Below are 909,600 nucleotides of genomic sequence, written 5' to 3' on the forward strand. Positions count from 1 at the left end.
ATCGCCGCCGCCCTCGCCGAAGGCCGCTGACGCGCCTGGTGCCCGGAGCGGGATTCGAACCCGCACGCCCTTTCGGACAGCTGAGTTTGAGTCAGCCGCGTCTGCCATTCCGCCACCCGGGCGGGTGGACTGCGCTGGTCAGCCTAGGCGGCGACCCCGCCCGGCCCCGGCAGCGGTTCAGTCGCCGGCGAGGGCGCGCAGCAGGTTCTTGGGCGTGTCCTTCGGGCTGATCTTGGGCCAGGCAGCGGCGACCTTGCCCTGCTCGTCGATCAGGAACGCCGAGCGCACGATGCCCATGTACTTCTTGCCGTACATGCTCTTCTCGCCCCACACGCCGTAGGCCTCGGCCGTGGCGTGCTCGGGATCGGACAGGAGGGTGAAGCCCAGGCCGTGCTTCTCGTCGAACTTGGCCAGCTTGGGCGGGAGGTCCGGGCTGATGCCGATGATCACGGTGTCGCCGATGTCGTCGGCGATGTCACGCAGGCCGCAGGACTGGGTGGTGCAGCCGGGCGTGTCGGCCTTCGGGTAGAAGTACACGAGCACCTTGCGGCCCTTGAAGCTCGACAGCCGCAGCTTGTCGCCCTTCTGGTCGGCCAGGTTGAAGGCGGGGGCGCGGTCACCAGCAGCGGGAGCATCAGCCATGGCGTGCACCGTAGCCAAGCGATGCGGCGCCCGGCGCCGCCGCTGGTCCGGGCTCAGCCGTCGTGGTTGACCATGGCCGTGGCGCCCATCTCGAAGTACGCCAGCAGCTTCGCCTCCAGCTCCGGCGCCAGGTGCTCTGCGTGCACCGCTTCGGTCATGTGGTGGACCCAGCGGTCCCGTCCGGCCGTGTCGATGGCCACGTGGCCGTGGCGCATCCGCAGGCGTGGGTGCCCTCGTTCGTCGGAGTACTGCTCGGTGCCCCCGCCCCAGTACTGGGCCAGGAAGCCGGCGGTGTTGCGGACCGACTCGGTGAGGTCGTCGGGGTAGAGCGGCCGCAGGACCGGGTCGGTCTCGACGCCGGCGTAGAAGCGCTCGACCACCCGGTCGAAGAACGGTCGGCCACCGACCGCCTCGAAGACGTTGACCTCCGGTCCGTCGACGGCCAGGGCCAGCGGCGCCCGTCCCCCCCGGTCCGGGCTCGGTCGTGGCCGCGCCGGTGGGGGTGCGCAGGAGGTCGCCAGGGGCGAAGTCGGCCGGCTCCAACCCTTCGACGAGCACCCCGCTCAGCGGTGGGTCGAGCGGCGGGTCCTGCTGCAGCTCGGCCAGGCCGACGACGCGGGTGAGGCGGGCGGCATCGCCGCGAGCCCACTCGAGCGGGTCGCCCAGCTGCAGCTCGCCCTCGGCCAGCACGCCGGCCACGACGGTGCCGTGGCCCTCGGCGTGGAAGGCGGTGCGGACGACGAAGGTGACGGGGTCGCTCACGGCCGGGCCGTCACTTGGGGCCGCCACCGGGGCCGAAGAACCCGCCCTCGGGCCGGCTGTGGGCGTGGAAGAAAGCCCAGGTCAGAGCCACTTCTAGGAGTCTCTGTGTGACCATTCCTCAGCAGCTCCATTCCTCATCAGGAGTAGCGATCTACGTCCGTCGGTCCTCAGACCCTATGGGTCTAGGAGCGGCAATCGAACGCCAGACCCAGGAGTGTGAGGCCCTAGTGGAGCGCAACGGCTGGCAGATCACCCAGCGGTACCCAGACAACGCCATCTCAGCCCCAGGACGCAAGCGCAAGCCTGACTACGAGGCCCTGTGCGCTGCCATCGCTAGCGGCTCAGTCACGGCCCTAGTGGCTTGGGACCCTGACGGGCTCCACCGCAAGCCCTCGGAGTCATCAGTGCGTCCTAGATCGCTACAAGGACCCACATACGCGCATCTATGGCCTACAGATCACAGGCGCAACCTCCACGATCTCGACGATAGACGTAGGCGACAAGGTGTCTGTAGTGCGTAAGCCGCAGAACGTAGGCATAGCCATCACGTCTACGCAGATCGTAGAAGGCATCAACTGGAACATCAGAACAGACTCAGTGGAGCTAGAGCTACGACTCTCTCCTGCTGACCTGCGCTCCTACATGATCTTTGACTCTGGCACCTTCGATAACAAACCATTCTCACACTAAGGCGGATAGCACTTGGCGTACTCAGACTTACAACCCATCCTCAACCCAGCACCAGGCGTAACCGTTACGTCAGCGTGGGGCGATCAAATCAGAGACAATGACGAGTTTCTAGTAAGCCCGCCGTCATGCGTTGTGTATGCCACGACCGCACAATCCACAGCCAACAACACCCTCGTTGCCATGACTGCGGATGGCGAAGTCTATGACAATGCCGCTATGCACAGCACCGTAACAAACACGTCTCAGATAGTCATTCCCGTAGCAGGGCTGTACCGCATGGAGACAATCGTTGAGTGGACTGCCAACGCCACAGGCCACAGGTTCCTAGAGTGCCTCATCAATGGCATCACTCTTAAGACTCTCAACTACCCAAGCTCACCCATGAGCGCGAACAACAACACAGCCCTAAACGGCTCTTGGACCTTCACGTTCATAGCAGGCGACTACCTAGAGGTACGTACTAGACAAACCTCAGGCGGAGCACTTACCTGCCAGCTACAGCACTTTGCCGTTACTTGGGTAGGCCGCTAGCCAGCCAGGCTCAACGCATCCAACGCGGGACGCGACAAGCCAGCCTTGACAGATGACGGCAAGGTAGTCCGCAAGAAGGTGCGTAGATTCGCCTTAAGTTCTGGCGGGGCAGCCTTGAATCTGCCACTTAATGCCAAATCCTCTAGGAACACCAACACACTAAGGGGCCCAAGGCTTCCTATGAACCTCTCCATCTTCCTAATGTTGCCCTGCGCTACAATTGTCAAAAACTCCGCCCTCAATAGGCTCTGGTTCATTGGCGTAGCGTCGACGTAGTTTGCTGCACTAATTTCGCTCAGATGCGTGTCTAGCTCTGACGGTCGCACGACCTGTTTAGCGAGAGCATCCAGCTTCCTGTCAAGGCTCTGATACAACGTCAGTTCCTTTGGCTCCCGCTTCCAAGCGCCATCGCGCATTACTCCCGCGTGGAGGTTATTGGCTCGCCCAATGGTTCGCCCAATGCTGAGAATGCACACCCAAGCTATGATGACAGCAAAGATGCTTAGGGCCTTGCCAACAGCGTGGAGCTCTCCAGCCCCAAGCAAGCCGCCTAAGAAGATAAACATCACCGTGCCCGTGAGCAGCGGAAGCGGTAGGAGCATCAGGGTGCGGATTTGTTGAGTAATATACAGTTCGTGGTCTGAGCGGTATTCGTTCAGTAGGGCAGCGTACTGAGCATCCTTACCCTCTTTAATCTTCTGTCGTTTCTCCCTCCGCACGTTCTTCCACTTGGTAATGTCATCCTGAAAGATCAGGGCAATAATCGCCAAGATCAACGAAATAACGGTTAACACAAATCCCGTTATCTCCAACCACCTAGGCACAGGTCCCGCTCCCCTCACACATTCTGACGACTCTAGCAGAACCTTTACCGTTGCTTGGGTTGGCCGCCTAGACGCCCAGTTTAAACCTGGCGTTTCGCGATAGCTTGTCTAGCATGGAATGTCTACAGGTAGCGCGGATTAGTTTCGTATGAGCAGCCTGCCCAATAGGCAATAGACCTGCCCACTCAGCACTAACAGCTAGTTCTTCCAGGAATGGAGGAATGTTGTCAGGGCCAATTCTCAAAAGGAACTTGAGAACGTCGTTTTCGCTGGTGTAACTAATGAATTCAGCTATGAGCGACGCGGGCAGGCTCGCTAACGCTTTGCCAGTCTGGTCGCGCAGATCGCTTTGCATCGTGCGCCGCCCCTCCACCGCCACCATTCGCAGCAACGTCCGCTCTCAGGTTCCCTAGCCCCAGTCTTAAGCTAGTCAGGTCCGTCTGACGTTGAGCCTCCGCTCGCTCTTGGGCTTCAAGGACCTTTGCTACGTCGCTACGCAGAGCTTCGTCTTTAGAACTATTGACCTGCTGCAAACGCTCTAGAGCATCTTTCGTGTCTGATCTCATGTTCGCTTGCAACTGGTCAAGGGTGTTGGGCAGATTGGCCAGCGTCGCGGTAAACCCGTCGATTAGGGCCGCAGTATTCTTTTCAGTAGCCTGTATACTGCCGTTCATTGTCGCTTGATCTGAGCCTAGACGCTTGATCTCATCCAGTAGTGTCTCCCTGAACTCCTTGCGTTTCAAAAGAATGAAGCGGATAAAGACCGCGATGGCAACGACTGCAAAGATGGCAGCAGCAATAGCAAGTCCGCGCGCCCCAATCCTAAAGCCAACAATGCCAGTGGCAATACCAACCACACTTAGGACTCCACTACGCCTGTTGAGGTAGTCCTCAGCGCGATCCCACCACCTCCACTTGTCTTGCGGGTCTGGCGTGCCAGGATCAATAACTACCGCCTGTGGCACGTTCCCGCTCCCTGTGACATTCTGACGAGTGTAGCCGCGCCTGTAACAGCCTGAGGCCCACTGACCCCGGACGGGACAGAGCTTCACCAACGCAAGCTGAGAGGCCCCTAGACGGCCCTCTAACGCAAAGAGCCGCCCGTACCCCTCACAGGTACTAGGCGGCTCTTTTTTGCGTTCTGCGAAGAGAGCTAGATCAGGCCTTGCCGTAGAGCTTGGGTGCCCTGCCTCGCCCATCGTGGTCAGGCGCATCGCCCAGGTCCACGATGTCACCGTTCTCCAACAGTTGCTTCACGTAGTTGGTAGCCGTGCCCTTCTCACGATCCAGAGCCGTAGCCAGGTCCGCCACCTTCCAGCCGCTACCCAGCTTGTGGGCAGCCTTCTTCACGTCCTCGTAGGGGATGCGAGGGGCGCGAGCACCGCCGCCGCCAGACGCAGCCTTGGCACGGCCCTTGGAAGCCGCAGCGGGAACTTCGATCCCAGCTTCCTTCAACACCTCCTCAGGCACGCCCACAGCCAGCCAGGCAGCCGCAGGGATGTTCTCAGCCTCTGCGTAGGCCTTGGCCTCAGAGATGAACACAGCCCGCTGACGTGAGAAGTCTGGCGCCTGGCCTTCCTGAGCCTCCGTGAGCGCAGCCGTGAGCTTCAATCGCACAATGACGTCAGTCTCTGCCTTGATTTGCGAGCGCAACGCTTCCACGGCGCCCCTGTCAACAACCGGCCGACCTGATTGGCCCAGCGTTTCGAGATAATGCCTGATGCCGTCTTCAACGGATTTGGTTGTCACGACCACTCACACTAGTCAGACCGTCCCCCGCAGCACTTCACTGTCCCCAACCAGGCTTTTGCCGTTAACAACTGCTCGTCCCCCTACCCTCGCGGACCTGCCTCCCTCAATGCAGTGCACAATGAGCAGGAATAGCGGCCCCTCCTCCCACGACGGAGGTCGACCACCTTCTCGCAGCACGTGGACATCTCAGATGGAACTCTGTTGGCGGCTGGGAGAACGAGCGATGTGAAGGCCTCGACCCTGATCTTCGCGATGCGATTCTCGGTCAGCCGGTGCACGAGCAGGCCGTCACTTGGGGCCGCCACCGGGGCCGAAGAACCCGCCCTCGGGCCGGCTGTGGGCGTGGAAGTGGTTCGGGATGTTGCGCATGTTGCCATCGACCCAGTGGGCGCCGAGGTTGGCGGTGGCCACACGGGCCAGCTCGGCCATCATGTGGTCGCGCTCGGCCTGGGGCGGGTTGGTGCCGTGCCCCCGCCACACCACCATCGGCGTGGCGCAGATCTCGCAGTCGGCGATCCAGCAGATGTCGTCCTCGTGGTGCCACGGCGTGATCCGCGCCGCCTCGCACAGCGGGCAGTCCGGGTCCTTCTCGCGTTCGGTCACCCGGCCAGGCTAGAGGTGGTGGGCTCGGCGGCGGCGAGGGCGGCGGCCGCTACCGTCGACCCCATGAGCGACCCCTACGGATCGGCAGGCACGGGCTACGCGGTCGTGCCCGACTCGGGCGGCGGGCCCGGCGTGCTCGTGCTCCATGCGTGGTGGGGGCTGACCCCGTTCTTCACCTCGATCTGCGACCGGCTGGCCGACGCCGGCTTCGTGGCCCTCGCCCCGGACCTGCACGGCGGGGGCCAGACCGCCGACACGCCGGACGAGGCCGAGGCCCTTCTCGCCTCGGTCGACCCCAACCGGGCGGCCAACCTGGTGGTCGGCTCGCTGTCGACGCTCCGGGCCATGCCGGCCACGCCCGACGGGCGCGTCGCGGTGCTGGGCTTCTCCATGGGCGCCTCGTGGGCGTTGTGGGCAGCCACCCGCTTCCCGGACGACGTTGCCGCTGCCGTGGCCTACTACGGCAGCCAGGACATCGACTTCGCCCCCGCCGACGCCGCCTTCCAGGGCCACTTCGCCGAGATCGACGAGTTCGAGTCCGAGGACGACGTGAACTACCTGGAGGCCCAGCTGCGCCTGGCCGGCAAGGCCGTCGACTTCCACCGCTACCCCGGCACCGGCCACTGGTTCGCCGAATCCGACCGGCCCGCGGCCTACGACGAGGCCGCCGCCGAGCTGGCCTGGGACCGCACCACCGCCTTCCTGCACGCCCACCTCGACGAGGCCTGACCATGCCGCTCCCCGCCCTCCCCCCCGGACCACGCCGAGCAGCGGGCGGTGGTGCACCACGTCCTCGTCCACGTGGTCAGCCGGGCCCGCTCCCAGGCCGACGGCCACATCGGGCTCACGCCCACCCCTGGCGGCCTGGGCACGCCCGCCTTCGGTCCCGGTCCCTCGATCGTGCGCCTCACGCCCACCCACCTGGTGGTCGAGGGCACCGAGCCCACGCGCACGCAGCCGCTCGCCGGCGCCACCCTGCGGTCGCTCGCCGAGGCCGCCGGCGCCGACCTCGACCGGGAGCTCGACGTGGGCGGTGACACCCCGCCGCTCGGCGACGTCGATGCCGAGCTGGTGCTCGACCCCGGTGCCATCGGCCGGTTGGCCGCCTGGCACGCCCTGGCCTGGCAGGTGTTCGACCGCGTGGTCGCCGCGCTGCCGCCCGATGCCGAGCCCGCTCGCACGCAGCTCTGGCCCGAGCACCTCGACTCGGCCACCAACGTGGTCGTCGGCGTCGACGAAGCCGGCCAGCCCCGGCGGGTGGGCCTGGGCGCCTCGTCCGGCGACGGCTTCCACGAGGCGCCGTACCTCTACGTCGGCCCGTGGGGCCCCGAGCGACCGGGCGACCCGGCCTTCTGGAACGCCCCGTTCGGCGCGGTCTGCGGCTACGACGACCTGCGCACCGCCGCCTCGCCGCTGGACGCGGCCACCGCCTTCCTGACCGAGGGCCTCGACCGGCTCCGCTGAGGCAGCCGGCCGGTGACCAGGGGCGGCGCCTGCGCACGGCCACGCGCCAGGTGACCAGGGGCGGCGGCCCGGGCGCCGGTACGGTCTGACGCCATGCGCACCGCTCCCCGGCCCGCCCGACGCCTGCTCGCCACCGCCGGGCTGGCCCTCCTGCTCCTCGGCACCGCCGCCGGGTGCAGCGGCTCCAGCGACGACCAGACCGGCACCATGTCCTCGCCCGACAAGAGCGCCACCATGCAGGCCAGCTCCACCACGACCGCGAAGCCCACCACCACGACCGCCCCCACCACGACCACCGTGGCCGCGCCGGTGGGCGCCGGCTCCCCCGAGGACGCCACCGCCCAGCTCTACGCCGCCTTCCAGGCCGGCGACCGCGCTGCGGCGGCCAAGGTGGCCGAGCCGGCCGCCATCGACGCCGTGTTCGCCGCCGTCCCGGGGCCGTACCAGCCCTACCGCGGCTGCGACACCGCCGAGTTCGGCACCTCCGGCTGCCTCTACCGCGACCGGTCGACGAACCACACCATCCAGTTCGACCTCGAGAAGCGCGGCACGGTCTGGGTGGTCACCAACGGCTTCTACTCCGCCGACTGATCCTCGCCACCGCCCGAGCCGGGCGGTGGCGAACCGGGCGGGAAACCCAGGGCCCTGTCCCCCACATCCCCGCCGAGTTCGGCCCACCGCCCGAACCGGGCGGGAAACCAAGGGCCCTGACCCCCACATCCCCGCCCGGTTCGGGGGGGTCGGCGGGGTCGAACCCGGCGGGAGACCCAGGGCCGGGGCCCCCCAGATCCCCGCCGAGTTCGGCCCACCGCCCGAACCGGGCGGGAAACCCAGGGCCCTGGCCCCGAGATCCCCGCCCGGTTCGACGAGGCGGGGGGGCAGGCTCAGGAGGCGTCGAGGGCCTGGCGGAGCGAGGAGACGTAGGCGTGGAGCTCGTCGGGGCCGCCGCCGTCGAGGATGCGCTTGACGATGGCGGTGCCGACGATGGCGCCGTCGGCCTCCTGGGTGACCTCGACGGCCTGCTCCGGGGTGGCCACGCCGAAGCCCATGAGCACGGGCTTGTCGGTGAGGGCCTTCATGCGGCGGGCCAGCACCGCGCCCTGCTCGCCCAGCGAGGCCCGCACCCCGGTGATCCCCATGAGGTTCACGCCGTAGATGTAGCCCCGGCTCTGCTCGCAGATGCGGGCCAGCCGGTCGTCGGGCGTGATGGGCCCGGCGAGCAGGACCGTCTCGATGCCGGCGGCCTCGGCCGCGGAGCGCCACGGCTCCTGCTCCTCCATGGGCACGTCCGGCAGGACCATGCCGGAGAAGCCGGCCTCGGCCATCTCGCCGGCGAAGCGCTCGTCGCCCATGTGGAAGGCGAGGTTGTAGTACGTCATGGCCACCAGCGGGACGCCGGCGTCGAGGCCCCGGAGGGCGGCGAACACCGAGCCGGGCGTGGTGCCCTGGCGCAGGGCCAGCTCCGATGCCTCCTGGATGACCGGGCCGTCCATGGCCGGGTCCGAGAACGGGATGCCCACCTCGATGGCGTCGGCACCGGCGTCGGCCATGGCCCGCACGATCTCGGTCCACGGGCCGAGGCCACCGGTCAGGTACGGCACGAGCAGCTTGCGGCCGCCGTCGCGGATGGTGCGGAAGCGGGCCTCCATGGGCCCGGGGGTGGGGGCCGGCGGGAGCGGCGTGGCGGTGGTGACGGGCTCGGTGGTGCTCACTTCGCCTCCCCCTTGAGCAGGTCCATGATCTGGGCCACGTCCTTGTCGCCCCGACCGGAGAGGTTGAGGACCACGGTCTGGCCCGCCAGCGACGGCGCCTCCCGGATGACCCAGGCCAGCGCGTGGGCGGGCTCGAGCGCCGGGATGATGCCCTCGGTGCGGGTGAGGACCTGGAAGGCGTTCACCACCTCGTCGTCGTCCACGGCGAAGTACTCGGCCCGGCCGATCTCGGAGAGGTGGGCGTGCTCAGGGCCGACGCCGGGGTAGTCGAGCCCGGCCGAGATCGACTGGGCCTCCTCGACCTGGCCCCACTCGTCCTGCTTCAGGTACGACGCCATGCCGTGGACCACGCCGGGCACGCCCCCGCCGATGGCGGCGCCGCCCGAGGGCTCGACGCCCACCAGGCGGGTGTCGGTGTCGGCGAAGCCGGCGAAGAGGCCGGCGGCGTTGGAGCCGCCGCCCACGCAGGCGACGGCGACGTCGGGGTCGGCGCCGCCGAGCAGGGCCCGGCACTGCTCCCGGGCCTCGTCGCCCAGCACCCGGTGCAGCTCGCGCACCATCCACGGGTACGGGTGCGGGCCCATGACCGAGCCGAGGCAGTAGTGCGACGACTCGACGGTGGCCACCCAGTCGCGCATGGCCTCGTTGACGGCGTCCTTCAGCGTGCGGCTGCCGGACGACGCCGGGCGCACCTCGGCGCCCAGGAGCTTCATGCGGAAGACGTTGAGCGCCTGGCGCTCCATGTCGACCTCGCCCATGTAGACGACGCACTCGAAGCCCATGAGGGCGGCGGCCGTGGCCGTGGCCACGCCGTGCTGGCCGGCGCCGGTCTCGGCGATGAGGCGCTCCTTGCCCATGCGCTTGGTCAGCAGGGCCTGGCCGAGGACGTTGTTGATCTTGTGCGAGCCGGTGTGGTTGAGGTCTTCGCGCTTGAGCAGGAGGCGCAGGCCGAGCTGCTCGGAGAGCCGGCCGCACTCGGTGAGCGGCGAGGGCCGCCCGGCGTAGTCGTGCAGGAGGCCGTCGAGCTCGGCCCGGAACTCGGGATCGGCCCAGGCGTCGCGGAAGGCGGCGTCGAGCTCGATGCAGGCGGGCATCAGCGTCTCGGGGATGAAGCGGCCGCCGAACGAGCCGAAGCGGCCCGCGGCGTCGGGCTCGCCCATGAAGGACGAGGTGGGATCGGGATCAGACATGGCAGTTCCTCAGCGTGTGGGGGTGCGAACAGGGCGATGGCGCATCAGGCCACCGGCCACTGCCCGTCTCGCCGCGCGCACGAACCACGCCAGGCGGGCGTAGCGCGCCCGGCGCGGGCCGCCACGAGGCCGGACCCCACGGGGTCGGACGGGAGCGCTCACAGCACGTCGTCCTGCATCCAGTCGTACGGCAGCACGCTGCCGGCCGGGTCCAGCGCGCCGGCGTGCTCGGCCGGCACCGCCGCCTTGGCGGCATCGATGAAGGCCTTCACCTTGCGGGCGTCCTTCTGCCCGGGCTCGCCGCGCTCGGACTCGACGCCGCTGGCGACGTCGACGCCCCACGGGCCCACCTGGCCGATGGCGGCGGCCACGTTCTCCGGCGTGAGGCCACCGGCGAGGATCACCCGCTGACCCGGCGGCAGCTGCGCGGCCAGCCCCCAGTCGAACGTCTCGCCCGAACCGGGCCGGGGCGAATCGATGAGCAGCGCGTCGGCGCCGTAGTCGGCGGCGTGGTCGAGGCCGCGGTCGCCGGCTGGGAAGGCCTTGATGACCAGCGGGACCCGGGCCCGGATGAGCCGGGTGCTCTCGGCCGACTCGTGGCCGTGGAGCTGTGCGGCCCGCAGGCCGGTGCTGTTGACGATGTCGACCACCCGGGCCGGGGCTTCGTCGCGGAACACGCCGACGGTGAGGATCTCCGGCGGGAGCCGCTTGACGATGTCGCGGGCGATGCTCGGGGCGATCTGGCGCTTCGACGGGGCGAAGATGAAGCCGACCGCGTCGGCGCCCATGGCCACCGCCAGCAGCGCATCGTCCTCGCGGGTGATCCCGCAGATCTTCACGAACACGCCGTCAGGCTAGGGGGTCGCGGTGCCGGCCTCCGCCATCGCTTTCCCACCGGTGCGACCGGCCCGGTCCTCGTCCATCTGCTCGTAGGCCCAGTGGAGGAACCGGTAGGAGATCTGCACCCAGAGCAGCACCATGCCGCCCACCTGCAGCACGGCGGCCGCCGTCTGCTGGTCGGTGACGGCGTCGAAGCCCTGGAAGACCCGAGGCGCCAGCTCGTAGGTGCGGTAGATCGGGAAGTCCGACCACGTCATGAAGAAGCCTGGGAGCACCGGCACGATCGACTGGCCGATGAGGTAGGTGATGCCGGCGCCGCCGGTGAGGCGGCGCACCCCCGGGTGCGGGCACTGCACGGGCATCCACAGCGCGAAGCCGGCGAAGACCCAGGCCCCGTCCATGGCGAAGGCGCCGTACGGCGTCTTCACGAGGTAGTCGACGAACGCCGGTGCGTTCACGCCCACCAGGATCGATGCGGCGGCGGGCACCGCCACGATCGGCCGGGCCAGCCAGCGCAGCACCGTGAGCCGCTTGCCCCAGCCGAAGATCCGCACGGCGAGCGGGGCGGGCATCGAGAACAGCAGCAGGGGCGCCACCACCATGACCATGAGGATCTGGCGGATCATCTGGGCGGTGGCCAGGTAGCCGGCGCCCAGCGTGGCGAGCGGCCAGTCGAGGCAGGCCCACAGGCCGACCACGCCGAGGACGAAGGCGAACGACCGGCCGGTCGACGAGCCGGTCGCCGCGGTGGCCTGGGAGCCCGCCCGGGCCTGGACCAGCTCGTCCTGGTGCCGGCCTCGGAGCAGCCACCAGCCGGCCAGGGCGACGACCGACAGGACGATGAGGATGGAGCCCAGGTAGGGCCGCGGGGTCCACGTCCACGTCTTGAGCGACGAGGAGCACCACCAGCTCACGTGTAGGTCCCCTTGTCGAGGCGGGGTAGGTCCTTGACCCACTGCGACTGGCGGACGTTGCTGGGGTACAGGCGGTGGGCGACGTCGTCGGCGGTGTAGACGGTGACCGCCGAGGGGTGCCCGACGATGTAGTTGCCGTCCTCGTCGGGCTCGCCGATCTCGGGCGCCGCCTGCTTGATGACCGCCAGGGAGTCGACGATCATCGCCTCCTTCTCGGCCTTGGTCTTGCCGGTGGGCGTCAGCCCCACGAACTCCGGGTCGATGGCGTTCAGGTAGGTCTTGAGCACCTCGGGGGTGTCCCGGTCGACGTCGACGCCCACGAAGAGCACCAGCGGGTTCGAGCCCGGGCCGCTGCCGATGCCGTCCTTGGCCCGGGCCAGCGTGTTCAGCGTGATCGGGCACACGTCGGGGCAGTTCGTGTAGCCGTAGAAGAGGATCGTCAGCTTGCCCTTCGTCTTCTCGACGATCGGGTACGGCTTCCCGTCGACGTCGGTGAAGGTGAAGTCGGGCTTCGGGAACGGCGGGTCGAGCAGGGTGCCGGACCAGTCGCCCTTGGGCTCGGGCTCGGCGTCGGTGTCCGGCGAGCTGCCCCGGTCGAGGCTGCAGGCGCCGAGCGCCAGGGCCGCGGCGCCGGCGGCGCCGAAGCCGAGCACGCGGCGGCGCGACCAGGGAGGGGTGGGGGCAGCCGTCATGGCGATCAGTGCTCCATGTCGTGGGCGGACGAGTCGGACGTGGTGGACCCGAAGGGCACCACCCGCACCGTGGCGGTGCGGGAGCCGGCGTGGGCGAACGTGAGCTTCAGCTTGATGGTGGTGCCGGCCTTCAGGGAGCCCGACAGGCCCTCCAGCATCACGTGGAGCCCGCCCGGCTCGAAGGTCACCTTCGAGCGAGCCGGGATCTTCAGCGCCTTGACCGGCACCATGGTGGCCAGGCCCTTGGCATCGGTCTCGGAGCGGTGGACGCTCACGGTGTCGGCCACCGAGCTGGCCACGCCGACGAGCTCGTCGTCGGTGCCGGTGCCGTTGTCGACCACCATGCGGATCGAGGCCGTGGTGGGGTTGGGCGGCACCTCGACGGTGGCGTCGAGCACCCGCAGCTCGCCGCTGGCCTCGGCCTTGGCGCCGTCGCCGCTGCCGCACCCGGCGAGGGGCAGCACCACGAGGGCCGACACCATGAGGACGAGGCGGATCAGACGGGACATGTGCAGGGGCGCTCCGAGGCCAGTGTGGCCGTTGGACCGGCCGTCCCACTAGTCGGGCGGCGCCTCGATCCGGTTCCCGGTGCGGCCTCAGCCGATGGCGCGCAGGGCGGCGACGCCGGCGGTGGCGTCGCCCGCGGTGACCAGCGACTCCCCCACCAGCACGGCGTGGTAGCCCGCCTCGGCCAGCCGGGTCGCGTCGGGCACGCCGCGCACGCCCGACTCCGCCACGCGGATCACCCCTTCGGGCATCTGCGGGGCCATCCGCACGGCTCGATCGGTGTCGACCTCGAAGGTCACCAGGTCCCGCTGGTTCACGCCCACGAGCGTGGCGCCCACGGCGAGGGCTCGCTCCAGCTCGGCCTCGTCGTGGATCTCCATGAGGGCGTCGAGGCCCAGGTCGAGGGCGAGCTGGTGGAACCCGGCCAGCTCGGCGTCGTCGAGGGCAGCGGCGATCAGCAGCACGGCGTCGGCACCCATCAGGCGGGCGTCGCACACGTCGGCCTCGCAGACCGTGAAGTCCTTGCGCAGCACCGGGATGGCGACCGCCGCCCGAGCCGCGGCGAGGTCCTCGGGCGACCCCCCGAACCAGTCGACGTCGGTGAGCACCGACAGGCAGGTGGCGTCACCGGCTTCGTAGGCGGCGGCCAGCAGCGCTGGGTCGAGGTCCGGCGCCAGGTCCCCCTTGGACGGCGACCGCCGCTTCACCTCCGAGATCACGCCCAACCCCTGGGCCGCCGCCAACCGCGCCGCGAACCCCCGAGGCGCCCCCTCCAGCGCCCGAGCCGCCTCGATCAACGCCCCGACCGACCGCCCATCCGCCGCCGCGACCTCGCGGTGCCCAGCAAGGATCCGGTCCAGGTACGTGGCCATGCGTCGACCGTACCTGCGCCCGCCCGGCCTCCCGCCACCCGACGGCCGAGGGCGGTCAGTCCCGGTGCCGGCCTCGGGACATCTCGATGATGGGCAGCATGACGAAGAGGGCGGCGGAGACGGCGATGCCGATGAAGGCGCCGGCCAGCAGCTCGCGGGACGAGAGCACCATGCCGAGGAAGCCGGAGAGGATGCCCAGGGCGAACACGGCCACCGGCACGATGGCCAGCAGCCCGCGGTGCTTGCGGGCGCGGATGCCGCTGCCCTCGGGGGCCAGGCGCTCGTCCTCGGCGGCCCAGCCGGCGAAGTCGCGCTGCCAGCCGTCGTCGCCGCGGCGGGGCGTCCAGCCCTTGCCGGCGGGCACGTCGGGCTCGCGGTTGGGCCGGATCCGTTCGGTCGGTGGGCCGACGGGCAGGCGCAGGCTGAGGTCGTAGCGCTCCCGGGCGCCGGCCTGGCCCAGCACCTCCCAGGCCTCGTTGACGAGGACCATCTGCCGAGCGTGGCGGGCCCGGGTGGCGGCATCGGCATCGACGTGGAAGTCGGGGTGGTGCCGGCGCGCCGCGCTGAGGTACGCCTGGCGGATCTCCGCAGCCCCCGCACCGACCGGCACGCCCAATGCCTCGTAGTGGTTCACTGCGGGCCCATCGTATTGCGCCGCCACGCTCCCCTGCCCCGATCCTCGTGGTGCGCCCATGGCCATCCTCGTCGGCACGGGTGCAACCGTCTTGAGCGCCGGGTTGGCAGGCCGGCGGGCGCCGGCTCAGCCGACGGGCAGCGGCAGGGCGGCGAGCCCGGCCGGTCGTCCGGCCACCTCGGCGGCGGCCGGCACCTCGACGGCCCGCGCGACGTAGGCGAGGGCGACCGAACCGCCGGTGGCGACGTCGGCCGCGCTGCTGGTGACCGTGCCGGCGGCCTCGCCGCCGACGGTGACCTCGGTGCCCACGGCCGGCGGCGGCCCGTCGAGCACCACGGCGGCGAGGCGACGGGGCACGTTGCCGCCCCGGCTGTCGATCCGGGCCACCAGCTCCTGGCCGGTGTAGCAGCCCTTGGTGAAGCTCACGGAGCTGTCGATGGCCCACTGGCCGACGGTGGCCGGGATGGTGTCGGCATCCAGCTCGGCACCCCAGCGGGGGGCGCCGGCTCGGATGCGCAGGGCCTCGAACGCCTCGGCGTCGACCTCCACCGCGCCGGCGGCCACCAGCGCGCCGACCTCGTCGTCGCCGGCGTCCAGGTAGTCCACCCCGATGGTGCCCGGCCACCCCGCCGGGAGGCCGGCCTCCGCCGTGCCGCCCCGCAGGGAGACGGTGGGCACCGCCTCGCGCAGCTCGAGCTCGGCCTTGGTGCGGAGCTTGAACCGCTCGAGCCGGGCCTTCCACGCCGCCCCGGCCCCCGGGTCGGTGTCGATCTGGACGGCGTCGTCGGCGGTGCGCTGCACGCGCCCCCCAGCCGTCGACCTTGCCCTGCGGCGCCAGCACGAACGAGAAGCTGCTCTCCCCCGGCGCCAGCTTGGCCACGTCCTGGCTGAGCTGTCCCTGGAGCCAGGTCACGGCCTCCGGGCCGGTCACGGTCAGGACGTCTCGGGTGGTGCGGGCGACGACGGCGGTCATGCCCGCCAGTCTGCCGGGCGCCCGCCCAGACCGGTCAGCCCAGCCGACCGCGGGCGATCTCGGCGGCGCCGACGACCCCGGAGTCGTCCCCGAGGCCGGCCACCACGACCATGGAGTCGGCCATCTTGCGCACCGCGTGGGGACGAGCGGCTGCGGCGATGCGGTCGGCGAAGGGCTGGCCGAGCTTGCCGGCCATGCCACCGCCGACGACCACGCGGTCGACGTCGAGCAGGTTGCACACGTTGGCCACGCCGATGCCCAACGCGGCGACGGCCTCGTCGAGGATCTCGGTGACCACCCTGTCGCCTTCGGCCAGGGCGGCGGCCCACACGCCGGAGGTGGCCTTGGCCTTGCCCCGCTCCTCCTGGTGCTCGAAGAGGGACGTCTTGCGACCGGCGGCGGCCAGGGCCCGGGCGCTCTCGGTCATCATGCGGCGGCCGGCGTAGGCCTCGATGCAGCCGCGACGGCCGCAACCGCACCGGGCGCCGCCGGGGCGGACCACCAGGTGGCCGAACTCCCCCGAGCCGCCGTTGGCGCCGTCGTAGCCCTTGCCGTCGAGCACCATCCCGGCGCCGACGCCGGTGCCCAGCCACACGCCGAACAGGAAGTCCGACCCCTGGCCGGCGCCGGCCACCCACTCGCCCACCAGGCCGCACTGCGCGTCGTTGACCAGCGAGACGGGCACGCCGAGGTCGGCGCTGAGCTGGGCGGCGACGTCGGTCTCCGCGGTCCATCCCTCGAGGTTGGGGGCCTGCACCACGCGGTCGTCGTGGATGATCCCGGGGATCCCGATGCCCACCGCCTCGGGGGTGCCGTCGAGGCTGCGCACCATGCGGCTGACCTGGGCCACCAGGGCGTCGACCGAGGTGGGCGTGTCCTCCTTGGCCCGGTGGTGGACCTGGTGGTCGTCGCCCACCAGCCCGACCCCGATGTTGGTGCCCCCCACGTCGACCCCGGCCAGCAGCATCTCGTCGATCTCCTCAGGTCACCGTCGTGCTCGGACCCGTCGATCCTGGCACCCCGCTCCCCACCGGCCGCGCCGAGCGAGCGAGGTGCGCCTCAGCGGGCCTTGCGGTCCGCCGTCATGCGGCGGGCGGCGGGCACGGCGGCGAGCAGGGCCCGGGCCTTGTTGCGGGTCTCGAGCTCCTCGGTGGCGGGGATCGAGTCGGCCACCACGCCGGCGCCGGCCTGCACGCAGGCCCGGCCGTCGGGCAGGCACACCATGGTGCGGATGGCGATGGCGGTGTCGATGTTGCCGGAGAAGTCGAGGTAGCCGACCACACCGGCGTAGGGGCCGCGCTTGGTGGGCTCGAACTCGTCGATGATCTCCATGGCCCGCACCTTCGGGGCACCGGAGACGGTGCCGGCGGGCAGGGTGGCCTTCAGCACGTCGATGGGCGTGAGCCCCTCGGCCAGGCGGCCGGTGACCTGCGAGGTGAGGTGCATCACGTGGCTGTAGCGCTCGAGGGTCATCATCTCGGTGACCTTCTCGGAGCCGAACTCGGCCACCCGGCCGACGTCGTTGCGGGCCAGGTCGACCAGCATGATGTGCTCGGCCACCTCCTTCGGGTGCTCGCGCAGCTCGGCGCCGAGGCGGCGGTCCTCCTCCTCGGTCTTGCCGCGGTAGCGGGTGCCGGCGATGGGCCGGGAGACGACCTCGCCGTCGCGCAGGAGCACCATCGGCTCCGGCGAGGAGCCCACCAGGGTCACCTCGGGGTGCCGGAACAGGTACATGTACGGGCTCGGGTTGATCTGGCGCAGCACGCGGTAGACGTCGAACGGGTCGGCGTCGAGCTCGAAGTCGAACCGCTGCGAGAGCACCACCTGGAAGATGTCGCCGGAGAGGATGTACTCCTTGGCGGCCTCCACCGCGGCCTCATGCGCGCCGCTGCCCAGGTTCGAGTGCACGTCGGGCAGCGGGTCGGTGGGGTCCGGTGGCGCCACGAGCGGCTCGTCGAGCGGGGACGCGCCGTCGGCAGCCAGCTGGTCGAGGCGGGCGACCGCTTCGTCGTAGCAGCGGTCGAGCGCTTCGGCATCGAGGTCGGGCGACAGCACGTAGGCGTTGGCGATGAGCGTGACCCGCTGCCGGAAGTGGTCGAAGGCCGCCAGCTCGCCGATGATCGAGAGCACCGCCTCGGGCAGGCCCTGGTCGTCGGCCGGCACGTCCGGCAGCGCCTCGACCTCGCGGACCACGTCGTAGCCGAGGTAGCCCACCAGGCCGCCGTGCAGCGGGGGCAGGTCCGGTGACGCTGGCGACCGGTAGATGCGCAGGATGGCATCGACCGCGGCGAGCATGCCCTGGTCGAGGGGGATGCCGTCCGGCAGCTGGCCGCCGACGACCTCGATGGGGCCGGCGGCGCGGGAGATGAGGGTGGCGGCGGGGCGGCGGCCCACGAAGGACCAGCGGCTCCAGCGCTCGCCGTGCTCCACGGACTCGAGCAGGAAGCCGGGCTCGCCGTCGCGGGTGAGGCGGGCGAAGGCGGCGACGGGGGTGACGAGGTCGGCCAGCAGCTCGCGGTAGATCGGGATGATCGAGTACTCGCGAGCGAGCTCGTGGAACTCCTCGCGGGTGGGCCGGATGGTCACGACGCCGACCCGCCGAAGGCCCGGAAGAAGCAGCTCTTGGCGCCGGTGTGGCAGGCGCCGGCGCCCTCCTGCTCGACCACGAACAGCAGCGTGTCGCCGTCGCAGTCGTAGTGGGCGCTGCGCAGGAACTGGCGATCGCCGGACGTGTCGCCCTTGCGCCACTCCTCCTGCCGAGACCGGCTCCAGAAGACGGTGCGCCCCTCGGTGAGCGTGCGCTTGAGGGTGGCCTCGTTGACCCAGGCCAGCATCAGCACCTCGCCGGTGCCGTGCTCCTGGACGATGGCCGGGGCCAGGCCGTGCTCGTCCCACGTGATCTGCTCGAGGTCTTCGTCTCGGATGGCGATCGGCGTCACGGCGGGCATCCGGCGATCCTACGGGCGGGCCCCACCCCCTCCGAAGCCGGTTGCCGGCCGCCGGGCACCCACCGTCGAGCTCAGAGGTAGAGACCGGTGGAGCCCTCTTCCAGGCGCTTGGCGGCCACGGCGTGGATGTCGCGCTCACGGAGGATGAGGTAGTCGGTGCCGCGGACCTCGACCTCGTAGCGGTCCTCCGGGTTGAACAGGACCTGGTCGCCGACCTCCATGGACCGCACGTTGGGCCCGACGGCCACCACCTCGCCCCAGGCCAGGCGCTTGCCCATCTGGGCGGTGGCCGGGATGAGGATGCCGCCGGTGCTGCGCCGCTCGCCGTCGGACTCCAGGTCCACCAGGATCCGGTCGTTGAGCATCTTCACCGGGAGCTTGTCCACCCGAGACGAAGCGAACGTCTTGCGCTCCGCCGCGGCGGGCTCGGTGGTCTCGGCGGGGACGTCGTCGGTCACCTCGACGACGGTATCGGGTCCCGTCCACGGCCCCGCCAGGGGCCGCCCTACAGGCCGAGGGCGAGCGGCTCGGCCGGTGGACCGTGGCGCAGAAGGTCGCCGAAGAGGGCGGGCAGCTCCCGCGGCGCGAACCGCAGCCCCTCGGCCGCCAGCAGCTCCGCCGCCGTCCACCAGCGGATGGCCGCCACGTTCTCGGCCGCCAGCTCGGCCTCGGTGAGCTGGCCCGCCGGCTCGAACGCCTTGACCCGCACCAGGTGGATGTCGTCGACCTGGCCGTCGTAGCCGGTGACCGAGCCGGCGAGCACGGCGGTCCGCCGCCACACCAGCGGCGGGTCCTCGGCCAGCTCCAGGCCGATCTCCTCAAGCAGCTCGCGGTGCAGGGCCTCCATGGCGGTCTCACCGTCCTCGATGCCACCCCCGGGGGTGACCCACACGTCGGCGTGCGGCAGCCGGATCAGCACCAGCAGGAGCCGGTCCTCGGTGTCGACCACCAGGGCACGCGAGCCGCGGCGCAGGCGGGGCTCGCCCTCGGTCGGCTGGTGGTCGGCCACGGGGCGCCTCAGGCCGGGCGCACGGTGATGCCGGCGGCGGCCATGACCGCCTTGGCCTCGGCCACCGTGTGCTCCCCGAAGTGGAAGATCGACGCGGCCAGCACGGCGTCGGCCCCGCCCTGCAGGACGCCGTCGGCCAGGTGGTCGAGCGTGCCCACTCCGCCGCTGGCGATGACGGGCACGCCGACCGCATCGCTGATGGCCCGGGTGAGCTCCAGGTCGAAGCCGTCGCGGGTGCCGTCGCGGTCCATGGACGTGAGCAGGATCTCGCCGGCCCCCAACCGGACCGCCTCGGCGGCCCACTCGACGGCGTCGAGGTCGGTGGCCGTGCGCCCGCCGTGGGTGAAGACGCCCCACCCCTGGCCCGGGTCGTCACCGGATCGGCGGCGGGCGTCGATGGCCACCACCGCGCACTGTGAGCCGAACTCGTCGGCCACGTCGGAGATGCTCTCGGGCCGGTTGATGGCGGCAGTGTTGAGCGACACCTTGTCGGCGCCGGCCCGCAGCATCTTCCGGGCGTCGTCGACGGTGCGGATGCCGCCGCCGACGGTGAGCGGGATGAACACCTGCTCGGCGGTGCGAGCCACCACGTCGACCATGGTGTCGCGGTCGTCGGAGCTGGCGGTGATGTCGAGGAAGACCAGCTCGTCGGCGCCCTCGGCGTCGTAGCGGGCGGCCAACTCCACGGGATCGCCGGCGTCGCGGAGGTCGACGAAGTTCACGCCCTTGACCACCCGGCCGGCGGTGACGTCGAGGCAGGGGATGACCCGGGCGGTGCGCACGCAGGGACCGTACCGGTCGCTCGCGACCGTCCCCAACCGCGATGGCGTCCGGGCCAGACTGCCCGGGTGACCACCACGCGACTGCTGATCGTCCGCCACGGCGAGACCGACTGGGCGCGCGACCGCCGCCACACGGGCCGCACCGACATCGCCCTCAACGAGACCGGTCGGGCCCAGGCCGCGGCGCTGGCCGGCCACCTGCCCCTCGCCGGCGTGAGCCAGGTCTGGAGCTCCCCGCTGGCGCGCGCCGCCGACACGGCCCGGCTGGCCGGCCTGGCCGTCGACCGGGTCGACGACGACCTGCTCGAGTGGGACTACGGCGCCGCCGAGGGCCGCACCACCGCCGAGCTCCGCGCCGAGCACGAGGGGTGGGACGTCTGGACGAACGGGGTCCGGATGCTCGGCGGTGGCGGCGAGGCCGTCGACGAGGTCGGTGACCGGGTCGACCGGGTGATCGCCCGCGCCACGGCGATCCCCGGCACCGTGGCCCTCGTGGCCCACGCCCACCTGCTCCGCGTGCTCACCGCCCGGTGGCTGCACCAGCCCGCCGCCTTCGGCCGCCACCTCACCCTCGACCCCGCCGGCTGGGCGATCCTGGCCTGGGAGCGCGAGACCCCGGTCATCGACCGGTGGAACCCGCCCAAGCCGTAGTCAGCGCAGGGGACCGAGCTTCTCACCGGTGAGCCGGCGCGACGGCACCGTGCTCACCGCGCACGCGGCGATCGCCACGCCGGCCCCGAGCAGGAGGGCGACGTTGCGCCGGTCGTCCCGGGCTGCGTTGCAACGACGGTCGACCAGGCCGACCTCCCGCCCCGAGGCGAGCACCGCCATGGCGTCGTCGACCGTCTCCTTGCCGCACTCGATGCGACCCGCCGGCGCCACCTCGACGCGGTAGGGCACCGCCAGGACCCACACCGCGAGGGCGACCAGGGCCACGACCGCCACGGCGACGGCGGCCACGATCCGCTTGGCCGATCGGCTGGGCCGTCGCGTGCCCGGCAGCGGGGCCCGGGGCTCGCCCGGCTCGGCCGGCTCGGCGGCGTCGGGGTCGCGGGCGTCGGGCACCGTCGCAGTCTCGCCCTGCAGCACCCCGCCGCCGCAAGCCGAGCAGGCCACCGGCACCGGTGCCAGGATGCCGCCATGACCGACACCAGCCGCCGCCTCGTCCTCGCCCGCCGCCCGGAGGGCATGGTCGACGACACCGTCGTCCGGGTGGACCAGGTCCCCGTGCCGGTGCCGGGCGAGGGCGAGGCCGTCGTCCGGGTCCGCTACCTCTCGATCGATCCCACCATCCGCACCTGGATGGACGACGCCCCGGGCTACCTGCCCCCGATCGAGCTCGGCGCCGTGATCCGCAGCGGGGGCATCGGCGAGGTCGTCGCCTCGAACAGCGAGCACTACGCCGAGGGCGACACGGTGTTCGGCATGCTCGGCTGGCAGGACCACGCCGTCGTGGGCGGTCCCGACGCCATGGCCCAGGTGGTGCCCGGCGAGGTCGACCCCACCGCCGCGCTGAGCGTGTTCGGCACCACCGGCATGACCGCCTACTTCGGCCTGCTCGACGTCGGGAAGCCGGAGGAGGGCGACACCGTGGTGGTGTCCGGGGCGGCCGGGGCCACCGGCTCCGTGGTCGGCCAGATCGCCAAGGCCAAGGGCGCCGGTCGGGTCGTGGGCATCGCCGGCAGCGACGAGAAGTGCGCCTGGCTCGTGGACGAGCTGGGCTTCGACGGGGCGGTCAACTACAAGACCGAGGACGTCGCCGCCCGCCTGCGCGAGCTGTGCCCCGACGGCATCGACGTCTACTTCGACAACGTCGGCGGCGAGATCCTCGACACCTGCCTGGGCCAGCTGGCCATGAAGGCCCGGGTGGTCTGCTGCGGTGCGATCTCCGCCTACAACGACCGTGGCGCCGCCTACGGCCTCACGAACTACTTCACCCTCATCACCAAGCGGGCCCGCATGGAGGGCTTCCTCATCCTCGACTACCTCGACCGCTTCGGCGAGGCCCAGGGCGAGATGCTCGGCTGGGTGCTCGACGGCAAGGTCAAGCACGCCGTGCACGTGGTCGACGGCCTCGAGCACGCCACCGACGCGCTGAACCTGCTCTTCACCGGCGGCAACACCGGCAAGGTCATCGTCAAGCTCGAGGACTGACCCGGGCAAGCGCTCAGGCCGGGGCGCTGGCGCGGTAGTGGTAGCCGTGGCCGTCGGTGAAGCCCAGGCCGCGGTAGAGCGCCTGGGCGCCGGGGTTGTCCCGCTCCACCTGCAGGTAGAGGTGGGTGGCGAAGCGCTCGCGGGCCTGCTCGGCGAGCTCGGCCAGCAGCGCCCGGGCCACCCCCATCCGCCGCCAGGCCGGGGCCGTGCCCATGCCGTAGATGCCGGCCCAGCCCCGCTCCAGCACCGCGAAGCCCACGCCGGCCACCACGTCGTCGCCCACCAGCGCCGCCCCGCCCAGGATCGACGGGCCGAGCGCCCCGAGCATCCGGCCGTACGCCTCGGTCCGCGCCCGCCACACTGCGTCCTCGCCGTGGACGGCGCCGTACCGGCGGGCCCACGCCACGCTCACGCCCTCGTCGACCACCACCGACACCGGCGGCTCGGACCCGGCCGGCACCGGACCGCCGGCGGCGAACGGGCCGGTGCCGGCCAGGGCGTGGGCCTCGACCGCCACCCGCCAGGCGTCACCCGCTCCCCCGCCTTCGGCCACCCGCTCGACCTCGCCGACCAGCAGGTCCACCGGCGCCTCGACGACGTAGCCGCGGCGGGCCAGCTGCTCGTCGAGCGCCGCGCCGGCCGGGTCGGCCGAGGACACCTGCACCAGGACCCGCTGCCCGAAGCTGCGGTACCAGGCCTCGATCACGTCCAGGGCGGCCGCCGTCGCCCGCAGGTCGGCTCCGGCGGCTGCAGCGGGGAGCACGGCGTTGGCCCGCCGGAACGGGAGGTCGGGAGCGGCCTTGCACAGCCAGCCGTCGACCAACCGGGTCAGCGGGGCGACGGTGGCGTTGGCCGCCACCTCGTCGAGCAGCCGGCCGGTGCGGGCACCGGTGGCGTCGGTCGGGCGCGGCGGCTCGGGTGCGGTGGGATCGGCAGCGCTCACCGCCGGGTTCTACCCGACCGGGGTGGCGCTCGGCCGGGCTATTCGACCTGGGCGGCGGCGAGCGCGCCGTCGATGCTCAGGGCGCCGTCGTAGAGCGCCTTGCCCACGATGGCGCCCACCAGCGGACGGCTCTGCGCGCCGAGCGCGGCGAGGGCCCGCACGTGCTCCACGTTGCCGACCCCGCCCGAGGCGATGACGTCGGTCTCGAGGGTGTCGAGCAGCTCGGCGTAGAGGTCGGTGTCGGGGCCGGTGCCCGCTCCGTCGACGTTGATCTGGGTGACGATCAGGGCAGCGAAGCCGGCGTCGTCGAACTCGGCGGCCACATCGGCCAGCTGGCGCCCGGAGCCCTCGACCCAGCCCCGCACCGCGACCTCCCGGCCGCGGACGTCCAGGCCCAGCGCCACCTGGCCGGGGAACCGCTCGACCAGCGAGCGGGCCCAGTCGGGCCGCTCGAGCGCCGCGGTGCCGATGACCACCCGGGCCACGCCGGACGACAGCAGCGCCTCGGCCGACTCGTCGTCGCGCACGCCGCCCCCGGTCTGCACCGGCACGCCGATGGCGCCAGCGATGGCGGCGATGACGGGACGGTTGACGGGCTCACCGGTGCGGGCGGCATCGAGGTCGACCACGTGGATCCAGCTCGACCCGGCGTCGGCGAACTGCCGGGCCTGCGCCACGGGGTCGTCCCCGTACACCGTCTCCTGGGCGAAGTCGCCCTGGTAGAGGCGGACGCACTGCCCGCCACGAAGGTCGATCGCCGGGTAGAGGTCCATCCTCGGAGCTTCGCAGAATCCTCCTTTGGACTCGAAACCTCCGCCGGAGGCCGGTCCGCGACGCACCAGGTCGAACGCGGCTACCCGCCGAGCGAGCCGACGAAGGCGGCGAGCAAGCGCAGCCCGTTCCCGGCGCTCTTCTCGGGGTGGAACTGGGTGGCCCAGAGGGCGTTGCGCTGGATGGCGGCGGTGACGGGGACGCCGTACTCGCAGGTGGCGGCGACGTCGGCCGGGTCGGCCACCTCGGCGAAGTACGAGTGGACGAAGTAGACCCAGGACGGGTCGGGCTGGCCGTCGGCCATCGGGGTGGGCTTGGCCCAGTCGAGGACGTTCCACTGCATCTGCGGCCGCTTGACCCCCTCGGGGATGAGGCGGATCTGGCCCCCGACCACGCCGAGGCCCGGCACCCCGGGCGACTCGTCGGAGCCGTCGAAGAGCATCTGCATGCCGACGCACACGCCGAGGAACGGCCGGCCGTCGCCGGCCGCTGCCGCTGCGCCGGCGTCGTGGGCGATGGTGGCCAGGCCGGCATCGGCCAGCGCCTCCATGCAGCGGCCGAAGGCGCCCACGCCAGGCAGGACCACGCCGGCGGCATCGGCGATGACGCCCGCGTCGGCGGTGAGGCGAGCATCGGCGCCGACCTTCTCCAGCGCCTTCTGGGCCGACCGCAGGTTGCCGATCCCGTAGTCGAGCACCGCCACCAACGGGCGATCGGCCCCGGTCTCCGAGCTCACAGGGAGCCCTTGGTGGACGGCACGCCGGTGCCCTCCACCCGCACCGCGTCGCGCAGGCAGCGGGCCACGCCCTTGAAGGTGGCCTCGATGACGTGGTGGGTGTTGCTGCCCGCCTTCTTGGTGACGTGCAGGGTGATGCCGGCCGACGTGGCGAAGGACTGCCAGAAGTGCTCGACCATCTCCGGGTTGAAGGGCGGGTTCCCGAGCGGCAGCACCTCGCCGAACGGCACGTCGTAGACGAAGTACGGCCGGCCCGACAGGTCGAGCGCCACCTCCACCAGGGCCTCGTCGAGCGGGTACAGGCCCGACGCGAACCGGCGCACGCCCCGCTTGTCCCCCAGCGCCTCGCGGAACACCTCGCCGAGGAGGATGCCCACGTCCTCGACGGTGTGGTGGCCGTCGACGTGGAGGTCGCCGGTGGCGTCGATGGTCAGGTCGAACCCGCCGTGGCGCCCGATCTGGTCGAGCATGTGGTCGAAGAACGGCAGCCCCGTGGTGGTGGCCACGACCCCCGTCGGGCCGTCGACGTCGAGCGTGATGGCGATCGACGTCTCCTTGGTGGTGCGCTCGCGGTGCGCCGACCGGGTGGGGGTGGCGGGCGTGCTGGCGTCGGTCATGCGAGGGCCTTCCGGAGGGCGGCGAGGAAGCGGTCGTCCTCGTCGGTGGTGCCGATGGTGATGCGCAGGCACCCGTCGAGGCCAGGCCACGACGAGCAGTTGCGGACCAGGACGGACTCGTCGAGCAGGGCCTGCCAGACGGCGTCGCCGTCCCGGGCGATCGGGCGGAACAGCACGAAGTTGGCGCTGGAGGGCCACACCTCGACGGGCAGGTCGACCAGCTCGGCCACCACTCGGCCCCGCTCCTCGACCAGGGTGGAGACCCGCTGCTCCATCTCGCCCACGAAGTCGAGGGCGATGCGCCCGGCCGCCTGCTTGAGCGAGTCGAGGTGGTACGGCAGCACGACCTTCTCGAGCTCGGCCACCACCCAGGTCGGCGCGACGAGGTACCCGAGCCGCGCTGCGGCCATCGACCACGTCTTGGAGAACGTGCGGGTGACCACCAGGGGTGTGTCCTCGTCGACCAGCGACAGCGCCGACCAGGGAGCGAACTGCGCGTAGGCCTCGTCGACCACGAGCAGGCCGGGGACGAGGCCGAGCACCTCGCGGACGGTCTCCTCGGTCTCGACCATCCCCGTGGGGTTGTTGGGCGAGCAGACGTAGGTGATGGCCGGCTGGTGCTCGGCGACGACCCGCCGCACCTCGTCGAGGTCGAGCGAGAGGTCGGCGGCGCGCCCGCCCTCGGCCACCTCGGAGCCCACGATCTTGGCGATCTGCGCGTGCATGGCGTACGTCGGCTCGAAGACCGCCACGGACCGACCCGGCCCGGCGTAGGTGAGCGACAGGACCTGCAGCACCTCGTTGGAGCCGTTCGCCACGAACACCTGCTCCGGCGCCACGCCGTGGAGCTCGGCCAGGCGCACGCGGAGGTCCCAGGCCGCCCGGTCCGGGTACCGGTGCCAATCGATCCGCCCCACCTCGGCGGCGAGTGCGTCGACGAACGCGGCCGGTGGGGCGAACGGCGACTCGTTGGTGTTGAGGCGGACCTCGACGTCGACCTGCGGCGAGTGGTAGCCCTCGCGCATCGCAACGTCGTCGCGCGGCAGGAACCGGGCGGCCACCGGCTCAGCCCCCCTGCGGGCGGCCGGCGCGACGCAGCACGCTCTCGGCGTGGGCGGCGAGGCCCTCGGCGGTGGCGATGGCGGCCACCGTGGGGGCGGCCTGCTCGAGCCCAGCCTGGGTGAGGGTGACCACGTGCACGTCCTTCTGGAAGTCGCTCACGGTCAGGGCCGAGCCGAAGCGGGCCGTGCCGTCGGTGGGCAGCACGTGGCTCGGACCGGCGAGGTAGTCACCGACCGAGGCGGGCGACCACGGGCCGCAGAACACGGCGCCGGCGTGGCGCACGAGCGGCACCAGGGCTTGCGGGTCCTCGGTGATCAGCTCGAGGTGCTCCGGGGCGATGGTGTTCGAGACGGCGATCGCCTGCTCGGGTGAGTCGACGAGCACGGCGTAGCCCCCTCGGCGAAGGTGCTCTCGATGTCGGCGCGCCGGGGCGCCACCGCCACCTGGGCGTCGATCTCGGCGACGATGGCGTCGAGCGCCGCCTCGGACCAGCTGATGAGCCAGGCCAGCCCCCCGGGACCGTGCTCGGCCTGCAGGATGACGTCGACGGCGGCGAGCTCCACGGGCGTGCTGTCGTCGGCGACCACCACGACCTCCGACGGTCCGGGGAAGCTCGACGGCACGCCGACCAGGCCGGCCACCTGCCGCTTGGCGAGCGCCACGAACACGTTGCCCGGACCGACGATCACGTCGACCGGCCGGACCGACTCGGTGCCGTAGGCCATGGCACCCACCGCTTGCGCACCGCCGATGGCGTAGACCTCGTCGACGCCGGCGATGGCCGCCGCCGCGAGGGTGGGCAGCGGCACGTTGCCGTCCTTGTCGGGCGGCACGCACAGCACCACCTCGGGCACCCCGGCGACCTTGGCCGGCACCGCCGTCATCAGCACGGTGCTCGGGTAGATGGCTCGACCCCCGGGCACGTAGCAACCGGCGCGGTCGACGGGCACCTTGCGGCCGACGACGGTGATCCCGTCGCGCTCGTAGGTGTGCTCGGCCACCACCTGGTGCTGGTGGAAGTCGCGGATGCCGGCGGCGGCCACCTCGAGCGCGGTGCGCAGCTCGGGATCGATGGCGTCGAGGGCGGCGGTGATCGCGTCCGGCGGCACCCGCAGGGCGCCCGGTCGCGTGCCGTCGAAGCGCTCCGTGAGGTCCCGGACGGCGTCGTCGCCCCGCTCGCGGACGTCGGCCAGGATCTCCGCCACGACGGCGACGGGGCCCTCGGCGGCCTGGTCGGGGCGGGGCAGCTTGCCCCGGAGGTCGTTCCCGGCACCCCGGAGGTCGAGTCGTCGCAGCACGTCTGGACGTTAACGGTTGGGGCCCGATGCCCCGGTGGTCGCTTTCACCGCCCGAGGCGCAGCAGCCGGCCAGGCGTGCGCCACCGCACCCCACCGCACCTCACCGCCCCGTCCGGCTCGTCCCGTCCCACCCGCAACTTGTGGGCCCACACCGCCGAAAACGGAAGCCTCCGCCCACAAGTTCACCGCGGTCCCGGCACCGACGGGCAACTTGTGGGCCCACACCGCCGAAAACGGCGGCCTCGGCCCACAAGTTGCGGAGGGGGGAGGGGGCGGGGGGCGGGCGGCGGGGGGACGACGGGGGGACGAGCGGACCGGGTCGGGCAGACTGCGGCGATGGCCCTCCCCCACGCGCAGCTCTCGGCGATCTCCTCCGGGCTCGACGAGCTGGTGGTCCGCGTGGCCGAGCTCGGTGAGGCGCTCGATGCGGATGGCGGGTCCGATGCGGCCAACGCCCTCTTCGAGGCCGAGCGGGCCTTGAAGATGGCGACTCGGGCGCTGGCCCGGGCTCGCCGGTCCCTCCGCGCCTGAGCGGCTCCTCCTCGGAGGCGCTTCGTCACCGGCGCACGGCGACGCGCCCGTCGCAGAGCAGGCTGACCGTCGGGAAAACAGCACCGCCGCCCCGAAGGGCGGCGGTGCAGCGACACCAGGCGGCGGATCCCGGCGTCGCGTCCAACCAGGTGGCGGGTACCTGGTCTTCGATCACCATACACACGCGCCGTTGGTCCGTCACCCGGTTGCGCACGCAAATGTCCACAGGCGTCGGTGACATCCGTCACCTGTTCGGCGGTCGTCGTTGACGCTCATGTCAGCGGACCTCGCCTCGATCTGCGAACACTGCTGGTGCCCCATCCGCCGGCGGCGGGCCACCCGATCAGGCGACGCCTGCGCTGGGGCAGAAGTCGGCCAGCACGCACCGGTCGCACGCCGGCTTGCGGGCCGCGCACACGCGGCGCCCGTGGAGGATCACGCGCAGGCTGAAGCGGCCCCGCTCGGCGGCCGGGACCATGGCCCCGAGGACGTGCTCGACCTTCACGGGATCGGTCTCGGTGGTGAGCCCCAACCGGTGCGAGAGGCGCAGCACGTGGGTGTCGACGGGCAGGCCCGGCAGGCCCTGGGCCACCGAGCGCACCACGTTGGCGGTCTTGCGGCCGACGCCCGGCACCGTGACCCAGTCGGCCATCGCCGTGGGCACCTCGCCACCGAAGCGATCGACCAGCGCGCCGGCCATCCCGATGAGGCTCTTGGTCTTGTTCTTGTAGAAGCCCGTGGAGCGGATGATCTCCTCGACGTCCTCGGCCCGGGCGTGGGCCAACGCCTCCGGGGTCGGGTACCGGGCGAAGAGGACGGGCGTCACCAGGTTGACGCGTGCATCGGTGCACTGGGCCGAGAGGATGGTGGCCGCGAGCAGCTCGAAGGGGTTGGTGTGGTGGAGCTCGCAGAGGTCCACCGCCGTCCCGGGGTACTCGAGCGCCAGCAGCTCGTGGGTGCGCCGGGCACGGCCGGCAGGGGTGCGGGGACGGGCCATCGTCGGAGGATACGCACCCCCCGCCGCCCCGCACCGGGAGCGCCGGGCGCTCGCAACCGGAGCGGACCGAGACCCGACCGGTAGCGTCGAGGGGTGCCTCCTGCCCCGCCGAGCGACGCGACCCACACCACCGGCCACGCCGGCCGGCGGGCCATCGCCGGATCCGACCTGGAGCTCACGTTCACCACCCGGGGCGACGTCGGCGAGCTGGAGCTGGGAGGCATCGGCCCCGTCGAGCTGGTCGCCGCTGCGGTGGGTGCCGTCGACGCCGTCCGCACCGCCCACCCGGAGGTGGCCTTCCACCTCGCCGCCGACCACCCGGTCGACGTCCTCGACCCGCTGCCCGAGGCCCTCGCCGATGCCGCCGGCCTCCCCCACCGCCGCGACCTGCTGCAACTGCGCCGCCAACTCCCGGTCCCGCCCGACCACCCGAGCCGTCGGGGCGCCCCGCCCGTGGCGCTGCGCCCCATCGACCTCGAGGGCCACGGGCGGCCCGACCTCGCCGAGGACGATCCCGACATCGACCGGCCCTGGGACGATCCCGACGGGTGGCCGCCCGACGTCGGCGCCTGGCTGCGGGTCAACAACCGGGCCTTCGCCGACCACCCGGACCAGGGCGCCGAGACGGTGGAGACCCTGGTGGAGCGGCGGCGCGGGGAGCCCGACGACGCCGGCTTCCTCGTGGCCGACGACCCGGCGCGGCCCGGCGAGCTGTCCGGGTTCTGCTGGACGAAGGTGCACCCGGCCACCGACGAGGACCCCGAGCTGGGCGAGATCTACGTGATCGGCGTCGACCCGTCGCACCGCGGCGAGGGCCTGGGCGTGTCGTTCGTGCTCGGCGGGCTCGACCACCTGGCGAGCCGAGGCATCGGCACCGCCAACCTCTACGTCGAGGCCGACAACGAGCCCGCCCTCCGGCTCTACGACCGCCTCGGCTTCACCGCCCACCAGCGCCGACGGGTGTACACCGCATGACCTCCGACCCGGTGACCGCCCCCGAGGGGCTCGACGACCCCGGCGCCCTCGGCGACCTGGGCGACGCCACCGCGGCTCGCGCCCGCCGCGCCGCGCTGCGCGTCCGCCCGGCCCTCCCCCGCACCCGCTACGACTGGTCCCGGCCCGAGCTGGCAGAGCTGCTCGCCGGGCAGCCGCGCTACCGGGTCGACCAGGTGTGGCAGGGCCTGCACCAGCACGGCACCGAGCCCGCCGACTGGTCGAACCTGCCCAAGGCGCTGCGCAGCTCGCTCACCGAGCAGCTTCCGCCGGCGCTCGAGCTGGCCACCGAGTCGGTGAGCGACGACGGCCAGACCGTCAAGTGGCTCTGGACCCTGGCCGACGGCCGCCAGGTCGAGACCGTGCTCATGCGCTACCCCGAGCGGGCCACCGTCTGCGTGTCCTCCCAGGCCGGCTGCGCCATGGCCTGCAGCTTCTGCGCCACCGGCCAGGCCGGGTTCGACCGCCACCTCACCGTCGGCGAGATCGTCGAGCAGGTGGTGCGAGCCCGCACCCGCGCCGCCGCCGACGGCCAGCGCCTGTCGAACGTGGTCTTCATGGGCATGGGCGAGCCGTTCGCCAACTTCGACCGGACCTGGGCGGCCGTCGAGCGCATCCACGACGACCTCGGCCTCGGCGCCCGCCACCTGACCCTGTCGACCGTGGGCGTGGTGCCCGGCATCCGCCGGCTCGCCGCCGCCGACCTCCCGGTGAACCTGGCGGTGTCGCTGCACCTGGCGAACGACGCCGAGCGGGACGTGCTGGTGCCCATCAACCGGCGCTACCCGCTGGCCGAGCTGGCCGAGGCGTGCCACGAGTACGTCGAGGCCACGCACCGGCGCCTCTCGTTCGAGTGGGCGCTGATCGACGGCACCAACGACACCGAGCGCCACGCCGTCGAGCTGGCCGCCTACGCCCGCCCGCTGCGGGCCCACGTGAACCTCATCCCGCTCAACCCGACGCCCGGCTACGCCGTGCGAGGGACCCCGCCGGCAGGCGTCCAGGCCTTCGCCGACCGGCTGGGCGAGCTCGGGGTCAACGCGACCGTCCGGCGCACGCGAGGCACCGACATCGACGCCGCCTGCGGACAGCTGCGAGCGAACCACGGGGCCGACCCGACCGGGTCGCCCGAGCCCGTCCCCGCTCGCTGAACGCCGGCGGGCTCGGCCGGCCCCGACGGCTGCGCAGGCGGGGCCAGGCCACTACCGGTACCAGATCGACTCGATCGTGGCGCCGGGGGCGTACCAGAAGATCCCGTCTCCCCCGCCGGCCGAGAAGGACCCGGGGACCGCCTGGTGGGGCGCCTTGGTGGCCAGGGTGATCGAGCTCCGGTCCCGGGTGGGGGTCCACCGCGTCCAGAAGTCGGTGGTGCCGTTGGGCTTGTGCCACACGATGTCGTCTCGCCGGTCGCCGTCGAGGTCGAGCACCACCGGCTCGTAGCTGTCGCTCACGGTGACCGCGGTCGAGCTGAAGGTGCCGGCGCCGGTGGCGAACCACGAGTAGTCGGCCGCCGTGCCCGGGGCGTACCAGAACACGTCGTCCTGGCGGTCGCCGTTGAAGTCGCCCACCAGCGGCGTGTACGGGCCGCCGACGGCGATCGCCTTGCTGACGTAGCCGCCCGCTCGGGCGTGGAGCCAGAGCCGATCGGCGCTCGGCCCCGGGCCGTACCAGAAGATGTCGTCGAGCCCGTTGCCGTCGAAGTCGCCGACGAACGGCTGGTAGGCGCCGCTGACCGTGTCGGCGTGGGCGTCGAAGCCGATCCCGTTCCACGTCCAGAGCGAGTCGGCCACCGCGCCGGGGCCGTACCAGAACACGTCGTCGCCGCCGTCGCCGTCGAAGTCGCCGATCAGCGGCTGGCGTCCGGCCCCCGGCGAGAGGGTGACGCTGGTGAAGGTGCCGTCGCCGCGGGAGTACCAGAGGAACGAGCGCCCGGTGGAGCGCTGGTAGAAGAGCAGGTCGTCGCGCCCGTCGCCGTTGACGTCGAGCGGGAGCACGTCCTCGTAGGTGCTGCCGATGTTGATCTTGCGGTCGCCGAACTGGCCCGAGCCCCGCCCCTGCCACAGGGCGTCGCCGGCCACGCCCGGGGCGTACCAGAGGATGTCGCCCTTGCCGTCGCCGTCGTAGTCGAAGCTGATGGGGCGGTAGGTGCCGCCGACCGACGCGGTGGTGGCCTTGATCCCGGCCGGGGCCGGCACCGGGTTCGTGGCCGGCGGCGGCGTGACCGGCGTGGTGGCGCAGGAGCCGCGCGACGCCGTGAGGTCGCAGAGGCCCGACGAGGCCGACCAGGTGATCCCGGAGCCGGCCTGGTTCGACCGCACCCGCTCGTTCTTGCCCAGGAGGCGCTTGCCCGAGATGTCGATGTCGTAGCCGGTGTCGGCCTTCAGCCAGTGGCGCTCCTCGTAGCCGTTCCGCTTGATCACGTAGAACGGCTTCGACAGCGGCGTGGGGGCGACGGTGGGGGTCCCCCGCCCGTCCGGAGCCAGCGTCGCCCACCCGGTGGCGCCCTGGATGACGCCCACCGATGGGTTCACGTACCAGCACTCGACGGCCGCGGTGGAGCCGGGGAGGGTGCACGAGCGCTTCACGGCGCCGCCGGTGGCCGACATGCCCTGCACCAAGCTGACGTTGGCGAAGTACGGGGTCGAGGCGGTCATCTTGGCGTACTCGGCCTGGCACAGCGAGCAGCTGCGGGTGGAGGAACCGGCCCACCAGGGCCACCACGCGGCGTCGCGGCGCTCCTGGTCGGTGAAGGGCGCGCCGTGGCCCACGACGTTGGTCGGGGGGCTGCAGTACCGGGCGGCCATGCCGGCGGCGACGTCGCCCGCCACCACCCGGGTGTCCATGCGCTCGATCGCGGTGTAGGGGGCGCCCACGCCGGCGCTGTCGTACTGCCAGATGCCGATGCCCGGGTGCCAGAACGCCCGGGGGTAGGCGGTGTACGGGTCCCGGAAGGCGTAGAGGGTGCCGTTGGCGGACTGGTTCGACGTCGTGGCGCTGGTGCCGTTCCACTCGTCGTAGCGCGACAGCGTCATGGGCGCCGGGGCGCTGGACGGCGAGGTGGCGGCCGAGGATTCCTTGAAGATGGGGGCGACCACGAGGGCCGTGAGCTCGGGACCGGTCAGGCCCGAGCAGCGCGAGGTGGCATCGGTCGCGGCGTTGATGGCCGCCCAGGGCCCGTCGCCGAAGTACCGCAGCGTGGTGGACGAGGCCGCGCTGGTCCGAGCCGTCGGCGCCTCGCCCGCCGGTGCCGGGGAGGCCACGGGGAGATCGGGGTCCGGCGCCTCGGTGCCGCCCACGGGCTCGCCGTCGGTGAACCCGGGCGGGAGGTCGGCCGCCCCGGCGAGGCCGGCGTCACCGCCACCCTCCGTGGCGGTCGCCGTGGTCGTCGGCGCGCTCGACGCCGTCGTCCTGGGTGCTTCCTGCGCGCTCGCCACCGCACCGGTGACGGCCACCGAGGAGGCGATGGTCCACAGGATCAGGGCGGGGGCGAGTCGGCGCATGGTTCCTCGGGGTCGGCACCCCGGAGGGGGGCCAGGCTCGATGGTCGGGGACCCCGCCGCCCGAGCCGATCTGGCGGTCGCACGGAGCGTGCGGGACCAGGTTCGACCGCGAGGGGAAGGGTCCCTGTCTATCGGCCACGAACGAGGAGAGTGAACCTTTCACCACGGATGGTGTCCAGCAGACGCTCCGTCTCGCGCACTTCCGCGTGTTCCCACAGCACCACGCGCGTGAGCTCCGCTCCGCTCCGAACCTGCGCGCTCGGATCCACCACGGATCGTCCACCTGACGACGCCAGGTTGGCTTCCAGGTAGTCGCTCGGGGTGCCGCAATCGACGAACTCCAGGTCTGCTTCCACGAGGTCGAGGCGCCCTGCAGCGGCCTCGGCGCGCCAGCTGACCTCGTACAGGCCCGAGGGCTCAGGGGCCAGTCCGGCGACCACCCGCCAGGGCAGCAGCGCCACCCCGCAGTAGCGGGCGGAGCCGAAGTCGCCGCGGGCCTCGTCGGTCACGCAGAGCAGTCGGACCCGCTCCCGATCCCAGCCGTCGACGAACGGCTCGAGGTCGAGGCCCGGCCCGAACCACCCGTCGGCGTTGGTGGCGAGGACGTCGCGCCCGTCGACCCACGGGCGCAGGGCCCCGAGCGCCCCCGCCGTGCCCAGCGCCACCGTGCGCTCGAAGGACCGGTGCACCGAGGCGGGCAGGTGGGCGTCGAGCTGCTGGGCGCCGTGGTGCAGGTTGGCGGCGATGGCGTCGGGGGCCACCACCGGGTCGAGGCGGTCGAGCGCGTGGTCCACCAGCGCTCGACCGCCGACCGGGCACAGCGGCTTGGGACGGAACCGCGTGAGCGGGGCGAGGCGGCGCCCCGCCCCCGCTGCCAGCACCACGCCTGCGAGGTCTGCGCCCATGTGCTCCCCGGTCGCTGCACGGTGCCCGCCCCGGCGGGCCGGCCGGGCCAGTCTCGCGTCCCGGTGGACGGCGGCCGGGCTCGCGGGGGCACCGCTAGCCTCTCACCATGTCCGGCCGGTACGCGTTCTCCCTCCCCGACCCCCGCCAGCGCGACGGCTGGTTCCGCGTCAGGTCCATCGACGTGACCACCACCGCCCTGATCGTCGGGCTGGGCCTGATCTCGATGCTGGTCTACGCCGCCGACCCCGCCACCTTGTTCAAGGGGGCGTTCCAGACCGACCTGGTGCGCGACGGCGAGCTCTGGCGGCTGGCCACCTGGCCGCTGGCCAACCCGCCGCTGAGCATCTGGGTGCTGGTCGGCCTGGCGGTGTTCTGGTTCCTGGGCCACGTCGTCGAGGACCAGGTCGGCCGCAAGCCCTTCACCGCCCTGATCGCCGCCATGGCGGTCATCCCGGCCGTGCTCGTCACGCTCCTCGGGGTCGTCAACGAGAACAGCGCGAGCGTCGGCAAGTGGTCCGCCTTCAGCTACGGCACCTCGCTGCTCACGCTCGGCCTCATCACGATCTTCGGGATCGACAACCCCAACGCCAAGTTCTTCTTCGGCATCCCGGCCTGGGTGATCGCCGCCGCCTACGTGGCCATCGAGGTGCTCGGGCTGCTCGGCAACCGGGCCTACGCCCAGATCGTCCTGCTCCTCCTGGTCATCGCCGTCGGCGTCATCGGCGCCCGCCAGCGGGGCCTGTGCGAGGTGGCCAGCTTCATCCCCCGGGTCCGGGCCCTCGGCGGCCCACCCCCGTCGCCCTACGGCCAGGTCGGCAGCTCCCGGCCCAAGCGGCCCAAGGCGCGGCGCCCGGGTCGGGGCCGCAGCCGGTCCGAGGGTGCCGTCGTCGCCGGGCCGTGGAACGCGCCCACGGGTGGCCCCACGCCCCTGGAGCAGGCCGAGCTCGACGTCCTGCTCGACCGCATCAGCGCCGGCGGGATCGACTCGCTCACCAAGGCCGAGAAGGCCCGGCTCAACGACCTCAGCAAGCGGATGCGCGGGTCCTGATCCCCGACCGGAGGCGGGCCGCCCGCCGCTGACGGACCGTCAGGTCACCCGTGCCACACTGGGCGCCATGACCACCGTTATCCAAGGCATCGCCGGCCTGAAGGACCTCGTCGGCACCCATCTCGGCTACTCCGACTACCTGGAGATCACCCAGGAGCGGGTGAACACGTTCGCGGAGGCCACCGGCGACCACCAGTGGATCCACGTCGACCCGGAGCGGGCCAAGGCCGAGAGCCCCTTCGGCGGGCCGATCGCCCACGGCTACCTGACCCTCTCGCTCGGTCCGGTCCTGGCGCCGCAGATCATGCGGGTCGAGGGCATCAAGATGGGCGTCAACTACGGCGCCGGCAAGGTCCGCTTCCCCTCCCCCGTGCCGGTGGGCGCCAAGCTCCGCCTCGGTGCCGAGCTCACCAACGTCGAGGACATCGGCGGCGGCGGTGCCCAGGTGTACATGACCTTCACCTTCGAGTGCGAGGGCGCCCCCAAGCCCTCCTGCGTCAGCGAGATCATCTTCCGCTACTACGAGTGAGGCCCCTGCGGGCGGCCGCCATCGCCGGGTCGACCGGTGGTGGCGGCCCGCTCGCTAGCTGACGGCGACGTCGAACAGCTGGCCGACGAGGTAGGCCACGAGCAGGGCGGCGGCCCCGCCGAGCAGCACCCGCAGCGCGGGGCGCAGGACCGGAGCGCCGCCGAGGCGAGCGCCCACCGCTCCCAAGCCGGCCAGGCCCACGAGGGCCGCCCCCACCACCGCCGCGATGCGGGCGGACCCGCCCACCGCCAGCACCACCAGGAGCGGCACCAGCGCGCCGATGGTGAAGCTCACCGCCGACGTGATCGCCGCCTCGAGCGGTCGGGCCAGGTCCTCCGGGTCGAGCCCGAGCTCGTCGCGAGCGTGGGCGGTGAGGGCGTCGTGGTCGGTGAGGGCTTCGGCCACGGTTCGAGCCAGGTCCTTGGGCAGGCCACGTCGCTCGTAGATGGTGCTGAGCTCGGCCAGCTCGGCGCGCGGCATGGTCAGCAGCTCCTCGGCCTCCACCTCGAGGTCGGCACGCTCGGCGTCGCGCTGGGAGGACACCGAGCTGTACTCGCCGATGGCCATCGAACCAGCGCCGGCCACGATGGACGCCACCCCGGTGGCGAGCAGGACCGGTCGCCCGGCCGAGGCCGAGGCCACGCCGACGAGGAGGCTGGCGGTGGAGAGGAGGCCGTCGTTGGCGCCCAGCACGCCGGCGCGCAGCCAGGAGGCCCGGTGGCCGACGTGCTCCTCGTGGTGGCGCACCCCCAGCTTGCGGCTGCCGCTCGGCGGCCGGGCCCGGAAGCGCGAGGCGGGGGCCGCAGCGGTGCTCGGGTCAGCGGTCGTCGGCGCGTCCATCCCCCCATCGTGGGGCCTCGAGCACCGGTTCGCACCCGCTGACGGCGAAGATCAGGCTCCCTGGTGGCCGTCGCGTCAGGCGACGTTGGCGCGCAGGCGTCAAGGAGCCTGAACGGAGCGGCCGGGCGGGTTTCCGGGCCGAGCGGGCCCACCGCTACCGTCGCGCCCAGTGGGCAGCTGGAACCTGGGGACCCTGTTCGAGATGGTCGCCGACGTCGTGGGCGACCGGGAGGCCGTCGTGGCCGACGGGACCCGGCTCCGCTACGCCCAGCTCGACGAGCGGGCGAACCAGCTCGCCCATGCGCTTCGCGACCTGGGGGTCGGGCCGGGCGACCACGTCGGGCTCCTCCTGCGCAACGGCCCCGAGTACCTCGAGGCGATGTTGGCCGCCTTCAAGCTCCGGGCGATCTCGGTGAACCTGAACACGCGCTACACCGCGGATGAGCTGCGCTACCTGCTGGCCGATGCCCTGCCGGTGGTCGTCATCCACGAGCCCGACCTGGCCGAGCGGCTCGGCGTGGCCACCGCCGAGCTCGGCCTCGATGCCCGCCTCCTCCCCCGCGGCAGCGACTACGAAGCTGCGCTCGCCGCTGCGCCGAGCCACCGCCCGGACGTCGTCCGCAGCGGCGACGACCGCTACGTGCTCTACACGGGGGGCACCACGGGGCTCCCCAAGGGCGTCGTGTGGCGCCACGAGGACCTGCTGTTCGCCGCGCTCGGCGGCGGGAGCTCCGGGGGCGACCCGGCGGACACCCCGTCTGACGTCGCCGAGCACGCGCGCCACGGCCGCTCGCGGTGCCTGCCGGCATCGCCGTTCACCCACGGGACCGCCCAGTGGATGGCCCTGACCACCCTGCTCGGCGGCGGCACCGTGCTCGTCGACGGCGGGCCGGCGTTCGCCGCCGACCGCCTCTGGACCTTCGCCGAGCAGGAGGGCGCCACGCTCCTGGCCATCGTCGGTGACGCGTTCGGGCGCCCGCTCGCCGACGCGCTGCGCGCCGAGCCGGATCGGTGGCAGCTCGACGAGCTCCTGGTGATCCTCTCGGGCGGCGCCGTGCTCTCGCCGGGGACCCGGCGGGAGCTGCTCGAGCAGCTCCCGTGGGCGGTCGTCGTCGACGGCTACGGCACCTCCGAGACGGGCGGGCAGGGCCAGATGCCGTCGTGGGCCGGGCAGGTGGCGACCTCGCTGCCCCGCTTCCACGTCGACGAGAACACGGCGGTGCTCGACGACGCCGGCCGGCCGGCCCCGCCCGGGAGCGGGCTCATCGGCCGCCTGGCCCGGCGGGGACGCATCCCCCTCGGCTACCACGGCGACCCGGCCGGCAGCGCCGAGACCTTCACCGAGCTCCACGGCCAGCGCTGGGCGGTGCCCGGCGACCTGGCCCGGGTCGAGGCCGACGGGTCGATCACGCTCCTCGGGCGAGGGTCGTCGTCCATCAACACCGGCGGGGAGAAGGTGTTCCCGGAGGAGGTCGAGATCGTGCTGAAGGACCACGCCGCCGTCTTCGACGCCGTGGTCGTCGGCGTGCCCGACGACCGCTTCGGCGAGCGGGTGGCTGCAGTGGTCCAGGGGCGGCCCGGCGTGGCCCTCGACCCGGACGACCTCGACCGCCACTGCCGCGGCCACCTGGCGCCGTTCAAGGTGCCGAGGCGGCTGGTGGTGGTCGACGAGCTCGCCCGCCGACCCTCGGGCAAGGCGGACCTCGCGTGGGCCCGCGAACAGGTCCAGGGACCGCCGGGCTAGCTCCCCAGCGGCTTCGTCCGGGCGGCTTCGACGACGCACGTCAGGTCGTGGTCGGCGTCGGCCCAGCCCGTGCGGGTGGGGTACTCGACGTGGGTCCTCGACCCCTTGGTCGCGTGGGCAGCCAGCTCGTCCGCGCAGCGCTCCCGGCCGATGGCCTTCAGGCGGTCGGGTCCGGGGTACGGGCTGTCGGCATCGTGGTCGACGGAGACGACCTGCACGACCTCGAACTCGTGCTCGCTGCCGCAGCTCGTGGAGCGCCCACCGACCTCCACCCGCTCGTCGGCGTCGTTGCCCTTCCCGGCCCCAGTGCGCTCCCAGCAGGTGTCGACGTCCTTGGCCGGCCGCTCCCAGCCGTTGTCCGCGATCAGCTGCACGCGCTGGTAGCCCCAGCGCAGCTCCTGCACCGACCGCAACCCGCCCAGGCCGACCGGCGCCTGCGCCGCAGGAGCCGAGCGGACCACCGTCCAGATGGCGCCGCCCAGCACGACGGCGCCGACGAGCCCCACGACGAGCGCACCGACCGCGATCGCCAACCCCGAACGCTGGTCGGGGTGGGTGGTGATGCGGTAGCGAGCTCGGTTGGCGGACCAGATGGCCACCACCAGCATCGCGGCGACGAGGATCCAGCCGACCAGCACCACCGCGGCGTTGGCGATGTTGTCGACGACCACCGCGGCGACGAGCGCCACCACGAGCGCGACGAGCGCGGGGCGGATGGCCGGGTCGAGGCGTCGGGGCGTGGCCGAGGCGATGGCTCGACGGCGCGACGGGCCGTTGCCGAGGGCGCTGGCCTCGCCGATGGCGAGCGTCGCGGCGTAGAAGCCGGGCGGAGCAGCCGGGCGGTCCCCTGCGGCATCCCCGTCGACGGCCGCCGCCGCCGGTGCGGGCTCCGATGGGGTGCTCGCCGCGCCCTCGGTCGGGGCCACGGCGACGGCCCCCGTCGCCCAGGGGGCGCCCCCGATGGCGCGCTCGCCGCCCTCGGACCCCGTGCCCCCGCCGCCGGCCGGCGACTCGCCGACCGGTGGCTCGCCGGACGTCGCCTCGACGCTCGGCGTCGGATCGGGCGCCTCGGCGGCCAACGCCGCTCGCAGCTCCTCCTCCTGGGCCGAGCTGAGGTCGGCCCCGGCCCACGCGGCGTCGATCGACAACAGGGCGCACCGCTCCAGGACCGCCGATGGCGGCACCCCGAGGTCCTTCGCCAGATCCGCGACGTTCATCGATCCCCTCCCCAAACACCCAGCCCGAGCCCCGCCGGGGCGGGACGGCACGAGTGTAGGTGTCGAGCCGACGCCGCTCAGGCCTCCTGCGGGCCGAGCGGCTCCGCCCGGCCGCGACCTCGGGCGCTAACGTCCTGACGCCCCGTCAGATCTCCAAGGAGCGGCCCATGGCCTTCAACCTCGCCCAGGTGAACGAAGCGGTTGCTGCGGCCAACCCCGACCGTCCGGCGGTGATCCACGGCGCCGGGCAGCTCACCTACCAGGAGCTCACGGACCGGACCCGGCGCTTCGCCCACGCCCTCGTCGGCCGGGGCTTCGGCACCCACCGGGAGCGCTCGGAGCTGGCCGGCCACGAGTCGGGCCAGGACCACCTGGCGATCTACCTGCACAACGGGCCGGAGTACATCGAGGCCATGCTCGGCGCCTTCAAGGCCCGGGTGGCACCGTTCAACGTCAACTACCGCTACGTCGCCGAGGAGCTGCGCTACCTGCTCGACAACGCCGGCACCCGCATCATCGTCTTCCACGAGGCCTTCGCGCCGACGCTCGCCGAGGTCCTTCCCGAGCTGCCCGACGTCGCCCTCCTGGTACAGGTGCCCGACGGGTCCGGCCACGACCTGCTGCCCGGCGCCGTCGCCTACGAGGACCTCCTCGCCGAGGGCTCCACCGAGCCGCTCGACCTGGCCTGGTCCCCCGACGACCTCTACATCCTCTACACCGGCGGCACCACCGGCATGCCCAAGGGCGTGCTCTGGCGCCAGCACGACATCTTCATCGGCGCCATGGGCGGCCGGCCCTTCGGCCAGAAGGAGGCGTTCACGTCGCTCGACGCCATCGTCGAGGCCTCTCGCAACGGCGGGGCCCGCATGATGTCGGTGGCGCCCCTGATGCACGGCGCCGCCCAGTGGGCCACGTTCACCGGGTTCACCGGCGGCAACACGCTCGTGTTCGTGAGCGATCCCACCCACCTCGACCCCGTCGACGTGTGGTCCACCGTCGAGCGGGAGAAGGTCCTCACCCTCCAGATCGTCGGCGACGCCATGGGCCGGCCGCTGGTCGACGAGCTCGAGCGCCACCCCTACGACCTGTCCGGCCTCCTGGCCCTCGTGAGCGGCGGCGCCGCCCTGGGCTCCACGCTGAAGGACCGGTTCCTCGAGGTGGTCCCCCACGCCGTCGTCCTCGACGCCGTCGGCTCGAGCGAGACCGGCGCCCAGATGGGCCACACCTCCGCGAAGGGCGCCACCTCCACCGGCACCTTCGACCCGGGCCCCGAGACCTCGGTGGTGAGCGCCGACCTGGCCCACGAGCTCGCCCCGGGGGCGGACGAGACCGGCTGGCTGGCCCAGCGCGGCCACGTCCCGCTCGGCTACCTCGGCGACGCCGCCAAGACCGCCGCCACCTTCCCCGTCATCGACGGCACCCGCTTCGCCGTCCCCGGCGACCGGGCCAACTGGCGCGCCGACGGCGTCATCGAGCTGCTGGGCCGCGACTCGGTCACCATCAACTCCGGCGGCGAGAAGATCTACGCGGAGGAGGTCGAGCAGGCCCTCGCCCACCACCCCGCCGTCTACGACGTCATCGTCGTCGGCCGCCCCAGCGAGCGCTGGGGCTCCGAGGTGGTCGCCATCGTCCAGCTCGCCGAGGGCGCCACCGTGACCGAGGAGGAGCTCCTCGCCGAGGCCCAACGCCACATCGCCCGCTACAAGCTCCCGAAGTCCTTCGTCTTCCGCCCCGAGCTCCAGCGCTCCCCGGCAGGCAAGGCCGACTACCGCTGGGCCAAGGAGCAAGCGCTCTAGGCCGCGCGCGGCGCGCAGGGTGCGAACGGACCAGCGCAACGAGGGGTGAGGAAGGACCCTGGCCCAGGCCCGCTCGCACCCAAGGCCCCGTGCAGCGAGCAACGGCGTTCGCCGAAGGCGAGCGGGCCCGAGCGGCCCGGGACGACGCGAAGCGAGTCCCGAGAGCGGAAGGGAGAGCGGACGATCGCCGACCCTCCAGCGACGAAGGAGCCGCACGACGAGCCAGCCGAGCTCCCGGCGAGGCCCGCCGGAGGCCGCCGGAGCGACCGGGATCGAAGGCGTCAGCCGTCGTCAGGGCCCGACCCGTCGAGCGCCGCGAGGACGCCGGCCCGCTCCGCGCCGACCGACGTGTCGTCACCGTGGCCGGTGTGCACGATGGTCTCGTCGGGGAGCACGAGCAGCCGGTCGGCGATGGAGCGGAGGATCACCGACTCGTCGCTGAACGAGCGACCGGTGGCCCCGGGGCCGCCGTTGAAGAGGGTGTCGCCGGAGAAGAGGACGCCGTCGGCGGCGTCGTACAGGCAGCACCCGCCCGGGCTGTGGCCCGGGGTGTGCAGCACCTCGAGGGTGGTGCCGCCCACCTCGATGCGCTGCCCGTCGGCCAGCGGTGCGTCGGCCGGACGGTCGGGGTTCACCACGTCCCAGAGCATGGTGTCGTCCGGATGGACCCAGATCGGCGCCCCGACGGCGTCGGCGAGCGCGGCGGCCACGTTGATGTGGTCGTTGTGGCCGTGGGTGCACACGACCGCCACCACCTCGCGCCCGGCGACGCCGGCGACGATGGGCTCGTGGTCGTGGGCGGCGTCGATGACCACCACCTGCTCGTCGTCCCCGACGATCCAGATGTTGTTGTCCACCTCGAAGTCCCCGCCGTCGAGCGAGAAGATCCCGCTGGTGACGACCTTGTCGATGCGCACCGCCATCAGCCCGCCACCCGGTCGCCGATGACCACGACGGAGCGCAGCACCTCGCCCCGCTCCATGCGGTGGAACGCCTCCTCGACGTCGTCGAGCGAGATGGTCTCGCTGACGAACCGGTCGAGGTCGAGCCGGCCCTGCAGGTAGAGGTCGATCAGCATCGGGAAGTCCCGGCTCGGCAGGCAGTCGCCGTACCAGGACGGCTTGAGCCGGCCCCCACGACCGAAGAAGTCGATCATCGGCAGCTCGATCTGCATCTCGGGGTTGGGCACGCCGACCTGGACGACGGTGCCGGCGAGGTCCCGGGCGTAGAAGGCCTGCTCGAACACCTTCGGGTTGCCGACGGCCTCGATGCACACGTCGGCGCCGTTGCCGTCGGTGAGCGCCTGGATGGCCTCGACCGGATCGACCTCCGAGGCCAGCACGGTGTGGGTGGCCCCGAAGGTCTTGGCCAGCTCCAGCTTCCCGGCGTCGAGGTCGACGGCGATGATCTTGGCGGCGCCCGCCAGGCGGGCCCCCATGATGGCGGCGTCGCCCACGCCCCCGCAGCCGAACACGGCGACGGAGTCCCCCCGTCCGACCTCGCCGGTGAACATGGCGGCTCCGAGGCCGGCCATGACCCCGCAGCCCAGCAGGCCGGCTGCCTCGGGCTTGGCCCGCGGGTCGACCTTGGTGGCCTGCCCGGCGGCCACCAGCGTCTTCTCGGCGAACGCGCCGATGCCCAGGGCCGGGGACAGGGCCTTGCCGTCGAGCGTCATCTTCTGCGTGGCGTTGTTGGTGGCGAAGCAGTACTCCGGCCGGCCGCGCCGGCAGGAGCGGCACTCGCCGCAGACCGCCCGCCAGTTCAGGACCACGAAGTCCCCCGGGGCCACCTCGGTGACGTCCGGTCCGACCGACTCGACGATGCCTGCGGCCTCGTGGCCGAGCAGGAACGGGAAGTCGTCGTTGATGCCGCCCTCGCGGTAGTGCAGGTCGGTGTGGCACACACCGCACGCCTGCACCTGCACCAGCACCTCGCCGGGGCCCGGGTCGGGGACCTCGATGAGCTCCACCGACACCGGCGCCCCCTTCGCCTTGGCCACCACGGCTCGGACCTGTTGCGGCATCGCTGGTTCCCCTTCGTTCGACGGTGCACGGACCGTACCCCCACCACCTGCGACCCGCGGACCGCTCCGGCGGACGTCGGCCGCCCGGGGCCGCCCTCACCCGTTCAGGTGGGTGTGCCGCCTACGGACACAGGTGTCGTTGACATCGCAGACCCGGTTAGGCAGACTTACCAACCGATGGTCGTCTGTCATTGCAACGTGGTGAGCGATCGGGAGATCCGAGCGGAGATCCTGACCGGGGCCCTGGATGCCGACGACGTCGCCGCGCGCTGCGACGCCGGCACCCGCTGCGGCGGCTGCCGCCCGGTCATCGATGCCCTCCTCGCCGAGGCCGGCGTCAGCATCCGCCGGGCCTTCGCCGCAGCCTGACCGGCTGCTCCGAGCCGACCGGCGCCCGGGCCACCACGCCCGCACCCGTCGTTCAGGGCCGCCCCCACCAGGGCATCCACCGCCCTGCACCCGCCGGGTCAAGCACCCCAACCACCGGGCCGGGTCGCTACGGTTCCGGGCGAAGCGAACGCCGTTGGAGGCAGAGACATGCAAGGTGACCCCGAGATCCTCGAGCTGTTGAACGAGGTGCTCACCGCCGAGCTCACGGCGATCAACCAGTACTTCATCCACGCCAAGATGCGGTCGAACTGGGGCTTCCCGAAGCTGGCGGCGGTGGCCCGGCGCGAGTCCATCGAGGAGATGGAGGACGCCGACAAGCTGATCGACCGGATCCTGTACCTCGACGGCACGCCCAACCTGCAGCGCTACAACCCCGTCCGCGTGGGCGAGACGGTGCCGGAGCAACTCGCGCTGGAGCTGCAGACCGAGACCGAGGCCATCGAGCGCTACAACCGTGGCGTCGCCCTGGCCGTGGCCAAGGGCGACAACGGCACCCGGGAGCTGCTCGAGCACCGCTTGGTCGACGAGGAGAGCCACGCCGACTGGCTCGAGGGCCAGCTCCACGTGATCGCCACCATCGGCGTCGAGAACTACCTGGCCCAGCAGATCCACGAGTGACCTGCGGGTGAGCGGTTCTCGCTGGACCGACGACCCCGGCGTCCCCCGCGGCGCCACCTACGACGCCGGCTTCGAGCGCCTCGCGGCGTCCGGGGCCGACGTGCACGGCGAGGCCACCCTCGTCGCCGCGCTGAGCCCGGGCCGGCGGGTGCTCGACGCCGGCTGCGGCACCGGCCGGGTGGCCATCGAGCTCGCCCGCCGGGGCTTCGCCGTCACCGGCGTCGACCTGGACCCGGCCATGCTCGCCGCCGCCCGGGAGAAGGCGCCGGACCTCGACTGGCACCAATCCGACCTGGCGGCGTTCCGGACCGACGAGCGCTACGACCTCGCGGTGCTCGCCGGGAACGTGCTGATCTTCGTCGACCCCGGCACGGAGGCCGCCGTCGTCGCCGCCACCGCGGCGACCCTGCAGCCACGGGGGCTGCTCGTGGCCGGCTTCACCGTGCGGGGCGACGGCTACGGCCCGGCCGACCTCGATCGAGACGCCGCGGCAGCCGGCCTCGCCCTGGTGGATCGCTGGTCGACCTGGGACCGCGGACCGTGGCACCCCGGCGACCGCTACCAGGTCTCGGTGCACGCCCGGACCTGAGCGGGCCCCGGGGGCGATCAGTCGGCCGGGACGGCCTTGGGCGGGCGGGGGAAGAAGGCGCTCGTCCGAGCGACGTACTCGGCGTAGCCCGGGCGACGCTTCCCGATGGTCTTCTCGAGCATGGCCACCCCCGACACCCGCAGCAGCAGGAACGACATCACCAGCGGGCCGATCACCCCGAAGCGGCCCGGGCCGGTCTCGGCGGCCACCAGGAAGATGCCCCACCAGACGCAGAAGTCGCCGAAGTAGTTGGGGTGCCGGGTCAACCGCCACAGGCCTTGGTCCATGACCTGGCCCTGGTTGGCGGGATCGGCCTTGAACCGGGCCAGCTGGGCGTCGCCCACCGCTTCGAAGAACAGCCCCACCAGCCAGAGCAGCACCCCGAGCGCCGCCAGCGGGCCGAGGCCGGCGGGACGGTCGGCCGAGACCGCGAGCTGGACGGGGAGCGACACCACCCACACCAGCACCCCCTGCAGGCCGAAGACGACGACCAGGCTGATGAGCCCGAACCGCTCGCCGTACCTCTTGCGCATGGCCTGGTAGCGGTAGTCCTCGCCGTGGCCGAGGTTGCGACGGGCGAGGTAGCCGCTCAGCCGCAGCCCCCAGACCGCCACCATCACCAGCAACAGGACCCGACGGGCTCCGACGCCGTCGGCGAGCGCCGCCACGGCTGCGGTCACCACCACGAAGGCTGCGCCCCAGATGATGTCGACGATCGATGCGTCGTGCACGAGGAGGCTCACCACCCAGGTGAGCACCATCAACCCGGCCACGACCCCTGCAGCGACGATCAGCACAGCCGGCCCCCTACCCTCGCCCCACCCGATCGGACCACCCGACCGCGCGGCGAGCGTACCCATGCCGGGCCCGGCGTCAGCGGGGCGGCGGGCCGCCGGCGAGCGGGCGCGACGAGCGCCAGGCGTCGCGCCCGTCGCGCTTGGCCTGGTACATGGCCAGGTCCGCGCGGTGCAGCAGGGTCGGCCGGTCGGCGTACCGGGCTCCCTGCGCCACGCCCACCGAGAGCGTGGCGGCGAGCGGATGCCCGTCGACCACGACCGGGGACCGGCCGGCCACCACGATCGCCTCGGCCAGGGTGGTGCCGTCGCCCACCTCCGGCGCCGTCGCCACCACGACGAACTCGTCCCCGCCCGGCCGGGCGACGGTGCCGTGCGACCCGACCAGGTCGACCAGGCGGCGGGCGACGGCCTCGAGGACCTCGTCGCCCACCCGGTGGCCGTGCGCATCGTTGACGCCCTTGAAGTCGTCGACGTCGACGACCAGGACCACCACGGGGCCCTGCCCGAGCGAGCGGTCGAGCCCGTCGAGCATGGCCCGGCGGTTGACCAGGCCCGTCAGGTCGTCTCGCTCGATGAGGTCGCGGATCTCGGCCTCCTTGGCGGCCTGGTCCGTGACGTCGCGGCACACCCAGACCGTGATCTCCGACCCGGGCCCGGTGCGGCCCTCGACCTCGAGGACGCGCTCGGAGCCGTCGCGTCGCAGGACCTCGACGTGGGCCGGCGCACCCACCTCGAGCGCTGCCGCCCCAGCACCGAGGAGGGAGGCCAGCGTCTCGCCGCGGATCTCCTCGACGGGTCGGCGCAGCAGCGCGGCCGCGGCGCGGTTCGTGCGCACGATGTGGGGCCCGGTGGTGACCAGGACCCCGTCGGACATGGTCTCGAAGGCCAGCGCCAGCTCGGCGGCCCGGGCGTCGAGCTCGGCCCCGGTCCGCACCAGGCGCAGCAGCGATCGTCGCCGGTCGACGTAGATCGCCCCCATGGCCACCAGCAGGAGGCCCAGCATCCACACCCGACCGTTCCAGGCCGAGGCCTCGTCGGACAGCCCCACCCAGGTGGGCCCGACCCACAGCGAGGCGGACAGGCTGAGGAACGACAGGGGCAGGGCGGCGAGGATCGTGGCCGCCGTCGTCCACCAGACCACGGTGGCCACCAACACGACGCCGAGCAGCACCGCATCGTCCCGGGGCGCCACGAAGATCCAGAAGGCCGACACCCACGCCCCGAGGGCGAAGGACAGCCCGGCGAACACCAGGGCCGAGCGACCCCGGGGGTCGATGGCCGCCCCGTCGACCTGGTTGGCCCGGCTGACGGTGTGGCGGACGGCCACCACCGCGACCGACGCCAGGGTCCAGATCGCCCAACGCTCGCGGGACACCTCGCCGTAGACCGCCAGCCCGAGGAACACCAGCACGGCGAGCGTGCCGAGGTCGCCGAGCACCGAGTACGGCGTCAGCCCGGCCAGCAGCGGCGACCGTGCGGTCGGGTCCCGGGGTAGCGCCGCCTGCTGCTGGTCCACGTCGGTCCCCGGTCGCCCGCTCAGGCCGGTCGCAGGGCGGCCGGCGCGCCGACGGGCACCGCAGGGGTGCGCGGCGGCACGCGGTCGAGGCGCTCGTAGGGGGCGCCGAGCGGCGGTCGAGGGTCGACCTCGCCGTGGTTGGGCCAGAGGCTCATGGCCCGCTCGGTCATGGCGGTGATGGTCAGCGAGGGGTTGACGCCGAGGTTCGCCGACACCGCCGACCCGTCGGCCACCGAGAGGCCCTCGTAGCCGTAGACGCGCTGGTAGGCGTCGATGACGCCGGCCTCGGGGTCGGCGCCGATCGGGCAGCCACCGAGGATGTGGGCGGTGGTGGGCGCGCCGAGCAGGGTCTCGTTCCACGCGCCCCAGGCCTGCCCGCCGAGCAGGTCGGCCACCTCGCGCGCCGCGTCGTTGGCCACCGGCAGGTAGGTGGGGTTGGGCTCGCCGTGGCCGGGCCGGGTGACGAGGGTGCCGAGCCGCGGGTGCCGGCGCAGGGCGATGCTGTTGTCCCGGCTCTGCATCACCAGCAGGATCATCGACCGCTCGGACCAGCGGTGGACCGACAGCGAGCGGAGGAACCGCACGGGGTGGCGCACGATCGCGCCGAGGAACCGGACCTGGCGCGGCACCCGCCCACCGCCGTCGACCAGGACGGTGGTGAGCAGGCCCATGGCGTTGGAGCCCGGCGGGTACCGGCAGGGCTCGATGTGGGTGCTCTCGTCCGGGTGGATCGACGACGTGATGGCCACGCCGCGGGTGAGCTCGGGCCGGACCGTCGGGCCCGACGCCCCCACGATCGCCTCGCTGTTGGTGCGGACGACGTCGCCCAGCCGATCCGAGAGGTTCGGCAGCCGGCCCTGGTCGCGCAGGCGGAGCAGCAGCTTCACGGTGCCGAGCACGCCGGCGGAGAGGACCACCCGCTCCGCGGTGAGCGTCCGGCTGCGGGCGGTGGCGCGGGACCAGGCACCGGGCTTGGCGGTGGTCACCCGCCAGCCGCCGCCGGGCAGCGGCTCGAGGTCGGTGACCTGGGTGTCGGGGTGGACCTCGGCACCCCGCTTCTCGGCCAGGTACAGGTAGTTGCGGTCGAGGGTGTTCTTCGCCCCCACCCGGCAGCCGACCATGCAGCTGCCGCAGTGGGTGCAGCCGACCTTGTCGGGCCCCTCGCCGCCGAAGTACGGGTCCGCCACCCGCTCGCCCGGCTTCCCGAACCAGACCCCGACCGGCGTGCGGTGGTAGGTGTCGGCCACCCCGAGGCGGGTGGCGAGCTGCTGCAGGTAGCCGTCGGCCGGGGTGTCGGCGGGGGTCTCCTCGACCCCGAGCATGCGCCGCGCCTGGTCGTAGTGGGGCGCCAGCTCCGCTCGCCAGTCGGTGATGGCCCCCCCACTGGGGGTCGACGTAGAACGGGTCGAGCGGCTCGTAGAGCGTGTTGGCGTAGACGAGGGACCCGCCACCGACCCCGGCGCCCGAGAGCACGGCGATGTCCTTGAGCGGGGTGATCCGCTGGATGCCCCGCAGGCCGAGCTTGGGCGCCCACAGGAAGCGCCGGAGCTGCCAGCTCGTCTTCGGCAGGGTCGTGGTGTCGAACCGGCGGCCCGCCTCGAGCACCCCCACCCGATAGCCCTTCTCGGTGGCCCGCAGCGCGGTGACGCTGCCCCCGAACCCGGAGCCCACCACCAGGACGTCGTAGTCGAAGCCGGTCATCGCTTGCATCGTTCCATGTCGCACCCGGCCGATGCACGACGCCGCCGGGCCCCCGCTCCGTGGTGGCGGGTCAGGCCGGGATGACGAGCGAGGGCTTGGCGGTACCGGTGCGGAACGGCTCGTACACCGCCAAGAGGGACCCGGAGGGACCGAGGACCGCCCACGGGCCGTCGCCGTCGACGCCGAGCTCGTCGAGGGCCAGCACCTTGCCGACGGCCACGTCGGCGGCCCGGACCTCGTCGACGGCCACCTGGTCGAGGTGGCGCACGGCATCGGTCATGGGCAGGACGCGCTCGGCGTCGACCTGCTCCAGCGGCACGGCGTCGGCGAGGGTGAACGGCCCGACCGAGGTCCGGCGCAGCGTGCGCAGGTGCGCCCCGCCGCCGAGCGCGGTGCCGATGTCGGCGGCGAGCGTCCGGATGTAGGTGCCGGAGGAGCAGCTGACGGCCAGGGTGAACACCAGGTCGTCACCCTCGGGGCCGGGCAGCACCTCCAGCGAGTGCACCGTGACCGGCCGGGGCGGACGCTCGACCTCGATGCCCTGGCGAGCCAGCTCGTGCAGCCGCTTGCCGTCGATCTTGACCGCCGAGACCATCGGCGGGATCTGCTCGATGGGCCCCACGAAGGCCAGCGACGCCGCCCGCACCTGGTCGAGGGTGGTCCCCGCCATGTCGAAGGTGGCCGTGACCTCACCGGCGGCGTCGAGCGTGCTCGTCTCGGTCCCCAGCTGCACCTCGCCCACGTAGGCCTTGCCCAGCGGTGAGAGGAAGCGCAGGAGCTTGGTGGCGCGGCCGACGCCGAGCAGGAGGACCCCCGTGGCGTCGGGGTCGAGCGTGCCGGCGTGGCCGACCTTGCGGGTGCCGAGCAGGCCTCGCGACTTGGCGACGACGTCGTGGCTGGTCCAGCCCGCCGGCTTGTCGACGACGACGAGGCCGTCGGGCCCGGTGTGGGGCCCGCCGCGGCGCCCCATCAGGGGACGTCGACGTCGTCGGCGTAGGGGGTGGGGTCGACCGGCGGCACCGGCGGCTCGTTGCGCAGCCCCTGCAGCACCTCGTCGATGCGCAGCGCGTCCCGGAGGACGCCGTCGGCCTCGAAGCGCAGCTCGGGGGTGCGCTTGAAGGTGGTCTGGCGACCGACTGCGCCCTGCAGGCGCTTGCGGGCGTCGCTGAACGCCTGGGCGATCTCCTCGTCGGCGTCCTCGCCGCGCGAGTGGTCGTAGTACACGACGGCACGGGAGAGGTCGCCGTCGACGACCACCGAGGTCAGGGTCACGAGGTCGAGCCGCTCGTCGTCGATCCGCTCGAGCTCGTCGGCCACGATCTCGCGGACCAACGTGTTCAGCCGGGCGGTGCGGGGGTAGTCCCGGGCCGTCTGCCGCTTCTTCATGAGCCGTCCTCCTCGTCGTCGAGCCATCGACGCCAGGACTCGACGACCTCGACCTCGGGGAACGACCACACGAACCGTTCCACCGCGTCGAGGACCTCGCGGGCCTGGGTCTCGCTGGACGCCACCGTGGCGAAGGCCAGCTCGCTGCGGCGCCACTCGTCCTGGAGGCCGACCTCGCTCACCGCCACCCGGTGCCGGCGCCGGGCGCCTTCGAGGATGGGGGTGATGATCGCCCGCTTGGCCTTCAGGGAGTCGGCGAGCGGAAGGCGGAGGTCGAAGAGCAGGACGCTGGCGAACACGGCTCGACAACCCTACCGATCGGGCCGGCCCGCTCCCCCACCCGTTTCGACTCGGGGCCTCACTGCCCCCGAGGCGGCGAGACGCTGACCGTGCCGTCGTCCCCCACCGCGAGCACCGGGATGCCGTCGGGCGCCGCATCGACCGCCCGCTCCTCGGCGCTCTCGTGCTTGAGGCGGGTGAGGAAGCCCGGCGCATCGAGGCTGGACGGCACCACGACGGCGTCGGCCCCCACCTGGTTGACGGCGTCGGTGAGCGCTTCGTCGCCGGGCAGCGAGTGCTGGAACGCCGTCACCGACACCCCCGCCTCGGCGGCCGAGTCGAGCTGGTCCAGCAGGTATGGCCGGTCGATGGCCGCCACCTCGTCGCGGGTCAGCTCGAAGACGCGCGGCGTGTCGGCGTAGGTGGTGTCCACCCGGTCGAGCAGCACCAGCTTGGCGTCGCCCAGCTTGGCCAGCTCGACCGCGACGTCGCGGGCCCGCCCGTACGCGTCGTCGGTGCCGTCGTCGACCGGCACGAGGATCGTGGACGCCTGCTCCACCACGGCCCGCACGGCCGGGTCGAGCTGGTCGAGGGAGGTGGGGAGGGTGGGGTCGTTGGCCATGGGCGCCGACCTACCCCACCCGATCGGGCGGAAGCCCCGATCGGACCAGGTTCAGCCGACGGCGAACGACGACGCGGTCACCGCGTCGTCGAGCCGGCCCGTCTCGCCGGCCAGCCAGTGGCGGCGGCACAGGAGCTCGTAGGCCACCAGCGCCTCGGACCGGGTGTCGCCGAGCGCCTCGACGTCGCCCAGCACCACCTGGTCGCCGTCGTACACCTGGACGCCGTCGACCAGGCGGGCGTTGTGGGTGGCGCGGGCGCCGCACCAGCACCGGGCCTCGACCTGCAGCTCGCAGCGCTCGTCGGCCACCTCCAGCAGCCGGGCGGTGGCGTCGAACAGCTTGCCGCGGAAGTCGGTGAGCAGCCCCAGGGCGTGGACGTCGGCGCCCAGCTCGTCGACCACGCGGGCCAGCTCGTCGATCTGGTGGGGGGCGTAGAACTGCGCCTCGTCGCACACCAGGTACTGCAGGCCCCCGTGGTGCTCGGCGTACTGCTCGGCCATGGCGAAGAGGTCGAGCTTGGGCCCGACGTCGACGGCGGCCGCCGCCACGCCGAGGCGGCTCGACACCTGGGCGCCCTCGCGGTCGAGGTGGGTGCACAGGAGCCCGCGCAGGCCACGGGAGGAGAGGTTGTGGTGGATCTGCAGGGCGAGGGTGCTCTTGCCCGATCCCATCGTCCCGAACGAGAAGCGCAGCGTCGCCATGGCCGGTCAAACTACACGCCTGTAACCCGACGTGCCCGGGCCGTTCGGCCCGGGCACGTCTGGTGTTCGCGTTCGCTGGGCGCAGGTGCTCCGGGACCTAGGTCCGGGGGATCTCGCGCTCCTCGAAGGTCTCGATGATGTCACCGGCCTTGAGGTCCTGGAAGTCGGTGAGGCCGATGCCGCACTCGAAGCCGGCCTTGACCTCGCGCACGTCGTCCTTGAACCGGCGGAGCGACTGGATGGCGCCCTTCCAGATGATGGTGCCCTCCCGCAGGAAGCGGACCTTGGAGCCACGGGTGATCTCCCCGTTGGTGACCATGCAGCCGGCGATCTTGCCGACCTTGGGCACCGAGAAGATCTCCCGGACCTCGGCGTCACCGGTGACGATCTCCTCGAAGATCGGCGCCAGCATGCCCACCATGGCCGCCTCGATGTCCTCGAGGAGGTGGTAGATGACCTCGTAGGTGCGGATCTCCACCTTCTCGGCCTCGGCGAACTCGCGCACCTGGCGCTCGGGCCGGACGTTGAAGCCGATGATCGTGGCGTTGGAGGCCATGGCCAGCTCGATGTCGCTCTTGAGGATGCCGCCCACGCCGCTGCGGACGAAGGACAGCTTCACCTCGTCGCGCTCGAGCCGCTTCAGCGACTGGCTGACCGCCTCGAGCGAGCCGGTCACGTCGGCCTTGATGATGAGGTTGAGGGTGGCGACCTCTCCAGCCTGGATCTGGCTGAAGATGTCCTCCAGCTTGGCGCCACCGGCGGAGGCCGAGGCCGAGCCGGAGATGTTGGCCAGGCGGTGGTAGTGCTCGCGCTGCTCGCTCACCTTGGCGGCGCTGCGCTCGTCACGGGCCACCACGAAGTCGTCGCCGGCCTCGGCGACGTCGGACAGGCCGAGGACCTGGACGGGCGTGGACGGCCCGGCCGCCTTGACCTGCTCGCCCTGGTCGTTGATCAGCGCCCGGACCCGGCCCCACGCTGCACCGGCGACGAGGGGGTCGCCGACCTTGAGGGTGCCGCGCTGGACGAGGATCGTGGCCACGGGGCCACGACCCGGATCGAGCTTGGCCTCGAGCACGACGCCCTTGGCCCGACCGGTGGGGTTGGCCCGGAGGTCCTCGAGCTCGGCCACCACCAGCAGGTTCTCCAGGAGCTCGTCGATGCCGATCTCCTTGAGGGCGGAGATCATGCAGACGATGGTGTCGCCGCCCCAGGACTCGGGGACGAGGCCCCGCTCGGCGAGCTGGGCCAGCACCTTGTCCGGGTCGGCGTTGTCGCGGTCGATCTTGTTGACCGCGACCACGATCGGCACCTCGGCGGCGCGGGCGTGGTCGATGGCCTCGATGGTCTGGGGCATGACGCCGTCGTCGGCCGCGACCACCAGCACCACGATGTCGGTGGCGTCGGCGCCGCGAGCACGCATGGCGGTGAACGCCTCGTGGCCCGGGGTGTCGATGAAGGTGATGGGACGGCCGTCCTTGACCACCTGGTAGGCGCCGATGTGCTGGGTGATGCCACCGGCCTCGCCGGCGACCACGTTGGCGTTGCGGATGCGGTCGAGCAGCTTGGTCTTGCCGTGGTCGACGTGGCCCATGACGGTGATGACGGGGGCTCGGGTGACCGAGGTCTCCTCGTCCTCGTGGTCGTCGAGCTCGTCGACGCCGAGCACCTTCTGGAGCTCGACCTCCTGCTCCTCACCGGGGTTGACCAGGCGGATCTCGGCGCCGATCTCGGCGACGAACAGCTCGATCATGTCGTCGTTCAGGGACTGGGTGGCCGTGACCATCTCGCCCTGCTGCATGAGGAAGCGGACGACGTCGGCCGCGGTGCGGTTCAGCTTGGGGCCGAGCTCCTGCGGGGTGGACGACCGCTCGATGACGACGACGCCCTCGGGGATCGGCGAGTTCTCCGGCGTGTAGGACGGCATGTCCATGGGCTGGAGCTCTTCGCGGTTGCGACGGCGACGCCCCTTGCGGCGCGGGGGCCGACGACCGGCGGGACCGCCCGGCCGACCACCGGGACCGCCACCGCCACCGGGACCGCCGCCCGGGCCGCCACCGGGGCGGCTCGGGCCGACGCCGGCACCGGGCACGTTGGGACGGGGGCCGGCCATGGGGCGACCGCCGCCACCGCCGGTGCGGGCGGGACCGCCGGGCGCGCCCTGGCGGGCACCGGGCCCGCCGGGGCCGGCGCCACGGGGCGCGGTGCGGCCCCCGAGGCCGGGAGGCGGCGGGATCGGCTTGCCGGTGAGCGAGCGGGGCGGCGGCGGGGGCGGGATCGGCTTGCCCGAGGTGGAGGTGGGGGGGGCGCGCCCGGGGCAGCGGGGGCCGAGGCCTCCGGAGCAGCAGCCGCAGTGGGCGGCGTCGGAGCGGCGGCCGCAGGAGCGGCCGGAGCCGGGGCGGCGGCCGGGGGCTGCGGGGCACGGGCGGCGGGCGCCTGCGGGGCGGCCGTCGGTGCCGGGGCCGGGGGCCGGGGTGCGGGAGCGGCACCGGGCGCCGGGGGCCGGGGTGCGGGCGGCGCCGCAGCCGGCTCGGGGCGCGGGGCCGGGCGGGGCGGCATGGCGGCACCGCTGGAGCGGAGCACGTTGCGAGCCGGGGGCTCGGCCGGCTTGGGGGCCGGCGGCGTGGCGGCCGCAGGAGCGGCCGGCGCGACAGGAGCAGCCGGGGCGGCCGGTGCGTCGGCAGGCTCGGCCTTGGCGGCCGGGGCCACGGGGGCGGCCGGAGCGGCGGGCGCCTCGCTGGCGGGCGCCTCGGCCGCCGGAGCGGCCTCGGTGGGCTTGGGGGCGGCCGCCTTCTTGGCGCCGCCCTTCTTCACGGGCGCCGGCTCTTCGGGCTGGACGTCACGGACCATGCCCTCCCGCTCGGCCTTGCGACGAACACGGTCGGCCTGAGCGTCCTCGATGCTCGACGAGTGCGTCTTGACCCCGATGCCGAGGCCCAGCGACAGGTCGAGGGTCTCCTTGTTCGTGAGGCCGAGCTCTTTCGCGAGCTCGTGGACGCGGATCTTTGGTGCCAACGTGGGTTCGCCAGCCCTTCCTTGTTCGAATGCAGTGCGGCGGGTGCGCCCGGGAGGCCCGGGCACGGCTCTCTAGTCTCGCGCAGCCGGTGTCCCGGGCACGAAGTCGGTTGCGTGGTGGCCGACCACGTCACGGAGTTCGGCGCGCAGGGCGTCGAGCTCCGACGCCGCGACCGGGGCCCGGAAGGCCCGGGCGAAGCCCCCCCTGCCGGGCGGCCCGCTCGAAGCACTCGGTGGACCCCTGGCAGAGCCAGGCACCTCGGCCCGCCAGTGTACGACCGATCTGCAGCGATCGGTCGTCCGAGCGGACGAAACGGGTCAGCTCGGCGGGCGGGCGGACCCGGCGGCACCCGATGCAGGTGCGCCGGGGCCCCGGGCCGGGCTCAGCCGGCCTCGCCATCGGCGGGGGCCTCGGTCGGCTCGGTGTCCTCGCTCGGCGCGGTGGCGGCCTCGACCGCGTCGGCGGCCTCGGCGGCAGGCAGGGCGTCGGACTCGTCGACGATGTCGTCGACCCCGTTGCCGTCGGCGTCGACCGGGGCGTCGAGCTCGACGGCCTCGCCGGTGCCCTCGATCTCGGCTTCGGGGGCCGGAGCGCCGTCCTCGCCCTCGACGGGGTCGCCGGCGGCCCAGGCCTCGGCCGAGACGGCCTCGCCACCCTCGGCGTCGATCCAGACCTGCTCGCCGGTGGCCGGGTCGACCACCCACTCGCCCTGGGCCCACTCGTCGGACTTGTAGGACTCCTCCTCGGCCAGCTGGGTCTCGCTCTTGATGTCGACGCGCCAGCCGGTGAGGCGGGCGGCGAGGCGGGCGTTCTGGCCCTCCTTGCCGATGGCCAGCGACAGCTGGTAGTCGGGCACGATGACCTCGGCGGTGCCGGTGTCCTCGTGGATCCGCACCTCCTTGACCTTGGCCGGCTGGAGGGCCTTGGCCACGAAGTCGGGCAGGTCCTCGGAGAAGGGGACGATGTCGATCTTCTCGCCGCGCAGCTCGTTGACGACCATGCGGACGCGGGCGCCACGGGCGCCGACGCAGGCGCCGACCGGATCGACGTTCTGGTCGTTGGACCAGACGGCGATCTTGGTGCGGTGCCCGGGCTCGCGGGCGCAGGCCTTCAGCTCGACGATGCCGTCGGCGATCTCGGGCACCTCGAGCTCGAACAGGCGCTTGATCAGGCCGGGGTGGGTGCGGCTGACGACGATCTGCGGGCCCTTGGAGGTCTTGCGGACCTCGACGATGTAGGCCTTGAGCCGGGTGTTGGGCTCCGGGCGCTCGTAGGGGACCTGCTCGGCCTGGGGCAGCAGGGCCTCGACCCGGCCGAGGTCGAGCAGGGTGTAGCGGGCATCGGTCTGCTGGATGATGCCGGTGACGATGTCGCCCTCGCGGCCGGCGTACTCCTCGTACTTCATCTCCCGGTCGACCTCGCGCAGGCGCTGCATCATGACCTGCTTGAAGGTCTGCGCAGCGATGCGGCCGAGGGTGCTCTGGTCCGGGGTGACGTCGAGCTCGGGGCCGAACGGCTCGCCGTCGTCGTTGAGCTCCTGCGCGGTGACGCGCATCTCGGCGGTGGCGGGGTCGATGGTGGCCCAGGCGTACTCGTAGGCGCCGGGGAGGCGCTTGTAGGCCGATTCGAGCGCGTCGGCCAGGGCACCCATGAGGGTCTCCGGGCTGATGCCCTTCTCCGAGGCGAGCGTCCGGATTGCTTCGATGCGATCGTCGTTGCTCATGGGTTGGCTGCCTTCTTCTTGGCGGACGGGGAGGTCTTGGGGGCGGCCTTGCCGCCCGGCTTGGGGCCGCCGGGCTTCGGCGCCGGGCCCCACTCGAAGATCGTGCGGGCCCGCTCGATGTCGTGCAGGCCCAGCGTGCGCTCGGCGCCGGGGGCGGCGCCCTCGGGCAGCAGGACGACCTGGTCGTCGGCGACCGAGACGATGGTGGCCTTGAAGCGGCGATCGCCGTCGAGGCCGGCGCGCACCTTGACGCTCACCACCTCGCCCACGGACCGGGCGAAGTGCTCGGGCGTGCGCAGGGGCCGCTCCAGGCCCGGGCTCGACACCTCGAGGGTGAAGGCCGACGGGATGGGGTCGGTGTCGTCGAGCATGCGGGAGACGGCTCGGGTGAACGAGCCGATGGCGCCCATGTCGACGCCGCCCTCGCGGTCGACGGTGATCTTCAGCACGCCGCCGGTGAACTCGATGTCGTAGAGCTCGGCGTCGACGTCTTCGAGCAGGGGGCGCGACGAGGAGACGGATCCGCTCGGCGGTCTCCATGGTGCGCTCCTCTCGGGGGTGGGCGGGGTGGGCGGGGTGGGGGTGGCGGGCAACGGCCCTCGGACAAACAACAGGCGTGGGCTGAGGCCCACGCCCTGCCACCCGTGAAGGTGAACCCGGCAAGCATAGCCGGTGACCCCCCCGGTGGCGAAGGTCACGATCCCCCGCGCCGGTTCCAGCGGCCTCGCGGCCGGGGTAGCAACCGGCCGTGACCGACCACCTGCTCCGCCGTGCCGCCGATGCCGCCCTGGAGGCCACCATCGTCGGCAGCTTCACCCGGATCGGTCCCGCCGTGCGCCGCCCGCTGTGGGGCTGGCAGCCGGTCCCCGCCGACGCCCTCACCGGCCAGGTCGTCGTGGTGACCGGTGCGACCTCGGGGCTGGGCAAGGTGATCGCCACCGACGTCGGGCGGGCCGGCGCCACCGTCGAGGTGGTCGGGCGCAACGAGGACCGCGGCGCAGAGGTGGCGGCCGAGCTGCGGGACCGGGGTGTGGCCGCCACGTTCCGTCGCTGCGACCTGTCGGACCTCGGCGACGTCCGCCGGCTCGCCGAGCAGCTGCGAGCCGACCACGAGCGCATCGCCACCGTGGTCCACAACGCCGGCGCCCTGCTCGACCACCGGGAGGTCACCGACGACGGGCTGGAGGTCACCTGGGCGACCATGGTCGTGGCCCCCCACCTGCTCACCCGCCTGCTGGCCGACCGCCTGGACCGGGCGGTGTGGATGTCGTCGGGCGGCATGTACCTCCAGGACGTCGACCTCGACGACCTCGGGTGGGCGTCGCGGCGGTGGAGCGGCAGCCGGGTGTACGCCCAGGCCAAGCGGGCCCAGCTCGACCTGGTGGCCGAGGCCACCGCCCGCCACGAGGCCCCGTTCCAGGTGGCGCTGCACCCGGGGTGGGCCGACACGCCGGGCGTCGAGGCGGCCCTGCCGGGCTTCCGCACCATCATGGGCCCGCTCCTGCGCGATCCCGAGGCCGGCGCCGACACCGCCGTGTGGCTGACCGCCGCCCACGAGGACCAGCTGGAAGCCGGCGCCTTCTACCTCGACCGCCGGCCGCGGGGCACGGTGCGCTGGCCCGGGACCGGGACCTCCCCCCCGACCGACGGCGGCTGCGCGCCGTGGTCGACCAGCAGGCGGGCCTCGCCTGACCCGGGCGACACCGTCACGCCCTGGGGGATGATCGGGGCATGACGTCTTGGCAGCAGTTCTCCACGGAGGCCCCGGACCTGGCCGAGCGGGCCCGAGCCATCCTCTCCAGCACCACCAACGCCGTGCTCGGCACCATCCGCGCCGACGGCAGCCCCCGGCTGAGCGGCATCGACCCGTTCTTCCTCGGCGGCGAGCTCTGGATCGGGTCCATGCCCGACGCCCGCAAGGGCGCCGACCTGCGACGCGACCCCCGGGTGGCCCTCCACGGGATCCCGTGGGAGTCCCGCAAGGTCCGCGACGGCGCCGAGGACCCGGGCGACGGCGACGTGAAGGTCGCCGGCCGCGCGGTGCTGCTGGCCGACGAGGCCCGCCACGCCGAGGTGATGGCCTGGTTCCGGGACGAGCGGGGCTTCGAGCCGCCCGGCCCGTCGGACCTGTTCGAGATCGACCTCGAGTCCGTCGTGGTGATCTCGGTCGCCGACGACCTCCTCCAGGTGGACCGCTGGGCCGCCACCGACGGCAGGTCCACCGTCCGCCGCAGCTGAGGGGCGCGCCGCGCTCAGGCGGTGGAAGCTCGCTTGGGCCCGAACGTGAGGCCCACGATGGCCACGAGGTAGCCGAGGACCGCCAGCCAGGCACCGGGCTCGGGCGACGCCGGGCCGCGGAACACCCGCAGCACCACGGCGAGGTGGGCCACCGCCCCCACCGCAGCCACCACGGCAACGAGGGCCCGCGGCGCGCCGCGCCCGTGGCCGAGCGCCCCCCGTGGCCACCAGCACCAGCCCGGCCGCCACCGCCAGGAGCAGCAGGTAGCCCCCGAACCGGGCGTAGGCCTTCACCAACTCGTCGGCCGCCGGCAGCCCCGACGGCGCATCGGCGTAGGCGTCGCGGAGCTTCGAGAACGTCGCCCCGCCGTCGGCCCAGTCCAGGGCGAAGAGGCTCAGCAGCACCGGCAGCAGCCCGAGGAACGACAGGGCGATCCCGATGCCCGCGGAGCGGGGCCTGTCGCCCGGAGCCGGCGGGCCCGCCACGCCACCGGGCCCGGTCGGCCCCCACGTCCCCGGAGCGGGCGGAGCCGGCGCCCACCCACCGGCCACGGGGGGGCGGAGGCGGCGGGGCGAGGGGGGCGGGAGGCCGGCGGCGGGGCCGGGGCGTCCGACGAGGGCCCGTCGGGTGCGGCGTACCCGGACGAGGTGCGCGCCAGCGGGTCGGCGGTGGGCTGCCCGTTCGCGCCGAGGACCTGGTCGGTCCAGTCGGCGCCGTCGTGCCAGCGGTCCGAGAAGCGGCCCGTGGGATCGGCGTACCACCCGGCGGCGCTCACGGGGCGGCCGAGTACGAGACGAGGACGATGGTGCCGGCGTCGTCGCCGACGTGGACGTCGAGCTCCCCGACGCCGTCGCCGTCGCTGCCGCCCTTCGGCACGATCTCGTGGCCCTCCCCGCCCTTGCCGCCGGGGCCGCCGAAGGTGGTGGACAGGCGGCCCAGCTGGTAGCCGGCGATCGGGAAGGCGTCCTGGTAGCGGGCCAGCACGGCCTGCCAGGTGGTGCCGGTGAGCTTCCACTCGAGGTTGGCGCCGGCCGTGGTGGGCGGGACCTGGACCCCGCCCGGCGGGGCCAGGGCGGTCGGCGAGAACGCCGCGGCGGTGGTCGCCGACGAGCCCCCGCTGGGGGCGGCGCTGCTGTCGCTGCTCCCCGGGATGGCGCCGCTCGCGCTCGAAGTCGAGGCCGGTCGGCAGCGCGCCGCCGGGCGTGGCGGCCTGGCTCGGCGCGTCACCGCCGTCCCAGACGACCACCCCGGCCAGGGCCACGAGGGTGACCACCAGGACCACGACGGCGCCGGCGAAGGCACCGGAGCGGGGCCCGGCCGGGGCCACCCCCGGCCCGGCCGCCCAAGCCGGGGGCGCCGGCGGTGGCGCCGACCAGGGCGGAGGCGGCGACGGAGGAGGTGGCGCCGCAGCTGGCGCCGCTGGTTCGGCGGGATCGGTGGGATCGGTCATCGACGGGGCCTCGGTGCTGGGGGTGGCGCGGCGGCGACCGGTCCTACCCCCTCCACCGCCCCCGCCAACCGCTCAGTAGCTGCGGGCGACGATGGCGATGTTGCCGGGCTCGTCCTCCGACGTCGGCACGCTGCCGTCGGGGCGCTGGATGCACCGGACGGTGATGGCGTCCTTGGCCAGCTCGGCCTCCCCGGCGACCCCGAGGGTGGCCCACGGGATCTTGGCGAACCCGGTCTGCGCCGCGGCGCGGGCCTCGTCGATGGTGGCCACCTCGGCGGTGTTGGCATCGCGGAACGCCGTCGCCTCGGCCAGCATCGCCGCCTGGATGTCCTCCAGCAGGCCGGGGACGGTGGCGGCCAGGCCGGCGACGGCCGCCTGGTGCTTCTCGCTGGAGTCCCGGCGCACCACGGTGACCTCGCCGTTGGCCAGGTCCCGGGGCCCGACCTCGATGCGCACCGGGACGCCCTTGAGCTCCCAGTCGGTGGCCCGCCGGCCGAAGGAGGTGTCGGTGCGGTCGTCGAGCCGGACGCGCACGCCGGCGGCGCGCAGCTCGTCGGTGAGGGCGCTCGCCGCCTCGACCACCCCGTCGTCGTCACGGATCACCATGACCACGGCCTGCGTGGCAGCCAGCCGCGGCGGCACCCGGAGGCCCTTGTCGTCGCCGTGGACCATGATCAGCCCGCCGATCATGCGCGTCGACGAGCCCCACGAGGTGGTCCACGCCATCTCCTGGGTGCCCTCGACGCTCTGGTACGTGATGTCGAACGCCTTGGCGAAGTTCTGGCCCAGCTCGTGGCTGGTGCCCATCTGGAGCGCCTTGCCGTCGCGCATGATCGCCTCGCAGGCGAGGGTGTTGGTGGCCCCGGCGAAGCGCTCCTGCTTGGTCTTGCGGCCGATGTACACCGGCATGGCCAACACGTTGACCATGAAGTCCTGGTACACGTCGAGGTGGATGCGCAGGGCGTAGGCCCGCGCGTCCTCCTCGGTGGCGTGGGCGGTGTGGCCCTCCTGCCAGAGGAACTCGCTGGTGCGCAGGAAGAGGCGGGTGCGCAGCTCCCAGCGGACCACGTTGGCCCACTGGTTGAGCAGCAGGGGCAGGTCGCGGTGGCTGTTGACCCACTTGGCCATGAACTCGCCGATGACCGTCTCGCTGGTGGGGCGCACCACGATCGGCTCGTCGAGCTCCTTGCCGCCGGCGTGGGTGACCACGGCCAGCTCCGGGCTGAAGCCCTCGACGTGCTCGGCCTCACGGGTGAGGTAGCTCTGGGGGATGAACAGCGGGAAGTAGGCGTTCTCGGCGCCGGCGGCCTTGATGCGGGCGTCGACCTCGGCCTGCATGCGCTCCCAGATCCCGTAGCCGTAGGGCCGGATCACCATGGTGCCGCGGACCGGCCCGTTGTCGGCCAGCTCCGCCTTGGCGAGGACGTCCTGGTACCAGCGGGGGAAGTCGTCCGCCTGGGGGGTGAGCACGGGAGCTTTGGCCATGGGCGGCGATGGTACCGGCACCCCATCCACCGCCCCGAAGCCGTTGCCGGCTCCCGCTGCCCCGGGCTCGGGTGCGACCGGAGCGGGCGACCGCCAGGATGGGACCATGACCACCGAGATCCGCGTGCACGCCGACGACCACGGCGAGGGCCGCTACACGATCCTGGTCGACGGCCAGCCCGCCGGCGAGCTCGACTACCGCACCATCGACGGCCGCCGGGCCTTCACCCACACCGGCATCCGCGACCGCTACGAGGGACAGGGCCTGGCGGGCCAGCTCGCTCGGCGCGTGCTCGACGACGCCCGCGCCGAGGGCCTGCAGATCATCCCCCTCTGCCCCTACGTCGCCGGCTACCTCGAGAAGCACCCGGGCGATCAGGACCTCGTCGACCAGGAGGCGTGGGCGCGGCTGAAGGGCTAGCGCCGCGGCTGGTACGCCGAGAGGGCGGCGAGGTTGGCGCCCCACATGGCGGCGATGGCCGCCAGGCAGACCGACCAGGCCACCCACCGCGGGACCCGCAGCACCGCGAGGGCCCCCGCCCCGAGGCCGACGCCGACGCTGAACAGCCAGGCGACCGGCAGCAGGACCGCGAAGCCCAGGCCGCAGGACTGCTCCGGGGTCAGGCTCGGGTCGTCGCAGTGGTTGACGCCGTCGATGCCCCAGGTGGAGAACCAGCAGGCGAGGGGCACGCTGGCGACCAGGAGCACGAACGCCACCGGCGCCCGGCGCCAGGCTCGGGGCGGTTCGGGCGCACGGGCGCCGACCGGCGGGGCCGGCAGCCGAGCCGGAGGCGGTCCACCGACGGCGGAGGCGGGCGGCGGCGGCAGGTCGGGCACGGGGCCCGTGTACCCCGGACCTGGGCCGGGCAACCGACCTACTCGAGCAGGCGCGACAAGAGGGCGTCGACCTCGTCGGGCCGGTAGCCCCGCCACGCCACGGGCAGCGACGCCGGCACCAGGTGGGCCGGGCTCCGGCCGGCCTCGATCTCGGCGACCGCCGCGTCCAGCAGGTCGTCGACCGGATCGTGGGCGTAGCCCCGGCGCACCGACCGGAAGGTGGTGGCACGCACGTCGTCTGCGGTGATCCGCCGGGAACCCATGGGCGGCAGCCTCGCGCACCTCACGCTCTGCGTCACGCCACCACCCAACGTGAGCGAGGAGCGCTCGCCCTCGGCAAATCGCTGGCTGGTGGCCGAGACCCCGTGCGTACGGTGTCCGGCCGGCCCGGCGCAACGAGGCGCCCGCCGGCAGGCCCGAAGGAGGCCGAACGATGGCACCGCAGAAGATCACCGACCGGCTCTGGTCCTGGGCGTCCGACCTGGACGCCACCACCCGCCAGCAAGCCGAGCGCACCTCCCGGCTCCCGATCCTCGCCGGGCACGTCGCCCTCATGGCCGACGCCCACCTCGGCCTCGGCGCCACCGTCGGGTCGGTCGTGCCGACCGAGGGTGCCATCATCCCGGCCTGCGTCGGGGTCGACATCGGCTGCGGCATGGCGGCGGTGCGCACCGACCTGGTGGCCGCCGACCTGCCCGACGACCTCGGCCCGATGCTGGTCGAGGTCGAGCGGGCCATCCCGGCCGGCATGGGCCGGGGCCACACCGGGCGCCACGCCGACGCCCGCGCCGAGCGCCGGTCCAAGGCGGCTGCCGCCTGGCTGCGGGACCACCGGCCGCGCACCGAGCTCGACCACAAGCGGTCGCGCACGGCGCTCGACCAGCTCGGCACCCTCGGGTCCGGCAACCACTTCGTCGAGGTGTGCCTCGACGGCGACGACACCGTCTGGGTGGTCCTGCACTCCGGATCCCGAGGCATCGGCAACCAGCTGGCCCAGGGCCACATCGCCACGGCCCGCAAGGTGGCCAAGCGGCTGGAGATCGGCCTCGAGGACCCGGACCTGGCCTACCTGCTCGAGGGCTCGCCGGAGTTCGACCACTACGTGGCCGACCTGCTGTGGGCCCAGGACTACGCCGCCCGCAACCGAGAGCTCATGCTCGACGCGCTGCTGGCCGTGGTCTTCGCCCAGGTCGGCAAGGGCCGCAAGCGGGAGCTGGTGAACTGCCACCACAACTACTCGGCCCGTGAGGTCCACGAGGGCCGCGAGGTGTGGGTCACCCGCAAGGGCGCCATCCGCGCCGGCGAGGGCGACCTGGGCATCATCCCCGGGTCCATGGGCACCTCGTCGTTCATCGTCGAGGGCCTCGGCAACCCGGGCTCGTACGAGTCCTGCTCGCATGGCGCCGGCCGGCGGATGTCCCGGACGAAGGCTCGCAAGGAGCTCAGCCCGGAGTCCCTGGCCACCGCCATGGGCGACCGGACCTGGCTGGCGGACCGGGCGGCCAAGCTGGTCGACGAGCACCCGTCGGCCTACAAGGACATCGGTCGGGTCATGCGGGACCAAGCCGACCTCGTGGCCGTGCGCCACGAGCTGCGCCAGGTCCTGAACTACAAGGGCTGACGTGCGGCGCCCGTCTCGCCCCGCCACGGCGGGCGGGACGGGCCCGGGCGGACGGGACGGTCTGCCATGCTGGAGCGCCATGACCCCCGGCGACGGCCCGTCCGACGGCGACCTCGGGGACGGCTCCGTCCCGGCGCCCGTGCCCTCGGCGCCCGCCGCGCCGAGCCGGCGGGAACGCCTGCGCGAGGCCGCCATCCAGGCCGAGTACGCCACCGGGCGCCAGGAGGCCAACGAGGAGCAGGCCCGACGGGGGGTCATCCGCCGCGTGGGCACGATCATCGTCGGCTTCGTGGTCCTCTTCGGCGGCCTCGCCATGATGGTCCTCCCCGGGCCGGGCGTCCTCGGGGTCATCGCCGGCTTGGCGATCCTGGCCCAGGAGCTGGCCTGGGCCGAGCGCCTGCTCGAGTACGTCAAGAAGCGGGCCAAGATCGACGAGCTCAAGGAGCAACCCAGGTGGGTCCAGGCCGTGATGTGGACCATCACGGCCGGGGCCGTCGTCGGCTCGGTCACCTACTTCACGGTCATCCGGTGATCGACGAACCCGCGACGGACGGCGTGCCGGCGCTCCCGGACGGCGTCGAGCCCGTCGACCTGCTGACCGGCCTCTGCACCACCCGGGCCATCCGGCGCTTCACCTCGGAGCCGATCCCCGATGCCGACCTCGCCACGCTGTGCTTCGCCGCCACCCGGGCCCCCACCGGCTCCAACCGCCAGCCGTTCCGCCTGCTCGTCCTCCGCGACGGTGAGCGGGCCACCGCGGCCAAGGCGCTGCTGGGGACGTCGTTCCGCGCCCTCTGGGCCGCCAAGCGCGAGGCCGACGGCTACGACCACGGCACGGGCGCCGACACGTCGTCGCCCAAGGCCCGCCAGGCCGCCACCATGGAGCGCTTCGTCGACCGCTTCGAGGACACCCCCGTGGTGGTGCTGGCCTGCATCCGGCCGTGGCGCGGCACCGACCTCACCGTGGGCGCCAGCGTCTACCCGGCGTGCCAGAACCTCCTGCTCGCCGCCCGCGCCCTCGGCTACGGCGGCGTGCTCACCATGTGGCACGGCGCGGTCGACGCCGAGCTCCACCAGCTGCTGGCCATCCCCGACGACGTCGTCATCGCCGCCACCGTGGCCCTCGGCCGCCCGGAGGGCCACCACGGCACCGTCCGGCGCCGTCCGGTCCAGGAGCTGGTGTTCGACGGCGGCTGGGAGCAGCCGGCCCCCTGGGCCACCGAGCCCCCCCGGCACCCGCCACACGGGTCGTCCGCCCCGCTAGGGCCGGACCGTCTCCAGGCTCAGTTCCCGGCGGCGGAGGTCCCGAAGCCGCAGGTCTGGCGGGCGAAGGCGTCCAGGTGCTGGCCGGCCACCCCGGCCTCCTCCAGCCCGTCCTGGTTCGACAGGGCGAGGCCCAGGTCGACCAGCGACGACGCCTTCCGGGCCAGGTCGGTCGTCGGGGCGGTGAAGTCGCGCAGGGTCTCGATGTCGGCGGCCAGGTCCGGCTCGGCCAGCTCGGCGGCGGCGTCGTAGGCGTCCAGCACGTCGTCGGTGTTCTTGATGTAGGTGGCCTGCACCTCGGACCACGGCGCCTGCTCCTGGAGGGCGGCAGCGGTCTCGCTGTCGTAGTCGCTGATCGCCTTGAGCGGCGTGCAGATGGCGTCGTCGCCTGCTGCGGCCTCGGTGGTGGTGGTCTCCGGTTCCCCGGCCGCGGTGGTGGTGGGCCCGTCGTCGGGGGCGGTGGTGGTGGACGCCTTGGCGGCGGTGGTGCCCGGGTCCTTGGCGGCGTCGCTCCCGGAGCTCCCGGAGCTGCTGCAACCGGCGAGCAGGGCGACGAGGACGAGGGCGCCAGCGGCGCCGGAGCGAAGACGACGGTTCATGGGCGCAGAGCCTGGCACAGCAGGACCCGGGGGCCGCGACATCTCTCGGGCCCTCGGCGCCACCACCCCGTCGGGTCAGCCGTCGGCGAGGTGCTTGCGGATGAGCTCGACGGTCTGCTCCGGCGCGTTGGCGTCGGCCCCCTGCTCGTCGAGCAGCGCCGCCCGATCGGCGTCGGCCTCGGCGGCGGCGGAGGAGTCGGCGTGGGTCAGCGCGCCCTCGATGCCGTCGGAGGCGATGAGGTTGGCCCACTCGACGAGGGACTCGACCATCTCGTCCTCGGGCACGACCTTGACGACCTTGCCCTTCACGAAGAGGTGGCCGCGCTTGCGGCCGGCGGCGATGCCGAGGTCGGCGTCGCGGGCCTCGCCCGGTCCGTTGACGACGCACCCCATGACCGCCACCTGGATCGGGATCTGGAACCCGTCGAGGGCGGCTTGGGCGTCGTTGGCGACCTTGATCACGTCGACCTCGGCGCGCCCGCACGACGGGCAGGCGATGAGGTCGAGGCCCTTGCGCTCGCGCAGGCCCAGGGCCTCGAGCAGCTGGCGCCCGGCCCGGGCCTCCTCGACCGGATCGGCGGTCAGCGAGTAGCGGATGGTGTCGCCGATGCCCTCGGCCAGCAGGGCGGCGATGCCGGCCGTGGCCTTGACCAGGCCGGCGGGCGGCGGCCCCGCCTCGGTGACGCCGAGGTGGAGCGGGTGGTCGGTGGCCTCGGACAGCTGGCGGTAGGCCTCGATCATCAGCGGCACGCTGGAGGCCTTGACCGAGATCTTGATCTGGTCGAAGCCGACCTCTTCGAAGTACGCCATCTCGATCTGGGCCGACTCGACCATGGCCTCGGGCGTCACCCGCCCGCCGTACTTCTGGTACAGCTTCTCGTCCAGCGAACCGCCGTTGACGCCGATGCGGATGGGCACGCCGCGATCCTTGGCCTCACCGGCGATGAGCTTGATGTGCTCCGGACGGCGGATGTTGCCCGGGTTGAGGCGCAGGCAGTGCACCCCGGCGTCGAGGGCGGCCAGCGCCATCCGGTGGTTGTTGTGCACGTCGGCCACGATCGGCACCGGAGACCGGGGCACGATGTGGGCCAGGCCCGCCGCCGCCTCGGCGTCGTTGCAGGTGCAGCGCACGATGTCGGCGCCGGCGCCGGCGAGGGCGTAGATCTGCTGGAGGGTGCCCTCGACGTCGGCGGTCTTGGTGGTGGTCATCGACTGGATGGACACGGGGGCGTCGCCGCCGACCGCCACCGGGTTCGACGGGTGGGCCAGCACGATCTGGCGGGTGGGCCGCCGCGTGGCCAGGGAGGTGGCGCCGTCCTTCATGACGACAGGGGGTTGGCGATGTCGAGGTACAGGCTCGACACGAACAGGAGCCCGAGGCCGAAGACCACCACGTAGGTGAGCGGCAGGAGGCGGGCGACGTCGGTGAAGTACCGCCGCTGCCGGAGCCGCTTCTCCTGGACCTTCTCGTAGACGGCGATGAGCACGTGCCCGCCGTCGAAGGGCAGCAGCGGCACCAGGTTGAACATGCCGATGAAGATGTTGATCAGGGCGAACAGGTTGATGAGGGCCCCGGGATCGGCGCTGCCGACGTCGGAGCCGACCCGGACGAGGCCGTAGATCGACAGCAGCCGGTTCTCCCCCACCGCCGACCCCGATCCGCCCGACCGCAGCTTCGCTGCGGAGGCGTTCGACGTGGGCTCGGTGCCCTTGGCGTCGGTGCGGGCGCTGCCCACCTGGCTGGCGAAGTCGGAGATGCCGCTCGGGGTGAAGAAGCGGCCGAACTGGGTGACCGAGAGCGACGTGATCCGGCCGAAGTCGACCGGTGCCTTCGCCAGCCCTTCGAGGAGGCCCACGCGCTGGGCGGCCGGGTAGTCGACGCCGATGCCGATGTAGCCCTCGGAGCCCTCGAGGATGAGCGAGTCGATCTCCACCCGGGCGGTGCGGTCGGCGTCCGGCGCGCCGCGCTCGTAGGTGACGTCGACGGTCTTGCCCTGCAGGCGCCGGAGGAGGGCCGTGGGGTTGCGCTCGGTGCGCAGCGGCGTGCCGTCGACGGCCAGGACCTGGTCGAAGGGCTCCAGCGCCGAGGCGGCGACCCCGGAGCCGGGCACCACCCGGGCCACGTGCCAGGAGTAGAAGGGCTTGAGCGCGACTTGGGCGGTGCGGCGGGCGCCGTCGCGCTCGTAGACCACCGGGACGGTCTCGCCCTTGCGGGGCGCCGCCACCGATCGCAGGTCGTCGAACGTCGACACGGACCAACCGCCGACGGAGAGGATCTTGTCGCCCTCGCGCAGGCCCGCCGCCTCGGCGCCGGTGCCGGGCGTGACGCTGCCGATGGTCCAGGACTTGGCCTGGACCCGAGGGTCGACGCTGCCGCCCACCTGGCCGGTGACCGACAGGGCGACGAAGATCAGCACCAAGGCGAGCAGGAAGTGCATGGTGGAGCCGGCGACGGCCACCTTCACCCGCTGGGCGAACGTCTTCTGCCGGTACGACCGGGCCTCGTCCTCCGGCGCCACCTCCTCGAGGTTGGTCATGCCGATGATCTTCACGTAGGCGCCGGCCGGGATGCACTTGATCCCGTACTCGGTCTCACCCCGCTTGATCGACCAGATCTTGGGCCCGAAGAAGAGGAAGAACTCGGTGACCTTCATGCCCGCTCGCTTGGCCATGAGGTAGTGGCCGAACTCGTGCAGGGTGATCATCACCACGATCGCGGTGATCACGACGAGCATCCACGGGTTCCAGATGCCCAGCGCCACCAAGGCGGCCAGGAGGGCGGCCAGCCGCAGGCCGGCGTGGGGCACGCCCTCGCCCTCGGGATCGACGCCGACGCCGCGGGTCTCGAGCGCGATCGCCGCCTTGGTCAGGCGACCGTTCGATCGCGGCTCGGGGATGGCCGGCGGCGGGGTGGGCTGCTCGGTGTCGGTCATGCGGTGGGCGTCCTCGTCACGTGCTGGTCGGCCATCACGCTACGGGCTGCGGCTCGCGCTCGGCGGTCGGCCTCGACGACGTCGTCGAAGGTGGTGGCGACGGCGTCGTCGCGGCGGTCGAGCACGGCGGCGCAGATCGCGGCGATGTCGACCCAGCGGATGGCCCCGTCGAGGAAGGCGGCGACCGCCTCCTCGTTGGCGGCGTTCAGCCAGGCCGGGGCCAGGCCGCCGGCTCGACCGGCCTGGTAGGCCAGCGCCAGGCACGGGAAGGCGTCGAGGTCCGGCGCCTCGAAGTCGAGCCGCGCCAGCTCGGTCCAGTCGATGGCCCCGAACGCCGTGCCCAGGCGATCGGGCCAGGCGAGGGCGTAGCCGATGGGCAGCTTCATCGTGGGGTTCGAGAGCTGGGCGATGGTGGAGCCGTCGGTGTAGCTGACCATCGAGTGGACGATCGACTGCGGGTGGACCACCACCTCGATCTGGTCGTAGCCGATGCCCACGCCGGCGTCCCCGGCCGGCGCACCGAAGAGCTCGTGCGCCTCGATGACCTCGAGGCCCTTGTTCATGAGCGTGGAGGAGTCGATGGTGATCTTGGGGCCCATCGACCACGTGGGGTGGGCCAGCGCGTCGTCGATGCCGACCGACGCCAGGTCGTCCTTGCTCCGCCCCCGGAACGGGCCGCCGCTGGCGGTCAGCACCAGGCGGTGCACCCGGGCGGGGCCGGACTCGTCGCGGGAGCGCAGGCACTGGTGGATGGCGCCGTGCTCGCTGTCGACCGGGACCAGCTCGGCCCCCGGCGTGCGCCGGGCCCGTTGCACCACCGGACCGCCGGCGATCAGCGACTCCTTGTTGGCCAGGGCGAGGCGCTTGCCGGCGAGCAGCGTGGCGAGGGTGACCTCCAGCCCGGCGAAGCCGACCACGCCGTTCACGCAGACGTCGGCCTCGGCGCCGAGGCTGGCCAAGCCGGCAGTGCCGGCCCGGACCTCGACCTGGGGCAGCCGGTCGGCGACCTCGGCGGCGGCGGCCTCGTCGGCCACCGCGACCACGCGTGGCCGGACCGCTTCGGCCTGGGCCACCAGCTGGTCGAGGTTGCGTCCCGACGCGCCCAGCGCCACCACCTCGAACCGGTCGGGTTCGGCGGCGATGACCTCGAGCGACTGGGTGCCGATGGAGCCGGTGGACCCGGCGAGCGAGACGGTGGTGGTCACCGGTGGCGGCAGCTCAGCCGACCACGTGGCCGACGGTGACGGCCAGCCAGAACACCGCGGGCAGCACGAAGAGCATGCTGTCGAACCGGTCGAGCACGCCCCCGTGGCCGGGGATGAGCGACGACATGTCCTTGACCCCGAGGTCCCGCTTGAGCAACGACTGGCACAGGTCGCCCAGGGGGGCGGCGACGGCGGCGCCGAGGCCGAGCAGCACCGCAGGTGCGGGTCCGTTCCAGGGGCCCCACTTCGGGTAGATCCCGATGAGGATGATCGTCACGAACAGGGCGGAGCCCATGCCGCCGATGAGGCCTTCGAGGGTCTTGTTCGGGCTGGCCGCGGAGAGCGGGCGGTGGCCCATGGCCCGGCCGATGAACAGGCCGCCGACGTCGTAGGCCACCGTGGCCACGATCGCCGTGACCAGCAGGGCCCGGCCGTCGTGCATGCGCAGGAGGGCGGACGCGCTCGAACCGAGCCCGCCGATCCACACCACGCCGAGCAGGGTGGCCCCCGTGCCCTCGAGCACGCGCGGGTCTCGCCCGCCCGCCCCGACCAGGAACCACGTCAGGATCGCCACGAGGGTGAGGAACGCCACGAGCGGGAACGCCGAGGGCCCCCGCCAGTACACGGCGAGCGGGAAGGCCACGCAGGCAGCGATGCCGAGCAGCTGCGCGGACTCCCAGCCGACCCGTCGGAGCACCGCGAAGTACTCCACGGCGGCGAGGCCCAGGACCACGGCGATGAGGACCGCCGAGAGCTTCGAGCTGAAGGAGAAGGCCAGGATGGCCACCAGCCCCATGCCCACGCCGATGGCGACGGCCGTCGTCAGGTCGCGGTCGCCGCCGGGACCGTGCCCGGGCACCACGCCCGGACCGTCGTCGTAGTCGTCGTCGTCGTAGCCGTCGTCGCCATCGGCGATCGCCACCGCGGGCGCGCCGTCGGAGGCGGGCTCGTCGGTCCAGGCGTCGTCGTCGGTCCACGCCTCGTCGGCGGGCCAGCCGCCGGCCGGCTCGACCGGGGCCTCGGGGTCCGAGGACGCGCTCCAGTCGTCGTCGCCGGCCTCCCAGCGGGGACCGGGCTCCGGAGCGTCTGCCGTGCGCTCCTCGACGCGCTCCTCGAGGTCGTCGAAGCCGAAGTACTCCTCGTGGCTGGGCTCGGCGTCCTGGTCGCCCAGGGCACCGGCGCGCACCTCGCCGCTGTCGCCGGCCAGGCGCTCCATGAAGCCGTCGTCGGCCCAGTCGTCGTCGGCGTCGCGCCACCGGGGGGTGGAGGTGGCGAAGGACGACCAGGCGTCGAGGTCCTCGCCGTCGTCGGCGAGCAGCGGCGAGTCGTCGCCGATCAGCACCGCCGGCACCTCGCCGGTGGGCGGGTCGGTCCAGTGCGGCAGCTCCACGGGCCCGGTGACCGGGTCCGGTGCGGGCTGCACGGGCGGGCGCTCGATCCGGGTGGGATCGGCGCTGGCGTCGAGCGGGAACCGCAGCGCGGGCCGCGGCCCGGCGGGCGGGGCCGGCGGGCGGTCGCCGAAGCGGAGCTCGGCGTCGGTGCGACGAGCGGCGACGTCGCCGCGCTCGATCGCCTGGGCCGCCTCGTCGGGGCCGATGATGCGGACCCCTTCGGCAGGGGGCTGCTTGTCGTCTTCGGGTCGGGACCTGCGCTGGTCGTCCATGGGACCTCCTGGGGAACTCCGCCGACGCGTCGCGTCCTGCGGGTCGAGCCGGCGGCACCCGCCGCCTCGCTGGCTCGATCGGTTGTCGGCACGTGGCATCGCCTCCACGCACCACGGTCAGTCTTCGAGCAGCTCCTGCTCCTTGTGGCCGAGCGCGACGTCGATCTCGGCTTCTGCGGCTTGGGTGAGCTTGTCGAGGTCCTTCTGGGCGCGAGAGAGCTCGTCCTCGGAGAGGTCGCCGTCCTTCTCGAACGCCTCCAGCTCCTGGCGCCCGGCCCGGCGGAGGTTGCGCACCTGGATGCGACCGTCCTCGGCCATGCCCTTCACGACCTTCACGAACTCCTTGCGGCGCTCCGAGGTGAGCGGCGGGAACGAGAGGCGGATGGCGTTGCCGTCGTTGCTGGGGTTGAGGCCCAGGTCCGAGATGCGGATGGCCTTCTCGATGGCGCCGACGGAGGTCTTGTCGTACGGCGTGATGACGAGCATGCGGGCCTCGGGCACCGAGAACCCGGCGAGCTGCTGGAGCGGCACCGTGGACCCGTAGTACTCGACCGGCAGCTTCTCGACGAGGGCGGGGGCGGCCCGTCCCGTCCGGATGTTGCCGAAGTCGGCCCGGGTGTGGACCACGACCTTGCCCATCCGTTCCCGGGCGTCGTCGAGCACCATGGCAGCCATGTCGTCGGTCATCGGCGTTCGGTGGGCTCGGGGGTCACCGAACCAGGGTACCGACTCCCGCCACGCCGGTGAGGACACGGCGCAGATTGCCGACCTGCAAGGCGTCGAACACCACGATCGGCAGCGCGTTGTCCATGCAGAACGTGATCGAGGTGGGATCCATCACCTTCAGGCCCTTGTTGAGGACCTCCATGTAGGTGATCTCGTCCAACTTCGTGGCGGTGGGGTCGAGCTTCGGGTCGGCGGTGTAGACGCCGTCGACGCCGGAGTGGGTGCCCTTGATCACGGCGCCGGCGGAGAGCTCGGCGGCCCGGAGGGCGGCCGGCGTGTCGGTGGTGAAGAACGGCGCCCCGAGGCCGCCGGCGAGGATGACCACGCGGCCCTTCTCGAGGTGGCGCTCGGCCCGGCGCCGGATGTAGGGCTCGGCGATCTGCTCCATGTGCAGCGCGGTCATCACCCGGGTGGGCTGCTCGAGCTGCTCCAGGGTGTCCTGGAGGGCCAGCGAGTTGATGATGGTGGCCAGCATGCCCATGTAGTCGGCCTGGGCGCGGTCCATGCCGGCCCCCGCTCCGGTCATGCCCCGCCAGATGTTGCCCCCACCGATGACGATGGCGACGTCGACGCCCATGGAGCGGGCGTCGACCACGTCCTCGGCCAGCTGGCGCACGATGGCGCCGTCGATGCCGAAGCCCGCGGTGCCGGCGAAGGCCTCGCCGGACAGCTTCAGGACGATGCGGGGCCAGCGGGGGGTGACCCCGTCGGCCGTGGTGCCCGTCGCGTCTGCTGCCGGCGAGTCGCTCACCTCAGGCGCCGATCGCCACCAGGGCGAACCGGACGACCGATGCGCTGCCGAGCAGCTGCGTGATCGTCTGCTTGTCGTCCTTGACGTACTGCTGCTCCAGCAGGGCCCGGTCCTTGAACCACCCGGTGAGGCGGCCCTCGACGATCTTCTCGATGGCGGCCTCCGGCTTGCCCTCGGCGCGGGTGATGCCCTCGAGCACCTCGCGCTCGGCGGCGACCTCGGCCTCGGGGACCTCGTCCCGGGTCAGGTAGCCCGGCTTGGTGAAGGCGATGTGCACGGCGATCTCGTGGGCCAGCTCGGCCGACCCGCCGGCGAGCTCCACGACCACGCCGAGCACGCCTCGGCCGTCCTGGCGGTGCAGGTAGGTGTCGACGACGTTGCCGTCGGCGGCCTCGATGCGGACCACGCGGCCCAGCTCGATGTTCTCCTTGAGCAGGACCTTCATGTCGTCGATGGCGTGGGCCTTCTGGGCCTCCGCGCCTTCGCCCTCGGCCGCCACCAGGGTGGCGATCTCGGTGACCAGGCTGGAGAACTGGTCCGACTTGGCGACGAAGTCCGTCTCGCACTTGAGCTCGGCGATGGCGGCCACGTTGCCCACGTGGGACACGGCGACGGTGCCCTGGCTGTTGTCCCGGTCCTCGCGGGCGCCGGCCTTGGCCAACCCCTTCTCGCGGAGCCACTTGGTGGCGGCCTCGGCGTCGCCGCCGTTCTCCGTGAGCGCCTTCTTGGCGTCCATCATCCCGGCGCCGGTGGACTGGCGCAGGGCCTGGACGTCCTTGGCGGTGAACTCAGGCATCGGGGGTGGTCTCCTCGGTGGTCTCGGCGGCCTCGGTGGCCGCGATCTCGGGGGTGGCCTCGGGGGTCGCGACGACCTCGGCCTCGGGCTGCGGGGCGGCCTGCTGCGCGGCGATGCGGGCCTCGCGCTCGGCGGCGGCCTGGGCGGCCTGGCGGCGCGCCTCGGCCTGCTGGGCGGCGATGGCGGCCTCCTCGTCGGCCGAGCGGACCTTGGGGGCGGCCGCGGCGGCGGCCGACGCGGCGGCAGCGGCGGCGGCGCGGGCGCCGGGCTTGCGGGACGCCATGTGGCGGCCCTCCTCGACGGCGTCGGCGATGACGCGGCTCATGAGGGTGCCGGAGCGGATGGCGTCGTCGTTGCCCGGGATCGGGAACTGGATGACGTCGGGATCGCAGTTGGTGTCGACCACGGCCACGATCGGGATGCCGAGCTTGTTGGCCTCGGTCACCGCGATGTGCTCCTTCTTGGTGTCCAGGATGAACACCAGGTCCGGCAGGCGCTCCATCTTGGCGATGCCGCCGAGGTTGCGCTCGAGCTTCTCCAGCTCGCGGGAGATGAGGAGGGCTTCCTTCTTGGGCATGGCCTCGAACTCGCCGGAGTCGCGCATGCGGCGGTACTCCTGCATCTTGGCCACCCGCTTGGACATGGTCTCGAAGTTGGTGAGCATGCCGCCCAGCCAGCGCTGGTTGATGAAGGGCGAGCCGGACTTCTCGGCGTAGGACTGGATGGGGTCCTGGGCCTGCTTCTTGGTGCCCACGAAGAGCACGGTGCCGCCGTCGGCGACGGTGTCGCGGATGGTGGTGTAGGCGGTCTCGATCCGCTTCAGCGTCTGCTGGAGGTCGATGATGTAGATGCCGTTGCGGTCACCGAAGATGAACCGCTTCATCTTGGGGTTCCAGCGACGGGTCTGGTGCCCGAAGTGCACCCCCGCATCGAGGAGCTGCTTCATGGTCACGACAGGCTCGGACATGGTGATCTCTCTTCCCAACGGTTGAGCGAGACCCGGGACCGTCGCGCCGCTCCAGCGAGGCTGGGGCAGCGACCGTGGGAGGACCCGGGCGGAGGTGTGTGCGCGGCCCACCCTGGTGGCGGGCCGACTGACGAGTGTAGCGATGCCCGCCCCTCCGCCCAAGACCGCCACGTCAGCCGCCACGACCTCCGCCCGCCGGCACGAGGTGGACGTGGCCGCCGCCCACCGTGCACCCCCAGAGCGAGGCCGGGTCCAGGTAGGCATCGCCTCGGCGCACGCCGAGGTGCACCTCGGTGCCGGCCACCCCGACGACCTGGCCGGCGGCCACCCGCTCCCCCACCACGGCCCGCACCGCGGCCAGGAACGAGTACGACGACCGCAACCCGTCGGGGTGGCGCACGGTGACGTGCAGGGTCCCGGCCACCGGCCCGGCGAACGCCACCACGCCGGGGCCGATGGCCCGGACCAGGCTCCCCGGCGCCGAGGCGTACGCCAACCCGCGGTTGCCCGGCAGCCAGGGCTGGGCCGGCGGCCGGAACGGGTCGCGCACCGGCGCCGCCAGCGGCGGACGGTAGGTGCGCGGGCCGGGCGGGCCGCTCCGGGCGGCGCAGGCGGTGGTCGGAGCCGCCGGCGCGCCGGGTGCCGCCGGGTGGCCCGGGGCCAGCGCCGTGGCGACCGAGAGGGCCAGCGCCGCCACGCGGTGGAGCAGGCCCGTCACCGCCCCGCACCCCCTGCCCGCGAGCCCGGCCGGCCGGAGGGGCCCGGCGCGGCGCCGGCGCGGTGGGCTAGGCGGTCTCGCGCTGCGCAGCCTGCAGGCGGCTGCGGAGCTGGAGGACGGCCTTGGTGTGGATCTGGCTGACCCGGCTCTCGGTGACCTTGAGGACCTGGCCGATCTGGGCGAGGGTCAGGTTCTCGAAGTAGTAGAGGGTGAGCACGATCTTCTCGCGCTCGGGCATGCGCTCGATGGCCTCGGCCAGCTGGCCCCGCATCTCGCGCAGCTCGAGCTGGGCCCCCGGCCCGGCGGCCTGGTCCGGGATGGTGTCGGCCAGCGTCGTGCTCTCGCTGCGATCGCCGAGCATCTCGTCCAGCGCCGCCATGCCGGTGAGCGACAGCTGCCCGAGCACCTGCTGCAGCTGGGCCTCGGAGTAGCCCAGCTCGGTGGCCAGCTCCTGCTCGGTGGGCGACCGGCGCAGCCGGGCCTCCAGCTTGGAGAAGGCCCGCTCGACCGAGCGGCCCTTGGCCCGCACCGACCGAGGCACCCAGTCGATCGACCGCAGCTCGTCGAGGATGGCGCCCTTGATGCGCGAGATCGCGTAGGTCTCGAACTTGAAGCCCCGGCTGGGGTCGAACTTCTCGATGGCGTCGATCAGCCCGAAGATGCCGTAGCTCACGAGGTCGGACTGCTCGACGTTCTGGGGCAGGCCGACGCCCACGCGGCCGGCCACGTACTTGACCAGCGGGGAGTAGTGCAGGATCAGGCGGTCGCGGCGGTCCCGGGTGGGGGCGGCGCGGTAGCTCGTCCAGAGCTCTGCGATGCCGTCGGCCGTCATGGGTACCTCGTCGGCTGATCAGGCACGGGGATGAGTCTGCTCGAACACCTGGCGCAGCCGCTCCCGGCTCACGTGGGTGTAGATCTGCGTGGTCGCCAGGTCCTCGTGGCCCAGCAGCTCCTGGACGGCCCGGAGGTCGGCGCCCCCGTCGAGCAGGTGGGTGGCGAAGGTGTGGCGCAGGGCGTGGGGGTGGGTGGGCTCCACGGCGCGCCGATCGAGGATGCGGCGCACGTCGCGTGGCGTGAGCGGGCGGCCCCGCAGGTTGAGGAACACCACCTCGGGATCGTCGCCGGGCTCGGCCAGGGCCCCCCGGCCGTCGGCGAACCAGGACCGCAACGCGGCCACGGACGGCTCGCTCAGCGGCACGACGCGCTCCTTCGAGCCCTTGCCCCAGACGGTGGTGCGGCCACGATCGAGGTCGAGGTCGCCGCGGCGCAGCCCGCAGAGCTCGGCCACGCGCAGGCCGCTGCCGTAGAGGACCTCGACCACGGCGTCGTCGCGGAGCCGGCGCGCTCGGGACCGCGGGTCGTCCGGGCCCGCCAGCTCGGCGCCGGTGCGGACCGGCTCCTCCAGCAGCTGCCCGAGCTGCTCGTCGTGCAGGATCCGCGGCAGCCGCCCGGTGCCGCGCGGGGCCCGAAGCGTGACCGAGGGGTCGACCGCGAGCCGACCCGAGCGGGTGGCCCACCGGAAGTAGCGGCGCAGCGCCGAGGTGCGACGGGCGATGGTGCGCGGCGCCGACGGCCGATCGGCGAGGTCGACGAGGTAGCGGCGCAGGGCGCGCCGGTCGACCGCCTCCGGCCCCGACACCCCGGACCGCTCCGCCCAGGCCGTGAAGTCGGCGAGATCGCTCCGGTACGCCTCGATGGTGGCGGGAGCCGCGGCGGTGAGCGTCCCGAGGAATCCACCGACGTCCCAGCTCACGTCCCCACCGTACCGAACCCGGGGGCGCCGTGATCCGGATCCCGGGGCGACCCGGCGCACGCGCCGTCACCGCCCGCCACCAGGTGCTCTACGCGCGTAGGGACGGGTCCGCTCATACCAGCCGCCCACCCTCGCGAGGTGGCCCTGCGCTTCGAGGTGGAGCAAGGCCCCGCTCACCGCCTCGATGCTCAGCCCGGTTCGCCCCACCACCTCGGGCAGCGCAGCCGGCTGCTCGTCCAGCGCGGCCAGCACCGTGCGCTGGTCCGGGCTCAGCGAGGCGCCGCCCACTTCCCCGGCGGTGGCGGACGGGCGAACGGCCGCCGGGGCCAGCCCGATGGCGTCGAGCACGTCGGTCGGCGATCGGGCGATGGCGGCCCCGTCGAAGAGCAGATCGTTGGTGCCGGCGGCGGAGCGGGAGCTGGGGTGGCCCGGCACGGCCAGCACCGGCGTCGAGCGGTCGAGCGCCTCGCCGGCGGTGAGGATCGACCCGCCGGTGACCCGGGACTCGACGACCAGGACGGCATCGGCCAGGCCTGCGATGATCCGGTTCCGGGCCGGGAACCTCCAGGTGGTCGGCCGCTCGCCCAGCGGCACCTCGGAGAGCACGACGCCGGCCGCCTCCACGTTGCGGTGGAGGTCGACGTGGCGCCGCGGGTAGACGACATCGAGGCCCGACGCCACGACCCCGATCGGCCGGCCGGGCTCCGGCACCGCGGGGCCCGGCGCCGGGCCCGCTCCGAGGCCGGCGCCGGCCAGGGCGCGGAGCGCCCCCTCGTGGGCGGCACCGTCGATGCCGAGCGCCAGCCCCGACACGATCGCCACGCCCACCAGCGCCAGCTCCTCGCACCACGCCCGGGCCAGCTCGCGGCCGGCGCGGGTGGCGTTCCGGGTCCCCACCACCGCCACCGCCGGCCCGGTGAGGGCGGCGGTGCCACCCGAGGCGAACAGGATGGCCGGCGGCGCGGGGTCCTCCGCCAGCCGCTGGGGGTAGCCGGGCTGGCCGAGCACCAGGACGAGCCGGCCGGCGGCGCGGTGGCGGGCCAGCTCCGACCCCGGATCGAGCTGGCGGGCGGCGTGGACCAGGCGCTCCTTGGCCACCGGCCGGGGCGGCCGCAGCAGGGCACCGAGGGCTGCGACCCGCTCCGGCGCGCCGGCCACGAGCGCCGCCCACGCCTCGACGGCCCCCTCCTCCTGGTGGCAGCGCAGGAGGGTGGCGGGCCCGATCCCCGAGACCGAGGCCAGCGCGACGAGGTGGGCGGCCACCAGGTCGTCGACCGCGAGGTCCTCGGCGCTCATGCCACCAGCCCCTGCACCCCGACCACGTCGGCTCGGAGCTGGAGCGCGGTGCCGACGTGGCCGGCGGTGAGCGGGCCGTCGTGGCCGTCGAGGTCGGCCAGCGTCAGCGCCACCCGCTTCACCCGGGTGAGGCCGCGGGCGCTGAGCCGCCCCGACCCGAGGACCGTCGTCAGCAAGGCGTGGGCGTCGTCGGCCAGCGCCGCCCACCGCTCGAGCTCGGAGCCCTGCAGCTCGGCGTTGGCCCGCACGCCCCGCTCCTGGGCCCGCGCCCGGGCGGCCACCACGCGCGCCGCCACGACCGCGGTGGGCTCGCCCGGCTCGCCACCCAGCAGCTGCTGCACCTCCGGTCGCAGGACGTCGACCCGGAGGTCGAAGCGGTCGAGCAGCGGCCCCGACAACCGGCGCTGGTACCGCACCAGCAGCCCGACGGGGCACCGGCACGCCCCGGGTCGACCGGCCTCCCCGCACGGGCACGGGTTCATGGCGGCCACGAGGAGGACCCGGGCCGGCAGCTCGGCGGAGAAGCGGGCGCGGCTGATCCGGATGACGCCCTCCTCCAGCGGCTGGCGCAGGGCGTCGAGCACCGTGGGGTTGAACTCCGCCAGCTCGTCGAGGAAGAGGACCCCCGAGCTGGCCATCGAGACCTCGCCCGGGCGCATGGCCTCGGTGCCCCCGCCCACGAGGGCCACCATGGTGGCGGTGTGGTGAGGGGCCCGGAACGGGGGCCGGCGCACCAGCCCGCCCCCGAGCGAGAGGCCGGCGGCGGAGTGCACCCGGGTGGCCTCCATGGCCTGGTCGCGCTCGAGGTCGGGCAGCAGGCCCGGGAGGCGGCTCGCCAGCATCGTCTTGCCGGCGCCGGGCGGGCCGACCATGAGCAGGTGGTGGCCGCCCGCCGCCGCCACCTCCAGCGCGCGGCGCACGACGGGCTGGCCCCGCACGTCGGCCAGGTCCAGGACCTCCGCCAGCTCCTGGCCGACCCCGACGACGGGGTGGTCGGGCCAGGGCTCGTCGCCCCGGAGGGCGAGCACCAGCTCGAGCAGGGTGGCGACGGGCCGCACCTTCGGGCCCTCGACGAGGACGGCATCGGGGGCCGAGGCCACCGCCACCACCACCTCGTCGCACTCGACGGCGTCGACCAGCGGCACGGTGCCGGGGACCGGACGGACGGTGCCGTCGAGGCCCAGCTCGCCGAGGAAGCCCATGCGGGCGACCGCAGCGGCCTCGAGGTCGCCGTTCGCCACCAGGACGCCCACCGCCATGGCCAGGTCCAGGCCGGCCCCGGCCTTGCGGGTGCCCGACGGGGCCAGGTTGACGGTGATGCGCTGCACCGGCCACTTCACGCCGGCGGCGAGCACCGCGGCACGGACGCGGTCCCGCGCCTCGCGGCACGCCGCGCCGGGCAGGCCGACGATGGTGAGGCCGGGCAAGCCGGGCCCGACGTGGACCTCGACGGTGACGGGGTGGCCGTCGACGCCTCGGACGATGGCAGCGGGGATGCTCGCGGTCACGGCGGTGACCTCCTCGGCCCCGCACCGCGGGGCCCTCGACTCGGAACGAGGAGGAGGGCCCTGACACCGGCCGACGAAGCGCAGCCCGGGACGCCGGGCGAGGATCGGCCCCGCGCAGGAGGCCGCCGGCACCCTACCGCTGGGCAGTGACAGCGGAAAGGCCGAGGGGGAGCGAGCCGCCCTCAGCGGCCGGTGTAGCGGGGCTCGCGCTTCTGGATGAACGCGGCGATGGCCTCGGCGGTGTCGCCGGTGCCGAAGTTGACGCTCTGGGCCGCCGCCTCGGCGGCCAGCGCCTCGGCCAGGGTCGAGGTCGAGGACCGATCGAGCAGCGCCTTCGACTGCGCCAGGGCGATCGGCGGCCCCGCCGCGAGCTGCCGGGCCCAGTCCTCCACCAGGGCGTCGAGCTCGGCGACCGGGACCACCCGGTTCACCAGGCCGATGCGCTCGGCCTCGGCCCCGTCGATGATGGGGGCCAGCAGGGCCAGCTCCTTCGCCTTGTGCAGGCCGGCGCGCCGGGGCAGGAACCACGAGCCGCCGAAGTCCAGCGAGAGGCCGCGCTTGGCGAAGATCTCGGAGAAGCGGCTCCGATCCGAGGCCACCACCAGGTCGCACGCCAGCGCCAGGTTGAGCCCGGCGCCCACCGCCACGCCGTCGATGCGGGCGAGGGTGGGCTGGGGCACGGCGTGCAGGGCCAGGCAGGCCTGGTTGACGTAGCGCATGTGGGCCAGCCAGTGGCGCTCCGGTGCCTCGCCGAGGTCGGCACCGGCGCAGAAGTCGGTGCCCTCCCCGGTGACCACGACGGCCCGGACGGCGGCGTCGGCGGCCACCCAGCCGAACGCCGCGGTGAGCTGGCCCCACATCACGTCGTTGATCGCGTTCTTGCGCCGCGGGTTCACCAGGGTGACCGTGGCGACCCCGTCGACGAGCTCGGTGCGGAGGTGCTCGGTGTCGGCCGGCTGGGCGTTGGTGGCTGCCATGGGCCGACCATACTGAGGCCCATGGGCTTCAACCCGCACCGCGTCCACAAGCGCACCCCCGCCGACTACGCCATGGTGGCGGGCGCCGTGCTGGCGTGCGTGCTCCTCCTCGCCTGGGCCTTCCTCGGGTGAGCGCACCGGGCGACGACGAGGTCACCGTCACCCGCGTCCAGCCCTACCAGGCCCGCAAGGCCTACCGCTGCCCCGGCTGCCAGCAGGAGATCCCGGCCGGCACCGGCCATGTGGTGGCCGTGCCGGTCGCCGCCGCCGACGCCGACCTCCGCCGCCACTGGCACCACGGCTGCTGGGAGCACCGGGCGCGGCGTCGCCCCGGCCGGCGCTGACGGGGCCCTAGAACGCGCCTTGGATGACCTCGACGCCGCTGGGCAGCACGGCCGCCACGTCGAAGCGGACCGAGTGCGGCGCGAACGGCGGGTCGCCCTCGGCCAGCCACCGGGCGGCGAGCCCCCGGATCCGGCGCTGCTTGGTGGCCGTCACCGCCTCCGCCGGGTGCCCGAAGGCCAGCGAGCTGCGCGTCTTGACCTCGCACACCACGATGCACCGGTCGATCGCGCAGATCAGGTCGAGCTCGCCGTCGCGGCAGCGCCAGTTGCGCGCCACCACCGCGTAGCCCGCCGCCTCGTACCAGGCCGCCGCCCGGTCCTCCCCCGCCGCCCCCAGCCGCTGCCGGGCCGCCGTCACAGGTCGAGGTCGGTCTTGGCGAGCTCCTCGATGTTCACGTCCTTGAACGTGACGATGCGGACCGACGGCACGAAGCGCATCTTGGTCTGGCGGTACATGTCCCAGACCCAGGCGTCGCGCAGCTCGACCTCGACCCAGGTGCGCCCGCCGTCGGTGTGGACCACCTGGTCGACCGAGTTGGCGAGGTAGAAGCGACGCTCGGTCTCCACGACGTAGCGGAACGTGGGAGAGACGTCGCGGTACTCCTGGAAGAGCTGGTGCTCGATCTCGGCCTCGTACTGCTCGAGGTCGTCGGCGCTCACCGGGCACCTCGAGGGTGCGGCGGGCGGATGGGCGAGCAGACCATGGTCACGCTCCGATGGTACGCCCCGGGTCTGACGAACGGGACCGGTCCACCGGCACGCAGCCGTGCGGACCCGCGATCACCAGTCGCGCTTCTCCTTGACCTTGGCGGCCTTGCCGATGCGATCGCGGAGGTAGTACAGCTTCGCCCGGCGCACGTCGCCCCGGGTGTAGATCTCGATCTTCTCGATGATCGGCGAGTGCAGCGGGAAGGTGCGCTCGACGCCGACGCCGTAGGACAGCTTCCGGACCGTGAAGGTCTCCTGGATGCCACCGTTCTGGCGACGGATGACCACGCCCTGGAAGACCTGCACGCGCTGCTTGTTGCCCTCGACCACGCGGACGTGGACCTTGAGGGTGTCACCAGGGGCGAAGTCGGGGTGGTCGGTCCGAAGGCTGGCCTGGTCGATGAGGTCGGTGCGGTTCATCACGTGATCCTGGGAAGAGACTCGAGGGTGCGCCCGGGGCCCAACGGCCCGAACGACGAAGGGCAAAGCTAGACGCCCACCGGGGAGCGGGCCAACTCCGGCGACCGTCCCGGAGCCGTCACGCAGCCGTCAGGGCGTGGGGTCCTCGGGCCGCGTGGCGAGGTCGAACTCGGCCAGGAGCTTCGCGTCGGCCGCCGTCAGGCCGCCTCGAGCGGCCAGCAGGTCCGGCCTCCGGTCACGGGTGCGGGCCAGGGCCTGGGCGCGCCGCCAGCGGGCGATGCGGCCGTGGTCGCCCGAGCGCAGCACATCGGGCACGTCCCAGTCGCGGAAGGTGGCGGGGCGGGTGAAGTGGGGGGTACTCGAGCAGGCCGTCGCTGAAGGACTCGTCCTCGCCGGAGGAGGCGTTGCCCATGACCCCGGGCACCAGGCGGCCCACGGCCTCCAGCACCACCATGGCCGCCACCTCTCCCCCGCCGAGCACGTAGTCGCCGATGGAGAGCTCGCCGTCGCACAGGTGCTCGGTCACCCGGGCGTCCACGCCCTCGTAGCGCCCGCAGAGCAGGCTGAACCCGTCGCCGGCCGCCAGCTCGCGGGCCAAGCCCTGGTCGAGGCGCCGCCCGCCGGGCCCCAGGAGCAGGAGCGGCCGGGGTGGCTGGACCCGCTCGACCACGGCGAAGACCGGCTCGGCCATGAGCACCATCCCCGCGCCGCCGCCGAACGGCGAGTCGTCGACCGTGCGGTGCACGTCGGTGGTCTCCGAGCGCAGGTCGTGCACGCGCAGGTCCAGCAGGTCGCGCTCCTGGGCCTTGCCGAGCAGCGCCTGGCCGGCGAAGTCCGACACCAGGGTCGGGAAGATGGTGAAGACGTCGATCCGCATCGGCGCCAGCGTGGCACAGCGGGCCCGCGGCGCCGCCCGCCTCGGCCGGGGCGCGGCCGCGTCATCCGCGCACAGCGGTAGCTTCGGACCTGGCGGTACGGACCCCTGAGGAGCACACCATGGATGTCGGACCCCCGGAACTGCTGATCATCTTGGTGATCGCCCTCGTCCTGTTCGGCGGGGCCAAGCTGCCCCAGCTGGCCAAGGGCCTCGGCGGCGCCAAGCGCGAGTACGAGCGTGGCCTGCGCGGCGACACCGATCCCGAGCCCGAGGCCACGACCGTCGTCGTGGAGGCCCCTGCGGTGGCCGCCGAAGCCGCGGTCGTCGACACCACCGGCACGGTCGCCGCCGTCGAGCCCGACGCGACGGTCACCACCACGACCACCACGGTCGAGCACACCACCGACGCCTGACCGGCGTCGCCGGGGTCAGTCCTCGGCGCCGAGCAGGCCCTCGGGCGGGTCGACCACCACCCGGGCCGGAAGGCCGGTGGCGTCCGTGACGAAGCCCGCAGGCACCAGGGTGCCGTCGGCCAGCTCCAGCAGGTCGTCGGCCGGGTTGGCCAGGATGGCCACGATCTGGCCCCACTCCCGGCCGTCGGGCGTGGCCACCACTGCGCCCACGAGCTCGTGGACCCACAGGGCGTCGGGGTCGTCGATCGGCTCGCCGTGGATCACCGTGCCGCTGAGCGCCTCGGCGGCTTCGCGCGTGGCCGTGCCGGCGAGCAGGGCGATCCACCGCTGCTGGAACGGCCGGATGGCGGTGACGGTGACGGGGCGGCCGTCGAGGAACCACACCGCCCCGGGCGCGGTGCGCTCGGGGCGGTCAGAGGTGATGACGGCCGTGACCTCGCCCTTCAGGCCGTGGGCCTTGCCGATGCGGCCGATCTCGAGGAGGTCCATGCGGGTGGTCGGCGCCGGGGCGCCGGAGGAGCCGAAGCTCAGTCGACGAACTCGATGTCGACGGTGGTGTCGTCCTTGACGGCGGCGGCCCGCACGACGGTGCGGATCGACTGGGCGATGCGCCCGCGCTTGCCGATGACGCGGCCCATGTCGCCCTCGCCGACGCGCACGTCGAGCTGGATGCCGCCACGGCGGCCCTCCGAGGTGGACACGGAGACGGCCTCGGGGTCGTCGACGACCTGCTTCACGAGGTACTCGAGGACCGACTTGGCGTTGGCCGCCGGCTCGCCGCCCTCGGCGGCCGCGTCGTCCTCGACGACCTCGTCGACGACGGGGTCGGTGGTCTCGGCGTCGCTCACGACTCGGCGGCCGCGGCAGCGGCGACCGGGGCTTCGCCCTTGAACTCGGCCCAGGCGCCGGACACCTTCAGCAGGCGCTCGACGGTCTCGGTGGGCTGGGCGCCGTTGCGCAGCCACTTGAGGGCCTTCTCGTTGTCGATGAGGATCACGGACGGGTCCAGACGGGGCTGGTAGGTGCCCACGATCTCGATGAACCGGCCGTTGCGGGGCGACCGCGAGTCGGCGGCGACGACGCGGTAGGTGGGCTGCTTCTTCTTGCCCATCCGCATGAGGCGGAGCTTGACGGCCATGCTCTTCTTTCCTGTTCCAGGTACGTGCGTGCGATCTCGGTGGTCATGCGCTGGGCGTCATGACCGACCAGCCATGGTGCGCCATGGGAAGGCCCTGGCGCAAACGTGGGGGGGCTCGGCCCTTACAGGCCGGGGAGCCGGAAGGGCGTCTTGGGCTCGCCCGACGGCGGAAGGGTGAGCTGCGGCTTGCCGCCCTTCGGCGTGGTGCGCCCGCCGCCCTTGCCCTTGCCCTTCTTGGCCTTCTTGCGGCCGCCGCCGAGCATGCCGCCCATGCCCTTCATCATCTTCTGCATCTCCCCGAACTGCTTGAGGAGGGCGTTCACCTCGGAGGTGGTCACGCCGCTGCCGTTGGCGATCCGCAGCCGGCGCGAGCCGTCGATGAGCTTGGGGTCCCGTCGCTCGGCGGTGGTCATCGAGTGGATGATGCCCTCGATGCGGGCCAGCTCCCGGTCGTCGATCTCCTGGTTCCGGAGCTCCTTCGGCATGCCCGGCATCATCTTCATGAGGTTGCCGAGGTTGCCCATCTTCTTGACCTGGGCCATCTGCTCGAGGAAGTCCTCCAGCGTGAAGTGGCCCTCGAGCATCCGGTTGGCGGCCTCCTCGGCCTCCTTCTCGTCGAAGGCCTCCTTGGCCTTGTCGATGAGGGTGAGGATGTCGCCCATGCCGAGGATCCGGCCGGCGAGGCGGTCCGGGTGGAACAGGTCGAACTCGTCGAGCTTCTCGCCGGTGGAGGCGAAGGCGATGGGCTTGCCCACCACCTCCTTCACCGACAGGGCGGCGCCGCCGCGAGCGTCGCCGTCGAGCTTGGTGAGGATGACGCCGTCGAGCGCCAGGGTCTGGTGGAAGTTCTCGGCGACGGTGACGGCGTCCTGGCCGGTCATGGCGTCGACCACGAGGAACGTGTAGTCGGGCTTGGTGGCCTCGGAGATCTGGCGCACCTGCTCCATGAGCTCGGCGTCGATCGCGAGGCGGCCGGCGGTGTCGACGATCACGACGTCGCGCCCGAGGCGGCGGGCCTCGGCGATGCAGCCGAGGGCCACCTCCACCGGGTCGCCCACGCCCGAGGCCACGACGTCGTCCGGCGCCGAGTACACCGGCACGTCGACCTGGCGGGCCAGGGTGCGGAGCTGCTCGACGGCGGCGGGGCGCTGGAGGTCGGCGCCCACCAGCATCGGGTTGCGGCCCTGGGCCTTGAACCAGCGGGCCAGCTTGGCCGAGTTGGTGGTCTTGCCCGAGCCCTGGAGGCCGGCCATGAGCACGACGGTGGGCGGTTTGGGCGCGTAGGTGATGCGGATGGTCTCGCCGCCCAGGGTGCTGATCAGCTCCTGGTGGACGATGTCGATGACCTGCTGGGCGGGGTCGAGGGCGCCGTGCAGCTCCATCCCGATGGCCCGCTCGCGGATGCGGGCGACCATGCCCCGCACCACGGTGAAGTTGACGTCGGCCTCGAGCAGGGCCAGGCGGATCTCCCGCAGGACCTCGTCGACGTCGGACTCGCTCAGGCGGCCCTTGCCGCGGAGCTTCTTGAAGATGCCGTCGAAACGGTCAGACAGTGACTCGAACATGAGGGTGCGATCCTACCGGACGACCACCGCCGCCCCGGAGCCGCCGACGCTGCCGGCGGAGCCCGCTAGATGTAGTGACCACGGACCTTGTTGACACCGGTCCGAGCATGAAGTGAGCCCCCTGGGCGAGTGTGGAGCTGTCTAGGACCCACGCTCGAACCAGGAGGCTCGAAGTGCACGGTAACGCTCGGCTCACGCCCGTTGGCCGGCTCACGTTGGTGATGCGGATCGAATCTGGCCGACCAGTCGCCCATGTGGCTGCGGAGATGGGGATCTCCCGCCCGACCGCGTACAAGTGGTGGCGGCGGTGGCAAGACGACGGCGAAGCCGGCCTCATCGACCGTTCGAGCCGGCCCCGGTCGTGTCCGCATCGCAGCCCCGTCGAGCTCGAGTCCGCAATCGAGGACCTCCGGCGGACACTGAAGCTCGGTCCGGTGCGCATCGCCGCCCGGCTCGGGGTCCCGGCGTCGACGGTCCACCGGGTGCTGTGTCGGCTCGGTCTGAACCGCCTCGCGTGGATGGACCGGCCGACAGGTCGGGTGATCCGTCGCTATGAACGGAGCGTGCCGGGCGAGCTGGTGCATGTCGACGTGAAGAAGCTTGGCCGGGTTCCCGACGGCGGCGGTTGGCGGGTCCACGGCCGAGAGAGCCGCCCGAACCGCAAGCGTGGCCCAGGATGGGACTTCATCCACTCAGCGGTCGATGACCAGTCCCGGCTCGCCTACAGCGAGATCCACCCTGACGAGAAGGCCGACACCTGCGTCGCGTTCTGGCGCAGGGCGAGAGCCTTCTACGCGGACCACGGCATCGATGTCACCGGGGTCATGACCGACAACGCCAAGGCGTACCTCTGCGCCCGCTTCCAAGACGCGATCGGCGAGGCCGGTGCTCGGCACTGGTCGATCCCGCCCTACTCGCCTCAGATCAACGGCAAGGTCGAGCGGTTCAACCGCACCTTCCTAGACGAGTGGGCCTACGTGCAGCCCTGGCCGGACAACGCCACCAGAACCGCAGCCCTGGACGACTGGCTCCACCTCTACAACCATCACCGGCACCACACCGCCGTCGGCGGCCCACCCATCAGCCGCGTCAACGACCTACCGGGTCACTACAGCTAGAGCGACAGGTCCTGGTCGGCGGGGACGCCGGCGGCACCGGCGCGGGCGTCGGCCAGCTTGGCGAGGAGCTGCGCCCGCAGGCGCTCGCCCTTCTGCGGGGCGATCAGGAGGCCGATGCCCACGCCGAGCAGCAGGAGCAGCGAGCCCTTGACGCCCGACAGCTTCAGGAACCCGATGGCGAGCCGGAACGGCAGGAACAGCAGCTTGAACACGGTGGGGCTCCGAGGGGTCGAGGGGTTCGGCCGCTGCCGAACCTAGCTGCCTAGGAGAAGAGGGCGTCCACGAAGGCGTCGGGGTCGAAGTCGATGAGGTCGTCAGCGGTCTCGCCCAGGCCCACGAGCTTCACCGGGATGCCCAGCTCGGTGTGGATGGCGAAGACGATGCCGCCCTTGGCCGAGCCGTCGAGCTTGGTCAGCACCACGCCGGTGACCTCGGTGGCCTCGGTGAACTGCCTGGCCTGCACCAGGCCGTTCTGGCCGGTGGTGGCGTCGATGACCAGCAGCACCTCGGTGACGTGGCCGGGGTCCCGGTCCGCCACGCGGCGCACCTTCTTGAGCTCCTCCATGAGGTTGCTCTTGGTGTGGAGGCGGCCGGCGGTGTCGGCCAGCACCAGGTCGGCGCCCTTGGCGGCAGCCGACTCGATGGCGTCGAAGATGATGGCGCTGGGATCGCCGCCCTCGGCGCCCCGGACGAGCGTGGCGCCCGACCGCTCGGCCCAGGTGCCGAGCTGCTCGGCGGCGGCGGCCCGGAAGGTGTCGCCCGCGGCCATCACCACCGAGTGGCCGGCATCCACCTGGCGCTTGCCCAGCTTGCCGATGGTCGTGGTCTTGCCGACGCCGTTCACCCCGACGAAGAGCCACACGTTGGTGCGCCCCTCGTCGACGTGGAGGCTGCGGTCCTCGACCTGCAGCCGGGACTTCATCTCCGCCTTCAGGATCTCGACGAGTTGGTCGCCCGTCTCCAGCCCCTCGTCCTTCACCCGGGCCCGGAGCGTGTCGAGCAGGTCGGTGGCCGGCCCGACGCCGAGGTCGGCGCGGATCAGCGCCTCCTCCAGCGCGTCCCAGGTCTCCTCGTCGATCTTGGCCCGGCCCAGGAAGCCGGCGAAGGTGGCCCGGGCCTTGGCCAGCCGATCCCGGAACGACGGCCGCTTGGGCGGTTCGGGGACGGGCTCCGGCTCGACGACCGGCGGCTCCTCCACCAGGGTGCCCGTCTCGTCGACCGGCGCCTCGACGACCTCGGTGGGCCGTGGCGGCGCCAGCACCCCGCCCGTGCGGGGCGGCTCCAGCTCCGGCCCCGACGACCGCCCCTTCGAGACGACGAAGAACACCCCCGTCCCCACCAGGACGACGGCCAGCACGGCGATGACGATGAGCAAGGTCATGAGACGGCGAGCCTACGCGGCGGGCCTCGCCGGCCGGCACCCCGAGCAGCCCTCGATGCAGCCGGCATCGAGAGCCAGAACCCTCGCCAACCGAGGTCCCGGGCGCGGCACCCGGTGCCCACCGGTCGCCGGTGGCTGTTCGCCGGAGGCGCGAGGGCCCGAGCGGCCCGGGACGACGCGAAGCGAGTCCCGAGAGCGGAAGGAAGAGCTGACGATCGCCGACCCGCTCGCGACGAAGGAGCCGCACGACGAGGCAACCGAGCGCCAGCGAGGTCCGCCGGAGGCCGGTGCGCGGCGAGCAGGCGAGGCGCGACGACCCGGGCTACGACGAGGAAGAGGACCGCCCACCGGCCAGACGAGGGAGGGAACGTCGGTCGGTGGGCGGTCGGTGCCGGGGCCAGGGGGCGGAACCTGGCCCCGGCAGACCTGGGCTAGTTGCCGAAGGGGTTGCTCCCGGAGCCGCTGCCCGAGCCGCTGCCGGAACCGGAGCCGCTGGTGCCGGAGCTGGAGCCCTCGTTGGCGGGGGCGGTGCCGAGGGTGACCACCACCGAGCGCTCCTTGCCGCCGCTCTGGACGGTCAGGGTGACCTTCTCGCCGGGGGCCTTGGTGCGCACGGCGGCGGCGAGGTCGACCATGGAGGAGACCTTCTGGCCGTCCACGGCGGTGACGACGTCGTCGGTGCTGAGGCCGGCGTCGGCGGCGGGCGAACCGGACTCGACGCTGGTGATGGCGGCCCCGGCCCGGTCCCCCGTGGCGTCGGCGCCGCCGACCCCGAGGAAGCCGGCGTCGGTGGACTTGCCGGCGACGATCTTGTCGGCGACGTCCTTGGCGATGTCGATGGGGATGGCGAAGCCGATGCCCACGTTCCCGGTGGAGCCCGAGCCGCCGGTGATGATCGAGTCGTTGATGCCGATGATCCGGCCCTGGCGGTCGGCGAGCGCACCGCCGGAGTTGCCGGAGTTGATCGGGGCATCGGTCTGGATGGCCGGGATCACCCCGCCGGGCGTCTCGGACGAGCGGCCCACGGCGCTGACGATGCCGGCCGTGACGGTCTGGTCGAGGCCGAACGGGCTGCCGATGGCGATGGCCGTCTGGCCGACCTGGAGGTCGACCCCGGTGGCGAGGGCGGCGACGGGCAGGTCGTCGCTGGCGTCGATCTTGACCACGGCGACGTCGGTGCTGTCGTCCTGCCCCAGGACCTTGCCGGTGGTCTTGGTGCCGTCGGCGAGGCGCACCGTGACGGTCTTGGCGCCGTCGGTCACGTGGCCGGCGGTGAGGATCAGGCCGCTCTTGTCGTAGATGAACCCGGAGCCGAGGCCCTCGGTGGTCTCGATCTGGACGACGGCCGGGGCGAGGGCCTTGGCGACGGCCTCGGCGGGCTCGCTGGCGTCGCCGCTGACGGGGCCGGGCACGGTGCTGACCGGCTGGCTGGCCACGGCGGTGGTCTGCGTGGTGCCGGTGGTGCCGCCGTCGTCGTTGAGGCCCTTGCCGACCGCCACCCCGCCGGCGCCGGCCACGAAGGCAGCGACCACGGCGAGCACGGCGAGGCTCGAGCGGCCCTTGCGGGAGGGGCGCTCGCCCGACGGGGTGCTGCCAGCCCCCGACCCACCGCCGACGCCTGCTCCCGAAGGCATCGTCGGTGGGCCGAAGGGCGGAGCGGCCGCCCACCCCATGGAGGGGCGGTCGGCCAGTGGCGGGCGGGACGCCACTGGGGTGCCGACGGCGGGGGCCGTCGGAGGCTGGTAGGGGGCCGGGGGGCCCTGGGCGGCAGGAGCGGCGGGCCAGCCCGACGGGGAGGGCGGGGTGGCGGTGGCGCCCGGCAGGTGCCAGGGCTGCGGGTTGCGGTTCGCCTCGTCGAGGTGCTCGGTCATGGTCGCTCCTTGTCGAGTGCGACCGTACGGACCGATCCCGAAAGGGTCGGTAAACGGCACCTGGGCGGTTCCTGGGAATCGCCTGGGCCGAGCCTCAGGGAGCCGCCGGGAGCCAGATCGTGAAGACGGAGCCGCCCGCCGGGGACTCGGTGAGCTGCACCGAGCCGCCGCTGTCGGTGGCGATCTGGTCGACGATGGCCAGCCCGAGGCCGCTGCGCCCGTCCTCGCGCGCTGGCGGCGTTGCCCCGCCAGAAGCGCTGGAAGACCTTGTCCCGGTCCTCCGGGGCGATGCCGGGGCCCTCGTCGGCCACCGCCATCCAGAGCCGGTCGCCGTCGCGCCCGGCGCCGACGGAGACGGCGCTGCCCTCCGGCGCGAGCCGCACGGCGTTGGTGAGGAGGTTGGCCAGGGCGCGCCGCAGGGCCACCCGGTCGCCCACCACGAGCAGCCCGGGCTCGGCGTCGACCTGGAGGGAGAGGCCCCGGGCGTGGGCCGGCGCCCCGAACTCGACCTCGGCCTCGCGGACGACGGTGGCCAGGTCGAGCGAGCCGATGTCGTGGGCGGGAGCGCCACGGCGGGCGTACACGAGGAGGTCGTCGACCAGCCGCGACATCCGCGCCGCCGACCGACCCACGAGCTCGGCGGTGCGACGGAGCTCTGCCGTGTCCGCGTCGGGGTCCGACAGGGCGACGTCGAGGTTGGTGCGGATCACCGCCAGCGGGTTGCGCAGCTCGTGGGAGGTCTCCTGGATGAAGCGCTGCTGGCTGTCGAAGGCATCGTCGAGGCGCGCCAGCATGGCGTCGAAGGTGTCGGCCAGCTCCTTGAGCTCGTCCGGCGGGCCGCGCAGCGCGATGCGCCGCGACAGGTCGGTGACCGAGATGTCCCGCGCCACCGCGGTGATCCGGCCGATCGGCGCCAGGACGCGGCCCGCCACCAACCACCCGACGATCAGGCTGGCCAGGAACAGCAGCACCAGGGCCGAGAGCGAGTAGGTCCGGAGCAGGTTCAGGGCCCGAGCGTTGGCGAGCTGCTCCACGCTGCGGTACTCGGCGCGGACCTGGGTGGGCGTGAGCACGACGCCGCCCGGCACCGGCTCGAGCTGGGTGACCTGGTAGGTGCGGTACACCTTCTCGTCGTTGAGCCGTGAGGCCAGCACGGCGTAGAGGCCGGCGACCATGAAGGCCGCGAGGGCGAAGAGCACCAGCGAGTAGAGGGCGGTGAGCCGGAAGCGCACCGAGCCGACCCAGTCGGGCAGGGCGTCGGCGAGCTGCACCAGCCGGCGCGACGGCCTCGACAGCGGCAGGTCGTCCTGGCGCCAGTCGCCGTCAGGCCCGCCTTCGGGCGCGGTGCGAGCGCCGGGCGACGGAGGCGGAGCCGGCGGCTCGCGACCCTCCGGCCCGGCCGGGTTGGGCACGTGGGAGCCGTCCGGAGCACCCGACCCGAGCGGGTCCGGCGCGTCAGCCACGGGCCGGAGCGGCGGGCGGCACGAGCACGTCGGGGCGGAGCCGGTAGCCCGCGCCGATGACGGTCTCGATGGGCGCCTCGACGTCGTCGTCGCGGGTGAGCTTGCGGCGCAGGGTGCCCACGGTGACCCGCACGGTGTTGGTGAGGGGGTCGGCGTTCTCGTCCCAGACGTGCTCGAGCAGGCGCTCCTGGCTCAGCACCTCGCCGCTGTGGGCCATGAAGTACCGCAGCAGGGCGAACTCCTTGGCCGTGAGGTCGAGGAGGCGGCCGCGCCGGGTGGCCTCGAAGCGGGCCGTGTCGAGCAGCAGCTCGCCCACCGAGAGCACCGCGCCGGATCGGCCGGCGTCGCGGCGCATGAGGCTGCGCACCCGGGCCGAGAGCTCGGTGAAGGCGAACGGCTTGATGAGGTAGTCGTCGGCGCCCTCGTCGAGGCCGACGACGCGCTCCCCCACGCCGTCGCGGGCGGTGACCATCAGGATGCGGGGCGCCGGCTCGCCGTCGATGGGCGCCAGCAGCGGGTCGTTGCGGATGCGGGCGGCGAGCTCCAGCCCGTCGACGTCGGGCAGGTTCAGGTCGAGCGTGACGAGGTCGTAGGACGACACGCCGAGGCGGTCGAGTGCGCCCCGGCCGTCGTTGGCGACGTCGACGGCGTAGCCCTCGCGGCGCAGGCCGACGGCGATGGCATCGGCCAGCTCCACCTCGTCCTCGACCACCAGGATGCGCATCTCGGTCCCTTCCCGCCGACCGCCGAGCGCGGCGGAGGCGGCTGACGCCAGTCGTACCGGCGAGACCGTACCGGCCGCCGCCGAAACGGCACCGAAACCGGCCGGCCAGGGCCGATGCCGGGTAGGCGCCACGGAGATGGCGCGGGCGACCTTTACGCTGTCCTTCGCCGCCCGCTGCTTCTGTCGACCGCGGCACCGAACCCGAGGAGCACCTCCATGACCGAACAGCCGACGCGCTCCGACGCCATCGCCGGGGCCGCCGACCGTCTCGAGCAGACGCTCTTCGAGGTCAAGAAGGTCATCGTCGGCCAGGACCGCGTGGTCGAGCGGCTCCTGATCTGCCTGCTCGCCAAGGGCCACGCCCTGCTCGAGGGCGTGCCCGGCCTGGCCAAGACCCTGGCCGCCGAGACCATCGCCGTGGTGGTGGGCGGGTCCTTCACCCGCATCCAGTTCACCCCCGACCTCCTGCCCGCCGACGTCATGGGCACCCGCATCTACCGCGCCAGCACCGAGACCTTCGACGTCGAGCTGGGCCCGGTGTTCGCCAACTTCGTGCTGGCCGACGAGATCAACCGCGCCCCCGCCAAGGTGCAGTCGGCCCTGCTCGAGGTGATGGCCGAGCACCAGGTGTCCATCGGGGGCACCAGCTACCCCGTGCCCGAGCCGTTCCTGGTGCTGGCCACGCAGAACCCCATCGAGCAGGAGGGCGTGTACCCCCTTCCCGAGGCGCAGCGGGACCGCTTCCTCATGAAGATCGTGGTCGACTACCCCACGCCGACCGAAGAGGTCGAGATCGTCCAGCGCATGGGCGTGGCCCCGCCGCAGCCCCGCGAGGCGCTCTCCATCGGCGCCCTCGCCGAGCTTCAGCAGGCCGCCGACCAGGTCTTCGTGGCCCGTGAGGTCGTCGACTACGCGGTCAGCCTCGTGCTGGCCACCCGCGAGCCCGACCGCTACGGGCTCGGCGAGCTGCGCGAGCTGATCTCCTACGGCGCCAGCCCCCGCGCCAGCCTTGGCCTGGTGGCCGCCGGGCGGGCCATGGCCCTGCTGCGCGGTCGCAGCTACGTCCTGCCCCAGGACGTGTTCGACGTGGCACCCGACGTGCTCCGCCACCGGCTGGTCCTGTCCTACGAGGCGCTCGCCCGAGACCTCTCGGTCGACGACGTCCTCGGGCGCCTGCTCTCCACCGTTCCGGCGCCCCGGGTGGCCCCCTCGCAGGACCCCACCTCGGGACCGGCACCGCTCGCGGCCGTGCGCCCCGCTGCTCCCGCCCCGCTGCCCACCCCGCCGGTGTCGGCAGCCGGCGCCCCGACGCCCTCGGGCGCCGCCTGGGGCCCGCCGTCGGGCGGCGCGCCCGCGGGCCCGTCGTGGGGGTCCAACCCGGAGCCTTCCGGCCCCATCGGTTGGGGCACCGACGGCATCCCGTCGGGCTCCACCGGCACCGAGGACCCGCAGGCCGGCTCCGGCCGCTGATCCATGGCCGCCCCCACCAACGTCCCGCCCCGCAGCACCCACACCGGACCCGACGAGGTCCTGCGCCGCCTCGACATCGCGGTGGCCCACAAGCTCGACGGGCTCCTGCACGGCGAGTACCAGGGCCTGGTCCCCGGCCACGGCTCCGAGCTGGGCGAGACGCGTGGCTACAACGCCGGCGACGACGTGCGCCGCATCGACTGGAACGTCACCGCCCGGTTCCAGGCCCCGCACGTGCGCGACACCATCGCCGATCGCGAGCTCGAGACGTGGGCGCTGGTCGACCTCGGCCCGTCGATGGACTTCGGCACGGCCTACTGCGAGAAGCGCGACCTCGCGGTGTCGGCCGCAGCAGCCATCGGCTTCCTGACCGCCCGGACCGGCAACCGGTTCGGCGCCGTGCTCGCTCGCCCCGAGGGAGACCTGCAGGTGGTTCCCGCCCGCGGCGGCCGCACCCACCTCATGGCCACGCTGCACCGCCTGGTGGCCAGCCCCCGCTACGACGGCGGCCAGGTCGACCTCGGCCTGGCCATGGAGCGGCTCGCCGCCACCGCCCGCCGACGCGGCCTCGCCGTGGTGGTGAGCGACTTCCTCGCCCCGCCCGACACCTGGTCCCGCTCCCTGCGGCGCATCGCCACCCGCCACGAGACCATCGCCATCGAGATCATCGACCCCCGCGAGCTCTCCCTGCCCGACGTCGGGATCCTCAACGTGGTCGACCCCGGGAGCGGCCGCACCCGTGAGGTGCCCACCGGGTCCAAGCGGTTCCGCGCCAAGTACGAGGCCGCCGCCACCGAGCAGCGCCGCACCATCGCCGAGGCCATCCGCACCGCCGGCGTCGACCACCTCGTGCTCCGCACCGACCGGGACTGGCTGCTCGACGTGGTCCGCTTCGTGGCCGACCGCCGCGCCCGGGTCCACGCCCGCCGATCCGGCTGGAGCGCCCGATGACCCCGCTGCTGCTCGCCTTCACCTTCCGCACGCCGGGCCGCCTCTGGTTGCTGCTGGCCGTCGCCGCCCTGGCCGTGGTCTACGTCGTCCGCCAGCTCCGCGGCCGCTCCTACGCCGTCCGCTTCACCAACCTGGCGCTGCTCGACTCCATCGCCCCCAAGCGGCCCGGCTGGCGCCGCCACCTGCCCGCGGCGCTCCTGCTCGTGGCCCTCGCCGGCATGGTCGGTGCCTTCGCCGAGCCGGCACGGGACGAGCGGGTGCCCCGCGAGCGGGCCACGATCATCGTCGCCATCGACACGTCGCTGTCCATGGACGCCACCGACGTCGACCCGTCCCGGCTCGTGGCCGCCCAGGCGGCGGCCAAGTCGTTCGTGGACCTCCTGCCCAAGCGGCTCAACGTCGGCCTGGTGACCTTCAACGGCGTCGCCTCCATCAAGGTGCCCCCCACCCAGGACCGCGAGGAGCTGCGCGCCGCCATCGACCAGCTCCGCCTCGGCGAGCGGACCGCCATAGGCGAGGCCATCTACGCCTCGCTGGAAGCCATCAAGACCGCCCCCGAAGCCGAGGGCACCGCCAAGGTCCCAGCTCGCATCGTGCTGATGAGCGACGGGTCCACCACCGTCGGACGGCCCGACTCGCAGGCCTCGGCCGCCGCCAAGAAGGCCAAGGTCCCGGTCTCGACCATCGCCTTCGGCACCGCCGAGGGCACCATCGAGATCGACGGCCAGCCCGGCCCCGTCTCGGTGGCCGTGAACCCCGAGGCGCTGGCCAAGATCGCCAACGACACCGGCGGCAAGGCGTTCACCGCCGCCACCGAGGGCCAGCTGCGCGACGTCTACAAGGACATCGGCTCCTCGGTCGGCTACACCACCGAGGAGCGCGACATCACCGCCACCTTCGTGGGCATCTCGATGGTCATCCTCTTCGCCGCCGCGGTCCTCTCCCAGCTCTGGTTCAGCCGCCTCCCCTGACCTCCGACCCCTCGAGCTCGCCCCGCTCTAGCGTTCGGCTCGTGTCGGAGGCGCCGGAGATCGACGAGGACGAGGCCGGCCGCCTCCTGATCGAACACCTCGGCCGGACCGACGTCGGCCCGCTGGAGCTGGTCGGCGCGGGCGAGTGGTCGCAGGCGTTCGGATTCGCCCTCGACGGGCGGGACCTGGTGGTGCGCTTCGGCCGGCGTGGCGACGACTTCGAGAAGGACCGACGGGCCGCGGCGGTGGCGGCGCCCGGGCTGCCCGTGCCCGCCGTGCTGGGCCACGGCGAGATCGACGGCCTGCACGTCGCGATCTCGACCCGGGCCCGCGGCGTGGCCCTCGAGTCGCTCGACCGCGCCGGCTGGGAGGCGGTGCTCCCCCACCTGCTCGAGGCGCTCGACGCCCTGCGCGCCACCGACGTCGGCGACAGCGACGGTCGTGGCCGCTGGGTGGGCGACGGCGTCGCCAGCCACCCGTCGTGGCCCGCCTACCTGGGGGCCGTCGGCGACGACGGGCCCGACCACCGGACCCCGGGCTGGCGAGACCGGCTGGCGTCCTCGGCGGTGGGCACCGCCACGTTCGATGCGGCCCTCGCCCGCCTCGACGGCCTGGCCGATGCCTGTCCGCCCGAAGAGGACGCCCACCTCGTGCACGCCGACCTGCTGAACCGCAACGTGCTGGTGGACCCCGCCACCCACCGCATCGACGCCGTCTTCGACTGGGGCTGCGCCCTCGTCGGCGACCACCTCTACGACCTGGCCACCCTCGCCTTCTGGAGCGCCTGGTACGAGGACCTGGCCGCCGCCGACGTGGTGGCGGCCGCCACCGCCCACCTCACCGCCGACGGGGTGGTCCCCCGCCTCGCCGATCGGATGCTGGCCTGCCAGCTCCACGTCGGCCTGGAGAACCTGGGCTACTCGGCGTGGAGCGCCAACGCTGCGCTGCCCTGGATCGACGCCCGCCTCGCCTCGCTGCTCTGAGGCTGCCGGTACCCTCGGCCCGGTGACCCTCTCGACCGCCGACCGGCTCGCCATCGGTGAGCTGGTCTCCCTGCACGGCTACCTCGCCGACGAGCACCGCTTCGACGAGCTGCACCTGCTGCTCACCGCCGATGCGACCTACGACGTGTCCGACTTCGGCCTCGGCGTGGTCGAGGGCCTCGATGCCATCCGCGCCCTCTGGGGGGGCGGCTCCGGCGAGCCGCCGGCCGGCCACCACGTGACCAACGTGATCGTCACCGAGGACGCCGACGGTGTCGTCCGGGTCCGCTCCAAGGGCATCGCCGTCATGGCCGACGGCGCCACCGGCACCGTCACCTACGCCGACGTCGTGGTCCCGACCGACCACGGCTGGCGCATCGCCACCCGCAAGGTCATCGCCCACCCCACGCACTGAGACCTGAGCCTGCGGCCGCGCCCGGGGGCGCCGGGATCGGGCGATCTCGGTGCCGTCGGGGCGGTGGGTGTGGAGCTGGCCGTGTTGGTCGCGGTGGACGGTGTAGCCGTGCTCCTTGCGTCGGTTGTGCCTCCCGCAGGCCCCGTCGGCTGAGTAGCAGACCCAGTTGGCCGCTCCGCGCTCAGGGTTCCGAGGTGCCTGGGTTCGAGCCTGCGGGACCGGCACCGTGCGGGCGGTACTCCGCATCCACCTCGCTCACCTCCAACTCGGAGAACACGATCGAGAGGTTCTGGACGTTGGTCTCGATCCTGACCTCGTGGAACTCGATGCCGACCGCATCGGTCCATCGATCTGCGATCGGTGAGTCCTGGACGACCGTGGCGCCGGGATAGAGGCACGCCCACTTCACGCCCCAGAGGTAGCCGCTTCCGTCCCAAGCGTCGCCCACGCCATCGAGGTCGACGAGGCGCTCGTCCAGCGACCGACGCCAGACCTCGCCCGGCAGCGCTGAGCTGACGTGCGCTTGGACGCAGAACTTGAACAGGTAGCGAAGCGTGTCGGAGGGGAGGCCGGCGAGAGCGCTCGCCGACCGGTGCACCACGACCTCGTAGTCGCGCATGTGGTCCAGGTAGCCGGAGAAGAGGAGCGCGTGATCGAAGATGTCGTCCAGCCGCTGCTCGAGCTCCTCGGCATCCATCGATCGATCATGCACCATCACGCGTGGTGGCCGGTCGGCTCCTCGACCGGCACCGCATGGTCGGAGGCCTCTCCACCCGAGGACCGAGCGCTCGGACTCGCTGGCGGACCGCCCGTCAGGCGGCGGGGGCCCGGCGTCGAGCGACGAGGGCGGCGAGCGCGGTGCCGGTCCAGCCGAGGAGGCAGCCGAAGGCGACGCCCCACCAGTTGTCGACCACGTCGGTGACGTCGCACGCCCGGCCGACCGGGAGGTTCGCCTGGGCCGCCTCGATCAGGACGGGGAAGGCGACCAGGGCCACGAACGACCACCGGTGCCACCGCGTCCCGCGCGTCGCCAACGGCAGGGCCACCGACACGGGGACGAGCATCGCCACGTTCGCCGTCGACTGGTTGCCCTTCAGCCAGTCGAACACCGACCCCTCCACCGTGAAGCTGCAGGCGTAGGTCCCGCCCCGGCCGCTGGGCGCCAGCGTGATGAGCACCACCGCCGCGGCGCCGGCGATGGAGGCGGCGATCCACGCGCACCGCCACGGCGCCATCGACGTCCGCCGGTCCAGCACGACGGCGAGCACCGCGCTGGCCGCCAGCGCGACGGCGATGGCCAGCAGCGTGCCGGAGTCGATCCGGTAGAGGTTGTACTCCATGCCCGAGGACGCCCGACGAGCGAACGGCTAGTCGTTGACCTTCTCGGACACGACCCGGGACGAGCCGCCGGGCTGCATGGTCACGCCGTAGAGGCAGTCGGCGGCCTCCATGGTGCGCTTCTGGTGGCTGACGATGATCAGCTGGGCGTCGTCGCGGAACTCCTGGACCAAGCCCAGGAAGCGCGAGAGGTTGACGTCGTCGAGGGCGGCCTCGACCTCGTCCATCACGTAGAAGGGGCTGGGGCGGGCCCGGAACACGGCGAACAGGTAGGCCAGGGCCACCAGGGAGCGCTCGCCGCCGGAGAGCAGCGACAGCTTCCGCACGTTCTTGCCCGACGGGCGGGCCTCCACCTCGATGCCGGTGTCGAGCAGGTTCTCCGGGTCGGTGAGCTTGAGCTTGCCCTTGCCGCCCGGGAACAGGGTCTCGAAGAGCTGCACGTAGTTCTGGGCGACCTCGGCGAAGGCGGCGGCGAACACGCTGACGATCTCGGCGTCGATCGCCCGGATCACCTTCGACAGGTCCCGGCGAGACGACTTCACGTCCTCCAGCTGGTCCTGCAGGAAGGTGTGGCGCTCCTGCAGCGCCTGGAACTCCTCAAGGGCCAGCGGGTTGATCGGTCCCATGATCCGCAGGTCCCGCTCGAGCTCTCGCACCCGGCCGGCGCCGGTGACGCCCTCGGGCAGCTCGGGGGCGGGGGCGGCCATGGCCCGCTCGGGCTCGAGGTCGAGGTCGCGGCGGAGCGCCTCGACGGCGTTCTCGAGGCGCAGCTTGACCTCGGCCTCCTCGATCTCGGCTCGCTGGGAGCGCTCGCGCACGGCCGTGAGGGCCCGCTCGGCCTCGGCCCGGTCCTTGCGGAGGGCCTCGAGGTGGGTGGTCACCTGGCGGGTGGCGTCGGTCTGCTGGCGGCGTCGCTCGCGGAGCTCGCCCAGCTCGGACTCGACGATGGCCAGGCGGTCGGCGACGTAGCCGGACAGGGCGGCGGTGGCCGCGGCCCGGCGGTCGAGCTCCACCCGGCGGGTGGCAGCCTCGCGGCGCTCGACGGCATGGCGCGACAGGCGCTGGTCGATCTCGGCGGAGCGGCGCTCCAGGAACTGGCGGCGCTCGTCCAGGCCTGCAGCGCGCACGTCGAGCTCGCTGCGCTGCTTCGAGACGGCTCGGGCCCGCTCGTCGATGCGGCTGCGGGCCTCGGCCATGGCCCGTCCCTGCTCGGCGACGGCGGCCTCCTCGGCCTCCAGGGCGGGCAGGCGAGCCGCCAGCTCCTCGACCCGGGCGACGTCACGCCGGGCCCGCTCCTCCAGCTCGGCCACGTGGGTGCGCAGGCCCTCGACCTCGGTGCCGCCGTCGCCGCGATCTCGCTCGAGGCGGGAGAGGGCGTCGGCCGCCGCCTTGCGGCGGGAGGCGTTGCGGTCGAGCTGCTTGCTGAGGTCGGTCTCGGCCTGCCGGGCCTCGCGCAGGGCGGTGCGGGCGGCGGCGATGGCGTCGCGGCCCGAGGCTGCGGCCTCGGTGGCGGCGTCGGCCCGGGTGCGAGCCTCCTCGAGGGCGGCGCCGGTGGCCCCGGAGCCGGTGGCACCCACCCGCCAGCCGGTGGGCCCGAAGCGGTCGCCGGTGCGGGTGACCACCACGGCGTCGGGGTTGGCGAGGGCGACGTCGACCGCGGCGGTCCAGTCGGCCACGGCCACGCAGCTGCCGACCAGCACGTCGAGCAGCGCGTCGACCCCGGGGCGGATGCCGCGCACGTGGTCCCGCACCGCCTCGCCGTCGGAGCCGAGCGGGAGGCGGTTGCGACCGGCGCCCAGCGCCAGCACGGCACCGGCGGCGTCACCGGCGCGCAGCTCGGCCAGGGCGCGGCGGCCGCTGTCGACGGAGTCGACCACGACGGCAGCGATGGCCTCGCCGGCAGCGGCCTCGAAGGCCGGCTCCCAGCCGGGGTCGACCTCGACGACGTCGAGCAGCGTGCCGACCACGCCGTCGATGGACGCCAACCGCTCGGCCCCGGCGCGCGCCCGGGCCTGGTCGAGGGCGAGGGCGAGGGCGTCGGCCCGGGCGCTCCAGGAGTGGCGCTCGGCCTCGGCCTGGCGGCCGACCTCTTCGGCCTCCTCGACCGCGGCCTCGGCGGCACGGCGAGCGACCTCGGCGGCCACGAGCTGCTCGCCCAACGGGCCCTCGGCCCCCTCGCTGCCCTGCAGGTCGGCCTGGAGCCGCTCGGCCTCGGAGGACAGCCCGGCCAGCTTGGCCTCGAGGGCGTCGAGGCGGCTGCGGCCGCGGGTGGCCTCGCTCTGGCTGCGGTCGACGCTCAGCCGCACCGCAGCCAGCTCGCCGCGCACCTCGGCGGCGGCGCCGGTGACGGTGGGCGCCCCCTCGGACCACTCGCGCTGGAACGCCTCACGAGCGGCAGCGAGGTCGGACTCTGCGATGGCCAGCTCGTCAGCGGCCGGGGCCAGCTCGGCCCCCTTGGCCTCCACCTCGCGCAGCTCCTCGATGAGCTTGGCGGCATCGGCCTCGAGGTTGGCGGTGACGTCGGCGTCGACCGGCGCGCCGCGGTCGCGCTCGATGCCACGGCTGCGCTCGGCCAGCACCGCAGCCAGGCCACGAGCCTTCTCGCGCAGCGACTCGAAGCGCACCAGGGCGTCGCCCAGGTCGTCGCCGCCCATGGCCGACAGGCGGGCCTCGGTGGCGAGCACCTCGGCGTCGAGCTGGCGCAGCCGGGTCCGGATCTCGCGCTCCTCGGTGCCGAGCGTGGCCTTGGTGCGCTGGCCGGCCTCGAGCCGCGAGCGCAACCGCACCAGCTCCTGGCCGGCCAGGTGCACCCGCAGGGCGGTGAGCTCCTCGACGACGGCGCCGTGGCGACGGGCCGCATCGGCCTGCTTCTCCAGGGGCCGCAGCTGGCGCCGGACCTCGCGCAGCAGGTCCTGCAGGCGGGTCAGGTTGCCCTCGGTGGCGGTGAGCCGGCGCTCGGCCTTCTCCTTGCGCCGCCGGAACTTGAGGACCCCTGCCGCCTCCTCGATGATGAGGCGGCGGTCCTCCGGGCGGGCGTTGAGCACCGCATCGATCTGGCCCTGGCTGATGATGACGTGCTGCTGGCGGCCGACGCCGGAGTCCGAGAGGAGCTCCTGGATGTCGAGGAGGCGGCAGGGCACGCCGTTGATCGAGTACTCGCTGTCACCCGTGCGGAACAGGATCCGGGTGATCGTCACCTCGTTGAACTCGATCGGCAGCATGCCGGAGCTGTTGTCGATGGTGAGCGACACCTCGGCCCGGCCGAGCGCCGGGCGCTTCTGGGTGCCGGCGAAGATGACGTCGTCCATCTTCTGGGACCGCACGGCGCTCGGCGCCTGGGCGCCGAGCACCCACCCGATGGCGTCGACGACGTTGGACTTGCCGCTGCCGTTGGGCCCAACCACCACGGTCACGCCGGGCTCCATCACCAGGGTCGTGGCGTCGGCGAACGACTTGAACCCCTTGATGGAAAGCGACTTCAGGAACACGGCTTCTCCTGCGAAACGACCGACGGGTCACGCTAGTTGGTGGCGACCGGGCACCACCCCGGCGGCTACGGTCGGACCGACGAGCGCCCGCTCCCCCACCCCGCCGGGCCGCCGGACGGTCGACGACGGAGGTGCACGTGGCAGAGGGCAAGACGATCCGCGGCCACCGGCTGGAGCCCCACGCGAACTGCGCCGGCGCCATGCTCGACCACGCCCTGCTGGGCGGCGCCAACCTCTACAGCATCGACCTGCGGGACGCCTCGCTGACCGAGGCCAACCTCGCCGGCGCCTACCTCGCCGAGGCGCACCTGGCCGGCACCAACCTCACCGGCGCCAACCTGAGCGGGGCGAACCTGAGCGGGGCCGACCTCCGGGGCGCCAAGCTCGTCGGCGCCGACCTCACGAGCGCCAACCTGCGCCGGGCCAACCTCAGCGGGGCCCGGACCGGCGGAGCCAACTTCGCCGGCGCCCGGTACTGCAAGACGCAGATGCCCGACAGCCGCATCAACGACGCCGATTGCTGAGGCCGACGGCGAGCGAGCCGCCGAACCGACCACCGGCGATCAGGCCGGGACGACCTCGAGCAGCTCACAGGCGCCCGACACCGACCCGGCCACCGGCACCAGCACGTCGATCGGCGTGCTCGCTCCGGGCTCCAGCACCGCCGTCTGGGCCTGGCCCTGGGCGAAGACCGTGCCGGCGCCGTCGACCAGCCCGACCTTGACCACGAACCGCCCGGCGCCGCCGGAGCGGTGGGCGACGGTCACGGTGGCCCGCACCCCGCCCTCGGCCCGCTTGCAGCCGGCCAGGGCACCGCTCGCCGTCCCGGGCGCCACGATGGCGGGGGGCAGCGTCGTGGTGGGCTTGGCCGTGGTGGTCGGCTCCTCGGTGGTGGTGGGCGCTTCGGTGGTGGACGGGGCGGACGTCGTGCTGGGGGCGCTGGTGCTCGCCGCCAACGTGGTGGCGGTGCGATCGGGCGCATCGGCCACGTCGGTGCGGTCGGACCCGTTCCCGAAGACGACCACCGCCGCCACCAGCACGCCCAGCAGGGCGGCGATGGCCACGATCTCGGGGATCCACGTCCAGCGACGGCGTCGGGGCGGGTCGTCCGCGCCGCCCTGGTCGTCACCTTCGCCGCCCGCGGTGCCGGCGTCGGCAGGGGTCGGGGGCGCTTCGCCGCCCGTGCCGTCCTGCTCGGCCACGGCGGCGGCCAGGCCGGCGACCCCGGCGGCGCCGGCGCCGACCCCGGCCAGGGCGGCCTCACGGCGATCGGCGGCGCGGCGACCGGAGCGGGACGAGGTCCCGGCGGCCGGCTCGGCGGCTGCCCCGTCGGTCGAGGCGGCGACCTCGGCTTCGAGGGCGGCGCGAGCGCGCTCGCCCTCGGCGGCCAGGGTGGCCTCCTGCTCGGTCCACCCGGCCGGCCACGCCTCGGGCAGGGCGATGGGCTCGTCGGCGGCGGCGTGGTCGGGGGCGGTGGCACCGGTGACCCGGTCCATCACCACGAGCGTGGCGCCGTCGCTGGAGACGGCGGCGGTCTGGTCGGGCCCGAGGAGGACGGGCTCGCGCAGGCCGGCCACCACGCGGGTGCGCCCGGCCAGGCACGCCACGGTGGCCCCGCCGTCGGGCTCGGCCGTCACGTGGAAGCGGCCACGAGGGGTCGAGACCGTGGCGGGGCCCACCTTGACCTCGTGGCGCCAGGGGCTGCGCTTGCGGCCTGCGGCGAACCACAGCTGCCCGGCTTCGATGCGGGTGACCAGGGCGGGCTCGCCGCCGGGGGCCCGGACCTGCTCCCGGGTCCAGGTGGACCAGGGGGCCACCCGGGTGACCGCCCCGTCGGGGTCGGTGAGCGTGATCGGCTCGGACGCGCCGGCCGGATCCTCGCCCGGATCGTTGGTTCCCTGCCTGCCGATAGCCACGGTGAGTCACATTATCGCGTTTCGCGACTCGGAGCGTGATGTTGCGGTCGCGTGACGGGAATCGGCCGGCACGGGGCCGACCGCTGTGCCGCTCAGACCTGGCAGGCCTCGCACAGGTAGACCGTCTTGTTGGCCTGGCGGACCTTCGAGACCACGCCGCGGCAGCGCAGGCACGCCTGGCCGTCACGCTCGAAGACCTGCAGCTGCTCGGTCCAGCCACCGGGCTTGCCGGTGAGGTCGGCGTACTGGCCGTCGGAGGTGGTGACCCCCCGGTGCTTGGCCGCCTCGTGCAGGGTCTCGACCAGGGCCCGGAAGAAGCGGCGGATCTCCTGGGTGGAGAGCGAGCTCACGTCGCGGTCGGGACGGAGGCCCGACGCGTGGAGGATCTCGTCGGCGTAGACCGGCCCGACCCCGGCGACGACCGTGCGGTCGAGCAGCAGGGCGCGGAGCTTGGTGCCGCGGTGGCGCAGGATGCGCTCGCCGAAGACGGTCCAGGAGACCGGCTCGTCGAGCACGTCGACGCCCAGGGTGGCGAGGGCCGGCACCGCCTCGGCCAGCTGGTCGAAGGGCACCACGAACAGCTCGAGGTTGCCGGACTCGTCGACGGCGCGGAGCTGGCCGCCCTGGGTGAAGGTGACCACCACCTTGGTGGCCTTGTCGACGGCGTCCTTGGCGGCGTGGCGGCGCAGCTGGCCGCCGCCGTGGATGTCCATGACCAGGGCATCGCCCGAGTCGAGCTTGGCCACCAGCAGCAGGTCGCGCCGGACGATCGAGTTGATCTTGGTGCCCTCGAGCAGGCCGGAGAACTGCTTCTTGTTGGTGTGGCGCGGGATGACCCCGGACCCGGGCACCTCGACGGTCTTGATGCGCTTGCCCCCCACCTCGCGGTCCAGGTCGCGTCGTAGGGTCTCGATCTCGGGCACCTCAGCCATCGGATTCCTCTCGTACGGGGTCGTCCCCGCGTCGTGGTCCGAGCTGCTGCCACGCCTCTTGCGCTGCGGCTTGCTCGGCTTGCTTCTTGGACCGGCCGGAGCCGGTGCCGAACGGCTCCTCGTCGAGGAACACCACCGCTCGGAAGGTCTTGTCGTGCTCGGGCCCGTCGTCGGTGAGCTCGTAGCGGATCTGGCGCCCGTGCTCCTGGGCCACCAGCTCGTGGAGGCGGCTCTTGTGGTCCGGCGACCCGGCGTCGACCAGGCGGGGCGACACGAGCCGCTCGACGAGGCGACGGGCGGCGGGCTGGCCGCCGTCGAGGTAGACGGCGCCGATCACCGCCTCCATGGCGTCGGCCAGGATCGACGGGCGCTCGCGGCCGCCCGAGGCGGCCTCGCCCTTGCCGAGCAGGAGGACCTCCCCGAGGCCGAGCTCGACGGCCATCTCCGCCAGGGCGGGGGCGCAGACCACCGAGGCGCGGATGCGCGACAGCTGGCCCTCGCCCGCCTCGGGGTTGCGGCGGTAGATGTCGTCGGTGACGATCACGCCCAGCACGGCGTCGCCCAGGAACTCGAGCCGCTCGTTGGAGTCGAACCCGGCGTGCTCGGCGCACCAGGACCGGTGGGTGAGCGACTGGCCGAGCAGGTCGAGGTCAACGAAGTCGTGGTTGAGCCGGGTGCAGAACGCCGCCAGGGCCTTCGGCGGGATCGGGTGGTGGGGCGAGGGCGCGGGCGCGACGGTCCCCGGGACGACGGCGCTGCCGTCGGCTCCCAGGTCAGCGGCCGCCGCGCCCCGCCCGTCGACCACCCGCTACTTGCCGTCCAGCTTGGCGAACACGTAGTCGACGGCGTCCCGCACGGTCTTCAGGTCCTCGAGGTCCTCGTTCTCGATGCGGAAGCCGACCGAGCGCTCGCCCAGCTCCTCCTCGAGCTCCTCGACCAGCTCGATCAGGGCGAGCGAGTCCGCGCCGAGGTCGTCGCTGAAGGAGTCCCCTTCGTTGATCCCGGACGGATCGGTCTCCAGGATGTCGGCGAGGCGGTCACGGACCAGCTCGAAGACGTCTTGGCGGCTCATCGGTCCCTGCTCCACATGCGTCTCGGCGGGCACGGTGTTCTCCTGGTCGGCGGTTTGGGCGCGGGACACTGTACCCGCGTCCGAACTTTGTGCGCTCGTGAACGGTCGTGCGCGAGGGAACGGGTGCGGATCCGGGCGGCGGCGGTGCCACCATGGAGGCCCGACCCGCACCGACGCCCGGAGCAGAGATGAGCGAACCGCAGCCCCCGACGGGTGATGCCGCCAAGCGAACCCCAGGTCACGAGGTGCGCCACGAGGCCGGGAACGAGGCGGTGATCTCGCTCTCGCGAGGAGGCGGCCATCGCCGACGCGGTGGCGCTGCTCTCGGGGCCGGGCCTGGATCGGCTCGACGACCCCCCGTCGCCGGACGAGGTGGAGGCCACCTGGAGCGCCGAGGCCCACGCCGGCCTCGCGGCCCTGCGGGCCGACCTCGACGGCCAGCGGCTCGGGCTGGCCATCAGCGGCGGCGGCGCCCTGGGCAGCTTCGAGGCCGGCGCCCTCCGCTTCCTGTACGACCACGTCGACGTCGCGCCGGTGGCCGTGGCGGGCAACTCCGCCGGCGCCCTCAACGCCGCCAAGCTGGCCCACGGCGACGGCCCCGACGGCGTCCGCGCCATCGACGAGCTCGAGGGCCTCTGGCGGTCGATGCGCATCAACCCCGACATGTGGGAGCCCGAGCCCTGGCTCGAGCGCATCCTGGCCTCGGCGCAGTGGGCCGCGGCCATCAAAGGCCAGATCAGCTCCACCAGCAGCGCCGCCAACGCCGTGCGCATCGCCGCCCGCGTCGTGGGCAGCTTCGTGCGACGGCCGGAGGAGACCGACGGCACCTTCGACGCCGTCAAGGACGCGCTCAAGGCGCAGTCGCTGCTCTCGCTGGGACCGGTGGCGGCGCTCATCGACCGCCACCTGGACCTCGACCGGGTCGACGCCTCCGGCATCGCCCTGCGGGTCGGCACCGTGTCGCTGGAGTCCGGCGAGCTGCGCTACGTGACCGAGACCGGAGCGCTGCACGATCGCCACGACCAGCCGCTGGACCTGCCGCCGGTCCGCCTCGCCGACGGCATCCTCGCCTCGGCCTCCATCCCCATCGCCTTCCCGCCGGTGCAGCTCGGCGACGAGCACTACGTCGACGGCGGGGCCCGGGAGATCCTCCCGCTGGAGGTCCTGGTGGAGCGCCTCCACGTCGACCGGGCGATCGCGGTCTCGGCCAGCTCCGCCACCATCGACCGTGCCGGTTCCTTCGCCGACCGCAGCATCCTCGACATCCTGCGCCGGGTGAGCGCCGAGATCGCCACCAACGAGACCCTGCGCAAGGAGCTCAACCCGCCGGGCGGGTGGGGGCCGACGGTGCGGCTGATCGTCCCCGAGATCGACGTGCACGACTCGATGACCATCGACCCCGCCCTCATCGCCATCTCGCTCGACTACGGCTGGCTCCGCGCCGCCGACGTGCTGCTGGGCCTCGACGAGGATGCCCGCCACCACAGCACCGAGCTCACCCGCGCCCGCATGGGCCTGCGCGCCCACGCGGGCCCGCTGCCGTCGCTGTTCGGCTCCGACGACACCGACCGCGTGCCCGCCGACGACGTCGAGACCCTCACCGCCCGGCTCCGCCGCCACGTGCGCGCCCGGCGATCGCGGGGCCTGCCGGTCCCGCCCGGGCTGCTGGCGTGGGACGACCGCGACGACGTCCTGCCCCCGTCGCCCGCCGACGAGCCGGCGCTGGCCGACTGAGCCGGCCCGCGCGAGCGCCCGCCTCAGCCGGGCGGGCAGGAGTCGGTGGGCTCGTCCCCGGCGAAACGGGCCTGGAACCACGTCCCGATGCGGGCCGCGGACAGCCCGATCACGGAGCCGTGGGTGGCGCCGTCGACCTCGACGGACTCCGTGACCTGGCCGACGTCGCAGAGCTGGTCGAACAGGTACTCGGCCCGCTTCGGCACCACGTAGGTGTCGGCCGATCCGTAGACGAGCAACAGCGGGGCGTCGACCGCCTTGTGGCCGGGGTCGTTCGCCACCAGCGCGCTCTTGGCCGGCTCGGTGACCTTCGGGTCGTGGGCGTAGAAGGTGGCCGCCGGGATCCCCACGAGGGCGTTGATCACGGCGTCGGAGCACGCGTCGTCGATGACGGCCTCCCGCGAGCGGACCTCGTCGCCGACGTAGTCGTGCGGGTCGATCTCCGGGTCGTCGGCGGCGATGCCGTACAGGGCCATGATGCCGACCATGCGAGGCACCACCTGGTCGTCGGGGCCGAAGGTCTTGGGCAGCACCGCGGCCGGGGCGAGCGCGGCGGTGCCCAGCAGCTGGAGCTCCGGGGCGTAGGCCTGGCCCAGCTCGTTGGTCCACAGGGCGGCGTGCCCGCCCTGGGAGTGGCCGGCGGCCACCCAGCGGGTGCCGGCGTGGGCCGCCGGGAGGTCACGGGCCGCCCGCACCGCGTCGATCACGCTGTGGCCCTCGCTCAGGCCGGACAGGTAGGGGTGCCGCTCCCCCACCGGACCGAGCCCGAGGTAGTCGGTGGCCACCCGCACGCCACGGACGCCGAAGTCCGGGCCCACGCCGGCCTCCGGGGCTCGGCTCGGCGCGCACGACGACGAGAGCCCCGCCGTGCCGTGCGCCCAGGACACGACGGGCCAGCCGTCAGCGGGCGCTTCGGCCTTCGGGTAGGCGATGGTGCCGGTCACGGCCCGGTCTCGGTCCCGAGCGTCGCGGGAGTGGTACATCACGCGCACCACCGCCGTGGTGGCGTCGTCGGAGATCGGTTGCACGCGGATGAGGTCACCCGGCCGGCCCGGCGGCAGCGGGTCCGGGACCTCGTAGAAGCCGGCGACGGGACCGTCGTACGCCTCGGGCTCGGTGTCCGCCGCTGCCGGCAGGTCCTCGGTGGTGGAGGTGGCCTTCGCGGCCGCGGTGGTGCGGGTGGCTTCCGAGGCCGGTGAGGCGCCGTCGCTGCCGTCGCTGGAGCAGCCGGCGAGCACGGCGCCGACGAGCAGCGCGGCCACCACCCCGCTGGCGAGCGGTGCGCCACCCCTGGCGCGCGGACGTCGACCCCGTGTTCCCATGGCGGCGACCCTAGCCATCGGTGAACGGCGGTGTTCTCCGATGTTCCCCTCCTTCGGGCCCGACGTGCGAGCATGAGCGCCATGGCGACGGTCACCCCCGGTCGGCTCCCCGCGCGGGCGCCACAACCTCACCCGAGAGCAGGTGCGCTCCGCGCAGCGCGACCGGATGCTGGTGGCCACCGCCGAGGTGATGGCCCGCAAGGGCTACGTGGCCACGTCGGTGGCCGCCATCATCGAGCAGGCGGGGGTGTCCCGGGAGACCTTCTACCAGCAGTTCTCCTCGAAGCTCGATTGCTTCACCAGCGCGTTCGACGCCGCCGCCGAGCTGCTGCTCACCTCGCTCGAGCCCCTCCTCGACGGGCCCGGCACGCCCGTCGAGCGCTTCGAACGGGTCTTCGCCGGCTACCTGGGCTCGCTCGCCGAGCACCCGGACTTCGCCCGCATGTTCCTGGTGGAGGTGTACGCCGCCGGCGCCGAGGCGGTGGCCCGGCGCACGGCGCTGCAGCTGCTGATCGTCGACGTGGTGGCCGACGTGCTCGAGGTCGACAGCGAGCGCGGTCGCTTCGCGTGCGAGCTGCTGGTCTCGGCCATCGCCTCGTTGGTGACCTCCCGCCTGGTCGAAGGCGACCTGGCGGGCATCGGCGCCCTCCAGGCGCCGGTGGTGGAGCTGGTGCGCCGGGCGACCGCCGCCGACCTCACCGGAGCCTGACCCGGCCGAGGCCGGGAGCGGCGCTCCGGAGCGCTCAGGCCGGCGCGTCGGGCCGGATGGTGGCGGCCACCGCACCCACGAGGTCGGCGTCGACCATCTCGACGGCCACCTTGACGGCGTTGACGATGGCGGTGGCCGACGAGGAGCCGTGGCTGATGATGCAGGGGCCGTTGAGCCCCAGCAGCATGGCGCCGCCGGTGTTGTCCGGGTCGAGCTGGCCGTAGAGCGGCAGCAGGGCCGGGAACAGCACCTCGCCGGCGGCCTGGGTCTCGGGCGAGGTGCCGAAGGCACCGAGGATGGCGTTGACCAGGCTGCGCATGCCGCCCTCGAGGGTCTTCAGCACGACGTTGCCGGTGAAGCCGTCGGTCACCACGACGTCGACGTCGGGCGACATGATGTCGCGGCCCTCGACGTTGCCGATGAACGTGCCGCCGCACACCGCCGCCCACTCGCCGGCAGCCAGCAGGGCGTGGGTCTCCTTCACCAGGGGGGTGCCCTTCGTGGGCTCCTCGCCGATGGAGAGCAGCCCCACCCGGGGCGAGGCGATGCCGTAGCGCTGGCGGGCGAAGACGGTGCCCATCTGGGCGAACTGCACCAGCCACTCGGGGGTGCACTCGGCGTTGGCGCCGGCGTCGAGCAGCACGGTGGGCAGCTCGGCGCCCGGGCACGGGATGGGCGTGGCGATGGCGGGCCGGAACACCCCCGGCAGGCGCTTCATCCGCAGCAGCGCCGAGGCCATGGTGGCGCCGGTGTTGCCGGCGGAGACCATGGCGCACGCCTTGCCGTCGCGCACCGCCTCGGCGGCGCGGACCAGCGACGAGTCCTTCATGGTGCGGACGCTCTTGCCCGGGTCGGCGTCCATGGCGATCACCTCGGACGCCGGGATGACCTCGAGGCCGTGGGCATCGCCCAGCTCCTCGGGGCGGCCGACGAGCACGACGGCGAGGTCGAGCTCGTCCCGGGCGCGAACAGCGCCGGCCACGATCTCGGCCGGCGCCTTGTCGCCCCCCATCGCATCGATGGCGACGGGCAGGCGGTCCTGGTTGGTCATCGAGGGATCGGGGCGATCAGTCGACGTCGATGGCCTGGCGACCGTGGTACCAGCCGCAGTTGCCGCACACGACGTGGGGCAGCTTGGCGGAGCCACAGCGCGGGCAGAGGCTCCGCGACGGAGCGTCGAGCGTCCAAGCGGAAGCTCGGCGGCTCCGGCTCTTGCTCTTGGAGGTCTTCTTCTTGGGGACAGCCATCGTCGTCGTCCTGGTGGTCGAGATCTTCAGGCGCTGCGGTGCGCCTGACGCGAGGGTTCGATGGTAGCGGCACCGGCCCCCGGGGTCGAAGTCGGAGCTACAGGTCGAGGCCGTCCAAGGCCGCCCACCGGGGGTCGCGGCCCGGTGCGTCGTCGTCCTCGGGCTCGTCGCCGTCCTCGGCGCCGGCGGGGACGTCGTCCTCGACCGTGGCCGGGAAGGCCTCCGGCGCCGGACCGGCGCAGTCGTCCCGGCACAGGGGCGCGAGCGGGAGGGCGAGCAGGGCGGTGTCGTGGATGAGCGGGCCGATGTCGATCTGGTCGTTGACCAGGGGCCACGTCTCGCCGTCGACCGGTCGGGTCTCGTAGACCTCGCGCACGTCGACGGTGGCCACCCCGCTCACGTCGTCGAGGCAGCGCCGGCACGCGCCGACCCACGGCACCGAGATCACGCCGGTGAGCACCACGCCCTCGGAGATCGACTCCAGCTCGCCCTCGAACACGAGGTCGGCGCCCTCGACCACGGCGACGTCGGTGAGCGCGAGGGCCAAGCCCTCGGCCTCCAGCTCGCGGCGCACCGAGAGGCGCGTGCCGAGGTTGCGGCGGATCTGGGTGACCGACACCCGCAGCTCGGGCGGGTGCGGCCCGTCGCCCTGGGGCGTGGGGGCGCTCCGGCTCACGGACGGCCCTGGTCGAAGTACTCCGCCTCGGCGGCCTGGGGCGAGCCCGCCTCGACCTCCTCGGGAACGCCACGGGACAGGTTGGTGGCCTGGAGCTTCTCCCGGCCCGAGCCCACCAGCTTGAGGGTGCGCTCCAGCACGATCTCGAACCCGGCGAGCTTCTGGTCGCAGAAGTCCTCGCACTCCAGGCGGAGGCGGCGGGCCTCGGCCTCGGCGCCATCGAGGATGCGGCGGGCCCGGTGCTCGGCGGCCTTCACGACCTCGGTGCGCTGGACCATGCGTTCGGCGTGGGCGCGTGCGGCGTCGAGGATCTCGTCGCCGTCGGCCCGCATCTTGGTGAGGTACTCCTCGCGCTCCTTGCGCAGCCAGCGGGCCTCGCGGAGCTCGTCGGGGAGGCGGCTGATGGCGTCCTCGAGCAGCTCGAGGACCTCTTCCTTGTTGATCATGGCCGAGGCGGAGAGCGGCATGGGGCGAGCACTGGCGATCAGGTCGGCCACGCGCTTGAGCAGCTCCTCGGCGTCGACGGGCTGCCCGCGGCCGCGCAGCAGCTGGCGGCTCCGCAGCTCGGGCTCGATGGCCCCGTCGACGTCGTAGGGCTGGTCGTCATAGGTCATCGCTGGTACTCCTGTCCCGCCCGGACGTGGGGTGGTGGGGTCGGCCCGCCGGTGGGCCGGCTCGCCGGACCGTGGGTGCTCGTCATGCCGGGAACCGCTCGGCCAGCTTGGCGGCCACCGCCGCCGGGACCAAGGAGCTGACGTCGCCCCGGAACCGGGCGATCTCCCGGATCAGCTTCGACGCCACGAACGAGTGGGTGGTGGCCGAGGGCAGGAAGACGGTGTGGACCCCGGAGATGGCCAGGTTCATCTGGCCCTGCTGCAGCTCGGACTCGAAGTCCGACACGGCGCGGAGGCCCTTGACGATGAAGTCGGCGTCCAGCTCCCGGGCGAGGTCGACCACCAGGCTCGAGAAGCTGGTGATCGACACGTTGGGCAGGTGGGCGACCGATGCCGCCACCATCTCCTGCCGCTCGGTGAGGTCGAAGAGCCCGGCGCCCTTCTGCGGGTTGCTGATCGCGGCGACGACGACCTCGTCGAAGAGCCGGGCGGCGACCTCGATGAGCTCGACGTGCCCGTTGTGGATCGGATCGAACGATCCGGGATAGAGGACGCGGGTCACGAGGGAGCTCCGGTGGGCGTGGCGAACGTGACCACCGTACCGCCGTACTGCTTGACCCTGATGCCACGGAGGCCCGCCGGGAGGGCCACCTCACGGTCCGATTCGATGACGACGACGGCGTCGTCGTCGAGCGCCGGGAGCAGCTCGGCCAGCAGCGCATCCCACTCGTCGTAGGCGTAGGGCGGGTCGAGCAGCACGAGGTCCCACGGCCCGCCCCCGGCGGCTCGGCGGCCGTCGCCGCCGGACACCAGGGCGCGGCCGGCGAAGCCGGTGGCGGCCAGGTTGGCCGCCACGACCGAGCGGGCCGCGGCGTCGGTCTCGGCGAACACGACGTGGTCGGCGCCCCGGGAGAGCGCCTCGATGCCCAGCGCCCCGCTGCCGGCGAAGGCGTCGATGGCGTGGGCGCCGTCGACCGCGCCCAGGCTCTCGAGGGCGTTGAACACGGCCTGGCGGACCCGATCGGGCGTGGGCCGGGTGCTGGTCCCGGGCGGCACGTCGAGGCGGCGGCCTCGGGCCTCGCCGGCGACCACCCGCAGGGCCCCCTTGGTGGGCGCGACGGGTGCCACCCGGCCGCGCGGCCGCGCCGGCGGCTTGCGGGCGCTCATCGCCGCTCCTCCGGTCCGGGCGCCGCCGAGGCTGCGGCGACGAGCCGCTCGCTCTCGGCCCACAGCCAGCGGGCCTCCTCGGGGTCGCGGGCCCGGCGCGACGCCGGCCAGCGCCGGCCGTGCGACCAGTAGCCGCCGGTGCTCCCGGCCACCGAGGTGGCGGTGGACGAAGCCAGCTTCAGCGGGGTCCGGGCACCGGCCTTCGGCGAGCGCATCACGATCGGTCCGAAGACCGTGAGGAACCAGGCGTTCACCCCGAGGTCGCCGTCGCGCCCGAACCGGCTGCGGATGGCGCCGGGGTGCACTGCGTTCACCGTGACGCCGGTCCCCGCCAGCCGTCGGGCCAGCTCGGCGGCGAACAGGGCGTTGGCCAGCTTCGACTGCGCGTAGGCGGCGATGCCGTTGAAGGCGCGGGTGCTCTGGAGGTCGGCCCTGCTCAGGCCGCCGACGGCGAACCGGTGGGCGACCGACGTCAGGACCGCCACGCGAGACGGCGCGCTGGCCACCAGCCGCTCCTGCAGGAGGCTGGTGAGCAGGAAGTGGCCGAGGTGGTTCACGCCGAACATCTCCTCGAAGCCCTCGGCCGTCTCCCGCCGGGTGTCGAGGACCAGGCCGGCGTTGGCCACCAGCACGTCGAGCCGGTCGAAGCGCTCGAGGAACCAGGCGGCGAAGGCGCGGATCGAGGCGAACGCCGACAGGTCGAGGTCGCCGAGCACCACCGCCCGGCTGCCGGTCCGGCGCTGCACCTCGGCGAGCGCGGCCTCGCCCTTGGCCCGCGTGCGGGCGGTCATGACGACCGTGGCGCCCTTGGCGGCGAGGCCCACGGCGGTCTCGAGCCCGATGCCGGCGTTGGCGCCGGTGACGATGACGACCTGGCCGGTGAGGTCCGGGCGAGCGCTTCGGGGCATGGCGAGGAGTCTTCCAGTCGAGGTCGGTAGCGTCGGAACCCATGACCGACCACGAGCCCACCGACGCCTCGGGCGTGCCGCTCGTGACCGAGCGGATCACCTGCATCGATTGCGGCGGCGTTGCCCACCTCATGAGCCGCCCGGACGACACCGGCCGGTTCTGGCCGGGCGACCTCGTGGTCTACCGGTGCGAGGACTGCCTCGACCGGTGGGACATCATCGTCCCGGACGACGCCGACGGGGGCGACGGCCGGCCCGACTGGTAGCCGCCGCCCGCCGGCGAGCCGCTCGCCCGGGGAGCTCAGATGCCGTTCTTGTGGACCTTGTCGACGGCGACCTTGAGGATGACCCGGCCTTCCGGGCCGATCGGGTTGGCGTAGGGGCCGCCGGTGTACTTCTGCGAGAGCTCGTCGATGTCGGCGCGGGCCGGATCGCCGTCGACGGTCTCGACGACCTTCCCGCGGGCCTCGACGTACTGGTACGGGTTGTCGGCGGCGAACACGGTGACGGTGACCCGCGGGTCGCCCACCACGTTGCGGTACTTCTGGCGGCCGATCTCGGTGTTGATCAGCACGTGGTCGTCATCCGCGTGGACCCACATGAGCTGGGTCTGGGGCTGGCCGCCGGGCATGAGGGTGGTGAGGGCGGCGAAGTTCTTGCCGGTGGCGAGGGCCTTGAGGTCAGCGTCGATGGTCATCCCGGCAGGCTACCGGCGACCCCCCGGGGGCCCCGCCTCGGCTCAGCCCTCGTCGGGAGGCAACCGGCCCCACTCCTCCTCGGGCGCCGGCTGGGCCGAGGAGGGGAACTCCTTCAGGGGCCCGAGCGGGGTGGCGTCCCACGAGGCGAACGTCAGCGGCGTCTGCAGCCAGATGGTCAGCAGCCGGGCGACGGCGTCGACCGAGGCCAGCTCCGTGCGCTCCCAGCCGTGGCTGCCGTCGAGCCCGAAGGCGATCAGCGCCGCCCGGGTGCCGGCGCCGGCCTCGAGGGCGGCGGCCACATCGGAGCGGTACCACTTGAAGGTGTCTCGAAGCGTGGGGGATGCCGGCGTTGCGGCACAGCCGCAGGAGCCGACGGGTCAGGTGGTAGTCGAAGGGCCCCGTCATGTCGGCCATGGGGATGGTCACGCCGTGTTCGATCGAGTGCTGGCCCGGTGCGCACACCGCGTTGTCGATCGAGACCATCTCGGCCACGTCGTCGCCGAGGCCGTGGCTGGCGCCGTGGCCGACCTCCTCGGCGATCGTCACGAGCAGGTTGGCCTTGTGCTGCGGCACGACGCCACCGTCGACGATCGCCTTCGCAGCCGCCAGGGCGGCGGCCACGCCGGCCTTGCCGTCGAGGTGGCGGGAGACCAGGAACCCGGCGTCGGTGATCTCGGGGCTGGCCACGAGGGCGACCGAGTCGCCGACCTGGAAGCCGAGGGCCCGCAGGTCCTCGGCGGAGTGCGCCCGCTGGTCGACGCGGACCTCGACGTGGTCCCAGCCGACGCCCTGCTCGTCGATCTCGTCGCCGAAGGCGTGGCCGCTCGCCTTCAAGGGCAGCACGGTGCCGCTGAAGATCCGGTCGGGGTCCTCCACGAAGATCGTGACGCGGGCGCCCTCGGCGAAGCGGGCCGAGAAGCTGCCGATCGGGATGATGGCGAGCCGGCCGTTGTCCTTGAGGGCCCGGACCATGCACCCGATCGTGTCGGCGTGGACCACCACGGCGCGGTCGACCGAGCTGGACGCGCCCGGCAGCTCGGCGACCATCGCGCCCCGGCGGGTCAGCTCGAACGGCAGGCCGATCTCGGCCATGGTGTCGCCCACGAGCTGCATGACGGCGTCGGTCCGCCCCGACGGGCTCGGCGTGCGCAGCATGCGGACGAGGAGGTCCGTCATCCACGCCCGGTCGATGGCGAGCGGGGCGGGGTCCTCCAGGGGCGGGAGGTCGGACGGGTCGGCGGGGGTCACAGCAGGGAGCCTTCGGGTCGGGAGCGGGGTGGGGCGGCGCGGCCGGTCAACCGGCGCGCTGGTCGGAGCCGGCGGGTGGGTCGGGCTGCCACGCCCAGGGCGTGGGCCGGGTGCCGGGGAACAGGTAGTCGACGAAGGCCGCGGCGGTCGGGCGGGGCTCGTGGTTGGCCAGCCCGGGCCGCTCGTTGGCCTCGATGAAGACGTAGGCGGGGCCGTCGACCGCGGGCACCAGCAGGTCGATCCCGGTGACCGGGATCCCGATGGCCGCGGCGGCGCGCAGGGCGGCGGCGGCCAGCTCCGGGTGGAGCTCGTCGGTGACGTCGTGGATGGTGCCGCCGGTGTGGAGGTTGGCGGTGCGGCGCACGCGCAGCTCCTCGCCGGCGGGGAGCACGTCGTCGAGGGACCAGCCCTCCTCCTCGATGGTCGCCAGGGTCAGGTCGTCGATCGGGATCGACGACTCCCCTCCCGTGGCGGCCTCGCGGCGCCGGCTGCGGGCCTCGATGAGCTGGCGCACGTCGTGCTGGCCGGTGCCCACCACCTCGGCCGGGCGGCGCACCGCAGCGGCCACGACCGAGCCGTCGATCACCACGATCCGGAGGTCGTCGCCCTCGCAGAACTGCTCGAGCAGGACCTGGGTGCCGGCGCCACCGGCCCGCTGGATGGCGGCGTCCAGCTCGTCGTGGGTCGTGACGCCCACGGTGATGCCGATGCCCTGCTCGCCGCGGGCGGGCTTCACCACCACCGCGCCGACGTCGTCGAGGAAGCGGTGGTCGGCGTCGTCGAACGTGGCGGTGCGGCCGGCGGGCACCGCGACGCCTGCCTCGGCCACCACCTTGCGGGTCACCCGCTTGTCGTCGCAGCGGCTCATGCCCACCGCCGACGTGTACTCCGAGAGCGACTCGCGGGTCACCACGCTCCGACCGCCGTGCTCGAGGCGCAGGTAGCCGCCCTCGGCGTCGAGGACGTCGACCCGGACCCCGCGGCGGATCGCCTCGTCGGCGATGATCCGGGCGTAGGGGTTGAGGTCGTCGAGGTCGTCGTGCGGGGCCGGCGTGAACAGCCGCTCGTTGATGGCGTTCTTGCGCTTCACGCCGAAGACGGGCACGCGCTCGAAGCCGAGCTTGTCGTAGAGGGCGATGGCCGGCTCGTTGTCGTGCATCACCGACAGGTCCAGGTACGCCCGGCCTCGGGCCTGGAAGCGCTCGATGAGCGTGCGCACCAGCAGCTCCCCCACGCCGGGCTGCACGGTGGCGGGGTCGACGGCCAGGCACCAGAGGCTGCACCCGTTGTCGGGGTCGTCGAAGAGGCGGGTGTGGTCGACGCCGGTGACGGTGCCCAGGACCTCGCCGGTGCCGAGCTCCTCGGCCACGAGGTAGGTGATGTGGCGGGTGGTGCGGTGGTTGTCCCACAGCACGTCCACGTCGGCGGGCACCATGCCGCAGCGCACGTAGATCCGGTTCATCTCCTCGCAGTGGGCCCGCCCGGAGATCTGGCGCACCACCACGCCGGCCGCCGGACGGGGCCTCGGCCGGTAGTTGTGCATCCACATGCGGAACGTGAAGCTCGGGTCGATGAAGTACTCCTGGGGCCGGGTGGCCACCAGGACGTGCGGGTCGTGGAGGTACAGGCAGATGTCGCGCCGCCCGCTCGCCTCGTCGCGCAGCACGTCGGTGAGGCCCTCGTGGTCGGCGAAGGTCTGGCCGAAGACGAGGCGGCCCCAACCCAGCTCCTGCACCACGTCTCGCCGCATGCCGGCCGTGAGGTGGTCGGGCGGCCGCTCCCACGAGGTCGTCGAGATGGCGTCGGCGCGGTCCCAGCCCTTCGGGGTCGACGGGCGGCGCCTCGGGTTGGGGGTGCTCGGGCGATCGCTCATGTTCGGGCGCCCGCTCACGCGGCCGGGCCGGAGATGCCGTGCTCCTGGAGCCACAGCTCCAACAGGCCCAGCTGCCACAGCTGGTTGCCCCGCAGCGGGGTGAGCTGGCCGTTCGGGTCGGCGAAGAGCCGCTCCACTGCGCCGGGGCGGAACAGGCCGCGCTCCTTGGCCTCGGGCGCGTGCAGGGCGTCGCGGACCAGGCTCAGGTACGGGCCCTGGAGGTGCTTGAGCGCCGGCACGGGGAAGTAGCCCTTGGGCCGATCGATGACCTCGTTCGGCACCACCCGGCGGGCGGCCTCCTTGAGCACCCCCTTGCCGTCCTGGGCGGTCTTGAGGTGGGGCGGGCACTGGGCGGCCAGCTCCACCAGCTCGTGGTCCAGGAACGGCACGCGGGCCTCGAGACCCCACGCCATCGTCATGTTGTCGACCCGCTTCACCGGGTCGTCCACCAACATGACCGTGGTGTCGATGCGCAGCGCCCGGTCGGTCGCCGTGGCGGCACCGGCGTGGCGGAAGTGGTCGTTCACGAAGCGGCCGCTCACGTCGGACGACGCCAGCCACTCGGGCTCCACCAGCTCGGCCATGGCCTCGTGCCCCCGGTCGAAGAACGCGCCCCGGTACTGGCGGAGGGCGGTGGCCACGTCGCCATCGGCGGCGTCGGCCATCGGCGGGTACCAGTGGTACCCGGCGAAGACCTCGTCGGCGCCCTGGCCGGACTGCACCACCTTCACGTGCTTCGAGACCTCCTGGCTCAGGAGGTAGAAGGCCACCGCGTCGTGGCTGACCATGGGCTCGCTCATGGCGCCGATGGCGTCGCCCAGGGCGGGCAACATGCGGCGGCTGTCGATGCGGAGCTGGTGGTGGGTGGTCGCGAAGCGCTCGGCGATGATGTCGGACCACTGGAACTCGTCGCCCGACTCGCCGCCGGCCGACTCGAACCCGATGGAGAAGGTCTCGATGCCGGTCTGGCCGGCCTCGGCGAGCAAGCCGACGATGAGGCTGCTGTCGAGGCCGCCCGAGAGCAGGCAGCCGACCGGCACGTCGGCCACGAGGCGGCGCTCGACGGCGAGGCGCAGGGCGTCGAGGGTGGCGTCCTCCCAGTCCTGGTCGGACCAGCCGGCCTTGGCGGGGTCGCGCTCGAACACCGGCTCCCAGTAGGTGGTCTCGGTGCGGCGGCCGTCGGGCTCGATCGCCAGGATCGTGCCCGGGGGGGAGCTTCCGGACGCCCTGCAGGATGGTGTGCGGCGCCGGGACGACGGAGTGGAAGCTCAGGTAGTGGTGCAGCGCCACCGGGTCGATGGTCGTGTCGACACCGCCGCCGGCGAGGATGGCCGGCAGGGTCGAGGCGAAGCGGAGCCGCCCGCCCACGTCGGCCAGGTACAGCGGCTTGATCCCCAGGCGGTCGCGGCCGAGCAGCAGGCGCCCGCTGTCACGCTCGGTGATGGCGAAGGCGAACATGCCCACCAGCCGTTCGACGAAGCGGTCGCCCCACTCCCGGTAGGCCTTGAGCAGCACCTCGGTGTCGCTGTGGGAGAAGAACCGGTGGCCCTTGTCGGTCAGCTCGCGGCGCAGCTCCGGGTAGTTGTAGATGCAGCCGTTGAAGGCCACGGTCAGGCCGAGCTCGGGGTCGTGCATCGGCTGCTGGCCGGCGGCCGAGAGGTCGATGATGGCCAGCCGGCGGTGGCCCAGCGCCACCTGCCCCTGCGACCAACCGCCCCCGGCGTCGGGGCCACGGGACACCATCGTGTCGGTCATGGCCGCCACCGCAGCCACGTCGGGCTGGTCTCGGGGCGCGAACTCTCCGGCAAAGCCACACATGGCCGGGGGGACTACCCGTTCGCCGCCGGCCCATCACCCGATCGGGGCGACGGGCGGTGCGACAAGGTTCACGTTTGCCGTCGACCGGTCGGCCCGAACTGGTAGGAATCGGGCAGCGGGAGCTCGAGGAGGGGACCTTCGGATGCGGCGACGAGCGGGTGCAGCGGTGCGGGCAGGACGGTTCGCCGCTCCACGGGCCGTGAGGCCGTGGCTGGTGGCCGTCGCCTGCCTCCTCCTCGCCACGGCGGCCGTCGCCGTCCCGAGCGGCGCGACTCCCCGCGCGGTCGGTGACGAGGTCGCGTTCGACGGCACGGTGAGCGGCACCGGCACCTTCGACGGGGACCAGGACTGCGGCCTGGACGTCGACGTCACGCAGGACGCCACGCTCACCCTGGCCGCCGGCGGCGAGGCCCAGCTGCACCTCGCCTACTGCCTCGCCCCGTTCGACCCCGCGGTCGCCCTGACCCCGACCTACGACGGCACGTTCACCATCGCCGGCGACGCCGGGACGGTGTCGGGCACCCTCGTCGGCACGGTGGCGGCCGCCGCCGGTCCCGGCGCCACCTTCGCCACCCACCTCGTGCTCACCGCCTCGAGCGGCACGGGCGACCTGGCGGGGGCCACCGGGGAGCTCACCTTCGACGGTGCCGCCGGCTTCGGCGCCAGCACGCTCGAAGGCACCCTGGCGGGATCGCTCACCATCGGCGAGCCACCCGCCACCGCCCCCAGCACGGCGCCACCCACCTCCGGGACGCTCGTCGGCGCCGTGGTCCCGTCGAGCCCTCCCCCACCGCCCGGCGCCGCCCCGGTCTCGGGCACGCCCGCCTTCACCGGCTGACCGTCGAGCGCGCCGCCGCCCTCGACCGACCGGCTCCTAGGACTTCAGGAGGTTGTCGGCCTCGTCGTCGTCGAGGAAGAGCGCCACCTCGTCGCGGAGGGCCGGGTGGCGGTGCAGGTCGGGGTCGCCGTCCACCAGCTCGAAGGCCAGCTCCCGGGCTCGCTGCACCCACACCTTGTGGCGGCGCAGCGAGGCCAGCTTGAGGTCGTTGCGGCCCTTCTGGCGCGAGCCCATGATCGTGCCCTCGCCGCGCAGGTCGAGATCGACCTCGGCCAGCTCGAAGCCGTCGGTGCTGCGCACCAGGGCCTCCAGCCGCGCCTCGCCGTCGGACGACTGGCCGCCGCCCACCAGCCAGCAGGTCGACGCGTCGGCACCTCGGCCCACCCGCCCCCGGAGCTGGTGCAGCTGGGCGATGCCGAAGCGGTCGGCGTCGAGGATCACCATCACCGTGGCGTTGGGGACGTCGACGCCCACCTCGATCACGGTGGTGGCCACGAGCACGTCGAGCCGCCCCTCGCGGAACTCCCGCATGGTGGCCTCCTTCTCGGCGCTGGCCATGCGACCGTGCAGGAGCCCGAGGCGCAGGTCGGCCAGCTCCACCAGCCGCAGCCGCTCGAAGGTCTCCTCGGCGGAGGTGGCCTCGAGCTTCTCGGACTCCTCCACCAGCGGGCAGACGACGTAGGCCTGGCGGCCGTCGCCGACCTCGGCGATGACGTGGCGCCACACCGGCTCCTGGGCCTCCTCGGCCCCGGAACCGGCGCGGACCCACGTGGTGGCGATGGGCGTCCGCCCGGGCGGCAGCTCGTCGAGGACCGACACGTCGAGGTCGCCGTAGACGGTCATGGCGGCGGTGCGCGGGATGGGCGTGGCCGTCATCACCAGCACGTCCGGGCTGGCACCCTCGGCGCCCTTGCGGCGCAGGGCGTCGCGCTGCTCGACACCGAACCGGTGCTGCTCGTCGACCACGACCACGCCCAGCGAGCGGAAGGCCACCTTGTCCTCGATGAGGGCGTGGGTCCCGATCAAGAGGTCGACCGAGCCGTCGAGCAGCGCCTCGGCCAGCTTGCGGCGGTTGGCCGCCGTGGTGCGGTTGGTCAGCAGCTCCACGCGGAGGGGGCGGTCGGCCGAGGCGCCCTCGAACAGGGAGCCCTCCTGCTCGTCGCCGGGGACGCGCAGGTCGGCCAGCAGGGCTCGGATGCCGAGGAAGTGCTGCTCGGCCAGCACCTCGGTGGGCGCCATCAGCGCACCCTGGTGCCCGCCCTGGATGGCGGTGAGGAGGGCGGCGACGGCCACCACCGTCTTGCCGGCGCCGACGTCGCCCTGGAGCAGCCGGTGCATGGGGTGGCCGCTGCCCAGGTCTCCGGTGATCTCGGCGATCACCCGCTGCTGGGCACCGGTGAGCGGGAACGCCAGCGCGTCCAGGAAGCGGCGCACCAGCTCGCCGGACGTGTCGTGCTCGATGCCCTTGGCGGTGCGCTCGAGGGCGCGCTTGCGCAGCACGAGGGCCAGCTGGACCCGCAGCAGCTCGTCGAACACCAGGCGCTTCTCGCCCGCCTCGACGTCGTCCATGGCGTCCGGGCTGTGCATGCCTCGCAGGGCGTGGTACCGGTCGACGAAGCCCCACCGCTCGCGCACCTCGTCGGTCAGCGGCTCGGCCAGGCCCCGCTTCACCGTCTTGCCGAGGGCGATCTGGATCCAGGCCGCCATGTCCTCGCTGGTGATGCGGGGCTTCTCGCTCTGGGGGTACAGGGCGATGATCTTCCCGGTCTTGTCCCCGATGAAGTCGACCACCGGGTTGGCCATCTGCAGCCGCCCCTGGAAGCTGTCGACCTTCCCGAAGAAGACCGCCTCGGTGCCGGCCGGCAGCTGCTTCTCGCGCCACGACTGGTTGAAGAACGTGATGCGCAGGTAGCCGGAGCCGTCGCCCACCTCGGCGGTCACCAGGGACTTGGGCGGGCGTCCCTTGGTGCGCCGGCCCGAGATGCGGGCGACGGTGCCCACGACCATGATCTGGTCGCCCGGGACGAGGTCGCGGATGCGGGCCTCGCGGGACCGGTCGATGTGGCGGCGGGGATAGGTGGTGAGCAGGTCGAGCACGTTCTCGATGCCCAGCTCGGCCAGCCGGTCGACCTTCTTGGGGTGGGCGGCCAGCGCGGCGATGGCCGTGAGCGGGAACCCGGCCAGGTCGGCGTAGGTGAGGGGCCCGTCGGTCATCGCCCGTCGAGGATACGGGCTGGGTGGTCGCCGCCGGGCCGATCGTCCCGGGTGGTGTCAGGCCTCGGGCGGCACGTACGGCGGCGCCTCGCCCCACCCCCAGCGGGGCACCGGCGCCTCGGTGACCACCCCGGCACCGGGGACCGAGTTCGACACGGCCAGGCGCGTGCCCCACTCGACGTAGGCCATGAACGCCGAGCGGAACTCGGGGTCGTCCGGCAACGCCACCTGGTCGGCGGCATCGACGAGCAGCTCGATCCACCGGCGGCGCTGGGCTTCGGTGATGGCCTTGCCGACGTGGTGGCCCAGCATGGCCGGGTACCCGCCGCGCTCCTCGGTGTAGCGGGCCGGGCCGCCGAACACCTCGCCTATCCAGACGGCCACGTGCTCGGCGTGGTGCGGGTCCATGCCGGCGAACAGCGGACCCACCAGCGGGTCGAGCGGGACCAGCTCGTAGAAGCGGGTGAACAGGGCGACGAGGGCATCGGCCCCGCCGGCCCACTCGTAGAGCGTCGGGGTGGTCTCGTCGGGGCCGGCCATGGCCGCAGTGAACAACGCCCGCCGGCGGGCCACAACCCCGCCTCAGGCCGGGCGCCCGCCCGCCGTGGTGCGCCGGCGGGCGAGGAGCTCGCCCTCGACCAGCAGTCCGAGCTGGAGGACGAGGCCGATGCGCAGGCCGACCGCACCCACGATGGCGAGCCGACCGAGCTCCGGGGTCGCGCCGTGCCAGCCGACCAGCAGCGACGCCAGCGACAGGCCCACCAGCCCCAGCGGCACCACCCAGGCCTGCGCCCGCCGACGACGGCGGGCCACCGCCCAGGCGAGCGTGGCACCCAGGGCGGCGACCACGGTCCCCGTGCCGCCCGGCTCGAACAGGAGCTGCGCGAGGAGCTCGGGCTCGACGGGCCGTGAGCTCCCGTAGGCGTCGGTGGGCGCCAGCATGGCGCTCTGCGGCGCGACCTCGTCGCCGTAGGAGGGCCGGGTGGCGAGCAGGTCCTCCAGGGGCTCCGTCGCGGTGTACCAGGGGTGGGTCAGCAGGTAGCGGACGTAGGTCCCCCGGCCGGCGCCGCCCACCCAGCGCACGAAGGCCGGGTCGCCCTTGAGGGCTGTGTAGTCGAGGGCCCCCGATGCCGGGGTGGGCATGCCGTGGGCGCGGAACCACGCCAGCCGGTCGGCGTCCGGCGCGACCCGGTTGGCGACGATGACCGTGAGGTTCTCCCGCACCACCTCCTGGTTGCGGCCGTAGGAGAGCGACGCCAGGCCGGCGAGCAGCACCAGGCCCACCGCCACCCCGGCGAAGACCCCGCCGGCGCCCCGGCGGCGCCAGGCCACGACCGCACCCAGCACGGCGAGGCCCGCCACCATCCACGCGGTGGGCATGAGGCTCTGGCGCACGAAGAGCCACGGCAGCGTGGCGAGCAGCAGCAGGCCGCCGGTGACCGGCGTGGGCCGCCGCAGCAGGTTGAGCCACGCCGCCACCACCAGGACGGTGAGCGACAGGGCGAGGGACTCCGAGAGCTTGGCCCCGTCCCAGTTGGTGACCGACGTGGTGCAGCCGAGGGCGACGAGGGCGGCGGCGACGACCACGCGCACCGAAGGCACCCGGAACCAGGCCGCCGCGGCCAGCGCGAGCACGGTCCAGGCGAGCGCACCCACGAGGGCCTGGGCCACCACCAGCCGGTGGTCGTCCCCGGGCACGAGTCGGTAGAGCAGCGGCGTGGCCCACGGGCGACGCCAGGCGCCGGTGAAGTCGAGGCGGTCGTACTCGCCGGAGTCGACGTAGACGTAGAGGCGCAAGCCGGCGACGGCCACGTACCGCAGCAGCACGGCGGCCACGAGCAGCCACCGGGCCCACGTCCAGCTCCACGCCAGCTCCAGGAGCGGGCGATCGTCGACCGCGCCACCGACCGGGTGCCGGGCGCGGTGGGAGCGCGCTGCGCCCGGCCGCTCCCCCGCTGCTTCGTCCTCCCCGGTCGCCTCGGTCCCGCCCGGACCACCGTGTTCCGCCATCGCCGACCCGGTTACTCGACGCCGAGGAAGTAGGGGTAGAGGGGCTGCCCGCCGTGGTGGACCTCGGCGCTCACGTCCGGGTGGGCCTCGCTGAGCCACTCGGTGATCCGGCGGGTGTCGGCCGCCGTGGCGCCCTCGCCCTCGATGAGGGTGAGGATCTCGTGGTCGTCGGTGAGCAGCTCGGCGAGCAGCACGGTGGCGGCGTCGGCCGCAGTGGGGGCCACGGCGCGGATGCCGGCCCGGCCGATCCCCAGGAAGTCGCCCTCGGCGATGGGCCCGACGTCGCACGTGGAGTCGCGCACGGCCATGGTGACCTCGCCGGCCACCACGTTGGCGGCCGCCTCGGCCATCTCGGCGGCGTTCTCGGCGCTCGGCGCCTCGGGGTCGTAGGCGATGAGCGCGGCGAAGCCCTCGGGGATGCCCCGGGTGGGCACCACGCGCACGGTCTTGGTGGTGGTGGCGTCGACCTGTTCGGCGACCGCGATGATGTTCTTGTTGTTCGGGAGGATCACCACCTCCTGGGCGTTGGCGGCCTCGACCGCGGCCAGGATCTGCGCCGTCGACGGGTTCATCGACTGCCCGCCGGTGATCACCTGCTGCACGCCCAGCGAGTGGAAGATGCGCTTGATGCCCTCGCCGGTGGCGATGGCCACCACCGCGGTGGTCACCGGCTCGAGCGCGGCGGCCGGCTCCTCCTCCGCCTCGCGCACCCAGCGCTCCTCCTCCACCTCTTCGAGGAGGTCGGTGACCCGGATCTTCGAGGGCTTGCCGATCTCGATGGCGGCCTCGATGGAGGCGCCGATGTCGTCGGTGTGGATGTGGCAGTTGAAGAGGCCGTCGCCGCCCACCACCACGATGGAGTCGCCGATGCCCGCCCAGACGTCCTTGAACGCCGGGATGGCGGCGTCGGGCGCCTCCAACAGGTACATGACCTCGTAGCGCAGGTCGGCGATGCCCCCCTCGCCGTGGCCCTCGGCGTGGGCGTCCTGCGCCAGCGCGGTGAGGGCGTCGACGTGGCCGGCGTCGGCCACCGCCTCGGTCACCGACGCCTCCGGGACCGGGCGGCCGTCGATGACGTGCAACGCCGAGTGGAGCAGCAGCAGGAGGCCGGTGCCGCCCGAGTCGACCACCCCGGCGTCGGCCAGGACCTGGAGCATCTGCGGCGTGCGGGCCAGCGCGTCCTGGCCCTGGGCCAGGGCGGCGTCGGCCACGGCCGCCAGCTCGCTGGTCTCGGTGGCCTTGGCGGTGGCGCCCTCGGCGGCCTCGCGCACGACGGTCAGGATGGTGCCCTCGACCGGGTTGCCGACCGCCTCGTAGGCGCCCTTCGCTGCTGCGGTGAGCGCCTCGGCGAAGGCGGCGCCGTCGACGACCTCGGCGGTGGCGAGGACCTGGGTGAAGCCCCGGAGGATCTGCGAGAGGATCACCCCGCTGTTGCCGCGGGCCCCCATGAGCGAGCCGTGGCCGATGGCCTTGCAGGTGGCGGCGAGGTCCGGCGCGGCACCGTCGAGCTCGGCCACCACCGACTCCATGGTGAGGGCCATGTTCGTGCCGGTGTCGCCGTCGGGCACCGGGTACACGTTGAGGCGGTTGATGCCGTCCTGGTGGGCCCGCAGGGCGTCCCGGAACCCCGAGACCACCTGTCGGAGGTCATCGGCCCCCAGCCGGTCGAGCGTCGTCATGGCGCAGGACACTACCGAGCGCTCGGCACCCGGTCGGATCGAGCGGGGCCGCCGAGGTCAGGCGGCCGTGCAGGCGATGTCCGGGCCGGTGGCCTCGCCCTCGGGGTCGTCCTCGGTGCCGGTGGCGACGACGGTCACCGAGCCTGCGCAGCGGGCCCCGTTGACCTCGCTGTCGAGGGTGCAGTCCCAGCTCGCCGCCGTCTGGTTGAGGTTGGTGGCGTCCGGTGCGTCGGGCGCCGAGCACGTGACCTCCTCGACGTCGGCGAAGTACTGCTCGGCCCCGGCCACCGACGCCGCCTCGTCCATGGCCGCACCCGCAGCCACGATCCGGGCGTCGGCCCGGGTCAGCTCGACCTCGCCGCCCGCCGCGCCCGCCGTGGTGGACGAGGACCCCGCCGTCGTGGTGGGCGCCTCGCTCGTGGTGGCGGCCGGCGCGGTGGTGGTGGCGTCCGGGGCCTCGGTCGTGGCGGGCGCGGCGTCGTCGCTGCCGCTGCCCGAGCACCCGCCCAGCGCGCTCGCGGTGGCGAGGGCGACGGCGAGCAGCAGGATCCGGGTCGGGGTGGCGCGCGAGATCATGGCGGCAGAACCTAGCGAGGCTCGGCTTGGCGTGGAGGCCCTGCGGGCCGCTAGCTTTGTCCGTCGGCCCTACCGGCCGTGGAACGTGCGACGACTTGATGGAGTGCAGTGATGGCCTCGACGTGTGAAGTGTGCGGCAAGAAGCCGTCGTTCGGCATGAGCGTGTCCCACTCCCACCGCCGCACCAAGCGGCGCTGGAACCCGAACATCCAGCGGGTCCGCGCCATCGTCGCCCCCGGCACCGTGCGCCGCGTCGACGTGTGCACCGGCTGCCTCAAGGCCGGCAAGGTCACCAAGGCCACGCGCGTCTGATCCGCCCCGTGGGCCGGCCTCGCCGCCCACGGACCCCAACCCGGTCGCTGGCGAGCACCGCTCCTTGGCGACCCTGCGCATCGCTCGCGCCGATCCCCCACCCCACCCACATCGCTGGTGGCGATGGTCGGCATGTCAAGCTCGTATGACGAGGGCCTGTCCTGCGTGTGCACCGCCGCGAACCCGCAAAGTAGGGTGCCCCTACCGCATGGACAGGTGGAGGACGTTGTTGTGCAAGGCGTGATCAAGTCGTACGACCCAGGGACGGGCGATGGGATCATCATGTGCGACACCGACCTCGCCGACTACGACCTGGCTGCCGGGTCGCTGATCGGCTCACCGTTCCGCATGCTCCGCCAGGGGCAACGGGTCATCTTCGACCTCGACGGCGACGGGCGGGCCACCGGCCTGCGCCTCGGCTCCGAGATCGACATGGGCACCCCGGGCTTCGGCCCGCCGCCCGAGGTCTAGACGCGGCCGCACCTCTGACCGGAGAAACCATGACTGCCACCACCAGCAACGAGAAGCTCAAGGCGTGGGTGAACGAGTGGGCGGAGATCTTCCAGCCCGCCGACATCCACTGGTGCGACGGCTCCGAGGAGGAGTACGACGCCCTGTGTCAGACCCTCGTCGAGGGCGGCACGTTCGAGCGCCTGAACGATGCCGAGCGGCCGAACAGCTACCTGGCCCTCTCCGACCCCGGCGACGTCGCCCGCGTCGAGGACCGGACCTACATCTGCTCCGAGGACGAGGCCGACGCCGGGACCACCAACAACTGGCGTGACCCGGCCGAGATGAAGGACGTCCTCCTGGGCCACTACCGCGGCACCATGAAGGGCCGGACCATGTACGTGGTCCCCTTCTCCATGGGCCCGCTGGGCTCGCCCATCGCCCACATCGGCGTGCAGCTCACCGACTCCCCCTACGTCGCGGTCAGCATGCGGATCATGACCCGCATGGGCCAGGGGGCGCTCGACGTCCTCGGGGCCACCGGCGAGTGGGTCCCCTGCCTGCACTCGGTCGGCTACCCGCTGGTGGACGCCGACGGCAACGAGCGCGCCGACGTGCCGTGGCCGTGCGACGCCGAGAACAAGTACATCTCCCACTTCCCCGAGACCCGGGAGATCTGGAGCTACGGCTCCGGCTACGGCGGCAACGCCCTCCTCGGCAAGAAGTGCTTCGCCCTGCGCATCGCCTCCACCATGGCCCGCGACGAGGGCTGGATGGCCGAGCACATGCTCATCATCGGGGTCACCAACCCCGAGGGCGAGAAGAAGTACGTGGCGGCGGCGTTCCCGTCGGCCTGCGGCAAGACCAACATGGCCATGCTCATCCCGTCCCTGCCGGGTTGGAAGGTCGAGACCGTCGGCGACGACATCGCCTGGATGAAGTTCGGCGACGACGGCCGCCTCTACGCCATCAACCCCGAGGCCGGCTTCTTCGGCGTGGCCCCGGGCACCGGCGAGAAGACCAACCCGAACGCCCTGCGCACCTTCGACGGCAACTCGATCTTCACCAACGTCGCCAAGACCGACTCCGGCGACATCTGGTGGGAGGGCCTCACCGAGGACGTCCCGACCCACCTGATCGACTGGAAGGGCAACGACTGGACCCCCGAGTCCGGTGCGCCCGCCGCCCACCCGAACGCCCGCTTCACCGCCCCGGCGTCGCAGTGCCCCTCGATCGCCCCCGAGTGGGAGGACCCGAAGGGCGTGCCGATCTCGGCCATCCTCTTCGGCGGCCGCCGCGCCACCAACGTCCCGCTCGTCACCGAGGCCTTCGACTGGCAGCACGGCACGTTCCTGGGCTCGATCATGAGCTCCGAGAAGACCGCCGCCGCCGCCGGCACCATCGGCGAGGTCCGCTTCGACCCCTTCGCCATGATCCCGTTCATGGGCTACAACGCCGGCGACTACATGAAGCACTGGCTCGAGATCGGCCAGGCCACCGACGCCGAGAACCTGCCCAAGCTGTTCTGGGTCAACTGGTTCCGCAAGGGCGACGACGGCTCGTTCCTCTGGCCCGGGTTCGGCGAGAACAGCCGGGTCCTCAAGTGGGTGTTCGACCGGGTCGCCGGCGACGCCGAGGCCATCGACACCGCCATCGGGCGGGTCCCGGCGGCCGACGGCATCGACGTCGACGGCCTCGAGATCGCCCCCGACGTGCTGGCCGAGCTGCTGAAGGTCGACAACGAGGCCTGGCGCGGCGAGATCCCGCTGATCGAGGAGCACTTCAGCTCCATCGGCGACCACCTCCCGGCCGAGCTGGCCGACGAGCTCCGCGAGCTCGAGAAGCGCCTGGCGAACTAGCCACCGCAGCTCACCGACCACCACGAGGCCCGCCCACGAGGGCGGGCCTCGTCGCGCCCGGGCCGGGCGCTCGGCGGGTGGCTAGAGGTTGACCACGGGCATGGTCGTGGTCTTGGTGATCCCGTCGAGCATCTGGACCCGACTGACCACGAGGCGGCCGAGGTCGTCCATCGACGGCGCCTCGACGCGCACCACGCAGTCGTAGGGGCCCGTGACGTCATCGGCCGCGACGACCCCCGGGATCTGGCGCACCTCGGTGGCGACCGCAGCGGCCTTGCCGACCTCGGTCTGGATGAGGATGTAGGCCGAAACCGTCATGTCTGCGTCGTCTCCTGGGCGGTGGGTCCCCGGCGGCCGATGGTAGGCCCGAGCCTGGGCGAAGACCGAGTCGAAGCCCGGGTCACCCGTTCGGGCGGGAGCCCGACTGGCGCCCCGTGTTGCGGTCTGGTTACGGTTCCTCCGTCCAACCGTCACGAAGCCGACAAGGTTGGAACGTCCTCGTCGCCGCACCCGGAGCCCGCCCGATCGTGAAGACCCGCCGTCCCGCCCTCGCCCTGCTCGCCTTCGCCCTCGTGGCGGTGGCCGGGCTCGCCGCCTGCGAGCCCACCCCCGCCGTCAAGGACGGGGCCACGCCGGGCGAGCGGGCGGTCGCCGCCGCTCGCACGCAGATGGGCATGCCCTACAAGTCCGGCGGCGAGTCGCCCGCCGAGGGCGGCTTCGACTGCTCCGGGCTCACCTCCTACGCCTGGGGCAAGGCGGGCGTGACGCTCCCCCGCACCTCCAGCGCCCAGTACACCTTCACCACCCGCGTCACCCGGGCCAACCTCCTGCCGGGCGACCTCGTCTTCTACAGCAGCGCCGGCCCCAAGGGCACCGTGAGCCACGTGGCGCTCTACGAGGGCGACGGCAAGATCATCCAGGCCCAGAAGACCGGCGTGCCGGTCAAGGAGCAGGACGTCGACTCCTGGTGGAAGACGAACCTGGTGGGCTACGGGCGCATCCCGGCCAGCAAGCTCCCCAAGTCCTGACCCGCTGCCGGCCCGCTCAGTGCGGGCCGACCTCGAGGGCCCGCAGGCCCAGCCCCATCAGGAACAGCCCGCCGCCGCCGTAGAGCAGGTAGAGGTGCGGCTTCAGCTGGTTGCGGTAGCTGTAGACGATCGCCACCGCGAACGCCGCGCTGAAGCCGTAGAGCATGTGGAACTGGAACGGCTCCTTGTCGGGGTGGTCCTGGATCAGGATCACGCCCACGATCACCTGCACGAAGACCGCCACCTCGGCGGCGCCGGTGAACCACCAGAGCGCCCGGTGGCGGGCCTGCGGGTAGCGGTGCGCGGCGAGCGCCCAGAGCCCCGCCAGCCCGTTGCCCACGATCACCACCCACGCCCAGTCGAGGTGGAAGGTGCGCAGCGCCGAGCTGGCGGCGAGCAGGCTCAACCGGCCGAGGCGGCGGACCCGCCGGCCACCTGGTAGCTCCAGAGCTCGGCCTGGGTGGACACGGGGGGCTTGGGGGCCTCGCCACCCTCGGCGGGCGCTCCCCCGGTGGCGGCCTGGCCGCCGGGCCGGCCGGCTCCGGCGTGGCCGTGGCCGAACGAGGCCGAGCTCATCCACGCCTCGAAGGCCGCCTCGTCACGCCAGCGCGTGACCACGAGCCACTGCAGCCGGTCGTCGGTGGGCTGCAGGAGCTCGAAGCCCTCGAAGCCGTCCTGCCCGTCGACGGCACCGGCCCGAGCGGCGAACCGCTTGGCCAGCTCGTCGCCGCTGTCGGCCGGCACGGTGATGGCGTTGATCTTCACGATGGTCACGCGACCGAACCTACCCGTGGCGGCCGCGGCGCCCGCAGCCGGGGAGGACGCCGGCCTCAGCCGAAGAGGAGGCCGTAGTTGGCGCCGGCGCGGAGGTGGTGGCCGCCATCGATCGGCAGGTTGACGCCGGTGATCCAGGACGACTCGGGGCCGGCGAGGAACCGCACGGCCTCGGCGATGTCCTCGACCTGGCCGACGCGGGAGACGGGCATGCCGGCGAGATAGTCGTCGAGCAGGGCGCCGCCGGCGGTGATGAACGACATGAGCTCGTCGTCGACGATGCCGGGCTGCACGCTGTTGACCCGGATGCCGTCGGCCCCGAGCTCCTCGGCGGCGCTGCGGCACAGCTGGTCGATGCCGGCCTTGGCCGCGCCGTAGGCCCAGAGGTAGCGGTGCGGGAACGCGCCGGCACCGGACGACATGCCGATGATCGAGCCGCCGCCGGCGGCCCGCATGGCGGGCACGGCGTGCTTGATGCTGAGCATGGTGCCCACCAGGTTGACGTCGACGGTGGCCCGCAGCGCATCGGCGTCGGCCTCGGCGAAGGGGCCCATGTGCATCGAGCCGCCGGCGTTGGCGAACAGGATGTCGAGCCCGCCGGTGGGCTCGGCGGCGAAGGCGACCGCCGCTGCGATCTGCTCCTCCACGGTCACGTCAGCGGCGATGTGGCGGATGGACCCGCCCTCGCCGACCGCGTCCTGCAGGGTTCCGACGGCGGCGATCAGCTTGTCCTCGGTGCGACCGCAGATCGTGACCTGGGCGCCGTCGGCCAGCAGGCGCTGGGCGGCGCCCAGGCCGATGCCGCTCCCCCGCCGGTCACGAGGGCGGTCTTGCCGGTGATGCTGGTGGTGGCCATGCGGGGCGCTCCGTTTCGTCGGCCCGCCGCCGCTCGTGGCGGACGGGTGGGCGGAACCTAGGCGACGACCGAGGCGCGCCGCAGGACCAGCGGATCGCTCAGGCGCCCCCGTGGGCCACCGCCACCAGGACGACGGCCACCACGCACGCGAAGGCGCCCAGGAGGGTGCCCACCAGGGCGCCCCGGAACCGGCGCGGGGCGACGAGGCACAGGAGGAGGACGGTGGTCGTGACGGCCACCGCGGGCACCCCTGCGTAGAGCCCGAGGAACCAGGCGCCGTCGCGGGGCGAGAGGGTGCAGCCGAACCCGATGCCCGAGCACTGGCCGTCGGGCACCTCCGGAGACGCGACGGCGCCGGCGAGCCCCATGGCCAGCCCCCAGATCGCCAGCGGGCCGAGCAGGGCGGCGAGGAACGTTGCCGTCCCGGAGCGCTCCTCGGCACCGGCGGGGAAGGCCTCGGTGTGGTGTCGGTGGGTCGGCGGGCGACGGGCAGCGGGGTCCGGGAGGAGGGGCACGGAGCCACTCGACCGCACGTGACGTCCCGCCACCATGGGCGGCTCCCCCCACGCCCCGCTGGGCGCGACGTGGGGGCGGGCTCGGCCGTTCGGTCTGGGTCAGCCGGTGTAGTCGGCGGTCCCGGAGACCGGCTGGGCGCCGGCCGCCGGGTCGACGTCCTGGCCGGGCACGGTGGTGCTCGGCGGTGCGGTCGTCGTGGTGGTCGACGGGGGCGGCGGGGCCACCGGGTCGTAGATGTCGTCGATCTCCGACGAGACGCAGCTCGCCGGGGCGTTCACCGGGTTGCAGCGAGCCACCGTGCCGCCGGGGACCTCGGAGAAGTACGGGCTGGTGAAGCCGATCGCCCAGTTCGGGACGGGGTAGTCGGTGCTGACCCACTGGGCGCCGCTGGCGTAGGCGTCGTCGCGGTCGGAGGTGTCGTTGGCCCGCGCTTCGCTGGTGTCGCCGTCGGCCCGGGTGCGGACCACGTAGCCCTGCTGGACCAGGTCCTGGATCACCGAGACGTCCGAGGCCTCGTTGTGCTCCACGAACGCGGCGTCGGGGGCGCCCGCCGGGGCGTTGGTGAAGATCGCCCGGCCCTCGAGGTTGGGGTGGCCGGCGAGGTAGGCGGTGCGCTTGGCGCCGGCGTTGTCCATGAGGAACATGACCTTGCCGCGGCTGTCGCCGAGGGTGGGCCAGCCGTCGGTGGTGACGGCCTCCTGGAGGGTGAGGTGCGAGCCCCGGACGTCGTCGGGCGTGATGAGGTCCGACGCAGGCATGACCGAGCGGATCTCGTCGTCGACGGTGTCCATCGCCGCGGCGTCGAACGGGTCCGGGTGCACGAAGGTGAAGCCCGGGAAGGGCACGTCGTCGTCCTTGAGCTCCAGCAGGATGGCGATCGGCGCGTGGGTGGGGTTGGCGTCGCTCCACTGCTTCACCTGGGTGAGGCAGGCCTTGAAGGTCAGGCAGGTGCTGGCGTAATCGACGTCCTGGACGTGGAGGACCTTGATGCCGGGCTGGCTCATGACCGGGTCGTAGGGGCCGTCACCGGCCACCGACCGCAGGAGGGGGTCGGCGTACTTGCCGCCGGCGTGGTCGAGGAAGAGGTCGAGCTCGATCTGGCGGACCTTCTGGCTCTGGAACTGCTGCGGGAGCGGCGCGTGGCGGTACTCCAGCCCCTGGTCGGCGTCGCCGAGGAACGAGTGGCGCAGCTCGACCTCCTTCTGCGGGGGGAGGATGTGGTAGCTGTTGTGGCTCCCGGTGACCTGGATCTGGTTCAGGTGGACGTCGTCGTCGAGCGCCCGGGTGGCCGCAGGCGGTGCAGCGGTGGTCGAGGTCGTCGAAGACGACGACGGTGCCGGGCTGGCGCCGGCCAGCAGCGGTGCCGAGGCCAGGCCTCCGGCCAGCGCGATCGCGGCGACCACCGTGGTGATCCGTGCCTTGCCCATCTGAACTCCCCTTGGCCGTGACGTGAACCCGGGGTGAACGTAGCCGCGTGGCGAGCGGAGATCCGAGTCCTCGCTCGGGATCGCCCGTCCGGGCGATCCCGCCCAAGCGCGGAAGTAGGGCGGGTCAGCGCCCGGCGAGCTCCGCCGCCGGCTGGAACAGCTCGGCGAAGAGCGCCGGTGCGTCGGGCCCGAGCGGCGGCTCCACGATGAACCACTCGGTGCCGAAGATGTAGGCGAAGGCCTCCGGCGGCATCGAGGCCATGAAGTGGTCCGGGCCGATCTGGCTGCCGTGGGCGAGCATCGAGGCCCGCTTGCGGTCGAGCACGGTCGTCGTGTCCACCACGTGGGTCAGCTCGGCCTCGGGCTTGCCGAACGTGGAGCGGTCGACCTCGGGCGGCCCGGCCTCCTCGGCGTCCTGGCCGGGCTCGTCGGCTGCGCCGCCGGGGACGTCGACGCCGAGCTCCTTGGCCAGGGCCATGGCCCGCCCCATGAGGTCGCGGTTCATCGTCCCCTGGGCCACGACCGGCACGCCGGCCAGCTCGGCCGCCCGCTTGCCCACCCGGTGCACCTGGATGTGGTCCGGGTGGCCGTAGCCGCCGTTGTCGTCGTAGATCGTGAGGACGTCGGGCGACTCCTCGGTGAGGATCGTCGCCAGCCGGCGGGCGGCCTGCTCGACGTCGGCCTGCCAGAAGCACCAGGGCACGTCGTTGGTGGCCTCCCCGATCATCCCGGAGTCGGTGTAGCCCAGGAACTCCACCCGGCCGGCGCCCAGGACCCGGGCCGACTCGTAGACCTCGGCGGTGCGCCGCAGGGTGAGCTGCTCGCCCTCGGCCAGCACGCCGGGGACCGGCTCGCCGAGCTCGCCTCGCGTGGCGAACACCAGCACCACCCGATGGCCGGCGTCGGCGGCCCGGGCCAACGTGCCACCCGTGGCGATCGACTCGTCGTCCGGGTGGGCGTGCAGGCTGACGATGGTTCCCATGGCGGGCCACGCTATCGGCGGTCGGCGCCGCTCCTCCCCGCCCCGAGCGCTCCGGTCCGGCGCCCGTCACGGCCCCCGACGATCTGAGGTAGCGCCGAGCCCGGGTACGGCATCCGCCCGATGCCCCCCGGGGACCGTCCTCCGTACCGTGAGCGAGGACCCCATCCCCGCTCCTCCGGAGACCGCCATGGACCCGCTCCTGTTCGCCACCGCCCTCCACCGCACCACCGAGCGCCGCTCGGACATCCCTCGCGACCGGCCCGAGCGCCGCACGCCCCGGTCGGGCTCGCCCCGCAGCCGCTTCGGCCGCCGCCGGTGACCGGAGGGCCGCCGCCCGGAACGCGGGAGGCGACCGCCACGACGCCTGCCATCATCGGCACCGTGCGCACGTCGTGGGTGTCCTCGGAGCTGGTGGGCCGCCAGCGCGAGCTGGCCGCCCTCGACCGGGCCTGGGCCGAGGCCCGGGCGGGCACGCCGGCGGTCGTCCTGCTCGGCGGCGAGGCCGGCGTCGGCAAGACCCGCCTGGTCGAGGAGCTGCGCGGCACCGTCGAGGGCCACGGCGGGCGCGTCCTCGTGGGGGCCACGCCCACCCGGGGATCGGTCGCCCAGCCCTTCGCCCCGCTCACCGGCGCCCTGCGCAACCTGCTGCGCGGCCTCTCCGACGCCGAGGCCGAAGCGGTCATCGGGCCCGCCCGCAGCGACCTGGCGCGGCTCCTACCCGAACTGGGCCCGGCCGGCAACGCCCCCGCCGCGTTCGACTCGCTCACCAGCGAGCCGGCCCGGCTCTTCGAGCTGGTCCTCGGGGTCCTCCAGAGGCTGGCCGCCCGCCAGCCGTTCGTCCTCGTGGTGGAGGACCTGCACTGGGCCGAGCCGTCCACCCTCGACCTGGTCGACTTCCTGGCCCGCAACCTCTCGGCGGTGCCGGTGCTCGTGCTGCTCACCTACCGGACCGACGAGATCCACCGGACCCACCCGCTGCGCCCGGCGCTCGCCGAGCTGCGCCGCATCGCCACGGTCGACTCGCTCACCGTCGACCCGCTCGACCGCGACCAGGTCCGCGAGCTCGCCGACGCCCTCAACGGCTCACCGGTCTCCGACCTCGCCGTGGACCGCCTGGCCGAGCGGTCGAGCGGCCTCCCGTTCTTCGTCGAGGAGCTGCTCGCTGCGGACGAGTGCGTCGAGGACGGCGCCGTCCCCGCCGGGCTCCAGGACGTCCTCCAGCTGCGCATCGACGCCCTCGACCCCGAGGTGGTCGACGTGGTGCGCGCCGTGGCGGTGGGCAGCACCTCGGGCCCGGTCTCGGACCAGCTCCTGGCGTCGGTGACCGACCGCACGGGGCCGGCGCTGGCCGGGCTCCTGCGCGAGGCGACGTCGCGGCAGGTCCTCGTGGTGTCCGACGCGGGGGTCGACTTCCGCCACGCCCTCGCACGCGAGGTGGTCGAGGCCGACCTCCTGCCCAGCGAGCGGTCCTCGTTGCACGCCGCGTTCGCCGCCGGCCTCGAGCACGAGCCGGGCGCGAGCGACGACACCTCCACCACCGCCCGGATCGCGCTCCACTGGACCGAGGCCGGGGACCACCGCCGGGCCGCCTCGTGGTCCCGGCGCGCCGGCCTCGCCGCCCGCCGGGCCTACGCCTACACCGAGGCCGCCGGCCACCACCAGCGGGTGCTGGCGGCGTGGGACGGGATCGACGACGCCGCTGCGGTGGTGGGCGCCTGCCGCCTCCTGGTGGCGGTCGACGCCGCCACCAGCCTGGTCCTCGCCGGAAACCTCAGCCGGGCCCGGGCCCTGATCGAGGCCGAGCTCACGCGCGACGACGTCGACCCCGACCCGGGCCAGAGCGTCGACGACCGGTCCGACTGGCGGGCGGCGCTCACCGCCCTGTTCGGGCGGATCATGCGCTCCACCGGCGGCACCAGCGCCTCGGTCGACGTCCTCCGCGACTCCCTCGACACCTTCTCCGACCGGCCCAGCTGGCACCGCGCCCGGGTCCGCATCGAGCTGGCCCACTCACTGGCGCTCAGCGGCCGCCGCATCGAGGCCATGGTCGAGTCCCGCCAGGCGCTGGCCGAGGCGGCCGAGGTCGGCGAGCCCTCCACCATCGGCCGGGCCCAGCACGTGCTCGGCCTCGAGCTGTGCATGGCCGGCGAGACCGCAGCCGGCCTCGACCTGCTGCAGCAGGGCCTCGACACCGCCCACGCCACCGACGACGTCGACTGGATCTGCAGGGGCTACATCAACCTCAGCGACGCCCTGCGCCTCGTCGGGCGCTACGAGGAGTCCGTCGAGGCGGCGCTGGCGGGCTACGACGTGGCCATCGGCAGCGGGGTGGCCCGGTTCGCCTTCGCCCGCATGAACGCCACCGAGGCCTACATCCCGCTCGGGCGGCTCGACGACGCCCGAGCGATCATCGACGACACGACCGAGGCCCACGAGGGCCACATGGCCGAGATCCACATCGCCCTCACCCGCGGCTGGCTGGCCCTGCGACGTGGCGAGCCGGCGGGCGTGGCCGAGGAGCTGGACCGGATCGGTCCCGTCGTCGGCCGGGAGGGCAACCTCCAGTTCGACGGGGCGCTGGCCCGCAACCAGCTGGAGCTGGCCTGGCTGACCCGATCGCTCGAGGACCCGTGGCCCCGGGCGCGGGTGGTGCTCGAGCGCGACGAGCTCTCCGACCACCGCCAGTTCCACCCCGAGGTCCTCGCCCTGCTCGCCCGCCTCGACGCCGACCGGGCCCTCGATCCCCTGGCCGCCGAGGCCACGCGGGCCGGCGCGCTCGACGGGCTGGCTCGCGCGTCGACGCGCATGGCGGCGCTCGCCGACCAGCCCCTGTTCACCCTGGCGATCCCGCTGGCCACCGCGCTCGTGGCGGCGGAGCACGCCCGTGGCACCGAGGGCGTCGAAGCCGCGGCGCGCTGGGAGGAGGTCGCGGCGGTCGCCGAGGCCTGCCGGGACCCGTGGCACGAGGCCTACGCCCGCTGGCGCGCCGCCGAGTCCCACGCCCACGCCCGGCGCACGGGTCCGGCGGCGGCGCAGGCCCGCTCGGCCCACGCCCTCGCCGTCGCGATGGGTGCCGGGACGATCGAGCGGGAGGTGGTCGCGCTGGCGCGGCGGGCGCCTCGGCGAGCTCGGGACGCCGGCGGAGGGGGCGACGGCCGAGCCCCCGACGTCCGACCCGACGGCACCGGCGGTCGAGGATCCGGACGCACCGCTCCTGGCGCTGGGCCTCACCCGCCGCGAGGCCGAGGTGCTGGGCCTGGTCGCCGAGGGCCGCACCAACGGCGAGATCGGCGAGGCGCTCTACATCAGCACCAAGACCGCCAGCGTCCACGTGAGCAACATCCTGGCCAAGCTCGGGGTGTCCTCCCGGACCCAGGCCGCCGCCGTCGCCCACCGCGCCCGGCCCTGAGCGGACGGGCCGCGCGCGACGTCAGGCGATGGCGCCGGAGGCCTTCAGCTCGGCGATGCGCGCCGCGTCGAGGCCCCACTCGCCCAGGACCTCGTCGGTGTGCTGGCCGGCGTGCGGCGGCGGGCGGTCGATGCTGCCCGGGGTGCGGCTGAAGCGAGGCGCCGGGGACGGCTGGGTGACGCCCGCCACCTCGGTGAAGGTCTGCCGGTGGGCGATGTGGGGGTGCTCGGGGGCCTCGGCCATCGGCAGCACCGGGGCGAAGCACACGTCGGTGTGCTCCATGATCTCGCACCACTCGTCACGGGTCTTGCCCCGGAACACCTCGGCGAACCGGGCCTTGAGCTCCACCCAGTGCCGCTTGTCGTGCTGGGAGGGCAGCGAGGCCGGGTCGATCTCGGTGAGCCGCAGCAGCTCGGCGTAGAACTGGGGCTCGATCGAGCCGATGGACACGTACTTGCCATCTGCGGTCTCGTACGTGTCGTAGAAGTGGGCGCCCGTGTCGAGCATGTTGGTGCCCCGCTCGTCGGACCACATGCCCATGGCCCGGAACGACCACGTCATGGTCATCAGGCTGGCGGCACCGTCGACCATGGCGGCATCGATCACCTGGCCCTGGCCGGAGGTGCGGGCCTCCAGGAGCGCCGCGCACACGCCGAAGGCCAGGAGCATGCCGCCGCCGCCGAAGTCGCCGATGAGGTTGATGGGGGCCGTGGGCTGCTGGCCTGCCCGGCCCAGCGGCTCGAGGGCCCCGGCCAGGGCGATGTAGTTGATGTCGTGGCCGGCGGTGTGGGCGTAGGGGCCGTCCTGGCCCCAGCCGGTCATGCGCCCGTAGACGAGCTTGGGGTTGCGCTCGAGGCAGACGTCGGGGCCCAGGCCCAGCCGCTCCATCACGCCGGGACGGAACCCCTCCACGAGGGCGTCGGCGCCGTCGATCAGGTCGAGCACCGCGGCGACCCCGTCGGGGTGCTTCAGGTCGACGCCGACCGAGCGGCGACCCCGGGCGAGGATGTCACCGGGCGGGGTGGCGGGGTCGCCGCCGGACACGTTGCCGGAGCGGTCGATGCGGATGACATCGGCGCCCAGGTCGGCCAGGAGCATCGCTCCGTACGGGCCGGGCCCGATGCCTGCGATCTCGATGACCTTGATGCCGGAAAGGGGTCCCATGCGGGGGTTGCTCCTCGGGTTGGGGCGCGGGGTGGCGGGTGCCGACCGGGGGCCGGCGCCGTCAGCGAGCGCGGTGGGTGACGGCGGTGATGGCGTCGGCGATCCGGGGCCAGTGGGCCACCGGGAGGTCGTGGGCCATGTCGTCGATGGCGACGAAGTCGGCGCCGGCGACGAGCTCGGCGGTGCGCTGGCCGCCGCTGAAGCCGACCAGGCGGTCCTGGCGACCGTGGACCACGAGCGCCGGCAGGTCGAGGTTCGACAGGCCGTCGGCGCGGTCGCCCGAGCTGACGATGGCCAACAGCTGGCGGGGCACGCCGAGCCGGTTGATCCCCCGCTGGTGCTCGACGACGGCCCGGGCGCGAGCGCGATCGGCGTCGAAGTGGTCGGGGCTGGCGATGGCCCGAGCCATCTCGACGCTGAACTCGATGGAGGCGTCGAGGTCCTGCGGCCGCTCGGCGACCAGCACCCCGAGGATCTCGGGGTCCGGGGCCCCGACGGTGGGCTCACCGGTGGTGGACATGATCGAGGTGAGCGACCGCACGCGGCCCGGGTGCTCGATGGCGAGCGTCTGCGCGATCATGCCGCCCATCGATGCGCCCACCACGTGGGCGGCGTCGACGTCGAGGTGGTCGAGCAGGCCGATGGCGTCGGCGGCCATGTCCGAGAGGAGGTACGGCGCCTGCGAGCGGTCCCCGCCGAAGGCGGCCAGGACCGCCGCCGGCACGTCCAGGTCCGGCGTGTCGATCCAGGTGCTCTGGCCGATGTCGCGGTTGTCGAAGCGCACGACGTGGTGGCCACGAGCCACGAGCAGGGCGCAGAAGCCCTCGTCCCAGCTCAGCATCTGGGCACCGAGGCCCATGACGAGGAGGATGGTGGGATCGGCGGGATCGCCGAACGCCTCGTAGGCGATCTCGATCCCGTTGGCGGCGGCGGTGGGCACGGCGCTCATGCTGCCACATTGACCGAGCGGTCAAGAAGTGCCGGCAGGCTCCGCCAACCAACGGGTGGTGGCCCCGTCGAACCGGGTGCGTCGGGCACCCACCGCAGCGGGCGAGGCCCCGCCCGGCAGGCCGGCGACCACGGCCGCCACGGTCTCCTCCAGGTCGTCGCCCACGACGGCGTCGACGATGCCGAGTTGCAGCAGGTCCGTGCTGGTGAGGCCCAGCCGGCCCGCCACCTCCGGGGCCCTGGCGGCGTCGCGCTCGAGGATGGCGGCGGCACCCTCGGGGCCGATGACGGAGAAGACCGCGTGCTCCTGCACGAGGAGCCGGTCCGTCGCGGCCAGGGCCAGCGCACCACCGCTGCCCCCCTCGCCCACGCAGACCGCGACCGTCGCCGTGGGCACCGCGGCGAGGGCGGCGAAGGTGCGGGCGATCTCGGCGGCGATGCCGTCGTTCTCCGAGGCCGGCGACGGGTCGGCACCCGAGGTGTCGACGAACGACACCACCGGCAGGCCGAGCCGACCGGCCAGGGCGATCCCCCGCTGGGCCAGCCGGAACCCGGCCGGCTTCGGCTGGCCACCCTTGGCGTAGCGGTCGTTCGCCAGCACCACCACCCGCTGGCCGCCAACCGTGGCGATGGCCACCCGGAGGGCCGGGTCGACCCCGAGGCCGAGCTCGGTCCACGACGACGATGCGGCCGCCGCCACCTGGATGCCGCTCGGTCGACCCATCCGGCGTGCCGCCCGCACCTCGGCCCACGCCGGCTCGACGGGGCCATCGGACGGGCGCACCGGGCGGATGGGGTTCGGTGGCGCAACGGTCGAGAGCGGCGCCAGCTCGAGGCCGAGCGCGGCGCGCACCCAGGCCTCCAGGGCCTCGGCCGGGAGCACGGCGTCGACCAGCCCGGCGGCGAAGGCCGACTCGGCGGTGTGGCTGGACCCGTCGACCTCGTGGCCGGCGGTCTGCTCGAGCACGCGAGGCCCGGCGAAGCCGATGGTGGCGCCCGCCTCGGCGACCCGCAGGTCGGTGAGCGAGCCGTACGACGCGAACACCCCGCCGGTGGTGGGCGACCGGTGCACCGAGATCGAGAGCAGCCCGGCGGCGCGGTGGCGCTCCACGGCGGCGGCGGTGCGGGCCAGCTGGACCAGCGAGACCATGCCCTCCTGCATGCGGGCCCCGCCCGAGCGAGTCACCACCACGACGGGGAGCTGCGCCTCGACCGCGCGGTCGAACGCCCGCACGACCTTCTCGCCGTGCACGAGGCCCATGGACCCGCCGATCACGTCGAAGTCGCCCTCGACCAGCACGAAGCCGTCGCAGCGGCCGGTGCGCACCGACTCGTGGTCCAGGGCCGCCAGCTTGGCCGCGTAGCCGGGGAACGAGAGCGGGTCGGCGCTGCGCAGGCCCACGTCCCACTCCTCGATGAGGGGGGAGAACATCGGGAGATCCTGCCCGGCGGCCCCGCCCGGCTCCCAAACCGGACCGGCCTCGTCCGGCCCCCACCTTTCCCCTGCCTGGCCCGCCGTCCGCGGGATCCATCGGCCAAACGCCGCCGTCGAGCGTGATTCGGTGGCCTCTCGGCGTTCACAGCGCCGTAATGCAGTTCCCCCTACGATGCCTCCACCCCTGGTCGCGGGAGAGCCGGGGTCCGTTCCCACCTCTGGAGACCTGATGCACCGCACCCTTCGTCGCCCTCTCGCCGCCGGCCTCGGCCTGGCCCTCGTCTTCGGAGCGGTCGCCTGCGGGAGCAGCGACAGCGGCGGCGCTTCCAGCGACGGCGGCTCCGGCGGCACCACCCTCAAGGTCTGCTCGGACATGCCCTACGAGCCCTTCGAGGCGCCCGGCAAGGGCCCCCGCGGCCTGAAGTACACCGGCTTCGACATCGAGCTGCTCGACGCCATGGCCCAGACCGAGGGCGACAAGCTCGACATCACCGACTCCGACTTCGACACGATCTTCGCCTCGGTCAACGCCGGCACGTGCGACGTCGTCGCCTCGGCGGTGACCATCACCCCCGAGCGCGAGAAGAACAGCCTCTTCACCGAGCCGTACTTCGACGCCGACCAGTCGCTGCTGGTGCCGTCGGACAGCAAGGTCAAGACCCTGGACGACCTGGCGGGCGAGACCATCGGCGTGCAGACCGGCACCACCGGCGAGAGCTACGCCAACGACCACAAGCCCGACGGGGCGACGGTCAAGGCGTACCCCGACGCCGCCGGCCTGTTCGCCGCCATCAACGCCGACCAGATCGACGGCATCCTGCAGGACCTCCCGGTGAACAGCGACCGCGCCACCAAGGACGACACCGTCAAGGTGGTCACCACCATCCCCACCGGCGAGCAGTACGGCTTCGTGGTGGCGAAGGACGACAAGGACCTCCAGACCAAGCTGGACAAGGAGCTCAAGGCGGTCCGTGACGACGGCACCTACGAGAAGCTGTTCAAGAAGTACTTCCCGAACGCCGGCTGACGTCGCCTGATGAGGGGCATGGAGCAGCGATGAGCGACCAGCCCGTGGCCGAAGCACCGCAGCTCGGGGACGTGAGCGTCCCCGAGCTGTACCGGTCCGGTCGCGCCAAGCAGCGGCGCTCGCAGCGCAACCGGATCATCAGCTACGTCGTCGGCATCGCCGTGGTGGCCACCGTCGTCCTCGCAGGAGACTGGGGGAAGATCCAGCGGCTCTACTTCAGCCCGGGGCGGGCCAAGGACCTGTTCCCGGAGATCCTCACGATCGCGACGAAGAACACGCTGCTCTACACCGCCGGTGCGTTCATCGGTGGCGTGAGCATCGGCTTGGTCATGGCCGTGATGAAGATGAGCCCGATCCGGCCCTACCGGTGGTTCGCCACCGCCTACATCGAGGTCTTCCGCGGGCTGCCGGCCCTGCTCACCATCTTCATCGTCGGCTACGGCGTGCCGACGGCGTTCGGCACGCAGTTCCCGACCATCATCGGCGTGGGGACGGCCGGTCCGATCGCCCTGGCCCTGGTCGCCGGGGCCTACCTGGCCGAGACGCTCCGAGCGGGCGTCGAGGGGGTGCCCCGGGGCCAGCTCGAGGCCGCCCGGTCCCTGGGCCTCTCGCAGGCGCAGACCATGCGCACGGTCGTCGTCCCCCAGGCCTTCCGACTGGTCATACCGCCGCTCACCAACGAGCTGGTCCTCCTGCTCAAGGACACCGCGCTGCTCTCGCAACTCGGGACCACCGCAGCGACGGTCGAGCTGACCAAGTTCGGCAAGGACCAGTTCCAGATCGACTTCAACGGCACGCCGTTCATCGCCGCCGGCGTGATGTACCTCATCATCACCATCCCCCTCACGCGGCTCGCGGCGGCGCTCGAACGGAAGCTGAAGGCCAGCCGATGACCGTCCCCGCCATCGAGCTGGTCGACCTGCACAAGGCCTACGGCAGCAACGAGGTGCTCAAGGGCATCGACCTGGTGGTGGAGGCCAAGCAGGTCGTCTGCATCATCGGCGCCTCGGGGTCGGGCAAGTCCACCCTGCTGCGCTGCGTGAACCGGCTCGAGGAACCGACCGGCGGCCACGTCCTGATCGACGGCGTCGACATCACCCACCCGGACTGCGACCTCGACCTCGTGCGCCGCAACATCGGGATGGTGTTCCAGCAGTTCAACCTGTTCCCCCACCTCACCGCGCTCGGCAACGTCACCATGGCCCAGCGCAAGGTGCTCAAGCGCAGCGAGGCCGAGGCCAACGCCAACGGACGGGCCGTGCTCGAGCGGGTCGGCCTGGCCGAGAAGGCCGACGCGTTCCCGTCCCAGCTCTCCGGCGGCCAGCAGCAGCGGGTGGCCATCGCCCGGGCGCTGGCCATGGACCCCGAGATGATGCTCTTCGACGAGGCCACCAGCGCCCTCGACCCCGAGCTGGTGGGCGACGTGCTCGAGGTCATGCGATCCCTGGCCGCCGACGGCATGACCATGCTGGTGGTCACCCACGAGATGGGCTTCGCCCGCCGGGTGGCCGACCACGTGGTCTTCATGGACCAGGGCGTCATCTGCGAGCAGGGCCCGCCCGAGCAGGTGCTGGAGCACCCGGCCACGCCGCGCCTCCAGCAGTTCCTCCAGCAGGTCCTGGAGCACTGAGGCGGCCGGCCTGGGCGGCCGGCGCCGATCGGCCGCTCAGGCCGGGACGGTGCGGACGACGGCCGAGGCGCGGACCTTGCCGTCGGCCACCAGCCACACCGACGCCACGTCGCCGTCGACCGTGCAGCGCAGCTCGACCACGTCGTCGGGCGAGGTGGCGTCGGGGTACTCGAGCGCCGCCAGCTCGGCCCGCAGCCCCCGGCGCGACAGCTCGTCCTCGACCGCTGCCCACGTCGCCGCGTTGTTGACGTGACCCAGCGAGTCCAGGTCGGTGGAGCGCAACGGCCACGGACGGACGTCGGCGCCCTCGGCCGGCGGCCCGTGCTGGAGCCGGGCCTTGACCTCTCGCCCGCCGGCGGCTTCGTCGTAGGTGGCGTGGAACTCGGCGGTGAGCTTGGCCGGCCGCCCCGTCGCCGGATCCAGGAACACCCAGAGGGCGGCCACCTCCACCAGTCCCCCGTCGGCGCCCACCAGTCGGGTGCGGCGCTCGGCCCACCGGCTCCCGTGGCCGCCGCTGAAGGTGGTGAGCGAGACCACCTCGCCGAGCACGATCGGCCGCCGCACCACGACCACGGTGCGGCGCACCACCCACGGCGCCATGGGGTCGTGGCCGGCGTCGCGGGTGTCGTCGTTGGCGATGTCCTGCAGGTACCGGGCGGTGGCGTCCAGCCGGAGGTGCCCGTCGACGTCGGTGTCGCCCCACCGGACCCGGCGCTCGGTGGTGAAGGTGCGCCCCGTCGTCGGCACCGGCACCAGCTCCGGTTCGGTCGGGTCTGCGGGGAGCTCGGCCATGGTGGCGCCGAACCTAGCGGCGAGGCGGGCGTCGTCCGCCGAGGGCAGGATGGGGCCGTGGCGTGGGATTGCCCCCAGTGCGGTCGCCGGTTCGCCCGGCGAGGCCAAGGCCACGAGTGCGCGCCCGCCATGGACCTCGACGAGTACTTCTCCACCGGGCCCGCCCACGAGCGCCCGGTCTTCGACGCGGTGATGGCGGCGCTCGAGCCGGTCGGCCCCGTGCACGTCGAACCGGTGTCGGTGGGCATCTTCCTCAAGCGGGCCCAGACCTTCGCCCAGCTCCGCCCGATGACCCGCTGGGAGTCCCTGTCGTTCTGGCTCCCCCGCGAGGAGCGACACCCGCTGATCACCCGCAAGGTGAACCGCTACGGCGACCGCTGGTGGCACGTGGCCAACGTCCGCGACCCCACCGACGTCGACGATCGCCTCGCCACCTGGCTGGCCGAGGCCTACCACCTCGCTCCCGAGTAGCCGGACGCGCGCACCGTCGCCTCCCCGGAACCGGGCTGCGGACCTGCCGTCGGAGCGACCGGGTCCCACCCCTTCCCGCCGTCGCTGCAGCGGTGGGGTCAGGTCGGGGCGGGCTCGAAGACCATCTGGTCGAGCTCCCAGAAGGCCCGGAGCGAGCGGACCTTGCCGGCGGCGTCCACGCAGTAGATGGCGATGCCCGGCACCAGGGCCTGGGAGCCGTCGGGGAAGCGGTTGACGATGGTGATGACGTTGGCCACCTCGTCGCCGCCGGCGTAGGAGGCGTGGATGCGCATCTGCACCGGGTTCGGGGCGATGACGGTGTCCCAGAACGCCGCCCGGGCCTCCGGGCCGCGGTGGCCATCGCCCACCTCGTCGAACATCGAGGGGCCCACCGGGTCCTGGACCACGGCGTCCTCCGCGAAGATGCCGAGCCACGCCTCGCGGTCGCCCGCCTCCACCGCGGCGCGAGCGCAAGGAGGCCGCTCGGGCGGAGCGGTCGTCGTCGGCCGGGAACGGCAGGTCGAGGATGGTCGGGGTGCTCACGCGGCGGACTCCTGGCGGAAGGGGGCGATGACGGTCTCGGCGAACCAGCGGATGCTGGCCTCCTGGTGGGCGAGGTCGTTGGGGTCGCCGCCACCCATGAAGTACCAGGGCACGGTGATGATGCCGGTCAGGCCGATCTCGGCCAGGTCGCGCATGGCCTCCACGGTGGCGGGCACGAGCGGCGTGGCCTGGATCTCGAAGGGGGCGTCGGCGCGGCCCTCGGCATCGAGCGCCACCCAGATGCGCTGCACCAGCGACGCCAGCTCGTCGCGGTCGGCCTGGGCGCCGATCCACCCGTCACCCACCCGCGCCGCCCGGGCGATGCCGGCGTCGCTGTGGCCGCCCACGTGGATCGGCACGCCCGGTCCCGGCGCCGGCTCCATGCGGAGGCGGTCGAAGTCGTAGTGGTCGCCGTGGTGCTCCACCCAGCCGCCGGCGAGGCAGGCCCGGATCACGTCGATCTGCTCGTCGAGCCGCTTGCCCCGGGTCTTCTTCTCCTGGCCCAGCCAGCGGAACTCCTCGGGGATCCAGCTCAGGCCCACGCCGAGCGCGATGCGGCCGGGGAACATCGACGCCATCGATCCGACCGCCTTGGCCACCAGGAGCGGCTCGCGCAGCGGCGTCTTGAGCACGTTGGTGACGAAGCTCAGGCGCTCGGTGGCCGCCGCCATGGCGGGGATGGCCACCAGCGGATCGACGAACGGCGTGTCCGCCGGCCAGAACCGCTCGCCGTCGGGCGTGTAGGGGTACTTGGCCGACACCTGCTCCGGGAAGAAGACCGAGTCGGGCACGGCCACCGCGTCCCAGCCCGCCTCGTCGGCGATCTTGGCGAGGGGCACGATCCGCTCGGGAGGCGTCATGGCGAGGGCCAGGGTGAACTTCATGGCCCGATTCTGACGCATCGTCAGATGTCGCGCCCCATGGGCCGTTCGGACCCTTCCTCGAGCCGCCGGCAGGTGGATGCCCGGCCCCCGTCGAACCGCGCCGGGTCAGCCGGGGTGAAGGCGGTGGTCGTCCGTACCTGACATCGCCATCAGATATTGTTTGGACAACAACGTCTGCTCCCCACTGACGACAAAGCTGAGGGCCCCCCCGTGGCACGACGATTCTGGACCGACGAGCAGCTCACGGGCTTCCTGCAGGAAGCCGCCGAGGCCACCGGTCAACCGCTCCGGTACGGCAACTACCGCCAATGGGCCGCCGGCCACGAGGACCGGCCGTCGCCGGACACCATCGTCCGCTGCCTCGGGCCGTGGGTGGTGGCCCTCGCCGCCGCCGGCCTGCAGGTCGACCGCCGTCGCGGCGTGTACCGCCTCCAGACCCCCGACGGGGCCACCCGCGACACCTGACCGACGGTCGCTCGGCGACCTCGCCCCGCAACGCACGAGGCCCGGCTCCCTGTGGAGCCGGGCCTCGTCCGTTCCTCACGAGTGGAGCTAAGGGGAATCGAACCCCTGACCTCTTCCATGCCATGGAAGCGCTCTACCAACTGAGCTATAGCCCCGTGGGAGTTGCCAACATAGTGCCGCCGATCGCGGCCCTCCAAGTCGGAACGCCCTACTCGGCGCTGCCCTCGGCAGCGCCTCCGCCGGTGCTCCCGGCGACGCCCGCCGGGCGGGTCCAGGCCACGCGTGGGACGTCGGACCAGAGCCGTTCGAGGTCGTAGTAGGTGCGGGTCTCGTCGAGGAACACGTGCACCACGAGGTCGCCGTAGTCCATGAGGATCCAGCGGGCGTCGTCGAGCCCCTCGACCCGGATGGGCTTGCCGCCGCCACCGTCGCCGATGCGCACCTCGACCTCGTCGACGATCGAGCGCACCTGGCGGGTGCTGCTGCCGGAGGCGATCACGAAGTGCTCGCACACCGCCAGCACCGGCCCGACCTCGAGGATCACCACGTCGGAGCCACCCTTGGCGTCGGCGGCGAGGGCCGCTTCGACGGCCCAGCGGGCGTCATCGGTGGGTTCGGGCATCAGGGTCCTCCGGGAGCGGTGGTGGTGGTCGACGAGGTGAAGACGGGCTGGCCGGGGACCGTGGTGGTGGTCGTCGTGGCCACCTGGTCACCGAGCAGGTCCTTGCCCAGGATGACCGTCACGCCGATGTTGTCGGGGGCGGCCGGGTCCTGGCGGACCTTGCCCGTCGCCCCCAGTCCAGCACGCAGGAGGTCGGCGTACGCCTTCTGCGTCGGGTCGGCGTAGACGATGTCGGTCTTGGCCGTGCCGAACGAGGGGCCGTTGCCCACCACCGCGACCGTGCCCTTGAACCCCACCACCTGCTTGATGATGTCGTTGGGGATGTCGGCCGCCGCCACGCCGTTGAGCAGCCGCACCGCCACCCGGGAGCCCGGCGACGCCGCGTCCGGAGCGGGGACCGCATCGGTCATGAGGGTGTTGACGGCGTTGGCGTCGGGCACGTAGCGCAGCGACTGGCCCTCGCCGGTGAAGGCCCCGGGCAGGGTGGCGTAGGTGACGTTGCCCTTGGCCAGCTGCCGGGCGAACTGGCCGATGCCCGTGGTGCTCTCCCCCGGCACGGCGTCGGCCTTGGTGGACGACGCCACCGCCGCCAGCCACGAGCGCCACAGCTGCTCCTGGCGGAAGAAGCGGGCGGTGTCGTCCTCGCCCTCGCGAGCAGCGGCGAGGTACGGGCCGACCTGGGTGGCGGGCACCTCGACCGGGCCGGTGGGCAGCTCCGTGCCGCCGAGGTCCAGCGGATCGGAGTTGTCGAGCCCCAGCGGGGCGACGGGGTCGACCACGCGCTCCCAACCGGCCTGGTCGAGCTGGATGACCTGGTCGATGCCGACGTTGAGGATGGCGGCGGTCTGGCGGGCGAGCTGGCCGTTGGCCTTGTCGACCGGCGCGGTGGCCACCATGGAGTAGGCGGTGCGGAGCCGGTCGACACCGAAGCCGGTGCGCACGACCTTGGTGTCGAGCGGGATGAACACCACGGTGCCCCCGGTCTCGCCGCCGAGGGACAGGAAGGTCAGGTTCACCGGCAGGCCGGTGGTGGCGTCCTTCTGGATCAGCAGCGCGGTGGGCGTGGAGCTGACCAGCTCCTCGTAGCCAGGGTCGCCGGGCTTGGCACCGCCGTTGGCCAGCTTGCCGTCGGTGCTGCTGGTGACGAGCCGGTAGCCGGTGCGGCCGAGCAGCGGGATGGCCACCACCAGGGCGACCAGCGACACGGCGAAGGCCGTGCGCCGCCACCACGGCGGGCGAGGCGGCGCCGAGGTGCGGCGGCGCCGGTCGGCCGGGCCCTCGTCGAGGTGGACGGGGTCGCGCAGGGCGGCCGACACCACGCGGGCCTCGCCGGTGTCGTCGATGCCCACCCGGGCGACGTCGGGGCTCCCGGTGCGCACCGGTGGGGCCGATGCCGGGGCGACCGGCCCCGCTGCGGGAGCGGGGGCGGGGGCATCGCCCGCCGGAGCAGCAGGAGCCGCCGGCGCGCCGGCCTCGGCGGCAGCGTCGCGATCGAGGTCCGGGATGCGCGACAGCGCCGAGCGCAAGCTCTCGCGAGGTGCGGTGGCGGAGGTCGGCGGCACGGCGGCGGCGGGCAGGCCGAGGGCACGGCCACGGAAGGCCGGATCGGGGCGGTTCCGCCGGGCGGGGCGCGGCGGCGGCTCCGAGGTCATCGGGTCAACGATAGAGCCCACGCTCGGAGATGCAGGTCACCACGGCCGCCGGCGTGAGGTAGTCGATCGACCGTCCGTCGCCCACGCGCTGGCGCAGCTCGGTGCTGGAGATCTCCAGCTCGGGGATGTCGATCCTCGTCCACGAGAAGCCGTCGTCGATGGGCGTGGGCGTGCCCGGCCGGTCGACCACCACCAGGTGGGCCTGCCGGGCCACCTCGTCGTGGCGGTCCCAGGTGGCGAAGCCGGCGGCGGCGTCGTTGCCGAGGACCAGGAAGAGCTCGGCCTCGGGCGCCTCCTCGTGCAGCGCCGCCAGGGTGTCGGCCGTGTAGCTCAGCCCGCCCCGTCGGATCTCCAGGTCGCTGGCCACGAGGCCCTCGGTGCCGGCCACCGCGGCCTGGACCATGGCCAGCCGGTCCTCGGCGCCGCTGATGCGGCGGGCCCCGACCTTCTGCCACGGGGCGTTGGCGACGACCAGCAGCACCTCGTCGAGCCCGAGCGCCTGGCGGGCGTCCAGGGCGGCGACCAGGTGGCCGATGTGGGGCGGGTCGAAGGTTCCCCCCGAAGACGCCGATCCGTCGGGCCCCTCCGCTCCGAACCATCACCAGGCCCCCGCTGACCTGGCGACGGCACCGCCGGTGACCCGTGTCACCTGGTGCTCGGGAAGAAGGTACGGGGTAGTCACGGTTCGAAATTACCTGGAAGCAACTTGGCGCACCGACCTTGCGATCGAGGACGGTCCGCCGGGAATGGGTGAGAGCCCTCAACGGTTGAAGAGGCAGTCATGAGCGATTCGGTTGGTCAATACCTCAACGAGATCGGTGCGGTGGCGCTGCTCACCGCCGAAGAAGAGCGAGAGCTGTCGCAGATCATCGAGCGCGGCGTCGCGGCACGAGAGCGCATCGCCGCAGGTGAGGGGTCCCTCGAGGACCGCCGCCTCGACCGTTCCGCGGCCCGCGCCAAGGACCGGTTCATCCGGGCGAACCTCCGGCTGGTGGTGAGCATCGCCCGCCGCTACCCGCTGCCCCCCCGGCATGGAGCTGCTGGACCTCGTCCAGGAGGGCAACCTCGGCCTGGAGCACGCCGTCGACAAGTTCGACTGGCGCAAGGGGTTCAAGTTCTCCACCTACGCCACCTTCTGGATCCGCCAGGCCATCGGCCGAGCCCTCGACCAGAAGGCCAGCCTCGTCCGCCTGCCGGGCGACCGGTCCGCCAGCCTCCGTGCGGCGCTCCGCCAGGTCTCCGGCGACGGTGACGAGCTGGACGACGAGCACGCTCGCCTCCACCGCCTCGCCACCCCCACCTCCCTCGATCGGGTCGTGGGCGACGACGACGGGTCCGAGCTCGTCGACCTCCTGGCCGACGACAACCCCGGTCCCGAGGACCTGGCGCTGGCCAACGAAGAGGACCGCATGGTCACCGGCCTGCTGGACGTCCTGGACGGTCGGGCCCGCTTCGCGGTCGAGCAGCGCTTCGGCCTGCACGACGGCCGCAAGCGGTCCTACCGAGAGGTCGGCGAGGAGCTCGGCGTGACCGCCGAGGCCGCCCGCCGCATGGTCAAGCGAGCGGTCAACGCCGTCCGCACCGAGGCCGCCTCCCGGATCGACGCCGCCTGATCCACCCGGTCGTCGGGCGCAGAGCAGAACCCGCTTTGCGCCCGTCGCCCTCGTGGACCACGCTTTTCCCGTGACTGCCGCCCCGTCCACCTGGTCCCCGAGCTCTTGGCGCGACCGGACCGCCTCCCAGCAACCCGACTGGCCGGACGAGGCCGCCCTCGACGCCGTCCTCAAGCAGATGGGCACCATGCCCCCGCTGGTCTTCGCCGGCGAAGCCCGGGCGCTCACCACGCAGCTCGGCGCGGTGGCCAACGGCGAGGCCTTCCTGCTCCAGGCGGGTGACTGCGCCGAGTCCTTCGACGCCTTCGGCGCCGATGCCATCCGCGACAAGTTGAAGGTCATCCTCCAGATGGCCGTGGTGCTCACCTACTCCTCGGGCGTGCCCACCGTGAAGGTCGGGCGCATCGCCGGGCAGTTCGCCAAGCCCCGATCCTCGCCCACCGAGACCATCGGCGACCTCGTGCTGCCGTCGTTCCGGGGCCACCTGGTCAACGACATCACGCCCACCGAGGCGGCTCGCATCCCGGATCCCAACCGGCTGCTGCAGGCGTACCACCAGTCGTCGAGCACGCTGAACCTGCTCCGAGCCTTCACCAAGGGCGGCTACGCCGACCTCCACCAGGTCCACACCTGGAACCAGGAGTTCGTGGCGTCGAGCAACGAGGGCCGCCGCTACGAGCGGGTGGCCGACGAGATCGACCGCGCCCTGCGCTTCATGAAGGCGTGCGGGATCGACACCACCACCCAGCCCCACCTCCACGAGGTCGACTTCTTCACCTCCCACGAGGCGCTGGTGCTCGGCTACGAGGAGGCCCTCACCCGGCAGGACTCCATCACCGGCGAGTGGTACGACTGCTCGGCCCACATGGTGTGGATCGGCGAGCGCACCCGTGAGCTCGACGGGGCCCACGTCGAGTTCTTCTCGGGCATCAACAACCCCATCGGGGTCAAGCTGGGCCCCACGGCCACGCCGGAGGAGGCCCTCGCCCTGTGCGAGCGCCTCAACCCCGAGCGCATCCCCGGCCGGCTCACCTTCATCAGCCGCATGGGCGCCGCCAAGATCGAAGCCGGCCTCGCCCCGCTGCTCGCCGCCGTGCGAGACGCCGGGCACCCGGTGGTCTGGCAGTGCGACCCCATGCACGGCAACACCTTCACCGCAGCCGACGGCCACAAGACCCGCGCCTTCGACGACATCCTCGCCGAGATCGCCGGGTTCTTCGCCGCCCACGCCAGCGAGGGCACCTGGCCCGGCGGCGTGCACGTCGAGCTCACCGGCGACGACGTGACCGAGTGCCTCGGCGGCGCCGAGGAGATCCTCGACACCGACCTCGGCTCGCGCTACGAGACCATGTGCGACCCCCGCCTGAACGGTCGCCAGTCGATCGACCTCGCGTTCGCGGTCGCCGAGCTGCTGCGGGCCTGACCCCGGTCGGGCCCCGGCCGCCCTCGTACACTCGCCCGGTGCACGGGGGGCTCTGGGGACGGCTGTGGGCGCGAGACCGCCCGGCGGTGGCGGTGTGCGCCGTCGCCTCGCTCATAGCGACCGTGCTGTGGCGCGGCGTCACCCGGCCCATGGCCGACACCGTCAGCTACCGACAGGCTGCCGACCTGCTGCTGCACGGCTGGCCGTCGCTGCCGGACCGGACGCCGGGCTACCCGCTGCTGCTCCTCGCGACCGGCTCCCACCACGGGTCGAGCCACCTGCTCTTCGCCGTGCAGCTGGCCATGCACCTGGTGACGGTGGCCCTCGTGGTCGACGTGGCGCGGCGCCACGGCGTCGGCCGCACCGGCCGGACGGTGCTGGCGGCGCTGCTGGTGACGCCGCCGGTGCTGCTGCGGGTGGTCTACGAGGGCACCGAGGGCTTCTCGGCCTTCCTGCTCACGGTGGTCTTCTGGCTGGCCGTGACCCCCGGTCGCCCGGACCGGCGGCTGGCCCGGGCGCTGGCGGCCGGCGGGCTGATCGGCTTCGCAGCCCTGGTGCGGCCCACCTTCGCCCTGCTCTTCGTGCCGGTCGCCGTGGTCGCCGCCCTGCCCGAGAGGGTCGCTCGCCCACGCACCGCACACCGCACCCGCCGGTCGCGCATCGCCGTAGCTCCGGCGCTGGCGGTGGCGCTGCCGGCGCTGGCGGTGGTGATGGCGCTGTCGGCCTACAACGGGGTGCGGTTCGACTCCTACGGCATGACGCCGCTGATGCCGTACCACCTGAGCTCGCGGACCAGCCCGTACGTGGAGGACCTGCCTCGCTCCTACGAGCCGGCGCGGTCGGTGCTCATCCGCGAGCGCGACGCCGCCCTGCTGCGCGGGGAGTCGTCGGCGCCGGGGAACTTCATCTGGCGGGCCCGACCGGCGCTGGCCCGGGCCACCGGCCTGCAGGGCCCCGCCCTCGACCGCTACGTGCTGCGCATGGACCTCGAGCTGATCCTGCACAACCCCTTCGGCTACGTCGACACCGTGAAGACCGCCTCGGTCAACTACGCCAACATGGACTCCCAGCCGGCGATCCTCGGGCTCGGCCGGGGACCGGCGCAGGTCCAGGAGGCCCTGCACCTGCTCCTGCTCGCCGCCTTCCTCGGCCTCCTCGCCCTCGTGCCGGGGCTCGCCCTCGTGGGCCAGGTCCCCCGCCGCACGGCCCGGGTGCTCCTGGTGGGCCTCGCCCTGTGCCTGTACACCGGTGCGGTCTCGGTCATGGTCGAGACCGGCACGGCCCGGCTGCGCTCCCCCTCGGAGCCGATCCTGGCCCTCCTGCTGGTGCTCTCGGCCTCGCTCGCGCACCCGCACCTGGCTCGGCTGCGCCACCCGAAGGGTTGATCCGAGACCGTCCGCACCTGGCCGCGGCCGTGCATTGTTGACCGCGACGCTCAAGATTTGGGATCGTGGTGGGGAATTGTTGACTCCCCGGGTCGGTTATGCCTCCGTGGAGTTCGCCGCAACCGGAAGGCACCCCAATGCTCCAGCGTGAGATCGATCCCGGCCAAGCCGCCGACATCGAGAAGTTCGAGCGGGTCCTGGCCGGCTACCTGGCCGGCGAGGTCGACGAGGACGTGTTCCGCGTCTTCCGCCTGACCAACGGCATCTACGGCCAGCGCCAGGGCGGCCACAACCAGATGCTGCGGGTGAAGATCCCCTACGGCGGCGTCACCCCGGAGCAGCTCGACCTGTTCGGCCGCCTGGCCGACGAGTACTCCCGTGGCTGGGGCCACATCACCACCCGGCAGAACATCCAGGTGCACTACGTCGCCTTGGAGCGGGTGCCCGACGCCATGCGCGAGCTGGCCTCGGTGGGGCTCACCACCCGGGAGGCGTGCGGTGACACCGTCCGCAACGTCATGGGCTGCCACCTCGCCGGCGCCTGCCCCCACGAGAAGCTCGACATCACCGCCTGGGCCCAGGCCACCTACGAGCACTTCGTCCGCAACCCCATCGGCCAGCGCCTGCCCCGGAAGTTCAAGATCAACTTCTCCGGCTGCGAGACCGACTGCGGCCAGGCCATGTTCAACGACGTGGGCATCATCGGCGCCTCCCGCACCCTCGAGGACGGCACCGTCGAGCTCGGCTTCCGGGTCTTCGTCGCCGGCGGCCTCGGCGCCAACCCGTTCCCGGCGCTGGCGCTGGAGGACTTCACGCCGCGCGAGGAGCTGCTGCCCACCATCGAGTCCGTCCTGCGGGTGTTCAACAGCACCGGCAACCGCGACAACAAGCTCCGCGCCCGCATGAAGTGGGTCGTCCAGACCCTCGGGTGGGAGGAGACCCAGCGCCGCATCCTCAAGGAGCGCAAGTTCCTGCTGGCCTCGTCCACCTGGCCGGGTGGCATCCCCGCCGAGGTGCAGAAGCACGGCGACGCCCCCGCCGGCGTGTCGGTCACCGTCACGCCCACGGCCATCGGCCAGGGCACCCCGGTCACCCTCCGCTCGAACGACCCCTACGAGCGCTGGGACGACGCCAACGTCGTCCGCGGCACCGCCAAGGGCACCGTGTCGGCCATCGCCTGGGCCAAGCTCGGCGACATCACCTCGGACCAGTTCCGAGCCCTCGCCTCGATCCAGCGGGAGTTCGCCGCCGAGGTCCGCCTCACCAACCGGCAGAACGTCGCCTTCCTCGGTCTCACCGAGGAGCAGCTCCCGAAGCTGTACGCCCGCCTGCAGGCCATCGGCATGGCCGAGGCCGGAGCCGAGCTCTCCCGGGACGTCGTGTCCTGCCCGGGCGCCGACACCTGCAACCTGGCCGTCACCCAGTCCCGCGGCCTGGCCGACGCCATCGCCCTGCGCCTCGAGGAAGAGGGCCTGGCCGACGTCGGCGGCATCCGCACCAACATCTCCGGCTGCACGAACTCCTGCGGCCAGCACCACATCTCCGACATCGGCTTCTCCGGTGCCGAGCGACGGGCCCACGGCCGGTCGGCCCCGGGCTACACGATGCTGCTCGGCGGCTACGTCGGCGAGGAGCAGGTGCACTTCGGCGAGCGGGCCCTGCGCCTGCCGGCCAAGAACGCCCCCGAGGCCGCCGTCCGCGTCGTGCGCCGGTTCAGCACCGAGCGCGAGGCCGGCGAGTCCTTCCGCTCGTGGATGGACCGCTCCGGCGGCGTCAAGACCCTGGGCGCCGAGCTCAAGGACCTCGACGAGTTCCCCACCTTCGAAGAGGCCCCGGACTTCTACGTCGACTACGCCGAGACCGGTCCGTACGTGGCCGAGGTCGGCGAATCGGAGTGTGCGACGTGACGCTGCTGGACCAGCCCACCGAGACCCCCATCCGCTCGCTCAAAGGCCGATCTGGAGCCCGCATGAGCCTTCCGGACACGCACCGGACCGACTACTCCGACGCCGAGCTGGCCGAGCTCAACGACGAGTTCGAGCGCCTCCCGGCCTCCAAGATCATCCAGTGGGGCGTCGACAACTTCGGCCACCACCTGGCCATGAGCGCCTCGATGACCGACTCCGTGCTGATCGACCTCGCCACCAAGATCGACCCCGCCATCGAGGTCATCTTCATCGACACCGGCTACCACTTCCCGGAGACGTTGGCCACGGTGGAGCAGGTCCGCCGGCGCTACGGGCTCAACCTGCGGATGATGACCGTCGCCCGCCAGGAGGAAGAGCTCTGGCAGGCCGACCCGGAGAACTGCTGCTCGGCGGTGAAGGTCGGCCAGCTCGACCGCGCCCTCGCCAGCAAGGACGCCTGGATGAGCGGGCTGCGCCGCAAGGAGGCCGCCACCCGGGAGTCGGCCCCCATCGTGTCCCGCGACCTCCGTGGCCTGGTGAAGCTCAACCCCATCGCCAACTGGACCGACCAGGACGTCGACGACTACATCGCCCAGCACGACATCATCGTCAACCCGCTGACGCTGCAGGGCTACCCGTCGATCGGCTGCATGCCCTGCACCACCCCGGTGGCCCCCGGCGAGGACCCTCGCGCCGGCCGCTGGCGCAACTCCGACAAGACCGAGTGCGGCCTGCACCTGTCCTGAGCAGGTCCGCCAGGCGGTGGTCTCGACCCTCGGCGAGCCGGGCGCCGTCGCCAGAGCCCGTCTGGGGCGTCAGCGCTTCTGGGAGATGGTGAGCCCGTCGGCCACGGCGAGCAGCACGGTCTGCACGCGATCGTCCGACGCCGCCCGGGCGTTGTAGGCCCGCAGCGCCTTGGTGGCGTCGTCCTGGTCCGAGGCGTCGGTGATGGCGCCGCCCCACAGGGTGTTGTCGGCCACGATCCAGCCGCCGGGCCGCACGCGGGGCACCAGCTCCTCGTAGTACGACGAGTAGCCGGTCTTGTCGGCGTCGATGAACGCCAGGTCGATCACCGGGTCGGGCGGCAGCGCCTGGAGCGTCTCGATGGCCGGGGCGATGCGCAGGTCGATGCGATCGGCCACGCCGGCCTCCTCCCACGCCTCGCGGGCGATGGCGGTCCACTCCTCGCTGACGTCGCAGCACAGCAGGCGGCCGCCGTCGGCCAGGCCCCGGGCCACGCACAGCGCCGACGAGCCGGTGAAGGTGCCGACCTCGACGGCGTTGGTGACGCCGGCGAAGCGGGTGAGCATGGTGAGGAACGCCTGCTGGTCCGGGGCGACCTGCATGGTCGCCCGGCTGCCGAGCGCCGCGGTGCGCTCGGTGAGGCGGGCCATGACCGGGTCGACCTTGGCGCTGTGGTCGACGACGTAGCCCCACAGGGCGTCGTCGAGGAGGAACGGGCGGTTGCTCATCGAGCGATCCCCGCCCCGGCGCCGGCGCTCACTGCTGGTACCCCTCGACCACCTTGACGTCTCGGACGTCGGAGGTGTCGGGCTGGTCGTACTGGCGCTTGGCCCGGCGCTGGCGGAGCAGGTCCCAGCACTGGTCGAGCGTCTCCTCGAGGTGGGCGAGGCGGTCCGGGTCGGGCTCGCCGGACGAGCGGACCTCGTGCTCCTCGGCCACCAGCGCGTCGATGGTGGCGATCAGTTCGGCGTCGGCCATGGGATGGCTCCTCGGGTCGGGTGCCCTGGACCGTACCGGCGGCAGGTGCGGTCGCGCGCCCGATCCGCCCGGCGGGCGCACCGAGCCGGCGATATGGTCCGCCCGAACCCCAGGAGGCTCCCCCATGACCGAGATCCACGGCACCGCCAAGCCCGGCTTCGAGGCGCTGCGCGCCCAGTTCGCCAAGAACTTCGACGACGGGCTCGAGCGAGGGGCGAGCGTGGCGGTCACGCTGCACGGCGAGCCGGTGGTCGACCTCTGGGCCGGCGACGCCGACGGCGAGGGCACCCCGTGGCAGCAGGACACCATCGTCAACGTGTGGTCCACCACCAAGACCATGGCGGCCACCTCCCTGCTGATCCTGGCCGACCGGGGCGAGCTCGACCTCGACGCCCCCGTGGCCGACGTGTGGCCCGAGTTCGCCGCCAACGGCAAGGACCGCATCACCACGGCCCAGATCATGGGCCACACGGCCGGCCTGTCGGGCTGGGACCCGGCCATCGAGCCCGCCGACCTCTACGACTGGGACAAGGCGGTCTCGGTGCTCGGCGCCCAGGCGCCGTGGTGGGAGCCCGGCACCGCGTCCGGCTACCACGCGCTCACCCAGGGCTACCTCGAGGGCGAGGTGGTGCGCCGGGTGAGCGGGCGCACCATCGGCACGTTCTTCCGCGAGGAGGTCGCCGAGCCCCTCGGCGCCGACTTCCACATCGGGCTCCCCGAGTCCGAGGAGCACCGGGTCGGCGAGATGGTCCCGCCCGGCGTGGGCCTCGGCGGCGACCTGAGCGCAGCGGGCGTCGACCTGACCTCGGTCGCGGTCCGCACCCTCCTCTCGGCCCCCATCACCGGCGCGGAGTGCAACACCCGGGAGTGGCGGGCCGCCGAGATCCCCGCAGCCGGCGGCACCGGCAACGCCCGGTCCGTGGCGCGGGTGCACTCGATGCTGGCCAACGGCGGCACCGTCGACGGCGTCACCCTGCTCTCCCCCGCCGGCGTCGAACGCATCCTGGTGGAGCAGGCCCACAACCAGGACCTGGTGCTGGGCATGAAGATGCGCATGGGCACCGGGTTCGGGCTCATGAACGACCTGATCCCGTTGAGCCCGAACCCCCGCTCCTTCTTCTGGGGCGGCTGGGGCGGCTCGATCGCGGTCACCGACCTCGACGCCGGCCTCTCGGTGGCCTACGTCATGAACAAGATGGCCGACGGGCTGGTGGGCGACCTGCGCGGCGCCATGCTCGTCTTCGCCGCCTACCAGGGCCTCGCCGAGCAGGGCTGAGCTCGCGCCGACCGCGAGGCGACCCGGGCTCAGATCGCCCGGCCGGCCGCCGCCCAGTACTCGTCCTTGAGGAGCCGCTTGTAGAGCTTCCCGGTGGGGTGCCGGGGCAGCTCGTCGCGGAAGTCCACCGTGCGCGGGCACTTCACGTCGGCCAGGTGGGCCCGGCAGTGGGCGATCAGCTCGGCGGCCAGCTCGGGCCCGGCGGCGGCCGGATCGACCGGCTGGACCACGGCCTTCACCGCCTCGCCGAAGTCGTCGTCGGGGATCCCGAACACCGCGGCGTCGGCCACCGCCGGGTGCATGGCCAGGATGTTCTCGGCCTCCTGGGGGTACACGTTCACCCCGCCCGTGATGATCATGTACGCCTGGCGATCGGTGAGGTAGAGGAAGCCGTCCTCGTCCACCCGCCCCACGTCGCCCAGCGTGCTCCAGCCCTTCGGGTGCCGGGACTTCGCCGTCTTCTCCGGGTCGTTGTGGTACTCGAAGGCCGCCGCGCTCTCGAAGTAGATGGTGCCGGGCGTGCCCACCGGGACCTCCTCGCCGTCGTCGTCGCAGATGTGCATGGGGCCGAGGATGCTCTTGCCCACGGTGCCCGGGTGGGCCAACCACTCCTCGCTGTTGCAGTACACGAAGCCGTTGCCCTCGGTGCCCGCGTAGTACTCGTGCACGATGGGGCCGAACCACTCGATGATCTGCTGCTTGGCCGGCACCGGGCAGGGGGCGGCCGCGTGGACGATGACCTCCATGGACGAGACGTCGTAGCGGTCCCGCACCTCCTGGGGGAGCTTCAGGAGGCGGATGAACATGGTGGGCACCCACTGGCTGTGGGTGATGCGGTGCTCCTGGATCAGCGCCAGCGCCGTCTCCGGGTCGAAGCGCTCCATGACCACGACGGTGCCACCCGCCTGGTGCGCCGACATCGAGAAGCGCAGCGGCGCGGCGTGGTACATCGGCGCCGGCGAGAGGTAGCGCATCTCCTCCCCGAAGCCGAGCAGGCCCATGGCGAGCAGGGTCACGCCGGTGGGCGTCTCGAGCGGCACGCCGGCGAAGCGGATCTCGACCCCCTTGGGCTTGCCGGTGGTGCCCGAGCTGTAGAGCATGTCGACGCCCGCCTGGCGGTCCGGCAGCGGCTCCGCAGGCTGGGCGGCGATGGCGTCCTCGTAGCGCTCGAAGCCCGGCAGGTCGCCGTCGAGGACGAACCGGGCCTCCACCTTGGGCGTGGCCTCGGTGACGGCCGCGGCCTGCTCGCCCGTGTACGCCGAGGCGATGAGCACCCGGGCGTCGCAGTCGTCGACGATGTACGCGAGCTCCTCGGGCGTGAGGCGAGTGGAGGCGAAGGTGTAGATCAGCCCGGCGTAGTGCGCGCCCCACGCCAGCTCCAGGAAGCGCACGTGGTTCTCCACGCAGATCGCCACGTGGTCCCCCGGCTGGAGCCCGAGCGAGCGGAACAGGTTCGAGAGGCGGTTGGCCCGCTCGTCGAGCTCGCCGTAGGTCAGGGCTTCCCCCGACCCCGCCATCACGATGGCCGGTCGGTCGGGGGCGGTCGCGGCGTGGATCCCGGGGTGCATGCCCGGACCGTACCCAGCGCTGCGGGACCGTGCTTGACCGGCCGGTCAAGCGGAGGGCCGCTTGACCCGGCGGGGGCGGTCGGTGACGATGACGGTCGTGCGCGTCACGGCCGTCGAGGTTCCGACCAGGGTCCTGGTGTTCGGGATGGCCCGACCCGACGGCACCATCGACGCCGGCGAGCTCTACGACGTCGCTGCCGCGTGCGGCCAGTCCGACGAGCAGGTCCGCTCGTGCCTCCGCCGACTGCTGAGCGAGGGCCTGCTCGAGCGCGACGGCAGCGGCCGCTCAGCCACGTTCCACACCACGCCGGCCGGCGACGTGCTCCGGCTCGGCTCCCTGCGCCGCCACGAGCTCGCCTACCGCCAGGACCGCACCGGCCAGGGCTGGGACGGCCGGTGGCACCTGGCGGCCTTCGCCATCCCCGAGCACAAGCGGGCGGCGCGAGACCGCTTGCGCGACCGGTTGCTCGACGCCGGCGGCGCCGTCATCAACAACGGGCTCTACGTGTCGCCGCGCCCGTGGGAGGACGAGGTGCGCGAGATCGCCGAGCACCTCGACGTGCTCGATCGGCTGAGCCTGGCCGGCACCGACGACCTGGAGGTGGGCGGGACCCGGGACGCCCGCGCGCTGGCCCGTGCCCTCTGGCCCGTCGACGAGCTGGCCGGCAGCTACACCCGCTTCGTGGCCGACCACCAGCGCATCGTCCCGGTCCTCGAGCGGCTGCGCGAGCGCCACGACCGGATCTCCGACGCCGACTTCCTGCCTGGCGCCCTGCGCATGGTCATCGCCTTCCAGGAGGTGTTCCTGCGCGACCCCCTGCTGCCTCCGGAGCTGCTCCCCCGCCCGTGGCCCGGCCGCGCCGCCCGAGACCTGCTCGTCACCAGCCGCCGCCTCGCCCTCCGCCTGCGCGAGGAGCACGAGCGGCCCGCCCTGTTCGCCGCCTTCGACGAGTTCGTCGCCCGCTCCTGACGGGCAGGGATCACCCGGTCGGGGTAGACCCGACGGCGTGACGAACCGGATCGAGGACTACGCCCTGCTGTCGGACACCCAGTCGGCGGCGCTGGTGGGGCGGGACGGCTCGATCGACTGGCTGACGTTCCCCCGCTTCGACTCGGCCGCCTGCTTCACCGCGCTGCTGGGCACGCCGGACCACGGGCGCTGGCTGCTGGCGCCGGTCGGCGAGGTCACCGCCGTGCGGCGGCGGTACCGGCCCGGCACCCTGGTGCTCGAGACCCGGTTCACCACTGCCGACGGCGAGGTCGAGCTGGTCGACTGCATGCCCATCCGGGGCGACGATCGCCTCGACGTCGTGCGCCTGGTGCGAGGGATCCGGGGCACGGTCCCCATGCGCATGCACCTCACGGTGCGCATGGACTACGGCTCGATCGTGCCCTGGGTGCGGCGGGTCGACGGCGGCCTGCGCATGGTGGCCGGGCCCGATGCCCTGGCCTTCCGCACCACCGTGGAGCACCGCCCCGACGACTGGTCCACCGTCGCCGAGTTCACCGTGGCCGAGGGCGACGAGGTGCCCTTCGACCTCGCCTGGCGCCCCTCGCACCTCGAACCGCCCGAGCCGATCTCGGTGGCCGACTCGATCGAGCGCACCACGCGCTGGTGGAGCGACTGGAGCGGCCGCTGCGAGCAGTTCGCCCCCTACGACGACGTCATCCGCAGCTCGATCACAGTGCTGAAGGGCCTCACCTACGAGCCCACCGGCGGCATCGTGGCGGCGCCGACGACCTCCCTGCCCGAGAGCATCGGCGGCCCGCGCAACTGGGACTACCGCTACTGCTGGCTGCGCGACGCCACGTTCACCCTGACCTCGCTGCTCGACGCCGGCTACACCGAGGAGGCGGCCGCCTGGCGGGACTGGCTCCTCCGGGCCGTGGCCGGACGGCCCGAGGACGTGCAGATCATGTACGGCCCGGCCGGTGAGCACCGCCTCACCGAGCTGGAGCTGGACTGGCTGCCCGGCTTCGAGGGCTCCTCGCCCGTGCGGGTGGGCAACGGCGCCCACGACCAGTTCCAGCTGGACGTGTTCGGCGAGGTCATGGATGCCTTCTACGAGGGCCACCTGGTGGTGGCCGACGACCAGCCGAACGTGTGGAAGGTCGGCCGGGCGCTGGTCGAGGTGGTCGAGAAGCGGTGGGAGGAGCCCGACGACGGCATCTGGGAGGTGCGCGGCGGTCGCCGGCACTTCACCCACTCCAAGGTCATGGCGTGGGTGGCCATCGATCGCGCCATCCGCATCGCCGAGGGCCGCGGCACCGACGCCCCGGTCGACCGGTGGACGGACCTGCGCGAGCGCATCCACGCCGAGGTGCTGGCCAAGGGGGTCGACGACCGCGGGGTGTTCGTGCAGGAGTTCGGCGGCACGGCCCTCGACGCCAGCCTGCTCATGGTGCCCCTGGTGGGCTTCCTGCCGCCCGACGACCCGCGGGTGGTGGCCACCGTCGCCGCCATCCAGGACGAGCTGACCCACGACGGCTTCGTGCACCGCTACGACGCCGCCAAGACCGACGACGGCGTCGGCGGCCAGGAGGGCACGTTCCTGATGTGCACGCTCTGGCTGGCCGACGTGTTCATCCTGCAGGGCCGCATCGACGAGGCCCGAGAGATCTTCGAGCGGGTCGTGGCCCTGCGCAACGACGTCGGCCTGCTGGCGGAGATGTGGGACCCCACCGAGCAGCGGATGCTCGGCAACTTCCCCCAGGCCTTCTCCCACACCGCCCTCGTCGCCACCGGCATCGCCCTCTCCCGCCACGATCGCGGCGTCGAGGGGCGGGGAAGCGGCGAGGAGGCCGACGCCGGCCCGCCGACCGGGCGCAGCGCCCGACGGGCCCTCTGGCACCGCGGCTGACCGAGCCGCCCCTCCCCGTCGGGATCAGACCGGGAACCGGCGACGGATCCAGTCGGCGAAGAGCGGGTCCACCACCACCAGGCGGTCGTCGGGGCGGCGGGCGAGGTAGCCGCTGCCGAGCAGCGCCTGCACCCCGGCGCGCCGTGCCCGCCGAGAGCGACAGCGCGCCGGCCGCCGTGCCGTAGACGCTCCCGCCCGAGGCGACGGCTCGCAGCACCTTCTGGTGGCCGGCCGGCATGAGCTCGAGCAGGCGCTCGGAGCCGCTGTCGACCGCCGCCCGCGTGGCGGCCAGGGCTGCCTGCCAGTCGTCGTCGGTGGCGGCGTCCCCGGGCGCCACCCGCTGCCACACCGCGTCGGCCATCTGCATGGCCCGCTGCGGGTGCCCGTCGGCCATGGCGACGATCGGACCGATGACCGGCCCCGGCGAGCGGCCGGTCCGCGTGAAGCCGTCGGCCAGGTTGTCGGCAACCTCGGCGTCGGTGAGCGGCCCGATCTCGATGAGGTCGGCCTGGGAGAAGAACGGCTGGGCCTGGTCGGTGAAGAGCATCCGCATGGTGGAGGGCTGGGACCCGGCGAACACGATCCCCAGCTCGCGGTAGTGGTGCTGGAGCTCGGTGCGCAGGACCCCGGCCGCCCGGTCGACGCCGGCGATGCCGGAGAACTCGTCCAGGACCAGGACCAGCGGGCGCTTCTGTGCGGTGCGCACCAGCAGCTGCAGCAGGGATCGGAGGACGAGCACCGGGTCGGGCCGATCTCGGGGCCCCTTCGAGAGCTGGACGCCGAGCGCGCCGAGCGAGAGCGACACGGACGCGGCGGCGAGGTCGAGCGCCTCGCGCAACGGTCCGCGGGTGGCGGCCAGGCCCCGGTCGAAGGCGCCCGCGAGATCGGCCATGGAGCTCAGCTCGTAGAGGTCGACCCACACGGTCTCGGGGCCGACCTCGGCCAGGTCGGCCGACACCTGCCGCAGCACGCTGGTCTTGCCGTAGCGCCGCGGCCCGAGCAGGGCGGTCAGCCGGTGCTCCGTCAGCCGCTGTGCCAGGTCCTGGCGCAGCGCCTGCCGCCCGGACACCTCGCCCGGGGCCAGCGGGCCTTGGAAGGGAAAAGGGCTCTGTTCAGCCATAGCGAAAAGGTATCACTGAACGATGTGCTTTCTCGCCGCCGAGCGGCCGTCGCTCAGCTCCTCGCCGGCGGCGGCGGCAAGCGCCGGCCCGCGGGCGGGGACGGCAGCGGTCCGACGGGCTCCGCCCACCGGACCACCCGACCCGGCCCGAGCACGGGAGCCAGCTCCCACAGCCCCACGCGCCGACCCGACCGGCGGTCCTGGCGCGCCAGCAGAGCAACCGCGGCGAGTGACCCGGCCACGGCGATCGCCACGCCACCGATGGACGGCCACGACCCCATGGGCGCGAGGGTGGCCGAACGGGCGACCAGGAGACCAGCGGCGCCGATCACGACCACGAGCTGGCCGAGACGGGGCCGGCGAGGCTCCTCGCCGGGTTGAGGCAGCTCGTCGACGTCGAGGCGCCGCAGCCGGCGTCGGAGCAGGCCGAGGGCCACCGCAGCGAGGAAGGCGGCACCCGAGGTGCTGGCGACCGCCGTCACGGCGCTGGCGGCTGCTGGCCCTTCACGCACCTCGAAGACCGCAGCGACCCCCGCCGCGGCCAGCGTGGCCGCCAGCCACCAGGTCCCCAGCGTCGAGAGGTGGGCGTTGGCGCACCGCGGCCAGCCCCGGGACACCGTCCACCCCGATGGCGGCAGCGGCCGCCCCTCGCCATCGAGGCCGTTGCGCGACAGCACGGCCAACCGCCACTGGTCCGCAGTGCGCCCGACCAGGTTGTTCATGGCGATCAAGACCAGGGCGAACGGGACGTTCACCAGGTCGCCGACGCCCCGCAAGGCGGCGGCGAGCGCGGCCACGAGGACTCCGGCTGCCACCGACCGGTGGATGGCGAGGACGACGGCGTGGCGGCGCTGCAGCACCAGGTGGGACGCCCACCGCTGCCACCGCAGGGGCACGGTGCCGAACCGACCCCGAGGCGACGCGAGCAGCACGGTGAGCCACACCCAGAGCGGCGGCGTGCCGATGCGGCGGGCGTGGAGGCCGGCTCGGGCGAGGTCGAGGCGGGACCGGACCGGGAGCCGAGCAGCGTGCCCGGGCAGGAGATCGAGCACCAGCGCGACGGCCTCCTCGCCCCTCGTCGCGCGCAGCCAGGCCGGGAAGAGGAACAGGATGCGGCGGGCCGACCGCTCCGCCCGGCTCACGCCAGGCCTCCTGCGAGACCGAGGTGGGTGGCTGCGGCGCGGGCGACGGCGAGGCGCTGCTGGGTCTCGAGCCGCACGGTGGAGCCGCCGTGCTCGGTGAGGGCGTAGTAGCGGCGGAGCCGGCCCTCGACGGTCTCGCTGCGCGTGGCCGCCACCAGCCCCTCGTCGACCAGCCGGTCCAGGGCGCCGTACAAGGTGCCGGCGCCGAGCTTCACGCGGCCGTCGGAGAGGTCGAGCACGTCCTGGGTGATGCCGTAGCCGTGGCGCTCGCCGGCACCGAGCGCCACGAGGATCAGGTACGTGGGTTCCCGCATCGTCGCCACGTGCGCATCATGCATCGGCATCCGATGCATCGTCAAGCGGCTGCAGAGGACCTGCCGCCGAGGACCTGCGGCCCTAGGCCAGCTTCTCGACGAACTTCTCGAGCTGGCGGAGGTTGCGGCACTCGTAGGCACCGCTCGTGTAGGCCGCGTAGTCGCCGACGATCGAGTCGCCGGTGTCCCAGTACGACTTGGGCTCGGGGTTGAGCCAGTAGACGTGGCGGGCCTTCTTCTGCATCTCCTTGATCACCCAGCTCTGCGACGCGTGGTAGTTGTTCCGCGCGTCGCCCAGGATGATCACGGTGGTCTTGGGCCCGATGTCCTTGCCCCACTTGTTGTGGAACACCTCGAAGGCGTGGCCGTAGTCGGAGTGGCCGTCCACCCAGACCACGTCGGCCTCGGTGTTGACCCGGTGCACGGCCTCGGTGACGTCCTCGACGCCCTCGAAGTACGAGGTCACCTCGTCGATGCCGTCGATGAACACGAACGAGCGGACCTTCGAGAACTGGCCGCTGATGGCGTAGACGAGCATCAGGGTGAAGCGGGCGAACGCGGCCACCGAGCCGGAGATGTCGGCGATCACGAAGATCTCGGGCTTGTGGGGCCGCGGGTGGCGGAACTTGGGCTCGGCGGGCACGCCGCCGTAGCTCAGCGAGGCCCGGACGGTGCGGCGGAAGTCGAGGGGGCCACGCCGGTTGTGGCGGCGCTTGCGGGCCAGGCGCACGGCCAGGCGACGGGTGAGCGGGATCAGCGCCTTGCGCAGCCCCACCATCTCCTCGCGGCTGGCGTGCATGAAGTCGACGTCCTCGGGGAGCGGCTTGCGCAGCGTCTTGGCCATGGCCTCGATGCCCCGGTCGGCCACCAGCCGCCGACGGATCTCCGCCTCGATCTCCTTCTTCAGGGCGTCGATGCGGTGCTCGTACTCGTCCTGCTCGAGGCGCTCCTCCAGCTTGGAGAGCTCCTGGCCGTCCTGGGACGCCTGGTCCCGGCGCTGCTCCATCATCTTCTCGAGCAGGCCCTCGAGGTCGAGGTTCCGAAGCGTCCGGTAGAGGTAGTAGGTGCCGCCGACGGGCCGGCCGGGCTCCATGCCGGCGAAGCGCTTCACGGCCTGGCGGGCGATGGCCCGCATGAGGCTCTCGTCACCCTTCATCATCGCCTGGTAGAGCAGCTGCTGGAGCTCCTCGGGCGTGAGGGCGTCGCCGCCGCCCTGGCCGCTCTGGCCGCTGCCCTGGTCGCCCTGGCCGTCGCGCTCGTCGTCGTCGAGCAGGTCGGCGAGGTCCTGCTCCAGGCTGTCGTCGTCGAGCCCGTACTTCGAGCCGCGCAGCGAGAAGTAGACCTCGAACACCGTCTCGAACGAGCGCCAGTGCGCTTGGTTCTTCACGAGCGTGGCGGCCAGCGCGTACTTGAACGCCTCACGGTCCTCGAAGCGGGATGTGCCGCAGGGCGGCCATGGCGTCGAGGTTCTCGGTGAGGCTGACCGGGAGGCCGGCCTCGCGCAGCTCCCCGATGAACCCGTTGAGCAGCTCGAGCAGCGGCTCGCCGGCGATGCCGGGCGCGCCGCCGTCGCCGTTGGGGGCCAGCGGGTCGGCGGTGTCGGTCACGAGAGGACCAGGCTCACTTGGGGCCGGGGGCGAAGGCCTTCATGCCCTGCTTGTCGGCCGCGAACTCGCGCACCGCCTTGGCGATGTCGGTCTGGTACTTCAGCAGGATGTTGGCGGTGCTCGAAGCCGTCTCGGCGTCGATCTGCTCCACGCCGAGCAGCATGAGCGTGTTGGCCCAGTCGAGCGTCTCAGACACCGAGGGCGACTTCTTCAGCTCGAGCTGTCGCAGGGACCGCACGATGCGGGCGACCTGGTCGGCCAGGTTCTCGGTGATGTCGGGGACCTTGGTGAGGACGATCTCCTTCTCGCGCTCCATGTCGGGGTAGTCGATGTGGAGGAAGAGGCACCGGCGCTTGAGCGCCTCGGAGAGCTCACGGGTGTTGTTCGAGGTGAGGAACACCATCGGGATCTGCTTGGCCTCGATGGTGCCGAGCTCGGGGATGGAGACCTGGTAGTCGGAGAGGATCTCCAGCAGCAGGGCCTCGGTCTCGACCTCGACGCGGTCGACCTCGTCGATGAGCAGCACCACCGGCTCGGTGGCCCGGATGGCCTCCAGGAGCGGGCGCTCGAGCAGGAACTCGTCGGAGAAGAGGTCCTCTTCGACCTCGTTCCAGCCCTCGTCGCCGCGCTGGGCCTGGATGCGCAGGAGCTGCTTCTTGTAGTTCCACTCGTAGAGCGCCTTGGCCTCGTCGAGGCCTTCGTAGCACTGGAGGCGGATGAGGCGAGCACCGATCAGCTCGGCCACCGACTTGGCCAGCTGGGTCTTGCCGGTGCCGGCCGGGCCCTCGACCAGGATCGGCTTCTGGAGCCGGTCGGCGAGGTACACGATCCCGGCGATGCCCTCGTCGGAGAGGTAGTCCACCTTGCGGAGGCCATCGCGGACCTCGGAGACGGACTCGAAGCGGTGGTCGGTCATCCGCGCAGGATAACGCTCATCTTGACCAGCCGGTCAATCAGTTCCACGGTCGGGCCGCAGACGACCGGTGAGCAGGCGGCGACCTACGTCGGCCGCGACGTAGGCGTCGTGGACCACGGCGCGCGGACCGACCGATGCGCCGGCTGCGGCAGGGGCGGACGATGGCCCCATGGCCCACCACCACCGCTCCCCCATCGGCCGCTGGCTCGCCCACGGACCAGCGCCCCTCGCTCCCTTCGACCTCGCCCTCCGGACCGGGCGCCACGTGGTCGCGCCCGGCGGTCCAGGCCGTCCCACCCGCGGTCGACGGGCGCAAGGGCACTCGATCGGTTGACGCGGGGGTCTGGCCCCCGGGACGAGCGGGCAGGCAGCGAGCATGTTGGTACGCCGTCTCGCCCGTCCGATGCTCGCCTCCGTCTTCGTCTCGGGAGGTGTCGACACCCTGCGCAACCCCGGCCCTCGTGCCGAGCTGGCCGAACCGGTGGTCGACCGCATCGTCGAAGCCGTGCAGCCCGTCGCCCAGAAGGTGGCCGCCGCCGGCCAAGACAAGGTCGAGGCCGCCGCCACCGCCATCGACGACGCCACCACCACGGCGGCAGCCAAGGTGGACGAGGCTGCGCTGGGCGCGGTCGACGCCGCCGGCACCGCAGCCGACAAGGTGCGCGCCGCCGGCGACGCCGCCACCGAGCAGGCCGAGGCGGACGACCGCATCGGCGACGCGCCGGCCGCCAAGGTCGACGAGGCCACGGACCGGGCCGCCGAGGTCGCCACCAGCGCCGAGGACCAGGCGGCAGGAGTGGCCGCCAAGGCGTCCGACGCCGCCCACGCCGCCTCCGACAAGGTGGGCGGTGTGGCCACCGAGGTGCGCAGCACCGTCTCCGCGGTGGCCGCCGGCAAGCCGCTGCCCTTCGAGACCGAGACCTACGTGAAGGTCAACGCGGCGGTGCAGGTGGGCGCCGGCGTGCTGCTCGGCCTGGGCAAGCTCCCGCGCCTGTCCTCGGCCGCCCTGGCCGCCACCCTCATCCCCACCACCGTCGCCGGCCACCGCTTCTGGGAGGCCGAGGGCGAAGAGCGCAAGGCCCAGCAGGTCCACTTCTTCAAGAACGTCAGCCTGGTCGGGGGCCTGATCCTGGCTGCGGTCGACACCGAGGGCCGCCCCGGCCTCGGCTACCGCGCGTCACACGCCCGCAAGGAGGCCAAGGTCGCCGGCGCCGCCGCCAAGGCCAACGCCGTCATCGGGTCCCGGGCCGTGAAGGCCAACGCCAAGGCCGCCGGTCGCCTTGCTGCGGCCAACGCGTCCGACGCCGGCGAGGCCGGCCGACGCCGGGCCAAGGCGGCCGGCAAGGCCGCCCGCAAGGAGGCCGAGGTCTACGGCAAGCAGGCCCGCAAGCAGGCGAAGAAGTACCAGAAGGTGGCGGCCAAGCGGGCCGACGCCTACGCCAAGGTGGCCTCGGAGCGGGCCTCGGCGTTCAGCGACGCGGCCTCGGACAAGGCGGCCGACCTGTCGAAGGTGGCCCAGAAGCGGGGCCACGAGCTGTCGAAGGCCGCGCAGGCGAAGGGCCAGGACGTGGCCAAGGCCGCTCGCCAGAGCGACCTGCCGGATGTGGCAGCCGCCCGCTTCCACGACCTCACGGCTCGTGCCCAGGACCTGGTGGCCGGCTGATCCCTTGGTGACGGGCCGGGCCCGGGGTCAGCCCCGGGTCTGGCCGTCGCCGCGCACGAGGTACTTGGCGGTGGTGAGCTCGCGGAGGCCCATCGGGCCCCGGGCGTGGAGCTTCTGGGTGCTGATGCCGATCTCGGCGCCGAAGCCGAACTCCTCGCCGTCGACGAAGCGGGTGGAGGCGTTGACCACCACGGCGGCGGCGTCGACCCGCTGGGTGAAGCGGTCGGCGGCGGCCAGCGAGCCGGTGACGATGGCCTCGCTGTGGCCGGAGCCGTAGCGGGTGATGTGGTCGATGGCCTCGTCGATGCCGTCGACCACCTTCACGGCCAGCTTCAGGTCGAGGAACTCGTTCGACCAGTCGTCCTCGGTGGCCTCGGTGGCCGACGGCAGCAGGGCGATGGTGGCCGGGTCGGCCACCATCTCGACGCCGGCCAGCACGTCGGGCAGCCCGGCGAGGAACGGTTCGGCGACGGCTCGGTGGACCAGCAGGGTCTCGGCGGCGTTGCACACCGAGGGGCGCTGGGTCTTGGCGTTGTGGATGATGCGGGCCGCCATCTCGAGGTCGGCGGCGGCATCGACGTACACGTGGCAGTTGCCGTCGCCGTCGACGACGTAGGGCACCGTGGCGTTGTCGAGGATCGAGCGGATGAGCGACGGGCCGCCGCGCGGGATGAGGCAGTCGATCGACCCCCGCTGCTGCATGAACGCCACGGCACCTTCGCGGGACGTGTCGTCGACGAGCACCAGCGCGTCGGCGGGCAGGTCGGCCTTGACGTAGGCCTCGCGCAGCACCGCCGCGATCGCCTGGTTCGAGGTGATGGCCCCCGAGGAGCCGCGGAGGAAGGCGGCGTTGCCGGACTTCAGGCAGAGGCCGGCGGCGTCGGAGGTCACGTTGGGCCGGTTCTCGTAGATGATCGCCACCACGCCGAGCGGCACCCGCACCCGGCTGATGCGCAACCCGTTCGGGCGGACCCAACCGTCGAGCACCTCGCCGACCGGGTCCGGCAGCGACGCCACCTGGCGCAGCCCACCGGCCATGGCCGCCACCCGGCCGGCATCGAGCCGGAGCCGGTCGATCACCGTGGGGGCGACCCCGCCGGCGATGGCACGCTCGACGTCGGTGGCGTTGGCGGCCAGCACGTCGGCCGTCCGGTCGACCAGCAGGTCGGCGGCGGCGAGCAGCGCGTCGTCCTTCTGCGTGCTCGAGGCCGTGGCCAGCACCCGGCTGGCGGCCTTGGCTCGCTGGCCCTGGGCGGCGATGGCAGAGGTCTCGGACACGCCCGCAGGATACCGGCGCCCCCTCCCCCACCCCCAACGACAGGCCCCCACCCCCCCGGGTCGGCCGCCCCACACCCCTCCCCCGAACTTGTGGGCCCACACCGCCGTTTTCGGCAGCGTCGGCCCACAAGTTCCCGGGTCGGGCGCCCCACCCCTCGAACTTGTGGGCCCAGACCGCCGTTTTCGGCAGCGTCGGCCCACAAGTTCGTCGGGGTGTGGGTGGTGGGGTGTGGGTGGTGGGGTGTGGGTGGGTCGGTCAGAGGGCGGCGGAGCCGCGGGACCAGGGGCCGGTGAGGGCGAGGACGATGCCGGGGGTCTGGATGTTGACGAACAGGGTGGAGCGGTCCCGGGAGAACGTGGGGCCGGTGAACTCGCTGTCGTTGAGGGCGTTGCGAGCGATCAGGAAGGTCTCGCCCCAGCGATTGACGCCGAGGACGTGCGACGCGCCCTCGCCGTCCTCGGCCAGCACCAGGCCGCCCGAGGGGGTGACGGTGATGTTGTCCGGGCCGTCAGGGCGATCCGAGGCCGTGTCGGTGTTGACCGCGTAGAGGACCTCGAGCTCGATGGTGCCCTTGCGCGGGTCGTAGGCCCACACCTGGCCGTCGTGCTCGGCCCGGCTGCCGTCGGCGAGGCGGGCGAAGGAGGCCACGACGTGCACCAGCCCGTCCTGCCAGTAGATGCCCTCGAGCTTGCGGCTGCGGGTGATCGCCCCGCCCGGGCCGGTGATCGTGGTGGCGCCGTTGGCGTAGGTGAACTGCTTGCGGGTGGAGACCGAGGTGGCCAGCGGGTCCGGCACCGTCTTCCACTGGACGCGGTGGCGGGCGCCGATGCGGGTCTCGGTGGAGAGGTCGGGCAGGTCCGGGACCAGCATGGCCTCGAGGTAGCCGCCCTTGCGGTACGCCCCGTACCGGTGGCGGCGATCCGCCGGGGTGAAGCGGTAGAGCAGGCCGTTGGGCCCGCTGGCGTCCTCGGTGAGGTAGGCGTGGCCGCGGCCGGGGTCGATGGCCACCGCCTCGTGGGCGAAGCGGCCCAGGGCGGTGAGCGGGGTGGGGTCCTGGTTGTGCCCGGGGGTCGAGGGGTCGACCTCGAACACCCAGCCGTGGTCGCGCAGCGCGGTCGTGCCGTCGGCCTTCTGCTCGGTCTCCTCGCAGGTCAGCCAGGTGCCCCACGGCGTGGGGCCGCCGGCGCAGTTGCTCCACGTGCCGGCCAGGCTCACGTACTCGACCTGGCGCTTCCCGTGGCGGTCGACGTGGATCGTGCTGGTGCCGCCGACGGCCTTGGGGTCGTAGGTGTACGCAGCCGGCGCGGTGGCCGGGAACGCCGCGGTGGCGCCCTGCTCGTGGTTCACGACCAGCACGGTCGAGCCACGGGGCCCGGCGAAGGCGGCGGTGCCGTCCTGGGCGCCCGGCACGAGGGCCTGGGTCGGGCGGCCGGACAGGTCGGTGAGGCGATCGCCGGCCCGGGTGACCACCTGGTAGCGGAAGCCCTTGGGCAGGTCGAGCAGGCCGGCGGGGTCGGCCACGAGCGGGCCGTAGCCGGTGCCTCGGGAGAAGTGGTGGGTGGCGGCGTCGGAAGCCGCGAGCAGCGGCTCGGCCCGGCCGAGGATGGTGACGCCGACGGCGGCGGCGCCGGCGCCCTGGAGGAACTGGCGACGGGATGCAGGCATGGGGGGCTCCTGGTGAAGGTGACGGGTGCCCCGAGGGTGACGGGTCGACCTGGCGCCTGCCCCACCGGGAGGTGAAGCCTGGGTGAGGACCTCGTGGCCCTCGGGTGGCGGGCCGGCCGGCGGGCCCACCGCTGGTCCGAGGCGCCCGGGCGGCCACCGGTAGGGTTGCGCCGTGCCCACGGTCCGCCCGGCGACCCCCGACGAGATCCCGCGCGTGGGCGAAGCCCTGGCTGCGGCCTTCGCCGACGATCCCGTGTGGTCGTGGCTGGCCTCGCCTCGCGCCTCCTGGTCCGAGCGGGCTGCGGCGTGGTTCGCCGCCGAGGCCCGCACGCAGCTCCGCGGCCACGGCGAGGTCCTGGTCGACGACGAGCTCCGCGGGGCGGCGCTGTGGTCCTCTCCCGGCCACTGGCAGACCAAGCCGAGCGAGTCGGTCGCCCTGCTGCTGCCGTCGCTGCGCCTGTTCCGCAGCCGCAGCGTCCGCGGCCTGCGCACCGTCTCGGCCATGGAGGCCAAGCACCCGAAGGCCCGCTTGCACTGGTACCTGGCCGTGCTCGGCACCGACCCCGCCCACCAGGGCCACGGCGTCGGCAGCGCGCTGATCCGGGCGGTCACCGACCGCTGCGACGAACAGGGCCTGCCCGCCTACCTCGAAGTCGTCGAAGGAGCAGAACGTGCCGTTCTACGCTCGGCACGGCTTCGAGGTCACCGAGGAGCTGGCGCTGGCCGACGGGCCGACCATGTGGTTGACGTGGCGGGAGCCAAAGGGATGAGGGACCGACGATGATCCCCCCCGAAGCAGGTGCAGAAGGCGGTCGAGGTCTTCGTCGCCGACGTGGCGGCGGCCATGCGCGACGTCGTGGGCCGCCTCCCCGCGCTCGACGGCCGGCGCCTCGACCAGGACGTCGCGACCGAGGCGTTCAACCTGGTCACCGCGTTCATCGACGTCGACAAGAGCCACACCGACGACGAGCTCTGGGGCGTGATCTTCGCCTTCGGCCGCTGGATGCCGGACCAGCTGGGCCGGGCCAAGCCCGACGAGCTGCGCCGCACGTCGCTCCTGGTGGGCCGGGCCGCCTGGCTCGAGCAGGTGTCGCCGATGTTCGAGATTCTGGTCACCGCCGACCAGCGCTTCGGCACCACCCACAGCCGCACGTACTACGACCGGGGCATCCACCTCGCCTTCACGGTCATCGCCCTCGACGCCCAGCCCTCGCGGCCCGAGCTGCAGGCCATCGACGACCTGCGCACCCGCCTGCTCGGGGCCATGTCGGGCCTGCCCGCCTCGCCGCTCACCCCAGGCGGCCCTCCCGGGCCCGGGGCGCCGGCGGCCGTCGCCGGCCCCGGTGCCCCTGCCGCCGAGGCGGCCGCCACGCCGGCCGTCGCCACCGAGGAGGAGCTGCCGCCCGCCCGGCCGCTGGAGGAGCTGCTCGCCGAGCTCGACGAGCTGGTGGGCCTCGACAGCGTGAAGACCGAGGTCCGCCTCGTCACCAACCTCCTGCGCGTGCAGCAGCTGCGCGCCGAGCGGAACCTCCCCACGTCGCCCCAGAGCCGCCACCTCGTCTTCACCGGCAACCCCGGCACCGGCAAGACCACCGTCGCCCGCCTGCTGGCCGGCATCTACCGGTCGCTGGGCGTGGTGAGGAAGGGCCAGCTGGTGGAGACCGACCGCTCCGGCCTGGTGTCGGGCTACGTCGGGCAGACCGCCCTCAAGGTCATGGAGGTCGCCGACCGGGCCACCGACGGCGTGCTGCTCATCGACGAGGCCTACGCGCTGGCGCGCGGCGGCGAGAACGACTTCGGCCGCGAGGCCATCGACACCCTGGTGAAGGTCATCGAGGACCGGCGCGACGAGCTGGTGGTGATCGCCGCCGGCTACCCCGACGAGATGGCCACCTTCATCGCCGCCAACCCCGGCCTGGCCTCGCGGTTCCCCAAGACCATCTTCTTCCCCGACTACACCGACGACGAGCTGTGGAGCATCTTCAGCACCGTCGGCGAGAAGGCCGGCTACCGGCCCGACGCCTCCGCCGAGGCCAAGGTGCGGGCCTGGTTCGCCTCGGTGCCCCGGGACAAGGGGTTCGGCAACGGCCGCCTGGCCCGCAACCTGTTCGAGGACGCCGTCGCCCGCCAGGCCGGCCGGGTGGTGGCCATCACCGACCCCACCGACGAGCAGCTGACCACCCTCGTCGCCGAGGACATCGCCGGCCCGGGCGAGGGCCCGCGGCACGGCAACGCCGAGCCGGCCGCCCCGGCCCCCGCCACCCCTGCCGGCGGGCCGACCGGGAGCGCCGCCCCGTGAGGCAGCGGATCCTGGCGATCGTCGGCGCCGTGGCCCTGGTCGTGGTGGCCGTGTTCGTCCGCTCGATGATCAGCGACGACGGCTCGGGCGGCTCCTCCGGCGACGACGGCGGGAAGCCCGTGGTCGCCTGCACGCCCGACCTCCAGGGCATCTGCGACGCCCTCGAGGCCGACGGTCGCATCGCCGCCGACACCCCTGCGCTCGACCTGGCCGACGCCGCCGCCCCGCCTGCTGCGCTCGACGGCTGGATCACCTGGGACCCGGCCCCCGGCATCGCCGACATCGATGCCGAGCAGGCCAGCGCGAACAAGCCCTGGGATGCCGGTGCGCCCCTCGGCGCCTCCACCTTGGCGGTGGCCGTGCGCGGCAGCCAGCTCACGGGAGCACCGTCGGGCTGCACCCAGGTGGCGTTCCCGTGGACGTGCCTCGACCAGGAGGCATCGTCGAGCGCCGCCATCGGCGTGGGCACCGGCACCACCGCCGAGAGCCTGGCCCGCCTCTACCCGATCGCCCTGAGCCTCGTCCCCGACGCCGACAGCGGCTTCCGCGACATCCCCGACCAGCGCCTCCAGTCTCTGGTGAACAGCCCGCCGGACGGCCAGGACCCGTTCCCGGACCAGCTGCGGACCCTGCAGACGAAGGTCGGCGCCCTGAACTACCTCGTGGGCACCACCGACGCCTTCGAGGGAGCCGAGAACCTGACCGTGCTGACGGCCACCCCTGTCGCCCAGGCCACGATCGTGCTGGCGCCGCGCCGGGGGACGAAGGACCTCGTGGCGGGGTCGGCGCTCACGAGCAGCGGTGTGCAGCAGGCGCTGCGTGACGCCGGCGTCGTGCCCGGCACCGGCAGACTGGCACCCGACGACCGCGCAGGCGACCTCTACGCCGTCCGAGACAAGGTGGGATGACATGAGCACCCAGAACGTTGGACCGAAGCGGCGCCTGCGGCTGACCGCGGTGGCGCTGGCCGCCGGGCTGCTCGCCGCCAGCTGCAGCAGCGGGAGCGGCAGCTCCGGCGAGGGCGCCGACGGGCTGGGCGACCCGGGCGACTGCACGGTGGTCGACATCGCGGTGTCGTCGGAGAAGATCGACCTCATGAACGCCTTGGCGAAGTCGTTCAACGGCTCGAAGTCCGCCGAGCTCGGCGACGGCTGCGCCTTCGCCCGCCCGTACTCGAAGGCCTCCGGCGGCGCCACGGACCTGCTGGCCACCACCTGGCCGGAGACCGGCGAGGGGGAGCGCCCGGTCATCTGGTCGCCCGCGGCATCGAGCTGGGGGCAGATCCTCAACCAGCGCCTGGCCGACGACGGCAAGCCGGCCATGGTGGGCGACGCCGTCTCGTTCCAGCTGACCCCGCTGGTGATCGCCATGCCCGAGCCCATGGCCAACGCCCTCGGGTACCCCGGCAAGCCGGTGGGCTGGGCCGACATCGCCCGCCTGGCCACGTCCAAGGAGGGCTGGGCCGCCTACGGCCACCCCGAGTGGGGCGCCTTCAAGCTCGGCAAGACCAACCCGAACTTCTCCACCAGCGGCCTCTCCGCCCTCATCGGCCAGGCCTACGCCGCCACCGGCAAGACCCGCGGCCTGTCCAAGGAGGACCTCGAGGACGCCAAGGTCGAGCAGCTGGCGGCCGACGTCGAGTCGTCGGTGGTCCACTACGGCGACATCACCATGACGTTCCTCAACAACTGGTTCCGCACCGACCGGGAGGGCACGTCGCTGCTCTACGCGTCGGCCGTGGCCGTCGAGGAGAAGTCGGTGATCGACTACAACCAGGGCAACCCCGACGGCGTGCTCGACCCAGGAGAGAAGCCCCGCAAGCCCCGGGTCCCGCTGGTGGCGATCTACCCGAAGGAGGGCACGCTCTACAGCGACAGCCCGATGTACGTGGTCGACGCGCCGTGGGTCGACGAGGCCGAGCAGCAGGGCGCGAAGAAGTTCATCGACTTCATCCAGACCACCTCCAGCCAGAAGCAGGTGCTGGAGTACGGGTTCCGCCCCGGCAACCCGGACGTGAAGGTCGGCAGCCCCATCACCAAGGCCAACGGGGTCGACCCCGACCAGCCCTCCACGCTCCTGCAGGTCCCGGACCCGCCGGTCATGCTCTCGCTGCTGAAGAAGTGGCGCGAGCAGCGCAAGGGGGGCGCGTGATGCTCGTGCTCGACGTCTCCGGCTCCATGAAGGACCCGGCCGACCCGGACGATCCCGCCGGGCCCACCAAGCTCGACCTGGCCAAGAAGGCCGCCATCGAGTCGCTCGGCGAGTTCAAGAGCGACGACGAGGTCGGCCTGCGCATCTTCACCACCGGCCTGGGGCCCGACGGCCAGGCCAACTTCGAGAACGTGCTGCCGCTGCAGCCCATGTCCACGAACCGGGAGCGCCTCGCCTCGGCCATCCGCGACCAGTTCCCGCTGAACGCCACGCCGCTCTACGACGTCACGGACCAGGCGTTCGCCGACATGGTGTCGAGCTACGACGCGAGCCGGATCAACGCCATCGTGCTGCTCACCGACGGGCAGAACGACGACGGCGACACCGGCGACGACGACCAGCAGCTGTCGTCGCTGCTCGCCGACCTGCGCCGGTCCACCAACGGCGAGAGCGCCAAGCCCATCCGGATCTTCCCGATCGCCTACGGCAAGAGCGCCGACCTCGACGTGCTCCAGGACATCGCCGAGGCCACCAACGCGGCGGCCTACGACGCCAGCAACCCCGAGACGATCACCAAGGTGTTCACCGCGGTGGTGTCCAACTTCTGATGGCGTCGCTCAGCTTCCGCGACCGGTTCTTCTCGCCGCCGGTGTCGCGCGCCGTGACCTCGCCCAGCGCCATCCTGGCCCTGGGTGTCGGTGCCGCGGTGGGCGTGGTGGCCACGGCACCGCTGAGCATCCCGCTGGCGGTGCTGGGCGCGGTGGTGGGCGGAGCGGTCGGCTACGGCGGCCGGGTGGCGCTGGCCATGCCCAAGAAGGGCAAGGGCATCCGCATCGATCCCTTCGCCCTCACCGACCCCTGGCGCCGCGCCGTGCAGGAGGCGGTCCGCTCCCAGGCCCGCTTCGACGATGCCGTGAGGTCCTTCCGGAAGGGGCCGCTGCTCGACACCATGACCACGGTCTCGGGCCAGATCGAGGAAGCCATCTCCGAGTGCTGGCAGGTGGCCCAGCAGGGCCAGCTGCTGGCCGACGCCCGCAAGCGCATCAACGACCGCGAGGCGCAGTGGGAGCTCAAGCAGACCACCGACGCCATGGCCGGCAACCCGCCCAACGCCACCCAGGCCAGCACCATCTCGGCGCTGCAGAGCCAGCTGCAGAGCGCCGGCCGCCTCGATGCCCTGGTGGCGCGGACCCGTGACGAGCTCGCCCTGCTGAACGCCCGCCTCGACGAGAGCGTCACCAAGGCCATCGAGCTGTCGGTCTCGAACCGCCTCGAGGACGCCGACGCCCTCGGCGAGGACATGGACGACATCGTCGAGGACCTCGAGTCGCTGCGCCTGGCCATCGAGGACGTCGACGGCGCCGGCGCCGGCACCACCGGCGCGCCCGACGTGGCCACCCCCGGTGCCGAGCCCGCCGGCCCGGCGCCGGCGGCCGGTGCGCCCCACCTCCCGCCGCCCCCGGCACGAGATCCGCTGACCCCGCCACCGCTCCCCTCCGCCGGCGAGGCCGGCCAGAGCCAGGCCTCCCCCGGCTCGTGACGCCGGATCCCGTCGGCCCGCCCGGCCGCGACGGCGTCCACCGGCCCCGCACCGTCACCCCCGGCGTCAGCGCCGAGCCGCGCCAGGTGGTCCGGCCCCGGACCATCGGCGCGCTCGGGCGCCCCGACCCGATCGTCATCCCCCACCTCGAGTCGTTCGCCGCGGCCCCCTGGCAACCGCCCACCGGGCAGGTGCCGGTGGTGGTGGCCGAGCCCGACGGCGATCACCCGGCGGACCCCGACGCCCTGCTCTGGTCCGACGACCTCGACGACGACCTGTGGGTCACCGATCCGGAGCCGGCGCCGGACGGCACGGCCACCGCGGTGGCCACCACCGAGGACGCCACGCCGGCCCCCCGTCCGCCCAGCCGGCTCCTGCGCAACAACCTCTTCGTGGCCAGCGGCACCGCGGTGTCGCGCCTCACCGGCCTGCTGCGCACCACCCTCATCGTCGGCCTGCTGGCCAAGTCGCTGTCCGACGCCTACATCAACGCCAACACCACGCCCAACATCATCTACGAGCTGATCCTCGGCGGGGTGCTCACCGCCACCCTCGTCCCGCTGTTCACCGACGACCTCGAGCACGGCGGCAAGGACGGCGCCACCTCGGCGATCATCTCCTTCGCCATGGTGGCGCTGGTGGTGGTCACGCTCGTCGCGGCGGTGGCCAGCCCCGGGATCATGGCCCTGCTCTCGACCGGCTCGCCGTCGGCGGACCGCCACGACTACGTCGCCGTCGGCATCCCGCTCGCGCTGCTCTTCGCCCCGCAAGTCTTCTTCTACGGGCTCATGGCGCTCTGGTCCGCCGTCCTGAACTCCCGACAGCGGTTCCTGGCCGCCGCGTGGGCGCCCGTGCTCAACAACGTCATCGCCATCGCCACCCTGGCCGCCGTCTGGCGCACGACCACGGGCAAGCCGACGCTCGCCGACGCGCTGCACGACCGCAGCCTCATCCTGATCCTGGGCATCGGCACCACCGCGGGCATCGCGGTGATGGCCCTGGCGCTGTACCCGTCGATCCGGCGGGCCGACATCGGCTTCCGCTTCAACTTCGACCTGAAGCACCCGGCGGTGCGCCGGGCGGTGCGGCTCTCCGGCTGGACCTTCGGCTACGTGATCGCCAACCAGATCGCCGGCATCTTCACCACCATCCTGGCCAAGCCCGGCTCGGGCGGCTCCACCCAGTACCAGACCGCCTTCCAGTTCTTCCAGCTCCCCCACGGCCTGCTGGCGGTGTCGATCATGGTCACCTTCGAGCCCCTGCTCGGCCGGGCCGACGCCCGGGGCGACCGCAAGGACTTCAACGACCAGCTGCTGCTGGGCTTCCGGCTCATCGGCCTGCTCGTCATCCCCGCCGCCATCGGCTACATCGCCCTGCCCAAGGGACTCGACTACCGCACGTTCGCAGGCACGGGCAACGTGCAGACCTTCTTCGACATCACCGGGGTGGTCGCCGCCTTCGCCGTCGGCCTGCCCGGCTTCTCCTCGTACCTGTACTCGCTACGTGCCTTCTACGCGATGAAGGACACCCGCCTGCCGTTCCTCATCAACTGCTTCGAGAACCTCGTCAACGTCGTGACCGCGGTGGCCTTCGTGCGCTGGTGGGGCGTGGTGGGCCTCGCCCTCTCGTTCGCGGTGGCGTACACGGTGGCCGCCGTGGTCTCGGTGGCCATCCTCACCCGGCGCAGCCCCGGCTTCGACTGGCGGGCGCTGGCTCGCACCTGGTTCCAGCTGCTGCTGGCCGCCGGGGTCATGGGCTGCGTGGTGTTCGGCCTGCTCGTCCTGGTCTCTCCGGGATCGCTGCCCATCGCCCTGGGCACCGCCGTCGGCGCCGCGGTGCTCGGCGTGGTGGTGTACTTCGCCGCCATCTGGGTGGCCCGCATCGACGGCATCAGCGAGCTCATGGCCCGGCTGCCCGTCCTGCGCCGCTTCGCCTGAGGCCGCCCCGAGCCCAGGTGGGCTGCGGTGCGGGCGCTGCGTCGAGGAACCTCGTTTAGGCTCACCGCATGATCAAGTTCTTCCGACGGTTCTGGAACTACGTGACGGCTGGGGCGAACCAGAAGTTCAACGAGAAGGCGGATCCCAAGATCCAGCTGGAGCAGGCCATCACCGAGGCCCAGGACCAGCACCGCCAGCTCAAGGAGCACGCGGCCAACGTCATCGCCCAGTCCAAGCAGACCGAGATGCAGCTGAACCGGGCCATGGAGCAGCTCGAGAAGCTCAACGCCAACGCCCGCCAGGCCGTGAAGATGGCCGACCAGGCGGCCAAGTCCGGCGACAGCGCCAAGGCCACCGAGTACACCCGGGCGGCCGAGACCATCGCCACCCAGCTCATCTCGGTCGAGGCGCAGGTCGAAGAGATGAAGACCATGCACTACAGCGCCACCCAGGCTGCCGACCAGGCCAAGGCCGCCGTGGCCCAGAACGGCCAGCTCCTCCAGAAGAAGCTCACCGAGCGCAACAAGCTCCTTGGCCAGCTCGAGCAGGCCAAGATGCAAGAGCAGATGAACAAGGCCATGTCGTCGCTGTCGGAGACGGTCGGCCAAGAGGTCCCCACCCTCAACGAGGTCCGGGACAAGATCGAGCAGCGCTACGCCCGGGCCAAGGGCATGAGCGAGCTGACCGAGGCCTCCACCGAGACCCGCATGATCGAGATCGAGAACGCGGCCGCCAACTTCGAGGCCCAGGATCGCCTGGCCTCCATCCGCTCCGAGCTCGGCATCGTCGACGAGGCGGCACCGGCCGCTCCCGTGGCGGCGCCGGCCACCGAGCCCGCCACCGCCCCGGCCACCCAGCCTGCCACGGAGCCTCCGGCCGAGCCGCAGGCCTCCCCCGGCGTCTGATCGGCTGGCCCCCGGGCCGTCCCACCCGCACCGCCCGTTCGCTGGCGCCGGCCCCGGTCGGCGCCAGCGGCGCGTCCAGGCCCTGGCGCGCTCGTCGCAGCGACCAGCTAGGGGACGATGACGAGGTCGTCGCGGTGGACGACGACGTGCGACAGGCCCTCGGGCAGGTCGGCCGAGCGCCGCCCGGCGGTGGCCCGGAGGTCCGTGGCCGACACCCGGGCCAGGCCCTTGGCGAAGGTGGTCCCGTCGGGGCCCACGATCTCCACCGCTTCGTCGGCCACGAACCGGCCCTCGACCTCGACCACGCCGGCGGGCAGCAGCGACACGCCTCGCTCCAGCAGGGCCCGCTGGGCGCCCTCGTCGACGAGCACCCTCCCGGTGGTGTCGACCGCGAAGGCGATCCAGAGCTTGCGGGCGCCCATGCGCTGCGCCCGAGGGTGCACCACCGTGCCGACGCCCGGAACCGACGCCACCGCGTCGGCCAGCACGCCCTCGCGGTGGGCGGCGGCGATCACGGCCCGCACGCCCGACCAGGAGGCCATCTTGGCCGCCGCCACCTTCGACGCCATGCCGCCGCTCCCCCGCACCGTGCCCGTGCCGCCGGCCAGGGCTTCGAGCTCGGCGTCGAACTCGACGATCTCCTCGATCAGCGAGGCCGAGGTGTCGATGCGGGGATCGGCCGTGAGCAGGCCGGCGGCGTCCGTGAGCAGCACCAGCACGTCGGCCCCGATCAGGTGGGCCACCAGGGCGCTGAGCCGGTCGTTGTCGCCGAAGCGGATCTCGTCGTCGGCGATGGCGTCGTTCTCGTTGACCACGGGGACCACGCCCAGCTCCAGGAGCCGCAGCAGCGTGCTGCGGGCGTGCAGGTACTGGCGACGGATGCCGAAGTCGAGCGGCGCCAGCATGACCTGGCCGGCCACCAGGCCGTGGGCGGCGAAGCAGTCGTCGTAGACCCGCATGAGCCGGCTCTGGCCGATGGCCGACGCCGCCTGCAGGGTCACCGAGTCGCTCGGGCGGCGATCGCCACCCAGGCCGATGGCCGGCAGGCCGGCGGCGATGGCCCCCGAGGTCACCGCCACCACGCGGTGTCCGGCCTCGCGCAGCGCCGCCACCTCGGCGCAGAACTTGGCCACCGCGGCGGCGTCGATCTCCCCTTGGTCATCGGTGATCGACGAGGTCCCGATCTTGGCCACCACCACCTGCGTCACCCGGAGAGGTTGCCCGCCCGGACCGCCCCGAGTCGAACCCGTTGCCCTGCGACCACCGTCCCGGCGGGCCCCCGAGCCCCGCCCCGCCCACCGCCCAGCCGCCCCTCCCCGAACTTTGGGTCCCACGCCCCCGCGCGCACGGGCCTCAGACCCAAAGTTCGACGGGGCGCGAGTGGCGGCGAAGCCGCCAGCTACTCGGCCAGGTAGTCGAAGGAGAACTTGCCGATGTGGACGGGGTCGCCGTCCTTGGCCCCGGCCTTGGCGAGGGCCTTGTCGACGCCGAGGCGCTTCAGGCGCTCCTGGACGTAGGCGAGGGCCTCGAGGTTGGTGATGTCGGACAGGGCGACGGCCCGCTCGGCGGCGCGGCCGTGCACGACGTAGGCGCCGGTGTCGATGCGCTCGATGGTGAGGCCCTCGGGCTGGGGGTGGTGGACCACGAAGGGCTCGGGCTCGGGCAGCGCGGAGCGGGCCGAGCGCACGGCGTCGGCCATGGCCCCCACCAGCTGCGGGATGCCCTCGCCGGTGACGGCGGAGAACGTGGGCCCGTCCCAGTTCGCGGCCCGGTCGACATCGGCGATGTCGGCCTTGGAGCCCACCAGGACGCGTGGCCGGTCCAGCAGCTCGGGGCGGTAGCCCTGGAGCTCGGCGAGCAGGATCCGCTCCTGCTCGGCGGGCTCGAGCTCGGCGGTCGGCGCCAGGTCGATGAGGATGGCCAGGGCCCGGGCCCGCTCGATGTGGCGCAGGAACTGGTGGCCGAGGCCGCGCCCCTCGCTGGCCCCCTCGATGAGGCCGGGGATGTCGGCCACCACGATCTCGTCGCCCTCGTCGAGGCGGACCACGCCGAGGTTGGGCTCCAGCGTGGTGAACGGGTAGTCGGCGATCTTCGGCTTGGCCGCCGAGATGCGGGAGATGAGCGTGCTCTTGCCCACGTTCGGGAAGCCGACGAGGGCGACGTCGGCCAGCAGCTTGAGCTCGAGGTTCAGCCAGCGCTCCTGGCCCTCCTCGCCCTGCTCGGCGAACGACGGGGCCCGGCGGCGGTTCGAGAGGAAGCGGGCGTTGCCCCGCCCGCCCCGGCCGCCGGCCGCAGCGAGCCAGCGATCGCCGGCCCGCACCAGGTCGGCGAGGAGCTGGCCGTCCTGGTCGTGCACCGTGGTGCCCTCGGGCACGGCCACCACGAGGTCGATGCCGCCGGCGCCGTGCTTCTTCTTGCCCTGTCCGTGGGCGCCGCTGGTGGCCCGGCGGTGCGGGTGGTCCTTGAAGGCCAGCAGGGAGGACACGTTCCGGTCCGCCACCAGCCAGATGTCGCCGCCCTTGCCGCCGTCGCCGCCGTCGGGACCACCGAGCGGCACGTGGGCCTCGCGGCGCACCGACACCGCTCCGGCTCCGCCGTCGCCGCCCCGCACGTTGAGTTGGGCTTCGTCGACGAATCCGGACATGGCGCACCACGCTACCGGGCGGCCACCCCCGGCCCCCGGGTCGGAGCCAGGGGATCGGGTGCGGCGGACGCCGGCGAGCGGGCTACTCCTCGATGAGGTGGACCGGGTCGCCGATGACGCGGGCGGCCCAGACGGTGCGGTCGTTCGGCGAGTTGCCGGAGGTGACGCCCACGAACTCGTACTTCACCTTCCACCAGCAGTCGGTGGTGCACGAGTAGTTGTTCGGCAGGACGATGTCGATGTCGAGCCACTTGCCGTTGTAGGTGTTGACGCCGGCCGATGTTCGGGTCTGGATCCGGCAGTTCGACAGCGCCACCTTGGTGGTCCCCCGTTCGCCGTAGTTGCAGGCCTGGGTGGTGCCGCCCGGCCCCAGCAGGTTGACGTAGTACGTGCCCGACAGGCCGTCACCCGGGTCGAACAGCGAGACCTGGAGGGTCTTGCCGGCGTGCTGGGACTCGATCTTGGCCAGGTAGAAGGTGGAGTTGATGTTGCCGGTCTGGCCGGGGAGGTTGTTGAACAGCGAGAGGTCGCCGACGGTGTAGAGCTGCGGCTGGACCGATCCCGAGAGGCTCGACCGGAGCGAGAACTGGTTCCAGCCGCTGCCGGAGTCGGTGACCCCGCTGATGTTCGACGACTTCACCTGCAGGACCCACTGCCCGGCCTTGGTGACGTTGACCTGGCAGAGGGTGGCCCACTTGTTCTGGTAGGTGGTGGCCGAGGCGCCGCTCGCCAGGTAGAGCCGGCCCGGCCCTGCGGAGCAGTCGCCCTCCTGGGAGTAGCTCGAGGTCAGGCCGTCGAGGGTGTTGAGCGGCGTGTCGTCCGGCGAGAACAGCTCGAACTGGGTGTTGACCGTGCCGTTGTCGGCGGTCTCCACGTTCGGGTAGTTCGAGCGGGCGTAGTGGCCGGCGTCGTACACCTCCACCTTGAGCGTCTGGCCCACCGCAGAGGCCGGGACGTCGACGATGTAGAGGTAGCCGTAGTTGCGGTACTCGATGTTGCCGTTGCCGCAGCTGGTGCCGCTCGTGCCGTTGGCGCACTTGGTGCTGTACGGATCGCCGTTGGCCCGGTCGGTGTAGGGCGCCGAGATCGAGGCCCACAGGTTCGGGGTGTACGCCGGCGAGGCCGTGGGGTCGTTGCCGAGGCGGTTCTCCGGGCTGCCGAGGGGCACCGGGAGCACGTACTCGGCGGTCCCCTTGCGCGACAGGTCGATCGTCGATCCACCGATCTTCTGGTAGAAGAAGCTGTTGACCTTGGCGTCCTTGATGGTCACCCGCAGGCGGCGGTCGCTGATCTGCGCCACGGTCACGGAGATGTTGTTGACGCCGTCCTCGTAGCCGTTGCGCTTGGCGGCCTCCTTGGCGTAGGTGGTGGCCTTGGCCACGTCCGGCAGCCACACCACGCCCGCCAGCGCCGCGGCGTCGGCGGCCTTCTGGATGTCCGAGGAGCGGTTGTACCAGCCGCCGACGTCGACCGAGAGGCCGACCATGAGCAGCAGCGGCACGAGGAGGAGGGCGAAGGTGACCATCACGTAGCCGCGCTCGTGCTGGGCGCGCTCGGTGCTGGCGAGCGGGTGGCGTCGGGGCTGGTGGCTGAGGTGCATCAGGCTCTGCTCCTAGGGCTCGAGCCGCATGACGGCATCACGTTCGATGGACCTGGTCGTGCCGACCAGGCGGAACTGGTACGAGTAGTTGAGCTGCACCCAGACCCCCAGGTAGTCGGCGGTGAGCTGCACGCCGTTGCGATCCGTCGGGCACCAGTTGCGGGTCTGGGACGCCGCGATGCAGCCCTTCGAGTCGAGCGTGCCGGTGCCCACCGCGGTCGGCATGGCCCGGAACTGGGCCCCGGTGAGGATGTTGCACTTCTCGGAGATGCTCGAGCTGGTGGTGGTCTTGCAGTTCGCCGGCACCTCGCCGGTCGTCGTCGACGACTGGTAGATGACCACTCGGGTCACGTTGCTGAGCTGGCCCGACGAGGCCAGCGCCGAACGGGTGCCGGACAGGAGGGCGAAGTCGGCGCCCACGGCGTCGGCCTGGGCCGAGCCCACCCGGGCGCCGGTGCGGGCGGCCTCGGTGCCGGCCAGGCCGGCGCGCCAGGCCATGCCGTAGTCGTAGGTGCCGGCGGCGATGGTGAGCAGGAGGACCGACACCAGGGCCAGCTCGACGAGCACGGCCCCGCGCTCGCGGCGCCTGGGCCCACGGCCCGGCCGGCGACCGGCGTGGTGGCTGAACGACCGCGTCACTGCACGACCCGCGGCTCGAGCTGGATGACCGACTGGTCGGTGAGCGTCTGGACGGTGAGGAACAGGCGGGTGACGGTCTGGTGGTCGATCTGCATCCACACGCCCACGTAGTCGGCGCCGCCCGACGTCAGCGTCACCTTGCGGGTCGTCGGGCACCAGTACCGGTCGAGGTTCTCGGTGCTCACGCAGCCGAACTTGTCCTTGGTCTTGGCGAAGGCCGCGGTGGTGTACACGTTGCAGGCACCCGTCTTGGCGGTGCCGACGCCGGCCGACGGGCTCCCGGCCTGGCAGGTGGAGGTGGGCTCCTCGCCGAACGCCGCCGCCTTGTAGACCACGATCCTGGTGATCGAACCCTTCGGGATGGCTGCGCTCTCTCGGGCCACGGCCCGGAGGATCCCGTAGTCGGCGTAGACGTCATTGCCCGAGGCGCTGGCCACCCGGGTGCCGGCCCGCACCGTGTTGGCCAGGGCCAGGTAGTCGTTCATGGTCAGCCCGAACTCGATGATCCCCATGACCATCACGAAGAAGACGGGCGTGATGAACGCCGCCTCCACCACGGCCAGGCCCCGGTTGTCCCGAGCGCGCTGGCGCGCCCGGCCCACCCAACTCGCCGCTGGGGGACGGCTGGGGACCACGCGGCGATGGCGATGACCGAGTTGCACCCCGCTCACATCGGCACGTCGCGGCCGGTTCGTGAGCAGAACTCCACAGAACGTGATCGGACGCTGAGCAGGCCCACCCAGCGTGAGCGACGGGCATCGCGCCGACCGTGACCGGCGGCGGTCCGCCGGGCCGTCAGCCCCGCTCCGTAGGGTTGGGGGTGATGGAAGCCGTGCCCGCGAACCCTCCTGCGCTCCCCGCCGACCTGGCGGTCGCCCACGCCCCCATCGCCGTGTCGGCGCCGGGCCAGCTCCTGCCGGAGCGGGCGGCCCGAGAGGAGCACGAGGACGAGGTGCTGGCCCCCGGCGCCACCCGCGCGGTCGGCGCCGGCCACCGTGCGGTGGCCGAGGACCCCGACCGGTTCCGCACCTGCTTCGAGCGCGACCTCGACCGCATCCAGCACTCCAAGGCCTTCCGCCGCCTCGCCGGCAAGTGCCAGGTCTTCGTCGAGCCCGAGGACGACCACCTCCGCACCCGCCTCACCCACGCCATCGAGGTGTGCCAGGTGGCGGTGTCGATCGCCCGGCCCGTCGGCCTCAACGTGGCGCTCACCGCCGCCGCCGCCACCGGCCACGACTGCGGCCACGGCCCGGCCGGACACGCGTCCGAAGGCGCCCTGTCCCCGTTCGTCGAGGGCGGCTACCACCACGCCGTCTACGGCGCCGACGTCGTGCTCACCCCGCTGAACCTCTGCGCCGAGACGCTGGACGCCATCCGCAACCACTCGTGGAACCGCCCGGCCCCGCGCACCCCGGAGGGCGAGGTCGTGGCCTGGGCCGACCGGATCGCCTACGTCTGCCACGACTTCGAGGACGCCATCGATGCCGGCCTGGTCACCACCGCCGAACTGCCATCGGCGGTCACCGAGGTCGTCGGCGCGGACCGCCGATCGCAGCTGCACGGCTTCATCACCGCCATGGTCGACACCATCGGCGCCACCGGGGTGGTCGGCCTGCGGGGCCCGGAGGCCGAGGCCCTGGCCGCCTTCCGGGCGTTCAACTACGAGCGCATCTACCTGCGGCCGGCGGCGGTCGAGCAGGCCGAGCGGGCGGCGCGCCTCATCTCCAGCCTGGCGGAGTACTACCTCACCCACCCCTCGCGGCTGCCCGACGGGCGGGGCCTGGTGAGCGGGTCCCCCGAGGCCACCGCCGCCGCCGTGCGCTACGTCTCGGGCATGACCGACCGGTTCGCCCAGCGCGCCGCGCTCGACCTGTTGGGCTGGGACGAGCGGGCCCTCCCCCGCTCGGCCTGACGCCCGCCGTCGGGCCAGCTGGCCCGACGGGCCGGGCACGCGGCCCCAAAACGCAAAAGGGACCCTGCCGGAGCGGGGTCCCCTTGTGCGTGCCGCCGGATGGCAGCGGCCGGTTCAGTCGACGTCGGTGAGGATGTCGACCAGCTTGCGGCCGCCCCGTCGGGCGAACTTCACCCGGCCGTCGGCCGTGGCGAAGAGGGTGTCGTCGCCGCCGCGGCCCACGTTCTCACCGGGGTGGAAGCGGGTGCCGCGCTGGCGCACGATGATGGAGCCGGCCGTGACGGCGGTGCCGTCGTAGGCCTTCACGCCGAGGCGCTGGGCGTTGGAGTCACGGCCGTTCCGGGTGGAACCGCCGCCCTTGGTCTTCGACATGGCTTCAGCCCTTCTTGATGCCGGTGATCTGGATCGTCGCGTAGTGCTGGCGATGACCCCAGTGCTTGCGGCTGTTGGTCTTGTTCTTGTAGGTGAAGCCGGTGATCTTCGGGCCCTTGGAGGCGCCGATCACGTTGGCGGTCACCGTGGCGCCGGCCAGGGCGTCCGGGGCGGAGACGACGGTGTCGCCGTCGACCAGGAGCACGGGGACGAGGTTGACCTCGCCCTCGGTGACACCGAGCTTCTCGACCTGGAGCTCGTCGCCCTCGGTCACCCGGTACTGCTTCCCACCGGTCTTGATGACTGCGTACATCGTTTCTGCCTTCGCGAGTTCGTTCAGGGGCCCTGGGGCCGAAGGACAATGGTAGGTGGCTCGGCGGCCCGAGGCCAACCCGGGGGCGCGGCCCGGCTGGTCAGGGCCTCCGGACCTGGCTCCAGCCCACGGCTATCGCCGCCGCCGCAGCGGCCGCGACCAGGCGCACCCGGCGGCGCCGGCGCGCCGCCGCCGCCAGCATCCCCGGCGGCCGGGGAGGCACGAGCGGCGGGACGGCCCGATCGCTGCGCGACCCGGTCCCGGCGTCGACGCCCTCGGCGTCGCCGCCATCGGGCGCGGCGTGGCGACGGCGCGAGCACCTCGACCTCGACGAGGCGACCGGGCTGGTCGAGCGACGTCCGCCAGGCCGCACCCGCCTGCAGGGCCGGCACCGAGCCCGGATCCTCCGAGTCGGAGAACCACCACGTCCCGGTCACCGCGGTCGGGTCGACCTCCACGATGAGGTGGCCGCGAGCGAAGAGGTCGGCCCACCGCACGTCGGGCTTGGCCCGCAGGAGGTGCTGCACGGCGCGGCCGACGACCGGGACCATCTCCCCCATCGGCTCCGACGTGACCGCCGGGCAGGTCAGCTCGACCGCCACGGCGCCGAGGTCGTCGGTCGGCCCCTCGAACGCCCAGGCCGAGTGCACGTCGCCCGACAGGAGCACGGCCCCGCCACCGCGCTGGCGCAGGGCCTCGACCAAGCGCCGACGCTCGCCGGGGTAGCCGTCCCAGCCGTCGGTGTTGATGGCCCGCCCGTCCTCGACCAAGTAGCCGGAGGGGAACGGTTCGTCCACGTCGGCATCGGCGGGAAGGTCGATCGCCATGTCGTTGACCACCACGGAGCTGACGATCACCACCCACGGCAGGCTCCGGTCGGCGACCCGCTCGGCCAGCCACCGGCCCTGGGCGGCGCCCAGGATCGTGCGATCCGGGTCCTCCAGCGCCGGACCCCCGTCATCGGCCTGCTCGTCGCGACCCGCCAACCGCGTGTCGAGGAGCACGAGCTCGGCCACGTCGCCCAGCCGGACCGACCGCCACTGCGCACGCTCGGTCCGCTCCGACGGGCCGTCGCCACGGATGGGCAGCCACGTGGCCCGCTCGGCAGCCGCCGCATCGCGCCGTGGGGCCCACGGGCCGTGCTCGTCGGGGTCGTGGGTCTTGGCGCCGCCCTCCCAGGCGTTGTCGGCCAGGTCGTGGTCGTCGATCACCGCCACCATCGGGTGGCGCTGGTGCAGCGCCTGGAGGTCGGGGTCGCTCCGCACCTGGGCGTAGCGCTTCCGGTAGTCGTCGCGCGAGACGGCGTCGCGATCGGGCTCCACCGGACGGAGGTCGCCTTCGACCTCGGCGTACACGTAGTCGCCGAGGTGGACCACGAGGTCGATGTCGGCTTCGGCCAGGGCCCGGTAGGCGGCGAAGTGGCCGGCGCTGTAGTCGCCGCAGCAGACCAGGCCGAGCCGAACGCTCCGGTCACCCTCGGCGATCGTGCGGGTCCGACCCGCCGCCGACGCGCCGTCGGCCGCGGTGAAGCGGTAGTGGTGGTCGGTCCCGGGCCGCAAGCCGGTCACATCGACGACGTGGGTGCACTCGTCGCCCTCGATCGTTCCCGAGGAGCGGCCGCTGGCCACGACGTCGGTGAAGCCGACGTCGGTCGCCACCTCCCAGTCGACCGGCGACGGGTCCGGCGCCCTGGTCCAGAGCAGCACGGAGCTGGTGGTGGGCTCGAAGCTGGCGACCCCGTAGGGGAAGCCGGGCGGCGCAGGCTCGATCACGGCCATGACGGGCGCAGCGCGGCGATCAGTCGCCGAGCAGGGCCTTGTCGAAGACCATGCCGCGGCCCTCGCACGTGGGGCAGCCCGACGACAGCGACTCGATGAGGCCCTCCCCGATGCGCTTCCGGGTCATCTCGACCAGGCCGAGCTCGGAGATGTCGAACACCTGGGTGCGGGTCTTGTCCCGCGACAGCGCCTGGCGGAAGGTCGAGATGACCTGCTCGCGGTTGGCGCGGATCTCCATGTCGATGAAGTCGATGACGATGATGCCGCCGATGTCGCGCAGGCGCAGCTGGCGGGCCACCTCCTCGGCGGCCTCCAGGTTGTTGCGGAAGACCGTCTCCTCGAGGCTCGACTTGCCGACGTTCTTGCCGGTGTTCACGTCGATCACCGTCAGGGCCTCGGTCCGCTCGATGATCAGCGAACCGCCCGAGGGCAGCCACACCTTGCGGTCGATGGCCTTGTGGAGCTGCTCGTGGACGTGGTGGTGCTCGTAGATGGGCAGGCCACCGTGGTCGGCGGGGTCGTAGAGCTCCACCCGCTCCACCAGGGCCGGCGAGATCGAGCGGACGTAGTCGCGCACCTGCTCGTAGACGGCCTCGTCGTCGATGACCACCTGGCGGTAGTCGGTGTTGAACTCCTCGCGGATGACCCGGATCGACAGGTCGGGGTCGCGGTAGAGCAGCGCCGGCGCCTGCGACTTGGCGGCGAGGGCCTCGATCTCGGCCCACTGCTTGGCCAGCCGGGCCACGTCGTGCTGGAGCTCCTCCGCCGAGATGCCCTCGGCCGCGGTGCGCACGATCAGGCCGTGGCCCTGCGGCTTCACCTTGTCGAGCACCTGCCGGAGCCGCTTGCGCTCGTTGTCCGGCAGCCGCTTCGAGATGCCGTAGGTGGTGGAGTTCGGCACCAGCACCACGAAGCGGCCCGGGAGCGAGATCTCCTGGGTCAGCCGGGCGCCCTTGGCCCCGATGGGGTTCTTCGTGACCTGGCAGAGGATGGTCTGGCGGGCCTTGAGCATCTGCTCGATGCGCAGGTCGCCGCCCTTCTGGTCCAGGTCCTCGGGGTCGTGGCGGGTGTCGCCGCGGTACAGCACGGCGTTCTTGGGCGTGCCGATGTCGACGAACGCCGCCTCCATGCCCGGGAGCACGTTCTGCACCTTGCCCAGGTAGATGTTGCCGTGGATCTGGGTGACCTCGTCGGCCGGACGGGAGACGTAGTGCTCGATGAGCGAGCGGCCCTCGAGCACGGCGATCTGGGTGGCCGACGGCTGCACGTGCACGGCCATCAGGTAGCGGCCGACGGGACGGCCCTTGCGCTCCTTGCCCCGCCGCTTGCTGAGCGTCTTCTCGTCGAGGTCGACGGGGGCGTCGTCGGTGATGGCCGTCACCGGCGTGCCCGCCGGGCGCCCCCCGGAGCGACCGCCCTGGCCGCGGCGCGACCCGCCGTCGCCGTTGCGGCCGCCGTCGCCGCGGCCGCCCTCGGTGCGAGCCCGCTGCTGCCCGCTCTCGGCCGGTGCGGCCTGCCCGCCAGCTGCGCCCTGGCCGCCGCCGGACCCGCCGCGCCCGCGCCCGCCCCGCCGGCGGCGCTTCTTGGCCCCGGTGGCACCCTCGGCGCCTCCGGTCCCCTGCTCGGCGGCGGCCTTGGGCGCGTCGGCATCGTCGGCCGGGGCTGCGGGGCGCGTGTCGCCGATCTTGGGCCGGCGCACGAGCGCAGCCTCGGCGGCCTCGGCCGAGGGCTGGTTCTCCCGGTGGCGATCCGGCAGCTCGGGCTGGCGATCGTCCTCGCCCTCGGAGACCGGAGCGGGCCGGGCCGCACGGGGACGGGTGGCGGGCCGCTCGTCGTCGCCACCGCTCGGCTCGTCGACGTCGTCCTGGTCGTCGGCGCCCTCGGCCCCTTCGGCCCGAGGGCGGTTCCGGCTCCGGCCGCCGCGCGACCCGCGGCGGCGCGGCCTCGGCGCGCCGCCTTCGCCTCCTTCACCGTCACCGCCGGCCTCGGCGGAGGGGCCATCGCCATCGGCGTCGCCCGTGGCCGCGGCGACCGGGCGGTCGCGGGCCTCGGGGGCCGAGCTGGGGACGGGCGTGGGCTCAGCGGCGGGCCGGGGTGCGCCGGGCGCCTCCGGTTCGGACCCCGCTGGCTGGTCGGGGCGTTCCCCGGCGTCGGTATCGGTCATGTGTGCGATCCCTTCTCATGACGCGCGCACCTCGGCGCGCGGCGCCGACGTCGCGCCATGAGGGCCCGCGAGGGGCTCCACCTGGGCGCCGTCGAGCAGCATCCATTGGTTGAGTCGCCGCACCCGTCCCTCTTCCCCGCCGGTGTCGAGCACGGCGAGCAGCTCGCTCGTGCGCAGGCCGCGGGGTTGGGTGGCCAGGTGGGCGTCGATCTCGGTGCCGTGCTCGGTCGGGCCGACCACGGCGAGGGCGAGCAGGTAGGGCCGGACGTCGTCGGTGACGTCCTTGCCCTTGCGCTGGCGGGTGACCGTCAGCTCGTTGGCGGCGAGCACCCGGTCGATGGCGTCGGCCACCACCGCGGGCTCGGCGCCGCGGATCTCGATGCGCCACTCGCAGCTGGTCACGGCCTGCTGCAGGGAGGTGGCGTTCGAGGCGATCGTGCCGACCGAGGTGACCTCGAGGCCGACGGGGAGGGCGGCGGTGAGCCGCTCCGGGAGGCCGGCGAGGTCGGCCTCGCTGGGGGCGTTGGGCGCCTCGGGATCGAGGTCGATGTCGAGGAACTCGGCGAGCGACTCGTGGCCGGTGGACAGCGCCAGGCCGAAGTGCAGCTTCGGGTGGGGCGAGAACCCGAGCGAGTAGGCCACCGGCAGGCCGGCGATGCGGATGGTCCGCTCCCACACCCGAGCGATGTCGCGGTGGCTGGTCCAGCGGATCTTGCCGGTCTTGGTGAACCGGATCCGGATCCTCATCCGGCGCCGACCCGCACCGGCTTCGACGCCAGCAGCACCACGGGCACCTCGCCGCCGACCGCCAGGTCCTGGCCGGTGCCCTGCGAGCCGCCGGCGGGCGGCACGGCCGAGGCGACGACGTGCTCGATGCCGTAGCCCGTGCACGCCCCGCAGTCGTAGCAGGGGGTCCACCGGCAGTCCTCGAGGCCGACCTCGGCCAGCGCGTCGCGCCAGTCCTGCCACAGGAAGTCCTTGTGCAGGCCGGCCGAGAGGTGGTCCCACGGCAGGGCTTCGTCCTCCGTGCGGTGCCGGTAGACGAAGTCCTCCTCGCGCAGGCCGGCGCGCTCGAGGGCGGCCTCCCACAGGTCGAGGTCGAAGTGCTCGGACCACTCCTGGAAGGTGCCGCCGTGGCGCCACACGTCCTCGATCACCGGGCCGAGCCGGCGATCGCCGCGGCTCACGAGCCCTTCGGCCATGGTGGCCTTGGGGTCGTGCCACTTGAGCTTGATGCCGTGGTCGCGGCGCAGCTCGTCGCGCAGCAGGTAGATCTTGCGCTGCAGCTCTTCCCGGGTGTTCTGGCCGAACCACTGGAACGGGGTGAACGGCTTGGGCACGAACCCGCCGAGCGACACCGTCACCGACGGGCTGCGGTGGTACTCGCGCCCGATCTCGATGCACCGGCGGGCCAGGGTGGCGATGCCGAGCGTGTCCTCGTCGGTCTCGGTCGGGAGGCCGGTGAGGAAGTAGAGCTTCATGCGCCGCCAGCCCTGCGAGTAGGCGGAGCGCACGGCGGCGTAGAGGTCTTCCTCGGTGATGAGCTTGTTGATGACCTGGCGCATGCGCCAGGTGCCCGCCTCGGGGGCGAAGGTCAGGCCGGTGCGGCGGGCCTTCTGGATCTCGCCGGCGATGCCGACGGTGAAGGCGTCGACGCGGAGCGAGGGCAGCGAGACCGAGACCTGGCCGCCGCAGCTGGGGTCGTTGACGGTGTCGCGCACCACCTGGTCGATGCCGGAGAAGTCGGCGGTGGACAGCGACGTGAGGGCGACCTCGTCGTAGCCGGTGCGCTTGAGGCCTTCGGCCACCATGGTGCGGACCTGGTCGGCCGGCCGCTCGCGCACGGGGCGGGTGATCATCCCGGCCTGGCAGAACCGGCAGCCGCGGTGCAGCCCCGGAACACCTCGACGTTGAGCCGGTCGTGCACCACCTCGGTCAGCGGCACGAGCTGGTTCTTCGGGTACGGCCAGGCGCCGAGGTCGGCGATGGTGCGCTTCTCGACCACTTCGGGCGCCGCCGGGTCGTTCGGGGTGATCGCCACCAGCATGCCGTCGTCGAACAGCGCGTCGTAGAGCGCCGGGACGTAGACGCCGGTGACGCCGGCCAGGGCGCGCAGCACGTCGATCCGTGCCGCCTTGCCGGCGGACTTCCACGCCGCGACCACCTCGGTGATCTCGCCGACGACCTCTTCGCCGTCGCCGAGCACCACGAAGTCGACGAAGTCGGCGATGGGCTCGGGGTTGTAGGTGCAGTGGCCGCCGACGCCGATCAGCAGGTCGGTGGCCGACCGGTCGGCCGAACGGACCGGGCAGCCCGCCAGGTCCACCATGTTGAGCACGTTGGTGTAGGTGAGCTCGGCGGAGAGGTTGAACGCGAGGATGTCGAAGTCGCCGGCCGCTCGGTGGGAGTCGACCGAGAACAGCGGCAGGCCGTGGGAGCGGAGCTGCTCTTCGAGGTCGGTCCACGGCGCGTAGGTGCGCTCGGCCACGCCGTCGGCGCGCTCGTTGATGATCTCGTTGAGGATCTGGAGGCCCTGGTTCGGCAACCCGATCTCATAGGTGTCGGGGTAGGCCAGGAGCCAGGCCGCCGAGTCGGGGTGGTGGTGCGGGGTCTGCGCCCCGTCCTCGCAGCCGATGTAGCGGGCCGGCTTCTGGACCTTGCCGAGCAGGGGCTCGAGCTGGTTCCAGATGGTCATGACCCCAGGATCCTACCGGCCACCCACCCCCACCCCCGCCATCGCCTCCCACCACCGACGAACGCACCGAGCGCGAGGCAGGGGTTTCCGAGCGAAGCGAGCCCGGGGTTTCCGCGCGAAGCGAGCCCGGGGGGTGTGGGGGGGCGGAGCTTGCGGAGCCCCCCACGACCTGAGGGGCCGGCTCCGCCGGACCCTCAGCGAGGACAGCCCGGCGTCAGCCGGTCGATCGAAGCTCGAGGAACGGAGTGAGCCGCAGGCGAACGAGTGACGAGAAGACCGCTAGCTGAATCTCCGCATGTGGACCGAGAGGACCAGGCCCATGCTGAGCAGGCTGGTCATCAGCGCGGAGCCGCCGTAGCTCATGAACGGCAGGGGGATGCCGGTGATCGGCATGATGCCCATGGTCATGCCGACGTTCTCGAAGACCTGCACCACGAGCATCACCATGATCCCGGTGCACAGGAGCATGCCGAAGTCGTCTCGCGCCAGCTGCGCGGCGCGCCACACCCGCCAGACGATCACCCCCAGCAGGGTGAGCAGGGCACCGCAGCCCAGCAGGCCGAGCTGCTCGCCCACCGCGGTGAAGATGAAGTCGGTCTGCTGCTCGGGGACGACCTTGCCCCGCGTCAGCGGGCCGTTGAAGAGGCCCTTGCCCGTGAGCCCGCCCGAGCCGATGGCCGACTTGGCCTGCTCGAGGTTCAGCCGCAGGTCTCGGTCGGCCTTGCTGGTGGCCACCTGGTCCTGCTTGACGTAGGTGGTCAACCGGGCCACCTGGTAGTCCTTGAGCACGCCCGAGGTGAGGATCAGCGTGGTGCCGACGATGGCGGCCAACGCCAGCAGGCCCAGGATCCGGGGCCGCACGCCGGCCACCAGGAGCAGGGCGAAGGCCACCGCCACCGACACCAGGGTGGTGCCGAGGTCCGGCTGCAGCAGCACGAAGAACATGGGCGCGCCGCAGAGGCCGAGCAGCATCCCCACCCGGGCGTTGTCGAGGTCGCCGCGGAACTGCGAGGCCAGCCCGGAGAAGCCGATGATCATGCCCAGCTTCGCCAGCTCCGAGGGTTGGAGCTGGAACGGGCCGAGCTGGAACCAGCCCTGGGTGCCGTTGGTGGACTTGCCGATGCCGGGCACCAGCACCAGGAACAGCAGCAGCACGCTGCCGCCGTAGATGAAGGGCCAGTAGTCGCGGAGCTTCCGGTAGTCGAAGAAGGCGGCGCCGGCCATGACCAGGCCGCCGAGGATGAGGAACATCACCACGCGCTTGAGGAACGAGGCGTCGTAGGGCGGCTCGGCCCCGCGGGTGGTGCTGTAGACCATCAGCGCCCCGAACAGGCAGACCAGCCCGATGCACGCGACCAGGACGACGTCGACGTGGCGGAACGGCGAGGTGTGGTTCCGACGGAAGTTGGCCAGAGGCCGGCGGACCGCGTGGCGGTTGACGGGTTGGGGCCGGGGTCGGTAGGTGGAGGCAGCCATCAGTCGCTCCCGGTGGCCGAGATGCCGGCCGATTGGGCCGCCACGGCGGCGGCGTCGATGGCGCCTCCCGGCGGGATCACGAAGCTGTCGATCTCGCCGGTGGCGATGGGCTCCAGGATCAGGCGGACGGTGGGAGCGGCGGCCCTGGCCCCGGCCCCGGACGCCTCGAGCATGGCGCTGGCGATCCAGTGCGACTCGGGCGCCGTGCTGAAGCCGACGAACACCGAGTTGTCGGGCTTCTCGTTGCCCAGCTCGTCCTTGCCGGTCTGGGCGGTGCCGGTCTTGCCGGCCATGGGCCAGGTGTCGAACGGGAACCCCTGGAACACGTCGTAGGCCGTGCCCTTCGGTGAGGCCGAGGTCACGGCGCCGGTGAAGCCCTGCAGGTACGCGTCGCGCGCCGTGCCCCAGTCGATCTTCCGGATCACCTTGGGCGCGAAGGCCTTGGTGACCTTGGCGGAGCCGGTGGCTTCGATGTGGTCCAGCACCTGGGGCTGGTAGAGCGTGCCGCCGTTGGCCAGCGAGGCGTAGGCGTTGGCGGTCTGCAGCGGCGTGGCGTCGACCTTCTGGCCGATGGCGAGGTCGGCGCTGTAGCCCGTGCGCCAGCGGCCGGCGGCGATGGCCTTGGCCTCGTCGCCGTCGTAGCGGGCGGGGTCCTTCTTGAACAGGGCGGCGGCGATGTCGGCTTCGGACTGGGGGGTCGGCACGCTGCCGGCGCTCTCCCCCGGCAAGTCGATGCCCGAGCGGGTGCCGTAGCCGAGCTCGCCGATGTGGTCCTGCAGGCCGGTCTTGGGCAGGGCGCCCCGAGCCGCCCGGCTCCAGGCGAAGTCGCCGATCCGGTAGAAGTACACGTCGCTCGACACGGTCAGCGCCTGGGCCAGCGCGACGTTCCCGTGCGGCTCGCTCCCGGCGTTGCGCTTGAGGCAACCGGTGCCCTCGCCCTTGCACAGGCGGTAGAAGCCGGGGTCGGAGATGGTGTCCTGGGGCGTGATGATGCCGAGCTTCAGGGCGGCGTAGGAGCTGGCCAGCTTGAACGTGGAGGCCGGCGGATAGGCGCTGGAGAGCGCCCGGTTGATGAGCTTCGACGCCGGTCGCTGGCTGGCCGGCATGGCCTGGATCTCGGCGTTGACGTCCTTGCACGAGCCGTCGGGGCCGAGCCCCTGGAGGTCGCGCCACACCGGGCACGGGATGCCGCCCACGAGCAGGCGGGGGTCGTAGGTGGGATAGGAGGCCATGGCCCGCACCTGGCCGTTGCTCGGGTCCATGACCACCACGCCGCCGGCGGGCGCCGGCGTCGACCGCGTCCGCACCGCCTCGAGGCGCCCCTGGAGGGCGGCCTCGGCCTTGTACTGCACCTTGGCGTCGATCGAGAGGAACACGTCGTCGCCGGCCTTGGGGGCGCGGTAGTCCTGCGTGCGCTCGCGGATGACGTGGTTGCGGGCGTCGACCTCGTAGACCCGCTGGCCCGGCGTGCCCCGGAGGTACTGCTCGTACTGGGCCTCGACCCCGGTCTTGCCGATCTCGTCGGACTTCTCGTAGGGCTTGGCCTTGTCGCTCGCGTGCTCCTTGTACTCCTCCTCGTTGAGGGTGCCGACGTAGCCGAGGACGTGGGCGGCGAGGGAGCCGTAGGGGTAGTCGCGCACCGTCTGGTGCTCCACCACCACGGCAGGGAACCGGTCGGCCTGCTCGTTGAAGTAGATCTCCTGGTCCTGGGTGATGCTCTCGGCGATGGGGATCGGGCGGAACGGGCTGAAGCGGTCGTCGTTGAGGCGCTTGGTGATCGAGGTGGCGCTGTAGGGCGCCTGACCGGCTGGCAGCGTCCGGTTCAGCGTGGTGGCGAGCCGCTCCCGCAGGCGCCCCTGTTCGGCGCGGTCGAGGCCGGCGTACTGCTGCACGTCGATGGCGACCTCGATCGAGTCGCGGTTGTCGACCAGGGCCAGGCCGGTGCGGTCGAGGATCTTGCCGCGCGGCGCCGGGATGACCACCGTGCGGGTCTGGTTCGCCGTGACCTGCTGGGCGTAGCTGGAGCCCTCGACGATCTGCAGGAACCACAGCCGGGCGAAGAGGGCGCCGAAGAGGGAGAGCGCGGTGATGGCCACCAGGCCGAGCCGGGCGCGGGACGTGCCGCCGTTCATCGGGCCAGGAAGGGGTGCCGGCGGTGCGAGACCTCGTCGGTGCGGGCCCACGAGAGGGCCTTCGCCACCGGCCACGCGAGGACGGCGTTCACCAGGGCCACGACGACGACGATAGACGTGAGGGGCGGCCCGCTCAGGGTCGCCTGGCCCAGGACCTCGCCGACCAGGGCGTAGAAGACCATGGCCAGGGCCGAGCAGACGGCGGCGAAGGCGGGGGTGATCCACCACGCCGAGCGCACGACGTTGGTGCCCACCACGCCCGCCCCGTAGCCGACGATGGTGTACACGAAGGCCGACAGGCCGAACGGGGTGGCGAGGACCACGTCGAAGGCCAGGCCGGCGGCGAAGCCGACCACGGCCCCCTTCTCGGGCCCGGCGGCCAGGCCGGCCAGGATCGCCACGAGCACCATGAGGTCGGGGCGGGCACCGTCGAAGGAGAACGTGCCGAACAGGCAGACCTGGAGCAGCAGCCCGACCAGCAGGATCGGCGCGACCTTCGCCGCGCTCACTTGGGCGGGTCCTTCAGGACGACCTTCACGAACACCGAGCCGAGGTCCGCCAGCGGGGTGACCTCGAGCTCCTGGCTGAGGTCGTTCGACGCCTTCGAGACCTTGCGCACCCGGCCGATCACGAGGTCGGCGGGGAACTGCGTGTCGTTGATGCCGCTCGTGTAGACGTAGTCGCCCTTCTCGACCTTGGCGTCCAGCGCCACGCCGGCCACGTGCATCGCCTTGTCCCGGCCCCCGCCCGTGAGGATGCCGCGGGCGCCGCCCTCGAGGCTGATCCCGACCTTGAAGTCCGGCGAGGTCAGCAGCTGGACCTTGGCCCGGCCGCCGCCGGTCACCTCGAGCACCTTGCCCAGCAGGCTGCCCCCGGTGCCGTTGGCCTTGCCGGTGATCACCGCCATGCCCTTCTTGACGCCGGCTCCCGAGCCCTGGTCGATGTCGAGCGACTGGTCGAAGTTCTGCCCCTCGGACACGACCATGGCGGTCTTGGTGGGCACGTCGGCCACCACGATCTGGGCGGCCTTCTCGGCGGCCTTGCGCTTGGCGACCTCGCGCTCGTAGCGGCCCTGGAGCGACTTCAGCTCCTCGTTCTTCGCCCGGAGCTCGTCGTTCTCGTCCTTGACGTCGTCGTAGGAGAACATGCCGTGCCAGCCGTTGCGCACCGGCGAGAAGACGGCGTCGCCGGCCGAGCGGAGCGGGCTGAAGATTCCCCCGAGCACGTTGCGGACCGGTTGCAGGGGCCCGGTGCCCGGCAGGTCGAGGACCAGCAGCGTGACCGCGGTGAGCAGCAGCAGGCCGAGGGTGTACCGGGATCGGGGCGAGCGCGAAGAGCGGCGGGAGAAGGCCACGGGCCGGGAGGCGGAGGGCTAGTTCTGCGCGTTGGTGGAGAACAGCACGCCCTTGAGCGCGTCGAACTCCTCCAGCGACTGGCCCGACCCGATGGCCACGCAGTCGAGGGGGTTGTTCGCGATCACGATCGGCATGCCGGTCTCGTGCTGCAGCCGGGCGTCGAGCCCGTGCAGCAGGGCGCCGCCACCGGCCAGCACGATGCCGGTCTCCATGATGTCGGCGGCCAGCTCCGGCGGGGTCTTGTCCAGCGTGACCTTGACGGCGTCGCAGACCGCGGAGACGGGCTCCTCGATGGCCTCGCGGATCTCCTCGGTGGTGGTGACGATGGTCTTGGGCAGGCCCGTCACGAGGTCGCGGCCGCGGATCTCGGCGTGCAGCTCCTCCTGGAGCGGCCACGCGGAGCCGAGGGCGATCTTGATCTCCTCGGCGGTGCGCTCGCCGAGGGCGAGGCTGTACTCCTTCTTGATGTACTGGATGATCGAGTCGTCCAACTCGTCGCCGCCCACGCGGACCGACTGGCTGGCGACGATGCCGCCCAGCGAGATCACGGCCACCTCGGTGGTGCCGCCGCCGATGTCGACGATCATGTTGCCCGTGGGCTCCTGCACCGGCAGCCCGGCGCCGATGGCCGCGGCCATCGGCTCCTCGATGATGTAGGCCGGCTTGCGAGCGCCGGCGTACTCCGCCGCCTCCTGCACCGCCCGCTGCTCCACGCCGGTGATGCCGGACGGGACGCAGATGACCATGCGGGGCTTCGCCCACCGGCGCTGGTGCACCTTGTGGATGAAGTAGCGGAGCATCTTCTCGCAGATCTCGAAGTCGGCGATCACGCCGTCCTTGAGGGGGCGGATGGCCTGGATGTGGGCCGGGGTGCGCCCGATCATCCGCTTGGCCTCGAGGCCGACGGCGAGCGGCCGGCCGTCCTTGACGTTGATGGCCACCACGGACGGCTCGTTGAGCACGATCCCGCGCCCTCGGACGTACACGAGGGTGTTGGCGGTGCCGAGGTCGACCGCCATGTCGCGGCCCATGATCGACGAGAACGGGTTGTCAGAAGACATGGACCCTCCGCGGGCCGATCGAGAGCGGTCGTCGGAGGTTACGGGACGGTCGGAACGCCGACAAGGCACCGACCCGCTGCTCCGGCGCCGATGCTAGCCCTTGTCACCCAACTGCAACAATCGACCTAGCAGATGCCTCTGACCTGCAGGTGGATGGTGAGGTTCAGGTCAGGCGAAGCTCGACCTGAGGTGGAGCGGCGGCGCCGGCGGGCGTCGCCCGAAGCGGTGAGGCTGCAGTCGCGTGTCGGTTTCGCCCGCCCGGTGCAGCGGCGCCGGACGGCCCCGACCTCACGTGGAGGCCGAGGCTCGACCGGTGCGGGCGCGACAGGCTCAGCGGCCGGGGAACCAGAGGGCGATCTCGCGCTCGGCCGACTCCGGGCCGTCGGAGCCGTGCACCAGGTTCTCGTTCGTGGTGGTGGCGAGGTCGCCACGGATCGACCCGGGCTGGGCGTCGGTGACCTGGGTCTTGCCGATGAGGATCCGGCCCAGCTCCCAGGTGTTCTCCGACGGCCCCTCGACGATCATGGCCACCACGGGCGACCGGGTGAGGAAGCTCACCAGCTCGCCGAAGAAGGGCTTGTCGGCGTGCTCCTCGTAGTGCGCCTCGGCGAGGGCGGTGTCGGCCGTGCGCAGCTCGACGGCGGCGAGGGTGAGGCCCTTGCGCTCGAAGCGGGCGATGACCTCGCCCACCAGCCCCCGCTCCACGGCGTCGGGCTTGCACATGATGAAGGTCCGGTTCGTCATAAGGCGGACGAACCTACGCGAGCGCTCCCCGACCGGCCAACCGACGGTCGGCCCCGGACCGTGCGCCGGGCGCGCCACGGGGCCGGGCCCCACGCCGCGGCGCGAGGGCCCGACCCCGTCCGGGAGGCGGTCGGTGAGCGGTGGGTCAGCCGGGCTCGGTGCCCACGTAGAGCCGCTGGCGGGGCGGGTTGGCACCGGTGCCGCCGCCCTGGTCGCCCTCCGGGTACGAGTTGAGGCGCACCGTCACGGCGTCGGCGGTGACCGACACCCCGTTGACCGCCTCGCGGCGCCCGGCCTCCGCGGCCGGCAGGTCGACCACCGAGAAGGCGCTGCCGTCTCCGCTGTGCACGACCACCGAGGGCCCGTCGGCCTGGCCGGGGTGGGCCTGGAGCACCGCGGCGAACCCGAGGGGCCCGAACGAGGCGCCCTGGATCCCGGCGTCGGCCAGGCCGGCGCCGAGCACGTCGCCCAGCACCGTCGTCCGGGCCACGGTGCCCTCGAGGGAGGCCAGCTCGAGGGCTCCTCCCTTGTCGTCCTGCAGCAGCACGGTGGCCCGGCCGCCCAGCAGCCCGCCGGTCACCGGGGTGCCGTCGAGGGCGACGGGGGCTGCCGTCCACGTCCGTCCGTCGGCGGACGCCCGCGCCGAGGTGGTGCTGCTGGTGCCCTGGGAGTCGTAGCGCTGGCTGACCAGCCAGAAGGCGTCCGGAGCGGCGACGAGCTGCACCGCGTCGGCGCCGCCCAGCTCGGCCACCTGGGCGAAGGCGCCGTCGTCGCCGGTGGCGAAGACGAGGGTGCGCCCCACTGCCAGGTCGCCCACCGCCGGATCGATGCCCAGGTCGGCCCACGAGTACGTGGCCGCCACCGGGAGGCCGGCGTCCTGGGAGGCGCAGCCCGGGTCGACCTCACCGTCGGGGCCGAGCTTGCCGGCCGCCTTGGCCTCGGCCTCCGCCCGCTTCGCTGCGTCCTGGCTGGTGCCGACGGGATCGGCGACCTCGCTGGTGGTGGGGGCCGCGGTCGTGGTGGGGGCCGCAGTCGTGGCGGTGGCGCCGCCCTCAGGCTGGCCGGGGCAGGGATCGCCGTAGACGCTGATCCCCTCCGCGGTGGCGCCCCACCCGAAGGACAGGTCGGTGCCCGCGGGCAGCAGCGGCTTCGGGTCGTCGATCTGGCCGACCACCCGGACGGCGACGACGGTCTCGCCGTCGCGGCTGGCGATGTGCGGCGACCCGGCCCCGACCTTCCCGGGGAAGCCCTGGCCGAGGCGGGCGAGGTCGAGCGGGAGCGTGGTGCGATCCCACGCCGCTCCCCCGTCGGTGGTCGACGCCACCTCGACCTGCTCGCTGCTACCGCCGGCCGGCGAGGTGCCCACGGCGTAGAGCCGATCGCCGCCGGCGGCGATGCCCGAGGCGGTGAGGTGGTCGGGGAGCGACGCCGGCTCCCAGTCGGCACCGTCGCCCGACCGGTAGAGGGCCGGAGGGACGGGGCCGTCCGGATCGCTGGGCGCGGCGGCGGTCGACAGGCCGTAGACCGAGCCGTCGTCGGTGGCGACGCTGCCGTCGTTCCACCCGATCCCGTGCTTCGGGGTGACGACCGTCCAATCGAGGCCGGACGGCACCACCTGGGCGCCCACGCCGACGACCTGGCGGTCGTGGCCGTCGCCCGTGCGCTGGGCGATGGCGGCGCCGCCGAGGGCGAGCACGCCCACCACGGCGCCCAGCTTGGCGGCCGTGCGGCGGTGGCGGCGCCGACGGCCGCGCTGGGCGATCGTCGTGGCGCTGGCGGCCGGCACCGAGACCTCGGTGGCTCGGGCGGAGAAGTAGTGCTGCAGGCGATCGTCGTCGTTCATGACGGGTCCTCTTCGGTTCGGAGGTGGCGGAGGCGGGCTTGGAGGATCTGGTTGGCACGGGAGAGGCGGCTCTTGACCGTCCCCTCCCGGAGGTGCAGGGCGGCGGCGGTCTCGGCGACGGACCAGCCGAGGACGTGGCGGCACACCACGACGCTGCGGTGCTTCGGGTCGAGCTCGGCGAGGGCGGCGTGGACGGCGGGCTCGACGACCGCCTGCTCGTGGTCCGGCGGCTCGTAGAGCCGGTGCACGCCGCGCCGTCGGCGCCGCAGGATCGAGAGCGCCCAGTTCATGGCCACCCGGTAGACCCATGCCGGCGGGTTGCCCTGCGAGACCGACGGCCACCGCTCGTAGGCCCGGACGAAGGCCTCGTCGGTGGCCTCGGCCGCCAGGTCGGCATCGCCGAGGGCGAAGGCGATGGCCCGTCCGATCGCGGCACGCTCGGTCTCGTAGAACCGCTCGAAGGAGGGCACCGGGGTCGGGCCCGTGGCGGCAGGGGCGGCGAGCAGGGGCTCGGCGCCGGCGCCGGCGCTGCGCCGTGGCGGTCGCCGGACGGCGAGGTCGCCCGGGCGGACGACTCGCGTCGCGCGGGTGGGGAGCGGTGCGGTCACGACGGGTCTACGCCTGGCCCACCGGTTCGGTTCCATCAGCCCGGGCCGATCCTCTCTGCGGCTCGGCGCACCGCCGGATCGGTCGGGGCGATCGCCACGGCGGCACGGATCGCCCGGCGAGCGTCGGCCCGTCGATCGGCGGCCAGGTAGAGCAGCGCCAGTTGGGTCGGGGCGACGGGATCGCGGGGCAGCAGCCGGGCGGCGCGCCGCCAGGCCCGCTCGGCTGCGGCGGGACGGTCGTCGAGCCGGCCGAGCTCGCCGGCCAGCAGCCAGAGCTCGCCCGACAGGGGGTCCTCGGCCAGGAGGCGATCGACCTCGTGCTGGGCCCGGCCGATCTGGGCCGGCACCTCGGTGGCCTCGGCGCGGGCGACCAGGAGCCGAGCGCGAGCGAGCCGGGCGATGGGGTCGCCGGGCGAGACCGCCAGCCCGTCGTCGACCGCCCGCAACCCGGCGAGCGAGCCCTCCCCCGCCGCCACCCGGGCCCGGGCCTCCAGCAGGCGGTAGCGCAGGACGTCGGGGCGCAGCCGGCTGGCGCTCGCCGCCTGGGCGGCGGCCACGGCCCCGTCTCGGCGGGCCAGCGCCCGAGCGGCGGCGGCGGCGTGGCGGTCGGCGACCACGCCGGTGGCCCCGGCCGCCAAGGCGACGATCGCCACCAGGCCCAGCACGGCCGGCACGGGCCGGGGCGCGCCCCGATGGCGCGCCGGCGACGCGCCTCGGTCGGCCGGCCGCCCCCAGGTCCGCAGCTCGCCGGGATCGGCGGTGGCCGCCACCAGCAGGCCGCCCAGCAGCCAGGCCACCGGGTCGAGCTCCGAGGTCGGGAACAGGAACAGCTCCCCCACCCCGTGCGCCACCACGCCGGCGGCGAGGCCGACCACCCACGGTCGGCCGCGCCGCAGCCCCCGCCAGGCGAAGCGGCCGATGAGCCCGGCGACCGCCAGCCACGCCAGTCCGGCGCCGACGCCACCGGCGAGGGCCACGTCGAGCGGCGCCGAGTGCGCCCGATCGGGCAACGGGTCACGGCCGTGCTCGCGCTGGTAGCGCTCGTCGACGCCCGAGGCGAAGGCCACCCGGTACCCCTCGGGCCCCACGCCGGTCACCGGGTGCTCGGCGATCACCCGAGCCGCCACCCGCCACTCGTCCAGCCGGCCGATCCCGCCCGGCGACCGCTCGTCGAACGCCGAGCTGAGCCGACCGCCCACCGGCGTGGCGACGACCACCACCGCCAGGGCGGCGAGGCCGAGCGCAGCGATGGGAGCGGCCCGGCCACGCTCGCGCCGAAGCCCACGGCGGCGGGCGACGGCCGTGGCACCGGCCGCCGCCGCCAGCCCGACCCACGCCGAGCGGGTCCCCGCACCGACGCAGGCCACCCCGACCAGCACCGCCCCCACGGCGGCGGTCGCCCGGAGCGGGCGGCCGAGGCGGCGATCGGCTGCGGTCCCGGCCGCGATGGGGAGCAGGAGCGCGCTGGCCGCGCCGAGGTACGCCGCCGAGCCGAAGGTGCCGGTCAGCCGGGACCCGCCCAGCCCGACCGGGCCGGGGGCCCAGCCCACCGCCTCGGCCGCGGCGACGCCGCCGACGCCCACGGCGGCGGCCGCCAGGCCCACCAGCAGCGGGCCGGCGTCGCCGTCGGGGTCGAGGGACGTGCCGGCCAGGAGGGCCACGGCCAGCAGCGCCCACGTGACCACCCCGAGCTGGCGCTCGGGCGTACCGATCCAGGCGTAGGTGGGATCGAGCCCCACGGCCGCACCCAGCACGAGGAAGGCCAGCAGGACGACCACGGCCACCCCCAGCCGCGGCTCGAACCGGGCGCGGCGACGGGCCAGGAGGCCCCCGGCCCCGAGGGGCAGGAGCACCGAGACCGCCAACCACTTGGCCGGCCCGAACGGGTACCAACCGCCGGGGTCGAGCGCGAGGAACGCCGCCGGAGCCAGCGCGGCCAGCACCCACGTCCCCCACCGGTCACCCATATGGGTCGGGCACCCTACGCCCCCGAACCGGGCTGCGGACCTCGCCGTCCAGCGGCCGCTCCCCGACCCACCACGAGCGAGAACCCGAACTGGGCTGGAGGGCGGCCGCCAGCGCGACCAGGTGTCCACCCCCCTCGATGGGCCGAGGCCGGCCGAGGGCGGGCGGGTCAGTCGCCGGGCTGGCCGCCGTCGCCGGACCAGCGGCCGTCGGTGCGCAGGGTGAGGATGTCGACGCCGTCCTCGGTGACGAGCAGCGTGTGCTCGAACTGGGCGGTGCGCTTGTTGTCGACCGTGGTGGCGGTCCAGTCGTCGTCCCAGAGGCGGTGCCGCCAGTCGCCGACGGTGATCATGGGCTCGATGGTGAACACCATGCCGGGGACGAGCTGCTTGGCGGCTCGGGGGTCGGCGGCGGCCGGCACGTAGTAGTGCGGGATGGCGAGGTCGGTGTGGAACGTCTCGCCGATGCCGTGGCCGATGAACGAGCGCACCACCCCGAACCCCGCGCCCTCGGCGTGGTCCTGGATGGCGCGGCCGATGGCGTTGATGGGCTGGCCGGGGCGCACCTGGGCGATGGCCAGCGTGAGGCACTCCCGGGTGACCTGCACCAGCCGCTGGGACTCCGGATCGACGGTGCCGACGAAGAACGTGGCGTTGGTGTCGCCGTTGACGCCCTCGCGGAAGCAGGTGACGTCGAGGTTCACGATGTCGCCGTCGCGCAGGGCCCGGCTGTCGGGGATCCCGTGGCAGATGACCTCGTTCACCGAGGTGCAGAGCGACTTCTTGTAGCCGTTGTAGTTGAGCGGGCTGGGGTAGGCGCCGGCGTCGACGGTGATCTGGTGGCAGAGCGCGTCGAGCTCGTCGGTGGTGACGCCGGGCGCCACCGCCGCGCCGACCTGGGCCAGGACGTCACCGGCCAGGCGGCCGGTGCGGCGCATGCGGTCGATGACGTCGGCCGACTTCACGTCGGCCTCGCTCCGGTCGCTGCCCGTGCCGCTGTCGGCCCACGGCGGGCGCTCGACGGACGCTGGCACGTCGCGGCGCGGGCTGAGGGTGCCGGCCACGATGCGATCGGTGGTGGGCTTGTGGCAGCGCTTGAACTTGAGGCCGCTCCCGCACCAGCACGGGTCGTTCGGCTTCATCTTCGACAGGGCGACGACGGGGGCGGTCATGCATCGACCTCGGTTCGGATCAGGGTGCGGGCGGGACCGACGACGTAGAGCGAGCCGGTCACGAGGATGAGGTCGTCGGGGCTGGCCAGGCCGAGGGCCCGGTGGACCGCCTGGTCGACCGAGGACACCGCCTCGGCCACGATGCCGAGCCCGTCGGCGGCGGCGGCGACCTGCGGGGCGGGCACGGCTCGGGGCGAGTCGGGCGTGCAGGCGATGAGGAAGCCGGCGTCTCGGGCGCCGAGGGCCTCGAGCATCTCGGCGACGTCACGGCCCTTCAGGAAGCCGGCCACGACGATCACGGTGCCGCCGAGGGTGAACTCCTCGCGCAGCGTGGCGGCGCAGGCGCGGGCACCGTCGAGGTTGTGGGCGGCGTCGAGCACCACCGTGGGCTCGCGGTGGACGATCTCGAAGCGCCCGGGCACGGTGACCTTGGCGAACGCCTCCTCCACGACGTCGTCGTCGAGCCGCCGGGTGAAGAACGCCTCGACGGCGGCGAGCGCGATGGCGGCGTTGTCGCCCTGGTGCTCGCCGTGGAGCGGGACGAAGACGTCGTCGACGGTGCCCGACGGGGTGCGCAGGGAGACGTGGCGACCGCCGAGCGCCAGGATCGACTGCTCGCAGTCGAAGTCCGTCCCCCGCCACCACGTGGCCTCGGCCGGGGTGTCGGACAGGATCTCGCGCAGGGTGGGGTCCACCTCGCCGCAGACGAAGGTGGCCCCGGCCTTGACGATGCCGGCCTTCTCGCCGGCGATGGCCTCGCGCCAGGCCCCCACGCCGTCGGTGTGGTCGTGGCCCACGTTGGTCAGCACGGCGACCACGCCGTCGGCCACGTTGGTGGCGTCGTAGCGGCCGAGCATGCCGACCTCGACCACCGCCACGTCGACGGCGACGTCGGCGAACCAGTTGAACGCCGCCGCGGTGAGGATCTCGAAGTAGCTCGGCGTGATGCCCGCCACCTCCTCGACCGAGGCGACGACGCCGATGGAGGCGCCCAGCTCGTCGTCGGAGATGGGCTCGCCGTTCCACGAGATCCGCTCGTTGATGGCCTCGAGGTGCGGGCTGGTGTAGGTGCCGACCGACAGGCCCGAGGCCTCGAGCAGCTCCGTGATCATGCGGGCGACCGAGCCCTTGCCGTTGGTGCCCGTGACGTGGATGACCGGATAGGCCAGCTGGGGGTCGCCGAGGACGCCGACGAGGCGGCGCATGCGGTCGAGCGAGAGGCCCTCGGCCCGACCGGCGGTGGCCTCGAGGTTGGTGTGCTGGTCGAGGTAGCGGAGTGCGGTTGCCAGGTTCACGGTCCGCCCAGGCTACCGGCGGGCCTGCTCGACCGAAGAGCCGGGCGACGGCCCGCCGACGCTCAGGAGGCCAGGGCTGCGGCGCGAGCGCGGGCGCCGTCGACGGCCGACTTCGAGGGTGGGGCGGGCGGCATCGACGGCGTCGGCCAGGCCGGCCCGACCCGAGTGCAGGGCGTGCACCACCTGCGGGCGACCCGCGTCGACGGCGTCGAGCACCGCGGCCCGGCCCGAGGAGAGGGCGTCGGCCACCGCGGGACGCCCGGCGTCCACGGCGTCGCCGAACGCCTCGCCGATGGCGTCGACGGCCCGCTCGGCGGCCGCCACCACGCTCGGCACCAGCGACGTGGCGACGGTGTGGCCCGCCTCCTGCAGCTGGTCGGCAACGGAGTCGTAGGCCGACTCGAGCACCGGGCGGGCCTTGCGGGCCAGCTTCCGCCCGCGAGCGGTGCCTTCGTCGGCCAGGTCGGCGGCGAGCTTGGCGGCGGCTGCCCGGGCCCGACGATCGAGCACGAAGCCCACGAACGTGCCGGCCAGCGCGCCCTCGGCGGCGCCCTTGGCGATCGCCGAGGCGGCCGGCTTGGAGCCTGCGGCGGAGGCGGCGGCACGCCGCGCCTGGATCCCGGCGATGCCCCCACCGACGAGGCCTCCGACGACGGCGCCTCTCACGAGCTGGTTCATGGCTGGTCCTCCAGGACGGGTTGCGAACAGGGCGCACCCTACCCAGCACCCCGGCCGCCATCACCCGGACGGGCGGCTACCGGTAGCCGTCGGGGAGGCTGATGCCGAACTGGCGCTGGAGCAGGTCCAGGTCGTGGCGGTCCCGGCTCCGCGGCTCGTAGCCGCTGTGGTGCGCGACCTGGAGCTGGGCGCCGATGCAGCGGACCGAGCGTCCGCCGACCCACCCGGTGGTGATCTCGCCGGCGGGGTACCGGGCGTCGGTGCCGTCGGGGTTGGCCCCGGCCTGCCACAGGTCGCCGTCATCGTCGGGGCGCACCGGGTGGAGGTCGACCTGGCGGCCGGCGGCGTCGCGGAGCACGGCCCGCGTGGGACGGAGGTCCTCGACGAGGGCGAAGCCCACCGAGGCGAGGGAGGCGACCACACGGTCGAGCTCGGCCAGCAGGACGACCAGGTCGAGGTCCTCGTGGTCGCGGTGCTGGGCCCCGAGCAGGGCATCGATGCCCCACCCGCCGTCGAGGACGGGGTCGATGCCGTCCTCGGCGAAGACGTCGAGCAGGTCGAGCACGTCTCGAGCTTCCATCAACACGTCGACCCCCCAAGGTCGCCGGCCACGGCGGCGGCGGAGCGGTGCGGGCTAGCTGGCGGCGCGACGGGGGCGGGAGGCCCGCGCCGGCGTCTCACGGGGCACGAGGGTCGGGTTGACCTTCTCGAGCACGACGTCGGCATCGATCACGCAGCGCTCGACGTCGGTGCGGCTCGGCAGGTCGTACATCACGTTGAGCAAGACCTCTTCGAGGATGGCTCGCAGCCCACGGGCACCGGTGGCCCGGAGGATGGCTTGGCCGGCGATGGCCTGCAGCGCGTCCTCGGTGAACTCCAGCTCGACGTTCTCCAGCTCGAAGAACTTCTGGTACTGCTTCACCAGGGCGTTGCGGGGCTCGACGAGGATCTTCACCAGGGCGTCCTGGTCCAGCTGGTCGACCACGCCGATCACCGGCAGGCGGCCGATGAACTCCGGGATGAGGCCGAACTTGTGGAGGTCCTCGGGCATGAGCTGGCCGAGCAGGTTGCCCAGGTTCTTGTCCTCGACCCGGCGGATGTCGGCGCCGAAGCCCACGCCCTTGGCGCCGGCCCGGCTCTCGATGATCTTCTCGATCCCGGCGAAGGCGCCACCGCAGATGAAGAGGATGTTGGTCGTGTCGATCTGGATGAACTCTTGGTGGGGGTGCTTCCGGCCGCCCTGCGGCGGCACCGAGGCGGTGGTGCCCTCCAGGATCTTGAGCAGCGCCTGCTGGACGCCCTCGCCGGAGACGTCACGGGTGATCGACGGGTTCTCGGCCTTGCGGGCCACCTTGTCGATCTCGTCGATGTAGATGATCCCGGTCTCGGCCTTCTTCACGTCGTAGTCGGCGGCCTGGATCAGCTTGAGGAGGATGTTCTCGACGTCCTCGCCCACGTAGCCCGCCTCGGTGAGGGCGGTGGCATCGGCGATGGCGAAGGGCACGTTGAGCATGCGGGCCAGCGTCTGGGCCAGGAACGTCTTGCCGCAGCCGGTGGGGCCGATCAGCAGGATGTTCGACTTGGCCAGCTCGACGTCGTCGGCGTGGGTGGACGCCGCGCCGATCTGGACCCGCTTGTAGTGGTTGTAGACCGCCACGGAGAGGATCCGCTTGGCCAGGTCCTGGCCGACGATGAAGTCGTTCAGGAACTCGAAGATCTCACGGGGCTTGGGCAGCTCGTCGAACTGGAGCTCGGAGGTCTCGGAGAGCTCCTCCTCGATGATCTCGTTGCAGAGGTCGATGCACTCGTCGCAGATGTAGACGCCGGGACCGGCGATGAGCTTCTTGACCTGCTTCTGCGACTTGCCGCAGAAGGAGCACTTCAGCAGTTCCCCGCCGTCTCCGAACTTGGCCACGTGCTCGTTCCCCTTGCGATCGTCAGCTGGCGGCCGTGATCGGGCCGCTCTTGTCGGCGAACTCCCGTGCGGAGATCACCTCGTCGATGATGCCGTACTCCTTGGCCTCGGTGGCGGACAGGACGAAGTCCCGGTCCGTGTCCTTGGCCACCTTCTCCTTCGACTGGCCGGTGTGGTCCGACAGGATCCCCTCCAGCAGGTCCCGCATGCGCAGGATCTCCTTGGCCTGGATCTCGATGTCGGAGGCCTGGCCACCGCCGCTGGCGTAGGGCTGGTGGAGCAGGACCCGGGCGTGGGGCAGGGCGAGGCGCTTGCCCTTGGTGCCCGCCGCCAGCAGCACGGCGGCGGCGGAGGCCGCCTGGCCGAAGCAGATCGTGGTGATCTCGGCCTTCACGTACTGCATGGTGTCGTAGATCGCGAACAGCGCGGTGATGTCGCCACCGGGGCTGTTGATGTAGATGTTGATGTCCTTGTCGGGGTTCTCCGACTCGAGGTGGAGCAGCTGGGCGCACACCAGGTTGGCGATCGTGTCGTCGATCGGCGTGCCCAGGAAGATGATGTGCTCCTTGAGGAGCTTCGAGTAGAGGTCGAAGGCCCGCTCGCCACGGTTGGTCTGCTCGACCACCGTCGGCACCAGGTAGTTGGACGCTCGCAGACCGCTGGTCGGGTCGTGGAAAGCGGGGTTGTTCACTCTTCGTCCTCCGTGGGGGCCTCTGCGGCGGGATCTGCTGCGTCGTCGGCGCCCGACGGGGGCTCGACCTCGAGGCTGGCCCGATCGATCACGTTGCCCCCCCTCATCGACCAGTTCGACCTGTTCGATGAGCCATTCGAGGGCCTTGCGCTTGCGCAGGTCCGAGCGTACCGCCGAGACCTGGCCGTTGCGTTCGAGTTGCTTGCGGACCTGGGCGGTCTTCTGGCCCACCCGCTCCGCGACCGAGGCGTACTCGGCTTCGAGCTCGTCCTCGGTGATGTCGATCTGCTCGGCCTCGACCACGGCGCGCAGCGCGAGGTCGACCTTGACGCCCTGGGCGGCGGCGGTGCGCAGCTCCTCGATGAAGGCGCCCTGGTCCTGGCCGGTGCTGGCGAGGTACTGGTCGACCCCGACGCCCTGGGCCTGGAGCCGCATGGCGAGGTCCTCCAGGCGCTGCTGCATCTCGCTGTTCACGAGCGCCTCGGGCACGTCCTCGTGCACCAGCTCGGCGAGGGCGTCGGCCGTCTTCTGCTGGATGGCCATCTGGCCCTGGACCTTCTTGACCATGCCCAGGCGCTTCACCAGGTCGGCCTTGAGCTCGTCGAGCGTCTCGAACTCCGAGGCCTCGGCGGCGAACTCGTCGTCGGCCTCGGGGAGGACCTTCTCCTTGACCTCCTTGACGGCGACGGTGAAGTCGACCGGCTCCTCGTCGGGGTCCGGGTGGTCCGCGGTGAAGGCGACGTCGGCGCCGACGGTGGCGCCGGTGAGGTTCTCGTCGAGCTCGGGCACGACGGAGCCGCTGCCCACCTCGTAGAGGTAGTCCTCGGCGGTCAGCCCGTCGATGGGCTCGCCGTCGCGGGAGCCGGTGATGTCGATGGTGACGTGGTCGCCCTCGGCGGCCGGGCGCTCGACGACCTCGAGCTTGGCGAAGCTCTCGCGCAGGCGGTCGACGCGCTCGTCGACCTCCTCGTCGGACACGTCCGGCGAGTCGATCGTGATGCGCAGCGAGTCGTACCCGCCGACCATGACGACCGGGCGGACCTCGACGACGGCCTCGAAGGCGACGTCGCCCTCTTCGCGGCCGGCGGTGATGTCGATGTCGGGCGGGGCGATGACGTCGACGTCGTGCTCCTCCACGGCCTCGGCGTAGAACCGCGGCAGCGAGAACTCGAGGGCGTCGCCACGGGCGGCCTCGGTCCCGATGCGGGCCTCCAGGAGCTTCCGAGGCGCCTTGCCCTGGCGGAAGCCGGGGATGCGGACCTCGCGGGCGATGCGCTTGAAGGCGGCATCGACCTCGTGCTCGAACTCGACGCTGTCGATCTCGATCGCCAGCTTGACCTTGTTGCCCTCGACGGGCTCGACCGTTGACTTCATGAGGTCGGTGAGCTTACCGGCGGAGACCCGTCGGCTCCGCACCGGGCGGGCCGGGTGGCTGCGCCCCGGCGGGCCGGGGCGTGGACCGGCCCGGCCAGCCGGTACCGTCGCCCGCATGTCTCCGGTCGCCGGCCCGCTGTTCGCGGCCGCCCTGTTGCTCGGCGTCGCCGGGATCCTGAAGCTGTCCCAGCCCGCGCCGACCCGGGTGGCGCTGCGCAGCGCCGGGCTGCCCAGCACCGTGCTCGCGGCGCGCACCATCGGCCTCGGGGAGCTGGCCTTCACGGCCGTCGCCCTGGTGGTCGGCGGCCGCCCGGGCGCCGCCCTCGTCGCCCTCGCCTACCTCGGCTTCGCCGCCTTCAGCCTCCGGGTCATCACGGCCACCCGCGGCAAGGCCTCGTGCGGCTGCTTCGGCGCCTCCGACGCCCCGCTCACCAACCTGCACGTCGGCGTCGACCTCGCCATCGTCGCCGTCGCGCTGGTCGCGGTGGCCGACCCCGTCCCCGGGATCGTCGCCGTGGCCCGCGACACGCCGCTCGCCGGCATCCCGTTCCTGGCCTTCACGGCCCTGCTCGCCTGGCTGGTCCAGGTCCTGCTGACCGCGCTCCCGGCCCTCCAGGCCGCGGCCCGACCCCCCAAGAAGGTGGCCCGATGACCGTCGTCGTCGTGATCGAGGGCGTCGTCGTCGCCGTGCTCGCCCTGCTCGTCGTCGGCCTGCTCCGCAGCCACGCCGAGATCCTCAAGCGCCTCCACGAGCTGGGTGCCGGCCTCGACGCCACGCCGGCGCAGTCCCAGCCGATGTCGGCCGCCGGGCCCCGGCCGGGACGCGACTTCAACGTCATGCCCCAGGTGCCGTCGCCCCCGGACCGGGAGGCCTTCGGCGGCTCCGCCGACCTCGCCGGCATCGGCGCCGGCGGCAGCGAGGCGGTCACCGTGCGGGTCAACGGCGTCGAGCACGACACCATCGTCGCCTTCCTCTCCTCGGGCTGCATCACGTGCCAGAAGTTCTGGGACGCCTTCCGCAAGCCCCGCAAGCTCGGCCTGCCGGCCGGCACCCGCCTGGTGGTGGTCACCAAGGGCGCCGACGCCGAGAGCCCGTCCGAGGTCGCCAAGCTGGCCCCGCCCGGGATCCCCACCCTCATGTCGACCGAGGCGTTCGCGGCCTACGACGTGCCGGGCTCGCCGTACTTCGTCCAGGTCCACGGACCCACCGGGCGGGTGAAGGGCGAGGGCACCGGCCCCGACTGGGACCAGGTCTCGGGATTGCTGTCCCAGGCCACGGGCGACGCCGAGCTGGTCGCCTCCCTCGCCGGCTCCATGGTGGCCAAGCCCGACGCCGACGCCGAGCGAGAGGCCCGGATCGACCGAGAGCTCTTCGACGCCGGCGTCGCGCCCGGAGACGCCAGCCTCTACACCGTCGACGGCGCCCACGAGCACGACCACGACGACCACGCGGGCCACGACCACGGCTGATCCGCGTCGCCCGATCGGGCGGACGGGGCGGGGCTGGCCCCGCCGGGCGCTCCCATCCGCGAAGATGGGCGCCTCATGAAGCTGCAGGCACACGGCATCGAGACCGACCTCCCGCCCGGTTGGGAGGGCCGGATCGCCCTCCGCAAGGCCCCAGGGGCCACGGCGGCGGCGAACGACAGCACGGCGGCCCGCGCCGCCGGCACGCTGGGCGAGGTCCCCAACCCGGTGGTCCACCTGGCGAACTTCGCCCTCCCCGAGGACCGGGGGGACTTCGGCTCCGGCGCCGTCGACCTCATGACCGAGGCCGACGTCATGGTCGTGCTGTTCGAGTACGGCCCCGAGGCGGTGGGCAAGGCGCTGTTCAAGCGCAAGGGCATCCCCACCAACCTCACGCCGAACATGTTCTCGTCGTCCGCCCTCCAGCGGACGCTGCCCGGCCAGGCCGGGTGCCAGGTCTTCTTCACCGTCGAGGACCGGGCCTTCTGCTGCTACACGGTCCTCGGTCGCCAATCGGCCGCCAACCGGGTCCTGCCCCAGGCCAACGCCACGCTCGCCGCCACGAGGATCTCCCGCCGATGACCGCCACCCTCCCCCGCCCGCTGCGCCGCACCAAGGCGCCGGTCGAGACCGCCGACCTCGCCCACGAGGGCATCCACCGCGACCCCGGCGCCCACGACCCCATCAGCACCGGCGGCTTCGCCCAGAAGCTCGTCCACCGGGCCTCGGGCTGGCTGAGCGGCTCGAAGTCCACCCGCCGGTCCTTCCTCACCCGCACCGCCGTGGTGGGCTCGGCCCTGGCCGTCGGCCCGATCGACTTCATCCTCAAGCCCGGCTCTGCGTACGGCTACGTCTGCGGCACCTGCTCCGACGGCTGGACGGCGTTCTGCTGCACCATCAACAGCGGCAAGAACTCCTGCCCGCCCGGCAGCTTCATCGCCGGTTGGTGGAAGGCCGACAACGCCGCCTACTGCTGCGGCGCCGCCCGCTACATCATCGACTGCAACGCCAGCTGCCCCACCCAGTGCTCGTGCCGCTGCGCCGGCGGGTCCTGCGACAACCGCCGCACGTGCTGCAACCAGTTCCGCTACGGCCAGTGCCACCAGGAGATCTCCTGCTACGGCCCCGTGGTGTGCCGGGTGGCCACCTGTGAGGTGCCCTGGAAGTACGACCCCAGCTGCACCACCTCCAGCGCCACCGACAACAAGACCCGCGAGCACGGCGCCCCGTGCCTCAGCACCGACTGCGGCACCGCCATCGACAAGAAGTACAAGGCGCTCGGCGGTGAGGCCAGCGACCTCGGCAAGCCCACCGGCGCCGAGGTGGCCGTCGGCGACGGCAAGGGCCGCCGCCGGACCTACGAGCACGGCAACATCTACTGGACCTCGGCGCTCGGTGCCCACGAGGTCCACGGCGGCATCTTCGACCAGTACGCCGCCGTCCAGGGCGTCTACGGCCTGCTCGGCTACCCCACCTCCGACACGCTCACGTCCTCGGACCAGCGCACGCGGTACGGCAACTTCGAGGGCGGGCGGATCTACTACTTCCGCAACGACGGCCACACCGTCGCGCTGACCAAGCCGTTCTTCGCCAAGCACCAGGCGCTGGGCGGCGTCGCCGGCATGCTCGGCTACCCCACGTCGAACATCCGCACCTCGAGCGACAAGCGGTCGACGTACTTCAACTTCGAGAAGGGCCGCATCTACTCGGTGTCGGGCCGCGTCGTCGAGGTCCACGGCTCGGTGTACACGTTCCACGAGAGCATCCAGGGCGTGCACGGCGTGCTCGGCTACCCCACCATCGACCTCGTCGCGGTGGGCGACGGCCGGGGCAAGACCCAGTGGTTCGAGGGCGGCATGGTCTGGTACACGCCCACCACCGGCACGTTCGGGCTGTGGGGCGAGGTGCTCAACCGCTACATCAGCAACGGCCACGCCAAGGGCTACCTCAAGTACCCCACCAGCTCGGTCAAGCCGGTGGGCGACGGCCGCGGCTCGTACGCCACCTTCGAGAACCAGGGCAACATCTACGCCACCGCCACCACCAAGGGGCACCAGGTCCACGGCGCGCTGCTCACCTACTACCTCGCCCACGGCGGTCCCACCGGCAGCCTCGGCTACCCCACCGGCGAGCTCGACCCGAGCAGCCAGTCCGGTGCCCGGTACCAGCAGTTCGAGCACGGCCGCCTCAAGTACCTGAACGGCACCGTCACCCCCGCCTGATCCCCGAACCGGGTTGCCACCGGCCCACCGCCGAGCGGTACGGTGCCGGTCCTCGCGGGTGTAGCTCAATGGCTAGAGCCTCAGATTTCCAATCTGATGATGAGGGTTCGATTCCCTTCACCCGCTCCACTTCCATCGCGGCAGGTCAGCAGGCCTGCAGCTCGGCGATGGTGGCGCCGGTGGCGGCGGACGACGTGATGGCCGAGGGCCGGAGGTCGTGGAGGCGCAGCCCAGGGTCGCCCGTGGCAGTCCGGGCCTTCGCCCACGCCTGGTGCCACCGGTACCGCCTGATCGGGCCGCCCTTCGCCCCGGTCAAGAGCAGGGGGGGGTCGTGATCAGCGGTCGTCGCTGCGCCAGAGGTGGGCCGGGTCGAAGTCGTAGGAGGCCACCGACCCACGACCCGCTCGAGGTGGAGCACGCCGTCGTGGGCCAACTCGTCGACCACCTGGTTCGGCGCTCGGATTCTGACGACCCAGTGGCGCAGTGAGAGCGGGCTCCACCATGAGGTTGACGTTCTTGAGGTCCCCGAGCACCTGACGTCGAACATCCGACAGCCGGAGCAGAGGAGCCTCCGCCGAGGGCCGGATGGCCTTCGAGCCGACGATCCGGTGGAATCCGACGACAGTGGGTGGGAGCTCCAGGGTCAGCCTCGATGCGACACCAGCGGCACGACCAGCCCCCGACACCCGAGCGATGCCGCCGCGGCGCGCACTTGGCGTGCGGCTCTCCTTGATGGCAGCCTCTACGCACCGCTCGACCAGGAGCGGGGACGAAGGTTCCCTGGGGAGGGTTCGACCGGTGCGTGGATTTCGGGTTCGTGACGGGTTGCACGCCGAGGCGGTGGAGGGGGCGCTGCTCGTGCTCGATCCGCGGTCCTCGAAGGTGTTCGAGCTCACCGGTGACCAGGCCGAGGCGTTCCGCCTCGCCGAGGCCGGCTCGAGCGAGGTGCCGGCAGAGCTGACCACGGCCATGGCTGCGCTGGTGGAGCTCGGCCTCGTCAAGGGCAACGGCTGGGACCGCCGCCGGGTGCTGCTCGCCGGCGGTGCCGCAGCCGCGGCGACCGTCGCCGTGCTCGCGCTTCCGTCGGCTGCCGCGGCCCAGTCCGCACCCGGTGGCGGCGGCACGTCGGGGCCGACGGTGCCCGACGCGCCGACGATCACCAGCATCGAGCAACGCGCGACGCTGCCTCGGGGCACCCGCTTCCGCGTGACCTACTCGACCGACAACGACGGAGGGTCTCCGGTGTTCGCATCGACGATCTGGGCGGACGGGACCCCGGTCGCCCACGGCGATCCCACCATCGGCGTGTTCATCACCACTCCCGGAGCGAGCATCCAGGTCAGCCTCATCAACTCCGTCGGGGACAGCCCTCTGTCGGCACCCGTCATCGCCGTCTGGGGCTGACGCACGCGGCTGGCCCACCTCGTCGGCGCCACCCCGCTCCGGCGCACGGAACCCTGGTACCGCGCCAAGCTCGACCACGACGGCGACGGGATCGCCTGCGAGCAGGCGACGTCGCCGGCACCCTCGGGGCTCTCGCCCTGCTCGCCGCTGCCGAGCTCGAGGATCGACCTCTTCGCCTCAGGCGGAGTACCGCAGGAGGTGGGCGCATGGCTCGCACCTCGAACCGTCGCGGGAAGGGCTGCCAGCTGTGCAAGCCCCACCAGCACGCCGCCCGTGGCCAGGCGCACCGCACGTCCCGGGCCGAGCTCCGGATGCTCGGCAAGGTCCGCCGGGTCACCCGCCACGATCTCGGCACCGACCGAACCTGACCGCAGGAAGGTGCACCCGCTGCCTCGCGCAGCCACCGGGCGGCTACGTCGATCGTCAACGGGACCGGGGTCGCCGTTCGCAGCGACCTCCTCCCCCAGGAGCTCGTTGAGCACCCGCTGCTCAGGGCAGCCGCCACGGGCTCGGTCAGGGTGACCACATGACCTTCCAGAACATCATCGCCGTCACCGTCGTCGTCTCCGTCGCCGCTCCGTTCTTCGGGCTCTGGTCCGTGCGGCGCATGAAGTTCGGCTCACGGGCCAAGCAGGCGGTCGCCGCCGAGCTGACCAAGACGGGCCTGAAGGCCCGTGCGCAGATCGTCGCGCTCACGGCGACGGGCATGGTCGTCAACGACATCCACGTCCGAACCGTCGTGCGGTTCGAGATCACCCCGCTGGACGGCAGCCCCAAGTTCGACGGCGAGAAGAAGATGCTGCTCGACCAGACCGCCCGCCCGCTCATCGGCGACGTGTGGCCGTGCTGGTACGACCGCAACGACCACGCGACGTTCGCCGTCGGCCAGCCTACGGGCGATGCCCGCGCCCAGATCGCCACGTTGGACGAGTTCGGCATCACCCACCCGCTCGCGCGTTGATCTGCGCCGGGTCCGTCGGTCGAAGGCCGTCCTCCGATCTGCCGACGAGGGTTCGCCTCCGCTCGAACCCACTGGCTGCGCCACCTGCCCGACGAGGGCGGCGAGATCAGGCCGGAGGACCGAACCAGGTGGTGAGGGCCTGCTGCAGCGGAGGCTCCCCTGCTCCTGGGACCCAGGCCACGTGGCCGTCGGGACGGACGAGGACGGCAGCCGGCGGGGGCACCGCGCCGACGACGGGCAGGTCCCACGGGCCGGGCGTCGTCGCGACCACCAGGCGGACGCGGTCGGACCAGGGGCCGAGGTCGAGGCCGCTCACCCCACCCAGGTCGAGCAGCAGCGGTCGGGCGTCGTGCAGCAGGGCCAGCGCCGTGGTGGGACCGGCGGCGGTCTCCAGGTCGAGGTCGGGCATCCGCCGGCCGACCAGCGGGTGCTCGCCGCCGAGGTCGTAGCGGACGTCGAGGCCCGAGACCATCGCCGCCACGCGCCGGCGGGGCTCGTCCAGGGCCAGGAGCTCGTGGACGCTCTCGCGCAGCGCTCGGTGGCGCTCATCGCCGGTGGCCAGCGCCACCTGGGCCATCGTGTTCTGCAGCACCCGGGCCCCCACCGGGTGTCGCTCGGCGTGGTAGCTGTCGAGCAGCGACTCCGGTGCGGTCCCCGCCGCCACCAGCGCCAGCTTCCAACCGAGGTTCACCGCGTCCTGGACGCCGACGTTGAGCCCCTGGCCGCCCTGCGGCGGGTGCACGTGGGCGGCGTCGCCGGCCACCAGCACCCGCCCCTGGCGATAGGTGGCGGCCTGGCGCGAGGCGTCGGTGAACCGGGAGATCCACCGTGGCTGGCGGGCGCCGAAGTCGGTGCCGTAGGCGTCGCGCAGGGCTGCCCGGAGCTCTTCCAGCGATGGCGGCTGACCAGCGAGGCGGACCTCGGGCTCCTTCAGCACGACGCCGTACGGGCTGCCGCCCGCCACCCGGTCCACGGGGCCGATGCCTCCGCCCTCGGGCCGCAGCCCGAGCGCGGGCTCGTCGAGGTCGACCTGGGCGATCATCCAGCTCGTCGAGGCGTCGAGGCCGGGGAAGGCGATGCCCGCCGCCTTGCGGACGGTGCTGCGGCCGCCGTCGCAGCCGACCAGGTAGGCGACGCGCCGGGTGGTGCCGTCGGAGAGCTCGACGTCCACCCCGCCGGCGTCCTGCGCCAGCCCGACCACCTCGCAGGACCGCAGGATCGGGACGCCCAGGTCACCGAGGACCCAATCGGCGAGGATCCGCTCGATCTCGCCCTGCCAGAGGGCGAGCAGGTGGGGGTGCCGGGTGGGCTGGTCGGCCAGGCTCAGCGCCGTGCCGCCGTAGCCGAGGATCGGGTGCGTCTGCCCCGCTGCGACGAAGCGATCGCCGACGCCGCGCTGGTCGAGCACCTCGAGCGTGCGGGCGTGGAGGCCGCCGGCACGGGACCCGTCGACCGTCTGGTCGGCGCGGCGCTCGACGACCACCACCTGCGCCCCCGCCAGGTGCAGCTCGGCCGCCAGCACCAGGCCGGTGGGCCCGCCGCCGGCCACCACCACCTCTGTCGTGCTCACCGGCGCACGCCTCCGCCCACGTCTGCCACCCGTTGCGCAGCACCCATGCTCGACCTCCCGGCTCGTGCGGGCCCGGCGGTCGCCGGCCCGATGAGCGGGTCATGGTCAGCACGATCCGCCACTTGCCGCAAGCCCCCACCCCACCTCTACCGTGGAGCCCGGCGGGCGCCGATCGAAGCCGACGACGATGGTGCCGACCGCTCGGAGGCGGGCTCCGGCAACGGCTCGACCGGCTGGGGCGCGGTCCCGAGCGTCCTACGCCGGAGCGAGCAGGCCGGCGTCGTCGGTGACGGTGACCCGGCCGGTCGCCAGGTCGTAGAGCACGCCGACCACGAAGGCCGGACCGTCGGCCGTGGCCAACGTGCCCAGCTCGCGCAGTGCATCGACCGTGGCCTGGAGGTTGGCGCCGGTGGCCCAGACGGGGTCGTGGCCGACGACGTCGGTGAGCCGGTGGGCCACCTCCCCGACGAGGGCGCCGAGCGCGCCCTCCGCGGGACGATCCTCGGCCATGGCGGCCAGCACGGCACCGCAGCCGGTGTGGCCGAGCACGACCACCAGCGGGACGCCCAGCACCTGCACGCCGAACTCGATGCTCCCGAGCGCCACGCCGGCCAGCGACTGGCCGGCGGTCCGCACGGTGAGCAGGTCGCCGACGCCCTGGTCGAGGACGACCTCCGGCGGGACCCGGGCATCGACGCACCCGAGGACCACCGCCAACGGGTGCTGGCCGGCCACCAGCTCCTCGCGGCGGGCGGCGGGGACGACGTGGTCGGCGGGGGTGCCGGCCACGAAGCGGGCGTTGCCGGCCACGACCTCGTCGAGCGCGGCACGGGCGGCGTCACGCATGGTCGCCGAGGGATCGGTCACGGGGCTGCTCCGGGGATCAGGGGCGGTTGGGGCGCAGGCAGCTTTGCCGCCACGAGGAGGGCGGGGGAAATGGCGAGACCGCCCTCGGCTCGACCGAGGCGCGAGCGGGACCGAAGCGAGGCGGAGACGTGACCACTCCCTGACGCGGAGGAGCCACCTGGCCGGGGGAAAGCACCCGAGCCGCGGTGGCAACGCGGTCGCACCGCGCCACCATGGGCGCATGCAGGGAGCAGCCGTGGTGGTGCAGGGGCTGCGCCACTGGTTCGCCACCCGCACCGGCCCGCTGACCGTGCTCGACGGCGTCGACCTCCACCTGCCGGCGGGCGGCTACGCCTCCCTCGTCGGCCCCTCGGGCGCCGGCAAGTCGACCCTGCTCTCGATCCTGGGCGGCCTCGAGCTGGCCCAGGAGGGCACCGTCGAGGTGGGCGGCGAGCGGCTGGCCGGCCTCAGCCGGGACGACCTCGCCGCCTTCCGCCGGTCGACGGTGGGGTTCGTCTTCCAGCACTTCGGCCTGCTCGACGCCCTCACGGCAGCCGAGAACATCGACGTCACCGGCGCCCTGACCGGCGTGCCCCGCAAGCAGCGGCGGGCCCGGACCCTGGAGCTGCTGGACGCCGTCGGCCTCGCCGACCGTGCCGACCACCGCCCGATCGAGCTGAGCGGCGGCGAGCGCCAGCGGGTGGCCATCGCCCGCGCCCTGGCCAACCAGCCCCGCATCGTCCTGGCCGACGAGCCCACCGGCAACCTCGACGACGACAGCACCCTGCTCGTCGTCGACCTCCTCGAGACGCTCCCGCAGCGCCTCGGCTGCACCCTCGTCGTGGTCACCCACGACCGCGCGCTCGCCGCCCGGGCGCCGCTGCGGCTGCGCCTGCGCGACCGCCGGCTCGAAGCCGACGCCGACCCCGTGGCGGCGCCCGCCTCCGCCGTCCCGGCGGCCGCCCCGTGAGCTGGTCCGATGCGATCCGCATCGCCTACCTCGGCGTCCGCCGCCGGGTGGGCCGAGCGGTCCTCACCGTGGCCGCCGTGGCGCTGGCCGCCGCGCTGCTCACCGCCTTGCTCACCATCGCCGGCACCGCCCGCACGCGCGTCATCAGCCAGCTGGCCGAGGGCGGGCCGCTGGCCGGCATCCAGGTGGCGGCCACCGCGCCCGACCGTGGCGGCCGGGGCGACGGCAACGGCTTCGGCGGGGGCTCCGGCGGCCGGGGCTCCGACAACCCTGCGGCCGGCCCGGGCCAGCAGTTCGACCTCGACGACCTGCGTCCCATCGACGACGGCACGATCGCCGACATCGAGGCCATCCCCGAGGTGCGCACGGCGCTGCCGGTCGTGACCGCTCGGGTGTTCGCCCGCTCGGTCGACCCCGAGACCGGGACCGACGGCGGCACCCGCCTGGTGCGGGCGTTCGGCACCGACCTCGACCGCCCCAACGACCTGCCCGTCTCGATCTCGGCCGGCCGGATGCCCGCCCCCGGCGCCACCGACGAGCTGGTGGTGACCGAGGCGTGGCTCGGGTTCGTCGGGGTCGACAAGGCCGACGCCGAGGAGGTCCTCGGGTCCGAGGTGGAGCTCGGCACCGGCAGGGCCACCGAGACCACCGGCACCGTCGACTACCTCACCGGCCCGCCCGCCGACTTCGAGATGCAGTGGCAGAAGCTGGAGATCGTGGGCGTGGTGGTCCAGGACGTCTCGGACGGCTCGTTCCTCGTGCCGCTCCCGGTGGCGGAGAAGGCCTACGACGTCGCGGTCTCCGGCGTCGACCGCGGCCTCATCACCCGGCAGTCGCCGTCTCGCTACACCGGCGTGCTGGTGACCGCGGACAGCCTCGGCGCGACCGGGCGGGTGCAGGAGCGCATCGAGCGGCTGGGCTTCGCCACCACCTCGCCGGCCGCGCTCATCGAGGCCGTGCAGCGCTACCTGCGGGTGGTCGAGATCGTGCTGGCCGCCATCGGCGCCATCGCCCTCGCCGTGGCCGGCCTCGGCATCACCAACGCCCTGCTCGCCTCGGTGCGCGAGCGACGCCGGGAGATCGGCGTGCTCAAGGCCATCGGCGCACGCGACCGCGACGTGCAGCGCGTCTTCCTGGTGGAGGCGGGCGTCCTCGGCCTGGCCGGCGGGCTGCTGGGCGCCGCGCTGGGGTGGGCCACCGCGTTCGGCGTCGGGCTCATCATCGACGGCTACCTCCAGGCCCAGGGGCTCGAGGGCGTGGGCGCCGAGGTCCCCATCCCGGTCTTCGCCCTCGTGATCGTCGGCTCGTGCCTGCTCGCCCTCTTCGGCGGCACCCTGCCGGCGCGCCGGGCCGCGCACCTGCCGGCCCGAGAGGCCGTCGGCGGGGCCTGAGCCTGCGGTTCGGCGTCCTGGTCCGCCGCCGCTACCTTCGGCCCATCGCCCCCTCGCCCCGTCCCCTCCGCGCCCGCACCGGGACCGTCCTCGCGGTCGCGCTGGCCGCCCTGCTCGTCCTGGCCAGCGTTGCGACCGCCACCGCCACGGCCGGCGCCGAGGTGCCCAGCGAGGTCCCGCCCACCCCAGGAGCCGCGCCGCTGCGCTACCGCGACGAGCTGTTCCCCACCGTGACGATCGCGCCGGACCTCGCCTACGGGTCCGCCCCGGACCTGCAGGGCCGGCCCGTCACCCTGCGCCTCGACCTCTACCAGCCCGCGGGCGACACGGCGCGGGACCGGGCGGCGATCGTGTGGGTCCACGGCGGCGGCTTCGTCGGCGGGGGCAAGGGCGACGAGCGGCCCCAGGTCGAGGCGTTCGCCCGCCGGGGGTTCGTGGTCGTGTCGATCGACTACCGCCTCCTGTCGAACGGCTGCTCCGGCTCGACGCTCGGGACCGAGTGCACCAACGCCGCGGCGGCGGCCATCGCCGACGGGAAGGCCGCCGTGCGGTGGCTGCGCTCACAAGCCGTCGACCTCGGCCTGGACCCCGGCCGCATCACCATCGCCGGCTTCTCCGCCGGGGCCATCGTGGCCACCGGCGTCGGGGTCCTCGGCGAGGACCCGGGGGCGAGCGGCAACCCGGGCCAACCCTCGGACGTGGCGGCGTTCATCTCCGTGGCCGGCGGCCTCCCCGACGGCCAGGGCGTCGATGCATCCGATGCCCCCGGCTACCTGTTCAGCGGCAGCGCCGACGACGTCGTGCCCCACCAGTGGTCGGTCGACACGGCCGAGGCCCTGCAGGCGGCCGGGGTGCCCGCCGTCCTGCACACCACCCCTGGCGGCGGCCACGACCTGCCCGACCTCGGATACCTCGTGCAGCAGTCCAGCGCCTTCCTGTACCGCGAGCTCGACCTCGGCACGCCCGGCACGCCGGCCACGCCGGTCACGACGACGACCACCATCGCCCCGGCCACGACGACCCCATCCCGCGCCCCTGCTCCTGCGCTCCCCGCCGCCCCGGGGGCGGCCGTGGGCGCAACCCCGATCGGTGCCGCGCCGGCCTACACCGGCTGATCGCGACGCCCCCGGATGTGACACCGGGGCGGGCCCGGTCATGGAGAGGGTGCCGGCCACCGCCGGGCCCAGCCCACGACCGACGACGGGAGCGACCACGATGACCATCTTCGACGTGGCGCCCGGACGGGTGATCGCCACCCTCCCCCGGCCGGCGTGGGAGGGTGAGGTCGTGGGGAGCGACGAGGGGCGCGAGGCCGTCGAGCGGGCGTTCGAGCAGGCACGAGCCGGCTCGGCCGAAGGCTGGGCCGAGCTCTACGTCGTCGCGCGCCCCCAGCTGTTCCGCTTCGCCCGCTTGCGCCTGGCCAGCGACGAGCAAGCCGAGGACGCCGTCAGCGAGACCATCGTCCGCGCCATGGGTGCCGCCGAGCGCTACCGCGCCGGTTCCGGCGTCCTGGCCTGGCTGGTCGGGATCTGCCGCAACGTCCTCCACGAGGCGCACCGCTCCGGTTCGCGCCTGCAGTCCGTCGATCCCGCCGGCTTCGTGGAACGGGCGACCGCAGTCGGCGACGCCGGGCCGGCCGAGCAGGCCGTGTCGCGCAGCGAGGCGGGATCGCTGCGGGAGGCCTTCGCGCTCCTCAGCGACACCGAGCAGGAGCTCCTCAGCCTCCGCGTGGTGGTTGGCCTCGACGCCGAAGCGGTCGGCGCCGTGCTCGGCAAGCGCCCCGGCGCCATCCGCATGGCCCAGTCGCGGGCCCTCGACCGCCTGCGTGGCCACCTGGAGGAGGGGTCGTGACCGACGACGAGCTGCTCCGTTCGCTGGGCGAGGCCGTCTCCCCCACCGTCCCGGCGGTGGACGCCGCCCGCGTCGACGCCATCCGCGCCCTCGCCACGGGAGCCGCTGCGGTCGCACCCCTGCGGCCGTCCCGCCGATCGCTCCTTCGGCTCGGCGGCGCAGCCGCGGCCGGCATCGCCGCCGGCGCCACCGGCATGTTCCTGCTCGACGGCGACGACGCACCGGCGGGCCCGCCCACCGAGGCGGCGGTCCTGAAGACCGCCACGGGCGTGCAGGCCGACGCCAAGATGATCGCCCACACGTGGGGCCTCGAGGTCCTCCTCGACGTGTCCGGCCTCGATCCGGGCGCGGCCTACGAGATGACCTTCGTGGCCACCGACGGTCGGCGGGTCGGGGCCGGCGGCTTCGTGGGCACCGATGCGCTCATGCGGTGCCGGAACAACGGGCCGCTCCTGCGGGCCGACGTCGCGAGCTTCGTGGTGGTCGCCGACGACGGCACCGAGGTCGTCCGCGCCGAGCTCGCCTAGCCGCTCCCCAATAGGGGGGGGAGCGGCGTGACGCCGGCCGCCCCGGCGTCAAGGAGGGGCATGACCAGACGATCCACCCCCCGAGTCGCCGTGCTCACCGCCCTGGCGGTCACCGCCGGCAGCCTGCTCTCGCAGGCCGTCGGTGCCCCGACCCCCGCCGGCGCCGAGCCCATCACCGCCCGAGAGGGCTACGTCCGCCAGGTGTACACCGACGCCCTGCTCGACGCCGACCCGGCCCAGGCCGACGTCGACGCCGCCGTGGCCACCCTGGCCGCCGGCACCACCGGCTCGAACTGGGTGGGCCGCCTGCTGCTCTCCGACGTCGGCCGGCTGGCCTTCGTCGAGGGCGAGTACGAGCGCATCCTGGACCGGCCCCTCGAGGCCGGCGCCGGTGGCGGCTACGTCAACCTCATGAAGGACGGCAAGACCCGCCAGGGCATCCGCAGCCTCCTCGTGGGCTCGCCCGAGTACTTCCGCACCCACGGCGGCAGCACGGTCGAGGGCTTCGTGCGCTCGACCTACGTCGACCTCCTGGGCCGTGACGGCAACAGCAGCGACATCGCCTTCTGGAGCGCCAAGATCAACGGCGGGCTCACCCGCGACCGCGTGGCCGGCCTCTTCCAGGAGGGCCAGGAGGGCCGCAAGGTCCGCGCCACCACCATCTTCCGCTCCTACCTCAAGCGCGGCCTCGACGCCGGCGGCCAGTCCCGCTACTCGAACCGGCTCAAGGCCGGTGCCACCGAGGAGAACGTGATCGCCGAGGTCGCCAGCTCCCCGGAGTACCGCAACCGCGCCGCTGCAGTGCCCGCCCCCGAGGCGGTGGCCCTGCTCACCCAGTCCGGCTCGCTCACCATCCGCCGCCCCGGCAGCGCGGATCGCACCCTCGCCGTGACGGGGCTCACCGCCTCCACGACGCTCGTGGGCATCGACGTCCGCCCGGCGACCGGCGTGCTCTACGGGCTCGGCTCCGACGGCCAGGTGTACGGGATCAGCACCGGCACCGGGACCGCCGACAAGGTCGGCGCCCCCATCCCGTCGTTCGACGCCTCCGCCGGCGTCGGCTTCGACTTCAACCCGGCCGCTGACCGGCTCCGGATCGTGACGGGGGCCAAGAACTACCGCCTCCAGCCCGACACCGGGGCCGTCCTCGGCGAGGGCGCGGCGGGCAGCAACGCCCCCGGCTCCCTCCAGTACGTGGCCGGCGACCCCAACGAGGGCAAGGCCCCCGGCATCACGGCTGCTGCCTACACCAACAGCACCCGGGGCCTCCCGCTGCCGACCAGCACCGCCATCTACGACATCGACACCACGCTCGACGTCGTGGTCGAGCAGAACCCGGCCAACAGCGGAAACCTGATCACCAAGGGCCCGCTGCGCCTGGACGCCACCGCCGCCAACGGGTTCGACATCTCCCCCGACGGCACCCAGGTGGCCTACGCGGTGCTGAGCACCACCAACGGCCAGGGCCTCTACAAGGTGGACCTCGCCACGGGTGAGCCCAAGCTGCTCGAGAAGCTCGCCGGCGACACCGTCGTCGGCCTCGCCGTGCTGGGCACCGAGGCGGTCGCCCCGACCGAGGCCGCCTTCGGCGTCTCGACCGACGGCCTCTCGCTGATCAGCTTCACCACCACGGACCCCACGCCCACCGCCACCCAGACCTTCGCCGGGCTCACGCTCGGCACGAGGATCGTGGCGATCGACGTGCGGCCCTCGACCGGCCAGCTGTTCGCCATCGGCTCCGACGGCCAGCTCTACACCGTCGACACCTCGGTGGCGGGCGTGGCCACGGTGGCCAAGGCCAACATCTTCACCGGCCAGATCGGTGGCGGCACCTTCGACGCCTCCCAGGGCGTGGCCATGGACTTCAACCCGGCTGCGGACCGCATCCGGGTGGTGGTCGGCACCAAGAACTACCGGGTGCAGACCAACGGCGTGGTCGACGGTGAGGGCCCGCCCAACACCGGGCTGCCCGGCACCATCCAGTACGTGGCCGGCGACCCCGGCGCCGGGACGACCCCGGCGGTGACCGGTGCCGCCTACACCAACTCGGCCCGGTCGGCCACGCTGCCGACCGCCACGGCCCTGTACGACATCGAGACCAACCGCAACGTGCTGGTGCGCCAGAACCCGGCCAACGCCGGGGACCTGACCACCATCGGCCCGCTTGGGATCGACGTCGGCACCGCCGACGGCTTCGACGTCTCCGGCGGCCCGGGCCAGAACGCCTACGCCGTGCTCGAGACCGGTGGCGTCCAGTCGCTGTACCTGATCGACCTGGCCACCGGCCGGGCCGACCTCGTGGGCACCCTGCCCACCGGGCTCAACGCCTTCGCCCTGAAGTAGCCCACCTCACCGGCACCGTCGCCGGCGACCTCGACGCCCCGTGGCCCTCGCCCCACACGCGAGCCACGGGGCGTCGTCGCGCCCGGGCCCGGTGCGCCCGGGGGCCGCACCCGACGAGGCGCTCGAGCGGGCGGTCAGCCCGGACGCGGGGCGAACATGATGACGGCGACGCCGAGCAGGCAGATCGAGGCGCCCACCAGGTCGTAGCGATCGGGCCGGAAGCCATCGACGGCCATGCCCCAGCCCAGCGAGCCGGCCACGAAGATCCCGCCGTAGGCGGCGAGGATCCGCCCGAAGTCGGCGTCCTCCTGCAGCGTCGCCACGAACCCGTATGCGGCCAGGGCGGCGATGCCGGCCCCGATCCAGGCCAGCCCACGGTGCTCGCGCACGCCCTGCCACACCAGCCAGGCGCCGCCGATCTCGGCGACGGCGGCCACCACGAACAGCACCAACGTGCGGACGACGCCCACTCTTAGCGCGCCTTGCTGGTGAGCGCAGCGGCGCGAGGGATGAGGGGCACCCACCCACCGTAGGGACCGGCGCCGGGCACGGCGACCACCGATGGGCTCGTCGGCTTCGCTGCGTCGCGCCCTGCAGCCAGCAGGAGTGGCCCACCGCCGAGCTCCCCGCGGCCTGCGCCGACCGACAGGGCTGCAGGTGGCGCCCCCGGCAGGGATCGAACCTGCGACCGGCCGCTTAGAAGGCGGCTGCTCTATCCGACTGAGCTACGGAGGCCGACCCGGTCCGCAGGGCCCGAAGCCCGCCGACCGGCGTGCCGGCATCGTAGGACGTGGGGCGGTGGCGACCCGTGCCCGATCGAGCGACGTGCGCCGGTGCAACCGAAGTGACATCTTGGTGTTGCCTGTGTTGAAGATGTTGTCGAAGTGGCCGATGGGGAAGCCGCCTTGTCACTCGGAAGGCTGGCTGTTACGGTTTCATGACGAACGGCGACACGCGCCGGTTGGAGGACACACGTGCGTCGACGTTCCCTGGGCTTGACCATCGCGGCTGCCGCCGTGTCCGTCGCCCTCGCTGCGCCCACCCTCGCCGGGTCCGCGCCCCGGCAGGACCCCCGGGCCGAGCGAGAGCAGGTGCGCGCCGAGCGGGCGGCCGTCGCCGCCAAGATCGACACCACCAAGGCCACCCTCGCCGAGGTCGACGACGCCCTGCAGGCCCTCGAGGAGAACGTCCGCTCACAGCGGTCGGCCCTGGCCAAGGCCGAGGCGGCGGTCGCCCAGGCCACCAAGGACCGTGACGACGCCCAGCGGGCCATCACCCGGCTGCACGAGCAGCTGAAGGTCCTCCGTGGCGAGATGCGGGAACGCGCCGTGCGTGCCTACGTCTCGCCGAGCGGCGACAACGTCTTCGCGGTGCTCGGCACCAAGGACTTCACCAGCGCCGCCGAGCGCAGCTTCTACGTCGGCCTCCAGTCGCAGACCGACGCCGACGTCGCCGACCGCCTCGACGGCGCCACCACCGACCTCGCCTTCCAGAAGCGCAAGGCCGCCGCGGCGAAGGAGCGGGCCGACGCCCAGCGCGCCGAGCAGGCCAAGCGCACCAAGGCCGTGGAGAAGGCCGAGGCCCAGCAGCAGGCCCTGTCGGACAAGCTGCAGGCCACCGTCGACTCCCAGATCAGCCGCAGCCTCCAGCTGGCCAAGACCGACCGAGCCCTCTCGGCCAAGATCGCCGAGCAGCAGGCTGCCCTCGTCGCCCGCATCGCCGCCCAGAAGGCCGCCAACCAGCGAGCCAGCGCGAAGGCCGCCGCCGCTGCCGCCGCCGAGGCCGCCGCAGCCAACCGGGCCGCCAACGTCGGCACCGACGGCCGCGAGCACGGCCCGTCGACCAGCAGCAGCAGCAGCAGCGGTGGGGGTGGCGGCGGCGGCACCGCCACCGTCGAGCCCGGCCCGGTCGACTCCGGCATCCAGCTGGCCTACGTCCAGGGCATCCCCGTCAACGCCCAGGTCGCCGACCAGGTCACCGCCATGATCAACGCCGCCGCCGCCGACGGTGTGAGCCTGCGGATCGGCAACTCCTACCGCCCGGTCTCCCAGCAGATCGAGCTGCGCAAGCAGAACTGCGGCACCAGCTACTACGCCATCTACGAGATGTCGTCCGGCTCGTGCCACCCGCCGACCGCCAAGCCGGGGCAGTCCCAGCACCAGCTCGGCCTGGCGATCGACTTCCAGTCGTGCTCCTCGCACGGCACCGCGTGCTACCGGTGGCTCTCCGGCCACGGCTCGCAGTACGGCTACTACAACCTGCCCAGCGAAGCCTGGCACTGGTCCACCACGGGCAAGTAGCGACCCCGCCGTGGCGGGCGGGGGGTGCTTGGGCACCCCCCGACGCAGCTGTTACGGTTCCATGACAGCGCCGGCGCACCCTCTGCTCCTGCCGGCCCGGAGGAAGCTCGTGCGTCGACGTTCCTTGGTGGTGACCCTCGCGGTCCTGGTGGCCACGGTCGGCCTGGCCGCCCCCCAGCTCGCCAGCTCCGCACCCCGAGAGGACCCTCGGGCCGAGCGCGAGCGGGTCCGAGCGGAGCGGGCCGAGCTCGCCACCAAGATCGACACCACCAAGGCGTCGCTGAGCGAGATCGACGACGCCATCCAGGCCCTCCAGGAGAACCTGGCCGGCGAGGAGCGGGCCCTCGAGAAGGCCGAGGCCGCCGTCGCCCAGGCCAAGAAGGACATCGCCGACGCCGAGAAGGCCATCGCCGCGCGCAACGGCGAGATCAAGGTCCTCAAGGCCGAGATGCGCACCCGCGCCGTGCGGGCCTACGTCTCCCCGCCGGGCGACGACGTGCTGACCGTGCTCGGCACCAAGGACTTCACCAGCGCCGCCGAGCGGCGCTTCTACGTCGACCTCCGCGCCCAGGACGACGTCGACCTCGCTGACAACCTCGACGGCGCCGTCACCGACCTCGCGTACCAGAAGCGCAAGGCGGCAGCAGCCAAGAAGCGGGCCGACGCCCAGCGCGCCGAGCAGCAGAAGCGCACCGAGTCGGTGCGCCAGGCCGAGGCCCAGCAGCAGTCCCTCTCCGACAAGCTCCAGGCCACGGTCGACTCGCAGATCAGCCGCAGCGTCGAGCTGGGCAAGACCGACCGTGCGCTCTCGGCCAAGATCGCCAAGCAGCAGGCCGAGCTGGTGGCCCGCCTGGCGGCCCAGAAGGCCGCCCAGCAGGAACGTGACCGCCGCGCCGCCCTGGCCGCTGCGGCAGCCGCCAACCAGCCGCCGCCCACCACGGTCGCGCCGGTCACGCCGCCTCCGTCGAACCAGAGCCCCGGCGGCGGGGAGAGCAACCCGCTCCCGCCCGTCAGCGGCGGCGGTGGCGGCGGCACCGGCACCGGTGGCATCTCGCTCTGCACGGTCGGTGGCATCACCGTCAACTGCGCCATCCGCACGCAGCTCACCAACCTGCTGAACGGCGCACGCGCCTCGGGCCTGGCCCTCACCGGAGGCGGCTACCGGGACCCGGCGGCCCAGATCGAGCTGCGCAAGGCCCACTGCGGCACGAGCTACTACGCCATCTACGAGATGCCGGCGTCGTCCTGCCACCCGCCCACCGCTCGCCCCGGCAGCAGCCAGCACGAACTCGGCCTCGCCATCGACTTCAGCAACTGCTCCTCGCGCAGCAGCGCCTGCTACCGCTGGCTGGCCGCCAACGCCGCCGGCTACGGCTTCTACAACCTGCCCAGCGAGCCCTGGCACTGGAGCACCACCGGCAACTGACGCCTTCGAGCGCCGCCGGTCCGCACCGGGCAGGCTGCGGGTGCCCGCACGGAGCAGGCGCCGGATCGGAGGTCGGTGGTGGTCGAGGAGCACCGGAGCTACTGCCGGATCTGCGCGGCGGCCTGCGGCATCGTCGTCTCCGTCGACGGCGAGCAGGTCGTCGGCGTGCGCGGCGATCCCACGCACCCCGGTTCGCACGGCTACACCTGCCCCAAGGGCCGAGCCCTCGGCGCGTTCCACCACTCGCCGGCCCGGCTCGACCGCCCGACGGTCCGGGGCGAGCAGGCGAGCTGGGACGACGCCCTGGTCGACCTGGCCGCCGGCCTCACCGCCGTGCGGGAGGTGCACGGCCCCGACGGCATCGGCTTCTACCTGGCCACCGGCCTGGCCTACGACAGCGCTGGCCAGATCGCGTCGATGACCTGGTTCGCCGGCCAGGGGTCGCGCCAGCTCTACACCGCCGTCACCGTGGACAACGCCCCGGTGCTGGTGGCCGCTGAGCTGGTGACCGGCTCGCCGATGCTGAACCCGGTGTGGGACCCGAGCCGCCCGGGCCTGCTGCTCCTCTTCGGGACCAACCCCGTGGTGTCGCACGGCTACGGGACGGCGCAGGCCGACCCCGTGGTGCAGCTGCGCCGCTACCGGGCGGGCGGCGGGCAGATCTGGGTGCTCGACCCCCGGCACAGCGAGACCGCCGCCCACGCCGACCGGGTGCTCACCGTGCGGCCCGGCTCCGACGTCGCGGTGCTGGCGTGGCTCTGCGCCGAGGTCCTGCGCGCCGGCGCCGATGCCGAGGAGCTGGCCCAGCGCTGCACCCCAGAGGACGTGGCCGCGCTGCGCTCCGCGGTCGCCGGCTTCGACCTCGGGCGAGCCGCGACGGCGTCCGGGGTGGCGACGGAGGACCTCGAGGCCCTCGCCGCCGCGGTGCGAGCTCACCCCGGGCGCCTGGCGGTCATGTGCGGCACCGGCCTGACGATGGGCCGCGACGGCGTGGTGGCCGAGTGGCTGCGCTGGGCCCTGCTCATCCTCACCGGGTCGCTCGATCGGCCCGGGGGGATGCGGTTCAACCGGGGAGGCATCTCCCGCCCCACCCGTCCACCCCGTCCGGCTCGCCCGTTGCCCGGCCCGCCCAGCCGCCCCGAGCTGCGGACCGTCATCGGCCAGTACCCGTGCGTGGCCCTCGTCGACGAGATCGAGGCGGGAGGCCTCCACGCCCTGGTCGTCGGCGGCGGCAACCCCCTCACCGCCTTCCCGGAGCCCGAGCGGACGCGAGCTGCGCTGGCCTCGCTCGACGTGCTCGCCGTGGTCGACGTGGCGGCCAACGAGCTCACCGAGCTCGCCACCCACGTGCTCCCCGTCACCGGGCAGCTCGAGCGGGCCGACCTCACCCTCGCCGAGGGCGTCGCCCTGCGCTCGGCCGTCCAGCACACCCCGGCGATCGTGGCGGCCGGGGGTGCGCGGCGCCCGGTCTGGTGGGTGTTCGCCCAGCTCGCCCGCCGCCTCGGTGGCGACCTGCTGGCCGGCGCCGACCCGGACGTGCTCACCGACGACGTCTACCTGGGCGGCGTGCTCGGCGCCTCGTCGCTGGACGCCGCCGAGGTGCTGGCGGCCGGGCCTCACGGCGTCGAGGTGCCCCAGGAGTACGGCTGGGTGGCCGAGACCCTCCTGCCCGGCGGCCGTTGGCGGCTGGCGCCGCCCGAGCTGGTGGCCCGGCTGCTGGCGCACCGCCCGCCCGAGCCCCAGATCGACGGCCACCTGCTGCTGACCAACCGCCGGACCGCCCGCCGACTGAACTCGCTCGACCACGCCGCAACCGCCCTCGGCCGGCCCGAGGAGCCCATCGCCCGCCTCCACCCCGGCGATGCCGATCGCCTCGGCGTGGCCGTGGGCGACCGCGTGCTGGTGACCAGCGCCCACGGCCAGGTGGTGGTGACGGCCCGGTTCGACCCGGGCACCAGCGCCGGCACCATCTCGGTGAACCACGGCCACGCCGCCGCCAGCGTGGCCAACCTCACCAGCACCCGGGTCGACGTCGACCCCCTCACGGGCATGCCCCTGGCATCGGGCCTGCCCGTCACCGTCGAGCGCGTCGGCGCACCCGTCCCCGATCCCACCCCTGGGTGAGCGGGACATCCGGCTTCGATCAGCGCCGCCTCCTGCGCTACCATGAACGTCTCTTGGTGGTCGTAGCTCAGCTGGTCAGAGCGCCGCGTTGTGGTCGCGGATGTCGGGGGGTTCGAATCCCCTCGGTCACCCCAGCGCATCGGCCGGCCGTCCCTCGGGGCGGCCGGTCGATGCCGTTTTCCGGGGCCGTGCGGGGGGGCCCGAGACCCGCGTTCCGGTTGGCGCCACCCCAGGGTCGGTCGACTAGGGTCGCTCCGCGCCTCTAGCTCAACGGCAGAGCAATGGACTCTTAATCCACAGGTTGGGGGTTCGAATCCCCCCGGGGCGCACCCACGATCGGACCGCTGCACCAGCAGCGGTCCGATCTCGTTCTCCCCCGCAGCCCGAGCGCCCGGGACACTCGCTCGAACTTGTGGGCCGAGACCGCCGTTTTCGGCGGTGTGGGCCCACAAGTTTCGGGTTCGAACCCTCGGGGCGTGCACCAGAGCTCGTTGCATCGACCGGGGCGGGGTCGCCAGCCCTCAGCAGGACCGTCCGGGATCGGGGGCGAGGACCACCCGCACGCGCGACTCGCCGGCCGGGCGCCCCGGCGCGGTCACCAGGAGCAGGGTGCGACCGCCGGTGGGCACCACCGAGCTCGCCGGCTGCAACAGCACGAGGCCGGCGCACCGGCGGCCGACGGGGCGGTGCGATGGGCCCATGGCCTCGCGAGCACCGCCCGTGGCGACGGGCTGGCGCCCGGCCAGCAAGAGCCGTTCCCCCACCACCGAGGTGAGCTGGAGGTCGTAGCGCCCGGATCGGCCGAACTGGTAGCGCTCGCCGCGCTCGGTGCCGGCCACCACGGCGTCACCCACGGAACGAGCCAGCCGGCTCCCGTCGTCATCGGTCGGCGCAGGCGGCACCGACCAGGCCGCTACCAAGACGGCCACCAGCGCCAGGCCGAGCAGCGCCACCGGGCGACCGAGCGGACCAGCCCGCAGGCGGTCGACGGCCCGGAGGGCCCCGCCGCCGTGCGCCGCCGCCATCGGCCCGACCGCCCGAGCGACGGGGAGCGCGACCACCAGCCAGGCCACCAGGCCGGCGATCGCGAACCACCGGAAGGCGTACAGGGCCACCACGAGGTCACGCCGGGGGAACGCCTGGGCGGTCGCGAAGACGCCCAGCCCCAGCAGCAGCGCCACCACGGCGCCGGAGGAGACGCTGCGGTCCCGTCTGCGGATGGCCGAACCCAGCACGGCGAAGAGCACGATCGTGAACGCCACGGTGACCACGACGTCGCCCGAACCGTGGCCCTCGAACGCCTGGGTCGGGGCCTGAGAGAACGAGCGCCCCGTGCGGGTGAACGTGGGTCGAGCCCACACGGCCTGGCTGGTGGCGGCGAAGGCCACCGGGGCTCCGCCGCGCGCCACCTGCTCCGAACGGGCACCAGCGACGGCGGTGAGGTTGCCGGGGTGGTCTGTCAGCTCCTGGTACACCGGCAGCGCCCAGCTGGCGACGAGGACCAGGGCGGCGAGGCCCAGGGCTCGTCGTTCGCCACCGGGCCGCGTGCGCAGCCGGGCCACCACGGCGACCGCCGCGGCGGCAGCCAGCAGGGCCGACGGTGGGACGAAGCTGAGGTGCGCCTGGGCGGTGAACGAGCCGACCAGGGCCACGGCAGGGAGCAGCCGCACCTCGCCGTCGAGCACCGACCACGTCAGGAAGGCGAGCAGCACGAGCGGGGCCAGGCCGATGGACGGGTTCCAGATCGAAGCCGCGGCTGCGGGCCCGAGGGCCCGCAGGAGCAGGAGGATCCCGAGGGCCGTGGCCCCGGCCAACCCGAAGCCCCCTCGGCGCCGCGCCAGCACCACGGACCACGCCAGGGCGGCGCTGCTCACCAGGGCGGCGACGAGCGGCAGCACGCCGATGGCCCCGACCCGCACCGGCACGGCGAGCAGGACGTAGAGGAGCGGACCGAGGCTGTGGACCTTCGGACCCCCGCCCCCGGCGAGGGAGTGGGCGCCCACCAGCGGCGGGTGCGTGGTGAAGACGTCGAAGCTGCGGCTGACGATGAACGCGTCGTCGGACTGCGGGACCCACGACGAGGCGACGAGGCCGAGCCCGGCACGCAGGACCGGGGCGACCGCGACGAGGGCCAACGCACCCACGGCGGCGGACGCGCGCCGGCCGGAGCAGGATCCACGGCTCGCCATCTCCGGATTGTCGCACGCATCCGAGACCGCCGAGCGGTGATCCGCCTCGTCGCAGCACCTCGCCGCGGGCGTCAGCGATGCAGGTCGAGAGCGGCGGCGAGGCGGTGGAGGTTGGCCCAGGCCAGGTCGGGCGGGATGCCGCCCATCATCGGGTGGAGGGCGAGGGTGCCCCACTCGCCCAGGTCGGCGACGAGCGAGCGGAGGCCGGCGGCGGTGAGGACCTGGTACTCGGGGTCGTCGTCGGGGTCGCCCGGTTCGGGGTCGAAGCCGGTGGCCGAGCCCGACTGCGCCGCCCAGGCGCCGTAGGACGCCCGCTCGTGGGCGACGTGGGGCCGCACCGCGTCCCAGCCGGCGGCGACGTCCTCGTCGACGTGCACGAAGCGGGGGCCGACCGGGGGCATCGGGCCCCAGTCCGGACCGCCGCCCTCGACCACCGCAGCCCGGTAGGCCTCCCAGAAGCGGGGCTGCGACGGGAAGAACAGGTCGGCCAGGCGCGCCGCCCGCCTCGCCGCCCCGTCCGACGCGCCGCCGAGCAGGATCGGCGGACGGGGCCGACGGTGCGGGGTCGGCGTCACCCGGACCGTGCGGCCCCGGTGCTCGAAGGGCTCCCCCGTCCAGGCCGCCTGCAAGGTGGCGATGGCCTCGATCACCGCCGGCACGCGGCCGGCCAGGTCCTTGCCGAACATGGCGAACTCACCCGGCACGTAGCCGTTGGCCAGCACCAGTTCGAGCCGGCCCCGGCTGAGCTGGTCGACCACCGCGGCGTCCTCGGCGATGCGCAGGGGGTCGTGCAGGGGCGCGATGAGTGCGGCCACGCGGATCTTGATGCGCCGGGTGCGCGCCGCGACCGCAGCGGCGAAGACCAACGGCGACGGGAGGCAGCCGTCGTCGACGCCGTGGTGCTCCGAGAGCGTGACCACCCGGATGCCGTGCGCCTCGGCCCACTCGATCTGATCGAGCGCAGCGTCGTAGCGGTCGGCCAGGTCGGTGCCGGCGAACGCCGGGTTGCGGAGGTCGTAGCGGATCTCGAGGCGGGCCACCGCGCCGTTCTAGCCCGGATGGCGAACGGCCTGACGGGTCGTCAGGTCAGCGGTCCGACGCTGACCGGCCCACCGGCGGGATCACGGGCGCACCACGGCCCGACCGCCCAGGGTCCCCGCCTCCATCGCCGCGTAGGCCGCATCGACCTCGTCGAGCCCGAACGGCTCCACGTCGACCCGGATCCGCCCGGCGGCGGCCAGGTCGAGCACGGCCCGGGCGTCGGCCAGGTCGGAGCCTTGGAACGTGAACAGCTCGCCGTCCTGGGGCAAGGTCGAGAACCAGGGGCGTCGCAACGTGCCCCCGGCGGCGCCCACCAGCGCCAGCGCGCCGCCCGGGGCCAGCAGGCGGGTGCCGAGGGCGATGCTGTCGTCGATGCCGACGACGTCGACCACGGCGTCGACGGGCACCCCGCCCAGCGCGTCGCGGATGCCCTCGAAGGTGTCCGGTCCCACGCCGTCGACCACGTGCGTGGCGCCCAGCTCGCCAGCCAGCGCCCGCCGGGCCGGGTTCGGGTCGACGGCCACCACCGGCACGTCGGCCAGCGCCACCAGCAGCTGCACGACGTAGGCACCCAGGCCCCCGATGCCGAGCACCACCGCCGCGCCATCGGCCTGGAGCCGGGGCAGCACCCGGCGCACGGCGTGGTGCGAGGTGGCCCCGGCGTCGGTCAACGGGCCGGCGACGGCCGGATCGAGCGTCCCGAGCGGGAACAACAGGCGGTCGGCCTCGTCGACCAGCACGTGCTGGGCGAGGCCGCCGTCGCGGCCGTAGCCCCGGCCCACCAGGCCCTCGGCGCAGGCGTTCTCGATGCCCCGGAGGCACCACCGGCAACGCCCGCAGGACGCCGGGGAGGCCACCGCGACCGGGTCGCCCTCGACCACCGACGCCACGCCGTCGCCCACGGCATCGACCCAGCCGGCCGTCTCGTGGCCCAGCGTGAACGGCACCGACCAGCCGAGCGCCTCGCCGATGGCGGCCGGCATCTGGCCCATGGCCACGTCGGAGTGGCAGAGGCCGCAGCCGGCCACCCGCACCCGGACCTGGCCCGGCCCGGGCTCGGGGACCACCACCTCGACGAGGCGAGCGGGCTCGCCCCACCCCAGGATCCGATAGGCCGGCATCGATGCGCGCACGGCGCCACCGTACGGCGGCCGGTCGCCCCCGAGCGGAGGAGGTCCCGTGGCGGGGACCAGGTGCGGGCGGTCGGGCTAGACGGTGCCCGCCATCACCGGGAGGTTCTTCGAGGCGACGACGCCCGGAGCCTTCTCCTTGGTGACGGCGAAGGACTGCACCTGCGAGACCTGGCCGGGGTCGACGTGGAACGGCACGACGTCGGTGCCGCCGTCGAAGGTGCCCAGCGAGAGCACCACCCCGTCGACCTGGCCCCAGAGCTGGTACAGGTCGCCGGAGCCGGCGTCGGGCAGGTCGTGGGCCACGAGGTAGCCCTTGCCGGTCGAGTCGACGAGCGCCTGGGCGCCCATGTCCTTGGCGCCGGTGAGGCTGACCTGCACCTCGGCGCTCGTGGTGGGCAGCGCCGAGCCGGTCGGGCGATCGTCGCGGCCCTGGCCGTAGGCGAAGAAGCCCACGGCGGCGAGCAGGCAGGCGGCGGCCGCCAGGACCGCAGTGAGGGTGCGCAGGCGGGCCGAACGGGGGCGCAGGGGCACCACCAGGGCGCCCTTGCCCGCAGCGGGCTCGGCGACCGGGGCATCCGGCGCCTCGGCCTGGTCCCGCAGCGAAGCGAGGGGGTCGACCTCGCCCACGGGGCTGAAGGTCATCCGCAGCGGCGGGGCCGGCGGCGAGAGCTCGGCGGCGATCCGGTCCCAGACGCCCTCGGGGGCATCGGTGCCGGAGTGCGACAAGAAGGACGCCACCTCGCGGTGCTCGGACACCTCGGCGGCGCACCACGGGCAGGAGCGGAGGTGGATCTCGACGCGCTCGCGCTCGTCAGGGTCGACCGCATCGAGCGCGTAGGCACCCAGCAGGTCGGAGAAGTCGTCGTGAAAGGCGCTCATAGGTCATCCCCGAAGCTCACACCGGCGGCGACGAGCTCGCCGCGCAGGTGCTTGAGGCCCGATCGGATCCGGCTCTTGACCGTTCCTTCGGGCTCGTCCAACAAGGTGGCCACCTCTCGATAGGTGTGACCGCCAAGATACGCGAGCCGGATGGCTTCGCGTTCACCTTCGGGGAGCGCCTCGATGGCCTCGCGCACGTGGTCGGCGACGGTGAGGTCCCAGACCTCCCGCTCGAGGTCGTAGCCGGCCTCGGCGGTCCGACGCAGGTTCTTCTCCTCGCGCCGACGGCGCGAGGACTCCGAGCGCAGGAGGTCGACGGAGCGGCCGTGGCACTGCGCCAGCAGGTAGGAGCGCAGCGAACCGCGGCCGGGATCGAACTTGTCGGGGTCGTTCCAGAGGCGCAGGAACACCTCTTGGACGATCTCCTCGGCCAGGGCGGGCTCGGCGAGCAGGCGTCGGGCCAGCCCGAAGACCGCACCGGCGTGGCGCCGGTACGCCTCGGCGAGGGCGTCCTGGTTGTAGCGGCTGATCGCCACCACCAGGCCAGCGTCGCTGGTCTCGCCCAGGGGCGTGTTCACGTCGTCTCCATTGCCCCGTCCTACGGAGCGGCGCGGGCGCCTGGATGACGATTCCGATGAACTCGTTGCTTCGCCCACGGTCCCCCCGTACCCGTTCAGCCGAACCGGCGGAACCCCGACACGACCTCGATCTGGCCGGTGTGACCGAAAAGGTCGAGGACCGATGATCCCACGTGGGCGTAGCCCGCGGCGGCCAGCAGCTTGGCGTCGCGCCCCAAGGAGGCCGGGTCGCAGCTCACCAGGACGCAGTGGGCCGCCCCCGTGGCGAGGACCGCGGCCACCCCCTCGGCGGCGAGGCCGCTGGCTGCGGGGTCGGCGACGACGACGTCGGCGGGGCTCGGCCGCCACCGCCCGAGCGCGACCTTCACGAACCGGGCGCCGGTGTCGGCGAGGTTGTGGCGGGCGTCGGCCACCGCCGAGGCGTTGCGCTCGACGCCCACGACCGAGCGGCCGAGGCCGACGGTGCCGGCGAAGAGGCCCACGCCCGAGCAGAGGTCGACCAGGCGCTCGGCCTCGGGGGCGAAGCGCTCGATCGAGGTGGCGACCTCGGCCACCAGGGCCTCGGCGCCCTCCGGGCTGGCCTGGAAGAACGATCGAGCCGACACCCGCCACGTGCGGCCGGCGACCTCCTCGTGGATCCACGCCCGGTGCCCGCTGGACAGCTCGTCGGTGCCCACGACCAGGACGCCGTCGGGCACCCGCACGCCCTTCGCGCTCGGCCCGACCACCACCATGCGCTCGCCGGTCCGGGCGCCGACCCGGATGGTGACGTCGGTGGCCTCGCCGAACCAGCCCCGGGCGATGACGTCCTCGACCAGCGGGTGGGCGATCAGGCAGGAGTCGACCGCCACCGGCTCGTGGGACCGGCGACGTCGGAAGGCGAAGTGGCCTTCGGGATCGGCGGTGCCCCGGACCGTGGTGCGCAACCGCTCGGCGGCCAGCGCCACCCCGGCGCCAACCTCCGGGTCGGCGATGCCGCCGGTGCGGCGCAGGACGTCGGCCACCTGCTCGAGCCGCAGCCGATGCTGGGCGTCGACGGCCAGGTGCTGCCAGTCGCAGCCCCCGCACCCCTCCTCGACGTGCGGGCAGGGCGGCGCCACGCGGTCGGCCGACGGCTCGACGACGCCGACCACCACGCCGCGGGCGAAGGTCTTCCGCTCGTCGGTGAGCTCGACCAGCACGGTCTCGTCCGGTCCGGCACCGCCGACGAACACCACCCGACCCGACGCCTCCCGGGCGACGGCCTCGCCCCCGACGGCCATGGCGGTGGTGCGGAGCTCGACGACGGTCACGACGGGCGAGCTTACGAGGCGCCCCACGACGCCTCGTAGGATGCCGCCGTGCCCAGCGACGCCCCGTCCCGCCCCATCCAGATCGCCCCGTCGGTCCTGCCCGCCGACTTCTCCAAGCTCGGCGAGGAGTGCCAGGCGCTCGAGAAGGCCGGCGTCGACCGCATCCAGTGGGACGTGATGGACGGCCAGTTCGTGCCGAACCTCACCTTCGGACCGGACGTCATCGCGGCGTGCCGCCCCCACGTCGACCTGCTCTTCGAGGCGCACCTCATGGTGAACACGCCCGAGGTGCTCCTCGAGCAGTACGTCCAGGCCGGCTGCGACCTGCTGATCGTCCACGCCGAGTCCACCGTGCACCTCCACCGCTGCCTCGGCCAGGTGGCCGACGCGGGTGCTCGGGCGGCGGTGGCCCTCAACCCGTCCACCCCGGTCGCCGCCATCGAGCACGTGCTCGACCTGGTGGAGATGGTGCTGGTCATGACCGTCAACCCCGGCTTCGGCGGCCAGGCGTACATCGCCACCATGGAGCCGAAGGTCCGCGAGCTGCGCGAGCTCGTCGTGCGCCGGGGGCTGCCCGTCGACATCGAGGTCGACGGCGGGATCGGGCCCGACACCATCGGCGGTGCCACCTCGGCGGGGGCCAACGTCCTGGTGGCCGGCAGCGCGCTCTACCGTGACCCCGAAGGCCTGGAGCACGCGGTCAGCGACCTCCGGGCTCGCGCCGAGGCCGCCCAGGCCGGCGCCGCCACCGCCTGACCCGGTGCCCGGCGCGCCGGGAGCCACCTGCGATGCTGGCTCCATGGTTGGTGCGGCACGACGGTGGACGGCGACGGCAGCGGCGGTGGCCCTGGCCCTGGTGGCCCTGGGCGGCTGCACCAAGGACCACGGCTCCGAAGCCGACTTCTGCCGCGAGGTGAAGCGCATCCCCACGCTCGACGCGGTGGTGACCGGCTTCGTCGACACCGAGCCCTCGGCGCTCGACGCCCGACTCGACGACGCCTCGAAGGCCTACGCCACCCTGGAGGACGCCGCGCCCGACGACGTGCGCGACAGCGTCTCGGACATGACCGCCCTGGTCGACGCCGTGCTCGCCGCCGTCCGGGCCCACCCCGACGACCCCGAGGCCGCCGCTCGCGACCTGCGGGCCGCCGTCAAGGACCACCCGAACGCCGCAAGGTCCTCGCTGGCGGTGGCGTCGTACGCCTCGGAGCACTGCGGCGTGGAGCTCAACCCGAAGGTGGTCGACACCACCTCGACCACCGCCGTCTCGGGCGGCTCGAGCCCGGACCCCTCCAGCACCGGCACCACCGCCGCCGGTTGAGGCCCAGACGCGGACGACCCCGGCGCACGAGGCGGCCGGGGTCGTCGAGGGCGATCGGGCCGGAGGCCCGGGACCGATCAGGCGAGGTCGCTCCGGTGGACCTTGACGTCGTCGATGATGCCGTAGTCCTTGGCCTGCTCGGCGGTGAACCAGCGGTCCCGCTCGGAGTCGGCCTCGATCTGCTCCACGGTCTGGCCCGAGTGGGCGGCGATGCGCTCGGCCATGAGGCGCTTGATGTACACCATGCGCTCGGCCTGGATGGCGATGTCGGACGCCTGGCCCTGGATGCCGCCGGAGGGCTGGTGCATCATGATCTGGCTGTGCGGCAGGGCGAAGCGCTTGCCCGGGGCGCCGGCGCAGAGCAGGAACTGCCCCATGGAGGCGGCCAGGCCCATGCAGACCGTGCCGACGTCGGCGGTGACGAACTGCATGGTGTCGTAGATGGCCATGCCGGCCGAGATCGACCCGCCGGGCGAGTTGATGTAGAGCCAGATGTCGCCCTCGTCCTGGCCGTCGAGGTAGAGGATCTGCGCCGCCAGCTGGTTGGCGATCGTGTCGTTGACATCGGTCCCCAGGAAGACGATGCGCTCCTTGAGGAGGCGGTTGTAGATGTCGGCAGCCCCGAGGTCCAACCCGGAGGGGCCCTGAGCCATGGGAGCGAGGTTCGGCAGGTCCATGCGGCGCAGGTTAGCGGTGACCTGTCGGCTTCCCGCGACCAGCGCGGCCGGTACCATCGCCCCGCACGCCGGCGTAGCCCAATTGGCAGAGGCACCAGGTTTAGGTCCTGGCCAGTGCGCGTTCGAGTCGCGCCGTCGGCACCCCGTCCCCCACCTGGCCCGCACCGTCGCGGGTCTGGCAACGTGCGGCCATGCCCGAAGGCCACACCATCCACCGGCTGGCCCGGGACCAGAGAGCCGACCTGGTGGGACGGCCGGTCGAGGCCGTCGCCGGCCAGGAGCGCTTCCGCAGCGGCGCCGAGCGCCTGCACGGCCAGGTGCTGCGCAAGGCCGAGGCCTGGGGCAAGCACCTGTTCCACACCTACGACTCCGGCGACGTCCTCCACGTCCACCTCGGCCTCATCGGGAAGTGGCTCCGCCGCACCGACGATCCGCGCCCCGAGCCCATCTCCACCACGCGGCTGCGGCTCGCCGGCGACGACGCCGCCTGGGACCTGACCGGCCCCATGGTCTGCTCGGTCGTGTCGCCGGACGAGAAGGCCGCGGTGGTGGCCAAGCTGGGCCCCGACCCGCTGCGTCGCGACGGCGACCCCGAGCGGATGTGGGCCAAGGTGCACCGCAGCTCGAAGTCGATCGGGCTCCTGGTCATGGAGCAGGACGTCGTGGCCGGCATCGGCAACGTCTACCGCTCGGAGCTGCTCAACATCGTGGGCGTCGACCCCCGCCGGCCCGGCACGGCCGTCACCCGGGAGGAGTTCGACGCCCTGTGGGCCGAGACCGTGCGCCAGCTCCGCCTGGGCGTGCGCCGCGGCAAGATCGTGACCATGGGCCAGGACGAGCTGGGCCGGCCGATCTCGAAGCTCCGGCGCGGCGAGGGGCGCTACGCCTACAAGCAGGAGGTGTGCGGCCGGTGCCACACGGTGCTCGACGTGTACCCCATCGCCGGGCGCACCACGTGGAGCTGCCCGGTGTGCCAGCCCCGCTGATCAGGCGTCGCGGAGCTGGGCCACGAAGGCCGCCAGGGCGTGGCCGCGGTGGCTGATGGCGTGCTTCTCCTCGGCGCCGAGCTCGCCGAAGGTGCGGCCGTCGGCATCGTCGGGGACGAACACCGGGTCGTAGCCGAAGCCACCGGCGCCTCGGGGAGCCGGGGCGATGTGGCCCTCGCAGGTGCCGTCGGCCACCACCTCGCTCCCGTCGGGCCGCTGGAGGACCACGACGCAGCGGAAGCGGGCCCGGCGGTCGGCCGGGTCGGGGCGCTCGGCCAGGGCGGCGAGCAGCTTGTCGACGTTGGCCTCGTCGGTGGCGCCCTCGCCGGCGTACCGGGCCGACCACACGCCGGGCGCGCCGTCGAGGGCGTCGACCTCGAGGCCGGAGTCGTCGGCCACCGAGGCGATCCCGGTGGCGGCCAGCAGCGCCGCCGCCTTCAGCCGGGCGTTGCCCACGAAGGTGTCGGCGTCCTCCACGACCTCGGGGACCTCCGGCGGGCGGGGCACCAGGTCGATCTCGTGGTCGAGGATCTCGCGCAGCTCGGCCACCTTCTTGGGGTTGGCCGAGGCCAGCACCATGCGCTCCACCGGACCGGCCCTCAGCGACCGAGCGGGCGGGCGGTGGGCGGCGTGGCCAGCACCTCGCCCTGCAGGGCGGTGATGCGGGCGATGCCGGACTGGGCGAGGTCGAGCAGCGCGCCGAGCTCGGCCCGGTCGAACGCCGCGCCCTCGGCCGTGCCCTGCACCTCGACGAAGGTGCCGGCGCCCGTCATGACCACGTTCATGTCGGTGCCCGCCCGCACGTCCTCGACGTAGGGCAGGTCGAGCATCGGCGTGCCGTCGATGATGCCGACGGAGATGGCGGCACAGGTGTCGGTCAGCGGGTGCGCCTTGAGCTTCTGGTTCTGCACCAACCGGGTCAGGGCGTCGTGGAGGGCCACGTAGCCGCCGCAGATCGAGGCGGTGCGGGTGCCGCCGTCGGCCTGCAGCACGTCGCAGTCGACGATGACCTGGCGCTCGCCCAGCGCCTGCATGTCGCACACCGAGCGCAGCGAGCGGCCGATGAGGCGCTGGATCTCCTGGGTGCGGCCGGACTGCTTGCCCTTGGCGGCCTCGCGGCCGATCCGCTCGGCCGAGGCCCCCCGGGAGCATCGAGTACTCGGCGGTGACCCAGCCCTTGCCCTTCCCCTTCATCCAGCGAGGCACGCTCTCGTCGATGGACGCCGTGCACAGCACGCGGGTGCCGCCGAAGGAGACCAGGACCGAGCCGGCCGCCTGCTCGGTGAAGTCCCGTTCGAACGTGATCGGGCGAAGGTCGTCGGGCTGGCGGCCATCGGCGCGCATGGGTGCTCCTCGAGGTGGGTTCCGGGCGGCGCCCATCGTCGCAGACCAGCTCACCCCTCCCCCGATCGGACCGCCGGCCGGCGGCCGGGTCCTAGGTTGGGGCGATGGCCCCGGACCTGCGCCGCCACCTCACCAAGGACCGGCCGGCGCTCTCGGTCACCGTGCTCGGCTCGGCCGGCACGGCCCCCCACGCCGACAACCCCTGCAGCGGCTACCTGGTCCGCACGCCGTCCACCACGGTCTGGGTCGACACCGGGCCCGGCACCTACGCCGCCCTGCAGGAGCACGTCGCCCTCGCCGACGTCGACGCCATCGTCGTCACCCACGAGCACCCCGACCACTGGAGCGACCTCGCGGTCGTCCGCAACGCGGCGCGCTACCTGCTGCACCTGGACCAGGTGTCCGTCCTGGGCACGGCGGGGACCCACGCCCTGCTGGCGACCGTGCTCGGCGGCTCGACCGACCCCCTCCGGTGGACCACCGTCACCGACGGTGCCGAGGCCACCGTCGGCGACGTGTCGCTCCGGTTCTCCCGCACCGACCACCCCGTCGAGACCCTCGCCGTGCGCGCCGAGGCGGGCGGTCGGGTGCTGGCCTACTCCGCCGACACCGGTCCGGCGTGGTCGTTCGCTTCGCTCGACCCGGCCGGCACCGGCTTCGACCTCGCCCTCTGCGAGGCAACGCTCGACCCGCACGAGGCCGGTTCGGTCCAGCACCTCACCGCGGCCCAGGCCGGGGCGATGGCCGACGCGTCGAAGGTGCAGCGGTTGGCGCTCACGCACCTCGTCGAGGGCTCGGCTTCGCGGCGAGAAGAGGAAGCGGCAGCGGCCGATGCGTTCGACGGTCCGGTCGAGATCGCCCGGCCCGGCTACACCTTCACCGTCTGACCGCCCCGACCCTGGTTCCCGACGCCCGCACAGGCGGCTCCCAGGGAACTCCCAGGAACGGGCGCGACCATCCCCGTCGTGACCGGTGAACGACTCCTGCTCGTAGACGACGAAGAGAACCTGCGCTCGATGCTCGAGGCGGCCCTGCGCCACACGGGCTTCGAGGTGCACCCCGTGGCCAGCGGCCGGGCGGCGCTGGAGGCCATCGACGAGGTGAAGCCTGACCTCGTGGTCCTCGACGTCATGCTCCCCGACCTCGACGGCTTCGAGGTGTGCCAGCGGCTGCGCAAGGCCGGCAACCGCACCCCGGTCCTGTTCCTCACCGCGCGGGACGCCACCGACGACAAGGTCCGCGGCCTCACCATGGGCGGCGACGACTACCTCTCGAAGCCGTTCAGCCTCGACGAGCTGGTGGCCCGCATCGGGGCGGTCCTGCGCCGCACCGGCACCGAGCGCAACGACGCCCTCCTGCGCTGCGCCGACCTGGAGCTCGACGACGACGCCCACCAGGTCACCCGCGAGGGACGAGACGTGGCCCTGTCCCCCACCGAGTACAACCTGCTCCGCTACCTGCTGATCAACCAGGGCCGGGTGGTCTCCAAGGCCCAGATCCTCGACCACGTCTGGCAGTACGACTTCGGCGGCGACGGCGGCGTGGTCGAGACCTACATCGGCTACCTCCGCCGCAAGCTCGACCCCTCCCCCGAGCGACGCCTCATCCACACCGTCCGCGGGGTGGGCTACTCGCTGCGCGAACCGCGGGGCTGACGTGTCGCTGCGCGCCCGCCTCCTGGTGGGCATGGCCCTCATCGTGGTGGTGCTCGCCAGCGTCGGCCTCGCCGTCACCCGGGCCACCGAGGCGAACCTGGTCCGCCAGGTGGACCAGCAGCTCGACCGGGCCGTCCCCAAGGTGCGCGAGCGCTACAAGGGACGCCCCGGCCCCGGCGACGCTGACGACCAGGTCAGCGCCAGCGGGGCCAGCTCCCTCTACGTCGGGACCGTGAGCCAGGGGGTGCTGGTCACCCTCTCGCTACCCGAGCTGACCGAGGACCAGGCCACCGCCCCCGACCTCACCGCGGCCGAGGCCCGGGCCCGGGTGGGCGAGGGCGCCTTCACGGTGGGGGCCGACGGGAGCGACCTGCGCTACCGGGTGATCGTCCGCGCCACCGGCGACGGGGACTTCGAGGTCTACGCGTCGCCGCTCGAGGACGTCGACGCCACCACCCACCGGCTGATCGCCTTCGAGGTCGCGGCGTCGGCCGGCATCGTCGCCGTGCTGGGGCTGGTGACGTTCTGGGTGCTGCGCCTCGGCGTGCGCCCCGTGAAGCAGATGACGGCGACCGCCGCGGCCATCGGCAGCGGCGACCTGTCGCGGCGCATCCCCGAGTCGGCGGCGGGCACCGAGGCGGGCGAGCTCGGCGTGGCCCTCAACCAGATGTTGGGCCGGATCGAGGAGTCCTTCGACGAGCGGGCCCGGTCCGAGGACCGCCTCCGCCAGTTCGTGGCCGACGCCAGCCACGAGCTGCGCACGCCCGTGACCACCATCCGGGGCTACGCCGAGCTCTACCGGGTGGGCGGCCTGCGAGGCGAGGCCGACCTGGACGGGGCCATGCGCCGGACGGAGCAGGAGGCCATCCGCATGGGCGCCCTCGTGGAGGACCTGCTGAACCTGGCCCGCCTCGACCAGGGGAGGCCGCTGCACCTGCAGCCCGTGGACCTGTCGGCGCTCGTGGCCGACGCCGCACGCGACGCCGGCGCGGTCGAGCCCCGACGCCCGATCACCGTGCACGCGCCCACCCCCGTGCCCATCGTCGGCGACGACGCCATGCTGCGCCAGATCGTGGCCAACCTGGTGGCCAACGCACGGGTGCACACCCCGCCGGACACGCCCATCCACCTCCGAGCCGGGCTCGCCGGCGATCGGGCCGTCGTGGAGGTGGCCGACGAGGGACCCGGCATGTCGCCCGAGGTGGCCGCCCGGGCCTTCGAGCGCTTCTACCGCGCCGATCCGGCCCGCACCCGCCACACCGGCGGCAGCGGCCTCGGCCTGTCGATCGTCGCCGCCTCCGCAGCGGCCCACGGCGGCGAGGCCACGCTGGACTCCGCTCCAGGGCGGGGCACCACCGTGCGCCTCACCCTGCCGATCCTCCCCGTCGTCGGGGCTCCGTCGCCGGGAGCGGCGGGCGGAGGCGAGCGGATCGCCATGAAAGGGGTCGAGGACGGCCAACGCGGGGCACCCTCTCGGTGAGCCGATCGCCCGTTCCCAGGGTTTTCCCAGGTTGGCGTGCTTCGCTGGGCGTTGCTCCCGGCACCATCCGCGACCACAGGGGATCCAACCCATGCCCAACCGCAAGCTCATCGGCGCCGCCGCCATGACCGCAGCCCTCGCCGCCGGCGGCTTCGCCGGCGCCGCCCTCGGCAACCCGCTCACGTCCGGCGCCCAGGACGGCGGTTCGACCACCTCGACCACCGCTCCGGCCACCACCGGCACAGACGGCGCCCCCAAGGGCGGCGACCACGGTCCCGGGCGTGGGTTCGGCCTCGGCGGCGACCTCGACGTCGCCGCCAAGGCCCTCGGCATCAGCACCGACGACCTGCAGGCCGCGCTGAAGGACGGCAAGAGCCTGGCCGACGTCGCCAAGGCCCAGGGCGTCGACAAGCAGAAGGTCATCGACGCCCTCGTCGCCGCCGCCGAGAAGCAGCTCGACGAGGCCAAGGCGGCGCTGCCCGACCGCATCGCCGACCTGGTCGACGGCAAGGTCCCCGCCGGCGGTCCCGGCGGCTTCGGCGGTGGGCACGGTGGCCGGGGCGGTCCCGGCGGCGGCTTCGGCCGCGGCCAGGACCTCGCCGTCGCCGCCAAGGCCATCGGCATCTCCGAGGACGACCTCCGCACCGCCCTCGAGGACGGCAAGAGCATCGCCGAGGTGGCCAAGGCCAAGGGCGTGAGCGAGCAGAAGGTCATCGACGCCCTCGTCGCCGACGCCAAGGCCAAGCTGGCCGAGGCCGTGAAGTCCGGCAAGCTGACCCAGGCCCAGGCCGACGAGCGCTCCGAGGACCTCGCCGACCGCACCAAGGACCGGGTCGAGGACACCCACGAGGGCCGACCCGGCCACGACGGCCCCGACGGTGCGCCCCCGGCCGCCCCGCCGGCCGAGGCCCCCAGCACCACCGCACCCGGCGGCAACTGAGCCGGCCGCACACCGCCCCTCCAGGGGACGACGGGCCCGGGTCGCCGATCGGCGGTCCGGGCCCGTCCGCGTCCGGTCCCGGGTGGGCCGCGCCGCCGCCGGTGCGCCAACATGGCGCCGTGCTCCAGGCCGACGATCGCCAGCCGGCCCTCGCCCCCGCCACCACGGGCGTCGCCCGCTGGGTGCCGCGGGCGCTCGCCGCCGTCGGCGGCGGCACGGCGATCTCGGTCGGCGACCACCTCTTCCACGTGCGGACGCGGGTGCTGGTGCACCACTGGCACCCCCAGTGGGACGGCCAGACCCTCGTCGTGTTCCCGATCTTCATGGCCGCCGCCGCCCTCATGCTCGCGGTGGCGACCCCGTTCGTGGGCCGGACGCCGCGCCCGTCGTGGGCACGCGTCGTGCTGGCGGGGGCGTGCTTCTTCGCCGCCTACGCGTTCACCGGCCAGGTGGGCACCGACCACCCGGCCTGGTGCCTCGTCGTCCTCCTCGCCACCTGGCTGCTGCGGCTCGCCTTCGAGCCCCACCGGCGGGCGGCGGTCCTGCTCGGCCTGCTCATCGGGGTCGGCGGCGGTGCGGGTGAGGCCGCGGTGTCGGCGCTCGGACTCTTCACCTACGTGCACCAGGACGTGGCCGGCGTGCCCCTCTGGCTCCTCCCGCTGTACCTCCACGGGGCCCCCGCGGTGCTCGCGCTGGCTCGGCTGGTTCAGGTGGAGCCGGATCCCACCTGATCGGGCTGGGTGGCGGCCCGAGGGACGCCGTTACAATCCCGAGCGCCCGAGTCGTCTTTTCCAGGAGCCAGCGCTGTGGCGCTCTACCGCAACGTGATCGATCTCATCGGCGACACGCCGATGGTCGACATCAGCCCGCTGAGCCCCAACCCGCGCGTGGAGATCTACGCCAAGCTCGAGGGCCAGAACCCGGGCGGGTCGGTGAAGGACCGGGCGGCGAAGTACATGATCGAGGCCGCCGAGCGCGACGGCACCCTGCAGCCGGGCGCCACCGTGATCGAGTCGTCGTCGGGCAACACCGGCATCGCCCTCGCCATGATCTGCAAGATCCGGGGCTACGCCCTGAAGATCGTCCTGCCGGAGAACGTGTCGATCGAGCGCCGCCAGGCCCTGGAGGTCTGGGGCACCGAGATCATCCCGTCGCCCGCCGCCGAGGGCTCCAACGGCGCCATGGTCCGCGCCCAGAAGCTGGCCGCCGACAACCCCAGCTGGTGGTTCCCCTTCCAGTACGGCAACGACGCCAATCCCCGGGCCCACTACGAGGGCACCGGCCCCGAGATCCTGCGCGACGTGCCCGGCATCACCCACTTCGTGGCCGGGCTGGGCACCGCCGGCACCCTCATGGGCGTGGGCACCTACCTCAAGGAGCAGAAGCCCGACACCCAGGTGTGGGCCATCGAGCCGCCGGCGGGCGAGATGGTCGACGGGCTCAAGAACTTCGACGAGGGCTTCGTGCCGCCGGTCTTCACCGAGTGGGGCGGCTACGACCTGCTCGACCGCAAGATGATCGTGCGGCCCCGCGAGTCCATCGAGTGGACCCGCCGCCTCACCGAGGTCGGCGTGTTCGCCGGCATCTCCTCCGGCGCCATCGTGGCCGGCGCCGCCAAGTGCGCCGCCGCCATCGACGAGGGCGTCGTGGTGATGATCGTCTGCGACGGCGGCTGGAAGTACCTGAGCACCGGTGCCTGGACCGCCGACCTCGACGAGGTCGAGGCCCGAGCCAAGGGCATCATCTACTTCTAGGCCGCCTGCTCCGCCCCCGCCGCGCCGGGACCGGCCGAGCAGCGGGCAGGGGTCAGCCCTCGACGACGGTGACCGGCACCTCGACGATGGTGCCCTCGTCGAGCAGCCACGAGCGCAGCATCGGCTCGGTGTCGCGCAGGGAGACGATGACGTACTGCCACCCCACCAGGAACGGGTTGTCCGCCGCCGCGACGTCGGTGGGCGACGGGTACGGGTCGGTGTGGGTGTGGGAGTGCATGACGCCCACCACGTCGAGCCCGAGCGGGTCGAACGCCGCCTCGGCGGCCTGGAAGCCGTCGGGACCGATGGAGTAGGTCTTGGTCGACGCGTCGACGTTGCGGGTGGGCACGAACGCCTCCACCAGGCCCGCGCCGAACCGGCCGCCCATGAGCCCGCAGGCCTCGTGCGGCAGGCCACCGATGGCGTGGGCCAGCATCTGGAGGTGGGCGGAGCGGGCGATGCGCAGCACGGCGCCACCGTACCGGTGCCACGAGCAGCCGAAGCCCTTGACCGGACTCGGCGACGGGCCTAGCAACGGGCCGTGACCGACACCGCCGAGCAGTGGGACCCCGACCGCTACGACCAGTTCCGCGCCGAGCGGGAGCGCCCGGCCCACGACCTCTACGCCCTGCTGGCGCCCACGCCAGGAGGCACCGCGGTCGACCTGGGCTGCGGCACCGGGATGCTGACCGTGGCCCTGGCCGACCGCCTCGGTGCGGCCGAGGTGGTCGGCATCGACGCCTCGGAGGCCATGCTGGCCCGCGCCGCCGCCCACGCCCGACCCGGCGTGCGCTTCGAGCGGGGGGACCTCGCAGCCTGGGGGGACCCCACCCACCGGGTCGACGTGGTGGCCGCCAGCGCCAGCCTGCAGTGGGTGCCGGACCACGCCGGCGTCCTCGCCCGCTGGACGGAGGCCCTGGCGCCGTCGGGCCAGCTGGCCGTCCAGGTGCCGGCGAACGCCGACCACCCCTCGCACCTGGTGGCCGTCGCGGTCGCCGCCGAGCCGCGCTTCGCCGAGGCCTTCGCGGCCCACGGCGGTCCCCCGCCGGACCCGGTAGCCGAGCACGTGCTGGCGCCCGAGGCCTACGCCGAGCTCCTCTGGGCGCTCGGCTACGCCGAGCAGTCGGTCCGGCTGCAGGTCTACGGCCCGGTCCTGCCGTCCACCGCGGCGGTGGGCGACTGGATGGCCGGCACCAGCCTCACCCGCTTCGAGCGCCTGCTCGACGAGCCCACCTACGACGCTGCTCGAGCGCTACCGGGAGCGGCTCGTGGAGGTCGTCGGGGACCGGCGCCCGTACTACTTCTCGTTCAAGCGCATCCTGATCTGGGGCCGCCGGCCGGCGTGAGCGGTCACGCCACCGCGCCCACCCGCAGCCAGCGGTCGCCGCGGAACCGCGCCAGCAGCGACGCAGCGCGGATGGCCATCAGCACGGCGAAGGCCGCCCACACCCAGCCGATGCCCAGACCGAGCGGGAGCACCGGGGCCACCGCCACCGCCAGCCCGGCGGCGGCCAGCGCCATGGCCCGGGCCAGGAACCGCTGGTCGCCGGCCCCGATCAGCACGCCGTCGAGCACGAACGCCACCGCCCCCAGCGGCTGCAGCGCGGCCACCCAGAGCAGCAGGAAGCCGGCGAGGTGCACGACGTCGGGGTCGGGGCTGAAGAGGCGGGGCAGCACGGGGGACACCACCACCACGGCGGCCGCGGCCACCGCGCCGCCCGCGACCCCCAGCACGAGCAACCGCTTCGACGCGGCGCGGGCGCCGATCGGGTCGCCGGCGCCGAGCAGGCGCCCGACCATGGCCTGGCCGGCGATGGCCAGGGCGTCGAGCCCCATAGCCAGGAGGTTCCACACCTCGAACACGATCTGGTGGGCGGCCACGTCCACCCGGCCGATGCGCGTGGCCACCGCGGTCAGGGCCACCAGCGAGCCGCGGAGCGCCGCCGTCCGCACCACCAGGTCGGCCCCCACGCGCAGCAGCCGGCGCTGGGCGGCGAGGTCCGGCGCCAGGCCCACGCCGTCTGCCTGCGCGGCACGGCCGACGGCCCGCACGTAGACCAGGCCACCGACCACCTGGGCGGCCACCGTGCCCACCGCCGAGGCGCCGATCCCCTGGTCGAGCCCGACGACCAGCACCAGCTCGAGGGCGAGGTTGAGCACGGCGGTGCCGATCGCCACGAGCAGCGGCGTCCGGGTGTCCTGGATGCCACGCAGGTAGCCGGTGCCGGCCAGGGTCAGCAGCAGGAACGGCAGGCCGGCCAGGCTGAGCCGCAGGTAGTCGAAGGCGTTGGAGGCCACCGCGCCCTCGGCGCCGAGGGCAGCGATCAGGGGCCTCCCCGCCAGGGCCAGCAGCGCCGCCAGCGCCACGCCCACCCCGCCCCCGAGCCACAGGCCCTGCACGGCCTGGCGGGCCGCCGCCGGCCGATCACCGGCGCCGAGCAGGCGGGCCACCGCAGCGGTCGTGCCGTAGGCCAGGAAGATGCACAGCGAGTACGACGTCAGCAGGATCGACGACGCCACCGCCAGGCCGCCGAGCTGCGCCGTGCCCAGGTGGCCCACCACCGCCGTGTCGGCCAAGAGGTAGATCGGCTCGGCGAGCAGCGTCACGAACGCCGGCCCGGCGAGGCGGAGGATCTCGCGGTCGTAGCGACGGTCGGGCACGCCACCAGCATGGCCCCGCCCCCACCCCGGGGAGGCGGGGCCGACACCCCGTGCGAGGACCCGCCCGGGTAGCTCGCACCGCGGTCCTTCGACCACCATGCGTGGGACGAGTGTTCCAGGACGTTTGCCGTCGTGTCTCGGCCCTCGCCCATCACGGGCGCTACGCTCGTAGAGCCGGGCCGGGCGGTCCGTTGGGGGGATCGGTGAACGTAGCGAGCGGGGACGACTTCGAGCTCGAGCTGGCAGCCCTCGCCTCGCCGCGCCCGCCCGGCGCCCTCGCCTCGTGGCGTGCAGCCATCGAAGCGGTCATCGCCGCCGGCGGCCCGCCCATGCACCTCCAGCCCATCGTCGACTTCGCCTCGTGCCGGATCGCCGGTTTCGAGGCGCTCGCCCGGTTCGTCGACAAGCCGGCCGCCCCCGACCGGTGGTTCGCCCGGGCCCACCAGGTGGGCCTCGGCGCCGAGCTCGAGGCCTCGGCCATCGGCCAGGCCATGCGGCGGCGCGGCGAGTTGGCCGCCGACCAGTTCCTGACGCTGAACCTCTCGCCGGCAGCCCTGTCATCGCCGGTGGTCCAGGACGTGCTGCGGGTCCACGCCCCGCTCGACGGCGTGGTGGTCGAGCTCACCGAGCACGACCCGATGTCGGACCGGGCGCGGCTCACGCTGGCCATCGAGATGGTGCGCAGCCTGGGCGGCCTGGTGGCCATCGACGACATCGGCACCGGCTACGCCGGGCTGGAGTGGCTCCTCAGCGCGCCCCGAGATGGTCAAGCTCGACCGGGAGTTCATCCGCGGCGTCGACGTCGACGAGGCCCGCACCACCTTCGTCCGGTTCGTCGGCGACCTCGTGGGCAAGCTCGACACCTGGCTCATCGCCGAGGGGATCGAGACCGATGGCGAGCTCGACGTGGTCGTGGGGCTCGGCGTGCCGCTCGGCCAGGGCTACCGCCTCGGTCGCCCGGTCCTCCGCCCAGGGGGCCTCCCGCTCGACGTCAGCCGCCGCATCGACGACGCCCGGCGCGCCTTCAGCCGCCCCGCCAACCACGTCGCCGCCCACCTCGAGCACATCCCCGCAGTGCGCTCCATCGACCGCCACGAGTGGTCGGCGCCCCGCGTGGTGCTGGTCGACGACTTCGGCTGCCCGCTGCAGGTCGTCGACCGGGCCGATCCCGGTCGCTCGGAAGCCTCACCGATGCGGGTGAAGCCCACCGACGACGTGAGCACCGTCGCCGTCCGGGCCCTCAGCCGCGGCGAGCACGAGCGCTGGCGACCGCTCGTCGTCACCGACGACGCCGGGCGCTACCAGGGCATCATCCGCATGGAGCGGCTCGTCCGAGCCCTCTCCGACGAAAGGAGCACCCCCACATGAAGCAGTTCGCCTGCGGCGACGTCGTGCCCGGCTGCGGCCAGCGCTTCACCGGCGACACCGAGGACGAGATCCTCGGCCAGGTGGCGGACCACGCCGCCGCCGACCACGGCCTCGCGGAGGTGCCGGCCGACGTCGTCGAGGCCGTGCGCGCCGCCATCGTCGAGGCCTGACCCCCGCGGCCCGGTAGCCTGCAGCCCGCTCATGGCTGCCAAGAGACCCGACTCCCGCAACAAGATCGTCGCCACCAACCGCCAGGCGCGGCGCGACTACGAGATCCTGGACACCTGGGAGTGCGGGATCATGCTCCAGGGCAGCGAGGTGAAGTCGCTGCGGGAGGCCAAGGTCACCCTCACCGACGCCTACGCCCGTGTCGACATGCGGGAGATCTACCTGGTCGGCCTGCACATCAACGCCTACTCCAGCGCGTCGGCCCAGGGCGGCCACGAGCTGTCTCGCACCCGCAAGCTGCTCCTGCACCGCCACGAGATCGACGAGCTGCGCCTCCGGGTCGACCAGGAGCACCTCAGCCTGATCCCGCTCCAGCTCTACTTCAAGGAAGGGCGGGCCAAGCTCGAGCTCGGCCTCGGCCGGGGGCGCAAGCACTACGACAAGCGCCAGGTGATCGCCAAGCGCGACGCCGACATGGACGCCCGCCGGGCCATGGCCGCCCGTCGACGGACGGGCTGAGCCGGTGACCCTGGCGGACCCGGCGTCCCGGCGCGACAAGCCCACCAAGCCTCGGGGCGCCAAGGTCCTGATGATCCTCGGCGCGGTCCTCTTCGTGGTCGGGCTGGTCACCGGCCAGCAGGGCACCCACCGCGTCACCGGCGCCGCCCGGGACATCTCGAACTCCGGCGACGAGATCCGCAACAGCCTGCTCGCGGAGGTGCCGGTCCCCGGTGAAGCCGACGTCGAGCTCGACCGCGGGCGCTACGACGTCTTCGCCATCTCCCCCGAGGGCACCGGCTTCCAGCGCACCACCACCAGCACCGACCCGGCGACGATCCCCACCGATCGCACCGACCCCGACGACCCGTACCCCGGCTACGACGAGCCCACCGTCGAGGTCACCGGTCCCGACGGCACGGCCGTGCTGCTGCGCAACCCCGGCATCGAGTCGATGTTCAGCGCTGCCAACGGCGAGCTGTACCCCATCCGCAGCTTCACGGTCCGCCAGGCCGGGACCTACCACCTCACCGCCTCCGGCTCCGGCGCCGCCCAGGTCGGTGTCGGGCCCACCGTCGACAACGGCAACTTCGGACGCCTCGTCAAGAGCGGCATCCTGACCGCGCTGGGCTACCTCGGGGCCGGCCTCGGCTTCGTGCTCGCCGTCGCCGGCGTCATCTGGTTCGCCGTCGCCGGCGACCGTCGGCCGCTGGCTGCCCCAGGGGCCTGGCCCCCACCTCCGGGCGGCTGGGGCCCTCCCCGGGCACCCGGCCCGTGGGGCGCACCGCCGCCAGGCCCCTGGGGCGGTCCGCCGCCCACCTGGGGAGCGCCGCCTGCGGGCCCCTGGGGCGCGCCGGGCTGGGCGCCACCGGGCACCGGCGCACCAGGCTGGCCCACGCCGCCGGTGCCACCGCCCGGCGCACCGCCGCCACCTCCGCCCCCACCCGCCGGGCCGCCCGGCGGACCCGCCTCACCGGCGGGCGCAGCCGGCTCGCCGGATGCCCCGACCTTCGTGCCCCCGCCGACCGCCCCCTGGGGCGATGCGCCGCCGACGATGCCGCAGGCCCCCACCTGGCCGCCCACCCCCGACGACAGGCCGCCCACCGGCCGGTGAGCCGGCCGGGCTCGATCCCGAGGCTGCATCCCACTGGTGCCGGGGCGGCCCCGGGCCGGTACCCTTGGCGAGCCGCCCACCACCACGTGCTCGTGGGCGGATCCTTGACAAGGGGCTGACCGGTTTCGACGTGGAGACTGGGAGCCGGACGTGCGACCCGAGTTTCTCAGACTCGTTAAACGGGGAACCAACAGAAGCGCCGATGGCGACTTCGCTCTCGCCGCCTAGTACTCACTAGGAACTAGAGAGACACCGTGACCAGCAATGGCACACGGGGCCTGACCACTACAGCCCGGCAACAGAAGTAGAGGTTGACGGCGGGAAAGACCGCTGACGGCGAGAAAGAACGCTGGCACCTCGGAAAGACGAGGCGGAGGGCGCAAGCCCGACCAACCCGGTGGTGAGCCAGCCGTCATGGCTCGAGCTCGGGAACGGTCGTAGCGCGGTCGTCAACCGCTTCGCGGACGGGAGTTCGATTCTCCCCAGCTCCACCAACAACACCTGGCCCTGGCCCGAGCGCTTCGCTCGGGCCAGTCGTCGTCGACGGACCGCAACTGCCTGCGGTCACCGGTGGCCGCCAGCGCGCCGAGGGCCTCAGAGCTCGCCGGCGGGTGCGAAGGCCTCGGTGGCGCGTGCTCGGGTGGCGTCGTCGGCGGCGAGCACCAGGCCCACCGCGTCGCTGAACGGTCGGTACGTGGTGCCGTCGAGCCGGGCGGCGCGGCCGCCGGCCTCCTCCAGGATGAGCGCCCCGGCCGCGTGGTCCCAGACGTGGGTGCGGAGGTAGAGGACGAAGTCGATCTCGCCGAGGACCACCCGCGGGTACTCGATGCCGGCGGCCTTGCGACCCTCGTCGACGTGGGCGAAGGCCGCCGACCGCTCGATCGCCCGAGCCGCCGCAGCCGGCTCGAGGTAGCGGGTCCGCAGCACGCCGCGCAGCTCGGCGCTGCTCGACGGCGCCGGGCGACGGCGGACCGAGGTGCCGTCGAGCTGCGCGCCACCGCCCCTGGTCGCGGTGAACATCCGGTCCGACACGGGGTGGTGGATCCACCCGGCGGTGGTCTCGCCCCGCTCCACCAGCGCCACCATGACGGCGAAGTCCGGCGATGCGGCGACGAAGTTGCTGGTGCCGTCGATGGGGTCGATCACCCACGCCCGCTCGGCCGCCGCGGCCCGCTCGAGCACGCCGGGGTCGGCCGCGACGGCCTCCTCCCCCACCACCGCTGCCCCGGGGAGCAGCTCGCGCAGGCGCTCCGAGAGGGCGGCCTCGGCCTCGCGATCGGCGTCGGTGACAAGGTCACCAGGCTCCTTCTCGTGGATCTGCGCAGCCGTCAGGGCCCCGAACCGCGGCAGGACGACCTCGGCCGCCACCGCCCGCACGGCGGCCCCGACCTGCGCCACCAGCTCCGCACGCTCCACGCCACCCACCTTCCCACGCGGCGAGGTGGGCGCCACCCCGTCGATCAGTCGGTGTCGAGGCTGAGGGGGTTGAGGCGCTGGTCCTCGAGCGGATCCGAGAAGCCCTTCTCCAACGGGAGGTCGTGGCGCAGCCGGTAGCTGTTCAAGTCGATGACCTCGCCGCGCTGGGTGGTGACCATGGCCTTGGCCACGTTGCGGACGGTGCGGTCCTTGCCCTTGCGGGCCTCCCAGTCGGCCATGTGCAGCCCGCCGAGGTGGTGCTCGGTCATGAGGGCGACGAAGAGGGCCTCGGCCTTGGTGCCGGTGGCCGCGCGCAGGGCCGCCATCTGGCTCTCGGTGGCCAAGCCCTCCATGGAGTCGCGCGGCAGGGGCGGGCCCATCCACCCCATCACCGTCTTGCCCACCTCGGCGGAGTAGCCGTAGCGGTCGAGGATGGCGTTGAACAGGCCCTGCTCGTAGCGCTGGTCGATGATGAACTCCTGGGCGAAGGACTTGAGGTCGGCGTCGACGCTGTCCTTGCCCAACAGGATGAGCGACATCTCGATCGCCTGCTCGTGGTGGTAGCTCATGTCCCGCATGAAGCCAACGTCGGTGGCGCTCAGCGGGTCGCGATCGTGCTGGGACAGGGCCCAGCCGACGGCACCGCCGAGGAACGCCACGGCCACGAGCAGGGCCACCACCCGCAGCGCGGTGAGCGGACCGAACCAGCGCGTGAGGCGGCCGACGGCCTCGTCGGGCACCGGCGCCGCAGCCGGGGTGGCGAGCGGGTCCGGGCCGCCGAGCTCGGGGGAGGCCGGCGCCGCAGGGGGTCGGGTGGCGGTCACCGGTCCATCCTGGCACCGGAAGGCGGCGTCGCCACCGCGAGGGCCGGGCGGGCACGGACGAAGGGGCCCGGACGGATCCGGGCCCCTTCGTCGATCCGAGTGGTGGGGCCAGCGGTCTCGGCCACCCCTGCCGCTCACCGCCGGCTCCACCCCCGCAGGGACGGGTTCGGACCACCTGTGAAGACCCGGCACCCCTACAGCCATGACGCAAGCGGCCGAAAGAAACCGGTGCCCGGCGATCCGTCGGGGCGGTCACCTCCGGACACCTCGGGAGGGACGTGACCGATCCGACATCGGGCGCGTTGACCTGGCCTACCTACTGGTAGGTAGGCTGGCGCCACGGACTCCCCCCACGAGCAGAAGCGAGAGAGGCCCCGTTGACCAACCACGGCATCGAGCGAGCACCGGACGAGAAGGTGAACTGGTGGACCTCGGGCGGCTTCCTGGCCATCCACGCCCTGGTCCTGCTCACCTTCTTCACGGGCATCTCGAAGACCGCACTGGTCCTGTTCGTGGTCCTGTACTGGACGCGGATGTTCTTCATCACCGCCGGCTACCACCGCTACTTCTCGCACCGGTCCTACAAGCTGAACCGCGGCATGCAGCTGGTCATGGCCGTCGGCGGCGGCACCGCCGCCCAGAAGGGCCCGCTCTGGTGGGCCAGCCACCACCGCAACCACCACCGCTACAGCGACACCGAGCGCGACCTCCACTCGCCCCAGAAGGGCTTCTGGTGGAGCCACGTCGGCTGGATCCTGTGCGACAAGAACAACGCGTGGAACCCCGACGACATCCGGGACTTCAACAAGTTCCCGGAGCTCCGCTTCCTCACCAAGCACGACATGCTCGCCCCGTGGGCGCTGGGCATCGCCAGCTTCCTGATCGGCGGCTGGAGCGGCCTGGTCTTCGGCTTCTTCGGCTCCACCGTGCTGCTGTGGCACGGGACGTTCTTCGTGAACTCGCTGGCCCACGTCATGGGTCGCCGCCGCTACGCCACCACCGACACCAGCCGGAACTCCGCCCTCATCGCCTTCATCACCCTCGGCGAGGGCTGGCACAACAACCACCACTACTACCAGGCCTCGGCTCGCCAGGGCTTCTTCTGGTGGGAGTTCGACGTGAGCTACTACGTGCTCCGCGGCCTGAGCTTCGTCGGCCTCGTGAAGGACCTGAAGCAGCCCCCGGCGCGGGTCAAGACCGCCGCCCGGGTGCGCGACGGCTCCTTCGACATGGGCATGTTCAAGTCCCACTGGGGCAAGGCCGGCGCCGCCCTGGCCAACGTCCGCTCGCTGCACCACAAGGCCGACGTCGAGCCCGCCCTGCTGGAGTCCGACCCCGAGCTGGCCACCCGCCGCGAGCAGCTCGAGGAGCTCATCGCCGCCAACCGGGCCGCCCTCCACGAGCACGTCCAGAACGCCCTCGCCCACGCCGAGGAGCTCGGCCGCCTCTCCCGCCGCCAAGAGCGCCAAGCCGGCACCATCGACTGAGGTTCCTCGTCACTCGTTCGCAAAGCACAGCGCCCCGGACCATGGTCCGGGGCGCTCGTCGTTCATCCCTTGACCTTCGAGCGAAGCGAGCCCGGGGGGTGTGGGGGGGCAGAGCCTGCGGAGCCCCCCCACGACCTGCGACCAGCGGCGAAGCCGGTGGTCGCAGCGAAGGCGTCGGCGTCAGCCGGTCGACCAGGAACCTCGGGGAACGGAGCGAGGCGCAGCCGAGCGAGTGACGAGAGCGCCCTAGTCCAGCCCCTTCTCGAGCTTGAGGAGGGCGTCGTCCTCGGTGACGTTGAGGGCGAAGCTGAGCTCGCTGACGAGGATGCCGCGGGCCCGCTCGAGCATGGACTTCTCGGCGGTGGAGAGGCCCTTGCCCTTCTCGCGCAGGGCCAGGTTCCGGACGACCTCGGCCACCTGGTAGACGTCGCCGGACTTCATCTTCTCCTGGTGGTTCTTGAACCGCCGGGACCAGTTGGCCGGCTCACGCACGTCGCGCTTGGCGATGAGGCGGAAGAGGTCGTCGACGTCGGACTTCGAGATGGGCGGGCGCATGCCCACCTCCTCGGCCATGTCGACGGGCACGGAGAGCATGAGGTCGCCGTGGACCATCTCCAGCACGAAGTACTCCCGGGTCTCGCCCTGGAGCTCGCGCTTCTCCTTCTTCTTGATCACTGCCGCGCCATGGTGCGGGTAGACGACGCGATCGTTGACCTTGAACGACATCAGACTCCACTTCGTACGGTCTCGGTCGACCGCAGGGACGAACCATTGTGCCAGAAGGAGCCCGGGACCGGGCAACCGGCGGCCGGCATCACGGAGCGGGCACGAACACCACGAGGTGGCGGCCGTCGAGCAGCGGCTCCCAGGCGGCGACCACGGGGTCGCCCACCCGGACGGTGGACGGGTCATCGGCGAGCACGTTGGTGAGCAGCCGCACGCCCTCGGGCAGGTCGACCAGGGCCACCAGGTAGGGCTCGCGCCCCCCGCATGCCGGCGTTGCCCGCCTTGGGGATGGTGGTGACGGCGTAGACGGTCCCGGTGCCGGCGGCCGGGCGGAGCTCGAGGTCGGCACCGAGGCAGGTCGGGCAGGCCTCGCGGGGGAAGTGGATGGCCCGCTCGCAGGCCGGGCACCACTGCAGGACCAGCCGGCGTTCCCGGGTGGCCTCCCAGAAGGGCTCCGCCGCCGGCGACACCGGTGGCTGGAACCGGTCGGGGGTGCCCTCGGGCAGCTCGATGAGCGTCATGCGGTGGCCTCCGTGCCGAGGATGGTGGTGGACATGGCCGACAGGACGCCGCCGGACCCGTGGGCGAGGGCGACCTCGGCGCCCTGCACCTGGCGGTCGCCGCACTCCCCTCGCAGCTGCCGGACCGCCTCCACCAGCAGGAACATGCCGAACATGCCGGGGTGGGTGTAGGCGAGGCCGCCGCCCGTGGTGTTGGTGGGGAGCGCCCCGCCGGGGGCGAGCACGCCGTCGGCGACGAACGCCCCGCCCTCGCCCTTGGGGCAGAAGCCGAGGTCCTCCAAGAGGAGCAGGACGGTGATGGTGAAGGAGTCGTAGAGCTGGGCGACGTCGACGTCGGCCGGGCTGAGCCCGGCGGCCCGGAAGGCCAGCGGGCCCGACATCGCGGCGCCGGTCGTGGTGAGGTCGGGCATCTCGCTGATCATCGAGTGGGTGTGGCAGGTGCCGGTGCCGAGCACCAGGGCCGGCGGCTTGCGCAGGTCCTTGGCCCGCTCGGCGCTGGTGAGCACGAGGGCGCCGGCGCCGTCGGTGACGAGGCAGCAGTCGAGCTTGTGGAGCGGCGCCGCCTGGATCGGCGAGGCCAGCACGTCCTCGACGGTGATGGGGTCCTGCAGCCGGGCCCGGGGGTTCATCGAGGCCCAGCGCCGGGTGTCGACGGCGATCTGCGCCAGCTGCTCGCTGGTGGTGCCGAACTGGTGCATGTGGCGGCTCGCGGCCAGCGCGTAGGCGCCCATGGGCATGCGGTTGGCGTACGGGAGCTCCCACTCGGCGGTGGGGGTGACCGCCGGGGTGGCCTGGCGGCTGCCGAAGCCGGGGCCGCCGTTCTTGAACGAGGAGTACGGGGTGGCGGCGTAGACGACCACGGCGACGTCGCACAGCCCGAGGGCGATGGCGGCGGCGGCGTGCTCGACGTGGACCTCGAAGCTCGAACCGCCCGTCTGGGTCGAGTCGGTCCAGCGCGGCGCGATGCCGAGGTACTCGGCCAGCTCGAGCGATGGCGCCCACCCGTTCGACAGGTTGGAGAAGAGCCCGTCGACGTCGGCGATCATGAGGCCGGCGTCGTCGAGCGCTTCGCGGATCATCCGCACCTCGAGGGCCCGCACCGAGCCGTCGAGCATGCCGGTGGGCGACACGGCATCGGCCACGCCGACGATGGCGGCCTTGCCGCGGAGGCTCACCGTGCCACCGCCACGACCTCGCGGGCGAGCTGGTCGATCACCTCGAGCACCTCGGACTGGCCGGAGCCGAAGGTGAAGTCCGGGAAGATCAGCTCGTCGACCCCGGCGGCCCGGTACTGCTCGACCACCTCGAGGAGCTGCTCGGCGGTGCCGCCGATGGCGGGCCGGATGGCCTGGAGCTCGGCCGCCTTGGCCGCACCGTCCGGGCCGAGGAACACCAGCGCCTGGGTGGAGCGCTGGAGGCTGGCCGGGTCGCGGCCCGCCTCGTCGCAGGCACGATCGATGTGGGCGACCTTGTCGGCGAAGACCTCCGGGGTGCCCCAGCTGTTCCACTCGTCGGCCCACCGGGCCACGATCGGCGGCATGCGCTTCGGCCCGCTGGAGCCGATCAGCAGCGGCATGGGCCCGAGGGGCTTGGGCTCCATGGGGGCATCGGTGAGCTGGTAGCGGGTGCCGGCGAAGTCGGTGCGGGGCCGGTCGCGCAGGGAGGCGATCACCTCGCACGCCTCCTCGAAGCGGTCGATGCGCTCGCGCCGCGAGGGCAGCTCGATGCCGTAGGCGGCGTGCTCGTTCTCCTGCCACCCGGCGCCGACGCCGAGCACGAAGCGGCCGCCGCTGACGTGGTCGATCGTGGCGCCGATGTTCGCCAGCACCGCAGGGTGCCGGTACGTGTTGCCGGCCACGAGCGAGCCCAGCCGCACGCGGGGCACGGCGGCAGCGAGGCCGGCGAGGGTGGTGAAGCACTCGAGCATCGGGCTGCTGACGTCGGTGCCGTTGGGCATGAAGTGGTCGGCGACCCACACGCCGTCGAAGCCGGCCGCCTCGGCGGCCGAGGCTCGTTCGAGCAGGTCGGGCCAGGCCGGTTCGGTGGAGGTCCAGAGGCTGAAGCGCACGACCGGCACCCTAGGGCGGGGCCACCGCCGTGCGGGATCTTGCAGCACCACTGCAAGTAGTTGGCCGCAGCGGTAGCGTCGGCCCATGGCCGACCAGGACATCGCTGCGCCCGAGACCGCCGTCGGAGGGCTCGATCCCTTCGCCCCCGGCTTCTACGAGAACCCCTACGCGCAGTACGAGGCCCTCCGCGACCACGACCCCGTGCACCACAGCGTGTTCGGCAGCTGGATGGTCACCCGCTGGGACGACGTGCACGCCCTCCTGCGCAAGCCGGGGACGAGCGTCGAGGACCGCAACGTCACCAGCATCGACGAGACGCGCCGCGAGCAGATGGCCAAGCTGGTCGAGGGCCGAGAGGTCCGGCGCAGCCGGGCCATCCTCAACATCGACCCGCCCGACCACACCCGCCTGCGCAAGCTCGTCTCGAAGGCGTTCACCCCCCGAGCCGTCGAGCGGATCCGCACCCAGGCCGGCGAGCTGGTCGACGAGATCCTGGAGGACCTCGCCACCCGAGAGGGACCGGTCGACCTGGTGAGCGAGCTGGCCTTCCCCCTCCCCTTCACCGTGATCTCCGAGATGCTGGGCATGCCCGAGGGCGACCGGGACCAGCTGCGAGCGTGGTCGCACACCATCACCCAGGTGCTCGACCCGATCCTGGCGATGCAGCACGCCGAGGCCATCTTCGACGCCTCGGACCGCATGCGCGAGGTGGTGGCCGAGGCCATCGCCTGGAAGCGCACTCGGGACGACGACGACCTGCTCGCCGCCATGATCGCCGCCGAGGAGCACGGCGACGTCCTCTCCGACATCGAGCTGGTCGACAACGTGGTGCTGCTCTACCTCGCCGGCCACGAGACCACCGTCAACCTGATCGGCAACGGCACCGCCGCCCTGCTCCGCCACCGCGACCAGCTCGATCGCCTGGTGGCCGACCCGTCGCTCGACGCCAACGCCATCGAGGAGCTGCTGCGCTGGGACAGCCCGGTGCAGTTCTCGCGGCGCATCGCCATGGAGCCCATCGAGGTGGCCGGCCACGCCATCGGCCCCGGCGAGTTCGTCACCACCGTGCTGGGCTCGGCCAACCGGGACCCGCGGAAGTTCGGCCCGACCGCCGGCGAGCTCGACCTCGCCCGCCCCGACGCCCGCGAGCACGTCTCCTTCGGCAGCGGCGTCCACCACTGCCTGGGCGCCGCCCTGGCCCGCCTGGAGGGCCAGGAGGCCATCGGCCGCCTCGTGCGGCGCTTCCCCGCCATGGAGCTGGCCGGCGACCCGGTGCAGAACGGCCGCATCGTGCTCCGCGGCCTCGACGAGCTCCCCGTCTCCCTCGCCGGCTGACCCCGGCCTCGCCCCGGGCTCGACCGGGCACCGACCGAAGCGGGTTGGGATCTGGCCGTCCCCGCGGCCAGGTTCCCGCCCAGTTCGCCCGAAGCGGGCGCGCCCCGCCGCCGGTCGCCGGCGTGGCGGGCCGCTAGACGTCGAGGAAGCGGCGGGTGGCGAGCGCCGAGCTGATGACGCTCAACAGCACGGCCACGCCCACCACGATGGTGCACGCCCAGGCGACGTCGCCCGACGCGATCGAGAAGTTCTGCAGCAGCTTGAGGTTCGACGACTTGCCGAGCAGGTCGTCGATGAGGTGGCGGGCGATGAAGACCCACCCCACCGCCAGGCCGCCGCCCACCAGGCCCTGCACCAGCCCCTCCAACATGAAGGGGATGCGGATGAACCAGTTGGTGGCGCCGACCAGCTTCATCACCTCGATCTCGCGCCGCCGGGCGAACATGGCGGTGCGGATGGTGTTGAGGATCAGCAGGCCCGACGCGAGCAGCAGGAACACGGCGAAGAAGGTGAGGCCGTTGTTCACGAAGTTGGTGATGCCCTTCATCTCCCGCACCACCTCCACGGCGGCCACGACGTCGTAGACGTTGGGCTCCTTGCGGTAGGTGCGCACCAGGTCCGAGATGGTGGCGGCGTCCTTGTTGACCGGCTCGACCTTGAAGCTGGTGGGCAGGTCGGCCTTGCGCACGTTGCGCAGCATGGCGTCCTGGCCGGCGAACAGGCGCTTGAAGTCGGCGTAGGTCTCATCGGCGTCGACGTAGGTGGTCTTCTTGATGCCCGGGTTCTTGTCGAGCGACGTCTCGACGGCCTTGATCTGCTCCGCGGAGCTGTCGGCGTTGACGTAGACGATGAACTCCACGCCGCCCTCGAAGCGGCTGGTGGCGTTCTGCGCACCCTGGCGCATGAGCACCGTGGTGCCCACGATGGCCAGCGACACGAAGACGGTCAGGATCGACGCCACCGTGAGGGTGATGTTGCGGGTGAGGTTCGCGGTGGTCTCGCGGACCACGTAGTTGCCGTTGAGGGCCATGGGGTTCCTGCGCTACTCGTAGACGCCGCGGGCCTGGTCGCGGATGATGGACCCGCGATCGAGCTCGATGACGCGTCGACGCATGGTGTCGACGATGCTGCGGTCGTGGGTGGCCATCACCACGGTGGTGCCGGTGCGGTTGATGCGGTCCAGCAGGCGCATGATGCCGACCGAGGTGGCCGGGTCGAGGTTGCCGGTGGGCTCGTCGGCCAGGAGGATCAGCGGCCGGTTGACGAACGCCCGGGCGATGGACACGCGCTGCTGCTCGCCGCCGGAGAGCTCGTCGGGGTAGTTCTTGTGCTTCTTCGACAGGCCCACCAGCTCGAGGATGGCCGGGACCTGGGTCTTGACCACGTGCCGGGGGCGGCCGATGACCTCGAGGGCGAAGGCGACGTTCTCGTAGACCGTCTTGTTCGACAGGAGCTTGTAGTCCTGGAAGACGCACCCGATGTTGCGGCGCAGGTACGGGACCTTCCAGCTGTTGAGCTCGCCGATGTGCTTCCCGGCGACGTAGATGGCGCCCGTGCTCGGCTCCTCCTGCTTGTTCAGCAGGCGGATCATGGTCGACTTGCCCGAGCCGGACGGGCCGACCAGGAACACGAACTCGCCCTTGTTGATGTCGCAGTTGGCCTCACGCAGGGCGACGACGTCGCCCTTGAAGACCTTCGACACGTTCTCGAGCTTGATCATGCAGGTGGGACCCCAGGCGGCGATGGAGAGACGAGGCGGGCGCACGGCCCGGTGCCAGGCGGCAACGTTACCAAGGTGTTACGGCCGATCCGTGGCATCCCCCGGCGCGGCGGCCGCTCAGTCGACCGCGAGGGACTCGGATCGCTGCCAGCGGAGGAACGCCTCCATGAAGTCGTCGAGGGCCCCGTCGAACACGCCGTCGACGTTGCCGGTCTCGTGCTCGGAGCGCAGGTCCTTGACCATCTGGTACGGCTGCATGACGTAGGAGCGGATCTGCGAGCCGAAGCCCACCGAGTGCTGGGTGCCGCGGATGGCGTTGAGCTCGTCCTCGCGCTTCTGGCGCTCGAGCTCGGCCAGCTTGGCCTTGAGCACCTGCATGGCCCGGTCCTTGTTCTGGTGCTGGGAGCGCTCGTTCTGGCAGGACGACACCGTGCCGGTGGGCAGGTGGGTGATGCGGACCGCCGAGTCGGTGACGTTGACGTGCTGGCCGCCGGCGCCCGACGAGCGGTACGTGTCGATGCGCAGGTCCTTGTCGTCGATGACGATGTCGGGCACGTCCTCGAGGAACGGGGTGACCTTGAGGGCGGCGAAGGCGGTCTGGCGCTTGCCCTGGGCGTTGAAGGGGCTCATCCGCACCAAGCGGTGGACGCCGTGCTCGGAGCGCAGCAGCCCGTAGGCGTGGCGGCCCTTCACCATGAAGGTGGCCGACGAGATGCCGGCCTCGGACCCCTCGGAGACCTCGTCGAGCTCGACGTCGAAGCCGCGGCGCTCGGCCCAGCGCAGGTACATGCGCAGGAGCATGTTGGCGAAGTCCTGGGCGTCGGCGCCGCCCTCGCCGGACTGGACCTCGCAGATCGCGTCGAGCTCGTCGTGCTCGCCGGTGAAGAGGCTGCGCAGCTCGAGCGCCGAGAAGTCCGCGGCCAGGGCCTTCAGCGCGTCCTCGATCTCGGCGGCCACGGAGTCGTCGTGCTCCTCGCGCGCCAGCTCGGCCAGCACCTCGACGTCGTCGATGCGGGCTCCGAGCGCGTCGTAGGCCTCGAGGTCGTCGGTGACCGAGGACAGCTCGCCGGTGACCTGGCGGGCCTTGTCGGCGTCGTCCCACAGGTCGGGCCGCGACGCCTCGGTCTCGAGCTGGGGCCGCCGGGCCCGGAGCTCGTCGATCTTGAGGTAGGTGGCTGCCTCGTGGTGGCGCTTCCGGAGGGCGCTGATCTCGTCGCTGACATCTCGCATGGTGCGCCCAGTCTCCCGCGAACCCGCCCGGATGGGAGAACCGGCTGCTCAGGCCGGGCCTGAGGCCAGGTCGGACAAGGCGTCCCCGTCGACGCGCCAGACGGTCCACTCGTCCTGCGGGACGGCGCCGAGCGACGCGTAGAAGCGGTGCGCCGGCTCGTTCCAGTCGAGCACCCACCACTCGAAGCGGGGCCAGCCGCGGTCGTCGCATACGGCGGCGAGGGTGGCGAGCAGGGCGCGGCCGAGCCCGAGCCGGCGGTGCTCGGGCTCGACGAACAGGTCCTCGAGCCAGAGCCCGTGGCGGCCCTTCCAGGTGGAGAAGGTGACGAACCAGAGCGCCATCCCGACCACCCGCCAGGCCTCGGGATCGTCGGCCGACGCCCCCGCCGGGGCCACCTCGGCCACATGGGCGAAGGCCTTGGGGTCGGGGCCGAAGAGGGCCGAGCGGAAGTCTTCGGGCGTCGCCTCGACCGCATCGGGCTCCCGCTCGTACTCGGCCAGCGCCCGCACGAGGCGGTCGATGGCGTCGACGTCACGCGCCTCGGCCGGCCGGATCCGCCACGACACCTCGTCCACCGCTGCCTGCTCCATGGCGACATCTTGACCAGCGGCACGCCCTGCGGCCCGGCAATTCGCTCGGCACGTGGCCGGACCGGTCCGTAACGTGTCCAGCCCCGGCGCGCCTGCTCCCCCTCGTCGCGCCCGGGCGCTGCCGCCATGTCGAACCCCGAGCCCACCACCGACGCCCGCCTCCTGGCGGCCTACCTGCGCCCCGAGCGGCGCCGGCTGAGCGCGCTCGTGGCCATCCTGGTGGTCGCCATGGTGCTGCCGCTGGCGGGGCCGGTGCTGGTCGGGCGCTTCGTCGACGCCGCCCTCGACGGCGAGGCGTCGCACGTCCTGGTCGGCCTGGCGCTCGCCTTCCTCGCCACCACCCTCACCGGGGACGGCCTCCAGCTCGTGGTCACGTGGCTCTCGGTCCGGCTGGCCTGGCGGGTGGGCAACAACCTGCGCAGCGACCTGTGCCGCCACGCGCTCTCGCTCGACCTCGACTGGCACGGCGACCACTCCCCCGGCCAGCTCATCGAGCGCATCGACGGCGACATCGACGCCGTCACCAAGTTCTCCTCCACCGCCGTGCTCCAGCTGCTGGGCAACGCCATCCTCGTGGTCGGCGTCCTCCTGGTGTCGGCGTTCATCGACTGGCGGGCGAGCGTCCTGATCGGCGCCACCATCGCCGCCGCCCTCGCGGTCATGGTGAAGCTGCGGCGCATCGCCGTGCCCTTCTACGACGACGAGCGCGACGTGCAGGCCAAGCTCTACGGCGACGTCGAGGAGCGCCTCGGCGGGCTCGAGGACCTGCGGGCCAACGGGGCCGGCCGGTGGGCCGAGCACCGGCTCCAGCAGCACTCGGCCGGCTGGTGGCGCACGGCGCGCCGCGCCGCCATCCGGGGCGACGGCTCCATCTCGCTGGCCGGCGCCGTGTTCGCCGCCGGGTCCATCGCCATCCTCGCCCTCGGCGTCTGGCAGTGCCGGCGCGGCGAGCTCTCGGTGGGCGCCGTGCTCACCCTGCTCCGCTTCTCCCAGCTCGTCAGCGACCCGCTGTGGCGGGTGGCCGAGCAGCTCGCCGAGGCCCAGAAGGCCATCGCCGGCACCCGCCGGGCGGCGCGCCTCCTCGCCACCGAGCCCGTGGTGGCCGACGGCCCCGGCCCGGACCTCCCCGCCGGGGCCCTGGCCGTGGAGCTGCGCGACGTCACGTTCGGCTACGGCACCGGCCACCCCGTGCTCGACCGCGTCGACCTGGTGGTCCCCGCCGGCACCTCGGTGGGGATCGTCGGCCGCACGGGCTCGGGCAAGACCACCGTCGGCCGCCTCGTGGCGCGGTTGTGGGACACCGAGCGGGGTGCGGTGCTCGTGGGCGGCGTCGACGTGCGCACGCTGCGCCTGGCCGACCTGCGCAGCCGCATCGGCATCGTCACCCAGGAGGTCGAGCTGTTCCGCGCCTCGCTGCGCGACAACCTCACCGTGTTCGGCACCCTCGAGGCCGACGACGAGCTCCTGGCGCGGTCGCTCGTCGACGTCGGGCTCGGCACCTGGCTGGCCTCGCTGCCCGACGGCCTCGACCAGCACCTCGACGGCGACGCCGAGCTGTCCGCCGGCGAGGGCCAGCTCCTGGCCTTCGCCCGGGTCCTGCTCGCCGATCCGGCGGTGGTCATCCTCGACGAGGCCTCGAGCCGGCTCGACCCCGCCACCGAGGAACGGCTCACCGCCGCCACCGACCGCCTGCTCGCCGGGCGCACCTCGATCACCATCGCCCACCGGCTGGCCACCCTCGATCGGGTCGACCGCATCTGCGTGCTCGACCACGGCCGCGTGGTGGAGCACGACGAGCGCGAGGTGCTCGCCGCCGACGTGAGCTCGCGCTACCACGGCCTCCTGGCCGCCGGCCGCTCGCCAGAGGAGGTGGCACCGTGACCGCGGTCGATCCCACCGCCCCGGAAGCTGCAGCGGCCGCTGGCCGTCCACGCACCGAGGCCGACACCGAGACCGCCAGCAGCTTCCGCTTCGCCTGGCGCATCCTGCGCGCCGATCCCACCGCGTGGCTGATCTCGGTGTCGATGTGGGTGCTGTTCTTCTGCCTGCCGCTCGTGGCGGGCCTGCTCCTGCGCGCCGTGCTCGACCACCTCCCGCCCGGCGACGGCTCCGGCATCTGGGCCCTGGTGGCCGTGCTGGCGGGCTTCGAGATCGGTCGCTGGCTCGTCCTGCTCCCGGCCATCGTGCAGTGGCACGGCGCCTTCGTCTTCTGGCACACCGTCCCCCGCATCAACGTCATGCGCTCGCTCGGCCAGGACCCCGGCCCGGTCACCGGCCGCCTGCCCGGCTCCCCCGGCGAGGCCGTCAGCCGCTTCCGCGACGACGCGCGGGACCTCGCCCTCGTGCTCGACGTGTGGCTCGACCTGGTCGCCGCCACCCTCGGGTCGGTGGGCGGGCTCGTGGTGCTGCTGCTGATCTCCCCGCCGGCCGCCGCCGCCATGGCGGTCCCGATCGTGGTCGTGCTGTGGATCGGCCAGCTGCTCGCCTCGCGCCTGCGGCACTGGCGCCTCGACGAGCGCCGCGCCACCGCCGGGGTCACCGGCTTCATCGGCGACGCCTTCGGCGCCATCGGCGCGGTGAAGGTCGCTGCCGCCGAGCCGGCCGTCCTGCGCCGGTTCGAGGCCCTCGGCCACGCCCGCGCCGCTGCGGCCCGCCGGGACCAGGTGGGCACCCAGGTCAGCCAGGTGCTGGGCGGCATCACGGCCAACGCCGGGCTTGGCCTCGCCCTCCTCCTGGCCGCCCCCGCCATGCGCCGCGGCGACCTGACCGTCGGCGACATCGGGCTGTTCACCACCTACGCCACGGTGGTGGCCGGGCTTCCGCGCATCACCGCCCGGTGGTCGGCCTGGCAGCGCCAGGCCGAGGTGTCGGCGGCCCGGCTCGGCCGGCTGACCGTGGATCGCGACCCCGACGCCGCGTCGGCCAAGGTCGAGACCCACCTGCGCCACGGGCCGCCACCGTACGCGGTCGACCCCGTGGTGCCCCGCGCCCAGCGGCCGGCCGCCGTGCGCCTGGACCGGCTCCAGGTGCGCGGGCTCCGGGTCCACCTCGACGACACCGACCAGGTCGACGGCGTCGACCTCGAGGTCGAGCGGGGCCAGCTCGTGGTGGTCACCGGGCCGGTGGGCTCCGGGAAGTCGGTCCTGCTCCGCGCCCTGCTCGGCCTCGTGCGCGCGCCGAGGGGACCATCGCCTGGAACGGCGTCCGGCTCGACGAGCCTTCGACCGTGCTCGTCCCGCCGCGGGTGGCCTACGTGCCCCAGGTGCCCCGGCTGTTCTCCGAGACCCTCGCCGACACCGTCCTGCTCGGCGTCGACGGCGCCGGGCTCGCCCGGTCGCTCGCCCTGGCCTGCCTCGACGACGACCTCGACGACCTGCCCGACGGGCTCGAGACCATGGTCGGCCCCAAGGGCGTCCGCCTCTCGGGCGGCCAGGTGCAGCGCGCCGCCGCCGCTCGGGCCTTCGTCCGCCAGCCGGAGCTGCTCGTCATCGACGACCTCTCCAGCGCCCTCGACGTGACCACCGAGGCCCGGCTCTGGGACGGGCTCCTCGATTCCGCCGATGGCGGGCTCACCGTCCTGGCCGTCAGCCACCGGCCGCGGGTGCTCGACCGCGCCGACCAGGTCATCCGCCTCGACGCCGGCCACCGGCTGCGCTGACCCCCTACTGGTCGTCGCGGCCGGAGGCCGGTGTCGATGGACCCGCCGTGGTGCCCGCCCGCCACCACCACGGCACGCCTGGTCCGGGCCCCGGGGGGCCCGGCCCGTCCTCGCCGTCCGGGCGCCCAGCCCCCGGACGGACGCCTTCGCTAGGCCTTGATCCCCCGCCAGTCGTTGCCCAGCCGGTCTTCCCACGGCAGCAGCGGGCGCGGCGCACCCATCTCGGCCCGGGCCCAGGGGAGCATCTTGGTCACGGAGGTGCCGTTGGCCCGCTTCTCCGAGGGGAGCTGCGGACGACGGGCGCCGAAGCCGTCGATCCACTTCCAGGCATAGAGCGTGCTGGTGGTGTCGGTCATGGCGGTGACCGTACGGAGCCGGGTGGTCGCGGCGGTTTCGCGTCCGTTGGCGCCGGGTTCCAGCTTGCTGTCCTGCGCCTGACGGCGATCTCCGGCCCCGGAGCGGGGCGACTCAGGGCTCGGCGTGGTCGCCGATCGACAGCAGCGCGGTCCGCAGGAGGCGGGCCAGGTCGTCCCGCTGGCGAGCCGAGAGCGCGCCCAGCAGCTCGGCCTCGGTGGCCATGTGGGCCACCACCACCTCGTCGACCAGGCGCAGGCCCGCAGGGGTGAGCCGTACCACGACCTTGCGGCGATCCGCAGCCCCCGTGCGCTCCACCAGGCCACGGGCCGCCAGCCGGTCCACCCGGTTGGTGATGGCACCGGTGGTCACCATGCTCTGGCGCACCAGCTCCCCCGCGGTGAGCTCGTAGGGCTCACCGCCCCGCCGCAGGGTGGCGAGCACGTCGTACATCCACGCCTCCAGGTCGAAGCGGGCGAAGTTCTCGGCCAGTCGCCGATCGACCAGCCGCGACAGGCGCGAGACCCGACCGATCACCTCCATCGGCGAGGAGTCGACGTCCGGGCGGCTCTGCGCCCACTCCCCGGCGATGCGGTCGACGGCATCTCGATCACGGGCCACGCCAGGGACCCTAGGTCGACCGTCGGTTGACGCTCATCATCTCAACATTAAGATGTTCAACATGAAGATACTGAAGTCGCCCGCACCGTCGTGGTGGGCCGCCGGATCCACCGTGCTCGCCCCCATCTCCTGGGGCACCACCTACGCCGTCACCACCGAGCTGCTCCCCGCCGGACGGCCGCTGTTCGTGGCGCTGGTGCGGGTGGTCCCCGCCGGGCTGCTGCTGGTGGCGCTGGGCACGCTCCGCAGCCGCACCCGCCCGCACGGCCGGGACTGGGCCCGCATCGTCGCGCTGGGCACGTGCAACTTCGGCCTGTTCTTCCCCCTGCTCTTCGTGGCGGTGTACCGCCTCCCCGGCGGCGTGGCGGCCGCCGCCGGCGGGCTGCAGCCGCTGCTCGTGGCCCTCCTCACCGCGGCGTCGACCGGCCGGGCGCCGCGTGGCCGCGACCTCGCCATCGGGATCGTCGCCGCGACGGGCGTGGCCCTCGTGGTGGTTCGTCCCGGCGCCCACCTCGACCCGGTCGGCATCCTGGCTGCGCTGGCCGCCAACGCGTCCTTCGCCGTCGGCGTCGTGCTCACCAAGCGCTTCCCCACCCCGGCGGACCGGCTGGGGACCACCGGGTGGCAGCTGCTCGTGGGGGGGCGCCGTGCTGCTCGGCCCGGCGCTCCTCGTCGAGGGCGCACCCCCGGCGCTCACCGGCACCAGCGTGGCGGGCTTCGCCTACCTCAGCCTGGCGGCCACCGCCCTGGCCTACGTGCTCTGGTTCCAGGGCATCCGGCGCCTGCCCGCGGCCGCACCACCGCTACTCGGCCTCGCCGCCCCGGTCACCGGCGCGGCGATCGGCTGGGCCGTGCTCGGCCAGGACCTGTCGCCGCTGCAGCTCCTGGGCTTCGCCCTGGCCCTCGGCTCCATCGCCTACGGCGCCACCCTCGGCACCCCACCCGACGCCGGGCGGACCGCCGATCGCGGCGCGGTGCCCGTCCGGGCACCCGAGGCCGTCGGCGCCCCCTGATCCGGAGGCGCCGACGGCAGCGGCGCTAGGCGCCGTGGCAGTTCTTGAACTTCTTGCCCGAGCCGCAGGGGCACGGGGCGTTGCGGGGGGTCTTGTCCCACTCGGACTTGACCACCGGGGCCTGCACGACCTCTTCCGCGGCCACGGCCGGCGCCTCGGCGCCCTCGGCGGCGGCCTGGGCCCGAGCGGCGGCGACGAGGTTGCCGTTCGACTCGGACGGGTCGGCCGGGCCGGAGAGGGCCAGGTCGACGACGTCGTTGCTGGAGGCGTCGTCCTCGACCACGACCTGCACGTGCATGACGTACTTGACGAAGTCCTGGGCGATCGACTGCATCATCGTCCCGAACATCTCGTAGCCCTCGCGCTGCCACTCGACGAGCGGATCCCGCTGGCCCATGGCCCGGAGGCCGATGCCCTCCTCCAGGTAGTCCATCTCCTGGAGGTGCTCGCGCCAGTGCTGGTCGATGATGTTGAGCATCACCTGGCGCTCGATCTGGCGCATGGTCTCCTCGCCGAGCTCCTGCTCGCGCTGCTCGTAGTAGGCCGTGGCCTCGTCGAGCAGCGTGACCTGGAGGTCGACGGTGTTGTCGGCCTTGCCCATGTCCTCGGTGGTGAGCTCGGTGGGCCAGAACGAGGAGATCTCGGCGTGCAGGCCGTCGAGGTCCCACTCGTCGTCGGCCTCGGCCACGCAGTAGGTGGCCACCGACGCGGTGACGGCCTCGGACAGGTAGTCGAGCGTCTCCTCGCGCAGGTCGGCGTCCTCGAGGATCTGGTCGCGGCGCTTGTAGATGACCTTGCGCTGCTCGTTCATCACCTCGTCGTACTTGAGCACGTTCTTGCGGATCTCGGCGTTGCGCTGCTCGACGGTGTTCTGGGCCCGCTCGATGGCCTTGGTGACCATCTTCGCCTCGATCGGCACGTCGTCGGGCAGGGCCCGGCCCATGACCCAGTTCATGGCGCCGGTGGCGAACAGGCGCATGAGCTCGTCCTCCAGCGACAGGTAGAACCGGCTCTCGCCCGGGTCGCCCTGGCGGCCCGAGCGGCCGCGGAGCTGGTTGTCGATCCGGCGGGAGTCGTGGCGCTCGGTGCCGAGCACGTACAGGCCGCCGGCCTCGCGGACGAGGTCGCCCTCGGCCTCGGTCTGGGCCTTGTAGTCGGCGAGGAGCTTCTCGAAGCGGGCCTTGCCGTCCTCGGCCTCGGGGTCGAGGCCCTCGGCGCGCAGGTCCTTCAGGGCCAGGCCCTCCGGGTTCCCGCCGAGGAGGATGTCGACGCCACGACCGGCCATGTTGGTGGCGACGGTGACGGAGTGCAGGCGACCGGCCTGGGTGACGATCTCCGCCTCCCGCGTGTGCTGCTTGGCGTTGAGCACCTCGTGGGGGATGCCCCGCTTCTCGAGCATCCGGCCCAGCTTCTCGGACTTCTCGACCGAGATGGTGCCGACGAGGACCGGCTGACCGGTCTCGTAGCGCTCGGCGATGTCCTCGACGACCGCCTCGTACTTGAACTCCTCGGACTTGTAGATCAGGTCCGGCTGGTCCTTGCGGAGCAGGTCCCGGTGGGTGGGGATCGGCACCACCTGGAGGTCGTAGGTGCTGGCGAACTCGGCGGCCTCGGTGACCGCCGTGCCCGTCATGCCGGCGAGCTTGTCGTACATCCGGAAGTAGTTCTGGAGGGTGATCGTGGCGAGGGTCTGGTTCTCCTCCTTGATCTTCACCCCCTCCTTGGCCTCGACGGCCTGGTGCAGGCCCTCGGACCAGCGCCGGCCCTCGAGGATGCGACCGGTGAACTCGTCGACGATCTTCACCTCGCCGTGCTGGAGGATGTAGTCCTTGTCCCGCTTGTAGAGCTCCTTGGCCCGCAGGGCGGCCTGGAACTGGTGGACGAGGTTCTGCTGGACGGCGTCGTAGAGGTTCTCGAGGCCCAGGGCCTTCTCGACCTTGTTCACGCCCTCCTCGAGCGGCGAGACGATCCGCTTCTCCTCGTCGACGTCGTAGTCGACGTCGCGCGTGAGGCCCCGGACGATGCTGGCGAACTTGTAGTACAGCTTCGCGGCGTCGGCCACGCGACCGGAGATGATGAGCGGCGTCCGGGCCTCGTCCACCAGGATCGAGTCGACCTCGTCGACGATGGCGTAGTGGTGGCCCCGCTGGGTCTTGTCCGACTGGCGGGTGGCCATGTTGTCGCGCAGGTAGTCGAAGCCGAACTCGTTGTTCGTGCCGTAGGTGATGTCGCAGGCGTACTGGCTGCGCTTGTGCTCGCTGTCGTAGTCGCCCGGCAGGATCAGGCCGATCGACAGGCCCATCCACCCGTGCACCTGGCCCATCCACTCGGCGTCACGGGTGGCGAGGTAGTCGTTCACCGTGATGACGTGGACGCCCTTGCCGGTGAGCCCGTTCAGGTACACCGGCAGCGTGGAGACCAGCGTCTTGCCCTCACCGGTCTTCATCTCGCCCACCCACCCGAAGTGCAGGGCGGCGCCGCCCATCATCTGCACGTCGTAGTGGCGCTGGCCGATGGTGCGGCTGGCCGCCTCGCGGACCACCGCGAAGGCGTCGACGAGCAGGTCGTCGATGTCGGCGCCGTTGTCGAGCATCGTGCGGAACTCGCCGGTCTTGGCACGGAGCGCGTCGTCGGAGAGCTTCTTCAGCTCGTCTTCGCGCGTTGATGTCGGGGACGAGGCCCTGCAAGGCCTTGACCTTGCGCCCTTCGCCGACCCTGAGGAGCTTGTCGAGTACACCCATGAGGTTCGCCAGTGTAGATCGCCGGCCCGTGAACTCCCGTCGCCCGGTCGGGGTGCGCCGGATCGGGCCTCAGGCCTCGGTGAGCCCCTGTCGCACGGCGTACAGGGCGGCCTCGGTGCGGCTCGAGACGTGGAGCTTCTCGAGCACCCCGCGCACGTGGTTCTTGACGGTGTTCTCGGCGATGCCGAGCTCTGCGGCGATGGCCCGGTTCGACAAGCCGCGGGCGATGCCGCGGAGCGCCTCGAGCTCGCGATCGGTGAGGTCGCCGATGGGCCCGGCGTGGGGCAGGCCCGAGGCCTGGTTCGCCAGGTCGGCGTAGCTGCCGAGCAGCTTGGCGGTCATGGCGGGCGACAGGAGGCTGTGGCCGGCGGCGACGGTGCGGACGGCGTCACCCACCTCCTCGATGGACACCTCCTTCAAGAGGTACCCGACCGCGCCGGCCTTCACGGCCTCGAACAGGTCGTCGTCGTCGTCGCTGACGGTGAGCACGACCACCTTGACCTCGGGGTGGGCGGCGCGGATGGCCCGGGTGGCTTCGAGGCCGCCGCCACCCGGCATGCGCAGGTCCATCAGCACCACGTGGGGCGCCAGCTCGGCGACGGCGGCCACCGCGGCGGCGGTGTCCGCGGCCTCCCCCACCACCTCGAGGTCGCCCTCGGGCTCGAGCACGAGGGCCAGGCCGCGCCGGAAGACGACGTGGTCGTCGCAGACGAGGACCCGGACGGGGGTGGTGGTGGTGGGGGAGGTGGCGGTCATGGCGGTGGCGGGGAGCGGCGACGGTGGGGCGCCGGGCGGGGCCCGGCGGCGCGGACCAGGCTCAGTCGGCCTCGTCGATGAGGCCGACCTGGCCGTCGTCGCGGCGGTAGACGACCGCGGCGCGCGACGTCTCGGCGTTGGTGAAGAAGAAGAAGCCGTGCCCGATGAGGTCCATGCGCTGGGCGGCCTCCTCGGCGCTCATGGGGAACATCGCGAAGCGCTTCGACTTCACGATCTTCGGGCCCTCGACCTCGACGTCGTCGTCGGTGAGGTCGACGTCGACCGGGGCCTCCTCGAGGGTGACCACCGCACCGAGGCTGTCGGCGCCCTTCTTGGCCTTGGGGGCGCCCTGGTAGCGCTGGCGGAGCTTGGTCTTGAGCTTGTGGAGCTGGTGCTCCAGCTTGTCGTACGCCTTGTCGACGGCGGCGAAGCCGTCGGGGGCCTGCACCTTGCACCGGACGTGGTGGCCGTGGCCCTCGATCGTGACCTCGCACACCTCCTTGTCGGCGATGCGGGGGTTCTTGTGCTCGGAGAAGTGCACCTCGGCGTGGTCCAGGCCATCGACGAAGCGGGCGAGGCGCCCGATCTTCTCCTCCGTCATGACCCGCAAGCTGTCCGAGACCTCCGTGTGGCGACGACTGACCGTGACCTGCACCGGGTGGGACCTCCTGATCGGGGATGGTGCCCGGAGCGTAGACGGGAGGGAGACCGCCTGCGTCCCGACCGGTGCGACGCCGCCGTGACCGCTTCGTCCGATCGGCCCCGCGAGCCCGCTGCGCCCTTCCCCTACCCCACGTAGCGCTCGCGGCACGGTGCGTGCCGGCGTCAGCGGGGGTGGGCGGCGGCCAGGCCCAGGAGGTGCACCGCACCGGCCGCCCGCAGCGCCCGGCCCGCGGCATCGAGCGTGGCGCCGGTGGTGACGACGTCGTCGACCACCGCGATCCGCAGGCCGTCCAGCCGGCGGGTGGGGACGAACGACGGCCCGTCGTGGCGCTCCGCCGAGGAGCGCCCGGTCTGCGCCGGCCCCGGCCGCCGGGCCAGCAGCGAGCGGCAGGGGACGCCGAGGTGGCGCCCGACCCGCCGGGCCAGGAGCTCGGCCTGGTCGAAGCCCCGACGGCGGCGCCGGACCTCGGTGGTGGGGGCCCAGGTGACCACCTCCACCTCGTGCGGGCGGACCAGGCCGGCCACCCCCTCGGCCAACCAGCCCACCGGCGACCGGGCGTTGCGGTACTTCAGCTGGGCGACCACCTCACGGGCGGCGCCGTCGTAGTCGAGCAGCGCACGGCAACGGTCGAGCGACGGCGGGACCGGCACCGGCCAGGACCGGGCCATGGTGGCCACGCACGACGGGCAGGGCGCCGCCCCGCTCCGCCCGCACCCCGGGCAGGTGGTGGCCAGCAGCATCTCCCCATGGTGGCGAGGGGGTCTGACAGTTCGGCTCCGGCGCGCCGGGAACACCGCCGTCGGCTCGTCGGTTGGACCCCGCGTCAAGAAGACGAGCCGATGGAGCCCGAGATGCAGGTCGATGTGTGGTCCGACGTGGTGTGCCCGTGGTGCTACGTGGGCCTGGCCAACCTCGACGCCGCGCTGGCGGAGTTCGAGCACGCCGACGACGTGGAGCTGGTGCTCCACTCGTTCCAGCTCGACCCCGGGGCGCCGCCGCGCGACGACCAGCCCGTCGTGGAGCGCCTCGCCGAGAAGTACGGCACCTCGGTGGGCGAGATCCGCGCCGGCCAGGCCCGCCTGGTGAGCCTCGGGGCCGAGCGGGGCATCGACTTCCGCTTCGACCAGGCCGTCGGCGGCAACACCTTCGACGCCCACCGCCTGCTCCACCTCGCCCTGGCCCGTGGGCTGCAGCTCGAGCTCAAGCACCGCCTCGGCCTCGCCTACTTCACCAACGGCGAGCCCATCGGCGAGCCCGACACCCTGCGCAAGGCCGCGGTCGATGTCGGCCTCGACCCCGAGGAGGTGGACGCCGTCCTGGCCGGCGACGCCTTCGCCGCCGACGTGCGCCAGGACCTGCAGACCGCCCGCCAGATCGGGATCAGCGGCGTGCCGTTCTTCGTGGCCGACCAGAAGCTGGCCGTGTCCGGCGCCCAGCCGCCGGAGGTGCTGCTCGACGTGCTGCGCCAGGCCTGGGACGCCCGCGCCCCGCAGATCACCCAGCTGGCCGGCGCGGAGGACGTCGACGCCTGCGGGCCCGACGGCTGCGAGGTCCCGCAGCCCTAGCTAGGCGGGCAGCCCGGCGATCATCGGCTCCTCGCCCGCCACGATCCGCTCGACCCGGTTGGTCACCATCGGCTTCCAGTCGGGATGGGTCAGCACGTAGAAGCGCCGCTCCTGGACGGCGGCGAGGACCTGGGCGGCGACGTCGGCCGGGTCCAGCCCGGCGGCCAGCAGGGCGCCGACCACCTCGAGCATCCCCCGCTCCTGCTCGGTGGGCTCGCGCTCCTCGCGGCCGGCCCGGTTGCGGTGGGACTCGTGGATGCGGGTGTCGACCCAGCCGGGGCACAGGACCGACACGCCCACGCCGGTGGCCCCGGCGAGCGCCAGGTCGGCGTGCAGGGTCTCCGACAGCGTGACCACCCCGTGCTTGGACACGTTGTAGACGCCCATGCCCGGCGCCGAGGTGAGCCCGGCCATCGAGGCGGTGTTGACGATGTGGCCCTCGCCCTGCTCGATGAGCAGCGGCGTGAAGGCCCGCACGCCGTTGATGACGCCGTAGAGGTTGACGCCGAGGCACCAGTCCCAGTCCTCGAGCGTGTTCAGCCAGATCGGCCCGGCGCTCGACACGCCGGCGTTGTTGCAGACCACGTGGGCGGTGCCGAACCGCTCGACGGTGCGGTCCCGCAGGGCGTCGACCTGGGCGGCGTCGCTCACGTCGCAGACCACGGCCTCGACCTCGGTGCCCTCGGGCAGCTCGGCCGCGGCCTTGTCGAGGGCGTCGACCTCGATGTCGGCCAGCACGACCTTCATGCCCTCCGCGGCGAACGCGTGGGCCAGCGCCAGGCCGATGCCCGACGCCCCACCCGTGACCACCGCGACCTTGCCCGACAGCTCGTCCATCGTGTTCCCCTTGCTCGTGGTGTGCTGGTCCCGCCGTCCCCGCCCGGGACCCTAGACCGACTTGACCCGCGGGTCAGGCGGCGGTCGTCAGGCGGGGAGGGCGCTGCCCGGGGCCCAGGCAGCGTGGGTGCCGCTGGAGATGCGCTCGGGCAGCCGGAGCCGGGCGATGGGCCCGTCGGAGATGCGTCGGGCGTCGAGCACCAGGCACTCGGAGCGGTCGTTGGCGACGTCGGTGGTGAACGTGACGACGTAGGCGTCGTCCTCGGCGGTGCCGTGGGGCTTCGGGGCGACCGCGGCCTCCGAGCCGTAGGTGCCCTCGGGCAGCCGGAGGTGGTCGTCCTCGCCGGTCTCGACGTCGTGGCGGACCAAGCCGTCGAACAGGAACCAGCCCGGCACCCCGGTGGCGGCGTACACGAAGCGGTGCTTGCGCCCGGTCCGGCGGCCGTTGATCATGCCGAACTCGGTGAAGTCGTCACGGATGTGCTCCTCGGTGCACGTGCCGGTGCGCCGGTTCAGCCGCCACCGGTGCAGGCGGGTCTGCATCCAGTCGAGCGCCAGGTAGCGGAACATCCAGAGGTCGTCGTCGACCGCCGGCCGCGGCGACGGGTCGCCCTGGTGGAAGCCCTCGAGGACGACGTCGTCGCCGTCCTCGTAGGCGTTGGTCCAGTGGAGGACGTAGGTGGGGTCTGCCTCGAACCACTGCACGTCTTCCGGTCCGCCGCGGCGGGGCACGACGGCGAGGCGCGAGGGCTTGTCGTGCATGCGCACCGCGTGGACCCCCCTCGGGAGCAGGTCCTCGTCCCAGTGCATGGGCAGGTCGTTGAGCACCACGAAGTGCTCGGTGATGGCCATGTCGTGGGGCAGCCGGGGCCCGGGCAGCGGGACCGGCGCGTAGTGGACGAGCTTGCCGTGGCGGTCGACCACGCCGAAGTGGAGGTACGGCGCCTGCTTGCCGTAGTTGAAGAAGAACAGCTCGCCGGTGGCCTCGTCGACCTTGGTGTGGGCCGAGACGCCCTCGTCGGGGAACCACCCGTCCCAGCGGGTGGGGCCCCGGGTCTCGAGCGAGTCGGCGTCGAGCCGGTAGAGCTCGCCGCACTGCCAGAACGAGGTGAGCACCTCGCCGCCGTGGACCACCAGGTCGGTGCTCGACGCGTCCTTCATGGCTCCCCGGGCGGTGCGCCCGTCGGTGCGGATGGCCTTGCGGGGGTTCTCGGCCAGGCCGGCCCACAGCGAGCGGCCGGCCTCCTGCTCGGCCACCAGGCCCTCGGTGCGCACGAACCGGTTGCGATAGGTGGCACGCCCGCCGCGGAAGCGCACGGCGTGGACCATGCCGTCGCCGTCGAACGGGTGGTACGCCTGGATGGGCTCGTGCAGCGGGTTCTCGGTGTTGCGCACGTAGAGCCCGTCGAGGTCGTCGGGGATGCGGCCCTCCACCACCTCCACGTCGTCGACGGACCACTCGGTGGCCTGCGGGCGCCAGGCGCCGGTGCGGTACGGGTGGTCGTCGTCGACCGGGAGGGTGGTGTCGAGCCGGTCGACCACGCGCGCGTCGCTCACGCCGGCACCGCCTCGACCACGAACGAGCACGTGGTGGCGGTGCTGCCGCCGATGTTCAGGGTGGCGAACCGCTCGGCCCCCTCGACCTGGGTGGGCCCGGCCCGGCCGGTCACCTGCCGGGTGGCGTCGAGCACCATCCGGATCCCGGTGGCCCCAACGGGGTGGCCACCGCCGATGAGCCCGCCACCCGGGTTCACCGGGATGCGGCCGTCGCGCTCGATCTCGCCGGCCTCGATGGCCTTCCACGAGTCTCCGGGCGCCGTGATGCCGGTGTGGTCGATGGCGAGGTAGCCGGAGGCGGCGAAGCAGTCGTGGACCTCCACGCCGCTGAGGTCGTCGACCGAGCCGAGGCCGGCCCGGCGCAGCGCGCCGGCGAACGTGTCGCGGACGTGGGGCATGACGTGGGTGTCGTCCCGGCTGCGCTCGAGCTTCGGGGCGAGGGCGAGGCCGACGGTGCGGTGGCCCCAGCCGGTGATCCGGGCCGCCCGGCCGCGGGACAGCAGCTCGGGGTGGGCGCGGACGAAGGCGTCGGTGGCGAGCACCACGCCCGCTCCCCCGTCGGTGACCTGGCTGCACCCGTTGCGGCGCGTGCGCCCGGCCACCACCGGGTTGGCCTCGGGGTCGCTCGTGAAGCTGTCGTCGGAGAACGACCACTGCCGGGTCTGGGCCAGCGGGTTGGTCCGGGCGTTGCGGAAGGCCAGCTCGGCGAAGCCGTGCAGGTGGACGTCGTCGAGGCCATAGCGACGGTCGTACTCGTCGGCGACGTCGGAGAACGCCTGCGGCCACACGTACTTCGGCGTGCCCTCGTGGCCGACGTGCGACGCGGCGCCGAGGTGCTGGGCCGCGACGTCGCCGGGCACCGTGCGCTCGAGCTCGGCCCCCACCACCAGGGCGCAGCCGTACCGGCCCGCCTCCAGCTCGGCGGTGGCCGCCAGGACCGCCACGCTGCCCGAGGCGCAGGCCGCCTCGTGGCGGGCGGCCGGGAGGCCCCACAGGTCCGGGTCGACCGTGGCCGGCATGGCCCCCAGGTGGCCCTGGCCGGTGAACAGCTGCCCGAAGGCGTTCCCGACGTGCACGGTCTCGACCTGGCGGGCCGTGACCCCGGCGTCGGCCAGCGTCTGCCGCACCACCTCGTCGAACAGCCCGTCGAGCCCGCCGCCGTCTCGCGACCAGTTCCGGGCGAAGTCGCTCTGGTGCCCGCCGAGCACCCAGATCCCCTGCTGCTGCCCCACGTGCCCGTGCCCCTTCGTCTGCTCGCTGGCCGTCCGCCCGACGGTGGTGTGCCCGGCGTCACGTCACCCTAGGCCGCGGCGTCGGCCGTTCCGACCCGCCGGGTCGGGTTCCGTAGTGTCGGCCGGGTGCCCCGCCGACCCGCGCTCCTCGCCCTCGCCGCCGTGGCGCTGGTGCTCGGCCTGGCCGGCTGCGGCGCCCACGAGGGGCGCACCGCGCTCGCCGTCCGGTCCACCCGCTGGGTCGGCCCGGACGAGCTGGCCGTGACCGTCGAGTGCGCCGAGGTGTCCTCGGCCGACGTCGAGCCGGGCAAGGGCGTCGACGGCCTCCCGCTGCTCACCGTCTGGGGCGAGCCGTCGATGGGCCGCTGCGCCTCGCAGCTGGTGATCCCGGTGCCGCCCGGCGTCGACCGCATCGACGACGCCGCCACCGGCATGGTCGTCGACCTCCCGCCCCGCCCCTGACCTGTTCGGCGGGCTCGCCGTCCGCCCTGACCGACCGTTCTGGAGCGCCCGCACCCCACCGGGGCGCCACCAGGGCCCCACGCCCCCTCCCCCGCCGGCCGATCGGGCGAGCGGTCGTCAGAAGGGGATGGCGGCGACGATCCGCAGGGGCAGGCCGAAGGCGGCCAGGCCGATCCAGAGGGCGCGGCGCACCCGGCAGCCGCCGCGGTGGCCGTCTCGGCCGAGCACGACGAACGCCACGCCGGTGCTCGCGACGTAGGCCGCGGCCAACGGCGGCGCCACCCACGGCACCCGGCCGGCGACCGCGGCGAGCACGGCGAAGGCCAGGGTCAGCACCCCGGCCACCACCGACGCCGGGCTCCACGGGATGTCGTGGCCCCGCCACGGCGCCGGACCGGCGACCCCGCAGGGGCACGGTCCGACGTCGGGGGCCGCGCTCGCCATCGCTTCGTCGGCCACCGTCACGTCGGGGTGGGTACCCACCCCACTTGCTGCGGAACCCCTGGCGCGCCGACGGCCGGCCCCCGGAGGGACCGGCCGTCGGATGGTTCGTGGCTTCGAGCCGGAGCTCGGCGCCGCCCGCGGCACTGCGCCGAGGGCGGCGAGGGGCCTAGTAGCGGTAGTGCTCGGGCTTGTACGGGCCCTCGACCTGCACGCCCAGGTAGTCGGCCTGCTCGCTGCTGAGCTTGGTGAGCTTGACGCCGAGGGCGTCGAGGTGGAGGCGGGCCACCTTCTCGTCGAGCAGCTTCGGGAGCGTGTAGACGCCCGTGGGGTACTCGGCGGTCTTGGTGAACAGCTCGATCTGGGCGATCGTCTGGTTGGTGAAGGAGTTGCTCATCACGAAGCTCGGGTGGCCGGTGGCGCAGCCGAGGTTCATGAGGCGGCCCTCGGCCAGGACGATGACCGAGTGGCCGTCGGGGAACTGGAACTCGTTCACCTGCGGCTTGATCTCGACGTCGCGGACATCGCTCATCTTGTGGAGGCCGGCCATGTCGATCTCGTTGTCGAAGTGGCCGATGTTGGCCACGATCGCCTGGTGCTTCATCCGGGCCATGTGCTCGGCGGTGATGATGCCCTTGTTGCCGGTGGTGGTGATGAAGATGTCGGCGCGGTCGAGGACGTCCTCGAGGGTGGTGACCTCGAAGCCCTCCATGGCGGCCTGGAGGGCGCAGATCGGGTCGACCTCGGACACGATCACGCGGGCGCCCTGGCCCTTGAGGGACTGGGCGCAGCCCTTGCCGACGTCGCCGTAGCCGGCGACGAACGCCACCTTGCCGCCGATCATGACGTCGGTGGCCCGGTTGAGGCCATCGATGAGGCTGTGGCGGCAGCCGTAGAGGTTGTCGAACTTGGACTTGGTGACCGAGTCGTTGACGTTGATGGCGGGGAACTGGAGCTCGCCGGCCTCGAACATCTGGTAGAGGCGGTGCACGCCCGTGGTGGTCTCCTCGGTGACGCCCTTGATGCCGGCGGCGACCTCGGTCCAGCGGTTCGGCTCCTTGGCGACCGACGCGGTGAGCAGGTCGATGATGACGCTCCACTCCTCCGGGTCGTCCTCGGTGGCGGGCGGCACGGCGCCGGCCAGCTCGAACTCGCGGCCCTTGTGGACGAGCATGGTGGCGTCGCCGCCGTCGTCGAGGATCATGTTGGGGCCGGAGCCGTCGGGCCAGCGCAGGGCCTGGTCGGTGCACCACCAGTACTCCTCCAGCGTCTCGCCCTTCCAGGCGAAGACCGGCACGCCGGACGGGGCGTCGGAGGTGCCCTCCGGGCCCACCGCGATGGCGGCGGCCGCGTGGTCCTGGGTGGAGAAGATGTTGCAGGACACCCAGCGCACGTCGGCGCCGAGGGCGGTGAGGGTCTCGATGAGCACGGCCGTCTGGATGGTCATGTGCAGCGAGCCCATGATCTTGGCGCCGGCGAGCGGCTGGGCGTCGGCGAACTCGGCGCGGGTGGACATCAGGCCGGGCATCTCGTGCTCGGCGAGTTGGATCTCCTTGCGGCCGAAGGAGTGCAGGTTGATGTCGGCGATCTTGAAGTCGTCGGGGTTCAGGATGGGCATGTGGGGTCTCCTCCACGCGTCGATGGGTCGGGATCGCCCCGGCGACGGGCACGGCGGGGCCGCGGCGCGAAGGGGACGATCGTCTTCGAGGTGTGGGACTGGAGCCTGCTGGCTCACCCATGACAGCCCACGGGCCCCGGGGGGGCCGGTCGACCAACCTAGTCGACGGGGCCGGCCAGGACGAGGTCGTGGACCATGGCCAGCTTGGCCTTCACGTCGCCGCCCAGGGCGAACGGGTACAGGTCCGGCTGGTCCATGCTCCGGTTGAGCGCGTTCACGGCGACGGTGAGGGCGCCCCACTCGCGGAAGAGGACCTCGACCTCGACGTCACGGTCATCGGCGAGCACCGAGGCCGTCACCGGCTTGTCGACCCCCAGCAGCGGCACGCGCACGGCGAGGCCGAAGCGCGAGGCGGTGTCGAGCGTGTCGCGGATGTGCAGGTAGTGGGCGAAGGTCTCGGCCCAGTCCTCCCACGGGTGCATGGTGGCGTAGGCCGAGACGAACCGGCTGCGCCAGCCGTCGGGCGGGCCGTCGGCGTAGTGGGCGTCGATGGCGTCCTGGTAGTCGGCCCGCTCGTCGCCGAAGAGCTTGCGCACCTCGGCCAGGCGGCCGCCCTCGCCCGACGCCTGGTCCACCAGCAGCGGCCACCAGTAGTGGCCGATCTCGTGGCGGAGGTGGCCGAGCATGGTGCGGTACGGCTCGGCGAGGCGGCTGCGCAGCCGCTCGCGGCGGGCGTCGTCGGCCTCGGCGGCATCGAGGGTGATGACGCCGTCGTTGTGGCCGATGGTCACCGAGCCGTCGTCGCTCCACTCCATGTCGATCGCGAGGCCGGTGCCCTCGGTCTCGTTGCGTGGCTGCAGCGAGAGGCCGAGCCGATCGAGCTCCACCACCACGTGGCGCTTGGCCTGCTCGGCCGCCGCCCAGTTGCGGACCGCCTCGCGGTTGGCAGGGTCGGGTCGACGCCGGGTGAGCTGGCACGCGGTGCAGAAGGCGCCGGGGTGGTGCGCCATCCACGGGCAGCGGATGACCTCGGCGTTGGCGCAGCGGTTGCGGTCCTCCGCCGGCACGAAGTCCGCCGTGCCCCGGTCGAACACCAGCTCCGTCCCGCAGCTCCGGCACCGGCGGTCGTCGAAGAAGACCTCTCGGGCACACACGGGACAGGCGAAGCGCAGCACCGCCCCTGGCTACCCGCTCCCCACCGCCCCGCCCAAACGAGCCGGACTGGACCAACCGCCCACGCCCGCTCCCCTCCTCGCCTCGCGAACTTGTGGGCCCACAGCGCCGAAAGCGGCAGCCTCCGCCCACAAGTTCGGCCGAGCGCCACCCACCCTGGCGAACTTGTGGGCCCACGGCGCCGAAAACGGCAGCCTCGGCCCACAAGTTGCCCGGGTTGGCCACCGGGAGCGGGGCGAGCCTCGGCCCGCGGGCTCGAGTCGGAGCGGGCGGGAAACGAGAACGTGTTCTAGTCTGCGGGCATGCCGCTGGAGCGCCTCACCGACCGGATCGCCATCGTCACCGGAGCTGCCTCGGGGATCGGGAAGGCCACCGCCGCCCGCCTCGCCGCCGAGGGGGCGAAGGTCCTGGCGTCCGACATCACCGCCGACGCCCTGGAGGTCTCCGTCAAGGAGGCCAACGCCGGGGCCGCCGCCGGCGGCGAGGTGGTGGCCCACGTCGCCGACATCTCCGACGAGGCCCAGGCCGCCGGCACCATCGAGGCCGCCATCGGCCGCTGGGGCCGCATCGACGGGCTGGCCAACATCGCCGGGATGCTGCGCACGGTGCGCACCCACGAGACCGACCTCGCCACCTGGAACACGATCATCGGGGTCAACCTCACCGGCACGTTCCTGATGTGCCGGGCGGCGCTCCCCCACCTCATCGAGTCCAAGGGCTCGATCGTGAACGCCGCGTCCACCAGCAGCTTCTTCGGCCACCCGTGGATGGGCGCCTACGCCGCCTCGAAGGGCGCCATCCACTCCTTCACCCAGAGCCTGGCCGTCGAGTACTCCCAGGACGGCGTGCGGGCGAACTGCGTGGCGCCGGGCAGCGTCCACAGCGGCATCACCAACGGCGTCGAGTTCCCCGCCGACCTCACCAAGGCCGAGTCCAAGCTGGTCCGGCGGATCATGTCGCCCACCGGCTTCGGCGACCCGGAGGACGTGGCCGCCGTGGTGGCCCTGCTCCTCTCGAACGACGGCAAGCACATCACCGGCGAGGTCATCCGCATCGACGGCGGCACCCACGCGTGAGGTTCAGCATCGCCACGGCCTACCTGGGCTCCGAGGAGCTGGGGCCGATCGCCAAGGCCGCCGACGAGGCCGGCTACCACGGCATGGCCGTGGCCGACCACGTGATCAACCTCGAGACGCTGACCACGCCGTACCCCTACACCGAGGACGGCAAGCGGCGCTGGGAGCCCTTCACGCCCTGGCTCGACCCGTGGGTCACCATCGGGGCGCTGGGCGCCGTCACCGAGCGCCTGCAGTTCTTCACCAACGTGTACGTGCTGCCCATGCGGGACCCGTTCACCATCGCCAAGCAGGTGTCCACGGCCTCGGCGCTCACCGGCGGCCGCGTGGCGCTCGGCGTGGGCATGGGCTGGTGCGAGGAGGAGTTCGACCTGCTCGGACAGGCGTTCCGCAAGCGCGGCGCCCGCGCCGACGAGATGCTCGAGCTCCTGCGGGCCCTCTGGTCGGGCGAGTGGGTGGAGCACCACGGCGAGTTCTACGACGTGCCCCGCCTCGAGATGACCCCTGCGGCTCCGGACGTGCCGATCTACGTGGGCGGGCTGTCGAAGGCCGCCATCTCCCGAGCGGCCCGCAACGACGGGTGGATCTCGGACCTCATCAGCATCGACCAGGCCCGGGACTTCCGGGCCCGGATCGACGCCGAGCGGGCCGAGCTGGGCAAGGCCGACGAGCCGTTCTCGATGATCGTGTCGCTGAACGACGCCGTCACCGTCGACCAGTTCGCCCGAGCCGAGGAGGCCGGCGTGACCGACAACCTCACCATGCCGTGGGCCTTCTACGGCGGCTTCGACATCTCGCTGCAGCAGAAGATCGACGGCCTGCACCGCTTCGCCGACGACATCATGGCGAAGCTCCCCGGCTGAGCGCCGCGTGTGGTCCGAACGGACCACCCCGCCTCCCGGCATCGGGCAGACTGTCCCGATGCCGAAGCAGACCCAACCCCGTCCCACCCGACTGCTGGTCGCCGTCCTCGCCGCCACCACACTCCTCGTGGGCGCCTGCTCCGCCGGCGGCAGCGACGACGCGGGCGACAAGACCACCACCACCGCCCGGGCCGACAAGACCACCACGACGGCGGCCGACGAGGAGACCACCACGACCGAGGGCACCGATCCGGGCGGCGACGACCCCACCACGTCGGACCTCGAGGCCATCCTGCCCACGGCCGACGACCTCGGCGCCGGCTGGACCGCCAGCACCGAGTCCGACGACGGCCAGGAGGACACCACGATCGAGGACCAGTGCCCCGAGGCGGCGGCCTTGATCCCCACCGACGACGAGGACGACAGCGACCACGCCAAGGCCCACTTCCAGACCTCCGACGGCCGCGAGGTGTCGGTCGAGCTCACCCCCGAGGCCAAGCAGCTCGGGAAGGACGACCTCGAGCAGTACGCCACCGCGCTGAACGACTGCAAGCCCGAGATCACCGACCCCGACACCGGCCTCAAGACGGCGTTCGCCTTCGACGTCACGCCCACCGACGCCTACGGCGACGCCGCCCTGCAGATCGAGGCCACGGTCACCCTCAGCGGGGACGCCCTGCCCAAGACCATCGAGCTCATGCTGTACTCGCTCGTCTACCGCACCGGCTCGGTGGGCGTGGAGATCTCCGGGCAGGACGGCGTCGACGACGCCACCGCGGCGGTCAAGGCGTTCGACCCGGACCTGCTGATCAAGCTGGCCGACGACGTCGACCCCAAGATCACCGACCTCGTCGGCGGCTGAGCCTGGCGAGCCCGGGCGTCCAAAGGGCGCCCGGGCCGCCGGCCGACCGGCTCGCTACTTGACCGCGGTGGGAGCCACCATGCCCCCGAGGCCGCGCGTGAGCGGGATCGGGGTGGCGGTCAGCAGGAAGTCGAACTGGCCGTCGGCGGCGCAGTCGGCCGCCAGGTCGTCGAGGTGCCAGAGCTGGCCCTGGGCCAGGCCGAGGTCGCGCAGGTGGATCATGTGCACCGGCAGCAGGACGGCCGGGTCCTCGCACGGGAAGCACTCGAGCACCAGGGTGTCGGTGGCCACGCCGGCGACGTCGTGGTCGTGGAACCACTCGATCGACCGCGTGCTCAGCCCCGGGCACACCTCCCGGTAGCGGTCCTTCTCGCCGATGCGGAGGAAGTGCATGTGGCCGGTGCGGACCAGCACCAGGTCGCCGGCCTCGACGGTGAGGCCGGCGGCGGCGGCGGCCGCATCGAGGTCGTCGCCGGTGATCGGGTAGCCGTCGTCGAAGTGGTCGACGCCGTGGAGGCGGGCCACGTCGAGCAGCACGCCGCGGCCGGCCACCGGGCCGAAGGCGTCGATGCCCAGCTCGGCCGCGCCTGCTGCGGAGACCACGGAGGAGGGCACGCCGTTGTAGAGCTCGCCGGAGTAGCCGACGTGGGCCAGGGCGTCCCAGTGGGTGGCGGCCTGCACGCCCATGGCGACCCGGTCGTCGCTGGTGCAGAAGCCGTCCGGGTCGCCGGTGTAGGCGACGTCGACGGCGATCATCTCGCGGCTCGGGTTGTCCCGGCCGGGGATGCCACCGGTCTGCGGGCCGTCCTCGTCGAACGGGATGGCCAGCGAGAAGGACCGTCCCTGGCGCACCGACGCGGCCCCGCGGCGCACCGCCTCGGGCGTGAGCAGGTTGAGCGTGCCCCGACGGTCGTCGTCGCCCCACCGCCCCCGGTTCGACACCCGGGCCGCCAGCTCGAGGAGGTGGTCGGGCAGCTTCGGCATGGGCGTCCTTCAGGGAGCGGCGGGCGAGGCGGGCGACGCCGCGATCGTGGGGGTGGGCCCGGGATCGATCCCGGCCCGGTCGGCCAGGTCGAGGGCCACGAGGTCGCCGATGAGGGCCAGGTCGAGGAGCTGGGCCAGCGGGCCCTCGCCGGCGGCGGACACGGTGTGGATGGCCGTCACGACCTCCTCGGTCCAGGTCTCGACGGTGGCGAACTGCTCGCTGATCTCCGGGGCCTCGTCGTCGTGGCGGAGCAGGACGAGCGAAAGGACCTGGCGGGTGATGTCGCCGTGCTGGCCCCAGCCGGCGATCTCGCCGTGGACGACGTCGGGCAGCTCGCCGGTCCACGCCGGCGTCTTGGCGCTCTGGTTCAGCTGCACCTTCCACCGGGCGGCGGCCACGCCGCCGAGGGCGCCGCCGCCGTACACGACGGGGATGGTGCCGGCGAGGGCCCGGGCCAGCTCGGCGGCGACGTTGTCGTCGGTCCGCAGCTCCTCCCGCCGCACCTTCAGCTGCTCGATGGCAGCGGCGATCCAGTCACCGGAGCCGGGGAAGAAGCCGAGGCCGTCGAAGGCCTTGAGGACCGGCACGGCGAGAGCGCCGATGCGCGACCGGGTGGGGATCGGGGCGTCGGCCACCGGCAGGAAGACGGTGGGGGCGGCGTGGGCGTCGGCCAGGGCGCCGAGGCGGCCGCCGCTGGTGACGGCGAAGAGCTGGCCGCCCGCCTGGACGGCGGTGGTGGCGGCGGCAACGGTCTCGGGCGAGTCGCCCGAGGCGGAGATGGCCACCACGAGGGTGGACCGGTCGACGAACGACGGCGGCTCGAAGCCCTTGTGCACCACGAGCGGCACCGGCATGAACGGTCCGGCGACCGCCGCGAGGAGGTCGCCCACCCAGCCGGCGGCGCCGGTGCCGACGACGAGCACGTTGGCGATCTCGTCGTGGCTCGGCAGCGAGCCGGTGATGGAGAGCTTGCGGGTGGCGGCCGCCAGCTGCTCGGGCAGGCCGAGCACGGCCTCGCGGAGGCCGAGCGAGTCGGTCACGGGCGGACCTAGTTGCTGAGGGTGGACGGCACGCCGTCGGCGTCGGCCTTGGCGACGAGGCGGTCGTGCTCGGCGTCGTCGACCGTGGTGGCCTCTTCGACGAGCATCACCGGGATGTCGTCGCGGATCTCGTAGCGCCGCTTCAGGCGGGGGTTGTACAGCGCCTGCTCGGACTCGAAGTAGAGCAGGGAGCCCTTGTCCTCGGGGCAGGCGAGGATCTCGAGGAGCTTGGGGTCGAGGGCCATGTCGGTGGTCATCCCTTGGTGATGTGGTGGAGCAGTTCGGAGGTGTGGGTGTCGCACTCGTCGCGCGTGCGGGCCTCGAGGTTGAGGCGCAGCAGCGGTTCGGTGTTCGACGGGCGCAGGTTGAACCACCAGTCGCCGAGGTCGACGGTGAGGCCGTCCAGGCGGTCCTGGACCGCCTCGGGGTGCGCCTCGGCGTAGGTGGCGGCCACGGCGTCGATCACGGCGGCGGGGTCGTGCACCTGGGTGTTGATCTCGCCGGAGTCGGCGTAGCGGTCGAACGGGCGGCGGACCACCGACATCGGCTCGGTGCCGGCGCAGAGGCGCTCGAGCACCAGCATGGCGGCGATGAGCCCGGAGTCGGCCCGGTAGTTGTCGCGGAAGTAGTAGTGCGCCGAGTGCTCGCCACCGAAGGCGGCACCGGTCTTGGCCATCTCGGCCTTGATGTAGGAGTGGCCCACCTTGGTGCGGATCGGGGTGCCGCCGTGCTCGCGCACGACCTCGGGCACCACCTTGGAGCAGATGAGGTTGTGGAGCACCGTCGCGCCGGGCTCCTTCTCGAGGACGCCGACGGCCACCAGGGCCGTGGTGCAGGAGCCGGAGAGGCCGATGCCCTGCTCGTCGACCACGAACACCCGGTCGGCGTCGCCGTCGAAGGCGAAGCCGACGTCGGCTCCCACCTCACGCACCCGGGCGCAGAGGTCGCGCTGGTTCTCGGGCTGGATGGGGTCGGCGGGGTGGTTCGGGAACGTGCCGTCGAGCTCCGGGTAGAGGATCTCGAGGTCGAAGGGCAGCGCCTCGAACACGGCCGGGACCACGAGCCCACCCATGCCGTTGGCGGTGTCGGCCACCACCTTCAGCGGGCGGAAGGCCTTCACGTCGACGAACGAGCGGACGTGGTCGGCGAACTTGCCGAGCAGGTCGAGCGAGGAGGACGAGCCGGGGGTGGCCACGGCGGGGACGCCGGACTGGGCCAGCTCCTTCACCCGCTCCAAGCCGGTGTCGGAGCCGACGGGGCGGGCGCCGGCGAGGCAGAACTTGATGCCGTTGTACTGCGCCGGGTTGTGCGAGGCGGTGAACATGGCGCCGGGGGCGTTGCGGGACCCCGAGGCGAAGTACACGAGGTCCGTGGACGCCAGGCCCAGGTCGACCACCGAGACGCCCTGGGAGCGGACGCCGTCGCTGAAGGCGGCGGCCAGCTCCACGCCGGAGGGTCGCATGTCGCGGGCCACGAGGATCTCCGGAACGTCGCCTCCCTCGTCGAGCGCGAACCGGGCGAACGCTGCGCCGATGGCGTAGCACCCGTCGGCGTCGATCTGGTCGGGGAAGGTCCCGCGGATGTCGTAGGCCTTGAAGATGGCGTCGAGGTCTGCCATGGCGTCGGAGACCCTAGTCGGACCCGGCTGCCGGTCCCGGCTTCGGCGGCACGGTTGCCGGCGCCACGAGGTGGTCGAGCTCGCCGGGCTCGAGGTCGTAGGCCCCGCGCCGCGCCGTCCGGTCGATGCGGGCCAGGTCCACCAGCAGCCGCAGCGCGTCCCGGGCCACCCGGACCGTGCTTCGATCGGAGTTCTCGACCTCGACCGGCACCTCGGTGAGGGAGAAGCCGTACCGCTCCACCAGCAGGAACAGCTCGACGTCGAAGGCGAAGCCGTCGACCCGGGCGTGGCCGAACAGGACCTGCGCCACGTCGGACCGGAAGGCCTTCAGCCCGGCCTGGGTGTCGCCGTGGTGGCCGACGAGCACGAGCCGGGTGGCGGCGTTGATGACCCGGCCGCCCACCTCGCGGAGGCGGGGCGCTCGGACGACGGTGGTGGTGTCGTCGTGGTAGCGGCTGCCGACCACGACGTCCCACCCGTCCTCCACCGCGAGGAGCAGCCGGGCGACCTGCTCCGGGCCGTACGCCAGGTCGGCGTCGGTGAAGGCGACGGTGCGCCCCGTGGCGGCCAGCACGCCGGCGCGCACGGCGGCGCCCTTGCCCCGGTTCACCGGTTGGGCGACGACCTGGTCGGCACCGGCCCGGCGGGCGGCGTCGGCCGTGCCGTCGGAGGAGCCGTCGTCGACGACGACGACCTCGAGGTCCCCGGCGCCGACCACCGGGGCGAGCTCGGTGCGGACCCGTTCGATGGTGGCGCCGATGCGCTCGGCCTCGAGGTACGCCGGGATGACGATCGACAGGCGGGGACCGCCGGGCGCCGGGGGCGGGCGCGACGTCGAGCCAGCTCCTGGCGGACCACGACGGCCCGCGTCCGCCGGGACACTCAGCCGGCCTCGGGGGTCGGCGCACCGGGGTCGGTGGCCGGCGCCGGGCCCTCGACCCAGATGTCGTCGAGGTCGTCGGCGGGACCGTCGACGGCCGCCGGCGCCGCGTCCGCCGACTGGTCCGCGCCGTCGGGCTCGAGCCACGCGCCGAACGGCCCGCCGCCGGCGGGCGCGGCACGGTCGGGGGCGTCGACGAGCGCGACGGGGTCGGTCCCCCACCCAGGCGGCGCACCGCCGGCCGCCACCGGGTGGCCGGGGTCGACGTCGGACGGGCGGTCCCCGATGGTGACCAGGCCGTCGATCCACGTGGAGGCCCGGAACGGCTTCAGCGGCTCGACCTCGACCGGCTTTCGCCGCGACAGCCAGACGAGGCCGACCAGCCCCAGCACCGTCATGCCGGCGCCCAGCAGGTCCGGCGCCGTGCGGCCGTAGGTCATGGACACGTGCTTCGACGTGGGGATGACCACCATGAGGTTCGGCGTCACGCGGTACGGGCCGTCGGCGCCGCTGACCTTCCAGTTCGGGAAGTAGGAGACCTTGACCAGCACCGGCACGCCGACGCGGGAGACGTCGAACGAGAGGTCCTCGTCGCCCTGCTCGATGTCGGTGACCCGCACCGACGGGAGCTTGGTCCGGGGCTCGGCGGGAGCCTGGTCCATGGAGCCGGTGTCACCCAGCTGCTGGCGGGCCCAGATGACCAGGCGTCGCCACTGCTCCGGCACCGGCTCGGCGTCGACCCGCTTCCAGCTGCTGGGCCCGTCGACGGCCAGGGGCACGTCGAGGCGCTCGGGGTCGAGGAACCACGCCGAGGCCGTGGGCAGCCAGTCGTCCTGGCTCTCGCCGATGCCCCGGGCGACCACCGGCTCGTAGGTGAGGCCCTCGACCATGGGGGCGTCGGCCACCTCGTACACGTGCCACGGGCCGCTCACCGCGACCTCGGTGAGGTCGGGCTGGGTGGCGGCGGCCTGCACCGCCGTGGGGCTGACCGCCAGATAGTACTTCACCCCGAGGAGCTGGAGGTGGCGCACGCCGGCGTCGATGTCGAACGTGGGGTACGGCAGCTCGCGCTGGGGCGACGACGGCTGGGCCGAGAGCTCGGCCTGCATGAGGAAGTGGTACGGCACGGTGGTGGAGGACTCGAAGTAGAGGCCCTCCTGCGAGCCGATGCAGCCGTCGGTCCAGTACGGCAGGAGCATGGGCGCCATCGGCGTGCCGTAGCCGTTGAGCCGGTCGTTGCTGTACTCCCAGAACGCCCGGCCGCACCCGGCCTTCGGGTCCTCGCCCAGGCGGGCCATGGTGGCCATGAGGTCCCGGTACTCGGGCCAGCCGCCGGTGGTGCAGGGGGTGGTCGACCCGGCCAGGTCGCAGCCCGTGGGCTGGGCCTTCTTGGCCTGGAGCCCGGAGTAGTTCCAGCCCGACCAGCCGGCGACCGGGTTCTCGGCGGTGGTGTCGAAGATGCCGAGCGGGTTGAAGGAGAGCGACGACCGGTTCTTGGTGGCGGTGGTGCCATCGGCGTTGGCCACCGTCACCGCGGACCGGTCGACCAGGGTGAAGGGGCCGGTGGGCTGGTCGAAGAGCCCCTGCAGCGGCAGGACGACGTAGACGAGGGCGCCCAGCGCGACCACCGCCGCGACGGTGACGGTGACGGGGCGGTAGCTGCGGTCGGCGCGTCCGGCGGCGATGGAGCCCGCGAGGCGGATCAGCTCGCCCACGCCGATGGCGGCGAGCAGGGCGACCGACAGGTACATGAACGGCAGCAGCCGGGCGTTCCAGAGGCGGCCGTCGGGCAGCCAGGCGAAGGCCGCCCACACCCCGACCCAAGCGACCGCGAGCACCATCCCCACCGTGTAGCGCCGGATGACCGACACCACGATGCCGACGACGGCGACGACCATCAGCCACCGCATGCCCGACGGGAGGAGGTAGTACCAGTTGCTGGCCTCGTTGCCGGAGATCTTCTGCGCCTCGGCGCCCAGGTTGGCGCCGGGCACCGGCAGGCGCTCCCAGCCCATGTCGTTGACGAAGTCCCGCCGCCACCAGAACGGCAGGACCCAGAAGGCGGTGAGCAGCCCGGCGACCGGCACCATGCTGGCCAGCCACTTGAGCCGGGCCTTGTCGGGGTGGATCAGGAACATGGCCCCGGTGCAGGCCAGGACGAAGAACGCCGGGATGAGGTGGCACAAGCCGGCCAGCGCGAACAGCCCGGCGGCCAGCGCCCGGTGCTTCCCCGTGCGCAGGCCGCGCGACGCCACGCCGAGGTACACGAGGGCGATGGTGAGGCTGATCGAGAAGGCGAACTCCCCGGCCATGGTCGACTGGAAGTTGCCGCCGATGATGTTGCCGGTGTTGTTGAACAGGGGCTCGCGGTTGTAGACGAACAACAGGCCCGCAGCCGAGGCCAGCGGCGGGATCGGGAACGGCAGGTCGGCCAGCTTGGCGAAGGCCCAGCAGGCCACCGGGATCCCCAAGAGGCCCAGCGCGGTCACCAGCTTGAAGGACCGGTTGTACGGGATGGGAACCGACAGCACGATGGCCAGCACCGCCACCGTGGCGATGAGGTGGCGGTAGGGGTACAGGCGCTCCTTGGCCCAGCCCAGGGTGGCCACCGCGACGAGGGCGATCACGGCCGGCACGGCCAGGTACCACGGCAGGCCGACGTGCAGCGCCACCACCATCAGCGAGGGGACCACCATGTAGAACTGGTAGGCCGGGAAGCCGTCGTACCAGTCGGGCGTCCACCCCGAGAGCCGGCCCTGCGGCAGCAGGTGGTCGAGCAGGTAGCGCGGCCCCCCACACGTGGGCGCCCATGTCACCACCGGTCGGCGTCGTGTTCCGCCACAGGTCCCCGGGGTGCAGGGTGGCCAGCACCAACCCGGTGCCGAGCAGCACCACCACCAGCGACAGCGCAGCCTCGGCCGCCCGCCCCGGGTCCGCCGAGATCGAGGTGGCCGTGCGCTGCCAGGCGGCGCCGAGGCGCTCGGTCAGGGTGGGGAACGGCTCCCGGCCGTCCCGCTCCGCCTCGGCCTCGGTCGACGGGGCGTCGGCGCCCGCGGTGGCCACCGCGGTGGCGGCCTGGTCCTCGGGGGCCGGGCCGGCAGGGGTGTCGAGCTCGGTCATCCGTGGATCCACAACAGGTTGACGACGGTGGTGAGGTTGAACGCCATGTGGCAGACCATGGCGGCGCCCAAGCGATCGGTCTTGACGGCCACCAGGCCGAACACGACGCCGGCCCCGATCAGCGCCGGGGTCTGGACGCCTTCGAAGTGCGTGAGTCCGAACACCACCGCCGAGCCGGCGACGGCCCAGGCGGTGCCGAAGCGCTTCTGGATCGAGCGCAGCAGCAGGCCGCGGAAGAAGAGCTCCTCGGCGATCGGGGCGCCGATGGCGATCACCAGCACGAAGGCGATGGTGGCGAAGGGCCCGTTGACCTTGTCGGCGAGCTCGCGGGCGGGGCGGCTGAGGTCGTCGACGTCGGCGCCCGTGGCCCAGATCAGCGGCAGCGAGAGGATCGGCACGAGGACGAGCTGCGTGACCACGCCGATGGCGCCGGCCAGGGGCAGGTCGGTGGCTCGGAGGCGGAGCCGGAAGTCGGTGACCACGCCGTTGCCCTTGACGTGCGCCGCCCAGACCGGCACCCCGACGAAGCCGAGCCACAGGAGCGGGGAGCCGACCAGGTTGAGCCAGAGCGGGAGGTCCGCGGAGTCGGTGGCCACCGGGTACCCCGCGGCTGCCACGCAGGCCGCCGCCAGGTAGTTGGCGACGACGATGGCCACGCAGAGCCCGATGAGCGCGTCGGCGATGCCCCAGCGGGCGCGCGGCGCCTCGGCGGTGTCCAGGGGCAGGGTCGTCATGGCCGCAGGAGCCTACAAGTGCGTCCCGCCAGCTCCGTGGTCGCCCGGGCGACCGGTCGGGTCAGGACGCGAGCTGCGCGGCGGCGAGGCGCTGGTCGACCAGCTGCCAGCCGCGCGGCGGGGCGGTGCGGGCCGAGTGCCGGTCGCACAGGTCGTGGGTCATGGGGTGGCCCTCGGTGGCCAGCGGCTCGAGCCACACCGTGGCGGCGGCGTAGTCGTAGGACAGGGTGACGGTGGCGGCCTCGGCACAACCCGGGCGAGCACAGCGGCGGCGCATGGCCGCACGATACCGGCGCCACCGGGACCGGCAGCGGATGCCCGCGGCGCGAACCGGGGCCCTGGCTGCCGCGCGGGGGGAGTCGCCCCCTAGCATGGCGGGATGTCACCAGAGGGTCCGCCGCCGCCCCCGCCACCGCCGCCCCCACCCCGAGGCCGTGGACCGCTCGGTCCCGGTCGCGGCCCGCAGGACGGAGCCGGTGGCCCGGCGCCCGCCGGCGCGGCGCCCGCTCGGCACCAGCCGCTGGATCGTCGGCGGGGTCCTCCTCATCGGCGCCATCGTGCTCCTCGTCGCCCTCACCCAGGGCAAGGACGACGGCAAGTCGCTGACCTACTCCGAGTTCCGGTCCCAGGTCACCCAGGGCAAGGTGGCCACGGCCACCTACGACAACAACAGCGGCAAGATCACCGGCGACTTCGAGACCGGCAAGAAGTACTCGACCACCGGCCTGATCCCGTTCCCCGACGCCGACCAGGTGCTGCTGCAGAAGCACGACGTCGACCTCAAGCCCAAGACGCCGCAGGCCGGCTTCCTGGAGACCTGGCTGCCGATCCTCATCTTCCCGGTGCTCATCATCGGGTTCTTCATCTTCATGCAGCGCCGGGCGCAGGGCCAGATGGGCAACATCATGTCCATCGGCCGCAGCCGGGCGAAGACGTACTCCACCGAGCGGCCCGGCACCACCTTCGCCGACGTCGCCGGCTACGAGGGCGTGAAGACCGAGATCCGCGAGGTCGTCGACTTCCTGAAGTACCCGGAGAAGTTCGGCCAGATCGGGGCCCGCATCCCGAAGGGCGTGCTGCTCGTCGGGCCCCCCCCGGGACCGGCAAGACCCTCATCGCCCGCGCCGTCGCCGGCGAGGCCGGCGTGCCGTTCCTCTCGGTCAGCGGCTCGGACTTCATGGAGATGTTCGTGGGCGTCGGCGCCAGCCGCGTCCGCGACCTGTTCCAGTCGGCCAAGAAGCTGGGCCGGGCCATCATCTTCGTCGACGAGATCGACTCCATCGGCCGCAAGCGCGGCGCCGGGCTCGGCGGCGGCCACGACGAGCGCGAGCAGACGCTCAACCAGATGCTCAACGAGATGGACGGCTTCGAGGCCACCGAGGGCATCGTCATGATCGCCGCCACCAACCGGCCCGACGTGCTCGACCCCGCCCTCCTGCGCCCGGGCCGCTTCGACCGCCAGGTCGTGGTGCCGCTGCCCGAGCACGAGGAGCGCCTCGCCATCCTGCGGGTGCACGCCAAGTCCAAGCGCATCAGCCCCGACGTCGACATGGGCGTCGTGGCCCGGGGCACCCCCGGCATGTCCGGTGCCGAGCTGGCCAACCTGGTCAACGAGGCCGCCCTGCACGCCGTGCGCCGCGGCGGCGAGATGATCACCCGGGACGACTTCGAGTACGCCCGGGACCGGGTCCTGATGGGCCAGCGCCGCGAGTCGATGGCGCTGTCGGAGAAGGAGAAGGAGCTCACCGCCTACCACGAGGCCGGCCACGCGGTGTGCGCCACGGTCCTCGAGGAGGCCGACCCCGTCCACAAGGTCACCATCCTCCCCATGGGCATGGCCCTCGGCGTCACCCAGCAGCTCCCGCAGGAGGACAAGCACTCCTACAACCGGGACTACCTGGACGCCTCGATCGTCGTCGCCATGGGCGGTCGCATCGCCGAGAAGCTGATCTTCGGCGTGGTCTCCACCGGGGCCAACAACGACCTCGTGGTCTCCACCGAGCGGGCCCGCAAGATGGTCCGCGAGTGGGGCATGAGCGAGCGCATCGGCCCCATGGCCTGGGGCTCCCAGGGCCAGGTCTTCCTCGGCGAGGACCTCATGGGCAACGCCCGCGACTACTCCGACGAGACCGCCCGGGTGATCGACGAAGAGGTCGAGGCCATCCTGCGGGCCAACGAGAAGCGCTGCGAGGAGCTCCTGATCGAGCACCGCAACGGGCTCGACCTGGTCGCCCGCGGCCTCCTCGAGCACGAGACGCTCGACGGCGCCGAGGTGCGGCGCCTGGTCGACCTGGCCGCCGGTGCGCCGGCGCCCAACCCCATCCACCACGAGGCTCCCGCCACCAACGAGGACTGAGCGCGACGGGCCCCGGCCCACCGTCCTCTCCACCAGCCGCCGGCCCTGCGCCGGCGGCTGGTCCGCGTCCGGGGTGGGTGGGGAACCGGGTCGTCGACCCGCCATGATGGACGCCGTGGCCCAGGTGCTGATCGTCGTCGTCGTGGCCGTCGTGGCCGCCGGGATCGCCGTGGTCCTCCGACGCCGGGACGTCGATGCTCCGGAGCAGGGGCCCTCGTGGGCCGTCCCGGTGCAGCTGGACCGGGCCGACTTCGACCGCCCCGACGCGCCGTGGCTGGTCACCGTCTTCTCCTCGGCCACCTGCCTGTCGTGCCAGGGCACGTGGGCCAAGGCCCAGCTCTTGGCCTCTGACGCGGTGGCCGTCCAGGAGGTCGAGGCGATCGAGCGCAAGGACCTCCACGACCGCTACCAGGTCGATGCCGTGCCCATGGTCCTGGTGGCCGATGCGACCGGCGCGGTGGCCCGCTCCTTCGTGGGCGAGCCCACCGCCACCGACCTGTGGGCGGCCCTGGCCGAGCTGCGCGACCCCGGGACCGTGCCCCCCCGGCTGCACCGACCACTGACCCTTCCCGCAAGGTGACCGCCGGGCACCGACCGGAGGTGGCCCGAGGGGGTTCAGCGAGCGGCGGGGAGCTCGGTGACGGTCTCCGGGAACGGGCTGGCCAGCGACTGGGTGAGCCCGAGGCCCTCGGTGGCGACCACGGAGTGGCTGACCACCACGGGTCCCGTGGCGGTGACGACCAGGGCGGGGTTGAGGAAGGTGGAGCTGAGGTCGAGCTCGCGCCGGTCGCCGGCGGGCACCCGCACGGTGGCGGCCTCGACGGCGGTGCGCTTGCCCTCGACGAAGGCCTCGACGCGGACGGTGACCGAGGCCGCGCCCGGGTTGGCCACGACCACGCTGGCCACGCGGCTGGTGCTGGCCGAGCGGCTCGGCACCAGCCAGGACCGGGCGGCGAGCGGGCTGCCGGCGACCACCGCGAACCCGGCGACGGGCTCGCCCTCGGCGGGCGGCGCCTCCTCGTCGGGATCGGCCTCGGCGTCGGTCGCCGCCGCGACCACCGGGGCCGGGGCGCCGAAGCGGAGCTGCTCGGCGGCGACGGGGACGTCGTCGAGCGAGCGGACGTCGACGGTGTAGGGCACGCCGGGCTCGATGCCCGCCGTCTCCGTGAGGTCGACCAGCTGCTGCTCGCGGGCCCGGACGTCGACGTCGATGGGGTCGACCGGGGCCTGGCGACCGGGGTCCTGGTAGGTGATCACCACCTGGAGGCGGGCCGGGCGGCCCGTGGGGTTGTACAGCGCCAGCTGGGTGCGGGTGCCCTCGGCGTTGGTGGCGTCGGGGAACAGCCACCGGCTCGCCGGAGACGGCAGGCCCGGCGCCGACGCGAGGCCCTGCGGTGCGGCCGTGGTCGTGGCGTCGTCGCTGCCCTCGACGACGTCGCCCTTGCCGTCGTAGGTCTGGATGCGGTCGACGACCACCCGGCCGGTGCGGGCGGTGACCTTGGTGGCGATGCGCCCACGACGGGCCGGCAGGTCCTCGGCGGGCACCACCCGCAGCGAACGCCCCGACACCAGCAGGCCCTGGAGCGAGCGGGGGGGGCCTTGGCGCCGTCGTCGGTGGCGAAGGAGATGTCGACGCTGGTGTCGTCCGGGAACGGGTTGAAGAGGTAGAGCGACTCGCTGGCCCCGATGGCCGTGGAGCCCGAAGGGAGCAGCCACTGGGCGGCGGCGGTGGTGGAGCAGGGACCGGCGTCGAAGCCGTTGGGCCCCGACACCTCGCGCTCGACGGTGGCCCGGCCGCCCAGCACCTCGACGGTGAGGCTGAGGCCGGGAGCGGTGAGCAGGTCGCTGCCCACCAGCCGGATGCGGCTCTTCGCCGGCACCGGGATCGACCGGTGGGCCGTCGTGCCGTCGGAGCCGTAGGCCCGGACGTCGGCGGTGGCGGCGCCGTCGCCGACGTTGGCCACCACCACGGCCAGCTCGGCGGCGCCGTCGGCGCCGGAGGCCGTGCCCCCCGAGCAGAACCAGGCGGTGGACAGGGCATCGGGCTCGGCGGCGACCGGCATGGCCGAGGCCGGTGCGGCCAGGGCCGCGGTGACCGGCTGCGGGCCGTCGTCGTTGCGATCGACGACGACGCCGCCTGCGGCCACCGCCACGAGGGCGATGAACGGCAGCCACCGCCGCGGGGTGATGCGGCGGATCCGGCGGGCGTGGCGCCCGGCGCTGCGGCGGGCCATCAGCTCGCTCCCTGGGAGGTGGAGAGCAGCGCCGGTGGGCGACGCTCGGCGTTGCGGGCTCGCCGACGGACCACGATCACGAGCACCCACAGGAGGGCCTGGCCGCCCGCGGCGAGCCGGCGGGTCAGCGGTGTGTCGTACGTGAGGCGGCCGGTCCCGGTGCGGGTGGCGGCGAACTGGTTGGCCCAGCCGTAGGTGTCGGTGCGGGCCATGGGGACGCCGTCGATGCGCAGCTTCCAGCCGGGGTCGGCCGTCGAGGCGACCAGCAGGTCGCCCTCGACCGGCACCTCGCCGCGCGCATCGACCGCGCCGACGTCGGTGGTCAGGGCCGGCCGGGCTCCGCGGAGGTCGTCGACGATGGCGGCGTCGGCGCTCGTGCGGTCGCCCTGGCGGTCCGGCAGCACCGATCGGGACGACGCCCAGGCGGTGTTGCGGTAGACGACCACGCCGCTGCTGACCGGCACCCGCTCGAGGTCGATCTGCTGGCCGAGCGCGACGGTGAGCCGGTCGGGGGTGGCGACGTCGTCGGCCCCGGACGTCCCCGGCGCCAGCTGCTCGGGCACCACGAGGTAGCGGACGCCCATGGGGCCGAGGAGGTGGCCGAGGCGGGTGGTGCGCTGGTCCTCGGCCTGGTGGAGGGCCCGCCCGAGCAGCGTGGTGGAGCCAGGCGCGTCGCCGGCGAACCGGTCGAGCACGGTGGGGGCGCCCCGTTCGGTGGTGGCGTAGGCCACGCCGTCGCCGTAGCGCCACCCGGAGGCGGGCAGCACCTCGGGATCGCCCACCCAGAGCACCCGGAAGGGGGCGCGGCCGTCGATGGCGAGGAGCCCTTGGAGGCTGTTGGCGTAGTCCCGCTCGGGCATGTGCCACCGACCGTCGAGCAGGCCGCTGCCCAGCGGCAGCGCACCCAGGACGACGCCCAGGGCGGCCAGCACCGAGAGCACCTGCCGCCAGCCGAAGCGGTAGGCCCGCAGGTCGACCTCGAAGGAGGCCAGCCCGAGCGCGGCGGTGAAGGCGAGGGCGGCGGCCACCGGGGCCAGCACGACCTCGGCGGCGGGCAGGCCCATGGGGAGGTGGCCCTCCTGGCCGGCCCAGAGCAGCGCCCACCCGGCCAGCACCACCAGCCAGGCCCGGACCGCCCACTCGAGCCGCCAGGAGCGGCCGATGACCACCGGCAGGGCACCCGCCAGGAGGAACGCCCAGCCGAGCGGCGGTGCGCCCCAGGGCCCGCTCTCGAAGCGCAGGATCCGACCGAGGGTCAGCGGGCCACCCCCGGTGGACCCCACCCCCACGATGGCGTCCCACGGCGACGAGGAGCCGAGCACGTCGAGGCTCCACGGCACCTGGAGGGCCACGGCCACCAAGCAGGCGCCGAGGGTGATCCCCAGCATGCGGAGCACGCCCTTGGCCCGGAAGCAGAGCACCGAGCCGAGGGCGAAGGCCAGGCCGATGGCGGCGACGATGACCACCGCGAACGGCACGAAGGCGGCGACGATGCCGAGCAGCAGCCCGAGCCCGAGGATGAGCGACACGGGCCGGCGGCGGACCGTCGACGCGGCGCGCTCCCCCGGCTCGGCGCCGCCGGGCCCGAAGGGGGCGACCCCGCTGGCCCGGCCGATGCCGAGCAGCAGCCACGGGCTGGCGGCGTAGAGCAGCAGGCCGCTCCAGGAGCCCCGGGCCAGCGCGTTGTAGGGCACCGGCAGCGCGACGTAGACCGCGAAGGCGGCGACGCTGGCGCGGGCCGACCCGATCGGCCGCGCCAGGCGCCAGGCGCCCAGGGCGCCGACCGGGATCGTCCCCAGCACGAGCACGGTGCGCAGGAGCCCCTCGGCACCGAAGCTGAGGTAGCTGACCACGCCGAGCAAGCCGTGCGCGGTGGGCTGCGCGCCGGGCCCGCCCAGGCCGGTCCGGCGCCAGCCGCTCCACCACGACTGGAGGAGGGTGCCGGCGCTGGCCGGGAACCGGGACAGCTCGCCGACGGCCGGGATGCCGTCGAAGATCAGCGAGCGGGAGCCCACCAGGAGCAGGACGCCCAGCAGCAGGGCGAAGGCGGTGGTGAGCCGCCGGGAGCCGTCGCGCATGGCGCCGGCGAGGTCCCGGGACGATCGGGCGAAGGTGGTGACGCGGTCGTCTCGGTGGCTGAACTGGCCCCGGAGCGCGGCGCTCAGGCGGGCGCTGCCGCGGACCTGGAAGCCGCGGACCTCCTTGTCGCTGACCCGGCGGACGGCCTTGAGCGCCTTGCGGCGGCGCCGGATGGCCCCGAGCCGGCGCAGGTTCCACGGCCAGGCGCCGAGCACGTCCCGGGCGTGGTCGGGGTGGCCCGAGACGAGGGCGTACAGCGCCTCGACCACCGCGAAGAGGAGGGCCTGGGGCAGCACCCGGGCCCGGTGGAACGGCCCGTAGGCCACCAGCGTGGTCCGGAGCCGGTGGCGGGCGAAGCGGCGACGGCGGTCGTCGACGGGTCGCCGCTCGCCGAGCGCCTCGAGGTGGCGGACCCGCGCCGCCGGGGCGATCATCACCCGGGCGCCGACCACGTGGGCGCGCCAGCACAGGTCGACGTCGTCGCCGAGGTAGTCGATGCCGTCGTCGAAGCCCCCGAGGGCCTCGAACAGGTCGGCGCGCACGAGGGTGCAGCCGCCGGGGACCACGAACACGTCGCGCACGGCGTCGTGCTGCTCCTGGTCGAGCTCGAGGCGCTCGGTGACCGGCGACAGCACGCCGGTCTTGTCGACGCCCATGCCCACCTGGAGGAGGCGACGGGGCTCGTGCCAGTCGACCAGCTTGGGGCCGATCACGCCGGCGTTGGAGCGGAACGCCTCTTCCACGAGCGAGCGCAGGCTGTCGGGCTCGAGGGCGATGTCGTCGTGGCAGAACGCGTAGAACGCTGCGCCCTCCACCAGCTCACCGACGACGTTGGCGGCGGCGCCGTAGCCGGGGTCGTGGTCCAGCAGGTGGACGTGGGCCGAGGGCACGAGGGCGTGGACGCGGGCGGTGGGGTCGACCGCGCTGCCCGTGTCGACCACCAGCAGCGAGAGGTCGGGGTAGGTCTGCTCGGCGAGGCTGGCGAGCGTCTCCTCGAACCAGGGCCCGGGGTCGTGGGTGACCAGCACGGCGACCACGGCGGGGACGACGGCCGGCAGGACGGCGGGGACCTCGCCCGTCCCGTCCAGGGGGCGCGCCGGGGTCTGGGGCTTCGTCTTCCACGATGGGTCGACGTTACCGGATCGTCACACTTGGAACGGGGCACCCATCACCCGTCGGAGGGTCCTGCGACGTCGGTCACGCTGCTCGCGAAGTGCTTGCAACTGTTATGCAAAGTGCGTATCGTGGTTCGCACGCCAGCACCGTCGCTGGCCGCCCACCGAACCCCCGCAGGAGCCCCCAATGGCTGATCTCACCCTCGACACCGTCACCGACACCGTGCGCGACGCCTTCTACGTCGGCGTCGGCGCCGGCGTCCTCGCCTTCCAGAAGTTGCAGGTGCAGCGCGCCGAGCTGACCAAGGCCGTCAACGCCCAGCTCGACGACGCCAAGGGCACCGCCCTCGTCGGCATCGAGTCCGCCAAGGGCTCGTTCGACAACGTCTCCGAGCTGGTCGAGGACCGGGTGAAGCTCCTCGAAGAGCGCCTCACCGGCCTCGAGGCCCGCCTCGAGACCGTCCTGGCCCAGATCGAGGACAAGCTCCCCGAGCAGGCCCGCGACCTCGTCAAGCAGGCCCGCGACCTCGTCGCCCGCGCTGCCTGACGCACCGCACCCCAAGGTCCCCCTTGCCACCAGGGCTCGCTCCGGCGGGCCCTGGTGCGCGCCCGGGCTCGGGTGCACCGATCAGCGGGCGTCGGCGGCGCGGCGGTAGAGGTCGACCAGGCCGCCGACGGTGGCGTCCCACGTGTAGGCGTCCAGCCGGCGCTGCCCGCGCGCCAGCAGGTCGGCGACCAGGGCGTCGTCGCCCAGGACGCGGGCCAGCCCCTCGGCCAGGGCGTCGACGTCGCCGGGCGGGACGAGGAGCCCGCCATCGGCCAGCACCTCGGGGAGGGCACCCACCGCGGTGGCCACGACCGGCGTGCCCGCCCCGATGGCCTCGAGGGGCACGAAGCCGAAGCCCTCGTAGGTGCTGGCGTAGGCCACCACGGCCGCGCCGCGCAGCAGGGCGAGGCGCTGGTCGTCGGAGACCCAGCCGAGGCGCACGATGCGGCGCCGGTGCCGCGCCCGCTCCCGAGCGGCGGTCAGGGCCTCGACGCCCAGGCCGTCGGGGCCGGCCAGCACGAGCCGCAACTCGGGGTCGTCGGCGGCCAGGACGTCGAAGGCGGCCACCAGCGCCGGCAGGTCCTTGCGGGGCTCGACGGTGCCCAGGGCCAGCACGTAGCGCGGGCCGCCGGCCAGGTGCCGGCCGGCTGCGGCGTCGGTGGCGGGCGTCTCGGGGGGTGGGCGCCGCACGGCGAGGGGGACGGCGACGACGCGGTCTGCGGCACCGGGGTGGAGGGCCCGCACCTCGTCGCCGACCGACTCGCTGATGGTGTGGACCCACGCCCCGCGGGCGAGGGCCCGGGTGAGCAGGCCCGGCCACTGGAGCACGTCTCGGGAGCACATCTCCGGGAAGCGGACGGCGCTCAGGTCGCTCACGGTGACGACCTCGGCCGCGCCGCCGCCGGGCGGCACCACGTAGTTGGGGCCGTGCACGACGTCGGTCGGGCCGGCCAGCCACGCCGCCGAGGGGTGGTCGGCGCGCTGCCAGGCCAGCCGGGCCAGGCGGGCCGGCACCGGGCGCGACCGCACGGGCACGCCGGCGGGCACCACGTCGGCCAGCCGCGCCCGGCCCCGGAACGACACCGCGAAGGCGCGCGCCGACACCTCCGGGCGGGCCGCCAGGCCGGCCACCAGCTCCCGCACGTAGACGCCGATGCCCGTGGGCCGGTCGAGCAGCGAGGTGGCGTCGACCGCGACGGCGAGCGGCTCGTCCGGCGCCGAGCCGGTCAGGGCCGGTCCCGGAGCTGCTCGTGCAGCGCCGCCAGCTCGGCGGCGTGGGTGGTGCGGGTCCGGTCGAGCTCGGCGCGCAGGGCGTGCAGCTCGGCGTGGAGGGCGGCCTGCTCGTGCTCGGCAGCGCGGGCCAGCTCCTGGCGCGCCCGTTCGACGAGCGGCGCGGCCACCCGCCCCGCCAGGGCCCGAGCACGGTCCCCGAGCGTGGCGGGCGGCGTCGCGATCGGGACCAGGGCCGACGGCGGCCCCACGGGCTCGGGCCGGCCGAGGTGGCGCCGCAGCCGAGCCACCGCGTCGGCGTCGATGGCGGGGTGGGTGAGGGTCATCGGGACACGGCTCCTTGGTGGGGGGCGAGGAAGCGGAGGGCGGCCTCGTCGGCACGGGCGCGGATGCGGGCGTCGGCGGGGGTGGCGAGCTCGTCGAGCCGAGCGGCCAGGCGTCCTTCGGGCCCGAGGACGGGCAGCGCCCCGAGCCCGAGCCGGTGGCGCACGGCGGCGGCCGGGTGGGCGAGGTCCAGGTGGGCCTCGGCGAAGCGGCGGCCCCGGCGCGACAGGGCGGCCGCGCCCAGGTCCCACGCCGCCAGCGAGCGGGCCGCCTCGTCGGCCGCAGCGGCGCCGGAGGCGACCTCGACCTCGACGCCCGCCTGCAGGCCGAAGCGCCGGGCGGTGTCGGGCCCGGTGACGACCGGGGTGCCCAGCGCCAGGGCCAGGGGCAGCAGCGGTCCGGTTACCACCGCAGCCGAGGCCAGGGCGAGGATGGTGACGATGTCGTCGGTGGGCTCGCGGTGGTCGACGGCCACCACGAACTGCTCGGGCAGGTCGAGCGCCCGCCGTTGCTCGGCCCGCGCCACGGGCGGGAGGACGGGCCACCGGGCGACATCGATGCCCGACCCCGGGACCAGCACCGCGCCGTGGTCGACGAGGTCCTCCCGGCTGGAGAGGGCCACCTCGACGCCGTCGGCCGCCGCCCGGCGGAGCCCCGTGAGGTCGTCGACCCAGACCGCGGTGGGGACCTCGGGCAGGCCGTGCAGGACGGTCGTGCTGGTGGCGAGCACGGCCGCCGGCGGCTCGGCCTCGGCGGTGCGGTGCCACGAGACGACGTCGGTGCCCCGCCCCAGCAGGCTGAGGAAGGGGACGGCTCGCCGAGCTGTGGTCGGGGTGGCCGCCAGGGCCAGCACGGCCGTCACGACCGCGCTCCGGCGAGGAGGGTGCCGACGACCTGGTCCCAGCCGACGTCGCGCACCCGGGCCCGGCCGGCGGCGCCGAGCCGGGCCGCCAGCTCGGGATCGGTGGCCAGCCGGGTGATCGCCGCGCCCATGGCCTCGGCGCTGCCGTCGGTGACGAGGCCGGTGACGCCGTGGTCGACCCACTCCAGGACCGCGCCGCTGTCGGCGGTGGTGATCACCGGCACGCCGGCGCGGAAGGCCTGCAGGGTGACCGGGGCCTGGTCGGCGACGGCCGGGGCGTGCACGACGGCCACCGCGTTGGCGAGGAGGTCGAGCAGGTTGCGGTCGTGCACCCGGCCGGGCAGGTGCACGCGCTCCTGCAGGCCCAGCCGGGCCACGTCCTCCGCCAGCGACGCCCGCACCGGCCCGAGGCTGGCGACCACGCCGGGCACCGGCCGCCGGGCGGCGGCGAGGCCGGCGAGGAAGAGGCCGGGACGCCCGTCGACGCCGGGGGCGTCGACGTGGAGCACGAAGCTCCCGCGCCCGCCGGCCCGGGGCTCGATGCGGTCCGAGAGCGGCGGCGGGGCGGGCAGGACCGAGGCCGAGAGCCCGCAGGTCCGGCGCACCCGGTCGGCCAGGCTGGCGCTGGCGGTGTGGCGGGCCCGCGCCTCGGACAGGGCGCGGATGTCCCAGTCGACCACCTGCCGGAGGTCCTCGCCCCAGATGGCGTCGTGGGCCGGGGTCCCGTCGGGGGCGGCGAGGCCGACGTCGACGCGGTCGCGATCGGCCAGCCAGGTGACCTTGCGGCGGTGGCGGGCGAAGTAGGCGGGGAAGTCCAGCGCGACCACCAGGTCGGCGTCGAGGGGCACGAGCCGCCAGGCCAGGGCGGCGTCGAGGAGGCGCTCCGGGTCGGCGGCGGCCGGCAGGAGCACGACCTCGGCCTGGTGGCCGGCGGCGGTGAGGGCGCCGACGAGGTCTCCCACCTGGTCCTCGACCGCGCTCGGACCCGCGTGGCGGAACGGCACCTGGGTGGCGCAGACCAGCACGTCCATGGCTCGATTCTGGCGGCCGCACGCCCGCTCCGGGGCGATCCCCCGACCGGTGGGTGCGGTGCCGGAGCGCCCGGAGCGCCCTGGCGTAGCCTTTGTCGGCGTTCGCGGGGCCCTGCTAAGAACGGCCCTTCGAGCGGACCGCCCTGGCGCAGGAGCACCTTTGGAAGACCCCTCGGTCATGATCACGATCGCCGGCTGGTGCCTGGCGCTCGCCTTGGTCTCCACCGTCGTCGGCCTGCCGATCACCGCCATCCGCCGCTCGTCGCTCACCGCGCCGCTGGCCCTGCTGGTCGGCGCGTTCGCCACCGGGCTGGTGGTGCTGCTGGTCGAGCTCACCATCCTGAACTGGCTCGGCGGCGCCTGGTTCGCGGTGAGCGTCGCCGCCCTGGTGGTGGTCGTGGGCGCCGCCCTCCGGCGCCAGGGCTTCGCCGGGCTGCCGCCCGTCGTCCGCCGGGTCGACCCGTGGCTGCTCGCCATCGGCGCGGTGCTGGCCGGCGCCACCCTGATCCGCTTGCGGTCGGTGAACTACATCTCCCGCGGCGGCGATGCCGGCGGCTACGTCAACTGGGCCAACCAGTACGCCCGCACCGGCGTGCTGACCTCCGGCTTCCCCCCGCTCTTCCCGATGCTGCTGGGCCTCACGTCGCGCGTGGCGGGCTCGGCCCACACCACCGACACCGTGCCGCTGCTCGGCGTGCTGCTGCTGCTGGTGACGCTCCGCCTCCTGGGCCAGCTCCACGCCCCTGCCCCGGTGAAGCTGGCGGCCACGCTGCTGGTGGCCCTGCACACCCACGCCGTCTGGTACTCCAGCTTCCCGATGAGCGAGGCGCTGCAGGCGCCGCTGATCGTCATGCTGCTGTCGAACCTGGTGGCCATCGCCGAGCCCGCCGAAGGCCGGCAACCGGTGGGCGAGCTGCTCACCATCGGCCTCATCGCCCTGGCCATCGGGCTGTGCCGGGTCACCGCCCCGCTGCTCGTGGTGCCCATGTTCGTGCTGCTCGCCGCCAGCGCCGCCCGGCCCTGGCGCCGCTACACCTCGGCGCTGGCCGCCGCCTCGGCAGCGATCCTGGCCGGCGTGTCGCTGAGCTACGTCTACGGCATCACCGCCATCCGGCCGTACTACGTCGACAACCAGATCGGCGGCACGGTCTCGCCGTCCACCTTCAGCCGCCTCGACCGCCTCGGCCTGCTCGAGGTCGGGCCGCTGCTCGTGGGCCTCATGGTCGCCGGCACCGCGGTGCTCGCCGGCGCCGCCTGGCTCACCCGCCCCGGCACCCGCTGGACCGGCCGGGGCCCGTCGGAGGCCACCGCCGAGGCGGGCGGCTCGCCGTGGTGGTGGCCGCTGCCGATCTCGGCCGTGCTGGTGCTCGGGGGTGCCGTGGTGGTCCGGGGCGCCGCCGGCTCCGACGTCGACGGCCAGCTCCACCGCCTGGGCTACCCGCTGGTGGTGCTGGCCGGCCTGGCCCTGCTCGCCCGCGCGCCGTCCGTGGCGCGCGGCCTGGTGGCGGTCTTCGGTGCGGTGATCGGGATCATCATGGTGAAGGTCAACGTCGACCGCTTCCCGGCGCCGCTGCCCCACAACCACTACCTGTACTGGGACCGCTACCTGTTCAGCGAGGTGTTCCCCATGGCCGTGGTGCTGGTCGCCCTCGGGGCGACGGCGGCCATCGAGTGGGCCACCGAGCGCTGGCCCGCCACCGAGGGGGGCCCGCGTGCCGGCCCCGGCGGTCCTCGCCGCCACCCTGGTGCCCCTGCTGCTGGCCTCGGTCGCCAGCGCCTCGACGCTGCGCCTCGTCCGGGCCGAGAACTACGACGTCACCCTCGACGGCACCTACGAGTTCGAGCACCGCCTCATCGAGCTGATGCCCGACGCCTCGGCGCCGATCCTCTGGACCACGGCCGGCACCGGTCCCCCGGTCGACTTCTACTTCCCCAACACGTGGCACGCCCTCGGCGTCCCGCTGCAGATGACCTGGGGGGGCGACGTGGCCAACGTGCCCCCGAACAAGAACCCGTTCAAGCCCGAGCAGTCGGTGTCGGTCGGCGAGCTGGCCCAGGCCGTGGCCTGCAGCCCGAAGGCGCTGGCCTACGTGGTCGAGGTCGACACGGGTGGGGAGCGCCTCCCCGAGCGCATCGCCGACGAGCGGCTCACCATCCGCGACCTCGGCACCTCCGAGCAGACCGTGACCCACCTGGAGCAGCCGCCCACCGACGGCTGGCAGCGGGCCGACCTCAAGGCCGACGTGTACGCGGTGACCGGCGAGGTGGACCACGTGAACCCCTGTCCGATCCGTCCCTGACCGCCCGGCCTGCCTGGGGAGCGGCGCGAACCCGCTGCTAGCGTCGCCAGCCGCAATCTGTCCACCAGGAGAGCTCCCGCCCTTGTCCACCCCCGCGCAGGTCTACGCCTACCGGACCCTCATCGTGAACCTGGCCCAGCGGGACCTCAAGGCCAGGTACAAGCGCTCGATCCTGGGCTGGCTGTGGTCGCTGATCAACCCGGCCTCCACCCTCGGGATCTACACGGTGGTCTTCGGCGTGATCCTGAAGGGCGTGGCCCCCACCATGGGCAGCGGCCGCACCGGCATCTTCGCCCTGTACCTGTTCTGCGCGCTGGTGGTCTGGAACCTCTTCTCCGGCACCATCAACATCGCCATCAGCTCGTTCCAGAGCGCCGGCGGCCTGCTCACCCGCACGTACTTCCCGCCCGAGGCGCCCATGGTGGCCGGCCTGGTGAACGTGCTGCTGCAGGCGGTGATCGAGGCCTGCATCCTCATGTTCTTCATGCTCGTGGTGGGCAACGTGAGCTGGACGGTGGTGATCATCCTCCCGATCTTCGTGCTCCTGGCGTGCTTCGCCTTCGGCATCGGGCTGGTGCTGGCGGTGTTCAACATCCGCTACCGCGACGTCGCCTACCTGGTGGGCATCCTGCTCCAGGTGTGGTTCTACGCCACCCCGATCGTCTACGAGATCACCCTGATCGGCGGGGCGGGCCACACGTTCCTGCAGTGCAACCCCATGACCCACTTCGTCTACGCCATGCGGCAGTCGATCTACATGCTGGGCACCCCCACCCTGATCAACTGGGTCGTCATGGCCATCTCGGCGGCGGTCAGCCTGGTGGGCGGCTGGATGATCTTCAGCCGCCTGGCGCCCCGCGTCATCGAGGAGCTCTGAGATGGCCCTGATCAAGCCCGAGCCCGAGAGCGCCATCGTCGTCGACCACGTGTCGAAGAGCTTCCGGCTCCAGACCGACCGCGCCCACTCCGTCAAGGAGCTCATCACCCGGCGCGACCGCAAGTCCGGCGCCGACCACTTCCAGGCCCTGAACGACGTCTCGCTGGAGATCCCGAAGGGCTCGATGTACGCCCTGGTGGGCCACAACGGCTCGGGCAAGAGCACGCTGCTGCGCTGCATCGCCGGGATCTACCAGACCACCTCCGGCTCGGTGCGGGTGGACGGCCGCATCTCGACGCTGCTCGAGCTCGGCGCCGGGTTCCACCCGGACCTCACGGGCCGGGAGAACGTCTACATGAACGCCACCATCCTCGGCATGAGCAAGAAGCAGATCGACGCCGTCTACGACGACATCGTGGCCTTCGCCGGCGTCGAGCAGTTCATCGACTCGCCGGTGAAGGTGTACTCGAGCGGCATGTACGTGCGGCTCGGCTTCTCCGTCGCCGTGCACGTCGATCCGGAGATCCTCATCATCGACGAGGTCATCGCGGTGGGCGACGCCGAGTTCCAGCGGCGCTGCTTCGACCACCTCTACGCACTGCGCAAGAAGGGCGTCACCGTGGTGGTGGTCACCCACGGCCTCAACACCGTCGAGTCGATGTGCGACGGCGCGGCGTGGCTCGACCACGGCGTGCTCCAGCTCACCGGCACCGGGCCCGAGGTCGCCGCCGCCTACATGGACAAGGTCAACGCCGCCGAGCGCGCCGAGCGCGAGGCCGCCGACGAGGCCTTGGCCGAGGAGCTCGGCGAGACCACCGCCAGCGGCTCGTCCAAGCCGGTGCAGGTCGAGGACGTGCAGATCACCGCCGTCGAGTTCCTCGACGGCGACGGCGAGGTGTCGCCGTTCGGCGTCCACCGGGACCCCTTCACCCTCCGGGTCCACTACGACGCCATCCGGCCCGTGCCGTCGCCCGTCTTCGGCATCGCCCTGTTCAGCTCCACCCAGGTCCACATCACCGGCACCAACACCAAGATCGACGGCGTCGACCTCGGCACCATCTCGGGCACGGGCCACGTCGACTTCGCCGTCGACGCGCTGCCCCTGACGCCCGGCGACTACGAGATCACCGTGGCGATCTCCGACGAGTACGTGCAGCACAACTTCGACCGCCGCGAGCGGGAGTACCACCTGAAGGTCCGCCACGGGGGCCGGCTGGCGCCCGAGGGGTTCATGGACCTCCGTGGCAGCTGGTCGGTCGGCTCGGGCGGCTAGCACCACCTTCCCCGGGCCCTGGTCCGGATCGGCCCCGGCGGGCCGCGATACTTGCAGCGGGCACCGACGACCAGACAGGCGAGCAGATGGCCATGAACGAGATCGACGACGCGACCGGCGCAGCACCCACGCCGGTCCCGCCCACCGGCGATTCGGTGGCGGCGACGGTCCAGCAGGTGCGCGACGACCTCGCCGCCCGACGGGCCGCCGGCGCGGTCCCCCACCTCCCGGTCGGCGAGCTCGACCGCCAGTTCAGCGCCGTGATCGAGGCCGTCGACGCCGGCATCGTCGAGGAGCCCCCGCTGGCTCTCGGCGTGCTGCCGGGCACGGCCCACCTGGAGACCTGGCGCCCCACCACCGGGGGGCTCAAGGGCCTGCTCGTCGGACGCCTGCTCCACGTCTGGTCCCGCCTCGTCGGCGCCGTGGTGCGGCGCCAGGTCGAGCCGTTCGCGCAGCGCAGCACCGAGGCCATCGGCGCCCTCATGCACCGCCAGAACAAGATCCAGACCTTCCTCACCCGCGCCCACCTCGACCACCTGCGCAGCCTCGAGTACCGGGTGGCCGAGCTCGAGCGCGAGCTCGACGAGGTGCGGGCCGACCGCACCGGGACCGCAGCCACCGACGCTCCCTGATGTGGGACCAGCTGCTGGTGGGCGCGGCCCCCGGCGACGCCATCACGGGCAACGTCCTGCTGCTCCAGCGCGAGCTCGCCCAGCTCGGGCCCAGCGAGATCTTCTCCCAGCACTACGAGGCCGGCGTGCAGGGCGAGGTCCGGACCCTGGCCGAGCTGCCCACCCGCCCGAACCGGGACCGGCCGCTGGTGTTCCACGCCAGCATGGGCAGCTGGCCGGTCTACGAGGCGCTCAAGGGCGAGCGCCGGCTGATCCTCGTGTACCACAACTTCTCGCCGCCGGAGTACTACGTCGAGTTCGCCCCGGAGGTCGCCGGCGACCTGGTGCGGGGCCGCTGGGAGCTCGAGCAGATCCGTGATCGGGTCGAGCTGGCCATCGCCGTGTCGGAGTTCAACGCCGACGAGCTGCGCCAGCTCGGGTACCGCAACGTGGTGGTGGTCCCGCCCACGCCGAACGTCGACCGCCTGAACCACGTCCTGCCCTCGCCCGACATGCTCGACCGCATCAGCAGCTGGGGCCCCGGCCCGCTGGTGCTGTGCGTGGCCCAGCTCCTCCCCCACAAGCGGATCGAGCGGGTGCTCGCCGCCATGGCGGTGCTCCAGCAGGAGTTCCTGCCCGACGCCCGACTGGCCCTGGTGGGCGTCGACCGGTTCCCGAAGTACACCAAGGCCCTCCACGTCCTCGGGCGCACCGCCGGGCTCCGCGAGCCGCAGTGGGTGGGCCGCATCACCGACGCCGAGCTGAGCGCGCTGTACCTGCGCGCCGGGGCGTTCCTCACGCTCACCGAGCACGAGGGGTTCTGCGTGCCCGCCGTCGAGGCCATGGCCATCGGCGTGCCGGTGGTGGCCTCGGCCCGCGCCGCGCTCCCCTCCACGGTCGCCGACGCCGGGATCCTGGTCGACGACCCGGACGATCCGATGCTGGTGGCCAGCCTGCTGCACACCGTGCTCACCGACGACGTCCTCCGCCACGTGCTCGTCGGCCGGGGCGTCAGCCGGGCCAAGCAGCTGTCGGCCGCCACCAGCCTCCCCCAGCTCGTGCGGGCCGTCACCGACACCGAGCCCGAGCTCATGGCCGCCCTGGCGGCCACGCTCGGCGGCACCACGGCCTCCGACGGCCACCGCGTCACCGGCCTGCCCGCCGGGGTGCGGCTGCCCTCGCCGGGAGCCGCCTCGTGAAGCTCACCTTCGTGGTCCAGCGCTACGGCGCGGCCTTCGTCGGCGGCGCCGAGAAGTACGGCCGCACCATGGCCTCGGGCCTGGCCGCCGCCGGCCACGACGTCTCGGTCGTCACCAGCTGCGCCACCAGCTACGAGGACTGGGCCAACGTCTACCGGCCCGGCACCTCCGAGGACGACGGCGTCACGGTGCACCGCTTCCCCGTGCTGGCGCCCCGGGTCAACGAGCGGTTCATCCCGCTGCACCTGCGCGCCGCCGACACCTACGACGTGCCCCTCTGGCCCTGGGCGCAGGAGCGGTGGGCCCAGACCATGGGGCCCGACCTCGTCGACGTCGCCGGGCCGCTGCGGACGCTCGCCGCCGCCTCCGACGCCACCATCTTCATCGGGTACCACTACACCCAGACCCTCTGGCTCACGCGCGTGGCGGCCTCGGCCGGCGCCACCGTCGTGATCCCCACCGCCCACCCGGAGGGCGCCTTCCACGTCGGGCGGGTGGGCCAGATCTTCCAGCACGCCGATCGCATCATCTGCCTGGCTCCCGAGGAGCAGGACCTGATCCACGACACCTACGGGTGCGGCGAGAAGATCGACGTCGTCCCCTGCTCCGTCGACGACGTCGCCCGACCGTCCGACGGCGCGGTCGCCGCCGCCCTCGCCCGCTACGGCGTCGAGCGCGACCGCTACGCCATCGTGGTGGGCCGGGTCGATCCCGCCAAGGGCAGCGACGACGCCACCCGCTTCGCAGCCGAGTACCGGCGGGCGATCGACCCCTCGTTCTCGCTGGTCGTCGTCGGGCCCGGCGGCGAGGGCGGCCCGGCCGTCGACGGCGTGGTCCCCACCGGCTTCGTCGACGACGCCACCAAGGACGCCCTCGTGGCCGGCGCCGCCGTCCTGGTGCAGCCGTCCTACATGGAGAGCTTCTCGCTGTCGCTCATGGAGGGCTGGCTGCTCGAGCGGCCGGCGCTCATCCAGGCGCGGAGCCGGGTGCTGGCCGGCCACGCGGCCCGCTCCGGTGGGGGCCTGACCTACCGGGGCTACCTCGACTTCGAGGCCGCTCTGGCCACGCTGCTCACCCGCCCCGACCTGGCCAGGGAGCTCGGGGCGAAGGGCCGTGGCTACGCTCGGCGGGAGTTCGACTGGGCGAAGGTCGAGGGGGAGTTCCTCTCGGTGGCGGCCGCCGCCCAGCAGGTCGGGGCCCATCGGCTCCGACGGCAGAGGAGCCGCACCGCATGACCGAAACCACCCCGCCCCTCGGCCTGGCCAAGCGGGCCGGTCGCGTCGCGCTCGGGCCGGTCACGAACCGCCTGGACATGGTCCGCCGCGACCTCGAGCTGGTCCAGGCCACCCAGCGGGACCTGGCGGCGGGCCTGGAGCAGGCCCAGGCCGCCAACGCCCGGCTCGAGGCCTACCTCGACCGGTTCAAGGAGGAGCTGTGGGCCGAGGTCGGGCCGGTGCTCGACGCCATCACGGCCTACCAGTCGATCCTCGCCGAGCTCGACCCCGCCACGCCCACCGACGCGGGCACCGCCCTGCGCCTGCGACTGGAGCACGGGCTGCTCCACGCCGAGGCGAAGGCGCTCGAGAGCCGAGAGCAGTTCGCCCACGAGCTCGGCGAGGTCCGCAGCGGCACCCGGCTCACCCAGGCCCTGGTCGAGCGGGCCCTGTCGGCACCGACCACTGCGCCGGCCGACGACGACGGTGCCGCCCCGGCCGTCCCCCCGGCACCCACCGCGGCGGCGCCCCGCTTCGCCCACCCGGTCCCCACCTTCGACCTGCTCTACCGCGCCTTCGAGGACCGCCACCGGGGCGGTGACGAGCGCATCGCCGCCCAGCAGGAGGCCGACTACCTCGCCCTGCTCCAGGAGCTGCCCAACCCCGAGCTGCCCGTGGCCGACCTGGGCTGCGGCCGGGGCGAGCTCGTGCGGCTGCTCGACGGGGCCGGTCTCGACGCCATCGGCGTCGACTCGAACCACGGCCAGATCGCCGACGGCGAGGAGCGGCTGTTCGTCGAAGACGACCTCTTCCGCTGGCTCGACGCGCAGGACGACGGCACGCAGCGGGCGGTCGTGGCCATGCACGTGGTGGAGCACCTGCCGCTGGACCTGCAGGTGCGGCTGGTGTTCGAGGCCCGCCGGGTCCTCGCCCCAGGCGGCCTCCTGGTGCTCGAGACCCCCAACGCGCTGAGCATCTCCACCGCGGCCACGAACTTCTGGGTCGACCCCACCCACGAGCGCCCCGTGCACCCCGCCTTCCTGGAGTTCCTGGCCCACGAGGCGGGCTTCGGCTCGGTCGAGCTGCGGCCGCTCCACCCGCTGGAGGTGCACTTCCAGGGCACCGACCGCGCCCGAGCTGGCCGCCGACCTCGAGTCGCTGATCCTCGGCTCCGGCGACATGGCCCTGCTGGCCCGACGATGAGCGATCCCTGGCCGCCGGTGCGCGCCGAGGCTCCCGGCGACGAGCTCGCTCGGCTCCGGGCCCGCGTGCAGGAGCTCGAGGACGAGAACGCCCGGCTCGCCGGGCTGGTGGTGCGGTGGCGGTCGGTGGGCCTCGACGGCTGGACCGAGCCGGACCCCGTCCCCGAGCAGGACGACCTCACCACCCTCATGAACGTCGTCGCCCGCGTGGTGCTGGCCCCGCTGCGGGCCGGCAAGCGGCTGGCCGGTCGGTTCCCCGCGGTGCGGCGCGCCGCCGTCCGGGCCCAGGCCGGCGTGCAGGCCCGAGCCCGGCGCCGGTGACCGCTCCCGCGTCGGCGGCGCCGCCGGTCGCGGCCCTGGCCCACCGCCTGCGCGCCGTCGCCGAGGTGCTCGAGGTCGAGGTGCCGGCACCGGCCGCCGACCCTGCGGTCGACGCCGCGACCCTGCTCCCCGCCCTGGTGGTCGTCGTCCGCGCCCACGCGACGCCGGCCGAGGTCTGGCTGCTGCACGTCGCGCTCACCGGCTCCTTCCCCGGGACGTCGGCCATGGCCGAGGCGCTGCGGGCCTTCGAGCTCGAGGCCGCCGACGACCTCGAGCTGTGGCTGGCCCGAGCCTGGCGGGCGACGGCGCATGACCATCGCTCGGGGATCGCGACCTTGCAGGTCGTCACCGACGGCGTGGTGCTCGACGTGTCCAACACGGCCAAGCTCGACCTGCACACCGGCATCCAGCGCGTCATCCGGAGCGCCGCCCCGCACTGGCTGGCGTGCGGCCCCGCCGTCCCGGTGGCGTGGACCGACGGCTGGCAGGCCTACCGCACGCTCGCCCCCGCCGAGCGCCACCGGGTGTTCTCCTGGGACGCCCACCAGGCCGGCGTCGCCGCCGCCGAGGTGCTCGACGTCGCCGTCGACGCCCCCACGCTGGTGGTCCCGTGGCGCTCCACGGTCCTCCTGGCCGAGTCCCTGGAGGCCGGCTCGTGCGACGTGCTGGCCGCCCTGGCCATCCACTCCGGGAACGACCTGGCAGCGATCGGCTACGACCTGATCCCCGCCACCAGCGGCGACCTGGTCCCGGCCGCCCTGTCCGACCAGTTCATGAACTACCTCTCGGTGGTCAAGCACACCCACCGCATCGCCGGCATCAGCGCTTCGGCCGCAGCCGAGTTCGAGGGCTACGCCGCCATGCTGGCCAGCCAAGGCCTCCCGGGACCGGCGGTCGGGGTGTGCGCCCTGCCGGCCCCGCCGATGCCCGAAGCGGCCGCCCTCGTGCCCCGCGGCCGGCCCCGGGTGCTGGTCGTGGGCAGCTACGAGCCCCGCAAGAACCACCTCGCCGTGCTGTTCGCCGCCGAGCGGCTCTGGCAGGAGGGCCTCGACTTCGAGCTGCACCTCGTGGGCGGCAGCTCGTGGGTGCCCGCCATCGGCCGCGAGGTCGAGCGGCTGGCCGGGCTGGGCCGGCCCGTCGAGCGGCACCTGGCGGTCAGCGAGGCCGAGCTCGCCGCCCAGTACGCCACCGCCCGGTTCACGGTCCTGGTCTCCCTGCACGAGGGCTACGGCCTGCCGATCGTCGAGTCGCTGGCGGCGGGCACCCCGGCGCTGGTGAGCGACTTCGGCAGCATCGCCGAGATCGCCGCCGACGGCGGCTGCCGATCGGTCGATCCGCGTGACGACGCCGCCATCCTCGACGCCATGCGCACCCTCCTCACCGACGACGCCGAGCTGGCGGTCCTGCAACGCGAGATCGTGGCCCGGCCGGCCGCCACCTGGGCCGACTACGCCCGGGCCAGCTGGCGCCTGCTGGTGGGCACCGAGCCCCTCCCGGCCGAGGTCCCGGCCTGATGGGCCGCCTCACCGACGCCCTGCCCGCCCACCGGCGCCTGGCCGCCCGGATCGACCTGCGCGGCCCGCGCCGGCGCGCCGCCCTGCGGGCTCGACTGGCCACCCTGGCGGCCGCCCTCGGCGCTCCCGGCCCCGTCGACGGGCCCACCGCGGGGCTGCTCGACCGCGCCGTCGCCGCCCTCGACCCCGCCGACCACCACCACGTGTGGCTGGCCCACGCCGTGCTCGCCGCCCGCCTCCCCCGCCGCCGGTGGTCCTGGCGGCGCTCCGCCGCGCCCAGGTCGACGGGCCGACCGCCGTCTTCGACCTGGCCCTCGACCGGGCGTTCGATCGCAGCATCGACTTCGCCCCGGACGCCGACCTGCGGACCGACGTGCCGGACCACCTCGGCTGGCCCGCCGTCGAGGTGGTGGCCGACGCCGTCCTCGTCGACCTCCAGGGGGTGGCCGGCCGGCACCGCCCGCTCCTGGCCCCGTTCGTGGTGCAGGCCTGCGCCGAGCGCTGGGCGCGCGACCACGAGCCCACCTTCGTGCGGTGGGGCGGGCGGGGGACGTCGCTGCACCGCGTGGACGCCACCGAGCGCGCCGCCGCCCTCTCCGGAGGCGGCTGGCACGGCGACGACCCGCCCGGCGATCGCACCGTGCTCGTGCCGTGGCGCTGCACCTACCTCCTGCTCGAGCCGGCGACCGAGCGCAACCGCGTGCAGGGCCTGACCGGGCTCCTGCTCCACGGCGGCACCACCGGCGCCGGGCTGGGCTTCGACTTCTCCCCCATGACCGACCACCAGCCCTCCGCCGCCCCGCACGACGACGCCCACTTCGCCCTCTCGCTGGCGGCCACCCGCGAGCTCGCCCGGGTGGTGCCGGTGTCGGCCTCGGTGGCCGCCGAGTACGAGGGCTGGCGCCACGCCCTCGCCGGCTCCGGCGCCACCGGCCCGGAGGTGCTGCCCGTGCCGCTCGCGGTCGACCTCCCGACGGTCGACGACGCCACCGGGCAGGCCCTGCGCGACCGGCTGGGGGTGCCCGGCACGCCCCTCGTCCTGGTCGTCGGCGACCACGCGCCGTCGAGCAACCACCTCGGGGTGCTGCACGCCGCCGAGCTGCTCTGGCGCCGCGGCCTCGCCTTCCACCTCGCCATCGTGGGCCGGGGCGGCGCCGACGCCCGGGCCGTGGGCGAGCGGGCAGCGGCACTGCGCCGCGCCGGCCGCCTGGTCGAGCTGGTCGACCACGTCGCGCCCGAGGATCGCCGAGCCCTCTACGGCCTGGCCCACGTCGTGCTGCACCCGTCGCTCGGCGAGGCCTTCGCCACCACCGTCGCCGAGGCCCGCTCCTGCGGGACCCCGGTGGTGACCTCGGCGTTCGGGGCCATGGCCGAGGCCGCCACCGGCGGCGGCGCCCTGCTCGTCGATCCCCGCGACGCCCGCGCCGTGGCCGACGCGGTCGAGCGCATCCTGGTGGTGCCGGCCCTGCACGAGCGGCTGGCCTCCGCCTGGGCCGACGAGCCCGTGCGCACCTGGGACGCCTACGCGGCCGAGGCGTGGAGCGCCCTCACCGGCCGCTGAGTGGCCGGGGGCCGATCAGCGCCTGGGGGTGCGGGCCTCGGCGATGAGCCACGGGAAGGCGCGCACCACGCGCACCGCCTCGAAGTGCTGGCCCAGCGCCCGCTCGAGGCGCTTCGGCGTGAAGGCCTGGACGTGCTCGGGGTCGTTGCCGAGGCGCTTGACGTTCTTGCCCCGGCCGAGGTTGCCGAGGCGGAACCACGGCTCCCACGGCACCGAGACGACCAGGCGGCCACGGCAGATGCGGGCCATCTCGGCCACCGCCGGCTCGAAGGTGGGCAGGTGCTCGAGCACCTCGATGGAGGTCACCAGGTCGGCGCTGGCGTCGGGAAAGGGCAGCACGCCGGCATCGCCCCGCACGACCTGCACCGCGGCCAACCGTTCGGCGGCCACCTTGGCCTTGTCGTGGCGGTACTCGAGGGCCACGACCTCGGTGCCCGCCGGGAACATGCGCTCGAGGGCGAAGCCCTCGCCCACGCCGACGTCGACGCACGTCCCCGTCGGCGTGCCCAGCACGGCGTGGAGCTTGCCCATCCACGAGGCGAGCAGCTTCTGCACGACCGGGTTCGACGTGCCGTACTTGGCCGCGTCCTGGCCGGCAGCATCCTCGGAGAGGCCGGGGGCGAGGCCGATGGCCTTGGGCCGCACGGGCGGGGTCGGCGTGGTCACAGGTCTCCCTCCGCGGTGGCGTCGAGGCTCCGCCGCCGGCGCAGGTTGACCATCAGTTCCCCGAGCAGGCCGAGCGAGACCATCTGCACCGCGACGACCACGAGCAGGACGCCGAGCTGCAGCGCCGGGCGGGTGCCGATGGAGTGGCCCAGCAGCTTGGAGCCGAGCATCCAGGTCAGCAGGGCCGACCCGACGGCGCCGATGACGAACCCGATGCCGCCGAACAGGTGGAACGGGCGGGCGGTGTAGGTCGTGAGGAACTTGACCGTGACGAGGTCGAGGAACCCGCGCCAGAAGCGGGCCCGCCCGAACTTGGAGCGGCCGTGCAGGCGCTCGTGGTGCTCGACCTCGACCTCGGAGATGCGGAAGCCCGACCACACGGCGAGGATCGGGATGTAGCGGTGCAGCTCGCCGTACATCTCGAGGCTGTCGGCGAGCTCCCGGGACATGGCCTTGAAGCCGGAGTTGAAGTCCTTGCCCTTGACCCCGGTCACTCGGGTGGTGACGCCGTTGTAGATCTTCGACGTGTTCCGCTTGATGAACCGGTCGTTGCGCACGGCGCGGCGGCCGGTCACGCAGTCGACGCCGTTGTCGAGCTCGCCGAGCATCTTGCCCAGCTCCTCGGGGTCGTCCTGGCCGTCGGCGTCCATCAGCACGACGGCCTCGCCCCGCACGTGGTCCAGGCCCACGGAGAGCGCGGCGGACTTGCCGGCGTTGCGCCGCAGCCGGATGTAGCGGACCTGGTCCGAGCGGAGCCCCGACATCACCGAGCGGGTGCCGTCGGTGGAGCCGTCGTCGACGATGACGATCTCCCAGGTCTTGCCCAGGGCCTCCAGCGCCGCCGCCGTACGGGGGACGACCTCGACCAGGTTCTCGGCCTCGTTGTAGGCCGGCATCAGCACCGACACGTCGCAACCCGAGGGGTCGTGGTCGGTCACCGCCATGTGATCATCCCTGCGTGCACCGCTTGCACGGTAGTTGCCGACCGTCGTCGGGCCGGGCACTCGGGCCGCCGGGCGCCGGGGCGGCACTCACTAGTGTTCGGGACCATGTCGCCCACGAAGGCCCTCGTCACCGGAGCCCACGGGTTCGTCGGGCACCACCTGATCGACCACCTCACCGCGAGTGGCGACGAGGTCATCGGCATCGACCGAGCCACCGACGGCCTCGACATCACCGACGCCGAGGCCGTGCACGAAGCCATCCGCGAGATCGCCCCCACGTGCATCTACCACCTGGCCGGCTGGGCCGACGTCGGGGCGTCGTGGCGGTCGCCCGTGGCCGCGTTCCGCGTCAACGCCGAGGGCACGCTCAACGTGCTGGGCGCCGCCCGCGACGCCGGCGTCGAGCGGGTCCTGGCCGTCTCGAGCGCCGACGTCTACGGCATCGTCACCCCGGAGGAGCTCCCCCTCACCGAGGACTCCCCGCTGCGACCGGCCAGCCCCTACGCAGCGTCGAAGGTGGCCGCCGACTACCTCGGCCTTCAGGCCTGGCTGGGACGCGGCCTGCCGGTCCTGCGGGTGCGGGCGTTCAACCACCTCGGCCCCGGCCAGACCGACCAGTTCGTGGCCCCGGCCCTCGCCCACCGGGTGGCCCAGGCCGAGCGCGACGGCGGCGAGGTCCTCACGGTCGGCGACCTCTCGGCGCGCCGGGACTTCACCGACGTGCGCGACGTGGTGCGGGCCTACCGGCTCCTGATGGAGCACGGCGAGCCCGGCGAGGTCTACAACGTCTGCTCCGGCGTCGACCTCGCCGTGCAGGACCTGGCCGACCAGCTCGTCGCCCAGGCCACCGTGCCGCTGCGGCTCGAGGTCGACCCGGCCCTGCTCCGCCCCGTGGAGCTGCCCGTGCTGCGGGGCAGCCACGAGCGGCTCAGCGCCGCCACCGGCTGGCAGCCCGAGATCTCCATCGAGCAGACCCTCACCGACCTCCTCGCCGACTGGCGCCGCCGGGTGGCGGAGGCCTGAGCCCGGCGCTCGCCGCGCTGGCCGGTGCCTGGCCGAGCCGGGCCCGGCGTCGGTAGCTTCGGCCCATGGCCCTCCCCACCGCTCCGATCGTCGCCGGCTCCCTGATCGGGGGCTACCTCGTGGCCCGCGAGACCAAGGTCCGGCCGCTCGGCGGCGCGGTGCTGGCTGTCGGCGGCGTCGCTGCCGGTCGCCAGTGGCTGCGCACCACCGGTCCCGGCACCACCGCCGCCCTGGCCGGCATCTACCTCGGCGGCTTCGGCGCCTCGCACCCCCTGGCGAAGAAGATCGGCGCGTGGCCGGCCGTCTTCGCCGCGGCCGGCACCAGCGCGGCGGCCAGCTGGCTGCTCAGCGACCGCAAGCGCTGAGCCCCCCGCTCACCCCGGCCAGGCCGGTCAGGCCGGGCGAGCCACCGGATCGCCGGCGTCGACCACCCAGGTCGCGCCGGTGCTGATCGCCGTCTTCGGGTCCATGACGTCGTCGAGCACGCGGAACGCGACGGTGACGCGCTCGGGAGTCACGGCCACCGTGAGGTAGCCGTGGTCGTTGAGCTGCTGGCGCAGCTGCGGCGTGCGCTTGGACACGTCGGCCGGGAACAGGATCGACGAGATCGGCGGCGACATGAACTCGGGCGCCACCACCTTCGACGACGCGTCGAACGGCTCGGCCTGGACGTCGAGCACCATGCCGGCGTGGTAGTCGCCGGTCAGCACCACCGGGTTGGAGACCTCGGCGAGCTGGGCGATGAGGCGCTTGCGGGCCTGCGGGAAGCCGTCCCACGTGTCGAGGTAGTAGGCGGCCGCGTCGCTGCCGCCGTCGACGCCGGCGAGGACCACCGGGTTGCCCAACAGGTTCCAGGTGACGCCGCCCTCCTCGAGCGAGCCCTTCAGCCACATCTCCTGGTCGGTGCCGAGCCGGGTGCGGTCCTCGTCGACCCGGGCGTCGCAGTTGCCGTAGTCCGTGCCCGACTGGGCGGTGTCCCGGCACGGCGGGATGGCGGCGTCCTGCCGCTCGTCGAGCAGGTGCAGACGGAGCAGGTCGCCGGCGGCGAACGCCTGGTACACCGCCTCCACCGAGCCCTTCGGCGGGTCCAACCGGGTGGGCTGGTGCTCCCACCACGCCCGGTAGGCCGCCGCCTTGCGGGCTTGCCCGAGGGCGGGGTCGTCGTTGCCGACCAGCACGTCGCCCATGTAGTTGTTCGAGACCTCGTGGTCGTCCCAGGTGAGGACGAACGGGAAGCGGGCGTGGGCCGCCTGGAGCTGCTCGTCGCGCTTGTAGTGCGCGTAGCGGATCCGGTAATCCTCGAGGGTCTTGAGGACCTTGTTCGGCACCACCGCCCGGGGCCCGAGGCCGGCGGGGTACTCGTAGATGTAGTCGCCCAGGTGCACCACGACGTCGAGGTCCTCCTCGGCGAGGTGCTGGTAGGCGCCGAAGTAGCCCGACTCGTACATCTGGCAGTTCACGACCCCGATCCCGAAGGCCTTGGGCGACCCCTCGGGCAGCGTGCGGGTGCGTCCCACCGGGCTGGTCCAGTCGGCGTAGCGGAACCGGTAGTGGTGGTCGCGGCCGGGCTCGAGCCCGGTGGCGTCGATGTGCACCGAGTGGGCGTGGGCCGGGCTGGTGGTGAACACCCCGGTGCCCACCAGCTCCGTGAACGCCGCGTCGGTGGCGAGCTCCCAGGTGACGTCGGCCTTCGCGTCGGGCATGCCGCCCGAGCCGTCCTCGGCCACCGGCTCGGGCGCCAGGCGGGTCCACAGCACCACGGCGTCGGTGCGCGGGTCGCCCGAGGCCACGCCCAGGGTGAACGGGTCACCGGAGAGCTCGGGCACGTGCACCGGCTTCGGCACCGTCGAGGTGGTGGCCCGCGCGGTGCTCGACGGCCCCGACCCCTCGGAGCCCGACGATCCGCACCCCACCGTCAGGACCGCGGCGGTGGCCGCCGCCCCGGTGAGGAACTGCCGCCTGCCGATCCCCGCTCGCCCCTGCTGTTCACCATCGCGCTTCCCCGTGTTCACGGTGGCGGAGTCTGCCAGACGCCCGTCACACGGTTGGGCCTTCCCTCCCTACCTACCAGTAGGTAGGCTGGCTTCCATGTTCCCCAACGACGTCCTCCTCAACGAGCTCGAGCCGGTGGTGGCCGGGCTGTTGGACAAGCACCTGGCGGCGTCGAAGGAGTGGTTCCCGCACGAGCTCGTGCCGTGGAGCCGGGGCCGTGACTTCGAGCCCGGCGTCGACTGGGACCCCGACGAGGTCCAGATGGACCCGGCGGTGCGCTCCAGCCTCTTCGTGAACCTCCTCACCGAGGACAACCTCCCGTACTACTTCCGCACCATCGAGGCGCTGTTCGGCAGGGACACGGCCTGGGGCACGTGGGCCCGCCGGTGGACCGCCGAGGAGGGCCGGCACTCCATCGTGCTGCGCGACTACCTCACCGTCACCCGGGCGCTCGACCCGGTGGCCCTGGAGCGGGCCCGCATGCAGCAGGTGGAGAAGGGCGAGGTGCCCGAGGTCGACCTGGTCACCGACGGCATCGTCTACGTCACGCTCCAGGAGCTGGCCACCCGCATCGCCCACCACAACACCGGCAAGCTGCTCGAGGACCGCACCGGCTACGAGGTCATGAAGCGCGTGGCCGCCGACGAGAACCGCCACCACCTCTTCTACCGGGACCTCGGCACCGCCGCCCTCGAGGTCGACCCCTCGGGCATGGTCGTGGCCATGGAGCGCCAGGTGCGCGAGTTCGAGATGCCCGGCACGGGCATCGTCGACTTCGAGTCCCACGCCTACGCCATCGCCAAGGCCGGCATCTACGACTTCACGGTCCACCACGACAACGTGCTGGTGCCGGTGATCCTCCGCCACTGGAACGTCGAAGCCCTGGAGGGCCTCACCCCGGAGGCCGAGCAGGCCCGCGCCAAGCTGCTCAAGCGCATGGAGCGGATCGCCCGCGTCGGCCGCCGGTTCAGCGCCGATCGCGAGCGCGAGGCCGAGGCCGAGCTCGTGGGCGCCACCGCCTGATCGGACGGCCTGCCCGTCGCCCGTCGCGGCGCCGTCCCGGCGATGTGGGAGGGTGTCAGGAAGCCGTAAAGGCCGATGAAACAAGTTGCAGACAACTTGGCCTGAGCGGAAGATCAGACGTGCCGACCCGACAAGTGGTCCAGGGCCGGCGGGAACGAAGAGACGGACGGAACATGGCTGATCAGAAGCTGGTCGGGAAGACGGGTCGGGTCACCGGCCGGGTCGTGCCCGGACGCATCGGCGAGGTCATGGTCCCGGTCCGGGGCGGCACCGAGGCGTTCCACGCCTACAGCGCCGACGACGAGGAGATCGCCCCCGGCACGCGAGTGCTGGTGGTCGAGGTCCTCCCCCCGCGCACCGTCGTCGTCACCCCCGTGTGACCACACCAAAGGTGGAACAGCAATGACTTCCCTGTACATCATCGGCGGATTGGTGGTCGTGGCGATCATCGTGGTCGTCGTGATCTTCAAGGCGACCTGGCGGGTGGCGGAGCCCAACGAGGCCCTGATCATCTCGGGCCTCCGGCACAACCACGCCACCGACGAGATCGAGGACTCCCTCGGCTTCAAGATCGTCACCGGCAAGGGCGTCCTGGTCATCCCCGGCGTGCAGACGGTGCGCCGCCTCTCCCTCGACCTCCGAGAGGCCGAGCTGGCCATCGACTGCGTCACCCACCAGGGCATCCCCCTCGGGATCCGGGGCGTGGTCATCTACAAGGTCGGCGACGACTTCGCGTCGATCGCCAACGCCGCCCGGCGCTTCCTCGACCAGCAGCCGATGATGGACAAGCGGGTCCACAACGTCTTCGCCGGCCACCTCCGGGCCATCGTGGGCAACATGACCGTCGAGGAGATGATCCGCGACCGGGAGAAGCTGACCCAGCTCACCCGTGAGTCCTCCGGCACCGAGATGCACAAGCTGGGCCTGATCGTCGACTCGCTGCAGGTGCAGGAGATCGAGGACCCCACCGGCTACATCGGCAACCTCGGCCGGCCCCACGCCGCCGCCGTGCAGAGCCAGGCCCGCATCGCCCAGGCCTCGGCCGACCGGGAGGCCACCGAGCGGGAGCAGGAGGCCGACGCCCTCAAGGCCGAGGCCCGTCGGGCCAGCCAGGTCAAGCAGGCCGGCTACCAGGCCGAGATCGACCGTGCCGCGGCGCTGGCCCAGCAGGCCGGCCCGCTGTCCGACGCCACCGCCCGCCAGGAGGTGGTGGTCGAGGAGACCAAGGTGGCCGAGCTCGAGGCCGAGCGCGAGGAGCAGCGCCTGCAGGCATCGGTCCGCAAGCCGGCCGACGCCCAGGCCTACCAGCAGGTCACCCTGGCCAAGGCCGAGCGCGACGCCCGCATCTCCGGCGCCGAGGCCGAGCGCCAGGAGGTCGAGCTGAACGCCGCCGCCAACGCCCAGAAGGTGAAGCTGGCGGCCGCCGCCGAGGCCGAGCGGGTGCGCCTCAGCGCCTCCGCCGAGGCCGAGCACGTCAAGCTCGAGGCCGAGGCCCGGTCGCAGTCGCTGCGCCAGGTCGGTGAGGCCGAGGCCGCCGCCACCCAGGCCAAGGGCCTCGCCGAGGGCGAAGCCGTCCGGGCCAAGGGCATGGCCGCCGCCGAGGCCATCAAGGCCCGGGCCGAGGCCCTGGCCGAGAACCAGGACGCGGTCATCGGCCAGCAGCTCGCCGAGAACTGGCCGGCCATCGTCGAGGCGGCCGCCAAGCCCTTCGGCGACGTCGACCAGATGATCCTGCTCAACGGCGCCCAGGGCCTCAGCGACGTGCTGGCCCAGGCCCTCAGCCAGGGCGTGACCGGCCTGCAGATGGCCCGCAACCTGCTGGCGGGCTCCAACCCGTCCAACACCAACGGGATCGGCAACGGCAACGGGAACGGCTCCGCCAACGGCGCCGACAAGCCGGCCGCCAAGGCTGCCGACGCCCCGGCCGACAAGGCCGCCGCCGCCAGCTGAGCCGGCGCTCGCGACACCCACCGGGTCGGGCCCGCGGGCGAACCTCGCCCCGCTGGCCCAGCCCGGTGGCGCGCCCGGGCCCCGCTACGGTTCCGTCGGCCGGCGGGCGAGCACACGGGCAGGAGCAGCGGGTTGCGGGGTCGAGGAGCACACACGGCGGGCACGGGCGCCGAGGCGCCGACGCGGGGGCGGGCCGGCGTGGCGGTGCTGGCGGTCGTCGCTGCCGTGGCCTTGGCCGGCTGCAGTTCCGGCTCCGGCAGCGAGGGCGCCGGCCCCAGCACCACGGGCCCACGAGCGGCGTCGACCACCACGGAGGACCGCGCCACCACCTCGTCGACGGCGGCCGACGGGCCGGGCCAGCCCGCCACGGGCGACTGCCCGGGCACCGACGACGTCGCCGCCCTGCTGGGCGGCCCGGTGCGCCGCTCCTCGACGGCCGGCGCGCCGACCACCTCCGACGCCCTGTCCTACGGCTATCGGGGCTGTGACTTCGACCTGCGCTCGGGGTCCGGCAGTGCGTCGATCACCCGCATCGACCTGCAGGGCGCGCCGGAGGGCGGGCTGCCCTTCGACGAGCTCCAGCGCCAGGCCCGCTCCGACGCCGCCGAGGACGGCTTCGAGGCGCTGCCCGACCTGGGCGACGACGCCTTCCGGGACGGGACCCAGGTCGCCGTGCTCCACGGGCCGGACCTGTTCTTCACCACCTACGCCGCCGCCTCGGCGGGCTCGATGGACGCCGATGCGCTGGCGACGAAGGCCGAGGCCCTGGCCGCCGGCGTGCTCGACGTCGACCTGAGCCAGGCCCCCGAGGCCCTCTGTGCCGCCTTCGACGGCGTCGTCGCCGACGCCGTCGGACCGGTCGACGAGACGGTCCCGACGTCCGGAGCGGTGGGCGTCGACGACGTCGACATCGACACGAGCGGGTGCCGGGCCACCCTCGGCGACGGCGCCACCGCCACCCTGGCGGTGGGCGACGGCTCCCGCTGGCAGGACTGGGTGGACGCCAAGGCCGCCTCGGACCTGACGGTGTCCTACGCCGAGGTCACCGTCGCCGGCCACGCCGGCTACGACGACGGAAAGGTCCTGGTGGTCGACGACGGCGAGCAGCCGCTGCGGGTGGCCACCGAGGACCTCGACCTCGATCCCGACGTCGAGGCCCAGCTGCGGGTGGCCCTCGCCGAGCTCGTGCTGGGCTGAGGACCGGTCAGGCCGGCCGGGCGAGCGGCGCCACGAGGGCGCCCCGCAGCCGCACCACGCCGGGCTCGGCGTCGAGGCGGCTGGGCGGCAGGACGAGGGCGCTCAGGGGCACCGGCTGCCCGTCGGCGTCGACGGAGGACGCCTCGACCACCAGGTCGTCCCCGTCGGCGGCCACCCGCAGGGTGGTGACCTCCCCCTTGCGGGCCGCCGTCGCCAGCAGCTCCTGGGCCACGCGCAAGGTGGCCAGCGAGGCCCCCGGGGTCACCGTTCCGGGCAGGTCGACGTCGAGGTCGACGACCGCGCCGACCTCTTCTCGCACCGCGGCGACCTCGATCTCGAGGGCGGTCCAGAGCGGGTGGAGCGCCGCAGCCAGCGGCGACGGATCGCCCTGCACCGCGGCCACGCTGTGGCGCCACGTGCGCTCCGTCCGGGACCGCTCCAGGGCCCACAGCGCGGCGGGGTCGGCGGCGCCGTCGTCGATGAGGCGGGCGGCGAGGGTGGCGGCTTCGGCGAGCGAGGCGACCGCCTCGGCGCTCGCGGCCTCGGCGCGGGCTCGGGCGGCGTCGGCGGCGTGCGACCGTGCCTCGGCAGCGGCGGCGGCCTCGCGAGCGGTCGCGGCCTGCTCGAGGGCGTCGGCCTCCTGGGCCCGGGCCAGGTCCCGCTCGGCCTCGACGGTGGCTCGGGCCGAGGCCGAGGCGGTCAGCTGCCGGGTGCGGGAGGCGAGGTCGCGGCGGGCCTGGACGAGCGCCACGAGGAGGATGGCGGCCACCAGGGCCAGGACGATGAGGGCGGGGAGCATCGGTTTCGACCCTAGCGACCGCCTCCGGCACCTCCGACGCGGCCGAGCAGGGCCAGGTAGACGTTGCGCACCGCGAGCGACTGGCGCACCTCGCCGACGATCTCCTCGAAGAACTCCTCGCGGTAGGTGCTGTCGGTGATCACGTAGACGGTGAAGTAGAAGCCCGACAGGCCGCCGAGGAACGTGGCCACGTGGACCAGGGCGCGGGTGACGGTGAGCTCGCGGCCGAACCACTCCCACGACAGCAGCTCGCCCCGCCCGATGGCGTCGCCCAGCCAGGCGTCGAGCACGTCGGGGCGGATGGCGATGAGGCCGAACAGGAAGAAGAAGGTGCCGATGGCCAGCGTCACCAGGAGCACCTGGACCGCTTGGCTGAACAGCAGGACGAGCAGCACGTTGCCCTGCTGGCGTCGAGACAGCGGCACCGAGGCCACCGAGTCGGCGGCGACCAGCTCGCCGGCCACCTCGGCGAGCGGGCTGTCGGTGCAGGCGTCGACCACGGCGGCGCCTGCCAGCTGGTCCCGCAGCTTGGCCAGCTCGCCGGGCAGCCGCACCAGCAGGAAGGCGGTCCCGACCAGGACGAAGAAGGCGATGGTGACGCCGAACAGCACGCCGTCGAGCGACGCCGAGACCTGCCACACCTCGGTGTTGATGAACAGCCCGACCGAGAACAGCAGGAGCAGCGGGAGGGCCCGGCCGAACAGGTCGAGCACCGCACCCACCTGGCGGGCCGTCTGCCCGAGGGCCCACCGGGTGAGCGGGACGAGGCCGTAGCTGGTGGCCAGGTAGATCACGCCCAGCAGGACGAGGTTGAACGCGGCGGTCAGCGCCGCCGAGCCGAGCTGGCCGCCGAACACCAGCGGCAGCGAGGCCGGGACCAGGACGAAGGCGGCCAGCTCGACGGGGCCGACGTCGTCGGGCCGACGGAACGGCGGTCGGCCTCGCGAGCGGTTGACCGCAGCCCACGCCGCCAGCAGCAGCGCGGCGCCGCCCACCAGCGCCAGGAGGTTCTGCCACCAGCTCCACTGCAGCTGCGGGGCGCCGAGCAGCTCGAGGAGGAGCACCAGGGTGAGCGCCGGGAGGGTGCGGGTGAACACGTCCTGGGTGGCCCGGTAGCCGTCGATGAGGTGCGGCGTGCCCCGCCGGAGGAACCACCGCTCGGTGGCGGCGATGAGCGCCGCGTCGCCCTCGCTGCCGCTGGCCATGCCGCAGTCTCGCGGCCGTCGGCGAGCGCCCGGGGGATCCCGAGCGGTCGCCGGAGGCGCGGCGGGTCAGCCGTTGCGCTGCTCGTCGGGGATCAGGGAGTACGTGCCGAAGCACATCTCGTCCTCGGTCCCTTCGGCGAACACGATGTACTTCGGCGCCCGGTTGGGGTCGGCGCTGCGGTCCCAGGCGCAGTCGATGCGGATCTGCTCGCCGGCCTTCACCCGCACCGGCTCCTCGAAGCCGTAGTTCATCTGCCAGTCGAAGCTCCAGTTGGGGATGTCCAAGAGGATCTTCTCGCTGGGCTGGTCCGGATCGAGCGTGAGGCGGATGCTCTTGCCCAGCGTGTGCATGTGGCCCATGGCCCCGATGATCACGCCGTCCTGGGGCACCTTGGCGATGCACGACGAGCGGGCGACGGAGCCGTCGAAGTCCTTGGTCAGCTCCTCGGGCGTGTGGCCGCACAGGGCGAGCAGGCCCGACTCGTTGCTGGCGCCGGCGCGGCCGAAGCGGGTGACGTTGTCGGCGATCGAGGCGTCCCGGTCGCAGAGCGGCTCGTCGGCGTCCTTCGGGGCGCAGGGGATCTCGACCGGGCCCAGCGGGTTGACCACCCGGAGCTCCTTGATCTTCGAGCCACCGGGATCGAGCTGGAGCGAGAGCCCCGACCGGTCGGCGATCGGTTCGTCGGCGTAGTGGTAGTGGATCTGCAGCACGAGCGCATCGCCGGGGTGCAGCAGCACGCCGGACTGCTCGGGGAAGATCACCGGCGACTGGCCCGGGACCCAGCCGGCCACCAGGTTGGCCTGGCCGGCGAAGCCGGCGTCGCGGGTGCGGGGCTGGCCCGGCACCCGGTCGGGGCGGCGGCCGCGCAGCTCCGGGCCGCCGTAGCAGCTCCAGCCGGGCTGGCCGTCCTTGCCGTCCTTGGCCTTCGACGACTGGACCTGCTCGTCGCTGACCTGGAACACCTGGGCGTGGTGGAGCTCCTGGACCTGGTCGGCCAGGAAGCGGTAGCCGGTCAGGTAGGTGTCCTCGGTGATCTTCGGGTCGAGCACGAAGCAGCGGTAGTCGTTGGTGTTGTCGATGCTGCCGAGGTACTTCGGGATCTCGAGGCTGAGGTCGTCCCGCGGCTGGAGCTCGGCGGCCTCGCGGGCCAGGGTGATCTTGGTCGTGGCCGGCACGTCGAGCTTGCCGCCGCCGTCGGACCACGCCGCCAGGGCGTCGAGGTCCTTGCTCGAGAGGGTGGCCACGTGGGAGAGCGGCACGCCCTTGTCCGAGGCGGGCCACGGCGGCATGTAGCCGGACTGCGTGACCGTCTTGATGCCGTCGGAGATCTTCTGGACCTCGCCGGCGGTGTCCATGGGGATGTGCTCGTCGGCCATCTGGCCGGTGGTGTGGCAGGAGGCGCAGTTCGCCTCGATGATCGGCTGGACCACCTTGGCGAACGACGGGCTGGTGGCGGTGCTGGTGGAGACCCGGCCGGCGGAAGCGACCTCGGTGGCGACATCGGTGGTGGTGGGGTCGACGGCGGTGAGCTTCAGCGTCAGCTTCACGTCGTCGGCGGTCTTGACCAGGCCGGCGATGGAGATGGGGCCGGCGTCGAAGCGGGAGAGCTTGGCGGTGGTGGTGGCCGTGGCGGTGAGCTTGCCGTCGACCAGCCGGGCGGTGACGTCCCAGGAGGCGGTGGCGCTGGTGCCCTTCAGCGTGACGAACCCGTCCATGGTGAAGGTCTTGCTCTGGCCCTCGACCAGCTTGCCCTCGAGCCCCTGCAGGTCCTGGGTGGCGAAGGTGGCCAGCGGGAACTGGTGCGACGAAAGGAAGTCCTGGCGGATGCGGGCGTCGCGCAGGTTGTTGTCGGAGCGGAACTGCTCGACGTTGACCACGATCTTGCCGACCCGGCTCTTGCCGAGGTCGCCGCCGTTGATGGCGAGGTCGCCGGCGATGCCGTGGGTGACGCCGGTGGCGGTGCTCTCGCCCTTGCCCACGAACGTCTCGGTGATGGCGTAGGTGAGCGAGGAGTGGGTGGGATCGATCCGGTACACGGTCTCGCCCGGCTTGGCGGTGAGCTTGGGGGCGGTGGGCACGGTGTCGGTGACCGACGCGTAGCGACGGGAGTCGACGATGGGCTTGACCTGCTTCCAGGCCACCACCCCGGCGACGGCCACGCCCAGCAGCACGACCGACAGCGACGCCCAGCGCAGCTTGTGGCTCCGCTTCGGCGCCTCGGGCGGTGCCGGTGGCAGCGCGTCGTCGGTGAGCTCGGTGTCGGTCATCGGCGTTCCCACTTCCCCTTCGTGCACCGCCACCCCAAGCGAGGCGGCGCACCTCGGCGACAGCTTGGCACACGTCCAGGTGTTTGCACGATGCGTGCAAACACCTGGCCCTCAGTCGTACGTGGCCTCGATCGACCAGTGGCCGGACTCGAGGGTGAGGAGGTGGGCGATGCCCTCGGTGGTGGTGACCTGGAAGCGGGCGCGGCGACGGTGGGCCGAGGGGTCCCACCAGCGCTCGTCGACGGGCCAGGGGCCGGCCCAGGCGGTGAGGGCCACCGGGGCGTGGCCGGCGCGGGCCAGCGAGGCGGGGGCGGCGGTGACCTCGGCCCGGCCGGTGAGGCCGACCGGGCGGCCGCCGGCGTCGAGCACGCGGACCGGCTCCGGATCGGGGGCCACCGCAGCGGGAGCCGGGGCCGGGACCCGACCGGGCCAGGGGGCGGTGATGGCGCCGGGCCGGGCGGCGGGGCGGGGGGCGGTGAGGTCGACGGCGGCCACCGGGACCCGGGCCACCCGCTCCCCCGGGCCGCGCCCGCCACGCAGCTCCGGGACGGTGACGGCCTCGAGCCCGAGCGTGCCCTGGACCCGGGCCACGGCACGCAGCACCCGCTCGTCGACCAGGGTCTCCCCGCCCCAGAAGCCGAGCTGGCGGCCCCGGGCGGCCACCACCTCCACGGGCACCAGGGTCAGGCGGCTGATGCCGGCGGTGGGCCGGGCCGTGGAGGAGCCCGACAGCCACCCGTCGAGCTGCCAGCGCACCCGGTCGGCCAGGGCGCCGGCGGTGAGGGCGCCCTCGTGGCGCCAGTGGCGGGCCAGCACCTCGCCGTGGCCGGTCTCGGCCTGGACCAGCACGTGGGTGCAGGCCAGCCCGTCAGCAGCCAGGCGGGCGTGGAGCTCGTCGGCCAGCACCTTGGCCACGAAGGCGGCCAGCTCGACCCGGTCGGCTGGCGGGTCGAGCTCGCGGGTGGCGGCGAGGTCCGGGGCCGGGCGGCGGGCGTCGAGCGGCCGGGGGTCGAGCCCCGAGGCCAGGCGGTGGGCCACTGCGCCCGGGTGGCCGAAGCGGGCCAGGACGTCGGCCGGCGCGAGGTCGGCGAAGGCGGCCAGGGTGCGCAGCCCGAGGCGGCGCAGCACGTCGACCAGGTCGGGCGCCTCCAGCACCTCGCCCAGGGCGTCGACGGGGTGGGGGGCCAGGAAGGCCGGGGACGCCAGCGGTGGGACCACCACCGCCTGCTCCTCCCGGCGCTCGGCGCGCTGGGCGGCGAGGAGGGCGGCGAAGGCGCCGTCGGCCACGCCGACGTGCACGGCCACGCCCGCCCCAGCCGCCCCGCCAGCCATCCACGCCGTGCGCTCGGCCAGGGCGTCGTCGCCCCCGAAGTAGCGCGACGGGCCGCGCGTGGCGAAGGCCAGGGTGCCGGGGCGGGTGACCTCCACCCGAGGCGTGATGGCATCCAGGGCGGCGGCCACCGGCTCGAAGGCCCGGGCGTCGCGGCCGGGGTCGTGCTCCAGCACGGTGACGTGCGGGCACCGGCGCTGGGACTCCCGCCGCCGGAGGCCGGTGGTGATGCCCGCCGCCCGGGCGGCGGGCGAGGCGGCCAGGACGCGGTTGGCCCGGACCACGATGGCCGGTTCGTCGCCGCTGACGCCGGCCGCGGTGACCGGCCAGTCCGGGCAGTGGACCACCAGGGTGCGGGTGGGCGCGTCGGCCCCGGCGGGCACCGGGGCGCTCACCCGGCGTCCCGCAGGGCGATCTCGGCGGGCGGCGCGGCGGCTGCCGGCCGAGCGGCGGGAGCGGCCGACGGGGCCACCGTGGCGATGGCGCCGTCGGGACCGGGGAGCCAGAGCTCGCCCTGCCGGGGGCGATCGGCGCCCCGACGCCCGGTGACCTCCACCAGGACCCGCCGGGCCTGGAGGCGGCCGTGGCCCGGCTCGAGGCCCACCCACGCCGAGGCGGCGGCCGCCACCACCAGGTCCGGGGCCTGGGCCCAGGCCCCGAGGTGGCCGCCCACCTGGAGCACCACCGAGCCGCGGTCGCGCGCCCGGGCCTGCAGGCGGCGCTGCACGGTGGGGGTGACGGCCCGGGGCGGGCGGACCAGCACCACCTCGACCGCGTCCAGCAGGGCCGCCACCGTGGCCGCCCAGCCGTCGGGCTCGGGCTCGGCCACCAGCAGCACCCGCTCGAGGTCGACCCCAAGCTCCGATGCGGCCAGCAGCCCCAGGCGGGGCAGGCCCACCACCGCCACCCAGGACCCGGCGGCGGTGACCGGCCCGGCGAGGGCCAGGGCCAGGCTGGTGGCGGCCACGCCGGTGGTGGCGGTGGTGGTGCCCCGCACCAGGCCGCCCTGGGGCAGGAGGGCGGCCAGCGCCTCGGGCACCGGCAGGGTCCGCTCCCCCGCGCCGGCCAGCGGCCGCACCCGGTCGCCCAGCAGGCGGAGGGCAGCGAGGTCGGGGGCGGGGACGGGCACCGACCCAGTATCGAACACCTGTTCGATCTCGGCAACCGGCCTGGTCAGCCGGGTCCTGGAGCACCGGTGCCCCGTCGACGGGCGGCCGGCGCCTCGAACCCGACCCGCCCCGGCCGCCCGGTCGGGTCGGGTCGGGTCGGGTCGGGTCGACGGGCTAGCCGTCGGCCTTCGCCAGCTCCTTCAGGTAGGCGATGACGTCGGCGACCTCGGAGCCGCTGAGCGAGTTGGCCGGCATGATCGAGGCGAAGCCCTCCACCACCTGGGCCTTGGGGTCGGTGATGGCCTTCGACAGGTAGGCGTCATCCGCGGTCACCGCCTTGCCGTCGGCCAGCTCCACCTTCGAGCCGTACAGGCCCTTCCAGGTGGGCCCGGTGCTCTTGTCGCCGTTGGCGGTGTGGCAGGCCTGACAGCCGTTGCTCTTGGCCACCTCCAGCCCGCGCTTGCCGGCGGCGGTGGTGGGGTCGGGGGCCCCGGCGGTGCCGCCGTCGCCGCAGGCGCTCAGGGCGCCGCCGGCCACGGCCAGCAGCGACAGGCCGCCGACCACCAGCCGGTGGCGGCGGGCGAGGCGGGGGGACGGGGTGCGACGGGTCATCGGTGCAGCGGTCGTCCGGGCGCCGGCGGCGGTTCCCCGGGGTGACCGGTGGCTCAGGCCGGCGGGGCCTCGGGGTCGGCCGCGGCCACCTCGGGATCGGCGGCGGTGGCGGCCGGGGCGTCGGGGTCCCCCGCCTCCGGGTCCGGGGCGGTGGCCGCCTCCGGGTCGGACTCGGGCGCAGCCGCGACCTCCGGATCGGCCTCGGTGGCCGCCTCGACCTCGGCAACCGGCTCGGCCGCAGGCTCCGGGGCGGTGGCCGCCTCCGGCTCCGACTCGGGCGCCTCGGCGACCTCCGGATCGGCCTCGGTGGCGGCGTCCGGCGCCGCGGCCTCGGCCTCCTCGGCCGGCGACGGGTCGTCGGTGGGGGCGGTCTCGGCGGCGTCGGTGGCGGTGGGCTCGGGGGCCGGGGCGTCGTCGACGGTGGCGGGCGTGGCGTCGGCCGGGACGGCGGCGGCCTCCGGGGAGGCGGCGACCTCCTCGCTCGGCGCGGCGGCCAGTGACTCCTCGCCGGCGCCTTCGGGGGCGTCGGGGTAGAAGCGGTAGAGGTTCTCGACGATGCCCTTGAGCCCGTCGGACGTGTAGCCCTTGGCGAGGTCGACGGTGACGATGTTGCCGTTGATCTGCACGCCGGCCACCCCGCCGTGGGCGAGCAGCCGGCGGGCCAGCTCGTCCGGGGGGCGGTTGCCCCACACCTCGGTACCGGCGAGGTACCGCTCGTGGCCCATGCCGGTGATGGCACGGTTGGTCTCGAACCGGACGACGCCGGGGTTCGACGACGGCTTCTCGTTGACGACGATCGACTGGCCCATGGTCAACGCACGTTAGCGACCCGCCTGGGCCCGGCTCCCATCCGTCGACCGCCTCCGCCGGTCACCCGGGCGGCCCATCCACCGGGCGGGCGACGGGCCTCGGTACGGTCGCCGCGATGGACCAGGAGCGCCGCGAGGTCGACGTGCGCCACGTGGCGCTCACCACCCTCGTGGTGGTCAGCGTGACCCTGGTGTCGGTGGGCGCGGTGCTCGCCGTCGGGCGCCTCTGGAAGGTCGTCACCTACCTCATGGTGGCGATGTTCTTCGCCGTGGTGCTGACCCCGCCCATCGACTTCTTCCAGCACAAGCTCAAGATGCGCCGCGGCATCGCCACCTTCCTGGTGTTCCTCATCGGCCTCGCCGCCCTCTCCGGGCTGATCTACGCCTTCGTGAAGCCGCTGGTGGACCAGGGCCGGAAGTTCTCCGACAACGTGCCGACCATGGTGGAGGACGCCCAGAAGGGCAAGGGCCCGGTGGGCCGCCTGGTGAAGAAGTACAAGCTCCAGGACTGGGTCGACGACAACCGCGAGACCATCGACAAGCAGGCCCGGGCCGCCGGCGGCAAGGGCCTGTCGGTGGTCCAGTCGGTGTTCTCCGGGATCATCGCCGCGGTCACCGTGCTGGTGCTCACCGTGCTGCTGGTGGTGGGCGGGCCCGACCTCAGCGAGGCCACGGTCAACATCCTCCCGGAGCGACATCGCCAGCGCGTCCGGCGCGTGGCAGCCGACGCCGCCAAGGCGGTCTCGGGCTACATGTTCGGCAACGTGGTGATCTCGATCGTCGCGGGCATCAGCGCGTACGTGTTCCTGCGCATCGCCGGCGTGCCCTACCCGGAGGTGCTCGCGCTGTGGGTGGCCTTCGCCGACCTCATCCCGCTGGTGGGCGCCACGCTCGGCGCGGTGCCCACCATCGGCTTCGCCTTCCTCCACTCGCTGCCCGCCGGCATCGCCGCCATCGTCTTCTTCGTGATCTACCAGCAGTTCGAGAACAACGTCCTGCAGGTCACGGTCATGGCCCGCACGGTGAACGTGAACGCGCTGGGCATCTTCGTCTCGGTGCTCGTCGGCGTGGAGCTCTTCGGCCTGCTCGGCGCCCTCCTCGCCATCCCCGCCGCCGGCGTGATCCAGGTGGTGGTGCGGGACCTGTGGGACGAGCACCAGGGCCGCCTCAAGGAGGAGCCCAGCATCGGCACCTCCGAGACCCCGCTCAGCGAGGCCACCCCTTCCTGAGGGCCCCGGCGCGCCGGCGGCCCAGGGCGCGATAGACACGCTCGGGCGGGGGGGGATCCGTCGCACGAGGAGGATCACGTGGCCGTCACCGAGACCTACGAGCTCGAGGGGCACATCGTCGACTCGCTGCTGCTCGCCAAGGTGCTGGACCTGGTGCTCGAGTCGGGCGCCGACTACCGGCTCGAGCTCGTCGACATCGGGCGCACCGCCACCGACTCCAGCCGGGTGGTCATCGAGATCACGGCCGAGGACGACGAGCACCTGCTGCGCCTGGCCGAGCAGCTCCAGGTCCACGGCGTGAACCCGCTCCAGCACGACCCGGCGGTCCTGGAGGAGGCGGCCACCGACGGCGTGCTGCCCACCGGGTTCCACAGCACCACCAACCTGGCCACCGAGGTCAACATCGGGGGCCGCTGGGTGCCGGTGGTGAACCCGGAGATGGACTGCGGCATCGTCGTGGTCCCCGGCGCCGACGGCGGCCCGGCCGAGGTGCGCACGGTGCCCATGCACCGGGTCCGGGCGGGCGACCAGATCGTGGTGGGCGGCCTGGGCGTGCGGGTGCGGGCGCCCCGTGCTCCCAAGGGCGCGTCGTCGTTCGAGTTCATGGACTCCGACGTGTCGTCGGAGAAGCCCAAGGGCCTGCAGCTCACCGCCCTCGTCGAGCGCCTCCAGGCCGCCCGCGAGGCCGGCGAGAAGGTGCTGGTGGTCTGTGGCCCCGCGGTGGTCCACACCGGCGGGGCGCCCGAGGTGGCCCGGCTGGTGCGGGCCGGCTGGATCGACGTGCTCTTCGCCGGCAACGGCTTCGCCACCCACGACATCGAGTCCAACGTGCTGGGCACGTCGCTCGGGGTCTCGGTCACCTCCGGCGCCGGGACCGAGGGCGGCCACTCGAACCACCTGCGGGTCATCAACGAGATCCGGGGCCACGGCTCCATCGCCGCCGCCGTCGAGGCGGGCTACGTCGGCGGCGGCGTCATGTACGAGCTCACCAAGCGGGGCCTGCCGTTCGTGCTGGGCGGGTCCATCCGCGACGACGGCCCGCTCCCGGACACGACGACCGACGTCGTGGCCGCCGCCGACCGCATGCGGGAGCTGGTGCCGGGCGTGGGCGTGGCGCTGATGCTGGCCACCACGCTGCACGCCATCGCCACCGGCAACCTGCTCCCCGGGGCGGTCGACACCTGGTGCATCGACATCAACCAGGCCGTGGTCACCAAGCTGGCCGACCGGGGCAGCCACCAGGCGCGGGGCATCGTCACCGACGTCGGCCCGTTCCTCCGCCAGCTCGCCGACCAGCTGGGGGCCTGAGGCGATGGCCGAGCTCGAGTGGGGCCGCCGGTACCTGATGTGCCCGCCGGAGCACTTCGGCGTCCTCTACGAGATCAACCCGTGGATGCACGAGGAGGTGGCGGTCGACCCCGATCGCGCCCTGGCCCAGTGGGAGGGCCTGCGCGACACGCTGGTGGCCGCCGGCGCCACGGTCGAGCTCGTCCACCAGACCGCCGAGGTGCCCGACATGGTGTTCTCGGCCAACGCCGGCATCGTCAACGCCTCGGCGGTCGGCGGCCCCCAGTTCGTGCCCAGCCACTTCCGCCACGCCGAGCGCCAGGGCGAGACGGAGCAGTTCGCCACCTGGTTCGACGACGCCGGCTGGACCGTCGACCGGCTGCCCACCGAGCTCGACCACGAAGGCGCGGGCGATGCCCTGCCCTTCGGCGGCGTGCTGGTCTCGGGCTACCGGTTCCGCTCCGACCAGCAGGCCGCCACCCACCTCTCCCGCCTGACCGGCGCGCCGGTGCGCTCGGTGGAGCTGGTCGACGAGCGGCTCTACCACGTCGACATCACGTTCTGCCCCCTGTCGGATCGCCACGCGATGGGTGCGCCGATGGCCTGGGACCGCTACGGCCGCCAGGTCATGGAGGCCCTGGTGCCCGAGCCGCTGTGGCTCACCGACGACGAGGCGCTGAGCTTCTGCGCCAACTCGGTGGTGGTGGGCACCACCGTGGTCATGCCGGTCACCCCGGTGCGGGTGGGCCGCCAGCTCGAGGCGTGGGGCTTCGACGTCGTGACCTGCGACGTGAGCGAGTTCCTGAAGGCCGGCGGCGGCTGCCGCTGCCTCACCCTGGCCCTCGACACCCCGCTCGGCCCCGGGCCGGCGGGCACCACCGGGCCGGGCTAGGAGGCCGGCTCGACGGCGGCGTCGTCGCAGCCCTTCGGGGCGGTGACGGGGTTGCAGCGGGCGGCCCGGAAGCCGGGCAGCTCGACGGTGTAGTCGGTGCCCATGGAGGGCTTCGCACCGTCGGGGCCGGGGTAGTCGGTGCTGACCCATTGCGCGCCGCTGGCGAGGGCGGCGTCGCGGACCGTGGTGTCGCCGGTGCGGCCCTGCTCGTTCGGCTCGTCGGCCCGGGTGCGGACCAGGTAGCCCTTGGCCACCAGGTCGGCGATCTCGTCGCCGTCGGCCACGGGATCGTCGATGCCGACGTAGGAGGCGTCGGGCTGGCCCGGGTCGGCGTTGGTGAACAGCACCGCTCCCGACAGGTCGGGGAAGGCCTTGAGGTAGCTGGACCGGTAGGGCTCGCCGTTGACCATCAGGAACAGGAACTTCCCGCGGCTCTCGCCCAGGGTGGGCCAGGCGTGGTCCAGCACGGCGGCCTCGAGGGTGGCGTGGTCGCCCTGCACGTCCTCCGGGGTGATGAGGTCGTCGGGATCGAGGACCGAGCGGATCTCCCGGTCGAGGACGGCCATGGCCGCCGCCGTCCACTTCTCCGGCCGGGCCTGGCCGGGCACGTTGAAGATCAGCGGACCGTCCTTGAACTGGATGTTCACGGCCACCGGCACGTGGTCGGGGTGGTCGTCGGACCACGCCTTCAGCTCGGTGAGGCAGGTGACCACGGACGGGCAGGCCGAGTGGTAGTCGACGTCCTGCTCGTGCAGCACCTTGGTGCCCGGCTCGGCCATCTCCGGCACCTCGTCGACGTAGGGGCCCAGGCCGGCCTGCTCGCGGAGCTTCGGCGTGGCGTAGAGCCCGCCCCGGCTGTCGGCGAACACGTCGAGCTCCAGCTGGCGGACCCGCTCCTCGCCGACCTGGGTGGCCAGCGCCGGGTGGGAGTAGGTGCGGGTGGCGGCCTCGCCGGGGTTCAGGGCCACCAAGAGGTCGTGCTCGGCCTTCGGGGCCGCCACGTGGAAGCTGTTGTGGGTGCCGATGGCCTGGATCTGGTCGAGGCGCAGGTCGTCGTCGGCCTTCGGCGCGGTGGTGCTGGTGGCTGCGCTGGCCTTGGTGGTCGTGGTGCGGGCGGCGTCGCTGCCTCCGTCGCTGCTGCACGCCGCCAGGGCCGCCGCCAGCACGAGGGCGGCGCCGAGCAGCCCGATCCGTCGTTCCGCTCGGTTCCCCATGGCGGGGAGTCTGTCAGGCAGCTGCTGGCGCTGCGCCGCTGCCGTCCGCCCGGGCGCCGGGCCGGAGCGAGCGCCAGGCGAACGCCGCTGCGGTCACCGACACGGCGGCCAGCACGGCGTGGACGACCTTGAAGGCGGCCTCGCTGTCGACGCTGGCGGGCGGCTCGGCCACCAGGATCATCGGCAGGCGCACCGCCCAGTAGGCGATGGTGGCGAGGGCGAACGCCTTGCCCACGGTGGCGAACCACGCCGTGGTGCGAGCTCGGTCGGTGAGGAGGAGGCCCAGCAGGACGGCGGCCGCCACCCAGAACGCGGTGATGGGCAGCGACCAGCCGACCTTGGCCGCCACCGAGTCCTCGTCGTTCGTCCAGGCCAGAGGGATGCGGGTGGTCCAGATGACGAGCGTCAGCGCGCAGAAGGCGGCGACGGGGTACGGGCGGAGGCGCTCCATGCCTCGACGGTACCGGTCGCCCTCCGTCCGCCCCCAGTCGCTCAGGTGCCGTCGCCGGGCGCCCGGTCGGTGTCGCCACGCTCGGCCACCTGCTCGCGCACGCCCTCGTCGGCGAAGGTCCGGCCTCGGCCTCCGACCTCGAGGTCGGCCTCGGCCTGCGCTCGGATGCGCTCGTCGTCGGCCTTGATCTCCTCGAGGCGGGCCTCTTCGGCCTCCACGTCGAGGGCGGCGTCGGGCTTCGGGGCGGCGGGGTCGGTGGCGTCGGTCATGTCGCCGACCTTTCCGATGGGCGGCACCGGCAGACCCCGAGCGGCGGTCCGCGCCAACTTGACCGACCAGTCAAGTTCCCCGGGATGCAGAGGCCGCCATGACCGAGACCACGCTCGACGAGCTCCGTGCCGAGGCCACCGCCTTCCTGGATGCCAACGCCGCCCCCAAGCCCGCCGCCGCCGCCGCGTTCACGTGGGGCGAGGGCGACGACGACGTCGCCCTCTTCGAGGAGGTCGAGCCGGCCGAGGAGGCCCGCCAGCTGGCGGCGGCCAAGGCGTGGCTCGGCGCCCGGGCGGCCGCCGGCCTGCACTGGCTCAGCGGCCCCACCGAGCTCGGCGGCCGAGGCCTCGGACGGGCCCACGAGCAGCTGTACCGCTCCCTCGAGGCCCGTTACCAGGTCCCGAACCAGAGCTTCTTCGGCATCGGCTTCGGCATGGTGGCGCCGACGATGCTCGCCCACGGCACGCCCGAGGTCCACGCCTACCTGCCGCGCATGTACGCCGGCGAGCTGGTGGGCTGCCAGCTCTTCAGCGAGCCGGGCGCCGGCTCCGACCTCGCCGGGCTGCAGACCAGGGCCGAGCGCGACGGGGACGAGTGGGTGGTGACGGGCCAGAAGGTCTGGACCTCCGGCGCCCACTACGCCGACCTCGGCGAGATCATCTGCCGCACCGATCCGGACCTGCCCAAGCACAAGGGCCTCACCGGCTTCGTGGTCGACATGCACGCGCCGGGCGTGACGGTGCGACCCCTGCGCCAGATGACCGGTGGGGCGGCGTTCAACGAGGTGTTCTTCGACGAGGTGCGGGTCCCCGACAGCCACCGGCTCGGCGACGTCAACCGGGGCTGGACGGTGGCGCTGACCACCCTCATGAACGAGCGGGCTTCCATCGGCGGCGGGGGCGGGGGCAGCGGCCTCGGGCTGGCCAGCGCGGCCCGGCTCATCGAGATGGTGCGGCACTTCGACGGGGCCGACGATCCGCTGCTCCGAGACGAGCTGGCCAAGCTCTACACCGGCTTCCAGGTGGCGAAGTACACGAACCTGCGGGCGGGGGCCACGCTCCGAGCCGGCGGGCTGCCCGGGCCGGAGCTCTCCGTCGGCAAGCTGGCCCTCACCGCCAACCTGACCGCCACCGCCGACTTCGTCGCCCGGGTGCTGGGCCCTCGGGTCCAGGCCGACACCGGCGAGTGGGGCACGTTCGCGTGGTCGCGGTTCATCTGCGGCACGCCCGGCATGCGCATCGCCGGCGGCTCCGACGAGACGCTGCGCAACATCGTGGGCGAGCGCGTGCTGGGCCTGCCGAAGGAGCCCGGCATCGACTCGACGACCGCCTTCAGGGACCTGGCGAAGAACTGAGGTCGGGCTCGCCCTCGACCACCTCGCGGTCGAGGACCCGGCGCTCGATGACCACCGAGGCCAGGTAGGTCGCAGCGGCGACGCCGAGGAGCACGGCCACCTCGACGTAGCGGGTGCGGTAGAAGTCGTCGCACGCCGGGTCCTTGCGCTGGCCCTGGGTGGCGATGGGCCCGCACGACGCGGCGCCGGCGGACCCGTGGGTCAGGCCGAGCCACAGCGCCCCCACCACCGCCAGGCAGGCGACCACCACCAGCAGCAGCGCCACGTGTCGAGCTCTCACGGTCCCACCCTTCGCTCTTCCGGGCGACAGCTTCGCGCCCCGCACGGCGGGCTCGCGCCGGACCTGGCCCGGTGCCGTCCCATCGGCCGGCCGGCCGGCGGTGTGAGGCTCAGGCGCCGGGGCCCTGCGAGTGGCCGGCGGCGGGCGAGCCGCCGACGAACCGACCCAGCCAGCGGCACGTGCGCATGAGGACCGGCCAGAACCCGATCCGGGTGAGGAAGGGGTTCGTGATCCCCGAGGTGATGCAGTAGTGCGAGTCGTACGGCGGGGTGTGGTGGACCCGGTGGTGCTCGGGCGACAGCACCAGCTTGTGGGCCTGCAGCCAGCGCACGGCGGCGGGCGGCTCGGCCACGTGGGCCCACTTGTGGACCTGGTTGGTCATCACGACGAAGACCATCAGCGCCAGCAGGAACGGGGCCAGGAACGGGTGGGAGGCGACGTCCATCCACAGCACCGCCGGGATGAGGAACGGCAGGCAGACCAAGTGGTTGTCGGCGTTGACCCGGACGAAGTCGCCGCGGGTCATGTCGAGCGGGTCGGTGTGGTGCTCGCGGAAGGAGCGGATGAACTTCTGGCCCACGAGCGGGGTGTCGACCGAGCCGAGGTTGTCGCACAACGCGTGCACCAGGCCGGACGCGAAGTCGGCCACGACCAGGGCCAGCAGCCCGGCACCGAGCGCTGCGGCCAGGGTCGCAACGTCGAGCGTGGTGATCAGCGAACCGAGCGTGCGCCAGGCGAAGACGGCACCGAACCCGTAGAAGAGCACCACCGCCACGAGCTCGATCACCCGGTGGCTGGTGGGGTACGAGTAGCGACCGAGGAGGCGCGGTGGGGGCAGCTCGGCGGTCGCTTCCATGGCGCACAGTGTACGAGGCGACCCCCCCGATGTGGATGGGGCCGCGGTCGACCGCGCTGGCGCGCCGGATCAGGTCCGGCTGGCGAGGTAGGCCCGCCAGCCGCCGTGGGCGGTGATGTCGACGGCGGCGGGGTCGGCGAGGGCGATGGGCTCGCAGAGGAAGCCGGCCAGCTCGGTGCCGTCCTCGAGCAGGACCCGGCCGACGCCGAGCGGTGCCGGGATGGCGTCCACGAAGGACGCGAACGCCGCCGGCGCCAGGGCCCACACCTCGACGGCGATGGCCGCGGCGCCCGGATCGTCGGCGCCCACCCGCACCAGGCCCGGCTTGGGCGGCGTGGTCGGCAGGGCGAAGAGGCGATAGGTGGGCGCGGTGCGGGCCTCGGCCACCAGGACGGCGCCCCGGTCGGCGAGCTGGTGGTGCAGCGGCTGGCCCTGCAGGTGGGCGCCGACAACCGCCAACGGGATCGGTCGGTCGGCGGTCATGCGATGCGGCCGCCGACGTCGGCGAGCAGGCCGTCGGACCAGGCCGGTCCGACGAGGGTGAGGCTGGGCGGCGGGCCGGCGGCCGGGACCGCGGACGAGCCCGACGGGGCGACGGGCACCGTGACCGCCGCCAGGTCGAGCAGGTTCACGAAGTTGGTGTAGGTGCCGAGCATCGAGTTCACGCCGATGGGGTCGGCCGCGACCTCGGCGATGGTGGGGACGCGCGGGACGGTCGGGAGCACCAGCAGGTCGACGGCGTCCCAGGTGGGCGCGGCGGCCATCGCGAGGCGCCGCAGCTCCGTCTGGTCCCGGAACACCGACCAGGCCGGGTGCTCGGCGGCGGCCAGGACGATCGACGCCACCACCGGGTCGAGGTCCGGCGGGGCCGAGGCCACGAACGCGCCGACGGCGTCGTAGCGCTCGGCCACGAACGAGCCGCCGTAGAGCAGGGCGGCCGCGGCGGAGAACGGCGCCAGGTCCACCTCGACGAACTGGGCGCCGGCCGGCTGGGCGGCGACCAGGGCGGCGACCGCCCCGGCGAAGCGGGCCGGCCCGGCCTCCTCACCGTCGAAGGTGAGGGCGGCGTCGCTGGGCACGCCGATCCGCAGGGGCGCCGACGGGGCGGCGGCGGCCGATGCCGTGGTCCCCGGAGGCGCCGACCGGCGCCACGGGTCGTCGGCGCGGACGGGAGCGGCGGCGGCGAGCTCCGCGACGGCTGCGGCCTCGGCCACGGTGCGGGCGAAGACCGACACGCAGTCGAGCGAGCGACAGGCCGGCACCACCCCGGCGGTGCTGAGCCGGCCTTTGGTGGGCTTCACGCCGACGATGCCGTTGGCCGCGGCCGGCACCCGGCCCGAGCCCGCGGTGTCGGTGCCCAGGGCGAGGTCGACCAGCCCCGCCGCCACCGCCACCGCGGAGCCCGAGCTCGATCCGCCCGAGACGAGGCCGTCCCAGTGGGCGTTCGGGCAGGCGCCGTGCGGCGACCGGGTGCCGACGAGGCCGGTGGCGAACTGGTCGAGGTTGGTCTTGCCCACCACCACGGCGCCGGCGTCGACGAGGGCCTGCACCGACGGGGCCGAGGCCGGCGGCAGGTACGCGTACGACGGGCAGCCAGCGGTGGTCGCCACGCCGGCGACGTCGATGTTGTCCTTCACCGCCAGCGTCCGTCCGGCGAGCGGCAGCGGGTGGCCGGCAGCCACCCGGGCGTCCACCGCGGCTGCGGCCGCTCGCACGACGTCCGGGGGGGAGCAGCGTGATCCAGATGCCGGGCCGACCGTCGGCAGCGATGGCGGCCAGGGACCGCTCGACGGCCGCCGTGGCGGGACCCGAGCCGGCCGCACCGGGACCGGAGGCCATCGGTTCGGCGGTGCTCACGGCGCCAGCTCCAGGTCGTCGAACTCGCCGGCGTCGGCCCACGCCTGGCGCTCCACGGCGAAGGCGGCCTGCTGGGTGGCGCGGAACCCGTCGATCGACGGCTGGTTGGCGGCGAGGAACCGCTCGTGGTCCGACAGGTGGAACGACGACTCCTCGATGCGGATGGGCAGCTGCCCCGCGCCCTGCTGGGCGCGCAGGTCGAGCAGCTCCTCCGCCGAGACGTCGTACCAGCGGAGCTGGTCGAAGGGCCGCAGCAGCCAGGGCTGGTCGAAGTGCGGACCGAGGCCGTCGCGGTTCCACACCTGCACGGTCCGGCCGACGAACTGGTACCCGCCGGGGCCCTCCATGCCGTAGATGCAGAGGTAGGACCCGCCGATGCCGACGGAGTTCTCGGCGGTCCAGGTGCGGGCGGGGTTGTACTTGGTGGTGACCAGCCGGTGCCGGGGGTCGAGCGGCGTGGCGAGCGGCGCACCGAGGTAGACGTCGCCGAGCCCGAGCACCAGGTACGAGGCGTCGAAGACGATGCGACGCACGTCGTCGGTGGTCTCGAGCCCGTTGATGCGGCGGATGAACTCGATGTTCCACGGGCACCAGGGAGCGTCCGCCCGGACCCCGTTGACGTAGCGATCGATCGCCTCCCGGGTGGCGGGGTCGTCCCAGGACAGCGGGAGGTGGACGATCCTCGACGGGAACGACTCCTCGGCGAGGTCACCGAGGTCGGCGCACGCCTCGCGCACGGCTGCCAGCGCCATGGTGGTGGTGAGGCGGCGCCCGTCGACCTGGATGAGCAGCGACCGCACGCCGGTGGTGGCGTCCACCAGCCCGGGGCCGAGGTGCCGGTGCACCCAGCGGTCGAGCGCCTGGACCCGCAGCCGGAGCTGGAGGTCCAGGGCCATGGCGCCGAACTCCACGAGCAGGAACCGGTCGCCGGCCTGGCGGAAGGTCACCTCGGGTGCGGTGCCGTCGCCGTGGTCGCGGGCGAGGACCCCGCCGGCGGCGGTGTCGTTGCGGACGAGGGCGGCGTTCCACGAGGGCCGGGCCACCGGTTCGATGCGGTCGGTCACCCGCCCCAGCCAGGCCTGGCGCTTGGCGTCGGCGGCCTCCGCCTGGGCGAGCGACCACGGCACGAGCCGCACCGAGTCGCCCGGGCGGACCTGCCCGAGCTTCCAGCGCTCGCTGGCCGCCACCACGGCCGGGCACACGAAGCCGCCCAGGCTGGGCCCGTCGGGCCCGAGCACGATGGGCATGTCACCGGTCAGGTCGACCGAGCCGATGGCGTAGCCGGTGTCGTGGATGTTCGACGGGTGGAGCCCGGCATCGCCGCCGTCGGGACGGGCCCAGCGGGGCTTGGGCCCGAGGAGGCGGACGCCGGTGCGCGCCGAGTTCGCGTCGACGCCCCAGGTCGTGCGCAGCAGGGCCAGCAGGCCCGCCTCGGTGAGGAACTCCGGTGCGGTGTGCGGGCCCACCAGCACGCCGACCTCCCACTCGCGCCCGAGCACCGGCGCGACGCCCGGGGCCAGGGGGGCTGGGCCGGCCGCTGCCGAGGTCGCCGATGGCGAGGTGGTCACCGGCGGCGAGCGTCCGACCCTCGTGGCCCCCGAACCCGGCGAGCGTGAACGTGGAGCGGCTCCCGAGGTACGGCTCGACGTCGATGCCGCCGCGCACGGCCAAGGTGGCGCGGAGCCCGTCGACCGCCGCGCCGACGACCACCGTGGCGCCGGGCGGCACGAGCGCCGGCACGCCGGCGGGCACGGTCCGGCCGTCGACGACGAGGGGCATGGACGCACCGCAGATGGCCACGATGGCGCCGCCCGGGAACCGCAGGGTGGGCCCGGCCCCGGTGAGCTCGAGGGCGGCCGCCGACTCGTGGTTGCCGACCACGGCGTTGGCCAGGCGGTGCGACAGGTCGTCCATGGGGCCGTTGGGCGGCACGCCGACGTGCCAGTAGCCGAGGCGGCCGGGCACGTCCTGCACGGTGGTGAACGGGCCGCCGGCCACCACCTCGATGTCGGGCCCTCGTTCGGCGACGGCGTCGGCGCCCGCGCGAGCCTCCACGAGGGTCACGACGGCGGGCCGTGGACCAGGAGCTGGATCGGGGTGGGGTCGAACCCGTTGCAGGGGTTGTTGACCTGCGGGCAGTTCGAGATCACGGCCAGCACATCGACCTCGGCCCGGACGTCGACGTGCAGGCCCGGCGCCGAGATGCCGTCGACGATGCCGAGCAGGCCGTCGGGCCCCACCGGCACGTTCATGAACCAGTTGATGTTCGACACCACGTCCCGCTTGGTGAGGCCGTGGCGCCCGCCGACGTCGAGGAAGTTGTCGACGCACGCGTGCTGGTGGAGCGTGTGGTGGCCGTAGCGCAGCGTGTTCGACTCTCGGCTGCACGCCCCGCCGATCGTGTCGTGGTAGGCGCAGCTGGTCCCGGTGACGGTCAGCAGCACGTTGCCCTCGTTGCTGAGTAGCTGGCTCCCCGCCACCAGGAACACGTTGCCCTGGGCCACGATCGTGTCGCTCGCCGAGTACCGCTCCACGTGGTCGTCCGCCTTGAAGAACAGGCAGTCGACGGCCTGGTTGCCGCCCAGGTCGACGATGCGCAGGGTCTCCCCCGCCCGCAGCACGTGGGCCCAGGCGGCTCGCGCCTCCACCACCTCGTCGTGGAGCACGTCGCCCAGCGGGGCGAGCTCGCCGACGGCCGTCACCGGGAGCCCGCCAGCAGGAACTGCTCGCTGTTCTCGAACGCCCGCTGGCGCTCGGGCGAGGAGGTGCGGAACGGATCGGGCTCGGGGCGAACGGCGGTCCAGGCGGTGAGGCGAACCGGGCCGGCGGTGTAGGTCGGGCGGGCATCGAGGGGGTGGGGCGCCACCGCCACGGCCACCACCAGGTCGAGCTCGGCGCGCAGCTCCACGTGCGAGGGCGCATCGGTCGGCGCCTGCAGGGACAGCGCGCCGTCGTCGGCCACCCGGACCGAGGTGAAGAGGTTGAGCCCGGCGGTCAGGTCCCGGCGCTCGAGCCCCTGGCGGGCGACGGCGAGGGCCAGCAGGTCACGAGCGTTCGGCGTGGGCCCGTGGGCGGCGCCGTGGCCGTAGCGAGCCTCGTTGCCCCGGCGGTTGGTGTGGCCGCAGAGGGCGTCGTGGCGACCCGACGTGTCGGCGACGAGGGTGGCCAGGACGCGGCCCCGGTCCGAGAGGAGCAGCGACCCCGCACCGAGGTAGGCCTGCCACTGGACCTTCACGGTGTCGGCCGGGTTGTACCGCTCGGACGTCAGCGCGGCGTTCCAGAGCTGGAGGTTCACGCACGTGTCCCCTGCCTGGTCGGCGATCCGCAGGATCGTGCCGCGCCGGAGCACGGCGGTGGCGTAGCCACGCGCGCCGAGCCGTTCGTCCCACACCACGTCGCCGGCGGCGACGTCCGCAGGCAGGTCGGTCGCGCCGGTGGCCGGGACGGTGGCCTGGGTCGCCGCGCCCGTCCCGGCCTGCGAGCGGGCGTGGGCCAGGGCGGCCTCCAGGCTGGCGGTGCCGGCGTCGGCCGTGGGGTCGGGTTCCATGCGCTCCTCCGAGCCACTGTTTCGATGGGGCATCGAAACAGGCCCCGATCTTGGAGGCTCCCGGCCTCCGGCACAACCCCTCGCCCGCCGAGTTCACGGAGCGGAAACGCAGCGGGAGGCCCACGGGCGGCAGCTGCGCAGCGGGCGGGTCAGCCGAGGGCGGGGGCCGACCTCGGTACGATCGCCCGATGACCGCGCCGAGCGACGATGCCCCGCCCCGGCGCGCCGGGCGGCCCCGGGCCGACGCCCGCAGCGTCTCCGGCGACCCCACCGACGAGATCCTGGCGGCGGCCAGCCGCTTGATCGGCGAGCTCGGCGTGGGGGGCACGCCGATGTCGAGGATCGCCCAAGAGGTGGGGCTGAAGCAGTCCTCGCTCTACTACTACTTCCGCCGCAAGGAGGAGATCCTGGCGGCGCTGGTCGCCCGGGCCAACGTGGTGCCGCTGGAGCTCCTCGCTGCCATCTCCGCCGATGGCGACGCCCCCGCCGTGCAGCTCTACCGGTTCGTGCGCGCCGATGCCGTCGCCCTGTGCGCGCTCCCCTTCGACATCAACGACATCCACCGCATCGCCATGCGCGACCCCGTCGAGTTCGCCTCGTACTGGAAGGAGCGGGCCTCGCTCGAGCGCCAGCTCGCCACCATCGTCCGCCGGGGCACGGCCGAAGGCTCGCTGCGCAAGGTCGACGCCCGCCTCACGGCCCTCACCCTCTTGGCCAACGACGAGGGCGCGCAGAACTGGTTCCGGCTCGGCTCCAAGTGGTCGACCGCAGCGATCGGTGGGCACCTGGCCGAGCTCGCGGTGGCCGGACTGCTCGTCGACCCCGCTGACCTGGCGACCACCCGGCGCCGGGCGGACGAGCTCGACGCCCGCACGTAGCGTCGAGTTTCGATAGGCAATCGAAACCGACACCGCCCGTTCGCAGCTCGGAAACGACCCCGAAACAACGCCTCCTTACGTTGCCCACCATCGCTGGTGGTGCCCGCACCGCCGGCCTCGGCTCCTGGAGGAACCATGAGGAACGGCACCCGCCGCATCGCCACCACCATCGCCGCCGGGCTGCTCACCGCCGGCCTGCTCGCCAGCTGCGGCAGCAGCGACTCCGGCGGCTCGTCGAGCTCCGACGGCGGATCGAAGGGCGGTGCCAGCGGCGACGTCATCAAGATCGGCTACAGCGCCTGGCCGGGCTGGTTCCCGCTGGCCGTGGCCGACCAGGAGAAGATCTTCGCCGACGCCGGGCTGAACGTGGAGCTCACCTACTTCGCCGACTACACGGCGTCGCTGGACGCCCTGGTGGCCGGCAAGGTCGACGTCAACGCCCAGACGCTCAACGACACCATCTTCGGCGTGGCCGCCGGCAGCGACCAGAAGGTGATCGTGGTGGGCGACAACTCCACCGGCAACGACGCGGTCATCTGCGACGAGTCGGTGAAGGACGTGAAGGACCTGAAGGGCAAGACCATCGCCGCCGAGGAAGGCGTGGTCGACCACTTCCTGCTCCTGCAGGCGCTCGACGCCGAGGGCCTGACCCAGGACGACATCGACTTCGTGGGCGTCAAGACCGACGCCGCGGCAGCCGGGTTCGCCGGCGGGCAGTTCGACTGCGTGGCCGTGTTCGCCCCCTTCACGGTGCAGGCCCTGGAGCGCAAGGGCTCCCACGTGGTGGTCAGCTCCAAGGACTTCCCGGGCGTCATCCCCGACCACCTGGTGGCCACGGCCGACTTCGTGAAGGACCGCCCGGAGGACACCCAGAAGCTGGTCGACGCCTGGTACGCCACCCTCGACGCCATCAAGGCCGACCCGAAGGGCACCACGGCGATCATGGCCAAGAAGGCCGGCCTGTCCACGAAGGAGTACGACTCGCTCGCCGAGGGCACCACGCTGTTCACCGCCGATGAGGCCATGGATGCCTTCGAGGATCGCAAGGGCGACGCCACGTCGCTCCCGGAGATGGCCCGTCGCATCAACCCGTTCCTGGTGGACTCCGGCCTGGCCAAGGACGAGGCCCCGCTCGACGGGCTCTTCGCCCCCGAGTTCACCAAGGCGTACCTGGACGACAAGGGCGAGGGGTGACCACGGTGGAGCCGGTGGCCGCTCCCCTCGCGGTGGAGCCCACCGCCCGCCGGTCCCCGCCCGACCCCGCCGCCCCCACCCGGGGGCGGCGGCCGTCCCGGCTGCTGGGGATCCGCTCGACCATCCCGGCCACCTGGCGCATCGCCCTCGGCCTGGTCGGCGTGGCGGTCGTGTTCGCCATCTGGATCTGGGGCGCCGGCGGCGGCTCGGCCACCATCCCCACGCCGCTCGCGTCGTGGAAGGCCTTCACCTCCATGGTGTCCGACGGCAGCTTCCAGACCGACCTCTGGGCCTCGGCCCAGCGCGTGGCCATCGGCTATGCGATCTCCATGGCGATCGGCGTCGCCCTCGGCATCGCCATCGGCAGCTTCGCCTCGGTCGAGGCGTTCTTCGAGCCGCAGATCGGCTTCCTGCGCTACATCCCGGCCCCGGCCCTGCTGCCGCTGTTCCTGCTGCTGCTCGGCTTCGACGAGACGCCGAAGATCTGGCTCATCGTGGTGGGCACCGTCTTCTACAACGTCCTGATGATCGCGGACGTCGCCCGCAACGTGCCCCGCGAGATGCTCAACGCGAGCTACACGCTCGGCGCCGGGCGGCGCACGATCCTGCGCCGGGTGATCCTCCCCCACTCCCTGCCCGGGATCATCGACGTCGCCCGCATCAACCTGGCCGCCGCCTGGTCGATGCTCGTGGTGGCCGAGCTGCTCGGCGCCAAGGCCGGCCTCGCCTACACGATCAACCTCTCGCAGCGCTTCCGAGCCGTCGACGTGATGTTCGCCCTGCTCATCGTCTTCGGGGTCATCGGCATCGTCAGCGACGTGCTGCTGCGCCGCCTGCGCTGGCTCGTCTCGCCCTGGGCCCGGAGCTGAAGGAGCACCATGGTCAAGATCTCCCCCACCGGCACGCTGGTCGACGAGAAGCTGGCGGTCCGCGGCGTCACCAAGGTGTTCACCGGCCGCAAGGCGGACGTGACCGCGCTCGACGACGTCGACCTCCACGTCGACAGCGGCGAGCTGGTCTGCCTCCTCGGCGCCTCGGGCTGCGGCAAGTCGACCCTGCTCTCGATCATCGGCGGCCTCGAGGTGGCCACCGCCGGCGAGGTCTACGTCGACGACGAGCGGGTGGTGGGCCCCGGCGCCGACCGCGGCATGGTCTTCCAGGCGTACTCGCTGTTCCCGTGGCAGACCGTCACCCAGAACATCGCCTTCGGCCTGGAGGTGGCCGGTTGGGACAAGGCCCGTCGCCGCGCCCGGGTCGACGAGCTGCTCGGGATCATGGGGCTGCGGGACTTCGCCGACGCCCTGCCCAAGGAGCTCTCGGGCGGCATGCGCCAGCGGGTGGCCATCGCCCGGGCCCTGGCCCCCGAGCCCGACGTGCTGCTCCTGGACGAGCCCTTCGGTGCCCTGGACGCCCAGACCAAGCGCCACATGCAGGACTTCCTGCTCAGCCTCTGGCAGCGCACGGGCACCACCATCCTCATGGTCACCCACGACATCGAGGAGGCCATCTACCTCTCGCAGCGGATCTACGTCCTGGCCGCCCGACCCGGCCGGGTGGCCGCCGAGGTGCACGTCCCCTTCGGCTCCACCCGCGGCCCGGCGGTCAAGCGCGACCCCCGCTTCCTCGACCTCCGCGACGAGCTGGGCGACCTGCTGGGCTGAGCCCCTGAGGTCCTGGGCGCCAGCTGCTCGCCGGCCCTCGCTCGGGAGCCGGCCGCCCGATCAGAACAGCGAGCCCTGGTCCTCGTCGACGGGCCGCCAGTGGCGCTTGGCGCCGGTCCAGGGGATGTCGTCCATGAAGGCCCAGCTGCGGCGGTGGATGGCCGAGGGCCCCAGGCCGCGCAGGGCCTGCTTGTGGCGGGGGCACGGGTAGCCCTTGTTCCAGGCGAAGTCGTAGGCCGGGTAGTGCTCGTCCTCCAGCCGCATGATCCGGTCCCGGGTGACCTTGGCCAGGATGCTGGCGGCCGAGATCGAGAGGCAGGTGGCGTCGCCCTTCACGATCATCGTGGTGGTCCCGCCGCCCACGAAGTCCCACTTGCCGTCGATGAGGTGCTGGTCGGGGACCACGCCCAGGGCGTCGATGGCCCGACGGGCCGCCAGGCGCTGCGCCTCGGACATGCCCAGCTCGTCGCACTCCTGGTGCGACGCGTGGCCGACCGCCCAGGCGTCGCACCAGTCGGCGATGCGGTCGAACATCGCCTCGCGCTCGCGCTCGGTGAGGGCCTTGGAGTCACGGACCTTGTTGATCCGGCGGTCCTTGGGCAGCACCACCGCCCCGATGGTGAGCGGGCCGGCCCACGAGCCGCGGCCGACCTCGTCGATCCCCACCACGACCTCGTGGCCGGCCGCCCACAGGGCCCGCTCGGCGGCCAGGCCGGGGGCCTGGCGCTTCAGCGCCTTGCGCAGCGGTGGAGCGGTCCGGGCGGCCATCGGGGGCGAACCTACCGGCTCGTCGACCCCGGTCCCACCGCGGTGCCGAACGGGCCGGCGGACGGGCCAGACTGTTGCCGTGCAACCGCTCACCGCCACCGACGACCGCATCGTCGCCGACCTGGCGGCGGACATCCTCGGGCCCCTGGGCTTCACCGCCTTCGGCTACCAGCGGTTCTGGCTGGCCGACCACGGCTGGTGGGCGCAGACGGTGGGCCTGCACCGGCCCGACCACGGCGAGGGCCTGGTGGCCAACGTCGGCTGGGTGCACCTGTGGGACCAGCTCGAGCACTTCGGCTTCTACGGCCTCGAGCCGGTGCACTGGCCCGACGGCCGGCTGGTCAACGTGGCGTGGACGCCCGACGAGCCCCACGCCTTCGAGGCCCGAGTGGAAGGCGCGGTGATCCTGGCCGCCGAGCTGGCCCAGGCCCAGTCCGACGCCCACGCCGACGGCACCCGCGGGCTGCGGTCGGTGGCCGGCCAGCGCCGCATCAACGAGTGGGCCACCTACGACGCCGGCGTCGCCGAGGCGCTGCTCGGCCGGCGGGCCCGGGCCCGGCAGTCCCTGCAGGAGGTCGTGCGCCTCTGCAGCCGGCCCGGCGGCGAGCACATCGACTGGGTGGGGCGGCTGCGCCTCGACGCCGCCGACCTCCTCGAACGCCTCCCCCAGAGCGCGTCGCTGCGCTGGGAGCTGAACCGGCGGATCGCCCTCACCCGGGAGCGCAAGGGCCTGCGGGCCGTCGACCCCATCTGGTAGCGACCCGGTCGCCGGCCCGCCGAGGCGGGTGGGCGCGGGGTCAGCGGGGGCGGTCGAGCGCCGGGCCGAGGGCGACGGCGGCGAGCGCCGACCACGCCAGCAGCCCGGCGAGGCGCACCACCCGGGCGCCGTCCCCGTCGGCGGCGTCACCCGACCCGGTCCCGCGCGCGGCGCCGATGGCACCGATGGAGAGGAACGACCCCACCGACCCGATCGAGAGCGCCGAGCCCACCGAGCCGATCGACAGGAACGAGCCGACAGAGCCGATCGAGAGCGCCGAGGCGACCGACCCCAGCGACCACGCCGAGGCCGCGGAGAGCACCGAGCCGCTGGAGGCGAAGGACGCCACCGAGCGGTGGGAGCGGGCCGAGAGGACCGAAGCCTCGGAGTCGATCGAGCCCCCGTCGGGCCCGAAGCGGTCTGACCAGGACGACGCTGCCATGGCCGCGCACCGTACCCCGAGCCGGTCGGGCCGTCCCCGCCCGACCGGTGGGGATCGGTGCCCTCGGCCGACGCCGCGACCCACCAGGACGGCCCGGACCAGGCCGAGCCGGCCGACCGGTGAGCGATCGGGCCCGCCGTCGGCCGGGTCCACCACCGGTCCCGGCCAACCGACCCCGGTCGACCTGGTGAGGATCCGTGGCCGCAGGGGGCAGGGACGGCCACCAGAACGGGTGGAACTGCGGATCGGGCGCTCGCGGGCCGGCCGGGCGTGGAACACTCGGCGGCGCAGATCCACGAGGGGGCCGACGTGACCGCAGCACCAGACCAGCCGAACGACGACGGCGCAGCGGGCGGCAGCCTGCTGGGCGCCATGACGAGCCGGCGGGCGTTCCTCGCCGGCGCGGTGGCCACCGCCGGGCTGTCGATGCTCGACCCCCGCCAGCTCGCCGCGGCGCGGCGGCGCGCCGTGGCCCTGCCGGTCGGGGACCTGTTCCCGCTCGGCGTGGCGTCCGGCGACCCCACCGCCCAGGGCGTGATCCTGTGGACGCGGCTCATCAGCCCCGTGCCGGCCACGCCGCTGCCCCCGGCCGACATCGCCGTCGATTGGGAGGTGGCCACCGACGACGCCTTCGCGGACGTCGTGGCCAGCGGCACCGCCCCGGCGGTGGCGGCCCTGGCCCACTCGGTCCACGTCGACGTCGAGGGGCTGCAGCCCGACACCTGGTACTGGTACCGCTTCAGCGCCGACGGCCGCACCAGCGCGGTGGCCCGGACCCGCACCTTCCCCGGTGCCGGTGCGACGCCGGAGCGGGTGGTGTTCGCCCTCGCTACCTGCCAGAACTGGTCCGACGGCTACTACACGGCCCACGCCGGCATCGCCGCGGAGGACCTCGACTTCGTGGTCTTCGTGGGCGACTACATCTACGAGAAGAGCGCCAACCGGCAGCCCCGCCCGATCTCGATCCCCGAGTCGGTGGACCTGCCCACCTACCGGGCCCGCTACGAGCTCTACAAGGGCGACCCCAACCTGCAGGCCTCCCACCACCGGGCGCCGTGGATCACCACCGTCGACGACCACGAGGTCGCCAACAACATGATCGCCGGCATCGGCAAGGACGGCGAGGCGGCCGGCGACCCGGCGGCCATCGCCGCCTGGCTGGCTCGCCGGGCCGACGCCTACCAGGCCTGGTACGAGCACCAGCCGGTGCGCCTCCCGGCCCCGTCCAGCGCCGACTACCGCATCCACCGGGTGGTGGAGCACTCGGACCTGCTCCGCTTCTTCGTGCTCGACGGCCGCCAGTACCGCTCCGGCTACCCCACCGGGACCACCTCGGAGGGCGCCGACGACCCGAAGCGCTTCGACGAGGACCGGACGATGCTCGGCGCCGAGCAGGAGGCGTGGCTCGACCAGCAGTTCGCCGCCACCACGTCGCGGTGGAACGCCGTCGCCCAGCAGACGGTGATGACCGCCACGCCCATCCCGGTGGGCAAGACCAACTTCTTCAACTTCGACCAGTGGGACGGCTACGTGGCCGCCCGCAACCGGCTGCTGCACAGCCTGGTCGACCGCAAGGTCCGCAACCCCATGGTCCTCTCGGGCGACATCCACCTGGCGGCGGCCGGCGGCGTGCGCCTCGACTACGACGACCCTGCGGCGCCCGACATCGCCAACGAGGTGGTCACCACCTCGATCTCGAGCCGCTTCGACGACGGCCTCCTCGACCTGTTCACCGCGGCGCTGGAGAAGGCCTCCTGGGCCCGCTACGGCAACGCGGTGGACCGCGGCTACGCCCTGATCACCCTCACGGCGAACGAGTGGCGCACCGACTTCCGCGTGGTCGACGTGAAGGTGCCGTCGGCGACCGTGCGCACCGATCACACCGACCGGGTCCAGGACCGCGACCCGGTGGTCCTGCCCCCGCCCACCACGGCGCCGCCGACCACCACGGCACCACCCGCTGGTCCGGCCCCGGCCACCGGCGCCCAGCCGGTGAGCGGCGCCGCCGACTACACGGGCTAGGCCCGGGAGGCCCAGGAGAACGTCGGGGCCACCACGACCTCGGTGCGCAGGCTGTTGGCGATGAAGCACTCGCGGTGCGCGACCTCGGTGAGGTGGAGCAGCCGCTCCTCGTCGGGACGGGCCCGCTCGGTGTCGGCCAGCACCACCGCCGGGCGCAGGTCGATGCGGGTGAGCCGGACCGGGAGGTCGTCCTCCGGCATGAGCGCCGAGGCCTCGTCCGCGTAGGCCACCACGTCGAGCCGGGCCCGGGCCGCCACGGCGAGGAAGCTCAGCAGCTGGCAGGACGAGGCGGCGGCGAGCAGGAGCTGCTCGGGGTTGGCCAGCGCCGGGTCGCCCCCGAAGGCGGGGTCCGAGGAGAGGACCAGGTCGGCGCCGGCGGGCGGGGTGGCCAGCCGGTGGGCCCGGTCGTAGGCGTCGTAGCCGGCGCCGGTGGAGCCGCTCCAGGTGAGCGAGCTGCGGTAGGTGTGGGTGGCGGCCATGGCGCCAGCCTGCCAGCCCGCCGGGCCAGGCCCACCGGCAGTTCGGGGGCTCAGCGGCGACCGAGGAAGACCACGCGGGCGAGGTCCGAGAGCACCGTGGTGGGGGCGTCCTGCTGGAGCATCCGGGAGAAGGCCAGGCCCTCGCCCAGCGACACCAGCACGGTGGCGAGGTCGGCGGCCGGGATCGCCAGCTCGATGGCGAAGCGGTCGGCCTCGGACTGGATCATGCCGGTGACGAAGGCGAGGATCATCGACTCGCGCGACGCCAGCTCCTCCTGCATCTGGGGCCGATCCCGCGTGGTGCTGGCCACCTCGAGGATCAGCGCCCCCCCACAGCTGCTCGCCGACCATGCCGTCCCACCACCCGGTGAAGGTGTCCAGCCGGGCCTCGATGGTCTCGGGGGAGCTCAGCAGCGCCTGCTGCAGGTCGACCAGGCGGTTGCGGAAGTGCCGGTCGAGCACCGCCAGCACCAGCTCCTCCTTGCCGTTGAAGTTGGAGTAGACGGCGCCCTTGGAGAAGCCGGCCAGCTCGGCCACCCGCTCGAGCGACGTGCCCCGGTAGCCGTGCTCGAAGAACTGGTCGGCGGCCACCTCGAGCAAGCGCTCGCGCGTGACGGCCTGGCTCTCTCGACGTGACAGGCGGCGCTCCATGCGAGGGCGATGGTACTCGGATGCCGCCGGTCTCCGAGTGCCCCGAACGGGCGGCTCGGATCGGCTCGCTTGCCGCGGGAACGTGGCGCCCGACACGTAACCTCGCACCGATGACCGAGCCGAGCGCCTCCACCCGGGCCGACCGGCTCGCCGTGGGCACCAAGGTCGAGGTGCGCTCCGGCTTCGACGGCTCCTGGTCCACCGGGTTCGCCGTCGAGGAGGTGCTCGAGGCCGGCTACCGCCTGCGCCGGCGCAGCGACGGCCAGGTCCTGCCGGCCACGCTCCCGTCGGCGTCGGTCCGCAAGGAGCGCAAGAGCTCCATGTGGTGGGTCTAGGCCTCCGGCCCGGACCCCACCCCGCCGCCCATGGTGGCGATGAAGTCCTCGACGTCGATCGCCGTGAGCGTCATGGTCTTGAGCGTGCCGCGTGCGGCGAGGGTGGTGGCCACCTTCGCCATCGTGAGCTCGTCCGGCGCCTCGAGGATGTTGAGGAAGTCCCACTGGCCGAGCAGCGCGAACTGCTCTAGCACCTTCACGCCCATGGACTCGACGTCGGCGTTGACCTCGCGCAGCCGCTCCGGGCTGTCGCGCAGCCGGGCGTGGCCGTCGGGTCCGAGCGTCGAGAGCATCACGAACTTGGGCATGGCGGCCACCCTAGGTCGGCCTGCCACCCCCATCGGCCGCTGCGGGGGTGGAAACGGACACCGGTGCCACGTCGTAGCTTGGGCGCCATGGCCCGCCAGGTGCACGTCGTCCCCCACACCCACTGGGATCGGGAGTGGTACAAGCCGTACCCGGTCTTCCGGATGCAGCTGGTGGAGCTGCTCGACCAGCTGCTTCCGACGCTCACCGACGACGACAGCTACGCCCACTTCCAGCTCGACGGGCAGATGGCGGTGGTCGACGACTACCTGGAGATCCGCCCCGGGGAGCGGCAGCGCCTGGTGGACCTGGCCGAGGCCGGCCGGCTCACCATGGGCCCCTGGTACACGTTGCCCGACGAGTTCCTGGTGTCCGGCGAGACCCTGGTGCGCGACATCCAGCTGGGGCTGCGCAAGGCGGTCGAGTTCGGCGGCGCCATGGAGATCGGCTACCTGCCCGACATGTTCGGCCACGTCGCCCAGATGCCGCAGATCCTCCGGCAGTTCGGCTTCGCCGACGCCGTGGTGTGGCGGGGCATCCCCTTCGCCGTCGACGCCTCGGCGTTCGACTGGGAGGGCCCCGACGGCTCCTCGGTGCGGGCCGAGTACCTGTCCGACGGCTACTCCAACGGCGCCCGCCTGCCCGAGCACGGCAAGCAGCTCGTGGAGCAGCTCGACGCCTTCTGGGCGGCGCAGGGCCCGCTGGTCAGCGACCCGATCCTCTGGATGAACGGCACCGACCACCAGCTGCCGCAGGCCCGCCTGGGCCGCGTGGTGGCCGAGGCCAACGAGGCGGGCGCCGGCTACGAGCTGGTGGTCACGTCCCTGGCCGCCCACCTGGCCGCCTCGTCCCGCGAGGGCCTCCCCCGGTGGGTGGGCGAGCTGCGCTCCGGGGCCCGCACCAACCTGCTCATGGGCGTGGCCTCCTGCCGGGTCGACGTGAAGCAGGCCTCGGCCGAGGCGGAGCGGTGGCTCGAGCGGGTGGCCGAGCCGCTCGCCGCCCTCTGGCTGCCCGCTGCCGAGTGGCCGGGCGCCTTCCTGGACGTGGCCTGGACCGACGTCATCCGCAACGCCGCCCACGACTCCATCTGCGGCTGCTCGGCCGACGAGGTCAACGACGCGGTGCTGCACCGCTACGCCGAGTCCACCCTCGTCGCCCGCTCCCTCACCGAGCGGGCCCTGGTTCGGGTGCTCGCCGCCTCGGGCCAGGCGGCCATCGCCGTCAACCCCACCGCCCGCGAGCGCTCGTTCACCTCGACCTCGATCGTCTCCGGCGAGGTGGCGCCGCCGCACACCCAGCAGCTCTCCTACCGGCCGGCCCGCGTGCGGTTCGCCTCGGTGGGCAAGGCCGAGGCCGAGGCCGTGGTCATGCGGGCCGCCCTCGAGGACCCCAAGGCGTCGCAGGCGTCGCTGGCCCCGGCCGACGACGGCTCGGGCGACTGGATCGCCACCGTGGTCACCGACCGCCAGCCCACCCAGGTCGACGCCATGGCGCTGCGCCAGCAGCTGCGGGACCTCGCCGCCGCGGACCCCACCGGCACCGTGCACGTCGACCTCCTGCGCCCCTCGGCCACCCAGGAGGTGCTGTTCCGCAGCGAGCCGGTGCCCGGCTTCGGCTGGCGGGGCCTCGCCCCCGCCGACCTGGGCGACCACTCCGTCCGGGCCGAGGGCCAGGGCATCACCAACGGGCTCGTCACCGTGGTCCCGGACCAGAGCGACGGCACCTTCGCGGTGAACGGGATCGAGGGGTACGGCCGGCTGGTCGACGAGGGCGACGACGGCGACACCTACAACTGGAACCCGCCCACCCACGACCAGGTCGTCCAGCGCCCGCGCGACGTCGACGTGCTCGTGAGCGAGGCCGGCCCGGTGCGGGGCCGCATCGTGATCACGCGCACCTACTGGCTGCCCACCCACGTCGAGGACGGCCACCGGGTGGGCGAGGTCGAGACGGTGGTCACCACCACCGTCGACGTCCACGCCGGCGAGGACCTGGTCCGGGTGTCGATCGCGTTCGACAACCGCTCCGAGGACCACCGCCTCCGCGTCCACCTGCCGCTGCCCGAGGCCACCGACCACTCGGTGGCCGAGTGCGCCTACGGCACCGTCACACGTGGCCTCACCGCCGAGGGCGGCCCCACCGAGGTGCCGCTCCCGACCTTCCCGAGCCGCCGCTTCGTGGCCGCGGGCGGGCTGCTGGTCGCCCACGACGGGCTGAGCGAGTACGAGCTCGTCGAGCTCGAGGGCGAGGGCCCCGACGCCCGGGCCCGAGAGCTGGCCATCACCGTCATCCGGTGCATGGGCGTGATCTCGAAGCCGCCCATGGCCATGCGGGCCGTCGAGGCCGGGCCCCACACGCTCACACCCAAGGCCCAGATGCCCGGCCACCACAAGGTGTCGCTGGTGCTGCACCTCGCCGGGCGCGACCCCTACGCGGTGGCCGACGAGGCGTTCACGCCCGTGCAGACCGCCCGCTTCCCCGGCAAGGGCGGCCTCGGCGACCCGACCGCGAGCAGCCAGGCCCTGTCGGTCACCGGCGCCGAGGTCACCGCCCTGCACCGCACCGACGCCGGCACCCTCGAGCTGCGCGTGGTCAACCCCACCGACGCCCCCGCCACCGTCGTGGTGGCCGGCCGCACCGGTCGCGTGGTCGACCTGCGCGGCGAACCGGCCGGGCCGGCGTTCACCGGCGAGCTGGAGCTGGGCCCCTGGAAGATCGCCACGATCCTGCTCGACGACTGAGCGGCTCCCTGCCGGTCCGGGGCGTGACCGGGCCGGCGCCGCCTCGGCTCACCGAGAGCCGCGGGGTCAGGCGACGACGTCGACCGGGGTGCCCAGCGGGGCCAGCTGGGCCATGCGGGTGATGGCGTCGTTGGTCATGCGGACGCACCCGTTCGACACGTTCTGGCCGAGCAGCTCGGGCCGGTTCGTGCCGTGCATGGCGATCTGGCCCACGCCGCCGCCGAAGGACTGGAGCACGTCGCTGAACCCGGCGACGCTCACCTGGTAGGCGCCGTAGGGGCCGGTGTCGTAGGGCACCTTCACGATGCCGTCGACGAAGAACGTGCCCAGCGGGGTGGGGGTGGCCGGCGCGCCGACGGCGACGGTCTCCTGGAGCAGGACGTCGTCGCCGTGCAGCACCGTGACCCGGTGCGCACCCACCTCGACCAGCACCCGGTTGGGCACCTTGCGCAGGGTGACCTGGGCCTTCTCCACCCACAGGACCAGGTTGTTGGGCCGCGACGAGACCCGGACCTGCAGCCACGGGCCCTTCTCGGCCAGGACCAGGAACACCACCGGCAGGCCCTCGTGGGTGGGGTTGGCCAGGGCCGGCTTCTCGAGGTACGGCACGTCCGGTGCCTGGAAGAGCGACACCGACGGACCGTTGGCGTCGGCCACCAGGAAGCTGGTGGGCGCCTTCTTCTTGGCCGGGCCGGGCCAGGTGCCCGAGAGGGTGGAGGTGGCGCTCGCCCGGGTGGAGATGCGCACCGCGTCGGGCACGGTGGGCGCCTCGGTGGACGTGAAGCCCACCAGCGCGAACGCGCTGCCGATCGTGAGGATCACCACGACGGGGATGCCCCGCAGCACCCAAGCCCACCTGCGCATCCCGGAAGGATACGACACGGGCCTTCAGGTTTCCTTCGGCTCCGGGCCGTCGGTCGGCGCGGCGGGGGCCTCGTCCTCGCCGGCGGAGCGGCGCCGGTGCCGCTCCTCGCGCCGGGCGGCGATCTCGGCCACCCGGGCGGCCCGCCGCTCGGCGCGGCGGTGCTCGGCCTCTTCGTGGTTGGCGTGGTCGGGCTCGGCCACCGCTTCGCGGCGCAAGACGAACAGCGGGATGCGCCCGATGTTCTTGAGGTTGCGCGGCCCGATGGTCTTCCAGACGAGGCCGGGCTCGTCGGCCAGGGCCTCGTGCACCTCCTCGGAGCAGACGACCGCACCGGGGAAGGCGATGTTGACGATCCGGCTGGCCCGGTTCACCACCGGACCGAACAGGTCGGCCTCGCGCTGGAGCACCGGGCCCGCGGCCAGGCCCACCCGCACGTCGGACAGCTCGTCGTCGTCGCGGTAGGTCTCCGACAGGGTCAGGGCGATCTCGGCGGCGGCCCGCACGTCGGCGACGGAGAACATGACCTCGTCGCCGATCATCTTCACCACGCGGCCGCCCAGGCGGCTGACGGTGTCGTAGGCGATGGCCTCGAAGCGGTCGACCACGGCGGCCAGCTCGTGGGCGGTGACCTGCTGGCTGAGCGCGGTGAAGCCCACCAGGTCGGCGAAGCCCACGGCCCGGTGGTCGGGGTCGGTGCCGGCGTGCTCGCGGGCCATGCGGGCCCGGGCCTCGGCCTGCACGTGGCGACGCCACACGAAGTCCATGACCTGCAGGAGGGTCGGCAGCAGGACCGGGGCCACCGCCGCGAAGTCGTCGTCCCCGTGCTCGGTGGCGCCGAGGTGGTGGTTGGTGGGCTCGGCGGGGTCGATGGCGTCGACCAGGGCCGAGGCCACCCGGGCCAGCGAGGAGCCGATGACCCGGGCCATCTGGACGATGAGGTCGTCGTCGATCATCCCCATGTCGAGGAACCGGCCGATGGTCGAGAGCATCCCGACGTCGAACTCGGTGAAGATGCGGTCGCCGCGCCGGGGCTCGACGAAGCCGAGCGAGCGCCACATCTGGGCGATCAGCTCGGCGGAGAGCCCGGTGGCCTCGGAGATCTCGGCCAGGTCGTGCGAGGGCGTCTCGGGCAGCACCAGGTGCTCGATGGCGAGCAGCTCCAGGTGGCGGTGCGAGCGGGCCTCGGCGATCTCGTCGTCGCTCAACCCGACCGAGCGCAGCAGGGCCGCCATGGCGTGGGCGTCGAGGGGCGACGTGGCGCTCGACGCGAAGGGGGCGGGGTCCGGGGCGTCCACCTCGGTGGCCGGGTCGGGCCACCGCACGGGCTCGGGCGCGTCCGGCACCGGGCTCACGAGAACGTGCCGCCCTCGGGGATGGTCGGCGGCTCGGGCTCGTCCGGCGCCGAGCCGGGCTTGCGCATCTCCGGGAGGATGTCGGGGTGCTCCGACACCAGGGTGAGCTGGTCGAGGCCGGCCGGCGGCGCCACCTCGGCGAGCAGGGCGTCGCCGCGCAGCTCGGTGGTGGACCAGGTGGGGTCGAGGCCGGGGATGGTGAGCCGCACCGGGGCGAGGCCGGGGTGGGGCTCGAGCTCCCACAGCAGGGCCGGTCGGATGCCGTGCCAGCGGACCGCGAACGAGAGCCGGCCGAAGTCGGTGGGCGCATCGTGGAGCTCGATGCCGCCGCCGTACCAGCTCTCGGGGTGCACCGGCAGCAGCGCCAGGCCGTCCGGGCGTTCGGCCACGAGCAAGCTCCGTGCCGCCGCGACGACCGCGGCGGCCGCCACCAGGTCGTGGCCGCTCGGGCGCCCGCCGGGGCCGGGGCCGGCCCAGGTGCCGGTGGGCGAGGCGGCCACCACCACGTGGTCGAGCTCGGTGACGGCCGCGGCGTCGCCGCCGGCGATGCGACCGGCCAGCAGGACCAGGTGGTCGGCGGCGGTGGCGGGGGTGGGCTCGGGCAGGTCGGCGGCCACCCGCCCGGCGAGGGCGGCGACGCTGGTCCCGGCGCCCGGTTGCCCGGCGGCGGTCAGCATGGTGGCGGCCGAGGCGAGGGCGTCGGCGGCGCGGCGGCGGGAAGCGGTGCCGGTCAGGTGGCCCTTGCGGTGGGCGCGGTCGAGGCGCTCCACGGCGGCGGCCACCTCGGGCAGCATCCAGTCGAGGAGGGCGTCGATGCGGTGCAGGCGCCAGTGGCGGGCGATCACGGCGAGGGCGAGGGCGTCGACCTCGGGCGTCGGGTCGACCAGGCGCTCGATCCAGCGGGCCACGACGGTGCCCACGTCGGCCGGGCGGTCGAGCAGGTCGAAGGCGCCGAGGAGGACCTCGGTGGCACCGGGCTCGAGGTCGGGCATGCGGTGGCCGTCGCGGCGCACCGCGGTGCCGTCGTGGGCCAGGTGGATCTGGGCTCGGGCCCGCTCGGTGGCGAGGGCCAGGCGGCGCTCGGGGATCTCGAACCGCGGGCCGCGGCGGTGGACCTCCCAGCCCGAGGCCACCGTGGCGGCGTCGGGCAGCACCGCGGGGTATGGCACGGGGTCGGTGCCGACCTCGCCCACCGGCACCGCCACGCGGAGGACCGCGGTGTGAGGCAGGGGGTAGATGAGCGCCAGGGTGGCCAGGCCGTCCGGGCAGTCGGCGGCCACCAGCTCGGTGCCGGCGGCGCCCGAGGTCACCACGGCGGCGACGTCGCCCAGCTCGTGGCTGCCGACCGCCAGGTGGTTGGGCTTGCGGGGCACCACCAGCACGGGTCGGCCGTCGATGCGGACCAGGTGGGCGACGTCGCGCCCGGTGCCGCCCTCGGTGGGCTCGATGGTGATGCGGGAGGCGGCGCCCACGGCGTCGGCCACCAGGGGCCGGAGCACGAGCGCCACCGCGAACGGCACGGCGGTGGCGTTCTCGACCTCGACGCCCACCCACTCGTCGCCGATCGGCCGGGGCGACCGGAAGCCGTAGGCCCGGTGCACGGCGTCGCCGCCGGGGATGCGCACCAGCGTCTCGACCACCGGTGCCTCGTCCACCAGCTGCTGGCGGACGGCGGCCTCCTGCGGCGGCAGGTGCCAGCGATCGTCGGCGCCGACCCACCAGTCGAGGCTCCAGCCCTCCCCCACCACCAGGCCGGTGGGGTCGACCGCGGTGGCCGTGGGCGACGCCACCGTGCCGATGAGCGTCCAGCGGGGCGGGGCGCCCTCGGCGAGGCCTCGGGGCAGGACCCAGCCCGCCTCGCCGAGGCGGGCGGCGAGGCCGCCGGCGTCCTCTGCGGGGGCGCCCGAGGGCTCGGTCGCGGGGGCGGCGGTGTCCGGCGGGGCGGCGGCGGTCGGGGTGCGGCGGCGGAACATGACGGCCCGGGTCTACCGGGCCGGGCTGATCCCGTCCATCTCACGGCCCGTGCCCCGCTTGAGCAGCCCGGCGTAGGCCTCGGCGGCGGTGCGGCCGCCGTGGCAGACGCCGTAGACCTCCTGGGCGATCGGCATGTCCAGGCCCAGCTCGTCGGCCAGCTCCATGACCACCTTCGACGTCTTCACGCCCTCGGCGACCATGTTCATGGCGGCGATGATCTCGTCGATGGTCTCGCCCTTGCCGAGGCGCTCGCCGACGTGGCGGTTGCGGCTCTGGGTGCTGATGCAGGTGGCCACCAGGTCGCCCATGCCGGCCAGCCCCGAGAAGGTCAGCGGCTCGCCGCCGAGGGCCACGCCCATGCGGGTGACCTCGCTCAGGCCGCGGGTGATGACGGCGGCGCGGGTGTTGTCGCCGGCGCCCAGGCCGTCGGCCATCCCGGACGCGATGGCGATGACGTTCTTGAGCACGCCGCCCATCTCGCAGCCGACGATGTCCTCGTTGATGTAGACGCGGAACAGGTCGGCCTGGAAGATCTGCTGGATGGCCTTGGCGACGTTGTCGTCGTCCATGGCGATCACGCTGGCGGCGGCGTGGCCGGCCAGGATCTCCTTGGCCAGGTTGGGGCCGGTGAGGATGCCGACGGGGTGGCCGGGCAGGACCTCCTCGATGAGCTGGCTCATGCGCAGCTTGGTGCCCAGCTCGAGGCCCTTCGAGAGCGAGACCACCGGCACCCAGGGCCGCAGGAAGGGCTTCACGGCCTCCAGCGACGAGCGGAAGCCGCTCGAGGGCACGCCCATCACCAGCAGGTCGGCCTCGGTGACGGCCTTCTCCAGGTCGGCCGTGGCCCGCAGCTGCGACGGGAGGCGGTAGCCGGCGAGGTAGTCGCCGTTCTCGTGGTCCCGGTCGATCTGCTCGGCCAGCGTCGCCCGCCGCGACCACAGCTGGGTGGGGGCGTTGTGCGAGGCGAGGGCGGCGACCGTGGTGCCCCACGAGCCGGCACCGATGACGGAGACCCGGATGTCCATGGCAGCGCACGTTAGGCGGTGATCGCTCGGGTGTGACGCCCGTCGCACGGGTCGACCCGGGTGCCGTCGACCGCTTGCGGTGGGCGACGGCCGGGCGCTGCCGGGTGGCGGCGGCGTGCTGGTCGGGTGCCGGCCGGCTGCGTGGCGACGCCCGCCGCTGGTCCGGGTCGCCCGGTAGCGTGACGGGCGATGCGTGCCGCCGTCGTGATCCCGGTCAAGGGGTTCCACGCGGCCAAGCTCCGGCTGGCGCCGGCGCTCACCCCGGAGGCCCGGGCGGTGCTGGCCCGGCAGATGGCCACGCGGGTGGTCCAGGCCGCCGGCGACCTGCCGGTGATCGTCGTCTGCGAGGACGAGGTCGTGCGCGGCTGGGCGGCCGAGGTGGGCGCTTCGGTGCACTGGACGCCGGGGCTGGGCCTCGATGGCGCCGTGCACGCCGGGGTCGCCGCCGCCGAGGCCGCCGGCGCCGAGCGGATCGTGGTGGCCCACGCCGACCTGCCGCTGGCCACCGGGCTGGACCACGTGGTCGGGCGCTCGGGCGTGGTGCTGGTGCCGGATCGCCGCACCGAGGGCACCAACGTCATCGCCATCCCGGCGGGCAGCGGCTTCCGGTTCCAGTACGGGACGGGCTCGTTCGCCCGCCACCGCCACGAGGCCGTCCGGCTGGGCCTGCCTGTCGAGGTGCTGACCGACGCGGCCCTCGGGTGGGACGTCGACGTCCCCGACGACCTGCAACTCCCCGACGGCGACGACCTCGCCGTCGGCCGGCCCCGCTGAAGGAGCTCCCCGTGCCCTCGCTCGACCTGCCCGTCCCTGCTCGCGCCCTCGCCGTCGGCGCCCACCCCGATGACATCGAGTTCGGGGCGGGGGCCACGTTGGCCAAGTGGGCCGCGGCCGGGTGCCAGGTGTCCTTCGCCATCTGCACCGACGGCTCGAAGGGCACGTGGGACGCCGACGCCGACCTGCACCAGCTGGTCCGCACCCGCCAGCTGGAGGCGGCTGCGGCGGCCGCGGCCATCGGAGCCACCGGCGAGGTCGTGTTCCTCGGACGGGTCGACGGCGAGCTGGAGAACGACCGCGAGACCCGATCCGAGCTGTCGCGCTGGATCCGCGTGCTGCGCCCGGACGTGCTGCTGGGCCACGACCCGTGGAAGCGCTACCGGCTGCACCCGGACCACCGGGCCGGCGGCTTCCTGGTCTGCGACGCCCTCGTGGCGGCCCGGGACCCGCACTTCTTCCCCGAGCACGAGGTCGCCCACCACCGGCCCTCGGCGCTGCTGCTCTTCGAGGCCGACGAGCCGGACCACGCCGAGGTGGTCGACGTCGGCCACGTCGACGCCAAGATCGCCGCCCTCGAGGCGCACCGCTCGCAGTACGAGTCGACCATGTTCATCCCCACCGGTGACGATCCCGACGGCGAGGGGCCTCGGGTCGGTCCGGCCGGGGAGCGCTTCCGCGCCGAGGTGCGCGCCGGCACGGCCGAGGCCGGCGGCTGGGCCGGCGTCGCCCACGCCGAGCGCTTCCGCCTGATGCCCACCGATCGCTGACCCCTGGCGGGTCGCCGGCGTGCGACCAGAGCCAGCACCACGGTTCCGGTCGCGGATCGAGCACGTGGCCAACACCCACTGCGACCAAAGCCGCGCCTGTGGTTCTGGTCGCGGAACGAGCACGTGGCCAACACCCACTGCGACCAAAGCCGCGCCCCGTACATCTGGTCGCAGAACCGGCAGCTAGCCGACACCAGCCGCGACCAAAGACGCGCCCCGTACATCTGGTCGCAGAACCGGCAGCTAGCCGACACCAGCAGCGACCAAAGACGCGCCCCGTACATCTGGTCGCAATACCGGCAGCTAGCCGACACCAGCCGCAACCGAAGCCGCTCGCCGCAGTTCTGGTCGCCCGCCAACCTGCACCGCGACCAGTGCCTCGCCGCGATGCTCTGGCCGCAACGTGGGTCGCCAGCCGACACCGGCCGCGACCAGAGCCCGCCACGACGGTTGTGGTCGCCAGCCGACACCGGCCGCGACCAGAGCCCGCCACGACGGTTCTGGTCGCCACCAGCTCGAACCGCGACCAGAGTGAGTTCGTGCGGTTCTGGTCGTGCCGCGCCCCGCCAGCCAACGCCGATCGCGACCAGACACCGATGCGGAGGTTCTGGTCGCCCGGTGGCAGTGCCGGACTGCCGACAACCGCAGGGTTGCGACCTGAGCTACCAGTTCGGGGCGAGCGTCCGCCGGCGCGGCTACCAGGTGGGGGCGGCGACGCCGAGCGGGCCGGCGGGGACGGCGAACGACGGCACCAGGCCGGCGATCGTGCCCGCCAGGGGCACCCGGTCCGCCGCTCCCCAGGCGGTGGCCACCGGCACCAGCAGGTCGTCGGGCCACGGGCCCCGCTCGGCGGCGAGGCCGCCGGGGACGGGCGAGGCGAGGAGGTGGTTGGCCGCTCCCACCAGCGAGCCCCGCACCTCCGCGGTGGCGCCGGTCCGCACCAGGCGGGTGAGCGCCCGGCACGTCGCCGCTGCCAGCAGGTGGCCGACGCCGTGGTCGAGCGCCTGGGCCGGCAGGGGCACCGGCCGGTCCGAGCCGGCGGCGACCATGCCGGCCGCCGCGATGCCCGTGCTCATCTGGACGAGGCTGTCGAAGCCCCGCCGGCCCGACCACGGCCCGCCCCAGCCGTAGGCGTCGTGGCTGACGGTCACGAGCGCCGGGTTCAGGGATCGGAGCCCCACCGAGTCGTAGCCCAGCCCGGCCAGGGCGCCCGGGCGCAGGCCGGCCACCACCACGTGGGCCTCGGCCACCAGCGCCTCGAACCGCCGACGGTCGTCGAGGACCCGAAGGTCGAGGGCGGCGCACCGCTTGCCGAGGGTGGTCTCCGGCAGCAGCGCCCCGACCTCGGCGAACCCCGGCGGGTCGATCCGCACGACGTCGGCGCCGTAGCCGGCGAGGTACCGGGTGGCCACCGGCCCGGCGATCACGCGGGTCAGGTCCAGGACGCGGATGCCCGCCAGGGGCGCAGCCCCTGGCGGGGTGCCCAGGTCGACCGCGGTCCCGCCGGTGATCGGGACCGGGTCGCCCAGGCGAACGGGGGCCTCGCTCGCGGTGGCGAGGCCGGCGGGGTGGGCGCCCCACGAGGCGGCGTCGCGCAGGACCGCAGCACAGCCGCCCTCGTCGACCACGGCCGCCTCGAGCTCGTCGCCGCTCCGGAGGGCGACCCGGGCGGCCACCTCCTCGCGGGTCACCTCGACCGCCGGGTCCAGCCCGAGCGCCCCGAGGGCAGCGTCGCGGTGCGAGGCGTAGTTCGTGTGGAGCCGGATCCACCCGTCGGCGCTGCGGTGGTCCCCGGCGAGCGGGTCCCAGATCGGCGGGCGCTCCCAACCCTGCGGCTCGAAGAGCGCCTCGCACAGGAAGGAGGCGCAGGCCGCCGTGCGGTCGACCGAGACGGCCGGCAGGGCCGACCCGGTGCGAGCCGCCCACAGCTCCGCGACGGCCAGGGCGGCGGCGCCGGCGGCCGCCGATGCGAAGCCCGTCACGTCGAACACCGAGGGAAGGACGACCTCGGGCCCGCTCGTCGCCACCGCCTCGGCGAGCGCCGCCTCGCCACCCAGCGCCGCCCACAGCACGGCGAGGTGGGCCTCGGTGCCGAGCATCGGACGGGAGGCGGTGGGGGGTGGGGTGACGGCCATGGCGACATCGTCCGCCGGCTCGACCTGCAGATCAACGTTGATTATCGTCAACGTTGATGACCGACCAGCTGAGCGCCCGCGAGGTGGCCGACCGCCTCGGCGTCGAGCTGTCCACCGTCTACGCCTACGCCAGCCGGGGATCGCTCACCCGACGCACCGGCTCCGATGGACGCCGGAGCCGCTACGACGCCGACGAGGTGGAGCTGCTCGCCCGCAAGGGCCGGCCCCGCTCGGTGCGACGCCGGCCCGGCGCGGTCGACGTCGTGATCGGCACCACCGTCAGCGAGATCGGCGACGGCTGGGTCCGCTACCGCGGCCACGACCTGCTCGACCTCGCCGGCCGCCACCCCTTCGAGGCCGTCGCCGACCTCCTCTGGACCGGCGAGCTGGAGGGGCCCGACGACGAGGCCCGCGCCGCGGTGGCCGCTGCCGGCGACCGCGCTGCACGCGCCGCCCACCGAGCCGCCCGCTCCCTCCCCGCCCAGGCCCCGGTGAGCTCCCGCCTGGCCGTCGGCGCAGCCGCGGCCTCGGCCCTGCTGCCACCCGACCCGGTCGACGCCGCCGCCACCCTCGTCCGCGCCCTCGTGGCCTCGCTTCCGGTCCGGACCCCCACCGGCACGAAGGCCAGCACCAGCACCCCCACCGGCGCCGCCGAGCGTTCCGGACCGATCACCGGCATCGCCGCCGCGCTGTGGCCCCGCTTCTCGCCGCTCGCCGCCACGCGGGAACGCGTCGCCGCCCTCGACCTGGCGCTGGTCCTGCTCGCCGAGCACGAGCTGGCCACGTCGACCCTGGCCGTGCGGGTGGCGGCCTCCACCGGCGCCGGCCCCGCCGAGTGCCTGCTCGCCGGGCTCGGCACGGTCAGCGGCCCGCTCCACGGGCGGGCCGCGGTCCGGGTCCACGAACGGCTGCTGGCCGGCGCCGACGGCCAGCTGGACCCCCGCCCCCACGCCGACGGCTTCGGCCACCTCGTCCACCGCGGCGGCGACCCCCGCTTCGCCCCGCTGCTGGCCGCCGTGCTCGCCCTCGCCGGACCCACGCGTCGCCGCACCATCGACGCCGACCTGGCGGCCCACGCCGCCGCCGGCGCTGCTCCACCCAACGTCGACGCCGCCCTCGGCGCCCTGGCCCTGGTGGCCCGGGCCGACCCCGGCACCACCGAGGCCGTGTTCGCCATCGCCCGCACCGCCGGCTGGCTGGCCCACGCCTACGAGGAGGCCGACGAGCTCCCCCTCCGCTACCGCGGCCGCACCCTCTACCGCGGCCCCCGCTGACCTCCCCAGACCCGAACCTGTCGCAGTTGGCCGACGCCCCGGTCGACAACTGCGACAAGTTCGTGGGGTCCGGCGACCAGAGCCAGCCGCCAGGGCGCTACTGGCCGGTGGGGATCCAGTTGCCGTGGAAGCCGAGGGGGACGCGAGCCGGCAGGTGGACGCGGGCGACCGGGGGCTCGGACGGGGCGGCGGCGTCGAGGACGACCAGCTCGCTGCGATCGGTGGTGCGGTCGTGGACCAGGGTGAGGTACCAGCCGTCGTCCTCGGCGGCCTCGGCGGTGCGGGGCACGAACACCAGCTCACCCGCCGTGCGACCGGCGCCGAAGCCGACCACCTCGCGGGCCCCGGTGCGGTTGTCGTAGCGGACGAGGCCGCCGGCGTCCCACCGCACGTCGTCGCTCTCGAGGCCGAGGTCGCCGTCGACCAGGCCGAGGCCGGTGGCCCAACCGAAGCGGTGGCGGCGCCCCACCACCCGCTCGTCGACTCGGGGGAACTCCAGGGCGAAGTCGTCGAGCTGCTCCTCGCGGACCTTGCCGGCCGCTCGGTCGACCGTCCAGCGCCACAGCGACGGGGCGCCCTCGTTGGGCCCCTGGTGGTCCGTCGCGAACATCTTCGGGTGGCGCACGACGTCGAGCACCACGGCGTCGCCGTCGTCGTAGGCGTTGAGCGGGTGGAACACGTAGCAGGGCTCGACCTCGAACCACTCGACCTGGTCGGGCTGGCCGCCCAGCGGCAGCACGCCCACCCGGGCGCCGTAGGCGTCGTTCCACGCGTACGGGAAGCTGCGCCCGGCCATGGCGAGGTCGAGGTCGAAGGTGACCGGCAGGTCGTAGACCACGACGCTGCTCTCGGTGATCGAGCAGTCGTGGAGCATCGGGCTGCCGGGGACCGGGATGTCGACCCGGTGGCGGATGCGGCCGTCGATGCCGGTGACGGTGTACTCGACCACCTCCGGGCGGCCCCAGTAGTAGCCCATGGTGTGCAGCTCGCCGGTGGCCGGGTCCTTCTTCGGGTGGGCGCTGAAGCCGTGCGGCAGGGTGCCGTCGAAGTCGGAGAAGCACACGGTCTCGAGCTCGTCGGTGAGCTCGGCGGGACGGCCGCCGGCCTCGACGATGGCCAGGGTGCGCCCGGCGTGGCCGATCACGTTGGTGTTGGCCGCCTCCATGTCGGCGAAGCGCTCGCCGGGCACCGGCTCCTCGCCCAGCGCCGCGCTGGCGGCGGTGCTGCGCACCCAGCGGTTCCGGTACCACTCGGCCCGCCCGTCTCGGAGGCGGATGCCGTGGACCATGCCCTGACCGGTGAACCAGTGGTAGTTCGCGGGATCCGGGGCCTCGAGCGGGTTCGGGCCGTTGCGGAGGTAGCGGCCGTCGAGCTCCGGCGGCAGGGTGCCGGTGACCGGCAGGTCGAAGGCGGTGACCTCGACCTCCACCGGGGCGTAGGCCCCTTCGAGGTAGCGGTTGGTGGCGACGTCGGGCATGGCGGGCTCCGGTTCCGATTCCATAACAGTGTTGTATAACGTTGTACTCGCAACCTGCCAGGCTGGCAAGACCCCTCCATGGCCCGCACCCCCGACCCCGCCGTGCGCGTCGCCCTCCTCGAGGCCGCGGCGCAGCTCCTGGCCGACGAGGGCCTCGACGCGCTCAGCCTCCGCAAGGTGGCCGGCCAGGTCGGGGCCTCGACCATGGCCGTGTACACCCACTTCGGCGGCAAGGACGAGCTGGTGGCCGAGGTGGTGAAGGAGGCGTTCCGCCGCCTGCACGTCGAGCTCACGTCGGTGCCGCGCACCGACGACGTCCTGGCCGACCTGGTGGCCACCGGTGTGGCCTACCGGCGCAACGCCCTGGCCAACGCGCCGCTGTACCGGGTGATGTTCGGCCTCAACCCCCTGGCGCTCACCGACCCCGCCGCCCACCAGGGCGAGACCGACGTCCACATCGGCCTCGATGCCTTCGGCGTGCTGGTGGGCGCGGTGGCCCGAGCGGTCGAGGCCGGGGCCCTGCACGGCGAGCCTCCCCAGCTGGCCCTGGCCTTCTGGGCCGCCGCCCACGGCGCGGTCAGCCTCGAGCTGGCCGGGTTCCTGGGCGAGGCCGGCCAGGCCACCTTCGACGCCGCCACCGGCGCCGTGTTCCTGGCGGCCACCCGGGCGTAGCGGCGCCCCCGAAACGAACGAAGGAGGGGCCGGAGCCCCTCCTTCGTGCGCGTGCGGTGCTGCTGCGGGGCCGGCGAGCCGGCCCCGGATCAGACCTTGGCCAGCTTGGGAGCCGGGACTTCCTTGTTGGCGACCTTCTTGAAGGTGGCGCCGATGGTGACCTTCGGGGCCTTCTTGGCCTTGACCTTGACGGTCTCACCGGTGCGCGGGTTGCGAGCGGTGGTGGCCTTCTTGGCGATCTGCTCGAAGGCGACGAAGCCCGTGAGCGCGACCTTGTCGCCCTTGGCGACGCTGGCGAGGATGGTCTCCTCGAACGCCTTCAGCACGCTCGCAGCGGTCGTCTTGTCGACGTCGGCCTGCGCAGCGACCTGGGCAACGAGCTCGGCCTTGGTGATGTTGGCCACAGCCAACCTCCTGGTTTTGTAGGGGATGCGACCCGCAATGTGGTCTGCGGGACCGCCGGAGGTCAAGTATTTCCCCGTTCCGCGCGGTTTTGGGGGATACCCCGACGATCTGTGCCCCGCTCGTAGGGTCACCGGATGCTCCCCGACGGCACCTACGAAGCGATCGTGGTCGACGCGGACGACGGTCCCGAGCCCGGCACGTTGCGCCTCGAGCTCGCCATCGCCGCCGGACCGCACCGCGGGGAGGTGCTCCCCATCGCCGTCGCCGGCCTACGCCGCGACCCGCTCGACCTGCTGGCCGTGCCCGCCACCGTGGTGGTCGAGGGCGGCGCGCCGAGGCTCACGCTGGAGGGCTGAGCTCCTCGAGCGCCGCAGCGATCGATGCCGCGGTGGCTGCCGCGTGGTCGACATCGGCGTAGCGGGTGCGGGGCCAGAAGAAGCCCTTCAGGCCGTCGCCCTTGGTGCGGGGCACCACGTGGACGTGCAGGTGCGGGACGCTCTGGCTCACCACGTTGTTCATGGCGACGAAGGTGCCCTTGGCGCCCATGGCGTCGCGCACCGCCACCGAGAGCTGCTGCACCCGCTGGAAGAGCGGCGCCACCGAGGCGGCGGGCAGGTCGGGCAGCGACACCACGTGCGGCCGCGGCACCAGCAGCACGTGGCCGGGGAACAGCGGGCGCACGTCGAGGAAGCCCACCGCCACCTCGTCGTCGAGCACCACGTGGGCCGCCTCCTCGCCGGCGACGATGCGGCAGAAGGTGCAGGAGGGGTCGGACGCCGGCGTCCCGGCGGGCTCGGTCACGCCGAGCGCCCCAGCGCCACCGACAGCGCCTCGACGAGGCGGCCGGCGTCGTCGACGGTGTTGAAGCCGTGGGCGCTGACCCGCACGGCGTCGCCCCGCACGCTGACGTGGACGCCCTGGTCGGCCAGCGCCGGGGCCAAGGCCTCGGCGTCGACCGACGGGTCGAGGCGGATGCCCAGCAGGTGGGCCGCCCGCAGGTGCTCGGGCGCCACCCGGAGGCCCAGGCGCTCGGCCCCGGCCGCCACCGCAGCGGTGATGGCGGCGGCGTGGCGGGCGGTGGCCGCCGGGCCCCACGAGGCCACCAGCTCGGCGCCCGCCAGCGCGGCCGGCACGAGTGCGAAGTTGGCGACCTCGCCGACGTCGTAGCGGCGAGCGCCGGGCTGGTAGTCGGGCGTGTAGTCGGCCAGGCAGGCGAGGCAGTGGCTGTTGGCCCGCGAGGTCCAGCCGTGCTCGATGGGCTCACCGTGGCGGCGGTCCGGTGCCGCCCACAGGAAGCCGACGCTGTAGGGGCCGCAGAGCCACTTGTAGGTGGCGCCGAACACGAAGTCGGGCCGCACGGCCGCCACGTCGAAGGGCTCGGCGCCGAGCGACTGGCACACGTCGACGGCCAGCGCGGCGCCCACGGCGTGGGTGGCCGCGCTCACGGCCTCCAGGTCGATGCGGGCGCCGTCGATCCAGTGGCACGGCGGCGCCGAGACCACGCCCACCCGGTCGCCCAAGCGATCGAGGTCGGCGAGCAGCGCGGCGGTCCAGTCGCCGTCGGCAGGGGCGGCGACCGTGTGCAGGGCACCTCCGTGGCGCAGCGCCAGGCGCTCCCAGGCGTAGACGTCGGACGGGAACTGCTTCTCGAGCACCACCGCCAACTGGCCGGGCCGGAGGTGGAGGTTGGCCGCTGCGGTCGACACGCCGTAGCTGACCGAGGGCGTGATGGCGATGCCATCGAGGTCGCCCGGCGCGCCGAGGAGCTCGGCGAAGGTGGCCCGCAGCTGGTCGACCGGGACGGTGAAGTCGTCGGCCGCCACGGTCCACGGGCGGCTCTTGCGGGCCAGGCCCATCCACCCTGCCTCCACCGCTGGCTTGGGCAGCGGGCCCATGAACGCGGTGTTGAGGTAGGTCACGTCCGGCGGCAGGTCGAACTCCTGGCGGGCCCGGGCGAAGGCATCGGGCACGGTCGACAGGCTCACGCCCCGAGTGTGCCACCCGCGGGCCGGCGATCCGCCGGACGTCGGCCCGGGTCCCCGCCCGACGGACGCCGACGGCGGAGCGGATCGGCGCGAGGATCGGGCGGTGCGAGTCGCCCTGCTGGTCACCTGCGTGGCCGACGTGTTCGAGCCGGAGGTGGCCGAGGCCACCGTCGAGGTGCTCACCGCCGGGGGCTGCGAGGTCTCCTGCCCGCAGGGCCAGACGTGCTGCGGGCAGCCCGCCTGGAACGCCGGATTCGCCGCCGACGCCGCACGGGTCGCCGGCACGACGCTGGCTGCGCTGGGCCGGGCGCTCGACGACGGCGCGGAGGCGGTGGTGGTGCCCGCCGGCTCCTGCGCCGCCATGGTGCGGCGCTTCTGGCCCGAGCTGTTCCACCTCCACGGCACCCCGGACCAGGTCGACCTGGCGGTGCGGGTGGCCGACCGCACCTGGGAGCTCACCGAGCTCGTCCCCCACCTCGACCTGCCGCCGCTCGCCCTCCCCGAGCCCACGACGGTGGCCTGGCACCACTCGTGCCACCTCCTCCGCGAGCTGCGCCACACCAGCGCCGCCGACGTGCTCGACGCGGTCGAGGGCTGCGACCGCACCGCCTGGGCCGCCGACGAGCGCTGCTGCGGCTTCGGCGGGCTCTTCAGCGTGAAGCTCCCCGAGGTCTCGGTGGCCATGGCCGACGACAAGGTCCGCTCGCTGCTCGCCGCCGACCCCCGGCCCGACGAGGTGGTCTCCGCCGACGCGTCGTGCCTCCTGCACCTGCGGGGCCGCATGGCGTCCGAGGGGGTGGCCATCCGCACCCGCCACGTGGCCCAGGTCCTGGCCGATGCCCTGCCTGCGGCCGGTCCCCTGCCGGCCGACGGGCCGTCGGAGCCGTCGTCGTGACCGGCCGCTGGCCGCTGGGCGACTCGAGCCTGCGGGACCGCATGGCCGCCGCGGTGGCCGACCCGGACGTGCCCGGGCGCATCCAGGTGGCGGTGGAGCGCTTCGGCACCCACCGCACCGAGGGCCTGGCCGAGCTGGCCGATCCCGACGGGCTCCGCCACCGGGCTCGGGCCCTCAAGGCGTCGATCCTCGCCGACCTCCCGGCCCTGGTCGACCGCCTCGAGGCGCAGCTGCAGGCCCAGGGCGCCACGGTCCACCGGGCCTCCGACGACGTCGAGGCGTCTGCCATCGTCGCCCGCATCGCCGCCGGGAAGCGGGTGGTGAAGTCGAAGTCGATGGCCACCGAGGAGATCGGCCTCAACGAGGCGCTGGAGGCCGCCGGCGCCACCGTGGTGGAGACCGACCTGGGCGAGTGGATCATCCAGCTGGCCGACCAGACGCCCAGCCACATCATCGCCCCGGCCGTCCACCACGACCGCCACTCGATCCTCGAGGTCTTCGAGCGGGTGGCCGGCGCCCACGGCGTGGCCGCCGAGCCCACCGCGCTGAACGCCTTCGCCCGCACCCGCCTGCGCCAGGAGTTCCTGGCCGCCGAGGTGGGCATCAGCGGGGTCAACTTCGCGGCGGTCGACACCGGCTCGCTGGTGCTGGTCACCAACGAGGGCAACGGCCGCCTCACCACGTCGCTCCCGCCGGTGCACGTGGCCGTGCTGGGCATGGAGCGGTTGGTGCGCAGCTGGGCCGAGCTCGACCTGTTCCTCACCCTGCTCACCCGTTCGGCAACCGGCCAGCGCCTGACGTCGTACACCAACGCCATCACCGGCCCCCGCCGCGCAGGCGAGCCCGACGGGCCCCAAGAGCTTCACGTGGTGGTGGTCGACAACGGCCGCTCGGCGCTGCTGGGCACCGAGCAGGAGGAGATGCTGGGCTGCCTGCGCTGCGGCGCCTGCCTCAACGTGTGCCCCGTCTACCGCCAGACCGGTGGCCACGCCTACGGCTGGGTGTACCCCGGCCCCATGGGCGCCGTGCTCACCGCCCTCCTGGCCCACGGCGAGCCCGGTGCTGCCGAGCTGCCCGGCGCCTCGACCCTGTGCGGGGCGTGCATGGACGCCTGCCCGGTGGAGATCCCGCTCCAGGACCTGCTGCTGGCGCTGCGCCGCGACCGGGCCGCCGACGGCGCCGAGCGGAGCGAGCGGGCGGCCTGGCGGGCGTGGTCGGAGGCGTGGGCGCACCCGGCGTCCTACCGGGCCAGCACCCGGGTGGCCACCGCGGTGGGCAGCCGGCTCGGCGACCGGTCCCGCCACCTGCCCGGCGCCTCACGCTGGACCGAGGGCCGTGAGGCCCCGGTCCCGGCCGCCCGCTCGTTCCGTTCCGCCTGGCAGGCCGACCACGGCACGACCGGCACCGCGGCCGCCCGCGCCGGCGCCCGCCCGCCGGCGCCGGGCCCCCGGCCCCTGCTCGACCCGGACGGCGCTGATCGCACCCAGGCCCACCCGCGGCCGGCGCCCACCGACGACGTGCCGCCCATCGAGCACCTGGTGGTCGACCCCGACGACCTGCTGGGCACCTTCGCCCGCACCGCCACCGAGGCGGGGGCTCGCGTCCACGTGGTCGCCGGCCCCGCCGTCCCACCCGAGCTGCTCGACCGACTGGTGCGCGAGCACCAGGTCGCCAGCGTGGTGGCCAACGCCGAGCCGCTGGCCCAGGCGACTGCGGAGGCGCTCGAGGCCGCGCACCCGGCGCTCGCCGTGCACCGCACCCGCGTCACCCGGGACCAGCGGGTGGCCGCCGACCTGGGCATCACCTCGGCCATCGCCCTGGTGGCCGCCACCGGCTCGCTGGTGGTCGACGCCTCCGTGGCCGGGGACCGGACCACCAGCCTGCTCCCCCGCGTCCACCTGGCCGTCGTGTCGGCCGCCGACGTGGCGGCCACCCCGGGCGACGTGTGGCGCCGCTACGACGCCGACCCCGACGCCCTCCCGTCGAACCTCGTGTTCGTCACCGGCCCCAGCCGCACGGGCGACATCGAGCAGCTCCTGACCGTCGGCGTCCACGGCCCCACCGCCGTCGAGATCGTCGTCCTCGACGCCTGATCGCCCGCGCCGCCCCTGCCGGCGCCACCGACGGCCCGGGCGGTGGAGGCGACGGCGAGCGTCAGAGGACGAGCTCGGCGAGGGTCCAGACGGCGAGGGCGGCGAACACGAAGGCGCCCACGTAGTTGACCTTGTGCAGCGGGACGCGGGCCACGAGCTGGCGGCCGAAGGTGGCGGCGATGCCGGCGACCGCGGCGAGGGCGAGCAGGGCACCGATGCCGGTGGAGAGCGGCGACCCGCTCTTGGCGGCGAGGCTGGCGGTGGCGAGCTGGGTGAGGTCCCCCCACTCGGCGAGGATGATCAGCCCGAAGCTGCCGAAGACCGTGGCCCGCACGGTGGCCTGGGCCACGACGTCGGTGCTGGTGTCCTCGTCCTCGGCGGTGCGGGCGGCCCCAAACAGCAGGACGGCGCCCACCAGGAACAGCACGGCGACGGTGAGCTTCACCGCCACGTCCGGCAGCAGCCCGATGGCGCTGCCCGCCAGCACGGCGACCACCACGTGCACGGTGAACGCGGCGACGGCGCCCACCCACACCCACCCCGGCCGGCGGTACCGCGTGACGAGGACGATGGTGGCGATCATCGTCTTGTCCGGCAGCTCGGCGGGGAAGACGGTGGCGAAGGCCTGGAGCAGGTACTTGATCGACATGGGGCGTGGTCCTCGGATCGGGTCCCGACCAGAGATCGCCTCCGGCCGGAACGACAACGGTGGTCGTTCGGCCGAAGGTCTCGCCCGCCTGGCGGACCAGGCCCCGCCGACCGGGCTCCGGTGGGAGCCAGTGTGTCGACCGACGGGTTGGGGGCTACTCCCCTTCAGTGCCGACACCGTACCCGCTCGCCCGGCTCTTCCCGCCAATCGGTCGGGCAGCCACCGGGCGGGTGAACGAATGTGACGGCGGCGTGAACGGTGCCTCGGGGTCCACCGCTTCGGCCCGTCGGAGGTGGAGGATGGACAGCGGTGATCCACCGCCCAGCCGTCAGCGACCCCGGTCCGTTGCGAGACCGCTCGATCCTGCTGGCTGGCCCACGCCTACTTGGGGGTTCTGTGACCGCACTTCCCGAAGCCGCTGCTCTGCCGCGCCTGCGCACCTACGTGCTCGACACGTCGGTGCTCCTGGCCGACCCGCACGCGCTCGTCCGCTTCGACGAGCACGCCGTGGTCCTGCCGATCGTGGTGCTGATGGAGCTCGAGGCCAAGCGCGACCACCCCGAGCTGGGCTGGGCCGCCCGGCAGACGTTGCGCCACCTCGAACGGCTGCGGTTGGAGCACGGCTCGCTCACCGAGGCCATCCCGGTCAACGACCACGGCGGCACCCTCCGGGTGGAGCTGAACCACCAGTCGACCGAGGGCCTGCCCGCCGCCATGCAGGCCGGCAACAACGACCACCGGATCCTGGCGGTGGCCCACAACCTGCGCAACGACGGGCTCGACGTCACCGTCGTCACCAAGGACCTGCCGCTGCGGCTCAAGGCCAGCATCGTGGGCCTCGAGGCCGACCAGTACCGCAACGAGCAGGCCACCGACTCCAGCTGGACCGGCTTCGTCGACCTCGAGGTCGAGCCGGACGACATCGACGACCTGTTCGCCCACCGGGTGCTCGACCTGCCCGAGGCCCGCGACCTCCCGGTGAACGCGGGCGTCGCCCTGCACGCCGGCACCCAGAGCGCGCTCGGCCGGGTGCACGCCGACAAGTCCATCCACCTCGTCCGCGGCGAGCAGACCCTCTTCGACGTCGTGGGGCGCAGCGCCGAGCAGCGCATCGCCCTCGACATCCTCTCGGACCCGTCGGTGGGCATCGTCAGCCTCGGCGGCAACGCCGGCACCGGCAAGAGCGTCATGGCGCTGGCCGCCGGGCTCGACGCCGTGCTGGAGAAGGGCACCCACAAGCGCATCCTGATCTTCCGCCCGCTCTTCGCCGTCGGTGGGCAGGACCTCGGGTTCCTCCCGGGGGACCGCGACGAGAAGATGGGCCCGTGGGCCGCCGCCGTCCACGACGCCCTCGAGAGCATCGCCGGGCCGGAGGTCATCGAGGAGGTGCTGGCCCGCAACCTGCTCGAGGTGCTGCCGCTCACCCACATCCGGGGCCGCAGCCTCACCGACACCTTCGTGATCATCGACGAGGCGCAGAACCTGGAGAAGGCGGTGCTGCTCACGGCGCTGAGCCGCCTCGGCGAGGGCAGCCGGGTGGTGCTCACCCACGACGTCGCCCAGCGCGACAACCTCCGGGTGGGACGCCACGACGGCATCGCCTCGGTGATCGACGCCATGAAGGGCCACCCGCTCTTCGCCCACGTCACCTTCACCCGCTCGGAGCGCTCGGCGGTGGCCGCCCTGGTCACCAGCCTGCTCGACGACCCCATGGCCTGAGGCGGGCCCCGCCGGGGAGGCGGCTACCGGACGCGGAAGCGCACGGTGGCCGTCTGCTCGGTGAAGCGGTCGGGCTTGACGGTGATGGTGAGGGTCCACTCGCCGGCGAGGTCGAGCGGCGTGCCGACCAGCTGGAAGTGGCCGGCGCCGGCGCGCACCGGCGTGCGGTCGAACGGTCCCAGGTCCTGGGCGGGCAGGTCGAGCTGGAAGGCGGCGGCGTCGTACTGGTCGTCGGCGCCGCCGTCGGCGTCGAGGACGTAGGCGTGGATGTCGTTGCGGCCCGGCGAGGCCGGGTCGATGATCACCTCGACGCTGCCCGTGCCCAGCGGCGCCGAGACGGTGACCACCCCGCCCTTGGCAGCGGTCCGGGCCGGGGTGACGTTGGTGAGCACCGCGGTGACGGCCAGCACCAGCACCAGGCCCAGCACCTCCAACCGGACCACCCGGGTCAGCAGCGCCCACGTCCGCGACGGCTCGCCGTCGTCGAGGTCACCAGCGCCGTGGACGGTGGGTGTGGCGGGAGGCGGCGCGAAGCCCGTGGCGAGAGGGCCGGCGGCCGCGCGATCGGCCGGGACGGCGACGAGCACCTGCTCGGCGACCTCTGCGGTGCGGTCCGAGTCGGTGGGCGCGGGCGCGTCGGCGTCGGCGTCGGCGTCGGCGTCGGCCAAGGTGGGCACGAGGCGGAAGCGGTTCCAGGCCGCACCGGCCAGCACCAGCGCCACCAGGCCGACCTTGAGCAGGAGCAGCCGTCCGTAGGTGGTGGTGGTGAGGGCGTGGAGCCCGCCGACCTCGATCCAGCCCAGGACCGTCCCGGCCACCACGACGGCGGCGACGATGGCGCCCGCCCAGCCGGAGAACGTGGCCACGGCGGCGCCGGCGCCGAGCCCGTCGCCTGCGGCCCGCCGCCGCCGCAGGACCACGAGCAGCGCCCCGAGGCCGCCCAGCCAGATCGACGCGGCGAGGAGGTGGGCGGCATCGGCGACGTAGGCCACCGCCAGCGGCGTCATGGTGCGGGTGTGCCCGGTGACGACGAAGCCGAGCGGTGCCGACGCGGCGCCGGCCAGCGCCAGGAGCCGGGCCGCCCCCTTGAAGGGCAGGCCGGTGGTGACGAGCACGGCCACGAGGGCCAACCCGGTGATGGCCACGGACCACCCGACGCCGTCGGAGAGGGCCAGGTCGAGGACCCCGCTCTCGCTGATCGAGCCCCAGCCCCGGCCCGTGGCGAGGGCCGCCTGGATGGGCAGCTGGAGCAGCAGCGTGGCGATCCCCAGCCCGGCCAGCGCGCCGACCAGCCGGGTGACCGGCGACGGTTCGTCGGGGCGGCGCAGCGCGCTCCCGATGAGCACGGCCCCCGAGGCCACCAGCACCGCCAGGTAGGTGAGCCCGCGCAGGACCGCCCCGACCACGTCGTCGCGGCGGTCGGAGCTGCCCTTGAAGGCCTCGTCGGCCAGGCCGCTGCGCACCGCGGTCTTGGTCCCCACGGAGAAGGAGAAGGCGCCGCGCACGGGGTGCCCGTCGGCCGACAGGACCCGCCAGGCCACCACGTAGCCGCCCTTCGACAGCGTGCCGTCGACCTTGGCGGTGACGGTGTCGCCGGACGCGGTGGCGGTGCCGGCGTCGACCCGCTCGCCGTTGCCGTCGAGGATGCGCACCCCGTCGGCCTGGACGGCCACGTCCTCGGAGAACTGGAGGGTGACCTCCTTGGGCGCGGTGGCCTCGACCCCGCCGTCGGCCGGGTTGGTGCTGGTGAGCTCGGCGTGCGCCGAGGCCGGGCTGGCCGGTGCCAGGGCCAGCGCCAGCACCGCCGCCACGAGCGCGACGGCGCGTGCGGCGCGGCGCAGGGGCCTGTGGGTGCGGTCGCCGGACATCAGGCGGCGAGCGTAGGCCTCGAGCGCCGGAGCCCGTCGAGCAGGGGGGCATCGTCGGCGGGGCGCCGGGAGATCACCCAGAGCAGGGCCAGCCCGACCAGCTCGAGCAGGTGCGTGCTCTCCGCCCACGGCGCGGTGCGCCCGGACGCCACGTCGATCACCGCGCCTACGAGCATGGCCAGGGCGAGGGCGCCGGCGAACGGCACCAGTCCCAACGCCCGTGCCGGTCGGAAGACCACCAGGAGCAGGGCGGCGGCGAGGGCGAGGTCCCAGGCCCCCAGCTCGCGGGCGAGGTGGATGGGGGCGTTGGCGTCGTGGCCGAAGAGCATCGGCGGGAGCGACAGCGCCAGCTGGGTGAGGGCGACGCCCAGCAGGGCCCAGCGGGTCCAGTGCGCCGAGGCCGCCGAGCGGGCGGCAGCCGCTGCGGCCTGCCGGCGGTCGGCGTAGGCGGCCGCCAGGATCGGGGCCGTCAGGTCGGGCACGGCCTCCGCGGGGCGGACCGCGAGGCGGCGACGGACGAGGGCGCTGCCGTCGGCGAAGGCGCGGCACGCCGCGCACGAGGCGAGGTGGCGGTCGAGCACCGCGTCGGCCACACCGGGGTCCTCCCCGTCGAGGCGGGCGGACAGGGCTTCGCGACACGACTGGCAACGCATGCCCGGGTAGTCGCACCGGTGCCCCGAGCGGTTCCGGGCCCGTCGGAGTTGGGTCCGGCCCGACGCGGCCCCTACGATGGCTCGTCCGCACCTGCACGGTCCCGGCCGTGCCACCGTGCCTCCACCACGCTCCGGGGAGACGAATCCGATGGCAAGAAGCGACAAGCGACCGATCATCAAGCTGAAGTCGACTGCGGGGACGGGCTACACCTACGTCACCCGCAAGAACAAGACGAACACGCGTGAGCGGATCGAGATCAAGAAGTACGACCCGAAGATCCGCCAGCACGTGATCTTCAAGGAAGAGCGCTAGCCCTTCCGGCGTGCGTCCCGCCCACGGCGGGACCGCCTCCAGACCGTCGAGCGATCTCGCCCGCGAGGGCGAGATCGCTCGCGCCTGGGCCGCGACGATCGCCTGATTCGCGCGGCGCGTGAAGCATCCACCACCCGCGCGCGCCGCCTCCGTAACCTTTTGCTCCAGCAGGGGACGGTCGTCCGGGAGCGCGGATGGGTCAGCACGCCAACATCTACGGCATCGACATCGAGACCGACACCAGTCGGGACGCCCTCGACCCCGCGGTGGCCCCCGTGCTCACCATCGCCCTCTCGGGTCGCACCTTCGACGACGTCTTCATCGGGGACGAGGCCACCATGCTGCGGGCGCTCGACGACCGGCTGGCCTCGCTGGCCCCCGGGGTGCTGGCCACCTGGAACGGCGCCACCTTCGACCTCCCGTTCATCGCCGAGCGCGCCCGCCTGCTGGGCGTCGACCTCGACCTGCGCCTGTGCCTCGATCGACGCCTGACCCTGGGCCGGGCCCCGCTGCCCGGCCACGCCGGCGCCTACCGCGGGGTGTGGGGCGCCCACGTGCACCTCGACACGTTCCGGCTCTTCGGCCAGTCCCCGGCCGGGCCGTGGACGTCCCTGCGCTCCATCGGCCGCCTCCTCGGGGTGGGCACGGGCGGGGCCGGCTCACGGCCGGGCAAGGACCTGGCCGACGAGGCGCTGCACGCCCACGCCGCCAGCGACGCCCGGCTGGCCCGGGTGCTCGCCGAGCGCCGGTGGGGCGCGGCGGCCCGCCTGCTCGACCACGTCGACGTCGACGAGGCCCGCCCGGTGAACGTGGCGGTGCAGCGGCTGGCCCGCCAGGCCCGCCACGAGGGCGTCGTGCTGCGTCCCGCCGTCGCCGCCGGCTGAGGCACCCCTCGCCCGCTGTCACCCCCCTGGGCCATGATGGGCCCACGAGGATCGCCGTCCCCTCGAGCGCCCACCGAGGCCAGGACCGCCGGAAGCACCACCCACGTTCCGGAGGTCCCCATGTCGCCCACGGCGAGCACCGCCACCACCCACCCGTCCCTGGCCCAGCTGGCGGAGATCGTCCACCGCGGCACCGAGGGAGACGAAGGCGCCACCATCTCCTTCGTCCGGCTCGAGCCACGGGCCGAGACCGTCTCGTTCGGGTTCTGGTCCGTACCCCGCACGGCGGCCCACCCGGTGGATCCGCTGGTGGGCTTCCTCGCCCCCGTCGCCTGGTCGGCCCTCGGCCTCACCACCACCGGTCGGGCCCACCACCTGAAGGGCGATCGCGGCCCGCAGCCCGTCCGGGCCACGGTGCTGGCCGGGCGGGACGGCGACGTGGCGTCGCTGCTGGAGCACGGCGACGGCGAGCTCGAGGTCTTCGACCACCCGCCTCAGGGCTGGGCGGCCGATGCCCTGGTCCGGGCCCTCGGGCGGGCCACCCCGCCCCCGGCCGAGCCGCTCTCGGCCATGGTGCACGCCACCTGGCTCGACCGGGTGGCCGGGCGCGTCCTGCCGGAGCCGGCCGGCACCCACCGGTGGGGGGACCTGGCTCGCCTCCACCCCCCTGGCCCCGCCCGGCGCCCCGGCCTCGGCCGAGCGCCTGGCCGCCCAGGCCCACCGGCTGGACCGCGAGTCGAGCTGGGCCCGCATGCGGGTCCTCGGCGCCGGCGCCGCTCGCCCGGACGGCCACCTCGGGGACCGGCCGCCGGGCGGCCGCCCGGTCGCCCCGCAGGACTGGTTCGACGACGGCTCGTTCTGCCGGTGGGCCCAGCGGGACCTCCCGCCCACCGAGGCCGTGCTCGCCGCGGTGTGCGAGGTGCTGCCGGAGGCGCTGGCGCGGCAGCTGCGGGTGGGGCTCAGCTGAGCCCGGCGCGCTCCGCGGCCTCGGCCCAGAGCTTGCGGTACTCGGCGGCTGCCAGGCTCCGGGGAGCGCTGAGCACCATGGGCACCTGCTCCTCGCCCATGCGGGCCACCGCCGAGCTCTCGGGGATGGCGGCGCCCAGGAACCCGCCCCGACTGCGCACCTCCACCTCGATCCGCCGGTGGATGGGCTTGCGCCGGTCGATCATCGACAGGAACGGCGCCACGATCTTCGGCGACGCCACCTTCGTCTCGTCCAGGAACTCGCTGAAGCGGGCCAGGGCCCGGAACGGCAGCGGCTCGGGCACCACCGGCACCAGCAGCACGTCGGCCACCGAGGCCACCGCCTCCACCACCGCGCTCAGCCCCGGCGGGCAGTCCAGGATCACCACGTCGGCCGCGCCCTTGGTCCCGGCCAGCAGCTTGCGGATGGGCTTGGCCGGCTTGCCGCTCACCGACAGCACGCGGTCGATCTCGCGCACCGAGGAGTCGGCCGGCACCACGTCGAGCCCGTCGATGGTGCTGTGGCGGGCCACCGCGGCCAGCCCGCCCCGGCCACCGCCGATGAGCCGCGAGGCGCCGCCGCGCAGCTTGGGCTTGAGGTCCAGGCAATAGGTGGCCGCACCCTGCGGATCGAGGTCCCAGAGCAGCGTCCGGTGGCCGGTCACCGCCGAGATCGCCGCCAGGTTCACCGCGGTGGAGGTCTTGCCGACCCCTCCCTTGAGGCCGGTGACGGCGATGACGCGCATGGCGCCCATCATGGCCCGGGACGCGCACCGGGACGGGCCATGCCCGTCCCGGTGCCACGTGCGAGGGGTGATCAGTCGCCGTTGTACTTGGTGATGACCTCGTCGATGTCGGCCTGGGCCTTGGCGAGGGCGTCCTTCGGGTCCTTCTTGCTGAACAGCACGCCCTCCATGGCGCCACGCACGGCGTCCTGGAACTGGGTGAACGGGCCGAGCAGCGGGCCGGCGGCATCGGGATCGGCGGAGGCGAGCTGCTCCACGGCCGGCTTGAGCAGCAGGCCGTCGAGCGCCGTGTTCTGGTACTTCTTCACCTCGGGGTCGTCGGCGATGGCCTTGAGGGTGGGCAGGTAGCCGCCCTTGATGTGCCAGGTGCGGGCGTTGTCCTCCTGGAGCATGAACTTCATGAACTCCCAGGACGCCGCCTGCTGGGCCGGCGAGCCGGTGTTCATCATGTAGAAGGCACCGCCGGAGGCGTAGACCTTGCCGGGGGCCTCCACGCCGGGGAACGCCCCGGAGGCCGGGACCACCTTCGACGTGTCGATGGCGCTGGCGTCGAAGTCGATGCCGGCGTCCTCGGCGGTGAGGTCGCCACCGAGCACCTGGGCGATGGTGCCCGAGGCGGTGGAGGTCTCGATGACCATCGAGCTCTGGCCGGTGACCAGCGAGAGGTAGTGGTCGATGCTGCCGTCGGTCACCGGGAAGGGGTTGAGCAGCCCGTCCTTGTTGGCCTTGTCCAGCTGGCTGAGCACGCCCTGCATGGCCGGCGTGTTGAAGGTGGCCTTGGTGGCGACCTTGGTCCGGCCGTTGTCGTTGTTGAGCACGTCCTCGCCGATGCCGGCGGCCCAGGTGTCGAAGAACCACTCGTTGGCCAGGAAGGCGAAGGGCTTCGGGGCGACGCCCTTGTCCTTGATGATCTTGGCGTCGGCGATGGCCTCGGCGATGGTGGTGGGCGGCTTGTTGGGGTCGAGCCCGGCCTTCTGGAAGTGGATCTTGTTGTAGTAGATGACCGGCGTCGAGACGTTCATGTAGGCGGGCCACAGCACGTCGTCGACGGAGTAGGACGCCCGGGCCGACGGGATGATCGACTTGATGTCGAAGTCGTCGGCCTCCATGCAGGACTGGGCCGGGAGCACCTGGGCCTTGTCCACCAGCTCGCCGAGCATGGTGTCCTCGAGGTACTGCATGTCCGGCACCTGGTCCGGCGTCGCCGAGGCGTTCTCGTACTTGCGCAGGCCCTCGGCGTAGGCGTTGCCCTGGTTGTTGGCCTTGACGACGACCTTGTCCTGGCTGGCGTTGAAGCGCTTCACCATGTCCTCGAGCACGTCCGAGGGCGGCGAGACCAGCCCGGAGAACCAGAGGTCGACGTTGACCTTGCCCTTGGCCTTCTTCAGGGCGTCGAGCGGGCAGGTGGGCAGCTTGGAGTCGGTGCCACCGGACTCCTCGCGGCCACCGGAGCCGCCCGAGCTGGGCGGGGCGCCGCAGGCGCCGAGCACCAGGCCGGCGGCCACCAGCGAGCCGACGAGGCGGCGCGGGCGGTGGGTGCGTCGGGACGACCGACGGGTGGTGGGTGACATGGGATCCCTCTCGGAGTGGGTCACTTCACCGCGCCTGCGGTGAGGCCACGGATGATCTGGCGTTGGAAGGCGATGAGCAGGACGATCACCGGCACCGACGCCACCAGGGCGGCGGCGATGGCCTGGTTGGCGTTGGCCACCTCGCCGGCGGAGACGAAGCGCAGCTGGATCTGCAGGGTGTTGAACGAGTTCTCCGAGATCACGGCCCGTGGCCACAGGTACTGGTTCCAGGCCTGCAGCGCCGAGATCACGGTGAACGAGGCGATGACCGGCCGCGTGAGCGGCACCGCGAACTTGGTGAGGAACGACACGTGGCCGTAGCCGTCGAGCCGGGTGGCGTCCTGGATCTCGCTGGGCAGGCCTCGGAAGCCCTGCCGGATGAGGAACGTGCCCAGGGCGGTGGCGCCGAAGGGCAGCACCAGGGCCTGCATGGTGTTGGTCCACTCGAGCTGGCGGATGGTGGCGATGTTGCCCACCAGGGTCACCTCGAGGGGCAGCAGCAGGGTGGCCATGAACAGGGCGAACAGGATCCGCTTGAACGGGAACCGCAGGAACACGAAGGCGTAGGCCGACATGATCGACGTGGTCACCTGCAGCACGGTGATGAGCACGGCCATGATCAGGCTGCGGAACATGGCCGAGCCGAGGTCGTAGCGGCCCCACGAGGTGGTCCACACCTCCGGGCCCACGAAGATGACCGCGGTGCCCACCAGGCCGAAGGCGGTGAACGCGCTCTGCACCAGGGCGTAGCCGACCTTGCGCCGGCCGCCGTCGAGGTAGCCCCACAGCTGGGTGGCGAACACCGCCACCATGGCCGCGAGCACCAGCCACTGGCTGCGACCGTCGGCATCGTGGAGCGATGCGAAGGCCGGACCGGTGGCCACGGCCAGCACGACGGTGCCACCGAGGATGGCCACCAGGCGGGCCGGCGTGAGCAGCTGGCGCCACCGGGTCCACGGCAGGTCGGCCGCCACCTTCTGGAGCCAGGCGAAGAGGAACAGCACCACGAGGGTGCGGCCCACCAACGAGACGGGACCGCCGGTGAACCAGGTCCGGTCCTTCCACGCGATCTCCACCGGGTACGGCGGGCGACCCTTGTTGACCCACTGGAACGGAGGCGTGAGGGCCTGGCGCAGCGTCAGCAGCAGTGGGCCGATGACGATGGCCGCGAGGGCCACCAACATGGCGTACTGCCAGACCTTGCTCAGCAGCTGGCGACGGCTGGAGTGGCCGGTGGCCACCCGCACGCCGCGCGACGCCTCGGTGTCGGCGCCCACCGGGGTGAGGTCATTCGTCGCCATAGTGGACCCTCCGCTCGAGGATGACGAACTGCAGGAGCGTGACCACCAGGGTCACGACGAACAGCCCCACGGACATGACCGCGCTCTGGCCGTAGTCCTGGGACAGCTGGAAGATCTTGAACACCAGCGTCTCCGACGAGCCCGACGGGCCGCCCTTGGTGATGATCTCGATCTGGGCGAAGGCCTGGAAGCCGAAGATCACCAGGATCACCAGCAGGAACAGCAGGACCGGCGAGATCAGCGGCAGCGTGATCCGGAACAGGCGCCGGATGGGCCCGTAGCCGTCGAGCGTCGCCGCTTCGACCACCTCGTCGGGCACCGCCTGCAACCCGGCCAGCACGATCACGAAGGCCAGGCCGAGGTTCTGCCACATCGACGGCAGGGCGGCGGCCAGGAGCGACTTGTCGGGGTCGGCGGCCCAGTTGACCCGGAACACGCCGATGGCGGGGTTCAGCAGGAAGAAGAAGATCACCGAGGAGACCGCCACCGACGAGGCGAGGGTGCTCGAGAACATGGCCTGGAACACCTTGATGCCCTTGAGCCGCCGGTGCGAGGCGATGGCCAGCATGGTGCCGAGCACCAGGCCCACCGGCACGGTGAGGATCACGAAGATCACGCTGTGCCAGAGGCCCTGGGTGAACTCGTCGCCGGTGAGCACGGTGCGGTACTGGTCGAGGCCGACCTGCTTGTAGGAGGCCCCGCCCCGCACCGACTCGTAGGTGCCCCAGTTCAGGAGCCGGATGAACGGCAGGTAGAAGAACGTGGCGAACACCGCGATGGACGGCGCCAGGAACAGGAAGGCCAGGCCCACCTCCTTGGCGTCGTACTTGGCGCGCCGCTTCCCCTTCCCACCCCTGGCCGGCGGGGCCAGGTCCTGGGAGAGGACGTCGGTCATCCGATCCGCTCGGTGGTGTCGGCGTCAAAGAGGTGCACCTCGGCCGGGTCCACGGTGAGGCTGACGGTGGAGCCGGGCTCGTTGGTGGCCATGCCCGACTGGCGGACGATGAAGGTCTGGCCGTCGGCCTCGACCGAGATCAGGCACTCGTGGCCCAGCCACTCCACGGCGCGGACCTTGGCCTGGAAGCTGCCGTCGCCGCCGATGGTGAAGTGCTCGGGGCGGACACCGACGATGACGGGCTGATCGGCGGCGAGGGTGGCCTGCAGCCCGGCGGGCAGCGGCAGCGTGCCCGCACCTGCCACCGCGATCCCGGCGCCGTCGCCGCTGATCGCGGCGTTGAGGCAGCTCATGGGCGGGGTGCCGATGAACTGGGCGACGAAGGTGTTGTTGGGGCGGGCGTACACCTCTTGCGGGGTGCCCACCTGCTGCAGCTTGCCCATCGACATGACCGCCACGCGGGTGGCCATGGTCATGGCCTCCACCTGGTCGTGGGTGACGTAGACGATGGTGGTGCCCACCCGGCGGTGGAGGTCGACGAGCTCGATGCGGGTCTGGGCCCGGAGCTTGGCGTCGAGGTTCGAGAGCGGCTCGTCCATCAGGTACGCCTGCGGGCGCCCCACGAACGCCCGGGCCAGGGCCACGCGCTGGCGCTGGCCACCGGACAGGGCCGCCGGCTTGCGCTTGAGGTAGGGCTCGAGGTCGAGCACCCGGGCGGCCTCGGCCACCCGCTCGTCGCGCTCGGCCTTGGTGAGCTTCCGGGCGGCGCTCTCGGGCCCGTCGACCCGGTAGGTGCGGGCCAGGAGCGGCGACTCGATGTTCCGCTGCACCGTCATGTGCGGGTAGAGCGCGTAGCTCTGGAACACCATCGAGATGTCGCGGCGGGCCGGGTCGACGTCGTTGACGACGCGCTCGCCGATGCGGAGCTCGCCGTCGGAGATGTCCTCCAGGCCGGCGATCATGCGCAGGGCGGTGGTCTTGCCGCAGCCGGAGGGGCCGAGCAGGACCATGAACTCCCCGTCGTCGATCGCCAGGTCGAGGCCGTCCACGGCGGTGACCTCTCCATAGCGCTTCGACACCGCGTCGAAGGTGACGCTGGCCATGCAAACCCTCCCGGTGCTCTTGGTGCGGCAGGACCCTACGGTCCGTCTGCGAACGGCGGATGACGAACAGCCGACGGCACGGTGACCGACAGGCGGGGGTTCGACGGCGTCACCCTATGTGGTCCCGGACACCCGGGCGCACGGCGGTGGTCACACGGGATGGGTGCCGATGTCCAGGCGCTACGTTCGCGAGGGCCACGCCCCCTGCCCCGATGCCGCCGACGATGCCCTCCTCGCCACCACTCCGCGACTCCCAGTACCGGCCGATCGACCCCGTCGCCGCCCTGGCGACGGCCACCGAGCGCCTCTACGCCGCCTTCGGGTCCGTGCCCTTCAACCCCGACATGGCCCGGTCGCCCGGCAGCGTCAGCGACGCCGACGTCGCCGCCCTGGCTGCGCCCGTCGCCACGCTGCCCCCGGCGCTGGTGGCCCGGTTCCTGGTCAAGGCCGGCACCACCTGGGGCGGGCCGGACGACATCCGCCGCGTGCTGCCCCGGGCGCTGGAGCTGGCGGCGGACCACCAGCTGCCCATCGACCGCGGCCTCATGTGGGCCAAGCTCAGCTGGGCCGGCTGGCCCGACTGGCCCACCTACCAGGTGGTCACCACCCGGGCCTTCCACCAGGCGGAGTTCGGCCGCCTCCTGCGGTCCGACCCCCGGCCGGCGCACCTGGCCCACCGCTGGCTGCGCCACGCCGCCGCCGGCTTCGACGACCTCACGCCCTTCCTCGTCGACTGGCACGACGCCCTCGGCCCGCTGAACCACCCTGCGCACCACCGCGCCGCCACCGGGCACCTCGTCGTGCTGCTCGTGAGCAGCCACCTGCGCCCCGACTACCCCGAGACGGCGCAGCTCCTCTTCCCCGGCCGCCCGGCCGCCGCCGAGCAGCTCACCGACTGGCTGAGCGGGCCCGGCACCGACCACGAGCTGCAACGGGCCGCCACCGCCCTGGCCGACACGTCCGACGCCCGCCGCGTGAACGTGGCGGTCGAGCGCCTCCGTCGCTTCCGCGCCGCGGTCGAGGCGGCCGCCCCGCCGGCCGACGCCGACCCCCGCCACCTCCGCTCGGTCGCCGGCACCGACCGCTGATCCTCCGGCCCCCGGCCGCCCGGTGCGAACGCTCCCGGGGCACCGGCTCGTAGCGTGAGCTCGGGTCGCCAGCCGGGAGGAGGCCGTCCGTGACCGACGACGACGCCGAAGCCCACCTGTTCCGCGAGCTGTACCCGCCGCTGCGACGCTTCGCCGCCGTGGTCGCGCCGCTCGACGTCGACCCCGACGACCTCGTGCACGAGGCGCTGGTCCGCACGCTGGACGCCCAGCGCCTGGGCGAGCTCGACCACCCGCTCGTGGACCTGCGGCGCTCGACGCTCGCCATCGCCGGGCGCCTCGACCGCCCGTCGGCGGCACCTCGGTCGGGAGCGAGCAGCCCGTCGACGAGCCCGGTCGCCGCCCTCGACCGGGCCGACGCATCGGACCGCGCCGCCGTCTACCTCGCCGACGTCGAAGGCCTGCCGGCGGGGCAGGTGGGGGCGGCCCTCGGGATCCGGCCGACCGCAGCACGGGTGGTGGTGCGGCGGGCCCGCCGACGCCTCGGCGCCGAGGTCCAGGCCGCCGCAGCGGCACCGATCGTGGTCGAGCTGGTGGACCCCGCAGCCCGGCCGGCGTCCGCAGGTGGCGGCGACCGGGCGGATCGTCCGTGACCGTCCCCGGCCGGTCGAGCGCCCGCTCCGAGGCCAGCACCGGCGGGGCCCTCGACGCCCGGGCCCGCCGGGGCACGGCGCGCGGCGCCGATGCCGTCCTGGCCGCCGTCCGCGCCGGAGCGGCGACCCCGCTCCGGGTGGGCGACGCGGCCGGAGCCCCGTGGGCCCGCACCCGGCGAGCGGTCGCGGCGTCCGCCGTGCTCGCCCTCGTGCTCGGGGCGGCGGTGCTCACCCTGGGCGACCAGGACCGCGAGCTGGCGCTGGCGCTGCCGCCCCGCCTCCCCTACTGCGCCGGCTTGGCGGCCCGGGCCGTGCCGGCGCGGGGCATCGACCCCGACCTCTCGGTCTACGTCACCCCAGCCGCCACCCCCGGAGAGGTCTCCGACGTGGGCGCCGCCCTGCGCTCGGACATCCGCGTGGACGACGTCCACCTCGTCGACCGCACGGCCGGCCTCGCCCGCCTGCGGCAGCAGTTCGCCGGCCAGGACGCCATCCTGGCGGGGCTGCGCCGGGAGGCCGTGCCGGTCTCCTACGAGGTGCGCCTCGCCGACGGCTTCGACCTCGGCGAGGCGGTCGGCTCCTTCTACGCCGTGCCCCACGTCTTCGACGCCGTCCCCGAGCGGGTCGCCCGGGCCCGCGTGCTGGACCTGCTGATCGCCTCCGGCCACCCCTTCCTCCAGCCCGGCGGCCCGATCGCCGGCACCGACGCCCCGTTCGCCCGCCGGTGGCCCGACCTCGTGGCGGCGGTCCGGACCCGTGCCCCGGCCCGCGCCGCTGCCGCCGTGGACCGGCTGGCGGCCGAGCTCCGACGTCGGCAGCGGTCGGCCCCGGGCACGGTGCCGACGCCGAGTGCTCGGCTCGCCGCTGCTGCCGGTGCCCTGGCGGCCTCGGCCGAGCGCACCTGCGGTCTGGAGCCGGCCGAGTGGGCCGTGTCCGGCGAGCACGACCTCGACCGGGTGCTGAGCGACGCCCAGCTCCTGCCGCCAGGCCCCGGCGGCTGACCCTGGGCGCCATCCGGCCGTCGCCGCCGACCGCTGCGACGGCAGCCGACCGGCATCGCTCAGGAGCGGGCGACCTCGCCGTGGTGCTTGCAGCGGCCGACCCAGCCGCCGGGGCTCACCCGGACGGCGAGGCGGGTGCCACAGGTGGCGCAGTAGTGGGGCGGGTCGAGGGTGCGGGCGCAGCCGGCGCAATCGGCGGCCGGCCGGCCGCAGGACGTGCAGTGCGCGTCGGCCCCCGGGCCGGTGCCCGCCTCGCCCGAGACGGCCACGCTCAGATGACCTTGCCGAGGACGCCGATGGGCATCTTGAGGTCGTCGAGCATCTGGAGGTCCTCGTCGGGCGTGCGGCCCAGCGTGGTCAGGTAGTTGCCGACGATGAGGGCGTTGATGCCCGAGGTCATGCCCATGATCTGCAGCTCCCGGAGCGTGATCTCCCGGCCGCCGGCGTAGCGCAGGATCACCGACGGGAGGCCGAGGCGGAACATGGCGATCCAGCGGATGGCCTCCAGCGCCTCGACGATCGGCGCCTCGCCGAGCGGCGTGCCCGGACGGGGGTTGAGGAAGTTGAGCGGGACCTCGGCCGGCTCGACCGAGCGCAGCTGCTCGATGAGCTCCAGGCGCTGGTCGACGCTCTCACCCATGCCGAGCAGCGCGCCGCAGCACAGCTCCATGCCGTTGGCGCGCACCAGCTCGCAGGTCTCGAGCCGCTCGGCGTAGTCGTGGGTGGTGACCACGCGGGGGAAGAAGGAGGCGGCGGTCTCGAGGTTGTGGTTGTAGCGGTGGACGCCGCCCTCGCCCAGCCGCTGGGCCTGGTCGGCGGTGAGGATGCCGGCCGACACGGCCACGTTCAGGCCGGTCTCGGCCTTCACCAGCGGCACCAGCTCGAGGATGCGGCCCATGGTGCGCTCGTCGGGGCCTCGCACGGCGAGCACGATGCAGAACTCCGAGGCACCCAGCTCGGCGGTCTCGCGGGCGGCGGCCAGGACCTCCTCGGTGTCGAGGAACGGGGTGGCCTTCACCGGAGTGTCGAAGGCGGCCGACTGGCTGCAGAAGTGGCAGTCCTCGGGGCAGCCGCCGGTCTTGGCCGACAGGATCCCTTCGACCTCGACCTCGGGCCCGCACCAGCTCAGCCGCACCTCGTGGGCGAGGGCGGCGAGCGACGGCACGGCGCTGTCGGGGACGTGGGCCAGCTCGGCCAGCTCGTCCGCGGTGAGCATGCGCCGCTCGTCGAGCAGGGCGACCTCGGCGGCGCGGATGGCCTTGCGGGCGACGTCGGCCGCGAGCGGCGGCCGCGACGCCTTGGCCAGGCCCGGACGAGGCGAGATGGAGACCGGCTGCAGCGTGTCCGACATGGCCCAGGACCCTACCGGTGACCGTTTGCACAACCCCAACCGGACACCCGATCGCCTCGTCGGGGTCCACGTTCGGCGCAGATGTCCCTTGACAAGTGCTCTGGCCAGAGCATTCACTGGCGGGCATGGCCCCGCGCCGCCGCTCCAACCCGCTCGCCCTGGCGATCCTCTCGGTCCTGCAGGAAGGGCCGCGCCACCCCTACGACATCGCGGCCACGCTGAAGACCCGGCACAAGCACGAGAGCATCCGGCTCAACTACGGGGCGCTCTACGCCGTGGTCGACAAGCTGCTGGAAGACGGCTTCATCGAGGTGGTGGAGGTGGTGCGGGAAGGCCGCCGCCCCGAGCGCACCATCTACGGGATCACCGAGGCCGGCATGGGCGAGCTCACCGACTGGCTGTCGGACCTGGTGGCCATCCCGCAGAAGGAGTACACGGCGTTCGAGGCCGCCCTCTCCCTGCTCCCCTCCCTGCCCCCCGGCGAGGCGGTCGCCCTGCTGGAGCGTCGCCTGCTCGCCATCGACCTCGAAGCTCGGCCGCCACCGGGCCGGCCGGGTGGTGTTCCAGGAGGAGCTCGGCCTGCCCCGGGTCTTCGCCCTGGAGTCCGACTACGGCGAGGCGCTCCTCCGGGCCGAGCGCAGCTACGTCGCCGATCTGGCGGCCGAGATCCGCAAGGGCACCCTCGAGGGCATCGGCATGTGGCGCCGCTTCTACGACGCCGACGGCGGCTTCACGCCCGGCGAGGACAGCTACGACCCGGAGTGGCGCCTGCTCGACGACCCACCGACCCCCGAGCCCGACCCCGACCGATGAGTTCCCCGGCGCCCCGGCGTCGGAACCGCACCCCGCCGAGCGAAGAACCTCCGAGACCTCCGCCAAACCGGCCACAGGTTGACCGGTTACCAGGCGCACCCTGCAAGACAGACCGAAGCACCACCCGAGGAGAACAGATGTCCCCCACCATCGAGGCCCAGGGCCTCACCAAGCACTTCGGCGAGGTGCACGCGCTCGACGGGCTCGACCTCACCGCCGAGTCGGGCCGGCTCACCGCCCTGCTCGGCCCGAACGGCGCCGGCAAGACCACCTTCATCAGCGCGGTGGCCACCCTCCTGCGACCCACCTCGGGCACCCTCCACGTGGCCGGGATCGACGCCGCCACGCACCCGAAGGAGGTGCGGCGGGTCATCGGCCTGGCCGGCCAGTACGCCTCGGTGGAGCCGGCCATGACCGGCAAGGAGAACCTCGAGATGGTCGCCCGGCTCTTCGGCCTCGACAAGCGCGAGGTCAAGCAGGCCGCCGGCAAGGTCCTCGAGCAGCTCGGCCTCGCCGACGCCGGCGATCGCCTCGTGCGGACCTACTCCGGCGGCATGCGCCGCCGGCTCGACCTCGGCGCCAGCCTGGTGGGCCGGCCCCGCCTCCTGCTGCTCGACGAGCCCACCACCGGCCTCGACCCCCGCAGCCGCATGGAGCTCTGGGAGGCCATCCGCACCCTGGTGGCCGACGGCACCGACGTGCTGCTCACCACCCAGTACCTCGAAGAGGCCGACCAGCTGGCTCGCGACGTCGTGATCATCGACCACGGCCGGGTGATCGCCTCGGGCACGCCCGACGAGCTCAAGGGCCAGGGCGGCAGCGACGTCATCGAGGTGCGCCCCCGCTGGGGCCGCGACCTCGACGCCGTCAGCGAGGTGCTCGCCGGCGTGGGATCCGAGCCGCCCCGCATCGACCACGACACCCAGCGCGTGTCGGTGCCGGTCACCGGCGGCGCCGACCAGCTCTCCAGCGTGGTCCGCCTGCTCGACGAGCGCTCGCTCGCCGTCGACGACATCGGCCTCCGCCGCCCCACCCTCGACGAGGTCTTCCTCGCCCTGACCGGCCAGCCCATCGACGCCTCCGACACCGACCCCGACGCCTCCGCTGCGGCCTGAGAAGGGACCTCCTCATGACCTCCACCACCTCCACCACCGCCCTCGATCCCGCCACCACGGCCGACACCCTGCCGGCCACCAAGGACGCCGCCACCGGGGCCGGCTTCACCACCGCAGCGCTGGCCACCGGCCGTCGCACGGTCCTGCAGTTCTTCCGCACCCCGCAGCTGCTCATGATGGGCACCATCCAGGGCGCGCTGTTCCTGTTCATGTTCCGCTACGTCTTCGGCGGCGCCATCTCCACCCGGGGCGACCTCAACTACGTCGACTGGCTGGTGCCGGGCTTCCTGGTCACCGTCATCCTCTGGACCGGCATGGGTGCCGCGTCCGGCGTGGCTGAGGACTCGTCGTCCGGCGTCTACGACCGCCTGCGCTCGCTGCCCATCCCCCGGGCCGCGGTGATGATGGGCCGGTCGCTCGCCGACGGCGCCCTCGTCGGCTGGGGCATCTTCACCACCGCCATCATCGGCTTCATCATCGGCTTCCGGGCCCACGGCGGGATCGGCTCGATCCTGCTGGCCTTCCTGCTGATGCTGGTGGCCGGCTACGCCTTCAGCTGGATCTTCATCACGCTGGGCCTGATCTCGGGCAACGCCCAGGCGGCGCAGGGCATGTCCATGCTGGTGATCCCGTTCAGCTTCATCTCCAACGCCAACGTGCCGGTGGCCTCCATGCCCGGCTGGATGCAGCCCTTCGCCGCCAACCAGCCCGTCAGCGTGATCATCAACGCCGTGCGCAGCCTCATGCAGGGCGGCACCGACGTCGTGGGCATCGGCCACTCCACCGCCTACTGGGTGGCGCTGAGCCTGGTCTGGTGCGCCGGCATCTTCCTGGTCTTCAGCACCCTGGCCACCGCCCGCTTCTCCAAGACCCAGTAGCGGAGGCCCCCGGGCTCCCGTCCGGGCCCCGCTCCCCCACCCGACCACCACGAACGGGGCGGGGACCTGGTCGCTCCGGCGACCAGGTCCCGGCCCCGTTCCGCGCTCAGCCGTGGACGAGGTCGGCGACGGTGCGGAGGTGGTCGGGGCTGCCGCTGACCAGCAGGGTGGTCATGGCGGTCTTGCGCCACTTCTGGTCGAGCTCCTCGCGGATCTTGTCGATGGGACCGACCATGGCGACGTCTTCCACCAGCGAGAGCGGCACGCGGGCGATGGCCTCGTCCTTGCGACCGGCCAGGAACAGGTCCTGGATGTCGGCCACCTCGTCGCCGTAGCCCATGCGCGTGAAGAGGTTGGCGTGGAAGTTGACCTCGCGAGCGCCCATGCCGCCGATGTAGAAGCCGAGCGACATGCGCACGAAGGTGGCCGCCTCCTCGACGTCGTCGCCGATCACGATGTTGACCATGTTCGGGATCTCGAAGGTGTCGAGGCTGGTGTGGCGGGCACCGGGTCGGGCGAAGCCCTCGGCCAGGCACTCGCGGTAGTGCACGTCGAGCTCCGGCGACAGGAAGATCGGGAGCCACCCGTCGGCGATCTCGGCGGCCAGCGCCACGTTCTTCGGCCCCTCGGCGCCGAGCAGGATCGGCAGGTCGGCGCGGCGGGGGTGGGTGATGCTCTTGATGGGCTTGCCCAGGCCCATGGTGCCCTCGCCCAGGTTCGGCACCTGGTAGTGCTCGCCCTGGAAGTCCACCGGCTCCTCGCGGGCCAGCACCCGGCGCACGATCTCGATGTACTCCCGCGTGCGGGCCAGCGGCTTCGGGTACGGCTGGCCGTACCAGCCCTCCACCACCTGCGGGCCCGAGGCGCCCAGGCCCAGCATGAACCGGCCCCCGGTGAGGTGGTCGAGCGTGAGCGCCGACATGGCGGTGGCCACGGGCGTGCGGGCCGCCATCTGGCACACGCCGGTGCCGAGCCGTGCGGTGGTGGTCTGCGAGCCGTACCAGGCGAGCGGGGTGAAGCAGTCGGAGCCGTAGGCCTCGGCCGACCAGATGGAGTCGAAGCCGAGCTCCTCCGCGGTGGCGATGGCCTCGGGGACGCCGACCGGGGGCTGGGCGAACCAATAGCCGAGGACGAGGCCGAGCTTGAGATCGTCTGCTGCCATGGCCGAACGGTAGCCCGCAGAACGAGAACACGTTCTACTTCCGTCCTCTAGGGTGCGAGCCATGGCCATGCCCACCGACATCGGGATCATCGACCTCATGCTCGACATCCCAGGCGCCGACCAGGCGCACTGGTACGAGTTCCTGAAGCCCCAGCTGCGGGAGGAGTCCAAGGACTACGAGTTCCCCGCCCAGTACATGTTCAAGGGCGTCCCGCACATCGAGGCCGAGGCCGATCCCGTGGCGCAGGTGCTGAAGATGATGGACGCCCACGGCATCGAGAAGGCCATGATCGGCGTCGGCTTCTCCGAGGACCGCGACGACAAGGTGCGCGCCGTGCGCGACCACCCCGACCGCTTCATCGGCTCCTTCAGCGTCGATCCGAACCAGGGCATGGCCGGGGTGCGCGACCTGGTGAAGGCCTACGAGACGCTGGGCATCAAGGCGGCCATCGCCTTCCCGGCCGGCTACCTCCCCCAGGTGCCGATCAACGACAAGCGGTTCTTCCCGCTCTACGCCAAGTGCATCGAGCTCGACATCCCGATCAACGTCTGCACCGGGATCTGCGGGCCCCGGGTGCCCAGCGCCTGCCAGGAGACCATGCTGATCGACGAGGTCTGCTGGTTCTTCCCGGAGCTCAAGTTCGTGATGCGCCACGGCGCCGAGCCGTGGGCCGAGCTGGCCGCCAAGCTCCTGCTCAAGTGGCCGAACCTCTACTACTCGACCTCCGCCTTCGCGCCGAAGTACTACCCGAAGGCCATCGTCGACTACGCCAACACCCGCGGCGCCGACAAGATCCTCTACGCCGGCTACTTCCCCATGGGCCTGAGCCTGGACAAGATCTTCGAGCAGATGCCCGACGTGGCCTTCAAGGACCACGTCTGGCCGAAGTTCCTGCGCGAGAACGCCATCAAGGTCTTCAAGCTCGACGAGTGACCGCCGGGCTATACTAGAACCTGTTCTAGTTTTGACCCCCGGACGAGGTGTTCCCGTGAGCGAGCGCAAGGCCCAGACCCGCTACCCCTTCACCATGCCGGTGGGCTGGTTCGCGGTGGCCGAGTCCCCCGACCTCGCCGTGGGCCAGACCAAGGCCGCCTACTACTTCGACACCCACCTGGCGCTGTGGCGCGACGAGGAGGGCGTGGCCCACACGTCCGACGCGTTCTGCCCGCACCTGGGCGCCCACTTCGGCCACGGCGGCCACGTCGACGGCTGCCAGCTCGTCTGCCCGTTCCACGGCTGGAAGTTCGACGCCGAGGGCAACAACAGCGACATCCCGTACTCCGAGCGCACCAACGGCCGGGCCAAGGTCAAGGCCTATCCCACCCAGGAGCGCAACGGCTTCATCTACGCCTGGTACCACCCCCACGACGAGCTCCCCGACTGGGAGGTCGAGGAGGTCGCCGACATCACCAACGGCGAGTTCTCCGGGCCCAAGCACACCAACCACATCGTGCAGGTGGCCATCCAGGAGATGGCCGAGAACGCAGTGGACTCGGCGCACTTCCGGTACGTGCACAACACCGCCGAGGTGCCGGTCATCGAGAAGTACGAGTCGGTGGGCCACCGGGCGACCATGGAGTCCAGCCAGAAGTTCCCCACGCCGCGCGGCGTGGTCAACGGCCGCATCGACTCCATCGCCGACGGCCCGGGCGTGAGCATCGTGCGCTTCAGCGGGATCATCGACACGTTGCTGGTGAGCGCCTCCACCCCCATCGACGCCAACACCACCGAGACCCGCTTCAACTTCTACGTGCGCTCCATGGGCGACGACAAGCTCAACTCCTCGGTGGGCGACGCCTTCGCCGCCGAGGTGGACAAGCAGTTCAAGGAGGACATGCCGATCTGGGAGCACAAGGCCCACCTCGTGCGGCCGGCCCTGATCGACAACGACGGCCCCTTCATGAAGTTCCGCAAGTGGTACGCCCAGTTCTACGTCGACGAGGTCAGCGACGACCGCACGGTCTTCCCGCCGCCGTTCTGGCCCGAGAAGCTCGACGAGACCCCGGCCAAGGCCACCGCCTCGGCCAAGTACGGCACCGCAGACGGCGAGACGCCCGTCGAGGTCGCACCCCCCGCTCCCATCTGAGCGCCCGCCGCGGTGCTCGAGGCTCCCGCTCAGAGCCAGCCGCGCTCGTCGGCCAGGTGGACCGCCTCGGTGCGGTTGCGCACCCCGGCCTTGGTGATGGCAGCCGACAGGTAGTTGCGGACGGTCCCCTCCGACAGGAACAGCTTCCCGGCGATCTCCGCCACGGTGGCCCCGTCGCGTGCCGCCACCAGCACGTCGCGCTCCCGGCCGGTGAGCGGCGACGGGCCGCCCGCCAGCGTCGCCGCCGCCAGGTCGGGGTCGACCACCCGCTCCCCTGCGGCCACGAGCCGAACGGCCTCGGCCAGGCGCTCGGCGGGGGCGTCCTTGACCACGAAGCCGAGGGCGCCGGCCTCCATGGCCCGGCGCAGGTAGCCGGCGCGGCCGAACGTGGTGAGGATCAGCACCCGGCACCCCGGCACCTCCTGGCGGAGCGCGGCCGCTGCCGCGAGGCCGTCGAGGCCGGGCATCTCGATGTCGAGGAGGGCGACGTCGGGCTCGTGGGCCCGGGCGGCCCCCACGACCTCGTCGCCGGCGCCCACCTGGGCCACCACCTCGAAGTCGGGCTCGAGCTCCAGCAGGGCGGCGATGGCCGAGCGGACGATGGCCTGGTCGTCGGCGAGCAGCAGGCGGATGGTCACGCCGGCACCGTCCCCGTGGGGGCGGCGTCCACCCGCAGGTGCCAACCGCCGCCCACCTGCGGCCCGACGGCGAGGCTGGCGCCCGCCTCGGCCACCCGGTCACGGAGGCCTTGGAGGCCGTTGCCCTCGCTGGGCTCCGCCATGATCCCGATCACCCCGTCGTCGACGACCTCCACCCACGTCGGGCCCACCCGCACGGCGCAGCGCCGGGCCCGGGCGTGGCGGACCACGTTGGTGAGCCCTTCACGGACCGCCCAGCCGAACAGCACGGCGGTGGCGGGGTCGGGCACCTCCACCGCCTTGGGCAGGTCGGCGTCGATGCCCGCCGCTCGCAGGAGCTCCCGCCCCGACGCCAGCTCGCCGACCAGGGTCACCTCGCGGTAGCCGGAGATGGCGGCACGCACGTCGGCCAGCGAGCGCCGAGCCAGGTCCTCCACCTCGCCGATCTCGATCGCCGCCTTCTCTGGGTCGGCGGCCACGAGGCGCTTGGCCAACCCGGCCTTCACGGTGACCGCGGTCAGCGAGTGGCCGAGCAGGTCGTGCAGGTCCCGGGCGATGCGGCTGCGCTCGTTCTCCGCAGCCAGCTGCGCGACCTCGGCCCGGGCGGCGCCGAGCTCGCGGTTCACGCGGATGACCCCGAAGAAGGCCCACATGGCGAACGCCACCACGAGCATCGAGACCCCGAGGTCGACCTCGATGCCCTGGTGCCACCCCGGCACGAGCGACGGGACGAACGTGGAGGCCGCGAAGGCCGCCACCACCAGCGGCAGGGCCCGGCCGCCGAGGCGGGAGATGGCCAGCACCAGGACGTAGATGAGCATGACGAACGCGTCCTCGTGGGCGAACGGCACCTCGAGGGCGCAGATCGCCACCAGCGCCGCCAGGCCGAGGTCGGCCCGCCGCGACGGCTGGTCCGGCTGCAGCCGGGAGACCTGCAGGGTGGCGAGGTAGACCACGCAGAAGAGGGCGATGAGGGCGTAGCCCACCGCCTTGCCGGGCCCGTGGGCGTAGCGGTCCACGCCGCTCGCCGTCTGGCCCAGGTAGGCCAGGAACACCGCCGGGAAGACCAGCCACCGCAGGCGGGCCAGCCCCGTGTCGGCCTGCCAGCCCGGCTCGGGGCGGGGGCCGTCCCCGGCGGCCGGGGCCGCCGGGGACGCGAAGCGCTTGGCGAGGACGTCGTCGAGGCGACCCACCGCTAGGCCCGAGCCGTGTCCCGCCGGTAGGACCAGGCCGCGACCCGCCCCAGCACCAGCGACCAGATCCCGATGACCACCCAGCCCTTCATGGGCCAAGCATGCCCTTCCAACGCCACCTTGCCCGCCTGCACCAGCCAGTAGGAGGGGATGGCCTGGGACAGGTCGTGCAGGAAGCCGTGCTCGGCGATCGGCCCCCAGACCCCGCCGAGCAGGGCCAGCAGCGAGGTGATGCCGCCCATGGCCGGCCCCATGGAGTCGGTGGACACCAGGTGGCCGACGGCGATGCCCAGGGCGGCGAAGGGCACCAGGCCCACCAGGATCAGCCCGGTCATGGTCAGCCACGCCCGAGCCGAGAGGTGGACCCCGAAGCCGATGCCGAGCGCGTACAGCACCAGGATCGACACCGCGGCGAGGCCGTAGCCGCACAGCACCTTGGCGCTGAAGTAGGCCGACGGTCGCAGCGGCGTGAGCCGGAGCTGGCGGTTCCACCCCACCTGGCGCTCGGCGGCGATGCGCCCGCCGGTGGACACGATCGCCATCATCGTGCCGAAGGCGGCCATGCCGGTCATGAAGTAGAGCGGCAGCGGGATGCCGCTGACCTTCTCGTGGCGGTTCGGGCCGGCGATGAGCAGGTAGAGCACCACCGGGAACACGAGCGAGAAGATGAAGAAGCGGGTGTTGCGGAACGTGCGCAGCACCTCGTAGCGGGCGTAGGTGAGGGCTTGGCGGTTCATCGGACGACCTCCGGGGCGTCGAGGGTGGGAGCGGGCTGGTCGACCTCGGGCTCGTCGGCGGTGAGCTCCAGGAAGGCGGCCTCGAGGCCGGCGCCGCGGACCTCGAAGTCGGCGGCCGTCGGCTCGGCGGCCACCAGGGCGCGCAGGGCAGCATCGGCGTCGCTGCAGGTGAGCAGGACCGAGCCGCCGTGGTGCTCGGCCTGGGCCACGCCCGGCAGGGCGCCCAGCCGGTCGAGGTCGGCGTCGGCCAGCGTGAAGCGCACGGTGCGCCGCCCGACCTTGGCCTTGATCTCGGTGGTGGCGCCGTCGGCCACGATCCGGCCCCGGGCCATCAGCACGATCCGGTCGGCCCAGGCGTCGGCCTCCTCCAGGTAGTGGGTGGCGAAGAGCACGGTCTTGCCCCGGGCGGCGAAGGCCCGCATGGCGGTCCAGAAGGCGTTGCGAGCGCCCACGTCCATGGCCACCGTCGGCTCGTCGAGCACCAGGAGGTCGGGGTCCGACACGATGGCCAGGGCGAAGCGCACCCGCTGCGACTCGCCGCCCGAGAGCTTGTGGGTGCGGCGGTCGGCCAGCTCGCCGATGCCGCAGAGGTCGAGGACCTCCTGGACGGGCAGGGCGTGGGGGAACAGCGAGCCCACCATGGCGATGAGCTCGCGGACCGAGAGCTCGCGCAGCAGCCCGCCGCTCTGGAGCATGGCGCCGACGATGCCCTCGTCGATCGCCTGGCGGGGCGAGCGGCCGAAGATGGCGGCCTCGCCGGCGTCGGGCTGGGCCAGGCCGAGCAGCAGGTCGACGGTGGTGGACTTGCCGGCGCCGTTCGGGCCGAGGAGGGCCACGATCTCGCCCGGCGCCACCGCCAGGTCGATGCCGCGGACCGCCTGGACCGGCCCGAAGGCCTTGGTCAGGTCGTGGAGGCGGATGCCGTCTGGGGGGAGGGTCTCGAGCATGGCTCCACCGTGCGCCCGAGCGGCGCTCGGCGGTAGTCGCCGCCCGTCACGACCTCTCCATGACATCTGTCATGGAACGGGCTCCACCTCCTGGTCGACGGGCCCTCAGTCGACGGCGGTGGCAGGGCGGGCCGGGACGTCGGCCTCGGTGACGGGGCGGGTGGCGCGGGGGCCGAGCACGAGCACCTGATCGACCGGGCCGAGGGCGATGGAGGTCGACTTCGGCGGGTTGACCACCACCTCGCCGGTGGCGGCCACCCGCCAGCCGAAGGCGGTCTCGCCGCGCTGGCTGGCCGCAGCCACGATGGCGGCGAAGGCGACGGGCTCGGCCGGTGCGTAGAGCGGGGCGGGGTGCAGGGCCACGAAGCAGCCGTCGGCGTCGAAGAGCTCGTCGAAGACCATGTGCAGCTCGAGGCGCTCCGAGAGCTGGGCGATCATCAGGCTGGACAGCTCGTCGCTGACGATGAAGTCCTCGACGCCGGTGGTCTGGGCCACGGCCACGTTGGCCCGGTCGAGCATCTCGGCCACCACCCGGGGCCCACCAGGCCCCTTGGGGAACGCCTTGTCCAGCGTGAGCAGGGTGAGCATGGTGCGGGCGTCGGCCTCGCCCACCGAGACGGGGTCGCGGTACCCGAGCACGATCGCCTGGTCGTAGCCGCCGCCGGCCATGGCGATGAGCTCCTCGGGCCCGCCGCCCAGCGGGTGGACGGCGATGGCGCAGTGCTCGCAACCGGGCACGGCCGGGTCCAGCGCCGCCACGTCGAACAGCTCGGGATCGACCATGAGGTCCACCGAGGAGCCCTCGGTGAGGAACTCGTCGAGCTCGGAGAGCACCCCGGGGCCGAGGTCGGACCAGCCGATCATCAGCACCCGCTGCGACGGTTCCTCGAACGGCACCGTGCAGTCGACGGTGACCTCGGGCATGGGGACCACGCCGGTGAAGAGGACCTTGTCGTCGTCCTCGGCCACCGAGATCAGCTCGTAGCCGGCGCCGAAGGTGGCGGCGGCCGGCGGGTTCAGCTCGACGACGCCGTCGTCGGTGATCCAGCCCAGGACGGAGCAGCCCTCGAAGGCCAGCAGGATGTCGCGGTAGGCGACGCCGACGAGCTCGTCGACGGGCGTGAAGTAGATCTCGTCGCCGTCGAAGTCGAGCAGCTCGCGGAAGACCGAGGCCAGGCCGGCCTGGTGGCACGCCTGGGCGGTGACCTGGGCGATGACCTCGTCGGCCTGGATGGTGACGATGCGCCCTTCGGTGAGCGTGCGCAGCGTGCGGGCGTGGCCGGCGTTCTCCAGCTCGGCCACCACGTGGGCGGAGGTGAACCGGGGGTCGAGGCTGCGCACGGCCAGCACGGCCTTCACCACGCCGGCGTCGCCTTCGTCGCCGGCCAGCACGATGATCGACCGGGCACCACCGACGTTGACCATCTCGAGATCGCCGGGGCGCGACGGGTCGCCCGTGCGGCACACCACGCGGGTGGTGCCGTGGTCGGGGACCTTGAGCCGCAGCTCGTCCTCCATCTCGTCCTTGGGCACGTTGGCCAGCACGACGAAGGCGGCGCGCTTCTGGTTCGCGTTGGCCTCGACGATCTCGGTGAGGATCGTGGGCAGGCGGGGCGACCAGCCCAGCACCAGGGTGTGGCCGTCCTCCAGCACGGTGGAGCGGCCCTTGCGGAGCTGCTCGATCTGCTGGTCGACGGCGTTGGCGATGAGGCCGATGAGGCTGCCGGCCAGGAAGATGCCGGCGAGGGTGATGAACAGGCCGAGGAACCGGGCGGGCCAGGACGAGTCGGCCGCGAACGTGCCCGAGTCGAGCACCCGCAGCAGGGCCTGCCAGAACGCCTCGAAGGGGTTGCTGACCGAGCCGCCGCCGTTGACGCCGCCGATGCCGGTGACCATGAGGATGACCGCCGCCACCACGATGATCGCCAGCATCACCAGGCCGAGGTAGCCGATGACCACGAGCGGGCCCCGGGACAGGGCGAGGTCGAACTTGTAGCGCAGCTTGGCGCTCGTGCTCGCCGCCGGCCGGGCCGTCCCGGTCTCGGACACGTCGACGCCCGTCGCGGTCTGGCCCTTCGGGCGGCTCGGCGCAGCCGTCCGACGTCGCTTCTCGGCGTTCACCATGGTGCTGCCCTCCCGGCGCCCGCCGCCCGGCGGCCACCCAAAGCCGGAACCGTAGTGCCACCCCCGGCGAACCGGGTGGGGTTCTCGGGGCCAGAGCCCCGAGAACCCTGCCCGGTTCGGGGTGCGGAGGGCTAGGGCTTCTCGGAGCCGACGACCCACATGGCGAAGAACTGCGAGCCGCCGCCGTAGGCGTGGCCCACGCCGCGGCGGACGCCGTCGACCTGGTGCTCGCCGGCGGTGCCCCGGACCTGCATGGCGATCTCGCCGAAGCGGAGCATGCCGGAGGCGCCGATGGGGTTGGTGCAGAGCACGCCGCCGCTCATGTTGACCGGCAGGTCGCCGTCCATGGCGGTGGCGCCGGCCTCGGTCATCTTCCAGCCCTCGCCGGGCTCGGCGAAGCCGAGGTTCTCCAGCCACATGGGCTCGAACCAGCTGAACGGCACGTACATCTCGACGGCGTCGACGTCCTTGCGGGGGTTGGTGATGCCCGCCTGCTTGTAGACGTCGGCGGCGCACAGGGCACCGCCGAGCGGGAGCACGGTGTCGCGCTCGGCCGACAGGGTGGGCTCGGAGCGCATGGCCGTGCCCTGGATCCAGGCCGGCTGGCGGCCCTCGGCCATGGCGTCGTCGGCCACCTTCTCGCTGCCCAGCACGAGGGCGCAGGCACCGTCGGACGACGGGCAGGTCTCGGCGTAGCGGATGGGGTCCCACAGCATCATCGACTCCTTGATGGAGTCGAACGAGATGTCGTGCTCGTGGAGGTGGGCGTAGGGGTTCTTGATGCCGTTCTGGCGGTCCTTGAGCGCCACCAGCATGCCCACGTGGTCCGGCGCCTTGGAGCGGCGGATGTAGCTGCGGATGTGGGGGGCGAAGTAGCCGCCCGCCCCGGCGTGGAGCGGCGGGGTGAACGGGATCGGCAGCGAGAGGGCCCACATGGCCTCGGACTCGGACTGCTTCTCGAAGGCCACGGTGAGGACCCGCTCGTGGAGCCCGGCCTGGATCAGCTGGCTGGCCACGATGGCGGTGGACCCGCCCACGGAACCGGCGGTGTGGACCCGGAACATGGGCTTGCCGGTGGCGCCGAGGGCGTCGGCCAGGAACAGCTCCGGCATCATCACGCCCTCGAAGAAGTCGGGGGCCTTGCCGATGACCACGGCGTCGATGTCGCTCCAGGTCATCTGGGCGTCCTCGAAGCGCCCGCTGGGCGGCCTCGCGGACGAGGCCGGCCATCGAGACGTCGCCCCGGGTGGCCTGGTGCTTGGTCTGGCCGATGCCGACGACGGCAACGCGCTCCTTGCCCATCAGTTCTCACCTTCCAGGACGGTCACGAGGTTCTGTTGGAGGCACGGGCCGCTGGTGGCGTGGGCCACCCCGCGGTTCGCCGTGCCGTTCGAGATGCGGTTGGCCACCTCGCCGACGCGGATGAGGCCGGCGGTCATCATCGGGTTGCCGCTGAGGGCACCGCCCGACGGGTTGACGTCGACGTCCTCGCCCAGGCCGATGGCGTCGCGCAGGATGAGCTCCTGGTGGCTGAACGGGGCGTGGATCTCGGCCACGTCGACCGCGCCGTCGGCCACGCCGGCCTTCTCGGCGGCGATGCGAGTGCTCTCGCTGACCGTGAGGTCCCGGAGCCCGAGGTGGATGGGCTCGACCCGGTGGTCGATGCCACGGATCCAGGCCGGGCGCTCCACCTTCGACCGGGCGACGTCGCCGGCGGCGAGGATGATGCACGCCGCGCCGTCGGTGATCGGAGCGCAGTCGCTCTTGCGCAGCGGGGCCACGTGGTACTCCTCGGCCAGCACGTCGCTGGCCGGGCGGTCCCACGCCAGCTGGGCGTTCGGGTTGTCGAGGGCGCTCTTGCGGCTGCGGGCCGCCACCTCGGCGAAGTGCTCCTCGGTGTAGCGGCCCGAGTCGAGCAGGGCCCGGGCCTGCAGGGCGGCCAGGCTCACCGTGTCCGGCCACAGCGGGGCCACGGTGATGGGGTCGAGCTGGCGGGTCAGCACCATCGGCAGGTCGCCGGGCGAGGACTTGGCGTAGGAGTAGACGAGCGCGGTGTCGAGCTCGCCGAGCTGGAGCTTGACCCAGGCCTCGTAGAGCGCCCAGGCGCCGTCCATCTCCACGTGGCTCTCCTGGATGGGAGGCCACGGGCCGACGCCGTCGAGCGTCGACACGAAGCTGAAGCCGACGCCGGCGAGGTAGTCGGTGCTGCCGGAGCAGGTGAAGCCGATGTCGTCGATGGTCATGTCGACCTGGCCCAGCGCGCCGTGGATGGCGGGCATGAGCATCTCGACCTCGTTCTGCTCCTTCACCGCCCGCTGGGCGGGGGTCTGAGCGAAGCTGATGATGGCGATGTCGCGCATCAGGCCTGGCCTCCTTCTCCGGTGCGGGGGTTGCGGATGAGCGCCTCGGTGGGCGCCACGCCGCCGACCCACGAGCCCAGGCCGGTGCCGTGGTCCTCGCCGGGGATGCGCACGTTCGGGTCGTCGGGCTCGCCGTTGGGGCGGAACCACTTGATGCTCTCGAGGGTGGGCTCGATGTCGGCGTCGTCGCGCCACACCGCCTCGACCCGCATGCCGATGCGGACCTCGTCGGCGGGGATCTCCTGGATGAGGTGCATGATCGACAGGTCGGCGCCGTCGAGCAGGATCAGGGCGCTGGTGTAGGGCAGCTCCATGACCGAGCCGTAGAAGGCCACGTTCACCATGCAGAACGAGGTGACGGTGCCCACCTGGGCGACCTCGACCTCGATCGGGGTGGTGGCGCCCAGCTCGGGGTCGGCGCCGCGCGGCGGCACGTACACCCGGCTCTCGGGCGTGGCCCGCTGGCCGATGATCTTCTTCTGGGTGATGCCCTTGAGGAAGCGGGAGGACGCTTCGCCCGCGGTGAACTCGTAGTCCAGGCGGGCCGGGGTGCGCACCGAGCGCACCTGCTCGACGTCCTGGAGCGAGGCGGGCAGCGAGATCTCGGGAGGCATCAGGCCGCCCCTCCTTCGGCTTCGAGCACCCAGTGGGTGAGGTCGTTGATGTGGCCTTCGCGCTCCTCGGCCCAGACCGGGGTGACCCGGGCGCCGGTGGCGAGGGCGTCGATGCCGTCGGCCGCGACGGCCCCGAGCATCGGGGTGTCGGCGCCGTCGGGCTTGATGAGCGCCCAGGCGAACGGCTGGTCGAGCGGGTGCTTCTCGTGGGGGTGGGTCACCCATGCCCACGTGGTGATCTCGCCGGCCGGGCCGACCTCCACCAGCTCCGTGAGGTCCTCACCGGAGACCGGGTCGAACTCGGCGGGCGGCACGATCACCCGGCCATCCGCGGCCTTCGATCCCACCAGGACCTGCTCGCGCAGTCCGGTGAGGAAGGCGCCGATGACCGGTCCGGTCGTGCGCTTGAACGGGTACTCGATGATGAGCGGGGCAGAGAGGATCGCCCCGGCGTCTTGTTCCGTCACGGGGGCGACAATAGAACACGTTTCAGTTTTCGCAAGTCGTTCCGCCAGAGGCGGCGACCTACCGCACGTCGGGCGGGGCGAAGGCGCAGAGCTCGTTGCCGCTGGGGTCGACGATGACCGACCAGCGGAGGCCGTCGCCCTCGGGACGCAGCACCCGGGCGCCGGCCGCCACCAGGTCCTCGACTCGGGCCACGACGTCCCAGTGCCAGCGGTTCTTGACCGTCCGCTCGTCGGGCACGCCCACGAACTTCCACACGACGTCGCCGAGCCCGGCGGCACCGTGCAGGTAGCGCAGCGCGCCGTCGGGGCCGGGCCGCAGCTCGCCGCCCACCACGCCCGCCCACCAGGCGGCGTCCTCGGCCGGCCGGGCGCTGTCGGTGCACAGGGCGAACCACCGCGCCGGCTCGTCGAGGACCACGCCTTCAGGTGGCGGGAAGGCGCACAGCTCGTTGCCCTCCGGGTCGGCCCAGACCTGGAAGCCCCCGTCCTCGGCGAGGAGCACGGCACCGCGGGCGGCGAGGTCGGTGCCCGGGCCCACCCACAGGTCGAGGTGCACGCGGTTCTTCACGACCTTGGGCTCCGGCACCGGGTTCACCCACAGCACCACGTGGCCGGCGCGGGCCAGCGAGGCCACGCCGTCGCCGCGCACCTCGACCTCGAGGCCCAGCAGCTCGCCCCAGAAGCGGGCGACGAGGGGCACGTCCCCGGCATCGATGCACAGGTCCTTGTACGACGCGATCGCCATGGCCCGAGGCTAGGTCGGGCGGGTCGCCGTCCGTCGGGCGCCAACTAGAACACGTTCCAGTTCGGTTGGTACGGTCGGCGGCCATGGGAGACCTCGGATTCTGGCGACTGGCTGAAGCACGACCGGAGCACCTCGCGCTGGTGGGCCCGGACGGCACGGAGCGCACGGCCGGCGACCTGCTGGCCCGGGCCAACCGGGCCGCCAACGGCTTCCGGGCGCTGGGCCTGGAGACGGGCGACACCGTCTGCGTGCTGCTGCCCAACTCGCTGGAGCTCATCGAGCTCTACCTGGGTGCCTTGCAGGTGGGGCTCTACTTCACCCCGGTGAACTTCCACCTCGTCGGCCCCGAGGTCGCGTACATCCTCACCGACACCGAGGCCAAGGTGTTCGTGGCCCACGAGCGCTTCGCCGAGGTGGCCCGCAACGCCGCCACCGAGGCCGGCTTCGCCGCCGACCGCTCGTTCGCCGTCGGCACCGTCGAGGAGTTCCGCCCGCTGGCCGACCTCACCGACGGCCAACCCGACACGGCGCCGGAGGGCCGCACCACTGGTGCCGCCATGCACTACACGTCGGGCACCACCGGCCGCCCCAAGGGCGTGAAGCGCGGCCTGTTCGAGATCGACCCCAGCGACATGGGCGAGCTGCTGGCCTACCTGCCGAACCTGTTCGGCATCGCCCCGCACGACGGTCACGTGCACCTCACGGTCTCGCCGCTCTACCACACGGCCGTGCTGATGTGGACGGGCAACGCCCTGCACCTGGGCCACACCGTGGTGCTGATGGACAAGTGGCAGGCCGAGGAGACGCTGCAGCTGATCCAGCGCCACCGGGTGACCTACAGCCACATGGTGCCCACCCAGTTCGTGCGCCTGCTCGACCTGCCGGAGGACGTCCGGGCCAGCTACGACGTGAGCTCGCTGCGCAACATGGTCCACGGTGCGGCGCCCTGCCCGCTCGAGATCAAGCACCGCATGATCGAGTGGTGGGGCGACACCATCCAGGAGTACTACGCCGCCACCGAGGGCGGCGGCTCGGTCATCACCGCCAAGGAGTGGCAGGAGCGCCCCGGTTCGGTGGGCACCGCCTGGCCCGGCAGCGAGCTGCGCATCTACGACGACGAGGGCAACCGCCTCGAGGCCGGCCAGATCGGCACCGTCTACATGCAGCTCATGGCCGACTTCGAGTACAAGGGCGACGCCGCCAAGACCAAGGCGAACCGCATCGAGAACTTCTTCACGGTGGGCGACCTCGGCGAGCTCGACGCCGACGGCTACCTGTTCCTGCGGGATCGCAAGAGCGACATGATCATCTCGGGCGGGGCCAACATCTACCCCGCCGAGATCGAGGGCGAGCTGATCAACCACCCCGCGGTGCAGGACGTCGCCGTCTTCGGCATCCCCAACGCCGACTGGGGCGAGGAGATCAAGGCCGTCGTCGAGCTCCACGAGGGCTTCGAGCCCAGCGACGCCCTGGTTGCTGAGATCCTCGAGTGGGCCGGCACCCGCATGGGCCGCTTCAAGCTGCCGAAGACCATCGACTTCGCCGAGTCGCTCCCTCGCGAGCCCAACGGCAAGCTCATCAAGCGCAAGCTCCGCGACCCCTACTGGGCCGACGCCGCCGGCCAGATCTGACCGCCCCCAGCGCCGAACTTGTCGCAGTTCTCGACGCCGGGCGCGGACAACTGCGACAAGTTCGGGGGTGGGTCGTCTCGGGGGCGGGTCGATCGGGCAGGTCGCGGCCATGAGCACCCCGCAACCCATCCGTGACATCCGGGGCACCAGCGTGCCCGCCATCGGCTACGGCACCTGGGAGCTGGAGGGCGACGACTGCTTCACCGGCGTCCTCACCGGCCTCGAGCTCGGCTACCGCCACATCGACACCGCCCAGGCCTACGGCAACGAGGAGCTGGTGGGCGCGGCCATCACCGCGTCCGGGATCGACCGGTCCGAGGTCTTCCTCACCACCAAGGTGTGGAACGAGCACCTCTCCGCCGAGTCGGTGAAGGCCTCGGTCGGCACCAGCCTGAGCAAGCTCCAGACCGACTACGTCGACCTCCTCGTGCTGCACTGGCCGCTCGACGAGGAGACCTGGCCGGCCCGCTTGGGCGCCATGGCCGACCTCGTGGAGCACGGTGCGGTGCGCCACCTCGGCGTCTCGAACTTCACGCCCCCGCAGCTGGAGCGTGCCCTCGACGTGGCCCCGATCTTCAACGTGCAGGTGGAGCACCACCCCTACCTGGCCCAGCCCGGCCTGCTGGAGCTGGCGGCGAAGCACGACCTGCTGTTCACCGCCTACTCGCCCCTCGCCCGGGGCGAGGCGCTGCACGATCCCGTCATCACCGGCATCGCCGAGGCGCGCGACGCCACCCCGGTGCAGGTGGTTCTGCGCTGGCTGCTCGACGAGAGCGAGCACCTCGCGGTCATCCCGAAGGCCACCGGCCGTGAGCACGCCGAGGACAACCTCGGTGCCGCCAACGTGTACCTCGACGAGGCCGACCGCGAGGCCATCGCCGCGCTCGATCGCAACGAGCGCCAGGTCGACCCGCCCTGGGCCCCCGCCTGGGAGCGATAGGGCGCCCGGCCCGGCCCGGCCCAGTCGAGCGGTGGGTCGGGCCTACCGGTCGTACTGGTCGAGCACCAGGTGGGTGGCGAGGTCGAGCTCGTCGGACACCTTGGTGAAGCCCGACCAGCCGTTGACCCAGCCGATGAGCGACGAGAACCAGACGTGGCCCAGCGTGCGGGTGACCTGGGCCTGGAAGGCCGGGTCGAAGTCGTCGCCCAGGGCCATGGAGAGGATGCGCGTCATCGAGGCCGACACGTCCTCCTGGCACGAGGCCGCGCCGCGGTCGGGCGAGAGCAGGGCAGTCACCACCGACTCGGAGAGCTTGGGCTCCTTCTCCATGGCGCGGGTGGCGCGGCGCAGGACGTCGCCCACCCGCTCGGCGGTGGTGTCGCCCTTCGGCGGCCGCTGGCCCACCCGGCGCTCGAGGTCGTGCGTCCACTCGACCATCGCGGCGGCCAACAGGTGGTCCTTCGAGGAGAAGTACCGGTAGATGGTGCCCAGGGCCACGCCGGCGGACGTGGCGACGTCACGCATCTGGACGCTGTCGTAGCCACCGCTGGCCCCGAGGTCGAGCGCCGCACGGATGACGCGCTCCCGGCGGGCGGCCTGGCTCTTGGTGAGGGTGGCCGGTTCGACGTCCATTGGAGGCGACACGTTAGGAGCCGGTGCGGCCCAGGTCGCGGAACGCCACGGTGCGGTCGGCCTGCTGCTCGCGTGGCAGGCCCAGGACCCGCTCGCCCATGATGTTCTTCTGCACCTCGTTCGAGCCGCCGGCGATGCGGATGGCGGGGGCGAACAGGAAGCGCTGCTGCCACTCCTGCCCGGCGTCGGAGTCGTGGGAGAGCAGCGCGCCCTCGGGCCCGAGCATGGCCAGCGAGGTGTTGCCGAGGCGGCGGAGGTACTCCGCGGCGAACAGCTTCATGACCGAGGTCTCGGGCCCGGGCGGCACGCCCTTGCTCAGCGCGGTCTGCATGCGGAACCCCAGGTAGCGCTGGATCTGCTGGCGGATCCAGCAGTCGGCCATGGCCTGGCGCAGGATCGGGTCGTCGGCGCGCCCCCGCTTGCGGGCCAGCTCGATGAGCACGCCGATGTCGCTCGACTTGTTGCCGCCGGCGATGAGGCCCCGCTCGTTCGACAGGGTGGTGATGGCGCAGGCCCAACCCTCGTTGACCTCGCCGAGCACGTTCTCGGCCGGGATGCGCACCTCGTCCATGAACACCTCGGAGAAGTGCTCCGAGCCCGTCATCTGCTTGAGGGGCCGGATGTCGAAGCCGGCGCTCTTCATGTCGACCAGGAAGTAGGTGATGCCCTTGTGCTTGGGCTGGTCGGGGTCGGTCCGGGCGAGGAGGATGCCCCAGTCGCTCTCGTCCGCGCCGGACGTCCACACCTTCTGGCCGGTGACCACCCACTCGTCGCCGTCGCGCACGGCCCGGGTGGTGATGTTGGCGAGGTCGGACCCGGCGTCGGGCTCGCTGAAGAGCTGGCACCACACCTCGTCGCCCCGGAGCATGGGCCGCAGGTACCGCGCCTTCTGCTCGTCGGTGCCGTGGCGGAGGATGGTGGGACCGGCCATGCCGATGCCCACGGCGAAGGTGTTGACCGCCACGCCGAACTGGTTGGCCTCCTGGGCCCAGATGACCGACTCCATCGGACGGCCGCCGCGGCCGCCGTAGGCCTTCGGCCAGGTGATGCCGGCCCAGCCCTCGTCGACCAGGAGCCGCTGCCACGCCTTCGTCTTCTCGAGGAACACCTCCGGGCTGATGGTGCCCTCGAGGAACCCGGTGGAGAAGTCCTCGGCGCTGCCCTTGGCCGGGGCGTGGGCCTCGAGCCAGGCACGGGCCTCGGTCCGGAAGGAGGCTTCTGCGGGCGTGTCGTCGAAGTCCACGCCGTCAGACTAGAACACGTTCCAATTCTGCGGGGCCGCCGGGACCCCGACGTGATGGCGGTCACAGCAGGGACGGGAACTGCAAGACTCCCGGCACCGAGAGCGATGGAGCAGGCATGGAACGACTGACGGGGCTGGACGCGGCCTTCCTCTACCTGGAGAACCCCACCAACCACATGCACGTGGCGATGACCATGGTCCTCGACCCGTCGTCGGTGCCCGGGGGCTACTCGTTCGAGAACATCAAGGACTTCATCGGTGGCCGCATCCACCTGGTCCCGCCGTTCCGCCGCCGCCTCGTCGAGGTCCCGCTGAACCTGGCCCACCCGGTGTGGGTGGAGGACCCGGACTTCGACCTCGACTTCCACATCCGCCGCATCGGCTGCCCCGCTCCGGGAGGCCGCCGCGAGCTCGGCGAGATGGCCGGCCAGATCGCCAGCACCCCGCTCGACCGAAGCCGGCCGCTCTGGGAGCTGTGGGTGATCGAAGGCCTGAAGCAGGATCGCATCGGCGTGGTGACCAAGGTGCACCACTCGGCCATCGACGGCAGCTCCGGCGCCGAGCTCATGGTCCACCTCTTCGACCTCGAGCCCGAGGCCGCCGACCCGCCGGCACCCGAGGAGCGCGAGCCGGAGTCCATCCCCACCGACCTCGAGCTGCTCGGCCACGCCGCCGCCTCCCGCTTCCGCAAGACCGTGGCGCTGCCCAAGCTGATCGGCCAGACCGTCGGCGCGGTGAACCGCGTGGTGCAGGGCCGGCGCGACCCCGACAAGGCCGTGGGGGCCGCCCCGCTGGGCGCCCCGAACACCTCGTGGTGCGGTCCGCTCAGCCCGTTGCGCAACGTGGGCTTCGCCCGGGTCCCCCTGGCCGACGTGCGGGCCCTGAAGACCGCCTTCGAGTGCACGGTCAACGACGTCGTGCTCGGCCTCTGCGCCGGCACCCTGCGCAGCTACATGCTCGATCGCGACGAGCTCCCCGACGAGCCGCTCGTCGCCGCCTGTCCCGTCTCGGTGCGCCAGGAGGGCGAGGCCGCCGGCGGCAACAAGGTCTCGGCCATGTTCACCACGCTCGACACCCAGCTCGCCGACCCCACCGAGCGCATCCGGGCCATCCAGGCCTGCACGGTGGGCGCCAAGGAGGAGCACAAGGCCGTGGGCGCCGACATGCTCCAGAACTGGGCCGAGTACGCCGCCCCGAACACCTTCAACCTGGCGTCGCGCCTCTACGCCAGCTGGGGCCTGGCCGGCAGCCACCGGCCCATCCACAACGTGATCATCTCCAACGTGCCCGGGCCGCCGTTCCCGCTCTACTACGCCGGCGCCGAGATGGTGGCGGCCTACCCCATGGGCCCGGTGATGGAGGGCGTGGGCCTGAACATCACCGTCTTCAGCTACCGCGACTCGGTCGACTTCGGCTTCATGGTCGACCGCGAGCTGGTGCCCGACGTCTGGAACATGGCCGACCGGGTCAACGAGGCGCTGCTGGAGCTGCAGGTGGCCGCCGGGCTGGCCCCGAAGCCGGAGGCGAAGGCCCCGGCCCCGAAGCGCCCGGCCAAGAAGGCTCCCACCAAGAAGGCGCCGGCCGAGAAGAAGGCTGCCGCCAAGAAGGCTCCCGCCAAGGCCTGACCGGCCCGCCAAAACGAGAACGTGTTCCAGTTTCGGTGCTAGAAACGGTCCCCATGGGGTTCAACATCGCCGATCTGTTCGAGCGCGCCGTCGACGCCGTTCCCGACCGCATGGCGCTGGTCTGCGGCGAGCGGCGGCTGACGTACCTGGAGATGGACGACGAGGCCAACCGGCTGGCCAACCACCTCCTGGCCGAGGGCTTCGGCCACGGGGACCACATCGGCATCTACGGCCAGAACACCGCCGAGTGGCTGGTGGCCATGGTGGCGATCTTCAAGATCCGCGCCGTGCCGATCAACATCAACTTCCGCTACGTCGAGGACGAGCTGGCCTACCTGTTCGACAACGCCGACCTGGTGGCGCTGGTCCACGACCGCGAGTACATCGACCGCATCGCGGCGGTCAGCGCCAAGGTCCCCGGCCTGCGCCACTTCGTGATGGTCGACGACGGCAGCGGCACCGGCGCCGAGCAGGACCCCGCCACCATCGGCGCCATCGCCTGGGAGGACGCCATCGCCGGCGCCTCGGCCGAGCGCCCCGACCTCCCCCGCACCGACGACGACCACTACGTGATCTACACCGGCGGCACCACCGGCATGCCCAAGGGCGTCGTGTGGCGCCACGAGGACGTCTTCTACGCCCTCGGCGGCGGCGTCGACGCCTACACCAACGAGCGCGTCACCCACGGCCACCAGCTGGCGGAGAAGGCTGCCGCCACGCCGGCTCCCATGGTCAGCCTCAACATCCCGCCGCTCATGCACGGCGCCGCCCAGTGGGGCGCCCTCCGGTTCCTGTTCGAGGGCAACACCGTGGTGTTCGTGCCCCGCTTCTCCGCCGAGGCGGTCTGGTCGATCATCGAGGCCGAGAAGGTCAACACGATGATGATCACCGGCGACGCCATGGCCCGCCCGCTGATCGAGACCCTGCAGGAGTCGCCGGATCGCTGGGACCTCTCGTCGCTGTTCGTCACGTCGTCGAGTGCGGTGGTGTTCTCGCCGTCGCTCAAGGACGCCATGCTCGAGCTGCTGCCGAACATCATGGTGATCGACGCCATCGGCTCGTCCGAGAGCGGCATGAACGGCATGGTCATCCAGACCAAGGGCCAGACCGCCAACCACGGCGGCGGCGGCCCCACGGTGAGCGCCGGGCGCGACGCCGTGGTCCTCGACGACGACCTCGTGCCGCTCCCGGCCGGCACCGGCGTGGTGGGCAAGCTGGCCCGCGGCGGCAACATCCCGATCGGCTACTACAAGGACCCGGTCAAGACCGCCGCCACGTTCGTGCACGCCCCCGACGGCACCCGCTACGTGGTGGCCGGGGACTTCGCCCTCCACGAGGCCGATGGCACCATCACCCTGCTCGGCCGGGGCTCGGTCTGCATCAACTCCGGTGGCGAGAAGATCTTCCCCGAAGAGGTGGAGTCGGTCCTGAAGGGCCACCCCGAGGTCTACGACGTGCTGGTGGTCGGCGTGCCCGACGATCGCTGGGGCCAGGCCGTCTGCGCCGTCGTGCAGCCCCGCCATGGCGAGGCCCCGCCCACCCTGGCCGACCTCGACGCCCACTCCCGCACCCAGCTCGCCGCCTACAAGACGCCTCGCCACCTGGTGCTGGTCGACGAGATCCAGCGCTCCCCCAGCGGCAAGCCCGACTACCCCTGGGCCACCGAGGTGGCCAAGGCTGCGGTGGCCACCCCCGCCGACGCCTGATGGCAGGGCGCCCCCGACGCCTCGGGGTGCTCAGCTGCGGGCGGGGCGGGTAGTGCGCGGGTCGTCCTCCACCCGCCACCCCAGGAGACGACCATGCCCACCAGGAACGCCGACGCCACGTGGAACGGTGCGCTGCGAGACGGCAACGGCTCGTTCAAGACCAGCTCCGGCGCCGTCGAGGGCGCCTACTCGTTCTCGTCGCGGTTCGAGGACGGCTCGGGGACCAACCCCGAGGAGCTCATCGCCGCCGCCCACGCCGCCTGCTTCTCCATGGCCCTGGCCAACGAGCTGGGCTCGGCGGGCCACGTGCCGGAGTCGGTGAGCACCACCGCCAAGGTCCACCTCGAGAAGGCCGAGGGCGGCTTCGCCATCCCCAAGATCGAGCTGATCACCCGGGCCAAGGTCGACGGCCTCGACGATGCCGAGTTCCAGGAGATCGCCACCGCCACCTCGAAGGCCTGCCCGGTCTCCAAGGCCCTCGCCGCCATCGAGATCACGCTCGACGCCAGCCTGGCCTGAGCCGGCTGCGCCGGGCGCACCTTGCGACCTGGTGAACGCTGCGCCGCCCTGCGCCACCCACGACACCTGGCCCGGTACGGTCCTCCGGACGCCGGCCCCACCGGAGGATCCCCCCATGGCCACCACGCACGCCCTCACCAGCGACGCCATCGTCGACCGGCTGCGCCGGACCCGGCAGCTCACCGAGCACCTGGCGTCGACGCTGGCGCCCGAGGACCAGATGGTCCAGTCGATGGACGACGTCAGCCCCACCAAGTGGCACCGGGCCCACACCACCTGGTTCTTCGAGACGTTCGTGCTGGGCCCCCACCTGCCGGGCTACAAGCCCGTGCACCCCACCTACGACTACCTCTTCAACTCGTACTACGAGCAGGTGGGCGACCGGCACCCCCGGAACCAGCGGGGCCTGATCTCCCGGCCGACGTGCGACGAGGTGGCCGAGTACCGCGCCGCGGTGGACCGGGCGCTGGACGAGCTCATCGACGGCGCCGACGCCGACCTGCTCGAAACCATCGCCCCGCTGCTGGAGCTGGGCACCCACCACGAGCAGCAGCACCAGGAGCTGCTGCTCATGGACATCAAGCACGTGTTCTCGGTGAACCCCCCTCAAGCCGGTGTACCGCTTCGGCACCGCCGCGCTCTCCGGCCCGGCCACCGAGCCGCTGCGCTGGGTCGACGTGGCGCCGACCGAACTGGTCTCGGTGGGCGCCGACGGCGACGGCTTCTCCTTCGACAGCGAGGGTCCCCGCCACCGCGCCCTGGTGGAGCCGTTCCACCTGGCCGAACGCCTGGTCACCGAAGGCGAGTGGCAGGCGTTCATGGACGACGGCGGCTACGAGCGGGCCGAGCTGTGGCTGTCGGAGGGCTGGGCCACCGTGCAGGCCAACGGCTGGCGCGCCCCGCTGTACTGGGAGGAGGGCGCCGACGGGTGGTCGGTCTTCACCCTCGGCGGCACCCGCCCGGTGCTGGACGCCACGCCCGTGGTGCACGTGAGCTTCTTCGAGGCCGATGCCTACGCCCGCTGGGCCGGGCACCGCCTGGCCACCGAGGAGGAGTGGGAGGTGGCAGCCACCACCCAGGCCGCCGACGACCTGCCCAACGACCTGGCCGTGGGGACCCTGCACCCCCGCCCGGCCGCGAAGGCCGGCGACGCCGGCATCCGCCAGCTCTTCGGCGACGGTTGGGAGTGGACGGCCAGCTCCTACCGGCCCTACCCCCGCTTCGCTCCGGTCGAGGGCGCCATCGGTGAGTACAACGGCAAGTTCATGTCGTCGCAGATGGTGCTGCGCGGCGCGGCGCCGGTCACCCCGAGCGGCCACACCCGGCCCACCTACCGCAACTTCTTCCCGCCCTCGGCCCGGTGGGCCTTCTCCACGGTCCGCCTCGCCGCCGACCTCGAGGACGGCGGGCCCAGCGGCCGCCACCACCAGCGCCGGGCCACGGTGCCCGCCCCGGTCGTCGACGTGCACCTGCACCCGGCCGACCTCGACGCCGCGCTGCGGGCCGACGTGCGGTCCGGCCTCGGCGGAGCGCAGGCGTCGCTGCCCTCGAAGTGGTTCTACGACGACCGCGGCAGCGAGCTGTTCGACCAGATCACCCGGCTCGACGCCTACTACCCCACCCGCCGCGAGCGCGAGATCCTCGAGCGGGAGGCGGGCGCCATCGCCGCCGCATCGGGCGCCGACACCCTGATCGAGCTGGGCTCGGGCACCTCCGACAAGACCCGCCTGCTGCTCGACGCGTTCACCGGCGCCGGCCAGCTGCGCCGCTTCGTGCCGTTCGACGTGTCCGAGGGCATCCTCCGCTGGTCCGCCGCCCACCTCGCCGAGGCGTACCCGGGCGTGCAGGTGCACGGCGTGGTGGGCGACTTCGACCGCCACCTCGGCGAGCTGCCCACCGGCGGCCGCCGCATGGTGGCGTTCCTCGGCGGCACCGTCGGCAACTACGAGCCGGCAGCGCGAGCGCGCCTCCTGGCCGACCTGGAGCGCGTCGCTCGCCCCCGGCGACTCGCTCCTGCTGGGCACCGACCTGGTGAAGGACCCGGCCCGGCTGGTGGCCGCCTATGACGACCCCGAGGGCGTGACCGCCGAGTTCGACCGGAACGTGCTGCGGGTGCTGGCCCGAGCGCTCGATGCCGAGGTCGACCCCGACGGCTGGGCCCACGAGGCCCGCTGGCGCACCCCCGAGCAGTGGATCGAGATGCACCTCCGAGCCGTGGGCCCGCAGCGCATCGCCGTGCCCTCGCTCGACATCGACCGCACCTTCGCCGACGGCGAGACCATCCACACCGAGATCTCCGCCAAGTTCCGCCGCGAGCGCGTGGAGCAGGAGCTCGCCACCGCCGGCCTCGACCTCACCCACTGGTGGACCGACACCGCCGGCGACTTCGCCCTCAGCCTCTCCACCAAGCCATGACCCCGGCACCCCACCATCCCTCGAGGACGAGGTGGGGTGCCGAGCGAAGCGAGCCCGGGGGGTGTGGGGGGCGGAGCTTGCGGAGCCCCCACCCACGGAGGGCGGCTCCGCCGCCCTCCGTGCGAAGACGCCGGCGTCAGCCGTCGATCGAAGCTCCGAGGAACGGAGTGAGCGCCAGCGAACGAGTGACGAGGAAGATCACGTTCCCGTGAACTGCGCGGGGCGCTTCTCCTTGAAGGCGGTGGGGCCTTCCTTGGCGTCGTTGGTGGCGAAGACGGGCCAGCCGAGGGTGAGCTCGTGGGCGAGGCCGTCGGCCTCGGTCATGCCGGCGGTCTCGCGCATGGACTTGAGCACGGCGGCCACCGCGATGGGACCGTTGCCGGCGATCTGGTCGGCCAGCTCGCGGGCCTTGGTGAGGGCCTGACCGTCGGGCACGACGTGGCCGATGAGGCCCATCTCCTTGGCCTCCTGGGCGCTGATCAGGCGCCCGGTGAGGAGCAGGTCGGCGGCGTTGGTGAAGGCGATCTGGCGCTGCAGGCGGACCGTCGAGCCGCCGAGCGGGAACAGGCCGCGGCGGACCTCGGCGATGCCGAACTGGGCGGACTCGCCGGCCACCCGGATCTCGGTGGCCTGGAGGATCTCGGTGCCGCCGGCGACGGAGTAGCCCTCGACGGCGGCGATGATCGGCTTGCTGGGCCGGAAGTGGCGCAGCAGGGCCTTCCAGTGCAGGTCGGGGTCCTGGGCCATCCGGTCGGCGTCGGCCGGGTCGATCCCGCCCGAGAGCGCCTTGAGGTCCATGCCGGAGCAGAAGTCGCCCCCGGCACCGGTCAGGATGCCCACCCGCAGCTCGGGATCCTCGTCGAGGAGCTTCCACGCGTCGGCCGCCACCACGAGCATGGCGGGGCTGAAGGCGTTCTTGGCCTCGGGCCGGTTGAGCGTGACGGTCAGGATGTGGCCGTCACGCTCGACGATGCAATCTTCTTCGGATGACATGGCGTCAGACTAGAACACGTTTCAGTTCTCGGCATCGCTGTTGCGGGCCCATGCCGACCCGGCCGGATCGGGTCAGCCGTGGGTGCGGTACCACGCTCGCAGCCGGGGCTCGAGGTGCTCGAACATCGCCTTGGCGATGAGCGCCGCTCCGGCCTCGTTGGTGTGGCCGGGGTCGATGTAGGTGTCCTGGTGGTCGTCGAGCACGGAGGCCACGTCGATGACGTCGGGGCCGGCGGCGCGCAGGCCGTCGATGATCTGGAGGTAGCGGGCGTAGTCGGCCTTGGGGGCGCCCACCGGCGGCTGGCGGGTGATCTGGCGCTCGAGGAAGAACACCGGCTCGATCCCCCGCTCGGCGGCCACGGACGAGATGAGCGCTCTGCCGCGTGCGTAGACGTCGAGGGTGGCGGCGAGCACCTTCGGCACGTCGGCCGCGGTCGGAGGCTTGATGGCCGAGGGGTCCTGGGCGGCGGATGAGAGCGATCCCACCGACCGCTCGGAGGCGCCCGCCGGGTCCTGGTCCAGGAGGCGGTGCAAGGCACTGCGCTCGTCGTACCGGGACACGACCTGGCGGAGGAGGTCCCCGAGCGACGAGCTCGACGAGCTCGGTGCCGGCGACGGCGCCGCGTTGCCCTGGGCATCGTCGAAGAGCCGCGCGATGCCCTCCTCCGTGGTGGTGGTCGGGACGCCCTGCACCGGCCCGAGCTGGGCGTTGACGTCGTTCGAGCCGTCGTAGAAGACCGCGAGGTCCGGCCGCTCGTCACCCGCCGTGACCTGCTCGAACAGCAGCATCTCCTGCCAGTTCACCCAGCCCCGCTGCCCGTCGTTGACCGCCTCGATGGGCACCCCGGCCTCGGCGGCGTAGCGGGCGACCATCGAGGGGATGGTGTGCTCGTCGCGCTGGCCCTCGCCCCACATCTTGGAGCCGCCGAAGAACTCCACGACCGGCACGTCGCTGCCGGCCGGCTGCGAGCGGTACGACCGACGTGTCCAGCCTTCGATGTTGACGTAGCGCCCGGCGAACGGCCCGGCCTGGTACTCCAGGTAGGGCCGGTAGCGCACGGGCACCGAGGCCATCTCGGCGAAGTACTCCTCTCGCCACGGGTAGGCCGCCATGGCGGGCACGTCCACCCGGGGATCTCGGTAGCTGCCGGGCGCCTGGGCACCGATCCGCTCCGGCACGGCCGCCGGCGCGCGGCGGGTCGAGCCACACCTCCCAGCCGTAGCCGATCGCGTAGTTCAGGCCCAGGAGCACGACGACGATGCCGAGCCCCTGCCAGGCGGTGGCCAGGAGCCCGCGCCGCCCACCGATCCCCGGGTCCGTGGCGTAGAGGGACCGCGGCGCAGCCGGACGCCCGCTGCGCGCGGAACCCCGTCGGCGAGCGGCGCTGGGCCCGCCGGCGCGCTGGGGCGCCGAGCGCCCAGGCAGGCACGAAGCACACCACGAAGAGCAGGGCCATCGCGACGACGCCGAGCGCCGTCCCGACCCGCCGCAGCGCGGCGTCGACGGGCACGCCCAGCCGACCGGCCACGGCGAGCACCGCGGCCGCGACGAGGACCAGCCCGGCCTGGATCGGCCGGCCCGCCGCCACCAGCACCGCTGCAGCAGCGACCGGGAGCACGAGGCGACCGATGGCTGTCGGCGAGGTCATCGGGGAGCGGACGTCGGTGGCCATCAGCTCCCGGCACCGCCGGCCGACGCCGGCCGGAGGGGCGGGAAGAAGGAGTCGAGCCGCGCGGCCATGGTCCGGGGGTCCTCGTGCGCCACGCCTTGCGCGATCAGTGCCGGCGGCAGCTCGGCCATGGCCCGGATGCGGTGGGTCACCGACGACGCGGCCAACGTTCGCCCGAGGTGATCGAACCGGGCGGCCACGACATCGTCCGGCGCCTCCTCCAGCAAGGCGGCGAGGGCTCCGGCGAGCCGGGCGCCCTGGGCCTCGGACGGGACCGCCGCCTCGAAGCCGGCGATAAGCCGGTCCAGCTCGGCGGCGAAGCCCCCCTCGCCGAGGTGCCCGTCGGGCGCGCCGGCGAGCCCGGCCAGCTCCGCCACGAGGTCGATCCACGCTCGGCGGCGCTCCCGGGCACCGGCGGCGCTCGCCGACACCGTGACGTCGGTCGTGCTGGGCTGCGCGGCCTCCAGCCAGCCGCGCGCCTGGGCTCGCATGCTGGCGAAGCGCTCCAGGTTGCTGGCCGTCGTACCGCCGGCCGCCGCGCCCGGCTCCTCCGCATGGTCGAACGAATCCCAGGCCGCCACCACGGCCCCCAGCCCGTCGGCCCCCAGCGAGGCGAGCGAGTGGTCCGAGGGGTAGCGCACCACGTTGAACGCCAGGTTCCAGCCCCTCTGGTTCGCCATCCGCACGATGTCGGGGACCTCGTGCCAGTTCTGCTGCATGGCGCACACGGCCAGGTTGAGCCCGCCGGCCGCTGCGGCAAAGCGCTCGGCGTTCGCCAGCACCTGCGCGTGGTCGGCACCCAGGCGGATCGCCTCGAACGTGGTCGAGGTGGCGGCGTCGATGGAGACCGTGATGGCGACGTCGAGGCCCTCGACCACCCGCCGGACGCGGTCGTTCCAGATCGTGCCGTTGGTGGTGATGGACACCTTGCAGCTCGGGTTGAGCTCGACCAGGGCCTCCCAGATGGCGAAGTTGACGGGGGCGAGGAACGGCTCGCCGCCGTAGAACTTCACCGCGCCGACGTGCTCGAGGAACGGTCGCAGCTGCTCGACGAAGTCCTCGCCGTAGGGCTCGGGCAGCAGAGGCTGCCCCTCGGCCCGGCGGATGGCCGACGAGCAGTAGCCGCTGCACATGGTGCAGCGCAGGTTGCACCGGGTGGAGAGCGAGAACTCGAGCAGCCGCGGCCACGGGTCGTGGTGGTCCGGAGCGGTCGGCGGGTGCTCGGCCACCCACCGAGCAGGCGTCTGGGCGACCTGCTGGTCGAACATGGCGTTGACGGCGTCGAAGTTGCCGGACCCGATGGAGCTGTGGCAGTCGTGGCAGCCCTTCGAGAAGTCGTCGTCGGCGAGCGCGCGGCGGAGCTGCTGTGCCGCCACGCCCGACCACACGTCGGCCACCCGATCCCTGGGGTAGGCGCCGATGGGCTGCACCGTGTTGATGCAGCAGGCCAGCACGCTGCCGAACTGGTCGAAGTACATGCTGGTGAAGGGCGCCATGCACCGCCCCGGGTGCGGGCCCCCCGGCCGGTGCGCATCGTGGGCAGCTGCTGCATCGGCGTTGAGCCTCAACATGGCACGTCGCTCCCTCCCCAGGACCGAGGCAACACTAGGCGCCCGGCCCCGACGGCAGCTCGGCGAACAGCAGGCAGATCGTGCCGGCGTCGTCCGGGTGGGGCAGCGACCGCCCCTCGATGGAGCGAGCGCGGCCGGCCGGCCCCTCCCCTTCGAAGGTCAGCACCAGGCGGTGGGCCCCGCCTTCGAGCTCCTCGACCTCGCTGCGCACCGAACCCCCGGCGGCCAGCGTGATGGTGGTCAGCGTCTCGCGCAGGCCGACCCCTCGCCAACCCTCCGGCTGGAGCCACGCGGACCACGCTGGCGCCTGCACGTCCTGGAGCAGCTCGTCGACGTAGTGCAGGCGCAGGACGGCGGCGCCGTCACCGCCGGCCAGGTCGTCGATCGCCGAGGCGATCCGCTCGTCGAACCGAGCCTGGGCCGAGCGGCTCGAGCCCAGCACGACCGGCACGGTCGATGCGGATCCCTCGACCTGGCCCCGCACGCGGCCGAGGGCATCGTCCCAGATCGCTCGGGCCGCCGGGCTCAGCGGGCCGAGAGCACGGTCGGTCCGCTCCATGCCGGCGAGGACATCGAGCAGATCAGCCCGGGGAACCGTCAGGAGGCTGAAGTTCCCCGGGCCGCCGACCCAGATCACGTCCGGATCGGCACCGACCCGGTCGCACGCCTGGAGGAACGGCGCGAGCTGCTGCCAGTTGATCGACATGAGGCAGAAGCTGAGGACCAGGCTGTGGCCGGTACGGGCGGTGGCGCGCCGGAAGCGCGCGATGTTCGCCCACAGCCGCTCGGCATCGACGCCCACGCGGATCGCCTCGAGCGAAGCGGGGTCGACCGCGTCCACCGAGACGATCACGTCGAAGCCCAGGTCCTCGGTGTAGCGCTCGACCTTGTCGTTCCAGATGGTCCCGTTGGTCGTGATCGAGATCTCCGGCGCCAGGCCGCGCGCCAGCATGCGGTCCCACACCGTGCGGCTCTCACGCATGAGGAAGGGCTCGCCACCCTTGAACTGCGCCCGCTCGAGGTGGGGCAGGAACTCGTCGAGCTCGTCGAAGAACCGCTCGTCGTACGCGGCCGGCAGGGGCGGGCGCCCCTCGCGGTGCCGTCGGATCGACGACGAGAAGGTGCCGCTGCACTGCACGCACTGGAGGTTGCAGCGATCCGACAGGGCGAAGTCGATCATGGCCGGGAAGCGGCGCTCCTCGGGCCCGTAGCGATCGAACTCCCGGGCCAGGCTCCCCCCGCCGGGGGCGTGGTCCATCTCGACCTTGCAAGCGAAGCAGCCCAGCTCGTAGCTGCCCGCAGCCAGGGCCGCCTGGAGCTCCGCCCGCTCGGGCCCGTCCCAGATCTCGCGCAGCGACCGCCGGCCCGGCCCCGACACCCGACCCAGCAGGTGCCACCCGCCGCAGCACGTCATCACCAGGCCGTCGGGCCGCAGGTACAGGGCGGAACCGGGGGCGAAGCACGCCGGCGGCGCCACGAGGTCGACCGCCGGTTGCGATCTCCGGACCGGCTCGGGCTGCGGCCCGAGCACCGCCGAACCGCTCGCGGCGCCTCGGCGCCGGCTCTCTCGCGTTCCCCAGCGCACCGCTGCATGCTGGCAGCCGACACCGGGGGTGTCGAACCGCCGAGGGTCAGGCCTTGGCGTCGCTCTTCTCGTTGACCTGGACGACCACCGGGACGTCGGTGGTGGCATCGCGGACGGCCGACTCGATGCGGGCCAGGGCGTCGACCATGCGGTCGGTCTGGGCCTGCTGCTCGACCACCAGGCGGGCCAGCCAGAAGCGCAGCAGGCGGGCCAGCGAGAAGCGGATGAACAGCCCGAGCCCGACGATGATCAGGGCCAGGCCGAAGATGCCACCGGAGATCAGCATGGGCATCTGGTCGGCCACGTACTTCGAGCCGGCGGCCTGCCACCAGGCGATGAGGATCAGCACCACGCCGATGACCGGCAGCACCAGGCCCAGCTTGAGCAGCAGGGCCTCGGAGTCGGCCGAGGGCTCGGGGACGTGCACGTCGGCGACGCCCGCTTCGAGGCGGTCGGCTGCGGTTGCGGTCGACGGGGAATCGGTCATGACTGGGCTCCGAGGTAGGCGGCCGACAGTTCGGCTTCGAGGTCTGCGGGGACACCGGCGGCGATGACGTTGCCGTGCTGCATGATCACGGCTCGGTCGGCGACGCCGAGGACGGTGCGGGCGAACTGCTCGACCACGAGGATCGACACGCCCTCCTGGGCGATGCCGGCCACGAGCTCGTACAGCTCGGCCACGATGAGGGGCGCCAGGCCCATCGACAGCTCGTCGATGATCAGCAGGGCGGGATCGGTGGCGAGGCCCCGGGCCATGGCGAGCATCTGCTGCTCGCCGCCCGAGAGGGTTCCGGCCACCTGGCCGATGCGCTCGCCGAGGCGGGGGAAGCGGGCCACGGCCCGGTCGATGATGTCGCGCTCGGGCAGGCCGCGGTAGCTGGCCATGCGGAGGTTCTCGCGCACGGTGAGGTTGCGGAAGACGCCGCGCCCCTCGGGGATGGTGCACAGCCCGATCCGGGCCAGGTCCTCGGGCTTGGCCCCGTTGACGTGGCGGCCCGCCACGTGGACGCAGCCGGCCGACGCCGGGTGCTGGCCGGTGGCCACGAGCAGGGTGGTGGACTTGCCGGCGCCGTTGGGGCCGAGCAGGGCCACGACCTCGCCGCGCGGGACCACCAGGTCGATGCCGTGGAGCACCTCGATGCGCCCGTAGGAGGCACGGATGCCGGTGAGCTCGAGCAGCGGCGGCGGGCCGGGCTCGGTCGCCGGCGCCTGGGCCGGCACGGGGTCGACGGTGGGGGCGGTCATGCGGGGGCTCCGACGTCGGTGCCCTGGCCGAGGTAGGCCTCGACCACGGCCTCGTTGGTCTGGATCTCCTTGGGCGTGCCGACCGCCAGGACGCTGCCGAAGTTCAGGACCGTGATCTGCTGGCAGAGGCGCATCACCAGCGGCACGTCGTGCTCCACCAGCAGGATGCCCAGGCCCTCCGCGGCCAGCTCCGTGAGGATCTCGGCGAACCGGTTGGTCTCCTCCTCGTCCAAGCCCGAGGCGGGCTCGTCGAGCAGGAGGACCCGTGGCCGGCAGGCCATCGCCCGAGCCAGCTCGACCAGCCGGGCGTTGCCCGTGGAGAGGGAGTCGGCCCGCTGGGCGACGAGGTCGCCGAGGCCCACCCGCTCGAGCAGGGCGCGGGACGCAGCCTCGGGGTCCTGGCCCTCGACCCGGTTGAGCTCGGCGGCGGTGAGCACGTTGTCGAGGACGGACAAGGAGCCGAAGAGCTCGAGGCGCTGGAAGGTGCGGGCCACGCCCAGGCGGGCCCGCTTGTGGGCGGAGAGCTTGGTGATGTCCTGGCCGCCCACCGACACCCGGCCCCGCGTGGGCGGCTGGAGGCCGGTGATGACGTTGAACGTGGTGGTCTTGCCGGCGCCGTTGGGCCCGATGAGCCCGGTGATGGCGCCCTCCTCGACCGACAGGCTGACGTTGTCGACCGCCATGTGGCCGCCGAAGCGGACGGAGATCTCGGTGGTCTCAAGAATCGGCATGGCACCGTCCCCAGTCGAGGCCCAGCTCGGCGTCGATGGCGGCGAGGTCGCCGCCCAGCGCCGCGCCGCCGATGGGGATCTGCTCCGGCACCAGCGTCGGCGGGGGCGGGAGCAGGGTGGCCATGGCCCGGGCGAAGACCGTGTCCTTGGGCTCGGTGCCGTCGCGGCGCGCATCGAGGCGGGCCCGCACCTGGGTGACCGTCTGGGCGATGGCGCCGTCCGGGTTCGAGGCCAGGCTGATGCCGGCCAGGCCCGGGAGGATGGTCATGAGGTCGTTGATCGCCGGGAACGCCACGCCGATGAGCGGGAACACCGCCAGCAGCAGGCCGCCGAGCAGGGCGCCGCCCACCGAGGCGATGCCGCCGACCACGGCGAGGAGCACGAGCGGGAGGCCGGGCAGCGCGCCCTGGAGCAGCGAGAACTGCTCGAGGCCGGCCTTGCCCCGCCACCCGCCGAGCAGGGCGCCGCCGAGCCCGGCGATGGCCGCCGAGAGGGCGAACACCTGGAGCTTGAGGGTGGTGAGGTCGAGGCCGAGCGTGGCGCACGCCGCCGGGCTGTCCTTCATGGCTTGGAGCCGGCGGCCCATGGTCCCGCGCCGGAGCGCGGTGATCATGAGGGCCAACAGCACGAAGACCACCGCCATGAGGACGAGGTTGGCGCGGTCGCTGGACGCCCGCAGGCTGCCGATGCCCAGGCGCTTGAACGAGGCGTTCGAGTCGCTGAACTGGCCGACGTTGGTGAAGATCGCCTTCTCGCAGAAGAGGGCGAAGGCGAACGTGGCGAGGCCGAGGTAGAGGCCCTTCAGCCGCAGCGCTGGCAGCGCGACCAGGGCACCGACCGCCCCGCAGATGACGACCACGGCGATGAGGGCGAGCGGGTTGCCATCGCTCCCCCACTCGTACATGACCACCGCGCCGAGGCCGGCGAAGGCCAGCGGCGCCAGCGAGATCTGCCCGGCGTAGCCGGTGAGCGGCACGAGCGAGAGGGCGATGATGCCGAGCGCGAGGCCGTAGCCCACCGCGTCGAGGGTGCCGCCGGCCTGCAGGTTGGCGTTGGCGCCCGCCACCGCCCGGGTGATCTCCGGCAGGTACGCGGCCACGGCGATCAGCACGACCGAGGCGATGCCGACGGTGCGCCAGCTGGGCGTGGGCACGCGGCTGCGGTCCTTGCGGGTGCCGAACACCGCCGCCTTGTCCTGCGGGACCACGATCAGGACGATGAACAGCATGATCGCCGGCACCGTGTCGACGGTGATCCAGTTCGGCAGCGAGTCGCTGTACTGGTTGGCGGCCTCCCGGGCGATGCCCAGGATGAGCGCGCCGAGGGCGGTGAGGGGGAGGCTGCGCAGGCGGCCGACCATGGCAGCCGCGTAGGCGTTGATGACCAGCAGGGTGAGCTGGGTCTGGTCGAGCGTGAGGATCGGGGCGATGAGGATGCCGGCCAGCCCGGCGAGCGAGCAGCCGAGGGCCCACGCCAGCGCCGAGACCCGGTCGGGCGAGGCCCCGTTGAGCGCCGCCAGGTCGCGGCTGTCGACCACGGCGCGCATGGCCACGCCGATGCGGGTCCGGTAGAGCAGGATGCGCAGCCCGATGGCCACCGCGATGGCCGCGGCGAACACCACCAGCTGGTGGTACTCCACCACCACGCCGGCCACGTCGACGCTCTTGCCCAGGAAGAAGCGGGGCAGCGAGCGGGACTTGTCGGGCGACCAGATGATGGTGGCCAGCTGGATGAGCGCCACCAGCAGGCCGATGGGCACGACGATCCGGGTGATGGGCGTGGCGTCGTGCAGCCGGCGCATCAGCACGCGGTCGATGGCCCAGCCCATGCCCGGCGCGAACACTAGGAGCGTGAGCGCGAGGGCCACCGGGACCGGCAGGTCCCAGGCGTCCGGCGAGCTCAGCTGCCAGTAGACGAACGCCGAGAACATGGCGACCGCGCCGTGGGCGAAGTTGAAGATCCCGGAGGTCGTGTAGGTCACGACCAGGCCGCTGGCCGCGACCGCGTACAGCGAAGCGCTGACGAGGCCGAGGACCAGCAGGGTCAGGAGGTCGTTCACCGCTGGATCACCCGCCGACCTTGGCGCCGCCGCCGTAGTCGTCGTCCAGGTCGAACGCGTAGTCCTTGTCGCAGGTGAACTCGGTGGCCTTCTTCGGCTCGAGGCGGGTGAACTTGCCGCCCTTCACCACGTCGTACATGAAGCAGGTGGACACCGCGTTGTCGCCGGGGTCCGAGGTGAAGTGGAGGCCGCCGCCGTCCCACTTCTTGATCTTCTTGAGCTCGGCGAGCACGGAGTCGCGGGTGAGGTCGGGGCCTGCGGCCTTGGCGGCGGTGGCGAAGAGCAGGCCGGCGGAGTACGACTGCACGCCCAGCGAGGAGGGCTCGGGCTTGTCGCCCGACACCTTGTCGTACGCCGCGAGGTAGGCCTGCAGGGCGGGGCTCTGCTTCTCCTCCTCGAACGGCACGGTGTTGAGCTGCACCAGGGCGCCCTCGGCACCGGGCTCCTTGAGCAGGTCCGGGTCGTAGTACTGCTGGCCGAGGTCGATGACCTCCGGCGAGAAGCCCTGGGTCTTCATGTCGCGCAGGACCTTCACGACCTCGGAGGTGGCCGACACCATGGTCACGTACTCGATGCCCTTGTCCTTCATCTCCTTGACCTCGGAGGTGTAGGACTCCTGGATGACGCCGGTGCGCTTGTCGAACGTGAAGTCGAAGCCCTGGGCTTCGTAGGACTTCTTGATGCGGTCGGCCTGCACGTCGATGGCGTCGATGCCGCCGTGGAGGATGGCGGCCTTCTTGATGGCCTTCGGGTGCTCCTTCTTGATGTAGAGCGCCGGCCCGATGTTGATGCCGGTGGTGGGGTTGGGCAGCGGGGCCACCAGCCGATCGCTGAGGCTCTTCGCCGCGGTCACGGTGTAGGCCGGGACCTCGATCAGCTTGCAGTCGACCATGGCCTGGGCGCCGGAGTTGTCGGTGACCGACCCGGACCCGACGATGGCGAACACGCCGTCGTTGCAGGCCTCCTTGGTGGCCTCGAGGTGGTTGAACAGCTTCGAGTCGATCGTGGTCAGCTCGAGCTTGCGGCCGTTGATGCCGCCGAACTCGTTGCAGAAGCCCACGAAGGCCTTCATCGACTCCTCGATGCTGATCGTGGGGACCTTGACCTGGCCGGCCCGATCCGAGATCACGGCGATCTTGATCTTGTCGGCGGTCACGCCCGGGACGTCGCCGGCCGGAGCCTTGGTGGACGCCTTGCCGTCGGCGGCCATGCCGCACGGCACGTCGAGCGTGCCGACCTTGGGCCCTTCGTCCTTGGTCGACCCCTTGGTGATGCCGGGGCCGTCGGTGGCGCTGCCGCTGGAGGTGGCGGCGCTCCCGCTGCCGGTGCCCCCTCCGGTGGCCAGCTCGCCGTCGCTGAGACGGCTGCCGCAGGCCGACGCCAGCAGCGCCAAGATGCAGCACAACGCGATCACTCGGGTCTTCACAAGCACGTTCCCCTTTGCTCGGGCGCCGAACATAGCGCGCCGGGCGGCATGTATCTGACAGGGCGTCAGATTGGATGTGGCGGTCTTCGAGTCCTGCTCTGCAGGCGCGATCCGGCCGGTTCCCCTGGGCCGGTGCGCCTGTCGCTGGTCAGCCAGCGGCGAGCAGGGCCCCCAACCTACGCAGGTGGGTGGTCCCCCCGCCGAGCACCAGCTCGAGGTGCTTGGCCCACCGGAAGGTGCGGTGGACCGGGTAGTCGGTGTCGAGGCCGATGCCCCCGTGGAGGTGCTGCGCGGCGTGCACGACGCGGTCGGCGCCGTCGGCCGCCCAGAACTTGGCGATGGCCAGCTCCTCGGCGGCGGGCAGGCCCTCACCCAGGCGCCAGGCAGCCTGGTAGGCGGTGAGGCGAACGGCCTCGGTGTCGATGTAGGCGTCGGCCACGCGGTGGGCGACGGCCTGGAAGGTGGCGATCGGCGTGTCGAACTGCTTGCGCTCGCTGGTGTAGGTGGCGGTGGTGCGCAGGGCGTTCTCGCACACACCGGCCTGGACCGCGCAGTAGGCGGCCACGGCGCGGTCGGTGATCCAGGCGGTGACGGCCTGGCCACCGTCGACGGTGCCCAGCACGTCGTCGGCGCCGACGGCCACGCCGTCGAAGGTGAACGTGCTGAGCGGCTCGAGGTTCGGCCCGTGGTTCACCTCGACGGTGACCCCGGCAGCGGCCGGGTCGACCAGGAAGACCGTCGACGTGCCGTCGCCGGTGCGGGCGAGCACCAGGATGCGCGCCGCCAGCGCGGCGCCGGGCACGAGGTGCTTCGTGCCGCTGAGGGTCCAGCCGTCGCCGGCCGCGGTGGCCGTGGTGGCGGGGACCTCGGGCGGCAGGCCGTCGTGGCCCTCCGAGAGGGCGGCGGTGAGCTGCACCGAACCGTCGACCACGCCCGGCAGCCACGCCGCCTGCTGGTCGGCGGTGCCGAACTCGGCGATCGGCAGGGCGCCGAGCACGAGGGTGGAGAGCACGGGCAGCGGGGCGACGGTGCGACCCACCTGCTCCAGCACCAGGGCCAGCTCGAAGAAGCCGTAGCCGCCGCCGCCCTGGGCCTCGGGCAGGGACAGCCCGAGGAGGTCGGCCTTGGCCAGCTCGGCCCAGGTGTCGGCGGCGAACCACTCGTCGGCCGCCTCGAGGTCTCGGAGGCGCTCGGGGGTGAGCTGCTCGCTGAGGATGCGCGACGCGAGGTCGCGGATCGAGGTCTGCTCGTCGCTGAGGGCGAAGTCCATGGCTGTCTCCTACATCCGCGGCATGCGGGGCATGCCGAGGCCGAACATGGCGATGAGGTCCCGCTGGATCTCGTTCACCCCGCCGCCGAAGGTGAGGATGAGCGAGCCCTGGGCCCCGCGGTTGATGCGCGAGGCGAGGGCGGCGCCGGGCGAGCCGTCGGTCAGGTACGCCGCCTGGCCCAGGATCTCGCCGAGCAGCTGGTACGCCTGGGTGAAGAACTCGGTGCCGAACACCTTGATGGAGCTGGCGTCGGCCGGGTTGACCTGCTCGCCGGCCGCCTCGAGGGCCGCCACCTTCCAGTTCAGGAGGGTGAGGTACTCGATGCCGGAGCGGACCTTGGCCAGGTTCAGCTGCACCCACTCCTGGTCGATCACGCGCTGCCCGTCGGGCGTGGTGGTCTCGCGCGCCCAGGCCAGGACGTCCTCGTAGTTGCGCTCCATCATCCCGGGCGGGGCCAGGCCCACGCGCTCGTAGTTGAGCTGGTTGATGATGAGGCCCCAGCCGCCGTGCAGCTCGCCGAGGATGGCGCTCTCGGGCACCCGCACGTCGTCGTAGTACGTGTGGAACGTGCTGGCGTTCACCATCGTGTGGATCTTCGTGTACGAGTACCCGGGGTCGGTGGTGGGCACGAGGAACATGGTGATGCCCTTGTGCTTGGTGGCCTCAGGGTCGGTGCGCACGGCGAGCCAGACGTAGTCGGCGTAGCTGGCGAGCGAGGTGAACGTCTTCTGCCCGTTGATCACCCACTCGTCGCCGTCCTTCACGCCCTTGGTCGTGAGCGAGGCGAGGTCGGTGCCGGCGGCGGGCTCGGTGTAGCCGATCGAGAAGTGGAGCTCGCCGGCCAGGATCTTCGGCAGGAAGAAGTCCTTCTGCTCCTGGGTGCCGAACTGCATGATCGTCATGCCGACGGTGTTGACCGACAGGAACGGGGTGGGGGCGCCGGCCCGCCACGACTCGTTCATGAAGATGAACTGCTCCACCGGGCCGAAGCCGCGTCCGCCGTACTCCTTGGGCCAGCCGACGCCGAGCCACTTGTCGCAGCCCATCTGCCGGACGGCTTCGAGGCAGGCGGGGCTGCCCGTCTCCCCGGCGGCCGAGTCGGCGATGACCTCGGGGGTCATCAGGTCGGCGAAGTAGGCACGCAACTCCTTGCGGAGGGCTTCCTGCTCGGGCGTGAACGCGATCTGCACGGCAACTCCTGACGGTCCATCAGAACTAGAACACGTTCTAGCACGCGAGGCCGCGTCAGCCGTTGGCGACGGTGCGGCACGCGGCTGCGACGGCGGGACCGAAGCTGGCCTTGGCGCACCACGTGTGGCCCTCGTCGAACTGCTCCACCGACGCCTGCGGGATGGCCAGCAGGAGCCGGAGCTGCTCCTGCGGCGGCACGGCGTGGTCGCCGGTGGTGACCATGATCGCGGTGGGCACGTCGACCTGGTGCAGCCACCTCCGGCTGTCGAAGTTCGAGGTGGCGGCCAGGGCCTCGGTGACCATGCGGGCGTCGTGGCGGCGCATCTCCGCCGAGGCCCAGCGACGCAGCGAGTCGGGCCGGGCCCGCACCGCCTTCGGGATCCGCTTCTGGAGCGGCTTGAGCGGCACGCGGGTGACGAACTGCCCCGCCCGGGTGCTGCCGGCGATGGCCGACACGGCGGTGACGAAGGCCAGCCGCTCGCGGACACCGGGCACGAAGCGGTTGCTGGTGGCGCAGAACACGAGGCCGGCCACCTTCTCGGGGTGGCGGTGCCAGATCAGCTGGGCGATGGGCCCGCCCATCGAGTAGCCGACGAGGATCGCCTGGTCGATGCCCAGCACGTCGAGCAGCGCCGCGGCGTCGTCCGCGCAGTCGGCCAGGCGGAACCGCTTCCAGGACCGGAGGCCGCGGCCGTGGCCCCGGTGGTCGATGGCCAGGACGCGGAAGTCCTTGCTGAGGGGTGCGAAGGCCTGGAACCAGTTGAGCCCGCCGCTGGCGATGAGCCCGTGGAGCAGCAGCACGACCGGCGCTCCCGGCGGACCGGCCACCTCCCGCACGAAGGTGGTGCCCCGCCCGGGCAGCTCCACCCGGCGGCCGAGCGGGATGGGCGGCCCGCCGACGGCCTCGGGCTCGGTCTCCTCGGTCGCTACGCTCACGCCCACCACAATATGACGACCCGTCAGATTACGGAGGATCCCCGTGGCCGAGCACCCCACCCGTGACGACATCGACTTCGTCAGCGGCGAGTTCTGGGGCCGCAACCCCCACGACGAGCTCACCTGGCTGCGGGCCAACGCCCCCGTCTACTGGGACGGCAAGGTCTGGGGGGTCACCCGCTACGCCGACCTGCGCGCCGTGTCCAAGGACCCCGGCACGTTCTCCAACGCCGGCGGGATCCGGCCCGGCAACGGGCCCATCCCGATGATGATCGACATGGACGATCCCGAGCACCTGCGCCGTCGCAAGCTGGTGAACAAGGGCTACACGCCCCGCCGGGTCCGCGACCGCGAGGACGAGGTGCGCGCCGTCTGCGACCAGCTCATCGACGCGGTCGCCGAGAAGGGCGAGTGCGACTTCGTGTGGGACCTCGCCGCCCCCCCTGCCGCTGATCATGATCGGCGACGACCTCGGGGTGGCCCCCGAGGACCGCCAGAAGCTCCTCGAGTGGAGCGACGCCATGGTCACCGCCCTCACCGGCACCGAGGAGTCCATGGGCCCCGCCGCCGAAGCCTTCCTCGGCTACACCGAGTACGCCACCGGGGTCATCGCCGACCGCACGGCCAACCCGCAGGACGACCTCATGAGCGTGCTGTGCCACGCCGAGGTCGACGGCGACAAGCTCGGCCACGACGACCTCGTGCACGAGTCGCTGCTGATCCTCATCGGCGGCGACGAGACCACCCGCCACGTCATCTCCGGCGGCATGTACCAGCTGCTGTCGAACCCCGAGCAGTGGGACATCCTCCGCGCCGACCCGTCGAAGCTGACGACGGGCATCGAGGAGATGCTGCGCTGGGTGTCGCCCATCAAGAACATGTGCCGCACCGCCACCCGCGACGTCGAGCTGAACGGCCAGCAGATCAAGGAGGGCGACGAGCTGCTGCTCCTGTACCCCTCGGCGAACCGCGACGAGGAGGTGTTCGAGGACCCCTTCCGCTTCGACGTCGAGCGCACGCCCAACGACCACGTCGCCTTCGGCTTCGGCACCCACTTCTGCCTGGGCAACTCCCTCGCCCGCCTCGAGCTCAAGGTCATGTTCGAGCAGCTCCTGAAGCGCCTGCCGGACCTCCAGCTGGCCGCGGTCGACGAGCCGCACTTCCGGCCGGCCAACTTCGTCTCGGGCTACGAGTCGATGCCGGTGACCTTCACCCCCACGGCCCCGATCGGCGCCTGAGCGTGGCCGCCGCCTCTGGGGCCGACGCCGTCCTGGTCGAGGACCGGGGCCCGGTCCGCGTGATCACCATCGCCCGGCCCGAGGCCCGCAACGCGGTCGACGGGCCGACGGCGGCCGCGCTCGAGGCCGCCTTCGCGGCGTTCGACGTCGACGACGCCGTCGCGGTGGCCGTGCTCACCGGTGCCGGCGGCACGTTCTGCGCCGGCGCCGACCTCAAGGGCATCAGCGAGGGGCGCGGCAACCGGGTGGCCGAGGACGGCCCGGGGCCCATGGGCCCCACGCGGATGCTGCTCTCGAAGCCGGTCATCGCCGCGGTCGAGGGCCACGCGGTGGCGGGCGGGATCGAGCTGGCGGCGTGGTGCGACCTCCGGGTGGCCGCCACCGACGCCACCTTCGGCGTCTACTGCCGGCGCTGGGGCGTGCCCCTCGTCGACGGCGGCACCATCCGCCTGCCCCGCCTGATCGGCCACAGCCACGCCCTCGACCTGATCCTCACCGGCCGGGGCGTCAGCGGCGAGGAGGCCAAGGCGATGGGCCTGGCCAACCGCCTCGTCCCGCCCGGCACCGCGCTCGACGCCGCGGTGGAGCTGGCGAGCCAGCTGGCCGCCTTCCCCCAGCTCTGCCTGCGCAACGACCGCCTCTCGTCCTACGAGCAGTGGTCCCAGGACGTCCCCGACGCCCTGGTCACCGAGTACCGCTACGGCATCGAGACCCTGCGCAGCGGCGAGGCCCTCGAGGGTGCCGCCCGCTTCGCCCGCGGCGAGGGCCGCCACGGCACGTTCTGACCGGCGTTCTCAGGTGGTGAGGGGGCGGGCGAAGCTGAGCTCGTGGCCGGTGGGGTCCGAGAGGTGGAAGTACCGCTCGCCCCAGGGGGCGTCGGCCGGGGCCGTCGACGGGGTGAAGCCGGCGGCGCGAGCGCGGTCGAACAGGGCATCGACGTCCTCGACGTGGAGCACGGCGCGACCCCAGCCGGTGGGCGGCGGGTCGTCCACGTGCTGGAGGTTGAGGAAGCTCCCGCCCACCCGGTAGCTGGTGAAGGCGGCGTCGGGGCCGCCGTACAGGCGCACGAAGCCGAGGGCCTCGTAGAACGCGCAGCAGGCCGCCATGTCGGCCGTGGCCAGGGTCAGGGCGCTGATCGACCGGACCGGCTCGTGCTCACCCACGGCCGAAGGTCCGGGGGGCGCGGTAGGACGCGCCCTGGAAGGGGCGGCCGACCTTGCGGGCGAAGCGCCACTGGATCGAGATCCGTGGGCCGAGGTCCCGCCGCTGCGGCAGGTAGGGCACCGAGTGCTCCCAGTCGGCCTGGGCCCGGCCGCCCATCACCAGGAGGTCGCCCGATGCCGGGGCGAGGTCGTGGGTGGCCCCCTTGCCGGGCAGGTCCCGGTCGCGGTTCGACCGGGGCCGCAGCAGCCAGGGGCGATGGGCGCCGAAGGTGAGCACGGCGATGATCGTGTCGTCGAGCCAGCGCATGTCGGTGTCGCGGTGGAAGGCCTGGCCGTCGCCGCCGTCGCGGTACTGGATCATGCCGAAGCCCTCGAACTCGGCCCGATAGCGGTGCTGCAGCACCCGGGTGGCCTCGGCCAGCGCCGGGTGCGGCAGCGGGTTGCCCCGCTTCCACCACGAGCCCAGCCGGCGCTCCTCGACCACGTGGTCGTAGCGGAACAGCTGGCTGGTGGTCCATGGCACCTCGGCAAGGAGGTGGTCGAACACCTCGTCGGCATCGGGCACCCAGCGTCGGGCCACGTCGACCCACGCCTCGCCCCCGAGGTCCGTCCGCTCGACCGCCACCTCCCGATCGACCCAGGTCCGCTCCTGCTCCACCCGCCCAGTCTGCCGACCCGACGGAGGGCGCTCGACCGGGCGGGTCGGTCAGGCGTCGGTGAGGTGCTTCTCGGCGGTGGACTTGGCCCAGCGGTAGTCGGCCTTGCCGGCCGGGGAGCGCTCGACCCTCGAGACCAGGACGAGGTGCTTGGGGAGCTTGTAGCCGGCGAGGTGGGTGCGGAGGTGCTCGCGGAGCTCCTCCAGGGTGGGCGGGTCGGCCTCGTCGCTCGGCGCGACGACGGCGGTGACCGCGCTCCCCCAGCGCTCGTCGGGCGTGCCCACCACCAGGACGTCGAGGACGCGGGGGTGGTCGACCAGGGCCGACTCGACCTCTTCGGGGAAGACCTTCTCGCCGCCCGTGTTGATGCACTGCGACCCGCGGCCCAGGAGCTGGATGGTGCCGTCGGCCTCGACGGTCCCCATGTCGCCGGTGAAGCAGTAGCGCTCGCCCTCGACCTCGATGAACGTCTCGGCCGTCTTCACCGGGTCGTTGAGGTAGCCCTGGGGCAGGCGGCCGGAGTTGGCCACCCGGCCGATGGCGCCCGACCCGGGCTCGACGCGGCGGAAGTCCTCGTCGAACACGCCGGTGTGCGGACCGGGGGTGAAGCGGGTGAGCCCGCTGACCTGCTGGCCGGCCTCGATGCGCTGCGAGCCCTGCACCCCGGCTTCGGACGAGCCGAACCCGTCGAGCACGGCACGGCCGGGGAACAGCTCGGCCATCAGCTCCTTGAGGGTGGATGACATGGGCGCCCCGCCGTTGGCGATGGCGAACAGCGACGATGCGTCCCACCGCTCCGGCTCGGCGGCCCATGCGGCGGCGATGGGGCGGCCCACCGCGTCGCCCACGACGGTGAGGGAGTTGACGCCCTCGTCCTGCACGGCCTGCCACACCCGCTCGGGCACCAAGCGCCCCGGGTGCAGGGTGGTCTTGCCGCCGGCGAGCAGCCAGGACCACGTGGTCCACTGCGCCGCGGCGTGCATCAGCGGCGCCAGCGGCATGTAGCTGAAGCCCGGGACGATGCGCTCGAGCAGCTGGGACGTCTCGGTGATCGGACCGTTGAGGCGCATGGGGTCGCCGCCGCCGAGCAGGGCGAAGAACGCGTCCTCCTGGCGCCACAGCACGCCCTTGGGCCGACCGGTGGTGCCGCCGGTGTACATCAGGTACTCGTCGTCGCCGCTGCGGCCCTCGGTCACCACCGGGTCGGGCGTCGACGCGGCCAGCACGTCCTCGTAGCGGACGGCGCCGGGCAGCTCCGCCGCCTCGCCCTCGACCACCGAGGGGTCCGGGTCGTCCACGACGATCAGGGCCCGCAGGTGGTCGACGCCACCCGGCACGCTGGCCACCGCGCCGGTGAGGGTCTCGTTGGTGAGCAGCGCCACGGCGCCGGAGTCCTGGAGCAGGTAGCCCAGCTCCTCGCCGGTGTAGCGGTGGTTCATGTTGGCCGGCACGGCCCGCAGCGAGAACGCGGCGATCATCGCCTCGATGTAGGCCGCGTCGTTGCGCAGGAACAGCCCGATGCGGTCGCCCGGGCCGATGCCGGCGGCACGCAGGTGGTTGGCGAGGCGGTTGGCGCGCTCGGCCAGCTGGGCGTAGGTGCGCCGCTGCGGGCCGCAGACCAGCGCCTCGCGATCGGCCACCAGGGGCCACACCGACTCCCAGAGGTCGGCGTAGTTGTACGAAGGGGACGGGGTGCCTTCAGCCATATCTGACAGTGTGTCAGATGTCTCCCGGGCAGCGCCGGGCGTGGGGCACGGCTCAGGCGGGCGGGTCGCCGAGGACGAGCTGGACGGCGGCGAGCGCAGGGTCGAAGCCGCTCTCCCAGGGCAGCCAGCCAACCCGGTCGGGCCAGGCCAGCTGCACCACGCGGAAGGGCTCGTCGCGGTACCAGGCGGTGGCCGAGGTGAACATGTCGAGCATCGGCTCGACCTCAACCGGGAGCAGCGCAGCGCGCTGCTCCCCGTCGTAGAGGCCGCGGAAGAGCTCGCCCACCGGGATCTGGGTGCCGCCTCGGAGCATGTCGGCGAGCAGGCCGGCGAGCCCACGGGCGTGCACGGGCTTGAGGCCGACGATGAGGACCTCGGGGAAGCCGAAGGTCTGCTCGAAGCCGATGGTGTAGCTGTAGCCGGGGATCGGCGGGTCGATGTCGGTGCGCGCCGGCACCGGCTCGAGCAGCCAGCCGTTGGTCTCGATCATCCACGCGAACTTGTCGCGCAGCTCCATGGACCGGTCCGGGAACACGTCGTCGTCGACCACGGTCCCGGACCCTACCCAGGGGCGGGGGCCGCTCAGGCGGGCGGCTTGCTGAGGGCCTCGGCGTTGTCGCGCATGATGAGGCGGACCTCGTCGTCGCTGAAGCCGGCCAGGTCCTCGACGAAGGAGCGGGGGTCGGCCAGGCCCTCGGCGTGGGGCCAGTCGGAGCCGAAGAGGACCCGGTCGGCGCCGATGGTGTCGGCGAGGCCACGGATGTCGTCCTCGTAGTAGGGCGCCACCCACACGTGCTCGCGCAGCGTGGCCACCGGGTCGGCCGGGAAGGCGCCCGGCGTCATCGAGTGGGCCTTGGCCAGCTTCTTGACCAGCGTGGGCACCCACTCGGAGCCGCTCTCGATGGTGGCGACGCGGAGCTTGGGGTGGCGCTGGAACACGCCGTGGCACACCAGGGCGGCCATGGTGTCGGAGATGGCCCGGTCGGAGGTCAGGATGCCGTAGAGCGGCGTGCGGCGGAACGCCTCGAACTCGGCCGACTCGCCCCAGTCGACCACGTAGCGGCCGTAGCCGGACTCGCCCGAGTGGTACGCCACGGTGACGCCGGCCTCGGCCAGCACCTTCCACATGGGGTCGTAGAGCTCGTCACCAGGAGAGCGGCCGCCGGTGGGCGCCATGACCGGTCCGGCCCGCATCACCACGACTCGAGCCCCGCCCTCGACGGCCCAGCGGGCTTCGTCGAGCGCCTGGTCCGGGTCGAGCAAGGTCAGGTAGGGCGCCCCGAAGATGCGGTCCTGGTAGTGCAGGCCCCAGTCGTCGTCGACCCAGCGGTTGAAGGCGCGGAAGGCGGCGTGGGCGGCATCGGGATCGTCCAGCAGGGCCTCCTCCATGCCGACGCCGAGCGTCGGGAACAGGAAGCAGCCCGAGATCCCCTGCTCGTCCAGCACGGCGATGCGGGCGTCGCGGTCGCGGTACTCGGCGCGGATGGGCTCGAGCTCCCCGAAGGCGCCACGGATGTCGTTGGCCGGCGACCGGCCCCGGAAGTACTCGTCCAGGCAGCCGGGACGGGCGACCGGGTCGAACCGGGGGTTCGGGATGAAGCGGTTGACCCGCCCGCCGACCATGAGGCGGGTGCGACCCTCGACCTCGGCCCACTGCATGGTCCGCTTGGCCATGCCCTTCTCGAGGTGCCTGGTGAAGGCATCGGTGGCCTCGTAGTAGTGGTTGTCGGCGTCGAAGATGTCGTAGTCGACCGTGGTCATGGCGGCTTCCCCTGGCTGGTCCGAACGAGAACGCGTTCTCGTTTCGGCCACGCTACCGACCGGACGTGACGAACGCCCACCGGCCCGCGTACGTTGTCGCCGCCCCGTCGGGCGACGGGCATCGAACACAGCGGGAGACACCTCATGAAGCAGCGGATCGCCATCGTCGCGGTGGCCCTGGCCTGCACCCTGGCCGCCTGCAGCGGCAGCAGCGACAAGGCGAGCTCCGACGGCGGCAGCGCCGGCGGGGGCGGCGCCACCACGACCTCCGCCTCGAAGGGCGGGTCGTCGGGCGGCAGCGGCAGCGGGGCGAGCGGGTGCGGGGAGTACTCGCCCGGCAAGGACGGCGTGCTCCAGACGTTCTGCGGCGGCTCGGCGTCGGTCACCTTCGAGTCTGCCGGGACCAGCCAGACCATCGAAGGCGGCACCTGTGAGGTGAGCGGCGGCTTCTTCACGCTCAACGCCGGGGTCATCACCGGGCCGGACTTCTCCGGCGCCAAGCCCGATTACGCCGGCATCCTGCTGCCCGAGGACGACGGCGCCTTCGCTGCCGAGGCGGGCGACGCCGTGGCCAGCTACGCCATCGGCGGAACGAGCGAGTCGCTCACGGAGCTGTCGGGCACCCACGACGCCAGCGGCGGGTCCTTCAGCGGCAAGGCCATCGGGGGCGGCGAGGTGAAGGCCACCTTCTCCTGCTGACCCGCTGGTGGTTAATCTGACGGACCGTCAGATTCCGCCGTCTCGCCGAGGTCGCACCATGGGTACCAGCTCCGCTCCGCTCGCCGGGGTCCGCATCATCGAGAGCTCGATGCTGGGCCCGGCCGCGATCACCACCTCCCTGGCCGACCTCGGCGCCGAGGTCATCAAGATCGAGTCGCCGCAGGGCGACTACATCCGCCAGATGACGTGGCCGATCGTCGAGGGCGTCTCGCTGATGCACCTCCACGTCAACCGGGGCAAGCGGTCGCTCGTGCTCGACCTCCGCACCCCCGAGGGCGTGCAGACCTACCTCGACCTCGTGCGCGACGCCGACGTCGTCATCGAGGCCATGCGGCCCGGCGGCCTCGAGCGCCGCGGCCTCGGCTACGACCAGCTGCGCGAGGTCAACCCCAAGATCGTGTTCTGCACCATCTCGGGCTACGGGATGACCGGCCCCTACGCCGAGCTGCCCAGCCACGGCGTGGCCTACGACGTGTGGGCGGGGCTGGTGAAGCCCGAGACCACCGAGGACGGCTTCGCCGCCATCCCCGAGCACCCGTCGATGGGCATCCACGCCGGGCCGCTCTTCGGCGCCCTCGGCGTGCTGGCCGGCGTCATCAAGGCGCGGGCCACCGGCGAGGGCTGCCGCCTCGAGGTGGCCCAGAGCGACGCCGCGGCCGCCATGGACTGGTACCGCTCCGAGAGCTGGAAGGCCTACGAGCGCCCCGAGAGCGAGGTCACCGGCAACGCTTCCGACGGCTACGTCCGGCGGGCGCCCGGCACCGCCGGCATGCGCGACGGCGTCCGCTACCAGTTCTACGAGGCCTCCGACGGCGGCCACGTCCTGCTCCAGGCGTCCGAGCGGGAGTTCTGGGAGAACTTCTGCCGCGGCATCGACCGGCCCGAGCTGTTCGAGGCCAACCCCGGCGCCAAGTTCGCCGACCACGCCGTCGGCAACGTCGCGCTGCGCACCCAGCTCAAGGAGATCTTCCTCACCCGCACGGCGCGGGAGTGGGTGGACCTCGGCCTCGAGATCAACGTCCCGATCATCAACGTGAACACGCCGCAGACCCTGGCCGACGACCCGCAGTTCCAGGCCCGCTTCCCGTGGATCCCCGCCGAGCGGTTGGGCTGCGAGCAGCAGCCCTCGCCCATCAAGTACCTCGACGTCGAGGTCCCGGTCCCCACCAAGGCCCCCACCGTCGGCCAGCACACCGACGAGGTCCTGGCCGAGGTGCTGGGCTACGACGCCGAGCGCATCGCCGCGCTGCGCGAGGCCGGCGCCCTCGGCTGACCCGGCTGGGGCTTGATCGAACGCACGTTCGGTCCTAGCCTGGCCGGGTGGCCTCCTCCCCCGCGGCGCTCCCCGACCTCTCGTGGCAGGGGTCGCTGCTCGGGGGCGGGGAGCCGCAGGCCGATGCCGCCTTCGCCGGCGCCCGCCGGGTGGAGCTGGGCCAAGGGGCCTGGGTGGACCACGTGCCCGGATGGCTCCGTGGCGCCGACACCCTCTTCGACCAGCTCGTCGACGCGGTGCCGTGGCGGGCCCACGAGATCCCCATGTACGACCAGGTGGTGCCGGAGCCGCGGCTCTCGGCGTGGTGGAGCCAGCCCGACCGCTCGACCTGGCCGGCCCACGTGGCCGCCATCGCCGACGCCCTCGGCGCCCGGTACGACCTCGAGTTCGACTCCCTCGGGACCAACCTCTACCGGGACGGGCGGGACTCGGTGGCCTGGCACGGCGACCGCGTCTACCGGGAGCAGGACCGGTCGCTGGTGGCCGTGCTCAGCCTCGGCAGCACCCGGCGCTTCCTGCTCCGGCCGGCCGGCGGCGGCGCCTCGGTCCGCTTCGAGCCCGCCCCCGGCGACCTGCTGGTGATGGGCGGCACCTGCCAGCGCACGTGGCAGCACTGCGTGCCGAAGTCGGCCCAGCTCCCCGGCCCGCGCATCAGCGTCACACTGCGCCCCACCTCGCTGCTGCCGCCTGACCGCCGCGTCCGCCGCCGCCCCGGTCGCCCGGTCACCACCGACGGAGCGCCCGCCCAGCCGGCCACCTCGACCTGACGATCCGTCAGGCCAGGCGCCGAGGCGATGGCTACCGTGCGGCCGTGACCGACGCCCCATCGTTCCCGCACCTGGCGGCGCCCGGCGCCATCGGCCCGCTCGCCCTGCGCAACCGCATGCTCCTGTGCCCGATGGGCGACAACCTGGCCGAGCCCGACGGGACCATCAGCGAGCGCCAGCTGGCCTACTACGAGGCCCGCTCGGCGGGCGGGGCCGCCCTGCTGATGGTGGGCAGCGCCGCCATCGCCTACCCCGACGGCGCCACCGCGGCCGAGCAGACGGCCCTGTCCCACGACGACCAGCTGCCCGGCCTCCGTGCCCTCACCGAGCGGGTGCACGCCCACGGCGCAGCCATCGCGGCCCAACTCGTGCACAACGGGCCCAACGCCGTGCTCGACATCGCCCGGGGCCGCCCGCTGCTGGTCCCGTCCATCCCGCCTCGGCTCCGCATGGACCAGCTGTCGGGCATGGTCACGCCCGACGAGCTGACCGCCATGACCGAGCCCTTCACGCGCCCCGGCGCGGGCATCAGCTACCAGGTGGCCACCGAGGAGGACCTCGCCGAGCTCGTCGACCGCTACGCCGAAGCGGCCGCTCGAGCCGAGGCGGCGGGCTTCGACGGCGTGGAGGTCCACGCCGGCCACGGCTACGTCATCGACGCCTTCCTCTCGCCGCTCACCAACCAGCGGACCGACCGGTGGGGCGGCTCGGTCGAGGGTCGGGCCCGGCTGCTCATCGAGGTGCTCCGCGCCGTCCGCCGGCGGGTCGGCTCCGGCTTCGCGGTGTGGATCCGGCTCAACGCCCGCGAGGTCGGCAAGGACGGCGGGGAGACGCTCGCCGACGCGCTGGAGGTCGCCGCCCTCGCGGAGGCGGCGGGGGCCCAGGCCATCCACGTCACCGCTTACGCCGACCCCGGTCGGGCCACGGGCATCACCGCCGCCCACACCCCCGCCGTGCCCGGGGCGCGCGTGGCCGACGCCGCCGCCGTGAAGGCGGCGGTCGGGGTGCCGGTCATCACCTTCGGCCGCTTGGAGCCCGCCGCCGCTGAGGCCGTGCTCGCCGCCGGATCGGCCGACTTCGTGGCCTTCGGACGCAAGCTCATCGCCGGGCCCGATCTGCCCGAGGCGGTCTTGGCCGGCCGGCCCGAGGCGGCCCGCCCCTGCGCCTACCAGTACCGCTGCATCGGCAACATCTTCCTCCACCGCCCGCTGGCCTGCGCGGTCTCGCCCGACACCGCCGACGAGGTGGCGCTCCGCCCCGGCGCAGCCAGGCCCGCCCAGCACGTGCTGGTGGTGGGCGGCGGGCCGGTGGGCCTCGAGGTGGCGCACCGCCTGGCTGCCAACGGGCACCGCGCCACCCTGTGGGAGGCAGCGGACCAGCTGGGCGGCCTGCTGGTGCTGGCGGGCGAGGTCGACCCCGCACTGGCCCCACTCTGCGCCTGGCTGGCCGCCGAGGCCGAGCGGGCGGGCGTCGCCGTCGAGCTGGGTCGCACCGCCACCGTCGACGCCATCGCCGCGCTGGGCCCGGATCGGGTGGTGCTGGCCACCGGGGCCGCGTGGGCGCCGCCGGACCCGCCGGACGCCACGGTGCCCGTCCTCACGCCGGACGACCTGCTGGCCGGACCGGGCGAGCTCGGGGCGCTGCCCGACGGCACCGTCGTGGTGGGCTCGGGCAAGGTCGCGGCGTCGCTGGCTGCGGCGGCGGCCCGGGTGGGGTCGGGGACCACGCTGCTGGCGCCGGAGGCCGTGATCGCGCCCGAGCTGGGCCTGCCCGGCCGCTTCCGGCTGGTGCACGACCTCGGCGAGGCGGGCGTCGACGTGTGCCCCGGCACCGCGGTCGAGGCCTTCTCCGGCGCCGCCGTCCGCCTGGCCGACGGCTCCGAGCGACCGGCCACCACGATCCTCTGGGCCGTCGAGCGGGTGCCCCGCACCGCGCTGGCCGAAGGCCTGCGGGCCGCTGGCCTCGACGTCGAGGTGCTGGGCGACGCCACCGGCGCCTACGGCCTCGAGGCGGGGCTCGCGGCGGCCGCACGGTTCGCCGCGAGGGTGGGACGGGCGGCGGAGCCCGCGGGCGTCGCCGGCTGACGGCGTGGCACCATCGACCGGTGCCTGGACCGCAGCCGCCCGCCGTCTACCGGCGGCGAAGGCTCGCCGTGGTCGCCGCATCGGTGCTGGTCCTGGCCGTGCTGGTCGCCGCCGCCGCCCGCTGGAGCGACCACGGGGATGGCGACGGCACGGCGTCCCGGTCGCCGTCGACCACCACCGCCACCGAGGCGACCACCACCACCCGGGCGGCCGCCACCACCAGCACCACCCGTCCGACCGGGCGGTTCGACCGGGCATCCGGCGGCACGCCGGTGGTCGGCACCGGGACGCTGTACCGGTACGCGGTCGAGGTCGAGGAGGGCACCGGGGTCGACGTCGACGACTTCGCCCGGGCCGTGGACGCCACCCTCGACGACCGGCGCGGCTGGACCACGGCCGACGGCATCAGCCTCCAACGGGTCTCCGACGCCACCGCCCAGTTCACCGTGCGGCTGGCCACGCCGGCCACGACGGACCTGCTGTGCGCACCGCTGACCACCGAGGGCCAGGTGTCCTGCGGCCACAACGACTCGGCGGTGATCAACCTCACCCGCTGGCTCGACGGCGCGGCCCCCTCCAAGCTGTCGGTGGCCGACTACCGCCACTACGTGGTCACCCACGAGTTCGGCCACCTCATCGGCCACCGCCACGAGACCTGTCCCGGTCCTGGCCAGCGGGCCACCACGATGATGCAGCAGAGCTACGACATCGGGGCCTGCACGCCGAACCCCTGGCCGGCGCCCGACGCCTGAGTCAGCCGCCCGGCTCGGTGGTCGTGGTGGCGGGCGGGTCGGTGGCCACCTGGTGGGCCTCCACGCCGCGGTCGCGCAGCGGCACGTCCTCGTCGACGAAGGGCGAGCCGGCGATGGCGAAGCCCACGAGCAGGGCGAACGGGATGGCGACGAGCCACACCAGCGCCACGGGGCGTCGGAAGCGCCTCACGGCTGCGCCGCCCGCTGCGTCCGGCTGGTGAACACCCAGAACGCGCCGGCGCCCACCAGGGCCACGCCGAGCAGCGCGAGCGGCACCAGGTTCGAGCCGGTCCGGGGCAGCGGCGCGCCGTTGGCGCCGTTCGCGCCGTTGCCGGCGTTGGCGCCGGCGCCTTCGACCGCCCCGCCGTCGCCGAAGCCCTGGTTCTGGTCGGTCCCCTGCACCGCGCCGTTGTCGGTGGTGGGCGGGTACTGCTGGGCCGAGGCCACCGTGGCCACGCCCAGCGAGGCGAAGGCCGCGAGGGCCAGCATCGCCAAGATCCTTCTCATGCGGGTCTCCCTGTTGCTCGCTCCCCCGAGGGTTCGACGGCTCAGGGCGGCGGACCTGCCTGCACGGCTGACGCCGCAGCAGGCGCTCAGCCGGAACCGGACCGGCGCTCCACGTCGACCACCACCTCCCAGGGCCCGACCGAGGCCGGGCGCCGCTGGGTGACCGATCGGTCGGTCCGTGACGTGGTCGGCGCCAGCCCGGCGTCGGCATCGAGCGAGCGGACGGCCTCGACCCGGCCGCCGCCGTCGGTGTCCAGGGCCCACGTCACGCGGTCGGGCCGGACCATGACCTGCGGCAGGTACCGGAAGCGGTAGGTCCCCGACGTGAGGTCGGTCGTGCCGGCGAGCTGCAGGGTGATCGTCCGCGTGGCGCCCGGCGCGAGGTCGAGGAACGCGCTCGCCACCTGGTAGCCCGCCTCGCGGTCGCGCCGGAGGGGGAGGCCCACCCCGTCGACCTCCGCCGACACGAGCTCCTGCGACGAGAAGAAGGAGACGTACGAGCGGTTGGTCCCGGCGGGCTGGCCCACCAGGTTGCCGATGACGTACGACGGGAAGCCGCCGGTGGGCGCATCGTTGTGCAGGGCCACCTCCACCGTCGTCCTCGTCCGCCCGGTCCGCGCGTCGAGGCGGACGTGGGCGCGGACGGTGCGCTGGAGGAAGGCCTCGATCTTGTTGCCGCTGGCGTTCTGCGTCGTCACGCCGAAGCGGTCGCCGCCGGCGACCGGCGGCAACCCGTCATCGGCCCCGATGCGCTCGACGAAGGCCTGGGCCTCGGGGTCGCGGAACCACAGCGCCAGGTTCCCGCGCGCGATGGCCGGCCCGAGGGCGGCAGCCACCTCTGCGGGTCGGCCGGCCCGACCGGTCGTGAGCTGGTCGAACGCGGCCTGGGCGACGTCGCCCAGCAGGTCCGAGCGGGCGTCCTGGTCGCCGAAGGCCGAGTACTGCCCGGCCAACAGGAACGGCGCGGCGTTCTCGGCGTCCAGCGCCATCGGGAGGCCGTCGACGTGGACCGGGCCGGTCAGCTGGAGCAGGCCGGCGATGGCGTACGGATCGAGGCGGATCACCCCGTCGACCGGGACCCCGCCCGACTGGGGGAACAGCTCGGCCATGGCCTGCGCCACCGAGGGGAAGTCCGGCGAGAGCGTCAGGTTGGCCCACGTGTGCGCCGGGTCGAACGGCCCGTAGCGGGCCACGTAGTCGGCCGGCCCGCTGAGGTGCTTGGTGGCCGGGTCGCCCGCTCGGTCGAGCTCGTCGTCGCGTCCGACCCGCACCAGGTCCAGGCGGCCCTCGTCGGCCACCAGCACGCCGTAGTTGCCCATGAAGCCACCCGAGGCACGGGCCTCCGACGGGGTCACGAAGGCCACCAGGTAGGTGCGCTTGCCCTCGCCGCCCAGCAGCATCGGCGCCACCGCCGCCGCCTGGCTGGCCGTGCGCGCGCTGGCCGCCGCGTGCGCTGCGGTCGCCCGGAAGTGCGTGAGCTGGTGGGCCACCGGGGTCGTCAGCCACGGCGACCCGACCTCGGCGGCCTCCCGCCGGAGCCGCCCGACCTCGCGGTCGAGGCCGGCGAGGACGGGCGCGTAGGACGCAACGACGTCGGGATCGACCCGTCCGTCCACCAGCCGCAGGCGGTCGACGTCGACGTCGACCGTGCCCTGCAGGGCCAACGCCGAGCCTCGGCCGCCGAGGCGGGCCAGGGCATCGAGCGTCCGCACGTGCTGGGCGACCACGGGCAGCTGGCGAGCCGGCGCCGACCACCACGCGCTGGTGGACGACCGCGCCCGGGAGAAGGCGATCGTCGACGATCGGAACGCCCGGCCCGCGGCGGCCACGTCACCCCGCTGGGCGGCTTCCACGCCGATGGTGGCCTGGTGCTCGGCGACCTCGAGCTGCGACCGGGCCCGCAAGGTGGCCGCCCCGGCCGTGGCGACCCCGATCAGGAGGAGCACGCCCAGGGCGAGGCCGACGGAGCGAGCCGGTCGACGTAGCACGGGCGGCAGCCGGCGCGCCGACCGCCGCTGCGGGCAGCGTGGCCAGGGCGGCCAGCGCGCTCGCCGCTCCGAACGGGCCCAGGCCCGGCAGGCGGAGGGCGGCCTGGACCAGCACGAGGGCGGCCAACCCGGCGCCGGTGGGCTCGACGCCGCCCCTGCCGTGCAGCACGAGGACCCCGACCACCACCGCCGCACCGGCGACCTGCACCGCCGGGCTGCCGCCTGCGGCTGCCAGCACGGCGCCGCCGAGCAGGAGGGGCGGCCACGTGGCTTGGGCCCCGAGGAGGACCACGGTGGCGGCGAACGCGGCGGTCAGGAGGACGTCTGCGCTCCGGGTGCCGACCGGCTGGCAGCGGGCGACGGCGCCCCCGATCCCCCCCTGCCGCGACCAGGGCCCAGACCGCCGGGGGCACGCGCCGGAGGATCCGGCGGGTGCGACGGCGGGTGCGGGCCGCCAGGTGGTCCGGGCGGCGGAGGTGCGGCGACGTGGGAGTTCCGATGGTTTGCAGGATTCTCCTCGCCGGTGGAGAACTCCTGGTGCAACACACGGGCGATCACCACCTCACGCCGACCGGCGTGCATCGCACCCACTCCCGCTGTGCACAACGGTTCCGGCGCTTCGGCGCCCATCGCACACGAGGGGGGGAACGTGCCTGGTCACGCCCACCATGGCTGGAGGCCGCGGGGCTCCTACTCCGCTGGCCCTGTGAAGCGAACGTTCGACCTGGTCGGTGCCGCGCTGCTGAGCGTGCTCACCCTCCCGATCGTGGTGGTCCTCGCCCTCGTGTCCGCCATGGCGTTCCGCGCCTGGCCGTTCTTCGTGCAGGAGCGCATCGGGCGGGGCGGATCCAGCTTCCGGTTCATCAAGATCCGGTCGCTGCCCACGAGCACCCCCCGGTACGCCGACAAGTTCGCCCTCGACGGCCACACCGGCAGCCGGTGGGGGACGCTGTTGCGCCACACCCACCTCGACGAGCTCCCCCAGCTCTGGCTGGTGGTCGCCGGGCGCATGAGCCTGGTGGGCCCGCGACCGGAGATGGCTGCGGTCGCCGCCGCCTTCGACCCGGCCTTCGTCGCCGCCCGCACGTCGGTGCGCCCCGGCTGCACCGGCCCGTGGCAGGTCAGCACGTCCTACGACAAGCTCATCGGCCAGGACACCCGCTTCGACCTGCTCTACCTCGACGAGGCCAGCCTCCGCCTCGACCTGCGGGTCCTCTGGTGGACCGTCGCCCAGCTCCTCGGCCACCAGGCCATCAGCTACGAGCGGCTCTGCCTCACGGTCGGTGACCCGGTGATGGTCCTCGTCGGCGGACGCCTGGTGGACCTGCGGGCCTCCAGCGGCGCCTCGAGCGGCATCGGCACCCGGGTCGGCCCGCACCTCTCGCTCATCGATGCCCGCCACGGCCACGCCGCCGGGACGGCTCTCGACTGAAGGCACCGCACCACCCCATGCACCACTCCGTCGCCGCTCCCCACGCTCCCGCCGCTCCGCCGGCCGCCCCCCGACCCGGCGCGCCCCGAGCCGTGCTCGACGCACGCTGGTGGGACGTCGGCGGCACGGGGTCGTTCACCCGCAGCCTGTTCCGCGGGCTGGCGGAGGTCGAGCCCGGCGACGGCTGGACCGTGTGGGGCCCGTCGCACGTGCCGGTCGCGGACTGGCGGGGCGCCCGCCTCGCCCCCACCGGCATCGGCCCCGCCCGCTGGTTCGGCCAGCGCGAGGCGTTCCGGGTGCCCGACGCCGCCGTGGTCGTCCACCCCCACCAGACCCGCCCGGCCCACGCCCGACCGGCCGCGAGCTGCGTGCTGGACCTCATCCAGCTCCAGCACCCCAACCGAGCCGTCCGCCAGGCAATGCGGGCCCGCCTCGCCCTCACCGTCCGCCGGGCCGAGGTGCTCCTGACGATCGCCCCCTCGGTGCGGGACCAGCTGGTCGCCGAGCTCGGCGCCGACGCCGAGCAGGTCCACGTCCTGCACCTCCCCGTCGACCGCACCGCGGCCGCTGCGGTCGAAGCCCGACGAGCGGCGATGCGGCTCGAAGGGCGGCGCGCCCCGGCACGGGCGCTGGTGGCCATCGGCCACTTCGCGCCGCACAAGAACCACCGCCGCCTCATCGAGGCCTTCGCCGCCAGCCGCTTCGCCGCCGCCGACGGCCGGCTCCACCTGGTGGGCGGCGATCCCGCCGAGCTGGGCATCGCCCCGGCCGACCTCCACCCCGGCGTGCGGCTGCTCGGTCGCCTCGACGCAGACCAGCTCGTCGACGAGCTCGCCGGTGCCCTGGCCGTGGTGCAGCCCTCCCTCGCCGAGGGCTACGGCCTGCCGGTGGCCGAGGCGCTCGCCGCCGGGGTGCCCGTGCTCAGCAGCCCGATCCCCGCCGTGTCCGAGCTGGGCCCGGCGGGCGTGCCGACGTTCGACCCGCGCTCGGTCCGCGCCATCACGTCGGCCATCGACGAGACGGTGGCGCTGGTCGACGCCGAGCGCTACTGGCTCCAGGTCGACCGCCCCGCCTGGCTCGCCGGCCAGCCGTCGGACGCCGACCTGGCCCACCAGGTCCTCACGGCCATCGCCCCGGTGCGGGCCGAGGCTGAAGGCCGGTGCGGGCGGTGAGCGTCGCCGTCGTCCACGACCACCTCGTGCAGCGCGGCGGTGCCGAGCGGCTCCTCCTCTCGATGCTGCGGGCGTTCCCGGGAGCGCCGCTCCACACCAGCGTGTACGACGCCGCTGCCACCCACCCCGCACTCTCCGAGCACCCGGTGGCCACCCGGCCCATCGATCGGGTGGCGTTCTGCCGCCACCACCACCGCCTGGTCGCCCCGCTGCTGGCGCCGACCTTCTCCCGCCTCCGCCTCGACGAGGACCTGGTGTTCTGCAGCTCCGCCGGCTGGTCCCACGGGACCACCGCCACCCGGGGCCGCAAGCTCGTCTACTTCCACGCCCCCGCCCGCTGGCTCTACGCGCGACCAGTTCCTCGGCTCCGCCGGTCCCCTGGTGCGCCTCGCCGCCGGGGCCACCCGGCGGCCGCTGCTCGCGTGGGACCGGCGCGCCGTGGCCGGCATCGACGGCTTCATCGCCAACTCGACCGAGACGGCGTCCCGCCTGCGCGAGGCCTACGGCGTCGAGGCCCCCGTCGTGCCCCCTCCGGTGCTCGTCGACCCCCACGGCGTCCAGGAACCGGTGCCCGGCGTCGACCCCGGGTTCGCCCTGGTGGTCGCCCGGCTCATCGCCTACAAGCACGTCGACGTCGTGGTCGAGGCGTTCGCCCGTCGCCCGCACGACCGGCTCGTGGTGGTCGGCGACGGCCCCGAGGCCGACCGCATCCGCGCCCTCGCCGGTCCCGGGACGACCATCCTCGGGATGGTCGACGAGCCGCAGCTGCGCTGGCTCTACGCCCACGCTCGCGTCCTGGTCAGCGCCGCCTACGAGGACTTCGGCATGACCCCCGCCGAGGCCGGCGCCTTCGGCTGCCCCGTGGCCGTGCTGCGCCACGGCGGCCACCTCGACACCGTGGTCGAGGGCGCGTCCGGCACGTTCTTCGACACCCTCGAGCCCGGGGCCGTGAGCGAGGCCGTCGACCGCGTCGACGCTGCCGCCTGGTCCACCGAGGCGCTCCAGGCCCACGCCGCCACGTTCAACGAGGCGGCGTTCACCGATCGGCTGCGCTCGCTCGCCGCCGACCTCGTCGGGACCGACGCCCTCGGGCCCGGCCCCGACCCGTTGCACCAACCCGGGGCGGTGGCCATCGGCCCCCTCCCCCGCCGCGCCCCCCGAGGGAGCTCCCCCATGGCCGTGATCGATCGCACCAGCCTCGGCGGAGGCGGTGGTGCGCCGCCACCCGGCACCGTCCGCAAGGTCCGGCTGCCCGAGCTCGACGTCATCCGCGTCCTCGCCTCGATCGAGGTGGTGCTCTGGCACCTCACCTTCAGCGGGTGGGCCATGGCCGACGCCGCCCACACGGTGAAGTTCTCGGCCACCAGCCAGATCATCCGCTACGGGTACTTCGTCCCCCAGCTCTTCTTCATGGTCAGCGGCCTGGTGATCATGGGCGCCATCCAGAACGCCACGCCGTGGGGCTTCTTCCGCGGCCGGGTGATCCGCGTGGTGCCGCTGTTCTGGCTCCTGTGCACGATCACCTGGGTGGTCAGCCGCAACCACCACCACTTCGAGCCGCTGACCTGGCAGGCGTACCTGCTCAACATGTCGTTCCTGACCAGCATCGCCGGCGGGCCCTTCATCGACGCCGTCTACTGGACGCTCACCGTGGAGCTGTTCTTCTACGGCACGATCTGGCTGGCCATGTGCAGCGGCCAGCTCCACCGGCTGCGGACGCTGCTGCTGGGGTGGTTGGTCGTGGGTGGCATCGTCGAGCTGCTCACGCTGCACGCCGACGGCGCCCTCGGGCACTTCGGGTTCCTCATGCGGTGGAACTGCTGCTTCGCCATCGGGATCCTCTGCTGGATGCTCCAGCAGGACCGCCGCGACCGGTTCGCCTGGGCCATGCTCCCGCTCTGCAGCCTGCTGGCCTTCCGGGCCGTCTGGCTGGTGGCCCAGGAGTTCGGCGCCTACCTGCAGCCCGGCCAGCACCTCCACCCCTGGGTGGGCGCGGTGGCCATCCAGCTCTGCGTGGTGCTCATGGTCGCCCTCGCCCTGAAGGGGCCCACGGGCTGGGTGTCGGACCGAGCAGCCAAGCACTGGGCCTTCGCCGGGGCCCTCACCTATCCCGTGTACCTCTTCCACGAGAACGTCGGCCTGGTGGCCATGGACCGCTTCCACTGGGTCAACAAGTGGCTGCTGGTGAGCGTGGTCTTCGCCTGCGTGGTGGCCTTCGCCTGGCTGGCGACGGAGTTCTGGGAGAAGCCGGTGATCGCCTGGCTCAAGCGCCGCATCCCGGCCCAGCGCCCGGCGCGGCGAACCAGCACACCCCCACCGGACGTGCCTCCGGCCGCCCTCCCCCCGGCCGCCTGACCTCCTGGCCCGCCCCGACCTGGTGCGGCTGCCCGTCGGGTCGGCCCGCTGGCCCGCTGGCTTCCGGCCGCCGGTCCCGATCACGGCGATGGCCTGGCAAGCTGGCCCCGTGGGGATCGGGCGGAGGCAGCGGCTGCTGCGGGGCATCGGCGTCTCGGTCGGCGCCCTCGCCGTCCTCGTCGGCGGCACGGCGGTGGCCCTCGGCGGCCGGCTCCCCGGGGCGAGCCCCCACCGACGCGCTCCGGCGTCGACCACGACCACCACGGTCGCCTACGCCGGTCCCCAGCGCTACGAGTTCTGGGGCACGGTCCTCGACGCTCCCGGCTCCCCGGCGATCCTGTGCGACTCGGTGCTCGAGTCGCTGCCGCCCCGGTGCGGCAAGGGCCGGACCGTCCGGGGCTGGGACTGGCACGCGGTGGGCGGTGGCTACGCGATCGACCACGACGTCCGCAGGGGCGACTTCCACGTCGTCGGCACGCTCGTGGACGGCGAGATCCGCCTGACCCAGCCCGCCGACCACGAGCCGGCGCCGAAGCCGGTCCGAGCTCCCGAGGAGCAGACCGATCCGCCGTGCCGCCCGCCTCGTGGCGGGTGGAAGGTGGTCGACGAGGACCGCTACGACCAGGCGTCCGAGACGGCGATGCTGCGCGCCGCCCGAGCCGAACCGGACTTCGCCGGCGTCTTCCGGAGCGGCCGGCCTCGGGCGGTCTTCACCGTGGCCTTCACGGGAGACCTGGCGCGCCACCGCCGCGAGCTGGCCGCCTTGTGGGGCGGCCCGATCTGCGTCGTGCGCCACCCCACCACCCGCGCCGCCCTCCAGGCCGCCCAGGACCGGCTCACCGCCGACGTCGTCGACCGACGGGTGGCGGGCGCCACGCTCACCTCCGTCGGGGTCGACGAGGTCGACGGCGTGCTGCGGGTGGGCGTGGAGCTCGATCCGGAGGGCGGCGTCCGTGCCATCCAGGCCCGGCTGGCCGAGCGCTACGGCGTGCCGGTGCGGGTCGGGACCGAGCAGCTGCGGCCCTACCCCGGCTGACGAGCGTCTCTGTCGGTCAGCCCTCCGACGGTGGGGTGAACTCGGGCTGGTCGAGCAGGCGGAGCCAGGTGCCGTCGGGCTGGCGGCGCACCACCTGGGCCCGGGCACCGGCGCCGTCCTTCGGCGGGGTGGACGTCAGGGCGATGTCGCCGCTGACCAGGGTGGGCAGCGGCGGCTCCTGCTCGAAGTGGGGCCGGTGCGACAGCACCTGCTCCCAGAGCTCCTGGATGGCCGCTCGGCCGACGGTGGTGCCGCCCGGCGGGTACGCCATCACCGCGTCCTCCTCGTAGAGGGCGGCGACGCCGGCCGCGTCCCCGGCGTTGGACCGCTCCACGAACAAGCGGGTGAGGTCTTCGGGCTTCTGGGCCTTCTCGTTCTCGGTCATGGCTCCATGGTGCGGGTGTTCCCCTTCAGAAGTCCAACGAATGGATCAGATCGCACCTAGCATCGCTGGTCATGGAACTCCGACAGCTCGAGTACCTCGTGGCGGTGGCCGAGGAGGGTGGCTTCACCCGCGCCGCCGAACGGGTCCACATCAGCCAGTCCGGCGTCAGCGCCCAGATCCGCCAGCTCGAGCGCGAGCTCGGCGCCGACCTCTTCGACCGCACCAGCCGGAGCGTGGCGCTCACCGGAGCGGGCCGGGCCGCGCTCGAGCATGCCCGCACGGTGCTCGCCTCGGCCCAGGCGGTGCGCCAGGCGGTGGACGACGTCGGCCAGGTCGTGCGGGGCCGACTGGTGGTGGGCATGGTGACGGGCTGCACCATCACGCCGCTCTTCGACGCCCTCGCCGCCTTCCACGACGACCACCCCGGCGTCGAGCTGGCCCTCGTGGAGGACACGTCGGACCGCCTCGTCGACCAGGTGCGCAGCGGCGCGCTCGACCTCGCCCTCGTGGGGGTGGCCGGTGCCGCGCCGAGCGGGCTCGACGGCCTCACCACCATCAGCGAGCCGGTGGTGGCGGCGGTCCCCCGGGACCACGCCCTCGCCCGCCGCAAGCGCACGACCCTTGCCGCCGTCGCCGCCCACCCGGTGGTCGCCCTGCCGCCGGGCACCGGCATCCGAGCCGCGTTCGACCAGGCGTGCACCGCCGCCGGCGTGTCCCCCACCGTCGCCCTCGAGGCCAGCGCCCCCGACGCGGTGGCCGACCTGGCCGCCCGCGGCCTCGGCGTCGCCGTGCTCAGCGCGTCGATGGTGCCGGCGGACCACCCCGACCTCGTCGCCGTCCCCATCACCGATGCCCGCGTCCCCGCCCTCCTCGCCCTCACCTGGAAGCCGACCCCCGGCCCGGCCCTCGCCGCCCTCCTCCGCCACACCCACCGCACCTTCGGCCGCTGACCCTGGTCGGTCGCCCCATCGATGCAACGGGGGTCGATCGCGCCCACCCGGCAACGACGACTGGCCCCACCCGCCGCCACCCACCTGAGTGCTACGCCGGTCGCCCGACGCCTGGGACCAGGACCGCTCGGCCGGTCACCGCGTCGAAGGGCGCGCCGGAGGCTAGAGGGGTCGATTCGTCGTGTTCGTCCGCTTCGATGGCCGCCGGCCGCTGATTCCCGTCGCCCAGGGTCGCATCGCGACCCCACACGACAGGAATGCCCGGCCCCAACCGATTCCTGTCGCTGGAGGGCGAATGGCGACCCCCAAGGACAGGAATCCCCGCCCGAAGGTCGGCATGACCGAGATGACCGACCCGATTCGAGCAGGTGGGGTCAGTCGCGCATGACCATCGACAACTGCTGGAACCAACCACCCGAAGCGCCCCCACAACCGGACGAACCACCCACGCGAACCCGACGCCCCCGAGGCCGAAGCCCCGGCCACCAACGCAGCGCCGGCTCCGCCGTCGTCGCGCCCTTGGAAAGCGGCGACCTACGACCCGGCCCTGATCCCATCGAGCAACCGAGCAGCGACCGCCTCAGGCCGAGCGCCCAGGCCCAGGCCCCGGCCCGACCGACGCCCGCTCGGGTCAGGCGGGGCGGAGCTGGGCGAAGAGGGTGGGGTTGGCCATGAGGCGGTGGCCGGAGGCCTTCCAGAGGGTGCGGGTGGCCCGGTAGAGGCCGAGCTTGGCCTGGACGGCGGCGGTGGAGCGGCTGCCGTCGACGGCGAGGACGGGCTTGAGGACCTCGAAGGTGGGCTCGCGGAAGCCGCAGTCGAGGGCGAGGCGGGTGAGCGACCGCCGGGAGAACTGGTTGACGTGGTCCTTGGCGTACAGGTGGTTGCGGTCCTCCCGACCCTTGCGGGCCAGCGTGGCGGCGGTGCGGGCGCGAGCGATCTGGAACGGCCAGCTCGGCGTCTGCACGAACACGTAGCCGTCGGGGCGCAGCAGGGTGCGGAGGTGCTCGAGCAGGGGCTGGGGGGTCGGTAGGTGCTCGATCACGTCCCAGAGCGTGACCACGTCGACCGTGCCGGGCTCGATCCCGGCCTCCTCCACCCGGCCGAGGTGCACGTCGTCGACCAGGCCCAGCTCGTCGTGGGCCCAGCGCACCGCGCCCGGGGCCAGCTCGTAGCCGTCGACCTGCCAGGTCGGCCGGCGCTGGCGCATCGTCTGCACGAAGTACCCGAGGCCGCAGCCGATGTCGACCAGGCGGCCGCCGTCGGCGGGCAGGTAGGTGTCGGTGAACTCCTCGAAGACGGCGCGGTGGGCCACGTCCCAGAAGTCGACGTCGGCGGCGGTCACGCCCTGGTCCCAGTAGCCGTCGTAGTCGTCGGGCTGGGACCAGCCGGAGTACACGTGGCGGCAGGACGCGCAGCGCCGCAGCGGCACGCCCTGGTCGACGAACACGACCTTGCCCTCGGTGCCGCCGCAGAGGTGGCAGGTGGTGTTGGTCGCCCGTTCGGCGATGGCGGTCACGGCTGGTCCTCCGAGGTGCGAGACGACGTGGTGGCGAGCACGGGCGACGGGGTCGACGGCGACGAGCGGCCGAGCGCGCCGGCCACCTCCATCCCGGCGAAGAAGAACAGGCCCATGGGATAGATCACGAGGAAGGGCACGAAGAACGAGCCCCCCAGGAAGGCGAGCACCACCGGCAGGGCCCACGGTCCGGCGTTGGCCAGCGCCGGGCGCCAGGCCGAGGCCAGCCAGATGCCGAGGCACAGCATGGGCACCACCCCGCCGATGAGCAGCAGGCGGACCACCGAGGTCTCGGAGCTGACCCGGCCGTCGCCGGCGACGAGGGTGTCGACCAACCGTCCGGGCGTCGCCGTCGGGTCGGGCACGTCGGTGATGGCGAAGGTGTTGCCGTCGAGCCGGTAGATGATCGAGAGGCGGAGCTTGGCCGACTCGGACTTGCCGGCTGCGGCCCGGTTCACCGGCGAGAGGTCGATGGGCACCAGGGCGAGCAGGGTGACGGCGGCCACCGAGAGCAGCACCGGCCAGGGGATGCGGCGGTCGCGCGGCGCCCGCTCCGGGGCCCGGCCCCAGACGTAGACCACCAGCAGGCCCATGCCGAGGGCGGCGTAGCCCGAGTAGCTCACCGAGACGAGGACGTTGAAGACGCCGCAGATCACCACGATCCGTCGCGGCCGGCGGTTGAGGTTGCGGGCCAGGGCCGCGATCGAGATGACCACCAGCGCCGAGAACATGGCCGACTGGTTGGGGTCGTCCCAGTAGCCGCCGAAGCGGATGACGATGCCGGGGTAGCCGTGGGCGGGCAGCCGCCCGGTGGTGGCGTAGAGGAAGATCTGGATCAGGTTGGCGCCGGTGCAGATCACCACGAACACCTGCGAGATCCTCCCCACCACCCGCACCAGCGAGTGCGCCGCCGAGGGGCAGCTGTGCACCACCACCGAGACGATCCCGGCGCAGAGCAGCGAGAAGATGAAGGGCACCGCCAGGCTCGGGGCGTAGCCGCCGTTGATGATCGACATGACGGCCACGGCGGCGGCGGTGAGGAACAGCCACAGGCCGCTGCGGCTGAGCACGAGGCGCCGGCCCGAGGCGGCGAGCAGCCCGATCATGGCGGCGAGCAGGCCCAGGTGGATGGCGTACTTGCCGGCGGAGAGGAGCGGTGGGGTGTCCTTGTAGACGTTGCCGTAGCCCGAGACGTTGTACTGGAACGGGTACCGGTAGCCGTAGTACGCCAGCGCCACCACGAAGCTGGCCAGCATCATCGTGCTGATCGGCCCACCGGCCGAGGCGGGAGCCTCGCGGCGTGGGGTAGCCGCCGGCCGGGGGCCGAGGTCGACGGCCGCCATCAGCGGGACCCGGCCCGGACCACCAGCGCCACCGAGGTGGTCACGTGGTTGCGGTAGAGCAGGCGGATGTGGGGCTCGGCCACGTACGGCGGCACGTCCACGTAGGCGTCCATGGCCCCGGTGCCCGCTTCCAGGTGCAGGGTGGCCACCTCGTGGCCCTCGGCCTCGAGGCGGGCCGCCAGCGCCCGGATGTCCCGGCGGCGGTAGAGCACGGTCGGGCCCGACTCGATGGTGTCCTCGTCGGAGTCGAGGTTGAGCTCGGTGGTGTGCACGGCGATGCCGCCGGGGCGCAGGGTCCGCAGGGAGGCGGTGACGAAGTCCAGGCCGGCGTCGATCGTGCCGAGGTGCTCGAACGCGCAGGCCGACCAGCAGAAGTCGAAGCCGGTCAGGTCGTCGGGGACCTCGCGCATGTCGACGGGGCGCCACGTGACCCGTTCGGCGAAGGCCTCGGGGTCGCAGAGCTCGGGGCGGGCCAGGTCGTCGAGGACGCCCGACGCGTGCTGGTCGGCGTTGGTCCACAGCCGGGCCTCGGCCGCGTCGGGGGCCAGGTCGGTGGCGACCACCTCGACACCCCGGCCGGCGATGAACGCCACCATCGACTCGCGACCCACGCCGAAGCCGAGGCCCCGCCGGCCGGGCCCGAGCACGTCGAGGGCGTCGAGCGTGCGCACCAGGTACGCCCACTCCCAGAGCTTGCGGTGGGCCTCGGGCTCCTCGCCCAGCGCCTCGCACCAGGTCCGGAACCACTTCGACTCCACCTGGTCCTGGGTGCACGTCCGCGACAGCACGCCCGGGCCGAAGCGCTCGTCGAGCGGCTCGGGGTCCAGCTCGCGGTGCGCCCGCTCGAGGTCGGCCAGCCGCAGCGCAAGGGCAGCCTGGTTGCGCTTCACCTGGGTGAGGCCCCGGACGGTCGCCGAGGAGCGGCGGACGTCGTCGCGCACGCCTTCGGGCAGGCGGTCGAAGGAGCGGCGGAGGGCCTCGACGGCGAACGAGCGGGCGGTCACGGGTGGAGCCTCCGGTTGACGGCACCGAGCAGCTCGGCCCGGTCGGTGGGGACGAGGGCGACGGCCCACGCGAGGACGAGGGTGGCGACCACCGCGGCGGCCACGACCGGCGCGCCGATGCCCGACGGCAGGGCCCGGTCGAGCGCCCAGGCCACCAGGGCCGGCACCGCGACCACCATCGGCCCGGCCAGCGAGCGGCGCACGACCACCGCCCCGCGGACGGACAGCGAGCGGGTGCGGGGCAGGTTCACCCGGAGGTGGACGACGACGGCGACGGCCGAGCCGATGAGGGTGCCGGCGGCGACGCCGAGCGGCCCGAACGCGATGCCGAGGGCGGCGCTCGACCCCACGTTGACGACCCCCTCGACCAGCGGCGTCCACCGGGCCGAGCGGTGCTCGCCGGTGCCGAACAGCACGACCGGGAACGGGAACGTCAGGAGGCGCACGGCGGTGGCGGCCACCAGGAGCTGCAGCATGGGGACGCTGCGGTGGGCGATCTCGCTGCCCAGCCACAGGTGCAGCAGCGGCGAGCACACCAGGGCCAGCACCGCCGCAGCGGCGACGACCACGGTCGCTCCCCATCGGACGAGGCGCAGGAACAGGTCGTCGAGCTCGGCGACCTGCCCCGCGGCGGCGAGGGCGGCCGAGGCCGGCACCAGCGGGGCGAGGGCCGAGCCGTACACCGCGGTCAGGATGCCGACGATGCCCGCTGCGGCGGCGTAGGGGGCCACGGCGGCGAAGTCGAGGCGGGCGACGATGGTGGTGTCGAGGCCGATCACCAGCACCGAGGCCAGGGTCCACACGCCGTAGGCGGCGCAGAACGTGAACATCGAGCGAGCCAGCGCCGGGCGGACGAGCGATCGGCCGACGGGGATGCGCAGGCGGGCGAAGGCCACGCCCACCAGCAGGTGCCCGGCCACCGTGGCGATCGCCCAGGCGGCAGCCAGCACCGCGATCCCGTGGCCCTGGATGGCCAGGGCGGCGACGGCGAGGGCCCCGACCAGGCGCGAGCCCATGGTGATGGCGGCCGGCACCACGATGCGGTGGAGGCTGAGGAAGTAGCCGCTGACCGCGGTGGCGAGCAGGCTGAGGAGGGCGGAGGCGCCGATGAGGCCCAGCGCCCAGCGGGCGTCGCCCACCAGCTCGGTCGGCAGCCGGCTCCAGATCACCGGCACCAGGGCCACGAGCCCGCCGAGCACCAGGGCGCCCACGGCGACCAACGCCACCTGCAGGGCCAGCATGGTGGAGACCACCCGTCCCCGAGCCTCGGCGTCGTCCTCGTCGATGCCAGCCACGAAGTGGCCGATGGCGCTCAGGGCCCCGAGGTCGAGCAGGGCGAGGTAGGTGCCGATCTCCACGGCGAGCGCCCAGACGGCGTAGGGCTCGGCCCCGAGCCGACGGACGAGCAGGGGCGGGAGGAAGAGGGCGAGGAAGGCGCCCGAGGCCGTGCGCAGCAGGCTGCCGAGCGAGCTCTTGACGAGCGACGGGCGAGCCGGCTCGGCCCCTGGGAGCTCGACGACTCCAGCCTCGGCGACGACCGGCTCGACCACGCCCGGCCCGACCGGGGACGGCACGGCGGCCGGTTCGGCGACGGCCACCGGGCCGACGGTGACCTCGCTCACGTCAGACGCTCGCCGGGCGGAAGAACCGGGCGGCCCGGCTGCGCTCGTCGGCGCCGTAGTACTGGCCGTAGGCCGCCGAGTCGTGGCTGACCTTGTTGATGACGGTGCCGCAGACGTTGGCGCCGACCTGGTCGAGCAGCTCGACGGCCCGCCCGAGCTGGCGCCGGGTGGTGCCGCCGATCGACGCCACCAGCAGCACGGCGTCGACCTGGCCGGCGAGCACCAGCGGATCCGCCACGGGCAGCACGGGCGGCGAGTCGAACACCACCAGGTCGGCCTTCTCGGCCAGCCGGCGGATCAGGGCCTTGGCCCGCTCCGACTGGAGCAGCTCGGCGGGGAACGCCGTGGTCGGGCCCGAGGTCAGGACGTAGAGCCCGGGCACGGCCGGCACGCCGGCGAGGCGACGGCCGCGGGCCGCCTCCTCGAGGAGGCTGGTGCTGAGGCCGGTGCCGTTCGGCATGTCGAGGAGGCCGTGGACCCGCGGCTGGCGCAGGTCGGCGTCGACGAGGATCGTGGTCGCTCCCGCACGGGCCGACATGATCGCCAGGTTGAGCGCCGTGGTGCTCTTGCCCTCGCCGGGCAGGGCGCTGGTGACCTGGATGGTCTTCAGCCGGCGCTCCGAGGCGAGGAACTGCAGCGACGTCCGCAGCGAGCGGAACGCCTCGGCCATGGCGCCGCCCTGATCCAGGGCGCCGAGGTCGGCGACGCCGCCGGTGCTCCACCGCTCGTCGAGCGGGACCATGGCCAGGACGGGACGCCCGAGCACCACCCGCTCCACGTCTTCCTTGGACTCCACCCGGTCGTCGAGCAGGTCGAGGAGGAAGGCCAGGCCGATGCCGAGCACCGTGCCGGCGACCAGGCCGAGGATGAGCGCCCGCAGCGGTTGGGGGCTGGTGGGCTCCGACGGCTTGTCGGCGGGGTCGACCAGGTTGGCGTCGCCGGTGCTGAGCGAGGCGCTCAGGGCCAGCGAGTCGGACTGCTGCTCGAGCTGGGCGTAGCGGGCCAGCGCCGAGTCCTGCTGGACCTTGAGGGTGGCGGCCCGGGCGCCGGTCGCCGTCTTGAGCTTGGCCTGGAGGTCGTCGATCTGGTTGGTGAGCGACGTCATCTCGGTCTGCAGCGACTGGATGCCGCCGGTCAGGTCGTCCTTGCGGGTGTCGCGGCGGTAGCTCGCGTACTCCTTGGCGGTGGCGTTGGCCACGGCCTGGGCCAGGGCCGGATCGGTCGAGGTGACCGCCACCGAGACCAGGTCGGTGCCCTCGACCGGCGTCACCGTGACCGGCGGGGTGCCGTCGCCGAAGATCTTCTCGACCCGCTGGCGCACCCGCTCGCTCGACATCACCCGGACCTCGGTGTCGATGATGCGCTTGCGGTCGACCACGATCGGCGCGGCGCCGGTGTTGAGCTCCTCGGAGCTGTCCCGGGGCTGGATGAGCACGCGGGCCTCGGCGGTGTACCGCTTGGCCTGCAGCAGGCTCGAGCCCACCGCCATGAGCGTGACCAGGGCAACGAAGATCGCCACGGCCCGGCGGCGTCGGTTCAGGACGCCGAAGTACTCACGCAGCGCCGGTTCCTGCGTGGCGGGACGGGCGAGGGAGATCTCGGGTGCGGTCGTCATCATCGTCCGCCACGGACGCGCAGGTCGGCAGGAGAGCTCTGACGGCACAGCTGGAGCAACGGACGATCCTCATCGTGGGGTGGTGCGACCCCTGTGGCCGCGGCAGGAGTATTCGCCTGCGGAACCCCTGCTCCCTGCTGCAACCGGGATTCGGTGGCCCGTCAGCCCTCGGCAGCCTCGACGAACTCGTCGATCCGGGCCCGCAGCACGTCGAGGCTGGCGGTCCAGAACGCCACGTCACGCACGTCGATCCCGAACCGCGCGGCGAGCGACGGGGCGTCGCCGAGGCCGGTGGCCGACAGGAGGTCGTCGTAGCCCGAGCGGAACCGCTCCGGGTCGCGCTGGAACTCGGCGTACAGGCCGATGCCGAACAGCAGGCCGAACGTGTAGGGCCAGTTGTAGTAGGCGGTGAAGTAGTGGCCCTTGACCGCCCACATGTCCCGGTGGCGGGCATCGGGGTCGACCCCCGGACCGTAGGCCGTGGCCTGGGCCTCGAGCATCAGGGTGCGGAGCCGGTCGATCGACAGCACGCCCTGCTCCCGCTCCGACGAGAGGGCCCGCTCGAAGAGGAAGCGCGAGTGGATGTCGACCACCACCTGGCAGGCACCGGCGAGGTCCCCGTCGAGCAGCGCCAGGCGGGCGCCGGCGTCGTCGCCCACCGCGGCCAGGCCGGCCTGCACCATGATCGTCTCGCAGAAGATGCTGGCGGTCTCGGCCAGGGCCATGGGCGTGTCGCGCTGCATCGGCGTGCGGTCGCCCAGGTTGACGTTGTGGTAGGCGTGACCCAGCTCGTGGGCCAGCGTCTGCACCGAGTCGAAGCTCCCGTCGAAGTTGAGCAGCACCCGGCTCACGCCGTCGGTGACGCTCATGCAGAAGGCGCCGCCGACCTTGCCCGACCGAGGCTCGGCGTCGATCCAGGCGTCGGCCACCGCGGTGTCCACCAGGCCGGCCAGGCGGGGCGAGTAGGTGGCGAACGCGTCGCGCACCGCGGCGGTGGCCTCGGGCCAGGCGAAGCGGCGCGGCGTGCCCACCGGGGCGATGAGGTCCCACCAGGGCAGGCCGCCCTCGTGGCCCAGCAGCCGGGCCTTCGCCTGCAGGTACCGGTGCCAGTCGGGCAGCGACGCTTCGACCGCCTCCTGCATGGCCGCCAGGGTGTAGCGGTCGACGCCGTTGCGCTCCAGCGCCGGGTCGAGCGAATCGGTCCACCCCCGCCGGCGGTTCAGGGTGTTGGCCTCGCCCTTGAACGCGTTGATGGCGGTGGCCAGGGGGACCGCCACGGTGTCCCACGCCTCCAGCTCGGCGTCGTAGGCCGCCTTGCGCCGGGCCGGGTCCGGGTCGGTGGCCAGGCCCCGCACCATGCTCATCGGCAGCACCTCGCCGTCGACCGTGGCGGTGAGGCGCGAGGTGAGGTCGGCGTGGAGCTTGGCCCACGCCCGGCCGCCGGTGAGGGCCAGCTCGGCGGCCAGCCCCTCCTCGGCCTCGCTCATCTGGTGGCGGGCCGCGGTGGCGCCGCGCTCCAGCGCGTAGGCGTGGTCGGCCGCGGTGGTGCTGCGGCGCACCACCTCGGCCAGGTCCCACCGGGCCAGCCAGGCGTCGAAGCGGGTGTCGAGCGTGGCGAACGACGCGGTGCCGGCCTGGTACCGGCTCAGCGCGCCGGCGGCGTCGTCGTCCCGGGCGTCGGTGCTGGTGTGGGCGTACAGGTACGAGCCCACCTTGCGCATGTCCCGGAACAGCCGGTTGAACGCCGGCACCACCTCGTCGACCACCGCGACCTCCGCCTCGGTGACCGGCCCCGCCTCGCCGCCCCGGATGCCCAGCTCGTCGAATCGGGCCCGGAGCCGACCGATCTCGGCGAAGACCTGCTCGGTGTGCGCCGCCAGCTCGCGGGACCCCAGCGACGGGAAGAACCCGCTCACGTCCCAGCGCGGCAGCCCGCCGGTGGGTTCGGTGGCCGTGGTCTCGTCGGTGACGGTCATGCCCGCCAGTCTGCCGACCCCGCAACCGGCCCCCGACCGCCCGCCTGCCCCGGGCCGCCCGCTGCCGCCCGCCGATTCCCGTCGCCACGGGTCGCCTAGCGACCCCGAGCGACAGGAATGCCGCCCGCCGATTCCCGTCGCCACGGGTCGCCTAGCGACCTTCGGCGACGGGAATGCCGTCCGGCTGCGGATTCCCGTCGCCACGGGTCGCATCGCGACCCCGGGCGACAGGAATCGCCGCGCCCCCGGGGGGTCAGGCGTCGAATCGCCCGAAAGTAGAACACGTTCTAGAATTGGCGAGCCGCCGGCAACCGTTACGATCTGACGGACCGTCAGAACACTGGAGCGCCCCGATGCACCTGCAGCTCACCGAGGAACAGGACGCCCTGCGCGACGCCGTCGCCCGCTTCCTGGAGAAGGCCTCCACCGCCGAGGCGGTGCGCGAGTCCGAGCCGCTGGGCTGGGACGCCAACGTGTGGGAGGGCCTCACCGGCATCGGCGTGCCCACCCTCGGCGTGGCCGAGGAGCACGGCGGCTCGGGCGCCTCGCTGCGCGACCTCGCCGTGGTGGCCGAGGCCTGCGGGGCCCGGCTGGCCCCGGCGCCGATCGTCGAGACGATGGTGGCGGCCCGCCTGCTGGCTCGCTTCCCCGAGGCCAGCGCCTCGGTCCTGGCCGCCCTCGCCGAGGGCGGCGCCCCCCGTGGCGCTCGCCCTGCACCCCGCCGTCGACGGCCACGCTCGCCTGGTGCCCGGCGCGGCCGTGGCTGCCGCCGTGGTCGTGCTCGACGGTGACGAGCTGGTGGTGGTCGAGCCCGCCGAGGCGCCCTCCTCCCCCACCAACCTGGGCTCGGCGCCCCTCGCCACGGTCGACCTGGCCGCCGGCGCTCGCACCGTCCTCGCCTCGGGCCCGGACGCCGTCGCCGCCCACGCCACCGCGGTCGACGAGTGGCGGGCCCTCACCGCCCGCTGGCTGGTGGGCCTGGGCCGCGAGTCGCAGGCCATCGGCGTCCAGTACGCCAAGGACCGCAAGCAGTTCGACGTGGCCGTGGGCTCGTTCCAGGCCGTGCAGCACCGCTTCGCCGACCTCGCCACCGACCTCGACGGCGCCGACCTCCTGTCGAACAAGGCCGTCTGGGCCCTCGACGTCGGCGACCCGGTCGGCACCTCCTTCCCCGCCATGGCCTTCTGGTTCGCCGGCGACACCGCCCAGCGCACCGCGTCGTGGGCGCTGCACGTCCACGGCGGCTACGGGTTCATGGAGGAGTACGACATCCAGCTGCACTTCCGGCGGGCCAAGGCCACCCGGCTGCTGCTGGGCGACCCCAAGCGCGAGCTGCAGCTGCTCGCCGGCCGCCTGTGGGACGACCCCGAGAGCGGGCCGGTGCCCGGCTCCCGCCTGCGCCCCACGTCGGCCTACGGCGCGGCCGCCGACGAGCCGGCCACCGCCGCCACCGCGTCCGACGCCGACGGGGGCTTCGACTTCCGCCTCGGCGCCGAGGTGCTCGACTTCCGTCGCGAGGTCCGGGAGTTCCTGGGCCGGCACGTGACCCCCGAGGTCATCGAGCGGGCCCACCACACCGGCACCATCCACGACAACGGCCTGCACGCGGTCATGGCCGAGGCCGGCTGGATCTCGGCCGGCTGGCCCGCCGAGTTCGGCGGCCAGGGCCGGTCCCCGCTGGAGATGAACGCCCTCACCGAAGAGATGTACCTCTCGGGCGCGCCGGTCGACGGCCTGGGCGTGGCCTCGCTGGTGGCCCACACGCTCCTCATCGACGGGACCGACTGGCAGAAGCGCACGATCATCCCGGAGATCCTGAGCGGCAAGGCGCTGTGCTGCCTGGGCTACTCCGAGCCCGACGCCGGCTCCGACGTGGCGGCGTGCACCACCAAGGCCGTCCAGGACGGCGACGAGTGGACCATCAACGGCCAGAAGATGTTCACGACCATGGCCCACGAGGCCCAGTACGTGTTCCTCCTCACCCGCACCAACACCGAGGTGGCCAAGCACAAGGGCCTCACCATGTTCGTGGTGCCCATGGACCAGGCCGGCGTCTCGATCACCCCCGTGCACACCATGGGCGGCGAGCGCACCAACATCACCTACTACGACGACGTCAAGGTCGACGACAAGTACCGGGTGGGCGAGGTCGACGGCGGCTGGAAGGTCATGATGACCGCCCTCGTCTTCGAGCGGAACAGCGCCTGGTACGGCGAGCTGGTCCGCCTGCTCGACCACGGCCTCGGCTGGGCCCGCTCGGCGCCGTCGCCCACCGGCGGCCTCATGGTCGACGACCCGCTGGTGCGCGAGCGCCTGGCCCGCATCGCCGTCGGCAACGAGATCTCGAACCTGCTCGGCTGGCGGGCGGCCTGGATGGCCTCGGAGGGCACCCTGCCCGGCGTCGAGGGCACCATGGCCAAGCTCTTCACCACCGAGCACTACCAGTTCGCCGGCAACGAGCTCATCGACGCCCTCGGCACCGACGGCCTCACCCGCCACGGGGATCCCACGGCCACCGCGGCCGACGGCTGGATCGAGGCCATCTACCGCCACTGCCAGGTCACCACGATCTACGGCGGCACCAGCGAGGTCCTTCGCGGCATCATCGCCGAGCGCGGCCTCCAGCTCCCCCGCAACCGCTAGCACCAGCGGCAGGAGCACCCACCGGTCCGCCCGCTCCAGGGGCCAGAAGTCGTTGCCCAGCACGTTCTCCTGACCCGTGGCAGCCGGGCACGGCGCCGACGCTGGTGGGGCGTCGCGGTAGAACGGGGCCATGGCTGCCACGCACGAGGTGTTCAACCAGTCGGTGCCGCTCGAGGGCCACGACGTGGCCGGGCTCGACGTCGCGCTGCGCGAGGGCGTGCAGCGCGAGGGCGGCGAGGCCCACCTGGCCGACCTGCGCCGCATCGGCATCCTGGCGGGCGACCCGGTGCGCATCCGCGAGGGCGAGCTGGCCAACCGCAACCCGCCCGAGCTGCACCAGTACGACCGGTTCGGGCACCGCATCGACGAGGTCGAGTACCACCCCGCCTACCACTCGCTGATGACCGTGGCGGTGGCCGAGGGCCTGGCCGGCGCACCGTGGGCCGACGACCGCCCCGGCGCCCACGTGGGCCGGGCCGCCAAGTTCGCGGTGTGGACCCAGGTGGAGGCCGGCCACGGCTGCCCCATCTCCATGACCTACTCGGTGGTGCCCGCCCTGCGGGCCGAGCCGTCGCTGGCCGGCGCGTGGGAGCCGCTGCTGACCTCCACCACCTACGACCCCACGCCCGGCCACGCCCCCGAGCCGGGCAAGAAGGTGGGCGCCATCGCCGGCATGGCCATGACCGAGAAGCAGGGCGGCTCCGACGTGCGGGCCAACACCACCAAGGCGGCACCCACCTCCAACGCCTCGGGGCCGGGCGAGGAGTACGCCCTCACCGGCCACAAGTGGTTCTGCTCGGCGCCCATGAGCGACCTGTTCCTCATGCTCGCCTACACCGACGCCGGGCTCAGCTGCTTCGCCGTGCCCCGCTGGCTGCCCGACGGCACCCGCAACGCCATCGGCGTGCAGCGCCTCAAGGACAAGCTCGGCAACAAGAGCAACGCGAGCAGCGAGATCGAGCTCGACGGCGCCCTCGGCCGGCTGGTCGGTGACGAGGGCCGGGGCATCCCCACCATCCTGGCCATGGTCAACCACACGCGGCTCGACTGCGTGATCGGGGTGACCGGGCAGATGCGGGGCGGCCTGAGCCAGGCCGTGCACCACGCCCGCAACCGCTCGGCCTTCGGCAAGCCCCTGATCGACCAGCCTCTGATGCGCAACGTGCTGGCCGACCTGGCCGTCGAGTCCGAGGCCGCCACCACGCTGATGACCCGCCTGGCCGGCGGCTACGACCGTGGCGAGGGCGCCTTCACCCGCATCGCCACCGCCATCGGCAAGTACTGGGTCTGCAAGCGGGTGCCGTCGTTCGCCGCCGAGGCGCTGGAGTGCTTCGGCGGCGCCGGCTACGTGGAAGAGGCGCCGATGGCCCGGCTGTTCCGCGAGAGCCCGCTCAACGGCATCTGGGAGGGATCCGGCAACGTCATCTGCCTCGACGTGCTGCGGGCGGCGGCCAAGGACCCCGAGTCGGTGGCCGCCCTGCTCGACGAGATCGCCCTGGCCCGGGGCGCCGACGCCCGCCTGGACCGCGCCGTCGACGACCTGCACGCCGAGCTGGCCGACCCTGCCGACCTGGAGCTGCGGGCCCGCCGCATCGTCGAGCGGGCGGCGCTGGCGCTGCAGGGGTCGCTGCTCGTGCGCTTCGCCCCGGAGGCGGTGGCCGACGCGTTCTGCGCCACCCGCCTGGCCGGCGACGGCGGCCGTGCCTTCGGCACCCTGCCGCCCGGCACCGACCTCACCGCCATCCTGGATCGGGCCTGGCCCAGCGCCTGACGCCCACGAGGGGCCACCAGCCCGGCCCGCCGGCCGGGGTCAGGCCTCGTGGCCCAGCCAGTCGAGCGCCACTGCGGCGGTCCAGGACTGGGCGTCGGAGCCGAGCGCCTCGCCGGAGGTGGCGTCGACGTACTCGGTGCAGCCGGTGGTGCGCAGCTGGTCGACCGCCGCGGCCCGGAGCCGGCCGGCGCTGCGGGCGTGGCCGGCACGCACCAGCGACCACCACAGCAGCCACGTCATCGGCGGCCACTGCGGGCCCCGCCAGTAGGCCTTGGCCTCGAACGACGGGTCGTCGACCGCCGTGCTCGGGGGCAGGGCCCAGCGCAGGCCGGGGCACCCGGCGAACGACGGCGACCACAGCCGCTCGACCAGGATCGCCGTGCGGTCGATGGACGTGCCGGCCACCAGGGGGGGCGAAGCCGGCGATGGTGTCGGTGGGGATGGACTTGCCGGTGATGCGGTCGATGTCGAGGCAGCGGCCGTGCTCGGCGTCCCAGCACCCGTCGAGCGCGGCGCGGGTGTGCTCGGCATCGGCCCGGTGGCCGTCGGCCCGCTCGGGTCGCCCGGCCACCTCGGCCAGGTCGGCCAGCACGTCGTCGGCCGCGGCCAGGATGGCGCTGAACCACACGTCGGCCACGCGGAACGGGTGGTGGGCCAGCGCTCGGCCCTGGTCGTAGTCGACGGCGATCAGGCAGTCGACCAGGTGCCGGTACTTGCGGTACTCGTCGTCCGACGGCCGCTCGTCGGGGTCGGCGACGTAGGTGAGGTCGGGGCGGGGGAGGTCGGAACCGTCGTCGCCCGGATCGACCGACTCGAGCGGCTGGTCCCACCGCGGCGAGTTGTCGAGCCCGCTCTCCCAGGGGTGCAGGATCGTGACCAGCCCGGTGTGGTCGGGGTCCCGGGCGGTCCGCAGCCAGCGGTGCCAGGCCACCAGGCGGGGGTACAGGTCGACGATGGCGTCGTCGACCTCGGCGAGGGTGCCGTCGTCGCGCTCCACCGCCGCCTCGCGCACCCGGCCGAGGGCGATGGCGTGGATGGGCGGCTGGCAGATGCCGCTGGTGGCCGAGCCCGCCGGGGCGTGGCGCACCGTGCCCCACGTGTTGGGCCCCGGCTCGTAGGCCCCCCGGGCCACGTTCAGGTCGAAGACGATCTGCGGGACCATGCCGGTGGACCACTGGCCCCGGAACAGCGACCACAGCTCGGTCACGCCCCGCAGCGGGTCGAGCTGGGCCCAGCCCATGGCCACGAACCCGGCATCCCAGCTCCACTGGTGGGGGTACAGCCGGGGCGACGGGCGGGTCCAGGTGCCGCGCGCGTTGCGCCACAGCACCTCGATCGCTTGTCGGGCCAGGTCGTCCACGGCCCCGAGGGTACCGGTGGCCCCTGCCTGCCTCGAAGCGTTCACCGTCCGTTTCACGAGGCCTTCACACAACGGCGGCCACCGGACCTGACGGGTCGTCAGGCCCTGGTGGCGCGACGTCCGTATGCTCCCGGCGGTGAAGATCGACGCCCTGCTCCTCGCCCCGCCCGACCAGGTCCAGGCCCGGGCCGAGGCCCTGGCCGCCACCGGCATCGACGGGCTGTTCACCTTCGAGGGGCCCAACGACGTCTTCCTGCCGCTCATCCTCGGCGCGGCCACCGGCTGCGACCTCTACACGAACGTCGCCATCGCCTTCCCCCGCTCGCCCATGCACCTGGCCCACCAGGCCTGGGACCTGTCGACCCTGAGCGGCGGCCGGTTCGCGCTGGGCCTCGGCACCCAGGTGAAGGCCCACGTCGAGCGTCGCTACGGCTCGACGTGGAGCAGCCCGGTGGCCCGCATGGGCGAGTGGATCGCCGCCATCCGGGCCATCGGCGCCCGCTGGCAGGACGGCGTGCCCCTGGCCTTCGAGGGCGAGCACACCCGCCACACGCTCATGACCCCGGCGTTCGACCCCGGCGCCCTGCCCGGCGGACCGCCCCCGATCTGGCTCGGTGCCCTCGGCCCGAAGATGGTGCGCCTGGCGACCGCCGAGGCCGACGGCCTGCTCGTCCACCCGTTCACCAGCGACCGCCACCTGGCCGAGGTCACGCTCCCCCGCATCCGCGACGGCCTGGCCGAAGCCGGCCGCACCGAGGCCGACCTCACGCTGGTGGGCCAGGCCGTGGTGGCGTGCTCGTCGGACCCGGCGAAGCAGGCCGACCTCGACACCGCCTGCCGCTGGCTGGTGGGCTTCTACGGCTCGACGCCCGCCTACGCCGCCGTCCTCGAGACCGAGGGGAAGGCCGCCCTGCACCCCGAGCTCCGCCGCCTCTCGCGCGAGGGTCGCTGGGACGAGATGGCAGCGCTGGTCGACGACGACCTGCTCGACGCCGTGGTCCTCCGGGGCGATCCCGCCGTGGTGGGCGCCCGCCTGCGCGAGCGCTTCGGCCCGTTCGCCGACCGCGTGGCGCTGAGCACGCCCGGGGGCATCGCGGACGAGGACCTGGCCGCCCTCGCCGCCGAGGTCCGCTCGGCCTCCTGACATGGGCGATCATGGGGCCGTGGACCCGCACGTGCGCGACGCGACCGCCGACGACGTCGCCGCCATCACCGACATCTACAACCAGGTGGTGGCCACCTCCGACGCCATCTGGCGCGACGAGCCCGTCACCGTCGCCGACCGCCAGGCCTGGTTCGCCGCCCAGCAGGCCACCGGCATGCCGGCCCTGGTGGCGGTCGATGCCGGCGGCGCCGTCGTCGGGTTCGCCTCGTTCGTGCAGTTCCGCACGATCCCCGGCTACTTCCCCAGCGTGGAGCACACGATCCACGTGGCCGACGGCCACCGGGGCCAGGGCGTCGGCGGCCGGCTGCTCGACGCCCTCGTCGAGCGGGCCGTCGCCATGGGCAAGGCCGTGATGATCGCCGGCGCCGACGGCGGCAACCTCGGCTCCATCCGCTTCCACGAGCGAGCCGGCTTCCGGGAGGTGGCCCGCCTGCCCGGCGTCGGCCGCAAGCACGGCCGCCCCGTCGACCTCGTCCTCCTCCAGCGCGACCTCCCCGCTCCGCCCGACGCACCCGACGGGAGCCGACCGTGACCGACGCACCCGCCGTCCTCGTGATGGACCTCGGCGGGGTGACCTGCCGGTGGCTGCCCGACCGCCGCCTCGCCGCGCTGGCCCGGCTCTCGGGCCTCCCGGAGGCCACGGTGGAGGCCAGCGTGTTCGAGTCGGGCTTCGACGACGCCACCGAGCGGGGCCAGTTCACGCTCGACGAGGTGGTCGCCAACCTGCGCACGGTCCTGAACCTGGCCGCCCAGCCCGAGACGGTCGACGAGACCGAGGCCGAGCTGCGGGCCGCCTGGGCGCTGGCCTTCGAGCCGGACCTGCGGGTGCTCGACCTGGTGGTCCGGGCCGAGTGCCCCGCCGCCCTGTTCACCAACAACGGCCCCCTGCTCGAGGCCGCCCTGGACCACGAGCTGCGCGGGGTGGGCGAGGCGTTCCAGCAGGTGGTGTGCTCCTGGCACCTCGGCGTGACCAAGCCCGACCCGCTGGCCTTCGAGCGGGCGACCGCGGCGTTGGCCGTCGAGCCCGCCCGGGTGCTCTTCGTCGACGACAGCGCCGCCAACGTCGCCGCCGCCCAGGCCCACGGCTGGCGGGCCCACCACTTCCGCGACCACCTCAACCTGCGCGCCGCGCTGGGCGACGCCGGCCTGCTGCCCGGCTGAGCCAGGATCGACCTCGTGCCCGTCCGCCGCCTCGACCACGTGCAGCTCGCCATGCCCGCCGGCCGCGAGCCCGAGGCCCGGGCGTTCTACGAGGGCCTGCTGGGCATCGCCGAGGTCCCCAAGCCGCCGCACCTCGCGGCACGCGGCGGGTGCTGGTTCGAGGACGGCGCCCTCAAGGTCCACCTCGGCGTCGACGCCGACTTCCGCCCCGCCCGCAAGGCCCACCCCGCCCTCGAGGTCGAGGACCTGCCCGCCCTGCTCGCCAGCCTCCGCGCCGCTGGGGTGCCCGTGGTGGACGACGAGCCCCTGGAGGGCTTCGACCGCGCCTACGCCGATGACCCCTTCGGCAACCGCATCGAGCTCCTCGAGCCCCGCCCCTGACGCTCACGGGCCGGGCCCGGGGGGCGTGGTCACGGGGCCAGGAGGCGATCGAACGGCCAGGGCCCGACATCGAGGTGCCGCTCGACCACGGCGAGGAGCACGTCATCGGTCAGCCGGTCCGCCACGTCAGGGCGCAACCGGCGCCGGGCGAGTGCAGCCAGGACGCCGGCGTCGGGCACGGCCTCCCCTCGGACTGGACGACCCCGATGCTTGCGCCACCCGGACTCCTCCACCACGCCGGACACGGCGACGAAGGCATCGAGGGCATCGCCGAGCAGCGGCCTGGTCGGCGGCAGCGGCCGGCGCCACCCGCCGGTTCGGAGGTCCCCCACGAGCATCCGGACCCGCTCCACGACGTCGAGGCCGCTTGCGGCGGCCGGTGTGCTGCGCAGGTGCTCGACCAGAGCAGGGAGCGCATCCCATGGTGGAGCTTGCCAGTGGGACGGCAGCCACACGGTCCGAGCCCAGACGACCTCACCCAGGGACGTCGCGTTCGACGGCCCGATCTCGACCTTGGTGCCCGCCTGCTGGGAGTTGCCGCCACGCTGAACGTCGACCTGCCACGCCCCGCGCGGTGCGGACCAGCTCAGGAGCTCCTCGGACCCATCGGGGTTCACGATCACCAGGCCTTCGGGCTCGAACCGCAGGGTCGACCGTCGCCACCAGGGGCTGGGCGGGCGATAGCAGAGGCGGCGGCCCTCGATCCGCAGGCCCTTCCACCGTTCGATGGCCGTCACGTTCCGACCCTGTTTCCGACGCCCCCACACCTTGATCAGAAGCGGGCGAGGTACTGGGGGCTGCGGAGCAGGGCGACGACGAGGTCCCGGTTGCTCATGGTGCCGGCGGCGAGGGCAGGCTCCCAGGAGGACCGTTCGGCGGCGGTGGGCACCCGGCGGAGCATGGTGAAGGCGGCGATGGTCGACCGGGTCTGGGGGTCGACCTTGCGCTGGGCCTCGGCGGACTGGGCGAAGTCGACCAGCGCCTGCTGGCGGGTGGTGCCGTGGGCGAGCTTGTCGGCCCAGCGGGCGACGTCGGCGGCGCTGCCCTCGCGGTGCAGGGCGTTGCGGTAGAGCAGCCGGACGTAGGCGGAGTCGCCGAGCGTGCCCCAGCGGGCCTTGAACTCTGCGGACCGGAGGTAGTTGCCGGCCAGGTCGACGGCCAGCACCCCGGCGTCTCGGTGGGCCACGTTCTGGCGCAGCCCCGTGGTGTCGGGCTCGCGCCCGAAGGCCACCCGGTAGAAGCGATCGACCAGCCCGATGCGATCCTGGGTGGCCTTCGAGAAGACGATGGTGGCGGTAAGCTCGCCTTGAGCGGCTCCCGCCCGGACGACGCGGCTGGTGTAGCTGCCGATCCGCGACGGCGCCTTCACGCTGCCCTCGGCGTCGGTCAGGAACTGGCGGAAGTAGCGGGCGCCGGTGACGTGGGGCCGCCACTGGTCGGCGTTGTTGGTGGCGGCGATGCGCGCCGCGACGTCGAGCCGGAGCTGCGGCAGCCGGGTGCGCACGAGCTCGCCGGGGCACGACGAGTAGCCGTTGTCGCCGTGGCCGCCCACCGTGGGCAGGGAGACCACCTGGCCGGCCGCGTAGCGCTGGTTCCCCGAGCTGGTGACCGGGACCGTCGCCGTCGGGTCGATGCCCTGCGAGCCCAGCTTCCAGGCCAACAGGTCGCGCAGGGAGGTGAGCTCGACCGCGGTGGGCGCGGCGACGGCGAAGTCGCCGCCCGGCTCGTGCTGGCCGATGAGGGCGACCCCGACCGAGTGGTCGTTGAAGCCCAGGGCGTGCCCGCCGCGCGACGCCTCGTCGACCCCGCCGAGGCGTCCCTCCCACACCCCGCCGAACCGGTCGACGAAGAAGTTGTAGGCGATGTCGCACCACCCGCGACTCTGGGTGTGGAAGCGGTAGATGCCGGCGAGGATCCCCGGCACGTCGGCCTGGGCGTAGGAGTTCGGCGTCTCGGTGTGGTGCACCACGGCGTGGAGCAACGTCGGGTTCACCGTCGGCCCGGTGCCGCAGCCCGAGTTACCCGTCACCCACCCGCCCGGGGCCCACGAACTGCGCAGCCGGAGCGGCGGCCCACCGGCCGGCGTGGCCGGCTTGGCGATGCTGATCGCCGCCGCGCGCGCGGCGCTGGTGGCGCCGGCGGCGTGCCAGGCCATGGCGTCGAGGCGCACGTCGGAGACCACGCCGTAGGCCAGCCGGACCTGGACCTCGGCCACCCCGGCGTCACCGAGCCAGAGCGGGCCGGCACCGGGGCGGCCACCGGAGCCGTCCGGCGCCTCGTCGACCTCGCCCTCGAGGCCCAGCGGCGCCGACCACGCCGCCGCCGCCGACGACGTGCGGGTGCGGACCTCGAACTGAGCCTGCGGGTCACCGGCCCACGTGAGGCCCACCTGCTGGGTGCCCGCCGGCACGGCGACCACCGTGGTCCACCCCGGCGCCAACCGGGTGGCGGCCGACCGCGAGGTGGAGGCGGTGGCCCCGAGCCCCAGGGTGGTGGTGGCCAGCGTGCCCGAGGGGCCGGCCTCGGCGTCGCGGGCCAGCACCGGCGCGCTCGTCGGCGGCGGGGCCTGCGCCCCGACCGGCGCGGCGGTGGCGCCCACGGCGAGCGCCACGACCACGGCGACGACCAGGTTCCGCCAGGTCCGGGGGGAGGACATGGCCCGAGTCTCCCACGCCCCGACGCGACGAAGGGGCCCACCAGGGCCCCTTCGTTCCGTTCTTGCTCCGCTGCCCGAGTGTCCTGCGACGCTCAGCGACGACAGGTGGGCGGGTGCCCGGGTGTCCTGCGACGCTCAGCGACGACAGGTGGGGCGGGTGCCCGGGTGTCCTGCGACGCTCAGCGACGACAGGTGGGGCGGGTGGGGGGAGAAATCAAGAGAGCCGCTCGATGATCATGGCCATGCCCTGGCCGCCACCGACGCACATGGTCTCGAGGCCGAAGGTCTTGTCGTCCTTCTTGAGGCCGTTGATGAGGGTGTTCATGATGCGGGCGCCGGTCATGCCGAAGGGGTGGCCGACGGCGATGGCGCCGCCGTTCACGTTGAGCTTGTCCCAGCTGATGCCGAGGTGCTTGGCCGAGGGGATGACCTGGGCGGCGAAGGCCTCGTTGATCTCCACGAGGTCGATGTCGTCGATGGTCATGCCGGCCCGCTTGAGGGCCTGGCGGGACGCCTCGATCGGGCCGAGGCCCATGATCTCGGGGTCGAGGCCGGAGACGCCGGAGGAGACGATGCGGGCCAGCGGGGTGAGGCCGAGCTCCTTGGCCTTGGTGTCGCTCATGACCACGACGGCGGCGGCGCCGTCGTTGAGCGGGCAGGCGTTGCCGGCGGTGACGGTGCCCTCGGGGCGGAAGACCGGCTTGAGGCCGGCGAGGCCCTCGGCGGTGGTGCCGGCGCGGATGCCGTCGTCCTTGGTCACGACGACCTCGTTGCCCTCGTCGTCCTTGGTGGTGACGGGGGTGATCTCGTTCTCCCAGAAGCCGTTCTCCAGCGAGGCGGTGGCCCGCTGCTGCGAGAGGGCGGCGAACTCGTCCTGCTCCTGGCGGGACACGCCCTCCAGGTTGGCGACGTTCTCGGCCGTCTGGCCCATGGAGATGTAGACGTCGGGGAGGCTGCCCGAGATGGGCTCCCAGCTGGTCTGGGCGGCGGCGGTGCGCTCGGCGGTGCGGGCCTCGGCGTCGGCGTAGAGGGGGTTGTGGGGGCCGCTGTCGGCCATGCCGCTCATGAAGCGGGACACGGTCTCGACGCCGGCGGCCACGAACACGTCGCCCTCGCCCGACTTGATGGCGTGGTGGGCCATGCGGATGCTCATGAGCGACGAGGAGCAGTACCGGTTGATGGTGACGCCGGGGACCAGCGGCATGCCGGCCTGGATGGCGACGATGCGGGCCAGGTTGTAGCCCGACTCGCCGGCCGGCTGGCCACAGCCCAGGTAGATGTCCTCGACGGTCTGGCGGTCGAGCTCGGGGATCTTGTTCAGCGCGGTGTCGACGATGAACGCGGTGAGGTCGTCGGGGCGCTCGTTCTTGAGCGAGCCCTTCATGGCCCGACCGATCGGCGTGCGGGCGACGGAAACGATGACGGCTTCAGGCATGGAGTGCTCCTTGTGCTTCCCCTGGCGAAGGGTCCTGTCTAGCAACCGGCCCCCCCGGGAACCGAAACGCAGCCGGCCCCGGGCGGCCTCGCTCCGCGAGATGGGGCCGCCGGGTAAACCGTTCGGTGGCGGGACGGGTGTCAGGGGGTGTGTCGATCGGCGCCGAGGCGGACCACAGGGGAGCGGAGACCAGCCCCACGGAGCTGGAGCTGGTCTTCGACGCGGGACTTCGAGGAGTTCTTCGTGCGGGAGTACCCGCGCCTGGTGACCCTGCTGGCCGCGGTGACCGGCCACCGCGGCGTGGCCGAGGAGCTGGCTCAGGAGGCGCTCATCCGGGCCCACCAGCGCTGGCGCCGGGTGTCGCGCTACGACCTCCCGGCCGCCTGGCTGCGGCGCGTGGCGCTCAACCTGGCCAGCAACCACCGGGCCCGCCAGCGCACCGAGGACCGCACCCTGCGCCGCCTCGGCGGCGAGCGGCCGGCTCCGGAGCGCACCACCGACGACGACGGCTTCTGGGCGCTGGTCCGCCAGCTGCCCGAGCGCCAGGCCGCCGCCGTGGCGCTCTACTACCTGGAGGACCGGCCGGTCGCCCAGGTCGCCGCCATCCTCGACTGCGCCGAGGGCACCGCCAAGGCGCACCTGCACAAGGGCCGGGCCACGCTGGCCCGCCTGCTCGACCACCCGGAGGGCTCCTGATGGACCTCGACCACCACGGCGCCCGCGCCGCCGACTCCCTGCGCCGCCGGGCCACCGCCGGCCTGGACCTGGTGGCCGCTCGGGCCACCGTCGCCGAGGCGCAGCACCGCCGGCGCGCCGCTCGCCGCGAGCGCCTCGGCAGCACCGTGGTCGCCGTGCTCTGCGTGCTCGGCCTCGGTGCCGTGGTGCTGGTGGCGAGCCGCCACGACGCCGGGCCGTCGTTCGACCGGACGGGCTCGCGCATCGGCACCGACGGCACCAGCGTCGACCGCACCCGTGAGCCACATGCAGCCAGCGTCTTGGCCGCCATGCCCAGCTCGCCGATCGACGGCAAGGCGTCGTGGCGGCTGCCCGTGCTGGTGCAGCCGCAGTCGGGGCTGCAGGACGGTGGCAAGGTGACCGTCTACGGGCGGGGGTTCGGCGCCAACGAGTCGCTCGGCATCGTCCAGTGCTCCTCGGAGGCCGACACCGCCGGGGCCGGCGTCGGCGCCTGCCAGCTGGCCCGGGGCGACGAGACCTACGGCGGGGTCACCTACGCCACGGCCTCGGCCGAGGGGAGCGTCGTGGCCGACGTGGTGGTCCACCGCTTCATCACCACCCCGGCCGGCGAGGTCGACTGCCGGTCGGCGGCCGAGCGCTGCATCATCGGCATGGGGGCCATCAGCAACTACGACGAGTCGGGCGGCAGCTACGTCGGCTTCGCCGGGCAGCCGGCCTTCCCCGAGCCCACGCTCGCCGTGAGCCCGGCCGGGCCGTTCGCGCCGGGCCAGCGCGTGCAGGCCTCGGTCCGGGGCATCCCGCCCGGCCGCGGGATCCGCATGCAGCTCTGCCGCGGCGACCGCTGCCAGGACCTGGTCGACACCAAGGCCGGTGCCACCGGCGGCGTCGACGTCGAGGTCGTGCTCCAGCCGGCGTTCAACGACAAGGCCACGGGGGAGCCGGTCGCCTGCGAGGACCGCTGCGTGCTGCGGGCCGACGGCATCGGCGTGAAGGGCCAGAGCGCCGCCCCCCTGCCACCGACGGTCGCCCTGGCCTTCACCTCGCCCGACCCGAGCGGCCCCGTCACCACCGCTCCACCGGTCCCGCTCGGCGAGCCCACGGCCACCACCTCCACCACGGCTCCGACCGGAGGGAGCGGGACCTCGGCGCCGGTGACCTCGGCGCCACCGCAGACCACCACCAGCACCACCGCCGCCCGCGACCCCGAGGTCAGCACCACCACGGCCGCCGGCTGACGAGCGCTCAGCCGGAGGTGCGCACCACCGCGCTGGTGGTGCCGTGCACCGAGGCCGACCAGCGCTCGACGCCCGCCCCGTCTCGGCACGACAGGTCGACGGCGGCCGGGCCAGGGTTCGAAGCCAGCACCACCACCGAGCCGTCGGCCGAGCGGCGGGCCACGGCGCCGATCGAGCACGTCCACCCGTCGGCCGGCGTCGTGCGCTCCCACAGGTCGCGCCACCACGCCGCGAGGAGCGGCGTCGTCGAGGGCTCGGGGTCCGGGCCGGACTGCGGGGGCAGGCCGGCGACCACCGCGTCGCTGTCGAGCAGGTTGGCCCAGCGGGCCCGGCACCCGTCGCCGTGGTCGGCGCACCAAGACCACCGGGCTCGGGCCCCGTCGACCTGCGTGGTCGACCGGTAGCGGGCCAGCGCGGCCGGGCCGAGGGGCAGGAGCCGGATGCCGAGGGCCGACTCGTCAGCAGGGTCGAACCACGTGTTCGGGTCGACCTTGCCGCTCCAGACCACCCCGCTCCAGGGCCGGGTGGCGGGATCGGCCGGGAGCAGGTCGCCGTCGGGCAGCCAGGCGGTGCCGCCGAGCGCCGACTCGACGGTGAAGCGGGCCACGAAGGGCTCGGCGGCGTCGGCCCGGCCGGTGGCCACCATCCAGCGGGCGGCGGCCCACCAGGCGAACGCCGCTTCGCTGTTGGACTCGAGGTTGTTCCCGGCCCCGAAGCGGGCCGTGCCCGACGCCCAGCTGTGGCCCTCGTAGGGGCTCCAGGAGCGGAGGTCGGCGAGCGCCTTCGGCGCGCCGGCCACGGTGGCCGACCCGGCGAAGTCGGCGATCAGCAGGTCGATGGTCTCCCGGTACGCGTCGATGCGGCTCGGATCGGCTTCGACCACGTGCGAGGCCGCGGCGATCCAGTACCCGTACTGCAGCTGGTGGTCGTTGAGCTCGGTCCCGGCCCCGAACTCGGCCGGGGCCAGCACGGCGCTCCCCCACCGGTCGTCCCAGCGCACCGACGGCGGACGCCCCGGGTCCACGAGGTCGTCGAGGCGCTTCTCGGCGTCGGCGAGGGCCGCCGTGGAGCCGGCGTCGTCACCCGCGGCCCGCAGCGCGCCGGCCCGGGCGGCCGCCGAGTACGCCGACTTGCCGCCGAAGTAGGAGCCCACGCCCTCGGAGGGAGCTGCCTGGTCGATGCCGACCGGGTCGGCCGCTCCGGGCAGCGGCACGGCCGACCACAGGACGGGAGCCGGCGGATAGGTGAGGCGGAGCCGGTCGGCGGCCACGACCGGCAGGGTGCCCTGCACGCTCGACACCGTGCCGAGCACCGGGCCCGGCGCCTTGGCGTAGCGCTGGTGGTGCGGCTGGAGGGCCCACAGCGACACCGCACCCTCGGCGGTGCCGGCGCGGACCTGGGTGAGGGTCTGCGTGGTCGTCCCGTCGGCGGCCACCGCGAGGTCCTCCTCGGTGGCGGTGAGGGGGTGGGCGGCCAACGTGGCCAGGCGGGCGGCGTAGCCGTCGTCGGCACCGGCCAGCACCGGGCCGAAGGCCACCCGGCCGGAGGGCCCCGGGACGACGTGCAGGACGTCGGGCCGCACCTCGACGGCGGCATCGTCGCTGCCGAGCGCCCACCTGCCCTCGGAGGTCCCGAAGGCCAGGGCCCGGCCGTCGACCGACGCCCCGGGCGCGAGGTCGAGCCCGGGCGCCCGGAGGTCGAACGGCCCGGTGGCGCGCAGCTCCACGGCGGGGCTGCCCTGCACGAGGGTGACCTCCACGCGACGGCCGCCGGCCACCAGGGCCAGCGTGACGTGCAGCGGTCCGTGCCCGACGACCTCGGTGGTGGCGTCGGCGCCGAGGTCCAGGAACACCGCCGGCACGAGCGGCGCTTCCACCCCTCCGTCCGCGGTCGATCGGCCCGGCGGCGCCGCGACCTGCACCAGGCCGTGCTCGTCGATCACCAGGCCGAGCGGCTGCGGCCACAGGCTGGCGGCACCCGGGCCGGTCACCGCAGCCGACCACCAGGTGCCGGAGGGGATGCCGTCCGCTGCGCCTCCCCACTGGGAGGCCACCGGGGGCCGGTCGACGTCGGCCACCGGCTGCAGCGCGTGGCCGTCGACGACCGGGGCCACCCGACGGTCGGCTCGATCTGCGGTGGGGGTGCGGCTGGCGCCGCTGGGCCGCGGCACCGGGACCCCCGGCGAACGGCGGAGGAGGGGGCGCACCACCACGAGGCCGACGACCACCGCGAGGACGATGCCCACGGCGACGGCGAGCACCACCCGGTTGGTGTCCAGCGCCACGAGCCGGTTGCGCGCCACCGCTCAGCCGGCGGTGTCGGCCGCGGTGATGACGAGCGGCTGGGCTCCTCGCGGGGCCGACTTGAGGTCGATGGTCGCGTCGAACCGCAAGCCGGGCACGAGGTCGACGACGCTCTCGCCGTCGGGCTGGATGCGGATGTTCACCAGCTCCGACGTGGTGGGGTTCTGGTCGGTGCCGAGCAGCGGGACCGCCGCCACCACCGTGCCCTCGATGGGCTCGCTGAGCACGCGGCTGGTGAGCCGGGCCTTCATGCCGCGGCGCAGGCTCTCCAGCACCTCGGGGCGCACGGTCATGACCACGTACATCTTGGTCGGGTCGTACACCGTGGCCACCGGGGTGCCCGGCAGGGTCACGGCCCCCTCGAGGGTGTCCACCGAGACGAACCGGGCGTCGAAGGGCGCGGTGAGGTCGACGGTGCTCGAGCCGTCGGCATCGGCCCCGGCGCTGCGCAGGCGGGCGATGGGCGTGCCGGCGGGGAGCACGCCGCTGGGCAGGTGCCCGGCGTCGACGAAGAGCTTCTCCACCGTGGCGGCGACCGGCGGGGCCAACGGCACCGGCTGGGCGGTGAGCACGCCGTCGCGCACCGTCACGTTGTTGACGTTGGCCAGGCGGAACGACACCTCGGGCACGATGAGCCAGGCCAGCAGGCCCACGAAGACGGCCAGGACCAGGAGCGAGAACAACCGGGCCGGGATGGCCCGGCCGGGGCGCTGCACCGGGGTGAAGGGCGTCTCCTCCGGGTCGATCCACATCGACTGGAGGGTGCGGGTGGGCCGGCCGCGGAGCCCGTTGAGGTCCCGGCCGGGCTCGACGTCGTCGAACTCCTCGCCACGGCCCTTCCAGTCGTCGGCCCAGCGGCGGGCCTGCATGGGGGTGGGAGCCTCGGAGCGGCCGCCCTCGAGGCGACGCCCCTCGGCCAGCATCGCTCGCAGCTCATCGTCATACTGGGACACGTTCAGCGCTCCACGTTCGTTGGGCGAGGTAGTCGCCGAGCAGGGTCAGGGCTTCGTCTTCGGAGGGCTCGAGGTCCTCGGCCCGGCGGGCCAGCCGGTCCGAGCGCTCGGCGCCGATCAACATGGCGAGCACCACGGTGAGCTGGCAGCCCACGAAGAACGAGGCCAGCAGCGTCGAGGTGCGGTTGCGGCCAGGCAGCCCCCAGCCGATCACCAGCGAGGCGATGCACAGCAGCCCGATGGCGAGGTGGGGCAGCACGGTCCGCAGGCGGAAGCCGCCGTGGCGGCCGTTGGTGACGCTCCACCCGGCCCGCTGGCGCAGCAGCGTCATCAGGAACGCCCGCAGGTGGGCGGGGGCGGCGGCGAGCGACACGATGATCGCCGACACCCGGATCTTGCCGGCCTGCAGGAACGGCACCGCGATGGTGAGCGCGTAGAAGGGCACGTAGTGCAGCGCCCAGTCCCAGAACGGGGCGCTGATCGGGCTCCGGTCGGCGAGCAGGTAGATCGGCGACATCAGGGCGAAGATGCAGGTGGCCAGCGACAGCGCGTAGTGGCTCGGCACCAGCAGGTACTGGATCTTCTGGCTCAGGGTGAGGCGGCGCTCCCGCAGGACGCGGGCGCGGAGCAGGATCTCCCAGCCGCCGCAGGACCAGCGGAACTGCTGCTTGAGGAAGGCGCCGAGCCGGTCGGGGGTCAGGCCCTGGGTGAGCACCTTGGGGAGGAAGACGGTGCGCCACCCGCGGCGGTGCAGCTCCAGCGAGGTCCAGATGTCCTCGCTGTTCGAGCCGATCCAGATGCCGCCGTCGGGGAACTCCTCGCCCAGCTGGGTCAGCTGCATCGGGGCCGCCTCGGCCCCACGGCGCAGGTGCCCGATCTTCTCGCGGCCCTCGGCCTCCCGGGTGGTGAGCGACTGCAGGGCGCTCCGGCGGTAGACCACGTTGGTCCCGACGCAGAACGCCGAGTTCGAGGCGTTCTTGGCCGGCATGATCGCCTCGTAGAACAGCTCCTGGCTCACGGCGGCGCCTTCGGCCACCATGCCCCGGCCCACCGTCGAGTAGGTCTGCGGCGTCTGCACCATGGCGATCGACGGGTTGGCGATCAGGTGGGGCAGGGTCTGGGTGAGCAGGTCCGGGCGCGGCACGTGGTCGGCGTCGAGCACCACGATGAAGCGGCCCGAGGTGCGCGAGATGGCGGTGTTCACGTTGCCCGCCTTGGCGTGGCCGTTGCTCTCGCGTCGGAGGTAGCCGATGCCCATCTGCTCGGCGGCCTCGCGCAGCGCCGGGTTGCGCCCGTCGTCGAGGATCCACGTGTTGTGGGGCAGGTGCATCTCCTGGGCGGCGAGGGCGGTGCGCACGATGAGGTGCAGCGGCTCACCGGCGCAGCAGATGAAGACGTCGGTGTTCGGCGTCTCGATCTCGGCCACCACGAGGGCCCGGCGGATGACCGCCAGCTCCTCGGGCTCGGGGATGTCGGACCGGTACGAGACGAGGCTCACCCAGATGCCGATGGTGTGCATCACCACGATCGACTCGGCGATCAGGGTGAAGATCCACAGGATCGGGACGTTCTCGTGGGACCGGTCGTAGACGAAGGTCAGGTAGAAGGCGGCGGCGCCGAGGCCGGCGACCACCGCGAACTTGGTGGCCTGCTGGAAGTCTCGCCACGGCACGTCGTGCTGCTCCACCGGTGGCGGGGCGAACGGGTGGCGCAGCTGCGCGGCGAAGCTCGACGGGTGCCGCGGGACGGCGCCGCGACGAGCGCGGCGCCGATCCCGACGGGATCGGAACACCTCAGTCGACCGAGGTGATGGCGGGGCGGGCGTCGCCCCGGAGCAGCCACAGGACCCGCTGCAGGTCGTGCTCGACCCGGCCCAGGCCGTCCTCGAGCCCGGCCAGCCGCTCGAACGCCTCGGCCCCGTCCAGGACGCCGGGCGCCGGGTGGTCGACCACCGCGGCCGATGCCTGCTCCTGGGTGTGGCGCTCGAGCAGCTCGAGCACCCGCTTGAGGTAGGCCCGCAGCGAGCGGTTCTCCTCTTCCAGCACCGCCAGCTCGGCGGCCTCGTCGGCGGCCACGTCCGTCAGGTCCAAGCGCACCATGGTCATGTCGTTTCCCTCCCGATGTCCGGTCACCCCCCAAGGCGACACCCGAACGGTAGAGGCCGCTACGGAGCGGAGGGTGGATGGTCGCCCCCCCTCACGCAACGTGACCGCTTTCTGACCCGTTCGGGTGGTCCCGGCGCCATCGCCGAGCCACTCGAGCCACGTGCCGTGGGGGTGGAGGTCGGCGAGCCGCAGGTCACGGCGGGCACCGTCGCGCCAGTCGATGCGCACCAGCGCCGTCGGCAGGTCGTCGGGGCGCCCGTCGGGCCGGGGCGGGACCGCCAGGCCAGGCACCCGCGACGGTAGCTCGGCGTAGACCAGGCTCAGGTCGCGCTCGGCGCCCAGCCGGCCCAGCTCCGCGAGGAACGCCTCCTGCCGTTCGGTCGAGAGGTAGGCCAGGACCCAGGTGGCCACCACCACCGGCAGGGCGAAGGCCCCAACCGCCTGCACGAGCGGGGCGACGTCGTCGACCAGGTCGCCCTGCAGGACCTCGGGCCCGTCGCCGTGGGCGAGGGCCACGGCGATCCGGGCCCGGTGGACGCGAGCCGGCTGGTCCGGCCACTGGCACGCCACCAGCCACCGGGCCTGGGCGCGGTCGCCGAGGTCCACGGGGTGGAGGTCGAGGCCGACGCGCGAGGCGATCGGCGGCAGCTCGTCGGGCAGGACGAGCGCCCGGCCGCCCCGAAGCTCGCAGTCGAGCACCAGCGCCGAGCCGGTGGCCCGCTCCGGCCCGCCCGGCGCGTAGCGGTAGCCGTAGCGGTCGAAGAGCAGGTTCAGCCCGGCGCTGGCGCCGACCTCCACCAGGCCGAGCGGCCGGGACCCGCCGGGCGGCGCGCCGGGCGCCGTGCGAGCCAGGTCGGCGAGCGCCGGCAGCAGGGCGCAGCACCGCCCGACCTCGTTGGTCTGGGTCGAACGGGTCCGCAGGTTGCGGGCGACGTGGGGGTCGTCCAGGGCCAGCTCGCGGAAGTGCAGCCAGGGGTCGTCCTCGCCCTCCCCCACCGGGCGCACCGGGTCGGTCAACGAGCCGTACCAGGCCGACAGGTCGTGGCCGTCGCCGGCCAGCAGGACGTCGTGCACGGCGGCGAAGAGCAGCGGGACCGTGCGCTGCTCCGGCGGTGCCAGCAGCACCCGGGCGGCCACCTCGGGGTCGTCGGCCACCCGGCCCGCCAGGTGGCGGTAGAGCGGCAGCTTGCGCGCCGTGAGCTGCTCGAACTCCCGGAACCACCCCTGGATGCGGGCGACCTCGTCCGGGCCGTCGGGGCCGGGAGCGGTGAGGGGCAGCTCCACCGGCACCGCCTCGGCGCCCTCGCCTCCCTCCACCTGCATCGGCGCATCGTAGGAGAACGTGTTCTCGTTTTGTCCTACCGTGCGGCTCGCAGGGGAGCCGACCACCACAGGGGACACGATGGCGTTCGACCGAGACGAGATCCAGGCGGCCTTCGACCGCTACCAGGCGGCGGCCAACGAGGCGGGCCGCACCGGCGACTGGGGCCCCTGGGTCGACTGCTTCACGCCCGACCTGCACTACGTCGAGCACCTCTACGGCGAGTTCCACGGGCGCGAGGCCGTGCTGGCGTGGATCACCGACACGATGACCGTGTGGCCCTTCACCCAGATGCAGCTGTTCCCGTGGGACTGGTACACGATCGACGCGGAACAGGGCTGGATCGTCGGCCAGGTGGAGAACCGCTTCGTCGACCCGGGCGACGGCGAGGTCTACGAGGGCGCCAACTGGACCCGGCTGGTCTACGCCGGCGACGGGCTGTTCGCCTCCGAGGAGGACGTCTACAACCCGGCCCACTTCGCCCCGCCGGTGAAGGCGTGGCTGGCGGCCTACGCCGCCCACCACCCCGAGGCCCCGAACGGCCCCGAGGCCTGAGCCACCAGCGCTTCGGCGACCCCGGCCCTACTGGGCGCCGTAGACGGGCGTGGGCGCCGGGGCGTCGGCGAGCAGCTTGGTGACCGCCGCGCCGACGTCGATCGGCTCCCAGCGGGCGCCGTTGTCGATGACGGTGCCGTGGCGCCAGCCGTCGGCCACCGAGACCTTGCCGGCCTCGACCTCGAACACCCGACCGGTGACGCCGGCCGAGTCGCTCGAGCCGAGCCAGGCCACCAGGGGAGCCACGTTGTCGGCCGCCATGGCGTCGAAGGCGTTCGGGTCCTCGGGCTTGGCCATGTCACCCGCGAAGACCTGCTCGGTCATGCGGGTGCGCGCCGCCGGGGCGATGGCGTTGGCCGTGATGCCGTAGCGGCCCAGCTCGGCCGCCTGCACGAGGGTCAGCGAGATGATGCCGCCCTTGGCCGCGGAGTACGCGGCCTGGCCGACCGAGCCCATGAGGCCGGCGCCGGAGGTGGTGTTGATGATGCGGGCGTCGACCGCTTCGCCGGCCTTGGCCTGGTCCCGCCAGTAGGAGGCGGCGTGGCGCGAGGTGGCGAAGTGGCCCTTGAGGTGGACCTGCATGGTGAGGTCCCACTCGTCCTCGGTGGCGTTGGCGAACATGCGGTCGCGCACGACCCCGGCGTTGTTGACCACCACGTCGAGCCGGCCGAAGGCGTCGATGGCGGTCCTGACGAGGTCGGCCCCGCCGTCCCAGGTGGAGATGTCGGCGCCGTTGGCGACGGCCTCGCCGCCCGCGGAGCGGATCTCCTCGACGACCTCCCCGGCCGGGCCGGTGGACCCGCCGGACCCGTCGAGCTCGGCCCCGATGTCGTTCACGACCACCTTGGCGCCCTGCCGGGCGAACTTCGAGGGCGTGGCCGCGGCCGATGCCCCGTCCCGCTCCGGTGATGACGACCACGCGCCCGTCGCAGATGTACCCCATGGAACTCACACCTTCCGGTCCGCGGGCGACGCCCGCACGGGGTCGCGGCCGCTGGTTTCTGACGAGGCGTCAGATTAGCGTCTCGGCCCATGGACCTCGGCCTGACCCTCTTCCTCACCGACACGAGCATCACGCCGGTCGAGCTGGCCCGGGAGGCCGAGGACCGGGGCTACACGTCGCTCTGGGTGCCCGAGCACACCCACATCCCCACCAGCCGCCGCACCCCCGCCCCCATGGGCGAGCCCATCGCCTACGAGTACCTCCACTCGCTCGACCCGTTCGTGGCCATGGCCCAGATCACCGCCGTCACCCAGGAGCTCCGGGTGGGCACCGGGATCGCCCTGCTCGCCGAGCGCGACCCGATCGTCACCGCCAAGGAGGTAGCCACCCTCGACCACCTGTCCGACGGGCGGCTCAGCCTGGGCATCGGCTACGGGTGGAACATCGAGGAGCTCGAGAACCACGGCGGTTCCAAGAAGACCCGGCGCGCCGTGGTGCGCGAGCGGGTGCTCGCCATGCAGGCCCTGTGGGGCGAGGAACGGGCCGAGTTCCACGGCGAGCACGTGCACCTCGATGAGGCGTGGGCCTGGCCCAAGCCGAAGCAGCAGGTCCGCGGTCGCACCGGGGTCCCGGTGCTGGTCGGCGGCGCCCCCGGCCCGATCCTCTTCGAGCACATCGCCGAGTTCGCCGACGGCTGGATCCCGGTGGGCGGCGCCGGCGTCGCCGCCGCCATGGAGGAGCTGCACGCCGCGGCCCGCAAGGTCGACCGGGACCCCGCCGAGCTCACCGTGATCCCGTTCGGCACCCTCCCGGACCAGGGCAAGCTCGACCACTACGAGTCGCTCGGCATCACCGAGACCGTGCTGCGCCTGCCGGCTGCGGGTCGCGACGAGGTCCTCCGCGCCCTCGACTCGTTCGAGCCGTTCCTCACCCGCTGATCGAGCCGTCGGGCGCTCGAGCGTCAGCGGTCGGGCGCGCTCAGCCGTCGGGGCCGAGGTGGACGACCGGGCTGCCGACCGCGATGGTCCCCGCCACCTCGACGCTGGCGTTCCAGCCGCCGTGGCCGCGCATGGCGTTGTAGCCCCCGGGCCCGAGGGCCTCCTCCATCCGCGAGCAGGGGTCGCACGGCGAGGTGAGGGCCAGCACGACGTCGCCGACCCGGATGCGGCGCCCCTTCAGCGCCAGCAGGTTGATGCCCGAGACCACCACGTTCCGACGCAGGACGGCCGGGTCGAGCGCATCGACGCCGGCGAGCGCGGCGATGACGGGCAGGTGCTCGGCCTGGATGAGGGTGACCTGGCGGCGGTGCCGGCCGCCGGCACGTGGCGTCCACCGGTCGCCCACCAAGCCCCGACCCACCTCGGCCGCCACCTCGTCGACGACGACCACCGGCTCGCGCCGAGCGGGGCGCAGGCCGATCCACTCGACCCGCCCGTCCCGCGGGAACGTCCCCAGCAGGCGGCCGAGGCGGGAGTCGGGGTCGGGAGCCGTCGGCACCCGGCCACGGTAGGCGCCACCGCCCGACCGTCCGCCCGCCCCACCCCGGCGACCAACCAATTCTGCGACCAAAGCAACCCCCACCCGTTCTGGTCGCGAACCCCGTCGACCCCGGACCCGCACCGCGACCAGAGCCCGAACGCCGCGTTCAGGTCGCCGACGACGCTCAGCTGGAGGTGTCGGGCGAGAAGGCGAAGAAGGCGAAGAACACCACCAGGGCGAGCACGCTCAGGGCCAGCAGCGCGGTGGCGACGATGCCGCAGATGCGTCCGGTCTGCACCGACCCGCGGTTGCTGTAGGCGCTCGGGTTGGCGTCGATCTCCTTGATCGCCGTGTTGCCCATGATCCAGGCCACCGGCCCGAGGAAGATCCCGACGCCGCAGATGAACGTGAAGACCAGGCTGCAGATGCCGAGCACGAGGATCGTGGTGCCCTGCGGGTGCTCGCGCCCGTAGGTGTAGCTGCCGTAGCCGTACTGCGGCTGGGGCCCGTAGCCGTAGCCCGGCTGCTGCCCGTAGGTGGGCGGCCCGTAGCTCGGCGGCGGCCCGTAGCCAGCCGGCTGGCCGGCGGTGGGCGGCGGCCCGTAGGCGGGCGGCGGCTCGGCGCCGGGCTGGCCGGTGCCGCCCGGCTGCTCACCGGCCGGAGGCCACTCGCCTCCTGGTGGGACGTCGCTCATGTCCGTGCTCCCTGGGTCGCCTGGCGCCAGCGTAGGCACGTGGGCCGGATGGCCCGGTCTGTCATCCGATCGTGTGGGCAGATCCGTACCCCGTCCGACCCCGAAGCTCCTCGAAGGCCACCAGGAACCGTGCGCATCGCCATCATCGGATCGGGCATCTCCGGTCTCACCGCCGCCCACCGGCTGCACCCCAGGCACGAGGTGACGGTCTACGAGGCCGACCGGCGCATCGGGGGCCACGCCAACACGGTGCGGGCGTCGCTCGACGACGGCGAGTTCGACGTCGACACCGGGTTCATCGTCTACAACCACCGCAACTACCCCGTCTTCACCCGGCTGCTGGTCGAGCTCGGCGTCGAGACCCAGCCGAGCGACATGTCCCTGGCCGTGCGCGACGAGCGCAACGACCTCGAGTGGGGCACCAACCTCTCCCGCCTCTTCTCGCAGCGACGGAACCTGGCCAGCCCGGCCTTCGTGTCGATGATCGGCGAGGTGCTCCGCTGGAACCGGCTGGGCCAGCGGGTGCTGGCCGGCAAGGTCGACGTCGACGAGCTCACCCCGGTCGGCGACGTGCTGGCCCGACGGCACTTCTCCCAGCGCTTCTTCGACTGGTACCTGATCCCCCTCGCCGCCGCGATCTGGTCGGCCGACCCGGTCACCGTCGACCGCTTCCCGATCGCCACGTTCTGCCGCTTCCTCGACAACCACGGGATGCTGTCGCTGGGCGAGCGACCGGAGTGGCGCACCGTCACCGGCGGCTCCCAGCGCTACGTGGCCGCCCTCACGGCCCCCTTCGCCGAGCGCATCCGCACCAGCACGCCGGTCACCGCGGTGGAGCGCCACGCCGACGGGATCGACGTGCGCACCGCCGCCGACCCGGGCGGCACGACGTTCGACCGGGTGGTGCTGGCCACGCACTCGGACCAGGCGCTGCGCCTGCTGTCGGACGCCGACCCCGCCGAGAAGGAGGTGGCCGGTGCGGTGCGCTACCAGCACAACGTGGCGACGCTGCACACCGACCGCTCGATGCTCCCCCGCAACGAGCGGACGTGGGCCAGCTGGAACGTGCAGGTCCTGCCCGGCGAGCAGCGTCGGGTGGCGATGACGTACCACATGAACCGGCTGCAGTCGCTCGAGAGCCGCCACCAGATCTGCGTCACGCTCAACCGCCACGAGGACATCGACCCGGCCACCGTGATCGACCGGATCGACTACGAGCACCCCGTCTTCGACGCCGGCGCCATCGCCGCGCAACGGCGGCGCGACGAGCTCCAGGGCCGGGGCGGCCTCTTCTGGGCCGGCGCCTGGTGGGGCTACGGCTTCCACGAGGACGGTGCCCGGTCGGGGGCCGAGGTGGCCCACGCCATCGAGGCCGGCGCGTGACCGACCTGGCTGCCGCCCCCGGGGCTGCGGCACCGGCGACCTCTGGCCGCGCACCCGACGCCGTCCCCACCTCGCTCGACCGCCGCGACCCGGGGACCGGGCTGGTCAGCGCCCTCTACGAGGGGACGCTCCACCACGCCCGGCTCGACGCCACCCGGCACGGCTTCTCCTACGACGTGCTCATGGCCTACCTCGCCCTCGAGGAGCTCCCCGGCGCCCTCGATGCGCACCCGCTCTGGTCGGCCCGCCACGCGGCGCCGATCCGGTTCCGCCGGGAGGACTTCCACGGCTCCCCCGGCGTACCGCTCGAAGACGCCGTGCGCCACACCGTCGCCGAGCAGACCGGTCGGCGTCCGACCGGGCCCATCCGCCTCCTCGCCCACCTCCGGACCTGGGGCTGGTCGTTCAACCCGATCGCCTTCTACTTCGTGCTCACCCCCGACGGCACCGAGGTCGACACGCTGGTCGCCGAGGTGACCAACACGCCGTGGCACGAGCGCCACGCCTACGTCCTCCCCGTCGGTGCCGCCGCCCTGGCCGAGGCGCGCTTCGCCAAGGCCCTGCACGTGTCGCCGTTCATGGACCTCGACCTCGACCACTCGCTGCGCAGCACCGAGCCGGGCGCCGAGCGGCTGACCATCGGCATGGACGACTGGCGGGGCGACGAGCGCACCTTCGCCGCCACCCTCCGCCTGCACCGCCTGCCCCTCGACCGGGCGACGATGGGCGCCGCCCTGCGCCGCCACCCGCTGCCGGCCCAGAAGGTCTCCGCCGGCATCTACTGGGAGGCCCTGAAGCTCCGCGCCAAGGGGGCGCCGTTCCGCCGCCACCCGGGCCCGGTCGACGGCTCGACCGCCGCCGCTCCCGGGTCGTCCAGCGGCGCCACCTGTCCCGTACACCACCCGAACGCCAGCACCACCGACACCGCCGGCACCAGCCGGACGCCCGCAAGGAGCCACCCGTGACCTCGATCATCTCGCCTGCCTTCTCCGGGGGCTCCGAGGCCGACGACGACCGGCCCCGGACCCCGTCCGCCGGAACCCGGCTCCGTGAGGCCACCCAGGCCTCCCGCTCGAACCGCCACGCCGGCGCCATCAACCCGATCGCCGTCCGCCCCGCCCCCCGCAAGGAGGGCGCTGCCGATCGAGCGGCCCGCAAGGTGCTGCAGACGCTGCTGGCACGCCTCGATGGCGGGCGACTGACGGTCATCGAGGCCGACGGCACCGTCACCTCCTACGGCGCGGTGACCGGCCCGACCGGCATCGACGTGACGGTGCACCTCCACACCCCGGCGGTGTGGAAGGAGGTCGCCCTCAAGGCCTCCCGTGGCCTCGGCGAGAGCTACATCGACGGCTGGTGGACCACCGACGACCTGGTGGGCCTGGTCCAGCTGCTCATCCGCAACCTCGACGGCTTCGACGACATCCGCAACCGGTGGAACCGCACGACGGCGCCGGTGGCCGACGTCGTCCGCCGCCTCCGCCCGGCCAGCAAGAGCCGGGACAAGCGCGAGATCGCCGCCCACTACGACCTCGGCAACGACTTCTTCGAGCTCTTCCTCGACCCCACCATGGCCTACTCCTGCGGCCTCTTCGACGGGATCGAGACCTCGCTCGAGGACGCCCAGAAGGCCAAGTTCGACCGGCTCCTGCGCTCGATCGACCTGCAGCCGTCGGACCACCTGGTGGAGATCGGCACCGGTTGGGGCGGCCTCGCCGTCCACGCCGCCCAGCAGTTCGGGGCCCGGGTCACCACCTGCACGATCAGCGAGGAGCAGCACCGCCACGCCACCGAGCTGGTGGCCCGCCTCGGCCTCACCGACCAGGTGACGGTCCTGCTCAAGGACTACCGGGACCTCACTGGCACCTACGACAAGCTCGTCTCGGTCGAGATGATCGAGGCGGTCGACTGGCGCGACCAGCAGACCTTCTTCAAGACCTGCAACCAGCTGCTGGTGCCCGAGGGCCGCATGGCGCTCCAGGCCATCACCGTCGCCGACAGCCGCTTCGACCGGGTGCGCAACAGCGAGGACTTCATCAAGGCCTTCGTCTTCCCCGGCTCGTGCATCCCTTCGGTCGACGCCATCACCCGGGTGTCGGCCAAGGCCGGCGACTTCTGGCTGACCCAGCTCGACGAGTTCCCACAGCACTACGCCGAGACCCTGCACCGCTGGCGCGACGCCCTCTTCGCCTCCGAGGACGAGGCCCGGGCCCGCGGCTACGGCGACGCCCTGCTCCGCCTCTGGGACTTCTACCTCGCCTACTGCGAGGGCGCCTACCGCGAGCGCTACGTCTCGCTGGTCCAGTGCGTCCTGGCCCGCGCGGGCTACGTCCCCACCGACCTGGAGGTCCGGCCGTGAGCGCCGACGCCAACGCCAAGCCCGCCAAGCTGCCCACCCCCCTGGGCTTCCGCCTCCTGGACTGGGGCCTGGTGCCCGACCCGGCCCTGCGCCTGGTCTGCACCCTGCGCACGCGAAACCGCCTGAAGGTCGAGCGCGCCGGCACCATCGACGACCGCAGCGAGCGCAAGCGGCGCATGCGCGAGGACCTGTCGAAGGGCGCGGTGGCCACCCACACCGCCGAGGCCAACTCGCAGCACTACGAGGTGCCCACCGCCTTCTACGACCACGTGCTCGGCGCCCGTCGCAAGTACTCGTCGTGCTACTTCCCCAACGGCGACGAGACCCTCGACGAGGCCGAGGTGGCCATGCTCGAGCTCTACGGCGAACGGGCCGGCCTCACCGACGGCCAGCGCATCCTCGAGCTCGGCTGCGGCTGGGGCTCGTTCTGCCTCTGGGCCGCCGAGCGGTACCCGGCCAGCGAGATCGTGACCGTCTCGAACTCCCGCACCCAGCGCCAGTTCATCGAGGGCGAGGCCGCCCGCCTGGGCCTCACCAACCTGACCGTGCTCACCGACGACATCACCACCTTCGACCCGGCCGACCACGGCGAGCCCGGGCCCTTCGACCGCATCGTGTCGGTGGAGATGCTCGAGCACGTCCGCAACCACGAGCAGCTCTTCGGCCGCATCTCGCGCTGGCTGGCCCCCGACGGCCGCTTCTTCACCCACATCTTCACCGGCGCCGACGTCGGCTTCCGCTACGACGCCGACGACCCCCGCGACTGGATGGGCCGCTACTTCTTCTCCGGCGGGATCATGCCGAGCGACGACCTCTTCCTGCACCTCCAGGGCGACCTGGTCTGCACCGACCACTGGCAGCTCAGCGGCGTGCACTACGAGAAGACCGCCAACGCCTGGATCGACAACCTCAACGCCAACAAGGCCGAGGTCCTCGCCGTGCTCGCCGCCGACGGCGGGGCCCGCCACGCCAAGGTCTGGTTCCGCCGCTGGACGGCCTTCTTCATGGGCTGCGCCCAGCTCTGGGGCTACCGCGACGGCCAGGACTTCGGCGTCAGCCACTACCTCTTCGCCCCTCGCCCTCGCGTCGACTGACCCCCCCCCTGCCTCCTGCCGGCCCGGGCGGGCCCGCCCGCTTCCCGTGCGACCAGAACGTGCGAACGGGGCTCTGGTCGCACGTCACGTCTGCCGACGACCCCCGGCGCGACCAAAGCACTCGGCCGGCGTTCTGATCGCAGATCACGTCGACTGCGCCGCTTGCGACCAAAACCTTCGGCCGACGTTCCGGTCGCAGCACGCCCTCGCTGACGACACCCGACGCAACCAGAGCACTCGCCCGGCGTTCTGGTCGCAGATCAGGTCGACTGCGCCGCTTGCGACCAGAACCTTGGCCGACGCTCCGGTCGCAGCACGCCCTCGCTGACGACACCCGACGCAACCAGAGCACTCGGCCGGCGTTCTGGTCGCAGATCAGGTCGACTGCGCCGCTTGCGACCAGAGCACTCGACCAGCGTTCCGGTCGCCGCACGCGCTCGCTGACGACACCCGACGCAACCAGAGCACTCGGCCGGCGTTCTGGTCGCCGCACGCGCTCGCTGACGACACCCGACGCAACCAGAGCACTCGGCCGGCGTTCTGGTCGCAGATCAGGTCGACCGCGAAGCGACGTGTCAGAAGGTGGTGGGGGCGGCTGACGGCGACCCGGTGCGACGAGGGGTGGTCCGGCTGCCCGCTCGGGTGGTGAGCGCCGGCCAGGCCACCGACGCCGCCAGGGCGGCGGCGAGCAGGCCGACCAGGGCGCCGGCGGTCTGGCCGTCGACCGCGGCGCGCACCGACACGAAGGCCAGGGCCGCCGAGCTGGCCTGCACGGCGAGCACGGACCCCCGGCTGCGGCGGCGAGACGCCCAGCCCAGGGCGATCGCCGCCGGGACGAGGGCGATGCGGGCATCGGCCTCGTAGCCCCGGGCGGCGCCGGCCGGCGTGCCGGGGATGTAGTAGCCGACCTGGTAGGTGCCCGGAGAGCAGTCGAGGTAGCCGTCGTAGGTCGAGGTGCAGAGGCCCGGCATGACGTAGCCCGGGCTGGTGTACCCGGTGCTCCCGGCGGTGGCCGCCCATCCCAGGCCGAGCGAGAACACGACCAGGCCGGCGGCCACGAGCAGCCGCACCTTCGGTCCGATCGGGGAGGTCACCAGGTCTGGCCGGCGGCTGCGGGATCGGTGGGGCGTCCGGGCGCCAGCCAGGCCGCCGCTGCGCCGGCGGCGACGCCCACGGTGGCGGCGAACGAGACGTTCTGGCTGATGGACGGGAGCACGAACAGGACCCAGAACGCGACCAGCCCGGCGGCGCCGGCCACGCCGATGCGCCAGGCCAGCTCGCTCTTCAGGTTGAGCTGGTCACGGACGGCCGGAGCGAGGGTGAGCACGGCGGCGAAGATGGCGAACCCGGCCCAGACCCCGATCCGGCCCCACCCGTTGTCGCCGTCCTCCTTCAGCGAGACGGCGAGGGCGATGGCGATGACCGACACCCCGGCCCACAGCGCGCTCGACCCGAGGCTGATGCTGCTCCCCGACGGCGCCGGCGCGACCGGGCCGCCGTAGCCCGGGGGCGGCCCGTACCCAGGGGGCGGTCCCACCGGCGCCTGGCTCGGCTGCCGCGCCTGGCCGGGAGCCGCGTGGCCGGGCGACGGCTGGCCGGGTGCGGGCTGCCACCCGGGCGGCGGTCCGGCGGGGGCGGTGGGTGCGGCGGCGGGGTTCGGCGGTGGGACGGGAGCGTCGGACATGGCGCTTGCCGTACCCGCGCCCCCCGGCCCTCAATCGGACGAACCGCCCGAACGACCCCATCCTCCCGAACGACCGCTGCCAGTTCCGTCGGGAGCACACGTCGCCCGACGACACCGTACCCCGACAGGACCGACGACCCACCCCACACCGACGTTCCGTCGGGAGCACACGTCGCCCGACGACACCGAACCCCGACAGGACCGACGACCCACCCCACACCGACGTTCCGTCGGGAGCACACGTCGCCCACCGACGCCGATCCCCGACAGGACGAGGGACCCGATGCGGTCAGCCCAGGCGCTCGATGATGGTGACGTTGGCCTGGCCGCCGCCCTCGCACATGGTCTGGAGGCCGTAGCGGCCGCCCGTCTGCTCGAGGTGGTTCAGCAGGGTCGTCATGAGCCGGGCGCCGGTGGCGCCGAGCGGGTGGCCGAGGGCGATGGCGCCGCCGTTGGGGTTGACGGTGGCCATGTCGGGCTGGAGCTCCTTGGCCCAGGCCAGCACCACCGAGGCGAACGCCTCGTTGATCTCGACGGCGTCGATGTCGGCCATGGTCAGGCCGGTCTTCTCGAGCGCGTAGCGGGTGGCGGGGATGGGCGCCGAGAGCATGAAGATGGGGTCGTCGCCCCGCACGCTCATGTGGTGGATGCGGGCCCGCGGCGTGAGGCCGTGGTCCTTCACGGCCTGCTCCGAGGCGATGAGGATCGAGGCCGAGGCGTCGCTGATCTGGCTGGCCATGGCGGCGGTGATGCGGCCGTCGGGCACGAGCGTCTTGAGGGAGCGGATCTTCTCCCACTTGGGCTCGCGGGGGCCCTCGTCGCGATCGAGGCCGTTCAGGGGCGTGATCTCCGACTCGAACAGGCCGTTGGCCTGGGCCTTGAGCGCCCGGGTGTGGGACTCGACGGCGAACTGCTCCATGTCGTCCCGGGAGATCTCCCACTTCTCGGCGATGAGCTCGGCGCCGCGGAACTGGCTGACCTCCTGGGTGCCGTAGCGCTCCACCCAACCGGGCGAGGTGCTGAACGGGTCGGGGAAGCCCAGGTCCGAGGCCAGGGTCATGGCCGAGCTGATCGGGATCTGGCTCATCTGCTGCACGCCGCCGGCCACCACGAGGTCGTTCACGCCGGCCATCACCGCCTGGGCGGCGAAGTGCACGGCCTGCTGGGCCGAGCCGCACTGGCGGTCGACCGTGGTGCCCGGAACGTGCTCGGGACCGCCGGCCACCAGCCAGCAGGTGCGGGCGATGTCGCCGGCCTGGCCGCCGACGGAGTCGACGTTGCCGAAGATGACGTCCTCGACGGCGCCCGGGTCGATGCCCGTGCGCTGCAGCAGCGCCTTGATGGACGCCGCGCCGAGGTCGGCGGGGTGCACGTCGGCGAGCGAGCCGCCTCGCTTGCCCACCGGGGTCCGGACGGCGTCGACGATGTAGGCCTCGGGCATGGCAGCGCTCCTGCGGATCGGGTTCGCCGTCAAACCTAACGCCCCGTCAGGTCCCCACCCCAGGCCGACCACACCATCCTGAACGTGTCGCACTTGTCGACCGTGGCGTCGACCAACTGCGACGAGTTCAGCGGGGTGGGTGCCAGGACCACGAACTTGTCGCACTTGTCGACCCGGGCGTCGGCCAACTGCGACGAGTTCAGCGGGGTGGGTGCCAGGACCACGAACTTGTCGCAGTTGTCGACCCGGGCGTCGGCCAACTGCGACGAGTTCGGCGGGGCCGGGTGCACGAGACCACCACGAACGTGTCGCACTTGTCGACCGTGGCGTCGGCCAACTGCGACGAGCTCGGCGGGGTGGGGGCCCGGGGTGGCTAGATGCCGAGGGCGGTGGCGACGCGGCGACGGTGCCAGGCGGCGTCGCCCCAGGAGCGGACCAGGGCCTCGGCGCGCTTCAGGTAGAGGTGGAGGTCGTACTCCACCGTGTAGCCGATGGCGCCGTGGCACTGGAGGGCCTGGCGGGCGGTGAAGCGGGCGGCGTCGGAGGCCAGGGCCTTGGCCGTGGACACGTCCCGGGAGGCGGTGGGGGCGTCGGTGGCCACCGACCACGCCGCGGCGTAGACCGCTGGGGCCGCGAAGCGCAGCTTCATGGCGGCGTCGGCCAGGTGGTGCTTCACGGCCTGCTGGGAGCCGATGGGCACGCCGAACTGCTTGCGCTCTGCGGCGTAGGCCACGCTCAGGTCGAGCAGCCGGCGGCCGAGGCCGAGCAGCTGGGCGGCGGTGCCGAGGGCGCCGCGGTCGAAGGCCTGCTCGACCTGGTCGGCGGTGCCGAAGCCGGCATCGGCGGTCCAGGCGCCCAGCTGCACCACGTGGCGACCGGCGTCGAGCGTGTCGGCCAGCGTGCGGCGGGCGTCGGGCTTGTCGCCGACGGCGAGGCCGCCCTGCACCCGGCGGGCCACCCACGCCGGGTCGGCGGCCGGCTGGTGGTCGAGGCTGATCAGGTAGGTGACGGCGTCGCCCCACGGCACCAGGGTGGTGGTGAGCGGCAGGGCCGCCGCCTGGCGGCTGCCGTCGAGCAGCTCGGCCAGCACGCCGTGCGGGTCGCCGGTGGCGTCGAGCAGCGGGGCGACCACGCACGCGGTCTCCACGAACGGGTGCGGCAGCGCCGCGTAGCCGGTCTCCTCGGCCAGCAGCACCCAGTCGAGCGGGCCCATTCCCAGGCCGCCGTGCTCCTCGGAGACGGCGATGCCGAGCACGCCCATCTCGGCCAGGTCGGCCCAGACCTTGCCCACGCGGTCGGCATCGGCCCGGGAGCCCTCGCCCTTGCGGGCGCCGTGGGCATCGGTGCCGTCGGGCCACGCGGCCCGCACGACCTCCGGGGCGCACTCCTTGGCCAGCAGGTCGCGGACGGCGTCCCGGAAGGCCAGCTGGTCGTCGGTGAAGGCGAAGCGCATGCCGGAGCCCTACTTCCTCGGGAGGCCGAGGACGCGCTCGGCGGCGATGTTGCGCTGGATCTCGTTGGTGCCCGCGTAGATGGGGCCCGACAGGGCGAACTGCCACCCCTTCGACCACGGGCCGTCGAGCTCGGCCTCGGGGCCGAGCAGGTCGAGGGCGGTCTCGTGCAGCTTCACGTCGAGCTCGGACCACCAGACCTTGGTGAAGCTCGAAGCCGCGCCGGCCGAGCGGCCCTCGGCGTCGTCGGTGACCGTCTGCAGGGTCTGGAGCCGGTAGGCCTCGGCCTCCATCCACCCCTGGACCACCTGGTCCCGCAGGGCGGGGTCGATCAGCTCGGGCGCCTTGGCCCGCTGCTTGTAGAGCTCCACCAGGCGGTCGGCGGTGGCGGTGAAGCGGCCGGGCGAGCGCAGCGTGAGGCCCCGCTCGGAGGACGTGGTGGCCATGGCCACCGACCACCCCTGGCCCTCGCCGCCCAGCACCACGCCACCGGGCACGGCGTCGTCCGGCAGGAACGCACCGTCGAAGAACACCTCGGCGAAGCCCTCGTCGCCGTCGAGCCGGCCGAACCCGCGGACGGTGACGCCCTCGGCCTCGAGCGGCACGAGGAGGTAGGTGAGGCCCTTGTGGCGCTCGCTGCCCGGCTCGGTGCGGAACAGGCCGAAGAGGTGGGTGCAGAACGCCCCCCCGGGTGGTCCAGGTCTTCTGGCCGTCGAGCACCCAGCCGCCACGCTCGTCGTCGCGGGTGGCCTTGCAGGTGAGCGAGGCGAGGTCGGAGCCGGCGTTGGGCTCGCTCCAGCCCTGGCACCACAGGTCCTCGGCCCCGGCCATGCGGGGGAGGATGTGGGCCTGCTGCTCGGGCGTGCCGAACTCGAAGACGGTCGGGGCCAGCAGGAAGATGCCGTTCTGGGTGACCCGCTGCGGACCGCCCGCCCGGTAGTACTCCTCCTCGAAGATCAGCCACTCCCAGCGGCTGGCGGCCCGGCCGCCGAAGGCCTCGGGCCAGGACACCGCGGCGTAGCCGGCGGCGTAGAGGGTGCGCTCCCAGTCGAGGTGCTGGGCGAAGCCCTCGGTGGTGTCGCCCGAGAGGATCCGGTCGTCGTGGCGCTCCCGCCACGCTCCCAGCTCCTGCTCGAGCCACCCGCGCACCTCGGCACGGAAGGCGTCTTCCTCGGCGCTCCAGGTCAGGTCCATACGGCCGCCGAGCGTATCTGACGCCCCGTCAGGTCCCGAAGTCTGGGGCGCGCAGCAGGCCAGCCGAGCGGGTCAGCCGCGGGTGCGGCCGAGGCGGGTGAGGGTGGCACGGGCGTCGGCCACGATCCCCTCCACCAGCTCCGCGACGCTGGGCAGCTCGCCGATCACGCCCGTGACCTGGCCGGTGGGCAGCACGCCCACCGAGGGGTCGCCGTCGACGAGCGCGGTCTTGATGAGCATCGGTGCGTTGGCGGCCATGGCCAGCTGGGCCCAGCTGAGGTCCTGGCTCTTGCGCATGGCGAGGCCCTCCTGCACCAGCTCCTTGAGCGGCGTGCCCGTCTGCTTGCGGAAGGCCAGCGCCCGGCGGAGGGCGGCGGGGAGCTTGAGCACGGTGGGTGCCTTCTCCAGGCCGTCGATCATCTCGGTGCGGATCACGCGCTGCGGGGCGCCGTCGAGCGCGGTGGTGACCACCGTGTCGAACACCGAGGCGGCGGTGTAGCGGGCCTTGATGTCGTCGGGCACCCGGCTCTCGGCGGTGAGCAGGAAGCGGGTCCCCATGGCGATGCCGTCGGCGCCGTAGGCCAGCGCCGCCACCAGGCCGGCGCCGGAGTGGAAGCCGCCGGCGCCCAGCACCGGGATGGCCTCGCCCACCGCGTCGACCACCTGGGGCAGCAGGAGCGAGGTGGGCACCGTGCCCGTGTGGCCCCCGCCCTCGCCGCCCTGGGCGATGACGCCGTCGACGCCCCACTCGAGCATCTTCTCGGCGTGGCGCCGCGCCCCGACCGTGGGCACCACCACGGCGCCGGCGTCGTGCACCAGCTTGATGGCGTCCTTGGTGGGCGCGCCGGCGAAGGACACCAGCTTCACGCCCTGGCCGGTGACGAACTGGAGCCGCTCGATGAGGTCGGGCTGGTCGGCGCGGAAGTTCACGCCGAACGGGGCGTCGGTGCGCTCCTTCACGCCGGCCACCGCCGCCTTGAGCTGGTCGGGGGTCATGGTGACCGCCGCCAGGATGCCGAAGCCGCCGGCCGCGCTGGTGGCGGCGGTCAGGTTGGCGCCCGACACCCAGCCCATGCCGGTCTGCACGATCGGGTACCGGCAACCCACCAGGTCGCAGAACCGGGTGCGGAGCGGATCGGAGCCGGTTTCTGATGGGTCGTCAGACATGGCGGCAGCGTAGGGCGCCCGCCCGCCGGCTCAGAAGCTCAGGCCGAAGAGCCGGTCGTTGCCGTCGCCGCGCAGTGCGCCGTAGGACTCGTAGAGCGCCACGGCGGCATGGTTGGCCTCGTTGGTGATGACGAAGCCCCGGTCGATCCCGAGCTTGCGGGCCTCGCCGGCGAAGGCCTGCATGAGCAGCATGCCGACGCCCGTCTGGCGGTGGTCGAGGTCGACGCCGACCTCGTAGAGGCACATGTGGTGCAGCCGGGTGTGGCGGCGGCTGAGCACCCCGCCGTAGATGAAGCCGGCGATGTGGTTGGTGGCCATGTCGATGGCCACGATGCAGACGGTGTGGGGGTCGCTGACGAACTGCGAGGCCTCGTCGCTGCCCAGCGGGGCCTGCCACTCGGCCTCGGAGCCGTCACCGAACCGGGCGTTGCCCTTGGCGAGGGTGCCGAGCACCCACTCGTCGCCGGAACGGAGCCGGTGCATCCGGTACTGATCGCTGACCACGGCCGGGATCGTAGGCCAGGGACCTCGGCCCGAGGCCGGTACGATCCGCGCCCATGTCGCACCAGGTCGCCCAGGTGAACATCGCTCGGCTCGTCGCCCCGATGGACTCCGCCCAGCTGGCCGACTTCGCAGCCGGCCTCGACCCGATCAACGCCCTCGCCGAAGCCAGCCCCGGCTTCGTGTGGCGCTTCCAGGACGAGCACGGCAACGCCACCGAGGTCCGGCCCTACGACGACGACCAGATCATCATCAACCTGGGGGTGTGGGAGTCGGTCGAGGCCCTCCACGCCTTCACCTACCGGAGCGATCACCAGGACTTCCTGCGCCGCCGCCGTGAGTTCTTCACCCCGGCGCCAGGCGCCGCGGTCGCGCTCTGGTGGGTCCCCACCGGCCACCGGCCCGACCCCGCCGAGGCCAGGGCCCGCCTGGACCACCTGACCGAGCACGGGCCGACCCCGCGGGCCTTCACCTTCCGCGAGCGCTTTCCCGCCCCGGTCGAGTAGTCGCCGGCCCGGTCAGGCCGGGTCGGGGACCTCCTTGAAGCGGGTGCCCGCGGGGTCGATGACCTCGCTCAGGAGGCGCAGCTCCTCGGGCGACGGCAGCCGGCTGGTGGGCACGTCCTCGGGGATGGCCAGCTCGAAGCCGGTGGCCTCGACGACCTCGTCGATGGTGACCCCGGGATGCAGCGAGCGCACCCGCATGCGGTGGTCCGGGGTCTCGAAGTCGAACACGCCGAGGTTCGACACCACGCGCCGGATCTCGTGGAAGCGCGCCGCCACCGGGCCGAGCTCGGCGGCGCGGTCGTAGCCGATGCCGGTGACGACGTCGACCTTCGGCACGAACACCCGGGGCCCGTGGGCGGCCACGAAGTACGAGGTGGTGTCGTTGATGGTGTTGCCCGGTGCGCCCCGGAAGCCCAGCAGCTGGGTCTTGGGCTGGGTGGGCGTCCCGCCCAGGCCGGCGATGTTCTGGTTGCCGTGCTGGTCGACCTGGGTGGCGCCCATCATCACGTGGCGGCGCCCGCTCCACACGACGTCGAACATGCGGCGGTAGGGGTTCCACGTCTCGATGATGCGGTCGCCCTTGGCCGGGGTGGCCTCGTCGTTGGCGATGAGGCCGGCCTCGCCGTCGGTCATCAGCAGGTCGGGCTCCCAGGTGGCCCGGGCCAGGCGGCCGCCGATCATGGCGATGGTGCCGATGGGGTTGGCGAGGATCTCGCCGTCGCCCCGGAAGGTGTCGGCGACCGCCACCGCGCACACGTCGGCTCGGCGGACCAGGTCGGTCAGGTCGGTGGCGCTCACGATGCGGCCTCCTCGGTGGGGCGGGCGGCCAGGGCGGCCTGGTACTCGGCCTCGGTGGCGAAGGACAGCCAGTCGCTGCGGAACGCGTCCCACAGGGCGGGGTCCTTGGCGGTGCCGAGGTAGGTCTTCTGGAACGCCTCGTCGCGCCCGTAGTCGGGGTCGCACGAGGTGGGGTGGGCGCCGTTGGGCGCCTCGACCAGGCCGTCGACGAACAGGCGGCTCACCCGGAGGCGGGTCACGTCGCCGGCGGCGGCCGCCAGCTCGCCCGACGGCACCAGCCGTTCGGCCGAGACGAAGCGCTGCGCGGCGGCCTCGAGCAGCAGGTCGTCGAAGTAGAGGTCCGGGCCGGTGAAGGCGGCGTTGCCGCGGTCGTCGGCCACGTTCAGGTGCACCAGCGCGGCGTCGAGGTGGATGGCGGGCTGGGCGATCAGCTCCTCGCCCTCGCCGCCGTCGGGGCCGGGGTACGGCGAGCGCACGGTCTTGAGGCTGGGGTCGACCAGCGTGAGGTCCGAGCCCAGGCCCACGCGGGTGGGCAGGAACGGCACCCGCCAGGCCGCGGCCTGGAGCCCGAGCAGGAGCATGCCCTCGTCGAGCTCGGTGCACTGGAGCTTCCCGCTCTGGCGGGCGGCCCGGAAGTGGGGCTCCAGCACGGCGGCCGGGCCCACGTCGGGCGCCACGAAGGCGAAGGTCAGCTTGGCCAGCTTGCCGGCGGCGGCCAGCATGCCGACCTCGGGACCGCCGTAGGTGACCACGTGCAGGTCGGTGAGGTCGCTGCGCAGGATGGCCCGCACCAGCGACATCGGCTTGCGCCGGCTCCCCCACCCGCCGATGCCGATGGTCGACCCGGACGACAGGCGGGCGACCACCTCGTCCTCGGTCAGGCGCTTGTCCCGAGGCTGCGGGAAGGTCTCGTCGCTCACTGGCTCACATCCGTGTCTCGCTTGGCGACGAAGGCGTCGCGGTGCTCGTCGGCCACGCCCGACAGGTTCAGCTCGAAGGTGAAGCCCTGCTCGAACCGGTAGCTCCTCTTCACGTCCCAGAGGTCGATGCCGTTCAGGGACTCCTTGGCCGCCCGGATGACCGTGGGCGACTTGGCGGCGATCTGCTCGGCCACCCGGAGGGCGGCGGCCCGCAGGTCGGCCTGGGGCACGACCTCGAGCACCGAGCCGAAGGCGTGGAGCTCCTGCGCCGTGGCGGTGGCCGACGTGTAGACCATCGCCCGCATCTTGTGCTGTGGCACCAGGCGGGACAGGTGGGTGGCGGCGCCGAGCGCACCACGGTCGACCTCTGGGAGGCCGAAGGTGGCGTCGTCGGCGGCCACGATCACATCGGCGTTGCCGATGAGCCCGATGCCCCCGCCCACGCAGAACCCGTTGACCGCGGCGATGACCGGGACCTTGCACTCGTAGACCGCGGCGAACGCCTCGTAGCAGCCGCGGTTGGCACCGATCAGGGCGGTGTAGCCCTCGGTGGCCTGCATCTCCTTGATGTCGACCCCGGCGTTGAAGCCCTTGCCCTCGGCCCGCAGCACCACGACGCGCACGTCGGCCTGCTCGCCGAGCGACCGCACGACGCGGGCCAGATCGAACCACCCGGCCACGTTCAGCGCGTTCACCGGCGGGTTGTCCATCACCACCTCGGCGATGCCGCGCTCGTCCACGTTCGACGTGATCCCCATGCCCCAGCGACTTTCTGATAGGTCGTCAGATTCTGCGGCGCCACCGTAGCCGCCCACCCTCCCACCCCTCCCAGCCACCACCCCCTCCCCCGCCTCGACTGCCCCCGCCGCGCCCACCTCGACCGCCCCTCGCCCTCGCCCCGTCGGCCCCTTCACTTCCTGGAACTTCGGGTCCCAGACCGGCGCGCGAGGGCCGTGGACCCAAAGTTCGCCGAAGCACCGCCCACCCCCTCGAACTTTGGGTCCCAGACCGGCGCGCACGGGCCGTGGACCCAAAGTTCCCCGAGGCACCGCCCAACCCTTCGAACTTTGGGTCCCAGACCGGCGCGCACGGGCCGTGGACCCAAAGTTCGGTCGGGGGGGTGGGGCGGTGGGGCGGTGGGGCGGGCGAGGCGTGAGGCGGGATCGCTCGGCGGGTGGGGGTCAGCGGCCGAGGGCGAGGGCGGCGGCGTCGAGGCGGCCGAGGGCACCGACGACCTTGGCCTGGTCGGTGGTCGACCAGAGCGGAGGGATGGTGCGCAGGAGCAGGTCCCGGTAGCCGGCGGTGGCCAGGCGGCGGTCGAGCACGGCCACCACGCCGCGGTCCTCCACCGAGCGGATGAGGCGGCCCACGCCCTGGGCCAGGGTGACCGCGGCGGCTGGGAGCTGCACCTCGACGAAGCCGTTGGCGCCTCGGGCCTCGGCCAGCTCGATGCGGGCCTGGAGCACGGGGTCGTCTGGCCGGCCGAAGGGGATGCGGTCGATCACCACCAGCGTGCACTGCTCGCCGTGGAGGTCGAGCCCGGTCCAGAAGCTCGTGGTGGCGCACAGCACCGACCGCGGCGTGGCCCGGAAGCGCTCCACCAGGGCTGTCCGGCTCCCCTCGCCCTGGCACTGCACGGCGAGGTCGGTGTGGTCGCGCAGGTGCGCCGCTGCGGCGCGAGCCGCCGCCCACGAGGTGAACAGGGCGAGGGTGCGGCCGCCGGCGGCCTGGGCCAGCACGGCCAGCTCCTCGCGCGCCGCCGGTTCGAAGGCCTCGCGCGCCTTCGACGGGTCGGGCAGGTGGCGGGCGGTGTAGAGGATGCCCTGGCGGGCGTGGTCGAAGGGCGTCTCGACGGCCAGCCCGGTGTGCTCGGGGACGGTTCCGGCCGCACCCGTCTCGAGGTCGCCCGGCCCCCGCAGGAACAGCCCCAGCCGCCGGGCCGGGAGGTCGAAGCGGCCCCCGATGGCGAGCGTCGCCGAGGTGGCCACCACCGTGACGTGCGGGTACAGGTGCGAGGCCAGCACCGGGGCGACGTCGATGCGGGCGAAGCAGAACCGGGGCCACTCGCTGGTGCCGTCGACCCAGGAGGCGCACCCGAGCTCGCCGGCGTGCTCGAACACGTCGTCGAGGTCGGCGGCCAGGGACCGCACGGCCATGGCGGCCTGGGCGCGCACCGCCTTGTCCCGCGGCCGGTTCCGGCTGGGGTCGGCGACCGCGAGCCCGGCGAGGAGCCGGGCGGCCACCAGCGCCACCGAGCGCAGGCCCGAGGCGAGGTCGCCCTCGGCCACGTCGACCCGTCGGCCCACCAGCTCGCGGCACCCGGCGTCGAGCTGCTTGGCCGCGGTGCGCAGGTCCTCCACCAGGGGCGCCGGGGCGCCGGCCGCCCGGCAGCGGCTGGCGACGGCGTGGAGGCGACCGGCGCCGACCGTGCGGGTCAGCGCCGAGACGAAGGTGGCCTCCAGCTCGTGGGCCTCGTCGAAGACGACCGCACCGTGGCCCGGCAGCACCCGCCGCTCGGCGGCGAGGTGGGCGGCGTACAGGTGGGTGTTGACCACGACGACGTCGGCCTCGGCGGCGCGGGACCTGGCCGCCTCGGCGAAGCAGGTGTCGCCGAGGTCGCACGACGCAGCGCCGGGGCACTCGCCCGGCCCGAGCGAGACCTTGGCCCACGTCTCGTCGCTGCACGCCTCGAGCTCGGACCGGTCGCCGGTCTCGGTCTCCTCGGCCCAGGCGAACACCTCGGCCAGGTCGTCGTCGGCGGCGCCGGCCCCGAACAGGGCGGCAGCAGGTTCGTCGACCTCGGCCACGCGGGCCCGGCAGAGGTAGTTCGACCGGCCCTTGAGCAGGGCGAAGGTGAACGGCGCCCCTGCCTCGGCCAGGTGCGTCGCCACGAAGGGCAGGTCGACCTCGACCAGCTGCTCCTGCAGGGCCTTGGTGGCGGTGGAGATGACGACGCGGGCGCCGTGGTCCTCCTCGCCGTCGTCGGCGCCCGCCGGGGCGTCGCGCCGGAGGCGGAGCGCAGCGAGGGCGGCCGGCACGGCGTAGGCGAGGGACTTGCCGGTGCCGGTGGGCGCCTCCACGAGCAGGTGGCGACCGGTCCGCAGGGCGTCGTCGACCGCGGCGCACATGTCGACCTGGCCCTGCCGCGACGACCCGCCGGCCTTGGCGGCGACCAGCGCCGCGAGCAGGTCGACCGCCGGGGCGTCGAGGTCGGTGGGCGTGGTGGCCATGGGGCCGTCCATCGTTGCCCACCCGCGAGGCCGGCCGGTGGACCGGTGCCGTCGGTGCCCAGCCGCCGCCCGGCCGGCGGAGCGAGGGTGCCGGCCTTGGTGTCAGGTTTTCGTCAGGTTGCCTTGCGGCAACGGCGCCCCCGCCGAAACAGGCCCGAAACACCGTTCGCCCAACCTTTCGCCGCAACGACAGACCGACGAAGGAGACCTCTGCAGATGGATACCGGTGACGCAGCGTGGGTGATGGTTTCGGCCGCCCTGGTGCTGTTCATGACCCCAGGGTTGGCCCTGTTCTACGGAGGCATGGATCGGACGAAGAACGTCCTGAACATGCTGATGATGAACTTCTGGTGCCTGCTCATCGTCCCCGTGGTGTGGGTCGTCGTGGGCTACTCGCTCTCGGGCCAGAACCCGGCGGACTTCGACAACAAGTTCCTCGGCAGCCTCGACTTCATCGGCCTGAAGGGCATGGGCATCGGCGGCGAGGACGGCGGCGCGCTGCTCATCACCATGGTCTTCCTGGGGATGTTCGCCGTCATCACGCCGGCGCTGATCTCGGGCGCCGTGGCCGACCGCATGAAGTTCTCGGCCTGGGCGATCTTCGTCCCGGTCTGGCTCCTGCTCGTCTTCGTCCCGGTGTTCAAGTGGGTCTACGGCGGCTGGCTCGGCTCCCGCGGCTCGCAGGACTTCGCCGGCGGCACCGCCATCCACGTCAACGCCGGCATCGCCGCCCTCGCCATGGTCCTGGTGATCGGCAAGCGCAAGGGCTGGCCCCAGGAGGGCCACCCGCCCCACAACATGCCCATGGTCATGCTCGGCACCGGCATCCTCTGGTTCGGCTGGTTCGGCTTCAACGCCGGCTCCGCGCTCGGCGCCTCCGGCACCGCCATCCAGGCCTTCCTCAACACCTTCGTGGCTGCGGCGGCCGCCGGCCTGGCCTGGGCGGTCACCGAGAAGCTGCGTGACGGGCACTTCACCAACCTCGGTGCCGCCTCCGGCATCGTGGCCGGCCTCGTGGCCATCACCCCCGGCGCCGGGTTCGTCTCCGGCATGTCGCCGCTCTACATCGGCCTCATCGCCGGCGTGGTGTGCTGCTTCGCCGTCGGCCTGAAGACCAAGTTCGGCTACGACGACGCCCTCGACGTGGTGGGCGTCCACATGGTCGGCGGCCTCGTCGGGTCGCTGCTCATCGGCTTCTTCTCCAGCCCCGACTACTTCGGCACCGAGAACAAGGCCGGCCTCTTCGAGGGCGGCGGCCTCGGGCTCCTGGGCGAGCAGGCCCTGGCCAACGGGGCGACGCTCATCTACTCGTTCGTCGTCACCACCCTCATCGCCCTGGCCCTCAAGCACACCATCGGCATCCGGGTGGATGACGAGACCGAGCAGAACGGCCTCGACCTGGCCGAGCACGCCGAGACCGCCTACCACGGCACGAACTGAGGAGACGCACCATGAAGCTGATCACCACCATCATCAAGCCGTTCAAGCTCGACGACGTGAAGGCGGCCCTCAAGGACGCCGGCGTCCAGGGCATCACCGTCACCGAGGTCCAGGGCTTCGGCCGACAGGCCGGCCACACCGAGGTGTACCGGGGCACGGAGTACACCATCGACTTCGTGCCGAAGGTGAAGCTCGAGGTGCTGGCCGACGACGCCGACGCCGACCGGATCATCGGCGTCATCGTCGAGACCGCCCGCACCGGCAAGATCGGTGACGGCAAGGTCTGGGTCACCGATGCCGGCCACATCGTGCGCATCCGCACCGGCGAGCTCGACAGCGACGCCATCTGACCCGCTGGACCGGTCCGGCCCACACCCGGACCGCCAGCAGCCCCGGTGCCCGGCCCGCGTGGGCCGGGCACCGGCGCGCCCGTGGCACCATGCGCCCATGCAGCGAGCAGCGAGCCTCCCGTCGTGACCCTGGCCGTCGACCTCACCGGCTGCGTCGCCCTGGTCACCGGGGGGGGCGCGGCGTGGGCCGGGGCATCACCGACCGGCTCCGCGCCGCCGGGGCCACCGTCGCGGTGTGCGGCCGCTCCACGCCCGAGCCGGGGGCCCTGCCCGACGACGTCGCCTTCTTCGCCGCCGACGTGCGCGACCCCGATGCCGCCGCCGCCCTGGTGGCGGCGGTGGTCGAGCGCTTCGGCCGGCTCGACCTGGTGGTCAACAACGCCGGCGGTTCGCCCGGCACCGACGCCGCCACCGCCTCGCCGCGCTTCAGCGAGAAGGTCCTCTCGCTCAACCTCACCTCGGCGCTGCACGTGAGCCAGGCCGCCAACGCCGTCATGCAGGCCCAGGACGGTGGCGGGTCCATCGTCAACATCGCCAGCCTCTCGGGCCTGCGCCCCTCCCCCGGCACCGCCGTCTACGGCGCCGCCAAGGCCGGGCTCATCAACCTGACCACCAGCCTGGCCATGGAGTGGGCGCCGAAGGTGCGGGTCAACGCCGTCTCCGCCGGGGCGGTCCGCACGGAGCTGTTCGAGGACTACTACGGCGGGCCAGAGGGCGCGGCGGCCGTCGACGCCTCGGTCCCGCTCGGCCGGGTGGCCGACCCCGCCGACGTCGGCAACGCCGTGGCCTTCCTGGCCAGCGACCTCGCCGCCATGGTGAGCGGCGCCAACCTCGTGGTCCACGGCGGCGGCGAGCACCTCGCCGTCCACCAGCACCAGCAGGGCTGACCCGACCCGCTCCCCGTCGTCGCCGTCGCCCGCGCCACCTACGTCGAAGTGGGTTGGGTTCGGCTGCCAGGACGACCAGATCCCAACCCGGTACGACGGGGGCGGCGGGTCAGTCGGTTGCGGTGAGGCGCTCGAGGTCGACGGCCTGGTCGAGGGGCGCCACCAGGTCCTGGAGGGCGTGGGTGATGGCCTCGTTCCGCTCGGGGCCGCAGCTGCCGAGGGCGCGGTGGAAGTCCCTGCTCCCCGACGAGATCGCCACCGACAGCGACGTGCCGCCCGGGCACGGCTCCACCGGCGTGGGCTCGCCGATCGCTGCGAGGTCGTGGTCGAGCCCGGCCACGAAGTCCTGCCAGACCTCGGTGGGAACGGTGCTGCGCTCGTCGTGGACGACGGTGCCGTAGGAGTCGACCACCACGTGGGCCTCGCCACCCTCGACGGTGAGCACGTAGCTGCGGTGGTACTGGGGCGGCACCGACGAGTCCTGGAACTCGACCCGCACGCTGGTCTTCGCCGGGTCGAACGACTCCTTGGGCGCCGGGTGGACGGCGGGGTCCGCCGCCGAGATCCCGCAGCCCGCCGCCGCGAGGGCGACGAGGACAGCGAGCGCGAGCGGCAGCAGCCGGGGGCGGGCGGGGCGGGGGGGACCGACGCGTGATCTGCATGGGTCTTCCGACGGCCCGGCGGTCCACCCGGTTCCCCGGCGCCGCACCGACCCCGACCGGCCCGCGACCCGGCTCGTCGGGTCAGAGCGCCTCGGGACCCTGCTCGCCGGTGCGGATGCGGGTGATGCCCTCGGTGTCGGTGACCCAGATCTTGCCGTCGCCGATCACCCCGGTGCGGGCCGCTTCGGTGATGGCCGCGATCGCCGGCTCGAGCTGCTCGTCGGAGACCACCACGTCGAGCTTCACCTTGGGCAGCAGGTCGATGGTGTACTCGGCGCCGCGGTAGGTCTCGGTGTGGCCGCCCTGGCGGCCGAAGCCGCGGACCTCGCTGGCCGTGATGCCGTTGATGCCGAGGTCGAGCAGCGCCTCCTTCACGTCCTCCACCCGGTGCGGCTTCACCACCGCGGAGACCTGGTGGAGCACGAGGGCGGTCTCAGGCGCCGACGGAGAGGTCGACGGTGCCCTCTTCGAGCAGGTAGCCGCGGCTGCGGACCGTGCGGATGGCGAGCCCGAGCGGCGCGAGCCGGCGGCGCAGGCGGACGATGTGGACGTCGAGCACGTTGCGGCCGGGGATGCCCTCGGGCCAGCCGGCCCGGGCCAGGGCGTCGCGGCTGACGACGGCGCGGTAGCGGTCGAGCAGCACGACCATGAGGCGGTGCTCCACCGGCGGGAGCGACACCCAGCGGCCGCTCACCCGGAGCAGGCCGTTCTCGTCGAGGTCGGGCACCCGGGACTCCTGCACGCCGCTGGCGCGGTCGGTGAGGACCCGCACCCGCGAGCGGATGTCGTCGTCGGGCGCCGGGAGGCGGATCCAGTCCTCCAGCACGTCGGAGGTGAGCGGCGGCGCGAGGCCCTCGGGCACCAGCACGAGTCGGGGCACCTCGTCTCGGCGGAGCTGCGACAGCCGCTGTTCCTCGCTCGGCCACTGGACCAGCTCCACCTTCATGGCGGTGACCGTAGGGACGGAACGTTTCGCACGTGTTTCGCCTGGGTGAAGCGCCGCCGCCGGTCGTCCGCACGTCCGCCAGCGAGCCGCAGGAGGGCGACCGCAGGCACCGGCCGCCGGGCCATCGCCCCGGTCCGCCGCTTTGCCGCCCGGCCCGGTTTCTGACGTACCATCAGAAACGACATCGACCAGCTCGGGAGCAGGCATGAGCACGAGGACGCGAGTACCCGCACTGGGCGCGGAGGGCTGGTTCACGCCCGATGCCGAGGAGCCCACGCTGCTGGGCCAGCGCTGCACCACCTGCGGCACCTACGCCTTCCCCCAGGCCGCGTTCGGCTGTCCGAACCCGGCCTGCGCCGGCACCGACATGGAGACCGTGCCGCTGTCGCGCCGGGGCAAGGTGTGGAGCTACACCGACGCCCGGTACCAGCCCCCGCCGCCCTACGTCGTGCCCACCGACGAGCACGTGCCGTTCGCCATCGCCGCCGTGGAGCTGGCCGACGAGGGCCTGGTGGTCATGGGCCAGCTCGTCCCCGGCGTCTCGGTCGACGACCTCTCGGTCGGCCAGGAGGTGGAGCTCGTCGTCGACGTGCTCTTCTCCGACGACGACACCGACCACCTGATCTGGAAGTGGCAGCCGGTCACCTCCGCCACCACCGGAGGAGCGAGCTGATGGCCGCCAACGAGGTCGCCGTGCTCGGCGTCGGCATGCACCCCTGGGGCAAGTGGGGTCGCAACTTCGTGGAGTACGGCGTGGCTGCCGCCCGCGACGCCCTGCGCGACGCCGGCATCCCGTGGTCCGACGTGCAGTTCGTCTCCGGGGCCGACACCATGCGCAACGGCTACCCGGGCTACGTCTCGGGCGCGACGTTCGCCCAGGCGCTCGGCTGGAACGGCGCCCGCGTGGCGTCCTCGTACGCCGCGTGCGCCTCGGGCGTCACCGCCATCGAGGCGGCCCGCACCCGGATCCTGGCCGGGCTCTGCGACGTCGCGCTGGTCGTCGGCGCCGACACCACGCCCAAGGGGTTCCTGGCCCCCAACGCCGGCGACCGCCCGAACGACCCCGACTGGCTGCGCTTCCGCCTGGTCGGCGCCACCAACCCCACCTACTTCGCCCTGGCCGCCCGTCGCCGCATGGACCTGCACGGCGCCACCAGCCAGGACTTCGCCAAGGTCAAGGTCAAGAACGCCACCAACGGCCTGGCCAACCCGAACGCCCGCTTCCAGAAGGCGGTGACGGTCGACGACGTCCTGGCCAGCCCGATGGTGGCCGACCCGCTGCACCTGCTGGAGATCTGCGCCACGTCCGACGGCGGCGCCGCCCTGGTCCTGTGCTCGCTGGAGTACGCCAAGCGCCACGCCGCCACCGCCGGCTCGGTGGTGCGGGTGGCCGCGGTGTCGACGGTGACGCCGACGTACCCCAACACCATCATCGACCTGCCCGACATGGCCACCGACTCCTCGGCCGTGGTGGCGGCGCCCGAACACCGGTTCAAGGCGTCCATCGCCCACGCCGCCTACGAGGAGGCCGGCATCGGCCCCGAGGACCTCTCGCTGGCCGAGGTCTACGACCTCTCCACCGCCCTCGAGCTCGACTGGTACGAGGACATCGGCCTGTGCAAGGTCGGTGAGGCCGAGCGCCTGCTCAACGACGGCGACACCCAGATCGGGGGCCGCATCCCGGTGAACCCCAGCGGCGGCCTGGCCTGCTTCGGCGAGGCCGTCCCCGCCCAGGCCATCGCCCAGGTCTGCGAGGTCACCTGGCAGCTCCGCGGCCAGGCCGCCGGCCGCCAGGTCGAGGGCGCCACCTCGGGCATCACCGCCAACCAGGGCCTCTTCGGCCACGGCTCCTCGGTGCTGCTCACCCGCTAGGTCAGTAGCGCCGCTCGGGCACCTCGCGGTCGGGGTGGTCGAGCTGGATGTGGAACTGCAGCTCCTTGAGGTTCGTGAACCTCAGCTCGCAGAACGGGCACTGGTGGACGTCGCTCATCTCCGGATCCTCGCGCCCCGAGGCCGCCGCGTGCCGGTCGCGTCGACGACCGCCGTGGACCCGGAGGCACGTCGTGCTCGCTCCGATCAGCAGGAGGAACGCGAGAGCAGCAGGTCGCTGGCGGGGTCGCCACCGACGGGCCGCGGTCGGGGCAGGCGCCACACCTCGGTCCCGAGGCCCTCGGCCCACGCCTCGACGTCGGCCGACAGCGCCGCCGGCAGCGGTTCGGGGGTGGAGACCCGACCGAGCTGGACGAGGCCGGCGACCACCGACGGCGGCAGGTCGAGGACGCGGTCCGGCTCGGCCAGCACCTCGGCGACGCACAGCTCCGGGACGAGGCCGTCGGCCAGCGCCGGCAGGTCCACCCCGGCATCGGCGCCCAACGAGATGGGACCGTTCGCCCGCAGCCAGGCCACCACCGCAGCCAGCCGTCGGGCCCGGGCCGCCGCACCGGGACGGGCGGGCACCCGAGCCACCCGCACCGAGCCCGGCACGCCGATCGCCTCGCCGCGCGTCACGACCAAGACCTCGTCGGTGTCCGGCAGCGGGTTGCGGGTGAAGGTGACCGGACGGTCCCGGTCCTCCAGCCGCACCGCGAGGGCGGGCGAGACCGTGTCGCTCCACAGGCCCCGGTTGGCCAGCACGGTGGCTCGGCCGGGCCGGATGGCCGAGGCGACGGGGCCCACGAGCCGGTACGACGCCTCCATGGCCTCGTCGTTCAGCGTGCCGGCGGGGCGGATCCAGCTGCCAGCGACCACCAAGGCCAGGCTCAGGACCGAGCCCACCACCGCCGTGGCCACGCGAGCCCTCGGCCGTGCGGCGAACGAGGTCGGCAGGCCGACCAGCACCAGCACCGCCACCAGGAAGAACAGGTCCGTGCGGATCCACAGGAGGTGCCAGCTGGTGGCGTCGCTGTCGGGAAGGCTGGCCCCCGCCGCCCCCGCCGCCAGGAAGGTGGCGGCAGCCACGGCGAGGACGCCGCCGAACCGCTCCAGGTGCGCCCGCCGCCAAGCCAGCAGGCCGACCACCACGGCGATCCCGACGAGCGAGCCCGCCCCGAGGCGCTGCAGCTCCGAGCTGGCCAGCAGCTCCGCCGTCGAGAGCTGCGGCGGCACCGACAGGAGCGTGCCCCAGGCCTGGCTGGCGCCCGACCAGCCGCGGCTGGGGATGGAGGCGGTCAGGACCTTCCCGAGGTTGCCCGACCCGCGCAGCTGGTCGTAGGCGACCGGGGCCCAGAGGGCCAGGGCGATCGCGCTCGCTCCCACGGCCGGTGCCACGGCGGCCGACGCCGGGCGCCGGGCCGCCCGACCTCGCCACCAGCCAGCGAGGGGCGCGACCAGGAGCACCGGCACGAGCGGGATGGCGTAGACGGCCTCGGTCTGGCCCACGAAGGTGGCCAGCACCACCAGCGGCGGCAGGGCCCGCCAGTCGGCCTCGGCGACGGCGGCGCTCAGGGCGAGGCAGGCGAACATCGGCACCACGCAGACGTAGGTGATGTTGACGCTGGCCAGGAACCCCGGGATGGCAAGGGCCCCGACCGCTGCGGCGGCACCGAGGAAGACGGCGGCGCCACGGAAGCCGGCCACGCGGAGCCCCGCCCACCCAGCGACGGCGACCGCGACGGCGTTCAGGGCCAGCGCGAAGGCGAACCCGCCGGTGGTGGTCCCGAGCACGGCGGTGAAGGCGCCGATCGCGTAGAAGGCCATCGGCCCGGGATGCGACGAGAACGGGTTGCCGTACACGTAGGCGGTGGAGCCCTGGCCCACCAGCGGGTGGTCGCTCCAGCGCGGTCGGCGGTGAGGGCGATGGCCGCGGTGTCGCCGTAGGGCACGCGGTGGTCGTCCACCAAGCGTTGGTACTGCACCCCGGCCAGGACCACCACGAGCAGGACGAACGCCAGCAGCCACCGGCGCTGGGCTGGCGGCAGGCCGCCCAGAGACGGGCGCGGACGCGGCTCGCGCGGGTCATCGGCGATCGGCGCCGACGTCTCCTCCTCCCCAGCTCCCCCCACGGACCCCAGACTACGGAAGCCGCGCTCGCCGACGGGAGGTCGAGGCAGGCGGGCGGCCGCGGACCTCCGGCCGCTAGCGCAGCGCGGCGTAGTGGCGGCGGGCCTCGTGGAGGTCGCGGCGGCGCTGTTCGAACGTGGCGCCCAGCACCACCAGCAGGGTGCCGGCCAGGCCGAGGCTGATCCACCGCGGCACCTCGGCGGCATAGGGGGCCAGGGCCTGGAGCCCGATGAGGGCGACGGCCACCGCGCCGACGTCCACCGGCGCCCGACGACGAGCCGCCACGCCGAAGCCGAGCAGCACCGCGCCCACGGCGAGGCCGATCGCCTGGCGGGTGAGGCCCGGGTCGCCGAGGGACAGGAAGACCGTCGGGAGCAGGCCCAGCGCCAGCACCGGTCCCTCGAGCTGCCAGGAGGGCGTCCGAGCCGGCCACCCCGGCCCCTTCCGGGCCACCAGCACGACGGCGGCGGCGACCAGGAGCGCGAGCGGGCCGGTGTAGGCCTCCACGAGGACGACGCCGCCCTCGGCCAGGCGCAGCCACGCCAGCGCCACCAGCTCGCCCCCGCCGGCGAGCAACCACCCCGACCACGCCGGCCCTCGGCCCCGGCGGGTGAGGCCGACCACGACCAGGCAGGCGGCCCCGACCACGAGGGCGACGGTGAGCGGTGCGGTGTGGTCGACGCCGCCGCCGACGGTGCCCGCGGTCAGCAGCCCGAACCCGTGGGCGGCCGCGACGATCGTGCCGGCCACCGCAGCGGCGACCCCCGCCGGAGCCCAGCCCGCCGGGCTCGCCGCCGGCGGGGCGGGCAGCGTCGGATCGAGGACCGGGGCGGGCGCGGACCGGGCGAAGAGGTCGATCGGCACGGCCACGGCCAGCACGGCGCCGAGGGCGGCGGCCACGGTCGCCACCGAGGTCCAGGCCCATGCCGGCGCAGCACCGAGGGCGAACGGGCCGAGGCCGGCTTCCGCCACCAGCCCCAGGGCCACCAGGGCTGCCCCCGGACCGGCCAGGCCGTCCCTCCCGGTCTGCACCGCATCGAGCACCGCTGCGCCGCCGATCAGGACCGCCGCGGCGAGGGCCACGAGGGTCAGGGGTGCGGTGGCCGACGACCAGGCACCGCCCAGCGCCAGCACGGCGAACGATGCCGCTGGGAGCGCCACCCGCTCGCCGGTGGCGCGGACGGCACCCGCCAGCGCCGCAGCGACGCCCAGGCAGCAGATCACCATCACGACGACCGGGGCGTCGGCGAGAGCCGGCAGGGTGACTGCGAGGAGGGCGGCGAGGCCGAGCCCGAGCGCCCCCAGGCGACGCCGGATCGCAGCGTCGCGGACCGCTGCCGCGCCGGGCAGCAGCGACGCGACGACAGCCGCGGCCAGGGCGAGCGCTCCGGCCACGACGGCGGGAACGGCAGGGGCGGTCAGCCCCCAGCGGTCGATCCGACCGTGGTCGGCCGCCGCGCCGTGCCAGGCGCCGTCGACCGGGAACGCCGCCACCACCGCCGCCCGGACGGCGTCGAGCACCGGCAACGAGGCCACCCCGGCCGCGCACCACGCCACCGCCCGCACCGGTTCCGCCCGTCCGGCCAGCAGCCGAGGCGCGGCCGCCAGCACCCCGGCGGACACGAGCCCCAGGAGCGGCCACCACGCCGCATCCGGCACCGCGCCGAAGGCCACGCGCCCGACGGCGACCAGGCCCAGCAGGGTGGCCGTGCCGGCGGCGACGTCGGCGGGCCCGCGCTCGTCCCACCAGCGGCGCGCCACCAGCGCGGCGACCACGGTGGTGAGGGCGAGGGCCCCCGCGCCGCCGAGGCGGACCGTGACGGTGTCACGCTCGAAGCTGCCCCCCCAGGGCGAGGAGCGCGGCCGCCACGCCGGCGCTCACCCCGCCGACGGCCCACACTGCGCCCTGCGACGTGCCCCGCTCCGCCCACGCGGGGAGGCCGAGCACGGCCAGCGCCTGGAGGGCGATGACCGTCGCCATCACCAGCGGCGACGCCGGCGACAGCAGGACCCACACCGGCAGGCCCACCTGCACCAACGTGACCCCCAGCAGCTGGGGGCTCCGCACGCCCACCTTGCGGCCGAACGCCACCGCGGCGGCGCCGATCACCACGATCGCGGCCGGCCACCACGTCCACGACACCCAGGTCGACCAGGTGCGCTCGTCGCTCGCCGGGAGGTCGGCGGTGATGCGGACGGCCTGGGCCACCAGCGGGCCGAGCACGACCGTGAGCACGCCGAGCGCCTCGGCCGTGCCCACCAGCCCCCGACGCGCCGAGCGGTCGGTGGCGAAGGCGACGCCGCCGGTCAGGCCGACCAGCAGCAGGCCCTGGCCCACCGCCCCGATCCGCGACCACGACACCGCAGCGAAGACCAGCGCCGCCACCACCAGCAGGGCCGTGCCCAGGCCGAGCAGGAGCGACGACGTGTCCGGCCCGGGACCGGGCACGGCGGCCGCCGGCGAGCGTCCTCCCGGGTACGGCGGCGGCGTCCACGGGGAGGCCGGAGCCGGAGCGGCGCCGGGAGCCCAGGTCCCGGCCGGCGGGGCGGCCGGCTGCGGGCCGAAGGCGCTCTGCCACCCGGGCGCCACAGCTCCTCCCGGCGTCGCGGTCGTGGTGGCCTCGGCCGAGGCCGGGTCGGCGTGCTGCCGCAGCCCGTCGACCACGGCGACGCGCCGGACCGACAGGCGGTGGAGGTCGGCGTCGATGCGCCACAGCTCGTCGCCGGCGCTCCCGGCCAGGTCGGCCCCGCAGCGCCCGCACCGGGCGGCGGCCAGCGTGGCGTCGCAGACCGGGCAGCGGAGGCGGTCGGGAGCGGGGAACGGACGCAGCATGCCCGCCAGCCTCCACCGCAGGGTGCCGCCCGTCACTGGGTGGTGGCCCCCAGCGCCCCCTGGGGGGTGCCGGGCAGGCCGTCAGGCCAGGTAGCGGCTCAGGCTCTCCACCACGCAGACCGGCTTGTCGCTGCCCTCGCGCTCGACGGTGATGACCATGGTGGTGTCGATGCCGCCGGCCACGTCGTCGACCGCCACCAGCTCGACCCCCGCCCGCAGCCGGGAGCCCACCGGCACCGGGGCGGGGAAGCGGATCTTGCCCGTGCCCCGGTTCACGCCCAGCGAGATGCCCTGCACGTCGACCACCTGGGGCAGGAACAGGTTGGTGAGCGCCAGGGTGAGGTAGCCGTGGGCGATCGGGCCGCCGAAGGGCGACTCGGCGGTGGCCCGCTCGACGTCGACGTGGATCCACTGCTGGTCCCCGGTGGCGTCGGCGAAGGTCTGCACCTGCTCCTGGGTGACGGTGGTCCACTCGCTGTGGCCCAGGTGTCGGCCCACCGCGGCCCGCACCTCGTCGATCCCGTCGAACACCGTCTGTGCCATCGCTGCCTCCTCAGGCCCGCTGGGAGCTGACCGGCACGACCTCGCCGGTCATGTAGCTCGAGTAGTCGCTGGCCAGGAACACCATCACGTTGGCGATCTCCCACGGCTCGGCGTAGCGGCCGAAGGCCTCCCGCTCGGTCAGCTCGGCGAGCAGCTCGTCGGTGGTGACCTTCGCCAGGAACGGGTGCATGGCGATGCTGGGCGCCACCGCGTTGGACGCGGATGCCGGCGGGCGCGGCCTCGATGGCGGCGCAGCGGGTGAGGGCCATGACGCCGGCCTTGGCTGCGGCATAGTGGGCCTGCTCGGCCTGCGCCCGCCAGCCCAGCACCGAGGCGTTGTTGACGATGACGCCGCCCTGGCCCCGCTCGGTCATGTGCCGCAGCACCGCCCGGGTGCAGCGGAAGGTGCCGTTGAGCGTGACGTCGAGGACGGTGGACCACTGCTCGTCGGTCATGTCGACGATGCGGGCCGAGCCGCCGAGGCCGGCGTTGTTGATCATCACGTCGATGCCGCCCAGCCCGGCGACGGCCGCGGCCACGAGGCCCTGGACGTCGTCCTCGCTGGTGACGTTGCAGACCTGCGTCTGGGGGCGGGTGCCGGTCTCCTCGGCGAGGCGGTCGGCGGTCTCGCCGAGGCGGCGCTCGTGGAAGTCGGAGATGAGGACCTCGGCGCCCTCCTCGATGGCCTTGCGGGCGACGGCCGAGCCGATGCCGGTGCCGGCGGCGGCGGTGATGACCACCGTCTTGCCGGTGAGCAGGCCGTGGCCGGGGACGTAGTCGGGAACGGGAGCGGGCAACGGGGGTCCTCTACTTCGGGGCGATCTTGGGCTCGGGCGGGAGGCCCAGGGCGCGCTCGCCGATGATGTTGCGCTGGATCTGGTTGGACCCGGCGTAGATGGTGTCGGAGCGGGTGAACAGGAACAGCCGCTGCAGGGCGGTCAGCTCGTAGCCGTCGCCGGGCACGACCGCCTGGTCGGCCAGGGTGGCCACCGGGCCCAGCACGTCCATGGCCAGCTCGCCGAGGCTGCGGTGCCAGTTGGCCCAGTAGAGCTTGGTGATCATGGTGGCCGGGGGCGGGGCGCCGCCGTCGGGACCGGAGAGCACCCGCAGGGTGTTCCACCGCATGATCTCGAGGCCGGCGTGGGCCTGGGCCAGGCGCTGGCGGATGCTCGGGTCGTCGATGCGGCCGTTGCCGCGAGCGACGGTGACGATGTCGTCGAGCTCGTTGCGGAAGTGCATCTGCTGGCCGAGCGTCGACGCGCCCCGCTCGAAGGCCAGGGTGCCCATGGCCACCTTCCAGCCGTTGTTCACGCCGCCCACCAGGTCGACGCCCTTGGCCAGGGCACCCTCGAAGAACACCTCGTTGAACTCGCTGGTGCCGGTGACCTGGCGGATCGGGCGGATCTCCACGCCCTCCTGCTGCAGGGGCATGAGGAAGTACGAGATGCCCCGGTGCTTGGGCTGGGCGTCGCGGTCGGTGCGGGCCAGCACGAACACCCAGTCGGACCAGTGGGCCAGCGAGGTCCAGACCTTCTGGCCGGTGATGCGCCAGTCGTCGCCGTCGGGCTCGGCCCGGGTGGCGACGTTGGCCAGGTCGGACCCGGCGTTGGGCTCGCTGTAGCCCTGGGCCCAGAGGTCGGTGCCGGCGACGATGCCGGGGAGGAAGCGCTCCTGCTGGTCGGCGGAGCCGAAGGCCATGATCGTGGGCCCGGCCAGGCCCTCGCCGATGTGGCCGAGGCGACCGGGGCCGCCGGCCCGGGCGTACTCCTCGAACCAGATCACCTGCTGGTGGAGGCTCAGGCCCCGACCGCCGTGCTCCTTCGGCCACCCGACGCAGTTCCAGCCGCTGGCCCCGAGGTGGTGCTCCCACGCCAGCCGCTCGTCGAAGAGGGCGTGCTCGTCACCGGGACCGCCGCGGCCCTTGACGCCGGCGAAGTCGCCGTCGAGCTGCTCGGTCAGCCACGCCCGGGCCTCGGCCCGGAACGCCTCGTCCTCGTCCGAGAAGCGCAGATCCATGCGGGCGAGCGTACAGCCACCTGACGATCCGTCAGAAACCCGCGGCACCCCCTGGCGAGCCGTCGACGTCACGCCAGAACACCCGGGCCTGGGCCTTGCGGGACGCGTCGTAGCCCGCCCACTTCGCCGGGGGCACGGCGTCGTGGCCGACCTCGGTGAAGCCCTTGCGGGCAAAGAACGCGGCGGCGTCGGCCGAGACCGTGACGGCGAAGACGGCGCGCAGCCCGAGGGCGGCGGCGTGCTCGGCCAGCCCGTCGACCAGGAGGCCGCCGGCGCCGGCGCCGGAGAAGCGGCTGACGGTGTAGAGCGACGCCACCTCGCCGAGGCCCTCGGCGGCGTAGGCCGAGACGTCGAGGCCCACCAGCCCGGCCAGGTGCCCGCTGCTCTGGACCCGTGCCCCGAGGCCCGTGACCGCGAGGCGGGCGACGTCGAGCCGGCTCCGCGGGCGCAGGAGCCCGTCGGCCACGCCCTGGGCCACCAGCTCCTCGACCGCCGGCAGGTCATCGACCCGCAGCGGGTCGAGGCGGAGGTAGTCGCCGCTGGTGAACAGCGAGCCCACCCCGTCGAAGGTGAACAGCTCCTCGTCCACCTGCTCCGGCGGGCAGAGGTTCACGCTGGTGACGCCACCGGCCAGCGCGGTCCGCACCGCCGCCACCACCGCCCCGCCCTGGCGGTCGGCGAGGGCGGCCTCGAAGCCCCGCTCGGGGTCGTGGACGTCGACGAAGCTCTTGGCCGGGCTGCCCCAGCCGCCGCCCGGGTCGGTGAGCACCAGCTTCAGCGCCCGTAGCGCAGCGGCCAGGTCGGCGCCCACCAGCGACTCGGTGCCGGCAGGCACCTCCACCACCACCTCGCTGCGGTCGGTGATGGCCAGCCACAGCTGCGCCATCCAGTCCGGGTCGTCGCCGCTGCCCGCCCCCTCGGCCGAGCCGACGAGCACCACGGGCGTCGACGGCAGCGCCGCGGCCAGGCCGGCGCGGTCGCCACCGATCACGTCGGCCGCCGTCCCGACCACCAGGACCAGGCGGGCGCCACCCCCGGCCAGGGCGGCGGCCGCCCGCCGGATGGAGGCGATGGTCTCGGGCTCCGGCTCGGCCAGGGCCAGCACGATCGTGGCGCCGGCGAACTCGGCGACGTAGAACGCGCTCCTCCGCCGGCACCAGGTCGGCGACGGGGGGGCAGGTCCAGGGGCAGGGGCTCGGCGGCGCTCACGGCGCCGCCAACGCTAGGGCCGCAGCCGAGGCGCTCGGGTCATCGGTTCCGACGGCCGGGCCAGACGAGCGACCCGCCAGCCGATCCGCCGTACGCCGGTCAGCGGTCGTGCCGCGGTCCGGCGCTCAGCCGATGGTGCAGTTGGCCATGGCTCGGATGCAGAGGTCGGTCTGGTGCTCGAGGCGCGCCGGGTCCCACGCGTTGAGCACGTCGCCGTGGGAGCCTTCCCAGCCTCCCGAGGCCAGGGTCAGGTCCCCGGCCCGGGGCGAGGCCGCCACCGAGGTGGGCTCCCACACCGGGTACTGGACCGACAGCTGCACCTGGAGGATCGGGACCGGGTGCGAGGCCGGGCACCGCCCCCGGGTGCTGCGGGCCAGGTGCGACCGGTGGTCCGCGCTGGCCACGTGCTCGCCGTCCCAGCAGTCGGGGAACACCAGGCGGAGGGTGACCGGCGAGGCCACCGTGCAGTTGCCGGGCGGGACGTGGTGGAGCCGCTTGGGGCGGAGGCCGCACCCCCACCCGACCTGGTCGACGTCAGGCCAGTCCCCGGCCATGCGGTGCATGTCGCCCTGGATCATCTCGAGGCCGGGCGGCAGGGCCTGCACCTCGGTGACATCGGCGCCCGGGGCGGCGCGGTAGTAGGCCCGCACGAACGTCGGGCGCACCTTGGTGGGCCCGTCGAACAGGGCGGGCACCCAGTAGGACGCGGTGTCCTCCTGGTCCTCGCACGACGTCGGCCCGCCGCGCAGGTTGGCCGCCGTGCTTGCCGCGTCGGTGCCCTCGGCGCCGAAGAAGTCGTGCAGGTGGGAGCGGCCCGGCTGGTCCGGGTAGACGATCGGGTCGTCCGGGGCGCTGTGGCTCAACGTGCAGTCGACGGTGAACAGCGCCGAGTCGATCGTCGCGGCGATGTGCGGGCCCCGCCGGACCGCGCCGGGCTCCCCGCCCGCTTCGCCCACCGGACGGCCGTCGCCGCAGGCCGCCACGCCGAGCACCAGCCCGGCGAGCGCGACCCACGGCGCCAGCCGCATCAGCGGGGGGCGTCCGGCACGGTGATGGCGGCCAGGTCGATCTTCTCCGGCAGGCCGACGGCCGGCTTGCCCGGCGCGGTGGCCGCCTTCGGCATCTGCGGCTGCGGCGGCACCGGGGGCAGCACCGTCTTCTCGTAGGGCACCGACGCCGGCTTGCCGTCGTTCACCGCCAGCTTCACCACGTTGAAGGCGCCGGCCTTGAAGTTGCCCGTGCCCTTGCCGGTGCAGGGGATGACGGCTTCGAGGTCCTTGGGGGCGCTGGTGGCGAAGGTGTTGCCCTCGAAGCAGTTGTCGCCGCCCTCGGCGTTGTCGAAGTCGTGGAAGAAGGCGAGGTCGCCCAGGCCCGATCCCGACACCACGTTCCCGCGGACCACGTTCCCGGTGGCCTCCCACGTGTACTCGTCGTTCTCCGGGTACGTGATGACCACGATCCCGCCCAGGGTGTGGTCGTAGACCCGGTTCCTCTCGATCGTGTCGTTGATGCCGCCGGCGACGAGGATGCCGTTGCCCATGGCGGTGATCGAGATGTCGATGGCCGGGGTCTTGCCGTTGTTGTTGCCGTACACCAGGTTGCCGACGATCGTGTTGTCGTCCTGCGGGGCGTTGGGCTCGTAGGAGCCGCTGTTGGGCACGATGCCGGCCCGGTTGTAGCGCCAGGTCGAGTTGGCGATCACCAGGTTCCCGCCGGCGTTGGTCCCGGAGTAGCCCAAGCCGTTCCACTCGGAGGTCACGTCGGTGATCAGCGCGTCGCACGGCTGGCAGCCGCCGATGTAGAAGCCGGCGTCGGGGCTGCCCGACGCGTACGAGTGGTCGAACTGCCCCTTCGTCGACTCGAACGCGTAGACGCCGTAGTCGCCGTTGCGGACGGCGGTCAGGTACGAGCCGCGGTAGCCCTCCACGCCGGTCCAGAAGAAGCCGTTCTTGGTGTAGTTCTGCGCGGTCAGGTTCTCGATGGCCACGCCCTTGGCCTTCACGATCTTGAAGCCGTTGGCCAGCTTCAGGCCGCCGTCGAGCACCACCTTCTCGCGGTCGAGGCCGCGGATGGTCAGGTACGGCTTCGTCTCGGGGACGTCGACCGCCTCCCGGTAGGTCCCCGGCGAGATCAGGACGAGGTCCCCGGGCTGGGCGGCGTCGACGGCCTTCTGGATGGTGGGGTAGTCGGCGGGCACCCGCACGGTGCCGCCGCTGGCCTCCGCGGCGACGTCGACGCTGGGGTCGGCCACGGGCGGCGGTGCCTTGACGCTGCCCACCAGCACCCGGCCCTTCATGCCGCCCGTCTTCGAGCCGTGGAGGCTGCAGTAGTACTCATAGACGCCCTCGGTGGGGAAGGCGTGCGAGTAGTGGTCGCCGGGCCGGAACCGTTGGGCGGTGGCGCCCCAGTCGGCCCCCTTCGCCACCGGCACGATGTTGTGGTCGTTGCGGCCGTCGTTGGCCCAGGACACCGTGCCGCCGACGTCGATGCGGATGTCGGCGCCGTCGTCGCCGAACACGTTGTCGAGCGCCACGACCTCGGTGGCCTTGGCCAGCGTGGCGCCGCCGCCGAGCTGGCGGAGGTCGGGGTCGGCGCCGCACGCGCCGGCCAGGATCAGCACCACCGCCGCGGTGGCGAACACGGACTTGCGCATGGGTCGTCCCCCTTGTGGCCCACCCCGCGGCGGTGCCGGACGGCCGCATCCTGCCACACGGAACCGAGCGATCACTCCGAACGGGTGACGCGACGGACCGCGCGACCGAGGCCCGGGTCGCGACCGCAGATCCTCGATCGCGACCCCCAGCAAGTACCCTGTGGCCTCGTGGAGAAGGGAACGGCATGAAGCTCGTGGTCCAGGTGCCGTGTCTGAACGAGGAGGAGACCCTCCCCCTCGTGCTCGAGTCGATCCCGCGGCAGATCCCCGGGATCGACGAGATCGTCGTCCTGATCATCGACGACGGGTCCACCGATCGCACCGTCGAGGTGGCTCGCGAGCACGGCGTCACCGAGTTCGTGTTCCACGCCCGCAACCGGGGCCTCGGCCGCTCGTTCCACGACGGCGTGCAGCGGGCCCTCGAGCTCGGCGCCGACATCGTGGTCAACACCGACGGCGACAACCAGTACCCGCAGGAGCGCATCACCGACCTGGTGCAGCCGATCCTCCGGGGCGAGGCCGAGATCGTCATCGCCGATCGCCAGGTCCACCTGGTGGAGCACTTCTCGAAGGCCAAGATCGCCCTGCAGAAGTTCGGCAGCAACGTGGTGAACCGGGCGGGGGGCACCGACCTGCCGGACGCCGCCAGCGGGTTCCGCGCCTACTCGCGCGAGTCGCTGATGCTGCTGAACACCATCACCCGCTTCAGCTACTGCATGGAGACCATCATCCAGGCGGGCATCAAGAAGCTGAAGATCGTCAGCATCCCGGTCACCACCAACGCCAAGACCCGCGAGTCCCGGCTGTTCGGCTCCACCAAGGAGCACGTGGCCAAGTCCGGCATGGCCATCGTGCGGGCCTACATCATGTACAAGCCCTACGCGATCTTCGGCGCCACCGCGGTGATCTTCTTCATCCTCGGGATCGCGCCGTTCGCCCGCTACGCGGTGCTCAAGTTCACCGACAGCGGCGGCAACCACCTGCAGTCGCTGCTGCTCGGGGTGGCCGGCATCCTGGCCGCCTTCCTGTCGGTGATGCTCGGCGTCATCTCCGACCTCATCCGCACCAACCGGATGCTCATCGAGGACGGCCTCGAGCACACCAAGAAGATGCGCTTCGACCGCCCCTCGGACTCCCTGCCCGCCGCCCCGGTGGCCAGCGCCGATCCCGACCGCGTCCGCGCCTACACCGGCGAGCCCGCCGCCTGAAGCCCGTCCCGGCGGTTCGCCCGCCGGGATTCCCGTCACCCAGGGTCGCCGAGCGACCCCTCGCGACAGGAACCCGAGCACCGCCGAGGTTCCCGTCACCAAGGGTCGCCGAGCGACCCTTCGCGACAGGAACCCCGCTCGGTCCGTCCTAGTAGCGCAGGCCGGGGGCCCGGGTGTGGAAGATGTCGGTGGCGAGCTGGGTGCCGAGCTTGGTGGCGTCCCAGCGCTTCCCGCCGTTGCTGAGGCTGGCGCCGTTGGTCCAGCCCGTCATGAGGATGATGTCCTCGGCCACGGCCCGGATGACCTGGCCGGTCACGTGCTGGGACTCGTCGGAGGCCAGCCACGCCACCAGCGGCGAGGACACCGAGGGGTCCATGCGGTTCCACTCGCCGTCGGGCACGTCGTCGGCCTCGATGACCGTCGGGGCGCCGGGCATGGTGCCGGTGATGCGGGTGGCGGCGGCGGGACCGACGCAGTTGACGGTGACGCCGAGCTTGTAGAGCTCGAGGCTGAGGGTCTGGGTCAGCCCGGCGATGCCGGCCTTGGCGGTGGCGTAGTTGGTCTGGCCGAAGTTGCCCACGAGGCCGGCGCCGGAGGTGGTGTTGATGACCCGGCCGGTGAACGCCTCGCCCGACTTCGACTTCTCGCGCCAGTGCTTGGCGGCGTGGTGGCACGGGGCCCAGGTGCCCTTGACGTGGACGCGGAGGACGGCGTCGAAGTCGCCCTCGCTCATGTTCCAGATGGCGCCGTCGCGCACGATGCCGGCGTTGTTGACCAGCACGTCCATGGAGCCGAAGGCCTCGATGGCCTGGGCGATCATGCGCCCGGCGCCGTCGAAGTCGGCGACGTCCTCGTAGTTGGCGACGGCCTCGCCGCCGCGGCCCTTGATGATGTCGACGGTGAGGTCGGCGTCGCGGCCGGTGCCCTCACCGGTGACCGAGCCGCCCAGGTCGTTCACGACGACCTTGGCGCCGTGCTTGGCCAGCTCCAGGGCGTGGCCCCGGCCGATGCCGTGCCCCGCTCCCGTGACGATCGCAACCTTGCCGTCGAGCATGCCCATGGGTCTTCGCGCCTCCGTGATCAGCGTCTTTCTGACGAACCGTCAGATCCTAGGAGGGCGGCGTTCGCGCTGGTCAATCGCCGCTGCTGATGGAGGACCCCACCGTTTCGAACTGCTCGCCGTCGCCCGGGCACTCGGTGCTGGCCCCTTGGGCCCAGACCCCGTCGCGGCCGTCGACGTCGGCGCGCTGCTGCAGCTTGCCGTCCCCGTCGACGAAGCCGAACACCACCTTCGTCGCCGAGCGGCTCAGCTCCACGCGGTGGGTGCCGCTGGGGGGCGAGCCGGCGACCGACTCGGGCTTGCTGGTGTCCGGTGCGTCCGCCGGATCGGCGTAGATCGGTTGGCCGACGGGCGTGAAGGTGTCGCGGTGCTCGCAGGCCCACGCCGGCGCCTTCGCCGACGTCGGCGGGCTGGCGGCACCGTCGCTCCCCGATCCGCAGCCGGCCAGGGCCAGCCCGGCCAGCCCCACCGCCGCCGCCATCCGCACCACCGCTGATCCGATCACGCCATTCCGCTGCATGCCGGACCCGTCGGCACCGGCCGCGCGTCCTGGAGGGCGGCGAGCGGATTCCGGTGCGGGCGACGGGCAAGGGCGCCCGTAGGGTCGACGCCGATGTCGGAACCCTCGTCGAGCTCGATCCCGCTCTCCACCACCCCGCCTCTGCGAGACCTGTGGCGCTACGGCCGGGACCACCGGTCCCGGGTGGTGCTGGCCATCTCGATGTCGCTGTTCAACAAGGTGTGCGACATCGCCCCCGAGCTGCTCATCGGCGCAGCCGTCGACGTCGTGGTCAACGAAGGGCAGTCGTTCATCGGCCGGCTGTTCGGGGTGGCCGACCGCTACGAGCAGCTGACCATCCTGGTGGTGGCCACCGTGCTGGTGTGGCTGCTCGAGTCGGCCAGCGAGTACGTGGCCGTCCTCAACTGGCGCTACCTGGCCCAGGTGGTGGAGCACGAGGCCCGGATGGACACCTACCGGCACGTGCAGTCGCTGGAGATCTCCTACTTCGAGGACCGCACGTCGGGCGGCCTGATGACCGTGCTCAACGACGACGTGAACCAGCTCGAGCGCTTCCTCGACATGGGGCCCCACAAGCTGATCATCACCGCCGCCAACGTGGTGTTCGTGGGGATCGTGTTCGCGATCATCTCGCCGCTGCTGACCGTGCTGGCGTTCCTCCCCATCCCGGTGATCGTGGCCGGGTCGCTGCTCTACCAGAGCCGCCTGCAGCCCCGCTACGCCAAGGTGCGGGCCGCCGCCGGCACCATCAGCGACACCCTCACGAACGGCATCGGCGGCATCGCCACCATCAAGTCGTTCAACGCCGAGGACCGCGAGGTCGAGCGGGTGCGAGTCGACAGCGAGCAGTACCGGGTGGTCAACCAGGACGCCATCCGCCTCTCCACCGCCTTCCGCCCGCTCATCCGCACCGCGGTGCTGGCCGGCTTCACCATGACCCTCCTGGTGGGTGGCCGAGCTGCCCTGCGCGGCGACCTGCCCGTCGGGCTGTTCTCGGTCCTCGTCTACATGTCCCAGCGTCTGCTGTGGCCGCTCACCGACCTGGGCGAGACGCTCGACCTGTACCAGCGGGCCATGGCGTCCTGCCGGCGGATCTTCGGCCTGCTGGAGGCCCAGCCCCGGATCCTGCCGGGCACCCACGACCTGCCGCTGCCGGTGCGGGGCGCGGTGCGGTTCGACGACGTGCGCTTCGCCTACGAGTCGAGCCCCAGCGAGGTGCTCCGCGGCCTGAGCATCGACGTCCCCGCCGGCGAGACCCACGCCATCGTCGGCGCCACCGGCTCGGGCAAGTCCACCGTGGTCAAGCTGCTGCTCCGCCTCTACGAGCCCACCAGCGGCCGGATCACCCTCGACGGCGAGCCCATCGACCAGCTGACCTTCGCGTCGCTCCGCGGCGCCACCGGCTTCGTGGCCCAGGACGTGTTCCTCTTCCACGGCACCGTGCGGGAGAACCTGACCTACGGCCGCCCGGACGCCTCCGACGACGACGTGCGCCGCGCCGCCGAGCTGGCCGAGGCCACCGAGTTCATCGAGGCCATGCCCGAGGGCTACGACACGGTGGTGGGCGAGCGGGGCCAGAAGCTCTCCGGCGGCCAGCGCCAGCGGCTGACGATCGCCCGTGCGATCCTCCGCGACCCGGCCGTGCTCATCCTCGACGAGGCCACCTCGGCGGTCGACAACGAGACCGAGGCCGCCATCCAGCGGTCGCTCGAGAAGGTCTCGGCCGACCGCACCACCATCGTCATCGCCCACCGTCTGTCGACGGTCCGCCACGCCCACCGCATCCACGTGATGGAGGCCGGCTGCGTCATCGAGGCGGGCACCCACGAGGAGCTGGTCGCCCTCGGCGGCCTCTACGCCGCCCTCTGGCGGGTGCAGACCGGCGAGACCACCGCCACCGCCACCGACTGACCGCCCCGGCCCCTCGAACCCTCGAACACCGATCCCCCCCTCGAACTTGTGGGCCCACGCTGCCGTTTCCGGCGCTCTGGGCCCACAAGTTCGCCTGGGGTCCCGGAGCGCCATCCAACTTGTGGGCCCAGGCCGCCGTTTCCAGCGCGGTGGGCCCACAAGTTGGCGGCGGGGGCGCGCCGAGGTAGGTGACGACGTGGGGGTCGCAGGGCGAGGTGCAGGCGTGACGTGACGAGGATCTCGTTGACCGATGTCGGGAGTTGAGCGTACGCTCAATGCAGTTGCTCAAAGCACCCGCTCAACCCCTTGGAGGCCACGATGCGCGACTACCTCCCGATCGTCTACGCCACCTACCTCGTGACGGCGGTGGGGCTGTGCTCCTGGCTGGCCCGCACCCTGTTCCGCAACGGTGCGGTCTTCCTCGCCGACGTGTTCGCCGACCGGCCCGAGCTGGCCCAGGCGGTCAACCGGCTGCTCGTGACGGGCTTCGCCATGTTCAACCTCGGCTACGCCTTCTTCCTCTTGCAGGGCGGCGTGGCCGCCGACGCCACCGAGGCCTTCGAGGTGCTCGCCCGCAAGCTGGGCGTCCTGCTGGTGAGCCTGGCCGTCGTGCACTTCGTGAACATCGCCGCCTTCCACTGGATCAACGGTCGGCGCCGCCAGGCGACCATGGTCCCGCCCGTGGCACCGCAGCGCCGGGTGGAGCCCCCGGCCGGCGGCGGCCCCTGGGGCCACCCGCTGCCGCCCCCGCCGGCTGCCCCCCGGCCGGCGCCGGTCCCGTGACCACCGACCAGGCGGCGAGCCCCGGGACCGGGAGCGCCCCCACCGGCGCTCCCGGTCCCGCGTCGCTGACCGTCTTCTACGACCGGGGCTGCGCCCTGTGCCGGCGGAGCCGGGCCTGGCTCGAGGCCCAGCCCACCTGGTTGCCTCTCACCTTCGTGGCGGCCGACGCCGACGAGGCCCGGGCGCTGCTCCCCGACCTGCCGTGGCTGGGCACCGAGCTGGTGGTGGTGGGCGACGACGGATCGAGCTGGATCGGCCCGGCCGCCTTCGTCACGTGCCTGTGGGCCACCGTGCGCTACCGGGCGTGGTCCCGACGCCTGGCGTCCCCCGCCCTCGCGCCGCTCGCCGAGCGCTTCTTCGTGGCGGTCTCGGCCAACCGGTCCACCCTGGCCGCCGCCCTGGGCGACGGGTGCCCCGACGGCACCTGCCACCACCGGCCACCAGCGGCCGGGGCCACCGGTCGCCCGCGACCCGCGTCGGGCTGGTGAGGCCCCCACGAGGCCGGCGCCCGCCGCGGCGTCTGCCAACATGGCCGGGCCGCCGAGCGGGGAGGAGGTCACCGTGGTCGCCAAGCCCAAGAGCACCAAGGACGCCCCCTCGGGCGCCGAGACCCGTGAGCGCCTCGTGGCCGCGGCTCGGGCCTGCCTCCAGTCGGAGGGCATCGCCGGCGCCAGCGCCCGGGCCATCGCCCGCCACGGCGACCTGAACCAGGCGCTGGTCTTCTACCACTTCGGCTCCGTCGACGGCCTGCTCCAGGCGACGGCCCGCGAGGACGCCGAGCGGCGGGCCCGCCTCTACGAGGACCAGCTCACCGGCGCGTCGACGCTGGCGGAGCTGGTGGCGGTGGGCCGCACCATCCACGACGTCGAGACCCGCGACGGCAGCTCGGCCGTGCTCACCCAGCTGCTGGCCGGGGCGGTGTCCTCGCCGAGCCTGGGCGCCGCCATCCTCGACGGCATGAAGCCGTGGACCTCCCTGGTGCAGGACGCCCTGCGGCGGGTGGTGGCCGACACCGCCCTGGCCTCGGTGGTCCCGCTCGACGACCTCGCCTTCGCCATCTCCTCGCTGTTCCTCGGGATGGAGCTGATGGCCTCGCTCGACCCCGACCACGACCGGGTGGCGGGGCTCTTCACCAGCCTCGACTCGGTCAGCCTCCTCCTCGACGCGCTGCTGCGCGCCACCAGCCCGTGATGGCCGACCCGCAGATCGGAGACCCGTGACCGACGCCGACGAGGCCTTCGAGGCCGTCGCCCGCTCCCTGCCCACCAGCGACGGGGACCTCGAGGAGCTGCTGGCCCGGGCCACCCACGTGGCCCGCAACGCCATCTGCATCACCGACGCCGACCTCGACGAGCCCGGACCCCGGATCGTCTACGTGAACCCCGCGTTCGAGCGCATCACCGGCTACCGGTCCGAGGAGGTGGTGGGGCGCAACCCCCGCTTCCTCCAGGGGCCGGCCACCGACCGCGCCGTGATCGCCCGGCTGCGCGCCGACCTCGAGGCCGGGCGTCCGTTCCAGGGCGAGACCGCCAACTACCGCAAGGACGGCGAGCAGTTCCACATGTCGTGGCGCATCGCGGCGGTGCGCGGCGCCGACGGCCGGGTGACCCACTACGTCGCCGCCCAGGAGGACATCACCGCGCTCCGAGCCGCCGAGCAGCGGCTGCGCGACGAGGCCACCTACCAGGAGCAGGCGAGCGATTGGCTGGGACACCTCGTGACGCTGGCGGTGACCCTGGCGCGGGCCTCGAGCCCCGACGAGGTGCTGGCGCTGGTGGCGGCCACCGCGGTGGGCTCGCTCGGCGCCGATCGGGCGGCGGTGGTGCTGGTCGACGACGAGCGCGCCCAGTGGCTGGTGGCCGCCGTCGCCGGCGAGGGCGCCGCCGTGGCCGGGTCTCGCTTCTCCCCCGAGGCCGGCACGCTCGTGGCCGACGCCCTAGAGGGAGCGACACCGCGGCTCTGGGCCACCCCGGCCCGACTCGTGGGCGCCGGCCTCGACGACGACGACGCCGGGGCGGTCGCCGTCCTCCCCCTCGGCGACGACGAGCCCTACGGCGTGCTGGCGCTGACCTTCCCTCCCGGGCACCGGTTCCGGGTGGCCGAGGAGTCCCACCTCGGCCTGCTCGCCCGCCTCACCACCCTCACCCACCGCAAGACCCAGGCCCTCGATGCCCAGAGCTCGGTGGCGAGCGAGCTCCAGGCGGCGCTGCTCCCCTCGCTCGGTGCCCTGCCCGGGCTCGAGCTGGCCTGGCAGTACCTGGCGGTCGCCGACCACTCGGTCGTGGGTGGCGACTGGTACGACGCCGTCGAGCTCCCCGGGGGACGGGTGGCGCTGTTCGTGGGCGACGTCGTCGGCCACGGCCCCCGAGCCGCCGCCCTGATGGGCGAGGTCCGCTTCACCACGCGGGCTGGTGCGGGCCTTCGCCGAGCCCGGCCGGCTCCTGGACGAGCTCGATGCGTCGCTGCTCACCGCCCACGCCCCGGGCCAGGCGATGGCCACGCTCTGCGCCGTGGTGGTGGAGCCCGGCGGCACGCTCCGCTACAGCTCCGCCGGCCACCCCCACCCGGTGGTGCGCCGCGTCGACGGCACCGTCGACGTGCTCAGGGGCGGGCAGTCCCGCCTGCTCGGCGCCAGCGCCGATGGCGAGGCCCGCTCGACCGCCACCGGCCACCTCCGGCCGGGCGACTGCCTGGTGGCCTTCAGCGACGGCGTCTTCGAGCGCCGCGGCACCGACTACGACGTCGCGTACCGCGACCTGCTCGACCGACTGCGGGCCACCAGCCCCAACCCTCGAGCGCTCTGCGACGCGATCATCGGCGATCGCCTCGCCGACGACGGCGAGGCACCGTTCCGGGACGACGTCGTGGTGCTCGCCGCCCGTTGGGAGGGGTCGTGACCACGGCAGGCGCCGAGCGCTCCACCACGTTCCCGCCCGAGGCGGAGCGGCTGGCCGGCGTGCGCGACTTCGCCCAGGAGGCGGCGGCCGAGCTCCAGCTCCAGGTCGACGCCGACGTGCTGGCCGTGGTGGTGGGCGAGCTGGCTGCCAACGCCGTGCGCCACCAGGACGGCGAGGCCACGCTCACCATCCGCCGCCTCGACGGCGGGGTGCTCGAGGTCGAGGTGTGCGACGAGGCGCCCGGCCTGCCCGAGCTGGCCGAGCAGGACCCCTGGCGGTTGGGCGGGCACCGGGGGATCGCCCTCGTGGCCGCCCTCGCCAGCGAGTGGGGCGTCGAGGTGCTGGGCCCGGGCAAGCGGGTGTGGGCCCGCCTCGGGCCAGCGGTTCCCCCGATCGGCTGACCGCGGAGCGAGCCGAAACTTTCACTGTACGTGAGAACGGACAATCTGTACCCTGGCGACATCACCGCTCCGGCACCACCCCCCGAGGCCCGAGCTCCCCGATCCCCCGCCGCCCCCGATCTGGAGGCGGTGGGCGAGTTCGAGCTGCTCGCCGAGGTCGTCGACCTCGCCATCCTGCGCGCCGATGCCGACGGCGCCGTCACCTACGCCAACTCGGCGGCCTGCGAGCTGCTGTGGCGCACGCCCGAAGGGCTCACCCGCGACGGCTGGCTCGACGCCGTGCACCGAGATGACCGGCGCCGCCTGGCCGCCGCCGCCGGGGCCGTGCTGCAGAGCGGCGCCTCCTCGGTCGAGGAGTGCCGCATCGACGTGTTGGGCGAGACCCGTTGGGCCCGCGTGCGGCTCAACGCCATCCGCACCGGCTACGACGAGCCCACCGGTTGGGTGGCGATCGGCGAGGACATCACCACCGAGCGGGCAGCGAGCGACGAGCTCACCCGCCGGGCCACCCACGACGCCCTCACCGGCTTGCCCAACCGGGTGCTGCTGGAGGACCGCCTCTCGCTGGCGCTGGCTCGCAGCCACCGCGACCGCAGCACGGTGACCGTCTTCTTCCTGGACCTCGACCGCTTCAAGCAGGTCAACGACCGCCACGGCCACCGCATCGGCGACCGGGTGCTGCGCGAGGTGGCGGCCCGCATCACCAGGGCCATCCGCGGCGCCGACACCGCCGCCCGCCTCGGCGGCGACGAGTTCGTGGTGGTGGCCGAAGGGCTCGACCGCGAGGTCGCCGTGCGGGTGGCCCTGCGCATCACCAGCACCATCGCCCAACCCATCGACCTCGGCGGCGAGGAGCTGGTGCTGCGGGCCTCGGTGGGCGTGGCCCAGTCGCCGCACGCCGCGGTGGCCCCAGCCGTGCTGGTCGATGCCGCCGACGCTGCGATGTACGACGCCAAGCGCCTCGAGCTCGGCCTGGCGTTCGCGCCGCTGGGCGACGGGGACGGCGCCGGACAGCCCGACGTCGCCCCCGCCTGATCAGTCGGCGAAGGTGAGCACGGCCCGGTTGAGCCCGCCGCCGTGCATGGCGTCGAGCGCCTCCTGCACCTGCTCGGGCTGGTAGGTGGCCGACACCAGCTCGTCGAGCTTGAGCTTGCCGGCCTTGTAGAGCTCGATGAACAGCGGGATGTCGTGGTGCGGGCGGGCCGAGCCGTAGCGGCAGCCCATGATCGACTTGTCGTTGTAGAGCGTGTTCACCATGAAGCTGGCCTCGCTGCCGAACTTCGGCACGCCCAGCAGCACCGCGCTGCCGCCCCAGTCGAGGAGGTCGATCGACTGGCGGATGAGCGCCGGGTGGCCCACGCACTCGAACGCGTAGTCGACGCCGTTGGGCAGGATCGCCTTGACCGCCTCGGCCGTGTCGACGTCGGGGCCGGCGGCGATGAAGTGGGTGGCGCCGAACTGCAGGGCGGCCGCCTCCTTGGCCGGGTTGGCATCGACGGCGATGATCGTCCCGCAGTTCGAGAGCGCCAGGCCCTGCAGCACGCTGAGGCCGATGCCGCCGATGCCGATCACCATGGCCGACTGGCCGATCCGGGGCTTGGCCCGGTTGAGCACCGCGCCCGTGCCGGTGAGCACGGCGCAGCCGATGAAGCAGGCCGACGCGAACGGCACGTCCTTGTCGATCACCACGGCCTGGGTCTCGGTCACCACGGTGTGCTCGGCGAACACGCCGGCGTTGGCGAACTGGAACGCCTTCTCGCCGCCGACGGTGAACGGCGCCTTGAGCCGCCCGGCGTTGACCCGGCAGAACGTGGCCTGGCCCCGGTCGCACGCGCCGCACTGCCCGCAGTTGCCCAGCGTGGTGAGCACCACGTGGTCGCCGACCTTGACCGTCGACACGCCGGCCCCGATCTGCTCGACCACGCCCGCCCCCTCGTGGCCCATCACCGCCGGCGTCGGGAACGGGATCGTCCCGTTCACCACGCTCACGTCCGAGTGGCAGAGCCCCGCCGCGTGGATCCGCACCCGCACCTCGTTCGCCCGCAGGTCCCGCACCTCCACATCCGTGCGAACCTCCAGCTCACCAGTCCAAACGATGGCTTTCACGTTTTCATCCTCACTCGTTCGCTGCGCTCACTCCGTTCGGATGAGCGGTCTTGCCCGGCTGACGCCGTACGTCCTCTGTCGGGCCACCGGCTTCGCCGCCGGCCCCGAGCGTCGTGGGGGGGCTCCGCAAGCTCCGCCCCCCCACACCCCCGAGCTCGCTTCGCTCGAAGGTCAAGCCCTACCGATCAAGCGCTCCAAACTATCGATTGCATCTCGGAGTAGGCGTGGAGGCCCCAGACGCCGCCGTCTCGGCCGACGCCGCTGTACTTGAAGCCACCGAAGGCGGCCTCGTGGTTGCGCTGGAGCGTGTTGATGCCGATGTTGCCGGCGCGGAGCAGCTTGGCCACGGCCATGGCCCGGCCGCTGTCGGCGGAGAAGACGTAGTCGTAGAGGCCGTAGGGGCTGTCGTTGGCGATGGCGATCGCCTCGTCCTCGGTGTCGAAGGGGATCACCGTGATGACGGGGCCGAAGGCCTCCTCGCGGGCGACGGTCATCTCGTTGGTGGCGTCGACCACGAGGGTGGGCGCCACGTAGAAGCCGGAGTCGATCTCGGGGCGCTTGCCGCCGACGGCGAGGGTGGCGCCCTCGTCGGTGGCGGTGCGGATGAGGGCCTCGACGCGGTCCCGGTGGGCTTCGGTGATGACCGGGCCGATCACGGTGTCGCGCTTCGAGCGGGTCGCCCACCTTGAGGTGCGGCGCCATGCCCGAGAGCTTGCCGACCAGCTCGTCGTAGACGCCGCGCTGCACGACGATCCGGGTGGGCGAGGTGCAGATCTGGCCGGAGTGGAAGGTCCAGGTGCTGCTCACGTTCGAGATGACGTTCTTCAGGTCGGCGTCGTCGAAGACGATGGCCGCCCCCTTGCCGCCCAGCTCGAGCAGCAGGCGCTTCATCTGCTTGCCGCCCACCTCGGCGATGCGGCAGCCGACGCCGGTGGAGCCGGTGAAGGAGATCATGTCGACGTCGGGCGAGGTGGTGATGGCCTCGGCGGCCTCGACCGTGCTGGCCGAGACGACGTTGACCACGCCGGCCGGGAACCCGGCCTCCTCGAACAGCTCGCCCATGCGGATCACCGCGAGCGGGTCCTGCACCGGCGGCTTGACCACCACGGTGTTGCCCATGGCGAGCGCCGGCGCGACCTTGCCGGCCATGTTGGTGACCGGGAAGTTGTAGGCGGCCAGCGCGGCGACCACGCCGACGGGAGCGCGGTGCTCGACGCCACCGATGATGCCGCCGGGGGCCAGCGCCGTGGACGGCATGACCGCCGGGGGCAGCGCCACCAGGTTCGACTCGGGCTGGGCGTAGCGGCGGAAGCGGGCGGAGACCTGCGGGACCTGCATGGTCTTGGCCACCCGCATGGTGGCGCCGGTCTCGGCCTGCACGAGCGGGACCAGCTCGTCGCGGTGGGCGTCCCACACGTCGGCGAAGCGGCCGAGCAGCGCGCACCGCTCCTCCATCGAGGTGCGCTGCCACCCGTCGAAGGCGTCCTTGGCGGCCCGGCAGGCGTCCTGGGCCTGCTGCACGGTGGCGTCCGGCGCGCTCCCGACGACCTGCTCGGTCGACGGGTTCACGATGTCGTAGCGGGCATCGGTCGCCACGTGCTCGCCGCCGATCAACAGGCGGTAGGTGCGTTCGTCGGTCACGTCGGCGAACTGTAACGCGTTCTAGTTCGGCCCACGCGGGCGCAGGACCGGCGACGGTGGTGCCGCCAGTTCGTGCTGCACGACCGCCCCCCGACGTGACCAGGAGCGGCGCTACGGGTACACCCGCTCGGGCGCTGAGGGCGGCCACGAACGAGGTGCTCCTTCGCCATCGGTTGCGGAACGGTGGCAACCTCAGGCCCATGGCCGAGGACGGCGCCAGGCCCGAGCCCGAAGGATCCCCACCCAGGACCGCAGCAGCCCGGCCCCGCTACGAGGTGCAGGAGCTGCGTGGTGACCATGCCGCTGCGGTCCTTGCCTTCGAGCGAGAGAACCGCAGCTACTTCGCAGCGTCGGTGACCGATCGCGGCGATGACTACTTCGCGGAGTACGCCGAGCGCCACGCCAAGCTCCTGGAGCAGCAAGCAGCCGGGCACGGTGCCTTCCATGTGCTGGTCGGCGTGGATGGGGAGATCCTGGGGCGCATCAACCTGTACGACATCGCCGACGGAAGCGCCGATGTCGGGTACCGGATGGCCGAGCGGGTGGCCGGTGCTGGCGTCGCGACCACGGCGCTGCGACAGCTGTGCGTGATCGCCGCCGATCGCCACGGCCTCCGGCTGCTGCGTGCCAAGACCTCCGACCTCAACGTCGCGCCGAGCCGAGTGCTCATGAACGCCGGCTTCGCTCCTGTCGAGCGGACCGAGGTGGCCGGCCGGCCCGGCACCTCGTACGAACGACGCTTGACCCCTCACCCTCCACCGCCAGACCGCTAGGCGGACGCCCGGTTCGCGGTTGTGCTCCTGCCGCCGTCGTGCAACACTGAACCACATGGTTCAGTATCGGAGCGCGAGGCTCGACACCTGCTTCGCAGCGCTGGCGGACGCCACGCGGCGGGGGGTGCTCGAGCAGCTCGGCCGCGAGCAGGCTTCGATCTCGGACCTCGCCGATCGCTTCCACATGTCCCCCACGGGCATGGGGAAGCACGTGCGCATCCTCGAGCAGGCCGGGCTCGTCGCCACCGAGAAGGTCGGTCGCGTCCGCACCTGCCGCATCGGGGACCGCCGCCTCGCCGAGGTGACCGAGTGGATCGACCAGTACCAGCGGCGATGGGACGCCCGCTTCGGCGAGCTCGACCACGTCATCGAAGACCTCAAGCACAAGGAGCAGGCACATGGACACGAGTAGTCGAGATCGGGCCGCCGCAGCGGGGAGCAGCACGCAGGTCGAGCGGGTGTCGGATCGCGAGGTCGTCGTCACGCGGTCGTTCGACGCTCCGGCCCGCCTGGTCTTCGAGGCGTGGTCGAACCCCGACCTCTTCCGACGCTGGTGGGTGCCGAGGTCCATGGGGATGGTGCTGGACTCCTGCGAGATGGACGTCCGCACGGGTGGCACCTACCGCCTCGGCTTCAGCGGTGGCATGGACTTCTTCGGCACCTACCTCGAGGTGACGCCGCCGTCGCGCATCGTCTGGACGAACGACGAAGGTGGTGAGGAGTCCTCCGTCACCACGGTCACCCTGACCGAGGAAGACGGCAGGACGGTGGTCGTCGTGCGCGAGCGGTACCCCTCGAAGGAAGCGCTCGACGCCGAGGGCGGAGGCGCCTCCGAGGCGATGCACGAGACCTTCGGCCAGCTGGACGAGTTGCTCGTCGAGCTCGCTTCGGGGTCGCACCCAGCGCCCTGAGCGGTGGCCTCGCTCCGTCGCCAGGAGGATGGAGCAATCCGGAAACCACCTGTTGTGATCGAACGTGTGTTCGAGTACGATGCCATCCATGACCCGAACGGAGGAGTTGCGGACCCAGACCTTGGCGCTGGTCCGCGCTCTGGATCCGGAGCGGATGAGCGGCGCTGACGCCGCCGCTGTGGTGCAGGACCTCGCGGTCATCGAGAAGGCGGCGGCCACCGGGCGGATGTTCGCTGCCATGCGGGTGGCGAAGACCGACGCATGGCGGGGCCAGGGCCACGCCTCGGCGGCCGACTGGTTGGCCGCCCAGGCCGGGATCACGGTGCGGGAGGCCAACGCCCAGTTGGGCACCGCCGCGAAGGCCGACCGGTTGGGCAAGACCAAGGACCAGATGCGGTCCGGCAAGCTCTCCCCCGACCAGGCGGCCGCCGTGGCCGATGCCGCCACGGCGGACCCGGACGCCGAGGACTCCCTGTCGATGCGGCGGCCAACGACACCACCGCCAAGCTCAAGGACGAGGCCGCGCGGGTCAAGGCCGCCGCCACGGACTCGGCCACGCGGGAGCGGCGCATCCGGGCCGAACGGTCGGTGCGCACCCGCACCGACCGTGACGGAGCCTTCTGCCTCAACCTCCGCGGGCCGGCGGCCGACGGCGTGCGCCTGTTGTCCCTGTTGCGGCCCTACGAGGAGCAGGCCTTCCGCACCGGCCGGACCGACGGCATCCGGGACACCTTCGAGAACCGCTCGTACGACGCCTTCCAGGCCTTCCTCGCCGACCTCCAGGCCAGCAGCGCGAGCGCCGACCGGCCGGCTCCGGCGTCGGGCTCACGCCCGGCGCAGCCGGCCGCCACGGGTTCGGCGGCACCGGGCTCGGCCGCATCCGCCTCGACGGGGCCTGACCCTGCAGCGCCGCCGGAGTCGGCTGCGTCGGGGGCGTCGGTCCGTGGCCGAACGGGGGCTGACGCGCCAACGCCGCCGCTGGCCTCCGCGGAGCCGGCGGCGCCAGACCCGATGGCCAGCGCTGCTGCGCCGCCCGGACCCGGTGCGCACGGTCGCCAGCACGCGGCGCCCGCTCGTGTCGGCACGGGCGATCGACCGGCCGGGCCGGTGCGGGCCCGACCGCCGGGCGGCAACAACGTGAAGGTGATCGTGCGGATCGACCACTCAGCGCTGGTGCGAGGCCACACCGTGGCTGGCGAGACCTGCGAGGTGGCGGGCGTTGGACCGATCTCCGCCGGTGCCGTCCGCGAGCTGCTGCGGGACGATCCGTTCCTCGCCGCCGTCGTCACCAAGGGGCGGGACGTGGTCACCGTCGCCCACCTCGGCCGAGGGCTGAACGCCCACCAGCGCACGGCCATCGAGGCCTTGGGCCTGCGGTGCGCCAACCGGGCCTGCAACCGGACCGTCGCCCTCCAGATCGACCACCGGGTGCCCTACGCCCAGGTGCCCGAGACCCGGCTCGACAACCAGGACCCGCTCTGTCCGGACTGCCACCGCCGCAAGACCCACCACGGCTGGCACCTCGAGCCCGGCACCGGACCGCGCCGCTTCCTGCCGCCCGATGAGCCGCCGGGTCGGCAGAGCCTCCGGCGAACCGAGCAGGGCACCGGACCGCTCAGGGATCCGCGGAGCCGGCCAGCGGCGGGTCGGACCGACCAGGGCACCGGGTCGCCCGAGGTCGGTGAGCGCGCCGACAGTGCCCTGCGACCCCGGCCCGGAACGCACCAACCCTCCCTGCTGTAGCGCCAGGGGGGGTCGGTGGACGAGCTGCGGTGGGGCTCGACCTGGCGGCTGCGATCCCGGCCGGGGACGGGCCAACCCTCCCCGCTGGGCCCGAGGGAAGGTGCGTGGACGTGCTGCGGTCCGGACTCGGCTCGGCGGGACGCACCCCAGGCCCGGAACGCACCGACCCTCCCTGCTGTAGCGCGAGGGAAGGTCGGTGGACGAGCTGCGGTCGGGCTCGGCCCGGCGAGACGCACCCCAGGCCCGGAACGCACCGACCCTCCCTGCGGTTGTGCGAGGGAGGGTCGGTGGACGAGCTGCGGTGGCGTCTTGACCCGGTGCCGCATCCGCCGGCGGCTCGAATCGGTGGGCAGGCCGGGCCGGCGGCTACTTGTCGAAGTCGAGGTCGAGCAGCTTGATGGCGTTGCCGCGCACCAGCTTGTAGATGACGTCCTCGGGGAGGTCGCCCATCAGCTTCTCGCCCACGGTCTTGGAGTGCGGCCAGGTGGAGTCCGAGTGGGGGTAGTCGGTCTCGAAGCAGATGTTGTTGACGCCGCACTTCTCGATGTTCTCGAGGCCGTACACGTCGTCGAAGAAGCAGCCGTAGATCTGGCGGTAGTAGTAGGTGCTCGGCGGCTCGGGGACCTTGTCACCGAAGCCGCCCCACGCCCGGTTCTCCTCCCAGACGTTGTCGGCCCGCTCGAGGATGTACGGGATCCAGCCGATCTGGCCCTCGGAGTAGACGATCTTGAGGTCGGGCAGGCGGGCCAGCCAGCCGGAGAACATCCAGTCGGTGAGCGAGCTCATGGCGTTGCCGAAGGTGAGCGTGGAGCCCACCGCAGCGGGGGCGTCGGCCGAGGTCGACGGCATCTTCGACGACGAGCCGATGTGCATGTTGATGGTGGTGCCGGTCTCGGCGCAGGCCCGGAAGAAGGGCTCCCAGTAGTCGCCGTGGATCGACGGCAGGCCGAGGTAGGGCGGGATCTCGCTGAAGCACACGGCCCGCACGCCGCGGGCGGCGTTGCGGTACACCTCGGCGGCGGCCAGGTCGGCGTCCCAGAGGTGGGTGATGGTGAGCGGGATGAGGCGGCCGCCGGAGTCGCCGCACCACTCCTCGACCATCCAGTCGTTGTAGGCCTTCACGCACAGGTCCGACAGGACCTTGTCCTGGGCCTCCATGAACACCTGGCCGCAGAAGCGGGGGAACGAGGGGAAGCACATCTGGGCGTCGGTCCAGTTGGCGTCCATGTCCTCGATGCGGGCCTTGGGGTCCCAGCAGCCCTTGCGCATCTCCTCGTAGGTGATGCCGGTGACCTTCACCTCGTCGCGGCTGAAGCCGGCGGCGGCCGAGAGCCGGGTCTGCGGGGTGCGCTTGTCCTCGTAGAGCCACCAGTCGCACAGCTCGCCGTCGTCGGACGGCTCGTAGCTGAACACGCCGCCCACGAACTGCATGGTGCCGCGCTCCTGGATGGTGCGGGGCCCGACGTCGTGGTACTTGGCGGGCAGGCGGTCGAGCCACACCCGGCCGTGCTCGATCACGTGGTCGTCGACCGAGATGATCTTCGGGAAGGTGCTCTCCACGGTGTCTTCCATGCTGGGGATCCTATTCGGTGATCTGACGGACCGTCAGATGTGCGGGTGCGGCCGTGCGGGTGGGTGGGTTGAGGCGAGGGCTCGCGCGGGGCCGGTAGGCCGGCCGGTCGCGCGGGCTACCAGAGCTGGTCCGTGTACTGGTCGGTGCCGGGGACGGTGGCGCGGAAGGGGGCGACGAGGACGAACTCGCCGAGGCCGGCCTCGGCGAAGCGCCGGCCGAGGGGGCCGAAGGTGTCGTCCCAGGTGGCGGGCAGGTCGGCGTCGACGAACCACAGCTGGCAGAAGCGGTTCTCGGCGGAGTCGGCCTTGACCCCCGCGGCGGCGTCGCTCGGCAGCGGGATGGCGGTCAGCTCGGCGCCGACCACGCCCAGGAGGGGCTGGTCGCGGAACCAGGCGTCGACGTCGTCGAGCGAGGTGCCGGCGGTGGGCTCGCCGATGACCACCACCACGTAGGGCGACCGGTGGTCGAGGGCCAGCTCCACCGGCACGCCGTCGGGCTCCTCGAACTCGGTGCGGAACTTGTACATGAGCGTGTGGATGTGCTCCCGCTCCTCGAACATGCGGTCGTGCTCGTGGAGCCACTGCACCTGGGCGCTCCCCCACTGCATCCACTGGCCGAAGCCGCCGGCCAGGACCCAGTAGAGGGCGAGGTAGGAGCCGCTGGTGGGATCGGGGATCACCGGCGAGTCGGCCGGGTAGCGGAGCGCCTTGAGGTCTTTGGTGGCCACGAAGCGGGCCCCGCTGATGTTCCAGGCGCCGATCATGCAGCCGGCGTAGAAGTGGTCCCGCTCGTACCAGCGGTTGTAGGCCACCTCGTGGCCCTTGTGGGGCTCGACGATGGTGACGAGGGCGCCACCCAGCCGGACCGGCCGCTCGGTCGTCTTGCCGCTGCCCAGATCCTGCACGCGTGGTCCCCTTGCGTCGTGTGGTCGATGCCGCGTGCTCGTGCCGCCGACCTGCCGACGACGACCAAAACGAGAACACGTTCTCGTTTCAGTGTGCCACGCGATCGCGGGCGACGCGCCATCACCGAGCGCCGCGCCCGGCGCCGGCCGCAGGGGCCGTGGATACGCTCGGCGGATGGGTTGGAACCTGTCGCTCGTGCACGCCCAGGGGCCGTCGGCCACCGTCGAGGGCTTCGCCCTGGCCAACGGCTACCGCCCCCAGACCGATGCCGCACCGGCCAGCGTCGAGGAGGTCGTGCTCGGCCCGGACGACGGCGACTGGGCCCGCCCCACCCTCGCGGTCACCGAGACCGGCGCCGGCCTGCTCCTGGTGGCCCGCCTCATCGTGAGCAACGGCTGGGCCACCGGCCTGTCGGAGCGCAAGGGGCAGGCCACGTGGGCCACCTGGCAGGGCTCGAGCAGCACGTACGCCTTCGCCCACTACGAGGACGGCCAGGCTGTCCGCGAGCTCTCCCGCTCCGAGCACGAGGTCGTCCACGAGTCCGGTGCACCACTCCCTGCCGAGGCCTACCTGCGCTGGAACGACCCCGAGCGACCGGCCGACGACGAGCAGGACCTGTTCGAGCTGGTGCGCGCCGTGACCGGGTTGCCCGAACCGGCCACCTGGCTGGAGGCCACCGCCCGCCGCTACGCGCCCGCCGCCATCACCGAGCTTGAGCTGACCAAGAAGAAGCGCCGGTTCCTGGGGCGCTGAGGCTCAGCCGGCCGCAGCCACCGCGGCCTCGATGGCCGCCGCGATGGCGAGCAGCCGCGGCTCGTGGTGGTCCGGGCCCACCAGCTGGATCGACGCCGGCACCAGCCCGCCCGACGGCACCGGCAAGGCGAGGGCCGGGCGCCCCGACAGGCTGACGGCCGGTGCTGCGGCGTTCGGGGCTCAGCCGGCGGCGGCCACCGCGGCCTCGATGGCCGCTGCGGTGGCGAGCAGCCGCGGCTCGTGGTGGTCCGGGGCCACCAGCTGGATCGACGCCGGCAGCAGCCCGCCCGACGGCACCGGCAGGGCGAGGGCCGGGTGCCCCGAGAGGCTGATGGCCGGTGCGGCGGCGTTCGGGGCCACGGCGTGGGAACCGATCCGCGCCGGGTAGGTGGCCATGGCCGGCAGAGCGAGCACGCCGACGGTGCCCAGCACCTCGGCCAGCTCGGTCCGCCAGGCCTCGCGGCGGCCCCGGGCCTCGCCGAGCTCGGCCGGGCCGATGGCCTGGGCGAAGGTGAACCGCTCGAGCACGTCCTCGCCGAGCGAGTCGCGGTGGTGCTCCCACAGGTCCTCGTTCACGAGCAGGGCCTCCCCGAACAGCACGGTCAGCGCCGCGGCGTGGGCGGTGGCCCAGCCCGGCAGCTCGACCTCGTCCACCAGGAACCCGGCGTCGAGCAGGGCCGAGTCGATGGCCGCGTCGATGGTGGGGTCGGTGTCGGGGAGGCGGAACCGGCCGATGGTGGGCGACGCCGTGAGGTCGCCGTCGGTGAGCCGCGGGTCGAGGAGGGTGGCGCCGACGGCCAGGTCGGCCACCGAGCGGGCCAGCACGCCCACCGTGTCGAGCGAGGGCGCCAGCGGGCGCACGCCGGCCACCGGCACGAGCGACCACGTGGTCTTGAGACCGACCACGCCGCAGCAGGCCGCCGGGGTGCGGATGGATCCGGTGGTGTCGGTGCCGATGCCGACGTCGACCTCGCCGCTGGCCACCGCCACGGCCGAGCCGCTCGACGACCCGCCCGGGACCCGGCGGGGGTCGAGGGGGTTCACGGGCGTGCCGTAGTGCGGGTTCACCCCCGACGAGCCGAAGCACAGCTCGTGCAGGTTCGCCTTGCCGACGATGCGGGCGCCGGCGTCGCGTGCCCCGGAGAGGCAGGCGGCATCGACGGCAGCGGGCTCGGCGACGGCGGCGACCGCCGGCGAGCCGGCGGTGGTGGGGACGCCGGCGACGTCGATGCAGTCCTTCACCGCGAGGCGCACCCCGTCGGGCCGGGCCTGCGGGTCCTGCTCCGGGTCCAGCCGGGTGATCCACGTGGGGTCGGGGTGCGGGTCGGCCATGGCGGTGACCGTATCGGCCGGTTCGGCGCGGCCGGAGCGGCTCCGGGCCCGCCGGACTCGTGGCGACGGGTCAGCGGCCCTGCCAGGTGGGGTCGCGCTTCTCGAGGAAGGCGGCGATGCCCTCGGTGGCATCAGCGGTGTCGAGGTTCCGCGCCATGACCGCCGAGGTGTAGGCGTAGGCGTCGACCACCGGGAGGTCCCGCTGGCGCCACGAGGCCTCCTTGCCGATGGCGACGGTCAGGGGCGACTTGGCGGCGATCCGCCCGGCCAGCGCGGCCACCGCCGAGGCGAGCTCGGCGTCGGGCACCACGCGGTTGACCAGCCCGATCCGCGCCGCCTCCTCGGCCCCGACCAGGTCGCCGGTGAGCAGCAGCTCCATGGCGTGCTTCGGGGCGACCGCACGGGTGAGCGCCACCATCGGGGTGGAGCAGAACAGGCCGATGTCGACGCCGGGCGTGGCGAAGCGGGCCGAGGCGCCGGCCACCGCGAGGTCGCAGCTGGCCACCAGCTGGCACCCGGCCGCGGTGGCGACGCCGGCCACCGCGGCGATCACCGGCTGGCGCAGCCGCGCCACCTGGACCATCAGGTCCGAGCACTGGGCGAAGAGCCGCTCCCGGAGCTCGGCGTCGGGGTGGGCCTGGATCTCCCGGAGGTCGTGGCCGGCCGAGAACGCCGGACCGTTGCCGGCCAGCACCACCACGTGGACCGACGGGTCGGCCTCCACCGCAGCGAGCTGCTCGGCCAGCGCGGCGAGCATCGCCCGGCTGAGGGCGTTGCGGCTCCGAGGTCGGTCCATGGTGAGGGTGGCGACGTGCGCGGCGTCCGTGCGCAGCACCAGCGGTCCGTCGGCATCGGCCATGGGGCGACCGTACCGCTCGCCTCCTCAGCCCGTCGGGCCGGCCCAGTGCTGGCTCAGGTCGCCGACCAGGTCGAGGGCGAAGTGGCGGCGGGCGAAGTGCCAGGCGCCGGCATCGTCCCGGGCGAAGCGGTCGACGTAGCGGCCGGTCACCAGCGGTTGAAGGGGGAAGCCCTCGGCGGCCTGCAGCACGAGGTACGACGAGCGCACCACCACCGTCCCGTCGGCGGCGGGCTCCTCGAAGATCGTGTCGACCACGAGGTGCTTGGTGCGCGGGCTGCCGTCGTGGAGCTTGGCCCCCTTGGCGTAGAAGGCACCGATGGCCTCCGCCCCACGGACGAAGGCCGGGGCGTCGAGGTCGCCGGCGGCCAGCTCGCCGCGGGCGAAGAGCTCCCCGACGCCGGCGAAGTCGCCGGCGTCGATGCGCTCGCAGTAGAGCCCGAGCAGGTTCCGGATGCGGTCGGTGTCGCTGAGCACGACGGGCTCCGACACGGTCAGAAGCCCGACTCGGAGATGGCCCGCAGGAGGGCGTCGGACTGGAGGCTGGGCAGCACCGACCCGCCGTCGACGACGATCGTCTGGCCGGTCACGTAGGACGCGGCGTCGCTGGCCAGGAAGGCGATGACCTCGGCCACCTCGTCGGACGTGCCGATGCGGCCGGCGGGCGTGCCGGCCTCGGCGGCGGTGCGCCACGCGTCGTTGGCCACGACCATGGCGGTGAGCGGCGACTCGATCATCCCGGGCGCCACCGCGTTCACCCGCACCGCAGGCGCCAGCTCGAGCGCCGCGCTCTGGGTCAGGGCCAGCACGCCGGCCTTGGCCGCCGAGTAGGGGCCTTCGCCGCGGGTGGGGCGGATGCCGGTGAGCGAGGCGTTGTTCACGATGGAGCCCCGGCCGGCCGCCAGCATGATCGGCCCGGCGGCCCGGATGCCGTGGAACGTGCCGGTGAGGTTCACGGCGATGAGCAGGGCGAACTGCTTGTCGGAGTAGTCGAGCAGCGGCTTGGCGGTGCCGATGCCCGCGTTGTTGACCAGGTCGGTCAGCCCGCCCATGGCCTCGGCGGCCTCGTGGACCGCGGTGGTCACGGCATCGCCGTCGCGGACGTCGCACACCACGGCGCGCCCGCCCACCTCGGCGGCCACCTGGCCGGCGCTCTCGCCGTCGCGATCGAGCACCGTGACCGCAGCGCCCTCTCGAGCGAAGAGGGCGCAGGTGGCCGCGCCGATGCCGGAGCCGCCGCCGGTCACCAGCACCTGGCGACCGGCGAAGCGGCCGCTCACGGTTCGATGTCGGCGTCGGTGCCGCTGGCCGGCTCGATGATGTGGACGGCGTCGCCGGTGAAGACCACCTTGATGCTCGACGAGTCGAGGAAGTTGGCCTCGTCGGCCCGCATGGCGTCGCCGGCCTCGCCACCGAGCATGGCGATGAAGTCGTCCCAGTGGGCGAACTCCTGCACGGCCACGCCGTCCCAGCCGGAGCGGTCCTCGGGCGCCGATGGGTGCTGCGAGTAGCTGACCGTCCGGTCGCCGAGGCCCGGGGTGTCGCGGATCAGCGGGCCGTGGCTGTTGTGCCAGTAGTCGAGGAAGTCCTCGCGGGACATGCCCTCCTTGCGCTTCACGAAAGCGAACAGCTTCATGTGGTGCTCCTCATGGGGTTCAGCCGCCGAGTGGGTCGGTGCTCTGGACGCCGCCGTCGACCACGTGGTCGGTCCAGGCGGTGCCGTCGTAGTAGCGCTGCTCATGGCGGCCGGCGGGGTCCGGGTGCCAGCCGCCGGGGGCGGCGGCCGCCGTGGGCGGCACCGAGCCCCAGCCGGCGCCGGGCGCCTGCGCCATCGTCTGCGGGATGGAGGCGGGCGCGCCGCCCCATGCGCCACCCGCCGGCGGACCGGCCGGGGCGCCGAGCGGAGCCGGGCCGCTGACGATGATCGAGCCCTTCATGAACACGATCCACGGCGACTTCCACCAGACCTGGACCGAGCCGCCGGGCGGCACGTCGACGATGGCTCCGTTCTTCCCCATCTGCGGGAGGAAGAGGTACGGCAGCCACACCTCGACCTGGTGCCGGCCGGGCGGCACCGGGATCGGGGTGCTCCCCCAGCCCACCGGGAACGGCGCGCTGCCGTCGATGGACGCCTGGGGCTTGAAGAGGGCGAGGAGGAAGGCGAGGAAGAAGAACGACGTCTTCACCTCGATCACGGAACCGGCGTGCTGCTGTGGGGTGCTCATGGCTGCATCCTTCCCGCTCGTGGCGCCCGCTGGAAGGGGGTCAGCCGTTGAACCAGTGGCCGGCGTTCACGCCGATCATCTGGCCGGTGACCGGCTTGGCCAGGTCCGACGCGAAGTACACGGCGGTCCCGGCGATCTCCTCGGAGTGCGGCAGGTAGCCGAGGCACGTCTCGGAGGCGACCTCGTCGTAGACCTCCTGGAACGGGATGCCCCGCTTCTCGGCCAGGTGGTTGAAGTACCACTCGACGGAGTCGCCGTAGATGTAGCCGGGGTGGATGGCGTTCACCCGGATGCCCTTCTCCCCCAGCTCGAGCGCCAGGGTCTTCGTGACGCCGGCCAATGCGCTCTTGGAGGCCACGTAGGCGCCCCACCGCTGCTGGATGCGCTGCACCGACATCGAGTTGATCATGATGATCCGCCCGTCGCCCCGCGCCTCCATGTGCGGCACCACGGCGCGGGTCATCGACAGCGAGCCCCAGAGGTTGACGTCCATGGTCCGGCGCCAGCGGTCGAGGTCGGCGTCCATGAACTTGCTGTTGTCGCCGCCGTCGTAGGCGTTGTTGACGAGGATGTCGATCCCGCCCAGCTCCTCGGCGGCGGTGTCCACCGCCGCCTGGGCGCTGGCCTCGTCGGCGATGTCGCACACCACCGGCAGGGCGCGCACGCCCAGGGCCTCGACCTCGGCTGCGACCTCCTCGAGCCGGCTCAGCGTGCGGCCGCCGAGGGCGACCGACGCGCCTTCGCGGGCGAACGCGAGGGAGATGTCCCGACCCATGCCGGGTCCGATGCCGGACACCACGGCGACCTTGCCTTCGAGCAACACGTGCGACCTCCTGGAAGCGGCGGCGCGCCCGGACGGGCGGGCCGGGGTGACCGGTCGAACCGGTCAGACGGTGAGCTGGGGGATGACCTCGGCGCCGAAGCGGCCGATCTGGTCGACCAGCTCGTCGACCGAGCGGGACTTGAGGCGGATCTGGACCTGGCCCACCCCGAGCCCGGCGAACTTGCGCAGGACGTGGGCGAGCTTGTCGGGGCTGCCGGTCAGCGCCGGCTCGCCCAGGTCCCAGTCGGCCTCGCCCACGTAGGTGGCCCCGATGAGCGCGCCAAGGTCGAACGGGTCGTGGCGCCCGGCGGCCTCGCGCAGCTCGTGGATCTTCGCCACGATCTCGGGGGTGACCGGGCCCTGGGGCAGCCAGCCGTCGCCGCGCTGGGCGGCGCGGCGGATGGCGGCCGGGGACGACCCACCGACCCAGATCGGCGGCCCGTCCTCCTGGATCGGGCGGGGGTGCTGCCCGAGGTCGGCGGCGGGCCAGCGGGGTCCGGGGAGGGTGGGCCAGTCCTCGGCGAAGGCCGCCCGCAGGGCGTCGATCGACTCGTCGAGCAGCTTGCCGCGCTCGGCGAACGGCACGCCGAGCACCTCGAACTCGCCCTCGACGTGGCCGGCGCCGACGCCCAGGATGACCCGTCCGCCGGACACGACGTCGAGGGTGGCGAACGCCTTGGCCACCTGGAGCGGGTGCCGATAGGCCGGCACGTACACGTGGCTCAGCAGGTGGACCTGCTCGGTGATCCCGGCCAGCCAGCCGAGCGTGGCCACCGTGTCCCACCACTCGGTGCCCATCGCTTCGGCCTTGTCGGCCGGGATGGCCACGTGGTCGCACACCGCCACGTAGAAGAACCCGGCGGCGTCGGCCGCCCGGGCCACAGCAGCGAGCTCCGGCGCGCCGGCATGGGCCTCCCACGGCTCGCGGTAGATCGACGACTGCGACTGGATCGGCAACTGCATCCCGATCGCCAGCCGCCCCTGCGGAAGCACGGTCCCCATAGGCCCCCACCCTGCCACACAAAACAAGAACACGTTCTATTTCCACTCCCCCCACCGAGCTCGAGCGACAAGCGGAGGCGGGCGTGACCTTCCCGAGCGAAGCGAGCCCGGGGGGTCTGGGGGGCGGAGCTTTGCGGAGCCCCCCAGCACCAGGATCAGGCGACGAAGTCGGCAGATCCTGCGAAGGCGCCGGCCGCCAGGCCGTCAACCCGAGAACTCGAGGAACGGAGTGAGCGCCAGCGAACGAGTGACGAGAGGCGTCAGCCAAACGTGTCGCACTGCGAGGCGTCGGCGCTGTCGAAGCCGGTCTTGAACCACTGCTGGCGCTCGGCGGACGAGCCGTGGGTGAACGACTCGCGGCTGGCCCCGCGGCCCTGGATGGCGTCGTCGCCCACCGCGGCGGCGGCGTCGATGGCCTCGTCGAAGTCGCCGGCGTCGAGCCGTCCGTCGTCGGACGCCGACTTGGCCCAGACCCCGGCGAAGCAGTCGGCCTGGAGCTCGAGCTTCACCGACAGGGCGTTGGCGTCGGCCTCCGACGCGCCGTCGCTCTCCTTGCGGACCTGCTCGTTGATGCCCAGCAGGTTCTGCACGTGGTGGCCGTACTCATGGGCGATGACGTAGGCCATGGCGAAGTCGCCGTCGAAGCCGAGCTGCTTCTCGAGCTGCTCGTAGAAGGCGAAGTCGAGGTAGATCTTCTCGTCGCCGGGGCAGTAGAAGGGGCCGGCCTCGGGCTGGCCCACGCCGCAGCCACCGGTCTGGGTGGGGCCGTCGAAGACCACGATGGTGGGGGCCTCGAACTTCTCGTCGGAGGCCGCCAGCACCGGCTTCCAGTAGCCGTCGAGCAGGGTCTGCATCTGGCCGGCGAACTTCTCCTGGCCCTGCAGGCTGTTGCCTTGGGTCTCGGGGACCGAGGCCGTGGCGCTGGTGCCGCCCTGGGCCAGCTGGCCGAGGATCTGCCCCACGGCGTCGCCGGTGCCACCGCCCCCGCCGCCACCGGCCTGGGACACGATGGCGATGATGACGGCGATGATGACGCCCGGCACGCCGACCTTGGCGGCCTTGCCGCCTGGGAGCCGGCCGGCGCCGCCCCGCCGGTCTTCGATGCCGCTGGCCTTGACGTCGTCGAGCTTCACGGCGGAGACGTTAGGCCGCGGGCAGCGGCGCTGGACGAACGTCCAGCCACCACGACCTACGTCGGGGGCTTCTGACCCGTGACCGACCAGAAGATGATGCGGGCCATGGTGACCTTGAGCTCGTCGGTCCGCACGCCCCAGAACTCGAAGCCCAGCCGGTGGGCCGAGACGTGGGCGAGCATGGCCACCAGCACGCCGGCCACCGCGTTGGGGTCGAGGCCCGGTTGGCCCCTGCCCTGCTTCTGCTGGTCCTTGGCAGCGGCGGCGAGCGCGTTGTTCAGGTCGTTGAGGAGCCGGGTGCGCACGTTGGCGAAGCGGTGGTCGCCCTCCTCGGTGGCCAGGTCGACCACGCGGAGCACGGGCCGGTGCTCCTCCCAGAACGTGAGCATGGACTCGGCCAGGGCTTCGGCGCCAGCGTAGCCCTGCTTGCCCTTCCAGGAGGTGGTGCCGGCGAGGGCCGAGAACCGCTCGACGCCGACCGTGACCATCTCGTCGGCCAGCACCAGGATCGCCGACTCGACGTCCGGGAAGTACTGGTAGAAGGTGGCCGGCGAGGTGCCCGCCTCCCGGGCGATGTCGACGACCTTGAGGTCGCGGTAGGACCGGGTCCGCAGCATCTCCGACGCGCAGTCGAGCAGCTTCTGGCGGGTGGCCCGACCTCGGCGGCCGGGGACCCGGCCGTCGGCGGCGCGGGGGGCTTCGGTGTCGGTGCCCGCGTCGGCGGCGTCGTCAGATCTCACGACCCGTCAGGTTAGGCGCCGGGGCTGGTCAGCCTTCGCTCTTCGCCGGCGGGCGGTAGCAGGCGAGGAGGAGGCCGACGCCGGCCACGACGCCCAGCCCGGCGGCGATGGCCAGGGCGACCTTGGGGCGGAAGGCGAAGTCGAGGCCGAGGGCGTCGTCCAGCGAGAACCGGCCGGGGCCCATGGTGGCCACTGCCACGCCGATGGTGGCGAGCACCAGGTTGTACTCCCAGCCGCTCTTCACGATGAAGAAGCCGTTCGGCCGGTGCACCGTCCAGGCGGCGACGATCATCAGGCTGACGAAGGCCGCTCCGGCGAACGGGGTCAGCAGGCCCGCCGCCAGCAGCAGCCCGCTGCCCAGCTCGGTGGTGGCCGCCAGGATGGCGTGGACCTTGCCGTTGGGCTTCATGCCCATGGAGTCGAACCACCCGGCGGTGCCGGGGATGCGTCCGCCACCGAAGAACTTGTTGTAGCCGTGGGCGGCCATCGACAGGCCGACCACCACGCGCAGCAGGAGGACCGCGGCGTTGAAGCCGTCCTGGGAGTCGAGGGCCGTGGTGGCGGCGAGGACGTGGTTCACGGGGTGCTCTCCTGGATGCGGTTGCGGAGCTCGAACTTCATGACCTTGCCGCCGGCGTTGAACGGCAGGGCGTCGATGACGTGCACCGTACGTGGTGCCTTGAAGTTGGCCATGTGCTCGCGGGCCCAGGCCACGATCTCGGCCGGGTCCGGGGTGGTGCCGGTGGTGGCCACCACGAAGGCGGCGCCGACCTCGCCCATCCGCTCGTCGGGCACCCCGATCACCGCGACCTGGGCGATGTGGGGGTGGTCGAGCAGGAGGTTCTCGATCTCGGCGGGGTAGGCGTTGAACCCGCCGCAGATGAAGAGGTCCTTCTTGCGATCGGTGATCCGGAGGTTGCCCCGGTCGTCCATCACCCCGACGTCGCCGGTGTGCAGCCACCCGTCGGCGTCGATGGCCTCGGCGGTGGCCGCCGGGTCCTCGAAGTAGCCGGCCATGACGTTGTAGCCCCGGACCACGACCTCGCCCGCCTCGCCCGCCGCGAGCGCGGCGCCGTCGTCGTCGACGACCTGCACCTCGATGCCGGGCATGGAGCGCCCGGCGGTGGTGGCGATGGTGGTGGCGTCGTCGGAGCGGCGGCACATCGTGGCGAACCCGCACGCCTCGGTCAGCCCGTAGGCCGTGATGACCGTGTCGAAGCCGAGGTCGTCGCGCATCTGCTCCACCAGGCTCACCGGGACCGACGCCGCGCCCGTGACGGCCAGGCGCAGGCTCGAGGAGTCGAGCTGGTCGCGGTCGGGGTGGTTGAGGATCGTCTGGTAGAGCGTCGGCGCCCCGGGGAGCATCGAGCCCCGCTCGGCGGCGATGAGCCGCATCACCTCGGGCACGTCGAAGACGGGCACGGGGAGCAGTGTCCCGCCGGTGACCAGCCAGGCGATGATGCCGGCCTTGTAGCCGAACGAGTGGAAGAACGGGTTGACGGCGACGTAGCGGTCGGTGTCGTCGAGGCCCACGACGTTGGCCCAGGTGGCCACGGTCCGCAGCAGCTGGCCGTGGCCGCAGATGACGCCCTTGGGCTTGCCCGTGGTGCCGGAGGTGAAGAGCAGGTCGGCCGTGCTCTCGGGGCGCACGGAGCTCCGACGCTCGACCACGGCCTCGTGGGCGATGCCCTCGCCCGAGGCCAGGAACGCCTCCCAGCTCTCGGCGGGCGCGGCCACGGGGCCTTCGGCGCGCAGCACGACGATGCGCTCCAGGTGGGGCAGGTCGTGGCCGTCGAGCATGCCGACGTAGCGGTTGCCGAGGAAGCCGTCGACGGTCACCAGCACGCGGGCCCGGCTGCGGGCCAGGATGTCGGCCGCCTCCGCCCCCTTGTAGCGGGTGTTGAGCGGCACCAGGACGGCGCCGGCGCACTGCAGGCCGAAGAGGGCCACCACCCACTCGGCGCAGTTGGGCGCCCAGATCGCCACCCGGTCACCCGGCTCGACGCCGGCCGCGAGGTAGGCCGCGGTGGCCCGGTCGACCTCGCGGCCGAGCGCCGTCCAGGTCCAGCGCGCCGCCGTCGACGATCGCCTCGCGGTCGCCGCCACGGGCCACGGCATCGACCACGGCGTTGGGCACGGTGCCCCAGCGGAGGTCGGCACGCGGGTCGTCGCCCTCGGGGTCGTGCTCGGGCGGAGCGGCGGCGGTGGGATCGGTCACGAGCGCGCCTCCTGGGGCGGGGTGCCGGCGTCGGCCCAGGCGGCGACGAGGTCGTCGACGGTGGTGACCGTGGCCAGCAGGGAGAGGGTGCCGTCGATGACGGCGTCGGCGTAGGCCGCCGGGATGCCGCAGACGGCGTCGCGGGGCACCACCACCTGGTAGCCGAGGTTGACCGCGTCCATCACCAGGTTGGTGACGGCCACGTTGACCGAGACGCCGGTGACCACGATCGTGCGCACCCCGAGGTTGCGCAGGATCGGGTCGAGGTCGGTGCCCGCCATCGGGTTGAGGCCGTGCAGGCGGCCGAGCACCAGGTCCGACGGCTCGGGCCCCAGCTCCGGCACCACCTCGGCCTCGGGCGAGCCCGGCAGCAGCGCCACCGGCGACTTGCGCACGGCGAGGAACAGGCGGGCGTTGGTGTTCGACCCGGCCCCGTCGGCCCGTCGGGCGGCGGTGGCGTGGACCACCGTGGCGCCGGCCGTGCGGGCCGCGCCGCAGAGCACGGCGAGGCGGGCGACCATCGGCGCCGCGGCGGCCGCCAGCTCCGGGAGCGCCGAGGCGGCGCCGACCACCCCGTTCTGGACCTCGGACGTGACGACCGCGGTGTGCGACGGGTGGACGAGCTCGGCGAGCGGTGGAGCGGGCATACGGCGGGCGAGCGTATCTGACGGCCCGTCAGATGTGCCGAGCCGTCAGATCTGGCTGGCGTCCAGGGCCTGCCAGAGGGCGGCACGGACCACCCGGTTGTCGCGCAGGATGCTGAGGTGGACCGGCACCTGCAGCGGATCGGCGGTGAACAGCGAGACGCGGGCCTCGTGGACGTCGAGCAGGCGGGCCCGGTCGTCGTCGGAGAGCAGGTGCAGCGGGAGCCGCACCGCGGCCTCGCCGGCCGTCTCCACGAACCCCACCAGCTCCAGGAGGTGCTCCCGGGCCTCGGCGGCCGAGGCGGAGCCCGGGTCGGGGTCGGCGGCCAGGTGGGCGAGCAGGTCGAGGGCGAGGTCGAACTGCGGCCGGCACCAGTAGTGGTGGGCCAGGGCCGCCGGCCCGTCGGGCCCGGGGAGGATGGCGGCGGCCAGGGCATCGGCCCGCCCGAGGCGGTAGGCCAGGCGGATGATGCGCTCGGCGGCGCCGTCGAGCACCACGAGGTGGCGGTGGCTGCGCCGCCCCGACCGGCAGAGCTCCACCAGCTCGGTGGCGGAGCCCGGGTCCCCGAGACGGACGGCCACGTCGATCCGATCGAGCAGGAGGTCGAGGTGGGCCTGGAGGTGGGGCTGGGCGCGCACGCCACCGAGCACCTCCTCGGCGTACTCGACCAGCACGGGGTCGTTCACGAGCGGGTGCTCGGCGATGGACCGAGCGCCCTCGAGCGCGTAGTCGAGCAGCAGCACGACCTCGTCGGGCTCGGCCGGCACGGTGGCGAGGAACTCGGCCACCACCCGGCCGATCGCGTCGATGCCCTCGGCCCCGGTGCGCACGTCGGCGTGCACCGTGTCGACCACCTGGTCGATGGCGGCCGCGGCCTGGTCGAGCACGTCGGGCCGTCGCTCAGGGTCCACTGCGCCTCCTGCTCTGGTGGGTCGCCAGTCCACCAGATCCCCTCCCCCACCGGCCAGCGGGTTCGTCGCCTACGGTGCGGGCGTGCGTGGGGGTGGGGGATCCGGGCTGCGGGCGGGCTGCATGGGCTTCTCGCTCATCGGCGTGCTGGTGGTCGTCGCGCTGACCTTCTGGCTGGGCTCGAAGGCCCTCGACAGCACCGGCGGTGCCCCGGAACGGTCCTCGACCAGCGAAGCGCAGGCCGCCACGACCACCTCGCCCACCCCGACCACCGCCGGCTTCACCGTGGCCATCGACGTCGAGCCCCGCACGGGCCTGCGCGGCGACGACCGGGTGGTGGTCACCAGCGACGCGTTCTCGCCGGGCGAGGACGTGGTGGTGGCCACGTGCACCAAGGGCACCGCAGGGGTGACCGCGGCCCCCGTGTGCGACGGGCCCAGTGCGGTCGAGGCCACCGCCGACGCGCAGGGGCACCTCGCCGTCGACTACGTGGTCCCGCGGGTCGTCGGCGCCGACGAGGTGCCGTTCGACTGCGCCCAGCAGGCCGGCCTGTGCCGGGTGACGGTCCGCAGCTCGCGCACCCCGACCGAGGCGGGCTTCGTGGCGCTCGAGTACGCCAGCGACCTGGGCAGCCCCGAGATCACCCTGCCGAACTGACCTCGAGGTGGTAGCCGGTCGAGACCCCCTCGACCTGGTAGACGTCGAGCCGGTAGGTGCCGTCGACATCGGCCTCGAAGTCCCCCTCGGCGTCGGCGTCGAACAGCCCGCCCCCACCGCCGTCGACCTCCTCGGACGTGTCGTAGGTCTCGCCGGGGGCGACCACCGTGTAGGCCACGTCGCCCGTGGCCGACGACGCCCGGATGTGCACCACGTCGCCGGCGGCCAGGTCGAGCTCGTACTCGTCGGCCACGTCGAAGTAGCCGAGGTCGCCGGAGATCACCTTGCTGCTCGGCTCGATGGCCCTCGGCTCGGGATCGCCGTTCACCACGGCGAAGGCGACGCTGCTCGTCACCTCCAAGGTGGCCGGCTCGTCCTTCGCGGTGCCCACGAAGAGCACGCTCGGGTAGCCCGCCTCCAGCGTGAACGTCAGCTTCCCGTCGGCGCCCGGGGCGGTGGCGTCGGGCAGGTCCTCGCCCTCCGGGCCGCCTCCGGTGATGGAGCCGAGGTCGAGGGCCGCCTGGTTCAGGGCCAAGGGGTACAGCCCGGCATCGTCGAGCTCGACGACGGGAGCCGGACCGTCGACCCCGATGGCCACCGTGACGTCGTCGTCGGTGGCCGGGAAGTAGAGCAGCCGGTAGTCGGACGTGCCCTCGACGTGGAAGGAGGCGTCCTTGCGGTCGCCCGCGTGCGGAGCCGGCTCCCAGCCCTTCGAGCCCTTGCCGTCGAGGATGGCCCGCACCGCGGCCGCCGCGTCGGCGCCGGACGCGGTGAGCGCGTAGCCGTCGTCGTCGGCCAGCCCGGAGATGCCGACCACCCGGCCGGCCTCGTCGGCCAGCGCCCCGCCGCTCTGGCCCGGGGCGATCTTGGCATCGGACTGCAGGAACTCGTAGCCCCACTCCTTCGCCGGTCGCCGTCGGGACAGGAGGCCGCTGGTGATGGTGATCTCCGGCTCCTCCTGGTCGCCCGGGTAGCCCACCAGGTAGAGGGTGCTCCCCTGCTCGATGCCCTTCGGGTCCTCGATCGTGGTGGTCGGGTGGGAGCCCTCGATGGGGCCCAGCACCGCGGCGTCGGCGTCGAGGTCCACGCCCACCACCGGCACGTCCTCGATGGGCTCGTCGCCGTCGAAGGCCACGTCGGCCACGTCGAAGGGGTCGACCACGTGGGAGTTGGTCACGAGGTAGCCGCCGTCGACGAACACCCCGGAGCCGGTGCCGGTGGGCGTCTCCACGAACGCCACCGAGCCCCGGAGCTTCGCCAGCACCGCCTTGGCCCCGCTCGGGCCGGCGGGGACCGTGGTGGTCGCCTTGGGGCCGTCGCTGCCGCCACCGCTCCCGGCGACGCCGCAAGAGGCCGCCGCCAGGGCAAGGCAGACGAGGAGGCACGGACGACGACGGAGGTGCATCGGAAGATGGTGGCATTCTCACCCCGTTCGGAGCGATCCGAGGCGCGGAGGCGGACCTCCGATCGGGCGTGGTGGTGCCTGACGAGCCGTCAGGGTAGTATCTGACGGTCCGTCAGAAACTTGGGAGGGTCCTTCCGTGGCCGAGCTGCCGAAGATCATCAGCGTCGACGATCACGTCGTCGAGCCTGCGCACGTGTGGCAGGAGTACCTCCCGCAGAAGTTCAAGGCCGACGGGCCCCGCGTGGAGCGCCGGGGCATCGGCGACATGAAGCACATCGGCGGCGGCACCTACCAGCAGTCGTTCGACCCCGACGGCCAGCCCGCCGACTGCTGGGTCTTCGGCGACCTCGTCTACATCCACAAGCGCCACGTGGCCGCCGTCGGCTACTCCCGCGACGAGATGACCATGACGCCGATGACCTACGACGAGATGCGCCCCGGCTGCTACGAGCCCAAGGCCCGCATCGCCGACCAAGAGGTGAACCACGTCGAGGCGTCGCTGTGCTTCCCCAGCTTCCCCCGGTTCTGCGGCCAGACCTTCACCGAGCACCCGGACCGCGACATGGGCCTGGCCTGCGTCGAGGCCTACAACAACTGGATGGTCGAGGAGTGGTGCGGCGACTCGAACGGCGCCCTCATCCCGCTGATCATCGTCCCGCTGTGGGACGCCGAGCTGGCCGCCAAGGAGGTGCGTCGCAACGCCGAGCGCGGCGTGCACGCCGTCACCTTCAGCGAGATCCCGCCCCACCTGGGCCTCCCCTCCATCCACTCCGGCTTCTGGGACCCGTTCCTCCGGGCCTGCGAGGAGACCGAGACCACCATCAACATGCACATCGGGTCCTCGTCGCGCATGCCGGCCACCTCGCCGGACGCCCCCGTCGCCGTTGCTGCCTCGCTGTCGTTCAACAACTCGATGGCCTCGCTGAGCGACTGGCTGTTCAGCGGCAAGCTGGTGCAGTTCCCGAAGCTGACCCTCGCCTACTCCGAGGGCCAGATCGGCTGGCTGCCCTACATCCTCGAGCGGGTGGACGACGTGTGGCGCGAGCACCGGGCCTGGGGCGAGGTCAAGGACCTCATCCCCGAGACGCCGAGCTCGTACTACTACCGCAACGTCTACGGCTGCTTCTTCCGGGATCGCCACGGGCTGGTGGCGATCGACGAGGTGGGCGAGGACAACATCACCTTCGAGACCGACTACCCCCACACCGACTCCACCTGGCCGGAGACCAAGCAGGTCGCCGAGAAGCTGGTGGAGGGCCTCAGCGACGAGCAGATCTACAAGGCCATGCGCGGCAACGCCATCCGCATGCTCCACCTGGACCTCGACCGCGACGTGGAGACCACCATCGGGGTGAAGCGCCAGGCGGCGCTCGACCTCCTCGGCGACTGATCCCGCCCGGTACCGTCGCCCCCGATGGCTGACCTCGACCTCTCCTCCCTCACCACCCTCAAGGCCGAGCAGCGCGGCGCGGTCATGTGGATCTGGCTCGATCGGCCGGAGAAGTACCACGCGTTCGACCAGGTGCTCTGCGACGAGCTGTCCGGCCTGTGGCGCCACCTGCGCACCGACGACTCCGTGCGGGCCGTCGTCCTGTCGGCCACCGGGGACAAGGCGTTCTGCACCGGCATCGACCGGGACTTCGTGCCGGCCGAGGGCGGGGCCGAGTACACCTTCTCGCCCTACGCGTACGACGATCCCGGCCAGCAGCTCGGCCCCAAGGCCAACGAGCTCTGGAAGCCGGTGGTCTGCGCGGTCAACGGCATGGCCTGCGGCGGCGCCTTCTACCTGCTGGGCGAGGTCGACATCATCATCTCGGCCGACCATGCCACCTTCTTCGACCCGCACGTCACCTACGGCATGCCGGCGGTCTACGAGCCCCTCCTCATGCTCCACCGCGGCATGCCCTTCGGCGAGGTCCTGCGCATGACCCTGCTCGGCAACCACGAGCGGCTCTCCGCCGCCCGGGCCCTGGAGATCGGGCTGGTCTCGGAGGTCTGCACGTCCGCCGAGCTCGAGGAGCGGGCCGGCTGGATCGCCGAGGCCATCGCGTCGGCCCCCGCCGGGCCCATGCAGGCCACCCTGCGCACGCTGTGGGCGGGGCGCGAGCTCAGCCGCCAGCAGGCGCTGTCGCTCGGCGGCACCTTCCTCAACCTCGGCATGTCCGAGGAGGCCCTCGCCGAGGGCCAGAAGACCTTCGCCGGCGCCCGGGTGAAGCCCCGCATCCGCTGACGCGCCTCGTCACTCGTTCGCTGGCGCTCACGCCGTTCCTCGAGCAACTGCAGGTTCGGTCGACGGCCTCACGGCCGACCATCTCCGCTGCGCCCACCGGCTTCGCCGCCGGGCGCGGGTCACGGCCGTGGCCAGATCGGCGGCGAGGTCGCCGCGGGGCTGCACCGAGACGCCGTCTGCCAGGCCGAGGAAGCGGGCCAGCTCGGCCAGCTCGGCGGCCAGCTCACCGACGACGTGGCCGACGTCGATGGCGTCCTCACCGAACGCCGACTGCACCAGCAGGCGGCCGGCCTGGCGGTCGGCCTTCAGATCGACCCGGGCCACCAGCTCGCCGTCGAGCAGGAACGGGAGCACGTAGTAGCCGTGCACCCGCTTCGGCTTCGGCACGTAGATCTCGATGCGGTAGCGGAAGCCCCAGATGCGCTCGGTGCGGGCCCGCTCCCAGACCAGCGAGTCGAACGGCGACAGGAGCGCCCGGCCGCGCACCCACCGGGGCCGCCGCGCCTCCGGGTGCAGGAAGGCCGGCTGCGCCCATCCCTCGACCGAGACCGGGAGCAGCCGGCCCTCGGCCACCAGCTCGGCCAGGAGCGGGCGGCTCTCGGGGATGTTCAGGCGGAGGTAGTCGGCCAGGTCCTTGGCCGTGCCGACGCCGTGGCTGCGGGCGCCGACGAGCAGCAACTCCTTCTTGGCCTCCCTCGGCTCGGGCGTCGGCGCGTCGAGGACGGCGGCGGGGAGCGCCCGCTCGGGCAGGTCGTACCAGCGCTCGAAGTTCGGGCCCCGCCGAGCGGTGAGCTGGCCGCTCCAGAACAGGTACTCCAGGGCCATCTTCCCGGGGCTCCACGCCCACATCCCCTCGCCCCGCTCGCCCCCGCCGTCGAGCATGCCGACGGTGAGCTTTCGCTCCCGGACCTGGTCGAGCACCCGGTCGACCAGCGCCGCCTGCTCCCGGGCGATGCGCGCCACGCCGCCCCAGGTGCCCCGCCCGTTGCGGGCGTCGTCCATGCGCCACCGCAGGAAGGGCTGGAGCGCGACCGGGAGGTGCGACGCCTCGTGGCCCCAGTACTCGAACAGGTCCCCGGCCTGGGTGAGCTGCGGGATGAGGTCGCGACGGTGGTGGCCGAGCCGGGCGAAGAGCGGTAGCTCCTGGGAGCGGACGAGCACGTTGACCGAGTCGATCTGGATCAGGCCGACGTGGTCGAGCACCTTCCGGCCGTGGCGGCGGTCGACCGCCCCGGTGGGCCGCGGCCGGGCGAAGCCCTGGGCGCCGAGCGCGATGCGACGGGCCAGGTCGAGGGACAGCTCGTCGGGTCGGGCGGCCATGGCCGCCCATCATGGCGGCCGGTCCCCACGTCTGCACCGAGCGGGAACGGGCAGGTGGCGGGCGTCGCTCCCCGACCACACCCCAGGAGACCCGCAATGCCCCGCCGCACCGCCGCCACGTTCGCCGCCCTGGCCCTCACCGCCGCCATCGGCCTCGGCGCCTGCGGGTCGAGCGACAGCGACGGGCCGTCGTCCGACAGCCCGAAGGCCACCACGACCACGGTCGACTGCTCCACGGCCTCCTCGAGCGACGACGGCAACAGCGTCGACCCGAACAGCAACTCCGGCGCCGGCACCAACGCCGGCAACGGCGAGAGCGACGGTGGGGCCGGCGCCGACAACGACGCCTCCACCTCCGGCGGCGGCGCCGGGACCTCCGGCTCCGACGACGCCGGCGACTGCCAGCAGACCAACGGCGGCGCCGGCACGAGCGACAGCGGCAGCAGTGGCCGCAGCGACACCCAGGAGACCACCCCCGAGGACGGCGAGAGCGGCCCGGTCACCACGACCACCCCGGTCGACCCGTCGGCCAACCCCGGGGGCGCCGGCGACACCGGCGGCGCCGGTGCCGGGTCCGGGTCGGGCACCATGGGTGGCATGTAGCGTCTGACGATGTGTCAGGTCAGCCGCTGACGGCTCCCTACCTGCCGGCCACCGTGGCCGAGGCGGCCCGCCGCTTCGGCGACCGACCGGCCTTCGTCGACCCCGACGGGACGGTCCTCACCTACCACCAACTGCACGACCGCAGCGACGAGGTGGCGGCGGGGCTGGCCCGATCGGGGATCGGTACCGGCGCGGTGGTGGGGCTCACGCTGCCGTCGGCCTCGCCGTGGGTGGTGGCCTACGCCGCCACCGCCAAGGTCGGCGCCGCCATCGCCGGAGTGAACCCGGGGCTCACCGAGGTCGAGCGGCTCGCCTGCCTGGATCGCGTGGCACCGGCGCTCGTGCTGTCCGACGGCGACCAGGTCGCCACGCTCGCCGTTACCGGAGGGCGGCCCGACCCGCTCGAAGCCGACCCCGACCGGCCCACCGCCATCGTGTTCACCAGCGGCACCACCGGCACCCCGAAGGGGGCCTGGTTCACCGACCGGCAGCTCGATGCCGTCACCCGCTACGACGTCGGCGGCGCCTGGGGCGGGGACGCGACCGTCGCCCAGTACGGCTCCACCCAGTTCGCCCACGTCGGCTTCACCACCAAGCTCCCGTGGTACCTGCGCCTCGGTACCACCACCCACCTGCTGGCCCGTTGGCGGGCCGGCGACGTGCTCGACCTGGTCGAGCGCGAGCGCATCGCCACCATTGGCGGCGTCGCGCCGCAGGTGGCGCTGCTGCTGCGCGACCCCCGCTTCGACGAGCGGGACCTCGACTGCGTGAAGCTCCTGGTCATGGGCGGCGCGGCTTCGCCCCCGGCACTGGTCGAGGAGGCCCGTCGCCGCTTCGACGCCGGCTACTCCATCCGCTGGTCATCGACGGAGTCGGGCGGCATCGGCACCGGCACCGCCCCCGACGCCCCCGAGCACGAGGCGCTGCACACCGTGGGCCGCCCCCGCCCCGGGATCTCCGTCGCCGTCCGCGACGAGTTCGCCAACCCGGTGCCCGACGGCGAGGTCGGCCAGGTGTGGCTGCGCTCCGACGCCGCCATGGCCGGCTACTGGGGCGACCCCGAGGCCACCGCCCGCACCCTCGTCGACGGCTGGCTGCGCACCGGCGACCTCGGCCACCTCGACGCCACCGGCTGCCTCACCCTGGCCGGCCGCCAGGGCGAGATGTTCATCCGCGGCGGTTACAACGTCTTCCCCTCCGAGGTCGCCGCGGTGCTCGGCACCCACGCCGGCGTCGCCGACGTGACCGTCGTGCCCCGGGCCGACGACGTGCTGGGCGAGATCGGCGTAGCCGTGGTGGTCCCCGTCGACCCGACGGCGCCTCCGTCGCTCGAGGACCTCCGCGCCCACGGCGGCACCGCCCTCGCCCGCCACAAGCTGCCCGAGGCCCTGGTCGTGGTGGACGAGCTCCCCCTCACCCCCATGCAGAAGGTCGACCGCAAGGCCCTCGCCGCCCTCGTCGACCCGGAGATCTGACGGGGCGTCAGGTCACGTCTACGCTGCCGGACGCCGTCACCGACCCAGGAGCGCCCCGTGCCCACGCCGTCTTCCGAGCTGCCCCTCGACGAACAGGTCCGCCACACCGTCGACGAGCGGGGCGTGGCGTGGATCACGCTCGACCGGCCCGACGTCAAGAACGCCATCAGCCCCGACCAGCGCGACCGGGTGATCGCCCTGCTGGCCGAGGCCAGCGCCGACCTCGGCGTCCGGGCCGTGGTGCTCGGCGCCACCGGCGACGCCTTCTGCACCGGCGCCGACCTCCGGGCCCGCCGGGCACCGGCGCCCCGCCCCGACGACGCCCCCGCCCGCGGCGTGGGCGAGATCTCCAAGATGATCCGGGAGGGCGCCCAGGCGCTCGTCGCCGCCATCATGGACTGCGAGAAGCCGGTGATCGCCAAGGTCGGGGGCACCGCCGCGGGCATCGGGGCCCACATCGCCCTGGCCTGCGACCTGGTGATCGCCGCCGAGGGCAGCCGCTTCATCGAGGTGTTCGTGCGGCGCGGCCTGGTGCCCGACGGCGGCGGGGCCTACCTGCTGCCCCGCATCGTCGGGCTCCAGAAGGCCAAGGAGCTGCTGTTCTTCGGCGACGACATCCCGGCGGCCGAGGCCCTCGCCCTCGGCCTGGTCAACCGGGTGGTCCCCGCCGACGAGCTCGATGCCGCGGTCGACGAGTGGGCCGGCCGGCTGGCCGTCGCCCCCACCCGCGCCCTGGCCCTGACCAAGTCGCTCGTGAACCGCTCGCTCGACAGCGACCGGGCCACCGCCTTCGCGGAGGAGGCCACCGCCCAGGAGCTCAACATGGGCACGGTCGACGCCAACGAGGGCGTGGCGGCGTTCGTGGAGCGCCGCACCCCGGCCTACCGCGGCTGGTAGCTGGTGCGGTCCGCGCCTGGCGACGCCGGCAGCCGCGGATCGACCCGATCGCGTTTTTGCCCGACGCCGACGATCCTCTAAGGTCAACAGGCCCGTTCGGGGGTGGTGTAATCGGTAACACAGCAGCTTCTGGTGCTGCCTTTGGGGGTTCGAGTCCTCCCCCCGAGCCATCCGGTCCCTCCGGGACCGGCACAGCGGTACAACTGAAGATCTCGCCCCCATCGTCTAGCGGCCTAGGACACCACCCTCTCAAGGTGGCGGCACGGGTTCGAATCCCGTTGGGGGTGCCACGGCACCAAGCCCCTGGTGAGCACCTGGAAAGGCCCGCTCCCCAGGGGCTTCGTCGTTCCCGGGCCCGGTCTGCCGATGGGCCCGCCCGCCCGGCCGGGCCGTGGGGCCAGGAGCGTGCCGACCAGCAAAGCGGTCGCTCCGACCGGCAGCCGTGGCACCGGTGCGGGCTCCGCCCGAGCGCATAGGTCAGGCGGTGCGGCCGGCGGTGCGGCGCAGCTCCAGGGCGTCGAGCAGCACGCCGCTGGCGAGGCAGGCGCCGACGCCCTCGCCGGCGCGGAAGCGCAGGTCGAGCAGCGGCTCCAGGCCGAGCGACACCAGCACCGCCTGGTGCACGGCCTCCCGGCTGCGCTGCCCGGCCACCAGGTGCGATGCCACCGCCGGCTCGGCGCGCACGGCGAGGGCCGCGGCCACGGTGGTGAGCAGGCCGTCGAGCACCACCGGGGCACCCACCTCGGCGGCGCCCAGCACCACGCCGGTGAGCACCGCCACGTCCGGTCCGCCCAGCGAGGCCAGCGCCGCGACTGCGTCGGCCACCGGCCCGGCGCCCGTCACGGCGCCAGCGGCTGCTCCGACGGCCGTCTCGGCGGTGCGGGCGAGGGCGGCGGCCACCACCTCCTCCTTGCGCACGAGCATGGCGGCGTCGGCTCCAGCGCCGCGGCCGACGGCGTCGGCCGGTGCGAGGTCCAGGAGCCAGGCGGCCAGGGCGGCGGCAACCGTCGTGTTGCCGATGCCGACCTCGCCCAGGGCGACGAGGCCGCGCCGGCCCGCCTCCTGACCGAGGGCCCGGCCCCGCGCCAAGAGGGCCTCGGCGGCCTCGAGCTCCAGCGGCGGTTCGTCGCGCAGGTTGCCCGTGCTGGAGCCGGCGTCTTCCACCACGGCGGTGAGACCGGCAGCCGCGGCGGCGGCCGTGCCGATCGAGCGACCGGCGCGCGGCGGCGAGCACGTCGTCGCCCACCTCGGCGGCGAAGGCGCTCACGCCCAGCTCCACCACGCGGTGGCGGGCGGCCACCAGCACCAGCGTCCCGCTGGTCAGGTCGCCGGCGCCGAGCGCCACGATCCGGTCGACGGCCCGGTCGAGCACGCCGAGCGAACCCGGCGGGGTCAGCAGCTCGTCGGCCCGGTCGCGGGCCGCCACCACGTGGTCCGGCGCCGGGGGCTGCAGGCGCGACGGCGGCGAGGCGGGCGCCACCCCGTCCTCGGCCGGCCAGCGCTCGTGGAGCACGACGTCGGCCAGCGGCACGCGGCTCGACCACCCCGCCCGCTCCAGGCCGGGATCGGGCGGGCGCTCGTCGGGCCAGCCCAGGCACAGCCAGCCGAGGGTCTCGACGCCCTCGGGCGCGCCGACCAGCGCCGCCAGGTCGGCCGGCTCGAACAGGGTGACCCACCCGGTGCCCAGCCCCTCGGCCCGCGCCGCCAGCCAGAGGTTCTCGATGGCGCAGGCGCACGACCACAGGTCGGCGTCGGCGAAGGTGGCCCGGCCCAGCACGCCGGCGGCGGGCACCCGGCGGTCGCAGCACACCACGATGCCGAGCGGGGCCTGGCGGATGCCCTCCAGCTCCAGGTCGAGCAGGTGCCGACCGGCCTCGGCCGGCAGCTGGGCCGCCTGCTCCAGGCGGCAGCGGTCGGCCATCGACGCTGCCCGCTCGCGGGTGGACGGGTCGGCCACCACCACGAAGCGCCAGGGCTGGGACTGCCCGACGCTGGGCGCGGCGTGGGCCGCGCCGAGCACCCGTTCGAGCGTGGCGGCGTCGACGGCGTCGGCACGGAACCGCCGGATGTCACGCCGGGACCGCACGACGTCGTAGAGCACGGCGCGCCTCGGGCGCGAACGCCCAGGCGGCGGGGTCGGCCCGCCGCTCGGCCGCCGAGGTGGGGTCGCCGATGCGCGGCACGGGCCGGGGCCAACGTGCGTGCTCGTCGACGGGCGGGACGCCGTCGGACCCGGAGGTGGCCACGGAGCTCCTCCCAAGGGGTTCGACGGACCGGCCGCCATCGTACGGAGGGCGCCCGGCACCGCTCAGTAACGCGCGTTATCCTGCGACCCGGGGAATCCGACGCACAGGGAGCGCCAGCGTGAGCGAGCAGATCGAGACCAGCGACCGAGGGGACGTCAACGACCTCGACGCCATCCTGGCGATCACCAACACCGACGTCGACGAAGCCGTCCACGCCGTGCGCGACAACGCCGACGCCATCTTCACGTGGGACTACGAGAAGGGGAAGCGGCCGGCGCTCAACAAGCTCTACGAGAAGGCCAAGGGCGCCCAGTGGAACGGCGAGACCGACCTCGACTGGAGCATCGACGTCGACCAGGAGGCCCTGGTCGAGCAGGTGGGCGTGGCCAACGGCCCCGAGGACCTGATGGCCTTCGGCATCGACATCTACGGCACGGTGCTCGAGGGGTGGGGCCACGCCGAGTGGAAGGAGCACCAGATCCAGACCCAGAACTGGAGCCTGAGCCAGTTCCTCCACGGCGAGCAAGGCGCCCTCGTCTGCACCGCCAAGATCGTCGAGACCGTGCCCTGGATCGACGCCAAGTACTACGCCGCCACCCAGGTCATGGACGAGGCCCGCCACGTCGAGGTCTTCGCCAAGTACCTCGACACCAAGCTGTCGGGCCACTACCCGATCAACACCCACCTCGGCCTGCTGCTCGACGACATCATCACCGACAGCCGCTGGGACATGACCTACCTCGGCATGCAGATCATGGTGGAGGGCCTGGCCCTCGCCGCCTTCGGCATGGCCCACCAGACCACGCCGGACCCGCTGCTCAAGCAGCTCCTGCGCTACGTCATGAGCGACGAGGCCCGCCACGTCGCCTTCGGCGTGCTGTCGCTGAAGGAGTTCTACGACGACCTCAGCGAGGCCGAGCTCTTCGAGCGCCAGGAGTTCGCCTTCGAGGCCGCCATGCGCATGCGCAACCGCTTCCTCCAGCAAGAGGTGTGGGAGCGCCTCGGCGTCGACGTGAAGGACGCCATCAAGATCTTCGCCAAGCCCGACGAGGTCAAGAACCAGGACCCGTTCCAGCAGCTCCTCTTCTCCAAGATCGTCCCGAACTGCAAGAAGCTGGGGCTGCTCGACGCCAACGACGGGTGGCTGCGCAAGCGATTCGACACCCTCGGGGTCATGCAGTTCGAGTTCGCCGACAACACCGGCGAGGAGTACCTGGCCTTCGACGCCGTCACGGCCGACCGCGAGGCCGCCGGCGCCTGACCCGTCGGCGCGGCGAGGGGCCAGAGGTGGCCCTTTCGCCCGGCCGGGGTCCCGGTACGGTCTCGGCATGGGTCCAGCCGCAGCCATCGACCACGGGTGGGCCACCGCCTGCGGTCCCCGGTCGGAGAACCAGGACCGGGGCGCGGCGGCGCCGGCCTGGCTGGTGGTGAGCGACGGCATCGGCGGTCACGCCGGTGGCGCCACGGCCGCCGCCCTCACGGTCGACGCGGTCGCGGCGGTCCTCGCCCCGGTCGCCGCCCCCGACGGCGTCGGCCCCGAGGACCTCCTCGCCGCCGCCGTGGCCCGCGCCAACGACGCCGTCCGGGCCGGCCGCGCCGCCGATCCCGCGGTGGCCGACATGGGTGCCACCGTGGTGCTGGCGGTGGCCGACCCCGCCGCGGTCGACGGCAGCCGCTGGCTCGTCGCCTCGGTGGGCGACTCGCCGGCGTGGGTGGCCCGGCGCGAGGGCGTGCAGCAGCTCACCCACGACGACAACGTGGCCGGCGAGCTGGCCCGCACCGGGGCCATCACCGCCGAAGCCGCCGAGCACCACCCGGGCCGGCACCTGCTGCTGCGGGCCATGGGCCTCGAGGCGACCGTGGCCGTGACGCCCATCGAGGTGGTGCTGGGCCCGGGCGACGCACTGGTGCTGGCCTCCGACGGGCTCTCGGGCGTGCTCGGCCCCGCCGACATCCACGCCGCCATCGCCACCGCGCCCACCATGGCCGGCGCGGCGGCCACCCTGGTCGAGCGATCGCTGCAGGCCGGCACGCGCGACAACGTCACCGTCGCCGCCGTGCGGCGCCCGGGCTGAGCGGTGGCGCTGCGGGTGCAGGTGCACCCCACCGCCTGGGTCGACCGCTACGACCGCGGCCAGGTGGTGCGGGTCGGACGCGGCCGGCAGAACGAGGTGCGGGTGGGCCACCAACCGGTGCAGGGGCGCTGGACGGTGTCGAAGGTCCACGCCGAGCTGGCCTGGGACGGCACCCGCTGGAGCACCACCAACGTGAGCGACAAGCCGGGCCTGCTCCAGGTCTACGAGCCGGGCTACGAGGAGGTCGTGCTCGAGCCGGGCCGCCCCTGGGTGCCCGTCCGCCACCGCTGGAGCTGCGCGTTCGGCCGGCCCGGCCACCGGGTGCACGTGGTGTGCGCCACCGACGACCACCGCGGACCGGCGGTGGCGCCGCTGCCCGCCGATGCCGCTCCCGAGACCGGCCTGCCCGACCTCGGCGAGGACCCCACCACCGGGCTCGACGAGTACGTCGCCCTGCGCCTGACCCCGCTCGAGCGCGACGTGCTGCTGGCCTACTACTCGGGCTTCACGCTGCTCCCCCGACCCGACACCCTGGAGCCCCGGTCCCACGACGAGGCGGCCCGGCGGCTCGGTCGGTCGAAGGACTCCACCCGCAAGGCCATCGAGCGGGTCAACGACAAGGTCGGCCAGCTCGCCGACGCCCCCGCCGTGGCGGTCGGGCGCAACGTGTCGGCCGAGGTCGGGCGCTGGCTGGCCCGCACCGGCGTCATCGACCCCGACTGACCTCGTCCCCGGACGAGGCGGGCGGGGCGGGCGGCACGGCCGGGCTGGACGGGACGACCGGGCCGGGCGGGGGCGGCGGGAGCAGGACCACCAGCTCGGCGCCCGGACCGCCGTCGGCCGGGGCCTCGGCGCTCACCCGCCCACCCATGGCGCCGACGAGCTCGCGCACCACCGCCAGCCCCAGGCCGGACCCGCCGGACGCGCCGGCCGGGCGGGCTGCGGTCCGGTCGGCGGCGTAGCTGCGGTCGAAGACGTGGGGCAGGTCGAGCACGGCGATGCCCGGCCCGTCGTCTCGGACCGAGATGCGAGCCCCGCCGGCCGGGAGCCCGTCGGCGCGGACCACGATCGTCCCCGCCGCGTAGCGCAAGGCGTTCTCGACGAGGTTGGCCACGGCCTGGGCCAGCCGATCGGGGTCGACCAGCGCGATCGCCGCCATCGGCGGCTCGTGGACCACGAGGGCGAGGCCGGCGGCCTCGGCGGCCGGTCGGAAGCCCTCGGCCACGTCGACCACCACCTCCGCCACGGCGAGCGGGCGGAGGTCGAAGGAGAACTGGCGGGCCTCCAAGCGGCCCAGGTCGAGCAGGTCCTGCACCAGGCGGGCCAGCCGCCTGGCCTCGGTCCCGATGGTGCGGGCCGCCGCCGACGGGTCGGTGGCGGTGCCGTCGGCGATGGCTTCGGCGTAGCCCCGGATGGACGTGAGCGGCGTCCGCAGGTCGTGCGACACCGAGAGCAGGAACTGCTTCTCCAGCCCGCGGCTGTGCTCGAGGGCGGCCACCATCTCGTTCATGGACCGGGTGAGGTCGGCCACCTCCTCCCCTGCCGCCGCGCCCGGATCGGGCAGACGGGCGGACAGGTCGCCGGCGGCGATGCGCACCGTCGCCTGCTGGGCCCGCCGCAGCGGGCGGGTCAACCCACCGCTGAGCCACCACGCCACGCCGGCCCCCACCGCGAGGGCGATGGCGCCGGCCACCAGGAACCAGCCGACCGGCACGCGGGGCGGATCGGCCGAGCGGGTGAGCACCACCACGCCGGTGCCGCGGGCGCCGGGCACCCCGGCGGCGGCCCACAGCAGGTCGCCGTGGCGTCCACCCTGCGAGCCCCCGGCGCCGAGCACGTCCCGGTCGAGGTCGGCCGCCGTGACGCCGGCGGGGAACTGGCCGAGCACGTTGCCGCGGGGCCCGATGCCCACCACCGAGATGCCCTCGAGGCGCAGCCCCTTGATGATGCGGGCCTGGTTGGCCGGGCGCACCGGCCGGGAGCTGACGTCGACCAGCGCCGCGACGCCCTCGGCCTGGTCCTGGAGGGAGCGCTCTCCGGCGCGGACGCCCTCGGCCCGCAGGAGCAGGAAGGTGCCCGAGCCGGCCAGGACCAGCGACAGGGCGACGGTGGCCAGCATGGCCAGGAGGAGGCGGCGGCGCACGGTCGCGACCTAGTCGAGCCGGTACCCGACGCCCCACACCGTGGCGAGGGGGAGGCCGGGGCCGAGCTTGCGGCGCAGCTGGCGGACGTGGACGTCGACGGTCCGCTGGTCGCCCTCCCAGGCGACGCCCCAGGCGCCGTCGAGGAGCTGCTGGCGGGTGAGGGCCCGACCGCGGTTCGCGCCGAGGTGGGCCAGCAGGTCGAACTCCTTGGTGGCGAGCGCCACCGGCCGCCCCTCGGCTCGGGCCTCGCGGCGCTCGAGGTCGATCTCCACCAGGCCGGCGGCGATGACCGTGGGCGCGGCACCCGGGGCGGCAGAGGAGGCGCCCACCCGCCGGAGGATGGCCTGCACCCGGTGCACCAGCTCCCGGGGCGAGAACGGCTTGGCGAGGTAGTCGTCGACACCGGCCTCGAAGCCCCGCAGGCGGTCGTCCTCCCCGTCGCGCGGTGAGCATGAGGATCGGCACGTCGGAGCCGGCCCGCAGGGCGGTCGCCACCTGGAACCCGTCGAGCGCACCGGCCAGCCCCACGTCGAGCACGACCATCACGGGTGGTCGGGCCCGGATCAGGTCGAGCGCCCGCTCGCCCCGGTCGGCGATCGACACCCGGAACCCGGCCTCGCGCAGGTACAGCTCGACGAGCGCCGCGATGTTGGCGTCGTCCTCGACGACGACCACGGTGGGGACCTCGGCGCGCACCGGCCCATGGTCCCACCCGCGTGTGAGCGATGTGTGAACGGCGAGCGGCGAGCTCGGCCGATGCCCGCCGAGCTCAGTCGGCCGGCGCCACCGAGGCGAAGGCCCGAGCCCGGTCGAGCGACGCCAGGCGGTCGTCGGAGGTGGCCGAGCCCACCAGCACGTAGTCGTCGCAGAACTCCGGCTTCAGCTCGCCGTCGGGATCGACCAGCCACGGGACCACCAGCCGGCGCGGCACCCGGACTCGGGCCGGCCGGTCGATGGTGCCGAAGACGACGTCCCAGAGCGGCCAGCTCACCCCGTGGTTGGCCTGCGGGTGGCCGAAGTGGTGGTGGAAGTGGTGCTTGCGCAGCCAGCGGGTGTAGCGGCCGCGCGGCGCCCAGAGGTGGGCGGCGGCGTGGTTGTACTCGTAGAAGAAGTAGCCGAGCGACCAGCCCACGGCCACGCTGAGCCCGAACGCCGAGCCCACGATGGCCCACCCGAGCGGCATCCACGCCACGAAGCCCACGAGCAGCATCCCGGCCCAGCTGAGGAGGTGCATCTTCGAGAAGCTCCAGCTGGCGTGGACGTGGTGCTCGAGGTGCTCGCGGCTCATGAGGCCCTTGCCCTTGAGGTCGTGCATGGCGAAGCGGTGCAGGGCGTACTCCCCGAACCCCCAGAGGAAGAAGCCGGCGACGAAGCCGGAGGCGATGGCGAGGAGGGTCACGGGTGGTCGGCTCCTGGGTCGGCCGGCGCGAGGTCGGCGGTGGACGGGGTGGCGAGCGGGGCCCAGCTGCGGGCCAGCGGACGGGCGGCGGCGAGGTCCTCGCGGCGAGCGCCCCAACCCACGAGGAGGGCGTCGGTGAGCTGGGCGCCGAGCACGGCACCGGTGGTGGGCAGGCCGGTCAGCAGGCCGTCGGTGAGCAGGGCGCCGTTGAGCGCCACCACCCAGGCCAGCGTGCGGGCGACCGCGGCGTCGACCGGCGCGCCGAGCGGGTCGGCGATCGACTCCCCCGTGGCCAGCGCGCCCACGTCGACCGCATCGGCCAGCAGGCGACGAGGGGCGTCGAGCACGTACATGGCGACGGGCACGATGCGCCCGGCGTCCTCGACCTCCTCGACGCCTCGGGTCACGAGCAGCTCCTGCTGCAGCCGGAACTCCCGGGGGTAGCGCACCGGCGCCACCAGGAAGAGGTCGGAGAAGGCGCACAGCCGGGCCAGCGCCGCCACCTGCGGCCCGACGCCCGCCGCAGCCGCAGCCGCCTCGGTGGCCGCCAGGTGGGCGGTGCCGACCTCCCCCAGGGTGCGCAGCGCCCGCTCCTGCACCGCCGCCATCAGGGCGCTGCGCGACGGGAAGTACGTGTAGAGCGACGCCGGGGCGTAGTCGGCGGCCTCGGCCAGCGCCGCCATGGTCACCCCCGCCACGCCCTCGCTGTCGACCAGGTCGCCGGCCAGGTCGAGCAGCCGCTCCCGCCGCGCCTCGCGCTTGCGCGACCGCCGATCGCCAGTTCCCGAGGTGGGCACGTTTTCCGAAGGCACGTCGGAAAACGTACCCACATCGCCCGACACGTGCAAGGCCCCCGACCGCAGTCGAAGACCCCCCGAACCTGTCGCAGTTGGCCGACGCCACGGTCGACAACTGCGACGAGTTCGTGGGGGTGTGGGGTGTGAGCGGGTGTTGGGGGTGTGGGGGTGTGGGGTGTGGGGTGGCTACGGGGTGACGAGGGCGAGGTAGCCGAGGGTGCCGACGCGGAAGAGCTCGACGCCGACGGGGGCCACCACGGGGCGGAGGGCGGCGACCTCGCGGTCGACCAGGTCCTCGTCGATCAGGTCGTGGCAGGTGCGGCGGTGGGGCCATGCGGCAGCCACGAGGTCGGGGCGGGCGACGACCGCGCCGGCGTCGTGGAGCAGCCGGACCAGCAGGCGGGCGCCGGCGACGGGGAGCCGGACGGACCGGTCACCCAGGCGCAGCACCCGGTCGGCGTCGAGCACCGGCAGCAGGCGAGGGGTCGGGCCGACCGGCGCCGCGGTGCGGTGCACCAGGCCGGCCACGCGGGCCGCGACGTCCTCGGCCGAGGCCGGCTGGCGGACCCAGTCCTCCCGGTCGGCCCAGGACAGCGGTGGCGGGTCGCCGGCGCCCACGAGCAGCAGGCGCAGCCCGCCGGCGAGGGCGAGCTCGCGGCGGCGCTCCTCGTCGGCCGGCCAGTCGACCAGGGCGACCGGCGGCTCGCCGGCGGCGCCACGGGTGGGGTCGGGCCCTCGCCGGGACGGCGAGGACCTCGGGGCGCCCGGCGCGGGCGCCTCGGGGTGGTGGGACATGGGTTGGGGCCTTTCGTGGCGCCGGCGCGGCCGGCGGGTGCTGGTCCGGGAGACCGGTGGCGGGCCGCCACGGGTCAGCGTGTGGGGATCAGCGCCACGAAGGCGGGCCGCGCGGGCGGACGGCGCTGCGCGCCGCCTCTCGCCGCACCCACCGGCCCGGCTCGCCGGCGAGGGCCAGCAGCACGAGGGCCACGAGGAGCGCACCGGTGGTGGCCGGTGCGGTGGCAGCCCGCAGGACCGCCGGGAGGTCGTCGCCACGGGTGCTCGGCGACCGGAGCTGGCGCAGGGCGCCCGAGGGGCGGGCCTGCAGCAGCGAGGACGGCCGCAGGAGCGGCACCGCGACCGAGCTGTCGAAGGAGGCATCGATGGCCCCCAGCGCGCCGAACGGCAGGATCGAGCAGATGGCGAGGCCCAGGAGCGCGAAGCCCCGGGCCCACCACCTGTTCGTCCTGCCGTCCCTGCGCACGACGTGACGCCTAGAGGGCGTCGGACCCGATCTCGGAGGTGCGGACCCGCATGACCCGGGGCACCTCGGTGCACCAGATCTTGCCGTCACCGATCTTGCCGGTGCGGGCCGCGTCCCCGATGAGCTCGAAGATCTTCTCGACCTGCGAGTCCTCGACGAGGACCTCGATGCGGACCTTGGGCACGAACTCCACGGTGTACTCCGAGCCCCGGAAGGTCTCGCTCTTGCCACCCTGGCGGCCGTAGCCCTGGACCTCGCTGACGGTGATGCCGAGCACACCGAACTCCCGGAGCGACGTCTTCACGTCTTCCAGCTTGAAGGGCTTCACGATTGCGGTGACGAGTTGGACCACTGGTCTCTCCTATGGTGCGGCCCGCTTGGCAGCGGGCTCGTTCTTGGGTTCGGGCTCGACGGCCAACAGGAAGCCGTGGCCGCGGATGGTGTGGATGGTGAGCCCGAGCGGAGCGATGCGGCCCCGCAAGGTGTGGACCCGGCTGTCGATGGCCCGGTCGCTGCGCCGGTCGTCGTTCCAGACCAGCTTGACCAGCTCGTCCCTCCCGACCACTCGGCCGGGCGTGGCGCCCAGGCGGTTGAGGATGGTGGCCTCGATGAGCGGGACGACCACCCGCCCCCCGTTGAGGACGAGCAGCCCGTCGCCATCGACCTCGACCTCGCCGGGCAGCAGCCCGGCTCGGCCACCGGCTCGAGCGGCGAGCCGCTGGATCCGGGCGTGCAGGTCGCGCTCGTCGACCGGGAGCCGGGCCCAGTCCTCCAACCGCTCGAGCTCAGGAGCGAGCTCGCCCTGGTCGAGGAGCCAGAGGCAGGGGCGACCCCGCTCGAGGAGGTCCCCCCGCTGGCCCGCATCGACGGGCCAGCGGAGGATCTCGACGACGGGACCGGAGCGGGGGGACGAGCCCCCGGTTGCTCCGCTCGGGTCGGGCACCGGTCAGACCTTCTCGGTCTCGACGTTCTCGGCTTCCGGGCCGGCGGGCCCGGTGACCGACGAGGAGGACTCCGCCACCGACTTGCCGGTGTAGGTGGTGTAGGCGAAGCCGGCACCGAACTCCATGTGGTAGGCGGGGAGGCCGTGCTCGACGATGTCGATGCCCTCGAGCTCCTCGTCGTTGGCGATGCGGAGGTTCCATGCCCCGGGGAGCTTGCGGATGGCGAACATCAGCGCTCCGCCGACGGCGCCGACCACCACGATGCAGCTCAGCGAGCCGATGGCCTGGGCCAGCAGCTGGCTGCCGCCGCCGCCGTAGAACAGGCCTTTGATGGCGACGGCCGGGGCCGAGGTGCCGTTCGGGTCGGGCAGGCCGTAGCTGCCCGTGGCGAAGAGGCCGATGCACAACGTGCCCCAGACGCCGCAGCCGCCGTGCACGGCGACGGCGCCGATGGGATCGTCGATCCGCAGCGACTCCAGCAGGTCGACCACCAGCGGGACGATGATGCCGGAGACGGCACCGATGATCAGGGCGCCGGTGGGCGAGACCCAGTAGCAGGGGGCGGTGATGGCCACCAGGCCACCGAGGAAGCCGTTGATGGCCATGCCCACGTCCCACTTCTTCGAGCGGGGGTAGACGAAGAACACGGCGACCAGGCCGCCGGCGCAGGCGGCGAGGGTGGTGTTGGCCGCCACCCGGCCGATGCCCTCGAAGTCCATGGCGGAGAGGGTGGAGCCGGGGTTGAAGCCGTACCAGCCGAACCACAGGATGACGGCGCCGATGGCGGCGATGTTCATGTCGTGCGGGGCCGTGGGGCCACCGCCGTCCTTGGCGAACTTGCGACCGAGGCGCGGGCCGAGGGCGAGCGCACCCATGAGGGCGAGCATGGCACCGACCGTGTGGACCACCGTGGAGCCGGCGAAGTCACGGAACACGACGCCCTCGGGCACGAGGCCGTGGAACCAGCCCATGGTGTTGCCGAGCCAGCCGCCCGGCCCCCACACCCAGTGGGCGAAGATCGGGTAGATGAGGCCGGACACGCCGAGGCTGTAGAGGATGTCGCCCTTGAACGAGGTGCGCCCGACCATGGCACCAGAGGTGATGGTCGAGGCGGTGTCGGCGAAGGCGAACTGGAAGAGGAAGAACGCCAGGAAGGCGACCTTGGTGTCGAAGAGGCCGGCGTAGTCGTAGGTCTTCGGGATGTCCTGCAGGAAGAAGTACGACTTGCCGATCACGCCGTGGAAGTTCGCCCCGAACTGGAAGGCGAAGCCGACGGCGTAGTACAGGACGCCGCACATGCAGGTGTCGAAGATGCACTCCATCATGATGTTGACGGACTCACGGGACCGGGCGAAGCCGGCCTCGAGGGCCATGAAGCCGGCCTGCATGAAGAACACCAGGAAGGCCGCGACCAGCACCCACATGGTGTTGATCGGGCTGATCAGGTTCTCGGCCTTGGTGGCCGCCTGGGCGGGCGTGGCACCGGCGGCGGTGCTGAAGAAGTAGGTGAACAGCGCCATGACGCCGAACACGCCGGCGATGCCGATCACCTTCCCCGCCAGGAGCACACCGAAGCGCTTCTGCGTCTCGCGCTCCTTGAAGGAGCTGATCGGGAGGCGCTGGCGCCCCCGGAAGGTCTGAGCTGGGGGTGTCCCATCCGAGAAGGACGGACTTCCCCCAGATCCAACACCGGCGAGGGCGGGGGTTGCCGCCTCAGAGCCGGACCACGGCAGTCGGAGCATGTTCATGGGCGGCACCGTACGGATGCGCAGTTTCGCCATCGTGCCGCTCATGTAACGGCTACCGGGCAAGAACCTTTCGCCATGCTGTCGTCAGGTCGACCGAAACCTGACGAGCGCGTCCCGTCAGCGCAGCTCGTAGATGGTGGGGGCGCGACCGGGGCCGGTGTGGTTCGCATCGGGGCCCAGCTTGGCGGCACGGCCCTCGGCGATGAGCTCGTCGACGGCCTTGCGCACCGTCACCGGCGACCCGCCGCCGGCCTTGTCGGCCAGCTGGGCCAGGGTGAACTGCTTGGGCATCTGGTCGGCCACCGCCTTGATCTGCGACACCGGGATCTGCGGGGCCCGCGGCGTGCTCGGCGACGACGCCTTGCGACCGCCGGCGGCGGGGCCCCGGCGCCCTCGCGACGACGGCACGGCGAAGCCGGCCTCGGCCAGCACGTCGTCGGACACGCCGAGCGAGCGGAAGGCCTCGACCGGGATGCCCTCCTCCTCGGCGTAGCTGCGGGCCTGGGCCACGAACTGGGTGGTGATCGAGTCGATGTCGGCGGCCTTGGCCCGCTCCCGGGCCGCCGCCGCGTGCAGCTTGTCGATGGGGTCCGAGGCCGAGGCGAAGGCCTCCTCGGCCTTGGTGACGGCGTCCTGGTCGACCGCCGAGGTGGGATCGTCGATCCAGGCGAGGTAGCGGCGGACGGCGGCTTCGGGGGTCACGGGATCGGCCATCCGCCGATCGTACCGGCGGGCCTCGGCTCGGACCGGCTCCGACGGGCGCACGGGGGCGGCGGCCCGGCCTCGGCCCACCTACCGGTCGAGGCGCTCGAGGCGGCGGTAGCCGATGAGGCGGCCGGCCGAGACGGCGACGGTCTCGCGGATCAGGGAGCGGCCGTCGGGCGACCCGTCGGCCGGGGAGATGGCGGCGTGCAGGCCGACCTGGCTGGCGATGCCCGAGAGCCGCTTGCTGTGCGCCGGGCCCGACACCAGAACGACGTCGTCGACGTCCTCGGCGGCGAGGAACCGGGCGACGGCGGCCAGGGACTCGTACGTGGTGCGGCCCTGGACCTCCTTGCGGATGGCCCGATCGGGGACGCCGTGGTCGCGCAGGTAGTTGTAGCCGGCGGTGGCTTCGGTGAAGCGGTCGCCGGTCTGGCGGCCGCCGGTGACCACCACCATCGGGGCCAGGCCCCGCCGGTAGAGCGTGAGGGCGTGGTCGAGCCGGTTCTTGAGCGCCGGCGACGGCCGGCCGTCGTACTGCGCGGCGCCCAGCACGACGATGGCCTCGGCCCGCCGCTGGGCGTCGCGCCCGCTGGCCTGCCAGACCTGCACGAAGGTGCCGCCGACGTAGAGCGCCACCGCCAGCACCAGCACGACCGGGACGAGCAGCCAGCGGGGAACCCACCGTCGACGCCGGCGGGCGGGCGCGCTCGCCTCCTCGCCCGCCACGGGGGCCGGGGCCTCCGAGCCCCCTCCGCCGGGGCCGGGCGACGCGCCGGTCATCCCAGGCGACCCCGGGTGCCCCGCAGGCGGGCCAGGGTGCGCTCCCGGCCGAGCACGGTGAGCGACTCCCACAGCGGCGGGCCCACGGTGCGGCCGCTGATGGCCACCCGGACGGGCCCCTGCGCCTTGGAGAGCTGCGGGCCGCCCTCGGCGTTGACCAGACCGGCGTCGATGGCGGCGGCGGCGACCGCCTCCTGGATGGGCTCGGGAGCCCACTCGTCCGGGCCGAGCGCGTCCAGCCGGGCGATGGTGGCGTCGAGCATCTCCGGCACGGCCTTGCCCTTGGTGATGGCCTTGGTCCACGAGGCCTCGTCGACCTCGGGCTCGTCGACCACGAGGAACTCGACCATGGGCTCGACCTCGGTCAGGGTGCGCACCCGCTCCTGGACCTCGGTGGCCAGCGACGCCAGGGCGGCGGCCGCCGGCTCGCCGAGGGTGAGGAAGGGGCGGGCCCGGGCCTGGAACTCCTCGGACGACAGGGCCCGGATCTTCTCGGCGTTGACGAAGCTGAGCTTCTTCTGGTCGAAGAACGCCGGCGACGCGTTCACGTCCTCCAGGCGGTACTGCTCGACGATCTCGGCGACCGGCCGGACCTCGACGCCGTCGGCCGGGCCCCATCCGAGCAGGGCGAGGTAGTTGACCATGGCCTCCGGCAGGTAGCCGCGGTCGCGGTAGTCGGCCATGGAGACGTCGTCCCGGCGCTTGGACAGCTTCTTGCGGCCCTCGTTCACCAGCAGCGGCATGTGGGCGAACGCCTCGGGCCGGGTGAGGCCCAGCGCGTCGACCAGCAGCAGGTACTTGGGGGTGGAGTTGACGTGGTCCTCGCCGCGGATGACGTGGGTGATGCCCATGTCGGCGTCGTCGAAGGAGTTGGCCAGCAGGAACACCGGCGAGCCGTTGCCCCGCAGCACCACGAAGTCCTCGAGGTCGGCGTTGGCGAAGGAGACCTCGCCGCGCACGAGGTCGGTCCAGCCGGTGCGGCCCTCCCGCGGGGTGCGGAACCGGGCGGCTCGACCCGGGCCGGGCTCGAGGCCCCGGTCGCGGCAGAAGCCGTCGTAGCCCGGCTTGCCGCCGGCGGCCTTGTTGCGGGCCTGGACGTCCTCGGCGGTGCAGTCGCAGAAGTAGACGGCGCCGCCGGCCACCAGCTTGGCGGCGGCATCGGCGTAGAGGTCGCCCCGCTCGCTCTGGTGCACGGGCGTACCGTCCCACTGCAGGCCGAGCCACTGGAGCATCTCGAGCACGTTGTCGACCAGCTCGGGGCGGTTGCGCTCGGCGTCGGTGTCCTCGATCCGCAGGAGGAACTCGCCACCCGTCTGGCGGGCCACCAGCCAGTTGGCCAGGGCGGAGTGCCCGGAGCCGACGTGGAGGAAGCCGGTGGGCGACGGGGCGAAGCGGACGCGGACGGGGCGGGGCACGCACCCAACCTAACGGGGAGGGGTGACAGCGCCCGAGCGCGAACCCCTAGCCCAGGTGGGTGACGAGCGCGGCGGCCAGCGCCTCCGGCGCCTCCTCGGGGATCCAGTGGCTGACCCCTTCGAGCTCGACGAACGTGTAGGGCCCCTCGACCTCGCCGGCGGTGAGCTCGGCGGCGGTGCGGCCCAGGGCGATGTCCTCGGTGGACCACACGTAGAGCGTCGGGGTGGTGATCGGACCCAGCCCCGACGCGTCGGCGGGATCGGCGCCCTTGTACCAGTTGAGGGCGCCCTGCAGGTCCTCGAAGGTGGTGAAGCGGTCGACGTAGGCCGCCGCGCTCTGCTCGTCGAGCCCGCTGCCGGCGTACAGCATCCGCAGGAGGGCGCGGTCGTCGGCGAGGAACAGGTCCTCGGCGCCATCGGCCCGGAACGTGGCCATGTAGCCCGACCGCGCCGCCTGGTCGTCGCCGTCGGCGGCGGGCCCGCCGTGCTTGGCGGCCAGGAACGCCGCCGGGTGCGGCGTCGAGACCACCGACAGCGTGCGCAGGCGATCCGGGAAGCGGCCGGCGGTGTGCCAGGCCAGGGCGCCGCCCCAGTCGTGGCCCACGAGGTGGAACGTGTCCCACCCCAGGGCGTCGGCCAGGCCCAGCACGTCGGCGACCAAGGCGTCGATGGCGTACTCGGCGGGATCGGCGGGCCGGGCGCCCGGGGAGTACCCCCGCAGGTCCGGTGCCACCGAGCGGATGCCGGCCGCGGCCAGCAGCGGCTGCACCCGTCGCCATGCGTGGCCGCTCTCGGGGAAGCCGTGCAGCAGCAGGGCGGGCTCGCCGTCGAGCGGGCCGTCGGCCACCGCGTCGAAGGTGAGGGGGCCGATGGGGAGGTGGAGCGGCGTGGCGGTCACGGGCCGACACTAGGGAGCGGCGCAGGAGCGCGCCGCCCGGCTCAGCCGGCCCGGACGAGGCCGAGGTTGGCGGCGAAGAGCAGGCCGCCGGCAGCGACGCCGAAGGCGTGCCACACCTCGTGGTAGCCGAACCACCGGGGCGAGAGCCGGGGCCGCTGGAGGGCGAAGAAGATGGCGCCGACGGTGTAGAGCAGGCCGCCGGTGGCGAACAGGACGAGCGTGGCCGGGCGTCGGGCCAGGAAGGGGAAGGCCATGAGCCCGGCCCAGCCGAGGATGATGTAGAGGCTGGCGCCGACCTTGCGGAACCGCTCGAGGGCGATGATCTTGAACACGATCCCGCCCAGGGCGCCGCCCCACATGATGGCCAGCGACACCCAGCGCCACGGGTCCGGCAGCACCAGGACGGCCGTCGGGGTGAACGAGCCGGCGATGAGCACGAAGATCATGCTGTGGTCGGCCCGCTGCATGATCCGCACGGCCCGGGGCGACCGGGCGAACACGTGGTAGCTGGAGCTGGTGAGGTACAGCAGGATGCTGGCCACGCCGTAGATCCACGCCGCCGCCAGGGCGCGTGGCGTGGTGGCGGAGCGCACCAGCCAGACCAGGCCCACCACCGACACCAGCAGCGCCAGCTGGTGCAGCCGCCCCCGCAGGACCGGCCGAGCGGCCACCATCGCCTCGAGGTCCATGTCCACCCTCCCCGGCGGCTCGTGTGGTGCGGTCAGCGTTGCGGGTCCCCATCGGCCGCGGCCGCCGGGAACCAAGGGCCCCGACGCTACGCCGCGTCCGGGGTGCCCAGGTAGGCGGCCACCACCACGGGGTCGGCCAGGACCTCGTCCGGGGCGCCGTCGGCGATCACCGCGCCCTGGTCGAGCACCACGAGGCGGTCGGCCAGGCGGGCGATCAGGGCTACGTCGTGCTCGACCACCACCATCGTCAGGCCGAGCTCCCGACGCAGCTGCGCCAAGAGGTCGCCCAGCGCCGCCACCTCCGCCTGGGCGAGGCCGCTCGACGGCTCGTCCAGCAGCACCACCTCCGGCTCCACGGCGACGAGGGCGGCGAGGTCGACGATGCGGCGCTGGCCGGTGGACAGGTCACCGATGGCCAGGTGGCGCCACGGGACGAGGCGGAAGCGGTCGAGCAGCTCGGCCACCCGGGCTCGCACCGCGTGCTCGTCGGCCCGCTGGGCCGGCGTGGCGAGGATCGCGTCGGCGACGCCGACGGCCCGCACCGCCGGGTCGCACGCGATGGCCAGCACCTCCTCGACGGTGAGCGACGGGAACAGGCGGGCGTCCTGGAAGGACCGTCCGAGGCCGCTCGCCGACCGGGCGGCGAACGAGGCCCGCGACACCTCGGCGCCGCCCTGGTCCACCCGGCCGGCGGCCAGCGGGACCAGCCCGCACAGCGCGTCGAGCAGCGTGCTCTTGCCGGCGCCGTTCGGCCCGATGAGCCCGACCACCTCGCCCGGGCGCACCGCCAGGTCGACCTCGCGCACCGCGTGGACGCCCCCGAAGCGCACCGACACGCCGTGGGCCACCAGGATCGCGTCGCTCGCTCCGTCGGCGGTGCCCTCTGCGCTCACCGGCACCGGTCCGTCCGGTCCACCGTCGGTCGCCGTCCGCTCCCCCGGGTCACCATCGGCGCTGGCGCCGGCATCGGCGAGGTACACGGAGCGGGCCAGGTCGGGGCGGTCGAGCAGCTCGGCGGTGGGCCCGGCGAAGGCCACCCGGCCCCGCTCCAGGAAGACGGCCCGCTCGGCCAGCCCGGCGGCGGTGGTCAGCGACTGCTCGACCAGCACGATCGCCGTGCCCGTGGCCCGGAGCTGGTCGAGGAAGGCCACCAGCTGGCGGACCACGATGGGCGCCAGCCCGAGCGACAGCTCGTCGATCAGCAGCACCGTCGGCGCGGCGATCGACGCCATGGTGAGCACGAGCATCTGCTGCTCGCCGCCCGAGAGGTCGGCGGCGTGCTCGTGGAGCCGGGCCGCCAGCGACGGGAAGGCGTGGAGGGCGGCAGCTCTGCGGGCGGCGACGCCCTCGTCGCCAGCGGGCTGGGTCCAGCCGGCCAGGTCGAGGTGCTCGGCGACCGTGAGCGACGGGAACGTGCCCCGCCCGCCGGGCGCCAGGGCGAGGCCGAGCGCAGCCACCCGGTGCGGGGCCCGGCCGGCCACCGAGCGTCCGTGGAGCTCGACGGTGCGGGCATCGGCCGGCAGGAGCCCGCTGATGGCGTTGAGCACGGTGGACTTGCCGGCGCCGTTGGTGCCCACGAGCGCCAGCACCTCGCCGGGGGCGACGTCGAAGCCCACCCCGTCGACGATCGTGCTGCCGCCGAGGCGGACCCGCAGGTCCCGGACGCACAGCGCCGGCTGGTCGACCCCGCAGCCCTGCACGGCGGCATCGAGCGCCGGCTCGGCGCCGACCGCCAGGGGCGAAGCGGTGCCCCCAGCGGCGACGGCACCCCCGAGCCAGCGGCGCAGGAGGCGGTTGCGGACGGTGGCCAGGGCGCCGGCCAGGCCGCTCGGGAACACCACCAGCACCACGAGCAGGCCGATGGCGGTGGAGAGCACCCGCGTCGAGTCGCCGAGGAACCAGCCGCTGCCGACGAACAGGAGGGCGCCGGCGATGGCGCCGATGGGCGAGGCGATGCCGCCCACCACCGTGGCGCCGAAGGTGGAGATGCTGCGGTCCGGGGTGAGCAGCTGGTCGGGGAACGTCTGCAGGACGTGGACGAGCAGGCAACCGGCCACCGCGGCGATGGTGCCCGACAGCCCGAACGCCGTGAGGCGGGTGCGGGTGGTGCTCAGGCCGTAGCCCTCGCTGGCCAGCTCGTTGTCGCGCTGGGCCACCATGGCCCGGCCCGGTCGACCGGCGCGGACCGCGTGGGCCGCCCACAGCACCGCCACCAGGACCCCGAGGCACACGAGGTACATGGCCCGCTCGCTGCCCAGGCCGATGCCGAACAGGTCGGCCCGACCCACCCGGCCGTCGGGGATCCACCCGGCGTAGGCCGGCTGCAGGAGGTACGCCGACGTCGCCACGTTGAACGCCAGGGTCACCACCGCGAGGTACAGGCCGCGGAGGCGCAGGGCGGGCAGGCCGATCACCAGCGCCGCGACCCCGCCGGCTGCCCCCGACCCGACCAACGCCACCGACAGGTCGTAGCCACGCACCGCGGTGAGCCACGAGCCGATGGCGGCGCCGACGGCCACGAAGCCCATCTGGCCGAGCGACACCTGGCCGGCCCAGCCGGTGAGCACCACCAGCGAGATGCCGACGATGGCGAACACCAGGACCGTCGCCGCCTTGAGCTGGTCGCCGCTGCCCAGGTGGCTGGGCAGGTCGACCGCCAGGCCGAGCGCCACCGCCCACGCCAGGGCGCGACCCACCCGGACGGCTGGGCGGCGCAGGACGGCTCGGGGCACGGCCCGCACCGGCGCGCCCACCTGCCAGGCCGAGGTGGCCTCCCGGCCGAGGCGGGTGCGGGGCTCGGCCAGCAGCGCCAGGCCCACGAAGATCGCCCCGGCCAGCACCACGGCGTAGAGCTGCGGGTTCTCGGGGTGGTTCCACGTGACGGCCTGCTCCACGACGCCGAGCGCCACGGCGGTGGCCGCCACCCGGGCCAGGTCGGTGAAGCGACCGAGGGTCAGCGCGGCGAGCACGGCCAGCAGCGCGGTGAACGACTCGGTGGAGGCGAACGGCAGCCCCACCACCGCCACGCGCAGGAACACGCCCACGAACGACAGCAGGGCGGCGCCCGCCCACACCACGGCCTGGAGCCGTTCGACGGGGATGCCCACCAGCGCGGCCCGCTCCGGTCGGTCGGCCGCCGCCCGCACCGCGGCACCGGCGCGGGTGCGCAGGAGCAGGCCGGCCACCAGCGCCAGCGCCAGCGGGGCCAGCACCCAGGCCAGGACGTGGGCGGCGTGGAACCGCAGGGGCGCCACGCCCAGGTCCACCGACCAGCCCGTCGAGATCTGCTGGGCGCGGGTGTCCTCGCCCCACAGGTGGGGCACCGCGAGGGAGGCGGCCAGCGAGGCCTGGGCGATGCCGATGGTGGCCACCGTGAGGATCAGCCGGGACGACGAGGCGAAGCGGCGGACCACCACCAGGTAGAGCACCAGGCCGAGGGCCACCGACAGCGCAGCCCCCGCCAGGCCGGCCACGGCGAAGCTCCAGCCGCTGTAGGTGATCAGGTCGACCGCGACCACCGTGGGCACCAGGCCCAGGGCGCTCTGCGCGAAGTTGATGGTGCGGTTGGCCCGGTACACGAGGCAGAGGCCGACGGCCACGAGGGCGCCGAGCAGGCCGAGGGTCAGGCCCTGCAGGTAGACGCCGAGGGGCATGGGCAGCACCAGCGCCTGGAGCAGCAGGAGGACGGCTGCGGGGGCGACGGCCTTGAGGGCGGGGTGCACCCGGTCGAGCGCCATCAGTTGTCGACCACGGTGACGGCGCCGGCGCGGATGAACGCGTGCGGGGGGGGCCGGTGGGCCAGGAACCGGGCACGTACCGCTGGCCGTGGTCGGCGTAGCGCCACTTGCCGTGGCCCTGCTCGCCGAACTCGTCGGCGCCGGTGGCGGTGACGTCCCACCAGATCTCGGCGAAGTCGTCGACGCCGGCGAAGTCCGGGTACGGCCAGAGCGAGGAGTCGCCGAACGACATGAGCGGGATGTACGGCGTGGCCGGGTTGCCGCCGATGGGCTTGGCCCGGAACAGCGAGTCGCGGAAGCCGGCCGCCGACAGGTCCTTGCCGGTGCCGAGGCCGTTGAAGAACAGGAACACCGGCGCCCAGAGGATCTGCGCGCTCTGGCGGGCGGGCGGGTCCTGGCCGCCGTTGGCGCCGCGGTAGAGCCGGAAGATGATGTCCTTCGCCGGCGAGCGGGCCGGCGGGGCCAGCGGGGTGATGCCGAAGGCGTGGGCCATCTGCGACTGGTCGTAGGGCCGGCCCCAGCTGGAGCGCTCCGAGGAGAAGCCGCCGGTCATGATCCACTCGGGGTACCAGTCCTGGCGGGTGGCCTCGTCCATCAGCGAGCCCAGGGCGATGGGGTCGCCGCCGTAGACGATCGACGTCACGCCGTGCTCCTTGAGCCGGCCGATGAGCGTGGCCTGGACCTGGTTCACGCCGTTGGCGTCGCCGTAGGCCACGTCGTCGGCCAGGGGGACGTGGGCGGCGTGCAGCTCACGGGCGATCGACGGGCCGATCCCGGCGCCCCCGAAGGGCCCGCTGATGCTGATGAGCCCGAACCGGCGGGGCGAGCTGCGCAGGGCCGGGCCGGCGAAGGAGGCGTCACGGCCCTGGAGGCGCTTGCGCACGTACTCCGCCACGTGGGTGGCCACCTGCTCGGGCGTGGTCTCGAGCGACCACACGTAGGGGGCGTGCTCGGCGTAGAACGCGTTGGCGCCGCCGTTGACGCACAGCAGGCACAGCACGCCACGAGAGGCGAGCTCGTCCCCGAAGGCGGTGCCCTGCAGGGGACCGTTGAGCACGGCGTAGGGACGGATGTCCTCGGCGATCTTCACGGCGTCGGCGCGGGCGGCCACCGCGCCGAGCAGGTTGGCGCTGCCGGTGAAGACCACGAGGTCGACGCGGCGTCCGCCGAGGGCCGGGTTGCCCTTGGCCAGGACCTTGATGAAGCCCCGGACGGTGGCGGCCGCCTCGGCGTTGGTGTCCTCCGGGGCGACGAACCTGGCCACGATCTTGCTGACCGAGTCCTCCTCCGGTGGCTGGTAGAGCACCACCTTGATCGCGTCCTTGGTGATCCCCCGCACCGCCAGGGTGCGCGGCCGCTGGCTGGCCGGGCCCGACCCGTCGGCGCCGGTGGGTCCGAACGCTCCGCCCAGCGCCAGGGCGAGCACGGCGCCCACCACCACGATGGCCGCCGCCAGGCCCTGGTGGCGGTGCGTCGCCCGGCGCTCGCCGCCGCCCCGCTTCCGCCGTCCGCCGAGCGCCGAGCCCGGGGCGCTCACGCCTCGTCGCTGAGGCCGGCGAGGTCGTGGGGGCCGGCCGACGGGTACCCGCCGGCGGCCCGGATCTGGGCGCCCCACGGGCCGAGGAGGGCGAGCAGCTCGTCGAGGTCGCCACCCAGCGCCGCCAGGATCGGGCCGCACTGCGCGTCGGTGCTGGCTTCGACCTGCTCGCGGGCGTCGCGGCCGGCCTCGGTGAAGGCGCCGTCGGCCACCAGGCCCCGGGCCACCAGGCGGGCCTCGGCGGCGTCGAGCTCGTCGTCGCTCCAGGCCCTCGTGCGGATGTAGGTCCGCATGGGCAGCCCCCACGACAGCTCGCTCAGGAGGCCGATCTCGGTCGCGTCGAACCCCGCGGTGGTGTACGCCGCGGTGTGGGCGTCGCCGCGGTACTCGCGCAGGCGATCGGCCAGGCGCCACAGGTCGCCCATCGGCGTGCCGGGCAGGCCCAGGGCCAGCAGGCCGGCGTAGAGCGGCTTGCCCTCGGGGCGGAGCCCCTCCCCCGCACGGACCAGCAGCTCCGTCGCCCGCTCGATGCCCTCGGGCTCCGGGCCGAGGATCCGCTCGAGCTGGCCGACCGCGCCCTCGGTCCGGGCTGCGCAGAGCGCCGCGGCCGTGGCCCGTTCGCGGCCCATGGCCACCAGCGGCACCACGATGGCCGGGTTGAACACGCCGAAGGCGGCGGCCACCACCTCGCCGGGCACGTCGCCGAGGATCGAGCCGCGGCTGGCGAAGTAGGCGATGCCGTCGGGCATGGCCACGCCGCCGTCGGCCGACGGGCTCGGGCCGAACCCGAGCGCCTCGTAGGCCCGGTGGCACTCGGGCGAGAAGTACACCTGCCCGGCGATGGGCTCCAGGGCCCCCGCCAGCTCGCGCGCCCGCACCACGTCGATCGTCCCCTGGTCCATGGGGCGAGACCCTGGCAGGCGCCTGCCGCTCCGTCCACCGCGCCCGGGGCCCCGGCTTTCAGGTGGCGTTCAGGTGGCGAGCGCCGGTGACGGCTCGAGGTCGGGGTCCCCCGGTCGGGGCAGGCGAGCCCGGGCCACCAGGAGGCTGGCCACCGCGACCACCGCGCCCACGACGAACGCCGCCCGGTCGGTGCCGGTGACGGTCACGAAGATGCCCAGGACCGGCGCGCCGAGACCCTGCGACAGGTCGAAGAACAGCGAGAACGTGCCCACGGCGTGGCTGCGCTCGGCCTCGGGCGCCTGCTCCACCACCAGGCCGAACAGGGCGGGGAAGAGCAGGGCCATCCCGAGGGAGAAGACGACGGTGGCGGCGTAGATGACCGGCGCCGCCGACACCGAGGCGATCGCCACCATGGCCACGAAGATGCTGACCAGCGAGATGGTGGTGGTGCGGATGGCGCCCAGGCGATCGGGCAGGCGGGCGCCGAAGATGCGGACGAGCAGCACGGTGACGCCGTAGACGAGGAAGAAGGGCCCGGCGTCGTCGATGCCGAGGCCCTCGAGGTGCAGCGACAGGAACGAGCTGAAGGCGGCGAAGCCCACCAGCCCGAGCAGGAGGATGGTGCCCGGCATGATCGCCGCCGGGTGCAGGAACGTGCGTGGCCCGGTGGGCGCCGGGCCCACGCGGCGGCCGAGGGCGGCGGGGATGAGCAGGGCAGCCAGCGCGCCGAGCCCGGCCAGCACGGCCGAGACCAGCCACACCCGGCCGGCCCCGCCCGATCGGTAGAGCACCTCGCCGAGGAACGGGCCGACGGCCAGCCCGGTGTAGATCGAGATCGAGAAGAACGACGCCGCCTCGCCCCGTCGGTCGTCCGGGCTCAGGTCCTGGGCGGCGGTGGCGGCCCCGACGAAGAACGCCGCCTCGCCCAGGCCCGTCACCAGCCGGAACGCCACCAGGGCCACCAGCGACGGCACCAGGCCGTAGCCCGCGATGGAGATCGCCGCCAGGGCCGAGCCGGCCACCGCCAGCGGGCGGCGGCCGAGCTGGTCGCCCAGGCGGCCCACCAGCGGGCGCACCAGCGCCGCCGAGACGGCGAAGGCCCCCACGGCGAGGCCGACCTCGAACCCGTTGCCGTCGAGCTCGTCGGTCACGTAGCGGGGCAGGACCGGGAGCAGCATGCCCATGGCCGTGAAGTACGCCATGGCCGACACCACGATGACCCCGAAGGTGGGGGTCAGCAGCCGCTCGGGCGCGGCGGCAGGGGCGGGATCGGGAGCGGTCACGGGCGGGACCAACGCCTGGGCGTCAGGTCCGATTCCCCGAGCCTCAGGATCGGGGCGGGACCTCGTCCTCGCCCACCAGGAAGAACACCGAGGGGAGGGGGCGGCGCGGCGGGGCCACCGCCGCTTCGCCGAACCAGCGCTTGCGCAACGGTCGGGTGAGCCAGCCCAGCGGGGCCAGGGCCACGTAGGTGTAGGCGATGAACAGCGCGGTGCCGACGGGCACGAACACCAGCCCGAGCACCAGCAGCACCACCGCCACCACGGTCACCCAGATCCGATCCGGGCGAGGCGAGGCCAGCCACCGGAACGAGGTGAACCGGAACGACGACGCCATGAGCACCGCCGGGACCATCACCAGCAGCACGGGCCCGGCCCGGTGCCACCCGGCGAAGTCGCCGTCGTAGGCGAAGACCGAGGCGATGACCACGCCGGCGCCGCCCGGGCTGGGCAGGCCGATGAAGTACCGCTTGTCCGAGAGGGGGTCGATGGTGACGTTGAACCGGCCCAGCCGGAAGGCCGCACAGGCCAGCCAGAAGCAGGCCAGGACCCAGCCGAGCAGCCCGAGGTCGTGCAGCGACCACTCGTAGAGCAGGAAGGCCGGCGCCACGCCGAAGGAGATGAGGTCGGCCAGGGAGTCGAACTGGAGGCCGAAGGGCGTGATGGCGCGCACGGCGCGGGCGACGGCACCGTCGAAGATGTCGCACACGACAGCGACGGCGATGAGGATGGCGGCCAGGTCGTACTGGCCGCCCTCGGCGGCCCGAAGCGACGAGAAGCCGCAGAGCATGTTGGCCAGCGTGAACGCGCTCGGCAGCATGGCCAGCGCCCGGCTCTTGGCGTCGAGGCGGTCGGGGCGGACGACGTCGGCCCCGCTCGGCGAGACCAGGCGGAAGTCGTGGTCGGTGTCGCGGCCCGTCGGCTGCGGGACCTCCGGGGCGTCGGTCACGAGACCTCTGCTCCGACGGCGGCGACCTGGGGCCACCGGGCCAGCGGGGTCTCCCCCGCCTTCACCTTCGTGCCCGGCGTGACCAGGATCTCGACGCCCGGCGGCACGAAGACGTCCATGCGCGAGCCGAACTTCATGAGGCCGATGCGCTCGCCGGTGTGGACGACGTCGCCGGGCGCCACGCGGGTCACGACGCGGCGGGCCGCCAGCCCGACGACCTGGCGGAACACCACGGTCCGCTCCTCGTCGCCCACCGTTCGCACGACGGTGATCTCGCTGCGCTCGTTCTCGGTGCCGCTCTCGGCCTTGAAGGCGGCCAGGTAGCGGCCCGGACGGTAGGTGACCTCGGTGATGGTGCCGCCGTAGGGCGCCCGGTTGATGTGGACGTCGGCCAGCGACAGGAACATCGACACCTGCTGCCAGTCGCCCTCGGGCGCGGCACCCGGCTCGGGCTCGCCGACGTGCATGACCTTGGCGTCGGCCGGGGCCACCACCAGGTCGGCGTCGCCGGAGGGCTCGCCGTCAGGGAGGCGGTCCGGGTCCCGGAAGAAGGCGGCGACGGCGACCGGCAGCGCACCGAGCGCCAGCGCGCTGCGCCGCCGACCGGTGAGCCCGGCGACGGCCGCGGGGATCGCGGCGATGGCGATGAACGGCAGGCCGTCACGATCGAGCTTCACGGGAGGGGATCCGTCCTTGGTGGGGTCGAGGGGGACCTACCCGCACGGCGGACGGGCTGCTCCCAGGGTGGCACGGCGACCGGCGGCGGGCCGGTCACGGGGGTGCCGCGCTCAGAGGGCGAGCAGGGAGCGCCAGTCGGCGGCGTGGGCCTCGGCGGCCTGGGCGGGCGACAGCCGGATGGTCTCGGTGGGCACCGCGTCGACGACGGCGCGGAGCTCGGGGTAGTGGTGGGCGGTGAGGCGGACGCCTTCGAACCGGCGCTGCCGCTCGGCCACCAGCTCCGGTGCCGGGGAGGCGTCGAGGAAGCCCCAGACGACGTAGGCCAGGCGCAGGTCGTGCAGGACCGGAGCCCGTCCGAACAGGGAGGCCCGCTTGAGGGCGATGGCCAAGGCGCCGGCCTCGGCATCGGCCAGCAGCTCGCCGTCGGTGACGTGCACCTCGGGACGCAGCAGCGGCGCCAGCTTCAGCAGGTAGCCCTGGTCGGGACCGGGCGAGCCCATGCGACCGGCGTCGCGGTCGGGTTGGCCACCGTTGCTCACGACCTCGCCAGGTCGCGCCGCCCGCCACTCGTCGCCGTAGCGCGGCGGCGACGCATAGGCCCGAGGCGAGTCGGTGGGCTTGGTGGGGACGAACTCCGGCGCAGCCATCGGGGTGGAACCTACTCCGACGTGTGGAGGAGGCCGAAGACCAGGGAGTCTTCCAAGGCTTGCCAGGAGGCCTGGATGATGTTCTCGCTGACGCCGATGGTGGACCAGGACCGCTTGCCGTTGGTCGAGTCGATCAGCACTCGGGTGACGGCGCCGGTGCCCTTGGCGGTGTCGAGCACGCGCACCTTGAAGTCGGTCAGGTGGACCTTGGCCAGCTGCGGGTACCTCGACCCGATCGCCTCGCGCACCGCGGCGTCGAGGGCGTTGACGGGGCCGTTGCCCTCGCCGATGCGGCCCACCCGCTCGCCGTCGACCAGGAGCTTCACGATGGCCTCGGTGTCGTGGCGGACCTCGTCGGCCTCGCTCACGATCACGCGGTAGGACTCGAGGGCGAAGTAGTCCTGCGTCCAGCCCGCGGCCCGGCGCATGAGCAGCTCGAGGGAGCCGTCGGCGGCCTCGAAGTGGTAGCCCTCGTGCTCCAGGCGCTTGAGCTCGTCGATGACGTCGGTGAGCGCGGGGCCGTCGAGGTCGATGCCGATCTCGCGAGCCTTGAGCTCCAGCGTGGCCTTGCCGGCCATCTCCGAGACCACGAAGCGGGTGCCGTTGCCCACGGCCTCCGGGTCGACGTGCTCGTAGGCGTCCTTGCGGCGAGCGATGGCCGACACGTGCAGGCCGGCCTTGTGGGCGAACGCCGAGGCGCCGACGTAGGGCGCCTGGGGGTCGGGCGTCATGTTGACGATCTCGGCGATGCGGTGCGACGCCGCGGAGAGCCGCGAGAGGCGACCCTCCGGCAGGGTGCGCACGCCCATCTTCAGCGTCAGGTTCGGGATGATCGTGGTGAGGTTGCAGTTGCCGGTGCGCTCGCCGTAGCCGTTGATGGTGCCCTGCACCTGGGTGGCGCCGCCCCGCACGCCGGCCAGGGCGTTGGCCACGCCGCAGCCGGTGTCGTCGTGGAGGTGCACGGCGACCTTGACGTCGTCCTTGAAGTGGCCGGTGATCTCGCGGACCACCGCCTCCACCTGGTGGGGCAGGGCGCCGCCGTTGGTGTCGCAGAGCACGAGCGTCTCGGCGCCCTGCTCGGCGGCGGCCTCGAGCACCCGTAGGCTGAACTCGGGGTTCTGGTGCCAGCCGTCGAAGAAGTGCTCGGCGTCGAAGAGGACCCGGACGCCGGCCTCCGCGAGGAAGCGGACCGAGTCGGCCACCATGGCCTCGCCCTCGTCGAGGGACGTCCGCAGGGCCTCGGTCACGTGGTAGGCGGAGCTCTTGCCCACGATGCAAACGGCGGAGGTGCCGGCGTCGAGCAGGTTGCGCAGGGTGGGGTCGTCGTCGACCTTGCCGCGGGGTCGGCGGGTGGAGCCGAACGCCACCAGGGTGGAGCGCTCGAAGCGCAGCTCGCGCGCCGCCCGGTCGAAGAACTCGATGTCCTTGGGGTTGGCGCCGGGCCAGCCGCCCTCGATGAAGTGCACGCCGAGCTCGTCGAGCTCATCCGCGATGCGGAGCTTGTCGTCGACGGTGAGCGAGATGCCCTCGAGCTGGGCGCCGTCGCGGCAGGTGGTGTCGAAGATCTCGACCGCCTCGGGCAGCCCAGGGTCCCGCGGCGCCATGAGCTCCACCGTGGTCGGCTCGGCCTCGATCGCCCCGGCGGTGCCAGGCCGCTTGTCAGCGGACATGTTCGACCCAGTCCTTGTAGCGGTCGGTCTCCCCGCGGATCGCCTTGTGGTACTCGGTGGCGATGGCGGTGGTCATGGGGCCGGGGCAGGGGATCGGGCGGTCGTCGACGGAGTTCACCGCGGAGACCTCGGCGGCGGTGCCGCAGAGGAACATCTCCTCGGCGAGGTACACGTCGGAGCGGGCCAGGTCCGACAGCACGCACTCGATGCCGAGGTCCTTGGCGATGGTCATCACCGAGTCCTGGGTGATGCCCTCGAGGGCGCCGGCGGAGAGCGGCGGGCTGAGGAAGCGGCCGCCGCGGGCCACGAAGACGTTCTCGCCGGTGCACTCGCTGACCATGCCCTGCGGGTTGAGCATGAGGGCCTCGTCGTAGCCGGCCTTCAGCGCCTCGACCTTGGCGAGGGTGGAGTTCACGTAGTTGCCGGTGGTCTTGGCCGCGGGCGGCATGGTGTTGTGGTCGAGCCGGGTCCAGGACGAGGTCTTCAGGCGGACGCCCGTGGTGAGGGCGTCGTCGCCGAGGTAGGCGCCCCACGGCCAGCAGGCGATGGCCACGTCGACCGTGCAGGGCAGGGTGGACAGGCCCATCTCGCCGTAGCCGTAGTAGGCGATCGGGCGGATGTAGCAGGACGGCAGGCCGCTGGCGGCCACGACGTCCTTGGTGGCTTGGACGAGCTCCTCCACCGAGTACGGCAGGTCCATCATCAGGATCCGGGCCGACGCGTGGAGGCGCTCGATGTGGTCGGTGAGGCGGAACACCGCCGGGCCCTGGGCCGTCTCGTAGGCCCGCACGCCCTCGAACACGCCGGTGCCGTAGTGCAGCGTGTGGGTGAGGACGTGGATCTTGGCGTCCTCCCAGGCGACGAGCTCGCCGTTCATCCAGATCGACTCGGTGGGCGTGATCGGCATCGGTGTTCCCCTACTTCTTCGGTTCGGCGATCAGAGGGCGGCGACGACGGCGTCGCCGATCTCGGGGGTGGAGGCGGTGAGGTCGGTGGCGGAGGCGCAGGCCTTGCGGATGCGCTCGGCGGCGTCGCCCTCGCCCAGGAGGTCGAGCATGAGGGCGGCGGAGAGGATGGCGGCGATCGGGTTGGCCTTGGCCTGCCCGGCGATGTCGGGCGCCGAGCCGTGGACCGGCTCGAACATCGACGGCGCCTGGCGGGTGGGGTCGAGGTTGCCCGACGACGCGAAGCCGATGCCGCCGGACACCGCGCCGCCGAGGTCGGTGAGGATGTCGCCGAAGAGGTTGTCGGTGACGATGACGTCGTAGCGCTGCGGGTCCTGGACGAAGTAGATGCAGGCGGCGTCGACGTGGTTGTAGGCGGTGGTGACGTCGGGGAACTCGGCGGCGACGTCGTCGAACGTGCGCTGCCAGAGGTCGCCGGAGAACGTGAGCACGTTGGTCTTGTGCACCAGCGTGAGGTGCTTGCGGGGGCGGGACTGGGCAAGCTCGAAGGCGTAGCGGACCACCCGCTCCACGCCGTGGCGGGTGTTGACCGATCCCTGGGTGGCGATCTCCTGGGGGGTGCCCTTGCGGAGGAAGCCGCCCTCGCCGGCGTAGGTGCCCTCGGTGTTCTCCCGGATGACGATGAAGTCGATGTCCTTCTCCGGCAGGAGGAAGGGCCGCTGGTTCACGAACTGGTCGAGCGCGAAGCGCATCTTCAGCAGCAGGCCCCGCTCGATCACGCCCGGCGGCACCTCCGGGGTTCCCACCGCTCCCAGGAGGATGGCGTCGAAGGCCCGGAGCTCGTCCAGCACGTCGTCGGGCAGGACCGTGCCGTCGGCCAGGTAGCGGGCACCGCCGAGGTCGAAGTCGGTGGTCTCCAGCTCGACGCCGGCGGCCCGGACGACCTTGAGGGCCTCGGCCACGACCTCGGGGCCGATGCCGTCGCCGCCGATGACTGCGATCTTGTGGGCCACGGGAGCTCCGATTCTGCTTGCGGCCGGCACGGTGCCGGCGGGTCTTGCGGGGCCGGACCGGGCGGGGCACGCCCGGCACCGGAGCGGAGAACGACAAAGCCGCCCACCGAAGTGGACGGCTCGACGCGCACACCGACGAAGGCGTGCGCTACCCGATGATGCGTACCGGGGTGGGGTCAGACACGGCAGCCAGTGTAGGCCCGAGGGCTTGCGAGCAGGCAAGCAGTGCCGATGGGAGCGGGCCGGGCCGGTAGCGTCCGGTCGCCACCAGCGCGGAGGACCGCCTTGACCCCCACCACCTGCAGCAGCTGCTCGAGCCCGCTCCCGGCCGTCGCCGCCGACCAGCGCCGCCCGGACCTGTGCGCGGCGTGCGTGGCCCGCTCGTCGGGCGCCGTGCCGCCGTCGACCCTCCCGCCGGTGCCGAGCTGGCCCGTCGGGCCGGGTGCCCCCGGGGCGCCGCCCATGGGCTACGGGACGCCCGCCGCCCTCGTCACCCGCACCCGCGTGCCCGACGCCCTGCTCCTCGGCATCGCCGCCGCGGCCATCGCCGGCGTGGCCTGGTGGGCCGTGGTGGCCACCACCAAGACCACGTTCACCTACGGCGCCATCGCCGTCGGCATCCTCGTGGGCCAGGCCGTGCTGATCGGGGCCCGCAAGGGCGGCGTGGTGCCGGCGCTCATCGCGGTGGCCGCCTCGCTCACCGCGCTGGTGGTGGCGGAGTACTTCATCCAGCGCACCGTCGCCATCAACGACTTCAACGCCAACGTCCCGCTGTGGCTGGGGTTCTCGACCGCCAAGGACATCGTGCGGGAGGCGGTGGAGGACGAGCCGCTCACCGCGGTGTTCTGGGGCGTGGCGGCGGTGGCGGCCGCGCTGTCGGCCGGGTCGCGCACCCGACGCCCCATCCTCTGACGCCGCTCGGCGGGCCGGCCGCCCGGGCAGCGGAACTAACGTGGACGGATGGCTGAATCCGTCCTCCTCTCCCAGGCCGCCCGAGATCGCATCGTGGCCGAGCACCAGGAGCTGGTGGCCAAGGTCGCATCGGCGCCGGCCGGGACCGAGCCCGACGACGACGCCGTCCGCGCCGCCCGGCTGGCCGACATCCTCGAGAACGGCACCGTGGTCGACCCTGCCGACCCGCCCCAGGACTCCGTCCCCCTGTCGCTGGAGGCCTACGAGCGCATCTACATCGAGCACCTCGACCTCACCACCCGGGGCAAGATCGACATCGCCCGCAAGATCGAGACCGCCCGCGAGCTCGGCGACCTCTCCGAGAACGGCGACTACCACGCCGCCAAGGAGGAGCAGGGCAAGATGGCAGGGCGCATCAACCACCTGGCCAACCTGCTCGGCAACGGCATCATCACCGAGAGCACCAGCTCCACCACAGTGCAGGCCGGCGCCGTCGTCGGCCTCCGCTACGAGGGCGACACCGACGTCGAGCGCTACCTGCTCGGCTCCATCGAGGAGCGGGTCGAGGGCGTCGAGGTCATGTCCCCCGGCTCGGCCCTGGGCCAGGCCCTGGTCGGCCACGCCGTCGGCGACACCGTGGAGTACGAGACCCCCACCGGCGCCAAGCTCAAGGTCGAGATCGTCTCCGTCGGCGGCTGAGCCCGGCAGCTCTGGCGCCGGGGTGACGTCGGTCATGGACGCCGGGTCGAGGCCATCCGCACCGGCCACCGGCCCCGAACTCACGGTCGTGGCCTCCCCGCCGATGGACCCCTCGTGACCCCGAACCCGCCCGCCGCGCCCGGTGGCGCCCCCCTGGCCGACGCCACCGTCGCCGACGAGGTGCGGGGCGCGCCGTGGCTGCCGCCGGGCGGCCCGGTGGAGCTGCCGGGCCGGGGCACCACCTTCGTCCGCGACTCCGGTGGGCCGGCCGGTGCGCCGGTGGTGGTCCTGCTCCACGGCTGGGCCGTCACCGCCGACCTCAACTGGTTCGCGGCGTACCCCGACCTCGCCGAGCGGTACCGGGTCCTGGCCATCGACCACCGCGGCCACGGGCGCGGCATCCGGCCGCCCGGGGGCAAGGTGCGGCTCAGCGACTGCGCCGACGACGTCGCCGCCCTGCTGGACGTGCTCGGCATCGACCGAGCCATCGTCGTGGGCTACTCCATGGGCGGGGCCATCGCCCAGCTGCTCTGGCGCCGCCACCCCGACCGGGTGTCGGGCCTCGTCCTGTGCTCCACCGCCCGCCACTTCCAGGGCGGGCCCATCTCGGCGCTCTGGTACCGCTCCTACACGCCGCTCGCTGCGGTGGCCAACGCCGCTCGCGGCCCGGCCGAGGCGCTGGTCCGCAAGCGCGTGGAGCGCCGGGTCTCGCGCGACGAGCGGGCCGACTGGATGCGCAGCGAGCTCGAGCGGGCCGACCCCGCCGCCCTGCTCACGTCCATGCGCTCGGTGGGCCGCATCCGCTCGAACCGCTGGATCACCGAGGTCGACGTGCCCGCCGCGGTCATCGTCACCACCAAGGACCGCACGGTGCCGGCCCGCAACCAGCGCAAGCTGGCCGCCGCCATCCCCGGCGCCGTGGTCTCCGAGGTCGCCGGCCCCCACGACTCGATCGTCACCCGCACCGACCAGTATCTCCCCGCCCTCCTCACCGCCGTCGCCCAGGTCGCCACCGCCGCCTCCCGCTGACCGGCATTCCTGTCGTTCCGGGGCGCCTGGCGCCCCCTCGGCGACAGGAATGCGCCAGCCGACCGGACTCCCGTCGCTTCAGGGCGCATGCCGCCCCCCGGGCGACAGGAATCCGGGGTGAGACCGGGCGGCGGCGCGTCAGGTGGGGGCGGCGGCCTGGGCGATCTGGTCGGCGGCGGCGGCCACCGCGGCGCCGAAGCGGGCGCCGGGGTCGGTGCCGAGGCGCTCGACGGGGCCGGAGATGCCGACGGCGGCGACGAGCGCGCCGGCCAGCAGCACGCCGGCGCTCACGGACGCCACACCGGGGGCCCGCTCGCCCACGCTGGCGGTCCAGCCCTCGGCCGGGGCGGCGCCGGCGAGGATGCGGCCGGCCGAGCCGACCTCGAGCGGCAAGCGGGCGCCCTCGGTGACGATGGTGCGCAGCTCGTGGGGCGACTCCAGCGACACCACGCAGACCCGGTGCTCGCCGTCGCGGACGTAGAGCTGCACGCTCTCGCCGGTCTCGGCCCGCAGGGCGAGCAGGGCCGGGCGGGCGACCTCGGCGATGGGCCAGCCGGCGGCCGCCGCGTGGCCCAGGCCCACCAGGCGAGGGCCGAGGGCGAAGCGGGCGGCGTCGTCGCGGCGCAGGAGGCCGTGGGCCTCGAGGGCGACGGCGAGGCGGTGGGCGGTGGCCCGGGAGATCCCGGTGGCGGCCACCAGCTCGGCCAGCGAGCACGCGCCGCCGGCGGCGGCCACCGCGTCGAGCAAGGCGACCGACTTGTCGAGCACGCCCACACCGCTTACGCTCTGTCCCATGGGCTGACACGTTAGTCTCAACATCTGAGACAGCGCCACTCCCACCCGTCGAACCGCCAGCGAAGCAGGAACCGATGACCGCCCCCAAGACCCTCAGCCAGAAGGTGTGGGACGCCCACGTGGTGTCGTCCCAGCCCGGAGAGCCCGACCTGCTCTTCATCGACCTGCACCTCGTGCACGAGGTCACCAGCCCCCAGGCCTTCGACGGGCTCCGCCTGGCCGGCCGCCCGGTGCGCCACCCCGAGCTCACCCTGGCGACCGAGGACCACAACGTCCCCACCGAGCACACCAACCTCGAGATCGCCGACCCGATCTCGCGCAAGCAGGTCCAGACTCTGCGCAACAACTGCGCCGAGTACGGCATCAAGCTGCACCCGATGAACACGCCCGGCCAGGGCATCGTCCACATCATCGGCCCGGAGCAGGGCTACACGATGCCCGGCATGACCATCGTCTGCGGCGACTCGCACACCTCCACCCACGGGGCCTTCGGCGCCCTGGCCTTCGGCATCGGCACCAGCGAGGTCGAGCACGTGCTGGCCACCCAGACGCTGCCCCAGTCGGCCGCCAAGACCCTGGCCATCACCGTCGACGGCGACCTGCCCGTCGGCTCCACCGCCAAGGACGTGATCCTGGCCATCCTCGGCCGCATCGGCACCGGCGGGGGCATCGGCTCCATCGCCGAGTACCGCGGCTCGGCCATCCGGGGCCTCTCCATGGAGGGGCGCATGACCGTCTGCAACATGTCGATCGAGGCCGGCGCCAAGGCCGGGCTCATCGCACCCGACCAGGTCACCTTCGACTACCTCGAGGGCCGGGCCCACGCCCCCAAGGGCGCGGCCTGGGACGAGGCCGTCGCCTACTGGAAGACCCTCCAGACCGACGAGGACGCCACCTTCGACCAAGAGGTCGTGCTCGACGCGGCCGAGATCTTCCCCCACGTCTCCTGGGGCACCAACCCCGGCCAGGTGGCCCCCATCACCAGCCGGGTCCCGAACCCCGCCGACATCGCCGACCCCGGCGAGCGCAACGCCGCCGAGCGGGCGCTCGAGTACATGGGCCTCACCGCCGGCACCCCGCTCAAGGAGGTGGCGGTCGACACCGTGTTCATCGGCTCGTGCACCAACGGCCGCATCGAGGACCTGCGGGCCGTGGCCGACGTGGCCAAGGGCCGCCGGGTCTCCTCCGGCATGCGCACCCTCGTGGTGCCGGGCTCCTGGGCCGTGAAGCAGCAGGCCGAGGCCGAGGGCATCGACCGCGTCCTCGTCGACGCCGGCTTCGACTGGCGGGACCCGGGCTGCTCGATGTGCCTGGCCATGAACCCCGACAAGCTCACCGTCGGCGAGCGGGCCGCCTCCACCAGCAACCGCAACTTCGAGGGCCGCCAGGGCCGAGGCGGCCGCACCCACCTCGTCTCCCCCGCCGTCGCCGCCGCCACCGCCATCGCGGGGCACTTCGCCACCCCAGAAGACCTGTAGAGGACGTCGCACCATGGAACCCGTACGCATCGTCACCGGCACCGCCGTCCCGCTCGACCGCAGCGACGTCGACACCGACCAGATCATCCCGTCCGACTGGCTCAAGCAGGTCGAGCGCACCGGCTTCGAGAAGGGCCTCTTCTCCGAGTGGCGCGACGACCGCGACTTCGTGCTCAACCAGGAGCAGTACGCCGGCGCCACCATCCTCGTGGCCGGCCCGAACTTCGGCACCGGCTCGTCGCGCGAGCACGCCGTCTGGGCCATCCAGCAGTACGGCTTCCGAGCCGTGATCTCGCCGCGGTTCGGCGACATCTTCCGCAACAACTCCACCAAGAACGGCCTGGTGCCCGTGGTGGTCGCGCCCGAGGTGGGCGAGCAGCTGCTGCGGGCCATCGAGGCCGACCCGGCCCTGGAGATCACGATCGACGTCGAGCGCCGCACGCTCGAGGCCCCGGCCATCGGCCTGGTGGTCGACTTCCCGCTCGACGCCTCGGTGCAGCACCGCTTCCTCGAGGGCCTCGACGACATCGGCATCACCCTCCGGCAGGCCGACGACATCACCACCTACGAGACCTCCCGGCCCGCCTGGTTCCCCACCACGGCCGACGCCTGACCGACTGCCGGCCCCCTGGGTAGGGGGGGCCGGCATGTCCAAGGTCCTCGTCACGGGTGCGTCCGGCTACATCGGCGGGCGGCTCGTCCCCGAACTGCTCGCCGCTGGCCACGAGGTGGTGTGCCTGGCCCGCACGCCCTCGAAGCTCGACGACCAGGTCTGGCGGGGCGAGGTCGAGGTCGCCAAGGGCGACGTCACCGACCAGGCCTCGCTCGAGGCCGCGCTCGACGGCGTGGCCACGGCCTACTTCCTGGTCCACTCGATGGGCTCCAAGGCGGCGTTCGCCGAGGAGGACCGCAAGGCCGCCGGCACGTTCCGCGACGCCTGCGCCGCCACCGGCGTGGACCGCATCGTGTACCTCGGCGGGCTGGGCCGCGACGACGACCCCGACCTGTCGCGCCACCTCCAGAGCCGCCACGAGGTGGGCAAGGTGCTCGCCGACGGGCCGGTGCCGGTGACCGAGCTGCGCGCCGCGATCATCATCGGATCCGGCTCGGCCAGCTTCGAGATGCTCCGGTACCTGGTGGAGGTGCTGCCGGTGATGACCACGCCGAAGTGGGTCGACAACCGCTGCCAGCCCATCGCCATCCGCGACGTCCTGGCCTGGCTGGTGGGCGTGGTCGACGGCGACGGCACCGAGGCGGGCCACGAGATCGTCGAGGTGGGCGGCCCCGACGTGCTGACCTACCGGGAGATGATGCAGGCCTACGCCGCCGCTGCCGGCCTCAGCCGCCGCCGCATCCTCGTGGTCCCCGTCCTCAGCCCGTCGCTCAGCTCGCGCTGGGTCGGCCTGGTGACGCCGCTGCCCACGGGCCTCGCCCGCCCCCTGGTCGAGAGCCTGATCAACGAGGTGGTGGTCAACGCGCCGCCGCCCCACGTCCCGTTCGACCAGGAGCCGCTGCACTTCCGCGAGGCGGTCGACCTGGCGCTGGAGCGCTCGGCCGAGCTGCAGGTGGCCACCCGCTGGTCCGATGCCGACCTGCCCGGCCACTCCCCCGCCGACCCGCTTCCGACCGACCCCGACTGGGCCGGCGGCAGCCTGCTGGCCGACACCCAGGCCGTGCGCACCACCGCCCCGCCGGCGGCGCTGTACGCCACCGTCGCCGGCATCGGCGGCGACCGGGGCTGGTACGTGACGCCGTTCCTGTGGAACGTGCGGGGCTGGGCCGACAAGCTCATCGGCGGGGTGGGCATGCGCCGGGGCCGTCGCCACCCCGACGACCTGTGGGTGGGCGACGCCGTGGACTTCTGGCGGGTGGAGGCGGTGGAGCCCGACGCCCTGGTGCGGCTGCGCGCCGAGATGAAGCTGCCCGGCGAGGCCTGGCTCCAGTGGAGCATCGAGCCCGACGACGACGGCCAGCACGCCACCCTGCACCAGCAGGCGATCTTCTACCCGAGGGGGCTGCTCGGCCGCCTCTACTGGTACCTGCTGGTGCCGTTCCACGGGCTGATCTTCGGGCGCATGGCGGCCAAGATCGCCCAGGCCGCCGAGGCTCGTCCCGCCGACGCCGCACCCCGCTCGGACCAGGCCACCCGCATCACCGCCTGACCGCGCCGAGGCGCGCGCCTGCCGCAGCCGACCGGCGCCGGCAGCGGTTCAGCCGCCGAGCACCGGGACCACCGGCACGCACGGCACCGGCTTGGCGGTCGACGGGTCGAGGGCGTTGAGCACGATGCGGTCGACCCGGGGGTTGAACGCCACGGTGAGGTGCTCGCTGAGGTCGAGCGGGCAGTCGTCCTGCAGGACGATGTTGGTCGCGTTCGACGAGCCCATCTCACCGCTGGTGTAGGGCAGGACCAGCTCGTCGTAGCGGGTCATCACGTTGGTGTAGCGGACCGACGCTGCGCCGGCGCCGCCCTGGTTCAGCTTCTTCAGGAACGGCGAGCCTTGCAGGAACTGCGGGCACGAGGCGCAGCCGACGCCCACCAGGCTGGTCCCGAGGGCGGCCACCGGCGGGGCCAGCGCCTGGCCGATGGCCACCGCCGAGCTGACGCCGGCCAGCGTCGTGCCGTCGTAGAGCGGCGTGAGGGCCACGAAGTTCTTCACCTCGGCCGCCCCGCCCAGGAACTTCAGGTAGTACTGCGGCATCACCGTGCCCTCGGAGTGGCCGACGATGTCGACCTTGGCCGCCTTGGTCGACGCCCGCACCTTGGCCACGAAGGCCTTGAGCTGCTGGGCGCTCTGCTCCATGGCGCCCAGGCCGCCCACGTACGGGTCGCCGAGCCCGGCGCCGTAGGTGAGGGCGTAGACGCAGTACCCTGCGTTCTTGATCACCGGCGAGAGCGAGTTGAAGTTGGTGGTCATGGTGGCGAGCAGCCCGTGCACCAGCACCACCGGCCGCGGGTGCGCCTTCGAAGGCTTGCACGAGAAGTCGTTGGCCCCGGGCGGCGCGCCGCGGGGGTCCTTGGCCCCGGCGGCCACCACGCCGACGAGGGTGTGGTCGGTGGGGAGCTGGCCGGCGGGCGGCGCCGGCTGGCAGGCGGCCAGCAGGGCGGTGAGCGCCACGGCCACGACGAGGGGTGCGGCGCGGCGGGAGCGGGCGGTGCCGAGGGTGCGGGACAAGGAGGCCTCCGGAGCGAGCGGACGCACGGGCGACGTCGCCCGTGCACCCGGGTGGGTTCGACGGCGGGCCGGGGCCGTCCTGCCCGGGACCGGTCCCCGGTGCCCCAGGGCCCTTGTAGGGTCAGGACCCATGTCCGCACGACGCCTCCGCTCGGTGCTGGCCTTGGTGGCCTTCGTCGCCGCGCTGGCCAAGCTGGTCCAGGCGCTGCGCGGCGACCCCACCTCCACCTTCGCCGACCACCCGTCGAACGACGCCGTGCGGGCCGAGCCCGAGGCCGAGCCGTCGCCCATCCCGGCCCCGATCCCGGTCGTCGAGCGGGTGGCCGAGGCGGTCCTGGCCCCCGTGACGCCCACCGAGGCACCCGACCCGGAGGTGCCGGCGCACTCGGGCCCGGCCGCCGGCCCGGTGACCGAGGCCGACCTCGAGCCGGGCCCGGTGGCCGCCGAGCCCGTCGACCTGGCACTCGCCACCACCGAGGCGCCCACGCCGCTCTTCGCCGACGAGCGCGACCTGCCGGCCACCCCGCCGACCATCGAGCCCGTCGAGGTCGTGGCGGCCGAGGTCGTGGCGGCCGGCGCCACCACCTGGGTCGACCCGGTCGAGGGCGGCTGCCCCGACGGCTACCCCGTGAAGGCCAAGGTCAAGAGCGGCATCTTCCACCTGCCCGGCATGGCGTTCTACGACCGGACCGCGCCGGACCGCTGCTACCCCACCGCCGAGGCCGCCGTCGCCGACGGCCTCCGCCCCGCCAAGCGCTAGCTCAGCTGCCCGACGGCGGCGCCTGCGGCGGCCAGGTCTGGCCCGCCGGAGGCTCCGTCGGGACCACGGGTGGCGCGGGTGCGCTCGGTGCGGCGGCCGGCGGGCTGGTGGCCGGCTGGGTGGTCGGGGGCTCGGGCGCCGATCCGGTGGGGCCTGCCGCGGTGCCGGTCGACGGAGCCTCGGTGTCGGGCAGGGGCCCCAGGGCGTCGAGCGCCTCGCGGGCCTGGGCCACGAGGCCGGTGCGCGTGCGGACGTCGTCGAGCACGCGGCTGAGGTCGGCGGCGGCCTCGGCCGCCGAGGACCCGGCGAGGTCGGCCACCGCCTGTTCGATGGTGGCGATGGCGCCGCCGATGCGCTCGAGCGGCTCGGTCCGCAGCTCGAGGGGCAGGGCGGCGGTGGCCACCAGCTGGTCGTCGAGGCCCACGGCCTGCTGCTGCAGCTCGACGCGCAGGTCGAGCAGCGAGCCGTCGTCGTCGAAGGCCTGGTTGGCGGCCAGGGCACGCATGGCGTCGCGGAGCCGGCGGTGGAGCCGGGCCTCGGGGTCGTGGGAGCCGGCCCAGGACGTGGGCGCCCGGCTGGCCATGCCGGGCACCAGCTGCGCGTCGCGCTCGAAGTTGGCCTTGCCGCGCAGGGCCAGCACGCCGGCCAGCACCACGCCGGCGACGGCCACCAGCACCACGATCCCGAACAGCGCCACCACCAGTCCCACGGCTCAGCTCGTCCCGGACGACTTCGAGGCGCCGTAGATGGCGAGGATGATGATCAGCACCACGAGGGCGCCGACGACCGCAGCAGCGATCTTGACCTTGCTCCACGGCCGCTGGCCCTGGACCTCGCCGGTCACGCCGTTGATGAACACCTGGAACGGCTTCTGCTCGTAGATCACCGTCAGCAGCCAGATGGGCAGCAGCAGGTGCTTGAAGCCCAGCGTGTTGTAGCTGGTGTCCTTCGAGGTGATGCGCTGCTCGTCGCCGCCGATGGACCGGCGGATGGTGGAGTCGATCTCGGACTCCATGACCCGCTGCGCCTCCGGGAACGACTGCTCGGCGTCGAGGTCGTAGGTGCGGCAGAGGTGGCCGGCCACGAACTGGGGCGAGAACGGCGCCGCGGTGCCGGTGGGCCAGGGCTCCAGCGCCCGGACCCGCTTGGCGTCGAAGCCGTCGTTGGCCAGCACGGGGATGTCGTCGAACGCGTTGTGGACCTGGCCCGAGGCCGGGCTCCACCGGGTGCGGGTCTCGGTGTGCTGGTTCTCACCGGAGCCGACGGTGACCGTGTAGTGGTCGCCGCGCTGGCCCTGGTACCAGGTGTTGGTGTCGGCGTCGTAGGTGAAGTACGCGGCGTAGACGCTGGAGAAGGCGCCCGTCTCCTTGTACTTCTTGAACTCGGTCGGCGCGAACCACCGGCCGTTGATCCACTCCTCGAGCTTGCCGCGGGCCACCTTCTCGTCGACCTGGAACGGCAGCACGCCGTCGACGGGCAGGCGGGCGGGCGCATCCTGGATGTCGTCGCGCTGGATGGGCGTGGCGCAGTACGGGCAGCGGGTGGCGGTGAGGGTGCCGCTGAAGGTGGTGTGGCCGCCGCAGTTCTGGCAGACGATCTCCTTCTCGCCGGTGACCTGCGGCGCGGCGTTCTTCGCCTGGAAGGCGCGCAGCTGCGCCATGGTGGAGCCGAGGTCGTGCTCGGTGGGGGCGGCCAGTCCCGACACGTCGATGTCGAGGCTGTGCCCGCAGCTGGGACAGGCCAGCTTCTGGAGCTTGATGTCGAAGACCAGCGACGCCCCGCACTGGGTGCAGGGGTAGGTGCGGGTCTGCTCGGTGACCTGGAACGACGCCCGCTCGGGCTGGCCGGCGGTCTCCGGGATGGGAGCCGAGGCGGCCGCGGGTGGCGGACCGGGCAGTGGCGGAGGTGCGGCCGCAGCACCGGCGCCGGGCAGCGGCGGGGGCCCGCCCGAGACCGACGGGGCGGGCGGGGGCGGCGGCCCGGCGGGTGCGGCCGGGGGCGCCGACGGCGGCGGCGGTGGAGGCGGTGGGCCACCGGCCGGGCCGGGAGGCGCCGGCGGCGGGGGCAGGTGGCCGCCACCGCCGACGGGCGGGGCGGGCGGGGGTGGCGGGCCCGAAGGGGCGGCGCCGGGGAGCGGTGGCGGAGCCTGGGGTGCGTCCCCGCCGTCGCTCACGGGGCAGGCGGAGCGTCGCTGGGCGCGGCCGGGGCCGGCGGCGGGCCGTCGGTCGGAGGCGCCGGCGGGGCGGCCGGGGGCAGCGGCGGCGGGGCCTGGAACAGCGCCGCGAGGGCGGGCACCGTGCTGGCCGCCACCCACCCGGGCATGCCGGCGGACCACACCAGGGACTCGGGCTTCACCTGGCCGTTGGCCACACCGCTCTGGATCTGGGCCACGGTGAACGGGCCCTGGGACTGGCCGCCCATGTCGACGTGGAAGGTCTGAGCGCCCGGCAGCGGCGGCGGGCCGGCGGGGGCCGCCTGCTGCTGGCCGACGTTGCCCATCTGGTTCGCCATCTGGTTGGCCATGGCCATCCCCATGCCCATGCCCATCATGTCGCCCATGGCGCCGCCGCCGCCGGGGTTGCTGGCGGCGGCCAGCATGGCGTCGGCCTGCTTGGCCTGCTGGTAGCGGTTGAGGTCGCCGACGTTGTCGAGGAAGCCACCCTCCTCGACGCCGCGGGCGACGCCGCGGGTCATGGCGGCGGTGATCTCGTCCGGCAGCGAGATGTTCATGGTGATCGACGGGATGGCCAGGCCGTACTCGTCGTCGACCCGCTGGGCCACGAAGTCGCGCAGCTTGTCCGACAGCTCGACCTGGCGGCCCTGGAGGTCGATGACCCCGAGCTTGGTCTCGAGCACGAGGTCGGAGAAGGCCAGGGTGATGACCCGGCGCAGGAGCTCGGCGATCTCGTCGATGTCGACGCTGCTGTCGGTGCCGATGACCTCCTTGAGGAAGATCTCGGCGTCCTGGATCTTGACCACGCACAGGCCGTTGGCCCGCACCTGCACCATCTTGAAGTCGGGGTCCCGCACGGTGACCGGGTTCGCCGTCCCCCACCGCAGGTCGGTGACCGGACGGGTGTTGATGAAGTACACCTCGGAGCGGAACGGCGAGTCGAAGCCGAACTTCCAGCCCTGGAGGGTGGAGAGGATCGGGAGGTTCTCGCTCTTGAGCTCGTAGTGGCCGGGGCCGAACCGGTCGGCCAGGGCGCCGCGGTACACGAAGACCGCTTCCTGGCCCTCCCGCACGATCAGCTGGGCGCCGTTCTTGATCTCGTTCTGGTACCGGGGGAACCGCCAAGCGAGGGTGGAACGAGAGTCGTCCATCCACTCGATGATGTCGACGATCTCGCCCTTGATCTTGTCCATCAGGCCCATGAGCCCCACCTCTTCGTCGTACGTGCCGAAGCGCGAAGAGTAGCCCTCGCCTGGAGGTGGGTGGACGCGTCGTGAGGGGGCGCCGGGCGGGGCGCCGTGGCGGGCTAGCGGCCGATGACCGAGACGCTGGTGATGCCGTCGGCGGCGCGGAGCTCTTCGGCCACGGTGGTGGGGACCGGCCCGGTGGTGGCGATCACCATGAGGGCACCGCCCTGGCCGGCGGAGCGGCCCACGTCCATGTCGGCGATGTTGAGCTGGGCGTCGCCGAGGATGGTGCCCACCCGGCCGATCACGCCGGGGCGGTCGTCGTTGTTGACGATGAGCAGGTGGGCCGAGGGCGGCACGTCGAGCGTGTGGCCGTCGATCTGCACCAGGCGGGGCTCGGCCTTGAGGCCCACGAGGGTGCCGGCGATCTGGTGGCCGCCGCCGCTGATGGACACCAGGTTGATCCAGTCGACCGAGCTCGAGGTGGAGGTGTCCTTGACGGTCACGCCCTTCTCGCCGGCCAGCTGCGGGGCGTTGACGTAGGAGACCGGCTCGTCGGACACGGCGCCGAAGAGGCCCTTGAGCACCGACAGGGTGAGGATGCGGGTGTCGTAGCCGGCCAGCTCGCCGGAGTACTCGATCTCGACCTCGGCGGGGAGCCCGTCGCCCAGGCCGGCGAAGAGGGCGCCGAGCTGCTCGGCCACGCCGAGGTAGGGGCGGACCGTCTCGGAGGCCTCGGCGGCGGCGACGTTCACGGCGAAGGGCACGAACTCGCCGGCCAGGGCCAGGGCGACCTGCTCGGCGATGGTGTCGCCGGCCTTGTCCTGGGCCTCACGGGTGCTGGCGCCGAGGTGGGGGGCCACCACCACCTGGGGCAGGGCGAAGAGCGGCGACTCGGTGGTGGGCTCCTTGGCGAAGACGTCGAGCGCGGCGCCGGCGATGCGGCCCTCGCTGATGGCGGCGGCCAGGGCCGCCTCGTCGACGATGCCGCCCCGGCTCACGTTGATGACCCGCAGGCTGGGCTTGGCCTTGGCCAGGAAGTCGGTGCCGATCAGCCCGAGGGTCTCGGGGGTCTTGGCCACGTGGAGGGTGAGGAAGTCGGCCTGGGCGGCGACCTCGTCCATGCTCACCAGGTCGATGTTCATGGCCCGGGCCCGCTCGGGGGCCACGAAGGGGTCGTGGGCGATGATGCGCATGCCGAAGGCCATGGCCCGCTGGGCCACGAGCTTGCCGATGCGCCCGAGGCCGATGACCGCGAGGGTCTTGTCGGCCAGCTCGACGCCCTCCCACTTGGAGCGCTCCCACCGGCCCTGGACCAAGGCGTTGTGGGCCTGGGGGATGTTGCGGGCCTGGGCCAGCAGCAGGGCCATGGTCTGCTCGGCGGCGGAGAGGATGTTGCTCTGCGGCGCGTTGACCACCATGACGCCGCGGGTGGTGGCGTGGGCGACGTCGACGTTGTCGAGGCCGATCCCGGCCCGGCCGACCACCACGAGGTCGGTCCCGGCGTCGAGCACCTCGGCGGTGACGGTGGTGGCGGAGCGGATGATCAGCGCGTGGGCGCCCTTGATGGCGGTGAGCAGGTCCTCCGGAGACAGGTCGAGCTGCAGGTCCACCTCGTGGCCGGCGGCGCGCAGCGCATCCAACCCGCCGTCAGCGATCTTCTCCGAAACAAGGACTCGAGCCATGGGGTCGAGTCTGGCGGCTGGCCCCCGGTCACCCCAACCCGACGGCGCCGTCGACCGGCTCGATGGGATCGGCCGGCGTGAAGCCGAACACCTTCCCGTAGAACCACAGCTCGGCCTCGAGCGCCCGCACGATGTTGGCGGCCTGGCGGAACCCGTGCTGCTCGCCCTCGAAGAGGAGGTAGGCGTGGGGCACGCCCTTCTCGGCCAGGGCGGCCACGATCATCTCGGCCTGGTTGGGCGGCACCACCTCGTCCTCGCTGCCCTGGAGGACGATGAGCGGGGCCGAGAAGCCGTCGGTGTGGTGGATGGGCGAGCGCTCGGCGTAGGTGGCCTCGGCCTCGGGCCACGGCCCCACCAGGCCGTCGAGGTAGCGGCTCTCGAACTTGTGGGTGTCGGTGGCCAGGGCCGCCAGGTCGGCCACGCCGTAGTGGCTGGCGCCGGCCTTGAACACGTCGTGGAAGCAGAGCGCGGCGAGCGTCGTGTAGCCGCCGGCCGAGCCGCCCCGGATGGCCAGGCCCTCGGGGTCGACCAGGTGCTCGGCGGCCAGGTGGGCCGCGGCGGCCACCGCGTCCTGCACGTCGACGATGCCCCACGCCCCGTCGAGCAGGCGGCGGTACGGGCGGCCGTAGCCGGTGGAGCCGCCGTAGTTGACGTCGACCACCGCGAAGCCGCGGCTGGTCCAGAACTGCTTGCCCAGGGCGAGCACGTTGCGCGCCGCGGAGGTGGGACCGCCGTGGACCATGACCACCAGCGGCGGCAGCTCGCCCTCGGGCCCGGCGACCTCGGGGTTGGCCGGCGGGTAGTGGAGCGCGTGGGCGGTGCGGCCGCCGGCCGACGGGAACGACACGTGGGCCGGCCGGGAGAACCACGAGGGGTCGATGCCCAGGTCGCGGGCGGGGCGCAGCCGCTCGAGGCTCACCGTGGCCGCCGAGTCGCCGGGGTCGGAGCCGCCCGGGTCGTCGTCGCCCAGGTCGCCCTCGAGCCGCTCGCTGACGGTGGCCAGGTACGGCGCCGGCTCGCTGACGGCGCTGCCGGCCACCAGGAGCACGCTGGCGCCGTCGCCGGCCGCCACCACCTGGCTGACCTCGCTGAACGGAGTGGCCAGCTCCTCGAAGCTGCCGTCGGCGTTCACCAGCACCAGGGAGTCGGCCCCGTCGCTGGCCATCGAGGCCACCAGGCGGCGCCCCGAGAGCTCCGCCCACCAGCGCAGGCCGCCCACCCAGAGCCCGCCGCCGACCTCGCCCTCGACGACGCCGCCGGCGATGACCGGGCGCGACGCCTCGGCCACGCCCGGCTCGCCGAGCGCGTCGACGGGGATGCGGTACGGGTTCCACCAGCCGTTGCGATCGCTGGAGAAGACCAGGTCGCCGTCGGCCAGGAACCCGGGCTGCACCACCGACTCCTCGGGCCCGCCGGCCGCCACGACCTCGTCGACGGTGCCCACCGGCGTGCCGGCGGCGTCCCAGTCGATCCGGGCCAGCACCAGCTCGGTCCCGTCCCAGGGCATGCGGGGGTGGTCCCAGCGCAGCCAGGCGAGGTGGTCGCCCCGGACCGCCGGCGACTGGACGAAGTCGCTCCCGGTGGCCAGCACCCGCACGAGGGTGGGATCGGCCACCGCCGAACCGTCCAGGGGCAGGGCCACCAGCTCGTTGGCCGCCTCGCCGTGCTGGGCCACCACCTCGGGCTCGTGGCTCTCGCGCACGCAGACGAGCCAGTCGTCGCCCAGCCAGGTGGGCTCGCTCCAGCGCAGGCCGCGGGCCACGACGGGCTCCGGGGTGATCGGCGTCGGCTCGGCCCCCGGGTCGACCCGGTAGAGGCGCTGGTCGGCCCAGTTGGCGAACACCACGGTGCGGTCCCGCACCGCCCAGGCGCCGCCGCCGTACTCCATGACCGCGGTGCGGGCGTTCCAGGCGGCGCCGCCCTCGGGGTCCCACGCCGGGAACAGGTCGTGGCGCTGGCCGCCGCTCGAGCGCCGCACCAGCTGGTAGCGGCCGCCCTCGGACGGGCGCTGCTCGTTCCACCAGACGTCGTGGCCGTCGGCGCGGACCTCGCTGACCCCGGCGGCGCCCTCGGTGAGGGTGGCGGCGGTGATCGGCGAGGGCCACGCCCCGAACGGCACGGCGGGCAGCGGGTCGTTCATGCGGTGACGTCCTTCGATCGGTCGGGTGCTGGCCCTTGCTACCGGATGGCACGCCTCCGCGGCGCGCCGGTGCGGCTACTTGGCCAGGAGGTCGGCGATGCGCTGGACGCCCTCGGCGAGGTCGTCGTCGCCCAGGGCGAAGCTCATGCGGGCGTAGCCCGGTGCGGCGAAGGCCTCGCCCGGCACGATCGCCACCTTGGCCTCCTCGAGGATGAGGTCGGCCAGCTCGAGGGTGGTCCGGACCGTGTGCCCCGCGACCTTCCGCTGGAGCACCGACTTGAAGCTGGGGAAGCCGTAGAAGGCACCCTCGGGCTCGAGGCAGGTGACGTCGGGGATGGCGTTGAGGCCCTTCCACAGCGCGATGCGGCGGCGGTCGAAGGACTCGCGGAAGCGGGCGACGTCGTCGAGGCTGCCCGACACCGCGGCCAGGGCGGCCCGCTGGGACACGTTGGCGACGTTGGACGTCTCGTGGCTCTGGAGGTTGGTGGCGGCCTTGACGATGTCGGACGGGCCGATGAGCCACCCCACCCGCCAGCCGGTCATGGCATAGGTCTTGGCCACGCCGTTGAGCACGATGCAGCCGTCGGCCAGCTCGGGCACCACCACGGGCATCGAGTGGAACTCGTTGTCGCCGTAGGTGAGGTGCTCGTAGATCTCGTCGGTGACCACCCAGATGCCGTGCCCCACGGCCCAGCGGCCGATGGCCTCCACCTCGTCGCGCGGGTACACCGCGCCGGTGGGGTTCGACGGCGACACGAAGACCAGCGCCTTGGTCTTGGGCGTGCGGGCCTTCTCGAGCTGCTCGACGGTCACGCGGAAGCCGGTGCCCTCGTCAGCCAGGACCTCGACGGGGATGCCGCCGGCCCGGCGGATGGGCTCCGGGTACGTGGTCCAGTAGGGCGCCGGGAGGATGACCTCGTCGCCCGGGTCGATCAGGGTGGCGAAGGCGTTGGCCACCGCGTGCTTGCCGCCGTTGGTGATGAGCACCTGGGAGGCCTCGACGTCGTAGCCGGAGTCCCGGGCGGTCTTGGCCGCCACGGCCTCCTTGAGCTCGGGGAGCCCGCCGGCGGGCGTGTAGCGGTGGTTCTTGACGTCGGAGCAGGCGGCGATGGCGGCCTGGACGATGTGGTCCGGGGTGGCGAAGTCGGGTTCGCCGGCGCCGAAGCCGATGACCGGCTCGCCCGCCGCCTTCAGCGCCTTGGCCTTGGCGTCGACGGCCAACGTGGCCGAAGGGGCGATGGCGGCGATGCGGTCGGACACTCGGGTACCCATGGGGACTCCTCGGAGGCGATGTGGTGCGGCGGCGGGGCCGGCTCGCACCGGCAGCGGGGCCGTGGACCATGGTGACACGCCCCGACCCCTCCCCCGAAGCCGGTAAGCCGCCCCGGCCCGGATCCGAGCAGGTCAACCGCTTCGACCGGCCCGGTGCCCGGCTGCGAGACTCGGCCCCATGAGCACCGGGACCCCCTCGATCACCATCCCCGCCGACCTCCTGCCGGTCGACGGCCGCTTCGGTTGCGGCCCCTCCAAGGTCCGCCCCGAGGCCGTCGCCGCCCTGGCCGCCGAGGCGCCCGACTACCTCGGCACCTCCCACCGCCAGGCCCCGGTGAAGTTCATGGTCAGCCGCCTCCGCAACGCGGTGGCCGAGCTCTTCGCCCTGCCCGACGGCTACGAGGTCATCCTCGGCAACGGCGGCACCACCGCCTTCTGGGACGCCGCGGTCTTCGGGCTCATCGACGACAAGAGCCAGCACCTCACCTTCGGCGAGTTCTCCGGCAAGTTCGCCGAGTGCGCCACCCGGGCCCCGTTCCTGCAGGACCCCTCGGTGATCAGCGCCGAGCCCGGCACCGCCCCCACCGCCCGGGCCGAGGCCGGCATCGACCTCTACGCCCTCACCCACAACGAGACCAGCACCGGCGTGGCCATCCCGATCGTGCGCCCCGAGGGCGCCGACGACGGTGCCCTGGTGGCCGTCGACGCCACCTCCGCCGCCGGCGGCCTGAAGTTCGACGCCAGCCAGACCGACGTCTACTACTTCGCCCCGCAGAAGTGCCTGGCGTCCGACGGCGGCCTGTGGATCGCGGCGGTCTCCCCCACCGCCGTCGAGCGCATCGAGCGGGTCGCCAGCAGCGGCCGGTGGATCCCGGCGTCGCTCGACCTGAAGATCGCCCTCGACAACTCGCTCAAGGACCAGACCTACAACACCCCGGCGCTGGCCACGATCTTCCTGGCCGTCCACCAGATGGAGTGGATCAACCAGAACGGCGGCCTGGGCTTCTCGTCGGGCCGCAGCGCTCGTTCCGCCGAGATCGTCTACGGCTGGGCCGAGCGGTCCGACTACGCCACGCCGTACGTGGCCGACCCCGCCCTGCGCTCGAACGTGGTCGCCACCATCGACCTCGACGACGCCATCGACGCCACCACCGTGTCGAAGGTCCTCCGGGCCAACGGCGTGGTCGACACCGAGAGCTACCGCAAGCTGGGCCGCAACCAGCTCCGCGTGGCGCTGTTCCCGGCCATCGACGCCGAGGACGTCGACCAGCTCACCCGCTGCATCGACCACGTGGTGGCCGAGCTCCGCACCGCCTGACCTCGACCCACACCACGGCGAACCGGGCGGAGAACACGGGGCCCTGGCCCCGGAAACCCCGCCCGGTTCGCCGTGATCGCGCTCAGTGCGGGTGGTCGTGGTCGGCCGGGGCGGCGCCGGACAGCCCGACGCAGGCGGCGCAGCGACCGGGGAGGGTCACCGCCTCGGCGCGCAGCACGAAGCCGTGCTCGGCGCGCAGGCGGGCGGCGACGGCGGCCAGCAGCTCGGGGTCGGCGCCGATGATGGCGCCGCAGCCCTCGCACACCAGGTGGTGGTGCGCCTGCTCGGGCAGGTGGAACACCGCCGTGCCGCCGGCCACCTCGATGCGGGTGACCACGCCCAGCTCGGCCAGCCGGTCGAGCGTGCGGTAGACGGTGGACTCGTGGAAGTCCGGGTCGACCGCCCGCACCGCCTCCACCACCTCGGGGGCCGTCACGTGGTGGCTGGCGCCACCCACCAGGACCTCGACCACCAGCTTGCGGGCGTGGGTGATGCGCCCGCCCCCGTCGCGCAGCCGATCGAGGATCTCGGCGGCACGGGCGTCGGGCACGCCGGGCACGCTACCGCCGAGCGGGTGCGCCATGATGCGGGCTGGTGCCGGCGACCGTGCCGGCCCGAAGACCACGAGGTGCACCCATGGCCAAGTCGCTCGAAGACGCCCGCAAGAAGCTCGACGACGAGTACGGCCAGGTCCGACGCCACTTCGACGACATCCACAAGGCCCTCGACGCCGTCGAGCAGGCGGGGCCCGAGGACGAGCTCGAGCGGCTCCTCGGCGAGCTGGAGGACGCGGTGAAGAAGGTCCGCACCGGCGGGCTGGTGGGCCACGGCGCCAACGGCCACACCCGGGCCCGCAAGGAGTACCTGCAGATCAAGCAGGGCTGAGGCCGCACGCGGGAGGGCCCGCCGCTGCCGCCACCCGGGGGAGGGGGTGGGTGGCGGGCGACGGGCCCGAACCGACTCGGACCCCACCGGGCCCCGATCGGTTACCTCCGGTTCACCTCGCGGCGGCGAAGCCCTTCTCGAGGTCCTCGATGATGTCGTCGATGGTCTCGAGGCCCACCGAGAGGCGCACCAGGCCCGCCGTCACGCCCGAGGCGGCCTGCTCCACCTCGGTGAGCTGGCTGTGGGTGGTGGACGCCGGGTGGATGGCCAGGCTGCGCACGTCGCCGATGTTGGCCACGTGGCTGTGCAGGGTGAGGCCCTCGACGAACTTGGCGCCGGCTTCGCGGCCGCCGGCGATGGTGAAGGCCGGGACCGAGCCGAAGCCGCGGCCGCCGGTCAGGGCCTTGGCCCGCTCGTGCCAGGGCGAGTCGGGCAGTCCGGCGTAGTTGACCGCCTCCACCTGCGGGTGGGCGGCCAGGTACTCGGCCACCGCCTGGGCGTTCTGGTTGTGGCGCTCCAGCCGCAGGCTCAGGGTCTCGAGGCCCTGCAGCAGCAGGAACGAGTTGAACGGGCTGATGGCCGCACCGATGTCGCGCAGGAGCTGGACCCGGGCCTTGATTATGTAGGAGCCGGCGCCGAGGGCAGGCCAGTACTGCAGGCCGTGGTAGCTCGGGTCGGGCTCGGTGAAGCCGGGGAACTTGTCGTTGGCGGAGAAGTCGAACGAGCCGCCGTCGACGATCACGCCGCCGATGGACGTGCCGTGGCCGCCGATGAACTTGGTCGCCGAGTGCACCACGATGTCGGCGCCGTGCTCGAAGGGCCGGATGAGCCACGGGCTGGCGACGGTGTTGTCGATGATCAGCGGGACGCCCACCTCGAGCGCCACCGCCGAGATGCCGGCGATGTCGAGGAAGTCGTTCTTCGGGTTGCCGATGCTCTCGCCGTAGAAGGCCTTGGTGTTGGGCCTCACCGCGGCGCGCCAGGCGTCGAGGTCGTCGGGGTCCTCCACGAAGGAGACCTCGATCCCGATCTTCGGGAACGTGTAGTGGAAGAGGTTGTAGGTGCCGCCGTAGAGCGACGCCGAGGCCACGATGTGGCTGCCGGCCTCGGCCAGGTTGAGGATGGCCAGGGTCTCGGCCGCCTGGCCCGAGGCCACCGCCAGGGCGCCGGGCAGGCCCACGGCGGTGGCGGTCGCCCCTTCGAGCGCCGCCACCCGGGCCTCCACCACGCCCTGCGTGGGGTTCATGATCCGCGTGTAGATGTTGCCGATCTCGCCCAGCGCGAACAGGTTGGCGGCGTGCTCGGAGCTCTTGAACTGGTACGAGGTCGTTTGGTAGATCGGCACCGCCCGCGCCCCGGTGGCGGGGTCGGGCTCCTGGCCGGCGTGGATCTGGCGGGTGTCGAAACCCCAGGCGTCGTTGCTCATGGTCGCCGAGGATATACCCAATACCCGACCGATCAAGTCAGCTTTTACCCCACCGGGCCCAGAACCCGAGGAGTCGTCGCACTTCTGCCCGCCATCGGTGCAGAAGTGCGACAACTTCGTCGGTGTCGGTGTCGGTGTCGCTGGTGGTGGCGGGCGGTGGGGCCGGCGCCGGGGGTGGTGGGTCAGTCGCCGCCGGAGATCTCGGTGACGGACTTCTTGCCGGCGGAGATCCACGGCATCATGCCGCGGAGCTCCTTGCCGACGGTCTCGATCTGGTGCTCGGCACCGGCCTTGCGGAGGGCGTCGAAGTTGGCGCCGCCGGACTTGACCTCGTTGACGAACTGCTCGGCGAACTTGCCCGAGGTGATGTCGTCGAGGACGTTCTTCATCTCGGCCTTGACCGCCGGGGTGATGAGGCGGGGCCCGCTCACCAGGTCGCCGTACTCGGCGGTGGTGGAGATCGAGTACCGCATGCCGGCGATGCCCTCTTCGTACATGAGGTCGACGATGAGCTTGAGCTCGTGGAGGCACTCGAAGTAGGCCATCTCGGGCTGGTAGCCGGCCTCGGTCAGCGTCTCGAAGCCGGCCTGGACCAGGGCGGTGAGGCCGCCGCAGAGCACGGCCTGCTCGCCGAACAGGTCGGTCTCGGTCTCCTCGGTGAAGGTGGTCTCGATGACGCCGGCGCGGGTGCCGCCGATGGCGTCGGCATAGGCCAGGGCGAGGTCGCGGGCCTTGCCGGTGGCGTCCTGCTCGACGGCGATGAGGCACGGCACGCCGCCGCCCTCGGTGTAGGTGCGGCGCACGAGGTGGCCGGGGCCCTTCGGGGCGGCGAGGGCGACGTCGATGCCCTCGGGGGCCTGCACGTAGCCGAAGCGCACGTTGAAGCCGTGGGCGAAGAACAGGGCGTCGCCCGGGTTCAGGTTCGGGGCGACGTCGGCCTCGTACACCGCGGCGATCTCGGTGTCGGGCAGCAGCATCATGATCACGTCGGCGACCTTGGCGGCCTCGGCGTTGGTGAGCACGGTCAGCCCGGCCTCCTCGGCCTTGGCCTTCGACGACGAGCCCTCGCGCAGGCCCACCACCACGTCGATGCCCGACTCCTTGAGGTTCAGGGCGTGGGCGTGGCCCTGCGAGCCGTAGCCCAGCACCGCGACCTTGCGGTCCGCGATGTTGGCGCGGTCGGCGTCCTTCTCGTAATAGACGGTGGCCATCGTTCTTCTCTCGTGCTCGGTGCCGGTCGGCGCTCTGCCGGTCGGCGATCTCGGGTTGGTTTCTAGGTGGTGGCGGTCCGGCGGGGCCAGACCGGCGGCGTCAGCCGCAGGTCAGGAGACCTTGCCGCGGACGCTGGTGACGGCGTGGAGCCGGGTGGACTCCCGCTCGAGCTGGTTGAGGGCGACGCGGCCGGTGCGCTGCAGCTCGGCGATGCCGTAGGGGCGCAGCAGCTCCTCGAAGTCGTCGATCTTGGCCGGGTGGCCCTCGAGCGAGACGGTGAGGGCGTCGTTGCTGACCGCCAGGATGCGGCCCTCGAAGATGCGGGTGAGCTCGGCCACCTGGTGGCGGTCGGCGACCGCGACCTTCACGGTGGCGATCAGCAGCTCGCGCTCGATCGAGTGGCGGGGGTCGTGCTCGACGATCTTCACCACGTTGATGAGCTTGTGGAGCTGCTTGACGATCTGCTCCAACGGGGCCGACTCGACGTCGACCACGACGGTGAGCCGGCTGAAGCGCTCGTCGTCGGTGGGCGCCACGGCCAGGGAGTAGATGTTGTAGGCCCGACGGGAGAACAGGTTGACCACCCGGGCCAGCACGCCGGCCTTGTTCTCCACCAGGACCGACAGCGTGTGGTGCTTGGGGTCGGTGCTCAGCGGCGGGGTCACTGCGGCGTCTCCTTCTGGGCGGCCTGGGCCGGGGTGCGCTGGAAGTCCGGGACCTGGACGTTCGAGTTCGACTGGCCGGCGGCGACCATCGGGAAGACCTTCTCCGACGCGTCGGTGCGGAACTCGATGACCACGGGGCGGTCGTCGATGGCGTTGGCCTTGTCGATGGTGGGCTGGATGTCGTCGGGGTGCTCGACGCGGAACGCCACGCAGCCCATGGCCTCGGCCCACTTCACGTAGTCCGGCAGGTCCGGCGAGAGGTACACCTCGGAGTAGCGCTCCTCGTAGAACATCTCCTGCCACTGGCGGACCATGCCGAGGTAGGCGTTGTTGAGGATGGCGATCTTCACCGGGATGCGCTCGGCCGCCGCGGTGACCAGCTCCTGGGCGGTCATCTGGAAGCAGCCGTCGCCGTCGATGGCCCAGACCATGCGGTCCGGGCGGCCGACCTTGGCGCCGATGGCGGCCGGGACCGAGAAGCCCATGGTGCCGAGCCCGCCGGAGTTCACCCACGTGTAGGGGTGGCGGAAGGTCCAGTACTGGCTGGTCCACATCTGGTGCTGGCCGACGCCGCTGGCCACGATGCAGTCCTCCGGGGCGGAGTCCCGCAGCGCCTCGAGCACCATCTGCGGCTTGAGCAGGTCGCCCTCGGCGGGCTGCTCGTAGGCCAGCGGGAACTTCTCCTGCCAGCCCGACAGGGTGGAGCGCCACGGCTGCAGGTCGGGCTGCTCGTCGCCCTTGGCCTTGAGCGCCTTGATGGTCTTCACCAGCTCCTGGATGACCAGGTTGGCGTCGCCCACGATCGGCACGTCGGGCCGGCGGACCTTGCCCAGCTCGGCGGGGTCGATGTCGACGTGGATGATCTTGGCCAGCGGCGCGAAGTCGGGGACCTTGCCGGTGACGCGGTCGTCGAAGCGCGAGCCCAGGGCGATCAGCAGGTCCGACTCCTGCATGGACATGATGGCGGTGTAGTTGCCGTGCATGCCCGGCATGCCGAGGCACAGCGGGTGGTCGTCGGGGAAGGCGCCCCGGGCCATGAGGGTGGTGACCACGGGGATCTCCACCAGCTCGGCGAGCTCGCGCAGCGCCTCGGCCGCACGGGCCTTCAGGATGCCGCCGCCGGCGTAGATGACCGGCCGCTCGGCGGCCAGGATCAGCTCGGCCGCCTCCTTGATCTTGCGGGGGTGGCCGGTGGTGTTGGGCCGGTAGCCCGGGAGCCCGGCGGTGACCTCGGCGTCGGTGGGCCAGTACCACTCCATGGCCGACCGGGGGTTGGTGGGGCCGACGATGTCCTTGGGGATGTCGACCAGCACCGGGCCGGGGCGACCGGTGGTGGCGATGTGGAACGCCTCGCGGATGACGCGGGGGATGTCGGCCGCCTCGGTCACCAGGAAGTTGTGCTTGGTGACCGACTGCGTGATGCCGGTGATGTCGGCTTCCTGGAAGGCGTCGGTGCCGATGCTCGAGGTGGCCACCTGGCCGGTGATGCAGATCATGGGCACGGAGTCCATGTACGCGTCGGCGAGGGGCGTGACGATGTTGGTGGCGCCGGGCCCGCTGGTCACCATGGCCACGCCGGGCTTGCCGGTGGCGTGGGCGTAGCCCTCGGCCATGTGGCCGGCGCCCTGCTCGTGGCGCACGAGGATGTGGCGGATGGGCGAGTCGATGATCGGGTCGTAGACCGGCAGGATCGCCCCGCCGGGCAGGCCGAAGATGACCTCGACGCCCTCCATCTCGAGGGCCTTGATGAGGGCCTGTCCTCCGTTGAGCTGCATGGTGTTCCCCAGGGGATCGGTACTGCGGTTTGCGGGTGGCGGGTGGTGCGGTCCGCGGCGCCCGGAGCAGTCTGGCCGGTCCCGACGTCTCGCCAGGCTTCCGGGCCGGAGTCGGGCACGCGACGCGGGCCCGAAAACTGCGACGACCTCCCAGCTGGGAGGTCGAGGGGGCGCACGCGAGGTGAAGAGGGCGTGCGCTACGTGAGTACTACGAGGCGGGTCGGCGTCTTCATCGCCGAGCAGCTTGCCAGAGCGAAGGCGACGGTGGCAACCCCGTTGCCAGGGGGGTTGGCGCGCCCGGGGGGGCGTCGGCGCGGCAAGCTCTGGGGCGAACCGGCCCGGACGTACCGGGCCGCCCACCCCCCCCGGAGGACACCGCCATGGCCCTGCGCGACAAGCTCGCCGAACGAGCCCAGCCCTACCTCGAGCCCGGAGAGCAGGTGCGCCACGTGTTCATGGGCCAGACCGGCCCGAGCCCGTGGTTCGCCGCCCTGAGCAGCCTCATCGTGCTCATCGCCGGCAAGTACTTCATCTTCGTGGTGACCGACCGGGCGATCCTGGTGCTCAACGCCGGGAAGCTCGTGCCCACCAAGCCCAAGGGCATCGAGGCCCGCCTCCCCCGCGCCACCCAGCTCGGCCCGGTGAAGGGCATCTGGGGCGAGACCCACGCCCTGGGCCAGCGGGTGTGGGTGAACAAGCGCTTCCACAAGGACCTGCAGGCCGCCGACGCCGAGCTCGGCTACGCCTCCCCGGCCTGAGGGCCCCGTCGGCTCATCCCTCCGGCCGAGCGCGATCTCGGCCGGAGGGACGACGACGGCGCCGCCCCCTGCTCCTACGCTGCCGACATGGCCGAACCGGGGACCGCTCACGCCGCCCCGGTGATCCAGGTGCGAGACGTCGTCAAGCGGTGGGGCCCGACCCTGGCCCTCGACGGCGCCACCTGCACCATCGGGGCCGGGGTGACCGGCCTGCTGGGCGCCAACGGCGCCGGCAAGACCACGCTGCTGGGGATGGTCCTCGGGCTGCAGGCCCCCGACGAGGGCCGCATCGAGGTCTTCGGCCTCGACCCGCGCACCGCCGGCCCGGACGTGCGGGCCCGGGTGGGCTACTCCCCCGAGCACCACCTCCTGCCGCCGGACGTGAAGGCGGTCGACTTCGTCCGCCACGTGGCCGAGGTGCACGGCCTTCCCCGCCGCGAGGCCACCAACCGGGCCAGCGACGCGCTCTGGCAGGTGGGCCTCGGCGAGGAGCGGGGCCGACCGATGGGGACCATGTCCACCGGCCAGCGCCAGCGGGTGAAGCTGGCCCAGGCCCTGGCCCACGATCCCGCGCTGGTGCTGCTCGACGAGCCCACCGACGGCCTCGACCCCATGCAGCGCGACGCCATGCTCGAGCTGATCCACCGGATCGGCCACGAGTTCGGCATCAGCGTGCTGCTCTCGTCGCACCTGCTCGAGGAGGTCGAGCGCATCTGCGACGCGGCGGTGATCCTCAGCGCCGGTGCGGTCGCCGCCAGCGGCTCGCTGGACGTGCTCCGCGGCACCGGCGAGGGCCTGGCCGTCGAGCTCGACGGCACCCAGGACGTGATCGACGCCGCCCTCGGGATCGTGCACGCCACCGGCGCCGAGATCCGCATCGAGGGTCGGGGCTACGTCATCACCGGCGACGACGCGCTGTTCGACACCGTGCGCGACGCCGTCACCCGCAGCGGCGCCGGCATCCGCCGGCTGGGACGGCGCACCGTCTCGCTCGAGGAGGTCTTCCTCGGCCTCGGTGCCGGCGACGACCCCACGGCCGACCCCCGCCGCGCCGGTTCGCTGCCCCCGCCGCCCCCGCCCCTCGTCCCGGCTCCACCGCTGGGCGCCGACCACGACGCCGGAGCGCCGCGGTGAGCGGGCCGGACACCTTCGGGTCGGGCGACGCCCAGATCCTCGACCGGGGCTACCGCCGCTACGACGGCGTCCGCACCGGCCAGCGCGGGGCGATCCGCTCGGTGGTGGTGCACAGCGTGCAGCGCGCCCTCGGCGCCCGCCGCACCATCTGGGCCAAGGTCCTGCCGGCGGCCACCATCCTCATCGCCTACGTGCCGGCCATCGTGTTCGTGGGCATCGTGGCCCTCATCCCGGCCGACCAGATCCGCGACGTCGTGCTGCCGACCTACGCCGACTACTACACGTTCATCATCGCCGCCATCATGGTCTTCGTGGCCCTGGTGGCCCCCGAGATCCTCTGCACCGACCGGCGCAGCGGCATGCTGGGCGTGTACCTCGCCTCGCCGCTCGATCGGAAGACGTACCTGCTGGCGAAGGGCATCGCCGTGGCGTTCGTGGTGTCGCTCGTCTGCCTCGGCCCCCCGCTGCTGATGCTGATCGCCAACATCCTGCAGAGCCAGGGGCCCGACGGCGCCGACGACATCGCGCTCACCGCCGCCCGCGTGGTCGGCACCGGCCTGGTGGTCACCGCGCTCTACACCGGCGTGACCATGGGCATCGCCAGCCTCACCGACCGCAAGGCGGTGGCCACCGCCGCCACCATCCTCCTCTTCCTGGTGGCCCTCGCCATCACCGGCTCGATCACCTCCACCGGCGGTTCGCTCGGCGTGCGCACGTGGTCGGTCACCCTGCTCACCGTCGAGCTGGCCACCCGCATCCACGGCGAGGGCGGCGGCACCATGCCGTCGGTCCCCTCCGCCACCATCTGGCTGGCGTGGGCCGCCTGGACCTTCGGCGGATTCGGGCTGGCGTGGTACCAGCTCCGCCGCCTGCCGGTGACGCGGTGAGCGCCGCCGAGGTCGCCCCGGCGGCGCCGATGATCGAGGTCGACGGGGCGTCGAAGTGGTACGGCGACGTCGTCGCGGTGTCCGACGTGACGTTCTCGATCGGGCCGGGCGTCACCGCGCTGCTGGGCCCCAACGGCGCCGGCAAGTCGACGCTGCTGCGCATGGTCTGCGGGCTGACGCCGCCGGCGCGGGACGGTGCGCATCCTCGGCGCCGACCCCCGGACCGACCTCGCCGTGCGATCCCGGATCGGCATCGTCCCCCAGCAGGAGGCGGTCTTCGAGTCCTACGACGCCTTCCGCTTCGTGCGCTTCGCCGGCGTGCTCAACGGCGTGGCCGACCCCGACGCCGCCGCCCGCTGGGCCCTGGAGGTCGTCGAGCTCGACCCCGACGAGCCCCGTCGGGTCACCACCTACTCCAAGGGCATGAAGCAGCGGGTGAAGGTGGCCCAGGCCCTGGTGGCCGATCCCGCCGTGCTGCTGCTCGACGAGCCGCTCACCGGCCTCGACCCCCGCCAGCGCAACCACCTCATCGACCTCTTCGGCCAGCTGGGCGAGCAGGGCCGGTGCGTGCTCGTGTCGAGCCACGTGCTCGACGAGGTGGAGCGCTTCGGCTCTCGCGTGCTGGTGGTGGCCCAGGGCCGGCTGGCCGCCACCGGGGACTTCCGCGCCATCCGCGACCTCATGGACGACCGGCCCCACCGCATCCGGGTGCGCACCGACAAGCCCCGCGAGCTGGCCACCGTGCTGGTGTCGAGCGTCGGCGTCCTGGCCGTGCGGCTGGAGCCGGCGGTGGCCGGCCGGCCGCCAGGCGTGGTGGCCGACACCACCGATGCGCCGACCTTCCGCCGCTCCATCGCCGCCGCCGCCCAGCAGGTGGGCGCGACCCTGTTCGAGGTCAGCCCCCTCGACGACGACCTCGACAGCGTCTTCCGCTACCTGGTGCAACGATGACCGCCCTGCCCCCGCCCCCTGCCGGCCCGCCTTCGAGGCACCTCCCCGCGGCGCCGCCTCCCGGCACCACCACGGCCCGCCCGGGCGGGCCCGACCTGGCCAAGGTGTTCGCCGCCGAGTACCGCCTCCTGGTGCGCAGCGTGGCCACCCGGGGCCGGCTGCTCGCCGTGTCCGCCCTGGCGCTCCTCAGCGTCCTCACCGCCTTCATCGTGCGGTCGTCGTCGAGCGTCGACCACCTGGGCGACGGCGTCGACTTCGTGAACGCCAACATCGCCACGCTGTTCCCGGTGGCCGTGCTGCTGTTCGGCGCCGCCACCATCGGCGACCTCGTCGACGACAGCTCGCTCGTCTACCTCTGGCTGCGACCCGTGCCCGCGTGGGTGCACGTGCTGGCGGCGTGGGCCGCCACCGTCACCGTCACGGTCCCGCTGATCCTCGTGCCCGTGGTGGTGGCCACCACCGTCATCGACAGCGACCCCGGCCTGCTGGCCGGAGCGGTGCTCGGGGGGCTGGTGGCCATCGCCGCCTACGCCGCCCTGTTCGTCACCGCGGGCGTCCGCTTCCGCCGGGCCCTGCCCTGGGGCCTCGTCTACATCCTCATCTGGGAGGGGTTCGTGGCCTCGGCCGGCGAGACCGCCACCAAGCTGGCGGTGCGCTCGTACGTGCGCTCGATCCTGGCCGACCGGTCCGGGGTCAGCCTCAAGCTGGGCGACTTCTCGCTCGGCGTGGGCATCGTGGTGCCGCTGCTGGCGGGCGCCCTGGCGCTGGCCTACGCCTCCCGGCGCCTGGCCCGCGCGGACGTCGCCTGATCCGCGACGGCACCGCTGCCGGGCGCCCGCCGCTCAGAAGCGGGTGCTGCTGAACGGCGCCGGGGACGAGGCGAAGAAGGCGTCGGCCCGCCCGAGCGCGGCGGGGCTGGCCGCCACCCGCCCGGCCGCAGCGAGCAGCGAGGGCGCGATCGTGCCCAGCAGCAACGACCCGAGGGCGTCGGCGCCGAGGGTGAGGTCGGCGGCGTCGGTGGTGGCCACGCAGGAGGCGCCGTCGGGCCCGCCCTCGATGCCGAACCGGCCGCCGCTCGCCGGGCGGAACGCGTCGTCGACCTGCACCACCAAACGATCGGCGGTGGCGTAGCGGCGGGCCGAGAAGGCGGCCGGCACGTCGAGCACCCGCGCCCACAGCCAGTCGTTGAGCCGCTCGACGACCAGCTGCCGGTTGTCGACCAGCCGCCAGCGGAGCGGATCGTCGACCGGGCGCAGCTCGAGCTTCACCTGGTGCACCAGGTCGATGTCGCACAGGTAGCGCACCAGGGCGGCCTCGACCTCGGCGTCGACCGCGAAGAGGTCGGCCACGTGGACCTCGCACCGGGCCAGGCCCCGGTCGGCGCCGTCCTTGAACCGGTAGACGGCGACGCCGTCGGCCACGCCGTCGTCGTCCTCGTGGATGGCCCAGAAGTAGGCGCTGGCGCCGTCGCGCCAGCTCTCCCGGTCGCGCCGCAGCACCTCCCAGGTCCACGGGCGGCGGGTGAGCGTGCCGGGGCGCCAAGCCAGGTGCCGGGCCCACACCTGCTCGGCGACGGCCGAGGCGACCACCGCATCGTCCTCGATCCGCACCCGGCCGCCGCACCGAGGCGGCACCAGGAAGGCCGAGCGGTCGGTGTCGAGCAGCGCGGTGACGATCTGGGTGGCCACGCCGTAGCCGAAGCGGCCGTAGATCGAGGACTCCGAGGCGAGCAGCACCGCCACCGGCTCGCCCCGGTCGATGGCGTCGTCGAACAGGCGAGCCATCAGCTGCGAGGTCACGCCCTGGCGCCGGTGGGTCGGCAGGACGCCCACCATGGTCACCCCCGCCGCCGGCACCGCCGCCCCGCCCGGCAGCGTGAGCTCGAACGGGTAGTCGGCGACGTCACCCACCCACTCGCCGTCGACCCGTGCCGCGAGCAGCCGGTAGTCGTCGTGGTGGAGCCGCTCGTCGGCCAGCTCGTCGGCGGTGGGGCGCGGCCGGCCGAAGGCGTTGAGCACCGGACGGATCGCCGCGGGGAAGTCGTCGTCCGCCGGCACCACGATCTCCAGGTCCATCGGGCCGGTGTAGCAGCCGGGGCGGCGGCGACCGGCGGGAGTTCGGTCGCCGTCAGGCCGAGGCGGGGCCGACCGAACCGAGGACCAGGTCGATCGCCGCCCGCACGGTGGCGGCGTCGACCGCCGCGCCACGGAACACCATCCGGTAGATCAGCGAGCCGGTCAGCAGGTCGATGCACAGCTCCAGGTCCGCATCGGCGCGCACCTCGCCACGCTCCTGGCCCCGACGGAGCACGGTGCGGGCCCGGGCCCGGCTGTCGGAGACGAAGGCCTGGAGCTGCTCGGCCAGGTCCGGGTTGACCGCCGCCTCGGCGGCCAGCGCGGGAAGCAGCCGGACGGTGGCCTGCTGGGCGACGGGGCCGGTCATGGGCTCGTACATCGCCCACAGGTCCTGGCGGACCGAGCCGGTGTCGGGCACGGCCAGGTTCTGGCGCTCGGTGGACAGCGCGTCCAGCACGAGCTGCTCCTTGCCGTTCCAGCGGCGGTAGATGGTGGCCTTGCCCACGCCGGCCCGGTGGGCCACGGCGTCGACCGTGAGGCCGCCGAAGCCGACCTCCACCAGCAGCTCCAGCACCGCGTTGACGATGGCCTCGTCGGCCCGGGCGTCGCGGGGACGGCCGGGCCGGCGGGGGGCGGCGTCGTCGCCGGAGGCCCCGCCGTCGCCTGCACCCTCGGCCGTCTGCACGCTCCGAGTGTCGTCGATGGCGGGGTCCGCGGTGCGGCTGGGGCTCACGACACCGGTGCGGGGTCGAAGCTCGGGCTGCCGCCGCGGTGGTCGCCGCCGCCGGCGTCGACGTCGTCCTCGGCGTCCTGGCGGATCAACGACGCCTCGGCCCCGCCCACGAGCGGGGTGGAGGCCAGCGCCGTCACCAGGTCCGACTCGTCGACCTCGACGGCCTCGACCTGCGGGTCGACCGCCCGGGCGGGCAGGAAGACCAGGGCGATGATGGCGCCGACGAGGGCGATGGCGGCCGAGACCAGCAGCCCACGGCCCACGGAGGCGGCGAAGGCGTCACGGGCGGCGTTGGCGATCTGGTCGCCGGCGGCGGGGCTGGCCTTGCGGGCCTCGTCGGCGATGGCGAGGGCGCCGCCGATGGAGTCCCGGGCGGTGTCGAGCGCCTGGGTGGGCAGGCCGAGGCCGCCCAGCTTGGTGTCGATCAGCGGGGCGTAGCGGGACGAGAACACGCTGCCGATGATGGCCACGCCGAGGGCGCCGCCGACCTGGCGGGTGGTGTCGTTCATCGCGGAGCCGACGCCGGCCTTCTCCTTGGGCAGCGAGCCCATGACCGACTCGGTGGCCGGGGCCATGGCCAGGGCGATGCCGATGCCGAGGAGGAGCTGCGACGGGAGGACCCGGCCGTAGCCCAGCTCCGGGGTGCAGGTGGAGGCCACGAACAGGCCGGCGGCCACGGTGGCCAGCCCGCCGGCGACCACCAGCTTGGTGCCCACCTTCTCGACCAGCCTGCTCGACTGCGGGGCCACCAGCATGAGGCAGAGGGCCAGCGGGACCGAGCGCAGCCCGGCCTGCAGCGGCGAGAAGCCGAGCACGAACTGCATGAACTGGGTGATGACGAACATCGAGCCGACCATGGCGAAGAACGCCAGGGTGATGGCCAGGTTGGCGGCGCTGAAGCGGGGGTTCTTGAAGAACCGCACGTCGAGCATGGGGTGGTCGGTGGTCATCTGCCACCAGATGAAGACGGCCATGGCCACGAACCCGAGGGCGAAGGCGCCCAGCACGGGGGTGGAGCCCCAGCCCTTGGCGGGCGCCTCGATGATGGCCCACACCAGCGAGACGAGGCCGACGATGGAGAGCACGGCGCCGAGGGGGTCGAGCTTCGGGCTGTTCTCGGCCTTGGAGTTCGGGAGGAGGAAGTAGCCGGCCGGCAGGGCGATGGCCACCACCGGCACGTTGATGAGGAAGACCGAGCCCCAGCTGAAGTGCTCGAGCAGCCAGCCGCCGAGCATGGGGCCGATGGCCACGCCGATGCCGGAGACGCCGGCCCAGATGCCGATGGCCTTGGCCCGCTCCTTGGGCTCGGTGAAGAGGTTGGTCAGCAGGGACAGGGTGGCGGGCATGATCAGCGCGCCGCCGACGCCCATCAGCGACCGGGTGGCGATGAGCATCCCGGCCGAGCCGGCGAAGGCGGAGGCGACCGAGCCGGCCACGAAGATGCCGAGGCCGATCGACAGGGCCGAGCGGCGCCCGAAGCGGTCGCCGAGGGCGCCGGTGGTGAGCAGCAGCCCGGCGAAGACGAGCGTGTAGCCGTCGACGATCCACTGCAGCTGGCTGGTGGTGGCGCCGAGGTCCTCGGACAGCTTCGGGATGGCCACGCTGAGGATGGTGTTGTCGAGGCCGACCACCAGGAGGCTCAGGCAGAGCACCCCCAGCCCGATCCACCGGCGTTCGTGTGCGGTCTTGGTGTCCATCTCGTCCTCGTGTCGTGGTGCGTTCGCCCTGGCGGAGCCGCCGTGCCGGTCCCCCGGAGGCTGCAGGGCATTACAACACCGCTTAGTTCCGAAACCAAGCGTTCTCGGAAGTGATTTCCGTCACGTGCCCGTAGGTTGGGCGCACCGGAACGGTCCCGGAAGGCGGGGCCGCCGAGCAGCCGGCGCCGCCGGCGAGGAGCCGCCGTGACCGCCCGCCGACCCCCCGGCACCAACTGCGAGACCTGGGTCGAGAAGCAGATCCGGGAGTCCATGGAGCGCGGCGAGTTCGACGAGCTCGAGGGTGCGGGCCGACCCATCGCCGACCTCGACGAGCCCAACGACGAGCTGCGCTGGGTCCGCCAGAAGCTGCGCCGCGAGGGCTTCGCCTTCCTCCCCCCGTCGCTCGCCCTGCGCCGCGACGCCCTCGAGGCCCGGGAGCAGGCCCGCCACGCCCGGACCGCCCAGGAGGCCCGTCGGATCCTCGACGAGGTCAACGTCCGCCTGGTGGCGGCGGTGCGCATCCCCCTGGCCGGCCCCGAGGTGTACGTCCCCCCGTTCGACGTCGACAAGGCCGTGGCCCAGTGGCACGCCGACCACCCCGCCACCGACGAGCCCGCCGCTGAGCGAGCGACCGCCGAGCCCCCACCCCGCCGCCGCCTCCTGCCCCGCCGCCGCCGCTGACCGCCGGCCCTCCGGCCGGTCGGCCGTCCCCCTGCGAACTTGTGGGCCCACACCGCCGTTTTCGGCGGCCTCCGCCCACAAGTTCCGGTCGGTCGGCCGTCCCGCTGCGAACTTGTGGGCCCACACCGCCGTTTTCGGCGGCCTCCGCCCACAAGTTCGGGTGGGTGGGTGGGGGCGGGCTAGTCGGTGGCCTTCTGGGTGAGGAGGGCGGTGGCGGCCTTGCCGTCGGCCTGGCCCTTGGTGGCCTTCATGATCTGGCCGACGAAGAAGCCGGTGAGCTTGCCGCGGACCTTGGGGTCGCCGGTGCGGTACTGCTCCCACTCTGCGGGGTTGCCGGCGATGGCCGCGTCGACGGCGGCCTCCAGGGCACCGGTGTCCATGGCCTCGAAGCCCTTGGCGGCGGCCACGCCGGCGGCGGTGGCCTCCGGGTCGGCCACCAGCTCGGCCAGCACCTGCTTGGCCTGGGTGGCGGTGAGCTCGCCGGCGACCTCCAGGGCCACCAGCTCGGCGAGGCGCACCGGCGCCAGGTCGGCGCCGCCCTCGCCGGCCAGGTTCTGGGTGACGTGCACGAGCACGCGGGCCTTGGCGGCGTCGGGAGCGGCCGCAGCGCGGGCGCCGGCATCGGGGCCTGACAGCCCGTCGACGTCGTCGTCGGCGAGCGCCGCCAGCGTCGACGCCGCAGACGGATCACCGCCGACCTCCGCGAGCCGGGCCAGGTGGGCCAACGCCGAGATGGCCTGGTCGTCCTGGGCGCGGTCGACCACGACCACGACGGACTCCGCGGTGCGGGGCTCGCCGGTGGCCTCGGCCAGGCGGGCCCGACGGGCGGCGGGCAGCATCGGCAGGGCGGCGGCGATCTCGGCGATCCACTCGGGCGAGGGGTCGACCGGCACCAGGTCGGGCTCGGGGAAGTACCGGTAGTCGTCGGCCTCCTCCTTCGAGCGCATGGTGCCGGTGACGCCCTGCGCCTCGTCCCAGTGGCGGGTCTCCTGGACCACCTTCTGGCCGGCGGCGTGCAGGTCGGCCTGGCGGGTGGCCTCGTGCTCGATGGCCCGGCCCAGCGAGCGGAGCGAGTTCAGGTTCTTGATCTCGCAGCGGGTGCGCAGCTCCTGGGAGCCTTCCCGGCGGACCGACACGTTGGCGTCCACCCGCATGGACCCCTCCTCCATCTTGCCGTCGGAGATGCCGCAGGCGACCAGGATCGAGCGCAGCTCGGCCACGTACTGGCGGGCCTGCTCGGTGCTGCGGACGTGGGGCCGCGAGACGATCTCGAGCAGCGGGACGCCGGCGCGGTTGTAGTCGACGAGGGAGTGGTCGGCGCCGGTGATGCGCCCGGCCCCGCCGACGTGGGTGGACTTGCCGGTGTCCTCCTCGAGGTGGGCCCGCTCGATGCCCACCACGTGGCCCGACGGCAGCTCCAGCTCGCCGGCCACCACGATGGGCTGGTCGTACTGCGAGATCTGGAAGTTCTTCGGCATGTCGGGATAGAAGTAGTTCTTCCGGCTGAAGACCGAGCGGCGCACCGACTGCGGGCCGCCCACCGCGCAGCCGAAGCGCACCGCCAGCTCCACCGCCTTCTGGTTGACCACCGGCAGGGTGCCGGGCAGGCCGAGGGTGACCGGGTCGACGTTGGTGTTGGGGTCGTCGCCGAAGTGGTTGGGCGCGCCGGAGAACATCTTGGTGGCGGTGGCCAGCTCGGCGTGGACCTCGAGGCCGCAGACCAGCTCCCAGCGGGAGCCGTCGGCGGCGGTGACGACCGTGACGTCGTCGGAGTCCGGGACCGTGATGGCGTTGCCCAGCGAGTCGGTGGGCGCCCGGCCGTCCGGGTTGGTGGGATCGGAGAGGACGGTGTCGGTCACTTCGAGGCTCCGGTCGTGCGGGGGGCGGCGGCCTCGAGGGCCGCCGCAGTGCGGAACATGGCCTGCTCGCCGAGCGCGGGGGCCAGCACCTGCACGCCGACGGGGAGGCCGTCCTGGCCGGTGCCGAACGGCACCGACATGGCGGGGTGGCCGGCCAGGTTGGTGGGGATCGTGCAGATGTCGTTGAGGTACATGGTGAGCGGGTCGGCGATCGCGCCCAGGTCGAACGCGGTGGTGGGCGTGGTGGGCGACAGCAGCACGTCGAAGCGCTCGTAGGCGGCGTCGAAGTCCCGGCAGATCAAGGTCCGGACCTTCTGGGCCTGGCCGTAGAAGGCGTCGTAGTAGCCGGCCGAGAGGGCGTAGGTGCCGAGCATGATGCGCCGCTTCACCTCGTCGCCGAAGCCGGCGGTGCGCGAGGCCACCATCATCTCGTTGGTGGTGGGGGCGTCGACGCGCAGGCCGTAGCGCACGCCGTCGAACCGGGCCAGGTTGCTGGACGCCTCGGCGGGGGCGATCAGGTAGTAGGCGGAGAGGCCGTAGGCGACGGCCGGGACCGACACCTCCTCGACCGTGGCGCCCGCCGCGGCCAGGGCGTCGGCGGCCTCGCGGACCCGGGCCAGCACGTCGGGGCTGATGCCCTCGCCGGTGAGCTCGGTGACGACGCCCACCCGCAGGCCGGCCACGCCGTCGTCGAGGTGCTCGACCAGCTTGGGGGCCTCCTGGGGGATGGACGTGGCATCGGCCGGGTCGTGGCCGGCGATGGCCTCCAGCAGCAGGGCGGCGTCGGCGACGGTGGTGGCGAACGGGCCCACCTGGTCGAGCGACGACGCGAAGGCCACCAGCCCGTAGCGGCTGACCAGCCCGTAGGTGGGCTTCACGCCCACCACGCCGCAGAAGGCGGCCGGCTGGCGGATGGAGCCGCCGGTGTCCGAGCCCAGCGAGATGGCGCTGAAGCCGCCCGCCACCGCGGCGGCGGAGCCGCCCGAGGAGCCGCCCGGGACCTTGGTCAGGTCCCGCGGGTTGCGGGTGGGGCCGAAGGCGGAGTTCTCGGTGCTCGACCCCATGGCGAACTCGTCGAGGTTGGTCTTGCCGACCGGCACGGCGCCGGAGGCCCACACCCGCTCGACCACGGTGGCGTCGTACGGCGGCACCCAGCCCTCGAGGATCTTCGACGAGCAGGTGGTGGCCACGCCTCGGGTGCAGAGGTTGTCCTTGATGGCGATGGGGACGCCGGCCAGCGGGCCGGGGTCCTCGCCGGCCGCGACGCGCTCGTCGATGGCGGCGGCGGCGGCGCGGGCGGCGTCGACCGTGACGGTGTTGAACGCGTGGACCTCGGCCTCGCCGCCGTCGATGCGGGCCAGGTGGGCCTCGAGCACGTCGACGGCGGAGCGCTCGCCGGCGCGGACGGCAGCGGCGATGCGGACGGCGGTGTCGGCGGAGCCCGCCTCGGCGGCGCTCACGGGGCCTCCCCCAGGATGGTGGGGACACGGAAGCGGCCGCCCTCGGCCTGGGGGGCGGCGGCGAGCGCCTCGGCGTTGGGGAGGGTGGCGCCGACCTCGTCCGGGCGCAGGACGTTGACCAGCGGGTACGGGTGCGACGTGGGCGCCACGTCGGCCAGGTCCAGTGCCTCGACGTCCTCGGCGTGCTCGAGGATGGCGGCCAGCTGGCCGGTGAACAGCTCGACCTGGGCCGGATCGAGCTCCAGGCGGGCCAGCTGGGCCACGTGGGCGACGTCGTCGCTGGTGATGCGTGTGGACATGGGGAGCGATGCTACGGCCCGCACCCGGACCGCCCCCACCCCGTTCGCCGTCGGCGGGTCCCATCGGCGAAGGTGTCGGCGCCGGCGTGGCGGGGAACCCCACGGCGGCCCGCAGCCGTCGGACCTCGCGCCCCTGTCGCCCCCGCCCCGGAGCCCCACCCGTGCCGCTTCCCCACCACCCCCAGCCCCACCCCGTCGTCCGCCGCGGCCGCCGGGCGGTCGCCGCCGCCCTCGGGCTGGCGCTGGCCGCCACCGTCGCGGTGGGCTGCAGCAGCGACTCCGACGGCGCCCCGTCGGCGGCCGATCGCAGCAGCTCGGTGCAGGGGATGCTGCGGCTCGTCCCCGACGTCAGGGCCAACCGGGACTACGTCGTGGTCTCCCTCTACGCCAAGGCGACCGAGGCGGCCGGGCTCCGCGCGCTCACGTCGAAGGACCTCCGCGACGAGCAGCTCGAGCGCCTCCTGAAGCTCACCAACGACGTCGAGACCGGCACGGGCGTCGCTCCGGGCCCGATCGCCGCCGGGAACCGGGTGTCGGAGACCTACGGGCGGCTGGGCTTCAAGCCCGGGGACGTCGCCGCCGAGGTCACCGCCGGCCGCCCGCCGAGCGAGACCGACGTCGCGGTCGGCTCGTTCCGGACCGACCGCGTGCTGGACCTCGCGGCCGACGTCGACGGGGCGGAGCGCCGGAAGGTCGACGGCGTCGAGGTGGTCTCCTGGCTCGACGACATGCGGGTCGACACCGACCTCGACACCCCCATCGGGCCCTTGCGGGGCCAGGCCGGCCGGGTGGCCCTGCCCGCCGACGGCGTCCTCGCCTACACCCGCGCCGACGCGCCCATGGAGCAGGTGGTGGAGACCGTCGCCGACGACCACATCTCCCTGGCCGAGGACGACGAGCTGGCCTCCCTGGCCAAGAGCCTGGACCGCGCCGAGGTCCACAGCGCCTTCCTCTCCGGCGAGCCGCCCACCGGCGGCGGACGGCAGCGCCCCGGTGACGCCGACCGCGGCGCGCCCGCCCTCGAGCCCTACATCGCCTTCGCCACGGGTGCCGCCCTCCGGGGCGGCAAGCGCCAGCTCGTGGTGGTCCTGCTCCACGGCACCGTCGACGCCGCCAAGGCGAACGTCGACCGGTTGCAGGCCGTCGTCGACGACGGCGACAGCACCGTCAGCGGCCAGCCCTGGAAGACCCTGCTGCGCAAGCCGCACATCAGCCGCGACGGCCGCAAGCTGGTGGCCACCTTCGAGGTCGGCAACCCCGCGCTGTGGTCGCGCATCGTGTTCTCGCAGGACACGCTGCTCGCCACCTCGTGACCCGGGCGTGAGGGGCGTGCAACGGCCGGGCCGTCCCGGGCGTCTGTGCCGGAGATGTCCGCCCACCACCAGCCCTCGGGGCCGCACCGCATGACGGGCCCCGGACGCGGGCGGGTGCCGCGCACCTCGCTGGGCTTCATCGAGCTGTACCGGGACCGCTACGCGCCCATGGTGCGGCTGGCCTACCTGCTCACGAGCGACCAGGCGGCCGCCGAGGAGCTGGTGCAGGACGCCTTCGTGAAGGTCCACGGCCAGTGGGACCGGGGCATCGACCACCCCAAGGCCTACCTGCGCACCGCGGTGGTGAACACCTGCCACTCGTGGGGGCGTCGCAAGGTCCGCGAGCGCGACCACCACCGGCGCCGGCTCGAGGCGGTCCCCGACCCCGAGCTGGTCAGCGACGAGATGGGCGACATCCTCGCCACCCTCCCCGACCGCCAGCGGGCCGCCATCGTGCTCCGCTTCTACGAAGACCTGCCCGAGGACGAGATCGCCGACGTGCTCGGCTGCCGCCCGGCCACGGTCCGCACCCTGGTCCACCGGGGCCTCAAGGCCCTGCGCAAGGAGATCCCCGCATGACCCCCGATCCCGACGACGACATCCGGGCGCTGCTCCGGCGCCGGGCCGACTCGATCGAGCCCCAGGGCAGCTACGCCGACGTCGAGCGCAAGCTGGCCGCCGGCCCGCCGGCGCCCGGCGCCTGGCAGCGGCGGGCGCTGCTCGGCGCCGCCGCGGTGCTCGCCGTGCTGCTCGGTGCCGGCGTGACCGCCCTGGCCACGCGCGACACCGGCCGCTCCGAGGTCAGCTCCACCGACTCGCCGGCCACGTTCGCCACCACGTCGACGCCCACGTTCGGCCCCAGCAGCACGGCCGTGCCCGGCACCTCCACGCCGGCGACGACGAGCACCCCGACCACCACGGTCGACGTCGCCCCGCCCACCAGCACCACCACGACCACCGAGCCGGTGCCCACCACCGCGCCGCTCACCGAGGCGTCCCGGGTGGGCGTGCGCGGCATCGGCGACCTGGCCCTGCCGCTCAGCGTGCAGGAGCTCCAGGACGCCACCGGCCAGCTGGTCGACCGCACCGCACCCGAGGCCGGCTCCACGTGCAGCTACCTCACCGTCACCGCGGCCAAGGGCGGCCCCGCCGTGCCCACCGGCGTGGCCTTCATGACCCAGGGCGACGACGTCGTGCGGGTGGAGGTGCGCGAGGGCTCGAAGGTGCTCACCATCTCGGGCGCCGGCCTGGGCACGACCGAGGCCGAGCTGCAGCGGCTGTACCCGAAGGCCGTCGTGCGGGCCGGCAAGTACTCCAGCCCGGAGGTGCCCACCAACGACGTGGTGGTGACCAGCGCGTCGGCCAAGGGCTCCGAGCTGATCTTCGAGACCACCAAGGGCGTCGTCACCAGCTACCGCGCCGGCCAGGCCGACGCCGTGGAGCTGGTGGAGGGCTGCTACTGACCGGCTCCGGCGGTGACCTTGGTGGCGAAGTCGACGGTGGCGGCGGCCACCAGGTCCTTGTCGTGGTCCATGGTCACGACGTGGAAGCTGCGCTCGCAGCGCAGCCGCTCCACCGGGCCCGACGCCTGCTCGGCGAGCAGGTCGGAGTTCTCCGGCGGCACCACGTGGTCCTGCGTGCTGGTGACCACCAGCAGCGGGGAGGTGATGCGGCTCAGCCGGTCGCCCAGGTTGTCGGCAGCGTCGAACATGGTGAGCAGCGGGGCGAGCGGCGTCTCGGCGTAGGCCGACTCGACCACGCCGGGCGCCGCGATGTCGGACCCGATCCCGGCGAAGCGGTCGGCGCCGGAGGCCAGCACCTCGGTGACGGCCTCGCGCATGCCCTCGGGCACCGAGACCACGGCGTTGATGCAGACCAGGCCGGCGATCTCCGGGTGCTCCGACCCGAGCCACGCGGTGAGGGCGCCGCCCATCGACAGGCCGACCACCACCACCTGCTCGCAGCGGGCGGCGAGCGACTGGTAGGCGGCCTCGGCTGCGGCCAGCCAGTCGGGGAAGCCGGTGGGGATCATGTCCTCGACCTTGGTGCCGTGGCCCGGCAGCAGCGGCAGCTCGACGGTGAACCCGGCGGCGGCCAGCGCCTCGGCCAGGCCCCGCATGGACCCCGGGTTGCCGGTGAAGCCGTGCAGCACCAGCGCACCGGCCGGCCCGCCGGCGTGCGACCACGGCTCGGCGCCGGGGATGAGGTCTGCGGGCAGCGGATCGGTCATGGGTGCTCCAGGTGGGCCGGGCGGGCGACGACGGTGCGCCAGCTCGTCGCCGGCACGCTGCCGACACACAACCACACGGGCGGACCTGCCGCCCGCCACCCCGGCGCTCGCCCTTGACCCGTGGGTCAACCGGGTGATCCACTGGCGCCACCATGAGCGACGACCGGCGGCTCACCGCCCAGGGCCAGGAGCGCAAGGACCAGCTCCTCGACCACGCGGCGGAGCTCTTCGCCGAGCGGGGCTACGCCGAGACCCGCATCCTCGACATCGTCAAGGCCGCCGGCGTGGCCAAGGGCCTCTTCTACTGGTACTTCGAGAACAAGGAGGCCCTGTTCCGCGAGCTCGTCGAGCAGAACCGCCTCCGCCTGCGCCGGGCCCAGGCCCAGGCCATCGACCCCACCGCCGAGCCCCTGCTGCAGATCCGCCAGGGCGCCGAGGCGTCGGTGCGCTACATGGCCAGCTACGCCAACTTCTTCGCCCTCCTCGAGGTCGAGAACATGGACAAGGCCTTCGCCGACGAGCGCACCAAGGGCACCGAGGTCCACCGGGGCGACGTCGCAGCGCTGATCGAGGTCGGCATCGCCGACGGCTCCATCCGCGACGAGCCCGCCGACCTGCTGGCCTTCGGCGTGGTGGGGACGGTGGGCTACTACGGCCACTTCCACCGCACCGGCCGCATGCCGCTGCCGGTCGACGAGCTGGCCGCGTTCGTCGGTCGCTGGGTCGTCTGCTCGCTCGCCTCCGACGAGCAGATCGCCCGCCGGGTCCTGGCCGTGCGCCTCGATCCCGAGCCCATCCCCGCCTAGCGCCCCGACCCCGCCGGGGCCCGGGGTGAACCTGGTCACGTCGTCACCGATCGGTGCAGGATCGGCGTCGCCGGCGGTGGGCCTCCACTAGGGTCCGGCCGGCCCTGCAGGGGGCCGCACCGCACAACCGTTCCCGAGGAGGAACCCGTGTCGAAGTTCTTGAGCGACGAGTGGCTCGACCAGGCGAAGAACATCCGCGCCGAGTACGAGGGCAAGGGCGGTGCCCCGCCGCACCAGATGCGCATGAACCTCGTCATCACCGACGTGCCGGCCGACGTCTCCGACGCCCCGATCGACGCCCACATGGACACCACCAGCGGCGACGTCGACATGGACCTGGGCCACATCGACGCCCCGGACCTCACCGTCACCCTCGAGTACGAGACCGCCAAGGCGATCCTCGTCGAGGGCAACCCGCAGGCCGGGATGCAGGCGTTCATGGCCGGCAAGATCAAGGTCCAGGGCGACATGACCAAGCTCATGGCCATGCAGTCCGCCTCCCCCGACCCCGTCGCCGCCGAGATCGCCGGCAAGATCAAGGCGATCACCGACTAGCTGGCGCTTCTCGTCACTCGCTCGGCTGCGCCTCGCTCCGTTTCTCGAAGTCGATCGACGGCCTGACGGCCGGCGCCTTCGCAGGGACGGACGACCTCGTCGCCTCGTCCCTGGTGCTGGGGGGCTCCGCACGGTCCGCCCCCCAGACCCCCCGGGCTCGCTTCGCTCGGCAGGTCAAGCCCAGACCTCGAACACCAGCTCGGCACGGAGGGTCGTCCTCGGGCGGCCCTTCGTCGCGCCTGGGCTAGAGGGCGGGGGCGGGCTCCAGGGCGGGGGTGGGGTCGCCGGCCTCGGCGCGGGTGGGGGCGGAGGCGATGCGGGTGGCGGTGAGGACCGCGAGGGCGGCGATGACGAGGCCGGCGAGGTAGCCCCAGTGGTAGCTGGCGTCGCGGCCGACGGCGTCGATGCGCGACTGCTGGGCCACCTGCATGAGCTGGATCCCGAAGACCACGCCGACCTGGGTCATCATCTGCTGGGCGGCGCCGGCGATGCCGAAGTCGTTGTCGTCGACCGACACCGTGACCGACGCGGCCAGGGGCGGCATGGCGATGCCCATGCCGATGCCGGCCAGCGCCAGGGCCCCCATGATCGTCAGCACGCCGGAGGAGGCACCGAGGGTGGCCATCCAGGCCAGGGCGGCCACCACCGCCAGCGCACCGCCCGTGGCGGCCCGCCGGGCGCCGATGCGCAGGGCGACCACCCCCGCCGCGGTCCCGGCGAGCGAGAAGGCGAGCGGCCGGGCGATGCTGACCAGGCCGGTGCGGGTCTCGCTGTAGCCCAGGACGTTCTGCAGCAGCAGCGGGGTGAGGATGAACGAGCCCATGTAGGCGCCGTTGAGCAGCGCCTGGGTGAGGATGGCGAAGGTGAAGCCCCGCCGACGCAGGTAGGCCAGCGGCAGCAACGGGTTCGACGCCCGCCGCTCCACCCGCACGAACAGCACCAGCGCCACCGGGGTCACCGCCACGCAGCCCAGCACGAGCGGGCTGGTCCAGCCCATCCGGGGCGCCTCGCTGAGGGCGAACAGCAGCGGGGTCACCGACAGGGCCACGAGGGCAGCGCCGGCCAGGTCGAAGGTGCCGTGGCGGTGCCGCGGCGTCTCCGGCAGCAGGCGCCACGCGAAGGACAGGGCGAGCAGGGCGATCGGGACCTGGCCCACGAAGATCATCCGCCACCCGAACGCCTCCACCAGCGGCCCGCCGGCCACCACGCCGATGACCGGCGCACCGGCCCCGACCATGGACCAGTAGCCCAGGGCCTTCACCCGCTCGGCCTTCGGGAAGATCCTCGAGATGATGGCGAACGAGGCCGGCCCGGTGGCGGCGCCCTCGATGGCGCCCAGGGTGCGGAAGGCGATGAGCGAGCCGGCGTTCCACGCCAGCGCCGAGGCCGCGGCCATCACGGCGGCACCGAAGAGGCCCCAGAGGAACAGGCGGCGGTGGCCCAGGCGGTCACCCAGCTTGCCCACGAGGGGGCCGATGACGCCGAAGGCCAGCATGGGGCCGGTGACCACCCAGGTCATCGTCGGCTCGCTCGTGCCGAGCTCGTCGGCGATGTTGTGGATGGAGACGGCGAGGATGGTGACCGTGACGTTCACCGAGAAGAGGCCGAAGAGCACCGTGGCCAGGATGCGCCACCGGTTCTCCGGCACCTCGCCGTCGGTGATCGTCGCCCGCTGCCCCCGTTCCACGCACGCGGACGTTACTTGACCCGCGGGTCAAGATCCCCGGCCGCCACCCGGACATCGGTCACGTCCCGGCGTGGGACACTGCTGCGGTGACCGACGGGCTCTCCCATGCGCAGGTGCCGGCGCAGGACGTCCTGGCCTTCCTCTCCGATCCATCCGTCGGGCTGGCTGCCGAGGCGCAAGCCGCCTTCGCCCTCGGCACCGTGCTGGGTCGAGATCCCGAGCCGCACCTGGCGTCGCTGGCCGACCTCCTCCGCCGGCCGTCGGCGCCGCTGCCGGGGCGGGCGTTGGCCACCCTGGTCCTGGGCATGGCGCTCGAGCGGGACCCGGAGGAGCGGATGGGGCCGCACCCCCTCGCCGAGCAGCTCGGCCCGCCCTGGGCCGTGCTCGGCCACCTGGTGTCGGCCGAGCGGATCACCGACCCGGTCGACCGCGCCCTGGTGCTGCTCGGCGGGCTCGTCGAGCGCGACGGCCTCGACCCCAGGGTCGTCCTCGCCCACCTCGGCGACGACGACTGGCAGATGAGCGTCGGCGAGCGCGCCCTCGTGCTGCTCCTGAGCGCTGCGCTGCGGCCGCCGCTGGCCGTCGACGCCGGCACCTTCCTGGGCCGGAGCGCCGCCGCCCTCGCCCTGTCGAGCCAGCGCGTCACCTCCATCGACTGGGGGGTCGAGCGGGGCGCCCACGTGACCGGGCTCGATCGGGTCGACTTCCGCTGCGGACGGGCGGCCGACGTGCTCGACGAGGTCCTCGCCGCCCACCCCGAGTGCAACCTGGTGGTGCTCGACGCCGACCACGGGGCCGAGGGCATCGCCGCCGAGGTGGAGGCCGTGCTCCGCCACCCCAACGTCGGCCTCCGCGCCGTGGTGGTCCACGACGTCGACATGCCGTCGTGCCGGGCGGGCCTGGCGTCGGTGCCCTGGGACGATCGCCCGCAGGTGCGGGGCCGGTCGCTCGACTTCATCTCCGGGACCGGTGGCACCGGTGGGGTGGCGCTGCTCTGGGTGGCCTCGGAGGACCCGACCCTGCCTACTTGAGCACGATCTTGACGGTCGAGCCCTTCTTGACCTTGGTGCCCTTGGCGGGGCTGGTGGTGGGCTTGCCGTCGGCCGAGCCGCTCACGTCGCCCGGCACGAGCCCGGCCTGGCGGATGATGGCGGCCGCCTCGGCGGGGGTGTCGGCCTTGCTCACGTCGGGCACGGCCACCAGCTCGGGGCCCTTGGAGACCTGGAGGGTGACCGTGCCGCCCCGGGGCAGGGTGCCACCGGGACCGGGGCTCTGGGCCATCACCTCGCCCTCGGGCACGGTGTCGCTGAACGTGCTGTTGATGGCGACCTTGAGCTGCAGGGCCTCCAGCGCTGCGGTGGCCTTGGCCTGGCTGCTGCCCACGAGGCCGCCCGGGACGGTGCGGGGCTCGGGGCCCTTCGACACCACGAGGGGCACGGCGAGGCCCTTCTCCAGCTTGGCCGGCGTCTCGTCGCCCAGGGCGATGACGGCTCCGTCGGCGACGTCCTCGCTGTACTGGGCGTCCTTGGTGGCGGCCTTCAGCCCGAGCCCCTCGAGCTCCGCGGTGGCGTCCTCGAGCGACTTGCCGGGCAGGTCCTGCGGGACGGCCACCTCGGTCTGGCCGGCCGAGACCAGCAGCTCGATCGAGCCGTTGCGAGCCAGCCGGGTGCCGGCGGCCGGCGTGGTCCCGAGCACCGTGCCCTTGAGCGTGCCGTCGCGGCGTTCGAGCTTCACCGTGGTCTTCCAGCCGGCGGCCTCGGCCACCGACTCGGCGGTGTCCTGGCTGCGGCCGGTGAGCGTGGGCACCGGCAGCACGATGGTGCGGGTGGGCGGCTTCGGGTCGTCCTTGCCCAACGTCACGGCGGCCGCGGTGCCCCCACCAGCCGCTAGCAGGACCAGCACGAGCACCACCCACGGCCAGCGACGACGGCGGCGGCGCTCGGGCTCGTCGTCGTCCGAACCGGCCGGGCCGTCCGGGCCGTCCGGGCCCTCGGGGTCGAGGACGAGCGGCGGCGCCACGGCCACGGTGGCCGCCGCCGCGATCGCCGGCGCCGGGCGCTCGGCGAGGGGCAGCGACACCGTGGCATCGGGGTCGACCACCCGGTCGACGGGCTCCGGCTCGGGGGCAGGCGCATCGGACCACGCCGGGCCGGCACCGGCGGCCGGCAGCTCGTCGATGCCGTCGAGGTCGGCGACGGGGACCACCGGCACGTGGGCGTCGTCGTCGTCCAGCTCGGCCTCGGCCTGCCCGTCGCCCGGATCGCCGTCGTCGTCGCCGTCGCCGTCGCCGTCGAGGGTCGGGTCCGGGCCGTCGACGGCGGCGTCGTGGGCCGCAGGCGCCACGTCGTCGACCGGGGCCTCGGGCTGGTTGACCCAGTCGGGCGGGGCGAGGTCGAGGTCCTCGGCGGTGAGGTCGGCCTCGGCGGCTGCGGCGGCGGCGACCTCGGCGGCGCCCACCGGGCCGTGGACGGTGGGGTCGGCGTCGGCCTGGACCTCGCCGGACGGCGACAGGGCGCCGGCGAGGGGCAGCAGCGCCGGCTTGGGCAGGGCCTTGGCGGCGCGCAGCAGCCCGGTGGCCAGGCCGCGTGCGTCGATGCGCTGCTCGGGGTCCGGGTGCCCGGCGCGGAGCAGCACCTCGCGCAGCGGACCGAGCGACTCCGGCACCTCGAGCTGCTTGTCGACGCGGGCCATGAGCGTGCCGAGGGTGGTGTCGGCCACGAACGGCACCTCGCCGGTGACGGCCTCCACCAGCACGAGGGCGAGCGAGTACACGTCGGCCTTGCCCGAGAGCTTCTCGCCCTTGGCCTGCTCGGGCGATGCGTACCGCGCCGTGCCCAGCAAGGCGCCCTGGGGCTCGGTCCACGCCGCCTCGGCCAGCGCCCGGGCGAGGCCGAAGTCGGCGATGCGCAGGCGCTGCTCCTCGCCGAAGAGGAGGTTGGCGGGCTTGATGTCGCGGTGGACGAAGCCGCGGCGGTGGGCGTAGTCGAGGGCCCGGGTGGCCTCGAGCCCGATGGTGAGGGCCTGGCTCGGGCTGAGCACCTCGCCCTGGTCGAGCAGGGCGCGGAGGCTGCCGCCGCCGAGGTACTCGGTGACGATGAACGCGGTCTCGTCGTCGCCCCAGTCGTACACGGCCATGACGTTCGGGTGGCTGAGGGCGGCGGCGGCGCGGGCCTCGGCCCGGAACCGGCGCAGGAACTCGGCGTCGCCGGCGAGGGCGTCGTGGAGCATCTTCAGCGCCACGCGACGGCGCAGGCGCACGTCGTCGGCCAGGTACACCTGGGCGGACGCCCCCATGCCGATCGGGGCGACCAGCCGGTAGCGCCCCCCCGAGCACCCGGCCGATCTCTGCCGTCATTCGGGGATTGGCCACGGGTCGAGGGTACCGCCCGGTCCCGGTGGTTTCGGGGAGCCTCACGGCCCGCGCGATGGGTGCGCGGCGGGGCGATCCCGGCAGACTGGGGCCATGGACGCGGCCCGATGACCGACACCAGCACCTCCGTCCCCACCGACGAGCCGGCCCCGCCGGCCGAGGCGAGCGCGGGGCCTCCGCACCGGAGCGGGCTCCGTCGGGCCGTGTTCCCGGTGGTGGCCGTGGCCCTCGTGGGCCTGGCGGTCGGCATCCTGGTCTGGGGCTCCAAGCGGGCCGAGGTGGTCCAGCCCACCAGCACCGGCAACCTGGTGGTGGTGGCGCAGTTCCCGCTCGACGGCGGCAGCGCCCTGCGCCAGACCGAGGTCGGCGCCGACCTGCGCCAGGGCTTCGACGGCCGCCTCACCATCAACGGCATCGCCATCCCCGAGAAGGAGATGGAGGGCGTGCTGGTGCCCGGCTCGCCCGAGGCGGTGGGCTACACCGGCAACCAGCTCCGGCCCAACAACCGCAACCACGTGTTCTTCGCCCCCGGGCCCGGCAAGGTCATCGAGAAGCTGCCCCAGGGCAAGATCACCGTCACCGTGAGCTACTTCAAGGACCTGCAGCCGGGCAAGGACGCCGGCGCCGAGAGCTGGACCTTCGAGGTCGCCTGACCGGACGGCTCGAGCGCAGCCCGGGCGGGCCCGGGCCGGCAGGGTCCGGTCCGGTCCGGCGGGCTCAGGTGGGCAGGTCGCCCGTCTCGAGCAGGTGCTCGAACCCGGCGAGGTCCAGCACGGGGATCCCGAGGGTCTCGGCCTTGGTGACCTTCGAGGCACCGGGCGACTCGCCCACCACGAGGGCGAAGGTCTTCTTGGAGACCGAGCCGGGCGACTTGCCGCCCCGATCGGTGACCGCCGCCTCGGCGCTGTCGCGGGTGTAGCCCTCGAGGGTGCCGGAGACCACCACGTTCTTGCCCAGCAGGACCTGCGGCAGGGTGGACACCTCCGGGCCCTCCAGGTTGATGCCGGTGCCCCGCAGCTTGCGCACCAGCTCCTGGTGGACGTCCTCGGCCAGCCACCGCTGGACCGCGTCGGCGATGACCGGCCCCACGCCGTCGACCGCCGCCATGGCCTCGACCGGCGCCTCGACGATGGCGTCGAGGTGGCCGAAGGCCCGGGCCAGCGCCAACGAGCCCGACGGGCCGAGGTGGCGGATGTTGAGGCCGACCAGCAGGTTGGCCAGCGGCCGGTCCTTGGCGGCGTCGATGGCCGCCTGCAGGTTGGCCACCCCGTCCTCGGCCAGGCCGCCGAGCGTGCCCGACACCGACTTGAGGCGCTGGGGGTCCTCGATGCAGCCGGCCACGAAGCCCTCCGGCAGGTCGGCCGCGGCGTCGGGCGGCTCGGCGGCCGCCAGGTCCTCGGGCAGCACGACCTCGTCCCACGTGGCCTTGGGCCGCTCGGTGCGGGCGCGAGCGACCGCCAGGGCGGCGCTCGCCCACCGGACCAGCTCGCCCCGCAGGGTGGCCAGCCGGTCCCAGTCGATGGCGAACACGTCGGCGACGTCGCCGATGATCCCCAGGTCGAGGAACAGCTGGATGCGCTGCACGCCGAAGCCCTCGATGTCCATGGAGCCGCGGCCGGCGAAGTGCTCGATCATGCCGGCGACCTTGAACGGGCACTCGGGATCCGGGCAGCGGGTGTCGGCCTCCCCCTCGGGCCGGACCAGCTCGACCGGGCGCGACGACGGGCAGTGCGTGGGGAAGGTCCAGGCCGGGCGGGCGTCGTGGGCCTTGCGGGCCTCGGCATCCGGCAGGTGGGGGCCGACCACCTCCGGGATGACGTCGCCGGCGCGGCGCACCACCACGGTGTCGCCCTCGCGCACGTCCTTGGCCGCCACCTGGTCCTGGTTGTGGAGGGTGGCCCGGGCCACCGTGACGCCGCCCACGAAGACCGGTTCGAGCACGGCGAACGGGGTGACCCGGCCGGTGCGGCCGACGGACACGTCGATCCGCTCCAGGCGGGTGGTGCGCTCCTCCGGCGGGAACTTGTAGGCGATGGCCCAGCGGGGCGCCCGACTGGTGACGCCGAGGGCCTCCCGGCGGGCCAGGTCGTCGACCTTCACCACGGCACCGTCGATCTCGTAGGCGAGGTCGTGGCGGTGGTGCTGCCAGTGGTCGCAGAAGGCGGCGACGTCCTCCGCCGTCTCCAGCAGGCGGCGCTCCGGGTTGACCGCGAAGCCCCAGGCGCCGAGCTGGGCCAGGGTCTGCTCGTGGCTGGTGAACTCGGGCCCGCCCTCGACCTCGCCCAGCTGGTAGCACCACATGGAGAGCTTGCGGCGGGCGGTGACCTCGGGGTTCTTCTGGCGCAGCGAGCCGGCCGCGGCGTTGCGGGGGTTCGACGCCACCGGGCTGGGCTTGCGGCCGCCCTCGACCTTCACCCGGTTCTCCTCCTCCTGGAAGGCCACCAGGTTCCGGAACGCCTCCAGCGACATGTAGACCTCGCCGCGCACCTCGAGCACCTGGGGCACGGGGGCCGACGTGGTGCGCAGCCGCTTCGGGATGTCGTCGATGGTGCGGACGTTGGCGGTGACGTCCTCCCCCACCTTGCCGTCGCCCCGGGTGGCCGCCTGCACGAGCTCCCCGCCCTCGTAGCGCAGCGAGATGGCCACCCCGTCGATCTTGAGCTCGCAGCAGTACCCGACGGCGGCCTCGACCTCCGGTGCGACGTCGGCCAGCTCGGGGTCGACCTCGGCGGGGTCGACGTCGTCCGCCTCGCCCTCCGGCGCCGGCTCGTCGAACAGCGACGCCGCCTCGGCCTTGCCGGCCGCCACCTCGGCGGCCTTGGCGGTGCGGGCCAGGCGCCGGGCCAGCCGCTCGCCCCACGCCACCAGCTCGTCGGCCGAGAAGGCGTTGTCGAGCGACATCATGGGCACGGCGTGCACCACGGGGGCGAAGGTGGCCGACGGCGGGGCCCCCACCTGACCGGTGGGCGACCCCGCCACGGCCAGCTCCGGGAAGCGCTCCTCGAGGTCCCGCAGCTCGCGGACCAGGAGGTCGTAGTCACCGTCGCCGATGGTGGGCGCGTCCTCGGTGTGGTAGCGCCGGTTGTGCTCGGCGATCTCGGTCCGCAGGGCCGCCGCCCGGGCCTCCTGGGCGGGGGTGGCCGCGCCGGACGGCCGGTCGGTGGCATCCGCTGGGGTCATCGTCGGGCACCCTACCGGCGGGGGGTGACGGGCTGGACGGGACGCCCCGGACAGGGGCCGTGAGGCCCCGGTAGCCATGGGCCGAAAGCCTCAACTCACCCCGGGACCGGCCGACAGGTGGGTTGCCGGTCGACCCGCCCGGCCACCGACGCTGAGCCGAGGGATCCGGACCACCAATGACGCTGAACGGAACGCTGGAGGACTTCTCGCCTGCTGGCATCCTCAAGGTCCTCTCCGCCGACGGCCGCACGGGGGCCGTGCGCTTCGGCGGGCCGCACGGCTGCACCGTCTACCTCCACCGCGGCCAGCTCTACTTCGCCCGCAACGAGAGCACCGACGAGGCGCTGGCCACCGCCCTCGTGCGCCCCGGCCGGCTCAGCCCCGACGACTGGGGCCGGGCCATCGACGCCTCCGGCGACCGCCCCATGGTGGGCGAGCTGCTCGTCCGCGACGGCGCCATCGGTCCCGACCTGCTCGCCTCGGTCGTCCTGTCGGTCATCTACGACCCGCTGATCGACCTGTTCCGCGACGGCAACGGCGAGTTCGACTTCGAGCCCGACACCGTGCACTGGCTCGGCCCGTTCCGCGCCTTCCCGGTCGACGCCATCATCGGCGAGGTCCGCAAGCGCGTCCGCGAGGTCGACGAGTGGGCCGGCACCATCCCCGGCCTCGACTGCTGGGTCGAAGCCAGCCGCACCCTGCCCGGCAACGCCGCCCAGGTCACCATCCTCCGCGAGGACTGGGAGCTGGTGACCGCCCTGTCGGGCCCCCGCACCATCCGCGACCTCGCGACCGAGCTGGGCCGCGGCGCGTACTCGACGGCCCGCGTGGTCCACCGCCTCGAGGCCGCCGGCCTGGTGGAGGTGGTCTCCACCAACGCCGAGGCCGACGTGGTCCCGATCCGCCGCCGCGACCTCGAGGCCGCGCCGGCCATCGGGCTCGAGCCCGAGGTCGACCCGCTGCTGTCGATGGGCCTCCCCCACCGCACCGCGCCGAGCCCGCTCCACGAGCAGACCCCGCCCCTGGACGAGGACCCGCTGACCGCCCACATCGGCGACGCCATCGCCGACGCCCTGGCCGACGCCGACGTGGTCCCGGCCCTCAGCGAGCCCGCCCTGAGCGCCGTGCCCGACCTCTCCGAAGCGGTCGACCACCAGCTCCCCGCCCGGGACCTCGACGCCCGCTGGGACGAGTCCCGCCGCGTGGCCGAGGGCAGCGCCCTCCACCACGAGGACCTGGCCCCCACGTCGCTCGACGAGCCCCGGCCCACCGACCCCAACGCCGCCTGGCTGGCCGACCTCTACTCGCAGTTCATCGACGAGCCCGAGGTGGCCGCCAACGCCGGCAAGAAGCGCCGCCGCGGCGAGCCCAACCCCGTCGACGTCGCCTTCAAGTCCGCCGAGCAGGACAGCGAGGCCAAGGTCTCCACCCTGAAGCGCCTCATGGGCGCCCTCAAGAAGCTCTAGCCCCCACCCGGCGGCCACCCACCCCGTCCCTGCCGACCGGAAGAGCTGCCCCCCCTCCGCCCTCCCGCGAACTTGTGGGCCCACACCGCCGTTTCCGGCGGCCTCCGCCCACAAGTTCGAGGTGGGTGGGGTCGTCGAGGGCAACTTGTGGGCCCACGCTGCCGTTTCCGGCGGTCTCCGCCCACAAGTTCGACGTGGGGGTGGTGGTGGTGGTGGTGGGCGCGGGGACGAGACGGGCCCGTGGTGCCCCGGGCGGCGAGGCCGGGGGGCGGGTCAGGCGCCGACGCTGAGGCGGATGCCCATGACCTGGTCGTGGACCTTCTCGGCCAGGCGCCGGGTGAGGGCGAAGACGTGGTCGGCCTGGACCTCGTCGTGCAGGGCGAGGCCGCAGACCGGGGTGACGAGCGCCTGGCGACGCAGGAGCACGGGGTCGCAACCCTGTTGGACCAGCTCGCACCATTGGCCCGAGAGCTGGCGCCACGACCGCGACGGCTGCTCGCCGAGCGGGCCGCCGGTGTCGACCGCGCCCCACGCCACCCAGCCGCCGCGCTCGAGGAACGTGCCGAGCGCGCCGGCGGAGCCGGTGACCTCGGCGCCGACCGGGAGCGACAGGAGCTGGGGACCGGCCTGGAGCACCAGGCGCCAGTCGGTGGCGCCGCAGCAGTGCACGCCGGTGAGGGCCCGGCCCTCGACGGCGGCCAGCGCGCCGGACAGCAGGTCGATCACACCGTCGGCGGTGAGGTGGAGGTCGGCCCGCAGCCCGCCCACGAGGCCGGGCTCGTCGAACACCAGCACCCGCGGCACGCCCGGGGCGCGCTGGTCGGCGAGGGCGAGCAGGTCCTTGGCCCGGGTGGACACGGCGGCGCCGGCCACGGCGTAGGCGACGTCGGCCCCGAGGCCCGCCTGGATGAGCATGAGCCCCAGGGTCAGCGGGCCGGTGAGCTGGAGCTTCACGGGGGCGGTGCGGCCGGCCACGACGTCGAGGAAGCGACGCCACGTGGCGAACGGGCGGCCCAGCAGGTCGTTGTCCCCGAGCGGGGCGGCCGGGTCGACCAGCGACGGGTCCGGGATCGAGAGCGTGCCGTCGTCGGCCACGTGGACCCCGGCGATGCCCCAGGCGGCCTGCGGGATCATCGACTCGAGGGGCTCGAGGGCCGGGAGCGTGGGGGCGGCGGGCAGCTCGGGGGTGCGTTCGAGCACGAAGGCGATGGCCGCCTCGCGATCGGTGTGCGGCAGGCTGCCGACCGACGTGGGGGCGCCGAGGGGCAGCGAGAACGCTTGCTCCGGAACCACCGCTGCTGTTCCCACCCTCACCCTTTCGCAATTCCCCTGGCACAGGAATAGCCACCGGGGACGTGGGTCGGCAAATCTCGGACGGTGACGCTCCTCGAACAGCTCGGCGCCTGGCCGGCCCGAGCCCTCTGGCTGGCCCTCGCCCTCCTGAGCACGGGCTCGCTGGCCGATGCGCTCGACGGGCGCAGCACCGCCGTCGCCCTCGTCGCCCGGGTGGGCCTCGCCGTCGGCTGGGGCGGTGGCTTGGTGGCCCTGCTGGTGCCGCGCAGCTCGGCGCTGACCGCGCTCCGGGTGCTCGTGCCCGCCGGCCTGGCCGCCGCGCTGGCCGCCCTGGTGGCCGGCAGCACCACCGACGGCGCCGACGTCGCCGCCATCGCGGTGGCCGCCGTCGCCGCCGCCTGGGTCCTGGCCCCGTGGATCGGCGGCGCCTGGGTGGACGGGTCGTCCTACGGCAGCGAGCGCCGGCTGCTGCTGCGCCCGCCCGCCCTGTTCACGTTCGCGCTGGTGCCCCTGACCTGGCTGGTGGTGGTGCTGGGCGCGGCGGTGGGCCCGCTGCTGCTGGCGGCCCGCCAGTGGGCGCTCGGCGCCGTGGTGCTGGTGCTCGGCTGGGCGGCGGCAGCGGCCGGCGTCCGCTCCCTGCACCAGCTGGCGCGCCGCTGGGTGGTGCTGGTGCCGACGGGCCTGGTGGTCCACGACCCGCTCACCATGCCCGAGGCCCAGCTGTTCCTGCGCACCATGGTCCACGGCCTGGGCCCGGCCCCGGTCGACGTCGAGGCCGACGACCTCACCGCCGGCGCCCCGGGCCTCGCCCTGCTGCTCACCCTCGACGAGCCGGCCGAGCTGCTCCTGCGCAGCCGGGGCCGCGACACCGCCACCCGGACCTCGACGGCGATCCTGATCACGCCGAGCCGCCCCGAGCAGCTCCTCGACGCGGCCCGCCAGGCCCGGATCCCCGTCACCTGACGGGTCAGGCCCGCACCCGGGCCGCGTCGGCCACCGCGTAGGACCAGGCGCGCGCCGCTCCTCGTCGCAGCGCTGCGGGGTCCCCGGTGGTGACGAACGTGCGCGCACCGGTCCGGTCCGCCGCGGCCGCGCCGTGCCGGGCGACGAGCTCGTCGGCGAGGGCCGCCGCCGGGTCGACGAGGACGGTGCCCGGGAGCTGGGCCGCGAACGAGGGTGCCGCGGCCGGGTAGTGCGTGCAGGCCAGCACCACCGCGGCCGCGCCGCGGAGCGGCCCCACGATGCGAGCCAGGTCGGCCTCGAACGCCGGGGACCCGGTGCGTCCCGCCTCGATGTGCGCCGACAGCGGCTGGGCCACCCGGGACCGCACCCGGCGCCCCGGCGCGGCCAGGCCCCGCCGGTAGCGCCCGGACCGGATGGTCCCCTGGCCGCCGACCACGCCCACCAGCACCTCGCCGGCATCCGGGCGGTCGAGCGCCGCCAGGGCGGCCTCGGTGGCGGCGAGGCCGGCGCCGATGATGCCGTCGACCGGGAGGGCGGCGTCGGCCAGCCGGTCCACCGCGGTGCTCGCCGCGTTGCAGGCCAGCACCACCTCGGTGCAGCCGCGGTCGGCCAGCGCGGCCACCACCAGGCGCAGGCGGTCGGCCAGCGCGGGCGGGCCCAGCAGGCCGTAGGGCGCGGCGCCGGTGTCGGACCAGTAGGTCACGGCCAGGCCCGGCACGGCGGCGTCGAGGCGCCCGAGCAGGCCCAGCCCGCCGATGCCCCAGTCGACCACCCCGAGGTGGGCCGGTCGGCCGTGCACCGGGCTCAGGGGTACGAGAGCGGTGCCGTGGCGCCCCGCTCGAGGGGGCCCGAGTCGAAGGCGACCACCCGCTGGGTGGTGGTGGCGGTGAGCACCTCGAGCCGCTGTCCCGGGAAGCGGCTCTCGAGGTACCAGCGGTACTCGTGCTCGGCCCGGATCGGGTTGTGGCGCACCATGGCCTTCCAGTCCGGGTGCGAGGTGAGCGCCTGCAGGTCGACGGCGAACTGCGGGTGGCGCTTGGGCATGCGCAGGTGGGTCAGCGTCGAGCGCGCCAGCAGCGCCACGTCTCGCAGCCGCACCGGGCGCTCCACCATGTCGACCACCCACAGGCGACCGCCGGGCGCGAGCACGCGGCGGACCTCGGCCATGAGCGGGTCCCAGTCGAGGTAGCGGAAGGACAGGAACGACAGGGCCACGTCGACCGAGGCGTCGGGCAGGTCGATGACCGGGCCGACGATGCGGTCGAAGCGGAGGTTCGGGTGGTCGCCGCTGCGCGACGCCGCCCGCTCGACCATGCCCGCCGAGTCGTCGAGGCCGACGCCGGACCCGAGGTCGCCCCGCTCGTCGAGCTGGCGCAGCAGGGCGCCGTTGCCGCACCCGACCTCGACCACGCGGAGGGGCCGGCCGAGGGCGGCCCGGGCCTCCTCGGCGTGGGCCGTCACCCACGCCCACTCGGCCTCGCGCACCCGGATGTCGACGTAGGCGCGGTCGTAGAGCTCGGCCACCGGGTCGTAGGACTTCGTGGGGTCGAGCGGCTCGGGCGAGCAGGCGACCATGGGTTCCACGGCGGCGCCGGCGTACTTGCGCACCGACCCGGCCCACCCGTGGGTCTTCTTGCCCGGCACCGCCACGAGGTACAGGTCGCGCCGGGCCTCCGGCGTCCGCCCCGCCCACGCGAAGCGGTCCTTGCGGGCCGAGACGGTGGTGTAGCCCTGGTTGCCGTAGGTGGTGACGCCGAAGGTCCGGGCGAAGAACGGGGCGAACCACCGGGCGGTCCGACAGGCGTGGAACCAGGCCGTGGCGCCCGGGGCGAAGGGGATCTCCAGCGCCTGCCACTCGTGGGGCGAGAACTGCTCGGGCCAGTCGACGGACCCGAACATCGGCCCGTACATGCCGGCGTGGCCCACGAAGTGGAGCTCGGCGATGCAGCGGCCCGCAGCATCGAGCCGGGTCATCTCCGCCACGAGGTCGGCCTTGCCGTCGAGGGCGTGGAGCTCGACGTCGGCCTCCGGGTGGTCGGCCGCCAGCTCGCGGCGCATGGTCTCGGCAGCGGTCGCGAACTCGGCCGAGCCGCCCCGGTACCGGGTGGTGTGGGCCACCCAGATCACCGGGCGTTCGGCGGCCGGCAGCTCGGTGGCCGGCAGCTCGGTGGCCTCGGTGGTGCTCGCCTCGGCGACCGGTGCGGCACCGGTCCCGGCGACCTCGGCGTCGGCCCACAGGTCGGCGAAGGGCGTCCGGGGGTGCTCGCCCGCCGGGATCCAGGCCCCGAAGTCGCCCACGAGGTCGAGGACCTCTCCGGCGTCGAGGTCGTAGACGTGCATGTGGGCCGGTGCCGGGGCGTAGACGTGCAGGCTGAGGCCGCTCGATCCGGCCGCCATGTCGTGGACGACCTCGGGCCCGAACCCGAAGGCCTCGCCGGCGGGGTGGGCCAGCTCCTCGACCGGCAGGAGGTCGGCCCCGGTCCAGCCGTAGCGCACCTCGGCGAACGAGCCCTCGACGGCCACGACGAACCCCGAGCTGCCGCCGTGGTCGTGCGGTGCGCAGCGGGCGCCGGGCCGCCAGCGGGCGACCATGACCTCGACCTCCGGCGCCGCGTGGACGACCTGGCGGGAGTACGGGTCCCCCTCCGGGGCCTCGGCCGCCGCCTCGAGCTCCGGTGCGAACGCGGTGCGCAGCTCGGCCAGGAGCGCGGCCGGCGGTGCCGAGCCCGCCGCGGCCGCCTCCGCCAGCCGGGCGAGCAGCCGCGCCGGCGGCGCGCCGCCTGCGCCCGCGTCGGATCGATCTCCTCGTGCACCGCTGGTTCCCACCACGGTGCGAGTCAACCACAGCCCGGGTCGCCGCCCCCGGCACGCGCTCAGCGCAGCGCGAAGGGCACGGCCACCGGGAGCTCGACGTTGCGATCCTCGGGCCGCCCGAGCAGCGAGACGGGGTCGAACCAGCGGTCGTCGTTGGCAGCCAGCTCGCGGCTGAGCGAGGCGAGGCGCCCGGGCGTCCAGCCGGCCTCGGCCCGGTACGGCACGAGCGGCTCGGCGGCGTGGTCGAGCACGGTCACGAGGAACGACGCGGTGCCGTCGCCGTTGTCGAACAGCTCGATGGTGCGGCCCTGCTGGCCGAAGTCGATGGCGCTGGAGGTGTTGACCTCCCACCAGCCGCCCCCCGCCGCGCGGCGGTGGCCGACCACCTTGTGCTGGTGCGAGTGCCCGTTGACCCAGAGGACGACGTTGGGAAAGCGCTCGAGCAGGGCCACCACCTCGGCACCGGTGGTGCGGGGGCCCGGGTCGAACTCGTCGTCGACGGCGTTGGCCATGGTCCACGAGTTGTGGTGGCTGGCCAGGACCACGAGGCGGTCGGTGCCGCCGCCCTCGACCCAGCGGCCGTGGACGTCGAGGTGCCGGGCGTGGTGGCGGGCGAGCTCCGCCTCGAGCCACGCCGCCTGGCGGGGCCCGATGCCGCCGCCGTCGCCGTTCGTGTGGTTGCAGGTGTCGAGGCCGAGGACCTGCACGTGCTCGCCCTCGGACCGCGACCACCAGGACCGGTGCTCCACCAGGTGCTCGGGCCCGAAGCCGTGCCCGGCCGGCCCCGGGCCCTCGCCGTCGGCGCCGTCGGCCAGCAGCGCGGCCAGGTACTCGTCGAGCGTCACCGACCGCCGGGCGTCCGGGTCGGCGGTGACGGTGTGCACGCCCGGGCCGCGCGAGGCCTGCTCCCAGCGCTCGGTGTCGGCTCCGACCGTGGTGGCGTGGGCGATGGCCCGGACGAGCCCCACGGCGTTGGCGGGCTTGCGCGACGACCCGGCCAGCATCGGCTCCAGCAGATCGATCCGCAGGTTCCGCCCGACGGGCGGTCCGAACGTGCCGGTGAAGATCTGGTCGTGGTTGCCGAACACGGCCAGCCACGGGACGCGCAGGCCCTCGGGCACGAAGCGGGCGACCGAGGCGTCGAGGAAGCCGGGGAGGTGCGGGTACCCCTGCTGCTGGCGGCGGTCCCACCCGGGGCGGTCGGGGTGCCACACCATGCGCCAGCCCGAGCGCTGGAGGCCCTCGTAGCGGCCTGCGGCACCGGTGTTGGGCGTGACCGGCCGGCCGCCGAGCACGTCCAGCCACCAGCGCACCTCGGAGGTGGTGCGGTTGTCGGTGTTGTCCCCGGTCTGGATGCACCAGGCCATGGGCGCCCCGCTCACGGGGCTGGTGGCCACCGCGTTGGTGGCCCGCACCAGCTGGTCGAGCACCTGCGTGGTGCAGGTCTCCTGGGGCCGGTGGCCGCTGTCGGAGCCGGGGTTCACCCACCCGAAGGCCTCCCCGCCCTCGACGCGGGCGGGCGACTGGGCGTCGCACACGTGCACGTCGGTGTGCTGGGCCACGTAGAGCAGCGATCGCCGCACCTCGGCTCGGTCGGCCGCCGGTGCCACGCCGAGGTCGTCGCGCAGCAGGTGCGGCTCGCCCGGGGCCCACCCGAGCCGCCGGTAGCGGTCCGAGCCCAGGGGCCGGATGGTGGCGTCCACGGTGGTCCAACCCTCGGAGCCCGGCCCGGTCCCCGGCTCGGTGGCCAGCCCCTCGGCCCAGGGGCCCGAGCGGCGCAGGTCGGCTCGGTGGCCGGCGTGGCGCCGCAGCCGGCGCACCACGTCACCGAAGGAGTTGTGCTCGTGGGCGGGCATGCCCGTCCATGGTGGCACGGGCCCGGGCCCGCCCGGCTCGGGGCACCGAGATGTCGCGCCCGCCACCCGAGGTTCGGCGGACGGACGGCTCAGGTGCTCCAGGTGAGCGCCGGCGGGTCGACCCGGGCGCAGCGGGGCCCGCCGCGATCGTCGGTCAGGTGGACGGTGGCCACCAGCGGCGTCCCGGCGGCGGCGGCCCGCCGGACCAGGGCCGGGTCCACCCGATCGAGGACCAGCTTGGCCCGCCGGAACATGGCGAAGGTGCCGTCGTCGCCCACCTCGCCCCAGGTCAGGTACAGGAAGCGCTCGCCGCGGCGGCCGTGCACCGCAGGGCCGCGCAGGTCGAGCGCGCCCGCCTCGTCGACCACCCGCGCGTCCACCGTCCACGCGGCGGAGTCGGCGTCGCCGGGCACCGGTCCCACCGCCTCCTGGCGGACCTGCACGGCCACGTGGACCTCACGACGCACCTCGTCCCCGTCGTGGAACGTGCGGCCGGGGAGGTGGTGGCCGTGGACCTCGATCTGCACTCGCCCATGGTGGCCCGGGCGACCGCCGGGTGGGGGTCGGGCTAGGAGGCCAGGCCGCCGCCGGCCACCTCGTCGCCCTCGTAGGCCACCACGCTCTGGCCGGCGGCCACCCGCCGCTGCGGCTCGGCCCAGCGGACCACCGCCTCGCCTCCGCCGACGAGCTCGACGGTTGCCACCTCGGGCCGGCCGTGGGCGCTGCACTGCACCTGCACCGGGCCGACCACCGGCGCACCGGCCCACCGGAAGCCCGTGACGCGCTGCTCGGCCACCAGCAGGTCGGCGCCCCGGCCGACGGTGACGGTGGCGGCGGCGCGGTCGACGTCGACCACGTACCGGGGCTCGGCGCCGCCGGCGAGGCCCAGGCCCTTGCGCTGGCCCAGCGTCACCAGCTCGACCGCCGGCACCGAGCCGACCTCGACCCCGGCACCGTCGACCACCCGGGCGGGGGTGAGCGGGATCTTGTCGCCCAGGAAGGAGGCCCGACCCCGGACCTTGGTGATGAAGCACACGTCCTGGCTGTCGGGCTTGGCCGCCGTGCGCAGGTCGAGGGCCGCAGCGTGGCGCCGCACCTCGGCCTTCTGGAGGTGCCCGATGGGGAACAGCGTCCGCGCCAGCTGGGGCTGGTCGATGACGTGCAGGACGTAGCTCTGGTCCTTGGCCGGGTCAGCCCCGCGCGCCACCCGGTGGCTGCCGTCGGCCCGGGTGGTGGTGCGGGCGTGGTGGCCGGTGGCCACGGCGTCGAACCCCAGCGCCTGCGCCCGCTCGTCGACCGCGGCGAACTTGATGTGGCGGTTGCACTCGATGCACGGGTTGGGGGTGCGGCCGGCGGCGTGCTCGGTGGCGTAGGGGCCCACCACGTGCTCGGTGAAGGCGTCGCCGAAGTTGAAGGTGTGGTGGTCGATGCCCAGTCGGTCGGCCACGCGGCGGGCGTCGTCGACGTCGCTGATGGAGCAGCAGCCGGAGTCGCTCTCCCCGCCCCAGAGCTTGAGGGTGACGCCCACGACGTCGTGGCCCTCGTCGCGCAGCAGCGCGGCGGCCACCGACGAGTCGACCCCGCCGGACATCATCACCAGAACCCGCATCAGCGCGACCCGCCCACGACGGCGCCCCGCAGGGTCCGGACCGCAGCGGGCACGGCACCGAGCGCCACGTCGACGTCGGCCTCGGTGCTGCACCAGCCCAGCGAGAGCCGGAGGGCGCCGGCCGCCAGCTCGGGGGCCACACCGATGGCGGCGAGCACGTGCGAGGGCTCGGTGGCGCCGCTGGAGCAGCTGGCGCCCCACGAGGCACCCACGCCCGCCTGGTCCAGCAGGAACAGGAGAGCCTCGCGCTCGACGCCAGGGAAGCACACGTGCACCGTGCCGGCGGTGCGATCGGCGGCCGCGGACGGCGACACCACCACCGCATCGGGCGCCGCCGCCAGGAGGCCGGCGACCAGGCGGGCGCGGAGGGCCTCCACCCGGGCGACGGTGGCCGCCCGCTCGGCGACCGTGGCGGCGAGGGCGGCGGCGAAGCCGACCGCGCCGGCGACGTCCGGCGTGCCGCTGCGGCGCTCGTGCTCCTGGCCGCCGCCACGCAGGATGGGCGCCAGCGCCGTGCCGGACCGGACCACGAGGGCGCCGATGCCCTGGGGGCCGCCGACCTTGTGGCCGCTCAGCGACACGAGCTGCGCCGGGGCCACCCGCGCCGGCAGCTCGAGCCACGCGGCGGCGGCCACCGCATCGGTGTGCAGGACCGCCGTCGGGGCCAGCCGGTCCAGCAGGTCCCGCAACGGGGCGAGGTCCTGCACGGTGCCCAGCTCGTTGTTGGCGAGCAGGGCCGAGACCACCGCCACCGGGGCGGCGCCGGGCTCGGCGAGCTCGGCCTCGAGGGCACCGAAGTCGACGCGGCCCAGCGGGTCGACCGCCACGGTGCGCCCGCCTGCGGCCCGGACCGGTTCGAGCACGGCGTGGTGCTCGGTGGCCGAGCAGAGGGCGCGACCCCCTGCGGCTGCCAGCACCCCGGCGATGGCGAGGTTGTCGGCCTCGGTGCCACCGGAGGTGAACACCACCTCGGAGGGCCGGGCGCCGACGGCCTCGGCCACCACGTCGCGGGCGTCGTCGAGGCGCCGGCGGGCCTCGCGCGCCCAGCGGTGCGACCCCGACGGGTTGCCGAACACCTCGCCCTGCAGCGGCGCCACGGCCGCGACGGCCTCGGGCCGCATCGGCGTCGTGGCTGCGTGGTCGAGGTAGGCGCCTGGCACCCGACCAGGCTACGGCCCGCCCCGCCGGGGACCCCAGCGGTTCCCGCCGCCGCTGCGCCGGCTGGCCGGACGGCCGGGACGACCTGCGAGACTCCGAGCCGATGGAGGGCTACGACGAAGCGACCTACGGCGACCGGTTCGCCGACGTCTACGACGACTGGTACGGCACCATCACCGACACCGATGCGTGCGTGGCCGCCCTCGCGGCGCTGGCCGACGCCGCCGGCGGCGGCCCCGTCCTGGAGCTGGGCGTCGGCACCGGCCGGTTGGCCGTCCCCCTCGCCCAGCGGGGCGCCACGGTGGTGGGCATCGACGCCTCGCAGGCCATGCTCGACCGCCTCGCCCGGAACCTGGCAGCCGCAGAGCCGCCCGTTCCCGACGGGGCCGGCGTGCGCGGCGTGCTCGGGGACATGGCCCACCCCCCGCTCGACAGCCAGCGGTTCGGCCTCGCCTTCGTGGCCTACAACACGCTGTTCAACCTGATCGGGCCGGGCGCCCAGCAGCGCTGCTTCGGCGCGGTGGCCGCCGCGCTGGAGCCCGCCGGCCGCTTCGTGGTCGAGGTGTTCGTCCCCGACCCCGAGGCCGGTCCCGGCGACGCCGTCGCCCCCCGCCGGGTCACCGCCGACCGCGTGGTGCTCAGCGTGAGCCGCAACGACCCGAGCAGCCAGGAGGTGCTCGGCCAGTACGTCGACATCACCGAGGCCGGCATCAAGCTGCGCCCGTGGCACATCCGCTGGGCCACGCCCGCCCAGCTCGACGCCATGGCGGCGGCGGCCGGCCTGGTGGTGGAGCAGCGCTGGTCCGACTGGGAGGGCACGCCGGCGGGCCCCGAGGCCGCCACCCACGTCACCACCTACCGCCGGGCCTGAGCGCACCGCCGAACGGCCGGGCCCGCCGGGTCCCGCGCCCTACGATGACCTCGTTCGCGACGGGCGCAGCGAGGGGCGAAGCGAGATGAACCAGTTGCGGCTGAACCCGCTCACCGGGCGATGGGTCACCGTCGCCACCGGTCGGGCGTCGCGGCCGGAGGACTTCGCCCGCGACCGCACCCCGGTGGAGGCCACGCCGGTCGACCCGTGCCCGTTCTGCCCCGGGCAGGAGGAGGCGCTCCCACCGGCCCTCGAGACCTACGGCCCCAGCGGCGAGTGGCTGCTGCGGGTGGTGCCCAACAAGTACCCGGCGTTCGAGGGCAGCGGCTCGATGCTGGTGGAGCACCTCGGGCCCCTGTTCGCCAAGGCGCCGGCCACCGGCATCCACGAGGTGCTCGTCTTCACCCGCGAGCACGACCACGGCTGGGCCGACCTCGACGATCCCCAAGCCGGGCTCGTCATGGCCGCGCTGCGCGACCGCTTCGAGGACCACGCCCACGCCTCGGGGATCCGCTACAGCCAGGCCATCGTCAACCACGGCCGCGACGCCGGCGCCAGCCTCGCCCACCCGCACGGGCAGCTGCTCGGGATCCCCTTCGTGCCCGGTGAGCTGGTGGACGAGATGGCGGGCTTCCGACGCTTCAGCGGGAGCTGCGTCCTGTGCGCCACCGTGGCGGCCGAGCGCGCCGCCGGGCACCGCGTGGTCGCCGACCAGGACGGCGTGCTCGTGGTGGCCCCGTGGTGGAGCGGCGTCCCGTTCGAGCTGCTGGTGCTGCCGGAGGACCACGGCGGCCACCTGCGGGAGGCCACGCCCGCCACGCTCGCCGCCGTCGGCCGGGCCATCCGCGACGCGCTCGCCGGCCTCCGCCGCCTGCTGGGCGACCTCTCCTACAACCTGGTGGTCCACACCCTCCCCCACCACGCAGACGACCCGTTCCACTGGCACGTCCACCTGGTGCCCCGGGTGCACAGCCTCGGCGGCTTCGAGCAGGGCACCGGGGTCCCGATCAACATCGTCGCCCCCGAGGACGCCTGCCACCTCCTGGCGCAGTGACCCGGCGGCGACCCGGCTTGAGGCGGACCGGCACGACGCTCGCGACCCCGGTCCTCGCCCTGGCGCTGCTGCTCGGCGGGTGCGCCAGCGACGGCGGCCACGACGGTGGGGCGAGGCCGGCGTCGGCCCTGGAGGCGCCGCAGCTCGCAGACGTGCGCTCGTTCGCCTTCGGCCTCGGCGTCGATCCCGACGATCCGGCCGTCCTCCGGCGCCTCGGCCGCTACGACCTGGTGGTGGTCGACGGCGAGACCTCGGCCGCCCGGGTCCGGAAGCTCCAGGCGGACGGGGCGGTGGTGCTCGGGTACCTGAGCGTCGGCACCATCGAGCCCTACCGGTCCTGGTACCGGGAGGCCAAGGCCGGGGGCTGGCTGCTCGACGAGTACGAGGACTGGGGCGAGTGGTACGCCGACACGTCGGCCCCCGGCCTCCGCCGGCTGCTGGTCGAGCAGGCGTCCGCCACCCTCGACCGGGGCTTCGACGGCCTCTTCCTCGACAACACCGACATGGTCGCCGCCCACCCCCAGCAGGCCGCCGGCATGCGGGCCCTGGTGGCCGACCTCGATCGGCTCGTCGGCGACGGCCTCCTCTTCGCGCAGAACGGCGACGAGACGGTCGCCACCATCGCCGCCCACCTCGACGGCTGGAACCGCGAGGACGTCTCGTCCACCTACGACTTCGACACCGGCCGCTACGCCGCGGTCGGCCGGTCCGACCACGCCGCCGCCCTCGCCACCCTGCGCCGGCTGCACCGACGGGGCCTGTTCGTCACCGCCACGGACTACGTCGATCCCGACGGCAGCGCGGCGGCCGTCCGGTCGGCCGAGGCCTCGGCGTGCCGGGCCGGCGCGCTGCCGTTCGCCTCCGACATCGACCTCGGCACCCTGCCCGCCTCCCCGCCCACCTGCTGATCAGCGGAGGACCACCAGCCCCACCGACGGCCGCGCCCCGAGCCGCACCTGCGGCGCCTGCTGGCGCACCAGGCCCACGCCGGTGGAGACGTAGATGCGGTTGCCCGCCACCTCGTGCAGGCCGCCGGCGGCGACCGACCGAGGGACCGAGCTGAACGTGACCAGCGGGCCGTAGATGGGGAGGGCGACCTGGCCGCCGTGGGTGTGGCCGGCGACCGTCAGGTCGATGGCCGCGTCGGTGGGCAGGGCGAGCACGACGTCGGGCCGGTGCGCCAGCAGGATGCGGACCACCGACGGATCGGCGTCCATCAGCTGCTGGCGCAGCGCCCGGGCCACGTCGGGGGCCCACCGCAGGCGGTTCCCCCCGATCAGCACCCGCCGGTCGCCGATGGTGCGCTCGACGGCCGCATCCTCCAGCACCCGGACGTCGGTCCCCACGAGCAGGTCGGCGAGGTCGGTGTGCAGCTCGGCGTCGCCCTGGACCGCATAGACGCCGCCCCGGGCGTGGAGCCGACCGAGGAGCTCGCGCAGGGCGGGGCGAACCGCACGGCGCTGGGCGGCATCGCCCTGGAAGAGGTCACCGGCGACGAGGATCACGTCCGGGCGCTGGGCCATGAGGGTCGAGATGGCGCGCCGCTCGGCGGGGCCGACGTGCGCCGTCTGCAGGTCGGCCAGGACCCCGACCCGGATGGGATCACGGCCGCGCGCGCCGTGGGCAGCACGACCGACGCCCGATCGACCCGCAGGTCGTAGGGCACCACGTGGGTGGCGTACCACCCGACCGGTGCGGGCACCACGAGGAGCAGCACGGCCAGGACATCGGACGCGGCCCGCCACCTCGGGGCCAGGCGCGCTCCCACGACGGCGACGACCCCTGCGCGCCAGGCCAGCAGCCGGCGCAGCCCGAGCGCGGCGCCGAGCGCCGGCACCGACACCACCAGGCCGAGGTAGGCCGCGTGGACGGCGGTGAAGGCGCGGGAGTCGACGCCCCCGACGAGGACGACGACCAAGCCGATCGCCACGACGGCCCCCGCCGCGGCCCCTGGCGCCACGACGTCGACGAGCCCGAGCCCGCCCCGCAGCGGTCGGCGGGCCCGCACCGCCACCAGGACCACCGCCACGAGCGATGCCGCAGCGGCGGCTGCGGTCAACGTGGTGGTCGGCCCCATGGTGCGGGCCAGCATGGCAGGCGTGCCCGCCGTGGCGAGCGTCACCCGGCCGGGCGTCGGGAGCGCGGTGTCCGGCTCCTACAGTTCCGGGATGGGTCGCATCCGGGTGTCCACCGTGATCAACGCCTCCCCGGCCGACGTCTGGGAGGAGGTCCGCCACATCGACCGCCACGTCGACTGGATGGCCGACGCCGAGGCGATCAAGTTCCGCACCGCCCAGGTCTCCGGCACCGGCACCACGTTCGACTGCATCACCAAGGTCGGCCCCATCAAGCTCACCGACCGCATGGCCATCACGGAGTGGCGCGACGGGAAGGCCATGGGCGTCCGGCACCAGGGCCTGGTGACCGGGTCGGGGCAGTTCACCCTGGCGCGCATCCGCCGCGACCGCACCCGGTTCACCTGGGAGGAGCGCCTGGTGTTCCCGTGGTGGATGGGTGGGCCGGTGGGCGGCGTGTTCGGTGGCGTCATCATGCGCTCGATCTGGAAGCGCAACCTCCGGGTGCTCAAGGCGCTGATCGAGAGCGGCCGGGCCTGACGCCCGACCGCCCGGCTCAGCCCGGCGCGGTGGTGGACGTGCTCGAGGTCGCCGGTGCGGCGGGGGTGCTCGACGTGGTGGTGCGAGGCGCGGTGGTCGACGTCGTCGACGCCGGCGCCATCGTCACCGGTGGGGCCACCGAGGTCGCGGTCGTGCCGCCGCCGCCCGCGCGCAGGTCGGCCTCCTGCTGGAGCACGCAGGCGTCGTAGGCGTCCTCGGCCGCGGTCCACTCCCGGTCGCTGGCGTCGTCGGGGATGTCGGCGTAGACCGACTGGCAGCGGAAGTCGGCCAGCTCCGAGGCGCTGATCTGGCCGCTCTCGTAGAGGCCCTCGAAGCACGACGTGGCAGCAGCCTCGTCCTCGACGGTCCAGCACTCCTCGCCGGGGACCTCCGACGGCCCTTCCTCGGAGCCGAAGCCGTCATCGAAGCCGTAGCCGTACCGGGGTCCGTCGTAGTCGTCGGGGAGCTGCTCGTAGCACTTCTCGTAGGCGGCCTCGCCGTCGGCGGAGGAGGCGTCCGAGGCCGGCTGGTCGACGCCGCACGCCTTCCAGAAGCCGGCGGGCTCCGCGGCCCACCAGTCGCCGCTCCACCAGCGCACGGTGCGCCGCACCTGGTCGGCGTCGAGGCCCTTGAGCGTGCCGACGGTGGACTCGATGATGCTGCGGGTGGGGCTCACGAACCACTGCCCGTCGTGCTGCTCGGTGACCACCCGGAGGTCGCCGCTGGGCTGGGCGAACGGCAGGGACAGGAACGAGCCCACGTCGGCGCCGACGTCGCCCTTGCAGACCTTCTGGGTCTCGGTCTGCGGTCCGTCGTCGACCGGGATCGTGCCCTCGTCCTCGATGTCGCTCGCGTAGTCGTCGTCGTAGGAGTAGGTGTACGTGGTGCAGCGGCCGTCGAAGGACCACGCCTCGTCACCACCGAAGGAGACCGAGTACGACGTCGGCGAGACGACCTTGGTGCCGTCGGGCCCGTCGGCCACCTGCAGCTCCAGGTCCTTCACCTCGGGCGCCTCGAAGGCGCCCTGCTTCGCGTCCTCGGCTGCGGCCACCAGGGCCGGGCCGTAGTCGTGGAGCACGGCCATCTCGCCGGGGGGCGACAGCTCGATGAGGCGGCGCACGTCGAGGTGCACGGCGGCGTCGAGCGCCTCGCGCACGGCGGCCTCGGGCGAGGCGGCCCCCTTGGCGGCGATGCCGTTGCCGAAGTCCGGGACCTCGGGCTGCGGGTCGGCGTCCCGGCGGACCTGCTCGGCGATCGAGTAGAGCGCGCTCACGTGCCAGCCCCCGTCGCGGCGCACGGCCACGAGGCGGACGCCGTCGAGGTCGATCGTCCCGCTGTCGGTGCGGTCGAGGTCGCCGCCGTCCTCGCGCTCGTCGGCGGCCAGCACGTCGGTGATCGTGGAGCCGAAGGGCAGGCGCTCGAGGTCGCTGGCGCTCGACACCGTGCCACCGGTGAGGTCCACGGCCACGTAGCCGTCGCCGAGCTCGGTGGTGGTCATCGCCAGGCCCTCGACCCGGAGGTCGATGCCGCGCACCTTGTGCAGGTCGAGGTCCTTGGAGGCCACCTCCACCCGCTTGGCCTGCTCGCCGGTCTCCTCGATGGCGGGCCGCAGGATGTCCCGCTCGTTCGGGTCGAGCGCCTCCAGCACCCCGATCACGTCCTCGTGGTCGATGGCGTCGAACATGGCGTGGACCGCGCCCTCGGGCGTCTTGGCCCCGTCGCTCGCGGAGAGCACCGAGATGCCGAAGGCCCCGGCGGCCACGGCCAGCACCGCCACCGCACCGGTGGCCAGCCAGCGAGGCTTCCGCTTGGTGGGTGGGGCCACGTAGGCCGGGGCGGGGATCGCCACGTCGGGCGGGGTCTGGTCGCTCATGCTCGTCTCCTCGTGCTCCAGGCGGCCGCCAGGGCGGCGACCACCAGGGCCAGGCCGGAGGCCAGACCCGCCGTCGCTCCCCAGGCCGAAGCCTCGGGAGCGCTCCTCACCACCGCCGCGAACGCGGCCACCACCACGCCGACGCCGCCGGCCAGCGCCGCCGCCGGGCGCACCCGCCCGCGGACGGCCGCGAACAGGGCCGCCACGGCCACCAGCGGCACGAACGCCCACACCGCGCTGGCCACGGCCTGCGGGGTGGGGTCGAGCACCTCGAGCCGCACCGCGGCCTGCACCACCTGGTAGCTGGTGCGCTCGCTGCTCCCCGAGCGCAGCCAGGGGGCGAAGGTCGACGCGACCGCCAGCGCCATGAGGACCACCAGGACCACGAGCACCGCAGTCCGCGGCGCCGTCCGTGGAGGCGCGATGGGTGCGGGCACGGCCGGCGCGGGCGCAACCGGTGGGCCGACCGGGGCCCCGGGCGCGGGCCGGAGGTGCTGCCTCCCACCCGATGGCCCCCTGGGCCGTCGTCGGTTCCGCCACCCCTGCCGCCTTCCCGGGCCCCCGCCCTCCGAAGGACCAGAGGCTAGGCCACGGGCGCGCCGCCGACCGATCACGGCCGGTGGCGGACCGCCACCGACGGTGGCGCTAGGGCATCCAGCCGTTGGCGAACAGCACGCTGCCCACCACGCAGAGCACGGCGAACGCGCCGCACGCCGCGAGCGGCAACCGCTTGTCGACGCCCGGGCGCTGGCCGTAGTCGAAGAGGATCCAGCCGGCGGCGGCACCGCCGACCAGGCCGCCGAGGTGGCCCCCGATGGAGATGCCGGGGATCCCGAAGGTGAACGCCAGGTTCAGCAGCAGCACCCACAGCAGCGGCGAGTCGCGGAACCCGATGCCCTGCGCCCGCTGGGCCAGGAAGATGGCCCCCATGAGGCCGAAGATGGCCCCGGAGGCACCGGCGGTGAGCGAGCCGGGCGACAGGACGAGGGCGCCGAACGCCCCGGCCAGCAGCGACACGCCGTAGATGACGCCGAACCGGAGCCGGCCGCCGAGGTTCTCGACGGCGTTGCCGAGGATCCAGAGGGCGTACATGTTCAGGAGGAGGTGGATGAGCCCGTAGTGGAGGAAGCCCGCGGTGACGAGGCGGTACCACTCGCCCTCGCCGACGCCGATGAACTGGCCCCGATCGAACGCCTTGGCGATGAGGCCGAAGTCGATCTGCATCCGCCCGGAGTCGCCCCCGATGGCGCCCGAGCCGTCGACGGCCACGCCCACCAGGAACACCGCGACGTTGATGGCGATCAAGACCTGGGTGAGGATCGGCCGGACCCGCAGCGAGCCGATGCCCTGGTACACCTTCTGCTTGCCCTGCTTGGTGCACTCCGGGCAGTGGAAGCCCACCGACGCCTGGTGCATGCACCGGGGGCAGATCGGGCGGTCGCAGCGCTGGCAGATGACCCCGGCCGGCTGGTCGGGGTGTCGGTAGCAGGTCTGGACCGCGGTTTCCACGGCCCCGACCGTAGCGGGATCGACCGAAAATCGGCCGTCGCCAGGGGCTGCTCCGGGTCGTCGCCCGGCTGGTGGACGAGGGAGGACCGCAGGCGGGCCCGCCGGGCCTACTCCAGGTCGTCGCCCAACTGGTCGACCAGGGAGAACCAGTAGAAGCCGTAGGGCGGGAGCGTGACGAAGTAGGGCAGCTCGCCGATGGCGGGGAACTCGGTGCGGCCGAAGAGCTCCACCGGGATCTTGCCGGCCAGGCCGGTGAGCTCCAGCTCCACCGGCTGGGCCACCTTCGACAGGTTGTTCACGCACAGCACGATGTCGTCGGCGCTGTCCTCTCGCGGCTGGCGGCGCAGGTAGGCGAAGACCGCCTCGTTGCCGACGTCGAGCGCCTCGAAGGAGCCGGTGCCGAACACCGGGTGCTCCTTGCGGGCGTGGATCATGCGCTGCACCCAGTGCAGGAACGAGCCGGGGTTGCGCAGCTGGCTCTCGACGTTGACGGCCGAGTAGCCGTACACCGGGTCCATGAGCGAGGGGAGGTAGAGCTGGGCGAAGTCGGCCGTCGAGAAGCCGCCGTTGCGGTCCGGCGTCCACTGCATGGGCGTGCGCACGCCGTCGCGGTCGCCCAGGTAGATGTTGTCGCCCATGCCGATCTCGTCGCCGTAGTACATGACCGGGCTGCCCGGGAGGCTGAAGAGCAGGCCGTGGAACAGCTCGGCCACGCGGCGGTCGTTCTCGAGCAGCGGGGCCAGCCGGCGGGAGATGCCGACGTTGCGCTTCATGCGCGGGTCCTTGGCGTACTCGGAGTACATGTAGTCGCGCTCTTCGTCGGTGACCATCTCCAGGGTCAGCTCGTCGTGGTTGCGCAGGAAGATGCCCCACTGGCCGCCCTCCGGGATCTCCGGGGTCTGGGCCATGATCTCGCGGATGGGCCGGGCCTTCTCCTGGCGGGCCGCCATGAACATGCGCGGCATCAGCGGGAAGTTGAAGCACATGTGGCACTCGTCGCCGTCGCCGAAGTAGTCGACGACGTCGGCGGGCCACTGGTTGGCCTCGGCGAGCAGCACCCGCCCGGGGAACTCCTCGTCGACGACCTTGCGCACCTTGCGCAGGTAGTCGTGGGTCTCCTTGAGGTTCTCGCCGTTGGTGCCGTCGCGCTCGTACAGGTAGGGGACGGCGTCGAGGCGGAAGCCGTCGAGGCCGAGGCCCAGCCAGTACCGGACGACGTCGATCATGGCGTCGGCCACGTCCGGGTTGTCGTAGTTCAGGTCCGGCTGGTGGTGGAAGAAGCGGTGCCAGTAGTACTGCTCGCGGCCGGGCTCCCAGGTCCAGTTGCTGGGCTCGGTGTCCACGAAGATCACCCGGGCCTCGCCCCAGCGCTCGTTGTCGTCGTTCCACACGTACCAGTCGTGGCGGGGGTTGTCCTTCGACGAGCGGGACTCCTGGAACCACGGGTGCTGGTCGCTGGTGTGGTTCATCACCATGTCGGCGATGACCTTGATGCCGCGGCGGTGGGCTTCGTCGATGAGCTCGGCGGCGTCGCCGACGGTGCCGTAGTCGGGCAGGACGGTGAAGAAGTCGCTGATGTCGTAGCCGCCGTCGCGCAGCGGCGATTGGTAGAAGGGCAGGAGCCAGATGCAGTCGACGCCGAGCCACTCGAGGTAGTCGAGCTTCTCGGTGATCCCCCGCAGGTCGCCGGTCCCGTCGCCGTTGGAGTCGCGGAAGCCTCGGACGAGGACCTCGTAGAAGATGGCCTTCTGGTACCAGCGGGGGTCGTCGGTGCTCACCGACCCGACACTAGGGCCGTGACCTGGGCACCCGTTCCCGATCGGACGGTTCGGCGCCCACGCCCCCCGAACGGTTGACACCCGCTCGGGCGAGGGCCCCGGACCCCTCCCGCTGCGCTCAGCGGCCGTCCCGGCGCCGGGCCCGCGCCGCCCGGTGGTCGGCCGCTTCGCCGTGGCGGCCGGCGGCTTCCAGCACCGCCAGGAGCGACTCGGATGCGTCGTCGTCGTCCGGGTCGAGGTCGGTGAGCTGCCCCCACCAGCGGGCTGCTTCGCGCCCGTCGCCGCCGGCCTGGTGGGTCCGGGCAAGGGCGTGCAGGACGTCGCGGCGGGTGCGCTCGACGGTGGCTCGGGTGCCGTCGGCGAACTCGGCGTAGGGGTCCTCGGCGAGGAAGGGGCCCTGCGCCGCCAGCTCGGCGGCCAGGCGCAGCTCGTCGACGTCGGGCTCGGAGAGGGTGCCGATGCGGAGGCCCTTCGCCGCGTGGGCGAGGAGCTCCTCGAGGTCGACCGAGACCAGGTCCAGGTCGAGCGCCACCGCCTGGCGGTCGGCGCGCAGCGGATCGGTCCCGAGCCGCTTGTCCGGGTCGAGCGCGGTCCGCAGCATGGAGAGGACCACCGACAGCCGGCTCCGGCCGGTGGCGACGTCGACCTCGGGCCACAGGAGGTCGATGAGCTCCTCTCGGGCGATCGCCCGGCCCCGCCGGCAGATCAGCACCTTCAGCGCGTCGCGGGCCTTGCGAGACGACCAGTGGGCCGGCTCGGCCTGTCCGGCGCCGTACACCTCGAACCGGCCCAGCGTCCGCACCCGGGCCGAGCGGGGCGGCGCACCGTGGGGGTCGGCGCCGAGGTCGTCGACCCCGGTCCCGGTCACCGACACCGGCTCGGCGTCAGTGGCCACGGGACCGACGAGCAGGGGGGCCGTCGCGGCCACCACCATCTCGAAGCCGAGGCGGGCTGCGGTGGCGTGGGCCTCGGCGGCCACCTCGTGGCGCTCGGGATCGCCGTCGGGCAGCACCGAGGCCAGCCCGGCGCGAGCCCGCGCCCCGAAGCCCGCAGCCCCGGAGCGGTCGGCCCAGCGGATGCCGTGGCGGAAGGCCGCGGCCGCCTGCTCCGGCTGCCCGGCGCCGCGACGGGCGATGCCGATGGCCTCGCTCACCGGCATGCCGAACACGTACGAGCGGCCCCACATCACGCACTGGTCGACGTAGGGGTCGAGCTGGTCGGCCACCCACCGGCACCGCTCGACGTCGCCCACCAGCTCGGCCGCCGGCGCGATGAGCGAGAGCAGGCAGAGCCAGTTGAGGTCGTCGGGCCCGGTGGAGCGCGCCCCGGCCACCACCGAGGCCAGCAGGCGCCGGGTCTCGGCGTGGTCGCCCCGCTCGGCGGCCACCAGCACCTCCAGCACCCCGAGGGTGGCGTCCTCGAGGCCGGCGATCTCCAGGAGCCGGCCCTCGTCCCGGCGGATGGTGAACACCAGGCCGGCCACCACCCGCATGGCCATCGCGGGGTGCAGGGTCGAGACGAGGTCGGCTCGGGAGATCGCTTGCTCCTCGGCCAGGGCCAGGCGGCCGCGCGTAGGTCAGGCTGGCCCGCGCCATCGAAGCCCGCCAGGTCCAGAACCGCGAGTCGCTGCGGTCCGCCAGCAGCTCCCACTCCCGGAGCAGCCGGTCGACCTCGAACAGGTCGCCCGACTCGAAGGCCAGGCTGGTCGCCCAGTACAGGTGCTGGATGCGGGCCAGGACGTTGGGCCCGGCGGGCAGCAGCGCCTCGTGCTCGCGCAGCCAGCCCACGCGCGCCTCGTGGTGCTCCGGGCCGCTGAACACGTTGAGGCGGGCCAGGGCGAGCTGGCCCTGCGCCCGCGGCGAGCCCCCCTCGGCCAGGACCTCGAGCTCGGCGATGGCCGCGAGGGCGCCTTCCTGGTCGCGGCGGAACCCGTCGATCGACGGCATCCCGAGGATCGAGGCCAGCCCACCCAACAGGTCCGCCCGCCGGTCGGGCTCGTCGCGGAGGTCCGGGTGCCCGAGGGCCTCGCGGATGAGCGGCGGCACGTCGAAGTCGATGGTGGGGTCGAAGACGTCGGAGCGGGCCAGGGCCGCCGCGGCCAGGAGGTGGCCGGACCCCGCCTGGCGGGCCAGCTGGGCCAGGCCGTCGCTGAGGGCCACCGCCGCCGCCCCGTCGCCCACCGTCACGCGGTCGCCGATGGCGTGCACCAGCGAGCGGCCCTGGGCGGCGAGGTCGCCGGCCCGGCCCCAGTGCGTGGCGGCCACCTCGGCCCAGCGCCCCGCCTCCCGGTGGCCGCTGAGGCGCCGGGCGCCGACGGCGGCCTGCTCGGCCCAGTGGGCCACCTCGGCCGCGTCGGCGCCCGAGCCGGCGTCGAGGAGGTGCTGGGCGATGACCGCGGCGGGCACGCCGTCGCCCCGGTGGGCGAGGGCCCGCGCCGCGGCTCCGTGGGCGGCGGATCGGGCCTCGGGCTCGAGCTCGTCGTCGAGCGTGTCCCGGATGAGGGCGTGGGTGAAGGCCAGCTCGTCGCCGGCGGCCCCGAGCACCCCGGCGGCGAGGGCCGGCTCGAGCTGGGCCCGGACCTCGGCCACCGGGAGGCCCACCACCGCGCCCAGCACCTCGGGCCGGAATCCCGGGCCCAGCACGGAGGCCGCCGCGAGCAGCCGCCGGGTGTCGTCGTGCAACGGTTCCAGGCGGGCCCGGACGGCGGCGCGGATGCCGCCGGGGATCTCGGCCAGCTCCTCGCGGCCGCCTCGGCCCACCGCATCGACGAGCTGCTCCACGTAGAGGGCGTTGCCGCCCGACCGGGCCAGCACCTCGGCGGCCACGGCCCGGTCCGGCCCGTCGGCCACCCGCCGGGCCAGCAGCTCGGCCACGTCGTCCAACCCGAGCGCCGACGGGGAGATGCGCCGGCCGGCGTCGGCCACGGCCGCCAGCACCACGTCCCGCGCCCGGTCCACGCGCAGCTCGTGCACCCGGTGGGTGCCCACCACCAGGATGGGCAGGTCGGTCCCGGCGGTGGTGAGGAAGCGCAGCAGCTCCAGCGAGGGCAGGTCGGCGCGGTGGAGGTCGTCCAGCACCAGGACCAGCCGCTCGCCGCGCTGGTGCCGGAGCACCTCGTGCACGGCGTCGTAGGCGGCGAACGGCTCGTCGGCCCGAGCCGCCAGGCCGTCACGCGCCGCCTCGAACGCGTCGTCGCCCACGGAGCGCAGGACCTGCATCCACGGCCAGAAGGCCGGGGCCCCGCCGATCTCCACGCAGCGCCCCCAGTGCACCGCGACCCCTCCGTCGCGCAGCTCCTGCGAGAACGCCCGGGCGAGGGCCGTCTTGCCCACACCGGGATCGCCCCCGATGAGGGTGACCACGAAGCCGTCCGCGGCGGCGTCGAAGGCGTCCCGGAGCGCGACGAGCTCCTCGGTGCGGCCCACGAACGGGACCGACCTGTCGGGGGGGCGCAGGCATGGCCGAGACGTTAGGTCTCCCTGCCGGCGAAGCGGACAAAATCCCCGTCGGGCCGGGCGCGACCATCGGGGGGGGCCGGCAGTGCCGGTCCCCCGGGGTCCCGCCCTGGAACGGCCGCCCGCCCGTCCGTTCGAGGAACTGGGGCGACCTTCTCACCCCACCCTTCAAGAACCCTTCGAGCCGGCCGGGACGACGGCGCGATCACCCGTCCTCACGACAGGCGGGTCACCTCGGGCGCCGGCCGCACCGGCGCCGGCACCGATGCCGTGGGCCAGCCGAGGTACACCAGCGCCACGAGGTCGTGGCGCTCGTCGACCCCGGCCACGCCCCGGACCGCCGGCACCAGCACGTCGGGCACCGTCCCCCAGTAGCTCGACAGGCCGTGGGCCGTGGCCACCAGCAAGGCGTTCTGCACCGCGGCGGCCACCGCGTCCCGGTCCTCGCGCCGGCGGACCGGTTCCTCGTCCAGCGCCTGCCACACCAGCAGCAGCGTGGGGCTGCGCCGGTACTTGGTCCGGAGCTTGGCCACCTTGGGCTCGGGCAGGCCCTCGGCCTCGCCGAGCTCGGCCATGGCCGACCCCAGGCGGCCGCGGGCCTCGCCCGACACCACGGTGAACCGCCAGGGCCAGGTCCGCTTGTGGTTCGGCGCCCAGGTGGCGGCGGCCACGAGGCGGTCGACTAGGTCGTCGGGCACCGGCCGCTCGGCGTCGACGAGCAGGCTGGTGCGGCGGCGCTCGACGGTGGCTTCGACCGCCTCTGGCGCCACCGGCGGGGCGCTGGAGGTGGCGAGCGGGTCCGGCGTCGACATGGCGACGAGTGTGCCCGCTGCGCACCGGTCCGCGCTCGCCACCAGGGGTTCCGGGCGTCTCGGGGAGGTGACCGTCGCGTGAACACCCCCGCCCGACGGGTATCGCCGGTCCGGCTCGGTCGCTACGGTCGGCCCCATGCGTGCGTTGCGGAGCTTCACCATCCGACCCCGGCTGCCGGAGGCGCTGGCGCCCCTGGAGGCCCTGGCCATGAACCTCCGGTGGGCGTGGGACGACCGCACGCGGGACCTGTTCCGCTGGGTCGATCCCGACGCATGGGACGCCACCAAGCACGACCCCGTGCGCCTCCTCGGCCTCGTGAGCGCCGAGCGCTTCGAGGCGCTCGCCGCCGACCCCGCCTTCCTCCGCTTCCTCGCCGAGGTGCAGGAGGACCTGGAGCGCTACCTCGAGGCGCCGCGCTGGTTCCAGACCCGCGCCGCCTCCCCCTTGCGCCAGGTCGCCTACTTCTCGCCCGAGTTCGGCATCGCCGAGGCCCTGCCGCAGTACTCCGGCGGCCTCGGGATCCTCGCCGGCGACCACCTCAAGTCCGCCTCGGACCTCGGCGTGCCCCTGGTGGGCGTCGGCCTCTTCTACCGGCACGGCTACTTCCGCCAGGGCCTCTCGCCCGACGGCTGGCAGACCGAGCGCTTCCCCGACCAGGACCCGTGGGCCATGGCCCTCAGCCTCTGCGAGGGCATCCGCGTGCGGGTGGAGCTCGCCGGGGCGCCGCTCGAGGCCCGGGTGTGGAAGGCCGAGGTCGGCCGGGTGGCGCTCTACCTCCTCGACGCCGACGTCGAGGAGAACCCCGAGGAGCTGCGCGGCGTCACCGACCGCCTCTACGGCGGCGACGTCGAGCACCGCCTGCGCCAGGAGATCCTGCTGGGCATCGGCGGCGTCCGGGCCCTGGAGGCCCTGGGCATCGACGCCCAGGTGTTCCACACCAACGAGGGCCACGCCGGCTTCCTCGGCCTGGAGCGCATGCGGCGGGCCATCGTCGACGACGGGCTCAGCTTCGCCGAGGCCGTCGAGGCCACGTGCCGCCTCGATCTTCACCACCCACACCCCCGTCCCCGCCGGCATCGACCGCTTCCCCCGGGAGCTGATCGAGACCTACTTCGGCGGCTGGGCTGCCGAGTGCGGCATCACCGTCGACGAGCTGATGGCCATCGGCCACCGCCCCGGCGGCACGCCCGAGGACGTCGCCGAGGCCACCGACCGCTTCAACATGGCGGTCATGGGCCTGCGGCTGGCCGGTCGCTCCAACGCGGTGTCCAAGCTGCACGGCGAGGTCAGCCGGTCGATGTTCGCCGACCTGTGGCCGGACCTGCCGGACGACGAGGTGCCGATCACCTCGGTCACCAACGGCGTCCACGCCGGCACCTGGGTGTCGGCCGACATGACCGACCTCCTGTCGCGCCACGTGCTGCCCGAGTGGGACGAGGCCGACGCCGGCAGCTGGGCCCGCATCTGGTCCACCCCCGACGACGAGCTGTGGCGGGTCAAGGACCAGGCCCGGTCGCGCCTGGTGGCCTTCGTGCGCGAGCGCATGAAGCAGCGGGCCATCGAGGCCGGCACCTCCACGTCCGAGGCCAGCTGGGCCGACGACCTGCTCGACCCCAACGCCCTCACCATCGGCTTCGCCCGCCGCTTCGCCACCTACAAGCGGGCCAACCTGCTGCTGGCGCAGGGCGAGCGCCTCCAGAAGCTGCTGCTCGACCCGGACCGCCCCGTCCAGTTCGTGTTCGCCGGCAAGGCCCACCCCGCCGACGACCAGGGCAAGGAGATGATCCGCCAGATCGTCAGCTACGCCAAGGAGCTCGGCGTGCGCCACCGGTTCGTCTTCCTCGACGACTACGACATCGCCGTGGCCCGCTCGCTCTACCAGGGCGCCGACATCTGGCTGAACACGCCGCGCCGCCCCCACGAGGCCTGCGGCACCAGCGGCGAGAAGGCCGCCCTGAACGGCACCCTCAACTGCTCGATCCTCGACGGCTGGTGGGACGAGATGTTCGACGGCGAGAACGGCTGGGCCATCACCTCCGCGGAGGACCACGAGGACCTCGTGGTGCGCGACCAGCTCGAGGCCGACAGCCTGTTCGACCTCCTCGAGCACCAGATCGTGCCCCTGTTCCACGACCGCCCCGCCGGGTCCGGCGTCCCCCGCCGCTGGCTGCGCCGCGTGAAGGCCAACCTGGCCTCGCTCGGCCCGCAGGTCGTGGCCTCCCGCATGGTCCGCGACTACGTCACCGAGCTCTACGAGCCCACCGCCACCACTGCCGACGCCCTCCGGGGCGACGGCCACGCCCGCGCCCGCGACCTGTCGGCCTGGAAGGCCCGCGTCGTCGACGGCTGGGGCGCGGTCAAGGTCGACTCCGTGGAGGCCAGCGACGACATCGCCGACCTCGGCGCCACCCGCGAGGTCTGCGTCACCGTCGCCCTCGGCGACCTCGTCCCCGACGACGTCGCCGTCCAGCTCGTTCACGGCCGCGTCGGCCAGCACGACGAGCTCGAGGCCCCCGCCACCACCACCCTCGCCTGCGACGACCCGTCCGCCCGCCCCGCCGTCTACCGCGGCGCCGTCCCCTGCGACCTCCCCGGCCGCTACGGCTTCACCGTCCGCGTCGCCCCCGCCAACGCCGACCTCCCCACCCCCCCTCGACCTCGGCCGCCTCACCTGGGCCTGACCCCTCCGTCCACCTGAACTTCGGGTCCCAGACCAGCGCGCGTGTGCCCCTCAGACCCAAAGCCGCGAGTGCCCCCAGCCGACCCCGGCCACCTCGAACTTGTGGGCCCACACCGCCACTTCCGGCAGCCTCAGCCCACAAGTTCCAAGCGCCTCCCCCACCCACCTCGAACTTGTGGGCCCACACCGCCACTTCCGGCAGCCTCAGCCCACAAGTTTCAAGCGCCTCCCCCACCCACCTCGAACTTGTGGGCCCACACCGCCGTTTCCGGCAGCCTCGGCCCACAAGTTCGAAGTGCGCCGACCGGCTCTCCGGGATGCCGAAAAGTGATTCCACGGCATTCTTCGTGACATGTGAGGTTGGCTGTGGCAGCATGTTTCGACGCTCGGCGTCGGCGCAACGGCACCCAGGAATCCGCTGCTGCCGAGGATCCGCCCGTGCGTCACACCGTCGAACTGCTGCTCGTCGCCGGATCCCAGGCCGGCACGGTCCACCGTCGCCAGCTCGCCGAGGCGGGCCTTGCCGACCGGGTCATCGCTCGGCAGGTGACGGCTGGGCTCCTCACGGTGGAGCACCCTGATGTCTTCCGCCTCGCTGGTGCACCCCGGACCTGGCAGCAGGAGCTGTGGCTCGCCCTGCTCAGTGCGCGTTCGGCATCGGTCGTGAGCCACCGCAGCGCAGCACGGCTCCACCACGTCGGGCGCTTCGCCACCGAACACATCGACCTCGTCGAGGTCGAGCACCACTCGAACCGCGTTCGTGGAGCAGCAGCGCATCGCTCGCTGCTGCTCCCACCCCACCATCGGACCGAGGTCGACGGCATACCCGTCACCACCGTCGAACGCACGGTGTTCGACCTCGCCGGCCAGGTGTCGATCAAGCGGTGGCGACGCGGGCTCCCGTCGCTGCGACAACACCAGGTCGCGCGAGCGCTGGACGATGCGATCGCCGGCGGCGTCGAGCCTCGCCGGTTCACCGCAGTGCTCGACGAGCTCGGCGGCAGAGGGCGAGGCGGCACACGCGTGATGCGGGAGCTGATGGAACAACGGGGGGAGGGCTACGCAGCGACGGAGTCCGAGCTCGAAGATCTGCTCAACGAGGTCCTCGACCGGTTCGGGCTTCCGCTGCCGGTACGCCAGCGCAACCTGGGCGGCCTCGAGGACCGCGTCGGTCGAGTCGACTTCGTGTTCACCGAGGAGCGCGTGGTGATCGAGGCTGACGGTCGCAAGAACCACACCGCCCTGCTCGACCGCGAAGGTGATGCCTGGCGCGACCTCGAGCTGGCCGCAGCGGGCTTCCGGGTCATCCGTGTGACCTGGGGCCAGCTGACGACCGACCCGCGCCGCTTCGTGGCCGCCCTCCGAGCCGTCCTCGCCGCCTGATCCAGCCCGCAGCACCGCGGGAACTTGTGGGCTCTCGCTGCCGTCTTCGGCAGTCTCGGCCCACAGGTTCGCAGTGTGCTGACCAACCCCGACGAACTTGTGGGCTCACGCTGCCGTTTTCGGCCGTCTCGGCCCACAAGTTGCTGGAGACGGGGCTGGGGGCCGGGCCGGGCGGCGCAGGGGGGTGCCGTCGTCGCGCCGGGGACAAGGCGGGATCCGTGGTTTCCCTGGCGAGCGGGGGCGTGGTGCGTCGGTACGGTGCGGCGATGACGCTGCGCCTCGCCCGCACTGCCCGCCCTCGTCGTGCTGGGGCGGCGGTCGCGGTGGCGGCCACGCTGGTGCTGGGGCTGGCGGGGTGCGGGGCCAGCGGGGGCGGGAGCGACGGTGCGGGCGCCACCAGCACCACCGTGGCGAAGGGGACCACGTCGACGTCGACCGGCTCGACCACCACGACCGTCGTCGCCACCAGCACCACGGTGGCACCGGCCAGCACCACCGTCCCGCCGACCGCCACGTCCGCACCCGCAGCCACCACGCCACCCACCACCGCAGCCGGAGGCACGACGAACGGCGGCGGCGGATCGAACGTGCCGCTCACGGCCGAGCAGGCCGCCGCCAAGGTGAAGGCCACGGGCGACTGGGACGTCGAGCTCGGCACCTACGACCCACGGGCCCGGCTCACCGCGGTGCTCGCCCGAGCGTCCGGCGCCATGTCGGCGGCCGCCCCCGAGCAGGTCTTCTTCTTCAGCAACGGGCAGTACCTCGGCCCGGCCACCAAGACCGAGCGGACGGCCATCAGCATCGACGCCTCCAGCGGCGAGCAGGTGGTGGTCACCTACGGCCACTTCGCGGCGGGCGACCCGAACTGCTGCCCGAGCCAGGCGCCGTGGGTGGTCACGTTCACGATCAGCGGCGCCGGCAAGCTCCTGGTGTCGGGCGAGCTGCCCCCGGAGGGCCAGGGCCAGTTCTGACGCAGGACCTCGGGTCGGCGGCGGAAGGCCGCTGACTGCTCAGCGGCCGGTGAAGGTGGCGTGGCCGGGGCCGTGCTCGTTGAAGGAGTCGACGCCGATGCGGGCGTCGTCGGTGCCGAAGACCTCGACGAAGAGCTGCTGCTCGAGGTCGAGGCCGGCGGCCAGGGTGCCCTCGAGGCCGAGGTCGATGGCCTGCTTGGCCAGGCCTTGGGCCACCACCGCGCCCTTGGCCAGCTGGGCCGCCCAGGCCAGCGCCTCGTCGTGGAGCACCTCGGCCTCGACCACGCGGTCGACGAGGCCCATGGCGAGGGCTTCGTCGGCGCGCACCTGGCGCCCCGAGAAGACGAGGTCCTTGGCCTTGGCCGGACCGACCAGGCGGGCCAGACGCTGGGTGCCACCGCCGCCGGGGATGATGCCCAACAGGATCTCGGGCTGGCCGAGGCGGGTCTTGGGCGTCGCCACCCGGAAGTCGCACGCCAGGGCCAGCTCGCAGCCGCCACCCAGGGCGAAGCCGGCGACGGCGGCGATGGTGGCGCGCGGGATGGCGGCCACGGCGTTGAGGGCGTCGAGGAACAGGCCGCCGATGGCCCGGGCCTCGTCGGGCCCGGCGAACTCGGTGATGTCGGCCCCCGCCGCGAACACGCGTGGCCCACCCGTGATCACGACCGCGCCGGGCGGCTGCTCGGTGAGGGACTGGGCGGCCGAGCGCAGCTGGCGCAGCACCTCCGAGGAGAGGGCGTTGACCTTGGGGTTCTCCAGCGTCACCACGGCGACGCCGTCGTCCCGCCGCTCGATGGTCACCAGGGCTTGGGAGCTGTCGGCCATGGGCCAGGACCCTACGGGCGCCTGCGGGGTCCCGTGCAACCTCCGGCGGCGCTCAGGCGTCGAGCGGGTGGAGGATCTCGTCGGCCGCCGACCACGGGTCGAGCCGCCCGGCGGCGACGTCGGCATCGACCGCGGCGCGGGCGCCCGGCTGGAGCAGCGACTCGACCTTGGCGCGGAGGCGCTGCTCGAGGATGAGGTCGAGCTCGGCCTGGACGCGCGCCCGGCGCCGCTCCCCCAGCTCGCCCGAGCCCTCCAGGTGGGCGCGGTGCGCGCCGATGGCCTCCCAGACCTCCGCCGCCCCTTCGCCGGTGGTCCCGACGGCCCGCACCACGGGTGGGCGCCACCGGCCGGTGTCGGTCAGGTCCATCATCGACTCGAGGTCGTGGGCGGTCTGCTCGGCGCCCGCCCGGTCGGCCTTGTTGACCACGAAGACGTCCGCGATCTCCATCAGGCCGGCCTTGGCGGCCTGCACGCTGTCGCCCCAGCCCGGGTTCACCACCACCACCGTGGTGTCGGCGGCGCCGGCCACCTCGACCTCCACCTGGCCGACGCCCACGGTCTCGATGAGCACCCAGGGGAACCCGGCGGCATCGAGGACCCGAACCGCCTCGGGGGTGGCCAGCGCGAGCCCGCCAAGGTGGCCGCGGGTGGCCATGGAGCGGATGAACACCCCGTCGTCCAGGGCGTGCTGGCCCATGCGCACCCGGTCGCCGAGGATGGCCCCGCCGGTGTACGGCGACGACGGGTCGATGGCCAGGACCGAGAGCCGCTCGCCGGAGCGGCGGACGTGGGCCACCACGGCGCTGGTCAGGGTCGACTTGCCGGCGCCGGGCGCCCCGGTGAGCCCGACGGTGTAGGCGGCGCCGGCCAGGGCGTAGGTGGCCCGCCCGACCTGGTGGGCTTCGCTGCCGCCCCGCTCGACGATGGACAGGAGGCGGGCCACGGCGGCCCGATCACCGGTGCGCGCCGCCTGCACCAGCTCGTCAGGGGTCGACTTGGGGGCCACGTCAGCGGCGGCGGTCGGAGGCGACGGGCACCGGCCCGACGCTAGGCGACGGCCTAGAGCGAGACGGTGGTCTCGGAGATGTCGTCGACGCCGTACTGCGACACGGCGGTGACCCCGGGGACCCGGTCCTTGAGGATGCGCTCGACGCCGGCCTTCAGCGTCACGGTGGACGCCGGGCACGACACGCAGGCCCCGGTGAGCTCGACGGTGACGACCCCGGTGGCCTCGTCGAACTCACGCAGGAAGATGTCCCCGCCGTCGGCCTGGATGGCCGGGCGGATGACCTCGATGGTGGCCTTGACCTTGTCGTGCACGGGACTCCTCGGGGGGACGAGCCATCATCGCACCCGCCTCTGGAGCGGTGCGAACCCCGTGGTGCACAACCACGGGGTGCCGCGCCGTGTTCCCGGCGCCGCGTTGCCGTCGTCACACCCGGTCTGGGAGGCTGCTCCCATGGTCGGGTTCACGGGGGTGCTGGCCCACCAGGGCGGATGGGACGAGATGCTGCTCATCGGCCTGCCCATCGCCCTGTTCGTGGTCCTGCTCCGCATCGCCAACGCCCGGGCCGCCAAGCTCGAGGACGAGGCCCCCGAGGCGCCCGTCGAGCCGGATCGCTGACCGCGGCCCCCCTTGCGCGAGACCACCAGCGAGTACGAGGTCGACGACGTCGGCCTGGCCGCCGTCCGCACCCCGCGCGACGACCTGCTCCTCGAGGTCGCCGACGGGCCCGACCGCTTCGGCTGCGCCCAGGGCCCCTTCGACCGGTACGAGCGGACCGTCGTGGTGGCGCCGGCGCCGAGCGGCGCCGAGGGCCGCCACCTGGTCACCGAGACCGTGCGCTGGGAGCTGGCCATCCCGATCTGGGGCGGGCTGTTCCGCCCCCTGGTGCGTCGCCTGCTGCACCGCACCGAGGCCCCGCCACCGCCCGAGCCCGGGGCCGCCGCGGCCCGGGCGCCGTGGTGGTCGCCCCCGGCCCGCTTCGACGCCCGCTCGGCGCAGGTCCTCAGCCGCCTCTGCGGGCTGTCGCTGCTGGCCGGCTACCTCGGCACGGTCATCACCCAGACCATCACCTACGCGGCCGACGAGTTCGGGGCCAGCAAGAGCGGCCAGGGCACCACGCTCGCCGCCGTGCGGGTGGGCGTGCTGCTCTCGCTGGTGCTCATGGGCCTGGCCGACCGCCACGGCCGCAAGCGCCTCCTGGTGTGGAGCGCCGTCGGCGGGGCGACCGCCGCAGCGCTGGGTGCGCTGGCGCCGAACCTCTGGGTGCTCGGCACCACGCAGACGTTCTCCCGGGCCTTCTCCACGGCCATGGGCCTGCTCATCGCCGTGGTGGCCGCCGAGGAGATGCCGGCCGGCGGCCGGGCCTACGCGGTGAGCGTGCTGGCCATGACCGGCGCCCTCGGCGCCGGCGTGGCCGTGATGCTCCAGTCGCTCGCCGGCCTCGCGGTTCCCGCCTGGCGGGTCATCTACGTGGTGCCGCTGCTGGTGCTGCCGTGGTTCCTGCGCGTCGGCGACCGGCTCCCGGAGAGCCGGCGCTTCGCCCGGCCCCACGCCCGCGCCCGCTTCGCCGGCCACCGGGCCCGGCTGGCGCTGCTCTGCGGCACCGCCTTCTTCGGCCTGCTCTTCTACGCCCCGAACACGCAGTTCCAGAACGACTTCCTGCGCACCGAGCACGGCTTCAGCGCGCCGATGATCACCGCGTTCACGCTGCTCACGGGCACGCCGGCCGGCATCGGCGTGGTGGTGGGCGGCCGCCTGGCCGACACCCACGGCCGCCGGCTCGTGGGGGTGGTGGGCACGCTCGGCGGGGCCGGGCTGATGGCGCTCGGCTACCAGCTCGGCGGGCCCGCCCTCTGGGTGGTGGGCGTCGTGGGCTCCATCATCGCCGCCCTGACCGTCCCCGCCCTCGCCGTGTACGGCCCCGAGCTGTTCCCCACCGGCCTGCGGGCCAAGGCCAACGGCGTCATCTCGCTGGCCGGGGTGGCGGGCAGCGCGGTGGGCCTGGTGCTGGGCGGTCGCCTGGCCGACCACTTCGGGCGCTACGGCCCCGCCATCGCCCTGCTCGGCCTGGGCCCGGTGGTCGTGGTGGGCCTGGTGGTGGCCTTCTACCCGGAGACCGCGCACCTCGAGCTCGAGGAGCTCAACCCCGAGGACGTCCCGCTGCCCCTGCCGCCGCTGGGCTGAGCGGCGCGGCCCGGCCCGGCCCGGTCAGCGCCGGGTGGGCGGGCGGGCCGGCAGGTCGGCCAGCCACGCCACGACGACGGCGCAGATCTCGTCGTCGGCGCCCTTCACGTCGTGGGCCTTGCCCTCCAGCCAGTGGTGGGTGACCGGGCCACCGATGGCGGCGGTGTGCTCCTCGAGCTCGGCCGGGGAGCCGAACGCGTCCCGGGTGCCGGAGATGAACAGGCACGGCACGTGCAGGTCGGGCAGGTGGTCGATGCGCAGCTTCTCCGGCTTGCCCGGCGGGTGCAGCGGGTAGCTGAGCAGCACCAGTCCGGCCGCGGGCAGGCCCTCGGCCACCGCCATCGAGCAGATGCGCCCGCCCATGGACCGGCCGCCCAGCACCAGCCCCTCGGGCGCGAGCGGCGTCGACGCGGCGAAGGCCTCGGCGTCGGCCACCAGCGAGGCGATGAGCTTCGGGGCGCGGTCGGGCGCCTTGCGGCCCTCCTTGCGGTACGGGAAGTCGACCCGGGCCACGGGCAGGGGCGCCACGGCCTCGTCCAGGGCGACCAGGGTGTGGTGGTCGCGGCCGCTGCCCGCGCCGGGCGTGAGCAGGAGGCCTTCGGGTCGGCCGGGCTTCGGGCGCATCCGGCGAACCTAGCGACTAGCCGTGGAGCAGGATGCGGCGTGCCTCGGTGAGGTCGCTGATGCGCTGGGCCGCGCCCTCGGCGGCGCCGCCGTGGTCGGGGTGGGCGGCCATCAGCAGGGTGCGGAAGCGCTTCTGCACCTCGTCGTGCTGCTGGCCGTCGGGCGTCAGGCCGAGGATGCCGAGCGCCCACACCACCGGGTCGCGCCCGCCGAGCGTGGCCCAGCCCGTGGTGACCCGGGAGTCGCTGAGGTGCTCGACGAGCTGGGGGCCGATCTCGCCCCGCCAGCGCAGCCCGCGGCGGATGGCGGCGAACATGGCCGGCCGGTGCTCCTGGTCGACGCGGGACGCGGCGTAGACCGCCCCCAGCACGTTGGGCTCGGCCAGGCCCTTGCCCAGGTCGAACGTGAGCTGCTCGCCGTCGCCGAGCAGCCGGTGGCGGTGGGCGGTGAGGCCCACGCGGTCGTCCTGGAAGCGGTGGCGCAGGCGGGGCTGCGGGATCCGCTGGCCGGCCTCGAGCTGGTGGGTGAGCCGGGTGAGGTCGTCGAGCAGCTCGGGATCGACCTCCTCGACGAAGGCGGCAACGATGCCGCCGAGCAGCAGGCCCCCGAACCCGGGCGCCGGCGAGGTGGGCAGGACGGTCACCCCGAGGGCCACCCGCCGGGTGGGCGCGATGGGCCGGGAGTGGAACACCTCGAGCTCGGCCAGCAGCACCGGTACACCGTATCGGGACCCCTGCGTCCCCCAGACGGCTGGCGTTTCCCCCTCCCCACTTCTGGGTAGGCGGCCGCACGGCCGTTCGATCCCCCCGTCGCCGCCCGGTGCAGAGGCCTGCCTCCGCGCTCGTCGCCAGAAGGACCCGCCCGATGACCTCCCGCCCCCCCGATCTCCCGGCGCCGCCTCGGCGATCGCTGGGCCAAGGCTGCTCCCTGGACCACCGTGGGCGGGAGCGCCCTGGCCGCCCTGGCCGGCATCGACGGCTTCGAGCGCCTCAACTGGTACGACGGCGGGCGCGGCTCCCTGGCCGCCACCGTCGCCGGCCAGGCCGGGCCCGGCGACGACGCGGCCTCGGCAGCGAGGGCCCGGGAGCTGCTGCGCCCGGCGTTCGCCGCCCTCCCCCAGGGCCTGTTCCAGGTCGTCGAGCACGGTGGCGAGCCTTGGACCGCCTACGTGGCGCCCGTCGACGGCGACCGCTTCGTCGTCGCCCACACGGTGGCGGTGGCCGGGACCTACGAGCTGCGGGTGGCCGAGGCCGGCGCCCTCCTCGTCGGCAGCTTGCTGCTCGACCTGGCGACGGCCGTCCCCCGGTTGGCGCCGGCCGACCGGCCACCGGCCGACCCGCCGGGCTCGGGCCGCAGCGCCCGCCTCCCCCGCACCCTCGTCGAACGGGTTGCGTCGGGTGAGCTCGCCGGCCGGGGAGCGGTGGAGGTGCTGGTGGCCGAGGGCTGGGACCGCGACCTGGCCGAGGACCTGGTCGACGGGTTGGCGCCGCCGGTCCTGGCCGTCACCTCGCAATCGATCGCCACCCTCGACGACCACCGCACGGCGCTGGCCCACGGGCAGCACTGGGTCGGGCGCGACGGCTGGACCTGGCAGGCCCGCCCCGGAGCCACCGAGGACCAGGTGCTGCTCTCCCACCTGGGGCCCGACGCCGCCATCCGGTCGGTGTTCGAGCCCCTCGCCTGGTTCACCCGGTGGGGCCGGGCCCACTGACCAGCGGGGTGCGCCCCGGCGGTGCGATGGCGTGGTCCGGTGGCCGTAGGCTCGCCCCGTCCATGACCCCCCGCATGCACGATCGACCGTGCGCTCCCGGCGGCCGGACCACCGGCCGGAGCTCCGCCCATCGCGGCGCGCCCCGTCTCGGGCCGGGTGGATCGTGAGTCCCGACGAGCCGCCGCGCGGCCGGGGGACGGGTCGAGGCGCCTCGCACCAGCCCGGCGCCAGCCCGGTCACCGGCTACGAGGACCTGGCCGAGATCGGGCGGGGGGCGTCGGGCCGGGTGTACCGGGCACGGCAGCAGCGGATGAACCGCGAGGTCGCCCTCAAGGTCCTCGACGCCGCTCCCGACGACCGCGACGCCCGCCGCCGGTTCGACCGCGAGCTGGAGATCACCGTCCGGCTCGGCAGCCACCCCCACATCGTCCAGGTGCTCGACGCCGGCCAGACCACCGACGGCCGGCCCTACCTGGCCATGGAGCTCTTCGAGCGGGGCTCGGCCGGCGACTGGTTGGCCCGCTACGGCACGTTCGCCGAGGCCGACGCCATCCGCGCCGGCGCCTCCATCGCCGACGCCCTGGCCGCCGCCCACCACGCCGGCGTCCTGCACCGCGACGTGAAGCCGGAGAACATCCTGCTCTCGGGCTTCGGCCCGGCGTTGAGCGACTTCGGCATCGCCCGCCCCGCCGACCAGCTCGACCGCACGTCGTCGTTCAGCCAGTTCACCCCGTGGCACGCCGCCCCGGAGGTCCTGCTCGACCACCCGCCCACCGAGGCGGCGGACGTGTACTCGCTGGCGTCCACCCTCTTCACGCTCCTCGACGGGCGGCCGCCGTTCGCCGGGCCTCCCGGCGAGACGCTGCTGGCGTTCCAGCGCCGCGTCCTCACCGAGGCCCCCCGGGCCCTGCCGGCCGGCACCGATCCCGAGCTGGCCGAGATCATCCTCGCCGCCCTCGCCCGCGAGCCCCACCAGCGCACCGCCACCGCCACCGCCTTCCGGGACCAGCTGCGGCTGCTCGGCTCCACCGGGTTCGCGGCCAGCGAGGCTGCCCGCACCGGCAGCACGCCCCCGGCCGCCGCTCCCGCGCCGGCACCGAGCGGCTTCGACCCCGCCGCCACCCTGCCCCCGCCGCTCGCGGCCGACCCCGCCGGGACCGCGCCGGACCTCGGCAGCACCGCGCCGCGAGCGCGCCACCACCGCCGCCGCCGCACCCCTCGTCGCCGCCCCCGCTCCATCGGCCTCGGCCTCGGCGGCGACCGGCAGCGCGCCCCCGCCACCGGAGGCCGGCCCGCTCGGCGACCGGGGCGACCTGTCGCTCACCCGGGCCGCCGGCACCGCGCCGGACCCCGTCGAGGTGCGCTCCGGGGCGGCGGCGCGCCGGGCCCGGTGGCCCTTCGTGGTGGGCGGGCTCGTGCTGCTGCTCGTCCTCGCGGTCGTCGCCGGAGCCGCCCTCTCCGGCGACGGCGGCGACACCCCGCCCACCACCACCGCAGCGCCACCGGTGGTGCCCACCCTGCCCAAGGGCAGCCCGGGGACGCCGAAGGACGTGGAGGTCGACGACCAGGGGACCAAGGCCACCATCACGTGGACCGACACCACCAAGGGGGCGGGCACGCCCGGCGTCCTCGTCCTCGACGAAGAGGGCAACCGGAAGGCCACCGCCCTCGACGACGGCCAGACCAGCTTCGTGGCCGAGGACCTCGATCCCGACCTCGGCTACTGCTTCGTGGTCAGCATGATCTTCCCGGGAGCCGGCGGCGCGGGCATCACCAACGTCCAGAGCGAGCCGGCGTGCATCCGCGGCGCCGAGATCGAGGCTCCCACCACCACGACCGCCAAGCCCAAGGCCACCACGACCACCACCGGCTGACGCCTCACCCGGCGGGCTGCACCTGCGTCCCCCGGAGCGGGACCGCGGGGGCGTCGGGTCGGGGCCGGCGCAGGGTGCGGGGGTCGGCGAGGCGAGCGGCCCGCCGCCACCAGGGCTGCCCGGCCGCCGCCGCGGCACGCACCTCGTCGGCCAGCGCCCACGCCCGGGGGCCCAGCCCGACCGGCGCCTCGGCCCCGCTGAACGTGACGGCGTTGGCCAACCGGGCCAGCTGCTCCACCTTGGCGGCGGCCGGGGCGCCCACCACCGGCTCGGCCCGTCGGGCCACCACGCGCCGGCTGGCGGTCTGGTCGACGACCACGCCGCGGCTGCGGAGCTGGTCGACGACGTCGGCCCACGCCGCCATCGCCAGGGCCCCGTCGCCACCCGAGCGGCGGCGCCGGGCCCGACGCACCAGCTTGGCCAGCGCCACGGCGAGCGGCAGCACCAGGACGAGGGCGAGGACCACGACCAGCGCCGGCACCGCGAGGTCGCCGAGCCGGTCCGCCAGGGTCGGTGCCGAGCCGCCGCCCGGCTTGCCGTCCTGCTTGCCGGGCCCGACCTTGGTGCGGTCCGGCGTGGTCTGCTGGGGCGGCAGGTCGGGCGAGGTGGTGGTGGGCGCGGTGGTCGTGGTGGTGGGCGGCTCGGTCGAGCGCTGGTCCGGCGTCGGGTCGAACGGCACCCAGCCGATGCCCTCGAAGCGCACCTCGGGCCAGGCCTCGAGGTCGCCGGCCCGGATGGTCCAGGTACCGCCCTTCGCATCGGAGGCGGGACGGGCGCCCACCACGACGCGGGCGGGCAGGCCCTGCAGCCTGGCCAGGGCGGCGAACGCGGTGGCGAACTGCTCCGAGGTGCCGCGACGACCGCCGGCGTCGGTGGACGCGGTGAGGAAGAACTCGAGGGAGCGCCACGACGAGCCCGGGGCGGCGTCGGGGTCGAACACGGCCCGATCGCGCACGAACTGCTCCAGCAGCAGCGCCCGGGCGTACGCCGTCGTCCCCGAGGGGGTGGCCTCGAGCGCCAGCGAGGCGAGGCGGGCCGGCGCCCCGGGCGCGGCCAGGGTGGCGGCGTCGGTGTCGTCGACGTCGCGGCGGCCCACCTGCTCGGGCAGCACCGGCACCACGGAGCGCACCTCGTAGCGGATGGTGCCCTTGGCCACCGTCGAGCGCTGGCGGTAGAGCACGCCGTGGCGTGCGTCCCACCAGGCCGCCGGTCCGTCGTAGGCCACCGGGCGGTCGGGTGCGGGCAGGAACGAGCCGGGCAGGTCGACCAGGGTCACGTCCTGGGTCACCGAGGTGCCCACCGCCCGGCCGCCGGGGCGTTCGGGCGGCAACGTGGAGCCGGCCTCCTGCAGGGTGGTGGCCGCCGACCACGACCGACCGTCGAAGCGATCCAGGACCATCAGGCGCAGCGGCGCCGGGCGGTCGCTGCGCACGCGCGATGACCGGCTTGGGTTGAGCCGCCCAGCCGGCGAGCAGGGCGAGGGGGTTGACCGGCGTGATCTGCGCCTCCGGCGCAGGATCGTCGGGACGGGGGTCCTTGGTGGTGGCGTCGCCCACCCAGGGGAGGTGCGGCGCCAGCAGCACGCCGAGCAGCACGACGGCGACCCCCATGGCCGCGGCACGGGCCGGGCGCAGCGCCGGAGCCCGGCGCTCGACCTCGTCGTCGGCCGGGCTCAGCACCACCAGCACGCCGGCGCCGAGCGCCAGGAGCACCGCGGCCGGGATGCGCGAGCCACCGGCCGGCACCACCAGGACCGACGCCCCCACCAGGGCGGCCGCCGCCGGCAGCGCCGCCAGGCCGCGAGCCCGCACCCGCAGCACCACCTCGGTGCCCAGCCAGGCTGCCGCCCAGGTCAGGAGCGGGGCCACCAGCACCATCGAGGGTCGCGGCGGCGCGGGGATGCCGCTGCTCGTGATCTGGGCCCACCCGTTCACCGCGGCGTCGCCGACGGTGCGCAGGAACGTCGGGCCGGGCAGCACCCGCCCGACGGCGCCCGCGTCGGGCACCGTGGCGCCCGCGACCAGCAGGCCGAGGACGAGCGAGGCCACCGGTCCGACCACGGCGGGCCAGCGTCGCCACCGCACCACCAGCGGGCCGGCGGCACCGGCCAGCGCCGCGGTCAGGACCGGGGCGAGCAGGGTCGACCACCCGAAGAGCCGGCGCAGCTCCAGCCCGGCGACGGCGGCGAGCACGACCACCACGAGGGCGGCGAGCAGCGAGCGGAGGTCCAGCCCGCCCCAGCCGAGCGGGGTGCGCCGGCTGGCGCCTTCAGCCGTGGTCGACGGCCCGGTCGCTGCGGTCATCGCCGCACCCCGACGTTCCACTGGTGGACGGCCGCCGCACCGTCGGCGGCGGTGACCACCTCGATGCCCGGCACACCGAGGGCGAGCGGCTGGTCGCCGTTGACCGCGACGACCACCGTGCGCGGGTACTGCCGGCGCAAGCCGACCAGCGGCGCCAGGTCGCCGAGCGTCGGGTGGCCGGTGGCGATCACCAGCGTGTCGCGGGCCGGCTCGCGGGTGAGCGTGGCGACGGCGTCGTCGAGGGGGGCGTCGGTGAGCTGCAGGGCGGCCAGGAGGTCCAGCGAGGTGCCGGTCTCCCCGACGTGGGCGCTGCCCCCCACCCGCTCGCCGGAGGCGGCCAGCACGACGCAGGCGTAGCGCTCCCGTGCCGCCGCCGCGAGCAGGGAGGCCACGACCTCCAAGGCGTCTTCGAAGGAGGCGGCGTCGTGCACCGAGGCGCGGTTGTCGACGAAGAGGGTGATGACCGGGACGCTGACGTCGATGTGCTCGCGCACCATCAGCTGGCCGATGCGGGCCGAGGTGCGCCAGTGGACGTGGCGCAGGTCGTCGCCCCGCACGTACTCCCGCAGGGCGTGGAAGGTGATCGTCCCGTGCGGCAGGCGGTCGACCTCGGGGCCGTCGAGGCGGCGCACCCGCCCGCCGCCCACGGTGCTGACGAGGTGCTGGCGGGGGTGGACCCACAGCGTCTCGGTGCCGCCCTGGAGCTGCACGCGGTGCGCGAGGCCCAGCGGATCGACGCGGGCGATGCGCAGCGGGCCGACGGTGAACCGACCCCGGCGGCCGGTGGGGAGCTCGTAGGTCCGGGCCCGCACCCGCCCCGGGGCGAGGCGGGGCAGGGGGATCTCGCTGACGACGTCGCCGCACGGGTCCAGGCCCACCGCCGGCGTCGACGGCAGCACGGCCCGGTTGGCCACCGACACCCGTGCGATGGCGTCGACGTCGCGCGCCACCCGGTGGGGGTAGATCTCGCGGGTCACCTCGAGCCGGGGCTTGCGGAAGACCCACAGCACGGCCAGCGCGACGGCGACGAGGCCGCAGGCCACCACGGTGGCCAGCTCGCGGGAGCCGACCAGGCCGGCCGGGACGGCCAGCACGGCGCTCGCCGCCAGCACGCCCCAGCCCCGGCGCGTCAGCAGGCCGCCGCTGCGGGTGGAGGCCTCAGCCGCCATCGACGGGCACCGGCACCCGGCCCAGGATGGCGGCGACGACCTCGGCCGCCTTGGCGCCGCGCAGCTCGGCCTCGGGCGCCAGAATCAGCCGGTGGGCCAGGACGGGGACGGCCAGGTTCTGCACGTCCTCGGGGACCACGTAGGTCCGGCCGTCGAGCAGCGCCACGGCCCGGGCCGCCTTCACCAGGGCCACGCTGCCCCGGGGGCTCGATCCCAGCAGCACGTCGCCGTCCTCGCGGGTGGCGGCCACCAGGCGCACGATGTAGTCCTGCACGGCCGGGGCCACGTGGACCTCGGCGGCGGTCAGGATCAGCTCGGCCACGTCGTCGGTGCTCAGCACCGGCTGCAGCCGCCCGAGCGTGCTCGACGCCTGGGCGCCGGCCACGATGTCGATCTCGGTGGCGTGGTCGGGGTAGCCCACCCGCACCTTCATCAGGAACCGGTCGAGCTGGGCCTCGGGCAGCCGGTAGGTGCCGTCCATCTCCACCGGGTTCTGGGTGGCCACCACCAGGAACGGCCGCGGCACGGGGCGGGGCACGCCGTCCACCGACACCTGGCGCTCCTCCATGACCTCGAGCAGCGCCGACTGGGTCTTGGGCGAGGCCCGGTTGATCTCGTCGGCGATGACGATGTTGGCGAAGATCGAGCCCTCGTGGAACTCGAAGCCGTTGCTCTGCTGGTTGAAGATCGTCACGCCGGTGACGTCGGAGGGCAGCAGGTCGGGGGTGAACTGGATGCGCGACCACGACCCGCCGACGGTGGCGGCCAGCGCCCGGGCGGCGGTGGTCTTGCCCACGCCGGGCACGTCCTCGATGAGCACATGGCCCTCGGCCAGGAGGCAGACGACGAGGTGCTCGACCACCTCCCGCTTCCCTCGCACCGCCGTGCCGATGGCGTCGACGAGCGCGCCCAGCCGTTCACTTCTGGTCATCGGGGGAGGTACCTCGTGGGGTTCGGCGGGCAGCTCGAGGCCGGCCCGAGGAGCGGAGCGGGGTGGGGCCGGCATACCCCGACCGGGTGACGATCAGTCGCCGGCGCAGTCGGGGCTGTTGGCCACCGTGCGGGTGGAGGTGACCCACCCGTAGCCCTGGACCCGGAACCGGAACTGGACGAAGAACGTGTACTGGTCCTCGTGGCGGCGGCCGTTGGTGCGCATGATGCCGTCGAGCATCTGGGTGGGCGGCGTGCCGAAGCCCTCGTTCCCCTGGGTGGGCGACGGCTGGTTCGTGCCGTAGGCGTAGGCCCACGTGCTCTGGAAGTTGTCGGAGTACTCCCGGGCCCCCTCGCCACCGAAGTCGACGTTGGCGGTCCAGTAGCCGTTCTCGTGCACCTTGTCCCCCGAGATGTCGGGGTTGTTGGAACAGGGGCCCCACACCGCCTGCGGCCCGCTCGTGAACTGCGGCAGCGGGTTGGTGGGGGCCCGGGACGCGGTCTGGGCCGGGGCGTCCGGCGCGCTCGGGATGCTGGCCGAGAAGCTCACGTTGGCCGACTGGCCCCACGGCACGTTGACGTCGTAGGTCACCGGCCCGGCCCCGTCCTGGACGCCGGTGGCGGCCCCCGCCGCCGAGATCTGGCCGACCTTGCCCTGCCAGGTGGCCTGGACGGTGAACCGGAACGCCTGGGGCCCGATGCGGGTCTTGCTCACGTTCAGCGCCGACGGCCCGGCGAACACCTCGACGGCGTTCGACGGCTTGCTCTGTGGGCTGGTGATCGGCGCAGTCGCCCCCGGCTTGGTCGTCGCCACCGCCAGCGTGAAGGTGTAGTTCCGGCCGAGGACCAGCGTCCCCGCCCCGCCGTTGGCCGTGGCGGGCACGTTGGCGCTCCGAGCACCGGCGCCGACGGGCGGCAACGGCACCTTGTTCCCCTGGCCATCGATGGCGACGAGGTAGAAGCCCTGCTCGGTCTGACCCTCGAGCTCTGGCTCGCCCCAGGTGACCGTCGTCTGGGCCCCGGCGTGCTCGGTGGCGGCGGTGGGGGGAGCCGGTGCTGGAGGCTGGTCGGCCGTGGGCGTGCCATCGACCGATGCCGGACCACCGGCGCCTGCCACGTTCGATGCGACCACCGTGAAGGTGTAGGCGCACTCGTTGGCCAGGCCGGCCACGGTGGCTCCGCCGGCGTTGCCCTTCGCCTGCATCTGGCCGGCAGCGGGGGCGACCTTGCTGTTGGGGCAGGCCCCCTTGGGCTTCCACGAGATGGCGTAGCCGGTGATCTTGGCCCCACCGGTGTCGGCGGGAAGTCCCCAGGTCAGCGCGACCGAGCGCCGCTTGGCGCCGGCCGCGAGCTTGGTCACCGGCCCGGGCGGGTCCGGGTTCTTGACGGTGGTGGTGGGCTGCGGCGGGATCGTGGTGGGCGGGGTGGTGACCGGGACGGTGGTGGGCGGGACCGTCGTGGTCGTGGTGGGGGGGGATCGTGGTGGTGGTGGTGCCCGGGTCGTCGCCGCCGTCGGTGGGGGGGCTTGGGGCCCTTGTCGTCGTCGTCCTTGGGCGGCTTCGGGTCGTCCTTGGGCGGCGTGATGGGCACGTCGGGAGCCGACTTCTCGACGGTGGTGACGGTGCCGTCGGCGTCGATGCGCAGGGCTTCCGGGTCGTCGGGGTCGTTCACCCAGAGGTGGCCGTCGTCGAGGATGAGCTGGAAGCCACCCTCGCCGGGCACGGCGATGGTGTCGAGGTAGGTGCCCTTCAGGTCGAGCACGATCAGCACGCTCTCGCCCGGCACCGGGACGTAGAGGCGGTCGCCGAGGGTGACCGCCGGGTGGGTCAGCGCGTCCGACGGCAGGTTGGTGGGCAGGTCGTCCATGGGGATCGGGTCGACGGCCTGGCCGCCGCCACCCGGCTGGGTGGGGGGCGGCACCACCGAGTAGCCGCCGTCGTCCGGCGTGACGATCGGGACGTAGGGGCCGCTCGAGTACTCCGGGGTGACCGGCACGTCCGGCGGCGGCGGGGCCGGCAGCTCGGCCTGGAAGTCGCCGACCTCGTTGCCGTCGGCGTCGAGGCGCCACTGCTTGCCGCTCTTGGCGTCGGTGACCACGATGCCGTCGTCGGTGACGCTGATCGAGAGCTGGGCGCCCTTGCCGGCCAGCTGCTTGCGCACGGCGATCGTCAGGCCGTTGGCCCCGTCGGGGTCGATGCGGAGCACCTCGCCGGTGGCGTTGCGCCCCACCCACAGGCGACCGGCATCGTCGGCCACCGCGTTGCTGAGCTTGGTGCCGGCCGAGACCGGCTTGCCGAGCGACTCCATCCCCTGGGGGTCGATGCGCTGCACGGTGCCGTCGTCCCGGTTCACCAGGAAGCCGGCCTCGTCGCCCATCACCGGCTGGATGTCGTCCTTGGTCCCGAAGTCGGTGCGGGCCTTCACCTTGAGGTCGTTGACGTCGAGGCTGGCCGCCTCCCCGGACTTCTTGTCGACCGCCCACACCTTGCCGTCGCGCTGCACCATGACGATGTCCTCGCCCTTGGTGCCCGGCATGACGATGCGGGCGCCCACCTTGCCCGACGAGCCGTTGACCTGGACCGCCTCGCCCTTCTTGCGGTCGAAGATCCACGTGACGCCGTCCTTGAGCCGGGTCTCGCCGAAGCTGAACCCGGTGCCCACGACCATGGCCAGCGAGCTGACGACGAGCACCGCGGCGGTGCCGGCCGAGAGGAAGCCACGGCTGCCGATACCGGATCGAAGGGGTCGTCGCATCGGGGGGAAGCTCCGGTGGTGCTGGGGGGAAGGTGCGAGGGGGGGCCACGGGGGCCGCTCACCGCCTGCCCACTCTGCCCGATCTCACCCTCCGTGAAACTGGGGCGGACACCCCAACGGCTCGGTCAGACCAGGTCGACCAGCCGGGCTCGGAGGGCCCGGGCGGCGGCGCGGGCCTGCTCCAGCCGCTCCTCGCCGTCGTCCTCGTCGTCGACGTCCCCGGCACCGTCCACGCCATCGTCGCCGTCCCCGGCGTCGTCGTCCGCGTCAGGGGTCGCGACCTCGGCCGCTTCGGCGTCGAGCTCGTCCTCGGTGTCGTCCGCCCCCACCTCGTCGGCGGCGACGGCGTCGTTCGCATCGTCGATGTCGTCGTTGGCGTCGTCGTCCTCCCCGGGCTCGGCATCCGCCGTCGGGAGGGGGTCGGCGTGGACGGCCACCAGGTCGGCCAGCGCCGAGGCCTCGGCGGTCAGCGACGACCAGTCGTCGAGCCCGAAGCCGTAGGGGACGGCGAGGCCGTCGAGGGCGGCGGCGGCGCGCACGTAGGCGGTGGCCGGCTTGCGCTCGTCGGGGCCCTTGGCCAGCTTGTCGACCGCCACGTACAGGTCGCTCAGCGCCTGCTGCGCCGCCAGGCCGTCGTCGGCCTCCACGAGGTCGTGGTCGAGGGCCTCCTCGATGATGGCGAGGACCTGCTCCTCGTCGGCCTCGGCCACCAGGAGGGCGCCGTCGTCGTCCCAGGCGTGGGGGACGGCCTGGGCGAGGAGGCGGGCGTCGAGGTCGGCGTGGCCGTCGGCGTCGAGCCCCTCGATCTCCAGGGCCACGCGGGGCACGTCGTCGTCGAGCTCGGCCACGTCGCCGCCCTCGAGCGTGGCGATCAGGTCGTCGACGACGGCCTCGTCCCGAGCGGCGACGACCAGGGCGCCCGCCTCCCAGGCCCGGGGGACGCCGGCCCGGTCGAGCATGCCCTCGAGGGTCACCTTGAGCTGGTTGCCCCAGCCGTCGAGCTCGTAGCCCACCTGGTCGCCATCGCCCACCGGCTCGGCCGTGGAGGCCGCCGCCTCGCCTTCGGCCGCAGGCGCCACCTCGTCGACGAGCACGACGTCGCAGTCGATGCAGCGGCGCACGGTGGCCACGTACTGGGCCCCGCAGTCAGGACAGATCCGAGTCGCCATGGCCCGCAGCTTCGCACGTCGTCGAGGCCCCGACGGTCCACCGAGGCCCGCGGCTCACCAGGGCCGCGGCGGCTCCGGCGGGCCCACGGCCGGCACCCAACCGGGCGGGCCCACGGGAGCCGGCGGAGCCGGCGGAGCCGGTGGCGGCGGAGGCGGAGGAGGCGGAGGAGGCGCCCACGCGGGCAGGCCGGTGCCGGCGGCCGGTGGCCCGTAGGGCACCGGCGGCGCCCACCCCGGCAGGCTGGCGCCGGGCGGGCCGACGGGCACGCCCCAGCCGACCGGCGCCGGGCCTGCGGCCGGGCCCCCGGGGAACGCGGCCGTCGGCCACGGGGCCGGGCCCGCCTGGAAGAGGTGGGAGTGGCGGTAGCGAGCCGCTGCGCCGTCGCGCTTGGCCCGGTCTCGCGAGCCCGCCGTCACCATCGCCACCCGGCTGCGGTCGACCGGGGCCACCAGGGCACGGGTGCCCTTGGCCTCCGTGCCCACCCAGAACCACTCCCGCTGGTCGCCCTGGAGCCAGCCCGAGCCGCCGCCCGACCGGACGGCGAACCAGGACGACGGCCAGGGCTCGCCCGGGGCGACGATCCCGAGGGCCCGGGCGTTGGCGTCGTCGCCGCCCCCGGCCACCACCACGCCCTCGCGCAGGTCCCAGCTCAGCGGGGAGCGCCAGAGGCGCGAGACCGGTCCGGAGCGGTCCTCGTTCAGCGGCGCGAGGACCAGCAGGAAGAACCCGAGGACGTAGCCGACGGTCGACACCGCCACCAGCGGGTCGTGGCGCGCCCCCGACGGCGACCCCACCGACAGGCCCGCCGCGATGCCGATGGCGAGCACCAGGACGTACGCCTCGAGCCGTCGACGACGACGGGCCCGGACGTCGCCGACCGCTGCGGCCAGCGCCGGGTCGTGGCGTCCCGGCGGCACGGGGTCGATCCCGGTCGGCGGACGGCGCGGCAGCACCGGCACGGCCGGGCTGCGGCGGCCCAGCCAAGGGGTGCCGGCGGCGGCGGCGAGGGCGTGCAGGTCCGAGACCGCGAACCAGGCCGCCCGGCGGGCGGTGAGCACGTCGCCCGCCCGGCCGACCACGACGAGGTGCGACGTCTGGTCGCTCCCGGGGATGCGGGGGCCGTCGATGAGGTGGTCGAGCCAGACCGGGCCACGGTGGCCGAGGCCACCCACGTCGGCGAGGGCGAAGCGGGTGCAGGCCCCGTCGGCCCCCTCCACCACCAGCTCCTCGCCCTCGAGCCGCAGCTCGGCGAGGCACCGTCGGGTCAGGACCGTCCTCAGGGCCAGCAGCGCGACCACGAGCAGGACCACGGCGGGCAGGAAGGCGAGGTGGACCAGGGCCAGGAGGCCGACGATGAGGGCGCCCAGGCCGATCCCGCCCACCAGGGCCAGCCCGCCGAGGAGCTGGAAGCGCCGATCGGGGCGGGCCACCGCCCGGACGGGCCCCGCCGGATCGAACGTGGTGCCCTGCGCCGTCGCCATCCGGTACCCGTCGGCCCGTGGCCGGAGATCGTGAGCCGTCCGTCCGCCCGCCCTCGAGGCGACCGGCGGGCCGGCGTCAGGGTGCGCCGAGGACCACCGACACCGGGGCGCCGAGGACGTCGGCGAGCAGGCCGCTGCGCTCGGCGGCGGCGTACACCTCGAGGGCGGGATCGGCCTCGGGCGACGCCGGGCGGACCACCACGGCGAAGCCGTCGCTGGCGCGCTTCGAGGCCGACGCCGATGACCAGGCGGGCGTGGGAGCGGTCCAGGCCGATGGCCACCCGCAGGACCGCGGCGGCGACCCGCACCACCCGCTGGTCGTCCTCGGGCAGCGCCGCCCAGTCGGGGTGCGAGGGCTTGGGCGCGCTCTTGCGGTGGTAGCGGGCGATCTGCGCCACGACCTCGATCTCGCCGTCGGTGAAGCCCACCAGCCGATCGGAGTTCCGGATGAGGTAGTAGCTGTGCTTGTGGTGCTGGCCGTGGGAGATGACCAGGCCCACGTTGGCCAGCAGCGCTCCCGCCTCGAGGAGGGCCCGGGCCTCGGCGCCCAGGCCGTGGTGCTCGGCGGCGGCGTCGAAGAGCTCGAGGGCGAGGGCCGCGACGTGCTCGGAGTGCCCAGGGTCCTCGTCGCACGCCACCATCAGGTCGACCACGCTGCGTCGAGCCACGTCGCGCAGGTGGGGCAGCGAGCCGCCCCGCCGGCGGGCGATGGTGTCGAGGAAGACGCCCTCGCGCAGGGCGTACTCGCTGAGGACCAGCTCCCGGATCCCGAAGCGCTTGGCCACGCCTTCCAGCACCAGCGCACCGGCGAGCAGGATGTCGGCCCGCTTGGGGTCGAGGTCCGGCAGCAGGTCGGTGGTGCCCGCCCGGCGGGCCTCGACGGCCGCCTCCACCACCAGGCCGATCTGCTTGCGGGTGAGCACGGCCCCGTTGAGCGTGCGCAGCGGCTCCTCCCCCGCCAGCCCGCGGGCGATGCGCAGCACCTGCTCGATGGTGCCGGAGGAGCCGATCGCCTGCTCGAAGCCGTGGTCGCGCACGGGTCGGTCGAACGACGAGAGCACCTCCTGCACGTGGCGCCGGCAGGAGTCGACCGCCGAGGGGTGCAGGGCCTCGTGGGCGAAGAAGCGGTTGGTGAGCCGCACCGCGCCGAGCTTCACGCTCACCGACGCCAGCACCTCGCCCTGCTCGCCGAGCAGCAGCTCGGTGGAGCCGCCGCCGATGTCGCAGAGCAGGATGCGCCGGTCGAACACCTCCAGCGCCTGCAGCACCCCGAGGTGGATGAGGCGGGCCTCCTCGACCCCGGACACCACCTCGATCTCCACCCCGGCCTCGTCCAGCGCCCGGTGCAGGAGCACGTCGCGGTTCTCGGCCTCGCGGACCGCGCTGGTGGCCACCGCGCGCAGCGGGGCGCCGTGGCTCTCGGCGATGCGGCGGAACCGCTCGAGGGCGGCGACGGCCCGGTCTACGGCGTCGGGGGCCAGCTCCTTCATGTCGGTGGAGCCGGAGCCGAGGCGCACCATCTCCTTCTCCCGCGACACCACCTCGAAGCGGTCGCCGTCGGTGGTGCGGGCGACCACCAGGTGCAGGGAGTTCGTGCCGACGTCGACGGCAGCCAGGGTCTCGGGCACGGAGGGCAACGTACCCGCCACGAGCGGTCACCGGCCTCGGGGCGGCTGGGCGCCACCCACTACCCTGCGCCCATGTCCGAGAAGCAGGTCCCCACCCGAAACCTGGCCATGGAGCTCGTGCGCGTCACCGAGGCCGCCGCCCTCGCCGCCGCCCGCTGGGTGGGCCGGGGCGACAAGGAGGGCGCCGACGGCGCCGCCGTCGACGCCATGCGGATCGTGCTCGACACCGTGCCCATGGACGGCGTGGTGATCATCGGCGAGGGCGAGAAGGACGAGGCGCCCATGCTCTACAACGGCGAGCGCATCGGCGACGGCACCCCGCCCCAGGCCGACATCGCCGTCGACCCGGTCGACGGCACCACGCTGACGGCCCTCGGCCGCGGCAATGCGGTCGCCGTCATCGCGGTCTCCGAGCGGGGCACCATGTTCGACCCCGGGCCCTGCGTCTACATGGAGAAGATCGCCGCCGGCCCGGACGCCGCCCACGCCATCGACATCACCGCCACGCCCACCGAGAACGTCAACGCCGTGGCCAAGGCCCTCGGCAAGCAGGTCCACGAGGTCACCGTGGTCGTGCTCGACCGGCCCCGCCACGACGACATCATCGGCGAGCTGCGCCAGGCCGGCGCCCGCCTCCGCCTCATCCCCGACGGCGACGTCGCCGGCGGCATCTCCACCGCCTGGCCCGAGTCCGGCGCCGACATGCTGCTCGGCATCGGTGGCACGCCCGAGGGCGTCATCACCGCCGCCGCCCTCAAGAGCATGGGCGGCGCCATCCAGGGCCGCCTCTGGCCCCGCAACGACGAGGAGCGCCAGGCCGCCGTCGCCGCCGGCTACGACCTCGCCGAGGTCCTCGACGCCGACCGCCTCGTGGCCGGCGACAACTGCTTCTTCGCTGCCACCGGCATCACCGACGGCGAGCTGCTCAAGGGCGTCCACTACGACAGCCGCGGCGCCACCACCCAGTCCCTGGTGATGCGCTCCCAGTCCGGCACCGTCCGCCTCATCAACGCCCGCCACCGCCTCCAGAAGCTCAAGGAGTTCAGCACGATCGACTTCGGGTGACCACCCGGTCGCTCGACTCGCAGCCGGTCAGCCTGGTGCGAGCGAGCGGCTCCGGAGGCCACCCAGCGCCGTCCGACCGAGCGTCAGGAGCCCTTGCCCTCCTCGCAGCGACGGAACGTGCCGAGGGGTCGCACGGGCGCCCCGCGACGCCCCGCCTGCTCGGACCAGGCGTGAGCCCGGGCGGCGGGTTCAGAGGTCGATGGCGCGGCAGAGGAGGCTGGCGGGGCCGTCGCGGTCGGGCAGGCGCACGGCGGTGCCGGTCTCGCGCCGGGCCTGGGCCGTGGTCGGCACGACGACCTCCAGGCACACCTCCACCGACGACGGCGGCTTGGGCCCGAGCTCGTAGGGGCCCACCGCCACCGAGTCGCCGGCTTGCACGACGAGGGCGGCCCACGACGCGGCCCGGTCGGCGTCCTGGCCGCGGCCTCCGTCGGGCCGGGCGAGCGACACCTGCCAGTGGTCGCCGTCGACCTCGACCTGGGCGGCCGACAGGTCCGACAGCGCCAGCACCGGCGACGGGCCGGCGGTGACGGTGATCTGCAGGCGACCGCCGTCGGCCACCACCGCCAGCAGGCCGTCGGGCGTCGCGGCCGCGGCGCGCAGCGCCTTCGACGGTCCCGCCGCGGGGGCGTCGGCCGCCGGGGAACGTGATGCGTCCTCGTCGGCGGTGGGCACGGTGGTGCTCCGGGTGGGCTGCGAGCCGTCGTCGGCGCTCGACCCGCACGAGGCGAGCAGGCCGGCGACGGCGAGGGCGGCAAGGGTGCGGGGCACGAGGTGGCGCTCCATCAGTCGTCGTAGCTCTCGATGGTGATGTGCTCGCCCGGTCCGGGCGGCCAGCCGTAGGCCTCGCGTGCGGGCAGGCCCAGCTCGTCGAGGATGGCGTTCTCGGTCAGCTCGGTCGGGTGGTGGCGACCGCCGTCGGAGTCGAAGGTGTCGATGTCACCGTCGCCGTCCACGTCGAAGCCCACCGAGTTCAGCTCGGCCCGGTTGTACTCGCGCGTGTCGATCACGTTGCCGTCGGCATCGACGACCTCCTCCACGAACGTCCCGTCGGGCGTACCGCCGCTGATCTGGTCGTAGGTGTGCGAGAGCTCGTGGAACAGCACCGTGGCCGGCGGCTGGGAACCGGTGTAGAGGCCGTTGCGGTGGTCGGCGTAGTTCACCAGCGAGTCGTCGGGCAGGGCGCCGCCGGGCGGCGAGGCGTAGCTGGGCTGGGGCTGGGTGTTGCCGGTCAGCCAGTCCGACGTGCGGTAGCCGCGCTCGGGCTTCGGTCCCTTGCCGTCGGGGTCGAGGGTGAAGGCCCCCTCGTCGTCGCCGTACGGGAAGATCCGGATCTTCTTGTCCCGGTCGAAGGGGTTCCACCCCGAATCGCTGTCCCGCGACGCCTGGTCCAAGGCTGCGAGGCCGGCCCGCCCGCTCTCGGTGGTGCGCAGCAGCTCGAGGTCGCTGTCGATCCGCTCCTGCCAGGCGGCGAACTCCCCGTCGCTCATCCACGCCGGCTGCACGATCTCGATGGCGTAGGAGCCCGGCTCGCCGGTGAGCTCGAGGTTCACGACGTCCTCGCCGCCGTGGCTGACCTCGTCCTGCTCCTTCACGATGCGGTCGGTCCCGACGCCGCCGTCGGCCTGGTCGGCGTCGCGGCCGCCCATGAGGACGTCGTCACCGGTCTGACCGAGCATCGTGTCCTGGCCTCGCCCGCCGGAGAGGATGTCGTTGCCATCCGAGCCCTCGAGGTGGTCGTCGCCGGAGCCGCCCTCGAGGCTGTCGTCGTCGCGGCCGCCGGAGAGGTGGTCGTCACCTCGGCCGCCGTAGCCCTGGTCGGTCCCGTCGCCGCCCACCAGCAGGTCGTCGCCGTCCTGGCCGTCGACCACGTCGGTGCCGTCACCGCCGTAGATCGCGTCGTCGCCGGCCCCGCCGTAGGCCACGTCGTTGCCGTCGCCCAGGAAGATGCGCTCGTCGCCCCCGCCACCGACGCCGACGAGGGGGTTGCCGGACGAGTCCCCCACCAGGTCGTCGCCGGAGCCGGTCCACGTGGTGATGCGCAGGTCCTGGTCGGCGGGGACCTCCACGACGTCGTTGCCGGCGCCCACCCGGATGGTGAGGCCGCGGGCCTGGGCGGCGGTGATGGGCACCTGCTCGTAGACGATGGCGTCGCTGGCCGGGTCGTACTGGCCGACGAAGGCCACGTAGCCGCCGTCGGCCTGGCGCTCCAGGCGCACGTGGTCGGCCTGGTCGGTGCCCGAGAGGATCCAACGGTCGCCGTCCTGCACCAGCGACGGCCCGTCGTCGACCGGCACCGGGGGCAGGAACAGGTCGCGCCAAGCCGGGAGCTCGCACACGCCGTCGAGCGGGTCGGCGTCCAGCCGCTGGAACTCGGCGGCCACCCGCCCGGTCCAGCCGGCCAGGGCGGCGGCCCTGCCGTTCCACGCCCCGGCGTCGACGTCGAGCGGCGGGACGTCGGAGAGGAACTCGTCCCAGCCGGCGCTGGCCCGGAACGCGTCGAGCGCGGTGGCCAGCGCCGAGACGTCGACCTCGGTGAGGCGGGACGCCGCCGCCACGTCGGTGGCGAAGGCGGTGAGTCGGTCGGGCCGGCAAGCGGGCATCAGCAGGGCCGGTGCGGCTGGCACGGCGGGTTGGCGGCCTGCTCGGCCTCGAGCTCGCGCTGCCAGCGGGCCCGTTCGGCCACCCGGTGGTCCTGCTCGGCCCGGGCGGCGGCGGCCGCGGCTCGGATGCGCTCGGCCAGCGCGGTCAGCGCGGCGCCGGTGGTGCTGCGCTCCGAGGCCAGCCGATCCATCCCGGCGTCGAAGTCGGTGCGGGTCCGGCCCGTCCAGTCGGCCCGGGCTGCGTCGGCCGGGGCGGCCATGGCCGAGGCCTGGGTGCCCAGTCGGGCGGCGACCTCGTCGCACTCGGTGGCCGCCTTGGCGGCCAGCCCGGCGTCGAAGCGCACGTCCTCGCGGTTGGGGGTCCAGCTCGGCACCCCGCCACGGTCGCACGACCGCCCTCGTCCGACGATGGGGCGCGCCCCAGGCCGGCGGCAGGTCAGGCCGTGGCGGCGTCGACGGGGGTGGGCGCCGCCCCGGCCGCAGGCTGCCAACCCGGGCCCCGCACCAGGTGGCGGAGGCGGTCGAGGCCGTGGGCCCGGCGGACGTCGCGGCCGAGGGCGGCCCACTCGTGGAAGGCGATGGTCCAGAGGTTGTAGGTCTCGATGTCCTTGGTGAGGCCGTAGACCACCACCTCGTCCTCTGCCTGGAACGAGCCGAAGAGCCGGTCCCACACGATCAGGATGCCGCCGTAGTTGCGGTCGAGGTAGCGGGCGTTCGAGCCGTGGTGCACCCGGTGGTGCGACGGCGTGTTGAGCACCCACTCGAGCGGTCCGAGGCGCCCGACGACCTCGGTGTGGATCCAGAACTGGTACAGCAGGTTGATGGCGCCCGAGAGGACGATCAGGTCGGGCCGCACGCCCACCAGGGCCAGCGTGGCCACCATGAGGGCGGTCTGGAACGCCGTCCACGGCTGCCGCAGCGCGGTGCTCAGGTTGTACTGCTGGCTGGAGTGGTGGTTCACGTGCGAGGCCCAGAAGAACCGGACCTCGTGGCTCAGCCGGTGGTCCCAGTAGTAGATGAGGTCCCACCCGACCAGCGCCACGGCCCAGCCGGCCCAGCTGGTGCCGAGGTCGAAGGCCCGGTGCTGCCACAGCAGGGTGGCGAACCACCAGCCGGCCAGGCCCATCAGCAGGTTGATGGTCAGCAGGCTCACCGCGCCCATGGCGATGGACGCCCAGAAGTCCCGGCCGTCGAGGCGGCGCTTCCGCCGGCGCAGCACGACCAGCTCGGCCACCACCAGGGCGACGAACGCCGGCACGGCGTAGACCGTGAGGTCCGGCGGGTGGGCCACGGCGCTCATCGACCGGCCTCCTGGCGCAGGGCGAGGCGATCCGCCACCCAGTGCCGGAGCATGGCCAGGACCCGGGCCTCGGTCTCCGGGGCCGCCACCGCCACCCGGTTCACCACCAGGCCCTGCATGGTGGCCGCCGCCAGGTCGACGGCGTCGTGCAGGCGGTCGACGTCGTCGACGAGCAGGTCGGCGAAGAGCAGCTCGGCCAGGGCGTGGAGGTTGGCCACGTGGGCCCGCACCACCGGCTGGAGGTCGGCCTGCAGGTCGGCGTCGGTGCGGGCGGCGGTGAACAGGTCGTAGGCGGCGAGCAGGCGCTCGTCCTGGAAGATCTCCCACAGGAGGTCGAGCCCGGCACCCAGCCGATCGGCCGGCGCGGCGGCCGCATCGCTGGCCACGAACTGGCCCTCGTAGCGGGCCACCAGTCCGGCGAAGATCGAGGCGACGGTGGCCGCCAGCAGGTCGGCCTTGGTGGCGAAGTGCTTGAACACCGCCCCCTGCGAGACCCCGGCCCGCTCGGCCACCGCGGTGGTGGTGAAGCCGGTCGCCCCGGCCTCGACCAGCACGTCGGCGGCGGCCTCGAGCAGGCGGGCACGGGTGCTGCTGCGGCGTTCCTCTTGCGTGGGCACCCGGGCAGCCTAGCAACGAAGTGCGTGAGCAGTCACTAACTTCCTGGCACCCGAGCCTGGACGCGGCGATGGCCGCCCCGGAGGGCGGCCATCGACGGCGTGGCGGGGTGCCCCGGAGGGCGGCGGTTCAGGCGGCGCTGGAGACGCCGGCCACGTCCAGGCGCAGCTCGGCCCGGCGCAGGGCGGCCTGCGCCTCGGCGTCGGTGCTGTCGGCGGCGGTGGCGGCCTTGGCGGCGTCACGGGCCTTGGCGGCCCGCTCGGCGTCGATCAGCTCGGCCGACTCGGCCACGTCGGTGAGCAGCGACACCTCGTCGTTGGACACCTCCACGAAGCCGCCGTGCACGGCGAAGGTGACATCCGCGCCCTCCTCGGGGCGGACGATGACCTTGCCGATCTCGAGGGCGCCCACGAAGGGGGCGTGGCCGGTGAGGAAGCTGATGTCGCCACCCTCGACGGTGCGGGCGGTGACCATCTCGGCCTCGCCCGACCAGAGGATGCGCTCCGGAGAGACGACCTGGACCTTGAGCGTCATGAGGTGACCCTCACTCCCCGGCGGACTTGCGCAGCTCGGCGGCCTTGGCCCGGGCGGACTCGGCGCCACCGACGTTCAGGAACGCCTGCTCGGGCAGGTCGTCGAGGTCGCCGTTGACGAGCGCCTCGAAGGACTCGACGGTCTCCTCGACGGGGGTGGTGATGCCCTCCAGGCCGGTGAAGGTCTGGGCCACGTACATCGGCTGCGACAGGAAGCGCTGGACCTTGCGGGCCCGGGACACGGTGACCTTGTCCTCTTCCGACAGCTCGTCGAGGCCGAGGATGGCGATGATGTCCTGGAGCTCCTTGTAGCGCTGCAGGATCTGCTGCACCCGGCGGGCCACGTTGTAGTGGCGGTCGCCGACGACCTCGGGGGCGAGGATGGTGGAGCTCGACGCCAGCGGATCGACCGCCGGGTAGATGCCGAGGGCGGCGATGTCGCGGCTCAGCTCGGTGGTGCCGTCGAAGTGGGTGAACGAGGTGAACGGCGCCGGGTCGGTGTAGTCGTCGGCGGGCACGTACACGGCCTGCAGCGAGGTGATGGACCGGCCCCGGGTGGAGGTGATCCGCTCCTGCAGCACGCCCATCTCGTCGGCCAGGGTGGGCTGGTAGCCCACGGCCGACGGCATGCGGCCGAGGAGGGTGGACACCTCGGAGCCGGCCTGGGTGAACCGGAAGATGTTGTCCACGAACAGGAGCACGTCCTGCTCCTGCACGTCCCGGAAGTACTCGGCCATGGTCAGCGCCGAGAGGGCCACGCGGAGGCGCACGCCCGGGGGCTCGTCCATCTGGCCGAAGCACAGGGCGGCCTTCTCGAGCACGCCGGACTCTTCCATCTCGATCATGAGGTCGGTGCCCTCACGGGTGCGCTCGCCCACGCCGGCGAACACCGACACGCCACCGTGGTTCTGCGCCACGCGGCGGATCATCTCGGTGATGAGCACCGTCTTGCCCACGCCGGCGCCGCCGAACAGGCCGATCTTGCCGCCCTGCTTGTAGGGGGTGAGCAGGTCGATGACCTTGATGCCGGTCTCGAAGATGATCGAGGACGGCTCCTGGGCGTCGAAGCTGGGGGCCGGGCGGTGGATCTCCCACCGGTCGGCCACCTCGCCGAGCTCCTCGGAGGTGATGTCGAGCGGCTCGCCGATCACGTTGAACACGTGGCCGAGGGTCTTGTCGCCGACCGGCACGGTGATGCCGGCGCCGGTGTTGACCACCGCGGTGCCGCGGCGGAGGCCGTCGGTGGGGCGCAGGCAGATGGCCCGGACCCGGTTGTCGCCGATCTGCTGGGCCACCTCGGCCCGGATCTCCGAGGTCTTGCCGTCGAGCTCGACGGTCATGGCCACGCAGGTGTTGATCTCCGGCAGCGAGTTGGGCGGGAACTCGATGTCGACCACCGGGCCGGCGATGGTGACGACGCGGCCTTCCTTGCGGGCCGTGCCGGGCTCGTTGGTGATGGTCATGACTGGTCTCCTGCGCTGAAGTGATCGGTGCGGTGCGGGGTGATGTGCGTGTGCTTGAAGATGTCTTCGACGTTGACCTTGTCGACGAGCAGGTCGCTGCCGTCGGTCTGCGCCTGGCGGAGCGCTTCGGCGCCGCCCACGATCTCCATGATCTCGGTGGTGATGGCGTCCTGGCGGGCCCGGTTCATGACCCGGCCCAGGCGGACGATCATGTCCTCGGCGTTCTCGGTGGCCGACTTCATGGCCCGCTGGCGGGCGGCGTGCTCCGAGGCCGCGGCGTCGAGGAAGGCGGCGTAGAGCCGGGCCTCGGCGTAGCGGGGCAGGAGGCGCTCGAGGATCTCCGACGGGTCGGGCTCGAACTCGTAGTCGGCCGACGGGCCGCTCTTCTCGGCGGCGTCGTCGATGGCGGCGTTGTCGAGGGGCATGTACTGGACGACCTCGGCCACCTGGCTGCCCATGGAGAGGAAGCTGGTGTAGGCGAGGTGGACCTCGGAGTACTCGCCCGACTCGAACTTCTCCGCCACGTGGGCGGCGACCTCGCGGGCGTCCTCGTAGGTGGGGGCGTCGCTGAAGCCGGTGAAGCTGGCGGCGATCTCGTAGCCCCGGAAGCGGAAGTAGCCGGTGGGCTTCTTGCCGACCGTGATGAGGGCGGTCTGCTTGCCGGCCTCCTGGTCGGCGGCCATGCGCCGCTCGGCGCCGCGGATGACGGCGGAGTTGTAGCCGCCGGCGAGGCCGCGGTCGGCGGCCACCACGACGTAGGCCACGGTGGTGACCTCGGTGCGGGGGTTCAGCAGCGGGCTGTCGCCCGCCGCGCCGGCAGCGGCCAGGTTGCGGATGACCTCGGTGATGCGCTCGCTGTAGGGACGGGCGGCGGCCACGCGCTCCTGCGCCTTGGCGATGCGGCTCGCGGAGATGAGCTCCATCGCCTTGGTGATCTTCTTGGTCGACTGGACCGACTTGATCCGCCGCTTCAGGGCACGCTCTTGGCCACCTGCCACGTCAGTTGCTCCTAGGCCTCGGAGTCGGCGAGGGTGCCGAACTCGTTGGCGAAGTCGGCGAGGGCGGCCTTGAGGGCGTCCTCGTCGAGCTTGCCGGTGTCGACGATGCTGGACATCAGGCCGCTGTGGCGGGCGTTGAGGAACTCGATGAGCTCGGACTCGTAGCGCTTCACGTCGGTGACGGCCACGGGGTCGAGGTAGCCGTTGGTGCCGGCGTAGATCACGACGACCTGGGCCTCGACGGGCAGCGGGGAGTTGAGGCCCTGCTTGAGCAGCTCGGTGAGGCGGTAGCCCCGGTCGAGCGTGGCCTGCGAGACGGCGTCGAGCTCGGAGCCCATGGAGGCGAAGGCCTCGAGCTCGCGGAACTGGGCGAGGTCGCCCTTGAGGGTGCCCACGGCGGTCTTCATGGCCTTGATCTGGGCCGCACCGCCCACCCGGGACACCGACTGGCCGACGTTCACGGCCGGGCGGGTGCCGGACTTGAAGAGGTCGTCGTCCAGGAAGACCTGGCCGTCGGTGATCGAGATCACGTTGGTGGGGATGTAGGCCGAGATGTCGCCGGCCTTGGTCTCGATGATCGGCAGGGCCGTCATGGAGCCGGCGCCGTTGGCGTCGCTGAGCTTGGCGGCCCGCTCGAGGAGCCGGCTGTGGAGGTAGAAGACGTCGCCCGGGTAGGCCTCGCGCCCCGGCGGGCGGCGGAGCAGCAGCGACACCGAGCGGTAGGCCTCGGCCTGCTTGGACAGGTCGTCGTACACCGCGAGGGCGTGCTGGCCGTTCTCCATCCAGTGCTGGCCGATGGCGCAGCCGGTGTAGGGAGCGAGGTACTTGAAGGGCGCCGGGTCCGAGGCGGGCGAGACGACGACCACGGTGTAGTCCATGGCCCCGTACTGCTCGAGGGTGGCGACGGTCTGCGCCACCGTGGAGGCCTTCTGGCCGATGGCGACGTACACGCAGTTCACCCCCAGGCCCTTCTGGTTGATGATCGTGTCGATGGCGATCGTGGTCTTGCCGGTCTTGCGGTCGCCGATGATCAGCTCCCGCTGGCCACGGCCGATCGGGGTCATCGAGTCGATGGCCTTGATGCCGGTCTGCAGGGGCTCGTGCACGGGCTTGCGACCCATGATCCCGGGCGCCTGGACCTCCATGCGGCGGGTGCCGACGTTGGTCAGCGGGCCCTTGCCGTCGACCGGCTCACCCAGCGTGTTGACCACGCGGCCGAGGAGGCCGTCGCCGCAGGGCACCGAGAGGATCTCGCCGGTGGCTCGCACCACCTGGCCCTCCTCGATGTCGCCGACCTCGCCCAGGACCACGGCCCCGATCGAGTCCTCGTCGAGGTTGAGCGCGAGGCCGATGGTCCCGTTCTCGAACTCGAGCATCTCGTTGACGGCGCAGTCGGGGAGGCCCCCGACGGTGGCGATGCCGTCACCGACCTCGAAGCACGCGACCCACCTGCGCAGCGGCCAGGTCGGGCTTGAAGCTCGCCAGGTTCTTGCGCAGTGCGGCGGTGATGTCTTCGGTGTTGATCGTGAGCTCGGCCATGTGCCGTGTTCTCCTGGTGCCTTGGTGGCGTCTTAGAGGGCGTTCTTGAGCTGGTCGAGGCGCCGGCGGACGGAGCCGTCGATGACGGTGTCGCCGATCTGGGCCACGAGCCCGCCCCGGATGGAGGGGTCGAGGATGACCTTGACCTCGATCTTCTTGCCGGTCGCCTGCCCGAGGGCGGTGGCGAGGCGGCTCTTCTGGTCGTCGCTGAGGGCGATGGCGGAGCGGACCTCGGCCACCTCGGCGCTGGCCTCGCTGGCCGCCTTCGCCACGAGGGCGTCGACGATGGCCGGCAGGTCGCGGACCCGGCCGTTGCCGACCACGAGCGAAACGAGGTTCACCGTGGCCGGCGTGGCCTTGCCGTCGAGGAGGTCGACGACGATCTGCTGCCGGGTGGGGACCGGGATGTGCGGGTCGGCGAGCTTGTCACGAAGCTCGTCGTTCCCCCGCACGACCTGGGCCACCCGGAACAGCTCGTCCTCGATCTCGGCGAGCGGGCCTTCGGCCCGGGCGACCGCGAAGAGTGCCTCGGCGTACGCCGTGGTGCGGTCGTCGGCCATCAGCGGTTCGCTCCGACCCGGTCGATGTAGGCCTCGACGAGGGCGACGCTGGCGTCACGGTCGAGGTTGGCCCCGACGACCTCTTCGGCGGCACCGATGGCCAGGTTGGCCACCTCGCCACGGAGGTCGGCGATGGCCTGCACCTTGGCGGCCTCGATGTCGGCGGCGGCCTTGGTGCGCATCTCGGCGACGTCGGCCTCGGCCTTGGCGACCAGCGTGGCCTTCACCTCGTCGGCGGCCTGGCGGGCCTCCTCGATGATGGCGGCCGACTGGGACCGGGCGTCGGTGAGCTGGGCCTGGTACTCGGCGAGCACGCCGGTGGCCTCGGTGCGCTGCGCTTCGGCGGCGTCGAGGTCAGAGCGGATGCGCTCGGTCCGGGCGTCCATGCTGCCCTTGATGGCCGGGAGGCCCTTCCAGGCGATCGCCCCGAACACGACGGCGAAGCCGACGACGCCCCAGATGATCTCGTTGGTCTCGGGCAGCAGCGGGTTGGGAGCCGTCTGGCAGTCGTCGAGGGTCTTGCCCTCGGCGAGCATGTGGGCGCACTCCTCGGTGTACTTGTCCTTGTACTTCGCCTCTTCCTCCGCGGCCGAAGCCGGGTGGGGGAAGCTCAGGAAGCCCAGGAGCAAGATCGCGGCTGCTGCAAACAGCAGTCGAATGCGTTGCATGTGGTGGTCTCCTGATCAGGCGCCGGCGAGGAAGAACACCACGAAGCCGATGAGCGCGAGCGCCTCGACGAACGCGATGCCCAGGAACATCGTGGTCCGGACCATGCCGGCGGACTCGGGCTGACGGGCCATGGCCTGGACGGCCTGCCCGACGAGGTAGCCGATGCCGATGCCCGGGCCGATGGCGCCGAGGCCGTAGGTGAGAGCGGCGAGGCCCTTGTTGCTGATCTCTGCGAGGAGCATTGGTGGTCTCCCGGCCTTTCTGGGTTTGGTGCTGCTGGATGGGTGGAGAAGGAAACGCTGTTTCGGTGAGCCCGTCGGCTCAGTGCTCGTGGCTCTGGGCGGCGTTGATGTACACGCCGGTGAGCAGGGTGAACACGTAGGCCTGGAGGAACGACACCAGGACTTCGAAGGCGGTGAAGAAGATCACGCCGATGATGGGCAGCGGCGAGAACACCACGTACCACTTGGCCACCACGAGCCCGCTGGAGAGCACCGCGAAGGTGACCAGGAGGATGTGGCCGGCGAGCAGGTTGGCGAACAGACGCACGGTGTGGCTGAACGGCTGCACCAGGAACTTGGAGATGAACTCGATCGGCACCACGAGGATCAGCAGGGCGACCGGCACGCCGGGCGGCACGAGGGCGTGCTTGATGTAGCCGATGCCGTGGCTCTTGAAGCCGGCGCCGTGGTAGATGACGTAGCTCAGCAGGGCGAGGAACATCGGGAGCGCGATGCGGGCCGAGGCCGGCATCTGGATGATCGGGATGACCTCGAAGATGTTGGTGAAGAAGATGAAGAAGAAGAGGCTCAGCAGGTAGGGCGTGTACTTGATGCCCTCCTTGCCCATGGTCTCCATGACGATGCCGTCTTCGACGAACTCCACCGCCATCTCGGCCAGGTTCTGCGCTCCGGTGGGCACCAGCTGCTTCTTGTTGCCCAGGATGAAGATCAGGAGGGTGAAGAGCACGGCAGCGCCGTACACCAGCACGACCTTGTTGATCTCCCACCACTGGCCGTCGCCGGCGAGGCCGGGCCAGTTGACGATGTGGCTAAGCGGCGGGAACTCGAGTGCGAGCACGCTCACGACTCCTCAGAGGTGGGCTTGAGGCCGGGGAAGGCCAGCGATGCGGACACGAAACGGGTCTCCCAGAAGAGGAGACCGAGGTGGGCCACCACGAGGGTGGCGGCCAGGGGGGGTGGTGGCCACCCACGCCTGGTTGCGGACGGCCATGACCGCAGCACCGATGATGCCGATGCGGATCAGGAACCCGAAGAGCGAGACGCCCATCAGGAGGCCGAGCGAGATGCGGGCGGCCCAGCCGAGCAGGGCGGCGGCCAGCCAGAAGTTGGCGAGCACGAGGCCGGCGGCGAAGGCCACCGAGGCCAGCCCGGCGGTGCCCCAGCCGAGGAGCCCGGCGAGCAGGGCGACCGGCAGGGCGAGGAGCCCGTGCTTGATGAGGTCGCGGGCGACGTCGCGCTCGGGGGCCGGACCGAGGTCGCGACTGGCGATGACCGAGGCGGCACTGGTGGTGCTCACGCCGTGGCCTCCGGGCCCGAGGAGCTGCGGTCCTGGCCGGACGTGCCCCGGTTCCAGATGGCGCCGTCCTCGTGCCGGCGCATCTCGAGGTCGTAGCCCACGTAGAGCTTGACCGAGATGCCGGCGAAGCCGAGCACGCTGAAGAGGATGGTGAAGAGCGGGGCGGTGCCGGCCAGGTGGTCGACGCCGTAGCCGAGGCCGACCATCACCAGCAGGGTGAGGGCGAGCTCCAGGCCGCGGCCCATGGCCTCGCCGTAGCCCCGGTTGGTGGCCACCGCGTAGTTGTCGCGGTGCAGCGGGCTCGAGGTGCCGGCGGCGGAGGCCAGCACGAAGCGGGCGACCGGGTTGCGCTTCTGCACCGGACGGTCGCCGAGGGTCCTCGCCGGGGCCGCCGAGGGCGACTCGGCGGGGCCGGAGGGGGCAGCGTTGCCCGGGGCGGTGAGGTGCGGATCACTCATGGCGAAAGGTGCGGTTCCAAGCGGCGGGCAGTCTGGCAGATCCCTTGCCCTGGCGCTTGTGAACGCAATCGCAATCTACGCACAACCTTCACAACCCGGCAAGTTCGGCGCCCCGCTCGGACCGGGTCCGAGGGGCTAGGGCGCCGTGACCTCGGGATCGTCCTCGTGCCCGCCCGCCGCGGCGGTGATCGCGCCCTCGGCGACGGCCTCGGCCTCGTCCTCCCGGCGCACGCGGCGGATGCCGGGATAGAAGAACGTGAGCAGCACCAGGGCCAGCGCCAGCACCGCGATCGGCACCAGCCCGTCGCCCTTGCTGGTGTACACGGGGTACAGCACGAACAGCGACAAGAGGCCGGTCCAGAGCCACAGGATCACCACGCTGCGCCGGTGCCCGTGGCCCAGCCGCATGAGCCGGTGGTGCAGGTGGTCCTTGTCGGCCTCGTTGATGCCGGTGCGCTTGCGGGCCCGCCGGAAGATGGCGAAGGCGGTGTCGAAGATCGGCACGCCCATCACGAAGAACGGGATGAACAGCGGGGCGAAGAAGAAGAAGACCTGGCCGGACACCTCCACGCTGGTCTGGCCGCCGACGAGCATGGTGGAGGCGGCCATCAGCCCGCCGAGCATCAGCGCGCCCCCGTCGCCCATGAAGATCCGGGCCGGGTTGAAGTTGTGGGGCAGGAAGCCCAGGCAGATGCCGGCCACGATCACCGCGATGAGCGGGCTGGGGTTCTCCGGCGCCAGCACGGCCAGTCGCTCGGGCGTGTTGCTGGCCAGCCGGTGGCCGTAGAGGAAGAAGGAGCCCGCGGCGATGGCCACGATGCCGGTGGCCAGCCCGTCGAGGCCGTCGATGAGGTTCACGGCGTTGGCCATGCCCACCACCCACAGCACGGTCACGAGCGGCGCCAGGTCCGGCCCCAGCACGATCAACCCGTCGACGAACGGGATGCGAAAGTACAGCAGCGTCACGCCCAGCAGGTACATGACCGACCCGCCGAACACGATGCCTGCCGTCTTGGCCGGCGCCGAGACGTCGCGCACGTCGTCGAGGGTGCCCACCGCGCAGAGGATCACCGCACCCAGGGCCACGCCCAGCGCGGTGGACGCGCCGTCGAACATGACCTCGAAGCCGCCCGAGGCCCAGGCGACGCCCAGCGCCACCAGGAAGCCGAACAGCATGGCCACGCCGCCCAGGTACGGGATGGGCGTGGTGTGCACCGCCCGCTCGGTGGGCATGGCCACCACGCCGAGGCGGGTGGCGGCCCACCGGAACAGCGGCGTGATGGCGAAGGTCGAGGCCAGGGCGACCACGAACACGACCACGTAGGCCGAGGTGGTGGGCATCAGCGGCGGGGCGCGGCGGCGCGGGAGCAGACGTCGATCACGCCATCATCGCCGCTCGAGACCGACCGAAGCGGACACCCCCGCCCGACGCCCACCCCTCACACGGGGTAGGGCTCGAACTTGCTGCAGAGGTCGGCGACGGCTTGGCGGGTCTCGGCGATGACGGCGTCGTCGTCGCGGTGGGTGAGGACGCGGTGGATCTGGAAGGCGATCTCGCGCATCTCCCTCGGGCCCATGCCCTGCGTGGTGACCGCCGGCGTGCCGATGCGCAGGCCCGAGGTGATGTAGGGCGGGCGGGGGTCGTCGGGCACCGTGTTCTCGTTGAGGCTGATGCCGGCGCGGTCGAGCACCAGGCGGGCCTTCTTGCCAGAGAGCTCCTCGTCGAAGCCGCGGAGGTCCACCAGCATCAGGTGGTTGTCGGTGCCGCCGGAGACCAGGCGGAAGCCGTGTCCGGCCAGGGCCTGGGCCAGCTCGGCGGCGTTGGCCACCACGGCCTGGGCGTACTCGGCGAACTCCGTCGTGGCGGCCTCGCGGAAGGCCACGGCCTTGGCGGCGATCACGTGGTCGAGGGGGCCGCCCTGCGAGCCCGGGAAGACCGCCTTGTCGATGGCGGCGGCGTGCTCGGCCTTGCAGAGGATGGCGCCGCCACGCGGGCCGCGCAGCGTCTTGTGGGTGGTGAAGGTGACGATGTCGGCCAGCGGCACCGGGTTCGGGTGCACGCCGCCGGCGATGAGCCCGGCGATGTGGGCGGCGTCGAACATGAACAGCGCACCCACCTCGTCGGCGATCTCGCGGAACGGGGCGGGGTCGATGGTCCGCGGGTACGCGGTGGCGCCGGCCACGATGATCTTGGGGCGGTGGGCCTTGGCGAGGTCGCGGACCTGGTCGAAGTCGATGCGCTCGTCCGACGGCGTGACGCCGTAGGAGACGAAGTCGTAGAGGATGCCGCTGGCGTTCACCGGCGAGCCGTGGGTGAGGTGGCCGCCCTGGTCGAGGCGCAGGCCGAGCACGGTGTCGCCGTGGTCGAGCAGGCCGAGGTACACGGCCATGTTGGCGTTGGCCCCGGAGTGGGGCTGCACGTTGGCGTGCTCGGCCCCGAAGAGCTCCTTCACGCGGTCGCGCGCCAGGTCCTCGGCGCGGTCGATGACCTCGTTGCCGCCGTAGTAGCGCTTGCCCGGGTAGCCCTCGGAGTACTTGTTGGTGAGGACCGAGCCGGTGGCCTCCATCACGTCGGGCGAGGTGAAGTTCTCCGACGCGATGAGCTGCACCGTGGTGTTCTGGCGGCGGCGCTCGTCGTCGATGATGTCGAAGAGCTCGGTGTCGCGAGTGGTTGGCCAGGTCATCGGGGATCTCCTTGGGGAAGGGCGGAGCTGCGGGCGGCGATGCCGGGCACCAGCGCCTCGAGGTAGGCGTCGAGGCCGCGGCCGTCGGTGCCGAAGGCGCCGATCTCGCCGAGCTGGTCGACCCGTCGTTGGTGGCGACCGCCCTGGTAGGGGGTCTGGAGGAAGCAGACGACGATCTCGTCGGCCAGCGCCGGCGCCACGATGCGGCCGCCGATCGACAGGACGTTGGCGTCGTTGTGCTCGCGCGCCATGCGTGCCGTGTAGAGGTCGTTGCAGAGGGCGGCGCGGACGCCGGCCACCTTGTTGGCGGCGATCTGCTCGCCCTGGCCCGAGCCGCCGAGGACGATGCCCCGCTCGGCGTCGCCGCGCACGACGGCGCGGCCCACCGCCGCGCAGTAGGCCGGGTAGTCGACCGAGGCGAGGCCGTCGGTGCCGAGGTCGAGGACCGTGTGGTCGAGGTTGCGCAGCACCGAGACGAGGTGCTCCTTGAGGTCGAAGCCGGCGTGGTCGGCGCCGATGGCGATCCGCATCAGATGCTCCCTGGGGTGGGTCGGTGGGCGAAGGAGGTCACGTCGTCGGGCCCGGGCTCGGCGAAGGCCACCGCCACGAACCGGCGGCACAGGTCGTCGATCTGGGCGGCCGAGGTGCGGAAGGCGCGCTTGGAGCCGCCCATCGGGTCCGGCACCTCGAGGTCGGGCCGGCTCGCGAGCAGGTCGCTCGGCGCCCGCCCGGCGCCCATGCGCCGGACCCACTGCTCGAAGGGCTCCTGGCCACGGGGCCCCATCTGCTCGGCCCGCTCGACGGCGTCGGGGAAGGTGAAGACCTTGGCGAACTCGACCTCGGGCAGCACCGCGAGGTCGCGGACGTGGGCCTGCTCCATGGTGAGCACCAGGTCGGCCTCGGCCACCCGCTCCGCGGTGGCGGTGCTCGACCGGTGGGGCCGGGCGTCGATCCCCAGCTTGGCGAGCGCCGCGATGGCCCCCGGCTCCGCGGGCCGGCCGTCGAACCGGAAGCCGGTGGAGGTGACGATCGCCGACACGCCGGCCTCCTTGAGCCGACGGCGCAGGAGCGCCTCGGCCATCGGGGAGCGGCAGATGTTGCCCGTGCAGACGAAGAGGATCTCGATGACGGCGATCGTAGGGGACGGGCCCGCGCCGGCTGATCTTGACCGGGCGGTCGACCGACCTCTTGACTGCTTGGTCAAGCGACCCCGAGGAGACCCGTTGCCCGCCGCAGCCGCACCGCTCGATCCCCGCACGCCCGTGGTGGTGGCCGTGGGCCAGGTGGAGCAGCGCGGCGACGACCCCGCCACGGCCCTGGAGCCCACGGCGCTGCTCGCCCAGGCCGCCCGGGCCGCGGCCGCCGACAGCGGCAGCGACCGCCTGCTGGCCTCGCTCGACACCATCGCCGTCATCCGGATCCTGTCCTGGCGCTACCGGGACCCGGCGGCGCTGGTCGCCGCCGAGCTGGGCATCTCGCCCCGGCGCACCATCGAGACCGACGACGGCGGCAACTACCCGCAGACGCTGCTGAACCGGGCGTGCCTCGAGATCCAGGCCGGCACCGCCGACACCGTGCTCATCGGCGGGGCCGAGGCCTGGCGCACGCGGAGCGCCTCCCGCAAGGCGGGCACGGAGCTGGCGTGGACCCAGCAGGGCGACGACGTCGCCCCCACCGCGGTGGTCGCCAACGCCGAGCCGCTCGCCCACCCGGGCGAGTGGGCTCGCAAGGTGATGATGCCGATCGAGATCTACCCCCTCTTCGAGAACGCCCTCCGCGCTCGCGAGGGCTGGACCATCGACGAGCACCGCGACCGCCTGGCCCGGCTGTGGGCCGGCTTCAGCGAGGTGGCTGCCACCAACCCGCACGCCTGGATCCAGCAGGCCTTCTCCCCCGCCGAGGTCCGGGAGGCCACGCCCCGCAACCGCATGGTGGGCTTCCCGTACACCAAGCTCATGAACGCCAACAACGCCGTCGAGCAGGCCGCCTGCTTCGTGGTGTGCTCGGTCGAGCGGGCCCGGGAGCTGGCCATCCCCACCGATCGCTGGGTGTTCCCGTGGGCCGGCACCGACGCCCACGAGCACTGGTTCGTGTCGAACCGCCAGGACCTGGCGGAGGCGCCGGCCATCCGCCTCGCCGGCCGCAAGGCGCTCGAGCTGGCCGGCGTCGGCGTCGAGGACCTCGGCCCGGTCGACGTGTACTCCTGCTTCCCCAGCGCCGTGCAGATCGCCGCCAAGGAGCTGGGCCTGGGCACCGACCGGCCCCTCACGGTGACCGGTGGCCTGTCCTTCGCCGGCGGCCCGTGGAACAACTACGTCTCGCACTCGATCGCCACCATGGTCGAGCGGCTGCGGGCCGAGGCCGGGGCCGTCGGCCTGGTGACCGCCAACGGCGGGTTCCTCACCAAGCACGCCTTCGGCGTCTACAGCACCACCCCGCCGCCCACCCCGTACCGCCACGCCGACCTCCAGCCCGAGGTCGACGCCCTGCCGAGCCGCGAGCTGGCGGAGGTGGTCGACGAGCCGGCCACCGTCGAGACCGCGGTGGTCGTCCACGGGCGGGACAGCCAGCCCGAGCGGGCCATCGTGGCCACGCTGCTCGCCGACGGCCGACGCGCCTGGGGCGGCACCACCGACCCGGCGGCCATGGCGGCGTTCCTCGCCGACGAGACCCACGGCCGGGCCGGCCACGTCGACCCGGACGGCACCTTCACCTTCGCCTGAGGCACCGGCCGTCCTCGGTAGCCTGCCGTCCGTGGCGCACGAGGACGGGCCGGAGCCGGAGCTGGTGGAGGTCGGAGCCCCCGACGACCTCGCGCTGGAGCGGGCCGCCGCCGTGCTGCTGGCCGGCGGGGCGGTGGTCCTGCCCACCGACACCGTCTACGGCCTGGCCGCGCTCCCCCACGTCGCCGGCGCCACCGCAGCCCTGTTCGCCCTCAAGGACCGCGCCGAGAGCCAGCCCATGGCCGTGCTGGTGGCCGACGCCGAGCAGGCCCTCGCCCTCGTCGCCGACCCCCCGGAGGCCGCTCGGCGCTGGATGGCCGAGCTGTGGCCCGGCTCGCTCACCATCGTGCTCCGCCGCTCCCCTGCGGCGCGCGGCCTGGCGCTCGGCGGAGACGACGAGACCACCATCGGCCTGCGCTGCCCCGGCCACCCGTTCGTCCGGGCCCTCGCCCGCCGGGTGGGCCCGATCGCCACCACCAGCGCGAACCGATCGGGCGAGCCCACGCCGACCTCGGCCTCGGAGGCCGCCGCCGCCCTCGCCGGCCCGGTCGCCCTCGTGGTCGACGGCGGGCCCGCGGGCACCGTCCCGTCCACGGTGGTCGACGCCTCACGGGACCCGTGGCGGGTGCTACGGCTCGGCGGCGTGACCGACGACCAGCTGGCCTGAGCGCGGGCACGCCGTCACGGCACGAGCCGTGGGCCGTCCCACGCCCATGGCCCTCCCCAACCCCTCCCGCACCGTTTGGCAGGTAGCCCGGACCCAGGGCCAAGCTGTCGGGGTGACCACCCGCCTCGGCCTCTCCATCATCGTGATGGGGGTCGTGCTGATCCTGCTGCGAGCGGTCAACTGGGTCGACTCCGAGGCGGCCGACATCGTCTCGACGCTGCTCATCGTCGTCGGGGCCCTGGCGGTCGCCATCGACGGCGAGTCGGCCGACCGCCCCGCCAAGTAGCGGACGTCCGGCTGCGGCCAGGCGCTCAGCCGGGGCGGCGGGCCACGACGGCCCGGTCGAGCCCGGCGTGGTCCTGGTGGACCGCGGCGTCGACCAGGCCGGCGGCGGTGGCCAGCTCGACGACCGCAGCGGCCTGGGCGTGGCCCACCTCGGCCACGAACGCGCCCCCCGGCGCCAACCACGCCGCGGCGTCGGCGAGCACGACCTCGTAGGCCTCGAGGCCGGTGGGGCCGGGCACGAGGGCGTCGACCGGCTCCCAGTCGAGGACGGCGGCGGGCAGCTCCTCGTGGGCGGCGACGTAGGGCGGGTTGGTGACCACCAGGTCGACGCCGGACCGGAGGTCGTCGGGCAGCGGGTCGAACCAGGACCCCTCGGCCAGGCGCACCCGGGTCCCGGCCATGCCGAGGCCGGCCAGGTTGGCCCGGGCCACCGCCAGCGCGTCGGCCGACCGGTCGACCGCCCACACCTCGGTGCCGGGGCGCTCGACGGCGAGGGACAGGGCGATGGCGCCGGTGCCGGTGCCCAGGTCGACCGCCACGGGACGGTGGCCGCCGTGGCGAGCGAGCAGGGCGCGGTCGAGCTCGCGGAGGGCGACCTCGACCACCTGCTCGGTCTCGGGCCGCGGGATGAGGGCCCGGCGGTCGCAGAGCAGGTCGAGCGAGCGGAAGCCCCAGCTGCCCAGGACGTACTGGATCGGCTCGCCGGCGGTCCGCCGGGCGACCATGGCGTCGAGGCGGGCGACCCCGCGGACGGTGGCCAGCTCGTCCAGGCCGAGGACCAGCTCGGCGCCCTCGAGCCCGGTGGCCTCCCCCACGATCCAGCGGGCCTCCTGGTTCGCCGCGTCGACGCCGGCAGCAGCCAGGGAGGCGGCGGCCTCGGCCAGCAGGGCGCGCCACGCCACCGTGCCCTCCAGGTCGGCGGCGCTCCGCTCGGCCTCGAGCCGCTCGGCGTCGACCTCGGGGAGGGCGTCCTCGTCGCTCACGGGTCCTCGGTGAGGCGCCGGGTCTGCTCGTCCTGGACGAGGGCGTCGCTCACGTCGTCGAGCTCGCCGGCCAGCACCTTGTCGAGCTTGTAGATGGTGAGCCCGATCCGGTGGTCCGAGACCCGGTTCTCCTTGAAGTTGTAGGTGCGCACCTTCTCACTGCGCCCGCCGCCGCCGGTCTGGTCCCGCCGCGCCTCGGAGAGCTCGGCCGCCTGGCGGTCCTGCTCCAGCTTGAGCAGCCGCGACGCCAGCACCTGCATGGCCTTGGCCTTGTTCTGGAGCTGCGACTTCTGGTCCTGCATCGACACGGTGACGCCGGTGGGCTTGTGGGTGAGGCGCACCGCGGAGTCGGTGGTGTTGACCGACTGGCCGCCCGGGCCGGAGGACCGGTAGTAGTCGACCTGGAGGTCACCGGGATCGATGTTGACCTCGACCTCGTCGGCCTCGGGCAGCACGGTCACCGTGGCCGAGGACGTGTGGATGCGGCCCTGCGACTCGGTCACCGGCACCCGCTGGACCCGGTGCGGGCCACCCTCGTGCTTGAGCCGGGTCCACACGCCGTCGCCCGACACGAGGAAGGTCACCTCGTTGAAGCCGCCCATGTCGGAGACGTCGGTGTTGAGGACCTCGAGCTTCCACCCCTGGCGCTGGGCGTAGCCCTGGTACATCCCGAACAGGTCCCGGGCGAAGAGGTTGGCCTCCTCGCCGCCCTCGGCGCCGCGGATCTCGACGATCACGTTGCGGTCGTCGTTGGGGTCCTTGGGCAGCAGCAGGAGCTCGAGCTCGGCGGTGAGGCGCTCGACGTCGGCGTCGGCCTCCTGCACCTCGACGCGGATCATCTCGCGGTCGTCGCCCGACAGCTCGCCGAGCATCTCGCGCGCCGTGGCGGCGTCCTCGGTGCGCTGGCGCAGGTCGCGGGTGCGCTCGACGATGGCGTCGAGCTCCTTGTGGCGTCGGGCCAGCTCCCGGTACTTGTCCTGGTCGGCGAAGACGTCGGGGTCGGCGAGGCGACGCTCGACGTCGGCGAACTCCCGCTCCAGGGCTTCGAGCTTGTCGAGCATCAGGCCGAACCTCCGGTGGGGGCGCGCCAGTCGCCGGGGATGGCGGCGATCTCCGCCGGGGCGGTGAGCAGGGCGGCGAGGTCGGCGGTGATGGGCACCGCGTCTCGCTCGGGCACGGCGAGGACCAGCCGGGCGTCGGGCCCGTGGGTCAGGCGGTCGTCGGCCGCCGACGGGACGAGGTCCAGGTAGACGCCGGTGGAGCAGACCACCACCAGCGGCCGGCCGTCGGCGTCCTCGCCCACGGCGGTGGCCACGCCCTCGCCGTTGAGGCTCTGGCGGGGCACGGCCGAGCCGACCGAGCGCAGCGAGGTGGCGCCCACCAGCTCGGGCCGGGCGACGAGCACCGACCGCAGCCAGCGCTCCGGCACGAGGTGGTTCAACGGGTGGCGCTCTGCTGACGCCGTGCGGTAGCGGCGCACGATGTCGACGGCGCGCGCCAGGGCGTCGGTCTCGCCCAGCTCGGCGAACATCATGGCGCCGACCTCGCGGTCGAAGCGCCCCACGCCGGCCTCCACGTGGGCGGAGCCGTCGTCGGCCACCACCACGCGGGCGACCTCGAGGCCGAGCAGCTCGCCGACGAGGTGGCCGCCCTCGACCACCGGCTCCAGGTCGGCGGCGCGCAGCACCGGCCGGTAGAGCTCGGCCTCGGGGGCAGGTGCCGGGTCGGCCGCGGTGGCGGCCGGCGCCACCGCCACCAGCTCGCGCCCCTCGGTCCGCCAGACGTGCACGGGGAACCGGAAGGCCGAGGCCCGGCGGGCGACGATGCCGGCGGCGACGGGATCGTCGACGATGACGTGGAGCTCCTCCACGCCGGCCCGCAGCGACACCGCCAGCGCGCCGCCGAGGCGGCGCTCGGCGTCGCCCTCGACCAGCACCCACGCCCGGCGGGCCGTGGGGTCGACGAGGGTGGCCCCCTTCGGGAAGCCGCCGGGGCGGGCGTCGGCGCCCAGCTCCCAGCGCTCGGCGGCGAGCAGCCGGAGCTTGGAGGCCAGCAGGGCCGCTCGGCGGTCGTCGGGTTCGGGGGTCATCGGGGCCAGCTCGTGGGGTCGGAGGGCGGGCGGCTGGAGGCGGTCGGCCCCGGCCACGGGGCGCACCGGTGCCCGAGCGCGCCACGTGCGCCAGGGGTCACCTGGCGCACGTGGGGGCAGGGCGAGGGTCGGCTACTTGCTGCGACGACCGTACCGGCGCTCGAACCGGTCGATCCGGCCGCCGGTGTCGACCAGCTTCTGCTTGCCCGTGTAGAAGGGGTGGCACTCGTTGCAGAGCTCGACCGAGATCGACTCCTGCGTGGAGTGGGTGGTGAAGGTGTTGCCGCACGAGCAGCGCACGCTGGTCACCAGGTAGTCGGGATGGATGTCGGCTTTCATGGTGGCTCCAGTGTCGCGGGGTTGGCGGAGATGTGCCAAATGCTCCAACAGCGGGCCATTCCCACTGATTCCCATTTCGGCGTCGGATGTGGCGGGTCACCCCGCTGGGTGGGGCTGGTCCCCTACTGCGGCGCCTTGGCGATCTCGTCGAGGAAGGCGTCGTTGGTCTTGAACGCCAGCAGGCGGTCGGTGAGCATCTCGAGGCCCGAGGCGCTCGAACCGCTCTCGTCCTTGAGCGCCGAGAGCACCCGGCGCAGCTTGAACACCTGGGCGAGCTGCTTGCGGTCGAACAGCAGCTCCTCGTGGCGGGTGGACGACGCGTCGACGTCGATGGCCGGGTAGATCCGGCGGTCGGCGAGGCGGCGGTCGAGCTTGAGCTCCATGTTCCCGGTGCCCTTGAACTCCTCGAAGATGACCTCGTCCATGCGGGTGCCGGTCTCCACCAGGGCGGTGGCGAGGATGGTGAGCGAGCCGCCCTCCTCGACGTTGCGGGCGGCGCCGAAGAACTTCTTGGGCGGGTACAGCGCCCCGGTGTCGATGCCGCCGGCCATGGTCCGGCCGTTGGCCGGCGCGGCCAGGTTGTAGGCCCGGGCGAGGCGGGTGATGCCGTCGAGCACGATGGCGACGTCCTTGCCCGCCTCCACGAGGCGCTTGGCCCGCTCCAGCACCAGCTCGGCCACCGCGGTGTGCTCCTCGGTGGGGCGGTCGAAGGTGGAGGCGGCGACCTCGCCGTTGATCAGCCACCGCTTCATGTCGGTGACCTCCTCCGGGCGCTCGTCGACCAGCAGCACGATGAGGTGGACCTCGGGGTGGTTGCGCTCGATGGCCCGGACCACCTGCTTCATGACCGTGGTCTTGCCGGCCTTGGGCGGCGACACGATGAGGCCGCGCTGGCCCTTGCCGATGGGCGCGATGAGGTCGATGATCCGCGCCGTCATGTTCTCGGGGAACTCGCGCTGCTCCAGGCGGATGCGCTCGTCGGGGAACAGCGGCGTCAGGTCGTCGAAGTCGGGCCGGGCGGGCAGCTCGCCCACCGGGAACCCGTTGACGGCGTCGACCTGCAGGAGCGCCGGGTTCTTCTCGTTGCGGTTGGCCGGGCGGCTCTTGCCCTTGAGGGTGTCGCCCTTGCGCAGGCCGAACTGCCGGGCCTGCTTGACCGAGATGTAGGCGTCGTCCCGCGACGGGAGGTAGCCGGCGATCCGGAGGAAGCCGTAGCCCTCGTCGCGCAGGTCGACCAGGCCCTCGACGTCGACCGGGTCGGCCAGGAAGGCCTGGTCGTCGGCCTGGTCCGGCCGGCGGTCCCGGTCACGGCCCCGACGGCGGCGGCGCCGGTTGCCCGACTCCTCGCCGTCGCCCTGGGGCTGGGGGTCGGCCTGGTTGCCGGGCCCGGCCTCCTCGGCCTGGGGGGAGCTGCCCTGCTGGCCGCCGCCGCCCTGGTTGCCGCCACCTTGCTGGGCACCGCCCGGGTTGCCGCCGCCCTGCTGCGGGCCGCTGCCCTGGCCGCTGCGCGCCTGGTTGCCGCCCTGCTGGGCGCCGCCGTCACGGCCTTGCTGGTTGCCGCCCTGGGGGCGGCCCTGCGGCGGGCTGCCACCGTTGCGGTCCTGGCCGTCGCGGCCCTGGGCCCCGCCGGCACCGCCGCCCTGAGGCGCGGGCGAGGAGTTGGGGCCCCGTCCACCCCCGCGCCCGGCCGGCGGCGGGGTGGTCGGCGCGCCGTCGTCGGCGTCGCCATCGCGCTCGGCGCCGTCGGCAGCCGGAGCATCGGACGGCGCGGCCGCCTCGGTGGCGACCGGGTCGGCGCCGTCGGCCTCCTCGGCCGCCGGGGCGTCGAAGGCCAGGGCGGGGGCCGCACCCGAGCCGCCGGGCTCGGCGCCCACCAGCTGGAGGATGAGGCCGACGATCTCGGCCTTCTTGGCGCGCGAGGGCGGCTTGCCGCCCAGGGAGGTGGCGATGGCCACCAGCTCGGCGCGGTCCTTGCGCTCGAGCAGCGACGGGTCGAAGTCCTGGCCCACGGACATGTGGAACCTCTCTGGTTCGTGACGGTGAGGGGGTTGGCCCGAGCTGTGCACCGAGACCCGGGAGCGACCTGCGGTCGCCCCTGGTCCCTGGCCGCCGCGTCGGGCCGGGGCCTCCCCTGGGCGGGCCGCACACGCAGCGACGACCGGAGGAGGTGCGCCCGGGCCGTTGCGGCACCGGACGCCGATGATCGTAGCGAGCGGCCCCCGGACCGGCGAACCGCCCCGGTTCCCGCCACCCGCCGGCGATGGGCGACACTGGCGGCCATGAGCTCCGAGGCGCCCACCCAGTCGATCGTCACCCTCGACCTCGAGGGGGTGCTGGTGCCCGAGATCTGGATCGCGGTGGCCGAGAAGACCGGCATCGACGCCCTCCGCCGCACCACCCGCGACGAGCCGGACTACGACGTGCTCATGCAGTACCGGCTGGACCTGCTGGCCGAGCACGGCCTCACGCTGTCGGCCATCGACGAGGTCATCGCCACGCTCGAGCCGCTGCCCGGCGCCGCCGCCTTCCTCGCCGAGCTGCGCACCCGGACCCAGGTGGTGATCCTCTCGGACACCTTCGAGCAGTTCGCCGCCCCGCTCATGCGCCAGCTCGGCTGGCCGGCCATCCTCTGCCACCGCCTGGTGGTGGAGGACGACCGGATCGTGGGCTACCGGCTGCGCATGGCCGACCCGAAGCGCCACGCCGTGGAGGCCTTCCAGGCCCTCAACTACCGGGTCATCGCGGCCGGCGACTCCTACAACGACACCACCATGCTGGTGGCCGCCGACGCCGGCTTCCTGTTCCACTCGCCCCAGAACGTGCGGGACGAGTTCCCGCAGCTGCCGGCGCTCGACGACTACGACGAGCTGCTGGCCGCCGTCACCGCCCAGCTCGCCTGAGCGGGGCGGTGCGGCCGGGGCCTCAGGCCTTCTTGGCCGCGGCCTTCTTGGCGGCCGCCGTCTTCTTGGCCGGCTTGGCCGGGGGCGCCTCTTCCTCGACCTCGGGCTCCGGCTCGGGCTCCACCCAGGTCTTCTCGAGCGAGGCCAGCGCCTCCTTGTCGGTGCCGCCCTCGGCCCGGATGGCCGCGTAGGCCGCGGTGAGCGCCTCGCACGGGCTGCCGTCGAGCACGCGGCCCACCAGCCAGTCGAGGTCGCCGATGGCGGTGGTGTCGTCGAGGACCCGGGCGGCCACCTTGCGGTGCACCTGGTTCTCCTCGTTCGACGAGCCCTCGGGGCGGATCGGGATGCGCTTGCCGCCGGCACCGACGTCGATCAGGACCACCCAGTCGGCCCGGTGGTGCGGGACCTGCTTGACCGGGATCAGGTTGTCGTTGACCGACAGGGGCAGCGGACGACCCTCGGCGTTCACCGGCAGCTCGGCGAAGGTCTCCTGGGAGACCTGGACCGACAGGACCTTCGGGCCTCGGACCAGCTCGGCGGTGAGGAGGGATTGGACGTCCGACAGGGACACAGGCGATCTCCGGGTTGCAGGTGGGCGGGGCCGACGCGGCCCCAACCGATGCACCCTACCGACCCGGAGGCCCCCGGGCCCGACCCGACGCCGCTGACCAGGGCCTCAGGCCGTGAGCAGGTCCTCGATGCGGGCGAGGGTGGCGCTCATGTTCTCGGCGGTCTTCTTGCCCAGGCCCTTGATGGCCAGCTTGGTGATCGGCGACTCCTGGGTGATGTCCCAGGTCTCCTTCACGAGGGTGCCGCCGTCGACCGGCTCGAGCTCGTAGCGCCAGATGCGCCCGCCCACCAGCTTGCCGACGGGCCCCGGGCCCCGGGTCTGCCAGGCCAGGCGACGGCCCTCCTCGAACTCGATGACCGTGCTGGCCATGGAGTACGGCAGGCCCATCTTCATGGACATCCCGAAGGTGGACCCGAGCGCCAGGCGCTCGCCCTTGGTCTTGCCCTTGGCGTCGCGCACGGTGCCGGAGCCGTCGATGTCCTGGTGCCGGGCGGGGTGGGCGATCAGGTCGAAGATGGCCGAGGCCTCCGCCGGGATCCGGCGCTCGACGGTGACCACGTCCTGGGGATCGCTCATGGCGGCGCAACCTACCCCCGATCGTCGGGATCCTCCCCCGCGTCGGTACCCTCGCTCGGGGAACATGGACGAGACGACCAGCGACCGGGGCTGGTTGCGGCAGCTGTGGGTGGCCGTCCGCCCGCACCGCCGCAACGTGGCCATCGCCCTCGGCGCTGCTGCCGTGGGCCAGGTGGTGGCCGCGCTCGTCCCCCTGATCGAGCGGTTCATCGTCGACGACGTGATCATCGCCGGCACCTCGCCGGTGGTGCCGGCCGTGACCCTGCTGGTCCTGGCCGCCGCCACCCGCTTCGGCACCGCCTACGTGCGCCGGTACTGGGCGGGCCGGGTGGCGCTCGACGTGCAGAACGACCTGCGCACCCAGGTCTACGACCACCTCCAACGCCTGGACGTGACCCACCACGACCAGATGGCCACGGGCCAGCTGGTGAGCCGGGCCATCTCCGACGTCAACCTGGTGCAGGGCCTGCTCGCCTTCCTGCCGATCGTGCTGGCCAACGTGCTGTTCCTGGCGGTGGCCCTGGTGGCCATGGCCTCGCTCAGCCCGCTGCTCACCCTCGTCGCCCTGGCCATCACCCCCCTCCTGCTCGTCACCTCGCTCCGGCTGCGCACCTCGGTGTTCCCCGCATCGTGGGACGCCCAGCAGCAGGCCGGCGCGGTGGCGGGCGTGGTCGACGAGACGGTGAGCGGGGTGCGGGTGGTGAAGGGCTTCGGCCAGGAGCGCCGCGAGACCGCCCGCCTGGCCGAGACCGCCGAGCGCCTCTTCGCCAGCCGGGTCCGGGCCATCCGCCTCCAGTCCCGGTACCAGCCGGTCCTGCAGACCCTGCCGTCGCTGGCCCAGGTGGCGGTCCTGGCGCTCGGCGGCTGGTTGGCCATCCAGGGCCGGATCAGCCTCGGCACGTTCCTCGCCTTCTCCAGCTACATGGGCCAGCTCCAGGCGCCGTCGCGGATGCTGGCCGGGCTGGTCACCATCGGCCAGCAGGCCCGGGCCGGCGTCGAGCGGGTGTTCGAGCTGCTCGAGTCCACCGCGGCCGTGCGCTCCGAGCCCGGCGCTCCCGAGCTGCTGGTGCCCGAGGGCCGGGTGGAGTTCGACGCCGTGGGCTTCGGCTACCTGCGCTCGGAGCCGGTGCTCGACGGCTTCGCCCTCACCGTCGAGCCCGGCGAGACCATGGCGGTGGTGGGCACCTCGGGCTCGGGCAAGTCCACCGTCGCCCTCCTCCTGCCGCGCTTCTACGACCTCCAGTCGGGCACCATCCGCATCGACGGCACCGACATCGCCTCCGTCGACCTGGAGTCGCTGCGCCGCCACATCGGCCTGGTGTTCGAGGACACGTTCCTCTTCTCCGACTCCATCGCCGCCAACATCGCCTACGGCCGGCCGGACGCCACCCGCGACGAGGTCGAGGCGGCGGCCCGGGTGGCCGGGGCCCACGACTTCATCGACGCCATGGCGCACGGCTACGACACCGAAGTCGGCGAGCGGGGCCTGACCCTCAGCGGCGGCCAGCGCCAGCGGGTGGCCCTGGCCCGGGCGGTGCTCACCGACCCGCGCCTGCTGATCCTCGACGACGCCACCTCCGCGGTGGATAGCCGGGTCGAGGCCGAGATCCACGCCACCCTCCACCGGGTGCTGGCCGGGCGCACCACCCTCCTCATCGCCCACCGGCGCTCGACGCTCCTGCTGGCGGACCGCATCGCCGTGCTCGACGCCGGTCGGGTGGTCGACGTCGGCACCCACGAGGAGCTCGACGCCCGCTGCGAGCTCTACCGCCGCCTCCTCACCGGCCCCGGCGACGAGCTGGTGGACGCCGACGACGTGGTGGTGGTCGACGAGGGCGCCGAGCCCGCCGACACCCCGGCGGCCGGGGCCACCCCGTCGCTGTGGGTGCGCGAGGGCGACGAGGACTCCCAGGCCGCCCGAGCCCTGGTGGCCGCCGGCCGCAAGACCGAGGCGCCGTCGCTGGGCATGGGAGCCGGGGGCGGCGGGGGCGGCGGCGGCTGGGCCTCCGGGCTGGCCGCCACGCCGGAGCTGCTGGCACGGGTCGGCGCGCTGCGGCCGGCGCGGGATCGCCCCGACCAGGACGTCGCCGAGGCGGCAGCTCCCGATCCGCACTTCCGCTTCACGACCTTCATCCGCCGCTGGCGCTGGCAGCTGGCGGCCGGCCTGGGCCTGGTGGTCCTCGACGGCGGGGCCTCGCTGCTGGGGCCGCTGCTCATCCGCCACGGCATCGACGCCGGCGTGACGCCCAAGGTCACCGGCGCCCTCTGGGCGGCCAGCCTCGTCTACCTGCTGGTGGTGGTGCTCGACCTCGGCGTGATGGTGGGCGAGACGTTCCTCACCGGACGCACCGCCGAGCGGGCCCTCTGGTCGCTGCGGGTGAAGGTGTTCGCCCACCTCCAGCGCCTCGGGCTCGACTACTACGACCGCGAGATGGGCGGCCGGGTCATGACCCGCATGACCAGCGACATCGAGGCGCTCACCCAGCTGCTCCAGACGGGGCTGGTGAACGCCATCGTGGCCCTGCTCACCTGCGTCGGCGTCGGCGTGGCCCTGGCCCTCATGGACTGGCGCCTGGCCCTGCTCGCCCTCCTGGTGGTGCCGCCGCTCGCCATCGCCACCTCGCTGTTCCGCCGCCGGTCGGCGGCCGCCTACGACGACGCTCGCGACAAGGTGGCGGTCGTCAACGCCGACTTCCAGGAGAGCCTCACCGACGTCCGGGTGGCCCAGGCCTACGTGCGCGAGGACCAGAACACCGCCCGCTTCTCGCGCCGCTCGCGCGACTACCTGGGCGCCCGCCTCAAGGCCCAGCAGCTCGTGGCGCTCTACTTCCCCTTCGTCGAGCTGCTGTCGGGCCTGGCGGCGGCCATCGTCATCGCCGGCGGCGCCGCCTTCGTGCGCCACGGCTCGCTGAGCGCCGGCGAGCTGATCGCCTTCCTCCTCTACCTCGACCTGTTCTTCTCCCCCATCCAGCAGCTCTCCCAGGTGTTCGACACCTACCAGCAGGCCCGGGTGGCGCTCACCCGCATCGAGGAGCTGCTCTCGGAGGAGTCGACCGTCCCCGAAGCCGAGCACCCCGTCGACCCCGGGCCCCTGGCCGGGCGCATCGAGCTGCGAGACGTGCGCTTCGCCTATCCGAGCACGGGGGTGCAGGTCCTCGACGGCGTCGACCTGGTCATCGAGGCCGGCGAGACGGTGGCCATCGTGGGCGAGACCGGCGCCGGCAAGTCCACCCTCGAGAAGCTGGTGGCGCGCTACTACGACGTGACCAGCGGCGTCGTGCTGGTCGACGGCCACGACCTGCGGACCCTTGACCTGGCGGCCTACCGGCACCAGCTCGGCGTGGTGCCCCAGGAGCCGTTCCTCTTCGCCGGCACCATCCGCGACAACCTGGCCTACGGCCGCCCCGACGCCACCGACGCCGAGGTCGAGGCCGCCGCCCGGGCCGTCGGCGCCCACGACGTGGTGGCCGCCCTGCCCGGCGGCTACCTCCACGTGGTCGGGGAGCAGGGCCGCTCGCTCTCCGCCGGCCAGCGCCAGCTCCTGGCCCTCGCACGGGCCAAGCTCGTCGACCCCGCCATCCTCCTGCTCGACGAAGCCACCGCCAACCTCGACCTCGCCACCGAGGCCAAGGTCAGCCAGGCCATGGGCGTGGCCGCCAGCGGCCGCACCGCCCTGGTGATCGCCCACCGCCTCTCCACCGCCGTCGACGCCGACAAGGTCGTGGTCATGGACCAGGGCCGGGTGGTCGAGGTCGGCACCCACGACGAGCTGCTGGGCCACGAGGGCCCCTACGCCGCCCTGTGGTCGGCGTTCACCGGCATCCCCTCGGCCGCCTCGCCCGTCGACTGATCGGCGGCCGGCCGTTCGCGGACCGTTCGCGTGGTGGTGGTTCGCTGGCGCCATGAGCCAGGTGAACGGGAACGACGTGCCACCGCCGCTGCCGGGGGCGGCCGCCTCGGCACCCGGCGGCGGCTGGGAGCTGCACCACATCACCGACCCCGCCCACGGCGGCATGGACGTGGCCCACTTCACGTACCCGTCGGGCTGGCAGGCCGGGTCCCAGGTCGTCTGGAACCAGCAGCACACCAGCCACCCCGCCCTGGCCCGCTCCTGGGTCGTGGATCCCAGCGGCAGCGAGGGCGTCGAGTGGTTCCCCCACGCCGGGTGCTGCTGGATCCAACCGGCGGGGTTCGAGCGGCCGGGCACCGACAAGTTCGGTCTCACCCTCCTGCCGCCGATGGCGCCGATGGAGGCCATGACGCAGTTCTTCCTGCCCCGCCACCGAGGCGCCCCCTCGACCTGGCAGGTGCTCGACGCCGCGCCCATCCCCGACCTGGCCACCACCCTCGGCCTCACCGAGCTGGCCGCCCTGGGGGCGACCGGCGTCCGGGTCCGCATCGAGTCCCAGGTGGCCACGGCCGATGGCGGTCGCAAGCCGGTGGTCGACGAGGTGTACGCCCTGCACTACGTCCTCCCGCCGCACCAGGGCCAGGTGTCCCAGCAGAACTGGGGACTCACCGGCGCGTTCTCGCTGCGCGCGGATCGCGACCGGTTCGACGCCCTGCGGCCCACGCTGTGGCAGATCGCGGCGTCCTACACGAGCAACCCGGCCTGGGGGAAGGTCTTCCAGCAGGTGGCCGAGCAGCTCAACGGCGTCTTCCTGGCCGGCATCGAGGGCCGCCGGCAGCAGCTCCAGCGCGACGCCGAGCTCCAGACCCAGCTCTCGGCCTACAACCAGCAGGTCCGCGACCATCAGAGCCAGGCGGTGGCGGCCAGCGTGGCCCACCAGAAGGTGGTGGACGACGCCCGCTCGTACCCCGCCGGCGTCGGCTCGGCCGGCGGCCAGAGCGCCCAGGACGCACTGGGCGACACCCTCCTCGGCCGCACCGCCTACGTCGACCCGAACGACGCCGAGGGCAACTACCACTACGACGACGGCAGCCACGACTACGTCTGGACCGACGGCCAGGGCAACTTCGTCCCCACCGACGACCCCAACCACGACCCGAACATCGGCTCCGACCGCAGCTGGACCCTGGCCAAGCACGCCTGAGGAGGTTCAGCGCCTCGGGGGCACCAGGAAGTCGACGATGCGCTGGGGCATGTCGGGCTCCTCGGGATGGTGGTGCATCAGCAGGTGGTGGGCCAGCACCGCCGGGCCCACCAGCGTGAAGATGCCGATGTCGGTGTCGGCCGGCAGCTGGCCCTGCTCGATCGCCCGCTCCACCAGGCGGTGCAGGTGGGCCCGGCGCTCGGCGATGAACGTGATCTCGAACTGCTCGCGCAGGTCGGGGTACCGCGCCTTCTCGGCGGCGAAGGCCTGCATGATGGCGCCCTCCCGCCCGACCATGAACGACTGGCTGGCCTCCAGCATGGTCAGCAGGTCGGCCCGGAAGTCTCCCGTGTCGGGCAGCGGGTACGCCGAGGCGTACCCCCGGAGCGCCTCCACCACCAGCTCCGCCTTCGACGGCCACCGCCGGTAGATGGCGGCCTTGCCCACCCCGGCCCGGGCGGCCACGCCCTCCATGGACATGCCGCCGTAGCCCTCCTCCACCAGGAGCTCCAGGGTGGCGTCGACGATGGCCCGCTCGGTCTCGGCCGACCGGGGCCGACCCCGCCGAGGCGCGGCCGTCTCCTCGTCGACCGGCGCCGAGCTCGCCGGCTCGGAGGAAGCGGACCGCGTCACCGGCTCAGTCCACCAGCTCGCCGGCCACGTCGAGGCCGTCGACGTCGACGGCCGCCGCTTCGGTCCCGGGCGCCGCCTCGTCGCGGGCTCGGGCCGGCAGCCACCGCAGCACGGCGCCCATGCCGATCAGCAGGACGACCGCGGCCACGACGGCGGCGGCGTGGATGCCGTTCACGAAGCTCTGGTGGGCCAGGGGCGTGACGGTGTCGGCGAAGGGCCGACCCTGCTTGCTCTCGAGGATGCCGAGGGTCTTGCCGATGGAGTCGCTGAGCGGGCCCCGGGCGCCGGCGGGGACGCCGGCGTCGGTGAGCCGCTCGGTCATGCGCGAGCCGTAGATGGACGAGAGGATCGAGCCCATCACCGCCACCCCGACCGCGCCGCCGACCTGGCGGGTGGTGTCGTTGACGGCGGAGCCCACCCCGGCCTTGGCCCGGGGCAGCGAGCCCATGATCGAGTCGGTGGCGGGCGCCATGATGTTGCCCATCCCGAGGCCCAGCAGCAGCGTGGTGCCGATGACGTGGATGGTGGAGCTGTCCACCTGCAGGGTCAGGAACGTGAGCATCGACAGCGCCACCAGCGCCAGCCCGGTCGCCACCACCCGCTTGTTGCCGAAGCGCACCGTCCAGATGTTCGACATCGGCGCGGCGATCATCATCACCACCGACATCGGGATCAGCACCGCACCGGCCTTGATGGTGGAGTAGTCGAGCACCGACTGCAGGTACTGGGTGAGCAGGAAGACGACGCCGAACAGGGCGAAGAAGGTGAGCGTCACCGCCCCGCTGGCGGCGGAGAAGCGGGGGTTCTCGAAGAAGCGCACGTCGAGCATGGGGTGGGTGGAGTGGAGCTCCCACGCCAGGAACGCCCCGAGGATGGCGAAGCCGACCACGAAGCCGGCGATGGTCTTCGGGTCGCCCCAGCCGTTCGACGGCGCCTCGATGATCGACCACAGGAGCGCGCCGAGGCCGAGGATCGACAGGATGGCGCCGACCGGGTCGAGGTGCGGCGTGGACGGGTCCTTCGACTCCGGCACCAGCAGGAAGCCGAGCACCAGGCCCACGATCACCACGGGCACGTTCACCAGGAAGACCGAGCCCCACCAGAAGTGGGTGAGCAGGAAGCCGCCGGCCACGGGACCGACGCCGATGCCGATGGCCGAGACGCCGGCCCAGATGCCGATGGCCTTGCCCCGCTCGGCGGGGTCGGTGAACACGTTGGTCAGGATCGACAGGGTCGACGGCATGATGCACGCGCCGCCGATGCCCATCAGGGCGCGCGTGGCGATCAGCACGTTGGCGTCGCTGGCCAGGGCCGAGAGCCCCGAGCCGACCCCGAAGATCACCAGGCCGACCGCCAGGAAGCGGTAGCGCCCGAAGCGGTCGCCCAGGCTGCCGGCGGTGAGCAGCAGCCCGGCGAAGACGATGGTGTAGCTGTCGACGATCCACTGCAGCTGGCTCGACGAGGCGGCGAGCCCGCCGTCGGCGCCGGTCTTGGCCAACGTCGGCAGGGCCACGTTGAGGATGGTGTTGTCGAGGCCGATCACCATCAGGCTGATGCAGAGCACCAGCAGGGTCAGCCAGCGTCGCTGGTACGCGACCTCTGGGTCTCGGAGCGCTGCACGCATGGCGGGCCTTCCCGGGTCGGGAGCTTTACGGAACGGTTCCGTATTGTTCACCCCTGGCGAGCCGGTGCCAAGCGACGTCGGTCACGCCGGCCCGGCGGTCGTACGCTCTGGCGGTGGCGACGGCATCCCCGGCGATCGAGATCGAGGTGGGCGGGCGCACCGTCCGCATCAGCAACCCGGACCGGGTGTACTTCCCCACCCGCGGCGAGACGAAGCTCGACCTCGTCCGCTACTACGAGGCCGTCGGCCCCGGCATCGTCAACGCCCTCCGGGAGCGGCCGTGCATGCTGCACCGCTTCCCCGAGGGCGTCAGCGGCGAGAAGGTCCACCAGAAGCGCGTGCCCCGCGGCGCGCCGCCGTGGATCGAGACGGTGCGGGTGTCGTTCCCCCGCTACGGGCGGACGGCCGACGAGCTGTGCGTGACCGAGCTGGCCCAGGTGGCGTGGGCGGTGCAGATGTCCACCGTCGAGCTGCACCCGTGGAACTCGCGCCGCGCCGACACCGAGAAGCCCGACGAGTGGCGCATCGACCTCGATCCCGGCCCCGAGAGCGACTGGGCCCAGGTGCGGCGCGTCACCCACATCGTCCACGAGCTGCTCGACGAGCTGGGCGCGGTGGGCTGGCCCAAGACCTCCGGCGGCAGCGGGCTGCACGTCTACGTCCGCGTGGTGCCCGAGCACGGGTTCACCGACGTGCGACGGGCCGCCCTGGCCTTCGCCCGCGAGGTGGAGCGCCGCTCCCCGCAGGACGTCACCACCGCCTGGTGGCGCAAGGACCGCGACCCCGGCGCCCTGTTCGTGGACTACAACCAGAACGCCCGCGACCACACCGTCGCCGCCGCCTACTCCGTGCGTGGCGTGCCCGAGGCCCGGGTGTCGGCGCCCGTGCGCTGGGACGAGGTCGACGACTGCGAGCCCGACGACTTCACCATCGCCACCATGCCGGCCCGCTACGCCGCGCTCGGCGACCTCCACGCCGGCATCGACGCCGCCCCGTACCGCCTCGACGAGCTGCTGGCCTGGGCCGATCGCGACGAGGCCGAGGGCGCCGAGCCGATCCCCGACCCCGACGACTGACCCCGGGGTCGAGGGGCTCGGGGTTCAGCAGCTGCCGCCCTCGACGCTGGTGTCCTCGCCCGACGCGGGGAGGATGACGCACGCGCTGGCACCGTCCACGTCCAGCTGCACCTTGCCGTCGTCGTCCAGGCCGTCGCCGTCATCGTCCTTGAGCCCGACCACCTCGGGATCGCCGGCCACGTCGGCGATCGACTCGTTCAGCGCCGACATGGAGCGGGCGCCCTCGTCGTTGGCCGTGTCGTTGGCCTTGATCCGGGCCCGCAGGTCCTCGGCCGCGGCACGGGCCGCGGCCTCCCCGGCCTTGTCGGAGATGGCGTCGCCCGCGGCATCGGCGTTGCCCTTGGCGTCCTCCTTCAACGACTCGGCGGTCTTCTTGGCGTCGCTCTTGGTGTCGCTGGAGCATGCGGTGGCGAGCGGGGCGAACGCCAGCAGGGCGATGGCGAGCGGCGCCACCCGGCGGCGCAGTGGGCGGTCGGAACGGACATCTGGCATGGGGGAGCTCCTGTCGTCGGTGACGAACGACCACTACCCTGCCGATGCGCCCGCCCGGCTCACCCGGACGGGTGGCCCTCCTGCACCGGGTGCCGAGATCTCAGCGGCCCGTGGCGGTGCGGACGTAGGCCTGGATGGCGGCCTGGTCCAGGGGGGAGGGCGTCGAAGCGCTCGGTGCGCTCGAGCAGGTCGGCCAGGTGCTCGGGGAGCTCCGGGCGGATGCCGATGGCCGACTCGACGGCGTCGGGGAACTTGGCCGGGTGCGCGGTGGCCAGGCAGATCACAGGCACGTCGGGGTCGCGCCGAGACGCCCGGGCGGCGGCGACGCCGACCGCGGTGTGGGGGTCGAGCACCTCGCCGGTGGCCTCGTAGGTGCGGCGGATCTCGGCGCGGATGGCCTCGTCGTCGAAGGCGACGCCGTCGAAGACCTCGGTGACGGTGGCCAGGCGGGTGTCGCCGGTGGCGACGGTGCCCTCGTCCTTGAACTCGGCCATGCGATCGGCGAGCAGCGACGGGTTGCGGTCGTAGAGCTCGAACAGGAGCCGCTCGACGTTGGAGGACACCTGGATGTCCATGCTCGGGCTGATGGTGGGGTGCACGCCCCGGGTCTCCATCACGCCGCTGGCCAGCCACCGCGGGAGGATGTCGTTGCTGTTCGAGGCCACCACGAGCTGGCTGATGGGGGTGCCGGTGCGGCGGGCCACCCAGCCGGCGAAGACGTTGCCGAAGTTGCCGGTGGGGACCGAGAAGCCCACCGGGTCCCCGGCGCCCACCGTGCGGGCGGAGGTGGCGTAGTAGACGGTCTGGGCCATCACCCGGGCCCAGTTGATGGAGTTCATGGCCGACAGGCCCACCGCCTCGCGGAAGGCGACGTCGGCGAACATCGCCTTCACCGCCTCCTGGCAGTCGTCGAACGTCCCGTCGACGGCCACGTTGTGCACGTTGGGCTCGTCGACGGTGGTCATCTGGCGGCGCTGGACGTCGCTCACCCGGCCGGCCGGGTGCAGCACGACGATGTCGAGGTTGGCCCGGCCCCGGCACGCCTCGATGGCGGCCGACCCGGTGTCGCCGGAGGTGGCCACCACGATGGTGGCCCGCTCCCCCCGCTTGGTCAGCTCGTGATCGAAGAGGCGGCCGACGAGCTGGAGGGCCACGTCCTTGAAGGCGATGGTGGGGCCCCAGAACAGCTCGAGCAGCCAGAGGCCGTCGTCGATGGGGCGCACCGGGCAGACGTCGGGGTGGGCGAAGGTGGCGTAGGCCTCGGTCACCATGGCCGACAGCTCGTCACGGCTCAGGCTGGGCGCCACGTAGGGGGCCATGAGGGCGGTGGCCCAGTCGGCGTAGCTGGCGTCGAAGCCCAGCTCGGGCTGCGCCGGCCACTCGTCGGGGACGTACAGGCCGCCGTCGGTGGCCAGGCCGGCGAGCAGCACGTCGCCGAACTCCAGCACCGGTGCGCTGCCGCGCGTGGAGACGTACTTCACGTCAGGTCCTGGTCGTCGCCGACCACGCGCAGCACCGAGGTGATGTCGTGGATGACGTCGAGGCCGCGCAGGTCGTCGAGCGTGCCCTGCACGTCGGCCTCCCGGGCGCGGTGGGTGATGAAGATCAGGCGGGCGTGCTCGCCGACGCCCTCCTGCTCCAGGGAGCGGATGGACACGCCGTGGCGCTCGAAGGCCTCGGCCACCGCCCGGAGCACGCCGGGCCGGTCGACCACGTCGAGGTTGACGTAGTAGCTCGACCGCAGCTCGTCGATGGGCCGGATCGGGCGACGGGTGAGCGCCAGCAGGTCGGCGTGGGTGCCCTTGCGGAGGTTCACCGCGGCGTCGACGAGGTCGCCCAGCACCGCCGAGCCGGTGGGCGCACCGCCGGCCCCGCGGCCGTAGAACATGAGGTCGCCCACCGCCGCGCCCTCGACGAACACCGCGTTGAACGAGTCGCGCACGCCGGCGAGCGGGTGGCTCACCGGGACCATGGCGGGGTGGACCCGCACCGCGACCTCGTCGGGCCCGTCGCCCTCGACGCTGACCAGCTCGGCCACGGCGAGGAGCTTGATGACGTAGCCCAGCCGGGCGGCGAAGCCGATGTCGGTGGCCGAGATGTTGCTGATGCCCTCGTGGTAGACGTCGCCGGCCACCACCTTGGCGCCGAAGGCGATGCTGGCGAGGATGGCGGCCTTGGCCCCGGCGTCGTAGCCCTCGACGTCGGCCGTGGGGTCCCGCTCGGCGTAGCCCAGCTGTTGCGCCTCGGTGAGCGCCGCCGCGTACGAGGTGCCCTCCTCGGACATGCGGGTGAGGATGAAGTTGGTGGTGCCGTTGACGATGCCCATGATGCGACGCACGTCCTCGCCCACCAGCGACTCTCGCAGGGGGCGCAGGATCGGGATGCCACCGGCCACCGCCGCCTCGAACAGCAGGTCGACCTCGCCGGCCGACGCCGCCTTGAACAGCTCGGCGCCGTGGTTGGCCAGCAGCTCCTTGTTGGCCGTGACCACCGGCTTGCCGCTGCCCAGGGCGGCGAGGATCAGCTCGCGGGCCGGCTCGATGCCGCCGATGGCCTCGACCACGACGTCGATGTCGGGGTCGGCGACCACCTCGGCCGCCTCCCGGGTCAGCACCGACTCGTCCAGGTGGATGGGCCGCTTGCGGGTGAGGCTGCGCACCGCCACCTTCGCGACCTCGAGGCGGATCCCGGTGCGGGCGGCGATCTCGTCGCCGCGCTCCTCGATCAGCTGCACCAGGGCCGCGCCCACGTTGCCGCAGCCCAGCACCCCGACCTTCACCACGGATTCGCTCACGGGGGCCGAGGCTACCGGTCCCCCCGGTGGTGCCCGAAAGCGGTTGGCGGCCCCTAGGGTCTCCGGCGGGTTCCAGGCGGGACCCGGTCACCATCCACCGTGAGAACCAGGTCGTCACCCCATGCGCATCCGTCCCCTCCTCGCCCCTGTCGCGGCCGCGGCGATCCTGGTCGGGCTCGCCGGCTGCTCCGCGTCGGTCTCCACCGGCCGGAAGGTCGGCACCGGCGAGCTCGAGAAGCAGGTGTCCGCCTTCGTCACCAAGCAGCTCGACGCCAAGCCGTCGAAGGTCGACTGCCCGGACAAGGTCGACGCCAAGGCCAAGGCCACCACGCTGTGCACGCTGACCGTCAAGGGCGTGAGCACCACGGTGCGCCTCACCGTGACCAAGGTCGACGGGGGCAAGGCCACCTTCGACGTCACCGAGGTCAACGCCGACGGGTCGCCGCTCACGACGACCACCACCGAGGCCCCGGACACCGCCCCGGACGAGACCACCACCACCGCCGGCAGCGACACCACCGAGCCCGGCCAGGTCCCCTCCGTCGCGCCGGCCGAGCTGGAGGCCAAGCTCAAGGCCGGGCTGCTGCAGGAGGTGGGCCGCGAGCCGGACTCGGCCACCTGCCCGGAGGCCCTCCAGGGCGTGGTGGGCGCCACCACCACCTGCGTGATCACCGACGGCGACCAGAGCTACGACGTGCTGCTCACCGTGAACACCGTCGACGGGCTGGACGTGAACTTCAACTTCAAGGTGTCCGAGACCGCCAACTGAGGCGTCGCGAACGGAGGCGTCAGCCGACGTCGGTGGCGAGCAGGTCCTGGTCGGTCTCGCGGCGGATGACCACCCGGGCCTGCCCGTCGCGCACGAACACCACGGCGGGGCGACCCAGCGAGTTGTAGTTCGAGCCCATGGTGCGGCCGTAGGCGCCGGTGACCGGCGTGGCGATGAGGTCGCCCACCGCCAGGCCCGCGGGCACCCGCGCCTCGGGCACCAGCACGTCGCCCGACTCGCAGTGCTTGCCCACCAGGCGCACGGTCTCGGTGCGGTCGGCGGCCACGGCCTGCGGCAGGAAGGTCTCGTAGCCGGAGCCGTAGAGCGCCGGCCGCGGGTTGTCGATGAAGCCGCCGTCGCAGGCCACGAAGGTGCGGATGCCGGGGACGTCCTTGATGGTGCCCACCCGGTAGACGGTGAGGCCCGCCTGGGCGGCGATGGAGCGGCCCGGCTCGGCCGAGACCCGGGCGGTGATCCCGGCGTCGGCGCAGGCGGCGCGCACGACGTCGCCCCACTCGGTGATGGACGGCGCCTCCTCGCCCTCGACGTAGGCCACGCCGATGCCGCCGCCGATGGACAGCTCGGGCAGGCCCAGCTCGTTGACGAACGGCGCCAGCGCCTCGACGGCCTGGGTGAAGAAGCCGGCCACGAAGACCTGCGAGCCGATGTGGGCGTGGAGGCCCACCAGCTCGACGGCGGCGGAGGCCTGGGCCCGCTCGACGGCGCGCCGCGTCGCCGACCTTGAGCCCGAAGCCGAACTTGGAGTCGTCCTGGCCGGTCATCACGAACTCGTGGGTGTGGGCTTCGACGCCGGGGGTCAGGCGCAGGAGGACCTTGGGCACCCGGCCATCGGCGGCGTGGAGCCGCTCCAGCCGGTCGAGCTCGTCGAAGCTGTCGACGACCAGGCGGCCGACGCCGGCCTCGCGGGCCGCCACCAGCTCCTCGTCGCTCTTGTTGTTGCCGTGCAGCACGAGGCGCTCGGCCGGGACCCCCGCGGAGAGGGCGATCAGCAGCTCGCCGCCGCTGGCGACGTCGAGGTGCATGCCCTCCTCGTGGGCCAGGCGGGCCATGGCCCGGCACAGGAACGCCTTGGTGGCGTACGCCACGCCGTCGCCGAAGGCCGCCACGGCCTCACGGCAGCGGGCCCGCAGCTGCTCCTCGTCGTAGACGAACAGCGGCGTGCCGTGCTCCTCGGCCAGCGCGGCGACGTCGCAGCCGCCCACCAGGAGCTGCCCGTCGGGCCCGACCTCGGCCGAGTCCGGGAGCAGGCCCCACGGCAGGGCGCTCACATCGTCTCCGGCGCGGAGACCCCGAGCAGGTCGAGGCCGATGCTGAGCCCGATGCGGGCCGACTCGGCCAGCCACAGGCGGGCCTGGGTCAGCTCGGGGCTGACGCCATCGCCCACCACGTAGCAGTCGTGGTAGAAGCCGTGGAAGGCCCCGGCCAGGTCCCGGACCCACGTGGTGACCTTGTGGGGCGCCCGGTCCTCGGTGGCGAGCCGCACGACGTCGGGCAGCTCCGAGAGGGCCCGGAGCACGTCGAGCTCGCGCTCGTGGGTGAGCAGCGACAGGTCGGCGTCGGCCAGCGGTCCCCGCGGGAAGCCGGCCTCGTCGGCGCGCCGCGTGATCCCGTGGATCCGGGCGTGGGCCATCTGCACGTAGTACACGGGGTTGTCCATGCCCTGGCTGGCCACCTCGGCCAGGTCGACCGTCTGGCGGGAGTCGATCGACTGGAGCAGGTAGGTGAGGCGGGCGGCGTCGGCCCCCACCTCGTCGACGATGTCGCGCAGCTCCACCACGGTCCCGGCCCGCTTCGAGAGCTTCATGGGCTCGCCGTCCTTGAGCAGGTCGACCATCTGGACGATCTCGATCTCCAGCGCGTCGGCGTCGAGCCCCAACGAGGCCATGGCCGCCTTCATCCGCACGATGTAGCCGTGGTGGTCGGCGCCCCACACGTTGATGAGCTGCTCGGCCCGGGAGAACTTGTCGCGGTGGTAGGCGATGTCGGGCAGCAGGTAGGTGTACTCGCCGTCGCTCTTGACGAGCACCCGGTCCTTGTCGTCGCCGTGGTCGGTGGACCGCAGCCAGGTGGCGCCGTCCTGCTCGTAGGCGACGCCCCGCTCGAGCAGCTCGGCCAGGGTGGTCTCGATGGCGCCGCTGTCGACCAGGGTCAGCTCGCTGAACCACTCGTCGAAGTGCACGCCGAAGGCGCCCAGCGCCTCGCGCTGGTCCTGCAGCGCCCGCTCCTCGCCCCAGACCACCGGGTCGACGTCGTCGGGCAGCTCCTGGGCCCACTCGGTGACGTACTCGCCGAGGTAGCCACCCTCCGGCGGCTCCTCGCCGGCCTTGCGCGCGGCGAGGCTCTGGCCGAACTTCTGCATCTGCACGCCGCGGTCGTTGATGTAGAACTCGCGAGTCACGGCGTGGCCGGTGCGGGTGAGCAGCCGGGCCACGGAGTCGCCGTGGGCGGCGCCCCGCGCGTGGCCGGCGTGCACCGGGCCGGTGGGGTTGGCCGACACGAACTCCACGTTCACCGAGCGCCCCTGGCCGAGGTCGGGCTTGGCGTAGCCGTCGGGGCCGGCTTCCACCACCTCGGTGAGGATGTCGTGGAGCCACGTGGGGGCCAGGTGGAAGTTCACGAAGCCGGGGCCGGCCAGGTCGACCTTCAGGACGTGGGCCGGCGGCGCGGCGCTGAGGTGCTCCACCAGCTGGGCGGCGAGCTCCCGCGGGTTGCGCCCCGCCTTCTTGGCCGTGGCCAGGGCCACGTTCGAGGACCAGTCGCCGTGCTCGCGGCGGCCGGGGCGCTCCAGGTCGACGCGCTCGGGGAGCGGATCGACGCCGAGGGCGCTCAGCGCCTCGCGGACAGCAGCGGCCAGGTCATCGCGGATCACGGGGGACTTCCTTCGGGCAGAGCGGGCGCCCGGCCCTCGGGGGACCGGAGCGGGCGCCGGGTGGGACGGGCGGGAGGAGCGGTCAGCGGCCGAGCACGGCCTCGACCCGGCTGACGAGGTCGAGGGGCTCGAACGGCTTGGTGACGTAGTCGGCGGCGCCGGCGTCGAGGCCGGCGCGGATGTCGGCGGCCTGGGCCTTGGCCGACAGCAGCACCACCGGGATGCCGGCCAGCTCGGGGTCGAGCTTCATCCGGGTCACCAGGTCGATGCCGCTCATGACGGGCATCATGATGTCGCTGACCACGACGTCGGGTCGTCGGTCGGCCGCCACCTCCAGCGCCTCGGCCCCCTGGGTGGCCGAGCAGACCTCGTAGCCCTCGAGCTCGAAGTTGACGGTGAGGAGCTTCAGGATGACCGGGTCGTCGTCGACAACCAGCACGACCGTGGACGTCATGGGCCGAGCCTACCGACGCGGCCCGGGCCCGATGTCACCCGTTGCCCGTGGTCGACGGCGCGGTGAGAGCGGCGGCTACCGAGTTGGGCACCGCAGCCCCACGTTCTAGGGTTGCGTCCCCTGCCCTCGTAGCTCAGGGGATAGAGCATCGCCCTCCGGAGGCGTGTGCGGGCGTTCGAATCGCCCCGAGGGCACCAGGTGACGAGGCCGGCTCCAGCGGAGCCGGCCTCGCTGGTTCCGGGCCCTCCGTGGCCGGCCGCCACCGGCTGCCACCGGGTGGCGGCTACCAGGCGGCCGAGGCCAGGCCGCCCTGGCGGCGCAGGGCCCGGAGGCCCGCCACGCCCAGCCACAGGGCACCGGCGATCTCCAGCAGCGAGGCCACGATGCTGAACCAGCTCACCCCGCCGTGGACGAAGGTGTCGCTGAGGGCGCTCCACGTGGGCAGCCAGTGGGCGGCCGCGAAGCCCAGGGCCAGCGGGAACCCGGCCGAGACCGCCACCAGCGGGGCCGTGCGGTGCCCCACGAGCACCAGCACGATGGCCACCGCCGAGATCACCATGCCGAGGTTGCCCACCCAGAACAGCTCGGTGCTGACGGTGTCGATGCCGCGGCGGAAGTGGTCGCCGTTGTGGAGCACGGCCGCCACGAGGAACCCCCAGGCGGCGTGGCGGAGGCCGGCGTCGGGCTGGCGGTGGGCGGGCACGGGGCCCGTCCGGGCGTCGGACCGGGTGCCGGGGTTGGTCGTGGCCACGAGAGGACCTCCACGTTCGTCCTAGAGTGATCGCTCTAGAGGGATCGTTCTAGTAGCCTGGCCACCGACCGTGCAACCCTCCGGAGCTGTCGTGCCCGCACCGCCCACCGCCACCGCCAACACCCGGGACCGCTTGGTGGCCACCACCGCCGCCCTGTTCCTGCACCAGGGGTTCACCGCCACGGGCGTGGGGGCGATCACCGCCGGCAGCGGCGTGCCCACCGGGTCGCTCTACCACCACTTCCCCGGCGGCAAGGACGAGCTGGCGGCGGAGGCGCTGCGGGTGGCCGGGGCCGGCTACGGGCTCCTCGTGGGCGCGGTCATCGACGAGGCCCCGGACCTCGCCACCGGCATCCGCGAGAGCTTCCCGGCCGCCGCCGCCATGCTCGAGGCATCCGGCTACGCGGATGCCTGCCCGATCGCCACGGTGGCGCTGGAGGTCGCCAGCACCAACGAGCCGCTGCGCCGGGTCACCCACGAGGTGTTCGAGTCGTGGGCCACCGCCCTGTCGAGCCGCCTCGAGGGGGCCGGCCTCGCGGTCGACCGCTCCCGCGAGCTGGCCCTCACCTACCTCGCCGCCCTCGAGGGCGGCTTCCTGCTGTGCCGGGCCGCTCGGTCCCCGGAGGCGATGCTCGCCGTCGGCGCCCTGGTGGCCGACGCCGTCGACGCTGCGCTGGCCGAGGTGCGCTGACCGGACCGGTCAGCCGCAGGACTCCCCGGGTGGCGGGTCGCCGGGGATCATGCCGACGACCTCGGACTGCTCGGGCGCCGCCGCCACCGTGGTGCTCGTGGTGCTGCTGCTCGTGCTCGACGAGGCGCGGGTGGTGGTGGTCGGCGCCAGGCCGGCCCAGTCGGCGCCGAGGAACAGGACCACGGCGCCGCGGTCGAGCGAGGCGTCCTCCTCGACGGCGACGGTGCCCCGGATGCTGGCGGCGACGGTGCGGGCCTCGTCGGCCTGGCCGGCGGCGTAGCGCACGACGGTGTGGTCCTCCGACGGGTGCTGGAGCTCCTCGCCGTTGCCGAAGTGGTCGACGGTGAAGCCGACGGTCACCAGCTGGTCGGCCACCTTCACGGCCTCGCCCTGCTGCCCCGAGCTGTTCAGCACGGTCACGTCGACGTCGGCCGGCGCCACGTCGGAGGTGACCGCGGTGGTGGACGACGACCCCGCGCCCGAGGTCGGGCCGGCGCCGTCGGTGGTCGCCGTGGTGGCCACCGGGTCGCGGAACAGGGCGAGGATCGGCTCGGCCTCGGTGCGGTCGACCTCGACGATCTGGGCCCCGCCGCTGGTGGTGCGGGGCGTGTTGGGCAGCGTGTAGGTCTGCAGGGCGGCGGAGTCGAACGACGAGAACCGGCGGCCGAGCGCCAGCAGGTCGCCCACCGAGAGCTGGTCGTCGATGGTCACGTTCGACGTGCCGGCGTCGACCAGGCGCTTGAGTGTGAGCGGGTTGGAGATGCCCTTGTCCTTGGCGCGGTCGATCACCCGGCGCAGGAACAGCTGCTGGCGCGAGATGCGGCCGAGGTCGCCGGTGCCGTCGTAGGTGAAGCCGCCGTGGGAGAAGTACTCGAGGTGGCGGGAGCGGGCGAAGGCCAGGGCGTTGCGCCCGTCCAGGTCGATGCAGCCCGGGTGCAGCACGTCGAGGCCGGTGTTGCGGTCCCGCATGGCGCGGTCGAACCACATGGGGACGCCGTCGATGGCCGAGACGATGTCCTGGAAGCCCTGGAAGTCGACCTCGACGTAGTGGTTGATGGGGACGTCGAGCTCGTCGCGCAGCGTGTCGACCAGCTCCTGCGGGCCCTTGGAGTAGGCGGCGTTGATGCGGCCCTTCCGTCCCGTCGTGTCGAGCGTGACCCAGAGGTCGCGGGGCAGCGACAGCATCTTGGCCTGCTTCTTCCCGGGGTCGATCCGCAGCAGCATGATCGTGTCGGCGAGCGGGGCGTGGTCGTCGCCCGCGCTGGGGTCGAGCGGGTCACCGCCCGAGCGCGAGTCGGATCCCACCACCAGGTAGTTCGAGGGGCCGCCCACGGCGTCGTCGAGCGCCACCTTGGTGCGGTCGATCTGGTGGAGCTTCCACGCCCCCCCAGCCCACCACCGCCGCGGCGGCCACCGCGAACACCGTGACGAGGGCCCCCACCGACAGCAGCAGCCGCTGGGGCCACGAGCGCCGGGCCCGCCGCGGGCGCGGCAGCGGCTTGGCCTCGCCGGCTGGGGAGGGTTCCGGATCCATGGCGGCACCACGGTACCGGGGCCACCCCACCCGATCGGGTCACCGCGTGACCCCCACCACACCGTCCGTGGCCCCGCCCCCCGAACTTGTCGCAGTTGTCGACCGTGGCGTCGTCCAACTGCAACAAGTTCGAGGGGGGGCCGCTACTTCTTGGGGGGCTCGACCTTGGGCTCGCGGGGGAGGCCGAGGAACTTCTCGCCGACGATGTTGCGCTGGATCTCGGCGGTGCCGCCCCAGATGGTCTCGGAGCGGGAGAAGAAGAAGGCCGACATCATCCCGGAGGGCTGGTAGGTCGGGCGGCCCTCGCCGCGCATGACCGCGGGCCAGGAGCCCGAGGCCGGGGCGGTGTCGACCAGCATGGAGGCGGCGCCGAAGATGTCGAGGGCCAGCTCCATGGCGTCGCGGTGCATCTCGGACCAGAACATCTTGTTGGTGAGCCCGAGGCTGACGACGCCCAGGTCCTTGGTGCCCTGCACGGTCTGGGTCAGGCTGCGCAGGCCGTTGATCTTCAGGATCTGGACCTTGGTGTAGTAGCGGGTGAGGCCCTGGCGGATGACCGGGTCGTCGATCTTCCCGTTGGCCTGGGCGGCCGCCACCATGAGGTCGTACTCCTGCTCGAAGCGGCGGTAGCCCGTGGTGGCCGACATGCCCCGCTCGTGGCTGAGGGTGGAGTTGGCCACCTTCCAGCCGCCGTTGACCCCGCCCACCACGTTCTCGGCCGGGCAGCGGGCGTCGGTGAAGAACACCTCGTTGAACTCGGCGGTGCCGTCGGGCTGCACGATGCCGCGCACCTCGATGCCGTCCTGCTTCATCGGCACCAGCAGGTACGAGATGCCGGCCTGCTTCTTGACGTCGGGGTCGGTGCGGGCCAGCAGGAAGCAGTAGTCGGCGAACTGGGCCTGGGTGGTCCAGACCTTCTGGCCGTTGATGACCCACTCGTCGCCGTCGAGCACCGCGGTGGTCTTGAGGGAAGCGAGGTCGGAGCCGGAGTCGGGCTCGGAGAAGCCCTGGCACCACGCCATCTCGCCCTTCATGATCTTGGGCAGGAACTCCTTCTTCTGCTCCTCGGTGCCGTGCTGCAGGATGGTCGGCCCCACCAGGGTGTCGCCGAAGAAGTCGGCGCGCAGCGGCGCCTTGGCCCGGGCGAACTCCTCGGCCAGCACCACGTTCTCCATGGTGGTGAGGCCCTTGCCGCCGTACTCCTTGGGCCAGGCGGCGCAGATCCAGCCGCCGCCGTAGAGCTTGGCCGGCCAGGCCTCGTTGAAGGCCTGCTTCTCCTCGGGGGTCTGGCTGAACCCCTCGTCGAACCAGCCGGCGGGGAGGTTCTCCTCCAGCCAGGTCCGGATCTCGACACGGAACGCTTCGGCCTCGGGCGGGTAGCTCAGATCCATGGCCCCATCTTGACCCGCGGGTCAAGGGACGTGCCACCCCACCCGCCCGACCAGCGCCTCCGGCGGCGTTCGGGTCGCCTACCGGCAGGTCGGTCGCCCTACGATGCCGACCATGACGGTGACCGATGCCCCCATCGCCGAGCCCGCCGCTCCCGAGCCGTTCTTCACCCGGGAAGAGGGCCGCTGGACCCACCAGTGGAAGGAGCTCTACGAGGAGGTCATCACCTCGGGGCTCTGCACCGGCTGCTCCGCCTGCGTGATCGCCTGCCCGCACGACGTCATCGGCTACGAGCACAAGGAGGGCGGCTACAAGCCCTTCCACATCGAGGAGGAGCTGGGCCTGGCCGACTGCGGCCACGGCCAGAAGGGCTGCACGTCCTGCACCCGGGCCTGCCCCCGCTTCCGCGACTGGGAGCCCACCGCCGAGGAGCACCTCTTCGGTCGCATCCGCGAGACCGAGGAGATCCACGGCATCGCCGAGCAGACCCTCCTGGTCCGTGCCGCCGACGACCACGTGCACCAGACCGGCCAGGACGGCGGCCTGGTGTCGGCCATCCTGATCTGGCTGCTCGACGAGGGCTACATCGACGGCGCCCTGGTGTCGGGCCTCGAGGGCGACGGCTCCAGCTGGAAGGCCAAGCCCATGGTGGCCACCACCAAGGATGAGGTCCTGGCCACCGCCGGCAGCCGCTACACCTACTCCGCCAACTGGCTGGCCTACGACGAGGCCAAGGAGAAGGGCCTGGAGAACCTGGCGCTGGTGGGCATGGGCTGCCAGACCTCGGCTGCCCCGGTGATGTGGAGCCGCAAGATCGGCAAGGTCGGCAAGCCGATCCGCTTCACCATCGGCCTGCTCTGCTCGAAGACCTTCGACGACCGCATCTTCGACGAGCTCTTCGACGCCAAGTACGGCATCAAGCGCGAGACGATCAAGAAGATGAACATCAAGGGCGTCTTCCAGATCTGGACCCACGACGACGAGTACCACGAGGTGCCGTTGAAGGAGTGCCACGCCTGGACCCGTGAGGGCTGCAACCACTGCCCCGACTTCGCCGCCGAGCACGCCGACATCTCCACCGGCGGCATCGGCAAGTTCAACGACTACACGCTCACCGTGGTCCGCACCGAGCTGGGCCGCGAGGTCATGACCCGCATGGCCAAGGCCGGCGTCATCGAGGTCAAGCCGGCCGAGGAGGACCCCGCCGCCATCGCCCTCATGGACCGCCTGTCCCGGGTGAGCCGCAACCGCTGGCCCGAGCAGGCCATCGGCTTCCCCAAGCTCATGCCGCCGCCCCCGCCGAAGAAGAAGAAGAAGGCGGCCCCGGCCGACGCCGAGGCCAAGACCAAGGAGCCCGCCGACGCGGCCGCGGCGCCGGCCGACGGCACGCCGGCTGCGCCGGCCAAGGTCGACGCCGAGCTGAAGGCGGCCGACACCGCACCGGCGACGCCCGCCACCGATCCCGCCGAGGCCAAGGTCGGCGAGCAGGTGGCCGACGTGGCCGCCGACGCTGCGCCCGGCCCCGCCGTCACTGCGGAGCCGCCGTCGGCCCAGGCCGACGAGCCGGTCGCTCCGCCGCCCACGCCCGACGCCAGCGAGCCGACGAGCTCCTAGCGCGACGGCCGCTCCCTGGGCGCGAGCCCTCGAGCGGCACGCCGAGCGGGGCCTAGGACGACTCGGTGGACGCCGTCAGGGTGCAATCGGCGTAGATCTTGGTGACCTTGGCCTCGAGCGCCTTCGGCGTCTCGGTCTCGTTGTCGTTCAGCTTCTTGAAGTCGCCGAACTTCAGGTCGTCCTTGAAGGCGTTGTAGGCGCAGGTGCAGCCCTTGGTGGCGGCCTTGGCCGCGTCGCCGTACTTGGCCTCGAGCTGGTCGGCCGAGAGCTTGGCCGCCTCGGCGCCCTGGTCGTCGCGCACCAGGGTGGTCCAGCAGCCCTCGATGAAGTCCTTGCGGACCCCGCTCGTGTAGCTGCCGGGTGCCTTCTGGCCGGCGCAGCCGGCGAGCAGGGCGATCGCCAGCAGGACGCCGGCGAACGGCGCCGCCGAGCGGGTGCGACGACGGATCGGGGTAGCGGGCACGCAGAGCTCCTTGACGAGGACCGGGACCAAGCTAGTAGGGGCGGTCCGCAACCCCGAAGTCGAGCCGGGGCCCAGACGCGAAATCGGGAGCGCCGGCTGAGCCGGCACTCCCGATCCCATTCCGGACTGACGCTCCCCCCGAACCGTCGGTCTGAAATGCTCCCCCCACACCTTGCGATGCGGTGCGTTCGGCGCTTCGTGGGCGCTGCTCGCTGCAACAGATAGAACACCCTCCGGGCCGATCGAGCATGAGCCAAAAGGCCCATTTCGGAGTGATTGTTCGGATACCCAGAGTGGCTGAAAGGCCAGGTACCGCCGGTATCGCGAAGGGGTGACGCCCGTCGTGGCCGTTCGGCCCCCTTCGGTGCTCGTGGCGCCGGGACCTCGATCAGACCACCGGGGGCGGCGGGTCCCGTCGCACGATGCAGAGGCTGCCGCTGGGATCGTCGGGATCGAGCAGCAGGCGGATGGGCAGGTCGTGCGGCTCGCCATCGGCGTCGACCTCCACCACGATCGCCGTCTCGCGCGGCGGTTCCAGGACCTCCTGCAGGCCGAGCGCCATCCCCGTCATCACCGCGCCGAGCGCGGAGCGCCGGCTCCACTTGACCACCCGCGAGGGCAGCGGCTCGTCGGCCGGGGGATCGAGGTCGGGGTCCTGCACCGTGGTCGAGCCTACGGGCGGTCCGACCGCGCCGGTCCGTCGCTGGCGAAGCGGACCTCGTCGAAGGCGACGGTGCCCAGGTCGACGTGGGTGACCCGGCCGGTGGGCGCCCACCCCCGGGCGGCGTAGAACGCCTGGGCCCGCAGGTTGGTGGCGAGCGTCGTCAGCTCCACCCGCGCCAGGCCCCGGTCGGCGAACCACGCCTCGGCGGCGTCCAGCAGGCGGCTCCCGCCACCGGCCCCCTGGGCCGAGGGGTCGACGTAGAGCTCGTAGACCTCGCCGGCGTCCGCGGCGCCAGGCTCGCGGTCGTCGGGGTGCACCGGGCCGAGGTCGGCGTAGCCGAAGACCGTGCCGGGCCGCCCCCACACGAGCAGGCGGTGAAGCCGGCTGGGCGGGACCATGGCCCGGCCCGTCCAGAACGACGCCGGTGGCACGACCTCGCGCCGGTCGAGGAAGGCGTCGGGCAGCACGCCGCCGCGGTAGCTGGTGCCGAACGTGCGCCACTTCACCGCGGCGATGGCGGCACCGTCGACGGCGGCCGCCACGCGCACGGGCTCGTCGCCCGGCCGGCCGGCGAAGGGCGGGGGCAGGGCCAGTCCGAAGCGGCGCCGCACCAGCGCCGCGGCGCGCTGCTCGGCGGGGGTGGCGGTGTCGGGCGCCGGGTCGCCCGGGGCCTGCACGAGGGCGAGCAGCTCGGCCGCCGGGTCGCCGATGACCACTAGGCCGGCTTGGCGGTGGCGAGGTCGTAGGCCCGGCGCTTGGCCACGCCCAGCTGCGCCACCACCTCGGACACCGCGTCCCGCGTGGACGCACCAGCGGCTCGGGCGACGGCCAGGGCGGCGGTGATGGCCTCGTCGGTGACCGCTGCAGGCTCGGGCGCCCCGTCGAGCACCAGCACGTACTCGCCCCTCGGCTCGACCTCGGCGACGTGGGCCACCGCCTGGGCCAGCGTGCCCCGCCACGACTCCTCGTGGAGCTTGGTCAGCTCCCGGGCCAGCACCACGCGCCGGTCGTCGCCGCACGCTGCGGCGAGGTCGGCCAGGGTGCGGGCCACCCGGTGCGGCGCCTCGTAGAGCACCACGGTCCGCCGCTCGGGGGCGACCGCCGCGATCCGCTCGGTGCGCCCGGAGCCCTTGCGAGGCAGGAAGCCCTCGAACACGAAGCGGCCGGCCGGCAGCCCGCTGCCCACCAGGGCGCTGACGGCCGCCGACGGGCCGGGCACGACCTCCACCGGGTAGCCGGCCGCCACCGCGGCGGCCACCAGCTGCTCGCCGGGGTCGGAGATCCCGGGCATGCCGGCGTCCGACACCACCGCCACCAGGTCGCCGACGGCCAGGCGGGCCAGCACGTCAGCGACCGCGCCGTGCTCGGTGTGGTCGTTGACGACCTTGAGCGAGCGAGCGCGGATGCCGGCGTGCTGCAGCAGCCGGCCGGTGCGGCGGGTGTCCTCGCAGCACACCACCGCGGCCCGCTCCAGGGTGGCGACGGCGCGGGGTCAGGTCCCCGAGGTTGCCGATGGGCGTGCCCACGAGCACCAGCTTCCCGCCCGCGGCTGCGGGGCGCTCGGCGCCGAGGCCGTGCTCCGGCCCGAGGTCCGGGTCGCCGAGGTCGAGCGCATCGAGGTCGGCCTCGGTGAGCTCGCGGCCCGTGCCGGGCGCGGCGTCGTAGCCGGTCCAGCCGAGGTCGGCGCCGTCGTCCGCCGACCCGGGATCGGCAGCCGCCTCGAGGTCGTCGTCCGGACGGGTCACGCCCGCACCTCGAGGCGATCGCCGGCGCGCAGGCCCCAGTGGGCGAAGCGGCCGGCCTCGGCCTCGATCACCTGGCGGGCGCCGGGCACCGGCAGCGGGAGGCGGTGGCGGCGCAGGCGCGCCGTTCGCAGGACCTGCAGCTCGGCGTCGCAGTAGGCGACGTCGATGGGGAAGCGCATGCCGAGCGTGTGGATCGAGCGGGTGCGCTCGATGAGCAGGGCGCCCTCGAAGCCGTCGCGCCCGAGCAGCCCGCGTGCGGTCGGACCGGCTGGAGGCGATCTCCAAGCTGGCCAGCACCTCACCGTCGCGCAGCAACCAGGGCACGGCGCCGGCCCTCAGACGTTGAACCGGAACTTCGAGCACGTCGCCGTCGGCCACCACGTAGTCCTTGCCCTCGACGCGGATCTTGCCGACGTCCTTGGCCTTGGCCCACGAGCCCAGCTCCAGCAGCTCGTCCCACTGGATGGCCTCGGCCCGGATGAAGCCCCGCTCGAAGTCGGTGTGGATGACCCCGGCGCACTGCGGCGCCTTGGAGCCGGCGCGGAACGTCCACGCCCGGCTCTCCTTCTCGCCGGTGGTGAGGTAGGTGCGCAGGCCCATGAGGAGGTAGGCGCTGTGGATGAAGCGCTCGAGGCCGCCCTCGCCCAGGCCCAGCGCGCCGAGCATCTCGAGGCGCTCGGCACCGGTGAACTGCGCGGCCTCGGCCTCGAGCTGCACGCACATGCCGATGACCTCGGCCTGGCCGGCCAGCTCGGCCTCCACCGGGGCGATGATCTCCGGGATGCGGTCGAGGTCGTCCTCGCCCACGTTCACCAGGGCCAGCACCGGCTTGTTGGTGAGGAGGAACTCCTCCTTCAGCACCTCGCGCTGCGCCTCGGTGAGCGTGCCGCGGTAGATGGGCGTGCCGTCGGCCAGCAGCTGGTGGGCGGCGTCGAGCGCCTCGACCAGCTCGGTCAGCGACTTGTCCTGCTTGGCCGCCTTGCGCCGCTTCTCCACCCGGTTCTCGACGGTCTCGAGGTCGGCCAGGGCCAGCTCGATCTCCAGCACCCGCAGGCACTCGAGCGGGTCGGACGGGCCGGGCACGTCGGTGTCGACGAAGGCCCGGAGCAGGAAGACGACGGTGTCGACCTCGCGGATGTGGGCCAGGAACTGGTTGCCCAGGCCCTCGCCGGTGCTGGCCCCCTCGACCAGGCCGCCGATGTCGACGAACTGGACGCTGGCCGGGACGACCTTCCTGCTCTGCGACATCTCGGCCAGCAGGTCCAGCCGGCGATCGGGCACCTTGGCCACGCCCACGTTGGGGTCGGTGGTGGCGAAGGCGTAGGGCGCGGCGAGCGCACCGCCGCCCGCCAGCGCGTTGTAGAGCGAGGACTTGCCCGAGTTGGGGAGGCCGACGAAGCCGAAGCGTTCCATTGCCGCCGAGGCTACCGGCCACCCCTCCGGCCCCCGAAGCCCGCCGGGGCGAACCAGGCGGGATCCGCCGGACCCCGACCCCGAGAACCCCACCCGGTTCGTGGGCATCGGCGAACCAGGCGGGATCCGCCGGACCCCGACCCCGAGAACCCCACCCGGTTCGTGGGCATCGGCGAACCAGGCGGGATCCGCCGGGTCCCGGCCCTGAGAACCCCACCTGGTTCGTGGACCAGGCCGCCCCCGCCAGCTAGAGGGTGGCGGCGATGAGGCCGAGCATGCCGGCCAGGATCACGAACGAGCTCACGAGGCGGCGGCCGCCGAGCGGCTCGTGGAGGATGCGCCAGCCCACCAGCGCGCCGAGCACCACCGACGACTCCCGGAGCACCGCCACGTAGCCCACCGGGGCGTGGCGCACGGCCACCACCACCAAGGCGTAGGCCGCGGCGGTGCACGCTCCGGCCACGCTCCAGCGCTTCCAGTGCGCCGGCCAGGCCGCCACCAGCGCCGGGCCGCGGCCCCGGACCAGGAACGCCGCCGAGATCCCCGCCGCGGCGGTGGCGGTGGACGAGAGCCCGTAGGCCACCGCGTCGGGGCTGACCCGGGAGCCGTGAGCGTCGACCACCGTGTAGGCCCCGATGGCGACGCCGGTGAGCAGCGCGTCGCGCACGGTCCGCAGCGACACCCCGCGACCCACCAGCGAGGCGAGCGCGGCGGCCACCACGGCGATGGCCAGCCAGGCCAGCAGCGGCAGCTGGTCGCCGAGGAAGGCCGCGCCCCCGACGGCGGCCACCACGGCACCCCCGCCGCGGGCGAGCGGGTAGGCGAGTGAGAAGTCGCCGTGGTGGTAGGCGGCCACGAGGAACGTGATGTAGCCGACGTGGATCACGCCCGAGAGCGCCAGCCACGGCGCGGCGTCGACGCCCGGGCCGCCGAGGCCGACGACCACCGGCACCACCAGGACGCCACCGACCAGGAACAGGCCCCAGGAGGTGAGGTCGCGGTCGGCCGCCGGGGCGGTCTTGAGCAGCAGGTTCCAGGTGGCGTGCAGGACGGCGGCGGTGAGGGCCAGGACGGTGGCCAGCCCGAGGCCGCTCACCCGGCGAGGATGCGCTCGATGACGAGGGCCACGCCGTCGTCGTCGTTGGTGGCCGTGACCTCGTCGGCCGCCTCCTGCAGCAGCGGGTGGGCGTTGCCCACCGCCACGCCGTGGCCGGCCCAGCGGATGAGCTCGAGGTCGTTGGGCATGTCGCCGAAGGCCACCACCTCGGCCGGTGCGATGCCGTGCTCGACCAGCAGGCGCTCGACCGCCGAGGCCTTGTGGACCGAGGGGTGCGACAGCTCCAGGAACGACTCGTTGGTGGAGTGGGTCACCAGGGCCCGCTGGCCCACCACCGCCTGCACCGCCGCGGCGGTGCCCTCGGGCGCCGGGTGGGGCATCCGCACGATCAGCTTGGTGACGGGCCGGGTGAGGAAGGTGCGCACAGGGGCGATCTGGATGTCGGGCATGAGGGTGGCCCACTGCACGTCGGTGCCCTCGATGGCGGTGTCGACCCCGAAGTCGAAGCCCTGCTCCACGCCGAGGACGGCGTCGGGGAAGGCGGCCTCGAGGTCGTCGATGATGGTGCCGGCCACGTCGGCCGCCAGCTCGGTGCGGTGGACCAGCTCGTGGCGCGCCGGGTCGTAGACGGTGGCGCCGTTGGCGCACACCACCAGCCCCCGGTCGCCCAGCTCCTCGACCACCGGGGCGATCCAGCGCGGCGGCCGTCCGGTGGCGATGACGAAGAGCAGGCCGGCCTCCTCGGCGGCGTGCACCGCCGCCCGGGTGCGGGGCGACACCGACTTGTCGGTGCGCAGCAGGGTGCCGTCGAGGTCCGTCGCGATCGCTCGGTAGCTGGTCACGGAGCGACCGTAGCGGGGGCACCCCACCGGCGAGCCACGGGTACCCTCGGCGCCATGGAGCCGATCGAAGCGCTGGAACGGGTGGTGTACCTGCAGGACCGGGGGCTGCTCCCGTCGCAGAAGACCGCCGCCTTCCTCAAGGCGGCCGAGATCATCCGGGAGCTGCCCGAGGGCGAGCTGGAGCAGCGCCTGGCCGACGGCACGCTCACCGAGCTGGCCGGCATCGGCAAGAGCACCGCCGAGGTCATCACCCAGGCGGCGTCGGGGATCGTGCCCAAGCGCATCGTCGACCTCGAGGCCTCCACCCAGATCCCGCTCGGCCCCGGCGCCGACATCCGCGCCGCCATCAAGGGCGACCTGCACAGCCACTCCACGTGGAGCGACGGCGGCGCCTCGGTGGAGACCATGGCCCGCACCGCCATGGGCCTGGGCCACGAGTACCTGGTGATGACCGACCACTCCCCTCGGCTCACCATCGCCCACGGCCTCAACCGCGAGCGGCTGCTGGCCCAGCTCGACGAGATCGCCGAGCTCAACGAGCGGCTGGCGCCGTTCCGCATCCTCACCGGCATCGAGGTCGACATCCTCGCCGACGGTGGCCTCGACCAGGACCCGGACCTGCTGGCCCAGCTGGACCTGGTGGTCGCCTCGGTCCACTCGAAGATGAAGATGGAGCCCCGGGAGATGACCGAGCGCATGGTGCTGGCCATCGCCAGCCCCCACGTCGACGTGCTCGGCCATTGCACCGGCCGCAAGGTCAGCGGCTTCGGGGAGGACCAGAGGGTGGTGCGGGCCCAGTCGGCCTTCGACCCCGAGATCGTCTTCGCTGCCTGCGCCCGCTTCGACACCGCGGTCGAGATCAACTGCCGCCCGGAGCGCCAGGACCCCCCGCCGGAGCTGCTCGACCTGGCCCTCGACTGGGACTGCAAGATCAGCATCGACACCGACTCGCACGCGCCGGGCCAGCTCGAGTTCATCGCCTACGGCTGCGACAAGGCCGCCGAGCACGGCATCGACCCGTCCCGGATCATCAACACGTGGTCGGCCGAGGACCTGCTGGCCTGGACCGCGACCCACCCCACCAGCTGAGCGGGGCCCGGCACCGGGCCCCGGGCGAGAACGGCGCAGCCGGAGAGCTGCGCCGCAGTCAGATCAGGTTGTGGTGAGGCGAAGCCTCAGCCGCGACCAGCGTTGGGCTTGACCCCGTGGTTGGCCTTCTTGCGGCGGGCGTTGGTCTTGCGCTTGTCCGTCTTCTTCGACATAAGGGTTGCCACGCTACGCCCTGGGGCCACCGGCGGTCCAAGCGGACCATCCGGACCGCTCGCCCACGGTCCCGGGAGATCACCCGAAGGGACGGCCACCAATTCCGACCACTTCGGTCTGCTTCGGTCCTAGGATCCCCGCCATCAAGACCCAGCGACGCGCCCACCAGCGCCGTGCGCGGTGGCACTTCGGGATCTGCGCTCCGCAGGGTGAAGCCACCGACAACCCGGCCCCCCGGTCGAGCCCGCGCGCCTCCACCACCACCGCAGGAGCCCACCCGTGACCGGCGAAGCCATCGAGCTCAAGGGCGTCACCAAGACCTTCCCCGGGAGCGCCACCCCGGCGGTGGCCCCGCTCGACCTGGTGCTGGGCGCAGGAGAGATCACGGTGCTGATCGGCCCCTCGGGCTGCGGCAAGACCACCACGATGCGGATGATCAACCGGCTGATCAACCCCACCGACGGCGTGATCACCATCGGCGGCACCGACATCCGAGAGCAGTCGGTGACCGAGCTGCGCCGCGGCATCGGCTACGTGATCCAGCAGATCGGCCTGTTCCCGCACCGCACCATCGCCCAGAACATCGCCACCGTCCCGTCGCTGCTCAAGTGGCCCAAGGCCAAGACCCAGGACCGGGTGGAGGAGCTGGCCGACCTGGTGGGCATCGACCGCGTGATGCTCGGCCGCTACCCCGCCGAGCTCTCCGGCGGCCAGCAGCAGCGCGTGGGCGTGGCCCGCGCCCTGGCCGCCGACCCGCCGGTCCTGCTCATGGACGAGCCCTTCGGCGCGGTCGACCCCATCGTGCGGGCCCGGCTGCAGGCCGAGCTGATCTCGCTGCAGGAGCGGGTCCACAAGACGATCGTGCTCGTCACCCACGACATCGACGAGGCGATCTCCCTGGGCGACAAGGTGGCGGTGCTCAACGTCGGCGGCATCGTCGAGCAGTTCGCGGCACCGGACGAGCTCCTCGCGAACCCCTCGAACGAGTTCGTGGCCGACTTCGTGGGCCACGAGCGCAGCATCAAGCGCCTCTCGCTCTCCCGGGTGCGCGACCTGGACCTCCAGGAGGGACCGGTGGTCGGCCGCTCGGCCACGCCCGAGGAGGCCCGCGCCGTGCTGGCCCGCACCGGCAGCGAGTGGTTGGGCATCACCGACGACGGCACCTTCCAGGGCTGGGTGCCGGCCAGCGACTTCCACGGCGAGAGCGTGCGCGAGCTCGATCCGCAGGTGGCCGCCGCCCAGGTCCGGCCCGACGCCACGCTGCGCGAGGCCCTCGAGGTCATCCTCACCGCCCGCTCCTCCACCGCCGTGGTGCTCAACGACGACGGCACCTACGGCGGGACGGTCTCGTTGGAGACCATCCGGGAAGGGCTGGGCCGTTGACCGCTCCCGCCCTCGCCTCGGGCACCCGCTCCCCCGGCACCCGGCGCTGGGTGGCCTACGGCGTGCTGGCCGTGGCGATCCTGGCCTTCGCGGCGTGGGCGTGGTCCCGCGTGCACGGCCTGAGCGAGGACACCCAGGCCACCAACCCGATCATCCGCTGGGAGTGGCTCTTCACGCGCGAGCGCACCCCGGACGAGCTCTGGACCCGCACCAAGCAGCACCTCGAGCTCACGGTGGTGCCGGTGGTGCTGGGCACGGCGATCGCCGCGGTGCTGTCGGCCATCGCCCTCCGGTTCCGGTGGACCGTCGGGCCGATCACCACCTTCGCCGGCTTCCTCTACACCATCCCGTCGCTGGCGCTCTTCGGCGTGCTCGTCACCTACAACAGCAACTGGACCGCCGCGGTCATCGCCCTCACCAGCTACACGCTGCTGATCCTGGTGCGGAACATGGTGGCCGGCATCGACGGGGTCCCGCAGGCCGCCATCGATGCTGCCGACGGCCTGGGGATGGGCCGGGTGCAGCGGTTCTTCAAGGTCGAGCTGCCCCTCGCCCTGCCGGTGATCCTCACCGGCATCCGCGTGGCCACGGTGACCACCATCGGCCTGGTGGGCATCTCGGCGGTGATCCAGCTCGGCGGCGTGGCCTACTTCATCTTCGACGGCTACCGCCGGGAGTTCACCACCGAGGTCGTGGTCGGCTCCGGGCTCGCCGTCCTGCTGGCGGTCGGCCTCGACCTGCTGCTCCGCCTCGTGGAGCGCCTGGCCACCCCGTGGTCCCGACGGGCGGGCCTGCGATGAGCGCCCTCCTGCTGGCCGCGGAGCCCACCAACTTCTGGGAGTGGCTCCACGAGAGCTCCACCCGGACCATCACCGGCCCGATCCCCCACAACCTGTGGCTCACGCTCTGGCACGCCCTCGCCGCCGGCGCCATCGCGGTGGTCCTCACCGTGCCGGTGGCCGTCTTCCTCGCCCACCACCGCAAGGCCGAGCTCGCGGCCTCCTGGATCGTGAACCTGGGCCGCATCATCCCGACGGTCACGATCCTCGCCTTCGCGGTGGTGATCTCGCTGCGCAACGGGCTGGGCTTCGCGCCGTACCCGATCCTCTTCGCGCTGACCCTGCTGGCCATCCCGCCGATCTTCGCCAACACCTACACCGCCGTGCGCCAGGCCTCCCCCGACGCCGTCAGCTCGGCACGGGCCATGGGCCTCACCGAGCGCCAGATCATGACCGGCGTCGAGCTGCCCCTCGCGCTGCCGCTCATCCTCACCGGCGTGCGCACCGCGCTCACGCAGCTGGTGGCCACCGAGGCCCTCGGCGCCCTCTTCGGCGGCGGCGGGCTCGGCATCTACGTGCGCTTCGGCTTCGCCGGCGACGACATCTACCAGATCCAGGCCGGGGCCCTCCTGGTGGCGGCCGCCGCCATGGGCACCGACCTGGTGCTCGCCGTCGTGGCCCGGTTGGTGGTGCCCAAGGGGGTCCGGGCCAGGCCGGGCCGCCGCCGCGCCGCCACGGTCACCGTGCGCGCCCCCGACGTCGCCAGCGCCGCCGGCGCCGGCTGACCACCCCTCTCCCCGTCACAACGATCAACCAACACACTCCCTTGGAGGGAACCATGCAGAACCAACACCGATCCCGCCGCTGGCGGACCCTGGCGGTCGTCGCGGCCGTCGGCGTCCTGGCCCTGGCGGGCTGCAGCGACAAGAAGTCCGACGGCGGCAGCTCGTCCGACGGCGACTCGGGCAGCTCCACCGCCGTCCGCATCAGCTCGCAGGACTTCAGCGAGCAGAAGACGCTGGCCCAGGTCTACGGCCAGTACCTGAAGGACCAGGGCTTCGACGTCACCATCCAGGACCCGATCGGGACCCGGACCCAGATCTTCGCCGCCCTCAAGAAGGGCAGCGTCGACCTGGTGCTCGACTACCAGGCCAGCGCCACCGTCGAGCTGAAGGGCAAGGGCTCCTCGGACGCCGACGAGACCTACAAGACGCTCACCGGCCTGCTCGAGAAGGACGACCTCGCCGCCGCCGACAAGGCCGAGGCCCAGGACGCCAACGCCCTGACCGCCCTCAAGAGCTGGGCCGACGAGAACGAGGTCACCAAGATCTCCGACCTCGCCGACCTCGACGGCCCCCTCACCCTGGGCGGCGCCCCCGAGTGCGCCGAGCGCCCCGACTGCCTCTTGGGCTACCAGGGCACCTACGGCTTGAAGGACCTCAAGTTCACCGCGGTCGACTACGGGCCCCCGCTCGTGGCCGCCCTCAAGGCCGACGAGATCCAGCTGGCCCAGTACGGCACCACCGCCCCGGAGATCTCCGACGGCACCATCGTCGCCCTCGAGGACGACAAGGGCCTGCAGAACGCCGAGAACGTCGTGCCGATCTACCGCTCGTCGATCGCCAGCGACAAGCTCACCAAGGCCCTCAACGCCATCAGCGCCAAGCTGACCACCAAGGACCTGGCCGAGTGGAACCAGGCCACCGACGTCGACAAGGAAGACCCCGCCGACGTGGCCCAGAAGTGGCTCGAGGACAACGGCTTCCTCTAGGCCCACCCGCTCACCGAGCAAACCGCCGACGGCCGTCGCCCTCCGGGGCGGCGGCCGTCGCCGCGCCCGGGCTCAGGCCATGCGGGTGAAGAACATCTGCTGGGTGGCGTAGGCCACCAGCTCGGGCCCGTCGGCGCCACGGGGGTCCCACACCGCGGCATCGACCGAGGCGTAGCCGTCGGCGGCCAGGTGGGCCCGGTAGTGGGCCAGCACCCAGCCGGGCGTGGCCGCGCCGAACAGGTGCACCGTGAGGTCGAGGCTCGGTGCGAACCAGCGGTCCTCGGTGGGCGAGACCTTCTCGAACACCGCGCCGGGCATGACGTCGGCGAACACGAACCCGGTGAACGGGTCGAGCCGGCCGTCGGGGCCGACCGGCGGCTGCTCGAAGCGGAACCAGGTGGCGCTCTGGGCCTCGTCGCGGACGCTGGTGGTGTCCCAGAACGGGTGCCCGAGCGCCGGCCGGCCCTCCAGCACCTCCTCCCAGAACGGGAACTCGATGCGCTCGATGTCGCCCGCCTCGGGCGGGAACGGGTCGCGGAACGAGGGTTGGTCCTCGGCGGCGGGCACGTCGGGGTAGCGCAGCTCGGTGAACTCGAAGCCGGGGCGGGTGGTGCCGAAGACGGCCAGGGCGGTGAAGCCGGTGCTCCCGTCGGGCCCGTGCACGGTGGCCTGGGCCTGGGAGACCGAGCGGCCTCGACGGAGGACCTGCACGTCGACCAGCACCTCGCCGGCGGGCACCGGGCTCACGAACACCCCGTGGCAGGTGCGCAGCGCCTGCACCACGGCGCCCTCGTCGACGTGCAGCTCGGCGGCCATGGCCCGGGCGGCGATGGCGGCGAGCACGCCGCCCTGCGGCACCATCGCCAGCACCCACTCCGGGCCGATGGTGGCGGCGTAGCGCCCCTCGCCCACCGGCACCACGGTCGTTGAGTCCCACGGGTCGTTCACCCGGGTGACGATACGAGCCGCTCCGTGGACCAGCAGCACGACTTCGGTCGCCCCGAGCGGCGGCCGACGGCGCCCGTCAGGTCGCAGCTCGTAGCCAGGCCAGCACCGCGTCGCGGTGCGGGGCCAGCCCGTTCATGGCGGTCAGCTCGGGAGGCTGGACCGCCAGGCGTGCGGCGAGGGAGGCGGCCAACGGGCGGTGGGCGGCCACCTGGTGGAACGGCACCTGCTGGACGCGGATCGTGAACAGCACCGCGCCGGTCTGCGGCAGGCGGCGCAGGGTCTGGCGCTCGCTGCGCAGCCAGAAGCGGTCCCCCACCTCGTCGGCCGTGGCGGGCCGCGGGTCGACCGGCGGGTCGGGCGAGAACAGGGCGGGGTCGTCGTGGACCGACCAGTTCCGCCGGGCCACCAGCACGTCGGGGCGCAGCCGGTCGAGGAAGCGGTCGACCTTGTCGACCAGGTCGTCGGCGTAGCGGGGGACGGGCCCGTGGATGGCCGCCGCGCTGCCGCCGAGCTTGTCGGCCAGCCGCCAGTGCGACGGGAAGCACAGCACGGCGGCGTCGAGGTGGTGGGCGCCGCCGTGCGGCACCATCAGCACCAGGTCCTCCTGCGTGCGGCGGGCGGCCACCTCCAGTGGGTGCCCGTCGGGGTGCACCGGCACCGTCGCGAGGTCGGGCCGGTGCGCCTGCTCCCAGGCCCGCACCAGGTCGAGCACCTCGGCTCCGGCCGCCTCGGTGCCGGGGAGGCAGCCGACCACCTCGTCGTGCTGCTCGGCCAGCAGCCGGTGGCGCTCGGCGAGCTCCTCGTCCCGGCGCTCGTCGGGCAGGAGCCACCGTGGCTCGGGGATGCGGCCGAGGCCCATGGCCAGCCACGGCGGCCCCTCGGCCGGGAGCGCGAGCTCGTCCAGCCAGGCCGGCGCCCCGGTCACGGCAGCGGGAACGGGTCCGGGCTGAGCCACAGCGACGCGGCCACGAGCATGGCGGCCACCACCCAGAAGACCACGACCCGCTCGGTCGCGCCCCTCGGGCACCCAGCGGGCGGTGAGCTCGTCGAGGCCGAGCCCGGTGCGGAAGCGAGGGCTGCCGTCGCGCTGGGTCAGCACCGTCAGGCCCACGACGACGACACCGATGCCGCGCAGGACGAGGTCGAGCAGCGGCCGGGCCAGGTCGAACCGGTCCAAGCCGTACCAGCCGGCCACCAGCACGGCGCCGATCCCGATCAGCGGGGAGGAGCGGACGGTGCTGGAGAGGAGGTTGCGCACGAACCGGGCCGGCGCCAGGGCCCCGGGCGCCAGCCGCTTCTCGACCCAGCCCGACGCCACGCCGTGCTCGGCGCGGAGCCGGTGGGCCACCGAGTCGCCCAGCGTGGCGAGGGCGGGCAGCACCAGGAGCACCACGACGGCGAGGACCAGCACCGGCGCCGCCGAGCCGGCCGCCAGCGCCACCAGGAAGAGCGGCACGGTCAGCTTGCGCCGTCCCGGGCGGTGGGGGCCGACGGCCAGCGGCAGCCGCCCGTCGGCCGGCCGGTCGACGGAGGGGGCGGGCGCCGGCGGCGGCGGCGCCAGGCTCGACGGCGGCCGGGCCAGGGCGGTGCGCAGGTCGTGCTGCGGGGCCAGGTACCGGGACGGGTCGTACCGCGACGGGTCGGGGCGCGTGGCGTCGTCGAGCTCGGCGCGGCGCGAGCGCGGTGCGGGTCCCGTCGCGCCCGGCCGGCGCCGCGGCGAGGGTCCGGTCGACGTCGACGTCGCCGTCCGGGCCGGCCGTGAGGTCGGCCCCCCGGGCCACCGTGGCGTCGCCGTCCGGGACCGGTGACCACGCGGCGCCGGCCGCCACGCCGATGCCGCCCAGGCCGGCGGCCACCGCTCCCGGTCGGATGACCTCGGTGGCGCCGGTGGGCTCGTGCTCGGCGAGGGCGGCCTCGCCCGCGGGCTCGTCGAGGTCGTCGGCGTCGTCGTCGGTCCAGCGGGGATCGCCGGCCGGGGCCACGGCGACCGGGTCGGAGGGCCGCCACTCGTCGCCGTCGTCGGGCTCGTCGGGATCGGCGCTCGGGGCCGACGGCGGGTGGACCAGCCGGCCGGGTGCCGGGTCGGGCTCCGCCGGGGGCGGCGGCACGGTGTCGAGCAGGATCGAGCGGGGGCCGTCGGGCAGGCGGCTGATCCCGAGCCGGGACAGGAAGGCGTCGAGGTCCTGGGGCCGGTGGCCCGGCTCCAGCTCGAGGCCGTCGAGGATGGCGTCGCTGACCGGCTTGGAGATGGCCGGGTTCAGCCGGTGCGGCGAGGGCAGCACGGCGCCGCCGTCGCGCTTCGAGCGCCGAGACCGGCACCTTGCCGGTGGCCAGGCGGTAGCAGGTGGCGGCCAAGCCGTAGACGTCGGTGGAAGGGCCGAAGCGGCCCTCGCCGCGGTACTGCTCGATGGGCGCGTAGCCCGGCGTGACCACCCGGGTCATGCCCACCGTCTGGTCCTGGTCGTAGTCGCGGGCCAGGCCGAAGTCGATCACCACGATGCGCCCGTGGTGGGTCATCATCACGTTCGACGGGTTGACGTCGCGGTGCAGCACCCCGGCCGCGTGCACGGGCCGGAGGGCCGCCGCCACCCGTCCGGCCACGTCGAGCACCTCGGCTTCGGGGAAGGCCTTGCCGCGCTGCTGGAGCAGCTCGATCAGGGTCCGCCCCTCGAGGAGCTCCATCACCAGGTACGCCGTGCCGTGCTCCTCGAACACCTCGTAGACCCGGACGATCCCGGGGTGGGTGAAGCGGGCCAGCACCCGGGCCTCGCGCAGGAACCGATCCCGGGCGGCGCGGAACCCGGCCCGGCCCTGAGGCGGCGTCAGCACCAGGGAGCCGTGGCGCACGGCCGACTCGGGGAACAGCTCCTTCATGGCCACCCGGCGCTGGAGGCGCCGGTCGCCCACGTCGTAGGTGATGCCGAACCCGCCGCGGCCGATCACCCGGAGGATCTGGTAGCGGCCGTCGGACAGCCGGGCGCCCTCGACCAGCTCGGCGGCGGCGGCGAGCTGCTGCCCGCACCACGCGCAGACGAGCCAGGCGTCGCCGACCTCGTGGCCGCACTGCGGGCACCGGTCACCGGGGAGCGCCGCAGGAGCGTCAGAGGGGTCCACGGACCGCACAGCGTACGGCGGTGACGGGGACGACCGGGGTCGGGAACCAGGTCGTGGCGGCCGGCGTCACAGCCCGACCCGCTCCCAGGAGGCCTCCATGTCCGTCTCTCGCCTGCGCCGCTCCGCCCCGCCCCGCAGCTCCGCCGCCCGCCCCGCCGGCCGCAGCCGAGCCCTCACGATCCTCGGTGCGGTGGTCGCCCTGGTGGCCGTGGCCGCGGTCATCGGCAGCCACGCCGACGACGGCACCGATCACTCGAAGGCGGCCGCCCAGCGGACCACCGCCGGGAGCCGCGCCGGGGCCGACTCGGCGGTCAGCGACCAGCTGGCGGACGCCCCGGAGGCGTCGACGACCGTCGCCGCCCCGTCGACGGGAGACGCCGACCGTGCCGTCGACGAGGGCGCCGCCAGCTCCGGCGGCACCGCCGCGGCCGACCAGGTCCAGCCGGTCGGCGCACCGGCGGACGCCAAGATCATCCGCACCGGGTCGCTCCAGGTCCGGGTCCAGGCCGGCTCGTTCGCCGACGGCACGGCGGGGCTCACCCGCATCGCCACCGGCCTGGGCGGGTTCGTGTCGGCCAGCGAGATCTCCTCGTTCGAGGACGACCCGAGCGGCACGCTCACCCTGCGGATCCCCGCCGACCAGTTCGACAAGGCGGTCGCCGAGATCGGGAAGCTGGGCACCGTGCAGGCCCTCACCACCGGCAGCCAGGACGTGACCGGCGAGTACACCGACGTCGCCTCCCGCCTCAAGGCCCTCCAGGCCGAGCGCGAGCAGATCAACCTGGTGCTCAGCCGGGCCCAGTCGATCCCCGACATCCTCTCGGTGCGGGATCGCCTCGCCGCCGTGCAGGGCGAGATCGAGCAGGCCCAGGGCCGCCAGAAGGTCCTCGACGACCAGACCTCGCTCTCGACGCTCACCGTCCAGCTGTCCGAGAAGGGCTCCGCCACCTCGGTGACCAAGCCGGCGCCCGAGCGCACCGGCCTCGCCAAGCTGTGGCACGACGGGGTCGACCGCTTCACCGACGGCGGCCGATCGATCGCCCTCGGCCTCGCCACCCTCGCCCCCTGGCTGCTGCTCGCCCTCGTGCTGTGGCTCCCGGCCCGCCTGCTCTGGCGCCGGCTCGCTCCCGTGGCGCCGGCGGCACCCGCCACCCCCGCCACCGCGGCTGACTGATCGCTACGGCTGGAGCCGAGGTCGGAGCCAGGCCACGGTGTCCTTCCACGGCGCCAGGCTCGGGTCGAGCACCGTGAAGTGGTCGCCGTCGAACGGGGCCAGCACCACGTCGTCGCCAGCGTCCTCGGCCGCGGCCACGAAGCGCTGCGACTGGCTGAACGGCACGTTGCCGTCCTGGCGGCCGTGGACGCAGCGCACCGGCACCCCCGACGGCAGCCGCTCGATGGGCGACGCCAGGTCGTAGCGCTCCCCCACCGCTGCGGGCTCGCCGCCCAGCAGGTCCTGCGTCGCCGTGCCGCCCACGCCGTCGGCGGCGGCGCGACGCAGGTCGAGCACCCCTGCCTGGCTCACCACGGCGATGGGCCGCACCTCGGGGGCCGCTCCTGGCGCGTCGCTCGGCAGGCCGGGGCGGTCGGCGATCCAGGCGGCGAGGTGGCCGCCTGCCGAGTGCCCGGCCACGGCGACCCGGGCCATGTCGACCGGGACGCCGTCGGCGGCGAGCGGCGCGAGGTGGTCCACGGCGGCGGCCACGTCGTCGAAGGTGCCCGGCCAGCCGCCGCCGTCCTCGCCCACCCGCCGATACTCGATGTTCCACACCGCCCAGCGCCGGTCCCGGGCGTCGGCCGCCAGGTCGTCCATGAGGCTGAGGTCGTACTCGGCCCTCCAGAAGCCGCCGTGCACCAGGACCAGCACCGGGAACGGGCCCTCCCCGTTCGGCAGCCACAGGTCGCCGAACTGCGAGTCGCCCGGCCCGTAGGCCTTCCGCTCCGGCCCGGCGCCGTCGGCGGTGGACGACGCCTCGCTCGAGCCGCACGCCGCGGCCAGCAGCGGCAGGGCGGCGGTGACGCCCAGGAACCGGCGTCGGGTCCAGCGGCCGTCGGGGAGCGTCACGACCCCACGACGGGGTCGATGCGGCCGCTCCCCGTCCCGAACGGCCCGGCGGGGACGACCGGTGGACGGCCGTCGGAGAGCGAGAGCCCGGCCGTGGTCATCTGCGTGTTCTACTCGTCGTCGTGCTCGAGCGACCGTCGTCCGCCGCGTCCCTTCCCGACCGGGTCCGCTCGGCCGCGGCTGCGGTGGCGCAGCGTTCGACGTTCGTCACCATCGACGACCGCGCGCTGGCGGCCTACGCCGCCACCATCCCGGTGGAGCAGGCCTGCCGGCCGACGCTGGCGCCCGGCGACCTGCCCGCGGTCGACCGGGCCGGCCTGGTCGCGTGGGTCGTCACGGTCAACGCCGTGAACTTCGGCTCCGGCTTCTTCCCCGTCCTGGCGAAGCGGCCCGGCCTGTCGGGCTCGCGTTCGGTCTTCGCCTGCCTGCAGGACCGCTTCGACCGGCAGGGCCCGCTCACGGTGGACGACCTGCGGGCGGCCACCGTCGAGGGGTGCACGGCCCTGTTCGAGCAGGAGCCCGGCGGTCCGGCCACCGAGCTGATGGCGTGGTTCGCGTCGGCCTGGCGATCCCTGGGCGAGGCCCTGGCCGACCGCTGGGACGGCTCGTTCGAGGACCTGGTGGCGTCGGCCGAGGGCTCGGCAGCCACCTTGGCCGAGCTCCTGGCCGGCATCGACGGCTGGGACGACGTGGCCGAGCACGGCGGCGAGCCCGTCCCCCTCTTCAAGCGGGCCCAGATCACCGGCGCCCACCTGGCCATGGCCTTCGCCGGCACCGGGCCGGGCCGCTTCGACGACCTCGACCGGTTGACGATCTTCGCCGACAACCTCGTGCCCCACGTGCTGCGGGTCGACGGCGTGCTGCGCTTCGAGCCCGACCTGGTGGCCCGCATCGAGGCCGGCGAGCTGCTGGCGCCGGGCTCGCCCGAAGAGGTCGAGATCCGAGCCGTGGCCGTCCACGCCAGCGAGCTGCTGGTGCAGCAGCTGCGGGCCGACGGCCACCCCGCCACCGCCATGGGGCTCGACCAGGTGCTGTGGAGCCGCGGCGGGGAGCCCCGCTACAAGGCCCGACCCCGCCACCGGGCCCGCACCACCGCCTACTGACCCGGGCGCGCCCCGCCGCCGTCGTCGCCCGCCGGGTCGACCGCGTCGGCGGCGTCGACGATCTCCTGCAGCTCCAGCGGCGTCATGGCCAGGTCGATGGCCGCCCACGCCGTCTGCGACCACGGGTACAGCAGCACCGGCAGGCTCAGCCCGGTGACGATGGCGAGGACGATCGGCAGGATGAGCCCGCCCTGGGGGTGGCCGCTCTTCCAGAGGATGAACGCCATGATCCCCACGAAGTGCACGGTCTCCAGCGCCATGAAGTTGAGGAACCAGGCCCCCAGGAAGAACCCCGGCTCGCGCTCGAACCGGTAGCCGCACGTGGGGCACCGGTCCTTGAGCCGGAACCGGTGCACGAACAGGGCGCCGCCCCCGCAGCGCGGGCAGCGCCGCCGCAGGCCGCGCTTGACCATCACCTGCCACGTGGGCGGCGGCCCCAGCACGTCCTCGACCTCGAAGGTCCGGTCCATCGCCCCCATCCTCCCCCGTCCGGCCGCCCGTCGCCCCCAGGGGCCAGAAGTCGTTGCCGGGCAACGACGATCGACGTCCGGTCGGCGCGCCGTCAGGTGAGGGTGACGGGGCCGGCGTCGGGGGGCGGGACGCCGAAGGCGGTGGCGACGTCTCGCGGGACCACGGGCTCGGTGGTGGGGTGGGCGGCGGTGATGCGGTCGAGGCGGAACCAGCGGGCGGCGTCGCGGCGCCGGCACCAGGCCAGGAGGTGCCAGTGGAAGCCGTCGTGGGCCAGGCCCAGCGCCTCGACCGGGCGGCGGATGCTGGTCGCGCCCTCGGCGTCGACGTAGTCGACGAGCACCACGGTGCCCGTGCGGACCGCCTCCTCGACCGCCCGCTGGGCCGACCGTGGCGCGCTCGCGCCACCGGCCTCGGCTCCGGGGCTCCCGGTCGCGGCGCCGCGCACCCACACCCGACCGGCCAGCGTCTCGGCCGCGTCACGGGCCCGCTCCGGCACCACGCCCACCAACTTGGTGAGCGCCCGGCGGCCGTCTGCGGCGAAGGGCTGGTCGTCGGCCCGGGCCAGGGCGACGGCCACCGCGATGGCCTCGCCCACGGTGAAGGTCACCGGCGGCAGGGTGGCGGCTGCGTCGAGCACGTAACCACCGCCGGGACCGCCGATGCCGGCGATGGGCACCCCGCCCTCCTGCAGGGCGGTGACGTCGCGCTTGATGGTGCGGGTGGCGACCTCGAACCGGTCGGCCAGCGCCGCCGCCGTCAGGCCCCGGGGACCGGCGGCGCGGAGGGCCTCGCCGATGGCGTGCAGGCGGTCGGTCCGGTTCACGCCCACGACCCTAGGCAGATCTCCCGAGACGGTGACAGGACGGTGTCACCCGGTGGCGCGCACGCTGCTCCCATGACCACCTCCTCCCGCACCACCCACCACGTCCCCACGCCGGACGGCCGCACCCTGGTCGTCGACGTCACCGGGCCCGAGGACGGGCCCACCACCCTGTTCCTCCACAGCGCACCGGGCTCACGGTCGTTCGACCCCGACCCGCAGGCGACGGCCGGCGCCGGCTGCCGCCTCGTCACGTTCGACCGGGCGGGCTACGGGGGGTCGACCGCGCTGCCCACGAGGTCGATCCCCACCGTGCTGGGCCACGCCGCCGATGCCGCCCTGGTGGTCGAGGCGCTCGAGGCCGGCCCCGTGGACGTGGTCGGCTGGTCCGCCGGCGGCCGCATCGCCGCCGCCCTCGCCGCCACCCGGCCGGAGCTGGTGCGCAGCGTGGCCGTCATCGGGACGCCGGCACCCGACGCCGAGGTCCCGTGGGTGCCCGAGGAGCACCGAGCCGTGAGCGCCCGGCTCCGCCAGGACCCGGGGTCGGCCTACGCCGCCCTCCTCGACGCCTTCGCCCCGCTCGGCGCCGCGGTGGCCCAGGACGACGAGGTGGCCGCCGGCCAGGTCGGTGGCGGCCCGGCCGACGAGGCGCTGCTGGCCGCCCGGCCCGAGCTGCGCGCCGCCGCCATCGCCATGGTCCGCAGCGGCTTCGCGCCCGGCGTGGCGGGCGTGGCGGCCGACATCGTGGCCGACCAGGTGGCCGACTGGGGCTTCGACCACGCCGCGATCACCGCGCCGACCACGTGCTGGTACGGCGCCGAGGACCCCATCGTGGGCCCGGCCCACGGGTCCTGGTGGGCCGACGGCATCCGCGGCGCCCGGCTGACCGTCGTGCCCCAGGCCGGCCACCTGGTGGTGGCCGCAGCCTGGGCCGCGGTGCTCGGCGCCCGACCCTGACCCCGCCTACGGTCGACCGAATGGACATCAACGGAGCTTCGATCCTCGTCACCGGCGCCAGCGGCGGCCTGGGGGCCGCCATGGTCCGCGAGCTGGCCGAGCGCGGCGCCAACCTCGTGCTCTCGGCCCGCAACGTGGCCGTGCTCGACCAGCTGGCCGCCGAGACGGGGGCCGAGGTCGTGGTGGCCGACCTGGCGAACCGGGCCGACGTCGAGCGGCTCGCCGCCCGCGCCGCCTCGTGCGACGTGCTGGTGGCCAACGCCGGCATCGGCAGCGACCCGCCGTTGGCCGAGCTCACCTCGGCGGCGATCGACCAGTCGATCGAGGTCAACCTCCGCAGCCCGATCGTGCTGTCGAACGCCTACGCCCAGGCCCGGATCGCCGCCGGCAAGCCGGGCCAGATCGTCCTCATCGGCTCGCTCTCGGGGTTGGCCGCCAGCCCCGGGACCCGCATGTACAACGCCACCAAGTTCGGGCTGCGGGGCTTCGCCCTCTCGTTCCGCCAGGACCTCGACGGCACCGGGATCGGCTGCACCCACGTGCTCCCGGGCTTCATCCGCGACGCCGGCATGTTCGCCGACGGCGACCTCGACCTGCCGCCGGGCGTGCGGACCAAGACCCCCGCCGACGTCGCGGCCGGCGTGGTGCGGGCCATCTCCAAGAACCCCGCCGAGGTGTTCGTGTCCCCCACCGAGCTGCGCCTCGCGTCCACGCTGGGCGGCCTGGCGCCGGCCCTGAGCGCCGCCATCCAGAAGAAGCTGGGCGTGGCCGACCGGGTCTGAGCCCGGGGCGCCTTGACGCCGGGCCGGCCACCGGGTCGCGTGGCGACCGCACCTGCGGCTCCCGCCGCGGGACCGTCGATCGGAACCCGATGACCACCACCACCCCCGAGCCCCCGTCGGCGGCCGGCCACCACCCCGCCGTGCTGGCCGCCGAGGAGGCTCGCGCCGCCAAGGCCCAGCTCCGCGTGGCCGACGCCATCACCCGCTTCGCCGGCTCGATGCTGTTCGTCTACATCCACGCCGTGGTGTTCGCCGTGTGGTGCAGCACCGGGCTGTTCGGGATCGACAGGTTTCCGTTCAACTTCCTGACCATGGCCGTCTCGCTCGAGGCGATCTTCCTGTCGACCTTCGTGATGATCGGCCAGAACCGCCAGGCGGAGTTCGCCCAGCGCAAGGCCGACCACGACTTCAACGAGCAGGAGCGCGAGCTCAAGACCAACACCGAGCTCACCCGCCAGATCCACGCCCTGCTCTGCGAGCTCGACCGGCGGACCGCGGCGGGTGGAGGCGGTGCCGCAGCGGCGCCCGCCAGCTGAGCGCTCCGCCGACGGGCCGGGTCAGCGCTCGGAGCGGGGCCCGCGGCTGAAGCCACCGCCGGAGTGGCGCTCGCCGACCGCCCCTGGCGGGCCGGCCTCGGCCCGGCGGCGCAGGGCGCTGACCTGCTGGTCGCACCACTCGCAGCGAGGGGCGTCGCCCTCCGGCGGCCAGGGCTGGCGGGGGAAGACCCGGGCCGGGATGATCCCGCACGGGGTCAGCTGCGAGCCGCCGCCGATGGCGTGACGGAGGCTCTCCGCCCGATCGTCGTTCGCCGCCACCACGTAATCAGCCATCCCAAGATCATGCCGCCGCCAGATCGAGATGTGCGGTCGCGCCAGGTCAGGGCACGGACGTTCACCTGATCTGGTGATCCGTCCGCACCCGGACCGGACGACCGGCGTGGCGCCCGTAGGGTCGACCATGCGTCGCACCGCCAACCGGGTCCTGGCCATCCTCTTCGTGGCCTTCGTGGTGGTCCCGCTGGTCCTCTACCTCGTCGCCGGCCGCTGACCTCGACGCTGGGGGCGCCTACGCTCACACCCGTGGCGGAGGCGAGCGAGCACGGATCGACGGCGGACGGCGGGGTGGTGCCTCCGGCCGAGCGGGCGGCTCCCGCCACCGAGCGGGCGGCTCCCGACGACGGCGGGACCGTGGTGGTCCGCAGCCCCGAGCTCACGCCGCTCCTGCACTTCGCCCCGACCGCGGCCTGCGCCCTGCTCCTCGGCCGGTCCCCATCGCTGTGGTGGGCGGGCTGCGTGGCTTCGACGGCCCTGATGGGCCTGTGGGGCTGGGCCCGCCGCGGACGCCACCGGCAGGAGGTGGTCGTCGACGCCGACGGGATCACCAGCACGAACCGCAAGGGGTCGCGCCGATGGGACTGGGCGGACCTGGACCACGTCGACGGCCAGGAGTTCGCCCCCAACCTCACGATCCACCCACGGGAGGGCCGCAAGGTCCGCCTCTTCCCCTGGTTCCCCGACAAGGACCCAGCGGCCGACCAGGCTTGCGAGCTCGTCCTCCGCCGGGCGGCGGCGGCCGGCGTCGACGTCACCCAGGGCCCCCTCGCCCTCTGGCGCATCGAGGCCCGCGACATCGACTGGGACCAGGCCATCGTCGAACCCACCTGGTGGGCCCGCCGCCGCCAGAAGCCGTAACCCCACCGAGTCGATGGGTCGGGAGGCGCTGTCGACGGCGCGGGCAGCGGTCTGAGCGTGGGTGAGCTCAGGCCTGTTCGCCTCCGGTGTCGTGCCCATGGACCTCGCACCGGTCCCCGCCGCGATCCGGCAGGACCACGCTCCCACACACCGAGCACGTGCCCCACCGTCCGTACCAGGTGCCGTTGCGTCGGAAGCGGGCAACCGCCTGCCTCCAAGCCTCGAGGTCGTCGTCGTCGGTGTCGCCCTCAGCGTCCATCGGTGGGTCCGGCTCCGCACCGTGGAGGAACCCCTTGATGAAGTAGCGGGCTTCGAGCGACATCTCCGTGATCTCCGAAGACGACACGCTGTAGCTGACCTCGGTGGTCGGACACCACGCGGACAGACGCCCCGTGAAGGTGTGGCTGTTGCCGACCAGGTAGTCCCGCTCGCCGCAGGCGCCGCTGAACCACAGAGCTTCGTCCAGCTCCTGCGCCACCGGCGGTGTCTGTTCCCAGCGGAGCGGGGTGCTGACCTTGCCGACGATGCAGGCCAGAGGCTCGGGATCACCGCTCGGAGGCCACTCGGCGAAGAGGGTTGCTCCCCGCTCGGCCGCGACCGCCAACGCCTCCGACTTGTCGACCAGCTCCAGCCCGTCACCATCCACGTACACCTCGTCACCGGGAACGTCGTCTCCGAAGACGAACTGATCGAGGCGCCACATGCGAGACATGGCGGCAGGATATGGCCGCGTCGCCCAGCGGACGCAGAGAACCCGTGCCCTCCCGCCGGCTCCTGGCAACGTCTCGCGGCATCGCCTCGCTCGGATGGCGACGGACCGGACCCTCCGTGCGGGCCGCAGACCCGGGCACACGTCTCCCCTATCCTCCGTCCGCGCCGCCGACCAGCAGCTGGCGTTCACGGAGGGGCGGATCATGGATGGACCGGGCTGGCACGTCGACCCACAGCACCAAGGCGGGCAACGCTGGTGGGACGGGCAGGGTTGGACCGACATCACCAGGGTTCCCGCCCTCGTCGACGCCAAGCAGCTCGACCGGATCGTCCACCAGCTCAGCCAGATCCGCATCGGCGTCACCTTCTTGGCCGCCGTCGCCGTCCTCGGCCTGATCGGCGGGTTCCTCGCCGCCGTCGCCGGCACCTGAGCCTCGGCGACGGGTACAGCCCCGACCGGCCAGGTCAGCGCTCCCGCCCGCCCTGGACCGGATGACCTCGCCGATGCCGTCGGCGTCGAACATGCGCCTCGGTTCAGCAGGTGACCGTGAGGTAGAAGGGCAGGTTCGTCTGCGTCCCGTCGTCGTTGAAGGTCTGGACGAAGATCCCCGTGGCATCGCTGGTCGCAGGCTGGGCGTTGGCGTAGCCGACGGCAGTGCCAGTCGCGGCCGTGCCGACCGTGGCGTTGTAGGCGCAGCTGCTGACGTCGCGGTCGAAGCGCACGACGCGGGCACCGACCGCCGGCGACGACACGCTCACGGCTCGGGAGTTGCGGCCGAGGCTGCCATCGGCGTTGATCTGGGCGGCCATCTGCTGCTGGTAGTAGCCCTGCACGTCGATGATGATGTGGGTGGAGCTGGTGAAGTCCCGCACCCGGAGGTCCTCGTCGACGACGCACAGGAACCCGGTGGCCCCGCAGAGGCTGACGGTGCCGGTGTTCGAGGCGTTGAACACGTTGGTGGAGTTGAGGAACGTGGCGTTGGTCTCGCCCACCGGGTACGCGCGGACGTACCCCTTGCCGGTCGCCTCGGCGGCGGTCACCGTGATCTCGACGGCAGTCGCCGTGTCAGGGATGCCGCAGCCGTTGGCGGCCCCACCTTGGGCGGCGAAGGTCGCGCCGGTTCCGCGCACGTCGTAGGTGCGCTCCTCACCGATGGCGAACTTCCCGCTCGCCTTGCGGGTGTCGACGAGCCGGCACGGCGCGATGGCCTGGAAGATGGTCTCGCGCTTCGTGCCGCCGAGAGCGCGGGTGCCCGCCCCAGCCGAGGCGGGCCCGTCGTTCTGGCCGCCACCGTCCTGCGCCCACGCAGCGGTCGCTCCGGTTGCAGCAGCGACGGCGACCGCAGCGACGGCGAGCTTCTTCCATCGGTTCACGTTGGTTCCCCCGTGGGTCAGGTGGCCCGCGCCGGTGCGCAGGTCAGGGGGCTGATCGTGGCCAAGGGCCCTTCAAGGTCTCCTCAAGCGCACACCGGAGGGCCCGGCGCGAAGGGGCCACCGCGGGCCGCACCGTCCGCCCGTCGACGCCCTGGCCCCACCGGGCTGCCCGGCCCCGGCCCGATCGGTCGCTCCGACCAGCCGCCGGGCTGACCTGCGACCGGGGCGCTGCACGCGGCTCTCCCCGGTTGCGGTGGTACCGGACGCCGCCGGGGTCTCTGGCCGTGGCCGGCATCGTGCGCCGGTCCTAAGACAGTTGAGTACGAAGTTGGGTACGGCCCCACCTCGGCCAGGTCAGCGGGACTCCCTGCGTGCCCGCTGACCTGGGGGTTCGGTGGTCTGGCCGGAGGGATTTGAACCCACGACCCCCGCGTCCCAAACGCGGTGCGCTACCAAGCTGCGCCACGGCCAGTCGCCGGCCACCGTACCGGGCGCGGTCCGGTGGCCCGGCAGCGGTTGCGGCGTCGGCGGTGTCGGAGCGGTGGGGCCACCGAGGTCGGCAGCCCGTTGCGGCCGGCCGCCTCGGCCGAAAGGACGAGGCAGGAGGGACCCCCGGGACGACGACGGCGGAGCGACCGGTCCGTAGCGTGGCGCCGTGGACTGGATGCGACGGTTGGTCGAGCGGGTGGCGCGCGGCATCACGCCGCGCCGCACGGACACCGTCCTCGGCGTCCTGCTCACCCTCTTCGGGATCGTGGAGGCGCTGGCCCGGGCCGGCGGCTCGCACCCGAAGCCCTGGGTCCCCTCGCTGGCCGCCGGCCTGGTGGCCACCGTGGCCGTGCGGTGGCGCCGCCGCTCGCCGGTGACGGCCGCCGCCGTGGCCTACGCCGCCCTCTCGGTGGGGTCGCTCACCGCATGGGTGGCCAACGGCCAGCAGCGGAGCAACGAGGTGCTGGTGCTCGGCGGGCTCTCGGCGCTGGTGCTCCTCTACTCGGTCGTCCGCTACGCCGAAGGCTGGCAGCGCTCGGCCGTCTGGGCCGCGGCGCTGGGCTCGAGCATCCTCGACTCCACGGCCAGCCAGCAGGGCGTGCCCTACGGCGCCGTCACCAGCTCCGTCATCTTCATCACGTTCATCGCCGCCGCCGGCGTGGCGTTCCGCTACCGCGCCGACCTGCGCGCCGAACGGGACGAGCAGGCCCGCACCGGCGAGCGCGAGCAGCTGGCCCGCGAGCTGCACGACGTGGTGGCCCACCACGTGAGCGCCATGGTCGTGCAGGCGAGCGCAGCGCTGGCCGTGCTCGACCAGCAGCCCGAGGCCGCGCGGCCCGCCCTGCAGTTCATCAAGACCTCCGGCCAGGCGACCATGGGCGAGATGCGCCAGATGGTCGGCATCCTCCGGGGCTCGGACCCGGCGGAGCTGGCGCCCCGGCGCGGCATCGCCGGGCTGGCCGACCTGCTGATCGAGGTGCCCGGCGCCGCCCCCGTGCGGCTCCACGAGGTGGGCGAGCCCCGAGCGGTCGACGCGCCGGTGGACCAGTCGGTCCTGCGCATCGTGCAGGAGTCGGTCACCAACGCCCGCCGCCACGGCCGGGGCGCCCGAGCGGTCGACGTGACGCTCACCTGGAGCCCGGACCGCGTCGAAGCTCGCGTCGACAACGACGGCGCCACCGCCGCGCCGCCCGGTGCCTCCGACCGTGGCTACGGCCTGGTGGGGATGGCCGAACGGGCGCGGCTGCTGGGCGGTACGTTCGAGGCCGGACCCCGCTCGGGCGGTGGGTGGCGGGTGGTCGCCTCCCTGCCCCTCGGCGACCCCGCTCCTCCCCATCGCCACGAGGCCCCGGCATGACCGAACCCCTGCGCCTGCTCATCGCCGACGACCAGGCCATGGTGCGCGCCGGGTTCAAGCTGATCCTCGACGCCGCACCGGACCTCACGGTGGTGGCCGAGGCCGTCGACGGCGTGGAGGCGGTGGAGCTGGCCCGGCGGGAGCGGCCCGACGTCGCCCTCCTCGACATCCGCATGCCCCGGCTCGACGGCATCGAGGCCACCCGCCAGCTCGCCGGGCCCGACATCGCCCACCCGGTGCCGATCCTCATCATCACCACGTTCGACCTCGACGAGTACGTGATCGGCGCCCTGAAGGCCGGGGCCCGCGGCTTCCTGACCAAGGACGCCGAGCCGGAGCTGCTGCTCGACGCCGTGCGAGCCGTCGCCCGCGGCGACGGCCTCATCGCGCCGGCGGTCACCCGGCGGCTGATCGCCCAGCTGGCTGCGGCCCGGCCCACCCGGCCCACCGCCGCGCTCACGCTGCCCGGCGCCGCCCTCACCGACCGCGAGGAGGAGGTGCTGCGGGCCGTCACCCGCGGCCTCACCAACGCGGAGCTGGCCGACGAGCTGTTCATCTCGCTGTCGACGGTGAAGACCCACCTGGCCAGCCTGCTGGCGAAGCTGGGCGTGCGGAACCGGGTGGAGCTGGTGATCCGGGCCTACGAGTCCGGCCTCGTCACCCCCGGCGCCGACTGACGTCTCGGCCCCCTCCTAGGGTCGGCGCATGGCCACCGTCCCCGCCACGCCGACCGGACCCCGCCTCGTCGAACTGCTCGTGGCCGACGCGCCGAGCGCCTGGGCCGACGCCGGCTTCCACGTCGCCGACGATCGCGTGGTGGTGGGCACCGTCGCCTTCGTGCTCACGGGCGGCGCGGCCGGGGGCGCCAGCGAGCGCGGGATCACCGGCTGGCGGCTGTCGGGCGTCGATCCCGCCGGCGTGGTCGACGGAAGGGTCGACGGCCTGCCGACCGAGCTCGTCGAGGCTGACGGCACGACGCCCGACACCGACGCTGCGCCGCACCCGAACGGCGTGGTCGGCCTCGACCACGTGGTGGTGTCCACGCCGGACCTCGAGCGGACCATCGGCGCGTTCACCGCCACCGGGCTGGACCTGCGGCGCATCCGCGGCACCGACGAGACCGGCACCGGCCTGCGCCAGGCCTTCTTCCGCCTCGGCCCCACCATCCTGGAGGTGGTGAGCGGCCCCGAGCCGAGCGGCCGACCCGCCGCCCAGGCGCCGGCCAGCTGGTTCGGCGTCGCCGTCGACGTGGCCGACCTCGACGCCACCGCCGCCCTGCTGGGCGAGGGGTTGGGCCCGGTGAAGGCGGCGGTCCAGCTCGGCCGGCGCATCGCCACGCTGCGCCACAAGGCATTCGCCATGACGGTCGCGGTGGCCGCCATGGACGACGGACCCTCCCGCTAGGGTCCGCTCCAGATGCTCGACCACGTGTTCACCGATGCCATCGGCGCCCTCCGCGACACCGTCGAGGGCGCCATGCTCGAACGGCAGGCCTTCGAGGAGCGCTTCCAGGCCGACGTCCTCCTGGGCGACCTGACCTGGGAGACGTCCTATGCGCTCCCCGGCGAGGGCAGCCCGCCGCGCACCCGCGCCGACATCACGCTCGACTGGCCCACCTGGTCCCAGACGGCCTACCGGTCCTGGTACATCGGCGAGCCGCTGGACGAACCGCCCCGCATCGAGATCGAGATCGTGCTGCGGATCCAGCGCCTGGCCGCCCAGCCCGACCCGCGCCGCGTCCTGGCCGTGCTGCCCCAGGAGTCGAGCCCCATCGGGGCCGAGCGCCTGGCCCGCTCGGGGCCCACCGTCGAGATCGTCCACGACGAGGACCTCGAGGCGGTCGAGTGGGCCATCGAGGTGTCCTACGACGGCACCTACGAGCTCGACGAGGACGTCCTGGCCGACGGCTCGAAGCTCGACGAGCACTTCAGCTCCATGGGCGGCTGGATCGCCTCGACGCTGGTCCGCCTCGGCGACCTGACGTTCGAGTTCCTGCCACCCGAAGAAGCCCACGACTGAACCCGCCGCCCACCCCTTCCGAGGAGCACCACCCATGTCCGACGACGTCGTCCTCTCCGAGGTGCACGACCGCATCGCCACCGTCACGCTCAACCGGCCCGAGGCCCGCAACGCGCTGTCCCGCGCCGTCATCAAGGGCCTGCGCGCCGCGGTCGGCGAGGCCCAGGCCAGCGACGACGTCGACGTGATCATCCTCACCGGCAAGGACCCGGCGTTCTGCGCCGGCCTCGACCTCAAGGAGCTCGGCTCGGGCAGCGGCGACCTCGCCAGCACCGCCCCCGCCGAGGGCACGCCCGTCCGCGACCGGGGGCCGCTGCCCGCCGGCCCCAAGCCGGTCATCGGCGCGGTGAACGGCGCCGCCATCACCGGCGGCTTCGAGCTGGCCCTGGCCTGTGACTTCCTGGTCGCGTCGGACCGGGCCCGCTTCGCCGACACCCACGCCCGGGTGGGCATCCAGCCCTGGTGGGGCCTGACGGTGCTCCTGCCCCAGGCCATCGGCGTGCGCCGCGCCCGGGAGATGAGCGCCACCGGAAACTTCTGCGACGCCCAGACGGCGCTCGACTGGGGCCTCGTGAACCACGTGGTCCCGCACGCCGACCTGCTGCCGTTCACCCGCGGCCTGGCGGCCGACATCGTCTCCAGCGACCAGCGCGCCGTCCGCCAGATCTACGCCACCTACGCCGCCGGCTCGCTGGTGACCGCCGGTGACGCCTGGCTGGTGGAGTCCGGCGCGGCCGCCGCCTGGCAGGGCCAGGGCCTGGACGGCGACGAGATCGAGCGCCGCCGCCAGGGCATCGTCGACCGGGGCCGCACCCAGCTCTAGTGGGGCGTCAGCCGCCGACGGTGGTGGGGACCCCGAGGTCGGTGGCCGCGCCGTCGCCGTCGACGTCGAGGGTGGTGGGGGTGACGGCGCTGTCGCTGCAGACCTTGGCGTCCTGGAACCCGGCGACGGTGTAGCGGGCCAGCGGGTTGCCGCTCACCACCCGGCCCTTGCGGAGGTCGCTGGCCTTGTAGCGGATGCCCGCCACCTCGCCCTCCTGGCGGAAGGCCACGAGGCGCAGCACGCTGCCCGGCGGCGGCTCGCGGTACGGGGTGATCACGGTGAAGCCCTTCGGCGTCAGGCCCACGAAGAAGGCGGTCATGGCCGTCGCCGGGCCGCTGACCTCCCAGTAGGGCTTGCTCTCGGGGTCCCACAGCACGATGCGGGTGATGGAGCCGGCGGCGCACTCCGGCAGCCGGGCGATGTTGAGCCCGTCGCCCTTCTCGATGCCGAGGGGCTCCGACCAGGCGTCGGAGCCCAGGTGGTCCTTGCCGACCTCGGGCAGCACGTGCACGACGTTGCGGCCCACGACGGCCGTGGCCAGCCCGATCACCGCCACCACGGCGACGAACACCGCGAACGACGGGAGCCGTCGATGCCACCAGGGCGTCGAGGGCGAGGACGGTTCGGGCATCCCGATACGTTCGCACACCGGCGGGGCCGGTCGTGCAGCGGGCTCAGCCCGGGGCGTCGGGCCCGGGCTCGGCGAGCGCCTCGAGCAGGCGGCCGATGAGGGCCTCCCACGCCGGCCGGTCCGGCAGCGGGAGGTCGACCACCTCGAGGAGCAGGAACCCGAGCCCCAGGGCGTGGCAGAAGGTGACGAGGGCGGTGGTGTCGATGTCGTCGCCGATGCCGCCGCCGGCCTTGGCGGCGTCGACGATCTGGGCCAGGCGCTCGTGGCGGTCGCCCATCCGCGACCGCAGCATGGCGGTGACGTCGGGCTCGTGGCGGGCGGCGGTGAACGACTCGAGGAGCAGGCCGGGACCGTGGGCGGCACGGCGCTCCTCGGCGGTGCCCCGGTCGATCAGGTGGCTGCCGGCGATGCGGAGGATGTCCTCCATGCGCCCGGAGAACCGGTGGTCGGTGAAGAGCTCGTCGAACTCGCCCGAGGTCGCGGCGTCGATGGCCTCGGCCAGCAGCTCGGCCTTGCCGCGGTAGCGGGAGTAGATGGCGCCGGTGGTGACCCCGGCCCGTCGGGCGATCTCGGCCACCCGGGCCCCGGCGTAGCCCCGCTCGGCGAACTCGGCGGTGGCGGCGGCGAGCAGGCGCGCCCCCAACGGGTCGTCGTCGCTCGCGAGGACGGTGCCAGCTGGGGCTGCGACAGGGGGACCGGACCGAGCGGGCACGGTCCGCAGGATAAGGAGGCGGCCCCCCCGGTGTCGAACAGCGGCACCCACCTCACGGACCCGTCATCGAGCGTTCACCGTCTCTGCCGCACGCGTCCGGATCGCGCTGTACGGTGCTCATCCCACCGATGCCCAAAGGGGCTGTCGGTGTCCGGACAAGGGAGAACCTCGTGAAGCAACGACGTTGGAGCCCAGTGGTGCTCCTCATCGCCGTCCTGGCGCTCGTCCTGGCCAGCTGCGCCAGCAGCGACAGCGACAGCGCCAGCAGCGATGGCAGTGGCGGCGGCGGCGGCAAGGCCGCCACCTGCGCAGGCAAGACGGGCGAGACGGCCACGGCCGAGCCGCTCGGGGCCAAGGACGACGGCGACGGCGCCGGCAAGAAGGTCGGCATGGTCTTCGACATCGGCGGCAAGGACGACAAGTCGTTCAACGAGTCGGCGTTCGACGGCATCACCGCCGCGGCCGACAACATGGGCATCACCGCCAAGGAGCTCGAGCCCAACGCCGACGGCACCAACCGCGAGGCCCTCCTGCGCCAGCTCGCCGACGACGGCAACCAGCTGATCATCGGCGTCGGCTTCAACTTCGCCGAGTCCATCCCGCTCGTGGCCAAGGACTACCCGGACGTGAAGTTCGCCATCATCGACTCCGTCGTCGATGCGGACAACGTGGCTTCGCTGGTCTTCGCCGAGGAGCAGGGCTCGTTCCTGGTCGGCGCCGCTGCAGCGCAGTCCAGCGGCACCGGCACCGTGGGCTTCGTGGGTGGCGTCGAGACCGACCTCATCAAGAAGTTCCAGGCCGGCTACGAGGCCGGCGTGGCCGAGGTGGCCAAGGACGACAAGGTCGAGGTCAAGTACATCACCCCCGACGGTGACTTCTCCGGCTTCAACGACCCCGCCAAGGGCAAGACCATCGCCAAGGGCCTCTACGACGCCGGGGCCGACGTGGTGTACCACGCCGCCGGCGGCTCGGGCTCGGGCGTGTTCGAGGCGGCGGCCGAGGCCGACCACCTCGCCATCGGCGTCGACTCCAACCAGTACCTGCAGGTCAAGGCCGCACAGCAGAAGTGCATCCTCACCTCCATGCTGAAGCGGGTCGACGTGGCCGTGTACTCCACGATCAAGGACTTCGTGAACGGCGACTTCAAGGCCGGCACGAGCACCTTCGACCTGAAGAACGGTGGCATCGACTTCGCCACCCAGGGCGGCCAGATCAAGGACGAGAAGCAGCTCGAGCAGCTGAAGAAGGACATCATCGACGGCAAGATCAAGGTGCCCACCGCACCCTGATCGTGCCCTGAACACCGGAAGAGACCCGGGCCGGCCCGTCCGGCCCGGGTCTCGACCGTTCTGGAGGTCCCGCCCGTGACCGCTGCGACCAGCGATCGCCCCCCCGAGCTCCACCGCCGACCTCGCGGTGGAGCTGACGAACATCGTGAAGCGCTTCCCGGGCGTCGTCGCCAACCGCGACGTGAACCTGGCGGTCCGCCCCGGCACCATCCACGCCATCGTGGGCGAGAACGGGGCCGGCAAGTCCACGCTGATGAAGATCCTCTACGGCATGCAGCGCCCGGACGAGGGCGCCATCCGCATCGACGGGCACGAGGTCAGCTTCCGCAGCCCCACCGACGCCATCGCCGTCGGCATCGGCATGGTCCACCAGCACTTCATGCTGGCCGACAACCTCACCGTCCTCGAGAACGTGATCCTCGGCTACGAGCCCCGCCGGCCCTTCCCCCTGTGGTTCCAGGTCGACACGGGCGCCGCCCGCGAGCGGATCACCGAGCTGGGCCGCCGCTACGGCCTGCCGGTCGACCCCGACGAGCTGGTCGAGACGCTCGGCGTCGGCGAGCGCCAGCGGGTGGAGATCCTGAAGGTCCTCTACCGCGGCGCCACCACCCTCATCCTCGACGAGCCCACCGCGGTGCTCGTCCCCCAGGAGGTCGAGGAGCTCTTCGGCAACCTCGCCGAGCTCAAGCGCGAGGGCATCACCGTGCTCTTCATCTCCCACAAGCTCGACGAGGTGCTCTCGGTCGCCGACGACATCACCGTCATCCGCGCCGGCACCACCGTCGCCACCCGCAAGCCCGCGGAGGTCACCGCCCACCAGCTCGCCGAGCTCATGGTCGGCAGCGAGCTGCCCACGCCCGAGACCCGCGAGTCCACCGTCACCGACGACGTCGAGCTCACCGTCGAGCACGTCACCCGCGAGGAGCCGGGGGCCCGCCCCAGCCTGGACGACGTCTCCCTGCGCATCCGCCGCGGGGAGATCGTCGGCATCGCCGGGGTCGAGGGCAACGGCCAGACCGAGCTGATCGCCGCCATCATGGGCATGCTGCCGGTCACCTCCGGCACCATGTCGCTGGCCGGCCAGGACATCACCCACTGGTCCACCCGCCAGCGCCGCGAGGCCGGGGTGGGCTACGTGCCCGAGGACCGCCACCGCCACGGCCTGCTGCTCGACGCGCCGCTGTGGGAGAACGAGATCCTCGGCCACCAGTCCGAGGCGCCGAACTCGAGCGGCCCGTGGATCGACCGCGACGGCGCCCGGTCCCGCACCACCGAGATCGTCGAGCGCTACGACGTGCGCACCCCCAACATCGACGTCATCGCCGACGCCCTCTCCGGCGGCAACCAGCAGAAGCTGATCATGGGCCGCGAGCTCATGGCCGGCCCCAGCCTCCTGATCGCCGCCCACCCCACGCGAGGCGTCGACGTGGGCGCCCAGGCCGCCATCTGGGACCACCTCCGCGACGCGCGCCGCCGGCCTGGCCACGCTGCTCATCTCCGCTGACCTCGAGGAGCTCATCGGCCTGTCCGACACGCTCCTCGTCATCTTCGAAGGGGCCATCGTGGCCGAGCTCGACCCCACCCGGACGAACCCCCAGGAGCTCGGCTCCCACATGACCGGGGCCCGCGGCACCGAGGCCGCGCCCACCGCCACCGACGATCCGGGAGCGCCGCAGTGAAGCAACGCCTGAGCCTCCAGCTCGCCGCCCCCGCCCTCGCCATCCTGGTGGCCGTCGTGGTGTCCTCGGCGATGCTGGTGGCCACCAAGAACAGCCCCCACGACGTCTTCGAGGTCATCCTCACCAAGGGCTTCTCGAAGGTGTACCTGGTCGACACGTTCAACCGGGCGGCGCCGTACTACATCTCCGGCGTCGCGGTCGCCATCGGGTTCAAGATGAACCTGTTCAACATCGGCACCGAGGGCCAGTACAAGCTGGGCGCCCTCATCGGCGCGTGGGCCGGGGCGGCGGTCCACTTCCCCGCTCCCCTGCACGTCCTGTTCATCATGCTGGTGGCCATGCTCACCGGCGCGGCGTGGGCCTCCATCCCCGCCATCCTCAAGGCCACCCGGGGCGTGAGCGAGGTCATCTCCTCGATCATGCTCAACGGCATCGCCCTCGGCCTCGGCGCCTTCCTCCTGGGCAACTGGCTGCGCATGCCGCCCACGCCCGGCTTCACCGCCGGCACCCGGGTGATCGACCAGAGCGGCCGGCTCCCCACGCTCAACGGCGTGCTGGGCTCGCTCGGCCTCGACATCCCGTCGGCCAACCGGGTGCAGTCCTACGTGATCGTCGCCCTCGTGGTCGGCATCGTGTACCACGTCGTCATCTGGCGCTCCCGTTTCGGCTACGACCTGCGGGCCACCGGCTCCAACCCGGAGGCCGCCGAGGCCAGCGGCGTCAACGCCAAGCGCATGATCATCTCGGCCATGCTCTTCTCCGGCGCCATCGCCGGCCTGGTGGGCCTGAACAACGTCATGGGCCAGTCGGGCCGCTACACCGACGTCTCGGTGGTGAACGGCATCGGCTTCACCGGCATCGCCATCGCCCTGCTGGGCCGCAACCACCCCGTCGGCATCGCGTTCGGCGCCCTCCTGTGGGCGTTCATGGACGCCGTGCAGGCCCCGCTCTCCAACGCCGACCTGCCCAAGCAGATCACGTCGATCCTGCAGGGCGTCACCGTGCTCTCGGTGGTCATCGCCTACGAGGTGGTGCGCCGCGTGGGCCTGCGCCAGCAGGCGGCCGGCCTGAGACGAGACGTCACCGCCGGCGGGGCCCCGCCGCCGCCCAGCACCGACGGCCCGGAGGTGGCCCCCCGCATGACCACCGTCGACACCGGCAACCCGCTCACCAGCCCCACCGGCGGCGCCGTCGCCCCGGCCGCCGGGGCCGGTCCCCTGGCCGTGCTCGCCCGCATCCCCCGGCCGGTCCGGCTCCTCGCCTACCTCGTGGTGGGCGTGAGCATCCTCACCATCTCCCGGCTCTACACCGACGCCAACCAGCTCACCGCCCAGGGCACCTTCCAGTCGGCCATCCAGCTGGCCCTGCCCATCGGCCTGGCCGGCCTCGGCGGCCTCTGGGCCGAGCGGGCCGGCGTGGTCAACATCGGCCTCGAGGGGATGATGGCCCTCGGCACCTGGTTCGGGGCCTACGGCGCCATCGCCTACGGCCCGTGGACCGGCGTGCTCTTCGGCGTGCTGGGCGGCGCGGTCGGCGGCCTGCTCCATGCCCTCGCCACCGTCACCTTCGGCGTCGACCACATCATCTCCGGCGTCGCCATCAACCTCCTGGGCGTCGGCATCACCGAGTTCCTCACCTCGGTCAGCTGGAACGGGGCGTCGTCCAAGGAGTCGCCGTCCATCCCCAGCAACATCACCCGGGTCGACCTCACGCCGTTCCTCAACAGCCCGCTGCGCACGCTCAGCGGGCAGAAGCGACCCGTGCTGTCGGACCTCGCCAACCTGTGGCTGGCGGCCACCGCCAACGTCTCGCTCCTGGTGGTCATCGCCGTCGCCCTGTTCCCCATCACCTGGTACGTGCTGTGGAAGACGCCGCTCGGCCTGCGCCTGCGCTCGGTGGGCGAGGACCCCGAGGCCGCCGACTCGCTGGGCGTGAAGGTGTACCGCATGAAGTACCTGGCGGTCACCATCTCCGGCGCCCTCTCGGGCCTCGGCGGCGTGGTGCTCGTCTACCTCTTCGCCGGCAAGTTCCAGAGCGGCCAGACCGGCGGCCGGGGCTACATCGGCCTCGCCGCCATGATCTTCGGCAACTGGCGACCGGGCGGGCTCATCGCCGGCGCCAGCCTGTTCGGCTTCATGGACTCCATGCAGTCCCAGGTCGATGCCACCAGCCACGCCCTGCTGATCGTCATCAGCCTCGTCTTCGTCTGCTGCGCGGCGTGGACCGCCTACAAGCGGAAGTGGATCTCGGTGGGGCTGTTCCTGGTGCTGGCCGCCGGCTGCGTCTGGTGGTACCAGCAGACCGACGAGCTGCCCAGCGAGCTCATCCCCTACTTCCCCCACATCACCACCCTGCTGGTGCTGGTCTTCGCCTCGCAGCGGCTGCGCATGCCCGCCGCCGACGGCAAGGTCTACCGCCGCAGCGGACGATGACGGCGCCCACCCCCGACTGGGACCTGCTCCGCGAGCGGGCGCGGGCCATGACCGAGCGGGCCTACGCGCCCTACTCCAACGTCCGCGTGGGCGCCGCCGGCCTCACCGACGACGGCCGGGTGGTGCTGGGCTCCAACGTCGAGAACGCGTCCTACGGCCTCTCGCTCTGCGCCGAGTGCAGCCTGGTCTCGCACCTCGTCGGCACCGGCGGCCACCGCCTGGTGGCCCTGTCGGTGGTGGGGGGCGACGGCGAGTACCTCGCCCCGTGCGGCCGCTGCCGCCAAGTGCTCTACGAGTTCGGCGGCCCCGAGCTGCTGGTCGACACCGGCGCCGCGGTGGTGACGCTGGGCGACCTGCTGCCCGGGGCGTTCGGTCCCGCCGACCTGCCCACCCGGGCCACCCCGCCCGCCGGAGAGGACCCCGCCCCGTGACCAGCGACCGGCTCTACCACGTGGGCTTCGGCCCCTCCGACCTGCCCGAGGGGTGCGACCTCGTCCTGCTCAGCGGCGATCCCGGCCGCTCCGAGCTCATCGCCACCCACCACCTCACGCCGGTGCGGGACCTGTCGCGCAACCGCGGCCTCGATGCCTTCCTGGCCACCCTGCCCGGCGGCCGACCGGTCGTCTGCGCCACCAGCGGCATGGGGGCGCCGTCCATGAGCATCGTGGTCAACGAGCTGGTCCAGGCCGGCGCCCGCACCATCATCCGCATCGGCACCAGCGGCTCGATCCAGGACCACGTGCGGGTGGGCGAGGTGGTCGTCGGCTCCGGCGCCCTCACCAACCAGGGCGCCGCCGACGACATCGCCCCGCCGCAGTACCCCGCCACCGCCGACCCGTTCCTCGCCGTCGCCCTCGCACAGGCCGCCGAGCGACTGGGCATCGCCCACCACGTCGGCACCATGGCCTCCACCGACACCTTCTTCGAGGGCCAGGAGCGCTCGGCGTCCTCGGCCAACCCCCACCTGCTGCGCCGGGTCACCGGCATGCTCGACGAGTACGCCGGCCTCGGCGTCCTCAACTTCGAGATGGAGGCCGGCACCCTCTTCAAGATGGGTGGCGTCTACCGCTTCGCCGCCGGCTGCGTGGTGGGCATCATCGCCCAGCGCACCGAGGACGAGTCGGTCGACCTCGCCGAGAAGGACGCCGCCATCGACCGCGCCATCCAGGTGGCCATCGCCACCGCGGATGCCTGGGACCGCTAGCGGTCCGGAGCGCGGCCGGTAGGATCAGCGGGCCGCACGGTGCGGCCCTCGGCCTGCCAGCCGATCAGCACGGAGCACCCCATGGTCCTCTCTGCCTCCCAGGTCGCCGCCTACGAGCGCGACGGCTTCCTCGTCGTCCCCGACGCCATCCCGCACGACGCGTGCGACGCGCTCATCGCCCGGGCCACGCAGCTCGTCGACGAGTTCGACCCCAGCACCGTCTCGGTGTTCTCCACCAAGGAGCAGACCCGTACCAGCGACGAGCACTTCCTCGCCTCGGGTGACGGCATCACCTGCTTCTTCGAGGAGGAGGCGTTCGCGCCCGACGGCTCGCTGCGCCAGGACAAGGCGCTGTCGATCAACAAGATCGGCCACGCCATGCACGACCTCGACCCGGTGTTCGACGCCTTCAGCCGCCAGCCGGCGATCGCCGAGGCCGCCGCCGCCATCGGCATGGCCGACCCCAAGCTCCTGCAGTCGATGTACATCTTCAAGAGCCCCCGCATCGGCGGCGAGGTCACCTGCCACCAGGACTCGGCGTTCCTCTACACCGACCCCATGACCGTGGTCGGCTTCTGGGTGGCGCTCCAGGACGCCACCCTCGAGAACGGCTGCCTCTGGGCCCAGCCCGGCGGCCACCGCACCCCGCTGCGCCAGCGCTTCGTGCTCGACCCTGCGGGCGGCACCCGCTTCGAGCAGCTCGACGACACGCCGTGGCCCGAGCCCGGCGGCCCCGAGCTGGTGCCGCTGGAGGCGAAGAAGGGGACCATGGTCCTGCTGCACGGCCTGCTCCCCCACTGGAGCGACGTCAACCGCAGCGAGCGCAGCCGCCACGCCTACACCGTCCACGTGATCGACGCCGCCGCCGACTACCCCGCCGAGAACTGGCTGCAGCGCCACGACCCTGCCCTCCCCTTCCGCGGCTTCGACCGGCCGGTGCCGGCACCCGCCTGAGCGGTGGAGGTCGGCTGGCGGCCCTTCGGCCGCGACGACACGGTGCTCATGCACCGCTGGCTGCAGCAGCCCCACGTCTCGAGGTGGTGGGACCGCGTCGAGCGCACCCCGGAGTCGACCGCCGTGGAGTTCGACCCCGAGTCCGACGAGAACCGCCACCTGCACCAGGTGGTCATCGAGGTCACCGACGACGCCGGCACCACCACGCCCGTCGGCTGGCTGCAGTGGTACCTGCTCGACGACGAGCCGACGTGGGGCCCGGGCCTGGTGCCGCCGCCGCACACCGTGGCGCTCGACCTGCTGATCGGCGTCGAGGCGTGGATCGGCCGGGGCGTCGGCCCGGCGGCGATCCGGCTCATCAGCCAGGAGGTGGTCCGGCAGGTCCCGGGCTGCACCCACCTGTGGATCGACCCCAACCCCCGCAACGAGCGGGCGATGCGGGCCTACGCCGGCCTCGGCTTCCGGGACACCGGGGTCGACCTCCACGACCCCGAGGACCCGGCCGAGGTGCGTCGCCTGATGATCGCCACCGTGGAGCCTGGGGTTGGCCTCGCTCCCTGAACGCCCGGTGACGCCGGGTGACGGGCCGTCGCCGCGTCAACGAACTGTTGAAGATGTCGGGGCGCCGGGACCGGAGGCGGCCGCTACCCTCGATCCATGACCGAACGGATCAGCGAAGGTGCCATCCGCCGGGCACCGAAGGTCGTGCTGCACGACCACCTCGACGGCGGCCTGCGGCCCACCACCGTGATCGAGCTCGCCGCCGAGGCGGGCCACACCCTCCCCACCACCGACCCCGGCGAGCTCCAGGCCTGGTTCACCGAGGGCGCCAACCGCCGCGACCTCGACCTCTACCTCCAGACCTTCGAGCACACCGTGGCCTGCATGCAGACCACCGAGTCCATCGAGCGGGTGGCCTTCGAGTGCGCCGAGGACCTCGCCGCCGACGGCGTCGTCTACGCCGAGGTGCGGATGGCGCCCGAGCTCTGCATCGAGCAGGGCCTCACGCCCGACCAGGCGGTGGAGGCCATGCTCGCCGGCTTCGAGCGGGGCTCGGCCGGCAAGCCCATCGAGATGGGCCTCATCGTCACCGCCATGCGCCACGCCGCCCGCTCCCAGGAGATCGCCGAGGTCGCCCTGCGCCACCTCGACGAAGGCGTGGTGGGCTTCGACATCGCCGGCAGCGAGAGCGGCAACCCGCCCAGCCGCCACCTCGACGCCTTCCGCACCGTCGCCCAGGCCAACTCCCACATCACCATCCACGCCGGCGAGGCCTTCGGCCTGCCCAGCATCTGGGAGGCGCTCCAGATCTGCGGCGCCGAGCGGCTGGGCCACGGCGTGCGCATCATCGACGACATCACCGTCGACCCCGACGGCCAGGTCGCCCTCGGCCGGCTGGCCTCGTTCGTGCGGGACCGGCGGGTGCCGCTCGAGATGTGCCCCACGTCGAACGTGAACACCGGCGTGTGCGACACCATCGCCGAGCACCCCATCGGGCTGCTCCGCCGGCTGCGCTTCCGGGTCACCGTCAACACCGACAACCGGCTCATGAGCGACATCTCCATGGGCCGCGAGTTCGCCAACCTCCACGAGGCCTTCGGCTGGGGCTGGGACGACTTCGAGTGGCTCACCATCAACGCCATGAAGAGCAGCTTCTGGCCGTTCGACAAGCGGCTGCGGATCATCGACGAGCAGATCAAGCCGGGCTACGCCGCGCTCAAGGCCTCGGCGCTGGGGTCCTCCCTGGCGAGCGCCCGGTGACCGGCGAGCTGCGCCGGGTCACCGTCTTCTGCGGCTCCAACCCCGGAACCGACCCGGCCTACGCGGAGGCCGCCCGCGCCCTCGGCGCCGAGCTCGCAGCGCGCCGCATCGGCCTGGTCTACGGCGGAGGTGCGGTGGGCCTCATGGGCATCGTCGCCGACGCCACGTTGGCCGCCGGCGGCGAGGTCACCGGGATCATCCCGCAGCACCTGTGGGACAAGGAGGTCGGCCACAAGGGCCTGACCGAGCTGCTCGTGGTGGGCTCGATGCACGAGCGCAAGCTGGCGATGGCCGACCGCGCCGACGGCTTCGTGGCCCTGCCCGGCGGCGTGGGCACCTTCGAGGAGCTCTTCGAGGTGCTGACCTGGACCCAGCTCGGCATCCACGACAAGCCGGTGGGCGTGCTCGACGTCGCCGGCTTCTACGCCCCGCTGCTCGGCTTCCTCGACTCCGCGGTCACCGCCGGCTTCCTGCGCGAGGGCCACCGGGAGATCCTCCGGTCGGCCACCGACCCGGCCGATCTGCTCGACCAGCTGGGGGCGTGGCGGCCCGTCGAGATCCAGAAGTGGCTCGACCGGGAGCAGCGCTAGCCCAGCCCGCCGGCGGTCAGCCCAGGCCCTCGAGGATGCGCCGGCTGGCGGAGCACCCGAGGCGGGTGGCCCCGGCCTCCACCATGGCCACCGCGGTGGCGGTGTCGCGGATGCCGCCCGAAGCCTTCACGCCCAGGCGGCCGTCGACGGTGGCGGCCATGAGCGCCACGGCGTGGAGGCTGGCCCCGCCCGCCGGGTGGAAGCCGGTGGAGGTCTTCACGTAGTCGGCCCCGCCCGCCTCGGCGGCACGGCAGGCGGCGATGATGCGCTCGTCGGACTGCAGCCAGGCCGACTCGATGATGACCTTGAGGTTGTGCGGCTCGGGCACCGCAGCACGGACGGTGGCGATCTCGGCCTCCACCCGGCCCCACAACCCACCGGCCACGAGGCCCAGGTCGATCACCATGTCGATCTCGACGGCGCCGTGCTCGATGGCGAGGGCGGCCTCGGCGGCCTTGGTCTCCGGGCGGTGCGAACCGGAGGGGAACCCCACGACGGTGGCGACGGCGGTGCCGCCCGGCAGGGCGCCGGCCGGCAGGGGCAGGCGGTTCGGCGACACGCAGATGGCGCCGACGCCCAGGGTGGTGGCCTCGCCGCAGAACATGGCGATCTGGCCCGGGGTGGCGTCCGGCGACAGCAGGGTGTGGTCGATGAGGCGGGCGAGGGCAGCACGATCCATCCCTGCATGCTGCCAGGCACCCCGGCCGATCCCCACCTTCCCGGGACCCGGCGGACCCTCCACCGCGAGCCGGGCAGGCGCGGCCATCATGGGTGGCGTGCAGATCTCCGTCGTCGACCACCCCCTCGCCGCCCAGGCGCTCGCCACCCTCCGTGACGTCGACACCGATCGGGTGGGCTTCCGCCACGCGATGGACGACCTCGCCGGGATCCTCGTCTACGAGGCCACCCGCACCCTGCGCACCGAGTCCTACGAGGTGACCACGCCGCTCGCGACCACCACCGGCACCCGCCTGGCCGAGCCGCCGATGGCCGTGCCGATCCTGCGTGCCGGCCTCGGCCTGCTGCCCGGCGTGCTCCGCCTCCTGCCGGACGTGCCCACCGGGTTCATCGGCGTGGCCCGCAACGAGGAGACCCTCGTCCCCGAGCCGTACATGAACTCGGTCCCCGACGACCTCGGCGGCCGCGACGTGCTGGTGCTCGACCCCATGCTCGCCACCGGCGGCTCGCTCACCCACGCCTGCGGCATCCTCCGGGACCGCAACCCCGGCCGCCTCATCTGCGTCTGCGTCCTGGCGGCCCCCGAGGGCGTCGCCGCCCTCGACCGCTCCGGCCTGGCCGACGAGCTGGTCGTCGGCTCCATCGACGACCACCTCAACGACGTCGCCTACATCGTCCCCGGCCTCGGCGACGCCGGCGACCGCCTCTACGGCACGGCGTAGCCCGAGCGTCCTGGGGTAGACCCCACCGCATGCAGATGCGGTTGGAAGAGCTGGTGATCGACAGTCGGGACCCGCGGGCGCTCGCGGCGTGGTGGGCCGAGGCGCTGGGGTGGGAGCTGCACCCGGAGGGCGACGACGAGGTCTACGTCCGCCAGGCGGCCGACGCGGACGGCGTGTACCCGTTCCCGGAGCTGGCGTTCTGCACGCTCGAGCACCCCGAGGCCGGGCGCGAGGGCATCCACCTCGACCTGAACAGCTCCTCGCCGGAGGACCAGCAGGCCACCGTCGAGCGGCTGCTGGCGCAGGGCGCCACCCGGGCCGACGTGGGCCAGGCGCCCGACGCCCCCTTCGTGGTGCTGGCCGACCCCGAGGGCAACAACCTCTGCGTGCTCGACCCCCGGCCGGAGTACGCCCACCTCGGCACGCTGGCCGGCTACACGCTGGCCGCCCACGACGCCCAGGCCCTCAAGGAGCTCTGGCAGGTGGCCACCGGCTGGGCCGTCACCCGCGACGAGCCCGACCACGTCATCCTCACCCCGCCCGACGGCGGTCCCCCGGTCGAGATCATCACGCGACCGACCATGGCCACCAGCACGGCCAAGCTGCGCAGCCACTTCGACGTGCGGGCCGTCGACGGCACGCCCCAGGAGGACGTGGTCGAGCGCCTGCTCGCCCTGGGCGCCACCCGGGCCGACATCGGCCAGGACGCCGACGACCCGCTCATCTCGTGGGTCGTGCTCGAGGACCCCGAGGGCAACGAGCTCTGCGTCCTGGCCACCCAGGGCTGAGCGCACGGGCCCGGCCGGGCTCGCGCCGGGTCAGCCCAGGCCGGTGGCGGCGGCGATGGCGGCGGTGAGCTCGGCAAGGGCCTCGGCGGCGCGCTCGCGTGCGGCGGGCAGGCCGTCGGCGGCGTCGGCGACCGGCTCGACGACCTCGACGTAGCACTTGAGCTTGGGCTCGGTGCCGCTCGGGCGGACCACGATCCGGGCGTCGTCGAGGTACAGGAGCAGGACGTCGCTGGGGATGAACCCCCGCTCGGCGTCACCGTCGACGAGGTCGGTGATCGACGTGACCGGGCGGCCTGCGAGCTCGGTGGGCGGCGCGGCCCGGAGCGCGGCCATGGCCGCCGCCAGGTCGGCCATGCCGTCGGCGCCGGCCACCCGGGCCGACCACTGGCCGGTCAGGTGCACCCCGTGGGTGCGGGCGAGGTCGTCGAGCACGTCGAGCACGGTGCGCCCCTCGGCGGCGAGGACGGCGACCGCCTCGGCGAACAGCACGGCGGCGGAGATGCCGTCCTTGTCGCCCACCAGGTCGCCCACGCAGAAGCCGAGGGCCTCCTCGTAGCCGAAGCCCAGCGTCCGGCCCGGGCCGGCGGCCCGGCTGATCCACTTGAAGCCGGTGAGCGTCTCGACGAACTCGACGCCGGCCGCCGCCGCCATGCGGGAGAGCAGGGTGGACGAGACGATGGTGGTGGCGAAGATGGCGTCCGCCGACACGCCGCCGTGGTCGAGCAGGTGCTGGGCCAGCACCGCACCGATCTCGTCGCCGCGGAGCGGCCGCCAGCCCTCGGGCGACGACGCCGGTCCCCGGGCCGGGTCGGGCACCGCGGCGCCGAGCCGGTCGGCGTCGGGGTCGTTGGCGAGGAGGACCTGGGCCCCTGCGGCCGACGCCGTGGCGAGGCCGAGGTCGAGCGCGCCGGGCTCCTCGGGGTTGGGGAAGGCGACCGTGGGGAAGTCGGGGTCGGGCTCGACCTGCTCGACCACCTCGGCGGCGGGCCGGAAGCCGGCGGCCTCGAAGACCCGCCGGAAGGTGGCGGCGCCGACCCCGTGCATGGCCGTGTAGGCCACCGTGACGTCGCGGGCCTCGGGCACCCGGCCGGACACGGCCGCACCGGCCACGTAGGCGGCGGCGACATCGTCGCCCAGGCGCAGGATGTCGGGGTCGTCCTCGCCTGAGCGGGGCACCACCGAGACCAGCGGCACGGCCGCCATGGCGGCGGCGATGTGCTCGTCGGTGGGGGCCACGATCTGGCGCCCGGTGCCGTCGTAGACCTTGTAGCCGTTGTCCTGAGGCGGGTTGTGGCTGGCCGTGACCATCACGCCGGCGGCCGCGCCGAGGTGGCGCACGGCGAAGGCGAGGACGGGCGTGGGCAGCGGGCCGGGCAGCAGGTGGGCCCGGATGCCCGCCGCCGCGAACACCGCGGCCGAGGCCTCGGCGAAGTCGGCCGAGCGGTGGCGGGCGTCGAAGCACACCGCCACCCCCGCCGGGGCCCGTCGGGCCCGGCGGTGTCGCGGAGCCAGGCCGAGATGCCGGCCGCCGCTCGCACGACCACGGCCAGGTTCATGCGGTTGGGACCGCCGCCCAGCGCGCCGCGCAGCCCGGCGGTGCCGAACTCGAGGTCCATGCGGAAGCGGTCTTCCAGGTCGTCGACGGCGTCTCGGGACCCGCCGTCGGCCGCGTCGAGCAGGTCGCTCAGCTCGTCACGGGTCAACGGGTCGGGATCATCGGCGATCCAGTCGACCACCCGGCCGCGCAGCTCGGTGCTCCAGCCGTCGGCCATCAGATGCGCCCCACGATGTCGGCGATGAGGGTTCCCATGCGCTCGGCGGACGTGGCCGCCACGGCCAGCACGTCGTCGTGGTCGAGGACCTCGTCGGTGAGGCCGGCCGCCAGGTTGGTCACCAGCGACACCGCCAGCACCTCGGCCCCGGCGTGGGCGGCGGCGATGGTCTCCAGCACGGTGGACATCCCCACCAGCTCGCCGCCCAGCGCCCCCACCATCCGCACCTCGGCCGGCGTCTCGTAGGTGGGGCCGAGCAGGCCGAGGTAGACGGCCTCCTCCAGCTCCGGGTCGACCGAGCGGGCCAGCTCGCGCAAGCGGGGCGCGTAGGCGTGGCTCATGTCCGGGAAGCGGGGCCCGAAGCGCTCGTCGTTGACGCCGAGCAGCGGGGTGTGGCCGGTGAGGTTCACGTGGTCGCTGATGAGCACCGGTTGGCCGGCCCACATCCCGGGGCGCAGGCCGCCCGCGGCGTTGGTGAGCACCACCGCCTTGGCGCCGGCGCGCACTGCGGTGCGCACCCCGTGGGCCACCACGTTGGGGTGGTGGCCCTCGTAGAGGTGGACCCGGCCCATGAACGCCAGGATGTGGCGGTCGCCGTTGCGGATGGAGCGCACCGTGGTGCCGTGGCCCTGCACCGACGCCTCGGGGAAGCCCCCGAGCTCGGTCATGGGCAGCTCGGCGGTGACCTCGCCCATGCGGTCCGCCGCCGGCTTCCAGCCCGACCCGAGCACCACGGCGACGTCGTGCCGCTCGACCCCCGTGGCCTCGGCCAGCCGGGCAGCGGACGCCTCGGCCGCGTCGAACGGCGAGGTCACGGGATCCGGGAAGGTCACGAGGGCAGCTCCGATCGCAGGGACCGTCAAGTCTGCCCGAACGGGCGTGCCCTAGTCCGCCAGCGGGATCATCTGGGCGAGGGAGAGGCCGGGGCGGGGGCCGATGTGGCCGATCACGGCGGCGGCGGCGATGGAGCCGAGCATGCCGGAGTCGTGCAGGGAGCGGCCCTGGGTCAGCCCGAACAGGAAGCCGGCGGCGTACAGGTCGCCGGCGCCGGTCGTGTCGACCCGCTTGGGGATCTGGTGGGCGGCCACCGGCACGATCTCGTCGGCGGTCACCACCACCGAGCCGTCCTTGCCCTTGGTGATGGCGGCGATCTCGCACACGCCGCGCACCGCGGCGATGGCCTCGTCGAACGAGTCGACGCCGTAGAGACCGGTGATCTCGTCCTCGTTGGCGAAGAGGATGTCGACGCCCTCGGAGACCAGCTCCAGGAAGTCGTCGCGGTGGCGCTCGACGCAGAAGCTGTCCGACAGGGTCAGCGACACCTTGCGGCCGGCGCGGTGGGCGGCCTCGGCGGCGGTGCGGAAGGCCTCCTTGGCCTCGGGCCGGTCGAACAGGTAGCCCTCGAGGAAGGTGATGCGGGCCGAGGCGATGAGGTCGGTGTCGAGGTGGTCGGCGCAGAGGGTGGCCGAGGCGCCCAGGTAGGTGTTCATGGTCCGCTCACCATCGGGCGTGACCACGATCATGCAGCGGCCCGTGGGATCGCCGTCGGTGGCCTTCACGGAGTCGAAGTGCACGCCGAGGGAGTTGAGGTCGTGGCCGAAGGACTTGCCCAGGCCGTCGTCCTTCACCCGGCCGATGTAGGCGGCCCGACCGCCGAACGAGGCCACCCCGGAGAGGGTGTTGGCGGCCGAGCCGCCCGACGCCTCGGTCTTGTCGCCCATGGCGGCGTAGATCTCCTCGGCCCGCTCGGTGTCGATGAGCGTCATGGACCCCTTGACCAGGTCCAGCCGGTCGATGAAGCCCTCGTCCTCGGTGCTGAGCACGTCGACCAGGGCGTTGCCGATGCCCAGCACGTCGAAGGCGGCGGCGGACTCGTTCAGAGGCGTGTTCACGGCCGGGAAGGCTAGGGCGAACCGGACGCGCCGACCCAGCCGGGCGCGCCGGGGCCGCTAGGTTCGATCGCTCTCGATGAAGGAGACGGGCGCATGGTTCGAGGACGGAAGATCACCGCGGCGGTGCTGGCGGCGGGCGCCCTGGCGCTGGGCGCCTGCGGCGGCAGCGGCTCCGACGACGCCGCGACCACCACGACCAAGGCCCCGGCGGCCACGTCCACCACCGCCGGAACGTCGTCGTCGACCACCGCCGCCACCGCGTCGACGACCACCGTGGACGAGGGCACCACCACCACGGCCGCCGGCGGGGTGACCACCACCACCGAGAGCAGCGAGGGCCGCGACACCGACACCAGCGAGCTCGACACCCTCACGCCCGACGGCGACCACTACGGGTACATGGCCGGGCTCGAGAAGGGCACCGTCGAAGGCCAGCCCGTGCAGGTCCTCCTCTGGGACGAGGTCGAGCTCTTCACCGGCCAGGCGGCCGTCGACGCCGCCGCCGAGGACGGCCAGACCCTCGAGACCGACTACTACGTCCGCAACGAGAACCAGACCATCCGCCACCTCGCGGTGGTGCCCGACGCATCGGTCACCTCGCTCGACGGCGGCGGGCCGACGCCGGTGCCCTCCAGCGTCGACGAGGTCTGGCAGCAGCAGTACCTGTTCAAGATCAACGTGGGCACCGTGCGGGGCGTCACCACCATCTCCGGCATCGAGGGCGTCTACCTGCCGTAGGCCCGTCCGCCGGCGCGGCTGGCCCGGGGCCGCGGGCCCCGCCGGTAGCCTCGCCTGGTCTCTCATCCGCTGCCGAGGAGCCACCGTGCCCGAGCGCGACCCCAACCGCCTGCCCACCACCGTCGTGCCGTCGCACTACGACCTGGTGCTGGCCCCCGACCTCGACACGGCCAGCTTCACCGGCTCCGAGGCGGTCGACGTCGAGGTCACCGAACCGGTCACCGAGCTGGTGCTGCACGCCCTCGACCTCGACATCACCGCCGCCTGGCTCACCCGCGACGGCGCCCGACTCGAGGCCACGGTCTCGCTCGACGAGGGCTCCGAGACGGCCACCCTCGCCCTGTCCGGCACCGCCGAGCCCGGCGCGTGGACGCTGCACACCACCTTCACCGGCGTGCTCAACGACAAGCTGGTCGGCTTCTACCGCTCGACCTTCACCGACGACGACGGGGTGGTCCGCACCCTGGCCACCACCCAGTTCGAGTCCACCCACGCCCGCCGCGCCTTCCCGTGCTGGGACGAGCCGGCGTTCAAGAGCACCTTCGACATCACCCTCGAGGTGGCCGACGGCCTCATGGCCATCTCCAACGCCGCCGAGGTCGCCGACGACGTGATCGGCGACGGCCGCCGCCGCGTGCGCTTCGCCACCACCATGCACATGTCCACCTACCTGGTGGCGTTCATCGTGGGGCCGCTGGAGGCCACCGAGACCGTCGACGTCGACGGCGTGCCCCTGCGGGTCATCGCCCCTCCCGGCAAGGCCGACCTCACCCCCTTCGCCCTGGAGGTCGGCGCCTTCTCGCTGCGCTTCCTGGCCGACTGGTACGACATCGCCTACCCCGGCGACAAGCTCGACCTGGTCGCCATCCCCGACTTCTCCTTCGGCGCCATGGAGAACCTGGGCTGCGTCACCTTCCGCGAGACCGCCCTGCTCCTCGACCGCGAGCGGTCCACCCAGGCCGAGCAGCAGCGCATCGCGGATGTCATCGCCCACGAGATCGCCCACATGTGGTTCGGCGACCTGGTGACCATGGGCTGGTGGAACGGCATCTGGCTCAACGAGGCCTTCGCCACGTTCATGGAGATGCTCACCACCGATGCCTACCGGCCCGAGTGGGCCCGCTGGACCGACTTCGGCCTGGCCCGCTCCGCGGCGTTCGACACCGACTCGCTCTCCACCACGCGGGCCATCGAGTACGAGGTCCTCACCGCTGCGGACTCCGAGGGCATGTTCGACGTCCTGACCTACGAGAAGGGCGCCTCGGTCGTCCGCATGCTCCAGCAGTACCTGGGCGACGACCGCTTCCAGGCCGGCATCCGCCACTACCTCAAGGCCCACGCCTACGGGAACACCGAGACCACCGACCTGTGGGACGCCATCGAGGAGGCCACCGGCGAGCCGGTGCGCCAGATCATGGACTCGTGGATCTTCCGGCCCGGCCACCCCGCCATCTCGGTGGCCCGCACCGCCGACGGCGCCGGCCTGGCCATCGGCCAGTCCCGCTTCTCCTACCTCCCCGACGCCGCCGCCGGGATCACCGTCCCGGTCGAGGAGCCCCGCTCGGTGCCGGTGGTGGTCCGCGTCGGCCACGGTGAGGAGACCTCGCTGCACCGCGTGCTCCTCGACGGCACCGAGGCCACCGTGGCGCTCGACCAGCCGGCCGACTGGGTGGTCGGCAACCACGAGGGCAACGGCTTCTACCGGGTGGAGCTCGGCGACGACGACCTCGCCGCGGTCGGCGCCCGGGCCCTCAGCGACCTGTCCGCCCTCGAAGCGCTACGGCCTCGTCGAGGACGAGTGGGCCCTGCTGCTGGCCGGCCGGGGCTCGGTCGACCGGGTCCTCGGCCTGCTCCGCTCGCTCGCCGCCGAGACCGACCTGTCGGTCTGGCAGCGCATCGTCGGCGTCCTCGGCGGCCTCGACCGCGTGGGCGGCGACGCCCACCACGAGGCCCTGGCCGCCCGGGTGCGGGCCCTGCTCGGCCCGGCGCTCCGCGCCCTCGGCACCACCAAGGCCGCCGGCGAGCCCGAGCGCACCACCGCGCTGCGCGCCACCCTGTTCGAGGCCTCGGCTCGCATCGGCGACGACGCCGAGCAGCTCGAGGTGGCCCGCGGCCACTTCACCGCCCTCGGCGCCGACCCGGCGGCGGTCGACGCCGACCTCGCCGACGCCGTCGTGCGGGTGGTGGCCGCCCACGCCGACCAGGAGGTCTGGGACGAGCTGCGCGAGCGTGCCGCTGCGGCCCGCACCCCGCAGGACCGGCTGCGCCACCAGGGCGCCCTGGCCGACTCGTCCGACCCGGCGCTGGTCCGGCGGTTCTGCGAGCTGGTCCTCACCGACGAGGTCCGCACCCAGGACGGCCTCTTCCTCCTGCGCCGGGCGCTGGCCAACCGCCACGCCACCGCCGAGGTCTGGGCGTTCGTGGAGGACCACTGGGACGAGCTCTCCACCCGGTTCCCGTCGGCCTCGGTGCCCCGCCTCGTCGACGGCATCCGCGGCGTCGGCGACCGCGAGCTCGCGGCCCGGATCACGGCGTTCCTCGCCGAGCACCCGGTGCCCCAGGGCGCCAAGGTCATCAGCCAGCACGTCGAGCGGATGTGGGTCACCGTGGCCCTGGCCGACCGGGTGCCGGCCGAGCTGGCTGCGGCGCTGGCCTGACACCCCGCTGGTGACCGCTGCCCCTCGCCCCTCGATCTCGGTCTTCGCCGTCGAGGACACCACCGTCCAGCTGACCTGGCGCGGGCTGGCGGCGGGCCGGCTCCGGCTCCAGGCCCTGGACACCGCGTCGGTCGTCGAGCTCGACGTGGCCGCCGGGCCGGGCGCCGCGGTGCTGGCGGGGCTCCCGCCGGGGCGAGCGCTCACCATCGCCGCCAGCGGCCCCGCCCTGGGCGGTGCGGTGCGACGGCTCCGGGCCCGGACCCTGCCGACGCTGCCCGGCCAGGAGCTGCACCGGCTCGCCACCATCGGCGACCTCCACCTGGGCACCCACGTCTTCGGCCAGCAGGGCACCATCCGCGAGGAGCCCGAGCCCGAGGTGGCCCACCCCATCCGGTGCGCCACCGCCGCCATCGACGACGCGGTCGCGTGGGGCGCCGAGCGGCTGGTGGGCAAGGGCGACCTCACGAACCATGGCCAGGTGCCGGAGTGGCGGCGCTACGCCGCGCTGGTGGAGGCCTGCCCGGTGCCGGTCGACGCCGTGCCCGGCAACCACGACCGGGCCTTCCGGCGCTCCACCGCCGGCCTGCTGCCCGATGCGGCCAGCGTGGCGTTCGGGCTGTCGATGGCCCAGCCGGTGCTGGTGCGCGACGTGCCCGGCGCCCGCCTGGTCCTGGTGGACTCCACCACCGACCACTACAACCGCGGCCGGGTGTCGCCGGCGGCTGAGGCGGCCGTGCAGGCCGCGGCCGAGGCCGACCCCGATCGGGCGGTGCTGGTGTTCCTGCACCACCAGCTCCAGGCCCACCCCTTCTCCGAGGGCTGGCCCATCGGCGTCAGCCAGGCCGAGAGCCTGGCCTTCCTGGAGGACCTGGGCCGAGCCCACCGCCACGTCCTGGTCTCGAGCGGCCACACCCACCGCCACCGCCGCTGGGAGCACGCCGGGGTCACCACCACCCAGGTCGGCTCCACGAAGGACTTCCCCGGCGTGTGGGCCGGCTACGTGGTGGCCGAGGGCGGCCTGCGCCAGGTGGTGCGCCGGGTGGCCCGCCCCGACTGCCTGGCCTGGACCGACCACACCCGCCGGGCCGCGCTGGGCGTCTGGCGCTGGGTCTCCCCCGGCCTGCTCTCGTCGCGCTGCTTCGACCTCACCTGGGCCTGACGACCTCGGCCTCGCCGATCGCCGCCCGCCGGAGGTGGGCCGCCGGTCGGCTACTTCTCGGCGATGTCGTAGCTCACGGTGCCGGCAGCGTCGGTGACGGTCACGGTGATGGTCCGCTTGCCGGCGGGGTCCTTGGCGCTGCAGGTGAAGGTGGAGCCGGGGGCCACCACCGAGATCGCCTCGGTGCCGCAGTCGACGGTGAACGTGCGCAGGAACCGCTTCACCAGTTGCCGGCGGAGGTCGGTGGCCACCGCCTTGCGATCGACCACGGCATCGAGCAGGTCGACGTCGAGCGTGCCGTCGGCGTCGACCTGGCGCACCCGCAGGCGCACCTCGCCGCCCGTGCCCTCGAGCAGGGCCCGGCAGGAGAAGCTGCGGCCCTTGCCCCGGGCGATGTCGGCGGGGCAGCGCACCTCCTTGACGTCGGGCTCGATGCGGCTGCCGATGACCTTGTCGATGGCCCGCTCGGTGCCGTCGGTGTCGAGCGTGGTGGCCTGCTTGGTCCGGCTGCAGCCGGCCGCGACGCCCAGGACCAGCGCCAGCGCCAGCAGCACCCGGGCGAAGGTGGCGGACCTCACGCCGTCACCAGCCACGCCACCAGGCCGGCCTGGCCGAGGTGGTAGGTCACCATCACCGCCAGGTGGCCGAAGCGACGCTGCTCCAGGAAGCGGTTCCAGGCCAGGGTGGCATCGGAGGCGTAGAACAGCCCGGCGCCCACGATGGCCCACGGCGCCTTCGTCCCGAACGCACTGACCACCATGGCCGAGATCACCACGAGGTAGGCGATCACCGGCGGCACCATGTCCCGCTGCTCGCCGGCGGCCACGCCCTGCACGATCTTGCGGCCGAAGGTGGCGATGCACACGGCGACCACGGCCAGACCGAGGAGCGTGAAGGGCACCGACGTGGGGGCCAGCTGGAGGCCGACCACGTAGGCGACGTGGCCCAGCAGGAACGAGCCGAGGCCGGCCACGAACCACTTCTCGTCGAGCATCAGGAACACGTCGCCCGCCAGCGAGAGCACCAGGCCCACCACCATCCAGGTTCGGATGGTGCCGCTGACGGAGGGATCGAGCGTCACCGCCACGCCGATGAGCGCCGCCAGCGTCGCCGGCTTGGCCACGTAGCGCACCTGCACCCGGTCGACCCACGTGGCCCACCAGTCGGTGAGGGCGAACGCCGCCGCCACCACCGCCAAGGCCCACGCCGCCGTGGTCACCGTCGAACCTCGTCCCGCAGCACGGCCGGCACGCTACCCCTCCCCCCGAAGTGGTGAGCAACGGCGCCCGCGGCGGGCACCGGGGGTCACCGGTCCGGCCGGATCCAAGCCGTGGTGGCGGGCAGGGCGAGGGCGACGGCGTCCGGGCAGTGGGGACGACCGGAGATCCACGCCTCGACCTCGGTCAGCGGCACGCGGTCGCTGGCCACCACCTCGCCGTCGGGGAAGGTGAACGGCCCGTCGTGGCGGGCCACGAACACGTGGCCGAGCAACGAGACGTCGTCGTCGTCGTAGGTCCCCGTGGCCACCTCCACCAGGTCGGCCTCGATGCCGGCCTCCTCGGCCAGCTCCCGCCGGGCGGCGTCGAGCCAGCCCTCGCCGACGTCGACGACCCCGCCGAACGCCAGGTCCCAGCGGCTCGGCCACACGTCCTTCCACGCGGCCCGCTGGTGCACCACCACCCGCTCCTCGGCGTCGACCACCACGACGTACGTGCAGCGGTGCCGCAGGTGGCCGGCCCGCATCTCGGCCCGGCCCACCACCCGCTCGACGGTGCCGTCGCGACCCACCACCTCGACCGGCTCGGCCGCGGCCGAGGCGGCGCGACCCCCGGCGTCGCCGTCGACCGGGTGGGGCGGCATCAGGGGGCCGGCGGATCGAGGGTGGCCACGGCGTCGACCCAGGTGAGCCCGTTGGCGATGGCCTGCCGGTACTTGACCACCCGAGCCGGCATGTTGAGCGCCAGCGCGCCGACCACCATGCCGCCCCGGCCGTAGAGGGCGGTGAACCGGCGGTCCTCGACGGAGCCGGCCACGATCCGCACCTCGTCGGTGGGCCGCACCCGCCCGGCCAGCTGGAGCTTGCGGTCGTACTGGTCGCTCCAGAACCACGGCACCGGCGCGTAGGCGACCGCTTCGCCGTCGGCCGCCAGCAGGCGCCGGGCGGCGTGGGCACCCATGTCGACGGCGTGCTCCCAGTGCTCCACCCGCATGACCTCGCCGAAGAGCGGGTTGGGCCAACGGGCGACGTCGCCGGCGGCCACCACGCCGGGCGCGGCGAGCGTGGTGGCGTCGCAGACCACGCCGTCGTCGAGGGCCAGGCCGCTGCCCTCCAACCAGGCCGTGTTCGGCACCACCCCGATGCCGACGACCACGACGTCGGCGGCCACCGAGCTGCCGTCCGAGAGGTGCACGGTGAGCCCGTCGACGTCGTCGCCGCCCTCGATGCGATCCACCCCGACGCCGAGGCGGAGGTCGACCCCGTGCTCGACGTGGACCTCGCCGATGACCCGACCCATGTCCTCGCCCAGCACGCGGGCCAGCGGCTGGGGCAGCGGCTCCACCATGGTCACGGCGATGTCGCGCGCCCGGCACGAGGCCGCCACCTCGGCGCCGATGAAGCCGGCCCCGACAACCACCACCCGCTGCGCGCCGGTCTCCAGGTGGGCCCGCACCGCCACCGCGTCGTCGAGGGTGCGCAGGGCGAAGACCCCGGCCAGGTCCTCGGTGCCGGGGATGCGCCGGGGGCGGCACCGCAGGCGATGACCAGGCCGTCGTAGGGCAGCGAGCGCCCGTCGGCCAAGCGGACCTCACGGGCTTCGAGGTCGAGCCCGGCGGCCGGCACCCCCAGCTCCCACGTGAGGTCGAGGGCCTCGTCGGCCCCCGCCGGCAGGGCGATGCGGTCGGTGTCCCAGGCACCGGTGAGCACCTGCTTCGAGAGCGGCGGCCGGTCGTACGGCGCGTGGTCCTCGTCGCCGACGAGGGTGATGGTGCCGGTGAACCCCTCGGTGCGGAGGGTCTTGGCGGCGGTGACGCCGGCCAGCGAGGCACCGACGATCACGATGCGGTCGAGCGGGGGTGCGGTCATGTCGTTCGTTTCACGGGGACGCGCGTCGACGGGACGCGGTCGGCGGAGGTTCCTCGGGCGGGGGCGTCAGCCCTCGAGCGTGATGGCCTGCTTCGGGCAGCGGGCGACGGACTCCTCGACCTTGGCCCGCAGGCTCTCGTCGGGCTCCTCCTGGAGCACATAGAGGAAGTCGTCGTCGCGCACCTCGAACACCTCGGGGGCGATGCCCATGCAGACCGCGTTGCTCTCGCACAGGTCGAAGTCGACTACCACTCGCATGACGCCTCCAGAAAGAAGAACGGGTTCCAGTTCCGGCGCCCAACGTAGCCGCGGCCCCGGCGTCAGGTCGGCGGGCCCGGCGGCTCGCGGAGGAAGGCCAGGACCTCGGCGGCCAGCGCCTCGGGGATCTCGGCCTCGAGCGAGTGGCGGGCACCGGGGAAGACGTGGAAGCGGTGGTCCGGCAGCAGCTCGTGCAGGCGGGCGACGCCACGACCCATGCCGCCGCCGTGGTCCTGGTCGCCCCACAGCAGCAGGGTGCGCTGCTCGACCTCACCGGCGATGGCGAACAGGCTGTGGCCCACCTGGTCGGCCGCCAGCCCCCAGTACATGGCCACGAAGCCCGGCCCCATCACCCGCCGGTAGTAGGCGAAGGTGTCGGCCAGGCCCCGGGCCCGTCCGGGGAAGGCCGGGGCGTACCAGTAGCGGCTCTGGATGCGCACCGAAGGCCAGAAGGACCAGCGACCCATGGTCGCCCGGATCGCCTTCGCCAGCCGGGGTCGCGCCGTCCATGCGCTGCCCGGCGCCCAGAGGACCAGGCGGGGGAACCGCTCCGGGAACCGGTGGCCGAGCCGCAGCACGGGGTTGCCGCCGAGGCTCCCGCCCACCGGGATGGCCCGATCGATGCCGAGCGCGTCCAGGAAGGCCACCAGCACGTCCTCGTACCACCGGAGGTCGTAGCGCCGGACGGGCTTCTCGGACTCCCCCGAGCCCGGGAGGTCGAGCACCAGCACCCGGTGCTCGGCGGCCAGCCGCGGGGCCAGCTCGGCGAAGCCCTCGATGCGGGCGGTGTGGCCCGGGATCACCAGCAGCGGGAGCCCGGCCGCCTCCGCGTGGAGGTCGACGTAGCGGACGCGGACGCCCAGCACCTCGACCCACCGGACGTCGTCCGTCCCCCCGTCTCCGGGCCCCGCAGCCATGCCCGGCAGGTTCCCACATCGGGGTCCGCAGGCCCCGCTTCGGCTTTCGGACCGTCGAGGGCGTCGCGCTAGGGTGAGGCCCCGTTCTGGGGGTGTAGCTCAGTTGGTAGAGCGCCTCGGTCGCATCGAGGAGGCCAGGGGTTCGATTCCCCTCACCTCCACCAGGACGCCAGCGGGCCCCGTCGCACGGCGACGGGGCCCGCTCGCGTGGCGCCCTCGCCGGGGGTGAGCAGTGGGGGTGAGGCACCTGGGCCGAACGGCTCATCCTTGGACCCATTTGAAGCATTTCCGCTCAAGGTGGGTGGGGATCGTGTCGAGACCTTTCGCATGCCCGCCCACACCAAGAAGCCCCACCGCTCGATCCGCCGGGCCGGGGTCGCCGTCGCCCTCGTCGCCGCCCTCGCCCTGTTGTCCGCCTGCCTCAGCCCGTCGCAGTCCCAGGTCCAGTCGGAGCTCAACAGCGACCGCCGGGCCCACGGCCTGTCGACCCTCGGGGTCAACGCCGACGCCCAGGCCAAGGCCCAGGCCTGGGCCGAGAAGCTGGCCCGCGAGAACACGCTGTACCACTCGAACCTGCCCGACGGCATCCGCACCCGCTGGTGCTCGCTGGGCGAGAACGTCGGCTACGGCCCCAACGTCCCCACCATCGAGGACGCCTACATGAACTCCACCGGCCACCGCGCCAACATCCTCTCCACCAAGTGGAACGGCGTCGGCGTCGGCTACGCCACCAACGGCAACCGGGTCTTCACCGTGCAGGTCTTCATCAAGACCTGCTGACCCGCCACCGGCGTCCCCCGCCGGAAGCACCCACCCCTGCCCGCACCGGCGGCCACGTCTTCGTGGCCGCCGGTGCCGCGTCCATGCCACGGTTGCCCTCCCCCGACCCCGCGTGCACGCCACCAGAACTGCGACAGCGACCAGGACCGCCACGGCGACCAGGACCGCCACGGCGACCAAAGCCATGGGCGAAGGCTCTGGTGGCACCCCGTGTCGCCCGCGGACCCCGATCGCGACCAGAAGCGACGAGGCGGCCTCTGGTCGCAACCATGGCTCCGCCTGGATCGCAGGCCTGCACGCCGCGCAGATCAGAACCACCACGGCGACCAAAGCCGTGGGCGGAGGCTCTGGCCGCACCCCGTGTCGCCCTCGGGCCCCGAACGCGACCAGAAGCGACGACGCGGACTCTGGTCGCAACCGGCGTCTCTGCCGGGCGGCAGGGCGACCGGAACGGCGATGCGGCCCTTCGGTCGCACGGGGCGAGGCCAACGAGCCCTGGCGGCGACCAGAAGCGTGGAGCGGGCTTCGGTCGCCCTGAGCACCGAGCCCTTGGCCGGGGCGGCGTGGGGCCGGGCGCGACACGACCCGGGCGGTGGGGCCCGGGTCGTGGCGAAGGTCTGGGTGCCGCGGGTGCGGCGGTACCGCTAGTTGGCGGTGCGGCGCATGGCCAGCACGGGGGCCGGCGAGGAGCGGACGGTGGTGAGCGGGCGCACCTTGGCGACGCGCTCCATGGTGCGGAGCTTCATCTGGCGCAGGGCGTACACGTAGGCGCTGAGGGCGCCGCCGGAGGCCAGGAACAGCAGGGTGACCAGCGTGCCGCCGACGACGACGGCGAGCAGCAGGGTGAAGGCGGTGGCGCCGAGGAGGCCGACCAGCACGTCACGGCGGCGGCGCTTGGCGTCGCCCCGGTTCATGGTCAGCGGGAGGGCCGGGCCGCCGTGGGGGGCGGTGCCGAGGGTGCGGAGCGAGGTGCCGGGGGTGGCGCGCTCGAGGGTGGAGAGCTGCGCCCGGAAGGACACGACCGAGTTGTCCGGCCGGCCATCGCGCCGGTTGCGCACGAACGGCGGGATCAGGACCGCCGCCCACACCACCGCCAAGATGACCAGTACGAGCATCGTCACGTTCTCCAGGCCTGCCTTTGCCTCTTGTGGACCGTATCCACCCGCCGAGAGCAGGAGGTGGATGGGAGCGGTCCGAATCGTCGGGGTGGAAGATCGGCGCAGTCGGCGCACACCTGAGGTTCCAGGTGACGGGCTGGCTGCAGTTGTTACGGTTCTACTACGGACCGGGGGGTCGCCGCTAGGTCGGCACCGGCTCGATCGGGTGGTTCAGAGGCCCAGGTCCAGCTCGGGGTCGGCCGGTTCCCGGCGGAACGTGCCCGAGCGGCCGCCCGTCTTCTCCCACAGCGCGATGTCGCCGATGGTCATGGTGCGGTCGGCCGACTTGCACATGTCGTAGATGGTGAGCGCGGCCACCGACACCGCGGTGAGGGCCTCCATCTCGACGCCCGTCCGGTCGACGGTGTCGACGTGGGCCTCGATCTCGATGAACGTGTCGTCGATGTGGAAGTTGACCAGCACGGCGCCCACGAGCAGCGGGTGGCAGAGCGGGATGAGGTCCGACGCCCGCTTGGCGGCCTGGATGCCGGCCACCCGGGCCACGTTGAGCACGTCGCCCTTGCCCACCGAGCCCCGGGCCACGAGCGCGGTGGTCTCCGGCTGCATGTGGACCCGGCCCCGGGCGACGGCCCGGCGGTGCGAGGGGTCCTTGGGGGTGACGTCGACCATGCGGGCACGGCCCAGCGGATCGAGGTGGGTCAGGCGCTCGGGCATGGGCGAAGTGTAGGAGGCAGGGCCGGACGGGCTCGCAGGGGCCCCACGGGCGCTCAGCCGCCGATCTCGCTCATGGAGCGCGACGGCCGGATGAAGTGCACGTCGCTGATGCCGTGCCCGGCCCACTTCGACCCCACCGTGGCCTCCAGGGCGGCGGCCAGCCCGTCGTCGTCGGCGCCGCCACGGAGCAGGGCGCGGAGGTCGGTCTCGTCGGTGGCGAACAGGCAGGCGCGGAGCTGGCCGTCGGCGGTGAGGCGGACGCGGTCGCAGCTGGCGCAGAACGGTTCGGTGACGCTCCCGATCACGCCGATCTCGCCGCCGCCGTCGAGGTAGCGGTGGCGCTGGGCGGGGTCGTGGTCCCGGGTGAGCCGCTGGAGCGGGAACTCGGCCCCGATGGCCGCCACGATCTCCGCCGAGGGCACCACCGCGCTGCGGTCCCAGTGGTGGTCGGCGTCGAGCGGCATGAACTCGATGAAGCGCACCCGCACGCCCTCGTCCCGGCCGAACCGGGCGAAGTCGACGACCTCGTCGTCGTTGCTGCCCCGGACCACCACCACGTTCACCTTGACCGGAGCGAGGCCGGCGGCGACGGCGGCGCGGATGCCCTGCAGCACCCGTGGCAGGTCGTCGCGCCGGGTGAGCGCGGCGAACCGCTCGGGGCGCAGGGAGTCGAGCGACACGTTGACCCGGTCGAGCCCGGCCGCCGCGAGGTCGTGGGCCATGGCGCCCAGCAGGGAGCCGTTGGTGGTGAGCGAGAGGTCGACGCCGAGCGGGGCCAACCGCTCGACCAGGAGGGGCAGGCGGGCGCGCACGGTGGGCTCGCCGCCGGTGAGCCGGATCGAGTCGAACCCGAACCGCTCGACGGCCACCCGGGCCACCCGCTCGATCTCCTCGAAGCTGAGGAGGTGGTCGCGGGGCTGCCAGACCATGCCCTCGGCGGGCATGCAGTAGGTGCAGCGGAAGTTGCAGCGATCCGTCACCGAGATGCGCAGGTCGCGGTGCACGCGGCCGTAGCCGTCGACGAGTGGGGTGAGGACCCCGGTGCTGCTCACCCGGTCCAGGCTAGGGGTGATCAGGGCGCGAAGGGGTCGGCGAGGAGCACCACGGTGACCTCGGCCCCCTCGGCGACGCCGTCGCCGTCGGGCAGCACGGCGAGGCCGTTGGCCCCGGCCGTGGCGGCCAGCTGGTGCGAGCCCTGTCCGCCCACCGGCGTCGCCGTGAAGGCGGTGCCGTCCCACCGGCACGCCACGCGCAGGTAGGCGGTGCGGCCGTCCGGGCGCCGGGTGAGGCCGGGGCCGGCGACGGCGGCCACCCGGGGCAGGTCGAGGTCGGCGCGGCCGGCGAGGCGGCGCAGGCCGGGCACGCCGAGCAGCGACAGCGACACCAGCGAGGACACGGGGTTCCCGGGCAGGCCGAAGACCGGGGTGCCGTCGAGCACGCCGAAGGCGAAGGGCTTGGCCGGGCGGATGGCCACCTGCATCCACCGCATGTCGGCCACCTCGTCGAGCACCACCTTGACGAGGTCGAAGTCGCCCATGCTCACGCCGCCGCTGGTGGCCACCGCGTCGTGGCCGGCCGCCGCCTCGGTGATGGCGGCGGCGAGGGCGTCGTGGTCGTCGGCCACCGTGCCCAGGTCGACGGCGTCGACGCCGTAGGCCCGCAGCGCGGCCACGAGGGTGGGGCGGTTCGACTCGCGGATCTGCCCGGGCCCGAGGGGGCGGTCGTCGTCGACCAGCTCGTCGCCCGTGGAGATCACGCCGACCTGGGGCCGGGGCACCACCAGCGGCGAGCGCAGGCCCACCGAGGCGAGCACCCCGAGGTGGGCCGGCCCGAGGACCGTGCCGGCCGGGAGCACCAGCTCGCCGGCGGCGACGTCGGACCCGGCCGCTCGGACGTGCAGGCCGACGGGCACGGCCTGGGTGAGGTCGACCTCGTGGTCGCCCACCCGTGCGGAGCGCTCGACCATGACCACCGCGTCGGCACCCGGCGGCACCGGCGCCCCGGTCATGATCCGCACCGCGGCGCCCGGGGTGACCTCGATGTCGGGCGGCGCCCCGGCGGCGATGGTGCCGGCCACGCGCAGGCGGACCGGCTCCTGCTCCGACGCCGCGGCGACGTCGGCCGCCCGGACCGCGTAGCCGTCCATGCCCGAGTTGGCGAAGGGCGGGACCGGGTCCGGGGCGGTGGCGTCGACCGCGAGGACCGCGCCGAGGGCGTCGTCGAGCCGGCGGGCGGCGGGGGCGAGCGGGGCGCAGCCGTCGAGGACGTGCTGGCGGGCCTCCTCGAAGGGGATCACCGAAACGACCTAGACGAGGCCTTCGCGCTGGACGACGTCGGCCAGGAACGCGCCGAACTCCGGCCGGAGGTCGGCCCGCTCGAGGGCCAGCTCGACGATGGCCTGCAGGTACGCCGGCACGGTCCCGGTGTCGTAGCGGCCGCCCTCGAAGGTGACGCCGTAGACGGCCTGGTCGGCGAGCAGCATGGCGATGGCGTCGGTGAGCTGGATCTCGCCGCCCACGCCCGGCTGGACCTGCTCGAGCTTCTCGAAGAGCTCCGGGGTGAAGATGTAGCGGCCCATGACGGCCAGGTTGGACGGGGCCTCGGCCGGCTCGGGCTTCTCGACCAGGTCGAGGATCTGGACGAGGTGGTCCGAGATGCGCTCGGGCTTGGCGCAGCCGTAGCGGCGGATCTCCTCCGGCTCGACCTCTTGGAGGGCCATGACCGAGCGCCCGTACTGGGCGTAGGTCTGGATCATGTCGGGCAGCAGGGTGGAGCTGGTGGCCATGAACTCGTCGCCGAGCAGCACCGCGAACGGGTTGTCGCCCACGTGCTTGCGCGCCACCGACACCGCGTGGCCGAGGCCGAGCGGCGAGCCCTGGCGGACGAAGTGGATGTCGGCCAGCTCGGTGAGCGCCACCACCTCAGTGAGCTCGGACTGCTTGCCGGCGGCGTCGAGGTGGTACTCGAGCTCGAACTGGCGGTCGAAGTGGTCTTCGATGGAGCGCTTCGAGCGGCCGGTGATGATCAAGATGTCGTCGATGCCGGCCGCCACGGCCTCTTCGACGATGTACTGGATGGCCGGCTTGTCGACGACCGGCAGCATCTCCTTGGCCTGGGCCTTGGTGGCCGGCAGGAACCGGGTGCCGAGGCCGGCGGCGGGGATCACGGCTTTGCGGACGATGGGTGGGGTGCTCACGCCCGGGAGTCTCGCACGGCGGGCTCGGCGCACCCTGGCAACCCGCACGGACGTGCCCGTTCCCCGGGCGACCTCCTAGGCTTGGCAGTCGAACCCGTCGACTGCCAACTGGTGGGCCCACCCCGTGCGGGGCTCCCGGACGCGAGGACCCAGATGCCCACCTACGAGTACCGCTGCAAGAGCTGCGAGCACCAGTTCGACATCGTGCAGGCGTTCAGCGACGACTCGCTGACGGTGTGCCCGGAGTGCGGCGGCCCGCTCAAGAAGGTGTTCGGCAACGTGGGCATCACGTTCAAGGGCTCGGGCTTCTACAAGACCGACAGCCGCTCGGCCGGCACGTTCGGCTCGGCCAAGGACGCCGATCGCACCGACGCCAAGAAGTCGGCCGAGGCGGCGTCGAGCAGCAGCTCCGACAGCGCCACCACCAAGACCGACGCCAAGACCGAGAAGAAGGCCGACACCAAGCCGGCCACGGGCTCGTCGGGCAGCTCGTCCGGCTCGTCGAGCTCGACCTCGTCGTCGAGCACGTCGTCCAGCTCGTCCAGCAGCAGCTCCAAGAGCTGACCGTGGCCGAGGCGCCGGTCGCCGAGGTCGGGGTGTTCGGCGGCTCGGGCTTCTACCGCTTCCTCGACGACGTCACCGAGGTCACCGTCGAGACGCCCCACGGGCCCACCTCGGCCCCGGTGGCCATCGGCCGCGTGGGCGAGCGGCGGGTGGCGTTCATCCCCCGCCACGGCGCCCACCACGAGCTGCCGCCGCACCTGCTCCCCTACCGGGCCAACGTCTGGGCGCTGCACGCGCTCGGCGTCACCAACGTGTTCGGCCCGTGCGCATCGGGCTCGCTGCAGCCCCACGTCGCCCCCGGCAGCTTCGTGGTGCCGGACCAGCTGGTCGACCGCACGTCGGGCCGCGCCGACACGTTCTTCGACGGCCCCACCGTCCACCACGTGGCCTTCGCCGACCCCTACGACCACGACCTGCGCCAGGTGGCCCTGGCCGCCTGCCGGGCCGAGGGCGTCGAGGTCCACGACGGCGGCACCGTGGTCGTCGTGCAGGGGCCGCGGTTCTCCACCCGCGCCGAGTCGCGCTGGTACGGCGGGCAGGGCTGGGAGGTCATCAACATGACCCAGCACCCCGAGGCCGTGCTCTGCCGCGAGGCCGGCCTGCGCTACGCAGCCATCGCGCTGATCACCGACTTCGACGCCGGCCTGGAGGGCAGCGGGGTCCCCGCCGTCACCCAGGAGGAGGTGTTCGCCTTCTTCGAGGCCAACGTCGACACCGTGCGCCGGGTCCTGTTCCGCGCCCTCGCCGCGCCGCTCCCCACCGGTCGCCTCGAGGCCGGGCCCGGCTTCTGAGCCACCCGCGATCCGTGGTTCCCCTGCCTTGTCCGGGGCCCGCCCAGGGTCCACACTGAGCGGCGGCCGAAGGGGCCGACACGACAGGGAGCGGGCAATGGACACCACCACGAACACCACGCATCGATCGCGCCGGCGCGGCGGGCTGCTGCTCGCCCTCGTCGCCGCCCTGGCCCTGCTGGTCGCGGCGTGCGACGTGCCCGCCAAGCCGGCGGGCGCGCTCTACGACGCGTGGAAGGCCGGCGACAAGGCCAAGGCCGGCCAGACCGCCACGCCCACCGCGGTGAACCAGCTGTTCACCAAGACTTGGTCGGCATCGAGCCAGTGGCTCTTCATCAACTGCGACGGTGCCGCCGGCTCCACCTACTGCACGTGGGTCGAGTCCACCGAGGGCCGGTTGCAGCTGCGCGTCGACAACGCCTCGCAGAAGGTCACCTCGGTCACGCGCATCCCGCTCGGCAACGGCGCGGCGGGCCGGTTCTTCCACGCGTGGCGGGTCGGCAAGAAGGACGCCGCCATGGCCTACGGCAGCGCGTCGGCCACCAACGCCATGTTCGCCCACTCCGACGTCGGCGCCCACTGGCTGCCCACGGGCTGCGACGGCGCGGCCGGCTCCACCTACTGCTCGTGGATCGGCGACGACTCGGTCCAGATCACCCTCCGGGTCGACAACGCCACCCAGAAGGTCATCCACGTCGATCGAGGCACCGTCGACTGATCCACCGCGCCTGCGGTCGCCCCTGTCGCATCGGCACGGGGCGGCCTAGGGTCGCCCTCGGCCTTCCCCGGTTCCTGCCCTCTCCCCCAGGAGGTGCGTCCCGTGGGTCGCGTCCGCCACCGTCTCCCCCCGCAGCCGGCTCCCGCTGCACCGCCGCCCCTTCGCCGACCCGTCGGCGCTGCGGCGCTGGCTCCTGGTGGCGGCCCTCGCCGCCGCCACCGCCGGCCTGACCGGCCGCCTCGTCGCCGCGGCCCAGGCCGAGCGGGAGCGGTGGGGCGAGACCCGTCCCGTGCTGGTGGCCGACCGCCCCCTCGCCGCAGGCGACCCCCTCGCCGGCGCGGTGCGGACCGTGCGCTGGCCGGTGGGCCTGGCCCCGCCCTCGGCCCTGCGGGCCGTGCCCGCCGGTGCCCGCACCGCCGGCCCGGTGGCCGAGGGGGCGCCGCTCACCGCCGCGTCGTTGGCCCGGGGCGGCCCCGGCGGCGCCGACCGCCAGCGCCTCGCCGTGCCGGTGGCGAACGCCCGCCTGCCGCTGCGGGTGGGCGACCGCGTGGACGTGTGGGCGACGGTCGACCCCGCGGTCACCGGTGCCGCGGTGGCCACGCGGCGGGTGGCGCGGGCGGCCACGGTGGCCAGCGCCGGATCGCGCTCGGTGGTGGTGGCGGTGGCGGCCGACGAGGTGCCCGAGGTGGCCGAGGCCGCCGCCCTGGCCACGGTGACCCTGGTGGCCACCGGCGGCTGACGGCGCCGCCGATGGCGGGTGAGGAGGTCGAGCGCTACCGGGCGTCGATGACGTTGCCGAGCAGCAGGCCGATCAGCAGGAGGCCCAGCGCCACCCGGTAGACCACGAACACCTTGGTGCTGTGGCTGGTGAGGTACTTCAGGAACCAGGCGATGGCCAGGTAGCCCACGCCGAAGGACACCGCGGTGGCGATCGCGGTGGGCAGGGCGCCCACCGACGCCCCCTCGTTCGAGCCCAGGTCCTTCAGCGAGAACAGGCCGGAGAGCACCACGGCGGGGATCGACAGGAGGAACGAGAAGCGGGCCGCCGCCTCGCGGGTGTAGCCGAGGAACAGCCCGGCGCTGATGGTGGAGCCGCTGCGCGACACGCCGGGCACCAGGGCGAGCGACTGGGCCAGGCCGATGGCCACGCCGTCGCGGGTGTCGACGTCGTCGAGCTCCTTGCGGCGGGTGGCGACCTTCTCGGCGTAGAGCAGCACGAGGCCCATGACGATGAGGGTGCCCGCGATGAGGCGCAGGTCCCGGGCGCCGGACTCGATCTGGTCCTTGAACAGCAGGCCGAGGATCCCGATCGGGATGGTGGCCACGATCAGGTACCAGCCCATGCGGGCGTCGGGGTCGGACCGCTTGGCGGGGTCGCGCAGCGAGGTGAGCCAGGCGACGGTGATGCGCCAGAGGTCCTTCCAGAAGTAGATGACCACCGCCGCCATGGTCCCGAGCTGGATCACCGCGGTGAACGCCGTGCCGGGGTCGTCCCAGCCGAAGAGGGCCGGGACGATGCGGAGGTGGCCGCTGGAGGAGACCGGCAGGAACTCGGTGAGGCCCTGGACGATGCCGAGGATGATCGCTTCGAGGGTGGACATGCGGGAGACGGTGCCTCGGGTCGGGTCAAGGGACGGCAAACCCTAAGGCGGGGGCGCCCCGCCGGTCAGGACGGGGGCAGGGCCGGAACCGCCGGTCCGCACCACCCCAGGAGCCCACCATGGACCGCACCCCCGCCCGCCGCCGCCTCGCCACCGCCCTGGTGGGCGTGGCCGTCACCGGCCTCTCCGTCGTCGGCTTCGCCGGCGCCGCCACCGCCGCCCCCAGCGCCCCGTCGCTGCCGCCCGGCGGCTTCGACATCTGCTCGCTCGCCCCCCAGGCCTGCCCCACCGTGCCGACCGGCCCGGTGGTCGTGGTCGACCCCATCCCGCACGGCCCCCACGGCCCCGTCGGCCCGCACGATCCTCACGGCCCGGTGGGCCCGCTGCACCCGGGCGGCGTGCTCGACCCCGGATCGGCCGACCCCGTCATCGACCCCGGCCCCGGCGACGGCACCACCACGACCACGATGCCGCCCACCACCACCGAGCCCTGGCACGAGGACCCCACCACCGTCCACGAGCAGCCGGTGGTCCAGACCACCACCGTCGTGGTCGACGCCCCCGTCATCGCCCACCCCACCTTCACCGGCTGACCCCGCACGCCGCCCCACCCGGCCGACCACCCCACCCCCACCCCCACCCCATCGAACTTGTGGGCCCAGAGCGCCGAAAACGGGCGTGTGGGCCCACAAGTTCGTGGGGTTTTGCCGGTTGGGGGGCGGTCCGGCCTAAGGCGAGGGCCGGTCGATGGTCAGGACCCTCGACCGAGCCGGACCGACCGACCCGAACGCAGACCGAGGAGCCCGCCATGTCGACCACCCGCACCACCCCGACCAGCACCGAGGCCACCGACCCGACCCGCACCCGCAGGTCGCGCCGCCGGGCCGGCCTGGCCCTGGCCGCCGCCCTCGCCGCCGGGGCCCTCGCCACCGGCTGCGGAGCCACCAGCGCCGGGCACCGGGCGACGCCCACGACGCACCCGGCAGCGCCCGCCGGCACCTCCGTCGTCGTCCGCCCCACCCACGCCATCCAGGTCCACGAGTCGCCCGACGCCTCGTCGCCGGCCCGGACCGTCGAGGCGAAGACCGAGTTCGGCTCGGCCACCGCCCTGCTCGTCACCGACCTGCGCGACGGCTGGGTGCAGGTGCTGGTCCCCGGCCGGCCGACGGGCGCCACCGGCTGGGCGCCGGTGGCCGAGGTCGGCGAGCGCCAGGCCCTCACCACCGAGATCCGGGTCGACCTCGCCGCCCGGACCCTCACGCTCCTCGACGGCGGCACGGTCGTGCTCGCCACGCCGGTGGCCGTCGGCGCCCCCCGACTCCCCCACGCCGAAGGGCCGGTTCTCGGTCACCGACAAGCTCGACACCCAGGACGCCGGCGGCGCCTACGGCCGCTACGCCTTCGGCCTCTCGGGCCGGTCCGAGGTGCTCACCGAGTTCGCCGGCGGCGACGGCCAGATCGGCATCCACGGGACCAACGACGCCTCGAGCATCGGCCGGCCCGTCTCCCACGGCTGCATCCGGGTCCCGAACGAGGTCATGGCGAAGCTCAACGCCGTCCTCGCCCTCGGCACGCCCGTCACCGTGGCGTGAGCCGGTGGGGCAGGATGATGGCGAGACGGTGCGCGCCAGCGAAGGACGGGACATGGCGAACACGGACGAAGGACGGCTCGTCGAGGCTGCCCGCCGCGGTGACCAGCGAGCCTTCGGGCAGCTGTTCGACCAGTGGTACGACCGGGTCCACGACCTGTCGCGCCGCATCGTGCACGACGACGGCATCGCCGGCGAGGTCGCCCAGGACGCCTTCCTCAAGGCGTGGACCAAGCTGGCCACCCTCGACGACCCCGACGCCTTCGGCGGGTGGCTGCTGCGCATCGCCCGCAACGGCTCGCTCAACCGCCTGGCCAAGGAGCGCCGGGCGGTCACCATGGACGACGAGACCATGAGCGTCGTCCGCGACGCCGACGCCCCGGACCACGACCCGCTCGAGGCCATGGACCAGGCGGCGCGCATCTCGCTGGTCTGGGACGCGGCGGCCGCCCTCGGCGAGCGCGACGCCAGCGTCCTCGACCTGCACCTGCGCCACGGGCTCACCCCGGCCGAGCTGGCCGAGGAGCTGGGCGTGACGCCCAACAACGCCCACCAGGTGCTCTTCACCATGCGCAAGCGGCTGGGCAACGCCGTGCGGGCCCTGGTCCTCTGGCGGGCCGGCCACCCCACCTGCCCCGACCTCCGCCAGGGCCTGGCCGCTGCGGGGCTCACCTCGTTCGGTGCGCCGATGGTGAAGGCCATCGACCGCCACGTCGACGGCTGCGCCGAGTGCTCCCAGGACCGGTCCGAGCGGATCTCCCCCGCCGCGCTGTTCGCCGCCGCCCCCGTCGTCCTGGCCCCGGTCCTGCTCAAGGCCCAGGCCGCCAGCGCCCTCGCCGAGGCCGGCGTCCCCATGGCCGGCTCCACCGCGGGCGCTGCCGGAGCCGGCGCCTCGGGCCCGTCGGGCACACCTGGCTCGTCCGGCACCGCGGGCCCGACCGGCGACGGCAACGCTGCCGGCTCGGGTGGACCGAACGGTCTCGGCGGACCGAACGGGCCCGGCGGACCGGTCGACCTGCCTCCCCCAGGATCGGGCGACGCCGCCCGGTCGGGGTCCACCGCTCGGCGCCGGTCCCTCGTGGGCGCTGCGGTGGTCCTCGTGGTGCTGGCCCTGCTCGGCATCGGCGCCGTGTGGGGCGGGGTCGACGGCGACGAGGTCGACACCGCCGCTCGGGTGGCCGACACCGCCACCACCTCCACGCTCGCCACCACCGTCCCAGGCCAGGCCACCACCACCACGGTGGGCTCCCTGGGCACCGTGCCCACCGGCGACACCACCGCCCCGCCCCCGACCGCGCCCGGCCAGACCACCGCCCCGACCCCGCCCACCACCGTCGTCCCGCCGCCGGTGGTCGACCGCTTCGATGCCACCCCCACCGCCCAGCGGTGCCGGGGCAGCAAGACCGACTACCTGTGGGACCTGGCCTGGGAGACCACCGGCGCCGACACCGCCACCCTCCGGCCCACCGGCGGCGCCGCCGCCCCCGTGGACCCGGACTCGTCCACCACCGCCTGCGCCCCGTCGGGCACCACCTTCGTCCTCGACGCCACCGGCACCGGCGGCACCACCTCGGCCACCGCCGGCGGCACCGACGTGCCGACCACCACCACGTCGACCACTGCGCCCCCGCCCCCCACCACCGCCCCGCCCACCACCATCGTCGGCTGAAGCCCGGACGCGGGCCCGACCCCGTGCCCGAGCCCGATCCCGACCCCGCCGTCCGGCACCCGAGCCCGCCACCGCCCGAACTTTGGGTCCCAGACCGGCGCGCGCACGGGCCTCAGACCCAAAGTTCGAGGGAGTGGTTCGGCCAACCCGTTCCGAACCTTGGGTCCCAGACCGGCGCGCACGGGCCTCAGACCCAAAGTTCGCGTGGGATCAGCCACCCCCTCCGAACTTTGGGTCCCACACCCCCGCGCGCACGTGCCTCGGACCCAAAGTTCGAGTGGGTGGGGTGGGTCGGGGAGGCGGGTGAGCGGGGGGGCTGGGCGGGGCCGTGGGGCGTCAGGCGCCGGAGACGGTGACGTCGCGGACGACGAGGCTGACGCCGGCCGAGCGCATGGGGAGCCACTCGAGGTCGGCGCCGACGGCGGCGACCTCGGACAGCATGCGCTGCAGGGTCGAGGCGATGGTGAACTCGCGGAGCGGCTCGGCCAGCTGGCCGCCGGAGATGCGGAGGCCCTCGGCGCCGGTGGAGAAGTCGCCCGAGACGGGGTTCACGCCCGAGTGCAGGCCGGAGACCGAGCTGATGAGCACGCCCTCGCCGAGGTCGGCCAGCAGCTCGTCCTGGAGCTTGGTGCCCGGAGACAGCGACAGCGCCCGGCAGCCCACCGACGGGGTGGAGGAGAAGCCTCGGACCGCGTTGGCGGTGGACGTGGTGTCGGACCGGCGAGCCGTGTAGGCGTTGTGCACGAACTGCTGCAGCCGGCCGCCGTCGATGAGGACGTTGCGGCGCGAGGCGAGGCCCTCGCCGTCGGTCTCGCTGGCGCTGTAGGCGAGCGGGTTGGTGGCGTCGTCGACCAGGGTGAAGGCGGCCGAGGCCACCTCCTCGCCCAGGCGGTCGGCGAAGAGCGAGCGGCCCTTGAGCACGGCCTCGCCCGACAGGGTGGAGCCGATGATGCCGAGGAACTGGGCGGTCACGTACGGGTCGAGCACGACGGTCACGCGGCCGCTGCGGGGCTGGGTGGCGCCGAGGAGGCGGGTGGCCCGACGGCCGGCGTCGGCGGCCGCCGCCTCGATGTCGAGCTCGTCGGGCAGGCGGCCGACCGAGAAGCCGAAGCCGGTCTGGGTGTCGTCGCCGTCCTGGGCCACGCAGCTGACCGACACGTAGCAGGACGCGTCCCGGCTCACGGTGCGGATGCCGGTGGTGGAGACCACCGCGCCCTCGGACACGCCGTCGGCGTAGTCGGCGGCGTCGATGCCGGTGATGCGGGCGTCGTTGGCCCGCACCGCCTTCTCGAGCGCGACGGCGAGGTCGATCTTGGCCTCGGTCGACACCGCCGCCAGGCCCTCGCGGTAGAGGTCGAGCGACGGCACGGCCACGCCGTCGGGCTCGGCCAGGCCCAGCCACTCGTCGGGCGTGGCGAAGGTGGCGTTGTCGCGCGCCTCGGCCAGGGTGTCGGCCAGCACGTCCGGGTCGAGGCTGCCGGCGTAGGCGAAGCCCTGCCGGTTGCCGGAGATGACCCGCACGCCGATGCCGGCCGAGGTGGCCGACGCCAGCTGCTCGACCTCGCCCTCGTACACCCGGACCTCGGTGGACGTGCTGCGCCCGACCACCACCTCGACCTGCTCGTCACCGGTGGCCAGGGCGACGATGCGATCGCCGATCTCGAGGAGCTCCTCCGACACCGTCAGGCCGCCGTTCCGCCGACCGTGAGCGAGGTGACCCGCAGGGTGGGGACCCCGTCGCCCACCGGCACGCCCTGGCCGTCCTTGCCGCAGGTCCCGGGCGGGCCCATCTGGAAGTCGTTGCCCACCGCGTCGATCATCTCGAGCACCTTGGGGCCGTTGCCGATGAGGTTGCCCTCGCGCAGCGGCTCGGTGATCTTGCCGTCCTCGATGAGGTACGCCTCGGTCATGCCGAAGACGAAGTCGCCGGTGGCGGTGTTGACCTGCCCGCCGCCGAGGTGCGACACGTAGACCCCGTTGGGGGTGTCGGCCACGATCTCCTCCGGCGTGGAGGAACCGTTGGTGAGCACGGTGTTGGTCATGCGGACCATGGGCAGGTGCTTGTAGCTCTGGCGCCGGCCGTTGCCGGAGAGGGCCCGGCCCTCCTTGCGGGCCCGGAGCTGGTCCCACATGTAGTCGGTGAGGATGCCGTCCTCGATGAGCACGTTGCGCTGGGCGGGCGTGCCCTCGTCGTCGATGGCGAAGGTCCCCCACTCGTTGGCGATGGTGCCGTCGTCGACGATGGTCACCAGCGGCGAGGCCACCTGCTGGCCCACCCGGCCGGCGAAGACCGAGACGTTCTTCTGGATGTGGTCGGCCTCGAGGCCGTGGCCGCACGCCTCGTGGAACAGCACGCCGCCGCCCCCGCTGCCGATGACCACCGGCAGCGCGCCGCTGGGCGCGGGCCGGGCCCGCAGCTTGGTGAGCGCCTGCTCGGCGGCCTCTCGGGCGAGGTCCTCCACCTGGTAGCGGTCGAAGAGCTCGAAGCCCATGGTGTGGCCGACCGAGCGGCGACCGGTCTGCATGCCGGCGTCGCCGGAGGCCACCACGCCCACGACGAACAGGGTGCGGGTCTGGTCATCGGCGGCGAGCAGGCCGTCGGAGTTGGCCACCAGGATCCGACGGCGGCTGTCGCCGTAGGACGCCGAGACCTGGCGGATGGCCCCGCCCTGGCCGCGGGCCACCTCGTCGGCCCGCTGGAGCAGCTCGACCTTGGTGGCCTTGGCCACCTCCTCCGGCCGCTCGCCCACCGGCTGCGACGACGTGTCGACCCGGGTCAGCTCGACGGTCCGGACGCCACCGCCACCGCCACGGGCGGCTGCTGCGGCGGCCTCGGCGGCGGCGAGCAGGCCGGCCTCCGACAGGTCGGCGGTGTGGGCGAAGCCGGTGGTCTCGCCCACCACCACGCGGATGCCGGCGCCGCGGTCGCGGCCCGAGCCCAGCTCCTCGATCTTGCCGTCGTCGAGGCGGCCCGACGAGGAGCGCTTGTCCTCGACGAACACCTCGGCGAAGTCGCCTCCGGTGCGCAGGGCCTCGCCCAGCACCCGGGACACCAGGGCTTCTTCGATCACGGCGGACCTCTCTCTCACGACGGGGAGCAGCGTCCGGACCAGGCACTTCGTCCCGGCGGCTGCGAGCCGCTTATCGTAACGAGGTGCCCGTGGAACCCGGCCTCACCGGCCATGTCGAGCTCGAGGTCGCCGACGCCGACACGGCCGTCGCGTTCCGCTCCGGCGACGTCGCCGTGCTCTCCACCCCGCGCATCGTGGCCCTCTGCGAGGAGGCGGCCGTGGCTGCCGTCGCCGGCGCCTTCGAACCGGGCCAGACCACGGTGAGCATGCGCATCCAGCTCGACCACCTGGCCCCCACCGCCGTGGGCGGCAAGGTCACCGCGGATGCCCGCCTCGTGGTGGTCGAGGGCCGACGCCTGAAGTTCTCCGTCTCGGTCAACGACGAGCGCGGCCTGATCGCCGCCGGCAAGGTCACCCGCGTCGTGGTCGACCGCGAGCACTTCCTCGACAAGACCCGCTAGGTCCGCTCGGGGAACCGCCTTGCCGGGCGACCCGGGCGGTGGGAGCCTGTTCGGCCCCCCACGCGCACGGGAGCCCGCCATGACCAGCACGCCCGCCATCGAGGTGGTGGCGCTCGACGCCGACGATACCCTCTGGCACTCCGAGGTGTACTTCGAGCGGACCCAGCGCCGGTTCAAGGAGCTGGTCGGCCGCTACGTCGATGCCGACTTCGACGTCGACGCCGCCCTCGTCGAGGTCGAGCACCGCAACCTGGGCGCCTACGGCTACGGCATCAAGGGCTTCACCCTGTCGATGATCGAGGCGGCCATCGAGGCCACCGACGGCGCCATCGGCGTCGACGAGATCGGCCAGATCCTGGCCTCGGGCCGCACCATGCTCGACCACCCGGTCGACCTGCTGCCGGGCGTCGACCAGGCCGTCACCGACCTCACCGACGCCGGCTACCGGCTGCTCATCGTGACCAAGGGGGACCTCCACCACCAGGAGCACAAGATCCTGGCCTCGGGCATCGCCGACCGGTTCGAGCGGCTGGAGATCGTGGCCGAGAAGGACCCCGCCACCTACCGGCGGGTGATCGCGTCCATGGGGGTCGAGCCCGGGGCCTTCTGCATGGTGGGCAACTCGGTGCGCTCCGACGTGCTGCCGGTGCTGGAGCTGGGCGCCCACGCGGTGCACATCCCGTACCACGTCACCTGGGCCCACGAGCACGTCGAGCACGACGGCACCGTGCCGACCCTCACGTCCATCGCCGAGCTGCCGGCCTGGCTGGCCGAGGCCGCCGCCGCCCGCTGAGCTAGTTGCCGCCGGCGAGGATCGACGGGTCCAGCTCGCCGACCTCCGACGCCGGCGGGATGGCGATGTCGACCGGGACGTCGAAGTCGTAGAGCTCGACGGACATCGTCATCGGCGCGCCGTCGAGCTCCTCGGACCCGGTGCCGAGCGAGGAGAAGTCGAACCGCATGGTGAACTTCCGCACGTAGCCGTTGCCGTCGACCCAGGCCTCGGCCGGGATGGTGGGCAGTTCGGCGCCGTCGCCGCCCAGCTGCTCGAGCTGCCGCTCGAGCTCGTCCTTCTCGGCGCCGCTGGCCTCCGAGATCAGCTTGGCGAGGTCGAGGTTCGCCTTCACGTGGGTGGTCTCGACGCCGCGCAGCTCCTCCTGGCCCACCTCGGAGACGTCGCCTGCCCCTTCCAGGAACTTCAGGAACGCCCCGGGGTCGGTCTGGGCGCTGCCGCTCAGCGCGCCGCCCTCGTCGAGCGCCTCGGCGTCGATCTTCTGCCAGGGCTTCGAGCTCTCGCCGAGGGAGGCGAAGAGCGGCGAGCGCAGGTACACGGTGGTGCCGTCGACCACCATCTCCACCTTCCCGGCGCCGGCCGGCAGGTCCGTGGAGCCGGACCCGGTCCCCTCGCCCAGGGAGCCGAACACGTCCCCCATGTCCAGGGTCATGTGGGCCCGCTCGGCCTCGTTGTCGGTCTCGCCCTTGGCGGTGATCTCGAGGCCGCCCACCATGGGCACGCCCTCGATGGCCATGGTCATGGCCACCTTCTGGGACTTCAGCTCGGTGGTGGCCGCGGCCGCCTTGCGCAGCGAGACCGCCCCGCCGGTGCCCTCGTAGGAACCCTTGGCGGGGGCAGGAGCGTCCGTGGCGGTGGGCGAGCCGGACGAGAGCCGACCGGCGCCGTCCTGGGCCGAGACGCCGCAGCCGGCGGCGCCGAGCGCCACCACCGCGGCGAGCACGCCGAGCGAGCGACGAAGGGGAGAGCGTGACATCGGAAGACCTCCGGGATGGGTGTCGAACGGCCGTGGTACCCCCCGCGGGGAGGTCGCGAACCCTGTTCGACGATCGTACTGGCGGGCGTTCGGACGAAGGGGTGCCGAGTAGGGTTCCCGGCACCAGCGACCACCTCTCGGACCCCACCGTGCACCTCTCCAAACCGCAGCTGATCATGGCGGCGCGCCTGGTCATCAGCGCGCTGCTGCTGGTGGTGCTGGTGAAGAAGATCGGCACGAACTGGTCCGACGCCATCCCCGATCCCACGGCCCACACCTTCGCCTGGCTGGCCGGCGCGCTGGTGCTGACCTTCGCCGGCGTCGTGCTCTCGGCGGCCCGCTGGAGCGCCGTGCTGCAGGCGCTCGACCAGCACCCCCCGTTCCGCCGGCTGCTGTCGCTGTACTTCGCCGGCCAGTTCATGGGCAACGTGCTGCCCAGCACCATCGGCGGCGACGCGCTGCGGGTGTCGCGGCTGTCCAAGGACACCGGTGAGGGCCCCACCACCTTCGCCTCGGTGGTCCTGGAGCGGCTCACCGGGTGGCTGGTGCTGCCGGTCATCACGCTCATCGGGCTGGCTGTGAACCCCGGGCTGCGGGAGCTGGGCCGGGCCTCGGCGCTGGCCTTCGGCGTCGCCGCCGGCACCCTCACCCTGCTGGTGCTCGTGGTGGTCCTCACCACCCGGGCCGGCGCCCCGCTCGAGGACAAGCTGGACAAGAACGAAGGCTGGCGCCGCTTCACCAGCGCGGTCCGCTTCGGCATCCAGCGCCTGGTGCACGAGCCGGCGGCCACCGCCCGCATCCTCGCCACCGGCTTCACCTACCAGCTGATCCTCATCGGCTCGGCGCTCATGGCCGCCCGGGCGCTGAACCTGCCCTCTGGCGCCGGGCCCACCGCCCTGCTCGCCTTCGTGCCCGCCGTGCTCACCGCCCAGGTGCTGCCCATCTCGATCTCGGGGCTCGGCGTCCGCGAAGGTCTGTTCGTGCTCTTCCTCCACCCGCTCGGCGTGCCGCAGTCGCAGGCCATCGCCCTCGGGCTCCTCCTGTACCTGCTCAACCTGGTGGTCAGCCTGTTCGGCGCCCCGGCGTTCGCCGTCGGGAACCGGAAGGTGCCCGCTCCCGCATGACCGACACCACCACCGAGGCGGGCACCGGCGCCACCGCCGTGCCCGCCCGTGCCCCGCGGCTCCAGTGGTGGCGCGAGGTCGCCATCGCCATCGGCTTCTACCTCGTCTACTCCTACGTCCGGAACCGGTTCGGAGCCGGTCCGGAGTCCAAGGACATCGCCTTCCGCCACGCCCGGGGCGTCATCAGGGTCGAGAAGGCGCTCGGGCTCTGGTTCGAGCCCCGCCTGCAGCGCTGGTACCTCGGCCTGCCCGGCCACGGCTGGGTCCGGGCCTGGAACGTCTTCTACGGCACCGCCCACTTCTTCGTCACCATCGGCCTCCTGGCCCTGGCCTTCTGGAAGGTGCCGGAGCGGTACCGCTTCCTGCGCACCATGCTCGCCGGCACCACCGCCCTCGCCCTGTTCGGCTTCGCCAGCTACACCCTCATGCCGCCGCGGCTGCTGGACGCGAGCTCGGAGTTCGGCGCCTGCCGGGGCCAGGCCGAGGGCTGCCACCGCTACGGCATCATCGACACCATCGACCACTACGGCGGCATCTGGAAGTTCAGCCAGGGCGAGGTGGCCCAGCTGTCCAACCAGTACGCCGCCATGCCCAGCCTGCACTTCGGGTGGTCCACGTGGTGCGCCATCACGCTGGTGGTCATCATCGGCAAGGGGCGGCTGCGCTGGCTGGCGTTCCTGTACCCGGCCGCCACGCTGTTCTGCATCCTGGTGACCGGCAACCACTTCTGGCTCGACGCGTTCTTCGGCGGGGTCGCCCTCACCGGCGGCTACGGCGTGGCCCGGGTCTCCCAGCGGCTGCACGAGCACTGGGCCGAGCGGGGCGCCGATCGCGCCACCGCTCCCGCCGCCACCTGACCGGGCCCAGGCGCTGTCCGCCGGCCCGGCCGGTCGGTCAGCCGGCGTCGCGCTCGGCGGCCAGGAACGACAGCACGGCGCCGCTGGCCCAGGCCTGCACGGGCTGGGAGACGGTGAGCGCCACGGGCGTGGTCCCGTGCACGGCGTAGAGCTCGGGGATCAGCTCCAGCCGGCACAGGGCGTCGAGCACCGCGCCGCGGACCCGGGCCGCGTCGTCGTGGCGGCCCAGGGCCCGCAGGCCCTCGTGGATCACCCAGTTGTCGTGGGGCCACACCGACCCGCGGTGGTAGCTGTCGCCGTCGAAGTGGGCATCGGCGGTGGAGTGGGTGCGGATGCCGGCCGGGGTCCAGAGGTCGTCGCCGAAGAGCCGGTCGGCCACCAGGGCGGCGTGGTCGGCGTCGACGATGGGCGTGCCGAGCAGGTGGCCGGCGTTGGAGGTGACGATGGCCGACACCGCACCGTCGCCGCCGATGGCCAGGGCGTAGGTCTGCTCGCCCTCCATCCAGAACGCCTCGTGGAACCGCTGGGGGCTGCCTCCCGCGGCGGCCGGGGCGGCGACGCCCAACCGGTCGAGGACGGCGGCGGCCTCGGCGTAGTAGCCCTGCGCCTCCACCAGCGACACCGGGGCCACGATGGGCACCGCGCCGAGGTCGGAGTCGCGCCAGCCCTGGTGCAGCAGGCCGGCGGGGTTGCGGCGCTGGTAGGCCACGAAGTCCTCGACGCCGATGCGCGCCGCGCCCGCCATCCACCGGCCGGCCGCCGCCAGCTGCGGCGCCACCTCGTCGACCAGGGCCCGGTCGCCGGTGCGGAGGGCGTGCTGCTCCACCAGCCGCACCCACCAGGCGGTGGCGTCGATGCTCCCGTAGTACGGGAAGCCCCAGCGGCCGTGCTTGCGCAGCTCCAGGCGCACGAGGTCCTCGAGGCGCACCGGCACCTCGTGGGCGATCTTGCCGGGCTCCTCCTCGCGCCGCCGGTCGAACACCTTGCCCTGGCGGACGGCGAGGGCCCGGATGGTGGCCGCCGCGATCGTGGGGTCCTCGGGCAGGAGCTGCCAGGCCGAGATGCACGCGTCGCGGCCGAAGAGGCGGGCGAACCGGGGCAGGCCGGCCTGCAGCCAGCCCTCGGGCGAGCGCAGGGCGGCGAGGTCGCCGCGGGCCTTGGCCTCGAGCTGGTCCCGCGTGAACGTCACCGGTCGAGGCCGCGCAGGCGGTACACGGGGATGTCGTCGATGGTGGCCACCCGCTCGTAGCGCTCGTCGAGGAGCCGGGTGAGCGAGGGGAAGCGGGCGATGGGGAACCACTCGCCGCCACGCACCCGGGCGGCCGACGTGTCGAACACCAGCGCCGGCGGGTGGGCGCGCAGGCGGGCGATCCAGTCGCGGTACAGGTCCACGTCGGGCACGTCGGCCTCGCTGGCGGCCCGCGGCCGGCGCCCTCCGGAGTAGCCGGTGACGAACTCGGTGTGGGTGAAGCCGCCGGCCGGCTGGCGATCGGCCCGCCAGTAGATCTCCGGGACGTTGCCCCACACGAGGATGTCGTCCGACGACCGGCTGTGGGCCCGGGCGTAGGCAGCGACGTCCTTCGGGTAGGCGGGCTTCGGGTCGAGGCCCATGTGCCAGCCGAGGCCGGCGGCCACCACCGGCGCGCCGAGCGCCCACACCAGGGCCGCCTTGGCGACCACCGGCCGGGCCAGGGCGGCCCCGCGGCCGGCGAGCAGCGCGACCGCCGGCAGCAGCTGCACGAGGTAGTGCGGGAAGAAGCGGAAGCCGGCCGCCACGCCGAGGCAGGACGCAGCCAGCAGGAGGTGGGCGTCGATGGCGTCGCTCCGGCGCACCGAGCCCACCGCGGAGGGCTCGACGGCGACGGGCAGCCGGGCGACCAGCGCCAGGAGCCACGCGCCGCCCCAGAAGCCCAGGGCGAGCAGGACCATCCAGAGGAGCCGTTCGAGGGCGAAGCCCACGTCGGACGGATCCATGGCCAGGTAGCCGCCGGTGCCGAGCAGCGACCACTCGACCACCTTGGCGAACCCGAACGGGATGGTGAGCACCAGGCCCGCCACGCCACCGGCGACCAGTCCCTCGGCCACCCCGCGCCACCGACGGGTCTGCCACCAGGACCACGCCACCGGCACGATGGTCACCGCAGCCGGCTGCTTGCAGAGCACGGCCACCGCCAGGGCCACGCCGGCCCACGCCGCCCGTCCCCGGGCGGCCGCCACCACCGCCACCGTGATGGGGAGGAGGGCGAAGAGCTCGAAGTTGGCGGCCTGGGCGTCCATGGGGCCGAGCGCCGAGGCGCCGAGGACCACCACCAGCCCCGCCGCCCAGCCGGCCCGCACGCCCCAGCGGCGACGGGCCTCCGATGCAGCGACCAGCGCCGAGGCGAGGATGGCGAGGGCGATGACGACCCGGACCGGGCGCAGGTCGCCGCCCCCGAAGAGGGCGTAGAGGGCGAACGGGAGCGGCGGCTTGCGGTCGATGACGCCGACGTAGAGGGAGCCGCCCTGGGCCAGCTCCCGGCCACCGACGCTCAGCGTGGCCTCGTCGGTGTTGAACAGGCGGGTGGTCAGCAGGCCGGGGAGGCGGGTGAGGAGGACGGCGACGGCCAGCACCGCAGGCTGGGCCCAGGCCCGCTCCCACCGGGTCCCGGTGCCTGCGGCCTGCCGATCGGGAGCCGCTGCGAGGGCGGTCACGCGGAGACCGGCCGGGCGAGCTGCCACGCGACCGGCGGCCCGTGGAAGGCGCTGGTGGCGAGGAGCTCGGTGGCCCCGCGCGGCCAGGTGGTGAGGCGGGTCTCGGCCCGGTCGCCGCCGGGCTCCATGCGCAGCCAGGCCAGCGGGGCGTCGTGGGAGGCCCGGGCCCCGGCGTCGTCGAGCAGCGCCAGGAAGGCCCGGCGGTCGTCCGGCGGCAGGTACTGGAAGACGATCGAGTGGACCACGACGGTGAGCGCACCGGGGCTCGGCTCGGCCAGCTGGGCGTCGAGCCACGAGACGGCATCGGCCCGGTCGACCGCCACGGGGTGCTCGCACGCCACCGCGATGGCGGCGTCGAGCCGGGCCCGGCGGGGTGGCTGGTCCGGCCAGACGTAGGCCCGCAGGCGCAGCCGACCTGCGGGGGTGGTGGGGTCGATGGGGTCGAGGTCGCAGCCGCGGCGGCTGGCCACCACGAGGTCGACGTCGAGGTCGGGCGCCGCGCCCAGCCACGGCTCGACGAACCGCAGGCGGCTCTCGGCCGGCCCGAACGCCTGGTCCCCGGCCTCGTAGCGGAACCGGTCGAAGCCCAGGTTCAGACCGGCGCTGGCCCCGACCTCGAGCACCCGCAGCGGCAGCCCGGCCCGGGCCAGCTCGAGGTAGCCGCCGAGGAGGGCGACGCTGCGCCCGACCTCGTTGGTCTGCACGCCCAGGTCGAGCAGGCCGACGACGCGGTCCTCGTGGCGGGCGACCGCGGCCACGAACAGCGACCCCACGGCCGGGCCGTGCTGGCCACCGGCCGACGGGTACTGCGACGCCAGGTCCGGCTCGGCCCCCTCGAGCACCAGGAGGTGCACCGCGGCCAGGAACCGGAGCAGGACGGCGTCGCCGAACGGGGCGTCGGCCAGCGGGGCCAGCACCCGGGCGCAGGTGCCGCCGGCGACGACGTCGGAAGCCACCGCGTCGAGCACGTCGGCGTACAGCGGGCTGCCGGCCATCTCGCAACCGGAGCGCTGCGTCTCGATGGTGTCCAGGAGGGCGCGCAGGCCCGGGGGGTCGTGGCGCACCCGGCTCATGGCAGGTCGCGCTCGATGCGGCACAGCGACATCGGCTCGACGCCCTTCAGGCGCGCCCGCCGGGCCCGACCGAAGCGCACCCCGGCGAGCGGGGCGACCTGCTCGCGCACGTCGACCGACGCCAGGACCATGTGGCCCTTGGCCTCCTCGGTGATGCGGGCGGCGACGTTCACCACGTTGCCGAACAGGTCGTCGTGGGTCATGACCGCTTCGCCCACGTGCAGGCCGGCCCGCAGCTTCAGCGGCGCCTCCACGGCCTCGACCAGCTCCAGCGCGGCGAGCACCGCAGCCTCCGGCGCCGGGAAGGTGAGCATCAGGCCGTCGCCGAGGCGCTTGACGATGCGCCCGCCCCGGCTGCGCACGATGGGCCCCACCACCCGCTGGTGGCCGGCCACCAGGGCGGCCGCCACCTCGTCGCCGTGCTCGGCGGTGAAGCGGGTGAAGCCCTCGAGGTCGGTGAACATCACGGTGATGGGCGCCGGCGCCGCCGGGTCGGCCGCCTCGGCCCGCACCAGCGACAGGCCCTGCAGGGCGCTCAGGCCCACCGACGACAGCACCGACGGGCGCTGCTCCGACGAGCGCTCCAGGAACCGCTGCACCATCTCGGTGGGCGGGGCCGTGCGGAACGGGTTGCTGCCCGGCGCCTCGAGCCACGCCCGGTCGATGAGGCCCACGTCGGCGGCCTGGGAGGCCCACGCCGGATCGCTGCGGATGAGGTCGGCGAGGCGCTCCGAGACCGAGCGTCGCAGCGACGCCAGCGCCTGCTCGCCCACGACCTTTGCCCGCTCGACCGGTGCCACGCCGGTCATGGTAGGTGCGCCCTCGCCGCCGCCGAGCCTCGGCCGCGGCGGCACCCACGGGTGACGGCCGGCGGTCCGTACGATCCCGACGTGCCCTCGTTCGCCCTCCTCGCATCCCTGGGCGTCCTGGCGGCGGTCCTGGTGGCGGTGGTGCGGGCCCCGGGCGGGCGCCGCGAGGTGGTGTGGGCGGCGCCCGCCGCCGCGCTGGTGCTGGCCACCGGGCTGGTGGGCCGCCACGAGGCGTGGGAGGCGCTCGACCGGCTGGCCCCGACGCTGCTCTTCCTGGCCGCCATGTTCGTGATCTCGAAGGTGGCCGACGCCGCCGGGCTCTTCGCCGTGGCGTCGGGCGCGATCGGGCGAGCCGGCCGGCGGGGACCGGGTGCCCTGCTCGCCACCGTCGCGGTCGGCGCGGTGGTGGTGACGACGGTGCTCAGCCTCGACGCCACCGCGGTGCTGTTCACGCCGGTGGTGGTGGCCGCCGTGCGGGGTCGACGCGACCGGGACCGCTCCTTGCTGGCGACGGTGTTCCTGGCCAACGGCGCCTCGCTGCTGCTCCCCGTGGCCAACCTCACCAACCTGCTGGCCTTCGAACAGCTGGGGTTGACCTTCCCGGCCTTCGCCTCCCGCATGGCCCTGCCCACCGTGGCCGCCGCCGTGGTGATCACCCTGGGCGCCCGGTTCCTGGCCCCGGCGGCGGAAGCCCCTGCGGCGAGGGCCCTCGGGGACGGGCCCGACGCCGGTGGCGCGGGCGCCGACCCGAGCGAGGCGCCGGCCACCGACGAGGCGTGGTGGGCCGGCGCCGGCCTCGTGGTGCTGCTGGTCGCCTTCGTCACGGCCTCGCTCGTCGGCATCGAGCCGGCCCTGGTGGCCGCCGCCGGAGCGGTCGTGCTCGGCGCGGTGGCGTGGCGGCGCCACGTGGTGGCCCCGGCGGTGTTGGCCCGGGCCGTCGATCCGGCCTTCCTCGCCTTCGTCGCTGCGCTCGGCATCGTCGTGGCCGCCCCGGCCGAGCAGGGCCTGACCCGCTTCGTGGCCGACCGGCTGCCCGACGGGCACGGCCTGGCGGCGCTGCTCGCCGTGGCCTTCGGCGCCGCCCTCCTCGCCAACCTGGTGACCAACCTCCCGGCCACCCTGGTGCTGCTCCCGGCCCTCGCCGGCCGGGGGCCCGGCCTCCTGCTCGCCGCGCTGATCGGCGTGAACATCGGCCCGAACCTCACCATCACCGGTTCGCTCGCCACCCTGCTCTGGCGTCGGATCGTGCGGGCCGAGGGCGTCGAGCCGCCGCTGCGCTCCTTCGTGCGCACCACCGTCCTGACCACCCCGCTCGCCATCGCGGCCGCCACCACCGCCCTGTGGGCCACCGGCCGCTTCCCCTGACGGCGGCAGCCGCCGCCGCGATCGGAGTTCCGGAGCCTGCGGGGGTAGGTTGGTCGACCGGGTACGGCTGCGCCACCGGCGAGCCCGTGGCCCGCACCCCGTCCTCCGGAGGCCGTCCGCCGATGCTGTTGGAATCGATCGAATCGCCGGCCGACCTTCGTGTGCTCGACGAGCAGCAGCTCACGGTCCTGGCCGCCGAGATCCGGGCCCAGATCGTCTTCTCGGTGGCGAAGAGCGGCGGCCACCTGGGCTCCAACCTGGGCGTCGTCGAGCTCACCCTCGCCCTGCACCGCGTGTTCGACTCGCCCACCGATCGCATCCTGTGGGACACCGGCCACCTGGCCTACGTCCACAAGATGGTCACCGGCCGCCAGGCCGAGTTCGACACGCTGCGCCAGGAGAACGGGCTCTCCGGCTACCCCAGCCAGGCCGAGTCCGAGCACGACTGGATCGAGAACAGCCACGCCACCACCGCGCTGTCCTACGCCCACGGGCTGGCCATGGCCGAGGACCTGCGCCTCGACGCCGCCCGGGCCGCAGGCGAGGTCACCGAGCGGCGCGAGGTGGTGGCGGTCATCGGCGACGGCGCCCTCACCGGCGGCATGGCCTACGAAGCGCTGAACAACCTGGGCCACAGCGGCCGCAAGGCCATCATCATCCTCAACGACAACGGGCGGTCCTACGCCCCCACCGTCGGCCGCCTGACCTCCACGGTCTCGCGGGTGCGGCTCGACCCCCGGTACCTGCGCCAGCGGCGCCGGGCCGAGGAGATCGTCCGCCAGCTCCCCATGGTCGGCCAGCACGTGGCGTGGGGCCTGGCCGGGGCGCGCGCCGGGCTGCGCGAGATGTTCGAGCCGCCGATCTTCTTCGAGACGCTCGGCGTCCGCTACAGCGGCCCGTTCGACGGCCACGACATCGCCCGCATGGAGGAGGCGCTGCGCAACGCCGCCGAGTTCGACGGTCCCGTGGTGGTCCACGTGCTCACCACCAAGGGCAAGGGCTACCCGCCGGCGGAGCAGGACGAGGAGCAGCGCCTCCACGACGCCAAGGTGTTCAACCCCGAGGTCGGCCCGCAGCCGTCCGGGGTGCCGGCCAAGCCCAGCTACACCGGCGCCTTCACCGAGGCCATCGTGAAGGAGGCCGAGGCCCGGCCCGAGCTGGTGGCCATCACCGCCGCCATGCCCGGCTCCACCGGCCTGCTGCCCTTCGAGGAGCGCTTCCCGGACCGCTTCGTCGACGTCGGCATCGCCGAGCAGCACGCCGTCACCGCGGCGGCCGGCATGGCCATGGGCGGCCTCCGCCCGGTGGTGGCCATCTACTCCACGTTCCTCACCCGGGCCTTCGACCAGGTCAACCTCGACGTGGGCCTCCACGGCCTGCCCGTGGTCCTCGCCCTCGACCGGGCCGGCATCACCGGCGACAACGGCGCCTCGCACCACGGCGTGCTCGACCTCGTGCTCCTGTCGAAGGTGCCGGGGCTGACCATGTTCGCCCCGTCGTCCTACCAGGAGCTGCAGGTCATGCTGCACGACGCCCTGGAGCTGCCCGGCCCGTCCTCGCTGCGCTGGGCCAACACCCCGGCGCCGGTGGTCGAGGAGCACGAGGTCGGCCACGGGCTCCAGGCCCGCAAGGCCCGCTCCGGCGGCGACGTGTGCCTGGTCGGCGTCGGCAAGATGCTCGGCCCCTGCCTGGCCGCCGCCGAGCTGCTGGCGGCCGAGGGCATCGAGGCCACCGTGTGGGACCCCCGCGTGGTCAAGCCGCTCGACCCCGAGCTGCTCGCCGACGCTGCCTCCTTCGACCACGTCCTCACCGCCGAGGACGGCCTGCGCGAGGGCGGCATCGGCTCCGCCATCGCCGCCCAGGTCGCCCGCCTCACCGCCGGCACCGGCCGCACCCCCCGCGTCGAGGTCTGCGGCACCCCCACCGAGTTCATCCCCCAGGCCAAGCCCGACGCCATCCTCGCCCACCTCGGCCTCGACCCCGAGGGCCTCGCCGCCTCCACCAAGGCCCTCCTCGACGCCTGAGCCCTCTCCCCATTCCGGTCCGGTTGCGGGCCGGATTCCTGTCACGAGGGGTCGCTCTGCGACCCCAGACGACGGGAATGGACGGGAGTGCTGGATTCCTGTCACTGCGGGTCGGATGGCGACCCCGGGCGACAGGAATCGGCGGCACCGAACCCGCGACCGAGGTCTCGACAGCGAGCCGACCAGCGGCCAACATGGCCGACGCGCCCGGGCTCGACGCCGGGTGCAGCCACCTTCCCCGTTCGTGCCGCGCACCCTCCGGGTGCCGCCCGTCGGAGGTGGACGTGTCAGAAGCAGCGCTCGTTCGGGTCGCCCAGACCCAGCACGGGCTGATCAGTCGACGCCAAGCGCTCGAGGCCGGCGTGTCGACGGAGGCCATCAAGCGGCGCCTGCGGACCGGCCGCTGGCTCCTGTGCGGGCGCGGGGTGTACTGCGTCGGCGGCGCACCGACCACCTGGCACCAACAGGTGCTCGCCGCCTGCCTCTCGGCCGGGCCCGACGTCGTGGCCAGCCATCGAAGCGCCGCCCGGCTGTGGGGCCTCGTCAGCGCCGATGGTCGGATGGAGCTGACCGTCGCCGGCGAGCGTCGGGTGCGCGTCCCTCGGACCCGCGTCCACCAGTCGATCCTCCTCCCCGCACTCGATCGAACCACCTGCGACGGCGTGCCCACGACGACGGTGGCTCGGACGCTGGCCGACGTCGCCAGCCACCAGGACGCACAGACCGTCGGGCTGTGGATCGATGGTGCGATCCGTTCGGGGAGGCTCGACCTGCTCGACCTCCGGAGCTGCCTCGCCCGCCTGTCCGGCCCCGGACGACGGGACCTCCGACCGCTGCGCAGCGCGTTGGAGCGGCGCCTCCCGGGCTGGGACCCAGGTGATTCCGAGTTGGAGGCTCGCGCCCTGCGCGCACTCGACGACGCCGGCCTGCCCGCCCCCGTCCAACAGCATCCCGTCCGCCGCCCAGACGGCGAACCCGCGCTCATCGACCTCGCCTACCCGCCGCAACTCGTGGCCATCGAGACCGAAGGCTGGGAGCACCACGGCACGCGGGGCCTTCGAGCGCGACCGCATCCGGCGCAACGAGCTCACCCTGCTCGGCTGGGACGTCTACCAGTTCACGTGGGACATGTCCGACGCCCAGTTGGTTCGGACGGTCCGCACGGCCCTCGAGCGAGCCGCCCGCCGTGGCCCTCGTCGTTGACCTGCGCCGATCGACCCCCGAACGACAGGAATCCGGTCTCGACGTTTCCCGTCGCCCGGGGTCGCATGGCGACCCTCAGTGACAGGAATGCGGGTGGACCACGAGTTCCTGTCGGCTGGGGTCGCATGGCGACCCTGAGCGACAGGAATCGGCCGCCGGGGGTCAGGGGGTGAGGGCTTGGGTGAGGTCGTCGAGGAGGTCGGCGGGGTCTTCGATGCCGACGGAGAGGCGGACGAGGTCGGCGGGGACCTCGTTGGTGGTGCCGGCCACCGACGAGTGGGTCATGCGGCCGGGGTGCTCGATGAGGCTCTCGACCGCGCCGAGTGACTCGGCGAGGGTGAACACGCGGGTGCGGGCGCAGACGTCGAGGGCGGCCTGCTCGCCGGCGGCGAGGCGGAACGACACCATGCCGCCGAAGCCCGACATCTGGCGGGCGGCCACGTCGTGGCCGGGGTGCGTCGGCAGGCCGGGCCAGCGGACCTCGGCCACCGCGGGGTGGTCCACCAGCAGCGCGGCGACGGCGGCCGCCGAGGCGGAGTGGCGCTCCATGCGCAGGGCGAGCGTGCGGGCCCCGCGGTGGACGAGGTAGCAGTCGAAGGGCCCGGGCACCGCGCCGGCGGCGTTATGCAGGAAGCCGACCCGCTCCGCCAGCCGCTCGTGCGAGGAGGCCACGAAGCCGCCGACCACGTCGCTGTGGCCGCCGAGGTACTTGGTGGTGGAGTGGACCACGGCGTCGGCGCCGAGGGCGAGCGGCTGCTGGAGCGCCGGCGTGGCGAACGTGTTGTCGACCACCACCACCGCGCCGCGGGCGTGGGCCAGCTCGCAGACCGCGGCGATGTCGACGATGGCGAGCAGCGGGTTGGTGGGCGTCTCCACCCACACCATGCGGGTCTCGGGTCGCCAGGCGGCGGCGACGGCATCGAGGTCCGACAGGTCGACGGTGTCGATGCGGGTGCCGGCCGGGGCGTGGACCTGCAGGGCCAGGCGGACCGTGCCGCCGTAGGCGTCGTTCGGCATCAGCACGTGCTCGCCGGGGGCCACCGTGCGCAGCAGGGCGTCCTCGGCGGCCAGCCCCGAGGCGAAGGCGAACCCGTTCGAAGCGCCCTCCAGCTCGGCCAGGTGGGCCTCCAGCGCAGCGCGTGGGGTTGCCGGAGCGGGCGTACTCGAACCCACGGATGCCGCCCACGCCGTCCTGGGCGAAGGTCGACGCCACGGAGATGGGCGGGACCACCGCCCCGGTGACGGGGTCGGCGGGGCCGGCGCCGTGCACGCAACGGGTGGCGAAGCCTCGCCCGGTCAGGTCGTCCATGGGTTCCTCGGGGGGGATCGGTTGGATCGGGGTGGTCGGTCGGGTCGTGATCACGAGCGGGTGCCGCGGGCGCTGGCGAGGGCCCCCAGCAGGTCGGCGCGGCTGACGACGGCGACGGGGTGGCCGCCGTCGAGCACCAGGGCGGCGGGGGCGGTCTCGAGCCGGGCGGCCACCGAAGCCAGCGACTCGCCGATGCCGACGGTGGGCAGCGGTGCACCCATGACCGAGCCGACGGGCTGGTCGAGCACGCCCGGGTCGGCCACCGCGGCGCCGAGCAGGAAGCGCTCGTCGACGGATCCGACCACCTCGGCGAGCACCACCGGCGGCTCGTGCTTCACCACCGGCATCTGGCTGACGCCGTACTCGCGCAGGATCTCGATGGCGACCCGCACGGTCTCGTCCGGGTGGGTGTGCACGAGGGAGGGCAGCCCGGGGTCGCGCTCGCGCACCAGGTCCCCCACCGTCGGGCCGGTGGCCCGGAGGAAGCCGTGGTCGGCCATCCAGCCGTCGTCGTAGAGCTTGGACAGGTAGCCGCGACCGGAGTCGGGGATGTGCACGACCACCACCGCGTCGGCGGGCAGGCCCTCGGCCACCCGCAGCGCGGCGGCGACGGCGGTGCCGCCGGAGCCGCCGATGAGGAGGCCCTCCTCGCGCGTGACGCGACGGGCGGTGGCGAAGCTCTCGGCGTCGCTCACGGCGATGACCTGGTCGACCACCGACGGGTCGTAGGTGGACGGCCAGAAGTCCTCGCCGATGCCCTCGACGAGGTAGGGCCGGCCGCTGCCGCCGGAGTAGACCGACCCGTCGGGGTCGGCCCCGATGACCTGGATGGCCGGGTCCTGCTCCTTGAGGTAGCGGCCGATGCCCGAGATGGTGCCGCCCGTCCCGACGCCGCAGACGAAGTGCGTGATCCGTCCGGCCGTCTGGCGCCAGATCTCGGGGCCGGTGGTGTCGTACTGGGCCTGGGGGTTGTCGGGGTTGTGGTACTGGTCGGGCTTCCAGGCGCCGGGCACGTCTCGGGCCAGCCGGGCCGACACCGAGTAGTAGGAGTCGGGGTGCTCGGGCTCCACCGAGGTGGGGCACACGATCACCTCGGCGCCGTAGGCCCGCAGCTGGGCGATCTTGTCCGGCGCCACCTTGTCCGGGCACACGAAGATGCACGAGTAGCCGCGCCGGGCCGCCACGATGGCCAGCCCCACGCCGGTGTTGCCGCTCGTGGGCTCGACGATGGTGCCGCCGGGCTGGAGCCGGCCGTCGGCCTCGGCGGCGGTGATCATGGCCAGCGCCGGTCGGTCCTTCGACGAGAAGCCGGGGTTGTAGAGCTCGAGCTTGGCCACGACGTGGCAGTCGACGTTGCGGGCGCTGCGGTCGAGGCGGACCATCGGCGTGTTGCCGATCAGCGCCAGCAGGTCGTCGGCGACGTCCATGGCCGGTCCGGCGTCGGTGAGCGGGTGCACCACCACGCCGTCGATGGCCCCGGCGCCGTCGGCGTAGAGGGCGACGGGCAACCCGTGCTCGTGCAGCTCCTGAGCCACGGGCGTGGCCTCGGCGGCCGAGCCGGCCACCCCGACGCGGCGCGGGATGTGGCCCCGGAGGTCGGCGAAGACGCCGGTCAGCGCACCGCCCGGGACCAGGTGCTCGGTCCGGCGGGCCCGCAGGGCCAGGCCCACGGGCACCTCGACGTCGCCGACCACGAGCAGGAGGTCCATGGCGGGGACGCTATCGGGGAGCTACTCCGTGTAGAAGGGGTTCTCGCCGGCGTCGTGGTCGGTGGCGTCGACGACCTCAGTGATCTCGGGGATGTGCTCGAGGATGCTCTTCTGGATGCCCTCGCGGAGGGTGAGGGCGCTGACGGCGCAGCCCTGGCAGCCGCCGCCCATGGTGACGACGGCCTTGGTGTCGACGACCTGCTCGAGCTTGGCGAAGCCGCCGTGCGAGGCCAGCGAGGGGTTGATCGACTGGTCGAGCAGCTGGTTGATGCGCTCGGTGACGGTGCCGGACAGCTCGACGTCGTAGCCCGTCAGCGGATCGGGGCGGTTGGGGTTGCGGATCACGAGGCCGCCCTGCCCGGCTGCCGACGGCAGGTCCAGCGTGGCGCCCCAGAGCGGGTCGACGCTGTCGACCGGGATCATGACGACCAGCTCGCCCTGCTGGTAGATCAGGTCGTCCGGCTCGGCCGAGGCCCGCTCCTCGAACGACAGGTCGTAGGCGTACTCGACGCCCTTGACGCCCGTGACCTCCACCCGGAGGGCGAGCGACTCGGGATCGTCCTCGGCGGCGAGGATGCCGAGCACCTGCTCGAGGGCGGTCTCGGAGACCCGCAGCGGCACGGCCTTGCCGGCCGGGGCCGGGCTGGTGGCGCCGTCCGGAGCCGCGGCCTCGGAGGCGTCGCTGGGCAGGGTCTCGGTGGTGGTGGCTGCGTCGTCCATGGCGGGGACCAGGCTACCGGGGCACCGCCGCGAACCCCTCGGCCCGCGGTCCGCTCCCCGGCACGGCGGCCGTAGAGTCACGTCCGACCGCTCCCCGACGGAGGCTCCCGTGCTGATCATCTTCGGCTTCCGCATCCGGCTCCGCACCACGGGCCAGATCACCTTCTTCTGCCCGAAGGAGGGCGGCGACCGGCTGGGCGACCAGCGGGTGGCCCGCCGCTGGTTCACCATCTTCTTCATCCCGATCATCCCGCTGAACCAGGTGGGCGAGCTGGTGGAGTGCACGAGCTGCAAGACCCGCTACGAGCCACACGTCGCCGACCAGCCCACCACCGCCTCGCTGTCGGAGATCCTGGGCAACGCGGTGCGGGTGCTCACCGCGATGGTCGTGCGCACCGGCGACCCGCAGGACGCCGCCATGCGAGAGGCGGCGGTGGCGCTCACCCGCACCGTGGCCGCCGACTACGACGACGCCACCCTCACCGGCGACGTCATGGCCGTCGACCCGGCCTACGCCGAGCAGTACGTGGCACCGCTGGCCGACGGCATCCAGGTCGGCGGCAAGGAGCGCCTGCTCTCGGACCTCGTCCGCGTGGCGCTGGCCGCCGGCACCATCACGCCGGACCAGCGTCGGGTGATCGACCTGGCCGGCCGGGGCATGGACCTCACGCCCGCCCACGTGACGGGCATCGTGAGCAGCGTGGCGTCGGCCCGCAGCCCGGAGCCCCAGCCGCCACAGCCGCCCGTGCCCCCCGCCGACGGGGGCGAGGCCTGATGCGGGTCCTGGTCACCGGGGCCGGCTCCGGCATCGGCGCCGCCACCGCCCGCGTGCTCACCGCTCGGGGCCACGACGTGGTGGCCACCGCTCGCCGCGTGGAGGCGCTCGACCACCTCGACGTGGCCCAGGTCCTGGCCCTCGACGTCACCGACGACCGCTCCGTCGCCGAGTGCGTGGCCGCAGCCGGCCCGATCGACGTGCTGGTGAACAACGCCGGCATCAGCGAGACCGGTCCGCTCGAGACGTACCCCCACGACGTGCTGCAGAAGATGTTCGAGACGAACGTGTTCGGGCCCATGCGCATGGTGCGGGCGCTCGTGCCCGCCATGCGAGAGCGGGGCCACGGGATCGTGGTCAACGTCACCTCGGTCGAGGGCCGGGTGGCGGCGCCGCTGGCCGGTGCCTACTGCGGCACCAAGCACGCGCTGGAGGCGCTCTCGGAGTCGCTCGCGCTGGAGATCGGCCACTTCGGCCTGCGCGTGGTGATCGTCGAGCCCGGCTACATCGCCCCCGGCATGCGCAACGGCGTCCGCCACGGCGAGGACGGCACGGTCTACGAGGAGCTGCGCCGCCAGTGGAGCGGCGCCGACGACACCCTGGTCGGCCCCGAGGGCCGGCCGGCGCCCGAGCTGGTGGGCGAGGCCATCGCCAACGCCATCGACGATCCCGCCACCCCGCTGCGGGTCCCCGTGGGCGCCGACGCCGAGCTGGTGCTGGCCACCCGGTCGGCCCAGGACGACGCCACCTTCCACGCCACCATGCGCGAGGTCATCGGCCTCACCTGGTGACGGCCGGCGGGCCCCGGCCCGCTCCCCTACCTTGGCCGCCATGACCAGCCAGCCCACCCCGTACGCCGGCCGCACGGCCCTGGTCACCGGGTCCTCCCGCGGCCTGGGCGCCGCCACCGCCAAGCTCCTGGCCCGCCAGGGGGCCGACGTGGTGGTGACCTACCGCAAGCGGGAGGACGCCGCGCTCGAGGTGGCCGCAGCCATCGAGGCCGAGGGCCGCCGGGCGTGGGTGCAGCGCTGCGACGTGGGCGAGCTCGACGACATCGAGGCCCTCATGGACCTGGTGGCCGACCCCGATCGCGGCCCCGGCCGGCTCGACGTCCTGGTGGCCAACGCCGCCGCCACCAGCTTCCGGCCGCTGCTCGAGGCCGAGCCCCGCCACCTCGACAAGACCTTCGCCATCTCCGTCACCGGCTTCCTGCGCCTCGTGCAGCGAGCCGTCCCCCTCCTCGAAGCCAGCGGCCACGGCCGGGTGGTGGCGGTGAGCGGCGTCGACACCGTCACCTGGATCCCGGCCCACGGCATCCTCGCCGCCGCCAAGGCGGCCATGGAGTCGATGGTGGCGTACCTCGGCGTCGAGCTCGCCGAGCGGGGCGTGACCGTGGTGGGCGTCAACCCCGGCTGGATCGACGGCGACAGCCTCAAGCTCATGCTCGGGCCGTTCTACGACCACCTGTCGGAGCTGGAGGCCCGGACCCACCCGATGCGCCAGACCATGAGCCCCGACGACGTGGCCGAGTCGGTCGCCCTGCTCTGCGGCGACGCCGCCAAGCTCATGAACGGCGGCATCGTGCGCGCCGATGGCGGCGGCGTCTTCAGCTTCTGCGGCCGCTACATCAACCTCGGCGTCGAGGCCGCCCTCAACGCCCTGCCGCCCGACCAGTCGATCGACGGGGCTGCGCCGAGCGTGACCGTCACCCGCCCCGGCACCTGAGCGCGACGACGCCCGGCCTCGCGGCCGGGCGTCGTGGGTGTTCGTGATCGACCGCCGCGACCGAGCGAGCGGCCTGCGGCTCGAACCGGTCAGTCGTAGTACTCGGCGCCGACGTGGGTGACGGGGTCGTCGCCCATGAGGTGGCGGAGGGTGTTCTTGAGCTTGGTGAGCTGGATGAAGATGTCGTGCTCGGGGTACACGCCCTCCTGCACCGGCTGGGGGCTCTTCCAGTAGAAGCTCAGCCACTCCTGCACGCCGCTCATGCCGCCCCGCTTGGCGAGGTCGAGGAAGAGGGCGAGGTCGAGCACCAGGGGGGCGGCGAGGATGGAGTCGCGGCAGAGGAAGTCGACCTTGATCTGCATCTTGTAGCCGAGCCACCCGAAGATGTCGATGTTGTCCCAGCCCTCCTTGTTGTCCCCACGGGGCGGGTAGTAGTTGATCCGCACCACGTGGTGGATGTCGCCGTAGAGGTCCGGGTTGCGCTCCGGCTCGAAGATGGTGTCGAGCACGCCGAGCTTGCTGACCTCCTTGGCCTTGAAGGACTCGGGGTCGTCGAGGATCTCGCCGTCGCGGTTGCCGAGGATGTTGGTGGAGTACCAGCCCTCCACCCCGAGCATCCGGGCCTTGAAGCCGGGGGCGAGGATGGTCTTCATGAGGGTCTGGCCCGTCTTGAAGTCCTTGCCGGTGACCGGGACCTGGTTGCGGCGGGCCAGCTCGAGCAGCGCCGGGGTGTCGAGGTTGAGGTTCGGCGCGCCGTTGGCGTAGGGGATGCCGCGCTTGAGGCAGGCGTAGGCGTAGATCTGGCTGGGCGCGATCTCCGGGGCGGAGTCCTTGAGGCCCTGCTCGAAGGCCTCGATGCTCTGGTGGACGGCCGAGGCCTCGCGGTACACCTCGGTGGAGCCGCACCACACGGCCACGAGGCGGTCGCAGCCGTTCTCCTCGGCGAACCGGTTGATGTCGTCGTCGAGCGCCTGGGCCTGGTCCCACTTGCTCATCTCGGGCTTCACGTGGTCGCCGTGGAGGTTCTTCACGTACGACTGCTCGAACACGGCCTTCATGGGCTTGATGGCCCGGAGCTCCTCGCCCAGCTGCTCGAGGAGGTGGCCCTCCAGGACGCCGGCCCGGGCGGCGGCGACGTAGGCGTCGTCCTCGAACACGTCCCAGCCGCCGAACACGAGGTCGTCGAGGGTGGCGAGGGGGGCGTAGTCCTTGATGAGCGGCACGTTGTCGTCGGTGCGGGGGCCGATGCGGATGGTGCCCATCTGGGTGAGCGAGCCGATCGGCTTGGCCAGGCCCTTGCGGATGGCGAGGACGCCGGCGATGAACGTGGTGCCGACGGCGCCCATGCCGGGCAGCAGGATGCCCAGCTTGCCTTGGGCAGGGGCGATGTCGACGTTGGACTCGAGTGGCACGAAGGTCTCCGTTGGACCGGGGGATGGGGGATGCGATCGCCCGCTGCGGCCGACGTTGGCGTCGGGCGCGGGACCGCCGGGGCAGGTTAGGCGTTGGTCCCGTCGGGTGACGGGTCCGCGGCGGCCGGGTGACCGCTCGCTCCGACGCTCGCCGGCACCCCATCCGTTCCCGTCGCCGCCTCGTCCCGGGCGGCGTCCCACCAGGCCCGGTGGCGGTCGACCCAGGCGGCAGGCTCGTCGGCGTAGAGGCGGGCGCCCAGCCGGCGGGCGTCGGCTTGGAGCCGCTCCCGCTCGGCCCGCCCGGCCGCCACCACCAGGACCCACGTCTCGTGGTCGACCACGACCGGGTCCTCGACCGGGTCCGCCCCGTCGTCCGGCTCGGAGGCGTCGTCGTGCCCGGCGCCACCGACGGCACCTTCGGGCGCGCCCCCGCCCTCGACGTCGAGGTGGGCCAGCAGCAGGCCCAGGTCGTGGTCCTCGCCGAGGGCCGAGGCCAGCTCGTCGGCGGCGGCCACCACCGGGCGCTGGCCGTCGGTCCACAGCCGGCGCAGGAGCCGCTGGTGGTACCAGAGGTCCTTCACCCGCTTGCGCCACTCGTGGAGCTCGTCGGCCGTGGGCTCGTCGGGCAGGTCGTCGAGGAGGCGACGGCCCCGCTGGTACTGGCGGCCGAAGCCGGGGGCCAGCGCGTCCCAGCCCTCGGCCTTGGCCGGGACCAGGTCGATCCACGACACCAGCTGCTCCAGGGTGCGGGCGGCGCCCAGCACGGTGGCGCGGTCGAGCGAGCCGGACCGGCGCACCCGCTCGGCCCGCTCGGCGAAGCGGTCCCGCACCGCCTCCAGGGCGCGGCGGGTGGGGTCGTCGCCCGCCGCCTCGAGGAGGCGATCGACGGCCTCGACCAGTGCGTCGGCGTCGCGCTGGGTGGCGAGGTCGGCTCCCACCTGACGAAGCTCGGCGTTGGCGTGGCGGGCCACGGCCGGGCCGAGGTCGGCCCGGGCCAGCCGCAGCAGGGACCGGGCCTTCTTCACCCGCTTGCGGGCCTCGTGGACCGCTTCGGCGTCGGGACCGCCGGGCACGCGGAGGTCCTGCGACGCCCGGCCCAGCTGCTCGGCGAGGGCGCGCCGCACCTCGTCGCCGGCACGCGCCCCAGGGTCGATGCGGTAGCCCATCGGGCCATCTTGACCGCCGCGCCCGCGCCCAGGGGGACGGTTCGCCCAAGGTTCCGCCGACCGACCACCGGGGGTCCACCTCGCGGCCACCCGCGCGACACTGGCGCCATGGCAGCCACCAGCACGGGCGATGCGGGCCGGATCCGGGTGGAGGGGCGGGCCAGCCGCTGGGCGCCGGCCGACTTCGCGGAGATCACCTTCGCCGTGGCCCGTCGAGCCAAGACCTCGGGCGAGGCCGTCGCCCGGGCCGGCGAGGCCTACGCCGCCCTCGACGCGGCGCTGGCCGGCCACGCCGAGGCCATCGTCCGCCGCACCACCACCTCGCTCGCCGTGCGGGAGGTCGTCCGCTACGACCCCAAGTCGGGCAAGGCCATCCGCGAGGGCTTCGAGGCGTCCCGGGGCCAGACCGCCCGGTTCTCCCCGGTGGCCGGCGGCGGCGCGGCGCTGCGCTCGGTGGTGGTGGCCGTGCCGGACCTCGTCGTGCAGGGGCCGGCGTTCGGCCTCGACCCCACGAACGCGGTCCACGCCGAGGTGCGGGCCGAGGCGGCCGCCGCCGCCCGGGCCTCGGCCGAGGCGTACGCCCGCGGGCTCGGCCTCGCCCTCGGCGCGGTGCACCGCCTGCGCGAGCCACGGGCCGGAGCCGGCGGCGCCTACGACGCAGCCGGAGGCGGAGGCGGAGCGACGTTCCGGGCGATGGCCAAGGCGGCGCCGGAGGACGGCGGCGAGGCGGTCCTGGTGGACCTCACCGACGAGGACGTCGAGGTCGTGGCGGTGGTGGAGCTGGTCATCGCCATCGCCGGCTGAGCGACGCCGCACCACCGGGGACCGGCGGTCACCAGCGCGAGCGGGACTCCTCGGCGAAGCCGGGGATGGCCCGCACCTCGACCCGGCGGCCGTCGTCGGTGGTGACGTGGCCGGACCACGTGCCGAAGACCTGGTGGACCTCGGTGGCCAGGACCAGGGCGTTGACCCGGGTGTGGCGGTCGTGCACCGGGCGGAGCACCAGGTCGAGGCTGCCGTCGGGGTGCGCCACCCGCCAGGGGCCGAGGGGCTCGTCCCACCGGTACGTCCAGGCCAGCTCGTCGCCGACCTTGGTGAGGCGGCCGTCGACGATCACGCCGTTCTCGGTGGCGCCGGTGCCCTCGGTCCACTTGGCGCCCACCTGGATGCCCACCACGGTCTCGCCGTCGGTGGCCCGCCCGGCGCCGCCGCCCCAGTTCCAGCGCGTGGCGTAGGGCCAGCGGCCGCGGCCCACGTCGAGCACGCCCCACGCCTCGTCCTCCGGGGTGGCTCCGCCGATGGCGTGGACCTCGTCGCCGAGGGCGAGGGTCCCGTGGGCCGGGCGGGCCTGGTGCTTGGAGGTGTACTGGAAGCGCCGATCGGACCACGGGATCACGACGTTGAGCGACTCGTGGCCCGCGGGCTGGTCGATGCGCAGGTCGAGCGACGCAGCCAGCCCGCCGGGCTCGGTCCACGCGGCGGTGATCGTGGTCCCGGCGGGGTCGTCGACCAGGTCGAGCGTGAGGTGGTCGTCGACGAAGCGCAGCGGGGCGGACCCAGGCCGATCGGGCAGGGCCACGCCTCGCGCCAGCGGCAGCGAGCGCTCGACGCCGCCGGTGAGCCCGGTGCGGAGGTCGCACCACCAGACGGTGGCCATGCCGAGGTAGTCGACGTCGGCGTAGGTGACGGCGAGGGCGACATCCGCGCTCAGCACGGCCCAGTAGTCCCAGCGCTTGGTGCGGCCCCAGCCGCCCCGGAGGTTGGCGGTGTGCAGCGGGGTGCGCGACCACCCGGTGGCGGCCGGGTCGAGGCGGCGCCCGTCCGGCGTGCACAGCAGCACCGGTTCGGTCAGCTCGCGCTCGTGGGTGGCCACGCTCAGGCCTCGCCTTCCTCGGCGAGGGCGAGCCACTCGTCCTCGTTGGCGGTGATCTGGCCCTCGACGGCGGCCAGGTCCCGCCCCAGCTCGGCCAGGCGCTGGTGGTCGGTGCCCGCGGTGGCGGCCACCTGCTCCACGAGGCGGTCGCGCTGGCGCTCCAGCTTCTTCATCTGCTTCTCGACCTCCTTGGAGAGGTGGCGCAAGGTGCTGGCGCTGCGGGCCTTGGGCCGGGCCGCGACCGCGGTGGCCGCATCGGCCGTCCCCGGCGACGCCGAGGCCTTCACCGCCGCCTTCGAGGTGGAGGATCGGCCGCGGGTGGTGGCCGAGGCCGATGCGGTGGACCCGGACCGGCGGCGGGCCGTCTCCCACGCCTGGTAGCCGCCGGCCACCCGCTCGGCGTCGTGGTCGGCGTCGACCACGATCACGTCGGCCACCGTGCGCTCCAGGAAGGCCCGGTCGTGGCTGACCACCACGAGGGCGCCGGGCCAGTCGTCGAGGAAGTCCTCCAGGGCCCGCAGCGAGTCGAGGTCGAGGTCGTTCGTGGGCTCGTCCAGCAGCAGCACGTTGGGGCGGGCCGCCAGGGTGAGCAGGAGCTGGAGCCGCCGCCGCTCGCCGCCCGACAGGGTGCCGATGGGCGCCCACTGGGCGTCGCCGTCGAACCAGAACCGCTCGAGCAGCGCGGCGTCGGACCAGTCGGGCTTGCGGGTGGGGCCGGCGAGCGCGCCGCGCACGCGCACCGACGGGTCGAGGTCGGCGCCCAGCTGGTCCCAGATGGCCATCTGCACGGTGGAGCCCACCACCCGGCGGCCCTCGGCGGGGGCGATGCGCCCGGCCATGACCTGGAGCAGGGTGGTCTTGCCGGCGCCGTTGGGCCCGACCACGCCCAGCCGCTCCCGCGGGTCGAGCAGGAGGTCGACGCCCCGGAACAGCCAGGGGCTGTCGGCCGAGTACTGGTGGCCGACGCCGTGGAGCTCGATCACCTGGTCGCCGAGGCGCGGGGTCTCGACGTGCAGGGGCAGGTCGCCCCGGCGGGCCGGCGCCTCCGCCCGGCCGTTGACGATGGCGGTGGCCGACGCGATGTGCGCCTTGGGCTTGGCGGTGCGGGCCGGTGCGCCGCGGCGCAGCCACGCCAGCTCCTTCTTGGCCAGGTTCTTGCGGACGTTCTCGGCGGTGGCGGCGTGCTCGTCGCGGGTCTGGCGGCCTTCGAGGTACGACGAGTAGCCGCCCTCGTGGAGGTAGGCCTTGCCGCGGTCGAGCTCGAGGATGCGGGTGGTGATCCGGTCGAGCACGTGGCGGTCGTGGGTGACGAGGATGAGACCGCCGCGGTGGCTGGCGAGGCGGTCCTCGAGCCAGGCGATGGCGTCCATGTCGAGGTGGTTGGTGGGCTCGTCGAGGATGAGCAGCACGGAGTCGTCGTCCGGGCCGCCGCCGGGGCCGACCTCCACGAGCGCCCGGGCCAGGGCGACCCGCTTGGTCTGCCCGCCGGAGAGGCGGTCGGTGGCCACGTCGGCCAGCTCGGCGATGCCGAGGCGGTCGAGGATGGCGTCCACCTCCCACTCGCGCTCCGGGTGGCTGCCGGGCGCCACGGCCTCGTGCACCGTCCCCTTCGGGAGGGCGTCGGCCTGGTCGAGCATGACGGCGCGTGCGCCGCGCCCCTGGCGCAGCGAGCCCTCGTCGGGGTCGCCCTTGCCGGCCAGCACCCGCAGGAGCGTCGACTTGCCGGTGCCGTTGATGCCCACCAGGCCGAGGCGGTCGCCGGTGGACAGGGTCACCGAGACGTCGGCGAAGAGCTTGCGCCCCGGTCGGGAGGCGGTGAGTCCGGTGGCGTCGAGCAGGATCATGGCCGACCCACGCTAGGGGGTGGCCTCCGGGGCCCGGCAGTCCCGTCGGCCGGGATCAGCCGCGGCCGAGCGCCGTCAGTCGACCGGCGTGATGGGCAGGCCGAGCTCGGCGAACTGCTGGGCCGGGCGGTGGTAGCCCCGCTTCGAGGTGGTGGATGCCGGTGATGGTGGACGGCCCGTCGGCGATGGCGGCGGCGATCACCGAGGAGAAGCCGGCCCGCACGTCGGGCACGTCGACCACCGCGCCGCGGAGCTTCGACACGCCCTTGACCACCGCGGAGTGCTTGGCGTTGGTGTCGTGGAAGCGGCACGACTCGCCGCCCAGGCAGGTGGAGAACAGCTCGATCTCGGCGCCCATCTGCTTCAGGGCGGGGACGTAGACCAGGCGGTCCTCGTACACCGTCTCGTGCAGCACCGACATGCCGTCGGCCTGGGTGAAGAGCACCACCAGCGGCGTCTGCCAGTCGGTCATGAACCCGGGGTGGGTGTCGGTCTGCACCGCGGCGGGCTTGAGGCCGTCGGGCGCCGAGGCCTGGATGAACTCGTCGGTGATGTCGAACCGGGCGCCCATGCGGTGCAGCGTGGTGATCGCGGTGACGAGCCGGTCCTGGGCGCAGCCGTGCACCCGCACCTCGCCACCGGTGACCAGGCCGGCCACCAGGTAGCTGAACGCCTCGTTCCGGTCGCCTTCGAGGGTGGTCTCGGCGCCCTTGAGCGACGACACGCCGTCGATGGTGAACTTCCGGCCCGGGCTCTGCTCGATGCGGGCGCCCATGCGCTGGAGGAACAGGGCCAGCTCGATGACCTCGGGCTCGGTGGCGGCGTTGCGCAGCACCGTGCGGCCCTCGGCCAGGCACGCCGTCAGCAGCACGGTCTCGGTGGCGCCGACGGAGGGGTACGGCAGCTCGATCTTGGCGCCGCGCAGGCGGGTGGCCTTGGCGGCGATGCCGTCCTCGCGCACCTCGATCTCGGCGCCGAGGGCCCGGAGGGCGTCGATGTGGAAGTCGATGGGGCGGCGGCCGATCTGGTCGCCGCCGACGAGGGGCACGAACGCCTCGCCGGTGCGGTGCAGCAGGGGGCCGAGCAGCAGGATCGGGATGCGGTTGAGGCCGCTGAAGGACAGCGGGACCTCGGTGGTGACGCCGTCGTGGGGCGTGACCGTGATGACGCCGGTCGCCTCGTCGTGGTCGACGCCCACGCCGAGCGAGCGGAGGATGTCGGTGGTGATGGCGACGTCGCCGACCTCGGGGACCTGCCGGATGGTGCTGGGGCTCTGGCCGAGCACCGCCGCCACCATGTGCTTGGTGACGGCGTTCTTCGAGCCCCGGATGAAGACGTCTCCCCGCAGGGGACCAGAGGGGGCGACCGTCCAGGCGCTCGTAGGCATCGTCCCAGGGTACGACCCCGCCCGGCGCCCGGGAGCAGCGAGCGCCATCGGTCACCCGCCGTGGCGCCGGCCGCTCGTAGCCTCGCCGCCATGGCTGTCCCTCCCCAGCGGCGCGTGGCGCGCGGCATCGGCGACCCGATCGACCTCGACGGGCCCAAGAACCCCCGGCAGCGCTACCCGCTGGTCCCCGCCCGGGCCGGCCTGCTGGTGAAGCAGCGCGGCACGCCCATCTCCGGCACCGTGGTGGGCTTCGTGAACGGCACCCTCCAGGTCCGCGACCCGCACGGCTACGAGCACCGCATGCGGCTGCTCCCCGGCGGCTTCGAGGTCGAGGGCCAGGTGGTCACCCTGGTGGAGCCCCGCCGGCCCGCTCCGGGCAGCGCCGCGGCCGCCCCCGGCCGCACCGCCTCGGGCTCGCTCGCCGTCCCCGGCGCCAGGGCCCAGATCGCCAAGGCCAGCCGCATCCTGGTGGAGGGCATCCACGACGCCGAGCTGGTCGAGAAGGTCTGGGGCGACGACCTGCGGGTGGAGGGCGTGGTGGTGGAGCGCCTCGACGGCGCCGACCACCTCGACCAGGTGGTGCGGGCCTTCCAGCCCCGCTCCGGGCGCCGGCTCGGCATCCTGCTCGACCACCTGGTCACCGGCTCGAAGGAGACCCGCCTGGCCGCCACCGTCGACCACCCCGACGTGCTGGTCACCGGCCACCCCTTCATCGACGTGTGGCAGGCCGTGAAGCCCTCGGTCCTGGGCATCGAGGCCTGGCCGGAGGTCCCTCGGGGCGAGGACTGGAAGACCGGCGTGCTGGCCCGGCTGCGGGTCACCGCCGAGCCCGGCCGCTTCTGGAAGCACCTGCTCGGCAAGGTCACCAGCTGGACCGACCTGGAGCCGCCGCTGATCGGGGCCGTCGAGGAGCTGATCGACTTCGTGACCGAGCCGCCGGGGGCCTGACCCTCCCCGCCGCTGTCACCCCCCTTCCGTACCCTGGGGACCGATGCGCATCCTCCACACCTCCGACTGGCACCTGGGACGCACGTTCCTGGGCGCCTCCCTGCTCGACGAGCAGGCCGAGGTGGTCGATCGCATCGTCGCCCTCGCTGCGGAGCACCGGGTGGACCTGGTCGTCATCGCCGGCGACCTGTACGACCGGGCCATCCCCCCGGCACCCGCCGTCGAGCTGTTCGACCGGGCCCTGGCCGACCTCCACGCCACCGGCGCGGCCGTCGCCGCCATCACCGGCAACCACGACTCGTCCATCCGCGTGGGGATCAACGACCGCCTGCTCAACGAGGTCGGCGTCGCGATCCGCGGCCAGGTCACCCGCATCGACGAGCCGCTCCTGCTGACCGACCCGGCCGACGGCGGCCCGCCGGTCGCCGTCTACCTCGTGCCGTACCTCGAGCCGTCGGTCGACGTGCCGGTGCTCACCGCGATGCTGGAGGCGGACCAGGCCGCCGCAGCGGCCATCCCGGTCGCGGCGCGCCCGGCGGTCCCGGCCCGGCGCCGCCGCAAGGCCTCCCCCGCTCCCGGCGACGAGGCAGCCGCGCCCAGCCTCTTCGACCTGGCCGCCGAGCCGGAACCGGCGGCGGTCGTCGCCGAGCCCGAGCCGGTGGTCGAGCCCGAGCCGGTGGCGGTCGCGGCGGCCCCTGCCGCAGCCCCCCGGGCGTCGGGCCGGGCCAGCCACGACCAGGCCACCGCGCTGGCCAACGAGGCCGTCCGCCGCCACCTGGCCACCCTCGGCGAGGTCCGCTCGGTGGTGGTGGCCCACGCCTTCGTGGCCGGCGGCCGCGTCTCGGACTCCGAGCGGGACCTCAGCGTCGGCGGCGTCGAGCGGGTGGCGCTGCAGGCGTTCGCCGGGTTCGACCTGGTGGCCCTCGGCCACCTGCACCAGCCCCAGCGGATCGACGGGGACCGCGTGGCCTACTGCGGCACCCCGCTGCCGTACTCGTTCTCCGAGGAGGGCCAGGTGAAGTCGGTGCGCATCGTCGACCTCGCCGTCGACGGCTCGGTCACCGCCGAGGTGGTGCCCCTCGGCGTCGGCCGCCCGCTGCGGACCCTCACCGGGACCCTCCAGGAGCTGCTCGAGGACCCCGCCCTGGCCGACGCCGAGCCGGCCCGCGTCCGGGCCCGGCTCACCGACGCCCACCTCCCCAACCAGGCCATGGCCCGGCTGCGCCGCCGCTTCCCGCACGCAGTCGAGCTGCGCCACGAGCCGGCTGGCGCCTCTGCTGCGCCCCGCGTCGGCGCCGACCTCACCACGCTCGAGTCGCTGTCCCCGCTCGACCTCGCCCTGCGCTTCTGGTCCGACCAGCAGGGCACCGAGGCCGGCGAGGGCGAGCGGGCCCTGTTGGAGCGGGCCGTGGCCGCCAACCTGGCGGACGACCGATGAGGCCGCACCTCCTCACCATCGAGGCCATGGGCCCCTACGCCGGCGAGGCGCGGGTCGACTTCGACGAGCTGGCCCACGAGGGCCTCTTCCTCATCCACGGGCCCACCGGCTCGGGCAAGACGTCGCTCCTCGACGCCCTCTGCTTCGCCCTGTACGGCGAGGTCCCCGGCCAGCGGGGCGATCGCGGCCTGCGCTCGGACCACGCCGCCCGGGACGCCACGCCCAGCGTGACCCTCGAAGTTCACGGCCCAGGGCGGCCGCTACCTCGTGGCGCGCGAGCCGTTCCACGAGGCGGCCAAGAAGCGCGGCGGCGGCACCACCACCCGCCACCCCACCGCCACCCTGCGCCGGATCGACCCGGGCCACGAGGCCACCCTGGCCACCAAGCCCAGCGAGGTCCGTGACGAGGTCCGTCGGCTGATCGGCCTGACCGCCACCCAGTTCCAGCAGGTCATCCTGCTGCCCCAGGGCCAGTTCGAGGCGGTGCTGCGGGGCAAGCCCGAGACGCGCGAGGGCCTGCTCAAGACCCTCTTCCACACCGTCGGGTTCGAGTCGCTCACCCAGTGGCTGGCCGACGAGGCCCGGGCCAAGCGGGCGGCGGTCACCGAGCAGCAGCGCCACCTCCACGTCCTGGCCGGCGAGGCGGCCCGGCGTGCCGCCGACCTGGTCGAGCCGGGCACCGCCACGGCCGACGACGCGCTCTTCACCGCCGGGGCCGCCGGCACGCCGGACCAGTCGGGCCTGGTGCGCCTGGCCGAGCGGGCCGCCGAGGCCCTGGCCGCCGCCGACCTCGAGCTGTCGGCCACCGCCGACCGCCTCGCCGCGGCCGGCGCCGCCCTCGAAGTCGAGCACCTCTGCGGCCGAGCGCTGGGACCGCCACCACCGCGCCACGGTGGACAAGGCGCGCCTCCTGGCCGAGGAGGCCGACGTCGCCGCGGCCCGGGTGGCGCTGGCCCGCGCCGAGCAGGCCGACCAGATCCGGCCCAGCCTCACCGAGGTCGAACGCCGGGCGAAGGCCCTCCGCGCCGCCGCGACCGCCAGCACCCGGGACCGCGCCCAGGCCGGCCGCGCCGTCGCCGCCCTCGCCCGCCCGGTGGCGGCCCTCTCGGGCCTGCCCGCAGACCTGGCCGACGAGGCCGCGCTCGCCACCCCCGCCCTCGCCGCAGCCCGCCAGGCGCTCGCCACCGAGCTGGCCGCCCTCGATGCCCTGGGCGAGACCGCCGAGCAGGTCGCCGCCGCCCGACGCACCGCCGAGGAGCACCGGGCTCGCGCCCGGCGCGACACCGACCTGGCCGCCAAGGCCGCCCACCGGGTGGCCACGGTCCGCGAAGAGCTGGCCGCCCTCGCCGACCAGGTCGCCACCGCCACCTCGGCCCAGGACCGCCTGCCGGGGCTGGCCGAGGCCGCCCGCCAGGCGGCCGAGCGGGCCTCCGCCGCCGAACGCCTGGTGGCGGTCCGCGAGCAGGTGGCCGCCGCCGACGAGGCGCGTCGACGGGCGAGCGACGAGGCCAACGCGGCGTGGAGCGGCTGGCTGGACCTGCGCGAGCGCTACCTGAACGGCATCGCCGCCGAGCTGGCCAGCGAGCTGGAGCCCGGCGTCGGCTGCCAGGTGTGCGGGGCCACCGAGCACCCCCGCCCGGCGGAGCCGGCCCCCGGCTCCACCACCCGGGCCGAGGTCGACGCCGCCGAGCAGGCCACCGAGGCCGCCAACCAGCGCGCCGCCGGCCACCTGGAGGCCACCGTCGCCCTGCAGCGCACGGAGGCCGAGCTCTCGACGCTGGCCGGGCCCGGCGCCACCGACGCCACCGCGGCCCGAGCCACCGCGGCGGTGGCCGCCGCCAGCCACCGCGCCGGGGTCGAGCAGGCCGCTGCCCTCCCCCGCCTCCTCGCCAAGCGGGACGAGCGCACCGAGGAGCTGGCGCGGGTCGAGCAGCTGGCCGCCCAGGTCGAGGGCCAGATCGAGTCGGCCAAGGCCGCCGCCGAGGCCCAGGAGCACGCCGCGGCCGCCACGGCGGCCCGGCTGGAGGCGGCCCTCGGCTCGGCCGAGCTGCCCGCCGCCATCGCCGCCGCCCGCCGCCTCGACGACGCCCTCGTGGCCCTCGCCCGCCACGCCACCGTCCGGGACGAGGCCGCCCTCGCCAAGGACCAGGCCGCCGAGCGCCTGGCCACCGACCTCGCGGCGTCGCCCTTCGGCGACGCGGCCGAGGCTCGCGCCGCCCTGCTCGACGCCGATCGCCGCCGGTCGCTCGCCACCCGCATCGACGCCCACGACCGCCAGCTCATGGGCGTCCAGGACGCCCTCGGGGACCCGCTGCTCGCCGGGCTCCCGGCCGAACGCCCCGACGTCGAGGCTGCCCGGGCCGCCGCCGCCGCGGCCCAGCAGGCGTCCCAGCGCGCCGTGGCCCGCCGCACCAAGGTCCACGCGGCCCACGAGCGCATCGACGAGCTGGCCCGCCAGCACGGCGAGCTGCTGGCCCTCCTCCTGCCCCAGGAGTCCGACGCCAACCTGCACGAGGCGGTGGCGGCCCGGTGCGCCGGTCGGGCCAACCCGAAGGTGTCGCTGCAGCGCTGGGTGCTGGCCACCTACCTCGAGGCCATCTGCGTGCACGCCAACCAGCGCCTGGCCACCATGACCGCCGGGCGCTACCAGCTCCGCGTCGAGCGCGAGTCGCTGCACGCCGCCGCCAAGGCCGGCCTCGACCTCTGGGTCCACGACGCCCACACCGGCACCACCCGCCCGGTGTCCTCGCTCTCGGGCGGCGAGACCTTCCAGGCCTCGCTCGCCCTCGCCCTCGGCGTGGCCGACAGCGTCGAGGCCCGCACGGGCGGCGTGCGGCTCGACGCCCTGTTCGTCGACGAGGGCTTCGGCTCGCTCGACCCCGAGTCGCTCCAGCTGGCCATGGACGAGCTCGACGGCCTGCGCGAGGGCGGGCGCCTGGTGGGCTGCATCAGCCACGTCGGTGCCCTCCGCGAGCGCATCCGCGTGGGCATCGAGGTCACCCGCACCGACGCCGGGAGCACCGTGCGCGTCGGCGACATCGCCGCCGCCTGAGGAGGTCGCCCAGCTCGCCGGCTCAGGTGGGCCAGAGGCGGGCGCCGAGGCCGCTGGCACGGGCCACGGGGCGGCCGATGGCCAACCGCAGCGCCTCCTCGGTGGCCACGAGGGTGACCTGCTCCCGGGCCCGGGTGATGGCGGTGTAGAGCAGCTCGCGGGTGAGGATCGGCGACCGCACCCCGGGCAGCGAGACCACCACGTGGGGGAACTCCGAGCCCTGGCTCTTGTGGATGGTCATGGCCCACCACGTCTCGGCCTCGTGCAACCGGGACACGGGGACGTAGCGGACCTCGGCCCCCTGGGGCAGGGCCACCGCGGTGCCGCCGTCGCGAGCCACCACCAGGCCGACGTCGCCGTTGGCCAGGCGGTTGATGCGGTCGTTGGCGGTGACCAGCACCGGGCGGCCGGCGTACCAGCGGGCGGTGGCCGCCAGCTCGGGCACGGCGGCGCCCACCGCCGCCTCGATGCGGGCGGTCCAGTCGTAGAGCCCGCCGTCGCCGTGGCGGGTGGCGGCCAGGACCTTGACCCGCAGGGCCGCCGCCAACCCGGCCTCGGCATCGCCGGCCAGCGCGGCACGGGCCACCTCGGTGGCGGCCGCGACGACCGCTTCCTCCACGGATGCGACAGCGGCGGGCCGATCGGGCCGGGCCCAGGTGAGGTCGGCCCGGCTGCCGTCGAGCAGGGCCAGGGCGGCATCGGCGTCGCCCCGCCGCACGGCGTCGGCCAGGGCGGCGATGCCCGAGCCGGCGCCGAAGCGGTGCACCCGCTCCAGCACCGTCACCAGCCCCTCGAGCGGCGCGTCGGCGGTGACCGAGACCTCGGGGGGCGGCGACGCGGGCGTCGGCGTCGGCGCGGCCAGCACGTCCGGGTCGAACAGGCGCGGGGTGGCCGGGTCCTCGACCGGGGCCGCCCGCCGGCGGCGCGGGGCCACCAGGGCCGGTCCGGTGCGGGTCGGGCCCCGTTCCCCCACCAGGTCGGCCAGCACGGTGCCGGCGTCGACGCTGGCCAGCTGGTCCGGGTCGCCCACCAGCACGAGCGACGCCTCGGGCCGCACCGCTTGGAGCAGGCGGGCCATCAGCGGCAGCGAGACCATGGAGGTCTCGTCGATGACGACCAGGTCGTGGGTCAACGGGTGCTCGCGGTCGTGGCGGAAGGCCACCCCGGGGGCCCAGCCGAGCAGAGCGTGGATGGTGGTGGCCTCGGTGGCCACGAGCCGCTCGGCGAGCGCGGCATCGATCACGCCCTCGGCTCGGGCTTCGGCGACCGCCTGCCGCACCGCCTCGGTCATGCGGGCGGCCGCTTTGCCGGTGGGTGCGGCGAGGGCGACCTCGAGGTTGCGCCCGTCAGCGGCCGCCGCCCGCTGGGCCGCGGCGAGGAGGCGGGCCACGGTCCGGGTCTTGCCGGTGCCGGGTCCGCCCGCGATCACCGAGAGCCGGTGGCCCAGCGCCACGGTGGCCGCGGCCAGCTGGAGGTCGGGCCCGCCCTCGCCAGGAGCCGGGAACAGCTCGGCAATGGCGTGGTCGATCGCAGGACCGCCGGCGCTGGCACCGGCCCGGAGGCGCAGGTCGGCGGCGACCTCGGCCTCGTAGGCCCAGTAGCGCTGGAGGTAGATGCGGGTGCCGTCCCACACCAGCGGGGCCAGCGGCTCCCGACGGGCGTCGGCGGGCGCGGCGACCGCCGGGCTGGAGGCGAGCGCCGCAGCCCAGGGACCCGCGTCCGGCCAGGGCAGGGCCACCGCCACCTCGTCGAACCGGTCGAGGACCCGATCGGCGGCCGCCGCCAGCTCGATGCCCACGTGCCCCAGCTGCGGGGCGCGGGCCGCCACCGCCACGGCGAGGAGCACGAGCGGATCGGTGCCCGGGCTGAGCCGGGCGACCGTCGCCGCGAGGTGCACCTCGCCGGCGCCGACCACGCCGGCATCGACGAATGGCCGGAGGACCTCGACCGACGCCGGGACGAAGGGTGCGGGGCCGACCATCAGGACCGCCGCCCGTCGAGCAGGTCGCTCGCCGCCACCACGAGCGCCGGCGGCAGGGCCCAGCTGCAGACGCCGTCGGGCCCCTCGGCGTGCACCGCACCGTCGGCGCCGCCCATGCCCCGCACGAACAGGTAGGCCGCCCCGCCGAGGTGGACGGCGGGGTCGTAGCCGGCCTGGCGCCAGCGGAGGTAGCGGTGCAGGGCCACCGCGTAGAGCAGGGCCTGGAGCGGGTAGTGGTGCTCGACCATGGCCGCCGCCATCGAGGCCGCGCCGTAGTGGAGCGGGCCCGGCGCCTCGCCCCGGGGGTGGAGGCGGTTGGTCTTGTAGTCGACCACCACGAAGCGGTCGGGACCACCGGCCATGGCCACCCGGGCCACGAGGTCGATGGACCCCGTGAGGTGGCCCGCCAGCTCGACCCCGAACGCCCCGGCCGCCAGCCGGTTGGCCCAGGGCGCAAAGGGGTGGTCGGCGCCGAGGTGCGCCACCAGCAGGGCGCCGAGGTCGCGATCGGTGGGCACGGCGCCGGCCTCGCCGAGGCGCAGCTCGAAGTCGAGCTCGTCGAGCCGATCGGTCCGGGCCAGGTCCCGCAGGCGCTGGTCGCCGAACAGCGGGCCGAGGGGCGTCTCGATCGCGGCCCGGAGCCCGGCCAGCAGCAGCTCGCGGCCCTGCTCCGGGGCGGGGGCGGGCGAGCCCACGGGCGTGAGGTCGAACGGGGTCCAGCCCAGCTCCTGGTCGACCTCGAAGGCGAGGTCGTCGTCGAGCTCGACCGAGGCGAAGTCCACCCGTTCGAGCACGGCGTGGACGAACGTGCCGAAGGCGGCCCCCGCCGGCAGCGTGGCCAACGGTGAGGTGCCCGGCCGGGCGCTCCCCGGTTCCACCACCGGCTCCCGCGCGCCGTCGTCGTCGGCCGGCTCGACCGCGCCGGACGTGGCCTCGTCGGTGCCGCCCGGACGGGCCTCGGGATCGGCAGCGGCGTGGTCGCCGCCCGCGGCGGTGATGGCCGTGAAGGACCAGCGGTGGCGGCGGCGGTCCGGGGCGACGCCCAGCGTGGCGACGGCCAGCTCCGGCCCCGCCGCGTCAGGGGTGCGGGCGCGCCACCGCTCGGCGGGCCGCCGCACCCGACCGTGCAGGCCCACCGAGATCGTCCCGCCGGAGGCGGCCACGAGCGGCGCCAGGGCCGCCTCGGTGTCGGCGTCGTCGGGCAGCGCCACCTTGGCGGCGGTGAACGCCTCCGGGTCGATCGCGGCGCCCGTGCGGGCGAACAGCACCCGGGCCAGGGCCGAGCCGCTGCTCGAGCTCCCCCGCGTCCACCACACCAGGGCGTGGTGCTTGGCGCGGGTGAGGGCGACGTAGAGGAGCCGCAGGTCCTCGCCCTCGAGCTCGGCGGCGGCGAGCCGCTTGCGGCGCGTGGCGCCGGGACGGTCCGGCCAGCCCGACCCGTCGGCGACGTCGAGCACCCGGTGGGTGCCGTCGGGGTCCTGGAAGATGGTGGGCCCGTGCTTCTTTCGCCACAGCGAGGGGCAGCACACGATCGGGAACTCCAGGCCCTTCGACACCCAGATGGTGAGGATCTGCACGGCCTCGGCCTCGGACTCGATCCGCCGCGAGGCCAGGTTGCCGTCGATCTCGGCGTCGGGGTCCGGGTCGGGGTCCTCGGCCAGGCCGGCCACGAGGGCGGCCACGCTGGCGCCCCGGCCGGCAGCGGTGGTGCGCAGCAGCTCGGCGATGTGGTCGAGGTCGGTCATGGCGCGGTCGCCGTCGGGGCGGCCGAGGACGCGGGCCACCACCGCGCTGTCGGACCAGATGCGGCGGATGAGGTGGTCGACCCCGCCGTGGGCCAGGGCCTCGGCCCACCCGTGGAGCTGGTCCTGGATGCCGGCGAGGTCGGCGTCGGTGGCGGCGTCGACCCACGCGGCGGACCGGCCGGCGAACCAGCTGAGGGCGAACGCCCGAGCGCGCCGGGGGTCCGACGGACGGGCCAGGCCCTGGAGCAGGACCCGCCACTGGTCCGCCGCCGGCGAGTCGAGGACGCTGCCGCCGCGAGCCAGCACGGCCGGCACCCCCTGGGCGACCAGCTCGGCCTGCAGCAGCTCGCCCTCGGTGGCGCTGCGGGTGAGCACGGCGACGTCGGACGGGCGGATGGGGCGCCGCCCCTGGTCGTCGACGTCGGGGTGGCCGGCGTCGGGGATGCGCCCGCCGTCGAAGAGCTCGCGCAGGTGGGCCACCAGGTCGCCGGCGATGGCGGCGTCGGCGGCACCCGCCACCACGTTCGGGACCTTGCCGGTGGTGCGGGCGAGGTCGGCGCCCAGCGCCAGGCGGAGGGACACGGCCGGGAGGGGCTCGCCGGCGCGGTCGACGGCACGACGCTCCGCGTGGCGGTCGGCGGGCTGCACCGGCACGAAGGCGATCTCGTCGTCGCCGAAGGTGGCCCCTCCCAGCAGGGTCTCGACCGCCGTGAGCATGGCGCCGTCGGAGCGCCAGTTGGTGCCCAGCGATCGGGCGTCGCTCTGCTGAACGGCCCGCTCGTAGGTGTGGATGTCGGCGCCCCGGAACGAGTAGATCGCCTGCTTCGGATCGCCCACCAGCACCAGCGAGGTGCCGGCGGCGGGGTCGGCGAACAGCGCCGAGAACGTGTCCCACTGCACGGGGTCGGTGTCCTGGAACTCGTCGATGAGCGCCACCCGGTACCGGCTGCGCAGCGCCTCCTTCACGGCGTCGGCCTGGGGCCCGCGCAGCTCCTCGCGGAGCTCGGTGAGGATCTCGTCGAAGCTACGGCTGCTGCGCCGCCGCCGGTGGTCGCCGATGCGGGCCACCACCTGCTCCACCAGGTCCCGGAGCAGGTGGTGCGCTTCGGTGGCGCCGGGCTGGCCGGGCGGCGGGGCCAGCACGAGGTCGGCCGTGCGCAGGGCGATCGAGGCGTGCTCGAGCAGCTTGCGGGGCTTGGGCAGGACCTCGGGCGGGTGGCCCTGGGTGGCGGCCTGGGCCAGCACGTCCGCACAGATCTCCATCTGGAGGTCCCGCTCGTCCTCGACCAGGGAGAGGTCGGGGTCGCCGCCGCTGCGGGCACCGAGGGCGGCGAGCGCCTGGGTGGCGAAGCCGTGGATGGTGGTGATGGTGGCAGCGTCGAACTCGGTGACCGCCCGCTCGAGGTTGGCCAGGCGGGCCTCCCGGTCGGTGGCGGCGAGGTGGGCGAAGAGCTCCTCGTCGGAGCTGGTGGCGCCCGGCGCGAGGTGCAGCGCCGCCGCCGCCAGCTTCTCGCGGGTGCGGGCGCGCAGCTCCGAGGTGGCGGCGCGGGTGAACGTGACCACGAGCAGCTCGCCGGCCGCCACCCCCTGCTCGGCGACGTAGCGGGTGGCCAACGAGGCCAGGGTGAAGGTCTTGCCGGTGCCGGCGCTGGCCTCGATGGCGAGCGGGGCGCGCGGCAGCGGGTCGAGCAGGTGGAACGGCTGGCGCTCGGGGCCGGTCACGACGCCTCCACCGGTCGGACCTCGGTGGACCGGTCGACGGCCTCCCACAGGTACCGGGCGTAGCGGGCCGCTCGACCGCCGGTGCCCGCCGGATCGCCCGGCTGGGCGGGCAGCGCCAGGAGCTCGTCGTAGGACAGGTGGCCGAAGGCGACGGCCACGAACCGGTCGGTGCGGTCGTCGAAGCGCCCGCGGTTGTCCCACAGCGTGGGCTTGGCCTCGTCGAGGTGCAGGGCCTGGCTGAGGTTGGGGAACAGCGGCAGGGGCTCGCGCTGGCCCCGCCGGTAGAGGTCGACGGCCACCTCCAGCCCGGCGCGGGCGTGGGCCTCCCGGTCGTCCGGCAGCCCCGAGACCACGAGGTCGTGCACGACCGGCGCGGTGGCGGACCCGCCCGGCCTGTGGATGGCCACCGCCCGCCAGTCGGTGTCGGGCGCGCCGGCGCTCAGCGCCACCAGGTCCAGCCAGACCGCCAGGTGGTACTTGGGCTTGGCCGTGCTGAAGCCCACCAGCGCCGGGCCGGGCTCGGCGCCGTCGAGCCGACCGGCCACCGTGCCCACGACGCGTGCCGTCGGCCAGCGCGACGTCGACGTCGAGCAGGTCGGGCGGGCCCGTCCGCACGGATCGCGCCCGCGCCTCGGCCACCAGCACCGCCACCACCTCGAGAAGCTCGGCCGCCTTCGCCTGGCCGAGCGTGCCCGGGGGCAGCGTCCCGAGCTGGCGCTCCAGCCGCTCCCAGCGGTCGAGGTCGCCGTCGCCCAGCAGGGTGCTGAGCAGCCGGTCGCCCACCCGCCACTTGTCGAGGTTCTCGAGCAGGACCGGCAGGCTGGTGGCCACCGCGTCCTCGGCCCTGGGCAGGGCCAGCTCGAGCCGACGCTCGAGGAACCACTGGATGGGGTGGTCGACGAAGCGGCGGAGGTCGGCGAGGTCGATCACCGACTGCTCGACCGGCGCCAGCGGCTCGGCCAGGAACGGCGGCAGGTCGAGCGCCCGGCTCCGACGAGCCCTCGCCCCGGCCAGCGCGCCGGGATCGAAGCTCCACGGCCCGGCGCCGAGGTCCCCGGGGACGAAGGCCTTCTCGTCGAAGGGCTGGCGGGGGTGGTGGACCTCCTCGGCCGCCTCGGCCCCCGCCACCCCGGCGACAGCCTCCTGGAGCTCGGCCACGACCACGGCGGGCGGCACCACCTGGTTGGTGCGCAGGTCGTGGCCCTCGCGCACCACCACCAGGTGGTCCTTGGCGGCGAGGACGGCATCGAGCAGGGCTTGGCGGGCCTCGGCCCGGGGGTCGCGATCGCCGACCGCCGGGGCGGCGGCGGCGAGGTCGTCGTTGGAGGCGGCGGCGCTGGCGAACGCCGGCTGGTCGACCCCGAGGAGCACCACCACCCGGAAGGGCAGGGCGCGGAGCGGTTCGAGCGAGGTCACGGTGACGCCGCCGCGGAAGAAGTCCGGCCGGCCCTGGCGGCCACCCAGCCGGTCCTGGAGCAGGCGGCGCAGGTCGACCAGCTCGAGCGGCACGGCGGCGGTGCCGTGGCGGCTGGTGGCGTGGTCGACCACCTCGGCCAGGGCGCGGTGCAGGGCATCGGCCTGCCACGGCAGGTCGGGGTCCGGCGCGAGCAGCGCGGCGGCTGCGCCGCGGAGGAGGTCGACCCACTCGACCAGCGGCCGCGCCGTGGTGGCGGCGTCGGCCAGCCGACCGAGGTGGCCCAACAGGTCGGCCAGGCGTCCGGCGAGGTCGACGTCGTCGCCCTCGATGCCGAACGGCACGACGTCGCCCAGCGAGAAGCCGAGCTCGTCGTCGGCCACCGCGGCGCCGAGCAGCAGCCGATCGAGCGCCGCCTGCCACGTGTTGGTGGTGATGGTGGCCGGCACGCCGAGCGGCACCCGATGCGCAGGGTCGAGGCCCCAGCGCACCTGGGTCTCGGTGACCCAGTCGCCCACGCGGGCCTGCTCGTCGTCGTCGATCGCGTAGCGGCGGCGCACGGCCGGCTCCGCGAGCAGGTCGAGCACGGTGGTGGCGTCGAAGCGCCCCACGGCGGCGTCGAGCACGGCGTCGAACCCGGCCACGACGGGGTTGGCGCCCCGGCGGGAGCGGTCGGCGATGCGGTACCGCAGGGCGGGGGCGTGCTCCGGGCTGTGCAGGCCCGCCTCCGCGGTGGGCCCGAAGGCGGCCTCCACGAGCGGCGCGAAGCGATCGAGCGCCGGGCAGAGGACCACCACGTCCTCCTCGCGGAGCGTCGGGTCCTGCGCCAGCAGGTGCAGCACGGCGTCGCGAGCCACCTCGGCCTGGCGGGCGTGGCCGTGGGCGGCGTGGAACCGCACCGACGCGTCCCCGGCCTCGGGGACGGCGACCTCGGCCGGCGGCTCGCCCGAGCGGATGGCCGCCTGGAGGCGGGCCAGCACGGTGCCCCCGAGCGCCGGAGGCGTCGGGTCGGTGACCTCCGGGGCCGGCAGGCCGTGGGCCCGCCCGTCGGCCACGAGCACCGCGGTCTCCCGGGGCAGCCGGCCCCAGGACCGCAGCAGCGGGTGGCCCACCAGGTCCGCGCTGCGGTCGCCCGACCGGAGGCGCAGCTCGCCGGCGGCGAGGGGGGGCCACGGCCGCCGCCACCCGCGCCGAGGTGGCCGGCGACGGGTCGAGCAGGAAGACGTGCAGGTCCCGCTGGGCGGCGACGGCCACGGCGAGGTCGACGAACCCGGCTCCGCCCGGCAGCACGTGGGCGCCGAACAGGGCCAGCCGCTCCGGCAGGTCGACCGCGAGGTCCCCGGCCCGCAACCGGTCCAGCAGCTCGGGCAGGCGCTCGGGCGGCGAGGGTGCGCCGACGTGCGCGCACGGCCCGCCAGAGGTGGGGTTGCCACGCGTGGCCACCGAGGTCCCCCACGCGGCCGGTGCCGTCGGCGTCGTGGCCGGCGGCCCACGCCCGGACCATGGCCGGTCGGTGCACGTGGTACCGGTCGAACAGGTCGGCGATGCGACGGCACCGGCGGTAGCGCGACGACCCCGTGGCGGCGACGCCGAGCGGAGCCAGCAGCGGGTCACCCGGCGAGCCGTCGAGCACCTCGAGGACCGCCCAGGCCAGGCGCTCGACCTCCCAGGGGTCGGCCGAGCCGGCCGGGCGGTCGGCGGCCAGCACGCGTGCGCAGCGAGCCCGGGAACGCGGTCTCGATGTTGGCGGCCACGCCGTCGCCCGACCCGGGGCCGGACGCTCCGAGGTGGCGGGCCAGCTCGAGGGCCAGCCACCGGCGCATGCCCTCCGACGGCACGGCGATCCACTCCGGCGCGAACGCATCCGACGGAGCCTCGGCCAACACCTCCGCCAGGCGGGCGGCGAGGGGCACGACCCGGTCGGCGGTGTGGAGGCGGAGCACGACCCCGGACCCTACCGAGGGGGTCTGACAGCTCGGCCGCCCAACGGGCTCGACGATCCGGTACGACCCCTTGACGCGGCGGTCACCGTGGTGTTAGGTGTACCTAACAGCGAGTGAGGAACATCCGAACACTCCACCGCCGCCCGAGGGACCGCCTCCACCATGACCGCCGACCGCCCGACGTCCACCGCCTTCGAGGTCTTCCACGCCGGGGCGCACACGCACCCCGCCCGGCAGGCCTGGCTCCTCCACGAGCTGGAGCAGTGGTTCGCCGGTGACCTGCCCGACGGCCGGGAGCGCCGCCAGCTCGTCGGCAAGGCGCTGCGCGCCGCCACCGCCGACGCCCACCGCTGGCTCGACGAGCGCCACGCCGCCGACACCCTCGTCCGGGTCGACCTCCACCTCTCCGGCGTCGACCGGGACCGCCACTCGGTCTTCCCCTCCCTCCCCTCGCCCCTCGCCCTCCTGCTCATCTGCCTCGACCAGTGCCGGGTCGGCGACGAGGTCGTCGTCGTCCAGGAGCTGGCCAAGGCCGGCCGCGTCGAGGCCAAGGCCACCTGGCCCTTCGGCATGGACGAGGCCGAGACGCTCACCCGGCCGGCCCGCTTCCCCGACTGCGGGGGCCACGGCCACTGAGGTCACACGTCCTCCACCGGACGGCCATCGACGGGGTGGCCCCCAGTGGACGCAGGCAGGTGCCGGCATCCGGTTCCGATCGGCACCTGCCTGCCTTGCCCTCCCCACCGCAACGCGCCACCGACGGGGTGGCACGGCGGTGGGGATGCGGGTCGATGTCGGCATCCGGTTCCAGCCGACATCGACCCGCCGACCCCTTCCCGGCACCGGCGGTACGGTCCCGCCATGGCTGACATCGATCGGGATCGACTCGGGGCGCTGCTGGAGCGGGAGCGCTCGGCCTTCGCCGCCGCCCGCCCCGGGTCGCAGGCGGCGGCAGCCCAGGCCGCCGACCACCTGGTCGGCGGCGTGCCCATGACCTGGATGGCCAAGTGGGCCGGGGGCTTCCCGCTCTTCCTGGCCTCGGCCCGGGGCAACCGGGTCACCGACGTCGACGGCCACACCTACGTCGACCTCGCCCTCGGCGACACCGGCGCCATGGCCGGCCACTCCCCGCCCGCCACCGTGGCCGCCGTGCGCCGCCAGCTCGAGGACGTCGGCGGCGCCACCGCCATGCTCCCCACCGCCGACGCCGCCTGGGTGGCCGGCGAGCTGGCTCGCCGCTTCGGCCTCCCCCGCTGGTCCTTCGCCCTGACCGCCACCGACGCCAACCGGTGGGCGCTGCGCCTCGCCCGCCTGGTCACCGGCCGGCCGATGGTGGCGGCCTTCGCGTTCGGCTACCACGGCACCGTCGACGAGACGTTCGTGGAGCGGGCCGCCGACGGCACCACCATCGCCCGCCGCGGCAACGTCGGCCCGGCGGTGCCACCGGCCACCACCACCCGGGCCGTCGAGTGGAACGACCTCGCCTCGGTCGAGGCCGCCCTCGCCCCCGGCGACGTCGCCGTGCTCATCACCGAGCCGGCCCTCACCAACATCGGCATCGTGCTCCCCGAGCCCGGCTTCCTCGACGGCCTGCGCGAGCTGTGCGACCGCACCGGCACGCTGCTGCTCGTCGACGAGACGCACACCCTCTCGGCCGGCCCCGGCGGGTGCACCCAGGCGTGGGACCTGCACCCGGACCTCGTCACGCTGGGCAAGTCGTTCGCCGGCGGCATCCCCATCGGGGCCTACGGCCTGTCCGCCGCGGTGGCCGAGCGCCTCCAGGCCGCGGTCGAGGCCGGCGACGCCGACCTGGTCGACGTGGGCGGGGTCGGGGGCACCCTGGCCGGCAACGCGCTGTCGCTCGCCGCCGCCCGCGCCACGCTCGACGAGGTGCTCACCGCCGAGGCGTTCACCGAGATGGCCCGGCTCGCCACCCGCTTCACCGAGGGCGTGCAGGCCACGATCGACCGCCACGACCTCCCCTGGTCGGTCGTGCAGCTCGGCGCCCGGGCCGAGTACCGCTTCGCCCGCCCGGCTCCGCGCACCGGCACCGAGTCCGCGGCCGCCGGCGACGACGAGGTGGAGGAGTACCTCCACCTCGCCCTGGCCAACCGCGGCATCCTCCTCACCCCGTTCCACAACATGGCGCTGATGTGCCCCACCACCACCGAGGCCGACGTCGACCTCCACACCCAGGTCTTCGCCGACGTCGTGGCCGCCCTCCTGCCCTAGCTGTAGTGACCACGGACCTTGTTGACACCGGTCCGAGCATGAAGTGAGCCCCCTGGGCGAGTGTGGAGCTGTCTAGGACCCACGCTCGAACCAGGAGGCTCGAAGTGCACGGTAACGCTCGGCTCACGCCCGTTGGCCGGCTCACGTTGGTGATGCGGATCGAATCTGGCCGACCAGTCGCCCATGTGGCTGCGGAGATGGGGATCTCCCGCCCGACCGCGTACAAGTGGTGGCGGCGGTGGCAAGACGACGGCGAAGCCGGCCTCATCGACCGTTCGAGCCGGCCCCGGTCGTGTCCGCATCGCAGCCCCGTCGAGCTCGAGTCCGCAATCGAGGACCTCCGGCGGACACTGAAGCTCGGTCCGGTGCGCATCGCCGCCCGGCTCGGGGTCCCGGCGTCGACGGTCCACCGGGTGCTGTGTCGGCTCGGTCTGAACCGCCTCGCGTGGATGGACCGGCCGACAGGTCGGGTGATCCGTCGCTATGAACGGAGCGTGCCGGGCGAGCTGGTGCATGTCGACGTGAAGAAGCTTGGCCGGGTTCCCGACGGCGGCGGTTGGCGGGTCCACGGCCGAGAGAGCCGCCCGAACCGCAAGCGTGGCCCAGGATGGGACTTCATCCACTCAGCGGTCGATGACCAGTCCCGGCTCGCCTACAGCGAGATCCACCCTGACGAGAAGGCCGACACCTGCGTCGCGTTCTGGCGCAGGGCGAGAGCCTTCTACGCGGACCACGGCATCGATGTCACCGGGGTCATGACCGACAACGCCAAGGCGTACCTCTGCGCCCGCTTCCAAGACGCGATCGGCGAGGCCGGTGCTCGGCACTGGTCGATCCCGCCCTACTCGCCTCAGATCAACGGCAAGGTCGAGCGGTTCAACCGCACCTTCCTAGACGAGTGGGCCTACGTGCAGCCCTGGCCGGACAACGCCACCAGAACCGCAGCCCTGGACGACTGGCTCCACCTCTACAACCATCACCGGCACCACACCGCCGTCGGCGGCCCACCCATCAGCCGCGTCAACGACCTACCGGGTCACTACACCTAGCGGCGCCGGGGCCCCACCGGTCTTCACCGACCGGCACCTCCCGGTGCCCACCTCGCAGCGACAACCGCACCCCCGGCCGGCCCGTTGTCGCTACGAGGTGGGCGATCCAAACCGATCTCTCGCCGGCGAATCGATCGGGAGAGCCCCTGCGCGAGACCACTGCGGGCGACGCGGGTCAGGGGGCGAAGTCGGCGGCGCCGGCGCGGAGCTTCCTGAGGATGCGGTGGAGGTCGCGCTGGTCGCGGCCGGTGAGCTCGGCCACGCCGATGGTGGCGGCCACGACCGCCTCGGTGGCCTCGGCGGCGGTGGCGCGACCCGCCGGGGTGAGCTCGGCGAGGGTGGTGCGACGGTCGGTGGGGTGGGGCACCCGGCGCAGGTGGCCCTGCTGCTCGAGCCGGTCGACCAGGTTGGTGATGCTGGCCTGGTGGAGCATCAGCCGGTCGCCCATCTTGCCCAGGGGCAGCACGCCCTCCTTGGCGAAGGTGAGCAGCACCAGGACCTCGTAGCGGGCGAAGGTGAGCGACCAGGGCCGCAGCGCCTCGTCCACCCGGGCCAGCACGATCTGCTGGGCCCGCATGATCGACGTGGCCGCCTGCATGGCCCCCACCTGGTCCCAGGCCTTGGCCTCCCACTGGCGGCCCGCCTCCTCGATGGGGTCGAACGGGAGGGGCCGCACCATGGCGGTGACGCTAGTCGCTCGGTCACCCGACGGTCGGTAGACAGATGGTTGGAAGTCCAAGTAATCTCGCCCTCGTGACCGAGCTCCACCGCCCCACGAACCCCGTCCGGTTCGTCACCGCCGCCAGCCTGTTCGACGGGCACGACGCGCCGATCAACATCATGCGGCGCATCCTGCAGAGCCAGGGGGTGGAGGTCATCCACCTCGGCCACAACCGGTCGGTCGACGAGGTGGTCACCGCCGCGGTCCAGGAGGACGTGCAGGGCGTGGCCGTGAGCTCCTACCAGGGCGGCCACGTGGAGTACTTCCAGTACCTGGTCGACCTGCTCCGTGAGCGCGGCGCCGGCCACGTGCAGGTCTTCGGCGGGGGCGGCGGCGTGATCGTGAAGGCCGAGATCGACCAGCTCCAGGCCTACGGCGTGAGCCGCATCTTCAGCCCGCACGACGGCCAGACCATGGGCCTGCCCGGCATGATCAACTCGCTCGTCCAGAGCGCCGACGTCGACCTGGCCGCCACCCTCCCCGCCAGCCTCGACCCGCTCTTCACCGGCGACAGCGCCACCCTGGCCCGGGTCATCACCGCCCTCGAGGCCGGTCGCCTGCCCGAGGCCCAGGTGGCCGAGCTGCACGCCGCCGCCGGCCAGCGGCGGGTGCCCGTGCTGGGCATCACCGGCACCGGCGGCTCCGGCAAGTCGTCGCTCACCGACGAGCTGGTGCGCCGCTTCCGCCTCGACCACGAGGACAAGCTCAAGCTCGCGGTGATCGCCGTCGACCCGACCCGCCGAAAGGGCGGCGGCGCCCTCCTGGGCGACCGCATCCGCATGAACTCGATCGACCCGAGCTGCGTCTACTTCCGCAGCCTGGCCACCCGCACCGCCGGCACCGTCGTGCCCGACGGCGCCGACGACATCATCGCCGCCGCCAAGGCCTGGGGCGCCGACCTGGTGATCGTCGAGACGCCCGGCATCGGCCAGGGCGACGCCGCCATCGTCGACCACGTCGACCTGTCGCTCTACGTCATGACCCCGGAGTTCGGCGCCGCCAGCCAGCTCGAGAAGATCGACATGCTCGACTTCGCCGACGTGGTGGCCATCAACAAGTTCGACCGCCGCGGCGGCGAGGACGCCCTCCGGGACGTGCGCCGCCAGCTGGTGCGCAACAGCGAGCAGTTCCACACCGCACCCGAGGAGATGCCGGTCTTCGGCACCGTGGCCTCCCGCTTCAACGACGACGGCGTGACCGGCCTCTACCAGGAGCTCCGCACCCGCCTGCGGGCCCTCGGCCTCACCGATCCGGCCGGCGGCGGCGCGCTCGCTGCGGTCGACACCAAGGTCTCGTCGGCCGACACCGCCATCGTGCCGCCGGCCCGGGCCCGCTACCTGGCCGAGGTGGCCGAGGCCGTGCGCGCCCACCACCGCAAGGTGGCCGAGCAGGCCGCCGTCGCCCGCGAGCTCCAGCAGGTGCGGGCCGTGCGCGACCTCGTGGCCGCCGCCGGCGGCGACGTCGACGCCGCCAAGCTGCCCGAGCTCGAGGCCGCCGCCGACCACCGCCTCGACCCCGAGGCGCGGGCGCTGCTCGAGGGTTGGCCGGCCACCGTGGCCGCCTACTCCGGCGACGAGCACGTCACCCAGGTGCGGGGCAAGGACCTCACCACCCAGCTCACCAAGGCGTCGCTGTCGGGCTCGAAGATCCCCCGGGTGGCGCTCCCCCGGCTCACCGACCACGGCGAGCTGCTGCGCTTCCTGATGGAGGAGAACCTGCCCGGCCGGTTCCCGTTCACCGCCGGCGTCTTCCCGTTCAAGCGCGACGGCGAGCGCCCGGCGCGCATGTTCGCCGGCGAGGGCGACGCCTTCCGCACCAACACGCGCTTCCACCTGCTGTCGGAGGGCCAGCCCGCCACCCGCCTGTCGACCGCCTTCGACTCGGTCACGCTCTACGGCTACGACCCGGACCTGCGCCCCGACATCTACGGCAAGGTCGGCAACGCCGGCGTCTCGATCGCCACCCTCGACGACATGAAGGTGCTCTTCGACGGCTTCGACCTGTGCGACCCCGCCACGTCGGTGTCGATGACCATCAACGGCCCGGCGCCCACGATCCTCGCCATGTTCCTGAACACCGCGATCGACCAGCGCCTCGACGCCTTCCGCTCGGCCGACGGCGAGGGCCGCGAGCCCACCGCCGAGGAGGCGGCCGACATCCGGGCCTGGGTGCTCGGCAACGTGCGGGGCACCGTGCAGGCCGACATCCTCAAGGAGGACCAGGGCCAGAACACCTGCATCTTCTCCACCGAGTTCGCCCTCGGGATGATGGCCGACGTGGCCGAGCACTTCGTGGCCAACCAGGTGCGGAACTTCTACTCCGTGTCGATCTCCGGCTACCACATCGCCGAGGCGGGCGCGAACCCGATCAGCCAGCTCGCCTTCACGCTGAGCAACGGCCTCACCTACGTCGAGGCCTACCTCGCCCGGGGCATGGCCATCGACGACTTCGCCCCCAACCTCTCGTTCTTCTTCTCCAACGGCATGGACCCGGAGTACACGGTGCTGGGCCGGGTGGCCCGGCGCATCTGGGCCGTGGCCATGCGCGACCGCTACGGCGCCGACGAGCGCAGCCAGAAGCTGAAGTACCACGTGCAGACGAGCGGCCGGTCGCTGCACGCCCAGGAGATGAGCTTCAACGACATCCGCACCACGCTGCAGGCGCTCATCGCCATCTACGACAACTGCAACAGCCTGCACACCAACGCCTACGACGAGGCCGTCACCACCCCCACCGCCGAGTCCGTCCGCCGGGCGCTCGCCATCCAGCTCGTCATCAACGAGGAGTGGGGCCTGGCGATGAACGAGAACCCCAACCAGGGCTCGTTCATCGTCGACGAGCTCACCGACCTGGTGGAGGCCGCCGTGCTCGAGGAGTTCGACCGCATCGCCGACCGGGGCGGCGTGCTCGGCGCCATGGAGACCGGCTACCAGCGCGGTCGCATCCAGGACGAGTCCCTGCTCTACGAGACCCGCAAGCACGAGGGCACGCTGCCGATCATCGGCGTGAACACCTTCCTCGCCCCGCCCAGCGAGGTGGAGGAGGAGCACGTCGAGATCGAGCTGGCCCGCTCCACCGACGACGAGAAGCAGAGCCAGCTGGCCCGCCTCGCCGACTTCCGGTCCCGCCATGCCGCCGAGCGCGCCGGCGACCTCGACCGCCTCCGCCAGGCGGCCCTGGCCGGCGACAACCTCTTCGACGTCCTCATGGACGCGGTGCGGACCTGCTCGCTGGGCGAGATCACCCACACCCTCTTCGAGGTGGGCGGCCGCTACCGCCGCAACGTCTGACCCCGGCCCGCCGACCGGCGGTCAGCCGATGACGTCGCGGTAGGCCTCGCAGTCCTCGTTGTCGCAGACGAAGGCGGTGTCGAGGACGTTCGCCGGGTCGGCCGGCAGCGCGGTCACGCCGCAGAAGCCGCAGATCGGGGCCCGGTTCACGCCGGCCCCCTCTCCGAGCTCGTGGAGGTCGTCGGCGTCCTCGGCGTCTTCGAGGTCGCCGGCGAAGACGTGGTCGGGGTCGAGCTCGTCGTCGTCGAGCGCCGAGGGATCCCAGTCGTCGTCGTCGGCCATGGCCTCGAACGGGTCGGAGGGCACCTCAGGCCCGCAGCGAGAAGGCGTCGGACAGCGCCCGCCACGCCTCGAGCGGCGCCGGCGCGCCCTCCTGGATGACCTGGATGCAGACGTGGTCGGCGCCGGCGTCGAGGTGGGCCTGCACCCGCTCCACCGCGGTGTCGACGGTGCCCCACGCCACGATGGTGTCGACCAGCCGGTCGCTGCCGGCGTTCGCGAAGTCGTCCTCGGTGAGCGACGGGATGAGCTCGCGCAGGTTGTTCACGTAGTTGGGCAGCCCCACGTACGTCTGGGTGTGGGTGCGGGCCAGCGCCCGGGCCTTCTCGGGGTCGGTCTCGAGCACCACGGCCTGCTCCACGGCCAGCAGCGGGCCTTCGCCCAGCTCGGCGCGGGCCACCGCGGTGTGCTCCGGCGGGACGAAGTAGGGGTGGGCGCCCTGGGCGTGGTCCCGGGCCAGGCCCAGCATCTTGGGGCGCAGCGCGGCCAGCACCCGCCGGGGCTCGGTGGTGGGCGGGGCGGCGAAGAACATCGCCTCGTCCATGGCCTTCAGGTAGTCCCGCATGGCCGAGAACGGCTTCGAGTAGTCGTGGCCGCGGATGCCCGCCACCATCACCTCGTGGCTGACGCCGAGCCCCAGCAGGAACCGGTCGGGGTAGGCCTCGGTGACGGTCTTGTGGGCGGCGGCGGCCGCCATGGCGTCGCGGGCCCAGATGGAGGCGATGCCGGTGGCGACGGTGATGTCGGTGCCGCCCCGCAGGAGGAGGGCGGCGTTGGTGAACGCCTCTCGGCCCACCGCCTCGGGGACCCACACGGCGCCGAAGCCGAGCTCGTCGAGCTCGTCGACGTGCTCGACCGCCTGCGCCGAGGGCGCCAGGTCGAGGTGGTGGGTCCAGATGCCGATCCGTCCGATGTCCATGGCGCCGAACCTACCGGCGAGACCGCCGGTAGCGTGGGCCGATGGGTCGAGACGTTCCGCTGGGTCGCATCGCCGGCATCAAGGTCAACATGGACCTCAGCGTGCTGCTGGTGGCGGGCTACCTCACGTGGGTCCTGGCCACCAACCGGCTCCCCATCGAGGCCCCCGGCCAGACCGACCTCACGTACTGGCTCGGCGGCTTGGGCGGCGCCCTGCTGTTCTTCGTGTCGCTGATGGTCCACGAGATGGGCCACGCCCTGGTGGCCCGCGACGAGGGCATCGGCGTGCGGGGCATCAGCCTCCTGCTGCTCGGCGGCGTGACCAAGCTGGAGTCGGCCCCCACCAACGCCAAGGCCGAGCTGCGCATCGCCCTGGTGGGCCCGGTGGCCACCGCCGCCTGCAGCGTCGCCTTCTTCGCCGGCTCCTACGCCCTGCCGAGCGGCGGCATCCCCGGGCTGATCGGGAACCTGTTCCACCTCCTCGGCTTCCTGAACGCCGCGCTGGCGCTGTTCAACATCCTCCCCGCCGCCCCGCTCGACGGCGGCACCGTGCTGGCCGCCACGGTGTGGCGCCGCACCGGCCGCCAGACGCTGGGCATGCAGGTGGCCGGGTGGGCCGGCGCCGCCGCCGGGTCGGCCCTGGTGCTGCTCGGCTTCAAGGCCCTGCGCGACGGCGGCTCGTCCATCAACGGCTTCACGTGGCTGCTGGTGGGCGGCTTCGTGGTCATGTCGGCGGCGCGGAGCCTGCGAGCCGTGCCGCTCTACGCCGCCTTCGAGGGCGCCACCGTGGCCGAGGCCATGGCGCCCCGGCCCCCCACCGTGCCCGCCTGGACCACCGTCGGCGCCTTCCTCCGGGCCCTGCCGCCGGACACCAGCCACCAGGCGTACCCCGTCCTCGGCGACGACGGCCGGGTCACCGGCCTGCTCACCGCCTCGGCCATCCGCAGCGTGCCGCCGGAGCAGTGGGACCTCCTGAAGGTCGCCGACCTCGCCTTCCCGCTCGACCGCATCACCGTGGTCCGCGTCGACGAGCCGCTGCTGCCGGCGGTGCAGAAGGTCGACGGCGGCGACGTGCGCGACGGCCTGGTGGTCGGGGCCGACGGCACCATCGTCGGGACCATCGACGCCGCCGCCCTGTTCCGGGCACTGGAGCGCCGCAAGGCCCTGGAGCAGGCCCCGATCGCCTGACGGGTGGCCGCTAGGTTTCGGCCATGACCGATCCCACCCTGCCCACGTACCGGCTCGACGACGGCATCGCCGTCATCACCCTCGACGACGGCAAGGCCAACGTCTTCTCCACCCCGGCCCTCGAGGCGCTCGAGGCCATCCTCGACCAGGTGGAGGCCGACGCCGCCCGCGCCCTCGTCATCGTGGGCCGGCCGGGCCGGTTCTCGGCCGGGTTCAACCTGGCGGAGATGACCGAGAGCGTCGAGGGCATGCGGGCGTTGGTGGCCCGCGGGGCCCGCTGGTGGCTCCGGCTCTACGGCCTCGGGATCCCCACGGTGGCGGCGGGCACCGGCCACGCCCTGGCCGGCGGGGCCATCACCCTGCTCTCGTGCGACGTGCGCTTCGGCGCCGACATCCCGTGCAAGATCGGCCTGAACGAGGTGTCCATCGGCATGCCGCTGCCGATCTTCGCCGTGGAGCTGGCCCGCGAGCGCCTGACCAAGGCGTCGTTCACCCGGTCCACCATGGGCGCCCAGGTCTACGACCCCGCCGGCGCGGCCAAGGCCGGCTACCTCGACGAGGTGGTCCCCGAGGCCGACCTGCTCGACACCGCCCTGGCCGAGGCCCGCCGCCTCGGCGAGCTGCGAACCGGCGCCTACGCCCGCACGAAGCAGAACGCCCGGGCGGCGATCATCGCCTCCTGCCTCGAGAGCCTCGACCACGACATGTCGAGCGTCGGCGCGCCGACCCCCTGAGCCGTCGGCCGCGAGGTGCGGCGCGCCCGGCGCGACCCCGAGATGGGACACCGAACGATGTCCGATTCGAGTGTCACGGGTCACAGGGCGGGTAGGGTTCCGGCCGGCGCGCCGCAGGGGCGCGCCAGCTGACCTCGCCGCCTGCCGCACGCTGCGGCCGGCGCCGGAAGGGACCGTCGTGCAGAGGATGCCGAAGTGGGTCGTCGGGCTCGTGGCCGCCGTGAGCGCCACGCTGCTGGTGGGCGGTGGGAGCGCCTCGGCCGCTGCGCCCCGCACCATCCCCCGCCCCGCCTTCGGGGCCCCCACCAACCTCATCACCGGCGGCCTCGCCTCGGCGCTGAACCCCATGCGCAGCCCGGCTGGCACCAACGACTACTCCTGCCGGCCCTCGGCCGCCCACCCGAATCCGGTGGTCCTCGTGCACGGCACCATCGGCAACGCCTACGACTCGTGGAGCGGCCTCGGCCCGGTGCTCAAGTCCTACGGCTACTGCGTGTTCGCGGTGAACTACGGCGCCCCGTCGTGGTCGATCTTCAAGGGAACGGGGGACATCCCCACCTCGGCCGCCGAGATCGGCCGGTTCGTCGATGGCGTCCGCAGCGCCACCCACGCCGCCAAGGTCGACCTGGTGGGCCACTCCCAGGGCGGGTCGGTATCGCGCTACTACGCCAACCTCATCGGCGGCTCGGCCAAGGTCGGCAAGGTCATCGGCCTGGCCCCCTCCAACCACGCCACCACGGTGAGCGGGATCATCACCCTCGGCCGCTTCATCGGCGTGGTCGACCCCCTGTTCGCCCTCACCAGCTGGGCCGGCCTGCCCGCCCTCCAGCAGCAGACCAGCGCCGGCAGCACCTTCTACCGGAACCTCAACGGCAACGGCGAGACCCGTCCGGGCATCAGCTACACCAACATCGCCACCCGCTACGACGAGGTGGTGACGCCCTACACCCAGGCGTTCATCGCCGCCGGCAGCGGCGCCACGGTGAAGAACACCACCCTGCAGGACGTGTGCGGCGCCGACTTCACCGACCACCTGGGCATCACCTACGACACCAACGTGTACCAGCTGGTGCTCAACGCCCTGGACCCCGCCGACCAGCGCCCGGTGGACTGCCGCCTGTCGCTGCCGCTGTTCGGGACCTGAGGCCGGTCGCCGCCTAGGACCTGGCGTCCTCGATGAGGTTGATCTCGTAGAGGACCAGGTCCAGGGCGTCGGCGGCGGCGATCGGGGCGAAGCGCTGCGGGTGCTGGGCCGTGACGCAGCTGGCCACCGGCGCCAGGATCGTCCACGGGGTGGGGTGGCAGAACTGCACCACCGAGTAGCGGTCGCCGGGCTGGTCCGGCGCCGCCACCACCCGGTGCACCCCCGGCGCGATCACGCCGTTGGTGATCACCTCGAGCATGAGCCCGGTGTTGATGATCGCCTGGTCCGGGCCGGCCACCGCGTCGACCCAGTCGCCGGTGTCCTTGAGCTTCACCTGCAGGCCGGGCGCGGTGGCCCGGGGCAGGGCGGTGATGAGGTTGATGTCGGCGTGCTCGCCGGCCCACACGTGCGGGGCGTCCGGCGCCGACCCCATGTCCGGGTAGTGGATGGCCCGGCTGAGGGTGGAGCCGTCGACGAGCATCTTCTCGAAGTAGCTCTCGTGGCAGCCGATGCCGGTGGCGATGATCCGCAGGATCCGGCGCTGGAGGTCGAAGATGGCGTCGTTGAAGGTGTTGAGCACCTCGGAGATCCCGGGCACGGCGGCCTCGGGCAGCACCTGCGGGTGGTAGCGGTGCGGGAAGCGGGTGCGCAGCGGGTGGCCGGGGTCGATGTCCCGGGCCCAGTTGAGCATCTCCTTCCAGTCGGCCACGTCGGCGGTGGCCGCCGTCTCCACGAGCAGGCCGGTGTAGCCGGTCTGGCCGTGGGTGCCCGGCGCCACGAAGCGGGCCTTCTCCTCGGCCGGGAGCGAGAAGAACTGCTCCAGGCGGGCATAGGCGGTGTCGATCAGGTCGGCGCTGACGTCGTGGGTGACGTAGACGAAGCCGGTGGCGAGCGACCGCATGAGCCCGTCGACCACCGCCTTGCGGGCATCGGCATCGCCCGTCTCGAACGCCAGCAGGTCGACCTCGAGGATCTCGTCGGACATGGGCCCAACGCTACCGGGATGCCTCAGGCCGGGGCGTCGGGACCGTCGACCGGGGCCTCGGGCGTCGGGTCGATGGCCTCGTCGACGGCCTCGTCCCCTGGCTCGTCCCCAGCTGCGGTCGTGGTCGTGGCCCGACGGCGCTTCGCCTTCTTCGACCGCACCAGGCCGGCCAGGTCGGCCGCGGTGTCGGGCAGGCGCCGGCTCACGTCGGGCAGGAGCCGCTCGAGCTGGGGCCGGAGCTCGCCCTCGGCCACGAAGGCGATCAGGTTGCCCTCGGCGGCGCCGCTGCCCGCGCGGCGGGTGCGGTCGGGGTCGAGCAGGAAGATCCACGAGCCCGACAGGCTCGGGTCCAGGGCCACCTTGGACCCGGCGCCGCCCTTGAGCCTCTCGGCACCGCCGGCGGGCGCCGCCAGCGCGGCGGTCACCCCGAACGGGTTCCGCGCCGCCCGGGCCCGGAACTCGATGCCACCGAAGGTGAAGCGCCGGACGTCGCCGGTGTCGCGCAGCGAGGAGAAGTCCGACGGGCGCAGCGTGAGCGAGGCCGGGCGGGAGGAGTCCGTGCGGTAGATGCTCGCCCCCGACACCCGCACGGGCAGGACCGCGCCCTGGACCGCGTCGAGCGACTGGAAGCGCGCCGTGACGGCGTTGAGCACCAGGAGCACCGCCAGCGGGAGGGCGATGCCGCCCAGCAGGAGCAGCACGGCGAGGATGAGGCGCCGCGCCTGGTCGATGCCCACCGCGAGGTCGAGCTGGTACGGCACGTCGGTGACGGACGCATCGGTGCCGGCCGTCTTCTCGTGCACCTCGAGCACGCCCCGCACCGCGCCGGTGGCCCGCTTGGCCGGATCGACCTCGACGGTGACCACCTCGAGCGCGCCGGCGGCGACCTGGATGCAGGACCCCTGCGAGACGACGTCGCGCCCGTCGTAGCGGACGGTGAGGGCCCCGGCCTCGTCCGGTGCGGTGGCCTTGGCCGGCCCGAACCAGATGCAGCCGTCCTTCTTGCCACCGGCGACGGTCAGCTCGGCCGAGGTCGAGCCGGCGCCGGTGAGCGTCGGCAGGACGAGGTGGTCGGGTGCGAACTGGATCGCCCCTTCGGGGCGACGGACGATGGCCGGCGTGGTGGCGGAGCGGGCCACCACCGCGGCGCCGTCGCGGGTGGTGGCCCGCAGCTCCAGCGACACCAGGTACGAGCTGCTGCGGTACCCCTTGGGCGGCGTGAAGGTGCCGGTGTAGGGCCCCTGGGGCGGGCCGGCCAGGTCGACCTCGCTCGAGGTCCCCTTGACCGGGTCCTCGAGCCGGAGCGTGGCGGCGCCCGAGGCCACCAGCTCCTTCACGTCGATCCCCTTGGGGGCCACCAGCGATGCGCTCAGCTCGGCCTGCTCGCCGCGGACCAGGCGCAGCTGCTCGGTCAGCCGGACCCCGAGCTCGCTGAACAGGTACAGCTGCAGCGTGGCGGCCTTGCCGACCTGCTTGCCCGTGGGGTCGAGCAGGCTCACCTTCCAGGAACCGTCCCACGCCGCGTCGTCCGCGGGGCGGTCCAGCTCGATGGCGAAGCCGCGACCCGCCACCTCGGTGGTGCGCGCCGTCACGCCCCCGACGTCGGTGGTGCCGGCGGCGTCGACCCGGGCCGTCCCGCCGGGGCCGGTCAGCTGGACCACCATGCCGGGCTGCGGGGCGAGGGCGAACACCCGGAGGCGGCGGACGGAGGCATCGAGCTTGACCGTGCGCGTGCCCTCGTCGCACGCCGTGTCGCCGCAGAGCTTCGGTGCCGTGGCGGACGGCACGAGCGTCCCGCCGGCGACCCGCGCCGCGACCTCGTCGAAGCGGGCGATCAGGACGTCGACGTCGGCGGCGGCGAGGTAGGAGCCCGGCGGGGTGTCGACCGGCCGGCCGCAGGTGGTGCTGCCGGCGCGGCCGGTGGTGACGGCGCCGAGGAAGGCCTGGGAGTCGGTGGAGAGGTCCTTGGCGAGGGCGATGGTGAGCAGGGTGATGTCGTCGCCGCGGAGCCCGTCGGCCAAGCCACCCTCGTCGCAGAGGGCCTTGCGACCGGCGGCCTCGGCCCGGGTGACGGCGGCCTCGGACGTCAGGGCGATGCCGGGGGCGTAGGTCTTGGTCCGCCCCAGCCGGGCCAGGTCCTTGGCCGTGCGGATGGCGATGTCGTACTCGCCGTCGGTGAAGAACAGGACGGCCTTGCAGGGCGCGGCGCCGCCGTCGGCGGTGATGGCCGCGCTGCGGTCGGCGAGCGAGCGGCGCGCCCGCGAGGGCGTTCACGAAGTCGGTGTCGGTGCCCTTGTCACGGTTGGCGAACGTGCCGAGCGAGGTCCGCAGCCGCGGCTCGGTCGACCGCCGCAGGCCCGTCCACGCCTTCACCTGGCGGTACGAGTTGGCGAACGCGGCGAAGGTCACGTCGACCGTGGTCCGCTCGGCGCTCGACCCCTCGGTGAGGCCGGTCAGGGTGGCCAGGGCGGCCTGGGCGGCGTCGACCCGCCGGGCGTCGGGATCGGTGAGCTGGAGCGACTGCGACTCGTCGATCAGGAAGACGACGGCGAGGCGGTGCGAGCCCTGGAGGCAGCCGACGAGGTCGAGGATGGCGGCGTCGCTGCGCTCCGGCGCGCCCTGGGCGGCGCGTGCAGGGGGGCGGCCGATGCCGGCGGGGCGACGGCACCGAGCAGCGTGGCGGCCAGCACGCCGGCGGCGGCGAGGGCGCGGAGGGCGCGCGTCACCGGGACAGCTCCGTGGCGATGGGCCAGATGTGCAGGCCGGCGGCCACCAGGCTGGCGACCAGGAGCACCACGAGCGCCGGCCGGACCAGCGAGACGGGGCGGTAGTAGGGGCTGCGGCGCCGGTCGAGGTCGATCCGGCGGACCAGGCCCACCAGCAGGATGGGGAGCAGGCCACCGGCGACGTAGCCCACCACGTGGGTGGGGATGCCGTCAGCGGCGATCAGCGGCAGGCTGGCGAGCACCGAGGCGAACCCCAGGCCCAGGACGACCAGCGGCGGACCGACCGCGGGGGGCTCGGCCGAGGTCGGTGCGGTCGTCGTCTCGGTGGCCGTAGCTCGCGCCAAAACCGTCCCCCCCGGGGTCGTGCGGCAAGTCGCCACACCCTAGTGCTGCCCCTGAGGTCAGCCGGCCGACGGGCTGGTGACCGACTCGTCGGTGGTCCAGCGGTGTCCGCAGGACTGGCAACGGCGGCTCACGGCCCGGGCCACGAGGTCGATCACGACCACGTCACCCGGCCCGGCGCACTCCGGGCACGGGCTCGGCGCGGTGGGTGGCCTGGGCGATGGACCCGGTGAGCAGGCCGGTGCCGGCCGCCAGTCCCTCGACCTCGGCCAGGTCCCCGTCGACCTGCAGGGCGCGGCGCCACGTGGGCGACTGCCAGAAGCGCGGGAGACGGGACATCCCCGTCGAAGATACGGGTTCGCCCGGCCCGGCGGAACGGGCCATCCGGCCCAACCTCGTGCCGTGGCGGGCCTGGCGCCCAGGGTGAAGGCGGCGCGAGCTCAGCGCCGGGCCGGCGTGGCGCGGGCGGTGGCGGTGCCCCGGACGCCACGCACCGACGTGGTCCCCTTGCCGGTCACCAGGGGCCGCTGCGGCACCACCGGCACGACCGGCGCCGAGCCCGGTCCCGCCTTGAACAGGCCCAGGTCCGGGTAGCTGGCGCCCAGCACCCCCGACGCGTCGCCGCCGAGCCAGGGGCCCAGGACCGAGGCGTACAGGCTGCGGTGGTCGACGTGGACCACCGGGTTGCCCCGCGCATCGGGCTTGGCCAGGTCCGGGGCCTGGCCGAACAGGCCGCCCTTCACGTTGTCGCCGATGACCAGCGACACCGACGCGGTGCCGTGGTCGGTGCCGTTCGACCCGTTGGCCTCGATGCGCCGCCCGAACTCGGAGAACGTGATGATCGCCACCCGCTTCGCCCAGGCGGGTGACAGCGTGGCGTAGAAGGCGTCGATGGCGGCGTCCAGGTCGCCCAGCAGGAGGGCGTGGCGGTAGGCCTCGTTCTCGTGGGTGTCGAAGCTGCCCAGCGAGGCGTTGAACACCCGGATGCCGAGGTTGGCGTTGATGAGGCGGGCCACCACGGTGAGCTGCGACGCCAGCGAGTCGTCCGGGAGCTCCGGGGTGAAGATCGGGTTGAGGCGGCCGGCCAGCTCCACGGACTGGGCGCCCATGGTGCCGAGCCGATCGGCCCAGGCACCTCGTCCGCTGCTGGCCGCGCCGAAGCCGGCGACGGCGTCGTACACCGGGCCCATCCAGGGCTCGCTGCGATCGGAGCCGAACAGGTCGCCGTCCGTCTCCACGGCGGTCACCATGGCCTGCTGCCCGGCCAGGTGGAGCGGGATCGACGACCCGAGCGTCACCGCCCGCAGCCCGTCGGTGGCCTCGGGGACGCCGTCGAGCCACCGGCCGAGCCAGCCGCTGGTGCGACTGGTGCCGGCGGTGCCCGCCATCCAGCTCGCCGTCGAGGAGAAGTGGCTGAGGTCGCTGGTGGTGGCCTGGCCGATGCCCTGCACGATGCCGACCTTGCCGGCGGCGTACCGGGCCTTCAGCTTGGGCAGCGACGGGTGGAGCCCGACCGTCGACGTGATCGGCAGCGCGTTGCGGATGGCCAGGCCACCTCGGCGGGCGAGGTACGTGCTGTTGCCGATCGGCACCACGGTGTTGAGCCCGTCGTTGCCGCCGCCGAGCTGCAGCACGATCAGGATCCCCTCGTGGGCGCCGACCGGGGTGGCCGCCGCCGCCAGCCCGTCGAACCAGGGGGCAGCACGCTGAGGGCGCCGGCCGTGGCCAGGGCTCCGCCCAGGAAGGCGCGCCGGCTCACCTGGCCGGGGTCGCGGTCGGCGGGCGTCGAGAGCAGGTGCTGGATCTCGTGGGCTTCGAGGTCGGGCATGGTGGTCGTCCTACGCGAGCTGGAAGTCGGGGGTGAGCATGGCGAGCGTGACCAGGTTCGGCGGGATGGCCCAGGACCGGTTGGCCGCCTTCTCGCCCGCCACGTAGGCCTCGACCTTCTGGCGGGTCAGCGCCGAGGGCTCGTTGATGCCGAAGCGGTCGAACGCCGCCTGGGCGGCCGCGGCCGGCGTCATCGACCCGGTGGTCGAGAGGATGCCGACCTCGTTGGCCTTCCACCGGACCCACCCGGCGTGGGAGCCCTTGGCCCACTGCGCCGAGGTCGAGATCCACGCCCCGTTCTGCCGCCAGCCCGACACGTTGGGCGGGGCGTACAGCGTCTGGCCCAGCGGCTCGAGCCACCACTCCGGGTGCAGGGTGGCGGCGTCGAGCCCGGTGGCCCGCATGGTGGCCACCAGCCACTCGACGGGGCTGCGGACGAGCGCGGTCCGGGTGGAGGCCAGCCGGAACTCGGGGCGCAGGAAGATCACCCGCAGCAGGGCCTTCACGTTCATCCCGCTGGCGATGAACGCCGCAGCCAGGTCGTCGACCAGGGCGCCGGCCGGGTTGGGGTAGGCGAAGAAGGACCAGATCTTGGCGGCCAGGAAGCGGGCGCAGGTCTGCTGCCGGGCGCCCCGCACGATCTCGGTGATGGCGGCCGGGCCGTCCCAGTTCTTGGTGATCCCGAACAGCGTCTTGGCGCCGTCGTCGTGGTCGGCCGGGTGGAACTCGTAGGTCTCGGTGTCGTCGTTGCCGCCGTGGCCGGTCCAGGCCCGGGCCATGTCGATGACCTCGGCCTCGGTGAACTGGGCGTTGCCGAGGGTGAAGAGCTCCATCAGCTCGCGGGCGAAGTTCTCGTTCGGCTCGGCCGCCACGTTGGACCGGTTGTTCAGGTAGGCGAGCATCGCCGGGTCCTTGGCCATCGCCTGCAGCAGCGGGTGCACGTCGCCCAGGGCGAGGGACCGGTAGGTCTTGATCTGGCGGAAGACCAGGCGGGCCAGCACGTCGTCCACCGACGACACCAGGTGGCCGTGCCAGAAGAGGGTCATCTTCTCCACGATCGGCGTCGGCGTGGTGGCCATCCGGTCCATCCAGTACTGCACTGCGGCCACCCACGGCGGGTAGTACTCGTCCGCTCGGTCGTCGATGGCGGCGGGGATGGTGTCGGCCGGGTTGGCGGTGGTGTCGAGCACCCGGTCGACCACCGCCGCCCAGGAGGCCTTGGCCATGAGCGCGTCGATCTCGGCAGCAGACCCGCCGAAGCCGGCACGGCGGAGGAGGTGGGCGACATCGACCCGGGTGAAGTCAGCGATGGTTGTTCATCGACCGTTCCGCGGATGGCCTTGAGTGAGCCGAACGGCCCATTCCTGATGGGGCCGTCAGCGGCGGGGGTCGCGGCGCTCGACCAAGCCGTGCTTGGCGGTGACGCGGTGGCCGGTGAGGGTCCGGTCGGCGTGGCGCTGGCGCCAGGAGAGGAGGTCGCCCATGAGGCCGACCATCGCCTCGGCCGCCGTCGGGTCCTGCGCGCGGTCGACCAGGCCGTGCGGGTCGTCGGTGAGGTCGAAGAACAGGTGGCTGCCGTCGCCGAAGTGGACGTACTTGTGGGTGGCGCTGCGCACGACGTCGAGGGTGCACTGCTCCATGGTCAGGCCGAACACGTCCTCGGCCGTGTGGTTGATCGGGTCGCGGAAGTCCCACTGCCAGTGGCTCTCGGTGCGCCAGTCGGCCGGGGCGCCCTTCCCGTGCAGGAACGGCTGCAACGGACGGCCGTCGACGTTGACGGGGACCTCGATGCCCAGCCACTCGAGCAGCGTGGGCATCACGTCGACCGACTCGGTGGTGGCCTCGACCACGCTCCCGCGGGTGCCGTCGGCCGTCGACCGGGGGTCGACCACGATCAGCGGCACGTGGTAGCTCTCGTCCCACCAGCCCAGCTTCTCCACCAGCCAGTGGTCGCCCATCTGGTCGCCGTGGTCCGACGTCAGCACCACCAGCGTGTCGCCGGCCCGCCCCGAGGCGTCCAGGTGGTCGAGCAGCACGCCCAGCTGGAAGTCGACCTCGGCCATGTTCCCCCAGTAGGTGGCCCGCAGCTGCCGGGCCTCGGCCTCGCTCTCCGAGCAGCCCGCCTGCATGGCCGCCGCCACGTGCAGGCGGTGCATCGCCAGCTCGGCGCCGCGGTCCGGGTTGCGGCGGAAGGGCTCGCCGGCATCGGGGTCGTAGCGGTCGTGGTAGCCCTCCGGCGCCCGGTAGGGCGGGTGGGGCCGGATGTAGGAGACGTGGGCGAACCACGGCTCGCCGCCCTGGCGGTCCAGCCAGGCCGTGACCTCCTCGGTGAGGAAGGCCGTCTCGCTGTGCTCGGCCCGGAACCGGGTGGGCGCCCAGCTCTTGGCGTGGCGCCTGGCGTGCGGGAAGTCCCGGATGGGCTTGTACAGGTCGCTCGGGTCGGCGGGCACGTCGACGCCCTGCGCGGTGAGCCACTCGGCCCACGGCCGCTGGTTCCGCCCGGTGAGCACCACCTCGGGCCGGAAGCCCGGGAGCACGCCCTCGTAGTCCCACAGGCGCGGGTCCTGCGGGTCGGTGACCGTGCGGGGGTCGACGCTGGTGTCGGTGTAGCCGAACAGCACGGGGTCGTAGCCGGCGGCCCGCGCCTCGCGCGCCACGTTGGTGAGCCGGTCGTCGAGCGGGGTCCCGTTGCTCACGGACCGGTGGTTCATGGCGTAGAGGCCGGTGTGCAGCGACGCCCGGCTGGGCCCGCACGGCGCGGTGACCGACCAGTGGCGGGCGAAGCGCACGCCCCGGGCCGCGAGGCGGTCGAGGTTCGGCGTCTGCACCACCGGGTGTCCGGCGGCCGAGAGGCAGTCGCCGCGCCACTGGTCGACGGTGATGAAGAGCACGTTGGCAGCCGTCACGGGCGCGACGCTACGTGCTGCCCGCGGCGGGCGGCTCCGGTCAGAGGGGACGGTACGGCCGCCCGGCCCGGCCGTTGAGCTGGTCGGCGGCCTCGTCCCAGATCCAGGCGAGGAACTGGGTGATCTCGGGGTCGCTGCTGATGAGCAGGTTGCCGAGCCGGCCGAGGTAGCGCAGCTGCACCAGCTGCATCTGGAGGTGGGCGAGCGTCCCGGCGTCGGCGGTGCGCATGGGCACCTCGACGCGGTAGGTCTTGCCGTCGGTGGTGATCGCCGCCGCCCGGAACAGGTCGCGCAGCTCCTCGAGGTCGGGCACCAGCCCGGCGGCCAGGCCGGCGAGGTCGGAGCCGGCCTCCTGGCCCTGGGCCACGTCGACCAGCACCAGCTGGCACTCGCGCAACGTGTCGGCCAGGTAGGTGACGGCGGTGTCGAACAGGATGACGGGGAGGCCGTCGAGGACCACGGGGTGCCCGTCGGTGCCCACGCTCACGGCGCCACCGGTGCGCCCGAGGCGCTGGGGACCGCCAGCTCGAACCAGACGAGCTTGCCACCGCCGGACAGGGGCTCGGACCCGTGCGCATCGCTCATGGCGTCGACGAGGAGCATGCCGCGCCCCGACAGGGCCAGGGGATCGGTCTGGATGGTCGGGCCCGGCAGGCGGTCGCTGCCGTCGTGGACCTCGGCGCGCACCCGGCCCGGCGACCGGGTCAGCAGCAGCTCGCACGGCGTGCGGGCGTGCAGGACGACGTTGCTCACCAGCTCGCTCACCAGCAGCGCCACCGTGGCCGCCACCTCGTCGCCGAGGTCCTCGCGGACCTGCGCAGCGCTCCAGTGGCGGGCGACGGCCACGCTGCCCGCGGTGGGAGGCAGCTCGATCCGGTCCGACATCGGGCGGCACCGTACCCCGCCCGGAGGCCCGGCGAACATCATTCTCGAACGCCGCCACCGCGCGTCGCGCCTGGTCGCGAGGGGTGCGGGAGGGGTCGTAGCCTCCGGCCCGTGGACGATGCCGTGCCGTGGACCCGCGTGGTGGTCGCGCTCCACGCCGACCAGGCCGAGCTGGTGGCCGACCGCCTGTGGGCGTTCGGTCCCGCCGCCATCGAGGAGCAGGCCACCGCCGAGGGCACCGTGCTGCTCGCCGGCTTCGCCGAGGCGTCGGTCGCGGCGGCCGCGGCGGTGGCGGTCGACGCCCTCACGGGGGCCGTGCCGGGCGGTCCGGGATCGGCCCGTGCCGTCCCGGTCGACGACGACGGGCTCGACGGCTGGCGGGCCTGGGCCCGGGTCGAGCCGGCCCCGCCGTTCCTGGTGGTCCCCACCTGGCTGGCGGCGCCGGCGCCGGCTCCAGGGGTGCACCTCCTGCACATCGACCCGGGCCGCACGTTCGGCTCCGGCTCGCACCCCACCACCCGCCTGGTGCTCGGACGCCTCGGCGCGCTCGTCGCCGCCGGCACCACGGTGCTCGACGTGGGGTGCGGGTCGGGCGTCCTCGCCGTCGGCGCCGCCCTGCTCGGCGCCGACCCGGTCGAGGCCATCGACGTCGACGAGGGCAGCCCCGCTGCCACCGCCGCCAACGCGGACCGCAACGGCGTGGCCGACCGCGTCCACGCCTCGACCGAGGAGCTGGCGACCGTGGCGGCGAGCGGCCGGCGCTACGACGTCGTGGCCGCCAACCTGCTGGCCCCGGTGGTGGTGGCCCTCGCCGACGACCTGGTCCGCGTGGTGGCCGAGGACGGCGCCCTGGTGGTGTCGGGCCTGCTGGAGGATCGCTGGGCCGAGGCCACCGACCGGCTGGTGGGCCTGGAGGTGGTCGACGTCGCAGCGGCCGAGGGGTGGGTGGCGGTCACCCTGCGGCGCCGCGCACCTTCTCGACGGTGAACGACTGCGCCCCGGCGTCGTAGGCCCACGTGATCACCGCGTCCAGGCCGTCGAGCGTGCCGTTGATGCGCTGGCCGCCCACCCGGGGCTCGAAGATCGACGGCACCTGCTCGCCGTTGCCGTCCGGCACGTCGAACGGGACGAGCGTGCCGTGGTCGTCGGAGAGCTGCAGCACCGCGCCGGCGTCGCCCTCCAACCCGACGAGCACGTCCTTGCGGCTGGAGTCGGTGAGCTGGGTGAGGGTGAGGGCGTCGGCACCGCCGAGGGCGCTCGGCAGCGGGATCACGTCGGCCGTGCTCCACCGCTCGTCGTCGGCCGACCAGGTCCAGAGCTGCAGGTCGGTGTCGACGCCGGTGACGGCCAGCTGGGGCTCGCCCGGGATGACGCCGGTGGACGCCGACCCCGCGGGCAGCCCGGCCTCGACGTCGGCCCACGCGTCGGCCGGGTCGACCGGCGGGGGCGTGGTCGTCGTGGTGGTGGACGTGCTCGTGCTGGTGGACGTCGACGTGCTGGTGCTCGTGCTGGTGGACGTGCTCGTGGAGCTCGTGGTGGTGGGCGCCGCGGTGGTGCTGGTGGTGGCCGCCGTGCCGGAGCCGCCGTCGTCTCGGGTGGCGGCCCACACCACCACCGCACCCAGGAGGAGGGCCAGCACGCCGGCCACCACGAGCAGCGCCGTCTGCGTGCCCGTGCCCCCGGCCTTGGCCGGAGGCGGCGGGGTGGGCGCCCGCTCGGCCGACAGGGGCTCGAGGGGCTGGGCCAGCGCCGCGCTCGCCGCCGCGGCCGACGCCACGGCCACCGGGGCGACCGGGACCCAGGCGACGTCGAGCACGCGCGTGACCTCGCCGCTGGGGTCGCCGGTGGCCGCCCCCGTGACCAGCTCGAGCAGGGTGGTGGGGTCCGGGCGCGAGGCCGGGTCCTTGTCGAACGCAGCCCGCAGCGCCGGGAGCAGCGCGTCGGGCACGCCGACCAGGTCGGGCTCCTGGTGCACCACGCGGTAGATCACCGCGGTGGCCTGGCCCTCGCCGAACGGCGGCCGTCCGGTGGACGCGAACGCCAGCGTCGACGCCCACGCGAACACGTCGGCGGCGGTGGTCACCTGGTGGCCCACGGCCTGCTCGGGAGCCATCCAGCCCGCCGAGCCGACCACGTGCCCGGTGCGGGTCATCGAGGTGGCGTCGCCGGCGTGGGCGATGCCGAAGTCGATGACCTTCGGCGCGTCTCGGGCCAGGAGCACGTTCGAGGGCTTGAGGTCCCGGTGCACCACGCCGGCCCGGTGCAGCGAGACCAGGGCCTCGGCCAGCCCGGCGGCCAGCGCCTGCAGCTGCGGGCCGCGGATGGGCCCGCGGGCGGAGACGACCTCGCCCAGGCTGGGGCCGTCGACGTACTCGGTGACGAGGTAGGGCTGGGCCGCCTCGGTGTCGGCGTCGAGGAACCGGGCGATGCACACCCCGTGGACCCGGCGCCCCGTCTCGACCTCGCGGGCGAAGCGGGCGCGGAAGGTGGGGTCGGCGGCGTACTCGGGACGGATCAGCTTGAGCGCCACCGGCGTGCCGGCCCGGCTCCGGGCCAGGTAGACGATCCCCATGCCGCCCACGCCGAGGCGCCCGGTGAGGCGGTACGGGCCCACCCGCTGCGGGTCGTCGGGGTTGAGGGGGGGTGAACGGCACGGTGGACCATCTTCGCGGATGGGCCGGGGTCGATCCCGGCGCGGCGTGCCCGCCGCCGCTCGGGCTCTTCAGGCCTGGTGAGGTGCCCAGGTCAACGGCGGTAGACCTTGGCCAGCCAGTCGCCGGTGAGCGGGACCGGGCTCAGGAGGTGGGCGGCGGTGAGCAGCCACCAGAGCACGTCGCCGGGGTCGGCGTCGCCCGGGGCGGTGACCACCAGGCCCCGCCGGGGGTGGTCGACCACCTTGAGCCAGCCGGCGGGGAGCGGCAGCTCGCGCTCGGCCAGCCGGGCGAGCGCCTTGGGTCCTGAGCCGTGCTCGATGCCTACGGTGGACCGGCGTCCCGGCTGCTCCGGAGGCGTCCAGGTCACCAGGGGCACCGCGTCGCCACGGGCCGAGAACAGGGCCACCGCGAAGTTCCGGGGCGGCGGCTCGGATCCCGGCTCGACCTCGGGCGACAGGTTCACCCAGCCCGAGCTGCTGGAGGCCAGCTCGGCGAGGACGGCTTCCACCGGCTCGAGGTCGTCCTCGGTGAAGGCGAGCTCTTCGCTGGGGTCCAGGGCCATGGCCGCGAACCCTAGATGGGCGACTTGCCGCTCTGGGCCGCCGCCACCAGCTGGTCGAACTGGTCGACGGAGATCTCGCCGGTGATGCGGAACACCACCTTGCCCTCGGCGTCGACCACCACGAAGTACGGGTACGAGCTGAGGCCGAAGGTCGAGGCCGCGAGGGACTTCGAGGAGTCGGCCAGGGTGGGGGCGGTCCAGCCGACGTCCTCCAGCCAGGCGCTCGGCGGGTAGTTGCCGCGGCTCGCCTCCACCCCGGTGGACACCGTGAGCAGCTCGACGTCGTCGGGCATCGGCGAGTCCTTCAGGTGCTCGGCCAGCAGCGGGATCTCCCGCTGGCAGTGCGGGCACCAGTGGGCGGCGAAGATGATGACCTTGGCCTTGCCGTCGTCGGGCCCGATGGTGAGCTTGCCGCCCGAGAGCGTGGTGCCCGAGACGGTGGGGATGGTGGTGCCCACCGCCGGGTCGTCCTGGGCGGACTCGAAGGTGGGGAGGGCGTCGGCGCCGTCCTTCGCCACCGTGACCGCGGCGGTCTGGCCGGCCACCGGCTTCGCGTCGTCGGAGCCGCGGGTGGCGACGACGGCGACCACGCCGGCGATGACGACGAGGGCGAGCACGGCGTACCAGACGATCGGGCCCCGCTCCTTGGGCTTCACGGGACCGGTCATGGCGCCTCCTGGGCGGTGGTGGTGGGCTCGGACGGCCGGGCGACGGCCAGCAGCACGAGGATCAGGGCGAAGCCCGAGAGGGCCATGGTGGGGATGGTGAGGTAGCCGAACTTCTCGACCCAGATGATCGAGCACGGGTTGTTCGGGTCGCACGAGCTGGTCTCGAGGTTGGGGTAGCGCTCCACGAGGATGTGGAAGCACGACACCGCGCCGCCCACCAGCGCGACCGCGGCCGCGAACGGGCGGATGCGGTGGAACCGGGCCACCGCCGAGGCCCCGAGCACCAGCACGAGCGGGTACATGGCCGCCCGCTGGTACCAGCAGAGGCGGCACGGCAGGAAGTGGGCCACCTCGGAGAGGTAGAGGCTCCCGGCCGTGCACACCGCCGCCACGCCGGCGGCGAGGCCCAGCGCCTGCGGGCCGACCTCGGCCGCCACCCGGGACCCGAGGCTCCGGGCCGCCGGCGAGAGCCGGCCGACCACGAACAGCAGCACCGCGCCGACGACGATCGCCTGGGCGGCGACGGCCAGCAGGGCCAGGAAGAGGGTGACGGTGGGGGTGTCCATGGTGCGGTGCGTGGGTCGTCCGCCGAGCCCACGCGGTTCCCGCTAGGCCAGGACGGTCCGTTGCAGGCGGTGCAGCGACCACCACCCGAAGGGGACGGGCAGCCAGTAGGTGACCAGGCGGAACAGAAAGACCGCAGAAAGGGCATCGGTGGGGGCGACGCCCGTGCCGGTGAGCGCGGCGGTGAGCGCCGCCTCCACCGCCCCGACGCCGCCCGGGGTGGGCGCCGCCGAAGCCAGCGACGACGCCGTGAGGTACAGCAGCCCGAGCTTGGGGAACGAGAGGCCGATGTCGACCGCCCGGGCGCTCTCGGAGAACGCGACGATCACCGCCACCTTCGACGCGATGGTGGTCCCGAACAGGGTGAAGAACCGGGCCGGCTGCTTCGACAGGTCTCGCAGCGTCGTCCACACCTGCTTGACCGTGGTCTCGATGCGCCGAGCCACCACCCGCCGTCCCCACGGCGTGAGCCACACCAGGCCGCCGAGCACGGCCACCACCACGAGGGCCACGGCCGCCGAGCTGGCCTTGGGCAGCGAGAAGTGCAGGCCGCCGGCCGACGAGCCCGCCCAGGCGGCGAAGGTGGCCAGCACCGCCACCTGGCCGATGCCGCTGGCGACGCTGGTGAGCGCCACGCCTGCGGCGGCCGAACCGAGGTCCCCGCCGCGCTTCTGGAGGTAGCGCACCCGCAGGGCCATGCCACCCGCGTTGGCCGGGGTGAACCGGTTGAGGAACGACTGGCCCACCATGAGGCGGACCACCTCGCCGAACGGCAGCCGCTGGGGCGCCACCGAGATGAACGTGCCGGCGCCGGCGACGTAGGGCACCGCGGCCAGGACCACCAGGCCGGGCAGCGACCACAGCGAGACCTGGCCCATCGACCGCGTGATCTCCGACCAGCTCGAGGCGAAGGACAGCAGCGTGTAGGCCGCCACCACCGCGCCGGCCAGCCCGGCCAGCTGGCGGACGTTGACCCGCTCGATGTCGGCCAGCTGGTAGTCGACCCCGCCGGCCGCCGCCTGGAGGCGGTCGCGCACGGCGGGCAGCACGTGCTTCTGGCCGCCGATGGCCTCACGCACGTCGGTGGGCATGGCGAGCGGCTGCACCAGCGGCAGGGCGGCGGCCAGCTCCTTCGTGCCCAGCGCCCGCGCCGTGGCCGCCACCGAGCGCTCGGCCCCCACGATGAGGGCCAGGCTGGTGGTCAGCATGGCGACGTCGGCGGCGAGCTGGTGGGGGTCGGCCTGGTGCGATGCCCAGCGGAAGTCGACGAGGGTCACCACCGGCGGTCGGCCCGGCGACGTCCCCCCCGGCCTCGCCCCCGGCCGCCGGCAGCGCAGGGCCGGCGACGTCGACCAGGACCTGCGACGAGGTCAGCCACCGGTGGGCCATCCCCTGCTCGTGCAGCAGGGCGACCTGCTTCCACGCTGCGTCGAGCACCTCGTCGGTGACCTCGTCGAGCGCCAGGTCCACCAGCCGGCGCCCGGCGATGACGTCCATGGCCAGCAGCCCGTCGCCGCCCTCGGTGGTGCCGGCGGCCACCACCCGCGGGACGACGGTGCCGGGCCGGGCGGCGAGCAGCGCGGACAGGGCCTCGTGCTCCACCAGCTCGCCCGGCGACCAGCTCGGGCGGAGGTCGTCGAGGTCCTTCACCCGCAGGACCTTGAGGATCCGGAGGATGAGGTAGGCGTCTCGCTCGTCGCGGCCGAGCAGCTTCACGAAGGCGCGCCGGCCCGACGCCGTGGTGGCCACGAACGTGCGGGCGTGGCTGGCCCCGACCTCGGCGGCGGCGATGCGCTCGGCGGGGAAGCCGGCGGTGGCCAGGCCCTCCAGCACGGCCCGGCGGCTGGCCGTGCGGCGCGGGGAGCCGATGAGGACGAGGGCGGCCGAGCCCACCACCGCACCCACGGTGAGGGTGACCGCCAGGTTCAGCGGCACGGCCACCGCCGTCACCACCCGGCTGAGCACGGCGACGGCGAGCCCGATCCCGGCGGTGCGCCGCCACCCGCGGGAGAGGACGGGGCCCTGCACGATCAGCACCGCGGTGAACCCGGCGAGGTAGGCACCGGACGGGAACGCCGCGCCGATGATCCACGACGGGCGCTCGGTGACCCGCACCACCTGGCTGGGCACGGCGTCGTCGAGCCAGGTCTGGATGGTGGCCATGGCGCCGGCGGCGACCACGGCCGCGCCCAGGGCGGTGGCCAGCAGCCGCTTGGTGCGGAACAGGACCACGACCATCACCACCGGCACCGCCAGGGCGAGGAGCTGCGTGGCGCCCAGCAGGAGGTCGCGCACCCAGCGCGGCAGCTGGTTCACCAGGTTCACCAGGTCGACCGCCACCGAGCGGACCTCGCCGGCGTGGCGGGTGGCCAGCAGGACCAGCACCACCAGGGTGAACAGCGACAGGCCCAGGCGCACGATGTCGGTGGGGTGGCGGCCCCACGCCGGCCCGGAGAGCAGGTCGTCGTCGTCGTGCACGACCTCGGCGCCGCCGAGGGGCGCCACCTGCTCCCGCGTCGCTGCTACCACCGGGCCAGTCTGGCCCACCCACCACCGCGGAGCCGCCAGACTGGGCCCGTGGACGACCTGCCGGTGATCGACGTCGGGCCACTGGTGAGAGCCGCTCACCGCGACCACCGGGACCCCGACGTCCAGGGGGTCGCCCGCGCCCTCGACGGGGCCTGCCGCGACACCGGGTTCTTCCTGGTCACCGGGCACGGCATCGACCCCACGCTGCTCGCCCGGCTCGATGCCGCCGCCCGGCGGTTCTTCGCCCGACCGCCGGCCGAGAAGGCCGCCATCGCCATGGCCCACGGCGGCCGGGCGTGGCGGGGCTGGTTCCCCGAGGGCGGCGAGCTCACCTCCGGCCGACCGGACCACAAGGAGGGCCTGTACTTCGGTCGCGAGCTGGGCCCCGACGACCCCCGCGTGCGAGCCGGCCTCCCGCTGCACGGGCCCAACCAGTTCCCCGCCGAGCCCGCCGAGCTCCGGCCCGCCGTGCTGGCGTGGATGGAGGCCGTCGAGGCGCTCGGCCACGCCCTGGCCGCCGGGATCGCCCTGGCGCTCGGGCTCGACGCCGAGTGGTTCGACCGCTCGCTCACCGCCGAGCCGACCGTGCTGTTCCGCATCTTCCGCTACCCGCCCCGGCCCGCCGGCGAGGACGCCTGGGGCGTGGCCGAGCACACCGACTACGGGCTGCTCACGATCCTCGCCCACGACGGCACCCCGGGCCTCGAGGTCCGGGGCCGCGACGGGTGGCTCGAGGTGCCCGCGGTCCCCGACGCCTTCGTGGTCAACCTCGGCGACATGCTCGACCGCATGACCGGCGGGCGCTACCGCTCGACCCCACACCGGGTGCGCCACCAGCCCTCAGGGCCGGGACCCACCCGCGACCGGCTCTCGTTCCCGTTCTTCTTCGACCCCGGCTGGGATGCCGAGATCGAAGCCGTCCCCTTCGGCGACGAGCCGCCGCCCGACGACGCCGACACCCGCTGGGACGCCACCAGCGTCCACGGCTGGACCGGCACCTACGGGGACTTCCTCACCGCCAAGGTGGCCAAGGTGTTCCCCGGCCTCGGCGACGAGGTCCTCTAGCAGCGGCCGACCTCGACGGGGGTGTCCTCGGCCTCGCTGTCGCCGTGCAGCAGCCGGTCGGCGATGACGCCGGCCTGGATGCGGATCTCGGGGACCGCGGTGGTCTCCCACTCGGTGCCGCGGCGGAGGGCCCCGATGATCCAGAGCCCCGGCGTGGGCTCGACGCCGCGCCCGAGGGCGTGACCGGCTCGATCCACGGCCAGGCCGAGGCGGTGCGGGCCGATCACGACGTGGCCGTCGTCGAGCAGGGACTGCAGGACGGGGCTGCCGCTGGCGGTCAGGTCGTCGCTCGGCCCGGCGGCGTTGACCACCAGGTCGGCGTCGAGGTCGTCGATCGACGGGTCGGCGAAGCGCACCGACAGCCGCGCGCCGGGGCCGCCGGGCGCCACGGCATCGACCCGGCTGCGGACGATGCGCAGCTGGCCGCGGGCGATGGTGGCGGCCAGGCCGGCGCCCACCGCAGGCGCCGTGCGGTGGCGGTGCACGTTCCACCACGGGAACCAGCGGCGCAGCATCCGGGCCTGGTCGCCGTAGGGCAGGGCCCGCCACAGGTCGTTGGCGCGAGGCCGCACGCTGTCGATGACCGCCTGCCAGTCCTCCTCGGCTCGCCCGAGCTTCACCACGTGGCGCACCAGGGCCCGCCCACCGATGCCCGGCGTCGGCAGGCGCTCCTCCGCGATGGGGGTGGGCAGGCCGGGACGGCTGGTGCGGGGCACCAGGCCGCGACGGGAGGCGGCCACCAGCTCGACGTCGGGGTTGCGAGACGCCAGCGACAGGGCGACGTCGACCATGGTCAGGCCGGTGCCGACCACCACCACCCGCCGGGCGTCGGGCCGGTCGAGCGCGCCGGGCGCCCACGGGTCGACCACCACCCGGGGATCGTCGCCCTCGGGCACCGCGCACGGCAGCGCCGGTCGGCCGGGGAAGCCGGTGGCCAGCACGACGTCGCCGGCGTCGATGGCGGTGCCGTCGTCGAGCGCCACCCGCCAGCCGGCCTCGGTGCGGGCCAGCCCCACCACCCGGTTGCGGCGGTGCTCGACGCCGACCGCCGAGCCCGAGCGGGCGGCGACGTCGGCCAGGTAGTCGCCGTACATCGAGCGGCGCAGGTAGGTGTCGGCGGTGGCGGTGACGCCCCGCTCCCCCAGCCAGCCCACCAGGTCGGCGCCGTTGTCGCCGTCGACCGACAGGCGGATGCGGCACACGTTCATGAGGTGGACCGGATCGGCGGTGCCGTAGGCGACGCCGGGGCCCAGGCGCTCGGCGGGGTCGACCACCACCACCGGCCGCCGGGGCGCCCCGTCGGCGGAGAGCTGGTGGAGCAGGAACGCCGCCGCCGCGCCGCCGCCCACGATCACGACGGGCAGGTCCGAGGGCGCCATCGGTCGATCGTACCGGCGGGCGCGAGACCGCCCGACCGGCCCTAGCGTCGACCGGGCCGTCGATCGAGGAGCCCGCCATGAAGGCCGCCGTCTACCACCGCACCGGAGCCCCGGAGGTCCTGCAGTACGAGGACGTCCCCGACCCCACCCCCCGGGCCGGCGAGGTCCTGGTGGAGGTGGCCGCCATCAGCATCGAGGGCGGCGACACCCTCAACCGCCTCGGCGGCGACATGCCGGCCGTGCCCCACATCGTGGGCTACCAGTGCGCCGGAACCGTCGTGCAGCTCGGCGAGGGCGTGACCGACCGCACCGTGGGCCAGCAGGTGGTGTGCTCGATGATGTGGGGCTCGCACGCCGAGCTGGTGGCCGTGCCCGCCAGCTTCACCTGGCCGGTGCCCGAGGGGCTCGACCTCACGCTGGCCGCCTGCATCCCGATCGCCTTCGGCACCGCCGACGACTGCCTCTTCGAGTTCGGCCGCCTCCAGGCCGGCGAGACCGTGCTGGTGCAGGCGGGCGGGGGCGGCGTGGGCATCGCCGCCATCCAGCTGGCCAAGCGGGCGGGCGCCACCGTGCTGGCCACCGCGTCCACCGACGACAAGCTGGCCCGGCTCACCGCGCTCGGCCTGGACCACGGCATCAACTACCGCACCGACGACTTCGCCGACGTGGCCCGCTCCCTCACCGACGGCCGCGGCGTCGACCTCGTGGTCGAGTCGGTGGGCACGACGCTGGAGGGCAGCATCCGCTCGCTGGCCTACCGCGGCCGCATCTCCTACGTCGGCGACGCCGGCCGGGACCCGCAGCCGGTCGACATCTCGGTGATCAAGGGCGGCAACCAGTCGATCACCGGGGTCTTCCTCGGCGCCGAGCTGGTGGTGGGCCGGCGTGCCTACGACAACATCGCCCGCCTCATCGGCCTCGTGGCCGCCGGCGAGCTGACCGTGGTGGTCGACTCGACGTTCCCGCTGGCCGAGGCCGCGGCGGCCCACGCCCGCCTCGAGGACCGCCAGGCCTTCGGCCGCGTGGTCCTGGTCCCCTAGGGCCGGCTCAGGCGGGGACCGGCTCTGGGTCCGGCTCGGGCGGGGCGGCGCCCGCCTCGGCGCCCTCGCCGGCGGGCGGACCGCCCTCGGCGGGGATGTTGGGCACCAGCAGCGACAGCAGCGCGCCGATGGTGACCACCGCGCCGGCGAAGGCCACCGCCGGCTTGGCGGCGTCGGCCACCCCGTCGGCCACGATCGAGGCGATGCGCCGGCCGGTGGGCGAGTCGGAGGCGTCGGTGGGGGGCACCGCCGCCGATGCCGTCGCTCACCGTGGCCACCACCTCCTCCTTGACCGCCGGCGGGATGTCCTTGGCCCCGGCGAGGTCGTGGCGGACGTGGCTGCTGGCCTGGGACACGAAGATGGCGCCGATCAGGGCGATGCCCAGCGCGGTGCCCACCTGGCGGACCATGCCGGCGGCGCCGCTGGCCGAGCCGGCCTTCTGCGGCGGGATGTCGCTCAGCACCACGTTGGTGAGCTGGCTGGTGGCGAAGCCGATCCCGACGCCGTGCAGCATGAGCGCAGGCAGCAGCGACCAGAACGTGGTGGACGGCGAGAACGCGAAGACGTAGAGCCAGATGCCCAGCGCCTCGAACGCCAGGCCCACGGTGATGACGTACTTGGGGCCGAAGCGGCGGCTGAGCTGGCCGCCGACGCCGCCGCCCACGAAGGCCATGGCCCCGGCCGGCAGGAGCCAGGTGCCGCTGCGGATGGCCGAGAGGTGCAGCCCGGCCTGGAGGAAGATCGGCAGCACGAAGAAGGCGCCGAACTCGCCCATGGCCAGCACCGTGGTGTTGATCAGGCCGTAGCGGAAGCCGCGGTGCACGAGGTCGCCGAAGTCGAACACCACCGGCTTGTCGGCGGCGGCCCGGCGCAGCTCCAACCGCACGAAGATCGCCAGGAACACCACTGACAGCAGCAGCGACACCGGCACGATCGAGACTGCGTCCAGCGGCCACTCCCACCCGCCGAGGGACTGGTCGCCCACCGGCTTCCACCAGCCGTAGCGGGCCGCCTCGATGATGCCGAAGACCAGGGCCACGAGGCCCAGGGTGACCGCCACGACGCCGCCGAGGTCCAGGCCGCTGGCCCGCTCGTCACGGGAGTCCCGCACGAAGAAGATGCCGGCGAGGATGGCCAGCGGGGCGATCACCACGTTCACGCGGAAGGCCCAGCGCCACGAGTAGTCGGTGGTCAGGATGCCGCCGACCCACGGCCCCAGCGCCCCGGCGCCGCCGGCCACCGAGCCCCAGACGGCGAAGGCCACGCCGCGCTCGCGCCCCTGGAAGGTGGCCGAGAGGATCGACAGGGTGGCCGGCAGCATCATGGCGGCGCCGACGCCCTCCAGCAGCGACTCGCCGATGAAGAGCTGCAGCACCGATTGCGAGAGCGACGCCACCAGCGAGCCGATCGCGAACAGGGCGGCGCCGGCGAAGAACAGCTTGCGGCGACCGAGGATGTCGCCCAGCCGGCCGAAGCTGATGAGCAGCGAGGCGAACACCAGCGAGTAGCCGGAGATGACCCACTGCAGGGACGACACGTCGGTGTCGAAGTCCCGGATGATCGTGGGCACGGCCACGTTCAGGATCGTGTTGTCGAGCACGATGATGAAGAGCGCGCTCGACAGGATGACGAGGGCGATCCACCGCTTGGGATCCGGCGGGGCGGCGCTCTGGGTGTGCATCGGGCAACCCTAGCGACACGGATCCGTCTCGTAATGCGACCGAACCCGTCCCGAACCCGTCCCGAAGCCGATGGCGGGGCTCCGGGACGGCGGTCGGTCCGGGGGCGCTACTTACCGCCGATGGTGGCGGGGCCGCCGTCGCCCAGGGCCTGCTCGAGGGCGGGCACCAGCTGGTCGAGCACGTACGGGAGGCTGAGCACGCTGGTGAAGTAGATGGCGCCGGCGGTCTCGCCGTCGGTGAAGACGAGGTGGCCGTCCTGCACGGGCTCCAGCGCCCGGTACAGCGGCTCCTTCTCGAGCTCGCCCCGGTCGGACGGCGCCTCCGTGCCCCAGATGAGCAGGTCGGCGTCGTCGAGCACCGAGAGCTTCTCGATCGGGATGTAGGCCTGGCCGCCGTCCTCGGTCACGTAGTCGTCGAGCACCTTCGGCACCTCGAAGCCGAGGTCGGTGAGGAAGTCGGTGCTGAGCCCGTCCTGGTAGGCGATGGCGTTGCCCTCGTAGAAGGCGTTCTGGAGGAACACCACCTGCTTGCCGGCCCACTCGGGGTGGGCCTTCGCCGCGGCGGCGAAGTCGGCCTTGACGCCGTCGACCAGGTCCTCGGCCTCGGCGGCCTTGCCGACCGCCCGGCCGATCATGAGGGTCTGGTCGTCCCACTCGGAGAAGTAGCCCTCGGCGCCGTCCTTCTGCGCCAGCGTCGGCGCGATGGCCGAGAGCTTCTCGTAGCTGTCCTCCTCCATGCCGGCGTTGGTACCGACGATCAGGTCGGGCTTCAGGGCGGCGATCTTCTCGTACTGGAAGCCGTCGGCGATGCTCAGGACCTCGGGCTTCGCGTCGCCGAGCTCGTCCTGGGCCCAGGGCCAAGTGGCATGCGGCTGGTCGCCGTACCAGTCGGTGACGCCCACCGGGGTCACGTCGAGCGCCAGCAGCACGTCCTGCTCGGTGTAGCCCACCGAGACCACCCGCTTCGGCGCCTCGTCGATGGTGACCGAGCCGAAGGCGTGGTCGATGGTGACCGGGAAGGCGCCGTCCCCGGCGGTGCCGGAGCCGGTGCCCTCGGCGGTGGTCGTGGTCTCGTCGTCGCTGGTGGCGTCGGTGCCGTCGGAGCCGCAGGCGGTGGCGGTCACCGCCACCAGGAGCAGGCCGACGACGGCGAGGGAGCGGAACCGCAGGGGGCGCCTCACTGGCCCGCCACCTTCGTCGCCGGGTCGCCGTCGACGGCCTGGGCCAGCCGGGGCACGAGGCCGTCGACCAGGAACGGCAGGCTGAGCACGGTCACGAACGACGTCGCACCGCCGAGGCTGTCCTTCGCCTCGCTGTCGAGCAGGACCTCTCGGCCCTCGGTGTGCACGGCGAGCTTCGAGTACAGCGGGCCGCCGAGGGCGCCCTCGGCGATCTGGGGATCGATCCACACCAGCACGTCGACGTCGAGGGCGGTGGCCTTCTCGAGGCTGAGGTTGCCGCCGAAGTCCTTGCCGGCGGCGGCGGCGATCTCCCGGGGCACCTCCATGCCCAGCGCGGTCAGGAAGCGCGAGCGGGGGTCGTCGTCGCCGTAGACGTAGATGCCCTCGTAGGGCATGGCCATGGCGGCGCTCTTGCCCTCGAGCTCGGGGTGGTCCTTGCGGGCCTCGGCGATGTGGGCCTCGACGTCGGCGACGAGCGCATCGGCCTCGTCGACCTTGCCGAGGATCTGGCCGACCGTGTGGGTGGACTCCTGCCAGGGGATGCCGAAGTCGGCGTGGTCGCCGGGCTGGGCGACGGTGGGGGCCAGGTCGCTGAGCTTGCCGTAGTCCTCCTCGGTCATCCCGCTGTAGAGGCCGACGATGACGTCGGGCCGCAGCGAGGCGATCTTCTCGAAGTTGATCCCGTCGACGTCCTCCAGCACCTCGGGCTCGTCGCCCGGCAGGGCGTCGGCCGCCTCGGTGGCCCAGGGCCAGATGGCCCCGTCCTCCTCCCCGAACCACTCGGTGGTGGCCACCGGCTTGGTGCCGAGGGCGATGAACGCGTCCTGGTCGGTCAGGCCGACGACCACCACCCGCTTCGGCGCCTCGGTGAGCTCGGTGGAGCCGTACTTGTGCTCGATGGTGACCGGGAACGCCTTGGCGTCGGCCGTGGCCTCGGAGGAGCGGCCGGCGGTGGTGGCCGGCGCGGCGTCGGAGCCGGACCCGTCGGAGCCGCAGGCGGCGAGGCCCGAGGCGAGCAGGAGGGCGGCCACGGCGGTGAGGGCCCGCCGTCGACGCCGAGCGTGGGGCGGTGGTGTGGTGATGGTTGTAAGGCTCACCTAGGAGAGGATAGTAGGCAAGCTTTACACCGCGCCAGCTCCGCCCGCACCTCGCTCTCGCTGGTCGGACCAGGCGTCCCACAGGCGGGCGTAGGCCCCGCCGGCCGCCGCCAGCTCGGCGTGGGTCCCGGCCTCGGCCACCGCCCCGCGATCGACCACCACCACGCGACCGGCGTGGACCGCCTGGGTGAGGCGGTGGGCCACCACCACCGCGGTGCGCCCGGCCAGCGCCGCCTCGGCGGAGGCCTCCAGGGACCGGGCCCCGGCGCTGCCGCCCTCGGCGGTGGCCTCGTCGAGCACCACCACCGCCGGGTCCACCAGGACCACCCGGGCCAGCGCCAGCTGCTGGGCCTGCACGCCGGTGAGCCGGTGGCCGCCGTCGCCGACCACGGTGGCCAGGCCCTCGGGCAGGGCGAGGGCCCAGCCCTCGGCGCCCACCACGCGGAGGGCGGCGAGCAGGTCGTCGTCGCCGGCGTGCGGGGCGGCCAGCCGGAGGTCGTCGGCCAGCGGGCCGGCGAAGACGTGCGACTCCTGGCTGAGCAGGACCACGGGCACCCGGCCCGCCACCGAGCCGACGGCGTCGACCGGCACCGAGCCGATGGCCACCGTGCCCGAGCCCGGCGGGTGGATGCCGGCCACCAGCTTGGCCAGCGTGGTCTTGCCGGCACCGCTGGTGCCCACCACGGCGATGCGCTCGCCGGGGGCCACGGCGAGGTCGAGGCCGTGGAGCACCTCGTGGCCGGCGTCGTAGGCGAAGCGGACCTGGTCGACCTGCACCGAGGCATCGGTGCCGGCCCCGGTGGGAGCCACCGCCGCCGGACGATCGGACACGCCGACCAGGCGGGCCAGCGCCGCCCCGGCGGCCTGGGCCTCGTCCACCAGGTACAGGAGGATGTTGAACGGGTCGAACAGGCGCTGGAAGTACAGCGCGGCGGCGGTGACGCCGCCGACCGACACGCTCCCACCCCGCACCAGGAAGAACCCGGTGCCCAGCACCATGGCCAGGCCGGTCAGCTCGGCGAGGTTCAAGCGGGCGAAGAACCGGGTGCGCAACCGGGTGGCGGCGTTGACCAGGTCGACAGCGCGCTGCGAGCGGCCGGCGAGCAGCCGGTGGTGCTGCTCGGCCAGGCCGAGCGACCGGATGGTCGACGCGCTGCCGATGGTCTCCAGCAGCTGCTGGGACCGGCCGCCCGCGGCCTCACGCTCCGAGGCGTAGAGCGGGCTGGAGCGCGGCAGGTACCACCGGAGGGTGTGGAGCTGGATGGGCAGGGCGCACAGGGCGGCCAGCCCCAGCCGCCAGTCGATGGACGCCACGCCGACGGCGGTGAGGGCGATGGTGAGCCCGGCCTCCAGCACCTGCGGGAACGCCTGCTTGACCGCGTCGGCCACCGCGGCCACGTCGCCGTCGACGCGGGCCACCAGGTCACCGGTGCCGGCCCGCTCGACCTCGCCGGCGGGGACCTCGAGCGCTCGGTCCACGACCTCTTCGCGCAGGTCGGCGAGGGCGGGCTCGGCGGCCTGGGCCCCGACGGCCGGGCCGGCCCAGGCGAACAGCCCCTCGGCCACCGCAGCCACCGCGAGGAGCACGGCCGGCCCGGTGATGGCGCTGGCCGCGTCGCCGGCGCGCACCAGGTCGACGATGCGGCCCAGCACCGCCGGGCCGACCAGGCCCACGGCGGCCCGGCCCACGAACAGCACGGCGGCCAGGGCGAGCAGGCGCCGGCGCGGCCGGAGCAGCCGCCCGAGGGCGGCCAGGGTGGCTCGCCGGTCGGCCACCGGCAGCAGGGTGGAGGACGGGCCCTGGTCGGCGCTCACGTCAGCACCGCCTCGGCGTAGGCCGGGTTCCGTCCCACCAGGTCGGCGTGGGGGCCGCGGTCGGCCACCACGCCCCCGACCACGAAGGCGACCTCGTCGGCCTCGGCCAGCAGGGCCGGGCTGGTGGTCAGGATCAGGGTGGTGGCGCCCTGGCGCTGGGCGCGCAGGCCGGTGGCGATGCGGGCCTCGGTGACGCTGTCGATGGCGGTGGTGGGGTCGTGCAGCACGAGCACCGACGGCTCGGCGGCGAGCGCCCGGGCCAGGGCGATGCGCTGGCGCTGCCCGCCCGACAGGCTCAGCCCGCGCTCGGTCACCGCGGTGGACAACCCGTCGGGCAGGGCCTCGGCCACCTCGTCGGCGGAGGTGGCGGCGAGCAGGGCGGCCGCCCCGGCGTCGTCGGCGGACGGCGGGCCGGCCGCCCAGATGTTCTCGGCCACGGAGCCGGTGAAGAGCGGCGCCTCGTGCTCGGCCACCAGCACCGCGGCCCTCAGCCCGGCGAGGGGCCAGGCGGCGAGGACCAGCCCGTCGACGGTGATCGTGCCCTGACTGGGGTCGGTGGTCCGGGCCAGGAGCTCGGCCAGCGCCGCCGCCTCGGCCTCCGGGGCGGCCACGCCCACGAACGACCCGGCCGGCACCACCAGGTCGAGCCCGGCGAGCGCGCCGTGGTGCACGCCGGCCAGCTCGACGCTCCCGAGGGCCGATGCCGAGGGCGGCACCTCGGCGGTCCCGTCGACCACGCCGGGCTCGCGGGCCAGCACCGCCGCCACCCGCTCGGCCGAAGCCCGCGCGGTGGCCAGCTCGCCCACCGCCCACCCCACCCGGCCGAGCGGGGCGACGAGGAACTGGGTGACGCCCACTGCGGCGACCAGGTCGCCGATGCTGATGCGCCCGTCGGCGGCCAGCCGGCCGCCCACCAGGGCGATGACCGCGACGAAGGCGCCGGTGACGGCGACGGTCAGCGCCTGCTGGGCCGAGTACAGGCGGGTGGCGCGCAGCCCGGCCGCCAGGGAGGTGCGGCTGGCCCGCCGGTAGCGGTCGGCGGCGTTGGCCTCGACGTGCAGGCCCTTGACCACGCGCAACCCGCGCAACAGGTCGGTGGCGGTGGACGCCGCGGCGGCCACCAGCTCCTGCTGCTCGGTGAACCGGCGCTCGATGGGCTTCACCAGGACCTGGATCACCAGCAGGACCGGCGGCAGGCCCACCAGGACCAGGAGGCCGAGCCGCCAGTCGATGACGAGCAGGGCGACGGCGGCGACGACGAGGCCGCCGGCCGCAGCGGCGGCCGACGCGATGGCTTCGAGGCCCATGGTGGCCGCCTCGACGTCGGAGCTGGCGACGGACACGACCTCGCCGGCGCCGGTGCGCTCGCTGGTGCCCTCGTGGGCCGTCATCCGACCGGCGATGCGCAGGCGCAGCTCGTGGCCGGCCCGCTCGTACATCTTGGTGAAGACCCGATCGCCCCAGCGCCACGAGGTCGACAGCACGGCGAACACGACCGCCAGGACGACCAGCCAGCGGACCAGCGCGCCGCCGTCGGCGGTCACGACGGCCCGGTCGATCAGCGCACCGGCGACCACCGGGACCAGCGCCTCGCCCACCTGGTGCGAGACGAACAGCGAGCTCGACGCCACCAGAGGCCCCCGGTTGCCGCGCCGCAGCTCGCGCCGCAGCGCCGCACCGTCGCTCACGCGCCTCGCCCCCCTGCGGCCTCGGCCACCTCGCGCGTCCCGAGGGGCAGCGCGACCGGTCGCTGGCGCAGGGCCGCCGGGACGGGCACCACCAACGGGGTGTGGCTCAGCGGGTCGTCGATGATCTGGGCCTCCAGGCCGAACACGTCGGCCACCAGCTCGGCGGTGATCACCGCCGAGGGGCTGCCCTCGGCCACGATCCGGCCGGCCTTCATGGCCACCAGGTGCTGGGCGTAGCGGCAGGCCAGGTTGAGGTCGTGCAGCACCAGGACGATGGTGCGGCCCTCCCGGGCGTTCAGGTCGGCGAGCAGGTCGAGCACCTCCACCTGGTGGGCGAGGTCGAGGAAGGTGGTGGGCTCGTCGAGCAGCATGAGGTCGGTGCCCTGGGCGAGGGCGAGGGCGATCCACGCCCGCTGCTTCTGCCCGCCCGAGAGCTCGTCGACGGGCCGGTCGGCCAGCTCGGCCACCCCGGTGGCGGCGAGGGCATCGTCGACGGCGGTCTCGTCCCCGGGGCTCCACTGCCGGAACCAGCGCTGGTGCGGGTGGCGGCCGCGGCCCACGAGGTCGGCCACGGTGATGCCCTCCGGCGCGATCGGCTGCTGGGGCAGCATGCCCAGCTTGGTGGCCACCTCCCGGGTGGGGAGGCGGTGGATGTCGTGGCCGTCGAGCAGCACCGTGCCACCCCGCAGCTCGAGGAGGCGGGCCAGGCCGCGGAGCAGGGTGGACTTGCCGCACGCGTTGGCGCCGACGATCACCGTCACCTTTCCGACGGGGACGTCGAGGGTGAGGCCGTCGACGATGACGAGGTCGTCGTAGGCCAGGGACACGTCGATGGCCGACAGGGTGGGTCCGGTCATGGGTTCAGCCTCCGGAGCCGATGCGGTTGGCCCGCGCGAGCAGGTAGAGCAGGTAGGGGGCGCCGACGATGGCGGTGATCACGCCGACGGGCAGCTCGGTGGGGGCGACGATGCGCCGCCCCACCAGGTCCGAGGCCTCCAGGAGCAGGGCGCCGATGGCAGCCGACGGGATGAGGGCGACGGTGCGGGCCCGCACCAGGCGGCGGGCGATCTGCGGGGCCACGAGGGCCACGAAGCCCACCGGCCCGGCCGACGCGGTGGCGACCGCAGCGAGGGCCACGCCCACCATGAGCAGCGCACCGCGGGTGAGCTCCACCCGGGCGCCCAGGCCGGCGGCGGTGTCGTCGCCCAGCTCCAGCACCTTGAGGTGGCGGGCCAGGAACAGCGAGGCGGGCAGCAGCACCAGGAGGGCCAGGCTCACCGGGTGGACGTGCTCCCAGCCCCGGCCGTTGAGGCTGCCGGTGAGCCAGACCGTGGCCTTCTGCGCGTCGAAGATGCGGGCCCGGGTCAGCAGGTAGGACACCACCGACTCGAGGATCGAGGTGACGCCGATGCCCACCAGCACCAGCCGGTAGCCGGTGACGCCCCGCTTGTAGGCCAGGAGGTAGACCGCGACGCCGGTCACCAGCGCGCCGAGGAGCGCGCCGATCGTGGTCTGCAGGGCGCTGCCTTTGAGGATCACGATCACGAACACCGCCGACGCCGCGGCGCCGGCGTTGACGCCGATGATGTCGGGGCTGGCCAGCGGGTTGCGGGCGATGCGCTGGAAGATC

At 73.6% G+C, this 909,600-nt stretch carries 848 protein-coding genes, 12 tRNA genes, 1 other RNA gene and 45 pseudogenes (2 of these 906 cut by a window edge); 349 read left to right on the forward strand and 557 right to left on the reverse strand.

Annotated features, from left to right (window positions below; translation table 11 throughout):
• On the forward strand, positions 1–30 hold the end of the coding sequence (malQ, locus tag KSP35_RS06965) for a 4-alpha-glucanotransferase (RefSeq protein ID WP_254127022.1). The gene continues 1,311 nt to the left of window position 1, outside the view; 30 of the gene's 1,341 nt are visible here — the last part of the coding sequence; its start codon lies off the left edge, out of view; it ends in the stop codon at positions 28–30.
• Between the two features lie 6 nt (positions 31–36).
• Here the strand turns inward: malQ and KSP35_RS06970 are convergent.
• The 3 genes from KSP35_RS06970 to KSP35_RS06980 form a co-directional block, all read right to left on the reverse strand.
• Positions 37–122 (reverse strand) — tRNA-Leu (locus KSP35_RS06970).
• 55 nt (positions 123–177) lie between these two features.
• The gene (bcp, locus tag KSP35_RS06975; RefSeq protein ID WP_217000316.1) at positions 178–642 is read right to left on the reverse strand and encodes a thioredoxin-dependent thiol peroxidase; all 465 of its coding nucleotides are present in this window, start codon (positions 640–642) and stop codon (positions 178–180) included.
• Between the two features lie 53 nt (positions 643–695).
• Positions 696–1,022 (reverse strand): globin, encoded by a 327-nt coding sequence (locus tag KSP35_RS06980; protein WP_254127023.1) that lies wholly within the window; start codon positions 1,020–1,022, stop codon positions 696–698.
• Positions 1,023–1,580: 558 nt separating this feature from the next.
• On the opposite strand from KSP35_RS06980, the gene KSP35_RS25660 reads away from it, so the two are divergent.
• Positions 1,581–1,925 carry a recombinase family protein gene (locus KSP35_RS25660; RefSeq protein WP_371748961.1) on the forward strand — a complete coding sequence of 115 codons (345 nt, stop codon included), beginning with the start codon at positions 1,581–1,583 and terminating at the stop codon, positions 1,923–1,925.
• A gap of 696 nt (positions 1,926–2,621) precedes the next feature.
• On the opposite strand, the gene KSP35_RS06990 is transcribed toward KSP35_RS25660, so the two are convergent.
• The 4 genes from KSP35_RS06990 to KSP35_RS07005 form a co-directional block, all read right to left on the reverse strand.
• On the reverse strand, positions 2,622–3,419 hold the full coding sequence (locus KSP35_RS06990; protein WP_217000320.1) for a hypothetical protein: 798 nt from the start codon (positions 3,417–3,419) through the stop codon (positions 2,622–2,624).
• A 317-nt stretch (positions 3,420–3,736) separates the two neighbouring features.
• Positions 3,737–4,306, reverse strand: a complete 570-nt coding sequence (locus tag KSP35_RS06995; protein ID WP_217000322.1) for a hypothetical protein — start codon at positions 4,304–4,306, stop codon at positions 3,737–3,739.
• Between the two features lie 301 nt (positions 4,307–4,607).
• Complete coding sequence (locus tag KSP35_RS07000) at positions 4,608–5,198, reverse strand: hypothetical protein (protein ID WP_217000330.1); 591 nt, start codon at positions 5,196–5,198, stop codon at positions 4,608–4,610.
• Positions 5,199–5,489: 291 nt separating this feature from the next.
• Complete coding sequence (locus tag KSP35_RS07005; RefSeq protein WP_217000332.1) at positions 5,490–5,804, reverse strand: hypothetical protein; 315 nt, start codon at positions 5,802–5,804, stop codon at positions 5,490–5,492.
• 63 nt (positions 5,805–5,867) lie between these two features.
• Between KSP35_RS07005 and KSP35_RS07010 the strand changes: the two genes are divergently transcribed.
• The 3 genes from KSP35_RS07010 (at position 5,868) to KSP35_RS07020 (ending at position 7,859) form a co-directional block, all read left to right on the forward strand.
• A complete protein-coding gene (locus tag KSP35_RS07010) occupies positions 5,868–6,533 on the forward strand; it encodes a dienelactone hydrolase family protein (RefSeq protein WP_217000334.1) in 666 nt (221 codons plus the stop codon).
• Between the two features lie 48 nt (positions 6,534–6,581).
• Positions 6,582–7,268: a hypothetical protein gene (locus tag KSP35_RS07015; protein WP_217000336.1), complete on the forward strand. Its 687-nt coding sequence runs from the start codon at positions 6,582–6,584 to the stop codon at positions 7,266–7,268.
• A 93-nt stretch (positions 7,269–7,361) separates the two neighbouring features.
• Entirely contained in the window at positions 7,362–7,859 is a 498-nt protein-coding gene (locus KSP35_RS07020; RefSeq protein WP_217000338.1) for a hypothetical protein, read from the forward strand.
• Positions 7,860–8,152: 293 nt separating this feature from the next.
• On the opposite strand, the gene trpA is transcribed toward KSP35_RS07020, so the two are convergent.
• The 15 genes from trpA to hisF all read right to left on the reverse strand — a co-directional run bounded on the left by trpA (position 8,153) and on the right by hisF (position 20,341).
• Positions 8,153–8,980, reverse strand: coding sequence for a tryptophan synthase subunit alpha (trpA, locus tag KSP35_RS07025; RefSeq protein WP_254127024.1), 828 nt, complete (start codon positions 8,978–8,980; stop codon positions 8,153–8,155).
• Positions 8,977–10,170, reverse strand: a complete 1,194-nt coding sequence (trpB, locus tag KSP35_RS07030) for a tryptophan synthase subunit beta (RefSeq protein WP_254127025.1) — start codon at positions 10,168–10,170, stop codon at positions 8,977–8,979. Before trpB ends, trpA begins: the two co-directional genes overlap by 4 nt.
• Positions 10,171–10,328: 158 nt before the next feature.
• Positions 10,329–11,015: a phosphoribosylanthranilate isomerase gene (locus KSP35_RS07035; RefSeq protein ID WP_217000339.1), complete on the reverse strand. Its 687-nt coding sequence runs from the start codon at positions 11,013–11,015 to the stop codon at positions 10,329–10,331.
• 9 nt (positions 11,016–11,024) lie between these two features.
• Positions 11,025–11,924: a cytochrome c oxidase assembly protein gene (locus KSP35_RS07040; protein ID WP_217000341.1), complete on the reverse strand. Its 900-nt coding sequence runs from the start codon at positions 11,922–11,924 to the stop codon at positions 11,025–11,027.
• Entirely contained in the window at positions 11,921–12,616 is a 696-nt protein-coding gene (locus tag KSP35_RS07045; protein ID WP_217000343.1) for an SCO family protein, read from the reverse strand. Before KSP35_RS07045 ends, KSP35_RS07040 begins: the two co-directional genes overlap by 4 nt.
• A gap of 5 nt (positions 12,617–12,621) precedes the next feature.
• Complete coding sequence (locus KSP35_RS07050) at positions 12,622–13,125, reverse strand: copper chaperone PCu(A)C (protein WP_217000345.1); 504 nt, start codon at positions 13,123–13,125, stop codon at positions 12,622–12,624.
• A gap of 87 nt (positions 13,126–13,212) precedes the next feature.
• Entirely contained in the window at positions 13,213–13,995 is a 783-nt protein-coding gene (locus KSP35_RS07055) for an indole-3-glycerol-phosphate synthase (protein WP_217000347.1), read from the reverse strand.
• Between the two features lie 55 nt (positions 13,996–14,050).
• Positions 14,051–14,629 carry a J domain-containing protein gene (locus tag KSP35_RS07060; protein WP_217000349.1) on the reverse strand — a complete coding sequence of 193 codons (579 nt, stop codon included), beginning with the start codon at positions 14,627–14,629 and terminating at the stop codon, positions 14,051–14,053.
• A 126-nt stretch (positions 14,630–14,755) separates the two neighbouring features.
• A complete protein-coding gene (locus KSP35_RS07065; RefSeq protein ID WP_217000351.1) occupies positions 14,756–15,430 on the reverse strand; it encodes a folate-binding protein YgfZ in 675 nt (224 codons plus the stop codon).
• 206 nt (positions 15,431–15,636) lie between these two features.
• Positions 15,637–16,569 (reverse strand): ROK family protein, encoded by a 933-nt coding sequence (locus KSP35_RS07070; protein ID WP_217000353.1) that lies wholly within the window; start codon positions 16,567–16,569, stop codon positions 15,637–15,639.
• A 92-nt stretch (positions 16,570–16,661) separates the two neighbouring features.
• Positions 16,662–18,188, reverse strand: a complete 1,527-nt coding sequence (locus KSP35_RS07075; RefSeq protein WP_217000355.1) for an anthranilate synthase component I family protein — start codon at positions 18,186–18,188, stop codon at positions 16,662–16,664.
• Entirely contained in the window at positions 18,185–18,550 is a 366-nt protein-coding gene (gene hisI, locus KSP35_RS07080; RefSeq protein WP_217000357.1) for a phosphoribosyl-AMP cyclohydrolase, read from the reverse strand. Before hisI ends, KSP35_RS07075 begins: the two co-directional genes overlap by 4 nt.
• 71 nt (positions 18,551–18,621) lie before the next feature.
• On the reverse strand, positions 18,622–18,915 hold the full coding sequence (locus KSP35_RS07085) for a co-chaperone GroES (protein ID WP_217002160.1): 294 nt from the start codon (positions 18,913–18,915) through the stop codon (positions 18,622–18,624).
• 140 nt (positions 18,916–19,055) lie between these two features.
• Positions 19,056–19,559 carry an NUDIX domain-containing protein gene (locus KSP35_RS07090; RefSeq protein ID WP_217000359.1) on the reverse strand — a complete coding sequence of 168 codons (504 nt, stop codon included), beginning with the start codon at positions 19,557–19,559 and terminating at the stop codon, positions 19,056–19,058.
• 8 nt (positions 19,560–19,567) lie between these two features.
• Complete coding sequence (gene hisF, locus KSP35_RS07095) at positions 19,568–20,341, reverse strand: imidazole glycerol phosphate synthase subunit HisF (RefSeq protein ID WP_217000361.1); 774 nt, start codon at positions 20,339–20,341, stop codon at positions 19,568–19,570.
• Between the two features lie 66 nt (positions 20,342–20,407).
• Here hisF and KSP35_RS07100 point away from each other — a divergent pair, with 66 nt between their 5' ends.
• Positions 20,408–20,992: a histidine phosphatase family protein gene (locus tag KSP35_RS07100; protein WP_217000363.1), complete on the forward strand. Its 585-nt coding sequence runs from the start codon at positions 20,408–20,410 to the stop codon at positions 20,990–20,992.
• Here KSP35_RS07100 and KSP35_RS07105 read toward each other — a convergent pair whose 3' ends face one another.
• Complete coding sequence (locus KSP35_RS07105) at positions 20,993–21,406, reverse strand: hypothetical protein (protein WP_217000365.1); 414 nt, start codon at positions 21,404–21,406, stop codon at positions 20,993–20,995. It abuts the gene before it with no gap.
• A gap of 75 nt (positions 21,407–21,481) precedes the next feature.
• Between KSP35_RS07105 and KSP35_RS07110 the strand changes: the two genes are divergently transcribed.
• Positions 21,482–22,495 carry an NADP-dependent oxidoreductase gene (locus tag KSP35_RS07110; protein ID WP_217000367.1) on the forward strand — a complete coding sequence of 338 codons (1,014 nt, stop codon included), beginning with the start codon at positions 21,482–21,484 and terminating at the stop codon, positions 22,493–22,495.
• 13 nt (positions 22,496–22,508) lie between these two features.
• Here KSP35_RS07110 and KSP35_RS07115 read toward each other — a convergent pair whose 3' ends face one another.
• From KSP35_RS07115 to hisD, 6 genes and pseudogenes are all read right to left on the reverse strand, one after another.
• Positions 22,509–23,438 carry a GNAT family N-acetyltransferase gene (locus tag KSP35_RS07115; protein ID WP_217000369.1) on the reverse strand — a complete coding sequence of 310 codons (930 nt, stop codon included), beginning with the start codon at positions 23,436–23,438 and terminating at the stop codon, positions 22,509–22,511.
• A gap of 38 nt (positions 23,439–23,476) precedes the next feature.
• Positions 23,477–24,211: a 1-(5-phosphoribosyl)-5-[(5-phosphoribosylamino)methylideneamino]imidazole-4-carboxamide isomerase gene (gene hisA, locus KSP35_RS07120; RefSeq protein WP_217000371.1), complete on the reverse strand. Its 735-nt coding sequence runs from the start codon at positions 24,209–24,211 to the stop codon at positions 23,477–23,479.
• Positions 24,212–24,291: 80 nt separating this feature from the next.
• Positions 24,292–24,945 (reverse strand): imidazole glycerol phosphate synthase subunit HisH, encoded by a 654-nt coding sequence (hisH, locus tag KSP35_RS07125; protein WP_217000373.1) that lies wholly within the window; start codon positions 24,943–24,945, stop codon positions 24,292–24,294.
• The gene (hisB, locus tag KSP35_RS07130) at positions 24,942–25,562 is read right to left on the reverse strand and encodes an imidazoleglycerol-phosphate dehydratase HisB (protein WP_217000375.1); all 621 of its coding nucleotides are present in this window, start codon (positions 25,560–25,562) and stop codon (positions 24,942–24,944) included. Before hisB ends, hisH begins: the two co-directional genes overlap by 4 nt.
• A complete protein-coding gene (hisC, locus tag KSP35_RS07135) occupies positions 25,559–26,587 on the reverse strand; it encodes a histidinol-phosphate transaminase (RefSeq protein ID WP_217000377.1) in 1,029 nt (342 codons plus the stop codon). The genes hisB and hisC overlap by 4 nt, the downstream gene beginning before the upstream one ends.
• A 40-nt stretch (positions 26,588–26,627) precedes the next feature.
• Positions 26,628–27,922: pseudogene (gene hisD, locus KSP35_RS07145) on the reverse strand (histidinol dehydrogenase).
• A 336-nt stretch (positions 27,923–28,258) separates the two neighbouring features.
• On the opposite strand from hisD, the gene KSP35_RS07150 reads away from it, so the two are divergent.
• A complete protein-coding gene (locus KSP35_RS07150) occupies positions 28,259–28,453 on the forward strand; it encodes a hypothetical protein (protein WP_217000381.1) in 195 nt (64 codons plus the stop codon).
• 343 nt (positions 28,454–28,796) lie between these two features.
• Here the strand turns inward: KSP35_RS07150 and nth are convergent, their stop codons facing one another.
• Positions 28,797–29,450 (reverse strand): endonuclease III, encoded by a 654-nt coding sequence (gene nth / locus KSP35_RS07155; RefSeq protein ID WP_217000382.1) that lies wholly within the window; start codon positions 29,448–29,450, stop codon positions 28,797–28,799.
• Between the two features lie 93 nt (positions 29,451–29,543).
• Between nth and KSP35_RS07160 the strand changes: the two genes are divergently transcribed.
• Positions 29,544–30,425 carry a GNAT family N-acetyltransferase gene (locus tag KSP35_RS07160; RefSeq protein ID WP_217000384.1) on the forward strand — a complete coding sequence of 294 codons (882 nt, stop codon included), beginning with the start codon at positions 29,544–29,546 and terminating at the stop codon, positions 30,423–30,425.
• Positions 30,422–31,594, forward strand: coding sequence for a 23S rRNA (adenine(2503)-C(2))-methyltransferase RlmN (gene rlmN / locus KSP35_RS07165; RefSeq protein ID WP_217000386.1), 1,173 nt, complete (start codon positions 30,422–30,424; stop codon positions 31,592–31,594). The genes KSP35_RS07160 and rlmN overlap by 4 nt, the downstream gene beginning before the upstream one ends.
• Positions 31,595–31,645: 51 nt before the next feature.
• Here the strand turns inward: rlmN and KSP35_RS07170 are convergent, their stop codons facing one another.
• The gene (locus KSP35_RS07170; RefSeq protein ID WP_217000388.1) at positions 31,646–33,943 is read right to left on the reverse strand and encodes a VCBS repeat-containing protein; all 2,298 of its coding nucleotides are present in this window, start codon (positions 33,941–33,943) and stop codon (positions 31,646–31,648) included.
• Positions 33,944–34,071: 128 nt separating this feature from the next.
• The gene (locus tag KSP35_RS07175; RefSeq protein ID WP_217000390.1) at positions 34,072–34,848 is read right to left on the reverse strand and encodes a sugar phosphate nucleotidyltransferase; all 777 of its coding nucleotides are present in this window, start codon (positions 34,846–34,848) and stop codon (positions 34,072–34,074) included.
• Between the two features lie 107 nt (positions 34,849–34,955).
• On the opposite strand from KSP35_RS07175, the gene KSP35_RS07180 reads away from it, so the two are divergent.
• Both KSP35_RS07180 and KSP35_RS07185 read left to right on the forward strand, forming a co-directional pair.
• On the forward strand, positions 34,956–35,897 hold the full coding sequence (locus tag KSP35_RS07180) for a rhomboid family intramembrane serine protease (protein WP_217000392.1): 942 nt from the start codon (positions 34,956–34,958) through the stop codon (positions 35,895–35,897).
• 67 nt (positions 35,898–35,964) lie between these two features.
• Positions 35,965–36,426, forward strand: coding sequence for a MaoC family dehydratase (locus tag KSP35_RS07185; protein WP_217000394.1), 462 nt, complete (start codon positions 35,965–35,967; stop codon positions 36,424–36,426).
• A 54-nt stretch (positions 36,427–36,480) separates the two neighbouring features.
• Here KSP35_RS07185 and KSP35_RS07190 read toward each other — a convergent pair whose 3' ends face one another.
• Entirely contained in the window at positions 36,481–37,266 is a 786-nt protein-coding gene (locus KSP35_RS07190) for a VIT family protein (protein WP_217000396.1), read from the reverse strand.
• Positions 37,267–37,435: 169 nt separating this feature from the next.
• On the opposite strand from KSP35_RS07190, the gene KSP35_RS07195 reads away from it, so the two are divergent.
• Entirely contained in the window at positions 37,436–39,010 is a 1,575-nt protein-coding gene (locus KSP35_RS07195) for an AMP-binding protein (protein ID WP_217000398.1), read from the forward strand.
• Here KSP35_RS07195 and KSP35_RS07200 read toward each other — a convergent pair.
• Positions 39,007–40,227 carry a septum formation family protein gene (locus KSP35_RS07200; RefSeq protein WP_217000400.1) on the reverse strand — a complete coding sequence of 407 codons (1,221 nt, stop codon included), beginning with the start codon at positions 40,225–40,227 and terminating at the stop codon, positions 39,007–39,009. The two genes, KSP35_RS07195 and KSP35_RS07200, sit on opposite strands and share 4 nt — an antisense overlap.
• Positions 40,228–40,394: 167 nt before the next feature.
• Here KSP35_RS07200 and KSP35_RS07205 point away from each other — a divergent pair, with 167 nt between their 5' ends.
• Complete coding sequence (locus tag KSP35_RS07205; RefSeq protein ID WP_217000402.1) at positions 40,395–42,023, forward strand: acyl-CoA synthetase; 1,629 nt, start codon at positions 40,395–40,397, stop codon at positions 42,021–42,023.
• A 281-nt stretch (positions 42,024–42,304) separates the two neighbouring features.
• Here KSP35_RS07205 and KSP35_RS07210 read toward each other — a convergent pair whose 3' ends face one another.
• Positions 42,305–42,946: an MBL fold metallo-hydrolase gene (locus KSP35_RS07210; protein WP_217000404.1), complete on the reverse strand. Its 642-nt coding sequence runs from the start codon at positions 42,944–42,946 to the stop codon at positions 42,305–42,307.
• The gene (locus tag KSP35_RS07215; protein WP_217000406.1) at positions 42,946–44,046 is read right to left on the reverse strand and encodes an S-(hydroxymethyl)mycothiol dehydrogenase; all 1,101 of its coding nucleotides are present in this window, start codon (positions 44,044–44,046) and stop codon (positions 42,946–42,948) included. Before KSP35_RS07215 ends, KSP35_RS07210 begins: the two co-directional genes overlap by 1 nt.
• Before the next feature lie 198 nt (positions 44,047–44,244).
• Between KSP35_RS07215 and KSP35_RS07220 the strand changes: the two genes are divergently transcribed.
• From KSP35_RS07220 to KSP35_RS07230, 3 genes are all read left to right on the forward strand, one after another.
• The gene (locus KSP35_RS07220) at positions 44,245–44,415 is read left to right on the forward strand and encodes a (2Fe-2S)-binding protein (protein WP_217000408.1); all 171 of its coding nucleotides are present in this window, start codon (positions 44,245–44,247) and stop codon (positions 44,413–44,415) included.
• Positions 44,416–44,583: 168 nt separating this feature from the next.
• Entirely contained in the window at positions 44,584–45,054 is a 471-nt protein-coding gene (gene bfr / locus KSP35_RS07225) for a bacterioferritin (protein ID WP_217000410.1), read from the forward strand.
• 7 nt (positions 45,055–45,061) lie between these two features.
• Positions 45,062–45,643, forward strand: coding sequence for a trans-aconitate 2-methyltransferase (locus tag KSP35_RS07230; RefSeq protein WP_217000412.1), 582 nt, complete (start codon positions 45,062–45,064; stop codon positions 45,641–45,643).
• A 17-nt stretch (positions 45,644–45,660) separates the two neighbouring features.
• Here KSP35_RS07230 and KSP35_RS07235 read toward each other — a convergent pair whose 3' ends face one another.
• The 13 genes and pseudogenes from KSP35_RS07235 to rimP form a co-directional block, all read right to left on the reverse strand.
• A complete protein-coding gene (locus KSP35_RS07235) occupies positions 45,661–46,440 on the reverse strand; it encodes a DUF1295 domain-containing protein (protein ID WP_254127027.1) in 780 nt (259 codons plus the stop codon).
• Positions 46,441–46,516: 76 nt separating this feature from the next.
• On the reverse strand, positions 46,517–47,956 hold the full coding sequence (locus tag KSP35_RS07240; protein ID WP_217000416.1) for a GGDEF domain-containing protein: 1,440 nt from the start codon (positions 47,954–47,956) through the stop codon (positions 46,517–46,519).
• A 20-nt stretch (positions 47,957–47,976) separates the two neighbouring features.
• A pseudogene (locus tag KSP35_RS07245) lies at positions 47,977–49,666 on the reverse strand (GMC oxidoreductase).
• 61 nt (positions 49,667–49,727) lie between these two features.
• Positions 49,728–50,627 (reverse strand): tRNA pseudouridine(55) synthase TruB, encoded by a 900-nt coding sequence (truB, locus tag KSP35_RS07250; RefSeq protein WP_217000418.1) that lies wholly within the window; start codon positions 50,625–50,627, stop codon positions 49,728–49,730.
• Positions 50,627–51,043, reverse strand: a complete 417-nt coding sequence (rbfA, locus tag KSP35_RS07255) for a 30S ribosome-binding factor RbfA (RefSeq protein WP_217000420.1) — start codon at positions 51,041–51,043, stop codon at positions 50,627–50,629. Before rbfA ends, truB begins: the two co-directional genes overlap by 1 nt.
• Positions 51,040–51,342, reverse strand: a complete 303-nt coding sequence (locus tag KSP35_RS07260; protein ID WP_217000422.1) for a DUF503 domain-containing protein — start codon at positions 51,340–51,342, stop codon at positions 51,040–51,042. The genes rbfA and KSP35_RS07260 overlap by 4 nt, the downstream gene beginning before the upstream one ends.
• A 59-nt stretch (positions 51,343–51,401) precedes the next feature.
• Complete coding sequence (locus KSP35_RS07265; RefSeq protein ID WP_217000424.1) at positions 51,402–51,944, reverse strand: universal stress protein; 543 nt, start codon at positions 51,942–51,944, stop codon at positions 51,402–51,404.
• Positions 51,945–51,995: 51 nt separating this feature from the next.
• Entirely contained in the window at positions 51,996–52,646 is a 651-nt protein-coding gene (locus tag KSP35_RS07270; protein ID WP_217000426.1) for a thymidine kinase, read from the reverse strand.
• A 97-nt stretch (positions 52,647–52,743) separates the two neighbouring features.
• Positions 52,744–54,576, reverse strand: a complete 1,833-nt coding sequence (gene infB, locus KSP35_RS07275) for a translation initiation factor IF-2 (RefSeq protein ID WP_254127196.1) — start codon at positions 54,574–54,576, stop codon at positions 52,744–52,746.
• Positions 54,477–55,724 carry a translation initiation factor IF-2 N-terminal domain-containing protein gene (locus tag KSP35_RS25210; protein ID WP_305853104.1) on the reverse strand — a complete coding sequence of 416 codons (1,248 nt, stop codon included), beginning with the start codon at positions 55,722–55,724 and terminating at the stop codon, positions 54,477–54,479. The genes infB and KSP35_RS25210 overlap by 100 nt, the downstream gene beginning before the upstream one ends.
• Positions 55,725–55,788: 64 nt before the next feature.
• Positions 55,789–56,058, reverse strand: a complete 270-nt coding sequence (locus KSP35_RS25665; protein ID WP_217000428.1) for a YlxR family protein — start codon at positions 56,056–56,058, stop codon at positions 55,789–55,791.
• Positions 56,042–57,382 carry a transcription termination factor NusA gene (nusA, locus tag KSP35_RS07290; protein WP_217000430.1) on the reverse strand — a complete coding sequence of 447 codons (1,341 nt, stop codon included), beginning with the start codon at positions 57,380–57,382 and terminating at the stop codon, positions 56,042–56,044. Before nusA ends, KSP35_RS25665 begins: the two co-directional genes overlap by 17 nt.
• A complete protein-coding gene (gene rimP, locus KSP35_RS07295; protein ID WP_217000432.1) occupies positions 57,379–57,975 on the reverse strand; it encodes a ribosome maturation factor RimP in 597 nt (198 codons plus the stop codon). The genes nusA and rimP overlap by 4 nt, the downstream gene beginning before the upstream one ends.
• A 155-nt stretch (positions 57,976–58,130) precedes the next feature.
• Here rimP and KSP35_RS07300 point away from each other — a divergent pair, with 155 nt between their 5' ends.
• Both KSP35_RS07300 and KSP35_RS07305 read left to right on the forward strand, forming a co-directional pair.
• Entirely contained in the window at positions 58,131–59,117 is a 987-nt protein-coding gene (locus tag KSP35_RS07300; protein WP_217000434.1) for an SDR family NAD(P)-dependent oxidoreductase, read from the forward strand.
• A complete protein-coding gene (locus KSP35_RS07305) occupies positions 59,114–59,620 on the forward strand; it encodes a pyridoxamine 5'-phosphate oxidase family protein (protein ID WP_217000435.1) in 507 nt (168 codons plus the stop codon). Before KSP35_RS07300 ends, KSP35_RS07305 begins: the two co-directional genes overlap by 4 nt.
• 14 nt (positions 59,621–59,634) lie before the next feature.
• On the opposite strand, the gene KSP35_RS07310 is transcribed toward KSP35_RS07305, so the two are convergent.
• The 4 genes from KSP35_RS07310 to proS form a co-directional block, all read right to left on the reverse strand.
• The gene (locus KSP35_RS07310; protein WP_217000437.1) at positions 59,635–59,790 is read right to left on the reverse strand and encodes a hypothetical protein; all 156 of its coding nucleotides are present in this window, start codon (positions 59,788–59,790) and stop codon (positions 59,635–59,637) included.
• Positions 59,791–60,015: 225 nt separating this feature from the next.
• Positions 60,016–60,396, reverse strand: a complete 381-nt coding sequence (locus KSP35_RS25670) for a DUF2510 domain-containing protein (protein ID WP_371748788.1) — start codon at positions 60,394–60,396, stop codon at positions 60,016–60,018.
• Positions 60,393–60,848: a hypothetical protein gene (locus KSP35_RS07315; RefSeq protein ID WP_217000439.1), complete on the reverse strand. Its 456-nt coding sequence runs from the start codon at positions 60,846–60,848 to the stop codon at positions 60,393–60,395. The genes KSP35_RS25670 and KSP35_RS07315 overlap by 4 nt, the downstream gene beginning before the upstream one ends.
• A gap of 295 nt (positions 60,849–61,143) precedes the next feature.
• Entirely contained in the window at positions 61,144–62,556 is a 1,413-nt protein-coding gene (gene proS, locus KSP35_RS07320) for a proline--tRNA ligase (RefSeq protein WP_217000441.1), read from the reverse strand.
• Positions 62,557–62,662: 106 nt separating this feature from the next.
• On the opposite strand from proS, the gene KSP35_RS07325 reads away from it, so the two are divergent.
• The gene (locus KSP35_RS07325; protein WP_217000443.1) at positions 62,663–62,977 is read left to right on the forward strand and encodes a GNAT family N-acetyltransferase; all 315 of its coding nucleotides are present in this window, start codon (positions 62,663–62,665) and stop codon (positions 62,975–62,977) included.
• On the opposite strand, the gene KSP35_RS07330 is transcribed toward KSP35_RS07325, so the two are convergent.
• A complete protein-coding gene (locus tag KSP35_RS07330) occupies positions 62,974–63,393 on the reverse strand; it encodes a hypothetical protein (RefSeq protein WP_217000445.1) in 420 nt (139 codons plus the stop codon). The genes KSP35_RS07325 and KSP35_RS07330 overlap by 4 nt on opposite strands.
• Positions 63,394–63,431: 38 nt before the next feature.
• A complete protein-coding gene (locus tag KSP35_RS07335; protein ID WP_217000447.1) occupies positions 63,432–63,656 on the reverse strand; it encodes a DivIVA domain-containing protein in 225 nt (74 codons plus the stop codon).
• Between the two features lie 170 nt (positions 63,657–63,826).
• Here KSP35_RS07335 and KSP35_RS07340 point away from each other — a divergent pair, with 170 nt between their 5' ends.
• The 3 genes from KSP35_RS07340 to KSP35_RS07350 all read left to right on the forward strand — a co-directional run bounded on the left by KSP35_RS07340 (position 63,827) and on the right by KSP35_RS07350 (position 66,529).
• Complete coding sequence (locus KSP35_RS07340; protein WP_217000449.1) at positions 63,827–65,014, forward strand: RtcB family protein; 1,188 nt, start codon at positions 63,827–63,829, stop codon at positions 65,012–65,014.
• A 79-nt stretch (positions 65,015–65,093) separates the two neighbouring features.
• Positions 65,094–65,546, forward strand: coding sequence for a PGPGW domain-containing protein (locus tag KSP35_RS07345; protein ID WP_217000451.1), 453 nt, complete (start codon positions 65,094–65,096; stop codon positions 65,544–65,546).
• On the forward strand, positions 65,543–66,529 hold the full coding sequence (locus KSP35_RS07350) for a nitroreductase family protein (protein ID WP_254127028.1): 987 nt from the start codon (positions 65,543–65,545) through the stop codon (positions 66,527–66,529). Before KSP35_RS07345 ends, KSP35_RS07350 begins: the two co-directional genes overlap by 4 nt.
• Before the next feature lie 422 nt (positions 66,530–66,951).
• Here KSP35_RS07350 and ispG read toward each other — a convergent pair whose 3' ends face one another.
• The 14 genes from ispG to KSP35_RS07420 form a co-directional block, all read right to left on the reverse strand.
• Positions 66,952–68,199, reverse strand: a complete 1,248-nt coding sequence (gene ispG / locus KSP35_RS07355) for a flavodoxin-dependent (E)-4-hydroxy-3-methylbut-2-enyl-diphosphate synthase (RefSeq protein ID WP_217000453.1) — start codon at positions 68,197–68,199, stop codon at positions 66,952–66,954.
• The gene (locus KSP35_RS07360) at positions 68,196–69,809 is read right to left on the reverse strand and encodes a site-2 protease family protein (protein WP_217000455.1); all 1,614 of its coding nucleotides are present in this window, start codon (positions 69,807–69,809) and stop codon (positions 68,196–68,198) included. Before KSP35_RS07360 ends, ispG begins: the two co-directional genes overlap by 4 nt.
• Positions 69,806–71,014, reverse strand: a complete 1,209-nt coding sequence (gene dxr, locus KSP35_RS07365) for a 1-deoxy-D-xylulose-5-phosphate reductoisomerase (protein ID WP_217000457.1) — start codon at positions 71,012–71,014, stop codon at positions 69,806–69,808. The genes KSP35_RS07360 and dxr overlap by 4 nt, the downstream gene beginning before the upstream one ends.
• 13 nt (positions 71,015–71,027) lie before the next feature.
• Entirely contained in the window at positions 71,028–72,677 is a 1,650-nt protein-coding gene (locus KSP35_RS07370) for a phosphatidate cytidylyltransferase (protein WP_217000459.1), read from the reverse strand.
• Positions 72,678–72,794: 117 nt separating this feature from the next.
• Positions 72,795–73,352 (reverse strand): ribosome recycling factor, encoded by a 558-nt coding sequence (frr, locus tag KSP35_RS07375; protein ID WP_217002164.1) that lies wholly within the window; start codon positions 73,350–73,352, stop codon positions 72,795–72,797.
• A 34-nt stretch (positions 73,353–73,386) separates the two neighbouring features.
• Positions 73,387–74,154 carry a UMP kinase gene (gene pyrH, locus KSP35_RS07380; RefSeq protein ID WP_217000461.1) on the reverse strand — a complete coding sequence of 256 codons (768 nt, stop codon included), beginning with the start codon at positions 74,152–74,154 and terminating at the stop codon, positions 73,387–73,389.
• A gap of 1 nt (position 74,155) precedes the next feature.
• On the reverse strand, positions 74,156–74,950 hold the full coding sequence (gene tsf / locus KSP35_RS07385; RefSeq protein ID WP_217000463.1) for a translation elongation factor Ts: 795 nt from the start codon (positions 74,948–74,950) through the stop codon (positions 74,156–74,158).
• Positions 74,943–75,917, reverse strand: a complete 975-nt coding sequence (gene rpsB, locus KSP35_RS07390) for a 30S ribosomal protein S2 (RefSeq protein ID WP_217000465.1) — start codon at positions 75,915–75,917, stop codon at positions 74,943–74,945. The genes tsf and rpsB overlap by 8 nt, the downstream gene beginning before the upstream one ends.
• 172 nt (positions 75,918–76,089) lie before the next feature.
• Positions 76,090–76,635, reverse strand: a complete 546-nt coding sequence (locus KSP35_RS07395) for a murein hydrolase activator EnvC (RefSeq protein ID WP_217000467.1) — start codon at positions 76,633–76,635, stop codon at positions 76,090–76,092.
• A 67-nt stretch (positions 76,636–76,702) separates the two neighbouring features.
• Positions 76,703–77,467 (reverse strand): RNA polymerase sigma factor WhiG, encoded by a 765-nt coding sequence (gene whiG, locus KSP35_RS07400; protein WP_217000469.1) that lies wholly within the window; start codon positions 77,465–77,467, stop codon positions 76,703–76,705.
• Between the two features lie 18 nt (positions 77,468–77,485).
• The gene (locus KSP35_RS07405) at positions 77,486–78,388 is read right to left on the reverse strand and encodes a tyrosine-type recombinase/integrase (RefSeq protein ID WP_217000471.1); all 903 of its coding nucleotides are present in this window, start codon (positions 78,386–78,388) and stop codon (positions 77,486–77,488) included.
• A gap of 66 nt (positions 78,389–78,454) precedes the next feature.
• Positions 78,455–79,684, reverse strand: a complete 1,230-nt coding sequence (locus KSP35_RS07410; RefSeq protein WP_217000473.1) for a DNA-processing protein DprA — start codon at positions 79,682–79,684, stop codon at positions 78,455–78,457.
• A complete protein-coding gene (locus tag KSP35_RS07415) occupies positions 79,681–81,192 on the reverse strand; it encodes a YifB family Mg chelatase-like AAA ATPase (protein ID WP_217000476.1) in 1,512 nt (503 codons plus the stop codon). Before KSP35_RS07415 ends, KSP35_RS07410 begins: the two co-directional genes overlap by 4 nt.
• A gap of 182 nt (positions 81,193–81,374) precedes the next feature.
• A complete protein-coding gene (locus KSP35_RS07420; RefSeq protein WP_217000478.1) occupies positions 81,375–82,169 on the reverse strand; it encodes an enoyl-CoA hydratase/isomerase family protein in 795 nt (264 codons plus the stop codon).
• A gap of 128 nt (positions 82,170–82,297) precedes the next feature.
• Between KSP35_RS07420 and KSP35_RS07425 the strand changes: the two genes are divergently transcribed.
• Entirely contained in the window at positions 82,298–82,513 is a 216-nt protein-coding gene (locus KSP35_RS07425) for a hypothetical protein (protein WP_254127030.1), read from the forward strand.
• Positions 82,514–82,520: 7 nt separating this feature from the next.
• Here KSP35_RS07425 and KSP35_RS07430 read toward each other — a convergent pair whose 3' ends face one another.
• From KSP35_RS07430 to trmD, 4 genes and pseudogenes are all read right to left on the reverse strand, one after another.
• Positions 82,521–82,871, reverse strand: coding sequence for a YraN family protein (locus KSP35_RS07430; RefSeq protein ID WP_217000480.1), 351 nt, complete (start codon positions 82,869–82,871; stop codon positions 82,521–82,523).
• A complete protein-coding gene (locus KSP35_RS07435) occupies positions 82,868–83,173 on the reverse strand; it encodes a DUF2469 family protein (protein WP_217000482.1) in 306 nt (101 codons plus the stop codon). The genes KSP35_RS07430 and KSP35_RS07435 overlap by 4 nt, the downstream gene beginning before the upstream one ends.
• Before the next feature lie 120 nt (positions 83,174–83,293).
• Positions 83,294–83,641: a 50S ribosomal protein L19 gene (gene rplS / locus KSP35_RS07440; protein ID WP_217000484.1), complete on the reverse strand. Its 348-nt coding sequence runs from the start codon at positions 83,639–83,641 to the stop codon at positions 83,294–83,296.
• 129 nt (positions 83,642–83,770) lie between these two features.
• Positions 83,771–84,518: pseudogene (gene trmD / locus KSP35_RS07445) on the reverse strand (tRNA (guanosine(37)-N1)-methyltransferase TrmD).
• A gap of 119 nt (positions 84,519–84,637) precedes the next feature.
• Here trmD and KSP35_RS07450 point away from each other — a divergent pair.
• Entirely contained in the window at positions 84,638–84,931 is a 294-nt protein-coding gene (locus KSP35_RS07450; protein ID WP_217000486.1) for a twin-arginine translocase TatA/TatE family subunit, read from the forward strand.
• A 15-nt stretch (positions 84,932–84,946) separates the two neighbouring features.
• Here the strand turns inward: KSP35_RS07450 and KSP35_RS07455 are convergent, their stop codons facing one another.
• The 4 genes from KSP35_RS07455 to ffh all read right to left on the reverse strand — a co-directional run bounded on the left by KSP35_RS07455 (position 84,947) and on the right by ffh (position 87,634).
• Positions 84,947–85,420 carry a ribosome maturation factor RimM gene (locus tag KSP35_RS07455; RefSeq protein ID WP_217000488.1) on the reverse strand — a complete coding sequence of 158 codons (474 nt, stop codon included), beginning with the start codon at positions 85,418–85,420 and terminating at the stop codon, positions 84,947–84,949.
• A gap of 38 nt (positions 85,421–85,458) precedes the next feature.
• Entirely contained in the window at positions 85,459–85,779 is a 321-nt protein-coding gene (locus tag KSP35_RS07460; RefSeq protein ID WP_217000489.1) for a KH domain-containing protein, read from the reverse strand.
• Entirely contained in the window at positions 85,776–86,069 is a 294-nt protein-coding gene (gene rpsP / locus KSP35_RS07465; RefSeq protein ID WP_217000491.1) for a 30S ribosomal protein S16, read from the reverse strand. The genes KSP35_RS07460 and rpsP overlap by 4 nt, the downstream gene beginning before the upstream one ends.
• Before the next feature lie 122 nt (positions 86,070–86,191).
• Positions 86,192–87,634, reverse strand: a complete 1,443-nt coding sequence (ffh, locus tag KSP35_RS07470) for a signal recognition particle protein (RefSeq protein WP_217000493.1) — start codon at positions 87,632–87,634, stop codon at positions 86,192–86,194.
• A 221-nt stretch (positions 87,635–87,855) separates the two neighbouring features.
• Here ffh and KSP35_RS07475 point away from each other — a divergent pair, with 221 nt between their 5' ends.
• The gene (locus KSP35_RS07475) at positions 87,856–88,752 is read left to right on the forward strand and encodes an IS481 family transposase (protein WP_254126950.1); all 897 of its coding nucleotides are present in this window, start codon (positions 87,856–87,858) and stop codon (positions 88,750–88,752) included.
• Here KSP35_RS07475 and KSP35_RS07480 read toward each other — a convergent pair.
• The 6 genes and pseudogenes from KSP35_RS07480 to KSP35_RS07500 all read right to left on the reverse strand — a co-directional run bounded on the left by KSP35_RS07480 (position 88,749) and on the right by KSP35_RS07500 (position 94,191).
• Positions 88,749–88,964 carry a hypothetical protein gene (locus tag KSP35_RS07480; protein WP_217000495.1) on the reverse strand — a complete coding sequence of 72 codons (216 nt, stop codon included), beginning with the start codon at positions 88,962–88,964 and terminating at the stop codon, positions 88,749–88,751. The two genes, KSP35_RS07475 and KSP35_RS07480, sit on opposite strands and share 4 nt — an antisense overlap.
• Positions 88,965–89,014: 50 nt before the next feature.
• Complete coding sequence (gene ftsY / locus KSP35_RS07485) at positions 89,015–90,133, reverse strand: signal recognition particle-docking protein FtsY (RefSeq protein WP_217000497.1); 1,119 nt, start codon at positions 90,131–90,133, stop codon at positions 89,015–89,017.
• Positions 90,134–90,564: 431 nt separating this feature from the next.
• Complete coding sequence (locus tag KSP35_RS07490; RefSeq protein ID WP_217000499.1) at positions 90,565–92,004, reverse strand: S1C family serine protease; 1,440 nt, start codon at positions 92,002–92,004, stop codon at positions 90,565–90,567.
• 94 nt (positions 92,005–92,098) lie between these two features.
• Positions 92,099–92,206, reverse strand: coding sequence for a hypothetical protein (locus KSP35_RS25675; protein ID WP_371748962.1), 108 nt, complete (start codon positions 92,204–92,206; stop codon positions 92,099–92,101).
• 91 nt (positions 92,207–92,297) lie between these two features.
• Positions 92,298–93,179: pseudogene (locus KSP35_RS25680) on the reverse strand (histidine kinase dimerization/phospho-acceptor domain-containing protein); the annotation flags it as partial.
• A gap of 280 nt (positions 93,180–93,459) precedes the next feature.
• Complete coding sequence (locus tag KSP35_RS07500; RefSeq protein ID WP_217000504.1) at positions 93,460–94,191, reverse strand: response regulator transcription factor; 732 nt, start codon at positions 94,189–94,191, stop codon at positions 93,460–93,462.
• 216 nt (positions 94,192–94,407) lie between these two features.
• On the opposite strand from KSP35_RS07500, the gene KSP35_RS07505 reads away from it, so the two are divergent.
• The 5 genes from KSP35_RS07505 to KSP35_RS07525 are packed head-to-tail and all read left to right on the forward strand — an operon-like array spanning position 94,408 to position 98,981.
• Positions 94,408–95,661: a MoxR family ATPase gene (locus KSP35_RS07505; protein ID WP_254127033.1), complete on the forward strand. Its 1,254-nt coding sequence runs from the start codon at positions 94,408–94,410 to the stop codon at positions 95,659–95,661.
• 3 nt (positions 95,662–95,664) lie between these two features.
• A complete protein-coding gene (locus KSP35_RS07510; RefSeq protein WP_217000508.1) occupies positions 95,665–96,612 on the forward strand; it encodes a DUF58 domain-containing protein in 948 nt (315 codons plus the stop codon).
• Entirely contained in the window at positions 96,609–97,583 is a 975-nt protein-coding gene (locus KSP35_RS07515) for a VWA domain-containing protein (protein ID WP_217000510.1), read from the forward strand. The genes KSP35_RS07510 and KSP35_RS07515 overlap by 4 nt, the downstream gene beginning before the upstream one ends.
• Positions 97,584–97,624: 41 nt before the next feature.
• The gene (locus KSP35_RS07520) at positions 97,625–98,566 is read left to right on the forward strand and encodes a phosphotransferase family protein (protein ID WP_217000512.1); all 942 of its coding nucleotides are present in this window, start codon (positions 97,625–97,627) and stop codon (positions 98,564–98,566) included.
• 22 nt (positions 98,567–98,588) lie between these two features.
• The gene (locus tag KSP35_RS07525; protein ID WP_217000514.1) at positions 98,589–98,981 is read left to right on the forward strand and encodes a nuclear transport factor 2 family protein; all 393 of its coding nucleotides are present in this window, start codon (positions 98,589–98,591) and stop codon (positions 98,979–98,981) included.
• Between the two features lie 181 nt (positions 98,982–99,162).
• On the opposite strand, the gene KSP35_RS07530 is transcribed toward KSP35_RS07525, so the two are convergent.
• The 3 genes from KSP35_RS07530 to smc all read right to left on the reverse strand — a co-directional run bounded on the left by KSP35_RS07530 (position 99,163) and on the right by smc (position 103,807).
• A complete protein-coding gene (locus tag KSP35_RS07530; protein ID WP_217000516.1) occupies positions 99,163–99,678 on the reverse strand; it encodes a hypothetical protein in 516 nt (171 codons plus the stop codon).
• A gap of 115 nt (positions 99,679–99,793) precedes the next feature.
• Positions 99,794–100,321 carry a VanZ family protein gene (locus KSP35_RS07535; protein ID WP_217000518.1) on the reverse strand — a complete coding sequence of 176 codons (528 nt, stop codon included), beginning with the start codon at positions 100,319–100,321 and terminating at the stop codon, positions 99,794–99,796.
• Between the two features lie 27 nt (positions 100,322–100,348).
• Complete coding sequence (gene smc, locus KSP35_RS07540; RefSeq protein ID WP_217000520.1) at positions 100,349–103,807, reverse strand: chromosome segregation protein SMC; 3,459 nt, start codon at positions 103,805–103,807, stop codon at positions 100,349–100,351.
• 137 nt (positions 103,808–103,944) lie between these two features.
• Between smc and KSP35_RS07545 the strand changes: the two genes are divergently transcribed.
• Positions 103,945–104,331, forward strand: a complete 387-nt coding sequence (locus KSP35_RS07545; protein ID WP_217000523.1) for a pentapeptide repeat-containing protein — start codon at positions 103,945–103,947, stop codon at positions 104,329–104,331.
• 39 nt (positions 104,332–104,370) lie between these two features.
• Here the strand turns inward: KSP35_RS07545 and KSP35_RS07550 are convergent, their stop codons facing one another.
• The 4 genes from KSP35_RS07550 to KSP35_RS07565 form a co-directional block, all read right to left on the reverse strand.
• Positions 104,371–105,723, reverse strand: a complete 1,353-nt coding sequence (locus tag KSP35_RS07550; RefSeq protein WP_217000525.1) for a hypothetical protein — start codon at positions 105,721–105,723, stop codon at positions 104,371–104,373.
• A gap of 92 nt (positions 105,724–105,815) precedes the next feature.
• Positions 105,816–106,655 carry an Fpg/Nei family DNA glycosylase gene (locus KSP35_RS07555; RefSeq protein WP_217000527.1) on the reverse strand — a complete coding sequence of 280 codons (840 nt, stop codon included), beginning with the start codon at positions 106,653–106,655 and terminating at the stop codon, positions 105,816–105,818.
• Positions 106,648–107,460, reverse strand: coding sequence for a ribonuclease III (rnc, locus tag KSP35_RS07560; RefSeq protein ID WP_217000529.1), 813 nt, complete (start codon positions 107,458–107,460; stop codon positions 106,648–106,650). The genes KSP35_RS07555 and rnc overlap by 8 nt, the downstream gene beginning before the upstream one ends.
• Positions 107,461–107,463: 3 nt before the next feature.
• Positions 107,464–107,727 (reverse strand): acyl carrier protein, encoded by a 264-nt coding sequence (locus KSP35_RS07565; protein ID WP_254127034.1) that lies wholly within the window; start codon positions 107,725–107,727, stop codon positions 107,464–107,466.
• A 312-nt stretch (positions 107,728–108,039) separates the two neighbouring features.
• Between KSP35_RS07565 and KSP35_RS07570 the strand changes: the two genes are divergently transcribed.
• Complete coding sequence (locus KSP35_RS07570) at positions 108,040–109,461, forward strand: patatin-like phospholipase family protein (protein WP_217000533.1); 1,422 nt, start codon at positions 108,040–108,042, stop codon at positions 109,459–109,461.
• Between the two features lie 23 nt (positions 109,462–109,484).
• Here KSP35_RS07570 and KSP35_RS07575 read toward each other — a convergent pair whose 3' ends face one another.
• Positions 109,485–110,783: a lipase family protein gene (locus KSP35_RS07575; RefSeq protein WP_217000535.1), complete on the reverse strand. Its 1,299-nt coding sequence runs from the start codon at positions 110,781–110,783 to the stop codon at positions 109,485–109,487.
• A gap of 142 nt (positions 110,784–110,925) precedes the next feature.
• Here KSP35_RS07575 and KSP35_RS07580 point away from each other — a divergent pair, with 142 nt between their 5' ends.
• Positions 110,926–111,492, forward strand: a complete 567-nt coding sequence (locus KSP35_RS07580; RefSeq protein ID WP_217000537.1) for a TetR/AcrR family transcriptional regulator — start codon at positions 110,926–110,928, stop codon at positions 111,490–111,492.
• A gap of 34 nt (positions 111,493–111,526) precedes the next feature.
• Here KSP35_RS07580 and plsX read toward each other — a convergent pair whose 3' ends face one another.
• The 7 genes from plsX to KSP35_RS07615 form a co-directional block, all read right to left on the reverse strand.
• Entirely contained in the window at positions 111,527–112,543 is a 1,017-nt protein-coding gene (plsX, locus tag KSP35_RS07585; RefSeq protein ID WP_217000540.1) for a phosphate acyltransferase PlsX, read from the reverse strand.
• A 16-nt stretch (positions 112,544–112,559) separates the two neighbouring features.
• Positions 112,560–112,739: a 50S ribosomal protein L32 gene (rpmF, locus tag KSP35_RS07590; RefSeq protein WP_217000542.1), complete on the reverse strand. Its 180-nt coding sequence runs from the start codon at positions 112,737–112,739 to the stop codon at positions 112,560–112,562.
• 97 nt (positions 112,740–112,836) lie between these two features.
• A complete protein-coding gene (locus KSP35_RS07595) occupies positions 112,837–113,415 on the reverse strand; it encodes a DUF177 domain-containing protein (protein WP_217000544.1) in 579 nt (192 codons plus the stop codon).
• A complete protein-coding gene (locus KSP35_RS07600; protein WP_217000546.1) occupies positions 113,412–114,029 on the reverse strand; it encodes a hypothetical protein in 618 nt (205 codons plus the stop codon). The genes KSP35_RS07595 and KSP35_RS07600 overlap by 4 nt, the downstream gene beginning before the upstream one ends.
• A gap of 82 nt (positions 114,030–114,111) precedes the next feature.
• Positions 114,112–114,591 (reverse strand): pantetheine-phosphate adenylyltransferase, encoded by a 480-nt coding sequence (coaD, locus tag KSP35_RS07605; protein WP_217000548.1) that lies wholly within the window; start codon positions 114,589–114,591, stop codon positions 114,112–114,114.
• Entirely contained in the window at positions 114,588–115,196 is a 609-nt protein-coding gene (gene rsmD, locus KSP35_RS07610) for a 16S rRNA (guanine(966)-N(2))-methyltransferase RsmD (protein WP_217000550.1), read from the reverse strand. Before rsmD ends, coaD begins: the two co-directional genes overlap by 4 nt.
• The gene (locus KSP35_RS07615; RefSeq protein ID WP_217000552.1) at positions 115,193–116,104 is read right to left on the reverse strand and encodes an SDR family oxidoreductase; all 912 of its coding nucleotides are present in this window, start codon (positions 116,102–116,104) and stop codon (positions 115,193–115,195) included. Before KSP35_RS07615 ends, rsmD begins: the two co-directional genes overlap by 4 nt.
• 41 nt (positions 116,105–116,145) lie before the next feature.
• Here KSP35_RS07615 and KSP35_RS07620 point away from each other — a divergent pair, with 41 nt between their 5' ends.
• On the forward strand, positions 116,146–116,370 hold the full coding sequence (locus KSP35_RS07620; protein WP_217000554.1) for a hypothetical protein: 225 nt from the start codon (positions 116,146–116,148) through the stop codon (positions 116,368–116,370).
• A gap of 35 nt (positions 116,371–116,405) precedes the next feature.
• Here the strand turns inward: KSP35_RS07620 and KSP35_RS07625 are convergent, their stop codons facing one another.
• The 4 genes and pseudogenes from KSP35_RS07625 to KSP35_RS24105 all read right to left on the reverse strand — a co-directional run bounded on the left by KSP35_RS07625 (position 116,406) and on the right by KSP35_RS24105 (position 121,741).
• A complete protein-coding gene (locus KSP35_RS07625) occupies positions 116,406–116,801 on the reverse strand; it encodes a PPOX class F420-dependent oxidoreductase (RefSeq protein WP_217000556.1) in 396 nt (131 codons plus the stop codon).
• Positions 116,802–116,843: 42 nt separating this feature from the next.
• A pseudogene (locus tag KSP35_RS07630) lies at positions 116,844–117,978 on the reverse strand (osmoprotectant NAGGN system M42 family peptidase).
• A gap of 118 nt (positions 117,979–118,096) precedes the next feature.
• Complete coding sequence (gene ngg, locus KSP35_RS24100; protein WP_254127035.1) at positions 118,097–119,923, reverse strand: N-acetylglutaminylglutamine synthetase; 1,827 nt, start codon at positions 119,921–119,923, stop codon at positions 118,097–118,099.
• Positions 119,924–119,937: 14 nt separating this feature from the next.
• A pseudogene (locus KSP35_RS24105) lies at positions 119,938–121,741 on the reverse strand (N-acetylglutaminylglutamine amidotransferase).
• 214 nt (positions 121,742–121,955) lie between these two features.
• On the opposite strand from KSP35_RS24105, the gene KSP35_RS07640 reads away from it, so the two are divergent.
• On the forward strand, positions 121,956–122,579 hold the full coding sequence (locus KSP35_RS07640; RefSeq protein WP_217000562.1) for a hypothetical protein: 624 nt from the start codon (positions 121,956–121,958) through the stop codon (positions 122,577–122,579).
• A 36-nt stretch (positions 122,580–122,615) separates the two neighbouring features.
• Here the strand turns inward: KSP35_RS07640 and recG are convergent, their stop codons facing one another.
• From recG to KSP35_RS07665, 5 genes are read right to left on the reverse strand one after another with little or no spacing between them, the layout of a single operon-like run.
• Positions 122,616–124,793, reverse strand: coding sequence for an ATP-dependent DNA helicase RecG (gene recG, locus KSP35_RS07645; protein ID WP_217000564.1), 2,178 nt, complete (start codon positions 124,791–124,793; stop codon positions 122,616–122,618).
• A 57-nt stretch (positions 124,794–124,850) separates the two neighbouring features.
• The gene (locus KSP35_RS07650; RefSeq protein ID WP_217000566.1) at positions 124,851–125,333 is read right to left on the reverse strand and encodes a group II truncated hemoglobin; all 483 of its coding nucleotides are present in this window, start codon (positions 125,331–125,333) and stop codon (positions 124,851–124,853) included.
• A 42-nt stretch (positions 125,334–125,375) separates the two neighbouring features.
• Positions 125,376–126,803 carry a hypothetical protein gene (locus KSP35_RS07655; protein ID WP_217000568.1) on the reverse strand — a complete coding sequence of 476 codons (1,428 nt, stop codon included), beginning with the start codon at positions 126,801–126,803 and terminating at the stop codon, positions 125,376–125,378.
• A gap of 11 nt (positions 126,804–126,814) precedes the next feature.
• On the reverse strand, positions 126,815–128,482 hold the full coding sequence (locus KSP35_RS07660) for a DAK2 domain-containing protein (protein ID WP_217000569.1): 1,668 nt from the start codon (positions 128,480–128,482) through the stop codon (positions 126,815–126,817).
• 57 nt (positions 128,483–128,539) lie between these two features.
• Positions 128,540–129,058: a hypothetical protein gene (locus tag KSP35_RS07665; RefSeq protein WP_217000571.1), complete on the reverse strand. Its 519-nt coding sequence runs from the start codon at positions 129,056–129,058 to the stop codon at positions 128,540–128,542.
• Between the two features lie 111 nt (positions 129,059–129,169).
• On the opposite strand from KSP35_RS07665, the gene rpmB reads away from it, so the two are divergent.
• From rpmB to KSP35_RS07680, 3 genes are all read left to right on the forward strand, one after another.
• Complete coding sequence (rpmB, locus tag KSP35_RS07670) at positions 129,170–129,370, forward strand: 50S ribosomal protein L28 (RefSeq protein ID WP_217000573.1); 201 nt, start codon at positions 129,170–129,172, stop codon at positions 129,368–129,370.
• A gap of 282 nt (positions 129,371–129,652) precedes the next feature.
• Positions 129,653–129,841 carry a hypothetical protein gene (locus KSP35_RS07675; RefSeq protein WP_217000575.1) on the forward strand — a complete coding sequence of 63 codons (189 nt, stop codon included), beginning with the start codon at positions 129,653–129,655 and terminating at the stop codon, positions 129,839–129,841.
• Positions 129,842–129,870: 29 nt separating this feature from the next.
• Entirely contained in the window at positions 129,871–131,679 is a 1,809-nt protein-coding gene (locus KSP35_RS07680; protein WP_217000577.1) for a phosphoenolpyruvate carboxykinase (GTP), read from the forward strand.
• Positions 131,680–131,760: 81 nt separating this feature from the next.
• Here the strand turns inward: KSP35_RS07680 and KSP35_RS07685 are convergent, their stop codons facing one another.
• Complete coding sequence (locus tag KSP35_RS07685; RefSeq protein WP_217000578.1) at positions 131,761–131,997, reverse strand: Lrp/AsnC family transcriptional regulator; 237 nt, start codon at positions 131,995–131,997, stop codon at positions 131,761–131,763.
• A gap of 209 nt (positions 131,998–132,206) precedes the next feature.
• On the opposite strand from KSP35_RS07685, the gene KSP35_RS07690 reads away from it, so the two are divergent.
• Complete coding sequence (locus KSP35_RS07690; RefSeq protein ID WP_217000579.1) at positions 132,207–132,707, forward strand: C40 family peptidase; 501 nt, start codon at positions 132,207–132,209, stop codon at positions 132,705–132,707.
• A 16-nt stretch (positions 132,708–132,723) separates the two neighbouring features.
• On the opposite strand, the gene KSP35_RS07695 is transcribed toward KSP35_RS07690, so the two are convergent.
• From KSP35_RS07695 to KSP35_RS07715, 6 genes are all read right to left on the reverse strand, one after another.
• The gene (locus KSP35_RS07695) at positions 132,724–133,113 is read right to left on the reverse strand and encodes a hypothetical protein (RefSeq protein WP_217000580.1); all 390 of its coding nucleotides are present in this window, start codon (positions 133,111–133,113) and stop codon (positions 132,724–132,726) included.
• Positions 133,110–133,481, reverse strand: a complete 372-nt coding sequence (locus tag KSP35_RS25215; RefSeq protein WP_217000582.1) for an antibiotic biosynthesis monooxygenase — start codon at positions 133,479–133,481, stop codon at positions 133,110–133,112. Before KSP35_RS25215 ends, KSP35_RS07695 begins: the two co-directional genes overlap by 4 nt.
• A 56-nt stretch (positions 133,482–133,537) precedes the next feature.
• Positions 133,538–134,281, reverse strand: coding sequence for an SDR family NAD(P)-dependent oxidoreductase (locus KSP35_RS24120; RefSeq protein WP_254127198.1), 744 nt, complete (start codon positions 134,279–134,281; stop codon positions 133,538–133,540).
• A gap of 154 nt (positions 134,282–134,435) precedes the next feature.
• Positions 134,436–134,852, reverse strand: coding sequence for a hypothetical protein (locus KSP35_RS24125; RefSeq protein ID WP_254127310.1), 417 nt, complete (start codon positions 134,850–134,852; stop codon positions 134,436–134,438).
• 99 nt (positions 134,853–134,951) lie between these two features.
• Positions 134,952–136,280, reverse strand: coding sequence for a phosphatidylinositol-specific phospholipase C1-like protein (locus KSP35_RS07710; RefSeq protein ID WP_217000587.1), 1,329 nt, complete (start codon positions 136,278–136,280; stop codon positions 134,952–134,954).
• Positions 136,281–136,404: 124 nt separating this feature from the next.
• A complete protein-coding gene (locus KSP35_RS07715; RefSeq protein WP_217000589.1) occupies positions 136,405–137,262 on the reverse strand; it encodes a PIG-L family deacetylase in 858 nt (285 codons plus the stop codon).
• Positions 137,263–137,410: 148 nt separating this feature from the next.
• Here KSP35_RS07715 and KSP35_RS07720 point away from each other — a divergent pair, with 148 nt between their 5' ends.
• The 3 genes and pseudogenes from KSP35_RS07720 to KSP35_RS25685 all read left to right on the forward strand — a co-directional run bounded on the left by KSP35_RS07720 (position 137,411) and on the right by KSP35_RS25685 (position 140,671).
• Positions 137,411–137,581 (forward strand): hypothetical protein, encoded by a 171-nt coding sequence (locus KSP35_RS07720; protein WP_217000591.1) that lies wholly within the window; start codon positions 137,411–137,413, stop codon positions 137,579–137,581.
• 92 nt (positions 137,582–137,673) lie between these two features.
• Positions 137,674–138,135, forward strand: a pseudogene (locus tag KSP35_RS24130) (ATP-binding protein); the annotation flags it as partial.
• Between the two features lie 2,374 nt (positions 138,136–140,509).
• On the forward strand, positions 140,510–140,671 hold the full coding sequence (locus KSP35_RS25685; protein ID WP_371748963.1) for a response regulator transcription factor: 162 nt from the start codon (positions 140,510–140,512) through the stop codon (positions 140,669–140,671).
• 21 nt (positions 140,672–140,692) lie between these two features.
• Here KSP35_RS25685 and KSP35_RS07730 read toward each other — a convergent pair whose 3' ends face one another.
• From KSP35_RS07730 to KSP35_RS07740, 3 genes are all read right to left on the reverse strand, one after another.
• Positions 140,693–141,835 carry a CaiB/BaiF CoA-transferase family protein gene (locus KSP35_RS07730; RefSeq protein WP_217000593.1) on the reverse strand — a complete coding sequence of 381 codons (1,143 nt, stop codon included), beginning with the start codon at positions 141,833–141,835 and terminating at the stop codon, positions 140,693–140,695.
• A 61-nt stretch (positions 141,836–141,896) separates the two neighbouring features.
• The gene (locus KSP35_RS07735) at positions 141,897–142,784 is read right to left on the reverse strand and encodes an alpha/beta fold hydrolase (protein ID WP_217000595.1); all 888 of its coding nucleotides are present in this window, start codon (positions 142,782–142,784) and stop codon (positions 141,897–141,899) included.
• Between the two features lie 21 nt (positions 142,785–142,805).
• A complete protein-coding gene (locus KSP35_RS07740; RefSeq protein WP_217000597.1) occupies positions 142,806–144,215 on the reverse strand; it encodes a carboxyl transferase domain-containing protein in 1,410 nt (469 codons plus the stop codon).
• A 232-nt stretch (positions 144,216–144,447) separates the two neighbouring features.
• On the opposite strand from KSP35_RS07740, the gene KSP35_RS07745 reads away from it, so the two are divergent.
• The 3 genes from KSP35_RS07745 to KSP35_RS07755 are packed head-to-tail and all read left to right on the forward strand — an operon-like array spanning position 144,448 to position 146,875.
• The gene (locus KSP35_RS07745; protein ID WP_217000599.1) at positions 144,448–145,245 is read left to right on the forward strand and encodes a transporter substrate-binding domain-containing protein; all 798 of its coding nucleotides are present in this window, start codon (positions 144,448–144,450) and stop codon (positions 145,243–145,245) included.
• A gap of 29 nt (positions 145,246–145,274) precedes the next feature.
• Complete coding sequence (locus tag KSP35_RS07750) at positions 145,275–146,138, forward strand: amino acid ABC transporter permease (protein WP_217000601.1); 864 nt, start codon at positions 145,275–145,277, stop codon at positions 146,136–146,138.
• Entirely contained in the window at positions 146,135–146,875 is a 741-nt protein-coding gene (locus KSP35_RS07755) for an amino acid ABC transporter ATP-binding protein (protein ID WP_217000604.1), read from the forward strand. The genes KSP35_RS07750 and KSP35_RS07755 overlap by 4 nt, the downstream gene beginning before the upstream one ends.
• 36 nt (positions 146,876–146,911) lie before the next feature.
• On the opposite strand, the gene KSP35_RS07760 is transcribed toward KSP35_RS07755, so the two are convergent.
• Positions 146,912–147,667 (reverse strand): acyl-ACP thioesterase domain-containing protein, encoded by a 756-nt coding sequence (locus KSP35_RS07760; RefSeq protein ID WP_217000606.1) that lies wholly within the window; start codon positions 147,665–147,667, stop codon positions 146,912–146,914.
• Between the two features lie 129 nt (positions 147,668–147,796).
• On the opposite strand from KSP35_RS07760, the gene KSP35_RS07765 reads away from it, so the two are divergent.
• A complete protein-coding gene (locus KSP35_RS07765) occupies positions 147,797–148,138 on the forward strand; it encodes a DUF5655 domain-containing protein (RefSeq protein ID WP_217000608.1) in 342 nt (113 codons plus the stop codon).
• Between the two features lie 98 nt (positions 148,139–148,236).
• Here the strand turns inward: KSP35_RS07765 and KSP35_RS07770 are convergent, their stop codons facing one another.
• Both KSP35_RS07770 and KSP35_RS07775 read right to left on the reverse strand, forming a co-directional pair.
• Positions 148,237–148,596 carry a nuclear transport factor 2 family protein gene (locus KSP35_RS07770; RefSeq protein WP_217000609.1) on the reverse strand — a complete coding sequence of 120 codons (360 nt, stop codon included), beginning with the start codon at positions 148,594–148,596 and terminating at the stop codon, positions 148,237–148,239.
• Positions 148,597–148,677: 81 nt separating this feature from the next.
• Entirely contained in the window at positions 148,678–149,565 is an 888-nt protein-coding gene (locus KSP35_RS07775) for a TIGR03619 family F420-dependent LLM class oxidoreductase (protein WP_217000611.1), read from the reverse strand.
• Between the two features lie 210 nt (positions 149,566–149,775).
• Here KSP35_RS07775 and KSP35_RS07780 point away from each other — a divergent pair, with 210 nt between their 5' ends.
• The gene (locus KSP35_RS07780; RefSeq protein ID WP_217000613.1) at positions 149,776–150,030 is read left to right on the forward strand and encodes a homing endonuclease associated repeat-containing protein; all 255 of its coding nucleotides are present in this window, start codon (positions 149,776–149,778) and stop codon (positions 150,028–150,030) included.
• Between the two features lie 82 nt (positions 150,031–150,112).
• On the opposite strand, the gene KSP35_RS07785 is transcribed toward KSP35_RS07780, so the two are convergent.
• From KSP35_RS07785 to nadD, 4 genes are all read right to left on the reverse strand, one after another.
• Positions 150,113–150,185 (reverse strand) — tRNA-Ala (locus tag KSP35_RS07785).
• Positions 150,186–150,238: 53 nt separating this feature from the next.
• Positions 150,239–150,652, reverse strand: coding sequence for a ribosome silencing factor (gene rsfS, locus KSP35_RS07790; protein WP_217000615.1), 414 nt, complete (start codon positions 150,650–150,652; stop codon positions 150,239–150,241).
• Positions 150,652–152,304: a hypothetical protein gene (locus tag KSP35_RS07795; protein WP_217000617.1), complete on the reverse strand. Its 1,653-nt coding sequence runs from the start codon at positions 152,302–152,304 to the stop codon at positions 150,652–150,654. The genes rsfS and KSP35_RS07795 overlap by 1 nt, the downstream gene beginning before the upstream one ends.
• 4 nt (positions 152,305–152,308) lie before the next feature.
• Positions 152,309–152,839, reverse strand: coding sequence for a nicotinate-nucleotide adenylyltransferase (gene nadD, locus KSP35_RS07800; RefSeq protein WP_217002170.1), 531 nt, complete (start codon positions 152,837–152,839; stop codon positions 152,309–152,311).
• A 246-nt stretch (positions 152,840–153,085) separates the two neighbouring features.
• Between nadD and KSP35_RS24140 the strand changes: the two are divergent.
• From KSP35_RS24140 to KSP35_RS07825, 6 genes and pseudogenes are all read left to right on the forward strand, one after another.
• Positions 153,086–153,145: pseudogene (locus tag KSP35_RS24140) on the forward strand (sigma-70 factor domain-containing protein); the annotation flags it as partial.
• 190 nt (positions 153,146–153,335) lie between these two features.
• The gene (locus KSP35_RS07805) at positions 153,336–153,917 is read left to right on the forward strand and encodes a sigma-70 family RNA polymerase sigma factor (RefSeq protein ID WP_254127037.1); all 582 of its coding nucleotides are present in this window, start codon (positions 153,336–153,338) and stop codon (positions 153,915–153,917) included.
• A gap of 70 nt (positions 153,918–153,987) precedes the next feature.
• Positions 153,988–155,340 carry a class II 3-deoxy-7-phosphoheptulonate synthase gene (locus KSP35_RS07810; RefSeq protein ID WP_217000619.1) on the forward strand — a complete coding sequence of 451 codons (1,353 nt, stop codon included), beginning with the start codon at positions 153,988–153,990 and terminating at the stop codon, positions 155,338–155,340.
• Between the two features lie 38 nt (positions 155,341–155,378).
• Positions 155,379–156,725, forward strand: coding sequence for a hypothetical protein (locus tag KSP35_RS07815; protein WP_217000621.1), 1,347 nt, complete (start codon positions 155,379–155,381; stop codon positions 156,723–156,725).
• 137 nt (positions 156,726–156,862) lie between these two features.
• A complete protein-coding gene (locus KSP35_RS07820; RefSeq protein ID WP_217000623.1) occupies positions 156,863–158,632 on the forward strand; it encodes a nitrite/sulfite reductase in 1,770 nt (589 codons plus the stop codon).
• On the forward strand, positions 158,629–159,378 hold the full coding sequence (locus tag KSP35_RS07825; protein WP_217000625.1) for a phosphoadenylyl-sulfate reductase: 750 nt from the start codon (positions 158,629–158,631) through the stop codon (positions 159,376–159,378). The genes KSP35_RS07820 and KSP35_RS07825 overlap by 4 nt, the downstream gene beginning before the upstream one ends.
• A gap of 69 nt (positions 159,379–159,447) precedes the next feature.
• Here the strand turns inward: KSP35_RS07825 and KSP35_RS07830 are convergent, their stop codons facing one another.
• Together KSP35_RS07830 and KSP35_RS07835 are read right to left on the reverse strand one after the other, a co-directional pair.
• The gene (locus KSP35_RS07830) at positions 159,448–160,104 is read right to left on the reverse strand and encodes an O-methyltransferase (RefSeq protein ID WP_217000627.1); all 657 of its coding nucleotides are present in this window, start codon (positions 160,102–160,104) and stop codon (positions 159,448–159,450) included.
• 28 nt (positions 160,105–160,132) lie between these two features.
• Complete coding sequence (locus tag KSP35_RS07835; RefSeq protein WP_217000629.1) at positions 160,133–160,354, reverse strand: DUF2630 family protein; 222 nt, start codon at positions 160,352–160,354, stop codon at positions 160,133–160,135.
• 124 nt (positions 160,355–160,478) lie between these two features.
• Here KSP35_RS07835 and KSP35_RS07840 point away from each other — a divergent pair, with 124 nt between their 5' ends.
• On the forward strand, positions 160,479–161,630 hold the full coding sequence (locus KSP35_RS07840; protein WP_217000636.1) for a serine hydrolase: 1,152 nt from the start codon (positions 160,479–160,481) through the stop codon (positions 161,628–161,630).
• Between the two features lie 29 nt (positions 161,631–161,659).
• Here the strand turns inward: KSP35_RS07840 and KSP35_RS07845 are convergent, their stop codons facing one another.
• A complete protein-coding gene (locus KSP35_RS07845; protein ID WP_217000638.1) occupies positions 161,660–163,198 on the reverse strand; it encodes an AMP-binding protein in 1,539 nt (512 codons plus the stop codon).
• A 97-nt stretch (positions 163,199–163,295) separates the two neighbouring features.
• On the opposite strand from KSP35_RS07845, the gene KSP35_RS07850 reads away from it, so the two are divergent.
• From KSP35_RS07850 to KSP35_RS07860, 3 genes are all read left to right on the forward strand, one after another.
• The gene (locus tag KSP35_RS07850; protein WP_217000640.1) at positions 163,296–164,168 is read left to right on the forward strand and encodes a PaaX family transcriptional regulator C-terminal domain-containing protein; all 873 of its coding nucleotides are present in this window, start codon (positions 163,296–163,298) and stop codon (positions 164,166–164,168) included.
• Between the two features lie 37 nt (positions 164,169–164,205).
• Complete coding sequence (locus KSP35_RS07855; RefSeq protein WP_217000642.1) at positions 164,206–166,059, forward strand: glycoside hydrolase family 15 protein; 1,854 nt, start codon at positions 164,206–164,208, stop codon at positions 166,057–166,059.
• A 410-nt stretch (positions 166,060–166,469) separates the two neighbouring features.
• Positions 166,470–166,658, forward strand: a complete 189-nt coding sequence (locus KSP35_RS07860; RefSeq protein ID WP_217000644.1) for a hypothetical protein — start codon at positions 166,470–166,472, stop codon at positions 166,656–166,658.
• Between the two features lie 574 nt (positions 166,659–167,232).
• On the opposite strand, the gene KSP35_RS07865 is transcribed toward KSP35_RS07860, so the two are convergent.
• The 5 genes from KSP35_RS07865 to KSP35_RS07880 all read right to left on the reverse strand — a co-directional run bounded on the left by KSP35_RS07865 (position 167,233) and on the right by KSP35_RS07880 (position 171,158).
• Complete coding sequence (locus KSP35_RS07865) at positions 167,233–168,321, reverse strand: hypothetical protein (protein WP_217000646.1); 1,089 nt, start codon at positions 168,319–168,321, stop codon at positions 167,233–167,235.
• Positions 168,318–168,635, reverse strand: a complete 318-nt coding sequence (locus KSP35_RS07870) for a PadR family transcriptional regulator (RefSeq protein WP_217000647.1) — start codon at positions 168,633–168,635, stop codon at positions 168,318–168,320. Before KSP35_RS07870 ends, KSP35_RS07865 begins: the two co-directional genes overlap by 4 nt.
• Before the next feature lie 82 nt (positions 168,636–168,717).
• Positions 168,718–170,022, reverse strand: coding sequence for a VWA domain-containing protein (locus KSP35_RS07875; protein WP_254127038.1), 1,305 nt, complete (start codon positions 170,020–170,022; stop codon positions 168,718–168,720).
• A gap of 31 nt (positions 170,023–170,053) precedes the next feature.
• Positions 170,054–170,242: a hypothetical protein gene (locus KSP35_RS24145; protein ID WP_254127039.1), complete on the reverse strand. Its 189-nt coding sequence runs from the start codon at positions 170,240–170,242 to the stop codon at positions 170,054–170,056.
• A 13-nt stretch (positions 170,243–170,255) separates the two neighbouring features.
• Positions 170,256–171,158: a MoxR family ATPase gene (locus tag KSP35_RS07880; protein WP_217000648.1), complete on the reverse strand. Its 903-nt coding sequence runs from the start codon at positions 171,156–171,158 to the stop codon at positions 170,256–170,258.
• Positions 171,159–171,561: 403 nt separating this feature from the next.
• Between KSP35_RS07880 and KSP35_RS07885 the strand changes: the two genes are divergently transcribed.
• Positions 171,562–172,821, forward strand: coding sequence for a DoxX family protein (locus tag KSP35_RS07885; RefSeq protein ID WP_217000649.1), 1,260 nt, complete (start codon positions 171,562–171,564; stop codon positions 172,819–172,821).
• A gap of 27 nt (positions 172,822–172,848) precedes the next feature.
• On the opposite strand, the gene KSP35_RS07890 is transcribed toward KSP35_RS07885, so the two are convergent.
• Complete coding sequence (locus KSP35_RS07890) at positions 172,849–174,099, reverse strand: glutamate-5-semialdehyde dehydrogenase (RefSeq protein WP_217000651.1); 1,251 nt, start codon at positions 174,097–174,099, stop codon at positions 172,849–172,851.
• 256 nt (positions 174,100–174,355) lie between these two features.
• Positions 174,356–175,765 carry an alkaline phosphatase PhoX gene (locus KSP35_RS07895; RefSeq protein ID WP_217000653.1) on the reverse strand — a complete coding sequence of 470 codons (1,410 nt, stop codon included), beginning with the start codon at positions 175,763–175,765 and terminating at the stop codon, positions 174,356–174,358.
• Positions 175,766–175,937: 172 nt separating this feature from the next.
• Here KSP35_RS07895 and KSP35_RS07900 point away from each other — a divergent pair, with 172 nt between their 5' ends.
• The 8 genes from KSP35_RS07900 (at position 175,938) to KSP35_RS07935 (ending at position 184,597) form a co-directional block, all read left to right on the forward strand.
• Positions 175,938–176,549, forward strand: a complete 612-nt coding sequence (locus tag KSP35_RS07900; protein WP_217000655.1) for an N-acetyltransferase — start codon at positions 175,938–175,940, stop codon at positions 176,547–176,549.
• Between the two features lie 15 nt (positions 176,550–176,564).
• Entirely contained in the window at positions 176,565–178,064 is a 1,500-nt protein-coding gene (locus KSP35_RS07905) for an AAA family ATPase (RefSeq protein ID WP_217000657.1), read from the forward strand.
• Positions 178,061–178,972 carry a hypothetical protein gene (locus tag KSP35_RS07910; protein ID WP_217000659.1) on the forward strand — a complete coding sequence of 304 codons (912 nt, stop codon included), beginning with the start codon at positions 178,061–178,063 and terminating at the stop codon, positions 178,970–178,972. The genes KSP35_RS07905 and KSP35_RS07910 overlap by 4 nt, the downstream gene beginning before the upstream one ends.
• 1 nt (position 178,973) lies before the next feature.
• Positions 178,974–180,215 (forward strand): extracellular solute-binding protein, encoded by a 1,242-nt coding sequence (locus KSP35_RS07915; RefSeq protein ID WP_217000661.1) that lies wholly within the window; start codon positions 178,974–178,976, stop codon positions 180,213–180,215.
• The gene (locus KSP35_RS07920; RefSeq protein WP_217000662.1) at positions 180,215–180,823 is read left to right on the forward strand and encodes a VWA domain-containing protein; all 609 of its coding nucleotides are present in this window, start codon (positions 180,215–180,217) and stop codon (positions 180,821–180,823) included. Before KSP35_RS07915 ends, KSP35_RS07920 begins: the two co-directional genes overlap by 1 nt.
• Entirely contained in the window at positions 180,823–181,755 is a 933-nt protein-coding gene (locus KSP35_RS07925) for a hypothetical protein (protein WP_217000664.1), read from the forward strand. Before KSP35_RS07920 ends, KSP35_RS07925 begins: the two co-directional genes overlap by 1 nt.
• The gene (murJ, locus tag KSP35_RS07930; protein ID WP_217000666.1) at positions 181,752–183,692 is read left to right on the forward strand and encodes a murein biosynthesis integral membrane protein MurJ; all 1,941 of its coding nucleotides are present in this window, start codon (positions 181,752–181,754) and stop codon (positions 183,690–183,692) included. Before KSP35_RS07925 ends, murJ begins: the two co-directional genes overlap by 4 nt.
• A gap of 68 nt (positions 183,693–183,760) precedes the next feature.
• Positions 183,761–184,597 carry a PspA/IM30 family protein gene (locus KSP35_RS07935; RefSeq protein ID WP_217000668.1) on the forward strand — a complete coding sequence of 279 codons (837 nt, stop codon included), beginning with the start codon at positions 183,761–183,763 and terminating at the stop codon, positions 184,595–184,597.
• Positions 184,598–184,704: 107 nt separating this feature from the next.
• On the opposite strand, the gene proB is transcribed toward KSP35_RS07935, so the two are convergent.
• The 5 genes from proB to KSP35_RS07960 form a co-directional block, all read right to left on the reverse strand.
• Positions 184,705–185,805: a glutamate 5-kinase gene (gene proB / locus KSP35_RS07940; RefSeq protein WP_254127040.1), complete on the reverse strand. Its 1,101-nt coding sequence runs from the start codon at positions 185,803–185,805 to the stop codon at positions 184,705–184,707.
• 191 nt (positions 185,806–185,996) lie between these two features.
• Positions 185,997–187,241 carry a GTPase ObgE gene (gene obgE, locus KSP35_RS07945; protein ID WP_217000670.1) on the reverse strand — a complete coding sequence of 415 codons (1,245 nt, stop codon included), beginning with the start codon at positions 187,239–187,241 and terminating at the stop codon, positions 185,997–185,999.
• Between the two features lie 82 nt (positions 187,242–187,323).
• On the reverse strand, positions 187,324–188,841 hold the full coding sequence (locus KSP35_RS07950; RefSeq protein ID WP_217000672.1) for a pilus assembly protein TadG-related protein: 1,518 nt from the start codon (positions 188,839–188,841) through the stop codon (positions 187,324–187,326).
• A 12-nt stretch (positions 188,842–188,853) separates the two neighbouring features.
• Entirely contained in the window at positions 188,854–189,408 is a 555-nt protein-coding gene (locus KSP35_RS07955) for a TadE/TadG family type IV pilus assembly protein (RefSeq protein ID WP_217000674.1), read from the reverse strand.
• A 68-nt stretch (positions 189,409–189,476) separates the two neighbouring features.
• Positions 189,477–190,082, reverse strand: coding sequence for a TadE/TadG family type IV pilus assembly protein (locus tag KSP35_RS07960; RefSeq protein WP_217000676.1), 606 nt, complete (start codon positions 190,080–190,082; stop codon positions 189,477–189,479).
• 221 nt (positions 190,083–190,303) lie between these two features.
• Between KSP35_RS07960 and KSP35_RS07965 the strand changes: the two genes are divergently transcribed.
• A complete protein-coding gene (locus KSP35_RS07965) occupies positions 190,304–191,392 on the forward strand; it encodes an HD domain-containing protein (RefSeq protein ID WP_217000678.1) in 1,089 nt (362 codons plus the stop codon).
• A gap of 114 nt (positions 191,393–191,506) precedes the next feature.
• Here KSP35_RS07965 and rpmA read toward each other — a convergent pair whose 3' ends face one another.
• The 21 genes and pseudogenes from rpmA to tig all read right to left on the reverse strand — a co-directional run bounded on the left by rpmA (position 191,507) and on the right by tig (position 217,022).
• On the reverse strand, positions 191,507–191,764 hold the full coding sequence (gene rpmA, locus KSP35_RS07970; protein WP_217000679.1) for a 50S ribosomal protein L27: 258 nt from the start codon (positions 191,762–191,764) through the stop codon (positions 191,507–191,509).
• A 4-nt stretch (positions 191,765–191,768) separates the two neighbouring features.
• Positions 191,769–192,077: a 50S ribosomal protein L21 gene (rplU, locus tag KSP35_RS07975; RefSeq protein WP_217000681.1), complete on the reverse strand. Its 309-nt coding sequence runs from the start codon at positions 192,075–192,077 to the stop codon at positions 191,769–191,771.
• 23 nt (positions 192,078–192,100) lie between these two features.
• Positions 192,101–193,855 (reverse strand): alkaline phosphatase, encoded by a 1,755-nt coding sequence (locus KSP35_RS07980; RefSeq protein WP_217000683.1) that lies wholly within the window; start codon positions 193,853–193,855, stop codon positions 192,101–192,103.
• 19 nt (positions 193,856–193,874) lie between these two features.
• Positions 193,875–196,019, reverse strand: coding sequence for an Rne/Rng family ribonuclease (locus KSP35_RS07985; protein WP_217000685.1), 2,145 nt, complete (start codon positions 196,017–196,019; stop codon positions 193,875–193,877).
• A 15-nt stretch (positions 196,020–196,034) separates the two neighbouring features.
• Complete coding sequence (locus KSP35_RS07990) at positions 196,035–196,766, reverse strand: TIGR03936 family radical SAM-associated protein (protein WP_217000687.1); 732 nt, start codon at positions 196,764–196,766, stop codon at positions 196,035–196,037.
• A pseudogene (locus KSP35_RS25690) lies at positions 196,763–198,714 on the reverse strand (TIGR03960 family B12-binding radical SAM protein). The gene KSP35_RS07990 and the pseudogene KSP35_RS25690 overlap by 4 nt, the downstream one beginning before the upstream one ends.
• Positions 198,715–198,993: 279 nt before the next feature.
• On the reverse strand, positions 198,994–200,190 hold the full coding sequence (locus KSP35_RS08000; RefSeq protein WP_217000689.1) for an FtsW/RodA/SpoVE family cell cycle protein: 1,197 nt from the start codon (positions 200,188–200,190) through the stop codon (positions 198,994–198,996).
• Positions 200,190–202,322, reverse strand: a complete 2,133-nt coding sequence (locus KSP35_RS08005; protein WP_217000691.1) for a penicillin-binding transpeptidase domain-containing protein — start codon at positions 202,320–202,322, stop codon at positions 200,190–200,192. The genes KSP35_RS08000 and KSP35_RS08005 overlap by 1 nt, the downstream gene beginning before the upstream one ends.
• The gene (mreD, locus tag KSP35_RS08010) at positions 202,319–202,831 is read right to left on the reverse strand and encodes a rod shape-determining protein MreD (protein ID WP_217000693.1); all 513 of its coding nucleotides are present in this window, start codon (positions 202,829–202,831) and stop codon (positions 202,319–202,321) included. Before mreD ends, KSP35_RS08005 begins: the two co-directional genes overlap by 4 nt.
• Positions 202,828–203,676, reverse strand: coding sequence for a rod shape-determining protein MreC (gene mreC, locus KSP35_RS08015; RefSeq protein ID WP_217000695.1), 849 nt, complete (start codon positions 203,674–203,676; stop codon positions 202,828–202,830). Before mreC ends, mreD begins: the two co-directional genes overlap by 4 nt.
• 18 nt (positions 203,677–203,694) lie before the next feature.
• On the reverse strand, positions 203,695–204,738 hold the full coding sequence (locus tag KSP35_RS08020; RefSeq protein WP_305853105.1) for a rod shape-determining protein: 1,044 nt from the start codon (positions 204,736–204,738) through the stop codon (positions 203,695–203,697).
• A gap of 330 nt (positions 204,739–205,068) precedes the next feature.
• Entirely contained in the window at positions 205,069–205,482 is a 414-nt protein-coding gene (gene ndk / locus KSP35_RS08025; protein WP_217000698.1) for a nucleoside-diphosphate kinase, read from the reverse strand.
• A gap of 145 nt (positions 205,483–205,627) precedes the next feature.
• On the reverse strand, positions 205,628–207,325 hold the full coding sequence (locus KSP35_RS08030; protein WP_217000699.1) for a hypothetical protein: 1,698 nt from the start codon (positions 207,323–207,325) through the stop codon (positions 205,628–205,630).
• A complete protein-coding gene (locus KSP35_RS08035) occupies positions 207,322–207,933 on the reverse strand; it encodes an RNA polymerase sigma factor (protein ID WP_217000701.1) in 612 nt (203 codons plus the stop codon). Before KSP35_RS08035 ends, KSP35_RS08030 begins: the two co-directional genes overlap by 4 nt.
• Before the next feature lie 35 nt (positions 207,934–207,968).
• Entirely contained in the window at positions 207,969–209,900 is a 1,932-nt protein-coding gene (locus tag KSP35_RS25220) for an O-antigen ligase (RefSeq protein ID WP_217000703.1), read from the reverse strand.
• 167 nt (positions 209,901–210,067) lie between these two features.
• Positions 210,068–211,069 (reverse strand): type I methionyl aminopeptidase, encoded by a 1,002-nt coding sequence (map, locus tag KSP35_RS08045; RefSeq protein WP_217000705.1) that lies wholly within the window; start codon positions 211,067–211,069, stop codon positions 210,068–210,070.
• Positions 211,066–212,364 (reverse strand): folylpolyglutamate synthase/dihydrofolate synthase family protein, encoded by a 1,299-nt coding sequence (locus KSP35_RS08050; protein WP_217000707.1) that lies wholly within the window; start codon positions 212,362–212,364, stop codon positions 211,066–211,068. Before KSP35_RS08050 ends, map begins: the two co-directional genes overlap by 4 nt.
• A gap of 12 nt (positions 212,365–212,376) precedes the next feature.
• A complete protein-coding gene (locus KSP35_RS08055) occupies positions 212,377–213,042 on the reverse strand; it encodes a hypothetical protein (RefSeq protein ID WP_217000709.1) in 666 nt (221 codons plus the stop codon).
• 76 nt (positions 213,043–213,118) lie between these two features.
• On the reverse strand, positions 213,119–213,622 hold the full coding sequence (locus tag KSP35_RS08060) for a nucleotidyltransferase domain-containing protein (RefSeq protein WP_254127200.1): 504 nt from the start codon (positions 213,620–213,622) through the stop codon (positions 213,119–213,121).
• 54 nt (positions 213,623–213,676) lie between these two features.
• Complete coding sequence (gene clpX, locus KSP35_RS08065; protein ID WP_217000713.1) at positions 213,677–214,957, reverse strand: ATP-dependent Clp protease ATP-binding subunit ClpX; 1,281 nt, start codon at positions 214,955–214,957, stop codon at positions 213,677–213,679.
• A gap of 22 nt (positions 214,958–214,979) precedes the next feature.
• Positions 214,980–217,022: a trigger factor gene (gene tig, locus KSP35_RS25695; RefSeq protein ID WP_217000715.1), complete on the reverse strand. Its 2,043-nt coding sequence runs from the start codon at positions 217,020–217,022 to the stop codon at positions 214,980–214,982.
• Between the two features lie 115 nt (positions 217,023–217,137).
• Here tig and KSP35_RS08075 point away from each other — a divergent pair, with 115 nt between their 5' ends.
• The 5 genes from KSP35_RS08075 (at position 217,138) to KSP35_RS08095 (ending at position 220,840) form a co-directional block, all read left to right on the forward strand.
• Positions 217,138–217,674, forward strand: coding sequence for a MauE/DoxX family redox-associated membrane protein (locus KSP35_RS08075; protein ID WP_217000717.1), 537 nt, complete (start codon positions 217,138–217,140; stop codon positions 217,672–217,674).
• Complete coding sequence (locus KSP35_RS08080; protein WP_217000720.1) at positions 217,671–218,492, forward strand: hypothetical protein; 822 nt, start codon at positions 217,671–217,673, stop codon at positions 218,490–218,492. The genes KSP35_RS08075 and KSP35_RS08080 overlap by 4 nt, the downstream gene beginning before the upstream one ends.
• A 75-nt stretch (positions 218,493–218,567) precedes the next feature.
• A complete protein-coding gene (locus tag KSP35_RS08085) occupies positions 218,568–219,071 on the forward strand; it encodes a hypothetical protein (RefSeq protein ID WP_217000722.1) in 504 nt (167 codons plus the stop codon).
• Positions 219,068–220,711, forward strand: coding sequence for an LGFP repeat-containing protein (locus KSP35_RS08090; RefSeq protein WP_217000724.1), 1,644 nt, complete (start codon positions 219,068–219,070; stop codon positions 220,709–220,711). The genes KSP35_RS08085 and KSP35_RS08090 overlap by 4 nt, the downstream gene beginning before the upstream one ends.
• A 54-nt stretch (positions 220,712–220,765) precedes the next feature.
• A tRNA-Gly gene (locus tag KSP35_RS08095) sits at positions 220,766–220,840 on the forward strand.
• Between the two features lie 16 nt (positions 220,841–220,856).
• Here the strand turns inward: KSP35_RS08095 and KSP35_RS08100 are convergent.
• On the reverse strand, positions 220,857–221,027 hold the full coding sequence (locus KSP35_RS08100) for a hypothetical protein (protein ID WP_217000726.1): 171 nt from the start codon (positions 221,025–221,027) through the stop codon (positions 220,857–220,859).
• 269 nt (positions 221,028–221,296) lie between these two features.
• On the opposite strand from KSP35_RS08100, the gene KSP35_RS08105 reads away from it, so the two are divergent.
• From KSP35_RS08105 to KSP35_RS08115, 4 genes and pseudogenes are all read left to right on the forward strand, one after another.
• Positions 221,297–222,115, forward strand: coding sequence for a hypothetical protein (locus KSP35_RS08105; protein ID WP_217000728.1), 819 nt, complete (start codon positions 221,297–221,299; stop codon positions 222,113–222,115).
• A 9-nt stretch (positions 222,116–222,124) separates the two neighbouring features.
• Positions 222,125–222,181 (forward strand): annotated as a pseudogene (locus tag KSP35_RS25700) (hypothetical protein); the annotation flags it as partial.
• Between the two features lie 140 nt (positions 222,182–222,321).
• Positions 222,322–222,483 (forward strand): hypothetical protein, encoded by a 162-nt coding sequence (locus tag KSP35_RS24175; RefSeq protein ID WP_254127043.1) that lies wholly within the window; start codon positions 222,322–222,324, stop codon positions 222,481–222,483.
• A 158-nt stretch (positions 222,484–222,641) separates the two neighbouring features.
• Positions 222,642–223,076, forward strand: coding sequence for a hypothetical protein (locus KSP35_RS08115; protein WP_217000730.1), 435 nt, complete (start codon positions 222,642–222,644; stop codon positions 223,074–223,076).
• Positions 223,077–223,182: 106 nt separating this feature from the next.
• On the opposite strand, the gene KSP35_RS08120 is transcribed toward KSP35_RS08115, so the two are convergent.
• Together KSP35_RS08120 and KSP35_RS08125 are read right to left on the reverse strand one after the other, a co-directional pair.
• Positions 223,183–224,646, reverse strand: a complete 1,464-nt coding sequence (locus tag KSP35_RS08120) for an FAD-dependent monooxygenase (RefSeq protein ID WP_217000732.1) — start codon at positions 224,644–224,646, stop codon at positions 223,183–223,185.
• A 255-nt stretch (positions 224,647–224,901) separates the two neighbouring features.
• Positions 224,902–225,513, reverse strand: a complete 612-nt coding sequence (locus tag KSP35_RS08125; RefSeq protein ID WP_217000734.1) for a carbonic anhydrase — start codon at positions 225,511–225,513, stop codon at positions 224,902–224,904.
• A gap of 220 nt (positions 225,514–225,733) precedes the next feature.
• On the opposite strand from KSP35_RS08125, the gene KSP35_RS08130 reads away from it, so the two are divergent.
• The 6 genes from KSP35_RS08130 (at position 225,734) to KSP35_RS08155 (ending at position 232,574) form a co-directional block, all read left to right on the forward strand.
• A complete protein-coding gene (locus KSP35_RS08130; protein WP_217000736.1) occupies positions 225,734–226,462 on the forward strand; it encodes an ABC transporter ATP-binding protein in 729 nt (242 codons plus the stop codon).
• Positions 226,459–227,853, forward strand: a complete 1,395-nt coding sequence (locus tag KSP35_RS08135; protein WP_217000739.1) for an ABC transporter permease — start codon at positions 226,459–226,461, stop codon at positions 227,851–227,853. Before KSP35_RS08130 ends, KSP35_RS08135 begins: the two co-directional genes overlap by 4 nt.
• A 161-nt stretch (positions 227,854–228,014) precedes the next feature.
• Positions 228,015–228,968 carry an alpha/beta hydrolase gene (locus KSP35_RS08140; RefSeq protein ID WP_217000741.1) on the forward strand — a complete coding sequence of 318 codons (954 nt, stop codon included), beginning with the start codon at positions 228,015–228,017 and terminating at the stop codon, positions 228,966–228,968.
• 100 nt (positions 228,969–229,068) lie between these two features.
• Entirely contained in the window at positions 229,069–229,704 is a 636-nt protein-coding gene (locus tag KSP35_RS08145) for an RNA polymerase sigma factor (protein ID WP_217000743.1), read from the forward strand.
• Positions 229,701–230,231, forward strand: coding sequence for a hypothetical protein (locus tag KSP35_RS08150; protein WP_217000745.1), 531 nt, complete (start codon positions 229,701–229,703; stop codon positions 230,229–230,231). Before KSP35_RS08145 ends, KSP35_RS08150 begins: the two co-directional genes overlap by 4 nt.
• A gap of 60 nt (positions 230,232–230,291) precedes the next feature.
• Positions 230,292–232,574 (forward strand): DUF4394 domain-containing protein, encoded by a 2,283-nt coding sequence (locus KSP35_RS08155; protein WP_217000747.1) that lies wholly within the window; start codon positions 230,292–230,294, stop codon positions 232,572–232,574.
• Positions 232,575–232,708: 134 nt separating this feature from the next.
• On the opposite strand, the gene KSP35_RS08160 is transcribed toward KSP35_RS08155, so the two are convergent.
• Together KSP35_RS08160 and KSP35_RS08165 are read right to left on the reverse strand one after the other, a co-directional pair.
• On the reverse strand, positions 232,709–233,044 hold the full coding sequence (locus KSP35_RS08160) for a YnfA family protein (protein WP_217000749.1): 336 nt from the start codon (positions 233,042–233,044) through the stop codon (positions 232,709–232,711).
• Positions 233,045–233,232: 188 nt separating this feature from the next.
• Positions 233,233–233,309 (reverse strand) — tRNA-Arg (locus KSP35_RS08165).
• Positions 233,310–233,569: 260 nt separating this feature from the next.
• Between KSP35_RS08165 and KSP35_RS08170 the strand changes: the two genes are divergently transcribed.
• The 5 genes from KSP35_RS08170 to KSP35_RS08190 all read left to right on the forward strand — a co-directional run bounded on the left by KSP35_RS08170 (position 233,570) and on the right by KSP35_RS08190 (position 238,753).
• Positions 233,570–234,874: a D-alanyl-D-alanine carboxypeptidase family protein gene (locus KSP35_RS08170; RefSeq protein ID WP_217000751.1), complete on the forward strand. Its 1,305-nt coding sequence runs from the start codon at positions 233,570–233,572 to the stop codon at positions 234,872–234,874.
• Between the two features lie 130 nt (positions 234,875–235,004).
• Entirely contained in the window at positions 235,005–236,300 is a 1,296-nt protein-coding gene (locus KSP35_RS08175; protein WP_217000753.1) for a D-alanyl-D-alanine carboxypeptidase family protein, read from the forward strand.
• 78 nt (positions 236,301–236,378) lie between these two features.
• Positions 236,379–238,424, forward strand: a complete 2,046-nt coding sequence (locus KSP35_RS08180) for a molybdopterin-dependent oxidoreductase (RefSeq protein ID WP_217000755.1) — start codon at positions 236,379–236,381, stop codon at positions 238,422–238,424.
• 56 nt (positions 238,425–238,480) lie between these two features.
• Positions 238,481–238,558: transfer RNA gene (locus KSP35_RS08185), tRNA-His, on the forward strand.
• A gap of 122 nt (positions 238,559–238,680) precedes the next feature.
• Positions 238,681–238,753, forward strand: a tRNA-Lys gene (locus KSP35_RS08190).
• A 192-nt stretch (positions 238,754–238,945) separates the two neighbouring features.
• Here KSP35_RS08190 and KSP35_RS08195 read toward each other — a convergent pair.
• The 6 genes from KSP35_RS08195 to KSP35_RS08220 all read right to left on the reverse strand — a co-directional run bounded on the left by KSP35_RS08195 (position 238,946) and on the right by KSP35_RS08220 (position 245,536).
• A complete protein-coding gene (locus KSP35_RS08195) occupies positions 238,946–240,613 on the reverse strand; it encodes a hypothetical protein (protein WP_217000757.1) in 1,668 nt (555 codons plus the stop codon).
• A gap of 71 nt (positions 240,614–240,684) precedes the next feature.
• Positions 240,685–241,653, reverse strand: coding sequence for an LLM class flavin-dependent oxidoreductase (locus KSP35_RS08200; RefSeq protein ID WP_217000759.1), 969 nt, complete (start codon positions 241,651–241,653; stop codon positions 240,685–240,687).
• An 81-nt stretch (positions 241,654–241,734) separates the two neighbouring features.
• A complete protein-coding gene (locus KSP35_RS08205; protein WP_217000761.1) occupies positions 241,735–242,787 on the reverse strand; it encodes an alcohol dehydrogenase catalytic domain-containing protein in 1,053 nt (350 codons plus the stop codon).
• 75 nt (positions 242,788–242,862) lie between these two features.
• A complete protein-coding gene (locus tag KSP35_RS08210) occupies positions 242,863–243,666 on the reverse strand; it encodes an anti-sigma factor domain-containing protein (protein ID WP_217002178.1) in 804 nt (267 codons plus the stop codon).
• A complete protein-coding gene (locus KSP35_RS08215) occupies positions 243,663–244,244 on the reverse strand; it encodes an RNA polymerase sigma factor (protein WP_217000763.1) in 582 nt (193 codons plus the stop codon). The genes KSP35_RS08210 and KSP35_RS08215 overlap by 4 nt, the downstream gene beginning before the upstream one ends.
• A gap of 95 nt (positions 244,245–244,339) precedes the next feature.
• Positions 244,340–245,536: a class I SAM-dependent RNA methyltransferase gene (locus tag KSP35_RS08220; protein ID WP_217000765.1), complete on the reverse strand. Its 1,197-nt coding sequence runs from the start codon at positions 245,534–245,536 to the stop codon at positions 244,340–244,342.
• Positions 245,537–245,584: 48 nt separating this feature from the next.
• Here KSP35_RS08220 and rpe point away from each other — a divergent pair, with 48 nt between their 5' ends.
• Both rpe and KSP35_RS08230 read left to right on the forward strand, forming a co-directional pair.
• Complete coding sequence (rpe, locus tag KSP35_RS08225) at positions 245,585–246,292, forward strand: ribulose-phosphate 3-epimerase (protein ID WP_217000767.1); 708 nt, start codon at positions 245,585–245,587, stop codon at positions 246,290–246,292.
• A 43-nt stretch (positions 246,293–246,335) separates the two neighbouring features.
• Positions 246,336–246,857: a hypothetical protein gene (locus KSP35_RS08230; protein ID WP_217000769.1), complete on the forward strand. Its 522-nt coding sequence runs from the start codon at positions 246,336–246,338 to the stop codon at positions 246,855–246,857.
• A gap of 77 nt (positions 246,858–246,934) precedes the next feature.
• Here KSP35_RS08230 and KSP35_RS08235 read toward each other — a convergent pair whose 3' ends face one another.
• The gene (locus KSP35_RS08235; protein WP_254127203.1) at positions 246,935–247,510 is read right to left on the reverse strand and encodes an ATP-dependent Clp protease proteolytic subunit; all 576 of its coding nucleotides are present in this window, start codon (positions 247,508–247,510) and stop codon (positions 246,935–246,937) included.
• A 91-nt stretch (positions 247,511–247,601) separates the two neighbouring features.
• On the opposite strand from KSP35_RS08235, the gene KSP35_RS08240 reads away from it, so the two are divergent.
• A tRNA-Leu gene (locus tag KSP35_RS08240) sits at positions 247,602–247,675 on the forward strand.
• Between the two features lie 50 nt (positions 247,676–247,725).
• Positions 247,726–248,520, forward strand: a complete 795-nt coding sequence (locus KSP35_RS08245) for an Fpg/Nei family DNA glycosylase (RefSeq protein ID WP_217000773.1) — start codon at positions 247,726–247,728, stop codon at positions 248,518–248,520.
• On the opposite strand, the gene rdgB is transcribed toward KSP35_RS08245, so the two are convergent.
• A complete protein-coding gene (gene rdgB / locus KSP35_RS08250) occupies positions 248,521–249,099 on the reverse strand; it encodes an RdgB/HAM1 family non-canonical purine NTP pyrophosphatase (protein ID WP_217000775.1) in 579 nt (192 codons plus the stop codon).
• Positions 249,100–249,119: 20 nt separating this feature from the next.
• Positions 249,120–249,900 (reverse strand): annotated as a pseudogene (gene rph / locus KSP35_RS08255) (ribonuclease PH).
• 68 nt (positions 249,901–249,968) lie between these two features.
• Here rph and KSP35_RS08260 point away from each other — a divergent pair.
• The 6 genes from KSP35_RS08260 to KSP35_RS08285 all read left to right on the forward strand — a co-directional run bounded on the left by KSP35_RS08260 (position 249,969) and on the right by KSP35_RS08285 (position 255,693).
• Positions 249,969–250,751: an MBL fold metallo-hydrolase gene (locus KSP35_RS08260; protein ID WP_217000777.1), complete on the forward strand. Its 783-nt coding sequence runs from the start codon at positions 249,969–249,971 to the stop codon at positions 250,749–250,751.
• Positions 250,752–250,880: 129 nt separating this feature from the next.
• Positions 250,881–251,519 (forward strand): response regulator transcription factor, encoded by a 639-nt coding sequence (locus tag KSP35_RS08265; RefSeq protein ID WP_217002180.1) that lies wholly within the window; start codon positions 250,881–250,883, stop codon positions 251,517–251,519.
• 1 nt (position 251,520) lies between these two features.
• Positions 251,521–252,999: a cell wall metabolism sensor histidine kinase WalK gene (locus KSP35_RS08270; protein WP_217000779.1), complete on the forward strand. Its 1,479-nt coding sequence runs from the start codon at positions 251,521–251,523 to the stop codon at positions 252,997–252,999.
• 91 nt (positions 253,000–253,090) lie between these two features.
• The gene (locus KSP35_RS08275; protein WP_217000781.1) at positions 253,091–253,939 is read left to right on the forward strand and encodes a hypothetical protein; all 849 of its coding nucleotides are present in this window, start codon (positions 253,091–253,093) and stop codon (positions 253,937–253,939) included.
• A 119-nt stretch (positions 253,940–254,058) separates the two neighbouring features.
• Positions 254,059–254,670 (forward strand): DUF2878 family protein, encoded by a 612-nt coding sequence (locus KSP35_RS08280; RefSeq protein ID WP_217000783.1) that lies wholly within the window; start codon positions 254,059–254,061, stop codon positions 254,668–254,670.
• Positions 254,671–254,745: 75 nt separating this feature from the next.
• A complete protein-coding gene (locus KSP35_RS08285) occupies positions 254,746–255,693 on the forward strand; it encodes a PLP-dependent cysteine synthase family protein (RefSeq protein WP_217000785.1) in 948 nt (315 codons plus the stop codon).
• A gap of 52 nt (positions 255,694–255,745) precedes the next feature.
• On the opposite strand, the gene KSP35_RS08290 is transcribed toward KSP35_RS08285, so the two are convergent.
• Positions 255,746–256,162 carry a Mov34/MPN/PAD-1 family protein gene (locus KSP35_RS08290; protein ID WP_217000787.1) on the reverse strand — a complete coding sequence of 139 codons (417 nt, stop codon included), beginning with the start codon at positions 256,160–256,162 and terminating at the stop codon, positions 255,746–255,748.
• Between the two features lie 72 nt (positions 256,163–256,234).
• Between KSP35_RS08290 and KSP35_RS25705 the strand changes: the two are divergent.
• Positions 256,235–256,624, forward strand: a pseudogene (locus KSP35_RS25705) (methyltransferase domain-containing protein); the annotation flags it as partial.
• A gap of 419 nt (positions 256,625–257,043) precedes the next feature.
• Here the strand turns inward: KSP35_RS25705 and KSP35_RS08300 are convergent.
• Entirely contained in the window at positions 257,044–258,354 is a 1,311-nt protein-coding gene (locus tag KSP35_RS08300) for an MATE family efflux transporter (protein ID WP_217000789.1), read from the reverse strand.
• A 329-nt stretch (positions 258,355–258,683) separates the two neighbouring features.
• Here KSP35_RS08300 and KSP35_RS25710 point away from each other — a divergent pair.
• The 5 genes and pseudogenes from KSP35_RS25710 to ssrA all read left to right on the forward strand — a co-directional run bounded on the left by KSP35_RS25710 (position 258,684) and on the right by ssrA (position 261,996).
• A pseudogene (locus KSP35_RS25710) lies at positions 258,684–259,722 on the forward strand (EAL domain-containing protein).
• Positions 259,719–259,892, forward strand: a complete 174-nt coding sequence (locus KSP35_RS08315; protein ID WP_217002182.1) for a DUF1059 domain-containing protein — start codon at positions 259,719–259,721, stop codon at positions 259,890–259,892. The pseudogene KSP35_RS25710 and the gene KSP35_RS08315 overlap by 4 nt, the downstream one beginning before the upstream one ends.
• Positions 259,893–259,923: 31 nt before the next feature.
• Entirely contained in the window at positions 259,924–260,409 is a 486-nt protein-coding gene (smpB, locus tag KSP35_RS08320; protein WP_217000808.1) for an SsrA-binding protein SmpB, read from the forward strand.
• 4 nt (positions 260,410–260,413) lie between these two features.
• Positions 260,414–261,502: a hypothetical protein gene (locus tag KSP35_RS08325; protein ID WP_217000809.1), complete on the forward strand. Its 1,089-nt coding sequence runs from the start codon at positions 260,414–260,416 to the stop codon at positions 261,500–261,502.
• A 111-nt stretch (positions 261,503–261,613) separates the two neighbouring features.
• Positions 261,614–261,996, forward strand: a transfer-messenger RNA (tmRNA) gene (ssrA, locus tag KSP35_RS08330).
• A gap of 100 nt (positions 261,997–262,096) precedes the next feature.
• Here ssrA and KSP35_RS08335 read toward each other — a convergent pair.
• Together KSP35_RS08335 and KSP35_RS08340 are read right to left on the reverse strand one after the other, a co-directional pair.
• Positions 262,097–262,918: an inositol monophosphatase gene (locus KSP35_RS08335; RefSeq protein WP_217000810.1), complete on the reverse strand. Its 822-nt coding sequence runs from the start codon at positions 262,916–262,918 to the stop codon at positions 262,097–262,099.
• Positions 262,919–262,962: 44 nt separating this feature from the next.
• The gene (locus KSP35_RS08340; protein ID WP_217000812.1) at positions 262,963–263,742 is read right to left on the reverse strand and encodes a DUF305 domain-containing protein; all 780 of its coding nucleotides are present in this window, start codon (positions 263,740–263,742) and stop codon (positions 262,963–262,965) included.
• A 377-nt stretch (positions 263,743–264,119) separates the two neighbouring features.
• On the opposite strand from KSP35_RS08340, the gene KSP35_RS08345 reads away from it, so the two are divergent.
• On the forward strand, positions 264,120–265,229 hold the full coding sequence (locus KSP35_RS08345; protein WP_254127044.1) for a fatty acid desaturase: 1,110 nt from the start codon (positions 264,120–264,122) through the stop codon (positions 265,227–265,229).
• A 246-nt stretch (positions 265,230–265,475) separates the two neighbouring features.
• On the opposite strand, the gene KSP35_RS08350 is transcribed toward KSP35_RS08345, so the two are convergent.
• From KSP35_RS08350 to KSP35_RS08370, 5 genes are all read right to left on the reverse strand, one after another.
• Complete coding sequence (locus KSP35_RS08350; protein WP_217000814.1) at positions 265,476–265,955, reverse strand: CarD family transcriptional regulator; 480 nt, start codon at positions 265,953–265,955, stop codon at positions 265,476–265,478.
• A gap of 88 nt (positions 265,956–266,043) precedes the next feature.
• A complete protein-coding gene (locus tag KSP35_RS25715; RefSeq protein WP_217000816.1) occupies positions 266,044–266,196 on the reverse strand; it encodes an OB-fold domain-containing protein in 153 nt (50 codons plus the stop codon).
• Positions 266,138–266,476 (reverse strand): Zn-ribbon domain-containing OB-fold protein, encoded by a 339-nt coding sequence (locus tag KSP35_RS08360; RefSeq protein ID WP_217000818.1) that lies wholly within the window; start codon positions 266,474–266,476, stop codon positions 266,138–266,140. The genes KSP35_RS25715 and KSP35_RS08360 overlap by 59 nt, the downstream gene beginning before the upstream one ends.
• The gene (locus tag KSP35_RS08365; RefSeq protein WP_217000820.1) at positions 266,473–267,651 is read right to left on the reverse strand and encodes an acetyl-CoA acetyltransferase; all 1,179 of its coding nucleotides are present in this window, start codon (positions 267,649–267,651) and stop codon (positions 266,473–266,475) included. The genes KSP35_RS08360 and KSP35_RS08365 overlap by 4 nt, the downstream gene beginning before the upstream one ends.
• Positions 267,648–268,544, reverse strand: a complete 897-nt coding sequence (locus tag KSP35_RS08370) for a TIGR03560 family F420-dependent LLM class oxidoreductase (protein ID WP_217000822.1) — start codon at positions 268,542–268,544, stop codon at positions 267,648–267,650. Before KSP35_RS08370 ends, KSP35_RS08365 begins: the two co-directional genes overlap by 4 nt.
• A gap of 85 nt (positions 268,545–268,629) precedes the next feature.
• On the opposite strand from KSP35_RS08370, the gene KSP35_RS08375 reads away from it, so the two are divergent.
• Positions 268,630–269,880, forward strand: coding sequence for a cytochrome P450 (locus KSP35_RS08375; protein WP_217000824.1), 1,251 nt, complete (start codon positions 268,630–268,632; stop codon positions 269,878–269,880).
• 133 nt (positions 269,881–270,013) lie between these two features.
• On the opposite strand, the gene KSP35_RS08380 is transcribed toward KSP35_RS08375, so the two are convergent.
• From KSP35_RS08380 to KSP35_RS08395, 4 genes are all read right to left on the reverse strand, one after another.
• On the reverse strand, positions 270,014–270,910 hold the full coding sequence (locus tag KSP35_RS08380) for an ABC transporter permease (protein WP_217000826.1): 897 nt from the start codon (positions 270,908–270,910) through the stop codon (positions 270,014–270,016).
• Positions 270,911–270,922: 12 nt separating this feature from the next.
• Positions 270,923–271,600, reverse strand: coding sequence for a cell division ATP-binding protein FtsE (ftsE, locus tag KSP35_RS08385; RefSeq protein WP_217000828.1), 678 nt, complete (start codon positions 271,598–271,600; stop codon positions 270,923–270,925).
• A 117-nt stretch (positions 271,601–271,717) separates the two neighbouring features.
• On the reverse strand, positions 271,718–272,830 hold the full coding sequence (gene prfB, locus KSP35_RS08390) for a peptide chain release factor 2 (protein WP_217000830.1): 1,113 nt from the start codon (positions 272,828–272,830) through the stop codon (positions 271,718–271,720).
• 48 nt (positions 272,831–272,878) lie between these two features.
• A complete protein-coding gene (locus KSP35_RS08395; RefSeq protein ID WP_217000832.1) occupies positions 272,879–273,421 on the reverse strand; it encodes a GNAT family N-acetyltransferase in 543 nt (180 codons plus the stop codon).
• Positions 273,422–273,547: 126 nt separating this feature from the next.
• Here KSP35_RS08395 and KSP35_RS08400 point away from each other — a divergent pair, with 126 nt between their 5' ends.
• From KSP35_RS08400 to KSP35_RS08410, 3 genes and pseudogenes are all read left to right on the forward strand, one after another.
• Complete coding sequence (locus KSP35_RS08400; RefSeq protein WP_217000834.1) at positions 273,548–275,302, forward strand: ABC transporter ATP-binding protein; 1,755 nt, start codon at positions 273,548–273,550, stop codon at positions 275,300–275,302.
• 356 nt (positions 275,303–275,658) lie between these two features.
• Positions 275,659–276,857 (forward strand): annotated as a pseudogene (locus KSP35_RS08405) (ATP-binding cassette domain-containing protein); the annotation flags it as partial.
• A gap of 78 nt (positions 276,858–276,935) precedes the next feature.
• Positions 276,936–277,079, forward strand: coding sequence for a hypothetical protein (locus KSP35_RS08410; protein ID WP_217000838.1), 144 nt, complete (start codon positions 276,936–276,938; stop codon positions 277,077–277,079).
• Positions 277,080–277,228: 149 nt separating this feature from the next.
• On the opposite strand, the gene KSP35_RS08415 is transcribed toward KSP35_RS08410, so the two are convergent.
• Positions 277,229–277,435, reverse strand: coding sequence for a hypothetical protein (locus KSP35_RS08415; RefSeq protein WP_217000839.1), 207 nt, complete (start codon positions 277,433–277,435; stop codon positions 277,229–277,231).
• Positions 277,436–277,547: 112 nt separating this feature from the next.
• Entirely contained in the window at positions 277,548–278,054 is a 507-nt protein-coding gene (locus KSP35_RS08420; RefSeq protein WP_217000841.1) for a MarR family winged helix-turn-helix transcriptional regulator, read from the reverse strand.
• Positions 278,055–278,115: 61 nt separating this feature from the next.
• On the opposite strand from KSP35_RS08420, the pseudogene KSP35_RS25720 reads away from it, so the two are divergent.
• Positions 278,116–278,217 (forward strand): annotated as a pseudogene (locus KSP35_RS25720) (hypothetical protein); the annotation flags it as partial.
• Positions 278,218–278,701: 484 nt separating this feature from the next.
• Positions 278,702–279,067 (forward strand): EamA family transporter, encoded by a 366-nt coding sequence (locus KSP35_RS08430; RefSeq protein ID WP_217000843.1) that lies wholly within the window; start codon positions 278,702–278,704, stop codon positions 279,065–279,067.
• A gap of 25 nt (positions 279,068–279,092) precedes the next feature.
• Here the strand turns inward: KSP35_RS08430 and secA are convergent.
• The 4 genes and pseudogenes from secA to KSP35_RS08450 all read right to left on the reverse strand — a co-directional run bounded on the left by secA (position 279,093) and on the right by KSP35_RS08450 (position 283,968).
• Positions 279,093–281,808 (reverse strand): annotated as a pseudogene (gene secA / locus KSP35_RS08435) (preprotein translocase subunit SecA).
• 69 nt (positions 281,809–281,877) lie between these two features.
• The gene (locus tag KSP35_RS08440; RefSeq protein WP_217000847.1) at positions 281,878–282,564 is read right to left on the reverse strand and encodes a response regulator transcription factor; all 687 of its coding nucleotides are present in this window, start codon (positions 282,562–282,564) and stop codon (positions 281,878–281,880) included.
• 61 nt (positions 282,565–282,625) lie between these two features.
• Positions 282,626–283,165 (reverse strand): ribosome hibernation-promoting factor, HPF/YfiA family, encoded by a 540-nt coding sequence (gene hpf, locus KSP35_RS08445; RefSeq protein ID WP_254127045.1) that lies wholly within the window; start codon positions 283,163–283,165, stop codon positions 282,626–282,628.
• A 224-nt stretch (positions 283,166–283,389) separates the two neighbouring features.
• Positions 283,390–283,968, reverse strand: coding sequence for a ComF family protein (locus tag KSP35_RS08450; RefSeq protein WP_217000851.1), 579 nt, complete (start codon positions 283,966–283,968; stop codon positions 283,390–283,392).
• Positions 283,969–284,079: 111 nt separating this feature from the next.
• Between KSP35_RS08450 and KSP35_RS08455 the strand changes: the two genes are divergently transcribed.
• A complete protein-coding gene (locus KSP35_RS08455) occupies positions 284,080–284,793 on the forward strand; it encodes a DsbA family oxidoreductase (RefSeq protein ID WP_217000853.1) in 714 nt (237 codons plus the stop codon).
• On the opposite strand, the gene KSP35_RS08460 is transcribed toward KSP35_RS08455, so the two are convergent.
• From KSP35_RS08460 to KSP35_RS08470, 3 genes are all read right to left on the reverse strand, one after another.
• Positions 284,794–285,630 (reverse strand): SDR family NAD(P)-dependent oxidoreductase, encoded by an 837-nt coding sequence (locus tag KSP35_RS08460; protein ID WP_217000855.1) that lies wholly within the window; start codon positions 285,628–285,630, stop codon positions 284,794–284,796. It abuts the gene before it with no gap.
• Between the two features lie 87 nt (positions 285,631–285,717).
• Positions 285,718–287,187 carry a carotenoid oxygenase family protein gene (locus KSP35_RS08465; protein ID WP_254127046.1) on the reverse strand — a complete coding sequence of 490 codons (1,470 nt, stop codon included), beginning with the start codon at positions 287,185–287,187 and terminating at the stop codon, positions 285,718–285,720.
• Complete coding sequence (locus tag KSP35_RS08470; RefSeq protein WP_254127047.1) at positions 287,184–288,419, reverse strand: acetyl-CoA acetyltransferase; 1,236 nt, start codon at positions 288,417–288,419, stop codon at positions 287,184–287,186. Before KSP35_RS08470 ends, KSP35_RS08465 begins: the two co-directional genes overlap by 4 nt.
• A 126-nt stretch (positions 288,420–288,545) precedes the next feature.
• Between KSP35_RS08470 and KSP35_RS08475 the strand changes: the two genes are divergently transcribed.
• Complete coding sequence (locus tag KSP35_RS08475) at positions 288,546–288,881, forward strand: hypothetical protein (RefSeq protein WP_217000857.1); 336 nt, start codon at positions 288,546–288,548, stop codon at positions 288,879–288,881.
• A 117-nt stretch (positions 288,882–288,998) separates the two neighbouring features.
• Here the strand turns inward: KSP35_RS08475 and KSP35_RS08480 are convergent, their stop codons facing one another.
• From KSP35_RS08480 to KSP35_RS08490, 3 genes are all read right to left on the reverse strand, one after another.
• Positions 288,999–289,346, reverse strand: coding sequence for a hypothetical protein (locus KSP35_RS08480; protein ID WP_217000859.1), 348 nt, complete (start codon positions 289,344–289,346; stop codon positions 288,999–289,001).
• A gap of 145 nt (positions 289,347–289,491) precedes the next feature.
• Positions 289,492–290,940 carry an adenosylhomocysteinase gene (gene ahcY, locus KSP35_RS08485; RefSeq protein WP_254127048.1) on the reverse strand — a complete coding sequence of 483 codons (1,449 nt, stop codon included), beginning with the start codon at positions 290,938–290,940 and terminating at the stop codon, positions 289,492–289,494.
• Between the two features lie 158 nt (positions 290,941–291,098).
• Entirely contained in the window at positions 291,099–292,094 is a 996-nt protein-coding gene (locus tag KSP35_RS08490) for a putative zinc-binding metallopeptidase (protein ID WP_217000861.1), read from the reverse strand.
• 327 nt (positions 292,095–292,421) lie between these two features.
• On the opposite strand from KSP35_RS08490, the gene KSP35_RS08495 reads away from it, so the two are divergent.
• Genes KSP35_RS08495 through KSP35_RS08505 form a run of 3 tightly spaced genes read left to right on the forward strand, consistent with a single transcriptional unit; the run spans position 292,422 to position 294,914 of the window.
• Positions 292,422–293,189, forward strand: a complete 768-nt coding sequence (locus tag KSP35_RS08495; protein ID WP_371748964.1) for an SDR family NAD(P)-dependent oxidoreductase — start codon at positions 292,422–292,424, stop codon at positions 293,187–293,189.
• Positions 293,186–294,052: a TIGR03619 family F420-dependent LLM class oxidoreductase gene (locus KSP35_RS08500; protein WP_217000865.1), complete on the forward strand. Its 867-nt coding sequence runs from the start codon at positions 293,186–293,188 to the stop codon at positions 294,050–294,052. Before KSP35_RS08495 ends, KSP35_RS08500 begins: the two co-directional genes overlap by 4 nt.
• Positions 294,053–294,110: 58 nt before the next feature.
• The gene (locus KSP35_RS08505; protein WP_217000867.1) at positions 294,111–294,914 is read left to right on the forward strand and encodes a hypothetical protein; all 804 of its coding nucleotides are present in this window, start codon (positions 294,111–294,113) and stop codon (positions 294,912–294,914) included.
• Positions 294,915–294,968: 54 nt separating this feature from the next.
• Here the strand turns inward: KSP35_RS08505 and KSP35_RS08510 are convergent, their stop codons facing one another.
• From KSP35_RS08510 to KSP35_RS08540, 8 genes are all read right to left on the reverse strand, one after another.
• Positions 294,969–295,898 carry a cyclase family protein gene (locus KSP35_RS08510; RefSeq protein WP_217000869.1) on the reverse strand — a complete coding sequence of 310 codons (930 nt, stop codon included), beginning with the start codon at positions 295,896–295,898 and terminating at the stop codon, positions 294,969–294,971.
• 9 nt (positions 295,899–295,907) lie between these two features.
• Positions 295,908–296,939 (reverse strand): SIS domain-containing protein, encoded by a 1,032-nt coding sequence (locus KSP35_RS08515; protein ID WP_217000871.1) that lies wholly within the window; start codon positions 296,937–296,939, stop codon positions 295,908–295,910.
• Positions 296,940–296,947: 8 nt separating this feature from the next.
• Positions 296,948–297,196, reverse strand: a complete 249-nt coding sequence (locus KSP35_RS08520; RefSeq protein ID WP_254127049.1) for a Trm112 family protein — start codon at positions 297,194–297,196, stop codon at positions 296,948–296,950.
• Positions 297,193–298,557, reverse strand: coding sequence for a phosphomannomutase/phosphoglucomutase (gene manB / locus KSP35_RS08525; protein WP_217000873.1), 1,365 nt, complete (start codon positions 298,555–298,557; stop codon positions 297,193–297,195). The genes KSP35_RS08520 and manB overlap by 4 nt, the downstream gene beginning before the upstream one ends.
• Before the next feature lie 13 nt (positions 298,558–298,570).
• Positions 298,571–299,500: a glycosyltransferase gene (locus tag KSP35_RS08530; RefSeq protein WP_254127204.1), complete on the reverse strand. Its 930-nt coding sequence runs from the start codon at positions 299,498–299,500 to the stop codon at positions 298,571–298,573.
• Positions 299,440–302,256: a hypothetical protein gene (locus tag KSP35_RS24185; RefSeq protein ID WP_254127050.1), complete on the reverse strand. Its 2,817-nt coding sequence runs from the start codon at positions 302,254–302,256 to the stop codon at positions 299,440–299,442. Before KSP35_RS24185 ends, KSP35_RS08530 begins: the two co-directional genes overlap by 61 nt.
• A gap of 297 nt (positions 302,257–302,553) precedes the next feature.
• Positions 302,554–303,291: a CPBP family intramembrane glutamic endopeptidase gene (locus KSP35_RS08535; RefSeq protein WP_217000877.1), complete on the reverse strand. Its 738-nt coding sequence runs from the start codon at positions 303,289–303,291 to the stop codon at positions 302,554–302,556.
• A gap of 61 nt (positions 303,292–303,352) precedes the next feature.
• Positions 303,353–303,568, reverse strand: coding sequence for a DUF3499 family protein (locus KSP35_RS08540; protein ID WP_217000879.1), 216 nt, complete (start codon positions 303,566–303,568; stop codon positions 303,353–303,355).
• Between the two features lie 94 nt (positions 303,569–303,662).
• Here KSP35_RS08540 and KSP35_RS24190 point away from each other — a divergent pair.
• The 3 genes and pseudogenes from KSP35_RS24190 to KSP35_RS08550 form a co-directional block, all read left to right on the forward strand.
• A pseudogene (locus KSP35_RS24190) lies at positions 303,663–303,980 on the forward strand (ATP-dependent metallopeptidase FtsH/Yme1/Tma family protein); the annotation flags it as partial.
• A 455-nt stretch (positions 303,981–304,435) separates the two neighbouring features.
• Positions 304,436–305,647 (forward strand): ATP-dependent metallopeptidase FtsH/Yme1/Tma family protein, encoded by a 1,212-nt coding sequence (locus KSP35_RS24195; protein WP_254127051.1) that lies wholly within the window; start codon positions 304,436–304,438, stop codon positions 305,645–305,647.
• A gap of 115 nt (positions 305,648–305,762) precedes the next feature.
• Complete coding sequence (locus KSP35_RS08550; RefSeq protein WP_217000881.1) at positions 305,763–306,227, forward strand: hypothetical protein; 465 nt, start codon at positions 305,763–305,765, stop codon at positions 306,225–306,227.
• Positions 306,228–306,262: 35 nt separating this feature from the next.
• Here the strand turns inward: KSP35_RS08550 and KSP35_RS08555 are convergent, their stop codons facing one another.
• The 3 genes and pseudogenes from KSP35_RS08555 to KSP35_RS08560 form a co-directional block, all read right to left on the reverse strand.
• Positions 306,263–307,216, reverse strand: coding sequence for a DUF5719 family protein (locus KSP35_RS08555; protein WP_217000883.1), 954 nt, complete (start codon positions 307,214–307,216; stop codon positions 306,263–306,265).
• Between the two features lie 29 nt (positions 307,217–307,245).
• Positions 307,246–307,881, reverse strand: a pseudogene (locus tag KSP35_RS25725) (DUF5719 family protein); the annotation flags it as partial.
• Complete coding sequence (locus KSP35_RS08560; RefSeq protein WP_217000885.1) at positions 307,881–310,997, reverse strand: glycosyltransferase family 2 protein; 3,117 nt, start codon at positions 310,995–310,997, stop codon at positions 307,881–307,883. The pseudogene KSP35_RS25725 and the gene KSP35_RS08560, both read right to left, overlap by 1 nt.
• 265 nt (positions 310,998–311,262) lie before the next feature.
• Here KSP35_RS08560 and KSP35_RS08565 point away from each other — a divergent pair, with 265 nt between their 5' ends.
• Positions 311,263–311,622 (forward strand): hypothetical protein, encoded by a 360-nt coding sequence (locus tag KSP35_RS08565; RefSeq protein WP_217000887.1) that lies wholly within the window; start codon positions 311,263–311,265, stop codon positions 311,620–311,622.
• An 81-nt stretch (positions 311,623–311,703) separates the two neighbouring features.
• On the opposite strand, the gene KSP35_RS08570 is transcribed toward KSP35_RS08565, so the two are convergent.
• The 4 genes from KSP35_RS08570 to KSP35_RS08585 form a co-directional block, all read right to left on the reverse strand.
• Complete coding sequence (locus KSP35_RS08570) at positions 311,704–312,765, reverse strand: glycosyltransferase family 1 protein (RefSeq protein ID WP_217000889.1); 1,062 nt, start codon at positions 312,763–312,765, stop codon at positions 311,704–311,706.
• A gap of 83 nt (positions 312,766–312,848) precedes the next feature.
• A complete protein-coding gene (locus KSP35_RS08575) occupies positions 312,849–313,178 on the reverse strand; it encodes a hypothetical protein (RefSeq protein WP_217000891.1) in 330 nt (109 codons plus the stop codon).
• On the reverse strand, positions 313,175–314,038 hold the full coding sequence (locus tag KSP35_RS08580; protein WP_217000893.1) for a hypothetical protein: 864 nt from the start codon (positions 314,036–314,038) through the stop codon (positions 313,175–313,177). The genes KSP35_RS08575 and KSP35_RS08580 overlap by 4 nt, the downstream gene beginning before the upstream one ends.
• Positions 314,035–315,069, reverse strand: coding sequence for a glycosyltransferase (locus tag KSP35_RS08585; RefSeq protein ID WP_217000895.1), 1,035 nt, complete (start codon positions 315,067–315,069; stop codon positions 314,035–314,037). The genes KSP35_RS08580 and KSP35_RS08585 overlap by 4 nt, the downstream gene beginning before the upstream one ends.
• Positions 315,070–315,247: 178 nt before the next feature.
• On the opposite strand from KSP35_RS08585, the gene KSP35_RS08590 reads away from it, so the two are divergent.
• The 9 genes from KSP35_RS08590 to KSP35_RS08630 all read left to right on the forward strand — a co-directional run bounded on the left by KSP35_RS08590 (position 315,248) and on the right by KSP35_RS08630 (position 327,141).
• Positions 315,248–317,410 (forward strand): hypothetical protein, encoded by a 2,163-nt coding sequence (locus KSP35_RS08590; protein ID WP_217000897.1) that lies wholly within the window; start codon positions 315,248–315,250, stop codon positions 317,408–317,410.
• Between the two features lie 41 nt (positions 317,411–317,451).
• Positions 317,452–318,246 carry an ABC transporter permease gene (locus tag KSP35_RS08595; RefSeq protein ID WP_217000899.1) on the forward strand — a complete coding sequence of 265 codons (795 nt, stop codon included), beginning with the start codon at positions 317,452–317,454 and terminating at the stop codon, positions 318,244–318,246.
• A 1-nt stretch (position 318,247) separates the two neighbouring features.
• Positions 318,248–319,519: an ABC transporter ATP-binding protein gene (locus KSP35_RS08600; RefSeq protein ID WP_217000901.1), complete on the forward strand. Its 1,272-nt coding sequence runs from the start codon at positions 318,248–318,250 to the stop codon at positions 319,517–319,519.
• Between the two features lie 92 nt (positions 319,520–319,611).
• A complete protein-coding gene (locus KSP35_RS08605; protein WP_217000903.1) occupies positions 319,612–320,151 on the forward strand; it encodes a hypothetical protein in 540 nt (179 codons plus the stop codon).
• Complete coding sequence (locus tag KSP35_RS08610) at positions 320,151–321,329, forward strand: glycosyltransferase (RefSeq protein WP_217000905.1); 1,179 nt, start codon at positions 320,151–320,153, stop codon at positions 321,327–321,329. Before KSP35_RS08605 ends, KSP35_RS08610 begins: the two co-directional genes overlap by 1 nt.
• Positions 321,326–322,564 (forward strand): glycosyltransferase family 4 protein, encoded by a 1,239-nt coding sequence (locus KSP35_RS08615; RefSeq protein ID WP_217000907.1) that lies wholly within the window; start codon positions 321,326–321,328, stop codon positions 322,562–322,564. The genes KSP35_RS08610 and KSP35_RS08615 overlap by 4 nt, the downstream gene beginning before the upstream one ends.
• Entirely contained in the window at positions 322,561–324,066 is a 1,506-nt protein-coding gene (locus KSP35_RS08620) for a bifunctional 2-polyprenyl-6-hydroxyphenol methylase/3-demethylubiquinol 3-O-methyltransferase UbiG (RefSeq protein WP_217000909.1), read from the forward strand. The genes KSP35_RS08615 and KSP35_RS08620 overlap by 4 nt, the downstream gene beginning before the upstream one ends.
• Positions 324,063–325,580, forward strand: a complete 1,518-nt coding sequence (locus KSP35_RS08625) for a glycosyltransferase (protein ID WP_217000912.1) — start codon at positions 324,063–324,065, stop codon at positions 325,578–325,580. Before KSP35_RS08620 ends, KSP35_RS08625 begins: the two co-directional genes overlap by 4 nt.
• Positions 325,581–325,830: 250 nt before the next feature.
• The gene (locus tag KSP35_RS08630; RefSeq protein ID WP_217000914.1) at positions 325,831–327,141 is read left to right on the forward strand and encodes a glycosyltransferase; all 1,311 of its coding nucleotides are present in this window, start codon (positions 325,831–325,833) and stop codon (positions 327,139–327,141) included.
• Between the two features lie 15 nt (positions 327,142–327,156).
• Here the strand turns inward: KSP35_RS08630 and KSP35_RS08635 are convergent, their stop codons facing one another.
• Complete coding sequence (locus KSP35_RS08635; RefSeq protein WP_217000916.1) at positions 327,157–327,807, reverse strand: class I SAM-dependent methyltransferase; 651 nt, start codon at positions 327,805–327,807, stop codon at positions 327,157–327,159.
• The gene (locus KSP35_RS08640; RefSeq protein WP_217000918.1) at positions 327,804–328,751 is read right to left on the reverse strand and encodes a glycosyltransferase family 2 protein; all 948 of its coding nucleotides are present in this window, start codon (positions 328,749–328,751) and stop codon (positions 327,804–327,806) included. The genes KSP35_RS08635 and KSP35_RS08640 overlap by 4 nt, the downstream gene beginning before the upstream one ends.
• A 105-nt stretch (positions 328,752–328,856) precedes the next feature.
• Here KSP35_RS08640 and KSP35_RS08645 point away from each other — a divergent pair, with 105 nt between their 5' ends.
• Both KSP35_RS08645 and KSP35_RS08650 read left to right on the forward strand, forming a co-directional pair.
• Positions 328,857–329,774 (forward strand): GDP-mannose 4,6-dehydratase, encoded by a 918-nt coding sequence (locus tag KSP35_RS08645; RefSeq protein ID WP_217000920.1) that lies wholly within the window; start codon positions 328,857–328,859, stop codon positions 329,772–329,774.
• Positions 329,775–329,839: 65 nt separating this feature from the next.
• A complete protein-coding gene (locus tag KSP35_RS08650; RefSeq protein ID WP_217000922.1) occupies positions 329,840–330,139 on the forward strand; it encodes a hypothetical protein in 300 nt (99 codons plus the stop codon).
• 27 nt (positions 330,140–330,166) lie between these two features.
• On the opposite strand, the gene KSP35_RS08655 is transcribed toward KSP35_RS08650, so the two are convergent.
• Positions 330,167–331,786, reverse strand: a complete 1,620-nt coding sequence (locus tag KSP35_RS08655; protein WP_217000924.1) for an alkaline phosphatase — start codon at positions 331,784–331,786, stop codon at positions 330,167–330,169.
• 76 nt (positions 331,787–331,862) lie between these two features.
• On the opposite strand from KSP35_RS08655, the gene KSP35_RS08660 reads away from it, so the two are divergent.
• From KSP35_RS08660 to KSP35_RS08675, 4 genes are all read left to right on the forward strand, one after another.
• Entirely contained in the window at positions 331,863–332,789 is a 927-nt protein-coding gene (locus KSP35_RS08660) for an acyl-ACP desaturase (protein WP_217000926.1), read from the forward strand.
• A 173-nt stretch (positions 332,790–332,962) separates the two neighbouring features.
• Positions 332,963–333,169, forward strand: a complete 207-nt coding sequence (locus KSP35_RS08665) for a hypothetical protein (RefSeq protein ID WP_217000928.1) — start codon at positions 332,963–332,965, stop codon at positions 333,167–333,169.
• Between the two features lie 22 nt (positions 333,170–333,191).
• Positions 333,192–334,739 carry a flotillin family protein gene (locus KSP35_RS08670; protein ID WP_217000930.1) on the forward strand — a complete coding sequence of 516 codons (1,548 nt, stop codon included), beginning with the start codon at positions 333,192–333,194 and terminating at the stop codon, positions 334,737–334,739.
• Between the two features lie 198 nt (positions 334,740–334,937).
• Positions 334,938–335,936: a hypothetical protein gene (locus tag KSP35_RS08675; RefSeq protein WP_217000932.1), complete on the forward strand. Its 999-nt coding sequence runs from the start codon at positions 334,938–334,940 to the stop codon at positions 335,934–335,936.
• A gap of 7 nt (positions 335,937–335,943) precedes the next feature.
• Here the strand turns inward: KSP35_RS08675 and KSP35_RS08680 are convergent, their stop codons facing one another.
• The 7 genes from KSP35_RS08680 to KSP35_RS08710 all read right to left on the reverse strand — a co-directional run bounded on the left by KSP35_RS08680 (position 335,944) and on the right by KSP35_RS08710 (position 344,068).
• Complete coding sequence (locus KSP35_RS08680) at positions 335,944–336,735, reverse strand: hypothetical protein (RefSeq protein ID WP_217000934.1); 792 nt, start codon at positions 336,733–336,735, stop codon at positions 335,944–335,946.
• Positions 336,736–336,746: 11 nt separating this feature from the next.
• Entirely contained in the window at positions 336,747–337,940 is a 1,194-nt protein-coding gene (locus KSP35_RS08685; RefSeq protein WP_217000936.1) for a hypothetical protein, read from the reverse strand.
• A 66-nt stretch (positions 337,941–338,006) separates the two neighbouring features.
• Entirely contained in the window at positions 338,007–340,208 is a 2,202-nt protein-coding gene (locus KSP35_RS08690) for a YceI family protein (protein WP_217000938.1), read from the reverse strand.
• A 111-nt stretch (positions 340,209–340,319) separates the two neighbouring features.
• Entirely contained in the window at positions 340,320–341,933 is a 1,614-nt protein-coding gene (locus tag KSP35_RS25025; protein ID WP_217000940.1) for a DNA polymerase Y family protein, read from the reverse strand.
• Positions 341,930–342,667 (reverse strand): hypothetical protein, encoded by a 738-nt coding sequence (locus tag KSP35_RS08700; RefSeq protein WP_217000942.1) that lies wholly within the window; start codon positions 342,665–342,667, stop codon positions 341,930–341,932. Before KSP35_RS08700 ends, KSP35_RS25025 begins: the two co-directional genes overlap by 4 nt.
• Positions 342,668–342,821: 154 nt before the next feature.
• Positions 342,822–343,259 carry a cytochrome c family protein gene (locus KSP35_RS08705; protein WP_217000944.1) on the reverse strand — a complete coding sequence of 146 codons (438 nt, stop codon included), beginning with the start codon at positions 343,257–343,259 and terminating at the stop codon, positions 342,822–342,824.
• Between the two features lie 53 nt (positions 343,260–343,312).
• Positions 343,313–344,068 (reverse strand): hypothetical protein, encoded by a 756-nt coding sequence (locus KSP35_RS08710; RefSeq protein WP_217000946.1) that lies wholly within the window; start codon positions 344,066–344,068, stop codon positions 343,313–343,315.
• Positions 344,069–344,184: 116 nt separating this feature from the next.
• Here KSP35_RS08710 and KSP35_RS08715 point away from each other — a divergent pair, with 116 nt between their 5' ends.
• From KSP35_RS08715 to KSP35_RS08725, 3 genes are all read left to right on the forward strand, one after another.
• Positions 344,185–345,297, forward strand: coding sequence for an AI-2E family transporter (locus KSP35_RS08715; protein ID WP_217000948.1), 1,113 nt, complete (start codon positions 344,185–344,187; stop codon positions 345,295–345,297).
• 78 nt (positions 345,298–345,375) lie between these two features.
• Complete coding sequence (locus KSP35_RS08720) at positions 345,376–346,605, forward strand: TIGR00300 family protein (protein WP_217000950.1); 1,230 nt, start codon at positions 345,376–345,378, stop codon at positions 346,603–346,605.
• Between the two features lie 4 nt (positions 346,606–346,609).
• Positions 346,610–347,476: a dimethylarginine dimethylaminohydrolase family protein gene (locus KSP35_RS08725; protein ID WP_217000952.1), complete on the forward strand. Its 867-nt coding sequence runs from the start codon at positions 346,610–346,612 to the stop codon at positions 347,474–347,476.
• Here KSP35_RS08725 and KSP35_RS08730 read toward each other — a convergent pair.
• Genes KSP35_RS08730 through KSP35_RS08740 form a run of 3 tightly spaced genes read right to left on the reverse strand, consistent with a single transcriptional unit; the run spans position 347,473 to position 349,410 of the window.
• Positions 347,473–348,690 carry a phosphatidylinositol-specific phospholipase C1-like protein gene (locus KSP35_RS08730; RefSeq protein WP_217000954.1) on the reverse strand — a complete coding sequence of 406 codons (1,218 nt, stop codon included), beginning with the start codon at positions 348,688–348,690 and terminating at the stop codon, positions 347,473–347,475. The two genes, KSP35_RS08725 and KSP35_RS08730, sit on opposite strands and share 4 nt — an antisense overlap.
• A gap of 13 nt (positions 348,691–348,703) precedes the next feature.
• The gene (locus tag KSP35_RS08735; protein ID WP_217000956.1) at positions 348,704–349,141 is read right to left on the reverse strand and encodes a hypothetical protein; all 438 of its coding nucleotides are present in this window, start codon (positions 349,139–349,141) and stop codon (positions 348,704–348,706) included.
• A 41-nt stretch (positions 349,142–349,182) separates the two neighbouring features.
• Positions 349,183–349,410, reverse strand: a complete 228-nt coding sequence (locus KSP35_RS08740) for a hypothetical protein (protein WP_217000958.1) — start codon at positions 349,408–349,410, stop codon at positions 349,183–349,185.
• A 98-nt stretch (positions 349,411–349,508) separates the two neighbouring features.
• Here KSP35_RS08740 and KSP35_RS08745 point away from each other — a divergent pair, with 98 nt between their 5' ends.
• Positions 349,509–350,765: an acyl-CoA dehydrogenase family protein gene (locus KSP35_RS08745; protein ID WP_217000960.1), complete on the forward strand. Its 1,257-nt coding sequence runs from the start codon at positions 349,509–349,511 to the stop codon at positions 350,763–350,765.
• On the opposite strand, the gene KSP35_RS08750 is transcribed toward KSP35_RS08745, so the two are convergent.
• The 8 genes and pseudogenes from KSP35_RS08750 to KSP35_RS08780 form a co-directional block, all read right to left on the reverse strand.
• A complete protein-coding gene (locus KSP35_RS08750; protein ID WP_217000962.1) occupies positions 350,743–351,045 on the reverse strand; it encodes a hypothetical protein in 303 nt (100 codons plus the stop codon). The two genes, KSP35_RS08745 and KSP35_RS08750, sit on opposite strands and share 23 nt — an antisense overlap.
• 109 nt (positions 351,046–351,154) lie before the next feature.
• The gene (locus KSP35_RS08755; RefSeq protein ID WP_217000964.1) at positions 351,155–351,901 is read right to left on the reverse strand and encodes a fatty acid desaturase family protein; all 747 of its coding nucleotides are present in this window, start codon (positions 351,899–351,901) and stop codon (positions 351,155–351,157) included.
• Positions 351,902–351,970: 69 nt separating this feature from the next.
• A complete protein-coding gene (locus KSP35_RS08760) occupies positions 351,971–352,384 on the reverse strand; it encodes a hypothetical protein (RefSeq protein ID WP_217000966.1) in 414 nt (137 codons plus the stop codon).
• Positions 352,381–353,583 carry an allophanate hydrolase gene (locus KSP35_RS08765; RefSeq protein ID WP_217000968.1) on the reverse strand — a complete coding sequence of 401 codons (1,203 nt, stop codon included), beginning with the start codon at positions 353,581–353,583 and terminating at the stop codon, positions 352,381–352,383. Before KSP35_RS08765 ends, KSP35_RS08760 begins: the two co-directional genes overlap by 4 nt.
• A 171-nt stretch (positions 353,584–353,754) precedes the next feature.
• On the reverse strand, positions 353,755–355,230 hold the full coding sequence (locus tag KSP35_RS08770; protein ID WP_254127052.1) for a carboxyltransferase domain-containing protein: 1,476 nt from the start codon (positions 355,228–355,230) through the stop codon (positions 353,755–353,757).
• 115 nt (positions 355,231–355,345) lie between these two features.
• A pseudogene (locus tag KSP35_RS25730) lies at positions 355,346–355,672 on the reverse strand (urea amidolyase); the annotation flags it as partial.
• A 146-nt stretch (positions 355,673–355,818) separates the two neighbouring features.
• Positions 355,819–356,460 (reverse strand): urea amidolyase associated protein UAAP2, encoded by a 642-nt coding sequence (locus tag KSP35_RS08775; RefSeq protein WP_217000972.1) that lies wholly within the window; start codon positions 356,458–356,460, stop codon positions 355,819–355,821.
• On the reverse strand, positions 356,457–357,305 hold the full coding sequence (locus tag KSP35_RS08780; RefSeq protein ID WP_217000974.1) for an urea amidolyase associated protein UAAP1: 849 nt from the start codon (positions 357,303–357,305) through the stop codon (positions 356,457–356,459). Before KSP35_RS08780 ends, KSP35_RS08775 begins: the two co-directional genes overlap by 4 nt.
• Positions 357,306–357,493: 188 nt before the next feature.
• On the opposite strand from KSP35_RS08780, the gene KSP35_RS08785 reads away from it, so the two are divergent.
• From KSP35_RS08785 to KSP35_RS08800, 4 genes are all read left to right on the forward strand, one after another.
• Positions 357,494–358,183, forward strand: a complete 690-nt coding sequence (locus KSP35_RS08785; protein WP_217000977.1) for a TetR/AcrR family transcriptional regulator — start codon at positions 357,494–357,496, stop codon at positions 358,181–358,183.
• A gap of 135 nt (positions 358,184–358,318) precedes the next feature.
• Complete coding sequence (locus tag KSP35_RS08790) at positions 358,319–359,377, forward strand: aliphatic sulfonate ABC transporter substrate-binding protein (protein WP_217000979.1); 1,059 nt, start codon at positions 358,319–358,321, stop codon at positions 359,375–359,377.
• 14 nt (positions 359,378–359,391) lie between these two features.
• Positions 359,392–360,246 carry an ABC transporter permease gene (locus tag KSP35_RS08795; protein ID WP_217000986.1) on the forward strand — a complete coding sequence of 285 codons (855 nt, stop codon included), beginning with the start codon at positions 359,392–359,394 and terminating at the stop codon, positions 360,244–360,246.
• Between the two features lie 9 nt (positions 360,247–360,255).
• On the forward strand, positions 360,256–361,038 hold the full coding sequence (locus tag KSP35_RS08800; RefSeq protein WP_217000988.1) for an ABC transporter ATP-binding protein: 783 nt from the start codon (positions 360,256–360,258) through the stop codon (positions 361,036–361,038).
• Positions 361,039–361,098: 60 nt separating this feature from the next.
• Here KSP35_RS08800 and KSP35_RS08805 read toward each other — a convergent pair whose 3' ends face one another.
• The gene (locus tag KSP35_RS08805; protein WP_217000990.1) at positions 361,099–361,806 is read right to left on the reverse strand and encodes a ribonuclease HII; all 708 of its coding nucleotides are present in this window, start codon (positions 361,804–361,806) and stop codon (positions 361,099–361,101) included.
• Between the two features lie 79 nt (positions 361,807–361,885).
• Between KSP35_RS08805 and KSP35_RS08810 the strand changes: the two genes are divergently transcribed.
• The gene (locus KSP35_RS08810) at positions 361,886–362,563 is read left to right on the forward strand and encodes a hypothetical protein (RefSeq protein WP_217000992.1); all 678 of its coding nucleotides are present in this window, start codon (positions 361,886–361,888) and stop codon (positions 362,561–362,563) included.
• Positions 362,564–362,603: 40 nt separating this feature from the next.
• Here KSP35_RS08810 and KSP35_RS08815 read toward each other — a convergent pair whose 3' ends face one another.
• The gene (locus KSP35_RS08815) at positions 362,604–363,005 is read right to left on the reverse strand and encodes a hypothetical protein (protein ID WP_217000994.1); all 402 of its coding nucleotides are present in this window, start codon (positions 363,003–363,005) and stop codon (positions 362,604–362,606) included.
• A 309-nt stretch (positions 363,006–363,314) separates the two neighbouring features.
• Between KSP35_RS08815 and KSP35_RS08820 the strand changes: the two genes are divergently transcribed.
• Complete coding sequence (locus KSP35_RS08820; RefSeq protein ID WP_217000997.1) at positions 363,315–365,027, forward strand: alkaline phosphatase; 1,713 nt, start codon at positions 363,315–363,317, stop codon at positions 365,025–365,027.
• Here KSP35_RS08820 and KSP35_RS24215 read toward each other — a convergent pair.
• The 3 genes and pseudogenes from KSP35_RS24215 to KSP35_RS25735 form a co-directional block, all read right to left on the reverse strand.
• Entirely contained in the window at positions 365,024–365,506 is a 483-nt protein-coding gene (locus tag KSP35_RS24215; protein WP_254127053.1) for an OsmC family protein, read from the reverse strand. The two genes, KSP35_RS08820 and KSP35_RS24215, sit on opposite strands and share 4 nt — an antisense overlap.
• 50 nt (positions 365,507–365,556) lie before the next feature.
• On the reverse strand, positions 365,557–365,817 hold the full coding sequence (locus KSP35_RS24220; RefSeq protein ID WP_254127054.1) for a hypothetical protein: 261 nt from the start codon (positions 365,815–365,817) through the stop codon (positions 365,557–365,559).
• 208 nt (positions 365,818–366,025) lie between these two features.
• Positions 366,026–366,157: pseudogene (locus KSP35_RS25735) on the reverse strand (TetR family transcriptional regulator); the annotation flags it as partial.
• A gap of 110 nt (positions 366,158–366,267) precedes the next feature.
• Between KSP35_RS25735 and KSP35_RS08830 the strand changes: the two are divergent.
• Positions 366,268–366,492: a hypothetical protein gene (locus KSP35_RS08830; protein WP_217001001.1), complete on the forward strand. Its 225-nt coding sequence runs from the start codon at positions 366,268–366,270 to the stop codon at positions 366,490–366,492.
• Here the strand turns inward: KSP35_RS08830 and KSP35_RS08835 are convergent.
• On the reverse strand, positions 366,489–366,800 hold the full coding sequence (locus KSP35_RS08835) for a GYD domain-containing protein (RefSeq protein ID WP_217001003.1): 312 nt from the start codon (positions 366,798–366,800) through the stop codon (positions 366,489–366,491). The genes KSP35_RS08830 and KSP35_RS08835 overlap by 4 nt on opposite strands.
• An 87-nt stretch (positions 366,801–366,887) precedes the next feature.
• Between KSP35_RS08835 and KSP35_RS08840 the strand changes: the two genes are divergently transcribed.
• On the forward strand, positions 366,888–369,539 hold the full coding sequence (locus KSP35_RS08840; RefSeq protein ID WP_217001005.1) for a glycoside hydrolase family 38 C-terminal domain-containing protein: 2,652 nt from the start codon (positions 366,888–366,890) through the stop codon (positions 369,537–369,539).
• 66 nt (positions 369,540–369,605) lie between these two features.
• Here the strand turns inward: KSP35_RS08840 and KSP35_RS08845 are convergent, their stop codons facing one another.
• Genes KSP35_RS08845 through KSP35_RS08860 form a run of 4 tightly spaced genes read right to left on the reverse strand, consistent with a single transcriptional unit; the run spans position 369,606 to position 374,755 of the window.
• On the reverse strand, positions 369,606–370,403 hold the full coding sequence (locus tag KSP35_RS08845; RefSeq protein ID WP_217001007.1) for a L,D-transpeptidase: 798 nt from the start codon (positions 370,401–370,403) through the stop codon (positions 369,606–369,608).
• 24 nt (positions 370,404–370,427) lie between these two features.
• Complete coding sequence (locus KSP35_RS08850; RefSeq protein WP_217001009.1) at positions 370,428–371,747, reverse strand: adenylate/guanylate cyclase domain-containing protein; 1,320 nt, start codon at positions 371,745–371,747, stop codon at positions 370,428–370,430.
• A gap of 5 nt (positions 371,748–371,752) precedes the next feature.
• Entirely contained in the window at positions 371,753–373,729 is a 1,977-nt protein-coding gene (locus tag KSP35_RS25230; RefSeq protein WP_217001012.1) for a hypothetical protein, read from the reverse strand.
• 12 nt (positions 373,730–373,741) lie between these two features.
• On the reverse strand, positions 373,742–374,755 hold the full coding sequence (locus KSP35_RS08860; RefSeq protein ID WP_217001014.1) for an NAD(P)H-dependent glycerol-3-phosphate dehydrogenase: 1,014 nt from the start codon (positions 374,753–374,755) through the stop codon (positions 373,742–373,744).
• A gap of 189 nt (positions 374,756–374,944) precedes the next feature.
• Here KSP35_RS08860 and cofC point away from each other — a divergent pair, with 189 nt between their 5' ends.
• Positions 374,945–375,529 carry a 2-phospho-L-lactate guanylyltransferase gene (gene cofC, locus KSP35_RS08865; RefSeq protein ID WP_217001016.1) on the forward strand — a complete coding sequence of 195 codons (585 nt, stop codon included), beginning with the start codon at positions 374,945–374,947 and terminating at the stop codon, positions 375,527–375,529.
• A gap of 11 nt (positions 375,530–375,540) precedes the next feature.
• Entirely contained in the window at positions 375,541–376,299 is a 759-nt protein-coding gene (locus tag KSP35_RS08870) for a PIG-L deacetylase family protein (RefSeq protein ID WP_254127056.1), read from the forward strand.
• A 695-nt stretch (positions 376,300–376,994) separates the two neighbouring features.
• Here KSP35_RS08870 and KSP35_RS08875 read toward each other — a convergent pair.
• The gene (locus tag KSP35_RS08875) at positions 376,995–378,434 is read right to left on the reverse strand and encodes a CoA transferase (protein ID WP_217001018.1); all 1,440 of its coding nucleotides are present in this window, start codon (positions 378,432–378,434) and stop codon (positions 376,995–376,997) included.
• A 56-nt stretch (positions 378,435–378,490) separates the two neighbouring features.
• On the opposite strand from KSP35_RS08875, the gene KSP35_RS08880 reads away from it, so the two are divergent.
• Complete coding sequence (locus KSP35_RS08880; protein WP_217001020.1) at positions 378,491–379,708, forward strand: citrate/2-methylcitrate synthase; 1,218 nt, start codon at positions 378,491–378,493, stop codon at positions 379,706–379,708.
• 97 nt (positions 379,709–379,805) lie between these two features.
• Here KSP35_RS08880 and KSP35_RS08885 read toward each other — a convergent pair whose 3' ends face one another.
• Positions 379,806–381,209, reverse strand: coding sequence for a carotenoid oxygenase family protein (locus KSP35_RS08885; RefSeq protein WP_254127057.1), 1,404 nt, complete (start codon positions 381,207–381,209; stop codon positions 379,806–379,808).
• Positions 381,210–381,263: 54 nt separating this feature from the next.
• Between KSP35_RS08885 and KSP35_RS08890 the strand changes: the two genes are divergently transcribed.
• On the forward strand, positions 381,264–381,857 hold the full coding sequence (locus KSP35_RS08890; RefSeq protein ID WP_217001022.1) for a TetR/AcrR family transcriptional regulator: 594 nt from the start codon (positions 381,264–381,266) through the stop codon (positions 381,855–381,857).
• Positions 381,858–381,946: 89 nt separating this feature from the next.
• On the opposite strand, the gene KSP35_RS08895 is transcribed toward KSP35_RS08890, so the two are convergent.
• Positions 381,947–382,261 carry an HU family DNA-binding protein gene (locus tag KSP35_RS08895; RefSeq protein ID WP_217001023.1) on the reverse strand — a complete coding sequence of 105 codons (315 nt, stop codon included), beginning with the start codon at positions 382,259–382,261 and terminating at the stop codon, positions 381,947–381,949.
• 135 nt (positions 382,262–382,396) lie between these two features.
• Here KSP35_RS08895 and KSP35_RS08900 point away from each other — a divergent pair, with 135 nt between their 5' ends.
• Positions 382,397–382,618 carry a hypothetical protein gene (locus KSP35_RS08900; protein WP_217001024.1) on the forward strand — a complete coding sequence of 74 codons (222 nt, stop codon included), beginning with the start codon at positions 382,397–382,399 and terminating at the stop codon, positions 382,616–382,618.
• On the opposite strand, the gene KSP35_RS08905 is transcribed toward KSP35_RS08900, so the two are convergent.
• Positions 382,602–383,063: an HIT family protein gene (locus tag KSP35_RS08905; protein WP_217001026.1), complete on the reverse strand. Its 462-nt coding sequence runs from the start codon at positions 383,061–383,063 to the stop codon at positions 382,602–382,604. The genes KSP35_RS08900 and KSP35_RS08905 overlap by 17 nt on opposite strands.
• Positions 383,060–384,247, reverse strand: coding sequence for an aminotransferase class V-fold PLP-dependent enzyme (locus tag KSP35_RS08910; RefSeq protein ID WP_217001028.1), 1,188 nt, complete (start codon positions 384,245–384,247; stop codon positions 383,060–383,062). The genes KSP35_RS08905 and KSP35_RS08910 overlap by 4 nt, the downstream gene beginning before the upstream one ends.
• A gap of 103 nt (positions 384,248–384,350) precedes the next feature.
• Between KSP35_RS08910 and KSP35_RS08915 the strand changes: the two genes are divergently transcribed.
• Complete coding sequence (locus KSP35_RS08915; protein ID WP_217001030.1) at positions 384,351–385,142, forward strand: (Fe-S)-binding protein; 792 nt, start codon at positions 384,351–384,353, stop codon at positions 385,140–385,142.
• Complete coding sequence (locus KSP35_RS08920; protein ID WP_217001032.1) at positions 385,139–387,235, forward strand: LUD domain-containing protein; 2,097 nt, start codon at positions 385,139–385,141, stop codon at positions 387,233–387,235. Before KSP35_RS08915 ends, KSP35_RS08920 begins: the two co-directional genes overlap by 4 nt.
• Positions 387,236–387,296: 61 nt before the next feature.
• Here KSP35_RS08920 and KSP35_RS08925 read toward each other — a convergent pair whose 3' ends face one another.
• On the reverse strand, positions 387,297–387,884 hold the full coding sequence (locus tag KSP35_RS08925) for a TMEM165/GDT1 family protein (protein ID WP_217001034.1): 588 nt from the start codon (positions 387,882–387,884) through the stop codon (positions 387,297–387,299).
• 396 nt (positions 387,885–388,280) lie between these two features.
• Between KSP35_RS08925 and KSP35_RS08930 the strand changes: the two genes are divergently transcribed.
• Complete coding sequence (locus KSP35_RS08930; protein WP_217001036.1) at positions 388,281–389,603, forward strand: PhoH family protein; 1,323 nt, start codon at positions 388,281–388,283, stop codon at positions 389,601–389,603.
• Positions 389,604–389,626: 23 nt separating this feature from the next.
• Here KSP35_RS08930 and KSP35_RS08935 read toward each other — a convergent pair whose 3' ends face one another.
• Both KSP35_RS08935 and KSP35_RS08940 read right to left on the reverse strand, forming a co-directional pair.
• On the reverse strand, positions 389,627–391,471 hold the full coding sequence (locus KSP35_RS08935) for a copper resistance CopC/CopD family protein (protein ID WP_217001038.1): 1,845 nt from the start codon (positions 391,469–391,471) through the stop codon (positions 389,627–389,629).
• Positions 391,471–392,301 (reverse strand): zf-HC2 domain-containing protein, encoded by an 831-nt coding sequence (locus KSP35_RS08940; protein ID WP_371748856.1) that lies wholly within the window; start codon positions 392,299–392,301, stop codon positions 391,471–391,473. The genes KSP35_RS08935 and KSP35_RS08940 overlap by 1 nt, the downstream gene beginning before the upstream one ends.
• Between KSP35_RS08940 and rpmG the strand changes: the two genes are divergently transcribed.
• From rpmG to KSP35_RS08955, 3 genes are all read left to right on the forward strand, one after another.
• Entirely contained in the window at positions 392,273–392,437 is a 165-nt protein-coding gene (gene rpmG / locus KSP35_RS08945; protein ID WP_217001042.1) for a 50S ribosomal protein L33, read from the forward strand. The two genes, KSP35_RS08940 and rpmG, sit on opposite strands and share 29 nt — an antisense overlap.
• Before the next feature lie 194 nt (positions 392,438–392,631).
• A complete protein-coding gene (locus KSP35_RS08950; protein WP_217001044.1) occupies positions 392,632–393,321 on the forward strand; it encodes a 3'-5' exonuclease in 690 nt (229 codons plus the stop codon).
• A 751-nt stretch (positions 393,322–394,072) separates the two neighbouring features.
• On the forward strand, positions 394,073–394,288 hold the full coding sequence (locus KSP35_RS08955; protein ID WP_217001046.1) for a hypothetical protein: 216 nt from the start codon (positions 394,073–394,075) through the stop codon (positions 394,286–394,288).
• Here KSP35_RS08955 and KSP35_RS08960 read toward each other — a convergent pair.
• The 5 genes from KSP35_RS08960 to KSP35_RS08980 all read right to left on the reverse strand — a co-directional run bounded on the left by KSP35_RS08960 (position 394,281) and on the right by KSP35_RS08980 (position 399,903).
• Positions 394,281–395,033, reverse strand: coding sequence for a ParA family protein (locus KSP35_RS08960; RefSeq protein ID WP_217001048.1), 753 nt, complete (start codon positions 395,031–395,033; stop codon positions 394,281–394,283). The two genes, KSP35_RS08955 and KSP35_RS08960, sit on opposite strands and share 8 nt — an antisense overlap.
• A 71-nt stretch (positions 395,034–395,104) precedes the next feature.
• A complete protein-coding gene (locus KSP35_RS08965) occupies positions 395,105–396,604 on the reverse strand; it encodes an ABC transporter substrate-binding protein (RefSeq protein WP_217001050.1) in 1,500 nt (499 codons plus the stop codon).
• 20 nt (positions 396,605–396,624) lie between these two features.
• Complete coding sequence (locus KSP35_RS08970) at positions 396,625–397,905, reverse strand: carbohydrate ABC transporter permease (RefSeq protein WP_217001052.1); 1,281 nt, start codon at positions 397,903–397,905, stop codon at positions 396,625–396,627.
• Positions 397,892–398,800: a carbohydrate ABC transporter permease gene (locus KSP35_RS08975; protein WP_217001054.1), complete on the reverse strand. Its 909-nt coding sequence runs from the start codon at positions 398,798–398,800 to the stop codon at positions 397,892–397,894. The genes KSP35_RS08970 and KSP35_RS08975 overlap by 14 nt, the downstream gene beginning before the upstream one ends.
• Positions 398,797–399,903 (reverse strand): ABC transporter ATP-binding protein, encoded by a 1,107-nt coding sequence (locus tag KSP35_RS08980; RefSeq protein WP_217001055.1) that lies wholly within the window; start codon positions 399,901–399,903, stop codon positions 398,797–398,799. Before KSP35_RS08980 ends, KSP35_RS08975 begins: the two co-directional genes overlap by 4 nt.
• A gap of 224 nt (positions 399,904–400,127) precedes the next feature.
• On the opposite strand from KSP35_RS08980, the gene KSP35_RS08985 reads away from it, so the two are divergent.
• The 3 genes from KSP35_RS08985 to KSP35_RS08995 all read left to right on the forward strand — a co-directional run bounded on the left by KSP35_RS08985 (position 400,128) and on the right by KSP35_RS08995 (position 402,603).
• Positions 400,128–400,991 carry a hypothetical protein gene (locus KSP35_RS08985; RefSeq protein ID WP_217001057.1) on the forward strand — a complete coding sequence of 288 codons (864 nt, stop codon included), beginning with the start codon at positions 400,128–400,130 and terminating at the stop codon, positions 400,989–400,991.
• 89 nt (positions 400,992–401,080) lie between these two features.
• Positions 401,081–401,602 (forward strand): RNA polymerase sigma factor, encoded by a 522-nt coding sequence (locus KSP35_RS08990; protein ID WP_217001059.1) that lies wholly within the window; start codon positions 401,081–401,083, stop codon positions 401,600–401,602.
• On the forward strand, positions 401,599–402,603 hold the full coding sequence (locus KSP35_RS08995; RefSeq protein WP_217001061.1) for a permease-like cell division protein FtsX: 1,005 nt from the start codon (positions 401,599–401,601) through the stop codon (positions 402,601–402,603). Before KSP35_RS08990 ends, KSP35_RS08995 begins: the two co-directional genes overlap by 4 nt.
• Before the next feature lie 59 nt (positions 402,604–402,662).
• On the opposite strand, the gene KSP35_RS09000 is transcribed toward KSP35_RS08995, so the two are convergent.
• Together KSP35_RS09000 and bioB are read right to left on the reverse strand one after the other, a co-directional pair.
• Positions 402,663–402,872: a hypothetical protein gene (locus KSP35_RS09000; RefSeq protein WP_217001063.1), complete on the reverse strand. Its 210-nt coding sequence runs from the start codon at positions 402,870–402,872 to the stop codon at positions 402,663–402,665.
• Positions 402,873–402,874: 2 nt separating this feature from the next.
• Complete coding sequence (gene bioB / locus KSP35_RS09005; protein ID WP_217001065.1) at positions 402,875–403,954, reverse strand: biotin synthase BioB; 1,080 nt, start codon at positions 403,952–403,954, stop codon at positions 402,875–402,877.
• 125 nt (positions 403,955–404,079) lie between these two features.
• On the opposite strand from bioB, the pseudogene KSP35_RS25740 reads away from it, so the two are divergent.
• From KSP35_RS25740 to KSP35_RS09015, 4 genes and pseudogenes are all read left to right on the forward strand, one after another.
• A pseudogene (locus KSP35_RS25740) lies at positions 404,080–404,286 on the forward strand (PadR family transcriptional regulator); the annotation flags it as partial.
• Between the two features lie 223 nt (positions 404,287–404,509).
• Complete coding sequence (locus KSP35_RS24235) at positions 404,510–404,767, forward strand: hypothetical protein (RefSeq protein ID WP_254127059.1); 258 nt, start codon at positions 404,510–404,512, stop codon at positions 404,765–404,767.
• A gap of 137 nt (positions 404,768–404,904) precedes the next feature.
• The gene (locus KSP35_RS24240; RefSeq protein ID WP_254127060.1) at positions 404,905–405,882 is read left to right on the forward strand and encodes an ATP-binding cassette domain-containing protein; all 978 of its coding nucleotides are present in this window, start codon (positions 404,905–404,907) and stop codon (positions 405,880–405,882) included.
• Between the two features lie 14 nt (positions 405,883–405,896).
• A complete protein-coding gene (locus tag KSP35_RS09015) occupies positions 405,897–406,760 on the forward strand; it encodes an ABC transporter permease (RefSeq protein WP_217001069.1) in 864 nt (287 codons plus the stop codon).
• A 106-nt stretch (positions 406,761–406,866) separates the two neighbouring features.
• On the opposite strand, the gene KSP35_RS09020 is transcribed toward KSP35_RS09015, so the two are convergent.
• A complete protein-coding gene (locus KSP35_RS09020; protein ID WP_217001071.1) occupies positions 406,867–407,922 on the reverse strand; it encodes an LLM class F420-dependent oxidoreductase in 1,056 nt (351 codons plus the stop codon).
• Positions 407,923–407,983: 61 nt separating this feature from the next.
• On the opposite strand from KSP35_RS09020, the gene KSP35_RS09025 reads away from it, so the two are divergent.
• Both KSP35_RS09025 and KSP35_RS09030 read left to right on the forward strand, forming a co-directional pair.
• A complete protein-coding gene (locus KSP35_RS09025) occupies positions 407,984–408,856 on the forward strand; it encodes an amidohydrolase family protein (RefSeq protein WP_254127061.1) in 873 nt (290 codons plus the stop codon).
• A 55-nt stretch (positions 408,857–408,911) separates the two neighbouring features.
• Entirely contained in the window at positions 408,912–410,009 is a 1,098-nt protein-coding gene (locus KSP35_RS09030; RefSeq protein WP_217001073.1) for a Rieske 2Fe-2S domain-containing protein, read from the forward strand.
• A 29-nt stretch (positions 410,010–410,038) separates the two neighbouring features.
• Here the strand turns inward: KSP35_RS09030 and KSP35_RS09035 are convergent, their stop codons facing one another.
• The 10 genes and pseudogenes from KSP35_RS09035 to KSP35_RS09080 all read right to left on the reverse strand — a co-directional run bounded on the left by KSP35_RS09035 (position 410,039) and on the right by KSP35_RS09080 (position 419,834).
• Positions 410,039–410,647 carry a response regulator gene (locus KSP35_RS09035; protein ID WP_217001076.1) on the reverse strand — a complete coding sequence of 203 codons (609 nt, stop codon included), beginning with the start codon at positions 410,645–410,647 and terminating at the stop codon, positions 410,039–410,041.
• The gene (locus tag KSP35_RS09040) at positions 410,644–411,840 is read right to left on the reverse strand and encodes a sensor histidine kinase (protein WP_217001078.1); all 1,197 of its coding nucleotides are present in this window, start codon (positions 411,838–411,840) and stop codon (positions 410,644–410,646) included. The genes KSP35_RS09035 and KSP35_RS09040 overlap by 4 nt, the downstream gene beginning before the upstream one ends.
• A gap of 2 nt (positions 411,841–411,842) precedes the next feature.
• On the reverse strand, positions 411,843–412,577 hold the full coding sequence (locus KSP35_RS09045; RefSeq protein WP_217001080.1) for an ABC transporter permease: 735 nt from the start codon (positions 412,575–412,577) through the stop codon (positions 411,843–411,845).
• Positions 412,574–413,524 (reverse strand): ABC transporter ATP-binding protein, encoded by a 951-nt coding sequence (locus tag KSP35_RS09050; protein WP_217001082.1) that lies wholly within the window; start codon positions 413,522–413,524, stop codon positions 412,574–412,576. Before KSP35_RS09050 ends, KSP35_RS09045 begins: the two co-directional genes overlap by 4 nt.
• 105 nt (positions 413,525–413,629) lie before the next feature.
• Positions 413,630–415,648, reverse strand: a complete 2,019-nt coding sequence (locus KSP35_RS09055) for a hypothetical protein (RefSeq protein WP_217001084.1) — start codon at positions 415,646–415,648, stop codon at positions 413,630–413,632.
• A gap of 131 nt (positions 415,649–415,779) precedes the next feature.
• Positions 415,780–416,950: pseudogene (locus tag KSP35_RS09060) on the reverse strand (thiolase domain-containing protein).
• Positions 416,950–418,008, reverse strand: coding sequence for a thiolase domain-containing protein (locus KSP35_RS09065; protein WP_217001088.1), 1,059 nt, complete (start codon positions 418,006–418,008; stop codon positions 416,950–416,952). The pseudogene KSP35_RS09060 and the gene KSP35_RS09065 overlap by 1 nt, the downstream one beginning before the upstream one ends.
• Positions 418,008–418,622, reverse strand: a complete 615-nt coding sequence (locus KSP35_RS09070) for a Zn-ribbon domain-containing OB-fold protein (RefSeq protein ID WP_217001089.1) — start codon at positions 418,620–418,622, stop codon at positions 418,008–418,010. Before KSP35_RS09070 ends, KSP35_RS09065 begins: the two co-directional genes overlap by 1 nt.
• Entirely contained in the window at positions 418,622–419,089 is a 468-nt protein-coding gene (locus KSP35_RS09075) for a Zn-ribbon domain-containing OB-fold protein (protein ID WP_217001091.1), read from the reverse strand. The genes KSP35_RS09070 and KSP35_RS09075 overlap by 1 nt, the downstream gene beginning before the upstream one ends.
• Before the next feature lie 58 nt (positions 419,090–419,147).
• Positions 419,148–419,834, reverse strand: a complete 687-nt coding sequence (locus KSP35_RS09080) for a VOC family protein (protein ID WP_217001093.1) — start codon at positions 419,832–419,834, stop codon at positions 419,148–419,150.
• An 83-nt stretch (positions 419,835–419,917) separates the two neighbouring features.
• Here KSP35_RS09080 and KSP35_RS09085 point away from each other — a divergent pair, with 83 nt between their 5' ends.
• Together KSP35_RS09085 and KSP35_RS09090 are read left to right on the forward strand one after the other, a co-directional pair.
• Complete coding sequence (locus tag KSP35_RS09085; RefSeq protein WP_217001095.1) at positions 419,918–421,465, forward strand: acyl-CoA synthetase; 1,548 nt, start codon at positions 419,918–419,920, stop codon at positions 421,463–421,465.
• A 109-nt stretch (positions 421,466–421,574) separates the two neighbouring features.
• The gene (locus KSP35_RS09090) at positions 421,575–422,405 is read left to right on the forward strand and encodes an aldo/keto reductase (RefSeq protein WP_217001097.1); all 831 of its coding nucleotides are present in this window, start codon (positions 421,575–421,577) and stop codon (positions 422,403–422,405) included.
• 42 nt (positions 422,406–422,447) lie between these two features.
• Here KSP35_RS09090 and KSP35_RS09095 read toward each other — a convergent pair whose 3' ends face one another.
• A complete protein-coding gene (locus KSP35_RS09095) occupies positions 422,448–423,038 on the reverse strand; it encodes a TetR family transcriptional regulator (protein WP_217001099.1) in 591 nt (196 codons plus the stop codon).
• 13 nt (positions 423,039–423,051) lie between these two features.
• Positions 423,052–424,281 carry an acyl-CoA dehydrogenase family protein gene (locus KSP35_RS09100; protein WP_217001101.1) on the reverse strand — a complete coding sequence of 410 codons (1,230 nt, stop codon included), beginning with the start codon at positions 424,279–424,281 and terminating at the stop codon, positions 423,052–423,054.
• A gap of 116 nt (positions 424,282–424,397) precedes the next feature.
• Here KSP35_RS09100 and KSP35_RS09105 point away from each other — a divergent pair, with 116 nt between their 5' ends.
• The 6 genes and pseudogenes from KSP35_RS09105 to KSP35_RS09130 all read left to right on the forward strand — a co-directional run bounded on the left by KSP35_RS09105 (position 424,398) and on the right by KSP35_RS09130 (position 430,546).
• The gene (locus KSP35_RS09105; RefSeq protein WP_217001103.1) at positions 424,398–425,906 is read left to right on the forward strand and encodes a wax ester/triacylglycerol synthase family O-acyltransferase; all 1,509 of its coding nucleotides are present in this window, start codon (positions 424,398–424,400) and stop codon (positions 425,904–425,906) included.
• Positions 425,907–425,959: 53 nt separating this feature from the next.
• The gene (locus tag KSP35_RS09110; protein WP_217001105.1) at positions 425,960–427,612 is read left to right on the forward strand and encodes an acyl-CoA synthetase; all 1,653 of its coding nucleotides are present in this window, start codon (positions 425,960–425,962) and stop codon (positions 427,610–427,612) included.
• A 93-nt stretch (positions 427,613–427,705) separates the two neighbouring features.
• Positions 427,706–428,131, forward strand: a complete 426-nt coding sequence (locus KSP35_RS09115; RefSeq protein WP_217001107.1) for an OsmC family protein — start codon at positions 427,706–427,708, stop codon at positions 428,129–428,131.
• 115 nt (positions 428,132–428,246) lie between these two features.
• Positions 428,247–428,633, forward strand: a pseudogene (locus KSP35_RS25745) (DinB family protein); the annotation flags it as partial.
• Between the two features lie 112 nt (positions 428,634–428,745).
• On the forward strand, positions 428,746–430,197 hold the full coding sequence (locus KSP35_RS09125; RefSeq protein ID WP_217001109.1) for an L-histidine N(alpha)-methyltransferase: 1,452 nt from the start codon (positions 428,746–428,748) through the stop codon (positions 430,195–430,197).
• Positions 430,163–430,546 (forward strand): L-histidine N(alpha)-methyltransferase, encoded by a 384-nt coding sequence (locus KSP35_RS09130; RefSeq protein ID WP_254127062.1) that lies wholly within the window; start codon positions 430,163–430,165, stop codon positions 430,544–430,546. The genes KSP35_RS09125 and KSP35_RS09130 overlap by 35 nt, the downstream gene beginning before the upstream one ends.
• A gap of 198 nt (positions 430,547–430,744) precedes the next feature.
• Here KSP35_RS09130 and KSP35_RS09135 read toward each other — a convergent pair whose 3' ends face one another.
• From KSP35_RS09135 to KSP35_RS09190, 12 genes are all read right to left on the reverse strand, one after another.
• Positions 430,745–431,539, reverse strand: a complete 795-nt coding sequence (locus KSP35_RS09135; RefSeq protein WP_217001110.1) for a crotonase/enoyl-CoA hydratase family protein — start codon at positions 431,537–431,539, stop codon at positions 430,745–430,747.
• A gap of 72 nt (positions 431,540–431,611) precedes the next feature.
• On the reverse strand, positions 431,612–432,667 hold the full coding sequence (locus tag KSP35_RS09140) for a hypothetical protein (RefSeq protein WP_217001112.1): 1,056 nt from the start codon (positions 432,665–432,667) through the stop codon (positions 431,612–431,614).
• 544 nt (positions 432,668–433,211) lie between these two features.
• A complete protein-coding gene (locus KSP35_RS09145; RefSeq protein WP_217001114.1) occupies positions 433,212–434,705 on the reverse strand; it encodes a radical SAM protein in 1,494 nt (497 codons plus the stop codon).
• A 109-nt stretch (positions 434,706–434,814) separates the two neighbouring features.
• Positions 434,815–436,311, reverse strand: coding sequence for a radical SAM protein (locus KSP35_RS09150; RefSeq protein ID WP_217001116.1), 1,497 nt, complete (start codon positions 436,309–436,311; stop codon positions 434,815–434,817).
• A 100-nt stretch (positions 436,312–436,411) separates the two neighbouring features.
• Complete coding sequence (locus KSP35_RS09155) at positions 436,412–436,852, reverse strand: hypothetical protein (RefSeq protein ID WP_217001119.1); 441 nt, start codon at positions 436,850–436,852, stop codon at positions 436,412–436,414.
• A complete protein-coding gene (locus KSP35_RS09160) occupies positions 436,849–437,610 on the reverse strand; it encodes an ABC transporter ATP-binding protein (RefSeq protein ID WP_217001121.1) in 762 nt (253 codons plus the stop codon). Before KSP35_RS09160 ends, KSP35_RS09155 begins: the two co-directional genes overlap by 4 nt.
• The gene (locus KSP35_RS09165) at positions 437,607–438,341 is read right to left on the reverse strand and encodes an ABC transporter ATP-binding protein (protein WP_217001123.1); all 735 of its coding nucleotides are present in this window, start codon (positions 438,339–438,341) and stop codon (positions 437,607–437,609) included. The genes KSP35_RS09160 and KSP35_RS09165 overlap by 4 nt, the downstream gene beginning before the upstream one ends.
• Positions 438,328–440,400 carry an ABC transporter permease gene (locus KSP35_RS09170; protein WP_217001125.1) on the reverse strand — a complete coding sequence of 691 codons (2,073 nt, stop codon included), beginning with the start codon at positions 440,398–440,400 and terminating at the stop codon, positions 438,328–438,330. The genes KSP35_RS09165 and KSP35_RS09170 overlap by 14 nt, the downstream gene beginning before the upstream one ends.
• Positions 440,401–440,407: 7 nt before the next feature.
• The gene (locus KSP35_RS09175; protein ID WP_217001127.1) at positions 440,408–441,826 is read right to left on the reverse strand and encodes an ABC transporter substrate-binding protein; all 1,419 of its coding nucleotides are present in this window, start codon (positions 441,824–441,826) and stop codon (positions 440,408–440,410) included.
• A 148-nt stretch (positions 441,827–441,974) separates the two neighbouring features.
• On the reverse strand, positions 441,975–443,096 hold the full coding sequence (locus KSP35_RS09180; protein ID WP_217001129.1) for an acyl-CoA dehydrogenase family protein: 1,122 nt from the start codon (positions 443,094–443,096) through the stop codon (positions 441,975–441,977).
• Positions 443,097–443,105: 9 nt separating this feature from the next.
• Positions 443,106–444,287, reverse strand: a complete 1,182-nt coding sequence (locus tag KSP35_RS09185) for an acyl-CoA dehydrogenase family protein (RefSeq protein ID WP_217001131.1) — start codon at positions 444,285–444,287, stop codon at positions 443,106–443,108.
• Between the two features lie 55 nt (positions 444,288–444,342).
• Positions 444,343–445,224, reverse strand: a complete 882-nt coding sequence (locus KSP35_RS09190; protein WP_217001133.1) for an alpha/beta fold hydrolase — start codon at positions 445,222–445,224, stop codon at positions 444,343–444,345.
• 43 nt (positions 445,225–445,267) lie between these two features.
• Here KSP35_RS09190 and KSP35_RS09195 point away from each other — a divergent pair.
• Positions 445,268–446,462, forward strand: a pseudogene (locus tag KSP35_RS09195) (cytochrome P450).
• Between the two features lie 2 nt (positions 446,463–446,464).
• Positions 446,465–447,247 (forward strand): crotonase/enoyl-CoA hydratase family protein, encoded by a 783-nt coding sequence (locus KSP35_RS09200; protein WP_254127063.1) that lies wholly within the window; start codon positions 446,465–446,467, stop codon positions 447,245–447,247.
• A 9-nt stretch (positions 447,248–447,256) separates the two neighbouring features.
• Here the strand turns inward: KSP35_RS09200 and KSP35_RS09205 are convergent, their stop codons facing one another.
• The 5 genes from KSP35_RS09205 to KSP35_RS09225 are packed head-to-tail and all read right to left on the reverse strand — an operon-like array spanning position 447,257 to position 451,748.
• Positions 447,257–447,625, reverse strand: a complete 369-nt coding sequence (locus tag KSP35_RS09205) for a glyoxalase/bleomycin resistance/extradiol dioxygenase family protein (protein ID WP_217001134.1) — start codon at positions 447,623–447,625, stop codon at positions 447,257–447,259.
• Positions 447,618–448,283, reverse strand: a complete 666-nt coding sequence (locus tag KSP35_RS09210) for an alpha-ketoglutarate-dependent dioxygenase AlkB (RefSeq protein WP_217001137.1) — start codon at positions 448,281–448,283, stop codon at positions 447,618–447,620. The genes KSP35_RS09205 and KSP35_RS09210 overlap by 8 nt, the downstream gene beginning before the upstream one ends.
• Positions 448,284–448,331: 48 nt before the next feature.
• On the reverse strand, positions 448,332–449,987 hold the full coding sequence (locus KSP35_RS09215; RefSeq protein ID WP_217001139.1) for an acyl-CoA synthetase: 1,656 nt from the start codon (positions 449,985–449,987) through the stop codon (positions 448,332–448,334).
• 52 nt (positions 449,988–450,039) lie between these two features.
• Positions 450,040–450,537, reverse strand: a complete 498-nt coding sequence (locus KSP35_RS09220) for a DUF4262 domain-containing protein (RefSeq protein ID WP_217001141.1) — start codon at positions 450,535–450,537, stop codon at positions 450,040–450,042.
• Positions 450,538–450,569: 32 nt separating this feature from the next.
• Positions 450,570–451,748, reverse strand: coding sequence for an amidohydrolase family protein (locus KSP35_RS09225; protein ID WP_217001142.1), 1,179 nt, complete (start codon positions 451,746–451,748; stop codon positions 450,570–450,572).
• A 144-nt stretch (positions 451,749–451,892) separates the two neighbouring features.
• Here KSP35_RS09225 and KSP35_RS09230 point away from each other — a divergent pair, with 144 nt between their 5' ends.
• Genes KSP35_RS09230 through KSP35_RS09250 form a run of 5 tightly spaced genes read left to right on the forward strand, consistent with a single transcriptional unit; the run spans position 451,893 to position 457,344 of the window.
• Positions 451,893–452,447, forward strand: coding sequence for a hypothetical protein (locus tag KSP35_RS09230; protein WP_217001145.1), 555 nt, complete (start codon positions 451,893–451,895; stop codon positions 452,445–452,447).
• 58 nt (positions 452,448–452,505) lie between these two features.
• Positions 452,506–453,741, forward strand: coding sequence for a CaiB/BaiF CoA-transferase family protein (locus KSP35_RS09235; protein ID WP_217001147.1), 1,236 nt, complete (start codon positions 452,506–452,508; stop codon positions 453,739–453,741).
• A 47-nt stretch (positions 453,742–453,788) separates the two neighbouring features.
• The gene (locus KSP35_RS09240) at positions 453,789–454,508 is read left to right on the forward strand and encodes an alpha-ketoglutarate-dependent dioxygenase AlkB (RefSeq protein ID WP_217001149.1); all 720 of its coding nucleotides are present in this window, start codon (positions 453,789–453,791) and stop codon (positions 454,506–454,508) included.
• A gap of 44 nt (positions 454,509–454,552) precedes the next feature.
• Complete coding sequence (locus tag KSP35_RS09245) at positions 454,553–456,592, forward strand: FAD-dependent oxidoreductase (protein WP_217001151.1); 2,040 nt, start codon at positions 454,553–454,555, stop codon at positions 456,590–456,592.
• Between the two features lie 20 nt (positions 456,593–456,612).
• A complete protein-coding gene (locus tag KSP35_RS09250; RefSeq protein WP_217001153.1) occupies positions 456,613–457,344 on the forward strand; it encodes a DUF3152 domain-containing protein in 732 nt (243 codons plus the stop codon).
• 1 nt (position 457,345) lies between these two features.
• Here KSP35_RS09250 and KSP35_RS09255 read toward each other — a convergent pair whose 3' ends face one another.
• From KSP35_RS09255 to KSP35_RS09265, 3 genes are all read right to left on the reverse strand, one after another.
• Positions 457,346–457,513 carry a hypothetical protein gene (locus KSP35_RS09255; RefSeq protein WP_217001155.1) on the reverse strand — a complete coding sequence of 56 codons (168 nt, stop codon included), beginning with the start codon at positions 457,511–457,513 and terminating at the stop codon, positions 457,346–457,348.
• A 17-nt stretch (positions 457,514–457,530) separates the two neighbouring features.
• Complete coding sequence (locus KSP35_RS09260) at positions 457,531–457,833, reverse strand: LPXTG cell wall anchor domain-containing protein (protein WP_217001157.1); 303 nt, start codon at positions 457,831–457,833, stop codon at positions 457,531–457,533.
• A gap of 104 nt (positions 457,834–457,937) precedes the next feature.
• The gene (locus tag KSP35_RS09265; RefSeq protein WP_217001159.1) at positions 457,938–459,797 is read right to left on the reverse strand and encodes a DUF4012 domain-containing protein; all 1,860 of its coding nucleotides are present in this window, start codon (positions 459,795–459,797) and stop codon (positions 457,938–457,940) included.
• Positions 459,798–460,545: 748 nt separating this feature from the next.
• On the opposite strand from KSP35_RS09265, the gene KSP35_RS09270 reads away from it, so the two are divergent.
• The 4 genes from KSP35_RS09270 (at position 460,546) to KSP35_RS09285 (ending at position 465,834) form a co-directional block, all read left to right on the forward strand.
• Entirely contained in the window at positions 460,546–461,271 is a 726-nt protein-coding gene (locus tag KSP35_RS09270; protein WP_217001161.1) for a sugar transferase, read from the forward strand.
• A 17-nt stretch (positions 461,272–461,288) separates the two neighbouring features.
• Entirely contained in the window at positions 461,289–462,443 is a 1,155-nt protein-coding gene (locus tag KSP35_RS09275) for a glycosyltransferase (RefSeq protein WP_217001163.1), read from the forward strand.
• Positions 462,444–462,824: 381 nt separating this feature from the next.
• Positions 462,825–464,798: a glycosyltransferase gene (locus tag KSP35_RS09280; protein WP_217001165.1), complete on the forward strand. Its 1,974-nt coding sequence runs from the start codon at positions 462,825–462,827 to the stop codon at positions 464,796–464,798.
• Between the two features lie 109 nt (positions 464,799–464,907).
• Positions 464,908–465,834, forward strand: coding sequence for a hypothetical protein (locus KSP35_RS09285; protein WP_217001167.1), 927 nt, complete (start codon positions 464,908–464,910; stop codon positions 465,832–465,834).
• A gap of 16 nt (positions 465,835–465,850) precedes the next feature.
• On the opposite strand, the gene KSP35_RS09290 is transcribed toward KSP35_RS09285, so the two are convergent.
• Positions 465,851–466,219 carry a nuclear transport factor 2 family protein gene (locus KSP35_RS09290; RefSeq protein ID WP_217001169.1) on the reverse strand — a complete coding sequence of 123 codons (369 nt, stop codon included), beginning with the start codon at positions 466,217–466,219 and terminating at the stop codon, positions 465,851–465,853.
• A 71-nt stretch (positions 466,220–466,290) separates the two neighbouring features.
• On the opposite strand from KSP35_RS09290, the gene KSP35_RS09295 reads away from it, so the two are divergent.
• Positions 466,291–467,169, forward strand: coding sequence for a LysR family transcriptional regulator (locus tag KSP35_RS09295; protein WP_217001171.1), 879 nt, complete (start codon positions 466,291–466,293; stop codon positions 467,167–467,169).
• A gap of 631 nt (positions 467,170–467,800) precedes the next feature.
• On the opposite strand, the gene KSP35_RS09300 is transcribed toward KSP35_RS09295, so the two are convergent.
• The 6 genes from KSP35_RS09300 to KSP35_RS09325 form a co-directional block, all read right to left on the reverse strand.
• A complete protein-coding gene (locus tag KSP35_RS09300; RefSeq protein ID WP_217001173.1) occupies positions 467,801–468,685 on the reverse strand; it encodes a bifunctional 2-polyprenyl-6-hydroxyphenol methylase/3-demethylubiquinol 3-O-methyltransferase UbiG in 885 nt (294 codons plus the stop codon).
• Entirely contained in the window at positions 468,682–469,944 is a 1,263-nt protein-coding gene (locus KSP35_RS09305; RefSeq protein WP_217001175.1) for a hypothetical protein, read from the reverse strand. Before KSP35_RS09305 ends, KSP35_RS09300 begins: the two co-directional genes overlap by 4 nt.
• Before the next feature lie 83 nt (positions 469,945–470,027).
• On the reverse strand, positions 470,028–471,032 hold the full coding sequence (locus tag KSP35_RS09310) for a cyclopropane-fatty-acyl-phospholipid synthase family protein (RefSeq protein WP_217001177.1): 1,005 nt from the start codon (positions 471,030–471,032) through the stop codon (positions 470,028–470,030).
• The gene (locus KSP35_RS09315; RefSeq protein WP_217001179.1) at positions 471,029–472,654 is read right to left on the reverse strand and encodes a lipopolysaccharide biosynthesis protein; all 1,626 of its coding nucleotides are present in this window, start codon (positions 472,652–472,654) and stop codon (positions 471,029–471,031) included. Before KSP35_RS09315 ends, KSP35_RS09310 begins: the two co-directional genes overlap by 4 nt.
• Before the next feature lies 1 nt (position 472,655).
• On the reverse strand, positions 472,656–474,272 hold the full coding sequence (locus KSP35_RS09320; protein WP_217001181.1) for a polysaccharide biosynthesis tyrosine autokinase: 1,617 nt from the start codon (positions 474,270–474,272) through the stop codon (positions 472,656–472,658).
• A gap of 158 nt (positions 474,273–474,430) precedes the next feature.
• On the reverse strand, positions 474,431–476,245 hold the full coding sequence (locus tag KSP35_RS09325) for a M3 family oligoendopeptidase (protein ID WP_217001183.1): 1,815 nt from the start codon (positions 476,243–476,245) through the stop codon (positions 474,431–474,433).
• Positions 476,246–476,598: 353 nt separating this feature from the next.
• Between KSP35_RS09325 and KSP35_RS09330 the strand changes: the two genes are divergently transcribed.
• From KSP35_RS09330 to KSP35_RS09340, 3 genes are all read left to right on the forward strand, one after another.
• Positions 476,599–477,036, forward strand: a complete 438-nt coding sequence (locus KSP35_RS09330) for an acyl-CoA dehydrogenase family protein (protein ID WP_217001185.1) — start codon at positions 476,599–476,601, stop codon at positions 477,034–477,036.
• Positions 476,945–478,888, forward strand: coding sequence for an acyl-CoA dehydrogenase family protein (locus tag KSP35_RS09335; protein ID WP_217001187.1), 1,944 nt, complete (start codon positions 476,945–476,947; stop codon positions 478,886–478,888). Before KSP35_RS09330 ends, KSP35_RS09335 begins: the two co-directional genes overlap by 92 nt.
• A gap of 130 nt (positions 478,889–479,018) precedes the next feature.
• Positions 479,019–480,659 carry an acyl-CoA dehydrogenase family protein gene (locus tag KSP35_RS09340; protein ID WP_217001189.1) on the forward strand — a complete coding sequence of 547 codons (1,641 nt, stop codon included), beginning with the start codon at positions 479,019–479,021 and terminating at the stop codon, positions 480,657–480,659.
• Between the two features lie 39 nt (positions 480,660–480,698).
• On the opposite strand, the gene KSP35_RS25750 is transcribed toward KSP35_RS09340, so the two are convergent.
• Both KSP35_RS25750 and KSP35_RS09345 read right to left on the reverse strand, forming a co-directional pair.
• Positions 480,699–481,190 (reverse strand): hypothetical protein, encoded by a 492-nt coding sequence (locus tag KSP35_RS25750; RefSeq protein ID WP_371748965.1) that lies wholly within the window; start codon positions 481,188–481,190, stop codon positions 480,699–480,701.
• A pseudogene (locus KSP35_RS09345) lies at positions 481,081–482,232 on the reverse strand (hypothetical protein); the annotation flags it as partial. The gene KSP35_RS25750 and the pseudogene KSP35_RS09345, both read right to left, overlap by 110 nt.
• Between KSP35_RS09345 and KSP35_RS09350 the strand changes: the two are divergent.
• The 4 genes from KSP35_RS09350 to KSP35_RS09365 are packed head-to-tail and all read left to right on the forward strand — an operon-like array spanning position 482,156 to position 484,726.
• On the forward strand, positions 482,156–483,163 hold the full coding sequence (locus tag KSP35_RS09350) for a TIGR03617 family F420-dependent LLM class oxidoreductase (protein ID WP_217001192.1): 1,008 nt from the start codon (positions 482,156–482,158) through the stop codon (positions 483,161–483,163). The pseudogene KSP35_RS09345 and the gene KSP35_RS09350 overlap by 77 nt on opposite strands.
• A 19-nt stretch (positions 483,164–483,182) precedes the next feature.
• Positions 483,183–483,716 (forward strand): GNAT family N-acetyltransferase, encoded by a 534-nt coding sequence (locus tag KSP35_RS09355; RefSeq protein ID WP_217001194.1) that lies wholly within the window; start codon positions 483,183–483,185, stop codon positions 483,714–483,716.
• Entirely contained in the window at positions 483,713–484,345 is a 633-nt protein-coding gene (locus KSP35_RS09360; protein WP_217001196.1) for an HAD-IA family hydrolase, read from the forward strand. The genes KSP35_RS09355 and KSP35_RS09360 overlap by 4 nt, the downstream gene beginning before the upstream one ends.
• A 51-nt stretch (positions 484,346–484,396) precedes the next feature.
• Positions 484,397–484,726, forward strand: coding sequence for a VOC family protein (locus KSP35_RS09365; protein WP_217002200.1), 330 nt, complete (start codon positions 484,397–484,399; stop codon positions 484,724–484,726).
• Positions 484,727–484,755: 29 nt separating this feature from the next.
• Here the strand turns inward: KSP35_RS09365 and KSP35_RS09370 are convergent, their stop codons facing one another.
• From KSP35_RS09370 to KSP35_RS09380, 3 genes are all read right to left on the reverse strand, one after another.
• Complete coding sequence (locus KSP35_RS09370) at positions 484,756–485,463, reverse strand: hypothetical protein (RefSeq protein ID WP_217001198.1); 708 nt, start codon at positions 485,461–485,463, stop codon at positions 484,756–484,758.
• A 35-nt stretch (positions 485,464–485,498) separates the two neighbouring features.
• The gene (locus KSP35_RS09375; RefSeq protein WP_217001200.1) at positions 485,499–487,382 is read right to left on the reverse strand and encodes a DUF4214 domain-containing protein; all 1,884 of its coding nucleotides are present in this window, start codon (positions 487,380–487,382) and stop codon (positions 485,499–485,501) included.
• Positions 487,383–487,596: 214 nt separating this feature from the next.
• A complete protein-coding gene (locus KSP35_RS09380) occupies positions 487,597–488,817 on the reverse strand; it encodes an acetyl-CoA C-acetyltransferase (RefSeq protein WP_217001202.1) in 1,221 nt (406 codons plus the stop codon).
• 243 nt (positions 488,818–489,060) lie between these two features.
• Between KSP35_RS09380 and KSP35_RS09385 the strand changes: the two genes are divergently transcribed.
• A complete protein-coding gene (locus KSP35_RS09385) occupies positions 489,061–489,513 on the forward strand; it encodes a sigma-70 family RNA polymerase sigma factor (RefSeq protein ID WP_217001204.1) in 453 nt (150 codons plus the stop codon).
• Positions 489,513–490,748: a hypothetical protein gene (locus KSP35_RS09390; RefSeq protein WP_217001206.1), complete on the forward strand. Its 1,236-nt coding sequence runs from the start codon at positions 489,513–489,515 to the stop codon at positions 490,746–490,748. Before KSP35_RS09385 ends, KSP35_RS09390 begins: the two co-directional genes overlap by 1 nt.
• A gap of 7 nt (positions 490,749–490,755) precedes the next feature.
• Here KSP35_RS09390 and KSP35_RS09395 read toward each other — a convergent pair whose 3' ends face one another.
• From KSP35_RS09395 to KSP35_RS09410, 4 genes are read right to left on the reverse strand one after another with little or no spacing between them, the layout of a single operon-like run.
• The gene (locus KSP35_RS09395) at positions 490,756–493,050 is read right to left on the reverse strand and encodes a glycosyl hydrolase (protein ID WP_217001208.1); all 2,295 of its coding nucleotides are present in this window, start codon (positions 493,048–493,050) and stop codon (positions 490,756–490,758) included.
• A 3-nt stretch (positions 493,051–493,053) separates the two neighbouring features.
• Positions 493,054–494,004, reverse strand: coding sequence for an HlyD family efflux transporter periplasmic adaptor subunit (locus KSP35_RS09400; protein WP_217001210.1), 951 nt, complete (start codon positions 494,002–494,004; stop codon positions 493,054–493,056).
• Complete coding sequence (locus KSP35_RS09405) at positions 493,991–495,796, reverse strand: glycosyltransferase (protein WP_217001212.1); 1,806 nt, start codon at positions 495,794–495,796, stop codon at positions 493,991–493,993. The genes KSP35_RS09400 and KSP35_RS09405 overlap by 14 nt, the downstream gene beginning before the upstream one ends.
• A gap of 1 nt (position 495,797) precedes the next feature.
• Positions 495,798–497,432, reverse strand: a complete 1,635-nt coding sequence (locus KSP35_RS09410) for a DUF2332 family protein (RefSeq protein ID WP_217001214.1) — start codon at positions 497,430–497,432, stop codon at positions 495,798–495,800.
• 79 nt (positions 497,433–497,511) lie between these two features.
• On the opposite strand from KSP35_RS09410, the gene KSP35_RS09415 reads away from it, so the two are divergent.
• Entirely contained in the window at positions 497,512–497,985 is a 474-nt protein-coding gene (locus KSP35_RS09415; protein ID WP_217001216.1) for a nuclear transport factor 2 family protein, read from the forward strand.
• 27 nt (positions 497,986–498,012) lie between these two features.
• Here KSP35_RS09415 and KSP35_RS09420 read toward each other — a convergent pair.
• A pseudogene (locus KSP35_RS09420) lies at positions 498,013–498,928 on the reverse strand (SDR family oxidoreductase).
• 89 nt (positions 498,929–499,017) lie between these two features.
• Here KSP35_RS09420 and KSP35_RS09425 point away from each other — a divergent pair.
• Entirely contained in the window at positions 499,018–499,866 is an 849-nt protein-coding gene (locus tag KSP35_RS09425; protein WP_217001218.1) for an LLM class F420-dependent oxidoreductase, read from the forward strand.
• A 40-nt stretch (positions 499,867–499,906) separates the two neighbouring features.
• Here the strand turns inward: KSP35_RS09425 and KSP35_RS09430 are convergent, their stop codons facing one another.
• Both KSP35_RS09430 and KSP35_RS09435 read right to left on the reverse strand, forming a co-directional pair.
• Positions 499,907–500,425 (reverse strand): MOSC domain-containing protein, encoded by a 519-nt coding sequence (locus tag KSP35_RS09430; protein ID WP_217001220.1) that lies wholly within the window; start codon positions 500,423–500,425, stop codon positions 499,907–499,909.
• Between the two features lie 166 nt (positions 500,426–500,591).
• Entirely contained in the window at positions 500,592–501,101 is a 510-nt protein-coding gene (locus KSP35_RS09435; protein WP_217001222.1) for a CCC motif membrane protein, read from the reverse strand.
• A 129-nt stretch (positions 501,102–501,230) separates the two neighbouring features.
• Here KSP35_RS09435 and KSP35_RS09440 point away from each other — a divergent pair, with 129 nt between their 5' ends.
• The 4 genes from KSP35_RS09440 to KSP35_RS09455 are packed head-to-tail and all read left to right on the forward strand — an operon-like array spanning position 501,231 to position 505,937.
• Positions 501,231–502,484, forward strand: coding sequence for an NAD(P)/FAD-dependent oxidoreductase (locus KSP35_RS09440; RefSeq protein ID WP_217001224.1), 1,254 nt, complete (start codon positions 501,231–501,233; stop codon positions 502,482–502,484).
• Positions 502,481–503,449: a DUF1365 domain-containing protein gene (locus KSP35_RS09445; protein WP_217001226.1), complete on the forward strand. Its 969-nt coding sequence runs from the start codon at positions 502,481–502,483 to the stop codon at positions 503,447–503,449. The genes KSP35_RS09440 and KSP35_RS09445 overlap by 4 nt, the downstream gene beginning before the upstream one ends.
• Positions 503,446–504,843 (forward strand): cyclopropane-fatty-acyl-phospholipid synthase family protein, encoded by a 1,398-nt coding sequence (locus KSP35_RS09450; RefSeq protein ID WP_217001228.1) that lies wholly within the window; start codon positions 503,446–503,448, stop codon positions 504,841–504,843. The genes KSP35_RS09445 and KSP35_RS09450 overlap by 4 nt, the downstream gene beginning before the upstream one ends.
• Positions 504,840–505,937 carry a cyclopropane-fatty-acyl-phospholipid synthase family protein gene (locus KSP35_RS09455; RefSeq protein WP_217001229.1) on the forward strand — a complete coding sequence of 366 codons (1,098 nt, stop codon included), beginning with the start codon at positions 504,840–504,842 and terminating at the stop codon, positions 505,935–505,937. The genes KSP35_RS09450 and KSP35_RS09455 overlap by 4 nt, the downstream gene beginning before the upstream one ends.
• A 575-nt stretch (positions 505,938–506,512) precedes the next feature.
• Here the strand turns inward: KSP35_RS09455 and KSP35_RS09460 are convergent.
• The 8 genes and pseudogenes from KSP35_RS09460 to KSP35_RS09500 all read right to left on the reverse strand — a co-directional run bounded on the left by KSP35_RS09460 (position 506,513) and on the right by KSP35_RS09500 (position 513,378).
• Positions 506,513–507,031 (reverse strand): hypothetical protein, encoded by a 519-nt coding sequence (locus KSP35_RS09460; RefSeq protein ID WP_217001231.1) that lies wholly within the window; start codon positions 507,029–507,031, stop codon positions 506,513–506,515.
• Positions 507,028–507,474 (reverse strand): hypothetical protein, encoded by a 447-nt coding sequence (locus tag KSP35_RS09465; RefSeq protein ID WP_217001232.1) that lies wholly within the window; start codon positions 507,472–507,474, stop codon positions 507,028–507,030. The genes KSP35_RS09460 and KSP35_RS09465 overlap by 4 nt, the downstream gene beginning before the upstream one ends.
• A gap of 436 nt (positions 507,475–507,910) precedes the next feature.
• Complete coding sequence (locus KSP35_RS09470; protein WP_217001234.1) at positions 507,911–509,062, reverse strand: acetyl-CoA C-acetyltransferase; 1,152 nt, start codon at positions 509,060–509,062, stop codon at positions 507,911–507,913.
• Positions 509,063–509,097: 35 nt separating this feature from the next.
• Entirely contained in the window at positions 509,098–509,376 is a 279-nt protein-coding gene (locus KSP35_RS09475; protein ID WP_217002335.1) for a hypothetical protein, read from the reverse strand.
• Positions 509,377–509,435: 59 nt separating this feature from the next.
• On the reverse strand, positions 509,436–510,515 hold the full coding sequence (locus KSP35_RS09480) for an acyl-CoA dehydrogenase family protein (RefSeq protein WP_217001236.1): 1,080 nt from the start codon (positions 510,513–510,515) through the stop codon (positions 509,436–509,438).
• 9 nt (positions 510,516–510,524) lie between these two features.
• A pseudogene (locus KSP35_RS25755) lies at positions 510,525–511,707 on the reverse strand (acyl-CoA dehydrogenase family protein).
• Positions 511,708–511,779: 72 nt separating this feature from the next.
• Positions 511,780–512,874 (reverse strand): nitronate monooxygenase family protein, encoded by a 1,095-nt coding sequence (locus tag KSP35_RS09495; protein ID WP_217001240.1) that lies wholly within the window; start codon positions 512,872–512,874, stop codon positions 511,780–511,782.
• A gap of 30 nt (positions 512,875–512,904) precedes the next feature.
• A complete protein-coding gene (locus KSP35_RS09500; RefSeq protein ID WP_217001241.1) occupies positions 512,905–513,378 on the reverse strand; it encodes a GNAT family N-acetyltransferase in 474 nt (157 codons plus the stop codon).
• Positions 513,379–513,431: 53 nt separating this feature from the next.
• On the opposite strand from KSP35_RS09500, the gene KSP35_RS09505 reads away from it, so the two are divergent.
• Positions 513,432–513,881, forward strand: coding sequence for a DUF3291 domain-containing protein (locus tag KSP35_RS09505; RefSeq protein WP_217001243.1), 450 nt, complete (start codon positions 513,432–513,434; stop codon positions 513,879–513,881).
• 12 nt (positions 513,882–513,893) lie between these two features.
• Here KSP35_RS09505 and KSP35_RS09510 read toward each other — a convergent pair whose 3' ends face one another.
• The 4 genes from KSP35_RS09510 to KSP35_RS09525 form a co-directional block, all read right to left on the reverse strand.
• Complete coding sequence (locus tag KSP35_RS09510) at positions 513,894–514,679, reverse strand: CoA-transferase subunit beta (protein WP_254127067.1); 786 nt, start codon at positions 514,677–514,679, stop codon at positions 513,894–513,896.
• Complete coding sequence (locus tag KSP35_RS09515) at positions 514,676–515,599, reverse strand: CoA transferase subunit A (protein WP_217001245.1); 924 nt, start codon at positions 515,597–515,599, stop codon at positions 514,676–514,678. Before KSP35_RS09515 ends, KSP35_RS09510 begins: the two co-directional genes overlap by 4 nt.
• A complete protein-coding gene (locus KSP35_RS09520) occupies positions 515,596–516,357 on the reverse strand; it encodes an enoyl-CoA hydratase family protein (protein ID WP_217001247.1) in 762 nt (253 codons plus the stop codon). Before KSP35_RS09520 ends, KSP35_RS09515 begins: the two co-directional genes overlap by 4 nt.
• A gap of 423 nt (positions 516,358–516,780) precedes the next feature.
• Positions 516,781–518,829, reverse strand: coding sequence for an ATP-dependent DNA helicase (locus KSP35_RS09525; RefSeq protein ID WP_217001249.1), 2,049 nt, complete (start codon positions 518,827–518,829; stop codon positions 516,781–516,783).
• Positions 518,830–519,072: 243 nt separating this feature from the next.
• Here KSP35_RS09525 and KSP35_RS09530 point away from each other — a divergent pair, with 243 nt between their 5' ends.
• The 3 genes from KSP35_RS09530 (at position 519,073) to KSP35_RS09540 (ending at position 521,506) form a co-directional block, all read left to right on the forward strand.
• The gene (locus KSP35_RS09530) at positions 519,073–520,269 is read left to right on the forward strand and encodes an ammonium transporter (protein ID WP_254127068.1); all 1,197 of its coding nucleotides are present in this window, start codon (positions 519,073–519,075) and stop codon (positions 520,267–520,269) included.
• Positions 520,270–520,280: 11 nt separating this feature from the next.
• Positions 520,281–520,619, forward strand: coding sequence for a P-II family nitrogen regulator (locus KSP35_RS09535; protein ID WP_217001253.1), 339 nt, complete (start codon positions 520,281–520,283; stop codon positions 520,617–520,619).
• A gap of 182 nt (positions 520,620–520,801) precedes the next feature.
• Positions 520,802–521,506 carry an SDR family oxidoreductase gene (locus KSP35_RS09540; protein WP_217001255.1) on the forward strand — a complete coding sequence of 235 codons (705 nt, stop codon included), beginning with the start codon at positions 520,802–520,804 and terminating at the stop codon, positions 521,504–521,506.
• Positions 521,507–521,615: 109 nt separating this feature from the next.
• Here KSP35_RS09540 and KSP35_RS09545 read toward each other — a convergent pair whose 3' ends face one another.
• The 3 genes from KSP35_RS09545 to KSP35_RS09555 all read right to left on the reverse strand — a co-directional run bounded on the left by KSP35_RS09545 (position 521,616) and on the right by KSP35_RS09555 (position 523,114).
• Positions 521,616–522,005, reverse strand: a complete 390-nt coding sequence (locus KSP35_RS09545; RefSeq protein WP_217001257.1) for an SEA domain-containing protein — start codon at positions 522,003–522,005, stop codon at positions 521,616–521,618.
• 244 nt (positions 522,006–522,249) lie between these two features.
• Positions 522,250–522,591 carry a P-II family nitrogen regulator gene (locus tag KSP35_RS09550; RefSeq protein WP_217001258.1) on the reverse strand — a complete coding sequence of 114 codons (342 nt, stop codon included), beginning with the start codon at positions 522,589–522,591 and terminating at the stop codon, positions 522,250–522,252.
• Between the two features lie 10 nt (positions 522,592–522,601).
• Positions 522,602–523,114 (reverse strand): winged helix-turn-helix domain-containing protein, encoded by a 513-nt coding sequence (locus KSP35_RS09555; protein WP_217001260.1) that lies wholly within the window; start codon positions 523,112–523,114, stop codon positions 522,602–522,604.
• Positions 523,115–523,319: 205 nt separating this feature from the next.
• On the opposite strand from KSP35_RS09555, the gene KSP35_RS09560 reads away from it, so the two are divergent.
• A complete protein-coding gene (locus KSP35_RS09560) occupies positions 523,320–523,787 on the forward strand; it encodes a Zn-ribbon domain-containing OB-fold protein (protein ID WP_217001262.1) in 468 nt (155 codons plus the stop codon).
• Positions 523,787–524,986, forward strand: a complete 1,200-nt coding sequence (locus KSP35_RS09565) for a lipid-transfer protein (protein WP_254127069.1) — start codon at positions 523,787–523,789, stop codon at positions 524,984–524,986. The genes KSP35_RS09560 and KSP35_RS09565 overlap by 1 nt, the downstream gene beginning before the upstream one ends.
• A 204-nt stretch (positions 524,987–525,190) precedes the next feature.
• On the opposite strand, the gene KSP35_RS09570 is transcribed toward KSP35_RS09565, so the two are convergent.
• The 9 genes and pseudogenes from KSP35_RS09570 to KSP35_RS09610 all read right to left on the reverse strand — a co-directional run bounded on the left by KSP35_RS09570 (position 525,191) and on the right by KSP35_RS09610 (position 536,367).
• A complete protein-coding gene (locus tag KSP35_RS09570; protein WP_217001264.1) occupies positions 525,191–526,870 on the reverse strand; it encodes a hypothetical protein in 1,680 nt (559 codons plus the stop codon).
• A 318-nt stretch (positions 526,871–527,188) separates the two neighbouring features.
• Positions 527,189–528,889 carry an SCO7613 C-terminal domain-containing membrane protein gene (locus KSP35_RS09575; protein WP_217001265.1) on the reverse strand — a complete coding sequence of 567 codons (1,701 nt, stop codon included), beginning with the start codon at positions 528,887–528,889 and terminating at the stop codon, positions 527,189–527,191.
• A gap of 49 nt (positions 528,890–528,938) precedes the next feature.
• Positions 528,939–529,946: a hypothetical protein gene (locus KSP35_RS09580; protein WP_217001266.1), complete on the reverse strand. Its 1,008-nt coding sequence runs from the start codon at positions 529,944–529,946 to the stop codon at positions 528,939–528,941.
• A gap of 81 nt (positions 529,947–530,027) precedes the next feature.
• Positions 530,028–530,489, reverse strand: a complete 462-nt coding sequence (locus KSP35_RS09585) for a MaoC family dehydratase (protein WP_217001267.1) — start codon at positions 530,487–530,489, stop codon at positions 530,028–530,030.
• Positions 530,490–530,499: 10 nt separating this feature from the next.
• Positions 530,500–531,286: pseudogene (locus tag KSP35_RS25760) on the reverse strand (SDR family oxidoreductase).
• Positions 531,287–531,296: 10 nt separating this feature from the next.
• A complete protein-coding gene (locus KSP35_RS09595; RefSeq protein WP_217001269.1) occupies positions 531,297–532,505 on the reverse strand; it encodes an acyl-CoA dehydrogenase family protein in 1,209 nt (402 codons plus the stop codon).
• Between the two features lie 31 nt (positions 532,506–532,536).
• Positions 532,537–533,610 (reverse strand): GNAT family N-acetyltransferase, encoded by a 1,074-nt coding sequence (locus tag KSP35_RS09600; RefSeq protein WP_217001271.1) that lies wholly within the window; start codon positions 533,608–533,610, stop codon positions 532,537–532,539.
• A gap of 229 nt (positions 533,611–533,839) precedes the next feature.
• Complete coding sequence (locus KSP35_RS09605; RefSeq protein WP_217001273.1) at positions 533,840–534,742, reverse strand: DUF1996 domain-containing protein; 903 nt, start codon at positions 534,740–534,742, stop codon at positions 533,840–533,842.
• The gene (locus tag KSP35_RS09610; protein WP_217001275.1) at positions 534,742–536,367 is read right to left on the reverse strand and encodes a right-handed parallel beta-helix repeat-containing protein; all 1,626 of its coding nucleotides are present in this window, start codon (positions 536,365–536,367) and stop codon (positions 534,742–534,744) included. Before KSP35_RS09610 ends, KSP35_RS09605 begins: the two co-directional genes overlap by 1 nt.
• A gap of 185 nt (positions 536,368–536,552) precedes the next feature.
• Between KSP35_RS09610 and KSP35_RS09615 the strand changes: the two genes are divergently transcribed.
• Positions 536,553–537,575, forward strand: coding sequence for a glycosyltransferase family 2 protein (locus KSP35_RS09615; RefSeq protein WP_217001277.1), 1,023 nt, complete (start codon positions 536,553–536,555; stop codon positions 537,573–537,575).
• Between the two features lie 148 nt (positions 537,576–537,723).
• Here the strand turns inward: KSP35_RS09615 and KSP35_RS09620 are convergent, their stop codons facing one another.
• Complete coding sequence (locus KSP35_RS09620; protein WP_217001279.1) at positions 537,724–538,635, reverse strand: SDR family NAD(P)-dependent oxidoreductase; 912 nt, start codon at positions 538,633–538,635, stop codon at positions 537,724–537,726.
• A 73-nt stretch (positions 538,636–538,708) separates the two neighbouring features.
• Positions 538,709–539,155, reverse strand: coding sequence for a hypothetical protein (locus tag KSP35_RS09625; RefSeq protein WP_217001281.1), 447 nt, complete (start codon positions 539,153–539,155; stop codon positions 538,709–538,711).
• Positions 539,156–539,248: 93 nt separating this feature from the next.
• Here KSP35_RS09625 and KSP35_RS09630 point away from each other — a divergent pair, with 93 nt between their 5' ends.
• The 7 genes and pseudogenes from KSP35_RS09630 (at position 539,249) to KSP35_RS09655 (ending at position 546,182) form a co-directional block, all read left to right on the forward strand.
• On the forward strand, positions 539,249–541,066 hold the full coding sequence (locus tag KSP35_RS09630) for an ABC transporter ATP-binding protein (RefSeq protein ID WP_254127072.1): 1,818 nt from the start codon (positions 539,249–539,251) through the stop codon (positions 541,064–541,066).
• Positions 541,067–541,384: 318 nt separating this feature from the next.
• Positions 541,385–541,849, forward strand: coding sequence for a hypothetical protein (locus KSP35_RS09635; RefSeq protein ID WP_217001283.1), 465 nt, complete (start codon positions 541,385–541,387; stop codon positions 541,847–541,849).
• The gene (locus KSP35_RS09640) at positions 541,846–542,337 is read left to right on the forward strand and encodes a thiol-disulfide oxidoreductase DCC family protein (RefSeq protein WP_217001284.1); all 492 of its coding nucleotides are present in this window, start codon (positions 541,846–541,848) and stop codon (positions 542,335–542,337) included. The genes KSP35_RS09635 and KSP35_RS09640 overlap by 4 nt, the downstream gene beginning before the upstream one ends.
• A 73-nt stretch (positions 542,338–542,410) precedes the next feature.
• Positions 542,411–543,040, forward strand: a complete 630-nt coding sequence (locus KSP35_RS09645) for a TetR/AcrR family transcriptional regulator (RefSeq protein WP_217001286.1) — start codon at positions 542,411–542,413, stop codon at positions 543,038–543,040.
• Positions 543,041–543,158: 118 nt separating this feature from the next.
• Positions 543,159–544,746, forward strand: a pseudogene (locus KSP35_RS09650) (SpoIIE family protein phosphatase).
• 89 nt (positions 544,747–544,835) lie between these two features.
• A pseudogene (locus KSP35_RS25765) lies at positions 544,836–545,147 on the forward strand (ATP-binding protein); the annotation flags it as partial.
• 129 nt (positions 545,148–545,276) lie between these two features.
• Entirely contained in the window at positions 545,277–546,182 is a 906-nt protein-coding gene (locus KSP35_RS09655) for a GGDEF domain-containing protein (protein WP_217001290.1), read from the forward strand.
• Here the strand turns inward: KSP35_RS09655 and KSP35_RS09660 are convergent, their stop codons facing one another.
• Both KSP35_RS09660 and KSP35_RS25770 read right to left on the reverse strand, forming a co-directional pair.
• The gene (locus KSP35_RS09660) at positions 546,183–547,253 is read right to left on the reverse strand and encodes a Zn-dependent alcohol dehydrogenase (RefSeq protein ID WP_217001292.1); all 1,071 of its coding nucleotides are present in this window, start codon (positions 547,251–547,253) and stop codon (positions 546,183–546,185) included.
• 185 nt (positions 547,254–547,438) lie between these two features.
• Positions 547,439–548,894, reverse strand: a pseudogene (locus KSP35_RS25770) (aldehyde dehydrogenase).
• A 200-nt stretch (positions 548,895–549,094) separates the two neighbouring features.
• Here KSP35_RS25770 and KSP35_RS09670 point away from each other — a divergent pair.
• From KSP35_RS09670 to KSP35_RS09685, 4 genes are all read left to right on the forward strand, one after another.
• The gene (locus KSP35_RS09670; protein ID WP_217001293.1) at positions 549,095–549,667 is read left to right on the forward strand and encodes a GNAT family N-acetyltransferase; all 573 of its coding nucleotides are present in this window, start codon (positions 549,095–549,097) and stop codon (positions 549,665–549,667) included.
• Between the two features lie 55 nt (positions 549,668–549,722).
• Complete coding sequence (locus KSP35_RS09675) at positions 549,723–550,079, forward strand: helix-turn-helix transcriptional regulator (protein ID WP_217001295.1); 357 nt, start codon at positions 549,723–549,725, stop codon at positions 550,077–550,079.
• Entirely contained in the window at positions 550,066–550,578 is a 513-nt protein-coding gene (locus KSP35_RS09680; protein ID WP_217001297.1) for an SRPBCC domain-containing protein, read from the forward strand. The genes KSP35_RS09675 and KSP35_RS09680 overlap by 14 nt, the downstream gene beginning before the upstream one ends.
• 588 nt (positions 550,579–551,166) lie before the next feature.
• Positions 551,167–552,321 (forward strand): HNH endonuclease signature motif containing protein, encoded by a 1,155-nt coding sequence (locus KSP35_RS09685; protein ID WP_217001299.1) that lies wholly within the window; start codon positions 551,167–551,169, stop codon positions 552,319–552,321.
• 366 nt (positions 552,322–552,687) lie between these two features.
• On the opposite strand, the gene KSP35_RS09690 is transcribed toward KSP35_RS09685, so the two are convergent.
• Positions 552,688–553,893, reverse strand: a complete 1,206-nt coding sequence (locus KSP35_RS09690; protein WP_217001301.1) for an amidohydrolase family protein — start codon at positions 553,891–553,893, stop codon at positions 552,688–552,690.
• 116 nt (positions 553,894–554,009) lie between these two features.
• The gene (locus KSP35_RS09695) at positions 554,010–554,798 is read right to left on the reverse strand and encodes a hypothetical protein (protein WP_217001303.1); all 789 of its coding nucleotides are present in this window, start codon (positions 554,796–554,798) and stop codon (positions 554,010–554,012) included.
• A 175-nt stretch (positions 554,799–554,973) separates the two neighbouring features.
• On the opposite strand from KSP35_RS09695, the gene KSP35_RS09700 reads away from it, so the two are divergent.
• On the forward strand, positions 554,974–555,552 hold the full coding sequence (locus tag KSP35_RS09700) for a hypothetical protein (RefSeq protein WP_217001305.1): 579 nt from the start codon (positions 554,974–554,976) through the stop codon (positions 555,550–555,552).
• Positions 555,553–555,732: 180 nt separating this feature from the next.
• On the opposite strand, the gene KSP35_RS09705 is transcribed toward KSP35_RS09700, so the two are convergent.
• The 14 genes from KSP35_RS09705 to KSP35_RS09770 all read right to left on the reverse strand — a co-directional run bounded on the left by KSP35_RS09705 (position 555,733) and on the right by KSP35_RS09770 (position 567,437).
• Positions 555,733–556,884, reverse strand: coding sequence for an amidase (locus KSP35_RS09705; protein ID WP_217001307.1), 1,152 nt, complete (start codon positions 556,882–556,884; stop codon positions 555,733–555,735).
• A 70-nt stretch (positions 556,885–556,954) separates the two neighbouring features.
• The gene (locus KSP35_RS09710) at positions 556,955–557,743 is read right to left on the reverse strand and encodes an enoyl-CoA hydratase (RefSeq protein ID WP_217001309.1); all 789 of its coding nucleotides are present in this window, start codon (positions 557,741–557,743) and stop codon (positions 556,955–556,957) included.
• 24 nt (positions 557,744–557,767) lie between these two features.
• Entirely contained in the window at positions 557,768–558,217 is a 450-nt protein-coding gene (locus tag KSP35_RS09715) for a nuclear transport factor 2 family protein (protein WP_217001311.1), read from the reverse strand.
• 17 nt (positions 558,218–558,234) lie between these two features.
• Positions 558,235–559,020 carry an SDR family NAD(P)-dependent oxidoreductase gene (locus tag KSP35_RS09720; RefSeq protein WP_217001313.1) on the reverse strand — a complete coding sequence of 262 codons (786 nt, stop codon included), beginning with the start codon at positions 559,018–559,020 and terminating at the stop codon, positions 558,235–558,237.
• Entirely contained in the window at positions 559,017–559,376 is a 360-nt protein-coding gene (locus tag KSP35_RS09725; protein WP_217001315.1) for an EthD domain-containing protein, read from the reverse strand. Before KSP35_RS09725 ends, KSP35_RS09720 begins: the two co-directional genes overlap by 4 nt.
• A gap of 19 nt (positions 559,377–559,395) precedes the next feature.
• Positions 559,396–559,965, reverse strand: a complete 570-nt coding sequence (locus tag KSP35_RS24270; RefSeq protein ID WP_254127075.1) for a DUF2510 domain-containing protein — start codon at positions 559,963–559,965, stop codon at positions 559,396–559,398.
• Positions 559,966–560,005: 40 nt separating this feature from the next.
• On the reverse strand, positions 560,006–560,788 hold the full coding sequence (locus KSP35_RS09735) for an SDR family oxidoreductase (RefSeq protein WP_217001317.1): 783 nt from the start codon (positions 560,786–560,788) through the stop codon (positions 560,006–560,008).
• A gap of 63 nt (positions 560,789–560,851) precedes the next feature.
• Complete coding sequence (locus KSP35_RS09740; RefSeq protein WP_217001319.1) at positions 560,852–561,751, reverse strand: TIGR03619 family F420-dependent LLM class oxidoreductase; 900 nt, start codon at positions 561,749–561,751, stop codon at positions 560,852–560,854.
• Between the two features lie 299 nt (positions 561,752–562,050).
• Complete coding sequence (locus KSP35_RS09745) at positions 562,051–562,923, reverse strand: neutral zinc metallopeptidase (protein WP_217001321.1); 873 nt, start codon at positions 562,921–562,923, stop codon at positions 562,051–562,053.
• Between the two features lie 56 nt (positions 562,924–562,979).
• On the reverse strand, positions 562,980–563,663 hold the full coding sequence (locus tag KSP35_RS09750) for a TetR family transcriptional regulator (protein ID WP_217001322.1): 684 nt from the start codon (positions 563,661–563,663) through the stop codon (positions 562,980–562,982).
• 28 nt (positions 563,664–563,691) lie between these two features.
• Positions 563,692–564,243 (reverse strand): DoxX family protein, encoded by a 552-nt coding sequence (locus tag KSP35_RS09755; protein ID WP_254127076.1) that lies wholly within the window; start codon positions 564,241–564,243, stop codon positions 563,692–563,694.
• Entirely contained in the window at positions 564,240–565,781 is a 1,542-nt protein-coding gene (locus KSP35_RS09760; protein WP_254127077.1) for a FadD3 family acyl-CoA ligase, read from the reverse strand. Before KSP35_RS09760 ends, KSP35_RS09755 begins: the two co-directional genes overlap by 4 nt.
• 96 nt (positions 565,782–565,877) lie before the next feature.
• Positions 565,878–566,528: a cysteine hydrolase gene (locus KSP35_RS09765; protein ID WP_217001324.1), complete on the reverse strand. Its 651-nt coding sequence runs from the start codon at positions 566,526–566,528 to the stop codon at positions 565,878–565,880.
• Between the two features lie 45 nt (positions 566,529–566,573).
• The gene (locus KSP35_RS09770; protein WP_217001326.1) at positions 566,574–567,437 is read right to left on the reverse strand and encodes a hypothetical protein; all 864 of its coding nucleotides are present in this window, start codon (positions 567,435–567,437) and stop codon (positions 566,574–566,576) included.
• Between the two features lie 82 nt (positions 567,438–567,519).
• Between KSP35_RS09770 and KSP35_RS09775 the strand changes: the two genes are divergently transcribed.
• On the forward strand, positions 567,520–568,092 hold the full coding sequence (locus KSP35_RS09775) for a hypothetical protein (RefSeq protein ID WP_217001328.1): 573 nt from the start codon (positions 567,520–567,522) through the stop codon (positions 568,090–568,092).
• Here KSP35_RS09775 and KSP35_RS09780 read toward each other — a convergent pair.
• A complete protein-coding gene (locus KSP35_RS09780; RefSeq protein WP_217001330.1) occupies positions 568,076–569,497 on the reverse strand; it encodes a serine protease in 1,422 nt (473 codons plus the stop codon). The genes KSP35_RS09775 and KSP35_RS09780 overlap by 17 nt on opposite strands.
• 136 nt (positions 569,498–569,633) lie before the next feature.
• Here KSP35_RS09780 and KSP35_RS09785 point away from each other — a divergent pair, with 136 nt between their 5' ends.
• Positions 569,634–570,887, forward strand: coding sequence for an amidohydrolase family protein (locus tag KSP35_RS09785; RefSeq protein ID WP_217001332.1), 1,254 nt, complete (start codon positions 569,634–569,636; stop codon positions 570,885–570,887).
• A 24-nt stretch (positions 570,888–570,911) separates the two neighbouring features.
• The gene (locus KSP35_RS09790) at positions 570,912–571,727 is read left to right on the forward strand and encodes an enoyl-CoA hydratase/isomerase family protein (RefSeq protein ID WP_254127078.1); all 816 of its coding nucleotides are present in this window, start codon (positions 570,912–570,914) and stop codon (positions 571,725–571,727) included.
• Positions 571,728–571,754: 27 nt separating this feature from the next.
• Here the strand turns inward: KSP35_RS09790 and KSP35_RS09795 are convergent, their stop codons facing one another.
• Positions 571,755–573,047, reverse strand: coding sequence for a winged helix-turn-helix domain-containing protein (locus KSP35_RS09795; RefSeq protein WP_217001334.1), 1,293 nt, complete (start codon positions 573,045–573,047; stop codon positions 571,755–571,757).
• A gap of 96 nt (positions 573,048–573,143) precedes the next feature.
• Here KSP35_RS09795 and KSP35_RS09800 point away from each other — a divergent pair, with 96 nt between their 5' ends.
• The 5 genes from KSP35_RS09800 (at position 573,144) to KSP35_RS09820 (ending at position 576,312) form a co-directional block, all read left to right on the forward strand.
• Positions 573,144–573,650 (forward strand): hypothetical protein, encoded by a 507-nt coding sequence (locus KSP35_RS09800; RefSeq protein WP_217001336.1) that lies wholly within the window; start codon positions 573,144–573,146, stop codon positions 573,648–573,650.
• An 11-nt stretch (positions 573,651–573,661) separates the two neighbouring features.
• Positions 573,662–575,125, forward strand: coding sequence for a class I adenylate-forming enzyme family protein (locus tag KSP35_RS09805; RefSeq protein WP_217001338.1), 1,464 nt, complete (start codon positions 573,662–573,664; stop codon positions 575,123–575,125).
• 57 nt (positions 575,126–575,182) lie between these two features.
• Positions 575,183–576,022 (forward strand): enoyl-CoA hydratase/isomerase family protein, encoded by an 840-nt coding sequence (locus tag KSP35_RS09810; protein WP_217001340.1) that lies wholly within the window; start codon positions 575,183–575,185, stop codon positions 576,020–576,022.
• A 96-nt stretch (positions 576,023–576,118) separates the two neighbouring features.
• A tRNA-Gln gene (locus KSP35_RS09815) sits at positions 576,119–576,192 on the forward strand.
• A 44-nt stretch (positions 576,193–576,236) separates the two neighbouring features.
• Positions 576,237–576,312 (forward strand) — tRNA-Glu (locus KSP35_RS09820).
• A gap of 187 nt (positions 576,313–576,499) precedes the next feature.
• Here KSP35_RS09820 and bluB read toward each other — a convergent pair.
• A pseudogene (gene bluB / locus KSP35_RS25775) lies at positions 576,500–578,268 on the reverse strand (5,6-dimethylbenzimidazole synthase).
• A gap of 118 nt (positions 578,269–578,386) precedes the next feature.
• Here bluB and KSP35_RS09840 point away from each other — a divergent pair.
• The 3 genes from KSP35_RS09840 (at position 578,387) to KSP35_RS09850 (ending at position 581,066) form a co-directional block, all read left to right on the forward strand.
• Positions 578,387–579,529, forward strand: coding sequence for a ferritin-like domain-containing protein (locus KSP35_RS09840; protein ID WP_217001346.1), 1,143 nt, complete (start codon positions 578,387–578,389; stop codon positions 579,527–579,529).
• 67 nt (positions 579,530–579,596) lie between these two features.
• Positions 579,597–580,343, forward strand: a complete 747-nt coding sequence (locus tag KSP35_RS09845) for a PP2C family serine/threonine-protein phosphatase (RefSeq protein WP_217001347.1) — start codon at positions 579,597–579,599, stop codon at positions 580,341–580,343.
• Between the two features lie 15 nt (positions 580,344–580,358).
• Entirely contained in the window at positions 580,359–581,066 is a 708-nt protein-coding gene (locus KSP35_RS09850) for a hypothetical protein (RefSeq protein WP_217001349.1), read from the forward strand.
• On the opposite strand, the gene KSP35_RS09855 is transcribed toward KSP35_RS09850, so the two are convergent.
• From KSP35_RS09855 to KSP35_RS09930, 16 genes and pseudogenes are all read right to left on the reverse strand, one after another.
• Positions 581,050–582,486, reverse strand: coding sequence for a cell wall metabolism sensor histidine kinase WalK (locus KSP35_RS09855; protein WP_217001351.1), 1,437 nt, complete (start codon positions 582,484–582,486; stop codon positions 581,050–581,052). The two genes, KSP35_RS09850 and KSP35_RS09855, sit on opposite strands and share 17 nt — an antisense overlap.
• 9 nt (positions 582,487–582,495) lie before the next feature.
• Positions 582,496–582,816 carry a winged helix-turn-helix domain-containing protein gene (locus KSP35_RS09860; protein ID WP_217001353.1) on the reverse strand — a complete coding sequence of 107 codons (321 nt, stop codon included), beginning with the start codon at positions 582,814–582,816 and terminating at the stop codon, positions 582,496–582,498.
• Between the two features lie 169 nt (positions 582,817–582,985).
• Positions 582,986–583,183, reverse strand: a pseudogene (locus tag KSP35_RS25780) (response regulator); the annotation flags it as partial.
• Positions 583,184–583,256: 73 nt separating this feature from the next.
• Complete coding sequence (locus KSP35_RS09870; protein ID WP_217001355.1) at positions 583,257–583,886, reverse strand: sterol desaturase family protein; 630 nt, start codon at positions 583,884–583,886, stop codon at positions 583,257–583,259.
• Positions 583,883–584,698, reverse strand: a complete 816-nt coding sequence (locus tag KSP35_RS09875; RefSeq protein ID WP_217001357.1) for a TetR family transcriptional regulator — start codon at positions 584,696–584,698, stop codon at positions 583,883–583,885. Before KSP35_RS09875 ends, KSP35_RS09870 begins: the two co-directional genes overlap by 4 nt.
• Positions 584,699–584,869: 171 nt before the next feature.
• Positions 584,870–585,478, reverse strand: a complete 609-nt coding sequence (locus KSP35_RS09880) for a hypothetical protein (RefSeq protein ID WP_217001359.1) — start codon at positions 585,476–585,478, stop codon at positions 584,870–584,872.
• Positions 585,479–585,566: 88 nt separating this feature from the next.
• Positions 585,567–585,944, reverse strand: coding sequence for a hypothetical protein (locus KSP35_RS09885; protein ID WP_217001361.1), 378 nt, complete (start codon positions 585,942–585,944; stop codon positions 585,567–585,569).
• A 10-nt stretch (positions 585,945–585,954) separates the two neighbouring features.
• On the reverse strand, positions 585,955–586,296 hold the full coding sequence (locus KSP35_RS09890) for a P-II family nitrogen regulator (RefSeq protein ID WP_217001362.1): 342 nt from the start codon (positions 586,294–586,296) through the stop codon (positions 585,955–585,957).
• A 9-nt stretch (positions 586,297–586,305) separates the two neighbouring features.
• Positions 586,306–586,887 (reverse strand): winged helix-turn-helix domain-containing protein, encoded by a 582-nt coding sequence (locus KSP35_RS09895; protein WP_217001364.1) that lies wholly within the window; start codon positions 586,885–586,887, stop codon positions 586,306–586,308.
• A 3-nt stretch (positions 586,888–586,890) separates the two neighbouring features.
• Entirely contained in the window at positions 586,891–588,636 is a 1,746-nt protein-coding gene (locus tag KSP35_RS09900; protein WP_217001366.1) for an ammonium transporter, read from the reverse strand.
• Between the two features lie 117 nt (positions 588,637–588,753).
• Positions 588,754–589,350 carry a hypothetical protein gene (locus tag KSP35_RS09905; RefSeq protein ID WP_217001368.1) on the reverse strand — a complete coding sequence of 199 codons (597 nt, stop codon included), beginning with the start codon at positions 589,348–589,350 and terminating at the stop codon, positions 588,754–588,756.
• A 78-nt stretch (positions 589,351–589,428) separates the two neighbouring features.
• A complete protein-coding gene (locus KSP35_RS09910; RefSeq protein WP_217001370.1) occupies positions 589,429–590,121 on the reverse strand; it encodes a YdcF family protein in 693 nt (230 codons plus the stop codon).
• Positions 590,118–591,536: a glutamate--tRNA ligase gene (gene gltX / locus KSP35_RS09915; protein WP_217001372.1), complete on the reverse strand. Its 1,419-nt coding sequence runs from the start codon at positions 591,534–591,536 to the stop codon at positions 590,118–590,120. Before gltX ends, KSP35_RS09910 begins: the two co-directional genes overlap by 4 nt.
• Positions 591,537–591,582: 46 nt before the next feature.
• The gene (locus tag KSP35_RS09920; protein WP_217001374.1) at positions 591,583–592,434 is read right to left on the reverse strand and encodes an alpha/beta fold hydrolase; all 852 of its coding nucleotides are present in this window, start codon (positions 592,432–592,434) and stop codon (positions 591,583–591,585) included.
• 41 nt (positions 592,435–592,475) lie between these two features.
• Entirely contained in the window at positions 592,476–593,123 is a 648-nt protein-coding gene (locus KSP35_RS09925) for a hemolysin III family protein (protein ID WP_217001376.1), read from the reverse strand.
• Between the two features lie 86 nt (positions 593,124–593,209).
• The gene (locus KSP35_RS09930; RefSeq protein WP_217001378.1) at positions 593,210–596,860 is read right to left on the reverse strand and encodes an ATP-binding cassette domain-containing protein; all 3,651 of its coding nucleotides are present in this window, start codon (positions 596,858–596,860) and stop codon (positions 593,210–593,212) included.
• Positions 596,861–597,657: 797 nt separating this feature from the next.
• On the opposite strand from KSP35_RS09930, the gene KSP35_RS09935 reads away from it, so the two are divergent.
• A complete protein-coding gene (locus KSP35_RS09935; protein ID WP_217001380.1) occupies positions 597,658–597,801 on the forward strand; it encodes a hypothetical protein in 144 nt (47 codons plus the stop codon).
• Positions 597,802–598,393: 592 nt separating this feature from the next.
• Here KSP35_RS09935 and KSP35_RS09940 read toward each other — a convergent pair.
• The 8 genes from KSP35_RS09940 to KSP35_RS09975 form a co-directional block, all read right to left on the reverse strand.
• The gene (locus KSP35_RS09940) at positions 598,394–599,299 is read right to left on the reverse strand and encodes a hypothetical protein (RefSeq protein ID WP_217001382.1); all 906 of its coding nucleotides are present in this window, start codon (positions 599,297–599,299) and stop codon (positions 598,394–598,396) included.
• A gap of 69 nt (positions 599,300–599,368) precedes the next feature.
• Positions 599,369–600,583, reverse strand: coding sequence for an MFS transporter (locus KSP35_RS09945; protein WP_217001384.1), 1,215 nt, complete (start codon positions 600,581–600,583; stop codon positions 599,369–599,371).
• A 43-nt stretch (positions 600,584–600,626) separates the two neighbouring features.
• A complete protein-coding gene (locus KSP35_RS09950) occupies positions 600,627–601,529 on the reverse strand; it encodes a phosphatidylcholine/phosphatidylserine synthase (protein ID WP_217001386.1) in 903 nt (300 codons plus the stop codon).
• Positions 601,526–602,206 carry a phosphatidylserine decarboxylase gene (locus KSP35_RS09955; protein ID WP_217001388.1) on the reverse strand — a complete coding sequence of 227 codons (681 nt, stop codon included), beginning with the start codon at positions 602,204–602,206 and terminating at the stop codon, positions 601,526–601,528. The genes KSP35_RS09950 and KSP35_RS09955 overlap by 4 nt, the downstream gene beginning before the upstream one ends.
• A 111-nt stretch (positions 602,207–602,317) precedes the next feature.
• The gene (locus tag KSP35_RS09960) at positions 602,318–602,854 is read right to left on the reverse strand and encodes a hypothetical protein (protein WP_217001390.1); all 537 of its coding nucleotides are present in this window, start codon (positions 602,852–602,854) and stop codon (positions 602,318–602,320) included.
• Positions 602,855–602,865: 11 nt separating this feature from the next.
• A complete protein-coding gene (gene cimA, locus KSP35_RS09965) occupies positions 602,866–604,458 on the reverse strand; it encodes a citramalate synthase (RefSeq protein ID WP_217002207.1) in 1,593 nt (530 codons plus the stop codon).
• A gap of 55 nt (positions 604,459–604,513) precedes the next feature.
• Entirely contained in the window at positions 604,514–605,431 is a 918-nt protein-coding gene (locus tag KSP35_RS09970) for a branched-chain amino acid transaminase (RefSeq protein WP_217001392.1), read from the reverse strand.
• A 30-nt stretch (positions 605,432–605,461) separates the two neighbouring features.
• Positions 605,462–606,442, reverse strand: coding sequence for a 3-isopropylmalate dehydrogenase (locus KSP35_RS09975; RefSeq protein WP_217001394.1), 981 nt, complete (start codon positions 606,440–606,442; stop codon positions 605,462–605,464).
• 285 nt (positions 606,443–606,727) lie between these two features.
• Here KSP35_RS09975 and KSP35_RS09980 point away from each other — a divergent pair, with 285 nt between their 5' ends.
• The 3 genes from KSP35_RS09980 (at position 606,728) to KSP35_RS09990 (ending at position 609,082) form a co-directional block, all read left to right on the forward strand.
• Positions 606,728–607,354 (forward strand): hypothetical protein, encoded by a 627-nt coding sequence (locus KSP35_RS09980; RefSeq protein ID WP_217001396.1) that lies wholly within the window; start codon positions 606,728–606,730, stop codon positions 607,352–607,354.
• 48 nt (positions 607,355–607,402) lie between these two features.
• Entirely contained in the window at positions 607,403–608,053 is a 651-nt protein-coding gene (locus KSP35_RS09985; protein WP_217001398.1) for a transcription elongation factor GreA, read from the forward strand.
• Between the two features lie 114 nt (positions 608,054–608,167).
• Positions 608,168–609,082, forward strand: a complete 915-nt coding sequence (locus KSP35_RS09990) for an alpha/beta fold hydrolase (RefSeq protein WP_217001400.1) — start codon at positions 608,168–608,170, stop codon at positions 609,080–609,082.
• A gap of 138 nt (positions 609,083–609,220) precedes the next feature.
• On the opposite strand, the gene KSP35_RS09995 is transcribed toward KSP35_RS09990, so the two are convergent.
• Complete coding sequence (locus KSP35_RS09995; RefSeq protein ID WP_217001402.1) at positions 609,221–609,877, reverse strand: IclR family transcriptional regulator; 657 nt, start codon at positions 609,875–609,877, stop codon at positions 609,221–609,223.
• Positions 609,878–609,951: 74 nt separating this feature from the next.
• Here KSP35_RS09995 and leuC point away from each other — a divergent pair, with 74 nt between their 5' ends.
• From leuC to KSP35_RS10010, 3 genes are read left to right on the forward strand one after another with little or no spacing between them, the layout of a single operon-like run.
• A complete protein-coding gene (gene leuC / locus KSP35_RS10000) occupies positions 609,952–611,355 on the forward strand; it encodes a 3-isopropylmalate dehydratase large subunit (RefSeq protein ID WP_217001404.1) in 1,404 nt (467 codons plus the stop codon).
• Between the two features lie 13 nt (positions 611,356–611,368).
• Positions 611,369–611,968, forward strand: coding sequence for a 3-isopropylmalate dehydratase small subunit (leuD, locus tag KSP35_RS10005; RefSeq protein ID WP_217001406.1), 600 nt, complete (start codon positions 611,369–611,371; stop codon positions 611,966–611,968).
• Between the two features lie 34 nt (positions 611,969–612,002).
• The gene (locus KSP35_RS10010; RefSeq protein WP_217001408.1) at positions 612,003–613,517 is read left to right on the forward strand and encodes an SDR family oxidoreductase; all 1,515 of its coding nucleotides are present in this window, start codon (positions 612,003–612,005) and stop codon (positions 613,515–613,517) included.
• A gap of 48 nt (positions 613,518–613,565) precedes the next feature.
• On the opposite strand, the gene KSP35_RS10015 is transcribed toward KSP35_RS10010, so the two are convergent.
• Complete coding sequence (locus KSP35_RS10015; RefSeq protein WP_217001410.1) at positions 613,566–614,531, reverse strand: serine aminopeptidase domain-containing protein; 966 nt, start codon at positions 614,529–614,531, stop codon at positions 613,566–613,568.
• Between the two features lie 130 nt (positions 614,532–614,661).
• Between KSP35_RS10015 and KSP35_RS10020 the strand changes: the two genes are divergently transcribed.
• Complete coding sequence (locus KSP35_RS10020; RefSeq protein WP_217001412.1) at positions 614,662–615,291, forward strand: hypothetical protein; 630 nt, start codon at positions 614,662–614,664, stop codon at positions 615,289–615,291.
• A gap of 1 nt (position 615,292) precedes the next feature.
• Here the strand turns inward: KSP35_RS10020 and KSP35_RS10025 are convergent, their stop codons facing one another.
• The 6 genes from KSP35_RS10025 to KSP35_RS10050 all read right to left on the reverse strand — a co-directional run bounded on the left by KSP35_RS10025 (position 615,293) and on the right by KSP35_RS10050 (position 623,748).
• Positions 615,293–616,000 (reverse strand): hypothetical protein, encoded by a 708-nt coding sequence (locus tag KSP35_RS10025; protein WP_217001414.1) that lies wholly within the window; start codon positions 615,998–616,000, stop codon positions 615,293–615,295.
• 3 nt (positions 616,001–616,003) lie between these two features.
• Entirely contained in the window at positions 616,004–617,464 is a 1,461-nt protein-coding gene (locus tag KSP35_RS10030) for a hypothetical protein (protein ID WP_217001416.1), read from the reverse strand.
• Positions 617,461–618,666, reverse strand: a complete 1,206-nt coding sequence (locus KSP35_RS10035) for an SPFH domain-containing protein (protein ID WP_217001418.1) — start codon at positions 618,664–618,666, stop codon at positions 617,461–617,463. Before KSP35_RS10035 ends, KSP35_RS10030 begins: the two co-directional genes overlap by 4 nt.
• A gap of 104 nt (positions 618,667–618,770) precedes the next feature.
• Positions 618,771–620,336, reverse strand: a complete 1,566-nt coding sequence (serA, locus tag KSP35_RS10040; protein ID WP_217001420.1) for a phosphoglycerate dehydrogenase — start codon at positions 620,334–620,336, stop codon at positions 618,771–618,773.
• Between the two features lie 28 nt (positions 620,337–620,364).
• A complete protein-coding gene (locus KSP35_RS10045; RefSeq protein WP_217001422.1) occupies positions 620,365–622,476 on the reverse strand; it encodes a S9 family peptidase in 2,112 nt (703 codons plus the stop codon).
• Positions 622,477–622,551: 75 nt separating this feature from the next.
• Positions 622,552–623,748 (reverse strand): pyridoxal phosphate-dependent aminotransferase, encoded by a 1,197-nt coding sequence (locus KSP35_RS10050; RefSeq protein WP_217001423.1) that lies wholly within the window; start codon positions 623,746–623,748, stop codon positions 622,552–622,554.
• A 178-nt stretch (positions 623,749–623,926) separates the two neighbouring features.
• Between KSP35_RS10050 and serC the strand changes: the two genes are divergently transcribed.
• On the forward strand, positions 623,927–625,066 hold the full coding sequence (serC, locus tag KSP35_RS10055) for a phosphoserine transaminase (RefSeq protein ID WP_217001424.1): 1,140 nt from the start codon (positions 623,927–623,929) through the stop codon (positions 625,064–625,066).
• A gap of 82 nt (positions 625,067–625,148) precedes the next feature.
• Here the strand turns inward: serC and KSP35_RS10060 are convergent, their stop codons facing one another.
• Complete coding sequence (locus KSP35_RS10060) at positions 625,149–625,616, reverse strand: Fur family transcriptional regulator (protein ID WP_217001425.1); 468 nt, start codon at positions 625,614–625,616, stop codon at positions 625,149–625,151.
• An 86-nt stretch (positions 625,617–625,702) separates the two neighbouring features.
• On the opposite strand from KSP35_RS10060, the gene KSP35_RS10065 reads away from it, so the two are divergent.
• Positions 625,703–625,951, forward strand: coding sequence for a hypothetical protein (locus KSP35_RS10065; RefSeq protein ID WP_217001426.1), 249 nt, complete (start codon positions 625,703–625,705; stop codon positions 625,949–625,951).
• A gap of 112 nt (positions 625,952–626,063) precedes the next feature.
• Here the strand turns inward: KSP35_RS10065 and KSP35_RS10070 are convergent, their stop codons facing one another.
• The 4 genes from KSP35_RS10070 to KSP35_RS10085 all read right to left on the reverse strand — a co-directional run bounded on the left by KSP35_RS10070 (position 626,064) and on the right by KSP35_RS10085 (position 631,029).
• Complete coding sequence (locus KSP35_RS10070) at positions 626,064–627,377, reverse strand: bifunctional o-acetylhomoserine/o-acetylserine sulfhydrylase (RefSeq protein WP_217001428.1); 1,314 nt, start codon at positions 627,375–627,377, stop codon at positions 626,064–626,066.
• A gap of 182 nt (positions 627,378–627,559) precedes the next feature.
• The gene (gene ilvC, locus KSP35_RS10075; protein WP_217001430.1) at positions 627,560–628,588 is read right to left on the reverse strand and encodes a ketol-acid reductoisomerase; all 1,029 of its coding nucleotides are present in this window, start codon (positions 628,586–628,588) and stop codon (positions 627,560–627,562) included.
• Between the two features lie 111 nt (positions 628,589–628,699).
• Positions 628,700–629,254, reverse strand: coding sequence for an acetolactate synthase small subunit (gene ilvN / locus KSP35_RS10080; RefSeq protein WP_254127084.1), 555 nt, complete (start codon positions 629,252–629,254; stop codon positions 628,700–628,702).
• Positions 629,251–631,029 carry an acetolactate synthase large subunit gene (locus KSP35_RS10085; protein ID WP_217001432.1) on the reverse strand — a complete coding sequence of 593 codons (1,779 nt, stop codon included), beginning with the start codon at positions 631,027–631,029 and terminating at the stop codon, positions 629,251–629,253. The genes ilvN and KSP35_RS10085 overlap by 4 nt, the downstream gene beginning before the upstream one ends.
• A gap of 380 nt (positions 631,030–631,409) precedes the next feature.
• Between KSP35_RS10085 and KSP35_RS10090 the strand changes: the two genes are divergently transcribed.
• The 6 genes and pseudogenes from KSP35_RS10090 to KSP35_RS10115 all read left to right on the forward strand — a co-directional run bounded on the left by KSP35_RS10090 (position 631,410) and on the right by KSP35_RS10115 (position 635,568).
• A complete protein-coding gene (locus KSP35_RS10090; protein ID WP_217001434.1) occupies positions 631,410–631,787 on the forward strand; it encodes a hypothetical protein in 378 nt (125 codons plus the stop codon).
• 87 nt (positions 631,788–631,874) lie between these two features.
• Positions 631,875–632,921 carry an ABC transporter ATP-binding protein gene (locus KSP35_RS10095; RefSeq protein WP_217001436.1) on the forward strand — a complete coding sequence of 349 codons (1,047 nt, stop codon included), beginning with the start codon at positions 631,875–631,877 and terminating at the stop codon, positions 632,919–632,921.
• Entirely contained in the window at positions 632,918–633,808 is an 891-nt protein-coding gene (locus KSP35_RS10100) for an ABC transporter permease (RefSeq protein ID WP_217001438.1), read from the forward strand. The genes KSP35_RS10095 and KSP35_RS10100 overlap by 4 nt, the downstream gene beginning before the upstream one ends.
• 29 nt (positions 633,809–633,837) lie before the next feature.
• Positions 633,838–634,243 (forward strand): annotated as a pseudogene (locus KSP35_RS25785) (ATP-binding cassette domain-containing protein); the annotation flags it as partial.
• Entirely contained in the window at positions 634,232–634,759 is a 528-nt protein-coding gene (locus tag KSP35_RS25790; protein ID WP_371748966.1) for a hypothetical protein, read from the forward strand. The pseudogene KSP35_RS25785 and the gene KSP35_RS25790, both read left to right, overlap by 12 nt.
• Positions 634,756–635,568, forward strand: coding sequence for a hypothetical protein (locus tag KSP35_RS10115; protein WP_217002336.1), 813 nt, complete (start codon positions 634,756–634,758; stop codon positions 635,566–635,568). The genes KSP35_RS25790 and KSP35_RS10115 overlap by 4 nt, the downstream gene beginning before the upstream one ends.
• 33 nt (positions 635,569–635,601) lie before the next feature.
• On the opposite strand, the gene KSP35_RS10120 is transcribed toward KSP35_RS10115, so the two are convergent.
• Genes KSP35_RS10120 through KSP35_RS10130 form a run of 3 tightly spaced genes read right to left on the reverse strand, consistent with a single transcriptional unit; the run spans position 635,602 to position 639,264 of the window.
• A complete protein-coding gene (locus KSP35_RS10120) occupies positions 635,602–636,834 on the reverse strand; it encodes a GNAT family N-acetyltransferase (protein ID WP_217001442.1) in 1,233 nt (410 codons plus the stop codon).
• Positions 636,835–636,886: 52 nt separating this feature from the next.
• Positions 636,887–637,519 (reverse strand): TetR/AcrR family transcriptional regulator, encoded by a 633-nt coding sequence (locus KSP35_RS10125; RefSeq protein WP_217001444.1) that lies wholly within the window; start codon positions 637,517–637,519, stop codon positions 636,887–636,889.
• A gap of 44 nt (positions 637,520–637,563) precedes the next feature.
• Entirely contained in the window at positions 637,564–639,264 is a 1,701-nt protein-coding gene (locus KSP35_RS10130) for a DHA2 family efflux MFS transporter permease subunit (RefSeq protein WP_217001446.1), read from the reverse strand.
• A 204-nt stretch (positions 639,265–639,468) separates the two neighbouring features.
• Between KSP35_RS10130 and KSP35_RS25040 the strand changes: the two genes are divergently transcribed.
• Entirely contained in the window at positions 639,469–639,945 is a 477-nt protein-coding gene (locus KSP35_RS25040; protein ID WP_217001448.1) for a DUF1992 domain-containing protein, read from the forward strand.
• 179 nt (positions 639,946–640,124) lie between these two features.
• Here the strand turns inward: KSP35_RS25040 and gatB are convergent, their stop codons facing one another.
• From gatB to gatC, 3 genes are all read right to left on the reverse strand, one after another.
• Positions 640,125–641,732, reverse strand: a complete 1,608-nt coding sequence (gatB, locus tag KSP35_RS10140; RefSeq protein ID WP_217002209.1) for an Asp-tRNA(Asn)/Glu-tRNA(Gln) amidotransferase subunit GatB — start codon at positions 641,730–641,732, stop codon at positions 640,125–640,127.
• 68 nt (positions 641,733–641,800) lie between these two features.
• Positions 641,801–643,264 carry an Asp-tRNA(Asn)/Glu-tRNA(Gln) amidotransferase subunit GatA gene (gene gatA, locus KSP35_RS10145; protein ID WP_217001449.1) on the reverse strand — a complete coding sequence of 488 codons (1,464 nt, stop codon included), beginning with the start codon at positions 643,262–643,264 and terminating at the stop codon, positions 641,801–641,803.
• Positions 643,261–643,563 (reverse strand): Asp-tRNA(Asn)/Glu-tRNA(Gln) amidotransferase subunit GatC, encoded by a 303-nt coding sequence (gatC, locus tag KSP35_RS10150; RefSeq protein WP_217001451.1) that lies wholly within the window; start codon positions 643,561–643,563, stop codon positions 643,261–643,263. The genes gatA and gatC overlap by 4 nt, the downstream gene beginning before the upstream one ends.
• Before the next feature lie 161 nt (positions 643,564–643,724).
• On the opposite strand from gatC, the gene KSP35_RS10155 reads away from it, so the two are divergent.
• From KSP35_RS10155 to KSP35_RS10165, 3 genes are all read left to right on the forward strand, one after another.
• The gene (locus KSP35_RS10155; RefSeq protein WP_217001453.1) at positions 643,725–644,876 is read left to right on the forward strand and encodes a hypothetical protein; all 1,152 of its coding nucleotides are present in this window, start codon (positions 643,725–643,727) and stop codon (positions 644,874–644,876) included.
• A gap of 114 nt (positions 644,877–644,990) precedes the next feature.
• Positions 644,991–645,455: a SigE family RNA polymerase sigma factor gene (locus KSP35_RS10160; RefSeq protein WP_217001455.1), complete on the forward strand. Its 465-nt coding sequence runs from the start codon at positions 644,991–644,993 to the stop codon at positions 645,453–645,455.
• On the forward strand, positions 645,452–646,339 hold the full coding sequence (locus tag KSP35_RS10165) for a hypothetical protein (protein ID WP_217001456.1): 888 nt from the start codon (positions 645,452–645,454) through the stop codon (positions 646,337–646,339). The genes KSP35_RS10160 and KSP35_RS10165 overlap by 4 nt, the downstream gene beginning before the upstream one ends.
• Here the strand turns inward: KSP35_RS10165 and KSP35_RS10170 are convergent.
• Complete coding sequence (locus KSP35_RS10170; protein ID WP_217001457.1) at positions 646,333–647,106, reverse strand: carboxylesterase; 774 nt, start codon at positions 647,104–647,106, stop codon at positions 646,333–646,335. The genes KSP35_RS10165 and KSP35_RS10170 overlap by 7 nt on opposite strands.
• 152 nt (positions 647,107–647,258) lie before the next feature.
• On the opposite strand from KSP35_RS10170, the gene KSP35_RS10175 reads away from it, so the two are divergent.
• The gene (locus KSP35_RS10175; RefSeq protein ID WP_217001459.1) at positions 647,259–647,912 is read left to right on the forward strand and encodes a TetR/AcrR family transcriptional regulator; all 654 of its coding nucleotides are present in this window, start codon (positions 647,259–647,261) and stop codon (positions 647,910–647,912) included.
• A 147-nt stretch (positions 647,913–648,059) separates the two neighbouring features.
• Positions 648,060–648,467, forward strand: coding sequence for an SCP2 sterol-binding domain-containing protein (locus KSP35_RS10180; protein ID WP_217001461.1), 408 nt, complete (start codon positions 648,060–648,062; stop codon positions 648,465–648,467).
• 244 nt (positions 648,468–648,711) lie between these two features.
• Here KSP35_RS10180 and KSP35_RS10185 read toward each other — a convergent pair whose 3' ends face one another.
• Entirely contained in the window at positions 648,712–650,154 is a 1,443-nt protein-coding gene (locus KSP35_RS10185; protein ID WP_217001463.1) for an MFS transporter, read from the reverse strand.
• An 86-nt stretch (positions 650,155–650,240) separates the two neighbouring features.
• On the opposite strand from KSP35_RS10185, the gene KSP35_RS10190 reads away from it, so the two are divergent.
• On the forward strand, positions 650,241–651,185 hold the full coding sequence (locus KSP35_RS10190) for a class I SAM-dependent methyltransferase (RefSeq protein ID WP_217001465.1): 945 nt from the start codon (positions 650,241–650,243) through the stop codon (positions 651,183–651,185).
• On the opposite strand, the gene KSP35_RS10195 is transcribed toward KSP35_RS10190, so the two are convergent.
• Entirely contained in the window at positions 651,178–653,466 is a 2,289-nt protein-coding gene (locus KSP35_RS10195; RefSeq protein WP_256444572.1) for a PASTA domain-containing protein, read from the reverse strand. The genes KSP35_RS10190 and KSP35_RS10195 overlap by 8 nt on opposite strands.
• 165 nt (positions 653,467–653,631) lie before the next feature.
• Here KSP35_RS10195 and KSP35_RS10200 point away from each other — a divergent pair, with 165 nt between their 5' ends.
• Positions 653,632–654,177: a hypothetical protein gene (locus tag KSP35_RS10200; protein WP_217001468.1), complete on the forward strand. Its 546-nt coding sequence runs from the start codon at positions 653,632–653,634 to the stop codon at positions 654,175–654,177.
• 64 nt (positions 654,178–654,241) lie between these two features.
• Here KSP35_RS10200 and ligA read toward each other — a convergent pair whose 3' ends face one another.
• Positions 654,242–656,704: an NAD-dependent DNA ligase LigA gene (gene ligA, locus KSP35_RS10205; protein WP_217001470.1), complete on the reverse strand. Its 2,463-nt coding sequence runs from the start codon at positions 656,702–656,704 to the stop codon at positions 654,242–654,244.
• A gap of 176 nt (positions 656,705–656,880) precedes the next feature.
• On the opposite strand from ligA, the gene KSP35_RS10210 reads away from it, so the two are divergent.
• The gene (locus KSP35_RS10210) at positions 656,881–658,170 is read left to right on the forward strand and encodes a DUF4388 domain-containing protein (protein ID WP_217001472.1); all 1,290 of its coding nucleotides are present in this window, start codon (positions 656,881–656,883) and stop codon (positions 658,168–658,170) included.
• Positions 658,171–658,443: 273 nt separating this feature from the next.
• On the opposite strand, the gene KSP35_RS10215 is transcribed toward KSP35_RS10210, so the two are convergent.
• Positions 658,444–659,463, reverse strand: coding sequence for a hypothetical protein (locus KSP35_RS10215; protein WP_217001474.1), 1,020 nt, complete (start codon positions 659,461–659,463; stop codon positions 658,444–658,446).
• Positions 659,464–659,547: 84 nt separating this feature from the next.
• On the opposite strand from KSP35_RS10215, the gene KSP35_RS10220 reads away from it, so the two are divergent.
• Entirely contained in the window at positions 659,548–660,426 is an 879-nt protein-coding gene (locus KSP35_RS10220) for a hypothetical protein (RefSeq protein WP_217001476.1), read from the forward strand.
• Positions 660,427–660,430: 4 nt separating this feature from the next.
• Here the strand turns inward: KSP35_RS10220 and KSP35_RS10225 are convergent, their stop codons facing one another.
• The 6 genes from KSP35_RS10225 to KSP35_RS10250 all read right to left on the reverse strand — a co-directional run bounded on the left by KSP35_RS10225 (position 660,431) and on the right by KSP35_RS10250 (position 667,865).
• On the reverse strand, positions 660,431–661,225 hold the full coding sequence (locus tag KSP35_RS10225) for a glutamate racemase (RefSeq protein WP_217001478.1): 795 nt from the start codon (positions 661,223–661,225) through the stop codon (positions 660,431–660,433).
• Between the two features lie 5 nt (positions 661,226–661,230).
• On the reverse strand, positions 661,231–663,255 hold the full coding sequence (locus KSP35_RS10230; protein ID WP_217001480.1) for a methyltransferase domain-containing protein: 2,025 nt from the start codon (positions 663,253–663,255) through the stop codon (positions 661,231–661,233).
• Positions 663,256–663,299: 44 nt separating this feature from the next.
• Positions 663,300–665,096 (reverse strand): TIGR03767 family metallophosphoesterase, encoded by a 1,797-nt coding sequence (locus tag KSP35_RS10235; protein WP_217001482.1) that lies wholly within the window; start codon positions 665,094–665,096, stop codon positions 663,300–663,302.
• Positions 665,097–665,185: 89 nt separating this feature from the next.
• Positions 665,186–665,623: a DUF5990 family protein gene (locus KSP35_RS10240; RefSeq protein WP_217001484.1), complete on the reverse strand. Its 438-nt coding sequence runs from the start codon at positions 665,621–665,623 to the stop codon at positions 665,186–665,188.
• Between the two features lie 41 nt (positions 665,624–665,664).
• Entirely contained in the window at positions 665,665–666,705 is a 1,041-nt protein-coding gene (mnmA, locus tag KSP35_RS10245; protein WP_217001486.1) for a tRNA 2-thiouridine(34) synthase MnmA, read from the reverse strand.
• Positions 666,705–667,865, reverse strand: a complete 1,161-nt coding sequence (locus KSP35_RS10250; RefSeq protein ID WP_217001488.1) for a cysteine desulfurase family protein — start codon at positions 667,863–667,865, stop codon at positions 666,705–666,707. Before KSP35_RS10250 ends, mnmA begins: the two co-directional genes overlap by 1 nt.
• Positions 667,866–667,966: 101 nt before the next feature.
• Between KSP35_RS10250 and KSP35_RS10255 the strand changes: the two genes are divergently transcribed.
• The 3 genes from KSP35_RS10255 to KSP35_RS10265 all read left to right on the forward strand — a co-directional run bounded on the left by KSP35_RS10255 (position 667,967) and on the right by KSP35_RS10265 (position 670,696).
• Positions 667,967–668,734, forward strand: coding sequence for a class I SAM-dependent methyltransferase (locus KSP35_RS10255; RefSeq protein ID WP_217001490.1), 768 nt, complete (start codon positions 667,967–667,969; stop codon positions 668,732–668,734).
• A gap of 85 nt (positions 668,735–668,819) precedes the next feature.
• Complete coding sequence (locus KSP35_RS10260; protein ID WP_217001492.1) at positions 668,820–669,788, forward strand: HIT domain-containing protein; 969 nt, start codon at positions 668,820–668,822, stop codon at positions 669,786–669,788.
• A gap of 17 nt (positions 669,789–669,805) precedes the next feature.
• On the forward strand, positions 669,806–670,696 hold the full coding sequence (locus KSP35_RS10265) for an endo alpha-1,4 polygalactosaminidase (protein WP_217001494.1): 891 nt from the start codon (positions 669,806–669,808) through the stop codon (positions 670,694–670,696).
• On the opposite strand, the gene KSP35_RS10270 is transcribed toward KSP35_RS10265, so the two are convergent.
• The gene (locus KSP35_RS10270) at positions 670,697–671,386 is read right to left on the reverse strand and encodes a metallophosphoesterase (protein ID WP_371748967.1); all 690 of its coding nucleotides are present in this window, start codon (positions 671,384–671,386) and stop codon (positions 670,697–670,699) included.
• Positions 671,290–671,910: a hypothetical protein gene (locus KSP35_RS10275; RefSeq protein ID WP_217001497.1), complete on the reverse strand. Its 621-nt coding sequence runs from the start codon at positions 671,908–671,910 to the stop codon at positions 671,290–671,292. Before KSP35_RS10275 ends, KSP35_RS10270 begins: the two co-directional genes overlap by 97 nt.
• A 46-nt stretch (positions 671,911–671,956) precedes the next feature.
• On the opposite strand from KSP35_RS10275, the gene KSP35_RS10280 reads away from it, so the two are divergent.
• Positions 671,957–672,403, forward strand: coding sequence for an SRPBCC family protein (locus KSP35_RS10280; protein WP_217001499.1), 447 nt, complete (start codon positions 671,957–671,959; stop codon positions 672,401–672,403).
• Positions 672,404–672,419: 16 nt separating this feature from the next.
• Here the strand turns inward: KSP35_RS10280 and KSP35_RS10285 are convergent, their stop codons facing one another.
• The 7 genes from KSP35_RS10285 to KSP35_RS10315 form a co-directional block, all read right to left on the reverse strand.
• Complete coding sequence (locus KSP35_RS10285) at positions 672,420–674,276, reverse strand: hypothetical protein (RefSeq protein WP_217001501.1); 1,857 nt, start codon at positions 674,274–674,276, stop codon at positions 672,420–672,422.
• Positions 674,273–674,713 carry a hypothetical protein gene (locus tag KSP35_RS10290; protein WP_217001503.1) on the reverse strand — a complete coding sequence of 147 codons (441 nt, stop codon included), beginning with the start codon at positions 674,711–674,713 and terminating at the stop codon, positions 674,273–674,275. The genes KSP35_RS10285 and KSP35_RS10290 overlap by 4 nt, the downstream gene beginning before the upstream one ends.
• Before the next feature lie 208 nt (positions 674,714–674,921).
• On the reverse strand, positions 674,922–675,785 hold the full coding sequence (locus KSP35_RS10295) for a rhomboid family intramembrane serine protease (protein ID WP_217001505.1): 864 nt from the start codon (positions 675,783–675,785) through the stop codon (positions 674,922–674,924).
• 107 nt (positions 675,786–675,892) lie between these two features.
• Positions 675,893–677,605, reverse strand: coding sequence for a maltose alpha-D-glucosyltransferase (gene treS / locus KSP35_RS10300; RefSeq protein WP_371748968.1), 1,713 nt, complete (start codon positions 677,603–677,605; stop codon positions 675,893–675,895).
• A gap of 76 nt (positions 677,606–677,681) precedes the next feature.
• Entirely contained in the window at positions 677,682–678,458 is a 777-nt protein-coding gene (locus KSP35_RS10305; protein ID WP_217001509.1) for a winged helix-turn-helix domain-containing protein, read from the reverse strand.
• Positions 678,448–680,988: an AAA family ATPase gene (locus tag KSP35_RS25235; RefSeq protein ID WP_217001511.1), complete on the reverse strand. Its 2,541-nt coding sequence runs from the start codon at positions 680,986–680,988 to the stop codon at positions 678,448–678,450. The genes KSP35_RS10305 and KSP35_RS25235 overlap by 11 nt, the downstream gene beginning before the upstream one ends.
• 245 nt (positions 680,989–681,233) lie before the next feature.
• A complete protein-coding gene (locus tag KSP35_RS10315) occupies positions 681,234–681,830 on the reverse strand; it encodes a nitroreductase (RefSeq protein ID WP_217001513.1) in 597 nt (198 codons plus the stop codon).
• A gap of 208 nt (positions 681,831–682,038) precedes the next feature.
• On the opposite strand from KSP35_RS10315, the pseudogene glgP reads away from it, so the two are divergent.
• The 3 genes and pseudogenes from glgP (at position 682,039) to KSP35_RS10330 (ending at position 686,865) form a co-directional block, all read left to right on the forward strand.
• Positions 682,039–684,529, forward strand: a pseudogene (glgP, locus tag KSP35_RS24285) (alpha-glucan family phosphorylase).
• 336 nt (positions 684,530–684,865) lie between these two features.
• Complete coding sequence (locus tag KSP35_RS10325; RefSeq protein ID WP_217001517.1) at positions 684,866–685,894, forward strand: DUF559 domain-containing protein; 1,029 nt, start codon at positions 684,866–684,868, stop codon at positions 685,892–685,894.
• Between the two features lie 266 nt (positions 685,895–686,160).
• A complete protein-coding gene (locus KSP35_RS10330; RefSeq protein ID WP_217001518.1) occupies positions 686,161–686,865 on the forward strand; it encodes an LppP/LprE family lipoprotein in 705 nt (234 codons plus the stop codon).
• Positions 686,866–686,904: 39 nt separating this feature from the next.
• On the opposite strand, the gene KSP35_RS10335 is transcribed toward KSP35_RS10330, so the two are convergent.
• Genes KSP35_RS10335 through KSP35_RS10345 form a run of 3 tightly spaced genes read right to left on the reverse strand, consistent with a single transcriptional unit; the run spans position 686,905 to position 689,010 of the window.
• Complete coding sequence (locus KSP35_RS10335; protein ID WP_217001520.1) at positions 686,905–687,690, reverse strand: enoyl-CoA hydratase/isomerase family protein; 786 nt, start codon at positions 687,688–687,690, stop codon at positions 686,905–686,907.
• Positions 687,691–687,742: 52 nt separating this feature from the next.
• The gene (meaB, locus tag KSP35_RS10340) at positions 687,743–688,696 is read right to left on the reverse strand and encodes a methylmalonyl Co-A mutase-associated GTPase MeaB (protein ID WP_217001522.1); all 954 of its coding nucleotides are present in this window, start codon (positions 688,694–688,696) and stop codon (positions 687,743–687,745) included.
• A gap of 53 nt (positions 688,697–688,749) precedes the next feature.
• Positions 688,750–689,010, reverse strand: coding sequence for a NifU family protein (locus tag KSP35_RS10345; RefSeq protein ID WP_217001524.1), 261 nt, complete (start codon positions 689,008–689,010; stop codon positions 688,750–688,752).
• A gap of 139 nt (positions 689,011–689,149) precedes the next feature.
• Between KSP35_RS10345 and KSP35_RS10350 the strand changes: the two genes are divergently transcribed.
• Entirely contained in the window at positions 689,150–689,314 is a 165-nt protein-coding gene (locus KSP35_RS10350; RefSeq protein WP_217001526.1) for a hypothetical protein, read from the forward strand.
• A 12-nt stretch (positions 689,315–689,326) separates the two neighbouring features.
• Positions 689,327–690,880 (forward strand): MFS transporter, encoded by a 1,554-nt coding sequence (locus KSP35_RS10355; RefSeq protein WP_217001529.1) that lies wholly within the window; start codon positions 689,327–689,329, stop codon positions 690,878–690,880.
• A 24-nt stretch (positions 690,881–690,904) separates the two neighbouring features.
• Here the strand turns inward: KSP35_RS10355 and KSP35_RS10360 are convergent, their stop codons facing one another.
• Positions 690,905–691,504 (reverse strand): alpha/beta family hydrolase, encoded by a 600-nt coding sequence (locus KSP35_RS10360; RefSeq protein ID WP_217001531.1) that lies wholly within the window; start codon positions 691,502–691,504, stop codon positions 690,905–690,907.
• A gap of 16 nt (positions 691,505–691,520) precedes the next feature.
• Entirely contained in the window at positions 691,521–692,216 is a 696-nt protein-coding gene (locus KSP35_RS10365; protein WP_217001533.1) for a J domain-containing protein, read from the reverse strand.
• 225 nt (positions 692,217–692,441) lie between these two features.
• On the opposite strand from KSP35_RS10365, the gene KSP35_RS10370 reads away from it, so the two are divergent.
• The 3 genes and pseudogenes from KSP35_RS10370 (at position 692,442) to KSP35_RS10380 (ending at position 695,089) form a co-directional block, all read left to right on the forward strand.
• Positions 692,442–693,215: a hypothetical protein gene (locus tag KSP35_RS10370; RefSeq protein ID WP_217001534.1), complete on the forward strand. Its 774-nt coding sequence runs from the start codon at positions 692,442–692,444 to the stop codon at positions 693,213–693,215.
• A 286-nt stretch (positions 693,216–693,501) separates the two neighbouring features.
• A pseudogene (locus KSP35_RS25795) lies at positions 693,502–694,155 on the forward strand (serine/threonine-protein kinase); the annotation flags it as partial.
• Positions 694,156–694,573: 418 nt separating this feature from the next.
• Positions 694,574–695,089 carry a hypothetical protein gene (locus KSP35_RS10380; protein WP_217001536.1) on the forward strand — a complete coding sequence of 172 codons (516 nt, stop codon included), beginning with the start codon at positions 694,574–694,576 and terminating at the stop codon, positions 695,087–695,089.
• A 4-nt stretch (positions 695,090–695,093) separates the two neighbouring features.
• Here KSP35_RS10380 and KSP35_RS10385 read toward each other — a convergent pair whose 3' ends face one another.
• The 7 genes from KSP35_RS10385 to KSP35_RS10415 form a co-directional block, all read right to left on the reverse strand.
• The gene (locus KSP35_RS10385; protein WP_217001538.1) at positions 695,094–696,521 is read right to left on the reverse strand and encodes a DUF3488 and transglutaminase-like domain-containing protein; all 1,428 of its coding nucleotides are present in this window, start codon (positions 696,519–696,521) and stop codon (positions 695,094–695,096) included.
• A gap of 867 nt (positions 696,522–697,388) precedes the next feature.
• The gene (locus KSP35_RS10390) at positions 697,389–698,561 is read right to left on the reverse strand and encodes a DUF58 domain-containing protein (protein WP_217001540.1); all 1,173 of its coding nucleotides are present in this window, start codon (positions 698,559–698,561) and stop codon (positions 697,389–697,391) included.
• Complete coding sequence (locus tag KSP35_RS10395; protein WP_217001542.1) at positions 698,551–699,492, reverse strand: MoxR family ATPase; 942 nt, start codon at positions 699,490–699,492, stop codon at positions 698,551–698,553. Before KSP35_RS10395 ends, KSP35_RS10390 begins: the two co-directional genes overlap by 11 nt.
• 93 nt (positions 699,493–699,585) lie before the next feature.
• On the reverse strand, positions 699,586–700,851 hold the full coding sequence (locus KSP35_RS10400; RefSeq protein ID WP_217001544.1) for a fibronectin type III domain-containing protein: 1,266 nt from the start codon (positions 700,849–700,851) through the stop codon (positions 699,586–699,588).
• A complete protein-coding gene (locus tag KSP35_RS10405; RefSeq protein ID WP_217001546.1) occupies positions 700,848–702,245 on the reverse strand; it encodes an SMP-30/gluconolactonase/LRE family protein in 1,398 nt (465 codons plus the stop codon). The genes KSP35_RS10400 and KSP35_RS10405 overlap by 4 nt, the downstream gene beginning before the upstream one ends.
• Positions 702,246–702,370: 125 nt before the next feature.
• A complete protein-coding gene (locus KSP35_RS10410; protein WP_217001548.1) occupies positions 702,371–703,414 on the reverse strand; it encodes a hypothetical protein in 1,044 nt (347 codons plus the stop codon).
• 1,277 nt (positions 703,415–704,691) lie between these two features.
• A complete protein-coding gene (locus KSP35_RS10415; RefSeq protein WP_217001550.1) occupies positions 704,692–706,524 on the reverse strand; it encodes a Ppx/GppA phosphatase family protein in 1,833 nt (610 codons plus the stop codon).
• Positions 706,525–706,596: 72 nt separating this feature from the next.
• Here KSP35_RS10415 and glpX point away from each other — a divergent pair, with 72 nt between their 5' ends.
• Positions 706,597–707,589: a class II fructose-bisphosphatase gene (gene glpX, locus KSP35_RS10420; protein WP_254127090.1), complete on the forward strand. Its 993-nt coding sequence runs from the start codon at positions 706,597–706,599 to the stop codon at positions 707,587–707,589.
• 189 nt (positions 707,590–707,778) lie between these two features.
• Here the strand turns inward: glpX and KSP35_RS10425 are convergent, their stop codons facing one another.
• The 19 genes and pseudogenes from KSP35_RS10425 to KSP35_RS10515 form a co-directional block, all read right to left on the reverse strand.
• Positions 707,779–708,375 carry a hypothetical protein gene (locus tag KSP35_RS10425; RefSeq protein WP_217001552.1) on the reverse strand — a complete coding sequence of 199 codons (597 nt, stop codon included), beginning with the start codon at positions 708,373–708,375 and terminating at the stop codon, positions 707,779–707,781.
• On the reverse strand, positions 708,375–710,216 hold the full coding sequence (locus KSP35_RS10430; RefSeq protein WP_217001554.1) for a M91 family zinc metallopeptidase: 1,842 nt from the start codon (positions 710,214–710,216) through the stop codon (positions 708,375–708,377). Before KSP35_RS10430 ends, KSP35_RS10425 begins: the two co-directional genes overlap by 1 nt.
• Positions 710,192–710,566, reverse strand: a complete 375-nt coding sequence (locus tag KSP35_RS10435) for a hypothetical protein (RefSeq protein WP_217001556.1) — start codon at positions 710,564–710,566, stop codon at positions 710,192–710,194. Before KSP35_RS10435 ends, KSP35_RS10430 begins: the two co-directional genes overlap by 25 nt.
• Positions 710,567–710,628: 62 nt before the next feature.
• Positions 710,629–711,492, reverse strand: coding sequence for a sterol desaturase family protein (locus tag KSP35_RS10440; protein ID WP_217001558.1), 864 nt, complete (start codon positions 711,490–711,492; stop codon positions 710,629–710,631).
• Positions 711,489–712,109 carry a TetR/AcrR family transcriptional regulator gene (locus KSP35_RS10445; protein ID WP_217001560.1) on the reverse strand — a complete coding sequence of 207 codons (621 nt, stop codon included), beginning with the start codon at positions 712,107–712,109 and terminating at the stop codon, positions 711,489–711,491. The genes KSP35_RS10440 and KSP35_RS10445 overlap by 4 nt, the downstream gene beginning before the upstream one ends.
• A 127-nt stretch (positions 712,110–712,236) precedes the next feature.
• Positions 712,237–712,641 carry an ATP synthase F1 subunit epsilon gene (gene atpC / locus KSP35_RS10450; RefSeq protein WP_217001562.1) on the reverse strand — a complete coding sequence of 135 codons (405 nt, stop codon included), beginning with the start codon at positions 712,639–712,641 and terminating at the stop codon, positions 712,237–712,239.
• A 10-nt stretch (positions 712,642–712,651) separates the two neighbouring features.
• The gene (gene atpD / locus KSP35_RS10455; protein WP_217001564.1) at positions 712,652–714,103 is read right to left on the reverse strand and encodes a F0F1 ATP synthase subunit beta; all 1,452 of its coding nucleotides are present in this window, start codon (positions 714,101–714,103) and stop codon (positions 712,652–712,654) included.
• Positions 714,100–715,101, reverse strand: coding sequence for a F0F1 ATP synthase subunit gamma (locus tag KSP35_RS10460; protein ID WP_217001566.1), 1,002 nt, complete (start codon positions 715,099–715,101; stop codon positions 714,100–714,102). The genes atpD and KSP35_RS10460 overlap by 4 nt, the downstream gene beginning before the upstream one ends.
• Positions 715,102–715,112: 11 nt before the next feature.
• Positions 715,113–716,640: pseudogene (atpA, locus tag KSP35_RS10465) on the reverse strand (F0F1 ATP synthase subunit alpha).
• Positions 716,641–716,672: 32 nt separating this feature from the next.
• Entirely contained in the window at positions 716,673–717,200 is a 528-nt protein-coding gene (gene atpH, locus KSP35_RS10470) for an ATP synthase F1 subunit delta (protein ID WP_217001568.1), read from the reverse strand.
• Positions 717,200–717,868, reverse strand: a complete 669-nt coding sequence (gene atpF / locus KSP35_RS10475) for a F0F1 ATP synthase subunit B (protein WP_217001570.1) — start codon at positions 717,866–717,868, stop codon at positions 717,200–717,202. The genes atpH and atpF overlap by 1 nt, the downstream gene beginning before the upstream one ends.
• Before the next feature lie 15 nt (positions 717,869–717,883).
• Entirely contained in the window at positions 717,884–718,111 is a 228-nt protein-coding gene (atpE, locus tag KSP35_RS10480) for an ATP synthase F0 subunit C (protein ID WP_217001572.1), read from the reverse strand.
• A gap of 79 nt (positions 718,112–718,190) precedes the next feature.
• Positions 718,191–718,949: a F0F1 ATP synthase subunit A gene (gene atpB, locus KSP35_RS10485; protein WP_217001574.1), complete on the reverse strand. Its 759-nt coding sequence runs from the start codon at positions 718,947–718,949 to the stop codon at positions 718,191–718,193.
• A 12-nt stretch (positions 718,950–718,961) separates the two neighbouring features.
• Positions 718,962–719,408 (reverse strand): ATP synthase subunit I, encoded by a 447-nt coding sequence (locus tag KSP35_RS10490; RefSeq protein ID WP_217001576.1) that lies wholly within the window; start codon positions 719,406–719,408, stop codon positions 718,962–718,964.
• Complete coding sequence (locus KSP35_RS10495) at positions 719,405–719,866, reverse strand: AtpZ/AtpI family protein (RefSeq protein ID WP_217001578.1); 462 nt, start codon at positions 719,864–719,866, stop codon at positions 719,405–719,407. The genes KSP35_RS10490 and KSP35_RS10495 overlap by 4 nt, the downstream gene beginning before the upstream one ends.
• 135 nt (positions 719,867–720,001) lie before the next feature.
• The gene (locus tag KSP35_RS10500; RefSeq protein ID WP_217001580.1) at positions 720,002–721,207 is read right to left on the reverse strand and encodes a glycosyltransferase family 4 protein; all 1,206 of its coding nucleotides are present in this window, start codon (positions 721,205–721,207) and stop codon (positions 720,002–720,004) included.
• Positions 721,208–721,305: 98 nt separating this feature from the next.
• On the reverse strand, positions 721,306–722,550 hold the full coding sequence (gene glyA / locus KSP35_RS10505; RefSeq protein WP_217001582.1) for a serine hydroxymethyltransferase: 1,245 nt from the start codon (positions 722,548–722,550) through the stop codon (positions 721,306–721,308).
• Positions 722,547–723,080, reverse strand: coding sequence for a ribose 5-phosphate isomerase B (rpiB, locus tag KSP35_RS10510; protein ID WP_217001584.1), 534 nt, complete (start codon positions 723,078–723,080; stop codon positions 722,547–722,549). The genes glyA and rpiB overlap by 4 nt, the downstream gene beginning before the upstream one ends.
• On the reverse strand, positions 723,080–723,631 hold the full coding sequence (locus KSP35_RS10515) for a hypothetical protein (RefSeq protein WP_217001586.1): 552 nt from the start codon (positions 723,629–723,631) through the stop codon (positions 723,080–723,082). Before KSP35_RS10515 ends, rpiB begins: the two co-directional genes overlap by 1 nt.
• A gap of 142 nt (positions 723,632–723,773) precedes the next feature.
• Here KSP35_RS10515 and KSP35_RS10520 point away from each other — a divergent pair, with 142 nt between their 5' ends.
• From KSP35_RS10520 to KSP35_RS10530, 3 genes are all read left to right on the forward strand, one after another.
• Positions 723,774–725,273, forward strand: a complete 1,500-nt coding sequence (locus tag KSP35_RS10520) for an acetyl-CoA acetyltransferase (RefSeq protein WP_217001588.1) — start codon at positions 723,774–723,776, stop codon at positions 725,271–725,273.
• A gap of 31 nt (positions 725,274–725,304) precedes the next feature.
• Positions 725,305–725,940: an L-threonylcarbamoyladenylate synthase gene (locus KSP35_RS10525; protein ID WP_217001590.1), complete on the forward strand. Its 636-nt coding sequence runs from the start codon at positions 725,305–725,307 to the stop codon at positions 725,938–725,940.
• A gap of 112 nt (positions 725,941–726,052) precedes the next feature.
• Positions 726,053–726,226 carry a hypothetical protein gene (locus tag KSP35_RS10530; RefSeq protein ID WP_217001592.1) on the forward strand — a complete coding sequence of 58 codons (174 nt, stop codon included), beginning with the start codon at positions 726,053–726,055 and terminating at the stop codon, positions 726,224–726,226.
• Between the two features lie 25 nt (positions 726,227–726,251).
• Here the strand turns inward: KSP35_RS10530 and prmC are convergent, their stop codons facing one another.
• The 5 genes from prmC to rho all read right to left on the reverse strand — a co-directional run bounded on the left by prmC (position 726,252) and on the right by rho (position 731,651).
• Entirely contained in the window at positions 726,252–727,208 is a 957-nt protein-coding gene (gene prmC / locus KSP35_RS10535; protein WP_217001594.1) for a peptide chain release factor N(5)-glutamine methyltransferase, read from the reverse strand.
• A complete protein-coding gene (prfA, locus tag KSP35_RS10540; protein ID WP_217001595.1) occupies positions 727,205–728,269 on the reverse strand; it encodes a peptide chain release factor 1 in 1,065 nt (354 codons plus the stop codon). The genes prmC and prfA overlap by 4 nt, the downstream gene beginning before the upstream one ends.
• Entirely contained in the window at positions 728,269–729,297 is a 1,029-nt protein-coding gene (locus KSP35_RS10545; protein WP_217001597.1) for a hypothetical protein, read from the reverse strand. Before KSP35_RS10545 ends, prfA begins: the two co-directional genes overlap by 1 nt.
• A 132-nt stretch (positions 729,298–729,429) precedes the next feature.
• On the reverse strand, positions 729,430–729,636 hold the full coding sequence (rpmE, locus tag KSP35_RS10550; RefSeq protein WP_217001599.1) for a 50S ribosomal protein L31: 207 nt from the start codon (positions 729,634–729,636) through the stop codon (positions 729,430–729,432).
• A gap of 122 nt (positions 729,637–729,758) precedes the next feature.
• A complete protein-coding gene (rho, locus tag KSP35_RS10555) occupies positions 729,759–731,651 on the reverse strand; it encodes a transcription termination factor Rho (protein WP_217001601.1) in 1,893 nt (630 codons plus the stop codon).
• Positions 731,652–731,915: 264 nt separating this feature from the next.
• On the opposite strand from rho, the gene thrH reads away from it, so the two are divergent.
• Positions 731,916–732,536: a bifunctional phosphoserine phosphatase/homoserine phosphotransferase ThrH gene (thrH, locus tag KSP35_RS10560; RefSeq protein WP_217001603.1), complete on the forward strand. Its 621-nt coding sequence runs from the start codon at positions 731,916–731,918 to the stop codon at positions 732,534–732,536.
• Positions 732,537–732,558: 22 nt separating this feature from the next.
• Here thrH and KSP35_RS10565 read toward each other — a convergent pair whose 3' ends face one another.
• Both KSP35_RS10565 and KSP35_RS10570 read right to left on the reverse strand, forming a co-directional pair.
• On the reverse strand, positions 732,559–733,107 hold the full coding sequence (locus KSP35_RS10565) for a hypothetical protein (protein ID WP_217001605.1): 549 nt from the start codon (positions 733,105–733,107) through the stop codon (positions 732,559–732,561).
• 105 nt (positions 733,108–733,212) lie between these two features.
• Entirely contained in the window at positions 733,213–733,683 is a 471-nt protein-coding gene (locus tag KSP35_RS10570; protein ID WP_217001607.1) for an SRPBCC family protein, read from the reverse strand.
• Positions 733,684–733,747: 64 nt separating this feature from the next.
• On the opposite strand from KSP35_RS10570, the gene KSP35_RS10575 reads away from it, so the two are divergent.
• Together KSP35_RS10575 and KSP35_RS10580 are read left to right on the forward strand one after the other, a co-directional pair.
• Positions 733,748–737,533, forward strand: coding sequence for an ABC transporter ATP-binding protein (locus KSP35_RS10575; RefSeq protein ID WP_217001609.1), 3,786 nt, complete (start codon positions 733,748–733,750; stop codon positions 737,531–737,533).
• A 52-nt stretch (positions 737,534–737,585) separates the two neighbouring features.
• Positions 737,586–738,737: a hypothetical protein gene (locus KSP35_RS10580; protein WP_217001611.1), complete on the forward strand. Its 1,152-nt coding sequence runs from the start codon at positions 737,586–737,588 to the stop codon at positions 738,735–738,737.
• Positions 738,738–738,743: 6 nt separating this feature from the next.
• Here KSP35_RS10580 and KSP35_RS10585 read toward each other — a convergent pair whose 3' ends face one another.
• Positions 738,744–739,370 (reverse strand): TetR/AcrR family transcriptional regulator, encoded by a 627-nt coding sequence (locus KSP35_RS10585; protein ID WP_217001613.1) that lies wholly within the window; start codon positions 739,368–739,370, stop codon positions 738,744–738,746.
• Positions 739,371–739,374: 4 nt separating this feature from the next.
• Positions 739,375–740,994 (reverse strand): MFS transporter, encoded by a 1,620-nt coding sequence (locus KSP35_RS10590; RefSeq protein ID WP_217001615.1) that lies wholly within the window; start codon positions 740,992–740,994, stop codon positions 739,375–739,377.
• A gap of 113 nt (positions 740,995–741,107) precedes the next feature.
• Here KSP35_RS10590 and ligD point away from each other — a divergent pair, with 113 nt between their 5' ends.
• Positions 741,108–742,070, forward strand: coding sequence for a non-homologous end-joining DNA ligase (ligD, locus tag KSP35_RS10595; RefSeq protein WP_217001617.1), 963 nt, complete (start codon positions 741,108–741,110; stop codon positions 742,068–742,070).
• Positions 742,071–742,094: 24 nt separating this feature from the next.
• Here the strand turns inward: ligD and KSP35_RS10600 are convergent, their stop codons facing one another.
• The 3 genes from KSP35_RS10600 to KSP35_RS10610 are packed head-to-tail and all read right to left on the reverse strand — an operon-like array spanning position 742,095 to position 745,356.
• Positions 742,095–742,562: a hypothetical protein gene (locus tag KSP35_RS10600; protein ID WP_217001619.1), complete on the reverse strand. Its 468-nt coding sequence runs from the start codon at positions 742,560–742,562 to the stop codon at positions 742,095–742,097.
• Positions 742,563–742,621: 59 nt separating this feature from the next.
• Complete coding sequence (gene thrC / locus KSP35_RS10605) at positions 742,622–744,043, reverse strand: threonine synthase (protein WP_217001621.1); 1,422 nt, start codon at positions 744,041–744,043, stop codon at positions 742,622–742,624.
• Entirely contained in the window at positions 744,040–745,356 is a 1,317-nt protein-coding gene (locus KSP35_RS10610) for a homoserine dehydrogenase (RefSeq protein ID WP_217001623.1), read from the reverse strand. Before KSP35_RS10610 ends, thrC begins: the two co-directional genes overlap by 4 nt.
• A 121-nt stretch (positions 745,357–745,477) precedes the next feature.
• Here KSP35_RS10610 and KSP35_RS10615 point away from each other — a divergent pair, with 121 nt between their 5' ends.
• Positions 745,478–746,125, forward strand: coding sequence for a DUF4333 domain-containing protein (locus KSP35_RS10615; protein WP_217001625.1), 648 nt, complete (start codon positions 745,478–745,480; stop codon positions 746,123–746,125).
• A 19-nt stretch (positions 746,126–746,144) separates the two neighbouring features.
• Here the strand turns inward: KSP35_RS10615 and lysA are convergent.
• The 3 genes and pseudogenes from lysA to KSP35_RS10630 form a co-directional block, all read right to left on the reverse strand.
• A pseudogene (gene lysA, locus KSP35_RS25800) lies at positions 746,145–747,489 on the reverse strand (diaminopimelate decarboxylase).
• Positions 747,411–749,015, reverse strand: coding sequence for an arginine--tRNA ligase (locus tag KSP35_RS10625; RefSeq protein ID WP_217001627.1), 1,605 nt, complete (start codon positions 749,013–749,015; stop codon positions 747,411–747,413). Before KSP35_RS10625 ends, lysA begins: the two are co-directional and overlap by 79 nt.
• Positions 749,016–749,097: 82 nt before the next feature.
• Positions 749,098–749,469 (reverse strand): response regulator transcription factor, encoded by a 372-nt coding sequence (locus KSP35_RS10630; RefSeq protein ID WP_217001628.1) that lies wholly within the window; start codon positions 749,467–749,469, stop codon positions 749,098–749,100.
• Between the two features lie 122 nt (positions 749,470–749,591).
• On the opposite strand from KSP35_RS10630, the gene KSP35_RS10635 reads away from it, so the two are divergent.
• Positions 749,592–749,666: transfer RNA gene (locus KSP35_RS10635), tRNA-Arg, on the forward strand.
• Between the two features lie 86 nt (positions 749,667–749,752).
• Here the strand turns inward: KSP35_RS10635 and KSP35_RS10640 are convergent.
• Positions 749,753–750,220, reverse strand: coding sequence for a hypothetical protein (locus tag KSP35_RS10640; protein ID WP_217001629.1), 468 nt, complete (start codon positions 750,218–750,220; stop codon positions 749,753–749,755).
• Between the two features lie 91 nt (positions 750,221–750,311).
• On the opposite strand from KSP35_RS10640, the gene KSP35_RS10645 reads away from it, so the two are divergent.
• The gene (locus KSP35_RS10645) at positions 750,312–750,911 is read left to right on the forward strand and encodes a TetR/AcrR family transcriptional regulator (protein WP_217001630.1); all 600 of its coding nucleotides are present in this window, start codon (positions 750,312–750,314) and stop codon (positions 750,909–750,911) included.
• Positions 750,912–750,920: 9 nt separating this feature from the next.
• Here KSP35_RS10645 and KSP35_RS10650 read toward each other — a convergent pair whose 3' ends face one another.
• Both KSP35_RS10650 and KSP35_RS10655 read right to left on the reverse strand, forming a co-directional pair.
• Complete coding sequence (locus tag KSP35_RS10650; protein ID WP_217001632.1) at positions 750,921–752,261, reverse strand: LCP family protein; 1,341 nt, start codon at positions 752,259–752,261, stop codon at positions 750,921–750,923.
• 327 nt (positions 752,262–752,588) lie between these two features.
• The gene (locus tag KSP35_RS10655) at positions 752,589–753,836 is read right to left on the reverse strand and encodes an acyl-CoA dehydrogenase family protein (RefSeq protein ID WP_217001634.1); all 1,248 of its coding nucleotides are present in this window, start codon (positions 753,834–753,836) and stop codon (positions 752,589–752,591) included.
• A gap of 112 nt (positions 753,837–753,948) precedes the next feature.
• Between KSP35_RS10655 and KSP35_RS10660 the strand changes: the two genes are divergently transcribed.
• Positions 753,949–755,448, forward strand: a complete 1,500-nt coding sequence (locus tag KSP35_RS10660; RefSeq protein ID WP_217001636.1) for a Coenzyme F420 hydrogenase/dehydrogenase, beta subunit C-terminal domain — start codon at positions 753,949–753,951, stop codon at positions 755,446–755,448.
• A gap of 52 nt (positions 755,449–755,500) precedes the next feature.
• Here the strand turns inward: KSP35_RS10660 and KSP35_RS10665 are convergent, their stop codons facing one another.
• The 9 genes and pseudogenes from KSP35_RS10665 to KSP35_RS10705 all read right to left on the reverse strand — a co-directional run bounded on the left by KSP35_RS10665 (position 755,501) and on the right by KSP35_RS10705 (position 761,632).
• Positions 755,501–755,911, reverse strand: a complete 411-nt coding sequence (locus KSP35_RS10665; RefSeq protein ID WP_217001638.1) for a hypothetical protein — start codon at positions 755,909–755,911, stop codon at positions 755,501–755,503.
• 388 nt (positions 755,912–756,299) lie between these two features.
• Positions 756,300–756,572: a hypothetical protein gene (locus tag KSP35_RS10670; RefSeq protein WP_217001640.1), complete on the reverse strand. Its 273-nt coding sequence runs from the start codon at positions 756,570–756,572 to the stop codon at positions 756,300–756,302.
• An 11-nt stretch (positions 756,573–756,583) separates the two neighbouring features.
• Positions 756,584–757,291 carry an N-acetyltransferase gene (locus KSP35_RS10675; protein WP_217001642.1) on the reverse strand — a complete coding sequence of 236 codons (708 nt, stop codon included), beginning with the start codon at positions 757,289–757,291 and terminating at the stop codon, positions 756,584–756,586.
• Complete coding sequence (gene rsmI, locus KSP35_RS10680) at positions 757,291–758,034, reverse strand: 16S rRNA (cytidine(1402)-2'-O)-methyltransferase (protein ID WP_217001644.1); 744 nt, start codon at positions 758,032–758,034, stop codon at positions 757,291–757,293. Before rsmI ends, KSP35_RS10675 begins: the two co-directional genes overlap by 1 nt.
• Positions 757,922–758,320 (reverse strand): hypothetical protein, encoded by a 399-nt coding sequence (locus KSP35_RS25805; protein ID WP_217001646.1) that lies wholly within the window; start codon positions 758,318–758,320, stop codon positions 757,922–757,924. The genes rsmI and KSP35_RS25805 overlap by 113 nt, the downstream gene beginning before the upstream one ends.
• Positions 758,317–758,622: a DUF192 domain-containing protein gene (locus tag KSP35_RS25810; protein WP_217001647.1), complete on the reverse strand. Its 306-nt coding sequence runs from the start codon at positions 758,620–758,622 to the stop codon at positions 758,317–758,319. The genes KSP35_RS25805 and KSP35_RS25810 overlap by 4 nt, the downstream gene beginning before the upstream one ends.
• A gap of 33 nt (positions 758,623–758,655) precedes the next feature.
• Positions 758,656–759,733: pseudogene (ychF, locus tag KSP35_RS25815) on the reverse strand (redox-regulated ATPase YchF).
• Between the two features lie 247 nt (positions 759,734–759,980).
• Entirely contained in the window at positions 759,981–760,829 is an 849-nt protein-coding gene (locus tag KSP35_RS10700; protein WP_217001649.1) for an EamA family transporter, read from the reverse strand.
• Positions 760,826–761,632, reverse strand: coding sequence for an HAD family hydrolase (locus KSP35_RS10705; RefSeq protein WP_254127116.1), 807 nt, complete (start codon positions 761,630–761,632; stop codon positions 760,826–760,828). The genes KSP35_RS10700 and KSP35_RS10705 overlap by 4 nt, the downstream gene beginning before the upstream one ends.
• Positions 761,633–761,686: 54 nt before the next feature.
• Here KSP35_RS10705 and KSP35_RS10710 point away from each other — a divergent pair, with 54 nt between their 5' ends.
• From KSP35_RS10710 to KSP35_RS10730, 5 genes are all read left to right on the forward strand, one after another.
• The gene (locus tag KSP35_RS10710) at positions 761,687–762,721 is read left to right on the forward strand and encodes a PHP domain-containing protein (RefSeq protein WP_217001651.1); all 1,035 of its coding nucleotides are present in this window, start codon (positions 761,687–761,689) and stop codon (positions 762,719–762,721) included.
• 453 nt (positions 762,722–763,174) lie between these two features.
• Complete coding sequence (locus KSP35_RS10715; RefSeq protein ID WP_217001653.1) at positions 763,175–764,278, forward strand: ABC transporter ATP-binding protein; 1,104 nt, start codon at positions 763,175–763,177, stop codon at positions 764,276–764,278.
• Positions 764,275–765,078 carry an ABC transporter permease gene (locus KSP35_RS10720; protein WP_217001655.1) on the forward strand — a complete coding sequence of 268 codons (804 nt, stop codon included), beginning with the start codon at positions 764,275–764,277 and terminating at the stop codon, positions 765,076–765,078. Before KSP35_RS10715 ends, KSP35_RS10720 begins: the two co-directional genes overlap by 4 nt.
• Entirely contained in the window at positions 765,075–765,842 is a 768-nt protein-coding gene (locus KSP35_RS10725; protein ID WP_217001657.1) for an ABC transporter permease, read from the forward strand. Before KSP35_RS10720 ends, KSP35_RS10725 begins: the two co-directional genes overlap by 4 nt.
• Positions 765,843–765,895: 53 nt before the next feature.
• A complete protein-coding gene (locus tag KSP35_RS10730) occupies positions 765,896–766,828 on the forward strand; it encodes an ABC transporter substrate-binding protein (RefSeq protein WP_217001659.1) in 933 nt (310 codons plus the stop codon).
• A 72-nt stretch (positions 766,829–766,900) separates the two neighbouring features.
• Here KSP35_RS10730 and KSP35_RS10735 read toward each other — a convergent pair whose 3' ends face one another.
• From KSP35_RS10735 to KSP35_RS10745, 3 genes are all read right to left on the reverse strand, one after another.
• Positions 766,901–767,776, reverse strand: coding sequence for an acyl-CoA thioesterase II (locus KSP35_RS10735; RefSeq protein ID WP_217001661.1), 876 nt, complete (start codon positions 767,774–767,776; stop codon positions 766,901–766,903).
• A gap of 76 nt (positions 767,777–767,852) precedes the next feature.
• A complete protein-coding gene (locus KSP35_RS10740) occupies positions 767,853–769,232 on the reverse strand; it encodes a DUF3445 domain-containing protein (protein ID WP_217001663.1) in 1,380 nt (459 codons plus the stop codon).
• 2 nt (positions 769,233–769,234) lie between these two features.
• Positions 769,235–770,890, reverse strand: a complete 1,656-nt coding sequence (locus KSP35_RS10745; RefSeq protein WP_217001665.1) for a protein kinase — start codon at positions 770,888–770,890, stop codon at positions 769,235–769,237.
• Between the two features lie 97 nt (positions 770,891–770,987).
• On the opposite strand from KSP35_RS10745, the gene KSP35_RS10750 reads away from it, so the two are divergent.
• Positions 770,988–772,064, forward strand: a complete 1,077-nt coding sequence (locus KSP35_RS10750; protein ID WP_217001667.1) for a DUF4349 domain-containing protein — start codon at positions 770,988–770,990, stop codon at positions 772,062–772,064.
• A 3-nt stretch (positions 772,065–772,067) separates the two neighbouring features.
• Here the strand turns inward: KSP35_RS10750 and KSP35_RS10755 are convergent, their stop codons facing one another.
• Complete coding sequence (locus KSP35_RS10755) at positions 772,068–772,955, reverse strand: S9 family peptidase (RefSeq protein WP_217001669.1); 888 nt, start codon at positions 772,953–772,955, stop codon at positions 772,068–772,070.
• 122 nt (positions 772,956–773,077) lie between these two features.
• Between KSP35_RS10755 and KSP35_RS10760 the strand changes: the two genes are divergently transcribed.
• Positions 773,078–774,058 (forward strand): queuosine salvage family protein, encoded by a 981-nt coding sequence (locus KSP35_RS10760; RefSeq protein ID WP_217001671.1) that lies wholly within the window; start codon positions 773,078–773,080, stop codon positions 774,056–774,058.
• Here KSP35_RS10760 and KSP35_RS10765 read toward each other — a convergent pair.
• Both KSP35_RS10765 and KSP35_RS10770 read right to left on the reverse strand, forming a co-directional pair.
• Positions 774,052–774,528, reverse strand: a complete 477-nt coding sequence (locus KSP35_RS10765; RefSeq protein WP_217001673.1) for a DUF983 domain-containing protein — start codon at positions 774,526–774,528, stop codon at positions 774,052–774,054. The genes KSP35_RS10760 and KSP35_RS10765 overlap by 7 nt on opposite strands.
• A gap of 92 nt (positions 774,529–774,620) precedes the next feature.
• Entirely contained in the window at positions 774,621–775,352 is a 732-nt protein-coding gene (locus KSP35_RS10770) for a YafY family protein (protein WP_217001675.1), read from the reverse strand.
• A gap of 72 nt (positions 775,353–775,424) precedes the next feature.
• Here KSP35_RS10770 and KSP35_RS10775 point away from each other — a divergent pair, with 72 nt between their 5' ends.
• The 3 genes from KSP35_RS10775 (at position 775,425) to KSP35_RS10785 (ending at position 777,624) form a co-directional block, all read left to right on the forward strand.
• Complete coding sequence (locus KSP35_RS10775) at positions 775,425–776,306, forward strand: alpha/beta fold hydrolase (protein ID WP_217001677.1); 882 nt, start codon at positions 775,425–775,427, stop codon at positions 776,304–776,306.
• Positions 776,307–776,326: 20 nt separating this feature from the next.
• Positions 776,327–777,088: an SDR family oxidoreductase gene (locus KSP35_RS10780; protein WP_217001679.1), complete on the forward strand. Its 762-nt coding sequence runs from the start codon at positions 776,327–776,329 to the stop codon at positions 777,086–777,088.
• A gap of 89 nt (positions 777,089–777,177) precedes the next feature.
• A complete protein-coding gene (locus KSP35_RS10785; RefSeq protein WP_217001681.1) occupies positions 777,178–777,624 on the forward strand; it encodes a DUF1003 domain-containing protein in 447 nt (148 codons plus the stop codon).
• 21 nt (positions 777,625–777,645) lie between these two features.
• On the opposite strand, the gene KSP35_RS10790 is transcribed toward KSP35_RS10785, so the two are convergent.
• On the reverse strand, positions 777,646–777,918 hold the full coding sequence (locus KSP35_RS10790) for a hypothetical protein (protein ID WP_217001682.1): 273 nt from the start codon (positions 777,916–777,918) through the stop codon (positions 777,646–777,648).
• A 249-nt stretch (positions 777,919–778,167) separates the two neighbouring features.
• On the opposite strand from KSP35_RS10790, the gene KSP35_RS10795 reads away from it, so the two are divergent.
• A complete protein-coding gene (locus KSP35_RS10795; protein WP_217001684.1) occupies positions 778,168–778,779 on the forward strand; it encodes a hypothetical protein in 612 nt (203 codons plus the stop codon).
• Between the two features lie 67 nt (positions 778,780–778,846).
• Here the strand turns inward: KSP35_RS10795 and KSP35_RS10800 are convergent, their stop codons facing one another.
• Positions 778,847–779,491: a hypothetical protein gene (locus tag KSP35_RS10800; protein WP_217001686.1), complete on the reverse strand. Its 645-nt coding sequence runs from the start codon at positions 779,489–779,491 to the stop codon at positions 778,847–778,849.
• A 202-nt stretch (positions 779,492–779,693) separates the two neighbouring features.
• Here KSP35_RS10800 and KSP35_RS10805 point away from each other — a divergent pair, with 202 nt between their 5' ends.
• The gene (locus KSP35_RS10805; RefSeq protein WP_217001688.1) at positions 779,694–779,921 is read left to right on the forward strand and encodes a DUF2510 domain-containing protein; all 228 of its coding nucleotides are present in this window, start codon (positions 779,694–779,696) and stop codon (positions 779,919–779,921) included.
• Positions 779,922–780,024: 103 nt separating this feature from the next.
• Here KSP35_RS10805 and KSP35_RS10810 read toward each other — a convergent pair whose 3' ends face one another.
• Positions 780,025–780,864, reverse strand: a complete 840-nt coding sequence (locus tag KSP35_RS10810; protein WP_217001690.1) for a hypothetical protein — start codon at positions 780,862–780,864, stop codon at positions 780,025–780,027.
• A 395-nt stretch (positions 780,865–781,259) separates the two neighbouring features.
• A tRNA-Pro gene (locus tag KSP35_RS10815) sits at positions 781,260–781,336 on the reverse strand.
• Between the two features lie 192 nt (positions 781,337–781,528).
• Here KSP35_RS10815 and KSP35_RS10820 point away from each other — a divergent pair.
• Genes KSP35_RS10820 through KSP35_RS10840 form a run of 5 tightly spaced genes read left to right on the forward strand, consistent with a single transcriptional unit; the run spans position 781,529 to position 785,552 of the window.
• Entirely contained in the window at positions 781,529–782,710 is a 1,182-nt protein-coding gene (locus KSP35_RS10820; protein ID WP_254127206.1) for a sensor histidine kinase, read from the forward strand.
• Entirely contained in the window at positions 782,707–783,387 is a 681-nt protein-coding gene (locus KSP35_RS10825; RefSeq protein WP_217001694.1) for a response regulator transcription factor, read from the forward strand. Before KSP35_RS10820 ends, KSP35_RS10825 begins: the two co-directional genes overlap by 4 nt.
• Positions 783,388–783,415: 28 nt before the next feature.
• Entirely contained in the window at positions 783,416–784,114 is a 699-nt protein-coding gene (locus KSP35_RS10830) for a VOC family protein (protein WP_217001696.1), read from the forward strand.
• Between the two features lie 12 nt (positions 784,115–784,126).
• Positions 784,127–784,729: a hypothetical protein gene (locus KSP35_RS10835; RefSeq protein ID WP_217001698.1), complete on the forward strand. Its 603-nt coding sequence runs from the start codon at positions 784,127–784,129 to the stop codon at positions 784,727–784,729.
• Between the two features lie 34 nt (positions 784,730–784,763).
• Entirely contained in the window at positions 784,764–785,552 is a 789-nt protein-coding gene (locus tag KSP35_RS10840) for an enoyl-CoA hydratase (RefSeq protein ID WP_217001700.1), read from the forward strand.
• Between the two features lie 7 nt (positions 785,553–785,559).
• Here the strand turns inward: KSP35_RS10840 and KSP35_RS10845 are convergent, their stop codons facing one another.
• A complete protein-coding gene (locus KSP35_RS10845) occupies positions 785,560–786,183 on the reverse strand; it encodes a hypothetical protein (RefSeq protein WP_217001702.1) in 624 nt (207 codons plus the stop codon).
• A 43-nt stretch (positions 786,184–786,226) separates the two neighbouring features.
• On the reverse strand, positions 786,227–786,826 hold the full coding sequence (locus KSP35_RS10850) for a TetR/AcrR family transcriptional regulator (protein ID WP_217001704.1): 600 nt from the start codon (positions 786,824–786,826) through the stop codon (positions 786,227–786,229).
• A 266-nt stretch (positions 786,827–787,092) separates the two neighbouring features.
• On the opposite strand from KSP35_RS10850, the gene KSP35_RS10855 reads away from it, so the two are divergent.
• From KSP35_RS10855 to KSP35_RS10895, 10 genes and pseudogenes are all read left to right on the forward strand, one after another.
• Positions 787,093–788,184, forward strand: a complete 1,092-nt coding sequence (locus KSP35_RS10855) for a BMP family protein (RefSeq protein WP_217001706.1) — start codon at positions 787,093–787,095, stop codon at positions 788,182–788,184.
• A gap of 82 nt (positions 788,185–788,266) precedes the next feature.
• A pseudogene (locus KSP35_RS10860) lies at positions 788,267–789,863 on the forward strand (ABC transporter ATP-binding protein).
• A 71-nt stretch (positions 789,864–789,934) separates the two neighbouring features.
• Positions 789,935–790,816 (forward strand): annotated as a pseudogene (locus KSP35_RS25820) (ABC transporter permease); the annotation flags it as partial.
• A 186-nt stretch (positions 790,817–791,002) separates the two neighbouring features.
• Complete coding sequence (locus KSP35_RS25825) at positions 791,003–792,295, forward strand: ABC transporter permease (RefSeq protein ID WP_371748969.1); 1,293 nt, start codon at positions 791,003–791,005, stop codon at positions 792,293–792,295.
• Complete coding sequence (locus tag KSP35_RS10870; RefSeq protein WP_217001712.1) at positions 792,292–792,726, forward strand: cytidine deaminase; 435 nt, start codon at positions 792,292–792,294, stop codon at positions 792,724–792,726. Before KSP35_RS25825 ends, KSP35_RS10870 begins: the two co-directional genes overlap by 4 nt.
• Positions 792,723–793,499 carry a nucleoside phosphorylase gene (locus tag KSP35_RS10875; protein ID WP_217001713.1) on the forward strand — a complete coding sequence of 259 codons (777 nt, stop codon included), beginning with the start codon at positions 792,723–792,725 and terminating at the stop codon, positions 793,497–793,499. The genes KSP35_RS10870 and KSP35_RS10875 overlap by 4 nt, the downstream gene beginning before the upstream one ends.
• A gap of 81 nt (positions 793,500–793,580) precedes the next feature.
• Positions 793,581–794,453 (forward strand): phytanoyl-CoA dioxygenase family protein, encoded by an 873-nt coding sequence (locus KSP35_RS10880; RefSeq protein WP_217001716.1) that lies wholly within the window; start codon positions 793,581–793,583, stop codon positions 794,451–794,453.
• A 3-nt stretch (positions 794,454–794,456) separates the two neighbouring features.
• On the forward strand, positions 794,457–795,014 hold the full coding sequence (locus tag KSP35_RS10885; protein ID WP_217001718.1) for a GNAT family N-acetyltransferase: 558 nt from the start codon (positions 794,457–794,459) through the stop codon (positions 795,012–795,014).
• A 96-nt stretch (positions 795,015–795,110) separates the two neighbouring features.
• On the forward strand, positions 795,111–796,214 hold the full coding sequence (locus KSP35_RS10890; RefSeq protein ID WP_217001720.1) for an adenosine deaminase: 1,104 nt from the start codon (positions 795,111–795,113) through the stop codon (positions 796,212–796,214).
• Positions 796,211–796,804 carry a TIGR00730 family Rossman fold protein gene (locus tag KSP35_RS10895; protein ID WP_217001722.1) on the forward strand — a complete coding sequence of 198 codons (594 nt, stop codon included), beginning with the start codon at positions 796,211–796,213 and terminating at the stop codon, positions 796,802–796,804. Before KSP35_RS10890 ends, KSP35_RS10895 begins: the two co-directional genes overlap by 4 nt.
• 16 nt (positions 796,805–796,820) lie before the next feature.
• Here the strand turns inward: KSP35_RS10895 and deoC are convergent, their stop codons facing one another.
• Positions 796,821–797,483 (reverse strand): deoxyribose-phosphate aldolase, encoded by a 663-nt coding sequence (gene deoC / locus KSP35_RS10900; RefSeq protein ID WP_217001724.1) that lies wholly within the window; start codon positions 797,481–797,483, stop codon positions 796,821–796,823.
• Positions 797,484–797,580: 97 nt separating this feature from the next.
• Between deoC and upp the strand changes: the two genes are divergently transcribed.
• Together upp and KSP35_RS10910 are read left to right on the forward strand one after the other, a co-directional pair.
• Positions 797,581–798,204, forward strand: coding sequence for a uracil phosphoribosyltransferase (upp, locus tag KSP35_RS10905; protein ID WP_217001726.1), 624 nt, complete (start codon positions 797,581–797,583; stop codon positions 798,202–798,204).
• Between the two features lie 29 nt (positions 798,205–798,233).
• On the forward strand, positions 798,234–798,992 hold the full coding sequence (locus KSP35_RS10910; RefSeq protein WP_217001728.1) for a VOC family protein: 759 nt from the start codon (positions 798,234–798,236) through the stop codon (positions 798,990–798,992).
• A gap of 30 nt (positions 798,993–799,022) precedes the next feature.
• Here KSP35_RS10910 and KSP35_RS10915 read toward each other — a convergent pair.
• The 3 genes and pseudogenes from KSP35_RS10915 to KSP35_RS10925 all read right to left on the reverse strand — a co-directional run bounded on the left by KSP35_RS10915 (position 799,023) and on the right by KSP35_RS10925 (position 802,656).
• Positions 799,023–800,764: pseudogene (locus KSP35_RS10915) on the reverse strand (phospho-sugar mutase).
• A complete protein-coding gene (locus tag KSP35_RS10920) occupies positions 800,764–801,612 on the reverse strand; it encodes a purine-nucleoside phosphorylase (RefSeq protein WP_371748970.1) in 849 nt (282 codons plus the stop codon). The pseudogene KSP35_RS10915 and the gene KSP35_RS10920 overlap by 1 nt, the downstream one beginning before the upstream one ends.
• A 36-nt stretch (positions 801,613–801,648) precedes the next feature.
• Positions 801,649–802,656 carry an adenosine kinase gene (locus KSP35_RS10925; protein WP_254127120.1) on the reverse strand — a complete coding sequence of 336 codons (1,008 nt, stop codon included), beginning with the start codon at positions 802,654–802,656 and terminating at the stop codon, positions 801,649–801,651.
• A gap of 93 nt (positions 802,657–802,749) precedes the next feature.
• On the opposite strand from KSP35_RS10925, the gene KSP35_RS10930 reads away from it, so the two are divergent.
• The 4 genes and pseudogenes from KSP35_RS10930 to KSP35_RS10940 all read left to right on the forward strand — a co-directional run bounded on the left by KSP35_RS10930 (position 802,750) and on the right by KSP35_RS10940 (position 807,210).
• The gene (locus tag KSP35_RS10930) at positions 802,750–803,394 is read left to right on the forward strand and encodes a hypothetical protein (protein ID WP_217001731.1); all 645 of its coding nucleotides are present in this window, start codon (positions 802,750–802,752) and stop codon (positions 803,392–803,394) included.
• Between the two features lie 145 nt (positions 803,395–803,539).
• A pseudogene (locus tag KSP35_RS25830) lies at positions 803,540–804,760 on the forward strand (M1 family metallopeptidase); the annotation flags it as partial.
• A 226-nt stretch (positions 804,761–804,986) separates the two neighbouring features.
• Entirely contained in the window at positions 804,987–806,051 is a 1,065-nt protein-coding gene (locus KSP35_RS25835) for an ERAP1-like C-terminal domain-containing protein (RefSeq protein WP_371748971.1), read from the forward strand.
• Positions 806,052–806,061: 10 nt separating this feature from the next.
• Positions 806,062–807,210: a metallophosphoesterase gene (locus KSP35_RS10940; RefSeq protein WP_217001734.1), complete on the forward strand. Its 1,149-nt coding sequence runs from the start codon at positions 806,062–806,064 to the stop codon at positions 807,208–807,210.
• 50 nt (positions 807,211–807,260) lie between these two features.
• Here the strand turns inward: KSP35_RS10940 and KSP35_RS10945 are convergent, their stop codons facing one another.
• The 7 genes from KSP35_RS10945 to KSP35_RS10975 form a co-directional block, all read right to left on the reverse strand.
• The gene (locus KSP35_RS10945; RefSeq protein WP_217001736.1) at positions 807,261–807,788 is read right to left on the reverse strand and encodes a DUF4333 domain-containing protein; all 528 of its coding nucleotides are present in this window, start codon (positions 807,786–807,788) and stop codon (positions 807,261–807,263) included.
• Entirely contained in the window at positions 807,785–808,429 is a 645-nt protein-coding gene (locus KSP35_RS10950) for a lysoplasmalogenase (protein WP_217001738.1), read from the reverse strand. The genes KSP35_RS10945 and KSP35_RS10950 overlap by 4 nt, the downstream gene beginning before the upstream one ends.
• An 86-nt stretch (positions 808,430–808,515) precedes the next feature.
• Positions 808,516–809,070, reverse strand: coding sequence for an NUDIX domain-containing protein (locus KSP35_RS10955; protein WP_217001740.1), 555 nt, complete (start codon positions 809,068–809,070; stop codon positions 808,516–808,518).
• Positions 809,070–809,888: an NAD(P)/FAD-dependent oxidoreductase gene (locus tag KSP35_RS10960; protein WP_254127121.1), complete on the reverse strand. Its 819-nt coding sequence runs from the start codon at positions 809,886–809,888 to the stop codon at positions 809,070–809,072. Before KSP35_RS10960 ends, KSP35_RS10955 begins: the two co-directional genes overlap by 1 nt.
• Entirely contained in the window at positions 809,777–810,295 is a 519-nt protein-coding gene (locus KSP35_RS10965) for an FAD-dependent oxidoreductase (RefSeq protein ID WP_217001744.1), read from the reverse strand. Before KSP35_RS10965 ends, KSP35_RS10960 begins: the two co-directional genes overlap by 112 nt.
• A 66-nt stretch (positions 810,296–810,361) precedes the next feature.
• Positions 810,362–810,553 (reverse strand): ferredoxin, encoded by a 192-nt coding sequence (locus tag KSP35_RS10970; RefSeq protein WP_217001745.1) that lies wholly within the window; start codon positions 810,551–810,553, stop codon positions 810,362–810,364.
• A 62-nt stretch (positions 810,554–810,615) separates the two neighbouring features.
• The gene (locus KSP35_RS10975) at positions 810,616–811,470 is read right to left on the reverse strand and encodes an alpha/beta fold hydrolase (RefSeq protein ID WP_217001747.1); all 855 of its coding nucleotides are present in this window, start codon (positions 811,468–811,470) and stop codon (positions 810,616–810,618) included.
• Positions 811,471–811,558: 88 nt separating this feature from the next.
• On the opposite strand from KSP35_RS10975, the gene KSP35_RS10980 reads away from it, so the two are divergent.
• Together KSP35_RS10980 and KSP35_RS10985 are read left to right on the forward strand one after the other, a co-directional pair.
• Positions 811,559–811,634 (forward strand) — tRNA-Ala (locus tag KSP35_RS10980).
• A 163-nt stretch (positions 811,635–811,797) separates the two neighbouring features.
• Positions 811,798–812,250, forward strand: coding sequence for a CAP domain-containing protein (locus KSP35_RS10985; RefSeq protein ID WP_217001749.1), 453 nt, complete (start codon positions 811,798–811,800; stop codon positions 812,248–812,250).
• A 644-nt stretch (positions 812,251–812,894) separates the two neighbouring features.
• Here the strand turns inward: KSP35_RS10985 and KSP35_RS10990 are convergent.
• The 5 genes from KSP35_RS10990 to galU form a co-directional block, all read right to left on the reverse strand.
• On the reverse strand, positions 812,895–813,365 hold the full coding sequence (locus KSP35_RS10990; protein WP_217001751.1) for a hypothetical protein: 471 nt from the start codon (positions 813,363–813,365) through the stop codon (positions 812,895–812,897).
• 213 nt (positions 813,366–813,578) lie between these two features.
• Positions 813,579–814,082, reverse strand: coding sequence for a cyclic pyranopterin monophosphate synthase MoaC (moaC, locus tag KSP35_RS10995; RefSeq protein ID WP_217001753.1), 504 nt, complete (start codon positions 814,080–814,082; stop codon positions 813,579–813,581).
• Between the two features lie 53 nt (positions 814,083–814,135).
• The gene (gene moaA / locus KSP35_RS11000) at positions 814,136–815,134 is read right to left on the reverse strand and encodes a GTP 3',8-cyclase MoaA (protein ID WP_217001755.1); all 999 of its coding nucleotides are present in this window, start codon (positions 815,132–815,134) and stop codon (positions 814,136–814,138) included.
• Between the two features lie 20 nt (positions 815,135–815,154).
• Positions 815,155–816,378, reverse strand: a complete 1,224-nt coding sequence (gene glp / locus KSP35_RS11005; RefSeq protein WP_217001758.1) for a gephyrin-like molybdotransferase Glp — start codon at positions 816,376–816,378, stop codon at positions 815,155–815,157.
• Positions 816,379–816,387: 9 nt separating this feature from the next.
• The gene (galU, locus tag KSP35_RS11010) at positions 816,388–817,278 is read right to left on the reverse strand and encodes a UTP--glucose-1-phosphate uridylyltransferase GalU (RefSeq protein ID WP_254127122.1); all 891 of its coding nucleotides are present in this window, start codon (positions 817,276–817,278) and stop codon (positions 816,388–816,390) included.
• A 153-nt stretch (positions 817,279–817,431) separates the two neighbouring features.
• Here galU and KSP35_RS11015 point away from each other — a divergent pair, with 153 nt between their 5' ends.
• The 4 genes from KSP35_RS11015 to KSP35_RS11030 all read left to right on the forward strand — a co-directional run bounded on the left by KSP35_RS11015 (position 817,432) and on the right by KSP35_RS11030 (position 820,090).
• Positions 817,432–817,842 (forward strand): FmdB family zinc ribbon protein, encoded by a 411-nt coding sequence (locus tag KSP35_RS11015; RefSeq protein WP_217001760.1) that lies wholly within the window; start codon positions 817,432–817,434, stop codon positions 817,840–817,842.
• A gap of 2 nt (positions 817,843–817,844) precedes the next feature.
• A complete protein-coding gene (locus KSP35_RS11020) occupies positions 817,845–818,633 on the forward strand; it encodes an S-methyl-5'-thioadenosine phosphorylase (RefSeq protein ID WP_254127123.1) in 789 nt (262 codons plus the stop codon).
• 97 nt (positions 818,634–818,730) lie between these two features.
• Complete coding sequence (locus KSP35_RS11025) at positions 818,731–819,351, forward strand: hypothetical protein (RefSeq protein WP_217001762.1); 621 nt, start codon at positions 818,731–818,733, stop codon at positions 819,349–819,351.
• Between the two features lie 196 nt (positions 819,352–819,547).
• Positions 819,548–820,090, forward strand: coding sequence for an SAF domain-containing protein (locus KSP35_RS11030; RefSeq protein ID WP_217001764.1), 543 nt, complete (start codon positions 819,548–819,550; stop codon positions 820,088–820,090).
• Between the two features lie 34 nt (positions 820,091–820,124).
• Here the strand turns inward: KSP35_RS11030 and KSP35_RS11035 are convergent, their stop codons facing one another.
• The gene (locus KSP35_RS11035; RefSeq protein ID WP_217001766.1) at positions 820,125–820,952 is read right to left on the reverse strand and encodes an undecaprenyl-diphosphate phosphatase; all 828 of its coding nucleotides are present in this window, start codon (positions 820,950–820,952) and stop codon (positions 820,125–820,127) included.
• A 119-nt stretch (positions 820,953–821,071) separates the two neighbouring features.
• Between KSP35_RS11035 and KSP35_RS11040 the strand changes: the two genes are divergently transcribed.
• From KSP35_RS11040 to KSP35_RS25240, 3 genes are all read left to right on the forward strand, one after another.
• Positions 821,072–821,545, forward strand: coding sequence for a hypothetical protein (locus tag KSP35_RS11040; protein ID WP_217001768.1), 474 nt, complete (start codon positions 821,072–821,074; stop codon positions 821,543–821,545).
• An 87-nt stretch (positions 821,546–821,632) separates the two neighbouring features.
• Complete coding sequence (locus KSP35_RS11045) at positions 821,633–822,544, forward strand: L,D-transpeptidase (RefSeq protein WP_254127208.1); 912 nt, start codon at positions 821,633–821,635, stop codon at positions 822,542–822,544.
• A 52-nt stretch (positions 822,545–822,596) separates the two neighbouring features.
• Positions 822,597–824,210, forward strand: coding sequence for an RNA polymerase sigma factor (locus KSP35_RS25240; protein WP_217001772.1), 1,614 nt, complete (start codon positions 822,597–822,599; stop codon positions 824,208–824,210).
• A gap of 336 nt (positions 824,211–824,546) precedes the next feature.
• On the opposite strand, the gene KSP35_RS11055 is transcribed toward KSP35_RS25240, so the two are convergent.
• On the reverse strand, positions 824,547–825,890 hold the full coding sequence (locus tag KSP35_RS11055; protein ID WP_217001774.1) for a TldD/PmbA family protein: 1,344 nt from the start codon (positions 825,888–825,890) through the stop codon (positions 824,547–824,549).
• Positions 825,891–825,892: 2 nt separating this feature from the next.
• The gene (locus tag KSP35_RS11060; RefSeq protein ID WP_217001776.1) at positions 825,893–827,281 is read right to left on the reverse strand and encodes a TldD/PmbA family protein; all 1,389 of its coding nucleotides are present in this window, start codon (positions 827,279–827,281) and stop codon (positions 825,893–825,895) included.
• 83 nt (positions 827,282–827,364) lie between these two features.
• On the opposite strand from KSP35_RS11060, the gene KSP35_RS11065 reads away from it, so the two are divergent.
• Positions 827,365–827,742: a thioesterase family protein gene (locus KSP35_RS11065; protein ID WP_217001777.1), complete on the forward strand. Its 378-nt coding sequence runs from the start codon at positions 827,365–827,367 to the stop codon at positions 827,740–827,742.
• A 79-nt stretch (positions 827,743–827,821) separates the two neighbouring features.
• Positions 827,822–828,535, forward strand: a complete 714-nt coding sequence (locus tag KSP35_RS11070) for an HAD family hydrolase (protein ID WP_217001778.1) — start codon at positions 827,822–827,824, stop codon at positions 828,533–828,535.
• A 1-nt stretch (position 828,536) separates the two neighbouring features.
• Here the strand turns inward: KSP35_RS11070 and KSP35_RS11075 are convergent, their stop codons facing one another.
• On the reverse strand, positions 828,537–829,511 hold the full coding sequence (locus KSP35_RS11075) for a hypothetical protein (RefSeq protein WP_217001780.1): 975 nt from the start codon (positions 829,509–829,511) through the stop codon (positions 828,537–828,539).
• 149 nt (positions 829,512–829,660) lie between these two features.
• Between KSP35_RS11075 and KSP35_RS11080 the strand changes: the two genes are divergently transcribed.
• Both KSP35_RS11080 and KSP35_RS11085 read left to right on the forward strand, forming a co-directional pair.
• Positions 829,661–830,635 (forward strand): lysylphosphatidylglycerol synthase transmembrane domain-containing protein, encoded by a 975-nt coding sequence (locus tag KSP35_RS11080; RefSeq protein ID WP_217001782.1) that lies wholly within the window; start codon positions 829,661–829,663, stop codon positions 830,633–830,635.
• Positions 830,632–831,492 (forward strand): phosphatase PAP2 family protein, encoded by an 861-nt coding sequence (locus KSP35_RS11085; protein WP_217001784.1) that lies wholly within the window; start codon positions 830,632–830,634, stop codon positions 831,490–831,492. Before KSP35_RS11080 ends, KSP35_RS11085 begins: the two co-directional genes overlap by 4 nt.
• 37 nt (positions 831,493–831,529) lie before the next feature.
• Here KSP35_RS11085 and KSP35_RS11090 read toward each other — a convergent pair whose 3' ends face one another.
• From KSP35_RS11090 to KSP35_RS11105, 4 genes are read right to left on the reverse strand one after another with little or no spacing between them, the layout of a single operon-like run.
• Positions 831,530–832,681, reverse strand: coding sequence for an amylo-alpha-1,6-glucosidase (locus tag KSP35_RS11090; RefSeq protein WP_217001786.1), 1,152 nt, complete (start codon positions 832,679–832,681; stop codon positions 831,530–831,532).
• Positions 832,678–834,183 (reverse strand): glycosyltransferase family 39 protein, encoded by a 1,506-nt coding sequence (locus KSP35_RS11095; RefSeq protein WP_217001787.1) that lies wholly within the window; start codon positions 834,181–834,183, stop codon positions 832,678–832,680. Before KSP35_RS11095 ends, KSP35_RS11090 begins: the two co-directional genes overlap by 4 nt.
• Positions 834,180–835,247 (reverse strand): DUF2332 domain-containing protein, encoded by a 1,068-nt coding sequence (locus tag KSP35_RS11100; RefSeq protein WP_217001789.1) that lies wholly within the window; start codon positions 835,245–835,247, stop codon positions 834,180–834,182. Before KSP35_RS11100 ends, KSP35_RS11095 begins: the two co-directional genes overlap by 4 nt.
• A gap of 5 nt (positions 835,248–835,252) precedes the next feature.
• A complete protein-coding gene (locus KSP35_RS11105; protein ID WP_217001791.1) occupies positions 835,253–836,056 on the reverse strand; it encodes an adenylate/guanylate cyclase domain-containing protein in 804 nt (267 codons plus the stop codon).
• A gap of 90 nt (positions 836,057–836,146) precedes the next feature.
• Between KSP35_RS11105 and KSP35_RS11110 the strand changes: the two genes are divergently transcribed.
• The 3 genes from KSP35_RS11110 to KSP35_RS25840 all read left to right on the forward strand — a co-directional run bounded on the left by KSP35_RS11110 (position 836,147) and on the right by KSP35_RS25840 (position 840,830).
• Entirely contained in the window at positions 836,147–837,430 is a 1,284-nt protein-coding gene (locus tag KSP35_RS11110; protein ID WP_217001793.1) for an SLC13 family permease, read from the forward strand.
• Positions 837,431–837,552: 122 nt separating this feature from the next.
• Positions 837,553–839,454, forward strand: a complete 1,902-nt coding sequence (dxs, locus tag KSP35_RS11115) for a 1-deoxy-D-xylulose-5-phosphate synthase (RefSeq protein ID WP_217001795.1) — start codon at positions 837,553–837,555, stop codon at positions 839,452–839,454.
• Between the two features lie 194 nt (positions 839,455–839,648).
• A complete protein-coding gene (locus KSP35_RS25840; protein ID WP_371748972.1) occupies positions 839,649–840,830 on the forward strand; it encodes a type IV toxin-antitoxin system AbiEi family antitoxin domain-containing protein in 1,182 nt (393 codons plus the stop codon).
• On the opposite strand, the pseudogene KSP35_RS11120 reads toward KSP35_RS25840, so the two are convergent.
• The 3 genes and pseudogenes from KSP35_RS11120 to KSP35_RS11130 form a co-directional block, all read right to left on the reverse strand.
• Positions 840,820–841,966, reverse strand: a pseudogene (locus KSP35_RS11120) (cystathionine gamma-synthase). The gene KSP35_RS25840 and the pseudogene KSP35_RS11120 overlap by 11 nt on opposite strands.
• Positions 841,967–842,016: 50 nt before the next feature.
• Complete coding sequence (locus KSP35_RS11125; protein WP_217002216.1) at positions 842,017–843,393, reverse strand: cystathionine beta-synthase; 1,377 nt, start codon at positions 843,391–843,393, stop codon at positions 842,017–842,019.
• Positions 843,394–843,696: 303 nt separating this feature from the next.
• Complete coding sequence (locus KSP35_RS11130) at positions 843,697–844,395, reverse strand: NifU family protein (protein ID WP_217001797.1); 699 nt, start codon at positions 844,393–844,395, stop codon at positions 843,697–843,699.
• Positions 844,396–844,504: 109 nt separating this feature from the next.
• On the opposite strand from KSP35_RS11130, the gene KSP35_RS11135 reads away from it, so the two are divergent.
• Genes KSP35_RS11135 through KSP35_RS11145 form a run of 3 tightly spaced genes read left to right on the forward strand, consistent with a single transcriptional unit; the run spans position 844,505 to position 846,895 of the window.
• The gene (locus KSP35_RS11135) at positions 844,505–845,170 is read left to right on the forward strand and encodes a zinc ribbon domain-containing protein (RefSeq protein WP_217001799.1); all 666 of its coding nucleotides are present in this window, start codon (positions 844,505–844,507) and stop codon (positions 845,168–845,170) included.
• Positions 845,170–845,961, forward strand: a complete 792-nt coding sequence (locus KSP35_RS11140; protein ID WP_217001801.1) for an SDR family oxidoreductase — start codon at positions 845,170–845,172, stop codon at positions 845,959–845,961. The genes KSP35_RS11135 and KSP35_RS11140 overlap by 1 nt, the downstream gene beginning before the upstream one ends.
• A gap of 40 nt (positions 845,962–846,001) precedes the next feature.
• Positions 846,002–846,895 carry an SDR family oxidoreductase gene (locus tag KSP35_RS11145; RefSeq protein WP_217001802.1) on the forward strand — a complete coding sequence of 298 codons (894 nt, stop codon included), beginning with the start codon at positions 846,002–846,004 and terminating at the stop codon, positions 846,893–846,895.
• Positions 846,896–846,984: 89 nt separating this feature from the next.
• On the opposite strand, the gene KSP35_RS11150 is transcribed toward KSP35_RS11145, so the two are convergent.
• Both KSP35_RS11150 and KSP35_RS11155 read right to left on the reverse strand, forming a co-directional pair.
• Positions 846,985–848,241 carry an inositol-3-phosphate synthase gene (locus tag KSP35_RS11150; protein WP_217002217.1) on the reverse strand — a complete coding sequence of 419 codons (1,257 nt, stop codon included), beginning with the start codon at positions 848,239–848,241 and terminating at the stop codon, positions 846,985–846,987.
• A gap of 152 nt (positions 848,242–848,393) precedes the next feature.
• Complete coding sequence (locus KSP35_RS11155) at positions 848,394–849,473, reverse strand: CHAD domain-containing protein (protein ID WP_217001804.1); 1,080 nt, start codon at positions 849,471–849,473, stop codon at positions 848,394–848,396.
• 108 nt (positions 849,474–849,581) lie between these two features.
• Between KSP35_RS11155 and KSP35_RS11160 the strand changes: the two genes are divergently transcribed.
• Complete coding sequence (locus KSP35_RS11160) at positions 849,582–850,277, forward strand: SIMPL domain-containing protein (protein WP_217001806.1); 696 nt, start codon at positions 849,582–849,584, stop codon at positions 850,275–850,277.
• Positions 850,278–850,305: 28 nt separating this feature from the next.
• On the opposite strand, the gene KSP35_RS11165 is transcribed toward KSP35_RS11160, so the two are convergent.
• The 3 genes from KSP35_RS11165 to murA are packed head-to-tail and all read right to left on the reverse strand — an operon-like array spanning position 850,306 to position 854,577.
• Positions 850,306–851,346, reverse strand: a complete 1,041-nt coding sequence (locus tag KSP35_RS11165) for a DUF2804 domain-containing protein (RefSeq protein ID WP_217001808.1) — start codon at positions 851,344–851,346, stop codon at positions 850,306–850,308.
• A 2-nt stretch (positions 851,347–851,348) separates the two neighbouring features.
• The gene (locus tag KSP35_RS11170; protein WP_217001810.1) at positions 851,349–853,190 is read right to left on the reverse strand and encodes an ABC-F family ATP-binding cassette domain-containing protein; all 1,842 of its coding nucleotides are present in this window, start codon (positions 853,188–853,190) and stop codon (positions 851,349–851,351) included.
• Positions 853,191–853,245: 55 nt separating this feature from the next.
• Positions 853,246–854,577: a UDP-N-acetylglucosamine 1-carboxyvinyltransferase gene (gene murA, locus KSP35_RS11175; protein WP_217001811.1), complete on the reverse strand. Its 1,332-nt coding sequence runs from the start codon at positions 854,575–854,577 to the stop codon at positions 853,246–853,248.
• 90 nt (positions 854,578–854,667) lie between these two features.
• Here murA and KSP35_RS11180 point away from each other — a divergent pair, with 90 nt between their 5' ends.
• The 4 genes from KSP35_RS11180 to KSP35_RS25245 all read left to right on the forward strand — a co-directional run bounded on the left by KSP35_RS11180 (position 854,668) and on the right by KSP35_RS25245 (position 860,015).
• Complete coding sequence (locus KSP35_RS11180) at positions 854,668–855,525, forward strand: DUF3097 family protein (RefSeq protein ID WP_217001813.1); 858 nt, start codon at positions 854,668–854,670, stop codon at positions 855,523–855,525.
• Between the two features lie 43 nt (positions 855,526–855,568).
• Positions 855,569–856,963: an exonuclease SbcCD subunit D gene (locus tag KSP35_RS11185; RefSeq protein ID WP_217001815.1), complete on the forward strand. Its 1,395-nt coding sequence runs from the start codon at positions 855,569–855,571 to the stop codon at positions 856,961–856,963.
• A 26-nt stretch (positions 856,964–856,989) separates the two neighbouring features.
• On the forward strand, positions 856,990–857,367 hold the full coding sequence (locus tag KSP35_RS25845) for an AAA family ATPase (RefSeq protein WP_371748973.1): 378 nt from the start codon (positions 856,990–856,992) through the stop codon (positions 857,365–857,367).
• A 488-nt stretch (positions 857,368–857,855) separates the two neighbouring features.
• Entirely contained in the window at positions 857,856–860,015 is a 2,160-nt protein-coding gene (locus KSP35_RS25245) for an SbcC/MukB-like Walker B domain-containing protein (protein ID WP_217001818.1), read from the forward strand.
• A gap of 22 nt (positions 860,016–860,037) precedes the next feature.
• Here the strand turns inward: KSP35_RS25245 and recD are convergent, their stop codons facing one another.
• The 6 genes and pseudogenes from recD to KSP35_RS11215 all read right to left on the reverse strand — a co-directional run bounded on the left by recD (position 860,038) and on the right by KSP35_RS11215 (position 868,820).
• On the reverse strand, positions 860,038–861,996 hold the full coding sequence (gene recD, locus KSP35_RS11200; protein ID WP_217001820.1) for an exodeoxyribonuclease V subunit alpha: 1,959 nt from the start codon (positions 861,994–861,996) through the stop codon (positions 860,038–860,040).
• The gene (locus tag KSP35_RS25850; protein WP_371748974.1) at positions 861,996–865,511 is read right to left on the reverse strand and encodes a UvrD-helicase domain-containing protein; all 3,516 of its coding nucleotides are present in this window, start codon (positions 865,509–865,511) and stop codon (positions 861,996–861,998) included. The genes recD and KSP35_RS25850 overlap by 1 nt, the downstream gene beginning before the upstream one ends.
• The gene (locus KSP35_RS25855) at positions 865,460–866,017 is read right to left on the reverse strand and encodes a hypothetical protein (RefSeq protein ID WP_371748975.1); all 558 of its coding nucleotides are present in this window, start codon (positions 866,015–866,017) and stop codon (positions 865,460–865,462) included. The genes KSP35_RS25850 and KSP35_RS25855 overlap by 52 nt, the downstream gene beginning before the upstream one ends.
• Positions 866,018–866,081: 64 nt before the next feature.
• A pseudogene (locus tag KSP35_RS25860) lies at positions 866,082–866,972 on the reverse strand (exodeoxyribonuclease V subunit gamma); the annotation flags it as partial.
• Positions 866,876–868,585 carry an exodeoxyribonuclease V subunit gamma gene (locus KSP35_RS25865; RefSeq protein ID WP_371748976.1) on the reverse strand — a complete coding sequence of 570 codons (1,710 nt, stop codon included), beginning with the start codon at positions 868,583–868,585 and terminating at the stop codon, positions 866,876–866,878. The pseudogene KSP35_RS25860 and the gene KSP35_RS25865, both read right to left, overlap by 97 nt.
• Positions 868,488–868,820: an exodeoxyribonuclease V subunit gamma gene (locus KSP35_RS11215; protein WP_217001824.1), complete on the reverse strand. Its 333-nt coding sequence runs from the start codon at positions 868,818–868,820 to the stop codon at positions 868,488–868,490. The genes KSP35_RS25865 and KSP35_RS11215 overlap by 98 nt, the downstream gene beginning before the upstream one ends.
• Before the next feature lie 162 nt (positions 868,821–868,982).
• Between KSP35_RS11215 and KSP35_RS11220 the strand changes: the two genes are divergently transcribed.
• The 3 genes from KSP35_RS11220 (at position 868,983) to KSP35_RS11230 (ending at position 872,101) form a co-directional block, all read left to right on the forward strand.
• A complete protein-coding gene (locus KSP35_RS11220) occupies positions 868,983–869,456 on the forward strand; it encodes a hypothetical protein (protein ID WP_217001826.1) in 474 nt (157 codons plus the stop codon).
• 225 nt (positions 869,457–869,681) lie between these two features.
• A complete protein-coding gene (locus tag KSP35_RS11225; protein ID WP_217001828.1) occupies positions 869,682–871,052 on the forward strand; it encodes a transaminase in 1,371 nt (456 codons plus the stop codon).
• Between the two features lie 152 nt (positions 871,053–871,204).
• A complete protein-coding gene (locus KSP35_RS11230; protein ID WP_254126793.1) occupies positions 871,205–872,101 on the forward strand; it encodes an IS481 family transposase in 897 nt (298 codons plus the stop codon).
• A 175-nt stretch (positions 872,102–872,276) separates the two neighbouring features.
• On the opposite strand, the gene KSP35_RS11235 is transcribed toward KSP35_RS11230, so the two are convergent.
• Positions 872,277–872,780: a MarR family winged helix-turn-helix transcriptional regulator gene (locus tag KSP35_RS11235; protein WP_217001830.1), complete on the reverse strand. Its 504-nt coding sequence runs from the start codon at positions 872,778–872,780 to the stop codon at positions 872,277–872,279.
• Positions 872,781–872,824: 44 nt separating this feature from the next.
• On the opposite strand from KSP35_RS11235, the gene icmF reads away from it, so the two are divergent.
• Complete coding sequence (icmF, locus tag KSP35_RS11240) at positions 872,825–876,112, forward strand: fused isobutyryl-CoA mutase/GTPase IcmF (RefSeq protein WP_371748938.1); 3,288 nt, start codon at positions 872,825–872,827, stop codon at positions 876,110–876,112.
• Positions 876,113–876,133: 21 nt separating this feature from the next.
• Here the strand turns inward: icmF and KSP35_RS11245 are convergent, their stop codons facing one another.
• Together KSP35_RS11245 and KSP35_RS11250 are read right to left on the reverse strand one after the other, a co-directional pair.
• Entirely contained in the window at positions 876,134–876,418 is a 285-nt protein-coding gene (locus tag KSP35_RS11245; RefSeq protein ID WP_217001834.1) for a hypothetical protein, read from the reverse strand.
• A gap of 1 nt (position 876,419) precedes the next feature.
• Positions 876,420–877,310, reverse strand: a complete 891-nt coding sequence (locus KSP35_RS11250) for a TIGR03620 family F420-dependent LLM class oxidoreductase (protein ID WP_217001836.1) — start codon at positions 877,308–877,310, stop codon at positions 876,420–876,422.
• Between the two features lie 41 nt (positions 877,311–877,351).
• Here KSP35_RS11250 and KSP35_RS11255 point away from each other — a divergent pair, with 41 nt between their 5' ends.
• The 3 genes from KSP35_RS11255 (at position 877,352) to KSP35_RS11265 (ending at position 880,375) form a co-directional block, all read left to right on the forward strand.
• The gene (locus tag KSP35_RS11255) at positions 877,352–878,497 is read left to right on the forward strand and encodes a site-2 protease family protein (protein ID WP_217001838.1); all 1,146 of its coding nucleotides are present in this window, start codon (positions 877,352–877,354) and stop codon (positions 878,495–878,497) included.
• Between the two features lie 23 nt (positions 878,498–878,520).
• Positions 878,521–879,231, forward strand: coding sequence for a crotonase/enoyl-CoA hydratase family protein (locus KSP35_RS11260; RefSeq protein WP_217001840.1), 711 nt, complete (start codon positions 878,521–878,523; stop codon positions 879,229–879,231).
• 187 nt (positions 879,232–879,418) lie between these two features.
• Positions 879,419–880,375: an alpha/beta fold hydrolase gene (locus KSP35_RS11265; protein WP_217001842.1), complete on the forward strand. Its 957-nt coding sequence runs from the start codon at positions 879,419–879,421 to the stop codon at positions 880,373–880,375.
• Between the two features lie 13 nt (positions 880,376–880,388).
• On the opposite strand, the gene KSP35_RS11270 is transcribed toward KSP35_RS11265, so the two are convergent.
• From KSP35_RS11270 to KSP35_RS11315, 10 genes are all read right to left on the reverse strand, one after another.
• Positions 880,389–881,360 (reverse strand): isopenicillin N synthase family oxygenase, encoded by a 972-nt coding sequence (locus KSP35_RS11270; protein ID WP_217001844.1) that lies wholly within the window; start codon positions 881,358–881,360, stop codon positions 880,389–880,391.
• A gap of 23 nt (positions 881,361–881,383) precedes the next feature.
• Positions 881,384–883,381, reverse strand: coding sequence for a hypothetical protein (locus tag KSP35_RS11275; protein WP_217001846.1), 1,998 nt, complete (start codon positions 883,379–883,381; stop codon positions 881,384–881,386).
• Between the two features lie 701 nt (positions 883,382–884,082).
• Positions 884,083–884,328 carry a hypothetical protein gene (locus tag KSP35_RS11280; protein WP_217001848.1) on the reverse strand — a complete coding sequence of 82 codons (246 nt, stop codon included), beginning with the start codon at positions 884,326–884,328 and terminating at the stop codon, positions 884,083–884,085.
• Between the two features lie 265 nt (positions 884,329–884,593).
• Positions 884,594–884,767 (reverse strand): hypothetical protein, encoded by a 174-nt coding sequence (locus KSP35_RS11285; RefSeq protein WP_217001850.1) that lies wholly within the window; start codon positions 884,765–884,767, stop codon positions 884,594–884,596.
• Positions 884,768–884,868: 101 nt separating this feature from the next.
• Positions 884,869–886,062 carry a DUF1501 domain-containing protein gene (locus KSP35_RS11290; RefSeq protein WP_217001852.1) on the reverse strand — a complete coding sequence of 398 codons (1,194 nt, stop codon included), beginning with the start codon at positions 886,060–886,062 and terminating at the stop codon, positions 884,869–884,871.
• Between the two features lie 2 nt (positions 886,063–886,064).
• A complete protein-coding gene (locus tag KSP35_RS11295; RefSeq protein ID WP_217001854.1) occupies positions 886,065–886,256 on the reverse strand; it encodes a twin-arginine translocation signal domain-containing protein in 192 nt (63 codons plus the stop codon).
• Positions 886,257–886,266: 10 nt separating this feature from the next.
• Positions 886,267–887,565, reverse strand: a complete 1,299-nt coding sequence (locus KSP35_RS11300; RefSeq protein ID WP_217002218.1) for a DUF1800 family protein — start codon at positions 887,563–887,565, stop codon at positions 886,267–886,269.
• 66 nt (positions 887,566–887,631) lie between these two features.
• Entirely contained in the window at positions 887,632–889,161 is a 1,530-nt protein-coding gene (locus KSP35_RS11305; RefSeq protein ID WP_217001857.1) for an alkaline phosphatase family protein, read from the reverse strand.
• A 40-nt stretch (positions 889,162–889,201) separates the two neighbouring features.
• On the reverse strand, positions 889,202–889,648 hold the full coding sequence (locus KSP35_RS11310) for a hypothetical protein (protein ID WP_217001858.1): 447 nt from the start codon (positions 889,646–889,648) through the stop codon (positions 889,202–889,204).
• Positions 889,645–890,046, reverse strand: a complete 402-nt coding sequence (locus KSP35_RS11315) for an ATP-binding protein (protein ID WP_217001860.1) — start codon at positions 890,044–890,046, stop codon at positions 889,645–889,647. The genes KSP35_RS11310 and KSP35_RS11315 overlap by 4 nt, the downstream gene beginning before the upstream one ends.
• Before the next feature lie 111 nt (positions 890,047–890,157).
• On the opposite strand from KSP35_RS11315, the gene KSP35_RS11320 reads away from it, so the two are divergent.
• The gene (locus tag KSP35_RS11320) at positions 890,158–891,033 is read left to right on the forward strand and encodes a 50S ribosomal protein L11 methyltransferase (protein ID WP_217001862.1); all 876 of its coding nucleotides are present in this window, start codon (positions 890,158–890,160) and stop codon (positions 891,031–891,033) included.
• Here the strand turns inward: KSP35_RS11320 and KSP35_RS11325 are convergent.
• The 6 genes from KSP35_RS11325 to KSP35_RS25250 all read right to left on the reverse strand — a co-directional run bounded on the left by KSP35_RS11325 (position 890,999) and on the right by KSP35_RS25250 (position 897,023).
• Complete coding sequence (locus KSP35_RS11325; RefSeq protein ID WP_217001864.1) at positions 890,999–892,660, reverse strand: serine/threonine-protein kinase; 1,662 nt, start codon at positions 892,658–892,660, stop codon at positions 890,999–891,001. The genes KSP35_RS11320 and KSP35_RS11325 overlap by 35 nt on opposite strands.
• A 131-nt stretch (positions 892,661–892,791) precedes the next feature.
• Complete coding sequence (locus KSP35_RS11330; protein ID WP_217001866.1) at positions 892,792–893,262, reverse strand: hypothetical protein; 471 nt, start codon at positions 893,260–893,262, stop codon at positions 892,792–892,794.
• 11 nt (positions 893,263–893,273) lie between these two features.
• The gene (locus KSP35_RS11335; protein ID WP_217001868.1) at positions 893,274–893,930 is read right to left on the reverse strand and encodes a TlpA disulfide reductase family protein; all 657 of its coding nucleotides are present in this window, start codon (positions 893,928–893,930) and stop codon (positions 893,274–893,276) included.
• Entirely contained in the window at positions 893,927–894,496 is a 570-nt protein-coding gene (locus tag KSP35_RS11340; RefSeq protein WP_217001869.1) for a disulfide bond formation protein B, read from the reverse strand. Before KSP35_RS11340 ends, KSP35_RS11335 begins: the two co-directional genes overlap by 4 nt.
• Positions 894,497–894,538: 42 nt before the next feature.
• Positions 894,539–895,585, reverse strand: a complete 1,047-nt coding sequence (locus tag KSP35_RS11345) for a lysylphosphatidylglycerol synthase transmembrane domain-containing protein (protein WP_305853113.1) — start codon at positions 895,583–895,585, stop codon at positions 894,539–894,541.
• Entirely contained in the window at positions 895,566–897,023 is a 1,458-nt protein-coding gene (locus KSP35_RS25250; protein ID WP_305853110.1) for a hypothetical protein, read from the reverse strand. Before KSP35_RS25250 ends, KSP35_RS11345 begins: the two co-directional genes overlap by 20 nt.
• Positions 897,024–897,071: 48 nt before the next feature.
• Here KSP35_RS25250 and KSP35_RS11350 point away from each other — a divergent pair, with 48 nt between their 5' ends.
• Positions 897,072–898,088: an isopenicillin N synthase family oxygenase gene (locus KSP35_RS11350; RefSeq protein ID WP_217001873.1), complete on the forward strand. Its 1,017-nt coding sequence runs from the start codon at positions 897,072–897,074 to the stop codon at positions 898,086–898,088.
• Here the strand turns inward: KSP35_RS11350 and KSP35_RS11355 are convergent.
• Entirely contained in the window at positions 898,085–899,467 is a 1,383-nt protein-coding gene (locus KSP35_RS11355) for an FAD/NAD(P)-binding protein (protein ID WP_217001875.1), read from the reverse strand. The two genes, KSP35_RS11350 and KSP35_RS11355, sit on opposite strands and share 4 nt — an antisense overlap.
• A gap of 77 nt (positions 899,468–899,544) precedes the next feature.
• Here KSP35_RS11355 and KSP35_RS11360 point away from each other — a divergent pair, with 77 nt between their 5' ends.
• Complete coding sequence (locus tag KSP35_RS11360; RefSeq protein WP_217001877.1) at positions 899,545–900,507, forward strand: zinc-binding alcohol dehydrogenase family protein; 963 nt, start codon at positions 899,545–899,547, stop codon at positions 900,505–900,507.
• Here the strand turns inward: KSP35_RS11360 and KSP35_RS11365 are convergent.
• The 7 genes from KSP35_RS11365 to KSP35_RS11395 form a co-directional block, all read right to left on the reverse strand.
• Positions 900,504–902,189 carry an MFS transporter gene (locus KSP35_RS11365; protein WP_217001879.1) on the reverse strand — a complete coding sequence of 562 codons (1,686 nt, stop codon included), beginning with the start codon at positions 902,187–902,189 and terminating at the stop codon, positions 900,504–900,506. The two genes, KSP35_RS11360 and KSP35_RS11365, sit on opposite strands and share 4 nt — an antisense overlap.
• Positions 902,190–902,296: 107 nt before the next feature.
• Entirely contained in the window at positions 902,297–903,370 is a 1,074-nt protein-coding gene (locus KSP35_RS11370) for an ABC transporter substrate-binding protein (RefSeq protein ID WP_217001881.1), read from the reverse strand.
• On the reverse strand, positions 903,367–904,467 hold the full coding sequence (locus tag KSP35_RS11375; protein ID WP_217001883.1) for an iron-siderophore ABC transporter substrate-binding protein: 1,101 nt from the start codon (positions 904,465–904,467) through the stop codon (positions 903,367–903,369). The genes KSP35_RS11370 and KSP35_RS11375 overlap by 4 nt, the downstream gene beginning before the upstream one ends.
• Positions 904,468–904,491: 24 nt before the next feature.
• Complete coding sequence (locus tag KSP35_RS11380) at positions 904,492–906,282, reverse strand: ABC transporter ATP-binding protein (protein ID WP_217001885.1); 1,791 nt, start codon at positions 906,280–906,282, stop codon at positions 904,492–904,494.
• Positions 906,279–907,970 carry an ABC transporter ATP-binding protein gene (locus KSP35_RS11385; protein ID WP_217001887.1) on the reverse strand — a complete coding sequence of 564 codons (1,692 nt, stop codon included), beginning with the start codon at positions 907,968–907,970 and terminating at the stop codon, positions 906,279–906,281. The genes KSP35_RS11380 and KSP35_RS11385 overlap by 4 nt, the downstream gene beginning before the upstream one ends.
• On the reverse strand, positions 907,967–908,827 hold the full coding sequence (locus tag KSP35_RS11390) for an ABC transporter ATP-binding protein (protein ID WP_254127139.1): 861 nt from the start codon (positions 908,825–908,827) through the stop codon (positions 907,967–907,969). Before KSP35_RS11390 ends, KSP35_RS11385 begins: the two co-directional genes overlap by 4 nt.
• 4 nt (positions 908,828–908,831) lie before the next feature.
• Positions 908,832–909,600, reverse strand: the 3' portion of a protein-coding gene (locus KSP35_RS11395) for an iron chelate uptake ABC transporter family permease subunit (protein WP_217001889.1). It continues 302 nt past the right edge of the window; 769 of the gene's 1,071 nt are visible here — the last part of the coding sequence; its start codon lies off the right edge, out of view; it ends in the stop codon at positions 908,832–908,834.

The organism is Aquihabitans sp. G128 (genome assembly GCF_019048865.1).
Classification (GTDB): domain Bacteria; phylum Actinomycetota; class Acidimicrobiia; order Acidimicrobiales; family Iamiaceae; genus Aquihabitans.

Bases quoted from the DNA above. Each gene is read 5' to 3' on its own strand.
- bcp (WP_217000316.1), bottom strand. From the start codon at position 642: ATGGCTGATGCTCCCGCTGCTGGTGACCGCGCCCCCGCCTTCAACCTG.
- KSP35_RS25660 (WP_371748961.1), top strand. From the start codon at position 1,581: ATGGGTCTAGGAGCGGCAATCGAACGCCAGACCCAGGAGTGTGAGGCC.
- KSP35_RS07010 (WP_217000334.1), top strand. From the start codon at position 5,868: ATGAGCGACCCCTACGGATCGGCAGGCACGGGCTACGCGGTCGTGCCC.
- KSP35_RS07020 (WP_217000338.1), top strand. From the start codon at position 7,362: ATGCGCACCGCTCCCCGGCCCGCCCGACGCCTGCTCGCCACCGCCGGG.
- trpB (WP_254127025.1), bottom strand. From the start codon at position 10,170: ATGTCTGATCCCGATCCCACCTCGTCCTTCATGGGCGAGCCCGACGCC.
- KSP35_RS07045 (WP_217000343.1), bottom strand. From the start codon at position 12,616: ATGACGGCTGCCCCCACCCCTCCCTGGTCGCGCCGCCGCGTGCTCGGC.
- KSP35_RS07050 (WP_217000345.1), bottom strand. From the start codon at position 13,125: ATGTCCCGTCTGATCCGCCTCGTCCTCATGGTGTCGGCCCTCGTGGTG.
- KSP35_RS07055 (WP_217000347.1), bottom strand. From the start codon at position 13,995: ATGGCCACGTACCTGGACCGGATCCTTGCTGGGCACCGCGAGGTCGCG.
- KSP35_RS07070 (WP_217000353.1), bottom strand. From the start codon at position 16,569: ATGCTGCTGGCCGGGGTCGACGTGGGGGGCACCAACATCGGGGTCGGG.
- hisI (WP_217000357.1), bottom strand. From the start codon at position 18,550: ATGCCCGCCGTGACGCCGATCGCCATCCGAGACGAAGACCTCGAGCAG.
- KSP35_RS07085 (WP_217002160.1), bottom strand. From the start codon at position 18,915: ATGCTCAACGACCGGATCCTGGTGGACCTGGAGTCCGACGGCGAGCGG.
- KSP35_RS07110 (WP_217000367.1), top strand. From the start codon at position 21,482: ATGACCGACACCAGCCGCCGCCTCGTCCTCGCCCGCCGCCCGGAGGGC.
- hisA (WP_217000371.1), bottom strand. From the start codon at position 24,211: ATGGACCTCTACCCGGCGATCGACCTTCGTGGCGGGCAGTGCGTCCGC.
- hisB (WP_217000375.1), bottom strand. From the start codon at position 25,562: ATGACCGACGCCAGCACGCCCGCCACCCCCACCCGGTCGGCGCACCGC.
- hisC (WP_217000377.1), bottom strand. From the start codon at position 26,587: ATGCGCGAGGGCTACCACTCGCCGCAGGTCGACGTCGAGGTCCGCCTC.
- KSP35_RS07150 (WP_217000381.1), top strand. From the start codon at position 28,259: ATGGCCCTCCCCCACGCGCAGCTCTCGGCGATCTCCTCCGGGCTCGAC.
- nth (WP_217000382.1), bottom strand. From the start codon at position 29,450: ATGGCCCGTCCCCGCACCCCTGCCGGCCGTGCCCGGCGCACCCACGAG.
- rlmN (WP_217000386.1), top strand. From the start codon at position 30,422: ATGACCTCCGACCCGGTGACCGCCCCCGAGGGGCTCGACGACCCCGGC.
- KSP35_RS07170 (WP_217000388.1), bottom strand. From the start codon at position 33,943: ATGCGCCGACTCGCCCCCGCCCTGATCCTGTGGACCATCGCCTCCTCG.
- KSP35_RS07175 (WP_217000390.1), bottom strand. From the start codon at position 34,848: ATGGGCGCAGACCTCGCAGGCGTGGTGCTGGCAGCGGGGGCGGGGCGC.
- KSP35_RS07180 (WP_217000392.1), top strand. From the start codon at position 34,956: ATGTCCGGCCGGTACGCGTTCTCCCTCCCCGACCCCCGCCAGCGCGAC.
- KSP35_RS07185 (WP_217000394.1), top strand. From the start codon at position 35,965: ATGACCACCGTTATCCAAGGCATCGCCGGCCTGAAGGACCTCGTCGGC.
- KSP35_RS07190 (WP_217000396.1), bottom strand. From the start codon at position 37,266: ATGGACGCGCCGACGACCGCTGACCCGAGCACCGCTGCGGCCCCCGCC.
- KSP35_RS07200 (WP_217000400.1), bottom strand. From the start codon at position 40,227: ATGAACGTCGCGGATCTGGCGAAGGACCTCGGGGTGCCGCCATCGGCG.
- KSP35_RS07205 (WP_217000402.1), top strand. From the start codon at position 40,395: ATGGCCTTCAACCTCGCCCAGGTGAACGAAGCGGTTGCTGCGGCCAAC.
- KSP35_RS07210 (WP_217000404.1), bottom strand. From the start codon at position 42,946: ATGGCGGTGCGCATCGACAAGGTCGTCACCAGCGGGATCTTCTCGCTC.
- KSP35_RS07215 (WP_217000406.1), bottom strand. From the start codon at position 44,046: ATGCCGCAACAGGTCCGAGCCGTGGTGGCCAAGGCGAAGGGGGCGCCG.
- bfr (WP_217000410.1), top strand. From the start codon at position 44,584: ATGCAAGGTGACCCCGAGATCCTCGAGCTGTTGAACGAGGTGCTCACC.
- truB (WP_217000418.1), bottom strand. From the start codon at position 50,627: ATGGGGCGCCGCGGCGGGCCCCACACCGGGCCCGACGGCCTCGTCGTC.
- rbfA (WP_217000420.1), bottom strand. From the start codon at position 51,043: ATGAAGAAGCGGCAGACGGCCCGGGACTACCCCCGCACCGCCCGGCTG.
- KSP35_RS07265 (WP_217000424.1), bottom strand. From the start codon at position 51,944: ATGGCCAACGACCCCACCCTCCCCACCTCCCTCGACCAGCTCGACCCG.
- KSP35_RS07270 (WP_217000426.1), bottom strand. From the start codon at position 52,646: ATGGCGACGCTGCGCTTCTCGTTCGGGACGATGGGATCGGGCAAGAGC.
- infB (WP_254127196.1), bottom strand. From the start codon at position 54,576: ATGGACATGCCGTCCTACACGCCGGAGAACTCGCCGATCCCCGAGGGC.
- KSP35_RS25665 (WP_217000428.1), bottom strand. From the start codon at position 56,058: ATGGCGAGGCCGGCTGAGCCCGGCCCGGGGCCCCGGCGCACCTGCATC.
- nusA (WP_217000430.1), bottom strand. From the start codon at position 57,382: ATGAGCAACGACGATCGCATCGAAGCAATCCGGACGCTCGCCTCGGAG.
- KSP35_RS07305 (WP_217000435.1), top strand. From the start codon at position 59,114: ATGACGTCTTGGCAGCAGTTCTCCACGGAGGCCCCGGACCTGGCCGAG.
- proS (WP_217000441.1), bottom strand. From the start codon at position 62,556: ATGGCCAAAGCTCCCGTGCTCACCCCCCAGGCGGACGACTTCCCCCGC.
- KSP35_RS07325 (WP_217000443.1), top strand. From the start codon at position 62,663: ATGACCACCGAGATCCGCGTGCACGCCGACGACCACGGCGAGGGCCGC.
- KSP35_RS07335 (WP_217000447.1), bottom strand. From the start codon at position 63,656: ATGGGTTCCCGGCGGATCACCGCAGACGACGTGCGTGCCACCACCTTC.
- KSP35_RS07340 (WP_217000449.1), top strand. From the start codon at position 63,827: ATGGCACCGCAGAAGATCACCGACCGGCTCTGGTCCTGGGCGTCCGAC.
- KSP35_RS07345 (WP_217000451.1), top strand. From the start codon at position 65,094: ATGACCCCCGGCGACGGCCCGTCCGACGGCGACCTCGGGGACGGCTCC.
- ispG (WP_217000453.1), bottom strand. From the start codon at position 68,199: ATGAAGGACGGCGCCACCTCCCTGGCCACGCGGCGGCCCACCCGCCAG.
- KSP35_RS07360 (WP_217000455.1), bottom strand. From the start codon at position 69,809: ATGACCGACACCGAGCAGCCCACCCCGCCGCCGGCCATCCCCGAGCCG.
- KSP35_RS07370 (WP_217000459.1), bottom strand. From the start codon at position 72,677: ATGGACGACCAGCGCAGGTCCCGACCCGAAGACGACAAGCAGCCCCCT.
- frr (WP_217002164.1), bottom strand. From the start codon at position 73,352: ATGGCTGCCATGGTGCTCGACGACGCCCGGGAACGGATGGGCAAGGTC.
- tsf (WP_217000463.1), bottom strand. From the start codon at position 74,950: ATGCCTGAGTTCACCGCCAAGGACGTCCAGGCCCTGCGCCAGTCCACC.
- rpsB (WP_217000465.1), bottom strand. From the start codon at position 75,917: ATGTCCGAGCCTGTCGTGACCATGAAGCAGCTCCTCGATGCGGGGGTG.
- whiG (WP_217000469.1), bottom strand. From the start codon at position 77,467: ATGACGGCCGACGGCATCGCAGAGCTCTGGACGAGCTACCGCGCCGCC.
- KSP35_RS07410 (WP_217000473.1), bottom strand. From the start codon at position 79,684: ATGAGCGCCGAGGACCTCGCGGTCGACGACCTGGTGGCCGCCCACCTC.
- KSP35_RS07420 (WP_217000478.1), bottom strand. From the start codon at position 82,169: ATGGCAGCCACCAACGCCCAGCCGGCCGACACCGAGCACCTCCGCACC.
- rplS (WP_217000484.1), bottom strand. From the start codon at position 83,641: ATGAACCGCACCGACCTCATCGACCAGGCCAGCCTTCGGACCGACCAC.
- KSP35_RS07450 (WP_217000486.1), top strand. From the start codon at position 84,638: ATGGATGTCGGACCCCCGGAACTGCTGATCATCTTGGTGATCGCCCTC.
- KSP35_RS07455 (WP_217000488.1), bottom strand. From the start codon at position 85,420: ATGGACCTCCTCGAGATCGGCCGCATCGGCAAGGCCCACGGCCTGAAG.
- rpsP (WP_217000491.1), bottom strand. From the start codon at position 86,069: ATGGCCGTCAAGCTCCGCCTCATGCGGATGGGCAAGAAGAAGCAGCCC.
- ffh (WP_217000493.1), bottom strand. From the start codon at position 87,634: ATGTTCGAGTCACTGTCTGACCGTTTCGACGGCATCTTCAAGAAGCTC.
- KSP35_RS07475 (WP_254126950.1), top strand. From the start codon at position 87,856: ATGCGGATCGAATCTGGCCGACCAGTCGCCCATGTGGCTGCGGAGATG.
- ftsY (WP_217000497.1), bottom strand. From the start codon at position 90,133: ATGACCTTGCTCATCGTCATCGCCGTGCTGGCCGTCGTCCTGGTGGGG.
- KSP35_RS07490 (WP_217000499.1), bottom strand. From the start codon at position 92,004: ATGACCGAGCACCTCGACGAGGCGAACCGCAACCCGCAGCCCTGGCAC.
- KSP35_RS07500 (WP_217000504.1), bottom strand. From the start codon at position 94,191: ATGCGCATCCTGGTGGTCGAGGACGAGGTGGAGCTGGCCGATGCCATC.
- KSP35_RS07505 (WP_254127033.1), top strand. From the start codon at position 94,408: ATGACCGAACAGCCGACGCGCTCCGACGCCATCGCCGGGGCCGCCGAC.
- KSP35_RS07510 (WP_217000508.1), top strand. From the start codon at position 95,665: ATGGCCGCCCCCACCAACGTCCCGCCCCGCAGCACCCACACCGGACCC.
- KSP35_RS07515 (WP_217000510.1), top strand. From the start codon at position 96,609: ATGACCCCGCTGCTGCTCGCCTTCACCTTCCGCACGCCGGGCCGCCTC.
- KSP35_RS07530 (WP_217000516.1), bottom strand. From the start codon at position 99,678: ATGGATGCCGAGGAGCTCGAGCAGCGGCTGGACGACATCTTCGATCAC.
- KSP35_RS07535 (WP_217000518.1), bottom strand. From the start codon at position 100,321: ATGGAGTACAACCTCTACCGGATCGACTCCGGCACGCTGCTGGCCATC.
- KSP35_RS07555 (WP_217000527.1), bottom strand. From the start codon at position 106,655: ATGGCTGAGGTGCCCGAGATCGAGACCCTACGACGCGACCTGGACCGC.
- KSP35_RS07565 (WP_254127034.1), bottom strand. From the start codon at position 107,727: ATGAGCCGCCAAGACGTCTTCGAGCTGGTCCGTGACCGCCTCGCCGAC.
- KSP35_RS07575 (WP_217000535.1), bottom strand. From the start codon at position 110,783: ATGGGAACACGGGGTCGACGTCCGCGCGCCAGGGGTGGCGCACCGCTC.
- plsX (WP_217000540.1), bottom strand. From the start codon at position 112,543: ATGACCAACCAGGACCGCCTGCCCGTCGCCATCGATGCGATGGGGGGC.
- rpmF (WP_217000542.1), bottom strand. From the start codon at position 112,739: ATGGCTGTCCCCAAGAAGAAGACCTCCAAGAGCAAGAGCCGGAGCCGC.
- KSP35_RS07600 (WP_217000546.1), bottom strand. From the start codon at position 114,029: ATGACCTATGACGACCAGCCCTACGACGTCGACGGGGCCATCGAGCCC.
- rsmD (WP_217000550.1), bottom strand. From the start codon at position 115,196: ATGAGCGCCCGCAAGCCGCCGGCGCGGCCGCGCGGCCGGGTGGCACCC.
- KSP35_RS07615 (WP_217000552.1), bottom strand. From the start codon at position 116,104: ATGCCCCGAAGCGCTCGCCCGGACCTCACCGGCCAGGTCGTCATCGTC.
- KSP35_RS07620 (WP_217000554.1), top strand. From the start codon at position 116,146: ATGACCGACCACGAGCCCACCGACGCCTCGGGCGTGCCGCTCGTGACC.
- KSP35_RS07625 (WP_217000556.1), bottom strand. From the start codon at position 116,801: ATGACCATCGACGCTGACCTCAAGGCCCTCGCCACCGGCAAGAACTTC.
- ngg (WP_254127035.1), bottom strand. From the start codon at position 119,923: ATGAGCGATCGCCCGAGCACCCCCAACCCGAGGCGCCGCCCGTCGACC.
- recG (WP_217000564.1), bottom strand. From the start codon at position 124,793: ATGACCGACGGGCCCCTCACCTACGCCGACCTGGCCGGGTTCCCGCTC.
- KSP35_RS07650 (WP_217000566.1), bottom strand. From the start codon at position 125,333: ATGGCCGGCCCCGACGAGACCACCCCGACGCTCTACGAGTGGGCCGGC.
- KSP35_RS07655 (WP_217000568.1), bottom strand. From the start codon at position 126,803: ATGGCGGAACACGGTGGTCCGGGCGGGACCGAGGCGACCGGGGAGGAC.
- KSP35_RS07660 (WP_217000569.1), bottom strand. From the start codon at position 128,482: ATGACGACGCTCGACCGGCTGGGGGCCGATGACCTCCGACAGGTGGTC.
- KSP35_RS07665 (WP_217000571.1), bottom strand. From the start codon at position 129,058: ATGATCTCGCGCGCCACCCCGACCCGGATCCTGCTGCTCGCCGTCGCC.
- rpmB (WP_217000573.1), top strand. From the start codon at position 129,170: ATGGCCTCGACGTGTGAAGTGTGCGGCAAGAAGCCGTCGTTCGGCATG.
- KSP35_RS07675 (WP_217000575.1), top strand. From the start codon at position 129,653: ATGTGCGACACCGACCTCGCCGACTACGACCTGGCTGCCGGGTCGCTG.
- KSP35_RS07680 (WP_217000577.1), top strand. From the start codon at position 129,871: ATGACTGCCACCACCAGCAACGAGAAGCTCAAGGCGTGGGTGAACGAG.
- KSP35_RS07685 (WP_217000578.1), bottom strand. From the start codon at position 131,997: ATGACGGTTTCGGCCTACATCCTCATCCAGACCGAGGTCGGCAAGGCC.
- KSP35_RS07710 (WP_217000587.1), bottom strand. From the start codon at position 136,280: ATGGGCAAGGCACGGATCACCACGGTGGTCGCCGCGATCGCGCTGGCC.
- KSP35_RS07715 (WP_217000589.1), bottom strand. From the start codon at position 137,262: ATGGGAACCATCGTCAGCCTGCACGCCCACCCGGACGACGAGTCGATC.
- KSP35_RS07730 (WP_217000593.1), bottom strand. From the start codon at position 141,835: ATGGGACCCCTTTCCGGCATCAAGGTCATCGAGATCGCAGGCATCGGG.
- KSP35_RS07735 (WP_217000595.1), bottom strand. From the start codon at position 142,784: ATGAGCGCCGTGCCCACCGCCGCCGCCAACGGGATCGAGATCGCCTAC.
- KSP35_RS07740 (WP_217000597.1), bottom strand. From the start codon at position 144,215: ATGTTCTCCCCCCTCATCGAGGAGTGGGACGTGGGCCTGCGCAGCGCC.
- KSP35_RS07745 (WP_217000599.1), top strand. From the start codon at position 144,448: ATGCACCGCACCCTTCGTCGCCCTCTCGCCGCCGGCCTCGGCCTGGCC.
- KSP35_RS07750 (WP_217000601.1), top strand. From the start codon at position 145,275: ATGAGCGACCAGCCCGTGGCCGAAGCACCGCAGCTCGGGGACGTGAGC.
- KSP35_RS07755 (WP_217000604.1), top strand. From the start codon at position 146,135: ATGACCGTCCCCGCCATCGAGCTGGTCGACCTGCACAAGGCCTACGGC.
- KSP35_RS07760 (WP_217000606.1), bottom strand. From the start codon at position 147,667: ATGGCCGAGCTCCCCGCAGACCCGACCGAACCGGAGCTGGTGCCGGTG.
- KSP35_RS07765 (WP_217000608.1), top strand. From the start codon at position 147,797: ATGGACCTCGACGAGTACTTCTCCACCGGGCCCGCCCACGAGCGCCCG.
- KSP35_RS07775 (WP_217000611.1), bottom strand. From the start codon at position 149,565: ATGAAGTTCACCCTGGCCCTCGCCATGACGCCTCCCGAGCGGATCGTG.
- rsfS (WP_217000615.1), bottom strand. From the start codon at position 150,652: ATGCCCGAACCCACCGATGACGCCCGCTGGGCCGTCGAAGCGGCCCTC.
- KSP35_RS07795 (WP_217000617.1), bottom strand. From the start codon at position 152,304: ATGACCTCGGAGCCGCCGCCGCGCCCCGCCCGGCGGAACCGCCCCGAT.
- KSP35_RS07805 (WP_254127037.1), top strand. From the start codon at position 153,336: ATGGAGCTGCTGGACCTCGTCCAGGAGGGCAACCTCGGCCTGGAGCAC.
- KSP35_RS07820 (WP_217000623.1), top strand. From the start codon at position 156,863: ATGCTCCAGCGTGAGATCGATCCCGGCCAAGCCGCCGACATCGAGAAG.
- KSP35_RS07830 (WP_217000627.1), bottom strand. From the start codon at position 160,104: ATGAGCAACCGCCCGTTCCTCCTCGACGACGCCCTGTGGGGCTACGTC.
- KSP35_RS07835 (WP_217000629.1), bottom strand. From the start codon at position 160,354: ATGGCCGACGCCGAACTGATCGCCACCATCGACGCGCTGGTGGCCGAG.
- KSP35_RS07840 (WP_217000636.1), top strand. From the start codon at position 160,479: ATGACCGAGATCCACGGCACCGCCAAGCCCGGCTTCGAGGCGCTGCGC.
- KSP35_RS07845 (WP_217000638.1), bottom strand. From the start codon at position 163,198: ATGCACCCCGGGATCCACGCCGCGACCGCCCCCGACCGACCGGCCATC.
- KSP35_RS07860 (WP_217000644.1), top strand. From the start codon at position 166,470: ATGACCGGCCCCGGCGAGCGGCCGGTCCGCGTGAAGCCGTCGGCCAGG.
- KSP35_RS07870 (WP_217000647.1), bottom strand. From the start codon at position 168,635: ATGCGGGAACCCACGTACCTGATCCTCGTGGCGCTCGGTGCCGGCGAG.
- KSP35_RS07880 (WP_217000648.1), bottom strand. From the start codon at position 171,158: ATGACCGACCACCGCTTCGAGTCCGTCTCCGAGGTCCGCGATGGCCTC.
- KSP35_RS07885 (WP_217000649.1), top strand. From the start codon at position 171,562: ATGCTCGCCTCCGTCTTCGTCTCGGGAGGTGTCGACACCCTGCGCAAC.
- KSP35_RS07895 (WP_217000653.1), bottom strand. From the start codon at position 175,765: ATGCCTGCATCCCGTCGCCAGTTCCTCCAGGGCGCCGGCGCCGCCGCC.
- KSP35_RS07915 (WP_217000661.1), top strand. From the start codon at position 178,974: ATGAGCACCCAGAACGTTGGACCGAAGCGGCGCCTGCGGCTGACCGCG.
- KSP35_RS07920 (WP_217000662.1), top strand. From the start codon at position 180,215: ATGCTCGTGCTCGACGTCTCCGGCTCCATGAAGGACCCGGCCGACCCG.
- KSP35_RS07925 (WP_217000664.1), top strand. From the start codon at position 180,823: ATGGCGTCGCTCAGCTTCCGCGACCGGTTCTTCTCGCCGCCGGTGTCG.
- KSP35_RS07935 (WP_217000668.1), top strand. From the start codon at position 183,761: ATGATCAAGTTCTTCCGACGGTTCTGGAACTACGTGACGGCTGGGGCG.
- obgE (WP_217000670.1), bottom strand. From the start codon at position 187,241: ATGTCCGGATTCGTCGACGAAGCCCAACTCAACGTGCGGGGCGGCGAC.
- KSP35_RS07950 (WP_217000672.1), bottom strand. From the start codon at position 188,841: ATGCACCTCAGCCACCAGCCCCGACGCCACCCGCTCGCCAGCACCGAG.
- KSP35_RS07965 (WP_217000678.1), top strand. From the start codon at position 190,304: ATGGAAGCCGTGCCCGCGAACCCTCCTGCGCTCCCCGCCGACCTGGCG.
- rpmA (WP_217000679.1), bottom strand. From the start codon at position 191,764: ATGTCGAAGACCAAGGGCGGCGGTTCCACCCGGAACGGCCGTGACTCC.
- rplU (WP_217000681.1), bottom strand. From the start codon at position 192,077: ATGTACGCAGTCATCAAGACCGGTGGGAAGCAGTACCGGGTGACCGAG.
- KSP35_RS07980 (WP_217000683.1), bottom strand. From the start codon at position 193,855: ATGGCCGTGATCGAGCCTGCGCCGCCCGGCTTCCCCTACGGGGTCGCC.
- KSP35_RS07985 (WP_217000685.1), bottom strand. From the start codon at position 196,019: ATGACCGATACCGACGCCGGGGAACGCCCCGACCAGCCAGCGGGGTCC.
- KSP35_RS07990 (WP_217000687.1), bottom strand. From the start codon at position 196,766: ATGAGGATCCGGATCCGGTTCACCAAGACCGGCAAGATCCGCTGGACC.
- KSP35_RS08000 (WP_217000689.1), bottom strand. From the start codon at position 200,190: ATGGCTGCCTCCACCTACCGACCCCGGCCCCAACCCGTCAACCGCCAC.
- KSP35_RS08005 (WP_217000691.1), bottom strand. From the start codon at position 202,322: ATGAACGGCGGCACGTCCCGCGCCCGGCTCGGCCTGGTGGCCATCACC.
- KSP35_RS08020 (WP_305853105.1), bottom strand. From the start codon at position 204,738: ATGTCTTCTGACAACCCGTTCTCGTCGATCATGGGCCGCGACATGGCG.
- ndk (WP_217000698.1), bottom strand. From the start codon at position 205,482: ATGACGAACCGGACCTTCATCATGTGCAAGCCCGACGCCGTGGAGCGG.
- KSP35_RS08030 (WP_217000699.1), bottom strand. From the start codon at position 207,325: ATGAACGACGACGATCGCCTGCAGCACTACTTCTCCGCCCGAGCCACC.
- KSP35_RS25220 (WP_217000703.1), bottom strand. From the start codon at position 209,900: ATGGGTGACCGGTGGGGGACGTGGGTGCTGGCCGCGCTGGCTCCGGCG.
- map (WP_217000705.1), bottom strand. From the start codon at position 211,069: ATGACCGCCCCCGTCGTCGCCCTGTCGAAGATGAAGCCGAACGACCCG.
- KSP35_RS08055 (WP_217000709.1), bottom strand. From the start codon at position 213,042: ATGAACCAGCTCGTGAGAGGCGCCGTCGTCGGAGGCCTCGTCGGTGGG.
- KSP35_RS08060 (WP_254127200.1), bottom strand. From the start codon at position 213,622: ATGGAAGCTCGAGACGTGCTCGACCTGCTCGACGTCTTCGCCGAGGAC.
- tig (WP_217000715.1), bottom strand. From the start codon at position 217,022: ATGAAGTCAACGGTCGAGCCCGTCGAGGGCAACAAGGTCAAGCTGGCG.
- KSP35_RS08075 (WP_217000717.1), top strand. From the start codon at position 217,138: ATGTCTCCGGTCGCCGGCCCGCTGTTCGCGGCCGCCCTGTTGCTCGGC.
- KSP35_RS08080 (WP_217000720.1), top strand. From the start codon at position 217,671: ATGACCGTCGTCGTCGTGATCGAGGGCGTCGTCGTCGCCGTGCTCGCC.
- KSP35_RS08085 (WP_217000722.1), top strand. From the start codon at position 218,568: ATGAAGCTGCAGGCACACGGCATCGAGACCGACCTCCCGCCCGGTTGG.
- KSP35_RS08090 (WP_217000724.1), top strand. From the start codon at position 219,068: ATGACCGCCACCCTCCCCCGCCCGCTGCGCCGCACCAAGGCGCCGGTC.
- KSP35_RS08105 (WP_217000728.1), top strand. From the start codon at position 221,297: ATGGCCTTCGAGCCGACGATCCGGTGGAATCCGACGACAGTGGGTGGG.
- KSP35_RS24175 (WP_254127043.1), top strand. From the start codon at position 222,322: ATGGCTCGCACCTCGAACCGTCGCGGGAAGGGCTGCCAGCTGTGCAAG.
- KSP35_RS08115 (WP_217000730.1), top strand. From the start codon at position 222,642: ATGACCTTCCAGAACATCATCGCCGTCACCGTCGTCGTCTCCGTCGCC.
- KSP35_RS08130 (WP_217000736.1), top strand. From the start codon at position 225,734: ATGCAGGGAGCAGCCGTGGTGGTGCAGGGGCTGCGCCACTGGTTCGCC.
- KSP35_RS08145 (WP_217000743.1), top strand. From the start codon at position 229,069: ATGACCATCTTCGACGTGGCGCCCGGACGGGTGATCGCCACCCTCCCC.
- KSP35_RS08155 (WP_217000747.1), top strand. From the start codon at position 230,292: ATGACCAGACGATCCACCCCCCGAGTCGCCGTGCTCACCGCCCTGGCG.
- KSP35_RS08195 (WP_217000757.1), bottom strand. From the start codon at position 240,613: ATGGCGAGCCGTGGATCCTGCTCCGGCCGGCGCGCGTCCGCCGCCGTG.
- KSP35_RS08210 (WP_217002178.1), bottom strand. From the start codon at position 243,666: ATGAGCGCCTTTCACGACGACTTCTCCGACCTGCTGGGTGCCTACGCG.
- KSP35_RS08230 (WP_217000769.1), top strand. From the start codon at position 246,336: ATGGTTGGTGCGGCACGACGGTGGACGGCGACGGCAGCGGCGGTGGCC.
- KSP35_RS08235 (WP_254127203.1), bottom strand. From the start codon at position 247,510: ATGGCTCAGGGCCCCTCCGGGTTGGACCTCGGGGCTGCCGACATCTAC.
- KSP35_RS08245 (WP_217000773.1), top strand. From the start codon at position 247,726: ATGCCCGAAGGCCACACCATCCACCGGCTGGCCCGGGACCAGAGAGCC.
- rdgB (WP_217000775.1), bottom strand. From the start codon at position 249,099: ATGGTGCTGGCCTCGGCCAACCCCAAGAAGGTGGCCGAGCTGCGCGAG.
- KSP35_RS08260 (WP_217000777.1), top strand. From the start codon at position 249,969: ATGGCCCCGGACCTGCGCCGCCACCTCACCAAGGACCGGCCGGCGCTC.
- KSP35_RS08265 (WP_217002180.1), top strand. From the start codon at position 250,881: ATGCTCGAGGCGGCCCTGCGCCACACGGGCTTCGAGGTGCACCCCGTG.
- KSP35_RS08275 (WP_217000781.1), top strand. From the start codon at position 253,091: ATGCCCAACCGCAAGCTCATCGGCGCCGCCGCCATGACCGCAGCCCTC.
- KSP35_RS08315 (WP_217002182.1), top strand. From the start codon at position 259,719: ATGAAGCAGTTCGCCTGCGGCGACGTCGTGCCCGGCTGCGGCCAGCGC.
- smpB (WP_217000808.1), top strand. From the start codon at position 259,924: ATGGCTGCCAAGAGACCCGACTCCCGCAACAAGATCGTCGCCACCAAC.
- KSP35_RS08350 (WP_217000814.1), bottom strand. From the start codon at position 265,955: ATGTCGTTCAAGGTCAACGATCGCGTCGTCTACCCGCACCATGGCGCG.
- KSP35_RS08360 (WP_217000818.1), bottom strand. From the start codon at position 266,476: ATGACGCTCATCGAGCTGCCCGAGGGCACCCCCGACCGGTTCCAGCCA.
- KSP35_RS08375 (WP_217000824.1), top strand. From the start codon at position 268,630: ATGGCCGACCAGGACATCGCTGCGCCCGAGACCGCCGTCGGAGGGCTC.
- KSP35_RS08380 (WP_217000826.1), bottom strand. From the start codon at position 270,910: ATGGCCCTCAACGGCAACTACGTGGTCCGCGAGACCACCGCGAACCTC.
- ftsE (WP_217000828.1), bottom strand. From the start codon at position 271,600: ATGATCAAGCTCGAGAACGTGTCGAAGGTCTTCAAGGGCGACGTCGTC.
- prfB (WP_217000830.1), bottom strand. From the start codon at position 272,830: ATGCGAGATGTCAGCGACGAGATCAGCGCCCTCCGGAAGCGCCACCAC.
- KSP35_RS08395 (WP_217000832.1), bottom strand. From the start codon at position 273,421: ATGGAGCAGGCAGCGGTGGACGAGGTGTCGTGGCGGATCCGGCCGGCC.
- KSP35_RS08400 (WP_217000834.1), top strand. From the start codon at position 273,548: ATGTCGAACCCCGAGCCCACCACCGACGCCCGCCTCCTGGCGGCCTAC.
- KSP35_RS08415 (WP_217000839.1), bottom strand. From the start codon at position 277,435: ATGACCGACACCACCAGCACGCTCTATGCCTGGAAGTGGATCGACGGC.
- KSP35_RS08440 (WP_217000847.1), bottom strand. From the start codon at position 282,564: ATGACCGCCACCTCCCCCACCACCACCACCCCCGTCCGGGTCCTCGTC.
- hpf (WP_254127045.1), bottom strand. From the start codon at position 283,165: ATGACGGAGGAGAAGATCGGGCGCCTCGCCCGCTTCGTCGATGGCCTG.
- KSP35_RS08450 (WP_217000851.1), bottom strand. From the start codon at position 283,968: ATGCTGCTGGCCACCACCTGCCCGGGGTGCGGGCGGAGCGGGGCGGCG.
- KSP35_RS08455 (WP_217000853.1), top strand. From the start codon at position 284,080: ATGCAGGTCGATGTGTGGTCCGACGTGGTGTGCCCGTGGTGCTACGTG.
- KSP35_RS08460 (WP_217000855.1), bottom strand. From the start codon at position 285,630: ATGGACGAGCTGTCGGGCAAGGTCGCGGTGGTCACGGGTGGGGCGTCG.
- ahcY (WP_254127048.1), bottom strand. From the start codon at position 290,940: ATGCCCATCCTGAACCCCGACGACTTCAAGATCGCCGACATCAACCTG.
- KSP35_RS08505 (WP_217000867.1), top strand. From the start codon at position 294,111: ATGCCGAAGCAGACCCAACCCCGTCCCACCCGACTGCTGGTCGCCGTC.
- KSP35_RS08510 (WP_217000869.1), bottom strand. From the start codon at position 295,898: ATGCCGAAGCTGCCCGACCACCTCCTCGAGCTGGCGGCCCGGGTGTCG.
- KSP35_RS08520 (WP_254127049.1), bottom strand. From the start codon at position 297,196: ATGACCACCGACATGGCCCTCGACCCCAAGCTCCTCGAGATCCTCGCC.
- manB (WP_217000873.1), bottom strand. From the start codon at position 298,557: ATGGCAGACCTCGACGCCATCTTCAAGGCCTACGACATCCGCGGGACC.
- KSP35_RS08535 (WP_217000877.1), bottom strand. From the start codon at position 303,291: ATGACGACCCTGCCCCTGGACACCGCCGAGGCGCCGCGCGCCCGCTGG.
- KSP35_RS08540 (WP_217000879.1), bottom strand. From the start codon at position 303,568: ATGCGCCGCCGCTGTGCTCGCCCGGGTTGTGCCGAGGCCGCCACCGTC.
- KSP35_RS08565 (WP_217000887.1), top strand. From the start codon at position 311,263: ATGGCTGATCTCACCCTCGACACCGTCACCGACACCGTGCGCGACGCC.
- KSP35_RS08575 (WP_217000891.1), bottom strand. From the start codon at position 313,178: ATGACCCTCACCCACCCCGCCATCGACGCCGACGCGGTGGCTCGGCTG.
- KSP35_RS08585 (WP_217000895.1), bottom strand. From the start codon at position 315,069: ATGGACGTGCTGGTCTGCGCCACCCAGGTGCCGTTCCGCCACGCGGGT.
- KSP35_RS08590 (WP_217000897.1), top strand. From the start codon at position 315,248: ATGATCACGATCGCCGGCTGGTGCCTGGCGCTCGCCTTGGTCTCCACC.
- KSP35_RS08600 (WP_217000901.1), top strand. From the start codon at position 318,248: ATGGCCCTGATCAAGCCCGAGCCCGAGAGCGCCATCGTCGTCGACCAC.
- KSP35_RS08605 (WP_217000903.1), top strand. From the start codon at position 319,612: ATGAACGAGATCGACGACGCGACCGGCGCAGCACCCACGCCGGTCCCG.
- KSP35_RS08610 (WP_217000905.1), top strand. From the start codon at position 320,151: ATGTGGGACCAGCTGCTGGTGGGCGCGGCCCCCGGCGACGCCATCACG.
- KSP35_RS08620 (WP_217000909.1), top strand. From the start codon at position 322,561: ATGACCGAAACCACCCCGCCCCTCGGCCTGGCCAAGCGGGCCGGTCGC.
- KSP35_RS08640 (WP_217000918.1), bottom strand. From the start codon at position 328,751: ATGGCGGTGACCGACCACGACCCCTCGGGTTGCGACGTGTCGGTGCTG.
- KSP35_RS08645 (WP_217000920.1), top strand. From the start codon at position 328,857: ATGTCGCCCACGAAGGCCCTCGTCACCGGAGCCCACGGGTTCGTCGGG.
- KSP35_RS08650 (WP_217000922.1), top strand. From the start codon at position 329,840: ATGGCCCTCCCCACCGCTCCGATCGTCGCCGGCTCCCTGATCGGGGGC.
- KSP35_RS08660 (WP_217000926.1), top strand. From the start codon at position 331,863: ATGTTCCCCAACGACGTCCTCCTCAACGAGCTCGAGCCGGTGGTGGCC.
- KSP35_RS08665 (WP_217000928.1), top strand. From the start codon at position 332,963: ATGGCTGATCAGAAGCTGGTCGGGAAGACGGGTCGGGTCACCGGCCGG.
- KSP35_RS08670 (WP_217000930.1), top strand. From the start codon at position 333,192: ATGACTTCCCTGTACATCATCGGCGGATTGGTGGTCGTGGCGATCATC.
- KSP35_RS08680 (WP_217000934.1), bottom strand. From the start codon at position 336,735: ATGCTCCCCGCCCTCATCGTCCTGGCCCTGGTGGCCGCCATCCTCCTC.
- KSP35_RS08685 (WP_217000936.1), bottom strand. From the start codon at position 337,940: ATGGCCAGCGGCAGCGAGGGCGACGCGGCGCTCATCGCCGCCACCGAG.
- KSP35_RS08690 (WP_217000938.1), bottom strand. From the start codon at position 340,208: ATGACCGACACCGAGCTCACCGACGACGCGCTGCCACCGGCACCGCCC.
- KSP35_RS08705 (WP_217000944.1), bottom strand. From the start codon at position 343,259: ATGACCCGTCGCACCCCGTCCCCCCGCCTCGCCCGCCGCCACCGGCTG.
- KSP35_RS08710 (WP_217000946.1), bottom strand. From the start codon at position 344,068: ATGGGCCAGTCGATCGTCGTCAACGAGAAGCCGTCGTCGAACCCCGGC.
- KSP35_RS08715 (WP_217000948.1), top strand. From the start codon at position 344,185: ATGGACCAGGAGCGCCGCGAGGTCGACGTGCGCCACGTGGCGCTCACC.
- KSP35_RS08725 (WP_217000952.1), top strand. From the start codon at position 346,610: ATGGCCGAGCTCGAGTGGGGCCGCCGGTACCTGATGTGCCCGCCGGAG.
- KSP35_RS08730 (WP_217000954.1), bottom strand. From the start codon at position 348,690: ATGGGGAACCGAGCGGAACGACGGATCGGGCTGCTCGGCGCCGCCCTC.
- KSP35_RS08735 (WP_217000956.1), bottom strand. From the start codon at position 349,141: ATGGAGCGCCTCCGCCCGTACCCCGTCGCCGCCTTCTGCGCGCTGACG.
- KSP35_RS08740 (WP_217000958.1), bottom strand. From the start codon at position 349,410: ATGACCGACGCCACCGACCCCGCCGCCCCGAAGCCCGACGCCGCCCTC.
- KSP35_RS08745 (WP_217000960.1), top strand. From the start codon at position 349,509: ATGACCGAGACCACGCTCGACGAGCTCCGTGCCGAGGCCACCGCCTTC.
- KSP35_RS08755 (WP_217000964.1), bottom strand. From the start codon at position 351,901: ATGGAAGCGACCGCCGAGCTGCCCCCACCGCGCCTCCTCGGTCGCTAC.
- KSP35_RS08760 (WP_217000966.1), bottom strand. From the start codon at position 352,384: ATGACCGCCGACCGACCGATCCCGTTGGCGGTTGTCGGCGCCCACCTG.
- KSP35_RS08780 (WP_217000974.1), bottom strand. From the start codon at position 357,305: ATGGAACCCGACCCCACGGCCGACGCCGGCACCGCCAGCCTGGAGGCC.
- KSP35_RS08785 (WP_217000977.1), top strand. From the start codon at position 357,494: ATGACCGCGCCGAGCGACGATGCCCCGCCCCGGCGCGCCGGGCGGCCC.
- KSP35_RS08790 (WP_217000979.1), top strand. From the start codon at position 358,319: ATGAGGAACGGCACCCGCCGCATCGCCACCACCATCGCCGCCGGGCTG.
- KSP35_RS08800 (WP_217000988.1), top strand. From the start codon at position 360,256: ATGGTCAAGATCTCCCCCACCGGCACGCTGGTCGACGAGAAGCTGGCG.
- KSP35_RS08805 (WP_217000990.1), bottom strand. From the start codon at position 361,806: ATGGCCGCCCGGACCGCTCCACCGCTGCGCAAGGCGCTGAAGCGCCAG.
- KSP35_RS08815 (WP_217000994.1), bottom strand. From the start codon at position 363,005: ATGGCAGCGTCGTCCTGGTCAGACCGCTTCGGGCCCGACGGGGGCTCG.
- KSP35_RS24215 (WP_254127053.1), bottom strand. From the start codon at position 365,506: ATGGCCGCCACCCACACCTACCGCAGCTCGCTCACCTGGAGCGGCTCC.
- KSP35_RS08830 (WP_217001001.1), top strand. From the start codon at position 366,268: ATGACCGAGCCGAGCGCCTCCACCCGGGCCGACCGGCTCGCCGTGGGC.
- KSP35_RS08835 (WP_217001003.1), bottom strand. From the start codon at position 366,800: ATGCCCAAGTTCGTGATGCTCTCGACGCTCGGACCCGACGGCCACGCC.
- KSP35_RS08840 (WP_217001005.1), top strand. From the start codon at position 366,888: ATGGCCCGCCAGGTGCACGTCGTCCCCCACACCCACTGGGATCGGGAG.
- KSP35_RS08845 (WP_217001007.1), bottom strand. From the start codon at position 370,403: ATGCGCAGGTGGGCTTGGGTGCTGCGGGGCATCCCCGTCGTGGTGATC.
- KSP35_RS25230 (WP_217001012.1), bottom strand. From the start codon at position 373,729: ATGTTCCGCCGCCGCACCCCGACCGCCGCCGCCCCGCCGGACACCGCC.
- KSP35_RS08860 (WP_217001014.1), bottom strand. From the start codon at position 374,755: ATGGACATCCGGGTCTCCGTCATCGGTGCCGGCTCGTGGGGCACCACG.
- cofC (WP_217001016.1), top strand. From the start codon at position 374,945: ATGCGTGCCGCCGTCGTGATCCCGGTCAAGGGGTTCCACGCGGCCAAG.
- KSP35_RS08875 (WP_217001018.1), bottom strand. From the start codon at position 378,434: ATGGCCGTCACCCCACCCCCCACCGCCTCCCGTCCGATGCTCGGCACC.
- KSP35_RS08880 (WP_217001020.1), top strand. From the start codon at position 378,491: ATGACCGACCAGCTGAGCGCCCGCGAGGTGGCCGACCGCCTCGGCGTC.
- KSP35_RS08885 (WP_254127057.1), bottom strand. From the start codon at position 381,209: ATGGAATCGGAACCGGAGCCCGCCATGCCCGACGTCGCCACCAACCGC.
- KSP35_RS08890 (WP_217001022.1), top strand. From the start codon at position 381,264: ATGGCCCGCACCCCCGACCCCGCCGTGCGCGTCGCCCTCCTCGAGGCC.
- KSP35_RS08900 (WP_217001024.1), top strand. From the start codon at position 382,397: ATGCTCCCCGACGGCACCTACGAAGCGATCGTGGTCGACGCGGACGAC.
- KSP35_RS08925 (WP_217001034.1), bottom strand. From the start codon at position 387,884: ATGTCGATCAAGTACCTGCTCCAGGCCTTCGCCACCGTCTTCCCCGCC.
- KSP35_RS08935 (WP_217001038.1), bottom strand. From the start codon at position 391,471: ATGTCCGGCGACCGCACCCACAGGCCCCTGCGCCGCGCCGCACGCGCC.
- rpmG (WP_217001042.1), top strand. From the start codon at position 392,273: ATGGCAAGAAGCGACAAGCGACCGATCATCAAGCTGAAGTCGACTGCG.
- KSP35_RS08940 (WP_371748856.1), bottom strand. From the start codon at position 392,301: ATGATCGGTCGCTTGTCGCTTCTTGCCATCGGATTCGTCTCCCCGGAG.
- KSP35_RS08950 (WP_217001044.1), top strand. From the start codon at position 392,632: ATGGGTCAGCACGCCAACATCTACGGCATCGACATCGAGACCGACACC.
- KSP35_RS08955 (WP_217001046.1), top strand. From the start codon at position 394,073: ATGCGGGTCCTCGGCGCCGGCGCCGCTCGCCCGGACGGCCACCTCGGG.
- KSP35_RS08960 (WP_217001048.1), bottom strand. From the start codon at position 395,033: ATGCGCGTCATCGCCGTCACCGGCCTCAAGGGAGGGGTCGGCAAGACC.
- KSP35_RS08965 (WP_217001050.1), bottom strand. From the start codon at position 396,604: ATGTCACCCACCACCCGTCGGTCGTCCCGACGCACCCACCGCCCGCGC.
- KSP35_RS08970 (WP_217001052.1), bottom strand. From the start codon at position 397,905: ATGGCGACGAATGACCTCACCCCGGTGGGCGCCGACACCGAGGCGTCG.
- KSP35_RS08975 (WP_217001054.1), bottom strand. From the start codon at position 398,800: ATGACCGACGTCCTCTCCCAGGACCTGGCCCCGCCGGCCAGGGGTGGG.
- KSP35_RS08980 (WP_217001055.1), bottom strand. From the start codon at position 399,903: ATGGCCAGCGTCACCTTCGACGCGGTGTCGAAGCGCTATGGAGAGGTC.
- KSP35_RS08985 (WP_217001057.1), top strand. From the start codon at position 400,128: ATGCCCTCCTCGCCACCACTCCGCGACTCCCAGTACCGGCCGATCGAC.
- bioB (WP_217001065.1), bottom strand. From the start codon at position 403,954: ATGTCGGACACGCTGCAGCCGGTCTCCATCTCGCCTCGTCCGGGCCTG.
- KSP35_RS24240 (WP_254127060.1), top strand. From the start codon at position 404,905: ATGTCCCCCACCATCGAGGCCCAGGGCCTCACCAAGCACTTCGGCGAG.
- KSP35_RS09015 (WP_217001069.1), top strand. From the start codon at position 405,897: ATGACCTCCACCACCTCCACCACCGCCCTCGATCCCGCCACCACGGCC.
- KSP35_RS09020 (WP_217001071.1), bottom strand. From the start codon at position 407,922: ATGGCAGCAGACGATCTCAAGCTCGGCCTCGTCCTCGGCTATTGGTTC.
- KSP35_RS09025 (WP_254127061.1), top strand. From the start codon at position 407,984: ATGGCCATGCCCACCGACATCGGGATCATCGACCTCATGCTCGACATC.
- KSP35_RS09045 (WP_217001080.1), bottom strand. From the start codon at position 412,577: ATGAACCGCCAAGCCCTCACCTACGCCCGCTACGAGGTGCTGCGCACG.
- KSP35_RS09050 (WP_217001082.1), bottom strand. From the start codon at position 413,524: ATGCTCGAGACCCTCCCCCCAGACGGCATCCGCCTCCACGACCTGACC.
- KSP35_RS09055 (WP_217001084.1), bottom strand. From the start codon at position 415,648: ATGGTGAACGCCGAGAAGCGACGTCGGACGGCTGCGCCGAGCCGCCCG.
- KSP35_RS09065 (WP_217001088.1), bottom strand. From the start codon at position 418,008: ATGCGCGACATCGCCATCATCAGCTTCGCTCAGACCCCCGCCCAGCGG.
- KSP35_RS09070 (WP_217001089.1), bottom strand. From the start codon at position 418,622: ATGCCTCCCGAGATCTCGCTGCCCGCCTCGCTCCAGGACGTCGAGCAG.
- KSP35_RS09080 (WP_217001093.1), bottom strand. From the start codon at position 419,834: ATGGCGATCGCGTCGTACAAGGACCTGTGCATCGATGCCGGGGACGTG.
- KSP35_RS09085 (WP_217001095.1), top strand. From the start codon at position 419,918: ATGGGAGACCTCGGATTCTGGCGACTGGCTGAAGCACGACCGGAGCAC.
- KSP35_RS09090 (WP_217001097.1), top strand. From the start codon at position 421,575: ATGAGCACCCCGCAACCCATCCGTGACATCCGGGGCACCAGCGTGCCC.
- KSP35_RS09095 (WP_217001099.1), bottom strand. From the start codon at position 423,038: ATGGACGTCGAACCGGCCACCCTCACCAAGAGCCAGGCCGCCCGCCGG.
- KSP35_RS09105 (WP_217001103.1), top strand. From the start codon at position 424,398: ATGGAACGACTGACGGGGCTGGACGCGGCCTTCCTCTACCTGGAGAAC.
- KSP35_RS09110 (WP_217001105.1), top strand. From the start codon at position 425,960: ATGGGGTTCAACATCGCCGATCTGTTCGAGCGCGCCGTCGACGCCGTT.
- KSP35_RS09115 (WP_217001107.1), top strand. From the start codon at position 427,706: ATGCCCACCAGGAACGCCGACGCCACGTGGAACGGTGCGCTGCGAGAC.
- KSP35_RS09135 (WP_217001110.1), bottom strand. From the start codon at position 431,539: ATGTCATCCGAAGAAGATTGCATCGTCGAGCGTGACGGCCACATCCTG.
- KSP35_RS09145 (WP_217001114.1), bottom strand. From the start codon at position 434,705: ATGGCGCCCTTCACCAGCATGTACTTCGACCAGTTCGGCAGCGTGCTG.
- KSP35_RS09155 (WP_217001119.1), bottom strand. From the start codon at position 436,852: ATGACCGATTCCCCGTCGACCGCAACCGCAGCCGACCGCCTCGAAGCG.
- KSP35_RS09160 (WP_217001121.1), bottom strand. From the start codon at position 437,610: ATGACCGCCCCCACCGTCGACCCCGTGCCGGCCCAGGCGCCGGCGACC.
- KSP35_RS09165 (WP_217001123.1), bottom strand. From the start codon at position 438,341: ATGCCGATTCTTGAGACCACCGAGATCTCCGTCCGCTTCGGCGGCCAC.
- KSP35_RS09180 (WP_217001129.1), bottom strand. From the start codon at position 443,096: ATGGACTTCGCCCTCAGCGACGAGCAGACCTCGATCCGCGACCTCGCG.
- KSP35_RS09215 (WP_217001139.1), bottom strand. From the start codon at position 449,987: ATGGCTGAAGGCACCCCGTCCCCTTCGTACAACTACGCCGACCTCTGG.
- KSP35_RS09225 (WP_217001142.1), bottom strand. From the start codon at position 451,748: ATGACCACGGTCGACTACGACATCTTCGACGCCGACAACCACTACTAC.
- KSP35_RS09230 (WP_217001145.1), top strand. From the start codon at position 451,893: ATGAAGCAGCGGATCGCCATCGTCGCGGTGGCCCTGGCCTGCACCCTG.
- KSP35_RS09235 (WP_217001147.1), top strand. From the start codon at position 452,506: ATGGGTACCAGCTCCGCTCCGCTCGCCGGGGTCCGCATCATCGAGAGC.
- KSP35_RS09260 (WP_217001157.1), bottom strand. From the start codon at position 457,833: ATGCTGGCCCTCGCGGCCTTCGCCTCGCTGGGCGTGGCCACGGTGGCC.
- KSP35_RS09275 (WP_217001163.1), top strand. From the start codon at position 461,289: ATGCACCACTCCGTCGCCGCTCCCCACGCTCCCGCCGCTCCGCCGGCC.
- KSP35_RS09290 (WP_217001169.1), bottom strand. From the start codon at position 466,219: ATGACCGAGAACGAGAAGGCCCAGAAGCCCGAAGACCTCACCCGCTTG.
- KSP35_RS09295 (WP_217001171.1), top strand. From the start codon at position 466,291: ATGGAACTCCGACAGCTCGAGTACCTCGTGGCGGTGGCCGAGGAGGGT.
- KSP35_RS09305 (WP_217001175.1), bottom strand. From the start codon at position 469,944: ATGATGCTGGCCAGCTTCGTGGTGGCGCTGGCGTACTACGGCTACCGG.
- KSP35_RS09320 (WP_217001181.1), bottom strand. From the start codon at position 474,272: ATGATGACGACCGCACCCGAGATCTCCCTCGCCCGTCCCGCCACGCAG.
- KSP35_RS09325 (WP_217001183.1), bottom strand. From the start codon at position 476,245: ATGACCGTCACCGACGAGACCACGGCCACCGAACCCACCGGCGGGCTG.
- KSP35_RS09330 (WP_217001185.1), top strand. From the start codon at position 476,599: ATGCACCTGCAGCTCACCGAGGAACAGGACGCCCTGCGCGACGCCGTC.
- KSP35_RS09340 (WP_217001189.1), top strand. From the start codon at position 479,019: ATGGCTGCCACGCACGAGGTGTTCAACCAGTCGGTGCCGCTCGAGGGC.
- KSP35_RS25750 (WP_371748965.1), bottom strand. From the start codon at position 481,190: ATGCCGAGCACACCCGCGCCGCGCTCGACGGGTGCTGGGACGCCGAGC.
- KSP35_RS09365 (WP_217002200.1), top strand. From the start codon at position 484,397: ATGCCCGCCGGCCGCGAGCCCGAGGCCCGGGCGTTCTACGAGGGCCTG.
- KSP35_RS09375 (WP_217001200.1), bottom strand. From the start codon at position 487,382: ATGTCCTCCCCCCGGACCTGGCGGAACCTGGTCGTCGCCGTGGTCGTG.
- KSP35_RS09380 (WP_217001202.1), bottom strand. From the start codon at position 488,817: ATGCCTGAAGCCGTCATCGTTTCCGTCGCCCGCACGCCGATCGGTCGG.
- KSP35_RS09390 (WP_217001206.1), top strand. From the start codon at position 489,513: ATGGACCTCGACCACCACGGCGCCCGCGCCGCCGACTCCCTGCGCCGC.
- KSP35_RS09410 (WP_217001214.1), bottom strand. From the start codon at position 497,432: ATGCAGGTGGAGGGAGGCGAGGGCGCCGAGGCGGTGCCGGTGGAGCTG.
- KSP35_RS09415 (WP_217001216.1), top strand. From the start codon at position 497,512: ATGGCGTTCGACCGAGACGAGATCCAGGCGGCCTTCGACCGCTACCAG.
- KSP35_RS09425 (WP_217001218.1), top strand. From the start codon at position 499,018: ATGGACCTCGGCCTGACCCTCTTCCTCACCGACACGAGCATCACGCCG.
- KSP35_RS09435 (WP_217001222.1), bottom strand. From the start codon at position 501,101: ATGAGCGACGTCCCACCAGGAGGCGAGTGGCCTCCGGCCGGTGAGCAG.
- KSP35_RS09470 (WP_217001234.1), bottom strand. From the start codon at position 509,062: ATGCCCGAGGCCTACATCGTCGACGCCGTCCGGACCCCGGTGGGCAAG.
- KSP35_RS09480 (WP_217001236.1), bottom strand. From the start codon at position 510,515: ATGCGCTTCGCCTTCACCGACGACCAGCTGGCCTTCCGGGACGCCGTC.
- KSP35_RS09495 (WP_217001240.1), bottom strand. From the start codon at position 512,874: ATGTCTGACGACCCATCAGAAACCGGCTCCGATCCGCTCCGCACCCGG.
- KSP35_RS09505 (WP_217001243.1), top strand. From the start codon at position 513,432: ATGTCGCACCAGGTCGCCCAGGTGAACATCGCTCGGCTCGTCGCCCCG.
- KSP35_RS09520 (WP_217001247.1), bottom strand. From the start codon at position 516,357: ATGGGGATCACGTCGAACGTGGACGAGCGCGGCATCGCCGAGGTGGTG.
- KSP35_RS09525 (WP_217001249.1), bottom strand. From the start codon at position 518,829: ATGGCCACCACGCCCACCGACCTCGACGCCCCGGCGGTCGACCTGCTC.
- KSP35_RS09530 (WP_254127068.1), top strand. From the start codon at position 519,073: ATGGTTTCGGCCGCCCTGGTGCTGTTCATGACCCCAGGGTTGGCCCTG.
- KSP35_RS09535 (WP_217001253.1), top strand. From the start codon at position 520,281: ATGAAGCTGATCACCACCATCATCAAGCCGTTCAAGCTCGACGACGTG.
- KSP35_RS09555 (WP_217001260.1), bottom strand. From the start codon at position 523,114: ATGAAGGTGGAGCTGGTCCAGTGGCCGAGCGAGGAACAGCGGCTGTCG.
- KSP35_RS09560 (WP_217001262.1), top strand. From the start codon at position 523,320: ATGAGCACGAGGACGCGAGTACCCGCACTGGGCGCGGAGGGCTGGTTC.
- KSP35_RS09565 (WP_254127069.1), top strand. From the start codon at position 523,787: ATGGCCGCCAACGAGGTCGCCGTGCTCGGCGTCGGCATGCACCCCTGG.
- KSP35_RS09580 (WP_217001266.1), bottom strand. From the start codon at position 529,946: ATGCTGCGTCCGTTCCCCGCTCCCGACCGCCTCCGCTGCCCGGTCTGC.
- KSP35_RS09585 (WP_217001267.1), bottom strand. From the start codon at position 530,489: ATGGCACAGACGGTGTTCGACGGGATCGACGAGGTGCGGGCCGCGGTG.
- KSP35_RS09595 (WP_217001269.1), bottom strand. From the start codon at position 532,505: ATGGATCTGCGCTTCTCGGACGAGGACGAGGCGTTCCGGGCCGAGGCC.
- KSP35_RS09605 (WP_217001273.1), bottom strand. From the start codon at position 534,742: ATGCGGCTGGCGCCGTGGGTCGCGCTCGCCGGGCTGGTGCTCGGCGTG.
- KSP35_RS09610 (WP_217001275.1), bottom strand. From the start codon at position 536,367: ATGCGCAAGTCCGTGTTCGCCACCGCGGCGGTGGTGCTGATCCTGGCC.
- KSP35_RS09615 (WP_217001277.1), top strand. From the start codon at position 536,553: ATGAAGCTCGTGGTCCAGGTGCCGTGTCTGAACGAGGAGGAGACCCTC.
- KSP35_RS09620 (WP_217001279.1), bottom strand. From the start codon at position 538,635: ATGGGCATGCTCGACGGCAAGGTTGCGATCGTCACGGGAGCGGGGCAC.
- KSP35_RS09625 (WP_217001281.1), bottom strand. From the start codon at position 539,155: ATGCAGCGGAATGGCGTGATCGGATCAGCGGTGGTGCGGATGGCGGCG.
- KSP35_RS09630 (WP_254127072.1), top strand. From the start codon at position 539,249: ATGTCGGAACCCTCGTCGAGCTCGATCCCGCTCTCCACCACCCCGCCT.
- KSP35_RS09635 (WP_217001283.1), top strand. From the start codon at position 541,385: ATGCGCGACTACCTCCCGATCGTCTACGCCACCTACCTCGTGACGGCG.
- KSP35_RS09670 (WP_217001293.1), top strand. From the start codon at position 549,095: ATGGCCGAGGACGGCGCCAGGCCCGAGCCCGAAGGATCCCCACCCAGG.
- KSP35_RS09675 (WP_217001295.1), top strand. From the start codon at position 549,723: ATGGTTCAGTATCGGAGCGCGAGGCTCGACACCTGCTTCGCAGCGCTG.
- KSP35_RS09680 (WP_217001297.1), top strand. From the start codon at position 550,066: ATGGACACGAGTAGTCGAGATCGGGCCGCCGCAGCGGGGAGCAGCACG.
- KSP35_RS09690 (WP_217001301.1), bottom strand. From the start codon at position 553,893: ATGGAAGACACCGTGGAGAGCACCTTCCCGAAGATCATCTCGGTCGAC.
- KSP35_RS09700 (WP_217001305.1), top strand. From the start codon at position 554,974: ATGGGTTGGAACCTGTCGCTCGTGCACGCCCAGGGGCCGTCGGCCACC.
- KSP35_RS09705 (WP_217001307.1), bottom strand. From the start codon at position 556,884: ATGGCCGACCCGCACCCCGACCCCACGTGGATCACCCGGCTGGACCCG.
- KSP35_RS09710 (WP_217001309.1), bottom strand. From the start codon at position 557,743: ATGGCCGATGCCGACGGACCGCTGGTGCTGCGCACGGACGCCGCGCAC.
- KSP35_RS09725 (WP_217001315.1), bottom strand. From the start codon at position 559,376: ATGAAGCTGTTCGCTTTCGTGAAGCGCAAGGAGGGCATGTCCCGCGAG.
- KSP35_RS24270 (WP_254127075.1), bottom strand. From the start codon at position 559,965: ATGAGCACCCCACAGCAGCACGCCGGTTCCGTGATCGAGGTGAAGACG.
- KSP35_RS09740 (WP_217001319.1), bottom strand. From the start codon at position 561,751: ATGCAGTTGCCGATCCAGTCGCAGTCGTCGATCTACCGCGAGCCGTGG.
- KSP35_RS09760 (WP_254127077.1), bottom strand. From the start codon at position 565,781: ATGCCGTGGCCCGTGGCGGCGACCGCGAGGCGATCGTCGACGGCGGCG.
- KSP35_RS09765 (WP_217001324.1), bottom strand. From the start codon at position 566,528: ATGCCCGCTCCACCGCTCGCCGAGCTCGTCCACCCGTCGCACACCGCG.
- KSP35_RS09780 (WP_217001330.1), bottom strand. From the start codon at position 569,497: ATGCACCTCCGTCGTCGTCCGTGCCTCCTCGTCTGCCTTGCCCTGGCG.
- KSP35_RS09790 (WP_254127078.1), top strand. From the start codon at position 570,912: ATGGCTGACCTCGACCTCTCCTCCCTCACCACCCTCAAGGCCGAGCAG.
- KSP35_RS09795 (WP_217001334.1), bottom strand. From the start codon at position 573,047: ATGGCCGCCCGACCCGACGAGCTGTCCCTCGACCTGGCCCGTCGCATC.
- KSP35_RS09800 (WP_217001336.1), top strand. From the start codon at position 573,144: ATGCCCCGCCGCACCGCCGCCACGTTCGCCGCCCTGGCCCTCACCGCC.
- KSP35_RS09845 (WP_217001347.1), top strand. From the start codon at position 579,597: ATGGGTCCAGCCGCAGCCATCGACCACGGGTGGGCCACCGCCTGCGGT.
- KSP35_RS09880 (WP_217001359.1), bottom strand. From the start codon at position 585,478: ATGTCCCACCACCCCGAGGCGCCCGCGCCGGGCGCCCCGAGGTCCTCG.
- KSP35_RS09900 (WP_217001366.1), bottom strand. From the start codon at position 588,636: ATGAACATGCTCCGACTGCCGTGGTCCGGCTCTGAGGCGGCAACCCCC.
- KSP35_RS09905 (WP_217001368.1), bottom strand. From the start codon at position 589,350: ATGGCCGATCCCGTGACCCCCGAAGCCGCCGTCCGCCGCTACCTCGCC.
- KSP35_RS09910 (WP_217001370.1), bottom strand. From the start codon at position 590,121: ATGACCGGCGCGTCGCCCGGCCCCGGCGGAGGGGGCTCGGAGGCCCCG.
- KSP35_RS09925 (WP_217001376.1), bottom strand. From the start codon at position 593,123: ATGGACCTCGAGGCGATGGTGGCCGCTCGGCCGGTCCTGCGGGGGCGG.
- KSP35_RS09930 (WP_217001378.1), bottom strand. From the start codon at position 596,860: ATGGCGCTCGACCGGGTGCACCCCGCCCTCAAGGCCGTCGCCCCCGCA.
- KSP35_RS09935 (WP_217001380.1), top strand. From the start codon at position 597,658: ATGCTGATGAGCCCGAACCGGCGGGGCGAGCTGCGCAGGGCCGGGCCG.
- KSP35_RS09940 (WP_217001382.1), bottom strand. From the start codon at position 599,299: ATGGACCAGGGGACGATCGACGTGGTGCGGGCGCGCGAGCTGGCGGGG.
- KSP35_RS09960 (WP_217001390.1), bottom strand. From the start codon at position 602,854: ATGGCTGCGCCGGAGTTCGTCCCCACCAAGCCCACCGACTCGCCTCGG.
- cimA (WP_217002207.1), bottom strand. From the start codon at position 604,458: ATGGCGCCGCGGGACCCTGGGCTGCCCGAGGCGGTCGAGATCTTCGAC.
- KSP35_RS09970 (WP_217001392.1), bottom strand. From the start codon at position 605,431: ATGCCGATCACGCCCACCGAGTCGATCTGGATGAACGGCGAGCTCGTC.
- KSP35_RS09985 (WP_217001398.1), top strand. From the start codon at position 607,403: ATGGCTGAATCCGTCCTCCTCTCCCAGGCCGCCCGAGATCGCATCGTG.
- KSP35_RS09995 (WP_217001402.1), bottom strand. From the start codon at position 609,877: ATGGGACAGAGCGTAAGCGGTGTGGGCGTGCTCGACAAGTCGGTCGCC.
- leuC (WP_217001404.1), top strand. From the start codon at position 609,952: ATGACCGCCCCCAAGACCCTCAGCCAGAAGGTGTGGGACGCCCACGTG.
- leuD (WP_217001406.1), top strand. From the start codon at position 611,369: ATGGAACCCGTACGCATCGTCACCGGCACCGCCGTCCCGCTCGACCGC.
- KSP35_RS10010 (WP_217001408.1), top strand. From the start codon at position 612,003: ATGTCCAAGGTCCTCGTCACGGGTGCGTCCGGCTACATCGGCGGGCGG.
- KSP35_RS10020 (WP_217001412.1), top strand. From the start codon at position 614,662: ATGTCCGCACGACGCCTCCGCTCGGTGCTGGCCTTGGTGGCCTTCGTC.
- KSP35_RS10035 (WP_217001418.1), bottom strand. From the start codon at position 618,666: ATGGGCCTGATGGACAAGATCAAGGGCGAGATCGTCGACATCATCGAG.
- serA (WP_217001420.1), bottom strand. From the start codon at position 620,336: ATGGCTCGAGTCCTTGTTTCGGAGAAGATCGCTGACGGCGGGTTGGAT.
- KSP35_RS10045 (WP_217001422.1), bottom strand. From the start codon at position 622,476: ATGAACGACCCGCTGCCCGCCGTGCCGTTCGGGGCGTGGCCCTCGCCG.
- KSP35_RS10050 (WP_217001423.1), bottom strand. From the start codon at position 623,748: ATGGGTACCCGAGTGTCCGACCGCATCGCCGCCATCGCCCCTTCGGCC.
- serC (WP_217001424.1), top strand. From the start codon at position 623,927: ATGAGCACCGGGACCCCCTCGATCACCATCCCCGCCGACCTCCTGCCG.
- KSP35_RS10065 (WP_217001426.1), top strand. From the start codon at position 625,703: ATGGCCAAGTCGCTCGAAGACGCCCGCAAGAAGCTCGACGACGAGTAC.
- KSP35_RS10070 (WP_217001428.1), bottom strand. From the start codon at position 627,377: ATGAGCAACGACGCCTGGGGTTTCGACACCCGCCAGATCCACGCCGGC.
- ilvC (WP_217001430.1), bottom strand. From the start codon at position 628,588: ATGGCCACCGTCTATTACGAGAAGGACGCCGACCGCGCCAACATCGCG.
- KSP35_RS10085 (WP_217001432.1), bottom strand. From the start codon at position 631,029: ATGCAGCTCAACGGAGGACAGGCCCTCATCAAGGCCCTCGAGATGGAG.
- KSP35_RS10090 (WP_217001434.1), top strand. From the start codon at position 631,410: ATGGCCCTGCGCGACAAGCTCGCCGAACGAGCCCAGCCCTACCTCGAG.
- KSP35_RS10095 (WP_217001436.1), top strand. From the start codon at position 631,875: ATGGCCGAACCGGGGACCGCTCACGCCGCCCCGGTGATCCAGGTGCGA.
- KSP35_RS25790 (WP_371748966.1), top strand. From the start codon at position 634,232: ATGAAGCAGCGGGTGAAGGTGGCCCAGGCCCTGGTGGCCGATCCCGCC.
- KSP35_RS10115 (WP_217002336.1), top strand. From the start codon at position 634,756: ATGACCGCCCTGCCCCCGCCCCCTGCCGGCCCGCCTTCGAGGCACCTC.
- KSP35_RS10120 (WP_217001442.1), bottom strand. From the start codon at position 636,834: ATGGACCTGGAGATCGTGGTGCCGGCGGACGACGACTTCCCCGCGGCG.
- KSP35_RS10130 (WP_217001446.1), bottom strand. From the start codon at position 639,264: ATGGACACCAAGACCGCACACGAACGCCGGTGGATCGGGCTGGGGGTG.
- gatC (WP_217001451.1), bottom strand. From the start codon at position 643,563: ATGTCCACACGCATCACCAGCGACGACGTCGCCCACGTGGCCCAGCTG.
- KSP35_RS10165 (WP_217001456.1), top strand. From the start codon at position 645,452: ATGACCCCCGATCCCGACGACGACATCCGGGCGCTGCTCCGGCGCCGG.
- KSP35_RS10170 (WP_217001457.1), bottom strand. From the start codon at position 647,106: ATGACCGATCCGCTGCCCGCAGACCTCATCCCCGGCGCCGAGCCGTGG.
- KSP35_RS10175 (WP_217001459.1), top strand. From the start codon at position 647,259: ATGAGCGACGACCGGCGGCTCACCGCCCAGGGCCAGGAGCGCAAGGAC.
- KSP35_RS10200 (WP_217001468.1), top strand. From the start codon at position 653,632: ATGACCGACACCAGCACCTCCGTCCCCACCGACGAGCCGGCCCCGCCG.
- ligA (WP_217001470.1), bottom strand. From the start codon at position 656,704: ATGACCCCAGCGGATGCCACCGACCGGCCGTCCGGCGCGGCCACCCCC.
- KSP35_RS10210 (WP_217001472.1), top strand. From the start codon at position 656,881: ATGACGCTGAACGGAACGCTGGAGGACTTCTCGCCTGCTGGCATCCTC.
- KSP35_RS10235 (WP_217001482.1), bottom strand. From the start codon at position 665,096: ATGCCCGCCCACGAGCACAACTCCTTCGGTGACGTGGTGCGCCGGCTG.
- mnmA (WP_217001486.1), bottom strand. From the start codon at position 666,705: ATGCGGGTTCTGGTGATGATGTCCGGCGGGGTCGACTCGTCGGTGGCC.
- KSP35_RS10255 (WP_217001490.1), top strand. From the start codon at position 667,967: ATGGAGGGCTACGACGAAGCGACCTACGGCGACCGGTTCGCCGACGTC.
- KSP35_RS10260 (WP_217001492.1), top strand. From the start codon at position 668,820: ATGAACCAGTTGCGGCTGAACCCGCTCACCGGGCGATGGGTCACCGTC.
- KSP35_RS10280 (WP_217001499.1), top strand. From the start codon at position 671,957: ATGGGTCGCATCCGGGTGTCCACCGTGATCAACGCCTCCCCGGCCGAC.
- KSP35_RS10285 (WP_217001501.1), bottom strand. From the start codon at position 674,276: ATGAGCGACCAGACCCCGCCCGACGTGGCGATCCCCGCCCCGGCCTAC.
- KSP35_RS10315 (WP_217001513.1), bottom strand. From the start codon at position 681,830: ATGTCGACGCCGGACCCGCTCGCCACCTCCAGCGCCCCGCCGGTGGCG.
- KSP35_RS10330 (WP_217001518.1), top strand. From the start codon at position 686,161: ATGACGCTGCGCCTCGCCCGCACTGCCCGCCCTCGTCGTGCTGGGGCG.
- KSP35_RS10335 (WP_217001520.1), bottom strand. From the start codon at position 687,690: ATGGCCGACAGCTCCCAAGCCCTGGTGACCATCGAGCGGCGGGACGAC.
- KSP35_RS10350 (WP_217001526.1), top strand. From the start codon at position 689,150: ATGGTCGGGTTCACGGGGGTGCTGGCCCACCAGGGCGGATGGGACGAG.
- KSP35_RS10360 (WP_217001531.1), bottom strand. From the start codon at position 691,504: ATGCGCCCGAAGCCCGGCCGACCCGAAGGCCTCCTGCTCACGCCCGGC.
- KSP35_RS10390 (WP_217001540.1), bottom strand. From the start codon at position 698,561: ATGGCGGCTGAGGCCTCCACCCGCAGCGGCGGCCTGCTGACGCGCCGG.
- KSP35_RS10395 (WP_217001542.1), bottom strand. From the start codon at position 699,492: ATGACCAGAAGTGAACGGCTGGGCGCGCTCGTCGACGCCATCGGCACG.
- KSP35_RS10405 (WP_217001546.1), bottom strand. From the start codon at position 702,245: ATGCGACGACCCCTTCGATCCGGTATCGGCAGCCGTGGCTTCCTCTCG.
- KSP35_RS10410 (WP_217001548.1), bottom strand. From the start codon at position 703,414: ATGGCGACTCGGATCTGTCCTGACTGCGGGGCCCAGTACGTGGCCACC.
- glpX (WP_254127090.1), top strand. From the start codon at position 706,597: ATGTCCGAGAAGCAGGTCCCCACCCGAAACCTGGCCATGGAGCTCGTG.
- KSP35_RS10425 (WP_217001552.1), bottom strand. From the start codon at position 708,375: ATGGAGCGCCACCTCGTGCCCCGCACCCTTGCCGCCCTCGCCGTCGCC.
- KSP35_RS10440 (WP_217001558.1), bottom strand. From the start codon at position 711,492: ATGAGCGCCGTGGCCCACCCGCCGGACCTCACGGTCTACGCCGTGCCG.
- atpC (WP_217001562.1), bottom strand. From the start codon at position 712,641: ATGACGCTCAAGGTCCAGGTCGTCTCTCCGGAGCGCATCCTCTGGTCG.
- atpD (WP_217001564.1), bottom strand. From the start codon at position 714,103: ATGACCATCACCAACGAGCCCGGCACGGCCCGCAAGGAAGGCCGCGTC.
- atpH (WP_217001568.1), bottom strand. From the start codon at position 717,200: ATGGCCGACGACCGCACCACGGCGTACGCCGAGGCACTCTTCGCGGTC.
- atpF (WP_217001570.1), bottom strand. From the start codon at position 717,868: ATGCAACGCATTCGACTGCTGTTTGCAGCAGCCGCGATCTTGCTCCTG.
- atpE (WP_217001572.1), bottom strand. From the start codon at position 718,111: ATGCTCCTCGCAGAGATCAGCAACAAGGGCCTCGCCGCTCTCACCTAC.
- KSP35_RS10495 (WP_217001578.1), bottom strand. From the start codon at position 719,866: ATGAGTGATCCGCACCTCACCGCCCCGGGCAACGCTGCCCCCTCCGGC.
- KSP35_RS10500 (WP_217001580.1), bottom strand. From the start codon at position 721,207: ATGCCCACCACCTCGGCCTACGTGGTCGTGTTCGTGGTCGCCCTGGCC.
- glyA (WP_217001582.1), bottom strand. From the start codon at position 722,550: ATGACCTGGCCAACCACTCGCGACACCGAGCTCTTCGACATCATCGAC.
- rpiB (WP_217001584.1), bottom strand. From the start codon at position 723,080: ATGCGGATCGCCATCGGCGCCGACCACGCCGGCTTCGACCTCAAGGAG.
- KSP35_RS10515 (WP_217001586.1), bottom strand. From the start codon at position 723,631: ATGGCCGAGGCGCTCCTGCGCCGTCGGCTCAAGGAGGCCGGCGTGTCG.
- prfA (WP_217001595.1), bottom strand. From the start codon at position 728,269: ATGCTCGACAAGCTCGAAGCCCTGGAGCGGGAGTTCGCCGACGTCGAG.
- KSP35_RS10545 (WP_217001597.1), bottom strand. From the start codon at position 729,297: ATGACCCCCGAACCCGACGACCGCCGAGCGGCCCTGCTGGCCTCCAAG.
- rpmE (WP_217001599.1), bottom strand. From the start codon at position 729,636: ATGAAAGCCGACATCCATCCCGACTACCTGGTGACCAGCGTGCGCTGC.
- rho (WP_217001601.1), bottom strand. From the start codon at position 731,651: ATGTCCGTGGGCCAGGACTTCGACCCGTCGCTGCTCGAGCGCAAGGAC.
- thrH (WP_217001603.1), top strand. From the start codon at position 731,916: ATGAGCTCCGAGGCGCCCACCCAGTCGATCGTCACCCTCGACCTCGAG.
- KSP35_RS10570 (WP_217001607.1), bottom strand. From the start codon at position 733,683: ATGAGCGATCCCCAGGACGTGGTCACCGTCGAGCGCCGGATCCCGGCG.
- KSP35_RS10575 (WP_217001609.1), top strand. From the start codon at position 733,748: ATGGACGAGACGACCAGCGACCGGGGCTGGTTGCGGCAGCTGTGGGTG.
- KSP35_RS10580 (WP_217001611.1), top strand. From the start codon at position 737,586: ATGAGCCAGGTGAACGGGAACGACGTGCCACCGCCGCTGCCGGGGGCG.
- KSP35_RS10590 (WP_217001615.1), bottom strand. From the start codon at position 740,994: ATGCGTGCAGCGCTCCGAGACCCAGAGGTCGCGTACCAGCGACGCTGG.
- KSP35_RS10600 (WP_217001619.1), bottom strand. From the start codon at position 742,562: ATGCCAGATGTCCGTTCCGACCGCCCACTGCGCCGCCGGGTGGCGCCG.
- KSP35_RS10615 (WP_217001625.1), top strand. From the start codon at position 745,478: ATGCGCATCCGTCCCCTCCTCGCCCCTGTCGCGGCCGCGGCGATCCTG.
- KSP35_RS10630 (WP_217001628.1), bottom strand. From the start codon at position 749,469: ATGACGTCCACGGTCGTGCTGGTTGTCGACGACGACCCGGTCATCCTG.
- KSP35_RS10655 (WP_217001634.1), bottom strand. From the start codon at position 753,836: ATGGATCTGAGCTACCCGCCCGAGGCCGAAGCGTTCCGTGTCGAGATC.
- KSP35_RS10660 (WP_217001636.1), top strand. From the start codon at position 753,949: ATGACGGTGACCGATGCCCCCATCGCCGAGCCCGCCGCTCCCGAGCCG.
- KSP35_RS10710 (WP_217001651.1), top strand. From the start codon at position 761,687: ATGGAGCCGATCGAAGCGCTGGAACGGGTGGTGTACCTGCAGGACCGG.
- KSP35_RS10725 (WP_217001657.1), top strand. From the start codon at position 765,075: ATGAGCGCCCTCCTGCTGGCCGCGGAGCCCACCAACTTCTGGGAGTGG.
- KSP35_RS10730 (WP_217001659.1), top strand. From the start codon at position 765,896: ATGCAGAACCAACACCGATCCCGCCGCTGGCGGACCCTGGCGGTCGTC.
- KSP35_RS10750 (WP_217001667.1), top strand. From the start codon at position 770,988: ATGTCCGTCTCTCGCCTGCGCCGCTCCGCCCCGCCCCGCAGCTCCGCC.
- KSP35_RS10765 (WP_217001673.1), bottom strand. From the start codon at position 774,528: ATGGACCGGACCTTCGAGGTCGAGGACGTGCTGGGGCCGCCGCCCACG.
- KSP35_RS10775 (WP_217001677.1), top strand. From the start codon at position 775,425: ATGACCACCTCCTCCCGCACCACCCACCACGTCCCCACGCCGGACGGC.
- KSP35_RS10780 (WP_217001679.1), top strand. From the start codon at position 776,327: ATGGACATCAACGGAGCTTCGATCCTCGTCACCGGCGCCAGCGGCGGC.
- KSP35_RS10785 (WP_217001681.1), top strand. From the start codon at position 777,178: ATGACCACCACCACCCCCGAGCCCCCGTCGGCGGCCGGCCACCACCCC.
- KSP35_RS10790 (WP_217001682.1), bottom strand. From the start codon at position 777,918: ATGGCTGATTACGTGGTGGCGGCGAACGACGATCGGGCGGAGAGCCTC.
- KSP35_RS10800 (WP_217001686.1), bottom strand. From the start codon at position 779,491: ATGTCTCGCATGTGGCGCCTCGATCAGTTCGTCTTCGGAGACGACGTT.
- KSP35_RS10805 (WP_217001688.1), top strand. From the start codon at position 779,694: ATGGATGGACCGGGCTGGCACGTCGACCCACAGCACCAAGGCGGGCAA.
- KSP35_RS10820 (WP_254127206.1), top strand. From the start codon at position 781,529: ATGCGACGGTTGGTCGAGCGGGTGGCGCGCGGCATCACGCCGCGCCGC.
- KSP35_RS10825 (WP_217001694.1), top strand. From the start codon at position 782,707: ATGACCGAACCCCTGCGCCTGCTCATCGCCGACGACCAGGCCATGGTG.
- KSP35_RS10830 (WP_217001696.1), top strand. From the start codon at position 783,416: ATGGCCACCGTCCCCGCCACGCCGACCGGACCCCGCCTCGTCGAACTG.
- KSP35_RS10835 (WP_217001698.1), top strand. From the start codon at position 784,127: ATGCTCGACCACGTGTTCACCGATGCCATCGGCGCCCTCCGCGACACC.
- KSP35_RS10840 (WP_217001700.1), top strand. From the start codon at position 784,764: ATGTCCGACGACGTCGTCCTCTCCGAGGTGCACGACCGCATCGCCACC.
- KSP35_RS10845 (WP_217001702.1), bottom strand. From the start codon at position 786,183: ATGCCCGAACCGTCCTCGCCCTCGACGCCCTGGTGGCATCGACGGCTC.
- KSP35_RS25825 (WP_371748969.1), top strand. From the start codon at position 791,003: ATGACCACCGTCGACACCGGCAACCCGCTCACCAGCCCCACCGGCGGC.
- KSP35_RS10870 (WP_217001712.1), top strand. From the start codon at position 792,292: ATGACGGCGCCCACCCCCGACTGGGACCTGCTCCGCGAGCGGGCGCGG.
- KSP35_RS10880 (WP_217001716.1), top strand. From the start codon at position 793,581: ATGGTCCTCTCTGCCTCCCAGGTCGCCGCCTACGAGCGCGACGGCTTC.
- KSP35_RS10890 (WP_217001720.1), top strand. From the start codon at position 795,111: ATGACCGAACGGATCAGCGAAGGTGCCATCCGCCGGGCACCGAAGGTC.
- deoC (WP_217001724.1), bottom strand. From the start codon at position 797,483: ATGGATCGTGCTGCCCTCGCCCGCCTCATCGACCACACCCTGCTGTCG.
- KSP35_RS10910 (WP_217001728.1), top strand. From the start codon at position 798,234: ATGCAGATGCGGTTGGAAGAGCTGGTGATCGACAGTCGGGACCCGCGG.
- KSP35_RS10930 (WP_217001731.1), top strand. From the start codon at position 802,750: ATGGTTCGAGGACGGAAGATCACCGCGGCGGTGCTGGCGGCGGGCGCC.
- KSP35_RS10955 (WP_217001740.1), bottom strand. From the start codon at position 809,070: ATGCCGCCCCACCCGGTCGACGGCGACGCCGGGGGTCGCGCCGCCTCG.
- KSP35_RS10965 (WP_217001744.1), bottom strand. From the start codon at position 810,295: ATGACCGCACCCCCGCTCGACCGCATCGTGATCGTCGGTGCCTCGCTG.
- KSP35_RS10970 (WP_217001745.1), bottom strand. From the start codon at position 810,553: ATGCGAGTGGTAGTCGACTTCGACCTGTGCGAGAGCAACGCGGTCTGC.
- KSP35_RS10975 (WP_217001747.1), bottom strand. From the start codon at position 811,470: ATGGCTGCGGGGCCCGGAGACGGGGGGACGGACGACGTCCGGTGGGTC.
- KSP35_RS10985 (WP_217001749.1), top strand. From the start codon at position 811,798: ATGCCCGCCCACACCAAGAAGCCCCACCGCTCGATCCGCCGGGCCGGG.
- KSP35_RS10990 (WP_217001751.1), bottom strand. From the start codon at position 813,365: ATGCTCGTACTGGTCATCTTGGCGGTGGTGTGGGCGGCGGTCCTGATC.
- moaC (WP_217001753.1), bottom strand. From the start codon at position 814,082: ATGCCCGAGCGCCTGACCCACCTCGATCCGCTGGGCCGTGCCCGCATG.
- KSP35_RS11015 (WP_217001760.1), top strand. From the start codon at position 817,432: ATGCCCACCTACGAGTACCGCTGCAAGAGCTGCGAGCACCAGTTCGAC.
- KSP35_RS11025 (WP_217001762.1), top strand. From the start codon at position 818,731: ATGGACACCACCACGAACACCACGCATCGATCGCGCCGGCGCGGCGGG.
- KSP35_RS11035 (WP_217001766.1), bottom strand. From the start codon at position 820,952: ATGTCCACCCTCGAAGCGATCATCCTCGGCATCGTCCAGGGCCTCACC.
- KSP35_RS11040 (WP_217001768.1), top strand. From the start codon at position 821,072: ATGGACCGCACCCCCGCCCGCCGCCGCCTCGCCACCGCCCTGGTGGGC.
- KSP35_RS25240 (WP_217001772.1), top strand. From the start codon at position 822,597: ATGGCGAACACGGACGAAGGACGGCTCGTCGAGGCTGCCCGCCGCGGT.
- KSP35_RS11070 (WP_217001778.1), top strand. From the start codon at position 827,822: ATGACCAGCACGCCCGCCATCGAGGTGGTGGCGCTCGACGCCGACGAT.
- KSP35_RS11075 (WP_217001780.1), bottom strand. From the start codon at position 829,511: ATGTCACGCTCTCCCCTTCGTCGCTCGCTCGGCGTGCTCGCCGCGGTG.
- KSP35_RS11085 (WP_217001784.1), top strand. From the start codon at position 830,632: ATGACCGACACCACCACCGAGGCGGGCACCGGCGCCACCGCCGTGCCC.
- dxs (WP_217001795.1), top strand. From the start codon at position 837,553: ATGCTGTTGGAATCGATCGAATCGCCGGCCGACCTTCGTGTGCTCGAC.
- KSP35_RS25840 (WP_371748972.1), top strand. From the start codon at position 839,649: ATGGCCGACGCGCCCGGGCTCGACGCCGGGTGCAGCCACCTTCCCCGT.
- KSP35_RS11125 (WP_217002216.1), bottom strand. From the start codon at position 843,393: ATGGACGTCGCCGACGACCTGCTGGCGCTGATCGGCAACACGCCGATG.
- KSP35_RS11130 (WP_217001797.1), bottom strand. From the start codon at position 844,395: ATGGACGACGCAGCCACCACCACCGAGACCCTGCCCAGCGACGCCTCC.
- KSP35_RS11140 (WP_217001801.1), top strand. From the start codon at position 845,170: ATGCGGGTCCTGGTCACCGGGGCCGGCTCCGGCATCGGCGCCGCCACC.
- KSP35_RS11145 (WP_217001802.1), top strand. From the start codon at position 846,002: ATGACCAGCCAGCCCACCCCGTACGCCGGCCGCACGGCCCTGGTCACC.
- KSP35_RS11150 (WP_217002217.1), bottom strand. From the start codon at position 848,241: ATGGGCGCCGTCGGCACCACGTTCATCGCCGGCGTCCTCGCCATCCGC.
- KSP35_RS11155 (WP_217001804.1), bottom strand. From the start codon at position 849,473: ATGGGCTACCGCATCGACCCTGGGGCGCGTGCCGGCGACGAGGTGCGG.
- KSP35_RS11160 (WP_217001806.1), top strand. From the start codon at position 849,582: ATGGCAGCCACCAGCACGGGCGATGCGGGCCGGATCCGGGTGGAGGGG.
- KSP35_RS11170 (WP_217001810.1), bottom strand. From the start codon at position 853,190: ATGATCCTGCTCGACGCCACCGGACTCACCGCCTCCCGACCGGGGCGC.
- murA (WP_217001811.1), bottom strand. From the start codon at position 854,577: ATGCCTACGAGCGCCTGGACGGTCGCCCCCTCTGGTCCCCTGCGGGGA.
- KSP35_RS11180 (WP_217001813.1), top strand. From the start codon at position 854,668: ATGGCTGTCCCTCCCCAGCGGCGCGTGGCGCGCGGCATCGGCGACCCG.
- KSP35_RS11185 (WP_217001815.1), top strand. From the start codon at position 855,569: ATGCGCATCCTCCACACCTCCGACTGGCACCTGGGACGCACGTTCCTG.
- KSP35_RS25845 (WP_371748973.1), top strand. From the start codon at position 856,990: ATGGGCCCCTACGCCGGCGAGGCGCGGGTCGACTTCGACGAGCTGGCC.
- recD (WP_217001820.1), bottom strand. From the start codon at position 861,996: ATGGTCGGCCCCGCACCCTTCGTCCCGGCGTCGGTCGAGGTCCTCCGG.
- KSP35_RS11220 (WP_217001826.1), top strand. From the start codon at position 868,983: ATGACCGCCGACCGCCCGACGTCCACCGCCTTCGAGGTCTTCCACGCC.
- KSP35_RS11225 (WP_217001828.1), top strand. From the start codon at position 869,682: ATGGCTGACATCGATCGGGATCGACTCGGGGCGCTGCTGGAGCGGGAG.
- KSP35_RS11230 (WP_254126793.1), top strand. From the start codon at position 871,205: ATGCGGATCGAATCTGGCCGACCAGTCGCCCATGTGGCTGCGGAGATG.
- KSP35_RS11235 (WP_217001830.1), bottom strand. From the start codon at position 872,780: ATGGTGCGGCCCCTCCCGTTCGACCCCATCGAGGAGGCGGGCCGCCAG.
- icmF (WP_371748938.1), top strand. From the start codon at position 872,825: ATGGTTGGAAGTCCAAGTAATCTCGCCCTCGTGACCGAGCTCCACCGC.
- KSP35_RS11250 (WP_217001836.1), bottom strand. From the start codon at position 877,310: ATGGACATCGGACGGATCGGCATCTGGACCCACCACCTCGACCTGGCG.
- KSP35_RS11255 (WP_217001838.1), top strand. From the start codon at position 877,352: ATGGGTCGAGACGTTCCGCTGGGTCGCATCGCCGGCATCAAGGTCAAC.
- KSP35_RS11260 (WP_217001840.1), top strand. From the start codon at position 878,521: ATGACCGATCCCACCCTGCCCACGTACCGGCTCGACGACGGCATCGCC.
- KSP35_RS11265 (WP_217001842.1), top strand. From the start codon at position 879,419: ATGCCGAAGTGGGTCGTCGGGCTCGTGGCCGCCGTGAGCGCCACGCTG.
- KSP35_RS11270 (WP_217001844.1), bottom strand. From the start codon at position 881,360: ATGTCCGACGAGATCCTCGAGGTCGACCTGCTGGCGTTCGAGACGGGC.
- KSP35_RS11285 (WP_217001850.1), bottom strand. From the start codon at position 884,767: ATGTCCCGTCTCCCGCGCTTCTGGCAGTCGCCCACGTGGCGCCGCGCC.
- KSP35_RS11295 (WP_217001854.1), bottom strand. From the start codon at position 886,256: ATGCCCGACCTCGAAGCCCACGAGATCCAGCACCTGCTCTCGACGCCC.
- KSP35_RS11315 (WP_217001860.1), bottom strand. From the start codon at position 890,046: ATGTCGGACCGGATCGAGCTGCCTCCCACCGCGGGCAGCGTGGCCGTC.
- KSP35_RS11330 (WP_217001866.1), bottom strand. From the start codon at position 893,262: ATGGCCCTGGACCCCAGCGAAGAGCTCGCCTTCACCGAGGACGACCTC.
- KSP35_RS11335 (WP_217001868.1), bottom strand. From the start codon at position 893,930: ATGACCGGTCCCGTGAAGCCCAAGGAGCGGGGCCCGATCGTCTGGTAC.
- KSP35_RS11340 (WP_217001869.1), bottom strand. From the start codon at position 894,496: ATGGACACCCCCACCGTCACCCTCTTCCTGGCCCTGCTGGCCGTCGCC.
- KSP35_RS11345 (WP_305853113.1), bottom strand. From the start codon at position 895,585: ATGCCCACCGACGTGCGTGAGGCCATCGGCGGCCAGAAGCACGTGCTG.
- KSP35_RS11355 (WP_217001875.1), bottom strand. From the start codon at position 899,467: ATGGCGCCCTCGGACCTGCCCGTCGTGATCGTGGGCGGCGGCGCGGCG.
- KSP35_RS11360 (WP_217001877.1), top strand. From the start codon at position 899,545: ATGAAGGCCGCCGTCTACCACCGCACCGGAGCCCCGGAGGTCCTGCAG.
- KSP35_RS11365 (WP_217001879.1), bottom strand. From the start codon at position 902,189: ATGCACACCCAGAGCGCCGCCCCGCCGGATCCCAAGCGGTGGATCGCC.
- KSP35_RS11390 (WP_254127139.1), bottom strand. From the start codon at position 908,827: ATGACCGGACCCACCCTGTCGGCCATCGACGTGTCCCTGGCCTACGAC.